The 922,746-nt window shown below is 70.3% G+C and carries 809 protein-coding genes, 11 tRNA genes, 14 pseudogenes and 3 riboswitches (2 of these 837 only partly in view); of the genes and pseudogenes, 380 read left to right on the top strand and 454 right to left on the bottom strand.

Translation table 11 applies throughout. From position 1 onward, the window contains the following. From OG417_RS49560 to OG417_RS49585, 6 genes are all read right to left on the bottom strand, one after another. Positions 1–416, bottom strand: partial view of a uroporphyrinogen-III synthase gene (locus tag OG417_RS49560; RefSeq protein WP_329263087.1) — the start only. Its footprint begins 1,105 nt before the window's first position; only the first 416 of its 1,521 coding nucleotides appear in the window; its start codon is at positions 414–416; the stop codon falls past the left edge of the window. Between the two features lie 74 nt (positions 417–490). Next, the gene (gene hemC, locus OG417_RS49565; RefSeq protein WP_329263091.1) at positions 491–1,363 is read right to left on the bottom strand and encodes a hydroxymethylbilane synthase; all 873 of its coding nucleotides are present in this window, start codon (positions 1,361–1,363) and stop codon (positions 491–493) included. 29 nt (positions 1,364–1,392) lie between these two features. Continuing rightward, positions 1,393–2,661: a glutamyl-tRNA reductase gene (locus OG417_RS49570; RefSeq protein ID WP_329245386.1), complete on the bottom strand. Its 1,269-nt coding sequence runs from the start codon at positions 2,659–2,661 to the stop codon at positions 1,393–1,395. Positions 2,662–2,787: 126 nt separating this feature from the next. Next, positions 2,788–3,492, bottom strand: a complete 705-nt coding sequence (locus OG417_RS49575; protein WP_329245389.1) for a redox-sensing transcriptional repressor Rex — start codon at positions 3,490–3,492, stop codon at positions 2,788–2,790. Positions 3,493–3,901: 409 nt separating this feature from the next. Beyond that, positions 3,902–4,147 carry a glutaredoxin family protein gene (locus OG417_RS49580; RefSeq protein WP_329245392.1) on the bottom strand — a complete coding sequence of 82 codons (246 nt, stop codon included), beginning with the start codon at positions 4,145–4,147 and terminating at the stop codon, positions 3,902–3,904. Further along, entirely contained in the window at positions 4,137–5,816 is a 1,680-nt protein-coding gene (locus tag OG417_RS49585; RefSeq protein ID WP_329245395.1) for a putative quinol monooxygenase, read from the bottom strand. Before OG417_RS49585 ends, OG417_RS49580 begins: the two co-directional genes overlap by 11 nt. A 174-nt stretch (positions 5,817–5,990) precedes the next feature. Between OG417_RS49585 and OG417_RS49590 the strand changes: the two genes are divergently transcribed. Together OG417_RS49590 and OG417_RS49595 are read left to right on the top strand one after the other, a co-directional pair. Continuing rightward, the gene (locus OG417_RS49590; RefSeq protein ID WP_329245398.1) at positions 5,991–6,611 is read left to right on the top strand and encodes a sigma-70 family RNA polymerase sigma factor; all 621 of its coding nucleotides are present in this window, start codon (positions 5,991–5,993) and stop codon (positions 6,609–6,611) included. 114 nt (positions 6,612–6,725) lie between these two features. Beyond that, the gene (locus OG417_RS49595) at positions 6,726–7,607 is read left to right on the top strand and encodes an HAD family hydrolase (protein ID WP_329245401.1); all 882 of its coding nucleotides are present in this window, start codon (positions 6,726–6,728) and stop codon (positions 7,605–7,607) included. A gap of 42 nt (positions 7,608–7,649) precedes the next feature. Here the strand turns inward: OG417_RS49595 and OG417_RS49600 are convergent, their stop codons facing one another. From OG417_RS49600 to OG417_RS49610, 3 genes are all read right to left on the bottom strand, one after another. Continuing rightward, a complete protein-coding gene (locus tag OG417_RS49600) occupies positions 7,650–8,624 on the bottom strand; it encodes an aldo/keto reductase (protein ID WP_329245404.1) in 975 nt (324 codons plus the stop codon). A gap of 113 nt (positions 8,625–8,737) precedes the next feature. Next, complete coding sequence (locus OG417_RS49605) at positions 8,738–9,865, bottom strand: right-handed parallel beta-helix repeat-containing protein (RefSeq protein WP_329245407.1); 1,128 nt, start codon at positions 9,863–9,865, stop codon at positions 8,738–8,740. Positions 9,866–10,079: 214 nt separating this feature from the next. After that, positions 10,080–12,221 (bottom strand): WD40 repeat domain-containing protein, encoded by a 2,142-nt coding sequence (locus tag OG417_RS49610; protein ID WP_329245410.1) that lies wholly within the window; start codon positions 12,219–12,221, stop codon positions 10,080–10,082. Between the two features lie 46 nt (positions 12,222–12,267). Here OG417_RS49610 and OG417_RS49615 point away from each other — a divergent pair, with 46 nt between their 5' ends. Then, positions 12,268–13,320 carry a hypothetical protein gene (locus OG417_RS49615; protein ID WP_329245413.1) on the top strand — a complete coding sequence of 351 codons (1,053 nt, stop codon included), beginning with the start codon at positions 12,268–12,270 and terminating at the stop codon, positions 13,318–13,320. A gap of 25 nt (positions 13,321–13,345) precedes the next feature. Here the strand turns inward: OG417_RS49615 and OG417_RS49620 are convergent, their stop codons facing one another. The 11 genes from OG417_RS49620 to OG417_RS49670 all read right to left on the bottom strand — a co-directional run bounded on the left by OG417_RS49620 (position 13,346) and on the right by OG417_RS49670 (position 31,762). Continuing rightward, the gene (locus tag OG417_RS49620; protein WP_329245415.1) at positions 13,346–13,525 is read right to left on the bottom strand and encodes a hypothetical protein; all 180 of its coding nucleotides are present in this window, start codon (positions 13,523–13,525) and stop codon (positions 13,346–13,348) included. Continuing rightward, the gene (locus tag OG417_RS49625) at positions 13,525–21,402 is read right to left on the bottom strand and encodes a TIGR04282 family arsenosugar biosynthesis glycosyltransferase (RefSeq protein WP_329245419.1); all 7,878 of its coding nucleotides are present in this window, start codon (positions 21,400–21,402) and stop codon (positions 13,525–13,527) included. Before OG417_RS49625 ends, OG417_RS49620 begins: the two co-directional genes overlap by 1 nt. A gap of 524 nt (positions 21,403–21,926) precedes the next feature. Then, complete coding sequence (locus OG417_RS49630) at positions 21,927–24,341, bottom strand: glycosyl hydrolase family 95 catalytic domain-containing protein (protein ID WP_329245421.1); 2,415 nt, start codon at positions 24,339–24,341, stop codon at positions 21,927–21,929. Between the two features lies 1 nt (position 24,342). Then, complete coding sequence (locus OG417_RS49635) at positions 24,343–26,196, bottom strand: hypothetical protein (RefSeq protein ID WP_329245425.1); 1,854 nt, start codon at positions 26,194–26,196, stop codon at positions 24,343–24,345. Between the two features lie 201 nt (positions 26,197–26,397). Next, positions 26,398–27,099, bottom strand: a complete 702-nt coding sequence (locus tag OG417_RS49640) for a GntR family transcriptional regulator (RefSeq protein ID WP_329245430.1) — start codon at positions 27,097–27,099, stop codon at positions 26,398–26,400. Between the two features lie 90 nt (positions 27,100–27,189). Continuing rightward, on the bottom strand, positions 27,190–28,101 hold the full coding sequence (locus tag OG417_RS49645) for a lysophospholipid acyltransferase family protein (RefSeq protein ID WP_329245433.1): 912 nt from the start codon (positions 28,099–28,101) through the stop codon (positions 27,190–27,192). Positions 28,102–28,133: 32 nt separating this feature from the next. Continuing rightward, positions 28,134–29,177 (bottom strand): NAD-dependent epimerase/dehydratase family protein, encoded by a 1,044-nt coding sequence (locus OG417_RS49650; protein ID WP_329245436.1) that lies wholly within the window; start codon positions 29,175–29,177, stop codon positions 28,134–28,136. 46 nt (positions 29,178–29,223) lie between these two features. Then, a complete protein-coding gene (locus tag OG417_RS49655; protein ID WP_012854759.1) occupies positions 29,224–29,322 on the bottom strand; it encodes a 30S ribosomal protein bS22 in 99 nt (32 codons plus the stop codon). Positions 29,323–29,453: 131 nt separating this feature from the next. Next, on the bottom strand, positions 29,454–29,657 hold the full coding sequence (locus tag OG417_RS49660) for a helix-turn-helix domain-containing protein (protein ID WP_329245439.1): 204 nt from the start codon (positions 29,655–29,657) through the stop codon (positions 29,454–29,456). Positions 29,658–29,765: 108 nt separating this feature from the next. Continuing rightward, on the bottom strand, positions 29,766–30,584 hold the full coding sequence (locus tag OG417_RS49665) for a phosphatase (RefSeq protein ID WP_329245442.1): 819 nt from the start codon (positions 30,582–30,584) through the stop codon (positions 29,766–29,768). Beyond that, a complete protein-coding gene (locus OG417_RS49670) occupies positions 30,581–31,762 on the bottom strand; it encodes an acetoin utilization protein AcuC (protein ID WP_329245446.1) in 1,182 nt (393 codons plus the stop codon). Before OG417_RS49670 ends, OG417_RS49665 begins: the two co-directional genes overlap by 4 nt. A 31-nt stretch (positions 31,763–31,793) precedes the next feature. Here OG417_RS49670 and OG417_RS49675 point away from each other — a divergent pair, with 31 nt between their 5' ends. The 3 genes from OG417_RS49675 to OG417_RS49685 all read left to right on the top strand — a co-directional run bounded on the left by OG417_RS49675 (position 31,794) and on the right by OG417_RS49685 (position 33,741). Further along, positions 31,794–31,967: a DUF1272 domain-containing protein gene (locus tag OG417_RS49675; protein ID WP_329245449.1), complete on the top strand. Its 174-nt coding sequence runs from the start codon at positions 31,794–31,796 to the stop codon at positions 31,965–31,967. 99 nt (positions 31,968–32,066) lie between these two features. Further along, positions 32,067–32,675, top strand: a complete 609-nt coding sequence (locus OG417_RS49680; RefSeq protein ID WP_329245452.1) for an RNA polymerase sigma factor — start codon at positions 32,067–32,069, stop codon at positions 32,673–32,675. Beyond that, on the top strand, positions 32,668–33,741 hold the full coding sequence (locus OG417_RS49685) for a CU044_5270 family protein (protein WP_329245455.1): 1,074 nt from the start codon (positions 32,668–32,670) through the stop codon (positions 33,739–33,741). Before OG417_RS49680 ends, OG417_RS49685 begins: the two co-directional genes overlap by 8 nt. Before the next feature lie 38 nt (positions 33,742–33,779). Here the strand turns inward: OG417_RS49685 and OG417_RS49690 are convergent, their stop codons facing one another. From OG417_RS49690 to OG417_RS49700, 3 genes are read right to left on the bottom strand one after another with little or no spacing between them, the layout of a single operon-like run. After that, positions 33,780–34,301 carry a GNAT family N-acetyltransferase gene (locus OG417_RS49690; RefSeq protein ID WP_329245458.1) on the bottom strand — a complete coding sequence of 174 codons (522 nt, stop codon included), beginning with the start codon at positions 34,299–34,301 and terminating at the stop codon, positions 33,780–33,782. A 39-nt stretch (positions 34,302–34,340) separates the two neighbouring features. Beyond that, positions 34,341–35,531, bottom strand: coding sequence for a CynX/NimT family MFS transporter (locus OG417_RS49695; protein WP_329245460.1), 1,191 nt, complete (start codon positions 35,529–35,531; stop codon positions 34,341–34,343). Continuing rightward, positions 35,528–36,205: a FadR/GntR family transcriptional regulator gene (locus OG417_RS49700; protein ID WP_329245463.1), complete on the bottom strand. Its 678-nt coding sequence runs from the start codon at positions 36,203–36,205 to the stop codon at positions 35,528–35,530. The genes OG417_RS49695 and OG417_RS49700 overlap by 4 nt, the downstream gene beginning before the upstream one ends. Positions 36,206–36,339: 134 nt before the next feature. Between OG417_RS49700 and OG417_RS49705 the strand changes: the two genes are divergently transcribed. Both OG417_RS49705 and trpS read left to right on the top strand, forming a co-directional pair. Further along, positions 36,340–37,347: an alpha/beta hydrolase gene (locus OG417_RS49705; RefSeq protein ID WP_329245466.1), complete on the top strand. Its 1,008-nt coding sequence runs from the start codon at positions 36,340–36,342 to the stop codon at positions 37,345–37,347. A gap of 173 nt (positions 37,348–37,520) precedes the next feature. Beyond that, entirely contained in the window at positions 37,521–38,618 is a 1,098-nt protein-coding gene (trpS, locus tag OG417_RS49710; protein WP_329245469.1) for a tryptophan--tRNA ligase, read from the top strand. 110 nt (positions 38,619–38,728) lie between these two features. On the opposite strand, the gene OG417_RS49715 is transcribed toward trpS, so the two are convergent. Beyond that, on the bottom strand, positions 38,729–39,151 hold the full coding sequence (locus OG417_RS49715) for a hypothetical protein (RefSeq protein ID WP_329245472.1): 423 nt from the start codon (positions 39,149–39,151) through the stop codon (positions 38,729–38,731). A 69-nt stretch (positions 39,152–39,220) separates the two neighbouring features. Continuing rightward, positions 39,221–40,015, bottom strand: coding sequence for a pyrroline-5-carboxylate reductase (proC, locus tag OG417_RS49720; protein ID WP_329245475.1), 795 nt, complete (start codon positions 40,013–40,015; stop codon positions 39,221–39,223). A 162-nt stretch (positions 40,016–40,177) separates the two neighbouring features. Between proC and OG417_RS49725 the strand changes: the two genes are divergently transcribed. Next, entirely contained in the window at positions 40,178–43,438 is a 3,261-nt protein-coding gene (locus tag OG417_RS49725; RefSeq protein WP_329245478.1) for a S8 family serine peptidase, read from the top strand. Between the two features lie 47 nt (positions 43,439–43,485). Here the strand turns inward: OG417_RS49725 and OG417_RS49730 are convergent, their stop codons facing one another. After that, a complete protein-coding gene (locus tag OG417_RS49730; protein WP_329245481.1) occupies positions 43,486–44,412 on the bottom strand; it encodes a proline dehydrogenase family protein in 927 nt (308 codons plus the stop codon). Positions 44,413–44,664: 252 nt separating this feature from the next. On the opposite strand from OG417_RS49730, the gene OG417_RS49735 reads away from it, so the two are divergent. Together OG417_RS49735 and OG417_RS49740 are read left to right on the top strand one after the other, a co-directional pair. Further along, positions 44,665–49,791, top strand: a complete 5,127-nt coding sequence (locus OG417_RS49735) for a tetratricopeptide repeat protein (RefSeq protein ID WP_329245484.1) — start codon at positions 44,665–44,667, stop codon at positions 49,789–49,791. 367 nt (positions 49,792–50,158) lie between these two features. Continuing rightward, positions 50,159–50,581 (top strand): RICIN domain-containing protein, encoded by a 423-nt coding sequence (locus OG417_RS49740; protein ID WP_329245487.1) that lies wholly within the window; start codon positions 50,159–50,161, stop codon positions 50,579–50,581. A 46-nt stretch (positions 50,582–50,627) separates the two neighbouring features. On the opposite strand, the gene OG417_RS49745 is transcribed toward OG417_RS49740, so the two are convergent. Continuing rightward, positions 50,628–51,485, bottom strand: coding sequence for a sugar phosphate isomerase/epimerase family protein (locus OG417_RS49745; protein WP_329245489.1), 858 nt, complete (start codon positions 51,483–51,485; stop codon positions 50,628–50,630). Positions 51,486–51,613: 128 nt separating this feature from the next. Here OG417_RS49745 and OG417_RS49750 point away from each other — a divergent pair, with 128 nt between their 5' ends. Beyond that, positions 51,614–52,246 (top strand): class I SAM-dependent methyltransferase, encoded by a 633-nt coding sequence (locus OG417_RS49750; protein WP_329263093.1) that lies wholly within the window; start codon positions 51,614–51,616, stop codon positions 52,244–52,246. A 15-nt stretch (positions 52,247–52,261) separates the two neighbouring features. On the opposite strand, the gene OG417_RS49755 is transcribed toward OG417_RS49750, so the two are convergent. Next, positions 52,262–52,669 (bottom strand): MarR family winged helix-turn-helix transcriptional regulator, encoded by a 408-nt coding sequence (locus OG417_RS49755; RefSeq protein WP_329245493.1) that lies wholly within the window; start codon positions 52,667–52,669, stop codon positions 52,262–52,264. A 72-nt stretch (positions 52,670–52,741) separates the two neighbouring features. Between OG417_RS49755 and OG417_RS49760 the strand changes: the two genes are divergently transcribed. Then, positions 52,742–53,221, top strand: a complete 480-nt coding sequence (locus tag OG417_RS49760) for a YbhB/YbcL family Raf kinase inhibitor-like protein (protein WP_329245496.1) — start codon at positions 52,742–52,744, stop codon at positions 53,219–53,221. Here the strand turns inward: OG417_RS49760 and OG417_RS49765 are convergent. Next, the gene (locus OG417_RS49765; protein ID WP_329245500.1) at positions 53,218–54,261 is read right to left on the bottom strand and encodes an SGNH/GDSL hydrolase family protein; all 1,044 of its coding nucleotides are present in this window, start codon (positions 54,259–54,261) and stop codon (positions 53,218–53,220) included. The genes OG417_RS49760 and OG417_RS49765 overlap by 4 nt on opposite strands. Positions 54,262–54,367: 106 nt before the next feature. Here OG417_RS49765 and radA point away from each other — a divergent pair, with 106 nt between their 5' ends. The 3 genes from radA (at position 54,368) to OG417_RS49780 (ending at position 57,687) form a co-directional block, all read left to right on the top strand. Beyond that, on the top strand, positions 54,368–55,765 hold the full coding sequence (gene radA, locus OG417_RS49770) for a DNA repair protein RadA (protein ID WP_329245503.1): 1,398 nt from the start codon (positions 54,368–54,370) through the stop codon (positions 55,763–55,765). Between the two features lie 91 nt (positions 55,766–55,856). After that, positions 55,857–56,939 carry a DNA integrity scanning diadenylate cyclase DisA gene (gene disA, locus OG417_RS49775; RefSeq protein WP_329245507.1) on the top strand — a complete coding sequence of 361 codons (1,083 nt, stop codon included), beginning with the start codon at positions 55,857–55,859 and terminating at the stop codon, positions 56,937–56,939. Between the two features lie 28 nt (positions 56,940–56,967). Continuing rightward, positions 56,968–57,687 (top strand): DUF4279 domain-containing protein, encoded by a 720-nt coding sequence (locus OG417_RS49780; RefSeq protein WP_329245510.1) that lies wholly within the window; start codon positions 56,968–56,970, stop codon positions 57,685–57,687. Here OG417_RS49780 and OG417_RS49785 read toward each other — a convergent pair. The 4 genes from OG417_RS49785 to OG417_RS49800 form a co-directional block, all read right to left on the bottom strand. Next, the gene (locus OG417_RS49785) at positions 57,669–58,463 is read right to left on the bottom strand and encodes a DUF2306 domain-containing protein (protein WP_329245513.1); all 795 of its coding nucleotides are present in this window, start codon (positions 58,461–58,463) and stop codon (positions 57,669–57,671) included. The genes OG417_RS49780 and OG417_RS49785 overlap by 19 nt on opposite strands. A 308-nt stretch (positions 58,464–58,771) precedes the next feature. Continuing rightward, entirely contained in the window at positions 58,772–61,279 is a 2,508-nt protein-coding gene (locus OG417_RS49790; protein ID WP_329245516.1) for an ATP-dependent Clp protease ATP-binding subunit, read from the bottom strand. Positions 61,280–61,521: 242 nt separating this feature from the next. Then, positions 61,522–61,854, bottom strand: a complete 333-nt coding sequence (locus OG417_RS49795; RefSeq protein ID WP_285578315.1) for a histone-like nucleoid-structuring protein Lsr2 — start codon at positions 61,852–61,854, stop codon at positions 61,522–61,524. Positions 61,855–61,997: 143 nt separating this feature from the next. Further along, positions 61,998–62,141 (bottom strand): hypothetical protein, encoded by a 144-nt coding sequence (locus tag OG417_RS49800; RefSeq protein ID WP_329245519.1) that lies wholly within the window; start codon positions 62,139–62,141, stop codon positions 61,998–62,000. A 546-nt stretch (positions 62,142–62,687) separates the two neighbouring features. Here OG417_RS49800 and OG417_RS49805 point away from each other — a divergent pair. Continuing rightward, complete coding sequence (locus OG417_RS49805) at positions 62,688–65,813, top strand: UvrD-helicase domain-containing protein (protein ID WP_329245522.1); 3,126 nt, start codon at positions 62,688–62,690, stop codon at positions 65,811–65,813. On the opposite strand, the gene OG417_RS49810 is transcribed toward OG417_RS49805, so the two are convergent. The 4 genes from OG417_RS49810 to OG417_RS49825 all read right to left on the bottom strand — a co-directional run bounded on the left by OG417_RS49810 (position 65,806) and on the right by OG417_RS49825 (position 67,713). After that, positions 65,806–66,324, bottom strand: coding sequence for an RDD family protein (locus tag OG417_RS49810; RefSeq protein WP_329245525.1), 519 nt, complete (start codon positions 66,322–66,324; stop codon positions 65,806–65,808). The two genes, OG417_RS49805 and OG417_RS49810, sit on opposite strands and share 8 nt — an antisense overlap. Positions 66,325–66,330: 6 nt before the next feature. Beyond that, positions 66,331–66,888, bottom strand: coding sequence for an RDD family protein (locus tag OG417_RS49815; protein WP_329245528.1), 558 nt, complete (start codon positions 66,886–66,888; stop codon positions 66,331–66,333). Next, positions 66,885–67,406: an amino-acid N-acetyltransferase gene (locus OG417_RS49820; protein ID WP_329263096.1), complete on the bottom strand. Its 522-nt coding sequence runs from the start codon at positions 67,404–67,406 to the stop codon at positions 66,885–66,887. The genes OG417_RS49815 and OG417_RS49820 overlap by 4 nt, the downstream gene beginning before the upstream one ends. Before the next feature lie 76 nt (positions 67,407–67,482). Then, on the bottom strand, positions 67,483–67,713 hold the full coding sequence (locus OG417_RS49825) for a LuxR C-terminal-related transcriptional regulator (RefSeq protein WP_285578311.1): 231 nt from the start codon (positions 67,711–67,713) through the stop codon (positions 67,483–67,485). Positions 67,714–68,202: 489 nt separating this feature from the next. Between OG417_RS49825 and OG417_RS49830 the strand changes: the two genes are divergently transcribed. Then, the gene (locus OG417_RS49830; RefSeq protein ID WP_329263099.1) at positions 68,203–69,192 is read left to right on the top strand and encodes a LacI family DNA-binding transcriptional regulator; all 990 of its coding nucleotides are present in this window, start codon (positions 68,203–68,205) and stop codon (positions 69,190–69,192) included. A 134-nt stretch (positions 69,193–69,326) separates the two neighbouring features. Here OG417_RS49830 and OG417_RS49835 read toward each other — a convergent pair whose 3' ends face one another. Further along, positions 69,327–70,553, bottom strand: coding sequence for an ABC transporter ATP-binding protein (locus tag OG417_RS49835; protein WP_329245531.1), 1,227 nt, complete (start codon positions 70,551–70,553; stop codon positions 69,327–69,329). 171 nt (positions 70,554–70,724) lie between these two features. Here OG417_RS49835 and OG417_RS49840 point away from each other — a divergent pair, with 171 nt between their 5' ends. Then, positions 70,725–71,489 carry an IclR family transcriptional regulator gene (locus OG417_RS49840; RefSeq protein WP_329245532.1) on the top strand — a complete coding sequence of 255 codons (765 nt, stop codon included), beginning with the start codon at positions 70,725–70,727 and terminating at the stop codon, positions 71,487–71,489. A 16-nt stretch (positions 71,490–71,505) separates the two neighbouring features. Next, a complete protein-coding gene (locus OG417_RS49845) occupies positions 71,506–72,687 on the top strand; it encodes a cytochrome P450 (RefSeq protein ID WP_329245533.1) in 1,182 nt (393 codons plus the stop codon). Between the two features lie 18 nt (positions 72,688–72,705). Here the strand turns inward: OG417_RS49845 and OG417_RS49850 are convergent, their stop codons facing one another. The 3 genes from OG417_RS49850 to lysX form a co-directional block, all read right to left on the bottom strand. Next, entirely contained in the window at positions 72,706–73,092 is a 387-nt protein-coding gene (locus OG417_RS49850) for a VOC family protein (RefSeq protein WP_329245535.1), read from the bottom strand. A 468-nt stretch (positions 73,093–73,560) separates the two neighbouring features. Continuing rightward, positions 73,561–74,370, bottom strand: a complete 810-nt coding sequence (locus OG417_RS49855; RefSeq protein ID WP_329245538.1) for a GAF and ANTAR domain-containing protein — start codon at positions 74,368–74,370, stop codon at positions 73,561–73,563. A gap of 102 nt (positions 74,371–74,472) precedes the next feature. Continuing rightward, positions 74,473–75,960 carry a bifunctional lysylphosphatidylglycerol synthetase/lysine--tRNA ligase LysX gene (gene lysX / locus OG417_RS49860; protein WP_329245541.1) on the bottom strand — a complete coding sequence of 496 codons (1,488 nt, stop codon included), beginning with the start codon at positions 75,958–75,960 and terminating at the stop codon, positions 74,473–74,475. Positions 75,961–76,101: 141 nt separating this feature from the next. On the opposite strand from lysX, the gene OG417_RS49865 reads away from it, so the two are divergent. After that, complete coding sequence (locus OG417_RS49865) at positions 76,102–76,653, top strand: hypothetical protein (protein WP_329245544.1); 552 nt, start codon at positions 76,102–76,104, stop codon at positions 76,651–76,653. Here the strand turns inward: OG417_RS49865 and OG417_RS49870 are convergent, their stop codons facing one another. The 5 genes from OG417_RS49870 to OG417_RS49890 all read right to left on the bottom strand — a co-directional run bounded on the left by OG417_RS49870 (position 76,654) and on the right by OG417_RS49890 (position 81,433). Beyond that, complete coding sequence (locus OG417_RS49870; RefSeq protein WP_329245546.1) at positions 76,654–77,445, bottom strand: type III pantothenate kinase; 792 nt, start codon at positions 77,443–77,445, stop codon at positions 76,654–76,656. Positions 77,446–77,531: 86 nt separating this feature from the next. Beyond that, entirely contained in the window at positions 77,532–78,395 is an 864-nt protein-coding gene (nadC, locus tag OG417_RS49875; protein ID WP_329245549.1) for a carboxylating nicotinate-nucleotide diphosphorylase, read from the bottom strand. Beyond that, on the bottom strand, positions 78,392–80,011 hold the full coding sequence (locus OG417_RS49880) for an L-aspartate oxidase (protein WP_329245552.1): 1,620 nt from the start codon (positions 80,009–80,011) through the stop codon (positions 78,392–78,394). Before OG417_RS49880 ends, nadC begins: the two co-directional genes overlap by 4 nt. 95 nt (positions 80,012–80,106) lie before the next feature. Next, complete coding sequence (panD, locus tag OG417_RS49885; RefSeq protein WP_329245554.1) at positions 80,107–80,529, bottom strand: aspartate 1-decarboxylase; 423 nt, start codon at positions 80,527–80,529, stop codon at positions 80,107–80,109. 124 nt (positions 80,530–80,653) lie between these two features. Further along, positions 80,654–81,433: an SDR family oxidoreductase gene (locus OG417_RS49890; RefSeq protein ID WP_329245556.1), complete on the bottom strand. Its 780-nt coding sequence runs from the start codon at positions 81,431–81,433 to the stop codon at positions 80,654–80,656. Between the two features lie 90 nt (positions 81,434–81,523). On the opposite strand from OG417_RS49890, the gene OG417_RS49895 reads away from it, so the two are divergent. Next, positions 81,524–82,387, top strand: coding sequence for a LysR family transcriptional regulator (locus tag OG417_RS49895; protein WP_329245559.1), 864 nt, complete (start codon positions 81,524–81,526; stop codon positions 82,385–82,387). A 41-nt stretch (positions 82,388–82,428) separates the two neighbouring features. On the opposite strand, the gene panC is transcribed toward OG417_RS49895, so the two are convergent. After that, positions 82,429–83,307 (bottom strand): pantoate--beta-alanine ligase, encoded by an 879-nt coding sequence (gene panC, locus OG417_RS49900; RefSeq protein WP_329245561.1) that lies wholly within the window; start codon positions 83,305–83,307, stop codon positions 82,429–82,431. Next, positions 83,304–84,212 carry a Rossmann-like and DUF2520 domain-containing protein gene (locus OG417_RS49905; protein ID WP_329245563.1) on the bottom strand — a complete coding sequence of 303 codons (909 nt, stop codon included), beginning with the start codon at positions 84,210–84,212 and terminating at the stop codon, positions 83,304–83,306. The genes panC and OG417_RS49905 overlap by 4 nt, the downstream gene beginning before the upstream one ends. 291 nt (positions 84,213–84,503) lie before the next feature. Here OG417_RS49905 and OG417_RS49910 point away from each other — a divergent pair, with 291 nt between their 5' ends. Next, positions 84,504–85,304: an HAD family acid phosphatase gene (locus OG417_RS49910; RefSeq protein ID WP_329245566.1), complete on the top strand. Its 801-nt coding sequence runs from the start codon at positions 84,504–84,506 to the stop codon at positions 85,302–85,304. A 66-nt stretch (positions 85,305–85,370) separates the two neighbouring features. Here OG417_RS49910 and OG417_RS49915 read toward each other — a convergent pair whose 3' ends face one another. The 5 genes from OG417_RS49915 to OG417_RS49935 form a co-directional block, all read right to left on the bottom strand. Beyond that, complete coding sequence (locus tag OG417_RS49915) at positions 85,371–87,869, bottom strand: ABC transporter permease (RefSeq protein WP_329245569.1); 2,499 nt, start codon at positions 87,867–87,869, stop codon at positions 85,371–85,373. 2 nt (positions 87,870–87,871) lie between these two features. Beyond that, positions 87,872–88,636, bottom strand: a complete 765-nt coding sequence (locus OG417_RS49920) for an ABC transporter ATP-binding protein (RefSeq protein ID WP_329245572.1) — start codon at positions 88,634–88,636, stop codon at positions 87,872–87,874. Positions 88,637–88,790: 154 nt separating this feature from the next. Next, a complete protein-coding gene (locus OG417_RS49925) occupies positions 88,791–89,060 on the bottom strand; it encodes a chaplin (RefSeq protein ID WP_329245576.1) in 270 nt (89 codons plus the stop codon). Between the two features lie 117 nt (positions 89,061–89,177). Next, on the bottom strand, positions 89,178–89,852 hold the full coding sequence (locus OG417_RS49930) for a response regulator transcription factor (RefSeq protein ID WP_329245580.1): 675 nt from the start codon (positions 89,850–89,852) through the stop codon (positions 89,178–89,180). A gap of 28 nt (positions 89,853–89,880) precedes the next feature. After that, positions 89,881–91,095 (bottom strand): sensor histidine kinase, encoded by a 1,215-nt coding sequence (locus OG417_RS49935; protein ID WP_329245583.1) that lies wholly within the window; start codon positions 91,093–91,095, stop codon positions 89,881–89,883. 91 nt (positions 91,096–91,186) lie between these two features. Between OG417_RS49935 and OG417_RS49940 the strand changes: the two genes are divergently transcribed. Then, on the top strand, positions 91,187–92,215 hold the full coding sequence (locus OG417_RS49940; protein WP_329245586.1) for an SAM-dependent methyltransferase: 1,029 nt from the start codon (positions 91,187–91,189) through the stop codon (positions 92,213–92,215). Here the strand turns inward: OG417_RS49940 and OG417_RS49945 are convergent. Genes OG417_RS49945 through OG417_RS49955 form a run of 3 tightly spaced genes read right to left on the bottom strand, consistent with a single transcriptional unit; the run spans position 92,175 to position 95,451 of the window. After that, complete coding sequence (locus OG417_RS49945) at positions 92,175–93,368, bottom strand: cytochrome P450 (protein WP_329245588.1); 1,194 nt, start codon at positions 93,366–93,368, stop codon at positions 92,175–92,177. The genes OG417_RS49940 and OG417_RS49945 overlap by 41 nt on opposite strands. Then, positions 93,356–94,810, bottom strand: coding sequence for a PH domain-containing protein (locus OG417_RS49950; RefSeq protein WP_329245591.1), 1,455 nt, complete (start codon positions 94,808–94,810; stop codon positions 93,356–93,358). The genes OG417_RS49945 and OG417_RS49950 overlap by 13 nt, the downstream gene beginning before the upstream one ends. Next, positions 94,807–95,451, bottom strand: coding sequence for a PH domain-containing protein (locus OG417_RS49955; RefSeq protein ID WP_329245594.1), 645 nt, complete (start codon positions 95,449–95,451; stop codon positions 94,807–94,809). The genes OG417_RS49950 and OG417_RS49955 overlap by 4 nt, the downstream gene beginning before the upstream one ends. A 55-nt stretch (positions 95,452–95,506) precedes the next feature. Here OG417_RS49955 and OG417_RS49960 point away from each other — a divergent pair, with 55 nt between their 5' ends. Further along, entirely contained in the window at positions 95,507–96,670 is a 1,164-nt protein-coding gene (locus OG417_RS49960; RefSeq protein ID WP_329245595.1) for an NADH-quinone oxidoreductase subunit D, read from the top strand. 5 nt (positions 96,671–96,675) lie between these two features. Here OG417_RS49960 and OG417_RS49965 read toward each other — a convergent pair whose 3' ends face one another. After that, positions 96,676–97,038 (bottom strand): winged helix-turn-helix transcriptional regulator, encoded by a 363-nt coding sequence (locus tag OG417_RS49965; protein WP_329245596.1) that lies wholly within the window; start codon positions 97,036–97,038, stop codon positions 96,676–96,678. 124 nt (positions 97,039–97,162) lie between these two features. Between OG417_RS49965 and OG417_RS49970 the strand changes: the two genes are divergently transcribed. Beyond that, positions 97,163–97,831 carry an NAD(P)-dependent oxidoreductase gene (locus tag OG417_RS49970; protein WP_329245599.1) on the top strand — a complete coding sequence of 223 codons (669 nt, stop codon included), beginning with the start codon at positions 97,163–97,165 and terminating at the stop codon, positions 97,829–97,831. A 39-nt stretch (positions 97,832–97,870) separates the two neighbouring features. On the opposite strand, the gene OG417_RS49975 is transcribed toward OG417_RS49970, so the two are convergent. Continuing rightward, positions 97,871–98,530: a response regulator transcription factor gene (locus OG417_RS49975; RefSeq protein ID WP_329245602.1), complete on the bottom strand. Its 660-nt coding sequence runs from the start codon at positions 98,528–98,530 to the stop codon at positions 97,871–97,873. Next, the gene (locus tag OG417_RS49980) at positions 98,527–99,681 is read right to left on the bottom strand and encodes a sensor histidine kinase (RefSeq protein ID WP_329245604.1); all 1,155 of its coding nucleotides are present in this window, start codon (positions 99,679–99,681) and stop codon (positions 98,527–98,529) included. Before OG417_RS49980 ends, OG417_RS49975 begins: the two co-directional genes overlap by 4 nt. Before the next feature lie 144 nt (positions 99,682–99,825). Here OG417_RS49980 and OG417_RS49985 point away from each other — a divergent pair, with 144 nt between their 5' ends. Continuing rightward, on the top strand, positions 99,826–101,031 hold the full coding sequence (locus OG417_RS49985) for a serine hydrolase domain-containing protein (protein ID WP_329245606.1): 1,206 nt from the start codon (positions 99,826–99,828) through the stop codon (positions 101,029–101,031). A gap of 53 nt (positions 101,032–101,084) precedes the next feature. On the opposite strand, the gene OG417_RS49990 is transcribed toward OG417_RS49985, so the two are convergent. Then, complete coding sequence (locus OG417_RS49990) at positions 101,085–101,486, bottom strand: NUDIX hydrolase (RefSeq protein WP_329245609.1); 402 nt, start codon at positions 101,484–101,486, stop codon at positions 101,085–101,087. A gap of 225 nt (positions 101,487–101,711) precedes the next feature. Between OG417_RS49990 and OG417_RS49995 the strand changes: the two genes are divergently transcribed. Beyond that, a complete protein-coding gene (locus tag OG417_RS49995; protein WP_329245612.1) occupies positions 101,712–102,923 on the top strand; it encodes a serine hydrolase domain-containing protein in 1,212 nt (403 codons plus the stop codon). Between the two features lie 24 nt (positions 102,924–102,947). Here the strand turns inward: OG417_RS49995 and OG417_RS50000 are convergent, their stop codons facing one another. From OG417_RS50000 to dacB, 12 genes are all read right to left on the bottom strand, one after another. Beyond that, complete coding sequence (locus tag OG417_RS50000) at positions 102,948–103,421, bottom strand: DUF3180 domain-containing protein (RefSeq protein WP_329245615.1); 474 nt, start codon at positions 103,419–103,421, stop codon at positions 102,948–102,950. Beyond that, the gene (gene folK / locus OG417_RS50005) at positions 103,418–103,939 is read right to left on the bottom strand and encodes a 2-amino-4-hydroxy-6-hydroxymethyldihydropteridine diphosphokinase (protein ID WP_329245617.1); all 522 of its coding nucleotides are present in this window, start codon (positions 103,937–103,939) and stop codon (positions 103,418–103,420) included. Before folK ends, OG417_RS50000 begins: the two co-directional genes overlap by 4 nt. Continuing rightward, the gene (gene folB, locus OG417_RS50010) at positions 103,936–104,301 is read right to left on the bottom strand and encodes a dihydroneopterin aldolase (protein ID WP_329245620.1); all 366 of its coding nucleotides are present in this window, start codon (positions 104,299–104,301) and stop codon (positions 103,936–103,938) included. The genes folK and folB overlap by 4 nt, the downstream gene beginning before the upstream one ends. Beyond that, the gene (locus OG417_RS50015) at positions 104,291–104,734 is read right to left on the bottom strand and encodes a nuclear transport factor 2 family protein (RefSeq protein ID WP_329245623.1); all 444 of its coding nucleotides are present in this window, start codon (positions 104,732–104,734) and stop codon (positions 104,291–104,293) included. Before OG417_RS50015 ends, folB begins: the two co-directional genes overlap by 11 nt. A 16-nt stretch (positions 104,735–104,750) precedes the next feature. After that, positions 104,751–105,602, bottom strand: coding sequence for a dihydropteroate synthase (gene folP / locus OG417_RS50020; RefSeq protein WP_442875629.1), 852 nt, complete (start codon positions 105,600–105,602; stop codon positions 104,751–104,753). A gap of 31 nt (positions 105,603–105,633) precedes the next feature. After that, a complete protein-coding gene (locus OG417_RS50025; RefSeq protein ID WP_329263105.1) occupies positions 105,634–107,394 on the bottom strand; it encodes a phosphatidylglycerol lysyltransferase domain-containing protein in 1,761 nt (586 codons plus the stop codon). 170 nt (positions 107,395–107,564) lie between these two features. After that, positions 107,565–108,161 carry a GTP cyclohydrolase I FolE gene (gene folE, locus OG417_RS50030; RefSeq protein ID WP_329245625.1) on the bottom strand — a complete coding sequence of 199 codons (597 nt, stop codon included), beginning with the start codon at positions 108,159–108,161 and terminating at the stop codon, positions 107,565–107,567. Further along, positions 108,158–110,167, bottom strand: a complete 2,010-nt coding sequence (gene ftsH / locus OG417_RS50035) for an ATP-dependent zinc metalloprotease FtsH (protein ID WP_329245628.1) — start codon at positions 110,165–110,167, stop codon at positions 108,158–108,160. Before ftsH (OG417_RS50035) ends, folE (OG417_RS50030) begins: the two co-directional genes overlap by 4 nt. 191 nt (positions 110,168–110,358) lie before the next feature. Continuing rightward, positions 110,359–110,931: a hypoxanthine phosphoribosyltransferase gene (gene hpt, locus OG417_RS50040; RefSeq protein WP_329263108.1), complete on the bottom strand. Its 573-nt coding sequence runs from the start codon at positions 110,929–110,931 to the stop codon at positions 110,359–110,361. 35 nt (positions 110,932–110,966) lie between these two features. Further along, a complete protein-coding gene (gene tilS / locus OG417_RS50045) occupies positions 110,967–111,968 on the bottom strand; it encodes a tRNA lysidine(34) synthetase TilS (protein ID WP_329245631.1) in 1,002 nt (333 codons plus the stop codon). A 101-nt stretch (positions 111,969–112,069) separates the two neighbouring features. Further along, the gene (locus OG417_RS50050) at positions 112,070–113,182 is read right to left on the bottom strand and encodes a zinc-dependent metalloprotease (RefSeq protein WP_329245634.1); all 1,113 of its coding nucleotides are present in this window, start codon (positions 113,180–113,182) and stop codon (positions 112,070–112,072) included. A gap of 118 nt (positions 113,183–113,300) precedes the next feature. Beyond that, complete coding sequence (gene dacB, locus OG417_RS50055; protein ID WP_329245638.1) at positions 113,301–114,689, bottom strand: D-alanyl-D-alanine carboxypeptidase/D-alanyl-D-alanine endopeptidase; 1,389 nt, start codon at positions 114,687–114,689, stop codon at positions 113,301–113,303. A 105-nt stretch (positions 114,690–114,794) separates the two neighbouring features. Here dacB and OG417_RS50060 point away from each other — a divergent pair, with 105 nt between their 5' ends. Further along, positions 114,795–115,283, top strand: a complete 489-nt coding sequence (locus OG417_RS50060) for an inorganic diphosphatase (protein WP_329245641.1) — start codon at positions 114,795–114,797, stop codon at positions 115,281–115,283. A gap of 4 nt (positions 115,284–115,287) precedes the next feature. On the opposite strand, the gene OG417_RS50065 is transcribed toward OG417_RS50060, so the two are convergent. From OG417_RS50065 to OG417_RS50090, 6 genes are all read right to left on the bottom strand, one after another. After that, positions 115,288–116,514: a C40 family peptidase gene (locus OG417_RS50065; RefSeq protein WP_329245644.1), complete on the bottom strand. Its 1,227-nt coding sequence runs from the start codon at positions 116,512–116,514 to the stop codon at positions 115,288–115,290. Between the two features lie 103 nt (positions 116,515–116,617). Beyond that, positions 116,618–117,271: a hypothetical protein gene (locus OG417_RS50070; protein ID WP_329245647.1), complete on the bottom strand. Its 654-nt coding sequence runs from the start codon at positions 117,269–117,271 to the stop codon at positions 116,618–116,620. 14 nt (positions 117,272–117,285) lie between these two features. Then, positions 117,286–118,971, bottom strand: coding sequence for an RNA polymerase sigma factor (locus OG417_RS50075; protein WP_329245650.1), 1,686 nt, complete (start codon positions 118,969–118,971; stop codon positions 117,286–117,288). Between the two features lie 281 nt (positions 118,972–119,252). Further along, positions 119,253–120,308, bottom strand: a complete 1,056-nt coding sequence (locus tag OG417_RS50080; protein WP_329245655.1) for a saccharopine dehydrogenase family protein — start codon at positions 120,306–120,308, stop codon at positions 119,253–119,255. Between the two features lie 111 nt (positions 120,309–120,419). Further along, on the bottom strand, positions 120,420–121,178 hold the full coding sequence (locus OG417_RS50085; protein ID WP_329245658.1) for a nuclease-related domain-containing protein: 759 nt from the start codon (positions 121,176–121,178) through the stop codon (positions 120,420–120,422). Between the two features lie 126 nt (positions 121,179–121,304). Then, positions 121,305–122,360 carry a quinone-dependent dihydroorotate dehydrogenase gene (locus OG417_RS50090; protein WP_329245661.1) on the bottom strand — a complete coding sequence of 352 codons (1,056 nt, stop codon included), beginning with the start codon at positions 122,358–122,360 and terminating at the stop codon, positions 121,305–121,307. A 68-nt stretch (positions 122,361–122,428) separates the two neighbouring features. Here OG417_RS50090 and OG417_RS50095 point away from each other — a divergent pair, with 68 nt between their 5' ends. Beyond that, positions 122,429–123,313 carry an aminotransferase class IV family protein gene (locus tag OG417_RS50095; RefSeq protein WP_329245664.1) on the top strand — a complete coding sequence of 295 codons (885 nt, stop codon included), beginning with the start codon at positions 122,429–122,431 and terminating at the stop codon, positions 123,311–123,313. 232 nt (positions 123,314–123,545) lie between these two features. Here OG417_RS50095 and OG417_RS50100 read toward each other — a convergent pair whose 3' ends face one another. Beyond that, a complete protein-coding gene (locus tag OG417_RS50100; protein ID WP_329245666.1) occupies positions 123,546–123,887 on the bottom strand; it encodes a YciI family protein in 342 nt (113 codons plus the stop codon). Between the two features lie 191 nt (positions 123,888–124,078). Between OG417_RS50100 and OG417_RS50105 the strand changes: the two genes are divergently transcribed. Both OG417_RS50105 and OG417_RS50110 read left to right on the top strand, forming a co-directional pair. Continuing rightward, positions 124,079–124,531: a MarR family winged helix-turn-helix transcriptional regulator gene (locus tag OG417_RS50105; RefSeq protein WP_329245669.1), complete on the top strand. Its 453-nt coding sequence runs from the start codon at positions 124,079–124,081 to the stop codon at positions 124,529–124,531. A gap of 173 nt (positions 124,532–124,704) precedes the next feature. Continuing rightward, complete coding sequence (locus OG417_RS50110) at positions 124,705–126,099, top strand: serine hydrolase (protein ID WP_329245672.1); 1,395 nt, start codon at positions 124,705–124,707, stop codon at positions 126,097–126,099. Positions 126,100–126,163: 64 nt separating this feature from the next. Here OG417_RS50110 and OG417_RS50115 read toward each other — a convergent pair whose 3' ends face one another. Then, positions 126,164–126,769, bottom strand: a complete 606-nt coding sequence (locus tag OG417_RS50115; protein WP_329245675.1) for an NAD(P)-dependent oxidoreductase — start codon at positions 126,767–126,769, stop codon at positions 126,164–126,166. A gap of 87 nt (positions 126,770–126,856) precedes the next feature. Between OG417_RS50115 and OG417_RS50120 the strand changes: the two genes are divergently transcribed. After that, positions 126,857–127,222, top strand: a complete 366-nt coding sequence (locus tag OG417_RS50120; RefSeq protein WP_329245678.1) for a winged helix-turn-helix transcriptional regulator — start codon at positions 126,857–126,859, stop codon at positions 127,220–127,222. A gap of 14 nt (positions 127,223–127,236) precedes the next feature. On the opposite strand, the gene OG417_RS50125 is transcribed toward OG417_RS50120, so the two are convergent. The 12 genes and pseudogenes from OG417_RS50125 to OG417_RS50180 form a co-directional block, all read right to left on the bottom strand. Continuing rightward, complete coding sequence (locus tag OG417_RS50125; RefSeq protein ID WP_329245680.1) at positions 127,237–128,463, bottom strand: cytochrome P450 family protein; 1,227 nt, start codon at positions 128,461–128,463, stop codon at positions 127,237–127,239. A 97-nt stretch (positions 128,464–128,560) separates the two neighbouring features. Next, a pseudogene (locus tag OG417_RS50130) lies at positions 128,561–128,634 on the bottom strand. A gap of 31 nt (positions 128,635–128,665) precedes the next feature. Beyond that, positions 128,666–128,741, bottom strand: a tRNA-Asp gene (locus OG417_RS50135). 46 nt (positions 128,742–128,787) lie between these two features. After that, positions 128,788–128,862: transfer RNA gene (locus tag OG417_RS50140), tRNA-Glu, on the bottom strand. Positions 128,863–128,867: 5 nt separating this feature from the next. Continuing rightward, positions 128,868–128,942, bottom strand: a tRNA-Glu gene (locus OG417_RS50145). A gap of 128 nt (positions 128,943–129,070) precedes the next feature. Then, positions 129,071–129,159: transfer RNA gene (locus tag OG417_RS50150), tRNA-Ser, on the bottom strand. A 4-nt stretch (positions 129,160–129,163) separates the two neighbouring features. Next, positions 129,164–129,236: transfer RNA gene (locus tag OG417_RS50155), tRNA-Lys, on the bottom strand. A 5-nt stretch (positions 129,237–129,241) separates the two neighbouring features. Then, positions 129,242–129,316, bottom strand: a tRNA-Pro gene (locus OG417_RS50160). A gap of 25 nt (positions 129,317–129,341) precedes the next feature. Beyond that, positions 129,342–129,413 (bottom strand) — tRNA-Gly (locus OG417_RS50165). Positions 129,414–129,441: 28 nt separating this feature from the next. Continuing rightward, positions 129,442–129,515 (bottom strand) — tRNA-Pro (locus OG417_RS50170). Positions 129,516–129,545: 30 nt separating this feature from the next. Next, positions 129,546–129,617, bottom strand: a tRNA-Ala gene (locus OG417_RS50175). Positions 129,618–129,968: 351 nt separating this feature from the next. Continuing rightward, a complete protein-coding gene (locus tag OG417_RS50180; RefSeq protein ID WP_329245683.1) occupies positions 129,969–131,894 on the bottom strand; it encodes an AfsR/SARP family transcriptional regulator in 1,926 nt (641 codons plus the stop codon). 111 nt (positions 131,895–132,005) lie between these two features. Here OG417_RS50180 and OG417_RS50185 point away from each other — a divergent pair, with 111 nt between their 5' ends. Continuing rightward, positions 132,006–132,881, top strand: coding sequence for an alpha/beta fold hydrolase (locus OG417_RS50185; RefSeq protein ID WP_329245686.1), 876 nt, complete (start codon positions 132,006–132,008; stop codon positions 132,879–132,881). Here the strand turns inward: OG417_RS50185 and OG417_RS50190 are convergent. Beyond that, positions 132,878–133,579: a suppressor of fused domain protein gene (locus tag OG417_RS50190; protein WP_329245689.1), complete on the bottom strand. Its 702-nt coding sequence runs from the start codon at positions 133,577–133,579 to the stop codon at positions 132,878–132,880. The genes OG417_RS50185 and OG417_RS50190 overlap by 4 nt on opposite strands. A gap of 97 nt (positions 133,580–133,676) precedes the next feature. Here OG417_RS50190 and OG417_RS50195 point away from each other — a divergent pair, with 97 nt between their 5' ends. Together OG417_RS50195 and OG417_RS50200 are read left to right on the top strand one after the other, a co-directional pair. Then, positions 133,677–134,060 carry an Imm32 family immunity protein gene (locus tag OG417_RS50195; RefSeq protein ID WP_329245693.1) on the top strand — a complete coding sequence of 128 codons (384 nt, stop codon included), beginning with the start codon at positions 133,677–133,679 and terminating at the stop codon, positions 134,058–134,060. Between the two features lie 34 nt (positions 134,061–134,094). Then, positions 134,095–134,502, top strand: a complete 408-nt coding sequence (locus tag OG417_RS50200; protein ID WP_329245696.1) for a hypothetical protein — start codon at positions 134,095–134,097, stop codon at positions 134,500–134,502. Positions 134,503–134,516: 14 nt separating this feature from the next. Here OG417_RS50200 and OG417_RS50205 read toward each other — a convergent pair whose 3' ends face one another. Then, entirely contained in the window at positions 134,517–135,038 is a 522-nt protein-coding gene (locus OG417_RS50205) for a hypothetical protein (RefSeq protein WP_329245698.1), read from the bottom strand. 78 nt (positions 135,039–135,116) lie between these two features. Next, positions 135,117–135,896 carry a DUF6585 family protein gene (locus OG417_RS50210; RefSeq protein WP_329245701.1) on the bottom strand — a complete coding sequence of 260 codons (780 nt, stop codon included), beginning with the start codon at positions 135,894–135,896 and terminating at the stop codon, positions 135,117–135,119. Between the two features lie 221 nt (positions 135,897–136,117). Here OG417_RS50210 and OG417_RS50215 point away from each other — a divergent pair, with 221 nt between their 5' ends. Both OG417_RS50215 and OG417_RS50220 read left to right on the top strand, forming a co-directional pair. Beyond that, positions 136,118–136,639, top strand: coding sequence for an RNA polymerase sigma factor (locus OG417_RS50215; protein ID WP_329245705.1), 522 nt, complete (start codon positions 136,118–136,120; stop codon positions 136,637–136,639). Continuing rightward, positions 136,636–137,232 carry a VOC family protein gene (locus OG417_RS50220; protein ID WP_329245708.1) on the top strand — a complete coding sequence of 199 codons (597 nt, stop codon included), beginning with the start codon at positions 136,636–136,638 and terminating at the stop codon, positions 137,230–137,232. The genes OG417_RS50215 and OG417_RS50220 overlap by 4 nt, the downstream gene beginning before the upstream one ends. Positions 137,233–137,323: 91 nt before the next feature. Here the strand turns inward: OG417_RS50220 and OG417_RS50225 are convergent, their stop codons facing one another. Next, positions 137,324–137,860 (bottom strand): YkgB family protein, encoded by a 537-nt coding sequence (locus tag OG417_RS50225; protein WP_329245711.1) that lies wholly within the window; start codon positions 137,858–137,860, stop codon positions 137,324–137,326. Positions 137,861–138,185: 325 nt separating this feature from the next. Between OG417_RS50225 and OG417_RS50230 the strand changes: the two genes are divergently transcribed. The 3 genes from OG417_RS50230 (at position 138,186) to OG417_RS50240 (ending at position 140,330) form a co-directional block, all read left to right on the top strand. Further along, a complete protein-coding gene (locus tag OG417_RS50230; protein WP_329245713.1) occupies positions 138,186–138,407 on the top strand; it encodes a hypothetical protein in 222 nt (73 codons plus the stop codon). Positions 138,408–138,641: 234 nt separating this feature from the next. Further along, positions 138,642–140,012 (top strand): serine/threonine-protein kinase, encoded by a 1,371-nt coding sequence (locus OG417_RS50235; RefSeq protein ID WP_329245716.1) that lies wholly within the window; start codon positions 138,642–138,644, stop codon positions 140,010–140,012. A gap of 66 nt (positions 140,013–140,078) precedes the next feature. Then, on the top strand, positions 140,079–140,330 hold the full coding sequence (locus OG417_RS50240) for a hypothetical protein (RefSeq protein WP_329245718.1): 252 nt from the start codon (positions 140,079–140,081) through the stop codon (positions 140,328–140,330). A gap of 305 nt (positions 140,331–140,635) precedes the next feature. Here the strand turns inward: OG417_RS50240 and OG417_RS50245 are convergent, their stop codons facing one another. After that, the gene (locus tag OG417_RS50245) at positions 140,636–140,818 is read right to left on the bottom strand and encodes a hypothetical protein (RefSeq protein WP_329245721.1); all 183 of its coding nucleotides are present in this window, start codon (positions 140,816–140,818) and stop codon (positions 140,636–140,638) included. 556 nt (positions 140,819–141,374) lie between these two features. On the opposite strand from OG417_RS50245, the gene OG417_RS50250 reads away from it, so the two are divergent. Beyond that, positions 141,375–143,837 carry a S9 family peptidase gene (locus tag OG417_RS50250; protein WP_329245723.1) on the top strand — a complete coding sequence of 821 codons (2,463 nt, stop codon included), beginning with the start codon at positions 141,375–141,377 and terminating at the stop codon, positions 143,835–143,837. Positions 143,838–144,252: 415 nt separating this feature from the next. Here the strand turns inward: OG417_RS50250 and OG417_RS50255 are convergent, their stop codons facing one another. The 7 genes from OG417_RS50255 to OG417_RS50285 form a co-directional block, all read right to left on the bottom strand. Continuing rightward, positions 144,253–144,408 (bottom strand): hypothetical protein, encoded by a 156-nt coding sequence (locus tag OG417_RS50255; protein ID WP_329245726.1) that lies wholly within the window; start codon positions 144,406–144,408, stop codon positions 144,253–144,255. A gap of 40 nt (positions 144,409–144,448) precedes the next feature. Continuing rightward, the gene (locus OG417_RS50260) at positions 144,449–144,976 is read right to left on the bottom strand and encodes a hypothetical protein (RefSeq protein ID WP_329245729.1); all 528 of its coding nucleotides are present in this window, start codon (positions 144,974–144,976) and stop codon (positions 144,449–144,451) included. A gap of 28 nt (positions 144,977–145,004) precedes the next feature. Further along, positions 145,005–146,198: an ATP-grasp peptide maturase system methyltransferase gene (gene tgmC / locus OG417_RS50265; protein ID WP_329245733.1), complete on the bottom strand. Its 1,194-nt coding sequence runs from the start codon at positions 146,196–146,198 to the stop codon at positions 145,005–145,007. Next, a complete protein-coding gene (gene tgmB, locus OG417_RS50270; RefSeq protein WP_329245736.1) occupies positions 146,191–147,141 on the bottom strand; it encodes an ATP-grasp ribosomal peptide maturase in 951 nt (316 codons plus the stop codon). The genes tgmC and tgmB overlap by 8 nt, the downstream gene beginning before the upstream one ends. Positions 147,142–147,145: 4 nt before the next feature. After that, a complete protein-coding gene (tgmA, locus tag OG417_RS50275; protein WP_329245739.1) occupies positions 147,146–147,436 on the bottom strand; it encodes a putative ATP-grasp-modified RiPP in 291 nt (96 codons plus the stop codon). Positions 147,437–147,570: 134 nt separating this feature from the next. Continuing rightward, complete coding sequence (locus OG417_RS50280; RefSeq protein ID WP_329245742.1) at positions 147,571–147,765, bottom strand: hypothetical protein; 195 nt, start codon at positions 147,763–147,765, stop codon at positions 147,571–147,573. Positions 147,766–147,810: 45 nt separating this feature from the next. Then, the gene (locus tag OG417_RS50285; protein ID WP_329245745.1) at positions 147,811–148,077 is read right to left on the bottom strand and encodes a hypothetical protein; all 267 of its coding nucleotides are present in this window, start codon (positions 148,075–148,077) and stop codon (positions 147,811–147,813) included. A gap of 79 nt (positions 148,078–148,156) precedes the next feature. Between OG417_RS50285 and OG417_RS50290 the strand changes: the two genes are divergently transcribed. Continuing rightward, positions 148,157–149,353, top strand: a complete 1,197-nt coding sequence (locus OG417_RS50290; RefSeq protein ID WP_329245748.1) for a hypothetical protein — start codon at positions 148,157–148,159, stop codon at positions 149,351–149,353. Between the two features lie 101 nt (positions 149,354–149,454). Here the strand turns inward: OG417_RS50290 and OG417_RS50295 are convergent, their stop codons facing one another. The 4 genes from OG417_RS50295 to OG417_RS50310 all read right to left on the bottom strand — a co-directional run bounded on the left by OG417_RS50295 (position 149,455) and on the right by OG417_RS50310 (position 153,543). Next, a complete protein-coding gene (locus tag OG417_RS50295; RefSeq protein WP_329245751.1) occupies positions 149,455–150,588 on the bottom strand; it encodes an IS630 family transposase in 1,134 nt (377 codons plus the stop codon). A gap of 392 nt (positions 150,589–150,980) precedes the next feature. After that, positions 150,981–151,053 (bottom strand) — tRNA-Thr (locus tag OG417_RS50300). Between the two features lie 67 nt (positions 151,054–151,120). After that, complete coding sequence (locus OG417_RS50305; protein WP_329245754.1) at positions 151,121–152,626, bottom strand: alpha/beta hydrolase; 1,506 nt, start codon at positions 152,624–152,626, stop codon at positions 151,121–151,123. Positions 152,627–152,694: 68 nt separating this feature from the next. Next, positions 152,695–153,543 (bottom strand): PSP1 domain-containing protein, encoded by an 849-nt coding sequence (locus OG417_RS50310; protein WP_329245757.1) that lies wholly within the window; start codon positions 153,541–153,543, stop codon positions 152,695–152,697. Positions 153,544–153,717: 174 nt separating this feature from the next. Between OG417_RS50310 and OG417_RS50315 the strand changes: the two genes are divergently transcribed. The 4 genes from OG417_RS50315 to OG417_RS50330 all read left to right on the top strand — a co-directional run bounded on the left by OG417_RS50315 (position 153,718) and on the right by OG417_RS50330 (position 159,420). Further along, positions 153,718–156,468 carry a lectin gene (locus OG417_RS50315; protein ID WP_329245760.1) on the top strand — a complete coding sequence of 917 codons (2,751 nt, stop codon included), beginning with the start codon at positions 153,718–153,720 and terminating at the stop codon, positions 156,466–156,468. 68 nt (positions 156,469–156,536) lie between these two features. Further along, on the top strand, positions 156,537–156,899 hold the full coding sequence (locus OG417_RS50320; RefSeq protein WP_329245763.1) for a DoxX family protein: 363 nt from the start codon (positions 156,537–156,539) through the stop codon (positions 156,897–156,899). Between the two features lie 106 nt (positions 156,900–157,005). Then, positions 157,006–158,553 carry a CBS domain-containing protein gene (locus tag OG417_RS50325; protein ID WP_329245765.1) on the top strand — a complete coding sequence of 516 codons (1,548 nt, stop codon included), beginning with the start codon at positions 157,006–157,008 and terminating at the stop codon, positions 158,551–158,553. A 132-nt stretch (positions 158,554–158,685) separates the two neighbouring features. Continuing rightward, positions 158,686–159,420, top strand: coding sequence for an SDR family oxidoreductase (locus OG417_RS50330; protein ID WP_329245769.1), 735 nt, complete (start codon positions 158,686–158,688; stop codon positions 159,418–159,420). On the opposite strand, the gene OG417_RS50335 is transcribed toward OG417_RS50330, so the two are convergent. From OG417_RS50335 to topA, 7 genes are all read right to left on the bottom strand, one after another. Continuing rightward, complete coding sequence (locus tag OG417_RS50335; protein ID WP_329245772.1) at positions 159,404–160,282, bottom strand: LLM class flavin-dependent oxidoreductase; 879 nt, start codon at positions 160,280–160,282, stop codon at positions 159,404–159,406. The two genes, OG417_RS50330 and OG417_RS50335, sit on opposite strands and share 17 nt — an antisense overlap. A 248-nt stretch (positions 160,283–160,530) precedes the next feature. After that, on the bottom strand, positions 160,531–161,340 hold the full coding sequence (locus tag OG417_RS50340; protein ID WP_329245774.1) for a fructosamine kinase family protein: 810 nt from the start codon (positions 161,338–161,340) through the stop codon (positions 160,531–160,533). Next, the gene (locus tag OG417_RS50345) at positions 161,337–161,813 is read right to left on the bottom strand and encodes a low molecular weight protein-tyrosine-phosphatase (protein WP_329245776.1); all 477 of its coding nucleotides are present in this window, start codon (positions 161,811–161,813) and stop codon (positions 161,337–161,339) included. Before OG417_RS50345 ends, OG417_RS50340 begins: the two co-directional genes overlap by 4 nt. Before the next feature lie 122 nt (positions 161,814–161,935). Then, positions 161,936–163,651 carry a S8 family peptidase gene (locus tag OG417_RS50350; RefSeq protein WP_329245778.1) on the bottom strand — a complete coding sequence of 572 codons (1,716 nt, stop codon included), beginning with the start codon at positions 163,649–163,651 and terminating at the stop codon, positions 161,936–161,938. A 132-nt stretch (positions 163,652–163,783) separates the two neighbouring features. Further along, complete coding sequence (locus tag OG417_RS50355; protein WP_329245780.1) at positions 163,784–164,938, bottom strand: DNA polymerase III subunit delta'; 1,155 nt, start codon at positions 164,936–164,938, stop codon at positions 163,784–163,786. A 93-nt stretch (positions 164,939–165,031) separates the two neighbouring features. Beyond that, complete coding sequence (tmk, locus tag OG417_RS50360; protein ID WP_329245783.1) at positions 165,032–167,050, bottom strand: dTMP kinase; 2,019 nt, start codon at positions 167,048–167,050, stop codon at positions 165,032–165,034. A 28-nt stretch (positions 167,051–167,078) separates the two neighbouring features. Then, positions 167,079–169,712 carry a type I DNA topoisomerase gene (gene topA, locus OG417_RS50365; protein WP_329245785.1) on the bottom strand — a complete coding sequence of 878 codons (2,634 nt, stop codon included), beginning with the start codon at positions 169,710–169,712 and terminating at the stop codon, positions 167,079–167,081. A gap of 143 nt (positions 169,713–169,855) precedes the next feature. On the opposite strand from topA, the gene OG417_RS50370 reads away from it, so the two are divergent. After that, positions 169,856–170,041 carry a DUF5703 family protein gene (locus tag OG417_RS50370; RefSeq protein WP_285578209.1) on the top strand — a complete coding sequence of 62 codons (186 nt, stop codon included), beginning with the start codon at positions 169,856–169,858 and terminating at the stop codon, positions 170,039–170,041. 177 nt (positions 170,042–170,218) lie between these two features. Here the strand turns inward: OG417_RS50370 and OG417_RS50375 are convergent, their stop codons facing one another. The 3 genes from OG417_RS50375 to OG417_RS50385 form a co-directional block, all read right to left on the bottom strand. After that, the gene (locus OG417_RS50375; protein ID WP_329245787.1) at positions 170,219–171,634 is read right to left on the bottom strand and encodes a chaplin family protein; all 1,416 of its coding nucleotides are present in this window, start codon (positions 171,632–171,634) and stop codon (positions 170,219–170,221) included. Positions 171,635–171,758: 124 nt separating this feature from the next. After that, positions 171,759–172,541 carry a hypothetical protein gene (locus OG417_RS50380; RefSeq protein ID WP_329245789.1) on the bottom strand — a complete coding sequence of 261 codons (783 nt, stop codon included), beginning with the start codon at positions 172,539–172,541 and terminating at the stop codon, positions 171,759–171,761. Positions 172,542–172,636: 95 nt separating this feature from the next. Next, positions 172,637–173,944, bottom strand: a complete 1,308-nt coding sequence (locus OG417_RS50385) for a M20/M25/M40 family metallo-hydrolase (protein WP_329245791.1) — start codon at positions 173,942–173,944, stop codon at positions 172,637–172,639. A gap of 159 nt (positions 173,945–174,103) precedes the next feature. On the opposite strand from OG417_RS50385, the gene OG417_RS50390 reads away from it, so the two are divergent. Beyond that, a tRNA-Leu gene (locus OG417_RS50390) sits at positions 174,104–174,189 on the top strand. Between the two features lie 171 nt (positions 174,190–174,360). Here OG417_RS50390 and OG417_RS50395 read toward each other — a convergent pair. Further along, on the bottom strand, positions 174,361–175,689 hold the full coding sequence (locus OG417_RS50395) for a recombinase family protein (RefSeq protein WP_329245794.1): 1,329 nt from the start codon (positions 175,687–175,689) through the stop codon (positions 174,361–174,363). Positions 175,690–176,064: 375 nt separating this feature from the next. On the opposite strand from OG417_RS50395, the gene OG417_RS50400 reads away from it, so the two are divergent. Together OG417_RS50400 and OG417_RS50405 are read left to right on the top strand one after the other, a co-directional pair. Then, the gene (locus OG417_RS50400) at positions 176,065–177,309 is read left to right on the top strand and encodes a PP2C family protein-serine/threonine phosphatase (protein ID WP_329245797.1); all 1,245 of its coding nucleotides are present in this window, start codon (positions 176,065–176,067) and stop codon (positions 177,307–177,309) included. Positions 177,310–177,543: 234 nt separating this feature from the next. Continuing rightward, positions 177,544–177,669: a hypothetical protein gene (locus tag OG417_RS50405; protein WP_329245800.1), complete on the top strand. Its 126-nt coding sequence runs from the start codon at positions 177,544–177,546 to the stop codon at positions 177,667–177,669. A gap of 956 nt (positions 177,670–178,625) precedes the next feature. Here the strand turns inward: OG417_RS50405 and OG417_RS50410 are convergent. Together OG417_RS50410 and OG417_RS50415 are read right to left on the bottom strand one after the other, a co-directional pair. Then, positions 178,626–178,865: a hypothetical protein gene (locus tag OG417_RS50410; protein ID WP_329245803.1), complete on the bottom strand. Its 240-nt coding sequence runs from the start codon at positions 178,863–178,865 to the stop codon at positions 178,626–178,628. A 291-nt stretch (positions 178,866–179,156) separates the two neighbouring features. Further along, positions 179,157–180,299: a GAF domain-containing sensor histidine kinase gene (locus tag OG417_RS50415; protein WP_329245806.1), complete on the bottom strand. Its 1,143-nt coding sequence runs from the start codon at positions 180,297–180,299 to the stop codon at positions 179,157–179,159. Positions 180,300–180,463: 164 nt separating this feature from the next. Between OG417_RS50415 and OG417_RS50420 the strand changes: the two genes are divergently transcribed. From OG417_RS50420 to OG417_RS50430, 3 genes are all read left to right on the top strand, one after another. Beyond that, positions 180,464–180,619 carry a hypothetical protein gene (locus OG417_RS50420; protein ID WP_329245808.1) on the top strand — a complete coding sequence of 52 codons (156 nt, stop codon included), beginning with the start codon at positions 180,464–180,466 and terminating at the stop codon, positions 180,617–180,619. Between the two features lie 584 nt (positions 180,620–181,203). Beyond that, complete coding sequence (locus OG417_RS50425) at positions 181,204–181,920, top strand: GAF and ANTAR domain-containing protein (RefSeq protein WP_329245811.1); 717 nt, start codon at positions 181,204–181,206, stop codon at positions 181,918–181,920. Positions 181,921–181,965: 45 nt separating this feature from the next. Next, entirely contained in the window at positions 181,966–182,718 is a 753-nt protein-coding gene (locus tag OG417_RS50430; RefSeq protein ID WP_329245814.1) for a GAF and ANTAR domain-containing protein, read from the top strand. Positions 182,719–183,258: 540 nt separating this feature from the next. Here the strand turns inward: OG417_RS50430 and OG417_RS50435 are convergent. Beyond that, positions 183,259–184,116: a slipin family protein gene (locus OG417_RS50435; protein WP_329245817.1), complete on the bottom strand. Its 858-nt coding sequence runs from the start codon at positions 184,114–184,116 to the stop codon at positions 183,259–183,261. Positions 184,117–184,492: 376 nt separating this feature from the next. Between OG417_RS50435 and OG417_RS50440 the strand changes: the two genes are divergently transcribed. Next, complete coding sequence (locus OG417_RS50440) at positions 184,493–184,873, top strand: STAS domain-containing protein (protein ID WP_329245820.1); 381 nt, start codon at positions 184,493–184,495, stop codon at positions 184,871–184,873. 13 nt (positions 184,874–184,886) lie between these two features. Here OG417_RS50440 and OG417_RS50445 read toward each other — a convergent pair whose 3' ends face one another. Beyond that, positions 184,887–185,834: a LysR family transcriptional regulator gene (locus tag OG417_RS50445; protein ID WP_329245823.1), complete on the bottom strand. Its 948-nt coding sequence runs from the start codon at positions 185,832–185,834 to the stop codon at positions 184,887–184,889. A gap of 231 nt (positions 185,835–186,065) precedes the next feature. On the opposite strand from OG417_RS50445, the gene OG417_RS50450 reads away from it, so the two are divergent. Beyond that, positions 186,066–186,347: a UBP-type zinc finger domain-containing protein gene (locus tag OG417_RS50450; RefSeq protein WP_329263111.1), complete on the top strand. Its 282-nt coding sequence runs from the start codon at positions 186,066–186,068 to the stop codon at positions 186,345–186,347. 44 nt (positions 186,348–186,391) lie between these two features. Next, complete coding sequence (locus OG417_RS50455) at positions 186,392–187,471, top strand: fatty acid desaturase family protein (protein ID WP_329245826.1); 1,080 nt, start codon at positions 186,392–186,394, stop codon at positions 187,469–187,471. 143 nt (positions 187,472–187,614) lie between these two features. Here OG417_RS50455 and OG417_RS50460 read toward each other — a convergent pair whose 3' ends face one another. Both OG417_RS50460 and OG417_RS50465 read right to left on the bottom strand, forming a co-directional pair. Further along, positions 187,615–188,133 carry a DUF5994 family protein gene (locus OG417_RS50460; RefSeq protein ID WP_329245829.1) on the bottom strand — a complete coding sequence of 173 codons (519 nt, stop codon included), beginning with the start codon at positions 188,131–188,133 and terminating at the stop codon, positions 187,615–187,617. A gap of 79 nt (positions 188,134–188,212) precedes the next feature. Next, entirely contained in the window at positions 188,213–188,362 is a 150-nt protein-coding gene (locus tag OG417_RS50465; RefSeq protein WP_329245831.1) for a hypothetical protein, read from the bottom strand. A gap of 94 nt (positions 188,363–188,456) precedes the next feature. Between OG417_RS50465 and OG417_RS50470 the strand changes: the two genes are divergently transcribed. The 5 genes from OG417_RS50470 (at position 188,457) to OG417_RS50490 (ending at position 192,731) form a co-directional block, all read left to right on the top strand. After that, positions 188,457–189,194 carry a DUF5994 family protein gene (locus OG417_RS50470; protein ID WP_329245833.1) on the top strand — a complete coding sequence of 246 codons (738 nt, stop codon included), beginning with the start codon at positions 188,457–188,459 and terminating at the stop codon, positions 189,192–189,194. Positions 189,195–189,310: 116 nt separating this feature from the next. Next, entirely contained in the window at positions 189,311–189,766 is a 456-nt protein-coding gene (locus tag OG417_RS50475; RefSeq protein ID WP_329245836.1) for a universal stress protein, read from the top strand. Between the two features lie 276 nt (positions 189,767–190,042). Further along, a complete protein-coding gene (locus OG417_RS50480; RefSeq protein WP_329245839.1) occupies positions 190,043–191,167 on the top strand; it encodes a ferredoxin reductase in 1,125 nt (374 codons plus the stop codon). Between the two features lie 13 nt (positions 191,168–191,180). Continuing rightward, positions 191,181–192,293, top strand: coding sequence for a fatty acid desaturase family protein (locus OG417_RS50485; RefSeq protein ID WP_329245842.1), 1,113 nt, complete (start codon positions 191,181–191,183; stop codon positions 192,291–192,293). Positions 192,294–192,470: 177 nt separating this feature from the next. Continuing rightward, positions 192,471–192,731: a hypothetical protein gene (locus tag OG417_RS50490; protein ID WP_329245845.1), complete on the top strand. Its 261-nt coding sequence runs from the start codon at positions 192,471–192,473 to the stop codon at positions 192,729–192,731. Between the two features lie 34 nt (positions 192,732–192,765). Here OG417_RS50490 and ftsH (OG417_RS50495) read toward each other — a convergent pair whose 3' ends face one another. After that, complete coding sequence (gene ftsH / locus OG417_RS50495; protein WP_329245847.1) at positions 192,766–194,715, bottom strand: ATP-dependent zinc metalloprotease FtsH; 1,950 nt, start codon at positions 194,713–194,715, stop codon at positions 192,766–192,768. A 52-nt stretch (positions 194,716–194,767) separates the two neighbouring features. Next, positions 194,768–194,935, bottom strand: a complete 168-nt coding sequence (locus OG417_RS50500; RefSeq protein WP_329245850.1) for an RGCVC family protein — start codon at positions 194,933–194,935, stop codon at positions 194,768–194,770. Positions 194,936–195,474: 539 nt separating this feature from the next. Between OG417_RS50500 and OG417_RS50505 the strand changes: the two genes are divergently transcribed. From OG417_RS50505 to OG417_RS54735, 3 genes and pseudogenes are all read left to right on the top strand, one after another. After that, positions 195,475–195,837 carry a hypothetical protein gene (locus OG417_RS50505; RefSeq protein ID WP_329245852.1) on the top strand — a complete coding sequence of 121 codons (363 nt, stop codon included), beginning with the start codon at positions 195,475–195,477 and terminating at the stop codon, positions 195,835–195,837. An 86-nt stretch (positions 195,838–195,923) separates the two neighbouring features. Beyond that, a pseudogene (locus tag OG417_RS54730) lies at positions 195,924–196,358 on the top strand (GAF domain-containing protein); the annotation flags it as partial. Positions 196,359–196,486: 128 nt separating this feature from the next. Further along, positions 196,487–196,585 (top strand): hypothetical protein, encoded by a 99-nt coding sequence (locus OG417_RS54735; RefSeq protein ID WP_442875795.1) that lies wholly within the window; start codon positions 196,487–196,489, stop codon positions 196,583–196,585. A 122-nt stretch (positions 196,586–196,707) separates the two neighbouring features. Here the strand turns inward: OG417_RS54735 and OG417_RS50515 are convergent, their stop codons facing one another. From OG417_RS50515 to OG417_RS50540, 6 genes are all read right to left on the bottom strand, one after another. Continuing rightward, complete coding sequence (locus OG417_RS50515) at positions 196,708–196,866, bottom strand: ANTAR domain-containing protein (protein ID WP_329245858.1); 159 nt, start codon at positions 196,864–196,866, stop codon at positions 196,708–196,710. Between the two features lie 137 nt (positions 196,867–197,003). Continuing rightward, positions 197,004–198,218 (bottom strand): cytochrome P450, encoded by a 1,215-nt coding sequence (locus OG417_RS50520; RefSeq protein ID WP_329245860.1) that lies wholly within the window; start codon positions 198,216–198,218, stop codon positions 197,004–197,006. A 23-nt stretch (positions 198,219–198,241) separates the two neighbouring features. Next, positions 198,242–199,852 (bottom strand): FAD-dependent oxidoreductase, encoded by a 1,611-nt coding sequence (locus tag OG417_RS50525; RefSeq protein WP_329245863.1) that lies wholly within the window; start codon positions 199,850–199,852, stop codon positions 198,242–198,244. Between the two features lie 337 nt (positions 199,853–200,189). Beyond that, a complete protein-coding gene (locus OG417_RS50530) occupies positions 200,190–200,546 on the bottom strand; it encodes a response regulator (protein WP_329245866.1) in 357 nt (118 codons plus the stop codon). Between the two features lie 391 nt (positions 200,547–200,937). Further along, positions 200,938–201,192 carry a hypothetical protein gene (locus OG417_RS50535; RefSeq protein WP_329245869.1) on the bottom strand — a complete coding sequence of 85 codons (255 nt, stop codon included), beginning with the start codon at positions 201,190–201,192 and terminating at the stop codon, positions 200,938–200,940. A gap of 472 nt (positions 201,193–201,664) precedes the next feature. Beyond that, positions 201,665–202,045 carry an STAS domain-containing protein gene (locus OG417_RS50540; RefSeq protein ID WP_329245872.1) on the bottom strand — a complete coding sequence of 127 codons (381 nt, stop codon included), beginning with the start codon at positions 202,043–202,045 and terminating at the stop codon, positions 201,665–201,667. A gap of 1,069 nt (positions 202,046–203,114) precedes the next feature. Here OG417_RS50540 and OG417_RS50545 point away from each other — a divergent pair. The 5 genes from OG417_RS50545 to OG417_RS50565 all read left to right on the top strand — a co-directional run bounded on the left by OG417_RS50545 (position 203,115) and on the right by OG417_RS50565 (position 207,017). After that, entirely contained in the window at positions 203,115–203,411 is a 297-nt protein-coding gene (locus OG417_RS50545; protein WP_329245874.1) for a hypothetical protein, read from the top strand. A gap of 269 nt (positions 203,412–203,680) precedes the next feature. Continuing rightward, a complete protein-coding gene (locus OG417_RS50550) occupies positions 203,681–204,799 on the top strand; it encodes a DUF5994 family protein (protein WP_329245878.1) in 1,119 nt (372 codons plus the stop codon). 411 nt (positions 204,800–205,210) lie between these two features. After that, the gene (locus OG417_RS50555) at positions 205,211–205,591 is read left to right on the top strand and encodes an STAS domain-containing protein (RefSeq protein ID WP_329245881.1); all 381 of its coding nucleotides are present in this window, start codon (positions 205,211–205,213) and stop codon (positions 205,589–205,591) included. A gap of 89 nt (positions 205,592–205,680) precedes the next feature. After that, positions 205,681–205,935 carry a hypothetical protein gene (locus tag OG417_RS50560; protein WP_329245883.1) on the top strand — a complete coding sequence of 85 codons (255 nt, stop codon included), beginning with the start codon at positions 205,681–205,683 and terminating at the stop codon, positions 205,933–205,935. 143 nt (positions 205,936–206,078) lie between these two features. Next, positions 206,079–207,017 (top strand): acyl-ACP desaturase, encoded by a 939-nt coding sequence (locus OG417_RS50565; RefSeq protein ID WP_329245886.1) that lies wholly within the window; start codon positions 206,079–206,081, stop codon positions 207,015–207,017. Between the two features lie 164 nt (positions 207,018–207,181). Here OG417_RS50565 and OG417_RS50570 read toward each other — a convergent pair whose 3' ends face one another. The 6 genes and pseudogenes from OG417_RS50570 to fxlM form a co-directional block, all read right to left on the bottom strand. After that, a complete protein-coding gene (locus tag OG417_RS50570) occupies positions 207,182–208,030 on the bottom strand; it encodes a DUF2637 domain-containing protein (protein WP_329245888.1) in 849 nt (282 codons plus the stop codon). A 343-nt stretch (positions 208,031–208,373) separates the two neighbouring features. Continuing rightward, positions 208,374–209,096 (bottom strand): zinc ribbon domain-containing protein, encoded by a 723-nt coding sequence (locus OG417_RS50575; RefSeq protein ID WP_442875796.1) that lies wholly within the window; start codon positions 209,094–209,096, stop codon positions 208,374–208,376. 16 nt (positions 209,097–209,112) lie between these two features. After that, a pseudogene (locus tag OG417_RS54740) lies at positions 209,113–209,508 on the bottom strand (recombinase family protein); the annotation flags it as partial. Positions 209,509–210,326: 818 nt separating this feature from the next. Continuing rightward, a complete protein-coding gene (locus OG417_RS50585; RefSeq protein WP_329245895.1) occupies positions 210,327–211,541 on the bottom strand; it encodes an MFS transporter in 1,215 nt (404 codons plus the stop codon). A 27-nt stretch (positions 211,542–211,568) separates the two neighbouring features. Next, positions 211,569–212,948, bottom strand: a complete 1,380-nt coding sequence (locus OG417_RS50590; RefSeq protein WP_329245897.1) for an MFS transporter — start codon at positions 212,946–212,948, stop codon at positions 211,569–211,571. Positions 212,949–212,973: 25 nt separating this feature from the next. Then, the gene (fxlM, locus tag OG417_RS50595; RefSeq protein WP_329245899.1) at positions 212,974–214,254 is read right to left on the bottom strand and encodes a methyltransferase, FxLD system; all 1,281 of its coding nucleotides are present in this window, start codon (positions 214,252–214,254) and stop codon (positions 212,974–212,976) included. A gap of 630 nt (positions 214,255–214,884) precedes the next feature. Between fxlM and OG417_RS50600 the strand changes: the two genes are divergently transcribed. After that, the gene (locus OG417_RS50600) at positions 214,885–215,115 is read left to right on the top strand and encodes an Lsr2 dimerization domain-containing protein (RefSeq protein WP_329245901.1); all 231 of its coding nucleotides are present in this window, start codon (positions 214,885–214,887) and stop codon (positions 215,113–215,115) included. A 157-nt stretch (positions 215,116–215,272) separates the two neighbouring features. On the opposite strand, the gene OG417_RS50605 is transcribed toward OG417_RS50600, so the two are convergent. Continuing rightward, entirely contained in the window at positions 215,273–216,826 is a 1,554-nt protein-coding gene (locus OG417_RS50605) for a sialidase family protein (protein ID WP_329245903.1), read from the bottom strand. 136 nt (positions 216,827–216,962) lie between these two features. Beyond that, positions 216,963–218,852: a sialidase family protein gene (locus OG417_RS50610; RefSeq protein WP_329245905.1), complete on the bottom strand. Its 1,890-nt coding sequence runs from the start codon at positions 218,850–218,852 to the stop codon at positions 216,963–216,965. A gap of 255 nt (positions 218,853–219,107) precedes the next feature. Here OG417_RS50610 and OG417_RS50615 point away from each other — a divergent pair, with 255 nt between their 5' ends. Next, complete coding sequence (locus OG417_RS50615; protein ID WP_329245906.1) at positions 219,108–220,541, top strand: sialidase family protein; 1,434 nt, start codon at positions 219,108–219,110, stop codon at positions 220,539–220,541. Positions 220,542–220,681: 140 nt separating this feature from the next. On the opposite strand, the gene OG417_RS50620 is transcribed toward OG417_RS50615, so the two are convergent. Further along, on the bottom strand, positions 220,682–221,161 hold the full coding sequence (locus tag OG417_RS50620; protein ID WP_329245908.1) for a hypothetical protein: 480 nt from the start codon (positions 221,159–221,161) through the stop codon (positions 220,682–220,684). A gap of 45 nt (positions 221,162–221,206) precedes the next feature. Further along, a pseudogene (locus OG417_RS50625) lies at positions 221,207–221,563 on the bottom strand (hypothetical protein); the annotation flags it as partial. Between the two features lie 668 nt (positions 221,564–222,231). Here OG417_RS50625 and OG417_RS50630 point away from each other — a divergent pair. The 10 genes from OG417_RS50630 to OG417_RS50675 all read left to right on the top strand — a co-directional run bounded on the left by OG417_RS50630 (position 222,232) and on the right by OG417_RS50675 (position 233,458). Continuing rightward, entirely contained in the window at positions 222,232–223,263 is a 1,032-nt protein-coding gene (locus OG417_RS50630) for an NAD-dependent epimerase/dehydratase family protein (RefSeq protein WP_329245910.1), read from the top strand. 174 nt (positions 223,264–223,437) lie between these two features. Next, a complete protein-coding gene (locus tag OG417_RS50635) occupies positions 223,438–224,382 on the top strand; it encodes a UbiA prenyltransferase family protein (protein WP_329245913.1) in 945 nt (314 codons plus the stop codon). Positions 224,383–224,421: 39 nt separating this feature from the next. Continuing rightward, complete coding sequence (locus tag OG417_RS50640; RefSeq protein WP_329245915.1) at positions 224,422–225,477, top strand: glycosyltransferase family 2 protein; 1,056 nt, start codon at positions 224,422–224,424, stop codon at positions 225,475–225,477. A 2-nt stretch (positions 225,478–225,479) separates the two neighbouring features. Next, positions 225,480–226,685 (top strand): endonuclease/exonuclease/phosphatase family protein, encoded by a 1,206-nt coding sequence (locus OG417_RS50645; RefSeq protein WP_329245918.1) that lies wholly within the window; start codon positions 225,480–225,482, stop codon positions 226,683–226,685. 56 nt (positions 226,686–226,741) lie between these two features. Then, positions 226,742–227,680 carry a lysylphosphatidylglycerol synthase domain-containing protein gene (locus OG417_RS50650; RefSeq protein ID WP_329263116.1) on the top strand — a complete coding sequence of 313 codons (939 nt, stop codon included), beginning with the start codon at positions 226,742–226,744 and terminating at the stop codon, positions 227,678–227,680. A 341-nt stretch (positions 227,681–228,021) separates the two neighbouring features. After that, positions 228,022–229,173 carry a glycosyltransferase family 2 protein gene (locus OG417_RS50655; RefSeq protein WP_329245920.1) on the top strand — a complete coding sequence of 384 codons (1,152 nt, stop codon included), beginning with the start codon at positions 228,022–228,024 and terminating at the stop codon, positions 229,171–229,173. Next, positions 229,170–230,399, top strand: a complete 1,230-nt coding sequence (locus tag OG417_RS50660; protein WP_329245922.1) for an aminotransferase class III-fold pyridoxal phosphate-dependent enzyme — start codon at positions 229,170–229,172, stop codon at positions 230,397–230,399. The genes OG417_RS50655 and OG417_RS50660 overlap by 4 nt, the downstream gene beginning before the upstream one ends. Positions 230,400–230,424: 25 nt before the next feature. Next, the gene (locus OG417_RS50665) at positions 230,425–231,459 is read left to right on the top strand and encodes a zinc-dependent alcohol dehydrogenase (RefSeq protein ID WP_329245926.1); all 1,035 of its coding nucleotides are present in this window, start codon (positions 230,425–230,427) and stop codon (positions 231,457–231,459) included. Beyond that, entirely contained in the window at positions 231,456–232,733 is a 1,278-nt protein-coding gene (locus tag OG417_RS50670; protein ID WP_329245928.1) for an MFS transporter, read from the top strand. Before OG417_RS50665 ends, OG417_RS50670 begins: the two co-directional genes overlap by 4 nt. Continuing rightward, entirely contained in the window at positions 232,730–233,458 is a 729-nt protein-coding gene (locus tag OG417_RS50675) for an HAD family hydrolase (RefSeq protein ID WP_329245930.1), read from the top strand. Before OG417_RS50670 ends, OG417_RS50675 begins: the two co-directional genes overlap by 4 nt. Before the next feature lie 5 nt (positions 233,459–233,463). On the opposite strand, the gene OG417_RS50680 is transcribed toward OG417_RS50675, so the two are convergent. Beyond that, positions 233,464–234,183 (bottom strand): integrase core domain-containing protein, encoded by a 720-nt coding sequence (locus tag OG417_RS50680; protein WP_329245934.1) that lies wholly within the window; start codon positions 234,181–234,183, stop codon positions 233,464–233,466. 86 nt (positions 234,184–234,269) lie between these two features. Between OG417_RS50680 and istA the strand changes: the two are divergent. Together istA and istB are read left to right on the top strand one after the other, a co-directional pair. Continuing rightward, positions 234,270–235,807: pseudogene (gene istA / locus OG417_RS50685) on the top strand (IS21 family transposase); the annotation flags it as partial. Between the two features lie 167 nt (positions 235,808–235,974). After that, a pseudogene (istB, locus tag OG417_RS54745) lies at positions 235,975–236,617 on the top strand (IS21-like element helper ATPase IstB). A 123-nt stretch (positions 236,618–236,740) separates the two neighbouring features. On the opposite strand, the gene OG417_RS50700 reads toward istB, so the two are convergent. Both OG417_RS50700 and OG417_RS50705 read right to left on the bottom strand, forming a co-directional pair. After that, entirely contained in the window at positions 236,741–237,763 is a 1,023-nt protein-coding gene (locus OG417_RS50700) for a phosphodiester glycosidase family protein (RefSeq protein ID WP_329245940.1), read from the bottom strand. A 472-nt stretch (positions 237,764–238,235) separates the two neighbouring features. After that, positions 238,236–239,399 (bottom strand): NAD(P)/FAD-dependent oxidoreductase, encoded by a 1,164-nt coding sequence (locus tag OG417_RS50705; protein ID WP_329245944.1) that lies wholly within the window; start codon positions 239,397–239,399, stop codon positions 238,236–238,238. Positions 239,400–239,521: 122 nt separating this feature from the next. Between OG417_RS50705 and OG417_RS50710 the strand changes: the two genes are divergently transcribed. Further along, positions 239,522–240,397: a helix-turn-helix transcriptional regulator gene (locus OG417_RS50710; RefSeq protein WP_329245947.1), complete on the top strand. Its 876-nt coding sequence runs from the start codon at positions 239,522–239,524 to the stop codon at positions 240,395–240,397. A gap of 39 nt (positions 240,398–240,436) precedes the next feature. Here the strand turns inward: OG417_RS50710 and OG417_RS50715 are convergent, their stop codons facing one another. Next, the gene (locus OG417_RS50715; protein ID WP_329245950.1) at positions 240,437–240,988 is read right to left on the bottom strand and encodes an integrase core domain-containing protein; all 552 of its coding nucleotides are present in this window, start codon (positions 240,986–240,988) and stop codon (positions 240,437–240,439) included. On the opposite strand from OG417_RS50715, the pseudogene OG417_RS50720 reads away from it, so the two are divergent. The 3 genes and pseudogenes from OG417_RS50720 to OG417_RS50730 all read left to right on the top strand — a co-directional run. Then, positions 240,981–241,150, top strand: a pseudogene (locus OG417_RS50720) (IS5-like element ISMt1 family transposase); the annotation flags it as partial. The gene OG417_RS50715 and the pseudogene OG417_RS50720 sit on opposite strands and share 8 nt — an antisense overlap. A 516-nt stretch (positions 241,151–241,666) precedes the next feature. Next, on the top strand, positions 241,667–242,164 hold the full coding sequence (locus OG417_RS50725) for a GNAT family N-acetyltransferase (protein ID WP_329245953.1): 498 nt from the start codon (positions 241,667–241,669) through the stop codon (positions 242,162–242,164). 612 nt (positions 242,165–242,776) lie between these two features. Further along, a complete protein-coding gene (locus OG417_RS50730) occupies positions 242,777–242,926 on the top strand; it encodes a hypothetical protein (protein WP_329245956.1) in 150 nt (49 codons plus the stop codon). A gap of 189 nt (positions 242,927–243,115) precedes the next feature. Here the strand turns inward: OG417_RS50730 and OG417_RS50735 are convergent, their stop codons facing one another. Together OG417_RS50735 and OG417_RS50740 are read right to left on the bottom strand one after the other, a co-directional pair. Beyond that, positions 243,116–243,916, bottom strand: coding sequence for an integrase core domain-containing protein (locus OG417_RS50735; RefSeq protein WP_329245959.1), 801 nt, complete (start codon positions 243,914–243,916; stop codon positions 243,116–243,118). Between the two features lie 636 nt (positions 243,917–244,552). Beyond that, positions 244,553–245,521, bottom strand: coding sequence for a LysR family transcriptional regulator (locus OG417_RS50740; protein ID WP_329245962.1), 969 nt, complete (start codon positions 245,519–245,521; stop codon positions 244,553–244,555). A 109-nt stretch (positions 245,522–245,630) separates the two neighbouring features. On the opposite strand from OG417_RS50740, the gene OG417_RS50745 reads away from it, so the two are divergent. Beyond that, entirely contained in the window at positions 245,631–246,236 is a 606-nt protein-coding gene (locus OG417_RS50745) for an ATP-dependent Clp protease proteolytic subunit (protein ID WP_329263119.1), read from the top strand. 197 nt (positions 246,237–246,433) lie between these two features. Here the strand turns inward: OG417_RS50745 and OG417_RS50750 are convergent, their stop codons facing one another. The 3 genes from OG417_RS50750 to OG417_RS50760 all read right to left on the bottom strand — a co-directional run bounded on the left by OG417_RS50750 (position 246,434) and on the right by OG417_RS50760 (position 249,186). Then, positions 246,434–247,147: a choice-of-anchor P family protein gene (locus tag OG417_RS50750; protein WP_329245965.1), complete on the bottom strand. Its 714-nt coding sequence runs from the start codon at positions 247,145–247,147 to the stop codon at positions 246,434–246,436. Positions 247,148–247,228: 81 nt separating this feature from the next. After that, positions 247,229–247,972, bottom strand: coding sequence for a L,D-transpeptidase (locus tag OG417_RS50755; RefSeq protein WP_329245968.1), 744 nt, complete (start codon positions 247,970–247,972; stop codon positions 247,229–247,231). 356 nt (positions 247,973–248,328) lie between these two features. Beyond that, positions 248,329–249,186 (bottom strand): nucleotide-binding protein, encoded by an 858-nt coding sequence (locus OG417_RS50760; protein ID WP_329245971.1) that lies wholly within the window; start codon positions 249,184–249,186, stop codon positions 248,329–248,331. Positions 249,187–249,919: 733 nt separating this feature from the next. Here OG417_RS50760 and OG417_RS50765 point away from each other — a divergent pair. Further along, a pseudogene (locus OG417_RS50765) lies at positions 249,920–250,510 on the top strand (DDE-type integrase/transposase/recombinase); the annotation flags it as partial. A 38-nt stretch (positions 250,511–250,548) separates the two neighbouring features. On the opposite strand, the gene OG417_RS50770 reads toward OG417_RS50765, so the two are convergent. The 5 genes from OG417_RS50770 to OG417_RS50790 all read right to left on the bottom strand — a co-directional run bounded on the left by OG417_RS50770 (position 250,549) and on the right by OG417_RS50790 (position 255,359). Then, positions 250,549–251,499, bottom strand: coding sequence for a hypothetical protein (locus OG417_RS50770; protein ID WP_329263183.1), 951 nt, complete (start codon positions 251,497–251,499; stop codon positions 250,549–250,551). Between the two features lie 62 nt (positions 251,500–251,561). Continuing rightward, on the bottom strand, positions 251,562–252,104 hold the full coding sequence (locus OG417_RS50775) for a hypothetical protein (protein ID WP_329245973.1): 543 nt from the start codon (positions 252,102–252,104) through the stop codon (positions 251,562–251,564). A 14-nt stretch (positions 252,105–252,118) separates the two neighbouring features. Next, a complete protein-coding gene (locus OG417_RS50780) occupies positions 252,119–254,494 on the bottom strand; it encodes a hypothetical protein (protein ID WP_329245976.1) in 2,376 nt (791 codons plus the stop codon). Between the two features lie 100 nt (positions 254,495–254,594). Next, positions 254,595–254,981: a DUF6507 family protein gene (locus OG417_RS50785; RefSeq protein WP_329245979.1), complete on the bottom strand. Its 387-nt coding sequence runs from the start codon at positions 254,979–254,981 to the stop codon at positions 254,595–254,597. Between the two features lie 24 nt (positions 254,982–255,005). Then, positions 255,006–255,359, bottom strand: a complete 354-nt coding sequence (locus OG417_RS50790; protein WP_329245981.1) for a hypothetical protein — start codon at positions 255,357–255,359, stop codon at positions 255,006–255,008. A 327-nt stretch (positions 255,360–255,686) separates the two neighbouring features. Between OG417_RS50790 and OG417_RS50795 the strand changes: the two genes are divergently transcribed. The 9 genes and pseudogenes from OG417_RS50795 to OG417_RS50835 all read left to right on the top strand — a co-directional run bounded on the left by OG417_RS50795 (position 255,687) and on the right by OG417_RS50835 (position 265,714). Next, positions 255,687–256,028 (top strand): hypothetical protein, encoded by a 342-nt coding sequence (locus OG417_RS50795; protein ID WP_329245984.1) that lies wholly within the window; start codon positions 255,687–255,689, stop codon positions 256,026–256,028. 20 nt (positions 256,029–256,048) lie between these two features. Then, the gene (locus OG417_RS50800; protein WP_329245988.1) at positions 256,049–256,354 is read left to right on the top strand and encodes a pore-forming ESAT-6 family protein; all 306 of its coding nucleotides are present in this window, start codon (positions 256,049–256,051) and stop codon (positions 256,352–256,354) included. A 107-nt stretch (positions 256,355–256,461) separates the two neighbouring features. After that, on the top strand, positions 256,462–257,373 hold the full coding sequence (locus OG417_RS50805; protein ID WP_329245992.1) for a TNT domain-containing protein: 912 nt from the start codon (positions 256,462–256,464) through the stop codon (positions 257,371–257,373). A gap of 65 nt (positions 257,374–257,438) precedes the next feature. After that, complete coding sequence (locus OG417_RS50810; protein ID WP_329245995.1) at positions 257,439–258,764, top strand: EsaB/YukD family protein; 1,326 nt, start codon at positions 257,439–257,441, stop codon at positions 258,762–258,764. Further along, on the top strand, positions 258,761–262,762 hold the full coding sequence (gene eccCa / locus OG417_RS50815) for a type VII secretion protein EccCa (protein WP_329245997.1): 4,002 nt from the start codon (positions 258,761–258,763) through the stop codon (positions 262,760–262,762). Before OG417_RS50810 ends, eccCa (OG417_RS50815) begins: the two co-directional genes overlap by 4 nt. A gap of 10 nt (positions 262,763–262,772) precedes the next feature. Beyond that, entirely contained in the window at positions 262,773–263,135 is a 363-nt protein-coding gene (locus OG417_RS50820) for a hypothetical protein (RefSeq protein ID WP_329245999.1), read from the top strand. Beyond that, positions 263,132–264,211: a DUF6177 family protein gene (locus OG417_RS50825; RefSeq protein ID WP_329246002.1), complete on the top strand. Its 1,080-nt coding sequence runs from the start codon at positions 263,132–263,134 to the stop codon at positions 264,209–264,211. Before OG417_RS50820 ends, OG417_RS50825 begins: the two co-directional genes overlap by 4 nt. Before the next feature lie 35 nt (positions 264,212–264,246). Further along, a pseudogene (locus OG417_RS50830) lies at positions 264,247–264,426 on the top strand (IS110 family transposase); the annotation flags it as partial. Positions 264,427–264,709: 283 nt separating this feature from the next. Continuing rightward, positions 264,710–265,714 (top strand): WD40 repeat domain-containing protein, encoded by a 1,005-nt coding sequence (locus OG417_RS50835; RefSeq protein WP_329246005.1) that lies wholly within the window; start codon positions 264,710–264,712, stop codon positions 265,712–265,714. Here OG417_RS50835 and OG417_RS50840 read toward each other — a convergent pair. The 3 genes from OG417_RS50840 to OG417_RS50850 all read right to left on the bottom strand — a co-directional run bounded on the left by OG417_RS50840 (position 265,704) and on the right by OG417_RS50850 (position 268,975). Then, positions 265,704–265,940 (bottom strand): hypothetical protein, encoded by a 237-nt coding sequence (locus OG417_RS50840; RefSeq protein ID WP_329246009.1) that lies wholly within the window; start codon positions 265,938–265,940, stop codon positions 265,704–265,706. The genes OG417_RS50835 and OG417_RS50840 overlap by 11 nt on opposite strands. A 232-nt stretch (positions 265,941–266,172) precedes the next feature. Then, positions 266,173–268,251, bottom strand: coding sequence for an ATP-binding protein (locus OG417_RS50845; RefSeq protein ID WP_329246012.1), 2,079 nt, complete (start codon positions 268,249–268,251; stop codon positions 266,173–266,175). A 268-nt stretch (positions 268,252–268,519) separates the two neighbouring features. Further along, entirely contained in the window at positions 268,520–268,975 is a 456-nt protein-coding gene (locus OG417_RS50850; RefSeq protein ID WP_329246015.1) for a GNAT family N-acetyltransferase, read from the bottom strand. Between the two features lie 568 nt (positions 268,976–269,543). Here OG417_RS50850 and OG417_RS50855 point away from each other — a divergent pair. Next, entirely contained in the window at positions 269,544–270,485 is a 942-nt protein-coding gene (locus OG417_RS50855; RefSeq protein WP_329246018.1) for a nucleoside hydrolase, read from the top strand. An 89-nt stretch (positions 270,486–270,574) separates the two neighbouring features. Here the strand turns inward: OG417_RS50855 and OG417_RS50860 are convergent, their stop codons facing one another. Continuing rightward, entirely contained in the window at positions 270,575–270,874 is a 300-nt protein-coding gene (locus tag OG417_RS50860; protein ID WP_329246021.1) for a DUF1330 domain-containing protein, read from the bottom strand. Between the two features lie 193 nt (positions 270,875–271,067). Here OG417_RS50860 and OG417_RS50865 point away from each other — a divergent pair, with 193 nt between their 5' ends. From OG417_RS50865 to OG417_RS50880, 4 genes are all read left to right on the top strand, one after another. Continuing rightward, a complete protein-coding gene (locus OG417_RS50865) occupies positions 271,068–271,841 on the top strand; it encodes a PhzF family phenazine biosynthesis protein (RefSeq protein ID WP_329246024.1) in 774 nt (257 codons plus the stop codon). A gap of 243 nt (positions 271,842–272,084) precedes the next feature. Beyond that, positions 272,085–272,552 (top strand): GNAT family N-acetyltransferase, encoded by a 468-nt coding sequence (locus tag OG417_RS50870; protein ID WP_329246025.1) that lies wholly within the window; start codon positions 272,085–272,087, stop codon positions 272,550–272,552. Between the two features lie 362 nt (positions 272,553–272,914). After that, positions 272,915–273,433, top strand: coding sequence for an alkylmercury lyase family protein (locus OG417_RS50875; RefSeq protein WP_329246027.1), 519 nt, complete (start codon positions 272,915–272,917; stop codon positions 273,431–273,433). Between the two features lie 305 nt (positions 273,434–273,738). Further along, positions 273,739–274,371, top strand: a complete 633-nt coding sequence (locus tag OG417_RS50880; RefSeq protein ID WP_329246030.1) for a LysE family transporter — start codon at positions 273,739–273,741, stop codon at positions 274,369–274,371. A 99-nt stretch (positions 274,372–274,470) separates the two neighbouring features. Here the strand turns inward: OG417_RS50880 and OG417_RS50885 are convergent, their stop codons facing one another. Both OG417_RS50885 and OG417_RS50890 read right to left on the bottom strand, forming a co-directional pair. Beyond that, positions 274,471–275,856, bottom strand: coding sequence for an MFS transporter (locus OG417_RS50885; protein ID WP_329246033.1), 1,386 nt, complete (start codon positions 275,854–275,856; stop codon positions 274,471–274,473). A 53-nt stretch (positions 275,857–275,909) separates the two neighbouring features. Then, positions 275,910–276,446 carry a helix-turn-helix domain-containing protein gene (locus tag OG417_RS50890; RefSeq protein WP_329246035.1) on the bottom strand — a complete coding sequence of 179 codons (537 nt, stop codon included), beginning with the start codon at positions 276,444–276,446 and terminating at the stop codon, positions 275,910–275,912. 185 nt (positions 276,447–276,631) lie between these two features. Here OG417_RS50890 and OG417_RS50895 point away from each other — a divergent pair, with 185 nt between their 5' ends. The 5 genes from OG417_RS50895 to OG417_RS50915 all read left to right on the top strand — a co-directional run bounded on the left by OG417_RS50895 (position 276,632) and on the right by OG417_RS50915 (position 279,823). After that, entirely contained in the window at positions 276,632–277,087 is a 456-nt protein-coding gene (locus OG417_RS50895) for a GNAT family N-acetyltransferase (protein ID WP_329246038.1), read from the top strand. Positions 277,088–277,159: 72 nt separating this feature from the next. Next, the gene (locus OG417_RS50900) at positions 277,160–277,555 is read left to right on the top strand and encodes a hypothetical protein (RefSeq protein ID WP_329246040.1); all 396 of its coding nucleotides are present in this window, start codon (positions 277,160–277,162) and stop codon (positions 277,553–277,555) included. A gap of 507 nt (positions 277,556–278,062) precedes the next feature. Beyond that, positions 278,063–278,668 (top strand): HAD family hydrolase, encoded by a 606-nt coding sequence (locus OG417_RS50905; protein ID WP_329246043.1) that lies wholly within the window; start codon positions 278,063–278,065, stop codon positions 278,666–278,668. A gap of 182 nt (positions 278,669–278,850) precedes the next feature. Further along, the gene (locus tag OG417_RS50910; protein ID WP_329246047.1) at positions 278,851–279,267 is read left to right on the top strand and encodes a hypothetical protein; all 417 of its coding nucleotides are present in this window, start codon (positions 278,851–278,853) and stop codon (positions 279,265–279,267) included. Positions 279,268–279,280: 13 nt separating this feature from the next. Further along, positions 279,281–279,823, top strand: a complete 543-nt coding sequence (locus tag OG417_RS50915) for a DUF4232 domain-containing protein (protein ID WP_329246048.1) — start codon at positions 279,281–279,283, stop codon at positions 279,821–279,823. Between the two features lie 624 nt (positions 279,824–280,447). On the opposite strand, the gene OG417_RS50920 is transcribed toward OG417_RS50915, so the two are convergent. The 7 genes from OG417_RS50920 to OG417_RS50950 form a co-directional block, all read right to left on the bottom strand. After that, positions 280,448–281,800 (bottom strand): MFS transporter, encoded by a 1,353-nt coding sequence (locus tag OG417_RS50920; RefSeq protein WP_329246050.1) that lies wholly within the window; start codon positions 281,798–281,800, stop codon positions 280,448–280,450. 974 nt (positions 281,801–282,774) lie between these two features. Beyond that, positions 282,775–283,581 (bottom strand): S1 family peptidase, encoded by an 807-nt coding sequence (locus tag OG417_RS50925; protein WP_329246053.1) that lies wholly within the window; start codon positions 283,579–283,581, stop codon positions 282,775–282,777. A 421-nt stretch (positions 283,582–284,002) separates the two neighbouring features. Then, positions 284,003–285,205, bottom strand: a complete 1,203-nt coding sequence (locus OG417_RS50930; RefSeq protein WP_329246056.1) for a cytochrome P450 — start codon at positions 285,203–285,205, stop codon at positions 284,003–284,005. Between the two features lie 716 nt (positions 285,206–285,921). After that, positions 285,922–286,632 carry a L,D-transpeptidase family protein gene (locus OG417_RS50935; protein WP_329246059.1) on the bottom strand — a complete coding sequence of 237 codons (711 nt, stop codon included), beginning with the start codon at positions 286,630–286,632 and terminating at the stop codon, positions 285,922–285,924. Between the two features lie 236 nt (positions 286,633–286,868). Further along, on the bottom strand, positions 286,869–288,263 hold the full coding sequence (locus tag OG417_RS50940; RefSeq protein ID WP_329246062.1) for a hypothetical protein: 1,395 nt from the start codon (positions 288,261–288,263) through the stop codon (positions 286,869–286,871). A gap of 355 nt (positions 288,264–288,618) precedes the next feature. After that, the gene (locus tag OG417_RS50945; protein WP_329246065.1) at positions 288,619–289,263 is read right to left on the bottom strand and encodes a hypothetical protein; all 645 of its coding nucleotides are present in this window, start codon (positions 289,261–289,263) and stop codon (positions 288,619–288,621) included. Positions 289,264–291,006: 1,743 nt separating this feature from the next. Further along, on the bottom strand, positions 291,007–291,537 hold the full coding sequence (locus OG417_RS50950) for a hypothetical protein (protein ID WP_329246067.1): 531 nt from the start codon (positions 291,535–291,537) through the stop codon (positions 291,007–291,009). 85 nt (positions 291,538–291,622) lie between these two features. Here OG417_RS50950 and OG417_RS50955 point away from each other — a divergent pair, with 85 nt between their 5' ends. Beyond that, positions 291,623–291,829, top strand: coding sequence for a hypothetical protein (locus OG417_RS50955; RefSeq protein WP_329246069.1), 207 nt, complete (start codon positions 291,623–291,625; stop codon positions 291,827–291,829). 163 nt (positions 291,830–291,992) lie between these two features. On the opposite strand, the gene OG417_RS50960 is transcribed toward OG417_RS50955, so the two are convergent. The 13 genes from OG417_RS50960 to OG417_RS51020 all read right to left on the bottom strand — a co-directional run bounded on the left by OG417_RS50960 (position 291,993) and on the right by OG417_RS51020 (position 308,877). Further along, complete coding sequence (locus OG417_RS50960; protein ID WP_329246073.1) at positions 291,993–293,540, bottom strand: OmpA family protein; 1,548 nt, start codon at positions 293,538–293,540, stop codon at positions 291,993–291,995. A gap of 169 nt (positions 293,541–293,709) precedes the next feature. Continuing rightward, on the bottom strand, positions 293,710–293,865 hold the full coding sequence (locus OG417_RS50965; RefSeq protein WP_329246076.1) for a hypothetical protein: 156 nt from the start codon (positions 293,863–293,865) through the stop codon (positions 293,710–293,712). 132 nt (positions 293,866–293,997) lie between these two features. Then, a complete protein-coding gene (locus OG417_RS50970; RefSeq protein WP_329246078.1) occupies positions 293,998–295,209 on the bottom strand; it encodes a hypothetical protein in 1,212 nt (403 codons plus the stop codon). 366 nt (positions 295,210–295,575) lie between these two features. Continuing rightward, on the bottom strand, positions 295,576–295,845 hold the full coding sequence (locus OG417_RS50975) for a hypothetical protein (protein ID WP_329246081.1): 270 nt from the start codon (positions 295,843–295,845) through the stop codon (positions 295,576–295,578). Positions 295,846–295,953: 108 nt separating this feature from the next. Beyond that, positions 295,954–296,115 (bottom strand): hypothetical protein, encoded by a 162-nt coding sequence (locus OG417_RS50980; protein ID WP_329246084.1) that lies wholly within the window; start codon positions 296,113–296,115, stop codon positions 295,954–295,956. Positions 296,116–296,560: 445 nt separating this feature from the next. Further along, complete coding sequence (locus OG417_RS50985) at positions 296,561–297,778, bottom strand: potassium channel family protein (protein ID WP_329246088.1); 1,218 nt, start codon at positions 297,776–297,778, stop codon at positions 296,561–296,563. A gap of 110 nt (positions 297,779–297,888) precedes the next feature. Then, entirely contained in the window at positions 297,889–299,205 is a 1,317-nt protein-coding gene (locus OG417_RS50990) for a Glu/Leu/Phe/Val family dehydrogenase (protein WP_329246090.1), read from the bottom strand. 301 nt (positions 299,206–299,506) lie between these two features. Continuing rightward, positions 299,507–300,049, bottom strand: coding sequence for a hypothetical protein (locus OG417_RS50995; protein ID WP_329246093.1), 543 nt, complete (start codon positions 300,047–300,049; stop codon positions 299,507–299,509). A gap of 337 nt (positions 300,050–300,386) precedes the next feature. Next, positions 300,387–301,955, bottom strand: a complete 1,569-nt coding sequence (locus OG417_RS51000; RefSeq protein WP_329246095.1) for an ATP/GTP-binding protein — start codon at positions 301,953–301,955, stop codon at positions 300,387–300,389. Further along, positions 301,952–303,424, bottom strand: a complete 1,473-nt coding sequence (locus OG417_RS51005; protein ID WP_329246098.1) for an SCO6880 family protein — start codon at positions 303,422–303,424, stop codon at positions 301,952–301,954. The genes OG417_RS51000 and OG417_RS51005 overlap by 4 nt, the downstream gene beginning before the upstream one ends. A 19-nt stretch (positions 303,425–303,443) precedes the next feature. Next, the gene (locus OG417_RS51010) at positions 303,444–305,057 is read right to left on the bottom strand and encodes a hypothetical protein (protein ID WP_329246100.1); all 1,614 of its coding nucleotides are present in this window, start codon (positions 305,055–305,057) and stop codon (positions 303,444–303,446) included. 1,459 nt (positions 305,058–306,516) lie between these two features. Then, positions 306,517–307,158, bottom strand: coding sequence for a DUF6668 family protein (locus OG417_RS51015; RefSeq protein ID WP_329246102.1), 642 nt, complete (start codon positions 307,156–307,158; stop codon positions 306,517–306,519). A gap of 264 nt (positions 307,159–307,422) precedes the next feature. After that, on the bottom strand, positions 307,423–308,877 hold the full coding sequence (locus OG417_RS51020) for an AAA family ATPase (RefSeq protein ID WP_329246105.1): 1,455 nt from the start codon (positions 308,875–308,877) through the stop codon (positions 307,423–307,425). A gap of 482 nt (positions 308,878–309,359) precedes the next feature. On the opposite strand from OG417_RS51020, the gene OG417_RS51025 reads away from it, so the two are divergent. The 6 genes from OG417_RS51025 (at position 309,360) to OG417_RS51050 (ending at position 316,858) form a co-directional block, all read left to right on the top strand. Continuing rightward, a complete protein-coding gene (locus tag OG417_RS51025) occupies positions 309,360–310,580 on the top strand; it encodes a C40 family peptidase (RefSeq protein ID WP_329246107.1) in 1,221 nt (406 codons plus the stop codon). Between the two features lie 268 nt (positions 310,581–310,848). Continuing rightward, on the top strand, positions 310,849–311,208 hold the full coding sequence (locus OG417_RS51030; RefSeq protein WP_329246109.1) for a hypothetical protein: 360 nt from the start codon (positions 310,849–310,851) through the stop codon (positions 311,206–311,208). A gap of 56 nt (positions 311,209–311,264) precedes the next feature. Further along, the gene (locus OG417_RS51035; protein ID WP_329246112.1) at positions 311,265–313,073 is read left to right on the top strand and encodes a type IV secretory system conjugative DNA transfer family protein; all 1,809 of its coding nucleotides are present in this window, start codon (positions 311,265–311,267) and stop codon (positions 313,071–313,073) included. 233 nt (positions 313,074–313,306) lie between these two features. Further along, positions 313,307–313,489 (top strand): hypothetical protein, encoded by a 183-nt coding sequence (locus OG417_RS51040; RefSeq protein WP_329246115.1) that lies wholly within the window; start codon positions 313,307–313,309, stop codon positions 313,487–313,489. 616 nt (positions 313,490–314,105) lie between these two features. Beyond that, entirely contained in the window at positions 314,106–314,555 is a 450-nt protein-coding gene (locus OG417_RS51045) for a hypothetical protein (RefSeq protein WP_329246119.1), read from the top strand. 350 nt (positions 314,556–314,905) lie between these two features. Continuing rightward, positions 314,906–316,858, top strand: coding sequence for an ATP-binding protein (locus OG417_RS51050; RefSeq protein WP_329246121.1), 1,953 nt, complete (start codon positions 314,906–314,908; stop codon positions 316,856–316,858). A gap of 7 nt (positions 316,859–316,865) precedes the next feature. Here the strand turns inward: OG417_RS51050 and OG417_RS51055 are convergent, their stop codons facing one another. Next, on the bottom strand, positions 316,866–317,225 hold the full coding sequence (locus tag OG417_RS51055) for a response regulator (protein WP_329246123.1): 360 nt from the start codon (positions 317,223–317,225) through the stop codon (positions 316,866–316,868). A gap of 170 nt (positions 317,226–317,395) precedes the next feature. On the opposite strand from OG417_RS51055, the gene OG417_RS51060 reads away from it, so the two are divergent. Next, positions 317,396–318,100 carry a response regulator transcription factor gene (locus tag OG417_RS51060; RefSeq protein ID WP_329246125.1) on the top strand — a complete coding sequence of 235 codons (705 nt, stop codon included), beginning with the start codon at positions 317,396–317,398 and terminating at the stop codon, positions 318,098–318,100. Here OG417_RS51060 and OG417_RS51065 read toward each other — a convergent pair. Both OG417_RS51065 and OG417_RS51070 read right to left on the bottom strand, forming a co-directional pair. Further along, a complete protein-coding gene (locus OG417_RS51065) occupies positions 318,039–318,812 on the bottom strand; it encodes a hypothetical protein (protein ID WP_329246127.1) in 774 nt (257 codons plus the stop codon). The genes OG417_RS51060 and OG417_RS51065 overlap by 62 nt on opposite strands. Next, positions 318,812–319,033: a hypothetical protein gene (locus OG417_RS51070; RefSeq protein ID WP_329246129.1), complete on the bottom strand. Its 222-nt coding sequence runs from the start codon at positions 319,031–319,033 to the stop codon at positions 318,812–318,814. Before OG417_RS51070 ends, OG417_RS51065 begins: the two co-directional genes overlap by 1 nt. A 583-nt stretch (positions 319,034–319,616) precedes the next feature. On the opposite strand from OG417_RS51070, the gene OG417_RS51075 reads away from it, so the two are divergent. Next, positions 319,617–320,513: a sigma-70 family RNA polymerase sigma factor gene (locus OG417_RS51075; protein WP_329246132.1), complete on the top strand. Its 897-nt coding sequence runs from the start codon at positions 319,617–319,619 to the stop codon at positions 320,511–320,513. Positions 320,514–320,585: 72 nt separating this feature from the next. Here OG417_RS51075 and OG417_RS51080 read toward each other — a convergent pair whose 3' ends face one another. From OG417_RS51080 to OG417_RS51095, 4 genes are all read right to left on the bottom strand, one after another. Further along, a complete protein-coding gene (locus OG417_RS51080) occupies positions 320,586–321,362 on the bottom strand; it encodes a hypothetical protein (protein WP_329246135.1) in 777 nt (258 codons plus the stop codon). 526 nt (positions 321,363–321,888) lie between these two features. After that, positions 321,889–323,235 (bottom strand): AAA family ATPase, encoded by a 1,347-nt coding sequence (locus OG417_RS51085; RefSeq protein WP_329246137.1) that lies wholly within the window; start codon positions 323,233–323,235, stop codon positions 321,889–321,891. A 237-nt stretch (positions 323,236–323,472) separates the two neighbouring features. Beyond that, positions 323,473–323,652: a hypothetical protein gene (locus OG417_RS51090; RefSeq protein WP_329246140.1), complete on the bottom strand. Its 180-nt coding sequence runs from the start codon at positions 323,650–323,652 to the stop codon at positions 323,473–323,475. Beyond that, entirely contained in the window at positions 323,653–324,066 is a 414-nt protein-coding gene (locus OG417_RS51095; protein ID WP_329246142.1) for a DUF2306 domain-containing protein, read from the bottom strand. Between the two features lie 253 nt (positions 324,067–324,319). Here OG417_RS51095 and OG417_RS51100 point away from each other — a divergent pair, with 253 nt between their 5' ends. From OG417_RS51100 to OG417_RS51120, 5 genes are all read left to right on the top strand, one after another. Beyond that, positions 324,320–324,817, top strand: coding sequence for a helix-turn-helix domain-containing protein (locus OG417_RS51100; RefSeq protein WP_329263122.1), 498 nt, complete (start codon positions 324,320–324,322; stop codon positions 324,815–324,817). After that, positions 324,706–325,320: a TetR/AcrR family transcriptional regulator gene (locus OG417_RS51105; protein ID WP_329246145.1), complete on the top strand. Its 615-nt coding sequence runs from the start codon at positions 324,706–324,708 to the stop codon at positions 325,318–325,320. The genes OG417_RS51100 and OG417_RS51105 overlap by 112 nt, the downstream gene beginning before the upstream one ends. A 171-nt stretch (positions 325,321–325,491) precedes the next feature. Further along, positions 325,492–325,656, top strand: coding sequence for a hypothetical protein (locus tag OG417_RS51110; protein ID WP_329246147.1), 165 nt, complete (start codon positions 325,492–325,494; stop codon positions 325,654–325,656). Next, complete coding sequence (locus tag OG417_RS51115) at positions 325,653–326,279, top strand: VC0807 family protein (RefSeq protein WP_329246149.1); 627 nt, start codon at positions 325,653–325,655, stop codon at positions 326,277–326,279. Before OG417_RS51110 ends, OG417_RS51115 begins: the two co-directional genes overlap by 4 nt. Positions 326,280–326,526: 247 nt before the next feature. After that, complete coding sequence (locus OG417_RS51120) at positions 326,527–326,835, top strand: hypothetical protein (RefSeq protein WP_329246152.1); 309 nt, start codon at positions 326,527–326,529, stop codon at positions 326,833–326,835. Between the two features lie 96 nt (positions 326,836–326,931). Here the strand turns inward: OG417_RS51120 and OG417_RS51125 are convergent, their stop codons facing one another. Next, positions 326,932–327,900: an ArsR/SmtB family transcription factor gene (locus tag OG417_RS51125; protein ID WP_329246155.1), complete on the bottom strand. Its 969-nt coding sequence runs from the start codon at positions 327,898–327,900 to the stop codon at positions 326,932–326,934. Between the two features lie 69 nt (positions 327,901–327,969). Between OG417_RS51125 and OG417_RS51130 the strand changes: the two genes are divergently transcribed. The 6 genes from OG417_RS51130 (at position 327,970) to OG417_RS51155 (ending at position 334,801) form a co-directional block, all read left to right on the top strand. Continuing rightward, on the top strand, positions 327,970–329,196 hold the full coding sequence (locus OG417_RS51130; protein ID WP_329246157.1) for an MFS transporter: 1,227 nt from the start codon (positions 327,970–327,972) through the stop codon (positions 329,194–329,196). Between the two features lie 89 nt (positions 329,197–329,285). Continuing rightward, positions 329,286–330,443 (top strand): sensor histidine kinase, encoded by a 1,158-nt coding sequence (locus tag OG417_RS51135; protein ID WP_442875797.1) that lies wholly within the window; start codon positions 329,286–329,288, stop codon positions 330,441–330,443. After that, positions 330,440–330,853 (top strand): response regulator transcription factor, encoded by a 414-nt coding sequence (locus tag OG417_RS51140; RefSeq protein WP_329246162.1) that lies wholly within the window; start codon positions 330,440–330,442, stop codon positions 330,851–330,853. The genes OG417_RS51135 and OG417_RS51140 overlap by 4 nt, the downstream gene beginning before the upstream one ends. A gap of 127 nt (positions 330,854–330,980) precedes the next feature. Then, a complete protein-coding gene (locus OG417_RS51145; RefSeq protein WP_329246164.1) occupies positions 330,981–331,904 on the top strand; it encodes a CPBP family intramembrane glutamic endopeptidase in 924 nt (307 codons plus the stop codon). Positions 331,905–332,208: 304 nt separating this feature from the next. After that, positions 332,209–333,564, top strand: a complete 1,356-nt coding sequence (locus OG417_RS51150; RefSeq protein WP_329246166.1) for an alpha/beta hydrolase — start codon at positions 332,209–332,211, stop codon at positions 333,562–333,564. Between the two features lie 847 nt (positions 333,565–334,411). After that, a complete protein-coding gene (locus OG417_RS51155) occupies positions 334,412–334,801 on the top strand; it encodes a hypothetical protein (RefSeq protein ID WP_329246169.1) in 390 nt (129 codons plus the stop codon). A gap of 304 nt (positions 334,802–335,105) precedes the next feature. Here the strand turns inward: OG417_RS51155 and OG417_RS51160 are convergent, their stop codons facing one another. Together OG417_RS51160 and OG417_RS51165 are read right to left on the bottom strand one after the other, a co-directional pair. Continuing rightward, complete coding sequence (locus OG417_RS51160) at positions 335,106–335,978, bottom strand: esterase/lipase family protein (RefSeq protein ID WP_329246173.1); 873 nt, start codon at positions 335,976–335,978, stop codon at positions 335,106–335,108. 569 nt (positions 335,979–336,547) lie between these two features. Further along, positions 336,548–337,303 carry an SDR family NAD(P)-dependent oxidoreductase gene (locus OG417_RS51165; RefSeq protein WP_329246176.1) on the bottom strand — a complete coding sequence of 252 codons (756 nt, stop codon included), beginning with the start codon at positions 337,301–337,303 and terminating at the stop codon, positions 336,548–336,550. A 127-nt stretch (positions 337,304–337,430) separates the two neighbouring features. On the opposite strand from OG417_RS51165, the gene OG417_RS51170 reads away from it, so the two are divergent. Further along, entirely contained in the window at positions 337,431–337,865 is a 435-nt protein-coding gene (locus OG417_RS51170) for an Rrf2 family transcriptional regulator (protein WP_329246178.1), read from the top strand. Positions 337,866–337,950: 85 nt separating this feature from the next. On the opposite strand, the gene OG417_RS51175 is transcribed toward OG417_RS51170, so the two are convergent. From OG417_RS51175 to OG417_RS51200, 6 genes are all read right to left on the bottom strand, one after another. Next, complete coding sequence (locus OG417_RS51175; RefSeq protein WP_329246181.1) at positions 337,951–338,736, bottom strand: SAM-dependent methyltransferase; 786 nt, start codon at positions 338,734–338,736, stop codon at positions 337,951–337,953. Positions 338,737–338,749: 13 nt separating this feature from the next. Next, on the bottom strand, positions 338,750–339,820 hold the full coding sequence (locus tag OG417_RS51180) for an acyl-CoA dehydrogenase family protein (protein WP_329246184.1): 1,071 nt from the start codon (positions 339,818–339,820) through the stop codon (positions 338,750–338,752). Between the two features lie 82 nt (positions 339,821–339,902). Then, positions 339,903–341,333, bottom strand: a complete 1,431-nt coding sequence (locus OG417_RS51185; protein WP_329246186.1) for an FAD-binding oxidoreductase — start codon at positions 341,331–341,333, stop codon at positions 339,903–339,905. A 158-nt stretch (positions 341,334–341,491) separates the two neighbouring features. Then, positions 341,492–342,127: a chorismate mutase gene (locus tag OG417_RS51190; protein WP_329246189.1), complete on the bottom strand. Its 636-nt coding sequence runs from the start codon at positions 342,125–342,127 to the stop codon at positions 341,492–341,494. 83 nt (positions 342,128–342,210) lie between these two features. Continuing rightward, on the bottom strand, positions 342,211–342,768 hold the full coding sequence (locus tag OG417_RS51195) for a hypothetical protein (protein WP_329246191.1): 558 nt from the start codon (positions 342,766–342,768) through the stop codon (positions 342,211–342,213). A gap of 97 nt (positions 342,769–342,865) precedes the next feature. Beyond that, on the bottom strand, positions 342,866–343,573 hold the full coding sequence (locus tag OG417_RS51200) for an MmyB family transcriptional regulator (RefSeq protein ID WP_329246194.1): 708 nt from the start codon (positions 343,571–343,573) through the stop codon (positions 342,866–342,868). 119 nt (positions 343,574–343,692) lie between these two features. Between OG417_RS51200 and OG417_RS51205 the strand changes: the two genes are divergently transcribed. Then, positions 343,693–344,532: an SDR family oxidoreductase gene (locus tag OG417_RS51205; protein WP_329246197.1), complete on the top strand. Its 840-nt coding sequence runs from the start codon at positions 343,693–343,695 to the stop codon at positions 344,530–344,532. Between the two features lie 22 nt (positions 344,533–344,554). On the opposite strand, the gene OG417_RS51210 is transcribed toward OG417_RS51205, so the two are convergent. Further along, positions 344,555–345,304 carry an IclR family transcriptional regulator gene (locus OG417_RS51210; protein WP_329246201.1) on the bottom strand — a complete coding sequence of 250 codons (750 nt, stop codon included), beginning with the start codon at positions 345,302–345,304 and terminating at the stop codon, positions 344,555–344,557. A 117-nt stretch (positions 345,305–345,421) separates the two neighbouring features. Here OG417_RS51210 and OG417_RS51215 point away from each other — a divergent pair, with 117 nt between their 5' ends. Genes OG417_RS51215 through dmpG form a run of 3 tightly spaced genes read left to right on the top strand, consistent with a single transcriptional unit; the run spans position 345,422 to position 348,200 of the window. Beyond that, positions 345,422–346,243, top strand: coding sequence for a 2-keto-4-pentenoate hydratase (locus tag OG417_RS51215; RefSeq protein ID WP_329246204.1), 822 nt, complete (start codon positions 345,422–345,424; stop codon positions 346,241–346,243). Continuing rightward, a complete protein-coding gene (locus OG417_RS51220; protein WP_329246206.1) occupies positions 346,240–347,187 on the top strand; it encodes an acetaldehyde dehydrogenase (acetylating) in 948 nt (315 codons plus the stop codon). Before OG417_RS51215 ends, OG417_RS51220 begins: the two co-directional genes overlap by 4 nt. Next, positions 347,184–348,200, top strand: coding sequence for a 4-hydroxy-2-oxovalerate aldolase (dmpG, locus tag OG417_RS51225; RefSeq protein WP_329246209.1), 1,017 nt, complete (start codon positions 347,184–347,186; stop codon positions 348,198–348,200). The genes OG417_RS51220 and dmpG overlap by 4 nt, the downstream gene beginning before the upstream one ends. Positions 348,201–348,204: 4 nt before the next feature. Here the strand turns inward: dmpG and OG417_RS51230 are convergent, their stop codons facing one another. The 9 genes from OG417_RS51230 to OG417_RS51270 form a co-directional block, all read right to left on the bottom strand. Next, positions 348,205–348,849: a TetR/AcrR family transcriptional regulator gene (locus tag OG417_RS51230; protein ID WP_329246212.1), complete on the bottom strand. Its 645-nt coding sequence runs from the start codon at positions 348,847–348,849 to the stop codon at positions 348,205–348,207. Between the two features lie 67 nt (positions 348,850–348,916). Beyond that, on the bottom strand, positions 348,917–351,241 hold the full coding sequence (locus tag OG417_RS51235) for a hydantoinase B/oxoprolinase family protein (protein ID WP_329246215.1): 2,325 nt from the start codon (positions 351,239–351,241) through the stop codon (positions 348,917–348,919). A gap of 11 nt (positions 351,242–351,252) precedes the next feature. Beyond that, complete coding sequence (locus OG417_RS51240) at positions 351,253–353,355, bottom strand: hydantoinase/oxoprolinase family protein (protein WP_329246218.1); 2,103 nt, start codon at positions 353,353–353,355, stop codon at positions 351,253–351,255. Positions 353,356–353,376: 21 nt separating this feature from the next. After that, complete coding sequence (locus tag OG417_RS51245) at positions 353,377–354,999, bottom strand: FAD-dependent monooxygenase (protein ID WP_329246220.1); 1,623 nt, start codon at positions 354,997–354,999, stop codon at positions 353,377–353,379. Next, on the bottom strand, positions 354,996–355,772 hold the full coding sequence (locus OG417_RS51250) for an alpha/beta fold hydrolase (protein ID WP_329246223.1): 777 nt from the start codon (positions 355,770–355,772) through the stop codon (positions 354,996–354,998). The genes OG417_RS51245 and OG417_RS51250 overlap by 4 nt, the downstream gene beginning before the upstream one ends. Continuing rightward, positions 355,769–356,395, bottom strand: coding sequence for a cysteine hydrolase family protein (locus OG417_RS51255; protein ID WP_329246225.1), 627 nt, complete (start codon positions 356,393–356,395; stop codon positions 355,769–355,771). The genes OG417_RS51250 and OG417_RS51255 overlap by 4 nt, the downstream gene beginning before the upstream one ends. Positions 356,396–356,465: 70 nt before the next feature. Then, the gene (locus OG417_RS51260) at positions 356,466–357,215 is read right to left on the bottom strand and encodes a 3-hydroxybutyrate dehydrogenase (protein WP_329246227.1); all 750 of its coding nucleotides are present in this window, start codon (positions 357,213–357,215) and stop codon (positions 356,466–356,468) included. 11 nt (positions 357,216–357,226) lie between these two features. Next, complete coding sequence (locus OG417_RS51265) at positions 357,227–358,096, bottom strand: VOC family protein (protein WP_329246230.1); 870 nt, start codon at positions 358,094–358,096, stop codon at positions 357,227–357,229. A 7-nt stretch (positions 358,097–358,103) separates the two neighbouring features. Further along, on the bottom strand, positions 358,104–358,922 hold the full coding sequence (locus tag OG417_RS51270; RefSeq protein WP_329246233.1) for an alpha/beta fold hydrolase: 819 nt from the start codon (positions 358,920–358,922) through the stop codon (positions 358,104–358,106). A gap of 223 nt (positions 358,923–359,145) precedes the next feature. Here OG417_RS51270 and OG417_RS51275 point away from each other — a divergent pair, with 223 nt between their 5' ends. Further along, the gene (locus tag OG417_RS51275) at positions 359,146–359,988 is read left to right on the top strand and encodes an oxidoreductase (protein ID WP_329246236.1); all 843 of its coding nucleotides are present in this window, start codon (positions 359,146–359,148) and stop codon (positions 359,986–359,988) included. Then, entirely contained in the window at positions 359,988–360,602 is a 615-nt protein-coding gene (locus OG417_RS51280; RefSeq protein WP_329246240.1) for a TetR/AcrR family transcriptional regulator, read from the top strand. The genes OG417_RS51275 and OG417_RS51280 overlap by 1 nt, the downstream gene beginning before the upstream one ends. Before the next feature lie 210 nt (positions 360,603–360,812). Here the strand turns inward: OG417_RS51280 and OG417_RS51285 are convergent, their stop codons facing one another. Beyond that, entirely contained in the window at positions 360,813–361,361 is a 549-nt protein-coding gene (locus tag OG417_RS51285; RefSeq protein WP_329246243.1) for a hypothetical protein, read from the bottom strand. Positions 361,362–361,774: 413 nt separating this feature from the next. Between OG417_RS51285 and OG417_RS51290 the strand changes: the two genes are divergently transcribed. The 6 genes from OG417_RS51290 to OG417_RS51315 all read left to right on the top strand — a co-directional run bounded on the left by OG417_RS51290 (position 361,775) and on the right by OG417_RS51315 (position 367,153). After that, positions 361,775–363,301, top strand: a complete 1,527-nt coding sequence (locus OG417_RS51290) for a potassium/proton antiporter (protein WP_329246246.1) — start codon at positions 361,775–361,777, stop codon at positions 363,299–363,301. 19 nt (positions 363,302–363,320) lie between these two features. Next, entirely contained in the window at positions 363,321–364,277 is a 957-nt protein-coding gene (locus OG417_RS51295; protein WP_329246249.1) for a sodium:calcium antiporter, read from the top strand. Between the two features lie 153 nt (positions 364,278–364,430). After that, complete coding sequence (locus OG417_RS51300) at positions 364,431–365,090, top strand: TetR/AcrR family transcriptional regulator (protein ID WP_329246252.1); 660 nt, start codon at positions 364,431–364,433, stop codon at positions 365,088–365,090. After that, positions 365,087–365,755 (top strand): ABC transporter ATP-binding protein, encoded by a 669-nt coding sequence (locus OG417_RS51305; RefSeq protein WP_329246254.1) that lies wholly within the window; start codon positions 365,087–365,089, stop codon positions 365,753–365,755. The genes OG417_RS51300 and OG417_RS51305 overlap by 4 nt, the downstream gene beginning before the upstream one ends. Beyond that, a complete protein-coding gene (locus OG417_RS51310) occupies positions 365,742–366,545 on the top strand; it encodes a hypothetical protein (protein ID WP_329246256.1) in 804 nt (267 codons plus the stop codon). Before OG417_RS51305 ends, OG417_RS51310 begins: the two co-directional genes overlap by 14 nt. 197 nt (positions 366,546–366,742) lie before the next feature. Further along, entirely contained in the window at positions 366,743–367,153 is a 411-nt protein-coding gene (locus OG417_RS51315) for a four-helix bundle copper-binding protein (protein ID WP_329246258.1), read from the top strand. A gap of 101 nt (positions 367,154–367,254) precedes the next feature. On the opposite strand, the gene OG417_RS51320 is transcribed toward OG417_RS51315, so the two are convergent. The 3 genes from OG417_RS51320 to OG417_RS51330 form a co-directional block, all read right to left on the bottom strand. Then, positions 367,255–367,716, bottom strand: a complete 462-nt coding sequence (locus tag OG417_RS51320; RefSeq protein WP_329246261.1) for a hypothetical protein — start codon at positions 367,714–367,716, stop codon at positions 367,255–367,257. A gap of 6 nt (positions 367,717–367,722) precedes the next feature. Continuing rightward, positions 367,723–369,051, bottom strand: coding sequence for a Na+/H+ antiporter NhaA (nhaA, locus tag OG417_RS51325; protein ID WP_329246263.1), 1,329 nt, complete (start codon positions 369,049–369,051; stop codon positions 367,723–367,725). A 131-nt stretch (positions 369,052–369,182) separates the two neighbouring features. Further along, positions 369,183–369,521 carry a hypothetical protein gene (locus OG417_RS51330; protein ID WP_329246265.1) on the bottom strand — a complete coding sequence of 113 codons (339 nt, stop codon included), beginning with the start codon at positions 369,519–369,521 and terminating at the stop codon, positions 369,183–369,185. 172 nt (positions 369,522–369,693) lie between these two features. Between OG417_RS51330 and OG417_RS54750 the strand changes: the two genes are divergently transcribed. From OG417_RS54750 to OG417_RS51350, 5 genes are all read left to right on the top strand, one after another. Beyond that, on the top strand, positions 369,694–370,053 hold the full coding sequence (locus tag OG417_RS54750) for a DUF6153 family protein (RefSeq protein ID WP_442875630.1): 360 nt from the start codon (positions 369,694–369,696) through the stop codon (positions 370,051–370,053). 73 nt (positions 370,054–370,126) lie between these two features. Beyond that, on the top strand, positions 370,127–370,705 hold the full coding sequence (locus tag OG417_RS51335; protein ID WP_329246267.1) for a DUF305 domain-containing protein: 579 nt from the start codon (positions 370,127–370,129) through the stop codon (positions 370,703–370,705). A gap of 170 nt (positions 370,706–370,875) precedes the next feature. Further along, complete coding sequence (locus OG417_RS51340) at positions 370,876–371,262, top strand: BlaI/MecI/CopY family transcriptional regulator (RefSeq protein WP_329246270.1); 387 nt, start codon at positions 370,876–370,878, stop codon at positions 371,260–371,262. Further along, positions 371,259–372,185: a M56 family metallopeptidase gene (locus OG417_RS51345; RefSeq protein WP_329246272.1), complete on the top strand. Its 927-nt coding sequence runs from the start codon at positions 371,259–371,261 to the stop codon at positions 372,183–372,185. Before OG417_RS51340 ends, OG417_RS51345 begins: the two co-directional genes overlap by 4 nt. Positions 372,186–372,348: 163 nt before the next feature. Further along, positions 372,349–372,487, top strand: a riboswitch (cyclic di-AMP (ydaO/yuaA leader). A 53-nt stretch (positions 372,488–372,540) separates the two neighbouring features. After that, on the top strand, positions 372,541–373,488 hold the full coding sequence (locus OG417_RS51350; RefSeq protein ID WP_329246275.1) for a C40 family peptidase: 948 nt from the start codon (positions 372,541–372,543) through the stop codon (positions 373,486–373,488). A 37-nt stretch (positions 373,489–373,525) separates the two neighbouring features. Here the strand turns inward: OG417_RS51350 and OG417_RS51355 are convergent, their stop codons facing one another. The 3 genes from OG417_RS51355 to OG417_RS51365 form a co-directional block, all read right to left on the bottom strand. Further along, the gene (locus tag OG417_RS51355; RefSeq protein WP_329246278.1) at positions 373,526–374,671 is read right to left on the bottom strand and encodes a hypothetical protein; all 1,146 of its coding nucleotides are present in this window, start codon (positions 374,669–374,671) and stop codon (positions 373,526–373,528) included. 7 nt (positions 374,672–374,678) lie between these two features. Further along, the gene (locus OG417_RS51360) at positions 374,679–375,659 is read right to left on the bottom strand and encodes a CHAP domain-containing protein (RefSeq protein WP_329246281.1); all 981 of its coding nucleotides are present in this window, start codon (positions 375,657–375,659) and stop codon (positions 374,679–374,681) included. After that, positions 375,659–375,802, bottom strand: a riboswitch (cyclic di-AMP (ydaO/yuaA leader). (Overlaps the previous gene by 1 nt.) 212 nt (positions 375,803–376,014) lie before the next feature. Then, positions 376,015–376,911, bottom strand: coding sequence for a cation diffusion facilitator family transporter (locus OG417_RS51365; RefSeq protein ID WP_329246283.1), 897 nt, complete (start codon positions 376,909–376,911; stop codon positions 376,015–376,017). Positions 376,912–377,010: 99 nt separating this feature from the next. Between OG417_RS51365 and OG417_RS51370 the strand changes: the two genes are divergently transcribed. Both OG417_RS51370 and OG417_RS51375 read left to right on the top strand, forming a co-directional pair. Then, the gene (locus OG417_RS51370) at positions 377,011–377,382 is read left to right on the top strand and encodes an ArsR/SmtB family transcription factor (protein ID WP_329246285.1); all 372 of its coding nucleotides are present in this window, start codon (positions 377,011–377,013) and stop codon (positions 377,380–377,382) included. Between the two features lie 138 nt (positions 377,383–377,520). Beyond that, a complete protein-coding gene (locus OG417_RS51375) occupies positions 377,521–378,585 on the top strand; it encodes a glycosyltransferase (protein WP_329246287.1) in 1,065 nt (354 codons plus the stop codon). A gap of 213 nt (positions 378,586–378,798) precedes the next feature. On the opposite strand, the gene OG417_RS51380 is transcribed toward OG417_RS51375, so the two are convergent. Then, the gene (locus OG417_RS51380; RefSeq protein WP_329246290.1) at positions 378,799–380,055 is read right to left on the bottom strand and encodes a hypothetical protein; all 1,257 of its coding nucleotides are present in this window, start codon (positions 380,053–380,055) and stop codon (positions 378,799–378,801) included. Positions 380,056–380,163: 108 nt separating this feature from the next. Continuing rightward, on the bottom strand, positions 380,164–380,736 hold the full coding sequence (locus OG417_RS51385; protein ID WP_329246293.1) for a DivIVA domain-containing protein: 573 nt from the start codon (positions 380,734–380,736) through the stop codon (positions 380,164–380,166). A gap of 292 nt (positions 380,737–381,028) precedes the next feature. Here OG417_RS51385 and OG417_RS51390 point away from each other — a divergent pair, with 292 nt between their 5' ends. The 3 genes from OG417_RS51390 to OG417_RS51400 all read left to right on the top strand — a co-directional run bounded on the left by OG417_RS51390 (position 381,029) and on the right by OG417_RS51400 (position 383,465). Continuing rightward, on the top strand, positions 381,029–381,427 hold the full coding sequence (locus OG417_RS51390; protein WP_329246296.1) for a BlaI/MecI/CopY family transcriptional regulator: 399 nt from the start codon (positions 381,029–381,031) through the stop codon (positions 381,425–381,427). Continuing rightward, the gene (locus OG417_RS51395; RefSeq protein ID WP_329246299.1) at positions 381,424–382,353 is read left to right on the top strand and encodes a M56 family metallopeptidase; all 930 of its coding nucleotides are present in this window, start codon (positions 381,424–381,426) and stop codon (positions 382,351–382,353) included. The genes OG417_RS51390 and OG417_RS51395 overlap by 4 nt, the downstream gene beginning before the upstream one ends. A gap of 80 nt (positions 382,354–382,433) precedes the next feature. Next, positions 382,434–383,465: a cation diffusion facilitator family transporter gene (locus tag OG417_RS51400; protein WP_329246302.1), complete on the top strand. Its 1,032-nt coding sequence runs from the start codon at positions 382,434–382,436 to the stop codon at positions 383,463–383,465. On the opposite strand, the gene OG417_RS51405 is transcribed toward OG417_RS51400, so the two are convergent. From OG417_RS51405 to OG417_RS51445, 9 genes are all read right to left on the bottom strand, one after another. Then, entirely contained in the window at positions 383,462–384,172 is a 711-nt protein-coding gene (locus OG417_RS51405; protein ID WP_329246304.1) for a cation transporter, read from the bottom strand. The two genes, OG417_RS51400 and OG417_RS51405, sit on opposite strands and share 4 nt — an antisense overlap. Beyond that, the gene (locus OG417_RS51410) at positions 384,169–384,543 is read right to left on the bottom strand and encodes an ArsR/SmtB family transcription factor (RefSeq protein WP_329246307.1); all 375 of its coding nucleotides are present in this window, start codon (positions 384,541–384,543) and stop codon (positions 384,169–384,171) included. The genes OG417_RS51405 and OG417_RS51410 overlap by 4 nt, the downstream gene beginning before the upstream one ends. Positions 384,544–384,623: 80 nt before the next feature. Continuing rightward, positions 384,624–384,752, bottom strand: coding sequence for a hypothetical protein (locus OG417_RS51415; protein WP_329246310.1), 129 nt, complete (start codon positions 384,750–384,752; stop codon positions 384,624–384,626). 9 nt (positions 384,753–384,761) lie between these two features. Then, entirely contained in the window at positions 384,762–384,875 is a 114-nt protein-coding gene (locus OG417_RS51420) for a hypothetical protein (protein WP_329246313.1), read from the bottom strand. 63 nt (positions 384,876–384,938) lie between these two features. After that, a complete protein-coding gene (locus tag OG417_RS51425; RefSeq protein WP_329246315.1) occupies positions 384,939–385,418 on the bottom strand; it encodes an HAD-IC family P-type ATPase in 480 nt (159 codons plus the stop codon). A 4-nt stretch (positions 385,419–385,422) separates the two neighbouring features. Beyond that, positions 385,423–386,478, bottom strand: coding sequence for an AbrB family transcriptional regulator (locus OG417_RS51430; RefSeq protein ID WP_329246318.1), 1,056 nt, complete (start codon positions 386,476–386,478; stop codon positions 385,423–385,425). 199 nt (positions 386,479–386,677) lie between these two features. Beyond that, a complete protein-coding gene (locus tag OG417_RS51435; protein ID WP_329246321.1) occupies positions 386,678–387,388 on the bottom strand; it encodes a DsbA family protein in 711 nt (236 codons plus the stop codon). Between the two features lie 362 nt (positions 387,389–387,750). Continuing rightward, on the bottom strand, positions 387,751–388,497 hold the full coding sequence (locus OG417_RS51440) for a sulfite exporter TauE/SafE family protein (RefSeq protein ID WP_329246323.1): 747 nt from the start codon (positions 388,495–388,497) through the stop codon (positions 387,751–387,753). Between the two features lie 155 nt (positions 388,498–388,652). Continuing rightward, positions 388,653–390,011 carry an MBL fold metallo-hydrolase gene (locus OG417_RS51445; RefSeq protein WP_329246326.1) on the bottom strand — a complete coding sequence of 453 codons (1,359 nt, stop codon included), beginning with the start codon at positions 390,009–390,011 and terminating at the stop codon, positions 388,653–388,655. A 261-nt stretch (positions 390,012–390,272) separates the two neighbouring features. Here OG417_RS51445 and OG417_RS51450 point away from each other — a divergent pair, with 261 nt between their 5' ends. Continuing rightward, positions 390,273–390,539, top strand: a complete 267-nt coding sequence (locus OG417_RS51450) for a metal-sensitive transcriptional regulator (RefSeq protein ID WP_329246329.1) — start codon at positions 390,273–390,275, stop codon at positions 390,537–390,539. 105 nt (positions 390,540–390,644) lie between these two features. Here the strand turns inward: OG417_RS51450 and OG417_RS51455 are convergent, their stop codons facing one another. From OG417_RS51455 to OG417_RS51465, 4 genes are read right to left on the bottom strand one after another with little or no spacing between them, the layout of a single operon-like run. Continuing rightward, a complete protein-coding gene (locus OG417_RS51455; protein WP_329246331.1) occupies positions 390,645–391,523 on the bottom strand; it encodes a cytochrome c biogenesis CcdA family protein in 879 nt (292 codons plus the stop codon). Positions 391,524–391,529: 6 nt separating this feature from the next. Then, positions 391,530–391,769, bottom strand: coding sequence for a hypothetical protein (locus OG417_RS51460; protein ID WP_329246334.1), 240 nt, complete (start codon positions 391,767–391,769; stop codon positions 391,530–391,532). Beyond that, positions 391,766–391,954, bottom strand: coding sequence for a DUF2637 domain-containing protein (locus OG417_RS54755; RefSeq protein WP_442875631.1), 189 nt, complete (start codon positions 391,952–391,954; stop codon positions 391,766–391,768). The genes OG417_RS51460 and OG417_RS54755 overlap by 4 nt, the downstream gene beginning before the upstream one ends. A 42-nt stretch (positions 391,955–391,996) precedes the next feature. Then, positions 391,997–392,494: a GNAT family N-acetyltransferase gene (locus tag OG417_RS51465; protein ID WP_329246337.1), complete on the bottom strand. Its 498-nt coding sequence runs from the start codon at positions 392,492–392,494 to the stop codon at positions 391,997–391,999. 201 nt (positions 392,495–392,695) lie between these two features. Between OG417_RS51465 and OG417_RS51470 the strand changes: the two genes are divergently transcribed. The 6 genes from OG417_RS51470 (at position 392,696) to OG417_RS51495 (ending at position 396,557) form a co-directional block, all read left to right on the top strand. Then, the gene (locus OG417_RS51470; protein ID WP_329246339.1) at positions 392,696–393,136 is read left to right on the top strand and encodes a hypothetical protein; all 441 of its coding nucleotides are present in this window, start codon (positions 392,696–392,698) and stop codon (positions 393,134–393,136) included. Positions 393,137–393,191: 55 nt separating this feature from the next. Beyond that, positions 393,192–393,338 carry a hypothetical protein gene (locus tag OG417_RS51475; protein WP_329246340.1) on the top strand — a complete coding sequence of 49 codons (147 nt, stop codon included), beginning with the start codon at positions 393,192–393,194 and terminating at the stop codon, positions 393,336–393,338. Positions 393,339–393,515: 177 nt separating this feature from the next. Continuing rightward, a complete protein-coding gene (gene prcB / locus OG417_RS51480; RefSeq protein WP_442875798.1) occupies positions 393,516–394,265 on the top strand; it encodes a proteasome subunit beta in 750 nt (249 codons plus the stop codon). 198 nt (positions 394,266–394,463) lie between these two features. After that, positions 394,464–395,084 (top strand): LysE family translocator, encoded by a 621-nt coding sequence (locus OG417_RS51485; protein WP_329246347.1) that lies wholly within the window; start codon positions 394,464–394,466, stop codon positions 395,082–395,084. 219 nt (positions 395,085–395,303) lie between these two features. Continuing rightward, positions 395,304–395,972, top strand: coding sequence for an organomercurial lyase (gene merB / locus OG417_RS51490; protein ID WP_329246350.1), 669 nt, complete (start codon positions 395,304–395,306; stop codon positions 395,970–395,972). Positions 395,973–396,029: 57 nt separating this feature from the next. Further along, complete coding sequence (locus OG417_RS51495; RefSeq protein ID WP_329246355.1) at positions 396,030–396,557, top strand: PaaI family thioesterase; 528 nt, start codon at positions 396,030–396,032, stop codon at positions 396,555–396,557. A 98-nt stretch (positions 396,558–396,655) separates the two neighbouring features. On the opposite strand, the gene OG417_RS51500 is transcribed toward OG417_RS51495, so the two are convergent. The 4 genes from OG417_RS51500 to OG417_RS51515 all read right to left on the bottom strand — a co-directional run bounded on the left by OG417_RS51500 (position 396,656) and on the right by OG417_RS51515 (position 399,584). Beyond that, positions 396,656–397,144 carry a hypothetical protein gene (locus OG417_RS51500; protein WP_329246357.1) on the bottom strand — a complete coding sequence of 163 codons (489 nt, stop codon included), beginning with the start codon at positions 397,142–397,144 and terminating at the stop codon, positions 396,656–396,658. Between the two features lie 84 nt (positions 397,145–397,228). Beyond that, complete coding sequence (locus OG417_RS51505; RefSeq protein ID WP_442875632.1) at positions 397,229–397,771, bottom strand: DinB family protein; 543 nt, start codon at positions 397,769–397,771, stop codon at positions 397,229–397,231. Then, a complete protein-coding gene (locus tag OG417_RS51510; protein WP_329246360.1) occupies positions 397,768–397,929 on the bottom strand; it encodes a hypothetical protein in 162 nt (53 codons plus the stop codon). The genes OG417_RS51505 and OG417_RS51510 overlap by 4 nt, the downstream gene beginning before the upstream one ends. A gap of 86 nt (positions 397,930–398,015) precedes the next feature. Further along, positions 398,016–399,584, bottom strand: a complete 1,569-nt coding sequence (locus OG417_RS51515; RefSeq protein ID WP_329246363.1) for a DHA2 family efflux MFS transporter permease subunit — start codon at positions 399,582–399,584, stop codon at positions 398,016–398,018. A 3-nt stretch (positions 399,585–399,587) separates the two neighbouring features. Between OG417_RS51515 and OG417_RS51520 the strand changes: the two genes are divergently transcribed. Next, positions 399,588–400,028 (top strand): ArsR/SmtB family transcription factor, encoded by a 441-nt coding sequence (locus tag OG417_RS51520; protein ID WP_329246365.1) that lies wholly within the window; start codon positions 399,588–399,590, stop codon positions 400,026–400,028. 134 nt (positions 400,029–400,162) lie between these two features. Here OG417_RS51520 and OG417_RS51525 read toward each other — a convergent pair whose 3' ends face one another. Continuing rightward, on the bottom strand, positions 400,163–401,029 hold the full coding sequence (locus tag OG417_RS51525) for an alpha/beta fold hydrolase (RefSeq protein ID WP_329246368.1): 867 nt from the start codon (positions 401,027–401,029) through the stop codon (positions 400,163–400,165). A 104-nt stretch (positions 401,030–401,133) separates the two neighbouring features. Here OG417_RS51525 and OG417_RS51530 point away from each other — a divergent pair, with 104 nt between their 5' ends. Next, positions 401,134–401,751: a TetR/AcrR family transcriptional regulator gene (locus OG417_RS51530; RefSeq protein WP_329246371.1), complete on the top strand. Its 618-nt coding sequence runs from the start codon at positions 401,134–401,136 to the stop codon at positions 401,749–401,751. Positions 401,752–401,975: 224 nt separating this feature from the next. Here the strand turns inward: OG417_RS51530 and OG417_RS51535 are convergent, their stop codons facing one another. Continuing rightward, positions 401,976–403,148: an epoxide hydrolase family protein gene (locus OG417_RS51535; RefSeq protein WP_329246373.1), complete on the bottom strand. Its 1,173-nt coding sequence runs from the start codon at positions 403,146–403,148 to the stop codon at positions 401,976–401,978. Between the two features lie 192 nt (positions 403,149–403,340). Between OG417_RS51535 and OG417_RS51540 the strand changes: the two genes are divergently transcribed. The 3 genes from OG417_RS51540 (at position 403,341) to OG417_RS51555 (ending at position 405,460) form a co-directional block, all read left to right on the top strand. Continuing rightward, positions 403,341–403,913: a CGNR zinc finger domain-containing protein gene (locus tag OG417_RS51540; RefSeq protein ID WP_329246376.1), complete on the top strand. Its 573-nt coding sequence runs from the start codon at positions 403,341–403,343 to the stop codon at positions 403,911–403,913. Between the two features lie 415 nt (positions 403,914–404,328). After that, complete coding sequence (locus OG417_RS51550) at positions 404,329–404,931, top strand: TetR family transcriptional regulator (RefSeq protein ID WP_329246379.1); 603 nt, start codon at positions 404,329–404,331, stop codon at positions 404,929–404,931. A gap of 106 nt (positions 404,932–405,037) precedes the next feature. Further along, positions 405,038–405,460 carry a MerR family transcriptional regulator gene (locus OG417_RS51555; RefSeq protein WP_329246382.1) on the top strand — a complete coding sequence of 141 codons (423 nt, stop codon included), beginning with the start codon at positions 405,038–405,040 and terminating at the stop codon, positions 405,458–405,460. Positions 405,461–405,519: 59 nt separating this feature from the next. Here OG417_RS51555 and OG417_RS51560 read toward each other — a convergent pair whose 3' ends face one another. Continuing rightward, positions 405,520–406,791 carry an MFS transporter gene (locus tag OG417_RS51560; RefSeq protein WP_329246385.1) on the bottom strand — a complete coding sequence of 424 codons (1,272 nt, stop codon included), beginning with the start codon at positions 406,789–406,791 and terminating at the stop codon, positions 405,520–405,522. Between the two features lie 124 nt (positions 406,792–406,915). Then, a complete protein-coding gene (locus tag OG417_RS51565) occupies positions 406,916–407,575 on the bottom strand; it encodes a TetR/AcrR family transcriptional regulator (RefSeq protein WP_329246388.1) in 660 nt (219 codons plus the stop codon). A 220-nt stretch (positions 407,576–407,795) separates the two neighbouring features. Here OG417_RS51565 and OG417_RS51570 point away from each other — a divergent pair, with 220 nt between their 5' ends. After that, positions 407,796–408,647, top strand: coding sequence for an oxidoreductase (locus OG417_RS51570; protein WP_329246390.1), 852 nt, complete (start codon positions 407,796–407,798; stop codon positions 408,645–408,647). A gap of 8 nt (positions 408,648–408,655) precedes the next feature. Here the strand turns inward: OG417_RS51570 and OG417_RS51575 are convergent, their stop codons facing one another. From OG417_RS51575 to OG417_RS51590, 4 genes are all read right to left on the bottom strand, one after another. After that, the gene (locus OG417_RS51575; protein WP_329246393.1) at positions 408,656–409,312 is read right to left on the bottom strand and encodes a hypothetical protein; all 657 of its coding nucleotides are present in this window, start codon (positions 409,310–409,312) and stop codon (positions 408,656–408,658) included. Positions 409,313–409,440: 128 nt separating this feature from the next. After that, positions 409,441–410,130, bottom strand: coding sequence for a class I SAM-dependent methyltransferase (locus OG417_RS51580; RefSeq protein ID WP_329246395.1), 690 nt, complete (start codon positions 410,128–410,130; stop codon positions 409,441–409,443). Positions 410,131–410,188: 58 nt separating this feature from the next. Then, entirely contained in the window at positions 410,189–410,989 is an 801-nt protein-coding gene (locus OG417_RS51585; protein WP_329246396.1) for a hypothetical protein, read from the bottom strand. 40 nt (positions 410,990–411,029) lie between these two features. Beyond that, the gene (locus tag OG417_RS51590) at positions 411,030–411,632 is read right to left on the bottom strand and encodes a TetR/AcrR family transcriptional regulator (RefSeq protein ID WP_329246397.1); all 603 of its coding nucleotides are present in this window, start codon (positions 411,630–411,632) and stop codon (positions 411,030–411,032) included. Positions 411,633–411,658: 26 nt separating this feature from the next. On the opposite strand from OG417_RS51590, the gene OG417_RS51595 reads away from it, so the two are divergent. From OG417_RS51595 to OG417_RS51615, 5 genes are all read left to right on the top strand, one after another. Further along, a complete protein-coding gene (locus OG417_RS51595) occupies positions 411,659–412,399 on the top strand; it encodes an SDR family oxidoreductase (protein ID WP_329246400.1) in 741 nt (246 codons plus the stop codon). 115 nt (positions 412,400–412,514) lie between these two features. Next, complete coding sequence (locus OG417_RS51600; protein ID WP_329246404.1) at positions 412,515–413,630, top strand: hypothetical protein; 1,116 nt, start codon at positions 412,515–412,517, stop codon at positions 413,628–413,630. Further along, entirely contained in the window at positions 413,627–416,347 is a 2,721-nt protein-coding gene (locus OG417_RS51605) for a CHAT domain-containing tetratricopeptide repeat protein (protein WP_329246408.1), read from the top strand. Before OG417_RS51600 ends, OG417_RS51605 begins: the two co-directional genes overlap by 4 nt. Next, entirely contained in the window at positions 416,344–416,832 is a 489-nt protein-coding gene (locus OG417_RS51610) for a hypothetical protein (protein ID WP_329246411.1), read from the top strand. The genes OG417_RS51605 and OG417_RS51610 overlap by 4 nt, the downstream gene beginning before the upstream one ends. Positions 416,833–416,949: 117 nt before the next feature. Next, positions 416,950–417,513: a hypothetical protein gene (locus tag OG417_RS51615; RefSeq protein WP_329246413.1), complete on the top strand. Its 564-nt coding sequence runs from the start codon at positions 416,950–416,952 to the stop codon at positions 417,511–417,513. Between the two features lie 125 nt (positions 417,514–417,638). Here OG417_RS51615 and OG417_RS51620 read toward each other — a convergent pair whose 3' ends face one another. The 8 genes from OG417_RS51620 to OG417_RS51655 all read right to left on the bottom strand — a co-directional run bounded on the left by OG417_RS51620 (position 417,639) and on the right by OG417_RS51655 (position 425,713). Continuing rightward, the gene (locus tag OG417_RS51620; protein ID WP_329246415.1) at positions 417,639–418,763 is read right to left on the bottom strand and encodes a chitinase; all 1,125 of its coding nucleotides are present in this window, start codon (positions 418,761–418,763) and stop codon (positions 417,639–417,641) included. 216 nt (positions 418,764–418,979) lie between these two features. Further along, positions 418,980–420,182, bottom strand: coding sequence for an ABC transporter permease (locus OG417_RS51625; protein WP_329246416.1), 1,203 nt, complete (start codon positions 420,180–420,182; stop codon positions 418,980–418,982). Then, positions 420,179–420,880, bottom strand: coding sequence for an ABC transporter ATP-binding protein (locus OG417_RS51630; RefSeq protein ID WP_329246419.1), 702 nt, complete (start codon positions 420,878–420,880; stop codon positions 420,179–420,181). The genes OG417_RS51625 and OG417_RS51630 overlap by 4 nt, the downstream gene beginning before the upstream one ends. Then, positions 420,877–422,049, bottom strand: a complete 1,173-nt coding sequence (locus OG417_RS51635; RefSeq protein ID WP_329246421.1) for an HlyD family efflux transporter periplasmic adaptor subunit — start codon at positions 422,047–422,049, stop codon at positions 420,877–420,879. Before OG417_RS51635 ends, OG417_RS51630 begins: the two co-directional genes overlap by 4 nt. Further along, positions 422,036–422,530, bottom strand: coding sequence for a hypothetical protein (locus OG417_RS51640; RefSeq protein ID WP_329246423.1), 495 nt, complete (start codon positions 422,528–422,530; stop codon positions 422,036–422,038). The genes OG417_RS51635 and OG417_RS51640 overlap by 14 nt, the downstream gene beginning before the upstream one ends. A gap of 35 nt (positions 422,531–422,565) precedes the next feature. Then, positions 422,566–423,771 (bottom strand): aspartyl protease family protein, encoded by a 1,206-nt coding sequence (locus tag OG417_RS51645; RefSeq protein ID WP_329246426.1) that lies wholly within the window; start codon positions 423,769–423,771, stop codon positions 422,566–422,568. Between the two features lie 123 nt (positions 423,772–423,894). Continuing rightward, positions 423,895–424,995 carry a sensor histidine kinase gene (locus OG417_RS51650; protein ID WP_329246429.1) on the bottom strand — a complete coding sequence of 367 codons (1,101 nt, stop codon included), beginning with the start codon at positions 424,993–424,995 and terminating at the stop codon, positions 423,895–423,897. Positions 424,996–425,017: 22 nt separating this feature from the next. After that, positions 425,018–425,713: a response regulator transcription factor gene (locus OG417_RS51655; protein WP_329246432.1), complete on the bottom strand. Its 696-nt coding sequence runs from the start codon at positions 425,711–425,713 to the stop codon at positions 425,018–425,020. 134 nt (positions 425,714–425,847) lie between these two features. Between OG417_RS51655 and OG417_RS51660 the strand changes: the two genes are divergently transcribed. After that, positions 425,848–429,816, top strand: coding sequence for an nSTAND1 domain-containing NTPase (locus OG417_RS51660; protein WP_329246435.1), 3,969 nt, complete (start codon positions 425,848–425,850; stop codon positions 429,814–429,816). Here the strand turns inward: OG417_RS51660 and OG417_RS51665 are convergent. Continuing rightward, positions 429,786–430,445 (bottom strand): hypothetical protein, encoded by a 660-nt coding sequence (locus OG417_RS51665; protein ID WP_329246438.1) that lies wholly within the window; start codon positions 430,443–430,445, stop codon positions 429,786–429,788. The two genes, OG417_RS51660 and OG417_RS51665, sit on opposite strands and share 31 nt — an antisense overlap. 132 nt (positions 430,446–430,577) lie before the next feature. On the opposite strand from OG417_RS51665, the gene OG417_RS51670 reads away from it, so the two are divergent. The 3 genes from OG417_RS51670 (at position 430,578) to OG417_RS51680 (ending at position 433,075) form a co-directional block, all read left to right on the top strand. Then, complete coding sequence (locus OG417_RS51670) at positions 430,578–431,192, top strand: RNA polymerase sigma factor (RefSeq protein WP_329246441.1); 615 nt, start codon at positions 430,578–430,580, stop codon at positions 431,190–431,192. Continuing rightward, positions 431,189–432,277, top strand: coding sequence for a hypothetical protein (locus OG417_RS51675; protein ID WP_329246443.1), 1,089 nt, complete (start codon positions 431,189–431,191; stop codon positions 432,275–432,277). The genes OG417_RS51670 and OG417_RS51675 overlap by 4 nt, the downstream gene beginning before the upstream one ends. A gap of 150 nt (positions 432,278–432,427) precedes the next feature. After that, positions 432,428–433,075, top strand: a complete 648-nt coding sequence (locus OG417_RS51680; protein WP_329263127.1) for a hemerythrin domain-containing protein — start codon at positions 432,428–432,430, stop codon at positions 433,073–433,075. A 132-nt stretch (positions 433,076–433,207) separates the two neighbouring features. Here OG417_RS51680 and OG417_RS54760 read toward each other — a convergent pair. The 4 genes and pseudogenes from OG417_RS54760 to OG417_RS51695 all read right to left on the bottom strand — a co-directional run. After that, positions 433,208–433,387, bottom strand: a pseudogene (locus OG417_RS54760) (LysR family transcriptional regulator); the annotation flags it as partial. A gap of 34 nt (positions 433,388–433,421) precedes the next feature. After that, positions 433,422–434,177 carry an MBL fold metallo-hydrolase gene (locus OG417_RS51685; protein WP_329246446.1) on the bottom strand — a complete coding sequence of 252 codons (756 nt, stop codon included), beginning with the start codon at positions 434,175–434,177 and terminating at the stop codon, positions 433,422–433,424. A gap of 27 nt (positions 434,178–434,204) precedes the next feature. Next, a complete protein-coding gene (locus OG417_RS51690) occupies positions 434,205–435,011 on the bottom strand; it encodes an alpha/beta fold hydrolase (protein ID WP_329246448.1) in 807 nt (268 codons plus the stop codon). A gap of 271 nt (positions 435,012–435,282) precedes the next feature. Next, complete coding sequence (locus OG417_RS51695; RefSeq protein WP_329246452.1) at positions 435,283–435,462, bottom strand: hypothetical protein; 180 nt, start codon at positions 435,460–435,462, stop codon at positions 435,283–435,285. Positions 435,463–435,717: 255 nt separating this feature from the next. Between OG417_RS51695 and OG417_RS51700 the strand changes: the two genes are divergently transcribed. Beyond that, positions 435,718–436,575, top strand: a complete 858-nt coding sequence (locus OG417_RS51700) for a helix-turn-helix domain-containing protein (protein WP_329246455.1) — start codon at positions 435,718–435,720, stop codon at positions 436,573–436,575. Positions 436,576–436,598: 23 nt separating this feature from the next. Continuing rightward, entirely contained in the window at positions 436,599–436,985 is a 387-nt protein-coding gene (locus OG417_RS51705) for a nuclear transport factor 2 family protein (protein WP_329246458.1), read from the top strand. Between the two features lie 9 nt (positions 436,986–436,994). Here the strand turns inward: OG417_RS51705 and OG417_RS51710 are convergent, their stop codons facing one another. The 3 genes from OG417_RS51710 to OG417_RS51720 all read right to left on the bottom strand — a co-directional run bounded on the left by OG417_RS51710 (position 436,995) and on the right by OG417_RS51720 (position 441,861). Then, on the bottom strand, positions 436,995–437,708 hold the full coding sequence (locus tag OG417_RS51710) for a DUF1963 domain-containing protein (protein WP_329246461.1): 714 nt from the start codon (positions 437,706–437,708) through the stop codon (positions 436,995–436,997). A gap of 373 nt (positions 437,709–438,081) precedes the next feature. Next, positions 438,082–440,892, bottom strand: a complete 2,811-nt coding sequence (locus OG417_RS51715) for a helix-turn-helix transcriptional regulator (RefSeq protein WP_329246464.1) — start codon at positions 440,890–440,892, stop codon at positions 438,082–438,084. A 198-nt stretch (positions 440,893–441,090) separates the two neighbouring features. Next, positions 441,091–441,861, bottom strand: coding sequence for an SDR family NAD(P)-dependent oxidoreductase (locus OG417_RS51720; protein ID WP_329246467.1), 771 nt, complete (start codon positions 441,859–441,861; stop codon positions 441,091–441,093). A 101-nt stretch (positions 441,862–441,962) separates the two neighbouring features. On the opposite strand from OG417_RS51720, the gene OG417_RS51725 reads away from it, so the two are divergent. After that, positions 441,963–442,790 (top strand): helix-turn-helix domain-containing protein, encoded by an 828-nt coding sequence (locus OG417_RS51725; protein WP_329246470.1) that lies wholly within the window; start codon positions 441,963–441,965, stop codon positions 442,788–442,790. Between the two features lie 86 nt (positions 442,791–442,876). Then, entirely contained in the window at positions 442,877–443,443 is a 567-nt protein-coding gene (locus tag OG417_RS51730; RefSeq protein WP_329246473.1) for a TetR/AcrR family transcriptional regulator, read from the top strand. Here OG417_RS51730 and OG417_RS51735 read toward each other — a convergent pair. The 4 genes from OG417_RS51735 to OG417_RS51750 form a co-directional block, all read right to left on the bottom strand. Then, positions 443,440–443,874 (bottom strand): hypothetical protein, encoded by a 435-nt coding sequence (locus OG417_RS51735; RefSeq protein WP_329246477.1) that lies wholly within the window; start codon positions 443,872–443,874, stop codon positions 443,440–443,442. The two genes, OG417_RS51730 and OG417_RS51735, sit on opposite strands and share 4 nt — an antisense overlap. Before the next feature lie 11 nt (positions 443,875–443,885). Next, positions 443,886–444,503 (bottom strand): NAD(P)-dependent oxidoreductase, encoded by a 618-nt coding sequence (locus tag OG417_RS51740; protein WP_329246480.1) that lies wholly within the window; start codon positions 444,501–444,503, stop codon positions 443,886–443,888. 125 nt (positions 444,504–444,628) lie between these two features. Next, positions 444,629–447,001 (bottom strand): MFS transporter, encoded by a 2,373-nt coding sequence (locus tag OG417_RS51745; RefSeq protein ID WP_329246483.1) that lies wholly within the window; start codon positions 446,999–447,001, stop codon positions 444,629–444,631. Positions 447,002–447,139: 138 nt separating this feature from the next. After that, positions 447,140–447,766: a TetR/AcrR family transcriptional regulator gene (locus OG417_RS51750; protein ID WP_329246486.1), complete on the bottom strand. Its 627-nt coding sequence runs from the start codon at positions 447,764–447,766 to the stop codon at positions 447,140–447,142. A gap of 527 nt (positions 447,767–448,293) precedes the next feature. On the opposite strand from OG417_RS51750, the gene OG417_RS51755 reads away from it, so the two are divergent. The 3 genes from OG417_RS51755 to OG417_RS51765 all read left to right on the top strand — a co-directional run bounded on the left by OG417_RS51755 (position 448,294) and on the right by OG417_RS51765 (position 451,435). Continuing rightward, on the top strand, positions 448,294–449,556 hold the full coding sequence (locus OG417_RS51755; RefSeq protein WP_329246490.1) for a hypothetical protein: 1,263 nt from the start codon (positions 448,294–448,296) through the stop codon (positions 449,554–449,556). A 150-nt stretch (positions 449,557–449,706) separates the two neighbouring features. Further along, positions 449,707–450,402: a GNAT family N-acetyltransferase gene (locus OG417_RS51760; RefSeq protein ID WP_329246492.1), complete on the top strand. Its 696-nt coding sequence runs from the start codon at positions 449,707–449,709 to the stop codon at positions 450,400–450,402. Positions 450,403–450,481: 79 nt separating this feature from the next. Then, on the top strand, positions 450,482–451,435 hold the full coding sequence (locus OG417_RS51765) for an anti-sigma factor RsbA family regulatory protein (protein ID WP_329246496.1): 954 nt from the start codon (positions 450,482–450,484) through the stop codon (positions 451,433–451,435). A 22-nt stretch (positions 451,436–451,457) separates the two neighbouring features. Here OG417_RS51765 and OG417_RS51770 read toward each other — a convergent pair whose 3' ends face one another. Further along, positions 451,458–451,907: a hemerythrin domain-containing protein gene (locus OG417_RS51770; protein ID WP_329246500.1), complete on the bottom strand. Its 450-nt coding sequence runs from the start codon at positions 451,905–451,907 to the stop codon at positions 451,458–451,460. Between the two features lie 321 nt (positions 451,908–452,228). Between OG417_RS51770 and OG417_RS51775 the strand changes: the two genes are divergently transcribed. Further along, a complete protein-coding gene (locus OG417_RS51775) occupies positions 452,229–453,779 on the top strand; it encodes a sensor histidine kinase (protein WP_329246502.1) in 1,551 nt (516 codons plus the stop codon). An 11-nt stretch (positions 453,780–453,790) separates the two neighbouring features. Here the strand turns inward: OG417_RS51775 and OG417_RS51780 are convergent, their stop codons facing one another. Genes OG417_RS51780 through OG417_RS51795 form a run of 4 tightly spaced genes read right to left on the bottom strand, consistent with a single transcriptional unit; the run spans position 453,791 to position 457,477 of the window. After that, entirely contained in the window at positions 453,791–454,657 is an 867-nt protein-coding gene (locus OG417_RS51780; protein ID WP_329246505.1) for an ABC transporter permease, read from the bottom strand. A gap of 51 nt (positions 454,658–454,708) precedes the next feature. Beyond that, positions 454,709–455,506: an ABC transporter permease gene (locus OG417_RS51785; protein WP_329246508.1), complete on the bottom strand. Its 798-nt coding sequence runs from the start codon at positions 455,504–455,506 to the stop codon at positions 454,709–454,711. Beyond that, positions 455,493–456,425, bottom strand: a complete 933-nt coding sequence (locus OG417_RS51790) for an ABC transporter ATP-binding protein (protein WP_329246511.1) — start codon at positions 456,423–456,425, stop codon at positions 455,493–455,495. The genes OG417_RS51785 and OG417_RS51790 overlap by 14 nt, the downstream gene beginning before the upstream one ends. 47 nt (positions 456,426–456,472) lie before the next feature. Then, positions 456,473–457,477: a hypothetical protein gene (locus OG417_RS51795; RefSeq protein ID WP_329246514.1), complete on the bottom strand. Its 1,005-nt coding sequence runs from the start codon at positions 457,475–457,477 to the stop codon at positions 456,473–456,475. Positions 457,478–457,559: 82 nt separating this feature from the next. On the opposite strand from OG417_RS51795, the gene OG417_RS51800 reads away from it, so the two are divergent. Beyond that, positions 457,560–457,859 (top strand): PadR family transcriptional regulator, encoded by a 300-nt coding sequence (locus OG417_RS51800; protein ID WP_329246517.1) that lies wholly within the window; start codon positions 457,560–457,562, stop codon positions 457,857–457,859. Continuing rightward, the gene (locus OG417_RS51805; protein WP_329246520.1) at positions 457,856–458,623 is read left to right on the top strand and encodes a hypothetical protein; all 768 of its coding nucleotides are present in this window, start codon (positions 457,856–457,858) and stop codon (positions 458,621–458,623) included. The genes OG417_RS51800 and OG417_RS51805 overlap by 4 nt, the downstream gene beginning before the upstream one ends. 17 nt (positions 458,624–458,640) lie before the next feature. Here the strand turns inward: OG417_RS51805 and OG417_RS51810 are convergent, their stop codons facing one another. From OG417_RS51810 to OG417_RS51825, 4 genes are read right to left on the bottom strand one after another with little or no spacing between them, the layout of a single operon-like run. Further along, on the bottom strand, positions 458,641–459,510 hold the full coding sequence (locus OG417_RS51810; protein WP_329246523.1) for a fumarylacetoacetate hydrolase family protein: 870 nt from the start codon (positions 459,508–459,510) through the stop codon (positions 458,641–458,643). Further along, complete coding sequence (locus tag OG417_RS51815; protein WP_329246526.1) at positions 459,507–460,604, bottom strand: cupin domain-containing protein; 1,098 nt, start codon at positions 460,602–460,604, stop codon at positions 459,507–459,509. Before OG417_RS51815 ends, OG417_RS51810 begins: the two co-directional genes overlap by 4 nt. Before the next feature lie 13 nt (positions 460,605–460,617). Next, entirely contained in the window at positions 460,618–461,976 is a 1,359-nt protein-coding gene (locus OG417_RS51820) for an MFS transporter (RefSeq protein WP_329246528.1), read from the bottom strand. Between the two features lie 35 nt (positions 461,977–462,011). Beyond that, complete coding sequence (locus OG417_RS51825) at positions 462,012–463,268, bottom strand: FAD-dependent oxidoreductase (protein ID WP_329246530.1); 1,257 nt, start codon at positions 463,266–463,268, stop codon at positions 462,012–462,014. A gap of 60 nt (positions 463,269–463,328) precedes the next feature. On the opposite strand from OG417_RS51825, the gene OG417_RS51830 reads away from it, so the two are divergent. Then, complete coding sequence (locus tag OG417_RS51830) at positions 463,329–464,102, top strand: IclR family transcriptional regulator (RefSeq protein WP_329246531.1); 774 nt, start codon at positions 463,329–463,331, stop codon at positions 464,100–464,102. Positions 464,103–464,114: 12 nt separating this feature from the next. Here OG417_RS51830 and OG417_RS51835 read toward each other — a convergent pair whose 3' ends face one another. The 6 genes from OG417_RS51835 to OG417_RS51860 all read right to left on the bottom strand — a co-directional run bounded on the left by OG417_RS51835 (position 464,115) and on the right by OG417_RS51860 (position 469,549). Beyond that, positions 464,115–465,584, bottom strand: a complete 1,470-nt coding sequence (locus OG417_RS51835; protein ID WP_329246533.1) for a serine hydrolase domain-containing protein — start codon at positions 465,582–465,584, stop codon at positions 464,115–464,117. A gap of 214 nt (positions 465,585–465,798) precedes the next feature. Continuing rightward, positions 465,799–466,044, bottom strand: coding sequence for a non-oxidative hydroxyarylic acid decarboxylases subunit D (locus OG417_RS51840; protein ID WP_329246536.1), 246 nt, complete (start codon positions 466,042–466,044; stop codon positions 465,799–465,801). Beyond that, positions 466,041–467,456: a non-oxidative hydroxyarylic acid decarboxylases subunit C gene (locus tag OG417_RS51845; protein WP_329246538.1), complete on the bottom strand. Its 1,416-nt coding sequence runs from the start codon at positions 467,454–467,456 to the stop codon at positions 466,041–466,043. Before OG417_RS51845 ends, OG417_RS51840 begins: the two co-directional genes overlap by 4 nt. Then, a complete protein-coding gene (locus OG417_RS51850; protein ID WP_329246541.1) occupies positions 467,434–468,051 on the bottom strand; it encodes a UbiX family flavin prenyltransferase in 618 nt (205 codons plus the stop codon). The genes OG417_RS51845 and OG417_RS51850 overlap by 23 nt, the downstream gene beginning before the upstream one ends. A gap of 44 nt (positions 468,052–468,095) precedes the next feature. Next, on the bottom strand, positions 468,096–468,848 hold the full coding sequence (locus OG417_RS51855) for an SDR family NAD(P)-dependent oxidoreductase (RefSeq protein WP_329246545.1): 753 nt from the start codon (positions 468,846–468,848) through the stop codon (positions 468,096–468,098). Between the two features lie 2 nt (positions 468,849–468,850). Then, positions 468,851–469,549, bottom strand: a complete 699-nt coding sequence (locus OG417_RS51860) for a TetR/AcrR family transcriptional regulator (protein WP_329246548.1) — start codon at positions 469,547–469,549, stop codon at positions 468,851–468,853. A gap of 212 nt (positions 469,550–469,761) precedes the next feature. Between OG417_RS51860 and OG417_RS51865 the strand changes: the two genes are divergently transcribed. Continuing rightward, positions 469,762–470,373 (top strand): hypothetical protein, encoded by a 612-nt coding sequence (locus tag OG417_RS51865; RefSeq protein ID WP_329246550.1) that lies wholly within the window; start codon positions 469,762–469,764, stop codon positions 470,371–470,373. A gap of 66 nt (positions 470,374–470,439) precedes the next feature. Here OG417_RS51865 and OG417_RS51870 read toward each other — a convergent pair whose 3' ends face one another. Continuing rightward, complete coding sequence (locus OG417_RS51870; protein WP_329263130.1) at positions 470,440–471,042, bottom strand: TetR/AcrR family transcriptional regulator; 603 nt, start codon at positions 471,040–471,042, stop codon at positions 470,440–470,442. 103 nt (positions 471,043–471,145) lie between these two features. Between OG417_RS51870 and OG417_RS51875 the strand changes: the two genes are divergently transcribed. Both OG417_RS51875 and OG417_RS51880 read left to right on the top strand, forming a co-directional pair. Beyond that, positions 471,146–472,540, top strand: a complete 1,395-nt coding sequence (locus OG417_RS51875) for a carboxypeptidase regulatory-like domain-containing protein (RefSeq protein ID WP_329246553.1) — start codon at positions 471,146–471,148, stop codon at positions 472,538–472,540. 128 nt (positions 472,541–472,668) lie between these two features. Then, positions 472,669–474,000 (top strand): GAF domain-containing sensor histidine kinase, encoded by a 1,332-nt coding sequence (locus tag OG417_RS51880; RefSeq protein WP_329246558.1) that lies wholly within the window; start codon positions 472,669–472,671, stop codon positions 473,998–474,000. Between the two features lie 221 nt (positions 474,001–474,221). Here OG417_RS51880 and OG417_RS51885 read toward each other — a convergent pair whose 3' ends face one another. Next, on the bottom strand, positions 474,222–477,083 hold the full coding sequence (locus tag OG417_RS51885) for a helix-turn-helix transcriptional regulator (protein ID WP_329263133.1): 2,862 nt from the start codon (positions 477,081–477,083) through the stop codon (positions 474,222–474,224). A gap of 70 nt (positions 477,084–477,153) precedes the next feature. Continuing rightward, a complete protein-coding gene (locus OG417_RS51890; protein ID WP_329246561.1) occupies positions 477,154–478,176 on the bottom strand; it encodes an SAM-dependent methyltransferase in 1,023 nt (340 codons plus the stop codon). Between the two features lie 75 nt (positions 478,177–478,251). On the opposite strand from OG417_RS51890, the gene OG417_RS51895 reads away from it, so the two are divergent. Next, positions 478,252–478,854 (top strand): TetR/AcrR family transcriptional regulator, encoded by a 603-nt coding sequence (locus OG417_RS51895; protein WP_329246564.1) that lies wholly within the window; start codon positions 478,252–478,254, stop codon positions 478,852–478,854. Here OG417_RS51895 and OG417_RS51900 read toward each other — a convergent pair. Genes OG417_RS51900 through OG417_RS51910 form a run of 3 tightly spaced genes read right to left on the bottom strand, consistent with a single transcriptional unit; the run spans position 478,830 to position 481,470 of the window. Next, positions 478,830–479,489, bottom strand: a complete 660-nt coding sequence (locus OG417_RS51900) for a response regulator transcription factor (RefSeq protein WP_329246566.1) — start codon at positions 479,487–479,489, stop codon at positions 478,830–478,832. The genes OG417_RS51895 and OG417_RS51900 overlap by 25 nt on opposite strands. Beyond that, positions 479,486–480,640: a sensor histidine kinase gene (locus tag OG417_RS51905; protein WP_329246569.1), complete on the bottom strand. Its 1,155-nt coding sequence runs from the start codon at positions 480,638–480,640 to the stop codon at positions 479,486–479,488. The genes OG417_RS51900 and OG417_RS51905 overlap by 4 nt, the downstream gene beginning before the upstream one ends. Further along, positions 480,637–481,470 carry a CPBP family intramembrane glutamic endopeptidase gene (locus OG417_RS51910; RefSeq protein ID WP_329246572.1) on the bottom strand — a complete coding sequence of 278 codons (834 nt, stop codon included), beginning with the start codon at positions 481,468–481,470 and terminating at the stop codon, positions 480,637–480,639. Before OG417_RS51910 ends, OG417_RS51905 begins: the two co-directional genes overlap by 4 nt. A 379-nt stretch (positions 481,471–481,849) precedes the next feature. Between OG417_RS51910 and OG417_RS51915 the strand changes: the two genes are divergently transcribed. From OG417_RS51915 to OG417_RS51930, 4 genes are all read left to right on the top strand, one after another. Next, positions 481,850–482,614 (top strand): alpha/beta fold hydrolase, encoded by a 765-nt coding sequence (locus OG417_RS51915; RefSeq protein WP_329246576.1) that lies wholly within the window; start codon positions 481,850–481,852, stop codon positions 482,612–482,614. 492 nt (positions 482,615–483,106) lie between these two features. Next, on the top strand, positions 483,107–483,241 hold the full coding sequence (locus OG417_RS51920; RefSeq protein WP_329246579.1) for a hypothetical protein: 135 nt from the start codon (positions 483,107–483,109) through the stop codon (positions 483,239–483,241). Positions 483,242–483,396: 155 nt separating this feature from the next. Next, positions 483,397–484,005 carry an RNA polymerase sigma factor gene (locus OG417_RS51925; protein ID WP_329246582.1) on the top strand — a complete coding sequence of 203 codons (609 nt, stop codon included), beginning with the start codon at positions 483,397–483,399 and terminating at the stop codon, positions 484,003–484,005. Then, entirely contained in the window at positions 484,002–484,538 is a 537-nt protein-coding gene (locus tag OG417_RS51930) for a hypothetical protein (RefSeq protein ID WP_329246584.1), read from the top strand. Before OG417_RS51925 ends, OG417_RS51930 begins: the two co-directional genes overlap by 4 nt. An 18-nt stretch (positions 484,539–484,556) precedes the next feature. Here OG417_RS51930 and OG417_RS51935 read toward each other — a convergent pair whose 3' ends face one another. From OG417_RS51935 to OG417_RS51950, 4 genes are all read right to left on the bottom strand, one after another. Then, positions 484,557–485,555 (bottom strand): ribonucleotide-diphosphate reductase subunit beta, encoded by a 999-nt coding sequence (locus tag OG417_RS51935; RefSeq protein WP_329246586.1) that lies wholly within the window; start codon positions 485,553–485,555, stop codon positions 484,557–484,559. Further along, positions 485,552–487,813 carry a ribonucleoside-diphosphate reductase subunit alpha gene (locus tag OG417_RS51940; RefSeq protein ID WP_329246588.1) on the bottom strand — a complete coding sequence of 754 codons (2,262 nt, stop codon included), beginning with the start codon at positions 487,811–487,813 and terminating at the stop codon, positions 485,552–485,554. The genes OG417_RS51935 and OG417_RS51940 overlap by 4 nt, the downstream gene beginning before the upstream one ends. Positions 487,814–488,030: 217 nt before the next feature. Then, the gene (locus OG417_RS51945; RefSeq protein WP_329246591.1) at positions 488,031–488,888 is read right to left on the bottom strand and encodes a CbtA family protein; all 858 of its coding nucleotides are present in this window, start codon (positions 488,886–488,888) and stop codon (positions 488,031–488,033) included. Between the two features lie 31 nt (positions 488,889–488,919). Beyond that, positions 488,920–489,135, bottom strand: a complete 216-nt coding sequence (locus tag OG417_RS51950; protein WP_329246594.1) for a CbtB domain-containing protein — start codon at positions 489,133–489,135, stop codon at positions 488,920–488,922. A 39-nt stretch (positions 489,136–489,174) separates the two neighbouring features. Continuing rightward, a riboswitch (cobalamin riboswitch) is annotated at positions 489,175–489,329 on the bottom strand. 76 nt (positions 489,330–489,405) lie between these two features. Between OG417_RS51950 and OG417_RS51955 the strand changes: the two genes are divergently transcribed. Continuing rightward, a complete protein-coding gene (locus tag OG417_RS51955; protein ID WP_329246596.1) occupies positions 489,406–489,996 on the top strand; it encodes a histidine phosphatase family protein in 591 nt (196 codons plus the stop codon). Between the two features lie 8 nt (positions 489,997–490,004). Here OG417_RS51955 and OG417_RS51960 read toward each other — a convergent pair whose 3' ends face one another. The 7 genes from OG417_RS51960 to cobF all read right to left on the bottom strand — a co-directional run bounded on the left by OG417_RS51960 (position 490,005) and on the right by cobF (position 496,210). Further along, positions 490,005–490,655, bottom strand: a complete 651-nt coding sequence (locus tag OG417_RS51960) for a TetR/AcrR family transcriptional regulator (RefSeq protein WP_329246599.1) — start codon at positions 490,653–490,655, stop codon at positions 490,005–490,007. Further along, positions 490,652–491,098, bottom strand: a complete 447-nt coding sequence (locus OG417_RS51965; RefSeq protein ID WP_329246603.1) for a GNAT family N-acetyltransferase — start codon at positions 491,096–491,098, stop codon at positions 490,652–490,654. The genes OG417_RS51960 and OG417_RS51965 overlap by 4 nt, the downstream gene beginning before the upstream one ends. Next, entirely contained in the window at positions 491,098–492,684 is a 1,587-nt protein-coding gene (locus OG417_RS51970; protein WP_329246607.1) for an amidohydrolase, read from the bottom strand. Before OG417_RS51970 ends, OG417_RS51965 begins: the two co-directional genes overlap by 1 nt. Beyond that, entirely contained in the window at positions 492,684–493,103 is a 420-nt protein-coding gene (locus tag OG417_RS51975; RefSeq protein WP_329246611.1) for an acyl-CoA thioesterase, read from the bottom strand. The genes OG417_RS51970 and OG417_RS51975 overlap by 1 nt, the downstream gene beginning before the upstream one ends. After that, complete coding sequence (locus OG417_RS51980) at positions 493,100–494,623, bottom strand: AMP-binding protein (RefSeq protein WP_329246614.1); 1,524 nt, start codon at positions 494,621–494,623, stop codon at positions 493,100–493,102. The genes OG417_RS51975 and OG417_RS51980 overlap by 4 nt, the downstream gene beginning before the upstream one ends. After that, complete coding sequence (locus OG417_RS51985; protein WP_329246616.1) at positions 494,620–495,372, bottom strand: enoyl-CoA hydratase/isomerase family protein; 753 nt, start codon at positions 495,370–495,372, stop codon at positions 494,620–494,622. Before OG417_RS51985 ends, OG417_RS51980 begins: the two co-directional genes overlap by 4 nt. A gap of 76 nt (positions 495,373–495,448) precedes the next feature. Beyond that, positions 495,449–496,210 carry a precorrin-6A synthase (deacetylating) gene (cobF, locus tag OG417_RS51990; RefSeq protein WP_329246619.1) on the bottom strand — a complete coding sequence of 254 codons (762 nt, stop codon included), beginning with the start codon at positions 496,208–496,210 and terminating at the stop codon, positions 495,449–495,451. 71 nt (positions 496,211–496,281) lie between these two features. Here cobF and OG417_RS51995 point away from each other — a divergent pair, with 71 nt between their 5' ends. The 4 genes from OG417_RS51995 (at position 496,282) to OG417_RS52010 (ending at position 499,025) form a co-directional block, all read left to right on the top strand. Then, positions 496,282–497,031, top strand: a complete 750-nt coding sequence (locus tag OG417_RS51995; RefSeq protein WP_329246622.1) for a cobalt-precorrin-6A reductase — start codon at positions 496,282–496,284, stop codon at positions 497,029–497,031. Positions 497,032–497,098: 67 nt separating this feature from the next. Beyond that, positions 497,099–497,533, top strand: coding sequence for a VOC family protein (locus OG417_RS52000; protein WP_329246624.1), 435 nt, complete (start codon positions 497,099–497,101; stop codon positions 497,531–497,533). Positions 497,534–497,678: 145 nt separating this feature from the next. Then, positions 497,679–498,512: an aminotransferase class IV gene (locus OG417_RS52005; protein ID WP_329263136.1), complete on the top strand. Its 834-nt coding sequence runs from the start codon at positions 497,679–497,681 to the stop codon at positions 498,510–498,512. A 39-nt stretch (positions 498,513–498,551) separates the two neighbouring features. Beyond that, a complete protein-coding gene (locus OG417_RS52010; protein WP_329246627.1) occupies positions 498,552–499,025 on the top strand; it encodes a hypothetical protein in 474 nt (157 codons plus the stop codon). Between the two features lie 476 nt (positions 499,026–499,501). Here OG417_RS52010 and OG417_RS52015 read toward each other — a convergent pair whose 3' ends face one another. Next, positions 499,502–500,095, bottom strand: a complete 594-nt coding sequence (locus tag OG417_RS52015) for a hypothetical protein (protein ID WP_329246630.1) — start codon at positions 500,093–500,095, stop codon at positions 499,502–499,504. A gap of 414 nt (positions 500,096–500,509) precedes the next feature. Here OG417_RS52015 and OG417_RS52020 point away from each other — a divergent pair, with 414 nt between their 5' ends. Beyond that, complete coding sequence (locus tag OG417_RS52020) at positions 500,510–501,187, top strand: hypothetical protein (protein WP_329246633.1); 678 nt, start codon at positions 500,510–500,512, stop codon at positions 501,185–501,187. 45 nt (positions 501,188–501,232) lie between these two features. On the opposite strand, the gene OG417_RS52025 is transcribed toward OG417_RS52020, so the two are convergent. From OG417_RS52025 to OG417_RS52045, 5 genes are read right to left on the bottom strand one after another with little or no spacing between them, the layout of a single operon-like run. Continuing rightward, positions 501,233–501,610, bottom strand: a complete 378-nt coding sequence (locus OG417_RS52025) for an arsenate reductase family protein (protein ID WP_329246636.1) — start codon at positions 501,608–501,610, stop codon at positions 501,233–501,235. A gap of 28 nt (positions 501,611–501,638) precedes the next feature. Then, positions 501,639–503,528 (bottom strand): thiol reductant ABC exporter subunit CydC, encoded by a 1,890-nt coding sequence (gene cydC / locus OG417_RS52030; protein WP_329246638.1) that lies wholly within the window; start codon positions 503,526–503,528, stop codon positions 501,639–501,641. Beyond that, positions 503,525–505,168 carry a thiol reductant ABC exporter subunit CydD gene (cydD, locus tag OG417_RS52035; RefSeq protein ID WP_329246640.1) on the bottom strand — a complete coding sequence of 548 codons (1,644 nt, stop codon included), beginning with the start codon at positions 505,166–505,168 and terminating at the stop codon, positions 503,525–503,527. The genes cydC and cydD overlap by 4 nt, the downstream gene beginning before the upstream one ends. Continuing rightward, positions 505,165–506,187 carry a cytochrome d ubiquinol oxidase subunit II gene (gene cydB, locus OG417_RS52040; RefSeq protein WP_329246643.1) on the bottom strand — a complete coding sequence of 341 codons (1,023 nt, stop codon included), beginning with the start codon at positions 506,185–506,187 and terminating at the stop codon, positions 505,165–505,167. The genes cydD and cydB overlap by 4 nt, the downstream gene beginning before the upstream one ends. Positions 506,188–506,213: 26 nt before the next feature. Beyond that, positions 506,214–507,611, bottom strand: coding sequence for a cytochrome ubiquinol oxidase subunit I (locus tag OG417_RS52045; RefSeq protein ID WP_329246647.1), 1,398 nt, complete (start codon positions 507,609–507,611; stop codon positions 506,214–506,216). Positions 507,612–508,245: 634 nt separating this feature from the next. Between OG417_RS52045 and OG417_RS52050 the strand changes: the two genes are divergently transcribed. The 6 genes from OG417_RS52050 to OG417_RS52075 all read left to right on the top strand — a co-directional run bounded on the left by OG417_RS52050 (position 508,246) and on the right by OG417_RS52075 (position 513,677). After that, entirely contained in the window at positions 508,246–509,688 is a 1,443-nt protein-coding gene (locus OG417_RS52050) for an ATP-binding protein (protein ID WP_329246649.1), read from the top strand. A gap of 101 nt (positions 509,689–509,789) precedes the next feature. After that, positions 509,790–510,209: a roadblock/LC7 domain-containing protein gene (locus OG417_RS52055; protein WP_329246650.1), complete on the top strand. Its 420-nt coding sequence runs from the start codon at positions 509,790–509,792 to the stop codon at positions 510,207–510,209. After that, positions 510,206–510,580, top strand: a complete 375-nt coding sequence (locus OG417_RS52060; RefSeq protein ID WP_329246653.1) for a DUF742 domain-containing protein — start codon at positions 510,206–510,208, stop codon at positions 510,578–510,580. The genes OG417_RS52055 and OG417_RS52060 overlap by 4 nt, the downstream gene beginning before the upstream one ends. Continuing rightward, positions 510,561–511,166: a GTP-binding protein gene (locus OG417_RS52065; protein WP_442875633.1), complete on the top strand. Its 606-nt coding sequence runs from the start codon at positions 510,561–510,563 to the stop codon at positions 511,164–511,166. Before OG417_RS52060 ends, OG417_RS52065 begins: the two co-directional genes overlap by 20 nt. Then, positions 511,163–512,425, top strand: coding sequence for a cytochrome P450 (locus tag OG417_RS52070; RefSeq protein WP_329246657.1), 1,263 nt, complete (start codon positions 511,163–511,165; stop codon positions 512,423–512,425). Before OG417_RS52065 ends, OG417_RS52070 begins: the two co-directional genes overlap by 4 nt. Next, positions 512,418–513,677 carry a cytochrome P450 gene (locus OG417_RS52075; RefSeq protein WP_329246659.1) on the top strand — a complete coding sequence of 420 codons (1,260 nt, stop codon included), beginning with the start codon at positions 512,418–512,420 and terminating at the stop codon, positions 513,675–513,677. Before OG417_RS52070 ends, OG417_RS52075 begins: the two co-directional genes overlap by 8 nt. Before the next feature lie 248 nt (positions 513,678–513,925). Here the strand turns inward: OG417_RS52075 and OG417_RS52080 are convergent. Continuing rightward, a pseudogene (locus OG417_RS52080) lies at positions 513,926–514,138 on the bottom strand (NAD(P)H-dependent oxidoreductase); the annotation flags it as partial. Between the two features lie 54 nt (positions 514,139–514,192). On the opposite strand from OG417_RS52080, the gene OG417_RS52085 reads away from it, so the two are divergent. Further along, complete coding sequence (locus OG417_RS52085) at positions 514,193–515,095, top strand: AraC family transcriptional regulator (protein ID WP_329263137.1); 903 nt, start codon at positions 514,193–514,195, stop codon at positions 515,093–515,095. Here OG417_RS52085 and OG417_RS52090 read toward each other — a convergent pair. After that, on the bottom strand, positions 515,002–515,721 hold the full coding sequence (locus OG417_RS52090) for a helix-turn-helix transcriptional regulator (protein WP_329246662.1): 720 nt from the start codon (positions 515,719–515,721) through the stop codon (positions 515,002–515,004). The two genes, OG417_RS52085 and OG417_RS52090, sit on opposite strands and share 94 nt — an antisense overlap. 121 nt (positions 515,722–515,842) lie before the next feature. Between OG417_RS52090 and folE (OG417_RS52095) the strand changes: the two genes are divergently transcribed. Beyond that, the gene (gene folE, locus OG417_RS52095) at positions 515,843–516,445 is read left to right on the top strand and encodes a GTP cyclohydrolase I FolE (RefSeq protein WP_329246666.1); all 603 of its coding nucleotides are present in this window, start codon (positions 515,843–515,845) and stop codon (positions 516,443–516,445) included. Positions 516,446–516,483: 38 nt separating this feature from the next. On the opposite strand, the gene OG417_RS52100 is transcribed toward folE (OG417_RS52095), so the two are convergent. Beyond that, positions 516,484–517,905, bottom strand: a complete 1,422-nt coding sequence (locus OG417_RS52100) for a sulfatase family protein (protein ID WP_329246669.1) — start codon at positions 517,903–517,905, stop codon at positions 516,484–516,486. Between the two features lie 230 nt (positions 517,906–518,135). Here OG417_RS52100 and OG417_RS52105 point away from each other — a divergent pair, with 230 nt between their 5' ends. Continuing rightward, on the top strand, positions 518,136–520,742 hold the full coding sequence (locus OG417_RS52105) for a DUF4132 domain-containing protein (protein ID WP_329246672.1): 2,607 nt from the start codon (positions 518,136–518,138) through the stop codon (positions 520,740–520,742). Here OG417_RS52105 and OG417_RS52110 read toward each other — a convergent pair. The 6 genes from OG417_RS52110 to OG417_RS52135 form a co-directional block, all read right to left on the bottom strand. Next, on the bottom strand, positions 520,739–521,326 hold the full coding sequence (locus tag OG417_RS52110) for a DUF4189 domain-containing protein (protein ID WP_329246674.1): 588 nt from the start codon (positions 521,324–521,326) through the stop codon (positions 520,739–520,741). The two genes, OG417_RS52105 and OG417_RS52110, sit on opposite strands and share 4 nt — an antisense overlap. A gap of 230 nt (positions 521,327–521,556) precedes the next feature. Continuing rightward, positions 521,557–522,420: a PaaX family transcriptional regulator gene (locus tag OG417_RS52115; RefSeq protein WP_329246676.1), complete on the bottom strand. Its 864-nt coding sequence runs from the start codon at positions 522,418–522,420 to the stop codon at positions 521,557–521,559. A gap of 82 nt (positions 522,421–522,502) precedes the next feature. Beyond that, on the bottom strand, positions 522,503–524,884 hold the full coding sequence (locus tag OG417_RS52120) for a bifunctional salicylyl-CoA 5-hydroxylase/oxidoreductase (protein ID WP_329246678.1): 2,382 nt from the start codon (positions 524,882–524,884) through the stop codon (positions 522,503–522,505). Further along, positions 524,881–526,569, bottom strand: coding sequence for an AMP-binding protein (locus OG417_RS52125; RefSeq protein WP_329246681.1), 1,689 nt, complete (start codon positions 526,567–526,569; stop codon positions 524,881–524,883). The genes OG417_RS52120 and OG417_RS52125 overlap by 4 nt, the downstream gene beginning before the upstream one ends. 38 nt (positions 526,570–526,607) lie before the next feature. After that, entirely contained in the window at positions 526,608–527,513 is a 906-nt protein-coding gene (locus OG417_RS52130) for an acyl-CoA thioesterase (RefSeq protein WP_329246684.1), read from the bottom strand. Then, the gene (locus tag OG417_RS52135; protein WP_329246686.1) at positions 527,510–527,992 is read right to left on the bottom strand and encodes a cupin domain-containing protein; all 483 of its coding nucleotides are present in this window, start codon (positions 527,990–527,992) and stop codon (positions 527,510–527,512) included. Before OG417_RS52135 ends, OG417_RS52130 begins: the two co-directional genes overlap by 4 nt. 116 nt (positions 527,993–528,108) lie before the next feature. Between OG417_RS52135 and OG417_RS52140 the strand changes: the two genes are divergently transcribed. Then, positions 528,109–528,528 (top strand): RidA family protein, encoded by a 420-nt coding sequence (locus OG417_RS52140; protein WP_329246688.1) that lies wholly within the window; start codon positions 528,109–528,111, stop codon positions 528,526–528,528. 77 nt (positions 528,529–528,605) lie between these two features. Here the strand turns inward: OG417_RS52140 and OG417_RS52145 are convergent, their stop codons facing one another. Further along, entirely contained in the window at positions 528,606–534,038 is a 5,433-nt protein-coding gene (locus tag OG417_RS52145) for an AAA family ATPase (protein ID WP_329246691.1), read from the bottom strand. Positions 534,039–534,143: 105 nt separating this feature from the next. Beyond that, on the bottom strand, positions 534,144–535,151 hold the full coding sequence (locus OG417_RS52150) for a helix-turn-helix transcriptional regulator (RefSeq protein ID WP_329246693.1): 1,008 nt from the start codon (positions 535,149–535,151) through the stop codon (positions 534,144–534,146). 92 nt (positions 535,152–535,243) lie between these two features. Here OG417_RS52150 and OG417_RS52155 point away from each other — a divergent pair, with 92 nt between their 5' ends. Then, on the top strand, positions 535,244–535,642 hold the full coding sequence (locus tag OG417_RS52155) for a VOC family protein (protein WP_329246696.1): 399 nt from the start codon (positions 535,244–535,246) through the stop codon (positions 535,640–535,642). A gap of 147 nt (positions 535,643–535,789) precedes the next feature. Here the strand turns inward: OG417_RS52155 and OG417_RS52160 are convergent, their stop codons facing one another. Next, positions 535,790–536,770, bottom strand: coding sequence for a DUF5954 family protein (locus OG417_RS52160; RefSeq protein WP_329246698.1), 981 nt, complete (start codon positions 536,768–536,770; stop codon positions 535,790–535,792). 70 nt (positions 536,771–536,840) lie between these two features. After that, positions 536,841–538,196: an MFS transporter gene (locus OG417_RS52165; protein ID WP_329246701.1), complete on the bottom strand. Its 1,356-nt coding sequence runs from the start codon at positions 538,194–538,196 to the stop codon at positions 536,841–536,843. A gap of 121 nt (positions 538,197–538,317) precedes the next feature. On the opposite strand from OG417_RS52165, the gene OG417_RS52170 reads away from it, so the two are divergent. The 7 genes from OG417_RS52170 to OG417_RS52200 all read left to right on the top strand — a co-directional run bounded on the left by OG417_RS52170 (position 538,318) and on the right by OG417_RS52200 (position 545,365). Continuing rightward, positions 538,318–538,803, top strand: a complete 486-nt coding sequence (locus tag OG417_RS52170; protein WP_329246704.1) for a MarR family winged helix-turn-helix transcriptional regulator — start codon at positions 538,318–538,320, stop codon at positions 538,801–538,803. Positions 538,804–538,865: 62 nt separating this feature from the next. Then, complete coding sequence (locus OG417_RS52175) at positions 538,866–539,807, top strand: hydroxymethylglutaryl-CoA lyase (protein WP_329246707.1); 942 nt, start codon at positions 538,866–538,868, stop codon at positions 539,805–539,807. Between the two features lie 23 nt (positions 539,808–539,830). Beyond that, entirely contained in the window at positions 539,831–540,601 is a 771-nt protein-coding gene (locus OG417_RS52180) for an enoyl-CoA hydratase/isomerase family protein (RefSeq protein WP_329246708.1), read from the top strand. A gap of 124 nt (positions 540,602–540,725) precedes the next feature. Next, a complete protein-coding gene (locus OG417_RS52185) occupies positions 540,726–541,922 on the top strand; it encodes a CaiB/BaiF CoA transferase family protein (RefSeq protein WP_329246711.1) in 1,197 nt (398 codons plus the stop codon). 2 nt (positions 541,923–541,924) lie between these two features. Continuing rightward, positions 541,925–542,716 (top strand): enoyl-CoA hydratase/isomerase family protein, encoded by a 792-nt coding sequence (locus tag OG417_RS52190; RefSeq protein WP_329246713.1) that lies wholly within the window; start codon positions 541,925–541,927, stop codon positions 542,714–542,716. After that, positions 542,716–544,338 carry an AMP-binding protein gene (locus OG417_RS52195; RefSeq protein WP_329246716.1) on the top strand — a complete coding sequence of 541 codons (1,623 nt, stop codon included), beginning with the start codon at positions 542,716–542,718 and terminating at the stop codon, positions 544,336–544,338. The genes OG417_RS52190 and OG417_RS52195 overlap by 1 nt, the downstream gene beginning before the upstream one ends. 64 nt (positions 544,339–544,402) lie before the next feature. Further along, positions 544,403–545,365 (top strand): NAD(P)H-dependent flavin oxidoreductase, encoded by a 963-nt coding sequence (locus tag OG417_RS52200; protein ID WP_329246719.1) that lies wholly within the window; start codon positions 544,403–544,405, stop codon positions 545,363–545,365. Positions 545,366–545,442: 77 nt separating this feature from the next. On the opposite strand, the gene OG417_RS52205 is transcribed toward OG417_RS52200, so the two are convergent. After that, positions 545,443–546,039 carry a TetR/AcrR family transcriptional regulator gene (locus OG417_RS52205; RefSeq protein WP_329246722.1) on the bottom strand — a complete coding sequence of 199 codons (597 nt, stop codon included), beginning with the start codon at positions 546,037–546,039 and terminating at the stop codon, positions 545,443–545,445. A gap of 72 nt (positions 546,040–546,111) precedes the next feature. On the opposite strand from OG417_RS52205, the gene OG417_RS52210 reads away from it, so the two are divergent. From OG417_RS52210 to OG417_RS52220, 3 genes are all read left to right on the top strand, one after another. Beyond that, on the top strand, positions 546,112–546,486 hold the full coding sequence (locus OG417_RS52210) for a nuclear transport factor 2 family protein (RefSeq protein ID WP_329246723.1): 375 nt from the start codon (positions 546,112–546,114) through the stop codon (positions 546,484–546,486). A gap of 100 nt (positions 546,487–546,586) precedes the next feature. Next, positions 546,587–547,513 carry an RNA polymerase sigma factor SigJ gene (gene sigJ, locus OG417_RS52215; protein WP_329246725.1) on the top strand — a complete coding sequence of 309 codons (927 nt, stop codon included), beginning with the start codon at positions 546,587–546,589 and terminating at the stop codon, positions 547,511–547,513. Positions 547,514–547,515: 2 nt separating this feature from the next. Continuing rightward, positions 547,516–548,739: an NAD(P)/FAD-dependent oxidoreductase gene (locus tag OG417_RS52220; protein WP_329246727.1), complete on the top strand. Its 1,224-nt coding sequence runs from the start codon at positions 547,516–547,518 to the stop codon at positions 548,737–548,739. On the opposite strand, the gene OG417_RS52225 is transcribed toward OG417_RS52220, so the two are convergent. Both OG417_RS52225 and OG417_RS52230 read right to left on the bottom strand, forming a co-directional pair. Further along, a complete protein-coding gene (locus tag OG417_RS52225) occupies positions 548,720–549,631 on the bottom strand; it encodes an SAM-dependent methyltransferase (RefSeq protein WP_329246729.1) in 912 nt (303 codons plus the stop codon). The genes OG417_RS52220 and OG417_RS52225 overlap by 20 nt on opposite strands. Before the next feature lie 129 nt (positions 549,632–549,760). After that, a complete protein-coding gene (locus OG417_RS52230; protein WP_329246732.1) occupies positions 549,761–549,964 on the bottom strand; it encodes a cold-shock protein in 204 nt (67 codons plus the stop codon). A gap of 428 nt (positions 549,965–550,392) precedes the next feature. Here OG417_RS52230 and OG417_RS52235 point away from each other — a divergent pair, with 428 nt between their 5' ends. From OG417_RS52235 to OG417_RS54765, 5 genes are all read left to right on the top strand, one after another. After that, positions 550,393–551,478, top strand: coding sequence for a fatty acid desaturase family protein (locus tag OG417_RS52235; RefSeq protein WP_329246735.1), 1,086 nt, complete (start codon positions 550,393–550,395; stop codon positions 551,476–551,478). Positions 551,479–551,860: 382 nt separating this feature from the next. Further along, on the top strand, positions 551,861–552,241 hold the full coding sequence (locus OG417_RS52240; protein WP_329246738.1) for an STAS domain-containing protein: 381 nt from the start codon (positions 551,861–551,863) through the stop codon (positions 552,239–552,241). Positions 552,242–552,322: 81 nt separating this feature from the next. After that, positions 552,323–552,577, top strand: a complete 255-nt coding sequence (locus OG417_RS52245; RefSeq protein WP_329246741.1) for a hypothetical protein — start codon at positions 552,323–552,325, stop codon at positions 552,575–552,577. 217 nt (positions 552,578–552,794) lie between these two features. Further along, positions 552,795–553,277, top strand: coding sequence for a DUF6879 family protein (locus OG417_RS52250; RefSeq protein ID WP_329246744.1), 483 nt, complete (start codon positions 552,795–552,797; stop codon positions 553,275–553,277). Next, the gene (locus tag OG417_RS54765; RefSeq protein WP_442875634.1) at positions 553,172–553,399 is read left to right on the top strand and encodes a DUF6879 family protein; all 228 of its coding nucleotides are present in this window, start codon (positions 553,172–553,174) and stop codon (positions 553,397–553,399) included. The genes OG417_RS52250 and OG417_RS54765 overlap by 106 nt, the downstream gene beginning before the upstream one ends. Positions 553,400–553,680: 281 nt before the next feature. Here OG417_RS54765 and OG417_RS52255 read toward each other — a convergent pair whose 3' ends face one another. Beyond that, complete coding sequence (locus tag OG417_RS52255; protein WP_329246747.1) at positions 553,681–554,004, bottom strand: hypothetical protein; 324 nt, start codon at positions 554,002–554,004, stop codon at positions 553,681–553,683. Positions 554,005–554,472: 468 nt separating this feature from the next. On the opposite strand from OG417_RS52255, the gene OG417_RS52260 reads away from it, so the two are divergent. After that, positions 554,473–554,643, top strand: coding sequence for a hypothetical protein (locus tag OG417_RS52260; RefSeq protein ID WP_329246750.1), 171 nt, complete (start codon positions 554,473–554,475; stop codon positions 554,641–554,643). Between the two features lie 122 nt (positions 554,644–554,765). Here OG417_RS52260 and OG417_RS52265 read toward each other — a convergent pair whose 3' ends face one another. Together OG417_RS52265 and OG417_RS52270 are read right to left on the bottom strand one after the other, a co-directional pair. Further along, positions 554,766–555,833: a hypothetical protein gene (locus OG417_RS52265; RefSeq protein ID WP_329246752.1), complete on the bottom strand. Its 1,068-nt coding sequence runs from the start codon at positions 555,831–555,833 to the stop codon at positions 554,766–554,768. 202 nt (positions 555,834–556,035) lie between these two features. After that, the gene (locus tag OG417_RS52270) at positions 556,036–557,409 is read right to left on the bottom strand and encodes an ROK family transcriptional regulator (RefSeq protein ID WP_329246755.1); all 1,374 of its coding nucleotides are present in this window, start codon (positions 557,407–557,409) and stop codon (positions 556,036–556,038) included. Positions 557,410–557,531: 122 nt separating this feature from the next. Here OG417_RS52270 and ggh point away from each other — a divergent pair, with 122 nt between their 5' ends. Beyond that, entirely contained in the window at positions 557,532–558,860 is a 1,329-nt protein-coding gene (gene ggh / locus OG417_RS52275) for a glucosylglycerate hydrolase (protein ID WP_329246756.1), read from the top strand. Between the two features lie 59 nt (positions 558,861–558,919). On the opposite strand, the gene OG417_RS52280 is transcribed toward ggh, so the two are convergent. Then, complete coding sequence (locus OG417_RS52280) at positions 558,920–559,864, bottom strand: 2-hydroxyacid dehydrogenase (RefSeq protein ID WP_329246758.1); 945 nt, start codon at positions 559,862–559,864, stop codon at positions 558,920–558,922. A gap of 30 nt (positions 559,865–559,894) precedes the next feature. Continuing rightward, positions 559,895–561,085 carry an enolase C-terminal domain-like protein gene (locus OG417_RS52285; protein ID WP_329246761.1) on the bottom strand — a complete coding sequence of 397 codons (1,191 nt, stop codon included), beginning with the start codon at positions 561,083–561,085 and terminating at the stop codon, positions 559,895–559,897. 119 nt (positions 561,086–561,204) lie between these two features. Here OG417_RS52285 and OG417_RS52290 point away from each other — a divergent pair, with 119 nt between their 5' ends. The 10 genes from OG417_RS52290 to OG417_RS52335 all read left to right on the top strand — a co-directional run bounded on the left by OG417_RS52290 (position 561,205) and on the right by OG417_RS52335 (position 572,565). Then, a complete protein-coding gene (locus tag OG417_RS52290) occupies positions 561,205–563,445 on the top strand; it encodes a xanthine dehydrogenase family protein molybdopterin-binding subunit (protein ID WP_329246764.1) in 2,241 nt (746 codons plus the stop codon). After that, positions 563,442–563,879: a (2Fe-2S)-binding protein gene (locus tag OG417_RS52295; protein WP_329246768.1), complete on the top strand. Its 438-nt coding sequence runs from the start codon at positions 563,442–563,444 to the stop codon at positions 563,877–563,879. Before OG417_RS52290 ends, OG417_RS52295 begins: the two co-directional genes overlap by 4 nt. After that, on the top strand, positions 563,876–564,778 hold the full coding sequence (locus OG417_RS52300; protein ID WP_329246770.1) for an FAD binding domain-containing protein: 903 nt from the start codon (positions 563,876–563,878) through the stop codon (positions 564,776–564,778). Before OG417_RS52295 ends, OG417_RS52300 begins: the two co-directional genes overlap by 4 nt. Beyond that, positions 564,775–565,743: an LLM class flavin-dependent oxidoreductase gene (locus OG417_RS52305; RefSeq protein WP_329246773.1), complete on the top strand. Its 969-nt coding sequence runs from the start codon at positions 564,775–564,777 to the stop codon at positions 565,741–565,743. The genes OG417_RS52300 and OG417_RS52305 overlap by 4 nt, the downstream gene beginning before the upstream one ends. Next, complete coding sequence (locus tag OG417_RS52310) at positions 565,740–566,852, top strand: NAD/NADP octopine/nopaline dehydrogenase family protein (RefSeq protein ID WP_329246775.1); 1,113 nt, start codon at positions 565,740–565,742, stop codon at positions 566,850–566,852. The genes OG417_RS52305 and OG417_RS52310 overlap by 4 nt, the downstream gene beginning before the upstream one ends. Continuing rightward, the gene (locus OG417_RS52315) at positions 566,846–568,180 is read left to right on the top strand and encodes an amidohydrolase family protein (RefSeq protein ID WP_329246780.1); all 1,335 of its coding nucleotides are present in this window, start codon (positions 566,846–566,848) and stop codon (positions 568,178–568,180) included. The genes OG417_RS52310 and OG417_RS52315 overlap by 7 nt, the downstream gene beginning before the upstream one ends. 76 nt (positions 568,181–568,256) lie before the next feature. Next, positions 568,257–569,567 carry an ABC transporter substrate-binding protein gene (locus OG417_RS52320; protein WP_329246782.1) on the top strand — a complete coding sequence of 437 codons (1,311 nt, stop codon included), beginning with the start codon at positions 568,257–568,259 and terminating at the stop codon, positions 569,565–569,567. Positions 569,568–569,576: 9 nt separating this feature from the next. Further along, the gene (locus OG417_RS52325; protein ID WP_329246785.1) at positions 569,577–570,524 is read left to right on the top strand and encodes a carbohydrate ABC transporter permease; all 948 of its coding nucleotides are present in this window, start codon (positions 569,577–569,579) and stop codon (positions 570,522–570,524) included. Further along, positions 570,521–571,348, top strand: a complete 828-nt coding sequence (locus OG417_RS52330; protein WP_329246788.1) for a carbohydrate ABC transporter permease — start codon at positions 570,521–570,523, stop codon at positions 571,346–571,348. Before OG417_RS52325 ends, OG417_RS52330 begins: the two co-directional genes overlap by 4 nt. Next, the gene (locus tag OG417_RS52335) at positions 571,345–572,565 is read left to right on the top strand and encodes an amidohydrolase family protein (RefSeq protein ID WP_329246791.1); all 1,221 of its coding nucleotides are present in this window, start codon (positions 571,345–571,347) and stop codon (positions 572,563–572,565) included. Before OG417_RS52330 ends, OG417_RS52335 begins: the two co-directional genes overlap by 4 nt. Here the strand turns inward: OG417_RS52335 and OG417_RS52340 are convergent. Then, on the bottom strand, positions 572,562–573,173 hold the full coding sequence (locus OG417_RS52340; protein WP_329246793.1) for a YczE/YyaS/YitT family protein: 612 nt from the start codon (positions 573,171–573,173) through the stop codon (positions 572,562–572,564). The two genes, OG417_RS52335 and OG417_RS52340, sit on opposite strands and share 4 nt — an antisense overlap. 374 nt (positions 573,174–573,547) lie before the next feature. On the opposite strand from OG417_RS52340, the pseudogene OG417_RS52345 reads away from it, so the two are divergent. After that, a pseudogene (locus OG417_RS52345) lies at positions 573,548–573,658 on the top strand (TetR/AcrR family transcriptional regulator); the annotation flags it as partial. 316 nt (positions 573,659–573,974) lie between these two features. On the opposite strand, the gene OG417_RS52350 reads toward OG417_RS52345, so the two are convergent. The 4 genes from OG417_RS52350 to OG417_RS52365 form a co-directional block, all read right to left on the bottom strand. Beyond that, complete coding sequence (locus OG417_RS52350) at positions 573,975–574,616, bottom strand: carboxymuconolactone decarboxylase family protein (protein WP_329246796.1); 642 nt, start codon at positions 574,614–574,616, stop codon at positions 573,975–573,977. Continuing rightward, the gene (locus OG417_RS52355) at positions 574,613–575,464 is read right to left on the bottom strand and encodes an SDR family NAD(P)-dependent oxidoreductase (protein WP_329246799.1); all 852 of its coding nucleotides are present in this window, start codon (positions 575,462–575,464) and stop codon (positions 574,613–574,615) included. Before OG417_RS52355 ends, OG417_RS52350 begins: the two co-directional genes overlap by 4 nt. Before the next feature lie 8 nt (positions 575,465–575,472). Continuing rightward, complete coding sequence (locus tag OG417_RS52360; protein WP_329246802.1) at positions 575,473–576,489, bottom strand: alpha/beta hydrolase; 1,017 nt, start codon at positions 576,487–576,489, stop codon at positions 575,473–575,475. 182 nt (positions 576,490–576,671) lie between these two features. Beyond that, entirely contained in the window at positions 576,672–577,580 is a 909-nt protein-coding gene (locus tag OG417_RS52365) for a LysR family transcriptional regulator (RefSeq protein ID WP_329246805.1), read from the bottom strand. Between the two features lie 135 nt (positions 577,581–577,715). On the opposite strand from OG417_RS52365, the gene OG417_RS52370 reads away from it, so the two are divergent. Beyond that, entirely contained in the window at positions 577,716–577,922 is a 207-nt protein-coding gene (locus OG417_RS52370; RefSeq protein ID WP_329246807.1) for a hypothetical protein, read from the top strand. 63 nt (positions 577,923–577,985) lie between these two features. Here the strand turns inward: OG417_RS52370 and OG417_RS52375 are convergent, their stop codons facing one another. After that, positions 577,986–579,143, bottom strand: a complete 1,158-nt coding sequence (locus OG417_RS52375) for an RNA-guided endonuclease InsQ/TnpB family protein (protein WP_329246810.1) — start codon at positions 579,141–579,143, stop codon at positions 577,986–577,988. 339 nt (positions 579,144–579,482) lie between these two features. Between OG417_RS52375 and OG417_RS52380 the strand changes: the two genes are divergently transcribed. The 3 genes from OG417_RS52380 (at position 579,483) to OG417_RS52390 (ending at position 583,374) form a co-directional block, all read left to right on the top strand. Next, complete coding sequence (locus OG417_RS52380) at positions 579,483–581,126, top strand: APC family permease (RefSeq protein ID WP_329246813.1); 1,644 nt, start codon at positions 579,483–579,485, stop codon at positions 581,124–581,126. A gap of 123 nt (positions 581,127–581,249) precedes the next feature. After that, entirely contained in the window at positions 581,250–581,978 is a 729-nt protein-coding gene (locus OG417_RS52385) for a response regulator transcription factor (RefSeq protein WP_329246816.1), read from the top strand. Between the two features lie 7 nt (positions 581,979–581,985). Next, positions 581,986–583,374: a sensor histidine kinase gene (locus OG417_RS52390; RefSeq protein WP_329246820.1), complete on the top strand. Its 1,389-nt coding sequence runs from the start codon at positions 581,986–581,988 to the stop codon at positions 583,372–583,374. On the opposite strand, the gene OG417_RS52395 is transcribed toward OG417_RS52390, so the two are convergent. Next, the gene (locus OG417_RS52395; RefSeq protein ID WP_329246822.1) at positions 583,364–584,338 is read right to left on the bottom strand and encodes a TAXI family TRAP transporter solute-binding subunit; all 975 of its coding nucleotides are present in this window, start codon (positions 584,336–584,338) and stop codon (positions 583,364–583,366) included. The two genes, OG417_RS52390 and OG417_RS52395, sit on opposite strands and share 11 nt — an antisense overlap. A 211-nt stretch (positions 584,339–584,549) precedes the next feature. Between OG417_RS52395 and OG417_RS52400 the strand changes: the two genes are divergently transcribed. Further along, the gene (locus OG417_RS52400; RefSeq protein WP_329246825.1) at positions 584,550–585,779 is read left to right on the top strand and encodes a glycosyltransferase 87 family protein; all 1,230 of its coding nucleotides are present in this window, start codon (positions 584,550–584,552) and stop codon (positions 585,777–585,779) included. Here OG417_RS52400 and OG417_RS52405 read toward each other — a convergent pair. Then, entirely contained in the window at positions 585,770–587,176 is a 1,407-nt protein-coding gene (locus OG417_RS52405; protein WP_329246828.1) for an amidohydrolase family protein, read from the bottom strand. The two genes, OG417_RS52400 and OG417_RS52405, sit on opposite strands and share 10 nt — an antisense overlap. 51 nt (positions 587,177–587,227) lie before the next feature. Continuing rightward, complete coding sequence (locus OG417_RS52410; protein WP_329246830.1) at positions 587,228–588,028, bottom strand: FCD domain-containing protein; 801 nt, start codon at positions 588,026–588,028, stop codon at positions 587,228–587,230. 161 nt (positions 588,029–588,189) lie between these two features. Between OG417_RS52410 and OG417_RS52415 the strand changes: the two genes are divergently transcribed. From OG417_RS52415 to OG417_RS52425, 3 genes are read left to right on the top strand one after another with little or no spacing between them, the layout of a single operon-like run. After that, entirely contained in the window at positions 588,190–588,858 is a 669-nt protein-coding gene (locus OG417_RS52415) for an isochorismatase family protein (RefSeq protein ID WP_329246832.1), read from the top strand. A gap of 21 nt (positions 588,859–588,879) precedes the next feature. After that, positions 588,880–589,647, top strand: a complete 768-nt coding sequence (locus OG417_RS52420; RefSeq protein ID WP_329246835.1) for an SDR family NAD(P)-dependent oxidoreductase — start codon at positions 588,880–588,882, stop codon at positions 589,645–589,647. A gap of 32 nt (positions 589,648–589,679) precedes the next feature. Continuing rightward, positions 589,680–591,155: an NCS1 family nucleobase:cation symporter-1 gene (locus tag OG417_RS52425; protein ID WP_329246838.1), complete on the top strand. Its 1,476-nt coding sequence runs from the start codon at positions 589,680–589,682 to the stop codon at positions 591,153–591,155. Here OG417_RS52425 and OG417_RS52430 read toward each other — a convergent pair. The 10 genes from OG417_RS52430 to OG417_RS52475 all read right to left on the bottom strand — a co-directional run bounded on the left by OG417_RS52430 (position 591,133) and on the right by OG417_RS52475 (position 601,294). After that, positions 591,133–591,831 (bottom strand): GntR family transcriptional regulator, encoded by a 699-nt coding sequence (locus OG417_RS52430; RefSeq protein WP_329246841.1) that lies wholly within the window; start codon positions 591,829–591,831, stop codon positions 591,133–591,135. The two genes, OG417_RS52425 and OG417_RS52430, sit on opposite strands and share 23 nt — an antisense overlap. 103 nt (positions 591,832–591,934) lie before the next feature. After that, positions 591,935–593,116, bottom strand: a complete 1,182-nt coding sequence (locus OG417_RS52435; protein WP_329246844.1) for a M20 metallopeptidase family protein — start codon at positions 593,114–593,116, stop codon at positions 591,935–591,937. Then, positions 593,100–594,605, bottom strand: a complete 1,506-nt coding sequence (locus OG417_RS52440; RefSeq protein ID WP_329246848.1) for a class I adenylate-forming enzyme family protein — start codon at positions 594,603–594,605, stop codon at positions 593,100–593,102. Before OG417_RS52440 ends, OG417_RS52435 begins: the two co-directional genes overlap by 17 nt. Further along, complete coding sequence (locus OG417_RS52445; protein ID WP_329246851.1) at positions 594,602–595,033, bottom strand: PaaI family thioesterase; 432 nt, start codon at positions 595,031–595,033, stop codon at positions 594,602–594,604. Before OG417_RS52445 ends, OG417_RS52440 begins: the two co-directional genes overlap by 4 nt. Positions 595,034–595,036: 3 nt before the next feature. Beyond that, positions 595,037–596,065 (bottom strand): zinc-binding dehydrogenase, encoded by a 1,029-nt coding sequence (locus OG417_RS52450; RefSeq protein WP_329246854.1) that lies wholly within the window; start codon positions 596,063–596,065, stop codon positions 595,037–595,039. Positions 596,066–596,079: 14 nt separating this feature from the next. Beyond that, positions 596,080–596,718: a VOC family protein gene (locus OG417_RS52455; RefSeq protein ID WP_329246856.1), complete on the bottom strand. Its 639-nt coding sequence runs from the start codon at positions 596,716–596,718 to the stop codon at positions 596,080–596,082. Between the two features lie 12 nt (positions 596,719–596,730). After that, positions 596,731–597,465, bottom strand: a complete 735-nt coding sequence (locus OG417_RS52460) for an ABC transporter ATP-binding protein (protein WP_329246859.1) — start codon at positions 597,463–597,465, stop codon at positions 596,731–596,733. Next, positions 597,458–598,306, bottom strand: a complete 849-nt coding sequence (locus tag OG417_RS52465; protein WP_329246862.1) for an ABC transporter ATP-binding protein — start codon at positions 598,304–598,306, stop codon at positions 597,458–597,460. Before OG417_RS52465 ends, OG417_RS52460 begins: the two co-directional genes overlap by 8 nt. Then, on the bottom strand, positions 598,303–600,123 hold the full coding sequence (locus tag OG417_RS52470; RefSeq protein ID WP_329246864.1) for an ABC transporter permease: 1,821 nt from the start codon (positions 600,121–600,123) through the stop codon (positions 598,303–598,305). Before OG417_RS52470 ends, OG417_RS52465 begins: the two co-directional genes overlap by 4 nt. Before the next feature lie 4 nt (positions 600,124–600,127). Then, positions 600,128–601,294, bottom strand: a complete 1,167-nt coding sequence (locus OG417_RS52475; protein ID WP_329246866.1) for an ABC transporter substrate-binding protein — start codon at positions 601,292–601,294, stop codon at positions 600,128–600,130. A 319-nt stretch (positions 601,295–601,613) separates the two neighbouring features. Here OG417_RS52475 and OG417_RS52480 point away from each other — a divergent pair, with 319 nt between their 5' ends. The 5 genes from OG417_RS52480 to OG417_RS52500 all read left to right on the top strand — a co-directional run bounded on the left by OG417_RS52480 (position 601,614) and on the right by OG417_RS52500 (position 605,524). Beyond that, positions 601,614–602,537 carry a metal ABC transporter substrate-binding protein gene (locus OG417_RS52480; RefSeq protein ID WP_442875635.1) on the top strand — a complete coding sequence of 308 codons (924 nt, stop codon included), beginning with the start codon at positions 601,614–601,616 and terminating at the stop codon, positions 602,535–602,537. A 2-nt stretch (positions 602,538–602,539) separates the two neighbouring features. Beyond that, positions 602,540–603,310: a metal ABC transporter ATP-binding protein gene (locus OG417_RS52485; protein WP_329246872.1), complete on the top strand. Its 771-nt coding sequence runs from the start codon at positions 602,540–602,542 to the stop codon at positions 603,308–603,310. 9 nt (positions 603,311–603,319) lie between these two features. Beyond that, a complete protein-coding gene (locus OG417_RS52490; protein ID WP_329246875.1) occupies positions 603,320–604,165 on the top strand; it encodes a metal ABC transporter permease in 846 nt (281 codons plus the stop codon). Positions 604,166–604,229: 64 nt separating this feature from the next. After that, positions 604,230–605,096, top strand: a complete 867-nt coding sequence (locus OG417_RS52495) for a metal ABC transporter permease (RefSeq protein WP_329246879.1) — start codon at positions 604,230–604,232, stop codon at positions 605,094–605,096. 11 nt (positions 605,097–605,107) lie between these two features. Further along, complete coding sequence (locus OG417_RS52500) at positions 605,108–605,524, top strand: CBS domain-containing protein (RefSeq protein WP_329246882.1); 417 nt, start codon at positions 605,108–605,110, stop codon at positions 605,522–605,524. Positions 605,525–605,653: 129 nt separating this feature from the next. On the opposite strand, the gene OG417_RS52505 is transcribed toward OG417_RS52500, so the two are convergent. Beyond that, positions 605,654–606,196 carry a DUF4142 domain-containing protein gene (locus OG417_RS52505; protein WP_329246885.1) on the bottom strand — a complete coding sequence of 181 codons (543 nt, stop codon included), beginning with the start codon at positions 606,194–606,196 and terminating at the stop codon, positions 605,654–605,656. A gap of 269 nt (positions 606,197–606,465) precedes the next feature. Between OG417_RS52505 and OG417_RS52510 the strand changes: the two genes are divergently transcribed. Beyond that, positions 606,466–607,047, top strand: coding sequence for a DUF2243 domain-containing protein (locus tag OG417_RS52510; RefSeq protein WP_329246889.1), 582 nt, complete (start codon positions 606,466–606,468; stop codon positions 607,045–607,047). Continuing rightward, positions 607,047–607,853 carry a cytochrome c oxidase assembly protein gene (locus OG417_RS52515; protein WP_329246892.1) on the top strand — a complete coding sequence of 269 codons (807 nt, stop codon included), beginning with the start codon at positions 607,047–607,049 and terminating at the stop codon, positions 607,851–607,853. The genes OG417_RS52510 and OG417_RS52515 overlap by 1 nt, the downstream gene beginning before the upstream one ends. Before the next feature lies 1 nt (position 607,854). Here the strand turns inward: OG417_RS52515 and OG417_RS52520 are convergent, their stop codons facing one another. From OG417_RS52520 to OG417_RS52535, 4 genes are all read right to left on the bottom strand, one after another. Then, on the bottom strand, positions 607,855–609,078 hold the full coding sequence (locus tag OG417_RS52520) for a PP2C family protein-serine/threonine phosphatase (protein WP_329246893.1): 1,224 nt from the start codon (positions 609,076–609,078) through the stop codon (positions 607,855–607,857). Next, positions 609,078–610,469 (bottom strand): hypothetical protein, encoded by a 1,392-nt coding sequence (locus tag OG417_RS52525; RefSeq protein WP_329246895.1) that lies wholly within the window; start codon positions 610,467–610,469, stop codon positions 609,078–609,080. The genes OG417_RS52520 and OG417_RS52525 overlap by 1 nt, the downstream gene beginning before the upstream one ends. Continuing rightward, a complete protein-coding gene (locus OG417_RS52530; RefSeq protein WP_329246900.1) occupies positions 610,456–611,172 on the bottom strand; it encodes an alpha/beta fold hydrolase in 717 nt (238 codons plus the stop codon). The genes OG417_RS52525 and OG417_RS52530 overlap by 14 nt, the downstream gene beginning before the upstream one ends. 131 nt (positions 611,173–611,303) lie before the next feature. After that, complete coding sequence (locus OG417_RS52535) at positions 611,304–612,896, bottom strand: RecQ family ATP-dependent DNA helicase (RefSeq protein ID WP_329246902.1); 1,593 nt, start codon at positions 612,894–612,896, stop codon at positions 611,304–611,306. Between the two features lie 129 nt (positions 612,897–613,025). Between OG417_RS52535 and OG417_RS52540 the strand changes: the two genes are divergently transcribed. Continuing rightward, positions 613,026–613,154, top strand: coding sequence for a hypothetical protein (locus OG417_RS52540; protein ID WP_329246905.1), 129 nt, complete (start codon positions 613,026–613,028; stop codon positions 613,152–613,154). 142 nt (positions 613,155–613,296) lie between these two features. On the opposite strand, the gene OG417_RS52545 is transcribed toward OG417_RS52540, so the two are convergent. Further along, the gene (locus OG417_RS52545) at positions 613,297–615,165 is read right to left on the bottom strand and encodes a serine/threonine-protein kinase (RefSeq protein WP_329246908.1); all 1,869 of its coding nucleotides are present in this window, start codon (positions 615,163–615,165) and stop codon (positions 613,297–613,299) included. Positions 615,166–615,405: 240 nt separating this feature from the next. Here OG417_RS52545 and OG417_RS52550 point away from each other — a divergent pair, with 240 nt between their 5' ends. Beyond that, entirely contained in the window at positions 615,406–616,050 is a 645-nt protein-coding gene (locus OG417_RS52550) for a cutinase family protein (protein ID WP_329246910.1), read from the top strand. Between the two features lie 91 nt (positions 616,051–616,141). Here the strand turns inward: OG417_RS52550 and OG417_RS52555 are convergent, their stop codons facing one another. After that, positions 616,142–617,026 carry a MurR/RpiR family transcriptional regulator gene (locus tag OG417_RS52555; protein ID WP_329246913.1) on the bottom strand — a complete coding sequence of 295 codons (885 nt, stop codon included), beginning with the start codon at positions 617,024–617,026 and terminating at the stop codon, positions 616,142–616,144. Positions 617,027–617,100: 74 nt separating this feature from the next. Here OG417_RS52555 and solA point away from each other — a divergent pair, with 74 nt between their 5' ends. From solA to OG417_RS52580, 5 genes are read left to right on the top strand one after another with little or no spacing between them, the layout of a single operon-like run. Beyond that, on the top strand, positions 617,101–618,255 hold the full coding sequence (solA, locus tag OG417_RS52560) for an N-methyl-L-tryptophan oxidase (protein ID WP_329246916.1): 1,155 nt from the start codon (positions 617,101–617,103) through the stop codon (positions 618,253–618,255). Further along, positions 618,252–620,303, top strand: coding sequence for a hydantoinase/oxoprolinase family protein (locus tag OG417_RS52565; RefSeq protein WP_329246919.1), 2,052 nt, complete (start codon positions 618,252–618,254; stop codon positions 620,301–620,303). Before solA ends, OG417_RS52565 begins: the two co-directional genes overlap by 4 nt. Beyond that, positions 620,300–622,030, top strand: a complete 1,731-nt coding sequence (locus OG417_RS52570) for a hydantoinase B/oxoprolinase family protein (RefSeq protein ID WP_329246921.1) — start codon at positions 620,300–620,302, stop codon at positions 622,028–622,030. Before OG417_RS52565 ends, OG417_RS52570 begins: the two co-directional genes overlap by 4 nt. A 20-nt stretch (positions 622,031–622,050) precedes the next feature. After that, positions 622,051–623,301 (top strand): MFS transporter, encoded by a 1,251-nt coding sequence (locus OG417_RS52575; protein WP_329246923.1) that lies wholly within the window; start codon positions 622,051–622,053, stop codon positions 623,299–623,301. After that, positions 623,298–624,416 carry an NAD(P)/FAD-dependent oxidoreductase gene (locus tag OG417_RS52580; RefSeq protein WP_329246927.1) on the top strand — a complete coding sequence of 373 codons (1,119 nt, stop codon included), beginning with the start codon at positions 623,298–623,300 and terminating at the stop codon, positions 624,414–624,416. Before OG417_RS52575 ends, OG417_RS52580 begins: the two co-directional genes overlap by 4 nt. 3 nt (positions 624,417–624,419) lie before the next feature. Here the strand turns inward: OG417_RS52580 and OG417_RS52585 are convergent, their stop codons facing one another. Further along, positions 624,420–625,586 carry an acyl-CoA dehydrogenase family protein gene (locus OG417_RS52585; protein ID WP_442875636.1) on the bottom strand — a complete coding sequence of 389 codons (1,167 nt, stop codon included), beginning with the start codon at positions 625,584–625,586 and terminating at the stop codon, positions 624,420–624,422. 300 nt (positions 625,587–625,886) lie between these two features. On the opposite strand from OG417_RS52585, the gene OG417_RS52590 reads away from it, so the two are divergent. Beyond that, positions 625,887–626,513 (top strand): response regulator transcription factor, encoded by a 627-nt coding sequence (locus OG417_RS52590; RefSeq protein WP_329246930.1) that lies wholly within the window; start codon positions 625,887–625,889, stop codon positions 626,511–626,513. Positions 626,514–626,697: 184 nt separating this feature from the next. After that, positions 626,698–627,684, top strand: coding sequence for an alpha/beta hydrolase (locus OG417_RS52595; RefSeq protein WP_329246934.1), 987 nt, complete (start codon positions 626,698–626,700; stop codon positions 627,682–627,684). Between the two features lie 67 nt (positions 627,685–627,751). Here OG417_RS52595 and OG417_RS52600 read toward each other — a convergent pair whose 3' ends face one another. Together OG417_RS52600 and OG417_RS52605 are read right to left on the bottom strand one after the other, a co-directional pair. Next, positions 627,752–628,387, bottom strand: a complete 636-nt coding sequence (locus OG417_RS52600; RefSeq protein WP_329246937.1) for a response regulator transcription factor — start codon at positions 628,385–628,387, stop codon at positions 627,752–627,754. Continuing rightward, positions 628,384–629,604: a sensor histidine kinase gene (locus OG417_RS52605; protein ID WP_329246940.1), complete on the bottom strand. Its 1,221-nt coding sequence runs from the start codon at positions 629,602–629,604 to the stop codon at positions 628,384–628,386. The genes OG417_RS52600 and OG417_RS52605 overlap by 4 nt, the downstream gene beginning before the upstream one ends. A gap of 165 nt (positions 629,605–629,769) precedes the next feature. On the opposite strand from OG417_RS52605, the gene OG417_RS52610 reads away from it, so the two are divergent. The 8 genes from OG417_RS52610 to OG417_RS52645 all read left to right on the top strand — a co-directional run bounded on the left by OG417_RS52610 (position 629,770) and on the right by OG417_RS52645 (position 639,540). Further along, a complete protein-coding gene (locus OG417_RS52610; RefSeq protein ID WP_329246943.1) occupies positions 629,770–630,849 on the top strand; it encodes an ABC transporter permease in 1,080 nt (359 codons plus the stop codon). Continuing rightward, positions 630,849–631,532 (top strand): ABC transporter ATP-binding protein, encoded by a 684-nt coding sequence (locus OG417_RS52615; RefSeq protein WP_329246946.1) that lies wholly within the window; start codon positions 630,849–630,851, stop codon positions 631,530–631,532. The genes OG417_RS52610 and OG417_RS52615 overlap by 1 nt, the downstream gene beginning before the upstream one ends. 98 nt (positions 631,533–631,630) lie before the next feature. Beyond that, positions 631,631–632,185 (top strand): TetR/AcrR family transcriptional regulator, encoded by a 555-nt coding sequence (locus tag OG417_RS52620; RefSeq protein ID WP_329246949.1) that lies wholly within the window; start codon positions 631,631–631,633, stop codon positions 632,183–632,185. 135 nt (positions 632,186–632,320) lie between these two features. Further along, entirely contained in the window at positions 632,321–634,483 is a 2,163-nt protein-coding gene (locus OG417_RS52625) for an MMPL family transporter (RefSeq protein WP_329246952.1), read from the top strand. 96 nt (positions 634,484–634,579) lie between these two features. Beyond that, on the top strand, positions 634,580–635,350 hold the full coding sequence (locus OG417_RS52630) for a phosphatase PAP2 family protein (RefSeq protein ID WP_329246955.1): 771 nt from the start codon (positions 634,580–634,582) through the stop codon (positions 635,348–635,350). Between the two features lie 240 nt (positions 635,351–635,590). After that, positions 635,591–637,402 (top strand): SulP family inorganic anion transporter, encoded by a 1,812-nt coding sequence (locus OG417_RS52635; protein WP_329246958.1) that lies wholly within the window; start codon positions 635,591–635,593, stop codon positions 637,400–637,402. A 288-nt stretch (positions 637,403–637,690) separates the two neighbouring features. Then, positions 637,691–639,271, top strand: coding sequence for an MFS transporter (locus OG417_RS52640; protein WP_329246961.1), 1,581 nt, complete (start codon positions 637,691–637,693; stop codon positions 639,269–639,271). Further along, on the top strand, positions 639,268–639,540 hold the full coding sequence (locus OG417_RS52645; protein ID WP_329246964.1) for a DUF202 domain-containing protein: 273 nt from the start codon (positions 639,268–639,270) through the stop codon (positions 639,538–639,540). Before OG417_RS52640 ends, OG417_RS52645 begins: the two co-directional genes overlap by 4 nt. An 18-nt stretch (positions 639,541–639,558) precedes the next feature. On the opposite strand, the gene OG417_RS52650 is transcribed toward OG417_RS52645, so the two are convergent. The 5 genes from OG417_RS52650 to OG417_RS52670 all read right to left on the bottom strand — a co-directional run bounded on the left by OG417_RS52650 (position 639,559) and on the right by OG417_RS52670 (position 643,886). Continuing rightward, positions 639,559–640,599: a cytochrome c oxidase assembly protein gene (locus OG417_RS52650; RefSeq protein WP_329246967.1), complete on the bottom strand. Its 1,041-nt coding sequence runs from the start codon at positions 640,597–640,599 to the stop codon at positions 639,559–639,561. Next, on the bottom strand, positions 640,599–641,822 hold the full coding sequence (locus OG417_RS52655) for a Dyp-type peroxidase (RefSeq protein ID WP_329246970.1): 1,224 nt from the start codon (positions 641,820–641,822) through the stop codon (positions 640,599–640,601). Before OG417_RS52655 ends, OG417_RS52650 begins: the two co-directional genes overlap by 1 nt. A gap of 64 nt (positions 641,823–641,886) precedes the next feature. Continuing rightward, positions 641,887–642,366 (bottom strand): copper chaperone PCu(A)C, encoded by a 480-nt coding sequence (locus OG417_RS52660; protein ID WP_329246974.1) that lies wholly within the window; start codon positions 642,364–642,366, stop codon positions 641,887–641,889. Continuing rightward, a complete protein-coding gene (locus OG417_RS52665; RefSeq protein WP_329246978.1) occupies positions 642,363–643,082 on the bottom strand; it encodes an SCO family protein in 720 nt (239 codons plus the stop codon). The genes OG417_RS52660 and OG417_RS52665 overlap by 4 nt, the downstream gene beginning before the upstream one ends. A gap of 180 nt (positions 643,083–643,262) precedes the next feature. Further along, the gene (locus tag OG417_RS52670; RefSeq protein ID WP_329246981.1) at positions 643,263–643,886 is read right to left on the bottom strand and encodes a hypothetical protein; all 624 of its coding nucleotides are present in this window, start codon (positions 643,884–643,886) and stop codon (positions 643,263–643,265) included. A 249-nt stretch (positions 643,887–644,135) separates the two neighbouring features. Here OG417_RS52670 and OG417_RS52675 point away from each other — a divergent pair, with 249 nt between their 5' ends. The 3 genes from OG417_RS52675 (at position 644,136) to OG417_RS52685 (ending at position 647,893) form a co-directional block, all read left to right on the top strand. Beyond that, positions 644,136–645,725, top strand: coding sequence for an alpha/beta hydrolase (locus OG417_RS52675; RefSeq protein ID WP_329246984.1), 1,590 nt, complete (start codon positions 644,136–644,138; stop codon positions 645,723–645,725). A gap of 94 nt (positions 645,726–645,819) precedes the next feature. Continuing rightward, entirely contained in the window at positions 645,820–646,650 is an 831-nt protein-coding gene (locus tag OG417_RS52680) for an alpha/beta fold hydrolase (RefSeq protein ID WP_329246987.1), read from the top strand. A gap of 139 nt (positions 646,651–646,789) precedes the next feature. After that, the gene (locus OG417_RS52685) at positions 646,790–647,893 is read left to right on the top strand and encodes a calcium:proton antiporter (RefSeq protein ID WP_329246988.1); all 1,104 of its coding nucleotides are present in this window, start codon (positions 646,790–646,792) and stop codon (positions 647,891–647,893) included. 126 nt (positions 647,894–648,019) lie between these two features. Here the strand turns inward: OG417_RS52685 and OG417_RS52690 are convergent, their stop codons facing one another. The 3 genes from OG417_RS52690 to OG417_RS52700 all read right to left on the bottom strand — a co-directional run bounded on the left by OG417_RS52690 (position 648,020) and on the right by OG417_RS52700 (position 651,966). Beyond that, positions 648,020–648,700 carry an esterase/lipase family protein gene (locus tag OG417_RS52690; protein WP_329246989.1) on the bottom strand — a complete coding sequence of 227 codons (681 nt, stop codon included), beginning with the start codon at positions 648,698–648,700 and terminating at the stop codon, positions 648,020–648,022. 92 nt (positions 648,701–648,792) lie between these two features. Next, a complete protein-coding gene (locus OG417_RS52695; RefSeq protein WP_329246992.1) occupies positions 648,793–651,603 on the bottom strand; it encodes an ATP-binding protein in 2,811 nt (936 codons plus the stop codon). An 84-nt stretch (positions 651,604–651,687) separates the two neighbouring features. Next, on the bottom strand, positions 651,688–651,966 hold the full coding sequence (locus OG417_RS52700; RefSeq protein WP_329246996.1) for a hypothetical protein: 279 nt from the start codon (positions 651,964–651,966) through the stop codon (positions 651,688–651,690). A 336-nt stretch (positions 651,967–652,302) separates the two neighbouring features. On the opposite strand from OG417_RS52700, the gene OG417_RS52705 reads away from it, so the two are divergent. Next, positions 652,303–653,721 carry an MFS transporter gene (locus OG417_RS52705; RefSeq protein WP_329246999.1) on the top strand — a complete coding sequence of 473 codons (1,419 nt, stop codon included), beginning with the start codon at positions 652,303–652,305 and terminating at the stop codon, positions 653,719–653,721. Positions 653,722–653,727: 6 nt separating this feature from the next. Here OG417_RS52705 and OG417_RS52710 read toward each other — a convergent pair whose 3' ends face one another. From OG417_RS52710 to OG417_RS52725, 4 genes are all read right to left on the bottom strand, one after another. Further along, positions 653,728–653,919: a hypothetical protein gene (locus OG417_RS52710; protein ID WP_329247001.1), complete on the bottom strand. Its 192-nt coding sequence runs from the start codon at positions 653,917–653,919 to the stop codon at positions 653,728–653,730. Positions 653,920–654,074: 155 nt separating this feature from the next. Beyond that, positions 654,075–654,809, bottom strand: a complete 735-nt coding sequence (locus tag OG417_RS52715; protein ID WP_329247003.1) for an acetate uptake transporter family protein — start codon at positions 654,807–654,809, stop codon at positions 654,075–654,077. 217 nt (positions 654,810–655,026) lie between these two features. Then, complete coding sequence (locus tag OG417_RS52720; protein WP_329247006.1) at positions 655,027–656,064, bottom strand: PP2C family protein-serine/threonine phosphatase; 1,038 nt, start codon at positions 656,062–656,064, stop codon at positions 655,027–655,029. 214 nt (positions 656,065–656,278) lie between these two features. After that, the gene (locus OG417_RS52725; RefSeq protein WP_329247009.1) at positions 656,279–656,800 is read right to left on the bottom strand and encodes a MarR family winged helix-turn-helix transcriptional regulator; all 522 of its coding nucleotides are present in this window, start codon (positions 656,798–656,800) and stop codon (positions 656,279–656,281) included. A 285-nt stretch (positions 656,801–657,085) separates the two neighbouring features. Here OG417_RS52725 and OG417_RS52730 point away from each other — a divergent pair, with 285 nt between their 5' ends. Both OG417_RS52730 and OG417_RS52735 read left to right on the top strand, forming a co-directional pair. Beyond that, the gene (locus OG417_RS52730) at positions 657,086–658,108 is read left to right on the top strand and encodes an alpha/beta hydrolase (protein WP_329247010.1); all 1,023 of its coding nucleotides are present in this window, start codon (positions 657,086–657,088) and stop codon (positions 658,106–658,108) included. Next, complete coding sequence (locus OG417_RS52735) at positions 658,105–658,407, top strand: hypothetical protein (protein ID WP_329247013.1); 303 nt, start codon at positions 658,105–658,107, stop codon at positions 658,405–658,407. The genes OG417_RS52730 and OG417_RS52735 overlap by 4 nt, the downstream gene beginning before the upstream one ends. 75 nt (positions 658,408–658,482) lie before the next feature. Here the strand turns inward: OG417_RS52735 and OG417_RS52740 are convergent, their stop codons facing one another. Continuing rightward, positions 658,483–659,616 (bottom strand): GAF domain-containing sensor histidine kinase, encoded by a 1,134-nt coding sequence (locus OG417_RS52740; protein ID WP_329247015.1) that lies wholly within the window; start codon positions 659,614–659,616, stop codon positions 658,483–658,485. A 279-nt stretch (positions 659,617–659,895) separates the two neighbouring features. Here OG417_RS52740 and OG417_RS52745 point away from each other — a divergent pair, with 279 nt between their 5' ends. Further along, on the top strand, positions 659,896–661,062 hold the full coding sequence (locus OG417_RS52745; protein WP_329247018.1) for a hypothetical protein: 1,167 nt from the start codon (positions 659,896–659,898) through the stop codon (positions 661,060–661,062). Between the two features lie 97 nt (positions 661,063–661,159). Here OG417_RS52745 and OG417_RS52750 read toward each other — a convergent pair whose 3' ends face one another. After that, positions 661,160–661,348 carry a hypothetical protein gene (locus OG417_RS52750; RefSeq protein ID WP_329247021.1) on the bottom strand — a complete coding sequence of 63 codons (189 nt, stop codon included), beginning with the start codon at positions 661,346–661,348 and terminating at the stop codon, positions 661,160–661,162. Positions 661,349–661,757: 409 nt separating this feature from the next. On the opposite strand from OG417_RS52750, the gene OG417_RS52755 reads away from it, so the two are divergent. The 22 genes from OG417_RS52755 to OG417_RS52860 all read left to right on the top strand — a co-directional run bounded on the left by OG417_RS52755 (position 661,758) and on the right by OG417_RS52860 (position 682,330). After that, a complete protein-coding gene (locus tag OG417_RS52755; RefSeq protein ID WP_329247025.1) occupies positions 661,758–663,098 on the top strand; it encodes a hemolysin family protein in 1,341 nt (446 codons plus the stop codon). Further along, positions 663,095–663,871: a CNNM domain-containing protein gene (locus tag OG417_RS52760; protein ID WP_329247028.1), complete on the top strand. Its 777-nt coding sequence runs from the start codon at positions 663,095–663,097 to the stop codon at positions 663,869–663,871. Before OG417_RS52755 ends, OG417_RS52760 begins: the two co-directional genes overlap by 4 nt. 9 nt (positions 663,872–663,880) lie before the next feature. Beyond that, the gene (locus OG417_RS52765; protein ID WP_329247030.1) at positions 663,881–664,111 is read left to right on the top strand and encodes a CBS domain-containing protein; all 231 of its coding nucleotides are present in this window, start codon (positions 663,881–663,883) and stop codon (positions 664,109–664,111) included. Positions 664,112–664,125: 14 nt separating this feature from the next. Next, on the top strand, positions 664,126–665,445 hold the full coding sequence (locus tag OG417_RS52770; protein WP_329247033.1) for an acyltransferase family protein: 1,320 nt from the start codon (positions 664,126–664,128) through the stop codon (positions 665,443–665,445). A 9-nt stretch (positions 665,446–665,454) separates the two neighbouring features. Further along, positions 665,455–665,970, top strand: coding sequence for a TetR/AcrR family transcriptional regulator (locus tag OG417_RS52775; protein WP_329247036.1), 516 nt, complete (start codon positions 665,455–665,457; stop codon positions 665,968–665,970). A gap of 14 nt (positions 665,971–665,984) precedes the next feature. Beyond that, on the top strand, positions 665,985–666,206 hold the full coding sequence (locus OG417_RS52780; RefSeq protein ID WP_329263142.1) for a hypothetical protein: 222 nt from the start codon (positions 665,985–665,987) through the stop codon (positions 666,204–666,206). Further along, entirely contained in the window at positions 666,176–666,790 is a 615-nt protein-coding gene (locus OG417_RS52785; RefSeq protein WP_329247039.1) for an acyltransferase family protein, read from the top strand. The genes OG417_RS52780 and OG417_RS52785 overlap by 31 nt, the downstream gene beginning before the upstream one ends. Before the next feature lie 56 nt (positions 666,791–666,846). Further along, entirely contained in the window at positions 666,847–667,680 is an 834-nt protein-coding gene (locus OG417_RS52790; protein WP_329247042.1) for a GntR family transcriptional regulator, read from the top strand. 86 nt (positions 667,681–667,766) lie between these two features. Beyond that, positions 667,767–668,369, top strand: coding sequence for a glucose-6-phosphate isomerase family protein (locus tag OG417_RS52795; RefSeq protein WP_329247044.1), 603 nt, complete (start codon positions 667,767–667,769; stop codon positions 668,367–668,369). Between the two features lie 24 nt (positions 668,370–668,393). Continuing rightward, complete coding sequence (locus tag OG417_RS52800) at positions 668,394–669,434, top strand: ABC transporter substrate-binding protein (protein WP_329247047.1); 1,041 nt, start codon at positions 668,394–668,396, stop codon at positions 669,432–669,434. Next, a complete protein-coding gene (locus OG417_RS52805; protein WP_329247050.1) occupies positions 669,431–670,981 on the top strand; it encodes a sugar ABC transporter ATP-binding protein in 1,551 nt (516 codons plus the stop codon). Before OG417_RS52800 ends, OG417_RS52805 begins: the two co-directional genes overlap by 4 nt. Next, entirely contained in the window at positions 670,978–672,012 is a 1,035-nt protein-coding gene (locus OG417_RS52810; RefSeq protein ID WP_329247053.1) for an ABC transporter permease, read from the top strand. The genes OG417_RS52805 and OG417_RS52810 overlap by 4 nt, the downstream gene beginning before the upstream one ends. Continuing rightward, the gene (gene xylB, locus OG417_RS52815; protein WP_329247056.1) at positions 672,009–673,505 is read left to right on the top strand and encodes a xylulokinase; all 1,497 of its coding nucleotides are present in this window, start codon (positions 672,009–672,011) and stop codon (positions 673,503–673,505) included. The genes OG417_RS52810 and xylB overlap by 4 nt, the downstream gene beginning before the upstream one ends. Further along, positions 673,498–674,457: an NAD(P)-dependent oxidoreductase gene (locus tag OG417_RS52820; protein ID WP_329247059.1), complete on the top strand. Its 960-nt coding sequence runs from the start codon at positions 673,498–673,500 to the stop codon at positions 674,455–674,457. Before xylB ends, OG417_RS52820 begins: the two co-directional genes overlap by 8 nt. Continuing rightward, complete coding sequence (locus tag OG417_RS52825; RefSeq protein WP_329247062.1) at positions 674,457–675,089, top strand: bifunctional 4-hydroxy-2-oxoglutarate aldolase/2-dehydro-3-deoxy-phosphogluconate aldolase; 633 nt, start codon at positions 674,457–674,459, stop codon at positions 675,087–675,089. The genes OG417_RS52820 and OG417_RS52825 overlap by 1 nt, the downstream gene beginning before the upstream one ends. A 23-nt stretch (positions 675,090–675,112) precedes the next feature. Then, entirely contained in the window at positions 675,113–676,009 is an 897-nt protein-coding gene (locus OG417_RS52830) for a shikimate dehydrogenase family protein (RefSeq protein ID WP_329247064.1), read from the top strand. Beyond that, the gene (locus OG417_RS52835; RefSeq protein ID WP_329247067.1) at positions 676,006–676,944 is read left to right on the top strand and encodes a phosphotriesterase family protein; all 939 of its coding nucleotides are present in this window, start codon (positions 676,006–676,008) and stop codon (positions 676,942–676,944) included. The genes OG417_RS52830 and OG417_RS52835 overlap by 4 nt, the downstream gene beginning before the upstream one ends. Before the next feature lie 111 nt (positions 676,945–677,055). Further along, the gene (locus OG417_RS52840; RefSeq protein WP_329247070.1) at positions 677,056–677,814 is read left to right on the top strand and encodes a GntR family transcriptional regulator; all 759 of its coding nucleotides are present in this window, start codon (positions 677,056–677,058) and stop codon (positions 677,812–677,814) included. A gap of 77 nt (positions 677,815–677,891) precedes the next feature. Continuing rightward, positions 677,892–678,659, top strand: a complete 768-nt coding sequence (locus tag OG417_RS52845; protein WP_329247072.1) for a sulfite exporter TauE/SafE family protein — start codon at positions 677,892–677,894, stop codon at positions 678,657–678,659. A 276-nt stretch (positions 678,660–678,935) separates the two neighbouring features. Next, positions 678,936–680,126, top strand: coding sequence for a cytochrome P450 family protein (locus OG417_RS52850; protein ID WP_329247076.1), 1,191 nt, complete (start codon positions 678,936–678,938; stop codon positions 680,124–680,126). After that, positions 680,123–681,286 carry an MFS transporter gene (locus OG417_RS52855; RefSeq protein WP_329247079.1) on the top strand — a complete coding sequence of 388 codons (1,164 nt, stop codon included), beginning with the start codon at positions 680,123–680,125 and terminating at the stop codon, positions 681,284–681,286. The genes OG417_RS52850 and OG417_RS52855 overlap by 4 nt, the downstream gene beginning before the upstream one ends. Before the next feature lie 183 nt (positions 681,287–681,469). Beyond that, entirely contained in the window at positions 681,470–682,330 is an 861-nt protein-coding gene (locus OG417_RS52860; protein ID WP_329247082.1) for a helix-turn-helix domain-containing protein, read from the top strand. Positions 682,331–682,342: 12 nt separating this feature from the next. Here OG417_RS52860 and OG417_RS52865 read toward each other — a convergent pair whose 3' ends face one another. Both OG417_RS52865 and OG417_RS54770 read right to left on the bottom strand, forming a co-directional pair. Next, the gene (locus OG417_RS52865) at positions 682,343–683,161 is read right to left on the bottom strand and encodes a YceI family protein (RefSeq protein WP_329247085.1); all 819 of its coding nucleotides are present in this window, start codon (positions 683,159–683,161) and stop codon (positions 682,343–682,345) included. A gap of 23 nt (positions 683,162–683,184) precedes the next feature. Beyond that, the gene (locus OG417_RS54770; RefSeq protein WP_442875637.1) at positions 683,185–685,560 is read right to left on the bottom strand and encodes an MFS transporter; all 2,376 of its coding nucleotides are present in this window, start codon (positions 685,558–685,560) and stop codon (positions 683,185–683,187) included. A 172-nt stretch (positions 685,561–685,732) separates the two neighbouring features. On the opposite strand from OG417_RS54770, the gene OG417_RS52880 reads away from it, so the two are divergent. Continuing rightward, on the top strand, positions 685,733–686,392 hold the full coding sequence (locus OG417_RS52880) for a TetR/AcrR family transcriptional regulator (RefSeq protein ID WP_329247088.1): 660 nt from the start codon (positions 685,733–685,735) through the stop codon (positions 686,390–686,392). A gap of 56 nt (positions 686,393–686,448) precedes the next feature. Here the strand turns inward: OG417_RS52880 and OG417_RS52885 are convergent, their stop codons facing one another. Continuing rightward, positions 686,449–687,378 carry an ArsR/SmtB family transcription factor gene (locus OG417_RS52885; RefSeq protein WP_329247091.1) on the bottom strand — a complete coding sequence of 310 codons (930 nt, stop codon included), beginning with the start codon at positions 687,376–687,378 and terminating at the stop codon, positions 686,449–686,451. Between the two features lie 92 nt (positions 687,379–687,470). On the opposite strand from OG417_RS52885, the gene OG417_RS52890 reads away from it, so the two are divergent. The 3 genes from OG417_RS52890 (at position 687,471) to OG417_RS52900 (ending at position 690,407) form a co-directional block, all read left to right on the top strand. After that, on the top strand, positions 687,471–687,974 hold the full coding sequence (locus tag OG417_RS52890; protein ID WP_329247094.1) for a hypothetical protein: 504 nt from the start codon (positions 687,471–687,473) through the stop codon (positions 687,972–687,974). Positions 687,975–688,089: 115 nt separating this feature from the next. Next, a complete protein-coding gene (locus OG417_RS52895; protein WP_329247098.1) occupies positions 688,090–689,889 on the top strand; it encodes a chloride channel protein in 1,800 nt (599 codons plus the stop codon). A gap of 146 nt (positions 689,890–690,035) precedes the next feature. Next, positions 690,036–690,407, top strand: a complete 372-nt coding sequence (locus OG417_RS52900; protein WP_329247102.1) for a hypothetical protein — start codon at positions 690,036–690,038, stop codon at positions 690,405–690,407. Positions 690,408–690,413: 6 nt separating this feature from the next. On the opposite strand, the gene OG417_RS52905 is transcribed toward OG417_RS52900, so the two are convergent. Beyond that, positions 690,414–691,637 (bottom strand): hypothetical protein, encoded by a 1,224-nt coding sequence (locus OG417_RS52905; RefSeq protein WP_329247105.1) that lies wholly within the window; start codon positions 691,635–691,637, stop codon positions 690,414–690,416. A 267-nt stretch (positions 691,638–691,904) separates the two neighbouring features. Here OG417_RS52905 and OG417_RS52910 point away from each other — a divergent pair, with 267 nt between their 5' ends. Beyond that, the gene (locus OG417_RS52910) at positions 691,905–693,128 is read left to right on the top strand and encodes an MFS transporter (RefSeq protein ID WP_329247108.1); all 1,224 of its coding nucleotides are present in this window, start codon (positions 691,905–691,907) and stop codon (positions 693,126–693,128) included. A 10-nt stretch (positions 693,129–693,138) separates the two neighbouring features. On the opposite strand, the gene OG417_RS52915 is transcribed toward OG417_RS52910, so the two are convergent. Then, positions 693,139–694,335: a low temperature requirement protein A gene (locus tag OG417_RS52915; protein WP_329247111.1), complete on the bottom strand. Its 1,197-nt coding sequence runs from the start codon at positions 694,333–694,335 to the stop codon at positions 693,139–693,141. A gap of 200 nt (positions 694,336–694,535) precedes the next feature. Here OG417_RS52915 and OG417_RS52920 point away from each other — a divergent pair, with 200 nt between their 5' ends. The 10 genes from OG417_RS52920 (at position 694,536) to OG417_RS52965 (ending at position 706,205) form a co-directional block, all read left to right on the top strand. Then, positions 694,536–695,396 (top strand): hypothetical protein, encoded by an 861-nt coding sequence (locus OG417_RS52920; protein ID WP_329247114.1) that lies wholly within the window; start codon positions 694,536–694,538, stop codon positions 695,394–695,396. A 126-nt stretch (positions 695,397–695,522) separates the two neighbouring features. Beyond that, complete coding sequence (locus OG417_RS52925) at positions 695,523–696,857, top strand: family 43 glycosylhydrolase (RefSeq protein WP_329247117.1); 1,335 nt, start codon at positions 695,523–695,525, stop codon at positions 696,855–696,857. A gap of 195 nt (positions 696,858–697,052) precedes the next feature. Next, positions 697,053–698,294, top strand: coding sequence for an ROK family transcriptional regulator (locus OG417_RS52930; RefSeq protein WP_329247119.1), 1,242 nt, complete (start codon positions 697,053–697,055; stop codon positions 698,292–698,294). Next, positions 698,291–699,118, top strand: a complete 828-nt coding sequence (locus tag OG417_RS52935; RefSeq protein ID WP_329247122.1) for an ABC transporter permease — start codon at positions 698,291–698,293, stop codon at positions 699,116–699,118. The genes OG417_RS52930 and OG417_RS52935 overlap by 4 nt, the downstream gene beginning before the upstream one ends. Further along, positions 699,115–699,942 (top strand): ABC transporter ATP-binding protein, encoded by an 828-nt coding sequence (locus OG417_RS52940; RefSeq protein ID WP_329247125.1) that lies wholly within the window; start codon positions 699,115–699,117, stop codon positions 699,940–699,942. Before OG417_RS52935 ends, OG417_RS52940 begins: the two co-directional genes overlap by 4 nt. After that, positions 699,939–700,961 carry an aliphatic sulfonate ABC transporter substrate-binding protein gene (locus tag OG417_RS52945; RefSeq protein ID WP_329247128.1) on the top strand — a complete coding sequence of 341 codons (1,023 nt, stop codon included), beginning with the start codon at positions 699,939–699,941 and terminating at the stop codon, positions 700,959–700,961. Before OG417_RS52940 ends, OG417_RS52945 begins: the two co-directional genes overlap by 4 nt. A 74-nt stretch (positions 700,962–701,035) precedes the next feature. Then, positions 701,036–702,529 carry a sulfatase-like hydrolase/transferase gene (locus OG417_RS52950; protein ID WP_329247132.1) on the top strand — a complete coding sequence of 498 codons (1,494 nt, stop codon included), beginning with the start codon at positions 701,036–701,038 and terminating at the stop codon, positions 702,527–702,529. After that, positions 702,526–704,025, top strand: coding sequence for a sulfatase family protein (locus OG417_RS52955; protein WP_329247134.1), 1,500 nt, complete (start codon positions 702,526–702,528; stop codon positions 704,023–704,025). The genes OG417_RS52950 and OG417_RS52955 overlap by 4 nt, the downstream gene beginning before the upstream one ends. Before the next feature lie 447 nt (positions 704,026–704,472). Beyond that, positions 704,473–705,417, top strand: a complete 945-nt coding sequence (locus OG417_RS52960; protein WP_329247137.1) for an ATP-binding cassette domain-containing protein — start codon at positions 704,473–704,475, stop codon at positions 705,415–705,417. After that, positions 705,414–706,205, top strand: a complete 792-nt coding sequence (locus OG417_RS52965; RefSeq protein ID WP_329247140.1) for an ABC transporter permease — start codon at positions 705,414–705,416, stop codon at positions 706,203–706,205. The genes OG417_RS52960 and OG417_RS52965 overlap by 4 nt, the downstream gene beginning before the upstream one ends. A 78-nt stretch (positions 706,206–706,283) precedes the next feature. On the opposite strand, the gene OG417_RS52970 is transcribed toward OG417_RS52965, so the two are convergent. Continuing rightward, on the bottom strand, positions 706,284–708,329 hold the full coding sequence (locus OG417_RS52970; protein ID WP_329247143.1) for an ATP-binding protein: 2,046 nt from the start codon (positions 708,327–708,329) through the stop codon (positions 706,284–706,286). A gap of 309 nt (positions 708,330–708,638) precedes the next feature. On the opposite strand from OG417_RS52970, the gene OG417_RS52975 reads away from it, so the two are divergent. Further along, entirely contained in the window at positions 708,639–710,861 is a 2,223-nt protein-coding gene (locus tag OG417_RS52975) for a BTAD domain-containing putative transcriptional regulator (RefSeq protein WP_329247146.1), read from the top strand. Between the two features lie 40 nt (positions 710,862–710,901). Here the strand turns inward: OG417_RS52975 and OG417_RS52980 are convergent, their stop codons facing one another. The 5 genes from OG417_RS52980 to OG417_RS53000 form a co-directional block, all read right to left on the bottom strand. Then, positions 710,902–711,987: an RICIN domain-containing protein gene (locus OG417_RS52980; RefSeq protein ID WP_329247149.1), complete on the bottom strand. Its 1,086-nt coding sequence runs from the start codon at positions 711,985–711,987 to the stop codon at positions 710,902–710,904. A gap of 63 nt (positions 711,988–712,050) precedes the next feature. After that, on the bottom strand, positions 712,051–713,022 hold the full coding sequence (locus OG417_RS52985; RefSeq protein ID WP_329247151.1) for a hypothetical protein: 972 nt from the start codon (positions 713,020–713,022) through the stop codon (positions 712,051–712,053). 67 nt (positions 713,023–713,089) lie between these two features. Continuing rightward, positions 713,090–716,164 (bottom strand): hypothetical protein, encoded by a 3,075-nt coding sequence (locus OG417_RS52990; RefSeq protein ID WP_329247154.1) that lies wholly within the window; start codon positions 716,162–716,164, stop codon positions 713,090–713,092. A gap of 263 nt (positions 716,165–716,427) precedes the next feature. Further along, positions 716,428–717,039: a type VII secretion system-associated protein gene (locus OG417_RS52995; RefSeq protein ID WP_329247157.1), complete on the bottom strand. Its 612-nt coding sequence runs from the start codon at positions 717,037–717,039 to the stop codon at positions 716,428–716,430. A gap of 255 nt (positions 717,040–717,294) precedes the next feature. Continuing rightward, the gene (locus OG417_RS53000; protein ID WP_329247159.1) at positions 717,295–765,069 is read right to left on the bottom strand and encodes a toxin glutamine deamidase domain-containing protein; all 47,775 of its coding nucleotides are present in this window, start codon (positions 765,067–765,069) and stop codon (positions 717,295–717,297) included. Between the two features lie 828 nt (positions 765,070–765,897). On the opposite strand from OG417_RS53000, the gene OG417_RS53005 reads away from it, so the two are divergent. The 3 genes from OG417_RS53005 (at position 765,898) to OG417_RS53015 (ending at position 771,973) form a co-directional block, all read left to right on the top strand. After that, entirely contained in the window at positions 765,898–768,222 is a 2,325-nt protein-coding gene (locus tag OG417_RS53005; RefSeq protein WP_329247163.1) for a hypothetical protein, read from the top strand. An 18-nt stretch (positions 768,223–768,240) separates the two neighbouring features. Further along, complete coding sequence (locus tag OG417_RS53010; RefSeq protein WP_329247166.1) at positions 768,241–771,168, top strand: hypothetical protein; 2,928 nt, start codon at positions 768,241–768,243, stop codon at positions 771,166–771,168. A 361-nt stretch (positions 771,169–771,529) separates the two neighbouring features. Beyond that, complete coding sequence (locus tag OG417_RS53015; protein ID WP_329247169.1) at positions 771,530–771,973, top strand: hypothetical protein; 444 nt, start codon at positions 771,530–771,532, stop codon at positions 771,971–771,973. Between the two features lie 1,223 nt (positions 771,974–773,196). Here OG417_RS53015 and OG417_RS54775 read toward each other — a convergent pair. The 9 genes and pseudogenes from OG417_RS54775 to eccD all read right to left on the bottom strand — a co-directional run. Beyond that, a pseudogene (locus OG417_RS54775) lies at positions 773,197–773,541 on the bottom strand (WXG100-like domain-containing protein); the annotation flags it as partial. Between the two features lie 79 nt (positions 773,542–773,620). Beyond that, complete coding sequence (locus tag OG417_RS53025) at positions 773,621–773,983, bottom strand: hypothetical protein (RefSeq protein ID WP_329247174.1); 363 nt, start codon at positions 773,981–773,983, stop codon at positions 773,621–773,623. Beyond that, positions 773,976–774,440, bottom strand: a complete 465-nt coding sequence (locus tag OG417_RS53030; protein ID WP_329247178.1) for a YbaB/EbfC family nucleoid-associated protein — start codon at positions 774,438–774,440, stop codon at positions 773,976–773,978. The genes OG417_RS53025 and OG417_RS53030 overlap by 8 nt, the downstream gene beginning before the upstream one ends. A gap of 42 nt (positions 774,441–774,482) precedes the next feature. After that, on the bottom strand, positions 774,483–777,608 hold the full coding sequence (locus OG417_RS53035) for an AAWKG family protein (protein WP_329247181.1): 3,126 nt from the start codon (positions 777,606–777,608) through the stop codon (positions 774,483–774,485). A gap of 50 nt (positions 777,609–777,658) precedes the next feature. Next, on the bottom strand, positions 777,659–778,123 hold the full coding sequence (locus tag OG417_RS53040) for a type VII secretion system-associated protein (RefSeq protein ID WP_329247184.1): 465 nt from the start codon (positions 778,121–778,123) through the stop codon (positions 777,659–777,661). An 84-nt stretch (positions 778,124–778,207) separates the two neighbouring features. Beyond that, entirely contained in the window at positions 778,208–778,531 is a 324-nt protein-coding gene (locus OG417_RS53045; protein ID WP_329247187.1) for a WXG100 family type VII secretion target, read from the bottom strand. Between the two features lie 34 nt (positions 778,532–778,565). After that, a complete protein-coding gene (locus tag OG417_RS53050; protein ID WP_329247189.1) occupies positions 778,566–778,907 on the bottom strand; it encodes a hypothetical protein in 342 nt (113 codons plus the stop codon). A 107-nt stretch (positions 778,908–779,014) separates the two neighbouring features. Next, complete coding sequence (gene eccB / locus OG417_RS53055; protein WP_329247191.1) at positions 779,015–780,502, bottom strand: type VII secretion protein EccB; 1,488 nt, start codon at positions 780,500–780,502, stop codon at positions 779,015–779,017. A gap of 30 nt (positions 780,503–780,532) precedes the next feature. Further along, on the bottom strand, positions 780,533–781,930 hold the full coding sequence (gene eccD / locus OG417_RS53060; protein WP_329247194.1) for a type VII secretion integral membrane protein EccD: 1,398 nt from the start codon (positions 781,928–781,930) through the stop codon (positions 780,533–780,535). Positions 781,931–782,164: 234 nt separating this feature from the next. Between eccD and eccCa (OG417_RS53065) the strand changes: the two genes are divergently transcribed. Next, positions 782,165–786,115: a type VII secretion protein EccCa gene (eccCa, locus tag OG417_RS53065; RefSeq protein ID WP_329247197.1), complete on the top strand. Its 3,951-nt coding sequence runs from the start codon at positions 782,165–782,167 to the stop codon at positions 786,113–786,115. A gap of 154 nt (positions 786,116–786,269) precedes the next feature. Here the strand turns inward: eccCa (OG417_RS53065) and OG417_RS53070 are convergent, their stop codons facing one another. Then, positions 786,270–787,862: an MFS transporter gene (locus OG417_RS53070; RefSeq protein WP_329247200.1), complete on the bottom strand. Its 1,593-nt coding sequence runs from the start codon at positions 787,860–787,862 to the stop codon at positions 786,270–786,272. A gap of 133 nt (positions 787,863–787,995) precedes the next feature. Then, a complete protein-coding gene (locus OG417_RS53075; protein WP_329247203.1) occupies positions 787,996–788,949 on the bottom strand; it encodes an NAD(P)/FAD-dependent oxidoreductase in 954 nt (317 codons plus the stop codon). 156 nt (positions 788,950–789,105) lie between these two features. Between OG417_RS53075 and OG417_RS53080 the strand changes: the two genes are divergently transcribed. Together OG417_RS53080 and OG417_RS53085 are read left to right on the top strand one after the other, a co-directional pair. Continuing rightward, the gene (locus OG417_RS53080) at positions 789,106–789,693 is read left to right on the top strand and encodes a helix-turn-helix domain-containing protein (protein WP_329247206.1); all 588 of its coding nucleotides are present in this window, start codon (positions 789,106–789,108) and stop codon (positions 789,691–789,693) included. 128 nt (positions 789,694–789,821) lie between these two features. Next, positions 789,822–790,694: a class I SAM-dependent methyltransferase gene (locus tag OG417_RS53085; protein WP_329247209.1), complete on the top strand. Its 873-nt coding sequence runs from the start codon at positions 789,822–789,824 to the stop codon at positions 790,692–790,694. Between the two features lie 165 nt (positions 790,695–790,859). Here the strand turns inward: OG417_RS53085 and OG417_RS53090 are convergent, their stop codons facing one another. After that, entirely contained in the window at positions 790,860–791,360 is a 501-nt protein-coding gene (locus OG417_RS53090; RefSeq protein WP_329247212.1) for a MarR family winged helix-turn-helix transcriptional regulator, read from the bottom strand. Positions 791,361–791,467: 107 nt separating this feature from the next. On the opposite strand from OG417_RS53090, the gene OG417_RS53095 reads away from it, so the two are divergent. Together OG417_RS53095 and OG417_RS53100 are read left to right on the top strand one after the other, a co-directional pair. Beyond that, positions 791,468–792,400 (top strand): EamA family transporter, encoded by a 933-nt coding sequence (locus OG417_RS53095; RefSeq protein WP_329247214.1) that lies wholly within the window; start codon positions 791,468–791,470, stop codon positions 792,398–792,400. Positions 792,401–792,414: 14 nt separating this feature from the next. Continuing rightward, positions 792,415–793,050: an NAD(P)-dependent oxidoreductase gene (locus OG417_RS53100; RefSeq protein ID WP_329247217.1), complete on the top strand. Its 636-nt coding sequence runs from the start codon at positions 792,415–792,417 to the stop codon at positions 793,048–793,050. Positions 793,051–793,055: 5 nt separating this feature from the next. Here the strand turns inward: OG417_RS53100 and OG417_RS54780 are convergent, their stop codons facing one another. The 3 genes from OG417_RS54780 to OG417_RS53110 form a co-directional block, all read right to left on the bottom strand. Beyond that, on the bottom strand, positions 793,056–793,157 hold the full coding sequence (locus tag OG417_RS54780) for a hypothetical protein (protein WP_442875799.1): 102 nt from the start codon (positions 793,155–793,157) through the stop codon (positions 793,056–793,058). A 101-nt stretch (positions 793,158–793,258) separates the two neighbouring features. Further along, positions 793,259–793,981, bottom strand: coding sequence for a sigma-70 family RNA polymerase sigma factor (locus OG417_RS53105; RefSeq protein WP_329247219.1), 723 nt, complete (start codon positions 793,979–793,981; stop codon positions 793,259–793,261). 145 nt (positions 793,982–794,126) lie between these two features. Next, positions 794,127–797,441: a right-handed parallel beta-helix repeat-containing protein gene (locus OG417_RS53110; protein WP_329247222.1), complete on the bottom strand. Its 3,315-nt coding sequence runs from the start codon at positions 797,439–797,441 to the stop codon at positions 794,127–794,129. 193 nt (positions 797,442–797,634) lie between these two features. Here OG417_RS53110 and OG417_RS53115 point away from each other — a divergent pair, with 193 nt between their 5' ends. The 3 genes from OG417_RS53115 (at position 797,635) to OG417_RS53125 (ending at position 802,882) form a co-directional block, all read left to right on the top strand. Then, entirely contained in the window at positions 797,635–798,894 is a 1,260-nt protein-coding gene (locus OG417_RS53115; protein WP_329247224.1) for a S8 family serine peptidase, read from the top strand. A 57-nt stretch (positions 798,895–798,951) separates the two neighbouring features. Next, positions 798,952–800,739 carry a DUF2207 domain-containing protein gene (locus OG417_RS53120; protein WP_329247227.1) on the top strand — a complete coding sequence of 596 codons (1,788 nt, stop codon included), beginning with the start codon at positions 798,952–798,954 and terminating at the stop codon, positions 800,737–800,739. Positions 800,740–800,989: 250 nt separating this feature from the next. Next, the gene (locus OG417_RS53125; protein ID WP_329247230.1) at positions 800,990–802,882 is read left to right on the top strand and encodes an arabinofuranosidase catalytic domain-containing protein; all 1,893 of its coding nucleotides are present in this window, start codon (positions 800,990–800,992) and stop codon (positions 802,880–802,882) included. Positions 802,883–802,931: 49 nt separating this feature from the next. Here the strand turns inward: OG417_RS53125 and OG417_RS53130 are convergent, their stop codons facing one another. Next, on the bottom strand, positions 802,932–803,582 hold the full coding sequence (locus OG417_RS53130) for a TetR/AcrR family transcriptional regulator (RefSeq protein ID WP_329247233.1): 651 nt from the start codon (positions 803,580–803,582) through the stop codon (positions 802,932–802,934). Between the two features lie 78 nt (positions 803,583–803,660). On the opposite strand from OG417_RS53130, the gene OG417_RS53135 reads away from it, so the two are divergent. The 4 genes from OG417_RS53135 to OG417_RS53150 all read left to right on the top strand — a co-directional run bounded on the left by OG417_RS53135 (position 803,661) and on the right by OG417_RS53150 (position 808,142). After that, positions 803,661–804,143 (top strand): 2Fe-2S iron-sulfur cluster-binding protein, encoded by a 483-nt coding sequence (locus OG417_RS53135; RefSeq protein WP_329247237.1) that lies wholly within the window; start codon positions 803,661–803,663, stop codon positions 804,141–804,143. After that, positions 804,140–805,117 (top strand): FAD binding domain-containing protein, encoded by a 978-nt coding sequence (locus OG417_RS53140; protein ID WP_329247240.1) that lies wholly within the window; start codon positions 804,140–804,142, stop codon positions 805,115–805,117. The genes OG417_RS53135 and OG417_RS53140 overlap by 4 nt, the downstream gene beginning before the upstream one ends. Next, complete coding sequence (locus OG417_RS53145) at positions 805,114–807,414, top strand: xanthine dehydrogenase family protein molybdopterin-binding subunit (protein WP_329247243.1); 2,301 nt, start codon at positions 805,114–805,116, stop codon at positions 807,412–807,414. Before OG417_RS53140 ends, OG417_RS53145 begins: the two co-directional genes overlap by 4 nt. A gap of 395 nt (positions 807,415–807,809) precedes the next feature. Then, positions 807,810–808,142: a hypothetical protein gene (locus OG417_RS53150; RefSeq protein ID WP_329247246.1), complete on the top strand. Its 333-nt coding sequence runs from the start codon at positions 807,810–807,812 to the stop codon at positions 808,140–808,142. Positions 808,143–808,510: 368 nt separating this feature from the next. Here the strand turns inward: OG417_RS53150 and OG417_RS53155 are convergent. Next, positions 808,511–809,017: pseudogene (locus OG417_RS53155) on the bottom strand (FHA domain-containing protein); the annotation flags it as partial. Positions 809,018–809,534: 517 nt separating this feature from the next. Between OG417_RS53155 and OG417_RS53160 the strand changes: the two are divergent. After that, a complete protein-coding gene (locus OG417_RS53160) occupies positions 809,535–810,392 on the top strand; it encodes an alpha/beta fold hydrolase (RefSeq protein WP_329263146.1) in 858 nt (285 codons plus the stop codon). Positions 810,393–810,408: 16 nt separating this feature from the next. Here the strand turns inward: OG417_RS53160 and fxsT are convergent, their stop codons facing one another. The 5 genes from fxsT to OG417_RS53185 form a co-directional block, all read right to left on the bottom strand. Beyond that, positions 810,409–814,332 carry an FxSxx-COOH system tetratricopeptide repeat protein gene (gene fxsT / locus OG417_RS53165; RefSeq protein WP_442875638.1) on the bottom strand — a complete coding sequence of 1,308 codons (3,924 nt, stop codon included), beginning with the start codon at positions 814,330–814,332 and terminating at the stop codon, positions 810,409–810,411. A 15-nt stretch (positions 814,333–814,347) separates the two neighbouring features. Continuing rightward, positions 814,348–815,559 (bottom strand): TIR-like protein FxsC, encoded by a 1,212-nt coding sequence (locus tag OG417_RS53170; protein WP_329247254.1) that lies wholly within the window; start codon positions 815,557–815,559, stop codon positions 814,348–814,350. 70 nt (positions 815,560–815,629) lie between these two features. Continuing rightward, entirely contained in the window at positions 815,630–816,346 is a 717-nt protein-coding gene (locus OG417_RS53175) for an aminoglycoside N(3)-acetyltransferase (RefSeq protein ID WP_329247256.1), read from the bottom strand. Positions 816,347–816,413: 67 nt separating this feature from the next. After that, positions 816,414–818,567, bottom strand: a complete 2,154-nt coding sequence (locus tag OG417_RS53180; protein WP_329247258.1) for an FxsB family cyclophane-forming radical SAM/SPASM peptide maturase — start codon at positions 818,565–818,567, stop codon at positions 816,414–816,416. Positions 818,568–819,186: 619 nt separating this feature from the next. Continuing rightward, positions 819,187–821,148, bottom strand: coding sequence for a potassium transporter Kup (locus tag OG417_RS53185; RefSeq protein WP_329247261.1), 1,962 nt, complete (start codon positions 821,146–821,148; stop codon positions 819,187–819,189). A gap of 204 nt (positions 821,149–821,352) precedes the next feature. On the opposite strand from OG417_RS53185, the gene OG417_RS53190 reads away from it, so the two are divergent. After that, on the top strand, positions 821,353–822,567 hold the full coding sequence (locus OG417_RS53190; RefSeq protein ID WP_329247265.1) for a phospholipase D-like domain-containing protein: 1,215 nt from the start codon (positions 821,353–821,355) through the stop codon (positions 822,565–822,567). On the opposite strand, the gene OG417_RS53195 is transcribed toward OG417_RS53190, so the two are convergent. After that, complete coding sequence (locus OG417_RS53195) at positions 822,564–823,247, bottom strand: response regulator (RefSeq protein WP_329247268.1); 684 nt, start codon at positions 823,245–823,247, stop codon at positions 822,564–822,566. The genes OG417_RS53190 and OG417_RS53195 overlap by 4 nt on opposite strands. Then, a complete protein-coding gene (locus OG417_RS53200) occupies positions 823,244–824,863 on the bottom strand; it encodes a sensor histidine kinase (RefSeq protein WP_329247271.1) in 1,620 nt (539 codons plus the stop codon). The genes OG417_RS53195 and OG417_RS53200 overlap by 4 nt, the downstream gene beginning before the upstream one ends. Before the next feature lie 175 nt (positions 824,864–825,038). On the opposite strand from OG417_RS53200, the gene OG417_RS53205 reads away from it, so the two are divergent. Further along, positions 825,039–826,439 carry a cation:dicarboxylate symporter family transporter gene (locus OG417_RS53205; RefSeq protein ID WP_329247274.1) on the top strand — a complete coding sequence of 467 codons (1,401 nt, stop codon included), beginning with the start codon at positions 825,039–825,041 and terminating at the stop codon, positions 826,437–826,439. Here the strand turns inward: OG417_RS53205 and OG417_RS53210 are convergent. Beyond that, entirely contained in the window at positions 826,410–827,594 is a 1,185-nt protein-coding gene (locus OG417_RS53210) for a MalY/PatB family protein (protein WP_329247276.1), read from the bottom strand. The two genes, OG417_RS53205 and OG417_RS53210, sit on opposite strands and share 30 nt — an antisense overlap. A 10-nt stretch (positions 827,595–827,604) precedes the next feature. Continuing rightward, complete coding sequence (locus OG417_RS53215; protein ID WP_329247279.1) at positions 827,605–828,825, bottom strand: MFS transporter; 1,221 nt, start codon at positions 828,823–828,825, stop codon at positions 827,605–827,607. 118 nt (positions 828,826–828,943) lie between these two features. Between OG417_RS53215 and OG417_RS53220 the strand changes: the two genes are divergently transcribed. Continuing rightward, positions 828,944–829,360 carry a universal stress protein gene (locus OG417_RS53220; protein ID WP_329247282.1) on the top strand — a complete coding sequence of 139 codons (417 nt, stop codon included), beginning with the start codon at positions 828,944–828,946 and terminating at the stop codon, positions 829,358–829,360. An 89-nt stretch (positions 829,361–829,449) separates the two neighbouring features. On the opposite strand, the gene OG417_RS53225 is transcribed toward OG417_RS53220, so the two are convergent. Together OG417_RS53225 and OG417_RS53230 are read right to left on the bottom strand one after the other, a co-directional pair. Next, positions 829,450–830,142, bottom strand: coding sequence for a zf-HC2 domain-containing protein (locus OG417_RS53225; protein ID WP_329247285.1), 693 nt, complete (start codon positions 830,140–830,142; stop codon positions 829,450–829,452). Continuing rightward, positions 830,135–830,647 carry an RNA polymerase sigma factor gene (locus OG417_RS53230; protein WP_329247287.1) on the bottom strand — a complete coding sequence of 171 codons (513 nt, stop codon included), beginning with the start codon at positions 830,645–830,647 and terminating at the stop codon, positions 830,135–830,137. Before OG417_RS53230 ends, OG417_RS53225 begins: the two co-directional genes overlap by 8 nt. A gap of 143 nt (positions 830,648–830,790) precedes the next feature. On the opposite strand from OG417_RS53230, the gene OG417_RS53235 reads away from it, so the two are divergent. The 3 genes from OG417_RS53235 to OG417_RS54785 are packed head-to-tail and all read left to right on the top strand — an operon-like array spanning position 830,791 to position 832,125. Then, positions 830,791–831,228 (top strand): hypothetical protein, encoded by a 438-nt coding sequence (locus OG417_RS53235; protein WP_329247290.1) that lies wholly within the window; start codon positions 830,791–830,793, stop codon positions 831,226–831,228. Next, a complete protein-coding gene (locus OG417_RS53240; RefSeq protein WP_329247292.1) occupies positions 831,218–831,910 on the top strand; it encodes a cytochrome b/b6 domain-containing protein in 693 nt (230 codons plus the stop codon). The genes OG417_RS53235 and OG417_RS53240 overlap by 11 nt, the downstream gene beginning before the upstream one ends. Next, positions 831,907–832,125 (top strand): anti-sigma factor family protein, encoded by a 219-nt coding sequence (locus OG417_RS54785; protein ID WP_442875639.1) that lies wholly within the window; start codon positions 831,907–831,909, stop codon positions 832,123–832,125. Before OG417_RS53240 ends, OG417_RS54785 begins: the two co-directional genes overlap by 4 nt. A gap of 30 nt (positions 832,126–832,155) precedes the next feature. On the opposite strand, the gene OG417_RS53245 is transcribed toward OG417_RS54785, so the two are convergent. The 3 genes from OG417_RS53245 to OG417_RS53255 all read right to left on the bottom strand — a co-directional run bounded on the left by OG417_RS53245 (position 832,156) and on the right by OG417_RS53255 (position 834,984). After that, positions 832,156–832,533, bottom strand: a complete 378-nt coding sequence (locus tag OG417_RS53245) for a pyridoxamine 5'-phosphate oxidase family protein (protein WP_329247295.1) — start codon at positions 832,531–832,533, stop codon at positions 832,156–832,158. A 71-nt stretch (positions 832,534–832,604) separates the two neighbouring features. Then, complete coding sequence (locus OG417_RS53250) at positions 832,605–833,165, bottom strand: hypothetical protein (RefSeq protein ID WP_329247297.1); 561 nt, start codon at positions 833,163–833,165, stop codon at positions 832,605–832,607. A 145-nt stretch (positions 833,166–833,310) separates the two neighbouring features. Then, a complete protein-coding gene (locus tag OG417_RS53255; RefSeq protein WP_329247300.1) occupies positions 833,311–834,984 on the bottom strand; it encodes a sensor histidine kinase in 1,674 nt (557 codons plus the stop codon). 104 nt (positions 834,985–835,088) lie between these two features. Between OG417_RS53255 and OG417_RS53260 the strand changes: the two genes are divergently transcribed. The 8 genes from OG417_RS53260 to OG417_RS53295 all read left to right on the top strand — a co-directional run bounded on the left by OG417_RS53260 (position 835,089) and on the right by OG417_RS53295 (position 843,594). Next, positions 835,089–835,751: a response regulator transcription factor gene (locus tag OG417_RS53260; RefSeq protein ID WP_329247304.1), complete on the top strand. Its 663-nt coding sequence runs from the start codon at positions 835,089–835,091 to the stop codon at positions 835,749–835,751. Positions 835,752–835,891: 140 nt separating this feature from the next. Continuing rightward, positions 835,892–838,243 carry a phosphoketolase family protein gene (locus OG417_RS53265; RefSeq protein ID WP_329247307.1) on the top strand — a complete coding sequence of 784 codons (2,352 nt, stop codon included), beginning with the start codon at positions 835,892–835,894 and terminating at the stop codon, positions 838,241–838,243. Between the two features lie 13 nt (positions 838,244–838,256). Further along, positions 838,257–839,276: an acetate/propionate family kinase gene (locus OG417_RS53270; protein ID WP_329247310.1), complete on the top strand. Its 1,020-nt coding sequence runs from the start codon at positions 838,257–838,259 to the stop codon at positions 839,274–839,276. 245 nt (positions 839,277–839,521) lie between these two features. Beyond that, on the top strand, positions 839,522–839,884 hold the full coding sequence (locus tag OG417_RS53275) for a hypothetical protein (protein ID WP_329247312.1): 363 nt from the start codon (positions 839,522–839,524) through the stop codon (positions 839,882–839,884). A 119-nt stretch (positions 839,885–840,003) separates the two neighbouring features. After that, positions 840,004–840,486, top strand: a complete 483-nt coding sequence (locus OG417_RS53280; RefSeq protein WP_329247315.1) for a cation:proton antiporter regulatory subunit — start codon at positions 840,004–840,006, stop codon at positions 840,484–840,486. A 6-nt stretch (positions 840,487–840,492) separates the two neighbouring features. Beyond that, positions 840,493–841,659 (top strand): cation:proton antiporter, encoded by a 1,167-nt coding sequence (locus OG417_RS53285; RefSeq protein ID WP_329247317.1) that lies wholly within the window; start codon positions 840,493–840,495, stop codon positions 841,657–841,659. Positions 841,660–841,741: 82 nt separating this feature from the next. Next, on the top strand, positions 841,742–842,719 hold the full coding sequence (locus OG417_RS53290) for an aminoglycoside phosphotransferase family protein (protein ID WP_329247320.1): 978 nt from the start codon (positions 841,742–841,744) through the stop codon (positions 842,717–842,719). A 59-nt stretch (positions 842,720–842,778) separates the two neighbouring features. Continuing rightward, complete coding sequence (locus OG417_RS53295) at positions 842,779–843,594, top strand: endonuclease/exonuclease/phosphatase family protein (protein WP_329247323.1); 816 nt, start codon at positions 842,779–842,781, stop codon at positions 843,592–843,594. Between the two features lie 27 nt (positions 843,595–843,621). On the opposite strand, the gene OG417_RS53300 is transcribed toward OG417_RS53295, so the two are convergent. From OG417_RS53300 to OG417_RS53335, 8 genes are all read right to left on the bottom strand, one after another. After that, positions 843,622–846,597, bottom strand: a complete 2,976-nt coding sequence (locus OG417_RS53300) for an AfsR/SARP family transcriptional regulator (RefSeq protein ID WP_329247326.1) — start codon at positions 846,595–846,597, stop codon at positions 843,622–843,624. A 132-nt stretch (positions 846,598–846,729) separates the two neighbouring features. Further along, positions 846,730–848,601 (bottom strand): ABC transporter ATP-binding protein, encoded by a 1,872-nt coding sequence (locus tag OG417_RS53305; protein ID WP_329247330.1) that lies wholly within the window; start codon positions 848,599–848,601, stop codon positions 846,730–846,732. Continuing rightward, positions 848,598–849,218 carry a TlpA family protein disulfide reductase gene (locus tag OG417_RS53310; RefSeq protein WP_329247333.1) on the bottom strand — a complete coding sequence of 207 codons (621 nt, stop codon included), beginning with the start codon at positions 849,216–849,218 and terminating at the stop codon, positions 848,598–848,600. The genes OG417_RS53305 and OG417_RS53310 overlap by 4 nt, the downstream gene beginning before the upstream one ends. A 12-nt stretch (positions 849,219–849,230) precedes the next feature. Further along, positions 849,231–849,776: a MauE/DoxX family redox-associated membrane protein gene (locus tag OG417_RS53315; protein WP_329247335.1), complete on the bottom strand. Its 546-nt coding sequence runs from the start codon at positions 849,774–849,776 to the stop codon at positions 849,231–849,233. Beyond that, on the bottom strand, positions 849,763–850,554 hold the full coding sequence (locus tag OG417_RS53320; protein ID WP_329247338.1) for an SDH family Clp fold serine proteinase: 792 nt from the start codon (positions 850,552–850,554) through the stop codon (positions 849,763–849,765). Before OG417_RS53320 ends, OG417_RS53315 begins: the two co-directional genes overlap by 14 nt. Before the next feature lie 19 nt (positions 850,555–850,573). Beyond that, complete coding sequence (locus tag OG417_RS53325; protein WP_329247341.1) at positions 850,574–851,581, bottom strand: MvdC/MvdD family ATP grasp protein; 1,008 nt, start codon at positions 851,579–851,581, stop codon at positions 850,574–850,576. Between the two features lie 102 nt (positions 851,582–851,683). Continuing rightward, positions 851,684–851,959, bottom strand: coding sequence for a hypothetical protein (locus OG417_RS53330; RefSeq protein WP_329247344.1), 276 nt, complete (start codon positions 851,957–851,959; stop codon positions 851,684–851,686). Positions 851,960–852,255: 296 nt separating this feature from the next. After that, the gene (locus tag OG417_RS53335; protein WP_329247347.1) at positions 852,256–852,513 is read right to left on the bottom strand and encodes a hypothetical protein; all 258 of its coding nucleotides are present in this window, start codon (positions 852,511–852,513) and stop codon (positions 852,256–852,258) included. 111 nt (positions 852,514–852,624) lie between these two features. Between OG417_RS53335 and OG417_RS53340 the strand changes: the two genes are divergently transcribed. Then, the gene (locus tag OG417_RS53340) at positions 852,625–852,756 is read left to right on the top strand and encodes a hypothetical protein (protein WP_329247351.1); all 132 of its coding nucleotides are present in this window, start codon (positions 852,625–852,627) and stop codon (positions 852,754–852,756) included. A 21-nt stretch (positions 852,757–852,777) separates the two neighbouring features. On the opposite strand, the gene OG417_RS53345 is transcribed toward OG417_RS53340, so the two are convergent. After that, on the bottom strand, positions 852,778–853,344 hold the full coding sequence (locus OG417_RS53345) for a TetR/AcrR family transcriptional regulator (protein WP_329247354.1): 567 nt from the start codon (positions 853,342–853,344) through the stop codon (positions 852,778–852,780). 89 nt (positions 853,345–853,433) lie between these two features. On the opposite strand from OG417_RS53345, the gene OG417_RS53350 reads away from it, so the two are divergent. Beyond that, a complete protein-coding gene (locus tag OG417_RS53350; protein ID WP_329247357.1) occupies positions 853,434–854,345 on the top strand; it encodes an SDR family oxidoreductase in 912 nt (303 codons plus the stop codon). Between the two features lie 106 nt (positions 854,346–854,451). On the opposite strand, the gene OG417_RS53355 is transcribed toward OG417_RS53350, so the two are convergent. After that, the gene (locus OG417_RS53355; protein ID WP_329247359.1) at positions 854,452–855,483 is read right to left on the bottom strand and encodes an LLM class flavin-dependent oxidoreductase; all 1,032 of its coding nucleotides are present in this window, start codon (positions 855,481–855,483) and stop codon (positions 854,452–854,454) included. 83 nt (positions 855,484–855,566) lie between these two features. Here OG417_RS53355 and OG417_RS53360 point away from each other — a divergent pair, with 83 nt between their 5' ends. Then, positions 855,567–856,175 carry a TetR/AcrR family transcriptional regulator gene (locus OG417_RS53360; protein WP_329247362.1) on the top strand — a complete coding sequence of 203 codons (609 nt, stop codon included), beginning with the start codon at positions 855,567–855,569 and terminating at the stop codon, positions 856,173–856,175. A gap of 38 nt (positions 856,176–856,213) precedes the next feature. Here the strand turns inward: OG417_RS53360 and OG417_RS53365 are convergent, their stop codons facing one another. Both OG417_RS53365 and OG417_RS53370 read right to left on the bottom strand, forming a co-directional pair. Further along, positions 856,214–857,875 carry a serine/threonine-protein kinase gene (locus OG417_RS53365; protein ID WP_329247365.1) on the bottom strand — a complete coding sequence of 554 codons (1,662 nt, stop codon included), beginning with the start codon at positions 857,873–857,875 and terminating at the stop codon, positions 856,214–856,216. A 313-nt stretch (positions 857,876–858,188) separates the two neighbouring features. Further along, entirely contained in the window at positions 858,189–858,875 is a 687-nt protein-coding gene (locus OG417_RS53370; protein WP_329247368.1) for an alpha/beta fold hydrolase, read from the bottom strand. 99 nt (positions 858,876–858,974) lie between these two features. On the opposite strand from OG417_RS53370, the gene OG417_RS53375 reads away from it, so the two are divergent. After that, positions 858,975–859,517 carry a helix-turn-helix transcriptional regulator gene (locus OG417_RS53375; protein WP_329247371.1) on the top strand — a complete coding sequence of 181 codons (543 nt, stop codon included), beginning with the start codon at positions 858,975–858,977 and terminating at the stop codon, positions 859,515–859,517. 328 nt (positions 859,518–859,845) lie between these two features. Here OG417_RS53375 and OG417_RS53380 read toward each other — a convergent pair whose 3' ends face one another. From OG417_RS53380 to OG417_RS53400, 5 genes are all read right to left on the bottom strand, one after another. Beyond that, positions 859,846–861,414, bottom strand: coding sequence for a DUF4214 domain-containing protein (locus tag OG417_RS53380; RefSeq protein WP_329247373.1), 1,569 nt, complete (start codon positions 861,412–861,414; stop codon positions 859,846–859,848). Positions 861,415–861,562: 148 nt separating this feature from the next. Further along, complete coding sequence (locus OG417_RS53385) at positions 861,563–861,757, bottom strand: hypothetical protein (protein WP_329247376.1); 195 nt, start codon at positions 861,755–861,757, stop codon at positions 861,563–861,565. Between the two features lie 42 nt (positions 861,758–861,799). Beyond that, positions 861,800–862,390, bottom strand: a complete 591-nt coding sequence (locus OG417_RS53390) for a DUF6924 domain-containing protein (protein ID WP_329247379.1) — start codon at positions 862,388–862,390, stop codon at positions 861,800–861,802. A 142-nt stretch (positions 862,391–862,532) separates the two neighbouring features. After that, complete coding sequence (locus OG417_RS53395; RefSeq protein WP_329247382.1) at positions 862,533–862,910, bottom strand: VOC family protein; 378 nt, start codon at positions 862,908–862,910, stop codon at positions 862,533–862,535. 30 nt (positions 862,911–862,940) lie between these two features. Then, positions 862,941–863,873 carry an LLM class F420-dependent oxidoreductase gene (locus OG417_RS53400; RefSeq protein WP_329247383.1) on the bottom strand — a complete coding sequence of 311 codons (933 nt, stop codon included), beginning with the start codon at positions 863,871–863,873 and terminating at the stop codon, positions 862,941–862,943. 115 nt (positions 863,874–863,988) lie between these two features. On the opposite strand from OG417_RS53400, the gene OG417_RS53405 reads away from it, so the two are divergent. From OG417_RS53405 to OG417_RS53415, 3 genes are all read left to right on the top strand, one after another. Continuing rightward, complete coding sequence (locus tag OG417_RS53405; RefSeq protein WP_329247385.1) at positions 863,989–864,543, top strand: hypothetical protein; 555 nt, start codon at positions 863,989–863,991, stop codon at positions 864,541–864,543. Continuing rightward, entirely contained in the window at positions 864,540–865,082 is a 543-nt protein-coding gene (locus OG417_RS53410) for an OmpA family protein (RefSeq protein WP_329247387.1), read from the top strand. Before OG417_RS53405 ends, OG417_RS53410 begins: the two co-directional genes overlap by 4 nt. A 441-nt stretch (positions 865,083–865,523) precedes the next feature. Then, positions 865,524–866,654, top strand: coding sequence for a serine hydrolase domain-containing protein (locus tag OG417_RS53415; RefSeq protein WP_329247389.1), 1,131 nt, complete (start codon positions 865,524–865,526; stop codon positions 866,652–866,654). Between the two features lie 78 nt (positions 866,655–866,732). On the opposite strand, the gene OG417_RS53420 is transcribed toward OG417_RS53415, so the two are convergent. The 11 genes from OG417_RS53420 to OG417_RS53470 all read right to left on the bottom strand — a co-directional run bounded on the left by OG417_RS53420 (position 866,733) and on the right by OG417_RS53470 (position 878,996). Beyond that, entirely contained in the window at positions 866,733–867,569 is an 837-nt protein-coding gene (locus tag OG417_RS53420) for an HpcH/HpaI aldolase/citrate lyase family protein (RefSeq protein ID WP_329247391.1), read from the bottom strand. Beyond that, on the bottom strand, positions 867,569–868,756 hold the full coding sequence (locus tag OG417_RS53425) for a CaiB/BaiF CoA transferase family protein (protein ID WP_329247393.1): 1,188 nt from the start codon (positions 868,754–868,756) through the stop codon (positions 867,569–867,571). Before OG417_RS53425 ends, OG417_RS53420 begins: the two co-directional genes overlap by 1 nt. Continuing rightward, a complete protein-coding gene (locus OG417_RS53430) occupies positions 868,756–870,102 on the bottom strand; it encodes an ADP-ribosylglycohydrolase family protein (protein WP_329247396.1) in 1,347 nt (448 codons plus the stop codon). The genes OG417_RS53425 and OG417_RS53430 overlap by 1 nt, the downstream gene beginning before the upstream one ends. Then, positions 870,099–871,235, bottom strand: a complete 1,137-nt coding sequence (locus tag OG417_RS53435) for an ADP-ribosylglycohydrolase family protein (protein WP_329247399.1) — start codon at positions 871,233–871,235, stop codon at positions 870,099–870,101. The genes OG417_RS53430 and OG417_RS53435 overlap by 4 nt, the downstream gene beginning before the upstream one ends. Beyond that, positions 871,232–872,248, bottom strand: a complete 1,017-nt coding sequence (locus OG417_RS53440) for an ADP-ribosylglycohydrolase family protein (protein WP_329247402.1) — start codon at positions 872,246–872,248, stop codon at positions 871,232–871,234. Before OG417_RS53440 ends, OG417_RS53435 begins: the two co-directional genes overlap by 4 nt. Positions 872,249–872,265: 17 nt before the next feature. Further along, complete coding sequence (locus tag OG417_RS53445; protein ID WP_329247405.1) at positions 872,266–873,333, bottom strand: ADP-ribosylglycohydrolase family protein; 1,068 nt, start codon at positions 873,331–873,333, stop codon at positions 872,266–872,268. Positions 873,334–873,341: 8 nt separating this feature from the next. After that, the gene (locus OG417_RS53450; protein WP_329247408.1) at positions 873,342–874,646 is read right to left on the bottom strand and encodes an ABC transporter substrate-binding protein; all 1,305 of its coding nucleotides are present in this window, start codon (positions 874,644–874,646) and stop codon (positions 873,342–873,344) included. 14 nt (positions 874,647–874,660) lie between these two features. Continuing rightward, positions 874,661–875,479: a carbohydrate ABC transporter permease gene (locus OG417_RS53455; protein ID WP_329247410.1), complete on the bottom strand. Its 819-nt coding sequence runs from the start codon at positions 875,477–875,479 to the stop codon at positions 874,661–874,663. Between the two features lie 153 nt (positions 875,480–875,632). Continuing rightward, entirely contained in the window at positions 875,633–876,550 is a 918-nt protein-coding gene (locus OG417_RS53460; RefSeq protein ID WP_329247413.1) for a carbohydrate ABC transporter permease, read from the bottom strand. Then, positions 876,547–877,560, bottom strand: coding sequence for a LacI family DNA-binding transcriptional regulator (locus tag OG417_RS53465; RefSeq protein WP_329247417.1), 1,014 nt, complete (start codon positions 877,558–877,560; stop codon positions 876,547–876,549). The genes OG417_RS53460 and OG417_RS53465 overlap by 4 nt, the downstream gene beginning before the upstream one ends. Before the next feature lie 245 nt (positions 877,561–877,805). Further along, positions 877,806–878,996 (bottom strand): ROK family transcriptional regulator, encoded by a 1,191-nt coding sequence (locus OG417_RS53470; RefSeq protein ID WP_329247421.1) that lies wholly within the window; start codon positions 878,994–878,996, stop codon positions 877,806–877,808. Between the two features lie 184 nt (positions 878,997–879,180). On the opposite strand from OG417_RS53470, the gene OG417_RS53475 reads away from it, so the two are divergent. Next, entirely contained in the window at positions 879,181–881,736 is a 2,556-nt protein-coding gene (locus tag OG417_RS53475) for a CBM35 domain-containing protein (protein WP_329247424.1), read from the top strand. Positions 881,737–881,904: 168 nt separating this feature from the next. Continuing rightward, complete coding sequence (locus OG417_RS53480) at positions 881,905–883,377, top strand: acyl-CoA synthetase (protein WP_329247427.1); 1,473 nt, start codon at positions 881,905–881,907, stop codon at positions 883,375–883,377. A gap of 33 nt (positions 883,378–883,410) precedes the next feature. Here OG417_RS53480 and OG417_RS53485 read toward each other — a convergent pair whose 3' ends face one another. The 3 genes from OG417_RS53485 to OG417_RS53495 all read right to left on the bottom strand — a co-directional run bounded on the left by OG417_RS53485 (position 883,411) and on the right by OG417_RS53495 (position 885,554). Next, positions 883,411–884,262, bottom strand: coding sequence for a class I SAM-dependent methyltransferase (locus OG417_RS53485; protein ID WP_329247430.1), 852 nt, complete (start codon positions 884,260–884,262; stop codon positions 883,411–883,413). A gap of 92 nt (positions 884,263–884,354) precedes the next feature. Further along, complete coding sequence (locus OG417_RS53490; RefSeq protein WP_329247433.1) at positions 884,355–884,948, bottom strand: helix-turn-helix domain-containing protein; 594 nt, start codon at positions 884,946–884,948, stop codon at positions 884,355–884,357. Positions 884,949–885,098: 150 nt separating this feature from the next. Next, positions 885,099–885,554: a hypothetical protein gene (locus OG417_RS53495; protein ID WP_329247436.1), complete on the bottom strand. Its 456-nt coding sequence runs from the start codon at positions 885,552–885,554 to the stop codon at positions 885,099–885,101. A 543-nt stretch (positions 885,555–886,097) separates the two neighbouring features. Between OG417_RS53495 and OG417_RS53500 the strand changes: the two genes are divergently transcribed. The 4 genes from OG417_RS53500 to OG417_RS53515 all read left to right on the top strand — a co-directional run bounded on the left by OG417_RS53500 (position 886,098) and on the right by OG417_RS53515 (position 890,128). Next, a complete protein-coding gene (locus tag OG417_RS53500) occupies positions 886,098–887,135 on the top strand; it encodes an ABC transporter substrate-binding protein (RefSeq protein ID WP_329247439.1) in 1,038 nt (345 codons plus the stop codon). 58 nt (positions 887,136–887,193) lie between these two features. Beyond that, positions 887,194–888,210, top strand: a complete 1,017-nt coding sequence (locus OG417_RS53505; protein ID WP_329247442.1) for a FecCD family ABC transporter permease — start codon at positions 887,194–887,196, stop codon at positions 888,208–888,210. Between the two features lie 89 nt (positions 888,211–888,299). Then, on the top strand, positions 888,300–889,277 hold the full coding sequence (locus OG417_RS53510; RefSeq protein ID WP_329247445.1) for a FecCD family ABC transporter permease: 978 nt from the start codon (positions 888,300–888,302) through the stop codon (positions 889,275–889,277). Then, positions 889,274–890,128, top strand: coding sequence for an ABC transporter ATP-binding protein (locus tag OG417_RS53515; RefSeq protein WP_329247448.1), 855 nt, complete (start codon positions 889,274–889,276; stop codon positions 890,126–890,128). Before OG417_RS53510 ends, OG417_RS53515 begins: the two co-directional genes overlap by 4 nt. Here OG417_RS53515 and OG417_RS53520 read toward each other — a convergent pair. Further along, a complete protein-coding gene (locus OG417_RS53520) occupies positions 890,106–890,945 on the bottom strand; it encodes an ABC transporter permease subunit (protein ID WP_329247451.1) in 840 nt (279 codons plus the stop codon). The genes OG417_RS53515 and OG417_RS53520 overlap by 23 nt on opposite strands. Before the next feature lie 41 nt (positions 890,946–890,986). Further along, on the bottom strand, positions 890,987–891,892 hold the full coding sequence (locus OG417_RS53525) for an ABC transporter ATP-binding protein (protein WP_329247454.1): 906 nt from the start codon (positions 891,890–891,892) through the stop codon (positions 890,987–890,989). 86 nt (positions 891,893–891,978) lie between these two features. Here OG417_RS53525 and OG417_RS53530 point away from each other — a divergent pair, with 86 nt between their 5' ends. Continuing rightward, complete coding sequence (locus tag OG417_RS53530; RefSeq protein ID WP_329247457.1) at positions 891,979–892,440, top strand: GbsR/MarR family transcriptional regulator; 462 nt, start codon at positions 891,979–891,981, stop codon at positions 892,438–892,440. A gap of 51 nt (positions 892,441–892,491) precedes the next feature. Further along, positions 892,492–892,908: a DUF302 domain-containing protein gene (locus OG417_RS53535; RefSeq protein ID WP_329247460.1), complete on the top strand. Its 417-nt coding sequence runs from the start codon at positions 892,492–892,494 to the stop codon at positions 892,906–892,908. A gap of 58 nt (positions 892,909–892,966) precedes the next feature. Here the strand turns inward: OG417_RS53535 and OG417_RS54790 are convergent, their stop codons facing one another. Then, a complete protein-coding gene (locus OG417_RS54790; RefSeq protein ID WP_442875640.1) occupies positions 892,967–893,068 on the bottom strand; it encodes a DUF397 domain-containing protein in 102 nt (33 codons plus the stop codon). Continuing rightward, positions 893,068–893,874: a helix-turn-helix domain-containing protein gene (locus OG417_RS53540; protein WP_329247462.1), complete on the bottom strand. Its 807-nt coding sequence runs from the start codon at positions 893,872–893,874 to the stop codon at positions 893,068–893,070. The genes OG417_RS54790 and OG417_RS53540 overlap by 1 nt, the downstream gene beginning before the upstream one ends. A 105-nt stretch (positions 893,875–893,979) precedes the next feature. Between OG417_RS53540 and OG417_RS53545 the strand changes: the two genes are divergently transcribed. The 3 genes from OG417_RS53545 to OG417_RS53555 are packed head-to-tail and all read left to right on the top strand — an operon-like array spanning position 893,980 to position 895,364. Further along, complete coding sequence (locus tag OG417_RS53545; RefSeq protein WP_329247466.1) at positions 893,980–894,402, top strand: ATP-binding protein; 423 nt, start codon at positions 893,980–893,982, stop codon at positions 894,400–894,402. Between the two features lie 46 nt (positions 894,403–894,448). Next, positions 894,449–894,793 carry a helix-turn-helix domain-containing protein gene (locus OG417_RS53550; RefSeq protein WP_329247469.1) on the top strand — a complete coding sequence of 115 codons (345 nt, stop codon included), beginning with the start codon at positions 894,449–894,451 and terminating at the stop codon, positions 894,791–894,793. A gap of 49 nt (positions 894,794–894,842) precedes the next feature. Beyond that, a complete protein-coding gene (locus OG417_RS53555) occupies positions 894,843–895,364 on the top strand; it encodes a MarR family winged helix-turn-helix transcriptional regulator (RefSeq protein WP_329247472.1) in 522 nt (173 codons plus the stop codon). Here OG417_RS53555 and OG417_RS53560 read toward each other — a convergent pair. Beyond that, positions 895,324–896,556 carry an amidohydrolase family protein gene (locus OG417_RS53560; RefSeq protein ID WP_329247475.1) on the bottom strand — a complete coding sequence of 411 codons (1,233 nt, stop codon included), beginning with the start codon at positions 896,554–896,556 and terminating at the stop codon, positions 895,324–895,326. The two genes, OG417_RS53555 and OG417_RS53560, sit on opposite strands and share 41 nt — an antisense overlap. A gap of 68 nt (positions 896,557–896,624) precedes the next feature. Between OG417_RS53560 and OG417_RS53565 the strand changes: the two genes are divergently transcribed. From OG417_RS53565 to OG417_RS53585, 5 genes are all read left to right on the top strand, one after another. Further along, positions 896,625–897,221 carry a nuclear transport factor 2 family protein gene (locus OG417_RS53565; protein WP_329247478.1) on the top strand — a complete coding sequence of 199 codons (597 nt, stop codon included), beginning with the start codon at positions 896,625–896,627 and terminating at the stop codon, positions 897,219–897,221. Positions 897,222–897,332: 111 nt separating this feature from the next. Then, the gene (locus tag OG417_RS53570) at positions 897,333–898,076 is read left to right on the top strand and encodes a MerR family transcriptional regulator (protein WP_329247480.1); all 744 of its coding nucleotides are present in this window, start codon (positions 897,333–897,335) and stop codon (positions 898,074–898,076) included. Between the two features lie 83 nt (positions 898,077–898,159). Beyond that, positions 898,160–898,789 carry a UbiX family flavin prenyltransferase gene (locus tag OG417_RS53575; protein ID WP_329247483.1) on the top strand — a complete coding sequence of 210 codons (630 nt, stop codon included), beginning with the start codon at positions 898,160–898,162 and terminating at the stop codon, positions 898,787–898,789. A 41-nt stretch (positions 898,790–898,830) separates the two neighbouring features. Then, positions 898,831–900,255 carry a non-oxidative hydroxyarylic acid decarboxylases subunit C gene (locus OG417_RS53580; protein WP_329247486.1) on the top strand — a complete coding sequence of 475 codons (1,425 nt, stop codon included), beginning with the start codon at positions 898,831–898,833 and terminating at the stop codon, positions 900,253–900,255. A gap of 26 nt (positions 900,256–900,281) precedes the next feature. Further along, entirely contained in the window at positions 900,282–900,506 is a 225-nt protein-coding gene (locus OG417_RS53585) for a non-oxidative hydroxyarylic acid decarboxylases subunit D (protein ID WP_329247488.1), read from the top strand. Between the two features lie 151 nt (positions 900,507–900,657). Here the strand turns inward: OG417_RS53585 and OG417_RS53590 are convergent, their stop codons facing one another. Beyond that, a complete protein-coding gene (locus tag OG417_RS53590) occupies positions 900,658–900,915 on the bottom strand; it encodes a hypothetical protein (RefSeq protein ID WP_329247491.1) in 258 nt (85 codons plus the stop codon). A gap of 112 nt (positions 900,916–901,027) precedes the next feature. Here OG417_RS53590 and OG417_RS53595 point away from each other — a divergent pair, with 112 nt between their 5' ends. Beyond that, on the top strand, positions 901,028–901,621 hold the full coding sequence (locus OG417_RS53595; protein ID WP_329247494.1) for a TetR family transcriptional regulator: 594 nt from the start codon (positions 901,028–901,030) through the stop codon (positions 901,619–901,621). 32 nt (positions 901,622–901,653) lie between these two features. On the opposite strand, the gene yczR is transcribed toward OG417_RS53595, so the two are convergent. Further along, the gene (gene yczR / locus OG417_RS53600; protein ID WP_329247497.1) at positions 901,654–903,072 is read right to left on the bottom strand and encodes an aminotransferase-like domain-containing protein; all 1,419 of its coding nucleotides are present in this window, start codon (positions 903,070–903,072) and stop codon (positions 901,654–901,656) included. Positions 903,073–903,167: 95 nt separating this feature from the next. Here yczR and OG417_RS53605 point away from each other — a divergent pair, with 95 nt between their 5' ends. Continuing rightward, complete coding sequence (locus OG417_RS53605; protein WP_329247500.1) at positions 903,168–903,521, top strand: cupin domain-containing protein; 354 nt, start codon at positions 903,168–903,170, stop codon at positions 903,519–903,521. A gap of 69 nt (positions 903,522–903,590) precedes the next feature. On the opposite strand, the gene OG417_RS53610 is transcribed toward OG417_RS53605, so the two are convergent. Further along, a complete protein-coding gene (locus tag OG417_RS53610; RefSeq protein ID WP_329247503.1) occupies positions 903,591–905,111 on the bottom strand; it encodes an MFS transporter in 1,521 nt (506 codons plus the stop codon). A 475-nt stretch (positions 905,112–905,586) separates the two neighbouring features. On the opposite strand from OG417_RS53610, the gene OG417_RS53615 reads away from it, so the two are divergent. Together OG417_RS53615 and OG417_RS53620 are read left to right on the top strand one after the other, a co-directional pair. Next, a complete protein-coding gene (locus OG417_RS53615) occupies positions 905,587–905,760 on the top strand; it encodes a CsbD family protein (protein WP_329247506.1) in 174 nt (57 codons plus the stop codon). A gap of 204 nt (positions 905,761–905,964) precedes the next feature. Then, a complete protein-coding gene (locus tag OG417_RS53620; RefSeq protein ID WP_329247509.1) occupies positions 905,965–907,629 on the top strand; it encodes a RecQ family ATP-dependent DNA helicase in 1,665 nt (554 codons plus the stop codon). On the opposite strand, the gene OG417_RS53625 is transcribed toward OG417_RS53620, so the two are convergent. After that, on the bottom strand, positions 907,604–908,422 hold the full coding sequence (locus OG417_RS53625) for an alpha/beta fold hydrolase (RefSeq protein WP_329247511.1): 819 nt from the start codon (positions 908,420–908,422) through the stop codon (positions 907,604–907,606). The genes OG417_RS53620 and OG417_RS53625 overlap by 26 nt on opposite strands. A gap of 53 nt (positions 908,423–908,475) precedes the next feature. Continuing rightward, complete coding sequence (locus OG417_RS53630; protein WP_329247514.1) at positions 908,476–909,954, bottom strand: MFS transporter; 1,479 nt, start codon at positions 909,952–909,954, stop codon at positions 908,476–908,478. A 101-nt stretch (positions 909,955–910,055) separates the two neighbouring features. Between OG417_RS53630 and OG417_RS53635 the strand changes: the two genes are divergently transcribed. From OG417_RS53635 to OG417_RS53645, 3 genes are all read left to right on the top strand, one after another. Beyond that, positions 910,056–910,946, top strand: a complete 891-nt coding sequence (locus tag OG417_RS53635) for a helix-turn-helix transcriptional regulator (RefSeq protein ID WP_329247516.1) — start codon at positions 910,056–910,058, stop codon at positions 910,944–910,946. 108 nt (positions 910,947–911,054) lie between these two features. Next, on the top strand, positions 911,055–912,293 hold the full coding sequence (locus OG417_RS53640; RefSeq protein ID WP_329247520.1) for a GAF domain-containing sensor histidine kinase: 1,239 nt from the start codon (positions 911,055–911,057) through the stop codon (positions 912,291–912,293). A 244-nt stretch (positions 912,294–912,537) separates the two neighbouring features. Then, the gene (locus OG417_RS53645; protein WP_329247522.1) at positions 912,538–913,998 is read left to right on the top strand and encodes an FG-GAP-like repeat-containing protein; all 1,461 of its coding nucleotides are present in this window, start codon (positions 912,538–912,540) and stop codon (positions 913,996–913,998) included. A 94-nt stretch (positions 913,999–914,092) separates the two neighbouring features. Here OG417_RS53645 and OG417_RS53650 read toward each other — a convergent pair whose 3' ends face one another. Both OG417_RS53650 and OG417_RS53655 read right to left on the bottom strand, forming a co-directional pair. Then, on the bottom strand, positions 914,093–914,842 hold the full coding sequence (locus OG417_RS53650) for an SDR family oxidoreductase (protein ID WP_329247526.1): 750 nt from the start codon (positions 914,840–914,842) through the stop codon (positions 914,093–914,095). 139 nt (positions 914,843–914,981) lie between these two features. After that, the gene (locus tag OG417_RS53655) at positions 914,982–915,722 is read right to left on the bottom strand and encodes an SDR family NAD(P)-dependent oxidoreductase (protein WP_329247529.1); all 741 of its coding nucleotides are present in this window, start codon (positions 915,720–915,722) and stop codon (positions 914,982–914,984) included. 126 nt (positions 915,723–915,848) lie between these two features. Between OG417_RS53655 and OG417_RS53660 the strand changes: the two genes are divergently transcribed. After that, positions 915,849–916,448 carry a TetR/AcrR family transcriptional regulator gene (locus OG417_RS53660; RefSeq protein WP_329247532.1) on the top strand — a complete coding sequence of 200 codons (600 nt, stop codon included), beginning with the start codon at positions 915,849–915,851 and terminating at the stop codon, positions 916,446–916,448. 398 nt (positions 916,449–916,846) lie between these two features. Here the strand turns inward: OG417_RS53660 and OG417_RS53665 are convergent, their stop codons facing one another. From OG417_RS53665 to OG417_RS53680, 4 genes are all read right to left on the bottom strand, one after another. Then, positions 916,847–917,815, bottom strand: coding sequence for a YihY/virulence factor BrkB family protein (locus OG417_RS53665; RefSeq protein WP_329247535.1), 969 nt, complete (start codon positions 917,813–917,815; stop codon positions 916,847–916,849). Positions 917,816–917,938: 123 nt separating this feature from the next. After that, positions 917,939–918,199, bottom strand: coding sequence for a DUF4235 domain-containing protein (locus OG417_RS53670; RefSeq protein WP_329247537.1), 261 nt, complete (start codon positions 918,197–918,199; stop codon positions 917,939–917,941). Between the two features lie 55 nt (positions 918,200–918,254). After that, the gene (locus tag OG417_RS53675; protein WP_329247540.1) at positions 918,255–918,503 is read right to left on the bottom strand and encodes a DUF3618 domain-containing protein; all 249 of its coding nucleotides are present in this window, start codon (positions 918,501–918,503) and stop codon (positions 918,255–918,257) included. A 123-nt stretch (positions 918,504–918,626) separates the two neighbouring features. After that, entirely contained in the window at positions 918,627–919,514 is an 888-nt protein-coding gene (locus OG417_RS53680) for a hypothetical protein (protein WP_329247543.1), read from the bottom strand. Between the two features lie 352 nt (positions 919,515–919,866). Between OG417_RS53680 and OG417_RS53685 the strand changes: the two genes are divergently transcribed. The 4 genes from OG417_RS53685 to OG417_RS53700 form a co-directional block, all read left to right on the top strand. Continuing rightward, complete coding sequence (locus OG417_RS53685) at positions 919,867–920,232, top strand: hypothetical protein (RefSeq protein WP_329247546.1); 366 nt, start codon at positions 919,867–919,869, stop codon at positions 920,230–920,232. A gap of 85 nt (positions 920,233–920,317) precedes the next feature. Further along, positions 920,318–920,680, top strand: a complete 363-nt coding sequence (locus tag OG417_RS53690) for a roadblock/LC7 domain-containing protein (RefSeq protein ID WP_329247548.1) — start codon at positions 920,318–920,320, stop codon at positions 920,678–920,680. 104 nt (positions 920,681–920,784) lie between these two features. Continuing rightward, the gene (locus OG417_RS53695; RefSeq protein ID WP_329247551.1) at positions 920,785–922,062 is read left to right on the top strand and encodes an AAA family ATPase; all 1,278 of its coding nucleotides are present in this window, start codon (positions 920,785–920,787) and stop codon (positions 922,060–922,062) included. A 42-nt stretch (positions 922,063–922,104) separates the two neighbouring features. Continuing rightward, positions 922,105–922,746, top strand: partial view of a hypothetical protein gene (locus tag OG417_RS53700; RefSeq protein ID WP_329247554.1) — the 5' portion only. The gene runs 474 nt beyond the window's last position; 642 of the gene's 1,116 nt are visible here — the first part of the coding sequence; its start codon is at positions 922,105–922,107; its stop codon lies beyond the right edge, outside the window.

Below are 922,746 nucleotides of genomic sequence, written 5' to 3' on the forward strand. Positions count from 1 at the left end.
GAGTAGGCGCTCCAGTCGACGCCGCCCTCCTGCGCGTCGACCACGGTGACGTCGCGGTGCTTGCCGTCGGTCAGCGGGATGCCGGTGTAGGCGGGCACCCCGGTGATCGCCGAGATGCCGGGGACGATCTCGAACGGGACGTTCGCCTTGATACAGGCCTTGGCCTCGTCGGCCATCACCGACGCGACGCCCGGGTCGCCGAGGAAGACCCGCGCCACCAGGCCGGCCGAGCGGGCCAGGGTGACCGGGTTGACCGTGCCGGGCTCGACGATCTCGGCGGCCGGGTTGAAGTGCTCGCGGAACCGCGAGGCCGTGGCCTCGTGCACCACGATGACGTCGGCCGCGCCGAGCAATCGCATGGCCCGCAGCGTTAGCAGCTCCGGGTCTCCCGGGCCGACACCGACAAAAGCCACCATGCCCGGCTGCCCGGCCGGCTTCTTGCCGGTACGGGACGCGCCGCTCGCGGCGGCCGGGCTCTTGCTCGCGGGGCTCAAGATGTGCGCTCCCCCATCAACTGGTCGGCCCCCTTGGCGATCATCCGGGCCGCGAGGTCGCGTCCCAGCCGCTCGGCCAGGTCAGGGTGGCCGCTTACCGACAATCGGACCTGTCGTTCACCGTCGTACCCGGCAACGACTCCGATGAGATGCAGTGTTCGTTCTTCCAGAGCAGCGTATGCGCCCACCGGGGCGGAACAGCCCGCCTCGAGCTCGGCGAGCAGGGCGCGCTCGGCGGTGACCGCCGTACGGCTCGCGTGGTCGTCGAGGGCCGCGAGGATCTGGAGAAGATCGGCGCGGTCGGCCCGGCACTCGACCGCCAGGGCGCCCTGGCCGGGCGCCGGCAGCATCTGTTCCGGGTCGAAGACCTCCGACACCGCGTCCAGCCGGTCGATCCTCGTCAGCCCGGAGTAGGCGAGCACGATCGCGTCGAACTCGCCGGAGGTCACCTTGCGCAGGCGTGTGTCGGCGTTGCCGCGGATCGGGACGACCTCCAGGTCGTGCCGCAGCGCGCGCAGCTGCGCCATCCGGCGCGGCGATCCGGTGCCGATCCGCGCGCCGCTTGGCAGGTCGGCCAGTTTCGCCTCCCCGCACAGGGCGTCGCGCGGGTCGTCACGAGCCGGTACGGCCGCCAGGGTGATGCCCTCGGCGGGCGCCGTCGGCAGGTCCTTCAGCGAGTGGACGGCGAAGTCGATCTCGCCGTCGAGCACCTTCTGGCGCAGCGCGTTGACGAACACGCCCGTGCCGCCGATCTGCGCCAGGTTGGCCTTGGAGACGTCACCCTCCGTCGTGACGCCCACGAGCTCGACCTCATGGCCGGTGCGCTCGGTCAGGGCGTCGGCGACCAGACCCGACTGCGTCATCGCCATCAGGCTGCGGCGCGTCCCCAAAGTGAATCTCACAGAACGTCCTCCGCCCGGATCACGGCCTCCGGAGCCTTGGGATCGAGATCGAACAGCTCGCGCAGGGCCTCGGTGTAGGTGTCGCCGCCGGGCGAGGCGGCGAGCTCCTTGACGCGTACGGTCGGCGCGTGCAGCAGCTTGTCGACGACGCGGCGCACGGTCTGGGCGATCTCCTCGCGCGCCTTGTCGTCCAGGCCCGGCAGGCGCCCGCCCAGCCGGCCCAGCTCGGCGTCGACCACCTCGGCCGCCTTGCTGCGCAGTGCCACCACGGTCGGCGCGACGGTCGCCGCGACCAGGCCGAGCTGGAACGCCTGGACCTCCTCGCAGACGATCCGGCGCACGGCCTCGATGTCGCCCGCGGCCGGGGCGTCGTCGGCGTCGCGCAGGTCGTCCAGGGCGACCAGGGTCACGCCCGGCAGGTCGCGTACGGCCGGGTCCACGTCGTGCGGCAGCGCCAGGTCCAGCAGGAACGCCGGTCCGTCGACCATGTCCGGCGTGATCACCAGGCCGGTGGCACCCGTGCAGGAGACGATGATGTCGGCCTCGGACATCGCCTGCCGCAGGTCCGCCAGCTCGATCGCCCGCGCCGGCACCTCTGCCGAACGCGCCAGGTGCGCGCCGCGCTCGTAGGTGCGGTTCGCGATGACGATCTCACCGATGCCCCCGCGGGCGAGGGTGGCGACCGCCAGGCCGCTCATCGACCCGGCGCCCACGACCAGCGCCCGCCGGCCCTCCAGCGAACCGGCCCGGCCGAGCCCCACGCTGACCAGGGAGGCGCCGGCCCGGTCGATGCCGGTCTCGTTGCGCGCCCGCTTGCCGACCCGCAGCGCCTGCTGCACGAGCTCGTTGAGGGCCCGGTCGACGGTGTCGTTCGCCTGGGCGGCCTTGAGCGCGGTGCGCAGCTGGCCGAGGATCTGTCCCTCGCCGACGACCATCGAGTCGAGCCCGCAGGCCACGGAGAAGATGTGCTGGACCGCGCGTTCTTCGTAGTGGACGTAAAGGTGCTTGGACAGCTCGTCCAGCGGCACGTCGGAATGGCGCGAGAGCAGTTCGGAGATCGAGGAGACACCGGCGTGGAACTTCTCGACGTCGGCGTAGACCTCGATCCGGTTGCACGTCGAGACGACGACGACACCGTCCACGTTCGCGGCCTGGTGCACGTCGTGCAGGAGCTTGTCCAGCCGGTCGCCGCTGACCGCGGTCCGCTCCAGCAGCGTGACGGGGGCGCTGCGGTGACTCAGCCCGACGACGAGGACACTGCTCATGAATCCTCCTTCGTCAGAGCGTCCTGAGGCGCGTGTTCACCGGTTCGCTCGCTCACGCGACCACCCCGCCGGTCCGGTCCGCCTCGGCGGGCCGTGTTTTCACGGCTGTTGACGTGCTGGTACGGCTCATTGGCCCTCTACCGCCTCGAGATACTCCTCTTCCACGCCGCTCGGGCCACCGGCCTTGCGCTGCTCGTGGAACGCGAGGATCTGTAGCTCAATCGACAGGTCGACCTTACGCACATCGACACCGTCGGGTACAGAAAGAACGACAGGGGCGAAATTGAGGATGCTCGTCACCCCGGACGTCACCACCCTGTCGCAGACCGGCTGCGCCGCGGGCGCGGGAACGGCCAGGACGGCGATCGAAATCCCGTTGTCCTTGATGACCGTCTCGAGATCGTCGATGTGCTCGACGGTCAGGCCGGCGATCACCTCCCCGACGATCCCCGGCTCGGCGTCCAGCAGCGCCGCCATGCGGAACCCGCGCGAGGCGAACCCGCCGTACCCGGCCAGCGCGCGACCAAGGTTACCGATACCGACGATGGCGACCGCCCAGTCCTGAGTCAGGCCGAGCTCGCGGGAGATCTGGTAGACGAGGTACTCCACCTCGTATCCGACGCCTCGGGTGCCGTAGGAACCCAGGTGGGACAGGTCCTTGCGGAGCTTGGCGGAGTTGACGCCGGCTGCGGCGGCCAGCTCTTCGGAGGAGACGGTGGCGACACCGCGTTCGGCCAGGACGTGCAGCGCGCGCAGGTAGACCGGAAGCCGGGCCACGGTCGCTTCTGGGATGCCGCGGTTCCGTTCACCGAGGGTGGATCGACGGGTCACAGGCCTGCTTTTCCGGGGTTCGACACGCGGCCGGTCCGTATGGTGCCTTGGGCCACACGGCGAACGAACCGCCTGGACTCCCACCAGATTAAGCCCTTGTGAACACGCGCACAAAGTCGGGAGCCGAACACACGTGCGCCAGAGAGGTCCGGACCCGCCCGGATTGCCCAGCTCACGGGCGTCTCGCGGCGAACCCCGGCACCTTCCGAGTCACGCCCGCCTCGCGTGGCCGTGTGACCGAAAAGACATCGGGAGCCGTGGACACCGGACCGCGGACCCGCCTCAGGAGTCGATCGAGGTCCCGGAAATCTCCTCGTTTCACTCACGTCGGCGGCGAGCGGAGCCGATTCCCACCGGACCGGCACCGCGCACCGGCAGACCGCATCCGGCCAACACGGCCGCCTCGTGGTCAGGCCGTGAGGGCCGCGCGCAGGCGACGCTCGTCGACCCGCCAGAAGTCGTGCTGGACGCCGTCGACGAACGTCACCGGGATCTGGTCCCCGTAGAGACGCGTGTCCTCCTCCGACGCGGTGATGTCGCGTTCTTCCCAGGTCACGCCGAGTTCGCCGGCGACCTTCACGATCACCTCGCGGGCGTCGTCACACAGGTGGCACCCGGGCTTGCCGAGCAGGAGGATGCGCGCGTCATCGGCCATGGGGCCAGCGTACGGGCCGCGAGGGGCCGCCCGGTCCCCCACCGCCGCCGTTCCTCCCACCGGGACCGCCGCGCCCGCCGCGCCCACCGGGACCGCCTCGTCCGCCGGGCCCGCCACGGCCACCGGGCGCGCCCTGCCCACCGGCTCCGCCCTGCCCGCCCGGTCCACCCGGGCCGCCGCGTCCACCCGGGCCTCCGCGCCCGCCCGGACCTCCGCGTCCACTCGGGCCGCCGCGTCCGCCGGGCATCTCCGGCCCGCCGGGTCCGCCGGGCGTCTCCGGTCCGCCAGGCCTGCCAGGCCCCCCGCCGGGTCCGGCGGGGCCGGCGGGCCCCATCGCTCCGGCGAGAGCGGCGAGGCTGCCCGCGCTGACGGTCAGTTCGAGGACGTTGGTGCCGCTGACATGCGCCCGCGCCTCGCGGGCGAACCGCTGGACGTGTGGCTGGCGGGTGTGCGTCTCGACCGCGTTCGCGTCGCGGAAGAGCTGGTAGAACAGTCGCTGGTTCGGCGAGTTGTCCACGGTGTGGCAGGCGTAGACGAGGGTGCCCGGCTCGGCCTGGCGTACGGCGTGGGCGACCTCGGCCGCGAGCCGGTCGAAGGCGTCGGCGTGCCCTTCGATGATCGTATAAATCATGATCCGGCCGTACTGGCCCATGACGGGCGGGCCCTGGGGCGCACGGCCCGGCGCCGCCGCCGGCGGGGCGAAGGACGGCTGCCCCTCGCGCCGGGGCCGGGCGTACCCGCCCGTGTCATACCCGCCGGTGTCGTATCCGCCTCTGTCGTACCCGCCCGTGTCATAGCCACCGGTGTCATAGCCGCCCGTGTCATAGCCACCGGTGTCGTACCCGCCGGTGTCATAGCCCTCCGCGTCGTAACCGCCCGTGTCGTAACCGCCCTGCTGGCGCCGCCTGCCGCGGCGCCGCCCGTTGTTGTACTGCCCGTCGTCGTAGGGCTGCTGGTGGCGCGACATTTCCTCGTACGGCTCCGGTTCTTCATCGTCGGGGGCGGGTGGGCCGCCCGGCGCGAGCCGGGAGGCGCCGAACCACACAAGGGCGGCGGACCCGCCGAGCGCCAGGGGCGCCAGCGGTCCGGGCAGGTAACCACGCATCGCGGCGACCGTGAGCACCCCGGCGAGCGCGACCATGGCGAGGGTCGGCATGGTCTCGGCCGCCTGCCGGTCACGCCTGTTGCCGCGCACCGCGGTGACCGCGACGCACGAGACCAGGGAGACGACGGCGAAGAGGTGTGCTCCGTCGAGCACCAGGCCGGGCAGCGATGAGTAGTGGCCGGACACCTTCGGCAGGCTCTTGCCGAAGGTGCCGACGATCGGGTCGAGCAGAATGATGACGACGGCGACGATCACGTACGACGCCGCGATGAGCCGCGCGGCGAACCGCGCCTGTACCGTCCGCGCGATCAGTTCGACGACGCCCAGCGCCAGGGTCAGCGGCGCGATCAGCGACCCGAACAGCTCGGTGCACCGCAGCAGCGCCGGCCCGAAGCCCGCCGCGTAGCCGACGGTCATCGAGGCGAGCGCGATCCCGAGGACCAGGAGGGTGCCGCACCACGCGAGCAGGTACATACGCCGGTCTGGCAGGGTGCGCGTAACCAGCAACCCGGCGCCTCCGAGGGCCGCGAGGGTCGCCAGAAGCGCCAGAGCGACGTTGACCATCGCCCCCAATGGTGCCCGATCACGCGCCTGGACGGGTAACGAAGAGCCACTGCATATGTGCAAAGAGCGGATAAAGGCGGCTGTTTACTCGAGCATCACCATTGCCAGCTTACTCACCAGTATCTAGCATGTTCCGACACCCCCCGTGGTCGCGTCGTTCCCGAGGAGGACTGCATGCGCAGCCTTACCCTCGACCCCCCTGCCCACGCACGCCCCACCACCGGCGGCCCGCAGCCGTCCGAGGCCGCCCACGACGAGATGCGCGACCTCGTCCTTCGCGCCCGTGCCGGCGATCCCGAGGCCTTCGGCGTGCTCTACGACCGGTACGCCGACGTGGTCTACCGCTTCGTCTACTACCGCGTGGGCACGCACGCCCTCGCCGAGGACCTGACGAGCGAGACGTTCCTGCGCGCGCTCCGGCGCATCAGCCTGTTCACCTGGCAGGGCAAGGACTTCGGCGCGTGGCTCGTGACGATCGCCCGCAACCTCGTGCTCGACCACTTCAAGTCGGGCCGCCACCGCCTCGAGGTCTGCACGGCCGACCCCCTGGAGCCCGACCGCTGGGAGGAGGGCCCCGAACGCGCGGTGCTCGACTCCTTCACCCACCGGGCGCTGTTCTCGGCCGTACGGGAACTGGGCAACGAGCAGCGCGAGTGCGTGGTCCTGCGCTTCCTGCACGGCCTGTCGGTCGCCGAGACCGCCGAGATCATGGGCAAGAACACCGGTGCGATCAAGGCGTTGCAGTACCGCGCGACGCGGTCGCTGGCCCGTCTCTTTCCCGCCGATATCCGGTGAGATGGAGCTGAGGTCGGGGACCTCCAGCCATGTTCACGTACGGTGATGATTGGCGACGCGCCGCGCACGGGGTTGCCGGATCACCGCCGAAGGACGCTGGTTAGTCTCGTCTCCATGCGTCGACTGTGGCCATGGAGCGATGACGACGAAGTAGCCGACGAACTCGCGGGCGAGGCCGCGGCGGCGGCCGCGTCGTCCGACACCGAGCCGGTCGTACCGGACCCGAACGCCGCCGCGTTCTTCGACGTCGACAACACCCTGATCCGGGGCGCGTCGATCTACCACTTCGCCCGGGGGCTGGCCGCGCGGAAGCTGTTCACCTTCCGCGACCTGGCGATGTTCGCGCTCGGCCAGGTCTCCTTTCGCGTACGTGGCGCGGAGAACGCCGAGCACATCTCCACGGCGCGCGAGGCGGCCCTGGCGTTCGTCGCCGGCCGGAGCGTGGACGAGCTCGTCAGCCTCTGCGAGGAGATCTACGACGACAAGATGGCCGACCGCATCTGGCACGGCACGCGGTCGCTCGCGCTCAAGCACCTCGACGCGGGCCAGCAGGTGTGGCTCGTCACCGCGACCCCGGTCGAGCTGGCCCGGATCATCTCCCACCGCCTGGGCCTGACCGGCGCGCTCGGCACGGTCGCCGAGACCGAGAACGGCGTCTACACCGGCCGCCTGGTCGGCCATCTGCTGCACGGTCCGGCCAAGGCGGGCGCCGTACGCGCGCTGGCCCGCAAGGAGGGCCTGGACCTGTCCCGCTGCTCGGCGTACAGCGACTCCTACAACGACCTGCCGATGCTCACGACGGTCGGCCACCCCCACGCGGTCAACCCGGACGGTGACCTGCGCGACCACGCGCGCGAACACGGCTGGCCGATCCACGACTTCCGCACCGGCCGCAAGGTCACCATGGTCGCCCTGCCGGCCGCGGCCGGCACCGGCGCGCTGGTCGGCGGCGTCGCCGCCGGCGTGGCCCTCCGCCGCCATCACCGCGGTCGCTGAGACGAGGGCGCCCCTCACGCGGGGACGCCCTCGAAACCGCGGTCAGCCCCGCGCGATGAGGCGCAGCATGCCCTCGGGGTAGCGCGCGCCCGAGACCGGGAGCTCCAGCTCGGACAGCTCCGCGCCGGTCAGCCCGATACCGGCCGCCGCCAGGTTCTCCTCCAGGCGCTTGCGGCTCTTCGTGCCGGGGATCGGCACCACGTCGTCGCCCTGGGCGAGCAGCCACGCCAGCGCGAGCTGCGCCGCCGTCACGCCCTTGCGGCCGGCCATCGCGCGCACCGCCTCGGCCGCCTTCATGTTCGCGTCGAAGTTGGCCCCCTGGAAGCGCGGGTCGTTCCGCCGGTAGTCGCCGGCCGGGTAGTCCTCGGCCCGACGGACGTCGCCGGTGAGGAAGCCGCGGCCCAGCGGTGAGTACGCGACCAGCCCGATGCCCAGCTCCCGCAGCGTCGGCAGGATCTCCTCCTCCAGCCCCCGCTCCCACAGGGAGTACTCGGTCTGCAGCGCCGACACGGGGAAGACGGCGTGCGCCCGCCGGATGATGGTCGCCGACGCCTCGGACAGCCCGAAGTACCGCACCTTCCCGGCCGCGACCAGCTCACCGACCGCGCCGGCGACGTCCTCGATCGGGACCTCCGGGTCGACCCGGTGCTGGTACAGCAGGTCGATGTGGTCGGTGCCGAGCCGCTCGAGCTGCTGGTCGGCCACCTCGCGGATGTGCTCGGGACGGCTGTTCGTCCCGAGCCGCTCACCGTCGGGGGCGAACTCCCAGCCGAACTTCGTCGCGACGACCACCTCGTCGCGACGCCCCTTCAGCGCGCGGCCGAGCAGCCTCTCGTTGGTCCACGGCCCGTACGCCTCGGCGGTGTCGAAGAAGTCACAGCCGAGCTCGATCGCCCGGTGGATCGTGGCGATGGACTCGTCGTCGTCGGGCGCACCGTACGCCCAGCTCATGCCCATGCATCCCAGGCCGAGTGCCGAGGTGCGCAGGCCCTGCCGTCCCAGTGCTCTCTTCTCCATGCCCACCAGGCTGCCCCTTAGAGCGCGCTCTAAGTCAAGCGCCCACGAACGCCGGTGCCCGCACGCCGAAGCCCGGAAGCGGCGGCGTACGGGCGCATCCCGGCCGGTGTTCGTCAGCCCGAGCAGTCGCCCTTCGCCATGAGCTTGCCGCCGATGACCTTGTTGTCGCAGGCGATGGTGTTGCCGCCGACCGTGTCGTTGATTCCGACGCCGTCGGCGCCGGAGATGTCGAGGGTGTTGCCGCGGAAGACGTTGCCGGTGCCCCCGCCCTTGATGATCTGGTGGGTCTGGAAGCCGTCCTTGAGGGTCTTCTTGCCGCTGTTGCCCTGGATCAGGTAGCCGTTGCCCTTGACATCGATCCAGGAGTCGTTGAACTTGTCGCCGCCGAGCGCGGATCCGTCGAAGACGTTGTCGAGGATGCGTCCGCCGCTCGTGCCCTCCTTGATGTCGATGGCCTCGGCCGTCGCCCGGATGACGTTGCCGCGCACCACGTTGTTGTCGCTCTTGTCCGGCTTGCCGCCGGAGCTGTTGCTCCAGTTGGACTCCGCCGAGCCGAGGTAGACGCCCTCACCGAACTTCGCGCGCCGGAGGCCGGTGTTGTAGATCTTGTTGTACTGGACGGTGTCGCCGGTGCTGAAACCCCGCAGGTGGATCGCCTCGTCGCCGATGTCGTGCACGGTGAGGCCCTGGATGATGGAGCCGCTGGAGCCGTCGGCCATGACGCCCTTCTGGCTGTTCTGCACGGAGAATCCGATCAGCCGCCAGTAGCCGGCCTTGTCGAGGTGGAAGGCGTACCCCTTCTTGACGCCTCCGCCGTCGAGGATCGCGGTGGCGTCCCCGCACAGGAAGATCGGCTTGTCGCTCGTACCCGAGGCCTGCGCGACGAACTTGCCCGTGTAGGTTCCGGCCGCCAGGCGGATCACGTCACCGGGCTTCGCCGCGCCGAGCGCCTTCTCCAGGCCGTCGGCGTCCTTGACGGTCGTGGTCGGCGAGGGACAGCTCACCTTGCCGCTGCCCGTGGGTACCGGCAGGCTCAGCGGCGGCCCGGGCGTCGCCTGTTCACCGCCGTCGTTCTTTCCCTTGTCATCACCTTTCGACGCGCCGGCGGACGGACTCCCCTCGGCGGCCGCGTTCTTCGACGACCCATCACCGCCGGCCAGCAGCCATACCGCCCCGCCGATGATGAGTACACCGACGACTCCGACAACGACCCCGACGACGAATCTCCGGTCGATTCCCATCCCGTCCTCCTGCGACGCGCTCGGGCTGCCGAAAACAGCGGAAGCGCTGCCCCTGTGACACGGCCGACTGGAGTACGACGCGACCGGATGTCGGCGGGTTCCACCGCTCCGATCCTGCCGATCGCGAATCCCGCGGATCCTCGAAAAGTCGCGGATGTCGGTGACATCGACCGCCGATCACATGACAGTTCTTTGCCTATGCGAATACGCGTCCTTACTTTTCGTCGTCTTTCGACGGGACGGGTTCCTCCGGGTACAGGTCACCCCACAGACGACGCAGGAACTCCTCCGCGCCGCCGTCGTACTGGACCTCCCGGCGCAGCTCACTCTCCGGCACCTCCCCGGGGTGCGTGAGGGCACGACGCAGTTCCCGTCTGAACCGGGCCATCGTCTCGTCGTCCCCGCGCCGCGCGAGTCTCCGCAGGCTGTCGTACGCGTCGTCATCCGCCTCGGGATGGCAGTACGTGCTCGCGATGCGGAACAGCGTCGCGTAGGACGCTTCCGGGCCGGCCTGCCCCGGCCGGAGTGCCGCCACGCCCATCGTCCCGGCGACGTACGTCGTCTCCGGCGGTGAGAAGGACAGCGCCAGGGGCGATCCGGCCACCTTCCACTCGTGTACCTGCCGGCACTCGGGCAGCGTCCACCCGAAAACGGCCCCGTCCGCGTAGGCCACCTCCAGAACGGTGGCCTCTGCGGTCGCGGCGAAACAGAGCGCCCGGACCCGTTCGCCGCCGTGGCGTACGGCGCCGAGCGTCTCGCCGGTGAACGGGTCCCAGATCCAGGTCGTGCCGTCGACGTCCCCCGACGCGAGCGCCTGCCTGCCGTCGACGGTGCCGAGCGCCAGCGCGCAGATCGGGAAGCGGTGTCTCCGGAAATCGATCAGGAGCCGGCCGTTCGCCGCGTCCCAGGTGCGTACGGCGTTGTCCTGGCCGCCCGAGGCGATCACGGGGCGTTCGCCGGTCCGGGCCGCCACCGCGGTCACCGCGCCTTCGTGCGCCGGGACGTGGAGCAGCGGCGTGCCGGTGAGGGCGTCCCAGGTGCGTACGGTCTGGTCCGCGCCACCGGACACCAGGATCCCCCCGTCGTCCGCCGCCGCGACGGCGAGCGCGGTGACCGCGCCGACATGGGGGGTCGGCACCCGCAGCAACGCGCCGGTGCCCGCGTCGTGGACACGCACCGTTCCGTCGTCGGTGCCGCAGATGAGCACGGGCACGCCGGCCGCCTCGCCGAACTCCACCGACGTGACCGCACCGGTCCCCCGGCCCGCCACCGTGAAGAGGGGTGCGCCCTCTTCGGCGTCCCAGCCGCGGACGATGCCGTTATGGTGCCCGACCGCGACCACCGTGCGTTCGCCGAGCCGGGTCACGGCGACCGAACCCGCCGGCGCGACCGCGTCCGGCGGAGCCAGTGCCCGCACCACCGCGCCGGTGTCGGCGTCCCACAGCCGTACGACGCCGTCCAGCGCCGCCGTGGCGAGCACCGGCCGGCCGCCGACCAGCGTCACGGCCAGATCGGTCGGCCGGTCGTGCCCGGCCGACCAGGCCTTCAGCGGCGTACCGCCGGCCACGTCCCAGGTGCGAACCGTGCCGTCCAGTGCGCACGAGGCCAGGATCGGACGAGCGCCCAGGGAGGCGAACGAGAGCCCGGTGACGCTGTCGTCATGCCCGGTGAACACCGGCAACGCCTCGCCGGTGCGCAGGTCCCAGACCCGTACGGTGCGATCGGCGCCGGCCGACGCGACGAGGCCCCGGTCGCCGTCACCCGCCATGGTGACCGCACTGACCCGGCCGGTATGGCCCCGAAGCGTATGGACGTTGGTGCCGTCGGCGACGTTCCAGACCCGTACGACGCCGTCGTCTCCGCCGGCCGCGACAAGGTCGACGCCGATCACCCGGGCGAAGCAGACGTCGTTGAAGGCGCCTTCCCAGCCGGAGATCGCGCCGAGTTCTTCGCCGTCGCCGGTGAACCACGCCCACACCCGGCCGTCCTGCCCGGCGGCGAACATCACGTCGCCGCCGGCGCCCGTGCCGGCCGCCACGGCGTGCACCGGGCCCTCGGGCCCCGTCCGTACGTGGAGTTCCTCGCCGGCCGCGACGTCCCAGACCCGGATTCCCTGGTCGTCGCCGCCGACCGCGAGAATCTCCCGGCCCCCGGCCCGGCCCATCGCGACCGCCCGCGCCGGGCGGCCCGATCCGGCGGACCGGCCGAGCCGCTCCTCGTCCGGCACCGCGAAGAGCTCGAATCCCTGACCGGGCGTCGCACGGACGTAGGCCGGCCTGTCGCGCACGGTGCCGAACGCGGCCACGCTGTAATGAATTCGGGCCGACGCCTGGCCGGCGGTGGACGATGACGGCATGGGACCCGGCTCCCTGCTCTCCATCTCATGAATACGATGGGTTTCATTGGATTCCGACAAAACCTATGCCTCCTGTGAATCGCGAATCCGGGCCCTCGTCTATTCGTACGACCCCACGTGCCGCCACGGACAAGTATCGTCTATACGGGTTGGTCCGGCACGACCGGTACTGTCCGTCTCGCGCGGATCCGTGATCGGGCGTCCGGCCGCCCCCGAGCGACACCCCTATATCACTCATGTTGCCAATCCTGGAGAACTGATGTGGGAAAAAGACTTCTACGAGCTTTCGGTTGTGGCCGGCCGCCAGGAAGGCATGATCACCGGTGCCCAGGCGAACAGACTGGGCGTCGGTACGGCGGCTCTCGATCACCTGAGGGGTGTCGGCCTGCTGTCGGAGCTGGATTGGGACGTTCATCAGCTCGCCGGCGGTTCGCTCGCCCCGAGATTCGCCTATCCCTATGCGGCCTGGCTGGCGATCCGGCCTGAGACGTTCCGGTGGGAACGGCCCGACGGCCCGCTCGACGTGGTGCTCTCTCACGAGTCGGCTTGCGGCCTGCACGGCCTCGGATCCGTTGCCGCCCCGCTGATGACGTTCACCGCGGCGGAGGAGCTCCCGGCGCCTCGCGCCACGAGGATCCACGTGTCGCGGCTCAGTCCCGAGGACGTCATGGTGCATCGGGGCGTCCTCGTCACCACTCCCCTCCGCACGCTGCTGGATCTCGTCGCGGACTGGGTGGAGCACGCCCACATCCAGCGCGCCGTGACCGACGCGGTCCGCCGTGACCTCGTCGACCTGCGGGTTCTCCATGAGGGCATGAAACCGCTGGCCGAGGAGCACGACTATCCGGTGGACGGCCCGGAGTTCGTCGGCTACTTCATGCCCCATCTTCAACCCGGGAGCCTCTCTGTTCGGAACCTACGGGCCTATGCCGCCCTGGTCTCGGGCGAACGCGTGGCCGAAGTACGCCCCCGGGTGGCCCGGGTATTGGCGGAGGCCCGTCACGCCTTCGGGTCGCCCGTGGCCGGCGAGTCCGGCCCGGACGAAGTGCTGAGCCGTGACCTCGCCGCGGAGATCGTGGGACGAATCGGCTGGGACTGACCGAGAAAGGGTGGGGAGGAGGAGCTCAGTTTCCTCCTCCATTTTCACCTCTCGTCTCTTGCCCGGAAACATCGGAGTCGACCGCCGCCTTCAGCCCCTGGCCGAACTCTCGTGTCCATTCCAGTTGTTCTGCTTCCGTCATGTCATAGAAGTCATGCGGAAGACGACCGAAGAACTTGCGTGGTTCCTCTGCGGGATTCGTCATCACGGCCTCACGTCGATGTATTGTCCGGATCTCACGTCGTAGATCGCTATCTGGCCCGTGTCCCGGCCCACTCGTAGCGCTTCATCCCGGTCGAGGATGTTGCGGGACGGCTCGAGCCAGAGGTGACCGTCTTTCCGCCATCCACCAACGTAGACGTCCGGATGCCGCTGGAACACGTCTCTGTTCGCGAGAAGGTACTCGCGGAACCTCACGGCGAACTCCTCCGGATCGTCGAGAAGTTCTTCGGGATGCCGGACCGTGTGCCCGGTCAGCGCGACCATGAAACCGTCGGCCGGGGGAAAGCCGGTCGCGGGTGACCAGGTGAACCCTCCGGTGTCCCGCGCCTGGCCGAGAGGATCGACGCGGGGGACGGCCTGCTCGGCCATGGTTCTGCCGAACTCCCCATGGGGAGCCTCGGCGGCGACGCTCCTGGCCTCGACGATGGTGTCGATGTCGGTCAGCGACGGCAGGATGGTGACGCTGAGCCCCGCGTCGCGCAGCCGTTGCAGCTGCGCGGCGCCCGTGTCCGGCTGCGACATCGGGACGCCGAGGATCAGGTTCGGGTCGGGATGGCGCAGCCCGAGCAGCCAGTACCCTCCGTCGTTGGCCGGGCCGAACACCGCGTCCGTCCGGCGGAGCGCCTCCGCGCCCATGGACAGCAGCTCAGGCGTGACCTGTGGCGTGTCCATCCCCATGATCATGGCGGGCAGCGAACGGTCGGCGAAGACGTCGTCGAAGGCGTTCGCGAGCCGTTCGTCGAGCCCGCCTCCGCGCTGGGGGATCACATCGACGCCCTCGGGCAGCCATGGTCCGGGCTCACCGGACAGCGCCAGGACCCGCCGCGCGAACGGGGTGGAGGCCACCGCGTTCAGCGTGTCGGTGAGCGACGCGCGGGCGATGTTCGCCCCCTCCTCGAAGGTGTACGGCGGCGTCAGCCGTGTCTTCGACAGACCGGGGACGGGTTCCTTGGCGATGACGATCATCTGTGCCTCGGCCGCCGGCTCGCCGGCTCGCCGGGACGGCGCTGCGGAGCCGCCCTCCAGCGGGGCGTGGCCGGCCGGTCCACCGGCGTGGTGTTCGAGCCGGGGACCGTCATGAGACTCCGCGGGTCGCCCGGTCTCCCCGTGCAGGCCGGCCGGATGCGTGTCTCCGGCGATCGGATGCGTGCCCCCGGCGGCCGGCGCGCCGGGCCCGACCTCCCGCGCCGCGATCGCATGGCCGATCTCGTCGCGCAGGCTCCGGAGCTCAGGCGGCGAGAGCCGGAAGGCCATGTGGTCGTGGGCCGCCTGCTCACGAAACTCCGGAGTGCCCAGGAAGCCCTTGAGCGCCTCGACGACCGCCGCCGGACGCTCCTCGGGAGGAGCGTCGTACGCGCGGTCGACGCGCGCCGTGTCCGCCTGCGGCGCGGGCCGGTCCGAATGCAGCAGGGAGTAGGGGTGCGCCACGGACATGCCGACGTCGAGCTGGTCGGAACGCACGTGCGGCTCGACCACGCCGAGCAGCGCCAGCCGGATGGCGTTCCACTTCGTACCGGCGGCTTCCGGCGTGGTGGCCTCCGTGTGCAGCCACCGGTTGAGCTGGTCGGCGTAGTAGCGGCTCCTGGCCCAGCCGTCCTCACCCCACGGAACCCACTCCTCGCCCGCGAACGGCGCGCTCCGGCCCAGCCGATGCCGCCATCGGTCGAGTTCGCCCGTGTCCACCAGGCGATTGATCCGGTCCGCGGTCTTCGCGACGTGTCCGTAGTGCAGGGTCTCCCCGGTGGGCACCTTTCCGGTGACCGGATCCGCCTCCGTTCCGAAAAGGACACGACGGACCGTCCGCAGCGGTGTGGGGAGCGTCTCCCCGGTCCCGCGGAAAATCTTGCGGACCTGTCCCGACGTCTCGAAGAGCGGCTTGCCGTCCTCGTCGGTGACCGGTTCGAACCTGCCGCGTTCCCACGGCAGCCGGTAGAGCGCGAGCCGCTCGCCTCGGTTCCCGTCGTGTTCGCGCGGCTCGAAGTACACCGTGGGAGCGCCCAGAAGGGCGGCCGTCTCCAGCGCGCCGGAGAAGGCGCCGATCTGCACCACGTCGCGTTCACTGATCAGGTGGTGGAAGAACAGCGCCTGCTCGCCCTGGCTCAGCGCCTCGCCGCCGTTACGCGCCGGATCCCAGAACTTGACCAGTGTGTCGGTGTCGACACCGTCCAGGAGTCCCCTGCGTTCGAACTCCGCGCGTAGCTCGGGGCGACCGGCGAAGAGGTCGTCACCGATCAGCGCGATGCGCCGGCCGGGGTGCTCATGGCGCAGCAGCTCGATCGTCTCGGCCACGAACCCGGGACGGGTGTCGCGGGGGGCGCCGTACACGAAGTGCCCCTTGGGACCGCCGAGGGAGTTTCGGACCCAGAGCAGGGCGTACTTCTCCCGGTCCCCCGTGCCGGACTCGTCCGGCCGGCCGCCGCGATCCTCGTTGGCGGCGGTGAGACGGTCGAGGACCGCCCGGGCGCGAGCGTCACGGCGCTCGGCGACGCCCTCCGGCCCCCGTACCGCGTCCACGATCGCCTGGCGCGCCTCGACCGGAGTGTCCCGGATGTGACTCAGCGTGAAGAGCTGAGCCCGCGCCCACCGGGTCTGGGAGTAGTAGATCGCGCTGTTGTCGAACGCCAGCCGGACCCGGTGCGGTTCGATCCCGTAGTCGTCGATCAGTTTCTGCCGGAGCTTCAGCGCCTCACGGAGCGGTTGGGCGTGCAGATCGACGAGGTCGCCTGCCAGTTCCTCGGGACCGGCGGTGTGAACCGGCTGTCCCCTGAGCTCGCGCCAGAGCGCCACCGTGTTGGCGTCGTGAAGCTCGATACCGTCCGGCAGAGTGCCCAGGAACGCACGGTGCGCGTCGTACGCCTCGGCCTCGAACAGGTTCTTGGTCTGGTCCGGCCGGTACCCGATCTCGATGGTCGTGTCCGGCTGGAGGATGAGCGCCATGCTGTGGCTGTACAGCTCACCGCTCTGGTTCACATAGATCCGGAGGTTCTTGCCGTCCAGGTTCCTGACCTTCGTCGGCTCGTAGCCGAACTCCGGCAGTATCGCGGTCCGTACGTGGTCGACCTTCTCCTCGACGGACAGGTCGGTCCGGGCCTTGAGCGCGGCGAGCCGTGCGTCGAGGCTGTCGGGATGATGCGGCCCGGCGGCGAGCCTGTCCCATCGGTCGATCATCTCCGGGCTGGCCACGGCGGTCGACGCAGGCGCCTCGCCGGTCATCTCCAGCCTGCGGACGTGCGGCGTCTCGGTCGGCCGGTCCGCGGCCGCGTCGCCGGGCCGCCCGTCCTGGCCCGCGGCGGCGTCGGGCCGGTGCGCGGCAGGGTCCGCTGTGCCCTCGTGCCGTACCGCGATGACGGGACGGGACTCCGTGTGGCCGGCCGGCTCGCCCGCCGTGTGCCGTGCGTGCGGCTCCGGAGCCGGGACGTGCGCGCCCTCCACCCACTTGAGCCGGCTCGCGTCCCAGTGGCCGCTGGGCGGCTCCGGTGCCAGAAGCGGATCGAGGAACGCCCTCGCCAGCGGGATGGCCTCACCGACGCCGCCGAACTCCAGCCCGGGCGTCGTCATGGTGTAGCGGGTGAAGGTCTGGAACCACTGCGGGTTGGGCACCTCGAAGCGGTGGGGGATCTCCAGTTGTTCCCCCCGCTCCTTCCTCCAGGCGAACTCCTCGTGCAACATGGCGTGCGTGGCCGGTCCGTCCCATGACCGGCGCATGGCGATCAAGAGGACGTCGGCCAGGTCCTGCGGCCGATAGGGCAGTTCGCTTCCCGCGCCCCGGCACGCCCAGAAACCCACCGACTTGGGCAGGCACAACTCGCACTTGTTGTCGGCCGTCCGGTAGCCGAAGGTGTACATGCCCGAGATCTTGTGCGCCAGGGCGTCGGCGAGCGACAGCACCCGTAGGTTCGGGGTCTCCCCTTCGGCACCGGTGCGCAGGACCTGGTCCGGGAAGGGAACGATCTCCGGCTCCTGCCACACCGGACGCTCGCGCGACGGGTTCAGGTCGGCGCTCAGCTTCATGATCTCGCGTTCGCCGCAGTACACGTTGTGCACGAGCCGGATTCCCCGGCCGTGGTCCAGCTCGGTCGTTGCCGACGGGTCCGCGACGAACCGCAGGTGGTCGCCATGATCGCGGGCGAGGGCCGCCAGGTAGTCGGCGGCCATGGCGTCCTTGTCGCCGCCGGAGATCCGCACGAGGTCGATGTCGGAGCTCGGCCGCCCCTCGGGGAAGCGCGCGAGCATGGACTGCCCGCCCTTGAGAATCCAGGCGTCGGGATGCGCGCTGAAGATGCGCCCCAGTACGCGGTTGAGCGTGAACTGCTGGATCTCGTCGAGTGGTGTGGTGCCGCGACGCTGCGACGCGACCTTCACCCGTTCGGTCAGGTCCTCCCAGAACTCTGTGAGCGGGGCCACGCCGCCGTGCCCGCCCTCGCGGGTGCCGGTCAGATCGCCGTGGACGCCGTGCGGCCCGGCATCGGCCTGGTCCGCGTGGTGTCCGGCCGGGTCGTGGGCGACGGCCGGCGAATGGTCGGCGGCACGTGTGCCCTCGGCCCGGTCCCCCGGGGTGGCGGGTGCGGCCTGCCCCGGGTTGTCGCGTTTCGGCGCGGCGTTGAGCAACTCCGCGATGCCGGACGACGTCTTCCCCGCGGGTTCTCCCGAGCGGCCGTCGTCACCGGGCGCCGAGGCGAGCCGGTCGCCGCCGCCGGTTCCGGCGGACGGCTGCGCGTGCTGCGGTCGCCCCGCCTGCGTCACCTGTGCCGCAGGTGCCGCCTCCTCGCGGCTGACGGACTGGTCGGCGACGTGTGCGGTCGCCTCCCTCGGCCCCGGCTCCACGTACAGCGTGCCGATCTGGTAGCCGGTCCGTTCGCGGTTCGGCATGAAGCGCATGTCCACCGTCGCGACACGGAAGCTCTCGACGGGGGTGCACTGCGGCTCCGGCACCTCCGGCGTACGGTCCGGAGCGCGTTCGGCCGCCAGCCACTCCGCCCGGTTGTTCCAGGCGGTCTCCAGACTTCCCTCGACCGGCTCGAGCCGGAACCCGTCGCCGTAGACGTGCCCTTCGGGACCGAGCAGATCCTCCAACGGCACCGACACCTTGTCCGGGCGTACGTCCGGATCGACGGGTGCCTGAAGGGCCCGCTGCACGTCCGGGTGCTCGATGGCCCGCGCGAACATGGTGGCGAAGGCGTCCGGGTCCTGAATCGAGGTGGCGGTGTCGGGGCAGCGATGTTCTCCGTCCCTGAACGCGTCGATCCCGGCGGCGCGCTTCTCCGGGTCGAGCTGGGCGGGGTCCTCCAGGTAGGTGACGCGCCGCCGCAGCTTGATGTCGTCCACGAACGGCCCGTGACGTTCGAGGATGTGTCCTGCTCGGGCCTTGTCTATGGCGGCGAAGACGCGCTGTACGGCGGGATCGCGGCCGATGGCGGGAGCCAGCCACGGGCGCTGGTCGACGTTCGCCGCGATGTATTCGACCGCCTCCTGCGGCGTCAGGTCCGGCAGGCCGGCTCGGGCCGGATCGAACCGCTCCAGCACCTCCCGCGCGGTCGGCCCGCCGTCGGTGATCGGAACGTCGAGTCGCTCGGCGTACGGCGGGCGCCCGGCGCCGCTTCCGGTATCGGGATGTCCTCCGGCCGTCGCCGTCGCCTGGTCCGGGTGGCCGGCTCCGGGTGCTTCTCCGTCCTCGGACGCACGTGTGCCGAGGTGGCTTTCGCCGGGTCCCGCCGCACCCGCACTGGTCGGCCGTCCCGCGTCGGGCGCGCCTGACGCCGGGTACGACAGGAGTCCGGTGGCCGCCGGCCCGGCGGAATTACTTCTCTCGACCGGCTCGGCGCCGAGGGGGCCGGCGGCCGGCTGCGAGGACACCGATGAGTCATCGGAGCGCGCCACGACCGGGACGTTCCCCTGCGCCTCGGACGAAAGGCCGGTCCTGGGATGCCGAAGATCCGGATGTGCCGGGGCGTCCCCCGGCGTGCCGGGGCCGCCGGCCGTATCCGTGCGGTCCGTGGCCCCGGTACCCTCCGGCAGCGTCGGTTGTTCCAGCGTGGTCGTGTGGTCGGGCACGAGCGGATCCGGCCGTCCGCCGGTCTGACCGGCCGGAGCCTTCGCCGTGCCGTCGTGGCCACCCGGCGCTTCCGGTGGTGCGCCGGTCTCGCGGGACCGTGTCCCGCCGCCGAGGTCCTCGCCGATACGAGAGCGCGCCCCCGTTCCGGGCGGAACGATCTCCGGTGGCCGGGAAGCCGTCTCGCCGGCATGGGGGTCGCCCTGGGACGGCGGCGCGTCCGTCCCAGGGCGCGGCTCGGACGCCTGGCCCGCGGCCGGTGTGTGGTCGGCGCCGGTGATGGCGTCTTCGCCGAGAGTGGTGATGCGGTGGACCTCGGCACCGCCCGTGCCGGTGGCGTCCGAGGCAAGGTCGGTGGCGCGCGCCTGCTCGCCGGAGAAGGCCTGCCCGGCGCCTGGCCCGTCGTTCCCAGGGCGTTCTTCCGCCGTCCCCTCGAGGTCATAGCCCGTGTTCGTTTCGGAGTAGTGCGGGTATTCGCGCGGGTTCGGGATGCCGTCATCGGAGAAGGCCGGCCGGGACGGATCACCCGTCGGCCCGGTGCCGCCGCTCTGTTCCCCCTTACGGGCGAGGGAATTCCTGAGGGCGTGAAGACCCGCGTCCTTCGCGCCTTCCATCCCGGCCATGCCGAAGCCGAACGCCGCGGCCTGGGCGAGATCGACGTTCCCGTGGTCGAACGCGGCCTGGGAGATGATGTTGCCCGCCGTACCGGTCGTGCCCGCGAAACCGAGCCGCGCCGCCGCGCCGGGGACCCCGCTGGCCTTCATCCAGTCCGACAACATGCTCGCCAACCGGGTCGTACGCGCCTCCACGAGCCCGCCGGCGCCCCCCATCACCGCGCCTGCCAGCGCCCCTTCACCCGTCGCCTTCAGTGACTCGCCCCAGTCGAACCCCTTCTGCAGCCCCTCATGGATACGCGCGAACTGACCCGCGCCGTCCATGCCGGCGCCGAACACCGCCCCCATCAAGACCGCCTTGGCGACCTGCTTAAGAAATGTCTGCAGAACGAAGCCCTCGGCCTCGGTCGCCTCGAACGCCACCTGCACCGACGCGCCACCGGTGAAAAAGGAGGACGCGAACGCGGTCGTCCACATCGCCAGCAAGAATGAAAAGGACAGCCACCACTGCAGCCGCGCCGCGTCCTCTTGCCGCATCAACGTGTCGACCCAGTGCGCCAATGAATTGCACATCGACGCCAGCCAGTTCAGCCCGCCCTGCTCACCGCCGCCCTGCAACGCCTGCGCGAACGACTTGAACTTCTCCGTCGCCTCGCCCCGGTTGTTCGCCGTCACCGCCTGCGAATGACCCGCCACCTCACGCGCCACCGACGCGACCGACTCACCGCAGTCCTTCAGCGCGTCCCGCAACAGCCCCAGTTGCGCCATGTTCCCGTCAGGCCACTGGCACCCTCCGAACAGCGTCTGAACGAAGTGCTTTATCTGCACGAACTCGGACGGCTCGGGATCGGACGTCACCAACTCGATGGAGACCTCCGGCAGCCGGTACGGATTCGCCTGCGCCAGTGCGCCGTGGTCGGCCCCGGGCGGCAGCGCCGACCCCACCGTGCTCGCCTCGTCGGCCAACTTGTAGGTGTGGCCCGCGATGGTCAGCATTCCGCCCGTCGCCCGCAGCAGGTTCACCATGTCAGCCAGTTCGGACAGCAACGTGTCCCGTGACGTGCCGAATCCGGGCGAGGAGCCGTCCCCGTTGAAGAACGCCCGTCCGATGTCGTCTTGGCCCCAGCAAGCCCCCGCCGACACCATTCGCTCGCACAACCGGTTGACCGCGGCGGCCAGCGCATCCGAAGTCTTCAAGGTCCCCCGCCCCGACGTCACCCAGGTCGCGGGACGAACTTCGAACCCCGTCGCGCTCACCATCACTCCTGTTCGTCGTCGGGCAGGCCGAACACGTCGGGGATGTCCTCTCGTATTCGCACCTTTCGGCCGGGCACTGACAGTCATCAACCGGCACGAAACGTAGACATGCGTGAGTTGTCTCGGCAACCCGAAATGGTGGCACGGAAAGCTCGTATCTCATCCACACTTCAATAACACTGACAGTGTTTTACTAAAGTGTTGAGAATCAGAAGAGGTGACCGAAAATGGTGACTCGTCGTGACCTATTAAGTTTATGCGCGCGACGCTTCACTGGTCAGTAGCGGTCAGACCGAGGTCGGTGGGAGTAGGACGCGGAGGTACGCCCGCCGGTTCCCCGTCCATGATCAGCCTTTTCCGGACGAGACAGCCGTTGCCTTTGTGCGGCCCCAAACCGTGCCACCGCAGAACGCCAAGGGCCCCTGGCGCGGCAGGTCGCGCCAGGGGCCCTTGGAGTTCACCGATCAGGAGGCGGGCAGGCCGATCGTCACCGGGCCGAGTTGCCGGCTCGTGGTGGCGGGTCTGCCCGTCACCGGCGCGAAGGGCGGCGGGGACGCGCCGGCGCGTTCGATCAGGTACGAGCCGCCCGCCCGGGCGGGCACCGTGAACGTCGAGGCCGTGGTCGGCGCCAGCACGACCGTGTGCCGATCGTCGCCCGTCACGACCTGGACCTTCTGGCCGGGCCAGGGATTGCGCACCCGGATCGGCGCGTTCGACCCCGCCTCGATGCCGACCGTCACCGGCACACCTCCGCGGACCTGCACATCGACCTTGTCCCGGTGCTGGATGTAGACGGTGCCGTCGGCGTCCCACGATTTCGGCCAGGCCGGGGCGACGCGCAGCGTCCCGTCGTAGTCCTGCACCAGCGCGTCCTGCAGGGCGGTGGAGACCACGCCGCCCTGCTCGATGTACGGCTCGGGCTGGCGCACCGTCACGCCGAAAGAGGCCAGGCCGGACGGCCGGTCCTGGAACCGCTCGGTGAGGTCGACCAGCGTCTTGGCCATGTCGTCGGCGAGGCCGAGCCGCGCGGCGTCGATCGGGTCGAAGCTCCAGTCGTTGTCCTCGACGTACGGCCGGTGGGCGAACGTCCGGGCGGCCAGGTCGTGCGACGGCCCGTCGTCACCGATCAGACCGTACGGCCAGACCGGTTCCAGGCCGATGTTCTCGACGTTGTGCGTGTCGGCCGACTGCTGCCAGGACATGCCGATCACGTCGTGGCCGGCGGCGTCGGCGGACGGTGGCAGCTGCTGGGTGCGCGTGTCCTCGTCGGTGCGCGGATAGGGCACCAGCTTGGCGACCGCGGCGTCCAGCCGGGTCGCCAGGCCGGCGTCGCGGTGCAGCAGGCGCGCGGCCCGGGCGATGGCCGGGAACACCGCCCGCATCGCGGCGATGTCGGTCGTCGGGTCGGTGACGTCCCACTGCGTCTCGTGCGCGTTGGACGGGCCGGTGTGCAGCCTGCCGTCGTCGCCCACGGTGGCGTACGAGAGCATGAAGCGCGCCCAGGCCCTCATCACCGGATAGTTCTTCCGCAGGAACGCCAGGTCGTCGGTCTGCAGGTACTGCTGCCAGACGAACAGCGACACCTCACCGCCCGTCGTGAGCGTGCGGGCGTTGTAGTTCGCCGGGCCTCCGCCGCAGTCGGTGAACGGCCGGGCGCCCCAGCCGGCTCCGTCATTGTGCGTCTGGTAGCCGATGCCGTTGAACCGCATCGTCTCCGGGACGCACGCACCGGTCCTGCCGGGGAACTGGCTCGCCGTCCAGTCCTCGATCGTCGCCAGGTCGTCGCGGTACATGGCGAAGTAGCCGTCGTTGTCGCCGTACGTGCCGGCGCCCAGCGACGCGGTGACGAGCATGCGCAGGTTCCAGCCCCAGTACGCGGCCGGGTCCCAGGTGTGCGTGTCCTGCGTGGAGTCGAACAGGTCGGCCACTCCGGCCTGCGATCCGGGCCGTACGTCGCCGCGCTCCGCGGCGTCCGCGTACAGGTTGACCACCCGGAGGTTCTCCAGGTACTCGGCGGTCCCGTCCGGGGACGACAGCCGCATCAGCCCGGCGTGCCGCCAGTACCCGTGCCACCACGCGAGGTGTGCCGCGCGCAGCGTCGCCGCGGGAGGACGGGCGGCGCGGGCGAGCCGGTCGCGTACGGCGGCGAGAGCGTCCCCGCCGGCCCAGTGCGGGGAGTCCACCACGACGCGGTACGAGCCGTCCGGATGGGGCCGGAAGCTCACCTCGACGGTCCGTGTGTCGACGACGCGGGCGTTCACGTCGCGCCCGCCGGCGGTCACCGCGGCGAGCGAGCCGAACGTCTCACCGGTGGAGCCGGGCCGCCCGCCGTCGGTCCAGGTCTGCGACAGCGCGCCCACGCCGCCCGCGGCCCGGGCGTCGGGGGTGCGCGGCTGCCACAGCGCCAGCCGGGCCGTCTGTGCGGCGGCCGGGTCGGCGCCGGTCACGTCGACGACCAGCTGGTCGGTGCCGGCGCGGACGTACGCGGTGGCCGTCATGCCGCCGCCGGACTCGACCAGCGTCCCGTCGTAGAGGTTCAGCCGGCCGCGGAAGTCGGCCGCGCCGGTGAGCTTCGCCAGGCCGGGGATCAGGACCTGGCCGGGGGAGAGCCGGTCGGGCATGGTGTCGGCGCGGTTGAGCTGGGCGGTGAAGCCGCCCGCCGCCCACGCGGCGACTCCGAGCGTGCCGTTGCCGAGCGGCATCGCCTGCTTGGGGTCGGTGTTCGGCCGGCCCAGGACGACGTCGGAGCGGCTCACCACACCGGGCACGTCCACGTGGAACGAGCCGTGCGCCCAGGCGGTCGTCGCCGTGGTGCCGGCCGCCGCCGGCGTCATCGGGAGAAGGATCGCGCCGGCCGCGACGAGAGCGATGAGGCGCATGTCACTGCCCCACCGGGTAGGGGAACTGCGCGGTGAGTCCGATCTGGTCGTAGCGCATCTTCGAGGTGTCGAACCCGTCCTTCCAGCTGTCGTTGGCGAACTCGTTGCACTCCGCCGCCGACGGCCCGTGGTACTGGTCGCCCTGCACGTTCGTCACCTGGATGTTGGAGAACGTGAACCCGCAGCCGCCGAAGTCCATGTGCACGCCGCGCGGCGGGGAGTCGAGCATGGACGGGTCGGCCTTCACGTCGTCGATCGTCACCTGGTCCACGGAGCTGTTCATGGTGTGCGGATCGAAGTTCTGGACGCCGTACGCGTAGATGGCGCCCGTGTCGCCGCTGTCCTCGCCGACGTGCGCGATCTTCAGGTAGGACAGCGCGTTGCCATGGCCGTAGTCGTCGGCGTTGGCCGCGGTCGTGACCGCGCGCATGCTCACCGCGTACCGGGCGCTGTGCTGCATGACGCTGTGGCTGACCACGTTCGACCCGCTGTCGAGCAGCTCGACCGCCGAGGCGTCGCCGGGCACCAGCTCGCCGTAGTAGTCGTAGTAGTCATCGGTGAACACGTTGTGGTGGGCGATGTCGCCCTCACCGGGATACGGGCCCTCGACCTTCACCCCGTCGCCGCCGATGTGCGCGAAGTAGCTGTCGGACACGGTGTCGTGGTCGGCGCGCCCGGTGAGGTAGACGCCTTCCCAGCCGGTGTTGGTGACATGCAGGGCGTGCAGGTCGATGCCGGTCGTGTTGGTCAGCGTGATCGTGCCGAACCGGTTGCGGGGCAGTTCGATCTGCCGGTCGTAGTCGGGGTACTTGTGCGCGGTGCCGGAGTCACCGGCGGCGTTCCAGGCGAAGCGGTACCAGTCGACGAAGTCGGAGTACTCGAACGCCAGCCCGTCGAAGGTCAGGTCGTGCGCCGGCGCGCCGGTCGAGCTCCCGGTGACCGACACGATGGTCTGGACGGTCGGCGCCCAGACGGGGGTGTCGATCTTCCCGTCGCGGGGCCAGTAGTACAGCCAGCCGGTGGCCGAGTCGTAGTAGTACTCGCCCGCCTGGTCGAGGAAGTCCAGCGAGTTCTGGATGAAGTAGCGCGAGCCCGGGTCGTCGGTCTGGATGGAGTACCGCGTCGGGTACATCAGCGTGGCGAGGTTCTTGTTCCACGACATGTTCTTGATCGGGTCGGTGTCGGTGAACCAGCTCCAGGACCCGCCCGACCAGATCACCACCTGGGCGTCGTGCAGGTCCCAGTTCTGGTCCCACGTGCCGGGCTCGAAGGTGAGCCAGGTCTGGCTGTTGCGCCGGTCCGGGACGAGCGTGGCGCGCAGGTAGGGCGCCCAGGTCTCGTCGGTGCCGCGGTTGGGGTAGCGCGCGGTGGTCGCCCGCCGGTCGCCCTCGTACAGCGTGTGGATGGGGTGCCCGGTGCCGATCTGGGCCCGGTAGATCTTGTCCTTGTACGTCTGCCAGCCGGTGACCTGCCGGGCGCCCAGCAGGCGCGCCTTGCCCGGGCCGTCGTAGCTGCGGTAGACGACGCGGTGCCCGTCGCTGCCGGAGTCGGCGCCGGTGAACGCGATCGTCTGGTCGACGGTGTAGTCACCGGCACGCAGGTTGACGTCGATGTCGCAGTGCATGTGGCGGTTCAGGCCGTGGCGGGCGATGTAGTCGCGGGCGTGTTGAACGGTGCGCCACGGGCTGTGCGCGGTGCCGGCGCCGGAGTCGGCGCCGTTCGGCGAGACGTAGAACTCGGTGGCGTGACACGGGGTGGCCCGGGCGGGGGCACCCGAGGCGGCCGCGGGGGCGGCGGCGACCAGGCCGAGCGCGGCGACGGCGATCAGCGCGAGGCGGTGTTTGAGGGGAACCATGCAGGAGACTCCTCCGGCGGCGAAGGATAAACGCTAATCGATTGAATCTGATCGATTAGCCGGACCGTAGCGAGCGGAGAGCACTCGGTCAATATCCCGGGGATGTCCGGTTTCGGGCGTGATGCGGCGCTTGAGAAGGGGAAGCCGACCCCGATACGGACCCGGGACGGGACTTCGGCGAGGCCGTAAGGGCGCCGGGGTTCAGGTGATCAGGCCGTGTGACTTGCCGGCGGCGTGGTCGCGGACGGCCGCTTCGGCGCGCTCCGCGTCGCCGGAGGCCAGGACGGTGACCAGGCGGGCGTGCCACTCGGGGAGCTCGTCCAGGTCGCCCTTGTAGAACGGGTCGCCCACCACCTGCAGGAGGTTCAGGCTGGGTTCGAGCACGCCCCACAGCCGCTGGACGAGCGTGTCGCCGCCGAGCGCGCACAGCCGGCGATGGAAGGCCAGGTCGGCCTGGCGAAGCTTGGACTGGCTGCCCGACCGGGCGGCGGCGCGCATGCGCTCCACCTCTTCGGTGAGCGCCTGCTCGGCCTCCGGGGTCCAGTCGGCGGCGAGCTCACGCGCGGCGATCCCTTCGAGGACGACCCGGATCTCCCGGGCCCGTGCGGCGTCCTCGGCCGAGATCTCCGCCACGTAGCTGCCCCGGCGCTGGACGTGGCTGACCAGCCCCTCGTGGGCGAGACGGCGGATCGCGTCGCGTACGGGCGCCTGGCTGATGCCGTAGCGGCGCGCCAGGTCCGACTCGACCAGGCGGGTGTTGGGGCCGAGGCTGCCGTCGATGATCGCCTGTCGCAGGCGGTCGTAGACCTGGTCGGAGAGCAAACCGGTCCGCAGCGGAGCGACATCGGTCACGCTGTTGCCGCCTTCCTTCGCGACGACCTGGTCCAGGTGCGGGCGTGACATCCCACCACGCAGTCTACCGGTGTGGATCGACTATCGATTCCACTCCGGGAGCCCGGACCCCCGTACGCGAAGGCGCGGCGGTCCGGTGCGTCAGGCGCGGAGGAAGGCGGGGCCGCGCCGGCGGAGCAGGTCGTAGAGCATGTTCTGGATCGTCTCGCGCACCTGGTCGGTCAGATTGAAGACCGTCATGTGGTCCTCGGCCTGCGCCGGGTCGTACTCGTCGGTGCGGATCGGCTCGCCGAAGGCGATCATCCACTTCGAGGGCAGCGGCACCAGGCCGAGCAGGCCGAAGAGCGGCCAGGTCGGCGTCACCGGGAAGTAGGGAAAGCCGAGCAGCCGGGCCAGCGGCTTCAGGTCGGCGATCTTGGGATAGATCTCCTCGGCCCCGACGATCGCGCACGGGATGATCGGCACCTGGGCGCGCAGGGCGGTGGCCACGAACCCGCCCCGGCCGAACCGCTGGAGCCGGTAGCGCTCGCTGAACGGCTTGCCGACGCCCTTGAAGCCCTCGGGGAAGACCCCGACGAGCTGCCCCTGGGCGAGCAGCCGCGACGCGTCGGCCTGGCACGCGAGCGTGTGCCCGCTCTTGCGCGCGAGGTGGGCGAGCACCGGGATCTGGTAGACGAGGTCGGCGCCGAGCAGCCGCAGGTTGCGGTGGGCGGGGTGGTCGTCGTGCAGGCCGACCTGGAGCATGACGCCGTCGATCGGCAGCGTGCCGGAGTGGTTGCCGACGACCAGCGCGGAGCCGGTGTCGGGGATGTGCTCCATGCCGAACATCTCGACCCGGAACCAGCGCTCGTACAGCGGGCGCAGCAGCGGCAGCAGGACGTTCTCGTTGAGCTCGGGGTCGAAGCCGAACTCGTCGATCTCGTACTCGCCGGCCAGCCGTCGCCGTACGAACTGCAGGGCGGAAGCGACCTTGTGGTCCAAACCCCCGGGTTCACGGACGAGATGCTCTGCGGCGTCGGTGTTGAGCGGAATGACCTGTGCTTCTGGCCGCATTTCGGATCTCGCCTCCTCCAGAGGGTCGTGACTCACCTCTTGCCCCCTACGGCGCCCGCCAACCGGTCGAGGAGCCCGGCGGGCAGACCATGACCGAGACCTTGCGAATCCGCGAAATCGGTAAAGGCTTCTTCCGAACTGTATTTCGGCCGCCAGGCGAGCTCGCGCGCCAGGCGCTCGGTGTCGAGCACCCGGCCGTACGTCAGCCAGCGCAGCAGCTCCGGCGAGAAGCCCTTCAGCCCGCCGAACCGGCGCCCGACGTCGCCCAGCGTCTGCAGGGCGGGCGCCGGGAGCGGCAGGGTCGGCCGGCCGGCCCGGCGCAGCGCCTGTGAGAGCAGGACGACGCCGTCGCCGGCCACGTTGTACGTGCCGGGGTGGTCCTCGGTCGCCATGCGCCGGAGCACCTCGACACCGTCGTCCTCGTGGACGAACTGCAGGCGCGGGTCGAACCCCAGCACCGTCGCCACCACCGGCATGCGGAAGTATCGGCTCAGCGGGTTGTCGACGTGCGGCCCGAGGAAGTTGGCGAAGCGCAGCACGGACACGGTCAGGTCGGAGCGGCGCCGGGCGAGCCCCCGGACGTACCCCTCGACCTCGACCGCGTCCTTCGCGTAGCCGGAGGCGGGCGGCCGCACCGGCTCGTCGGTCTCGGTGAAGACCGCCGGGTCGTGCCCGGACGAGCCGTACACCGCCGCGGACGAGCGGACCACGACCTTGCGCATCGCCGGGGACCGCTGACAGGCCGCCAGGAGCTGCATCGTGCCGATGACGTTCTGCTCCTTGGACTTCAGCCGCCCCGCCGCGGCCATCGTCACCAGGTGGAGATGCACGACCGTATCGACCTCGGCCGCGTTAATGATCTTCGCGATGCTCGGCGTGCGGATGTCGATGCGGACGAACTCCGTACGCCCGAGCGGCATCGTGGGCGCGACGGTGTCCACGCCGATGACCCGTTCGATACTGGGATCGGCCTGAAGCGCGTCCGCGACCCTTGCACCGAGGAAGCGGGACACGCCGGTGACCAGGACCACCCGGGCCATACCCGGGGTACGTGATCCGCTCTCCGAGGGACGCATGGATGACACAGTGCCCCCCAGCCGTTACGACTACCTCAACGAGAAGTCACTTCTTGTTACGGCGCTGGACCCGCGTCTTCTTCAGCAGCTTGCGGTGCTTCTTCTTGGCCATGCGCTTACGACGCTTCTTGATGACAGAGCCCACGAAACCCTCACTCGATGGTCGACCGGGAACAGGCGATCAGCACCCTTGGCGGGCACAGCCCGAAGCCCAAGGGTACCGCCGCCAGTACGCCCGTCGTCCGCGGGCTCGGCGACCCCCGACACGGTCGGGGGTCAGCCCGCCTCGATGTAAGCGTCTCGCAGATAGTCGTGGACAGCCTGCTCCGGTACGCGGAACGAACGTCCCACGCGAATTGCCGGTAGTTCTCCTGAGTGAACAAGGCGGTATACGGTCATCTTGGACACCCGCATCACCGTCGCCACCTCGGCCACAGTCAGGAACCTGACCTCGCTCAGAGGTCGCTCGCCTGAGCTCATCGGACGCCCTCTTCCACACGCCGCGCGTCAGACCTTTGCGGTGACTTTGATCACGGCCGTGTACTTTCTCCAGCGTAAATCGTGAATCTGTAGTCGCAAGAGGGGAGTTCAACCAATCAGGCTCGAACGCGCCAAAAGATACATCGTTAGCGGCGTGTAGTAGTGCGGCGGCACGTTGTCGTCCAGAGGCACCACTACCCCGATCTTGCCCTCTGCCTCCCCCGCGAACAGCGCCGGATCGTTGCAGTCCGCGAACCCGACCGTCGGCACGCCCGCCTGTCCGGCCGCGCCCGCCCAGCCGTGGTCCGCTATGACCAGATCCGGCCATAGTGTCGCGTTTGCTGTTAGTTCTTCCAGTATCGCTCGCATCGGATGTGGGTCGTGTGTATGGTGCAGCGCTCCGCCGCCCGACAGCACCGCAACCCCGTCCACGTAGCGGATCTGGCGCCTCTCCGGACCTCGGGACGTGTCCGCCTCGTACGACCAGCCGGCCGCCGGAGTGATCACCCGGCAGCCCCGCGCCACGAGTTCCCGCGCCACCGCCAGATACACCGGAAGCAGGCCGGACGGGTGCCCGGTGGCGAGCAGCACGGTCTCCTCGCGAGCCGCCGCCCGGCCGATCCGCTCCCCCATCGCCTCCAGCGCGTCGATGGTCAGCTCAGGGTCGATCGTGTCGTCACCGTAAAGATGCGATGTATCGGGATCAATCCCGCATTTTTTTACCATCAGCGCGAAGACGTCCTCGAACGTCCATTCGCGAGTGAACTCGAGTCCGAACTGGTAGTACGGCCGTCCCGCCGCCATCCGCCGGTAGTGCAGGAGGTTGTTCTGCCGTGGCGTGGCCACGTCGCCCGCGATGAGCGTGCGCACCAGGTGCTCGCGCAGCTCCGTACGGGTCGGGACCGCGGCCGGATCCGGCGCCGTCAATGCATCGGATCCAGGCCGTGCTCCGGGAACACCGCCCTCCGCGTCGCCATCACCGCTCGATCCACCGGATGCGCCGGGTCGTAGCCGCCCGCCCACGTCTGCACCTCCACGTCCTCGCCGTCGGTCATGCGTTCCGGGGCCCGCGCCCCGGTACGGTCGCGCACGTAGTTCTGCCAGGTCGGCGGGGTGATCGACTCCGGGTCGATGGGCCGCTCGGCCGCCTCGGCGAGCAGGTGGGCCCACGCCCGCGGCACCACCTGGACCAGCGCGTATCCGCCCCCTCCGACGAGGACCCAGCGACCGCCGGCGGTCTCGTGGGCCAGCCGGTGCAGCGCGCGGTACGCGGCGCGCTGCCCGTCCACGCTCAGCCGCAGGTGCGCGAGGGGATCCAGGTCGTGGCTGTCGCATCCCTGCTGGGTCACCAGGATCTGCGGCGCGAACTCCCGCAGCAGCGGCGGGACGATCGCGTCGAACGCCCGAAGCCACAGCCGGTCGTCGGTGCCGGCCGGCAGCGCCACGTTGACCGCCGTGCCCTCGGCGCCGGTGTCCTGCGGCAGGCCGGTGCCGGGGAACAGAGTCAGCGGCGACTCGTGGAGGCTGATCGTCAGCACCCGAGGGTCGTCGTAGAACGCGGCCTGGACGCCGTCGCCGTGATGGACGTCGACGTCGACGTAGGCGACCTTCGTGGCGCCCTGCTCCAGCAGCCAGGCGATCGCGATGGCCGGATCGTTGTAGACGCAGAAGCCGGACGCCGCGCCGCGCATCGCGTGGTGCAGGCCGCCGGCGATGTTGGCGGCGTGCGCCGCCGTGCCCTCCCAGACGGCGCGCGCGGCGGCCACGGTCGCCCCGGCGACCAGTGCGGACGCGTCGTGCATGCCGGAGAAGACCGGGTTGTCGGCGAGGCCGAGGCCGCGGGCCGGGTCGGCCCGCTCGGCGCGTACCGCGTCGATGTAGGCGGGGTCGTGGACGAGCCGCAGCAGGTCGTCGCCTGCGGGCTCGAAGCCCTCGACGGTGACCCCGGGCGCGTCGAGGACGCCGAGGTCGCGGGCCAGAGCCATGGTCAGCTCGACGCGTACGGGATTCATCGGATGTTCGGGGCCGAAGTCGTATGAGGTGAGACGCTCGTCCCAGAAGACCCGCAGCGACGTGTCATACGAGACGCGGCTCCGTTCGTCCATGTTGGTCACGGTACCGGTAGGCTCCGCGGCCATGGGCCTGGAGATGCGCGCCACCTGCGAACGCTGCGACGAGCCGCTCTACGCCAACGGGCTGGCCTACATCTGCAGCTACGAGTGCACGTTCTGCGCCGCGTGCACCCGCGCGATGTCCCACACGTGCCCCAACTGCGGCGGCGACCTGGCCCGCCGCCCCACCCGCGTCTGAACCTTCTCGCCCCTCCCTGGCGACGGAACCGCTCACGCGGCATCGGGCAACAGCAGGTGTCCCGACCGAGAGCCGATCGAGAGCCAGAGGTCAGTCAGAATGAGCGAGAACGGCCGGACCGCGACCGAGGCCGAGGCCGATGACGCCTCCCTGATCGCGCGGTCCCGCCATGAACCCGAGGTGTTCGCCGAGGTCTTCCGAAGGTACGCGCCCCAGATCAAGCGGTACGTCACTCGCCGCCTGGGACCGGACGCGGCCGAAGACGTCGTCGCCGACACCTTCCTGCTGGCATTCCGGCAGCGTGACCGCTACGACCTGTCCCAGCCGAACGCCCGTCCTTGGCTGTACGGCATCGCCACCAACCGGATCGGGCGGCACCGCCGTGGTGAGGTGCGGCTGCTGCGAGCCCTCGCCCGTACGGGCACCGACCCGGTCACCGAGTCGTTCACCGACCGCAGCGACGAGCGGGTCAGCGCCACGGCGGTACGACGCCGTCTGGCCGACGCTCTCGCGAAGCTGCCCGCGAGCCATCGCGACGCGTTGCTGCTGGTCGCCTGGGGTGGCTTCGGCTACGCGGACGCCGCACAGGCCCTGGGCGTGCCGATCGGAACGGTGCGTTCGCGCCTGAGCAGGGCCCGGACGAAGCTGCGCGAGGAACTCGGCGGGGCCGACCCCACATCGTTCGGAGAGGAAGCGCTTCATGGATGAGATGTCCCAGCTGAGCCTGCTGCGCGCCGAGGTCCCCGAGCCGGACCTGCCGGACCTGCGCGCCGAGGAGGAGCGCCTCATGGCCGCGATCGCCGGATCCGCACCGGCCCGCCGCACGTCCCGCCGTACAGGGCGGCGCGTCTTCGTACGGATCGGCGTCGCCGGGGGTCTGTCCGCCGCGGCGGTCGCCGCCGTGGTCGCGGTGAGCGTGGACTCGGCCCCACGGCCGAGTCCGCCCGGCCCAGTGCCCACATCCGCGGCGCCCGCCCCGCTGCCGAAATCCGTGGCGCCCGTGGCCGTCGTACAGACCCTGGACCACGCCGCGGAGGCGGCGCTGCACCAGCCGGAGTTGCATCCGCGGCCGGGCCAGTTCCTGGTCTTCCGTTCGCAGTCCATGGAGCAGGTGGAGTCCAACTCCCGTCACGGCTACGCGCGCTACCTCAGCAACACGCGTCGTACGATCTGGCTGCCGGTGTCCGGGGACGCCACGGGCGGCGTCGACGAGGGGCAGGTGCTGCCCCCGAAGGCCTACCCGGGGTGGCCGATCCCGCCCGAGGCACGGACGGGGCAGGGCTCGTACGGTCCCGACCGGCTCGTGGACTACGACGGAACCGCGGACTACCTCCGTACCGACTACACGCACCTGAGCCGTCTGCCGACGGACACCGCCGGGATGCGGCAGCACCTGTACTACCGGGCGGCGGAAGGCGTAGCGGGCGACCGCGATGCCTGGCAGCGAGTGGGCAGCATGCTCACCAACGCGTACATGCCGACGGCACAGCGGGCGGCATTGTTCCGCGCGGCCGCGACGATCCCCGGCGTCAAGGCGGTCGCGTCGGCCAAGGACGCCGTCGGGCGCGAGGGCGTCGCCGTCGCCATGACCGATCCCGGCCTGGGCACGCGCCAGGAGTACATCTTCGACCGCAACACCTACCTCTACCTGGGGGCACGCACCGTGATCGTGAACGCCGCCAAGGCGAGGGGCCCGAAGGGCGGCATCACCGAGTCCACCGCCCAGCTGAGCGTGCAGGTCGCCGACAAGGCCCCGCGGATCAAGAAGAACTGAGGCCGGAGCCGGGCCGGGCATGCGCCCGGCCCGGCTCTTCACACCGGCGGATCGGTACGGAGGATGCTGTAGGTCACCCCGTCGCGCCACGCGCCGTCCCGCCAGCCGCAGCCCCGCATCACGCCCTCGCGGCTGAAGCCGGCCCGTTCCAGCGCCTTCTGCTCGGCGATGTTGCCCACCTCGGTGTCGGCCTCGATCCGGTGGACGGTCGTGTGGGCGAACAGGTACCGGGCCAGCAGGCGGTGCGCCTCCGCGCCGTATCCCTTGCCCCGGGCGTCGGGCAGCATGGCGATGCCCATGTTGACGCAGAACGATGCCGGGGTCATCTGCCGCCGGTTCCACGCGACGAACCCCAGGCGTTCCTCCCCTCGCCGCACCATGAGAACGCCGCCGTCCTCGCCGAGCAGGCCGTTCTCGGTCCACCGGCGGCGGTAGCGGCCCGGCTCACGCCAGCCGAACCAGGCGAACTCGCCGGTCGAGTCCGGGTCGGAGGTCAGCCGCTCCAGGATCGTCAGGTCCGCCTCTGCCACCGGGCACAGTGTGAGCAGTTGTTCGTCCATGCCTCTCCAACGCGGGACGGCGGCCCGATGTCGCCGGGGTCACACGGCGGCGGCGTGGCGTTCGGCCCGGGGTTCCTCCCCGATCGTGCGCTCGCGGCCGGCGCCGAAGCCCGGCACGAACATCAGCGCCGAGACGGCGAGGACCAGCACGCCCGGCGCGGTCCAGCCGTGCGTCGCGTCGTGCACCGCGCCGACGGCCAGCGGGCCGAGGGCCGCGATGACGTACCCCACGCCCTGCGCCATGCCCGAGAGCTGGGCGGTCACGTGGGCGTCGGAGGCCCGCAGGCCGATGAACGACAGGGCGGTCGCGAACCCGACGCCCTGGCCGAGGCCGAGGACGACGATCCACAGCCAGATCGAGCCGGCCGGCGCCCAGATCGACCCGGCGTACCCGGCCGCGGTGAGCACGATGGCGAGCGCCACCAGGGGCCGCTGGTCGCGGAACCGCCGTCCGATCACCGGCACCAGGAACGCCCCGGCGGCCTGGAGCAGGCTCGACAGGCCCAGCGCGTACCCGCCGGCCGCCTCGCTCAGCCCGCGGTCCTGGCAGATGCTGGGCAGCCAGCCCGAGGTGACGTAGGCCAGCAGCGACTGCAGGCCCATGAAGCCGGTGACCTGCCAGGCGAGGGCCGACCGCCACACCTGCGGCGAACCGGCCTCGGGCCGTGGCGTGGCCGCCGCAGCGCCGCGCAGCCGCGGCAGCCAGGCGATCGCCGCCACGGCGGCGGGTATGGCCAGCAGCATCAGCGGCGGCCGCCAGCCTGACCCCAGCGCGTGCTGCAACGGCACCACCACGGCGGAGGAGGCCGCGGCACCGACGGTGATCGCGACGGTGTAGACGGCCGTGACGGTCGTGATCGCCTGCGGGTGGTCGCGCTTGATGATCGCCGGAACGGCGATGTTGCCGATGCTGATCGCGATGCCGGCCAGCAGCGCGCCCCCGAACAGCGCCACCTGGACCGGGATCACGCGGGCGAGCAGCGCGAACACGAGCAGGACCATGCTCGTGACCAGCAGCGTCTCGCCGCGCGGGCCGCGCCGCAGGAACGGCGCGACCAGCCCGTACGAGCCGAAGAACAGCACCGGAAGGGTCGTCAGCGCACCCGCCGCCGTTCCGGACAGGCCGACGTCGTCCTGGATCTGGCGCAACAGCGGCCCGACCGCGACGACGGCCGGGCGCAGGTTCAGCGCGACCAGAACGATCAGGATGACACCGACGTGTCTCCTCAAAGCAATGCCTCCAGGGCGTCAAGAGTGGGCACGATGATCCTTTCCGCGGCGTGCCCGGCCGCGTCCGGGTCGCGTGCGGCGATCGCGTCGACCACCGCGTGGTGCGCCTCGGGTCCGGCGTCGGGCAGCTCCCGGTCCAGCCGCACCGCGCTCAGCGACTCGCGGAGCCGGCTCTGGAAGTACCGGAAGGCCTCCGCCAGTAATGCGTTGTGCGAGGCATCCGCGATCCCGAGATGGAACGCCGCGTCGGCCGTGCCGAATTCCCCGGGGTCGCAGGCCGCGTCCCGGTCCTCCAGCAGGGCACGGAGCCGCAGGAGGTCGTCCTGGGTGCGCCGCCGCGCCGCGAGCCGCGCCGCCTGCACGTCGTAGGCCTGCTGGAGCTCGAAGACGTCGCGCAGCGTGGACCGCTCGACGCGGCGCAGCAGCGGGCGCGGGTCGACCGCGCTGCGCACGTACGTGCCGTCGCCCCGGCGGACCTCCAGCACACCGATGTGGCTCAGCGCCCGGATCGCCTCGCGCACGGCCGGACGGCTCACCGCGAGCCGGGCGGCGAGATCGTACTCGCCGGGAATCCGGTCCCCGACCGACCAGTTTCCCGCCGCGAGCTGCCCCTGCATCTGGTCGATCACCGCTTCGACCGCCGAAGAGCGAGGAACCGGTTCAAGTGTTGTCACGTCTTGTGATCATGCCAGATGTCAGGCATGTTAAACGTCTGACATCTGATGTCTCAACCATGTTGTGACGTGAGCACCCGAAAGGTGGGGGCATCTAACTACACAGGTGGCTCCTGGCCCAGGAGGCGGTTGCGGTGGACTATGAGAAAGAAGTGAACATCCCCCCGTTCGCGCGGACCCCGAGCTCGCAGAGCCGTGTGCTCACCACGGCGGTGCGTCTCGGGGTCAGGCCGTTCGCAGGCCGGATCAAGGGCCGATCGGCGACCATCCGGCTCTGGCGCTCGCTGCTGGGAGCCGGTTCCCGCTGTCTGCGCGCCGACCCCCGCGTGAGCGTCGAGCCGATCATCGATCCCTGCGTCGAGGATCCGGACGTCAAACGGCCTGTACGTGGCGAGTGGCTGCGCTCCCCCGGCTGCTCGCCCGAACGCGGCGCGATCCTCTATCTCCACGGTGGCGGCTACGCCATCTGCTCCCCCCGCACCCATCGCGTCATCACCACCCGGCTCGCGATGGACACGGACCTTCCGGTACTCGCCCCCGACTACCGGCTCGCCCCCGAACACCCCTTCCCCGCCGCCTTCGAGGACGTGCTCGACGCCTACCGCCTGCTGCTGGCACGCGGGTTCCCCTCCGACCGCATCATCATCGCGGGCGACTCCTCCGGCGGCCACCTGGCCACCGCCCTCACCGCGGAGGCCTGCCGTACGGGCCTGCCGGCCCCGGCCGGCGTCGTGCTCTTCTCCCCCTGGGTCGACCTCACCGGCGAGCTCGCCACGGCCTCGGTGTCGAGCAGCCGTGACCCCTACATCGTCCCGGCCGTCGCCACCCGGTTCGGCCGGCTCTACGTCGGCACCGGTGACTGGGAGGACCCCCGCCTCTCACTGCTGACCTGTCCGAACGAGGAGCTTCCCCCGTTTCTCATCCAGGTCGGCGGCATCGAGGTGCTCCGGGCCGAGGCCGAGGCCCTCGCGGAGGTGCTCGAGGAGGCCGGGAGCCCCTACGACCTCCAGATCTGGCCGGAGCAGATGCACGTCTTCCAGATCTTCAACCGGATTCTCCCCGAGGCGGACGCCGCGATGCGCGAGGCGAGCCGCTTCATCCGGCGGGTGCTCGGCACGGACTCGGTCACCGAGGCCGCCTGATACCGGCCGCCTGATACCGGCCGCCTGATACGCTGCTTACATGCGAGGACTTCGACAGAGCTGGCGTGCCGCCTGACGGCGGCCGCCCAGTCCTCGCACTCACCCAACGGTCGCCGCTCCGGCGGCCGTTTTCCTTTGCGCTCGCCGGGCGGCCCTCGCGCGAAGGAGTCGCCATGACGGAACGAACTGAGACATCCGACGACGCTGCCCCCGTGGTCCTCTCCTCCGGCGACGGAGGGCTCGCGACCGAGCGCAGTGAGGGAACCGAAGGCGCGACACCTCAGGACGGTTCCGCGGCCACGACCCGCGTCCTGAGCCTGTTCACCCCCTCCGGCCATCCCACGCTCGGCAACCTGCTCGGCGCGCTGCTCCCCTCGGCCCGCCTGCTGGAGACGGGCGACTGCGTCTTCGGCGTTTCGGACCTGCACGCCCTCACCAGCGACCACGACCCGGCGCGGCTGCGCGAGCGATCGCTCGAACTGGCCGGGCTGTGCGTCGCGGCCGGGATCGACCCGGCGCGCTGCGTGCTGTTCCTGCAGAGCAACGTTCCGGCCCACGCCGAGCTGGCCTACCTGCTGGAGAGCACCGCGCACTACGGCGAGATGCAGCGGATGATCCAGTTCAAGGAGAAGTCGGCGCGCCAGTCGGTCGTGCGCCTGTCGCTGCTGACCTATCCGGCGCTGATGGCCGCCGACATCCTGCTCTACCAGGCCACCGACGTGCCGGTCGGCGCCGACCAGGCCCAGCACGTCGAGCTGACGCGCGACCTGGCGACACGCTTCAACCGCAGGTACGGCCCGGTGTTCACGATGCCCCGCGCGGTCCATCCGCCGGCGGCGGCGCGCGTCATGGACCTGTCCGAGCCGACCGCGAAGATGAGCAAGTCGATCGACTCGCCCGGCACCATCTTCCTGCTCGACCCGATCGACGTCGTCCGCCGCAAGATCATGCGGGCGGTGACCGACTCGGGCACCGAGGTGGCGTACGACCCGAAGGGCAAGCCGGGCGTGTCCAACCTGCTGGCCATCCTGTCCGCCTGCACCGGAACCCCGGTGGCGGACCTCACGGCCGGCTCGTACGGCGTGCTGAAGAAGGAGACCGCCGATGCCGTGATCGCCCTGCTCGAACCCATCCAGCGCCGCTACGCCGACCTGTCCGCCGACCCCGCGGAGCTGGAGGGCATCCTCCGTACGGGCGCGGAGCGGGCCCGCGAGCGTGCGGCGGGCACCGTCGTCGCGGCGAAGGAGGCGATGGGCCTGCTCTCCGCCTGAAGGACCGCCCGGGCCCCTGCGTGCCGGATGGTCCGCGAAGCGCGACCGCCCGGCCGAGACCAAGAGACCGCCCGGAAGCCCAGTGCGGCAGTGGGTTTCCGGGCGGTCTCTCAGACGTTGACCGGCTGTTCCTGGCGGGCCGTCGCCGACCGGCGGCTCCGGGCCGAGACGGCGAGGCCGAGCGCGGCGGCGACGGTGGCGACGCCCTCCGCGACGGTGGTCACGACCTTCTCCGTGTACCAGATGGGCTCGTACATGTCCGGCAGCGGGCCGATCGCGCCGACGTCGACGTAGCGGTAGAGCACCACGGCGCCGAACGCGCTGGCCGCGACCAGGAACGCGATGAGGTACGGCACGGGCCGGGGGCGGACGAGCACGAGGATCGCCACCACAGCGGCGACCACGCCCTGGATCCAGAACAGCGTGCTCTCGCTGATGGTCCCGGTCTGGCCTGTGTCTCCGGCCAGGTGGAAGTGGACGTACGCGTCGACGGCGAGGCCGGCGAAGACGGCGAGTCGAAGTAGTAGCCCCATACCCCGGACACGGACGGAGGGGCGGTTCGGTTCAGAGCCGCCGCGAAAAACCGCCCGTCGGCCGCGCACTCAGCCGCCGCCAAGCTCACGGCCGCGGTCGCGCGCGGCCTCGATGGCCTCGATGACCGCGGCGCGTACGCCGTGCCGCTCCAGCTCGCGGATGGCCGAGATGGTCGTGCCGGCCGGGGAGGTGACCGCCTCGCGCAGCATCACCGGGTGGTCGCCGGAGTCGCGCAGCATGACGGCCGCGCCGACGGCCGACTGGATCACCATCTCCAGGGCGGCGGCCCGCGGCATGCCGAGCAGGATGCCGGCGTCGACCATCGCCTCGACCAGGTAGTAGAAGTACGCCGGGCCGCTGCCGGACAGCGCGGTCGCGGCGTCCTGGAGCGACTCGGGGATGCGCAGCACCTTGCCGACCGGGGACAGCAGCTCCTCGGTGAGCTTCAGGTGCTCCTCCGTCGCGTGCGTGCCGGCCGAGATCACGCTCATCGCCTCGTCGACGTGCACGGGCGTGTTGGACATGACGCGGACGACCGGCACGTCGGGCGGCAGCCGCTCCTCGACGAACGCGGTCGGGATGCCGGCCGCCATCGAGATCACCAGCCGCCCGGCCGTCATGTGGTCCTTCAGCTCGCCCAGCAGCGTGCCCATGTCCTGCGGCTTGACCGCCAGGACCAGCGTGTCCGCGGCCCGCGCGGCCTCGGCGTTGGTGACGACCTCGACGCCGTAGCGCTGGCGCAGCATCGCACCGCGTTCTTCCCGCCGCACCGTGACGAGCAGGTCGGAGGGGCGCCGGCCGGCGCGCAGCACGCCGGACAGGAGCGCCTCGCCCATCTTGCCCGCACCGAGAATCGCGATCATTTCCGTCCCTTTCCTGTCACGTGACGAAGCGTATCGAGCCCGGAACCCGCTCGACCGCCCCCCGTCACCTGCACGAACGAGAACGTCCTGATTTGAGGGGAAAGGAATCCCGCTCTGTGACCAATACTCCTTGACCACTGTTGTCGATGAGACGGACGTCACATGAAGAGACGCCGAGCGGGCATCGCCCTCGCTCTGACCGGGCTCGTGCTCGCCGGGACGCCGGCCGCCGCCCGAGCCGCCGCGACGGCGGCCCCCACCCCGCCCTCCCGGCTGCCCTCCGGCCACTCGTGGAAGGTGACCCTGCTGACCGGGGACGTCGTCCAGGTACGCACCCAGGCGAGCGGGCCGCCGCTCGTGTCGGTGAAACCCGGGTCCGGACGCCGTTCGGTGCCGTTCCGCAAGGACGTACGGCCGGACGGGAGCGTGCGGGTCTACCCGCTCGACGTCGCGCCCGAGATCGGGAGGGTGTACGACCCGGAGCTGTTCGACGTCACCGCCCTGATCCGGGAGGGCGACGACGACGCGCACCGCGCGGACCTGCCACTGATCGTTCAGGGCGGCTCGGCGGCGAAGGCCCTGGCGGTCCGGCACACGCTGAGCGGCCTCGGGGCGGTCGCCGTCCGGCAGCCGAAGGCCAAGGGGCTCAAGGCGGCCGGCCTGACCGGCGCCCGGCACGTCTGGCTCGACCGCAAGGTGCACGCCCAGGCGCTCGACCGGAACCTCACCCGGATCGGCGCGCCCGCGGCCTGGACGGCGGGCGCCACCGGCAAGGACGTGAAGGTCGCCGTCCTGGACACCGGCGTGGACGCCACCCATCCGGACCTCAGGGGACGCGTCGCCGAGCAGAAGAACTTCAGCCAGAGCCCCGACACCGTCGACCACGTCGGCCACGGCACCCACGTCGCCGCGACGATCGCCGGCACCGGAGCGGCGGCGAACGGCGAGCGCAAGGGGGTCGCACCGGACGCCGACCTGCTCATCGGCAAGGTCCTGGGCGACGACGGCAGCGGCAACGAGTCCGACGTCATCGCGGGCATGGAGTGGGCCGCCGCGAACGCGCCGATCGTCAACATGAGCCTCGGCTCCTGGTCGCCGGACCCGGCGAACGACCCGGTGACCAAGGCCCTGGACGAACTGAGCGCCAAGGACGGCACCCTGTTCGTCGTGGCCGCCGGCAACGACGGCCCGGACGCCGACACGGTCGAGGCTCCGGGCGCCGCCGCCTCCGCTCTCACCGTCGGCGCCGTGGACGACGACGACCACGTCGCGGACTTCTCCAGCCGGGGCGGCACGCTGATGAAGCCCGACATCGCCGCGCCGGGCGTGGACATCGTCGCGGCACGCGCCGCGGGTACCGCGATGGGCCAGGTCGTCGACGCGACGTACACCTCATCGAGCGGCACCTCCATGGCGACACCGCACGTGGCCGGGGCAGCCGCGGACCTGCTGCAACGGCACCCCGGCTGGAGCGCCGACCGGCTGAAGGCCGCGCTGGTCTCCACCTCCGACGCCGTGCCGGGCACCGTCTACCAGGCCGGCGCCGGGCGGCTCGACATCGGCGCGGCGGCCACCGCGGCGGTCGTCGGCGACCAGTCCGCCGCCGCGTTCGGCTCGATCCCGCACGGCGCGACCACGACGATCACCAAGCGGCTGACCTGGACGAACAGCGGAAAGAGCGCGGTCACGCTGTGGCTTTCGGCGAATCTCGCCGACGTCCACGGGACCGCGGTGCCGGCGCTCGAACTGCCGGACACCGTGACCGTGCCGGCCGGCGGCTCCGCCGGAGTCACGGTCTCGCTCGATCCGCGGCGGCTCACCACCGCCGGGCGCTACAGCGGCGCGGTCACCGCGCGGGCGGACGGCGTGTCGCTGCGGACTCCGGTCGGGGCGGCGTTCCAGGCCGAGACCCACACGCTGACGCTGAAGGCGACGGCGCTGCCGGACACCCCGGACGGCGCTCTCGGCGGATACGTCAGCGTCGTCGACCTGGACGACCCGACGCTGTTCGCCGGTGACGCCGAGATCGGCACGGACGGCACCGCGACGCTGACCGTGCCGGCCGGGCGCTACATGGTCTTCGGCACCGTCGACGACACCGCGGGCGACCGCTCGGCGTTCGCCGGCGACGCCGAGCTGACCGTGACGGGCGACACGACCCTGCCGCTGGACGCCTCCCGCGCACAGCCGGTGAAGGTGTCGGCGCCCGGCATGAAGCCCGACCCGGCGGCCGTCCAGGGCCTTGAGGTGGAACGCGGGTTCGGCGGCGCCGTCTGGGCCACCGGCCTCTACGCCTTCGACGGCTCGCCGCGCGTCTACACGACCCCGATCGCCGGCGTACGGACCGGGACCTTCCACGCGTACGTCGCCGCGCGCCTCACCGACGGCGGCAAGACCGTGGACGACGTGCTGCACGACCTGGGCACGAGCGTCCCCGGGACGGTGGACTACCAGGTGGACCCGGCGTCCATGGCGCGGGTGGACCAGCGGTTCGGCGCCGTCGAGGGGGACGCGAAGGACCCGGTCGGCGAGAAGCGCTACGGCGTCAGCCCGGGCGGCTACCTCATCAACGAGGCGTCGAGCGACGTGCCGGCGGGCTCGACCCGTACGGACCATGTCACCGCCGAGAGCGGAGTCGGCTGGCTGGACGAGGCCTTCCCGCCGGACCTCGGGGCGGCGTCCTGGGTCACCCAGCTCCCGATCCGGCACTTCGCCCCGGGCAGCACGCGCACCGAGGCGTGGGGACGCCAGCCGTTCCGGCCCGGCCCGTACTCGGCGACCGAGCCGACGGCGAGCTTCTGCGCCCCGAACGCGACCACTCGCAGTCGCGGGAACATCCACGTCGAGCTGGTGGATCTGCAGGACCTCACCGACGGCTTCGACTGCCTGACCGACGACCCGGACTGGGACGCGGTCAGCTCGCGCACGATGACGCTGTACGCGAACGGCGCCAAGGCGGGCGCCGTCGACTCGTCACACGGCGACTTCACCGTGCCGGCCACCGCCGGCACCTACCGGCTGGACTACCAGGTGGACGCCTCCAAGGCCCTGCCGGTCTCCACGAAGACCACGACCAGCTGGACGTTCCGGTCCCGGCCGGACCAGGCGCGGGTGCCGCTGCTCCTGGTGGACTACACGCTGCCGTTGGACCTGTTCAACCACCCGGACGGTGACACGGCGAGGTTCACCGTCTCGCGTGTCGCCGGGGCGACCCCGGCGAAGGCCACCGGCCTGAAACTGTGGACCTCCCTCGACGACGGCAAGACCTGGCAGGCGGCCCGCGTGACCGGAACAGGCGGGAACTACTCCGCCGCACTCCCCCACGCGACCAAGGGCCAAGCCGTCTCGCTACGCGTACGGGCCACCGACTCCGGCGGCGGCGCCATCGACCAGACCATCCTCCGCGCCTACTTCGGCGCCTGACCTCGATCGCGGACCGCCCCCGGCGTGCGGGGGCGGTCCGCCTCGCCTCAGGACCTGGTGGCCAGCGACCGCAGGAAGAAGCCGAGGTTGGCGGGGCGCTCGGCCAGGCGGCGCATCAGGTAGCCGTACCACTCCTCGCCGTACGGAACGTAGACGCGGACCTGGGCGCCCTGGCGCGCGAGCCGCAGCTGTTCGTTCGGACGGATGCCGTACAGCATCTGGTATTCGAAGCTGCCGGGCTCGCGGCCGTGCAGGCCGGCCAGCGAGCCGCCGATCTCGATCAGGCGCGGGTCGTGCGTGGCGAGCATCGGGTACCCGCGCCCGCCCATCAGCACCTTCATGCAGCGCACGTACGACTTGTCGATCTCGTCGCGGGAGGTGAAGGCGACCGAGGCGGGCGCGCGGTAGGCGCCCTTGCACAGCCGCACCCGCGAACCCTCGTCGGCGAGGGCCACGCAGTACTCCTCGGCCCGGCGCAGGTAGGCCTGGATGACCGCCCCGGTGGTGGGGTACTCCTCGCGCAGCTCGTTCAGCACGCGCAGCGTGGAGTCCACCGTCGTGTGGTCCTCCATGTCGAGAGTGACCGTCGTGCCGGCGGCGCGGGCGGCGGCGCAGACCCGCCGGGCGTTCTCCAGCGCGATCTTCTCTCCGTCGTCGAGGAGCTGGCCGAGCGCGGTGAGCTTGACCGAGACCTCGGCGCGCGTGCCGGTGCCGTTCGCGGCGAGCCGGGTGAGCAGTTCTTCGTACCGGCCGGTGATCGTCTCGGCCTGGGCGGCCTCCACCGTTTCCTCGCCGAGATGGTCGAAGGTGATGAGCAGCCCGTCGGAGATGAGCCGTTCGGTGACGGTGAGGGCGTCGGTCACGGACTCACCCGCGACAAACCTTTTCACGACGTTTCTGGTGTACGGCGCGGTCTCGACGAGCCGGCGTACGCCGCCGCTGTGCGAGGCGGCCAAGAGGACCCGGCGGAGCAACCTTCCCCCTCTCGGACGGGGACCTCGTCGTCCCGATCGACCTCAGGTTAAGGCACCTCCCGCCCGATGCGGCGGCATCGTCCGGCGCCCCTGGATAAAAGCCGGCAGCGTGTCGCCGGCCCGGGGGACCCGAGCCGCTCGACATCACAACAAATAGGGCAGCAAGCCAGAAAGCAGGTACTCGATCATGTATTTTTCCTCGCCTGCGTAATCGAACAATCACTTGCCACATTCCGATTGCAGGGGAAGCGGATGACTTCGTGGGCCGAGCGGCTCCAGACGGCGACCGACAGGTGGCGGCAGGGCGACCTGGAGGGCGCCACCGTACTGCTGCGGGAGGTGGTCGTCTCCGGCGACCACACGATCGTCCCCGAGGCGTCTCACGCGCTCGGCCGGCTCTTGGAGGAGCGCGGTGATCCCGGCGGCGCCCAGGCGGCACACCGTTCCGTGATCGCGACAGGGCACCCCGTGTTCGCACAGCGCTCCGCGATCTGTCTCGGCCTGATGCTGACCGGCGACGAGCAGTGGGCGCTCGCCCATCGCCCGTTGCTGACAGCCGCCTCCGGCGCCGACTCCGAGATCGCCGCGATGGCCGAGGTCTCCCTGGTGCGGGTGCTGCGCAGGCTGGGCGACCTCGACGCGTCCGCGGAGGCTCTGGAACGCGCCAGGCGCAGCGGTGTCCCGGCGGTCGCCGAACTCGCGGAGGAGCTCGAGACCGCGCGGTGGCCGGACGACGGCGGCGAGCGCGAGCGCCAGGCCTGGCAGGCGTACGAGGCGATCGCTCACCTCCTGGACGACGATGAGGGCGAGGCCGATCACGAGGTCGTCCTGGCCGGGCTGAACATGATGCTCTCGCACGGCATACCGGAACTGTGCTCCCAGGCGGCCTTCCGGTTGTACTCGATCTACGCGGAGCGAGGCGAGTTCGACGAGTGCCGCCGCGTCATGGAACACGCGATCGCGGTCGGTGACCCGGCCGAACGCGGCATGGCCGAGAAGCTGCTCGGAGCGGCCCTCTTCGACCTGGGAGAACACCTCGAGGCACGAGAGGCGTATCGGCGCGCCGCCGATGACCACCGTCCGGAGGTACGGCTCGACGCGCTGATCCAGGAGTCCAAGTTCGCCCGGGAACTCGGCGACGAGGAGGAGTCCCGCGCCATCCTGTGGCGGGTGGTCGAGTCGGGCCACCCGCGCTTCGCCCTGGAGGCGCGGGCCTGCCTGGGCCAGGTGTACTCCGAGGCGGGTGAGGTGGACGACGCCGTCGCCTGCTGGCGGGTGGTGCTCGAAACCGGCTCTGAGTTCCACCAGGGAGCCGTGCACTTCCTCGGGATGCTGCTGCACGGGCTGCCGGCCGCCGACCCGCGGCGCGCGGAGATCGTCGCGCTGCTTCGCCGGGCCGCCGAGTTCGACGACCCTGACGTGGCGTTTCAGGCGCAGATGACGCTCACTCAGGCCGACATGGCCGCGCGTGGCCCGGACGAACGACGGGAGCAGGCGGTCGACGACTGCGACGCCGCGCTCGAGCGACTGCGTGAGGGCGATCCGGTTCGGGCTCGGACGCTGCTGCGCACGGTGATCGATGCTGAGATCGAGGGGGTGTCCGCGCGAGCCGCCCGCACCCTGGCTCTGCTCGAACTCGGGGAGGGCGACCCCGAGCAGGCCGAGGAACTCCTCGAGCACATCGCCGACAGCGGCGCGTTCACGGACGGCTTCGCCGCCGCCGTGGACCGGCATCTGATCGTCTCGGGTGAGGGCGGAGCGCCGCACCCGGTGCTCTCCGCATGGGTCGACTACCAACGGCTCGGCCGCGATGCCGGCATCGCACGCCTTCAGGAGTGCGCCGGGCATCCCGACCTCGCCGTGGCCGCGCTGGCCAAGAGCACGCTGGCGCAGGCGTACGTGTACCTCGGGGTGCCACGTTCGCGTGGCGTCGAACTGCTGAACGAGGCCGCCGCGGCCGGTGATCCGCTGGCGCTGTCGCACGCTGCGGCGCTCTCCTGGATCATCCGCCCCGACGACGAGGTCGACGAGGTGATCGAACTCCTGCGCCGCGCCCACGCACACGGAGATCCGGCGCTCGCGCCGTGGGTGGCCCATGCGCTCGGGTCGGCGCTGCAGGGGCGCGGCCAGGAGGGCGACGCCGATGAGGCGCTCGCCGCCTACGAGGCCGTCTCCGGCTCCGGACATCCGGACCTGGGCATCGAGGCCGAGACCAAGATGATCGAGATCCTGGAGGAGCGAGAGGATCTGGCGGGCGCGGCGACGGTGCACGAACGGATCGTGGCCCGTGGTGATCGGCTGCAGGCGCCGCGCAGTGCCTGGTTGCTCGGTCTGACCCGGGTGCGCCTGGACGACTTCGACGCCGCCCGCGCCGCGTACGCGTCGATCCCGGAGGACCATCCGGAGCTCGCCGAGCACGGCCGTTTCGCGCGCCGGCTGCTCGACCGGGATTTCGAGGGTGCCGCGGCCGACCTGGCCACCGTGCGGGAGCACGCCGACGACCCCGATGACGTCCGCATGATCGTGGCCACCTGGCTCGCCGTGGAGGCCGCGCACGCATGGCAGCGGGCGGGCGATACGACGGCCACCGATGCCGCGCTGTCTCTGGCGGTCGCGGAAGGCCACCCCGCCAAGGCCCAGGAGGCCGCGCTGTTCCTCGGCGCGCTGCGCGATGACGCGGGCGACCACGCGGGGGCGGCCGAGGCATGGGCCCGCGCCGCGGACGGCGACAACGAGCACCTGGCCAAGGTCGGCGCCGAGGCGCTCGGCGAGGCGCTGCACCGGCTCGGCGACCTGGATGGCGCCGCTGCGGCCTACCGGCAGGCGCTCGAGGCCACGGAACCCGACGACGACGCGCACGGCCGGCTCCTGGACACCGTGATCCACCTGCTCGTCGCCGCGGGCCGGGCGGCCGAGGCCCGGGCGCTTCAGATCGACAAGACCGGCGAAGGCTCCCACGTGGGTCTGCTGATCGGCAAGGCCCTCGAGGCGAACGGCGATCTCGACGCCGCCGCCGCGTACTACCGGGAGTCGATCGAGGACGAGGACGGCGGCGAGCTCGAGGCGGCCTATTCGTGCGTCATGCTGGCCCGGCTGCTCGCCGGCCGGGGCGAGGTGACACAGGCCGCCGCGATGGCCGAGCGCGCCATCGCGTCCTTCGGACGGCTCGCCGAGGCGGGCGTGGAGCACGCCGAGGGGAGCCTCGCCTCCACCGCGTACGAGCTCGGCGGCTACCTGAGCGAGGCCGGCGATGCCGAAGGCGCGCGCGAGGCGTACGAGCGGGCCACCGCCGCGGAGGATCCGCTGGTGCGGGTGTCGGCCAAGGAGCGCCTCGGCGCGGCGAGCCTCCGCGAACGCGCGCTGCTGCGACTGCACGAGGGCGACCGGACGGCCGCGCTGGACCTCTTCACTCGGGAGTACGGCTCACCCGTCATCGCCGAGGTGCACATCGCGCTGTTCGACGGGCGGTTCGAGGCCCTGCGGCCACTGCTCGAACAGGCCGCCGGCACCGAACACGCCGAGCGCGCCGCGAACTTCGTCCTCACCGCCGCCTTGGAGAAGCTGCGAGAGGGCCCCGACGAGGCCGCCGGCCTGTGCGCGATGGTGCAGGAGTTCGGCACGCCCGAGCAGGTGGCCGTCGTCTGCGACAACCTCGCCCACGCGTACGACCTGGCCGGCGACATCGACGCCGCGGTCGACGTGTTGAAACGAGGCGCGGCCGTGGACCATCCGTTTGCACTCTCCTGCCTCCGCCGGCTGATCGGCCTGCTGGCGCTTCAGGGAGATCACACCGCTGCCGATGAGGCCGCGCGGCGCGCGATCGACAGCGGCGACCCCGAGACGGTCACCATCGGCGTCTGGACGCTGGGCGATCTCGCCAAGGCCCGCGGCGACCTCGCGGAGGCCGCGGCGCGCTACCGCACGGCGATCGAGGGCGCCGACCCGGCGACCGTTCCCTCCATCCAGGTCGAGCTCGGCCGGGTGCTGTGGGAGCTCGGCGAGTCCGGTGCCGCATATCGGGTGATGGAGTCGGTACTGACCGGCGACGATCCCGGCCGGGCGCTGTTCGCGGGCACTCACATGGGCTTCTGGCTGGCCGAGGACGGGCGGCTCGCGGATGCCGCCGAGGCCTTCGGCGCCGCCGTGGCCGCCGGCGTCCGTCACCCGGACCCGGACGAGGATGATCAGGAGTGCCATCAGCGGGCGCTGAACGCCCTGGCGTCCGTCGCCGGCGAGGCCGACGGGGCCGGCGACGCCGCCGCGGCCGTACGCGCGCTCCACCTGGCGGCCGCGGGCGGAGCGTCCAACGACGCGGCGCGGATCGCCGAGGACTATGCGACGGTCGCCGTGGAACGCGGCGACCTGGACGCCGCACGCACGTACTACGAGGGCGCGGCGGCCTTCCCGCCGGACGGCGATCCGCGCCTGCTGGTGAAGCTCGCGGAGCTTCTCGCCGAACACGGCGCCGCCGCCGAGGCCCGCGCGCTGCTCGAACGACTCGTGGCGTCCGACGATCCGTACGTGCGGCTGGCCGCCGGCGTCACGCTGGTGCCCATGCTCGAGGAGGCGGGTGAGCACGACCGGGCGCTCGAGGTCGCCGCGCGATCCGCGGGACAGGACGTCTCGCGGGAGGCTGCGGAAGCCCCCGCCGACACCGCGCTCGATCCGAACGCGCAGGCCCTGCTCGGCAGCCTGCTCGGCGTCATGCAGAGGGAGCGGGGAGACAGCGAGGGATCACTGCGCACACTGCGCGCCGCGGCGGAAAGCGGCGAACCCGCCGCCCTGCTCACCCTCGGGGAGACCCTGGTGGAGGCCGGCCGCGTCGAGGAGGCCCGCGAGGTCCTGACCGATGCCTGCGAGACCGAGGGCGAGTTCGGCCGCCGCGCCGTGGTCGGTCTCGGTAGGACGTTCCACGATGAGGACCCGGATCGGGCACGGGAGCTCTACCTGCGTGCGGTACGGACCGCCGCCGGATCGGACTCCGTCGCGACGGTGCTCGCCAAGATGTACCTCGGGTCGCTGGCGAAACGGGACCGGGACTGGCCCGAGGCGCTGCGCTGGTATCAGCAGGTGATCGACTCCGGCGGCCGGACCGGAGACACGAGCCAGGCGCCGATGGCGGCCGCACATCTGGGTGAGCTCGCGTACTGGCTGGGCGACCGTGACGCCGCGGTGCGCTTCTACGAGCTCACCCTGGCCACCGGCACGGAGAACGCCGAACTCGTGGGCGAGGCCTCGTACCGGCTGGGTGAGATCCGGCACGGCGACGGCCACACCGAACCGGCCCGGAGACACCTGCGGCAGGCGATCGGATCCGGGCACGCGGGCTTCGCCGATCAGGCACGCGCATTGCTCGACAAGCTCGGCGAGGAGGACTGAGAGACCGTCGGTGACCCTCGCCCTGTCGCACGGCGGGCGAGGGTCACCGACGGCGACTCCCCCTGGACGCCTCGCGGTAGCGCACGGGCCCGCGGGCGGTCTCTCAGGAGGGCGAGACCCCGCCCTCCGGGTCGACCCGCCAGGCACCGCCGGTGGCAGCGGAAGGAGAGGGAGCAATATGTCGCCGCACAGTCCTTACAGGTCCCTTACCAGCCCTGACAACGCATTCCCTCCTCTCGATTCGGCCCGTTAGTTTCGCCGGAATAGCAGTCGGTAGCGCGGAAGGCGGATGGTGACGATGCGCAGGAGACATTTGCCCGGGGCTTCGGCGGTGTTCCTCGGTGTGTTGGGTGGGTCGCTAGCCGGCGTGGGGGTCGTGCCGGCGTCCGCGAGCGTCGACCCCGGGGTCTGGTGGAACGGCGCGTACGAGGGGTACTGCCTGGACGGTGGCGCCGCCGGGCAGGCGTTCCTCGCCCCCTGTGACGACGAGGCGCACCAGCAGTGGACCAGCCCGACGCTCGCCGGCGAGCCCGGCGCGGTGGGCGCGGTCTTCGCGATGCGGAACCAGCAGACGGACCAGTGCCTGACCGGTGACGCCCAGGGCCGCGTGTTCACCACGACGTGCACCTACGACGACGCCCAGGGCTGGATCGGAGGCTCGCTTCTCGTCAACCGGGCGACAGGGCTGTGCGTAGCCGCCGAGAAGCCGGCGGACCTGAAGCAGGTGCCCTGCGACCCGGACTACCTGTCGGACGACCAGCGCTGGTACCCGGCCCAGGCCGGAACCTGACCGATGCGGCCGCTCGCCGTGTCGCGCCGTGGCCGCGACGCCCCTCTCAGGAGGGCGAGACCTCGCCCTCGGAGTCGACCCGCCAGGCACCGGCCGGGCGGGCGGCCGCCAGGTGCAGCCGCGTGAAGGCGAGGGACTCGGCCAGATCGTCGATCCGCCGGTCGCGGCCGGTCGCGCGGCGCGTGTTGATCTCGACGACCACCTGCCCGGTGTAACGCTGGGCGGCGAGGCGTTCGAGCATCTCGGCGGCCGGCTGGTTACCGCGGCCGGGCACGAGGTGCTCGTCGCGGTTGACGACGCCGATGCCGTCCGCGAGATGGAGGTGGGCGAGCCGGTCGCCGAGCGCCTCGGCCATCGCCAGCGGGTCCGAGCCGGACACGGCCGTGTGCGACAGATCGATGGTGACGTTGGGGTACGGCTGGTCGATCGGGTTCCAGTGCGGGGCGTACATGCCGACCTCGGTCGTCCGCGCGCGTACGGGGAACATGTTCTCCACCGAGAAGACGACGTCGGTCTCCTCCTGCATGCGCGCGAGACCCTGCTCGAACTCCCGGGCGTACTCCCGCTGCCAGCGGAACGGCGGATGCACCACGACCACACGCGCGCCGAGCTTCTCGGCGGCGTCCTTGGAGCGCATCAGCTTGCCCCACGGCTCACGGCCCCAGACCCGCTGGGTGAGCAGCAGGCAGGGCGCGTGCACGGACAGGATGGGGATCTGGTGGTAGTCCGACAACCTGCGGAGAACATCGATGTCCTGGCTCGCCGGGTCGGTGGTCACCATGACTTCGAGCCCGTCGTATCCGAGCTGTGCAGCGATCTCGAACGCGGCGGGCGTCTTCTCCGGGTAGACGGACGCCGTCGACAGCACGATCGGCGCGTCGGGGACCTGGAGGACTTCATCCACAATCGGCAAGCCTATGCGTTCCTCGGCCCAGAACGTTGTGGGATCCCCCACGCGTCTACCGTGGAGCGGTGATCGCTGCCGGAGCCATAGCCAGTCCGAACATCTGGAACGCCCCGCGGGTGTACGAAATGGAGAACCTCGCGGCCGATCCGGACGGCCGGATCGAGGAGGCCATGCGCGCCGTCCGCACCTGGGACGGCGCCACCGTGCTGGACATCGGCTGCGGCACGGGCTTCCACCTGCCGCGCTTCGCCCGTGCGGCCGCGAAGGTGCTGGGCGTCGAGCCGCACGAGGCCCTCGCGACCGCGGCGCGCCGGCGTGTCGCGGGCACCCCGGGAGTGGCCGTACGCGTCGGGGCCGCCCAGGCGCTGCCGGTGCCGCCCGCCTCCGTGGACGTCGCGCACGCCCGCTGGGCGTACTTCTTCGGCCCGGGGTGCGAGCCGGGGCTGGCCGAGCTGGAGCGGGTCATGCGGCGCGGCGGCGCGGCCTTCGTGATCGACAATGACGCGACGCGGTCGACGTTCGGCTCGTGGTTCCGGCGGTGGCTGCCGTCCTACGATCCGGTCGCCGTGGAGCGGTTCTGGGCCCGGCAGGGCTTCTCTCGTACGCCGATCGACATGAGCTGGCGGTTCACCGACCGCGCGGCGCTGGAGGCGGTGCTGCGGATCGAGTTCCCGGCGGACCTGGCGACGGCGTTCCTGGCCGAGGTGCCGGGCTGCGAGGTCGACTACGCCGTCAACCTGTGGTGGCGGCGTTACTGACCGCGATCGGCCCGGTCAGGGCCGCAGCTTGCCGAGGATCTCCGGGATCCGGCGGACGATCTCACGCTCGTCGTCGTCCAGGTCGTCGCGGATCGCCCGTGCGATGCCGGACGCCCGGTGGCGGCGTTCGCCGTCCAGGGCCCGCCTGCCGTACTCCGTGATCGTCACGACCTGCCGCCTGCGGTCCTGCTCGTCCGGGCTCAGCGCGACGAGCGCCCGGTCGTGCAGGAGATGGACCGTCCGCGTCATGGTCTGGTGCCTGACGCCCTCCCGGCGGGCCAGGTCGGCGATCGACAGCGGGCCCGTACGGTCGAGGTGCCCCAGCACCGCCGCCTGACCGCGGGGCATGTGGTCGTGCAGGCGTACGCGGCGTACGAAGTCACCGATGGCCGCGCGCAGCTCTTCGGCCAGCTCCTCGTCCATGAACAGAGGTATACAGCATCGCTGTACACTTTCGTTGTACAGCGTCGCTGTATTTCCTGAGAGGAGAAGTGCGTGAACCCCTACGAGCTCGCGTTCCCGGCCCCGTCCTTCCCGATCGCCAGCAAGGACTTCGACGACGGCGGGCCGCTGCCGCCATCGGCCTACCAGCCGGCGAACGAGTCGCCCGAGCTGTCCTGGGGACCGCTGCCGGAGGGCACGAAGAGCCTGGTCGTCACGGCGTTCGACGCCGATGCCCCGATCCCCGGCGGCCTGTGGCACTGGGCGGTGAAGGATGTTCCGGCGACCGCCGGCGGTCTCCCCCACGGCTCCGCCGACCTGGGCGTGACACTGGCCAACGACCTCGGCGTGCGGGCGTACACCGGGGCGAAGCCGCCGCCCGGCACCGGGACGCACCGGATGTTCGTCTGCGTGACCGCGCTCGGCGTCGAGACGCTCGACCTTCCGCCGGAGGCGAGCCTGGCGATGCTGAACATCACGATGATCCCGCACACACTGGGCCGCGCCGTCATCGTCGGCACCAGCAGGCCCTAACGGTCGGCGGCGGCCCTGGCGGCGGAGAGAGTGTCCAGGACGCGGTCGGCCACGACGCGCATGCCGGTGGCGTTCGGGTGGATCGGCGCCGCCGCGTGGGTGATCAGCAGCGGCTCGACCCAGCGATGTGTCCTGGCGCACATGTCGTGGCCGGCGCCGCCGCGGTAGTCGTCGGCGAACAGCGCGCCGCCCCGACGCGCCTCCTGGGCCAGCATGTGGTTGAGCGAGCGTTCGACGCGGTCGAGGTAGGGCACGTCGCCGGCGGCCGTGGGCACCGACGGCCAGCATCCGGTGCCGGAGGGCAGGATGCGCAGGTAGCCGACCACGACCACGACCGCGTGCGGCGCACGCGCGCGGATGCTGCGAAGCACCGTGGCGATCCTCGGTGCGGCGGCGGCGACCCGGTCGGTGAGCGTGGTGCCGAAGTGCTTCATGCAGGGCGCGCCCTTGGGCGCGGTGAGGCTCAGCCCGGCGCACGTGTAGAAGGTCTTGCTGAACCCCACGTCGTTCCCGCCGATGCCGACCGTCACCAGCGCGGTGTCGGGGGTGACGGCGTCGAGCTGTGCGGGGTTCTCGCCGAACAGGACGTGCTGGGGCCGGAACAGGTCCGCGATGGTGGCGGCGGTGCAGCTGACGTCGGCGAACTCCCCGGCCTTGAGCGCGCGGGCGAGCAGTGAGGGGTAGTTGTGGTCCGAGCGCAGGCAGGCGAACGGCTTTCCGTGCTGCCGCGGGATCATCGGCCCGGCCGTGAACGAGTCGCCCATCGCGACGTAGCGCCCACCGGCGACCAGGGCCGCCGCCGTCCGGGCCCCGCGAGCGGCGGACAGGCGATCCGCGACGCGCACCCTCTCAAGGGCACGTACGGCGGCCTGAGTGCGTACAGCGGCCTGAGTGCGTTCGGCGGCCGCCTGGCCCTCACCGCGCGTCGGCGCCTGGGTGCGTACGGCCGCGTGGGCCGAGGGAGCGCGGTCGGTCGCGGGCAACGCCATCGTGGCGGCCAATGCCGGAAGAACCGCCCCGAGCGCGGACCACCTGCGCATCCGTGCCTCCCCGTACCCCGCTCGTCGCGATCTCCGTCGTCACTCTCTTACCCTGCGTAACGACTGTCACGCGGAACTGTCGGCACCCCTGCGTACAGTCACCCCCATGGCGAAGACCGGGAAACAGGCGTACCGCTGCGCCGAGTGCGGCTGGCAGACCTCCAAGTGGGTCGGCCGCTGCGGCGAGTGCCAGGCGTGGGGCACCGTCGACGTCGCGGGCGCGGCCAAGCCCGCGCGGGTCGTCACGGCCGGTCCGGTGAGCGCCCCCGCGCGGCCGATCGGCGAGGTCGACGTGCAGGCCGCGCAGACCACCGCGACCGGGCTGGACGAGCTCGACCGGGTCCTGGGCGGCGGGCTGGTGCCCGGCGCGGTGATGCTGCTCGCCGGCGAGCCGGGCATCGGCAAGTCGACCCTGCTGCTCGAGGTCGCGGCGCTGCACGCCGCGCGCGGCCCGGTGCTCTACGTCACCGGTGAGGAGTCCGCCGAGCAGGTGCGCCTGCGCGCCGACCGGGTCGGGGCCATCGCGGCCAAGCTCTACCTCGCCGCCGAGACCGACCTGTCGGCCGTGCTCGGGCAGGTCGACTCCGTGGCGCCCGAGCTGCTCGTCGTCGACTCGATCCAGACGATCGGCTCGGCCGAGGTCGACGGCGCGCCGGGCGGGGTGAGCCAGGTGCGCGAGGTCGCGGCCAACCTCATCCGCGTCGCGAAGGAGCGCGGCATCACCACGGTCGTCGTCGGCCACGTGACCAAGGACGGCTCGATCGCCGGCCCGCGCGTCCTGGAGCACCTGGTCGACGTCGTCCTCTACTTCGAGGGCGACCGGCACAGCCGGCTTCGCATGATCCGCGCGGTGAAAAACCGCTACGGCCCGACCGACGAGCTGGGCTGCTTCGACCTGTCGGAGATGGGCATCGTGGGGCTGCCCGATCCGAGCGGCCTGTTCCTGACCCGGCAGGAGAAGCCCGCGCCCGGCACCTGCGTGACCGTCACGCTCGAGGGCCGGCGGCCGCTCGTCGCCGAGGTCCAGTCGCTGGTGGCGCCCTCGCCGCTGGCCAACCCCCGGCGGATGACCTCCGGCCTCGACTCCTCGCGGGTGGCGATGATGCTGGCGGTGCTCCAGCGACGGTGCGGGGTCAAGTTGCACGACCGCGACGTCTACGCCGCGACGGTCGGCGGTGTGCGCCTGGGCGAGCCGTCGGTCGACCTGGCGGTGGCGCTGGCCGTCACGGGCGCCGCGAACGACCTGACGCTGCCCGCCGATCTCGTGGCGTTCGGCGAGGTCGGGCTGGCCGGCGAGGTGCGCGGAGTGCAGGCCGCCAAGCGCCGGCTGTCGGAGGCCGCGCGGCTCGGCTACCGGCGCGCGGTCGTGCCCACGGGCTCGCTGGATCCCACCACGCGGTCGAGTGGCACGATCGTGACCGATGAGGGTATGCAAGTGGTGGAAACGGACGCCGTCTGGTCCGCGTTGGACATCGCGTTCGCCGCGCTTGGTTCTGAAGCATGACCATGGGCCCCCCACTTTGGGCCGAGCGGAGGAGGCTGCCGGACGCGTTCACCGATAAACTGACCGCCGTCCAGCGACCTCCGGGGGTCACGTGCCAGCACATGACAAGGGTAAAGACGAGCGTCGGCGCGCAACCCTCGCCGCCGTCGCGCCGGGGACCCAACTCCGCGACGGGCTCGAACGCATCCTGCGCGGCCACACCGGCGGTCTGATCGTTCTCGGATACGACAAGATCGTCGCCGGCCTCTGCACGGGCGGTTTCCAGCTCGACGTGGAGTTCTCCTCGACGCGCCTGCGCGAGTTGGCGAAGATGGACGGTGCGATCGTCATCGACAGCACCTGCACCCGCATCGTCCGCGCCGGCGTCCATCTGATGCCCGACCCGACCATCCCGACCGAGGAGTCGGGCACCCGCCACCGCACCGCCGAGCGGGTGGCGAAGCAGACCGGCTTCCCGGTGCTGTCGGTCAGCCAGTCCATGCGCATAATCGCGCTTTATCTCGACGGCCAGCGCTATGTCCTGGAGGACTCGGCGGCCATCCTGTCCCGCGCCAACCAGGCGCTCGCGACGCTCGAACGCTACAAGCTGCGCCTCGACGAGGTCGCCGGCACACTGTCCGCCCTGGAGATCGAGGACCTCGTCACCGTCCGTGACGTGAGCGCCGTCGTGCAGCGCCTGGAGATGGTCCGCCGCATCGCCGACGAGATCAACGGCTACGTGGTCGAGCTCGGCACCGACGGCCGCCTGCTGTCACTCCAGCTCGACGAGCTGGTCTCCGGCGTCGACGCCGACCGCGAGCTCATCGTCCGCGACTACCAGCCCCAGAGCCGCGGCCCCCGCCCGGTCGCCGACGTCCTGGAGTCCCTCAACCGCCTGTCGGCCAGCGAGCTCCTCGACCTGACGACCGTGGCGGACGTGCTGGCGTTCTCCGGCAACGACCCGCTGGACATCCCGGTGAGCCCGAAGGGCTACCGGCTCCTCGCCAAGGTCCCCCGCATGCCGAGCCTGGTGGTCGAGCGCCTGGTCGAGCACTTCGGCGGCCTGCAGAAGCTCCTGGCCGCGGGCATCGACGACCTCCAGACGGTCGGCGGCGTGGACGAGGCCCGCGCCCGCAGCGTCCGCGAGGGCCTGTCCCGCCTGGCCGAGTCCTCCATCCTCGAACGCTACGTCTGACCTCCGGCACGCCGCATAGGATCCGCGGATGCGTGTGCGGCAGTACGTCTACTTCGCTCTGCACAGCTCGACCCTCCCGGCCGCCGAGATGGCGACCCGCCTGGGCCTGGAGCCGGATGAGGTGTCGGTCCGCGGCAGCCGTACGACGACTCCTCCACGGCCGGTCACTCACGTGTGGAAGATCGTGTGCCGGGACCGCGGCCTGAGCGCCCTGCCGGGCGTCGGCGCGTACACGGCCGCGGCCGTCGCCAGCTTCGCGTACCGCAGGAGGCACGCCGTGCTGGACACCAACGTCCGGCGCGTGCTGGCCCGCGTGGTCACCGGGGTCGAGTACCCACCGAAGACCCAGACGACCGCCGAGGTCCGCCTCGCCGAATCCCTGCTGCCGGAGGACCCGCCGGTGGCCGCCCGCTGGTCCGTGGCGATCATGGAGCTCGGCGCCCTGGTGTGCACGGCCCGGGCCCCGCGCTGTGCCGACTGCCCCCTGGTGGCGGAGTGCACGTGGCGCCTGGCCGGCAAGCCCCCGTACGACGGCCCGCCGCGCAAGGGCCAGACGTACGCGGGCACCGACCGCCAGTGCCGGGGCCGCCTCCTCGCCGTCCTACGCCACGCCGACGGCCCTGTGGAGAAGGCGGCCCTGGACGACGTGTGGGCCGACACCCTCCAGCGCGAGCGCTCCCTCGCCGCCCTCATCGAGGACGGCCTGGTCGACCCCCTGGACGACGGCCGCTACGCCCTCCCGACCTGAGCCGGATCGACCGCCTGGCGGGGCTCGCCCGCCGTGGCGGCTTCGGCCGTGGGCGCGACCGGTCGCGGGCGCGAGGCACGGAGGGAACCGTAGCGGCGCTGGATGTACCACTCCGCGATCAGCAGGTTCAGCACGAACGCGAGCCACGAGGTCGTCCCGGCGATGTCGTGCGTGATCAGGGTGGCGTCGTCGCCGCGTCCGACAGCGCCGTCCTGCGCCGCGACGAGGAAGTAGACCGGCGCCTGGAGCAGCGTGTTGGTGACCTTGCCGAACGTCAGCGCGAAGTTACGGATCATCCACTGCCGGTGGTCGGCGTACCGGCGCCGGCGGGCGGTGCGATAGGCCGCGTAGGCGGTGCCGAACCACACGACCGAGAACAGTCCGGTCGCCAGCTGGCTGCTCACCCCGAACGAGGACGTCTGCGCCGAGACCGGAATGCTGATCACCGCGCTGGGGAACACGCCGGCGAAGAGGTAGGCGCGTCCGATCCAGCGGTGCGCCTTACGGCGCCGCCGCAGCCACGGCCAGAACTGCAGCGGCCCCGCGATGAGGGCCACCGACGCCGTGAAGATGTGCGTGACGAGCAGCACGTAGGCGAAGGTGTCGGTCTCCGGGACCCGGCTGCGGCTCATCTCCGGCGGGATGTACGCGGTCAGCAGATACACGAGAGGGGCCACGCACAGCACGGCGAGCAGGATCAACGGCCATCTGCGTCCACGCCGTCGCCGCTCCGGCCCTCCGGCCGCCTTCACCGGTGGCGCCATCGTCGTCGTCATGGGATCTCCTCTCCGGCGGTCTGGTGTCCACGAGAACCCTCGCAAGGATGAATGCGGGAGTCTCTGGCCCTGAACCCCGGATCGGGGGTGGTGCCAGCGACACCGTCGTGCCCTCGACCGGCGGAAAGGCGGCCGTAGCCGGGCGTACCACGACGAAGATCGTCGGTCGGCGCCCGCCCCTGGCGGGCCTGAGGACCGGCGCCGGCAAGGTACGGGTCACGGCCGTGGATGACGAGGTCCACCCACCCGCCGAACGCGCCGAGACCCGCGTCCCTGAGCGGAACGCGGGTCTCGGTCGGGTCGTGCGGTTACGGGTGGTTGACCGGCTCGCCGGCGGGGGCGGAGGCCGGGACGGCGGACTCGGGCTTGGGCTCGCCGGCGAAGGTGAACTTCGCCGTCTCGCCGGTGCCCTCGACGCCGACCATGACGATCTCCCCGGCGCGCAGCTCGCCGTACAGGATCTTCTCGGACAGGTTGTCCTCGATCTCCCGCTGGATGGTGCGGCGCAGCGGCCGGGCACCCAGCACCGGGTCGTAGCCGCGCTCGGCCAGCAGGTCCTTGGCCTCCTGGCGCAGCTCGATGCCCATGTCGCGGTCCTTGAGGCGCTCGTCGACCTTCTCGATCATCAGATCGACGATCTGGATGATCTCCTTCGGCGTGAGCTGGTGGAACACGACGGTGTCATCGACGCGGTTGAGGAACTCCGGCCGGAAGTGCTGCTTGAGCTCCTCGTTGACCTTGGCCTTCATCCGGTCGTACGAGCCCTGCTCGTCGTTCTCCCGGGCGAAGCCGACCGACAGGCCCTTGGAGATGTCGCGCGTGCCGAGGTTGGTCGTCATGATCACGACCGTGTTCTTGAAGTCGACCACGCGGCCCTGGGCGTCGGTGAGGCGCCCGTCCTCCAGGATCTGCAACAGCGAGTTGAAGATGTCCGGGTGGGCCTTCTCGATCTCGTCGAACAGCACCACGGAGAACGGCTTGCGGCGGACCTTCTCGGTCAGCTGGCCGCCCTCTTCGTAGCCGACGTATCCGGGCGGAGACCCGAACAGCCGCGAGACCGTGTGCTTCTCCATGAACTCGGACATGTCCAGCTGGATCAGCGCGTCTTCGTCGCCGAAGAGGAACTCCGCCAGCGTCTTGGACAGCTCGGTCTTACCGACACCCGACGGGCCCGCGAAGATGAACGAACCACCCGGACGCTTGGGGTCCTTCAGACCCGCACGCGTGCGGCGGATCGACTGGGACAGCGCCTTGATGGCGTCGTTCTGGCCGATGACCCGCTTGTGGAGCTCGTCCTCCATGCGGAGCAGGCGGGCGCTCTCCTCCTCGGTGAGCTTGAAGACCGGAATGCCGGTCGCCGTCGCGAGAACCTCCGCGATCAGCTCCTCGGTGACCTCGGCGACGACGTCCATGTCGCCGGCCTTCCATTCCTTCTCCCGCTGCGCCTTGGCCTGGAGAAGCTGCTTCTCCCGGTCGCGCAGCGCGGCGGCCTTCTCGAAGTCCTGCGCGTCGATCGCGGACTCCTTGTCGCGCCGCACGTCGGCGATCTTCTCGTCGTACTCGCGCAGGTCCGGCGGCGCGGTCATGCGGCGGATGCGCATGCGCGAGCCGGCCTCGTCGATGAGGTCGATCGCCTTGTCCGGCAGGAACCGGTCGCTGATGTAGCGGTCGGCCAGCTGGGCCGCGGCCACCAGCGCACCGTCGGTGATCGAGACGCGGTGGTGGGCCTCGTAGCGGTCGCGCAGGCCCTTGAGGATCTCGATCGTGTGGCTGAGCGACGGCTCGGCGACCTGGATCGGCTGGAAGCGGCGCTCGAGCGCGGCGTCCTTCTCCAGGTACTTGCGGTATTCGTCGAGCGTCGTCGCGCCGATGGTCTGCAGCTCACCGCGGGCCAGCATCGGCTTGAGGATGCTGGCGGCGTCGATCGCGCCCTCGGCGGCGCCCGCACCGACCAGCGTGTGCAGCTCGTCGATGAACAGGATGATGTCGCCGCGGGTGCGGATCTCCTTGAGCACCTTCTTCAGGCGCTCTTCGAAGTCACCGCGGTAGCGGGAACCGGCCACCAGTGCGCCCAGGTCGAGGGTGTAGAGCTGCTTGTCCTTCAGCGTCTCGGGGACCTCGCCCTTGACGATCTTCTGGGACAGCCCCTCGACGACCGCCGTCTTACCGACGCCGGGCTCACCGATCAGGACCGGGTTGTTCTTGGTACGGCGGGACAGCACCTGCATGACCCGCTCGATCTCTTTCTCGCGCCCGATGACCGGGTCGAGCTTGCCTTCACGCGCGGCCTGCGTCAGGTTGCGGCCGAACTGGTCCAGCACAAGAGAGGTCGACGGGGCCGCCTCTGAGGGCCCACCTGAGGAGGCGGGCTCCTTGCCCTGGTATCCGTGCAGCAACTGGATCACCTGCTGCCGCACGCGGTTCAGATCGGCACCCAGCTTCACCAGCACCTGGGCGGCCACACCCTCGCCTTCACGGATCAGGCCGAGCAGGATGTGCTCGGTCCCGATGTAGTTGTGGCCGAGCTGAAGTGCCTCACGCAGCGAGAGCTCAAGGACCTTCTTCGCCCGCGGAGTGAACGGGATGTGTCCCGAAGGTGCCTGCTGCCCCTGGCCGATGATCTCCTCGACCTGCTGGCGCACGGCTTCGAGGCTGATGCCCAGGCTCTCCAGAGCCTTGGCCGCAACCCCCTCGCCCTCGTGGATGAGGCCCAAGAGGATGTGCTCGGTGCCGATGTAGTTGTGGTTGAGCATCCTGGCCTCTTCCTGAGCCAGGACGACAACCCGCCGCGCGCGGTCCGTAAACCTCTCGAACATCTCGTCGCTCCTCACAGAGCGGTTGGGCAGTAGCCGGAATGTCCGACTCTGTCCTTCCGCATGCTAGCCCGCCCGGCGGAAGCCGCCACTCGGTAGTCCCAACGGAAGACGTTCCCCTGGGCAAGCCCGTTCATCCTCATCCAACTACCGCGCGGGGCCGCGATGTTCCCCGTACGCCGCAAGCGAACGGCCCGCCGCCCCCTGGGGCCGGGCGACGGGCCACTCACCGGAGCTGTGTTCGATCAGTGCGCGCGCTCGTACTCCTCGACGACGGTCGCCGGGATGCGTCCACGCTCGTTGACCTTGATGCCACGCGCCTTCGCCCACGCGCGGATGTCCGCGCTGCGCTCGCGGCTCGACGCCGCGCGGCTCCGACGCCGGCGACCACCGGCGGCAGCCCCGCCGGCCTTGCGGGCGTGCTCCACGAACGGCGCCAGGGAATCCCGCACCTTCTTAGCGTTGGCGGCGCTCAGATCGATCTCATATGGGACGCCGTCGAGAGAGAACTGGACCGTCTCCTCTGCCTCCCCCCCATCGATGTCGTCGATGAGGCGCTTAATGATCTGCTCTGCCATGGAGACTGACCTTTCACCGGAGCAAACTGCATTCGGTTGCCAAAGATATACCTCCGTGGCTCCCGATGACAATTCCAACGCTGGAAGTTTAGCACGCACGTTACGGTGCGTAATCACCGGCAATCCAGCGGGCGGCGGGAGGCTTACTGCCCCGCCCTGCGCTTCTCCGGCACGTCTTCCCGCCTCCGCTTACCGCCCATCTCTCTCCGCACCACCCAGAACACGCCCGCGAAGAACACGGCGGCCACCGTGAGAGGGGGGACGAGCGCCGCAAGGTCGTTCCACATCGGCCCATGCCTTCCGTTCTCGCGTTATCGGACCTGTCACCCAAGAGGTCACCCAAGCTCTCGCCCAAGCGGACTGGGCGCGTACGGCCCCTGCCCTTGAATTGTCCCGCAGTCGCATGCGGCGCACACACCGCCCCGGCTTTCGGCCCGGCCGCTGCGCGACATCCGGTCCTACGGGCCGGTCGGAGGCTCATCCGGCGACCGTTGCACGGGGCATCGATACGCTGGGGTGAGTCGTTCCGGCACCCGGACCCCAGCGCGGAGCGTGACGGCGCGCCGGACGGCCAGCCTGTCCGAAAAGTACAGGGGCCTCCTGCGCACCTGCGCCCACGTATCGCTCGAATAACCCTCGCGTACCGGCACTTAACAGGCAGCGACCAGCACGGAATGCGCAACCCGGCAGGCACCCGCGCCGACCTGGGGATCATGAGCAGCGAACATGCGCCGTGGAATCCATCGGTCGGCGCGATCCGGCGATCTTAAGGCCCGGAGCATGACAGGATCCAATGCGGCACCAGCGCGATCCGAGAGACGACGGGCGACGACGTGACGTTCTACGCGGACCTTCATATCCATTCGAAGTACTCCCGCGCCTGCAGCAAGGACTGTGACCTTGAACACCTGGCGTGGTGGGCGGGTCGCAAAGGCGTGTCGCTCGTGGGCACCGGCGATTTCACCCACCCCGCGTGGATGGAGGAGCTCCGGGAGAACCTCGTGCCCGCAGAACCGGGGCTGTTCCGGCTGCGACCCGACCTCGAACGCCGAGTGAGCCGAACACTACCGCCCGCCTGCCGCCAACCGGTTCGTTTTCTGCTCTCGGTGGAGATCTCCACCATCTACAAAAAGGGTGAACGCACGCGGAAGGTACACCATCTCCTTTATTCTCCGTCCTTCGAGGCGGCCGAACGCATCACCGCCGCGCTTGCCAAGATCGGCAATCTCGCGTCGGACGGCCGGCCGATACTCGGTCTGGACTCGCGTCACCTGCTCGAGATCACCCTGCAGAGCGACCCCGGTTCGTACCTGGTCCCGGCCCACGTGTGGACGCCGTGGTTCTCGGTCCTCGGCTCCAAGTCCGGTTTCGACGCGGTGGCCGACTGCTACGACGACCTGGCCGACCACATTTTCGCCGTGGAGACCGGCCTCTCCTCCGATCCGCTGATGAACTGGCGGGTGCCCTCACTCGACGGCTACCGCCTCGTGAGCAACTCAGACGCGCACTCACCCCCCGCACTTGCCCGCGAGGCGTCGATGTTCACCACGGAGATGGACTATTACGCCGTGCGCGCCGCCCTGGAGACCGGGCAGGGGTACGGCGGCAGCGTCGAGTTCTTCCCCGAGGAGGGCAAGTATCACCTCGACGGTCACCGCAAGTGCGGCGTACGCCTGGAGCCGGAGGAGAGCAAGGCTCACGACGGCCGGTGTCCGTCCTGCGGGCGCCCGCTCACCCTCGGCGTGCTCTACCGCGTCGACGAGCTCGCCGCCCACCCGGAGGGGCGCCGGCCAGAGGGCGCCGCGGACTTTCGCAACCTCATCCCGCTGCCCGAGATCGTCAGCGAGATCCGCGGGGTCGGCCCGCGTTCGAAGTCCGTGCTCGGCCACATCGCCGAGCTGGTCTCCACGCTCGGCCCGGAGCTGTCGATCCTCGACGACGTCCCCCTGGACGACGTACGGGCGGCCGGGGGCGAGCTGCTGGCCGAGGCGATCGGCCGGCTGCGGCGCGGCGACGTGATCAGGGAGGCCGGGTTCGACGGCGAGTACGGCGTGATCCGCCTGTTCGCACCCGGTGAGCTGCGCCGCGAGGGCAAACGCGCCGTCGGGCTGCTCGGCGCCCCGGACGACGCCGGGCTCTTCGACCTTCCCGCCGAGCCCGTACGCCCCGCCGGGCCCGTACGGCCGCCGGCGCCGGAAGACGACTCGCGGGAGGAGGCGCCCGGCGATGCCGTCGCGCCTCCCGAGCCGCCGATGGAGGGCCAGCAGGACATCCTCGAGGCCGCCGAGGCGGCCGAGGCCGATGAGGGTTCCTCGATCCTCGACGGCCTCGACCCCGATCAGCGGGTCGCCGCCGCGCACCCGGACGGTCCGCTACTGATCATCGCGGGTCCCGGCACCGGCAAGACGCGGACGCTGACCCACCGGATCGCCCACCTCGTCGCCGAGCGTGACGTGGAGCCGGAGCGGTGCCTGGCGATCACCTTCACGCGGCGGGCCGCCGACGAGATGCGCGAGCGCCTGGAGGCGCTGCTGCCGGGCCGCGCCGCCCGCCTCACCGTCACCACCTTCCACGGTCTGGGCGCGCTGATCCTGCGGGAGCAGCACGAGCGCGCCGGCCTGCCGGCGGACTTCCGCATCGCCGACGAGACCGAGCGGCTGGAGATCGCCCGGGAGATGACCGGTTCCGACAAGGAGGCGCGGCGGCTCCTCTCCGGCTTCGACGGCGCGGGCGGCCCGGGCGACCCCGAGGCGCGCGGTTCCTTCGAGAAACGCCTGCGCGAGCGCGGCCTGGCCGACTTCGCCGACCTGCTGCGCCTGCCGGTGGCGCTGCTCGGCGACGACCCGGACCTGACCGCGCACTACCGCGAGCGCTGGCCGTGGATCAGCGTGGACGAGTACCAGGACGTCGACGAGACGCAGTACTCCCTGCTCCGCCTGCTCGCCGGCGCGGACGGCAACCTCACCGCGATCGGCGACCCCGACCAGGCGATCTACGCCTTCCGCGGCGCGGACGTCGGCTTCTTCCTCCGGTTCGCCGGCGACTTCACCGCGGCCACGAAGGTGCTGCTGACCCGCAACTACCGGTCCGCCCCGGCGATCGTGCACGGGGCGGTGGCCGCCATCCGGGCCACCAGCCTCGTACCGGACCGGGTCCTGGACCCCCAGCGGCCCGGCGAGCGGCTGATCGTCGTGCAGGAGAGCGCCGACGCGCAGGCCGAGGCGGAGTTCGTCACCTCGACCATCGACCGGCTGCTGGGCGGCGCGTCGTTCCACTCGCTGGATTCGGGACGGTCCGACGGGCACCACGACGAGCACTTCGACTTCTCCGACATCGCCGTGCTGTACCGCTCCTCCGCCCAGGCCGAGCCGGTCATGGAGGCCCTGACCCGCGCGGGCATGCCGTACCAGAAGCGCTCCCACGACCGCCTGGTGAGACGGCCGGGCGTCCGGGAGATCGCGCACGAACTGCGGCACCACGGCGGCGAGCTGACCGCGCGGATCCGCGCGGCGGTGGAGACGCTCGCCGAACTGCACGACGAGACGGTTTTGCGCACGGCGGCCGAGCTGCTCACGCCGCTCGCCGTACGCTGCGGCGACGACCTGGAGACCTTCCTCGGCGAGCTGGCCCTGGGCGCCGAGGTGGACGCGTTCGACCCGCGCGCCGACCGGATCGCGCTGCTGACCCTGCACGCCTCGAAGGGCCTGGAGTTCCCGGTGGTGTTCATCGTCGGGTGCGAGGACGGCCTGCTGCCGATGCGCCTGCCCGACACCGACGAGGACGAGGAACGCCGCCTGTTCTTCGTCGGCATGACGCGGGCGCAGTCGTCGCTCTACCTGTCCGGCTCCCGGCGCCGCGACCCGTCGCCGTTCCTGCGCGGCATCCCCGGCAAGTACGTCACCCGGCCCGAGCAGGCCGCTCGCCGCCGGCCGCGCGACCAGCAGCTCCGCCTCATGTGACGGGGGGTTCCTCGGGCGCCGGTTCGCCGGAGACGGGCTCCTCCGCCTCGGGCGGCCGGGCCGCACGGGGCCGCACGTCGACGACGAGCGTGCCGGCGGCGCGGTCGTGCAGGGCCTGGCGGTGATCTCCCTCGAAGAGCAGGCCGATCTCGGCGAGCCAGAAGATGCCCGCGAGCACGTTGAGCACCGGCACCGGCCGGGCCGCGGGCGGCAGGGCGTAGATCGCCGAGCGGACCAGCGCCTGGCTCACGCGCAGGCGCGCGCCGTCGGCCGAGATCACCTGGATGCCGGTCAGCCGCTTGCCGACCGTACGGCCCCAGAGCGCGAGCTGCACGACCTCGTACACCAGGAACACCGCGGCGAACCCGATCGGCGCGACGACGGTCTGCACGGTCTCGCGCGGGAAGATCTCGGTGGCGACGGTGGCCAGGGGGACGCCGACGATGAGCGTGTCCACCAGGCGCGCGACCAGCCGCTGTGACGGCTCCGCGAGCACGGCCTCATACGTCATTCGGTCTCATACTCCCGGTCGTCGCTCGCGGTCGATCACCATCGTGCCGGTCAGCCCGTCGTCGCCGGTCTCGAACTCCCGATCGTCGACCACGACCGTGGCGGTCAGCCGGTCGTGGAGGGCCTGGTGCAGGGGTTCGTCCCAGATGGCCCACAGGTAGGCCATGAGCGTGCCGACGCCGCAGCCGAACAGGTAGAGCAGGTTGTTGACGGCCGCGCGGCCGACCGCCTGCGCCGGCCGCAGCGGTTCGCCGCTCTCGGCCAGCACCCGCAGGCTCATGATCCGCTTCCCGAGCGTCTGGCCCCACAGGGCGAGCTGCACCGCCTCGTACGCGAACGGCAGGAGGCCCACGACGAGGATCCAGCCGAACAGGGCCGGCCCCGACCAGACGGAGGAGTCCTTTCCGTGGCTGCCCGGTTCGTCCAGGCCCACCGCGGCCACCATGAAGGGCAGGATCAGCGCGAAGCCCACGATGCCCAGTAATCCGGCGTCGATGACCCGGGCGCCGGCGCGGCGGATGACCGGCGCCAGCGTCAGCTCCTCGACCGGCTCGTAGTCACTCATCGCTCGCCTTCCAGGTGGAGCAACATCCGGGTGTTGCCCAGGGTGTTCGGCTTCACCCGGTCGAGGTCGAGGAACTCCGCCACGCCGTCGTCGTAGGAGCGCAGGAGCTCCTCGTACACCTCGGGCGCCACCGGGCTGCCCTGCAGCCGGCGGAACCCGTGCCGGGAGAAGAAGGCCACCTCGAAGGTAAGGCAGAAGACGCGCTGGACGCCGAGTTCGCGCGCCGTCTCCAGGAGGCGCGCGACGATGCGGTGCCCCACTCCGTGGCCGCGGCAGGCGGGGTCCACCGCGACCGTACGGACCTCGGCGAGGTCCTCCCACATGACGTGCAGCGCGCCACAACCCACGACGGCGCCGGTCCGCGAGTCTTCCGCGACCCAGAACTCCTGAACGTCCTCGTAAAGCGTCACGGTCGGCTTGGCGAGTAGCCGGCCCGGGCCGGCGTACAGGTCCACCAGCCGCCGGATCGCCCGGACGTCCGTCGCGCGGGCCCGGCGGATAGCTGTCTCCACAAACAGGTGACCCTAGCCGCCGGACGCCCGACCGTGGCCCGCGGGCGCCCCATACCCCCCCGGGGCGCTCACGTACTGGAAGTCAGATGAGTTGCCGTCGTGCCGCCCACACAACGGCTTCGATGGGGGTGTTCACATTGAGCCGGTCACATATCGTTCGCAGTCGCCTCCGTAGCGTCCGCGCGCTGAGTTCGAGTTTCCGCGCTGCCACATCTGCGGTGACACCTGTGGCGATCTGCGCGAGCAACCGGAGTTCGTCCTCGCTCAGACGCGGATCGTCGGTGCCACGGCGTGTCAGTGTGGCCTGTTCCACTCCGTCCTCCCTCGTCCCTGGTGATGACTACGGGGATGCGGCGGGGCGCCGCATGGGCACGGGTAGGCCTGGCGCGCTTGACCGGAGGTGGCCGTCGGAGCCGATTCGGCTGCGCGGCGCGGGAACTCCAGTAACGATTCATACGTTGAGATTGCGAGAAGGGACGTAAACCCGGGTGCGCGGAGAAACGTCCCGGTGGTGCGACCGGGACCGGGATCCACGAGTTCGGGAGGGGTCATCGGTGTGCTTCTCGCCCCCATCCCTTCGACAACGATCCCGGCAAAGATCGTGAATCGTTTCAAGCTAGGCTTCGAACCGGAACGCTAGGCGGCCGGATCCGGACCGTCAAGCGTTCAAATGTTACGTTGCGTAGCCGAATGAAAGCGGCTCGCTACATAACACCTCGGAAACAGTTGTTCGCAGCCATTAACCTGCGAAAACCGCGTAAGGCGAGAGGAAGACAGCGTGCCGCCCGTCAGCATCCGGGATGTGGCGATGCGTGCAGGTGTCTCCGTCGGGACAGTTTCGAATGTCCTAAACCGGCCAAATTTGGTGGCCGAAGCGACCCGTGAACGCGTGCGCGCCGTCATCGGCGAGCTCGGCTTCGTACGCAACGAGAGCGCCCGGCAGCTCCGCCAGGGACGCAGCCGCACCCTCGGCGTCGTCCTGGAGAACCTCGGCAACCCGTACTTCACCGATCTCGCGCAGGGCGCCGAGGCCGCCATGAACACCGACGGCTTCGACGCCCTCTGGTGCACGAGCGACGGTTCGGCGGCCAAGGAGCGCCGCTGTCTGGACTTCCTCGAAGAACAACGCGTCAGCGGAGTGATCATCACGCCGGTCGGTCTCGACGCCGAGCGCATCGCCGAACTGCGGGACCGCGGCCTGTCCATCGTGGTGCTCGACCGCCGCGCGTACGACGGCGTCTGCTCGACCCGCGTGGACCACGTCGCCGGCGGTGAGCTCGCCGTCGACCACCTGACCGCCCGGCACCGCCGCCTCGCGATCGTCACCGGCCCGCTGCGCTCCGAACCGATCAGCGACCGGTACGCCGGCGCGGTGGCCGCCGCTCGCCGCGCGGGCGTGGCCGAGGACGGCCTGACCACGCTGGTGCAGCGCGACCTGACACCGGCGTCGGGCAAGGAGGCGGCCCGGCGGCTGCTCGAGCTCGACCCGCTGCCGACCGGAGTGTTCTGCGCCAACGACCTGCTGGCGATCGGCCTGGTCAACGCGCTGCTGCGCACGGGCGTCAAGGTGCCCGAGGAGATCAGCGTGGTCGGCTACGACGACATCGAGCTGGCCGGCACCTCCGTGGTGCCGCTGACGACCGTACGGCAGCCGCGGCACGAGCTCGGCTGGACCGCCGCCGAGTTGGCCGTCGCCGAGGCCGACGCCGAGCTCGGTGCCGCCGGCGTCGAGGAGCACGAGCATCGCGGGCTGGTGCTCTCTCCGTCGCTGGTCGTCCGCGAGTCCGCCTGAGCGTGTCTCCGGAGGAGTACGCGGCGACGGCATGAGGAGGCGGAGGCCGCCGCCCGGCACTGGCTGCTGACGCGCTGAGGGGGCGGTCCTCGGCGGACCGCCCCCTCAGGCGGGAGATCAAACGCTTGACGGCCTCAGGCGCTGACGGCCTCGACCTGGGCGGCCTCGGGGTGGCCGATGGCCAGGCCGCTCTCGGCGTCGAAGAAGTGCAGGCGGCTCGTGTCGACGGCCAGGTCCAGCGACTGGCCCGGACGCACGTGCGAGCGGGCGTTGACGCGGGCGGTCCACAGGGCCTTGTTGTCGGTCAGCGGGATCGCGCTGTCCTCGTCCTCCTCGTCCTTGGCGAGGTCGGCGGTGTCCTTGTGCTCCACCGGCGGCGCGTCGATGGTGAAGATGACGTTGATCTCGCTGCCGAGCTCTTCGGTGACGTCGGCGCTGACCTGCATGGTCGGCCAGTCCTGACCGCCGTGGGCGGCGTCCTCGAAGTCGGAGGGGCGGATGCCGAGGATGATCGACTGACCGGTGTAGTCCTCCAGGCCGGGCTTGTTCGTGAACGTCTCGGCCGGCACCGGCAACTCGTACCCGGCGAACGTGACCCGGGCCCCGCCGCCCTCGCGGACCAGCTCGGCGTTCACGAAGTTCATCGCGGGCGAGCCGATGAAGCCGGCGACGAACAGGTTCACCGGGTTGTCGAAGAGGTTCTGCGGCGTGTCGACCTGCTGCAGGACGCCCTCGCGGAGCACGCAGACGCGGTCGCCGAGGGTCATGGCCTCGATCTGGTCGTGGGTGACGTACACGGTCGTGACGCCCAGGCGCTCGTGGAGCTGGTTGAGCGAGGCGCGCATCGAGACGCGGAGCTTGGCGTCGAGGTTGGACAGCGGCTCGTCCATCAGGAACGCCTGCGGCTCGCGGACGATCGCCCGGCCCATCGCGACGCGCTGGCGCTGACCACCGGAGAGGTTGGCGGGCTTGCGCTTGAGGAACTGCTCCAGGCCGAGCATCTTGGCGGCGTCGGCGACGCGCTTCTTGATCTCCGCCTTGGAGGTGCCGCGGAGCTGGAGGCCGAAGGCGAGGTTCTGCTCGACGGTCATGTGCGGGTAGAGCGCGTAGTTCTGGAACACCATGGCGATGTCGCGGTCCTTCGGCGCGAGGTCGTTCACGACCCGCTCACCGATGGAGATCTCGCCGCCGGTGATGTCCTCCAGGCCCGCGATCATGCGCAGGGCCGTGGACTTTCCGCAGCCGGACGGGCCGACCAGCACCATGAACTCCCCATCCGCGATCTCCAGGCTGAGGTTGTTCACCGCCTTCACGTCGCTGGTGTAGGCCTTGTCGACGTGGTCAAGAACGATCTTGGCCATGGGGGTTCCTCCGAGGGTGTCGCCACAAAGTGTCCATAACCATAGCCACTGTTCGCATATCTGAACAGATCTGAAGCAGGATGAAGCGGACTAGGCTGTGACCCGGCTCCGGCGTGACCGCCGGATCTCGCGTGGCACACGGCGTACGTCGGTGCTCTAGAGGGGCTGGGCATGGACTCATCCGACACCACCGGGCCGGGCGTCAAGTCCGCGATGCGCACCGTCGCGCTGCTCGACTTCTTCGCCCGCCAGGGCGGGATGTACAGCCTGACGGCCATCCAGCAGGAGCTGGGCTATCCCAAGAGCAGCCTGTACGCCCTCCTGCGCACGCTCGTACGGCTCGGCTGGGTGGAGACCGACCCGACCGGCACGCTCTACCGCATCGGCATGCGGGCCCTGCTCGTCGGCGCCTCCTACATCGACGGCGACCCCGTGGTCGGCATGGCGCACGAGACGCTGGAGTGGCTCGCCGAGGCGACCGGCGAGACCGTGCACTTCGGCCGGCTCGACGACGTCGAGGTGGTCGACCTGTCCTCCCGGCCCTCCCGCCACGACCTGCGGCCCGTCGTACGCGTCGGCCGCCGCGTGCCCGTGCACAGCACCGCCCTGGGCAAGGCCCTGCTCGCCGACCGCCCGGAGCCACGCCTCCCGGACGAGCTCGAACGCCAGACCGAGCACACCATCACCGACCACCAGGCGCTGGCCGAGGAGCTGTGCCGCGTCCGCGAACGCGGCTACGCCGTCGACCGCGAGGAGAACAGCACCGGCATCTGCTGCTTCGCCGTCGTCCTGCGCCTCCAGCGCCCCGCCCGCGACGCGATCAGCGTGTCCGTCCCGGCGACCCGGCTGACCGAGGCGGCCGAACGGGAGATCCCCGCGCTGCTCATGCGGGCCCGCGAACGCATCGAGTACTCCGCGCACCACCTGCTTCTCTAGAGATTTGGGGGTCTCCATGACCGACGCGCAGCCCGGCGTCCGCGACGTCCTCGGCTTCGATCCGTTCGCCCCGGAGTTCAGCGCCGACCCGTACGCCCACTACCGCGAGCTGCGGGCGGGCGGCCCCCTGATCCGTACGCCCGGCGGCCTGTGGCTGTCGACCTCCTTCGCGGTGTGCACGCAGGTACTGCGCGACCCGAGGTTCGGCCACGGCGACGACGAGCTCTCCGGCCGGCCGCCCCGGCGGGCCCGGTCCTTCCTCACGCTGGACCCTCCGGAGCACACGAGGCTCCGCCGCCTGGTCAGCCGTGCCTTCACCGCCCGCCTGGTCGAACGCCTGCGCCCCCGCGTGTCCGCCATCGTGGACGACCTGCTGGCCCGCCTCGACGGCGAGGTCGACCTGATCGCGGGCCTGGCCCACCCGCTGCCGGTCATCGTGATCAGCGAGATGCTCGGCGTGCCGCCGGAGGATGAGGACCGCTTCAAGGACTGGTCGGACGCGCTCGCCCGCGGCCTCGACCCGGACTTCGTGGTGCCTCCGGACGAACTCACCTATCGCGACCGGGCGCGCGAGGAGTTCGGCGACTACTTCCGCGAGCTGGCCGCCCGGCGCCGCGCCGCTCCGGGAGACGACCTGCTGAGCGGACTGGTCGCCATCGAGGAGCTCTCCGAGGACGACCTGATCGCCACCTGCGTCCTGCTGCTCGTCGCCGGCCACGAGACGACGGTCAACCTCATCGCCAACGGCACTCTCGCGCTGCTGCGGTCACCGGACCAGCTCGCCTGGTTCCGCGCCAACCCCGGCGAGGCTCCCGCCGCGGTGGAAGAGCTGCTGCGGTACGACCCGCCGGTCCAGCTCAGCGCGCGCGTCGCCCTGGAGGACGCCGAGGTCGCCGGGCAGCGGATCGGCCGAGGCGAGGCGATCATGCTGCTGCTCGGCGCGGCCAACCGCGACCCGGAGGTCTTCACCGACCCGGACCGTCTCGACCTGACGCGCTGGCTGACCGAGGCGCCCCGGCACCTGGCGTTCGGCCAGGGCATCCACTTCTGCCTCGGCGCGCCGCTCGCCCGCGTCGAGGGCCAGATCGCCCTGACCGCCCTCATGCGCCGCGACGTGGCGCTCCTGCCCGGCCCGCTGCGCTACAAGGACAACCTCATCCTGCGCGGCCTCGCCGAACTCCCGGTACGAATCTCCTGACCCCGCGCCTCGCCCTGGTCACGCCGTGCCGGACGGGGCCCGGCTCAGGTCCACGACGCAGAAGGCGTTGCCGTCCGGGTCTGCGAGGACGACGAAGTCAGGGTCCGGTGGGTACAGGTCCCAGGCGATCCTGTCGGCTCCGAGCCCGATCAGACGCTCGACCTCGGCTTCCTGCTCGGCCGTCGTGTCCACCAGCAGGTCGAGATGGATGCGCGGATGCGCCTGGACTGGTGACTCGCTGCGCATCAGCGCGAGCGCGCGGCCTGACCCATCCGCGTGCTCCAGTGTTCTCCAGGTCTCGCTCTCCCACTCTGACGTGGGCACCAGGTCGAGCGCGGCCGTCCAGAACTCCACGGCGCGCGGAACGTCGGTCACACCGATCACGGGCAATGCGAGTCTGAGCATGAGCCCGAGTGTAGGGAGCGGCCCGATCGGGTGGCCGGAGCGACCTCCGACGCCACGCCCAGGACACCATCGGACGGCGCGCGGCCGGCCTGCGTGCTCGCGCCCGAGCTGACGGAGGGGCCGTACCACCTGGACTACGAGCTGTTCCGCCGGGACATCACCGAACACATGGGGGGCGTGCGGACCAGCGACCGGTACGGCGTGGTCGAGTTCCGTACGCTCTTTCCCGGCTGGTACGTCGGCCGCGCCATCCACATCCACGCCAAGGTCCACCTCGGGGGTAAGGCGAAAGGCGGCAGGTACGCCGGTGGGCACGTCGTCCACACCGGCCAGTTCTTCTTCGAGGAGAAGACCGCCGAACGGATCGCCGAGCTCCAGCCGTACGCGATCAACACCGTGCACCGCACGACCCTCGACGAGGACGGCATCTACAGAAGGGAACCCTGGGGTGCGGTCCACCTCCACGGCTCAGATCCGGTCGGCGGTGTCCGGGTGGCGGGCGAGGAGTTCGGCGAGGTGGGCCAGCTTGATGTTGTGATTCTGCGAGGCGCGGACGAGCACGTCGAACGCCTCATCGGCCGACAGGCGCCGGCGGGCCATCAAGATTCCGGTCGCCTGGCCGATGACCGTGCGGGTGTCCAGGGCCTTGCGGAGGTTGGCCGCGTCCGCCTGGGAGCGGCTCAGGGCGCGTTCGGTGGCGGCGCCGCGGTAGAGGGCGCCCAGCGCGAGTGACGCGTACGTCGCCAGAAGGAACGCCGTGTCGCGGGCCGCCTCGCCCAGGGCGCCGCGCTCGCGGGAGTAGATGTTCAGCGCGGCGGTGAACGGCGGCGGCTCCGGCACGGTGATCAGCGCGGTGGACAGGACCGCGGCGAAACCGTGCTCGGTCGCCTCGCGGGCGAAGGCCGGCCAGGCGGACTCCGTGGCGAGGTCGGCGCTGTGGGCGTACGCGGGCCCGCCGGGATCGGCGGCGTCGATGCAGGGGCCTTCCCCGGTCTCGTACTGCCGGCGATCGAGTTCGGCGCCCTCGGCATCGGTCTCGGCAGGGGTGTAGTAGTCCCCGTTCTCCTCGCGCAGCGTGATGCTGACCACGTCGGCCGCGGGGATGAGATAGCGGGCGGCGAGGATGATGCGCTCCAGGACACCGTCGACCGTGGCGGCGGTGAGCAGGGCCCGGGTCAGCTCGCCCAGCTCACGCGGCAGCGAGACGGGCGTGACCCTCGGCAAGGGTTCGGCCACCGATTCCGGAAAGGCACGGGTATCGGACCGGTCATCGTCCACGACGCCTCCTTCCCCGCGCCGGAGTCCGGCGCATGCCCATGAACCGCACTCAGTATCGCCGGATCGAGACGGTTCATGCCCCGGCAGGCGCGTGATCTCGGCCTATTCCGGCTTGACCAGCGGGAAAAGGATGGTCTCGCGGATGTTCTTGCCGGTGAACGCCATGATCATGCGGTCGATGCCGATGCCGACCCCACCGGTCGGGGGCATGGCGTACTCCAGCGCGCGCAGGAAGTCCTCGTCGAGCTGCATGGCCTCCGGGTCGCCGCCGGCCGCCAGGAGAGACTGCTCGGTGAGCCGGCGCCGCTGCTCGATCGGGTCGATCAGCTCGGAGTAGCCCGTGCCCAGCTCGGTGCCGAAGCCGATGAGGTCCCACTTTTCGGTCAGCAGCGGGTTGGACCGGTGCGTACGGGCGAGCGGCGAGGTCTCCAGCGGGTAGTCGCGGACGAACGTCGGCTGGATCAGCGTGCGCTCGACCAGCTCCTCGAACAACTCCTGCACGAGGCGCCCCTGCCCCCACGCCGGGTCGTACTCCAGGCCGCGCAGGTCGAACACCTTGCGCACCTGCTCGATCGGCGTCTCGGTGGTCAGCTCCTCGCCCACCGCGCCCGACACCGCGTCGTACAGCGTGATCTTGGGCCACTCGTCGCCGCCGAGGTCGACCTCCTGGCCGTCGTGCACCACGACGGTCGTGCCGAGCGCGGCCACCACGGCGGCCTGGTAGATCTCGCGGGTCAGCGTGGCGATCGTGTCGTAGTCGCCGTACGCCTCGTAGGCCTCGAGCATCGTGAACTCGGGGTTGTGGGAGGAGTCGGCGCCCTCGTTGCGGAAGTTGCGGCTGATCTCATAGACCTTCTCGATGCCGCCGACGACGAGCCGCTTGAGGTACAGCTCGATCGCGATCCGCAGGTAGAGGTCCATGTCGTACGCGTTGATGTGCGTGATGAACGGCCGCGCGGACGCCCCGCCGTGGATCGGCTGGAGCATCGGGGTCTCGACCTCGAGGAACTCGCGGTCGTTCATGTACTCCCGGATCGCCCGCACGGTGTCGCTGCGCAGCCGGGCCATGCGCCGGGCCTCGTCGTTGACGATCAGGTCGACGTAGCGGAGGCGTACGCGCTGCTCGGGGTCGGTCAGGCCGGCGTGCTTCTCCGGCAGCGGGCGCAGGCACTTGGAGGTGAGCACGTAGCGATCCGCCATGATCGACAGCTCGCCGCGCTTGGACGTGATGACCTCGCCCTCGACGCCGACCTGGTCGCCGAGGTCGATGTCGCGCTTCCACGCGTCCAGCGCCTCCTGGCCGACGTTGGCGAGGGACAACATGATCTGGATGTCGCCGCTGCCGTCGCGGATGGTGGCGAAGCAGAGCTTGCCGGTGTTACGAGCCAGCATGACGCGGCCGGTGACACCGACCTTCTCCCCGGTGGACGCACCCGGCTCCAGGTCGGGATGGTCCGCGCGGACCTTCGCGATCGTGGTCGTACGCGGGAATCCAAGGGGGTACGGGTCGACCCCGCTCTCACGCAGGCGCTCCGCCTTGTCACGGCGGATCCGCATCTGCTCCGGAAGGTCTTCGCTCGGCTCGCTCACGGTGAGAAGGCTACCGATCGGCCCGAGCGCCTCGCGAACGCATTCCCCGTACCGCCGATGCGACCGCGACGACATGAGAAACGCACGTGACGACGGTGATTATGGGACGTGTCGCGCATCCGGTCATTAGCATCAGCGCCGATGAACCTCCCGCCCCACCCTGGACCGCCACCTCCGCCGCAGGGACCGCCCCCGCCGCCGGGACCGGCGTTCGGCGGCCCTCCCAACGTCGGGCCGCCGGGACCTCCCTGGCCTCCCGCCCGGCGGCGCCGCGGCCCCCTGCTGCCGCTCCTCCTCATCGCCGGCGTGCTGATCATCGCGATCGCCGGTGTCGCGTACTACGCCGTCGACTACAAGCCGAGCCATTACCTCCGGCAGTGGGCCGACTCGCTGAGCACGCCCCAGGGCGGCTTCGATCGTCTCGAGCTGGGCGGTGACAACCACTATCGCCGCGTGGGGTTCATGGCGTACTGCCCCCTGGCCACGTCGTGCGTCCCCACCCCGGTCAAGGCCGTGACCGACTGGGTCGGTGACAACGGCGGCAGCACCACCGAGAGGGATGTCGCGCTGTGCTTCCAGTACGGCGATTCGTCGCTGAGGCTGGAGCACGAGGGGCGCACCGCGACCGTGGAGTGCGAGAAGGTCTCACCGGTCGAGCACCGATACAAGATCACCGTCGAGCTCGAGTACTGATCAGCCGGAGACGCTGACGTTGCGCTCGTAGACCAGGCGCAGGCCGATCAGCGTGAGCCACGGCTCGTACGCGTCGATGGTGCGGGCCTCGTCCAGCACCAGGGGCGCGAGGCCGCCGGTGGCGACCACCGTGACGTCCTCGGGATTGTCGGCCAGCTCCTCCGACATCCGGTCGACCACGCCGTCCACCTGGCCGGCGAAGCCGAAGATGATGCCCGACTGGAGCGCCTCGACCGTGCTCTTGCCGATGACGTTGCGGGGCCGGACGAGCTCCACCTTGTGCAGTTGCGCGCCGCGGGCCGACAGCGCGTCGACCGCGATCTCGATGCCCGGGGCGATCGCCCCGCCGACGTACTCGCCCTTGGGCGAGACGGCGTCGAACGTCGTGGCCGTGCCGAAGTCGACCACGATCGCCGGGCCGCCGTAGATGTGGTTCGCGGCCAGGGCGTTGATGATCCGGTCGGACCCGACCTCTTTGGGGTTGTCCATCCGCACCGGCACACCGGTCTTGACGCCCGGCTCGACGATCACCGCGGACACGTCGCCGTAGTAGCGGCGGCACATCTCCCGCATCTCGTGCAGCACCGACGGTACCGTCGAGCACAGCGCGATGCCGCTGATGTCGGTCTCGGCCAGCAGCGGGCTCTGCTGCACCAGCCCCTGGAGGACCACCGCGATCTCGTCGGCGGTGCGCCGGGAGTCGGTGTTGATCCGCCAGTGCTCGATGACCTCATCGCCCTCGAACAGGCCGAGCACGGTGTGAGTGTTACCGACGTCGATGGTGAGCAGCATCCGGTCCCCGCGGTGTCAATGGTCGCGCTCGCCTCCTCACTCGCTTCGCGGACGGCTCGTCCCTCACCGTCCACTCCGCTCGCTCGTCAGCTCGCCGCTCCGTTAAGGTCAAGGCCGATGTCCAGGGCATGCACCGAATGGGTCAGTGCCCCAACGGCAAGGTAGTCGACCCCGGTCTCGGCCACATCTCGGGCCCCGTCCAACGAAAGACCGCCGCTGGCCTCCAGCTCGGCCCGCCCCGCGACCAGGGCCACGGCCTCGGTCATCGTCGAAATGTCCATGTTGTCCAGCAGGATCGCGGTCGCCCCGGCCGCCAGCGCCTCGCGCACCTGGTCGAGCGTGTCGCACTCGACCTGAACGTGCAGGCCCGGGGCTCGTACGGCCTCGAACGCCGCGGTGACCGAGCCGGCCGCCGCGACGTGGTTGTCCTTGATCAGCGCGGCGTCCGACAACGACATGCGGTGGTTGACGCCGCCGCCGCAGCGCACCGCGTACTTCTGCAGGGCCCGCAGGCCGGGCAGCGTCTTGCGGGTGTCGCGTACCCGCGCCCGGGTGCCCTCGACGGCGTCCGCCCACTGCCGGGTGACGGTGGCGACGCCGGACAGGTGGGTGAGGAGGTTCAGCGCGGTGCGCTCGGCGCGCAGCAGCCCGAGCAGCGGTCCCTCGACCGAGAGCAGCACGTCGCCCGCGGCGATCCGGTCGCCGTCGGCGGCGAGCGGTTTGACCGTGAGGCCGAGCGTCTCGAACACCAGCGCGGCCACCGGCAGGCCCGCGACCACGCCGGGGCGGCGCGTCACCACGTCGGCGCCGGCCGCGGCGTCGGCGTCGAAGATCGGTTCGCTCGTGACATCGCGCTCGCCGTCTTCGGCCAGCGCGAGGCGTACGACGCCCTCCACGGCCCGGGGGTCGAGGCCGGCCTCGGTCAGCCAGGTGTGCGTGGCGTCTCTCATCGGTTCTCCGTGGGTTCGTACGTCGTGGTGAGGGTGTCGCCGTCGAGCGCCGAGACGAGGTGCCCGCGCCACTCGTCGGAGGCGTCGGGGAAGTCCGACCGCCAGTGGCTGCCACGCGTCTCCTCGCGGCGCCGCGCCGAGGCGACGATCAGTGAGGCGACGGTGTGCAGGTTCGTGACCTCCCAGGCCTCCGTGCGCGGGCGGTCGGTCGTGCGGCTCGCCAGTGCGGCCAGTTCGGCCGCGGCACGTTCGAGGCCGGGGCCGTCGCGCAGCACGCCGCAGCCGGCCGTCATGATCCGCTGGATCTCGGGCCGGATGCCGGGATCGAGGAGGGTGGACGCCCCGGCGGCCCCCGATGGCGCCGGGGCGTCCCGCTCGGTGTCGTCGGCCAGTACCGACGCGATCCGCTGCGCGAACACCAGCCCTTCGAGCAGCGAGTTGGAGGCGAGGCGGTTGGCGCCGTGGACGCCGGTGCAGGCGACCTCACCGCAGGCGTACAGGCCGGGGACGCTCGTGCGCCCCCACAGGTCCGTACGGACGCCGCCGCTCGCGTGGTGCGCGGCCGGCAGCACCGGGATCGGCTCGTTGACCGGGTCGATGCCGTGCCGCTCGCAGGTCGCCAGGATCGTGGGGAACCGCTGCGCCCAGATGCGCGGGCCGAGGTTGCGTCCGTCGAGGTACATGCACGGCTCGCCGGTCTCGCGCATCCGCTTCATGATCTCCTTGGTCACGACGTCGCGGGGGGCCAGGTCGGCGAGCGGGTGCCGGCCGGTCATGAACCGCTCGCCGGAACCGTCGACCAGGAAGGCGCCCTCGCCGCGCACGGCCTCGGAGATGAGCGGCTGACGCCCACGCGCGTCCGGGCCCAGCCACATGGGCGTCGGGTGGAACTGCACGAACTCCACGTCGGCGACCCGCGCCCCGGCCCGCAGCGCGAGGGCCACGCCGTCACCGGTGGAGACCTCCGGGTTCGTGGTCGCCTCGAAGACCTGCCCGAGCCCGCCGGTCGCGAGGATCACCGCGCGGGCCCGTACGGCGCCGATGCCGTCGCGCTGCCCCTCCCCCATGACGTGAAGGGTGACGCCGGCCGTCCGCCCGTCCTCGATCATCAGGTCGAGCGCCAGGGCGTGCTCGATGACCTCGATCCCGGCGTCCTTGGTCGCGGCGAGCAGGGCCCGGCTGATCTCCGCGCCGGTCGCGTCGCCGCCGGCGTGCGCGATGCGGCGCCGCAGGTGGCCGCCTTCGCGGGTGAGCGCGAGGTGGCCCTCCCCGTCGCGGTCGAAGTCGGCGCCGAGCGCGATCAGCTCGCGTACCGCGTCGGGCCCCTCGGTGACCAGCACGCGTACGGCCTCGGGGTCGCAGATGCCGACCCCCGCGGTGAGGGTGTCGGTGAGGTGGCCCTCCGGAGAGTCGCCGGGGTGCAGCGCCGCGGCGATCCCGCCCTGCGCCCAGCGCGTGGACCCGTCATCGAGGAGCGCCTTGGTGACGAGAAGGACCTTCCCCGCCGTACGGGCGCGCAGGGCGGCCACGAGACCGGCGATCCCGGACCCGATCACAACGATGTCGGCGTCGGTCGTCCAACCGGGCGGCGGAGCGGTGAGGCGTCGAGGGAGCATGAGCCCTCCAGGGGGAGGCGAGTTCTCGTCAATCTGACTATAACTCGCGTCCCGAACGCCTGATTCCTCCGGGGGAGCTCAGCGCACCTGGTCTCTCAGGCGGGCTCGGCGAGCGTGTCGCCGCGGACCGTCGCCGTGCCGGGCACCGGCTCGGCCGGGTCGGAGCCCAGGGCGATGATCCGGTTGTCGCGGTCGACGTGGACGACCTTCGGCTCGAAGGCGCGGGACTCCTCGTCCGTCATGGCCGCGTAGCTCATGATGATGACCAGGTCGCCGGGGTGCACGAGCCGCGCCGCCGCGCCGTTCAGCCCGATCACGCCGCTCCCGCGCGGCCCGGCGATGACGTACGTCTCCAGGCGGGCGCCGTTGTCGATGTCGACCACCTGCACCTGCTCGCCCGCGAGCAGGTCCGCCGCCTCCATCAGGTCCTCGTCGATCGTGATGGAGCCCACATAGTGCAGGTCGGCCTGGGTGACCGTGGCCCGGTGGATCTTGGATTTGAACATGGTGCGAAGCACGGGATTTCTCCTGAAGTCGGCTCCCTGCCTGCATTTCTACAGGTCGCGGGCGATTTTATCCGCCGGCAGGACACCCTCCGGAACAGACCGCCGTGCCCCGTCGCGCCGGCGACGAGCGGCCGGCTCACCACGGGATGACGTCGTCCAGTGAATCCGGACCGCGGAAGACGCCCGTAGGTCCGTCGGCGGGGATCGTCGCGAGAAGGACCGGGACGACGGCACCGTCGGCTGTGGTCCGGTCGCCGCGAGGGAACGTCGCGGCGGCGTTCTGGTCGGTCGGCACAAGGCCCGGGCTGACGGCGTTGACCTTGATGCCGTCGGCGCGCAGGGCACCGGCGTAGATCAGCGTGAGGGCGTTGAGCGCGGCCTTGGACGAGCCGTACGCGAGGAACCCGCGAGTCGAGAGGGGGTTCGCCGGGTCGCTCAGCATCGTGAGAGAACCGAGCCCGCTGGACATGTTGACGATCCGCGGATTGTGCGACCGGCGGAGCAGAGGCACGCAGGCCGATGTCACCGTGACGACGCCGAAGACGTTGACCTCGTACACCTCGCGGAGTTGCGCGGCCGTGACGTCGGCGGTCCGGACGCCCCACTCGACCATGATCCCGGCGTTGTTGACGAGCACGTCCAGCCGTCCCGCCTCGGTCTCGATCCTGTCGACGGCCGCCTCGACGGATCCCGGATCGGTCACATCGAGCCGCACGAACCGAACATCCAGCCCGCCGGCCGGGTTCCCCGACCGCTTTCCGCCGCGCACCGCCGCCGCGCCACTCTTCAGTTCCTCGACGGCCGAGTGCCCGCGCTCCGGACTGCGCGCACCCAGGTAGACGGTGAAGCCCCGCTGGGCGAGACGGTGAACGATCTCTCGGCCGATGCCCTTGTTGCCGCCGGTCACGAGTGCCACTTCATTTTCATTCGCGTTCATCCCCCCACTCCAGCCGCCGGGACTCCGAAAGGGAAAGACCGAATGGGTGCCGCCCCATACCCTGGCGGTATGCCGGAGCCGGAGATCCGCGAGCTGCGTTACTTCCGCGCCGTCGCCGAGGACCTGAACATCACCCGCGCCGCCGAACGGCTCGGCATCGCGCAGCCGCCCCTGTCCCGGGCCATGCGTCAGTTGGAGCGCCGGCTCGGTGTCGCCCTGTTCGATCGCACCGGGCACCGGCTGACGCTGACCCGGGCCGGCGAGACCCTGGTCGAGGAGGCGGCCGTTGTCCTGGGTGCCCTCGATTCCGCGGTACGCCGGACGCGGCGTGCGGGCCTTCCCGGCCGAAGCCTCGTGGTCACCGCCAAACCAGGGGTCGCCACGGAGTTGCTGCACCGGATCTGCGCGCGCTTCCGTGCGGAACCGGACGCGCCGGACCTCCGGGTCGTGGTGAGCGGATTCGGGGAACAGGCCGACATGGTCCGCGACGGGCGCGCGGACGTGGCGATAGCGGGGTGCTTCGACGGCCACGGCCTGGACACCGAGTTGCTGACGACCGAACCACGCGTCGCGGCGCTCGCCTCCGGACACGAGCTGGCCGTACGCGACGTCCTCGGTACCGCCGACCTGATCACCGAGCCGGCGCCACGATGGAGTGGCCCGGCGGACCGCGACTACTGGCTGGGAAACCCGGATCGGCCGGCCGACGGCCCGGTCGTACGGGACACGGCCCAGCTGCTGGAGGTGGTCGCCCTCGGCCAGGCCGTCGCGCTGGTGCCCGCCTCGCTGGCCGCGAGGAATGTCCGCCCCGACGTGACCTACCGTCCGGTGCCCGACGCGTCGCCGTACCGGACACTGGTCCTGTGGCCGGAGGGCAGCCGGTCGCCCTGGACCACCTGGTTCGTGAAAACGGCCCTGGAGGTCACCCGCTGACACGCCCCGGCCGGGGCTCTACCCGCACCGGGCGCGGAATGTCAGCGCGACTCCGTGGGCGGCTCCGGCGTCAGGTACAGCGGGGTGTTGTCGATCAGATGGGTGGAGCCCACCTTGCCGGCGACGGCGAGGACGGCCGGGCCGACGTACTCCTCGTCGACCTCGTGGAACGTCGTCGGGTCCACCAGCTTGAGGTAGTCCAGCTCCAGCGGCGGCTCGGTGTCGGCCGCCTCGTCGAGCACGGCGCGGGCCGCCGTGAGGACCTTGGCGGGCCCGTCCTGCGCCGCCGCGGCGCCCCGTCGCAGGGCCAGCGACAGCGACAGCGCCGTGACGCGCTCCGGCGGCGAGAGGTACCGGTTGCGGCTCGACAGCGCCAGCCCGTCCTTCTCGCGTACGGTCGGGCAGGCGTCGATCCACACCGGGACGTTCAGGTCGGCGACCATCCGGCGGATCATCGCCAGCTGCTGCGCGTCCTTCTCACCGAAGACGGCGATCTCCGGGCGGACCAGGTTGAACAGCTTGAGCACGACGGTCAGCACGCCGTCGAAGTGGCCCGGCCGGGAGGCGCCCTCGACGATCGTCCCCATCTCGCCCGCGCTGACCGTGACGCCGGTGCCGCGGCCCTCGGGGTACATGGTCTCGGCCGTCGGCGCGAACACCAGCCCGACGCCCTCGTCGGCGCAGACGGCCAGGTCGTCCGAGAGCGTACGGGGATAGCGGTCGAGGTCCTCGTTCGGCCCGAACTGCAGCGGGTTGACGAAGATGCTCACGGCGACCGTGCCGGCCAGGCCACGCGCCCGGCGCATCAGGGACCGGTGGCCCTCGTGCAACGCGCCCATGGTGGGCACGAGCGCGATCGTCCCGAAAGAGGAACGGGCCGCCGCGAGTTCCTCGCGGGTACGGGCGATCACGAGCGTCATGACTGCTTCCCTTCGGAACCGCGTTCGGCCAGAGCGTCGAGGAGACGTGATGCGTCGTCGGGCTTCAGGAGACCGGCCGCGAGCGCGCGGTCGGCGGTGAGGCGGGCCAGCGCGACGTACGCGCCGCGCGCCTCGGGTGAGACGCGGCCCAGCTCCTCGACGTGGCCCGCGACCGTGCCGGCGTCGCCGCGGGCGACCGGCCCGGTCAGGCCGCGGACGCCGAGCCGCAGGGCGTTGTCGAGGGCGGCGCCCAGCAGCGGGCCGAGCATGCGGCTCGGGTTCTCCACGCCGGCGCGGCCGAGCAGGTCCATCGACTCGACGACGAGCGTGACCAGATGGTTGGCCCCACCGGCCAGCGCCGCGTGGTAGAGCGTGCGCCGGTCCTCGGGGATCCACACGGGCTCGCCGCCCATCTCGACCACGAGCGCCTCGGCGACGGGCCGCAGCGGCTCGGGCGCGGTGACGCCGAAGGAGATCCCGGCGAGCCGGTCGACGTCGTCGGGCCGCCCGGTGAACGTCATCACCGGGTGCAGCGCGAGCGGCAGCCCGCCGGCGCGTGTGGCGACCTCCAGCACGCCCGCGCCGTACCGGCCGCTGGTGTGGACGAGCAGCTTGCCGCGTACGGTGACGTCGGTGCTCACCAGCCCCTCGACCAGGGCGGCCAGCGCGTCGTCGGGGACGGTCAGCAGCACCAGGTCGGCGGCGGCCACCACCTCGGGCACCGGCAGCAGCGGAACCCCGGGCAGCCGCTCACGGACGCGTTCGCGGGAGGCGTCGGAGACCCCGGACGCCGCCACCACGGTGTGGCCGGCCAGGTCGAGCGCCCGGCCCAGCGCCGACCCGACGCGGCCGGCGCCGACAACGCCCACGGCGAGGCGCCCCGGGCGCTGGTCAGAAGTGGTCATTCGTGCGTTCCAGTCCTTCGCGGGTACCGGACGGTCCGGCCACAGCCTACCCACGCCGATGTGTGCCCTTTATGCGCGCGTTCGTCCCCCCGGGCGCACCGGCGGCGTACGGAGATTGTCTCCGTACGCCGCCGGTCGGGCCAGACCCGGCCGACGGCGACCTCCGCCCTTCCTTCGGCCGGAAACCTGCGAGATCATGCACGCCGGTCTCCCCCGCCGGTGAATGAGACACGAACCTCGCGGCCGAAGCGCGTGCTGCGACGGTACGCACGAGAAGACGAGGAACCCTTGATGGCAGTACGTTTCCGCCGGACCCTCCGCAAGCACGCCCTGACCGCCACCGTCGCCACCGCGGTCGCCGCCACCACCCTGTACGCGGTGGGCGCGGCGAACGCGACCGGATCCGTACCGCGCAGCGACAAGGAGATCCCCAACCTCACGAACGTCGTCAACGAGATCAAGGCGTACTACGGCGACACCGTGGACGGCTCCGGCGAGCACCACGCCTCCGCCGACAGCAGCTACGCCAAGCAGGTCGCCGGCGTCGAAGCCAGGGCCGGGGCCTACCTGAGGCAGGCCGTACGGCACCCCAGGCCGGGCAAGAAGCCGGCCATCGTGCTGGACGTGGACGACACCTCGCTCCTCACCTACAACTACGAGCTGGAGGTCGGCTTCAACTACACCCCGGCCTCCAACGACGCGTACATCCAGAACAAGAACATGCGCGCCGTCTTCGGCATGCCGGCCCTGGTCAACTGGGCCGCCGACCACGGCGTCACGGTGTTCTGGATCACCGGCCGTCCCGAGACGCAGCGGGCCGCCAGCGTCCGCAACCTGGCCGCCGCCGGGTACACCTCACCCGCCGACACCACCCACCTCTACCTGAACACCAAGGCGCCCACCGCCTACCTGCCGTGCTCGGCGCCGACCTACACCTGCACCACGACCGAGTACAAGTCCGGGACGCGCCAGCACATCGAGTCGCTCGGCTACGACATCACCGCCAACTTCGGCGACCAGTACAGCGACCTGAACGGCGGCCACGCCGACCGGTCCTTCAAGCTCCCGAACCCGATGTACTACCTGCCCTAGGGATGCGTGAGAGGCCCTTCACCGTGGCGTGAAGGGCCTCTGTCGATCGATCGGCGCGGCGATCGGTCAGTCGCTCGCGAGTGAGGCGACGATCGACGCCCGGGCCGCCCGGCGGCTGGGGACGACGGCGGCGATGAGGCCCGCCAGGCCCGCGACGAGGACGAACGCGACCACCCGCAGGACCGGGAAGCTGAGGACCGCGCCATCGGCCACGGCGTTGACCGCGGCCCACCCGAATCCCGAGCCGAGCATGACGCCGAGCAGCGCGCCGATCACGGCCATGATCACCGCTTCGAGCGACAGCATCCAGCGCAGCCCGTCGCGGGTCAGGCCGAGCGCCCGCAGGAGCGCCGACTCACGGGTGCGCTCGACGACCGACAGGGTCAGCGTGTTGGCGATGCCGATCAGCGAGATGATGATCGCCAGCCCCAGCAGGGCGCCCACGAGCACGAACAGCTGGTTGAACGCCTTGGTGAACTCGGCCTTCACGTCGGCGAGGCTGCCCACCTTGACCGTCGGGTACGCCTTGGTGGCGTCGTCGATCACCTGGCGGGACACGTCCGTGGACACGCCCTTCTTGGCCATGACGTAGACCTCCGAGTCGTCCCGGACGCCGAAGGCGCGGTCGAAGTCGGCCTCGTTGATCGTGACGTTCGGTATCGGGGTCTCGCCGGAGAAGACCGCCACGACCCGCAGCGAAAGCCGCTGGGCGCCGCGTGTCACCGTCACCTGACGGCCCACGCCCACGCCGAAGGACTTGGCCGTGTCCTCGTGCAGCGCGACGGTCCCCGGGGCCAGATCGGTGATCGAGCCCGCGACGATCTCGGGCTTGATCGAGCGGCCGAGCGCGTGGCCGGCGACCGTGCCCACGCCGGTCTCCTGGCCGTCGAACCGCGCGTCGTCCGCGTTCCGCACCTCGATCACGTCGCTGAGCTGTGGCTTCGTGCGCAGGGTCGCGGCCGCCTGCCGGGGGATGAGCCGGTCGCCCACCGTGGTGAGCTGGTAGTCGACGGGGAACTGCTTGGCGAGCTGGGCGGTGGTGGTCGCCTGTGAGGAGGCCAGCGCGACCGAGAACGTCGTCATCAGCGTGACGCCGACGGTGAGGGCGATGGTGGTGATCGCGGCGCGCTTGGGGTTGCGCCCGGCGTTCTCCCGCGCGAGCCGGCCCGGCACGCCCAGCAGCCGCGCCGGCAGCCAGCCGACCACGCCGCTGAGCCGGCGGACGATGAACGGGCTGAGCGCGATCACGCCGAGGAAGATCACCATCGAGCCGGCCAGGACCATCAGGAACGGGCCCTCGCCCGCCTTGGTCATCAGCGCCAGGGCGACGATGCCGAGGCCGGCGAGGACGAGCAGCGAGCCGAGGACCATGCGGATGATGCCCGCGCGGCCCTTGACCGGCCCCTCCGCCTGGGTGCGCAGCGCGGCCACCGGCGGCACGCGGGTGGCCGCGCGGGCCGGCAGCAGGGCCGAGACGAGCGTGACGGCCAGGCCGACCACGAGACCGACGACGACGGGCGTGACCGACACGGACACCGAGCCGACCGAGGTGTTGTCGGCGGAGGCGAACAAGGTCGCGCCGCCGGCGCCCAGACCCACGCCGGCGAGCACGCCGAGCGCGGACGCGGCCAGGCCGACGATGGTCGCCTCGGCGAGGACCCCGCGGAACACCTGGGCCCGCGTCGCGCCGACGCAGCGCAGCAGCGCCATCTCCCGCGTCCGCTGGGCGATGAGGATGTTGAAGGTGTTGTAGATGACCAGCGCCGCGACGAACAGCGCCACGATGGCGAACGCCAGGAAGAACGCCGTCAGCTCGCCGGTCGACAGGCCGGAGGACTTGGACAGCCGGTCGGCGAGTTGCGCGCTGGTGAGCACGTCGTACGATCCGCCCGCCGCCTGTGCGACCGCGTCGCGCAGCGCCGCGTCGCTCGTGCCCGGTGCGGCCTTGACGTCGATCTCCGCATAGCCGTGCTCGCCGGTCATCTCCGCGGCGGTCGCGGCGGTGAAGCCCACCGCGCCGCGGTAGCCGACCTCCTGGTCGACGCCGAAGTCGACCAGCCCCGAGACGGTGAACGAGCGCGCTCGGTTCTGCCGGTCGATGACGGAGACGGTGTCACCGACCTTGTAGCCGGTGCGCCGGGCGGTCTTGGTGTCCAGCACGACCGCTCCGGGACCGGCCGGGGGACGGCCGGATTCGACGTGGTACCGCTGCAGGGCGCCGGTGGAGATGGACACCCCCGCCGTGCCGCTGTCGCCGTACACCTTGCCGTCCTTGCCGACGAGCGGGGCGGTGCCGCGCACGAGGCCCTGGGCGTCCTGGACCCCGGACACTCCCTTGACCCGGGAGAGCAGCGCGGCCGGGACGGTGTCGGCGTCGCCGCCGGGCAGGACCGCGACCGAGACCTTGTCGGCGGAGGCGGTGAACTGCTGGTCGAAGCCGGCCCGCATCGTGTCGGTGAGCACGAAGGTGCCGGACACGAACCCGACGCCGAGGGTGATGGCCAGCGCGGTGAGGACCAGCCGCAGCAGGTGGGCGCGGAGCCCGGCCAGAGTCGTCTTCAGCACGGTCAGACCTCCAGCCGCTTCAGCGCGTCCAGCACCGTGTCCGGCGTCGGCCGGGCCAGCTCGGACCTGATCATTCCGTCACGCAGGAAGACGACACGGTCGGCGAAGGAGGCCGCCACCGGGTCGTGGGTGACCATGACGATCGTCTGGCCCATCTCGCGCACCGACGAGCGCAGGAACCCGAGCACCTCGGTGCCGGAGCGGGAGTCGAGGTTGCCGGTCGGCTCGTCGGCGAAGATGACCTCCGGACGGTGCAGGAGGGCGCGGGCGCAGGCGACCCGCTGCTGCTGACCGCCGGACAGCTCACTCGGCCGATGCGAGAGACGGTCGCGCAGGCCGACCGTGGCGACGATGTGGTCCATCCAGGCCCGGTCCGGCTTGCGACCGGCGAGTTCGAGGGGCAGCAGCATGTTCTGCTCGGCCGTCAGCGTCGGCAGCAGGTTGAAGGACTGGAAGACGAACCCGATCCGATCGCGGCGCAGGCGGGTCAGCTGCCGATCCGACAGCCCGGTGATCTCCACATCGCCGAGCGTCACCGAGCCGCGGTCGACCGTGTCCAGACCGGCCAGGCAGTGCATGAGCGTGGACTTGCCAGAACCCGACGGCCCCATGATCGCGGTGAAGGCTCCACGGGCGAACGCCACACCGACCCCGCGCAGGGCGTGGACGGCGGCGTCCCCGGAGCCGTACACCTTGGTCACATCGGTGGCGACGACGGCCGGCGGGGCGTTGACAGCGGTGCTGATCACGGATGACTCCTCGGTCATGGACGGAACGTGATCAAAACTAGGGACGGCCGGCCCCGCTGCCATCGCCCTCACGGCCATCGTCATGTCGGTCCGCGCGTTGATCCGCTGTGCGACCTGAGGACTACGAAGGCCCCCGCGCGGTCGTCCGCGCGGGGGCCGTCGAGTGCTGCGGTCAGGAGTCCCAGGGGGTGAAGCGGCGGTGATGGTGCAGCCCGTACCCGGCCGAGGCGCCGCCGCGGCACCCCGCGCGTGCGCCGCCGACGACCGCGACGGCGTTGCCGCAGACGTTCACCGGGATGGAGATGGGCACGACGAGCTGGTTGCCGCCGAGGATGCTGCCGTCACCACTGGTGTTGATGTCGGCGTTGGCCGGCGAGGCCAGCACGAGGGCGCCGGACACGGCGGCCGCGACCACTCCGGCCGCGGTGAGCTTCTTGAGCACGTGAATCCTCCCGTACATGGAGATTCGCGACCACGCGTGGCGTGGCCGATACGTACGGTAGTTATCCAGGGACTCTCAGCTAATGGCAATGGAACGGCCGGTCGCGTGATGCAATCGTTACGCTTCGTGACTGCTCTGACCGCTTTTGATGAGGCCGGTCTCGTATGCGAAGACCACGGCCTGCACCCGGTCTCTGAGGCCCAGTTTGTTGAGAATGCGCCCGACATGCGTCTTCACGGTCGCCTCGGAGACGTACAGCTCCCCGGCGATCTCGCCGTTCGACATGCCGCGCGCGACGAGCTTGAGCACCTCGGCCTCACGCGCCGTGAGCGACTCCAGGGCCGCGTCGGTGGTGCCGTCGTCGTCGGGGATGTGCTCCACGAACCGGTCGATGAGGCGGCGCGTCGTGCTCGGCGCGACCACGGCGTCGCCGGAGCTGACCGCGCGGATCGCCTCGATGAGCTGCTCGGGCCCGGCGTCCTTGAGCAAGAACCCGGCCGCGCCCGCCTTGAGCGCCGAGAAGGCGTACTCGTCCAGGTCGAAGGTGGTCAGGATGATCACCTTCGGGCCGCCGGGGCGCGAGCAGATCTGCCGGGTCGCCTCGATGCCGTCCATGCGCGGCATGCGCACGTCCATCAGCACCACGTCGGCGGAGGTCGCGCGCAGCGCCTCCACCGCCTCGCGCCCGTCGGAGGCCTCGCCGGCCACCTCGATCCCGGGCTGCGCGTCGAGCACCATGCGGAACCCGGTGCGGACGAGCTCCTGGTCGTCGACCAACAGCACCCTGATCATGGGCGCTCCTCCGCTCCACCGCGCTCGCTCACGGCGTACCGACCTCCTGTTTCGCCGGGGACTCGCGCACCGGCATCCGTGCGACGACCTCGAAGCCGCCGCCCCGCGCCGGTGCGGCGGTCACCTCTCCTCCGTAGACCGCGACCCGCTCACGCATGCTCACCAGGCCGTGGCCGCGTCCGTCCGAGAACGTCGCGCCGCGCCCGTCGTCGCGGATGCGTAGTTCGACCGCTCCGTCACCGTAGTGCAGTTCGACCCACGCGGTGGCCGAAGGGCCCGCGTGTTTCATGACGTTGGTGAGGGCCTCCTGCGCGATCCGGTAGAGGGCCAGTTCCATGCCGCCGGGCAGCGGTACCTGCGCCCCGTCGATCGTCAGCTCGACCGGCAGCCCGGTGGAGCGGATCTGCTCCACCAGGTGCGGGAGCTCGTCGACGCCGGGCTGGGGCGCCAGGGCGGCCTTGCCGTCGCCCTCGCGGAGAACGCCGAGCATGCGGCGCATCTCGGTGAGCGCCGACCGTCCCGTGTCGCCGATCGCCCGCATCGCCCGCTTGGCGCGTGCCGCGTCGGTGTCGATCGCGTACGAGGCGCCGTCGGCCTGGATCACCATCACGCTGATGCTGTGCGCGATGACGTCGTGCATCTCACGGGCGATCCGGGCGCGTTCGGCCGCGGCGGCCACCTCGGCCTGCGCGTCGCGTTCGCGTTCGAGCCGGCGGGCGCGCTCTTCGAGGCTGAGGGTGTACTTGCGCCGGGTGCTGATGTACAGGCCGCACAGCCAGATCGCCCCCAGGGCGATGGAGTCGGGGCTCAGCTCCCGCCATGTGCCCTGAGGTTCGGGCTGGCTCATGAGCTTCCAGACCAGCAGGATGAGCCCCAGCTCGTTGACCAGCAACGCGGCCAGCGCCCACCGGAAGGCGCACTCCGCCGCGACGGTGTACATCGCGACGAGCAGCGCGAGGTCGAACACGGCGACGTTGGCGCCCACCAGCCACTGGAGGAACGCCACCCCGGCGATCACGGCGAACACCGCGCGGGGCCACCGGCGCCGCCAGACCAGCGGCAGGCACATCGCGACGGCCAGCGCGAGGTTGAGGAGGTAGGGGGTCTGCTGGGGGAGGCCGTCCGATGTCGTCTCGATCCACCGGCCCCGCACGATCACCGCCACGGCGCCGAGCGGCACCATGAACAGGGTGTCGACGAGCCGCTGGTGCCTTCTCAGCCAGGCGAACAGTCGGGGGACCATCGCCCAAGCGTATTTTTCGTTCGGCTCGGCGCGCGTCAGTCCCAGGTCGGAGCCCGCGTACGACCTGGGGAGCACGCGATACGGTCAAGGCGTGAGTCAGGTCGGATGGCGGACGGCGATGGAGCACGCGCTGTACGGGGCGGACGGCTTCTACACCCGCGGCGAACGGCCCGCGGCCCACTTCCGCACCTCGGTGCACGCCTCACGTCGCTTCGCCCACGCGATGGCCCGGCTGGTCACCGAGGTCGACGACGCTCTGGGCGGGCCCGCGCGGTTCGACCTCGTCGACGTGGGCGCCGGCTCCGGAGAGCTGCTCGCCGAGATCCACGCGACCGCCGGGCTGGACGGGCGCCTGCGGCCGATCGCGGTGGAGGTCGCCCCGCGCCCCGCCGGGCTGAGCCCGGCGATCGAGTGGCGCGACCGGCTGCCGGACACCGTCACCGGCCTCGTCATCGCCAACGAGTGGCTCGACAACGTGCCGCTCGACGTCGTGGAGCTGACCGGCGAAGGACCGCGGCTCGTCGTGGTCGACCCGGCCACCGGCGCGGAGCTGCCGGGCCCGCCGCCCTCCCCCGAGGACACCGCCTGGCTGGAGCGCTGGTGGCCGCTGCGCGAGCCCGGCGACCGAGCGGAGGTCGGCCGGCACCGCTGCGCCGCGTGGGCGTCGGTGATCGGACGCCTGCGGGGCGGGGTGGCCCTGGCCATCGACTACTCCCACGAGCGCGGCCGGCGCCCGACGTACGGCACGCTCACGGGCTACCGCGACGGCCGATGCGTCTCCCCCGTGCCCGACGGCTCGTGCGACATCACCGCCCACGTCGCACTCGACGCGTGCGCCGACGCGGGCGAGAGCGCCGGTGCGACGGCGACGCTGCTCACCACCCAGCGCGCCGCACTGCGCGCCCTGGGCCTGCGCGGCGCCCGGCCGCCCCTGGAACTCGCCCGCACCGACCCGCGCGGCTACCTCCAGGCCCTGCGCGCGGCGGGCGAGGACGCCGAGCTGATCGACCGCGAGGGCCTGGGCGGCTTCGGCTGGCTGGTCCAGGCGGTCGGCGCCGAGATCCCCCGCTCGCTGGCCGCTACACGACGACGGGAAGTGACTCCAGACCGCGCAGGATGAAGCCCGGTTTCCACGTGGGCTCGGCGACCGGGCGCAGGTTCGGGGCCGCGCGCAGGAGCGCGGCCATCGACTCGGCGAGTTCGATCCGGGCCAGCGGCGCGCCCAGGCAGAAGTGGATGCCGGCGCCGAAGCCGATGTGCGGGTTCGGGGTGCGCGACAGGTCCAGGGTGTCGGGGTTCGCGAAGACCTCCGGGTCGCGGTTGGCGGAGGCGAACTGCAGCGCCACCTCCGCGCCGCGCGGCACGCGTACCCCGGCCACCTCGACGTCCTCCAGCACCCAGCGCTCGAACATCGGCGCCGGCGTGTCGTAGCGCAGCAGCTCTTCGACCGCGGTCGGGATCAGGCCGGGGTCGGCGCGCAGGCGGGCGAGCTCGCCCGGGTTGCGGAACAGGGCCCACCAGGCGTTGCCGGTGGCGTTGACGGTCGCCTCGTGGCCGGCGTTGAGCAGCAGCACGCAGGTGCCGACGAGCTCGTCCTCGGTCAGGCCGTCGACGGCGGCCAGCGCGCCGATCAGGTCGTCGCCGCGCGGCCGGCGGGCGAGCCCGCGCAGGTAGTCGGAGAACTCCACCGCGGCGCGTACGGCCGTGTGCTGCACCTCTGCCGGCGGGTTCAGCTCGTACATGCCGCAGATGTCGGCCGACCAGGGGCGGAGCAGGTGCCGGTCGCCCTCGGGGATGCCGAGCAGCTCGGCGATCACCGTCACCGGCAGCGGCTCGGCGACCTCGGCGAGCAGGTCGCCTCCGCCGCGTTCGACGAGCCCGCCGACCAGGCCGGCGGCGAGTTCGCGGACGCGCGGGCGCAGCCCCTCGACCATCCGCGGGGTGAACGCCTTGGACACCAGGCGCCGCAGCCGGGTGTGGTCGGGCGGCTCGACGTCGAGCATGCCGGCGCGGATGAGGTTCCAGAACGGCGCCAGGAACTCCGGCTCCGGCGGCCGCCCGAACTCCTCGTGCGTCGCGACGTGCAGGTACGACCGGCCGAGGCGGCGGTCGCGCAGCAGGGCGTTCACGTCCGCGTGGCGGGAGACCACCCACTGGCCGGTCGGCTCGTCGAAGAAGACCGGCCGCTCGCGCCGCAGCACCTCATAGGCCGGGTACGGGTCGGCCACGAAGTGCGGGGACCACGGGTCGTACGTCATGGTCAGGTCGCCCATCGGTCGGTGCGCTGGTCGGTGGCGCGCGCCCGGTGCGCCCGCTCGGCCGCGGACTCCACGATCGCCCGCGCCTCGCCCAGCTCGCGGTTCTCGGCGGCCACCTGGACCGGACCGGGCGGCGCGTCGACGTGGACGGTGCCCAGGCCCAGCAGCCGCTGGAGCGGCCCCGAGGTCATGCGTACGCTCTGCGCCCGCGCGTGGGCGATGACGTCGAGCCGCCGGCACACCCGGCCCCGCTGGGTGACGAAGACGGCGTCGTCGGTGCCGGCCGCGCTCCGGCCGAACGGTGAGCGCAGCGACCGCGGCGCCGGCAGCAGTCGCACGGCCTCCGCGTCGGTGCCGGGGAAGACCATGCCGACGAGGTGGAAGGCGACCCGGCGCGGCGCGACGGGCAGCAGCACCGAGGACAGCGCCTGGCGGTCGCCGACGTATCCGGCGACGGTGACGTCGAGCCGCGCCCAGCCGAAGCTGCGCCACAGCAGCGGCTCGACCACGCGCACCGCCTGGACCCGGCCCGGCGGCACGGTCTGCATCCGCGTCTCCATCAGCCCGTACCGCAGGCGCAGCCCGTCCGGCGACACCGCGGCCTTGAACCTCGCGTGCATGACCAGCGGCGCGACGACACCGCGCGCCAGGCCGAGCAGCACCGGCAGCGCCGCCGCGAGCACGCCCAGCTCGCGGAAGACCACGCCGAACGCCAGCAGCGCCACCAGCAGCATCAGACCGCCGATGACCGGGAGCTTGAGGAGCTGTGAGCCGAGCAGCGTGCCGAACCAGACGCGCCAGTACGGGCGTTCGGGCGCCTCGGGCGTGTGGCCGGGCAGCCCGGCGGCGCGGGCCAGCAGCTCGGCGCGCAGCTGCTCGGCCATCGCCCGGCCGAGGTAGCGGAACCGGGTCTCGGCCTGGTCGCCGCCGGCCAGCTCGACGCGGACCTCGGCGAGCCCGAACACGCGCGTGACCAGCGGGCGGACGACGTCGACCGCCTGGATGTGCGACAGCGGGATCCGGCGGTTGCGGCGGCGGACGATGCCGGTGTCGACCACCAGGTCGTCGCCGGAGATGTGGAACTTCAGCGACCACCAGGTCCAGAAGCCGATGATCGCCGCGACCGCCGCCACCGGCATCATGACGAGCAGGAACCGCGCGATCGACCGCGGCGTCAGGATCACCTCGACGCCGTCGGCGGTCTGGCCGAGCAGCAGCGTGTAGCCGCCGAGTACGAAGACGATCACCAGGACGGACAGCGCGCTGATCACCGCGGTCGACACGTGGAGGCGGTGCACGCCGCGGGAGAAGTGCACCGGCGGCGGAGGCGGCGGCCCGTACGGGACCTGTCCGTACGGCGAGCCGGGCGGCCCGTACGGCGAGCCCGGCGGCCCGTACGGGGGCGGGGTGAAGACGGGCCGGCCGTACGGCCCGTAGCCCGGGGGTCCGGCGTTCAAAGACCGATCGACCTCGATTCACCCTTCTGAGCGAGCCGGTCGCGCAGGACGGCGGCGTCGCGGGCGGGCAGGCCGGGGATCCGGGCGTCGGTGGCCGCCGCGGCCGTGTGCAGGCGTACGGTCGCCACGCCGAGCCACTGTTCGAGCAGCCCGGCCGTCACGTCCACGTACTGCATCCGGCCGTACGGCACGACGACGAGGTGCTTGACGAAGAAGCCGTGCGTGACCAGCAGGTCGTCGGCCCGCTCGGCGAACCCCCAGGACCGGTAGACCAGCTCGGCCACGATCCAGCCCATCGCGCACGCGACCACGATCACCCCGAGCCAGATCAGCCCGCCGAGGAGGCCGGACGCGCGCGCGAGGACGAACGCGCCGACGATCGTGATGGGCAGCGCCCACAGCAGCACGGCGATGCGCCGGTGCCAGGTGAGCCGAGGCGACACACGGGCCCACACCATGCCGGCCGGTGGGTCGAAGGCCTGCTCGGCGCGACCGCCGATCGGCACCGGCGACGGCCCCGCCGGTCCGGGTGGCGCGGGCGACGTGAACGGCGGCGCGGGCACGGCCGCGTGCGGCAGGATCCGCGGACTGCCGGGCGGCATGTCCCGCGGCTCGCGTGCGGGCGGGTGGCTCTCGTTCATCGAGCCCAGTCAACCTCAACCGGCCCAGGTTCCGCGACACCCTGGGCATGGCACGATGGGCGTTGTGAGCACCGAGCGCATCGTTGGCGTGGGATCGGGGGTCAAGGACCTCGCGACCGAGGACATGACGCTCAACATCGGGCCGCAGCACCCCTCGACCCATGGCGTCCTCCGCCTGCGCATCACGCTCGACGGCGAGCGCATCGCCGCCGCCGAGCCGATCATCGGATACATGCACCGTGGCGCGGAGAAGCTGTTCGAGGTCCGCGACTACCGCCAGATCATCGTGCTGGCCAACCGGCACGACTGGCTGTCGGCGTTCGCGAGCGAGCTGGGCGTCGTCCTGGCGGTCGAGCGGATGCTGGGCATGGAGGTGCCGGCGCGCGCGGTGTGGGCCCGCACCCTGCTGGCCGAGCTCAACCGCGTGCTCAACCACCTGATGTTCCTCGGCTCCTACCCGCTGGAGATCGGCGCGATCACGCCGATGTTCTACGCCTTCACCGAGCGGGAGCAGCTGCAGCACGTCATGGAGGAGATCTCCGGCGGCCGCATGCACTACATGTTCAACCGCGTCGGCGGGCTGAAGGAGGAGCTGCCGGCGGGCTGGCTGGGCCGGGTGAGCGAGGCGACCGCCGCCGTACGCCGCGGGGTCGGCCAGATCGACCGCCTCATCATGGACAACGAGATCTTCCGCGCCCGCACGCGCGGCGTGGGCGTCCTGACGCGCGAGCAGGTGGAGCAGTACGGCGTGTCCGGGCCGATCGCGCGGGCGGCGGGCGTCGACTTCGACCTGCGGCGCGACGAGCCGTACCTCGCCTACGGAGACCTGGCCGACGTGCTGCGCGTCCCGGTCCGGAGCGAGGGCGACTGCCTGGCCCGGTTCGAGTGCCTGCTCGAACAGGTGCACGTCTCGCTGGACCTGGCCGACGCCTGCGTCGAACGCCTGGCCGCCCTGCCCCCGGGCCCGATCAACCAGCGCCTGCCGAAGGTCCTGAAGGTCCCGGAGGGGCACACCTACGCCTGGACGGAGAACCCCCTCGGCATCAACGGCTACTACCTGGTCTCCCGCGGCGAGAAGACACCGTGGCGGCTCAAGCTGCGCTCGGCCTCGTTCAACAACATCCAGGTGCTGACCGAGATGCTGCCCGGCAACCTGGTCGCCGACATGATCGCCATCCTGGGCTCGATGTTCTTCGTGGTCGGCGACATCGACAAGTAACCGGCCTACGGCTCGTACGTCTCGCGGGCGCGCAGCAGGGCGGGCAGGTGCTCCTCGCTCCAGATCCGCGCGGCGTCGATCAGCGGCACCAGGGTGCGTCCGAGCGGGGTCAGGGCGTACTCCACCCGTGGCGGGTTCTCGTCGTGGACGGCGCGGGTCACCAGGCCGTCGCGCTCCATCGCCCGCAGGGTCTCGGTGAGCACCTTCGGCGTGACGCCGCGCAGGGGCTCCTTCAGCTCGGTGAACCGTCGCGGGCCGCCCTGGAGACAGCGCACCACCATGCCCGTCCACTTGCCGCCGATCCGGACCGGCATGGCGCTGGAGGGGCACAGCGGATCGAACTCCGGCAGCGGCGCGGACTCGGCCATGCGCACGAGGTTAACCGCACGGAAGGGCACGTGTTCCCCTTGACCGGTTCCGTTGAAGTAACCGGCACTCCGCTGAATACCGTCCCTGTCCGGCGTGCGAGAGACGTGCGCGGGAGGGAGCGAGATGACCGGCATCGTGGTTTATGGGGCTGGTGGACGGGCCGGCCGGGCGGTCACGGCGGAGGCACGGGGACGCGGGCATCGGGTCACCGCGGTGGTCCGCGACCCGGCCCGGTACGGCGATCTGGAGGCGGAGGGGGTGCGCGTCGTCCGCGGCGACGTCACGGACCGGAGCACGGTCCCCGCGATCGTCGGCGGGCATGACGGCGTGGTGCACGCGGTGAGCCCCTTCAGCGGCCCGGAGCAGGGGTTCGCCGGCCTGGACCCGGAGTTCTTCGTCACCGCCGCCGACGCCCTGCTGGACGGCATGGCCGCGGTGAGTGTGCCCCGCCTCGTGGTGATCGGGCTGTTCGCGAATTTGAACGACGCCTCGGGCCGCCCGGTGATGGACGATCCGGCCGCCTTCCCGCCCGAGATCCGGCCGTTCGCCGCGGCGCACACCGCGGGCCTGGACCGCCTGCGGGAGCGGGACGGGACGGCGGTCGACTGGCTCGTGCTCACGCCTCCGGCCCGCCTGGAGCAGGCGGAACGGACCGGACGGTACACGGTCGGCGGGGAGGCGGCTCCGCCCGCGGACGCACACCTGTCGTACGCGGACCTGGCGGTGGCGATCGTCGACGAGATCGAGACACCCCGGCATCACCGCACCCGCGTCTCGGTCACCACCCGATGACCAGGAGGCACCGGGCCGGCCTGGACGCACCGAGCCTGCTCAGGACTCGCCGGGGGTGATCAGCCCGGACTCGTACGCCGCGATCACGGCCTGAACCCGGTCGCGCAGGCCGAGCTTGGCGAGCACGTTGCTGACGTGGGTCTTCACCGTGTGCTCGCTGACCACCATGGCGACCGCGATCTCGGCGTTGGTCAGGCCGCGGCCCAGCAGCTTGAGCGTCTCCCGCTCGCGTGCGGTGAGGGCGTCCAGACGCGCCGACCCGGTGTCCGGACGGGGCCGGCGGGCGGTCAGGTCGGAGATCAGCCGGCGCGTGACCGTCGGCGCCAGCAGCGACTCGCCCGCCGCGACGACGCGGACCGCGTGCACGAGGTCGTCGCGGCGCACGTCTTTCAGCAGGAAGCCGCTCGCCCCGCCGTACAGCGCGTCGTAGACGTAGTCGTCCTGGTCGAACGTTGTCAGCATCAGCACCCGGCAGTCGGTCCGCGCGCACACCGCGCGGGCCGCCTCGATGCCGTCCATGCCCGGCATCCGGATGTCGAGCAGGGCGACGTCGGGACGGTGTTCGTGGACCGCCGCGAGCGCCGCGGCACCGTCGCCCGCCTCGGCGACCACCTCGATGTCGGGCTGCGCGTCGAGGATCATCGCGAAACCGCTGCGCACGAGCTCCTGATCGTCGGCGATCACCACGCGAATGCTCATGCCGGCACTCCCACCCGCGCGTACGGCAGGGTGGCGGTCACCCGGTATCCGCCGCGCACCGGGCCGGCCGCGGCCGTGCCGCCGCAGGCCGAGGCGCGCTCGCGGATGCCGATCAGGCCGTTGCCCGTCCCGGCGGACTTGCCGCCGCCGGCGCCGTTGTCCACGACGGTGATCTCCAGCCCGGTGTCGCTCCAGTCCAGGCTCACGGTCACCCGGCTCGCGCCCGCGTGCTTGACCGTGTTGGTCAGAGCCTCCTGGACGATCCGGTACGCCGCGACCTCGGCGTCCGCGGGCAGCGGCCGGACCTCGCCGGACGCCCGCAGGCCGACCTTGAGGCCGGGGGTGCCGTCGACCTGCTCGACCAGCGCGGGCAGGCCCGCCACGGTGGGCTGCGGCGCCCGGCTGGCCGTGTCGCGCTCCTCCTTCAGCATGCCGAGCATGCGGCGGAGCTGCACCATCGCGTCGCGGCCCGCCTCGGCGATCGCGTCGAAGGCCTGTTCGGCGCGGTCGGGGTTCGCCCGTACGACGACCGGCCCCGCCTCCGCCTGCACGACCATGATGCTGACGGCGTGGGCGAGGATGTCGTGCATGTCGCGGGCGATCCGGGCCCGCTCGGCGGTCGCCGCACGGGCCAGGTCGAGCTCGCGTTCGCGCTCCATCTCGCCGGCCCGGTGCGCGAGCGCCTGCAGGCGGATCTCCCGGTGCCTGGCCAGCAGCCCCAGCACGTACGCTCCGCTCGCGGTGAGCACCCCGATGACACTGGTCGTCATGCTCTGGGAGAACGCGATCGCGACCGTCCCGACCGCCAGCAGCACGGCCACCTCCCGGACCCGCCGGTCGCCCCAGGCGATGGAGTAGGCGGCCACCAGCATGCCCCAGGCGATCGGCTCGTTGGCCGCGTGCCGGACCTGGTTGTAGCAGAACAGCGCGACGAAGATCACCAACAGGCAGGCCAGAGGAAACCTGCGACGCCAGATCAGCGGCAGCGCCGTACCGGCGGTGAAGATCCACGCCCAGTACGAGAACGGGCCGGGCTGGTTGACCCGCGGGAGCACGAACGGCGCGTAGAGGACCGCGAGCACCATCAGGGCGACCACCGTGTCGGCGAGGTAGGGCCCGGCGACGCGCAGCCGGATCGGGGGGAGACGCACGGCATCAGTATCCGCCGAGGTGAGCGGGGTCCACCTCACCCGCACGACGGATCTTCGCGGGCCCGTCTCGGCCGTACGGGCGAGGCGGGAAGATCGGTGCGCTCGGCGATCCGCCGGCGGGCGCCGATCCGGAGGATGACCGGCATGAGAAGACATCTGGCCGCCATCGGCGCTCTCCTCGCCCTGACGGTTTCCGCCGTCGCGTCGGCACCGGCCTCGGCCTCCGCGCCCGTCCAGCGGCCCTCCATCGCACTACCGCCGCTCGACCCGGCCCTCCTGCGTGCGACGATCGCCGACCTCCCGAACGCCACCGTGACCGGCGCGCTCGTCAACGTCACCGGCTCGGCCGGTCAGTGGAGCGGCACCTCGGGCGTACGGGACGTCGTCACGCGCCGAACCGTCCAGGCCGACGGTAACTTCCGCATCGGCAGCATCTCGAAAGTGTTCACCGCGGTGGTGCTTCTGCAGCTCGCCGCCGAGGGCAAGGTGGACCTCGACCAGTCCGTGCAGCACTACCTGCCCGGCCTGCTCCCCGCCGCGTACCCGGCGATCAGCGTGCGCGAGCTCCTGAACCACACCAGCGGCCTGCCCGACGCCACGCTGGGCGAGGGCGACGCCCAGTGGTTCGCCGACCACCGCTTCGACAGCTGGACCCCGCGGCAGATCGTCGCGGACGCGGTGAGCCATCCGATGAAGTTCGCGCCCGGCACCGAGCAGGACTACAACGGCACGAACTACTACGTCGCCGGTCTGCTGGTCGAACGCCTGACCGGCCACACGTACGCCCACGAGGTGCGGCAACGCGTCATCGAGCCGCTGAACCTGCGCGACACCTACGTGCTGGACCGGCACGACCCACGGCTGCCGGGCGAGCACGCCCACGGGTACGTCGCGGTCACCGAGGACGGCAGCACCGTACTGCGGGACGTGTCGGAGCAGAGCCCGTACCCGTGGGCGGAGGGCGGCCTGATCTCGAACAGCGCCGACCTGCGGACGTTCCTGACCGCGATCTTCCAGGGCCGGCTGGTGCCCGCGTCGGAGCTGGGCGAGATGTTCACCGTCCCGGACGTGCCGTACCTGGGCACGGACAACTGCGTGATCGGCCCGGAGGCGGGCCATGCCTGCTACAGCGCCGGCCTGATGAAGACGACGATGCCGAACGGCCTGACCGCCTGGGGCAAGACGGGTTCCCGGCCGGGCTACACGAGCGGCCTGTTCGCCACCCGCGACCTGAGCCGCGTGCTCGTCTACTCGCTCAACCCGACGGGCAACAAGGACGGCTCGGAGGCGCCGTACATCCAGAAGATCGCCGCCGCCGTCCTCGACCCGGACCTCCTCACCGGGGACTGACCGGCCCGCCCGGCCGGGAGTTACCCACAACCTGTGGACGACTCCCGGCCGGGTCAGTGGAGCCGGCCGGCCTCATGCAGGTGGTCGAAGATGATCTGGTCGACCGGCGACACGCGGTCACGGTCGCCGTAGGTGAGCCAGAGGACTTCTTCGATCTCGCTGCCGGCGACGGGTGTCCCCTGGTGGTCGGCGGTGTAGCAGGTCATCCGCACGGTGACGCCGCCGGTGTGACCGTGGGCCTGGGCCTGGAAGGTGCCCAGGTGCCTCGCGGTGGCGGGAAGGATGGTGACGGCGAGTTCTTCCTCGATCTCCCGGACGAGGGTTTCGACGTCGCCCTCGCCGGGCTCCCGTTTCCCGCCGGGGAGGTAGCAGACGTCCTTGCCGCGTGACCGCGTGCTGAGGATCCGGCCGCTGTCCAGGTGGATCCAGGCGATCTTGTCGATGGTGGTGGTCAATCGCTGCCTCCCGTCGTGACGCTGCGCCCCGGATCTCGGCTCGGCCACCGCCGGGGGCTCGCCGGCGCTCGGCCGGATCGGGAAGGCGCAGGACCTCAGTATCCAGCGGTGGTCGTCTCACCCGTGCGACGGACCCGCGCGGGCCGTCTCGGCCGTACGGGTGAGGCGCGAAGATCGGTGCGCTCGGCGATCCGCCGGAGCCCGCCGATCCGAAGGATGGGCCGCATGAGAAGACACGTGGCCGCCATCGGCGCCTTCCTCGCTCTCACGGGGGCCCTGGTTCCCGCCGTCGCCTCCGCGTCCGCCCCGGCCTCGCCGGCCCCGCGGTCCGCGGCGGAGCTGCCGCCGCTCGACCCGGCCCTCCTGCGGGCGGCGATCTCGGGCCTGCCCAGCGCCACCGTGACCGGCGCGCTCGTCAACGTCACCGGCTCGGCCGGTCAGTGGAGCGGCACCTCCGGCGTACGGGACGTCGTCACGCGCCGAACCGTCCAGGCCGACGGGAACTTCCGCATCGGCAGCACGTCGAAGATCTTCACCGCCGTGGTGCTCTTGCAGCTCGCCGCCGAGGACAAGGTGGACCTCGGCCAGTCCGTGCAGCACTACCTGCCCGGCCTGCTCCCCGCCGCGTACCCGGCGATCACCGTACGCCAGCTGCTCAACCACACCAGCGGCCTGCCCGGCGGCGACCTGGGCGACGGCGACGCGCAGTGGTTCGTCGAGCACCGCTTCGACAGCTGGACCCCACGGCAGATCGTGGCGGACGCCGTGACCCACCCGATGGAGTTCGCGCCCGGCACCGCACAGCGCTACAACGGCACGAACTACTACGTCGCCGGTCTGCTGATCGAGCGCCTGACCGGCCGCGGCTACGCCCACGAGGTGCGGCAGCGCATCATCAGGCCGCTGAACCTGCGCGACACCTACGTCCTGGACCGGCACGACCCACGGCTGCCCGGCCCGCACGCCCACGGGTACGTCGCGGTCACCAAGGACGGCACCACCACGCTGCACGACGTGTCGCGGCAGAGCCCGTACCCGTGGGCGGAAGGCGGTCTGATCTCAAGCAGCGCCGACCTGCGGATCCTCATCACGGCGATCTTCCGAGGCCGCCTGGTGCCGGCCTCGGACCTGAACGAGATGTTCACCGTCCCGGACGTGCCGTACGTGGGCGACGACAACTGCGACATCGGCCCGGACGCGGGACGCGCCTGCTTCAGCGCGGGCCTGTCGAAGTCGACCCTGCCGAACGGCCTGAGCGGATGGGGAAAGACGGGCGCGCGGCCGGGCTACACGACCGGCGTGTTCGCCACCCGCGACCTGAGCCGCGTGCTGGTCTACTCCCTCAACGCGACGGGCAACAAGGACGGCTCGGAGAGCCCCTACGTGCAGCGGATCGTCGCCGCCACCTTCGACCCGGACCTGCTGTCCGGGAACTGACCCGCAGCGCCTCCCCGGAGGCCGTCAGAGACGTGACGCGGAGCGGCGCTGGTCCTCGTCCTCGGGGCCCTTGGGCACCCGGCAGGCGTGTTCGAGGATGAGCGCCCCCGCGATCAAGGCGATCGCCGCCAGCGCCGTACCGCCGCTGACGTAGAAGTCGCGCCGCGGCGTCGGCTTGTCCAGCGAGGAGGCCAGGTAGATGGCCATACCGCCGAACACCCCGGCCAGCACGGCGGCGGCGTACGCGCTCGCCTTGCCCAGGGCCGCCAGCCGCGCGGCGACCAGCGGCTCGATCGGCTTGGTGCCCGGTTTCCGCTGGATGCGGGCCCGGGTCACCAGGGCGGTGTAGAGCTCGCCGAGGGCGAGGAGCAGCAGCGACGGCACCATCGTCCAGGGCAGCAGCGGCAGCGAGACGTACAGGAAACGTACGATCACCCAGGTCACGGCCGCCACCACGACCAGCGTGACGGCGAGGGCGGGGATTCGGGTCGGCTTCACGCGGGCGGCTGGAGCGAGAGGTCGTCGCGGCGCCGGAGCTCCTGGTCGGCCACGTCCGGCAGCAGGTCGGTCACGCGCCCCTGGCCGGGCAGCGTCGCATCGGGCTCCAGGTCCGACCACGGCCGGAGCACGAACGCACGCTCGCGCGCCCTCGGGTGTGGCAGCAGCAGGTCCGGATCGTCGGAGGTCACGTCCCCCATCATGACGATGTCGATGTCGAGCGTGCGCGGCCCCCAGCGAACCTCGCGCGTACGGGCCATCGACTCCTCGATCGCGAGCACGCGTTCGAGCAGCGACTCCGGCGGCACCCCGCTGTCCGCGACGATCACGACGTTGAGGAAGTCGCCCTGTTCGGGGCCGCCGACGGGCTTGGTCTCATAGACCGGCGACAGCCCGATGAAGTCCAGGCCGGGCGCGTCGAACAGCGCGTCGATCGCCTCCTGGAGATTGTCGAGCCGGTCGCCGAGGTTGCTGCCCAGGGAGAGTACGGTGTGGCGCTTCTCCGTGGAGGTCGTCATGGGCGGCTCCGATGAATGGTCACGGCAACGTCGGTGAAGGGGTGCGGCATGGGGGCACTCGGCTTGTGCACGGTGACCTCCACTTCCTCGACCTGGGGCGGGTCGAGACACAGCGCCGCCAGGCGCTCGGCGAGCGTCTCGATCAGGTTGACCGGCTCGCCTTCGACCACGGCCACCAGCCGGTCGGCCAGCGCGCCGTAGTCAACGGTACGCAGGAGATCATCTTCCGCCGCTGCCGGGCGGACGTCGAGACCCAGTACCACGTCGATCACGAACTCCTGGCCGAGCTCGCGTTCGGCCGGCAGGCAGCCGTGGCGTCCCCGGGCGCGCAGCCCGTTCAGGGCGATCCGGTCAGTGCCCATCCTCGTCGTCTTCCTCCTCGTGGTTCAGCACGGGCGAGCCGTGGTGAAGCCACATCCGCCACCCTTCATCCGTACGGATGAACGCATTGGTGGTCACCACGCTTCCCCCGGAGGTCAACGAGTCGGCCGACTCGTCGACGGCCGTGATGATGTGCTCCGAACAGCTCACCACCGCCTGGTCGCCGGAGATCCGCACCTGCGTGTCGGTGAGCACGAACTGGATGTACGGGGTGTTCGCCATGATCAACGCCCAGGAGCGCAGCACCGTGCCCCGGCCGCGCAGCAGCGGCCAGCCCGGGTGCACGCAGACCACGTCGTCGGCGTGCGGCCCGTCCGCCCACACGAGGCCCATGCGGTCCAGGTCGGCGGACTCGAAGGCGGCGTAGAACTCGGCGTTCACCGCCTCCACGGCGCTCACGTCGATCTCGGTCACGACGACGCCTCCTCGGTCACCGGGCGGCTCCCCACGCGGCCGCGGCGCGTACGGCGTCGGCGTTGGCCCGCACGTTGTGCACGCGGACGCACCAGGCACCGGCCGCGGCGGCCAGGGCGGTGATCGCCACGGTCGCGTCGTCGGACTCGGCGAACGGCCGGTACGTGCCGTCCGGCGCGGCGAGCAGCCGGCCGAGGAACCGCTTGCGCGACGCGGCCACCAGCACCGGATGGCCCAGCTCCAGCAGCGCGTCGAGATGGGCCAGGAGCGTCCAGTTGTGGTTGTCCTCGGGGCGCTTGGCGAAGCCGAGACCGGGGTCGACGATCAGCTGGGAGGGGTCGACGCCCTCGCGGACGATCGCGGTGATGCGGGCTCTCAGCTCGTCGGTGACCTCGCGGACCACGTCCTGGTAGACGGCGCGGGTGTCCATGTCGTGACTGTGCCCACGCCAGTGCATCACGACGTACGGCACGCCGGCCTTGGCCACCATCCGCGGCATCGCGGGGTCGGCGAGACCGCCGCTCACGTCGTTGACGAGCCGCGCGCCGGACGCGACCGCCACCTCGGCCACCTCGGCCCGCATGGTGTCGACGCTGACCGGCACGCCTTCGGCGGCGAGGGCCTCGATCACCGGGACGACGCGTCGCAGCTCCTCCTGCAGGGACACGCGCTGCGCGCCGGGCCGGGTGGACTCGCCACCGACGTCGACGATGTCGGCGCCCTCCCGGACCAGGTCGAGGCCGTGCCGGACCGCCGCCTCGTGGTCGAACCAGACGCCGCCGTCGGAGAAGGAGTCGGGCGTGACGTTCACCACGCCCATGACGAGACAGCGCCCGGGGGCGGGGAGGCCGGCGATGCTCGTGGTCATACCGGTCAGCCTAGTGTGGACGCGGCTTTCCTCAGGGCGCGGGCAGGGCTCGGCGCGGAGGGCGCTTCAGGCCCGGGATGCGCAGCCGGGGCCAGACGATGAACGCCTCGGCCTCCAGGGCCGCCAGCGCGATCCTCGGGGCGTCGTTCAGGCTCGGGTAGACGAAGAACCGGGGCTGCCAGACCGGCTGGAACTTGGCGTTGAACTTGTACAGCGACTCGATCTGGAACCAGCGGGAGAGGAAGACCAGCAGCCCGCGCCAGGCCTTCATCACCGGGCCGGCGCCGATGCGCTCGCCGCGGGCCAGGGCGGCGCGGAAGACCGCGAAGTTCAGGGACACGCGTTTGACCCCCAGGTCGGGCGCTGCCTTGAGCGCCTCGACGATGAGGAAGTCGTTCAGGCCCGGCTGCGCGGAACGGTCGCGGCGCATCAGGTCCAGGGAGAGGCCGTCGGTGCCCCAGGGGACGAAGTGGATGATGGCGTGCAGTTCGCCGTCCTTGGTGGCCGTGGCGAACACGCACTCCTCGTCGCCCGGCTCGCCGACCCGGCCGAGGGCCATCGAGAAGCCCCGCTCGTTGTCGGTGCCGCGCCAGGCTCCGGCCCGCTCCCACAGGGCCGCCAGCTCCTCGGGCGCGTAGTCCTTCTCCCGGCGGATCTCGGCGACGTATCCCTGGCGGCTCACGCGGTTGACCATCTGCCGGACGTTGCGCATCGTACGACCGTCGAGGGAGAACTCGGCGGCGTCCACGATCGCCTCGTCGCCGAGTTCGAGCGCCGACAGGCCCGACTCGCGGCACCAGATCTCCGCGCCGAGCTCGCTGCACCCCATCACCGCCGGCACCCAGGCGTGGGCCGCGGCCTCCTCCAGGAAGGCCTGGATCGCGCCGGGCCACGCCTCCGGGTCGCCGATCGGGTCGCCGCCGGCCAGCATCACGCCGGAGACCACGCGGTAGGTCACGCAGGCCTTGCCGGTCGGCGACCAGATCACGCTCTTGTCGCGGCGAAGGGAGAAGTAGCCCAGCGAGTCACGGGCCCCGTGGCGGTCGAGCAGCTCACGGACGCGCTTCTCGTCCTCGGCCGACAGCGACGGCGCGGGCTCGGCCGGCCGCAGGAACAGGAAGGCCGTGACCAGGCCGGTGAACAGGCCGAGCGAGCCGAGGATCAGGCTGAACAGGTCGTTCTTGCGGTCGGAGACGAACGTCACCGGCCCGGTGGCGCCCACCAGGCCCGCGGCCACGTGTTCCAGCCGGTCGGCGAAGGAGTAGTGCTGCTGGAGGTCGTGGGCGTTCAAGGTGATGAACAACAGCCCGATCGCGACGCTGAACGCGGCCAGGAACAGCCCGACCCACAGCGCGCGCCATCGGGTGCGCGGGTCGCCGGTCGCGTAGAACTCGTCGCGGAAGTAGATCAGGGCCGCCAGCACGCCCGCCGCGACGAGCGCGGAGATCGCGAAGTCCTTGACGATGTGGGAGAAGACCGTGAAGGCCAGCAGCACGACGACCGCGCGCCAGGCCCGGCGCTTGCGGCGCCGCAGGCCGTGGGACAGCAGGAGGAACAGCAGACCGGCGATGAGCGTCGCCGTGCGGGCGGCGTTGTTGACCGACCCGGGGACGAACTCGTCGACGCGGACCATGCGGCGGTGCCACTCCGGCATCAGTGCCCCGAGGACGTCGTGCAGCCCGACGAGAAAGGTCAGCCAGCCGGCCAGCGCCGGAACCCATCGGCGCTGGCGACGACGCTCATGGACGTCGCTTTCGGGACGCCCTGACGTCTCACGCTTCGACTCCACCATCACGGCCCCACAGCGTAGTCAGCCGGGCACGTGCCGCACGTGAATCCGTATTCCCGATTCGGGTTGTACCGCAAAGCGTCACGGCGGTTCGTCCCCGTGTCACGGTAACACCGCGGACTCTTCGTACGACGCCGAGTCGGCGACGTTGGTTCGGCCGCGGTGCGGCTATCTCAACGGCCGAGGATGAGGCTCATCGCCTCCGCGCGGGTGCTCGGCTCGTCGCGGAAGTCGCCGCGTACGGCCGAGGTCACCGTCTTGGCCCCGGGTTTGCGTACGCCGCGCATGGTCATGCACAGGTGCTCGGCCTCCACGACGACGATCACCCCCCGGGGCTGGAGGACGTCCACGAGGGCGTCGGCGATCTGGGAGGTCATCCGCTCCTGCACCTGCGGGCGGCGGGCGTAGACGTCGACGAGCCGGGCCAGCTTCGACAGACCGGTGATCTGGCCCTTGTCGTTGGGCGTGTAGCCGACGTGCGCCACGCCGTGGAACGGCACCAGATGGTGCTCGCACATGCTGTAGACCTCGATGTCCTTGACGATCACCATCTCGTCGTGATCGGCGTCGAACACCGTGTTGAGGACGTCCTCGGGCCGCTGGCGCATGCCGGCGAACTGCTCGGCATAGGCACGGGCGACCCGCGCGGGCGTGTCAACGAGACCATCGCGGTCGGGGTCCTCCCCGACCGCGATGAGGATCTCGCGGACCGCCTTCTCGATCCGTGCCTGGTCGACCGGCGGTCCGTGCGGCTCTGGAGCTGGGGTCACGCCGGGCCTTCGCGGTCGTCCTGTTCTTCGGGCTCGACCGAGTGCGACGTGCCGCTGCCGTTGCCCTGGGTCAGGTCCTTGACGTCCTTGGGACCCATGAGCGCGAGCTCCTTGGGCGTCAGCACCGGCGGACGGTCCGACGGCAGCCGCTTGCCGTAACCGCTGTAGGACGGGGCGGCCGGCCGCTTCTGGATCGGCGCGAAGATCTCCAGCACCTGGTTCTTGGACAGGGTCTCCTTGTCCATGAGCTTGAGCACCAGGTCGTCGAGGACATCGCGGTATTCGACCAGGATCTCCCACGCGATGTCGTGCGCGGACTCGATCAGGCGCCGGACCTCGTCGTCGATCGCCGAGGCGATCTCCTCGGAGTAGTCGCGTTGGTGCGACATCTCCCGGCCCAGGAACGGCTCGCCGTTACCCTCGCCGAACTTGCGGGCGCCGAGACGCTCGCTCATGCCGTACTCGGTGATCATCTTGCGGGCGATCGAGGTCGCCTTCTCGATGTCGTTGGCGGCGCCGGTCGTCGGCTCGTGGAAGACCAGCTCCTCGGCGGTGCGGCCACCGAGCAGCATGGCGAGCTGGTCGAGCATCTCCGAGCGGCTCGCCAGGAACTTGTCCTCCATCGGAAGGGTCATCGTGTAGCCCAGCGCCTGGCCGCGGGACAAGATCGTGATCTTGTGCACCGGGTCGGCGTTCGGCAGGGCGTGCGCCACCAGGGCGTGGCCGCCCTCGTGGTAGGCGATGGTCTTCTTCTCCTGGTCGGACATGACCCGGCTCTTGCGCTCCGGACCCGCCATGACCCGGTCGATCGACTCCTCGAGGGTGTCCATGTCGATCTGCTTGCGGTCCATGCGGGCGGTCAGCAGGGCCGCCTCGTTGATGACGTTCGCCAGGTCGGCGCCGGTGAAGCCCGGCGTGCGCCGCGCGATCGTGTCGAGCTCGACGTCGGGCGCGAACGGCTTGCCGCGGCCGTGGACCCGCAGGATGCCCTTGCGGCCCTCGAGGTCGGGCCGGTCGATGACGATCTGCCGGTCGAAGCGGCCGGGGCGCAGCAGGGCCGGGTCGAGGATGTCGGGCCGGTTGGTCGCCGCGATCAGGATCACGCCGCCCTTGACGTCGAAGCCGTCCATCTCGACCAGCAGCTGGTTGAGCGTCTGCTCGCGCTCGTCGTGGCCGCCGCCCAGGCCGGCGCCGCGGTGGCGGCCGACCGCGTCGATCTCGTCCACGAAGATGATCGAGGGAGCGTTGGCCTTGGCCTGCTCGAACAGGTCACGGACCCGGGAGGCACCGACACCGACGAACATCTCGACGAAGTCCGAACCGGAGATCGAGTAGAACGGCACGCCCGCCTCGCCGGCGACGGCGCGGGCGAGCAGCGTCTTGCCGGTACCCGGGGAGCCGTACAGAAGGACGCCCTTGGGAATCTTGGCGCCGATGGCCTGGAACTTGGCCGGGTTCTGCAGGAACTCCTTGATCTCCTGCAGCTCCTCGATGGCCTCGTCGGCCCCGGCCACGTCGGCGAACGTGGTCTTCGGCGTGTCCTTGGTCACCAGCTTGGCGCGCGACTTGCCGAAGTTCATCACCCGCGAGCCGCCGCCCTGCATCTGGTTCATGATGAACAGGAAGATCAACACGACGACGACGATCGGCAGGAAGCTGAACAGCAGGCTCAAGAAGACGTTCTGCTTGGGCACCGAGACCGTGTAGCTCGTGAGCTGCCCGGCGTCGGTCTTCTGCTGCAGCAGGTTGGCGAGCTGGGCACCCTGGCCGTCGACCCACGACGCCTGGAGCTGCTTGCCGCTCTTGAGCTTGACCTCGATCCGCTGATCCTTGTCAATGATCTGGGCAGACTTCACCTCGTTGTGCTGGATGGCCTGCACAACCTTTGAAGTGTCGGCCTTCTCGTACGAGCCTCCGGGATTGATCCCGTACATGACGAGCAGTACGAGCGCCCCGAAGGCCAAGATCCAGAGCAACGGCCCGCGAAAGTAGCGCTTCAGATCCATTTATGCGGAACCCCGTGGTGGGGCCCGTCCCTCCTGACCAGCGTCATCAGACCTCGTCGCGCGAACGCCCGCCGAGGCGGCCTTCCTGAGTACGGCCCGCAAGGAGCCCGAGATAACGAAGGTACACCGGTGTCGCGGAAGACCGCAGCACGACGTCCGGCGTCCCACTTCGCAACTAGGAACGTACGGGGCTAAGCCTCTTGTTCCCCACTTCCACCGTAGACGTGCGGAGCAAGTGTGCCCACGAAGGGCAGGTTGCGGTAGCGCTCGGAGTAATCGAGGCCGTAACCGATCACGAACTCGTTCGGGATGTCGAAACCGATGTACTTCACGCCGACCTCGATCTTGGCGGCGTCCGGTTTGCGGAGCAGGGTGCAGACCTCCAGGGAGGCCGGCCCACGCGATTCGAGGTTGCTGCGAAGCCAGGAAAGTGTGAGGCCTGAGTCGACGATGTCCTCGACGATCAGCACGTCACGGCCCATGATGTCGGCGTCCAGGTCCTTCAGGATGCGCACGACGCCGGAGGACTTGGTCCCCGAGCCGTACGACGAGACCGCCATCCAGTCCATCGAGATCGGCGTGTGCAGCGCGCGGGCGAGGTCGGCCATGACCATGACCGCGCCCTTGAGGACTCCGACGAGCAGGAGGTCGCGGCCCTCGTAGTCGCGGTCGATCTCGGCGGCGAGCTCCCGGATCTTCCCCTGCAGCTCCTCCTCCGGGATCAGCACCTTCTCGAGGTCAGCCCGCATGTCCGCTTCGTCCACCACAAGCCCTTCCAGGTCGGAGGAGATCACCAGGATCAGTCTTTACGTGGGATTTCGGATGGCCCGAAGAGCAGCTTTTCACACCTACGTCGCACCCGTACGCGGCCGGGCAGGTCGACGTACGACTGGCCGCGCCACGCGGTGACCAGGGCGTCCACCGCATCGACGTGCACAGCGGCGAGCGTACCCGGGGGGCTGCCCGCCTCGATCGCGGTGCGGTGCAGGACACGCGTGCGGACCGCGCGGGGCAGGCCGGCCAGGGCCCGCACGCCGAGCGCCCGGACCGCGCCGGGCTCGTCCTCCGCCGCGCCGGCCAGCGCCTCGGCGGCCCAGGCGTCGAGGGCGTCGGCGTCGTCGCGGAGCATGCGTGCCGTGCGGGCCAGGGCCGCGGTGATGCCCGGGCCCAGGCCCTTCTCCAGGGCGGGCAGGACGTCGGCACGGACCCTGGCCCGCGCGAACGCGTGATCGTGGTTGTGCGGGTCGTCCCAGGGCGTCAGGCCCATGGCGAGACAGGCGCGGCGCGTGAGGTCCCGGCCGAGCTCCAGCAGCGGGCGCCGGTAGATCCCCGAGACGGCGGGCATGCCGGCCAGCGACCGGGCGCCGGACCCGCGCGCCAGCCCGAGAAGCACGGTCTCGGCCTGGTCGTCGAGCGTGTGCCCGAGCAGCACGGCGGCGGCCCGGTGACCGGCCGCGGCGGCGTCGAGCGCGGCGTAGCGGGCGGTGCGAGCGGCGGCCTCCACGCCGCCCTCGGACCCGACCGTGACCGTACGGACCTCGGCGGGCTCCAGCCCCAGCTCGCTCAGGGTCGCCGCGACGCCGGCGGCACGCTCGTCCGACCCCTCCTGCAGACCGTGGTCGACGGTGACCCCGCCCGCCTGGTGACCGGATCTGGCCGCCTCGAACGCCAGCGCCCCGGCGAGCGCGAGAGAGTCGGCCCCGCCGCTACAGGCGACGAGCACGAGATCGCCCGCCTCGACCGTGGCGAGGGCACGGCGGACCGCCAGGCGCACCGCCGCGACCGCCGGATCAGGTCCCACGCCTCTCATTGTCGTACGCGCGGCGCCTCACGCGGGCCGCCTTGCGCGCGAGCGGGGCGTCGAGACGGACCCGGCCGTCTCCCGCACGCCGTGCGGCGTGCTCAGGCCTCGTTGGAGGGGAGTTCGGGCTTGCCGATGACGCGGCCGATCCACAGGGACGGGGTCTTGATCTCGGCGTGGGTCGGCAGGGTGTTGGGCGAGGTCCAGACGCGGTTGAAGCCGTCCATGCCGACCCGGTCGATGACCTCCTTGACGAAGCGAGAGCCCTCGGCGTACTGCTTCATCTTCATCTCCAGCCCCAGGAGGCGCCGGATCGTCCGGTCGAGCTGGGAGGCGCCCTCGCGGCGTTGCTGGAACTTGGCGCGGATGTCGGCCACGGTCGGCACGACCTCCGGGCCCACCGCGTCCATCACGTAGTCGCCGTGGCCCTCGGCCAGGGTCATCACGGCGGTCAGCCGCTCGAGGATCTCCCGCTGCTCGGGGGTCTGGATCGCGTCGATGAGGTTGCCCTCGCCGCCGCGCACGGCGTCGGCGACGGCCTCGCCCACCCCGCGCAGGCGTTCGAGCAGCGCGCCCGGGTCGAGGTCGGAGGCCAGCAGGAACGCGGTCATCTGGTCCTGGACGTACGCCCGCAGCCACGACACCGAGGCGAACTGGGCGCGGTGGGTCTCCTCGTGCAGGCACACCCAGAGCCGGAAGTCGTGGGGGTCGACGTTCAGCTCCTGCTCGGCGTGGACGATGTTGGGCGCGACGAGCGTCAGCCGCCCCGTCGGCGCGCGGCCGGCCGGGTCCGGCGGCAGGAAGAGCTCGTACTGGCCGAGCACACGGCTGGCCATGTACGCCAGGATGGCGCCGACCTGCATGCCGGTGACCCGCGAGCCCACGGCCTGGACGACCACGCCGCCGACACCGCCGCCGAGCAGGCTGCCGCCGCGCCGGGCCTGGAGCTGCTCCATCAAAGGTTCGAGGACGACGCGGAAGCCGTCGACGTTGGCGCGGATCCAGCCGGGCCGGTCGACGACCTTGGCCGGCGACCCGTCGATCCCGCCGTCCATGCCGGTGAACTCGCGCACGTGGCCCTGCGCCACCGCGGAGAGCTCACGCAGCTCGGTGACGACCTGGCGGGCCTCCCGTGGGCTCACCTGCGGCCCGGGTCGCACAAGCCGGGTCCCCGTCTGAACGGCGACGTTCCAGTCGATCATGGATGCTGGCATTACAACCCTCTCCGGCCGGGCTCTCCACCTACGGTACGTCCCCGTTCGCCCGGGGAGCATGCCTTCACATGCTCCAACGCCCGGAGATACCCGATGAACTCCCGTCGAGCGTCGCTGATCAGCGGCATCCGCAGCCGGCCAGCGTGCCGGCGAGCGTGTCGAGAGCCGATATCGCCGCCGCCGGGGACTGCACCCGGTTGGCCATGAACGCGAACGCCAGCAGCCGCCCGTCCGCGTCCTCGACGACTCCGGCGAGGGTGTTGACGCCGTCGAGGGTGCCCGTCTTGGCCCGTACGACGCCCCTTCCGGCGGAGGCCGTCCCCATGTCGAACCGGTCGTCGAGCGTGCCGGAGAACCCGGCGACGGGCATTCCGGACAGGACGGTGTGGAGTTCGGGATGGTCGGGGGAAGCGGCCAGGGCGAGCACCTTGGCCAGCGCGGACGGCGTGATCCGGTTGTCGTGCGACAGCCCGCTGCCGTCGAAGATCTCCACGCCCCCGCTGACACCGAGCCGGGCGAGCACCTCGCGCGTCGCCGCGGCACCGCCCGCGAACGTCGGCTGCTTGTGGAGGTTCATCGCCACCAGCCGGGCCATCGCCTCGGCGATGTCGTCGTCGCTGTGGGTGAGCAGCTGCTCGACCAGCACCGAGACCGGCGGTGACTGCACGGCGCCGAGCCGGCGGGCTCCCTTGGGCGCCGTCGTACGCGACCCGACATGAGCCGTCACGCCACGGCTCGTGAGCATCTGCGCGAACCTCTGCGCGGCGGCCGACGGCGGGTCCTGGACGCGGGGGGTGTACTGGGGTCCCGGCGTGATGCGGCCCGCGTCGAGCTCGAGCGCGGTCACCGGGGCCACGTCGCCCTCCGGGGAGAAGTAGAGCTGCTTCCAGCCCGGGGCCATCGTGCTGCCCTGGTACGCCGAGGTGTCATAGTCGACCGTCACATGCGTCGTGCCCGCGGCCTTCAGCGCCTTGGCGGTCTGTTTCGCCAGGTCGGCGAGTGACGCGTACTTGGGGTAGGCGTTCTTCCGGCTGACGGCGGTCAGCGTGGGATCGCCGCCGCCGACGAGGATGACGCCCCGGCTGCTCTGGACGACGCTGGTGGTGAGCCGGAGGTCCGGGCCGGCCGAGGCGAGCACGGCCACCGCGGTGACCAGCTTGGTCGTCGAGGCGGGCACCGCGGGTTGTTCGGCGTTGCTGCTGTAGAGGGAACGGCCGGTCACGGCGTCGATGACGACGCCCGTCAGGTTCTGGCCGAGCCCGGCGCCCTGCATCGGGCCGGCCAGGCGCGCCGTCAGCGCGTTCGGCGAGGGCAGCGGGGCGGTCGCCGCGGCGGGTGCCAGGGCGGGTGCGCCGGCGAGCATGATCTCGCGGTCGGCGACGGTTGGCGGCCGGAGCGCGAGGGAACGATCTGGTGTGAGCTTCACCACTGCGAGAGCGGCGGTGACGAGGAAGACGTTCAGCAGCGCCAGTGTGATCATGGCCACGGCGCGCTCGGGCCTCCGCACCTAAATGCCCCTCTCCAACAGTGGCACTAGTGACGTGCGACATCCTTAGACAGGCCAACATCCAACCAGAACCGCCTCGGCCCGCCCCGGGGAGCGGAGGACATTGTGCAATTCGACGTCACTATCGAGATCCCTAAGGGTCAACGCAACAAGTACGAGATGGACCACGAAACCGGGCGAATCCGCCTAGACCGGATGCTTTTCACCTCCACGCAGTACCCGGCGGACTACGGGTTCATCGACAACACGCTCGGCGAGGACGGCGACCCGCTCGACGCCCTCGTTCTCCTGCAGGAACCCACGTTTCCGGGGTGCCTGATCCGGTGCCGTACGGTCGGGATGTTCCGCATGACGGACGAGGCGGGCGGCGACGACAAGGTCCTGTGCGTGCCGGCCACCGATCCGCGCATGGAGCACCTGCGTGATATTCATCACGTTCCGGAGTTCGAACGGCTGGAGATCCAGCACTTCTTCGAGGTCTACAAGGACCTGGAGCCCGGCAAGTCGGTCGAGGGCGCCAGCTGGGCCGGCCGCTCGGACGCCGAGGCCGAGATCGAGCGTTCCTTCAAGCGCGCCGCCCAGTTGAGTCACTGATCCTCTACCGCGGGCCTGCCGGACGGGTGGCGCCCGCGTAGTCGGGGCGGAACGCGTTCGAGATCCTCACGCGTGCCCCGGTGAAGGGCGCCTCGACCATCTGGCCTCCCCCGATGTAGATGCCGACGTGGTGGATCGTCTTGGGGTCGGCCGGGTTGTGGGCGAAGAAGACCAGGTCGCCGGGGCGCAGCTGGTCACGCGTCGGATGCGGGCCCGCGTTGTACTGGGCCGTCGCGTAGTGCGTGAGCGGCACCCCGGCGCGGGCCCAGGCGTAGGTCACCAGTCCCGAGCAGTCGAAGCCGACGGTGTGCGCGCCCTGGGCGATCCCCAGCGTGGGCCCGGACGCGTTCCCGCCGCCCCACGAATAGGGCGTGCCGAGCCATCGCAGCGCCGCGCGGGCCGCCACGGCGCCGAGCGACGATCCGCGTACGGCCCGGGCGGCCTCACGGGCATTCCGCGGCACGGCCTGCGCCGCGCTCTTGCCGACGGCGCGGGCGCGCTGGAGTTCGGCGGCGCGGGTCCGCGCCCGCTTGAGCGCGGCGACCAGGCCGTCCTTCTGCCGCTGGATGCGCCGCACGCTCGACCGCTGCCGCGCCACGGCGGCCGTCGCGGCCTGGCGCGCGGCGGCCGTGGCCCGGGTGGCTCCGCGCTGGGCGTCGAGCGCCCGGCGCGACTGCTTCTCGAACAGGTCGGCGATGGTGTGCGTGGCCTCCTCCCGCTGGACGGCGAAGTGCTGCCGGTTGGCGAGGAACTGCATGAAGGCGGCGCGTTCGAGGAAGCCCTGCGGCCCGCCGCGCCCGCCGAGCACGGCCGCGGCCGAGGGGATGCTGTCGTCGGTGCGGTAGGCCTTCGAGGCGAACACCGCCAGGTCTCGGCGCGCCTGGGCGAGCCGCTCGCGGGCCCGGGCGGTACGGGCCAGCGCGGCCTGGTAGTCGCGGTCGGCCTGTTCGAGCCGGGCGCGCGCGCCGTTGAAGCGCTCGACGGCGAGCTCGGCCTGGTCGTTCATGTCGTCGAGTGCGGCGTTGGCCGTGGCCAGCTCGGCGTTGATGCGGCCGACGTCGGCGGCCCGGTCGTGCACCTGCTTCCGGCTGCGGGCGAGGTCGCGCGCGCTCGGCGACGGGTCGGCGGACGAGGGGTCGGCGAGCAGCGCCGAGATGGTCAGCGTGGTCAGGGACAGGGCGCCGAGCCGTCGCAGCCGCCGTCGCCGTCGCCGTCGCGTGAAGCCTGCCAAGGTGGATCCCCCCGATGTTCGCCCGCGCCACGGAGCGGGTGTCGCACACGAAGGGTTACCACTGGTGACGCAATGGAAACACCAGCACCACTGATATCTCCCGTCACTCGCCTCCCAGCAGCCGGTTGATCCAGGGGCGGGTGACCGATTTCGGCGGGAACGGGCCACGCGGATAGGTGACGACCGGGACTTCTCCGCCGTAGCGGGCCTGGAGCTCGGCCGCCCGGCACCAGTCGGCGGGCGTACGGGTGGCGGCCCACGCCGCCGCGAGCGCCTGGCGCACCTCGGGAACGCGCTGCCAGAGCTGCGTCAGCGTCATGGTGGTGTGCGCGGCGGCGTATCCGTCGTCGGGATAGGCGCGGCTGGCGAAGAACGGCGCGGTCACCCGGCTGCCGTGCGCGGAGGACAGCGCCCAGGTGAAGTTGGCGATCACCAGGTCGCGTACGGGCGGGGCGAGGCGCTCGGCGGCGCCGTACATGCGCCGCTGGCGGTGACCGGTGAGCCGGGTGGTGGTGAGGAGCCAGCCGGCCTCGTCGCCGGCGTCTCCGGGCGCGCCGCCGTCCGCGAGCCAGGACAGCACGGTGAGCCCCCGCGCGGCCTGCAGGCGGCACAGCTCGATCACCTCCTGGCACATCCGGTCGCCGGGTTCGTTCCACTGCGGCCAGGGCACCCGCTGGATGCGTCCGACCAGGTCGGCCAGCTCGGGCTCGACGAACCTCGGCGTCACCAGCGCGCCGCGCGGGGTGTCGGCACGCACCGTGTAGGCCTCCATCAGCCGGCCGAGCCGGAGGACGGATCCGCGGGCGGATCGGAGTGGGGAGGGTCGGCCGGCGCCGTCGCGGCGGGCGGTGACTCGGGCGGCGGCGCCTGGGGTGGGGCCGCCGTCGGCTCGGGCCGGCTCGGCGGAGGCTGCGGGCTCTGGGGCCGGCTCGGTGAGGACGGCGCGGGCTCGCTCGGCGCGGGCTCGCTCGGCTCAGGCTCGCTCGGCTCAGACGGGCTGGGCGGAGGGTCCGTCGGGACGGGGACCGGTGTGGGCGTCGACGGCGGCGGGTACGGCTGACGGCCGCCCCACACGATCTGGACCTGGTGGCCGCCCGGCCAGAACGTGACGACCGTCGAGCCGGAGCCGGCGGCCGGGGCGCGTACGGTGACGAGCTGCGCGACGCCGCACCGCAGGGTGCCCGCCGCGGGGCTGAGGCGCGCCGGCCAACCCCCGGACACCTGCCAGTCGAGACTGCCGGTCGAACAGCTCAGCACGATCACGCCCGCCCCGCCTGCCGGGAGCGTCAGCCGGCCGGGCCGTACGTCGAGGTCTTCGGGGGCCGGGGCCCACAGGTAGTCCTTGGGCGGCGCGGCGCCCAGCGCGGCGGGACCGGCCGGGTCGGGCAGGGCCAGGGGTAGCGCCGCCGACACCGGCCGGGCACCGCCGGGCCGGCTCGGCGGAGCGGGGCTCGGCCGCGGCGACCGTGCGCCGGGCGGTCCGGCGATGACGCCGTTCGAACCGTGGAGGGTGTCGTCGCCGAGGTAGCCGCACACGGTGACCGTCGTGACGGCGGCGATCAGCGCCCCGACCGCGGCGGTGAGCGCCCGCGGCCAGCCGCGCGAGGCGTCCTCCGAGGCGCGCCGCAGGGCGGCGGCCGGGCCTGTGCCGTGCTGCTGGGGGAAGCCCTGCGCCCCGAAGCGCGACACGCGTGCCGCCGCGAACAGCCGGTAGCCGGCCAGCTCGGGGTCGGTGAAACAGTTCATGAGCCGGCCGCGCAGCGTGGGCGGCAGCGGCGCGTGGGGCAGCAGGGCGTAGACCTTGCGCGGCGCGATGTTCTCCGGCAGGTGCCGGGCGCACCGCGGGCATTCGAGCGAGTGGCGGACGAGCGCCTCGCGCAGATCGTCGTCGATCTCGTCCTTGCGGGGGCGCAGGAGCGCCGAGCGCTGCGAGCAGCTCTCCAGGCCGTCGTGGGCGAGGATCTCCGCGATGAGCGCGGCCTCCAGCAGCACGGCGGCCTGGCCCAGCAGCTCGCCGACCTCCTTGGTGCGCCGCCCGACGACGAGCGCGATGTCGGAGTCGGTCAGGCCGTGCCGGTGCCGCAGGTCGAGGAGCTCGCGGCTCAGCGACGGCAGCCCGGTGACGGCGCGCCACGCCATCAGCCGCAGGTCCACGTCGTCCTGGTCGTGCCGGGCCACCGGGAGGTCGGGCTGGACCGGGCCGGCCGGCCGCCGCCGCCGGCACTCGATCCGCGCGAGCGCGTAGAGCCACGGGCCGAACCGCGCGGGACTGCGCAACCGGCCGATGTGCGCCTCGGCGCACATGAGGGTGTCGCGGAACGCCACCTGCGCGGCGTCGCTGTTGCGCAGCTGGAACCAGCAGTATCCGTAGAGGCGTTCGGCGTAGTCGTCGTAGACGGCACCCATGGCGATGGGGTCACGTGATCGCAGCGCCTCGACCAATAGCCGGTCTTCCATGGCGCTGAAGTTAAAACCTTTTACGCCGCATCTTCAACACTTTCCCGAAGAGCCATAGAAGTTTATTCGGATCGCCACCCGAAACTGCCTGTAAATTGCACTTATTTATAGTGGCAAGCCATCGTTTATCGGTCTATGACGGTTTTGCCCCGCCTGGGCGCGGTCCGTACAGACAAGGGGGAAAGACGCCAGCGACCAGGACGGACGCCCCTCAGGCGCCGCACGGCGGCGAGCCGATCACCTCGGCGGCGAGCTCCGCGGCAGGCCCGGGAGGGCGGCGGTCAGCCGGTGACCCGCGCGATTCCCGCCATCGCACAGCCCGCTTCGAGTTCGGCAAGACCGAAAGCGGCGACCGGCCCCATAGCTCCCGTTTCCACCATTCCCCTTGAGGCCTGACAAGCGGCCCAAGAAAGGGCACCGGCCGTGAACTCGTAGGGATCACCGCCGGAAAGGTGCACATCCGTGAGCAACGATCCCTCGCTGTCATAGGCGACCGCGACGATGCGCGACGTGAGCGTGCTCTTCCCGCTCCGGCGCCGCGCCAGGCGCGCCAGCGTGGCGAGGGCGGCCCGCGCGCCGAACGCTCCGATCCGCCCTCGCGCGGCCAGCCTCGTGGCGCGGCCGAACCAGCCCAGATAGACGTTGACCTCGTACAACGCCGGGTAGGACGCGGGCAGCGCGAAGTGCTCGGAGGCGCCGATCGACAGGCCGACCCGCGACCGGCCCCCCACCTGGAACTCACGCACCCGCGGGCGGCGTTCCTCGTGGATCCGCCCGCGGAAGGTGTACATCCGGGCGGTGGCCACGCCGGCGACCGACTGCAGGCTCGACGCTGTCAGACCACGCCACAGGTCGCCGCCGCCGACGAAGTACCCGATGTCGACGCGGAACCCGTCGTCGCCGACGCGGTCGAGGGCCAGGCCCGCGGCGAGGTTGCCCGGGACGTAGTCGTAGCCGAACGCGGTGATCAGCGCCGACCGCGTCGCGCGAGGCCCGTAGGACTCGAAGACCTCACGGATGAAGGGCGGCTCACCGGTGGAGTCGAGGTAGTGCGCGCCCGCGTCGACCGCGGCCTCCACGGCGGCGTGCCCGTACCGCAGGAACGGTCCGACCGTCGTGACCAGGACGTCGTCGCGTTCGACCAAGGCTCGTACGGACCGCGGCTCCTCGGCGTCGGCGTAGGCGATCTCCAGGCCGCCGAGCTCGTCCGCGAGCTCGGCCAGGGCCGTGCGGTTCCGCCCGGCGAGGACCGGGCGCGCGCCCTGGGCGACGAGCGCTCTGGCGGTCAGGGCGCCGGTGTAGCCGGTGGCACCGAAGACGACGATGCGGCCCGCCATGCCCCTTCTCCCCAGCTACGCGAGTCGTTCCTGTTGTGCCGAGAGACCGCCGGGAACCCCATGCGCCACTCGCGACGGGCGCGGGTCCCCGGCAGTATCTGAGCGTACTCATCAGTCACGAAGCGTGCTGGTTTTTCCCCACACATCGATCATCGGGGGAAGTATCCGTTCCGCCGCCGCGGCGATCGCCGTCACCTGGGCCGTGGTGTACACGGCCGGCCGGCGTTCGACGAAGCGGCGGGTCCGCCCGGCCCGCTGCACCGTCACGCCGTCGAACACGAAACCCGTGTGCGGCGGCCGCGCGCCGTGCACGGCGACGACCGCGTGCACGTCGACCCGGTGCCCGAGGTCCTCCGACAGCCGCTCGGCGACCGTACGCGCCGCGTCTCTCGCCGTCACGAGCAGCCGCGTCATCGGCCGCGGCCCGACCCACAGCCGCTCGTCCACCGCGCGCAGCCGGGTGAGGACCGGCCAGCGCCGCGAGACGATCGCGTACACGCCGGTCAGGCCGATGACGAGGTGGTCGAGGTTCGCGTGGGCAACCGTGGGCAGGGCCCGGTCGTGCAGGACGTGGAAGTAGGCCGGGTCCAGCCGCGCCAGCCGTCGTCCGGTGCGCCGCTCGGCCGCCGCGCCGCGCCGCCAGCGGGTCACCGGGTCCGGCTTGACCCGCAGGTAGAAGGAGTGCAGGAGGAGAGCCGCGAGGGCGGCGGCCACACCGGTCAGCCAGTCGAAGACGCCGGCCGTCATGGAGCCCGCGACGCCCGCCAGCACGAGGCGCGCGAGGACCCGCTCCTGCCGGTACTCCGCCCGCAGGCGCCGGTATCGGGCGTGCGCCGACGCACCGGCAACCGAAGCACCTCGTCCAGGCACCGCTCCTCCTCAGAGGAAAGAGTGATGTCCCGCCGACCAGGGGTTCAAGACACTTGACGAGTTGTCGACCGAGTCATGGGCGAGGGTCGCCCTCCGGAGCCGCCCGCCCTCCCGCGCGGCGCCTCGCTACGGACGGGGACTCTGAGGCAAGGCCTCGGCGCGGAGCCGCGCGGCGAGGTCACGGTTGATCCGGCGGGGCCACGACGGCCCGCCGTAGATCAGGCCCGTGTAGGCCTGGACGAGGGTCGCTCCGGCCTGGAGGCGTTCCCAGGCGTCGTCGGCGGTCTCGATGCCGCCGACCGAGATCAGCACCATCCGGTCGCCGGTGCGCTCGCGCAGGCGCCGCAGCACCTCCAGCGAGCGCGCCCGGAGCGGCGCGCCCGACAGCCCGCCCGTCTCGTCGGCGTGCGCGTCGGTCAGGTCCGTACGGGAGATCGTGGTGTTGGTCGCGATGATGCCGTCGAGACCGAGGTCGAGGGCCAGGTCGGCGACGGCGTCGACGTCGGCGTCCGCGAGGTCGGGCGCGATCTTCACCAGCAGCGGCACGTGCCGGGGGGTGGCCCGGCGCGCGGCCTGGCGCACCTGCTCCAAGAGCGGCCGCAGATGCTCGACGGCCTGGAGGTTCCGCAGGCCGGGGGTGTTGGGCGAGCTGACGTTGACGACGAGGTAGTCGGCGAGCGCGGCCAGCCGCTCGGTGCTCTCGACGTAGTCGGCGACGGCCTCGGCCTCCGGGACGACCTTGGTCTTGCCGATGTTGACCCCGACGACGGCCCGGCGCCGGCCCTTGAGCCGGTCCGCGGCGGCCCGCGCGCCGTCGTTGTTGAAGCCCATCCGGTTGATCAGCGCCCGGTCCTTGGGCAGGCGGAACAGGCGCGGGCGGGGGTTGCCGGGCTGCGCCCGCGCCGTGACCGTACCGATCTCCACGAAACCGAACCCGAACGCGCCCAGCGCCTCGTACGCCTCGGCGTCCTTGTCGAACCCGGCGGCCAGGCCGAGCGGGCTGGGGAAGTCCAGCCCGAGCGCGCGGACGCGCAGCGCGGGGTCGCGCGGACCGTACCGGCGGCGGACCAGCGCGAGCGCGAAGGGCACGGTGGCGAGGAGGCGCAGGCCGCGAAAGCTCAGCCGATGGACGGCCTCGGCGGGCAGTCGGCGCAGGATGAGGGCGAAGATCAGTCGGTACATCGGCCCTGATTCTCGCAAGACCCGCTCTGTCGTGCCGCCACCGGCCCGTCGTCTGCCAGAGGACGGAGATGCTTCAGAGCCCGGAGTGGGACGACTACTTCGACGAGATACACGGCCGGCCGGTCATCGATCTCCCCTTCTGGCGCGGCGGGTGCCCGGAGGTGGCGCCCGCTACCGTGGAGGTCGTGCGGATCGAGATCGACGGTCATCCCGCGACAGCGGCCGAGCTGAGCCACTTCGCGCTCGTGAACTACGGGCACTTCACCGCGATGCAGGTCCGTGAGGGCAGGACGCGCGGGCTGGATCTCCACCTGGCCCGGCTCGACGCGGCGCAGCGGGAGCTGTTCGGCGGCGGGCTGGATCCCGCGCTGGTGCGCTCGCGCATCCGCCACGCTCTCGGTGAGACCCGGGACGCGTCCGTACGGGTCACCGGGTTCTGGCCCGAGGGGGCCGCCGAGCCGTCCCTCCTGGTCTCCGTGCGTCCGCCGGCCGACACTCCGCGTTCGCCGCAGAGCCTGCGGACCGCGCCGTACCAGCGTCCCGTCGCGCACGTGAAGCACCTCGGGGGGTTCGGGCAGCGCTACTACGGACACCTCGCGCGGAGTGCGGGCTTCGACGACGCCCTGCTCGTCGGCCCGGGCGGGGTCGTCTCCGAGGGGGCGATCACCAATCTGGGCTGCTATGACGGCACGTCGGTGGTGTGGCCCGACGCGCCGGCCCTCGACGGCATCACCATGCTGCTGCTCGAACGCGCCCTGCCCGGCGAGGGCGTGCCGTCGCGGCGCGGCCCGGTGCACGTGGCCGACCTGCCGTCGTACACCTCGGTGTTCGTCACCAACACCCACGGGGTGGCCGCGGTCGACCGCGTGGACGACGTGCGGCTGCCGGTGAGCGAGGGGTTCATGAAGACGCTGATGCGGACGTACGAGGCCGTGCCGTGGGACCTGATCTGACCGGCGCCGCCAACGTCGAAGACCCCGCCAGGAACCTGACGGGGTCTTCGACGTTGGTGTACCGGTGCGCGGGTCGCCTCACGGCGAAAGGCACAACACGGCTCCAGCCGAACGGTATTCCGTGAAGGCGATGGTTAGGCCCGGGGGACACCAGACGCACCGGCCACGTCGAGTGTAACAAGAGGGGCGGATGCGTTTGTTCCCGTCCGCGACCCGGTTTTTCCGCTGTCCGTCAGATGACCTGGCGGACCTCCATCGCGAACAGCTTGGCGTCCGGCCAGCGCGCCGCGATGTCGAGGGCGCGTTCCTCGCTCGTGACGTCGACCAGCAGGTAGCCGGCGAACTGCTCCTTGGCCTCGATGAACGGCCCGTCGGTGATCGCCGGGACGCCGTCGCGCACGCGTACGGTCCTGGTGGCGGCCGGCTCGGCCAGCGCCTCGGTGCCGAGCAGCTCGCCGGACTCGGTGAGCTCCTTGATGATCGCGTCCACCTCGCCGAACAGCTCCGTGCGCTCGGCCTCGGAGAGGTCCTCCAGGAACCGCGGGCGGTTGTAGATCATGATCATGTACTTCATGGGTCTTCGCTCCTCGCTGGTCTCGTGACGGCCTCCCTCGGCCGCCTCTCACCGATCAGTCGGAGCGGAGTGCGGGTCCTCGACATGCTTCCCGAGACTCTTTCCGCTCGTGTTCCTCCCACCGTACGGCGCGGGCGCCGCGCCGATCCGATCGCCCGCAGAGGGTTGTCGTGACAACTAGGCTGGGTCGCGTGGACCCGCTCAGCCCCGACGAGCTCCAGGTGTGGCAGGCGTGCAAGACCCTGGGCCACCACGTCACGCGCCGCGTCGGCGCGGAGCTGACCGCCGTCACCGGTCTGTCGGGCTCGGAGTACGGCCTCCTGTCCCGGCTCGAGGAGCTGGGCGAGGGCCGGCTCGGGCAGCAGGCGCTGGCCGACGCGCTGGGCTGGGCGAAGAGCCGCATGTCCCACCAGCTGACGCGGATGGCCGCGCGAGGCATCGTCCACCGGGAGAAGGGGCCGACCGGCGTGGTCGTCGTGCTCACCCCGGACGGCCGTGACCTGCTGGCGCGGGCGCGGCCCGTGCACGCCGCCGCCGTACGCGAGTACCTCATCGACCGGCTCGGCGAGCCGGAGCGCGCCATGCTCGTACGGATCGCCGGCCGCCTCACCGGCGCCGTCGGCGAGGGCGAGCCGGCCGGATAAGGGACGCCGGCTCCGGACGGCCGGCACGGCGCGCGACATCGTCGGCCCTGCGCAATTCTCGCATTGTCCCTGCTCTCCGCGCCTCGTTCGGCATTTACCACGCTCGAAGCCTTTACCCCGGCTAAGGTCGCATTGTGAAAATCAGGGGAATAGGTACTCGCGCTTTCGTCGGCATGGCCGCGGCGACGGCATTGCTGGGTACGCTCGTCGAGCCGGCGCAGGCCGCCGGACAACCGGACCGCTCCGGGGGCGGCATCGCCCAGAAGTTGCAGCAGGCCATGGACCAGCTGCACTTCGAGCAGGTCCTCGATCTGGCGCCGCCGACGGCGTCGGCGCAGGCCCGCGCCATGACGGCGCAGTCGGTGGACAAGGACGCGGCCACACCCGCGCAGCGCGCGAAGCGTTTCGCCGCACTCGCGACGGACCCGCAGCCGATCGTCCAGCAGCCGCAGATCGACACGACCGTCATCGAACTCGACTCACATGGTCGGCCGGTTTCCTCCGGAACCGTGCTGATGAGCCCGCAGTATCCGCACGGAATCGTCGTGCCGATGGACGCGAATTACCACACCGACGCCGTTCGCTGGCGTCAATGGGATGACGCCGGTTGGTACACCAATCACGCCCAGGGCACCATCGACATCGTCCCGGGCCGGGAAAACGCTCCACTCGACTTCATGGAGCCCTATCCCGCGTCCGTGCTGAAGCTGATGGTCGTCTTCGGCGTGCTCCGGCTCGTCGACCAGGGCACGGTCAAGCTCGACGACACCTACGCCTACCAGCCGACGACGATCAGCTCGCTCTGCGGTGACGCCACGAGCGACACGGTCCGCGACTACATCGACGCCTCGATCACCTGGTCGTCCAACGCCGCGTCGTGCGCGCTGGTCAAGCTGCTCTGGGATCACAATGCGGTCGACGGGCTCAACCAGACGTTCCAGGACCTGGGCCTGGAGACGATGCAGCTGAAGGAGACCAACCCGGAGAACGGCGGGCACTGGTCCAACCCGGTGACCATGACCTCGCTGGACACCGCCAAGCTCCTCATGATCATCAATGGGGCGCCGGGGCGGCTGTGGACCACGCCGAACGGGACGCCGGTCACCGCCGACGCCCTGAGCCCGTCCTCGCGGCAGTTCTTCAAGAGCGAGTTGCTCCAGCAGGGGTACAACGACGTGCTGTCGACCACGAGCTGGTGCGGCGCGGACTACCCAGCGCCGGGCATCCCCCAGCTCACCGCCTCGCGGTGGATCGCGGCCGACGGCACGACCACGGTCGGCGGCGACGCGTACGGCCGTGACGTACGGCCGTGCAACCTGGCCGCCCAGGTGACGTACGGCCACAAGACCGGTCTGGTGGGCAACTCGGCCTCGGACGCGGGCATCGTGAAGGCGCTGCCCGGCAGGGGAGGCCGGACCTACATCATCGCGATGTTCTCCAACCTCGGTGACCAGTACCAGGACCCGAACCGTCCGCCGACGGCCCCGGGCGCGCACCCGGTGGCCTACACCGAGAAGTTCGCCCAGCTCGGCAAGATCATCGACCAGTTCGAGGCGGCGCGTCACTGACGCTGTCGCGGACACGCCACGCCGGCCCGGCGGCCTCGTGCCGCCGGGCCGGCGTGCGTCTTCCTCAGTACGCGAAGGTGATGCGGCGGCGGATCGCCTCACCCTTCTCCAGCTCGGTCACGAGCCCGTCCGCGTAGTCCTCCGCGCTGATCCGGCTCCGGCCCTCGGCGTCGGTGAGCAGCGTGTCACCGCCCCGGCGGTGGTTCCCCGTACGCTCGCCGGGCGCGATCTCGGCCGCCGGGGACACATAGGTCCAGTCGAGGTCTCCGGCCTCCGCACGCATCAGGTCCAGCAGCGCGGCCTGCGCCAGCGCCCCGTCCTTCCAGGCGGGAGGGAAGTCGGGGCCGTCCACGAGCCGCACGCCGGGCGCGACCTCCAGACTGCCCGCTCCCCCGACGACGACCAGCCGGCGTACGCCCGCGGTGCGCAGCGCCTCGAACACCGCGCGCCCGGTGCCGAGCATCCCGTCCTCGCCGGGCGTGACCGCGAGCACGACCGCGTCGTGGCCCGCGGCGAGCGCGGCGATCGCCGGAGCGTCATCGGCGTCACCGACCGTGGTGCCGTCGGCACCGCTGCGCGTGACGCCGGTGACCGTGTGCCCCCGCCCACGCGCCTCGGCGGCGATCCGGCTCCCGATCATGCCGGTGGCACCGATCAGCAGAATCCTCATGACGTCGCCCTTCCCTGGATGTTCTCCCGTCAGGAACGCGACGGTATCCACTGGATATCGGTTACTTCAAAGTGCTATTGATACCTAATGGATACCATCGAGCGGGGAGACGCCTTCGACCCGAACTGCCCCACGCGGCTGGTGCTCGACCGCATCGGCGACCGGTGGACCGTGCTGGTCGTGATCGCCCTGCGCGACGGGCCACGGCGGTTCACCGAGCTGCGCCGGACGGCCGGCGGCGTGACCCCGAAGGTCCTCACCCAGACCCTGCGCGCGATGGAGCGCGACGGCCTCGTCACCCGCGAGGTGTTCGCCGAGGTCCCGCCGCGCGTGGAGTACACCCTGACCCCGCTCGGCATGTCACTGCAGACGCCGATCCGGGCCATCATCGACTGGGCCGAGGCGAACGTCGGCAAGGTCATGGCCGCCCGCGAGGCCTCTCACCTGGCCTGAGCAGGCGGGAGGGCTCACAGGCGTACCGGAAGGGCGCGCACGCTGTTGCCCACGAAACTGGAGCGATAGGGAAGATCCGTGCCGGCCACGTCGAGGTGCGGGAAGCGGGTGAACAGCCGCTCCAGCGCGATCGTGGCCTCCATGCGGGCCAGCGGGGCGCCGAGGCAGAAGTGCGCGCCGTGTCCCAGGGAGAGATGCCGCACGGCGTCCGGGCGGCGGGGCCGGGTCACGTCGAAGCGATCGGCGTCCGGGCCGTGCGCGGCCGGGTCGCGGCCCGCGGCCGAATAGCCCGCCAGGACGGGAGTGCCCTGGGGAATCACCGTGCCGTCGACCGTCAGGTCGCGGACCGGGTAGCGGAAGGGGAAGAAGCTGACGGGCGCGTCCCAGCGCAGGGTCTCCTCGACCGCGTCGGACCAGCCCGCCTCGCCGCTCGTGACCAGGTCGAGCTGGTCTCGGTGGGCGCACAGGGCGCGGACCGCGTTGGCGATCAGGGCCAGCGTGGTCTCGTGCCCGGCGACGACCATCAGGAGCAGGGTGCCGATGAGCTCTTCCTGGCTGAGCCGGTCGCCGTCCTCGTCGCGCGTGGCGATCAGCGCGCTGGTGAGGTCGTCGCCGGGTCGCTCCGCGCGGGCGGCGGCGACCGCGCCCAGGAGGGCCGCCATCTCCCGGTTGGCGGTCATGACCTCCTCCGGGCCGGCGTCCGTGGCCACCACCCGGTCGGACAGGCGGTGCAGCGTGTCGCGGTACTCGTCGTCGATCCCGAGCAGCTCGCCGATGACCCCGATCGGCAGCGGCAGCGCGAAGTGGTGGATCAGGTCGACGACGCCGTCTTCGGCGGCGCGCTCGAGACCGTCGAGCAGGCCGGCCGTCATCGCCTCGACCCGCGGACGCAGCAGCTCCACCCGCCGGGCCGTGAACGCCTTGCTCACCAGCGAGCGCAGCCGCCGATGGTCGGCGCCGTCGGCCGTGGTCATGCCCCGTACCGTGGCGAAGGTCCGTAGCGGCCAGCCGGCGTCGATGCGGCCGTCGCGCAGCGCGGTGAAGTGCCGGGCGTCCTTGGCGACGTCGGCCCGGGAGAGGAAGTCCTTCAGCGCCTCGTGCCCCAGCACCGCCATGCCCTCGACCTGCCCGGGAAGCAGCACCGGGGCGACGGGACCGTGCGCGAGCAGCCGGGCGTTGTCGGCGTGCGGGCTGCCGCCGGCCGGGTTCAGCCGGTACGGCGGGACAGATGAGCTGCTCATCATGCTCTCCTCGGCGCGACCAGGATCCCGTGACCCGCTGCCGTCGAGGCTACTCGCGATGAACGGCTCCACAGCGGAGAACATCGGACCCTTCCGGAGACGCGGCCGGGAGTCGAACCCGGAGACCGGTCGGTGTTGCAAGCCGCCGCCCGCACCCGCGAGAACCGCGCCCTGGGTACGCCGGAGCCCCTGCGGCCCGGCGTGGCGGTCGTGACGGGACTCGAACCCGCGGTCCCCTGCGTGACAGGCAGGTGAGCACTCCACTGCTCCGCACGACCCTGTTGTTCCATCGCGACGTTCTTTCAACGCGACGTTCTTCCAACGCAGCGCAGACGGGACTCGAACCCGCAAACACCGGAGTGAAGGTCCGGCGGCTGTACCCGATTTGCCTACTGCGCCCAGCGCACCCCGTGCGGGAATCGAACCCGCGATCTCCGGATTGAGAGTCCGGCGTCTTCACCTGCGTCGACCAACGGGGCAGGAAACACGGCCCGGCGAATACCGGCCGTGCGGCGGAAGGCCGGGGACTCGAACCCCGAGGCGGCGTTTCCACCGCCGACGCCCTTTCCGGGAGCGCTCCTCGTCCAGCCGGACGCCTTCCTCAAAGCGGAGAGGGTGGGATTCGAACCCACGGAGGCACAATGTCCTCACACCCTTAGCAGGAGTGCCCGATAAGCCTGGCTCTGGCACCTCTCCTCAGTACGCCGTCAGAGACTCGAACTCTGTTAACCCGGGGTAAGAGCCCGGTGCATCACCCGTTATGCTTACGGCGCTCACGTCGGGACGGCTGGATTCGAACCAACGACCTCCCGGCTCCCAGCCGGGCGCGCACTCCAAACTGCGCCACATCCCGTCCGGCCGCGTCGCCGCGGCCGCGGAACCGTACTCGGGACTCGAACCCGATCCCCCTGCTTGGAAGGCAGGTGCCTCACCCGTTCGGCTTGTACGGCAGGCCATCGCGTGTGTCATCGCGATGCGTCGGAACGGCAGGATTCGAACCTGCGACCTCCGCCTCCCGGGGGCGGCGCCCTACCAAGCTGGGCTACGTTCCGTCGAATGTCGCCGCGACGGGCGGCGACTCGTGGACCAACCGGGATTCGAACCCAGGAACTCCTCGGTGCAAGCGAGGCATGATTCCGTTTCACCATCGGCCCAAGTGCTCGTGAGCGGTGTCTCACGAGCCGATGTTCTCCGCTGTGGAGTTGTCAATATCCGTGCCCGCATGAGGGCATGAAGAGATAAGAAAAGACCGCTGGGGACGTCTCCTCCGGCGGCCTCTGAATCAGGACTGAACGTCGCTATCCAGAGGTCCGTTCGGGCTCGTCCGCATCACTCGGAGAAGCACACGGACACTCGGCCGCCTTGGCGCCGGGTTCGTACGTCATCGCGTGCTCCTTTCTCCGTCCGTGCTTTCTGGTCTCTATCGTAAGGAATCATCTCGGCGAGGCAACCTTATTTTTCGCGAGGCATTGATGAGACGCCGTACGCCCCGGCCGGGTTCCCTCTCAGCCGCGCAGCGCGGCGGAGATCGCGTCGAGCCGCCGGTCGACCGGACCGGCGGTGAACAGGCCCGTGCCGGCGCCCGCGAGTTCGCCCGCGGCCGGCCGGAGCCGTAGGTAGGTCCGCTCCAGCACCACCCGGTCGCCGAGGTCGAGCGCGGCCTCGGCCTCCAGGCAGCACAGCGCCTCGTACGTCAGGTCCGCGGGGGGTTCCTCCAGCGCGCGCAGTGCCGCACGCGCGTCGGCGCGGCGTCCCGACCGCAGCAGGGCGAGGGGCTCGACCCACGGCCGGTACGGTCCCCAGTCCGCGTCGGGGTCGACCTCGGCTTCCGGGCCGAGCCGCAGGCACAGCAGCGCCAGCGGCAGCAGCCCCTGCTCGACGCCGGGCATCCCCGCGCCCTCCAGGCGTACGGCGGCGGCGCGGTAGGCGTCCTCGGCCGACGCCCGGCCCTCGGCGGCCAGCCGCAGCGCCGCGTACCACTGCGTGAACACGCCGACGAGGGGCAGCTCGTGCCGCGCGGCCAGGCGGTCCACGGCGGCCGCGTGCTCATCGGCCGTCGCGAAGTCGGCGAGCGCGGCGCGTGCCTGGATCCGGATCAGATGCCCGAGCACCTCGTAGGTCACCAGTCCGTGCCGCGCGGCCAGTCCGACCAGCTCGACGCCGATCGCGTCCCTGCTGCGGGCGAGCCCCGCCCGCGTACAGGACTGCATGAACGTGCCGTTGAGCGCGAACGCCAGCAGCGCCGGGTCGTCCAGGCGGCGGGCGAGTGCCTCCGCCTCGCGCGCGGCCTCCGGTCCCCGCGGGGAGCGGGTGCCGCGCATCTCCAGCGCGACGGTGGCCAGCAGGCGGGCACGCGCCGCCGGCGCGTCCGCGGGCAGGGCGGCGAGCGCACGCTCGGCCGCCGCGACGATCTCCGCCGCCTGCCGTGGGTCGTCGCTGCGCGTCCAGATCGCCGGGACGTCGTACGCGCCGATCACCCGTGCGGTGAGTACCGGGTCGCCGAACTCCTCGGCCGCGGCGATCGCCGCCATGCGGTGCGTCCGGGCCGCCTCCAGGCCGCCGCCCCCGGTCACCGCGAGGTTCCGCATCAGCCCGACCGTGGACTCGATCCGGGCGCGGGCGCCCGCGGCGACCGTACGGTCATAGGCGGCGGTCGCGTCCGTCCACAGCCGGGCCGCCGCGGTCACCGGCGTGTCCAGGCGCCGATCCTGGGTGAGGATGTCCGCCTCCAGGCGGCGCAGGCCGGGCCCCGGATCCAGCCCGAGCGCGTCGGCCAGGGTCTCCCGCGCGCGGCGCAGCACCGCGAGGGCGTCCGCCTGGCGGCCGGTCCGGTACAGGGCGAGGGCGAGCAGCCGCCACCCCTCCTCGCGCCACGGGTGTTCGGCCACGTGCGCGTCCAGGTCGGGCACGGCCTCGCCGGCGGCGCCGAGGGCGAGCCGCGCCTCCGCCTGGCGTTCGACCGCGTGCAGCCGCAGCTCCGTCAGCCGGGTCCGCTCCGCCCGCGCCCAGTCCTGGTCGGCGAACTCCGCGTACGCGGGCCCGCGCCACCATCCGAGCGCCTCGGTCAGCCGGGTGAGGGTCTCCTCCGGCGCTCGCTTGGCGGCGACGGCCCGCTCGAAGCGCCAGGCGTCCACGTCATCGGCCCGCAACGCGTACCCGGGCCCCTCGGTGACCAGCAGCCGGGCGGGCGCGCGAGGCGGTCGCCCCGGCTCCAGCGCGCGGCGCAGCGCCCCGACGAAGGTCCGTACGGCGCTCACCGCACCGTCGGGCGGATCGATCCACAGGTCGTCGACCAGGCGGGAGACCGGGACGACGCGGCGGCGAGCGATGATCAGCCGGGCCAGCACCGCGCGGTGCCGCGGCCCCTTCAGGTCGACCGCGGCCCCGTCGGCGTCCCACGCCTCCACCGGCCCCAGCACCCCGAACCGCACCCGCCCGTCCCCTCTTCCGTCACGTTCTCCGTCGCGCTGACCGGATGCTCATTCGCGCCCGGCAGGCTGCCTGGTGTTCTCGTTCCTCCACCGTACGGAAAGGACGGCACCATGCCGCCTGCCATCCCCGGCTTCGACTACCGCCGCGTCCCCGTCGCCGACGGCGTGTCCCTGAACACCGCCGTCGGCGGCACCGGCAGCCCGATCGTGCTGCTGCACGGCTTCCCGCAGACCCACCTGATGTGGCGGCACGTCGCGGCGGACCTCGCCGCGGACCACACGGTGATCTGCCCCGACCTGCGCGGGTACGGGGCGAGCGACAAGCCGCCCGCCGACGATGAGACGACGTACGCGAAACGCACGATGGCCGCCGACGTCGTCGCCCTGGCCCGGGCCCTGGGACACGAACGTTTCGCGCTCGCCGGGCACGACCGGGGCGCCCTGGTCGCGTTCCGCGCGGGCCTGGACCATCCCGACGCGATCTCCCACCTGGCCTGCCTGGACGTCCTGCCGACCCTGGACATGTGGGAGGTCATGCACGGCACGACGGCCGCGGTGGGCTTCCACCTGTTCCTGATGGCCCAGCCGCCCGGCCTGCCGGAGCAGATGATCGCCGCGAGCGCGGACGCGTTCTTCGGCCACTTCCTCGACATCTGGGCCCTGGACCGTACGGCGATCCCCGCCGACGTCCGCGCCGCGTACCTGGACGCCTGCCGTGCCGCCGTGGTCTCCATCGTCGCCGACTACCGCGCCTCCGCCGGCATCGACGTACGGCACGACGCGGACGACCGCGCGGCCGGGCGGCGGCTGGAGATGCCGGTGACCGTGCTCCAGCAGGACTGGGGCGCGGCCCTGGGCTACGACGCGGTCGCCCTCTGGCGCGCCTGGGCCTCCGACCTGCGACACTCCTCCGTGACGTACGGCCACTTCATGGCCGAGGAGGCCCCTGCCGAGGTCGCCAAGGCCCTACGCGAACTCCTCGCCTAGACACTGCTCGGCCGCGCCGGGTCGAACAGTTCGCTCACCGTGATCCGGTCGAACGCGTCGAGCAGCGCCTGGGTGCCCTCGGTCACCTTCAGATCGATCTCGGCGGGATGCAGCGGTACGAGGGCGAGCAGCGAGATCTGCTTCCCCTCCGCGGTCGTGATGGTGCGCGCCTCCTCGGGATGATTGATCATCGGCGCGACGAGGACACCGGCGAACGGGGTACCGTCCGCGTACGGTTCGGCCGGATCGCCGTTGGGCACCGAGTGCCACACCCCGATCCACGTGCCGTACTCGTGCGGCAGGCGCGCCACCATCTTCAGCAGCCGGATCGGCCAGTGCGCCTTCTCGTCCTCGTTCTGGCCGTCGGCGCTGAAGGGCCAGTCCGGGGGCAGGCAGATGAGAAGCTCGGCATACGGGCCGACGCCATCCGGCACCGTCATGGGCAGGTCGCTCATGCCGGAGGTGACGAGGGTGAAGAACGGCCGCTCGGGGGTCGGCTCGACCACGTGCACGTCGATGTGGACGAGGTCTGAGATCATCTCGTGCCACACGAAGGCGATCTTCCCGAAGTGCCGCTGGATGTGCCGTTCGACGGCCTCCGCGGAGTCCCGGTCGGTGGGCGCGGCGGGTTCCCACGTACGCTCCCGCGCCGTATGCCGGAACAGCCCGCTGCCGGTAGGCGTTTCGGAGGGATTCATGGCGGGTGAGCGTAGAGGCCCCCTCCGACGACGGCAGGATCGGCACGCGCCCGAGCCCGCCGGCGCGATCGCCGCGGACACCAGCCGAGGAACGCCGATGGAGATCCTGTCCTATCCGAACAGCCGCGAACTGTGTCTCGTCGCGACGACGACCGAACTCTCGCGGCTCGCGGCCGCGGTGGCCGCAGGCGAGGGATCGTTCGCCTGCTCCCCCACGTCGCCGCAAGGCCGCGCGGTCACGGCCGTACGGGTCGTCGGCACGGCCGGTCCGGGCGTCCGGGTCGACGTCTCAGAGGGCACTCTGCTGATCGACGGTGACGCCGAGGCGCGTGCCGTACTCGCCGACAACCTCCGTGACATGGCCGCCATGGAGGACGGCGGCCACCTGCACGTCGACCACTTCCCCGGCCATCCGTACCTGGCGGCCGGCTCGGTTCCGCTGGTCGTCGAGAGTCCGCACGGAGGCATGCCGAGGCGCTGACGCCCGACGGTCCGGTCGATCTACCCTGTCGGGCATGGCGCGGCTGGACTTCGAACTCGCCTACGCGGACGGCGTCACGACGGCGCGGCTGCTGTCGGAGTTCGGGGAAGGCGTGGTCGAAGTCCACTGGTCCGGCCTGCACGAGCTGGAGTACTCCCCGGATCCGGCCCGCAATCCCTTTCTCCGGTACGGCGTGAACAACGGGAATCGGGAGGAGGTCGCCGTCTACACCGGACGGGCCGGGGCCTTCACCGCGAGACCGCGTCGTTCCGCGATTCCGACCTGGGACCGCGACGCCGCGATCCGCCATCTGCGGCGGCAGGATTTCGACCTGGTCTCCTGGGAGTACCGGATCGAGGCCGACGAACTCGCGTGGCCGGACCGCGACCAGGGGTTCGCCGTCCCCCGGGTCTCGCTCGGGCCCGGAGACGTCCTCGGCTGAGCCCGTGGCGACGGCTATTGCCAGAACTCGAGCCAGAAGAGGAACAGCCGGGCCAGAGCACCTGGAGCGCCCGCGCCGAAGGCGACCACCATGGCCTGGCCTACGGCGACGTCGGTGGGGTCGACGCCGGGTGCCCAGTCCAGCCGGGCGTCGATGCCGGGAAGAGTGCGGACGGGAGAGTAGGAGCGCAGGCCGCCACGTACGCCGGCGATGGGCGTACCGTCGCGCAGGAGCCGGGCTCGGAACAGCCCGGTCGGCCGCAGCAGGTAGTCCCGGTCGCCGACGCGGGCGGTGCACGCACGCGCCTTCCTGCGCAGGTCCCACCCGCTGCCCACGCCCTGTCTCGCCGGCACGCGCCGCCCGTCGACGCTGAGGCCGCGGCCGGGCAGAACGGTGACGGCGGGCATGCCCGGCCCCTCCACATGCACGATCACCGAGGGCCAGCGGTCATGGCTGATGCGTACCGGCCCGAACGGACTGGCGGCCGTCCGGTGCCGGGAGAGACGCACCCGGCGGCGCCTGGTAAGGAGGGACACGCTCTGACTCCCGAGCGTCGAAGATCGGTTCAGTCTGTACGACGCCGCTCGGGCCCGGTGGCGTTCCCGCCGACGGCGCTATCTCATGCCGGCGGCGGATACGCGCAGGCGTTCGGCCAGGGCGTAGAAGACGAAGAAGTTGGGAATCGATCGCACCATGGTCGTGGTCAGCGCCAGCCACTTGCCTTCGACGCGCAGGGAGACGCGGCCGTCCTTGACCTTGATCTCCTGGATCCTCGTCCACGGGACGGACTTCCCCGAGGCCCACACCGTGTCCCTGTTGAGGGAGATGTCGCCGAACGTCAGCACCCCTCCGCCCTGGATCGTGGCGACGGCGCGCGGAAGCTGGGCGTCGGTCACGGCCTGCTGGATGGCCTGACCCCATTCTTCGGGCCGGTGGAACCCGCCGGCGAGCCCGAGGGTCTGGCCGGAGGGATCGATCAGCCGGTACGAGTAGCTGGTGCGGACGTAGACGCCGTTGCGGTAGTGCCTGACCGTGTTCTGGTAGACGGTGGTGGAGTCCCACCGCCGTACGTGGACCTGCCCGCCGACGCCGACGCAGACCAGCCCCTGGTCGAAGAACAGGAGTTGCTGGCCTTCCTTCTGCCGGTTCAGCAGCGCCAGCCGCCCGAACCGGATGCCGAAGACGACCGCGAAGATCAACCCAAGGATCGTGAGGAAGATGACGCCCGTGGCCACGCCGAGCAGCGCCACCAGCACCGCCACACCCGCCACCACGCCGCCCGCCTTTAACCGGCCCGGAGACATCAGCGCCGCCGGATAGGTCGCCCGATGAGCACCGAGCTGCGCCCGCTGAACGGCCTCATTGATCCTCGCGGAGACGTCTGGTGCTTCCATCGCCTGCTCTCACTGGGTAATCCCGCGCGGTCGGATAGAGAGACAATAATGTCTGTGAAGCCAACCGCGGCAAGCTCGTGGTGAATATCCGGCATCCGTCCCGGGTTACGCGGCCCGCGGCACGGCCGGTCACGTTCCGACCCGAATACAGATCGTCGCCGTCCGCAAAAAGTTCGCCACCGGCCCGTTGGAGTGTCGGCCGCACGAACGACGATGAAAGCGTGACGCACCCACAGGTGCGGCCCGACCCGGCGTTCGGGCTGCTGAAGCTGTACGACGATGCGCTGCCGCACGTCTACGGCTACCTGCTGGCCCGCTGCGGCGACGCCGGCCTGGCCGAGGACCTCACGGCCGAGTCGTTCCTGGCCGCCGTGCACGCGGTCCGCAAGCCGGGCGCGCCCGATCCGTCGATCCCGTGGCTGATCGGGGTCGCCCGGCACAAGCTCGCCGACCACTGGCGACGGGTCGAGCGGGAGCAACGCGGCTTGCGCCTGCTGGACGCCGAGCCGGCGCGCGTCGACGACCCGTGGGAGACGACCGTCGACCGGATCCGGGCCCGTGAGGTGCTCGACCGTCTCGGCGCGCACCACCGGGCCGCGCTCACGCTGCGCTACCTCGACGGGCTGCCGGTGCCCGAGGTGGCCGAGCACCTGGACCGTACCGTGCACGCCACCGAGGCACTGCTGGTACGGGCCCGGGCCGCGTTCCGCCGGATCTACGAGGGAGAGGAGGGCTCGCGATGACGGATCCGTTCGAGGCTCTGCGCGAGCCCATCACGCCGGTCGATCCGGACCCCGACTTCGCCGGGCGCCTGCGGCAGCGGCTGACCCGGGAGGTCCTCGCACACCCAGGAGGAACCATGTCCCAACAGACCGCCGCGACCCCGGTCGAGCACGAGCCTGCCCCGCCGCCGGCGCTGACCCCCTACATCGTCGTGTCCGACGCCCGGCGCGCCATGGACTGGTATGTCGAGGTATTCGGCGCCCAGCGCCGGGGCGAGCTCCACGTCAACCCGGACGGCACGATCGGCCACGCCGAGGTGGGCATCGACGACGCGGTGCTGATGTTCGCCGAAGCGTCCGACCTCTGGCCCGACGTGCCCGTACGTGCCCCCGAATCCCCCACGACGTTCAGCCACACACTCCATCTGGAGGTCGACGACGTCGACGCCACGACCGAACGCGCCCGGAGCAACGGCGCCTCGGTGGAGCGGGAGCCGACCGACCAGCCCTACGGCCGCGGCTCAGTGATCGTCGACCCGTTCGGCCACCGGTGGATGCTGCTCCGGCCACCGGCACGGACCACCCGGCCACACCAGCACGACACCGCGGAGTGACGTCGGCGGCAGGGAACGCCCATTGATCGGACGGTCCACCCGGGATCGTCTCCGCGTCGGTGGACGTGCGCATCCACTGTCGCCTGGTCGGTCACTCATTCTGGTACACACGCCCGGACGAACACGGCGTGGAACCGGCGGCGTGCGCCCTCCGGGCGGCCTCGAGTGAGTCGCCCAGGGTCCATAGCGCCACGCCGATCAACACGAGGTCCTTGAGGAGGAACTGCCCAGGCTGAGCCGACAGTACCGGGAACCCGTCGGCGAAGGTGTCCACGACCCCTGGGGTGGTGAACAGGAAGCTCAGCGTTCCCAGGAACAGTACGACCGCGAGAGCGCTGCCTATGGCAGAGACCCTGGGCCAAAGCCGGTGAACAGCGATGAACGCCGCGGCGATGATTTCCATACTGCCCAGCAAATTCGCGACCGTCCCATAACTCAGGAAATCGTATAGCCAGCTCAGCAGGGGGCTGTGCTCGATCAGTACTCGGCTCTCCATTTTGACGTACTTGCCCGCACCGATCCACGCCAGGACCACGACCAGTCCATATCGGCTCACCAGCCGACCGGCTACCGAGATCCGGCTGCCGGCTCTTTCCAGTGATGCCGGAATACCTGACACGTTCGCCATGATTGATTCCTCTCGCCATGGAGCTTGCGAGTTGGTCATGTCCTGTTGGCGTCGCTGCCGCTCGGCGTCTTACCTGCGGATTTTTCGCTCGCCGAGTGGTGGCTAACATGAAAGACATGGGCGACGCCGGAGCGCGCCGTGGAGGAGCAGTTGACCGAACGGCAACGCCGGATCTGCACAGCGCTCGTACTCAACGGCGAGCATTGGTCCTCCAGCTCGGTTCTCACCGGAACGCGATCTACAAGACGGTGTTCGAGGCCAGGCGCGAGCCGCGGGTCGCGCTCGCCGCGTACGGTCATGTGGACAACGACCTGGCGAGGCGCTCATGAACGGCTGGGCTGAACTGGACCGCTTCCTGCACACCGACCCGCGCGACGTGGGGTGCGAGAAGGCAATGGCCCTCCTCCACGTCTACGTCGAACTGGTGGCGCAGGACGCTGGGGCGGAACAGCGCTACCCGGGCATCGCCGCGCACCTGCGCGCGTGCGGCCCGTGCTCGGAGGATTTCGAGGGGCTACTGGCCGCGATATGTGGCCAGCCGGACTGAGGAGCCGAAGAAACCTCTTGGCCAGGGCACCTGCGGGGAGGCGACGCCACCGCCACCCCGCGAACACATCGCTTCAGCACCCGGTCAGGCGGTCAGGTGCCTCCGTTCGGTCACGCGGAGCCTGCGTCGGGCGCGCGACGGACCTCGATGAAACCACCATCGACCCAGGCCAGCCAGCATAGGAACTGAAACGTTTGTTTGAGGGCGCGGCGGTGGTTGGTCTACGTTCCTGACGTGGCTGAGGATCTTGGGCGTGTACTGCTGGGAAGGTACCGGCTGATCGAACCGCTGGGGCGGGGCGGCATGGGCACGGTCTGGCGTGCGCACGATGAGCGGCTCGGCCGGCAGGTGGCCGTCAAGGAACTGCGGTTGCCCGACGACCTGGACAGCGAGCAGCGGGCCACCTGGACGGCGCGCCTGGACCGGGAGGCGCGCGCGGCGGCCCGGCTGCGCCACCCCGGCATCGTCGGCGTCCACGACCTGGTCATCGGCGACGACGGGCAGCCGTGGATCATCATGGAGTTGGTGCCCGGCCGCTCCCTGGCCATGACGCTCGCCGAGCAGGGACCGACCTCACCGGACCGCGCCGCCGCCCTCGGTCTGCAGATCCTGGAGGCGCTGACCGCCGCACATCAGGCAGGGATCGTTCACCGCGACCTCAAACCGGCCAACGTTCTCCTGGACGGCGACCGCGTCCTGCTGACCGACTTCGGCATCGCCGTGGTCGACGGCGAAGCCACTCTCACCCGCTCGGGCGCACTGCTGGGCACGCCGGCGTTCATGGCCCCCGAACAGGTCCGCGGCCAGACCGTCACCGCCGCCTGCGACCTGTGGGCGCTGGGAGCGACTTTGTACACGGCCGTCGAGGGCCGTCCTCCGTTCGAGGGCGCGACCACCGGAGCCGTCCTGGTCGCCGTCGCCACCGACGATCCGGCACCGATGACCGCCGCGGGTCCGCTCGCGCCGGTCGTCAACGCGCTCCTCCACAAAGACCCCGCGCGGCGTCCGACCGCCGACCACCTCCGGGCGATGCTGACCCGCATCACCCTCGCCCCGCCGCCCCTCTCTCCGCCCGCACCCGTCGCGGTGACGGCAACCGAGCCGCCACCACGTCCGTATTACGCACCACCGGTTCCTCCGCCTCCGCGTCCCGCGCCGGTATGGCGCAGACCGGCCGTACTGATCACGGTGGCCGCCGCGGCGGCGCTCATCCTCATAGGGGCCGGCGCAGCGCTCGTCTACGCCCGTCAGGACCCCGCCTACGATGCCAACAAACGCGTCGCCGCGGCCCTGGGAGCGCCCTCCGGGTTCACCCTGAAAGACGAGCAGAAACTCAAAGCCGACCGGGCGCGCCGGACATTCTCAGGGTGCCGGATGTTCTGCGGCCAGGGCGCAAAATTGCAGGCCACACAGATCAACTACATCCGCACCTGGCTGCAGACGAACCGTTCGGTGTCCGCGATACTCCCGGCCCAGATCACACCGGACGGCACGAGCTGCGTCTTCGTCGTCCGGACCAAGGCCGGCCCCGAGGCCACCGTGCGGATCACGATCTCACAGAAGCCGAAGGAGGACTTCCTCCTCCAACTGGAGGTTGGTCGCTAGTCTCCCACCGCTTCCGGCTCCAGCCCAGCGACTCCTGTCAGCAACCGCCAGGACCTGTGCCCGGAGGTGATCCGCCGACTGGACAGCGACCTTTCTCCTCCACCAGCGACGAACCGCAAGAACTGGGCGTCGAGCCTGCGACGCATCTCGACCGAGTTCCTTTCCCTGGCCGACCGCGAGGACAGGCTCGACGTTGAGACACAGATGCGGAACCTGTCACTGGACTACTTCGAATTGGCACAGGCCGACGACGCCAAAGGCATCCTCGCCGACCGCAGCCACCACGAGTCGCAACTCAGGAATCTGTGCGGTAGATGATCCGTCCCGCGTTTCCTGGGACGTCTTCCCCCCGGCGCCTGGGATCCGGATCTCGTGGTGTAGTCACCCAGTTGGTCACCCACTCGGCAGCAAAAGGCCCCTTCCGTGACCGGAAGGGGCCTTTGACCTGGGAGCCGCATGTCGGAATGGAACCGACGACCTATTCATTACGAGTTCGAGTAAAAGCTATTCGGCGACGTCCGCCGAGGTACGTCCGGCCAGCTAAGACAGCTGGTGGCGTACCTCGGCGAGCAGACGTGCATCCCGCTTACATGCGTCGGAATGAGACCACGTTTGAGACCGCTCTAACGGCGCTGCTGGTGGCCCTGGCGTGCCTGCTGGCACGCAGCTTCGACCAGGGGTCGCCCGCCTCGGCGCGGCGGCACGACTCCCGCAGCACGGCCGTGGATGGCGAACAGGCCGAGGGCCGGCTTGGGCAGGGTGGCCATGGCTCGGGGGCCGTTGCCGCGGATGGGCCTGCTGGTCATCCTCGCGCCAGACGATGCCGGGCCGGGACTCCTCTCACCCGGACCACTCGTGATCCAGGCCCCGAGGTGGTGTCCACGATCAAGGGAGAAGGCCCCGTTGTCGGAGTTCATCGAAGAAAGCGGCGCGATGGCCGATAGCGGACGCAAACCAGTGTGTCAGAAGAAACGATCGGTACAGAAACAGATAGATGGGAAAAAGTTTAATACGGGCGGCACCTAATTAGTAGCAGTAAGTGTCTACCGAATCACACATCGCGATCACATGGCCTGGCAACGATGACCACGTTCGTTGACGTCGGATTGCTGCGGTGTTCCAATGCGCCAGGGTGCCTCTCCGGAAAATAGTGACGGGAGTTGCACATCAGTCAGCATTGCCTGATGAGGCGAGCGTCGCGGAGTCGGTCTTCCCTCAGTCAAAACAGCATCAGGAGGCGTCCCATGCCGAATTGCTGCGTGCTGTGCGTCGAGCAGGAAGGATCCGCCACCTGGCCCTAATCCGCATCATCTGTCGAATCGCCTTTTCATTCTTGTCCAACTCGCATTTTGGAGTGGTTAGGTGAAACGCATTTACATGCTGATAGCTGGAGCAGCGGCCCCCTTGCTCGGGCTCGCGCTGGTTCCAGGGGTCACCGTCGGGACGGCCGCGTACGCCACGGAGGCAGCCCCGCCGCCGGGGGCGGTGCTGTCTCCGGATGGCAAGCAGGCGGCATGGGTGTCCAACGACGCCAAGAGCATCTTGAGGGAGACCCGCAAGGGGGCGCATTGGAGCGACCCCAAGCAGCTATTGACGATTCGCGGCACCGTCGGCAAACTCGTGTTTTCGCCCGACAGTAAGCAGCTGGCGTTCGAAAACCCACGCGGGGACCACGGCTTCATCGCGGTTTACGACAGCAACACGAACAAGATCGGCTACGTCGACCCGTCATTCGGGACCGACAGCGCGCCAGCTTGGACGCCCGGCGGGAAACAGATTTCGTTCGTGCGCAGCTACCCGGGGATTCCCGACCAGCAGCTGACCAAGCCCGTGCCTTCATTTGGCCGTTGGACCCCGCCGCCGGCACGCGCCAACGATGTGTTCACGGTCGGAGACATCCTGCAGGCGCCGATATCCTACGGGCCCCAGCCTTCCGGCGACGGCCACTCGATCGCCTACATCACGCGCGAGGCCTATGATCGCGCGATCTACTTCATGCCTGTCGGAGGCAATTCGGGCAAGATCGTCGACTACCCGGACGACGATGGGCAAGAGCTCTCGCAGCTCGCCCTGTCGCGCACCGGCGCCGCGGTCGCCTATGTACGCGGCAGCTCGCCGAACAGCGCCGGGGAGATCCTCAATCCGGCCTCGACGCCCATCCCGCCGCACCGGCAGGTATTCGTCGTCTCCTCGCGCGGGGGGAAGCCACGGCTACTCGGCGACGGGCTCGCGCCGGCGTTCACGCCCGACGACAGCATGCTCGTCTGGGTCAACGGCACGAGCATCATGAGCGCCACCCTGACCTGGAACCCCAGCGGCGATCTGACGCGTGTCGGCCGCTCCCAGCCGCTACTCACGGTGCCCAGCGGCTCCCCGTCCAACCTGCGCTTTTCGCCAGACGGTGCCAAGCTGCTCTACTCGCGATCGGGCGGCACCGAGGTGTTCGACATGAACACGCACACGACGACGGCGATCGACCACACCGGTGCGAGCGACGCGAACCCGGTGTGGTCGCCTGACGGCACGCAGATCGCGTTCCGGCGCACCATCTCAGGGCAACCGTGGTCGATCTGGGTCGCCGACGCGGCCACGCTGACGCTGCGGCAGGTCTGGCAGGCCTCGCCCGGGCTGGGCTCGAGCTACTATGCGCTCGACGAGAACCCGACGTTCGAGAGCCAACCGGGTGACCAGCTGATGTGGTCCGACGACGGCACGCTCGCGTTCGTGTGGGAGGTCGACGGCTGGCGCCACCTCTACTCAGTGCCAGTCGCCGGTGGCACCCCGACGCTGCTGACGCCCGGCGACGGCGAGGTCGAGACAGCGCAGGTCACGCTGGATCACAAGTCGATCATCTATGCCACCAATATCGGCGACATCGCCCGACGGCACCTGTTCTCGGTCGGCTTCCACGGCGGCACGCCGCAGGCGGACACCGGCGGTCACCCGAGCCAGTGGGCTCCGGCGCCGCTCGCCGACGGCAAGCTCGCCTATGCCGAGGGCAGCTACAACGTCCCACCGACGGTGTACATCAGTGACGCTGCGGGCAAACGCGCCCGCGGTGGCCCCGGCCTGCCAAAGTCCTACCCGCTGCACCAGCTCGTCGAGCCGAAGGCGGTCACGTTCCCCTCGTCGGTGGACCATCAGACCGTCCATGGGCAGCTGTTCGTGCCGACCCATCCAACGGGCTGCGCGCTGATCTTCCCACACGGCGGTCCGTCGCGGCAGATGCTGTTGGGCTACCACTACTACGACACGTACACCGTCCTGTACGAGGAGAACGAGTACTTCGCCAGCCACGGCTGCATCGTGCTCTCCGTCGACTACCGGGGCGGCATCATGTACGGCAATGCATGGCGCACGGCCCCAGGCCGCGGCGGCACCAGCGCCAGCGAGTACCAGGACATCCAGGGCGGCGCGGCATTCCTGCTCGCGCAGCCGCAGGTCGATCCCGCGAAGGTCGGTATCTACGGGCTCTCCTACGGCGGCTACCTGACGTCGCTCGGGGTCTCACGGAACTCTGACATCTTCAAGGTCGCCTGGGACATGGCCGGCAACTCCGGCGATGCCGCGATCGCCAACCTCGCCTCGTGGACGGCGCCGACGCTGATCGAGCAGGGCGACGACGATCGCAACGTCAACTTCAGCAGCAACGTCGCAGTCGTCGACGCGATCAAGGCACAGAAGCCGGAGCTGAAATTCGCGACCAAGGTCATGCCGAACGAGCAGCATGAGATGTACATGCGCTTCCGCGATCTGGTCGATGTCTACGACGTCGGCGGCCAGTGGGTGCTCCAACACCTGCTCCCGAGCGGGCCAGCACGATAGCCCCGGCCATACCCGGCGTCGCAGCCGCCGTGTAGATGAGGCAGATCGCTGAGGCCAGGATGCGGGCGGTGGGCCCTTCCACCGCCCGCATCCTGCTCGAACGTCCCTGGCCAGTGCCGAGCGCACCGCTCATTGTGATGCGCTCACGCGTGTCTTGCTCGCCACAGCAGGATCACGCCACGCGGGCGGATGATCACCACCCATCCAGCAGGGCTCCGGTGTTCTTGCGTCTTGTCCGGTTTGATCACGTGAAACCGAGTGTGGAGAGGCAGCGGCCGGGGTCTTGGGCGTGGCGTCGGTTGGCCTGGGCGATTCGATACGGCCGTGCCCATGGATGGTCTGGCCGTGCCCGTCCGCGACGTGCCGCCGCACAGAGCCTTGAGCTACTTGTGCAGGGCGGGCTGATTCCCCAGATCTACCTGACCACGACGGCGTCCCGGCCGCCCGTCCGGTGGGCCATCGCCGAGAACAGCACCAGCCGGCCATCGGCGTCCCAGCTGCCATGGAGGTCCTTGCCATCATCGCGATCGCCCAGCCGCCCTCCCCGCAAGGGACGTGCTCGCGCAGCCACGCTCCCACCTTCCGTCCAGTTCGCCGGCGTACCAGGGCGATCAGCACCCACCACAGCGTGGCCGCGCCCGGCGCGGTGTGAATCGTCGCTTGCCCTGGTCCCAGCGGGCACCCAGCAGCCGCAGCAGTTGTTGCGGCAGGTCGATGGCAGTGAAATACGGAGCGAGGCCGTGGGCGGTGAGGTAGTGGGTCACGGCCTGGCAAGAGTTGTTGCTGACGGCGGCGATGCCGCGGCCGGTCTGGTGCGCTGCCTCGATCACCTCGCGGGCGTGCGGTGTGGCCTCGGCTACCTCGGCGGCGCGTAGCTCCATGGCGCGTAGCTCGTCGTTGACGTCGCGGGTGAGTTCGGGGCTGATGGTGGCGGCGAAGCGCAAGACGTCGAACGGGTCGCGTGACGTTGCGGCTCCGGCGGACAGTTCGATGCCGCGGTCGATCACCAGCTCGCGTAGGTGAGCGGCGATCGTCGGCGCGGGGAGGCCGGCGAAGATGCTGCAGATGGGGCCGTCGAAGTCGAACAGCAGGTAGCGGCTACGGTTCATAACGTCGGCCAGGGTGGCGCCGTGGGTCATCCGGTGAACTCCCGGCTGATGGTGAGGCCTACCAGTCGCCGCAGGCCGCAATATCACCGAGATCCCACACGTGCCCGCTGTCGGGCGAATCCAGCCATAGGGAATGCCCCTCGGGTCCGACCGTCAGGCCGAACGCTTGACGCGGTGGCCGGCCGAGCTGGTCCCACTCGGCGTGGGCGTTCTCCAGCAGAGCCCACAGATCGATCGGGCCGGACTGCCTGACCACCGAGACACCTTCTTCGGTGACCGTCTGGTACGCCCAGGACCCGTCAGTCCCGAGCAACCATCCCTGTTCGGGGCCGTCGTCCGGGACAATGCCGAGACGCTGGGCCGGTACCCGAAGCGCGGCGAACATCCCGAAAGGACCGTCGAGGGCATCGAAGGTGACATGGGTCGGCCGGGTGGTCCCGTCCGCATGGTCGACGCCCTCGTACAGATCGAGGGCCGCAGGCGTCGCATACGTCCGTGTCGGCATGAAGCCGCCGTAGTCGGGCAGGAACCGGCCGGACGCGTGCTCCGCGTCTGTTGCCGTGAGCAGGACGAGGGCGCCGCCGCCAAGGGGCCGGTGTAGGTTCACCAGGATCCGGCCGTCGCGGTGGGTCTGAGCGACCCATGCCGGCGGAACAGCCGGGAGAGAGCAGGTGGCGATGATGCGGTCGTACGGCGCACCGTCGGCGAACCCGTCGCCACCATCGACGACCGCGAGGGTGGGCCGGTAGCCGAGGCTGGCGAGACGTTCCTTCGCGGAGTCCACGAGGGCCGGGTCGATGTCGACGCTCACCACGTGCTCGTCGCCGAGCGCTTCGCACATGAGCGCCGCGTTGTATCCGGTGCCCGTGCCGATCTCCAGGACCCGCCGGCCGCCCTCGATGTCGAGCGCTTCCAGCATTCCCGCCATCAACGCCGGCTGCGATGACGAGCTGGTCGGCACGCCGGTGACGCGGCGTTCGGCCAGAGCTGTCTTCCATGCCTGCTCGTCGCCGTCGAGCTGCGTGAACAGCGTGTCGTCGCTGTACACCGTGCGTAGCCACTCCTCGCGGCATTCTGGGCGGTCGCCGTCAAGCGGGACGAACCATCCGTCCGCGTCGCGGTCGAGGAACACACGCGGTACGAACACGTGCCGTGGCACGCGCTCGAACGCGCGCCGCCACCGTTCGCTGCGCAGCACCCCGGCGCCGGCCAGCTGCTCGACGAGCGCCGCCCGCAGCTCTGTGTCATTCATCTGTTCGCCCCTCGGTGAGTGCGTCAGCGATGGCCGAAGCGATCGCCGGCGCGGCCTGTTCGATCCATGCCCACTGGCCGTTCGGGTTGATCTCTAAGAAGACGTGCGTGCCATCTGGTCGGACGAGGAAGTCGAGCGCGCCGAAGCGTAGACCGAGCCTGGCCATGAAGGTACGTACGCCACGGCGGACATCGCCGGGAAGTTCCGCAACCTCGTAAGTCAGCGCTCCGTAGTCCGAGCGCCAGTCGACGTGTGCTGCGTGGGAGTGCGCGTAGATGGCGGTGGCGAAGAAACGCCCGTCGACGACGGCGACGCGCACCGCGTACTCGTGCTCGATCCACTCTTGCAGCAGGTGAGCGGTGTGGGCGATGCCCGGGTCGCCGAAGGCTTCAGGCAGTACCCGGGTCGCGTAGATCATGCGGGGTTCGCCGTCCTGGTCGACGTGGGTCGAGGCCATCGGCTTGTAAACGACCTCGCCGACCTGTTCGCAGAACGCTTGCGCCTGCTTCGGGTCATTGGTGATGAGCGTCCGGGGGACGTTCAGCCCGCACTGTGCCGCGGTCTGAAGCTGGACGGGCTTGTATTCGGCGTAGGCGATCGCGTGAGGATGGTTCAGCCACGTGTCGAGGCTGGCCAGCAGGCCACCGAACCCGAGCCGGGCCTCTGCGGTCGCCCATCGCCGCGCCTGCTCGGACATACCGTCGGGCAGGTCGAAGGCGGTCGGACGCCGATACAGCACACCGGACACCTCGCGCAGCTCCACCTCACGGGTCGGGTTACGCAAGGTGCCGGCCCACGTGCCGTTCAACGTCGCCGCCACGGTGAGCCGTTGGGGGAACTCGGCGACGTCGCACCGGAACACCGGCACGGACCGCCGGTTCAGCTCCTCGACGACGTGGTCGGCGGTCGGATCGAACCAGTGCGTCAGGACCAGAACGGTCACGGTGTCACGTCCCCGTGGCGTCCGTGTCCGAGTCGTTGCCCTTACGGTCCTGGCTCGCGGTGGTCGTCTTGGTCTTCGTGCTGGTGTGACGCATCGCCGGCAGGACATCGTCACCGTCGATGATGACGGCGATCTGCCTGGCCGGGTCGTAGCTGATCGAGGGAAGGTCGACGTCGATGGTGTCGGCGCGGACCGCGCACTTGAGGCCGAACGGCAGGGCTTCGCCGTCAGCGTGCGCAGCAGGGTCGGGGGTGGTTGGGTCGAGTGGGAAGTGGTGGCGGTTGTCGGTCAGCATTGTCGGAACTCCTTCCATCCCTTTGCTTTGACGGTGGTTCAGGCGGTAGGACCGGTCAACGGGCTACGTACGCGCGTCAGCCTCCGATCGGCGATTTCCTACCGTCCGGCCGGGGCGACGCCGGCGTCGGCCGATCATTCGTCCGCTTCGACCGGCTCGTCGCGGAGCGCGAGCACCCGCGTTATCCGCTCGCTGGCTTGGGTGATGGCACCGCCGGGGCAGAGCAACTCATACTCGCCCGGTTCGTTGCGATCAGGCCCTGACCACTCCCAGTACCAGCAGAGCGCGTAATCGTCGTCGAGGGCGAGATACACGCGCTGAATCAGCATGACTGACCCGTATGCGACGGCGAGGGGATCAGACGGGTTATCCGGTTAGGCCGCGTTGTTGATGACGGTCAGACACCAGTGATTCGCATCAACGCGAACGCTTAAGCCGCGCGCAACCAGCAGGAAACCGAGTTCGCGCAGGCGCGCGAGTACGGTCTGTTTGATGGCATCGGGCGCCTCGGCCTGTGGTCGCACCTCGCGCTCCCATGTGTCGGCTGCAACATCGATACCGACAGTGAAGTCGTGCAGCCGCTCGGCGGCATGGTGATACTGGGGGATACACGCGGACGCGCTTCCCGTATCCGCGAACATCCGGCCGAGGTGCGCGCAACATGTCAGCCGACAAGAAACGCATTGGCGCACGCCTGCGCTCTGAACGCGAGAAACCCACATGACCGTGGATGCGCTCGCCGAGGCGTTTCGAGACGCCGCCAGCGACCGCGACCGCCGGCACATGCCCAAGCTCGAGGATTTACGCCGCATGATCCGCGGCTACGAGGCCGGCGAGCACGTGCCGCGCGGCCGCAACCGTCTGCTCTACTGCGTAGTGTTCGAGCTGACCGAGGCTGAGCTGTTCGGCGCCGATGCGACGCGCCCCGTACCCATGCCGGTCACGACCACCGACGACGAGATCGAAGCCTTGGAACTGATGCGACGAGCAGCCGCGAGCGATGTAGGCACCGAGACGCTCGAGCGTTTCGAGCACGCCGTCGACGACCTCGCCATCGCCTACCACCGGACGCATCCGGCCGAACTCCTTGGACGGATTCGACGCCATCTCGGCTATCTCGCCGACCTGCTCGACGCGCGCAAGACGCTCGCCGAGCATCGGCGCCTGCTCGTTATCGGGGGTTGGCTGTCTCTGCTCGGTGCAACCTGCGACATCGACCTCGACCAGCGCGACGCCGCGGTGGCCCGCCTGCGCACCGCGGCGGGAATGGCCAAGGAGACCGGGCACGCCGAGATCGCCGCATGGTGCCTCGAAACCGAGGCATGGCAGGCACTCACCGATGGTGATTACCCGCGCGCTGTCACGCTGTCGCAGGGCGCGCAGCGCGTCGCACCGAACGGCAGCTCGGCGTACATCCAAGCCACAGCGCAGGAGGGGCGCGCATGGGCTCGCCTCGGCGCCGTACGGGAGACCCGCGCGCAGCTCGACCGCGTCGCCACGCTGGCCGGCAACCTGCCCGCCCCGGACAGGCCGGAGCACCACTATCGCTACGACCCCGCCAAGGCGGACGCGTACACCGCGACCACGCTGGCATGGCTCGGTGACCCGGCCGCCGAGCCGTACGCCCGGCAGGTCCTCGTCCGGATGCAGGCGCCGACCAACGGCAGCGTACGCGCGCGCAGGGTCGCCTCGGCGCGCCTCGACCTGTCCCTCGCGCTCGTTGCCGCCGGACAGCACGAGGAGGCCGCGCATGAGACGCTGACGGCCGTCACGAGCGGCGTTCTCGTGCCGTCGAACTACTGGCGCGCCGGCGAGGTGATCAGTGCTGTGGAGGCCGGCCGTATGCCGCTGGTGACCGATCTCCGCGAGGCGTACCGGGAGCTACTCGGCCCATCGAATGACACTGGGGAGCGATAGGAGCTCGTGCACTCCGAGGGTCGAACTACACGGGCGGCAGTCGAGCCACAGTGTCACGGCACGGGGTGATGCCGGGAGACTCTGCTCGCTCTAGTGCCGCATCAAGCAACGTTCGCCTTGTTGACGACCTCGCGTAGTCGCTGGTCGGTGGCGTGTTTGTTCCGCCAGATGATGTAGCGGCGGATCATGCTGCCTTGTTCCTTGTGGCTTGCATGGTCGGTGCCGTCGAGGGCGAAGTAGCGCAGGGCGGTGAACTGGGCTTCGATCCGGTTGAGCCATGAGGAGTTGGTCGGGGTGTAGGCGATCTCGACGTTGTTGGCTTCGGCCCAGTCGGTGACCCGATGGCATCGCTTGGTGGTCAGGTGCGGGGAGTAGTTGTCGCACACGATCGCGATGCGGACGGTTGCGGGATAGAGGCTGCGCAGGTAGCGGCAGAATTCCAGGAACTTCGAGCGGTTCTTGGTCTTCTTGATGTGCCCGTAAAGCTTGTCTTGGCCCAGGTCGTAGGCGGCGAACAGGTGCCGGACCCCGTGCGGGCGGGTGTAGGTCGCCCGCCGGCGGGGCCTGGGTTGGCGGTCGGGGTCCTTGTGCCGGCCGCCGCGTTCGGCCCAGTGGCGGCCCGGGTGGGGCTGGAGGTTGAGCGGGCCGAACTCATCCAGGCAGAAGACGACTTCAGGTTCGCCTTCCTCGGGGATGACCTCCCCATCGGCGACCGCGTACAGGTGCTCGATGCGGGCTTTCTTGGCGGCGTAGTCCGGATCGCGGGAGGTCTTCCAGGTTTTCACGCGTTGAAACGAGACGCCTTCCTCGCGGAGCAGGATGCGCAGGCCCTCGTGGCTGATGTCGTCGACCACCCCCTCGGCGACCAGGAAGTCGGCCAGCTTGGCCAGGCTCCAGGTCGAAAACGGCAGGCCGTGCTCGGCCGGCCTGGACTTGGCGATCTTCTTGATCTCCCGGCGTTCGGCCAGGGTGAACGTCTTCGGCCGCCCGCCGGAGTACTTCGGATACAGCGAATCGAAGCCATCGGCGTTGAAGTTGTGGAGCACATCCCGGACACGGTCACCGCTGGTGAATGTGACCTCGGCGATCTTGTTGACGCTCATGCCCTGAGCGGACAGCAACACCATCTGAGCCCGTCGCCAGGTCACCACCGACCCGGTGCCCCTGCGGATGATCCGCAACAGCCGACGGCCTTCGTCCTCATCGATCTCACGGACCCGTACCCGTTCTGCCACCCGCACAGACTGGCCGTGACCTACCGCCTGGGGCCAGCATCCCGACGGCGCGTCACCGCAACAGGGCAAACGTTGCTTGATGCGGCACTAGGCTGTCAACTCTGGCTGTCAGCAACCCAGGGGAGGATCTCCATCCCCGAGGTTTCGCACCCCTCGCCGACCTCATCCGCCGCCCAAACGCGATGTCACGAGGGACGACGCCGGCCATGCGTACTGCCTGCCACGATCAGTGCCTATGGACTAAGCCAGAAACAGCAATCCCCAAAAGACCGCGTGCTTAGCCACAACGCGCAGGCGGCTATCCACAACCCCAGCCCGTGTGGGGGGCGTGGGGGGCGGAAGCCCCCCCACATCGGGGGGTTCCGGGGGGTCGCCCCCCCGGACCAACACTGAGCCGCCTGTCGGAATCGAACCGACGACCTATTCATTACGAGTGAATCGCTCTGCCGACTGAGCTAAGGCGGCCTGCCGCACCGCGGTGCGACGCCCGTTGAGTCTACCGGGTCTCAGGCACTCCTCGTGCACCCGGCTGCTAGTGGCACATCGTGTTCTTCTTAGGAGTGGTCCCGTAGATCAGGTAGCGGTCGACCGCGCTGCTGATGCAGGGGTTGCCCTGAAGGTAGGCGGTGTGGCCGTCGCCGTCCAGGCTCAGCAACACGCCCGCGTTCAGTTCCGACGCCAGGCTCTGGGCCCACCTGTACGGCGTCGCCGGGTCGCGGGTCGTGCCGACGACCAGGATCGGCTTTGAGCCGTGGGCGTGGAGTGCGCGGGGCTGTTCGTGGCTCTGGACCGGCCAGAAGCCGCAGGGCAGCGTGCCCCACACCACGAACTGGCCGAACAGCGGGGCGGCCTTCTTCGCCTTGGCGGCCTGCTGCTTCCAGGATGTCAGGGAGCGGGAGTACGGCTTGTCCACGCAGTTGACGGCCATGTTGGCCTCGCTCTGGTTGGAGTACGAGCCGTCCTTGTTGCGCTCGACCAGCAGGTCGCCCAGGCGCAGCAGGGTCGTGCCGTCGCCCTGTTCCATGCCGCTCTTCAGGGCGAGGCGCAGGATCGGCCAGGTCTGCTTGTTGTACAGCGCGGAGGCGACGCCCAACTCGACCAGGGACTCGTCCACCACGCGGCCGTCGCCTAGGCCGTTCTTCAGCGGCTTCTTGTCCGTCTGGCTGAAGAACCGCTGGAGCTTGGCGAGCGCCGAGTGGACCGAGCCGTTGCCGAGCGGGCAGTTGTTGGCCTTCACGCAGTCGGCGGCGAACGCGTGGACGGCCGTGTCGAAGCCCTTGGCCTGTTCGATGTTGACCGCGTCGCCGGACAGCTTCGGGTCGATGGCGCCGTCGAGGACCATCGCCCGTACGTGCGTGGGGAACAGGTCGGCGTAGTACGCGCCCAGGTACGTGCCGTACGAGGCGCCGTAGTAGGTCATCCCCGAGTCGCCGAGGGCGGCGCGGAGGACGTCCATGTCCTTGGCGGCGTTGATCGTGCCGACATACGGGAGCAGGGACGGGATGCGCTCCTTGCAGTCGTTGGCCCAGCCCTTGCTGACCTTGACCAGGTCGTTGACCTCCGCGGCGTTGTCCGGCGAGGTGTCGGTGGCGAAGAACCGGTCGAGCTCCTTGCTGGTCAGGCAGCGGACCGCCGGCTTGGTCTGGTTGACGCCGCGCGGGTCGAAGCCGACGAGGTCGAAGTTCTTGCGCAGGTCGGCGCCGAACTGGCGGGCGCCGTCGCGGACGAACTCGACGCCGGAGCCGCCCGGGCCGCCCGGGTTGATCAGGAGTGAGCCCTTGCGCTGGCCCTCGGCGGGGAGCCGGATGACCGACATCGTGATGCGCTGGGCGTCGGGGTGGGCGTAGTCGAGTGGCATGTGAAGCGTTCCGCACTGGAAACCGCCGCCACAGTCGTGCCAGGAGACACGCTGGGCGTAAAATCGCGCGATGCCCTTCGGCGACGGGGATGGCGCCGCCTTGGAATTCGGAGTGCCGGTGCAGGCCGCCGCGACGAAGGCCGCCACGGCCAGACCGGTCACCGTACGGAACTTTTTCACGCCGTTACCGTTCTTGTCGCCGATAAATTCTCCCTGGCAGCCTACGCTCGCGTACCGCCACAGCATCGTTACCCAGCGTTCGGCGAGTCATCCTGATTGTCGCCGTAGTGATCGTCGTGCTGGCGGCGCGGTGAGCACACCGACGCCACCGGGCAGGCGCACTTGCGCCCGCCGTCGAGGCGTACGTTGACCGTGTCCGAGGGTACGTTACGGCCGACGACCTGCCCGTTGCCGGCCGGGGTGCCCACGCGTGCGCCGAGCCTGGGCATGCGCTCGTGGGCCTCGACGTACAGCGGGTGCTCGTACTTCAGGCAGCACATGAGGCGCCCGCAGGCGCCCGCGATGCGCAGCGGGTTCACCGGCAGGTCCTGCTCTTTGGCCATGCGGACCGACACCGGCTCGAAGTCCTTGAGGAACGTCGCGCAGCACAGGTCGCGCCCGCACGGGCCGATGCCGCCCTGCAGCCGGGCCTCGTCGCGCGGGCCGACCTGGCGCAGCTCGACCCGGGCCTTCATCGACCGCGCCAGGTCGCGTACGAGGGCGCGGAAGTCGACGCGGTGCGGCGCGGAGAAGTAGACCCGGTAGACGTTGTCCTGGTCGAGGTAGTCGACGCCGATGACCTTCATCGGCAGCTCGTGCTTGCGGATCAGCTTCTTGGCGATCGAGCGCGACTCGGCGCGCCGGCGGCGGTTCGCCTCGTCGCGGGCCAGGTGCTCCTCACCGGCGATGCCCTCGCAGACCGGCAGGCCCTCGACGTCCTCGGAGACGTACTGCGGGGCCCAGATGCACTCGGCCACCTCCGGGCCGGAGTCGGTCGGCACGAGCACCTTGTCGCCGACCTTCGGGCTGTAGGGACCCGGGTCGAGGTAGTACAGACGTCCGTAGCGCGTGAAGCTGACGGCCATCATCATGCCCATGCTTCGCTCCGTCCCGTCGACTTTCCGGCCAGCCTACGCGCCCCCGAACCACCATCAAACGGTCGAATGGCCAGGTGGTGACAGAGGCCTTGACTCGACTTCCACGGCGGCGTACGAGTGATCTGACAACGTTGTCATGAGCCCTGTCTCTCCTCCGCGAAAGGGCGCTCACGCATGGCACTCCCCCGTCTCCTCGGCCCGCTCGTGTCCGCCGGCACGCTGCTCGCCGCGTTAATCGTCCCCGCCCAGGCGGCGTCCGCCGCCGTCTCCGACCCCGCCTCCCTCGTCAACCCCCTCATCGGCACGGCCAACGCGGCGAACGACTTCCCCGGCGCCGACGTGCCGTTCGGCATGCTCCAGTGGAGCCCCGACACCTCCTCGCGCGCGCAGGGCGGGGGCTACACGTACGGCAGCTCCACGATCACCGGGTTCAGCCTCACCCACATGTCCGGCCCGGGCTGCGGGGCGTACGGCGACGTGCCGATCATGCCGACCACCGGCGCGATCAGTAACCCGGGCTCGGCCGGGTCCTCCTACTCCCACGCGAACGAGTCCGCCTCGCCCGGCTACTACGGCGTGACCCTCGGCAACGGGGTGAAGACCGAGCTGACCACGACCACGCGCGGCGGGATCGGGCGGTTCACCTTCCCCGCCACGACCCAGGCGAACCTGCTGTTCAAGCTCACCGGCAGCCAGAACGGCGACTACGCGAACTCCTGGAGCGCGGTGAGCGACACGGAGGTCGTCGGCTCGGTGACGAGCGGCCACTTCTGCAACGCCGGCAACACCTACACACTGCACTTCTCGGTCGTGTTCGACCAGCCGTTCACCACCGGTACGTGGCTGGCCTCCACCGTCAAGGCCGGCGCCCGTACGACCTCGGCGAAGTCGGCGGCGACCACCACGCCCAAGCGGGCCGCCAAGAACGCCGCCGAGCAGCCCGGCCGGCCCACCCTGCACGGCGCCGCGCAGGCTCAGCCCGCGCCGCTGGCCGACCCGAACGGGGCGTACCTGACGTTCAACACCACGACGGACCACGTCGTGAACGCCCGGATCGGCATCTCCTTCACCTCCGACGCGAACGCCAAGGCCAACCGGGACGCCGAGGTGCCGAACTTCGACTTCGACGCCAAGCGCACGGCGGCCCACAACGCCTGGAACGACGCGCTGTCCAAGATCCAGATCTCCGGCGGCACCACCGCGCAGCAGCACGTCTTCTACACCTCGCTCTACCACGCGCTGCTGCACCCGAACGTGTTCAGCGACACGAACGGGCAGTACATGGGCTTCGACAACGCCGTGCACACGGTCGCCTCGGGTCACGCCCAGTACGCGAACTACTCCGGCTGGGACATCTACCGCAGTCAGGCGCAGCTCATCGGCATGATCGCGCCAACACAGGCCGGTGACGTGGCCCAGTCGGCGGTCAACGACTACGCCCAGAGCACGCGGCTGCCCAAGTGGGCGCAGGCCAACGGCGAGTCCTACGTCATGGTCGGCGACCCGGCCGACGCGATCATCGCCGACATCTACGCCTTCGGCGGGCGGAGCTTCGACACCGCGGCGGCCAAGAGTGCGATGATCCACGAGGCGACGGTCGCGAACAACGACCGGCCCGGTCTGAACTACCTCGACAGCATCGGCTACCTGCCCAGCGACGGCTCCTACGGCTGCTGCAACTTCTACGGGTCGGTCTCGACGACGCTGGAGTACAACACGGCCGACTTCGCCCTGGGCGCCTTCGCGGGCGCGCTCGGCGACACCGCGAACCAGCAGAAGTTCGTGAACCGGGCGCAGGACTGGAAGAACCTGCTCAACCCCTCCAGCGGCTTCATGCAACCGAAGATCGCCAGCGGCTCGTGGACCGGTGGTTTCTCCCCGACGAGCGGCGACAACATGGTCGAGGGCACGTCGTGGCAGTACACCGGGATGGTGCCGTTCAACGTGCGCGGCCTGGCCGACGCCAAGGGCGGCAACGCCGCCATGATCTCCTACCTCGACCACGTGCTCGGCGCGTACAACGGCAGCGGCGGCGACCACGCCGACCTCGGCAACGAGCCGAGCATCGAGCTGCCCTGGGAGTACGACTACGTCGGCCAGCCGTGGAAGACCCAGTCGGTCATCCGCAACGTGCAGAACCAGCTGTGGCCGGACTCCCCCACTGGCTGGGGCGTCGGCAACGACGACCTGGGCACGATGAGCGCCTGGTACGTCTGGTCGGCGATGGGGATCTTCCCCGAGACACCGGGCACGGCCGACCTGGCACTGGGCAGCCCGCTGTTCACCCAGGTCGTGATCACGCTCAGCACCGGGAACAAGCTGACGATCAACGCCCCGCAGGCCGCGACCGACGCCCCGTACGTGCAGAGCGCGACGTGGAACGGCGCGAACTGGAACAACGCCTACCTGACCCCGTCGGCGGTGACGAGCGGCGGCACACTGAACTTCACCCTCGGAACCACCGCCAACACCTCGTGGGCGACCGCGGCGTCGTCGGCGCCACCGTCGTACGCCGGATCGGGCGGGTCGGGTACGCACACCGGGCCGATCACCTCCGGCATCGCCGGCAAGTGCGTCGACGTGAAGAACAGCTCGGCGGCCGACAGCACGCCGGTGCAGCTCTACACGTGCAACGGGACCAACGCCCAGCAGTGGACGGTCACCGGTGACGGGACGCTGACCGCGTTCGGCAAGTGCCTCGACGTGACCACGAGCGGTACGGCGAACGGCACGAAGGTCCAGCTGTACCAGTGCAACAACACCGGTGCGCAGCAGTGGACCTACAACGCGACGGCCAGGTCGCTGACCAACCCCGAGTCCGGCAAGTGCCTGGACGACCCGAACAGCAGCACGACGGACGGCACCCAGCTGCAGATCTACACCTGCAACGGGACCGCCGCCCAGCAGTGGACGCTGCCGAACTGATCTCCCTCAGGGGCCGTCCAGGGCCGCAGCGGCGCCCTGGACGGCCCACCGGGATAGCGTGAGCGACCATGACATCCCGCTCCGCGCTCGGGCTCGCGGCGCTGCCCGCCGGCGCCGGCGTGACCCACTTCCTCCGCCCCCGCCCGTACGAGGCGATCATCCCGTCCCGCCTGCCGGGCCGCCCGCGCGCCGGGACGTACGCGAGCGGCCTGGCCGAGCCGGCCTGCGCGGCGGCGGTCGCCGTCCCGCGCACGCGCCGGGTGGGCGCACTGACGGCCGCCGGCCTGTTCGTCGGCGTCTTCCCGGCGAACGTGAAGATGGCCTACGACCGACGCCACCGCCCGTTGCCGCACCGCACGGCCGCGTACGGCCGCCTGCCCCTCCAGGTACCGCTCATCGTCTGGGCACTCGGGATCGCGCGACGCACCTGACTCGTTTTCCGTGCGTTGCCTTATCCTTGACCGATTATCCGAACGTCATAGGAGTTCGACAGCCGCTCGTTGTACCCTATTGCCCTCTGGATACCGGGGGACAACGGTGGCGGAAGAAATCAGACGCGTCAGCGAACCCGCAGCATGGATGGTCCGCGGTGGGAGAGATGGCGAGCGCGAGAAGAAATCACTCGATGAAGGCCTCGTCATCGTGGGATGGGATAGCTTAGGCGATATTAGCTTCTGTCGCACTCGCGAGGAGCTTCGCAAGGCCATCCATGACGCCTATCCCGACGCAGCAAAAAATGTTGTCGCCAACTGGACTGGGCAGCTTTGGCGTCTTGTCAAACAGATCAGCAATGATGATCTCGCAGTGATGCCACTGAAGACACATCCTGGGAAGATCGCCATCGGGCGTTTCGTCGGTCCCTATGAATACCGGGAAGAGGAGCCCGCCGGCTTCCGGCATGTCCGCAAGGTCCAGTGGATCCGTACGGACGTTTCCGTGGACGCACTACGGCCGGACCTGCGGGCAAGCATGGGTTCACTGCTCACCATCTGCCGATTGAGCCGTAATGACGCGGCGCGCCGACTCTCCCACCTCGCAGGTCAAGGGACCGACCCAGGGCTGGACGGCGACGAAGAGATCACGACCTCGGACGAGCTCCTCGAGGACGCCGTCTCGCGCGACCCGGCAGAACCCCGGAGACTGACGATTCGTAGCTTTTTGGAGCATTGGGGTGCCCAACGGCGGACCAGCAGCGTCATCGCGACGATCAAGTCCGACCTCGCGGACCGGGGGCTGACGACCCGGCCGCCGTTCACCGAAGGGTCGGTCGAGAACGAGATCACGCTCATACCTCAGGGTGCGGAGCCGGATTCACACACCGCCCTGGTCGACGACGTCGAGGACACCGAGGACGTATCCGAGACCCAACACATGACGCTGAGGCTCGGTAATCTTCCCTCCCCGCTCGTCTCGGTTCCGAGCACCGCGACCCTCACACAGGCCAAGACCTTGATGCTGAAGCTGAAATTCTCCCAACTGGCTGTCATCGGGGAAGATGAGACCTGTTACGGCGCGGTCAGCTGGGAGTCGATCGGCAAGGCTCATGTGGCATCCGACCAGCCGACTCTCGAAGACGCGACAATCCCTGCACTTGTCGTCGATCACGACGCGCTCTTGCTCGATCAGATCAACGTCATCTACGAGCGAGGCTACGTCTTCGTCCGGCACGCCGACCGCCATCGAGTCACAGGAATCATCACCGCCTCCGATCTCACTCGACAGTTCGGCAACATCGCCAGGCCGTTCGTGTTGATCGAAGAAGCGGAGAACAGACTCCGTCGAGCCGCCGACGAAGTGTTCCATGTGGAACAGCTTCGCGAGGCGGTCCCGCCCCACCAACGAAACAGAGTCCACCGGGCGAACGACCTCACCTTTGGCAATTACGTGTATCTGCTTCGGGAGCCTGAGCGGTGGGAGATGCTCGGGTGGAACATCGACCACCAGATGTTTCTCAATCTCCTGGAAGAGGTGCGCAACGTCCGCAACGAACTCATGCACTTCACTCCGGATCCTCTCTCGGCGGAGAAGTACGCTGCGGTGCATGGTCTGCTGGAACTACTACGTACCGTTGACCCACGGCCGTGAGCGTGCACGTCACAACGCGCGCCGCACAGCCGAGCGCAAGCTCGTGAGAACATCGCATCACTCCGTCCAGGGCCGCAGCAGCGCTGCTCCACTCCTTGGGAGCCTGTCTGTGGCCCGCGGCTTGGGGCGATCATGAACGTCGCGGTCGTGACCGGGGCCGGATCCGGGATCGGGCGGCAGGTCGCGCGGGCGCTGCTCGGGGCCGGCTACCGGGTGGCGCTGGTGGGACGGCGAGCCGAGACGCTGCGGGAGACCGCCGACGGCTCCGGCGCGGCCCTGGTCGTCCCGGCCGACGTCGGGTCGGCCGAGGCGGTGGCGGGCCTGTTCGCCGAGGTACGACGCGCGTGGGGGCGGGTCGACCTGCTGTTCAACAACGCGGGGACGTTCGGGCCCGCCGGCGCGGCCGACGAGATCTCCGTCGAGGACTGGCGGCGTACGGTCGACACGAACCTGACCGGCGCGTTCCTGTGCGCGCGGGAGGCCGTGCGGCTGATGAAGGAGCAGCGGCCCCGCGGCGGCCGGATCATCAACAACGGTTCGATCTCCGCGCACTCCCCGCGCCCGGGCAGTGTCGCCTACACCGCCACCAAACACGCCATCACGGGCCTGACCAAGTCACTGTCGCTGGACGGGCGGGCGTACGACATCGCCTGCGGACAGATCGACATCGGCAACGCGGCGACCGAGATGACCGCGGGCATCGCCGAGGGCGCCCGTCAGGCGGACGGCCGGCTGGCGCCCGAGCCGACGTTCGACGTCGAGCAGGTGGCGCGCGCCGTCCTGTACATGGCAGGCCTGCCCCTGGAGGCCAACGTGCAGTTCATGACCCTGGCCGCGACGAAGATGCCGTTCATCGGCCGTGGCTAGTGATGAACTCGTCGGTGACCCAGCGGGCGACGTCGGCGGGGTAGGGCGCCGACAGGCCCAGGATGATGTGCAGGAAGCCGGCGTCGATCGCCTCGCCGATCGCCTTTCGGGTGGTGGCGGGCTGGTCGTAGGAGACCGGCAGATGGATCGAGCGGGTGATCGAGGCGGGGTCCCGGCCGATCTCGGCGCAGTAGCGGTCCAGCAGTGCGCTGCGGCGGACGCCGTCGTCGATGTCGCCGCCGGGGATGTTCCACAGGTCGGCGTGCTCGGCGGCCACGCGCAGCGTCGCGGCCGAGCGCCCGCCGATCATGATCGGCGGATGAGGGCGCTGGACGGGCTTGGGGTTGCCGAACGCCCCGGTGAGCCGGACGTACGTGCCCTGGAAGTCGAACGGCTCGTCCTCCGTCCACAGCCGCCGGATCACCGTGCACGCCTCGGCGAGGCTCCCCACGGCGTGGGCGGTGTCGTGGAAGGGCAGGCCGTGTGCCTCGTACTCGCGGCGGGCCAGCGGGTGGTCGGGGCGCGAGCCGACGCCGATACCGAAGTCGAGCCGTCCGCCGGAGACGATGTCGACCGTCGTGGCGATCTTGGCCAGCATCGCGGGTGGCCGGAAGCGGTTGCTGGTCACCAGCAGGCCGAGGCGCAGCCGCCGGGTCTGCGGGGCGAGCGCCGAGAGCAGTGTCCAGCCCTCGTAGGTGGGCCCGCTCGGATCGCCGGCGATCGGCATGAGGTGATCGAACAGCCACGCGTGCTCGATCTCCGGGATCGCGTCCGCCTCGCGCCAGACCCGCAGGACGTCGTGGTAGTCGACCTGCATCGGCGCGGTCATGATCCCGAAGCTGGGCCGGGAGGTGTGCGGCATCAGGCCACCGGTCCTTTCGTCACTGCCACGGTCTGCGACACCGGATAGGTAACCGGAACCTATTTTCGGAAGGCGCGGGCGCGGTGTAACGCCCAGTGCCTGATGGAACTCACCACATTCGGAGCCGCAAGATCGGAACGTTGTTCCGATAACTATACGGAACGAGGTTCCGATTGACAAGGATGAGGACGCGGCGGCTCGGGCGGCCGCCGCTTCTGGACCGCCGGCGACTCGTCCGGCGGTGGTGCTCACACGCGGCGGGCGGCGTTCAGGGCCTGCTCGCGGTAGGAGCCCCCGAACAGGGCGACGTGGACGAGCAGCGGGTGGAGCTGGTGCAGCGGCACGCGGTCGCGCCAGCCGCCGGCCAGCGGCGACGCCTCGTCGTAGGCGGCGATGACGCGCTCCAGGTGCGGCGCGCCGAACAGGGCGAGCATGGCCAGGTCGGTCTCGCGGTGGCCGCCGTGCGCGGCCGGATCGACCAGCCAGCCCCGGTCGCCGCTCCACAGGACGTTGCCGGACCACAGGTCGCCGTGGATGCGCGCGGGCGGCTCGGGCGGGCCCGCGGCTCCGGCGACGCGGGCGGCGGCGCGTTCGAACTCGGCGGCGTCGCGGACGGACAGGGCGCCCCGGTCCACCGCCAGGCGCACGTACGGCAGGACGCGGCGCTCGGCGTACCACGCGGGCCACTCGTCTCCGGCGGTGTTGTCGAGCGGCAGCTCGGCGATGTAGCCCGGCCAGGGCGCGCCGTAGGAGTCCGCGCCAGCGCCGTGGACGGCGGCGAGCTCACGGCCGAACCGCTCGGCGGCCTCGGGAGTGGGCCGCGCGGTCTCGATCCACGGCAGGACGAGCGTGGTGTCGTCGGCGGCGATCACCTCGGGCACCGGGGCGTCGTCGCCGCTCGCGGCGAGCCAGCGCAGGCCGTTCGCCTCGGCCGCGAACAGCCCGTCGATCGTCTGCCGGGCCTGCTTGACGAACACGCGCCGGCCGTCCGGGAGGGTGCCCCGCCGCAGGCGCCATTCGTGGCTGGTGCCGAGCTCGGTGACGTCGGTGAGGTTCATCGTTCCTTGACGGCCCGGCGCACGTGGTCGAGCAGGCCCGGGACGGCGGCCTCGATCTGCTCGCGCACCTCGTCGAAGGCGGAGTCGCGACTGTAGTAGGGGTCGGCCACGTCGAGGTCACGCGCGTCCGGGTCGAACTCGCGCAGCAGCCGGATCTTGCGCCGCGCCTCCTCGTCGGGCGCCAGGCGGAGCAGGTCCGTACGGTGCCCCTGGTCGAGGGCGAGGATCAGGTCGTAGCGGTCGAACCAGAGCGCCTCGAACTGGCGTGCCCGGTGGGAGGAGCGGTAGCCGGCCTTACGCAGGGTCGCGACCGTACGCTCGTCCGCGGAGTCGCCGACGTGCCAGTGCCCGGTGCCGGAGCTGTCCACCTCGACGTCGAGGCCTTCCAGCTCGGCGTGGTGGCGGAAGATGTGCTCGGCCATCGGAGACCGGCAGATGTTGCCGGTGCAGACGAACGTGACGCGGTACGACATGAGTGCCAGCTTAGGGACTGTCCGACCGGGCGAGCATGGTCTGGGCCGCGACCTGCTCCAGGCGGACCGGTCGTACGCGAAAAGGGGCGCCCCGGCTGGGACGCCCCTTTCGAAACGGGAGATCAGTGCGACACGGCGCCCAGGGCGTCGATGACGCCGTGGCCGTAGAAGCCGTTCCGCTCCTTGCCGCCCTCGCAGGTGTGCGTGGCCGTCACCTTCTGGTACGTGCCGTCCGACTGCAGGACGTAGCGCGTGTAGGTGTACACGCGCGGGGTCGGGCAGGGGTGTTCGGTGGCGGTGCCCTCCAGGATCGCCTGCGCGCGGTCCGGGGACAGGGTCAGGCCGCCGTGGACGCGGTCGCGCTGGCCGTACCTGCTCACGATCAGCGCCACCACGCCCGTCGCGTGCGGGGAGGCCATCGACGTGCCCTGCAGGTACTGGTAGTACCCGCACGTCGAGCCCTTGCAGGAGCGGACCACGTACGGCACGTTCGGCGTGCCGTCGGGGTTGAGTTCGCCGCGCTGCTCGGCCAGCGACTTCGGATACGCGGCCAGGATCGCCTTGGTCACGTCCGCCTTGCCGTCCGGCGTGTCGTAGGAGTCGCCGCCCGGGGCCGACACCGCGACGTAACCGTTGCCGTAGTCGGAGTAGTACGACTTGCGGGTGCTGATGCCCAGGGCCGAGACCGCGATGACGTTCTTGCCCTCACTCGGCTCCGAGACGCAGGACGGCGGGATGGTCCGCTCGTACGGGGCCTCGCCGGGCGTGGCCACGTAGTCCGGGCTGGACGCGTCGATGATGGTCTTGGTGTAGTCGGTGGCGCCGTTGCCGGCCGCCGAGACCAGGGTGACGCCGTGCCGGTGCGCGTACGCCAGGGCCCGCTCCGACGCCTCGATGACCGCGCGCTGTTCGGCCTGGTACTCCGGTGAGTCGGCCGGGTTGTCCACGCAGTTGAAGAGCCACGGGTCGGTGTAGAAGGACATGTTGACCACGTCGATCCCGTGGTCCGCCGAGTAGGTCAGGGCGTCGACCACCGGCTGCAGGAAGAAGTAGCCCGAGTCCTGGCCGGCCCGGACGTTCACCAGCGTCACGTTCGGTGCGACGCCCGCCATGCCGAGGCCGTTCAGCGGCGAGGCGATCGTCGAGGCGACGTGCGTGCCGTGCTCGTTGTCGTCCTCGTCGACCGGGTCGACGCACGAGGGGTGCTCGCACGGCCCGTCGACCTCGGTGCCGTCGGCGTCGACCGGGATGTCGGTGGTGAAGTTCCGGCTCAGCGACCGGTCGAAGTTCGGCGCGATGTCCGGGTGCGTCCCGTCGACACCGGTGTCGATCACTCCGACGAGCACCCGGTGGTCGCCGGGCTCCTTCTTGTACGAGCCGTGGGCCGTCGCGTGGATCAGCTTCATGTCCCACTGGCGGTCCGCGAGCGGCTCCGCCGACGAGGAGTGGGACGCACCGCCCGTACGGGTGCCGTGGCGGCCCTCCTTCTCCACCGCCTGGGCCTTGGCCGCGGCGACGCGCTGGACCTTGGGGGCCTCACCGACCGCCCGGTTGCGCGCGACGCCGTCCACCGCCGCCTGCTTGCGCGCGTCGGTGAGGAACGCCGTGTTGGCCGACCGTACGGTGGCCAGGCCGATCGCGGTGTTCTCCTTGACGATGGTGCCACCGGCCGCCGCGACGGCCGAGTGTGCCTTCGCCAGGGATACCCCGTCCTTGTACAGGACGACGTACTCGCTCGTCCGGCCCTGTGTCGTGTTACCGCTCGGTCCCGCCTGCGCGGGTGCCGCGAGTGCCACCGTGACGGCGGCACAGGCGGCGAGGACTATGGCGCGCCGCACCGCACACCTCCATGAATTACCAAGAAACAGTAAAGACCTGGAGGCATCAGATACGGTCAGCGCGGCGAAAGTCCAGTGTTGCGCCTTATGTGAGCCATGGCCGCTATTGGTCAGTTCTGGGAAAGGCGCAGGTCAGCCGGTACGCAGGGCCATCGTCATGGCCTCGACCGCGAGCTGGGGGTTCACGTTGGCCTCCAGCCGCTCGCGGCAGGTCATGATCGCTTCGAGCCGCTGCAGGGTCGCCTCCGGCGTGCCGCGGTAGGCCCGCAGCTCGCGCGCCCGCTCGGCGTTGACCAGGGCGACGTCCGCGCCGAGCTGGACGGCAAGCAGGTCGCGGTAGTACGAGGCGAGGTCGAGCAGCGCGCGGTCGAGCGCGTCGCGCTTCATCCGCGTGGTGCGCGACTTCTGCCGGTCCTCCAGCTCCTTGAGCGCGCCGGCGGTGCCCCGGGGCATCCGGCCCTTGGCGCTCTCGCCCAGCGCCTGGCGCAGGGCGGCCGTCTCGGCGGCGTCCAGCTCGGCACCGGCCGCCTTGGCCTCGGCCTCCGCCGCCTTGACCAGCGCCTCGGCCGCCTCGACGGCGGGTCCGAGGCCGGTCAGCCGCGACGGCACGGCGAGGACCTCGGCCCGGCGCCGCCGCGCCTCCTCGTCGGTGGCCAGCCGCCGGGCCCGCCCGATGTGCCCCTGCGCGGCCCGCGCCGCCTCCGCGGCGACATCGGGGTCGATGTCGTCCCGGCGTACGAGCACGTCGGCGACCGCGTCGGCGGGCGGCGTGCGGAGCGTCACGAGACGGCAGCGGGACCGGATGGTGACCACGAGGTCGTCCGGCGAAGGCGCGCACAGCAGCCAGACCGTACGGGCGGGCGGCTCCTCGATCGCCTTGAGCAGGGCGTTGGCGGCCTGTTCGGTGGACCGGTCGGCGTCCTCGAACAGCACGACGCGCCACCGCCCGCCGGTCGGCGACGACGCCGCCCGCAGCACCAGCTCACGGGTCTCGCGCACGCCGTACGACAGCCCCGCGGGGCGTACGACCTCGACGTCGGCGTGAGTGCCCGACAGCACCTGGTGGCAGGAGACGCAGTGACCGCAGCCCAGGTCGGGACACAGCAGCGCGGCGGCGAACGCCCGCGCCGCGACCGACCGGCCCGAACCCGGCGGCCCGGTGAACAGCCACGCGTGAGTCATCCCCCCGCCACCCGCACCGGCCAGCACGTCGGCGCCCGCGCGCGCTGCGGCCTCCAACTGCCCGATGACGGGCCCCTGGCCCACCAGGTCGTCGTAGACGGTCACGCGTCGATGCTAGGGCACCTCACACCGATGCCAGAGCAAGTCCCGAACCCCCAAGGGTCCGAACCGCCGTCGTCCTGCCGCGCCGCGAAGTGGTCAGTCCTTGATGGCGGGCATCGTGCTGGTCTCGTCCTCGGCGCTGGCCGGGACCGGGTCGGGCAGGATGGCGCGCACCCGGTCGTGGATCTGCCGGGAGATCTCCTCCTGCGCCCGCGTGCCGTCGATCACCAGGTAGCGGTGCGGCTCGGCGTCGGCGAGCGCGCGGAACCCGCGGCGTACGCGCTCGTGGAACTCCCGCGGCTCGGACTCGATCCGGTCGGCCGGCGAGGCGAACCGGGTCAGGCCGACGTCGGACGGGACGTCCAGCACGATCGTCAGGTCGGGCACGAGCCCGCTCGTGGCCCAGCGGTTGATCTCGGTGATCTCGGCGACCTTCAGCTCGCGGCCGGCGCCCTGGTAGGCGAGGGAGGAGTCGACGTAGCGGTCGGTGACCACGATCGCGCCCCGCCGCAGCGCCGGCTGGATGACCTCGGCGACGTGCTGCGCGCGGTCCGCGGCGTACAGGAGCGTCTCGGCGCGCGACGACAGCCCCGAGCTCTGCTTGTCGAGCAGCAGGGCGCGCAGCCGCATGCCCATCTTCGTCGAGCCGGGTTCGCGCGTCATGACCACGTCGAAGCCCTGGTCGCGCAGCCAGATCGACAGCAGCCGCGCCTGCGTGGTCTTGCCGGCGCCCTCGCCGCCCTCGAAGGCGATGAACACCCCGTGTTCGCGGCCGGGCTCCTCCGGCGTGTAGCGCTCGCCGCGCAGCGCCGCCGTGAAGTCGCGGACCAGCGGGACGCCCCGGCGGTCGTCCATGTGGCGGTACGCGATCAGGCCGACGATGACCGCGACCAGGGCGGCGGCCACCAGCACGACGTTGGTGCCGTCGAAGCGGTAGGCGTTCTTGCCGGGCAGGGTGAACCGGTGGTTGCCGACCGCACCGGCGATGAAGGGCACCGCGGCGACCACCAGCAGCAGCACGACCCGTACGAGCGACTGCAGGAACGCCCATGTGCGGCCGCGGACGCTGTCCTCGACCTCCAGGCCGATCAACGTGTAGCCGACCACCCAGGCGATGCCCGCGCCCGCACCGCACACCGCGGTCAAGAGCGCCACGATCACGAGGTTCGGGATGAGGGCGATCAGCAGCAGGGCGATGCCCGCGCCGATGATCGACAGGCCGAAGAGCCGCCGCCGGCTGAACTCCTGCAGGATGCGCGGCGCCAGGAACATGCCCACGGCCATCCCGACGAAGACCATCCCGAAGACCACGCCGTACGCCGCGTCGCCGCCGCCGAGCGCCTTGACGTAGACCTTGGCGATGCCGATCACCGCGCCGCCGGCGGCGAAGGCGCCGAGGATGCCGATGGTCAGACCGCGGACCAGCGCAGTGGAGCCGACGAACTTCCAGCCCGCCACGATCTGCTTGAGGATCGAGGGCACCGACACCTGGCCGCGCCGCTTGGGGATCTCCCGGAGCGAGAAGATCGTCGCCGCGGACACCAGGAAGGTGACGGCGTTGATGTACAGCGCCAGGTTGGGCTGCTGCTGCGGATGCGAGAACAGCACCTTGGAGATCAGCGCCAGCACCGAGAACGCCGCCGCCGCGACCGGCGCGGAGCCGTAGGTCGAGACGAGGCTGACCTGGTTGGCGCGCTCGAGCTGCTCCTTGGGGACGATGTTCGGGATCGTGGCCTCCTTGGCCGGGATCCAGAACAGCGTCACGACCTCGATCAGGAACGTCGCGACGTACAGCCAGTCGAGGCGCCCGATGATCGGGATCGACAGGAACAGCCCGAACCTGAAGACGTCCGCGACCACCATCGTGATGCGGCGGTCGAACCGGTCCGCGACCGCGCCCGCGAGCGGGCCGAAGATCAACGCAGGCAGCAGCTTGATGACGAGCACGCCGCCGATGGCGTAATTCTCGGCCGTCCCCTTGGTCAGAGAGCCGGCCAACGCCGTGAGCGCGAGAATGCTCAGCCAGTCGCCGAAACTCGACAATGACAGGGCGATCCACAGCCGCCGGAACGGCTTGATCGAAAGCACACCGGCCGGGCTGCCCGTTCTGGTCATTGTGTCAGAGTATCGACACCAGACCCTGTCAGGAGCGGGACTTGGCGGGTCGTTTCCTCGTCGTCTTCTTACCACCACCTGCGGCGACCTTCTCGCGACGCTCGGCGAGCAACTCCAGTGCGCGCTGCACGGTTATCGACTCGACTTCGTCGCCTTTACGGAGGCTGGCGTTCGTCTCCCCATCGGTCACGTAAGGGCCGAACCGCCCCTCCTTGACCACGATCTTGCGACCGGTGCCGGTGTCCTCGCCCAGTTCGCGCAGCGGCGGTGCGGCGGCGGCCCGCCCGCGCCCGCGCTGCTTCGGCTGCGCGAAGATCTCCTTGGCCTCCTCCAGGGTGACCGTGAAGAGCTGCTCCTCCGACTGCAGTGAGCGGCTGTCGGTGCCCTTCTTCAGGTACGGGCCGAACCGGCCGTTCTGCGCCGTGACCGGCTCGCCGTCGAGCTCGCCCAGCAGGCGGGGCAGCGACAGCAGCTTCAGCGCGTCCTCGAGCGTGACCGTGTCCAGCGACATCGACCGCAGCAGCGAGGCGGTGCGGGGCTTGGCCGACTTGGGGGCGTCATCGGGCAGGACCTCGGTGACGTACGGCCCGAACCGGCCGGTCTTGGCGACGACGACGTGCCCGGTGCCGGGGTCGACGCCGAGCTCGCGATCGCCGCTCGGCTGCGCGAACAGCTCTTCGGCCTTCTCGGCGGTCAGCTCGTCCGGCGCGATGTCCTCGGGGATGTTCACCCGCTGGCCGTCGCGGTCGAGGTACGGACCGTAGCGGCCGACCCGGATCATGATGTCGCTGTCGGGGATCGGGAAGGAGCTGATCTCCTTGGCGTCGATCTCCCCCAGGTCGGAGACCAGCTGCTTGAGCCCGTCGCCGCCGTTGCCGTGGTAGAAGGTCTGCAGCCAGCGGACCCGCTCGGCCTCGCCCTGGGCGATCTTGTCGAGCACGTCCTCCATCTGGGCGGTGAAGTCGTAGTCGACCAGGTGGCCGAAGTGCTTCTCCAGGAGGTTCACCACGGCGAACGCCAGGAAGGAGGGCACCAGCGCGGTGCCCTTCTTGAACACGTAGCCGCGGTCGAGGATGGTGCCGATGATGCTGGCGTACGTCGACGGCCGCCCGATCTCCCGGTCTTCCAGCTCCTTGACCAGGCTCGCCTCCGTGTAGCGGGCGGGCGGCCTGGTGGAGTGGCCCTCGGCGGCGAGCTCCCTCGCGGTGAGCGGGTCGGCCTCCTCCAGGGCGGGCAGCCGGCGCTCCTGGTCGTCCAGGTCCGAGGCCGGGTCGTCGGCGCCCTCGACGTAGGCCTTGAGGAAGCCGTAGAAGGTGATGATCTTTCCGGAGGCGCCGAACTCGGCCGTCTCCCCCGCGGTGGACTCGCCCGCGACGCGCACCGAGACCGACTGGCCGGTCGCGTCCTTCATCTGGCTGGCGACCGTGCGCTTCCAGATCAGCTCGTACAGCCGGAACTGGTCGCCGGACAGGCCGGTCTCCCCCGGCGTACGGAACGTGTCGCCGGACGGGCGGATCGCCTCGTGCGCCTCCTGGGCGTTCTTGACCTTGCTGCGGTAGACGCGCGGCTTGTCCGGGATGTAGTCGGCGCCGTACAGCGTCCGCGCCTGCGCGCGGGCGGCGGTGATCGCGGTCTCGGACAGCTGGATGCTGTCGGTACGCATGTAGGTGATGTAGCCGTTCTCGTACAGCTTCTGGGCGACCTGCATCGTGTACTTGGCCGAGAAGCCCAGCTTGCGGCTGGCCTCCTGCTGCAGCGTCGTCGTACGGAACGGGGCGTACGGGCTGCGCTTGTACGGCTTGCGCTCGACGGACTTGACCGCGAACGCCCGGTCCCGCAGGCGCGCGGCGAGGCCCTGGGCGGCCTCCTCGTCGAGGTGGAGGATCTCCTCGGACTTGATCTGGCCGCGGGCGGTGAAGTCGCGGCCCTGGGCGACGCGCTTGCCGTCGAGCGCCACGAGCGTGGCCTCGAAGCTGGACGGCTCCTCCGGCTTTCCGGTGTCGAAGGTCGCGGCCAGGTCCCAGTAGCTCGCCGGGACGAAGGCGATCCGCTCGCGTTCGCGCTCGACGACGAGCCGGGTGGCGACGCTCTGCACGCGGCCCGCCGACAGCTTCGGCATGACCTTCTTCCACAGCACCGGGCTGATCTCGTAGCCGTACAGCCGGTCGAGGATGCGGCGGGTCTCCTGGGCGTCGACGAGCTTGATGTTCAGCTCACGCGGGGTGCGCGCGGCGTCGCGGATGGCCTCGGGGGTGATCTCGTGGAACACCATTCGGTGCACCGGCACCTTGGGCTTGAGCACCTCCTGCAGGTGCCACGCGATCGCCTCGCCCTCGCGGTCCTCATCGGTGGCGAGGAGGAGTTCGTCGGCCTCTTGGAGAAGTTTCTTGAGCTTGGCTACCTGCTGCTTCTTGTCAGTGTTGACAACATAAAGCGGCTCGAAGTCATGATCGACGTTGACCCCGAGTCGCGCCCACGCCTCGCCCTTGAGTTTCGACGGGATATCGGCTGCTCTCTCGGGGAGATCGCGGATATGGCCGATACTGGACTCCACGACGTACCCGTTGCCGAGATAGCCCGCGATGGTCTTGGCCTTCGCGGGTGACTCGACGATCACCAGCCGGGTGCCGCCTGGCTGCTTTGTGCCGTTGCTGTCGGGCACGATGCCTGAACCTCGCAAGTCTCGACTCGGGCGGGAGTCGCTCGGGTGCCGTTCCGCGGTCAACGGTGAGAAACAGTAGACCGGTTCCGCGGAAGAGGATCCTCGCCCCCCGTTAGGACCCTAGACGGAGCAGAATAAGGGCAATGCTTGAGTACTCCTACCTAGTACTGCGCCTGCCGCGCGGTACGACACGTGACGCCGCCAGGCAGATCCTGGTCGAACATGCCGAGCATGGTGGGTGGGAGCTCGTCCGCGTCCGTGTCTACCCGGACGGCAGACGCCGAATCCAGCTACGCCGAAAGGTCATCCGCGCGAAGCGTACCCTCTGACCGGCGGCCACTCCTTGTCTCCTTCGACGCTACATCAATGTTCCGATGACGTGACCCGAGCCCGTCGAGACGCCTCCCCCCTTTAATAGGGCTTTGCCTGCCCCGGGCCGTGGCTCCGGGACAGGCAAAGCGACCTGCTACCTCACACCGCGGGGCCGGGCCCCGTGGTGTTGTTCGCTAGCGGCTGGACCGGCGGCCCAGGCGGCGGGCCACCGAGATCGTGCCGGCCGAGGCGGCGAACATGCCGCCCAGCACCAGCGCCATCAGCGCGCCGTTCCGCGCACTCGTCGAGGACTCGGCCGCGGCGAGGCCGACCGGCGGGAGCTCCTTCGGCGGGTTGCCCACGACCGGGACGTCGCCCAGGCCGCCGCCCAGCGGGTTCGACGCCGCAGCGGACTGCGGGTTCATGCCCTGGCCGAGCCTCGGCAGGGCGGGCGTGGCGCCCATCGCGACCGGCAGGGCGCCGGAGCGCAGCGACGCGGGGTCGACCGGAAGCTGCGGCAGGCCGCTCATCCGGGCGCTGTACGGGGTGACGCAGTCGTCGCCGTACCCGCCCGAGGTCGCGCCCTGGCAGCTGCCGAGCGCGTGCCCGACGACCGCGGCGGCGTTGCCGCAGACGTCGACCGGAGCCGTGATCGGCGCGTGCACCTGGTTGCCACCGGCGACGCTGCCGACGCCGGAGGTGCGGCCGTGGAAGCCGCCGGGCGCCGGGTAGGCACCCGGCATGGCGCCCTGGCAGCCCGCGAGCGCGCGGCCGAGGACGGCCGCGGCGTTGCCGCAGACGTCGACCGGAGCGGTGATCGGCGCGTGGATCTGGTTGCCGCCGCCGATGCTGTACGCGCCGGAGGTGCGGCCGTGGAAGTGGTGGTATCCGCCCGGTCCGCCGACGACGGCGCCGCCCTGGCAGCCGGCCAGCGCGTTGCCGACCGCGTTGCCGCAGACGTTGATGGGCGCGTTGACCGGCGCGTGGACCTGGTTGCCGCCCAGGATGCTGTGCCGGCCGGACGTACGGCCACCGGCGGTGCGGTAGGCGCTCGGCGCGACGCGGGCGCCGCCCCGGCAGCCTGCGAGCGCGTCGCCGATCACCGCGGCGCTGTTGCCGCAGATGTTGACGGGCGCGCTGATCGGTGCGTTCACCTGGTTGCCGCCGAGGATGCTGTGGCGGCCGGACGTGTGGCTGTGGCCACCGCCCATGCGGTAACCGGACGCCGACGCGCCGCCCCGGCAGCCGGCGAGCGACCCGCCGATGACCGCGACCGCGTTGCCGCAGGCGTTGATCGGAGCCGTGATCGGCGCGTTGATCTGGTTGCCGCCGCCGATGCTGTGGCGGCCGGAGGTGTGGCTGTGCCCGCCGGCGGCGCGGTAGCCGTTCACCGCGGCGCCGCCCCTGGATCCGGCGACCGCGTGGCCGACGGCCGCGACGGAGTTGCCGCTGACGTTAACCGGAACGGAGATCGGGGCATTGACCTGGTTACCGCCCAGGATGCTGCCGTCGCCGTTGGTCCCGTCGGCAAGGGCCGGAACGGCCCCGAACGCGACGAAGCTAGCGGTGAGCAGGGTGGCGCCTGCGGCGCCTTTCGCCCACATACGCATGTGATGCTCCTCATTTGGACAGGATTGACCGAACAACTTCTCGGGGTGGGTACGGCACGACCGCCTGGACCGCGGGCGTGCCGACAAACCGGTCCGTGTCATGCGTACGGACCGGTGGTGGGGTCTAGTCAGGGGAGAAGGAGGGCTCGTCCGCCGCGGTGCGGACGACCGGGGGAAGCGTGCCGGTGCGCAGGATGGGGATGGCGGGACGGCTGAGTGCCGTGACCGGCTCGATCCTGCGGCGGACCCCGGCCGGATGGAAGCCGCCGAAAGCGTCGCCGCCGGCCGATGAGGGCACGTCCTGCCCTCGCTGCGGCAGCGGTCGCTTCGGGGCGGACGGCGCGTGCACCCGCTTGTGCGGCACGCGCTTGTGCGCCACGCGATCGGTGGAGACCTTCTCGGACGCCCCCGTTACGGCGCGCGGCCCGGTGTGGATCACCGGTCCGCCGGAGACTCCGGCTCGTGAACCGGTGCCGCCGTGCCGTTGTGTCCGAGAAGGGCCAGCCGTGCCCACCGGCGTACGGGGCCGCGGCTTGTCCTTCGCCGCGGGTGGCAGGGCGAGGATCGCCGGCGGACGGGCGGGCGTGAGGACCGCTCCGGGCTTCGCGGTTTCTTCTTCGCTCGCTTTCTGCACGGCCGGGACGACACCGCGCGTGTCCAGCACGTCGGCCGCGAGTGCGGTCACGTGCTCGACGGGCGCGGTGACGCTGGGAAGGCGTGCACCCGGAACGGTGTCGGCGTGTGCCTGGTCGGCGTGTGCGTGACCGGCAACGCCCAGCAGCCAGCCGGCGATCGCGATGCCCGCCATGGTGAGCAGGCGCCGGATCATCGGCTTGGGCATCGGGATGCCCGGACAGCGTGCGACCGCGGAGGCGAACCTCCACACTCGCGACCGTCCAGGAACCACGCGCCCTCCTTGGCGTTGACCACCGTTACGGAGCGCGAGTGCGCTCCGTACGGTCGGTTACCGTAGCACCACGGAGAGCGATCGTTGTGGTTGATTCAGATGTGGTCGAGAAAATGGTCGAGGACGCGGACGCCGAAACGGAGGCCGTCGACCGGAACCCGTTCGTCGATGCCGTGGAACATGCCGGAAAAGTCGAGGTCCTTGGGGAGCTTCAGCGGCGCGAAGCCGTAGCACTTCATGCCCAGCGTCGAGAACGACTTGGCATCCGTACCGCCCGAAAGGCAGTACGGCACCGGGCGCGCCTGCGGGTCGTGCGCCCGCAGCGCCGCCGCCATCGCCTCCACCAGCGGCCCCTCCCACTCGGTCTCCACGGCGATGTCGTGGTGGACGAACTCCCGGCTCACCTGCTCTCCCAGCAGCTCGTCGACCGTGTCGAAGAACTCCTCCTCGTGCCCGGGCAAGAATCGGCCGTCCACCTGCGCGACCGCGGTCTGCGGGATGACGTTCGCCTTGTAGCCGGCGGTCAGGACGGTCGGGTTCAGGGTGTTCCTGAGTGTCGCCCCGATCATCCGCTTCAGCGGGCCCAGGTTCTCGACGGTCTTCTCCACGTCGTCGGGGTCGAACTCCGTCCCGTTCGCCTCGCAGACCTGCTCCAGGAAGGCCCTCACCGTCTTCGTCAGCCGAATCGGGAACTCGTGCTCGCCCAGCCGTCCGACCGCGGCCGACAGGGCCGTGACGGCGTTGTCGCGGTGCACCATGGAGCCGTGGCCCGCGGTGCCCGTGGCGGTCAGCCGCATCCACGCCAGGCCCTTCTCGGCCGTCTCGATGAGGTACAGGCGCTGGTCGTTCGGGAGGGTCAGGCTGAACCCACCGACCTCACCGATCGCCTCGGTGCAGCCCTCGAACAGCTCCGGATGGTTGTCGACCAGCCAGTGCGCACCCCACGTGCCACCGGCCTCCTCGTCGGCGACGAAGGCCAGGACGACGTCCCTCTCGGGCCGCCTTCCCTGCCGGAGACGCTCGCGCATGACGGCCAGGACCATCGCGTCCATGTCCTTCATGTCGACCGCCCCACGACCCCAGACACAGCCGTCGGCGACCTCACCGCCGAACGGGTCACGGGTCCAGTCATGCCTCTGGGCGGGCACGACGTCGAGATGCCCGTGGATGAGGAGGGCGTCCCTGCCCGGATCGGTCCCCTCGATCCGCACGACCACGCTCGACCGCTTCTCGTGCGACTCGTAGATCTTCGGCTCGAGCCCGACGTCAGCGAGCTTCTCCGCGACGTACTCCGCGGCCCTGCGCTCCCCGGGACCACTGTGATCACCGGGGTTGGTGGTGTCGATGCGGATGAGCTCGCTGCACAGCTCGACGACCTCGTCCTCCGCCGAAGGGTGGCTCACGGTGATCCTCCTTCTGTATGGCTTTCACGGCTCCTGCAGGCTTCGGCCCATCCTCTCTCAGCGGCCACGCCACCCCGTACGGCCGCCAGCGACTTCGCGGCATCACCGGGGATTTGCTATCGTGTGGCAGCCGCTGCGGGAGACCGCACGGCTCACCACGTCCGGGTGGCGGAATAGGCAGACGCGCTAGCTTGAGGTGCTAGTGCCCTTCACGGGGCATGGGGGTTCAAGTCCCCCCTCGGACACGGGATTATGCATAGCCGCGAAGACTTATGCATGCCGCATTGAGCCCTGGCTTCTGATCGCCCTATCAGAGCTGGGGCCTTTTGCGTTGTAAGCCACCTCGCTCATCCTGTCGATCACGCCTAGTGCATAATTTCTCACCTCGTTGTGTCCCCCGGGACACCTGTTCGAACTCACATCAGCCGGATGATGATGTCTCCCTGCCGCCCTTGGACGGTGAGAGTCTGGGCGAGATGGTCATACCGCAGGGCCAGTCCTAGTCGGCGGCACATCGCCACCTGCTGGTCCGTATCCTCTGGGATCTGAATGTTCTGCAATGTGACGCATCGGCGTGATTCGATCTTGATGCGGATGAGCAGCGCGGCCAAATGCGGTAGCAGCCTGTCCTCACGGACGAAGACACTTCCTGGAAGCTCTGAGTCGGCGGCGCGGTGGTGGCAGCGGTAGTTGGCGCGTCCGTTGTTCCAGGCGCCCTCCATCCGACGACCGCACAGCGCGCAGTGGAGCAGTCCCCGAAGCAGGTATGTCCGCCGAGGCCCGCGGATGGCATGAGTGTGCTGGGCTTGTTCGAATTCCTCGGTGTTCACGATCGCCGGATGCGCCATCTTCGGCGAGGAGACCCACTCGGCACGAGGGTTCCACCGCATCGAAGTCCGCGTGCCCAGGCCGACGTTGTGGGGGTCGATCAACACGTCGGTCTTGGACTGCTTGTTCCATACCTCGTGACCGGTGTAGCGCGGGTTTCCGAGGATGGACAGGACTGTTCCTGTCGTCCAGCCGGCAGCGGATCGATGTCGGTTGCGAGCCGGGTCGTGCGCCGAAGGACACGGTATGCCGTCGGTGTCGAGCGCCCCGGCGATACGCCGGGCGCCGTATCCTGCGATCCGCATCGCGAAGATCCGCTCTACCACCGACGCCGCAGCCGGATCGGGTTCGAGCCGGTGGCGGCGCGCACCCAATGCAGCAAGTGCCGGGTTGCGGTGCGGACCCGCGTCAGCCAGGCGGTATCCGTACGGCGGTCGTCCGCCCAGGAAACGCCCCTCGCGCTCGACTTGAGCGATCATCGCCGACCGGACTCTGACTTGAATCCGTCGCCGTTCAGCCTTCGACATCCCGGCGTACACCGACATGATCAGGCTGTGTGCCTCGGAGTCCGGATCGATCGGGCCACCGACCTCCGGCACCCACAGCCCGACGTCGAAGTGCTCGAATAGCGGGAAGACCAGCCCGAACTGGTTGTCGTAGAAGACCCGCTGGGGCTCACCGATCACCACAGCCTCAAAACCACGGTCCGGGTCCTCCAACGCCGCCAGCAGCCGCGCCGACTCCGGCCGCCGTAGCCACGACACCGCCCTGGACTGCCCGACATCGAAGAACTCCGCCACGATGCGGCCGTGGTCGGCTACCAACAGCTCCGCACGCGACAACTGCCACTGACGCGAAGCCGCCGGATCCTGAAGATCCTCCGTCGACACCCGCCCCAAAAACGCGAACCTCATCATCACCACCTCCTGACCCGCCTGCCACCTCCAGATTCATCGGCCAAAAGCCGGACGGTCGATGATCACGGGGTGATCGTGTCCTTCAGGACGGTGACTCGGCCGGTACCGAACACACCGCGGATGCGCGATCGGCCCGCTTCTGACCGGCCACGGCGGGCTCCGCACTGCTTTGACCAGCGCGTCGCCGTCGCCCCTTCCTCGATGGGTCGTCGCTCTGGCTGTGAAGCCGCAGCTCGGATGAAGGGCGGCTTGGCGAACCCGCGGGTCGGGGGCGATGCTGAGAGAACAGAGGCAGAAGCCGATGAGGCGCCGCGGATCAGCGGGGCAGGCCAGGATTCCCCGGTGTGTGACTATCGGCGGGGAGATGAGGCGACCATGACAAGACGCGAGGGCCCGTCCGGCAGGGTCCTGGTGGACCGCTCGGAGGGGTTCGGTGAGCGGCTGCTCGGTGCGCTCCTCGACCGGGCTCACGAAATGCCACCGCAACTCATCGCCCCGCTGGTCGCGGAGGAGGTCAGCAGGATCGGCGGCAGGGACGTCTCGATCCTCCTGCAGGACTATGAGCAGCTGACGCTCGCGCCACTTCCAGGCCAGGGACTCCTGACCGGCAAACCCGAGAGAATCGATGGTTCCCCAGCCGGCAAGGCCTTCCTCCGCGCGACTGTCGTCGAAGAACCACTGACCGACAGCGTACGGATGTTCCTCCCCCTCCTGGACGGCAGCGACGAGGTCGGGGTCCTGGCCCTCACCCTCGACACCGTCGACGACGATGACCGGCGGTTGTTGCGGCGGCTCGCCGGTCTGGTCGCCGACATGCTCGTCACGAAGAACAGCTACACCGATCAGTTCTTCCGGGCCCGGCGCCGCGAGCAGATGAGCATGGCCGCCGAAATCCAATGGTCACTGCTACCCCCATTGACCATGATCACCCCTCAGGTCACGACAGCCGGAATCCTCGAGCCCGCCTACGACGTCGCCGGCGACAGCTTCGACTACGCCCTCAACGACGACGTCCTGCACGTGGCCGTCATCGACGCGATGGGGCACGGCCTGAACGCGGCCGTGCTGGCCACCGTCGCCATCGGCGCCTACCGGCACGCCAGACGCGCCGACGTCGGGCTGGCGGAGCTGTACGGATTCATGGACACGGCCATCGACACACAGTTCGGACCCGACCACTTCGTCACCGCACAGATGATGCGACTGGACGTCCGATCAGGCCATCTACAGTGGGTCAACGCCGGCCACCCGGCCCCGCTCCTGATCCGCGACCACCGAGTCGTCCGGGCACTGGAAGGCCCAGGCACATTGCCGGTCGGCTTCGGCGGCGATCAGCCGCAGATCAGCGAACAAGCCCTCCAGCACGGTGACCGGATCCTGCTGTTCACCGACGGTCTTATCGAAGAACACGAGACCGGCGGCGAACAATTCGGCGAAAAACGCCTCATCGACTTCATCAACAACGCTGGGCACAGCGACGAAGGCGCGCAGGAGATGGTCCGCGGACTCTCCCACGCCCTCGTGCGCGCACGCGGCGGGACCACCAGCGACGACGCGACCCTCTTCCTGATCGAATGGCGTGGAGGCACCGCCGACCACCTCACCGCGCTGGACGCCTAACGCACGAGGGTTGCGGACGTGTCACCTTGGATGGTTGCCGCTCAGCTCTCCGGACGTCGAGGAGCCCAACGTTCCGCTGACGTCCGTCCCGGATCACTTCGAACCGTCGCCTAGCGGCCGGGGCCCACACCCTCACACCGCCTGATTGCCATTGGCACCAGCTATCGCACGCCGCCGTTCGCGACAGCGGCCGACGTCGTCGCCCTACCCGGGCCGTACCAGCCGGTAAGCACAGTGAAGGCGGCTGTAGAGCACGGCGGATTGCGCGAGCCCGGCAAGGACCAGGCCGCGAAGAAGAGCGGCAGGCTGGGCAAGGCAGCGAGCGTCAGTACGGCGGCGACACCGCGGATGGAGCGGTGATCATGGCCGGGCGCCGCCCGCAGCGGTCGATGAGCCGTCCGGCGGGCATCCCGGCGAGGGCGGAGACGACGGCTCCGGCGGAAAGGCTGTCAGGGCGGTCGCGGTGGACCAGCCGGTGTCACGGGCAGCGAGGACAGCATCACCGGGAAGGCGTAGTAGAACACGCCCCAGCTGGTAATCTCTGTGATACACATGGTGATGAGTGCGCGGCGTAGCGGCGGCCGGTCGGTGACCGCCGCTGCGGGCTCGGTGCGGGAACTCAACTGTAGCAGCCACCGCCGCCCGTACCGACGACGGTCAGAGGCTGGGCGAGCAGGCCGCCTTCAATCCCGGTGGCCAGCCCGGCGCGTGCCAGGTTGGTGGAACACGCACCGGTGTCGGACAGCTCGATCCGACCTTGCGGGCGGTGCCAGAGGTGTTGGTGAGCGGGGACAGCGACAGGGTCAGGTACGGGTTGGGATCGCTGATCACCTTCGGTGTCCAGCCGACACAGGGCGCGGTGGTGACCGGGTCGAAGCAGGAGACCGTCGGCGGGTGCGGGGTGGGGATCTGGTGCGGGTGTCCGGGCCGTTAGAGGCGACGTAGAGGCGGGTGTTGATCATCGTGGTCGTGCCGAAGTCGTCCGAGGGCCCGATGCCGGCCGCGTCGTTACTGGGCGGGCTGTCGGTCGCGTAGGACTGACCGGCGCACGGGGCCGCAGTGGCGACGCCGGGGGCGTGGTCATATCCAGCCGAGAATTCCCGCGCTGGTGTCGCGAAAGCCGTCGGCCCCACCGGATCGATCGACGCCGCGCCGTCCGGCGCCTCGGCGTGGGAGGGGAATGAGGCGCCACGCGGCGCCGGGGAAAGCAATATGTTCCCTTCCCTGGGCCCGGGTGTCCTGTCGCCTTCGGTCGCTTGTGACACTGTGGGACTGTGAGCTACCAGGCGAGCACTGAACGTGTTGAGATTGGATCGTCAGCCACGACGCTCGACGGTGATGAATTCCTGGGAGGTCTTCCGGCGCTGCTGGACGCAGCCCGGGCCGCCGGTGGTCAGTGCGAGGAACTCCTGCGCGCGAGCGTGCTCATGGCCAAACGTGCGCGAGCCGCGGCCATCCAAGCCCGTGCCCGGCTCCACGACGCGGAGCGTACGGCGGCCGAACTGGCCACGCTGAGCGCTGAAGCACGTCAGGTTGTCGCCGCGTGCGTTGCGCACGTTCGCCAGGTATCAATCCACGATGGGATCAAGCCCATACGAGATTGAGACGCCCGGCACAAGGACCGGCGAAGGGGCCGAGATCGAGCATGACCTGCACCGCGGGACACAACAGGACCTGGTCTCCATCGGGCTCGAGATACGAGCGGCCAAGGCCTTGGCCCCGCCCGAACTGGATCAACTCAGCTCGTTGATCGAGCACGCCGCCATTCACGCCGAGCCGGTGTGCAGCACACGCCCTCCAGGGCCTCAGAACGGCATGGGCACCCGCCGTAGAGAATGGCCGCGCGGTCAAGGGGGCTCCGTATAACCATCCCGCCGACCGGCGGGGATCTCCACGAACAGCGATGTGCCGGCACCGGTCGGGCTGGTGATCTGCATGGTGCCGCCGACGGCCTCCACTCGATCCTTCAAACCGGTCAGTCCCGAGCCCCGTCGTGGATCCGCGCCTCCGACACCGTCATCACGGATCGCCAGGTGAAGGGAACCGTTCTTCATGTGAAGCTCGGCGCGGACGCGCGAGGCGCTCGCATGCTTGAGCACGTTCGCCAACGCCTCGGCTGTCACGTAATAGGCGGTGACCTCGATCGGGTCGGGCAGGCGCCGGTCGACGTCGATGTCCAGCTCGGTCGCGACCGGGAAGCGGCGGGTGAGCGCTTTGACGGCCGCGCCCAGGCCCCCTTTGGCCAGGATCGCCGGATGCAGGCCATGGGCGATCTCACGGAGCTGCGCCTGCACCTGCGACAGTTCCTCGACGGCCAGCGACAGAGACCTGCTGAGTTCCTCGTCCTGCGGTGGTACGCGCGCCCGCGCCGCCTCAAGGGTGAGGCCGAGCGTGATGAGACGCTGCTGGGTCCCATCGTGCAGGTCGCGTTCGATCCGGCGGCGTGCCTCATCGGAGGCCATGACCAGGCGGGTGCGAGAGTCGATCAGCTCCGCGCGTCCTTCCGCCTGGGCGACGGTGCACGCCGCCAGCTGCACGAACTCGTTCGCACGGTCCTCGGTATCGGCCGGCACCGGCCGGGAGCCGAGGAACTCCAACACCATCACGCCCCAGAGCCGATCATCGACGGTGAGCGGGCAGGACACGACCTGACCGATTTCCCGTGACCGAAGCCAGCTCCCGATCTCACTCGTGATCGACTCGACCGCCCGCCGTGCCGGCCTGCCGGTCCGCAGCACCGCCGCAGAGGAGGAATCCTCCCCCATCGGCCAGCGCCCGCCGAAAGGCGCGCCCAGATCGGCAGCGCCCGGAGCGGTCCACCGGGCGACCAAGCACATCATCTGCTCCGGCTCATAACGGCAGATCGAGGCGTAATCCGCCTTGAACAGGCGGCCGACCTCACCGGCAACCGCCCGGAAAACCGTCGACGGAGAGGCACCACGCGCCACGAGCGTCGCGACGCGCCGCAGCGCCCGCTGTTCCTGAGCCATCAAACGGAACCGGGAGCACCTTCTGGTGTTAAGGCGGAACGCCGCCCACAACGAGCCCATCGCTGCCCACATCGAATCGGCCCTGCCCGCGCCCTGACGCGCGGGTCATACCGCAGATCTGGCCATCACATCGATCGGCCAGCATCCCCCTTGCAACCAATCGTATGCGAGCCTCACGGCAGGCAACGGATCCCATACGCCGGGAGCTCGAACACGAGGTCAACCTCGCCGTGGGCTGGGCAAAGGAGATCGTCGGATCAGCCGGCCGGATGGAGACGCTGGGCGTCGACCCGATGTTGGTCAACGCCATCACTCGGTGAGCCGAGCATATGATCACACTGCTCGGTGACGTCCGCGAGTTCCATCCGCCCTGTAAGCGCACGGAGGATCAGCTCGCGTGCGGGGAGGAACTCAGGGGAAACGGGGTTCTGGAACATCACGGATGGTGTGTACCCGCTTCCGCCGGAGAACACTGTCGAGCGGTCCCTTCGCTACAAAGAGATCTCTGACCCGGCGTCTCGTAATTCACGGATAGAGCCGGACGCAGACGGCAGCGCTTCGCCCCGCTGCGGGCCTCAGGGCCACGCGGTGACCTCAGTGGCTGTCCGGGGACGTTATTCCCGGTCGCGGCGATGGCCTCGGACACGCTGTCACGGACCATCAGCCGGGTATCGAGTCCGGTGCGCTTCGACACCGCGCGGAACAAGCGTGAGGGACGGCCAGCGCCGGTGTCCCGCCATGGGGCACGTCAATTGCTCCAGATAATCCAGTGCACGGTGTTGACGCTGGTCAGGGGTTATTGATGTAGCGTGGAGGTATCTGATCGAGTCGGATGCGTTCATCCAGACGCCTGTGGCGTACCCGGCGGACTTCACGGAGCCGCGGGTCCGGGGGGCGGGTTGTCATGGCTATTGATCGTGTCCGGCTGGCCGGCACGCTGGCGGAGATCGTGTCCGACCATTCGTGGACTTCGGAGTCCCCGAAGAGGTTGTGCATGGCGTGCGCCGCGTCGCTGCCGGTCGATGGAGTGGGCTTGTCGCTGATGATGCATGATCAGCCCGATACGCGTGTGTTGCTCGGTGCGAGTGACGAACGGGGCGCTCGGATCGAGGAATTGCAGTTCGGCCTGGGGGAAGGTCCATGCGTGTCGGCGTTCGTTCGGGGACGGCCGGTGCTGGTGCAGGATCTTGAGGCCCGCGAGGCCTTTGCGCAGTGGCCGATGTTCACGCGCGAGGCGTTGGACGCCGGGATCGCCGCGGTGTTCGCGTTTCCGCTGCAGCTCGGCGCGATCGCCATCGGCGTGCTTGATTGCTATCGGTCGCGGGCAGGTCCGTTGACGGAGGTGGCGGAAGCGCTGGTGGTCACCGATGTGGTGACGATCGCCGTACTGAACGCCCAGGCGCTCGACGGGCACGGCCCGGACGGTGCGCCTGACCTGTTCGATGTGTCCTGGCGCAACCATGCGGTGGTGCATCAGGCCACCGGGGCGTTGTCGGCCGAACTCGGGATTTCCATTGGACAGGCGCTCGCGAGGTTGCGTGCGCACGCTTTTGGGTGCTCGCGGTCGCTGGATGCGGTAGCCGGCGACGTGCTGGCCGGCAAGCTGCGCCTCACCAAGTAGGGCGGTGGCCCCGGCGGCCCACCCGCCGCGGAGAGGGGGAAGGAGATGCCGACTTCGGTACGGCGCGAATCAGCGTTGACTTCGGCGTTCATTGACATTGCCGACACCATGGTCGTGGACTATGACCTGATTGAGATGGCGCACCGTCTTTGTGGGCATTGTGTGAGCCTGCTGGATGTCGCGGCGGCCGGGCTGTTGCTCGCCGACGGGCAGGGCAAGCTCGGGGTGTTCGCGTCGTCCAACGAGCAGGCGCGGTTGATCGAGTTGTTCCAGTCGCAGGGCGAAGGGCAAGGTCCGTGCCTGGAATGCTTCCAGACCGGAAAGCCGGTCAGTGCCGTCGATCTGTCCAGTTGGCGCGGCAGGTGGCCCGATTTCGTGGACGAAGCACAGCGGCACGGCTACCAGACGGTGCACGCGCTGCCCATGTTGTTGCGGGAGCAGACCATCGGAACGCTCAATCTGTTCCGCACGGGCACCACCCCGCTGGTCGGCGAGGATCTGGCGCTCGGTCAGGCACTGGCCGACATTACGACCATCGCGATCTTGCAAGAACGTGCCCTGACCCATGTTGAGGATGTGGTGGAACAACTCCAGGGCGCGTTGAACAGCCGGGTCGTCATCGAGCAGGCCAAGGGTGTGCTGTCCATCCGTGGTCGGGTCAGCGTCGATGAAGGGTTCAGGGTCTTGCGTTCCTATGCCCGCGCCCACAACCGGTTTCTGGCCGAACTCGCCCGCGAGGTGATCGCCGATGAGGACCAGGCGATGACGGTCCTTCGTTTCGGCGAGACCGGCTCTTGACGCGCCGCGTACGCGGACCGGACCGCGGCGGCCCCGTTGCCTCATGCCCCGGAACGGGCCGGTCATCGTGGAGTGTTCCTTGACCATGATCCGTCCTTGCGACAGCTGACGGATCGCACCACCGGACGATCACACATCGAACTCCGTCCGCCGACGGTCCATCTGCCCCGACCCCGCTGGAGGTCTCGCAGGAACGTACGCGTCATGCGTTGACTCGGCCGGGCGATGGGCAGAGTGATCCGCCAGGTTCATCCACCAGGACGCCCTGTGGAGACCTGCCATCGGTACACCATGGCCCGGGCACACCGCCCGGGCACACCGCCCGGGCACACCGCCCGGGCACACCGCCCGGGCACACCGCCCGGGCACACCGCCCGGGCACACCGCCCGGGCACACCGTCGGTATTACGACCTACCGGACCGAACTCGCACGGGGACGGTGTGACAAGCGGGCTATGTGACCAGCAGCCCACGGCTGTGTTCGCGATCGTTTCCACGCTCGTGCGGCTGCTCCCCGGCGCCGGCGTCATCGCCTGCTCGTCAGCTCGGTGAGGTGCGGGGTGGTTGGTCGGCCGCCGGCGTCCCGGCGGTCGAGTTGTCGCCGTTGGGTGTCAGCGCAGGGGTGGCGGCGGTCTGCTCACGAGCGAGGAAGGTTCCGAGTTCGGCGATGGTGGTCATCAGCGGTGCCGGGAACACGACGGTGCTGTTCTTGTCCACGCCGATCTCGACCAGGCTCTGCAGGTTCCGCAGCTGCAGCGCCAGCGGGTGCGCCATCATGATGTCCGAGGCGTCTCCCAGGGCCGCGGCGGCCATCGACTCGCCCTCAGCGCTGATGATCTTTGCGCGCTTCTCCCGTTCGGCCTCGGCCTGACGGGCCATGGCGCGTTTCATGCTCTCGGGCAGCTGAATGTCCTTCAGCTCAACCAGGCTGACCTCCACGCCCCACCCGACCGTGGTGACGTCGAGGATCTCGCGGATGTCGAGGTTGATGCGGTCGGTCTCGGACAGTGTCTGGTCCAAGGTGTGCTGCCCGACCACCTTCCGCAAGGTGGTCTGGGCGATCTGATCGATGGCGGCTCGGACGTTCTCTATCGCCACGACCGACTTCACCGCGTCGACCACCCGGAAGTAGGCCACCGCCGACACATCGACGCTGACGTTGTCGCGGGTGATGATTCCCTGAGACTGGATCGGCATCGTGACGATCCGCATCGAGACGCGGCGCATGACATCGACCAGCGGGATGATCAGTCGCAGACCCGGCTGCCGCGCCCCGCGTACCCGGCCGAGCCGGAACAACACCCCCTGCTCGTACTGCTTGACGATCCGCACCGCCAACGCGAGCACCAGCAGCAGGACCACCACCACAATGATCACGACAACGACCAATGCCTTCATCGGAATACTCCGTTCACAGTGCCAATGAGACCCACCAGGCCCGGCGGGACGCCGGGGGCGGGAGGCCCAACGGCCAAAGATCGGGCATTCCTGAGACAACCCGCCGGGCCCGCTCGGGGAAACAGGCGATTCGTTCTGAACTGATCGCCATAACCGATTACCGCCCCATCCGGGCACAGGATGGCAATCGGTTGCGGTGATCGGCCCTTCCCGGATCCGCTGTTTCCGGCACGGTATGGACGGGGTTGGCTCGGAGGTGACTGAATGCCGAGCCGGCGGCCCCTCGCGGGCCGGCATCCTCCTACTTCGAACCGGATCGTCAGATCCGAGCCGAGACATCACCGGTGAGCGTTCGGTCGCCACCAAAGGATCGGAGATGATCACTGTGAGTCCCGGCGAGGGTCCCGACGAAGCCCGTACCGGTGTCGCGTTCTCCCTCGTACGCCGATCAACTCACACCATCATCAGGTTGCGCGGCGAGATCGACATCGCCACCGCTCCCGCGTTACGTGAACGCCTGCTCGGCGTGTTGCGACCCGGCATGGGAGTGATCATCCTCGACTTGTCCGGAGTCTCGTTCTGTGACGCGTCAGGGCTGGGGGTGCTGGTCGGTATTCATCATCACGCCACGGCGGTCGGCGTCACCCTCCGTTTGACGGCTCTGCATCCTCGGGTCACGAGGCTGCTGCACATTCACGGGCTGGACCGGGTCCTCACGATCTATCCCGCACTGGCTGACGCGCTGACACGGGACTGAACCTGCTCTACGGTCAGCCGGCCGTGGGTTCCCTTACGGTGAGCCAGCCCAGTCGTTTGGACATCGCTCGCGCGCAGGTGGTGATGGCGCGTACGTGTTCGGAGGTGTCGGCCGCTCGCCACAGGATCGACCAGGGGTAGTGGGACACCGGTTCGACCAACGGCCGCCAGATGGTGCCGGGGAGGGCGGAGATGCAGGAGGAGGGCACGCAGTACAGGCACCGTCCCGCGGCGACCAGGTCGGCGGCGGCCCGGATACTCTCCACGGTGCCCTCGTACACCGCGGGGGTGAACCCGGCCGACCGGCACATCTCAACCACGAACTGGTTGAACTCCGGTGCTTGGGCATCCTCGGCGAGCAGCAACGGCTCCTGCGCGAGTGTGCCGACCGGTACGCCGTCCAGGGAGGTGAAACGGTGCCCGTCGGGCACCAGGACGCCCAGCGGGTCCTCGCGGAACAGATACGAGGCCACTCCGGCCGGGGCCAGCGCGGCCCGGCCGATTCCCACATCGAGGCGGCCGTCGAGGAGCTGCTGGTACTGCTCGGGCACACTGACCTCGACCTGGTGAATCACCAGATCCGGGTGCCGGGCCTGCACCTCGTGCAGGATCTGTGGCATCGAGTCATAGCTGGCGTCGATGATGCCCACGCGTAGCCTGGTGGTCGCGCCGGCCGCGCTGCGAGCGACCTGCGCCGCCCGGTCCACCCGGGCGATGATCTGTCGCGCCTCGAGGAGGAACGCCGCGCCGGCAGCGGTGATCGAAACGTGGTGTGTGCTGCGCTCCAGCAGGCGGACGCCCAGCTCGCGTTCGAGCCGCTGCACCTGCTGGCTCAACGCCGACTGCACGATGTGCTCCCGCGCGGCCGCCCGGCCGAAGTGCAGTTCCTCGGCCAGGGTCACGAAATAGCGAAGCTGGCGAAGCTCCACGCCCGCCACCTCCGCTCCTGCCGCCAGGCTCACGCATCACCACTGTGGTCCGCGGTTCCAGCATCTCAGAGCCGACACAAATACTCGACGCCTCTTCCCCCAACGGCAATTCCGACCTGCCGATCAGGGCAGCTGATGAGGCTTGCTCATGCTCCCTGTTTCCACCCGACCGTGAGGGATGTCCACTGAGAGAGATAGCCGGTCGCCGAACGGTGAGCCAGAGAGGAGCGCGCCATGAGTCCGGATGGTTCCGGGTCCGCCCTGATGCGAACCCTCAGCCTGAACGGGTCGGCACCTCACTGCGAGCACCTCGACGCGCTCGTGCAGGTGGACCCGCTAGGGAACATCTGCCGGGAATGCCAGGCGACCGGTGAGGACTGGCCCGGCCTTCTCGCGTGCCTGACCTGCGGTTGGGTGGGGTGTTCGAACGACTCACCCCGCCGGCACGCACGCGCGCACTACGAGGAGACCGACCATCCGCTGGCGCGCGCAGTGCGGCCAGGCCCCGTCTGGACATGGTGTTACGTGCACCAGCGCGCAGTCTGAGCAACCGCCTGGACGTGACCCCCATCGCCGAAGGAGCAAAGAAATTGGCCATCGACATCGTCACGACCCACACCACACCGGCAACCGCTCGCCGGGTTCCACCCGCGACCGAGCGCGGCAGCCCCTACGCCCAGTTGTCCCGGGAGGTGAAGCGGACCGGGCTGCTGAACCGGCGGCCCGGTTACTACGGCGCCAAGGTCGGGGGGAACCTGCTCCTGCTGACCGCCGGATGGGTGGCGTTCGCCCTGATCGGACGGTCGTGGTGGCAGCTGCTGATCGCCGCGTTCCTCGCGGTGATGTTCACCCAGACGGCGTTCGTCGGACACGACGCCGGCCACCACCAGATATCCGGCTCCAAACGGGTCAACAACCTGCTCGGCCGGCTGCACGGCAACCTGCTGGTCGGGCTCAGCTATGGCTGGTGGATCTCCAAGCACAACCGGCATCACGCCCACCCCAACCAGGTCGACCGCGACCCCGACATCGCGGGCGGCGCGATCGCCTTCACCAAAGACCACGCCCGTGCCCGCAGCGGACCGCGCGCCTGGCTGGCCCGCCACCAGGCTTGGTTGTTCTTCCCCATGCTGCTTCTGGAAGGCCTCAACCTGCACGTCGCCGGCGTACGGGCTCTGCTCACCCGCACCGGCGCCTCACGAACGGCCAGAATCACCGAGACGGGGCTGCTGACGGCCCACATCGGCGGCTACCTCACCGCCCTGTTCTGGGTCCTGTCGCCCGCTCAGGCCGTGTGCTTCATCCTCATCCAGCAGGGACTGTTCGGGCTCTACATGGGCTGCTCGTTCGCGCCCAACCACAAGGGCATGCCGATTCTCGCCAAGGACGACAAGATCGACTACCTGAGCCGGCAGGTGCTCACCGCACGCAACATCCGCGGCGGACGGCTCACCGACTACGCACTCGGCGGCCTCAACTACCAGATCGAGCACCACCTATTCCCCTCCATGCCACGACCCAACCTCCGCCGCGCCCAGACGCTCGTACGCGCGTTCTGCGCTCAGCACGGCGTCCCGTACCACGAGACCGGCCTCCTCCACTCCTACGCCCAAGTGCTACGGCACCTCCATGAGGTCGGCGGCCCGCTGCGCCCCGAACTGGAGTACTGACAGCCCTCGATATCGCGGTCGGTGACCGGGCGGCCTCACGTTCGGCCACGGACCGGAAGGGCCGACCCCGGTGACACATCGACGCGCTCCATCGGGTCATCGATCCGCGTGAGGATCCACTCTTCCTGCGGGTCAGAAAGTTGTCATTCCTCCTGGTCACGGAGCCGTCCGCCTTCGGATTCCCATCCGCTCTCCTGCGCCGTCTCGGCGCTGGTATCGGGCGTCTGGGTGTGCTCGCCGGTCCGGGCGGCCTGTTTCATGGCCGCCCGGGCGGCGTTCTCCTCGGTGTCCGGTGGGACGGTGAGTAGGTCGACGCGGTGGCCGTCGGCGTAGATCGCGGTGAGCAGACCGGCGGGCAGGGTGTCGAACCAGCTGAGCCGCACCACGCGGGTGTCGGTCAGGCCCTCCACGCCCTCGACGCGCAGCCGGCGTGGCCGACCGTCCCAGTCGGACGCCCGGAGCATGATGTGCGTTACCGGACCGTGGTCTCCCGGAGGTTTGTGGCCCTGGAGGGCCAGAACCAGGCCCGGCAGCTCCGCGGCCGGATCGGCAGACCGGGGCCACCAGCCACCATCGAGCAGCGTCCCGGGCGCACGGGCCGACCCCAGGAGCAGCCGAGGTGCCGGTGACGACGACAGGTCACTCGACGCTCTCCGTTCCACCGAACCCTCATTCACGGCACTCCCTCCTTAGGCCACTCTCCTGAGATCACTCGAATTTCCGGGCTATGACCGGACGGGATCAACCCGCCCGAGGCCACGACCGGCGGTGCCGGCGAGCGAGGCGGCGTACCTGGGTGATACGGGCAGTGCCGACCACCAGCGTGACCACGACTCCCGCGACCATGGCGATCAACAACCCGATCGCCAGCTCAGATTGGGGTGTCGTCATTTCCGGATAATTCGACTCTACGCTCATCGACTTCCGATAACCAGAATTATTTATGAGGTGCGAAAGTAGATACGACAACGATTCACCTTTTTGGATGTATCATGAAATTACCGAGGGCATTTCGCGCGCCAACGATCAAGTCGGCGTCGTCCCTGGTGTAGAAAATCCGGCTCCTTACAGGGGCCAGGACGGGGCTGAAGTCATGGCACCGCACGTTAAAGATCAAATAGACGTTCTTTCTCCGCCTATTCCGCCGATGTCGAGGCTCAGCCTGGATCCGGCGCTGGGGCGCGGAGGGATTCTCGGTGGTGGCTGGTGGCCGCACTCCCGCGACGCGGGCACTGAACTGCCGAGCCTCATCTCACTGCTGAACCCACAGGTCGGCGTGGTCGTGCGCCTCGGCGTCGACGCCCGCGACTGGGACGACATCCCCCGCCGCATGACGGTCGGCGGACACCGCGTGGGAGTGGGATGGTTCGCCGACCTTAACCATAAGATCATCGTGACCCGCGGCCCGCAAGACCACATCTTGCTGCTGGTCGTACCACCCCACGCCACGACGGACGCGGCGGAATCCGCACTGACGATGGCCTCCATCGGCAGACACAGCATCAGACCCGAGGAGATCCTGGCCGCCGTCGGCATCCAGAACGACGGTGGGGCGAACCCACCTCGGGTAGTCCCGGAAGAAGCCGATCGCTCACGGGAACCGGGAATCGTCGCCGACACCGCACGCCCCGTGCCGACCGAGGACCCCAGGCGAGGTGAGATCGACCGCTGGCTCGACGACGGCGCACCATCCCGACCCTTCCTCGCTGGGCAGCCGAACTGACCACGTGTGGAAGAAGTCACGGATCGTGCCCGTCACCGACGGGCCGATCCGGGACCGCTTCGGCAACGCGGAGGGCCGACCTTCCAGCGCGATGTCCCTGGAGAAAGGATCGCACCGTGTACAAGCGGATCCTCGCCGCGATCGACTGGACCACGAGTTCGGAGTCCGTGCTGGACCAGACCCGGCAACTGGCGTCGCTGACCGGCGCGGCGGTCTTCGTTGTGCATGTGCGGGCCGCGGACTTCCCGTCCCTGCCATCGATACTGAACACCCTGGCGAGCCAGGCACTGGCCGAGCAACCGGCGGGGAACGGCGCGAGCAGCGTGGCGCGACGGATGGTCGACGACGCCATCACGGTCCTGTCCACCGCAGGCGTGCACGCCGAGGGCCTGCTGCTGGAAAGCACGCCGGGAGCCACACCCCGAGCCCTACTGGATCAGGCCCGGGAACTGGACGTCGAGCTGGTCATCCTGGGCTCCCGGCACCACGGCCGGCCATCTGTGCTGTTCCGGTCCAACGTCGCCGACGAGGTCTCCCGGCACGCGCCATGCCCCGTCCTCATCGTGCCCTGATACGCATGCCCGAGCTTTCTCACGCACTCTCCAGCCGTCGCCGTGGCCGCAGGCCGCCCCCGGCGGATCGTCGAAGCCGGTCGGTCAACCGTACTCGGCTGATACCGCCGCCTCCCCACCGCCGAGTCGACACGGAGGGCGATGGCATGGTCGCGCCATCGGCAGCATGCGCGGGTTCGCTGCCGGGTACCACGGAATCATGGGGGCTGGTCCGATCAACGGGGTGCGCGGGCGGTTGATGGCCTGGACGCTGGCGTTTCGCCGGAGAACCGCTCCTTGACCGCGCCCGGTTCCGCTCTTCGATCGGCCGTCCTGCGCGGGGTGGCGGGCGCCGTGGAGTGGCTGACGACGCCGTTGCTGCCCGATGACTACCTCGCTCTGGTGAACCCGCTCTGGTCCGGCCGGGAGCTGCGTGGCCGGCTTGAAGCGATTCACCCGGAGACCGCGGACGCGGCGACGCTCGTCATCCGTCCCGGCCGCACCTGGGCGGGGCACAGGCCGGGGCAATGGGTTCGGATCGGTGTCGACATCGACGGGGTCCGCCACTGGCGATCCTATTCGCTGTCCAGTCCACCGAGGCGCGACGGCCGTATCACGATCACCGTGAAGGCGGCTCCGGGCGGGCTGGTCTCGCGCCATCTCGTACGGCGGGCCGAACCCGGAGCGACCATCGAACTCGCCGGACCCGACGGCGAGTTCGTCCTCCCGGCGCCGCCTCCGCCACGGCTGCTGTTCCTGACGGCAGGCAGCGGCATCACACCCGTACGGGCCATGCTGCACGGCCTCTTGACCAGCGCGAGCATGAGGGATGGCGCGGCGCCCGGAGTCCCCACGCGGCGCCCAGATGTCCCCGATGTGGTCCTGATACATTCCGCGCCCACGCCGGAAGACGTCATCTTCGGCGCGGAATTGCGGGCGCTGGCCGAGCGTTTCGTGAATCTGCGCCTGTACGAGCGGCACACGCGGACCGGGGGGCGTCTCAGGCCGGCCGATCTGCCGGACCTGTGCCCGGACTGGGCCGAACGTAGCGCGTGGGTCTGTGGGCCGGCCGGAATGCTCGAAGAAGCTCAGGAGCACTGGGTCGGATTGGAAGATCGGCTACACCTCGAGCACTTTCGCCCGGCCGCCCTGGTGGCCGGCGGCGAGGGCGGCCGGATCCGGTTCACCAGGAGCGACCGGGAGACCGACGCCGACGGCCGCACGCCGCTGCTGATCGCCGGGGAGCAGGCGAGGGTTCTCATGCCGAGCGGCTGCCGGATGGGGATCTGCCACAGCTGCGTGGCGCGGCTGGTCTCGGGGCGGGTCCGGGACCTGCGAACCGGTCAGATTCACGGCGAGGCGGGCGATCTTGTCCAGACCTGTGTGTCGGCCGCCATCGGCCCCGTCCAGATCGAGCTCTGACGCAAGGAGGATCATGCCGACCACCGCACTCAGCCGGGCTGACGTCGAGGAGTTCGGGCGTCAGCTGGACCGCATCCGCGACGAGGTCATCGCAAGCCTCGGGGACAAGGACGCACAGTACATCCGCGGCGTCATCGCGACCCAGCGCAAACTGGAGATCGGCGGCCGCGCGTTGCTGTTCGCGTCATGGCTGCCGCCCGCCTGGGTGGCCGGCACCGCCGCGCTGGCCGCCGCGAAGATCCTGGAGAACATGGAGATCGGCCACAACGTCCTGCACGGACAGTGGGACTGGATGCGCGACCCGAAGATCCACTCCACGACGTGGGAGTGGGACGTCGTGTCCCCGGCCGACCAGTGGAAGCACTCCCACAACTTCGTCCACCACACCTGGACGAACGTGCTCGGTAAGGACCGCGACATCGGCTATTCGCTCCTACGGGTCAGTCCCGAGCAGCCCTGGCATCCGGTCTACCTCCTCCAGCCGATCTACAACATGCTGCTGGCGCTGGTCTTCGAGTACGGCATCGCGATGTACGACCTGGAAGTCGAACGCATACCTGCCGGGGACAAGAGCCCGAAGGAGGCCATGACCCAGCTGCGCGCCATCGCGGGCAAGGTAGCGCGCCAGTTCACCAAGGACTATCTCGCGTTCCCCCTGCTGGCCGGGCCCGCGTTCCTCCCCGTCCTGCTCGGAAACCTCACCGCGAACCTGACCCGCAACGTATGGGCGCACACCATCATCTTCTGCGGCCACTTCCCCGAAGGCGCCGAGGTCTTCACCGAAGACCAGCTCGACGGCGAGACCCGCGGACAGTGGTACGTCCGCCAGCTGCTCGGCTCCTGCAACATCGACGGCGGCAAACTCCTTCATCTCATGAGCGGCAATCTGAGCCACCAGATCGAACACCACCTGTTCCCCGACATGCCCAGTAACCGGTACGCCGAGATCGCGCCACGAATCCGCGCCCTGTGCGAACGATTCGGCCTCCCGTACACCTCCGGCTCACTGGCCCGGCAGACCGGCTCGGTCTACAAGCGCATCCTGCGGCTGGCCCTACCAGGACCCGGACACCACCGGCCCGAACGGGCGACACCACCCGCGCTGGACCTCCACGCGGTCGTCTGAGGCACCATGCCGAACTCGGCCGACCGGCACGGGCCACGAGCAAGATGGAGGGCACTTGTTCCAGAAGTCCCGGACCAGGGCAAAACTCGGAAGTATCCGAGTCCACAGCGGCGAAGCGCGGATGGTGCCCGAGGACAGCCCGGTCGGCACCCTAGATCCGCGAGGGAAGGACCGGCCGTGCCTGACAAGGTTGAACTGATCCTGCGCTTTCACCCGGTGGGCGGGGAAGACGTTTCCGTACTGTGCAGCGATTTCAGCGACGAACGCGAGGCGCTGGAAGCCGTCGCCCACGCCATCGACGAGCACCACAGCCTGGTCCTGAACAAGGCCAGGTACGAACGCGAACCCGAAGAGAACGGAGTGGTCATCAACCTGGCCAACGTGGTGTCGATGCGCGTATCGAAGACCGACGGCGCCGCGACCGGCCAGTACCTCTGACCTGTTCCGTACTCCAAGCGGTACAGGGTCCTGATCACACGGTCCCGCCCCGCTCCGCCGGAGTGTCCGCCATCGCCGCGGCCCGAGGCGACCGCGGTTGCGCGTTGTCGTCCTCGTGTTCGGCGACTCCGACGATCGCGGCCAGGTCCTTGCCGTCGATCGTCTCCCGTTCGAGAAGCAGGTCGATGATCTGGTGGAGCGAGTCGCGGTTCTCGCGGATCAGGTTGGTGGCCGTGGCCTCGGCCTCTCGTAGCAGCCGCGCGACTTCCTGGTCGATGGAGCGCTGTGTCTCCTCGGCGTAGGGCCGGCCGGCGAAGGGGTTGTCGCGTGTCGGTCCCTCCGGGCCGTAGCTGATCGGCCCGATCGTGGTCGAGAATCCCCACTCCCGCACCATCTGGGTCGCGAGTTCGGTAGCGGTCAGCAGGTCGTTGGACGCACCGGTCGATGGCTCCGACAGTACGACGATCTCCGCCGCGCGGCCACCAAGACGTACGGCGAGTGAGTCGGTGAGGTGGCTCTCGGGATAGAGATGACGCTCGGTCTCGGGCAACTGCTCGGTCACACCCAGGGCGGCGCCGCGCGGCAGGATCGTGACCTTCGCGACCGGGTCGGCGTGCTCGGAGAGTACGGCGACGAGCGCGTGACCGGCTTCGTGGACCGCCACGGCGTGCTTCTCCTCGGGCAGCAACGCGTTCGAGGCGTCGCGGCGGCCGATCAGGAGACGGTCACGGGCGGCGTCGAAGTCGACGGCGCCGAGAACGTGCCGGCCATCCCGTACCGCGTTGATCGCCGCCTCGTTCACGAGGTTGGCGAGGTCGGCACCCGAGAAGCCGGGCGTGCCGCGCGAGACCGCGTCAAGGTCGACGCCGGGATCGAGCGTCTTGCCCTTCCCGTGGACGGCCAGGATCGCCGTCCGTTCCCTGCGGTTGGGGAGCGGGATCTCCACCGTACGGTCGAAGCGTCCGGGCCGTAGCAGGGCCGCGTCGAGGATCTCGGCCCGGTTGGTCGCCGCCATGACGACCACGCGGGCGCCTGGTTCGAAGCCGTCCATGTCCGATAGCAGCTGGTTGAGCGTCTGTTCGCGCTCGTCGTTCGAGCCGAACCCGCCGGGGCCCCGGCGGCCTCCGATGGCGTCGATCTCGTCGATGAAGATGATCGCCGGGGCGCGTTTGCGCGCCTCGCTGAAGAGATCCCGCACCCGTGACGCGCCGACACCGACGAACATCTCGACGAAGCTGGAACCGCTGAGGGCGAAGAACGGGACACCGGCCTCGCCTGCGACGGCCCTGGCCAGCAGCGTCTTCCCGGTCCCGGGTGGCCCGACCATGAGCACGCCCTTCGGCCCGACCGCGCCGGCATGCGCGTACCGCTTTGGGTGCTTGAGGAAGTCGACGACCTCCATGACCTCGGCCTTGGAGCCCTCGTAGCCGGCGATGTCGCCGAACTGCGTGGACGGTCGATCCTCGGCATAGACCTTGGCCTTGGACCTGCCGACGCCCATGATCCCGCCGAGTTGCGTGCCGCCGCGGCGGCCGAGCCAGACGAAGACCCCGATGATCAGCAGGAGCGGCAAGAACGACAGGAGCACGGTCAGCACCGAGGATTTGCCCGGGTTGGTGCCCCTCACCTCGACCTTGTGCCGGACGAGGAGCGCGGAGAGGGCGTCGTCGTTCAACGCTGTCGGGATCTGGGACTTGTAGGCGGCCCCGCCCCGTAGCCTGCCGCTCACCGATCCCGTCGAGTTGATCGTCGCCGTCGAGACCTTGTCCGTCGTCACCTCGTTGACGAACGCGGTGTAGCTGAAGTTCTGCGCCGACGTCTTCTTCGTGAAGGGGTTGAAGAACAGCACGGCCGCGAACGCGATCGAGACCCCGATCGGTACGACCCACCTCTGCCAGCTCGGCGGAGGTGGCGGCGCGGGCGCCGGGGGGCGATCCTTCGGCGGACCCGGCCGTGCCGAAGTCGTACGGTGCGAAGCGCTCACGAGCGGTACCTGCTTCCTGATCGACCGGCTGCCGTGAACGTCGCTGAGGCCCTCAACGGGGCATCGGCCCGGACGCCACGGTGCAGACGCAGTCCCGATGCAGGTCGCCCGAGGCGGTCGCCCTGCAGTAGCGGGCCGCGACGGAGTCGTGTTCGGCCATGCTGTGCCCGCACGCGCACAGCGTGGTCGGCGGGGCCTCGCACCGTGCTTCGAGCGTCATGAGATCACCTGTCCGAACGGTCCATGCCTCGCGTGAAAGTCCATATCAACAGCCAAGCGCGATGCGCCCCGTACGGAAACCACGAACCTGGTGAAGGCCCATCACATGGGCTGATGAGCAAGAGGCTCGTCAAGAACGTCCAGGACCTCGCCCCAAGTGTGTCCTCATGACTCAACAATCCTCCTGAGCAACACGGAGTCCACGCGGCAAAACGTGCTCATGGCCACGGTGCCCGTCCGACCGAATCACCGTAGATGCGCACCAGCGGGGTGTCAGCAGCGCGACCGCGCGACCGACGCGATCATTCTGCCTACGGCCGTACACCGCCCTGCCGCTCCGGCCGGGCGACCGGCCGGTTGGCGGCCTGAACCTTCTGCGCACCAGGAGGCTGCGGCTTACCGAGCTCCAGCGGCGGCCTCGGACAGACCTTCAACGTAGTCGACGTACGCACGCTCACCTCGGCGCTGCCGCGCGGGATTGACGACCTGCGCCGCACGCTGGACGTTGAGACGGCCACAGGGCGCCTCCTCGGCGGGATCATGCCGCTGTGGCTCGGCGCGGCAGTGGCGGACTGGCACCGCCACCGGCAAACTCGCATCGAGACCAGCGCTGGCCCGCGCGCCGCCGAGCGGCGGACAGGCGAGTGGCGTCGGCTCGACGGTCTGATCGCACCGCGACCGGGCCGGCCCGGTCTGGCCCGGCGGGTGAGGGCACTCGTCCTGGCCGGCTTTTGGAACGAGGCCGGAACGCCGGACGCGTTCGCCGCGCTGGACCCGCCGGAGACCGAGGGCGTCGGTTCGGGCAAACAGCCGACCGAAGCAGCACCCTCATCGGCGCCCACGGCCGCTGGCCTGCGGACGAACTGTGGCCCGCCGCCCACCCAGTGCTGCGGGGACGCGTAGCGTTTCAGTGAACGGCTAAAGCGGGGAAGGTGAGAGCGATGGCCGACAACCCAGTCCCGCAAGAGCCGGCGATCGCGCTGGCGGACATGGCGCGCCGGCTGCTGTCCCAGCCGTCGCTGCAGGCCACCTTGGACCAGATCGTAATGTCTGCCATCGACCTGGTCGAAGGCTGTGAGATGGCCGGGATCATGGTCATCGCGAACCGTAAGGTCCAGACCCTGGCGGCGAGCGATGAGAAGGTCCGCGTCTCCGACCGGATGCAGGGCGACGTTGCTGAGGGACCGTGCTTCGACGCCGTCCGCTCCGGCGAGGAGATCTTCCGCATCGCCGACACCAGGACCGCCGCCCCTGGCTGGCCCCGGTACGCACCCTGCGCCGAAAAGCTCGGATTCCGCAGCATGCTCGGCTTCAAGTTGTTCACCCACGAAGAGACCCTCGGCGCACTGAATCTGTACTCCACACAGCCCGGAGCGTTCAGCCAACGTTCGGAGGAGACCGGCTGGCTCCTAGCCTCCCACTCGGCCGTCGCACTCGCCGGCGCCCGCAACGAAGCTCTGCTCCACGCGGAAACCGCCATCCAACAACGCATCGGCGAAGCCATCGGCATCCTCATGGCCGCGGGCTCTCCGAGGAAGAAGCCTTCGCCGCTTTGGCCGAGACGGCACAAGAGCAGAACCTCAAGGTCCGTCAGGTCGCACTCCGCGTCATCGAGACCGGCAGCACAGGACCTGCGTGTCGACCTCGATGAGCACCATCGCTCGATGACAGCGCGGCGATGGTCAGACTGGAGCTGGCGCGACCTCGGCAGTACCGAGGTGCTGCGGGTCCGTTTCGTGGGTCTCCGTGCACCGAGCGCCGCGATCGGCTGGATCACCTGAGTTGATCTCGACGCAGCCCGTCGAGCACTGCACGTGCGACGTCACGGAGCTTGGTGTTGGTGTCCTGGGATCGGCGTACCAGTCGTTGGAAGGCCTCGTCCGCTGTGATTCCGTGTTGTGCCATGAGCACGCCTTTGGTCTGCTCGATCACCGCACGTTAGTGACGTTCATCGGCGACATCCTCCGCGTCATCGGTGCCGATGTCGTCGCTGAAGGTGACCTTGGTCGCGACGAGGAGGGCACCGGGTCCGAGTCGGGACCAGGGCACGGGCCGGGTGCGTCTTCTGTTCAGCGCGCAGGCCCGGCGACGCCGTCGATCTCGAGGAGAAGGTGGCGGGGTCCGCGCAGCTCGGGGCTGGGCCGGTAGGGGGGCGGGTCGGTGACGAGGCGGGGATTCTGCAACCGTCGGGCCAGTTCGGTCAGGGCGATCTGTGCTTCCGCGCGGGCCAGGGGCGCGCCGAAGCAATAGTGGATGCCGCCGCCGAACCCGAGGTGCTGGTTGGGCCGGCGGTCCGGGTCGAAGCGGTCGGGGTCGGGCACGTGCTCCGGGTCGCGGCTTCCCGCTGCGAGCGCCAGGACGATGGGCGCACCCTTGGGGATCTTGGTCCCGGCGATGTCGATGTCGTCCAAGGCGATCCGCGTGGAGCGGAGGTGCACCGGGGGTTCGTAGCGCAGTAGCTCCTCGACCATGCCGATGGCCATCTCGGGCTCGTGACGGAGCCGGTCGAGCAGTTCAGGGTGGCGGAGCAGGGTGAGCATGCCGTTGGTGATGAGGTTGACCGTCGTCTCATGGCCGGCGATCAGCAGCAGCGTGCCGTTGGCCTCCACTTCCTTCGGGGACATCGCCCCGTCCGGGCCCCCATCGGTGACGAGGCCGGAGAGCAGGTCGTCGCCAGGCCTCACGCGACGTTCGGCGGCGATCGCGCCGAGGTAGCGGTGCAGCTCTACCATCGCGTTCTCCCGTCGGCGCAGGCGCTCCTCCCGGCCCTCCTCTCGAGGATCGAGCGACTCTATGACCGCGTCCGCCCACTCGTGGATCCGTGCCTCGTCCTCGCGCGGCACTCCGAGGATCCGGCAGATCACCGTCACCGGGAACGGGTAGGCGATGTCGTCAACGATGTCGATCCGTTCCCGGCCCGCGACGCCGTCAATCAGGTCCGTGATGATCTTCAGCATCTCCGGCCTCAGCCTGTCCACCCGGTCCGGCGAATGCGGCGGGCCGAAGTGGCGCATCGCCATGCGGCGGAGCCGGTCGTGCTCGGGCGGATCGAGCCGGAGGAAGGACCGTGGCTCCTTGGCGGCGTCCTGGGGTTGGCCCGGTTGCGGGCGACCGACGCTGACGTGTGGATCGTGCAGCAGCGCGACGATCTCCTCGTAGCCGCTGACGACGTAGGTGCCGTCTTCCTCTCGCCGCACCGGTGTCTTACGCAGTTCGGCGTACAGGGAGTACGGGTCGGCGCGGTTGGCGTACTCCAGGATCCGCTGAAAGACGCTTGGTGCCATGGCGGCGCCTCCTCATGACTCGTTCATCGCTCGCCGCGGACAAGCGTGGCGCGGCGCTCGGCCGGGTCGTGCCCGGTGACCATCACGGTCACCTGTGTCGCTTCGATACGCTCCGGCACCTCCGCCCGGACCGGGACCATCGGCTCTCGCCGGTCGGCGGTGTGAGAGGCGGGCGGGAACGGCGCGGCCCGCTCGATCAGGTGCTGGTAGTGCTCCAGCCACATGGCCTGGTCGAAGGTGACCGCGGCCGTGACACGGCCCCGGTGCCCATAGACGGCGACGAACCGGTGCTCGGCGACGGAGCCGTGCGCGATGGCCACCTCGTCGGCGAAGGTCGGCACGCCGACGGACTTGATGTTGGTGCCGAACTGGTTGGACCAGAACACCGGCAGGGACAGGTGCGGCCAGCGATGCATCTGATCGCTGAGCATGTTGTGCGCGGCGATCTCGGCCTGGGCGACCGCGTTTCCCCAGTGCTCCAACGCCATGAACTGGTAGTTGTAGACCGGATGCGGGAACCGCGCCACGTCCCCGGCGACGAAGACGTCATCGGTGACCAGCCCGTTGATGTCGAAGGCACGGCAGCCCGCGTCGCAGGCCACCCCCCAGACCCCGGCGGCCAGCCCGGAATCCTCCAACCATTCGACGTTGCGGATCGCCCCGAGGGCGACTACCGCCACGTCGGCCTCCACCGTGGTGCCATCGGACAGCCGCGCCGCGCGGAACCGCCCGTCAGCGTCGCCCTGCAACGCCTCCACCGTCACCCCGCACCGCAGGTCCACGCCATGCGCCCGCTGCAGGTCGGCTGCGGCCGAGCCGATCACACCGCCCAGAGCACCGGCCAAAGGCGCCGGGCCGCGCTCGACCACGGTCACCGGAACGTCCAGTTCGCGGCATACCGACGCGACCTCCGACCCGGTGAACCCCGCGCCGATGACCAGCACCCGGCGCGGCCCGGCGGCGAATCGCTCCCGCAACCGGACCGCCTCGTCCATCGTGCGGAGTGCGAGGACTCCGTCCAGCGCCGCCTCGTCCTCATTCGGCCAGGGCCGGGCGCGGGCGCCCGTGGCGATCAGCAGCCGGTCGAAGGGCACCTCCCGGCCGTCGTCGAGCCTCACCCGCTTCGCGGCCAGGTCAAGGCCAGTCGCAGAGGTACTGGACAGCCACTCCGCCTCGATCTCGCCCAGGTGTGGCAACAGCGTGTGATCCGCCGGCACCCCTCCGGCCAGGACCTGCTTGGACAGCGGCGGACGGTCGTACGGCTCGTACGGCTCGCCCCCGATCACGGTCAGCGCTCCGGTGAAACCCTCCCGGCGGAGTACGCCCGCCGCCCGCCCCCCGGCCAGCGAGGCACCGACGATCACGACGCGGCCCGTCTTGCGCAACCCGTCGTCGCCGAGCTGCGGTCTAACCGCAGCAGCTCTCCTCTCCTTGTGCTGGACGGCCATCCACTCCACGTGGATCGCCTGGACCGGACATGCCGCCACCGCCCGCAGGACGTGCTCACGCTGCGCGTCGTCCGCGTCGGGGTCGTACATCAGGGCCTCTTCGCCGCGCATCGCGAAGATTTCAGGCGCCAGAAACGCACACTGGCCATACCCCTGACAACGCGTGAGGTCGACGATCACCCGCATGGCGCACTCCCCCCCCATCGAGCGCGAACACCTACTGCGCCCAAGCCGGGCCCCAGCGGCCTATCCCGTTACACGACCTACCCTGCATTCCGGACGTTCAGGCGGCCGCGGCCGGAGCGTCACGTGTGTTCTCCCACTTCAGGGGCGGCGGAGGCGGCGTAGAGGTATCTGACCGAGTCGGATGCGTTCATCCAGACACCCGTGGCGTACCCGGCGGACTTAACGGACCGTGTGTCCGGGGAGGCGGGTAGTCATGGCTAGGTGAGGGGCCGTGCGTGCCGGCGTTCGTACGGGGACGGCCCCGTAACGCCCAGGACGCCCGGTCATCGTACGGTGTTTATGACCCGTTCTGGCCCAACATGTGACGGATCGCCCCAGCGGAAAGATCCAGCTTCGGCAGGTACCCGTCAGCGGCACTCAGCATGAATACCTCGCGGAGGTCGTCCTCGGCACAGGACGAGACCAAGACCAGGAATACTCGCGCCGCCAAGCCTGCGCGGACGATATCCGCGATCAGCTCGATGCCGCTGCCCTGTCCCAGGTGAAGATCGACGATGGCGACCTCAGGGGAGACGTCGGTGATCAGCCCCAGCCCCTGGGTCCTGTCCCGGGCCGCCCCCACCACGTGAAACCCATCTCGTACGAGCAGTTCGGAGACCACACGTACGAAACGATCGTCGTCATCGACGATCACACACCGAACCCCGTCCGTGGCGGCCGGCGATTTCGCCGGCGCCATTCTCGCCGGGCCTCCCCCAGGCATGCACATGTGCTGCGTTGACCCGACCGGACGATGGTCCGATGGCCGACTCGCCAGGTTGATCCTCCAGGAGACCTGTGGGGACCCGCCATCGATACGCCCTGGCCAGGACCCGCCCGCGACGCCTCGACAGGAGACACTGAACCGACTCACGCTCCTTCACCCCGCTCACCTCGAAGTCGATGTGAGCACCACACGGGTCTGGAGCGGCGACTCTCGATCAAGAAACACGAACGTACGACTTATTACGAGAGTAGGCCAAGGGTCCACCCGGACGCATTGAGGCTGTCCCCCATCGTTCAGCCGAGTGGCAACGGCCCGTTGATCAGAAGCGAACGCTTCGGTCACCCCGCGTCGCGGGAAGTAGACGAGCGGCCACGACGAGGGAGAAGTTCACCAGCAGCGTGTACGGTTCGTTGCTGCCCTGCTCGGCGACCCGCACCGGAGCCACCATCCCTTCCTGCATCCAGGACGCCACCTCATCCTCGGTGGGCGGTTCATCGACGAGAAGTAGTTTCCAGTCGGTGGTGTGACCGGCCACGCGTAGGTGAAGCTCGCCCCTGGGTTTGGTGTCGCTCATCACCATCGCGCTCCCGGGCGGACGGCGGACATCGTTGGTCCACTATCAGGCTATGACCAGGAGCGATCGGCGTGGCGTCCAGGTACGGGGCCAGTACTGGATCGCCGGTTCGATCATGCTCCGTTGCGCCGAGCCTGCTTCTCTCTGATGGCGCGTACGACCTCGTCGACGTGACGTCCACATACCGGGTCCTGAGAGTGGCGTCCGCCGAACCAGTTCGTCTCCACGACGAGGTCCGCAGGCTCACCGCACAGGCACGTGCCTGGGGCTGCTGGATCGGCCGGGACGACACGCGGTCGCCCGGATGACGATTCCACCACGTGGCCCCACCGGCGAAGCACTTCCTCAGCAGACGCCCTCGCCTCGGCGCTCTTCGCACGCGGTGCGCCGGCGTTCGCGCTTCCGTGAGGCTGATCCGTGACCGGATGATCTTCCGCCTCCTGCGGCCGCGGCGCTGGTTCGTCGCCGGAAGTCATGCGATGGCCGGGCGGGCAGGGAGCCGCAGGCCACAGCGGGCCGCGGTGAGAGTGGGATACATGGCGAAGACATGGCCGAGGCCACTGGTGCGCAGCAGTTCGCGTACGTTGCGGCGAGGACCCGAGAAGGCGACGGGGAGACCGCGCAGCCGGGCCCGGCGTTGCGCGCCGACGAGCATGGCCAGTCCGGAGGCATCACAGAAGGAGACACCGGACAGATCGATGATCAGCGGCGCGGTGGCGACATCAAGGATGACGGCGATCTGGTCGCGCAGGCCTGCCGTGGTCTCGGCGTCGAGCTCTCCGCGGACCGCCAAGACGATATGGCCGGGCAGCCGGCGGCTGAGCAACCGGACGCGGGTGGTGCCGTGGCGCATCGGGTAGATCTCCGATCCGAAAAATGAGGTGGGGTCCGCGTGAGCTCCGCCGAGCCAGGAATATGACGAGTGGGCAGGCTGCGAGGACGATATGTTGCGGCGCCATGCTCGCCGACCCGTCCCGACCTCTTCGAGAGAAGGGCCGAAATAATAAGACACCGGGGCGACGCCAACTCTGCTGTCAGCGCGCGAAAATTCCTCGGTCGAGATCAACTCTATCTCAAACGGGCTCTTGCCCGATGTCGGCGTCGATGTTCATACCGTCTGGACATGGTGATGGCACGAGGGCCTCGACCCGCTCCAACGGCATGCCCAGCGCAACCGAAATCGTCCGGAGCTCGTCGCGTTCGGCAGGAGTGACACCACGAGCAAGGCGTCCCAGGACGGTGATCAGCCGATCGACCGCCTGCTCCCACTGCCCGACCGATGCAGAGCTCGCGACCTGCCGCAACGTGCCCGCTGGGAGGCGATCACAGTACCGGCCGGACAGGTTAACGTATCAAAGCGGCCAGCTCTCGGCTCTGCTCCGGTGTCGCCGGCGCACCATGGACCTGATAGCGCAAACGTCTGGTCATCTGATCGCCAACAAGGCGAAAAAACCAAAATGCCGTCCCCCAAAGAGCCATCGCCTTCCCCTGTTCGGTCATGTACCCCAGTGCGTTTCTGACCGGCTACGCCGAGTTTCGTACAACTCAGTCAGCGCCCGGTCATCAGCAGGTCAGTCGCGAGACCGCGTCCCGCCATCGCGTCCATGAGGTCGAAGTCGTTCTCATCACCGAAGTTGATACGCGCGAAGAGCCCCTGGCCACGCCACTTTACGCCACAGGTCGAGAGCGGGCGGAGCACGAGTATGTGCCGTCGGTGCCGGCGGCATCACTTCACGGCTTGGCGAACCTGACCTGCCCGGCGGGCGATGCTGGGAGAGGGCAGGGGCCGCGAGGTGGTCGGGATTCGCCGCCCGGCGACTGGCCGGAGAGACGAGGGCGACGATGGCAGAACGCGAGGGCGACCGCCGAAGCAGCGGATATGTCACGCTGAGTCATCCATCGTTCCGCACGAGGAGGTGCACATGTCCGGTTCCCAGTCCCAGGTATGGGTGGCCGGCCACGACGGACACACCCTGATCCGAGCTGACGCGATCATGGCGATCGGTCAGGAGGACGGACAGGTGACCGCCCGCCTCGCCGGTCCCGATGGGCTCGAGGTCCTGCTTGCGGACGGCACGGGCGATGACATGCCCATCCCGGACGACTTCCATTGTCAGCTGATTCGAGCCGTCGCCGAGGCGGCGTACGCCGGCGGCGCCCGGCTGATCCGCGCGTACCGTGATGACGGCGGCTGGCACTGGGTGACCGGGCCGGTGTAGGACGATCGATCGCGCCGCACATCGCCGGGCTCCGCCAATCAACGGTGGAAGCCTTCGGCACCTGCGCTGAGAAACCGGAGGCATCCGTTCGACTACCCAGCGTTCTTCCGGGGTAAGCTGTAACCACCGAGGGCAATTCGTGCGCTGATGACCAAGTTGACGCCGTCCTAGGCGAACGAAAATCCGGCTTCCTGATGGACGCCGAGGACGGGGCCGATGTCATGGCACCGCACGATCGAACACACGCCCGTTCGCCTCACATCCCACAGGTGTCAAGGCTGAGCCTGGATCCGGCGCTCGGACGCCTGGGCGTCCTCGGCGGCGGCTGGTGGCCACGCTCTCGCGATGCGAGCATCGAACTGCCGAGCCTCGTCTCATCCCTGAACGCCAGGGTCGGCGCGGTCCTGCGCCTCGGCGTCGACGCCCGCGACTGGGACGACATCCCCCGCCGCATCACCGTCGGCGGACACAGAGTGCGGGTGGGATGGTTCGCCGACCTGGGCCACAAGATCATCGTCACCCGTAACCCGCAAGATCACATCTTCTTGCTGGTCGTACCACCCCACGCCTCGACGACCGCTGCGCAGTCCGCCCTGGCGATGGCGTCCATCGGCAAGCACGGCAGCACGCCCGAGGAGATCCTCATCGCCTCCGGCATCCAACACGACGGCAAGGCGAACCCACTCTGGGCAACCCGTGACGATGACCACCACCCACGTGAACGGATATCTCACACCGCGGCACTCGACGCCGCACCCCGCGTGAGCGAGGACGCCCCGCGAAACGAGACAGGCCAGATCGACCGCTGGCTCGACGACGGCTCAGCACCCCTGACTCCTCGGCACGGCACCGACCCACCTACCGAACAGGCCCAACCCCCGCCGGAACAGGGCTGCCCGCAACCGGCGGACCGCAGTACCCCCGAAAAGGGAGCCGCGACGTCGAGCACCACGAAATTCGAAACGACGAGTAGCCGGCCGCCGACGCCACGGCTGCTCCTGCAACCGGCCCGCATGCCCGGCACCCCGTTCGACGGTGGCTGGTGGCCCCGATCAGCCGACCCGGTCGCGGAATTGCCGAGCCTGATCATGGCCCTCCAGGGCCCCGGTCCACCCGGCGACCACGGCCCTGTCACACACGTCCTGCTCCATGCGCCCGACTGGGACAACCGGCCACGCCGACTGCGCATTGAGGGAACGGAAGGCCTGACCGACACCCGCATCGTGCGGCTGAGCTGGTTCGAAGCCCTACCCGGCGGCCGGATCATCGCGATCTATGCCGACGGGCACAGTCTCGACTACTCACCGTCCCACCGCACACCGACAGGAACAGTGCCTGGACTGCCATGGAACAGGCCATCCGCATCCCCGAAATCTCTGCCTCCGTAAGTAACTACGCCGAGCCTTCGGCGGCCCGACATCAGAAACGAGACGGCGCTGGAGATCCGTTGGGAATCCGAAGGCGGGCAGTCCCCGGCGGGATAAGGTGAGTGTTGGTCGAGGATTTCTCGTGCGCCCACCAGGTCGGCGCCATCTCCTCCTTCACTACTTCGGCCTCTTCACAGCAGGCCATAACGGTCGGCGAGTATGACGCCGCAGCACTTCCACACGCTGATCGTCGAAAGGCGACACGCCTCACCGATCGTTTCAGCTCCACGACCCGATCTCGCCCCCGCCCGCCGGGCTCAGCCAGCGGCGCGGCCCGCGTCCTGACCACGCGGATGACACATCCACCAAGCTTTCATCCGAGCCCGGCCGGTCCGTCCGGCCGGCGCCCGGCTATCGATTCGGAGACCACAGATGCACCACAACACCACCCGGGCCGGCCTGTTCGGCCGCACGACACGCGGCCATACCGTCCTGACCATCTCCGGCGAGCTGGACATCGCGACCGCCGCCGCTCTCCGCGACCGAATCACCGCCGTCCTGGACGACACGGCTCTGCCGGTGAACATTGACCTGTCCGGCGTCTCGTTCTGCGACGCCTCGGGACTGACAATGCTCCTCACCGTACGACGACGGGCCAACGCGTACGGACTCACCGTCGCGCTGGTCGGCCTCCGTCCCAACGTGCGCAAACTGCTGCGCATCACCGGCCTCGACCAGGCCTTCCCCATCTACTCGACCCTCGCCCAAGCCGCGTTCAGCCGCGTGGACACCCACGATCCCGCCGCCGCCTGAACCTCGATGGCGAAGGAACCGACGGCTGCCGGACAACACCGACACGACGCAACGGGGGCCATCAGGAACGTCACGGAAGGTCCACCGTGATGAACGCCAGCCGACCCAAGGGCGAACTCCACCTTCGCGTGGCCGGTCACACGACCGACTGGAAGCTCCTTCTCGTCGACGAACCGCCCACCGAAGACGAAGTGGCGTCCTGGATGCAGGAAAAAATGGTGGTCCGGATACGAGTCACCGAGCAGGGCAGCAACGAACCACACACGCTGCTGGTGAACTTCTCCCTCGTCGTCGCCGCCCGCGTCCTTCGGGCGGCACGGGGAAATCGAGGCGTCAAGTTCTGACCGGACGGAACGGCTACCGACGCGAACTGCGGGTACGACAGTGCCGTCGCGCAGCGTGACCGGGTTTCTCGCCGGTCGCACATGTACGCGCTACGAGCCGCCACGGTGACGCACGATACGACGATCATCAAGGAAAGGCCGGTATGTCGCTCACGTCCGAGCCGACGTCCACCAAGAACCTGTTGATGGAGCTTGAGCCGGTCGTCGCGGCCGAGCTCGACCGTCACCTGTCCGTGGCCAGGGAATGGTTCCCCCACCAGTACGTGCCCTGGAGCCGTGGCCGCGACTTCGACGGCCCGATGGACGGCGAGGCGTGGAGCCTGGAACACTCCACGGTGGCCCCGGCCGCGCGAGAGGCGCTGGTGGTCAACCTGCTCACCGAGGACAACCTTCCCGGCTACCACCGCGAGATCTCCACCATCTTCGGACGCGACGGCGCCTGGGGCACCTGGGTCGACCGCTGGACGGCCGAGGAGAACCGCCACGGCATCGTCATCCGCGACTACCTGACCGTCACCCGCGCGGTGGACCCCGTCGCGCTCGAACGAGCGCGAATGCGCCACATGCAGGGCGGCTACCAGGCCGACCACGGCACCAAGATGCTGCACGGGCTCGCCTACGTCGCCTTCCAGGAGCTGGCGACCCGTGTCTCTCACCGCAACACCGGCAGCCTCTCAGGCGACCCGGTGTGCGAACGGATGCTGGCACGGGTGGCGGCCGACGAGAACCTCCACATGCTCTTCTACCGCAACACGCTCGCGGCGGCCCTCGAACTCGCCCCGGATCAGACGATGCGCGCCATCACCGACGTCGTGACCACCTTCCAGATGCCCGGCCACACCATCGACGGCTTCCTGCGAAAGTCCGTCGCGATCGCGAACGCCGGCATCTACGACCTGCGCGTACACCTCGACGATGTACTGACACCCATCCTGCGCCAATGGCGCGTCTTCGAACTCGAAAGCCTGCGAGACGACGGAAACAGGGTACGCGAAGAACTCGCGGAGTTCCTCCAGAGACTCGGCACGACAGCGAACCGCTTCCTCGAACGCCGCGCCCAGCAAGCCGCCCAGCGAAGCTAAAAACAGCCCGCCGCGATTGCCGCCAGGAAGCGACGCTCACTGCGGTCGTCCGCCGACATCGACGCGCCCCTGCCGTGGACGACGCCCCGTCCAAGGCCACGTTCATGGCTGGGTAGGAGAGGGGCTCGAACGGTCATCGGTAGCACGCTCGGGAGGTGGGCTCATTACGCAGCGTGCGTGTCCAGCCGCCCAGCGAGCCCAGCCTGCTTGACCAACCGACCCCAGCGCTCGCTGCGTCCGAACCGGCTAGCGATCGCCTTTCCCGGTGGAAGTTCGCCCTTGGGGGTGCGGTTGTCCATCGCCCATTGCCACGCTCGCTGCTGGACGCCCGCATCGCGCCCGCTGGCTCGCTGCCGCGATGAGCGCCGAACCCGCCCACCATCAGCCGCTCCATTCTCAAGAGGCTCATCCGAAGAAGCTATAAGGTCAACGACGCCGTCTGCGTGAACCTTCTCTGACGCCTCGGATCCGTGTCCTGGGTTCGTAAGAGGTCCATATGACGGCGCCGTCGCCACTCGCGGTTCTGTTTGAGATTTATTAGAGGATGCATGAGGCATCTTGAATGTCGTATGAGATACGTATGAGTTGGGGTTGGCGGGCTTAGTTTCCCGCGCGGCGCTATGCCTGATCTGGCCCATCAGCAGCTCATAGGAGCCGATAAGAGCGCAGCTTGGCCATCCGGCGATCAGCCGGCCAACCGCTGAGGGCTCAGCCACCGCGACGTTGGCAGCGAGACTGGCGGCGCTGCCGATGATGATCAGCGCCCAGGGAAGGACTCCGCTGCGCCTGCCGTAGCGGGAGTCCAGGAGTAGCGACATCGAAGAGGCAGCGATCATACCGTCGACAGAAATCGGGAGGAGGGCCGCCGTCCACGATGTCTCTCCGTACCGCCGCACCAGCAGATACATATGCTTGTACGACACGAGGGCGGCGATTACTGCGAGCACGATGACACTGAGGATTGTCGTCCATCGGATCGCCCGGTCCGTACCACCAACTCTTGTCTGCGCCATTACCGATCAGCCTCGGTTGTCCCGTCGACCAGCGCTGCGACGTTCAGCTGGACATCCCCGAGAGGGAGGACAATATAGGCAGAAGGTTCATTACCCCCCTCGGACACTTCGGTCCTGGGGTCAGTGTGGTCGGAAGCTGGGCTTCCTTCCCCGCTGGCCCTTCGTCATTTCTTCCCGGGGGCGACCCCCGGGCCCCCGCTGTGGGGGGCTCCGCCCCCCACGCCCCCCACGGGTTGAGGTCGGGGCATGTAGGTGAGTTTGAGGCCGAGATCGCGGTAGATCTCGGCCTTTCGCTCTCCTGTGGCGAACCCCAGTCCGCTTGCCTTGCCTCCCAGGGCCTGGATCATGGCAGTGATCTTCTCCTTCGCCAGACGGCGGGGCGGTCATCGAGGACCTGCAGCTGCGCCTGGGCCGCCGCGCGCTGTGCCTTGACCTCGTCGGTCCGCTTCTTCACGATCTCCGGGTCGGTGCCCGCTTCGAGGGCGGCCCTATGGAGTTCTAGCTTGCGGTCGCGGTCCGCGAGCATCTGCCGGGCGGCGATCTCCATCGCGTCCTGTCCGGGGTCGTCTCCCTGCGAGCGCTCCAGGATCGTGACGGTGTCGTCGATTCGTTGTGGGCTGGACACGCCCGCCACCCAGCCGTCGAGGACCTCGAGGATCTCGTCCTCGCGCACCTGGACGGACTTGGGGTGGTCGATGTTGTTGGCGAGCGCGTACTGCTGTGGGTAGCGGCAGCGGTAGTACGGAGCGTCGTTGGTCCAGTTGCCTTGCATCCGTCGGTCGCACAGGCCGCAGTGACACAGACTGCGCGGGACGTAGGTCCGGTTGTTGCGGCGTGGCTCTCGCGCGACGGCGCGGCGGCCCTTGGCGGCCAGGAGAGTCTGGGCACGTTCGAGGTCGCTGGTGTCGATCAGCGGCTCGTGGACCGGCTTGTCGGACCAGATCCACTCGCTGCTGTCGTTCCAGCGCAGCTTGGTGGCATGGGCCCAGCGCCACGTCGTCGAGGTCGAGCAGCACCTCGTCCTTGCGCTGCTTGTTCCACACCTGACGGCCGGTGTAGCGAGGATTCTGCAGGATGACGCGAACGGCGCTCTTGGACCACGCGACGCCGCTGCGGTGACGGTTGCGCTTGCGGTCGTACGCCGGCGAAGGTAAGCCGTCGCGGGTCAGCCGCTCGGCGATCGTGTAGATGCCCTTGTGCTGGAGGAACTCCTCGAAGATCCGCCATACGACGCCAGCGGTGACCGGGTCGGGTTCGAGCTTGTACGGCCCTTGCCGGGATTTGGATGCGGGCACGCGTCGACCAGGCGATAGCCGTACGGCGGGTGTCCGCCGAGGAAGCATCCTTCCATCTGGGCGATGGATGCCATCGCGGTCCGGACCCGGATTTTGATGCGGGTTCCGTTCGCTCGCCTGAGGGCCACGCTGCCACGGGATCGACCGGGACTGGCCCACATCGAAGTACCGGCCGACGATCATGCCACCGTGTGGTTGGACCAGCGAGTTGGCGCGGTTGAGCTGTCAATGCAGCGATGCTTCCGGGTCTTGTTGGTCCTCGGTCGAGACACGACCGTAGAAGGCGAACCTGAGTCGGCCGGCTTGCTGGGATCGAACTCATGGACGGGTCTGAGCACCTCGTCGGCTGTCATGTCGGGCTGCGTCCTTCTCGTCGGATGGGTGAACCCGGTCCGTCTGCTCCTGTGCCTCGATGAGCGCTCGCAGCAAAGCTCGCGCCGCCCTCGGAGTGAGGGTGGGCGGCTGGCACGATGACCCGGTTCGTCGATCTGGACTCTCTACCTCGCGCGCGGGCACCACGGTGCGGAGACGAAGCCGCCGCCGGAGCCCCTGAGCAGCCCTTTTGTGACTCCGCGGTCATGCGGCAGCTCCGATGCCACACACGGGAACAGCAGCCGTCCGCCGTGCCGCCGACTGCCGCACGCCCTGCCGAGCGGAAGCTCCGGTACCTGCGGGCTCTGGGGCCGGAACTCGTCAGCGCCGCGTTTCCGGAGCCGGTTACCGCTCCGAGTTGCCGCTCGACGCCGACGGCACCCCTGGCCTCGTTCATCCACAGCCCGTGGACAATCGACCGACGGAAGAGGCGGCAGACATTCAGCCGGATCGGAACCGTCTGCTTGCCGCTCAGGTCCGACCAGTTGCCGCGTAAACTAAGGGGACCCTTGAGCATGAACAGTTTTCCGAGGCTTTCCGCTTCCGCGTCGGTTCTTCTTCTTGCACACCGATGCCCAGATATTCCCCCATCGTTCCGAGGCTTCTGCAGGAGCGGCGCCACACGTCGATCACGGGGAGTCAGTGGGCAGGAGCGAGAGTTGACGTACGTCGCGCACCGCCAAGGGGATGAGGCTGGCCGTGGCGATGACGGCCGCGCATGCTGTCATGACCATCTGGGTACCGAGCCGGTCGGCGGCTGTTCCAGCGATGGCGTAGGCGATCGGGACCGGTATCGATTCGGCGAGCTCGATATTCGCGGATACACGGCCGAGCTCCTGATGGGGGATGTGTTGCTGGATGAGGGTCTGGCGGGTCACGCCCGCCGGACCATAGACGGCTCCGGCGATCGCGGTGGCCAGGAGGATGACTGGCAGGGGCAGCCCAAGGCCGGCGGCCCAGCATCCCAGCGGCATCCCGGCCATGCACAGGCTGATCAGGATCCCGGGTCGGCGCGTGGTCCAGGCTGCGGCGAGTATGCCGCCAGCCGCGGTGCCGCCCGCCAGGCATGAGTTGATCAATCCCCAGCCCAGCGCCCCGTTCAAGTGCTGGCGGGCGTACGCAGGGCCGATGACCAAGGCCGCCATGAACGCGGCCCCGCCGACGCATTGGGAGAACGTCATCGACCACAGCCAGGTACGCGAGCCCAGCGCCCGCCACCCGTCTGCCAGCCCTGCCGGCCACCTCGCGGGACGGGCACAAGACGACATACCGGCCGCGAGCGGCAGGCGAGCGAACATGATCGCTGCAACTGCGAAGGTTATCGAATCCCAGCAGATTCCCCACCCTGGCCCGGCCGTGGCCACGAGCATTCCCCCAGAGACTGGTCCGATCACGGCGATTCCGTGCCTGGCCGTCTGGGACAGGGCGTTCGCGCGATTGAGCTGATCGACCGGCACCAGCTGTGGGATCACGCGCTGCCCGATCGGGGTGAACAGTGCCGCGCCCGCGGCTCCGCCGGACGCGACGATCGCCAGCGACCAGACGGTAGCCGAACCCGAGATGATCAAGACCGCCTCGGTCATCTGGAAGACCGCCGCGATTACTTGAGAGCTGACCAGCGCGCCGACGCCGGCAGTTCGGTCGGCGATCACGCCGGTCAACGGCAGCAGCAGCGTGTAGATCACGAACTCGGTGCCCAGCACCAACGCGATCCCCGATCCGCCCCCGCCGATCCCCAAGATGGCGAACGCCAGCGCGATCGGCGCGACGGCGCTGCCGGTCGAGGAAATCACCTGAGCAGCGAAGAAGAGCCGATAGGGCGGGCCGACCAGCGGCTCGGTCATTTCGGCGAGTCGGGGACGGCGCATCACTCATCTGCCCGGCCTACCGGCCGACTCGTCCACCGGAGGGTGGGGCGTGGCCAGGTCTTGGGCAAGACCGTCCGGAGTGGGATCGCCGGGTAGTTGTTCGATCGCGTGCGAGGTGTCGGTTAGGAAGGTGAGCTTACGTACGTCTCGGCTTAGTAAGGGTGCGAGGTTCGCGGCGGCCAGGATGATTCCGCATACCAGCAGCGTGCCGCGGACGCCGATCGCGCCGGTCACGGGCAGGACCATGAGGTAGCCGATCGGGGTCAGGCTGATTCCGGCGATGTCGTTGAACGCCGAGACGCGGCCCTGCTGGTCGGCGGGGATGTGCTGCTGGATCGCTGTTTGCCACGCCACCACCGACATGCTCAGCCCGCACGCCGCCACGACCACCGCGCCCATCACCACCGGCAGCGGTGCTCCGGCAGCCATCAACGGATCCGGCAAGGCCGTCGCCGCCGCCCCGAGGCAGTTCGTCCAGCCTGCCCGGCGGGGCCGCCAGATCAGTGACACCGCCGCGCCCAGCGCCATGCCGCAGCCCAGGCTGGAGGCGATGAATCCCCACGCCCATGCCCCGCCCAGGTGGGCTTTTGCGTACGGCGGTCCGAGGATGCCGTAGCCGATGTGCCAGGCCGGGACCATGATCGCGGTGCCGACGAGGCAGGTCCAGATCCAGCGGCGCGTACGGATCGTCGTCCACCCCTCGGCCAGGTCCGCGCGCATGGTGGACGGCTGCCGGTCGGCGCGCGGGGCATGAATTCGCGCCATCAACGCCGCCGAGACGAAGAAGGAGATGGCGTTGCAGCCGACCCCGTAGCCGGCGCCGGCCACCGCCACGATGGTCCCGCCGATCGCCGGGCCGATGGTCAGCACCAAGTGCCGGGCGAGCTGGTTGAGCGCGTTCGCCTCGTTCAGCTGCTCCGCCGCCACGATGCACCGGATCAGACCGGTACGCGCGGGTTCAGAAAATGACGCCGCGGCCGAGGTCGCCCCGGCCAGTGCCGCCAGATTCCACACCGCGGCCCGGCCGGTGAAGATCAGCACCGTCTCGATCACCGTGATCAGACCGATGATGACCTGGACGACCGAGATGATCACCGCACGGGGTAACCGGTCGGCCACCACCCCGCCCAGCGGGCTGACCACGATGCCCGCCGTCATGTTCGCCAGCAACACCATCGCGATCCCCGATGCCCCTCCTCCGGCACCGAGCACAGTGAAGGCCAGCGCCCCGGTCGCCATCGTCGTCCCGGCAGCATTGACCTGGTCGGCGACAAAACATCGAGCAAACCGCGGATCGCCCCGCAGCGGAGCGGTGATCCGCGCGAGACGTCCAGCCACCCGGCCGGTCGGTTCTAAGCCACGCCGAAGGCCTGTTCTTTTCACACCCTCGAGCCGACCGCGCAAGGCGTTACCTATGCCGCTCGGGCACCGCAGGCGCCAGGTGCGCCGCCGGCGGTGAAGGGCTGTGGGAACGCCAGGCCATGACGAGCTGGGTATGGCGCTTCAGGAAGACCCGGCCGACAGCCGGAGTCGGAACCACGGCCTCCGCCGGATAGAGAGTGAAGTCCGGGCCGGGGCCTTGCCGCCGGTCGCGATCCCAGGTCTGGATGTGGTCATGCAACTGTTGGGCGAGTTCGGCGCCGCGGGGTCCGTGGCCGTAGACACCGAACTCGTGGCGAACGTCCGCAGGGTCGCTGCAGTGAACTTCGCGGGTGGTGAGGTAGGCGAAGCTGTCGGTCGTGATGAGAACCGGGCAGTACCACCGGACTGCGAGCTGGATGAGATCGCAGTCGTGGTCCGGGTCACCCCAGATCATTCCGAACCTGTCGTCCACCGTCGCCAGCCACAGGTTCAGCGTGTCGAACGGCTCTCCGCCGCCGACCGTAACCTTCGTCCACAACTCGGTCCGGGCTCCGGCCAGCGCATCGCCGAGCGCGGCAGCCTGGAGTTCGGGACCGTCTTCGATCGACAGCCGCACGGCCCCGTCCGCCAGAACCGCTTCCTGATCCGGGTGCGTCCCTGCCCCCTGCATCGCCACGAACCCGCACACCGTCGGGTCCAGTCCGACGAATCGATCGCCCTCCCGGACGAACGTCATCGACCTGGTGATCGTGGAGAAGATCAGGGGAACGACCATCCGGCCGCCCGGTGCGAGCAACCGTCCCCACGGGCAGTCCCAGGCCCCGACAGTGATGAGGATGGCGTCGTAGGGGCCGTACTCATCGGCTGCGTCCTCGGCGTCCCCGAGCACCACCTTCACATTCGAATAGCCCGTTTCGGCGAGGAACCGACCCGCTCGCTCGGCGACCCATGGATCGATGTCCACGGTGACCACGGACCCCTCCGGACCGACGATCTCGGCCATGAGCGCGGCGTTGTACCCGCCAGAGCCGACCTCCAGCACTCGCGCCCCGCTCGTCAATCGCGCGGCTTCGATCATCTCGGCTTGAAGCCATGGCGCGCTGACCGAACTGGTCGCCCGACCCGCGGCATCGCGCTTGGTGATGACGACGTCCCTTACGGAATAGGCCGCGGCGAGCGACGCCTCGGGAGCGAACTTCTCGCGCGGCACCCTCGCGAATGCCTCGGCCACTACGGGAGAACGCAGCGAACCCGATTCCCTCAACTTGGCGACCAGGTCGGCGCGCAGGAGATCCGGGGACTCAGGCAAGACGGCGTCAGCGGTCACCCGGCACACGCTAGCCCCGCCCTACGACAGTCTCGCGGACCTCGTACAGTCACGGAGAGCCCGGGCCAAGGCCCACCTGACCCCTCCAACTCAGCCGGGAACGCACCCGCACCATCAACTCTGCACCTCAGCAGCCAACCGTCTACGGAGTCCCGCGAACTGCCTGGCTTGCCTGCCGGGGCTCCCTAACCGAGTGATGCCGACGTGGCAGACACGCTGTGCGACAAAATTCCTTCCTCAACGCGAACGGCTGTCAGTCGGTCCAACCCGTCCTCACTGTCGGCGACGACGGTGCCCAAGCCACCGCTTCGGACCGTCCACGGCGAGCCACCACCACGCCGCTCTCAGCACCTCGCCCCACCCGGCCGCCCGCGACCGTTTGCGCTCTTGCGCCCTCATCCCCGATTGGCTCCTATCCGATCAAGCCCAGCCAAGCTCACCACACGCGCTCGTCCGTTGTCCCAGGATTAGATGATCTTGGTTCATGAGACTGCCGTAGTCTGAGCCCTGCGCATTCGTCGACCCCGTTGCGCGGGCGTGAGGTTTCCCTGTGCTTCCCGCCACCTCTTGGACGCTTAAGACAACGCGCCGCGCGGTTCGACGCACCCTCCCAAACGGAAAGGCCGGTAGTTGGCAACCAAGACCATCAAGATCGATGACATTGACGGCCGCGACGGAGACGACGTGACCAAGCGAGACTTCGAGCTCGGCGGCGTGATGTACACGATCGACCTGGGGGACGCGAACTACACGAAACTCCAGGAGCTCCTGGACCAGCTCACGCCGTTCATGCAGAACGCGGTGAAGGCCAAGGCCGGACGCGCCCGAAAGAGCACGCCGGACACCCTGGCCAGAACCTGACCGCCGGGAACGCCTGATCGGCAGGTCCTCGTCCCCGCCGGTGCGCCGCTCGTGACTCCGGGCAGAGGCGTGGTGGTCTGGGGGCTGGCAAGGGTGCGCTCGACCTGCGCGGAGCTGAGCGGCTGGGCACCGCGGCCGGTGATGCCGGCCGTCGGTTTCAGCGCCGGAATGGGTGGGCGTTGGGGCGGAGCGGCGTGGTGAACCGCGGTGTGGCTGGTACGACCTGCGGACTTGCCGCGTTCGCCTTGGACGCCAACAGCCCGCTGAAGGCGTCCGTGCTGTTCTTCTGGTCGTTGTTCGTCTCGACGAGAATCGGCCGGAACCCACCGCCCGCGGCGGCGATGCCCTCGTAGTCTCCGAGGAAGTGGCCCCAGCCGGCGTACGGCGCCTTCAGCCAGTCGAAGACCCGTGAGATGCGGCGCTCGGAGGGGTACCGCTCCCCGCCGCGCGGGAAGGTCGCGTACCACATCGCGGTCGGCAGGGTCGTGGTGTTCCCCGGCTGGAGGTAGCGCAGGTCGTAGTAGGTGATGGCCACCGTGCCGCGGTGATCGACGGCGATGGATGGGGTGAACGCCGGAGCGTTCGGCGCCTGGTTGACCCGTACGGGCGCCGACCATGTCCGGCCGCCGTCGGTGGAGTGCACGAGTTCGATGTCGTTGTACCGCCCGGCGGTGAAGTTGCTCCCTTGATACGTGGCGTACAGCTCGCCGGTCGCGGGGTCGACGGCCACGCTCACGAGGTTCGCCCCGCCGCGCAGCGCCTTGTCGGGGTCGTCCGGGGCGTTCGGGTCGACCTCGGCGACCGAGGTGTCCGCCCCGATCTTGACCGGCCTGCTCCACGTCCGTCCCTGGTCGGTGGATTTCACGACCGCGAAGTGCAGGTCACTCGGCGTGGTGGCGTTCACGTCGGTATAGGTCTGCCACTCGAAGAAGTCGTACAGCACGTCGGTGCGCGGATCCGCCACGATGACGTTGCCGATGGTCTGGGAGTTCGGGACCACGCTGGTGTCGACGAACGGGTGCGCCGGGGTCCATGTCTTCCCGTGGTCACGGGTGATCGCAATGTAGGACGGGCCGGTGTAGTGCGCGCCGGGCCCGGACGTGACCTGGTCGATACGGTCCCAGACCTGGTAGGCGACTCCGGGGTGCACCGGATCTGCGGTGACGGAGTTCTTGTCATCGACGATGGCCGGATCGGTGTCGGCGATGAGCTGGGAGACGTGCTTCCAGGTCCGTCCGCCGTCGTACGACGTCGCGGCGGCCACGCCGTTGCGCGGGGTGGTGGCGTCGAAGGTCAGGCCGCTGGCGTACGCGACGCCGTCGGGACCGAAGCTGACCCACACATCGGACGCACGCTGATAGTCGACACCGCCCGGAGCGCAGGCGCTGAACGGCAGCGGAGTCTCGGCGAAGTGCCGGCCGTCCTTGCTGTAGGTCGCCACCACGCCCTTCGCGCCGCCGTCGGACCAGCGGTCCTGCTGGAACGCCCCGATCACACGGCCGGGGTGGCGCGGATCCACCGCGATCCAGGGCTCCACCTCGGAGGCGGGATCACTGACGCCGTCATCGGTCGACCCGATGGTGCACTCGGCGAACGGATCCCCGGCGGACACCCGCTGAACAGGTTGAGTGCCGGCGCCGGCCGGACTCGCCAGAGCTGCCATGACCAGGAGCACGGCTCCCGCCATGGAAACGGAGGAACGGACGCTCATACGGCTCTCCCTGATCGCCTTCCCCGACCCCCGGACAGCCTGACCGATCACCTGACAGCTGTGAAGCCGCTGACCTCATGAGGACAGGGCGCCTGCGCAGAACCGGGCGGGGCGCCGGCCCCGCCCGGTGGCACGGTCAGTGGATGGGTACGGCGGCGGTGTAGATGTCCTCGTCGTTGGCGATCGAGGCGTTGGACGCCGAGCCGTGACACAGCTGCGGCGGGTGGCCGGTGGTGCCGGTGCCCGGGCACAGGAAGAGGGCGGCGTTGCGGGTGTCGGACCAGACCGGGTAGGCGGTCGTGGCGGTGGCGTCGACCATGATGTAGTCGCCGTAGAACTGGCCGGTGAACTCACTCGGTGGCGGCATGCTCGACGAGGTCGCGCGGGTGCTGGTGAAGTGGGTCAAATCCTTCGAGGTCGTGACGGTGATGTCGGAGTAGCCGGTGCTCTCGTCGGAGCCGTACTGCCGGTCGTAGTAGGCGGTCACGAGGGTGCCGCGCGGGCTGAAGACGGTGCCCTGCCAGTACTGGTCGCTGCGTGACTGTGGGTCGTTGTCCCCGATGACGGGCAGCTTGCGGACGTCGGTGGTGGTGCCGGTGAAGGTGGCGCCGCCGTCGGTGGAGCTGGAGATCACGATGCCGTTGTTGCATCCGCCGGTCTTGACGCCGTCGTAGAGGCTGCCGAGTCCTTCGGCGGCGGGGGTGAGGCCGGCCGGTGCGCAGGCCTTGGTCTCGTTGGAGTCGCGGTTGATGTAGGACCCGGTCGTGACGACCAGCCGTTTGGGGTTCGTCGGGTCGACGGTGACGTTGGGGTAGTTCGTGGCGCGGAAGACCGAGTTGGTTCCGGTGCCCTTCTCCGGTACGCAGTCGCGGCCGGGGTCCTTGCCCTCGCCCTGGTAGGTGTCGCAGTCGGGCAGGTCGTAGTAGTCGGTGGCCTTGACCGGGGCGGAGAAGGTCTTGCCTCCGTCGGTCGAGTGGGCGGCCAGGACCTGGAAGCGGTTGTCCTTGCCGGGGTTGGCGGTGTTGTAGTTCGCCCACACGACGTACAGCGTGCCGTCCGGGGCGGTCACCGGCTGGGAGAACTGGTTGTCGTTGCAGCGACCCTGCGGCGTCGGGATGCCGTACCCCTGGGGACACAGTGCCGAGTCGGAGCTGACCAGCACAGGGCTGCTGAAGTGCTCGCCGTAGTCGCTGGAGTACGCCTCATAGATATAGGCGGTGCCATCCGCCGGGTAGGTCGTCCACGTCACGTAGACACGGTCCCGGTACGGGCTCTTGACGTGGTTGTCGACGGTCATGAGCTGCTTGTCGTACAGGAAGTCCCCGGCGCCGGCGGTGTCATCGTGCTCGGCCACCGGGCGCCCGGCGAAGTTGAACGACGCCCCGCCGGACCCGGTGGAGCGGTAGACGTAGAAGCCGCTGGACTGGTCGGCGTCGGGGGAGGCGCTGTTGCCGCGCTTGAACTCCTGACACGACAGGTAGGCGTTGCCGCGGGTGTCCCATGCCACCGAGGTGTCACCGGCGGACTGGTAGTACTCGCGCGGCTTTCCGGCGAAGTCGCCCCGGACGAAACCGTTCGGCGCGGTCGCGTCGGCCCAGGCGCGGCCGCCGTCCTGCGAGTACGACACGCCGCACGTGCCGTCGCCTCGCCGGTAGTCGTTGTAGGTCGCGATGACCTGCTTGGGGTTGTTCGGGTTGACCGCGACCCAAGTCTCGTTCTGCGCCTGACCGCGCCCGGCCAGGTCCGCATCGGAGATGTTCAGGCAGTTCTGGTTGACCTTGACGTTGCCGCCGTGGTCGCCATAGCAACCGGACGCCGTTGTCGCCTTCGGCGTGGTGACCGCGTTCCGGTTCACCCGCTGGGGTGCCAGCGCCTCGGCCAGCGCGCCCGACACGTGACGTTTCTGCACCGCGCTGAGCTTGGCGTACCCGAAGGGCTCGGCGTTCGCGCCCGGCGCGGACAGACCGAGTCCGCCCAGCAGCAGGCCGCCGGCCGCGACCAGCCCCAAGACACCACGTTTCCGCATACCGACCTCCGATCAGGCGTCGCTGCTTCAAGGGCGCGGCGCACGGGCGGAACGTAGATCCACCGCCGAGGGCAAGCAATCCCGATGTTCCGATCTGGCCGGAACAGGTCGCGGGGCGCAGCCAGGATGACCTGACCTGAACCGGACCGTTGACAGAAAACTTGACCGCGCTCACATTGAGGGCGCTCGGCCTGAGTGACCCCGCCGGCTTCGCCCCAACGCCGGCCTCAGCGCCGGAGCCATCAGGAGGTTGCCGTGGGCCGGCGTTCTCGCATGCGCGAAATCCTGTTCCTCCCCATCGCGGCAGGAGTTCTGCTCTTAACCGGCGGACCGGCGTCGGCGAACGTCGCGCTCACCCAGGTGAGCACCGACCCGTACACGAACACCACCAGCCAGCACCGGACCGAGGTCGAGCCGGACACCTTCGCGGCCGGGAACACCATCGTCTCGGCGTTCCAGGTCGGCCGGTTCTTCGACGGAGGAGCCTCCGGAGCCGGATTCGCCACCTCGACCAACGGCGGCTCCACCTGGACACACGGGTTCCTGCCCGGTCTCACCAAGTTCCAGGGCAACGGCCCGTACGACCGGACCAGCGACGAGGCGGTCGCCTACGACGCCAAGCACAACACCTGGATGATCTCCTCACTCGCCCTCACCGACAGCGGCGGCGTAACCGGCGCGGCCGTGGTCACGAGCCGGTCCACCGACGGCGGACTGACCTGGGCGAACCCGGTGACCACCGCGACCGGCGGGAGCCTGGACAAGAACTGGATCGCCTGCGACAACACCCCGGCCAGCCCCTTCTACGGCAACTGCTACACCGAGTACGACGACAACGGCGCCGGCAACGCCGTCAAACTCGCGACCTCCGGCAACGGCGGCGCCTCCTGGACCGTGCACTCCACCAGCGCCACCGGACTCGGCGGCCAGCCCGTCGTACGCCCCAACGGCACCGTCCTCGTGCCCTACCTGAGCAACACCGGCCAGATCCGCTCGTTCCGCTCCACCAACGGCGGCTCCAGCTGGAATGCCACCGTGCTCATCGCAACGGCCCAGGACCATGAGGTCGCCGGGAGCCTGCGCACCGAGACGCTGCCCTCCGCCGAGATCGACGCCGCCGGAACCGCGTACGTCGTCTGGCAGGACTGCCGCTTCCAGTCCGGCTGCCCCGCCAACGACATCGTGATGAGCAAGTCCACCAGCGAGACCACCTGGGGACCCGTCACTCGCATCACCAGCGACGGCGGCGACCACTTCATCCCCGGCATCGGCGTCGACGCCACGACCTCCGGCTCGACCGCCAAGCTCGGCGTCGCCTACTACCGGTACCCGACCGCGAACTGCACCGCCTCCACGTGCCGGCTCACCGCCGGATACACCTCATCGACCAACGGCGGCTCGACCTGGAGCGCACCGACCCAGCTCGCCGGGCCTTTCAACCTGTCCTCGACCGCCGACACCAGCCAGGGCCGCATGGTCGGCGACTACATCTCCACCTCGATCACCGGCGGACGCGCGTGGCCCACGATCGCCGTTGCGAACGCGCCCTCCGGCAGCACATTCGACGAAGCCATGTACGTCCCCACCGGCGGCCTTCCCATCACCGGCGGCACCGTCCGCGCCGTCACCGGCCCCGTCTACACCACTGGCAGCCGCCCCAACGTGGTCATCCCGCCGACCGCCCGATAACCGAATCTCACGCTCGGCGTGGCGATCCACGGCGTAGCGGGTCCGCTGTGGCCCGCACCACGAACACCATGCGGCGTGCCGGACCAGAGCCGGCACGCCGCACGTTGCCGTGATGCGTTCCTTCGGGTGGAGGTCAGGCGTCAGGGAGTCGGGTCGGCGAACCGACCGCCGTAGATGTCGCTGTTACCGAAGGTCGCAGGACAATCGGTGGCCGGCGCCGGCGGCGCCGTCGGGGCACCGGCCTCGAGAGATGCACGGTAGCGGTCGACGGCGGGACAGTCGGCGGCATCGCGGGCGTCGTTCCAGACGCCGACGACTCCGTCGCGGGTGGCCGCCGCGTAGACATAGTCGCGGACCAGCACGCGCGTGTCGGGGTCGATCAAGCCGAGGCGGGAGAGGGGGGCGCGGGAGGCAGAGATGCCGGAGCCGCAGGAATCCGTCAGTCCGGCGCCGCGCTCGAAGGTACGGATGAATACCTCGCTCTCGTCGAGCCGCTGAACGAAGGAGACGTTGGCGCCAATGGGGAAATTGACGCTGTCGTCGGCCACGCGGCTGCCGGTCGCGATCAGCTCGTCCTCGTCGTAGCGCTCCACCAAGGTGATCAGGTGGCTGTTCGGCACGGCGACGGCCGTGACGGTGCGGTGGGGACTGTAGGAGGGGTTCGCCTAGCCTCTATATGGCCAGGCGACGCCCGCCACGATCGAGTCGTGGGGTGTGAAGTCGACGGCGGGCCGCTCGACAGCGACCTGCCACACGCCCTGGGCGGTGTTCTCGGCGGCGCGAACCGTGAAGGCAGAGGGGCCGATGCGCAGGAGCATCTCGTCGGCCGAGTGCCGGTCGAGCAGAATGCGGCCGACAGCGCGCATGCCGTTGCCGCACAGCAGGGCGGGCGAGCCATCCGGGTTGAAGAACCAGGCGTTCGCGGTGCCGCCGGCGGCATCCTTGACGAAGTAGATGCCGTCGCTGCCGCAGCCGCCCTTCCACGCACACAGCCGCTGAACCACGCGCGGCAAATCGGCGGCGGTGAAGTGGTCGTCGGAGCACCGTCGGCGACCAGGATGACGTTCCTGGAGCCGTGAGCCTTGGCAACGACGCCGGTGCGGTCGTGCTCGGCGAGCGCCCCGTCGCCCTCACGTCACCGGGTGACCGGCCTCTGGCGCAAATCCGGATTCGTTCCGCAGACGTGCTCGCCACTACGTGCTCTCCACGAGTTCGGCGACCCGGGCCATGATGTAGGCGACCCGTCGCCACGCTCCGTGCGCACCCTCCGAATCCAATGCCGCAACATAATTCAGAGTCTCAGGTGTCCAGTCTCCGGGGGAAAATCCCTCCTACTCGCGCCCACACGGACCCCGGCGGGCCCGCGAACGCACAGCTGAAGACCTGGAAGACCTTCTAAAAGCTCCACTGCTGCCCCCTGCCGGGCTGGAATCTCAAGATCATCGGTTGCGGCGACGCCCAGGCGCTGGACGGTTACATCTGTCGGCAATGGTTCGCTTCGAGGAGGTGACCGAATCATATAAGGCGTCCACCGCGGCGTCGGTGGCGGCTTCGCCTGGGCCTGAGGAGAAGGCAACACCTCAATGAGTGAATTGATACGACGAGAAAGCCAGAAAGGGCATCCACCAGGCTTTGCGATGAAACAGCCTCCCAGGAATCACATACAATAGACTGCCCCTTAGGGAACTGTATGGTACGGATCGCCGTCACTGGCGCATCAGGCATGCTCGGCAATTCCCTCATCAATTCAGACTGGCAAGGTGTTGATTGGCTCGGGATCGATACCCGTGCACCGCGCACCACAACAAAAAAAGTCGCATTCCGTAAGACCGACGTACGGGACACCGATGCGCTAACAGCGGCGCTACGCGGGGTCGATGCGGTGGTGCATGCGGCCGCGGCTCTGCCTAGCCACCCCGCAGCCGAGATTCTCTCTGTCGACGTCCGCGGCACCGAGTCCGTGCTGGCCGCGGCCCGGCAAGCCGATGTGAGCCGGGTCGTTCACATCTCGTCCACCGCCGTGTACGGCCTACCCGACCTATGCCCAACACCTGAGGACTATCCGTGCCGACCTGTGGACCCCTACAGCTCGGCCAAGCTTAGGGCCGAGGAACTCGTCGAGCAGGCCAGACGCGATGGAATGTGCGTTCCCATTCTCCGGCCGAAGACGTTCCTCGGCGAGAACAGACTGGGCCTGTTCGCGATGTTGTTCGAATGGGCCGATGAGGGGCGGGACTTCCCGCTACTGGGAGGAGGACTCCATCGCGCCCAGATGCTCGACGTCGATGATCTTTGCCAGGTGGTCCGCGCTGCGTGCGAACGGCCCGATTCGGTCGTCAACGACACGTTCAATATCGGTGCTGCCAGATTCGGAACTTTGCGCGACGATTTCCAGGCCGTTCTGGACGCCGCTGGACACGGCGGTCGCATCCGTTCCCTGCCCATCGGTCCGGCCATGTCCGTGCTCCGGCCCCTCGCGGCGCTTCGCGTGTCACCCGTCTACAAACGTCTCATCTACAAGCTGGTCAGAGATTCGTATGTCTCCATTGAAAAGGCGTCTGAACGGCTCGATTTCGCACCCATATTCAGCAACGAGGAGTCCCTGCTGCGCACCTATGACTGGTGGCGTCGCGCCGTTGCCGTCAAACAAAAGCCGACCGGACTCACTCACCAAGATCCGTGGCGTCAAGGCGCGTTGCGGCTGGCGAAACTATTCTACTGACCGCTTCATTGAACCTGGCATCCGTTCGTCTGCGATTACCGTCCAGGAGACGCCACCCGGACCGCCAGTATTACGTGTCTGGATTTACTCCTATCCAGGCCGAGTCGATACCCGCAAGCATAGATACGACAGCTTTTCTTCCGAGAAGCCCCGTCTCCTTTAATGGAGGAATCTGTGCCGACTTTCGACCTACCCACCTTGCCCGCCGAATCGCCGGAGGAAAGTGGATCACATCCGCCACGTAATCGCACCCGAGCACTACTGACGCTATGTCGACCGTATCAGTGGCTAAAGAATCCCATTCCCATCACTCTTTCCCTGATCTCCGTTCCTCATTGGACATTTTCGGCCCTGATTCGGCTATTCACCATCGCAGCCTTGTTCACTCTGGCGTCGATCGCCGTATACATCCTCAATGACATTCTGGATCGAGATCGGGACCGTCAGCACCCCAAAAAGCGATACAGACCCATAGCGGCCGGCGAGATAACCCCGCGTGCCGGATGGATACTGTTCGTCACGGTGTGCGTGCTGCTCTGCGCGGGCGTCGGACTGACGCCGCTGGAAAGGGGCTGGCTCGTCTGCGTGTACGCAGTCCTCAACCTGGCATACAGCTTCCGCCTGAAGCACATACCACTCGTGGAGGCCTTCGTGGTCGCGACCGGGTTCGTCCTTCGCATGCTGGCCGGATACGCAGCGATCGCTAGTCGCCCGTCGCCGTGGCTACTCATCTCGGTCCTCGCCGGATGCCTGCTGCTGGTCCTTGGCAAACGTCGTGGAGAACTGGCGGATGGAGCCGCGAAACACCGGCCCGCGCTGGGCGGATACTCGGTTCAACTGCTGGACCAGCTCATCCTTATGAGCGCCACCCTGTCCGCTGTCGGCTACATGCTTTTCCTACCCAGCAGCGTCTCCTTGAGTCACGACCCCGCCGTGTTTATCCTGCTCAGCGTTTCCTGCGCCGTGTTCGCGATCTTCCGTTACCTACAACTCCTGGTCGTGGGAGGCGGCGGCGGTGATCCTTCGCGGACGCTGATCCGAGACCGGCCGCTGATCGTGAGCGGTGTCGTCTGGACGACGATCGTCGTCGTTTTCCATACCGGACTACCCGTCAACTAGTCGTTCCCGTTCGACATCACCTGCCTCGAGGACTACAGAATGCGGGACCATCCGCTTGTTTCCGTAATCATCCCGAACTACAACTACAGCCGATCGCTGCCCTTTTGCCTGCGCGCACTGGAGGAACAGCGCTACCTCCGGCTGGAAGTCATCGTCGTCGATGACTGCAGCTCGGATGACTCCATGGACATCGCGCGGGCCCACGGCGTCACCGTGCTCAGCACCGGACGCAACAGCGGCTGTGCGGGGGCCCGGAATCTCGGAGTGGAACATGCAAAAGGGGAGATCCTCTTCTTCCTCGACTCAGACGTCGCGCTCGCCCCGGACGCCGTGCAACAGGCGGTGACCCTGCTGGAGAGCGATCCGGGAATCGGCGCGGTCTGCGGGATCTATGAACCCGAACCGCTCATCCGGGACAGCCTGGTGGAGGAATGCCGCTCGCTTCAGGCGCACTATTGGCGGCGCAGCTCCACGGGCAGCGTCAGTTTCCTCTTTCCCTCCCTGTGCGCGATGCGCGCCGACGTATTCCGTGACGTAGGCCCGTTCAACCCGCGATTGCGGCAGACCGAAGAGGTCGACTACGGGCAACGCCTCACGCGGGCTGGCTACACGGTGCACCTCAGTGCCGCCGTTCGCGGATCGCATGACGATGACCACCTCCTGTGGCCCCTGCTGCGCAAGGTCTTCGTACGCGGCCGACTTCGGGTCCCGCTTTACGCCAGACGCCGCAGGTTCGCTCAGGGCTTCGAGACGGCGTCGCGTGCCTGGGCCTGCGCTTCGGCGTTGCTGGCGGTCGTGACATGCGTTCTTGGAGCGATCTTCGGCGACGTCATCTGGCTGCTGCCGCTGGGCCTGTTCGTCGTCTCACTGTTGTGCGACCTCGGGATGTATAGATTCGTCGCACGTTATCGGAGCCCTCGGATACTTGCGTGCTTCATCGGTGCGCAGTTCCTCTTCAACTTCTCCGTGGGTGCCGGGATCTCCGTCGGTTGTCTTCAGTGGCTTGTTTCCTCGAAATTCCGCACCCTCTACGACCAGGAGACTGCCGCACACGAACTCGTCCCGTTCGGCGGCGCGCGGGGGGAGAGCCACTGACCATGGCCGACTCGGTCAAGAGTGAACCGACATCGCCCTCTGATCGTACAGATACCGTCGATCCCCACCCGACCGATGCGCCGGTCGACGCCGGCACGGCAGATACCGCCGGCCCGCCCCAATTCCGCTACCCGCGAATTGTGCTGGCAATGAGCGTATTGTGGACTGCGTTCGCCCTCTTCCAAACCGCCCTCAGTGGTCACTGGTGGCTTATGCTCGCGCCCGATCTCATTCCGCCATTGGCCTTCGCGCTCATCCCTCTTCTACTGGCGGCAGCGGTTCCGACAGGGCGAATGATGCGACGCTCATTCACCAGATGGCAGGCGGTCGGGGTGCTCGGCGTGTGCGCCGCCTCGCTCACATTGGGCCTGCCGTGGAGCGGCGTGAACTTTTATGCGTTGGACGACCACCCGGCGGTCCCGGCCAGTGCACTGCGCATCATGTCTTGGAACACCGAATCCTGGGGCAAGGACACCACCCCTAACCGCTTCTATTCATACCTGCGGGCGCAAGACGCGGACGTCTACCTGCTGCAGGAAGTCATCCGGTCCGATGCCGATGACGCCAATCCCCGGGCGGTGCCCGATGCCGACATCACCCGCATCTACCGAGAGTTTCGGGGTTGGAACATCGTCGTCCGAGGGGAACTCGTCACCATCTCGCGGTTTCCGATCGTCAGCCGGCCGGCGGTAGGACCGGACCGGGCATTGTCGAACCAGCCGAATGCCGACTGGCGGACGGTGTTCCTGGCATGCAAGGCGCTGCGCACCGACCTGCTGGTTGGCAGAAGTGTGCTATCCGTCTACAACGTCCATATCCCGGTTCAAGTCGATATGCGACGCAGCCCGTTCACTCCGGGTTTCTATCGTACGCTGCGCGACCGCAATCCCGCGCGTCAGGAGCAGTACCATGGCCTGCTGGCGGATCTGACGGCGAACCGAAACCCAGCGCTGATCGCTGGGGACTTCAACACCAGTCCAGCTATGGGAGATATCGAGCCGCTCAGGGAGCGGCTGAATGACGCGTCTCGCGTTAGCGACTCGTTCTATCCGATCTCCTGGAACCAGCTCGGGAGCCTGCGGTTGTGGCGCCTGGACTGGGCTTTCACCACACAAGGGTTGAAGGTCGATCGCTACGCGCTCAAGCCGGCTCCGCACGGCTACTCTGATCACCGGGCCCAGTTCATCCGTGCCTCGCTTGGGTCGTGATCGTCGTGAGAGGCAGACTCAGACGAACGGCCCGGCTCCTTCTCGTCGCCTGCCTGGTGTGCGGAGCTGGTTGGGGCGTATGGTCGGCGCTACGTGGCCATGGCACCGAACTCGAATTGCTGGCAAAACGCCCTGGAGCAGTGCCGTGGTTGGCGGCCGCTGTGGCCTCCGACGCCTTCGGCCTGTTGTTCGGCGCCGCTGCTTGGCGATACGTTCTGGCGAGCCTTGGCTCTTCGTTGGGATGCCGGGTTACTGCCGGCGTCTTCAGCGCGGCGTTGCTGGGCAAGTACCTGCCTGGCCCGGCCGTAAACGTGGCGGCTAGCGTGCACATGGGGAGGCGAGCGGGGGTGCCCGCTGCCCGCATGATGGGCACCTATCTGCTCAATTCGCTCGTGCTTCTGGTCACGGCGGCGGCCGTCGGGATGTTCGCCGCGCCTTCCCTCCCTGGCGGCCGGGTCCTGTTGCTCATACCAGTGCTGCTCCTGGGGGCCGCGCTCATGTGGCGGCCGGGCCTGGTCGTGGCATTGGCCAAGTTCGTGGGGCGCACGCTACACAGGCCGATGTCCACACTACATGTGGAGGCCCGATGCCTGAGAGTGGCGATTCTCTTGGAATGCGCGTCCTGGCTGGTATGGGGCCTGCACCTCTGGTTCATCGCTCAGGTTCTCGGCGCCGACGGTACGACTGTGCCATTCGTCTGCGTGGGTGGCTTCGCGTTGGCTGCCGCCGCCGGAGCACTGGCCCTGGTCGTACCAGACGGGGCCGGCGTAAGGGAACTGGTGCTGATAGCGGTCCTATCAACGGTCATTCCCACGCCTCAGGCTGCTGCAGCGGCGTTGGCAAGCAGGGCCTGCTGCATTGTCACGGAGGTCGTTGGAGCCGCCCTGGCACTCCTGATGACACACCTGCCCGGGGCCAGACCCCTTGAGGAGGCCGCGGGCCGCCCTATCCCGAACGCTCCTGAATCCCGGGTAAGCGCCGCGGAACGCCGCTGAATGAACCGTTCCAGCGAAGGTGTCTGCACCCGGATCCTCCCGCGCACGCGGCCCTACCGAGGCGCACCCGATCATGCCTTGTTCGAGCAAGCCTCGAGCCACCATGGCGGAGCCCCGATGCCGCCAGCATCGGCCCCGTGCCGTCCGGATGCCCACCTGCCGAACACGCCCTTTTCCAGAGATCGTTTCGTCGGAGATGAAGGCCCTGCCGGTAGATAGCTCTCCATCGAAGAAGATTCTCGAAAATTACGCCCAGATTCAACAACTCTATCTAATTGAGCACGCCCGGACATGCCTTGCGCTATGCGTCAGGATCGTGCGGTGCGTAAATAGGGGCTCTCATGCGTAGCAGTGTCATCGTGCCAATATTCCAATCTCAGCCGGTGCTAACATTGTTCCTGAGGTCGATGCAACTAACCGTCGAGCCAGACACGCAATTGATTCTGGTCAATGATGGTTCCGGTGCCGAAGTTAGCGAATTGATCGAAAAGTTCACCCGAACGATCAAATCGAAAGTGGCCAGCACAGTAACCGTTACGACCGTGCATAATCAGAACCCCCGGGGCTGCGGGCAAGCTCTCAACCAGGGCCTGGCCATCGCCGACGGCGATCACTTCTTCTTCGTTGACTCCGACCTGATCCTGGAATCCGGCTGGCAGTCCGGAATGCTGCGAACCCTGAGCGATTACCCAGACGCGGGGATGACCGCAGGGGTGCTGCTCTACCCGCAGACCGGCGGTGTTCAGCACTGCGGCATCTCGTTCGGGGAAACGCTCGGTAGGCACCTGTACCTTAATGCCAGGATAGCCGACCTGCCGGATTCTCCATACACCGTCCCCTTGGCCGCTTTCGCATTGTTCGCGATGAGCCGGCAGGTGAGGGATGCGGTCGGGCTGTTGGACGAGCGGTACTTCAACGGTTACGAGGATTTCGACTACCAGATGCGGGCGAGGATGATCGGGTACCGCACCGTGATCGACCCGAAGGTCAGGTCGTATCACTGGGAACGGCGCAACGGCGTGCACCGCGCGGGCAATCGCAAGAATAACCTGGCGCGGTTCTGGAAGTCCTGGGGCGCGCACATCGAGAACGACATCACGCCGCGGCTGCTCAACAGGCTTCGCGATCGCGCCGCCAACGTAAGTCGCTTCGTGCTGCTGGATTTGGCCGAGACGCGAACTGACGCTGCCGACTTCTGGCAGGCCCTCGTCGACTCGTCGGAGATCGACCGGCACAACGTGCTCGACTACTCCACCAAGGTGGACAGCAAGCATCCCATCCTGCTGCCCCAGATTCTGCCGACGGAGCTGCTCACCGAACCCCAGCCGCTGCTGATCCTAGTCGAGAACTTCGTCCGGCTTCTGGACAACTGGATGTGGTTCACGCAGCGCCTGGAGAGGCAACCAGCCGACATCGTTATTGACCTGCACGGCAACGCCATGGGGCTTGCGGACCTGCGCGTGAGCTGTTGGCCAGGAGGCAAAGTCCGGTGACGAACATCCAAAGGGTCACCACGACACCGAGCCTCGCCTGGCTCGCCGAGGTCCGGCGGGTCATCCCGGCGGGTTGCAGCACTCTGGCCAAAACACCGCAGCGACTGCTGCCGGGCCGCGGCGCGATCGTCGCGGTGCAAGCCAAGGACGCCGAGTTCACCGACCTCGACGGCCGTACATGGCTGGACTGCGAGATGGCCATGGGCACCGCGACCTGGGGGCACGCTCGGCCCGAAGTCGAGGAAGCCGTGGTCGCGCAGTTGAAGCGTGGGATGTCCTTCTCGGTCGCCGATCGCCTCGAACTGGCGCTGGCGCAGCGGCTCCTGGCCCGGTTCGGGGTCTACGAGTCGGTGAAATTCGCCAAGAGCGGTGCTGATGCGGTGACGGGAGCAGTGCGCATCGCCCGCGCTACGACTGGACGCGACCTTGTGGTAGCGACCGAGTACCACGGGTGGCACGACTGGGCCTCTCCGTCACACTACGCCGCACAACCTGCTGGCCTCGGCATCCCGCGAGCCGTGTCGGCGTTGACACTGACCTGTCCGCCGGGTGACCCGCAGCGGTTGGTCGACCTGATGCACGAGCATCCCGGGGCCATCGCTGCGGTGGTGCTGTGTCCGACCCGCTGGTTGGCCGACCACCTCCGGACGATCGTGGAGGAAGCGCGTTGTCATGGCACGGTGGTGGTCTTCGATGAGGTCACCTCCGGCATGCGCGTGGGAAGGCGGGCGACCTGTGGCGAGGTCGATGTCTGGCCGGACCTGCTGTGCATCTCGAAGGGCATGGCCAACGGCCTTCCACTCGCGGGGATCCTCGGCGACCGCCGGCTCGTGATGCGCAGCGAGGACATCCGGATGAGTAACGCCCATTCCAGCGAGTCACTGGCCTTCGCCGCTGCCCTGGCTTGCGAGGACCTGCTGGACGCGGCCACCGAGTGGCCTTCTTGGCGCGTGCGGGCCAACACCATGATGGACACTCTGCGAGCTCGTATCGCCGAACTCGGACTGACCGGGCGGATCGAGGTGCGAGGCGACTACTCGAGCTTCTCCCTCGGAACACCCGGCGCGAGGGACTTCTGGACTGACCCGTTCCGCGCGCACTTGCTGGAGAACTTCGCGGACCGTCGGATCTTCACCAAGGGGTACTTCGTCTTCTCGGACCGGCACACGCCCGCACAGCTCGACGAGGTCGAGCGGGCGATGGACGCCGCCCTGACCAGCTACTGACACGTAATCGAACGGAGGCCAGGGAATGCGAGCACTTATCTACGCAGGCAAGGGTCGGATAGAGCTCGTCGATATCGAGGAGCCTGTCCTGAGGGCGTCCAACGATGTGAAGGTCCGGATCGCCATGACCGGTATCTGCGGTACTGACCATAAGATCCTCGCGGGCAAGCTCGCGGTGGCCGAAAAGGGCACCGTCCTCGGCCACGAGGGCGTCGGTACGGTGGTCGAGGTCGGCGACTCCGTGACCCACCTCAAGGTCGGCGACCGCGTCATCATCAACCCCACCCAGTCCTGCGGCACATGCCGCAACTGCCGACTGGGTGCCTACTGCTACTGCTTTAACTTTGACGATCACCAGGTCGGTTTCACCCTCGCGGGCACATTCGCCGAGTACTTCGTCGGCAAGGCGCAGTACCTTTACCCGATACCCGATGGGATGAGCTGGCAGGTCGCGAGCCTGATCGAACCGCTGGGCTGCTCGCTGAATAGCGTCTTGAAGTCGAACCTGCAGCCGCACGAATCCGTCCTGGTGATCGGCTCTGGCGCCATCGGTCTGCTTTGCCAGAGCATTACCCGTAGGTTGAGCCGGCTGACTGTGGCGACCGAGCCGAACGCGTTTCGCCGCGAGTTCGCTGCCGGCGTCGCCGACTACGCGCTGCACCCCGACGAGCTCACCCCGGAGACCGTCGCGGACCTCACGGGCGGTAAAAAGTTCGACGTGGTGATCGATGCGGTCGGCGATCAGCTGACCACGGCACTGGGGACCGTCGCCAAGGGCGGCAGGGTGGTGCCGATGGGCTACGACGACACCTACCGAGCCGAGGTGGAGCCCACCACGCTTATCGACAACGGACTGAGCATCATCGCGGCCGTATCGCTGCACGATGCCATCGGCCCGGCCACCGACTTCGCGGCCGACCTGCCGGAGCTAGCGAAGCTGGTGACCATCGACGTCGACATGGCAGACTTCCGCGACGCCTTCGAGCAGACCATGGGCGTCGACCTCGTGACCGGACAGAGAATCGATGTCAAGGCCGTCAAGGCCGTGATCCGTTCGTGAAGCGTCGGCGTTTCGTGGCGAACCTCCACCCCAACGCCCGATACTGCATCTACACGGAGCCGTTCTGGGCGATCTTCGGCACGGCCGCGCTGTACTACGCGACGCTCTACATGGAGAGCGTCGGTCTGAGCACGGTGGCCATCGGAGCGATCGTCTCAGCCAACCTGTACGTCGCGTTCATGTTCCAGCTCGTGGCCGGGGCCGTGACAGACCGGATGGGCAGACGCCGGGCCACCTTCTGGTTCGACGTTACCTCCTGGGTCATCCCGATGTTGGTGTGGGCGTTCAGCACGAACATCTGGATGTTTCTCCTAGGCTATCTGCTCAACGCCTCGTCCAAGATCGTGAACGTCTCGTTCTGGCTGCTCGCGACGGAGGACAGCTCGGAGAGAGACAGACCGCGCATCTTCGCCGCCATCAAGGTGGTGATCATGTTCGCGGGCCTGCTGGTTCCGATCGCCGGGTTCTTCATGGACAGGTACGGCACGGTGCCGACGCTGCGCGTGCTGCTCTTCGTCGGCGGGTTTGCCATGTTGCTGCACAACTGTCTGCGCCACCACTACACCGTCGAGACGCAGGCGGGCGTCGAGGCCATGGAGCGCCGCGCGGGCACGCGTCTGCCGCGAAGCGTGCTCGACAGTGGGAAGCTACTGTGGGCGGCCAGACAGCACGCCGCCCTACGCCGCCTGATCTTCATGTACGTGCTGAGCTTCATCGCCTTCCAGCTCAACATCTTCCTGGCCGTGTATCTGGCCGAAGTCCTGAAGTACAGCGAGGTCGTGGTGGGCACGATCCCGGCCATCGGCGCGGTCACCGCATTGTTCTCTTACACGGTCGTCATGCCATGGGCCTACGGCCGGTTCTCAGCAGGCACCATGGCGCGGTGGTCGCTCGTCGCCAGCTGCGTCGGTTGGTTGCTGTTCCTGGCGCTCAGACCGAACAACCTCACGTTGCTGTTCGTCTGCACCGTGCTGACCTCGGGAGGGCCATTCCTTATGGAGTCCTACCGCGACGCCATCGTGATGGGCTGCGTTCACCCGGACGAACGGGCCACATTCTTCGCAGCCGTACAGACCTTCACCGCGGTGGTGTCCATCCCGACCGGGTACCTGGCCGCAGTGATCTTCGAATCCCACCCCCTGCTGTTGTTCGGCGCGATCGCAGCGCTCTACCTGGTCGCCGCGGTGTGCACGTTCGGTAGGCACACGACCTACCAAGCCGATGTCCGACTCATGCCGCAACGGGCCCTACCGGATGCGGCGGTGGCCTCGTGACGGAGCGGGTTCGAGCACTGGTGCTCGACTTCGACGGACTGATCGCTGACACCGAGGTTCTTTGGCTGGCGGTACTTACGGAGCTCTACCGGTCCCAGTCGCAGGAGTTGCCGTACGACCGCTACATCGAATCCATCGGCGGCACGCTGCACGATTTCGACCCGTTCGAGGACCTGGCCGCAAGGTGTGGCACGATCGGCGCGGCGGAGTTGGAGGCCTGTGCGCAACGCCTGTTTCGGAGCTGGATGGCGCATGAGGGGCCGCTACCCGGGGTCCGGCGGCTGGTGACGGAGGCGACGCGGCGTGGCCTTGCGCTCGCGGTCGCGTCGAGTTCCAGGGCGGCCTCCGTGGTGCCCTACCTGCGCCAGTTCGGGCTGCACAAATTGTTCTCCGTGGTCGTTACTGCGGAGGACGTCGCGCGGACCAAGCCGGCACCCGACCTCTACCTGCTGGCGGCGCAGCGGCTCGGAGTGGATCCGTGGGCCATCGTGGGCTTCGAGGATTCCAGCCGAGGCGTGCGGGCAGCCAAGGCGGCCGGTGTGTTCTGCGTGGCTGTTCCGCACGCCTTGTCGAGGTCGCACGACTTCGCCGCCGCCGACCTCTGCCTTGACTCATTGACTCTGTGCGACCTCGACGGTCTATTGGCGCGAACAAACTGGTCGATGGGCCGGGCCGGGTGCGCGCTCGGACGCGAAGGACGGACGCCGCCGGCTCCGAGTCGATGACCAGCTCACCTGCGGAGAGTCCCCCAGTGCCGTCGCCTGCGGGCGGCGTGAAGTGCTTGTAGCAGGGGATGTGACTGGCGGCGTGACCGTTGATCTCCAGGTCGGGGCACGCCGCCGAGGCCGCCGTGGGGGCGATCGTAGTTGTAGTAGTCCTCCCATTCGCGGAGCTTGTCGTTGAAGACCTCGGCGTCGTCGATGAGGACGCCGTCGAGCATGCTGTAGAACTCTTCGGCGTCGATGCGGTGGGATCGTTCGACCTTGCCGTTCAGCCGCGGTGTCCGAGGCTTGATGTAGGTGTGGGCGATGCCTTTGTCCGGCACGTGCCAGTGGAACGCCGATTGGAACTCTGAGCCGTTGTCGGTCTGTATGACCTCGACCTGGAAGGGCAGCCGCGAGAGCACGTAGTCCAGGAATTGGATGGCGGTCTTCTGGTTCAGCTGCGGATAGATCCGCAGGACGCGCAGGCGGGTGCAGTCGTCGATCGCGGTGAACTGGTAGTACTTGTTCCGGCCTCCGCGGCGGCCGGTGACGCCGGCGATGGGCTCGATGAACTTCACGTCGAACTGGACTCGGTGGTCGGGCAGCTGCTTTTCGTATCGCTTCCAGCGGCGGTCGTGGCGCTTGTACCGCTGGGAGGCGGGCAGGCGACCCATGTCCAGGCGTTTGAGGATGCGCCAGACGCCGAACTTGCTGATCATGACGTCGTGGTACCGCTTGAGGTACATGGCGATCTTCTCGGGGCCGAAGTGGTAGTTCTGCCGCAGATAGATGATCTTCCCGACGACCTCGACGTGGGTGGCGTTCGGACTGTGCTTGGGTCGCTTGGACCGTTCGATCGAGAAGAAGTAACCGGGTCGGGCGGCGGACGATCGTCAAGGCGTTGTCATCTGCGTGGCCTGAGCCGCGGAAGCAGCTGCCGCCGCGGGCCTCGAAGCTGGATCCGTTCAAGCCGGCGATCGACGAGATGCTGAAGGCGGACCTGGACGCGCCGCGCAAGCAGCGGCACACCGTCACGCGGATCTGGCACCGGCTGATGGACGAGCACGGGATGGCCGATGTGTCCTATCCCGTGGTCCGGGCCTACGTTGCCGAGCGGAAGCCGCAGGTCAGGTTGGAGGCCGGGCGAGGCCCGGCCGAGGTGTTCGTGCGGCAGTCGCACCGGCCGGGGGATGAGGCGGAAGTCGACTTCGGGGAGGTCGTGGTCCGGCTGGCCGGGGAAGATGTGAAGTGCTTCCTGTTCTGCCTGCGGCTGTCGTTTTCCGGCAAGGCGGTGCACCGGGTCTCGCTGTCGGGCGGGCAGGAGGCGTTCTTCGAGGGTCACGAGCACGCGTTCCGTGTCCTGGGCGGGGTGCCGGCCGGGGAATCCGCTATGACAACCTCAAGTCCGCGGTCGCGCAGGTGATCGGGTTCAGCCGTTCCCGGGTGGAGACCGACCGGTGGATCGCGTTCCGCTCCCACTGGGGCCTTGACGCCTTCTACTGCCGGCCCGGCATCGAGGGCGCCCACGAGAAGGGCGGGGTGGAAGGGCAGATCGGCTGGTTTCGCCGCAATCACCTGGTCCCTGTCCCGGACGCGCCGTCCCTCCGGGCTCTCAACGCGATGATCGACGAGTGGGATGCCGCCGATTCGGCCCGGCGGATCGGCGGCCGGGCGCGGACCGTCGGGTAGTTCCTTGAGATTGAGAGGCCGCTGTTGCGGCCGCTGCCGGAGGAGCCGTTCGAGGCCGGCCGCTGGCTCACGCCTCGGGTGGACAGGTTCGCCCAAGTCACGGTCCGGACCAACAAGTACTCGGTGCCAGTCCGGCTGATCGGGCGCCGGGTCCGGGTATTGCTGCACGCCTCGGACCTGGTTATTTACGACGGGCGTGCGGAGGCCGCCCGTCATGAGCGGCTTCCCGGCGAGTCCGGGACCCACCTCGACCTGGACCACTACCTGGAGGCCCTGGTCCGCAAGCCGGGGGCACTGCCCGGGTCGACCGCGCTGGAGCAGGCCCGCGCAGCCGGGAAGTTCACGCCAGTCCACGACGCCTGGTGGGCCGCCGCCCGCAAGGCCCACGGTGACGCCGCCGGCACCAGGGCGCTGGTGGAGGTGCTGCTGCACCGCCACATGGACAGCGAGCATGTCGTCGCGGGACTGGCAGCCGCGCTGCGGGCCGGGGCGCTGACCGCCGACGCGGTCGCGTTGGAGGCCCGCAAGGCCGCCGACGAGGCCGACGGCCAGCCGACCGCAGACGACACGCCGTCCGCCCCGCTGGCGGTCGCGTCCCTGACCGCCCGCCGCCTGGAGAGGCTGCCACCCGACACCCGCCCGCTGCCGTCGGTCGCCGCCTACGACCAGCTGCTCCGCCGCAACCGCACCCACGGGAAGGAACCGCCAGCCCATGACCGCCAAGCCCCGCCGTGGACTGACCGAGCAGGCCGCCGACGCCGCCGTCGACCAGGCCTGCCGGATGCTGCGCCTGCCGACAATCCGCGCCCAGTTCCCCCGAGCTGGCCGAGGCCGCCGCCCGCGAGCAGATGTCCTACCGTGGCTTCCTTGCCGAACTGCTCATGGCCGAGTGCGACGACCGCGCCCGCCGCCGCTCCGAACGCCGCATCAAGGCAGCCGGGTTCCCCCGGGAGAAATCGCTGCGCTCCTTCGACTTCGACGCCAACCCGAGCATCGACCCCGCCGTCATCAACACCCTCGCCACCTGCGACTGGGTCAAGAAAGGGCTCCCGCTCCGCCTGATCGGCGACTCTGGCACCGACAAGTCCCACCTGCTCATCGCGCTCGGCACCGAGGCCGCGATGGCCGGGTTCCGGGTACACCCTGGCGACCAAGCTCGTCAACGAGCTCGTCGAGGCCGCCGATGACAAGCAGCTGACCAAGACCATCGCCCGCTACGGCCGCGTCGACCTGCTCTGCGTCGACGAGCTCGGCTACAGGGAACTCGACCGCCGCGGCGCCGAGCTGCTGTTCCAGGACCTCACCGAACGCGAGGAAAAGGCCAGCGTCGCCATCGCCTCCAACGAGTCCTTCGGCGGCTGGACCAAGACCTTCACAGACCCCCGCCTCTGCGCCGCCATCGTCGACCGCCTCACCTTCGGCGGCAACATCATCGAGACCGGCACCGACTCCTGCCGCCTCGCCCAAACCCGCGCAACCCAGCAAGCCTGACCAGCGGCCATGCCCGCCATCAGCCTCGACACCGCCGACGCCATCGAAGCGGTTATGCCACCGTGAGTTGCCGGGCGGCTCCCCAGCTGGATTCCGACCCCGCCGCCTTCGCCCCGGCGGGGTTCAGCGTGGGACGGCCACCAGGGCCATCGGCAGGGCCCAGCCCCGGTAGTCGACCAGTGGCCGCAGCAACTGAAGGTGGCCGCTGTGCACGGCCATCTCGTAGCGCCCGCAGAAGTCCCGCCGGTATCCGCCGGCCGACACCTTCTGGCAGGCGACCGGACCGCCGTCCAGGTTCAAGGCGAGGCGCAGGTCGAGCCCGGCCCGGGGGAGGAACGCGGCGAGCGAGGGCAGGGAGAAATAGGCATCACGGGTGGTGCCGACGATGATCCGTCCGGCGCGGTCCTGGCCGAGGAAGCTGCGGTTGGCCAGCCACCGCTCGTCTTCGCCGTTGGTCCGGGCGTGCCCGTCGGCTCCCAGCAGCATCGGGTAGGAAACCATCGCCTGGCTCGCGCCGTCGGTGACCCGCCGCCAGTCAAGGCCGGCGAGATCCACCAGCCGGGCGCCGCCCGGGTCACTGGGCCCGCCGACCACGAACGCCCCGTGCGTGGCCTGGTACGACGTAGGGCCGAGCCGGCGGCCGTCGCTGATCACGGGGGTGTCCGGGGTCCCGTCGTGGGCGTAGTAACTGCCGTTGACGACCAGCGACGCCCTGGTGGCGGCCATCCAGCCGCCGACGTCCCGGTCGCCGGCCGGGCGGTTGAGCACCCGGAACCGGTAGTGCGCCGGGTCGATCCGGTTGAGCAACAAAGCGTCCACGGGCCGCCCGCCCACCCGGACGGGCAGCTCGGCGACGTCCAACCCTGCCGCGACCTGGCGCCAACGCACCGGCTCGGCCGGGTCAGGCGTGCGCTGCCCGGCCAGCGACAGTCGGATCCCCGGAGACAGCCGAGCATCGTCCGGGGATACATCGACCCAGGTGCTGGCGCCGCGGCGCAGCATCACATTCACGCCGTACCAGCCGCCGGCCGTCCCGTACGCCACTGCCACCGCCACCACCACCAGGACGGGAGCTAGGGTCAGCGCGACGAGCCACCGCCACCACCGTGACCACTGCCATGGTTGCAGGATTCTGGTCCAGGTCATGCGGGTTATGACGCTTGACCTTCACGGCCGGTTCAGTGTCGACGATCACGTTATTCCATGATCGCCCAGCCTGTTCAATTAGCTGATCACCTACAGTTCAGACCAGACGTTGTCTGTACGCGACGGAGCGCGCGGACGGGACAACAGCAGCCCTCCGGGCCCGCAGACCCCCAACCGCCAAAGTGCGGTCACTTCTCGCGAACATCGATCATGCTTACGACCACCAAGCGCGGTCAAAACTCACGAACAAGTGCGGTCAGTTCCCGCGAACAAAACCACATGTCCAAACCAGCACATCGAGCACCTCGATAGCACGCTGAAATGCTTGGCGGATCAGACGCCAGAGTGCGATCGCCAAAGCCGACCCGCGCGTCGCATGTCCCCACCGGCGCTTACCGCGAACCCTGCCCGTACTGCACAGACCACGATCTCGCCTGAGAGAGTCTCCGGATCTGCCGATAAGCGGTGCTCGTCAGCGGATGCCGTGCTCGGGGTAGGGACGGTTGTCGTGGACTCGCTGGTAGTTCATTCGGTGGAGGTCAAGAGTGGTGTAGTCCCCGTGGAGGATTAGTTCCGCGAGGCCTCGGCCCACTCCGAGGGCGTGCATGAACCCATGCCCGGAGAAGCCGGAGGCGACGTAAAAGTTGTCCAGGTGGCCTGGCCAGTTGCCGATGATCATGTTCCCGTCAAAGCGGTTCTGGTCGTACAGGCCGGTCCAGGTCCTCTTCAGGGTCAGCTGGCCGCAGTGGGGTAGGCGGTGGGCCAGCGCGGGCGCCACGGTCCGGGAGTAGTAGTCGTCATCGATGGTGAAGTCCTCCCCGCCAGGGTGGTCGAAGTCAACGAGCCCCACCGACAGGCCCTGCAGGTGGGGATGGACGGCCAGACCCGCTACGTCCTTGATGAACGGCAGGTCGTCGAGGTCGGCGGTGCCCTCCACGTAGTGCTCGTGGCGGCGCATGGGCTCGACCGGAAGCCGCATCCCGACCTTGGCCGCCAACCTGGGTGCCCACGTGCCGGCCGCGTTCACGACGGCGTCCGCGACCAGGACACGGCCGGACTCCAGGACCGCCGACCGGACCGCCGTCCCGGTCAGGTGGAAGTCCACCACGCGGTCTGTGACGAAGGTGGCGCCCAGGCGTTTGGCCTTGGAGCGCACGCCGACGAAGAACCTCTTGGGGTCCAGCCACCCGTCCCGGACGGACAGGACTGCGCCAGCGAGATCGGCGGTCTGTATCTGCGGGTGCCGGTCGGCGAGCTGTGCGGGTTCTAGCCAGTGCGCCTTGACACCACTACATTGCTGGTTTTCGAAGTTGGCGGCGAGCGCCCCGACGTCCTGCCGCCCGGCGATGAACAGGTAGCCGTTCGGCCTCCAGTTCAGGGCCTGAGGCTCGTGGCCGTCTTCGCCGGCCCAACGGTCCCAGCCCTCGATCACATCGAGGGTGTACCGGGACAGAGCGATGTTCTCCGGACGGGTGAACAACTGCCGCACCCCGCCCGTGCCGCGCCCGGTCGCCGCCCGCGCATAGGTGGGGTCTGGCTCGACGAGCACCACCTCCAGCCCCGGACTCGCGCTCAGCAGTCCCACCGCGGTCGCGCATCCGATAATCCCCGCACCGGCGATCACCACGTCGGCCATTCCCACCATCGCCTTCCTCCGGGCATGGCCCGGCCCATCGCCGATGACCACGCGCTCTACTCGTGCAGAACCAGGCTCCACGCGATGGGATCCCCCGACCAGACAGCATTTATCGTGGGATCATGGGTCCCAAGCAACCCGAGGGCGGCGACGCTCGCAGGAGCCCGACACCGCCGGATGAGCAGCGGCGGCGCGAGCTCGCCGAGTTCCTGCGGACGCGCCGCTCCCAGCTCAACCCGGAGCGCGTGGGGCTGCCGGTCCGGCGTCGCCGACGCACACCCGGGCTACGGCGCGAGGACGTCGCCGAACGCGCTGGGGTGAGCACGGCCTGGTACACCTACCTGGAACAAGCACGACCCATCCACCCCTCTCGGTCCGTGGTCGCTGCCCTCGCCGACGCGCTATGCCTCCCCGACACCGACCGGACCTACCTGTTCAGCCTGACCCGCCACACCCCACCTCGCGTAGCGGCCACCTCCACACTCGACCCGGAGCTGCTGCAAAGACTCATCGACCACCTCGCGGCCCCGGCCTACTGCACGGATGCCGCCACCAACGTCCTGGCGTGGAACCAGCTTGCGTGCGAGGTGTTCGGTGACTACGCCACCCGGCCACCCGAGCAGCGGAACCTCCTGCGCCTGCTGTTCACCGACCCGGAGTTCGCGCAATACCTCGTCGACCGCGACGAGTACGCCGCCCGAGTCGTCCGCACCTTCCGCGACCGCTCCAACGCGCCCCTGAATGATCCTGCCGTCATCGCCCTAGTCGAGGAACTGCGTGAGCACAGTCTCCACTTCCAGCAGGTATGGGACAGCAGAGAACTGCGACGCGCCGACACCGACACCCTGGAGGCCCACCACCCCAACGGGCGACTCACCTTCACCATGATCACGTTCCAGGACCTCAAACCCACTGGTGTCCGCTTCACCACCTACCTTCCGGCCGACCTGACTACAGTTCGACTGCTCCAAGCAATCCAAAAGCATGACGTGGTCTGACTTGAGGACGTGTCCGAGCGTCAGCAGGCCAGCACGATGTCAGGCCGGAACCACCCCGACCGTCAGCCCTGGAGACATCCGCACATCCCGCTGGTCGGGCGTGGGCGGCCCAACCTGCGGGACACGTCCGGCTCTGCCGATGAGTGGATATCTGGAGCGATGCCGGTTCAAGGTGGAAGGACCGGGTGCTGTTCGGAGTTCCACCCTGAACGTGGACACCGGTTCCCATGCGGCGGCTGCCGGCATAGATGATCTTTGTTCATACTCGGCTGGGCTGAGGTGGCCGAGGGCTGAGTGCCTTCTTCGGGTGTTGTAGAAGGTCAGCCGCCGGAACACCTCGAGCCGGGCTTGGTGCATGTTCGGCCAGCCGTGGGCGGGCAGGATCTCGCGCTTGAGGCTGGCGAAGAACGCCTCGGCCAGGCTGTTGTCGGCGCTTGAGCCGGCCGCTCCCATCGACCGACGTACTCCGGCGGCGGCACATGCATCAGCGAACGCCTTGGAGGTGTACTGAGCGCCGCGGTCGGAGTTGAAGATCACCCCGGCGACGTTCCCGCCACGCGTGGCCACGGCGGCGTTCAGCGCGGACTCCACGGTGGTTCGCGCGCACCAGCATCCGGCCGGAACGCGGCACGCCCCGGCGTTGGTTGCGTCGTCAAGGGGGAGAACAAAGATCACAAACGCGTGACGGCGGGCCGGGAAGCGCTGGGCCGGTCTCGTGGCGGGTCGTCCACGAAGATTCACTTGGTCGCCGATCGCCGCTCGCCTGCCGCCGCCCGATCGTGGTGCTGTTCACGCCTGGGCGACAACCCACGGTTCATCCCGCTCATGGCCTCCATTCGAATCCGCCGCCCCGGCAGCGTGGGACGGCCCCGCAAACGCCCCGCCCGTGCGAGGGGCGACAAGGCCTACTCGTCCAAAGCCAACCGCGCCTTATCTGCGTAAACGTGGCATCAAGGCGGTGATTCCGGTCAAGAAGGACCAGGCCGCCAACCGCGCCAAGCTTGGCTCCCGGAGCGACCGGCCACCCGCCTTCGACCGCGAGGTCCACAAGGACCGTAATACCGTCGAACGCTGCGTCCACAAGCTCCGCCAATACCGCGCCGTAGCCACACGCTACGACAAGCGACAGGCCATCTACCGAGGCACCGTCAACGTCGCTTCGATCCGGATATGGTGCGCGCCCCAGCCACATGATCCGATAGCCAGCCTCACCAGCGCCGTGGCAACGCCTGCGCCCGCGAAGACCCGGAGATCACATACCCTTCCAGGGTGAAGGAGATCGTGACCTATGTCGAAATGACAGCCCCTGATCAACTCCACGCGGCCGACCCGGTGCCCGGCTTGGTCCTGGAGCCTCTGGAACGGAACTCACCACTGATTCCTGACATCCAGGCCAGGATCGGAGCCCCCTACAGCTGGAAGAGCGCCAGCCGGACTGAGGAAGAATGGCACGTCTGGTTCGCTGAGAACCCTGGCCGGACGTTTTGGCTGTTGTCCTTCGATCGCGAATCAGTCGGCATGGTCTCCTATGACATTCATCCTGGCGACGAGGTAGAAATCGAAACCTTCGGCCTGCTGCCAGAGTTCGTCGGCAAGGGCCTGGGCGGGTACGCCCTGACACTCGGGATTCAACAGGCGTGGGAACTCGCCCCCTCCGTCACCAGGGTCTGGCTGCACACATCAACCCTCGACCACCCCCACGCTCTGCCCAACTACCACCATCGAGGCTTCCGCACCTTCAGGACCCAGGAAAGTGAGCGCAACTGACAAGACGGAGGGACCGGCGCGACGGCCGGCGCCGCTTGATCTAACTACGGCTCGATTCGGCAACACGGCTCAGCCTCTTCGTCCCGAACTATCGGCGCGACCATGGTCGACACCGCCTCGGCCTGCTCCGGCGTGAGGTGCTGTGAGATCACGACAGGTGCTGTACGGCGGTGTTGCTGTATTCCGTGCTGTACGGCAATCGTGATAACCCTCGACAGCACTGCCGTGATTCGGAGGCAACCCCGATCCGTACCGAAAAACGGCCTGGACGAATGTTGGACTGGTCGCCGATTCACGCCGTTGCAGTGGGGTAGATTGATCGTATTTGGTGACTTGTTGGGGAGGTCCTCATGGGTTCGGAAGTGGATGGTCGGTTCAATTGGGTGGTTGGTGGTGGTTGGAAACCTCACCGAGCTCACCAGCCTCCACCTGAGCGGGAATCAGCTGACCGAGCTGCCGGATACCCTTGAGAACATCACTAATCCCCGATTCTCCGCGTGGATGATGAGGTGTTCGAGGCATTGCCGGAGTCACTTAAAGACGCAGCGCTCGACCGGAGTCACTAAAAGGCAGGGCTCACCTCTTGATTGGCTGTAGCTACAAGCAGCACAAGTGGAGAAGCTCAAGGTCGTCTTCATTCCGCGTGCCTGGCGTGAGCTGAACCGGGGTTTTCGGGCGTCCCCGCGTGATGGCGTGGCGATTTTGAGCGCGTTGGGCGGAGTCGCTTCAGGTGTCGCAGCCGTCGTCACGCTTCTCCTTTGACGGAGAGCAACCGATTGAGCCTGCGGAGCTGTGCAACGCGGACCGGGCCCAGTCGCTGGGAGATCTTCTTGGCTTCATCGGTGTTTCGCGTCAGTGGGCGGTCGACCGGTTCGGGCCGGGACCGGCCCGCAGAGGCCTGTCGGGTACGGATACTCGATTTCGGTTGCTGACCTGGCCTTTTCTGTCCGTCTACGCTGCGCGTCTGTACTCGTCGATCAAGCCGCCGAGGACTTCCTCGCGCCTGAGCCGGGCCTTGTCCAGGCCGGCGGGAGCTGCCGCCCAGGTCGGTTGTGGTGGTCGTCGGTCCCGTGCCCGATGAGGGCGATGCTGGTTGTAGTGCTGTTCGTACTCGGCGAGTACGCGACGCAGGTGGTGTCCGCTGTAGATGATGATCCGGTCGGTGCATTCGCGCCGCACGGTCCCGATCCAGCGTTCGGCGATCGCGTTCGCCCGCGGGGCCCGGACCGGCGTCTTGATGACCCGCGCCCCGAGTGAGGTGAACACTTCATCGAAGACACTCGTGAACTTGGTGTCGCGGTCTCGGACGAGGAATCTGATGTGCTCGGCCCGCTCCCCCAGGTCTATGAGCAGGTTCCTGGCCTGCTGGGAAACCCAGATTCCGGTCGGATCGGCCGTGGCACCCATGACGTGGACGGCCCGAGTGGCGTGCTCGACGAAGAACAGCACATAGATCCGCTTCCCGAACACCGTGTCGACATGGAACAGGTCGCAGGCGAGAATCCCCTCGGCCTGGGCCTTCAGGAACTGGCCGCAGCTCGGCCCACTGCGCCGGGGTACGGGATCCAGGCCGGCACCTTTGAGGATGTCCCGCACCGTGCTGGGCGGCACCCGGATACCGACACCGGCGAGCTCGCCGCTGATCCGCTGATAGCCCCGAGTGGGGTTCTCCCCCGAGCCAGGCGCAGCACCGCTTCCCGGATGTTCCTCCTGGTGGAGGGGCGGCCTGGACGTTTCCGCCTGTAGGTCCATCTGCGGGCGATCGTATCCCGGTGCCGGCGCAGAAGCGTCGACGGCGTCACGAAGAACATCTCCCACGAAGGCCGAGGCCACAGCCGCGACAGCGCCGCCGGCAGGGCACGGTCTGCATCACCCAGATCGGAGGTGCACCTGACGGCGTAGGACATCGACCTGATGCCGGAGCGCGAGGATCTCCAGCTCCTTGCTCCGGTCACCACGCATCAGCAGGAGCGAAAGTCGACCATGAAAATTTACCTGGTCGCCGATCGGCGTTGCCGCCCGATCGCCAGGCTGACCAGCCCCGGACAGAACGCAGACCACCCACGCCTCATCCCACTCATGCACGGTCTCCAAAAGGAGTCAGAACGGAGGCAACCAAGGCGGTTTCAAGCAGGGCCCCGCGACGAGAAACAGCGTCGTCAGGGACAACTCAGCCGTCTTCGACGAAGCGGACGCTCAGGCCGGGGCTGTCCTCCGGGTTCCGCGTTCGGTCGATGGGGTGCCGATCGTCCAAGGATCGTTTCCCACGGGCGAATGAGCGGTTCGTACGTTCCCCAGTCGACCTCGGCAACCGGCTCGAGACTCGGAGCGCCGTTGACGTGGCTTGCTTCACGCTGCGCGAATAGGGGCGTGCCCCTCACGAACGGCTCAGGGCGTGGCGATCGGATCAAATTCTGCGAGCGCCGCACGGTCGGGCTCGGGGATCCAGAAGCGGTCGTCGCCGAGGTCGGGAACAGCAGGAACGGGCAATGCTCCGAGCAACCTGCTCAGCCGCGGGTCACGATTCCGGCGACGCCAGGTGATGGACCACACGTGCAGCGGCGTCGGCTCGATCAGCGGGATTCGCCGGCGGTGCGGGTCCTCGGGCAGGTCGGTTCCGGCTTCGCTGAGCATCACCGCACGCCTCTCACGCCGCATCTGCTCGCTGTAGTCCCGGACCCCGATGGCGAGCTCGGTAAAGCGGACGGGCACACCGAGTTCGTCTCGAAGCCGAAGCAGGTAACCACGCCATTCCTCGGCACCGCCGGGGTCCGGCATCGCGATTCCCGCCTCCCGCAAATCGCAAAGCCGCAGGACGGATCGGCCCGCGAGAGGATGCATCTCATCGACGAAGGCATGCAGCGGCTCGATGTGCACGAGACGGTGGTCGAGATCAGCGGGCCACGGAACCCCGAGATCGTGCACACGGCCGAACGCCGCGTCCAACTCACCGCTCCGCACAGCAGGCAGCGCGGTCGCCATTCCCTGACGCATGCTGGGCTCGACTCGCAGACCCGGCATGCGCGCGACCGTCTCCCGCAAAATACGCAGCGGCGTGAAGCGCTCAGCGAACACCTCGACGCGTAGCGGCGCGACCGTCTCCCGGATCACGGCGACCGCGGTGTCGTACGCAGCGACAGCCTCCCGGGCGAACGGCAGGAGGCGCTCGCCCGCCGACGTAAGCGCGACCCGGCGTGTGGTGCGCTCGAACAGCGGCGCTGCCAGGGCGTTCTCCAGTCGGCGGATGCGCTTGGACAACGCCTGCTGGGTGAGGAAGAGCCGGGCGGCGGCCCGGCCGAAGTGCAACTCCTCGGCGACGGCGACGAACGCTCGCATTCCCTGCAGATCAGGATCCACAGGACCAGCTTCCGATCAACAACCGGCGGCTGTCAAAGTGGCGCCAGAAGTTGTTGGACATAGCCTCTGAGCTGCGGGTTTCCTGACCGCCATGACAGCCTTCCCGCGAATGCTCCTCGAACCGACCTCCCGTACCGCCGAAGCGCCCCCCGCAGCACCGGTGGGCGACCAGGTGTTCCAACGGCTGCTGCGCGAGCGCATCATCGTGCTCGGTCAGGAGGTCGACGATGAGATCGCGAACCGGATCTGCGCCGAGATGTTGCTGCTGTCGGCCGAGGACCGGCAGCGTGACATCCACCTGTACATCAACTCACCGGGCGGCTCGGTGACGGCCGGAATGGCGATCTACGACATCATGCAGTTCATCCCCAACGACGTGGCGACCCTGTCGATGGGCTTCACCGCCTCGATGGGACAGTTCCTCCTGTGCGCGGGCACCCCGGGCAAGCGGTACGCCCTGCCGCACACGAGCATCCTCATGCACCAGCCGTCCGGCGGAATCCGCGGCGTCGCGGCCGACATCCGGATCCAGGCCGAGCACATGCGCGCGGTCAAGCACCTCATGCTGGAACGCATCGCCCAGCACACCGGCCGGCCGGTCGAGCAGATCGAGGCCGACTCGGACCGCGACCGCTACTTCACCGCCGAAGAGGCCCGCGAGTACGGCTTCGTCGACCACGTGGTGCACTCCGCCGACCAGTTGCTCACCCGATGACCGCCGCATGCACGAAGCCGGTGGAGTGTCACGCGTCGCCCTCACGCGCGCACATCACCCCGGACAGCGTTTCGCCCCGCCGGCTTAGCCGGCGGGGCGAAACGCCAACGTCCTTCCCGGAAAAGTACGGGGCCGACGTCGACGAATTCGGGGTCGGGGGTTGATCAAGCCCCGTCCGCGGCGCTCAGCATGGAGGATCAGCCGGTGACCGGGAGGTCGCTGTTGACGGGGGTGGGTGTGGGAGCCTCCGAGGGAGGGCTCTGCGGGTTGTCCGGACTGGAAGGCGGAGTGCTCGGCGGGGACGTGGGCGGCATATGACCGTTGGCAGCGCAGGTCGCCGAGGCGATGTCGATGACCTGCGTCTTGCCGAGGGCCTGCACGGCCAGCTCGAGTCCGGTGACGGTGAGGCTGCCGTTGGCGTTGTGGACCTGCTTGTTGATGGTCACCCGCACACCGCCGACGCCCTGAACAGGAACCGTGAGAGTGCTGTTCGGCGAGGTGCCCGCCTGAATACTGTGACCGTCGAGTTTGACGTCGACCAGCTTGGAGGAGCCGGCGACGCTGTCGCATTTGGAAGTGATCAGCTTGGCGGACAGTACCGCAGTCTTCAGAATCGCGGCCTGCGCGATCCTGAGGTCCACGACGCTGGCCTCCGCGCGGTCTCCCTTGGCCCGCGCACGCAGGACGGAAAGCTGGACCAGCCGGTTGTGCGGCAGCGAGACCAGGCTCTTTTCGTGCGGCGCGGACGTGGAGGAGACCGACGGGGTCGGCGGGACGCTCAGCAGACCGGTGGCGGACAGACCGAACGCCGAACTGCCGCCAGCGGTCGTCGCGGAGGCAGGGGCCATCGCGATCAGAGGAGCAGCGAGTGCACCGCCGACGGCGGCGTATTTGATCAGATGCTTGCGCATTAATTCTCCATCAAGAAAAGACTTCCCCATTCAGGAAGTCGGCGAAATTGCGGCGGGATACGGATCTGGTCCTGAGATGAGTTAGTTCGTGATGAAAACGGGGGTACCCAGCGGGATCTTGGACAGCCGCTTCAGCGCGTCGGCGGGCACACGCACACATCCATGGGTGACCGCCTGCCCGAACACCGACTTCGATGGCCAGCCATGGAACGCCACGGTGCCAGGTCCGCCTCCGTAGGAGTCGAGCGTGTCGGAATGCGCGCCCACCGGGAGAATGAGCGGACTAAAGGTGGGTTTGGCCGGAGCCATCGAGGCGAGCAGGAACGTACGCCCCACCGGCGTCGGCGTCTTGGGCGCGCCGACCGCCACTGTCCACGTGCCGAGCGCGTGCCCGGACTTGGACAGGCTCAGCTTGCGTGTCGACGTCTTGACTCGCAGCACGTACGGACTGTGTGCGGTCTGCATGCTGCCGGCGTCCGTGGGAATCCATCCCGTCGCGCCGTTAGGGCGGCTCGGCAGCAGGACCCGCACCCAACCCGGTTTGCTCTCCATCACCGGGACCCAGGTCGGACCGCCCAGTTCCCTGCTGGGCAGTACGGCCAAGGGCGCGCCACCCACGGTCGCCGAGATCGGTCGCGGCTTGAGGGGATGCACGACCGTACCGTCGGTCGTCGCGGCAGGATCGGGATCCTTGGGAAGGCCCTTCACAGTCGTGTACGTCGTTGCCTGTGTCAGCTTCTCGAGACCGGGTGGGGCGGAGGACCCCGCCGAGTGATCCTGTTTCTTCCCTCCGCAGCCGGCGACGAGCAACGCGGTGGCCGTCACGATCGCGGGGCCCACCTTCAAACCGCACAAACCGCCCGAGGCGTACCGCGACGCTGTGCACGTTACCTGGGCATGTGTAAAGAGATTTCTCACCAAAAATCCAAGCATCGCAGTCGTGGAAGATGAGCACGATAGGCCCTGCGAGACATTGGCCCCGCAGTCCCCGGAGATGCGCACGGGGGCGCCGGGGTAACTGGCCACTGAAGACCGTGCGGATCTCGGGCCGATACGCAACACCCAAAACACCTCGCGGCGGCTCAAGAGGATGCCTCGGTCAGCAGCGAGCCGGCCGCGTCAGCCCACGCAGCAGCTACGTCGACCTGGAGGCGTGCGAGGACCGCACGTGGCGGACCTGATCACTGGTTCGCCCTCGTCAGCGCCTCAGCGGCGATGGTGAGCGCGGCCGTACGCGTCGACTCGGCCAGGAGACCGGGGATGAGTACCCCGCCCGAGGCGAGGTGGCGGTCATACGGCAGGTACGCCACACCGACCCCGTTGTCGTGCAGCAGGCCGGTCGCCTGGTCCAGGTCGGGCCTGGCATGCGGAGCGTGGGTGGCGAACACGGCCATCGTGCGCGGGACGAGTGCACCGAACCCGTTCCGTCCCATCCACTCCAGCGCGTGGCCGACGCCGATCGCTCCGTCGCTGGTGGCCGGCGTGACGTGAAGGCACGCATGGGCACCGGCGAGAATCGCCTCCGGCAACTCCCCGACCATGCCCGCCCCGCAGTCGACCACGACGATGGTGAAGAACCGGGTGAGCATGGAGGTCACCGACTCGTAGGTCGCCACGTCAAGCGGCCGGTCGGCCATCTCGCCACCGACACCGGGCAGTACCCACAAATCCGTGTCCGTCCGGGTGAGATGCGGTGCGACCTCATCGAACGAGGTCGGACGACGCCCTGCGAGGTCACGCAATGACGGAGTCCCGCTCCTGCCGAATCGCAGCGGCAGAGAACCGAGACCCGGATCCGCATCGATCAACAGCACTCGGTCCTGACGGTGCCGTGCCAGCGCGGAGGCCACGAGTGCGGCGACCGTCGTCTTCCCCGCTCCCCCTCGAACGCTGCACACCGCGATCCGCCGGATCGTCGTGACCGGCTGCCGAAGGCCGTCCGCCACCGCCGTCCAGTCCTGCACCTCCTGCGCCGCGGACACGCCCACCGCACGCCGCACCCCGCGCCCGACCCGACGCAGCAGGGGATCTCCGTGCACGGCCCGACGACCCGGCGGCGGTGCGCATTGCTGATCGGTCGGTGGTGTCGCGGGTGACAGTGGCCGGACGGCAGGCTGTGGGGTGATGGCCTCCCGGTTACTCCCCGGGTTCTCGTTCGGTCTTCGCGGGGAGGCCCTCTCAGGAACGATGTCGAGTTGCGACGCGTCCGGCGGCCGGTCATGAGAGTCCGGTGCCACGCCGTACACGGGTGACGCAGCCGGGTGCGACGACTCCGCGGAGAAATATGGTGCGGGCACCTCCCCCGCAGAGGCCTGCATGGGAAGCGCGGGCGCCGCAGCAGCCGGCGCGGGAAGCTGCGGCGGGGACGAGGCGGGCCTGCCGAGCCCCTCCTTGGGCCGTGCCCCCACGGCCGGGAACGTGGTCAGGCCGGGTTCGACGTTCAACTCTTTGAGCAGCGCGGCCTGCCAGTCGTCACCGCCAACCTCTGACCAGGCCGCCTCGGGTGACCTCGTGGAACGTCCGTCGCCCAGCATCAAAGGTCCCCCGGCCGCGAGGCCGGATCGCCTCGGTACGACCATCTCAACACTGTACCGACCGACTGAGGTCCCTCGCTGGCGGCCACCCCGACGACCGTCCGACGCTGACGCGGCGTCGCAACCTCCTGGCTGTACTCGACCATGGGGATGGTGACACGCCGGGCTGGTGGTTGATCAATGAGAAGACCTCCGAGTGCGGTGGAGATAGCCGTCTTCACCCATCTCGGAGGTCTTCATGGCCCACGCTAATGCCCAGTTGACGTTCCACGGCCGTTGCCTGCTCATCCAGCGTGTCCGAGACGATGGTCGGCCGGTCGCTCATGTCGCCAAAAGAACTGGGAGTCTCCCGGCAATGCGCGCACCGCTGGGTACGCCGCTATGACGAACATGGCCGAGTGCGACCCGCCACCGGCGCACCCATCCGCGCCACCCGCCACACCACCGTGCGCTACGAACGCGACCAGCCCGGCGACCTGATCCACCTGGATGTCAAGAAACCCGGCCGCATCCCTGAAACTTGGCCGCAGCGAACCCGTCTGCGGCCGCGGGATCGGCTATCACCACTTCCACACCGCCATCGACGACCGCTCCCGCCTGGCCTACGCCGAAGCCCTGCCCGATGAGACACCGCCGCAGCCGCGTTCTTGCTTCGTGCCGCCGCCCACTTCAACGCCCACGGCATCGACCGCATACAACGGGTCCTGACCGACAATGCCTGGTGCTACCGACGCAGCCACGACTTCGCCGCCGCCGTGACCACCCTCGGCGCCCGCCACAAACTCATCCGCCCGCACTGCCCCCTTGGCAAAACGGCAAAAGAGAACGATCGCGCCTGTTCACACTTCGTTCGAACCGCGCGACAGGTCACCGAGACGACGTCGTGCTCCACCACCAGTGGTTGTGCGGGATGCGGGCCGGTGCGGCACCGGGTGGCACAGCGGCGACGTCCGAGGCGGCTTCCCTCAGCTCTTCGTCGATCTCCTCGATCTCGTCCATGTCGACCAGCGAAAACGCGGTGCCGCCGAGGAAACCCTCGAACAGCGCCTCAAGCGCTGAACGGTACAGGCAGGCTGCGAACCGTCCGTTCGCCCTGACCGCCAGTGCGTGTGCCAGGGTGTTCGACACGTAGCTGAGCAGTTCCCCGCGCCGTGCGGCAACCGACTCGGCCAGCCCGATTCGCCGTGCCTCGGTGCCGACCGGCCCGCGCCCTGGCTCCGGCGCCGCTACCGCAGTGCCGAGCACCATCGACATGACCCGATCGAACGGGACATCGGAACGTGCGTCCATCTCAGCCTGTGCGAGGTACTCCTCCGCAGAACCGCCGAAGATCCAGATCGGCACGTCACCCGGCTCGGCCGGCCAGCCGAACGCCTCCAGCCACGCACGGCCGTCCGCGTCGATCTCTACGATCGCCTCCAATGTCACGGTGGTGTGCGCCACTTCCGCCGCCGTGCGTTGGAACACCAGCCTGTCTCGCGACGCCGAGCGCAGCTCACCGTGCGCCACCGTCGCGGACGCGGCGGCATGGTACGGGCCGATGGGTGAGCCCGTGCCGCGTTCAGCTACGGGAAGTTCCCTGAGCCGCTGCAACGAAAGCGTGGCGGCTTCCACCGGCGATCGGAACGCCAGCCGGTGCGCCCGCGCCCGCACGACCTCGGCCACCGCCAGGGATCCAGCGGCCGGGCTGACCAGGACATCACCACGCCCCTGTGCAGAGACCTCCGCCACGTCGTCGGCCAGCCGGTCACGCAACGCCTGTGGATCGGCCAGGAGTCGATCCACGGCGATCTGCTCCGCTTCACGCCGGTCACTCATGGCTCGAACATCCCATTCCGCCGGCCGCTCCGGTACCGGTGGGAGCCGGCTCTCCGGAGCTCTTACTCATCGAGTTCTCCCCCGTACAACCGGTGCCGTCGCTCCTCTTCGCTCATATCCGTGCGCTTCGGCGCCCGCCACCACCAATGCGACTCGGGTACCCACGACGGCACGTCGCGGATCGGAGGGGCCTCATCCGCCGCGTCCTCCAGCTCCTCATCGATCTCCTCCAGATCCGCGCGGGCCAGATCGTCGAACAGATCCCCGTCGGCGAAGTCCACCAGCAGGATCTGCAGCGCCGAACGCCCTCGTGACGCGGGCTCATACCCATCGAAACGGCCCCGCTGCGCGTTCATCAGGACACGGCCGCGATACGCCGCGAGCTGTCCAGGGTTGTGACCGCTCTTCAGCAGTTCGGCCACCCGTTCGCGGAATCGGTGCAGCTCGCCCGGGTCCGGGACGTCTCCTTGCCGCGCCGCCTCCCGCAGCGTGAGCAAACCCTCCATCGCGTCGCGAACGAGCGCCTGCCCGTTCGGAGGACCCGGCACCGCCCGTTCGAGGGCGGACACGATCCCACGCATCGTCTCCTCTGCAGAAAGATCCATCTCGGACTCCACGGTCACTGTGTGGCCAACCGGTAAGTCGACATGATGAGCCTGCCATCTCTGGCGATGACGACCGCTTGCATCTTCCTGGTCTTGCCCGTGGCGTCCACCACCTCCCGGAGGAAGAAGAGCCGTTCACCGCCGCCGTTCAGCGGCTCCCGCCGCCACAACTGACCATCGTGGATAGTCCGCTGCGCGCTGCCGAAGTAGTCGCGCATGAGGTTTCCGGTGACCTCGTCAGCGGGAAGTTCGTGGTAATGCTTCCGAGCATGGTAGGCGGCCGCGGTATCCGACCCCATGTCGATGTCACCTGCCTTCGAACGTACCGCAGCCTCCAAATCCGGGCCGGACAGACTCGGCTTCACGGACGCCGGATGGGGGCGTACGCCCTGGAGGGCATCAAGGTCGGCCTTCAGATCCGCCTTCAGGTCCAGGTCGCCGAACCGTTCGGCAGCCTCCTCAGTGACGCTCTTGTGGTCGAGTTTGAGTTGCCCGCTCCCGACCTCCTTGCGTACCTGTTCCTGCAACTGGTCAAAACGGGCCTTGAAGTACTCGTAGCGGTACGCGAACGTTTTCGGGTCGATGGTGCGCCCACCGTCCATGGCGAAGTCCACAGCCCTTGGATGCAGCAGCCCCTTGACCTTCTTGCCGAACCCCTGTTCGAGGGCTGACGCGAGCCGCTGCCACTGATGGCTGTCCCGCGACAGATCTCCACGGAGCCGACTGATCTGGTCATCCGTGAGGCCTCCGTCCCGCAGATTGTTCTCGAGTCTGTTGGCCCTGGCGAGCTTCTTGGCCTCTGCCGGATCGGGCGTGCCGTTGTCGTGTCCTTTGTTCGGATCGGCCGGTCCGTCGCCCGAGTCATGACGGCCGTTGGGGTCAGCGTGACCGTCATGACCGGGCCCACCATGGTCACCGTGGTCACGGTGGTCACCGTGATCACCGGCTGAATCGTCTTGCCCGCCCGGATCGTGGTGCCTGTTCGAGTCCGTCCTGTCGTCCCCGGTACCCGCGTTTCCATCATTCGGCTCGTGGTGGCTATTCGGGTCGGCACGACCGTCGTTGCCTCCTTTTTCATTTCCGCTGCGGTCGTTATGCCCGCCGTCGTGGTCGTTGGTGTCGTGGTGACCTCCGGGATGGCCGTTGTCACCGACATGGACGGGTTCGTGGTCCGGCACTTGTTGGTCGGGAATGTCGGGAGTCTTAGCGTCGGGCACGTGGAGGTTGTCGGCATCGTCGAGAAGGTCCGTCTGCTTGCCAAGCTTGTCCGTAAGCTTGTCCAGAGAGTCTTTCAGGTTGGCGATGCTGGGGTAGGCGTCCTTGAAGCCGGCCATGAAATCCCGGCCCAGGGAGCCGAACCTGCCCGCCTCACTGACACCTTCGACGACTTTGAGCCCGCGGACGGCTGCCGCCGCGCCCTTCACAATCCCAGGACCGACGAAAAGCGAGCCGACGTTCAAAATGCTGTTGGTGATGACGTAGCCGGCGCCGTTTCCCCCGTCCCACTCCTGGTACGGAACCAGCCCTTTCACCAGATTCAGCCAGTTATCATTAAGATCCCCCCAGCTCGATGCGCCCCAGCCGTCAGGGAGCAAGCCGAGCGGGCCGAGGGTGGACAGCCCGGCGATGCTCTTGTCTAGGCTTTCCCAGTTGTCCAGCAGACCATCCGTACCCTGCCAGCCCCAGCCGTCCGCGCCGTACATGCCCACGAACGAAGAAACACCCTGGGCGATACCGACACCGAAGTCCTTGATTCCGTTCCCGACATCCTCATACCACGGAGCGTCATAGGTCTGCGGCTTCGCCCACGGCGTCTCGATACCGTCCACCGGCTTGGTGAAGCCGTAGACCTCATCACCACGCCTGGCGAATTGCTTTCCCGACGTCGGATCCGTGCCGATGAAATGCGTCCCACCGAACAACGCGGTGATCTTATTTGCGCAATCCCGCTCAGCCGTCTGGTACGCGACCAGCTTGGCGAAGATGTCATCGTTCAGATTGTTATGCTCGTTGACCTTATCCTCGTCCTCACGCCAATCGTCATCCCCGTCGATCTTCTTCCGAAACGCCACAGCCTTCGACTTCAAACGATTCAGATCCGCCACCAGCAACTTCGCCGTCTCAGCAAAATCAATGAGAGCCTGACCGACGACCTGCAACGGCGCCTTCATCTTGTCGCCGGCCGACGCCACCTCCTTAGTCTTCTCAAACAACAACTTCGCCTCAGGCGAAAAATAAAACTGCTTCAACCCCTGCCAGTCAGAATCAATATCATGACCGATCTCAGCGATACTCTCACCATCAGCCTTGATCGCCCGCCCCGCCGCATCCACCACTTCCGGATCCACCGACGGAACAGGAATCGCATCCGGATCAATCACACCAGCCAAAACCACACCCCCGAGGTATGATCACACGTCCACGCACATCGGGAAACGGAACCCACACCGCTACCAAAATCCAGGATCGCGCCGGACGACATCTCTCATGCTATTTCACGTTGATCGCCATCTTCTCCGCCAGGCGCGCCATCTTAAGGTGCTTCTTTGCCTCCGCACCCATTTCGTGATCAGCCAGAAGGTAGTAGTTGGTCGCGTCGACCACACCCTTAATGCAGCGTCCCGTCTTAGTCGCCATTCCTTTAAGGGTGGGCTTGTAATGATGAACGAACTCGTTCAGCGCAGTGCCGATCGGCGAGCTCGCCGCACCTTTTCCGGCACTCCCTACACCTATTACGGCATTATAGAAGTGGTCGCCGAAGTCGTTAAAGTGGCGCTCGAGGGTATTGCCTCCGGGTTGGGCATCGGTAACATGACCACCGACCTTCGTCACGATACTCATGACCCCGAGCGCACAGATGTGCCAGCCGTCTTCCATGAGCGCTGCCTCCGTCCGTCCTCGTCACTCTGTAGAGCCGATGTCACCGGCTGAAAGTCGTCCAGCGTCAGGGCGATCCCCGGATGAACGGCCGAACCGGGCGGCGCGGAAGCTCGCCGGCGGCTGAGCGGGCACGGGCCGGCCGTCCCGCCTGAGCCGCTCCGCCGCGTTCCTCGCCGCCACGGCCCTCATCTCCGCCAGGCACTCGCTGATCTGGTGCGCCTCGGCCTGGACCGCAGAGACAAGCTGGGCCGTCCCGACCTTCAGCCCCTGAATGGGGTCCAGCGACTCCTGAAGTTCGATCGAGGGACTGTCCTCATGGGCGTGATCGTCCAGTGGCCGGGCCTCTCCGGGCTGCTCTACGATCTCGAACTTCATGACCTGGCCTAACGTCAGTTGGGGTCGCACAGCGATCTGTTGGATGAGTCACGGGCCGGATCGGTTCCGGCGATGTCACGGTATATCGATCACTGAGCCATTCTTAGCAACTGATCGTTACTCAGTGCGCCGTCCAGGTTGTCCGACCGGTCTCGTGAGGGATGCCGGGGCCCCGGATTTCAACTTGACGGTTGCCGCGACGCCTGGACGCCGGACGGTCCCATCTGTTAGCCGTACGCACGTGGCTCGTACAAAACCCACGGAACGTGATGGCTTCGATGGCGGATGGAGCACGAGGAACGACGAACCGAATGGGGAGGTGAGGGCGTGCCAGCCCGGTGGAACCACGGCCAGCACACGTTGGTCAACTTGGCGCGCGGAACCCAAATCTCGACGCATGATTTGGGCACTCTCATCAAACAGTTGATCCAGGCAGCGGAGCCTCTCAAGGGCAAGTTCGACGGCGAGGGCAAGAAGACCTTCGACCGATTCAAAGCTCATGCCGACCAGATCGCGACCGACCTTCACGCGGGACTGAGGTCGGTCAACACCGGCCAGGTCGGTATGGAAAGAGCGTTCTTGACGGGCGATCAGGCGATGGCAGATGACGCCCAGTCGAAGATGAGCTCAGCCAACTTCCACGCAGCCAAATTCAGACACGGCGCCTGAGCGAGAACGAGGAGACCGAGATGGACGGCGACGGACGGCGCAGCTATGACACGGCCGCCTCGCAGGAGGCGCAGCTCAACATCCATTTCATTATCCAACGGCTCGAGGCGGTGATCGGCCAGCACGGCACAAATGTCTCGAACGCACTGTCCGACTTCGTGGCGACCGGGGTCTCGGAAGTGTACGGCGGCAAGGAACGCAAGTGGCACGACGCCGCGAACGAGGTCCGCGAGATCATCCGGCTGGTGAAGAGCACGCTCGAGGGTAACGATGGCATTGCCCAGACGACGCTCTCCAAGGCGAGGGCGGCGGTCGAGGCGATCTGACGCCCTGGGGATCCAACAGCTCCGACCGGCAGATGTAAATGGCCCGAGACTACGACACACAGCTCCTGGAGTCGGTGGCGGTCCGGCGCCGCCGACTCCGTGACGCGGTGCTGTTCGGGCGGCACCGCACCCGACGCACGCTCGACGAGAGCCTTAACAAGATCATCGTGGGGCTGTGCCTCGCCGCGGTCGTGTGCGCGGGCTGCGTCGGGTGGTCCCTGGTCAAGACCCAACTGCTGAAGCAGAAGCAGCAGCAGGTCCAGCAGTCGCGGCCGACGACCTCGCCCCCGGCCGCGCCCGACGTACCGATCCCGGCCGGCTGGGTGGGCTCCCAGGTGACGTTTCGCATGCTCCGCGAAGCCCTCAGCCAGGCCGATGTGTCCGCCTCGCTGTACGCCCTCCCGGGGCAGCACCGGCCCAGAAGTGTTTCGAGCTATTACCTGCTGGCCAAAACCCGCACCGGCTTCACCGCCGGAACGGTGGACGGCCGTCAGGGCCGGATCGGAGCCGAGTTCAGCACCGAGGACGAGGCGTGCCGGTGGCTGTATGGCGAGCTCGCCATCAGGGAGACACCACCGATCCGGCTCACCATCCAACAGGAACGGCAGGCCGCCCAGGCCACCGCATCACTCGTCCAGGATGTCAGGAACGGAATTGCCGGAAGCGCGGGCGCTCCCCTCCCGTATCCCCTCGAGCCAGGTCGGCTAGTGGACGCGTTCGGCCAGGAGAGCGGGATGACGCTCTCTCCCGATGGCACTCCCTTCGGCCAACGCGGACTACCCCCGTCCGCACGAGTCACGGTGAATCCGAAGGTGCCCAATTACTACCGATACCAAGTGCTCAAGCAGTTCCAGGTGCGCGCCTCGATCGTGCCGACGGGCACCGACGGCACGGGCGGCGGTGTCCGCCTCACCGTCGACGCCGGGCTGTTCGCCGACCCACCTGAGCTGCCGACCATCCGCTGGTTGCTGCGCAACGGATACCTCGGACGAGTCTCTGTGGCCGCCGTCCCGAAATAGGACTCGGCGACAGCAACGCTGCAGGCAGGCGACCGGCGCGGAACGACGCAGAAAGGACGGCCCCCGTGGCTTCGTGGAGCCGGGTCACGATCGTCGGTGACCAGCGGAGGGTGGACGCGGTTCTGCCCGCCCAGGAACCGATCGGGGCCCTCATGCCCGATGTGCTGCAACTACTCGGCGACCAGGTGGAGCACCCGCCGCGACTCCGCCACCTGGTCACCACGACCGGTGAGGTACTCGACGGCAACGCCACCCTCGCTGACCTACGGGTCCCTGATGCGTCGGTGCTCCGGCTGATCAAGGCCGACGAGCCACTGCCCCCTCCGGTGGTGCACGAGGTGCCCGAGATGGTCGGCGACGCCCTGGACGGTCACAACTGGCGCTGGGGGCCGGGCGCCCGGCGATGGACCGCCACACTCAGCGCGGTCGCGTTGAGCCTCGCCATCGGCGCGATCGTGGAACACCGGATGCCCGAGGCGAAAGGGTTGGCCGTCGTGGCCGTGGCCGCCGCGCTGATCCTCGTCGCCGGTACGGCGGTCGGTGTGACGGGGCGCGAGCCGCTCGGGACCGGTCTCACGCTCAGCGGCGGAAGCCTGGCCGGCCTGGCGATCTGGTTCGCGGCCGATGTCTACGCCTGGGACGGCTCGATCCGCTTGGGCGGTCTGACCGTCCTCATGAGCCTGGTCGTCATCGTGCTCGGGCTGACGTCGCCGCTGCACCGCGGAGGGACCATCGGCGGCGGTGTGGCCCTGGTTCTGGCCATGGCCGGAACGATCAGTGCCGGTCTGGGACTGGATGGTGCCCGTGTCGGCGCGGTGCTCGCGATCGTCTCCGTGGTCATGCTCAGCCTGCTGCTGCGGATCTCGCTGATGCTGTCGGGACTCACAGCACTGGATGACCGGCGGAGCCAGGGCGGCACGGTGGCCCGCACCGACGTGACAACCGCTCTGGTCGGTGCGCACCGGAGCATGGTGGTGGCGGCTGTAGCGGTGGCGATCGCGGTGGGCGTGGCCGGGTACGGCCCGATCGCCGCCTTCGATGGCTGGACCGCCGGGCTCTCCCTCTTGTTGGCCACCGTGGTCGCCAGCAGGGCGCGTGCCTTTCCCCTGGCCATCGAGAAGATCGCGCTGTTCGGTGCCGCCCTGTGGGCCCTCGTGTGCCTGGCGTTGGCCTGGGCCGACCATGACTCGTGGGCGGTCGCCCCGGCGATCGGCATCCTGCTGATGGCGCTGGTCCCGCCGATCGTGGCGCTGTCGGCCGAGCCGCCCGAACACGTTCGGGCCCGGCTACGCCGGATCGTGAACCGGATCGAGACGGTCGCCGTCGTCGTCATGGTGCCCGTGGCGCTCGGCGCCTTCGGCACCTTCGAGCGTCTGCTGAACACCTGGTGACAACGCGAATCGTCCATCGACCGGCGCGTACCGTCCATCCGCCCGCCGGGCCGGACACACGGCAGGTGGAGGCACCACCCACGCTTCCCGATGGGCAGAGCGGCGGCAACCAGCTCCTGAGCCTTCTGCCGATCGTCGGCATGGTGAGCTCGCTCACGATGATGACCGTGTTGCGCAACCCGGCTTTCATGGGACTCGGCGCGGTGATACTCGTCGTCGCGGTGCTGGGCGGAGGCGCCATGCTGCTGTCTCGCCGGAGCCAGATAGGCCGTCAGCGCCGCACACAGCGCGAGCGATACCTCGACTATCTGGAGGAGCTCCGCGAGACCCTCGGCAGGTCGGAGCGGGAGATCCGGACGCAGGCACGGCTGCTCGACCCGCCCCCGGAGGCGCTGTACGACGTGGTGCGTGACCCCGCTCGACTGTGGGAGCGACGACGTCGACACACGGATTTCCTCAGGGTCCGGATCGGCACCGGCTACATGCCCGGCGCCCCTTTGACGCTGGGTGAGAACGGCAGCGCCCTGTCACCCGTCGATCCCTTTATGGCCTCCGAGGCGCAGGCGGCCATCCGCCGGTACGAGGTCATGCCGGACATGCCGTTGACGGTGCCACTGGACATCGCCGGCAACGTGAGCGTCGTCGGCGCGCGCGAGGACGTCATGCGCCTGATGCGGTCGCTGCTGTTGCAGCTGTCGGTCTTCCACGCTCCCGCGGACGTCGCGGTCGCCGTGATGCATTCCGGCCCGCGGTACGAGGACTGGGACTGGCTCAAGTGGCTGCCGCACGTACTGGACCCGCAGCGGAGCGACGGCGGCGTGAACGCCCGGCTGATCGCGCCGACGCCCCTCCGGCTGGGCGTGTTGCTCGCTGACGACTTGCGTCGGCGTGGGGACTTCGCCACCGAGATCCGCCGAGGCATGGGTCAGCGGGAGGCCCTCCAGCTGGTGCGCCGGCTGGTGGTCGTGCACGACACGCACGGCGGGGTCGCCGACGACCTGGTCCGGCCCGACGAGACGCTGGCGCCGCAGGAGCTGGCGGCGACCGTTATCCACCTGGTGGCCGACCAGGTGGATGAGCCGGGCGAGGTCGCCATCCGGATGACGGTCTCGGGCGATCAGGTGGTACTGGAGGACATGCGCGGCGAGGCTCCCATGACGCTGACCGGCACGGTGGACGACGTCAGCGCCCCCATGATGAGCGGGCTGGCGCGGATGCTCGCCCCGATCCGCCTGTCACGCGAGTCGCTCAAGGAAGAGGCCGACGCGGGCAACGTCGACTTCACCTCGCTGATGAACGTCGACGACCCGGGCGACCTGGACATCCAGCGGCTGTGGGCGCCGCGCACCGAGCGCGGTTTCCTCCGCGTACCGATCGGCATGGACGACACGGGTGAGCCCGTCATCCTCGACCTGAAGGAGTCGGCCCAGCTCGGTATGGGACCACACGGGCTCTGTGTGGGGGCCACCGGCTCCGGCAAGAGCGAACTGCTCCGCACGCTGGTGCTCGCCCTCGCTTCCTCACATCCACCGGACCGGGTCAGCATGATGCTGGTCGACTACAAGGGCGGCGCCACCTTCGCGCCCTTCGCGAGCCTCCCACACGTCGCCGGCGTCATCACTAACCTCGAGGACGACGCCGGGTTGATCGAGCGGGTGTACTCCAGCCTCGCGGGCGAGGTGCAGCGGCGCCAGCAGGTACTGAAGGACGCCGGCAACATCGCCAACATCGGCGACTACACCTACCGGCGCAGGCACGACACGAGCCTGCCGCCGTTGCCGCACCTTTTGGTGATCATCGACGAGTTCGGCGAGTTGCTGACCGCCCGGCCAGACTTCATCGAGCTGTTCCTGTCCATCGGCCGCATCGGTCGCAGCATCGGGGTACACCTGCTGCTGTCCAGTCAGCGCATCGAGGGCGGCAAGCTGCGCGGCCTCGACAGCTATCTGTCCTACCGGGTTGGCCTGCGTACCTTTTCCGAGGAGGAGAGCCGGACCATCCTCGACACCCCCGACGCGTTCCATCTCCCCACGTTGCCCGGCTTCGGCTACCTCAAGGTGGACACCACCCTCTACCAGCGGTTCAAGGCCGGATACGTCTCCGGTCCCCACCGTGGCCCGGTGGTGATCGCGGAGGAGGCCGACGTCGCGGCGCCCGTGTCGCCCTACCCCGCGTACAACACGGCCGGCTCCGGGCAGCACGTACCCGCGGCCGTCGACGAGGGGGCCGGCCTGCCCGAACGCACTGTCGGTCCCACACTCCTGGACGTGATGGTGGATCAGCTACGCCGGCACGGCGACCGGGTGCGGCCCATCTGGCTGCCGCCTCTGCCGGCGGCGATCACGCTCGATGCTGTGACCGGCCCGGTACGGGTCACCGACGGCGGGGTGTGGCTGCCGCTTCGGGTGCCGTGGCTGAACGTGCCGGTCGGAGTGCTGGACGACCCCAAGAAGCAGTGGCAGGGATTGTGGAACCTCGATCTGACCGCCGCCGGTGGCCACATCGCGCTGATCGGAGGCCCGCAGACCGGCAAGACCACTCTGCTGCGCACCCTCGTGCTCTCCCTGGCGCTCACCCACACACCCGGCCAGGCGTCCGTCTACGCGGTCGACCTGGTCGGCGGCGGCCTGCAGGCGCTCGCCGGGCTGCCCAACGTCGGTGGCGTCGCCGGTCGCGCCGACCACGAACGGGTGCGGCGCACGGTCGAGGAAGTCTCCGAGATGCTGGAGTCCCGGCAGGAGGTGTTCCGGCTCCGCGGCATCGACTCGCTCCAGCGGCTGCGCACCATGCACGCCGCCGGCGAGCTGCCGGAACTGCCCTCCGCCGACGTCGTCCTGGCCATCGACGGTTTCGGCGCGATCAGGGACGATTTCGAGGAGATCGACGACATGATCAGCGATCTTCTGCGGCGCGGGGGCGGTTACGGCATCCACATCGTCGCGGGCATGCTGCGGTGGAACGACGTCCGGATGGCCATGCAGTCCAACTTCGGCCAGCGGATCGAGCTGCGCCTGAACGACCCGTCCGACTCTTCCATCGACCGCAAGCTCGCCGAGACCATCAGTGCGACGGAACCGGGCCGGGCGCTCACGGACACCAAGCTGTTCGCGCATGTGGCCCTGCCCCGGATCGACCGCCGGCCGGACGCGAACGACCTGGGAAAGGTCGTCGAGACGACCGCACGGGCCATCCGCGGCGCCTGGCAAGGACCTACCGCTCCTCCCGTCCGGGTGCTGCCCTACGAGCTGGCCACACGCACGCTGCCGGCCCCGGTGGCCGAACCCCGCCGGGTTCCGATCGGCATCGACGAGCGAGCCTTCGAACCGGTGCTGCTGGATCTGTTCGACCACGACCAGAACCTGCTGGTCCTCGGTGACGGTGAGTGCGGCAAGACCAACCTCGTACGGCTCATAGCGCGCGGCCTCATCGAGCGCTACTCAGCGCAGGAGGTCGTGTTCGCCGTCATGGACCCGCGGCGAACGCTGCGCGACTTCGTGCCCGAGCCCTATCTGGGCGGCTACGCGAGCAATGCCCGGGTGTGCGCGGGACTGGCCGCCGGGGTGGCCAAGGAGCTCGAGGGCCGGATGCCCGATGAGGGTGACCAGGCCGACCTCTCCGAAGAGAGTCACTTCGACGGACCGCACGTGGTCGTACTCGTGGACGACTACCACCTGCTCACCGCCGCCGGGCAGCAGCCGCTCAACCCCTTCCTGCCGTTCATCCCGGCCGGGCGTGACATCGGACTGCACTTCGTGGTGACGCTTCCGGTGGCCGGTGCGAGCCGGAGCCTGTACGACCCTCTGCTCCAGGCGGTGCGCGAGATCGGTACGAGCGCTCTGCTCATGGCCGGCGACCGGTCCGAGGGGCAGTTGTTCCCCCGGGTGTACGCCGCCCAGCAGCCCGCCGGCCGCGGCAAGTGGATCCGCCGCGGCGAACAGGCACATCTGGTCCAGACAGCGCTGCTCGAGGCTCCGGCCGGTGCCGCGCACGCGAGCTGAGGGAGGACCTGTGACTCACGACGTCGTCGCCCTGGTACGGACCGCACCGCAGGTACGAAGCCTGGTCGACAGCATGGCCGACACCGACGAGACGCTCCGGGTGCGGGGCACTGCCGGGGGCGCCATCATCCAGCTCTGCGATGAGGAGGGGCAGGCGCTGGTGAGCATCGAGGCGCCCCAGTTCGTCCGGGTGGAGGGAGAGGTGGAGCGGCTGCTCGGGGCCGAGGTCGCGGCGAAGGTCCCCACGCCGATCTGGTGGGTGGAGGCACGCGCGACCATCGCGGACGAGCGTTCCGCAGCGCTCGCACGGAAATTCGCCGAGGAACTGGTCCGTCGGCTCGGAGGCACGGTATGGACCGGAGCGATGGCATGACGAGCGCGGCGGGTGGCCCCGAGAACGCCGAGCACGGGAACGGGTGGACGGAGGAGGCTCCCGGGAGCTTCATCCATCCCGCGGTCGACATCGTCACCGACCAGGCCGCCGTGATCGTCCAGAAACGCTCGCTGGTTCCGCTCACGGCCTGGCTGGTGGATGCGGTGTCGGCGTGTGCCCAGGCCCAGCAGAGCCTGCAGATCCTCACCTCGGCCGCCGCACGGATCACCCCGGCGATGCGGGCGGCGCTCTCCGGTCCAGGCTACCGGTGGGTGGTACGCGAGCCGGGCGACGACGGCTTCTTCGACGGCCTCTCTGGCATCCCGCTGACCTGGGACGGCTCGGCGTTCGTGATCCTGACCGAGCAGGCCAAGGCAGGTCCGTCGCGGACCTTCACGCGGCCGGTACCGAACCTGGGAACCCATCTGATGCTCGACGTGAAGGTCCGGCACGAGGCAACTCTCGACCTGGTCCTCGGCGGTGCCATCGAGAGCCTGGCCGGGACCCTCTGCGGCGGCGAGCCCGCCGGCTGGGGCGTCGCCGAACCGGCCGTGAACCCATGGGACCGCGCCGCGGTGACCGAGCTGTGCCACCGCCGGTCTCCCCGCTCGACCTGGTTGATGTTCACCGGCTCCGGCACACGCCGCTTCGTCGGGAGCACGCTGGTCTCCCGGGTGACCTCGGGCGTCAAGGAGGCGATCTCGTTCCTGGTGAGCTATGGGCCGGCCGAGGAACCGCCGCTTGGCGTGCTCGAAAGGCTCGCAGCCGGCTTCGCGGACGCGGGCGTGCTGCTGTCGATGACCATCCAGCGGAGCCGCGGGCGTACGGATCTGACGTATCCCGCACGCTGGTGCGGGGCGCCGGTACCCGTCGGCCTCGCGGTCGGCACCGATGGTGTGCGGGAAATCGGCCTGGACCACGCCCTGGCCGCCCCTGCCGAAGGCAGACCGATCGGGCGGGAACGCGAACCGGCCGTGTGGTACGGGTTCGGCGACGAACCCGCCGCGGGCGCTTGGACCAGGTTCGGTGAGCTGATGAGGCACCTGCGTCCCGAGGACACGGCCTCGCGGGCCTGAACATTCCTATTCAGCGCGCAAGGGTCGCACGCAAGCGCGTCCCCGATGACGCCGCCGGCTACAAAGCACTGCTCGAGCTGTTCGCCGAGCACGGCGACACCCACGAGGATCAGATTCCCGTCGCGATCGAGACCGGCCGTGGCCTTCTGGTCGCCTGCCTGCGCGCCACCGGCCGCAAGGTCTATGCCATCAACCCGCTGGCCGTTGCCCGCTGGCTCTGTCATTGAGAACCGGCAGCGGATGTCGGCGGCTTCGGGTACCAGTCGGTGATCAACGAGGCGGAGATGCCGATGAGATTCAGCACCAGTGAGCATCGCGAAGACGGGATTGACGTCCGTCTAGAGGGCGCGATGCGGCTGGACGACTTCTGAGCGGGCCCTGCGCTGGTGGACGGGTGGAGTCCCTGGGGTGACGGCCCCAGGTCCTCTCGATGGCGCATCCGCTCACGAATTGTTGATCTTCCGGAATTGAGGCCGAGCTCTCTTTACGATCTTGTGTATGCCTGTCGAACGGATGTTCCGAAGCGGTGCGCTGCCGTCTGAGTCGCCGGTGGAAGATCTTGCGGTGGTCGACCTGGACGGGCGTCCACTGGTGGTGTGCGCCGACCGCCAGAATCGCGTGTGGACCTGGGATGTACTCGGTGACGAGTGGGCCGAACGCCCGCTGGAGGCACTCAGGGAATACGAGGGCGAGGAGGATGAGGAGGGTGAAGACGGCGACGAGATCGCCCCTCACCTCTACCCCGACTTTATGTTCGTGGGCGCGGAAGTCGTCGGTGGGCGGGTGGTATTGGCAACGGGCGGTCACCACCAGGGTCCGGCACTGTGGGACGTGATGAGCGGTGAGCTGCTCAGCGGTGTCATTCTGAGCCACGGCGGTGTCCATGCCCTGGACACGGCCGTACTGGATGGGCGCCTAGCCCTCATCGCGGGCAGTTCCAGGCCCGATCATTTCGAGTGGGATCCGTCGTCCCCGGAGTGGATCGATGAGCGATGCCGCGAGCTTCCCGGGCACTCGGACGACATGGGAGACATCGCTGTCGAATGGATCGGCGGGCGCGCGCTCGTGGCGTCAACGTGCGGCGACGAGGTGCTGGTGACGGACCTGGAGAGCGCGGAGCGGCTGCACTCGATTGTCGGTGCTGGCCTGTTCCGCGCTGTCGTGCTGTCGGAGACCATGGTGGCGGCGGCGAACGACGCCGGTGTCCTTTGGCGTTGGAACCTGGCCGACGCCAGGCCGATCGGGGACCCGATCGGTGCGCACGAGACAGAGATCTTGGCCATGGACGCCACCCTGTTCGAGGGGCGAACGATCGCGCTGACCGGCAGCGACGACGGGGTCGCACGAATCTGGGACCTTACCCGCGGTATCCAGCTCGGCGCGCCATTGCATGGTCATGAGGGAACAATCACCACGGTGACCACGACAAAGGTCCAGGGCCGCCCGGTCGCGCTGACCGCCGGCAGGGACGGCGTGGTCCGCGTCTGGGATCTCACGACCTGAGGGTGGTCAGCCGACGTTCTGTTCGGTCCGGGCACGGGTCTGGGCGAGGCGGTAAGAATCGGTGCGCCGCGCCGGTCGAGTTCCATGTAGCCGAGTTCGTCGATGCAGAGCAGGTCAACGCGGCCGTAGCGCGGATGGTCTTGTTGAGCACCATGTCATCGGCGGCTTCGACCAGTTCGTTCACCAGCTCGGTGGCGAGGGTGCATTTGACCCGGTAGCCCTTCATCGCGGCCTCGGTGCCGAGTGCGATCAGCGGGTGGGATTGCCGGTGCCGGAGTCGCCGATCAGGCAGAGCGGCTGGCCCTTATTGACCCATTCGCAGGTGGCCAGGTGTGGATGGTGGCCGGGTCGATGTTGGAGTTGGCGTCGAAGTCGAACGCGCGCAGCGACTTCTCCCGCGGGAAGGCCGCGGCCTTGATACGCCGGCGGAGGAAACCGAGTTGGCCCCGCGTGCCTGTTTAGTGTTGGTGTGGTGTTCTCGCCGTGGCTAGTGGCAGTGATAGGGAGATTCGGAGGCCACCTGTTGGTGGGGTTGTGAGGTTGATGTGGCCGTGCATTGAGGTGATGAGGACGTTGGCGATGTGGAGTCCGAGTCCTGATCCCGGTTTGTTTTTGGTGGTGGGGGATCGATAGTAGGGCTTGAGTACGAGGTGTTTTTCGGTGTCGGGAATGCCGGGTCCTTGGTCGGTGATTTCGATGATGCCGCAGTCGCCGTTTTTGCGTGTTGTGATGGTGATGGGGCCAGTGGCTGCGTATTTTTCTGCGTTGGTGAGGATGATGAGAAGGCATTGGCGTAGCCGGACGGGGTCGCCGCGTAGGTCGAAATGGGTGGGTGTGTGAATTCGGGTGCGCGATGCGATCGCCGGGAGGCTTTGCACGGTTTTGCGGAGCAGGTTTGGGGTGGCGATGGTTTTGTCGGTGGCTGTGGGTCGGGCGGTCGGGTTGCCTTCGATGACGTGGACGAGGTCGGTGATGACGTGTTGCATCATTTCGACGGCGTCAAGGATGGCTTCGCAGGAATCGGTACCGTCTTGGTCGGTGGTGGTCATGTTGAGGAGTTGGGCGTGGCCGCGGATGGTGGTGAGGGGGCCGTGGAGTTCGTGGTGGACCGAGACCAGGAGCAGGTGGCGCATGTAGTCGAGTTGGCGTTCGGCTGATTTGTCGACGAAGACGGCGGTGAGCAATCCGGCGGTGGTGGGGTCGGCTGAGCTGGAGCAGGAGATCTCCACCCACAGGGTGCGTCCGTCGCGGATGGTCAGCGTGGGTGTGCCGGAGGGGTTGTCGGTGAGGTCGATCACGGTGCCGTCCTCACTCTTCAGTGTGAACAATTCGGTGGTGCGGCATCCGATGGCCTCGCCGGGCGATATGCCGGTCATGTTGGCCATCGCGGTGTTCCAGACCACGATGTGGCCGGATGTGTCCAGGGCGAGGATCGCCACGTCGGAGTGGTCGATGGCGGCGCTGAGGCGTGCGCGTTCGTCTTGTAGTTCGTGGGTGGTCCAAAGGTTCATCCAGAACGCGCCCAGTGCGCGGGCCGTGCTGGTGATGACGATGGCCAGGACTCCGGTGATCATCCAGGACGCTAGGTAAGGGCCGTTGAGTCGTTTCCAGCCCATCAGCAGATACCCGGCGTCTTGCCCGTCCGGGGCCTGAAGCGGCACATGCACCCCGGCCCGCCAGCCCGCGGGAAGCGTTTTCTTGGTGACCATCTGTGGCCGCGTGCCAGAGGCGGGAGGGGTGAAGGGGTCCAGTTCGGTCGGGTACCGATCATGGTGGACGGTGCCCGTATCGGAGGCCTTGGCCCAGACGGTGCCTGAGGGAAGAGGTGTGTGCAACCACAGCACATCGGCGCCCATGGTCTGGCGCAGGTCACCCACGAACGCGGCGAGTTCGGCGGCCGTCGTCCGTCCCGCCGCCATCAAACGGGGCAACCTCGGGAGGCGTTCCGCGGTGGAACGCGCCCGCTCCCGCGTCAGCAGAACACGACGAGAGATCAGGTGATGGGCCACCGCGGGAACCACCGCCGGCACCGCCCAGGCCACCTGCCCGGTCCGCACTGCGGTCACCACCAGCAACGTGAAACCGGCAGCGCACCCCGCCCGCGCCAGCCCATCCGCAACCAACACCGCCCGCAGCGACCCGCTCATCACCGCCTCGACCACCATCATCCCGACCGCCAAAAGCCCCATCTGCAGGGCAGTAGGCGACTCGGTAGGAAACCCTCCAGAGGTCACCACCAACCCTGCCAACACCAGACCGGCCATCGTCTTGCCCGCATCCGGAACCGCCCGCCACCGCCGCCCACCCAACAACACCACCTCACCCACGAACACCATCACTCCACCCACAACCACCAGCGCCCAACACCCCAAAAGACAAAACCCCAAAGGTGCCACAAAAGCCACAACCGACGTCGGCACCGATGACGACCGCCACAACCACCACACAACCCGCGACAACAACAACTGAACAAAACTCATAAAACCCTCAAAGGATGAGAACGACGACTTGACGACTTCGCCCTGCGCCGCAGCCACGCCCACCGTGCTCGGCGAGGATCAGATCCGTAAACGCGTCGACGTCTCGCCCGACCGCGAGGCCGGCACCATCCAGGCGTGGGTACGCGACCGCCCCGGCGTCAAGGCCCGTATGCCGCGATGGTTCGAGCGCCTATGCCGAAGTGACCGGCCGCGCTTCCGCGCAATGTTGCGCAAGTCACTGACCGCCGATCTACAGCACGTGTTGCCCGCAGCGCGCCGGCGCCGTCCCACCTCACGGACTCTTACGGTGACCACGAGTGCCTCTTTAGAGGAGTCTTGTCATGTACACGCTGTTGGGGTCGGGTTGGTAGTCCGCGAAGGGTTCGCAGGGGTGGAAACCGAACTTCTCATACAGCTTCCTTGCGGGGAGGAAGAACTCGGCTGAGCCGGTCTCCAGGCTCAGCCGGGTGAAGCCCAGGCGTCGCGTCTCGGTGATGATGTGTTTCAGCAGCAGGGAGGCGATCCCGGTTCGTTTGCGCGCCGGTGCGGTGCGCATCGACTTCAACTCGGCGTGGGTCGCGTCCAGTTTCTTGATCGCGCCGCAGCCCACCACCACCTCGCCGTCCATCACCGACCAGAAGGTGACCTCAGGCGCGCGGAGCCCGTCGAGGTCGAGAGCGTGTTTGCTCTCCAGCGGCGTGATGGACCGCATCTGCTGGACATGCTCATTGAGGAAGCCGGCGATCTGCGGACCGGACAGATCGTCCACAACGATGTTCATCTCGCTCCTTCGCCGACGCCTGCGGTAGCCGGACACCAGCTAGCCCTGCGTCACCTTCCAGCCGTATGGCCTGCGAGGACATCCCACATAGCATGCACGCCCGCATCTGGGATATTGTCCCACATGTGGGAATGATAGAGGATTCGTCACACCGGAACCAGCTGATTCTCGACAGCTGCCGTCGGGGCCCCGACGTCAGCGAGGCCGGGCTCGGCACCGCGTGCCCCGCTACCGCCGCTACCATCCGATGTTCAATCTGCGCCGACGATGCCGACGACCACCGGTTCGTGGTCGACGCCGTATCTGGTCTTCCAGCCGGCGTGAAGGCTGCCACGCTCACCCGTTTCCCGGCTCCTCCAGCAGAGGGCCCGATCGGTGGAGCACATCACGCTCCATCTCCAGCTTGGCGCGTTCCATGTCTCCCCGTGAGGAGGATTGGTGGAGCTGCGATCAATGGAAGTGGGCAGGTCGAAGAGGGTGACCAATCCGCTGGCCGACTTGTCGAACGGCACGGCCGGGCGAGATATTGCGTTGCCGAGGGGTGGCTCATGAAGCTAAATAAGCTCTCGTGAAACCAACCATTCTGCTCGATTGCGACACCGGCATCGATGACGCGCTGACTCTGCTGTATCTGGCCTCTTTGGTGAAAGAAGGGCATGCCGAGCTGGCGGCTGTCGGCACGGTCCATGGCAACGTTCCTGCCGACATTGGGGCGTTCAACACGCTGCGGATCCTGGAGCTCGCAGGGCTTCCCGCCGTTCCTGTGGCCATCGGCGCCGCCGCACCCATGGCCGGACAGGCACGGTATGCCTACGGCTTCCACGGCGCGGATGGTCTCGGTGACACCAACCTGCCCGAGCCCTACGGCTCGCCGGTGGATATGTCGGCTCCGGATCAGATCATCCGGCTAGCACGATCGCGTCCCGGTGAGCTGACGCTCCTGGCGATCGGTCCGCTGACCAACCTCGCCATCGCGTTGCTACTCGAACCGTCACTGACCGGCCTGGTCCGCCAAGTCATCGTGATGGGGGGTGCACTCGAGCATCCGGGCAACGTCACCAGCCATGCCGAGGCGAACGTCTGGCACGATCCGGAGGCTGCCGAGCTGGTCTTCAACGCGCCCTGGCCACTCACGCTGGTGCCCCTTGATGCCACTCACCCCACCGCCATGGACGGCACATGGCTGGACCGGCTGGCCGCCGGTGATACCACCACCGCTCAGCTAGCCACCCGGATTCTAGCTTTCTACGTGAACGCCTACCGGCCGCTCCTGGACGCCCGCGGCGTCGTGATCCACGATGCCCTTGCCGCCATGCTGGCCATAGATCCCTCGCTTGCGGAGTACATCGAGCGCCCCGTACGCGTCGAGCTGCATGGAGAACACACCCGCGGGACGACCTTGTGGGACGGGCGGCGAGGCGCGGACCAGGGCCACCGGCCGCCTCTCAAGGTCGCGGTGCGCGCGGATGTTCGCGAGTACCAGGAACGCTTGCTAACCAGCCTCCTATGAACACTCTCCCCGATGGTCCTGTCGGCCGCTCCTGCCGTGGGGCGGCCGGCACCGCCCATAGGTCAGCGCGCGATGGTGGAGCGTCCGGTTCACGCCTCAGCCACACCTTCCACGATCACCCGGACGCTGAGGGTGTTACGCATCCTCAGCGAAGCGATCTCCCGGTAGGCCGCCGAATCGTTCCAGGCTCGGGCGGACGCGGTGTCGGGAAACTCCACGACCACCACCTGCGCGCCGCCCCAGTCTCCCTCCAGCACGGCGATCGGCTCGCTTCGGGCCAGATACCGTCCTCCGTACGGTTCCAGGGTCGGGCCGACACGCTGCCGATACTCGGCGAGTTCCTCGGCGTTCCCGGTCGGACGGACGGTAGCGATCAGGTAAGCGGTCATGGCCGCGGACAGTACCCCGAGAACAATCAAGGGCTCAACCGACCTCGAACGGCAGTGATGATCAGACAAGGCATACGAGCCGAACGGCGCGTAACAGCATCAAGCAGCACCGTTCGATACGCCCTCCTTCGGCTTGACCCACTGCGCATGTGCAACACCGACAGCAAGCGGACCTTCGTGGAAGGAGTCTGAGGTGACCGCGTGGTTCCTCGTTGATGCGTTCGCGGAGCAGCCCTTCACCGGTAACCCCGCAGCCGTCGTCATGCTCGGTGCTCCCACGGATAGGACGTGGATGCAGGCAACCGCGGCCGAGTTGCACCAGCCCACCAGCGCGTTCGTATGGCCGGAAGCGGGCGCTTGGGGGATCCGCTGGTTCACGCCGTCACGCGAGCTGCCGCTGTGCGGCCACGCCACCCTGGCCGCCGCCCACGTGCTGGACCAGGATGAGATCGTCTTCCGCCACAGGGACGGAACGCTGACCGCGCGCCGCCGCGACCAGCTCATCTGGCTGGGCTTTCCCGCCGTCCCTGTGACGCAGGGCCAGGCCCCCCGAGCCGCGCTCGACGCGCTCGGCCTCACCGCAGCCGCCGGATTCGCGAGCAACGACCACGAATATGTCCTCACGCTCGACACCGCGGCGCAGGTGGAGGCGGTGCGGCCGGACATCCCGCAGATCCTCCGCCTGCCCGTCGGCCGCCTGATCGTGACCGCGCCGGGCGGCGCGGACGCCGACTTCACCTCACGGGTATTCGTGCCCGCGCACGGCTTGGACGAGGATCACGTCACCGGATCGGCCCACGCCGTTCTCGGCCCGTTGTGGGCGACGCGGCTCGGCCGCGCCCGGTTGGAAGCGGTGCAGGCGTCGGCGCGGCGGGGCCGGCTCGCACTGCGGGTGGGAGATGACCAGGTTCATGTCGGCGGCCACGCTGTCACCGTCAGCCGGGGCGACCTGTTTCTCAACGGGTGAGATCCCGGTCACCGTCCTTCCCTGGCCGCGTCTCTCATCAGATCGACGTCCAGAAGCATGCGGTGCTCACCTGCCGGCGGATACCAGGCACATAACTTGCGAGGCACGAATCTTTCGGGACGGTCAAGACCTGGCGCCCGTCACTTACAACCGAGTGGCGGGTTGGCCCCGTCGCCTTCGGAGCCTTTGTCACTGCCACGCTAACCGGAGCATAAACCGCAATAATGCGAAAATGGAGACCTGATGGCCGGTCACACTTCCAGCGTAATCTTCCGTATTGCGACACGGCGGGACCTGCCCGCAATCATCGCGTTGCTGTCCAATGAGGAAGCTGTTGTGGATCCCCGGACCGTGGTGGTTGACGAGGCATACGATCAGGCGTTCGAGGCTGTGCACGCCGACGGACGTAACGAGATGGTGGTCTTGGATGAGGGCGACGGTACGGTCCTCGGCTATCTACAACTCACCTATATCCCCGGTCTGGGACGTCACGGCCAAGAGCGTGCACTGATAGAGGGAGTGAGGGTACGCGCTGACCGGCGCGGGGCCGGTCTCGGCCGCGAGCTGCTCACTTGGGCCATCGAACGGGCCCGTGCCCGTGGCTGCACACTGGTGCAGCTCACCAGCAACAAGCGGCGCCTCGAAGCCCATCGTTTCTACGACTCGCTGGGCTTCGTACGCAGCCACGACGGATTCAAACTGTCGCTATGACATCACGTCAATCCTATGAGCCCAAACGTGCCGCGGGGATTCTTGGGATATGAAGGCGAAGTATTGATCGAGAATTTGGTTGCCCTCTGGCAGGTCCGGTGGGAACGTCGCGGGCCTGGCCACCGCGCTCACGAGCTCGCCGGTGTCGCGCTCATGATAGGGAGAAACGCCGCATGAACTCGCCCAACGCGTGGGCCCTAAGGAACCTGGTCTACAAGACCTTGGCCGCTGAGGGACGCGCGCCATCTGTTGCGGAACTCGCCCGAAAGCGGGGCCTCACATCGGCACTCGTCCAGGAGATGCTCCGCACGCTCGCAGACGAGCACGCTCTCGTCCTGGCTCCTGACGGAGACGCTGTCCGGATGGCCCATCCGTTCTCCGCATGGCCGATGGCTTTCGTGGTGACGCCTTCTGACGGGCGGGACGACCGACGGTGGTGGGGCGGCTGCGCGTGGGACTCGTTCGGCATCAGCGCCGCACTCGGACTCGATGTCCGAATCGACACCGCATGTCCAAACTGTGGCGCACAACTGGCGCTGGCTATCGGACCGGCCACCCCTCCGCCCGCGACGCTCGCGGTGTGGTTCCCCAAGCCGGCGGACCAGTGGTGGGACGACGTTGTCGGCACTTGCACCATGATTCGAATGTTCTGCGACCGCAGCCATGTCGAGGAGTGGTCGAGGAGGGAAGGTCAGAGAGGGGGTCAGACGGTCGACGCCATTACGGTCTGGCGGCTCTCTGGGCCCTGGTACGGAGATCGCCTGCGACCGGATTACGCTGCGCATACGCGCGATCACAACCAGACTCTGCTTCAACAGTGCGGCCTCGTCGGCGACTTCTGGCGCCTTCCCCGAACCCGGCCGGCGCGAGAGCCTGGTTGATGCCCGGGAAACACATTACGTCAACAAAGACTGGCGGCTCGCGGGAAACCGGGGACGGTTCCTGAGGAAGCGTTGCGTCCGTGTGTCACGAGGTCTGGAGACCATCGTGGCCACCGGCGCATTACCCAGCGATCCGGGTCGCCGCACCCGTTGATCAACCGAGAAGGATTTGGTGTGAACCACACAAGACTCGCCCTCGTGCTCGCCACGACCGGTACCGCGGTCGCTGCCACGGCCGCGCCCATCCCCTCGGTGCGGGGCCAGCAGCAGTCCGGCCGACCATGGAGGCCGACGCTCTCACGAGCATGATCGCCGCCCTGGTCGCGGGCCTGGTCGCCGGCTATGGAATCGCCATCCCGGTGGGAGCCATCGCGACATACCTGGTGGCCCTCACAGCTCGCACCACCCTGCGAACCGGCGCCTGCGCCGCTCTCGGTGTCGCGACCGCCGACGGCCTGTACGCACTGATCGCCGCGCTGGCGGGCTCAGCGGTCAACCCGGTGATCCGACCGATCATCAAACCCCTCGGCTGGGCCTCGGCCCTGGTACTGATCGCACTCGCGATCCGGTCCGCGGTCCGGGCGATCCACCACTACCGCAAAACCCAGACCGCGCCCCAAACCGGCAAGACACCGATCAGTCCCATCCGAGCCTACGTAGCGCTGCTGGGACTGACCATGATGAACCCCATCACCGTGATCTACTTCTCTGCCCTCGTGCTCGGCAGCCAGAGCACGACCGCACCGAACCACCCGCAACAAGCCGCATTCGTCCTCGCCGCGTTCACCGCGTCCGCCAGCTGGCAACTGCTCCTGGCCGGCGGTGGAGCACTCCTCGGCCGCGCGTTGACCGGCGGCCGAGGGCGCCTGACCACAGCCGTGATCTCCAGCGCCGTAATCTGCGCCATCGCCCTTCACCTGCTCACCACAGCCCACTGAACGACACGATTTAGCTCGCATAGGCTGGTCAGCGCCTCAACGACGCGCTGACCAGCCTCGTACAAGCCATCGCAACACGAGAGCGAAGGATCTGGTCGGCTAACCCGTCCAGTCGCGGCTACGGGTCCGATGCGGCTGATAGGTCAGTTGGAAGGCCAGCCCGAGGCCGGTAAGGCATGCACAGGCTACGGCGGCGCGCCCAAAGGCAGAGCGGTGCCCTGCCAAGGTGTGCGGACCAGCATGCAAGTACAAACCCGCGACCGCCGCGGCACACGCCGCTGCAGCCAACCGTTGGACCATTTGCAGGATCCCTCCCGCTACCCCGGCCGTTCGGGCCGGGACATAGCTGAGGACCTGTGCTTGAAGCGGAGCGGTGAGCAGTCCTGCTGCAGCGCCGTAGATGAGTTCGACAGCAGCCAAAGAGAAAGGCAGAACACGAGGGGAGGCGTAATGGGTGGCGATGCCTGCTCCGGACAGGGCACAAACGGACAAGGTGATGCCCGTGGTGACCGCGCGGGGACCGAATCGGCCTGCTGCGCGTCCAGCCAAGCCTGAGGTGATCGCCATGGCCAGTGCCATGGGCAGCATCACGGTGGCGGCGAACAGGGCGGACAACCCCAACCCGTCCTGGACAAACATCGCGAGGGCGAGCGATGCCGCGGTCTGCGCGCCGAACTGCGTCGCCGCGACGGCGGCCCCCATCAGATACGGGATGTGACGCAGCAGGTCGGGATCGAGAAGCGGAGCTCCGCCAGCGCGGCTGGTATGGCGCTGCTGCGACCCGAACAGGACGATCAACACGCCCGCGATGGCGGCACACCAGGTAAGACTCAGCCCAGACATCGGTGTGAGGAGCGGCAGCAAGACCGCGAAAGTCAGGCCAGCAAACAGCAGTGTTCCCAGCACGTCGGCCTTGCCCTGGAGACCTCGCGTTGGGGCCGGGTGCAGGTGATACCCCGCCAGAATCAAGGCGCCTGTTCCGAAAGGCACGGACAGGCCAAGGACCAATCGCCAACCCAGATTCGGATGTGCGGCCGTGACCAACATTCCGCCGAGTCCGGGCCCCAGCACGGACCCGACGCCGGTCGCCGTCGTATACAGGCCTAGCGCACGGACGCGCGCCAGGCCGATGAAACTATCCTGGATGATGCCGATAACCTGGCCATTGACCAGGCCGGCCCCTGTCCCCTGCAACAGCCTGCAGGCGATCAAAAGCGAGACGCCACCGCTGGCCCCGGCCACAACGCCTGCGCAGACGAAGACGGCCATGCCCGTGAGGAACAAAGGTCTGCGGCCTCGAGTGTCACCCATTCGCCCGCCCGGCACCAGAGCCAACGCGAATGTCAACGAGTAGCCGGCCACGATCCACTCCACCTGGTGGGCATCAGCGCCCAGCGACCGGCGAAGGGACGGCAAGGCCACGTTGAGCGCCGAGTTGTCCAACAGGCTGGTGAAACCGGCCGCCGCGCACGAAGCCAGAACCATCCTGTCACGATGGCTGGGCGCGAAAGCCGAGCCGGGCATCCGGTTGGCAGCCCTCACGGCAACACGATCACCAACGCATAACGGGCCGGGTCAGGTCCCGGGCAGCGGAACCGCGAACGATCCCACAACCGGAAACGCAGACAGTCCCCTGCTCGGATTTCGTGCACGCTGCCGCCCGCGGTCACCTCCAACACACCCTCGAGCACCCAGATATGCTGCTCCAGGCCCGGCACAGGCGGATCGTCGTAGGAAATGTCCGCGCCGGGGCGCAAGACGCCCTCGACGACCTCGCCTCGCAATCCCGGGTGGGGTGGAGAGACCGACCGCCGCGTGAAGCCCGAATGCTCATCACTCCACACCGACTGCCGGCCGGCCTGAACCAGCTGTGGCGGCTCCGACTCCACTTCGGCCAGCAGCCGGGACATCGTCCGCTCGTACGCCGCACACAATTTGCCCAGCAACACCGCCGTCGGGCTGATCTCTGCCCGTTCTAGTCGCGACAACGTCGAGCGGCTCACGCCCGTACGGCGCGCCAGTTCCTCCAGTGACCAGCCACGTTCGACCCGCAACTCTGCGAGCCGGGTCGCCAAGCGGGTCTCCATGCGTTCGGGACTGTGGTTCCGGTGTGACGAATCCTCTATCATTCCCACATGTGGGACAATATCCCAGATGCGGGCGTGCATGCTATGTGGGATGTCCTCGCAGGCCATACGGCTGGAAGGTGACGCAGGGCTAGCTGGTGTCCGGCTACCGCAGGCGTCGGCGAAGGAGCGAGATGAACATCGTTGTGGACGATCTGTCCGGTCCGCAGATCGCCGGCTTCCTCAATGAGCATGTCCAGCAGATGCGGTCCATCACGCCGCTGGAGAGCAAACACGCTCTCGACCTCGACGGGCTCCGCGAGCCTGAGGTCACCTTCTGGTCGGTGATGGACGGCGAGGTGGTGGTGGGCTGCGGCGCGATCAAGAAACTGGACGCGACCCACGCCGAGTTGAAGTCGATGCGCACCGCACCGGCGCGCAAACGAACCGGGATCGCCTCCCTGCTGCTGAAACACATCATCACCGAGACGCGACGCCTGGGCTTCACCCGACTGAGCCTGGAAACCGGCTCAGCCGAGTTCTTCCTCCCCGCAAGGAAGCTGTATGAGAAGTTCGGTTTCCACCCCTGCGAACCCTTCGCGGACTACCAACCCGACCCCAACAGCGTGTACATGACAAGACTCCTCTAAAGAGATCACCCGGCCGCAGCACCCTATATCGGGCCCTGACGTACCACCGGTCACCAACGAGAGGTAACAAGTATGACCTATCCAAACCCGCCGACGAACGGCGCGCAGATGCCTGGGCCGTTCATCGGCGAGTACCACCCCGCTATCGAGCAATTCCGCCTGCGACACCGGCGCGTCATCGAAACACTCACCTACGCGCCGCCCCTCCCCCGAGAAGAACCACCGTGGAGTAACGACCATCGGCCAGATGCCCCTCAGGCGGCCACGAGGGAGATCATTACCGCCACGAGGGACTTCGTCTGCGCCACTGAACCGCTGATTACGTACCTGCCCGCCATTATCGCCGCGCTCAGCGACGCCGCCGACTGCCGTCGCGTCGCTTGTAAACAACAAGGCGCGGACAGCCGATGCGCCAGCCAGCCCCTCGCGACCACTTATGAGGCCGCCCTGCAGGCCATCATCGGGTGACAACCCTCGCACTCGACGGGCCGTTAAGAATAAAAAGGGCCCTGGCGTCCGCATTCTCTCCGCATACCGCCCCCCTGGCCAACCGATCATGTCAGCGGGCGGATGGTGGGCCGCTGCTGTGGCCGGAGCTTTACGGGCGGCGGCACATGCGTGGAATCGGCGCACTGACGGCCACCGGCCTTTACCCCCGCCTGCCACAGCCGATGCAATATCAGATCCAGCAAAGGTCTGCGCCGGGCGCTCTCCAGCCGGAATCGGACCCCGCTCAGGACCAAGAGAGTTATCCGGCGCCGCTGGAGTGAGCGTACGACTACGGACGCCTGTGCGGGCCGGGCGGACGGACGGCCATATCCGGGATATCCTCCCATATATGAGAAGCACGCAGGCGCTGCTCACCGGACCCCGACTCTCCGACACAGGGACACTGCGCCGGCATCCTCCATCCGGACACCACCGACGCCGACCTCACCGAGGCGAAATCCGTACCGCGGCGAAGGAGATCACCGCATGAGGCACCATCACCTAGTTGTCGATCTCGGCGGCGTTCTGTTCGCCTTCGACCATGCCCATCGCCTTCAACAGCTGGCCGCCGTGCTTTCGCTTCCCCTCGCTCAGGTGGACAAGCTGCTGTGGAAGTCCGGATTCAGCGCGGACTGCGACTCGGGCAGATACACGAACGCGGCCCAGGTCCGAGACCGCATCCGTGGCGCCACGGGCTTCACAGGCAGCAACGAGCAGCTCGACATCGCCTGGTGTAGTGCCTTCCGCCCCGATCACCGCGTCCGGGAGACACTGGTGCGTCACCGGGGATCACGATCGCTCACGCTGTTCACCAATAACGGTCCGCTGGAGGAGGAGGTGCTGCTCCGTCTGTACCCCGAAATGTTCAACGGTTTCGGGCAACTGCTGTTCAGCTATCGTCTCGGGCGCCGTAAGCCTGACCCGGGAGCCTTCGTCGTTGTTTCGAAACGGCTGGGTGCGGAACCCGGTGAAATCCTCTTCATCGATGACAGCCCTACCAACATCGATACGGCACGTAGCTTGGGCTGGACAGCCATCCAGTTTCGAGGGCCAGAAACCATTGAGTGTGCTCCGCAGCTTCCGATCCGGTAGAAGGACCGCGCGGACTATGCGCCGCTGCACCCTCGATGACCACTCATTTCCTTACATTCATGGTTCCTTCCCTGTTGATTGGTTGCCGCAACGGCCGACCCCCGGACGGTCTTCTTCGTTGGTGACAACCACTTCGGGGAGTGGACCCGCTCACTTCTCCTCCCCTTTCTTCAGGAGGAAGGATGCGCCTCATCAGGCGATGCATCACCGCCGCGCTCGCCATCGGCGTGATCGGCACGACCACCGCCGCGTTCGCCGAGAGCTCCTCGGCGGCCCCTTCGACGACGCCGCGTGCGGCGGCTTCCGAGGGGCAGGAGATCGGCTCGGCCGCCTTGGGCACGGACCTCAAGGTCAGTCTCCGCGCGTACAAGACCGGCGACACCGACGCGCTGGTCGACGTCGACGCCTACCGGTACTCCGAAGGCGCGTGGCAGCCCGTCTGGCACGAGCGGGTTCCTGGCAATTGGTTCTGGTATCCGCTGACCGGTAAGGGTGGCGTCTGCTCTCTGGCCGTGACGAACGAGGGCGCGATCACCGTAAGCCTGCTCATCACGCCCTCGATCGGCTGCTCCGACCCGCTGCATTTCACGGTGGACTGACAGGAGAACGATGATGTCACCGAAAACCCGGGCGCTCGTCGTGGCCGGGGCGCTCGCGAGCGCGGCGCTCACCGCGACCGGCTCCGCCGCCGCCACAAGGGGCACTGCGCCGCAGGCCGCCACCGATGTTCCCGCCTGTGAGACGTCGCACACGCAGGTGAACCTGCACGAATCGGGTTTCGCCGCTGCGGGGAACACCGGCCTCGTACTCACGCTGACCAACGCCTCCGACCACACCTGCCGGGTCGACGGCTACCCGGGGCTGGTCATGGAGGACTCCCAGCACCGCGCCCTGCCTACGAATGTCACCGAGGGGTCGACTTACATCACCCCGGATCCGGGGACGACCGACATCGACCTGGCACCAGGCGAGCGGGCCAGCGCGTTCGTCGGATGGAGCACTCCTGAGGGCACGAGCGACGTCACGCCGTCGTACCTGCGGGTCTCCCTTCCTGGCGGCACCGGATATCTGCGGGCGCCGTTCCAGCCGGCCAACGTGACCAACGGGAACCTCGGGGTCACCGCGCTCGCGCGGCACACTCCCGTGCCGTACTGACCGAGTAGGTGGTGCGCGAGACCTCTTCAGCGAGCGACATATCCGGGATGCCCTCCCAGACACGTCTCGCAAGAGCCTGACTGTTTTACGCGAGAACATTTTGAAGAAAAGATCGGCGGCTCGTGCAATCCGTAGAGCCGCCTGATGATCTCGATCTGAGAACGGATCCCCTCGTTCTGACTGCCCCTTCCCGTGCGCCAACGCCGGTAAGAAGCGCTCACGGGAAGGGGCCTGTCACCCGACCATCGTTCATCTGCCGCACGCGACTGATCGCCACGTACCCGTAGCTTCTTGTCCGGTGATCTCCGGATCGCTCACGCGCAGGGCCCGTCCCGGGTCCGTAGGATGCTCACCACGCTTGAGCCTCCGTCGAACCATGGTGATTTGTGTCTGAAACGCGGGGTTCGCCCCCGAGCTCGGCGTACGTGAGCGCGCCAACGCGAACTTTCACGCTATACCCTCGCTCGACTACAGTCCCGACCTCGCCGTCGCGATCAACACCACGTACACAACTGACCGAGCATGCACGCGGCCTCCCACAGCGGCAGCCTTCACTGGCGCGCCGAGCCCGGACCCCCACCGTGCCGGGTGCCGGCTCGACCAGCCGTTGGCCCAGGTTGCGGTTCAGCGGTCGGGCCCGACTGCCGCGACGATCGCCCCCGGACCGCTGGCCGTTGTGGTCGTACGAACCCGGCGCCAGGCCATCGCCAGCGGCGTTCCGGTGACCAACCCTGCGGCGCCCGTGATCCCGATCGTCGTCGCGGCGCCGATGTGGTCCGCGAGAACGCCGCCGAGCAAGAGCCCGATGCCCTGGATGGCGGTGATCGCCGGGGCAGCCAGGCCGAAGGCCTGACCACGCTGATGTTCGGGCACGGCGCGGACGAACTCCGCCTGTGCGATCACCTGGTAGGCGGCTCCGACACCGGTGAGGGTCCACAGGGCCGCAGAGACGGTCATGCCCGGCTGCAAAGCACAGGCGGTCAGCGGCAGCCCGGCGAACGCCGCGAGCGGGCCCAGGCTTCTGACCTGGGCGTCACGACGCAGCATCCGGCCGATCAGGAACATGCCGATCACGTTTCCGGCCGGGATGGCACCGAGCAGCACGCCGATCAGGCGCCTCGGCATATGGATCTGGGCCGCGTACGGCACGGCGAGTCCTTCGGGGATCACGAAGAACCCGGCCAACAACGCGAGAGCGAGAATGGTACGCAGCCGCGGCGAGCCGACGATCAGCCGGAACCCCTCGGCGACGCCGGCTCGCAGACGCGCCGGGGCTCCGTCGGCCACGGCCGGGCGCCTCCGTACACCGGCCCACATGATCACGGCGCAGCAGGCGAACGTCGCCGCATTGACCGCCAGCGCCAGGTGCGGGCCGATCACGGTCACGATGACGGCGCCGATTCCGAACCCTGTTAGAAGGGTCACTTGATAGGTGAGCCCGGTGGTCGCCGCTCCGAGCGCATAGAGGTCTCCGGGTAGTACGTCCCTGAGCAGCGCGGCGCGCGCCGACCGCTCTGGAGGATCCAGGAGCTGCATCCCGAAGACCAGCACGCACAATGCGGCGAAGGGTATCGAAGGCAACGCCATCGCGGCACCCAGGACGGCGCGGATCAGATTGCACGTGATTATCAGGTCGCGCCGCGGGTAACGGTCGGCCAAGCCGCCCAGTAGCGGCCCACCTACCAGGGCCGGAAGCATCGTCAGCGCATACGTCAAGGTGGTGAGAAAAGGAGAACCGCTGTGATCGAAGACCAGCAGCGCCAGCGCCACCCTCGCCAGCTGGTCCCCGGTGCTGGAGACCAGGCCAGCGCCCCACATCGCCCGATATTCGCCCACACAGAACAGTGCGGCGAATGTCGTCGGCCGGTCTGTCGGCACGGTGAGCCCCTCCCCCGCCGCCCCGTCGAAACGTGCGACCAGCCGCCGTTTCGGTGCGTGCCAGTCGATCTTCGAAACCAATGGCGGCGAGCCGGTCATCAGCGGCTTACTCGGACGTTTGTGTTCGTGAAGCCGGCACCTTGGGGCGTTCGCGGTTGCGCGGACGTGCGCGACGTCCGCGCAACCGCCTCACAAGGGCGGTGACCTTCTCACGTGGTCACCCTCACGTCAGCCCCAACCGCTGTCGCGCATCGTCGCCTCCAATCTCGACAAGGAGCACAGAGCGAACCCTGCGCTACGGCGAACCGACCCCATGGGGTACTAGTAGTACCTTATATTCCTTTGCTCGTACCCTGCAATAGCGCGCATTGAGGTTGCCACGGCCTTGTGAACCCTGATCGCTTACGACGCTGGGTTTCGGAAGTAATTCACAGGTGTCGATATCGCGACCGCCATATCGGACCATCCCTAACAGCGGAAGCGGAGAGTCTTTTAGGAGCACGGCGCTCAGGTCCGGAGATTTCTGAAGTGAAATCCTCGTGCAGCGGGCGACCGGACCGAGGTTGGTCATGGCCAGCCGCGTCTTTGGGCCCCAGCAGCAACTCGCTAAAGCACCGACCTGGGCTCGGCAACCTGTGTTGGTCCTGTCGGGGCCCGCCCCGGGCTTGCGACCATGAAAGCCCGGGACGGGCGGGAGTGCGGCGGCCATGAGGGCGGGCCGACCACACAGACGTACAGTGCTGTGCCGCTCTGAAATGGCAACCGACCGCTGCCAGAGATTAGGCACCCTTCTGTACGACCGCGAGGGTCGGACATGCTCTCGGCCGGCCGCAAGCGTGCCGACCAGCCACGAGCCGATCGCGCACGGCAATTCGACCCCGCAAACCCACCGGCTGCCGAGACGAGGGCGGCTTCGTAACGAGGACCAGGACATCACGCCCGGCCGGCTTGATGTGTTTCGTACAGCCAGGCGGACGCCGTATTGCGAGATCGAGGGCCGGGGGCACGTCGTTGATCACAACGACCTCGACGTCGAAATGCCTGCCGCGCCGACCCCGGCCTGGTGACCGTCTCTAGGAGACGACGCTGTTAATCCAGCCGACGTTGGGCCCGACGCCCGTATAGATGTCCGGGCCGCCTCCGCAGACATCGCTCACGCCGCGACTGTCCACGCCTTCGAGCCGCCAGTGGCCGCTGACGCGCATCAAGAGTGGCGAGCCGGAGTCACCTCCGCAGGGCCCGCGGACGCCGTCGGGGTTGTCGGCGCAGGCGTCGCCCGGCCGGATTCCCCAGGCGTCGCTTCCGTTCTCGTCGACATGGCACTTCTGGGTGCTCGCCGGAAGCACCGTGGTGTCGAGTTGTTGCAGCTGCGTGGGCAACTGGCTGGGATCACTGTCGTCGTTGGACGTGTAACCCCAGCCGATCTCCCGGACGCCGACCCCCGGGTTGGGAAGCACGACGTCCATGGGAATGGTCTTCGCCACGGACTGCGCGGTTGTGAGGTGGAGGAGCGCGATATCCCCGCCGAGTTCCCTATCCGGGTAGTTGATGTGGCCGGGGGCCACGACGATCTTGTCGGTGTACGAGACGGTGCCTCCCGCGGTCCGGTCGTTGGAGCCGATCCGGACATGCAGGAGGGCGGGATCCAACGGCACGGACGTGCTGGAGTCCGAGCCGCTCGTTTGGACACAGTGCGCGGCGGTGACCACCCAATCCTTCCGTATCAGAGCGCCACCGCAACGATGGGAGTCCGGGTCTCCGTTGTGGGAGTACTGAATCGAGACCATGAACGGGTAGGTCTGGTCCGCCGGCCCCCCACCGACGATCTTGGGCGAGGGGTCGCCGGCGGCCCCTGCGGCCTGAACGGTGCCCGTGGTCATCAAGGCACCGGCGACAACCGCCGCCGTCGCCGTGACGCGCGCGAACGTCCGTCGCCGACCGGTCGATGGGGTGCTCGAATTCGCTGCCATTATTGCCGACTCCTAGTCGAACGCTTTCGCCGGGGAGATTTAGCGATAGTAGGGACTTGCGAGAGGCGTCGTTCTTGAACTATTCGATTGCGGTCGGCCGTCGCCGCTGAACTGGAGCTCGATTTCGGCTTCCCACAGGTACTCCTTTCGACGCAAGAGAAGTTCTTCGGTCTGCGCTATTGCTCGTGGCTGTTCCGGACGGGCTGCCGTGCGTATGGCCGACAGGTGGAACTGTCCGGCCACCGGATGGCGCCGCAATCGATCAGGTTGAGTGATGTGGGAGCAGTCTTGTGGGGACAGCTGATCGCCCCTCCGTCCGGCCGGTGGCGGCCTACGGCCTGTCCCAGGTGATCGGCAACCGGGCGGGGCCACGTGTGGCCGTTCCGGTCTTCCAGACGATGTCCTGTTCGGTGCCGGCGAACCGCAGACCCGGCAGCCGCTGCAGCAGCGCGCCGAGGGCGACCTGAAGCTCCATCCGGGCCAGCTGGGCGCCGAGGCAGCGGTGGGGGCCGTACCCGAAAGCGATCTGGGAGACCTCGTGACGGTGGAGGTCGAGCGTGTCGGCGTTGCTGTAGACGGATTCGTCCCGATTCGCCGCCTCAAGCGAGACCAGCACGGGATCTCCAGCCGGTACGGTTCCGCCGCTCAGTTCGACGTCTTCGAGCGCGTAGCGTGCACGGCTGGAGCTGCCGAGTGGCACGTAGCGCATGAGCTCCTCCACCGCCTGCGGGATCAGGCCGGGATCGGCGCGGAGGGCCGCGAGCTGTTCGGGGTGGGTCAGCAGCGTGTAGACGAAGTTGGGGATCTGGGAGGCCGTGGTCTCGTGACCGGCGACCAGGATCGCCTGAGCCATCGCCAGCAGTTCCTCCTCCGACAGCCGGTCCTGTTCGTCGCGCGCCGTGACGAGGGCGCCGATCAGGTCGTCTCGCGGCGTCTCCCGGTGTTCGGCGATCAGACCCGCCATGTACTCCCTCATCCGGCCCACGTACTCGGTCACCTGGTCCGGCGTGAACCTGGTGGTGGACAGGAACGCGTCGGACCACAGGCGGAAGTCAACCCGATCCTCGACGGGAACCCCGAGCAGCTCGCAGATGACGGTGATCGGCAGTGGCAGCGCGAAGTCCTCGACCAGCTCGGCCGGCGGCCCCTGGGCCATCATCCGGTCGATGAGCTGGTCGGCGATCTGCTGGGCACGGGGCCGCAGCCCCTCGACACGCCGGGCGGTGAACGCCTTGGCCACCAGCCTCCGCAGCCGGCTGTGCTCCGGCGGGTCATGGCGAAGAAGACCGCCGGACACTCCCCGCTGGGGCCGCACACGGGGCTCGTCACGATCGACGGCGGCGGCCCGGCTGAACCGCGGGTCACCGAGGACGACCTTGGCGTCCTCATAGCGGGTGACCAACCAGGCGGCCTCGCCGTACGGCAGGCGGACCCGGCACAGGGGCTGTTCCCTACGCAGCCAGGCGAACATCGGCGAGATGTCGAGGCGGTCAGGCGTGCCGAACACGTCGGACCAAGGCTTCGCCGTCGTCATTATCCGCTCCTCTGAGACAAGTCGGGTTCACTCAGGACGGCCCCCGGCCAGGCCGGGGCGGAGAGGGAGCCGGTGCGGGGGGACGACGCGTGGCCTGGCGACGCCATGGCGGTCGCGCTTCACAGACAGCCTCCTTGTGTCTCCGAGCCCATGCTGGAGAATCGAAGCCACCGCGCGAAGGATGACCGGGCTTACCCCACCGCCTTTTAGGGTACTGTTAGTACCCTAGCGTCAGCGGACCGCCGCAGCAAGACGCTGGCACTCTTCCACTAGAAGGCACTGTCTGATTCTTATGGTGAATTCCGGCGCGCTAGTCCGCCGACCTGAGCGTCACCCGCGCCGCCCCGGATACAGAAGCGGCGCATATTCCCTGCATCTCCCGCAGGTCGATATCAAGGGACTGTACAAACTCCGCAACCCCGTCACCGTTAATTGTCTCAACACCGATGGTCGCCGAGAGCCCGGGCGCTTCCTCTCCAACCACGAGGCACACGAGCGCATCCCGTGAGGCCACCGCAGCCCGCTAAGCCGAATGTGAGTACCGGTCCGCCCGCAAGGAACCAACATTTCACAGCCATCGCCCGGAGCAGTCACGGACGCATCCTTACGCGTCACCGCCGCTCCCGTTGCCTCCCCCGGAGAGCAAACACCGCTCGAAGTCCTAAGCCTTGGCGACGCCTGCCCTGATTACTGGCTGACACGCCGGCGACGTCACATCATCCACGGACGTAGACACGCGTGCCGATCGGCAGCAGTGCCGCCACTAGATTCGAGGTATGCATCGGCACCCGCACGCAGCCGTGAGAAGCAGGATGCAGCGGCACCTCAGGCTCGCCGTGAATAGCGTAGCCTCCGAGGAAGTAGTTGGCCTTGTACAGTACGCCGAGCGGTGCGGTCTCCCAGCCCGGAGCCTTCCGGTAGACCGAGAAGCTGCCGCGGGGCGTGTGCGCGACACTCCAATAACCTTGGGAGAAGTAGCGCTTTTCGGAGCCGGTAGAAACATGACTGATCAGCACAATACGACCGCTCCGATAAACGTAAAGCAACTGATGCTTGATGTCGACCTCCGCCCGGTTCTTGGCCCCCTTTGGCACGAGGGGTGCAGGCGTCCGTGGATTGGCGAGCGCAGCCTGGGTTTTGCTACCGGCTCTCGACGCCGGAGTGATGCGGTTGGCCTTCTGAAACGCCCACACGGCCATACTGGTATTGTTACCCCATATCCCATCGATCGCCCCAGGATCGTAGTGCAGCGCCGCCAGACGTTCCTGCAATTTTTTCACCGCCGATCCGTGGTCGCCGAACGTCAGCGCCAGGGGGGCGTTTCTCTGAAAAGATGCCCTGGCGGCGGGCGATGCCAGGGCTGGAGCGGCCAGCGTCGACACCAGGATAGGCGCCGACACCGCCGCGAAGGCGACGACCTTACGCAAGCTAACCTGCATGTTCTCCCCTAATACAGCATGCGATGAAGGCGACCTTTCTCTATACACAGTCCAGGAACACGACGCTTCGTCAACAGCCGGCTCTGTGTATGGTTCGGACGCCAGTGCGGGTGCTCGTAATAGCCGTAGTCCAGGACAGCGAAAACGCTGTTGGTCCTTCAGCCCTGACGGCCGGTGACACCTTGCGCGCGGCTCGGATGCTTCGCGCAGAGCTCCGGGCGCGGTCATGTCGCTGGACCCCGCCGGCGGGTCCGCGTCAGCGCCAACGCCGCTGCCAGGCAGGCGACCGGTACCACCGGCAGCACGTATCGATGGTCGAAGTCGAGAACCGCGACCGGCAGAACCAGCAGGCCGACCGCGGTCCCCCACGGCAGCAGGGTGCTGCGGCGCAGTCCGAGAGCACCCGCGAGGAGGATCGCCGCGAGGAACGGGCCGTGCAGGTAGGCGGGATATTGATAGCCGCGCAGGAATCCGGCGTACGGCTCGACCGAGTGGTAAGGACCGGTGGCACTCGGGTCGTACGCGACCAGGGTCTGCCGTGTCCACGGAGGGAGCCCTGATGGGGACCAGGAGCCCTTCTTGAAGCCATAGGCCGGTGTCACCCGCAGGGGGTGACGAGCCGGGGTCCAGTGGAAGGCCAGCGAGACGTCGCCGGCGACATCCCCGAGGTAGGCCAATGGCTGGGCCGCGATCGCGTGCAGCGCGAAGGACCGGGCGAGGTCGTTGTTGCGGATGGCGCCGCCGGGCATGCGGTTGAGTGAGGCACCCGGTGCCCAGACGTACTCCGATGCCGCGTCCACGTGTGTCCCGTTGGGGCACAGCGGGGCTTCGGCCGCCGGGGGTTTGATCTTGTCACAGTCGGCGAACGTCATGGTCCGCGCCCACAGCGAGACCCCGTCGACCTGGGAGAGGGCGAACGTGCCGTTCTCGGCCCTGAACCAGGCCGCATACAGGGCGAGGGGCAGCAGGCCGGCGATGGCCGCCACGGCGAACCGGCGCCGGCCGACGCGTGCGACCGCCAGGTAGCCGAGCACGAGCAGCAGCAGCAGCGGCGTACCGACGCTGCGCGTGAGTGCCGCCAGTGCGAGCAAGAGGCATGCCCCTCCGGCGGCGCGGGCCGACGGCCGGCCGGATCGCCACATCAACGTGACGACGGCGGACACCACGAGGAAGATGAACCAGGTGTCGGAGAGCACGGCGTTCTCCAGTTGCAGCATCTGTGCGTCGAACAGCACAGGCACCGTCGCGAGCACCGCACCCCAGGCGGGTACGGACCTGCGCCGCAGCAGCGCGTAGATCATGACGCCGATCGCCAGTCCCAGGATGTGCTGGACCGTCAGCACGACAAGGATGCTGTGGAACGGGCGCAGTAACCACAGCAGGAGCGGGTAACCGGTGTTGCGGAACCCCTGCGCCGGGCGCGGGTGCAGCGCGATGTCGAGGTAGGAGTAGGAATCGTCGTAGTAGATGCTCCCCGGCCGGTAGCCGAGCATCGTGACGATTCGCAGGCAAGCCGCGATGGTGAGCACGGCGCCGAACAGGATGTGCCTGCCCGCTTTCGGGCGCGTGGCCGCGGATGACTCTGGCGAGGTGACTTGCTGGACCGTGGACAGATACACGCGACCCCCGGGGCGCTGTCGGCGTAATGAAGGTTGGACGGCCCGGTCCCGCGCGCGGCGATCTCGCGCGCCGAAGATCAGGCGGTCAATCAGTACTTGTCCGGAAGTACCAGTTCGGTTTCACGGTTCTTCGTTCGGAATGCCGAATTCCGCCCCGCAACACCCGCCTACAGGCCCGCTCAAGCAACCCGACCATGAGATGGGTTAACGCTCTGACCTGCGCTCGCGTATGAGTGATGGCGATCACCGGGTACGAGGTAAGGTTCCCCGGCTCTGATTGCGCTCCCGCCCTCCCAAGTGATGGGCCCCACGCCTTCGGACTGGTGCGGGGCCCTCGGCCGAGACGGCGGGCAACTTAATCGGCCATGTCGGGCTGGGGGTGCCCGTAGGCGATCGACCGGCCGTAAGTCGCGGCGTGGGTGACTGCGGTGGCCCACTCGACGAGCAGCTCCGACACCGCGGCGGGGCTCGCGGCCTGCAGCGCTTTCTGAGCCGCGCGCACGGGCCGGTCCAGGTTGTCGTAGCCGGTGTCGAGTGCGCCGATCTCGGGCAGGTCAGGCCGGCATTGCGGCCGCGAGGCCGAACCAGTGGCCTGGCCCTCCTCGCCGACCGAGTGGTCGGGGCAACTCCGCGGCGTCACCGCCTCCAGCTCCCGACCGGTAATGGTCTGGCCGGCCAGCACCGCACGGCAGGCAACCAACGCGGCGCGGGCGTACCAGCACGCGACGAGCCCGACCTGCCTTTCTGCCCGCCTGACAGCCTCGGCCAAGTCCTCGTGCCGACGATGCCACAACACATGGCTCGGAGAGTTCCGCGCTCCCTCAGCTGCATGGGTGGATCCCACAGGTGCATAGCCACCGAGCATGTGGGCGCGAGCGGCCAGCCGGGCGGTGTCTCGTTCGATCAGCGCGACGCGCGCGGCTTGGTCGAGTTCCTCCAGGTAGGCGTGGACGGTGTCGGTCAGCATGGTCGCGGGCGCTGGGCCGGTGGTGGGTGTCATGATCTATCATCCATTGGGCTTCGGCGGGGAGTGGCGGGCCGGGTCGACAAGGTGCCCGTCCGGCCGGGCCGGCGCGGCGGCGGTGAAGACGACCGGCCACTACATGTCGACCTGCGCGGTGCACGATTCGCGACAGTCCTGACCAGGAGGAGACCAGCCGCGGTTTGATGACGGCGAGCAGCACCGACTTCGCGGCGGCCGGGACGGCCACGGCCTGCGAGTCCCCGCATCCACCGGGTCGTGGGCCGCGAGCGCCAGGCCCCCCGTAGCCAGGCCGATCATCGTGGCGTTCTTGCCGCCCGTGACGCCCGCGCCTGGCGACTCGGCCCGCATGGCGGCCAGTTCGCCCGTGACCTGCGGCTCGGTCATCGCGTCCCCCACGTTTTCCACACAGTTCGATTTCCACACAGTTACTGTCCGGACCGGCACAGGACCGGCTAGAGGTGCGTAAGATCGGCGCGGCAGCGCTCGCTTGGCGGTCCGCTTGCGAAGTCACACGAACCACGCAGGCCACGTCGTGCGCGACGAGTCCCCATCGGCGGGCAGCCGTCACATCTGGGGCGCCGTAGGCGGTTGGGCGGGTGTAGGCCGACCGCCGCCCGATAGCGGCCGGACGGTTCATCATCCTGGCGCGTTCGACCAAGTCGTCGTCGGCGTGAGGATTGCGTATGATCTTTTGCCCGGTTCATCTCCCGTAGGCGATGGCGAAAAAGGTGACGAAGCGGCCCTCATCGCACCTGCATGAAACTACCCAACTCGTCGTTTATGTGCGAGTTGGTCCATGTTTCCATCGCACTCACCTCTGACGGCGACAGGTGTTAACCTTCTGGAGCCTTAGCGGATTAATCAGGGAATTGCACTGTTGGCACTCGTGAGTTACAGTCCCATCCCTCTCTCGCCTGAACTCCATTAGTTGCCCACAGCATCGGGCACCCTCTCCCCCAAAAGCGTTCTTTCCATCGCCAAGGCCCATTGCTCTTCCGCTTCTTTGGGACCGAATAGCATCTACACAACGTAGAGTTCGCTTCCCAACACGTCCGGCAAGCCCGACCGAGAAGATTCTCACATTGTGAGAACCAGGGCGATCAGTAGGGTGGCTAAGAGGTCGCGCAGATTGGTGACTGTCACTGGCGGCGTTAGGGATGGGTGTCCCGGCGGCGTGTGCCCAAGCGCGGCGGACCAAGCTACGGATTGTGATGGTCCGCACCGACGAGGTCGAAGAAGGCTTGGACGACGGTCGCGCACACAGCTGGCCCACCGGGCCGCCCGCCGCAGCCGGCAACTGCCACAGCGCCATGATCTGCCCGTCGGTCGTCATGTCGTCCCACGAGGAAGGCCCGAATCGGATCTCGGCCGGAACGAGAGCCAATGCCGAGACACCGGTGACCGCGACCAGGCATTGCGCGTCTACTCCGAACGACGTTAATCGGGACTGCCGGCCACTCTGGGACGCTGTCGCATCAGCCGACGCCGTTATCGGGAGTACCCGACGGACGGCCACGTATATTTCTCAAGTTCTGACTCAGTTCTACGCTGGCGTACCATTGCTCGTCCTGGATGCTTGTCGGCATCCTGCTCATCTCCGGACTCGGGCGAGCACCGCCTCGGCGAGCGGCTCGCGTGCGGAACACCGTACGGCCCCGGCAGCTCACCCAGATCCGTTTTGTCAGAGTCGAAGCGCCGCGTCCCAACCCACCGACGAACAGGACGCTAGGACCGATCGCATCAGCCATCAACGAATTTCTACGGTTCGGAACGCTGGTCGCCTGGCCGCCGCGGTCGGGCGCGACGTCTGCCCGGGCTCCGGGCTTCCTGGACCTTCAGTCGAGGCTTATCAAGGGTTGGATAGGCGTCCATGGCCGCAGACAGGTCCGACCACGCCGCGCCGTGGGCCGGTGGGCGTTCGGTGATGAGTTGCTGGACCCCATCCCATACGGCGACGAGATAATCCCGCTGAGGTACGACGCCGAGCATTGCTCCTGCCGGGGTGGTGACCTGCAGTCCTCGGTGACGAGTCCGGCGAACGGCGAAGCTCCAATCGCTTCCGGCCCCGATGAACACGTAGCTGCTGTCAGGATGGGTCAGCAGAAGACGGGCTCCATCGAGCAGATCAGTGGCCGCCAGATAGATCATGACGAGACCACGGGCACGAGAGCTGTACACGTTGTTCCCGCACTGCACGGTCACGTATCCGAGCTCGAACCCACGATCTGGCGGCGTATCACAGTTGTCCAGTGACAAGCGAATCATCGAGGCCGGTTCTGTCGGTTTCACGTTCGTCCGCTCACCTCCGTCATCGGGCCTGGACGATACCCTGCGGCTCGCGCCACGACAGAACGGCCACGACTGATCGACTTTCGTGGTCCTCTCCGAATACTTCAACCAGCAGGTCAGACGCCTCGTCGACCACGGCGAATCCGGGTACGCAGTTGACATAGCCGGCCAGTCATACGACCTGGTCGAGGCTGCCGAACTCGGCGCGTGCCGTCGCGAGCAGGTTCACCGCCACGAGCCGAGCCGACTGATAGCCGTCGACGACGCCGAGCCGACATCTACTCAGGAGTGATGGTCTCTTCCTGGTTCGCTTCCATCTGGCCCGTCCTGCCGGGTGCCATGGGGTAGGGGGACTGACGCCGAGCCTCCGAGGGAGTCGGTCAGCCCTTCCGGGAGGAGGTCGAGCAGACCTGCACGCTGTGGGTGGTTGGCGAAAGCCCACGCACGTGCCCCGGTCAGCCCAGGGACAGATTCTTCACGGGGGCGTATCCGGGGATCTCGACGGTGATGCTCCGCACCTCGGGCGGCACCTTGAAGAGGTTATAGTACGTCGCGCTTTCCCCCTGCGAAAAGTTCACCTTTCCAATGGCCATACTATCGAAGCAGAGGCAGTAGTTGTTTTTGTCGCGCAGCGTCCAGTAGCGCAGCCTGCCGGTTTCGTCGTAGAGCGTGACTCCGGCGGTGAGCCCGCCCTTGTAGTTCCTGTCCTTGAAATAATCGATTTTCGCGGCTGTGTTGCCGGTTTGGCTGAACATCAACGCTGCGAACTTCTCGCTGCCTGTGGAGGTCAGCGTCCAGGTCAGTTGGGTCAGGCCGGAGGGGTCGCGGGTCAGGGCGTTGATGTCGACCTTGACGGATTGAAGTTTCGGGTCCACGGGCTGGGCCGTCGCGATGGGCCTGCCCGAGGGAGCCGTGGACGGCGGTGAAGCGGGCGCCGTCGGCTTCACCGCCGGCGGCTTGGGCCTGGCGAACGTCACCGTCACTCTGCGGTTCTTCTTTCGGCCTTCGGCGGTGTTGTTGTTGGCGATGGGCTTGGTGGAACCGTATCCGGCCGTCTGGTAGCCGACACCCTTACGGGTGACCAAGCCGCGCAGCTCTCGCTCCACCGACTCCGCCCGGCGCTTGGACAGCGGCTTGTTGACCGCGTCGCTGCCGCTGCTATCGGTGTGCCCGTCGATCTTGACGGTGGAGCTCGGCGAGGCGTCGATCTTCTTGGCCACGCCGGTGAGTATCGCTTTGGCCTTCGGCGTGACGTCGGCCTTGTTGTAGGCGAACAGCACGTCGGAAGACAACTCGACGCGCTGCTCGTCGCCGTCATCGACCGATTCCTCATCACCGTCGATCGTGCTGATCAGCGGGTCGATCTGTGGAGGTGCGAGCTGGAGCTTACCGGGATCGAGCCCATCCGGCATGGCAACGGGCCCGTCGCCGACGCGAACGTTGGTGAAGGCCGGCGCGAGTGGCATCGCGACCGTGACGGTCTTGACGTCTGGCGGTGGTGCGGGAAATACAGCGAACATCTCTTTGGACTGGCCGACTTGCAGGTAAGAGTCTATTTTCGTGCACAGACAAGACTGGGACTGATCGGCCTGCACGCGCGGATAATAGCGTTTATTAGTCACCAGATCGACGAGCGTGACGCCACGGACATTACCCGCTCCCGGCGTCACGAACTGCGGCGTGAAGTCTCCCGAGCCGCTGAACGACTCGTTGCCCTCGTTGACCTCACGCCACCGTACGACCACCGAGTTCGCGCTTCCGCGGTCGACGGACAACAGGTCAACCCGGGCCTTCCCCTCGGCGAGCGCCAGTGGGGCCGACGCGATCACATCTCTCGTGCTCGAAGCGCTGGCCGAGGTTCCGGTGGGCCGGCCGCTCCGGCCAGTGTGCTGATCCGTACCTGCTCCGTGCGAGCCTCCATTGCAGCCGGCGAGCACTACCAGCAGAGCGACCCATGACATCGCTGCGGAGCGCATCGCCGCCGTCTTCACCACCGAACGCATTTCATCCTCTACTAAGGCGGATCTCGCGGTCTACGGAAACCCCGGGTAGGGCGGGCGCCGACTGATGGAGCGTCGGGCACCGTACATCAGATGTGCGGCGAGGGGCAGGAGTTCCCTTCTAACGGCGGAAAGGGCTGTTCCTGCCAGTGCCGAGCAGAGGCTTCTACTCCTACGCGGCGTCGAGTGGGAACTGCTGGTCGACCGCCTCGCACGCGTCGGCCATCGCGTTCTGCCACTCCTCACGACTGGTGATCGTGCCGCTCCGGAGGCGCTCGGCGACCCCCTCACCGGCCATGATGAATGCGTCGTTCCGGCTGAACTCCATCGCGAATCCTCCCTGTTCTTCGAAGAACCTGGGATGTACAGTCCGTAAGCCTCTGTTCCCCGCAACTCGAGAACATCGACCAGGGACCCGACCGAATGCCGCACGGTGTGCGCTCGCTTGCAGCGGTCGCGGTCACGAGAGCGAGGCGGTCGAAGCCGATGGGTCTTCGCCCGCATTCGCCGGCGGTTCGGAGGGCGAACGCCTTTGGCGTTGGATCCCAATCCCGTGAGAGCCCGACATCAGGACGGCGAGGCCGAAGGCGACCGGTATCCATGTCACCACCGCGAGTCGGGCGGTTTCAGAGGCAAGCGGGTGCATCAAGGCGACCACTGCGCCCGTCAACCCGACAGCGAACAGCAGTGTTGCGATCTCGGACCGGGCCCGCCAGAACAAACCGGCCGCCCCGGCTACGTATGCCGCTGGAACAAGCGGGTTGTCCAGCATTTGTAGTGTGATGTGCTCTCCGCATAGCCGACCCATTGCCACAGCCAGCCGATGCCAAGGGTCGGTGACGTCGGGACGTCGGAAATGGTCGGTAAAGGTGTCTTGCAACGTTTCGTTCAGCCCAGGAAGGCCCAGCATCCCGCTCAATAGGAGATTGCCGGCCAGTACGACTCCAGCGCTCGCGGCGACGCGCAGGTAATCCCGTCGCGCGTGGGTGAAGGGCGCCCGCACCGCCGCGAAAACCAGTAACGCCGCCGCCAGCGCGACCGCGTTGGCGGGCTTGACCACGCACAAGCAGATCTGACCTGTGATCAGCAGGCTTGTAGCCAAGATCGTTCTATGCCCGCGCAGCAGCAGCACCGTGCCGATCGTCGCCACCAGCACGCACAAGACCATCGGCGCCTCGGCCAGCATCCGGCTGACCCACAGTCCGGTAGGTAGCAAGTAAAAAGCGACTTGCGCCAACCACGCCTGCGTCGGCCGCAGTCCTATCGCCAGCGCCAGTACGACGACGGCGGCACCGCACGCCATACCGAGCAACGCTGAGCCGACCAGGAATCCCGCCCCACCCATCACCCGCACCAGCGGCGCCATCGCCAAGGCATAGCCCGGACGGGATGTGAAGATCCGTTGAAACCGAACCGGCGCCCTGGCCGGCAGATCGCTCCGCTTGAGCAAACAGCTGTCGAAGTCCTTCCGGCGGTCGCGAGCATGACTCATCGCCCCGCAGGTGATTTTCGCTGCGGCCAAGTCGGCGTTCGCCTCCGAGTACCCCGCATACCGGAAAGCGTCTCGGGCGTACCAGAAAGTGTCCGGCGTCGCCGTCGACAGATCACCCGACCATCTCAACGCCCAAAGACTGCCACTGAGAAACGCGACGGTGAGGACAAAGGCACTCACCCGCAGCCAACGACAGCTAGCCAACACGGGACGAGACAAAGCTATTCCCGTCTATTGAGGAAGCAGTTCACGTGTAAGTGCCCAGCGACGCCCCGTTCAGCTAAGCATGCGCCACTTACACAACCCTGAGAGGGCACGGAAAAATGCACGAAGCAATAGTTTGCAGCGGTTGGATCACCGCCGCTGCCGTAGCCGTACCGGCCGCCCCAGTCGACACAGTCCGAGGTCATATACACCGGTCCCGCGTACTCACGGTAGTAGCCTTCGTCAGCGCCGCCATTGAGCTGTACTCAAACGTCCACGTAGACGGAGTTGCCCCCAGAACTGCCGTTTTTTTGTTGATCACGCCTTCTTGACCGAACCGGCTCAGCCATGAACACCGAGCGCGCCTGCAATTCCTTTCGCTGTGGTCGCGATTATCCCGGGGTAATAGAAGATCACCGCGATCACGAGGGCTAGGACGACGAACTGCGCAAAGCGCGTAACCTCGCGGGTGAACAGGAAGAACAGTGCCACGATGCCGACGGCGGCCAGGAACAGCGGCCCGAAGAACGTCTTTAGCCAGTCCGCAAGGCCCTGCGTATCCGGCCCTCGTGGGATGGGCGTCGGGCTAACCTCCGTAAGCGCCGCCACCATGTGACCCAACATCCTGCTTCTATCCTCCGAAAGTTCCCCGGCTGCGGGCAAGCTCACTCTCAGCACCGCCACCCGGCGCGCCGATGGGTTGGCGGAGACTCCGCGTCTTTACCGGACCGCGCGGGGGGCCTGTCTCCGGGTGGTCACGATGATCGCCGTGGCCATCGTCAGGATCACCAGACCGAGCCCGTATGCCATGGTCGCCGTGAACCGCACGGTGATATCGGAGCTGGTGATCCATGTGATGACGGTGGCCACGGCGCCGGTCATCACTAGCGTCCATGCGACCCCTCGCGTCCCCATCCCGTGCTCCCTCCTTTTGCCGGACCCCGCGATCCAGTCGGGGTACACCGAGAATTTCTCCATCGCCGGCTTCCGTGGCGGATCATTCCGATCCGGGACCCACGAAACGACGAGCGCGGATTTCGCCGCCTCCACGCTGCGGTCGGCGACCAGTGCACCCTCGTCGCGCCGGGGCCCGTCCCGGGCTTACGGGGGCAACGCCCGGGACGGGCGGGATGGCGCGGGCACCTACGGGGGCGAGGAGCCGACCACACAGATGTACAGTGCTGTGCCGCTCCGAGTTGTCAACCGATCACGGGGAAGGCGACTACTTTCCTTGGCGGCTTCGCCTACTTTCACTCAACGTGGTCTCCGGCAATTGGAGGTCTCCCCTACCACCGACGGGCTAACTCTCACCACCTGACCCGGATATTCATCCCATGGCGGTGTCGCTCCAGGCCGCGAGGTTCATAACTCGGCCCCCGGGGAACAAGGCGTAGGTTCGCGCCCCGATCAAGAAGACGTTGACCGGCGCCTCGCCGGCTATATGGCATGCAACGAGGGCACCGATGATTCTCGCGGTGTCGCATACCGCACCGATGCGGAATAGTGAACGTGACTCGTCGGTTATGTCGTCGCTTCCACCAGCTCGCAGGACGATCCGCTGGTGGGGCGCGACGGCACGCGCGGTGACCGCGACGGAGATGTTCTCCAGCCCTCCCGAGGACACCGCGGCGAGAGCCCGGGCGTGGTGCAGCCCGGCACGCTCGAGGAGGAAGCGGTTGCCGCCGCGGCCGAGGATCACCGGTATACGACGTTGTTGCGCCAGCGGAAGGCATCGGGCTTCTTCGTCGCGTTCGATGACGACCACCGGGATGCCGAGCTCTCTCAGTTCGACGCACAGCCGCAGGCCGACCTGACCAAGCCCGACGACGATGACGTGCTCTCGCGCCGGTACGGCGCGAGAGCCGAGTATGCCGGTCAGCCGCCGGCCGGTGGTACGGTCGACGAGGCTGGCGGTGAACAGGCCGACCATCGCCAGAGCCGCGAGCATGAGCCCGGTGGACAGCAGCTTGTACCACGCCGGTCCGTGTTCCGCGCGAGGTGCCGAGCCGACGGTGGTCAGGCCACGGGTGGACTGCCAGATCGCGTCGTACCAGCGATCGTGGAACACGAGCCCGCCGAGGAGCGCTTCCAGTCCCAGGATCGTGAATAGCGCGGCGAAGCTGAGCACCAGGGCCCGCGACGAGGTGTCCAACGCGCGGTACCGGCCGAGCAGCCCGCGCGGGCACCGGTTGTGGTTGACCGGCACCCGCGCAGGTGTGATGCTGCCGTCCTTCGTGGCCGCCACGAGGCGCCCGTCCACGCGGACGATGCTCGACAGTTCCTCATCCACGCACGCCGCCAGCAGACTCGGCACGATGGCGTCGGTCATGCCGAGGACCGTGCAGTTGGGCACGCTGCGGGCGACTTCACCGGCCGTGGTCCGATCGAAGATCGTGACAATGAGCCGGATACCGGGCCTGAGGTGCTCGACGAGCAGCGCGTACCGCAGGGCCACGATGTCGTCGCGGGACACGATCGCGACCACGTCCGGCGTGGCGCCGGTCAGCAAGAGCGGCCGGAGTTCTCCGTCATCGGGACGGGTCAATCGCGCGGGGTCGTTTCCCCAGTCACGAAGGAAAGAGGCGACCGGCTCACCGAGTTGTTCTTCGTCATCGATGATGAGAACCCGCTCGTCGGGGGCAAGCCGGCCGCGTTTCACGGATACATGCCCCGGAGCCGGGCCGCTGTCGCCACCCGCCCGACCCCGAGGACATGCGCGGCTTGCCGCAACGTGATCCCCCGCTCACGGCTGATGGACGCCACCTCGGAGTAGGCGATATCCATGAGGTTGCGCAGTCGCAGGTGCACTTCCTCTTCGCTCCATGAAAAAGCTTGAAGGTTCTGCACCCATTCGAGGTAGGAAACGATCACGCCGCCGGCGTTGGCGAGAATATCGGGCACGGCCACAACGCCACGATCAGCGAAGATCTGGTCAGCTGCCGGCGTCGTCGGGCCGTTGGCGCCCTCGACGATCAGCGAGGCTTTTACCCGATCAGCATTGCTCTCGTCGAACACGCCGGACAAGGCCGCCGGCACCAATATATCGACGTCGAGTGTGAGCAGCTCGTCGTGGGTGATGGGCTGCCCGCCCTCGAACTCCGCGACGGTGATCGCCTCGGCAGCGAGGTCTCTTCGCAAGGCGGCGATGTCGAGACCGCTGTCGTGGTGGCAGGCACCAATCGCATCGGAGACCGCGACCACCCGGATGCCGGCGTCGGACAGGTACTGTGCGGCCAGGCCGCCGACCTTGCCGAACCCCTGCACGGCCGCCGTGCACTCTTCCGGGGACCGGCCGGCATCACGCAGGGCGGCCAGGGCTGCGATGACGACTCCGCGCGCGGTCGCGCCGGCCCGACCTGCCGAACCGCCCAGGGTGAGCGGCTTTCCGGTGACCACACCCGGGACGGAATAGCCGGCATTGACCGAGTACGTGTCCATGATCCACGCCATCGTTCCGTTGTCCGTACCCACGTCCGGTGCGGCGATGTCCCGTTCGGGACCGATAAGAGGCAGGATCTCGCTCGTGTACCGGCGGGTCACTCTCTCCACCTCACGCGCGGACAATCTGTTCGGATCGAGGGTGACACCGCCCTTCGCCCCGCCGAAGGGAATGTTGACGACGGCACATTTCCACGTCATCCACATCGCCAACGCGGTCACTTCGTCCACATCGGTTTCCGGATGGAAGCGCAACCCGCCCTTGGCCGGCCCGCGTGCCAGGTTGTGCTGCACGCGATAGCCTTTGAACACTTCGACGGTGCCGTCGTCGCGTAGCAGCGGCACCGACACCGTCAACGACCGGCGCGGCGACGCCAGCACGGCGTGCATCCCGTCGTCGAGGCCGAGAATCCGAGCGGCGTCGGCGAGCTGGAATAGAGCGGCCTCGCGTGCCGCACTCCCCGCAGGCGATCCGGGTGCTTGTGTCTGCATCAAAAGACTTCCTTTGGCATGGCGAGGTTCAGGGCTGTTCACTGATCGGGCTCCTGAAATGTCGTCGGCTCGACAATTCGAGCCCTCTCCGTCGGGGACGGGCACGATGGCGGGTTGTGGGGTTGGTCCGCGAGGTGGTTTGCTACGACGCGCTCTCCGCTGCGCAGCACGACGTTGCTCCTTCGTCGAGTGATGCAACCGTGGAGACTTCGGTCCCCTGAGACAGTGAGGGCAGCCGTCCGTCCGTCAAGTAATTCATCGGTCCTTGGGCCTCGGCCATGCGCCGCCGTCGACTGCGGATCAAGACGCTCTTGTCAGACGACGGAGGAGGGGCCCGGCAATCTCACTGTCCGGCGACCACCGATCGGAAGTACAACCGGGTCCGGTCGGCTGTCCCGTTGACCGCAAGCCGGTACACATCGACGCAGTGCTTAAGGTGGACGGCCTCTTTGCCGGCCGCGTCGGGGCACAGATTCACGGTACGCACGCCCGAGTGCGGTCCCACGGTGGAGGGCTCCGGCAGTCCCAGGTGCCGGAACGTGGAGTCCGGCTCCGGCGGAGCAGAGCCGTCAGGCCATGTCGGGGCGACCATTCTCTCGTCCTCGGGTACCAGCCGTGCCAGATAGGACTCGGCGAGGCGGGTCGGCACCGTGAAGGCGATGACCGCGACGGTTTGACGGTCGTTCTCCTTCACACCTGCCCGTCGATCGATGGCCGAGGTCGGTATCCGGATGCCGATCCGTCTTGCGACCGAAGCGACGGTGGCGTGCTTGTCCCAGCAGCACGTGCGATCGCGCTTCACCTCCTCGTCGAGAGCCTCATCGACGAGCAACGAAAAAGCCGCAATGCCACCAGCCACGAGGGCGAACACGACGACCAGGGACAACAGCAGGAGCCTGCGGTTGCTGCGCCTCGGCCGCGAGGCAGGCGCCGGATGAAAGAGGGAGGAAGTCACCGGCCGGCGTTCTTCCGTCCTGGGTCGATCTGGGCACACTGACTGCCCGGATCGTCGGTCCCATGCGTTGCCCCGTCAATCCAGAGGCGCGTTCGGCTCGTTATCGACGCCCCGGCTGACCATGCCTCTGCCGGCAACCTTGCCGTTGGTGTCATGGCCGTCTCACACCACGACTCTGATCTGCGGATGCTCTTACACCACCACGCCACGTCCGTGGATACAGCCCTTGCCCCCTCGGCGCTGTGGTCGACCTCACTGCAGGCGCCGATCAGGTGATGCTGGTCGAGGTTCTCGTGGTCGAGTGGATCCAGCGCTTGTTGGTGTCGTTGACGTCCTTCTCGACGGAGGTGAGCTCGACCTTGAATGGGATGCCGGGGCGACCGCCGACTTTGACGAGAAACCTGCCACGACCTGGGGGTTCGTTGTCCTGGTTAAGGGTGGGATCCCAGGAGGCCGGTGTCGACCAATCGACGATCATGCCCTGTTCGGCGGACGACATCCGCACCACCTCGTTCACCATGGACATTTCTGACTGTGGCAGGCCGCCGCAGATCACCATGCCCGCGCGTTCGGCGAAGCCCTTGGCCTTGAGCTGGTCGGCGTGGTCGGCCAGGGCCAGCAGGTCGGCCATGGTGTGCGTGATCATCACCTGGCCCAGGCCGCGCTGCCGGTTGAGGCGTGTGAGGGCATCGACCCGATCCACCAGGCCACGCCCGGACCGCAGGACCCGCCACAACTCGTCGAGGACGACGAAGAAGTGCCGCTGAGGCGCCAAGCCCTCATCTGCCAGCGCATGCGCGGCCTCCACCGCGCCGAACCCGTCCGACCAGCACGCCAGCAGGACGGCGGCCTGGAGTTCGGCGTCAGCGTCGTCGATCCCGCTGATGTCGATGCAGACGCCGCCCGGGTTGTCCAGCTGGATCTGGGTGGTGGTCTGGTGGGCGAACGTCTCCCCCATCGGCCCGTCCAGCAACCCGAGCAGCGAGGCGTGCAAGGGGTCGACGGCCTGGCGGTAGCGCCCCTCGTCTCCGCGGGACAGGGTCACCGCCCGGAGCCGTTCCGGTCCCTCGTCAATCACTTTGATCAGGTCGGGCAGTACGGGCACGCCCGGGTGGCGTTCGTCCAGCGTCCGCAGCGCCGCGTTGAGGACGGTGCGCTCGGTGTCGGCCATCGGGACCCCACGCAGAATCGTGACCAGCGCGGCGACGATGTTGAGCCGACGGCCGTGCGCGTCGGCGACCAGCTTGGCCCGGGCCTGCTCCGGCAGCCTGGCCGCCACTGAGGCCGTCGCGCCGGGGTCGAGCACGTTCAGTGATCCCAGCCCGCGGCCGAGCTTGATGACCTGCCCACCCATCGCCCGAATCAGGTCGACGTAGTCGGGCTTGAGGTCGCCGAGCACCAACGGGAACACCCCGTACCCCGCCAGCCCCACCACCATCCGACGGATCAGGGTCGACTTGCCCAGCCCGGGCTTTCCCAGCACCAGGGCGGACGGGTTGTGGATCAGGTTGGCGCGTTGGAACCACGAGATCGGATCGCAGCACAGGGCGGCGCCGGTGGTCAGCTCCCGGCCGAGCGGCACGCCCACCATCGGCGTCCCTGACCCCGCACCGAACGGCCACAGCCCGCACACCTGAACAGTGGTCCCGCGCCACTCCGGAGGCGTCTCCACGTAGGAGGCCCGGCCACCGCCGCGGCCGCTGAAACCCCGGAATCCGGGCTTGCGCACTGTCTTGCCGGTCTTCTGCTGCTTCGTCTTTTTGCCCTTGCCGCGGGCGTCCGGTGCGGGCGCCTCGCCGCCCGCGGCGTCAAGGAGTGATTCCGATGGACCGCTCACATGGACTCCCTCACCACAGCGGGCACCTTGAGATGATCGGGAAGAACGATGCCCAACGGCAGGGCCGCCGCGAACGCGGATGCCTGGGACCCGTACATGCGACGCAACCGCACCCGTGCGGGCGGTGCGAGCGTGTCAATGGCGGCCGCCGCGAGCGGAAGCTCTTCGGCCGAGCGGACGGTGGCGGTGACGAGCATGGTGAACCGGGTCAGCCCCGCGCCCCGGGCCTCCTCCAGAGCCGCCTGATCGCTGCTGACGACGGCGACCTCGTCCCGGGCGGCGCCGTTGAGACGGAACCGCGTGTCCTTACGGTCCCGTTCCACGATGCGGGCCGCCGAGGCCGGATCGTGCGGACGGTAGAGGAAGGTGACGCGTTTACGTGTGATGTCGTGGTGCGGTGATACCAGCCCGGTCATCACGCTGGACAGCACCTCACCGCGGGGCGCCTCCGACAAGCCCCAGGTGATGGAACGGCCGGAGTCGTGGACATAGTGATCCCAGAATTCCTGCGCCGCTACCGGCCCTGCGTCTTCCCAACGCATTTCCTGGTCTTCCGCGGCCTCCAAGTCCGGCTGCGACTCCGGGTCGTAGGCCACCCGCACGGCCCGCGCGAGTCGGTCGGCGGTTATCGGGCGGGCGGCTCCAGCGCCGGTCATCTCCAGCATGGAGGTAAGCCCGGGGATACGGGTCCCGATCTCCCGAGCCATCTCGGCCTCGTCGCGGCGCTTGGCTCCGGGCCGCGGCGCGGCCGAATAGGTGACTGTGACACGGGTGGAGAGCCGCGCGCTGCCCACCGGGTAGTTCCAGACGATCTCTTCCAGGGCCGCCCGGGCCAGCTCCGGGGCGTTCGGATCGGCGTTGGCGTCGACCTCCTCCCGGAGGCGGGTCCCGATATCCGGGGCCGTCTCGATGGTCACACTCGCGGCGACCAAACCTGGTTCGTAGCCCAGCGAGGCCAGCCAATTCCCCCAATAGGCAACCCAGGTGTCGATCTGCTGCTGATCGACCAGCGCCGCGCCGTCGGCGTTGCATTCGAACACCACGGTGTAGTGCCCGGTGGCCGGGATCACGACCAAGGCGAACGGGCGCCCGTAGGAGTCGCGCGCCTCTATCAGCCGAGACTGGGCAAGCAGCCCTGGAAGCCGGTGCGAGCCGAGACCGGTAATGCCCAGCGGTCCTGAGCGGTAGAGGTGCCAGCCCTGGGAGCGCCCCCACCACCAGGCGACCCGGGCCGTAATCGCCTGGAGTGCGGTCCGGCCGTGCCGGTCCTGGATCACCAGCGGCAGCATGATCAGCCCCAACACAACAGCACCGATCATGCCTGCCAGGAACGACACCATCGCGATCATCGTGACCATGACCAGCCCGCCCATGAGAATCAAGGTGCCGACCAGCCCGAGCCGCCCGATCCCCGGTGAGACCGGCTTACGCCAGTTTCCGTAAGTAGGTTCACGATAGTTGGTTGTCACTCAGCACACCCCATTTCCTTTAGGTCGTGTTGCTGCCGCTTGGACCGCTTCCGGGGGCGCGTTCCTGTGAGGCTTTGAACGCCGACCAAGTCATCAAGGGCGGACTGGAATTGCTGCCGGGACCACTCGAATGCGTCCGAGGTGGTGAATTTACTGGAGGACCGAAGTTAATGGTGGGCGTATCCACCTGAGGTTTCTTAATGTTGAGATTCAGGGTAGGCGTATCCACTGCAGGCCCTGTCGCATTTTTTACCGGAGATTTCTTAAGGTCGAGATTCAGGGTAGGCGTATCTTTCCACCAATCTGTCCTATTTTTTACCGGGGATTTTTTAAGGTCGACATTACTCGCCTGGCGGAGGGCAGGCGTAGCAGGCCTGGGCCCAGTCGGACCATTACGCGGAGAGGGCTGATCATTACCCTGATTGTTTTGGCCGTCTCCCGGACGACGACGTCGGCCGATTGCACCAAGTCCACCTTTTGGCCACCCACCAGGAAAGGCAATGTTGCGGCCATGGGCGAAGTTCTGAGCGGTACCTCCGTACACAAGATGGCCGACTCTGCGCAGGGAACTGAAGAAACCTTGGCCGGCGCTGTCGACCTCCGTAATTCCGGGCACTATCGCACGCATAATCGCGAACGGAGCAAAGACCATACCAAGGCCGAGGGCCATGCCCATATAATTTTCAGTCGCATATTGGGAGGTCAGTAGTTTTTCCTCTACAGCGAGGAGTACCGCCATAATGTATTTCCAGATCGACCAGAAGACTACCTGACTGGCCACCCAACTGCTAAGTCTTTTTCCGATCGCGCTAAATCTGGCTGCAGCCACAATTGGCCACAACCCAACCAGTGTCAGCATGGCCACGTTTCGAAAATACATCATCGCGATTAGCACCAGGTGCGTTACGATCGATACGAGCGCAACTATAATAAGGATCATAGTCGCAGGAAGGGGTCCGGTTCCTGCGACCTCGGTCGGCAAACCCGCGGCCGTAAGTCCACCCAACCAGTGCGCAGCCCAGTTCTGGTCCGGCGTCGCCTGATTCAAGAGCCATGTTGAGGATTTATCACCAGCCAAGTTGGCAAGATTTATTATCGCAACCACAGGGAACGTGACATAGACAAGGTAGATAAGGTCAGAGAATATTTTCTTAAAAGGCTCGCCTTTGCGTTGGATGGCTCCCAAACTGCCCGCAATAAAAATCCCACCCAACGCAATGACGCCGGTCCACCATCCAGCGGCCTTCTCGCGTAGAAACACGAACGCACTGTCCGGCTGATCGCTGAGCACCGGGGTGGGAATCTTAATAAACTGGCTCATCAGCCACACATGGACATAGAGCGAAGTTTTATGGGTCCATTCCGTAACGAATTGAACCATTTGAGTGAGGGGGTCAAGGGGCGTGTCTACGGTGGGCGGAGCATCGTCAGGTCCACTCTGACAGAAATCCTTGGCCGGACCTTTCACTAGGCGACATGGGTCCGAGGTATCCTCCTCTTTCGGGGTCTTGCTGGGAGAGGGGGAGGTGGTAACGTCTGGTGCGGCAGTTTCATTAGGCTTGTCATTGCCGCTATCACAGAAATCTTTAAGTGGACCTGTTCGCTGATCGCAAGGGTCCTTGGTCTTCTCCACCTCTGGGTTATCCGGGCTCTGCGGCAAGCGGGCGGCTGCGAGCTGTATATGGCGAATGGGAGCCTCATGGGCTGTCCGAGATCGCTCCGTCGGGTAGTGGTCACCGGAGATACGCCGAACAGTCTCCTGAGCGGAGTAACAATAAAAGCCAAGGGCGGCTACGATGACAAGGAGTCCAGTCAGCCGGAATACACGCCGCCATGGTAGCCCTGGGATCTGACGACGACTTCCGTATGCGGCATGGGTGCGTCGGGTCATCGCTTTCCTTAGAGTGTATAATCAGATGATGGCGGCGATAGCCCGCCCAGATAGATAATGATGAATGCCGCGATGGCCAGACTTGTAATGTGGCCTCCACTTAACTTCCCAAAAAAGCGCCGATAATTTCTGGCGCGGAGGCTATCACGCCACAATAGATCAGCCACCAGCCCAGGCCGCGGGCGTGCGCGCCGAACTCTCCACGATTATGCCTTAGCACCATATCTCTTCCCAAGAGGCCAGCTCCCGCGATCAAACTAGCGGCACCGCCATAGAACAGCATCCCGAGTATCCGCTTCGCTGGGCTTGCCGCCCCATCGGGATCGGGTTGGTTGGCCGGATAAGGTACGTAGAGGGGGATCCGGTTACCGGATGGTGGGGCGCCTGGAGGCGAGGGCACCGCTGGATTTTTCCATTCGTCGGGGTGCTTCATGCACTCTTTCCGGGCATCGTCGCCTATGTGATCACAAGGACCCTCCGATCTCTCCGATGGGTTTTTCCATATGTCAGGGTGCTTCATGCACTCTTTCCAGGCATAACCGCCTACATGATCACAAGGACCCTCCGTCTGATGCATAAGGGCGGCTGCGAGCTGTATGTGGCGAGCGGGGATCTGATGGGTTGCCCAGGGTCGCTCCGTCGGGTAGTGCTCACCGGAGACATACCGAACAGCGTCCTGGACGGAGCAATAGGCAAAGCCGATCGTGCCCAGGACGGCTACAAGGGAAAGAGATCCCAGTAGCCGGAATACACGCTGCCATGGTAGCCGTGAAATCTGACGACGATCTCCGTGTGCGGCATGGGTGCGTCGAGTCATCTCTTTCCTTAATTAATAAGGATCCAGACGACGATTGCTCGCCCAGATATGATAGTAACGATGCCGAAACCCACGATAACCATACTCGCGATGTGGCTGCCGCTCTGACCCCTATGGTGGTTGATAGTCATCCGGATGCCGATCACGATAATCGCAACCACACCCGACCCCACGCCGAACCATACGACCCAGCCCACGATCATAACTATCTTGTCGACTACGACTTGGGGCGGTGGGGTGCCCAGGCCGGGGTCAGGGATGGTGCTCGGGTCTTCCACCGGGGGTTTCGGTTTGCTTACAATGTCCAGGAGAGACGTATACGTGGCGCTATGAATGTGGTGTACCGCGTGCTGAAGGAGGTCACTTGACCACGGAATCATCACACTAAGCATGTGCGTCCTCGGAAATTATGCGATTTATGTCATTGGCCAGACGTGCGAAGGCGGACGGCAGTTTGGTCTGGTCCGGAGGATCGCCGAGCCGCAATGCCTCTACCCACGGAAGCTCCCATACCTGAGGCACGCCGCCGGAGATCAGATGTACAAGATCCTTCAGTGGTTTCGGTCGTTTCCCGGGGGCATCGGCAACAACCACCAGCCCGAGCAGCCGTACGTTCGGGAGGACGCCCGCGGCCCACTGCCGGGCGGCGGCCTGAGCCGCGCAGAGCCCGGAGGCGTGGCTGCGCGCGACGAGGAGCACCCGAGACTGTCCGGGGGGCACAGGCGTCGGCCAATATCGTCCGGCGCTCACGCTGTTGGGGATGAGAGCAGCCAGCGTGGATGTGCCGGCGCCCCCGTGGCATGAGGAGAACCAGAGGTCCGGGCCGGAACCACTGTAACCGGCCAGCCCCAGCGGACTCGTGGGCGGCGGCGACAGACGGGCCGGTACGACTGCATGGGCCTGGAACCGTCCATCTGGGACGTTCCGCTGCTGAAGGGCATCCGCCGCCACGGCCGGCGCGTCCGGCAGAGTCACCTCTAGACCGGATGGCCGGTATTCCCTGGTGACGCCTAGCGGCACTTGCATGATTATGCCCTCCTTTGCATAAATAAGAGGGGCTGCTCTGTGTTTGTGTGGTGGACCGTCCGTACGCTGTTGCGGGCGTCAACCTCGCACCGCGAAGTCCGTTTAGAGTTTTTTGACGACCGGGCGTGTCCAGAATCAGGAAGCGGGCTCCACGGGTGGGGGCGCCGCTACGGGATCCACCGGCTTTTCCGGAAAACCGACCCTGAAGCGGGCTCTTGAGGGGTCTCCACGAACCGGGTGACAGTCCGGTCGGTGGACCTTCGGTCAGCTCAGCTTCGGGGTGAGCAGTTTCTTCAGCGACTCTTTGACGCCGTCCGGCCGCCGGCTCTCCAAGCCCTCGAAAACGGGGTCACCGCTGACGTCCCGTAGGATTCCCCGAAGTGTCCTCTCAAGGTCCGGTCCAAAGCGTTGGCTCATCAGCTGGCGGTTATTCACGGCCCGTATCCACCCCTCGTCCTCGGGGATCAGGCCGACGAAGCGCCAGCCGCGCAGCCGGTCCATGACCTCCTCGGGCCCGCACTCCACGTCGGGTCGTGCCCGGTTGAGGATCATGAAGATCTTCTCGGCCGAGACCTGCGGGACCCGCGAATGCTGAGGCATGGTGATGGCCGACAGCCACGAACGGACGGCCTCGAGCGTCACCCGGTTCGCTTCGAGGGGCACCAGGATCGCATCGGCCTCGGGGAGGATCAGGTCGGCGAACGTCCTCTTGTACGGCTCGGCGACCGGCGTGTCGACGAACACGAAGTCGAACGTCTGGCGCAGCGCCGTGAGGATCCGGCGGTACAGCGTCGAGTTGACCGTTGAAGGGTCGACGCTTACGGCGTCCGGCGGGCCGAGCAGCGCGTAGAGACCGACCTCGGGCACATGCGCGAGGTTATGGCGCACCGCCTGCGCAGAAAGCGCCCCGGGCGCCTGCAGTAGATCCAGGATGGTCGGTGATTTCAAGTTGAGGTAGCGCGCCACATCGGCCTGCCGGAAGTTGGCGTCCACCACCACGGCGGACCCCGTCCGCCCTGCCTTCTGGAGCAGCTTCGCGGTAAGCACCGCGAGCCTCACGGTCGTGCTCGTCTTACCGACCCCGCCCTTCGCCGAGGCGACCGCGATGACGATGCCATGCTCGACGGAATCGCCGACCGGCGAGGCCTGGGCCGCGTCCGCCACGATTTGAGTGTTCACGCGCGCGGTTCCAGGACGCCTCTGCCATTCTTCAGAGCTCATCAGAACAGGACGGGGAGCCGCTTCGGCGCCGGCCGATCTCTGCGGTAGCACCCTGGCTTCAATCGCCGGGCGAGCAGGTGGTGATCCTGGAACCGTCCAGGGTTCCGGCGGCGGCTCGGGCTGAAGTTCTGATTGAGGCTCCGGCTGGACGACGCCGACCGCCGCCAGCAGATCCGACATAGTCATCTTCTTCGCGGCCGTGACCACCTTCGGGTCGAAGACCTCGCCGCGTTCGGTGAAGTCCGCGTGGACGAGGACGGTGAATCCGGCCCGGGCCAGGCCGTTGGCCAATACGGCGACTCCCGCGCCAGGCAGGTCCTCGTCGAACCACGGCGCGAACACAAAAGCGGCCGACGATCCCACCTTGCCGCTCTTGGAGAGATCCCGAAGCTGCGAGGCGGAGACGACATCGAATACGACCGGGAACCATCCAGTACCGCGGAGCTTCCGCGCGACGCCCGGGTGCCCCGCCACGACGAGGTTCGGCGCAGTAGCCATCACAAGTTTCCTCAGTGCTCTGGTCGTCGGCCGGCCAAGCCCGACCGGTCCCTCCAAAGCGAACAGTGCGGGCGAACGCCGCCGCCGCCAGCACCGACCGCGCCGACGGTAGAAGGTGGGCCTTGCGCATCCGGGCGGTGGCCGCACTGTCTTGATCCGGGCATGGCGGGAGGTGAAACATGCCGGAACAGTTGCCTACGCCCTTCACCGCGCCACCTGCCCGGCACCCAAGGGGCCGACGGCACGTGGTCTTGCCAAGAACGTGTGAATCGCGCTTCGCCCGTCGGCGGCTCCGGTGACCGGCCGGCCGACCCGCGATCACATGTATGTGTCCAACGACCGTTCGGGCCATTGTCTCCAACTTCGAGCAGCTGCGTGATCGGGGGCGAAGTGATGTGAGCTCGTCCCACCGCAAATGGACATCAACGAGGATCGTTCTATGGATCTTCATTGGGAAGTTCACCAGCCTCACAGGACTCCTCATGGCTCTGGTGCTTACATCGTTGGTGGTAACCATGCTTTCCGATCCGCTTAACCTGACGCAGATATGCGGCCCGGGCGGCCCCGCAGGGGTGGAACCATTGCAGGTCGTGCCGTCGCATCATGCGGCTCAAGGCGACCGTCGTCTGGCCCCGACCCGGCAACGAACCTCCAAGAAAGCGTCGGACGACATACCCGATAACTATAAGACTCTGTATATGGCTGCTGCCACGCGCATCCCTCCTGACATTTACAGTTACCACGTTCCATGGGAAGTGCTCGCCGCGATCGGAAAGAGGGAGACTAATCACGGTCGTTACCAAGGAGACCGCGTTGGAGCGGACGGTGTTACAGAGAATTACTACGGCGCCGGAGGTCCCATGCAGTTCATCCCCGGCACTTGGCGAAGCTACGGCATCGACGGCAACGGTGACGGCAAAGTCGACCGAGGCAATCCGGCCGACGCGATTTACTCCACAGCGAACTACCTCATACACCTCGGCGCGTCCCACGACCTCCGCCATGCGCTGAACAGCTACGGCGGCGACCCCAGCGGTCGCTACGCCGACGCGGTGCTAGCACAAGCACAGCGTTACCACCGCGGTGATTATGGCGTGGCCCCGGCGAACTACGCGGGTCAGAGCTGTACATTGCCAGTCCCGACGGGACCTTTGGGGCAGCGCATCGCTGCTGTTGCCGCACGTTTTGCGGCGCCGGAAGCGGGGAAGCCGCATGTGCCCAACCAAGTCAAAAGACCGATCCCCTATTCATGGGGGGGCGGAGATCCCGCTTCCACCACGAGCGGCAAGATCACCCGCGACGGTATTTTTGACGTTATTGACGACGGCCCTAGTTTTGGTCAGCCTCAAGAAGGCGGCCCGAGTGGCGTTCACGTCTACGGTTTCGACTGCTCGGGCCTCGCCCGATACGCCGTCTGGATCGCGACTGGCAAGAAAATTTTGTTCGATCATATTACTACAGCAATGTTCAACAGTAACCAGGTGACCAAGGTGTCCCGCTCACAGTTGGCCCCCGGCGATCTGGTCTTCTTTGAAAAAAATTTGGGCCATATGGGCATCTATTACGGCACGTTCAATGGTAGGCGCTGGATAGTTCAGGCCCCAAAAAGCGGTGACGTCGTCAAATTCTCTGACTTTGATTCCGTAGCGAGCTATTTGGGCTATTCGGGAGCCCGTCGGGTCACGCCCTCGGCGAGGGCGTGACGTGACCGGCGTGTTGATGGCTGGAACCCGTTCCATATTCTGTGTCGTGTCGGCAGCCGCTCTTGTGGCCGGCTGTAGCAGCGGGGAGCGTGGACGGTCGGATGGACGCCCGTCCAGTCCGGACACGGCGAGCTTTTTTCCGACCCTCGGCAGTAGCTCGCCGATGGCGTCGCCGTCGCGAAGTCCTCGGATACCTGGCGGTTTGCCGGACCCTCGCCGGATCAATCAGAAAGACGCGACGGCGGTCTCGCGGGCGGCTCTGACCGTCATGTACACGGTCGACAGCACCGTCGATGAGGGGTTGCGAAATGCGAAGCTACGTGCGGCGCGCTACCTCACCCCCGCCTTCAAGACCGAAATCGATGCGGAACCCATGCAGCACATCCCCATTGAATGGCGTCAGCATCGGGTCTACCTCGCGGTACGGCTTCGGCCACTCAGGCGGGAGGCCGGGGCGCCGACCGACGGACCGACCGGCGCCTACCGCCAGTGGGAAATGACCACGGTCCCCACGGGACGGGACCGTTGGCGCGGTACTCCCCGTAAGGCGGTGGTCTACATGTCGCTGGTCAGGTCATCCGGACACGATCCCTGGCGGATCTCCGATGTGATCGTCTCCGGCGAGTAACAGTCCCTGGCCAGGGGAGCGGCCGAGGCCGCTCGGAGTCGAAGTGAGGAGCTTTAATGAGTGCTGGCGATGACGATGACGTGTACGTACTCCTCATGGGTGGCAGCCTTGTGGTCGCTCTGCTGGGGGGAGTAGGCAGTTTCGTGACTTGGCTGGCGGGTCAGCTGTCCGGCCTGCTCACCGGCGGCGGCTGGCCGGACTCCAGCCCGATGGACTTCCCGAAGGTCGCCTTCCATTTCGTGCAGCATCCGGGCGATCCGCGCAGTGCGTGGCCGCCCGCGGCGGCTGCTGCGCTGGGGTCTGTCTGGGTGTTCTTCATCTTGCTGGCCGTGCTCCTCGTCTTGGTGGCGGTGGGGCTCTACATCTTTGTGCGGCTGGTTCTGAACTGGCGGCGTCGCCGGCCGTACCGGCGGATGCGCTTGGGCTTCGCGTCCGGCTGGGAGGTCCGCAAGCTGCTCAGCGCCCGGACCGTCCAGAGCAAGGCTCGGCAGATCCGGCCGTCCACCGCGAACCGGCCCGCGAACAAGGTGAAGCCCGAGGAAGTGGGCTTTTGCATCGGCCGGGATATCCGCTCCCGGCGGAAGCTGTACATGTCCCAGGAAGACATGATGATCGTCGTCGCGGCACCCCGGCAGGGAAAGGACGTGCACTTCGTCACGCCTTTCACCATCGACGCGCCAGGTCCCTGCATCGTCACCTCCAGTCGGCGGGAAACGTTCATCAACACCGCCATGGTGCGGGCACAGTACGGCAAGGTGTATGTGTTCGACCCGTTCAACTGGACCGCTTGGCCGCATCGGATGCGCTGGTCGTTCTTGGACGGATGTGAGGACATCAACGTGTGCGCGGTCCGATCCGGCACGCTCGCCCAAACGAGCGGCTTCGTTCTCACCGGGCACGGGGCCGAGACGACCGGTGGGGTGATCACCATCATCCGCTGCCTGTTGCACGCCGGCGCGATCGGCGGGCTCACCATTCGTGACGTGGTGCGCTGGGTCTACGAGGCCAACAGCGATGAAGCGATAGACATCCTGCGCCGGGGCGAGCACGACGGCAGGGCCGCCCCGGGGTATGCGGCGCAGCTGGAATTCAACGGGCGGGACCAACGGCTTTGGCCTGGCGTCATGCAGGTCATGAGCTGCTTCTCCATCCCCGGCATTCTGGATGACCTCTCACCGGCCCCCGGTGAGGAGTTCAACTACAAGGAGTTCCTCAAAGGCCGTAACACCTTGTACTTCGTCAGCAAGCAGCAGAGCGACTACGGGGGCGTCGCGCCGATCGTCACCACGATCGTCGAACAGTTCTTCCGGTCGGCTCGCGGTGCGGCGATGAAGAACCCGACCGGCCGCCTCGACCCTCCTCTGACCTTCGAGCTGAACCAGGTGACCGACATCTGCCCGATCGGTGGCCTTCCGACCTACATGGGCGAGTCTGGCGGTTACGGCATCACCGTGCACGCCTACCTGACGTCGCTGGCGGACGCGCGTATGAAGTGGGGATCGGACGGGACGGCGCGCCTGTGGGACAACGCCACGTTCCGGATCATCTCAGGCGGCACCGGTACCCCCAAGGACCTCGCCGAGCTCTCCGATCTCGTCGGTAAGCACAACGGCAAGCCGGCGCTGCAACCCGAAGAGATCAGGACCATGCCCTTCGGCCGCGCGGCCGTCGTCGCGGGCACAGCCCGGCCAGTCGAGATGTGGCTCACCCCCTGGTGGAAGCGCAAGGACCAGGAGCAGATCGCCAAGGGCAAGCAGGCAGTCGAGGAGATGATCCGGAGGTACAACGCGAACCAGGGGATCGTCGGCGGAATCGCCGCTGACGTGAACCCTCCAGAGGAAGACGAATCCTCGCCCGTGGCGTGAGGCGCGACACCACTGTCCATGCTGTTCATCATCTGACGATCGTGGCGGTGACGCCTGCTCCCCCACCGGCCGTAGTAGGTCGAAGAAGGACGCTACGAAGGAACTGCGTGTGGCCGGGAAGAATGAGAAGAGGGGGTTGTTGCGGTCACCAGCGGAGGGATGATGACTATTACCCGCGATGGCGTCGGCGTCGGTGTGCTACGCGATCGCGGGACGGCCCGTCGAGTCGGCCGGTGAGTCACGACGACGGCGACCAGCACGAGCAGCATGAGCAGACCACAGGCGATGAGAAGCATCAGATTACGCTTCCGGTGCGGGCCGGCGGGGTTCCGCAAGTCCGTGCTGAAACCGAGGTCCTGCAACAGGCCAAGGTCCTTGTCATCGTCTGGTTCCTGGGGGGCCGAGGTATCCGATGAGACGAACGGCGAGGGCGACGCGGTTACATCGGATTCGAGCCCGATGGCGGGTGCTCCAGATCCGACGTATTTCTCCGGATCGGTGGCCCGCCATGACACCTCCCCAGGACCCCGGCGGACGAACGACCGAGTGAGGGGGTCGATGCGCCACGTGTAACCGGCAGCGTCGACGATCTCACGGCCCTGAAGTTCGCGTAGCACGTCATCAACTTCAATAACCCCATTCTCCGCCATATCGGCTAGACCGAGGAAGATAGCCCAAAGCTCCTTGAGCGGGCCATCAGTAACAAGTCGGTCCATATCGCATCGCTCCCTCGCATTCTGTGTTCGGTGCGCCCTCCGCGATGGCCGTGCGGCACCAAGCTGGACTGTGCTGGTTCCCGGCCGGACGGCAATGGAGACGCTGGGGCCTGTCGCGGCGACGCCGACCATCGCTCGTCGCTGTATAGCGGCTCCTATTCCACACCTTCACAACAGGCCGCAAACAGCGAGAAGCCCGGCCCCCGCTCACGTTATGTCTCGCGATTTCGACGCATCCGGTACTTGCCGCTTCGACGCTGCGACGGACAGTCCTTGTTTAACTGCTCACCCAGGCGACCTGACGCGGGACAAAAAAATGAGACTGGGCCATCTGCTCGCAGCCAAGAGGTCGGATGCCACGGTGTGGCGGCTCCTCTGGCTCACATTCTGGGGCGAGCGTGCGATCGGTTACGCCGAGGCGATCGAGATAGGAATCACGGAGCGTGAAATGGTCGCGGCCGTGAACGGTGGGGCGCGGCTGTCCGACTACATCAAGGCACGCGAGGTCGCCTCGCACGCTGAGATTCTTGAGGCCCAGGCCGCCGCGATGGATGTTTTCGGCTATACATGGCTCCGCAGATGGGGCGAGGCACACGATGAGGCGATCAGGATACTCCGTAATCGGCCTCCGTATCAGACCGGTGATGCGCCAGATCAAATAGCGGCCGACCGTTCCCTGATGGCCGATAAAGCAAGAGAAGCGGCGGAGCCGAATTCGAATTCGACGATTGTGGCCGACATAAAGACCATGCCGTCATACCCCTGAGAGAGGGCACAGATCCATCCGATACGTCTTACATATAACATTTGGATCACTCTCATCGGTAAAGCGGTTGCACATGCAGCACACATCTGCATGGAATTCCATGTGATTTCCACATGTTCCTAAGGTGTATCATTCATCAACCGGAAGTGCTTCCGACAGGGTTACACGGCTAACGCCGGATCCGCCTCCTACCTCCGCGAGCAGTGTCTGGTGACCGCGAACCACCCGGTCGGCATCAGGTACACGAGGCCATCGTTTTCACCCTCCGAGGATTCATGAGAGCTACTCAGCCGTTGTCGACACGGATCGCAACCTGGCTGTCGCGCCCACCACCCTTGACCACTTCGATCGTGACCTTCGTGGCGCCCTTGGCGTACTGCCTGGTCGAGTGCCGGATCGTAGCGGTCCTCGGGGCCGTGGCAGTGCTTGTCAGTGAGGCGGTATTGCTCGGTAAGCGGCGATGGAAGGCCGTGCCGGACGCAGCCAAGACAATGGTCAGCCTGATCATCGCGGCACTCCTGGTAGTCCCCACGGGGTTCCCTACGCTTTCGCCCACCGCCGTGCAGGCGGGGCTTCTCGCGATCGCGACGATAACGGTCAACATTTTCATGAACGGATCGGTACGGACCGTGCTGGTGGCGGACGGGCTGGCGAGGGCGGGTTGCGCGGTCGGCTTCACGGTCCTTGTGGTCACTGCCATGCGGACCGAAGAGGTGGTGTGGGCGGCCTTGGCGGCACTCCCCGCTGCGGCCGGTTACTTGGCGACCCGTCGTGTTCTGTTCGCACGAGAAAGGGCGCTGTCCACTGCGGAACGGCTACCGCAGTTGCCGCGTCTGATGGCGGCGGGGCGGGCAACGGCCGCCGAGCTCGCCGCATTTGTCGGTGACCTGCGCCGGATCATGGGGCCCGATGTCATGTGGCTGCACACGCACCTTCCCTCGGGCGCCGTGTGGGCCAAGGCGTCCCGCGAGGGCACTGTTCACCATGACCGGCGTCCGGCCGAGCTGGACCGGTTGGAGTATTCCGCGTCTCGTGCGCTGCCCGAGATGGTCTCCCAAAAGCAGCTTCCCAACGGCTGGCGGGCGGGGGTGTACGCGCCGCTTCGCGCCCCGGACGGGCGGGACGCCGGGTATCTACTCATGGGCTGGAGGCGGCTCAACGGCCCCTACCTGGCGTCCTGGATGATCACCGGCATCCTCGGCATCACGGTCACCAGCACGGCCCGCGCACTGGGCGCGTTCTGGATGAACATCTGGGCGACGCACGAGCTGGAGGACGAACGCGCACGGCTCAGCGCAGCAATCAACCATTCGGATGTGGCGATCCTTGTCTTGGACGCATCCGGCCGAATCGTGGTGTGGAACGCCGCGATGGCGAACATGACAGGGATGCCGGCGCATGAGGCCATCGGCCACCAGACCACGGAGTTGTTCACCTTGAGGAACGAGGAGGGCACACTCGTCGACCTCACCGACAACCCGTCCGGGACACCGATGCTGACCCTCCGGGACGGGCGCGTCCTATGGGTGGAGATTTCATGCTCGAGTTCGGCGGACCCCACCACGGCCGGCCAGCTCACCGTGGTCTTCGTCGACAAGTCAGCCGAACGGCAGCTCGACTACATGCGGCATCTGCTGTTGGTCTCGGTCCACCACGAGCTCCACGGCCCGCTCACCACGATCCGCGGTCACGCCCAGCTGCTCAACATGACCACCACTGACCAGGACGGCACCGACTCCTGCGAGGCGATCCTCGACGCGGTCGAGATGATGCAACACGTCATCACCGACCTCGTCCACGTCATCGAGGGCAACCCGTCCGCCAGGCCCACACCCGCCGACAAGGTCATCGAGACACGAGACCTGCTGCGCAGAACGGTGCAGAGCCTCCCGTCGGTGGCGTCGCGGACGCGGATCGACGCATCCTCACAGATCGACCTGCGCGGCGATCCTGTCCGGCTGCGGCAATGCCTGCTCATTATCCTCACCAACGCAGAAAAATACGCACCCACCGGCCCGATCACCGTGGCAACACGCAAGTACGGCGACTACGGCGTCATCGAGATCACCGACGAGGGACCAGGCATCCCCGACGCCGAAAAACACCTCGCGCTCAAGCCCTATTTTCGATCCGTCGCGACCAAGGACATGCCCGGGTCGGGGCTCGGCCTGCACATCGCCAACGTCCTGATGACCTCGATGCACGGCCGCATCACGCTGGCATCCGCACCATCGGGCGGTCTTCAAGTCTCTTTGTCGTTGCCGCTGGCGCCGGCGGCGGAACCGGGCGACCGCCAGGAATAGGTGCCCTTCACCCCTCCGCGAGACCCGAAATGACCGTGCGCAACTCCTCAAGGTCGAAGGGTTTACCGAGAACGCGGGTCAGTGTGCCGTCGTCCAGACTGGCGGACGAACGGGCGGCGGCGGTGAGCATGAGGACCGGAAGCATCGCCATCCTGGAGTCGGCGCGGAGCCTGGCCAGGAGATCGGCACCGTCCGCGTCAGGCAGCATGCGGTCAAGGATCAGCAACTCGGGCGGTCCGGCCGGATCGGTCAGCCTGCGCCAGCCTTCCGTACCGTCTTCGGCCAAGACCGCCTCATGACCGTCCCGCTCCAGGACTGTGCGGAGTAGTCGCCCAACCTGGGAATCCTCGATGACGAGTACCCGCACGTTTCGCTCCTCATTCGGAGATTCACGCCATCATCCGCGGGGAGAGCGTATCAATGCGTGACACCTGCCGCCCGCCGCTACTCCGACTGCGGAGTATGCCGCCGGTCGGGTGGCCATGCGCCGCTTGATACCAGTGGGGCGAAACGTGCGTTGATGGTTAACATGTAGTTGTGGCACGTGTACTGGTGGTGGATGACGATCCGCGGCTGGTGAAGGTGGTCTCGACTCTGTTGCGCAAGCGGGGCCACCAAGTGGAGTCTGCGCCCACCGGGGAACTCGCCCGGAAGGCGCTCCAGCGCGGTGACATCAACCTCGCGCTGCTCGACGTCAACCTTCCAGACGTCAGCGGCCTGTCGTTGATGCTCCAGCTGCGTGAGGAGGGTAACCACACCCCGGTGATCCTGCTGACGGTACGCACCGAGGTGCACGACCAGGCGCTCGGCCTACGGCTCGGTGGAGACGACTACATCGCCAAGCCATTCAATCCCGAGGTACTGCTCGCCCGGATCGAGGCGGTCCTCCGGCGCAGCACAGGAGGTACGGCTCCGCACGGCGAGGCCACGAGCAGCGATCGGCTGGAGATCCCGCCCATCCTGATCGATTTCGCCGCGCGGCAGGTCTTCCACGACGGCGAGGCCGTACGGCTGGCGCCCATGGAGTATTCCGTTCTCGAGTACCTGGCTCAGAACCGGGGCCGGGCCGTCTCCAAGCAAGAGCTCATGATGCACGTCTGGGGCACCAGCCGTGGCGTCTCCCGGACGCTCGCCGAGCACGTCTCCCGGCTGCGCCGGAAACTCGGAGACGGGCTGATCATCACCCAGATCGGGTACGGCTATATCGTTCCTCGGGACGATTCCGAAGCCACAGGTCAGTGACGAGGGCTTTGTCGTCCTCCAATCGGCACCACATCTGATGACCTCGCACCTGCATCGCCTTGCACCAGCGGGCGAGTCCCAGGTCTCCGCCCACCCCGTCGCCCGCGCGGGCAGGCCAAGGCAACCCGACCCGCGGCCGCACTCGTTCAAGATCAGCCCGTCCGAGTTCACCGGACAGGGACCGCACGCTGTGGACGGTGAAGTCTCCCCGAGGTCGCACGGAAACCCGCTGATCGGCGACGCTGCCGAGGAGAGCAAGATGGGTCTGGACGGTGTCGGCGACGATCCGCTCTGCCGTCTCTTCTGGCATCCAGATGTGCTCCAGGTCGGTGAGCAGCCCGGTGAGCCCGTCGATTGCCGAGCCGAGCAGCTTCGCGTCCTCCGCCGCATCTCCCATGGCCGCCCCGACAAGAAGGCCGGCCGTGACGGACGCGATGGTGAGTTCGCCCGCGAGCCGGTGACCTAGCCCACGGGCGAACCGGTCGCTCCATCGTTCCGGCCCCCGCTCTCCACCGAAATCGACGATCACTGCGGACGTCTCGGTCAACGGGACCGCGATAATCGAACCGACCGTGAATGTCGACCGCCAGGTGAGGGCTTGGCCTGCGGCGACCAGCGAGTCGTGGTCGACCGCCAGGCCCACGCCTGCGGTCAGGTCTTCCACACCGCGGGGCAGGAACCCCTCCTGGGCGTATATGAGGACAGGTCGCATCAGCCCAGGGCACCTCGGATTTCCGCCGAGCCGGTCTGCTCCGCGACGGCCTTGATGTAGCGCCCGGTCAGGCAACCAGCGACCTCGCCATTCAACCTGTCAGCGGCGATGCCGCCGAGCTGGTGCTCCTCGACCGCGACGAGGACTTCAATGACGTGTACCGGGCTCATCGCGTTGCCGAGGACGGCAGGCTGGTCGCTGAAGGATTCGACGAGCTGCAATTTTCCCTTTTCCAAAAACTTGGTTCAGCAGCCACTCGACACGCTTGACCCGGCTCGCGTCGCGGCCGATGAAGGTGCCGCGCGCGTGTCGACGAACGAGGATTCCAGACCAGATCACCCAGGATCGATCGCACCGTCGGTGTTCCTCTCATGGTCCGGGCGGGGCCCATGACTCGCCTGACCTCGCTGTGCAGATTAGAGCTCCCGCTATTACCTCTAAAGTCCGCACGACCGCCGATCGGCAACCCCCGAACCAGCGACCACGTCACTTGTTCCGCCTCGCCGCGGCTCGGTACGTCACGCACCAGGCCTCCGCCGTAACTTCAACACGAACTCCAGTCCGTATCAACCCTATGTCAACAGACCCGCCCTCTACAGCCTCCTGGCAACTCGTCAGGCATCGCGATATGAGCGCCATCGCTGGGGCTGCCTGCGATAACTCCGGCAAGCCTGGGCTGCACCGGAACCACGTTCCGCTGCGGTCGGGGCCGCCAACGGCGTGTCAACGGCCCCTTTTCGACCAAGGTTTTCTCCGCGATCGTGCACGTCGAAAGCCATGTGGAGGAACAAGCCCGGAGGCGAGATGAAGATCCTGCAGCCAGGCGGCGATAAGCGCTCCGCCGCCGACCGGTTCCACGCCCACAACGACGCTCTCTTCGGCCGGCGTAAGGAACTGCAGGCTCGAATCGCCAGCCTGCGAGCCCTGGTGGACGCGGACAAGTCAGACGTGACATCGGAAGCGGCGTTGCGCTGCGCCGAGCGCGAGCTGGACGATCTCACTTACGAGATAATGACCGCGAACTACGGTCTTGTACGTCGATATGTTGCCACTTTCACCTCCCGGTCCACTGGACACAGTGAGGACTTTGAGAGCGCTGGCAAGGTCGGATTGCTGTGGGCCATCTCGTCCTACGACCCGGATCGCGGCCCATTCGCGAGTTGGGCGTTCAAACCGATCCAGCGAGAGGTTCTGCGCGCCGTACGGGATGCCGACCACCCCAACCTCAACCTCGGCGATTTCGAGAAGCGCCCGATCATCCTGGCCGCCAAACAAGCATTCTTGGAGGAGTTCGGAGCCGACGCCGTACTGGACCATGTCGATATCGCCCGACGGGCGGGTGTGACCACGGCCCAGGCCCGTCGTGTTCTGGATCCACCCCGCCTGGACAGCCTGCAGGCCTCGGTTGGCTCCCAGAACGAGGACATCATCTCCCTTGAGGAGCGGCTCGCAGACCTGTCGATGAGTCTGGAGGACGAAGTACTGCTGAGTTCTCAGCTGCGTGCCATGATCGACCTGGGATGGCCGACCCTGGATGTCCGCGAACGGTACGTGCTCACGCGCCGGTTCGGCTTGGACGACATGCCTGAGCAGTCGCTCCGCGTCATCGGCGAGCAGATCGGCCTCTCCCGCGAGGGCGTTCGGCAGATCCAGCAGAAGGCGCTGGCCAAGCTAAGCGGGCCCATCGCCAACGCGAGCTGAGGGGTTCACGCGAGCCGGAGGACATCTACCCGGCGGTATGAAGTCACCCAACCCGCCACCGGCGCAAGGGGCTCACGGCGACTCACGATTGGGAAGGCCGGACGTCAACTTCTCGGGCGCCGAGGCCCTTCCGTGCACGGCGAAGCGCACCGCGGCTTCGAACTGCGTCTCCGGGTTAGCGACCAGAGCGCCGATCTGCCCCATCGCCGCCATCTGCTCGGCGGTCACGCCCGGGCGTACTCCGACCACGTAGTCGGCGTCCAGCGGGGTTGCCGCCGCGACACACCACCCGGGCATGGCCGCGTACGGCCCTTGAAAGACCCGGCTGCCGTCCGGGAGCAGCGTCGCGAAGGAGCGCATGACGACCGGAGCGGCAGGCCCAGTCAAGATCACTGCCTGGGTATGCTCCAGCGCCGTTCTGACCTGGGAGAGCTGTTCCTCTGTGACGATTCCGGCGGCGATGAGCGTGGCCGGGGACGGGGCGGTGGGTTGCCGCCGGCTCACCACGACGGAGTCGCCGATATGCGTGATCGTGGCTCCGACCTCCTCCTGTGCCGCGGTGATCGCCTCGATCGCCCAGCGCGCCATGGCGAGGTTGCCGAAGCCGGGAACCCGGCAGACGCCGAGCCTCCCGCACACGCTCACCTGAGTGCCGCGGATGTGCACCTCGTTGACGCGTTCATCCCACCAGAGCTGGCCGAACTGCGGCCAGCCGTTCAGCACGACCTGGAGCCCGACCGTGTACACGTATCCCTTTGGTACCTCAGCCGTCGGCGGCGGGTAGAGCCAGTCCACGGCGGAGGGCTTGACCACGTCCCGTACCTGAACGCGCTTTGCCGTCGGCGTCATCGGCACCTCTGGAGCTCTCCCGGTCACTTCGGCTCGGGAATGACGACTCTCCGGCTCCGGGAGCGGCGGGGGCTCCGATCGAGGGGGCCACTTCCGCTCATCCGCCGGTCCCGATGCCCTAGGTGCGGGGGTATACGGAACCGCCGTTTCCGCCGACATCTGAACAGCGGTGAACTCGCCGTGCGCGGTAGGCGTCTGGACCTGTTCGCCGGTGAGGCCGTCGACCGGAGAACCGGTCCCACCGGAGATCGACGGCGGCCGGTCTCGGATGGTGTCCTCCAGATCGAGCCCACCCTGCTCAGCGGGCACAGCCTTCGGTTCGGCGGTATTCCACTCCGCGACCGCCGGGTGCTCGGGGCGGGCGGAGCACTCGCCTGCGGTGGGCGCGGCCTTCGCATCCTCCGGGCCCGAGATTCCCTCTCCAAGGCCGAGAACGGTCCAAAAGTCCGTGCCCGGGCTGGGGTTCGGTGTGACTGACATGGGAGCACGTCCTTCCGAGAAACGATGTCGCGGAATCCAATAATCATCAGAGGTTTGATCCGAAGGGCCCCTCTCGCCTGTCCGCCCTGCCATTCGTCGGTATCGCAACCGCGCCGAACACCGGATCCTCGGTGACGACCTGCAGGATGTCGCGGAATATGGCGCCCAGCTTCGGATCACACCTGAGCGCCATGAGATCGTGCTCGTTCACTGCGCGAGTCCATTCGCCGTCGTCAGGGATCATTCCGGCGACTCGCCAGCCGGGCATCAGAGCCATGACGTCCTCCAAGCTGCAATCCACGCCGGATCGGGCGCGGTTGAGAACGACCGACAGTTTCTGCGGAGCGACACCGCCGCCTTGCGGACCTTGCGGCGTGGTAATCGCCTTCAGCCAGGCATGGGCCGTCTCCAGCGTCGGCCGGCTGGGTTCGACCGGGACCAAGATCGCGTCCGCCTCAGGAAAGATCAGGTCGGTGAGCGTCGGGTCATGGAACCCGGCGACCGGTGTGTCGACGAAGACGAAGTCGAACGCCTGGCGCAGCACCGCGAGAATCCGCGGGTACGACGCGAGGTCGATCGACGCTGGATCGGCATTGGTACCATCCGGCGGCCCAAGCAGCGTGTACAGGTCCATCTCGGGAACGCGAGCGAGATGGTCTCGTACCGTTTCCGGTGAGAGAGCTCCAGGCGCCTGCAGCAAATTCAGGATCGTCGGAGACCGGACGTTCAGGTACCGGGCGACGTCGGCTTGCTGGACGTTGGTGTCAACCAGGACCACCGTTCCCGTGCGGCCGGCCGTACGTAGCAGCTGCGCAGCGTAGGCCGCGAGGTTCACGGACAGGCTCGTCCTGCCCGAACCACCCTTTGCCGCAGCGACAACGACGACCCGGCCGTGCCTTCGGGGCGCTGGAGACGATGTGCCAATCGGTGCCGGCTCCGGACCTGGTCGGTCTTCCGGCATCGGGGGCCGTTGCGGCTGCTTTTGGACCGGAGGCCACGGTGGACCAGGCGGGGACTGAGGTCGAGGCCGGGGCGATGCGGCGTTCCGCTCGGCGATGCTCAGCAATGACAGCAGTTCCGGTATCCGCAGCTCCCGCTCAGTGACGCGTATGTTCCCGTTGAGGCGGTCACCGCGTTCGGCGAAGAAGCTGTGAACCAGGACCGTGAATCCATTGCCGGCCAATCCGTTCGCCAGTACGGCGACATCGGCCCCGGGGACGTCCTCTGCGAATCCTGGAGTGAAGATGAACGCCGTCGGCGGGCTGACCTGCCCGCTGCGTGCCAGTGCACGGAGTTCGCCCGCGGAGACGGCGTTGAACACCATGGAGAAATGGCCGGTTCTCCGCAGCGTACGCGCGACGCCCGTGTCCCCCGCGACAACGAGGTTCAGCACAGCCCTATCCACAGCGCTCCCCGTACTCCGATCACCGACCGATCGATGCAGGCGTGTGATTCCTCTGGTTCTGACTGTGCGGACACCAGCGGCTGCCGCCAGTACCAGTTGCCGGACAGTCCGTCGGAGATCACACACAACGCGCATCGAAGTAGACAGGGAATCTCCGTTACGGCATCCGCTCAGCTCAAGAGGTGGACGCCATGCGGAGGCCGGGCAGGTTGCGGCGGCGGATCATCATTCGGCGATGACGAGGTTCGGCAGCCAACTCAGGAACGGCACCGCCGCATACGCGTTGTCCCGCGCGATCTGCGCGGGGTCGGGGCCGGACAGGAACGGCAACTGCACGAAGATGAGTGCCACCAGCCACAGCCGCAACGTCACGGCCGCGTACGTGAGCGCGAACGAGCGGACCATCTATGCCTGATGGCCGCGGAAATCACCGGTACGTGCGGCGCGCACCGCCCGTAGCGTGGTGATGCACCATAGCACTGCGAGCGCGGCGAAGCCGAAGAAACCAACCGCGCCTGCGGTATTGACCGTCGAGAGCACCAGCGCCGCGGCAGAGGCGATGACAATGGACACCGTCGACGTCCAGCCGACGATCCGATGCACTTTCGGATGCCGGATGCGCAGCCCGCGAGCGAACTGCCACGGCCCAGCAACAGCGACAGTCCACCGAACGTGACGTGCAGGAAGAACGCCGCACGCACCGGCGCGGGCTTGCCCTCGTACGCGGACGCCAGTGCACCACCGGACTCCGCCAACGGCCCCGTCGAATACGGCAGAGGCGCATAGATGGCGATCGCGAGCGCGGACAGCGCCACCCACGTCCAGCCCCAGCGGCTCGTGGAGCGCCGCGACGCGCGGTACCCGCGTCGGGGCGTCACCGTGCTGGTCTCAGTCATGACCGTCAGCCCCTCACAGGGTACTCTTAGTGCCCTAGATTAGCCCTAGCTCTGCATGCAACACCATTGAACAGGTACTGCTAGTTTCCACTGAGAGGCCTGAACCTGTGGACGAGCGAGAAGCCGCAGTCGAATCGGCCAAAGCGACGCGGCGGCACGGCGCGGCACTGGAGGAGGTGATCCTGCGGGCAGCGGCAGAGGAACTGGCCGACGCGGGTTACCCGGGCATGACGCTGGACCGAGTCGCCGCACGAGCAGGCACCAGCAAGAACGCCATCTACCGGCACTGGCCGAGTCGCGCCGCGTTGGGCGTCGCGGCGTACCACCCCCGGCAGCCGTCGAGCTCGCGTCTCGCCGCGAGGCGCATCAGCGGCTTCTCAGTGAACGGCGACTGGCTGCATACCGCTGCTGGCTCTGATGCGATCAAGACGATCAACCTCCTAGAAGGTACTACTAGTACCGTAAAGCCGTTGGCATGTTCGGGTAGGGCGGCAAGGATTTCGGTTCACACGGAGGATCGGCGATGGAGTCGACTGACAAGCCTCACGACGCGGCAAGACACGTGGATGGCAAGGTACGACGCTCACGGCGACCGGGCACAGAGGTCGAGCGCGCCGTACTACGAGCCGCGGCCGACGAGCTGGCCGAGAACGGTTATGACCGCTTCACGATGAATCGGGTCGCCATGCGAGCCGGCACGAACAAGTCGACGATCTACCGCCGCTGGCCTAGTCGCGCATCACTCGCGCTCGCCGGATACCGGCAGTTGGCCGCACGCCCGGAGAGCCCTCCAGACACCGGCGATTTGCGGTCGGATGTCATCACACTCCTCCGTACGGCCTCCGACCAGCTGAGCTCCCCGGTCGCCGCAGAGATTCTCCGCGGCCTGATGGCGGACGCGCACCGTGAACCGGAACTCATGGCCGGACTGCGCGACGAGATCGCCTATGGGGAGCCAGGAGCGATGCTGACCGTCCTAGCTCGGGCGGTTGCTCGAGGTCAGGCACGGCAGGACGCACTGACACCGCGCATCGCGACTGTCGCCATGGCACTGCTGCGCAATGAGTACCTGATGCAGAGATCATCACGCGTTTCGAACGAGACGATCGCCGAGATCGTCGACCTGGTGTTCCTTCCACTGGTCCGGCCCGCTTCCCCGACGCCCCGTACGGCTTGACGCAGGCCCACTTCGGAGAGTGCTCGATGAGTCCGCCGAGCGACGGAGCGGCCGGACACCAAGGTACCGAGGTCCCATCAGACGGCATATGGGTTGCCCTAACTAGAGACCCATAGTACCTTCTAAAGTACTTCAGGTACCTTACAACCGCTCGCGGCGGAAGGGGATGTCATGGCTGTTCGTCTGGCGCTCGCTGGTGTGGCGCTGATCGTCGTTGGAGTACTCAACCTTGGCGGAATCGGGTGGATCACCACAGCGGTCGGCGCCATCGCCCTCGTCGCGTCCGGAGTCGCCTGGGTCACCGGACGCAAGGGCGCCAAGGGGGAATCGTCGTGAATCAGGCATCGGGGCCGGGGAACCGGCTACGGGCGCTCCTGCCGAGCCTCGTGCTCAACGGCGCCGTCCCTCTGCTCGTGTATGTGCTGTCACGCCCGTACCTATCTGGAGACGCCGTCGCCCTGGCGCTTGCAATGGCCGTCCCCGTCGTCTGCACGATCGTTATGTTCGGGTGGCGCCGCCGCCTGGACGCCATCGGCGTCATCGCGGTAGCCGCCTATGGCGTCGCCCTGATCGCGGTGCTGCTATCGGGCGGGAACCCGTTCGTGCTCAAGCTCCAGGAGGCCGTCGTCACCGGGCCGCTCGGGCTGACCTTCCTCATCTCCGTCGCGGTCAACAGACCGCTGCTTCCCCTCCTGGCTCGTCTGGCGAAGCGGCGGGGTCGGCCATCGGAAGGTGAGCAGTCCGACCCCGCCCGTCGCCGGGCGGGGTCGGTTCTGACCGCGATCATGGGCACGACCTTCGTCGCCCATGCCGTCGTGCTGACGGCCCTCGCGCTGATGCTCTCGACCGCTGAGGTCTTGGTGGTCTCTCGGGTGGCCGGCCTGTCGATTCTCGGTCTGGGGCTGATCATCGTGGTGTGGTGCCGGAGCCGGTTGGCGCACACCGCTCAGCGCCACTGAAGGCCGAACTGCCGCCAAGGTGTGCGCCGATACAAACATTTCCTTATGCCAAGTTGTCGTGACGTTCATTTCATTAATCTCGCGCAGCGTCGCAGCAGGAAGGGTGTCCGCGACGCGCTGTGCGCCGGGCGCGACGAATTCGCCGCTCGGTCGGTCGCGCGGGAGCGGGAGGCGGGCTGCCTGCGACCTCAACCGTACGCTCGGCGACGCCCTATCGAAGATCATCGGTCTGGCCGCACGGGCACGCTTGGAGGAGATCAAGACGGTGGCGCGGGCGGCCGGCGACCGGGTACGAGAGTTGCCCGCGCCGGTCGCCCTGCCACGCCCGGACGACGTCGCACTTCGGCTGGGCTTCGGCGTCCATCCTGGTGATTCCGCCGTCCCGCGCCGCCTGGCCCGCGCCGCCTGGCCCGTGCCGGCGGCCTTCGCCGCGGGTTCTGTCGCAGTCGTCGCGATCCGGTCCGACGTCCACGACCTACTGGGGTCCGGACTGTCCGCCATCATCATCAAGGCCGAGCTTGCGGCCAGGCACGCCACCCAACGCGCACGCCCGTAGCGGCGATGCACCAGCGCGTACACCATGACTCTCATGGCCAGCCCCAGTTCGGCCGGCCTTCCATGGCCCCGGGGCCGGCAGCAACCCGGGGAAGGTCTAGGACGTGGCGAGGAGTGATTCCGCGATCGCCGTACGGGCGTAGAGGACCGAGCGTCCGGATCGATGTGCGCTGACCATGCCCGCGTTGCGCAGGGCGGTCAGATGCTGGGAGACGCCGGCCGCCGAGATACCCGTTCGGCGGGCGAGATCCGTCGTGGAAGCCGGCGCCTCCAGCTCCGTCAGGAGCGTGGTGCGGGACCGGCCGATGACGGCTGCGATCGCCTCGGCATGTTTCACCGGGCGGCGCTCCCACAAGGTGCCGGTGCCCCGCGCCGGGTAGGCGAGCTGCGGCGGCGCCGGCGGCCGTGAACAGGTGAGTACCTGGACCGTGAAGACCGACGGCACCAGCAGCAGTCCCGGCCCGGCGCCTTCCCGCGAGATGCCACACCGCCGGCGGACCATCCGGAGCGTGTTGTCGTCCCAGCTCAGCGTGGAGTGCAGGTCGTTGAAAAGGTGACCCGCGCCACGCTCGGCCACCTGACGGGCGCGGTGGAACAGGTCGGCGTCCAGCAGTGCGCGGATCTTCGCCCAGTAGGGCGCGAGCGCCACGTCCCAGTAGGCCTCGATCTCCTCCACGACCCGTGCCAGCTGGGCCGTCGGGTTCGCGCGCAGGGCCCGGCAGCGGGCGCCGCGAGCGCCGAGCGTGTCGAGGTCGGCGTGGACCTCTGCGGGCGGGGTAGCGCGGATGGCGGCCAGTTCCGAGCCGAGCGTCGGGGCCAGGTCGCCCGGAGGCGGGGTGAGGAAGTCGGGAAGGTAGCCGGCGGCCGGGATGAGCTCGGACAGCCGGCCCGAGTCCAGTCCAGCGGCGGCCACTCGGGGGCGTACCTGGTCGAGCCAGGGGCGGTGAACCGGGTGCGCGGAGCCCGCTGCCAGCAGCCGGAAACTGGTGACGACCTCCCACATCGGCGACACCACGAACCGGGTCAAGGCCAGGTCGTCGGCGGTGAAGGCCAGCTCGGACAGCATGAATACTCCGTTGATTCGGCCTGAGCTTAATCAATGGCGCGAGTCTAGGCCGGATCGCAGGCTTCAGTCATGTTCTCCACCTTCAGCGGGCTGCCTCGAACCGTCTGGATCATCTTCGCCGGGACGGTCGTGAACCGGCTCGGCTACATGGTCACGCCCTTCCTCGTCTTCTACCTCGGATCGCGTGGGGTCCTGACGGCCCAGGTCCCGTACGTACTCGGCGCGCTGGGGGCGGGCAACATCGCGGGCCCCATGGTCGGCGGCTTCCTCGCGGACCGGCTGGGCCGGCGCCCCACGATGCTGATCGGGCTGACCGGTACGGCCGTCGCCCAGGGCATGCTGTTCGCCGCGCCGAACGTGATCACACTGGCACTCGCGGCCGTACTCCTCAGCGGGGCGGGCACGATGGTCAGCCCGGCCGCAGGCGCGGCGCTGACCGACGCGGTCTCGGCCGGGCAGCGGCGAACGGCCTTCACCCTTTTCCACTGGGCGGTCAACATCGGCACCGCGGTGGCAGGGATGCTCGGCGGATTCCTGGCCGTGCACGGCTACTGGCTCCTGTTCGCGGCGGACGCGGCGACCTCGCTGGCGTACGCCCTCATCGTCATCGCGCTGCTGCCCGGTGGGCACCGCACGGACGCGCGACCCGCCGGCTCCGGGAGCAGAACGGGCTACGCGGTGGTGTTCGGCGATCCGCTGATGCGCGCGCTGCTCCCGCTGTTCGGAATCGGACTGTTGATCTACTCGTTGACCGAGGTCTGCCTACCGCTGGCCATTCGGGACGCCGGTTTGTCCGCCGGTATTCTCGGCCTGATGGCGACGCTCAACGCCGTCCTGGTCGTGGTACTCCAGCCGCCCGCCACAGCCGTCCTGGCCCGGCTACCACAGGTCCCGGTCTATGTGGGTTCCAGCACGCTCGTGGCGGTAGGCGTCGCACTGACCGGCGTAGCGCACGACACATGGTCCTTCGCCGGGACGGTCGTGCTGTGGTCCATCGGCGAGGCGATGACCGGCGGCATCGCGGCGGCGATCGTCGCGAGTCTTGCACCGGAGGACGCCCGCGGCCGCTACCAGGGCAGCTTCCAGTGGGCCTGGGGAATCGGCCGGTTCATCGCGCTCGCCCTGGGAAGTTCCGTCTATGCGACGGCCGGCCCCGCCGTGGTCTGGTGGTTCAGCGCCATCGCGGGCATCACCGCCGCCCTCGCCGTCGGGACCTTGGCTCCCATGATCGCCCGTCGTTCGGCCCCACCGGAGCCCGCCATCGCCATCGAGCCTGCAGCGGCCACGCTCGGGTGAGCGTTCACGACCTCCCATCGACACAAGCGAGCTCGAGCAGTGCCTGGACTAGGCTTTCTGCGTGTTCGAGATGATTCTGGCGATGCCGAATCAGGTCCTGCCTATCGGGAAATGGTTGGCGGGCGCGCAGCCTGGCCGTACGTGACGGTGCGCTGGCAGCGCTTTTCGTGGTCCTGGCGTTCGCCCCCGGCGTGGCGCACGAAGGCATGATCATGGCGGAGAACGCCCGCCGCCCCATCGACGCACTCCCTCTCGTGCTCTTGTTCGTCCAGTGTGTTCCCTTGGTCGTGCGCCGAATCCGGCCGGGCCTGTGTCTGACGGTCATCGCCGCCGGGTTCGCGGTCCACGAGATGTTCGGCTATCCGCCCACGTTCGCCAGCGAGGGGCTGATCGTCGCGCTGTACAGCGTCGGGGCGTACCAGGACCGCTTTCGCCGGGTGCCGGTCGTCGCCGGGATCGCCTCGTACGTCGTCCTCGCGGTCGTGGTGGAGGCCCAGGGCTCACCCGAACGCCCGGCCGACTTCGTCGCGTTCTTTCTGATCGCCTATGCCGGCAGCTGGTCGGTGGGCGCCTCGATGCGGGCGCGCGCCCGGCAGGAGGCCGAACGCCGGCGGCAGGCCGCCGGCGCGGCGATCGCGGAGGAGCGTGCGCGTATCGCCCGGGAGCTGCACGATGTGGTGACCCATCACGTGACGAACATGGTGATCCGGGCGGACGCCACCACGTTCCTCGCCGCCGACTCGCCCGAGCAGGTGGCGAGCGGCCTGGCCGAGATCGGCGAGACCGGCCGCCGAACGCTGGCCGAGCTGCGCTACTTCCTCGGCGTGCTCGACCCGGTGGACGACGAGCCGGAGCACGCGCCGACGGTCGGGTGCCTGCGGGACCTGGTGGAGGAGACCCGCTCGACGGGACAGCCGATCGAGCTGAACGAGGTAGGCGAGCAGGGGCCGATGACCCGCGGCGCCGAGCTCGCGGCGTACCGGGTCGTACAGGAATCGCTGACCAACGCCCTCAAACACGCGCCCGGCCGCCGTACGGTCGTCCGGGTCCGCCACGACGCGGCCGAGGTCGACATCGAGGTGAGCACGGATGGTTCCAACGGTGCCGCACCGCGCTCCGCCGACGGACGCGGACTGACCGGGTTGCGCGAGCGGGTCAGCGTGGTCGGAGGCGAGCTACGGGCCGGCGGCCGCCCGGACGGCGGCTTCACCGTGCACGCCCGCATCCCGGCGGGAGGCGAGCGGTGACCACGCCCGACCCGCAGGCAGCGGGGAGCCCGATTCGCGTGTTGGTCTGCGACGACCAGAGCATCATCCGGGCCGGCTACGTCACGATCATCGACGCCCAGCCAGACCTGGAGGTGGTCGGTCAGGCGGAGGACGGCCGGACGGGGGTCGAACTCGCCCGGCGGCTGCGCCCGGACGTAATGGTGACGGACATCCGGATGCCGCTACTGGACGGCATCGCGGCGACCCGGCTGCTGGCCGGCCCGGACGTGGATGACCCGGTGAAAGTGCTGGTCGTAACGACGTTCAACCTCATCAGGCACGAGACCGTCAAGACGTACGTCTCGCGCATCCTGACCAAACTCGGCCTGCGCGACCGCGTGCAGGCGGTGGTCTTCGCCTACCAGAACGGCCTGGTCAGCCGATACTGACCGGCGCCATCCCCCGAGCGAGCTACCCAGGTTGCCCACGCCGGCGCGATGATTCCCCGGCTTTGCTCTCCCTAGTGTTTCCGCCAGTTCGGCCTGTATCCGAGGCCTCGACCTGACGGAGGACATTGTGGGGAAACACGCCGATTCGACGGCGGAACAGGAACGGACCGCCCAGCGGCTTGAGGAGAAGCCCCATCGGGGGCCGCGACCGGCGTGGGTGCGCCTGATCGTGCTGCTGGTGCTGAGCGTGGTGGCCGACAGCGTCATCGGCTCGATCTACTCGGGCGTACAGAGCAACGCCGTCGCGCTTTTGATCGTAGGGGTTCTGGTCGGGCCGCTCCTGGCCTGGCTCGTGCTGCTGGGGTACAGCACGATGGTGCGTCTCCTCGAACGCCGCCAGGCGGGCGAGGTCGGCCGGCCCGGCGCGGGCGCCGAGCTACGCCGCGGGACACTGCTCGGCATCGGGCTGTTCGCGGTCACCATCGCGATCATCGCCATCTTCGGCGGGTACGGCATTCACGGGTGGGGCAACCTCGCCGCCGCCATCGGCGCATTCGGCATGACGTGCGCGGTGGCCGTCGTCGAAGAGGTGATGTTCCGCGGCGTGCTGTTCCGTATCGTCGAGGAGAAGACCGGCACGTGGGGCGCGATGGCGGCCTCCGCGGTCCTGTTCGGCGCGCTGCATCTGATCAACTCCGGTGCCACGCTCTACGGCGCGATCTCCATCGCCATCGAGGGCGGGCTGATGCTCGCCGCGGCCTACACCCTCACGCGTACGCTGTGGTTGCCGATCGGGCTGCACCTGGGCTGGAACTTCGCCGAGGGCGGCATCTTCGGGACCAACGTCTCCGGCTCGTCCGACCACACGCTGGGGCTGTTCAAGAGCTCCGTGTCCGGCTCGCCGGTGCTGAGCGGCGGAAGCTTCGGCCCCGAGGCGAGCATCATCGCGCTCCTGGTCTGCGGAACCATGACCGTCCTGCTCCTGCGCAAGGCCCGGCGAGCCGGCCAGATCCGCCGGCGTAAGACCTCCGCCGCACCGACTTCGGCCTGAGCCATCTCTGAATCCTCCGGCAATGTCCCCCGCCATGCTTGAAAGGCGTGACTTGACAGTGAAAAACAGTTTTCCATCCAACAACTCCCATGCGGGGAGGGGCGCCGCGGTCGCGATGCTGGTGGGAATCGGGGTGCTGTCGACCATGATGACGTCGTGTTCGTCCGGCTCGGATTCGGCCAAGCCGGCGGCTCAGTCGACGCTTTCGGCCTCGACCGCCTCGACCAAGAACACGATCGCGTGGGGCACCTGTCCTCAGCTCGCGAAGGGAGCGACGAGGGACCCGCGGGAAAAATGCGGAACGGTGAAGGTGCCGTTGGACTATCGGCACCCGGGCGGTAAGAGGATCTCGATCGCGGTGTCCCGGATCGCGACGGCCAAGCCCGGCAAGCGGCGGGGCGCGCTGCTCCTCAACCCGGGTGGCCCGGCTCTGGAGGGCCTGGACATGCCCGGGCAGATGGCGCCGACCCTGCCGGCATCGGTTCTCGACCAGTACGACCTGATCGGATTCGACCCGCGCGGGGTCGGGCACAGCACCCCGATCAGCTGCCACCTGAACGACCCCAACCTGTCGGACCTGTTCCCCTACCCCGCCGCCGACGGCTCGATCACCTCCAACATCGCCCAGGCCCGTACGACCGCGCGGCAGTGCGCCTCCTCAGTCGGCGACGACCTGAAGTTCTTCACCACCCCGAACACCGCCCGGGACCTGGACCAGGTCCGCCAAGCCCTGGGAGAGAAGAAGATCTCCTACTGGGGCCAGTCCTACGGCACCTACCTCGGCACGGTGTATCGCGCTCTGTTCCCCGGCAACACCGATCGGATGATCCTCGAAGGCAACGTCGACCCGAACCTCATCTGGCAACAGCAGTCCGCCACCTGGAACAAGGGCATGGCCGACCGGTTCCCCGACGCCGCCCGCGTCGCGGCCGCACACAACGACAGCATCGGATTCGGCACTGACGTCCCCACGGTGACCAGGAACTACCTGGCCCTGGCCGGCCGCCTCGACCGTAAGCCCGCCCCGCTACCGGGCACCAACGCGTCGCTGAACGGCCTGACCTTCCGGCAGGTCACCTACTCACTGCTGCTGCACAACGAGACACTTCCACTGCTGACCCAGCTCTGGAAGGCCTCGGCCGATCTGGCCGACGGGAAACTGTCAGACCAGGACAAGACCGTGCTGGCCCAGGTGTCGGCCGCCAACCCGCCCGAACCCGGCGTGCCCGCCGACAACCAGACCAGCATGTTCCTGGCCCTCATCTGCGGAGACGCCGCCTGGTCCCACGACGTGAACAAGTACGCCGCCGACACCGCCGCGGACCGGAAGGCGTGGCCGCTGACCGACGGCATGCCGAAGAACATCTGGCCGTGCGCGTTCTGGCAGGCTCCGAACGAGGCCCCCGTGAAGGTCACATCGCAAGGTCCACGCGACGTCCTGATCCTGCAGAACCGCCGCGACAACGCCACCCCGTGGGAAACCGGTCTCGGCCTGCGCCGGACCCTGGGCTCCCGTGCCGGCTTCGTCGGTGTCGACAACGGCGGCCACTACGTCTACCACGCGGGCTCCACGTGTGCCGACAACGCCACCGTCGCGTTCCTCGCCGACGGGAAGCTCCCGGCCAGGGACCTCCACTGCACCGCCAAGCCGCTGAGCTAATGCGGTGACCACGACGCCCGGGGGTGTGTACCACGGAAGCGACGAAACCGAAGTCACAGGGCGAGGCTGCCGGGGCGCGGCAGCCTCGCCGCGTCTTCCACAAGGACGGATCACTGACCACCTACGACCCGCTGGACCTACAAGCCCCGCACAGGGTTCGAGCCGGCGCACCGGTCCGGGTCTTCACCGACTCCGCCCTGTCCGGCGACGGTCGGGATGAGGTCCGGTTGGTCCTCGCAAGCTTGAGCGCTCGGCACGAGTCGGCTGAGGAGTACGGCCGTCATCATCAGGCAGGCCCGCCTACCCGCGATTCTCCACTCCGCAACTGCCAACAGGGCACGGAAGTCGGCCGCTGATCAATGCCAAAGCGGTCGACGGCGTGACGGCGCTCGCCCGAGTCGGCGCTTCGCCGCAAGGCGCGTCACGGCTTCGCTCCCACCCTCGCCATGTGTGCGATCGCCCCTATCGACTGATTGGCAAGGCGGTTCAGCTCTGAAGCCAACGCGCGAGCTGTTTCACGCCCCCCACGGGGTGATGTCTCAGCATCCTTGGTTCAGCAGTCTTTAGGGGCGGGTCATTCAGCGCCCGCATCTTGTCTGGGACGACGTGCGCTTGGTCGGTACTCACACGTCCGGGGCGGTGGGCCGAGGCGGGCGTGGACGTCGCCGAAGGCCCAGGAGACGACCTGGCGGCCGGGCTGGGGTGAGACGTCGGCAAGAGAGTCGATGACCTTCTGTCCGGCCTCGCCGTCGGTTTCCCTCCAGGACGTTCAAGCCGTGTTCGTTGGGCAGACGGGCTCTATGCAGTACCTTTACGGGGCTGCGGGGGCGGGATCGTGGAGGATGGGATGCTGGCCCGTCTGGCAAAGATGCCGCATCAGCGGCCGACGAAAGTTCGAGTTCACTCGTCCATCGGCCACGCCGTGGTGCTCTGGGGTGGTGATCCGGAGGAAGCGGAGGGCCGGCACGACGTCGAGTGGAGCGTCGACGAGGACATCCGGTGGGGGCATAACACTCAGTCGGCCGCGATCGCCGAGCCGGGCTTCTGGCAGCACGGCGACCACGTTGTCTTGCGTGGTCGAGTTCACTTCACTGAGGACGGCGCTGCCGTACTTGAGGTGGGCGACTCGCAGATCTTGTTCGATCTTGCCGCGCCGCCGCCTGAGAGTATCGACCGTGCTTGGGTAGAGATCAGCGTTAGAGCGGACAAGATCACCCTTTGGCCCTGTCGGCTTTGACGTCACAAGATCGGCGACAGAGCCGGCAGACGTGCAGAGCTTGCGGGTCGTGCCGCCGAAGCCGACGCGGCCCCAAGGCGGTGGCCGGCAAGCTCTGGACTGACCCGAACGGTGGCGACGCTCGACCTGCCGTGATGGCCCTGAAGGTCATTGGCGGATGCTTTGTGGGCCGCGGGGCCGCCCGACCGGCACGCCTGGAGGGACCGGCGCCCACACCGCGCGTCCGTAGGGCGTGTGGCAGCGGACGGGCCCACTCGGCCTCGCTCACTCGACTCCGTCTTCACCGATGGGCGATGCGGAGTGTTCACCATTTCGAGGACCAGTAGAGCGCGTTCTTCGCTACAACCACCGGCGACGCACCGAAATTGATCGGTTCCAATCGTGAGGTTCCGTTCTCGGACAGCAGGCCATAGGTGCCGGTGGTGACCAGGCGTAGATCGCTGTGGCTGAAGCTCACGTAGTTGGGGTAGTCGACCTTGTGGGCCCACTCGTTGTGACCTTCGTCGATCTCCGAGGTGTAGTCGACGACGGTGTCAGCGACCGATCCGATCAGTGTCCAGTCGGTGCCCATTGCCGACTGCGGGTTGCGGGGTAGGGTTTTCAGGAACCGACTGCCCTTGGCCATCTCGCCGCACTGCGTGGAGTACACGCCACACACGCCGATGGCCTTGGCGGCACCTTGATGCGGGGCGCCCAAGGTCGCGACGTCCTCGACGTACAGGTAGGGCGGCCAGTTCGGCAGGTGCTCGGCGACACCGGCGATCGCCGCCCGGATCACCAGCCCGCCCATGGAATGGGTGATCACGTCGATCGGCTCACCGCGCTTCGAGAACTGGTGGTAAATGTTCCACGCGGCGGCCCTGCCGAGGTCGGTGATGCTGCTGGCCTTGTCACCGCCGTAGTCGTAGGTGCAGTTCTTGGAGCCTTTGTACAGGCCGGCCATGGCGAGCTGGCCGGTCCATCCGGAGTCCTCGATCGCGGTTCTGGCCGCGTGCCAGGTTTCGTTACAGTCGTAGGCGCTGCCGGAGATGTCGTTGCCGTGAATGAGCAGGATGGGCCGGCTGGCCGAGTCCATCCGCCGCGGGACACTCGCGTGCGCCGGGCGCATCCCGAACACCGCCATCGCGGCCGTCATCACCAGGCATGCGCTGACCGCGACCAGCGCCTGCCGGCCCAACCCTTGGGAACTCCTCACCATTTCCCATCGCCTCCCGACCGAACGGTCACATTCGAGCAGTATGAAAGGTGTTGTGTGCAGTTGCAACAGTGAGATGTCGCGAACAGCGCAACGGTTCCAGCTCGATCGGGTGCAGCTCCACTACGGGGCCCGGCCCTTAAAGTGTGGCGAGTCCAGGATTCGATCCTGGACAGACGACGGGTTTCAGTGCGCCATGGATCGCGGCGTTACGCTCCCGCTGACCTGCACTGAAGCACACACGGCCGCCGGTGCGTTCCGCATATGTTCCGGATCTTGAAACGGGCGGTGTCCACGGCCACGAAGGGCCTCTCCGCCCGTACCCGGCACCGAACATCTCAGCGAAGATGCCCTACCGGGGGCACGGCCCGGTTCGGAGAGATTTGCATATGCATCGCAGATCACCATGAGGAAGGCTTCCTCGATCGTCACACCGAAGCCCTCACCGTCGTACGGGGTGACGCGTCGAGTCTCCTCGTGAACCCCGTACGACGAGCCTCCTCTGTGGCAAGTCCCACCCCCCGGGAGGGCGCGCCGAACGGCGCTGCGGCTCAGGCGTTGTAGCCGCCGTGGGCGTCCAGCACGGCGCCCGTGACGTACGACGCAGCGGGGCTCGCCAGGAAGGCGATCGCCGCGGCGATCTCGTCGGGGTGCCCTTTGCGATGCAGGGACAGCGCGCCGAGCAAGGGCTTGAGGGTCTCGGGGTCCGGCGCCTCCATGCCGCCCTCCATCAGCCCGGCTTCCACGACGTTGGCGGTAATGGCCCGGGAGCCGAGGTCGCGGGCGACACCCATGGTGTACCGCTCGACCCCCGCTTTGGTCGCCGCATAGTCGGCCACGCCCGGGATGCCGGCTCGAGTGCCGAACCCGGAACTCACCGTGATGACGCGGCCGCCCTCGCGCAGCACTCGGGAGGCGGCCCGGATGACGGCGATCACCCCGAGGTAGTTGGTGGCGTGCATCCGGTCCAGCTCCGCGGTGTCGGCGTCCGGGTCGTCCACCGTACGACCCTGCCCCACACTGATCGCCGCGTTGTTGACGAGGATGTCCAGGCCACCGAAGTGCGCGACCACGTCGTCGATCAGCGCAGGCGCCTGGCCCATGTCCGCCTGGTCGGACTTGAACGCGGCGACCTTCGCTCCCCTGGCGCGCACCTCGTCGACGACGGCCTGCGCCTTCTTCTCGGAGCTGACGTAGGTGAACGCGACGTCGGCGCCCTGCTCGGCGAGCAGCCGTACGGTCGCGGCTCCCAGCCCGCGGGACCCTCCGGTGACCAAGGCGACCTTGCCCGCCAGCGGCTTGTTCATTGTTCTCACCTCTCTGGTTGACCTCTCCCGGCAGTCGAAACAGTAATGGTTACGACAGCCTGTCGCAACCTTAGTTGTTACGACAGTCGTCGTAACATGGAGCGTTGCGATCGGGAGGAACGAGTTCATGAGCGCCAACAGCAGGTTGACCATCGCGGCCCACGCGCTGGCCTGGATCGGCCTCTACCAGCGCCAGGGCCATGAGGTCGCTACCTCCGAGCAGATCGCGAACAGCGCGAGCACCAATCCCGTGGTGATCAGGCGGCTACTCGGCGACCTGCGCGATGCGGGGCTCGTGGAGTCCCGGCGCGGGATGGGTGCGGGCTGGTCGCTGGCGCGCGACCTGGAGTCGATGACGCTGCTCGACGTGTACGAGGCGGTGGAACCCGGCCCGCTGTTCGCGCTGCACCGCGCCGCCCCGGACCCGGGATGCGTGGTAGGTCACGGCATCCAGCCGGCGATGCAGCGCATCTACGACGGCATCGAGGAGACCCTCCGGCGCGACCTGGCACGCGTCACGCTGGAGGATGTACTCCGGGACGTCCTCGCGGTACCTCGCTAGGTTTCGCCGCCTGACCACCGTTGCTCCGCATGACCTACACGGCCTGTTCCGGCTCGCGTCAAGGAGGACCGGTGGGCCGTACCGCTCAGGGGACCCTGGCGACGCCGACGTGGAAGCCGCTGCGCTCGGGCACTGGCGCCGGGTCCTCCCGGTACCACTCGGTGGCGAACACCAGCCCCGGCGCGACGAGTTCCAGTCCCTCGAAGAAGGGCTCGACCTCACTGCGGCTACGCAACCGCAGCGGAATCGCGCCCTTCTTGTATGCGGCCTCGATCTCTCCGCTCCACTCCGGGTGCTGGTCGGCCGTCCCGTGTGAGAGGAGCAGGAAGCCGCCCGGGGGAAGTGCGTCCACGAGGGTGCGCACGATGCCGTACGGGTCCTCGTCGTCGGGCAGGAAGTGCAGGAGGGCGATCAGGGACAGGGCGACGGGGCGTTCGAAGTCGAGTCGTGCACCGGCGAGTTCCAGGATGGCCGCGGGCTGCCGCACATCCGCGTGGAGGAAGTCGGTGACACCCTCCGGGGTGCTGGTCAGCAGCGCTTCCGCGTGACGCAGGACGATCGGGTCGTTGTCCACGTAGACGATCCGGGCGTCGGGCGCGATCGCCTGCACGATCTGGTGCATGTTGGGCTCGGTGGGGATGCCGGAACCGATGTCGAGGAATTGGTCGACGCCGTTCTTGGCCAGCCAGGCGGCGGCGCGGTGCATGAACGCCCGGTTCCGTGCCGCGTTACCGCGCGTCTCCTCGGGCAGCGCCTGGCCGACCTTCCGGTCGACGGGGTAGTTGTCCTTGCCGCCCAGCAACCAGTCGTAGACGCGTGCGGGATGGGGCTTGCCGGTGTCGATGCTGGGGCGGGATACGCCGGCGGTCATCGGACACTCCTTCCTACGCGGGGCCTCGGGCGAGGGTCGAGCCGAATCTCTCGACCGCCAGGTAGGGATTCAGGTGGGGGTGGCGGCTGCCTACGGAGACGTCACGCCAGAACCGCTGTAGGACGTTCGCCGTGTTGAAGCCGCTCGCGCCGTGCAGGTCGAGCATTCGCTCGACGGCGGCCCGGCAGTCCCGGGCCGCGTCCGCGAGGTCCATGTGCAGGCGGGGGCTGTCGGCCTCGGCCAGTCCGGGCGAGTCCGCCGCATGGGCGATCGCGAGCATCGTGTTCTCCGCGCGGTTCACCAGATGGGTCGCCTCAGCCAGCCAGTGCCGGGCCCCAGGCGACTCCGCCATCCGGGAGTAGGAGCTCATGAACGGCTTGCGGTCCGAGGCGAACATCGCGTTGATCGCATCGAGTGCGCCCCGTGCGGCACCCACTACCGGACCGAGCACCGTCACCGCGTACAGGAGCAGGTCGCCGACGTGGAAGGGATCCGCAGCGGCGATGCGCTCAGCCGGCACCATCGTGCCCTCGACGACCAGGGTGTGGCTGCCCGTGCCGCGCATGCCGGCCATGTGCCAGGTCCGCTCGACGGCCAGGTCGGCGACCGGTATCAGGGCGAAGGAGAACCGGCCGTCCACCATCAGGGCGAGCACGGCCCAGGCCGCGTCCTCACACCCGGAGACGTTCGGCCAACGGCCGCTGACACGCACGCCCTCGGGCCCGCTTTCACCGCGGGCGGCGGGGACGCCCATACCGCAGACGATCGCGTCGGGGTCGGCCCAGAACTCGGGTATCAGCGAATCCGGGAAACATCTGACGGCGATGTTCTTGGCGGTCACGCACGCCCCGGCGATCCAGGCCGTGGACGGACAAGCCCGGCCGAGATCGGTCAAGCGCCGGGCCACGGTCTCGGTGCCCGCCCAGGCACCCCCGTATCGCCGTGGTGTCCGCAAGGCGAAGATTCCGTTCTTCCGAAGCGCCTCCAGGCTTTCCGCGGCGGGCCGATCGTCCCGTTCCGCCTTCTCGGCATGAGTGCGGAGAATGCCGCTGGTCTCATCCCCGATGATGTAATCGATTGACATTCGCTAATTCCCTTCAACATGGCAGGCGTGTACTCGACCGTGAGATGATTCGGCCGCCCTTCAAATTCGAGGTCGCGGTATATTAGAAAGTCGTCGAATCGGTCCCCGGGGCTTCGCCGGGAAGCGGTGTGCCGACGAACACGGACTCCGGATCCACCGCGGACTTAACGGCGAGCAGGCGCTCCGTGTTCGGTCCGTAGGAGCGGGCGACCTGATCGGGGGTCTCCGGCCCGAGGAAGTTCACGTATCCGCCCGGCAGCGAGAACGGCTCGAGCGCCGCGTGCAACTGCTCGACCCAGCGTAGATGCCGGGCGCCGCCGTCACCGGCGATGTCGTCGCCCTTCTCCCACAACGAGATCAGCTCCGCCATCTGGTGGGGCTCGCGTCGGCCGAAGGCCGTCGAGTCGAGCGATACCCGGGCGGCGGCCCCATGGAACTGGTGCAGCAGGATCGCGGAGAACGGTGAGGTGAACGCATGGGCGCCGCGCACCAGAACATCGGCGATGGAGGCAGAAATGCCGGATATATTGCGGGAACGAATTGCGCCCATCCGCCCGATCGGGAACATGGCATCCGTCGCAGCCAGCCCGGCGGAACGAGCGGTCCGCCCGATGTCGACCAGCAATGGCGTGCCCAGCCGGGTCAGCGCGTGCACCGGCCCGTTCTCGGCAGCTCCCTCGTCCAGGTTTCCCGACCACGTGGGCGCGACGTAGACCGTCGGGGCTCCGTCCGCGCCGGGAAGAAGACCCACGTCCACCGTCAACTCGTCCGGACCGCCCTGGAGGATCTCACCGAGATCGGCAAGAACGCGAGAGGCCTGCGAAATCGGGTAGAAGATGGTTCCGGTCACGACGGTCGGTACGGGGTGCAGACGGATCCGCGCCGACGTCACGACACCGAAATTGCCACCCCCGCCACGCAACGCCCAGAACAGGTCGGGCTCGTGCTCGGCGTCAGTGTCCACTCGGGAGCCGTCGGCGAGGACGACCTCGGCGCCGAGCAGATTGTCGGCCGCGAGCCCGAACCTCCCGGTCAGCGGGCCGTATCCGCCGCCCAGCGTGATCCCGACCATGCCCACGGCGCCGGCCGTCCCGGTGACGGCGGTCAGGCCCACCCGCTCGGCGGCGGCCACGACGTCGGACGAGAGTGCGCCACCCTCCACCGCCGCAACGCGCCGGTCGGCGTCGACACGGACTCCGCGCATGTCGGCCAGATCGATGACCAGTCCCCCGGAGCGCAGCGCCCGCCCCCAGAAGTCGTGGCCGCCACCGCGTACCGACACCGGCACGCCGTGCTCGCCGGCTGCCCGTACGGCGGCCTGCACGTCGGCTGCGGTCGCGCACCGCACGACCGCAGCGGGACGGATGTCGACCGCCCCGTTGAACAGCGTCACGGACCTCACATACTCCGGACCGCCGGTGAGCACGCGGTGTGAGGTGATCGTGGACCGCAGGTCCGCCAACAGCGCGGCGCTCACTTCATCTTTGCGATCGACGTCGGGACGAGACGGCATGGAGACTCCTGTCAGGTCAAGGGGTTGTTCGAACGAACGACAACGCGGCGAGGCGTCGCGTCACATCAGAGGTTGTATGTATCGCTCACTACACAAGTGTCGTAGCAGAGGCCTCGAACAGGTCCTTGTGGAGCTTTGTCGCACCTCGATCACTCAATTCACGCGGGGACGCACACTGAGTGCACCGCGCCCGTGAGCGCCCGGCGGTGAAGGGCGTCCAGCCGTTCCAGTACCGCGCCCGAACCGGCGGCCACGGCGAGTTGCACGGTGCATGCCGTCGGCTCGTCGCGCAGTCGGACCGTGGCCTTGAGTTCGCCGAGCAGGTCCGTGGTCAACTGGTCGAGCCGCGTGCGGATCTGTCCCAGGTCAGGACGGGTCGTCGGGGCTTCTTCGGGGTGTGCGGTCCAGCGCGCGAACAATCCTTTTTGTACGACTTTGCTCGCGGTGATCTGGTCCTGGAAGAAGGCCGTCGCCGATACCGGATCGAGCCCGATGTCGCCGGCCTGGTTTCGCACCTGCTCCAGAACCTGCTGCTCGCGCGCGGGGTCGTCGATCGGTGAGCCGGTACCGAACTTGGACGCTGCCACGTCATCGCTCACGCGGAGCCGCTGGATGATCAGGTCGGTCAATGGGCCGAGCCCGCCGAGCGACCTGTCCGGCCGGAGGGCGCCGGTCGAAGATGCGGCGTTCACCGGTGCACCTGCGGCGCCGGCCTGGGAAACGCTCACGCTAGTCACGCCGACCACCAGCGCGGTGACCGCGAGGCCGCGTGCCGCGGTTCTGCTCGATTTCATCTGTCAGCCTTCCTCTCGATGTCTCGATCCAAAGCTCGGCCGTCTCCCCGGCGTCGTGGTCGGCCGCCCGGCTTGACACCATGTCAGCGCTCCTTGGCGGCGCGGCTGAGACGGATCGCCGAGATCAGGAAGAAGACGCCTCCGGGGATGGCGTAGCCGGCCGCGTTGGTCAGCGTCGGGTTCTCCGCGGAGGCACCGATGATGAACGAGCTACCGGCGAGCACGGAGATGGCACCGCTGATGATCATCGGCCACTGGCCGCCCATCGTGCGACGGGTGACGCCCACGATCAGCTGGACCAGCCCGGCCACGACCGCCCAGGCGCCCCACACTCTCAGGACCGCCGGAATGCCGGACGCGCAGGCGATGGCCACGCCGGCGGCGGTGAGCAGGCTGACCACGATGTTCACGTACAGCAGCACGGGCGATCCGGTGGTACGCGACGCGCGGGCGTCGATGACGGCGGCGGCCACGTCGAACAGGGGATACAGCACGAGCAGAGTGACCGCGAGCGGACCCAGTTTCGAGGCGGTCGTGAACATCACGAGGGCCCAGACGATGGCGAATCCGAAGCGGACGAAGTACAGCCGCCGCAGGGTGGAAGCGGTCCCAGCGATGCTGTTCGAAACGATTGTGGCCACGGGGGGTCCTTTCGACCTGAAAGAACGAACGTTCTGTCTTGAGGAGCATGGCAACTCCGCCCACGCACTGTCAAGACAGAACGTTCTACCTACAGCATCATTCAGTTTTCCCACTGTTCCGGGAGATGCGGTTGTCGGCTGCCGGCTCGTTCCACTGGGCGAGCAGGTGCAGTGAGGTCTCGGACGGGCCACCGGGTTCGGTGTCGTAGATGAACAGCGTCTGGTCGGGGTCGTCGGCGGGGGTGAGTGCCTGGTAGGTGATGGTGAGGTCGCCGACGAGGGGATGGTGGTAGTCCTTGGTGCCGGTCGTGCGCTGGTGGACCTTGTGGTCGGACCAGTAGCGGCGGAATTCCTCGCTGTGGATGGACAGGTCTCCGACGAGGGCGCCGAGGGCGGGGTCATCGGGATGGCGGCCCGCGTCGAGGCGGAGCATGGCGGCCGTGTCGGCGGCGACGGCGGTCCAGTTCTTGTACAGCTCGCGGGCGTGGGGATCGAGGAAGACGAAGCGTGCCTGGTTGCGGTCGGCCGCGGGCAGGGCCCGGAAGTCGGCGATCAACCGTCCGGCGAGCCGGTTGTGGGCGAGGACGTCGAGGCGGCGGCCGAGGACGAAGGCGGGTCGGCACGCCGCTTCCAGGGTGTCCAGCAGTCGCCAGGTGGCGGGATCGACGCGTTGCGGGCGCGGGCGGCGTCTGCGCCGGGCGGGCGTCGGACGCGCGAGGGTGTGCAGGTGCTCGCGCTCGGCGTCGTCGAGGCGTAGCGCGGTGGCGAGCGCGTCGAGGACCTCGGGTGAGGCGCTGCGGATCACTTGGGCCCGTTTTCCGCCTGTTCTCGCTGCTCAGGGCTGGTTCAGTGGAAGCCAGGCCGGAGACGCGCTCCCCGCGATCGGATCCGGTCTTCCCTCATCCAGTACGAAGGAGTGTTCGCATGTCCACGTGGTTCATCACCGGCGCCTCCCGGGGACTCGGCCTGCAGATCGCCCGTGCCGCTGTGGCGGGCGGTGACGCCGTGGTGGCGGCGGCCCGCAACCCGGACGGCCTGCCGGACGACCTCAAGCAGTCCGACCGTGTGCTCGGTGTCCCCCTCGACGTCACCCGTGGCGAGGACGTCACGCGAGCCGTCGAGACGGCCGTCCGGCGCTTCGGCTCGATTGATGTCCTGGTCAACAACGCGGGCCGGGGGCTGCTCGGCGCGCTGGAGGAGATCACCGACGCCGAGGCCCGTTCCCTGTTCGACCTCAACGTCTTCGGGCTGATCAACGTCACCCGCGCCGTCCTGTCGGGCATGCGCGCCGCGGGCCGCGGCAAGATCGTCAACATCGGGTCCCGCTCCGGGTTCGAGGGCGAACCCGGGGTGAGCATGTACGCCGCCTCCAAGTTCGCCGTCGCCGGCATCAGCGAAGCGCTCTCCGCGGAACTGGAGCCGTTCGGCATCCAGTGCATGGTCGTCGAGCCCGGCGTCTTCCGCACCGACTTCCTCGACAGCACTTCCCTGTCCACCGCCGCTCGGCGCATCGACGCCTACGACGGCACTCCCGCCCACGACACCTTGGACTGGGCCGGCACCGCCAACCACACCCAGCTCGGCGACCCCGTCAAGGGCGCCGCGCTGATCTACGAGGTCACCCGTCAGGACAAGCTCCCCGGACACCTGGCATTGGGCCGCGACACGATCGAACGCCGGCAGGTCACGATCCGCCGGCTCCAGGACGACCTGGCCACCTGGCAGGACAAGTCCGCCGCCACCGCATGCGACGACGCCGCCTGAGCCACACCGCGCCGGCGCGCGATCAGGTACCGGAGCGCAAGGCGCGGGACAGGCCCAGCGCGGCGGTCCGTACCGCCGGAGCCAGTTGGGCCGGCCGGAAACGGGCGCACGGCAGGGCCACCGAGAGGGCGGCCACCGCGGTCGGTCCGTCGAAGACCGGTGAGGCGATGCAGCACACGCCGAGGGCGGCCTCCTGCTCTTCGTAGGCGAGGCCGGAAACCTGGATCTGCTCGATGGCGGTGCGCAGCCGGGCCGGATCGGTTACCGAGTGCGGGGTCAGCCGGGGCAGCGGCCGGGCCAGGACCTCCTCAGTCAGCTCGTCACCGGAGAAGGCCAGCAGGGCCTTGCCCACCCCGGTGCACGTCAGTGGCAGCCGGCCGCCGATCCGTGACGGCAGCGCCAGGGCCCGGTGGCCGTGGATCCGCTCGACGTAGACCACCTCGTGCCCCTCCCGGATTCCGAGGTGCACGGTCTCGCGTGTGGCCTCGAAGAGGTCCTGGAGGAAGGGCAGCGCCGCCTCCCGCAGGTGGAACCGGCGCGGCACCAGCGACCCCAGTTCGAACAGCTTGCCGCCGAGCCGGTAGCCTTCGCGGTCGCGGTCCAGCAGGCCGAGGCGCACCAGATCGGAGCAGAGACGGAACGCGGTCGTCTTGGCCAGCCCGGCACGGGAGGCGATTTCTGTGAGACGGAACGTGCCGCCGTCCGGCGGGTAACAGTCGAGGACAGCCACGGCCTTGTCGAGCATGTTCCCCTGCGCACTGTTCCGTGTCATGGAACAGATTTTGCCGCAGTCCGGGCCACCCTTCTATACCTGTCGTGGAAACGCGCGGCGGCCCACTGCCGCCTCTGCCTCAGCCCCGCCGACTCCCGTCCCCGGAGGTCCCCCCGCATGAGCGCTCCCGAGTTCGCCGATGCCGTGGCCAAGGCGGCGGCCGTCCTGGAGGAAGCCGCGCGCACCGGAACGCCCTGCCCCCCGGTGCGCTCGCTCCTGCCCGAGAGGGATGTCGAGGCCGCCTACGCCGTGCAGCGCCGGTACGTCGAGCGCGGCCTCGCCGAGGACCGGCGGCCGGTGGGCCGCAAGATCGGCCTGACCTCCCCCGCCGTTCAGCGTCAACTCGGCGTCGGCCAGCCGGACTTCGGCGTCCTGTTCGCCGACATGGCGGTGCCCGAGGGGCGGCCGATCGCTCCCGGGCGGCTGCTGCAACCCAAGGTCGAGGCGGAGGTCGCCCTGGTGCTGGGCGCCGATCTGCCGCACCGGGAACCGACCGTGGCCGATCTGCTGCGGGCCACGGCGTTCGCCCTGCCCGCGCTGGAGATCGTCGACAGCCGCATCGCCGACTGGGACATCACCATCGTCGACACCGTCGCCGACAACGCCTCGTGCGGCCTGTTCGTCCTGGGCGGCACGCCGGTGCCGCTGGACCGGGTCGACCTGCGCGCCGTGCGGATGACCCTGGAGAAGAACGGCGAGACGGTCTCGCGGGGAACCGGCGCCGACTGTCTGGGCAGCCCGCTCACCGCCGCCCTCTGGCTCGCCTCCACCCTCAGCGGCCTGGGCGACCCGCTGCGGGCGGGGGACGTCGTCCTGACCGGCGCGCTCGGCCCCATGGCGGTCGCGGCCGAGGGCGACGAGTTCACCGGGCGCATCGAAGGCCTCGGTACGGTCACCGCCGCGTTCGCGGCCTCCACGACGGAAGGAACCGGAGCATGACCACGAAGGTCGCCGTCATCGGATCGGGCAACATCGGAACCGACCTGATGATCAAGGTACTGCGCCTGTCCGAGTCGCTGGAGATCGCCGCCATGGCCGGCATCGACCCGGCGTCGGACGGCCTGGCCCGCGCCCGCAGGCTGAAGGTCGCCACCACCCACGAGGGCGTGGACGGCCTGGTGAAGCTGGACGAGTTCGCGGACGTGTCGATCGTCTTCGACGCGACCTCCGCCGGCGCCCACCGGCGCCATGACGAGATCCTGCGTCCGCTGGGGCGCACGATCGTCGACCTCACCCCCGCCGCGCTCGGCCCGTACGTCGTGCCGCCGGTCAACGGTGACGCGCACCTGGACGCCGGCAACGTCAACATGGTCACCTGCGGAGGCCAGGCCACCATCCCGATCGTCGCCGCGGTCGCCGCCGTCACACCCGTGCACTACGCGGAGATCGTCGCCTCGATCTCCGCGCGCTCGGCGGGTCCTGGGACGCGGGCCAACATCGACGAGTTCACCGAGACGACCTCCGCGGCCATCGAGCGGGTCGGCGGCGCCGCCCGCGGCAAGGCGATCATCATCCTCAATCCGGCCGAGCCCCCGCTGATCATGCGTGACACCGTGCACTGCCTGATCGGAGACTGCGACGAGACCGCGGTCATCGCCGCGGTGGAGGAGATGGCCGCACGCGTCCAGACCTACGTGCCGGGTTACCGCCTCAAGCAGAAAGTGCAGTTCGACCGCGTCGCCCCCGACGATCCCCTGCGTTCGCTCCTCCCGGCGGCCTCCCGCTCCGATCAGACCACGAAGGTGTCGGTGTTTCTCGAAGTGGAAGGCGCCGCCCACTACCTGCCCGCCTATGCCGGCAACCTCGACATCATGACCTCGGCCGCCCTGCGCACCGCCGAACGCCTGGCCGCACACCGCGCCGCGGAGGTGGCGGCCCGATGACCTCCCTTTACCTCCAGGACGTGACCCTCCGGGACGGCATGCACGCCGTTCGCCACCGGTACACCATCGACCAGGCCCGCACCATCGCCGCCGCCCTCGACGCCGCCGGGGTCGCCGCGATCGAGATCGCCCACGGCGACGGGCTCTCCGGCTCCAGCGTCACCTACGGCGTCGGCGCCCACACCGACTGGGAATGGATCGAGGCCGTCTGCGACTGCGTCACCCGTGCCGTGCCCACCACGCTGCTGCTGCCCGGAATCGGCACGCTACGTGACCTGAAGCAGGCGCACGCGCTCGGCATCCGATCGGTCCGGGTGGCCACTCACTGCACCGAGGCCGACGTCTCCGCCCAGCACATCGCCGCCGCCCGCGAGCTGGGCATGGACGTGGCCGGCTTCCTGATGATGTCCCACATGGCCGAGCCGGCCGACCTCGCCCGCCAGGCCAAACTGATGGAGTCCTACGGCGCCCGCTGCGTCTACGTCACCGACTCCGGCGGCCGCCTCACCATGGACGGCGTACGCGACCGTTTCCGCGCCTACCGCGACGTCCTCGACCCGGCCACCGAACTCGGCATCCACGCCCACCACAACCTCGGCCTGGGCGTGGCCAACTCGGTCGTCGCCGTCGAGAACGGCGCCGTCCGCGTCGACGCCTCCCTCGCCGGGCAGGGCGCGGGGGCCGGCAACTGCCCGCTGGAGGCATTCGTGGCGGTCGCCGACCTGATGGGCTTCGAGCACGGCTGCGAGCTTTTCCCCCTGATGGACGCCGCGGACGACGTCGTACGCCCTCTCCAGGACCGCGAGGTGCGGGTGGACCGTGAGACGCTCACCCTGGGCTACGCAGGCGTGTACTCCAGCTTCCTGCGGCACGCCGAGGCCGCCGCCCGCCGATACGGCATCGACGCCCGGACGATCCTGGTCGAGGTCGGACGGCGCAAGATGGTCGGCGGCCAGGAAGACATGATCACCGACATCGCCCTCGACCTCGCCGCGGCACGCACTCGCGTCTGAGAGGTCAGGAGCCGTGCCCTGATCCGCGGTTTCGCTGTTCTGCGAGACCGCGGATCAGGGACACGAAGGCGGCGACGTGCGAGCTGTAGGTCACGCCGTCGAAGCTGTTGGTCACCGACAGCCCGTCGGTCATGGCCCGCCCGAGCACGGCCAGTTGGTCCACGAAGGCCTCGTCGACCTCGCCGCCGTTCGGCGCGAAGATCGGTGTGAGGGCCTCCACCCAGGAGGCGTGCGCGTAGTCGCGGATGCGACGCACGGTCTTCCGCACCGGCTCCGTGTCCTTGTGCGGGCCGACGCTGATGGCCAGCAGGATGCGGAGGTATTCGGGCCGCCGGTCGAGGGAGTCGCACGCCGCCGTGACCCACGTCTCGAAGCGCTCCAGCGGCTCGCGGTCGTCGAACGACGACGGGTTCGGGAACAAGGCGTGCAGCTCATCGAAGGTGCGGTCGAGCAGCGCCGCCAGGACACCGAGCTTGTTGCCGAAGTGGTAGTAGATCGAACTGGCCGGCAGCCCGGACTGCGCGCTCAGGTCCGAGATGGCCATGCCGTCGTACCCTCTGCTCGTGATGAGGGCCCGAGCCGCGTTCAGGATGAGGTCACGGCTGTTCGAGCCGACAACAGGCGCTGCAGAGTTGGATTCCCTCACCACCAGTCAATGATAGGGCGAACGGCACGGCCTCCCGGTCGTCGGTGAGCGGCGTGCGACCGTGAGACGGTCACGTCCAGCTTCGGTAGTCGTCGTCGGGCAGCGGGTGATGCGAGGGAACCACCCGGGAGTAGACGGCGGTCAGGCAGCCGGGGCAGAAGAGCTGACGGAAGACGATCTCCGCGTCGACGTACACCGACGGGTCGCGCCAGATGTGCGGGCCGGCATCGGCGGGGGCCGCGTCGCGGCGGGCCAGCGCCTCGGCGAACGCTCCGCCGGCGAGCGGCCCGATCCGCGTGCCGCAGTGGGTGCACACGACGGTCCCGCCGTCCGAGGATTCCAGGACGGCGAGGTTGTCGTCGAGCCGGCGGGCGCCGCTCAGAGCCGGCGCGCCGATCGGGGCGGGCCGCGTGCCGGGCAGGCCGGAGCCGGTCGCGCGCTGCTGCCGGAGCTTCGCGCGCGTCTCGTCGGTCGCGGTCGGGTCGACCTCGCCGTCCTCCCGGAGGACGACGCCGTAGACGTCCCGCGCGGCCTCCGGCGAGACGCGGGCGTGCAGCACGTCGTCCCGCACGTTCGCGGACGGGCGGAGCAGCGGGTCGCCGTAGCCGCCGCCCGCCTGCCAGTGCAGGTAGAGCGCGTCGCCGGGGCCGAGGTACGACTCCCCCTCGCAGGGCAGCACCTCGATGTCACCGCCGAGCTCGTCCAGGCCGGCCGGGATGGCCGTCGCTCCGGCGAGACGGGGCACGTCGATGCCGCGCACCACCAGATCGAGCTGGGAGTTGCCCGGATGTCCCCCGGCCAGGCCGACGTTCTGGTTCGCGGCCTTGCCGGTGCCGGACACGACCAGCGACATCGTCCCGGTCTGGTCCGGGTGCTGCACGTAGCAGACCGAGCCGCTCATCCCGCCGCGCTGCCGCCCCGGTCCGCCGGAGTCGGTCTGCTCGCGGCGCCACAGGGCGACGAGGGGATACAGGTACTCGGTCATCTCCACGTCGGGTGCCCGCGCGGACGGGATGATGAGCCTCCCACCGGTGTCCACGCCGTCGTAGTGCACCTGGGCGCCGTAGCCGCCGGCCATGACGTCGAAGACGGGCGATACGAACCCTTTGCGGGCGCCGCCCCGGACGTCGACGCCGGACACCACGCACAGATCGGTGGTGCCGTTGCAGATCGACTGCACGTCGCCGCGGCGCGCCGGTTCGGCATCCAGCATCTTGGCGAGCACCTCGGCGACGAGGTTGCCGGCTCCCCACGCCGGCCCGAACGGTCCCTTGCCGACGGCGGCCGGGAACGAGGCGTTGGTGATGGTGTCCTCGTCGGTGATGATCTCGAAGCACCGCATGAGCCCGCCCGCCGCCCACGGGATGTCCCCCGCCAGCAGCGGCAGCACGGTGAAGACGATCCCGGCGCGCAGCCCCGGGTAGGGGCAGTTGATGATGCCGGTCTGCCCGGCCGTCCCGCGGAAGTCGAAGACGAGGCGGTCGCGTTCCTTCGTCATGGCCACCCTGATGGCGTGGAGGCCGCGGTCGCCGGTGTGCGCCTGCTCCTGATAGCCCACCGCGGTCCAGGTGCCGTCGGGCAGGGTTTCGAGCTTGGCTCGCAGGCGGCGCTCGGCGTCGTTCATCATCCGGCGCATGACGGCCTTGACGGTGTCGGCGCCGTACTTGGCGACGAGCCGCAGGATCTGCTCGCCCGCGTTCTTGTTGGCGGCGATCTTGGCCCGCAGATCGAGCCCCACCAGGTGTGGAAGGCGCGACCGGCGTACCCAGGCGTCGGCGATGTCGCGCTGCAGCACGCCGTCACGTACGACCTTGACCGGTGGTGTGGGCAGCGCCTCGCCGAACACGTCGTGCGCCGACGGGCTGAAGGAGCCGGGACGCGGGCCGCCCAGGTCGACCTGGTGGGCGATGGCCGTGGTCCAGGCGAACAGCTTGCCGTCGTGGAAGATCGGGGCCAGGACGGCGGCGTCGTTCTGGTGGAGCCCGCCGCCGATCCACGGGTCGTTGCACAGGAACATGTCGCCTTCGGCGATGCCCGGGTTGTCGCTGCGATGCTGGAGCGTCCAGGTGACGGCGAGGTCCATGGACCCGATCAGCCCGATGTTGTAGGTGCCGACCTGGACCTGCTCACCGAGCTCATCGCAGATGGAGAAGTTGAAGTCGTTGGACTCGGTGACGACGTGCGAGCCCGACATCCTGCGCAGCGTCTCGCCCATTTCCTGGGTGATCGCCCACAGCCGGTGCCGGACGACCTCGTACGTCAGGGCGTTGACCTGATGCGTCTGCTCGTCGTCGATCTGGTGGAGCGGCAGCCGGGGCGAGATCCGGCTGAGCAGTTCCGCCCGGGGCAGGGGCCGGCTGGTGAACTCATCCGACCCGGGAATGGTGGATTTCATGGGGATGGTCCTCACTGGTAGCTCAGTACGAGGTTGCCGAGACGGTCGACGCGGCCCGTGACTCCGGCGGGGACCACCACCACGGTGGTCGGCACCTCGACGACGGCCGGTCCCACCAGCTCGTGACCCGCGCGCAGTCGTGCGTAGTCGTAGACGGGAGTGGGCACGAAGCCGGTCTGCGAGTCCAGGCAGACGGGGCGTTCTTCGACCAGCGCCTCGGACGCGTCGGTTCCGTCGGCCTGCTCGATGTCCGGCAGTACGACGGGAAAGCCCAGCGTGGCCTTGGCCCGTACGCGATAGGTGATCGCCTGCACGCCGGCCTCGCGGTAGCCGGCCCCGGATCCGTTGATGCGCTCGTACTGTTCCTCGAAGCGTTCGAGGATCTCCTCGCCGGTGCGCTCGGTGAGCCGCGTGTCGGGAATGGTGACCGCGAGCTCGTTGACCTGCATCGAGTAGCGCAGGTCGATCTCGCGTTGCAGCGTGACGTCGTGGAACTTCACCTTCTGGCGGTCGAGCGCGCGCTGCAGCTCGGCTTCGAGCCGGGTGTAGTGCGACTCGAGCGCCCGGTGGTCGATCGGGAAGGCCGACGGATCGGACAGCTCGGTGCTCACGGCGACGTCCGAGGCCGCGAGCCCGTACGCGGAGAAGGCGGAGGCGACGGGGCCGAGAGGCACGACCACCTCACTCACCCCCAGGTCACGGCAGTAGCCGGCGCAGTGGGCGGGACCGGCGCCGCCGAACGCGTAGGCGACGAAGTCACGGGGGTCGTGGCCGGCCTGCACCACGGCCCGCCGGAGGAGGTCTCCCGCCTGCGCGTTCTGCACCTCGTGGATGGCGATGGCCGCTTCCTCGACCGTCAGCCCGAGCGGCGTGGCCACGTGCTCCTCGATGGCCTGCCGTGCGAGGTCCATCCGCAGCGGCTTCCTGCCACCGAGCAGTCCGCGCTCGCTCAGGATTCCGAGGACCAGATTGGCGTCGGTGTTGGTGGGCCGGGTGCCGCCGTTTCCGTAGCAGGCCGGGCCGGGAACGGCCTCGGCGCTCTGCGGGCCCAGCCGCAGGTTCCCACCGGTGTCCACCGACGCGAGCGCCCCGCCGCCGGAGCCGATGGTGTGCACCCGTATGGTCGCCGCGTTGATCGGGAACTGGTTCACGATGGAGCCCGGCGCCATGACCGGTTCCCCGTCGACGATCAGTCCGGCGAGGAACGTGGTGCCGCCGACGTCGGTGGTGATGACGTTGCGGTGCCCGAGCTGCTCGGCCAGGCGCATTCCGCCGATGACGCCGCCCGACAGCACGGAGCCGACGGTGGTGATGGCCTGTTCCGGCGCGCGCTCGGCGGTAATGGTCCCGCCCTCGCTCTGCATGACCAGAAGAGGCCCCTTGAGGCCCCCGTGCTCCAGCCGCTGCTGGAGGGGGGTCAGGTAGCTGCGCAGCCGCGGGCCCACCTGGGCGTTCATGATGGTGGTGGAGGTGCGCGCGAACTCCCGGATGCGCGGGCTGACCTCCGAGGAGAGCGTCACGTACAGCTCCGGGTCGATCTCGTGGATCAGCTCCCGGACCCGCCGTTCGTGGGCGTCGTTCTTGAACGACCACAGCAGGCAGACCGCGATCGCCTCGACTCCCTGGTCGACGAGGGACCGCGCGACCTCGCGGACCTCGTCCTCGTCGAGGGGTACGAGGACCCGGCCGGCGTAGTCGATCCGCTCGGTGACCTCAAGGGCGCGGTATTTCGGGATCAGGGCGGCCGGTTTGCGCCGGCGCAGGGTGTCCTGGATCTCGTGCGCCGACCTGCCGAGGGTACGGCCCTCGGCGTTCATGATGTAGATCGAGTCCCGGTGTCCCTTGGTGGCGATGAGCCCCACGTCGGCGACCGTCCCCTGGACGAGGGCGTTGATCGACGCCGTGGTGCCGTGCGCGATGTAGTCGGTCTGCGTGAGCAGCTCCTCGACGCCGATCCCGAGTTCGCCCGCGAGTTCCTCGATCGCGTTGAGGACGCCGATCTCGCGGTGGGACGGGGTCGTCGGGGTCTTGGCCGACACGATCCGGCCGGCGCCGTCGGAGGCGACGGCGTCGGTGAACGTACCGCCGACGTCGATGCCCAGTGCGTATGGCATGTGCTTTCTCCTCACGATGTGTCACCGCTGCTGGGAAACGAAGCGCCCGGTGGCCGTCCGCAGCAGCTCGCCGGGGCGGGCGTCCGCACCACCGATCCAGGCGACGTGCTGGTCGGGGCGTACGAGCAGGAGCGGCCCGGGGTAACGATCGGGCGGCAGCCCGGGCAGGTCGACCACCGTCAGCGGGATGCCCAGCTCGCTCGCGGCGCCGGTCCAGGCGGTCACCTCGATGCCGGTGTCGGTTCGCAGGAGCGTGAAATCCGTCCCCAGCACGTCGAGTACCGACCGGGTGTCGTCCAGCCAGACATGGGGCAGCCGGAAACCCGCCTGGGCCCGTTGCTCGTAGCCGCCCATGTCGATGGCGACCTGATCCGCGCCGCCGATCACGAGCGGGGAACCGGCATAGTGGTATCCGAAACTGAAACCGTCGGGTGAGTACCGGTGCGGTTCCGTGGCCGCCAGCCGTCGCGCGAGCTCGGCACGGGCGCGCGTGCCCTCCGCGCCGGGCAGGTGGATGTCGGGTGAGACGTCCGCGAGTGAGGCGCGAGCGGCCCTGCCCACCGCGCGGGCGAACTGCTCGCCGACCGGCTTGCGCTCCAGCTCGTAGGCGGTGAGCAGGTCCGCGGGCGCCCACCCGTGGTGGACCGCGGCCAGCATCCAGGCCAGCGTCGCCGCGTCCTGGATGCCGGCGTTCATGCCGAATCCGCCGACGGGGATCCAGATGTGCGCGGCGTCCCCGGCCAGGAACACCCTTCCCTCGTGGTACCGCTCGGCCACGAGCCGGCGGCCGGTCCAGCGCACGACGCCGAGCACCTCGTGCTCGACGGAGCCGCCGACCGCCTCCCGGAGAAGCCGTTCGGGGTCCTCGCCCTCCGTGTCGTGGCCGGGATCGAAGGCCACGTGGTTGAGCCACAGGTCGCGCCCGTCGATCGCGATGATGGACGCGGGCCGGCGTCCGTAGGTCCAGTAGGTCCAAGCCCGGTCCCGGGCCGCGAGACGGCCCAGCTCCGGTGACCGGACGAACGTCGACACGAACTTCCGGATGGCGTCGACGCCCTGGTAGCGGATCCCGAGGTGCCGCCGGACGGCGCTGTGGGCGCCGTCGCAGCCGACGACGTAGTCGCAGTGCAGGACCCGGGTCCCGGCGGTGGACTCCACCACCGCCTCGACCTGGTCCTCGTCCTGCCGTAGCCCGGTCAGCCGGGTGCCGCGTTCGAGGGTCAGCCCGGGAAGGCTCTTCGCGTGCCGCTCCAGGACGGGTTCGAGGAACAGTTGCGAGATCCGGTGCTGCGGTTCCGGCGTGGGCCAGCGGTCCTTGCCCGCACCCGCCAGCACCTCCCCGGCGGAGGGCAGGTCGATGCGGAAGATCTCCTCGCCGCGCATGCTCGTGCGGTACTGGATCGATGTCGGGTAATCCTCCGGCAGGCCGGTGCGCCGGATGTCGCCGGAGAGCCCGAGCCGTCGAAAGATCTCCATCGACCGGGCGGAGGTGGTGTTGCACCGTGGGTTGACGGTGCGCCGCTCCGCCGCCTCCACGACATGGCACACGACGCCTCGCCGTGCGAGATCGATGGCAAGGGTCAGGCCGGTGGGCCCGGCCCCCACGATGAGGACACCGACGCGTTCGCTTGCTGGTCGTTTCATGTGTTCACGAAGTCTTCCACCAGGTCACAGAACTCTTCCGGCCGGTCGACGTGGATCCAGTGCCCGGCGCCCGCCACGACCTCGAGGCGCCCGTACGGCAGCGCGTCGGCGAGCCGCGCGGAGACCTCGACCGGCGCGACCTGGTCGTGTTCCCCGTGCAGGGCCAGCACCGGGCAGCCGATGCTCGCGAGGTCGACAGGTGGCGGCCCGTCGGCGACATCGGCGAACATCGCCCGGAAGTCCGCCTCCGCGCCGGGACGCAGCGCCTGACGTACCCGCAGGTCCGCGAGTTCGTCGAGCAGCTCGGGGTGCGCGCTCTCGTCCGCGACCAGCCGGGCGAGCGTGGCGCGCATGGAATCCCTCGTGGGCCGGTCGTAGAACGGGACGGCGGCCGGCAGCGGTCCGGTGCCCGCGCCGCCCATGAGAACGGCGCGCCCGACCCGCTCCGGCGCCTCGGCCATGAGGGCCAGGGCCGCCGCGCCGCCCGCGGCCGAATTGCCGACGAGGTGGACACGGGCCATGCCGGACCGGTCGAGCAGCTCCAGCACCTGCTGGGCGCGGGCTCGCGCCCAGGCGCGCGGGCCGCGTGGGCGCCCCGCACCCGCGGCGTCCGTGATCCGCGTGCCGAAGCCGAGCAGGTCGGGGGCCAGGCACTGGAACCGGGACGTGAGCCTGGGCCACACCGTCGCCCAGTTGCTCGCGGCGTCGACCCCCGGCCCGCCACCGTGGAGCAGGACGAGGCCGGTGTCGCCCGCCGTCTCCGGCCCCGTCACGGCAGCCGCGACAGATACTCGTCGGTGCCGACGACCTCCGACGACGTCAGGGTCATCACCCGCAGCGCCGCCTGATGCATGTCAGCGGCGGACATGGTGCCGAACCCCAGATCGGGATAGTCGCACGAGGCGCACGCGTCCGCGAGCACCACGGACCGGAACCCGCGCTCCAGCGCACCGCGCGCCGTCCCCAGCACACAGCACTCGGTCGTCATCCCGGCGAGGACCACCGTCTCGACGTCGAGCCCGCGCAGCACCAGCTCCAGATCGGTGGCGTAGAAGGCGTTGTAGCGGTGCTTCTTGATCACCGGCTCACCCGGTCGCGGCGCCAGGTCGCGATGGATCTCCCCTCCCCGCTCGCCGTCGACCAGCGCCTGTCCGGCCGCGACGGGCGGATAGAGGTCGCGATGGATACCCATGTCGGCGCCGCCACGCCGGTGGACGTGGGCGGCGTAGAGCACGGGCATCCCGCGTTCGCGTACCGCGTGGAGGACCTTCTGGATGTTCGGTACGACGCGGCGGCCCTCGGGGAATTCCAGAGGCGCGCCCTCCTCCATGAAATCGTTCTGCATGTCGATGACGAGAACCGCCGTGCGGTCCACGTCGATCAAGGGTGCGGTCACCACGACCTCCTCCGCTCAGGGGTCTGTAGGGATGGATGTGCCGGGGCTCTCACCAGCCTCGGCGCGGCGGTCAGGAGGCGGACCATCCGCCGTCGAGCACCAGCCGGGTACCGGTGACCGAGGCAGCCTCCGGTGAGCACAGGTACGCGACCGCGCCGGCGACTTCCTCGGGCTCGATCAGCCGTTTCACCGCCGACCGCGCCAGCAGTACCTCCGAGACCACCTCGTCCACGCCGAGGCCGTGGACCTCTGCTTGATCCGCGAGCTGCCGTTCGACCAAGGGGGTACGGACATAGCCGGGGCACACGCAGTTGCTCGTGACACCGTGGACCGCGCCCTCGAGGGCGATGACCTTCGAAAGCCCTTCGAGGCCGTGTTTGGCGCTGACGTAAGCGGATTTGTACGCACTGGCACGGATGCCGTGCACGCTGGACATGTGGATGATCCGGCCCCAGCCCCGTTCGTACATGCCCGGGACGACCGCGCGGCTGAGCAGGAACGGGGCCTCGAGCATCAGCCTCAGCACGAAGGCGAACCGCTCCGGGCTGAACTGCTCGATCGGTGAGACGTGTTGCACCCCGGCGTTGTTGACGAGGATGTCCGCGTCCAGCCGCAGATCGGCCAGCTCGGCGGTCCGGCTCAGATCCAGGACCAGCGCCTCGCCGCCGACGCGCTCGGCCGTGCGTGCCGCACCGTCCGCGTCGACGTCGCACACCACCACGTGGGCGCCCAGAGCGGCGAGCCGGCCCGCCACCGCCGCACCGATGCCGCTCGCGGCGCCGGTCACCACGGCGCGCCTGCCCGACAGGTCGGGAACCATCGGCGTGCCCATCACGAGGCCGGCGAGGCGAAGGGGTTGGCATCGGCGTGGTGATGCCCCCAGACGTCGGAGACCCCGAAATCATGCGGAATCCAGTCGTCGCCGACCTCGATGCCGCCCCAGCCGATCTCGAGGTGGAATCCGCTGGGGTTCTTGACGTAGAAGGAGACGGCCTTGTCGTTCATGTGCCGGCCCAGGCTGATCGAGATCGGAACTCCGTTGTGCTGAGCGCGGTCATAGGCGCGCCCGACGTCGTCGAGACAGCCGTGTTCGAGCTCGAGGTGATGGATCGAGGCCGATTCCGCGTGCGCCAGCGCGATGCTGTGGTGGGTGGAGTTGCAGCGGAAGAAGTAGAGGCCCGGCGCGCGATAGTCGGTCAGCCTGAACTCGAGCACCGATTCGTAGAGTTCGCGAAGCTCGGCGAGCTTCGGGCTGGCGAGTACGAGGTGACCGAGACCGATGACGCCGCGGCCCGCGCCTGCCGGGCGCGCGGCGTGCGTGCGGACCTTCGTCTCGCCGAGCACGAGCTCCACGCGGTATCCGACCGGATCGGTGAACCAGCGGAATTGCGTGGCGCCGCGCAGCCCCGCCTCGGTCGCCGACCCTTCCGCGACCGCGTAACCGGCGTCTGCCAACCGGCCGGTGAGCCTGTCGAGTTCGCGTGGTGAGTCGACGATCCACCCCACCTGCTTCGGCCTGTCCTCGGCGGCGGGATGCAGCGCGAGCCGGTACTTGAACTCGTCCAGCTCGGCGAGGGCCGCCTTCTCGCCGCCGGCCTCCTCGGTCGTGACGCCGACTCCCAGAGTGCGGCCGAGCAGGTCGGCCCAGGCGTCGACGTCGGTCACGTCGAGGCCGACGTACCCCAGCTTGCGAATGCCCATGGCGGTCTCACTCCTTCGGCGTGACACCCGCGGCGGCGCGCGTCAGGAACTCGCGAACGATGTGGTTGAACTCGGGCTCGCGCTCGTACTGCACCCAGTGGCGGCAGTTCGGCAGCACCCGCAGTTCGGCGTCGGGGATTCCGTTGAGGATCTTGGGAGCCCAGCTCAGCGGCACCGTCTGGTCCTCGCGCCCCCACAGCAGCAGCGTGGGCGCACCGATGAGACCCAGGTCCGGTGTCAGGTCGCCGAAGTTCGGGGGGACCGGCAGCTCGGGGTGCGCCCGCAGGCTCGACTCGTATCGCTCGTCGATGAGGGCGTCGGTGGCCAGGGTTTCGTCGTACACCATGAGGTGCACGAACCGGCTCATCGCTTCCCGTGAGGGTTTCTCCGCCGCCATGTAGCCGAAGAGGTGCTCCAACCCGACGGGCCACGGCGGTGCGTCCGTGGGAAGCACGCCACCGGGCGCCATGAGCACGAGCCGGTCGACCAGGTCGGGGTGGCTGATGGCGATTCGCATCGCGACGGCGCCGCCGTAGGAGTTGCCGACCAGATGAGCCCGGTCGATCCCGAGCGCCGTCATGGCCCGGACGACTCGGTCGGCCGCGTAGAAGATCAGCGGCTCATCCGTCGCGGGCCGCGGGGAACGGCCCCACCCGGGAAGATCCACCACGATGTTGCGGAAATCCTCGAAGGCCGGGAGATTCGCGCCGAAGTTGCTCATCCCCGTGGCGCCCGGCCCGGAGCCGTGCAGCCATACGACGGGAGCGCCCGCCCCGGACTCGGTGTAGGCCAGCTCGAGATCCCCGACATCCAGCGTGCTTGTCACAGGAGCACCATCCTTATGTATGTAACGCTCACTATACAAGATCGAATTTGCTCGCGACAGAGGTGACCGAGTGGCGGCAGTCGCTGACCAGGTGATCTGTATCCGCGGTCGCACGGGACGGCCCGAGACCGGAAATCTACACAGCGATGATAAAAATCGACATCGTGTAGAGTCTGTGATGAGGGAGCAACCTGGCCTCTCGGGAGTCTCCTCTGGAGGAGCAATGCAGAACTGGCTCATCACCGGCGTCAGCACGGGCCTCGGCCGTGCCTTCGCCCAGGCCGCCCTGACCGCCGGGCACGCCGTCGTCGGCACGGTCCGTTCCGAGGAGGACCTGCGGGCCTTCGAAGGGCTCAAACCCGGGCACGCGCACGGTCGCATCCTGGACGTGACGGACGACGACGCCGTCTCGAATGTGATCGCGGAGGTGGAGCAGAGCGTCGGCCCCCTGGACGTCGTCATCGCCAACGCCGGCTACGGCCTGGAGGGCATCTTTGAGGAGACCCCGCTGGCCGAGGTGCGGCGGCAGTTCGAGGTCAACGTATTCGGGACAGTGTCCACCCTGCGGGCGGCGCTGCCCCACATGCGCCGGCGCCGCCGCGGACACCTGATGGCCGTCACCTCCATGGGCGGGCTCATGGCCGTGCCCGGCATGTCCGCCTACTGCGGCAGCAAGTTCGCCCTGGAAGGCATCCTCGAAGCACTGGGCAAGGAGGTCGCACAGTTCGGGATCCACGTGACGGCGATCGAGCCCGGCTCCTTCCGCACCGACTGGGCCGGACGGTCCATGACACGCGCCCCGCAGACCATCGACGACTACGACGCGTTGTTCACCCCCATCCGTGAAGCGCGGCAGAAGGCGAGCGGGAACCAGCTGGGCAATCCGGCCAAGGCCGGGGACGCCATCGTGCACATCACGTCGGTCGACCGGCCGCCGGCCCACCTCGTCCTTGGCTCGGACGCGCTACGACTGGTCACCGCCGCGCGCACGGCCGTGGACGAGGACATTCGCGCGTGGGAGACGCTCTCCCGCACGACCGACTTCCCCGAGGGCGCTCAGCTCTGATGCCCGGCCACCACCACACGCGGAGCCGGCGCACCACCGAACGCAAGGGCGACGCCCGGGAGCGGGCCATCCTCGACACCTGCGAGGCCCTGCTGGCGCAGAAGGGCTACGAGGCCATGACCGTCGGCGACATCGCCCAGGGCGCCGGCATCACACGCGGCGCCCTGTACTTCTACTTCGGCTCCAAGCAGGAAGTGGTCACGGCACTCGTGGCCCGGACCGTCGAGCACCTGTGGGAGCGGTCCCGGGCCACCGCGCAGGCCGACGAGCCACGCCAGGCCATCGAAGCCGCCATGCGGCGCACGGTCGAGCTGTGGAACGAGCACGGCCTGGTCATGCGCACGGCGATCGACCTGTCGTTGACAGTGCCGGAGATCGGCGAGCTGTGGAGCCACACGGCTGTCTTGTTCATCACGGCCATCACCGCCGTCCTGGAACGCGCCGGCATCCAGCCCGGCACCGAACCAGAACAAGCCTCAGCGCTGGCAAGCGCCCTGTGCTGGATGATCGAGCGAACCTTCTACCACGCCTCGCAGGAGTCGCGCGAGGAATTGCAAAAAGCATCCGCGACCTGCGAACACATCTGGCTGACCAGCGCCGGTCTGGCCACCTGAATCCGGCTGCGACCCCGGCGTTCCCGAAGAAACTCCTCGCGCCGATCGCCTCGCGATCATCCCTCGGATGGGATGGGGATCCAGCTGTCCTGCCGAGAGGACACCGGCCACGCTCCGCGGATCAATGGTGGAGACGGCCGCTGATTTCGGACGCATCGCGCGCCGTTGCCCGGTTCCGTCGCGCGGATCCGGGCAACGGCGCGTCAGGGCTCAGCCCGTTACGGGCAGGTCCGTCGGGACCGGAGTCGGAACCGGCGCCGGGCTCGTCGGAGTGGACGGCGACGCGCTCGGGGTCGCCGTCGGCGTGGACGCGGTGCTGGTCGGGGAGGGCGTGGGGTGGCCCGTGCCGCCGCACTTGACCCAGAAGACCTTCTGCTTGGCCCGGCCGTTCTCACCGTTGAACGTCCAGTACAGCTTGTAGTGCCCGTTGGGAAGCTTGAGGTCGTTCGTGCGGCCGTGGCCGTCTTGGCCGAGGGGCAGCGTCCCGTGCAGCACCTCTGTCCGGTTCCCGGTGGGCGGCCAGGAGACGATACGCCAGGTGACCTGCTGGCCGCCGTCGAAGTGGAAGCCCACGAGGTAGAAGCCGCAGACCTTCGGCTCATTGCGCGGGTCGTCCGGCGAGGTGGTGGAGCGGTGGATCTTGACCGTTCCGTTGTCGCCCTTCGGCGAGTGCGCGGTGGCCCGGACGGCGGCGCCGGCGGTGCCCAGGCTCAGGACGGCGACCGAGACGGCTGCCGCGACCAGGGTCGTGGCACTCACCCGGGCATAGAACATGCGTGATGGTGGCATAACAGGACTCCATCGAGACAAGAAGAGGATCCCTTGGTGGGAGCGGAGGTACGGCCACCCGCGTAAGGCGGCTCTCCCCCGCTACTTGACCGTCGCGGGGACCGGCCGTGTCACCGATCCCACGGGGGCGTGGCGCTCGCGGATCAGTTCGTGACGATGACACGCCTTTGATCGGGCCGTGCGGCTCCCGTCAGCCGGGTGAGGATCGGGGCGCGGCAACACCGCGTGGTGTCCGCCAAGGCGGGCATTCGCCGGTTGCCCGCGCCGGTTATGTCGGGGTTCGGGCGTTAAAAATGCGTTAAGGTGACGGCGGGTGTGCCGGGAAGCCTGGTCGGCGGTTGTCTTCGCCGTTCGACGAAAAGAGACTTCCCGATGGTTTGGTCATGCTCGCCGAACGACAGGCCGTCCTGCTGATGGGCGCGGTCGAGTCGTACGGGCTGGCGGTCCTCGTCGCGGCGCTGGTCGGGTTGGCGGCGGTGCTGTCCAACCGGGTCAGCGAGCGGCTGCGGATTCCCACGCCCGCGTTCTTCCTCCTCGGTGCGGCTGTCGTCTCGGACCTGTGGCCGGCGGCGGGCCGGTTGTCATTCGCGACCGTGGAGCAGGTGGTCACGGTCGCACTCGCCATCATCTTGTTCGACGGTGGCATGCACATCGGCTGGAGACGGTTCCGCACGGCCGCCGTCGCGACGGTGTGGGTCGGTGTGGTCGGCACGCTGGTCACCGCCGGCGCCATCGCCGTCCTCGCCCACGTGCTGTTCGGTTTCGACTGGCATGTCGGCCTGCTGCTGGGCACCGCGCTGGCACCGACCGATCCCGCGGTGGTGTTCTCAGTACTCGGGCGACGCGAGATCACCGGCCGCAGCGGCGTGCTGCTCGAAGGAGAGTCCGGCGCCAACGACCCGGTCGGCATCGCGCTGCTGGTCGCCCTGCTCGGCGCCACCGGTACCGGGCTGAGCGCGGTCGGCGACGTGGCGTGGGAGTTCACGCTGCAGATGGCGGTGGGGGCGGCCGTGGGTGTCGCCGGTGGTCTGGCGTTGCCGTGGTTCATGCGCCGGGTACCGCTGCCGAGTGAGGGCCTGTACGCGCTGCGTGTGCTGGCGAGCGCGCTGGCCATCTATGGCGCGGCCACCGTCGCCCACGGTTCGGGCTTCCTTGCCGTCTTCGTCGCCGGCATCCTCCTCGGTGACGAGCGCGCACCGTACAAGCGCGAGATCACCAGTTTTCACTCTTCCCTGGCCAGTCTGGCCGAGATCGTCGCGTTCGTGATGCTCGGGTTGACCGTCCGGTTGCGGGATCTGCCGGACGGGCATGCCTGGCTGATCGGGCTGGTGCTGGCCGTGCTTCTCGCCTTCGTGATCCGGCCGCTGCTGGTCGGGGTGGTGCTGTGGCCGGTACGCCTCCGGTTCGGCGAGCGCGCTTTCGTGCTGTGGACCGGGCTGAAAGGCGCGGTGCCGATCCTGTTGGGTGCGTTCGTGGTGCAGGCCGGCACCAAGGACGCCGACCGCGTCTACGAGATCATCTTCGTGGTCGTGGCGTTCTCGGTCATCGTGCAAGGCGGGATGGTGCCCTCCCTGGCCCGGCGGCTCAAGGTGCCGCTGCGCACGATCGATCCCGAGCCGTGGAGCCTCGGCGTGCGCTTCCAGCACGAACCCCAGGGGTTGCACCGTTTCCAGGTCGCCGCCGGATCGCCGGCCGCCGGCACCGTGATCGACGACCTGCCGCTGGGTGAGGAGGCCTGGATCAGCTTCATCGTCCGCGATGGGCACCTCGTCCCGGCTCAGGCACAGACCCGCCTCCGGCCGGGCGATGAGATCGTCGTGTTGTCCGGCGATGAGGATGAGGCCGACCTCGCCGACCTCTTCACCCGGCAACCGGTGACCGCCGGGCGGCCTTCTCAGGCCGATTCGTAACGGCCGCGAAGCCATGGCTATGAGCCAGCACGCGATGCCGGTCACCGCAGCACTCGGCGTCGTCGGCATCGTCATGTTGTCGGTCGCCGCCGACCAGCTCGTGATCGGCGCCGCGCGGCTGGCCGCCCGGCTGGGCGTGGCCCCGATCGTGGTGGGCATCGTCGTGATCGGGGTCGGCACCAGCGCCCCCGAACTGCTGGTCTCGGCCACCGCCGCGCACGGCGGTCACGCGGAGCTGGCGATCGGCAACCTGACCGGCTCCAACGTTCTCAACCTCACGCTCGTCCTCGGGCTGGCCGCCCTCGTCGCGCCGCTGAGCGTCCGGTCGTCGGTCGTGCGCCGCGAAGCGCCGCTCGCCGTCGGCAGCGTCGCCCTCTTCACCGCGACGCTCGTGCTGCCCGGCCTCGACATCGCGGTGGGTGTGCTGCTGTCGGCCGTTCTCGCCGTCGCGTTCCTGCTGTTGGTCCGGACCTCGCGCGTGGGCTCGGACCCGCTGCCCGAAGAGGCGGGCGAGTTCGTCGACGGTGGAGCCGGCCACAATCTGCTCCGTGAGGGCGTACGGGCCGCACTCGGCCTGGCGGGAACCTTGGCCGGCGCCGAGCTTCTGGTGAGTAACGCCGCCGATTTCGCCGCCCGGCTGGGGGTCTCTCCACAGGTCATCGGGTTCACCCTCGTCGCGCTCGGCACATCGCTGCCCGAGCTGGTCACCTCGATCCAGGCCCAGCGCCGCGACGAAAGCGACCTCGTCGCCGGCAACCTGCTCGGCAGCACCGTGGTCAACAGCCTCGGCGGCGGAGCCGTGATCGCCCTCGCCCACCGCGGACACCCGGCCACCGGAAACCTCACAGTCAACCTGCTCATGGTCGCCATCGCCTGCCTGGTCTGGGCTCTCCTAGCGCGAGGGCACCGGCTGACGCGCCCCGAGGCGATCTTCCTCATTCTGTTGTACGGCGCCACACTGCCGCTACTCGCCTGAACCACCTGCTCGGACGCGGTTTGGCGGGTCTAGCGGGGGGCGCCGATGACGCTGACCCGCGATCCGCCCAGCAGCCTGACGTATGGCCGGTCCGCCCGGACGATGGGACCATTGCACTAGACAACGGTTGAACGAGTGTTTAGGTTAATAAACGTGCGTTCAACCTCGAATGATCGGACCACGCGGGCAGTCATCCGTGATGAGGCGTTGCGGCTGTTCGCCGCGCATGGCCCCGATGCGGTGACGGTGCGGCAGATCGCGGCCGCCGCGAGAGTGTCGCCGGGGCTGGTCATCCACCACTTCACCTCAAAAGAGGGACTGCGCGATGCGGTCGATCAACACGTGCTGGCCACGTTCGAGGTGATGCTCGGCGAGATGACCACGGGGGCGGGCCCCGAACTGTTCGACCCGGCCGCCACCGGCTCGCTGACCGAACTGATGGCCACGCATCTGCCGCCCGCATCTCCGATCCCTGACTACCTGCGCCGCCTGCTACTGAGCGACACCGAAGCGAGCCGGGTGCTGTTCCGCCGTTTGTTCGACGTCAGCCAGGCCACACTGGCCGCTCTGGCGCAGGCGGGGCTGGCCTCCCCAGGCCGGGACCCGGCCGTGCGGGCGGCCCTCCTGCTGGCCAACGACCTGGCCGTGCTGCTGTTGCGCGACCGGCTGGCCGATGCGCTCGGTGTCGACCCGCTCTCCCGCGAGGGCATGGCCCGCTGGGCGGGCGAAATGCTCACCATCTACGGCGCCGGCCTGCTCGCGCCGCCCGATTCCGGACAGATCTCGAACGAACACGAAGGGGAACGCCCGTGACCACAGCGTCTCCGCCCGCGTTGAGGGCCCGCGACCTGCACAAGTCCTATGGCAGGCATCAGGTCCTGCGTGGCGCCGATCTGACCGTCGACCCCGGGCAACTCGTCGCGGTCGTCGGCGAGAACGGCGCCGGCAAATCCACCCTGCTCAAAGCCCTCGCCGGAACCCTGGCCACCGACCGTGGTCGGATCGAGGTGTCGGGCACTCTCGGCTACTGCCCCCAGGACCCCGTCGTCAGCGACAACCTCACCGTCGACCAGCACCTGCGCTACTTCGCCGCCGCCCACCACCTGCCCGACCTGCGCCGCGGCAACGAGTTGGTCGATCGGCTCGGCTACGCACAGTATCGCCACCAGGCCGCCGGAGCCCTCTCAGGCGGCACCCGGCAGAAGCTGAACCTCACCCTGGCACTGCTGCACGATCCGGACCTGCTGTTGCTGGACGAGCCCTACCAGGGCTTCGACTGGGACACCTACCTGAGGTTCTGGGACCTCGTCTCTGATCTGCGCGCCCGCGGAAAGGCGATCGTCATCATCACTCACCTGGTCTTCGAACAAGACCGCTTCGACCAGCTCGCCGACCTCACCAGCGGCCGTCTCACTCCTCGCCCGGCCGGCCTCCGGCAGTCCGGCCAGACCACCGAGGACGACCATGTCAGCCATTGAACTCCGGTCAGGCGGCACGCCGGCCGCCTACCGCCCGTTCCCCACCGCGCTCAAGTTCTCGCTACGTAACCAGACCCGGAATCGTCTCGCCGCCATTCTGCTCGTCGCGTTCGTGCCCATCTGGTACCTGCTGATGATCGCCATGGCCGGTCACAAGCCGCTCAGCTTCCGCATGTACGCCACCGGGCGGATGCTGTCGGTCGACGGCGGCCACCTGAGCTTGATCTCCGCAGGTCTCAACGCGCTATCCATGATCGTCGGGTTCGCCGTGTTCGACGCGATCCGTAAGACCCTGAGGTTCGACCGGCGGCTGGTCTTCGCCGGTTACCGCCAGAGCACGCTCATCGCCGCCAAGACCCTCGCGACCGCGACCATCGCGGCGGGCGTCGCCGCGTACGCGGCGCTGGTCATGCTCGTCTTCTGGCGGCCCGGTCCCGCCGGCTGGCTGGCCGTCCTCGGCGGGTACGCCGTCATCGCCCTCACCTACGGAGCCTTCGGCCTGCTGCTCGGTGTCCTGGTCAAAGGCGACCTGGAAGGCTTCTTCCTGATCATCATGGGCGGCCTGTTCGACACCTTCCTGCAGAACCCTCTCGGCAATCCGCTGGCGAACAAGCCGATCCTTGAGTATTTCCCCTCCTTCGGCCCGATGCAGTTCGCGGTCAGCGGCTCCTTCGCCCATACCGCCCTGTGGGGCCATCTCGCTCTCGGCCTCGCCTGGGCCGCGGCCTTCGCCCTCGGCGGCCTGATCATCTTCCGCATCCGAACCCGCAGCCGCACACACCCCCGTTGACCACGGCACGAGAACAACGTTCAACGCGGGCCAGCAGCCGCGAACCAGGTCCGTGACGATCCGGCCGATCGCTGGGCTTCGCCCCTGGTCAAGCTCTGGTGATGGCGAGAGAGTGAAGATGGACAGGGAGGTACGGCCGAGTCGTCCGGCCTGTCCTGGCGGGAGGCCGGACCAGGTCACAGCACTTTGGAGGCGGCATGTTCCCGACACGTGAGCTCATCGACAGCTTGGAGACACACATCCCGCTCGACAGCGAGACTCTCGCCTTCGTGGTGGACGCTCTTTCCGATTGTGAGGAGGCGGTCACCGCCTGCGCGGCCGGCATGCTGGGAGATGACGACATCGACCGGCTACGCCGGTCGATACTGCACGATCTGGACTGCGGCGACGTGGTCGTCGCGACACGTCGCCTGCTCACCCGGGCGACCGCTGACGACTATGGCTTGATCCCCGCTCAGCTCGAGGTGTGCCTGATCGCCTGTGAGCGCAGCAACGAGACGTGCAGCCGTACGGCGGACGTCCACGAGCACTGCCGACTGTGCGCGACCGCGACAGGTCGCGCCGCCGACGCCTGCCGGCGCGCCCTGGACGCCCTTCGCGGCCGATGACCGGTCCATGGCGCTCGGGTCCGTGTCATCAGGGAAAGCGATGACGGCGGTGGTGAGCGTCGCTGCGTGGGGCCGAGTCCGGGGACGCCGGAATTTCGGGGCTATCGGTGCCGACGGCTCCATGGGGGAGCCACCCTCTGCCACTCGAGGTCGACGGCGTCGGGTTGCCTGCGGCAGCTGAGGATGATCATGACCGCGGTGGCGACACAGGCTCCGGCAAGGCCGGTTTGCGTGCCGCGGTGCAGCGGGCTCTTGGGCGGGTCGGCGATCTGGCCGGTCTCGTCGATCCAGATCGGATGGCTCATCCCGACGGTGTGGTCGGGTGGTGCGGGGATCACTCCGGTGCGCCGGGTGCCGTCGGCGGTCCAGTCTCCGATGGCGGGCCGGCCACGTTCGGGTGCGGCGGGTTCGAGGACGGTGGCGGTGACCTTGGACAAACGCGCCGTTTCTGCGCGCGCGGTTCGCAGCAGTGAGAAATGCGTGCTGATGGCGACCAGCGCCCCACAGACCAGGGAGACGACGAGGGCGAGGATCGCTTTGCGCGCCTGCCGGATCGATGCCATCGGTGCTCACCTCATCCTGCGTCTGCGGTGGCGGGGTGTCTCAGCGCCGTCACGCTGGTAGACGTCAGGGACACCAGCGGCGTCCTGGTCCCGGTCCTCCGCCTCCCACAGCCTGCGGTAGATCCCGTTACGGCGCTTGAGCAGCAACGCCGCCATGGCCGCGGCGAGCAGTGAGCCCGTCAGGACGGCGGCTTTGACGTGCTCGGCCTGGCCGGAGTCGGTGAAGGCGAGTTCCCCGATGAGCAGGGCGACGGTGAAGCCGATACCGGCCAGCACCGCCAAGGCGAAGACGTCGCTCCAGGTCAGGTCGGGATTGAGCTTGGCCCTGGTGAAGCGGCACGCCAGCCAGGTTCCGGTGAAGATTCCCACGGTCTTGCCGATGACCAGGCCGAGCACCACGCCGAGTGGTTCCGGACGGGTGAACACCGCGCCCAGCGCCGGCGCCGAGACGCTCACCCCGGCGGCGAACACGGCGAACAGGGGAACGGCGATACCGGCCGAGACCGGCCGCAGAAGATGCTCGGCGCGCTCACCGGGAGATGCGTCCTCACCGACCCGCTGATCGGGCCTGGTGCGCAGGATCAGCCCCATCGCGATTCCGGCGACTGTGGCGTGCACCCCGCCGTTGTAGGTCAGGGCCCAGATGGTCAGCCCGAGTGGTACATACCACCACCAGCCACCGACGCGGTGCCGCTGGAGCAGGAAGAACACGACCAGGCCGGCGGCGGCGCCGGCAAGGGCCGCCGGATTGATGCCGGTGGGGAAGAAGACGGCGATGACCAGGATCGCGCCAAGGTCGTCGACGACCGCGAGAGTAAGCAAGAACGCTCGCATCGCCGAGGGCAGGTGAGCACCCAGAACCGCCAGGACCGCCAGAGCGAAGGCGATGTCGGTGGCCATCGGCACCGCCCAGCCGGCCGTGCTGCCACCGCCGACGGCGGTGATGCTCAGGTAGACGGCGGCGGGAACCACCATGCCGCCCACCGCGGCGACCACGGGCAACGTCGCGACAGCCCGGCTGCGCAACTCCCCCGTCACCAGTTCGCGTTTCAGCTCGATGCCGGCCACCAGGAAGAAGATGGTCAGCAGGCCCTCGGCGGTCCAATGCCGCAGCGACAGATCCAGCCCGATCGCCGGGATGCCGAAGTGGAGGTCGCGGATGCGGGCGTACGAGGCGCCCCATGGAGTGTTCGCCCATATCAACGCCACCGCAGCAGCCATGAGCAGGATCAACCCACCGGCCGTCTCCGTCCGCAACGTCCGGGCCACCACCGCACGTTCCGGCCAGGGCGGCATTCCCAGGAAAGTCCTGCGCTCACGCCGGATAACCCCCATCCGGTGAACCTCCGCGGCATCGACGCACGGGCACACGGCCCCTTCCGATGCCGACCAGGCTTCCCGGCACACCCCACGCCTCACGACGCGCTATTCATCCCCTACCCGCCCAGGACCGGACCTACCGGCACTCACCATGGGCCGACGTTCTGTGTCCTGTCGTCTTCGGCGTGTCTGGAGGTCGGCGCGGCCGTAACGGCCAAAGCTTCTACGACGCTGTAGATCTTGTGCCTTCTCATCCCGAAGACTCCGTGCCGGCGGACACTCGATCGAGCATCGCGGCGACCGTGGGCCGACACCACGTACCGGCCGTTACCCACCACCACATCGGACCGTTCCACGCCGACCAACTCGCCACCGTCGTCGCGATCGGCGCTGTGCTGTTGATCCTCGGTGCCGCCTTCGTCATCAGCTGGCAGGACAGCGACCAAAGGCTCCGGGACATACTCAAGGAACTCGACGAGCACCACGACCCGCCTGCCGAGGCGCTATCGCCTCCATGGCGGGCGTGAGGCGCTGCGTCGCGGCGTCGCTCGGCTCGGCCATCGAGCCGGTGCGGGAGCAGGTGAACCCATGCTCCGGATAATCTCGATCGGTGTGAACGGCCGGCAACTGTCGCAACGTGCCCCAGGAGTGATGGGCATGCTGCTCTTGCTGTTCGTCACCGCCGGCCTGTTGCTCATGCACGGTGTTCAGTCCTCGGCGAGCCCGACCGACATCCGCGGCGTCCCTCTGGTGCCGGCCACGGCGATGCCCATGCCGGCTCAGCATGGCGGACACGCCGTCGGACACTCCTGCGATTGCGACGGTCACCATCATCCGGGCGGGCAGATGTGTCTGGCCCTGCTGGCCCTCGGGTCCCTCGTGCTGTTGAGCGCCCTGCTCGTGCGATCCTCGCTCAGCCAGACGACGAGGCCGGGCCCGGTGACGCCCGGACACGGACGCTCCGGGCGTTCGCCCCCTGCTCCGTCGGTCTTCCAACTTTCCGTGCTTCGACGGTGACAGGCGTCTCGGCTCGTTCGAGTCACGACGCCTCGATCAACACGTCAGAAGACGGAAAGCGATGGAAAACACGTTGAAACGCGCATACTCCCTGCTCGTCGTCCCGGTCGCCGCCCTCACGCTCGCCGCCTGCGGCGGTGGCGGCAAAGAGCCTGGCCATGACATGAGCGGCCACAGCATGGGGCCCGGCTCCGCGACCGTGGCCGGACACAACGCTCAGGACGTGATGTTCGCGCAGATGATGATCCCGCATCATCAGCAAGCGATCACCATGGCCAGGCAGGCCGCCACGAGGGCATCCTCGCCGGAGGTCGAACGGCTCGCCCGCCAGATCGAACAGGCCCAGGGCCCGGAGATCCAGAAGATGACCGGCTGGCTCCGGACCTGGGGCGCGTCGGCATCGCCGGGCGGCGGCATGCACATGGGCGACGGGATGATGTCCGACCAGGACATGAAGAAGCTCGGCACCTTGTCCGGCAAGGCCTTCGACAAGGCGTTCCTGGAAATGATGGTCAAGCATCACCAGGGCGCCATCGCGATGGCCGAGACCGAGCAGGCCCAGGGATCCTTCCCCGACGCGAAGGCCATGGCGAAGAGCATCGTGACCTCGCAGTCCGCCGAGATCACAACGATGCGGAGGCTGCTGGACTGACCCCGGACGGATCGCGCGGGAGATGCGCGCTGAGAAGGGGAGCGCCTTTCCGCCGGGCGACAACCGGCGGTGTGGCACGTATCAGGCGCTCTCCTCCTCGGCGTCCTAGTCTTCGTAGGAAGGAGTGGAGAATGGACCGCGGCGAGGCGAACTGATGGCGGAGGTGGCTGATGCCGATCGCAGGGCCTCTCGAACGCGCGATCATGGAGGCGTTGTGGGACTCGGACCGGCCGCTTCTCATCCGTGAGTTGCTGGTGCCCGTCAACGCGGGCTCGCCGAAGCCGTCGGCTTACACGACGGTGCAGACCGTGGCCGACCGGCTCGTGCAGAAAGGGCTGCTGACGCGCGCGCTGGACCGGAACGCCTGGCGGTACGCGCCGACGCGCAGCCGCGAGGAACATGTCGCGGGCGTGATGGCCGAGGCGCTGGCCGGTGCACCGGACCGCGGGCCGGTCCTGGCGCGGTTCGTGGAGACGATCGACCCTCAGGACGCACACCGGCTCTTGATCGAGTTGGCGCAGCGGTCGGCTCCGTCCGGCGAGGGCCGGCGTTCGTGATCGTGCTCGGAGGGCTCGGCCTGATCGTCCTGGCGCTGGGCATCGGCGCCGGACCGCTGCTGAGTGAAAGCGCCTGGAGCCATCGGCTGCCCAAGGCCGCCGTCTTCGCGTGGGCGGGAGTGCTGGCCGGCGCCATCGCCGCCGCCGTGGGCATGGTCGCGGTCGTCTCGACGGGACACCACGGGCTGGGACATCAAGTCGCGGAGTGGCTGGTGAACTGCTGGCACCACCATGAGGGCAATGGCGCCAGGTGGTACGTGCTCAACGCGTTGCTGCTCGGCGCGACGCTCGCCGCGGTGTACGTGTCGGCGCGCCGCTACCGGCATACGCTCCTGCAGCGGCGGCGGCATCACGAGGCTCTTCAGTTCATCGTCCGCACATCGAGTGAACTGGACGATGTCTGCGTACTCGACCACCCCGTCCCGGTCGCCTACTGCGTCCCCGCGCGGACCCGGCTGATCGTGGTGAGCAGTGGCGCGCTCGACCGGCTGGAAGACGGCGAGCTCCAGGCGGTACTCGCGCACGAACGAGCGCACCTGCGCCACCGTCATCACGTCATCCTCACGGTGGTCGACTCGCTGGCCGCCGCGCTCGCCTGGCTGCCGACTTTCCGCGCCGCGCGCCGTGACCTGCCGCTGCTGCTGGAGATGACCGCGGACGAGATCGCCGCCCGCCGCTGGGGTCGCGCGACGGTGGCGGCGGCCCTACGGAAGCTCGCCATCTCACCGAGCCCGGCCGGAGGTCTGGCCGCCGGCGGTTCTGATCATTCGCAGTTGGACAAGCGGCTCGCCAGACTCGAAACCCCGCCCCCCGCCGACGACGCACAGGTTCGGCGCCTGACGAGGATCACCGCGATGACCTCCATCGCGGTCCCGCTCCTCATCTCCGCCGCCTGGATCTCCGCGACTCCCCTGTTGTGCTGAAGCTCCGCACCCACAAGGCCTCCTACAGTTATTAGGAACCAGCCTGTCCGACCTGCCACTGTCTGCGGTGGATGGCGCCCAAAAACGCGAGACGAGTGGCATGCGACATGACGATCTCCTACACTCCGTCAGAGAGTCGGTTGTCCCTTGCTTCACACGAAGCTCAGCCGACCCGCCGAATCCCCTGCGCGGGGAACCGGGAACCCGAGTTCCTGGGGTGAATCCGCAGCGCGCCGCGCCGCGGTAGGGCGACTCCGGCCCGAACCCGACAGCTAACCCGGTAGGCGTCAAGGAGAGGAGATCCCCCGTGGCGACCTCGTGCTCGCGATATCGGCGATCCGGCCGCATCGCAGGCTTGGCGGCCCTCGCGGTCACCGCCACTCTGCTCGCGCCCGTGCCCAGTGCCGACGCCGCGCCCAAGCCCTCGGTCGCCGCGACGAAGAAGAAGCTGGCGAAGCTCAACAGTCAGGTCGACAAGCTCGTCGACAAGTACAACAAGGCCAAAACCCAGCTCGACGCGGCCAAGAAGGAACTGAAGGCTCTGAACGGCCAGGTCACCGCCGAGGAACGCACGTACAAGAGCATGCACACGCGGGTGGCGCAGATCGCGGCGGCGGCCTACAAGAACGGGACTCTGGACTACACCACGTCCCTGCTGGCCGCGCAGGATCCGAACGCCGCGCTGAGCCAGATGTCGGCGTTCACCCAGCTGTCCAGCAGCCGAAGCCAGGAGCTCAAGGCGTTCGTCAACTCGGCCCAGCGCCTCCGCCGCGAGCAGGCCATGGCGCAGTACGCCCTCCAGGTCGTCAAGAAGCACACCGAGAGCGTGAAGAAGCAGAAGACGACCGTTGAGAAGGCGATCAACCAGCAGAAGGAGCTCCTACGCGAAGCCGGAGTGCTGGGTGGCCCTGGAGGTCCGATCGGCGGAACCTACACCGGTCCCGCCTCGGGCCCGCCGCGTAAGGCCCTCGAATACGCCTATGCCCAGCTCGGCAAGCCCTACATCTACGGCGGCACCGGCCCGAAGGGCTATGACTGCTCCGGCCTGACCATGATGTCCTGGCGCGCCGCCGGCGTCAGCCTCCCCCGCGTCGTCCCCGACCAGTACGCCGCCACCCGCCACGTCGCCAAATCGGACCTGCAGCCCGGCGACCTGGTCTACTTCGACAACCTCGGCCACGAGGGCATGTACGTCGGCGGTGGCAGGTTCATCCACGCCCCCCACACCGGCAGCGTCGTGAAGTTCGACAGCATGTCCAACCCCTGGTACGTCTCGCACTACGTGGGCGCCAGCCGGCCCTGACAGATCTCGCACAGACGGCCCGGCGAGCCGGCTCGTCTCATCCGACCGCAGCGACGGCGGGTACGAACACCGACACGACGATCCGGCCGCCTCGGCCATGCCCCTCGCCGAGCGCGTCGAAGGTGAAGTGCTCCATCGGCAGCAGGTGAGTGCCGCCGATCGTGACGGGCCTGCGCACCTCGTACACCGCCGGCCAGGGACACCGGTAGAAGCATCCGAGCCGCTCGCCGGCCCGGTCGGTGGCGAAGACGATCGCGCCCGTCCGGAGCGCCGCGTCGATCTGCGCCTGGACCCGGACGGTCGCCCCCGGCCACGGGTCCGCGGCCCACATCTTCTCGACCGCCGCGCGCGCCGATGGACGTGAGCGCCACAGTGTGCGCCGACCCGGATCGGTGAGAGACCAGATGTCGATCCTCGACGGGCCGCGGGCGACGAGCGAGACCACGGTGGTGGGGTCTCGGGCGTCGAGCAGGGCGGGCATCGCGGCGACCTGGCCGAAGAGGAACAGCATCCGGAGCGCGTACCGCAGATAGGCGGCGGTCATCGCCGACCATGACGGTTCATCGAGGTCCGGCTGCTCCGTGTACTCGATCGCCGCGGCGGCGTTGTCGAGTAGCCAGTGAAGCCAGAACAGATCCTCCTCATCCCTGACCGGCGCCCGGACATGGTCCGCCAGGGTGGAGCCGCCCCGTGCGTGAACCGCCCGGAGGGCCGCCGCCATCGCGGTCGACAGTGGATAAGGACCGTACGTCCGGTTCGGCCACCCCGGTGGCTCGGCCGGAAGGTGCACCTGCTCCTCGATCCGGTACGAGGCGTCGGCCGCGGCGGGGCCGGCCTGAGACATCCAGCGGCTCGCCGGACCCAGGAACGCCAGTATCCGAGCCGACGCCTCGGGGCGTACGGCGCCGAGAGTGCGAACCCGCACCGCATCGAGCAAGTGCTCCCCGACCATCTGCAGGACGTAGGCGTTCCAGACCGCCAGCAGCCGCCCCGCGAAGTCAGGCGGGAACCGACGCGGTGCCGTACGCCCACGGAGAAGTTCACGGCGCAGGCGCTCCGCGTCATCCAGCTCCCGGCGGACGAGCCGCCCCGCGGACCGGTACTCCTCGAAGGTCCGCAGGGGCAACCCGCCCTCCAGGGGCCGGACCGCGCGGATCGGCGCGGCGGACGGTTTCCTGCCCACCCGGCTCCTACATACCGGCCATCGCGGACGCGCGCTCCGACGGGCGAGCGCTCGCCATCACCGAGTGCATCGAGTCCCAGAACGCCAGTTCCTCATCCTCCTCCAGGGCGGAGATCCTCCCCCAGAACTCGCGATCTTCCGCTTGGGCCGCCGCCTCGGCCGTGAAGGCCGGCATCACCGCCGTACCGACGTCGGCCTCGTCGAGGTGCGCCGGAGTCATCTCGGCGGGGAGCTCCACCGGCCTGCGGTGGTGCTTCCCGCGCTTGCGGAGCTGAACGCCGGACGCGGGGACCGGCACCTTCACCCTGGACCTGGCGATCGCCAGCGTGGCCGTGCCGAACACCACGACGGCCAGCAGCCCGGTCAGCATCCCGCTCTGGTCGACCAACGGCTGCTCCGGCGCCGCGTGAGAAGTCTGCGCCACCTGCTGCTGCGCCCCGACGTCCCCGACGATCTCCCGCGGCGACAGCGCCGGTGCCGAGTGCTTCGGCTGGTACTTCTGCTCCGTCCCCGGTACGGGCTTGCCCTTCACCTTGACCTTGGCGGGATAGCCGAAGCCGACGACCTGGCTGACATCGCGATCGGCGCGTCCGAGCTTGTTGTTGTGGTTCGCCTCGATGGTGGTGAGCTTATCGCCGTGGACCTTCTCCACGATCCCGACGTGTTCGATGTCGCCGATGCTCTTGCCGCCCGAGAAGGAGAAGAACACGATGGCGCCCGGCTCGGGGTTGTGGCCCCACGCGTGGTGCTTCTGGAACCAGCTCGCGTGATCAGGCGTGGAGGCGAACTCCCCCGTCCAGTCCTCGACGCCCGCCTTGTCGGCGGCCCAGGCGAGGAACATGTCACACCACGGTGCGGTGTCGTAGCCGCCGCCGTGGGCGACGTGCTCGCCGTACCAGTTCCCGTACTTGGTGTAGCCGCTGCTCTTTTCGCTGTAACCGAGTTCGGTCCTGGCGATGTGCAGCAGCTTCTGGCCTACCGGATCCATATCTCTCCCTAACCCGCCGACCGGGTTAGCTGACGGGTTCGGGCCAGGAGAAGCCCTACCGCACACGGCGGATTCACCCCAAAGACATGGGTCCCCGGCTCCAACGACGCTGGCGGCGCCACCGGATTAGGCGTCCGGGCCCCGCCTTCGGATGAAGACATGACACAGCCCGGCTACGACGCAACGTAGTAGAGACCGTAATCAAACACAACATCAGCCCCAAATGCGACATTCGCTAACTCCCAGCACGGAACACTCATCTGGCCCGGATCCTGTACGCGGTGGGGCAAAGGAACAGGCGGTGTGCGAGGTGACACCACAGCTGCTCCTACGGAGATTAGGAGATCGCGGCGGGTCAGGCCGTCTCGGCCGTGGAATGAGCGTGGGCGTGCACCAGGCCCGCCGCCGGAACCGCGGCCCGTACGCTCTCCTCGACGGAGGCGTTGATCCGATCCGCGTCGGCGAGGTTGAGACCGTCGCCGAGACCGGTTTCGACCTCGAGCGCCAGCGTGCGGCCCATCCAGCGTCCGCGGACCTCGGCCGACCGCACTCCGGGCACCCGCGCGGCCGCGGCCTTGGCGGCGTCAAGGTCATCGGGGTCGACGCCGTCCATCAGGCGGTGGACCATCTCTCGGGTGACCTCCACGCCGACATGGCAGATGAACAATGTGACGGCGAAGCCGGCGATCGGGTCGCCCCACCGGTATCCGGCGATGACGAGCGCCAGCCCGATCAGCGCTCCGACGGAGGAGATGGCGTCCAGCCACGAGTGCTTGGCGTCGGCGATCAACGTCGCGGACCGGATACGCCGCCCGACCTTCAGCTTGTAGCGGGCCACCAGCTGGTTGCCAACAATGCCGACGGCCGCACCGGCCATGCCGACGGCCGGATGACTCGTGGGCGCCGCGTCGAGCAGCTTCCGCACGCTCTCGTACCCGGCGAACAGCGCACTGAGCCAGATCACCAGCGCCACACCCAGCCCGGACAGGTCCTCGGCACGCTCATACCCGTACGGATAGCGGGCGGTCGGGGGCCGACGTGAGATCCAGAACCCGGCGAACACCACCGCCGAGGTGGACACATCGGACAGGTTGTGCAGCGCGTCACCGAGCAGGGCGACCGATCCGGTCACCATGGCCAGGGCCAGTTCCACCACCGCGGTGATCGCGAGCCCGGCCGCCGACACCGCCATGGCGCGGTTGGCCGCACGCCGGTCGGCGGCGTCGTCTCGTACGGTCTCCAGCATGCTCATGACAGGGCGGCTCCCCCGGGGTCTCTCCGACGTGCCCGGCCATTATAGGAGAATATGTGAATACCTGTTCACCTGTTGACACGCGGTAGCATCGCCGTCATGGGACACGGCGTGGACGGGCGAACGACCCCCGCCGCCCAGATCGACCTTCAAACCGCCAAGACGGTCGCCGAGACGATGCAGGCCCTCGCCACACCGAGCCGGCTGCTCATCATGGCCCGGCTCCGCCAAGGGCCCTGCCCGGTCGGCGAACTCGCCGACGCGGTCGGCATGGAACGCTCTGCGGTCTCACACCAGCTCCGCCACCTGCGCCACCTCGGCCTCGTCACCGGCGACCGGCAAGGGCGCAGCATCGTCTACCGCCTCTACGACGACCACGTCGCCGCCCTGCTCGACGAGGCCGTCTACCACATCGAACACCGCCGACTCGGCGCGACCGACCAGCCCCCGGCGGCGAACCTGACCGGGTGACCACCACCCGCGACCGCTCCTGCGAGCGCAGCTCCGACGGGGCCGGCCCGCTGCGGCGGGCGACCCGGCGATGTCGGGCAACTCGACCATGGCCCTCCCGTTGACTTGAACTAAGCTTCAAGTGCCAGCCTTGCCGTCATGACAGATGTACTGCTCGTAGCACGCGACGGCGGCGGCACCGCGTCGGCCGAGATCCGGGTGGCGCGACGCCTGGTCGCGCACGGCCACCGGGTGCGGGTCGCGGGGTCGCCGACCATCGCTCACCTGGCATCCGGACTGGACTTCCATCCCATCGAGGACACTGAACCGACACCGCTCGCCGAGCACCTGAGCGACCGGCTCGACGGTGCCGACATCGTGGTGGCGGACTGTATGTTGCACGGCGCGCTGATCGCCGCCACCGTCGGCGGCGTACCGTCCGCCGCGCTGATGCCGACCGTCTACCTGGCCGACCGGCGGGTCGGCTCCACGATGGCCGCGCAGCCGAAGTGGGGACGGGTCCGGACCGCGATCAACGACGCCCGTCGTGGTTTCGGCCTCCCCGAGGTCGCCTCGGTCACCGACCAGATCCTGGCCGCCGACCGGGTCCTCGTGCTCACCAGCCGGGCTTTCGAACTGCCGGACGTACGGCCGCCGGCCCACGTCACCTACGTCGGCCCGCAACTCGACGACACCCCGCCCGGCGACTGGCGGCCACAGTGGACGGACAGACCGCTGGTGCTCGTGAGTTTGAGCACCAGCGACCAGGGCCAGGCCGAGCTGCTGCACCGGCTGCTGGCCGCGCTCGGGCAACTGCCGGTACGCGCACTGGTCACCGTCGGCCCGGCGGTCGATCCCGCCCGCTTCGACCCGCCGGACAACAGCACCGTGGAACGCTTCGTGCCGCACTCGGCCGTCCTGCCGCACGCCGCACTGGTGGTCACCCACGCCGGCCACGGCACGGTCATGGCAGCGCTGCGGGCCGGGGTGCCGCTGGTGTGCGTGCCGATGGGACGCGACCAACACGACGTCGCCGCGCGGGTCCGCCACCACGGCGTGGGCGTCAGCGTCACCGCCGACGCCGACGTGCCCGCGCTGACCGGCACCATCCAGCAGGTCCTGGCCGATCCGGGCTACACCAAGGCCGCTCAGCGCATGGCCACCGCGATCACCGCTGAAGACCCCGACCGGGTCGTTGATTCGATCGTCGCAGCGGCCGGCTAGAACCGGCTGGTTCGGTCCGGGGGACATGAAGTCGACCGGACACGTTGTCGACGGTGGGGAGACGCAGGAAGGACCGGGCGCGCGGCGTCGCCGGAGCGTCGAAAAAGGCGTATGGCGTCTGTTCCTCAAGGATGTAACCGGCGTCCATGAAGATCACCCGGTGGGCGACCTCGCGGGCGAAGCCGTCTCTCGTGGCCGGCCCGGCCTCTTCGGTCAGCCGGCCGGGTTCTCGGGTTCCCCGCCGGAGGAAAACTGCGGTTCGCTCTCCTCCGTGTCACCGGAAGCGGTCCCGCCGCCTTCGGGATCCGGCGTATCGGCGGCCCGTTCGAACTGGCCGGGCGCCGCGTCGTCGAAGCCGGCCGGCCCCGGTCCTTGGATCGCGTGGCCGGGGGCACGGTGATCCGCCGGCCCGTACGCCGAAGTCAGGCCGCTCCGGAGCGGGGGCGCGGGCGCCCGTTCTCCGTGCGGTGTCGCCGGTGTGCGGCCCGCCGGCTCCGCCGGGTACCAGATCTGCCCCGGTACTCGCGATCGCGGCCGGTCCGTCGGTCGGCCTCGCCGAGGCGCGCCACGCGGCCGCGTCCGCGGAACGCTCCGCGCCGGTGACGGAGCGAGGCGTACCGGCTGGGTTCGTGTCCGCGCCGGGCCTGCGTTCTCACTCGTGTGGGCGACCACGATGAGCGCGCCGACCGTGACCGCGCCGAGTCCGGCGATGGTCACCTGTCGTCTTGAGAGGCGTCCGCCGGCCTGCTTGCTCGCGGCGAGTTTCAGGCCCACGACCGCCGTGCGTGTCAGTACCCCCGAGATCATGCTGAGCAGGATCGGCACGACCTTGCCGGGAATGGGATGGATGGTCGCCGCGAGCACCCCGACGGCGGGCGCGGCGCAGGCCACCACGAGCCAAGGAGCGAGACGTTGCTTGGCCATATCCAGCAGCGCCGCGAGCGCCAGGCCTTCGCTCGCCGAGTGCACCATGAGTGCGACGACGACCACGACCGACGCGGTGAGCGCCAAGGTCGCGCCCTCGATCGCCCGGTGCGTCGTCAGCGCCGCCGCCGTGCCCATCCCGCTGAACAAGGCCGTGTCGACCGCCTGTTTGAGGCGGCGGTGGCGACCCGGTGCGTGCCGGCCCGCCGTCTTGTCCGAGTCCGCCTCGCAGCCGCAGCCCTTGCGGGTGAAGTAGGTGATCACGAGGAAGCCGACCGCGGCGGCGATGGCGATCGCCCACCACGGCACGCCGGTCTCCGACGCCTCCCGCCAGGCGTCCGGCAACAGGTCGGTCATCGCGATGACCAGCATCGTCGCGGACGCGATCGCCAGCCAGACGACCACCCGCGCCGAGTTGCGCCGGGCCAGCCACGCCCCCGCGAGGCTGGAGACCGACACCAGGCCGACCGCGATCCAGGCCCCGTAGCCGGGGCTCCGGCCGCGCTCGATGACGTTGATCGCCTCGATCCCCTGCGCTAGATACACCGGTGACACCTCCTCCTGAAGCCGGCCGCCGGGGGGATCGGGCACGGCGAGACGTACGGACGGCGGGACTTCGTCGTCCGATGAGACGGATCTGCTCAGGGCGGCCCGTTAACGGACGTCGCCACTCGGACGCGTATCCGGTGCCGGGCCTGTCGGCGGACCGAGGTCGGCGGCGTGGGCCGTTCTCTTCTCGAGCTCGGTCAGCAGAGCGCGTAGCCGGTGGATCTGGTCCTGCAGTCCTTCTCGGATGCGGCCGCCGTAGGTGAGGGCTTCGCGCCGGGTCGCCTCGGCACGGTCGCGAGCGTCGGCGATGATGTCGCCGGCCTGCTCCTTGGCCATCGCGACCGCGCGGTCGGCGGCCTCCTGGGCCAAGGCGATGATCTGCGGGGCACTGCCATCCGCCGGCGAGCGCGCCGGGCGCCGCTTGAGCTCCGTGTTCTCCCGAAGGATCAGCTCCAAGGTGGCCTCGACCTGGTCGAGGAAACCGTCCACCTGAGCCATGTCGTAGCCCTCACGGACTCGTACGGTGGCGAAGACCTTATTGCGCACGTCGGCGGGGGTGAGCAGCCGGCCGTCGGTGGGCAGGTGCAGAACCGGCGCCGTCTCGGCGTGTGGATGGGGATGATCGTGTTCATGGGATCCGCGCCCGTCGTGGGCGTGCCCCGCGTGTTGCTCGGGCATGTCTGTCTCACCGGACCTTCGAGATGCGTTGGCATGGTGGCTGGTCCGTCTCCGAAGGCATGGTCGGCCCGTTACCGTCGGCTGAACCTTTGTTTGCACACGGAGAGTTGCCCTCCTACTTCGTGTAGTAACCATGACCGAGCGGATACCTCTCTCGGAGCAGACAGTGAGCGGGATGTCACCCGGGTCGGCCGACCCTGAGGTCCTAAAATCCGTAGGAGAAGCAGCGGGCGGATATCGGTGTCGTCGGTGCCAGTGGAGACGAGCCGTACGACCGGAACGGGGGTTGCCGATGGCGATCGCGGGTCCCTTGGAACGCGTGATCATGGAAGCCCTGTGGGACGCCGACGAACCCCTGCTCCTACGCGCGGTGATGGAGCGCGTCAACGCCGGCGCGGTCAAGCCCTCGGCGTACACGACCGTGCAGACCGTCGCCGACCGGCTGGTCCAGAAGGGGTTCCTCGTCCGGACCCCGGACCGCAACGCCTTTCGCTACGCACCGACTCGCAGCCGCGAGGAGCACGTCGCCGAGATCATGGTCGAGGCGCTGGCCGGAGTGAGTGATCGAGGACCGGCCCTCGCCCGCTTCGCCCAGACGATCGACCCTCAGGACGCCCACCGGCTGCTGCTCGAACTCGCACAGCGCTCGCGACCGCTGCGTTCGTCCTCGGCCGGGGACCGCGAACGATGATCTCAATCGCCGCGCTGGCGACGCTCAGCATCCTGCTCGGAGGCGCGGCCGGCCCCGTGCTGGCTCGCAGCCGCTGGCCGCTCCGGCTGCCGGGCGTGGCGATGGCGGCATGGCTCGGGACGCTGGCGGCGACGCTCGCCGCGCTGGCCGGTCTGGTGGCCATGGCGCTGTTCGACAAGCCCGGCTTGGGCCATCACGTGATCGAGTGGCTGCTGAGCTATCTCAAGCATCACAAATCTCCCAGCAGCGACACCACGTACCTGATGAGCGTGCTTCCTCTCGCAGCGGCGACCATCCTCGCCGCGATCGCGACGAGACGCTATCGCCGTACCGTCACCCTGCGTCGGCACCACCGCGAGGCACTCGACTTCGTGACCCAGCCGTCGCACGATTTCCCGGACGTCCGCCTCATCGACCACCCGGTGCCCGTCGTGTACTGCCTGCCCGAGCACGAACGGCAGATCGTCTTGAGCAGCGGCGCGCTCCACCGTCTCGACGCCATCGAACTGCGTGCCGCCCTCAGCCACGAACGCGCCCATCTCGGCAGGCGCCATCACCTGATCCTGACTCTCGTCGACGCCGCGGGCACGGCGCTCGCCTGGCTGCCCAGCTTCCGGGCGGCCCGCGACCACCTGCCTCCGCTGGCCGAGATGGCCGCCGACGACGAGGCGGCCCGAAACAGCGGTCCGGACGTCGTCGCCGCGGCCCTGCGGAAACTCGCCATATCGCCGTGCCCGACCGGCGGACTCGCCGCCGGTCCGGCCGATCGGTCCGTGCTCACGCAGCGTCTGGCCCGCCTCGAAGGCGGAACGACACCGCATGGAACATACGTCCACCTGCTGAGCCGGACGGCGATCGCGCTCTCGGTCGCCATCCCGGTGGTGGTCTGTGCCGCCTGGGCCGACGCGATTCCGCTTTTCTGCTGAACGAGGCCGCCACACTCCTAGACCTTGTAGGAGATCAGTGGCCGCTGACCCCGAACAAGCCCCTACCGCGGAGACAGCGAATGACCACCCATGACCCGCAGGACGCGCCCCACGCTCACGGTGATCACGACAACGCCGACGAGGGGCACGCGGGACACTCCCACGGCGTGAGCGCGGACGCCGACCAGCGGTGGCTGGCCGGCGCTCTCACGTTGATCGTCGCCTACATGGCGGGCGAGGTGATCGTCGGCCTGGTCGCGCACTCCCTGGCGCTGATCTCCGACGCGGCGCACATGCTCACCGACGCCGCCTCGATCGTGCTCGCTCTGGTAGCGATGCGGCTCGCCGCCAAGCCCGCGCGGGGCAGTTACACGTACGGGCTGAAGCGCACCGAGATCCTCTCGGCCCAGGCCAACGGAATCAGCCTGCTGCTGTTGTCGATCTGGCTGGCGTACGAGGCGATCCGGCGGCTGATCGAGCCGCCCGCCGTCACCGGCGGGCTCGTGCTCGGCACCGCGCTGGTCGGCATCGTGATCAACGTCGGCGCCGCCTGGATGATCTCGCGCGCGAACCGCACCAGCCTCAACGTCGAAGGCGCGTTCCAGCACATCCTCACGGACCTGTACGCCTTCATCGCCACTGCCATCGCCGGCCTGGCCATGGTGTTCACCGGCTTCGCCCGGGCCGACGCGATGGCCTCCCTCGTCGTCGTCGCCCTCATGCTCAAGGCCGGCCATGGACTCGTCCGCGAGTCCGGGCGGATCTTCCTCGAGGCCGCTCCCACCGGACTTCCACCCGAGGCGATCGGCCGGGCAATGGCCGCCCGCCCGCACGTGGCCGAGATCCACGACCTGCACATCTGGGAGATCACCTCCGGCATGCCCGCCGCCTCCGCACACGTCCTGGTCGCCGACGGCGAGGACTGCCACGCCGTACGCGCCGACCTGGAAGCAGTCCTCGCCGAGGCATACAAGATCACTCACACGACGCTCCAAGTCGACCACGCTCCCGCCCCGGCAACGGCGGGAGGCGCCGGCCCAGAGCACTGCGAGGACTCCCACGGCCCGATCCACCGTCCTGCCGGATCAGTCACCGGGCCGGAGGTCGGCTAGGAGCAGCAGCCGCAGCCGGGCCCGCAGGTGTCGCACTCGGACGAGGTGGCGGCCTCGGTCCCCGGGCGTGGTACGGACGCACAGCAGTTCTCGCCGCGCCAGGCCTCGCGGCCTTCCTTGACGGCGACGACGGCGATGACCAGGGCGGCGATGGGATCGGCCCAGTACCAGCCGAGCAGCAGGTTGAGCCCGAGCCCGACCAGGAGCACCGCGGACAGGTAGGTGCACAGCAGGGTCTGCTTGGAGTCGGCGACCGCGGTGACCGAGCCGAGCTCGCGGCCCGCGCGGCGCTGGGCGTACGACAAGGTCGGCATGATCACAAGTGACAGGGCGGCCAAGACCAGCCCGGCGGTGGAATGCTCGGCATGCCCGGCGCCGGCCAGGGTCCGGACGGCATCGACGGTCACGTAGACGGCGAGCGCGAAGAACGAGATCGCGATGATGTGCAGCGCCCGGCGCTCACGACGCTCGATGCTCTCGTGGTCACGCGCGGAGAACTGCCAGGCGACCGCGGCAGCGGAGGCCACCTCGATGATCGAGTCGAGCCCGAACGCCACCAACGCCGTGGAGGAGGCGACCGTACCGGCGGTGACCGCGACGACGGCCTCGACGACGTTGTAGGTGATGGTCGCGGCCACGAGCCGCCGCACCCGGCGCGCGAGCACGTCGCGACGGGCGGAAGCCGAATCGATCGCCGATGCGGTCATGACGGCTCCGTCGCCGAGGCCGCCGTACCGTACGTCGGGCACAGCGCGACGGCGCGGTCGGTGGCGGTCAGCAGGTGTTCGGCCGAACGCAGCAGACCCAGCAACTCCGGCGTGGCGATGAAGTAGAAGGACTGCCGGCCCTCGGCGCGATAATCCACCAGCTTGCAACCACGCAAGCAGGCCAGATGCTTGGACACCGTGGACTGCGCCAACCCGAGACGGCGCGTCAGATCCACCACCCGCGCCTCGCCGTCCACCAACTGCCGCAAAATCGACAGCCGCGCCGGGTCACCCAGCGAGCGGAACAGCGCAGCGGCCGGCGCGAGGTCGTCCAGCACCATTTCCATTCCAAATCTGGAATCAATCGCCATCTGTCGATGATAACTCCAGTACCGCCGTGTCGGCGCGTTCAAGGTCGGCCGGTGAGGGCCGGCCCGGATGCAGGATGCGGTCAAGGCGTACGGCGGCGTAGCAGGTCGGGACGGGTCAGTGGCCGGGTGCCGAGAAGGTCGCGCAGAGGCGGCAGGTAGAGCCCGGCCAGTCGCAACGCCAGGGCGGAGGCGACGGCGATCGGAAGCATCGGATTGGCCTAGGATCGCGGCCGGGAGCGGGAGCCGATCGCGACCCCGAGCTGGGCGGCGCCGAGCGTGAAGAAGGCCATGGTCTGCCACGGCCGGCCGGTGTGGTGCGCCCAGACGGCCACCCCGACCGTGACAACGGTGAGGACGACGGCGATCCGGAGGACCCGCTGCCACAGGCCGGCACCCTAGACGCGACGGCCCTCGTCCACAGCCGCGACCACCGTGGCGAGTGCGTCGTCGGCCAACACCAGATCGGCGGCCTGGCGGGCGACCTCGGTGCCCCGCCGGCCCATGGCCACACCGATGTCCGAGCGGCGCAGCGCAGGCCCGTCGTTGACACCGTCTCCGGTCGTCGCGACCAGCTCACCGCCCTCGCGCAGCGCCTGGACGATGTCGAGCTTCTGGCCAGGGGGGGGCGCGGGCGAACACACCGGCACGGGCGAGGTCGGCTTCGCGGAGTTCCCGGCCGTCGACCACCGGCTCACCCAGGTCCTCGCCCGGCTCAGCACGTCCCCGACAACGACCTCCGCCGCGGGGATCTGCCGCTGACCGCCGTCCCGCAGCACCCGCGCGGTCGGCGCGGTCAGGTCGGACAGGGTGCTGATCTCGGGTCTCCCACCTGTCGTCGTGCCGGCGCAGCGGATGAGGGCCGGGAGGCCGACCATGGTTTCAGTCGTGCCCGCGTTCGTCTGGCCGGTCCTGCCACCGCGCCGCCAGGCGGATGAGGAGCGGGGCGAGCAACACCATGCAGAACAGGCGGATGCTCTGCACGCTGGAGATCAACGGAACGTCGGCGTGGGAGGCCGCGGCGGTGGCGATGACGGCGTTGATCCCGCCGGGCGTGGTGGCGAGGTAGGCGTCCGTCAACGGGATGTGCACCAGCTTGGACAGCGACCAGGCGAGCATTGCGCAGGCGATGCTGATGGCGACGGAGCAGGCGAGAGCGAGTGGCAGCAGTCGGCCCAGACGGGTGAGGGCCGAACGGGTGAACCGCAGGCCGACGTCGAGGCCTATGACGGTGAGCAGCGCGCTTCGCAGCGCACCGGACGGGGCGAAGCCGGCGGTCGTACCGGTCATGGTGAGTGTCGCGGCGAGCAGCATGGGCCCCAGCAGGGCGGCACTGGGCAGCCGGAGCCGGCCTGCGGCGACGGTTCCGGCGAACGCGACGACCGCCACCAGCACCAGTCCTGCGCCCTGGTTCGGGCCGGTCACCAGATGCCAGGCCGGAGGATTGGCAGGGTGCGAATCGCCGGACGGCGTGGGCGAGGCAAGGAGCCAGCCCGCGAGTACCGGGGCGGTGGCGGCGATCAGAGCGACGCGCAGGTATTGCATGATGGCGACCAGCCGCGCGTCGGCGCGCACATCCTCCGCGCAGGCGACCGCTGCCGCCGAGCCTCCCGCGATCATGCCGAGCAGGGCCGTCGGACGGTCGAGCCGGGCGACCCCGGCCAACAGCGCCGCTGCCGCCAGGCTGACCACGACGGTCAGGGCCGTGACGATCGTCAGGGGAACGGCCGCCGCCGCGGTCTGATGCAGCGCCGTCGGACTCAGCGAGGCGCCGATCATCACGCCGAGGACCGCCTGGGAGCCGCGGTTGACCTGCGACGGGACCTTGCCGACGACGAGCCCGCTGATCGCGGCGACGAAGCCGACGACGAGTGGTACCAGCAGGTGTGATGCCGGCACGACGGATTCGGCGGCCTCTCCTGCGATGCATGCGGTCATGAGGACGAGCGGCCAGCCCCACCGCCGGTGGTCACGCGGCCGGCGAAGAAGCCCTGACCACGGCGGATAAGCGGGCCGATACGTACTCATGGCCTGCACGCTATGCGGTCAAACTAGAACAAATCAAGAAAGTGAATAAATCACCTAGAGGACCGAAGTAGGAGCCGGTCGGCTCATGACGTCCTTGGCTTGCTGGAGGTCAACGCTCGCTGCGGGCCTTTTCGATGGCCGCCACGAAGGTCTTCAGCGACTGATCACCGAAGAGAACGGTGCCGTTGATCAAGAAGGCCGGGGTGCCGGACATGCCGAGCGCCTCGGCGAATCCCATCTCGCTCCGCACCTGCGCCCGGATTCCCGGGTCACGGCGGTCGGCGTCGAACCGGGACATGTTCAGGCCCAGCCGTTGTGCGATCCCGCGTAGATAGGCATCGTCCAAGTGGCCGCTGTTCTCGGGGAACCGGTGTGCGTACAGAGCGTCATGGTAAGGCCAGAACTTGCCCTGCCGGGCCGCGGCCCGTGCGGCGATCGCCGCCCGCTCGGACTCCTTGCCGATCCACGGGTAGTCCCGCCAGATGAACCGGACGACGCCCGCGCTGACGTACCGGCGGCGCAGCTCAGGCTCGGTGCGGCGCGCGAAGGACGCGCAGTGCGGGCACTGGAAGTCGCCGAACTCCTCTATGGTGACCGGCGCGGAGTTCGACCCCAGCCACAGCGCCGGATCGTTCTTCGGTGGGGCGGGGCCGGTGACTGTGGGGGTGCCGCCCGTGGGACGCGGCGTGGCCGCACCCGTCGAGCCGTACGTCGGGGTCGGGGCGGTGCTCGCCGACCGCTTCGATGATGACCCTCCGGTAAGGCCGACCAGCGCCAGAACCGCCAGCACTGCGATCACCGCGGCGGCCGACACCAGCACCCTGGCTCGTGGACCCGGCCGAGGCGTGATCCGATCGATCAGCCTCACCGACCACGCCCGTGTTCACCGGCACCGAGCGCCGTCAGCGGTTCAGCGCATAGTCCCCTCGAGTCCTCCAGCACCACACAAAAATACCCATGGGAGCACCGCCGACGCCCAGGATCGGCCGGCGGGTTGTCGCTCTCAGCCACGCAGAGTGTTCAGGGTGGAACGCAGGTCGAATGCTGCGTCGGCGCGCCGGTTGTACGGGAGCCGGGCCCATGCGCTGATCCCACCCGCCAGGGAGGTGGCGGGGATGCCCGCCGCCGATCGGGCGTGGGTCCGACCGTTCAGGGGCGTTCCCCCACGCGGTGGTGGCGGTCTTAGAGCAGGGCGTCGATGAGCATGAGGGCGGCGATGGCCAGCAGGGTGATGCCGAAGACCTTCTGCAGAGTGCGACCGGAAAATCTCTTCGCCCAGCGTTCGCCGCCCCAGGCCCCGAGGACGGCCGTGCCGGTGAACGGCCCGACGATCGCCCAGCCGACGGCGCCGGTACCCCCCAGCCGGGGAAGAAGAGCGGCCAGAGCGTTGGCGCTGATCACCAGCAGACTGGTGCCGATCGCCTCGCCCATGGGGAAGGCCAGGACAGAGACCAGCGCCGGTACGGCCAGGAAGCCGCCACCGACCCCCAGCAGACCGGTGATCGCGCCGAGACCGGCGCCCGCCGCGGTGGCCTTACCCAGCCCGGCCGCGGCACTCGGCACCGTGCCGGCTCCGGGGATGAGCATGCGCCCGGCGGCCAGGCCTGCGAGCAGGGCGAATGCCACGGTGAGCAGCGCACCGGGAAGTTTCGCGGAGACCGCTCCGGCGACGGCCGCCGCCGGCAGCCCGGCGGTGGCGAACAAGGTGCCGGTGCGCCAACGGACTCGTCCGGCCCTGGCGTGAGCGATCAGCCCGGTCAGGGAGGTCGCGGCGACGATCAGCAGGCTGGCGGTCGTGGCCTGGGAGGGGCTGAACCGCAGCAGGTAGATCAGGGCGGGGATGGCGAGCATGCTCCCTCCGCCGCCCAGGCCCCCCAGCGCCACGCCGACCACACTGCCCGCGATGAGCGCCAGGATGACCGTGGTCACATGACCTGCCCTCGGCCGGTACGGACGGGCAGGTCCGCCGGCTCCCAGGCCGGCGTGCCGCCGGCGACATCCCAGGCCCTGACGCCGCGTGCGGTGAGGATCTCCAGTGACATATCGAGCTCTCCTTGACTGCGTGTACCGGTGACGGCGGGGCGTCAGCCGGTGAGGACCAGGCCGACGTCGTGGGCGGCGGTGAAGCTGTCGTCGACGGCGACGACCTGGCGGCCGACGGCATCGAGCAGTGAGGCGGCGATCGCGGCGCGCATGCCTCCGGCGCAGTGGACCCACACGACCCCTTGGGGTACCTCCTGCAGGCGGTGGTGCAGCTCGTGCAGCGGGATGTGCACCGATCGGTCGATGCGCCCCATGGCGCGCTCGGAGGCGCGCCGCACGTCCAGCACGACCAGTTCCTCGCCCCGGGCGCTCGCCTTGGCCAGCTCGGCGAAGTCGGCACGAGGGTAGGACCGCAGCGCTGCCGGGTCGCTCACCCACTGCTCGGGGGCGCCGGTGGCGGCTGCGGCGGGGCGGTCGATGCCGACGCGGACGAGCTCCCGCTGGGCGGCGGCGATCTGCCCGGAACTCTCTGCGAGCAGGGTGACCGGCCTGCCCCAGGGGATGAGCCAGGCCAGGTAGGTGGCGAGCTTGCCGTCGAGCTCGAAGTTGAGCGCGCCGGCGACGTGGCCGTCGGCGAAGGCGATGCGGTTGCGCAGGTCGACCACCCACTCGCCGGCGGCCAGCCGCTCGGCGATCTGCGCGGCGTCCGCACGCTGCGGCTCGGTCAGGTCCACCGGAGTGGCGCCTGCGGCATTGGCCGGGGACATGTGCGTGTAGTAGGCCGGAACGTCGTCCAGGTGCGCCAGCAGCTCGGCGACGAAGGTGTCGACGTCCTGGACCAGCGCCGCGTTGCGCGCCTTCTCGACCCCGATCGTGGTGGACTCCCCCTCGGCCTGGGCGGAGGAACAGAAGCTGCCGAACCCGTGCGTGGGCAGTACTTGCGCTTCGTCCGGAAGCTGGGCCAGACGGTGCGCGGAGGCGTGTTGGGCTCGGGCGAGATGTACGGTCAGCCGGGGATCGACGAGGTCGGGCCGGCCGACGGTACCGATCAGCAGTGATCCGCCGGTGAACACGGCCACCGGCGTCCCACTTTCCTCCAGGACGTAGGACGTGTGATGGGGGGTATGCCCGGGCGTGGCCACCGCCCGTAGCGCCAGGCCGTCCTCCAGCTCAGCGGTGTCGCCACCGGTCACCGGCACCCGGTCGAACGCCACGCGGGCGCCGGCCGGGACCAGATAGCGCGCCCCGGTCAGGCGGGCCAGCCCCAGACCGCCGGTGACGTAGTCGTTGTGCAGATGGGTCTCCACCACGTGCGTGATCCGCACCCCGCGCCGGGCCGCCACGGCCATGACTCGATCGATGTCCCGGGGCGGGTCCACCGCCACCGCGGCAGTTCGCCCGCCGGCCAGGTAGCTGCGATTGCCCAGGCCCTCCCAGACCAGCGTCTCGACGAAATACATGCTCTCTCCCTTCCCCAAATACCCCGTGGGGTATCTCGCGATTAGATGGAACATATACCCCCTGGGGTATTTTGCGGAACATGGGACCGTCTTCGGGGAAGTCGGATGACGAGGGCGGCCGCGGCGGCGTAAGGCTCCGCGCGAGACCATCCACCCTCCGCGATGCGCACGCTCCGCCCGCTCACACCCGCGGGCACTCATCTACGGGAGGCCTATACCCCCTGGGGTACCATGGATCGACGTTGGATCTTGGAGGTGCCCATGGGCGTTGAAGAAGAGGCGATGAACGCGGTGCTCAACCGCCTGCGCCGTGCCCAGGGCCAGTTGGCCGGAGTCATCGCGATGATCGAGGCCGGGCGTGACTGCAAGGATGTGGTGACCCAGCTCGCCGCGGTCTCCCGCGCCCTGGACCGCGCCGGCTTCAAGATCGTAGCCACTGGCATGCGTCAGTGCCTGACCGCCGCCGACGGAGAAACGCCGCCCTTCACCGAGGCGGAGCTGGAAAAGCTCTTCCTCGTCCTGGCCTGACGGCGCCGAACCCTCACCGGTGCCCCGGGCCGCACATGGGGTCCGTGCTAGTCCCCGTCCGTAGCGGGCGGTGCCCACGGCGCTGTCACCACACGAAGCTCCGGTTCATCCACCCTCTTCGTCGCCTTCCGGCATGTCGCCCGGAGAGCGGGGTTCGGCCACGACGGCCCGTCGCCACCGCCAGACCGCTACCGTCACGGTGACGACCGCTGCCACGAGCAGTACCAGCCAGTCCGGCACCCGCAGACCTGTGATCCACTGCTGCGCCGCCATCTCTGTGGACGTGGTGTCACTCAGACCGAAAGCGCCCGTGATGCCGGCGGTGCCGTCGTAGACCAGGAACAGCGCGCCGACCCCGACGAACAGCAGCCCGGAGGCCAGCATCGTGCTGTGCACGTGGAACGGGCCGATACGAAAGGCCTTTCCGCGCAGCCACCGGCGCCCGCCGAGACGGAAACGGTCCCACAGCAGCGCCAGGACGAACATCGGAGCCGCCATCCCCAGCGCGTACACCGCCAGCAGCGCACCTCCGCGCAACGGCTTCCCGCCCACCGCGGCGACAGTGAGTACAGCCCCGAGGATGGGCCCGGAGCAGAACCCGGCCAGCCCGTACGCGGCGCCGAGGCCGACCACCGACACCGAACCGCCCCGACCCGCCATCCGCCGCTGCAACCGCGTCGCCGGCCCGAACGCGAACCCACCGCCGAGGATCTGGACCGTCCCGAAGCCGACGATCAGCCAGCCCGCGACGACGATCACCGCCTCACGATGGCCGTAGAACAGCGACGCAGCGGCCGACGATCCCATGCCCAGCGGAACCAGCGTGATCAGCAGGCCGAGGTAGAACAGGACCGTGCGTCCCATGAGCTGTGAGGTGCGCTGGAAGGCGTAGGCGAAGAACGACGGCAGCAGCAACGCGCTGCAGGGGCTGATCAGCGCCAGCACGCCGCCGAAAAAGGCCGCCAGGTAGCCGACGTCGGGCATGCCGTCCTACGCTGCCTTCCGCAGGGCATCGTCGATCGCCTTCGCGAAGACCGCCTCGGGCTGAGCACCCATGATCGGCGTTCGGCCGGCAAGGACGGCCGGGATACCCATGATCCCCAGGGCAAGCCGTCCCTGCACGGCGACGGCACGTGGGGCCATGGTCGACTCCCGTCCCAGACAAGGGAAGTCCCGCCACTCGATGCGGATCCGCCGGCCATCGAGCACAGAACCACGTGCAGCCTTCATCCCGCCTCCCCCGATACGGACATCGATGCCGGGACGACCATCTCGTCGACACTGAGCGGGATGAGTACGCCCGCCCTTCGTGTCCCGCCATCTTTCAGTACCGACATGTGCACGTGCTGGTAGCTGACCACCGCCGCGACAGCGGCCAAGAGCGTGACGCTCACCGCAGTCGCCGGCGGGCACACGTGCCGGTACGCGGCATGAGCGGATAGGACCTCTTCACCCGATCACAGGGTTCGGGAGGCTGCCGCATGGATCGGCTTACGCATCCGGATCAGCGGAACGGGTGCGCCGCCGGCGGCATCCTCGACATGCTCGATCGGCACGAACCCGGCGGCTTCATAGAGCGGCCGGCCTGACAAGGTGGCCATGAGCTCAAGCGAGGCGAACCCTTCGGCAGCGGCGGCGGCTTCACACCGGGAGAGGATCAGCCGGCCAACGCCCCGACGGGTGAAGGCGGGGTGGGTGTACATCGCCCGGACCTTGGCCGGGTCCCGACGGGGATCCAGAAGCGCCGGGTCCCGACCGCTGGAGTGATCACCCCCGTACAGCGTTGCCCGGCGGCTCCAGCCGCCGCATCCAGCGACCTGCTCGTCGATTTCGACCACGAAGTACGTCCCGTCGTCGACGAGCTGGGTATCGATACCCATGATCGACCGGCTCGACTCGATCTGGGCGTCGTCGAGAAACCCCTTCTGCAGCTCATCGATGGCGGCGGCGACCAAGGGCAGGAGCTTAGGCACGTCCTCGCGGCGAGCGAGACGACTCGTCAAGGCCATGGCCCTCAGTGTGCAGCCTCGTCAGGCCGTCGTCCAAACATCGCACTACGCCCCAGCGAGGAGTACCGCACCCCCACCGACGAGGAAAGGACCGAATTCCTCGGCCACGTCGAACGCCGCAAGCCACGCCCTTGGAAGAATCCGTGCATGATCGAATCGGACTGGCTGAACACCACGGACCGCTTCGTGCCCGGCGCGGAGCTATTCCGCTCCGACCGAGCGTTCACCGTCTGGGCCTACACGATCAGCCACAGCCAACTGCTGCTGCGCACCCGAACGACCATGCAGGACGGAAGCCGTCAGTCCCGCATCGACATCGTCTTCAAGCCCGTCCGGGCCATGAAGGTCAGGATCGAGTACGACGGACTCGTCATCCGCTGCGCCACCCCGGCCGAAGCCAGGCGGATTAGCGGCGCCGACACCGGCATCCACGACGACGCCCACTGCCTCATCTTGGAGACCGGAAACGACCACGACTACGTCATCACCTACGCCGTCGGCTGGGAAGAAGACATGGAGACCGATCGAGACCCGAGCAAACTCGCCGGATTCCCTCCCGGCAGCGACCCCAACCGCATCCTGAAATAAGACCGGAGGTATCACCGAACAGGCCGCCGACGCCGCGATCGACACCGCCTGCCGGGTGCTGCGCCTGCCCACCATCCGCACCCAGTTCGCCGAGGTCACCGATCGGGCCGGACACGACCAGCTCACCTACCGCGGGTGCCTCGCCGTGGCGGAGGCCGGTTCGGCCGGGTTCGGCGCGAGCGGACGGGGGGAGGGATCATGACGCATGCACGCGATGGTGCCCTGACAGTAGGGTCTGGTTAGCGGGGGCGATCGCGTCCGCTGCAGTGGAAGGAGTCGTGTGACGTCGCAAGGTTCCGCGCCGGGGCGTCTGCCGGGCGCGTTCGCGAGCCAGAGCCCCTCGTCGTTCACCGAGTTCCTGGCGGTGCATTCGCCGAACATGTTGCCGGGGAATCGTGAGTTGCCGGCGGGGGCGTCGGCGGGTGAGCACTTCCCCCACGGTACGACGATCGTGTCGGTGACGTTTCCCGGTGGTGTGGTGATGGGCGGGGACCGGCGGGCGACCGCGGGTAATGTCATCGCTCAGCGTGATATCGAGAAGGTCTTCCGTGCCGATGAGTACTCCGCGATCGCATTCGCGGGGACGGCGGGTATCGGTTTGGAGGTCGTGCGGTTGTTCCAGGTGGAGCTGGAGCATTACGAGAAGATGGAGGGCCGTACGCTTTCGCTGGAGGGTAAGGCGAACCGGCTGGCGACGATGGTGCGGGGCAATCTCGGCATGGCGATGCAGGGGCTGGTGGTGGTGCCGCTGTTCGCGGGTTATGACGAGGAGCGTGACGGTGGCCGGATCTTCAGTTATGACGCGGCCGGTGGTCGTTATGAGGAGCATGAGTTCCACAGCATCGGGTCGGGTTCGGTGTTCGCGCGTGGTGCGTTGAAGAAGCTTTTCCGGCCTGATCTGTCGGAGGAGGAGGCGGTTTTGGCCTCGATCCATGCGTTGTACGACGCGGCCGATGATGACTCCGCGACGGGTGGTCCTGACCTGACGCGCCGGATCTTTCCGGTGGTCGCGGTGGTGACGGCCGACGGTTACCGGCGGTTGCCGGCGGAGCGGGTGGGTGAGCTGGCGGAGTCGGTCGTGCAGGGGCGGATGGGTGCCCCGGGCGGCCCGCCGGCGCCGTTGCGATGATCAGCCGACCAATGACGATCGAGTAGTGAGGAACGCCACCGGTGTCCATGCCGTTCTACGTGTCGCCCGAACAGGCGATGAAGGATACGAAAGGCATGGACGCACCTCTGGGTCGAGGTCTTCTCAGGCTCCTGTAGGACCGTCCGCGGTGCGGGCACGTGCCTTCCGCGATCGAGTGCTCTGATTTAGATTGACTTTGTGATCGCTTCGTTCCTTACATTCCTCGGCGTGTCAGCCTTGGTCATTGTGACTCCTGGACCGGACACGGCCGTGACGGTCAGCGGCACGCTCGGCGGCGGACGACGTGGGGGCGTTTCCACCGCGCTTGGAGTCTTTTGTGGTCAGGCATTGTGGACTCTCGCCACGAGCGCGGGCATCTCAGCATTGTTGGTGGCCTCCGCGCCGGCGTTCCTTACGGTGAAGTACCTCGGAGCCGCATACCTGCTGTATCTCGGGCTGCACGCGATCTGGTCCGCGGTGCTGCATCGGTCGTCCCGGCAAGCCGCCGTCAGCGAACCGGCCCAGCGGCGGAGTCCATTGGCCTGCTACCGCCGCGGCCTGCTCAGTGACCTGGGCAATCCCAAGATGGCAGTCTTTTTCACCAGCCTGCTGCCACAGTTCGGCACCCACTTCGTCGTCTTGACGCTGCTCGGGCTGGTGTTCTGCTCGATGACGTTCCTGTGGCTTGCCGGCTACGCGGTGGCCATCGCCAAGATGGGTGACCTGCTGCGCCGCTCGGCGGTACGCCGTGCCCTCGACGCGGTGACCGGTACCGTACTCCTCGCACTCGGTGTCAGGCTGGCGACAGAGCAGCGCTGAACAAGGACCATCCGGTTGATCTCGAACACCTCATAGAAACGGGCAGATCCGGGACAGCCAGGCGGGGAAAGGACGTTCCTCCAAACGCAACGCCGAGAGACTTTGGCCACCTGTTCGGATTTGATCTCGGCAAGCAGCCGCCCGTTCTCCGCAGCCAGTTCCACGTCGGTTACCGTCTGGATTTCAGAGCGGCAGAGCGTCCAGGGCATGATGGTATTCATGGATACGGAGCAGCTGCGACTTGCGGTCTACCGATCGTTCGCCACAACCGGGCGCCCACCGTCACGCAGCGAGTTGGCAGAAACAACAGGGCTGCCGATTGCTGCGGTCGACGCGGGGTTGCAGGCACTGCACGAGGAACACCACCTCGCCCTCGACCCGTCCGGCGAGCGGATTTTGATGGCGCATCCGTTCGCGTCGATCCCTCTAGGTTTCTCGGTGATGGGACGGCGAACGCTGTGGTGGGGTGGTTGCGCATGGGACTCGTTCGCGCTGCCGCACCTGCTGCCTGACGACCCGCAGGTGCTGGTGGCGACCAATTGCCCAGGCTGCGGGGCGGCGCTGGCGTGGACCGTCACGAACCAGGCACCACCGCCCGGCGATCAGGTCGCACACTTCCTCACCCCGGTCGCACGCATGTGGGACGACGTGGTCCGTACCTGCGGTCATCAGCGGATCTTCTGCAATGAGCAGTGCGTTGACACCTGGCGGAGCCGGACCGGCGAGCCGCTGGGCTACGTCATGGACCTGACGACACTCTGGCGGTTGGCCTCCGGTTGGTACGACGGTCGCCTCGACCAAGGCTACGTGCGCCGTGAACCGAAGACCGCGGCAGCCTACTTCGCTCAGGCAGGATTGACCGGCCCGTTCTGGGGCCTACCCGGCTGACCACGCACCACGTTCAAGGCTCAATGAGATCGATGAGATCCGAGCAGGAGAGTCACGTTGACCCTCGACCCAGAATACGTCGACGCTACCGATCAGAACCCGCCTCCAGAACGGCTGGGTTCTGGCCTTGAGTTCGAATCACCAAACGGGGAGCTGGACCCGGTGATCGATCGACGCGTCCGCGCAACCATCGCCAGCCAGTCCATGCTGTCCACCTTGGAGATCAAGCTACTCGGACTGGCGCCCGGACGCGCCGAGCTGGAGCTTGCCCGACGCGCCGACCTGTGCCAGCAGCACGGCTTCATCCACGCCGGCGCCATCACGACCCTCGTCGACTCGGCGTGCGGGTTCGCCGCCCTGACCGTTTTCCCACTGGACCGCGACGTGCTGACCGTCGACTTCTCACTCTCCCTCGTCGCGCCGGCAACCCAAGAGAAGTTCATCGCCGTCGGTTCCGTGCTGCGCAATGGCCGCACACTCACAACGTGCCGCGGCGAGGTGTTCGGCGTCGCCGCGGATGGGTCGAGAAAGGTTGTCGCTCTCATGCAGGCGACCATGATGGCCGTCACCACGCTGTCCGATTAATTGCGGAGCTCCTGCCGGGGGTCTGATCAGGACACGGGTCAAATCGACTACCCACAGCGGGTTCAGCGCGCTGCCGCCTGACGGGACGGCGCTCGCGGCTATGGGATCTCGGCCACCCGTAGGATTCCGACGACGATGTCGTCGGCAGCGCCGAGGACGACGAAGTTGTTAAGGTCGTGGCCGGCGATCGATTCGTATCCGAATGCCCCGTTGCCGTATATCGTCACATTCGTCAACCACCGCGCGCCCGGGCCGAGGAGTTCGACGAGTTCGCTCAGCACCGGCCGCGCATGGTCCTCGGTCCAGGGACCGCGGATATGATCCCACGCCAGATCCCGTGTGCAGCAATGAAGCATGATCGGCAGTACCTCGTCGGCCGACGCGCTTCGCAAGTATGCCTCTGCCATACGATCGACGGTCAGGGGCTCGGGATCGCCCCCCAATAGGCCGCGGTCGGTAAGTCGGGAATGGAGTTGTACCACAGCATCACCTGCGTCGGCGTTCGCCACCCAAACATGAAGATCATTCATTTCCTCATCGATGAGCGGCGCAAGCAATTCATGGACACGGGCCACCTTTTGCGGCATTGCTCGAACTCCTCGCCAACGGGAAAACTACACGCGCAAATTACCGTGGTATCGCCCACAAAGACTCCGCCTGGCTTGGGTGGGCTACAGCCCGACGGCTCCGTCGATCCGTTCGCGGAGCAGGTCGGCGTGGCCGTTGTGCCGGGCGTACTCCTCGATCATGTGGATGAGCACCCAGCGCAGCGATACCGTCCCGCGCCAGGAGTCGCCCACGACATCCAGATCCGGCGCGGCGTCGACGAGAGCGTCGGCGAACGCGACCTCGGTATGCCAGGCGTCCCACGCCGCGATGACAACAGCGGGATCGGCGACGGCGCCGTCGAAGTCGCCATCGGGATCGGTGTCGCCGGCGAAGCGCGGGGATGCGTCCTGACCGGCCATGACCTGCCGGAACCAGTAGCGTTCCACATCGGCGAGGTGCCGTACCAGTCCCAGCAGCGAGAGCGTGGAGGGCTCCACGGCGCGTCGGGACAACTCGGTGTCCAGGCCCGCGCACTTCAGCGTCAGGGTTCGCCGCTGCGCGGTCAGGAAGTCCTGGAGCATGGTTCGTTCGTCGCTGGTGGCGCTGCCGGTGAACCGGGGGTCGTGTTCGGCGTCGCTGAAGAAACCGGCTCTTCTGCGCGTCATGCCTTTGCGACCTTTTCCAGTCGCGCCTCCCAGGTGAACGTGTACGCGCCGCGGTCCTCCTCGGCTGCCGCGGCCGGTCCGGCCGCGTGCTCATGTCCGCGCGGTTCCAGACGCACATAGCGTCGTTCCAGCGTCGGAGCTGTCAGTGTGAATCCCATCTGGGGCTCCTGATCTTCAGAAGGTTGGCTCCGCCGCGTGGTCACACGCGGCTTGACCGTGTGCGGCACACGCATGCCGTCGAGCCCTATTTCGTCGCATTTGGCTTTCCGTGGTGTCGTGGGAGAGCCAGGGCGGGGATGACGGCGAAGGCGGTGAGGGCGAGCGTCCACCAGAAGGCGTTGTTGAACGCGGTGGCTCTACCCGCGAGCCCTCCGGTGCGGTGGGCGGTGAGTTCGGCCTGGATGATCACGGCCGTGATCGCCGCGCCGAAGGAGCCGCCGACTTGTTGGGCGATGCGAGTAGCGGCGCTGGCGTGGGGTATCTGCTCGCGTCGGAGCCCGATATAGGCGGTCGCCATGAGGGGGATGGTCACCGCACCGAATCCGGCGCCTCTGACGACGAGGCTGAGGCCGAGCAGGATTTCGTTGGGGTGAGTGCCGGCCTGGGTGTAGGCGGCGGTACCGATGACCATGAGCAGGAGCCCGCCGAGCACGACGGGCCGGGAGCCGACGCGGTCGGTGAGCTTGCCCGCTTTGGTCCTGGTGAGCAGCATCCCGAGTCCTTGAGGGGCGAGGAGGAGCCCGGCGTCGAGCGCGGTCTTGCCGCGCAGGGACTGGTAGTAGAGCGGCAGAAGCAGCAGGGCGCCATAGAGGGCGACGCCGGAGACGAACAGCAGCACCGTCGATGCCGCGAAGGTGCGAACCGTGAACAACCGCATGTCGACGAGCGCCGGCCGTGAGGTGCGCAACGCGTGAAAGACGAAGACGGCAAGGAGCGCGACGCCGGCGGTAAGGGGGACGACGACAACGAGGTGGTCGAAGCCGGCGTGGATGCCGACTTCGGTGAACCCGAAAATGATGGTGGCCAGCGCCGGTGAGAGTAGGAAGAGGCCGGTGAGGTCCAAGTAGGCGTTCTTGCGTCCGGTGCCCGGCTCCAGGCCGCGCCAGGCGAGGATGAGGCCGACGACCGCGATGGGCACGTTGATCCAGAACACCCATCGCCACGACAGGTCCGCGACGATCACGCCTCCGATGACCGGTCCGAGGATCGGTCCGAGTACGCCGGGAAGGCTGAGCGCGGCCGCGACCCGACCGAGGTTGCGGCCCCCGGACGCCCGGACCAGCACGTTGGCCAGGATCGGATAGAGCAGTCCACCGGCCAGGCCTTGGAGCGCCCGGAAGATGATGAGGGTGTCCATGTTCCACGCCAGGCTCGCGAGGATCGAGCCGGCCATGAACAAGGCCAGGGCGCTTTGCCACGCTGCTTTTGCGCCGAAGCGTTCCATCGCCCATCCGGCGATGGGCACCGCCATGCCGAGCGCGAGCAAATAGCCGCTGATCGTCCACTGAGCAGCTGATACTGACGAGTGCAGGCCGTGGGCCAGAGCGTCGATGGCGACGTTGACGATGGTCGAGTCGAACAGGACCGGGGTGACTCCGACGAGCATGACCACGGCCGGCTTTACCAAAGCCGGGTCAAGGCGATCCTTCCCTGCTGTCGTGCTCCCGGAGCCCGCCTGCGTCTGCCCAGCCATAGCGTTAAGAAAAGCAGACGCTTGACAAAGCGTCAACAGATCTAGACGCTTGTCCTCGTGGGCAATGATGACAACGCTGCTGCGCCCGCCGCCACCAGCCAATTCAAGGCGCTGGGCCACCCGATGCGGCACCGGCTACTGGCCGCCCTCTCCGGAGGAGAGGCGACCATCAGTCAACTCGCCGTGGCGCTGGACAGTAACAAGGGCAACGTCGCGCACCACCTGAAGGTGCTCGCCGACGCCGGACTGGTCGAGCTTGCGGGGACACAGCGGGTCCGCGGCGGCACCGAGCAGTACTACCGACGCACCATGTCCGGCCCGGATGTCAGCCGAACCACGCTCGCCGAGGACGAGTCCAACGCCTTCGCTGTGGCGGAGCCCGGCGTTTTTCTAGCGCTGCGGACGCTCAGACTGACCCCTCGGCACGCCGAGCGGCTCACGACGATCCTCCGCGACCTGGCCGGCCAGCCGGACGATGGAGACGGCCGGCCCTACAGTGTGATCCTCGGTCTGTACCAGCTGGACCAGACTCCCCCGCCCGGCACAAGTACGACCAGCGGCTGATCTTTAAGCTGCCTGCCCGGGCCGCGGCAACGGGGGTATCGGGGGCGCGCCTCGCCGAGGTGAGCAGTGGAGTCGTCGCTCACCTCGTCTCGTATATCCAGGCGTGTACTTGAGATAAGGCGGTTTGCTCCTGGTCAGCTTCGGTCGCCGGTGGCCCAATGGCGACGGATGTGCGAGGAGAGTTCGGCGGCGCGCTCATGAGGGAAGAAGAGCCTTCCGTCGGCGATCTCGACCAGGTCACGTGCGCCGGGGATGGTGTCGTGCAACCAGTGCGCCCACTTCAAGTCGAAGAACTCGTCGTCGGTCGCCCAGGCGATCAGTGTAGGGACGCGCAGAGCACGCAGAGCCGGCTCGGCGGCGAGCAGATCGTCCGGCCCCAGCCCGGCGATCAGTTCCTGGAAGCGCGCGGCGGCCGCCGGGGTGCCGATGACCGGTTCGAGGAACGCGGCGACCAACTCCGCGCTCAGGAACTGCGGGTCCTGGTAGCCGGTGGCGAAGAACGCCCGGGCAGCGGCGGGGTCAGTGAGGATTGCCGGAGCCGCCGCCGCGAGTTGGCCGGCGCGAGCCGCCTCCACGGTGGCGGCCATCGCGGCCGGCGGGATGTTGTCACGCGTCTCGCAGTTGGTCAGGGTCAGCGTGCGTACCAGTTCGGGATGGCGGGCGGCAAGGATCTGGGCGACCGCACCACCGGTGTCGTGGCCGACCAGGTCGACCTGGCCGAGACGCGCGCCCGCGCAGACCTCGGCGAGCGTGTCGGCGAACGAACCGACCGTGAGCTGGTGTTCGGGCGCGGCCAGGCTCTGCCCATGTAGCGGTAGGTCGATGGCGACGCAGCGTCGCGTGTCGGCAAGCAGCGGAATCAGGTTGTGCCAGATGTAGGCGTTGGTCGCGATCCCGTGCACGAACAGCGCCGCCGGACCGGTACCGATCTCGACATAACTCATCTCGCCGGCCTGGGTGTGCACGGTGTGGCGGTGGTCGTCGAACCCGGTCAGAAACATCGGTCGCCTCCGCGATCGTAGAGTGAACGGCGATAACACCAAGAAACCGACCGTTGGTCTAGAACTTAGTAAACCGACTGTCGGTTTGGCAACTGGAGGAGAGTGTGGATCGACGCGTTGACCGGGGGCAGGCGACCCGGCGACATCTGGTTGAGGTGGCGACGGAGTTGTTCGCCGACCGAGGCTATGAGGGCACTTCGATCGAGGCTGTCCTGGAGCATGCCGGGGTAAGTCGCGGATCGCTATATCACCACTTCGCGAGCAAAGAGCGCCTGTTCGAGGCGGTTGTGGAGGCAGTCCATGCGCAGGTCGGTGAAGCCACCCTCGCCGCTGCCACAGCCAGCGGGGAGACGGAGGCTTGCGGCCTGCTCAAGGCGGCTGAGATGGCCTGGATCCGGCTCGCCGGCGACGCCGTCGTACGCCGGATATTGCTGATCGACGCGCCGACCGTGCTGGGCTGGCGTCGCTGGCGCGGCATCGAGGAGCAGTACGGCCTGGGCATGCTCAAGGCCGTTCTGCAGCAGGCCGCCGATGCCGGTCGTGTGCCGGCGCCGCTTGTCGAACCGTTCGCGCACATCCTGCTGGCCGCCGGCAACGAGATGGCACTGGTCATCGCCCTGGCCGACGACGTGCCCGCTGCCCAGGCCACTGCTGAGGCTGCCGTCGAGGAGTTCCTCGATCGCATGTTGCAGCCGACCGAGCTCCAGGCCACCGACACCTAGGCCAGGATGCGGACAGCGACAGCCCATTGGCCGCCATCGCATGCCGGCCCGGTGGCCAGGATCGTCAGGCGACTCGGAGGGCGCGCAGATTGGCGATGTGGCCTCATGGGGTGGCGAGGCTGGATGAGTTGTTCGCGCGAGGAGTCAACAGCTCCCTGTCCGGAAACAGGCGTCGAGCCCGGGGTGAGGCGGGGCACTGCCCGTGACGGTCGGGGCGGCGGGGTTCATCGATTGGCGGCCAGCACTGCCGCGAGGCCTTCTTGCAGGTCCTTGACGAAATACTCGGGAACCTCCAGCGACGGGAAATGTCCTCCGGTTTCAGGCGACCTCCATCGGACGATCTGCCGGTACCGCTCCTGTGCCCAGGGGCGCGGACACTTCTCGACGTCACGGGGATACATAGTGAGTGCTGACGGGACGTCGACCCGAAGTTCGGGGTCCAGCGAGTTGTGGCTTTCGTAGTAAATGCGGGCCGCCGATGCGCCGGTCCGCGTCAGCCAATACAGGGTGACGTCGTCTAGAACGCGATCTCTGGAAATCGTCTCGAACGGGCTATCGTCGGTATCTGACCACTCGGCGAACTTGTCAAGGATCCAGGCAAGAAGCCCGACCGGTGAGTCGACGAGCGAGTAGCCGATGGTCTGCGGCCGGGTCGCCTGCTGCTTCGCGTACGCCGCGCGGTGGCGCCAGAAATCGCGGGTTTCCTCGGTCCACTTGCGCTCGACCGCCGTCAGCCCGTCCGTTGTCAACCCAGGCGGTCCCTCCGCGAACGTTGTGTGGATGCCGAGAACGTGCGCCGGGAACCTGCCGCCGAGGACCGTGGTGATATTACCTCCCCAGTCGCCGCCGTGGGCTGCGAACTTGCTGTAGCCGAGCCGTCCCATCAGTTCCACCCATGCGGCCGCGATCCTTTCGGTTCCCCACCCGGTGGTGGCCGGCTTGTCGCTGTAACCAAAACCTGGCAACGACGGGACCACGACGTGGAACGCCGGCGCGGCTGCATCTTTCGGATCTGCCAGCTCGTCCACTACGTCGATGAACCGAACAATGCTGTCTGGCCAGCCGTGCGTCAAGATCAGAGGAGTGGCGTCCGCGCGCGCGGATCGGCGGTGCAGGAAGTGGATTCCCAGATCATCAATGGTCGTGCGGAACTGGCCGATCCGGTTGAGGCGCGCTTCGAACGACCGCCAGTTGTACCCGGTGCGCCAGTAGTTCACGACATCGACGAGATCGGCGAGAGGAACGCCCTGTTCCCATCGGCGAGGGTCGGGCGCTGCGCGATAGACCGTCTCGGCTTCCGGCAGCCGCGCCGCGACCAGTCGCGCGCGCAGATCGTCGAGGTCGGCGTCGGTTGCGTGGGCTTCGAATGCTCGCACGTCGCTGGTCAGGCGGTTCATGAGGCGTTGCCGCCGGAGTGGGCCGTCGTGGTGACAAGGCCACGGTCAGTGCCGGGCGCAGCGTCGGCGACGCACCGATGCGTGGGCATGGGACCTCCTGGTCATCGTGGAACCGACTCAAGCCTGTTTAGAACCGGCTAAGACGGTTCTAGCACGCTTCAATGCCGGTGGACAACCGGCTAAGGTGGTTCCATGCGTACTCGGCTCCCCGACTTCCGCCTCGGTAGCGTGCTGGCGACCAGCTTCACGGGGACTCTGACGGAGCGTCGCGGCAACGCCGTGGAACGCATTCCCACGCCGCACCGACTCGTCGACTGGCTGACGGTGAACGGCCTCGCCGTGGAGTCCTGCACCACCGCCCAGCTCGAACGCGCTTGGGAGCTGAGGGAGGCAATTCACGCCGCCGCGACAGCTGCCGCGACCCAAGACGCTCTCCCTGCGTCTGCCGTCCAAGTCATCAATGACCGCAGCACTCAGGGCCGGGCCGCGGCCATCCTGACACCCGAGGGCGATCGGCGATGGCAACTCAGCTCGGCTTCCTGCGTAGAAGATGCCCTAGGCGTGATCGCCGCCGATGCGATCAGCATCATCGCAGGCGAACGAGACGGAAAATTGGCCTTGTGCGCATCGCCAACCTGCCAAGCCGCCTTCTTCGACACCAGCCAAAGTCGCACCCGCAAATGGTGTGACATGAACACGTGCGGAAATCGTCAGAAGAAAGCGCGCTTCAACGCCAACCAGCGCAAGAACCCATCAGCAAAGTAGTCGTTATCCTTAGCACGGAGCCCGTTACCGCCGACATCCTGTTCACCGCCGCACTGGACGGGCCATCCGTTCGGCCAGTCGGCCACGCCTGGCCTGCGACGACCGTGCCGAACACCCGGCCGGCGGGGTCCCACGCCTCGAAGGCCGCCACCTCAACCTCGACCCCGGTCCGCCGGGCGAACTCGGCCATCCGCGCGTCGGGATCGACGCCGAGCACCGCGCAGCCGGCGGCTGTCGTAACGCTCGGGATCTACACCAAATGACTCCGCCATCCCGCGGGCTTGATGCGCCTGGCGGGGCACACGTTGGGACGTACGGGGGTTCTTTTGCCGTAGAGTGGGCATGTGCCCATTCTAGTGGGCACATGCCCACTCAGTCAACCGATGGGGATCATCGAGGTGTGGAGGGTCGCACGGTGCCGACCGGGGTGTACATCCATGACGCGCGCCGGCAGTTGTTCGACGCTGCCGAGCGTGTCCTGTTGCGGGACGGGCCGAGCGCGCTGACCAGTCGGGCGATCGCTACAGAGGCGGGCGTCGCCAAGGGTGTCCTGCACCGGCACTTCGCCGACTTCGACGCCTTCCTCGTCGAGCTTGCGCAAGCCCGCGTCGCCCGTATCGAGGGCCAGGCCGGCGCGCTGCGCGAATCCGCTGGGACCGGCACCGTCGCCGGGAACCTCACCGGCGCGCTGATGGACCTGTTCGGCTCGGTCACAGTAGCGATCGTCAGTCTCGTCATCTTCCGGGACGAGTTGCGCGTCCGGCTACGCAACGCCAGGTCGGCTCAGGGTGTCCCGGTTCTGGCGGAGGCCGGCGCGATGATCGCCTCCTACCTCACCGATGAGTGCGAGCTGGGCCGCATCGCGGCCGATTCAGATGTCGACTCGCTCGCGGTCTCGCTGATCGGGGGCGGGTACGTACTCTTCGCCGGCCGGGAGGGCGCCCCGCCGGGTACCGAAGCCGTTAACAAGGTCGTGACTACGGTCATCGCCGATGTCGTGCAAAGACGGCTGCTGTGAACCGCCTGCGGCGAACCGCTCGACGCAAGGTAGCCGTCGGGGTCGGCAACGAGGGTTCGCCATACGATGCAGGCTGGCAATTGAAGTCGACTTTAGGCCAAGTCAAATGGCGGAATCGCACCTGATCGACATCGGCGACGTCGTGAAGCACACCGGCTTCGCGGCCTCGGCCCTGCGCTACTACGAGAGGCTCGGCCTGATCACTTCCGCTGGCCGCCACGGGCAACGGCGCCTCTACGACCCGCAGATCATCGACCGGCTCGCCACGATCGCCGCGGCCACGCAGGCCGGCTTCCGCCTCGATGAACTGGCCAAACTCCTGGACGGTGGCGGCGACCAGGACGAGCAACTGCGCGACAGTCTCCGCACCAAGGCCGACGAACTCGACGTCAGCATCGCCCGGCTCACCGCGGCCCGGGACCGGCTCCGCCACGCCGCGGACTGTCCGGCGACACCCATCTGGAACTGCCCGGACTTCCTCCGCGACATCGAACAGCATCTACCCGCCCAGCGCAGGGCCTCCGGTTGATCGCCGCCGTATCCAGCGCCTGCCCAACGACAACAGGCCGACCCCGCCGTCTCCGGTCCTCATGCGGATATGCCCACCGCCGGCTTCTGTGACGGCTCGCCGGGACCACAGAGCCGCAGGGCGTTGAGCCGCCGCTCGCAGGCACGCCGCTGCACCAGTGACAGCCCGGTGACCACGGCGCCGAGGGACAGCCAGCCGACCGGGCCGAGGGGCAGTACCGCCCCGGTCAGCAGCGGAGGCCCGGCGGACCGCTGGACGGACTGGGCCATTCCGGCCACGCCGAGGTACGCCGCCCGCGCTTCCCGGGGTGCGAGCGAGACCGCCAGTTCCCAGGAACTCACCGAACGGGCCAGCTCGCCCAGCGTGATCAGTGCCGCCGCGGCGAGCAGCCCGGCCGAGGCGGCCCACGGCCCCGCCCCGACGACCGCCGCCATGACCGCACAGCTCGTCAGCAACGTCAGTCCGTACAGCGTCAGGACCCGCGCCGCGCGACGCGGGCCCTCGGTCCTCGCCGAGACCCGCATCTGCAGGGCCACGACCAGCACCGTGTTGATCACGAGGAAGGCCGGGACAAGCGCGTGCGGCGCGGCCGTACGATTCACGAGCCACAGCGGCAGCCCCACCTTGAGGATCGAGTCGTCCAGGTTCATCGGGGTGTCGAGCAGCACGAACAGCAGATAGCCCCTGTCCCGCCAGGGGCTCCGCGGGACCATCGCCGTCGTACGGGCGGGTCGCGAGGCCGAACGCGCCGCACCGAGGGGCTCCCGGGTGCGCCACACCATGGCCGCCGCGACGAGGAACGACAGCGCGTTCACTCCGATCAAGGCGCGGTAGGCGCCGGCGGTTCCCACGGCGAGCCCCATCGCGGCGATGCCCGCACCGAGCGCATACGCCGCGTTCACGGCGCTCCTCGACAGGGCACGGAACGTCGAGCGCCGCTCCCCTGCCACCTCGGTCGCGAACAGCATCTCCAGCATCTTCGCCGCGCCGTCCCCCACGTACATGACGGCGACCGCGGGCAGCAGTACGGCGAAGGCGCCGGAGAGCGGCAACAGGCAGAGGACCCCGAGACGCATCAGGTGACAGCCGGCGAGCAGGGACCGCAACGGGAACCGCCCGGCGAGTCGACCCGCCAGGGGTGATCCAACGATGCCCGCCATCCCGGCGATACCCAGCATCAGACCGATCTGCCCGGCGTTCAGCCGAGCCACGAACGCGAAGTACAGAACCGAGGACGCGGCCCACACCCCGGTCCCCGCCCGATCGACGAACTGCGCGCCCAGCATGATCCGCGCGTCACGGCCACCGGGCGGATGACGCAGCTGAGCCACGAGACCATCTCCGCGCCGCCGAGGTCGCTCTCCCCTGCGCCCCATGGCCGCCCACCCCCGATCCGCATCAAAAACCTTGACGTCAAGAGATCGGAAGTAGCCTGCACCCGCTATAAGCTCGACGTCAAGATACTTGACGTCGAGCTACATGCTCCGTGGCGGAGCGGAGAGCTTCGCTCGGTGGGCAGGCGGTCGCGTCGCGGGTGCTGTAGGCGGCGAGGAACATCTCCAGCAGCGCGTCGACCTCGGCGGCGCCGATGGATCTGGTCGAGAGCAGGTGCCGGTAGTACAGGGCACCGCACAAGATCTCGGAGGCGAAGGTCAAGTCCGCGTCCGCGACGAGTTCTCCCGAGTGCTGGGCGCGGGTGACGCGGTCGAGGGTGCGCTCTTCGACGGTGGCAAGGAAGCGTTGGTGGAGTTCGTCTCGCAGGGCGGGATCGGCTTGGGCTTCGGCGATCGCCGCGCGGTAGACGGGTCCGATCGGCGGCTCGGCCAGTGCGGCACTGGAGCGCAGGAACTGCTCTCGCAGGTCCGCGCGGATGTCGCCGGTATCACGGTAGTTCAGGTCGCTGATCCATACGTGGCTGAGCGCATCCATGATCAGCTCGGCCTTGGACGGCCAGCGCCGGTAGATCGTGTGCTTGCCCACGCCGGCCTTCCGGGCCACCGCCTCGATAGTCAGCCCTGCGTATCCGTCCTGGGCTGCGATGTCGAGCGTCGTACGTAGCAGTTCATCGGTCCGTACGGCGCCCCGGCGCCTCGGGGTGGTGGGCGTGTCTGCCATATCGGCGACTCTATCGGCACAGATCGTGCCGTTGACAGCCTCCGAAGAATGAGGGCAAACTGTCGCCGCGGAACAGCACGAAGCGTGCCGTTAAGTGAGTGGGAGTGTCACGGCAGGCTGAAGCGTGTGCTGTCAGGACCTTGTCGCATACCCGGAGATTGCTCTCTGAGACCAGCCACACCTCGACCCGCCCTGGTCACCCGAAGGAAGAAGGCAAGTCATGTCCGCGCAGTCCGCGAGCACACGCACCTGGCTGATCACCGGAGCAACGTCCGGTATCGGAGGTGCCGTCGCCGCTGCCGCGCTGGAGGCCGGCGACACGGTGGTCGCGGCTGTCCGGCGTCCTGAACGCTTCGCCGACCTGGCCGCCGCTCACCCCGGGCGCGGGCACGCGCCCCACCTTGATGTCACCGATGCCCGGCGCATCGAGGAGGTCGTCGCCGAGACGGCGGATCGACACGGCCGTATCGATGTGGTCGTCAACGCAGCTGGACGCGGGCTGATAGGGGCCGCCGAGGAAACCACCGACTCCGAGCTGCGCGCCCTGATGGACCTGCACTTCTTCGGCCCTGCCGCCCTCACCCGCGCAGCGCTGCCTTACCTGCGGGCGCACCGTTCCGGATGGATTGTGCAGATCACCAGCATGGGCGGGCGATTGTCGTTCGCCGGCGTGCCGGCCTACTCGGCCACCAAATTCGCCCTCGAAGGCTGGTCCGAGGGCCTGGCGCACGAGGTCAGGCCGCTCGGGATCAAGGTGCTCATCGTCGAACCCGGGGCATTCCGCACCGGCTTCGCCGCCGACGGCGCCCTGCAGCGCAGTGCCCCGATCCCGGCCTACGGCGCGGTCATCGATCCGGTCTGGCAAGCCAATCGCGACAGCCACGGCCGGCAACCGGGAGACCCCGCGAAGGCCGCCGCCGCGATTCTGTCCGCGCTGGACGCGCAGGACCCGCCGCTGCGGCTGCCGCTGGGTAACGACGCGGCCGACGCGATCGGCAGCCAGGTGGCCGATGCCCGCCGAGATCTGCTTGTCTGGGAGCAGCTGAGCCGCAGCACCGACGTGGACGCTTGACGACGCCCCTAAGCCGGGTTGCCGAGGTGGCGGGTCCAGGGTCCGCCGACGTGGGTCCGGCTTGCGCTCTGGCCGGGCGCCAGGTCGAGGACATCGACCAACGTCGGATCTTCGTCCACGGAGTGGTGGAGATGTCCGACTTTACCGTCGCCGGCGTCCGTGGTGCCGATGAGCTGCCAGAGGCCGTCGTCGGCGTCGTTACCTATCAGCAGGACGGGCTCGCGAAGCTCGAAGACCTCGATGGTCTGGTGGCAGCGGGTGCCCAGGAGCCAGTGCCGCATCCACCGCGCGCGTCGATCGCGCTCCATGACGTGGTCCGCGACCCACCACACGAACGGCAGGTCCTCATGGGCGCGCGCCTGGTCCGCCGTCAGGTCCGGTCCGCCCTGTGGCACCTGCTCGAACGGCTCGTCGATGAGCGAGAACGCGTGGCCGTCCTCGTGCTCGAACACCACAGCGTGGAACGTGCCGCCGCCGGGATTGCCGACGCCGATTCCAATCGACAGCCGAGCGACGTGCGGCTCCGACCCCGTGGTCCAGCCGAATGCGTACGAGGCCAGTTCACCCCGAGGGCCGACGAATTCCCCGAAGGCCCGCCGGTCCATGCCGGTGGCCTCCGAAGTCGGCGCCTCGACGAGCCGACCTTCCAGAACCTGGATGTCCACGCGGCCAACCTAGCCGAGCTCGGACACCGATACGGCCGGACTTCGAACCGGCCCGGGGACGGGGCAGAAGTGCGGCACGTCGGTGTACAGGGTCGTCGAGGGCCATGGCGGTCGTTCGGCATGACCGGTCAATGGCTGAACGGTTCGTAGAAAGAATCGACGGCGGGCTGGCCGGTGTAATTCGGGCCGGCTTGGTCATCGGCCCCGAGATAGCGGTAGGGGAGCCGAATCTCCGCACCGCCATGACGAGAGATTCGGCGGCGAGCAGGATCGTAGACGAACCCTTGCCGGCGCAGTTCGGCCGTGAGCCGACGACCAGCCGGTCTTCCATTCGCGGAGCGGACCGAACGGACGTCGAAGTTGGCGACGAACAGCCCGTTGTCGGCGAGCCAGGAGGCTACACGCGTCAGCGCGCCGAGTTTGTCGCCGACATAGTGCAGCCCATGCACGCACGTGATCAGGTCGAATCGGCCGTCGGGCACCCACTCGGTCACCGAACCGGTGACCAGCTGCAATGCCGGCGGGAAGGGACCCGCCACGAAGTGGTCCACCAGGTCCAGCCCGACGATCTCCACCCGTCCCGCCGTGTCCCGGCCGGCCAGGAGCCGGGCGGCCTCTGCCGGCGCGCGCCCGCTTCCACAGCACACGTCCAGCCACCGTACGCCCGCCCTCGCACTACGGCCGGTGAGTTCCGCGATGATGTCCACGCCGAGCTCACGGCCGTAACCGTTCGAGCCGCTGAGCGACCGCTCACGATTCATCACGCAGTTCGCCACCACCGAAGAACTCTCCAGGGCGGCGTCGTCCAACAACCTCATCGGCATGCGCAACCTTGTCGGATCTCGTATTACGCCTCGCAACATCCACGCCGCCGCCTCAGTATCTGCTGCCGGGCTGCACGACGTCCGGGCCGCCGGTGTGCGGCGTCGGCGGGTAATCGCGATGCGGCTCCGGAAGCGCCGCCACGCATGCCGCGGAGCACGCGTTCACCAGGAGCGGGAGCACGTCGGTGCCGACCAGGCAAGAAATCCACACCTGACGCAGCTCATGGTCGACCGGTCCGCTGCAGACACTGCAGTTCCGTACCGCGTCGGCGCCCCACACGGCTGGGTCGAGCGCGGCGAAATCCGCATCCCCGGAGTCGGTCACGGGCCGCAGCGCCGGAAACGGTGGCCGGAACTTGAAGTTGCCGTACAGGACCCGCGTGCTCACCGTGCTGCCGGCGAGCCTTACGCACCGGGTCAGTTCGTACGGGTACCAATGCAACCGGTGCGAGGTGTAGGGCTCGAAGATCTCAAGGCTCGTCATGGCTCCGATCTCGGGCGGAATGCGCACCAGGTTCGTGCCGTAGAGCACGAGATGTGTAACGGCGGTCAGCTTCGCGATCGTGGGCGGTAGCGTGACGATCTGCCGTCGCTCCAGGGCGCTCATCTCCACGAACGGTTTGAACACCGTCCGCCCGTCTGCGGCCGCCTCATCGATCAGCGCCAGCAGATGCCGCCAACCCGGAGCCTCGGTGTCCTGCAGGTCCCCGTGAAAGGAAACGGTCGCCGGCCGGGTCGCGATCGAATGGCCAACGCAGCGGCACCGATCCCGGTCAGGCCCGCCCGACATGGACCCGACGGCGTCCGCGAACCGGTTGGGCAACAACTGCGGTTCGACCTCATCCGTACCCATCTGAGAAACGTATCGCCGGGACGGCATCGAGACACCACGATCAGGGGCGGTGTGCGCGGAGGCCGTCGACGAGGATCGACAGCAACCGCGGTCCTCGCGCGTCGAGTTCGGCGTCGTCCAGTCGCGACAACCAGCTGATGAGCACGATGACGTCTCGGGCTTCGGCGTCGGCGCGGACGCTGCCGTCCGAGCGACCGGCGGCCAGCAGCAGTTCCACCGCCTCACCGATCGGGCCGAGACTGTGGGCGGCGAGGTCACGCCACGTCGCCGCCTCGACGGCGGCGAACACATCGCGCTTGACCCGGGCGTAGGCGGCCACCCGGTCGAACCACGCCGCCAACGCGTCCAGCGGCCGGTGACTCGCCAGCAGGCGCGGAGCCGCGGCGACCAGCTCTTCCACATCACGGCGGTACACCTCGGCGAGGAGGTCCTCACGTGTCGGGAAGTGCCGGTAGAGCGTGCCCTGCCCGATGCCGCAGGCCTTCGCGACCGCGTTGAGCTTCAGCTCCCCCGGCTCGTGCACGAGATCGCGCGCCGCTTGAAGGATCCGTTCGCGGTTGCGCTGTGCGTCCGCGCGCCGGGTTCCGCCACCCTGGGCAGAACCGGACACATGTCCGCTAAGGTTGTCGGAGTAACCGGACATGTGTCCACTTTAACCAGAGGATCTTCATGACCATTCACAGCAAGGTCGTCGCCATCACCGGGGCCAGCAGCGGAATCGGTGAGGCGACGGCTCGCCACCTCGCCTCACTCGGTGCGGCCGTCGTCCTCGGCGCCCGCCGCACCGACCGGCTGGACCGGCTGGTCGCCGAGATCGAAGCCGCCGGCGGCGAGGCGGCCGCCACACGTGTGGACGTCACCGACCCCGGCGACCTCCACAAGCTCGTCACCGTCGCCGTCGAGCGCTTCGGCCGGCTGGACGTCCTGGTGGGCAACGCCGGGGTCAGCCGGATCAGCTCCATCGCCGACCTGGACGTCGAGGGCTGGTCGGCGATGGTCGACGTGAACGTCAAGGGGATCCTGCACGGGATCGCCGCGGCACTGCCGGTGTTCCGCCGTCAGGGCGGTGGTCACCTCGTCACCGTCGTCTCGACCTCCGGCCTGAAGATCGTCCCCACCCAGGCGGTGTACGCCGGGACGAAGAACGCGGTACGCACCCTCCTGGAGGGCCTGCGGCAGGAGAGCACCGACGGGGTGCTGCGGACGACGTCGATCTCCCCGGGCTACGTCCGCACCGAGCTCATCGACAACGCCGTCGACGATCCGGCCGTACGCGAGCAGGCCCGGCGGAACATGGCCGAACTCGGAATCGATCCCATGGCGGTGGCCCGGGCGATCGCCTTCGTGATCGACCAACCCGACGACGTCGAGATCGGGGACCTGACCATTCGACCGACTCGCCAGGGATGAACCTCCCTACACACCTCCGGCAAGGAACCTGTCAGCGCGCCGGCCAGTCCTAGGAAACAGGGGTCCTCGGGCGCGCCCGAGGGTGACGTTGCGTTCGATCCCGATCGGAGGTCTCATGGCGGTCGCCCTGGACTGGCCCTGGATTCTGACAGGTGTCCCGGACGACGGTGTTCTGGATCGGCTCCGGCGGGCTGAGCCGGGTGAGCGCGAGTCACTGCTGGCACGCCTGCGGGCAGATGCCGCCGGCGGCGATCCGGGGATGGTGAACCGCCTCGCGGTCGGGCTGTACATCGTCGGATCGGCGGATCTCGCCATCCAGACCCTGGAAGGGCTGGTCGAGGAACACCCAAGTGACACCGCGGGGTGGCTGAACCTGGCGGCGGCGCAGCTCGGCGCCGAGCGGTACGAGGCCGTCCGCCGCTCCCTCGAATCGGCCGTCGCCCATGCCTCCGAGTCGTCGCGGCGGCTGGCCGAAGATCGGCTCGCCGACTATGCCCGGTCGCAGCGCCAGGTATCCCTCGACAGAGAGCTCCTCGAGCATCAGGTCTCCGCCCTCCGGGAGCGGATCGCGCAGGGGGTGGCTCAGCCGGGTGACCGGGTCAAGTTGACCCGGATTCTGATCGGCCTGGTCAACACCGCGGGCAGCGCTGTAACCGCGGACGAGGTGCTGGTGGCTGCGCGGGACGCCTACGCGGAAGCACCCGAGGATCCCGCGACACTGGAGCTGCTCGTGGCCGCCCTCCTGCCCGCGGGAAGAGACTCCGAACTTCGGCAGGCACTGCTGGAGTTGGAACAGCGGGCGCCGCATTCCCGCGTGCTCGAACTCGTCCGCGGCCGCCGGACGGATCCGTCCTATCAGAGCGAGGTCGACGCCCGGCTGAGTCGCGGCAACAGCCTCGTCGCTCGTGCGTGGCGAGGCGATCCGGCCGCCGAGGCCGAACTGCGCGAGTGGGTGCGCCGGTATCCGAAGAACCAGAACTATCGCGTCGGCCTCATGATGGCGGCCCGCGCCCGGGAGGACTGGCGGGAAGCCGGGCGGATCGCTGACAGCCTCGCCGGGGAGGACAGCGTCGAACACGAGACGCACCTGCACATCGCGCAGTTCTACGCGCACGCGAACGATCAGCGGCGGGCTCGCCATCACTTCGCGCGGGCCTGGGAGACGGCGCGGGACGACGAGGACCGGGCGATCGTGATGGAGGCCATGGAGATCGTCGGAGTGCGCCCGTGAGCGAGCTGGCCGATCGTGTCCTCGCCGCGCTGTCAGCCGACGAGCTGGTGAACGTCCTGTGGACGGCGGCCGAGGAGTACGACCTCGACTCCCTCGTCGCCGAGCTGGAGGAGCGAGCGCATCGGCTCGAGGAGGGTGGGCGGCCCGCGGAGGCCGCGCAGGTGAAGTTCACGATCGCGCGCGTCCGCGAGCAGCGGTCCGTGATCGAGCGCGCCGGGGCCCGGCACCGTCACCTGGCTTCCGGCGGCACGGTGCGGCAGTTGTACGCCGACGATGCGGGTGGGCGCATGCCCATCGAGGCCGAGATCGCCGACCTGGCGTACCGAGACCAGGTCGATCAGGCGCTGGACCTCGTACGGCAGGCCGACCGCCTGCCGCTGCCCGCCGCCGACTACCTGGACGCCGCGGCGGCACGGCATGTGCTGGCCGACGCGCTTCGGGGGCTGGGCCGCTCCGGCGAAGCCCTGGGGGTACTCCTCTACACCTCCGCCAAGGGAGTTCCGCCCGAGCACCGGAACTCGACGCGGGCGAAGTACGCGGTGGCGCGGTTCTCGAACCTGGAGGGGCTGCTTCAGGAGGACGTCGGGTCGTACCAGCTCGGCCGGGCCTGCTACGAGACGGCGGCCGCAGCCGCGGCCGAGATCCGCGATGACCGCCTGGAGTTCCAGGCGCTGACCAACCTCGCTGCCTCTTACTGGAAGTCGGGTCGGCGCCAAAAGGCCCTGCGGGCCTTCCGGCAGCTGCTACAGCGCGCCGAGACGGCGGCGAATCCAGCCCAGACGGCCGCCACGCTCAACAACATCGCGCTGCTTTCCGATCCGCAGACCGCACGAGCGTGCTACGAGCGGGTGCTGGAGATCTTCGCCCGCCACAACGCCGGCGGGCCCAGTCAGTCCATCGCGTACTTCGGGCTCGGCGACATCGCGGCGGACGAGGAGCGGTTCGAGGAGGCCGCCGCCGCCTGCGTGGCGGGTTACCGGCTGTCGGAGGGCGGTGATCCGGGCTGGCGACGCCTGGCGACGCGGTATTTGGCGGACCGGCTGGAACGGGGGGACGGGCTGACCGACGAGCTTCTGCGAAGCCCGTTCGTCTTCCAGGCGATCGTGGAGACGATGGAGCGGGGCGATCCCCAGTTCGCGGTCTCCTTCATGCTGGGCGAGGCGCGGCTGAAGGCCTGGCAAGGCGATGACGAGGGCGCCGCGGCAGGACTCCGCGACCTGCTGGCCGGGTCAGAGATCCGCGCCCGCGGGTCGGGCCGCGATGACGAGCTCCGGGTGGCCCTGGACCTCGCCGGGATACTGGCGCGGAGTCCGGTGCCGGCCGACCACCAGGAAGCCTTCGATCTGCTGTGGCGGCTGCGCGGCGATCTCCTGAGCGCGCCTGATCCCGCCGATCGCGGGGTTGCCGTACGGACGTTCCGCCGCGTGTACGAACAGCTCGTACTGCTGCTGGCCGACAAGGGGCCCGGCCTGCGCCTGCCCGATGCCCGGCGCGCCTTCCACCTGGCCTTCGACCTGCACGAAGAAGCGAAAACCCACCCGGCGATCGGCAGGTCGGCCGACCTCGCGACCACGCCGGCGACCTTCCAGAGACTGCGTGAGCATCTCCGGGGGCGGAGTGAGCCGGCCTTCATCTCCTACCTGTGCGGGCGGGAGCGAACGGTCGTCTTCACCTACATACCGGGGAAGGACGAGCTCTCCGTACACCTGACCCCCCTGGGCGCGAAGATGATCGCCGACGCCGAGTCCCGGCTGCGGCACACCTTCAACGGCGACCCTGATCGGTTCCCGCCCCTCGCTCCGCTGCACTCGAGACGACCGGAGCGGCGCCCGCTCGTGTTCTTCGAGGAACTCTCCGAGCCGCTCCTCCCCTTCCTCGGCGACGTCTCCGGCCAGGACCTGCTCTGCATGGCCACGGACGAGCCGCTGCTGGGCCTCCCGCTGTCGGCCCTGCGCCTGCCCGGCGGCGAATACCTCGCCTCCCGGCACGCGGTCGTGTACGTCCTCAGCGCCACGATGCTCCTGAGGTCCAGGCCGGTCGAGGAGCCAGGGGTACGGGCCGCCAAAGTGCTGTGCGCGGGCGTCGCGGCACGCGAAGACCCCGAACCAGAGTCGATGGAACGCGACTCGCGGTTGTTCGACCCGGCAGCCGGCTGGGACGTCGTCGAACTCTCGGGGACCGACGTCACCAGAGAACGGGTTCTGGCGGCCCTGCCGACTGCGCGGATCGCCCATCTCACCTGCCACGGCTACCTCGATTCCCGGCAGCACCTCGACTCCGGCCTGCTGCTCGCACACGCGGGTGCACGTCCGTCGCGCCACCCCTCGACGCTCCCGGTCGACGTACGGCACGAGCATCTCCTGACGCCGAGGGACATCGCCGCCGCCTCGATGCGCCTGAGCCTGGCGACTCTGCGGGCCTGCTCCGCGGGAGCCCAGGATCGCGACAGCGACGAGGGGGTGAGCGGACTCGCCCAGTCCCTGCTGTTCTCCGGCGTCTCCGCCGTCCTGGCCCCGCTCTGGGACGTGTCCGAGGAGAGCTCGCGCCGGATGCTGGCAGCGCTCTACCGGGAACTGGCCGACGCCTCCGGCGAGCCCCTGTGGCGGGCCGTCTGGAGGGGGCAGCAAAGGATGATTCAAAGTCCCGACCGGCCGTGGGACGCACATCCCTATCATTGGGCGGCACTCGCCCTGTTCGGAAACTGGAGCCCCCTGTGACGGAAGATCTCTCGGACGAGTCCGTACTGCTGTCCCTCCAGGAACTGATCGAGGATCTCGGCTCCACCGAGACGTACATGCCGCACAGCGGTGACGAGGCCTACGCCCTGGTCGAAACGCTGCTGACCCGCGGTGGACGGCCACCGGCACGGCCCGGCGACGGCGGCCAATGGGCCCCGGCGGCACGGCGGCTCCTGGCCCATCTCAGCGCGGACGACGACACCGCCCCGCGGATGCGCGCGATCCTCGCCGACCCGCCGACCAGCGACCGGCTCGGGGCCGAGATCGCAGCGACCGACCTCGTGGTCCTCGCCGCCATCGTCACCTGGCTACAGACGAAGATCGACGTCAAGGTCAAGCACAAGGACGGTGGCTGGGAATTCGACTTCCAGCTCACCAAGAAGCCGGTCCCCGTCTCCGTGCTGCGGCGGCTGGCCGGCACCGTCAGCCGGGTTCTCGGCGGACCGACCGACCCCGACGACTGATCGCCACCGGCCGAAGAGGACGACCATCACCGATTGACCGGGGCATGCCTACCATCGAATTAGCAGGAGTGGTGAGCAGGCGCGGGAGGCGTGCGGACCAGTAGGTGAGAGGTGACCATGGGATCAAAGGCCCTGTCATCGCAGCGCGGCCCGGGCACGGAACCGGAACATGGCCGGCCGCCCCTCGTCGACCGCTGGCGCGAGTCGGCGGACCGGCACCTCGACCCCACGAAGCGGTCTCTCCTGGCGATGTGGATCTCCTTCGGCACCACCTGGGGCACCGTCCGGTTGATCACACACGGCATCCGTGGCGGGTGGCTGCCCTGGGGGAACATCTCCACGGGCGGCCGACATCTGCACCACTACAACCTCGGCATCGCCACGCTCGCCGGCGTCGGCCTGATCGCGGTTCGCGGTGACGAACGGGCCGTGGGGCATCCCGCGATCGCCGCCGCGTACGGCGCCGGCACCGCGTTGATCACCGATGAGTTCGCCCTGCTGCTGGACCTGCGGGACGTCTACTGGGCGAAGCAGGGGCGGCTCAGCGTGGACGTCAGCCTGGGCATTCTGTCCGTGCTCGGCACGTACCTGACCGCCCGGCCGTTCTGGCACGAGATCGCGACGGTGACCCGCCACCACGTCGGCTCGGCGGCCAGGCGGCGCCTGGCACCCGCCCCGTGAAGTCGGAACTCCCCGCGAGCAGGCCGGTCCCCCCTGAAGGAGCCTCGTCGGCGAGCGCGGATCCTTCAGGGGGTTCGTCGGCCCAGGTCGGCCCTGGGAAGGAGGGGGTACCGCCGCGGCGGTTCTCAGCCGGTGAACGCCTTGGCGAAGGCGTCCGCCTGCTGGTCGATGCTGCTGCACGTCGGGCCGGCGGTGCTCTGCGGGCCGCCGGGGCAGGGCTTGTCACGCGTCGCGGACCACATCGACGTCCAGGCCAGGTTCTTCTCCTTGGCGAACGCGGCCACCTTGGTCGCGTCGGCCGGCCGGAAGACCTCGGTGCTGGTGTCGTTGACGCCGATCATCGGAGTGATGGCGATCTTGCTCCAGGCATCGCCGACACCGAGGGCCTGCTCGACCTGCTTCTCCGTGGAGGTGGCCGCCTGAATGGCGTAGTCACCCATCTTGCCGTCCGGGTTCGGCGCCTGGCCGTCGCCGTAGTCCATGGCCATGATGTTCACCGCCGAGACCTCGACGCCCTTGGCCTTGGCACCCGAGACCACGTTCACCCCGTCCTGGGTGAGCCCGCTGGGCAGCACCGGCAGGGTGAGTGAGACCTCGAGCCCGCTGACCTGCTTCCGCAGCGTCGCGATGGCCTCGGCTCGCCGGTCGTTCGCGGCCTTGTCGGCGATCGCGGCGCCCTCGACGTCGAAGTCGACCTTCGTCAGGTCGAAGGTGTCGACCACCTTCTTGTACGCGGCGGCAAGGTCCGCGGCGCTCGAACACGCCTGGGCGAGGTCCACGCCGTTCGCGCCGCCGAAGGAGACCCGCACGTCGCCGCCTGCCGCACGCAGGTCGTTGATCTTCTTGGCCACCTCGTTGTCGCCCAGCTCCTGCGAGCCGCCCCACTTGGGCACGCAACCGCCGCCGGAGACGACGAACGCCAGGTTGAACGTCTTGACACCGGTCCGCTTCGCCGCGTCCACCAGGCCGTACGGCGGGTACAGGCCGACGTCGACGTACGGGGCGAAGCCGCCCGACGCCGCGTCCCGGGACAGCGTGGCCGTGGTGGTGGTCACGGCCCGCTTGTGCCGGGCGGGGTGGCCGCCGTGCCGCGCGGCGGGCTTCTGGTAGGACGCGCTGTACGCCGTCTCGGCCGGTCCGGTGCCGGTGGCGAGGAGGGCGACTCCACCGGCGCCGACGACGACGGCCAGACCGCTCGTGGCCCACAGGGCCGGCCGACGACGACGGCGCCGTGCTCGGTGCGCTCTCATGACGGATTCCTCCTTGAAAAGGCGGGGGTTTCGCGGAGTTGCGCCTGCAGGGCGGTACGACCGTACGGCGCCCGGACCCGCCGGAGGCCGGTCCTAAGGCGCACTTAAGGACGACCTGAACGCGCGCTAAACCCGCCGGCTCTCCGTGGCCGGTGGTGGAGTGCCGGCGTGCCGATGGTCGTCACGCACGTCTCAGGTGGCCAGGCGCTGGGGCGGTCAGAGCGTGCGCAGCGCCTCCGTGGGCGAGAGACGGGCGGCTCGCAAGGCCGGTAGCAGGCCGGCGATCGCGCCGATCACGATCGCGGCGCCGATCCCGCCGGCCCACGCCTCGGCCGGGATGACCACCGCCCAGCCCTTCGTGTTCGCGTAGATCGCGGTGGTCAGCGCTCCGGCCGCGACTCCGGCCACCCCGCCGAGCAACGCGAGCATGACCGCTTCGGACAGGAACTGGGTGCGGATCTGTCCCCGGGTCGCGCCGAGCGCCCGGCGCAGGCCGATCTCCGATCGCCGTTCCAGCACCGAGATGATCATGATGTTCGCGACACCTACCGCACCCACGATCAGCGCCACCAGCCCGAGCCCGAGGAACAGGCTGTTGAACGCGCCCTTCGCGGCGGCTCGCGCGGTGAGCGCGTCGGAGGGCTGGCTGACGTCGACGTCGCCGGGCGCCTCGGGGTTCGCCGTCCGCGCGAGCAGTCCCTGCACCGACTCCACCTTGTCCGTACGGGCCCGTACGTACACCGTCGTCGGAGGTCCGGCCACCGCCTTGCCCTTGTCGACGGTCGTGTAGCTGAGGTAACGCTCGGCGGCCGGGTAGCCGATCAGGGCGCTGGTGTCGATGTCGGCCGACAGCGTCGCGGGCTTCAGGATGCCGGCGACGTAGAACCACTGGTTCTTCAGCCAGATCCGTTGTCCCGGATAGACGCGATCGATGCCGAGGCGCTGCGCGGCGAGCGCGCCGAGCACGGTGACCGGCTGACGCTCGGTCGCCGGGTTCAGCCAGCGGCCCTGCGCCACGCCGGTTCCGACCACGTCGGGGAGGTTGAGGCTGGCGGTCCGTACCTTCAGCGCGTTGGTGTCGACCACCGGGATCAGCGGGCTGCGGTACACGTTCGTGTCGTCGATGGCACCGGCGTGCGCCACGTGCTCGACATCGGGCAGGTGGGAGATCCGTTGCGGCGCGGCGACCGGGAGCTGCGCCGGCCCGCCGGTGAACGACTGGCCGGTGTTGGCGGTCAGCAGGTTCGTGCCGAGCTGGTCGATCTCTTTCAGCAGCCCGGCCTGGGAGGACGCGGACAGGCCGAGCACGGCCACGATCGCCGCGGTGCCGATCGCTATTCCGAGCGCGGACAGGGCGGCCCGCAGGCGGCGGGCCCGGATTCCGATACCGGCCACGCGCAGCTGGTCGGACAGCCTCATACGCCCTCCGTTGTACGCGCCGCGCTGTCGGCGACGATCCGCCCGTCGAGGACCTGCAGCCGGCGGGGAAGCCGGGCGGCCAGCCCGCCGTCGTGCGTGATCATGAGGATCGTCGCGCCGTCGGCGTTGAGCTCGTGCAGCAGCTCGATGATGGCCGCGCCCGTCCTGCTGTCGAGGTTGCCGGTCGGCTCGTCGGCGAGCACGATGGCCGGGCGGCCGACCAGAGCGCGGGCGATCGCCACGCGCTGGCGCTGTCCGCCCGAGAGCTTGCCCGGGCGGAAGCCCGCCCGGTCCTCCAGCCCGACCCGGACGAGCGCCTCGGCGGCACGCTCGCGCCGCTCGGCGGGTCTCGCGCCGCCGTACAGCAGGCCGTCGGCGACGTTCTCCAGGACGGTGGCGTGCTCGGACAGGTGGAACTGCTGGAAGACGAAGCCGATGCTGCGCGCCCGCAGGGCGGCGAGCCGGCGGTCGGTGAGCGTCGCGACGTCTTGCCCGTCGATCCGTACGGTGCCGCCGCTGGGCCGGTCGAGCGTGCCGAGGATGTGCAGCAACGTGGACTTGCCCGATCCCGACGGGCCGACGATCGCGACCAGCTCCCCGCTCCGTACGGTGAAGCTCACGCCGCGCAGAGCGTGGACGGGGGGCTGCGTGCCGTAGGTCTTGGTGACCTGCTCCAGTTCGATGACCTTTTCGCTCATGTCGACGGCACCACCACTCGGTCACCGGCCGACAGGGCCCCGGAGACCTGCACCTGCCCGTTGGCGTCGTCGAACAGGCCCAGCGTGACCGGAACGATCCGGGTCTGGCCGCGGTTTCCCGCCGCGACCTCGACCGCGTATCCCCCGCCGGCCTGGCCGATGAGCGCGGTCACCGGCACGATCAGCGCGTGCTTGACGCCTTCGGTGCTGATCTGTACCTGGACCGGTGCCTGCTCTAGGGTTCCGGCGTCCTTCGGGTGCTCGAGCGTGATGTAGACCGGGATCGTGGCGGACGCCGAGTCGGAGTCGTCCTTGCTGGAGGATGCTGTCGCGACCGTGCCGATCCGGCTGACCACGCCGGAGGTGATCCGGTTGTCCGGCAGCGTGATCTGCGCCTGAGCCCCCTTCTTGACCTCGGACTGCTGGGAGGCGTCGAGCTTCACGATCACCTCGCGCCGGTTCGACGACGCCTCCATGATCGAACGGCCCGGGCTCGCGCTGGTGCCGTTCTTGGCCACCACCTTGCTGATCCGCAGTGGGCCGGGCAGGAACACCGCCTGGCCGAGATCCAGCCTGCCCGTCACGTCGGCGTCACGTTCGTCCTGGAGCTTCGCCAGGGCCTCTGTGGTCCCCCAGCCGAAGTAGTCAGAATCGGGGTCGAGCTCGGACTTCTTGGCGTAGCCCTCGTTCACCAGGGTCTTGTTCAGCGCCCGGACGTCCTTGCCCTCGTCGCCCGCGGCCAGGTCACGGTACGCGGGCGTGCTTCCGCAGACCAGGAACACCGGTTTCTGGTCGACCTTGTACAGCGTCTCGCCGCAGTCGATCTGGGTCCCCGTCTCCGGCACCCAGGTGTACGTCCCGCTCGCCCGGTTGATCACCGAGTACGGGGTCCCGTCGGCGCCGCCCGAGTACGACAGCGTCCCGCTCTGGCTGACCTGCGCGGACAGCGGCCCCTCCTGGACCGCCGCCAGCGACGTCCCGGTGGCGGCCTTCGTGGCGGGCTTGCCATCGTCGCCGTACAGGGCCGTCACGGCGAGAGCCACACCACCGCCGGCGGCCACGAATGCGAGCGCGACGCCGGCGCCGAGTATTCGCCGCCGGCGCGGCAGGGCCGACGCCTCAGGGGAAATGCCGGTGCTCGCCGGAGTCTCGATCTCAGCCGTTGCCATTCCCTGAGCCTCCTCCCACGTTGGCCACGTCGCGGCATGCGGTCATTGCCTTCTTGAACTGCGGTGAGTTGACGTTGATGCGGTCCCTGGGCACCTTGAGGCGCCCGTCCTGTGGGTCGGGGAAGTCCTGTATGCCGTTCTTGCGCATGCATTGGGCGAACTTCAGCCATTCCGTCTGAGCTTTGGCGACATCCTTGGAATCGTCCTTCATCCCGGGCGGCTCCTGCGATTCGCACGCCTGCTGCGCCTTCTTGAACTGCGGCGAGTTTCGGTTCGACCCTCCCGCCGCGATCACGAACCTGCCGTTCTTGTCAGGGTCGGGGAAGTTGGTCACTCCGTTCTCGCGCATGCACTGCGCGTACTTCACCGCCTGCTCCAAAGTGTTCGAGCCGGAGGAGCTGGATTTCGCGTCACCGGAGCCGCCGCATCCCGCGACGGTCAGGGCGAGGGCGGCGGCCGAGGCGGCCAGCAACTTGTTCACCGTTTTCCCTTTCCGAGGGGTATCGCGTACAAGGGTCATTTCTGCGGTCGGCCGGCTTTGCCGCGGACGATGTAGACATTCATGTCGGTGAAGTCGAGGGTGACGTTGTAGGGCTTGTAGAAGCAGTGGGAGAAGTGGGCCGAGACGTCGAACCCGTAGGCCTGCGTCACGGGCATGTTCGGGTCCGTTTCGCAGTAGGCCTTCTCGGCGACGGCGTCGCCGAGGCGGACCTCCTTCGGGTAGCAGGGGTAGGCGACGGTCGGGTGGCTGTGGGCGAAGGTCTCGATCGGGCGGTCGTAGTCGGTGCGGATCCGCAGCTGCTCGGCCGTCTCCCCGTGCATGCCCGCGACCGTCTCGCCGGGTCCGCCGAAGTTCACGCCCACCACCCGTGGGGCGGAGTCGGCGATGCTGCCCCTGCTGTGCAGCATGTGCTCACGGGCCAGCCACAGCGGCAGGGGCTTGGCGCCCGCCCGCTCGGCGTCAGCGCGTGCCTTCTTGGCCGTTTCGGCGGTCCGGCGACGCAGGATCAGCGACCGGCCCGCGTAGTCGAAGGTGGTCAGGAAGTGGTAGAAGACCCACGTGCCGATCATGCCGTCGCTGGGCCCTCCGGGCGTGGCCGGGTCGGAGTCCGACCACGACACGGGGACGTTGCGCAGTTCGATGTCGCCCAGCTTGAAGGAGTCCAGCACCCCGAAGTACTGCACCTTGGTGCCGTCGAGGTAGTCGATCCGTTGCTCGGCCACGGCGCTCAGCCCGGCCTCCTCGGCTACTTCCGTGGACATGCCCAGCCACGGCTCGCCGGTGTAGAACGTGAAGCGCTTGGCCGGTCCGCCGTTGACCGAGGCCTCCACCAGCGGTTCCGGGTCCATCTGCTGCCATGGCACCTGCGCGATGTCGCCGTGAATCCGATACGCCTCGCCGCTGACCGCCGCGAACCATTTGGCGTAGGTCTCCTTGCCGGCCGCCTGCCAGCAGGGTACGGAGCGGGAGAATTCATCCTGTCGCATGTAGAAATCGCCCAGAAGCTGGTTGGTGTCCTTGTCGCCGGGCGCGATTTCAAGGGCCATCGTGAGATACTTCTCGGCCTCGGGAAACCTGTTGGCCAGTAGCCCTACATAGCCGCGCTGGCGGGCCGCGTTCAGGTTCGTGGGGTCTTGTTTCAGGATTTCCTCATAGGCGCGGCCGGCCTGCTCGAACTTCCCGGCCTTGAACAGCGCGTCCGCGTCACTTCTGTCGTCCATGCCTCCACTCAAGACCGAAGAGTGTTGCGGTGGCGTATGCGATTTTCGATACGCCCGCGATACACGCGATCCCCGGAATCCCGGGCGTCAAGGAGTCCCTGAAGAAATCGACTCCTACCGAACTCAGTGGGCCCGGTTCGGGGACGATGTCTGCGGCGTGCCGGGAAGGCGAATGGTGACGAGGAGACCGCCGGTGGGACGGGGTGTGAGGTCGAGGGTCCCGTCGTGCGCTCGGACGATGCTGTGCACGATGGCCAGCCCGAGGCCGACGCCGGCGTGCTCGTCGGTGCGTCTGCGTTCGGTTCCGCGTTGGAAGGGTTCGGTGAGGGTCGGTACCAGTTCCGGTGGCAGCGGATGGCCGGTGTTCTCGACCCGCAGCACGCTCGCGTCGTGCCGGGATTCGGTGTGGATCGTCACGGTGCCGCCGGTGGGGAGGTTGTGGACGACGGCGTTCTGGACGAGGTTCGTCACCATCCGCAGGAGAAGCGCCGCGGAGCCGACGGCCTTCGTCGTCCCGCCGGTGACCTCCAGCGTGATCTGGCGCTGTTCGGCGAGGGGAAGCAGCGTTTCGGTGGCTTCTTCGGCGATGAGGGAGAGGTCGACGGGCTCGCGGGTGAAGACCCTGCGGTCGCTGCGGCTGAGCAGCAGGAGGGCCTCGGTGAGGTCGATCGCCCGCGTGTTGACGGTGTGGAGGCGTTCGATGAGCTCGCCCTGATCCCGCCCGGGGTCCTTGCGGGCGACGTCCAAGAGCGTCTGGGAGATCGCCAGCGGGGTGCGCAGTTCGTGGGAGGCGTTCGCGGCGAATCGCCGCTGCTCGGTGACGTGGGATTCGAGTTGTTCGAGCATGGTGTCGAACACGTCGGCGAGTTCGCGGAACTCGTCTTCGGGGCCCGCCATGCGGATCCGGTGTGACAGTGATCCGTTCGCGGCCATCCGTGCCGCGTCCGCGATCTGTGTGAGCGGAGCGAGCATCCGGCCGGCGAGGATCCATCCTCCCAGGAGGCCGAACACCAGGAGGAAGGCCAGTGTCGCGGCCGCGGCGGGGACGAAGCCGCGCAGGAGGTCGGAGCGGTTGGCCGCCACGATGATCGCGCCGCCGAACGTCCTCCGGATGGTTTTGGGGTCGGCGTCGGGTACGTGGCGCAGCACGAACACCCACACCACGGCCAGCAGGAGAGCGCCGGCGAGGAGGAGGAACCCGGCGTAGCTGATGGTGAGTTTCACCCGGGCGCTGAGCCCTGGTCGCCTATTCATGAGTGCCGCCGGGGCGGGTGGTGTCCGTGCCGGTGTCGATCCGGTAGCCGACGCCGGGCACCGTGGCGATGAGCCATGGTTCGCCGAGTCGTTTGCGCAGTGCCGAGACGGTGATGCGGACGGCGTTGGTGAAGGGGTCGGCGTTCTGGTCCCAGGCCCGTTCCAGGAGCTCCTCGGCGCTGACGACACCGCCTTGGGCGGCGACGAGGACGTCGAGCACGGCGAACTGCTTGCGGGTGAGCGCGACGTAGCGTCCGTCGCGGAACACCTCCCGGCGGAAGGGGTCCAGCCGCAGGCCCGCGATCTCGCGGACCGGGGGCCGGGCGTGCGCGCGCCTGCGGTCCAGCGCCCGCAGCCGCATGACGAGCTCGCGAAGCTCGAACGGTTTGGTGAGGTAGTCGTCGGCGCCGAGTTCGAACCCCGAAGCCTTGTCATCGATCCGGTCGGCGGCGGTGAGCATGAGGATCGGGATGCCGCTGCCGGAGGCGACGATCCGCCGGGCGATCTCGTCGCCGGAGGGGCCGGGGATGTCGCGGTCGAGGACCGCCAGGTCATAGGAGTTGACGCCGAGCAGTACCAGGGCGGAGTCGCCGTCGCCGGCGATGTCGGCGGCGATCGCCTCCAGCCGCAGGCCATCACGTACGGCTTCGGCCAGGTAGGGCTCGTCCTCCACGATCAGCACGCGCATGCCCGAAGGCTAGACAGCACGACATATCGCCGGCATATGCAAACCGGACACGCCCCCGGAACGGTGACCGCGATGCCCGATCGGCCCTGATAACACCGGTCGATGGCGACATCCGGAGCTATCATTCATGTTCGGTGAGTGACTACGAGAACGCGGTGGAGAGTCATGGCTCCTACGCGCTCTCGGTCGTACGCGTGCTCGACCACGCCGGAATGGTGGCCGGCGCCGGATTCCTGGTCGCCCCCGACGTCGTGGCCACCTGCGCCCACGTCGTGACCGTCGCCGCCGACGGCGGTCCGCCCGCCGAGCCGGTGGTCGTCGACTTTCCGATGGCGCGTGCGGCCGGCGGCCCGCCCCCGCGTGCCGTCGCGCGGGTCACCCGGTGGGCGCCCATCGAGGAGGACGGCACCGGGGACGTGGCGCTGCTGCGGCTGGAGACGGCGGTGCCGCCCGGGGCGCGGGTGCCCCCGATGCGCGGCGGCGGCGATCTGTGGGATCACGAGTTCCACGTGTTCGGCTTCCCCGCGGACATGGCCGACGGCGTGTGGGCCACCGGCCGGATCCGCGACGTCCAGGGCACCGGCTGGCTCCAGCTCCAGGGGGCGGCGACCGACCAGGGCATCGACGAGGGCTACAGCGGATCGCCGGTCTGGGACGCCACGGTCGGGGCGGTCGTCGGCATGACCGTGGCCAGGGACCGGGATCGCGCGACCACCACCGCCTACGTCGTGCCCATGGCCCAGGTGCTCGGCCTCGATCCGGACCTGCTGCCGTGCCCGTACCAGGGACTCGCCCCGTTCGACGAGGAGTACGCCGCCTTCTTCCACGGCCGCGATGAGGACGTCGGCCGGCTGGTCGCCGCCGCGCGCCGGCACTCCGTCGTCGCCGTCGCGGGCCGGTCGGGGGTGGGCAAGTCCTCTCTCGTACGCGCGGGTCTGCTGCCGGTCCTGCGGCGGGAGGGCGCGGCGATCGGCGAGTGCAGGCTGGGCCCCGATGCGGTCGCGTCGCTCGCGGCGGCGTTGGCCGGGCCGCTGAACCTCGACGCGGCGTCCCTGGCGGAGCGGCTGCGCGCCGGCGACGAGCCGCCGGCCGCCCCGCGGCCGGTCGTCCTCTTCATGGACCAGTTCGAAGAGGCGATCACCACCGACCCCGACGGCGCGCGCGAGCTGCTGTCGCTGGCCGTGTCGCTCGCCGGTGACACCGGTCTGCGGGTCGTGCTGACACTGCGATGGGAGTCGCTGGGCAGCCTGCTCACGCCGGAGCTGGCGGCGACGTTCGAGGACAGCACGGTGTTCGTCACGGCGATGAGCCGTAGCGGGCTGCGCGAGGCGATCGTCCGGCCGGCCGAGTACGCGCCGGGGCTGCACTTCGAGGACGGGCTCGTGGAGCGCATCCTCGACGACGCGGGCTCCGAGCCGGGACGGCTGCCGCTCGTGGAGTCGCTGCTGACCGAGCTGTGGAGGGGGCGCCGCGGCGGTTCACTGACGCTGCGTGACTACGAGGCGCTCGGCGGGGTCAACGGCGCGCTCATCCAGCTGGCGGAGAGGGCGGTGGTCGATCACGGGGCGGTCCGCCGGCTGCTCACGTTGCTCGCGCGGCCGGCCGGCGACGACTTCGTCCGGCGGCCCGTCGCCCTCGGCCGGCTCGATCCGGAGCTCTTTCAGACCGCGCAGCGGCTCGCCGCCGACCGGCTGGTCGTGATCGGCAGCGCGCCGGACGGCACCGCCACCGTCGAACTGGCGCACCAGGCCCTGATCGAGCACTGGCCGAGGTTGCGCGAATGGCTCATCGAGGACCGCGACTTCTTGTCCTGGCTGCACCGGCTCGATACCCACTACCAGCAGTGGAAGGCCGCCGCGCAGGACCCGGGCGCGTTACTCCGGGGAACGGCGCTCGCCGCCTCGCTGGAATGGACGCGCACGCGCGCCGGCGACGTCCCGCCGGAGGCGCATGGGTACGTACGGCTCAGTCACCGGCGCCAGCGGCGCGACGTCCGCCGGTGGCGCCTGGTCACCGCGATGCTCGCGGTGCTGGTCGTCGCGTCGGGAACGCTGGCCGCCGTGGCCGTCGACCGGGGCGAGCACATCCGCCACCAGCGCGACGCGGCGGGCGCCGAGGCGCTCGGGCAGCGGGCCGCGCAACGAGCCTCGACCGACCCCGTCACCGCCGTCCAGCTCGCGCTGGCCGCCTACCGCACCGTTCCCGAGAACCTCACCGCGCGCACCGCGCTCGCCCGCGAGTACCTCGCCATGCGATCCGTCGACGCGGTCTATCCCGGGCTCGCCCCGACGACGGTCGACGGCATGGCGGTCAGTGACGACGGGCGGACCGCGGTGACCGCCGGCGGCGACAGGATCACCGTGCTCACCGGCCTGGCCGGGGGCGCGCCGGTACGGCGGTGGGAGCCGCCCGGCATTCCGGAGGGCGCCAAGGTGCGTCTCAGCCCCGACGGCCGCAGGCTCGCCGCCACCACCCCGGGCCGGTCCGTCCTCCTGTGGGACGTCGCGCGGCGCACCGGCCCGGAGACGATGCCGACGCCCGGAGCGCTCCTCGCCTTCTCTCCCGACGGCCGGCGGCTGGCGTGGCTCGACGGACGGCACCTGACCGTCCGAGATCTCGATCGCGGCACCGACTCCGAAGACACGGTCGCGCCGGCGACCATGCTCGCGCTGACCGACGACCCCGGCCGGGTCGTGCTCGGCCACGGCCACACGCTGACCGTTTCCGGCGGTCGCCGGTTGCCGTCCGGGTCGTTCCTGGCCGCGCACGGGGCCGAGGTCGTCAGTTGCGTCAAGGGCCACGGCGTGCTGGGCCGTGCCCGGCTGACCGTCACGGCGGCCGGCACCGGGCGCCGGGTCACGGGGTTCAGCCTGATCTCCAGCGCCTGCCCGACCGACGCCGACCAGACCACCCTGAACAACGGCTTCCTGGTCGAGGACGTCGACCAGCCGGGAGGCGGCGCCGTCCTGGTCAAGGTCACCGACCTGCGCACCGGCCGCGCGTACACCGCGAGCACTCCGCCGCGGCAGGGCACCACGGTGGTGTTCCACGGCGCGACCGGGCCGGTGCTCCTGGTCGCGCAGCATGGTTCGTTGCTGCGGATCGGCCGGATGAACCCGGACTGGTTCGCGTCGCTGCCCGGCAACTGGACCAGTGAGCCGTCGGTCGACGGCAGGTATGTCATCGTCCGCCCGGTCGACGAGTCCGGTGTGGTCGAGGTGCACGACCGTACGTCAGGGGCACGCCTGGGCCGGGTGACGGTGCCCGGTGAACGCGGGCTCGAGCTGGAGCATTCGCTGCTGCTGGTCGTCCGGGAGAAGGCGGGCGTACGGCTGACGCTGTACTCGCTGCCGACGCTCAGGCAGGAGGCGGCGTACGACCTGCCGCTGCCCGGTGACACGACAGCGGAGCCGGACGTCCTCGCGGCCGTGCGGAACGGCCGGTTCGTGGTCGTCGCCGACGGCCTCCTCGCCGTCTGGGACACCCGTACGCACCGGATGATCGGCGCTCCGATGCGCCTCGGTCCGCCGGTGGCCAGGTCGGAGTTCCGGCCGGGCCATGAGGAACAGGTCGCCGTCGCCGACGGCAGCGGTTCGGTGCGCCTGTGGGACGTGACGAGCCGGCGCGTCGTCACCACGGTGCACGCCGACGCGGCGTCCGGGCCGGTGTTCGACCCCACCGGCGACCGGTTCGCGGCGCTCACCCCGCAGCACGGCGTCCGGGTGTGGCGGGTGGAGAGCGGCCGGCCCGAGGGCCCGGCGGTTCCGGTCTCGGGGATCATCGGCTTCACCTCCGACGGCTACCTGGTCGTCTCGCCGGAGAACGGCGTCGCGACCTTCGTGGACATCCACAGCGGCCAGGCGGGCGACCCGCTGGTCCTGCCCTCGTTCGACAGCGGCCAGCCGGTCAAGAGAGGGAGCCTGCAACTCGGCACCGTCAACTCGATCGTTCCCGTCGCGGTTCCGGTCGACGCCGAGCGGTGGTTCGACGGGCTCTGCGCGGCGGCCGACCGGCCGTTCACCGCGGCCGAACGCGCGCTGCTGCCCCCGGGGAGCAGCGCACGCCGGCCCTGTCACCGGCCGGGCACCAGGTCGGGGCGGTAGGCCATGATCCATTCGCCGATCCGTCCCCTGTCCCAGTGCTCGTCGAAGATCGTCAGCGGGATCGCGGTGAGCGTGTGTCCGGTGTGCGGGTCGATCCGGCGGAAGGCAATGTTCTGTCCGATCTGCGACTTGACCACGGACGGCGTTTCCGCCGCGACCTTCATGGTGGCGATGCCGATCAGCGCGGACCGCCCGCGCCGCCGGGCCGCGGCGCTCGCGAGTTCGGCCAGCAGTCGCGCCAGGACCGGGCCGAAGGTGAAGCGCCCCGCACGGACCAGGTCGGCCTTACCGAGGAAGCGAACGTGGTCCCACCTGATGTGCAGCTGCGAATGGCGTCCGGCCATGGTGGCGCCGTCCGGGGAGAGCACCAGCTCGGTCGTCCCCCAGGTCTGGTCGAACTGGTACTTCTTCACCGCGGTCAGCGCGACCACCGCGCCCGCGCTCAGGATCAGCGCGAGCGGGAGAGCGAGAGCCCCGGCGCCCAGACCGGGGAGCAGCGCCCCGAGGAGTATCAGCGTGGCCAGCCCGGTGCCGATGATCATGGGAAGGAAGCGGCGGATGAACTTGGCGAACGTGAACCTGCAGGCGAATCTCTCCGCCGACGTGAAGCCGGCCAGTGGTGCGTTCATACCGGGCTCGAGCACGGCGGGCCCGGACACGGTTGGGCCGGCACGCTGTGATAAGCGTCACATCATGACCGACACAACCGCGGGGACCCGTCCCCACTCGCCCCAGGTATGACGATCACCATGGAGACCGGGTTGGTCACTGAGGATGTGCTGACGGGCTCGCTCGCCGGCCTGGCCGCCACCGGACGTGAGCTCGTCCTGGGCCTCGTGCCGCGAGGGCCGCGATCGGGAATCCTCCGGGTGTCCCGCGTCCAGGACGCCGACTTCGAGGCGCGGCTCACCGCCTCGTACGAGCGGCACTACCCGTCGTTCGTCTCCTACGCGCGCCGCCACGGCGCGGCGAGCGCGGAGGACGTCGTCCAGCAGGCATTCGAGAAGGTGTGGCAGCGGCGCCTGCGCCCGGCCGAGATCGACAACATCGACGCGTACGTACAGACGGCGGTGCGACACGAGACCTGGCGCGAGCTCGCGCGGGCGCGTACCGACCGTGAACGCTACGGCGGCGATCCCGCGGACGTCGGCGACCGCCCCGACGGCGGTGCGGCGGACCAGGTACTGGACCGGGTCACGCTGCGCCGGTTCCTCGACCGGTTGCCCCGGCGAGAACGCGAGGCGGTGGTGTTGCGCATGGTGTGGGATCTCAGCGTGCGGGAGGCCGCGGAGAGCATGGGAGTGAGCGACGGAGCGGTGAAGCGCTACTGCGCCGACGGACTGCACCGGCTGAGCGACTGGTTGCGGACGGCATGAGGGCGCCACTCGCGACGGCGCTCGCCCTGGCCGCGGCGCTGACGGCGCCGACGGCCTGCTCGTCGTCCCACTCGTCCGCACAGGTGTTGACCGGCGTCCGCGCCGCCGACGTGGAGTCGGCGGCCAGCATGGCCGAGGTGCCGTACGACATGCACGTCAAGACGATGCGTGACACCCCGTTGCTGGTCGGGCCGCACTACAGCCTGGGCTTGTCCTGGATCGCCACCGGCCGGGAGATCGGCGCGAGGCCCGCCGGCACCCTGGGTGTCCCGCCGATACGAGCGGCCGCCGGCCAGGAACTGGTCTTCGCGCTCATTTCCCCCGAGGCCACCAACGCGGCGTTCAAACCCGAGAAGCCGGCGACGGCCTCCGTGCTCGTCGACGGGGCCGCGACGCCGGTGCAGGGTCTTCCGCTCGCCGACAGCGAGACGACGGCCTCCCACACCGTGCTGATCATGGTCGGCGCCAGGCCGCGGTCGTCGGTGAGGCTGGAGGTCACCGACTCCGGCCGGCGCCTGGACCTGGACCTGCGCACCGGAGCGGTCAGCGGGCAGGGAGGGTTCACCCAGCGGGACAGCGACGTGAAATGGCGGGGCGGCTCACGGGTCATGCTGCCGAACAGCGGCGTCCCCTCACTCGGCAGCGGCAAGCTCTCCCTGTCGAACCATGTCACGACACAGGCGCCGTTCGCCGACCACGCCACGCTCACCAACTACCAGGGCGGAAAGTGGGCGCCGGCGGGCCGTGCCTTCCTCACGCTGCCGCTCCCGAGCATCTCGTGTGACGCGATGCTGGGAATGACCTACTCGGTGAAGTTCAACGACTCCACGGCGTTCTCCTTCACTCCCGATGGCGGCGGAAAGACCGTACGAGCGGAAGGGGGGAAGCGAGACGTGGGTTTCGTCTCTCTGCCGACCTCCACCACCGCGACGGTCGTCTTCTCGGTGCCGGCCAAGACCACCGGCGGAACGGTCGCATTCGACCTCAGGAACGCCCGGGTGGTCGACGCCAACGACGAAGGCGGGTCGTGGGTCCGGCCACCGGGCGTGTTCAAACTCAAGCTGACCTTCGACCGGCCGGAGTGACCCGTTAGGTCACGCTTGCGGCACAACGCGTGACGGGGATCAACAGCCGAAAAGGTTCTGATCACCGACAGATCTTTCGCAGCCCTTGATGCCTGGTTCGCGATAATGGCGAATAGACATTAAGGACGAAAGAGGAAATGCATCGTGAGCATGAATTCGACGGAGCCTGCGGCGATCACCGAGACTCGGCTGCTGCACAAGATGCATCGGGCCGCGACGTCCCTGCTGGCCGACGCCGCCCGGCGCGATACCGCCCCGCCGGCCGCGCTGGCGGAGCTGCGCGACTTCCTGGTGGCGACGCTGCGGCATCACCATGAGAGCGAAGACGGGGTGATCTGGCCGCAACTGATCGCCGCCGACCCCGAGGCCGGCGCCGGGCTGGCCGAGCTCAGCACGGAACACGACGCGCTCGACGCGGCGTTGGACTCGCTCGCCGCCCTTCCCGTGCGCGACGACGCGGACCGGCCCGGGCTCGCCGCGGCCGCGGCCACCGTACGCGACCTGGTGCACACGCACCTTGAGCACGAGGAACCGGTCCTGTTCCCCGCGCTCGCGGTGCACATGACCGATGAGGCCTGGGCGGAGTTCTCCCGCGCGGTGATCGCGTCGGCCCCGCCCGTGGGCGTCCACCTCAACATCGGTTTCTTCGAGCAGGTGGGCACCCCGGCCGAACTGGAGGTCGTCATGGCGTACCTGCCGGAGGCCGCCCTCGCGCACGTCCCGGCCATGTCCGAGCAGGCCCGAGCCACCCTCGCCGTCCTCCAGGCGACCGAAGCCGGAGGGACCGTCACCGCCTGATCGCCGCCCGATGGCACCCCTGACGGTCGGGTCTTCCTCGTCGGGCTCGGCCCAGCGGCGCGGGTCGGTGAGCGCGTCCACCGCATTCACGATCGCCCGGGCCTGGGCCAGGAACCGCGCACCCGCCGGGGTCACGGTGACTCGCCGGCTGGTGCGCTCGAAGAGCCGGACCCCCAGTTCGCGCTCCAGATTCCGGATGTGGCGGCCGAACGGCTGCGCGCTGATGTAGTGCCGCCGCGCGGCACGGCCGAAGTGCAGCTCCTCCGCTAGCGTGATCGCATATCGAAGTGACCTGAGGTCCATGGTTTCCATCCGTGACTGGCAGTCAGGTGGGCCGGTGTGGCGCTCACGGAACCGTCACCGGAGTTCCGGGCAGGACCAGCCGGACCTCGATCTCCGGGGCGATTCTCGCGACCGCGTCGGCGTAGTGCCGCGGGTCCCGGTCGCCCTTGGTGATCATCCGGTCGCCCAGCCGGCCGCTGTGGAAGGCGTAGTGGTGGGGCACGGCCAGCGTCGGCTTGAGCACGGCCGTCAGCCCGGCCGCCTCCTCGGCGTCCATGACCACCTGGCGCAGGTTCATCGGCCGGATGCACAGGCCGTTGGTCGGCAAGATGGCCAGGTCGACGTGGCCGAACCTGTCCGGGATGGTGTCCAGCTCCGGCACGCGCAGCGAGTCGCCGCCGAAGAAGACGGCGCGCCCCCCTGTCTCGATCATGAACGTGACCTCGTGGACGCCGTGCCGGCCGGGGGTCGCGGTCACGGTGAGGTCGCCGACGGTGGTGGCCTCCCACGCCTCGATGGCGCGGATGTCGCGGAATCCTTTGTCCCGCGCGATGGCCGCGACGGTGCCGGGCCCGATCAGGGGTACGTCGAGGTCGAAGCTCGCGGCGACGAGGGCGTCGAGGTCGCAGTGGTCGTAGTGCTCGTGGCTGACCACGACGGCGTCGACGCGCCCCAGCTCTTCGACGCTCGAGGCGACCGGCTCACCCTGGTAGTAGGTCGCGGTCTGGGTGAACCAGGGGTCGGTGAGGACACGGGTCCCGCCGATCTCGATCAGCTGGCAGGCGTGCCCGATCCGGGTCACGTTCAGTGGGGTGCTCATGATGTTCTCTCCTTGCAGGTCGGGATGTCACCGGTCGCCGAGGTCGAACAGCGCGCCCAGCAGTTCCTCGGGCGTCTCGACCTGCGGCATGTGACCGGTGCGGGGCAGCAGTGTGAAGGTCGACGACGGGATCGCGGCGGCGAAGGCCTTGCCGTACTCCGGATCGACGATGCGGTCGCTCTCGCCCCACAGCACGTGGACCGGGAGGTCGAGACCGCCGAGCCGCTCGGCCAGTGTCGGGTCGGACATGGTCGGGCCCGTGTAACCGACCAGTGCCCGTACGTCGGGGCTGGGCCCGGTGCCCGTGCCGCTCGGCGGAGCGGGCGCCTTCCTCGCGTCGTGGAAGGAGTACGACAGGAGCTCGGTCGGCGACAGGCCGCTGACGTCGGTCATCGGGTGGCCCTCGACCTCGATGCCGATTCCGTTGACGATCACCGCACCGCTGACTCGCGGGCTCTCCTGCAGGGCGATCTCGGCGGCCAGCCACCCCCCGAAGGAGTTGCCGATCACGGTCACGTCGGTGAGGTCGAGTTGCTCCAGCAGGGCGACGTACGCCCGGGCCAGCTCGGTGACGCCGGTCAGCCCCTCGGCCTTCGGCGTGCCACCGAAGCCGGGGTGAGTGGGCAGCAGCACCCGGGAGTGGGTGCGTTCGGCGAGCAGGTCGGCGAAGCCGGCCATCGTCCGCACGCCGCCACCGCCGTGCAGGAGCAAGAACGGCCGGGTGCGATCGCGGTCCTGAACCGTGACCTCGACGGGGCCGACGGAGCCGACCTGGAGCGTACGGGTCTCGGTGCGGGTGGGCCGGAGAGTGCCGGCCGCAGTGGGAGTGACCATTCGTTCCTTCTCTCCATGGAGTCCGTGACGTGACGCGTATCAGGAACCTTATATCAGGTTCCTTAGATAAACAACCTGGCTTGCCGTGGTGGGACTTCTCCCACGAAGTCCGGCGTGATGCCCAGAAGTCGCCTACCGGCGGTGACCTGGGGTTTTCGGTCAGCGGAACCGGCAGGCCCGGACCGGAAGGTCGGTGCCGCCACGGTGTGGAGCACCCTGCACATGGCCGCCGTCCATGAGGGCGACCCGGGGATGCGAGGGACAGTGGCCGCTACGCGCGAATGTCAAGGAGACGTTGCGGCTCTTCGAATTTCGCGATCACGTCTGCCATGACGGCCTTGCGTTCGGCATCGTCGCGGACCTCGTCCGCCCGCCGCTCGGCTTCGGCGAACCACGCCCTGAGCCGGTCGATCTTGTCGGGATGAAGACTGTAAATTCTTAGGTGGATCATGGTGCGCTATCGCATATCCGTGTTGGTCGGTCAGCAACGGTGACCAGCGGGCGCCGGTCACCGCTGGTCCTCAGCTTGGTGATGGCCGGATCACTCGAGCGACTCGACCATAGCGGCGCCCGCGACGGGCATAACGCCGCACCGAAGCGAATAGGCATTTATCGCCTACATCGGCACGGGGTGATTGCGTAGGGACCGCTCTTGCGGGTGGACTACGCCGTTAATCAGTCCTGGCATAACGGGGGGCACTGAGTGATGGGGCAACAGGATTTCGGGGCGGCGTTGCGCCGGCTGCGGGAACACACCGCGCCCGCCACCGTCGGGCTGCCCGCCGGTGGACGGCGGCGGGCTCCCGGGCTGCGCCGGGAGGAGCTCGCCGAGCTGGCCGGGGTGTCCGCGGACTACGTCCGGCGGCTGGAGCAGGGGGGCCGCCACCCGTCCGCCGGCGTGGTGGCCGCCCTCGCGCGCGCGTTGCGGCTGGGGCGGGCAGAGTACGAGCGGCTCTGCGCGCTGTCCGGGCACGCCGCGGCCGACGGGCAGGTGCCACGCGAGGTCGGGACGGGCGCGATACGGCTGCTCGAACGGCTCGACGGCACTCCGGTGTGCCTGTGCGACGCGGCGTGGAACGTGGTCGCCTGGAACGGCGCGTGGGCGGCGCTGCGGTGCGGGGAACCGACCGCGCACCGCTGGGACGGGAACATCGCGTGGCGCACCTTCGGCGGTGCGCCCAGCCGGGTCAGGCGGACCGCCGAGCGCGTGGCCGGCTTCGAGACCATGCTCGCCGCCCGGCTTCGGACCGCGTCCCTGCGCTACCCGGCCGACACCTCGCTCGCCACTCTCGTGGACGAGCTGCGGAGCGAGAGCGGGACGTTCGACGGCCTGTGGCGTACGGCGAGAACCGCTGTCGCGGCGGAGGATCGGGCCGTGCTGCACCATCCGGACGTCGGCGAGCTCACGCTCGACTGCGATCTGCTCGCGGTTCCGGACGGCGATGCGGTTGCGGTGATCTTCACCGCGCGTCCAGGCTCCGCCGACGCTGCACGGCTCGGCGAGATCGTCGACGGCCGGACCGGGACGGTCTGCCTGGGACAGATCGGCCCAGGCAGACCGTGATTCCGACTGGCATCCTCGCTGCCATGAACGAGAAATCGGTGAGTACGGATGTCCTGCGGCGCATGGAAAAGGCCATGAACAGTCACGACCTGGATGCCCTGGCCGAGTGCTTCACCGAGGACTTCCGCTCGGTGATCCCGCTCCATCCGGCGCGGAGCTTCACCGGCCGTGCGGGCATGCGGCGCAACTGGGCGGGACTGTTCGCGCACGTTCCCGACCTCGCGGCGACCGTACGGCAGTCCGTCACGGACCGCGACCAGGTGTGGAGCGAGTGGGAGATCGCCGGCACCACGGTGGACGGCGAGCGATACCTCTCACGCGGCGTGGCCATCCTGCGACTGCGCGACGAGCAGATCGCCTCCGTCCGCTTCTACCTCGACGACGTCGATGACCCGGACAGCGCTGGATGAGTCGAACGGTCAGACGATGTCGAGACTGATTCTGACCTGATCGAACCGCCGCGCGGCCAGGTCCTCGCGCGGGATCACCCAATGGACGATCCCGAGCGCTCCACTCCAGACGGGGGTGTCCCATTCGGCGAGCAGGATCCACTCCTTGCCGGGATCCTCTTCCTCGGCCTGCTCAACCGGGTTGATCTGTATCTCGTCGGGATATCCGCCTATGCGAATCGGCCCGTCGCGTATGATGTCGTCCTTCTTTTCCGTCCACACATCTTTCAGCTCGTTCAGGTAGGGATGCTCTGGCTGATCGGGGCCTTCGTCGGGCATGGACGGGACGATGGACAGGTAGAGATCACTGCGTGGGAAATCGTCGGGAAGAGAGGTGCGCTCCACCACGGGTATCCCGGCCGGGACGTACATCACCTCGCCGTTCAGATCCGGCCCGAAGTCATCGCTCTGGGTGAAGAACAGCAGGTGACCGTCCGGCGGCAGAGGAATGTCCGTCGCCTGCCGGGGTATCGCCGCACAGTCGAGCGAGAACACGAAAGGCCACTGTATGTCCGGCGCGTCGACCGGGAGAATCGGGTGCCCACCCGCCTGGCCTACGACCGGCCCGTCGCCGGTGGTCAGCAGCGTCACACGCCGGCGGGCAGTGCTCAGCCATCGCTCTACATCGGGAGCCGGCACGCCCTTCTTGAGCGCTTCTTCGCGGAGAACTTCAAGTTTGCCCACCCAAATTATTATGCCATGCGATCGCGAGCCAATAGGTAATTTCCAACGCCGTTCAAGTGCGACGGGCTCGACGATTTACCGGTATTCGCAGACAACGCCTGACCGACGTACATAAAAATCACCCAGTGCCACCGTGGCACCGCCCAAGCCGGGATACGCGATCAGCACTTGAGGAGCGCCGCGGCGACCTCGTCGGGCCGCGTCAGCATGGACTGGTGGCCGCCGGACACCATCAGCGGTGCCAGACCGATCCGGGCCGCCCGGCTGCCATGCCCAGCCGCCCTGCCAAGCGCCGGGAACAAGAACGAACGTCGTCGAGATGTCGGACATGAGGGTATGCCTTCCCATGTTGTCGGATTTCTGCGTTGGGACGTCAGCAGGTCGTGTGGTTGTCATGCGGGTCGGAGGGCAGGCGCGTCCGCAGCGCGCGCAGTTGGCTGCGGGAGCTGAGGCCGAGTTTCTTGAAGATGTTGCGCACGTGGGCGTCGATGGTGCGCGGGCTGAGGAAGAGCCGGCCGGCCGCCTCCTTGGACGTGGCGCCGTGGGCGACCATGCGGGCGATCTTCAGTTCCTGGGCGGTCAGGCGGTCGAAGGGCGTGGCGGTGGCTTCGGGCGGGCGGTCGCCGCAGGCGGACAGTTCGCGGGCGGCACGCGCGGCGAATCCGGTGGCGCCGATGGTGGACAGCTCCTGATGGGCGATGCGGAGTTGCAGGCGGGCGTCACCGCGCCTGGACTCGCGGCGCAGCCATTCCCCGTAGACCAGACGGGCGCGGGCCAGTTGCACGGCGGCGTGGCTGCGCCCGAGCCGATCGATCGCCTCCTTGTACAGGTCTTCCGCCCGTGAGCCCGAGCTGAGCAGGGCGCGGGAGCGGGCCTCGATGCCCAGTGCCCACTCGGTGCCGGACACACCGGTGCGCTCGGCGAGCCGCTCGAATGCTCGTTCGGCGAGGTCGGCGTCTCCCGTACGGGTGGCGGCCTCGATCAGTTCCGGGAGGACGAGGGAGCTGAGGCCCGGCTCGTCGTGTTCACCCGCCACGCGGGCGGTCTGGGCGGCGGTCTGGTAGCGGCCGGTGGCATTGTGCAGCACCGCGGTCGCGTAGTCGACCGCCGAGAGCACCCAGCCCTGACCGCGCTCGCGCGCCAAGATCTTTGTCGTCTCCGACAGCGCGGCCGTCCGGTCCGGATCGGCGTGCCAGGCCGCGAGCACGATGTCGGCCCAGGAGGAGTCGCGGGCGCCGTTCGCCTCCGCCGACTCATGCGCCACATCGATCAGCGCCGCCGCCTCACCGAACTCGCCGGCGTGGATGCGGTACAGCGCCAGGCAGCGCGAGGCGACCGGCAGTTCGATGAGCGCGCCGAGCTCGCGCACCGTCCGTACGTAGCGCTCGGCGAGCACGCGCCAGGCGTGCTCGTCCCACAGATCGACCGCGGCCACGCAGGCGGGCCTGAGCCGGCGGACGTCGGAGACCTGGACGGAGTCGGCCGGGACCAGGGCGTCGACGGCCTTTCTCAACAGCGGGGCCGCGTTGGCGTGACCGTCGATCAGCTGATCGGTCAGCGCGTCGATGAGCAGGGACGAGGCGGGCTCGGGCGCTGTGGGATCCGCCGTGGCGAGCGCGGCGCGTGTCGTACGCGCGTCCTGTGCGAGCCGGCTGCGTTCGCCGAGGCGGCCGGCGCAGATCGCGGCCGTGAGCGCTTCCAGGTACGTCATCTCGGCCAGGGCCCGGTCGTACGGCGCCAGCCCCCTGGCCGCGTCGAGCAGCCGATCGGCGGCCGTGACGCGGTGTCCGCCGCCCATCTCGATCTGAGCGCGGAGCAGCTCGGCCAGTGCGTGTCTCCGTGCGTCCAGCGGTCCTGCCTGGGCGGTGGCCAGGAGCCTGGTCGCGGCCTCGGTGGCGCCCGCCTGATGCTTGAACCGAGCGGCCGCCAGGGCCCGGTCCGACCGCCGATCCGGATCAGGGCTCAGGGCCGCGGCGCGTTCGAGGAACCCGGCGGCCGCAGCCACGCCGCCGCGCGCGTGAGCGCGGTCCACCGACCGTTCCAGCTCCCCGGCGATGGACTCGTCGGGGCGCAGGACGGACTGCGCACCGTGCCAGGCACGGTGGTCCGCGCCCCAGTGCGGTTCGGTCACCTGCGCGAGCGCCTGGTGTACGGCGCGGCGCTCCTCCGGCGCCGCCGCCCGGGAGACCACGGACCTTACCAGCGGGTGAGGGAAGCGCACGCCGACACCGATGTCCAGCAGCCCTGCCTTCTCAGCCGCCGTGACCGCCTCGGTCCCGACGCCCAGCAGTTCCGCCGCGCGCCACAACAGGACCGGCTCGCCCAGGGGCTCGACGGCCGCGATGAGAAGGAGCCGCCGCGTCGGCTCCGGCAGGGCCGCCAGCCGCTTCCGGTAGGCGGCCTCCATCCGCTCGGGCACCCGCAGCGCCTCCGGCGGGCCGAAGCCACCGGCCAGTTCCGGTATCCCGATACCGCGCGCCAGTTCGATCAATGCCAGCGGATTGCCGCGCGACTCCGCGAGGATCTGGTCGCGGATCCGCTCGTCCACCGGCACGTGGATCCGCGAGGAGAACAACGCCAGCGCGTCCTCGGGGCCGAGGCCGGTCACGGCCCGCACCGGCAACCCCGCGAGAAGGCCCGGTGCCACCGGCCCGCGCAGCGCGAACAGCAACGCCACCGGGCTGTCCCCGACGCGACGGGCGACGAACGCCAGCACCTGCGCCGAGGCGTCATCGATCCAGTCCGCGTCATCGATCACACACACGATCGGCCGTTCACGCGCGGCACTGGTCAGCAGCCCCAGCACCGCCAGGCCGACCCGGAATCGATCGGGCGCCGCCCCCTCACGGGCCGCGAAGGCCACCTCCAGCGCCGCGCGCTGCGGACCCGGGAGGCCGTCCATCCCGTCCAGCAGCGGAACGCACAGCTCATGCAACGCCGTGAACGAGAGCTCGGTCTCGAACTCCCGGCCCGCCGCGTCCAGGCGACGCGCCTGCGGAACCACCGCGAGCGCCTGTTCCAGCAGCGCGGTCTTACCGACGCCCGCCTCGCCGCGGACGACCATCGCTCCGCCCCGCCCGTCGCGCACCGCCCGCAGCAGATCCTCGACGGCCGAGAGCTCCACCTCGCGCGACCGGAAACGCTGCCACCGAGATCGGCTCCGGTCGACCACGCTCAACCCCACGGTCTGTCCCGTTCACGCCTATCGGCCTTGAGCGCGGACACGACGTTCCTCACCTGTACCTTGAAACGGACGAACTGGTTTCAGCACAGCACGACCGCAGGCACCAGATCATCAGGCGGAAAGGTCGCGGTCCGGGCGCCGCCGCTCGACCTGCTCACCTGCGTTCGAACGGCCGGTCGTGCCGATGTGTTCGGAACCTCAGCGCTGCTGGTCGACCGAGCGCAGGAGAACCTCGTTGACCGCCACGTGCGGAGGCTGTGTCACCGCGTAGAGCGTCGCGGCGGCGACGTCATCCGGCGTCAGGGGCCGCAGCGCGGCGGCGAACTCGGCCACGGCTTCGCGGGTCGGGGCATGGGTGATGTGAGAGGCCAGGTCCGTAGCGGTCGCGCCCGGTTCGATCAGCACGACGCGGACTCCTCGCGTGGTCACCTCCTGGCGCAGCGACTCGGAGAAGGCGTTGACGGCCCACTTGGCGGCGTTGTAGACGCCGGTCAACGCGCCCGCGGTCCGTCCGTCGACCGAGGACAGCTGCACGACGGTGCCACGGGCACGGAGCAGGTGGGGCAGGGCCGCGTGGGTCATGTACATGACTCCGAGGACATCGGTGTCGATCATCCGGCGCCAGTCTTCGGTGTCGGCGTCCTCGATGGGCCCGAGCAACATCACTCCGGCGTTGTTGACCAGGATGTCCAGGGCTCCGAGCCGCTGCACGCACTGCTCGACGGCGTTCCGGCATGCCGTCTCGTCGGTGACGTCCAGCTCGATCGCGACCGCGGTCTCGCCGCCGGCTTCGATCTCGGCGACGAGCTGGTCGAGCAGCGGGCGCCGGCGCGCGGCGACGGCGACGGCGGCGCCCCGGGCGGCGAGGGCGCGGGCGATGGCCGTCCCGATCCCGGAGGAGGCCCCGGTGACGAGCGCGACCTTGCCCCGCAGCGACGGGTCGAGGGCGCGGGAGGTGTCGGTGGTCATGGCGGCAGCCTCGCGACCATCGTGCCGCCTCGTGAAGGCCCTGCCGAGGGGGGACCTGACAGGGCCCCTCAGCATGACCGGAACCGCACTAGCCTCGAGCCGTGCGTGATGACAACCGGCTCGGCGAGTTCCTGCGGGCCCGCCGTGAACTGGTGACTCCGGAGGAGGCGGGCCTCGTCGCCCGCGTGCCGGGACGTCGCGTTCCCGGGCTGCGCCGCGAAGAGGTCGCCACCCTCGCCGGCATCAGCGTCGAGTACCTGACGCGGCTGGAGCGGGGCAAGGACCGCTCACCGTCGCGCCAGGTCCTCGACGCCCTGGCCGCGGTCCTGCGCCTGGACGGCGAGGCCGTGCGCTACCTGCACTCGCTGGTCTGGCCGGTGGGCGAGCCGCCCGGCTTGGTCGACACCGGCCGGCCGGTCCCCGCGCTGGCGCGTGCGCTGAGCCGTTTCGGTGACGAGATCGCCTACATCCTCGGCCCGTACTTCGACGTCGTGTCCTGCAGCCGCGTCGCGGAGGCCTTCCTCGGTGCCGCGGGCCGCGGCAACCAGCTCGAGTACGTCTTCCTGCACCCCGACGCCCGATCGGTCTATCCGGACTGGGAAGACGTCGCGACCGAGGCGGTGGCGGCACTGCGCAGCATGGCGCGCGGCCGGGAGGACGACGCCGAGCTGCACTCCCTGCTCGGCCGGCTCTCCGCCGGCAGCGACCCGTTCCGACGGCTCTGGGCCCGGCACGACGTGCACGGCAACTCGTCCGGAACCAAGCGCGTCGTCAGCCCCCGGTTCGGGACCATGACCGTGAACTGGGACGCCTTCGTCACCGCCTACCCCACCGCGCAGACCCTCGTGCTCTACACGGCGGAGCCGGGCTCGGAGTCCGCGCGCGTCCTCGACCGGGTACGTCGATCACTCCACCCGATCGCCGGGTGACGCCACGAGGAGACCGCCGGCACGACGCCGTGATCCACAGGCGCCTGTCCACGCCAGTGAGCCAAGGCGTCTCATACGATCTGACGGTGAGTTACTCGACGGATCCACGGGCCGCGCGCAGCCGGGAGGCGATGCTCGTCGCCGCCCGGGAACTGCTGGTGAGCGAGGGGCCCGGTGCGATCACGCATCAGCGAGTCGCTCAGCAGGCAGGCGTGGGGCGCGCCACCGTCTACCGGCACTGGCCACGGGCCGAGCAACTGCTGCTCGAGGTCATGGGCGGAGCCGACCAGCCGCTCTTCAAGGATCCCGAGACACCGGTCCGCCCGTGGCTGCATCGGCAGCTGCGGCAGATGGCCGACGAGCTCTCCGTACCGGCCGTCGCCGCCGTCGCGCTGACGCTGCACCAGTCCGCGATCTGGGACCCGCAGATCGCCCACCAGCGCGATGAGTCCGTCAAGACGATCGCCGAACGGATCCACGCCGCCGTCCGGTCGGCCGCCGCCGGCGGAGAGGTCGAGACCGACGTCGGCCCGGCGGACCTGTCGGCGATGCTCGTCGGGCCGATCGTCTACCTCACGACCATGCAGAAGGACGCGGTCTCCGACGACCTCATCGACCGCCTCATCGACAGCGTCGGGACCTGGCGCCGTTAGATCGACGCGACGACGACGATGGCGAAGCCGAAGTGCACGGCCATCGCCGCGACGCGGAACCGGTCGGTGCGCACCAGCCGTTCGATGCCACGCCGGTCGGCGGTCCGCCGAAGGCGGCGCTGGAGCGGCACGTCCACGAAGGCACTCACCGCCCACGACACGGTCAGCGCGGCCAGGCCGGCCCAGAGCGCCCACGACGGCATGCCGTCCGGCGCGACGACGAGCAGCACGATCACCAGGGCGGTGAGCGCGAGCTTCGGGAGCACGTAGACCACCCCGCTGCCGCGGCCCTGGGCGGTCTGGACGGCCTCGAACTCCTCAGAGCCGACGGCCGTCCAGCCCGAGAAGACGGCGAAGTGCTCCATGAGGCAGCCGGCCAGGCAGTACGCGGAGAGCATGCCGTACACCAGCGGCCACGTCTCGGTGGACATCGGGGATCTCCTCAGTACACCGCGACGGTACGGCCGGCGTACGCCGGACTCTCGATCTCGGTGACCATCGCCGCGGCGACATCGGCACGAGTGACCTTCGGCGGCATGAGCCGCCAGGACCGGTCAAGGACGTCGAGCGGAACGACCGTGGCCTCACCCGTCGCCGGCCGGTCGGTGAGCATGACGGGATGGAACAGCGTGGTTCGCGGACCGGCGACCACGGCGTCCGCGGCCGCCTTGTCGGCGAAGCCGTCGCCGAGCACGCGGCGCAGGATGAAGTCGTACAGCGGTCCCGCGCGGTGGCGGGAGTCCCCTGCGCCGAACGTGCCCATCCAGGCGACCCGGGACGGCGTGGCCTCGGCGACGGCGCGGGCACCGGCCGACAGGGTGTCGGCCGGTTCTTTCCTGTTTCCCAATGCGCTGATGAGCGCGTCGGCGTCGCGGCAGGCCGAGGTGACCGTGTCACGAACACGCGCGTCCGCCTGCCTGACCTCCAGACGGCCGTGGGCCATGCCGGACAGCGCCTCGGGCCGCCGAGCCAGCGCGACGACCTGGTGCCCCCGGTCGAGCGCGACGGTCAGTACGTGGCGGCCAGTGGCGCCGGTGGCGCCCAGAACGACGATACGCACGACTCTCCCTGGAAAGACGAACCTCCTGTGAGACGAAATGTCTCACAGGAGGTCACGCTCTCACGAAGGCGACTGCGAGTCAATCTGTCTCACAGAATCGCCGACCGCTGCTCTCGTTCACCTCGTCATTCGTCGGGATGGCCGAGCCGGAGATCGGCCGTGGCCGGGTCCGTGCCGTCGACGGTCATCGTGGTCGTGGCCGGCCGGTAGGCGCTGGCGGTCACGGTGTACTCCCCGTGGTCCAGGCCCGTGAAGGCGTACTCGCCATCGGGGCTGGTCGTGGTGACGGCGACCGTGTCGCCCGCGGCGTTGACCAGAGCGACCCGGGCATCGCCCAGCGGCGTGTTCCCCGCCCCGGCGCGTACGGTGCCCCTGAGCCGGCCACCGGCCCGTAGCTCCACGTCGCACTGGGTGGTGTCCTGGTCGCCCACCTCGACCCGTACCGCGCTCGGCCGGTAGCCGTTCGCGTCGGCGACCAGGGTGACGGTGCCGGAGACCAGGTCATTGACGGAGAACCCGCCGCTCTGGTCCGTCTCGGTGGAGGCGACGATGTCACCGCGGAGGTCGGTCACGACGACCGTCGCCCCGGCGATCGCGCCTCCGGTCGTGGCGCTGCGGACGACACCGGCCAGCCCGGACGTGCCGGACAGCGCCAGCTCGTAGAAGAGCGGTTCGTCGCCGACCGTGACCGTGGCCGCCTGCGGCTGGTGCCCGTCGGCCGCCACGATGAGCACGTACGAGCCGGCGGCCGGGACACCCAGCGCGTACGATCCGTCGTCTCCGGTCGTGGCCCGGCCGAGTTGGCGCCCGCCGAGTTCGACCAGGGTGATCGTGGCTCCGGGCAGTGGGGCGCCCCCCGCCCCGCGGATCCGGCCGCCGACCGCCATGCCGCCGAGCACGGGGGCGTCGCCGGCGGACGGCGATTCGACGCTCGGTGCGGGGTTCGGCTGAGCGACCCGGCCCGGCCTCGTTCCCGCGTGCGCGCCCGCCGAGACGCGAGCCCGTGCCGGTGCGTCCTCCACGCTTTCCGACCGGTCGGCCGGCGATGCGGAGAGCCGCCGGCCGCCCCTCCTGCCGTTGATCAGTACGGCCACGAACAGGGCGGCCAGCAGGATGATGCCCGCCCCCCACCAGATGGCGACCGTGAAGCCGTGCACCTGGCCGACCGCCACGAGCAGGCCCGACGGCCGGCCGTGCGCGTGCGAGGCGATGTAGGTGGTCGTGGCCGTCGCGGCGATCGTGTTGAGCAGGGCCGTGCCGATCGAGCCGCCGACCTGCTGGGCCGTGTTGACCATCGCCGACGCCACACCCGCGTCCTGCGGGGAGACGCCGCTGGTCGCCAGGTTCATGGCGGGCATCATGGTCGAGCCCAGCCCCAGGCTGATGAGGAGTTCGGCGGGCAGGACCACGCCGACGTACGAGCTGTCCACCTTGAGCTGGGTGAGCAGGACCATCCCGGCCGCGGCGACGAGCAGGCCGGGCACCATCAGGGCCCGCGCCGGGACGCGGTGCATCAGCCGCGCCGCGATCTGCGTCGAGCCGGTGATCATGCCCGCGGTGAACGGCAGGAAGGCCAGGCCGCTGCGGACCGGCGAGTAGCCCTTGACGATCTGCAGGTAGTACGTCAGGAAGAGGAAGAGCCCGAACATGGCGATCACGGCCAGGCCGACCGCGAGGTAGGCGCCGCCGCGGTTCCGGTCCAGGACCACGCGCAGGGGCAGCAACGGCGCCCGCGTCAGGGCCTCGACGACGACGAACGCGACCAGCAGCACGCCCGCGGCGACGAACAGGCCGATCACGCCGCCCTCGCTCCACCCCTGCGACTCGGCGCGCGTGAAGCCGTACACCAGCGACACCAGACCCGCGGTCACCAGGATGACGCCGGGAATGTCCAGGCGGGCGCGCTGCTGCCCGCCCGTGGACGCCGCGACGTGGACGAACGCCACCGCGCCGACGAACGCCACGGCCGCGATGGGCACGTTCACATAGAGCGCCCAGCGCCAGTTCAGGTACTCGGTCAGCACACCGCCGAGGATCAGGCCGACGGCGCTGCCACCACCCGCGATCGCGCCGTAGATGCCGAACGCCTTGGCCCGCTCCCGCGGTTCGGTGAACATGGTGGCGAGCAACGAGAGCGCCGCCGGCGCGAGCAGGGCACCGAACGCGCCCTGGAGGGCACGGGCGCCGAGCAGCATGCCGGTGTTGACGGCCGCGCCGCCGATGGCCGAGGCACCGGCGAAGCCGACCAGGCCGATCAGAAACGTACGCTTGCGGCCCACGAGATCGGCGATCCGGCCGCCGAACAGGAGCAGGCCGCCGAAGACGAGGGTGTAGGCGGTGATCACCCACTGGCGGTCACCGTCGGAGATGTGCAACGCCCGCTGCGCGGACGGTAGGGCGATGTTCACGATGGTCGCGTCGAGCACGACCATCAACTGGGCGAGGGCGATGAAGAGCAGGGCCGTCCATCGCCGGGAGACGGCCGGCTGTGCGGCCATGGTGCCGTTCCGCTGAACGGTTGGTGCGGTTGTCGACATTACGGAAGGTATCTCCAGCGTTCAGGCGAGATATGAAGGTCAGCGGCGGCTTCGCCGCTTGGGTCAGCGTTGAGGGATGGAATCGGTTGACGCGGGGGACTAGGCGGGCAGTTCGCCGGGCGCGGGGGCGCGCAGACCGGCCAGGAACAGTTCGATGTACCGGCCGGCACGGACGTCGAAATCCGCCCGGTCGCAGCACGGCAGTGGCCGCGTGAGCTGGGCGAGCATGCCCCAGACGTCGTCGAACGTCACGTCGGGGCGGAGCTGCCCGCTCTCCCGGGCCCGCCGCATGATCTCTTCGAATGCGGCCCTACCGCGGGCGCGTACCGCGAAGAACTCCTCGTCCTTGACGAACTGTCCGCGCACCACCTGCAGCACCGCGCCGACGCCGTGGGAGGCGGCGGCCTCGACACAGCGGCGAAGCGCCTGGAAGGGATCGTCCTCCTCGGCCAGCGCGCTCTCGGCATCATCGGCGACCTGCGCGATGACGTGCGTGGCGACCTGGCGAATGAGATCTTCACGGTCGCCGAAATGGCGATAGAGGGTGGCGTTGCCGACACCCGCGCGCCGGGCGACCTCGTCGAGCGACGCCTCGAGCCCGTCCTCGACGAAGACGGCACGAGCGGCGGTCAGAATCCGCTCATGGTTACGGGACGCGTCGGCTCTGCGGCACGGAGCCAGACACCCGCGCGCGCCCTGCGACCGCGCCGTATCCGTACTGCTCATGCCTGCCCCCTCAGCCCCGTGTCGCAGAACCGGGGATCTTGTCCCCGTTTCTGCGGATACATCGCTTGAACAGCGAACGGGTCGGCATGAGTCCCGAGGAGAATGTGATGCGCGTCTCACTTGAGACCTGTGTGACCTGGCGGCTGGTGGCACGCGGGTGGCCTCGTCGGCGGGCAGCGCAGCGACCACCGCCGTCCGTTCCTGACCGCCCGCTCGAGAGCTGGTCGGCGCCGTGCGGCAGCGTGCGCGGAGGGTCGGCGCGCCAGGTCAGTTCGAGCCGTACCCGGCCGCCCAGCCGTCCCTTGAGGCGACCGGGAGTGTCGCAGCAGCCGTAATTCCGGCTCCACCGTTCCGGCGGAATGTGGAAGGTCGTTTCGTAGCGGAGCCATGCGCTCGCATGCACCGCCATACTCCGCGGCGGTCGGGAAAGCACGCGTTTTCAACAAACGATCACTGTCCGCTTTCGGGCCGTTCCGGGGCGTCGAGCGGCGGCTTACTCTCGCCCCAACCGTCAAGGAGGAGCGACCATGACCGCGATCACGGTGGGCACGAAGACGTACACCGACGCCACGGAACTCGTCACCGACCACCCCGACCTGCTGGTGCACCACGAGCAGCTGGACGCCTTCATCACGAGCGCCGCCCAGGCCCCGGCCGGCCTCAACGACGTGGAGGACGTCCTCCAGTGGCTCAACGCCAACCCGGCTCAGGGGACACCCGACGAGATCTACGTTCGCCGCATGCGGAACCTGGTCGACCGGCTCAAGCAGCAGCCGCTCGCCGAGCTGGCCAGGCTCCAGGGCGCGGACCTGCCCGGGCTCTTCCAGAACGTGCTCAGCGTACGGTTCGGCATGCTCAAGGCACTCGACGACTACCTGCGCCCGCTGACCGCCGGAGTGAAGACGACGGAGAAGTTCAAGGCACCGATCCCCGTCGCAGCCGGCTTACTGCTCCTCGAGGAGACGTACACCCAGCTCACGAACATCATCCGCCGGTACGTCTCCGCCTCGACCCCGATCGCCGCCCCCGTCCTCGGCGCGACCGACACCACCGAGGCCACACGGCTCTGGGACGAGTACCTCGCCGGCCGCGTCATCGTGTTCCGCAACGTCCGGGCCGCCATAGGCGCCCTGCAGGGAATCTCGGAGAAGGCCCGCGGCGCGATGCTGACGCTTTCCCCGCCGACCGGATCGGCGATCGCCGACCTGCTCACGCGCGTCGCGATCCTGCTGCACTTCACGCCGACCCGCCAGGCACTGGGGGCCATCGAGGCGCGAGTGCAGACCGGAGGCCGGCTGATCGTCATGGGCGGCAGCCAGGAGACTCTGGCGATGCTCCCGGGCGACGCCCAGACCGAGGCGACTCCGCTGTGGAAGGGCCAGGGCTGGCACACCGGACTGGTCGTCGGGCAGGAGAAGGACGCGACCAAGCTGGTGCCCGCCGGCCGTGTGGTCCCCACGGCCACCGCCACCGCGCTGGTCCCCGACATCACCAGCGGCACCTGGAACGGCTACACGCTCGCCACCCGGGAGATCATCCTGGCGCACGAGCTGAACCACATCCAGCGTCAGGTGACGGGCGGCTGGGGCCCCGGGATCCCGGCCGGCAGCCCGACCGAGGTCCGGAGCGCCTTCCAGGTCGGCGAGGAGTACGCGGCGGTACTGACCGGCGAGCAGCCACTGCGCGCGCTCATCGGCCTCCAGCCCCGCGGCCACATCTCCACCTCCATCCCCGTCGTGAACGAACTGCGCAAGGGCACCGTCACGGAACTCGAACAGCACCTGACCTGACGACGGACCGGCAGCCGAACCCGCTGTCCTTCCGGGTGACCGTCGGCACGGGTTGTGCCGCCCTGCCGTACGAGCCGTGCGGGTCGAAGACGACGCCCGATGGCATCCTGGTCGTCTGATTCATCCGCACGACCGGAGAGGTACGCCACGATGGAGGACGGCGACGCCGTCGTGCTCGACGACCCGGTGGGCGAGTCACTCCGCGGTCACCACACGCACCTCGCCCGCCGGCTCGGCCGGGCCGCCACCTATCCGCCGGGAGTCTCGACCTTCTCCGCGGTGTCCACCGACCCCGGTCCGGCGGACTGGGTCGACCTCGCCCGGCTGCTCGGCCGGGGCGAACTCGCCGACATGTTCAGCTGCCCGGCGACCCCGCCGCCGGGCTGGGAGCCGATGTTCGCCCTCGAAGGCCTCCAGATGATCTGGCCCGGCAGCGTTCCCCCTTGCGCCGAGATCGACGCCGGCGTGGTCGAGCTCCGCACGGACAGCGTCCCTGAGATGCTCGACCTCGTCGCGCGGACCCGGCCGGGACCGTTCTGGCCGCGCACCCGCGAACTCGGCACCTACGTCGGCATCCGCGACAACGGCACGTTGGTCGCGATGGCGGGCGAGCGCCTCCGGCCTCCGGGATGGACCGAGATCAGCACCGTCTGCACCGCCCCCGACGCACGCGGGCGCGGCCACGCCGCCCGCCTGATACGCGCGCTCGTGGCACGCATCGCCTCTCGCGGAGAACGCCCCTTCCTGCACGTGGCCGCGGCGAACACCGCTGCGATCGCGCTCTACGAACGGCTCGGCTTCCAGACCCGCAAGCGCGTGACCTTCCGCGGGTTCCGCACCCCGTGACGGCCACGGGCGGCGGGACACTATGCCGCATACTGGTCGTAATGTGGCCAAAAGCGGCGGGAATCGAGGTGACCGGGTGGTGAACACGCCACGCCCGGCACCGCAGGCCGCAGGGCCGTTTCATCACCCGGCACTGTTCTACCGAGGCCAGGACCAGTACCTGGCCGCGACGGTGCCGTTCGTCCAAGCGGGGCTGGCCGCCGGCGAACCGGTCGCCGCGGCGGTTCCCGAGCCGAACCTGACGCTGCTGCGCAAGGAACTCACCGGGGCACGGGTGACGCTGCTGGACATGGGGCAGGCGGGCCGTAACCCCGGCCGGATCATCCCCGCCGTGCTGCGAGCGTTCGCCGACGCCCACCCCGGCAAGCGGGTGCGGGTCATCGGCGAGCCGATCTGGCCCGGCCGCAGCGACGCCGAATATCCCGCCTGCCTGCAACACGAAGCGCTGATCAACCACGCGTTCGCCGGACGACACGCCACGATCTTGTGCCCGTACGACGCTGACCGGCTCGACGCTCAGGTGCTGGCCGACGCCGCCGCCACCCACCCCGTTCTGGCCGACGCCGAGGGCGAACGCCCCAGCGGCCACTACGCCGCCGAGCACGTCGTCCGGGCCTGTAACCGGCCGCTGCCCCCACCGGCCGGGCCCGACGGCCCGCCGCGGATCGCCGAACTCCCATTCGACCACTCCGGGCTGGGGGCGGTCCGTGCCCTGGTCGTCCGGCGCGCCCGCCACGCCGGCCTCGTCGCCGACCGGGCTCTGGACGCCGAGCTGGCGATCAGCGAACTGGCCGCCAACAGCCTGGTGCACGGAGGCGGCGCCGGAACGCTGCGGATCTGGGTCGAGCCCTCCCATCTGGTGTGCGAAGTGCGCGACCGCGGCCACATCGACGACCCGCTGGCCGGGCGCCGTCCCGTGGAGCTCACCCGTCCCGGCGGGCGAGGTCTGCTGCTGGTCAACCAGCTCGCCGACCTCGTACGAATCCACACCCGGCCCGGCGAGACCACCATCCGGACCTACTTCCTGCGCTGATCGCACCACAACCGCGGGGAGGTCAGGGCCGCGTGTCCTGGAACGCCTGGACCTGGTCGCCGATCGCGATCAGGGTCTGTTCGCCCGCGCAGCAGGCCAGCCAGGGGAAGACCTCGACCTCTTCGTGCCGGACCTCGTTGCGCACGGCGCAGATCAGCTTGGTGATCAGGACGTCGAACCGGCAGCTGCTCGCCTCGATCTGCGCCAGTTCGGCCAGGAGCCGGTTGATCTGCTCATGGGCGTTGGTCTCCAGCGTGCCGTCGGCGCCTCTGTCCAGCACGATGGCGCGGACCACCGGGTACAGGAACAGATCTTCGGCCTCGGCATGCCGGATCAGCTCGCCGGTCATCTCCTCGGCGAGCCTGCGACGCTCACCCGCGTCGCGGACCGCGCACAGCTTCTGCAGCAGGCCCGCGATCCGTCGGTGATCGCGGTTGAGCACACCGATCACCGAACGTTCACCCGAGTCCACGAGCCCCCCCGGATGGTCCTCTAGGGAACCCCTACCCGTCCGAACGCCTCTTACGAGACTCTTGACCGGAGACCTGGATACCGCGACGCGCGAAGTGACGACCTGCCCGGCTGGCTGATACGGCGCCCCGGGCTCTTCCAGGACGATGTTCATTGCCGCTTGTGCGCCGGTGAACCGCACGCGGCATGGAAACGACGATCGCCTCCCGCGGAGAAGGCCCGAGCTCCCTGCCATGAATCAGCACGCACGACGCGGCACCGCGCCACCGTGGCGAAGGACGGCACGTCGACGCCCGGAACGGTTCTGGTCAGGGAATGCCGGGTGAGAATTCCCCTACCGGGCCGGAGGCAGCGGCTCGCCCCCCGCCGGAGCCTGACCCGTCACATGATCATCACGGGCGGCGTGATGGCGCTGCTGGTGGCCGGCGCCTTCGTACCGCTCTTCCTGGCGATCGTTCGCCTGCACGACGCGACGCGTACCCTCGTGATCTCCGCGGTGGTGCCCGCCGTCGGGACCCTCTTGGTGATCTTCTTTTTCGTCGCCCACCTGACGAGAATGATCGTCCGCCCGCTCCGGAACGCCGTCGACGTGGCCGGCCGGCTCGCCACGGGGAATCTCACCATACGGATGCCGGAGACCTCGCCCGGCGAGCTCGGCCGGCTCGAACGCCGGTTCAACACCATCGTCGGGTCGCTGGAGACGAGCCGGGAGATGCTTCGCGAGGTGGCCGACGAGCAGAGCGCGCTCCGGCGCGTCGCGACGCTCGTGGCCCGAGGGGTGTCGCCGGCCGAGGTGTTCGACGCGGTCGCCGAAGAGGTCGGGCACGTCCTGCACGGGGACCACACGCAGATCATCCGGTTCGAGCCCGACGACACGGCGCGCACGCTGGGTTACTGGAACAACCCCGAGGCGCCCAAGGTCATGCCGCCGCTGGGCGGACACTGGCCGATCGAGGACGACAGTGTCACGTCCGCGGTGCGCACCACCGAACGGCCGGCGCGGATGGATGACTACGAACGCGCCACCAGCGCGATCGGCGTCTGGGCCCATGCGGCCGGAGTCCAGTCCGCGGTGGGCTGCCCGGTCAAGGTGGAGGGCCGTGTCTGGGGAGCGCTGGTGATCAACTCGCTGGAGGCCGAGCCGCTGCCGAGGGTCACCGAGGCGCGCATGCAGCAGTTCATCGAGCTGGTCGGCACCGCGATCGCGAACGCCCAGAGCCGTTACGACCTCCTCGCCTCGCGTGCCCGCGTCGTCGCGGCGGCCGACGAGAGCCGCCGGCGCATCGAACGGGACCTGCACGACGGTGCGCAGCAGCAACTCGTCACCCTCGCGCTCAAGCTGCGGACGATCCAGTCGGCCGCCGGCCCGGGACAGGCCCGCCTCAAAGGGGACCTGGCCAAGGTCATCGATGACCTGTCCGGCATCCTGGACCAGCTGCAGGACGTCTCACGTGGCATCGTGCCCCCGATCCTCACCCGCAGCGGGCTCGGTCCCGCACTCCGCTCCCTCGCCCGCCGCTCATCCGTACCGGTGATACTCCACGCGCGTCACCGGGGACGCCTGCCCGAGCCCGTCGAGGTCGGCGTGTACTACACGGTCTCTGAGGCGCTGACGAACGTCGTCAAGCACGCGATGGCCTCCGAGGCTCGGGTCGACCTCGCGGTGGACGACCAGACCGTACGGCTGTCGGTCCGAGACGATGGACGAGGCGGAGCCGACCTCAGGAAGGGCTCCGGCCTCATCGGCCTGAAGGACCGCATCGAGGCACTCAGCGGGAACCTCCAGATCGTCAGCCCTCCCGGCGCCGGCACCTCCCTGCTCGTGGACATCCCGGTAGACCCACCGCAGAGCGGACCCGCCGGGCCGTCCTGACCATCGGACCGTCACCGTGCCGGCTGGTCCTTTCTCTGCCGTCGCCGGCGCTCCGCGCGGGGTGGACGCGCCGTTCCGGCGACGGCGATCGTGACCGGGTGGCCGAATCGTCCGCGTGCCACCAGTTCGATGGTGAGCACGATGGCGACGGCCTCGACCGCCAGCAGCGCGATGAGGACGAACAGCTGGACGGCGCCGGCGGCGACCGGCGACGCGCCGCCCAGCAGCATGCCGACGAACGCGCCGGGCAGGGTGACCAGGCCGACGGTCCGGGTCTGGTCCAGGGCCGGGATGAGCGCGGTGGCCGCGTGCGGCCGGCAGATCTCCAGTGCGGCGTCACGGTCGGTCAGGCCGATGGACAGGGCGGCCTCGACCTCCCCGCGCCGGTGTGCCAGTTCATCCATGGCGCGGCGGCCCGCCAGCGTCGTGGCGGTGAGCGCCCCGCCGATGAGGATGCCGGCGATCGGGATCATCGTGAGGCCGCGCGGCGGCACCAGGCCGGTCGCGACCAGCATGAGGACGACGGGCGCGGTGGCGACGCCGATCGGTACCGCCGCCCACCACACCGCCCGGCCGGTCGTGATGCGCCGTCCGGCGACCCGGGCGGCAACCCCGTACATGAGCACGACGAAGGCCAGCGTCAGCGGGATCGACCGGGTGATCGCGGCGATGACCACGGACACGAGCGCGAGCTGGACCGCCGCGCGCACGCCGGAACGCAGTACGGCCGGGCCGTACCCCAGCCGGCCGACGGCCGCCACGGCCGTCCCGACGAGGGCCAGCACCGCCATCACGACACCGAGGGCCGGGCCGACCGGCAGCAACGTGGACCGCCCCGCGACCTCCATGGCCGACCAGAGCCCATCGTGCACAGTCATGCCTCGATCCTGGTGCCGGCCGAATCGACCAGGCAATCGGGGAGGCGAGTGTCATGCCGCCGGGTCCCGCCGGCTGAGCACGAGAACGGCGAGGCCGGTGGCCAGGACCATCGTGGCGATCTGCGCCGCGGTTCCGGTGCCGAGGTGGGCGGCGCCGGCCGGGTCGAACAGGTGCGCCCAGCTCTGCCAGTAGTGCACGGGGAGGACCACGGTCACGGCGTGGAGCGCGGACTGGCCGTTGAGGATGCCGGCCACGACGACGAAGGCGATGGCGGCGCCGAGGGCTTCGGCGCCGCGGGGCAGCAGCACTCCGAGGGCGAAGGCGATCGCCGCGATGCTCAGCATGCACAGGAAGGTGTACCCGCCGGCGGCCAGGACACGGCCGAGGGCGGCGCCGGTGGTCAGCGTGGGTGCGCCGATGACGTGGAAACGATGCCAGCCGAACAGCGCGAGGCCGCTGAGCAGCCCGGCCACGAGCACGCACGCGGTGGCGGCGAGGGTGGTGACGGCGACGGCGGCGAGCTTGCCGGCCAGCAGCCGCGACCGGGTGACCGGGGCGACGTAGAGATAGCGCAGTGTCCCCCAGTCCCGGTCGGCGGACGCGATCGCCGTGGCCGGCAGCGCGACCGCGATGGGAAGCAGCAGGGGCGCGATGAACTCCAGGCTCGCCATGGTGTGGTTGAGCGCGGAGTAGGTGGACGCGCCGAACAGGCCGCCCTGGGTGCCGTTGCGGTGCCCGGCGTGGGAGGCGGTCGCGAACCCGGCCGCCACCGGCACGGCGGCCAGGCAGGCGAGCGCGATGAGGCTGCGGACACGGAGCAGCTGGGTGGTCAGTTCAACGCGCAGCATGGTCGTCGTCTCCTCGGGTCATGGTGAGGAACACCTCTTCCAGGGACCGGCTCGCCTGGTGCACGGCGGTGACGCCGACGCCGGCCGTGACCAGTGCGTGGACGAGCTCGCGTGCGGGAACGCCGGGGGCGGTGACGGTGACTTCCCCGCCTCGGACGGTGATCGTCGCGGCGCCCGCCGTACGGCGCAGCACGGTGGCCGCTTGCTCGCCGTCGTCCACCTGGACGCGGTAGGTGCTGGTGTCGTCGAGCAGGCCGGCGAGCGGCCCGGCGGTGACCAGGCGGCCGTGGTTCATGACGACGATGTGGGTCGCGAGCTGCTGTACCTCGGCCAGCTGGTGGCTGGACACGAGCACCGCCGCGCCGTGCCGGGCGAGCGCCGCGAGGTGCTCGCGCAGGGCCCGCACCTCGGCGGGGTCCAGCCCGTTGGCCGGCTCGTCGAGGATCAGCACGTCGGGTGCGCGCATGAGGGCCTGGGCCAGCATCAGCCGTTGTTTCATGCCCATCGAGTAGCCCTTGACCTTCCGGTCGATCGCCGGACCGAGCCCGGCGAGGTCGAGCGCGTCGTCCAGCGCGGGCGGTGGCCAGGCGCGTCGTGTCGCCGACCACAGGAGCCTGAGGTTGCCGAGGCCGGACAGGTGGGGGACGAACGCGGGACCGTCGATGAGGACGCCGACGCGGCGGAGCACGCCGGCGCCGAGGGCGACCGTCGAGCCGAGGATCTCCGCGCATCCGGTGTCCGGGGCGGACAGGCCGACCAGCATCCGCATCGTGGAGGTCTTGCCCGCCCCGTTGGGGCCGAGCAGGCCGCAGATCTGGCCGGACTCGACGGCGAAGCCGAGCTCGCTGACGGCCTGTGTGCGTCCGTACCGTTTGGACAGCTCACGGGCGCGGATCATCGGGTCGGTGGAGGGTTCCATCGGGTGCCTTTCACAGGTGCGTGCCGGGGTCGTCAGTGCTGGGGTCGTCAGCGCTGGGTGAGCGGATGCGCCGGTCCCCCACCCGGGCCCGCCGGCGGGTCCGGGTGACGGGCCAGTACGAGCCGCGTCCCGGCGACGACCAAAGACGTGAGCAGCCCGGTCCCGAGCGTGAAGGCGACCAGATCCGGTACGGACGTCAGCGGGCGCGCCCCTGGCCACAGCGCGTCACGGAACGCGGTCGCGAGGTGGATCGCGACGCATCCGGCGACCACCGCGGTCTCGACGACACGGCGGGTACGGGTGCGGGGCGGACGGGCGACGAATCCGGCGACCGCGTTGCTGATCACACAGAACGCGAGGTCGGAGGTCGTCTGGACCACCAGCATCCAGGCGATGAGCAGCGGATCGGTCCATCGTTCACCGATGGCCTGCGAGCCGGTGACCGCCGCTGCGGCCAGCACGCTCAGCGTGACGAACACGGTCATCGCGCGCCGCCGCACCCAGGCCGCGGCGTCCGGTCCGGCCCAGCGCCGCAGCACGCGGACCCGCGCGCAGAGCAGGACGACGTCGCCGAGCCAGTCGTGCCGCCATCGGCGGAACGAGCCGCGCGGCCGGCGGCCCCGCGCCAGCATCACCGTCGCGGTGACGGTGAGGAGGGAGGCCGCGGCCAGCCCGCCGATCAGCACCGACGTCCACGTGTCCCAGGACGGGGCGTGTGCCCGGACGACGACCGCGGCCCACTCGAAGACCAGGGTGATCCCGACCAGCGCGGTCATCACCCCGGCCGCGCGCGCCGTCTGCTGCTCGCGGTCCGGGCCGCCGGGCGCCCGCCAGGCCGCCAGCCGCAGGGCGATCACCAGCGCGAGCATCGGCACCGCGAACTGCGTCAACGACACGACCGCGTCGTACGGGTCGTCCTGCCATGGGCTGGCCGCCCTGACCGTCTTGTCCTGGGTGGCCAGAACGGTCACCGCCTCGAAGAAGCCCGCCGTGCCCAGGCATCCCAGGATGGCGACCAGCGGCGTTCGTCCGTTCCCGTCCGTGTGTTCCATGGCGGCCATAGTACGCGACGCGTAGTACGTGGCAAGTAATACGCGCCAAGTAGTATCGTGGCCCATGCCAGGGAGGGGAGCCATGCACAGCAACGACGCCCAGATGCTGGTGCTCACCGTCCTCGCGGACGGCCCGCTGCACGGGTATGCGATCAACACGGCGATCGAGCAGCTCACCGGCCAGCGGCTCGGTCCGGGCAGTCTCTACGGCGCGCTGACCCGGCTGGAGGCCAAGCAGCTCATCGAGCCGCTGGCCGAGGAAGGCCGGCAGCGCCCGCTCCGCCTGACCGACGAGGGCCGCACCGCCCTGGAGCGGGAGCTGCGGACGATGGCGCACGTCGCCTCGGTCGGCCTGCGCAGCCTCGGGGTCCGGCCCGCATGAGGTTCACCCCGCTCCTGCTCGGCCTGTATCCCCGCCCTGTCCGCGCCCGCTGGGGCCTCGACCTGGAGGCCGAGCTTCGGACGGCCGGATGGCGGGCCCTGCCGGGCACCCTGGCCGGCATCGCCGACCTCTGGCTGCATCCGGCGATCTGGCCGGACGCGTCGCCGCGCCGGCGCAGGCTGCGGATGACGACGATGGCCGTGGCGGTCGCGCTCGCCTGCGGGTTCGTTTCGATGATCACCGTGGAGCTGGGCGGGCGGTCCGCACACGCGGCCGGCCACGCTCCGCTCATGTCGGCGGGGATGTCGCTGATTCTCGCGGGACTGCTGGTGCTCGCCCCGCGCCCCGGCCTCCGCGCCCTCGCGGCGACGTGCCGGATCGGCGTGACCCGTCTCGCCCTCCCGGCGACGCTCGGGGCGGGCGTCGTCATCGCCGTCCACGTGGGCGCCGGCGGCGCGCCGCCCGTCGTACGCGCCGCCGTGGTCGCCTGCTGGTGGGCGGCGCTGGCGCTGGGTGCCGTCCAGACCTGCCGGGCCATCGCCGCCGCCGGCTCACTCGTCGACCCGCCGCGCCCCCGCCGCCTCCGCGCGGGCACGGCCATCCTGATCGCGGGATCGGCGGCGAACGCCGCCGCCCTTCTCCGCTTCTCCCAGCGTGCCGGACACGACCTGCCGGCGACCGCGACCGGCCTCGGCCTGCTCCTCCTGCTGGCCGCCTTCGTTCTCCTACTCCGCGACACCCACCACCTCACCGCCCACGAGTGACCCCCAAGGGGAGGGGGTCAGGTGACCGGGGTGTGCATGCGGCCGATTCCGCTGATGGCCATGTCGAGCCGGTCGCCGCGGTGGATCGGGCCGACGCCGGGGGGAGCCCCGGTGAAGATGAGATCGCCCGGCAGCAGGGTCATCATGTGCGAGGCGTACGAGACGATGGCGGGCACCGAAGTGATGAGGTCCTTCGTCGTGACGTGCTGGCGCCGGTCGGTTCCGTTGAGGACCAGGTCGATGGTCAGGTTCGCCGGGTCGGGCAGCTCGTCGGCGGTGGTGATCCACGGACCGACCGGGCTGAACGTGTCGTGGCTCTTGCGCCGGGAACGGTCGGCGGCGCTGCGCACGGTGACGTCGAGTCCCGCCGTGTAGCCGAGGATGTGCTCCAGCGCCCGCTCCTCGGGGATGTCGCGTCCGCCGCGGCCGACCACGATCACGAGTTCGGCCTCATGGTGGATCTCGTGCCCGGCGGCGATCTCCGCCTCGGGCAGCACGATCGGCTCGCCGGGGCCGGTCAGCGACGACGGGGCCTTGAGGAAGACGTCGAAGTTCATCATCCACGACTCGACCTGGCCCAGCGTCCGTTCCTGGACGGCGTGCATCTCCTCGACATGCGCGGCGTAGTTGCTCGCGCAGGCGACGATCTTGGACGGGCTCAGCGCCGGTGCGCGCAGCCGTACGGCGTCCAGCGGTTGCGACGGCAGGCCGGTGACCGCCTTCTCCACATCGGCCCGTACGGCGGCGAAGTCACGGCACAGGGCGCGCCACCATCCGGCGGTGAGCGGGTCGGGGTCGTGCGGCCAGGGCAGCGCCGTCGTCACGTCGGTGATCGCCGCATCGGTGACCACTCCGAGGCGGTTGTCGTCGAACAGGGCCAGTTTCATGCGTCTTCTCCGGTACGGAAAACGGACGTGACCTGCTGCGGCGCCGGCAGCCTCTGCTCGCGGTAGATGCCGAGGGCACGCAGGACAGGGCTGTCGCCGATGGTGAACATGTCGGCGGTCTCGGCCGCGTGATGTTCGGCGGCCGCCCAGGACGGGACCACGAACATGTCGCCCGGACCCCAGTCGAAGCGGCGGCCGTCGATCACGCTGTGGCCGTGCCCTCGGTGGACGACCCGGACCTGGTTGCCCGCGCGGCGCAGCGGCGCCGTGGACCGTCCGGCGATGACGCGGTGCATCCCGCACGCCAGGGTCGGCAGCACGCTGGCGCCCGATCGCGGGTTCACGTACTCGAGCTCCACCTCGGAGTCGTCGGGCCGTGCCTCGGCCCGGCGGTCCAGTTCGGCGGCGGTGTCGGCCCAGCGGTAGACGAGCAGCGGCGAGGGCTCGGGGTCCAGCTCGCCGGTGACCGGCGCGTCCGCGAACCGCGGGCCGGCCACCGCCTCCGAGCGGTTGTGCGGGCCCTCCACGGGCTGGTTCAGGTCGGGGTGCGGCTCGAAGAACACGCCGTCCAGAGCCTCGATCATCGGCAGGTCCAGGCCGTCGAACCAGAACATCGTCCCGTCGGAGGGGTTGGAGTGGTCGTGCCAGGCCCAGCCCGGGGTGAGGACCAGGTCTCCGGGGTGCATGTCACAGGCGTCGCCGTTGACCGTGGTGAACACCCCGTCGCCCTCGATGACGAAGCGGATCGCGCCCGGTGTGTGCCGGTGCGCCGGCGCGGTCTCGTGCGGGCCGAGGCACTGCACCGCTCCCCACAGCGTGCCCGCCGCGTACGGACGTCCGCCGAGCCCCGGGTTGCGCAGGCTCAGCACCCGGCGTTCGCCGCCGCGCTCGATCGGGATCAGCCCGATCGCGCGCTCGGCGAGCGGGCGATAGGTACGGGCCGGCCACAGCCACGGCACGGCCTTCGGGCGCGGTACCGGGGTGAGCAGCTCCTCGGTGATCGTCCACAGCGGCGTCAGGCCGGCGGCGTCGACGTCGCGGTAGAAGGTGTCCAGCTCCCGGTCGGCGCCGGTCGCCGTCGCATCGGTCGTCATGAATCTCCTCCGATCAGGCCGACTGCTCGGCCGGGACGGGCACGGCGCTCTTCTGACCGCCCAGGGCGAACATGGACAGCGCGGCGACGGCGGCCGCGATGGCGACGGCGTAGAAGAGCACCGCGTTGTCCCCGTCGAACCATCCGAGCAGCCAGCCGCCGACGTACGGGCCGAGGATGCCGCCGACGCGGCCGACGCCGAACATCGCGCCGACTCCGGTGCCGCGCATGTTGGTCGGGTACGAGCGAGCGCACAGGTTGTTGAGGACGAACTGCCCGCCGATGATGCCGAAGCCCGCGACCAGCACGAGGATCATGTTCGTCGCCGTCGTGTCGACGAGCGCGACGAGGATGACCGCGGCCACGCTCACGACCTGCAGGCCGATCATGCCGCGGCGCAGGTCGGCACGCCCGCCGTCGTCCAGCAGCGCGACGCACAGACCGCCGGCGATGCCGCCGATCTGCAGCAGTGCGCCGAACGAGAACGACTCCCCGAAGCCGCTGCCGCGCGCCTCCATGAGCGTCGGCATCCACCCGGCCAGGCCGTAGATGTCGAACAGCACCATGAAGGCGCAGATCCACAGGATGATCGTGGTTCGCTGGTACCGCGAGGAGAGCAGGGACCGCACGATCTCCCCCGTGCGGGCCCGCTCGTGCCGGGGTTCGGCCAGCGCCGCCCCCTCGTAGACACGGTCACGCCGTATCCGGCGCAGCGCGGCGATCGCCTCCGCCTGCCGGTCGCGCATGGCGAGGTACTCCACCGACTCGGGCAGCAGCCACCACAGGGCGATCGCCAGCGGGACGGACGCCCCGCCCACCCAGTAAAGGATCTGCCAGCCGTGCGCGGGCGTCAGCCAGATGCCCACTCCGGAGGCGAACACGCCGCCGAAGGCGTACCCGGACTGCGCGATCGAGACCATCCGGCTGCGTGCGGCGTCGGGCGCGAACTCGTTGATGTAGGCGGTGCCCAGCGGCATGAGCACGCCGAGGCCGAGCCCGGTGAACCCGCGGAGCGCGACGAACGAGACGAACGAGTCCGCCAGGACCGCGGTGAGCAGGCTGCCCGCACCCGCCAGGAACAACGCGCCGACGAGCACCGGCCGCCGCCCGTACCGGTCGGCGATCGGGCCGTGCGCGAGTGCGCCGACCGCGAAGCCGATCAACCCGGCGGACACCAGGAATCCGGTCTGGGAATGGCTGAGGCCCCACGGCTTGACCACGTAGTGGATCACGTAGGAGGCGTTCAGCGTGTCGTAGCCGTCGAAGATGGTGATGAGCAGGACCACACCGGTGAGCATCCAGTGGAACCGGGACATCGACGCGCCTCTGAGCTCCGCGTGCGCGTCGACCCGGTGGGGGGCGGGTACGGCCATGAGGACTCCTTGACCGGATCGGGGGAAAACAGGGGTCAGGCCGGTTGGGGGACGGTCAGCAGCTCGGAGAGACGTTCGGGGGGCGTGCCGATGCCGAAGCGGCGCACGCTTTCAAGAAGGGAGACCCGCCGCAGCCAGGCACGGGCGCGATCGGGGTCCCCGGCGATCTGGCGCAGCTCGCCGCGCTGTTCCTCGCGGACGGCCTCGTCGCGTTCCTTCAGCCGCTGGGTGTTGCGCTCGGTGTCGGCGCGCACGTACTCCAGGGCGATACGGCGGCGGCAGGTGGAGAACGCGTCGAACTCGGCGTCGGCGTCCGCGCCGTCCCTGTGGACCCGGACCAGCCGGCGGATGAGATCCATCGCGTCGTGGATCCCGCTGTTGAGACCGACGCCGCCGACCGGGCTGTTGATGTGCGCGGCGTCGCCGATCAGGAAGGCGTTCCCGGTACGGAACGTCGCCGCGACGCGCTGGTGCACGTTGTAGATCTGGTGATCGACGATCGGGTAGCCGCCCTCGAAGGGGGCGACGGACTGCAGATGCTCCTGCATCACCGCCGGCCGCGTGGCCTCCTCGGCCGGCACGCCCTCCGGCACCGGCCACAGCACGCGCCACGACTCGGGCGTGCGCAGAATGAACAGCCACTCCTCGGGGTCCGCGACGTAGTTCACCTCGGCGATGCCGGGCACCTGCTCGCGCATGTCCACCGGGGTGCTGACGATGAGGAACCGCTCGGAGTAGGTGTGGCCCTCGAAGGGGACGCCGAGCGCCTTGCGCACCGAGCTCGCGGCGCCGTCCGCGCCGATGAGGTAGGACCCCCGTAGCGTCTCGGTGCCGCCGTCCGGGGTCTGGACGGTGACCTCGACGCCCTCCGGGGTATCGGTCACCCCGGTGAAGCGATGGCCGAAGAGCATGCGCACGCCGGACGCCTCGCGCAGCCGGTCGTACAGCATGCGTACCAGCCGCTGCTGGTTGAGCTGGAGCCGGTACGGGTACCGCGTCTCGTCCCGGAGCAGGCCCAGGTCGAACTCGGCGATCAGGCCCTCCGCGCGGTCGCGGAACTGGTACTTGGGCACCACCAGGCCCTCGTCGTGCATCGTGCCGGTGATGTCGAGCTCGTCCAGCAGCTCCAGCGTGGCGGCGTGGAACGTCGAGGCGCGCCAGTCCGGCCGTGGCTCCGGGTCGGCCTCCACCAGCACCGCCGGCACACCGTGCCGTGCGAGCGCCGCGGTGGCCGTCATGCCGACCGGGCCGGCACCCACGACCACCACCGGCTTTGCGCTTGTGTCATCCATGGCACGGGACCATAAGTGGCAAGTTCTCCAGAATGGAATAGTTGTGGATAAAGTTCCGCTATGGGAAATCCTTCGCCCAGCGGGCTGAGTTCCGTGGACAACGCGCTCCGGCTGCTGCGCCTGATCGGGGAGCGCAAGGTGCTGCGGGTCGCCGAGGCCGCCGAGTTGCTCGGTGTGGCGCGGTCGACCGCGCACCGCCTGCTGTCCGCGCTGCGGCACCACGGCTTCGTCCTGCAGGACCGGCCCAACGGCGCCTACCGGCCCGGGCCCGTGCTGAACGAGATCGGCCTCTCCGCCATCGGTCGCATCGACATCCGCCGCGTCGCGCATCCCGTGCTGGAGGAGCTGCGCGACCAGACCGGCGAGACGACCAGCCTGAGCCTGCTCGAAGGCCGGGACGTGCGCTTCATCGACTGCGTCGAGAGCCCGCGCACCGTACGCGTCGGCGATCGCACCGGCGTCGTCATTCCCGCCCACTGCACGGCCGGCGGCAAGGCCATCCTCGCCGCCCTGTCCCTCACCGAGCTGAGCCGCCGCTACGCCGGTCAGGACCTGAGCGCGCGCACCATCGCGTCCGTCGTCTCATGGGAGGCCCTGCAGCGGGAGCTGGAAGAGATCGGCCGCACCGGCTACGCGATCAACATGGAAGAGGGCGAGACGGGAATCTGCGCGGTCGCCGCGGCCCTGCGCGACCTCACCGGCGCCCCGCTCGCCGCCGTCGCGGTCGTCGTCCCGGCGAGCCGGATGCCCGATCTCGGCACGGCCCACTCCCTGGCGCCCCTGGTCACCGAGGCCGCCAAGACGATCGAGGAGCGCCTGCTGGCCGAGCTGTAGCCCGCGCTTCGTCTAGGACTCCAGGGCCATCTCGGCCAGGTGGCGGGCGATGCCGTTGGTGTCGGTGTCCTGCACGTTGCTGAGCACGACCACCTCGATGTCGTCGTCGGGCAGGTACATGTTGCTCGCGGTGTAGCCCTGGAGAAGACCGGGGTGGTACACGAGCCGGGAGGTCGGTCGGGGCGGGTTGGTCGGGGAAAAACGGGAGGTCGGTCGGGGCGGGTCGGTCGGGGAGACACGGGAGGTCGGTCGGGGCGGGTTGGTCGGGGAGAAACGGTGCCCGTCCAGCCGGTCGAGGAGCCAGCCGAAGGCGTACGCGTACGACGGCAGGTTGAGGCAGCCGCCGGGCGGGCACGGCGCCTGGGGCGTGAACGCCTCCCTGACGGTGGCGGGTGGCGCGACCAGGTACGCGCCGAACGAGCGGTCCCAGCGGACGAGGTCGTCGGTGGTGGAGAAGATGCCGGTCGCGGAGTACGCCTGGGAGCCGTTGATGGGCGGGGCGGGCGACCCGAGCGTGAAGTAGCCCTTCGCGTACCCGGGAGGCGGATCTCCCGGGCTGAAGCCCGTGTTGGGAAGCTTCAGCGGCCCGGTGATCTCATCGTGCAGTACGGAGCCGTACGGCTTGTGCGTCACCGTCTCGATGATCGCCCCGGCCAGGATGAAGCCGGAGTTGGTGTACTTCCAGCTCGTACCGGGCGGGAAGTCCAGTGGCAGGGTGATGAACCGCTGGATGAGCTCCTGAATGGTGGTCGGCTGCGAGAGTTTTGCGTAGAAGCCCGGCAGGTTCTGGATATCGGGAATTCCCGAGGTATGCGTGACGGTCTCGCGGACCGTGATGGTCCGCCACGCCTTGGGACAGGCCTTGATGAATGTCGGAATGAGGTACGGGCAGACCGGGTCGTCGAGGCGGAGCAGCCCCTGGTCGCGCAGTTTGAGAATGAGCATCGCGGTGAACTGCTTGGTGACCGAGGCGAGCCGGAATACCGTGTCCGGCCGGAGGGGAATGTGGTTCTTCTCGTCGGCCTCGCCGGCGGCGAAACGCGCCAGCACCTGCCCACGGCGAACCACCTGCACCGACCCGGTGAAGCCGTTCTCGGCCAGGCCCCGCAGGTACGCCCGCATCGCCGCGGCGGTCGGATCGCCCGGCGGCGCCGGTGAGGTGGGCAGCGGATCGGGAGCCAGAGGAGCGGACGACGCGGTCGCGCCGGAGGCGGGCGCGATGGACTCGGGTTCACGGTGCCGGCGTTTCCGCACGTCGCTGCGGCTCTTGTTGACGTTGCCGTTCCGGATTCCGGCGATGACCCGTTGCCGATGGCGGTTCGGGGTGAGGTCGCGCGACCGGTCACCGTGGGGCCCGCAGCAGCCATCGCCGGGGCCGGCTTTCACCGCCGCGCCGGCCGTGACGGCGCCCGCGGCGAGAGAGGCACATCCGACGAGAACCGAGCCGGACACGGCGATCGCCATGCTCTTCGAAATCCCCATGAAGCAACCGCCCTGGCAAAACGAGACAACGGACCGCGTTCTCAGGTAAGGACCATGCCTCGCAGCGGCGACTTCCCTAGGGCGAGAAACATGTCAACGGCTCACCATTCTCAGTTCATGCCGCATGATCCACTTACGTCGTCCCCTCGGCGGGCTTCACCGAAACGCTGGAGGTCGTACTTGGCGCCGGGTCGGCATTCTCGATGGCGGCACTTTAACCGTCGCCGCGGCGGGCGGGAATCGCCGGAAACTCCGGAAGAGTGGAAATGGTATCGGTGTCGATGGTGAAGGCGGACGGAAAGCGTTTGGGATCGGTGGCTTCGGGCGGTTCGGTGGAGCGCCAGGTGTAGGAGCAGGCCGGGCAGGAGTGCACCGTCCAGCAGCCGGGGACCGGTGAGGCGGCCACCGTAGCGGCCTGGTCGCAACGGCAGCGGGGACAGGTGATGGTCGCGACCGTCATGCGAGCCGCTCCTTGAGGAAGGCCTCCCAGCGGGCGGTCCCCGCCGGATCGTGCACCTGGTGGCCGTGGTGGCCGCGCACGTCCGGTGCCACGGGGGTGGTGGCGTCGAGGATGAGCTTGTCGGTGACGCCGGGGGGTTCGGACCCGGGGTCGAGGGGCGTCACCGACAGGCCGGGGACGCGCACCGTGTCACGGCCGGGGTGGAATTTCGTGGACAGGGCCCACATCACCTGCGGCAGGTTGAAGGGGTCCACCGTCTCGTCGACCACGATGACGACCTTGCAGTAGGCCAGCCCGTGCGGGGTGGTCAGCGCCCGCAGCCCGACGGCCTTGGCGAAGCCGCCGTACCGCCGCCGGGTGGAGATGATGGCGACCAGGCCGTGGGTGTACATCGCGTTGACGGCTTCGATCTCCGGGAAGTCCGCCTTGAGCTGCTCGTACAACGGCACGCAGGTGTTGATGCCCACCATGTGGTCGAGCTCGGTCCAGGGCATGCCCAGATAGAGCTGTTCGAAGATCGGACGCGGTCGCATGGACACCTGGTGGATCCTCACCACCGGCAGGCGGCGCCCGCCGGTGTAGTGCCCGGTGAACTCCCCGAAGGGACCCTCCAGCTCCCGCCGCCCGGCGAGGACCTCGCCTTCGAGCACGACCTCCGCACCCCAGGGCACGTCCAGGCCGGTCAGCGGCGCGGCGGTGATGGAGTAGGGGGCGCCCTGGATGGCGCCGGCCATCTCGTACTCGGACTGGTCGTAGGCCAGGGGCATGCCGGCCACGACGCCGATGACGGGTTCGGTGCCCACCGCGATCGCGATCGGCAGGTTCTCCCCGCGTTCCTCGGCCAGGCGCAGGTGCAGGCCGGCGTCGTGCTGGGGCACCGGCTGGATGCCAAGGACGTCGGGGCCCTTGACCTGGAGGCGGTAGATGCCGACGTTCTGTCTGCCGAAGTCGGCGGGATCGTCCGGGTCACGGGTGACCACGCAGGCCTTGTCGATGTAGAAGCCGCCGTCGTGCCGGTTGAGGCGGAACAGCGGCAGCAGTTCGAACAGGTTGATGCCGTGGCGGACGCCGACCTCCTGCCAGGGCGCGGCGCCTCGGCGCTCGGGCGCGACCGGGAAGGCGCGGTAGCGTTCGGCGAAGGCGAAGAACTGCTCCTTCACCGGGGTGTCGGCAGGCAGCCCCATCATCAGCGCGTGGTTGGGCCACGAGCCGATGACGTTGAGCGCCACGGTCGCGTCCCGGTAGCCGTGGATGTTGTCGAACAGCAGCGCCGGGGAGCGGTCGCCCAGGTTGTTCGCGGCGCGTGCCGCCGCGCCGAGGTCCGGTTCGGGCATGACCTCGTCGGTGATGCGCAGCAGCTGCCCGGCCTTCTCCAGGGCCCGCAGGAACTCACGCAGGTCGGCGTACGGCATCAGATCTCCTCCCGGATGACGCCTCGTCCGCGGGACGGGGCAGGCCGGTCCAGCGCTTGGCCGCGGGCGAGTCCAGCCCGAACTGGTCCAGCACCCGGGCGGTGAGGTGCGCGACCACGTCGTCCAGGCTCCGGGGATCGTCGTAGAAGCCGAGCACGGGCGGCAGGACCACCACGCCCATCCGGGCGAGCGCGAGCATGTTCTCCAGGTGGATCTCGCTGAGCGGTGCCTCCCGGGCCATCAGCACCAGGCGACGGCGCTCCTTGAGCGTGACGTCCGCGGCGCGAGGGATCAGCCCCTCGCCGTAACCGTGACGGATGGCCGCGAGCGTCTTCATGCTGCACGGCGCCACGATCATGCCGGCGGTCGGAAACGATCCGCTCGCGATCGGTGCGGTGTGGTCCGCGGCGCCGTGCACCACCGTGGCCAGGGCCGCGACCTCCCGTACGCGGTACGGCGTTTCCAGCTCGATGGTGGTACGGGCCCACCGGCTGAGGACCAGATGGGTCTCCACCTCGAGGTCGCGTAGGCGTTCCAGCAGCCGGATGCCCAGCACGGCTCCTGTCGCGCCGGTCATCCCGATCACCAGTCGCATGCCTTCTCCTTCCCCCGTGGCCGTGCGCTTTCCCGTGACCGCGTCTAGTCCATGGCCAGTCCGCCGTTGACGGGGGTGCAGGTGCCGGTCAGGAATCCGCTCCCGTCGCCGGCGAAGAAGGCGATGGTCTCGGCCACGTCCTCCGGCCGGGCGATGCGCCGCAGCGGCGTCGACGCCACGATCCGGTCCTCCAGCTCCCGGGAACGCGACGCGCCGATCCGCGTGTCGACCGGACCGGGCGAGACGACGTTGACGGTGATGCCGTAGGGCCCCAGCTCCTGGGCCACATAGCGGGTGAACTGCACCAGCGCGGCTTTCGCGCTGCCCAAGGCCATCATGCCCGCTCGTGGGTGCCGGGCCAGATCGGTCGCCACATGGACGATCCGGCCGTACCTCTTGTCGACCATGGCCGGTGTCACGGCCTTGGTGAGCTCGAAGGCGGCCAGCATCTCGTCGTGGATCTTGCCGCCGAACTCCTCCCAGCTCATCTCCTGGAAGGACTTGATGGCGTACGGGATCAGCGCGGTGTTCACCATGACGTCGATCGCGCCCCAGCGCGTCGCCACCGCCTCCACGAGCGCGTGCACCTGCGGCGGGTCGTCCACGTCGGCCCGTACCGCCATGGCCTCACCGTCACGGGCGTGGATGGAGGCGACCACCTCCTCCGCGTCCTCGACGCTGGACCGGTAGTTCACCACCACGCGCATGCCCCGTGAGGCGAGCAGGCGCGAGGTCGCCGCGCCGATGCCGCGGCTTCCGCCGGCGATCAGGGCCACCCTTCCCGGCTCCGTGGTCATCCTCACCGCTCCTCCCCCGAAGAGTCCTGCGCGCGGCGCCGCTCCGTACGGCCCGCCTCGATGGCGGGGTCCGGCCGGGCGGCACGGCCGGTCAGCGCACCGGCCAGCAGGCGTACGGCGGGCTCGGACCGCGCCGCGTCCACGCCGTCCGGGCGCAGGAAGTTGTCCATCAGCAGGCCGCTGATCAGCAGGCGGGCGGCCGCCGCCCGGCCGTCGGCATCCGCCTCGACCTCCGGGACCGCCGCGAGCAGATCCGCCAGGTCTCCCGTCGAGGAGGCCACCAGGCGCGCGGCCAGCTCCCGCAGCTCCGGGTCGACGTGAGCCTCCCGGAACAGGATCATCTGGCTGTTCCGGCTGCGGCCGAAGATCTCGGCCAGCTCCGTGACGGCGCGCCGCAGCACCTCCTCGACGCCTTCGTCGCCGGCCCCGGTGACCACCCGGGGCAGAGTGCCGCGGTAGGCACGCTCCCGGATCACCGCCATCAGCAGGTCCCGCTTGGTGGCGAAGTAGTAGAACACCAGGCCCGAAGGGACATCGGCCGCCGCGGCGATCTTCGCGGTCGAGGTGGCGTCGTAGCCGCGCTCGGCGAACAGGCGCTGAGCGGCGTCCATGATGCGCTCCCGGGCACCCTCCGCACCGGGCGCCCGCCGCCTGGCGGCGCGGCGCCGCGGTGCGCCGGTCGGCGTTGGAACCTCAGCCATGTCGCCCTTCCTTGATTGACCAGTCACTCAAATATGCGCGCTCGACCCGGCGGCCGTCAAGGCCCCAATAGGCCTTTGACCTGCATCGATACGCGCCGGAGGTCGAGGAAAGGCGGCGTACGCGACAGGAGGTGCGCGGAGCGGACGGCCCGCATGGCCCGCGACGGCACCGGCGGCGTACGGTGAAGGCCGCACACGATGGAGTCAGGGCGATGGAGTGGAGCAGGGACGACCTGCGGCGCATGGAGCCGAGCGAGCGCGCCGCGCTGATGCGGGCGCTGGCCGAACTCGCCGAGGAGGACCCGCTGGATGATCCGGGCCACCGCAAGGGGCGCCGGCTCTTCATCGCACTGACGATCGGGTCGTGTGTGTGGCTGGTTCCCTGGATCGTCTACCTGGCGTTGACCCTGCCCGCGAACTACACGGCCGACCAGTGGTCGGCGACCTGGACGGGCTTCGACATCGCCCTGCTGGCGGCGTTGGCCGGTACCGCACTGGCCATACTGGGCAAGCGGCAGGTGGCGATCGTCGGCATGCTCGTCACCTCCACGCTGCTGGTCTGCGACGCGTGGTTCGACGTCATGTTGTCGTGGGGCTCGGACGAGTTCCCGCTCAGTGTCGTGACGGCGCTGGTCGGCGAGCTGCCGCTGGCGGGGCTCTTTTTCTACGCGGCCCGCCAGCTGATCCGCCTGACCGTCCACCTGGCGTGGATCCGCAGCGGCCTGACCGGAGTGGAGCCGCGACTGACCCGCATCCGGCTCTTCACCCTCATCGAGCCCCGGCAGGGTCGCCCGTCCGGACCGGCCCCGGGCCGGAGGCCCTGACCGGCCGTACGGGCGGCGAACGGTCCTCCATGCCACCGCCTCGGACCCGGCCGCCGGGCGCGACGGTCAGGAGGCGGGGGCGGGGAGACCGGCGGCCAGGTGGTCGAACGCCTGGTCGATGAGCAGTTGCAGGTCCTCGATCCCCTTGTCCGGAGTCCAGGTGGTGAAGGCGACGCGGAAGACCACCACGGTCGCTCCCGCGAGCAGCTGCGGATAGAGGCTGTCCGCCGGGCATCCGATGCGGTCGGCGAGGGGGCCGACGAGCCTGGCCTCGAGGCCGAAGACCGCCTGCAGGATCTTCGATCTGAGTTCGGGATACGTGCCGAACAGCTCCTTGCGCGCGTGCCAGCCGGTCTGCGCGGCGAAGCTGGGCAGAGTGTCGTCCAGCGCCCGGCGCACGGCGGTGAGCGGTGGTTCGTGCGGTGGCCGTGCGCCGAGTCTGGCGACGAACTCGTCGGCGAGGCGCTGGTCCCAGGCGAGGACCGCCGCCTCCTTGCTCTCGAAGTAGTTGAAGAAGGTCCGGGGGGAGACCCGGGCGGCCTCACAGATGTCGGTCACGGTGACCGCCGAGGGGCCGCGCTCCAGGAAGAGCCGGATGGCGGCGGCGCGCAGGGCCTCGCGGGTCTCGGCCTTCTTGCGTTCGCGAAGCCCCGGAGTCGCGCCCTGCATGTCGATCAAGTCCTCTCATCGCGGCGAGCGCCAGCGTACTCGTGACGGGCGAGTTGCATGGGTGCAAAATTGCAGGACTGCAAGATTGGCTAAGCTGAGCCGCATGGCATCTGCGCATGCGAAGAAGACACGTGCCGGCGAGGTCGTGCGAACACTCGTGATGGGGCTCTGGCTCCCCGCGCTCTTCCTGGCGGGACTGCTCTTCTCCTTCCTGCTGGCCTTCCACGACCCGACGCCGCACCACGTCAAGGTCGCGGTCGCCGCTCCACCGGCCGCGACGGCGCAGCTGCAGCACCAGCTCGACACCGCGATCCCCGGCGGCTTCACCCTGCAGCCGTTCGACTCCGCGGCGGAGGCGCGCTCCGCCGTCCTGAACAACGACGCGGTGGCGGCGTTCACGCCGGCTCCCCACCATCCACAGCTGTACGGCGCCAAGGCGGACGGCGCCGCCATGGAGTCGATGATCCGCCAGGTCTTCACCTCCGCGGCCCAGCGGACCGGCGCCACCCTCGGCTTCCACGAACTGGTCCCGACCAGGCAGGGAGACGCCCTGGGCACCAGCCCGTTCTACCTGCTGATGGCCTGCACTCTCCCCGCCTACTTCCTGGTGGTCGCCATGCAGCGCGCGGTGGGGTTCAGCCGCCGGGCGCATGTGGCCACGATGCTCCTGACCGGCGCCGTCACCGCCGTCGCCTGCTACCTCGCCGGCGCGTACGGGATGGACGCGATCCCGCAGCACCCGCTCGCCATGCTGTACCTGTTCCTGCTGACCCAGTCGGTGTCACTGACCTCGTACGGGCTCGTGGCCTTTCTCGGCCCGTTCTTCCCCGGGGCCGCCGTGACGCTGTTCATCCTGCTCAGCGTGCCCTCCAGCGGCCTCACCGTCCCCGCCGACCTGGTCTCGGGCTTCTTCCACTTCCTCCACCCGATCCTGCCGATGGGCAATGCCGCCGACGCCCTGCGCGACGTCAACTACTTCGACGACCGGCAGCTGGGGCGGCCCACCGCGGTGCTGTGCGCCTGGATCGCGGCCGGCACCGCGCTCATCGTGCTCGGGTACGTCAAGCAGCTACGACAGCTCGTCCGCGAAGCGCAGGCGGGCATCACGCGATACGTCTCCGCGCCTCCCCCGGAAGATCCCACCGTGGAGCTCCCCGAGCCGGTCGCCCTTCCCCCGCACCGGCATCACTTCGGCGAGCAACCGGCGATGCTCACCGGGAGGGTCAGCGGTCCCGTCGGCGAGCCGCTGGCCGGCGTCACGATCACGGTCACCGACGCGCACGGCCGCCAGCTCCTCCATACCCGTACGGACCAGAACGGCGAGTACGCGGCCACGGGGTTCCACGAAGGGTTCGCCGTGGTCGTCGCCGGTGGCCCGGGCCGGCAGCCGGTCGCCACCCGCCTGCTGCTCAGCATGGCCGCACCCGTGAACCAGGACTTCGTCCTGACGCCTCGCCAGCAGACCGTTCCGGGTTATGTGAACAGCGGACGTGGGTGACCGCGGGCGCCTCAGCTCCGGCGTGTCTCCGTGGCCTCGGTAGGCTGGGGAAAGCCACGGACGGTCATCGATCGCCACCCGCCCGGCCATCGACCTCGCTCGATCCGCCAGAGCACGGAGTGATCTTCATGGAGGTCATTGGGCTACGCAACGCACGTGATGCCGTAGGACTCGCCGCCGGCCGTCTGACCCATCTCGTCGTCCGTCTGGTCCGCCGTGGGTCCGCTCACGTCGCCGGACGTCTGCCGCACACGGTGCGCTCGGCGTCTCCGGAGGGCGGCCGGACACGCCTCCAGCGGCTCGCCGACGAGCAGGGAGCGCTCCTGCGCGTCGCGACGCTCGTGGCGCAGGGAGTCCCGTCGGCGGACATCATCCGTGCCGTCGCCCGCGAGATGGGGTGCCTGCTGGGGGCGGACTACGTCATCATCAACCGCTATGAGCCGGACCGTACGAGCACCGTGGTCGGCCACTGGAGACGCGCCGGAATACCCGACATCATGCCTCCTCTGGGCGGGCGCTGGCCCATCGACGACGGCATCGTGGACGCAACGGTCGTCCGGACCGGAAGGCCGGCGCGGTTCACCGACTACGCCCGTGCCGGCACCGAGATCGGCGAGTGGACCCGCGCCCGCGGGATCAAGTACGCCGTCGCCTGCCCCATCATGGTCCAGGGCCGTCTGTGGGGCTTCGCGGGAAACTCCGGTCGCACGCCACAGCCCGCGGACACCGAGGAACGCATGATGCGGTTCATGGCACTCGTCGGCACCGCGATCGCCAACGCCGAGACCCGCGCCGAACTCCTCGCCGCCCGCGCCCGCGTCGTCGCCGCCTCCGACGCGGCCCGCCGCCGCTTCGAACGCGACCTGCACGACGGCGCACAACAGCGCCTCATCTGCCTCGGACTCGAACTCCGCGCCGCGGAGGCCTCCGTCCCACCCGAACACCCCGAAGTCAAGGAGCAGCTGGCCCGTACGGCCCGCGGGCTGACCAGCGTCCTGCACGACCTGCAGGAGATCTCCCACGGGCTGTATCCGGCCGCCCTGACCCAGGGCGGACTCGACGCCGCCGTCCGATCGCTGGCGCGCCGCTCCCCGATTCCGGTGAAGCTCGACCTGCGCATCGGCCGGCAGCTGGCCGAACCCCTGGAGGCGGCCGCCTACTACACCGTCTCCGAGGCGCTGACCAACGCCCTCAAACACGCGCACGCCAGCGAGGTGGGCGTCGACATCCACGTCGAGGACGAAACCGTCCGCATCGCGGTCGACGACGACGGCGTGGGCGGAGCCGACTTCGGCGGCGGGTCCGGGCTCATCGGGCTCAGGGACCGGATCGAACCGCTCGGCGGCGACATCCAGCTCACCAGCCCACCGGGCGAGGGCACGTCACTGCTGATCAGAGTCCCGCTGCACTACGGGACCAACGGGTACGGGGCCGGCCGGCCGTCGAACCCCCGCCCGTAGCCCCTCCCCGGACAACCCCCACCCGATGGGGGATACGCCGCGCGCACTCTCGGCCGAGTATTCATTCAGTGCCGCTCGGAGCTCGCGGTGAGGCGGTTGGCCGGGCCGCTATGGGGAGACGGCTCGGTCGCCTGGAAGCGCCGCCGCCGCTCGAGCTCGCGGTACTGGCGGTCTGACCGGGCCCTTGCTCAGAGGGGAAGGCTGGGGCCCGGTCAGACCGGCTACCTCTCGAGCGTCGGGGGGTCGGGCCGGCTGATGAGGCGGGCGAGTTCGACGCGGGAGGCGATGTTCAGTTTGCGGAAGACCTGGCTGAGGTGGAACTTCACGGTCTCTCGCGAGATGAACATCTGCGCGGCGATCTGGGGGTTGGTGAGTCCCTGGCCGGCGAGGGCGGCGACCTTGCGTTCGGTGTCGGTGAGGCTGGCCCATCCGGAGGACGGGCGCTGGGCCTGGCCCCAGTGGCGGCGCCGTACGCCGAGCCGGCGCAGCCGGGCGCGGACGCGCGCCGCGTCCCGTAGTGCGCCGGTCCCCTGGTAGGCCTCGAGTGCCTGGTCGAGATGGTGGATCGCCGCTTCGCGGTCCGCGTCGCCGTGCGCGTGCAGGACGCCGAGGTCCTCGGCGGCGGAGGCGCGGCTCCAGGGGCCGACGTGGTCGGCGGCGGCGCGGGCCAGCGCCGCGGCGTCGTGGTGGAGCAGTCCGTGAGCCTGCGCGGCGGAGGCGGCGAGAGTGGGGAAGCCGGGGTTGTCGCGGGCGAGGCGCTCGGCCGCTTCGGTGGCGGTCCGGGCGCCGGTACCGTCGCCGACGGCGAGGGCGATCCGGGTCAGCCACGCCGCGGCGTCGGCTTCGGCCATGAGCAGCCGATACCGTTCGCCCGGGTCGGTGTAAACGGGGTGGAGGAGGTCGAACGCCTGCTCCGGCCCGCCCTGGGCCTCGGCGACCAGCGCCGGGCCCCAGTTGGCCCACCACCAGGCGGACATGGGGTCGACGCCCGGCAGGTGATGCGAGCGGCTGCGGCCGGCGAAGTCCGCGGCGCTCTCCAGGTCACCGCGGCGCAGGGCCACGATGGCGAGCACGGTGGTGCCGAACCGGTCGTACAGGTGCGCGCCCAGCTCGTCGGCCGTGGCGAGCCCGGCCCTGGCCTCGGCGGCAGCGTCCTCCAGGCGCCCTTCGATCAGCCGCAGCCGGGCGCGCAGCAGCGTGGGGACGGCGGCGTACGCGGTGGTTCCGAGCGCCGTGATCTGTTCGGTGGCGACCCGCAGCGCGGTCGTCGCCTCCGGGAGCCGCCGCATGTCCATGAGCGTGCAGGCGTGCAGGAGGTGCGGGTGGGTGAGCCGGATCGGGTCGCCGGAGACGATGCGTGCGGCCTCGCGGCTGTGTTCGAGGCCGTCGGCGGCCCGTCCCTCACCCCACGCGATGTCGGCGAGGATCAGGTGCGCGGCGACCAGTGACGACTCGCTGTGCCGCCGCGGGGCGGCCAGAACACCCTCGGCGCGACTCCGCGCACGCCGGTGGGCCTGGCTGCCCAGCGGTCCCATGAACAGCACCTGATCGATGAGGCCGCGGAGCTCGTCGGGAAGGTCGCCCTGGCCGAGCGTCTTCTCGGCTTCGGCCACGGCATCCGCGATGCGGCCGGCCTGGAGCAGCGCGTATGCCAGTTCATAGCGCAACCGCGCGGTGTGGCCGGGCGGCGTGGCCGTGCTCAGGTTGGCCCGGGCCAGTCTCACCGCCTCGTTCAGCGCACCCGCGGTCGTCAGCGCGCGCACGGCGATCAGCGCGCGGTCGGATCGCCTGCCGTCGCCGTGGGCGGTGAGGTCCAGGGCCCGTACGGCCAGGTCGGCCGCTGTCTCGGGGGACGCCGGCAGTACCTCCCGCGCGGCCTGGTCGAGGCCCGCCAAGGCGGCCGCGTCGCCCGTGCGGGCGCTGTCCCTCAGGTGCGCGGCGGCGACCACGACCGATCCGCCGCGGTCGAGAAGCATCCTGCCGGCCTGGCGGTGCAGGGCCTGGCGCACCGAGGGGGCCATGGTCTCCGTCACGGCCAGCCAGACCAGGTCGTGCCGGAAGCTCAGCAGGCCCGGCCCGGCCGTCAGGACACCTGCCGCCTCGGCCTCCTCCAACGCCGGCAGCAGCCGGGCGGGCGGCTCACCGAGCATGTCCGCGACGTCGTCCGCCTCGAAGGAACGGCCCAAGATCGCCGCCACCTGCAGCAGGTGGCGAGTACGGGGCGACAGCCCGTACAGCCGGCCGTGCACGATCTGCTGGATCCGGCGCGGTAGTCGCGACGAGACCGGCCTCGCCCGGCCGTCCACGGTCTGGACCGCGTGCTCGTCCCGGAGCCCGCAGAGCAACTCCACCAGCAGGAACGGCTTGCCGCTCGCCCCGGCCGCCAGCCGCAGCAGCTCCGGGCTCGGCGCCGCGCCGAGTTCGTCGGTGATGATCTCGGCCACGGCCCGATCCTCCAGCGCACCCAGCACGATCCGCGTGGCACCGCCGGGTTCCAGGGCCTCGTACAACCGCTCGGCGCCGGAGTCCCCCCGCCCGGTCGTCCGCGACAGGACCCACACCAGCGGGTAGGACGCCAGCTCGGGGATCAGCGAACGCAGCGCCAGGAGGGTCATGGGGTCCGCCCAGTGCAGGTCGTCCAGGGTGGCCAGGAGCGGGCCGCGCGCGGCGCGCTCCTCCAACCGCGCCTGGAGTGCCTCCACCAGCCGCAGCCGCACGTCCATCCCGTCGGCGGGCTCCTGGGACCCGAGCAGCGTCTGGGTCGTCTCCCCGAACGCCGACATCAGCGGCGCCAGCGGCACCACGCGGCCCAGCTCGTCGGCCGCGCCACGAGCGAGCATGAACCCCATCGCCGCGGCGGTCTCGACCGCCTCTTCCAGAAGTCTGGTCTTGCCGATTCCCGACTCGCCCTCGACCAGCAGCACCCCGCCACGGCCGCTGTGCGCCGCCCGCAGCAGGCGCGTCAGGATCTCCGACTCACGGTCCCTGCCGCGCCAGCCGGACCGCGACGCCCCTCCGAAGCCGCCGTCGACCGCACCCCCCGGACCGGGGGTGGACACGCCCGGCGGACGGCTGCCAGACATCACCCCAAAAACATACCGAATCACCCATTGACCTGCGTGAATGCGCCGACAGGCGTCGGTGGTCGAGCGCTCAGCGGTCGTGCCGGGCGGTGACCAGCCACCCCCGGCTGGTGTCGGAGCGCCGCGCGTCGAACACCGACGGGACCGGCCGGCCATATCGGCCGACCACCGTGGCCAGGCTGTCGACGCGGGGCGTCCAGTCGTGGCCGGCCAGCCACGCGCCGAGTGCTCCCTCCGGGCCGCTCTGCCAGCTGTCCACCAGGTCCGCGGACATGGCGGCGATGGCCGAGTCGAGGGCCGGTGACCCCTTGATGTGGTCCGCGGCGAAGACGCTCCCGGGCGCGGACAGAGAGGTGATCTGCTGAAGCAGGGCGTCCGCGGCGGTGGACGGCAGGGCGTAGAGGATGCCCTCGGCCAGCCAGGCGGTGGGCTCTCGGGCCGAGAAACCCCGCGCCCGCAGCTCGGCCGGCCAGTCACGGCGCAGGTCCGCCGGCACCGGCCGATGATCGCAGCGGGGGGTTGCCCCGGCCTGCTCGAGCACCCGCAGCTTGAAGCGGAGCACCTCGGCGAAGTCCACGTCGAACACGCGGGTCTCCTCCGGCCAGTGCAGCCGGAACGCCCGGGTGTCCATCCCCGCCGCGAGGAGCACGACCTGGTGACAGCCCTCGCCCGCCGCGCGGAGCAACTGCTCGTCGAGGTACGCCGTACGCACCGCGGGCTGGTCGCCCATCTCCCGGAGGAAGGCGCGCATCCCTTCGCCGGCGAGAGGCCGCGCCTCGTCGCCGGTGGCCGTGGCCTCGTCGCCGGCGGCCGTGCCCTCGGCGCCGGTGGCCGTGGCCTCGTCGCCGGTGGCCGTGGCCTCGTCGCCGGCGGCCGTGCCCTCGGCGCCGGTGGCCGTGGCCTCGTCGCCGGTGGCCGTGGCCTCGTCGCCGGCGGCCGTGCCCTCGGCGCCGGCCGCGCGGAGGAACAGCTCGGCGAACGGGTCCTCGAAAAGCCGGTCGTCCCGCTGTTGCTCCGCCGCGCGAGCGGCCGCCACCACCAGGCTCGTCGCGGCGATGCCGGCCAGCCCTTCGGCCTCACGTCGCTCGGTCATGCCATTACCTCCCTCTCGACGCTACGCGAAGAAACGAGACAATAACGTCTTGTTACAAGATGCTAGCGTCTCGTTATGACCGCTACAAGCGATGAGGCGGACCCGCGGGTGATGCGCAGCCGGGCACGGGTCCTGGACGCGGTGGCGTCCCTGCTCGTCGAAAAGGGCGTCCGGGGAGTCACCGTCGACGCCGTGATGGCACGGTCCGGAGTGGCACGCGCCACCGTCTACCGGCACTGGCCCACCCGCCAGGCACTGGTCCTGGCGGGCCTGCGGCACCTCCTGCCGCCGCCCGTACCGCAGACGGCGGTCGACGGAACGCTCTCCCAGCGCCTGACCTCCGTCCTCGGCGGGCTCGCACGCCAGATGGAGGTCGAGCCGTGGGCGCACGCCATACCGGCACTGCTGGACGCGGCCCGGCGGGAGCCCGAGATCGCGACGGTGGCGGCCCGGTTCGTCGCGGACCGGCAGGCGCCCGTCAGAGCCGTGCTGCGCGAGGCCGTCGCGGACGGCTCACTGCCACGACTGGACGTCGAGACCGCGCTGGCTCAGCTGCTGGGGCCGCTGGTGTACCGCCGCCTTCTCACGTCCGAACCGCTCGACGAAGAGCTGTGCGCGCACATCGTGGAAGACTTCCTCCGCGGCCAGAGCCCTCAGGTCACCAGGCCGTTCCGGTAGGCGTAGACCACCGCCTGCACACGGTCACGCAGGTCGAGCTTGGTGAGGATGCGCGAGACGTACGTCTTGACGGTCTCCTGGCTGATCACCAGCGTCGCGGCGATCTCGCTGTTGGACAGGCCGTTGGCGATGAGGCGCAGCACCTCCAGCTCGCGCGGGGTCAGCGCGGTGTCGCCCGATGTGCGCTCGGCGGGGCGGATCCGCGCGGCGTACCTGCCCACGAGCTGCCGCGTCACCTCGGGCGCCAGCAGCGCGGCACCGGTCGCGACGGTCCGGATGCCGTGCAGGAGCTGCGCCGGCGGGGCATCCTTGAGCAGGAACCCGCTCGCCCCCGCGCGCAGCGCCTCGTAGACGTACTCGTCCAGGTTGAACGTCGTCACCACGAGCACCTTGATGGGATGCTCCACCCCGGCACCGGCCAGCAGCCGGGTCGCCTCGATGCCGTCGAGCACCGGCATCCGTACGTCCATCACCACCATGTCGGGCTTCAGCCGGCGGGCGAGGTCGACCGCCGCGCGCCCGTCCCCGCACTCGCCCACCACCTCCAGGTCGGGCTGCGCATCGATGATCGTCGCGAACCCGGTGCGGATCAGTGCCTGGTCGTCGCAGATCAGCACCCGGACCGAGGCGCTCACGACGGGCTCCCCGCGGGGATGCGGGCCAGTACGAGGAAGCCGCCGCCCGCCCGCCGGTCCGCGCTGAACTCTCCGCCCAGGGCGTCGACCCGTTCGCGGAGCCCGGCGAGACCCCGTCCACTCCCGCCGGGGGAGCCGCTCCGCGATCCGGAGCCGTCGGTGCCGACCTCCACGGTGATCTCCTCTCTCGTATGGCGTACGCGGACCACGGTGCGGCTGCCGTGGGCGTACTTGAGGGCGTTCGTCAAGCCTTCCTGCACGATCCGATAGGCCACGAACTCGGCACTGCCGGCCGATTCGGCGCGTTCGCCCTCCTCGGTGAACTCCACGGGCTGCCCGGCCTGGCGCGTCTGCTCCACGAGCGTGCGGAGGTCGCCGACGGACGGGGTGTCGATCTGGGTGTCGTGGTCGGGGTTGAGCAGGTCGAGCAGGTGCCGCAGGTCGGTGATGGCGCGTCGGCCGGTGTCGGTGACGGCGGTCAGGGTCGCGTCGAGGCGGTCGGGTGCGGCGGTCAGGTAGCGCGCGGCCTCGGCCTGTACGACCATGGCCGTGACGTGGTGGGTCACGACGTCGTGGAGTTCGCGGGCGATGCGGGTGCGTTCGGCGGTGAGGGTGGCCTCGGCGATACGGCTCCGGCGCTCGACCTCGGCGGCCCGGGTGGAGCGCAGCCACGACCCGATGCCCCACCCGAGAGCCAGCCCCACGTAGAACGTCGCGAATCCGCCCAGCTTCTCGGTCCCGCCGAGCCGGTGGAGCTCCACCGCCAGCACGACGTACACCGCGGACAGGACGGCCGCGGTGGCGCGCCGGTGACGTTCCAGGTGGGCGCCCGTGCTCAGCAGCGCGAAGGACAGTGCGGTGCTCGCGACCATGTGGTAGCCGCGGAGCTGTGTGACGACGAAGCCGAACGAGATGAGGGCGATGCAAGCGGCCGGCCACCGTCGGCGCACGGCGAGCGGAAGGGTCTGGAGGGCGAGCAGAGCGATCGCCAGGTCGTCGAAGGGGCGGGCCGGCAGACCACCGACATGCGTCTCGTGGCCGTGGAACACCGGCAGGAACGACGCGACGATGAACAGCAGCGCCAGCGGGAGATCCCGGACTGTGACGTCCCATCGGTGCCACAGGTCCGGGATCCGCCGGATGTCGATCACTGGGCGAGGGTAGCGGTAGCGGTGGTCTGGGTGTTGCGTCGGCGGGGGACGAGGTTGCCGCGGCGGTGGGCGATCCACAGGAACACGGCGGTCAATACGATGCCGAAGAAGATCGCGGAGGGGGCCGCTTCGGGTCCGAACTCGCCGCCGGTGATCATGGCTGGGCCGGACATCGTGCTGTGCAGCAGGCCGTCGTTTTGCCCGTTGCCGGACACCTCGGTGCTGAAGATGGCGGCCTCGGCGAAGTTCCAGCCGAAGTGCAGGCCGATCGGCACCCACAGGTTGCGGGTGGCGGCGTAGGCGGCGGCCAGGGTGCCGCCGGCCTCCACGGCGATGGCGAGTGCGCCCCATAGGGTCGCGTCCGGGTTGAGCAGGTGCCATCCGCCGAACAGCACGCTGGTCACCACCATCGCCACCCAGGTGCCGGTGCGTCCTTCGATGATCCGGAACAGCACGCCGCGGAACATCAGTTCTTCGGTCAGGGCGGCGGCGGCCATGAAGCCGAACAGCCCGACGGCGCCCATCACCGAGCCGAACCCCTCGACCCGGTAGTCGCCGTTGAAGGCGATGTTGCCGATCACGGCGCTGAACCACGCGACACCGATCAGCGTCCCCACACCGAGGCGGGCAGGGGCGCCTTTGAGGGCCACCTCCACCGGCGCGCGACGCTCGGACCAGCGCACCATCCGGGCGTAGACGAACACCGCGAGCACGGCCGTCGCGACCCCGACGACCAAGGTCAACAGCGCGTTGTCCTGCACCCCGGCCACCAGCTGCCCGCCGATGAACGCGACCACCGCGACCGGCAGGAGCTGCTTCAACAATCGCATGACGAATCCTTCGTGAAATTTCTTAACGAGATTCCGCGGCCAGCGCCGCGGCGACACCGAAAACGTTAGGGATTCCCCCACCGGAAATCGTCACCGCGCGGTGGACACTCCCTTGTAGCTCGCACGGGGGACAAGCGATCCCCGCGAGTGTCCACCGTGTGGTGACGATCCGGAGGGCCTCGAGGCCATAGCGTTATCGACATCGCCGATCGCTGATTATCGCCAAATGGAGGACGTTATGATTCGCAATATCAAGGCATCCGCTGTGATCGCGCTAAGCTGCGCGGTGGCAGGAGCGGGACTTACCGGCTGCAAGTCCGACTCGAATACGGCTCCGTCGGCATTCCACAGTGCCGGTGCGCACAAAACCGATAAGCCCTTGCCATCGGGGACCGAGAAGATCAAGATCGACGGCCGGTCGGTGAACGTGTCCTGCTCGGGCAGCGCGGCGAAGGGCAAGCCGGTCATCGTCCTGCTGGCCGGGCTCGGTGACGGGTTGGAGAAGATGGCCGGCCTCCAGAAGACCCTGAGCGAGAACAACCGGGTCTGCTCCTACGACCGCCTCGGCGAAGGCGCGAGCGACCAGCCGGATGGCCCGCAGACCTTCGCCGACACCGGGAAGATCCTGACCGGGGTGATCGACCGGGTCGCCGGCCACCGTCCCGTCGTCCTGGCCGCTCACTCACTGGGCGGGATGATCGCCGCCAGGTACGCCCCCGCCCACCGGGACAAGGTCAAGGGCCTCGTCCTGATGGACGCCACCTCCCCGACCTCGGTCGCCGACATCTCCTCGGGGATCCCGGAGTCCGCCACCGGAACCGCGGCCCAGCTGCGGGCGCAGACCCTCGCGGTCGACAAGGGGCAGAACCCGGAGAAGCTCGTCATCACCGACGGGAAGGTGCGCTCCGCCGGAAACATCCCGGTAGAGGTGATCAAGCACGGCAAGCAGTACCTCGCCGCGGCCGTTCCCGAGTACGGGCAGCGCCTGGAGCAGTTGTGGACCGCGGGCGAGCGCAAGTGGCTCGCCGTCTCCCGCCGCAGCAGGCTGAGCACCGCCGCCCAGAGCGAGCACTACATCTACGTCGACCAGCCCGACGTCGCCGTCCACGCCATCCAGCGCGTCGTCTCGCAGGTCGCACGTTAGGGCGAGCGATCGGCCGACTCTTCGAGTCCTCCCTTCGGTAACGGATCTCGTGCGGATGGCGCTGTAGGCGATGTGTGGCGGTTACCCCTGAACCGCCGCGCCTCCGGCCGCCTCGGGGTTACCTCGTAGCCCCGGGGCGGCCTTTTCCGTAGCAAGAGGCGACCCGACCCGTGCTCGCCGGCGCCCGTCCGGGCGAGGGGCGGTTGAAGGGCTCCGCCTCCTCGGTAACGGATCCGGAAGGGCCGGCGGTGTAGAGGGATGGTGACATCGCGCGGCCCCACCTGCGGGGCCGCCGCGCAAAGCCCGCCCGCCCCGGGATCCAGACGCCCATCTCCCGGGGCGGGCGGCGGTTCGGCCCAAGCCCGGTGGCCGGACCGGGTCGCCCACCCAGCACCGCGAAAGGAGCCAGCCCAGATTGGCGCGCACTCCGGTTACCGCCCTCGCGGCCGTCCTCCCGGCCGCCGCCTCGTCGGAACGACGTGGCGAGAGGCGATGAGCGCCGCGCAGCTCACCGGTGCGGCCCTGGTCCTGGCCGGTCTGTTCGGCCTTGCGTTGTCCGTCCGGCACGTGGTCGGCGGCCGCCGTACGAGCCGAAAGCGCCGGCGGCCCTCACACCGCCGTCGCTGAGCCGTACGGCCCCGTCCCACACCACCGCGCGGCGGCCCGGCGTCGGCGGCGACCGGACCGGCGCGACGAGGGTGACCGCGACGCTCCACACCCCGGATCGGTGCACATTCGCCGCACACATGCCTTTCTGGGGGAAATGCCGCATCATTGCGCGGGTGAGTCATGCCGAGGAACTGCATCCCCCGCCCTGGCTGGCCGCCGACCGCACCGGCGCCGAGCACGAGCCCGACGCCCTCCTGCGAGCCGCGCGAGAAGGGGACGAAGACGCGTTCCGCACGCTGTACCGGCAGATCCACCCCCGGCTGCTGCGCTACGTACGGACCCTGGTCGGCGACGACGCCGAAGACGTCACCTCCGAGGCATGGCTCCACATCGCACGCGACATCGCCATCTTCAAGGGCGACATCAACGGCTTCCGCGGCTGGACCGTGACCATCGCACGCCACCGCGCGCTCGACCACCTCCGCCATCGCAAACGCCGCCCCGTGGCGCAGACCCCCGTCGACGAGCTCCCCGAACAGACCGCACCCGAGGACACCGAGACGACGGCCCTGAACTCACTGTCCACCGAGGCCGCCCTCGCGCTCATCGCACGTCTCCCCCACGACCAGGCCGAGATCATCATCCTGCGCGTCGTCGTCGGCCTGGACGCCAAGACCGTCGCCAAGATCATCGGCAAACGCCCCGGCGCCGTACGCACCGCCGCCCACCGCGGCCTGCGCCGCCTCGAGCACCTCATCAACGACCTGGAGCCCCCGCGATGAACGACGACTCCGGCCTCGATCCCGACACCGCCGAACGGATGCTCCGCGGAGAACCCACCGGCCCTCCCCGCCTCGCCCGGCTCCTTGCCGCCGCCTCGGCCCCTCCGGAGACCGGACGAGCCGAGGGCGAACAGGCGGCCCTCGCCGCGTACCGTGCGGCCCGGCTCGGCAGCCGGGCACGGCGAGGCCGGCGGATCCCCGCCCTGCTCAGCCTCAAGGCGGCCCTGATCGGACTCGCGCTCCTCCTCACCGGCGGCGTCGCCGTGGCCGCGACCGCGCATCACCTCACAGCCCCGCCGGGAGACCGGCGGCCCCACCACACCAGGACGGCGGACACGTCCACGACGCTCCTGACCCGCGACACACCACGACGATCCGTACGCCCGACCGCCGGGCGGCCGGCCCCGCGGCCCGCGCACCCCGCGCCTCCCCGTCCACGGCCGACGCCGCACCAGAAGAACAAGACGCACCCCGTCAACACCCCGAAAGGCAAGGCGAAGGGCAATCCTCACAAAGGCGCGCCGGGTGGCTGACCACGGCCTCCGCCGGCCTCAGAACGTCTCGTCGAGGCTCACCGTCCCCTCGACGGCGACCTGGTAGGCCGACACGCGGCGTTCGAAGAAGTTCGACAGCTCCTGCACGTCCTGCAGCTCCATGAACGCGAACGGGTTCTCCGTGCCGTACCGGATCGGCATGCCGAGGCGGGCGAGGCGCTGGTCGGCGACGTTCTCCAGGTAGGCGCGCATGTCGGTGGCGCTCATGCCGGGCAGGCCGTCGCCGCACAGGTCGCGGGCGAAGGCCAGCTCGGCGGCGACGGCCTCCTCCAGCATCGCCGTCACCTGCCCGGTCAGCTCCTCGTCGAACAGCTCCGGCTCTTCGGCGCGTACGGTGTCCACGACGCTGAAGGCGAACTCCATGTGCATGGACTCGTCGCGGAAGACCCAGTTCGTGCCCGAGGCCAGGCCGTTCAGCAGCCCGCGGGAACGCAGCCAGTACACATAGGCGAAGGCGCCGTAGAAGAACAGGCCCTCGATGCACGCGGCGAAGCAGATCAGGTTGAGCAGGAACGCCCGCCGGTCCGCCTTGGTGCGCAGCTCCCGCAGCTCTCCGATCGAGTCGATCCAGCGGAAGCAGAACTCCGCCTTGTCGCGGATCGAGGGGATGTTCTCCACGGCGGCGAACGCCCTGACCCGCTCGTCGTGGTCGGGCAGGTAGGTGTCGAGCAGGGTCAGGTAGAACTGGACGTGCACGGCCTCCTCGAACAGTTGCCGCGACAGGTACAGGCGTGCCTCGGGCGCGTTCAGGTGGGCGTACAGGTTCAGCACCAGGTTGTTCGCCACGATGGTGTCGCCGGTGGCGAAGAACGCGACCAGCCGGTTCACCAGGTGCAGTTCCTCCGGCGTCAGCCGGGCCAGGTCGGCGAGGTCGGAGTGCAGGTCCACCTCCTCCACCGTCCAGGTGTTGCGGATCGCCGCGCGGAACCGGTCGTAGAAGTCCGGATAGCGCATCGGCCGCAGCGTCAGATCCATACCGGGGTTCAGCAAACTCATTGGCACGCCTCGCAGGCCTCGGGGTTCTCCAGGGAGCAGGCGACCGCTTCGGCCACCGGGGTCACGGTCGTCTGGGCGATACGCGTCGCCGGGCGTGACCGCAGGTAGTAGGTGGTCTTCAGGCCCGAGCGCCACGCGTAGGCGTACATCGAGGACAGCTTGCCGATGGTCGGGCTCGCCATGAACAGGTTCAGCGACTGGGCCTGGTCCACGTACGGCGTCCGGGCGGCGGCCAGGTCGATCAGCGCCTTCTGCGGGAGTTCCCACGCGGTCCGGTACAGGGCGCGCAGGTCGCCGGGGAGCTCCTCGATCCCCTGCACCGAGCCGTCGGCGCGCTTGATCGCGTCGCGGACCCGCGGCGTCCACAGCCCCCGCTTCTTCAGGTCCGCCACCAGGTAGGTGTTGATCTGCAGGAACTCCCCCGACAGCGTCTCGCGCTTGAAGACGTTGGACACCTGCGGCTCGATGCACTCGAAGCAGCCCGCGATGGAGGCGATGGTCGCGGTCGGCGCGATCGCCACCAGCAGCGAGTTGCGCAGCCCGACCTGCCCGATCCGGGCGCGCAGCGCGTCCCACTCGGCGGCGTGCACCGGCGCGGCGTCCGGCCAGTGGTCCGGGTGCAGGACGCCGCGGGCGGCGCGGGTCCGGCCGTACTCGGGATGTGGGCCGTACGTGGCCGCCAGCGCCGCCGACTCCCCGTACGCCGCGAGCGCGATCTCCTCGGCGATGCGGGTGGACAGGGCCAGCGCCTCGGCCGAGTCGAAGGGCAGCCGGAGCCGGAAGAAGACGTCCGCCAGGCCCATCACGCCGAGCCCGACCGGCCGCCACCGCCGGTTCGCGTTCGCGGCCTCCGGCGTCGGGTAGAGGCCGCGGTCGATCGTACGGTCCAGGAACCGCACCGCCGTACGGGCCGTCGCCCGCAGCCCCGCCCAGTCGACCCCGTCGTCGGTCAGGTGCGCGGCGAGGTTGATCGAGCCGAGGTTGCACACCGCGGTCTGGGAGTCGTCGGTGACCTCCAGGATCTCGGTGCACAGGTTCGACAGGTGCACTACGTTGCCGGGCTCGGCGGTCTGGTTGCAGGCGCGGTTGGCCGCGTCCTTGAACGTCATCCAGCCGTTGCCGGTCTGCGCGAGAGTGCGCATCATCGCGCCGTACAGCCGCCGCGCCGGGATCTGGCGCACGAACCGGCCGTCGGCCTCGGCCGCCCGGTACGCCCGGTCGAACTCCTCGCCCCACAGGTCGACCAGCTCCGGCGCCTCTTTGGGGTCGAACAGCGACCAGACCTCATCGGCCTCGACCCGGCGCATGAACTCATCCGGCACCCAGTTGGCCAGGTTGAGGTTGTGCGTACGCCGCGCGTCCTCGCCGGTGTTGTCGCGCAGTTCGAGGAACTCCTCGACGTCGGCGTGCCAGGGTTCGAGGTAGACGCACGCGGCGCCCTTGCGCCGCCCGCCCTGGTTGACGGCGGCGACCGACGCGTCCAGGGTCCGCAGCCACGGCACGATCCCGTTCGAGTGGCCGTTCGTGCCCCGGATCAGCGATCCCCGGCTGCGGACCCGGCTCCAGGAGATCCCGATCCCGCCCGCGTACTTGCTGAGCCGCGCGACCTGCCCGTACCGCTCGTAGATCGCCTCCAGCTCGTCGCGCGGTGAGTCGAGCAGGAAGCAGGAGGACAGCTGCGGGCGGGCGGCGCCGGAGTTGAACAGCGTCGGCGAGCTCGGCAGGTACGCCAGCCGCGACATCAGCCCGTACAGCTCGGCGGCCTCCCCCACGTTCCCGGCCAGTCCGCACGCCACGCGCAGGAAGAAGTGCTGGGGCCGCTCCAGCACCCGCCGCGTCGTCGGATGCCGCAGCAGGTACCGGTCATAGACCGTCCGCAGCCCGAAGTAGGTGAACCGGTCGTCCGCGCCGTGGTCCACCAGGGCGTCCAGCGCCGCCGCCTCGCGCGCGACGAACCCGGCGGTCTCCTCGTTCAGCAGGCCCTGCTCATAGGCCGCCGCGACGGACTCGGTGAACGTCACCGGCCCGGTCTCCTCGGCGATCGACCGGGCCAGCAGGCGCGCCGCCACCGTCGAGTAGGCGGGGTCGGTGATCACCAGCGCGGCGGCCCGTCGTACGGCCTCGGCCAGGTCGCCGGCGTCGCCGACGCGGAGCGGGTCGGCGTCCGGCAGACCGGCGCAGGCACGCTCGATCTCCGCGGCGAGCGTGCGCTCCGGATCGGCGTCCGACGTGGGCGGCGCGATGAGCTGTTGTGTCACGTGCTCTCTTCCTCGCGAGCTTCTTTCACTGGGTTCCCTCTCACACCGTTTTGCCGCAGGAGGCACAGGCGCACCAGGAACACGAGAACCATACATGTAGTGGCATCAGCACGACAGCACCCCTAGATGTTGGGGGTGTCGTCGACTGTGTCCCTGTACGCGGGCGTGCCGAAGACTCCCGGCGGCCGACCTGCCGGGAGTCGTCTCGCGTGGAGCCTTATGCCGTGGCCGGTGCCTCCGCGGACCGTGGTTCGCCGGCGGTACGGGCGAGCAGGCGCTCGGCCATCGGCGCGAAGCACAGGCCGATCGCGGCCCACATGATCGCCTGGGCGGCCACCGAGTACAGGCGGAAGGAGAACAGCACGTCCGCCGGGAAGCCCGGGTAGACGATCCCTCCCTGCGGGTTCCTGAGCGGCGGCGGCGTCTCCGTCGCGTGCCGGCCGTACTCGTGGACGTTCGCCGACAGGTGTCCGAACGAGGGGAGCGCGAACATCACGATGCCGAGCGCGACGACGCAGGCCAGCCCGGCCAGCAGCGTCGCGTTCCAGTTTCCGAACCGGGGCCTCAGCTTCTGCCCCAGCCAGACCGCCAGGACCAGGAACGCGATGGAGAACCCGACCATCAGCAGGTACAGGCCGCCCCGCGCGCGGATGGTCTCCTCGTGACCGATCGCGGGCGGGTCGGCCGGGTACTTGACGAAGGGGATCAGGTAGAAGCCCAGGAAGCCGCCGAGGGCGACCAGCAGCGCCAGCGTCCGTGGCCGCAGGTTCCCGGTGCGGCCGCAGGCCAGCAGGTAGGCCACCGCGTACAGGCCGCCCATCGCGGCGCCGAACACGATGACGCCGGCGCCGATCCCCACGTTGGCCTGGACCGTACGGCTGAAGAGGTCCGGCTCCGCGGCCTCGGGGGTGATGCCCGCCGCCTTGTCGAGCAGGGCCTGGGCGGCGTCACGCCCGCTCTCGTAGTCGATGGCCGCCCGGATCTGCGGCTCGGCGAAGATCCGGGCGAAGACGAACGCCAGGATCCCTCCGATCGCGCCCACGAGCAGCCCACGCACGATGAATCGCCGTTCCACGGCGTACTCCTTCGGGTGCGGTGTCGCGGGATCAGTGGCAGGGGAACCCGAGGAAGTGGCGCGCGTCGTGCACGAACTCGTGGATGTACATGTTGTCGCCGAACACCGAGGTGGCGCCCTGGTCGACGCCGATGAAGTAGTACGCGGCCAGGCAGAGCAGCACGGTGCCGAACAGCCACAGAGCGGCCCGGGCGCCCGGCACGACGACGGGTGTCGTACGGGTGGTGGGCAGCGTCGAGGTGGTCATCGCAAGAGCCTCCTAAAGGGATCCGGCGTCCCTGTCACGGGTGGAGCGCTTCTGACGGCGGAGGGTCTGACTTTCCGGCCCGTGGGCCGGATCACAGTGGCGCGACCGTGCCGGATTTGCACCGGCTTCCTCTTACCATCACGTTCGTCCGGATCGTACGACCGGCGTTCCGGACCGTCAACAGCGCGGGAGGTCGCACTCCATGACCGAGCGAAGCGAGGGAATCAAAAGACGCGCCCCTGCGGTGACCCCTCCGACGAAGGAGGGCTCATGACCGTTCGTATCGTGCTGGTCAGCCACGCGGCCACCGCCACGACCCGGCAGGCCCGCTTTCCCGGTGACGACGAACCGCTCGACCCGCGCGACGCCGAGACGGCGACCGCCGGACAGGGAGTGCTGCGCCGCGTCACGACGACCTACCGGGGTCCGGAGGAACGCTGCCGGCAGACCGCCGACGCGCTCGGACTCGACGCGGTCGCCGACCCCGCGCTGGCCGACCTGGACGCCGGTGCCTGGCGGGGTACGACCCTCGCCGAACTGGAGGCGAGCCACCCCGCGGACCTGTACGCCTGGCTGACCGACCCCGGCGCGGCCCCGCACGGCGGCGAGTCCGTGTCCGCGCTGGTCGCCCGCGTGGCGCGCTGGCTGAACGAACTCCCCACCGGCCCCGCCCGGATCGCGGCCGTCACGCACCCCGCGGTCGTCCGCGCCGCCGTCCTGCACACCCTGGGCGCCCCGCCGGAATGCTTCTGGCGTCTGGACGCCGGCCCCCTGACCCAGACCTGGCTGAGCCGCGACGGCGGACGCTGGCGGCTACGCGAGACCGGTCACCCGCTGATCCCCCGCGGCCGCGCCTCCTAGGGCGCGTCTCAGGTCTCGTCGTCGCCCCAGACGCCGGTGACCAGGCGGATGTAGTGGCCGGCGGGCGGCAGGCCGGGGTCCGGTGCGGCGCCGAGCATGGCCAGGGACAGGTGGGCGTGCGTCTCGGCGACTTCGGCGAGGGCGTGCCGGCCGCCCGCGGTGTACCAGTTGGCGACGCCGCTGCACATCTGCAGCAGGGCGAGCCGCGCCACCGAGGGGTCCGGGACCTGGAACGTGCCGGACGCCTGGCCCTTCTCGATGACCGATTCCCACAGGTCCTCGTACTCGTCGCGGAGCGCGACGATCGGACGGCGGCGCTCCGGCGAGAGCGCGCGCAACTCGGTGTCGACCACGAGCGTTTCGGACCGCCGCAGGGCATGAGCCACGACATGGGTCTGCACCAGGCCGTTCATCGCGGCCACCGGTGAGGGTGACTCCGTCAGGACCTGGCCGGCCGCGGTGAGCAGCCGGTCCAGGCTCGTCTGCATGATGTCGACGAGCAGGTCTTCCTTGGTCCCCATGTAGTGGTAGAGCGTCGCCGAGGACAGGCCGGCCGCGTCGGCCAGCTCACGGATGCCCGTCCCGTGGAAGCCCTTGGCGGCGAACAGCGCGACCGCGGCGGCGCGGACCCGGCCGTCCGGCTGGGGCGGCCGGCTCACTGGACGTTCCACCGGTAGCGGGTCCAGCCGCCGACGGGCTCGGCGCCGATGCTCCGGTAGAAGCTCTCCGCCGCGTCGTTGCCGTGCGCGACGTCCCATTCGAGGCGGCCGCGGGTCAGCGACCGCAGGGCGGACAGCAGCTCGCGGCCCAGGCCGTACCGCCGGTACTCGGGCTTGATGTACAGGTCGTCCAGCCAGATGCCGGGCCGGGTGTCCCAGGAGGAGAACGTCGGGTACCACAGCGCGAACCCGGCGACGGCGTCCGGCTCGTCCGGTGGCGAGGCGATGTGGGCCCAGGCGACCGGATGCTCCCCGAACAGCGCCTCGTAGGTCTCCTGCCGGTCCAGCCGCACCCGGTCGGCGACGCCTTCGTGCGCGGCGTGGGCCAGCAGCAGGGCGCAGATCTCCTCGAAGTCGGCGGGTTCCGCGGGTCGTACGGGCATCAGACCTCCTCGAGCCGTCCGCCGACGAGGGTGGCCAGCACGCGGATGCCGGCGATGTCCTCGGTGGCGGTGGACGTGGGATCCGCGGACAGTACGGCGAGGTCCGCGAGCTTGCCGGGGGTGATGCTGCCCTTGCGGCGCTCCTCGAACGCGGCGTGGGCCGAACCGAGGGTGTAGGCGTGCAGCGCCTCCAGGGGGGTGACTCCCTCCTCGGGGACGAACGGCCGACCGCTCTCGGTCCGGCGGCCGACCATGGCGTGCATGCCGAGGAGCGGAGCCCCGCGTACGACGGGCCGGTCGGAGCTGCCGGGGACGACGAGGCCGGCGTCCAGGAGGGAACGGTGCCGGTAGCACCAGCGCACGCGTTCCTCTCCGAGCGCCGCGCGCATGCCGTCGCCGATCTGGCCGACGAAGGTGTGCTGGGGCACCGGGATGACGCCCAGCTCGGCGAGGCGGGCGACCTGGCCGGGGCCGGCCACCCCGCAGTGTTCGATGCGGTGCCGGGGATCGGGGCGCGGGAACCGGGTCTGCGCCTCCTCGAAGGCGTCCAGGACCAGGTCGATGGCACGGTCGCCGATGGCGTGCGCGGCCACCTGCCAGCCCGCCGCGTGCGCGCCGACGATGCGTTCCCGCAGCTCTTCGGCGGGGAGCTGGAAGTAGCCGCGGTTGCCGGGCTGGTCGGCGTAGTCGTCGTGCATCGCCGCGGTCCGGCCGATGAGCGAGCCGTCGGCGAACACCTTCACCGCGCCGAGCCGCAGCCGGTCGTCGCCGAACCCGGTGCGCAACCCCAGGTCGAGCCCGAGCGCGCCCGGGGCTCCCTCGATCGGGTGGATGGTGTCGCCGGTGGCCATCAGGCGTACCCGGACGCCGAGTGCGCCGCCGTCGAGGGCGTCCTGATAGGCGGCGGCCTCGGTCGGTGAATGGCCGATCCAGCCCAGCCCGATGCCGGCCTCGGTGCAGGAGGTGATGCCCTCGGCGCGGTAGTGCTCGCTCGCGGCGGCGATGGCCTGGACGAGCTGCTCGCGCGGCAGCGGGTACCGCAGGTCGCGGACGAGCTGCTGGGCCGCCTCCTCCAGGAGCCCGGTGTCGGGGTGGACGACGCCCCCGTCCGGCGGCCGGTCGCCGATCTCGCGCAGCAGCCGGCCGCCCACCACCGACATGTGCGCGGAGGTGTGCCGCAGCCAGACCAGGTGGTCGGGCGCCACGGCGTCCAGGCGGTCGCGGTGCGGGTGGCCGCCGAGCTTGTTCTGGTCGTAGCCGGAGCCGATGATCCAGGTGCCCGGCGGCTGGCTGCGGGCGCGCTCGGCGACCGCGTCGTACACCTGCTCCAGGGTGTGCGTCGGCGGGGTGGACAGGTCGAGCTCGGTCAGCGAGAGACCGAAGAGGATCATGTGGTTGTGCGCGTCGTCGAAGCCGGGCACGACCGTCGCTCCGGCCAGGTCGACGACGTCGGCGGCGGTGACGCCGTCCAGCTCGTCGTCGAGGGCCACGATCCGGCCGTGGTGGATGCCGATCCGCCGGGCCGAGGGGCGGGCCGGGTCCACGGTGACGGCCGACAGGTTCGTCAGGATCGTGTCGATGCGCATCAGGTCACGTACCTTTCGGCGAGCGCGCGGAACCAGGGGCTCCACGGCTCGGCGCCCGAGGAGCCGATCTTGACGATGGTGCGCCGGCCGGTCGCGTACGCCGGCGTCCCGGCGGGGCTCGCGCAGCGGAAGCGGTGGACCGCGCTGGTGGTGCCGACCCGGTCGAGCCACAGCTCGACGCGCATCGCACCCGGTGCGACGACCGGAGCGTGGAACTCGATGGCGAACGCGCGTACGGCGTACCGCAGGTCCTCGTGCCGGTCCTCCAGGCGCCGCCAGCCCATGCCCTCGGCCTCGTTCCAGGCCGACAGGGCCCGTTCGACGTGGACGGCGAAGCGGCTGTTGTGCAGGGTTCCGTTGGGGTCCATCTCGTCGAAGAAGACCGGGCTGTCCCACGCGAAGTGGGCCTTCTCGCTCATGTCTCCTCCTTGACCAGACGTACCCGCCCGCTCATGCGCGTCGTCCGGTCGTAGGCGCCGGCGGCCTCGCGGGGCAGCGCGCCCTTGGCCACGCGCTGGGAGGCCGTCATCGGCAGTTCGTCGCGTAGCTCCCAGTAGCGCGGGACCTTGAAGTAGGCCAGGCGCTCGTCGCAGTAGGCGGCCAGCTCGGCGGCCGAGACCGTGCCGTCGGTGGCGACGTACGCCTTGGCCTCCTCGCCCCGCAGTTCGTCGGGGACCGGCACCAGCGCCGCGGCGCGGACGGCCGGATGCCGCAGCAGGACCTCTTCGACCTCGGTGGCGGAGATGTTCTCCCCGCTGCGCCGGATCATGTCCTTGAGCCGCCCGGTGTAGTAGACCCGGCCCTGCTCGTCCATCCGGCCCAGGTCACCGGTGTGGAACCAGCCGCGGCGGAACGCACGCGCGGTCGCCTCCTCATGCCCGAGGTAGCCGTCCATGAGGCCGATCCCGCGCAGGACGATCTCGCCGACCGAGCCGCGTTCGACCGGCTCGTCGGCCGGGTCGACGATGCGGACGTCGCGGTGCGCCAGCGGCCGTCCGATGCAGCCGGTGCCGACGGTCTCGTCGTGGTCGTCCGGCTCGACCCGCAGGTCGGCCCCGGTCTCGGTCATGCCGAACGCCTCGTACCAGGGCACGCCCCAGCGCTCCTCCAGCTCGCGGTGGAGCGTGGGCGGGATCGCCGAGCACTGGATCGCGCGCACCGCGTGGTCGCGGTCGCGCGGGTCGGACGGCATCCGCAGCAGCAGCGCCGGCATCATGCCGAGGCAGTAGAAGTAGGTCACGCCGTACTCACGGACCTTCGCCCAGAAGGCGGCCGGGTGGAACCGGTCCAGCACCACCAGGTGGGCGCCGGAACGCAGCCCGGCCAGGACGTTCCACTGCGGGTCGATGTAGGAGAACGGCTGGCAGGTGAGCATGACGTCGTTCTCACCCAGGTGCGGGAAGGCCGTCACCATGCTGTCGGCCAGCGCCGTCCAGTAGCGGTGCGAGAGCAGGCAGCCCTTGGGCAGGCCGGTGGTGCCGGAGGTGTACTGGATGTTGAGCAGGTCCTCGGGCCGGCTGCGGTCCAGCGGAGCCTCCGCCTCCGGCGCCGGGTCGCCGAGATAGTGGACCGGTACGCCGAGCCGGTCGGCCAGCTCGGCGTGTGCGCCGGTGGTGACCAGCAGCTTCGCCCCCGAGTCGGTCAGCACGTGCCCGGCGTCGTGCGAACGGTAGTTGAGGTTGACCGGGACCAGGGTGGCGCCGAGGCGGGCCAGGGCCAGCCACAGCAGCGGGAAGTCCGGGATGTTCGGCAGGAGCGCCGCCACCCGGTCGCGGCGCCGTACGCCCAGCCCCGCGAGCGTCCGGGCGAGGGCGGCGCTGCGGTCGGCGACCTGTCCGAAGGTGAGCGACTCCCCGGTCTGGTCGAAGGTCCACGCCGTACGGTCGGGCCGGCGTTCGGCGGCCCGCAGGACCAGCGTCGCGACATCCGTGATCGTCATCGGCCGCGCCACTCCTCCTGAGCCCGGTCCGCCTCACCGGCGTACTCGGTGAGCTGCGCGTCGGCGACCTCGCGGGCGAACGCGTCCTCGACCGTGCCGTCGATGCCCTGGTCGATGGCGTGCTTGGCCAGGGCGAGGGCGTACGGCGGCTTGGCGGCCAGGTCGGCGGCGACTTCCAGCGCGGCCCGCTCGTGCTCGCCGTCAGGGACGACCCGGGCGACCAGCCCGTACCGGGCGGCCTCCGCGGCGCCGAAGTGCTCGCCGAGCAGGATGAGCTCCTTGGCCTTGAGCGCGCCGACGGCGGACGTGAGCAGCCGGGAGATCCCGCCCGTCACGCTCAGCCCGACCCCGACCTCCGGGAAGCCGAACCTGGCGTTCTCGGCGGCCACCACCAGGTCGCAGCCCAGGGCGAACTCACAGCCCGCACCCAGGGCGTACCCGTGCACCGCCGCGATCACCGGGAACGGAGCGCGCCGGATCTCCCGCGTGACCTCCTGGATGCGGTCCAGGCGCTCGCGGCTCGCCCCGGCCTCCAGGACCGGCGCCTCGGCCTTCAGATCATGGCCCGAGCAGAACGCCCGGCCGTTGCCGGCCAGCACGGCGGCCCGTACCCGCTCCGCCCGCGCCCGCGCCAGGGCCCGTACGAGCTGGTCCACCAGTTCGGGGACCACGGCGTTGAGCCGGTGCGGGCGGTTGAGCCGGATCCGCGCGACGCCGTCTTCGACGGCGAACTCCACCACAGACGTCACCGCGCCCCCCATGCTCTGACCGGCGCAAAGGCCTCTATCGATCGATCGATAGGCTATGCGGGGCCGTCGTCAGGCGTCAACGAGACCGGCGGCGCAGCAGATAGGTGTCCATGATCCAGCCCTTACGGCGCCTGGCCTCCGCGCGGAGCGACACGATCCGATCGGCGACCTCGGACACCGGCCCCGACACGAGGATCTCGTCCGGGGTGCCCAGGTAGGCGCCCCAGAAGATTTCGGCATCGGGCTCGGTCAGCTCGGCGAAGGCGGTGTGCGCGTCGAGCATCACCACCACGTCGTCCGCGCCGGCCGGCCACCCTCGCGCGAGGCGCCGGCCCGTCGTGATCTGCACCGCCCCGCCGACCTGGTTGAGTCCGGTCCCGTGCCGCGCCGCGAGGGCCGAGACGCTGCTGATACCGGGGACGACCTCGATCTCGAACGGCAGGTCGCCGCGCTCACGGACGTCGGCGAGGATCGCCAGGGTGCTGTCGTACAAAGCCGGGTCGCCCCACACCAGGAACGCGCCGGTCTCCCCGTCGTCCAGGTTGTCCGCGACCAGCCGCGCGCAGACGTCGGCGCGGCGGCGGCGCCAGTCGTCCACGGCCTCCGTGTACGCGGAGGCCGTACGGTCGCGGTCCGGGTCGCGTCCCCACACCATCCGGTAGTCGCGATCGCGCACGTACCGGTCGAGGATCTCCTGCCGGAGGTCGGTCAGCTCCTGCTTGACCGCGCCCTTGTCGAGCACGAAGAACACGTCGACGCGGTTGAGAGCGTTCACGGCCTGCACGGTCACCTGCTCGGGATCGCCCGCGCCGATGCCGATCACGATGATCTGCCTCATGCCGCTCAGTGTGTCGGTTTCGGCCGACGCCGACACAGGGGGGCATTCGGGGCGAGCCCTACCATGCGGGGATGCGCGTCCTGCTGCTCGGCGGCACGAATGAGGCCCGGCGGCTCGCCGCGGGGCTCACCCGGCGAACGGGATTCGACGTGATCACCTCGCTGGCCGGACGCGTCGCCGAGCCCGCGCTGCCGGCGGGCCGTACCCGCGTCGGCGGCTTCGGCGGCACCGACGGCCTCGCCGCGTGGCTGACCGCCGAACGCATCGACGCGGTGGTCGACGCCACACACCCGTTCGCCGCCGAGATCACCGCCTCGGCCGTGACCGCGACCACGCGGACCGGTGTCCCGCTGCTCGTCCTGCGCCGGCCCGGCTGGCACGAGGGACCGGGCGACGACTGGCGCCGGGTGCCGTCACTCGCGGCCGCGGCCGATCCTCCCGGGGACCGGGTCTTCCTCACCACGGGCCGGGACGGCCTCCCGATCTTCGCGGGCGACGACCGCCGCTGGTTCCTCCTGCGGTCCGTCGAGCCGCCGCCGCCTCCGCTGCCACCGCGCTCGACCGTACTGCTGGCGCGCGGCCCGTACACCGTCGAGGGGGAACTGGAACTGATGCGGCGGCATGCGGTCGACGTGCTCGTCACCAAGGACAGCGGCGGCGAGATGACCGCGGCCAAGCTCACCGCGGCCCGGCTGCTGGGCCTGCCGGTCGTCATGGTCGACCGTCCACCGATGCCCGCCGCGCCGGCGGTGACGACCGTCGAGGCCGCCGAGGCCTGGCTGGAACGACTCTTTCAGACCGACACCTCGCCCGGGCACTGATGGGTCAGGCGCAATTCAGTACGCCCCCGCATGCCGATGTTCGCCCGTTCGCCTCTATGGTTTACCGATGGCGTCGGTCAAGCAGTTCCAGGTCACCTTCGACTGCGCAGAACCTGAGCGCGTCGCTCGTTTCTGGTGCGAGGCGTTGGGGTACGTCGTCCCGCCGCCACCGGAGGGGTTCGCCGGCTGGGACGATTACGATCGCTCGCTGCCGCCTGAGCGTCAGGGCTCGGCGTTCGCATGCGTCGATCCCTCAGGCGTGGGCCCGCGACTGTTCTTCCAGCGCGTTCCCGAGGGAAAGGTCGTCAAGAATCGGGTGCATCTCGACGTGCGGGTCGGCACCGGCCTCGTGGGTGAAGAGCGCCTGGCCGCACTCGAGGCCGAGTGCGCACGACTGACCGCACTCGGCGCGGTACGCGTGCAACTGCTGCTCGCCGATGGCTACAACGAGTCGTGCCTCGTGATGCGGGACATCGAGGGCAACGAGTTCTGCCTCGACTGAGCAGGCCCGAGGGCCTGGGTGCTAGCCTCCAGGAAGAGCGAACCGCATCCCAGCAGAAAGGCACTCAAAAATAGCGCCTCAAAACCCGTTCTCCGCCGGTTGCGCGTGGATCGAAGGTAGTTTCCTACCCATTCATGATGCTCGGATTCCCCTTCTCGATGCGGGTTTCACCAGATCAGACCTCACCTATACGACCGTTGCGGTATGGAGCGGTCGATTCTTTCGGATCGACGATCATATAGATCGACTATTCCTGGGATGCGAACGCATCCGCATCACTCCGGTCGTCACAAAAGAAGAGACAGTGGCCATCATGGCAAAGGCTGTCCAGAAAACAGGACTCCGCGAAGCCTGCGTCACGGCCGTCATCACCCGAGGTGTCCCCAAGCCCGGTGAGCACGATCCCCGCAGGTGGGAACCACGGCTCTACGTTTACGCGACCCCCTTCTTGTGGATCGTGCGGCCAGAGGCTCAGGAGCGCGGCACCGACGCGGTCGTCACCCGTCATACCCGCCGCATTGCGCCGGACGCCGTCGACCCGACCGTGAAGAACTTCCACTGGGGCGACCTGGTCCGCGGCCAGTTCGAGGCATTTGACAGGGGAGGGTCGGTGGCAATTCTCCCTGATGGAAACGGACTGGTGACCGAAGGAGCCGGATTCAACGTATTCGCGATGGTCGACGGCTGTCTTCACACGCCTGCACGGGGCGTCCTCGAAGGCATCACGCGTCGCACGGTAATCGAAATTGCGATGGATGCGGGCATCGAGGTCCATGCGGGTGACGTGCGTGTCAACGATCTGTATCGAGCGGCCGAGGTCTTCATCACCAGCACGGCGGGTGGTGTCATGCCGGTCGCGACCCTCGATGGGAAACCCGTCGGGCAGCAGGCACCTGGCCCTGTCACGGAGAGGATACGGACACGTTATTGGGAACTTCATCACGACCCCGCGTACACGCGAGAAATCATCTACGAATAAAAGCGTCCATCGGATCTCGCCAACGCCTATCGTGAACTCATGGATCGTCGGCGGTATCCGCGTTCTGGTGCCCGTCGGGATCGCGGGCCAGGGGCGAGCCATGCACTTCAGCGTCCGCGCGATGTCATCGGCAACGCCAACGTCGTCATCGCCGGTCTCTTCTCCGCCAAGCGCAGGGACCATGTCGATCTCATGGACGAGCTTGAGGCCGAGGTGACGAAGCTCGGCGGCGTAGTGGCAGCTCGCTTCGTCCAGCGTCGTGGTATCTCGGGGGACAAGAAGGGACACTCCCCCGGCGGCAGGGCGAGCATGGAGCAGCCCTACTCAGGGCGGACGCTGATGAGCACCGGCAAGATAGAGGAGATGGCCGAGGCGTGTGCTCATGTCCGCGCCGACGCGGTCGTCTTCTACAACGAGTTGACCGACCGGCAGCGCAAGTGCCTAACGGCGATCTTCGGGCGCGCGGTGTTGACCCTTCAGGACCTGCAGCAGACAGCTGGACACAGGCCGTAGGACACCGGGGCGCGCGGTCGGCCAGAGGTCCGCGCGTCCCGGGAAGACGTGGACGACGCGGCTCGCGGTCTCCGTGGTCCCCTGCCTTCGCAGAGGGCGCGACAGGGCTATCCGGGTGGCCCACTTGTTGACCGTGTTGAACGTCGCCGGGGCGACGATGACCGCATCCGCCGCAGGCAGCTCTTTCGGCTCGCCCGGCATGCGGTAGTCGCTTCGCACCGGCTCACCGGTAGAGCGCGACAGCCGGTCGACGACCGGAGGTCCCGACCGTAGCGACGGTCGAAGCCGCCGAGGTCTGGCTGGAACGACTCCTTGACCGGCACCGGGGGGCGGGCGCCGACCCGGGCGGTGAGGAGTACCGGACGAAATCCGCTGCCGGTGCCTTCGGAACCGCCCCACCTTCCCCTGGCGAACCGGAGGAAAGCGGGGCGGTGTGTTTCACGAGGGCCCGGCCGTGATCAGCCGGAGCGGTGCCGTCAGGGCCCGACCCGCTCGAAGCGGAACGAGGTGCGGCCTCCGCCCGGCCCGGGAAGAATCTCGGCGATGCTGCTCAAGCCTGCCTGGTTGAGCCGCGTGGCCTGCAACACGATCCGCGTGGGCCGGGTCACTCTGATCTCGTCGTCGATCGGGGCCGTCGCGCGCTGCCCGATCGGCCGATCCCAGGGATTCATGTCGACCAGGTGATCGACGAGGCGCGTGGTGTTGGACAGGACGGTACCCGTCGTGGCGTCCGCGAGCCGGGCGAGAATGACCAGGTTGATCGGCGGTGTCCCCCAGAGCCGCCCCTGGACGTTCACGTCGACGTGGTACCGCCCGGCCTGCGGGAGTATGACCTGCAGCGGGGTGTTGACCCAGCGCCCCGATGCGTACGGCTGGAGATCGAATGTCGTGTTCAGGTAGGCGATGTCTCCCGGCAACGCCTGGGCGATACGGCTCCCACCGGCGCCGGCCGTCGTCGCCGGTACCTGGTGGCGCTGAGATGGTGCCGCGGAGATGGCATTGGCGTGGGCCGGAATGGCGGCAAGCCCGAGCAACGCGGTGGTTCCGGCGGCGGCCATCAATCGACGCATGAATATACCCCCTGGTGAGAGTGTGGAAGATGGAATCGGCAGGGTCTGTACCCGAGAAGATCTCCGTTATTCACACAGGGTCATTAATCCGTGTGCGGACAATATGCGGCCCGCGTCCGACATATTTCCATGTCGCACAAGACGTCTACTTTAAAGGGCTATCAACACATCTGGGAAGTTTTTTCGCATGACGTCGAATTAGGGAGACTGCGGCGGCCATAGAAACACTCACGCCTGATCCACCACAGTCCGCAACGACCGCTTTCGGTCACGTGTCGGTTACGTATAGCGATCATGCCTCCCGATCGCTATCTTTCGATGCCACCAGGACCTGGAAGAACACCGGTTCCCCCTGTCGTCGATCCTCCGGCTTACACCCCGGCACCTCGCCGGGTCCCCCCGAATGGAACGAAAATGATGTCTGACGTGACACGCGCGGCGGCAAGCCGCAAGGCGGTGCTGATGGCCGCCACATTCCTGACCGGTCTGGGAATGTTCACCATCACGGCGGCGGCCCATGCGGACGTTCCCGGCCCGACCCCTCCAGCGCGGCTGGGCAACAGCACCTGCATCGGCGAACTCCACCTGAAGGTGACGCACTTTACGGGAGAAGCGGAAAGCGCACGCGGCTCCATCACCTTCACCTCGTGCACGGTGGCCGGCCGACCCGATATCACCCACGCGATCGCGAAGATCACCGGTTCGGCGACCGGAACCCCCGACGATGTCACCATTCACGAAACGAACACGATGACGTGGCTGAATGCGGCCGGCAATCCCGTCGCCACCCGCAAGCTGGCCATCGTCCGTACCCTGCTCGGCCCCGACCCGGACAACATGCTCACCATCGCCCGCGCCGCGAAGACCGACCAGTTCGTCGGCGTGCCCGGCGCTGCGGCGTCCGCATCGCTCAATATCACCGCGGGCCGTGCACAGCGGCACCCGGCCGGAGGCGGCGCCTGGTGGTACACCAACCAGAGCGCCGGCGACGACGGCAGCGCCGCACTGGCGCTCTGCGACGCCATGCCAGACGCCACCCCACAGCAGCAGCAGAGCAAGCTCGAGTGCTACGAGGCCGCTTCCGGCGGCTGAAGCCGCCGAAGCATCGCGACCACCGGTGCGGACCCTGGGACCCGGTCAGGGGAACAGCGACCGTACCGCCTCCTCCGAGCGGCCGATCACGGCGGTTCCGTCGTCCGCGGTGATGATCGGCCGCTGGATGAGGATCGGGTGTTCGGCGAGGGCATCGATCCATCGGCTTCGGGTCGCGGCGTCACGCGGCCACTGCTTCATCCCCAGCTCGGTGGCGACGGCCTCGCCGGTCCGGGTGATGTCCCAGGGCTCCAGCCCGAGTCTGGCGAGGACGTCCTCGAGTTCCTCCACCGTCGGCGGGTCGTCCAGGTATCGGCGCACGGTGTAGCCGGCCTGCTCGGCGTCCAGCAGGGACAACGCCGAACGGCATTTCGAGCATCTCGGGTTGATCCAGATTTCCACCGACAACAGCCCTTTCCTCATCCGAACAGCGCAGCCCTACGTCCTCGGATTATTCCGCCCGGAGGGCACCCACTCTGTGGTCACTCCTCCAGCCCGCAGTGAGTGTCGCGTCGTGCTCGCGTTCCCGCTTCCACATCTCCCGGTACGGGCCCGGGCGGGACAGCAGGTCGGCGTGCGTGCCGCGGTCGGCGACGCGGCCGTCGGCCAGGACCAGGATCTCGTCGACCGCCGCCAGGCCGGCCAGGCGGTGGGTGACGAGCAGGGTCGTACGGCCCTCGGTGGCCGTGAGCAGGTCGGCGGTGAGAGCGTCGGCGGTCGCGACGTCGAGGTGCTCGGCCGGCTCGTCCAGCAGCAGGATCGGGAAGTCGGCCAGCAGCGTACGGGCCAGGGCGATGCGCTGCCGCTGGCCGCCGGAGACCCGCGCGCCGTGCTCACCGACGTACGTGTCCAGGCCGGCGGGCAGCGCGGAGACCCAGTCCAGCAGCCGGGCGCGGCGCAGCGCGTCGCATACCTGCTCGTCGGTGGCGTCCGGGCGGGCGAGGCGGACGTTCTCCCCGATCGTCGTGTCGAACAGGTGCACGTCCTGGCCGCACACCCCCACGGCGCGCCGTACGTCGTCGCCGGCCAGTTCGCACAGGTCGACGCCGTTCAGCGCCACCTCGCCGCCGGCCGGGTCGAGCAGGCGCAGCAGCACCGTGGTCAGCGTCGTCTTGCCCGAGCCGCTCGGCCCGACCACCGCGCACCGGCGCCCCGGCGCGAGGTCGAGCGAGACTCCGTCCAGCGCGTACGGGCCGCCGGGCGTCCACCGGGCCCGCAGGTCCCGGACGCGCAGGGTGTACGGCGGCGCGGGCAGGGGCTCCGGCGCGGCCGGTTCGCGTACGGCGTCGGGGCGGTCGAGCACCGCGAAGACGCGGTCCGCGGACCGCCGGACGCCGCCCAGGGACCGCGCGGCGAGCGGCAGGCCCGCCACCACCTCGAACGCCGCCAGCGGCAGCAGCACGACGACCGCGAGCAGCACCCCGTCGAGCCGCCCGGACCGTACGGCGGGCACGCCGACGGCCAGCGCGCCCCAGACGGCCAGGCCACCGGCCAGCGTCGCCAGCGCCGCGCCCGCGCCGGCCGAGGCGGAGGAGCGAGCCGCCGTACGGGTGTACGCGCGGTCCAGCCGGGCGGCCTCGGCGAGCCGCTCGGGGGCCGCCCCGTACGCGATCAGCTCGGGGGCGCCGCGCAGCGTGTCGACGACGTGGGCGGTCAGCTCGCCGCGCAGCTCCGCGCCCCGGCTCTCCGCGCGCCGGGCGACGACCGCGGACAGCCACGGGGCCAGCAGTCCGGCGGCCAGCAGCGCGGCGAGCAGGATCGCGCCCGCCGAGGGCAGCAGCGCCCAGGCGAGCCCGACCGAGGCGCCGCCGACGACCGCGGCGGTGGCGCCGGGCAGCAGCACCCGCAGGTACAGGTCCTGGACCGCGTCGACGTCGGCGACGAGCCGGCCGAGCAGGTCGCCGCCCCGCATCGGTCCCGGGGCCGGTTTCACAGTCGCGTGGTCCTGCCCCGCGGCGTCCGGACGGCGCCTCTCGGTCGAGGGTCCGGCCGCCTTGCGAGGCGGCACCTGGACGCCCTCTACGGACGGGGACTGCGCGACAGGCCCCTGGCGCTCCAGCCGCTCGTACACCCGGGCCCGCAGGTCGGCGAGTACGCGGAACGTGGCGTCATGGCTCGTCAGCCGCTCGGCGTAGCGGAAGACGCCGCGCCCGATGCCGAACGCCCGTACCGCGACGATCGCGACCATGAGCGTGAGCACCGGCGGGTGCTGGGCGGCGCGGGAGATGAGCCAGGCCGACGTGGCCATGAGCGCCACCCCGGAGCCCAGCGCGAGCACGCCGAAGAGCAGCGCGAGAAGCAGCCGCGCCCGCGGCGGCCTGACCAGGGTGAACGTCCTCACGCCGCCACCTCCACCGGCTCGATCCGCACCGTGCGGTCGGCGAGTGCCGCGAGCGCGGGGCGGTGGGCGACGACGACGGCCGTACGCCCGGCGGCGGCCCGCCGGATCGCCTCGACCACGGCCGCCTCGCTCTCCGCGTCGAGGTTCGCGGTCGGCTCGTCCAGCAGCAGCAACGGCGCGTCGCGCAGGAACGCGCGGGCCAGCGCGACGCGCTGCCGCTGACCGGCCGAGAGCCCCACACCGCCGTCGCCGAGCCGGGTGGCGAAGCCGTCCGGGAGCGCCTCGACGAACTCCAGCGCGTTCGCGGCGGACGCCGCGCGCCGTACGTCCTCGTCCGTCGCGTCCGGGCGGCCGAGCCGGATGTTGTCGGCGACCGTCCCGGCGAACAGGTACGGCCGCTGCGGCACCCAGGCGATCCGCGCCCGCCACGCGTCCGGGTCGAGGGCCGCGACGTCGGCGCCGTCGATGAGGACACGGCCGGTGTCCGGGCGGACGAAGCCGAGCAGGACCGCGAGGAGCGTGGACTTGCCGGCGCCGCTGGGCCCGGTGAGCGCGACCGTCTCGCCCGGGTGGACGGTCAGCGAGAGGTTCGCGAGCGCGGGCGCGTACCCCACGGTGACGCCGCGCAGCCGGATCGCCGCCCGGGCCGGGTCCGGCACGTCGGTGAGGGTCCCGGCCGGGGGCGCCGGCGTCTCGATCACCTCGAAGATCCGCTCCGCGGCGGTGAGGCCCTCGACGCTCGCGTGGTACTGCGCGCCGACCTGCCGCAGCGGCAGGTACGCCTCCGGCGCCAGGATGAGCACGAGCAGCGCGGTCCGCAGGCCGATCTCGCCGTTCACCAGCCGCAGCCCGATCGAGACGGCGACCAGGGCGACCGAGAGGGTGGCGAGCAGTTCGAGGACCAGCGCGGACAGGAACGCCACTCGCAGCGTGGCCATGGTCGCCCTGCGGTACCGGTCGGTGACCTCGCGCACGGTCCGCGCCTGCGCCTTCGCCCGGCCGAACACCTTCAGCGTCGGCAGGCCGGCGACGACGTCGAGGAAGTGGCCGGCGAGCATCGACAGCGTCCGCCACTGGCGGTCCATCTTCGCCCGGGTGGACAGCCCGACGAGAATCGCGAAGACCGGGATCAGCGGCAGCGTCAGCGCGACGATCAGCGCCGACACCCAGTCGCCGGACAGGATCCGCAGCCCGACCGCGATCGGCACGATGACGGCGAGGACGAGCTGCGGCAGGTAGCGGGAGAAGTAGCCGTCCAGCGCGTCGATGCCCCGCGTGGCGACCGTGGCCAGCTCCCCGCCCCGCTCGCCGGACAGCCAGGCCGGGCCGAGCCGCACGGCCTGGGCCAGCAGCCGCCCGCGCAGCTGCGACTTGACCGCCGCCGACGAACGGTGCGCCGCGACCTCCTGCAGCCACGCGACGAACGCCCGGCCCGCCACGACGCCGAGCAGGAGCAGCAGCGGCGTGCGCAGCGCGGCGAGTGACGCGCCGCCGAGGAACGCCCGGGCGATCAGGTCGGCGAGCAGCGTGGCCTGCGCGATGACCAGCCCGGCCGTGGCGCCTCCCAGGGCCACGGACAGGGCCAGGTAGACCCGGGTCGTGCGGGCGTACCGCAGCAGCCGGGGGTCGAGCGGCTTCATCGGACCGGCTGCGGGGTGTGGGGCTGCTGCGGGGCGTGCGGCACGCCGATCCGCCAGCGGAACACCCAGTAGGTCCAGCCCTGGTAGAGCAGCACCATCGGCGTGACCGCCAGCGCGACGATCATCATGATCTTCAGCGTGTACGGCGAGGCGGCGGCGTTGGCCGTGGTGAGCCCGTTCGCCGCGGCGATCGTGGACGGCATGACGTGCGGGAACAGCGCGAGGAACATCGTCACGACGGCGAGCACGATGGCCGCGCCGGTGCCGGCGAAGGCCCAGCCCTCGCGGCCCCGTGCGTTCGCCAGCGCCGCGCCGGCCAGTGCGAGGGCCGCCGCCGCGACGGCCGGCCACGTCACGGGCTTGCCGTACAGCAGCTGGGTGAGCAGCAGGTACGCCCCGCCGACCACGATCGCGGCGGCCACGGCGACGCGCGCGATCCGGCCCGCCCGCCGCCGTACCTCGCCGGTCGTCTTGAGCGCCACGAAGACCGCGCCGTGCAGGACGAAGAGCGCGAGCGTGGCGGCCCCGCCGAGCAGCGCGTACGGGTTGATCAGGTCGGCGACGGTCCCGGCGTACTCGTGGGCGGCGTTCAGCGGCACCCCGCGCACGAGGTTCGCGAACGCCACGCCCCACAGGAACGCCGGCACGAGGCTGCCCCAGAACAGCGCCCGTTCCCAGCGGCGGCGCCAGGACGCGTCGTCGCGCTTGCCGCGGTACTCCAGCGCGACGGCGCGCACGATCAGCGCGAGCAGGATCGCCAGCAGCGGCAGGTAGAAGCCGCTGAACAGCGTGGCGTACCACTCGGGGAACGCGGCGAACGTGGCCGCGCCGGCGACGATGAACCACACCTCGTTGCCGTCCCAGACCGGGCCGATCGTGCCGAGGACCACGCTGCGTTCGGCCTCGTTCCGGCCGAGCGCCGGCAGCAGGACGCCGACCCCGAAGTCGAAGCCCTCCAGGAAGAAGTAGCCGGTCCACAGGAAGGCGATGATGATGAACCAGACGGTCGTGGCGGCCATGGCGCGCTCCTCTTTCTCCAGGCCTCTCAGTAGGCGAACGTGAGCGACGGCTCGGCGCGGTCGTCCCCGCCGAGGACTTCCTCCTCCGTCGGCGGACCGGCCTTGGCGTACCTGGCCAGGAGCCGCGTCTCGATCACCAGGAGCACGCCGTACAGGACGGTCAGCGACAGGAGCGAGACGAACATCGAGGTGGCGCCGACGCCCGGCGAGACGCTCGCGGACGTCTTCAGCACCCCGTACACCGACCACGGCTGGCGGCCCATCTCGGTGAAGATCCAGCCGGCCGAGTTGCCGATGAACGGCAGGGTGAGCGAGACCACGCCGGCCCGCCACACCCAGCGGTTCGCGGGGAGCCGCCCGCGCCGGGTCAGCCACAGGCCGAGCAGGGCGATGCCCGCCGTGAGGAACCCGATGCCGGCCATGATCCGGAAGTTCCAGTACACGAGCGGGACGATCGGCCGGTACTCGCCCGCGCCGTACTTGGCCTGCTCGGCGGCCTGCACGTCGTCGATGCCCAGCACCTTGCCGTCGAAGTGGCCGGTGGCCAGGAACGACAGCACGCCGGGCACCTTGACGCTGAAGACCTCCCGGCCTCCGTCGAGCGTGCCGACGGTGAAGATCGAGAAGGAGGCGGGCTTTTCGGTGGTGTACAGCGCCTCGGCGGCGGCCATCTTCATCGGCTGCTGCGCGGTCATGACCTTGCCCTGCTGGTCGCCGGTGACGGCGACGCCGAGCGAGGCGACGAACGTGACGACCAGTGCCATCCGCAGCGACGGCCGGAAGACCTCGACGTGCCGGCCCCGGGCCAGGTGCCAGGCGCTGATCCCGACGACGAACAGGCCGGCGGTGACGAAGGCGGCGGTGATCGTGTGCGGGAAGGCGACGAGCATGGTCGAGTTGGTCAGCACGGCCCAGAAGTCGGTGAGCCGGGCGCGGCCGGTGGCGGTGTCGAGGTGGTAGCCGACCGGGTGCTGCATCCAGGAGTTGGCGGCGAGGATGAAGTACGCCGACAGCAGGGTCCCGACCGAGACGATCCAGATGCAGGCGAGGTGGATCCGCTTGGGCAGCCGGTCCCAGCCGAAGATCCACAGACCGAGGAAGGTCGACTCGACGAAGAAGGCGAGCAGGCCCTCGATCGCGAGCGGCGCCCCGAAGATGTCACCGACGAACCGGGAGTAGGCGCTCCAGTTCATCCCGAACTGGAACTCCTGCACGATGCCGGTCACGATCCCCATGGCGAAGTTGATCATGAAAAGCTTGCCCCAGAACTTGGTGGCGCGCAGGTAGTGCGGCTTGCCGGTGCGCACCCACGCCGTCTGCAGCCCCGCGACGAGGGCGGAGAGCCCGATCGTCAGAGGGACGAAGAGGAAGTGGTAGACGGTCGTGATCCCGAACTGCCACCGGGCGATGTCGAGCGGATTCATCCCGCGGCCCCCATCTAACTACTACCGCGTGTAGTACTACGTCTCGTCGTACACACTACCGACTGTAGTACTACGCACCGTAGTAATCTTGGCCACACCGCCGCGCGGCGCCTCCGGCGGTCGAGGGCGCCCCCGGAGCGCCCGCCCTCCGGTCCGAATTCGCCGTTGCGGACGACCGGACCGCTGGCCGACGGTGCGCCCCTTCGGCCGCAAAGCGCGAGAATGACATTAAAGAGTGACGAACCGTAGCGCCGGAACTACGAAAGCACTACTATTTCGTTCCCCCGCGCCGACCGGATCTTGGTAGGAACCGGACGGACATCGCGGCTGAGGCGAGGGAACACGAGATACATGCGCGAGCACCTGGGACGGCGAAAACGAATGACATTCGCCTTTTGTCGCTCCCGCCGCGTCGCCGCGCAGGTCCCGGCAGAGCCGGAGGCCATTGTCGTTTCCCGCGCCGAACGACGAGCGGACGTCGAATTAACGGCGATTTCCTGAGCCTGGGCGGTCTCCCCGACGCGCGGTGGCCCGGCTCACGCCTCCGGATGCTCCGATCCCGTACCAACCGCCGACGAGGACCTGATCGATGTCAGCACACGTTCCAAGCAGCCAACGGGCGGGGCGCCCGCCGATGGACCGTACCCTGCTCGTCCTGCTGGCCGCCGTGATCGTCACCGGCTGCGGCTGCCTGGCGGCGACGGCCTCCGTACCGGCCGGCGATCGCTCCCTCGTGGCCACGTACACCGGGGTGGCCTCGCTCGCGCTGTGCGCCGCGCTCGCCTTCGCCGCCTACGGGTTCCAGACCGCACGCGAGCTGCGCGGCCGCATCGCCACGATGAACGCCGAACTCACCCGGCTGGCCGACGAGACGCTGCCCGCCGCGGTCCAGCGGCTGCGCGACGGGGCGTCCTCGGACACCGTCCTGGCCTCGGTCGTCCAGCCCGCCGGCGCCGCCCACCGGCGCATCCTGCGGGCCCTCGTCGACGAGGTCGGCCGGGGAGAGCGCATGCGCGCGGCGGCCATGTCGGCCTGCGCCAACGCGGCCGGCCGCGTCCAGGCGCTGTCGACCAGCATGCTCGCCGACCTGCGCGAGATGGAGGACCGCCACGACGAGAAGACCCTCGGCGACCTGCTCAAGCTCGACCATGCCACCGCCCAGGCGGGACGCCTGGCGGACAGCATCGCCGTGCTCACCGGCGCCCGCTCCGGCCGGCGCTGGACCAAGCCGATCGTGATGGAGAGCATCCTCCGGGGCTCGGTCGGGCGGATCAGCGCCTACCAGCGGGTCCGCATCCACTCGACCAGCACGGCGGCGATCGCGGGCTACGCCGCCGAGGGCGTCATGCACGCCCTGGCCGAGCTGATGGACAACGCGACCAGCTTCTCGCCTCCGTCCGAGGAGGTGCACGTGTACGTCGAAGAGGTGCAGACGGGCATCGTGGTGACCGTCGAGGACGGCGGACTGGCGATGAGCCCCGCCGCGCTCGAACGCGCGGAGCGGGCGGTGTCGGCGGAGACGCTGGACCTGACGACGCTCTCCGGCACGCGTCTCGGGCTCGCGGTCGTCGGCTGCCTCGCCCGCAAGCACGGTCTCACCGTCTCCTTCCGCCCGTCGTCGCGCGGCGGCACCGGAGTGGTGGTCATGATCCCGCGGCAGCTCATCACGCAGCGGCCGCCCGAGCTCGCCCCGGCCGGCTCTCGCGGCATGGGGACCGGCCACCGTACGGAGACCGCCTCCGGCCGGAGCGACGGCGCCCCGGCCGCCACCGCGACCCTCACCGCGCCCGAGGCCGTGGCCTCCGCCGATGCGGCGGAGCCGGCCGCCTCATCGCCCGGTACGCCGGAGGCCGAGAGCGACACCACCGGGGAGAACATGATCGCCGGATTGCCGAAGCGTCGAAGGGGACAGACGCTCGCGGCGGCGTCGGCGTCGTCGGCCACGCCCGCCGGCGCGCCGAAGGACAGGCCCGCCAAGTCCGTCGACCCCAGCGCCAAGTTCAGCGCCTTCCACGAGGCCGGTCGTCGCAAGCGGACGGCGAATGACGCGCACGCCTCCGAGGCGGACGACGCCTGAACGCCCGGCTCGCCCGCCAGACCGGAATGTAACGACAAGAGATTGGAGGCAGGGGGCATGCCTCCGGCGCGGAGACCCGGAGCACCTTCCCCGATGAACCGATGAAGACCACAGATCGCGATCTCGACTGGCTGCTGGAGAACCTCCTGGAGAGGACGCCCGCGACCCGGCACGCCCTGGTGCTGTCCAAGGACGGACTCAAGCTCTGCCACACGTACGGGCTGAGCGTCGACCAGGCCGACCAGCTGGCCGCCATCGCCTCGGGCATCCAGAGCCTCGCCTACGGGGCGTCCGCGGAGTTCGGCGACGGCTCCGGCGGCCTCCGCCAGTCCATGACCGAATTCCACGGCGGGCTGCTCTTCATCGTGGAGGCCGGCGAGGGCGCCCACCTGGCCGTCGTGGCGACCGAGGAGGCCGACGTCGGCATGATCGGGCACAACATGCACGAGCTCGTCGAGCAGCTCGGTGAACACCTGGTCGCCGCTCCCCGGCAACCACAACAGGGCACCGGCGCGCGATGACACGGCCCGTCGACAGGGAGGATCCGGACCGGCTGTACATCGTCACCGGTGGCCGCAGCCGGGTGGACGAGAGCTCGATCGACAGCGTCTCTCTGATCGTCAGCGAGTGCGATCCGACGCCGGGCATGCAGTCCGAACACGTGAAGATCCTCCGCATGTGCACCAGCCCCACGGCGGTCGTGGAGATCGCGGCCGAGCTCAGGCTGCCGGTCAGCGTCGTGAAGATCCTGGTGTGCGACCTGCTCGACACCGGCCGGATCACCGCACGCCATCCGTCCACCAGCGCGGTCCCCGCCCGGGCCACCTCCAAGACCAGACTCCCCGAACCCGCCGTTCTGAAGCAGGTGCTCGTTGGACTTGAAAAGCTCTGACCCGGTCACCAGCTCGCCGCTGCCGAGCACTGTCAACAACGCCCTGAAGATCGTCATCGTCGGCGGGTTCGGCGTCGGCAAGACGACCATGGTCCGCTCGGTGAGCGAGATCCGGCCGCTGAGCACCGAAGAGGTCATGACACGGGCCGGTGTCGGCATCGACGACGCGGGCGAGGTGCAGGGCAAGACCACGACCACCGTGGCGTTCGACTTCGGGCGGATCACCCTGAACGAGCAGATGGTCCTGTACCTGTTCGGCGCTCCGGGGCAGCAGCGGTTCTGGTTCCTGTGGGACCGGCTGTTCTCCGGAACCCTCGGCGCGGTCGTCCTCGTGGACACCCGGCGCGTCCAGGACTCCTGGTACGCCATCGACCGTCTCGAGCACCACGGAATGCCGTTCATCGTCGCCCGCAACGACTTCGGCGGGCCGGAGCACCGGGCGGAGGACATCCGGGATGCGCTCGACCTGTCCGAAGACGTTCCGCTGATCGAGTGCGACGCCCGACAACGCGCGTCCAGCAAGAAGGTGCTGGTCACTCTCGTGAACCACCTTTACAGCCTCTCCACCAGAGAACACGCTCCATGACCTCGCCGAGGGATCCCGTGGTCGAGGCGGTTCGCCTTTATGAGCGCATTTACGACGAGCATCCCGTCGCCCTCTACGCGGAGCTGAGGCGCGACCACGGGCCGGTCGTCCCCGTTCTCCTGGAGAACGACGTGTTCGCGTGGCTGGTCATCGGCTACCGCGAACTGCACCAGGTCCTGACCGACCATCAGATGTTCCCCCGTGATTCCCGCATCTGGAACAAGTGGGGCGAGATTCCGCCCGACTGGCCGCTGATGCCGTTCATCGCCTACCAGCCGTCGATGTTCTTCGGCGAGGGGCCCGACCACCAGCACCGGTACGAAGCGGTCGAGCGGGCGTTCGCGAGCGTCGACCCGTTCGAGTTGCAGATCAGGTGCGAGCGGATCGCCGACACGTTGATCAACGAGTTCGCCGGCCGCGGCGAGGCGGACCTGCTGCCCGACTACGCCTACTCGATGCCGGTGCTGGTCCTCGCCGAGTTGGTGGGCGTGCCCACCACGCGGATCGAAAGCGTCGCCGGGGACCTGGTCGAGGCGCTGGACACCAGCGACGGCGCGCTGGAGGCGCACGGCCGGGTGGTCGCCGCGATGCGCGATCTCGTCGCGCTGAAGCAGGAGAACCCGGGCAACGACGTGGCCTCGCGCATCGTCGCCACGCATCCCGGTTCCGCGGAGGGCATCGCCCAGGACCTGGTCGTGGTGATGGTGGCGGGGCAGGAGCCGGTGGCGAACTGGATCGGCAACACACTGCGCCTGATGCTCACCGACGACCGGTTCTCCCTGACCTTGTCCGGCGGTCGCCGCAGCGTCGGCCAGGCGCTCAACGAGGTTCTCTGGGAGGACGGGCCGGTACAGAACGACGTCGGCAGGTGGGCCGCGCGGGACACCGAACTCGCCGGCCGCCGCATCCGCGCCGGAGACATGCTGATCATCGGTATGGCCGGCGCGAACACCGATCCGCACGTACGGCCCGGCTCGGCCACGGGGATCTCCGGAAACCAGGCCTACCTGACCTTCGGGCATGGCAGCCACGGATGCCCGGCGTCCACGCGCGAGATCGCCGAAGTGATCGCGCGAACCGCCGTCGAGGTGCTGCTGGACCGGCTCCCGGACGTCGCGCTCGCCGTGCCCGCCGAAGACCTCGTCTGGCGGACGTCATTCCACATCCGCGGACTGATGGGACTGCCCGTGCGGTTCTCACCGACTCTTGCCCTCGGCGGATCCCTCGCCGACCTGATCGCGGAAAGAAATCATGACTGACCTTGAGCCGTCGTCGGTCCCCACCGCGGGCTGCCCGGTCCACCCCGATGCGCTGCCGCTGTACGGGTCGCGGTTCCTGCGGAATCCGGCGGAGCTGTACCGGGAGATGAGGCAGGAGCACGGGCCGGTCGTTCCGGTGCTGATCGAAGGCGACATCCCGGCCTGGTTCGTGATCGGTTACCGGGAACTCCACCACGTGCTGAGCAACCCGGACGTGTTCGCCCGCGACTGCCGCCGCTGGAACCAGTGGCCGAACATCCCGCCCGACTGGCCCCTGATGCCGTTCGTCGGCTACCAGCCCTCCACGCTGTTCGCCGAGGGGGACGAGCACCGGCGCCGGGCGGGCGCGCTCAGCGACGGTCTGTTCGCCGTCGACCAGTTCGACCTGCGGATGCAGTGCGAGAAGATCGCGGACGACCTGATCGACACGTTCGTCGAGGCGGGCGAGGTCGATTTGATGGCCGAGTTCGCGCACCCGCTGCCGCTGCTGGCCGTCGCCAAGATCTTCGGTCTGCCCGAGCCGGAGACGCCCGGTCTGCTGCGGGACATGATGACCACGGTCAACGGCGGCGAGGGTGCGCTCGATGCGAAGCAGGGCATCGACGCGGCCATGCGGCGGCTCGTGGCGCACAAGGGCGAACAGCCGGGATCGGACTTCACCACGCGCCTGCTGAACAATCCCGTCGGCCTGACCGAAGAGGAGCTCATCCAGGATCTGGTCCTGGTGATCACCGCTGCGCAGCAGCCGATGGCGTACTGGATCGGCAACACCATCCGGCTGATGCTGACCGACGACCGGTTCTCGGTGAACCTCGCGGGCGGTCGCCGCAGCGTCGGCCAGGCGCTCAACGAGGTGCTGTGGGAGGACACCCCCACGCAGAACTACCTGGGCCGCTGGGCCGCCCGGCCCATCGAGCTCGGCGGGCAGCAGATCAAGGCCGGCGACCTGCTCGTACTGGGCCTCGCGGCGGCCAACAGCGACCCGCAGGTACGGCCCGACCCCGAGTCGGCCACCGCCGGGAACCAGGCCATGCTGTCGTTCAGCCACGGCGAGCACCGGTGCCCGTATCCGGCGCCGGAGCTGGCCGAGGTCATCTGCCGAGCCGCCGTCGAGGTGCTCCTCGACCGGCTCCCGGACGTCCTGCTGGCGGTCAAACCCGACGAGCTGGAGTGGTCACCGTCCGTCTGGATGCGCGGCCTGGTCTCCCTGCCGGTGACCTTCGCCCCGTCATACGTCGCCGGGGGCGGCTGACCACCCGGCGGCCGACCAAGCCTCTGAGCGCCCACGTCCACAGCATGGTGCCTGCCGATGTGGGCGCCCAGAGTCATCCCTGTATCAGCGTCCTGTACCAGCGTCAGGCCACGTGCGCTCCCAGTCCGGTCAGGCCCGGTGCCCACGTCCGGTCGCAGCACAAGGTTCTGGTCGTGGTCTCCGCCGTTCTGCCTTCGGTACGTGATCGGCTCGGTCGTCGGAATCGCGTGCAGGCGCTCGCGCAGCTCCTTGGCCGCCGCCTCGCCTTCCTCGGACGTGAAGCCCTGGTGCCAGACCCGGTCGAACCAGCCCTTGAGGATGGCGGGCATTCCGAACCACCACATCGGGAACTGGACGACGATGGTGTGAAAATCCAAAGGACGTTCATGACATCGATCATGACCGTGCGGCACGGCCACGACGACTGGCCTGATGGACAACATGTGCGAGGATCGGGCCATGGCTGTTTTGCCGGTGACGGGCGCCACCGCGTGGCGGTCCTGGCCCGTAACGAGATGCTGTCATTCGAGCTCAGCATCGTTCACCGCCTCTTCGGCCAGGCGCGCTCGGCCGCCGGTGCCGCGCTCTACGAGGTCATGACCTGCGCACCCGAGCCCGGGGAAATACGCACGGATGCCGACTTCACCGTCACCGTCGCTCACGGCCCCGAGGCGCTGGCCGAGGCCGACACCGTCGTCGTCCCAGGATCCCGAGTCGACTTCGAGCCTCGAAGCGAGCCGCTCGAACCCTCGCTCACCGCCGCGCTGGCGCGGATTCAACCCGGCACACGGATCGCCTCGATCTGCACAGGATCGTTCGTGCTGGCCGCGGCGGGCCTGCTCACCGGGCGGCGAGCCACCACACACTGGCGCTCATCCGCCCGGTTCCAGGAGCGATTCCCGGACGTCATATTCGACCTCGACGTCCTCTACACCGACGACGATGGCGTCCTCACCTCTGCCGGAGCGGCGTCAGGCATCGACCTGTGCCTGCACATGATTCGCATCGACCACGGCGCGGCAGTCGCCAACGAAGTGGCGCGCGGCTCCGTCGTCCCGCCACACCGCGAGGGCGGGCAAGCACGATACGTGCAGCGACCGATGCCAGACCCGAAGATCTCCTCAACCAGCAAGGCACGCGATGGGCCCTCGAGAATCTGCACCGGCCCGTCACGCTGCGGGAACTGGCAGCCCAGGAATCAACAAGCCGCGCCACATTCCGCGGCCGCGACCGAACGACCGGCTTCTCCTCGCCCACGCATCCGCGATGAGCCGGGGACCAGGCCATCCGGGGCCGGGCGTGTTACCGGCCTTCGCCGCCGGCTTCATCGTCGGGCGGGAGAGATCCGGACGCAGCACTCGCCCGGCCGGGGGGCCAGGGTCGCTCGCAGGCCGGTGGCCCGGAGGCCGTCGAGGTAGCCGGCCAGGAAGGCGTGGTTCATGGCGCACACGAGGTCGGGCGCCTTCGCGGTGAGCGGCTGGAACGGGCAGTTGTGCAGCCGGACCCGTGTCGTCGTCTCGCGGATGGGCTCGAAGCCGTGGCGCTCGAGCATGCGTTCGCAGATCGTCAGGCCCCGCTCCGCCCCCAGCCGCCCCGGGCGCGTCGCCTCACGCTCGGCCGCGCCGAGGGCGCGACCGCGTTCCGCCGCCACGCGTACCGCCGCCTGCCGGGCGTTCTCCGAGCGGGTCTCGGTCAGGACGGCCTCCATGAGCAGGTCGGCGAGGAGCTCGTGGCGGCGCTCGGGGATGGAGAACTGCACCGTGACGCCGGACGGCTCGTAGAGCTTGGGCCGGCGGCCGACGCGGTGCGGGCCGTCGGTGTGTTCGTAGTGGGCGCGGAGCAGGCCGGCGTCGACCAGCTTGTCCAGGTGGAACGCTGCCAGCTTCCGGGAGACCCCCACGCCGGCGGCCGCCTCGTCCCGGGTCAGGGGCCGACCGGCACGGCGGACGACGGCGTACATGCGCCGCCGGGTCTCATCGCCCAGCACGTTGACGGACTCCAGCGCGGTGTCCGCTGTGCCGGGCGGGTTCGCGTCGGATCCCACACCACCCACGGTAACGCCTACCGGCGCAGGCGCAATGCCTGGCGACTCCCATCACAGCTGGGCTTCTTGACCTCGCACGCCAATAAGACCAATACTCATTGGCGAAATGGAGGTGACCCGCGTGAGCATCCCCGCGACACCCGCGCTACGCGTCGTCCGAGACACCGAAGGCGTGGACCTGGCCGCGGCCGAGCAGGCCGCCGCCCGGTTCCTGCACGCGCTCGGCATCAGCACCGACACCGAGAGCCTGCGGCGTACACCCGCGCGGATGGCCCGGGCGTACGCCGAACTGTTCAGTCCTCGTCCGTTCGACCTGACGACCTTCCCGAACGACGAGGGGTACGACGAACTCGTGCTGGCCCGTGGCATTCCGCTGCGATCGGTGTGCGAGCACCACCTGCTGCCGTTCGTCGGCACGGCGCACGTCGGCTACCTGCCCGGCCGGCGGATCCTCGGCCTGTCGAAGCTGGCCCGCGTCGTCGAGCACTTCGCCTGCCGCCCCCAGGTGCAGGAACGCCTGACCAAGCAGGTGGCGGACTGGCTCCAGGAGCAGCTGGAGCCCCAGGGCGTGGGCGTGGTCATCGAGGCCGAGCACACCTGCATGACCCTGCGGGGCGTCCAGGCCACCGGCGCCACCACCATGACCTCGACGTTGCTCGGCGCGCTGCGCACCGACGCCCGCTCCCGCAGCGAGTTCCTCGCCCTCACCGGGCTGCCCGGCTGACAGCGCCGGCCGCGCCGCGTACGGCGTCCGCCGGCAGATCAGTTGAGGCGGGCGGCGGCGGAGCAGCGGCTGCCGTGGCAGGTGCGCAGGTTGTGGAGCGTCCGCTGGAGCTGGGCGAGTCGCGCCGGTGGCAGGGCCGCCACCGTGTTGTCGAGCTCGTACGGGTCGGTGCGCAGGTCGTAGTACTCCCGGTCGCCGTCCTTGTACTCGACGTAGAGCGCGTCCAGAGTCCGGATCGCGGTGTAGGAGGGCGGGTTTCCACCGGCGGGCCCGGGGCGGTCGGGATCGTCCTTGGCCAGGCTGGGCCCGTGGTGTTCGACCAGGATCGCGTCGGGCGCACCGGCGTCGCGTTCGCCGCGCAGGAGGGGGACCAGGCTCCGGCCGTCCACCGACGCCGGGACCCGTGTCCCGGTGAGCTCTTCGAACGTCGGTGCCAGGTCCGTGTTCTCGGCCAGCGTGGCGTCGGCGCCACCCCGCACGGAGGGGCCGACGACGATGAGCGGCACCCGGATGTCGGTGTCGAAGGCCGTGGTCTTGCCCGGCATGAGACGGTGTTCGCCCATGTGGTAGCCGTTGTCGGAGCTGAACACGAAGTAGGTGTTCTTGGCCAGGCCACGCGCCTGGAGGGTGGACCGGAGCCGGCCGACCATGCGGTCGACCGCCTGCACCGACTGAACCCGGCGCACGTACTGGCGGTCGATCTCGGCGAGCCGGGCGTGCCCGAGGCGGCGATAGCTCCGCAGCCACTGCGGCTTGTCGGCGATGTCGCTCTCGTTGAACGCCGGTCCGCGCGGGGCCCGGGCGTCCAGGAACCGGTGAGCGTCACGCGGCGCCGGAGTCGCCGGCAGGTGCGGCGCGAAGGAGGCGATCTCCAGCAGGAACGGCGTGCGGGCCGCCGCCGACCGGTCGATGAACGCGGTGCCCTTCGCGGACAGCACGTCGGTGAGGTAGTCGGCGGGAGAGGTGCCGCCGGTGCTCAGGCCGCCGTTCTCGTTGAGGACGTAGTGGTATCCGCCATAGCCGCCGGTGCCCACGCCGTCCCACTGGCTCCAGCCGGGCGGCACATAGGGGGTCCTGTCGTAGCCGTTGAGGTACTTGCCCATCATCGCGGTGCGGTAGCCGTTCGCCCGCAGCGCGACCGCGAACGTCTGGCGGTCCTTGCCGGTCCGGGTGAACTTGGCGAAACCGCCGTTCGGCCCGCTGTTCGTATAGATGCCGGTGTCGTGCGGGAACTGCCCGGTGAAGATCGACGAGCGGGACGGACAGCAGAACGAGTCGGTGACGAAGTAGTTGGTGAAGGACCGGCCCTCCTGCTGCAGCCGCCGTACGTTCGGCATGTACGAGAGCAGGTCCGTGGACAGGTCGTCGGTGAGCACGAACACGATGTTCGGCCGCTCCGCCCGCGAGGGCGTACGGCCCCCGGCCTCGTGAGCCGGGCGACGATGAGGGGCACACCCCATCAGCGTCAGGAGCAGACAGATCGCGATCGTACGGAGCGCAGGCCGGAAGCAGAGCACGAGCGGCCAGCCAAGCGCATGCGATCGCCTCGAGACACCCCCCTCGCCAGAGTGCGGGCATTGTTCATCCCCGCGCCGGTTCGCGTTTCCGTTCCCGGCCCGCGAACGTACCGTCGCGCCGGCTTCCCGCGCTCTGACGGAAGTGTCGGCCGTGGCCGCTAGGTTGCGGTGCCATGGTCGAGACGGTGAGCGTTCCGGTCGAGTGGCGTGAGCACATCCATCCGCGGCGCGGCGGTGTCGCCGGGCCGGAGGTCGTCCTGGACGAGGACGCCGCGCCGAGGGCGCGCGAGTGGGAGCGTGCGGCGCGCCCGATCGCCGAGGAGATGCTGGAGCACGAGCGCACCGTCCCCGAGCTCGGCAAGGCCGTACGCGCGTGGCTGGACGGCGAGCCCGACCCGGTGGGCGCGGCGGCCGTCGCCACCGTCGCGATCAAGCACCTTCAGGGCATCGAGGGCGCGGCCTTCCTGGACGCCTGGGCGCTGGACCACGGGCTCGCCTTCGCCGCCTGCGCGGTCACCGAGGCGTCCTCCATCACGCTCGGCCCGCCGCCGCGACGGGTGACACACGGCACCGGCGTCATCGAGCTCGTCGCCTATGCCGGCCCCGGGCCCCGGGGGTGGCGCGGCGAGATCCGGCGCACGACCCACGACGACCACGTCACCGTGAGCAGGTGGATCGCCGTGGACGCGGTGGCCAAGCGGCTCCGCGCGCTGCTGGCGGAGGCCCCCGAGGACGAATACCGCGACGCGGTCGCGCGGGTGTCGGCCCATCGCGGCGACGACCTGAGCCGTTGCACCGCCTCCTACCTCCTCCCGACCGAGACGGCCTGGATGGACGAGTCGTTGAACGACCCCTCCAGCGCGCGGGTCCTCGACCACGAACACGTGGTCTGCTCCCTGTCCAGCGCCGCGCACGTCGAGCGGATCGGCTGGATACCGCCGACCCCCGCCGTGCTCGGAACGCTGCTCGACGGGCTGGGCGCGGACGCTCTCCCGCTGCTGGACCAAGCGCTCAGGTACCCCTACTCCAACGCCGACGAGACGCGCCCGATCGTGCGGAGGGCCATCCTGGAGATCCCGGACGAACGGATCTTCCCCACGCTGCTCGACCGCATCGGCGACAAGGGCGGGCCCGCCGCCCTACAGGAGGCGGCCGAACGGCACCCCCTCCACGCGCTCCGGGCGCTGGCGCCGCAGGCCGACAACGGCACGACCCTGGGCCTCCGGGCGGCCGGGCTGCTGCGCGGGCTGCTGTACGCCGAGCCCACCCTGGCCGAGGCGCTGCCGCCGGGAGCCGTCGAGGCGTTCCTGCCGCGACCGGCCGTCCCCGACGGCGAGGAGCTGCCCGGCGTCCTCACCGGCAGGCCCGCCCGCAGCGCGAAGGTGGACTGGGCCGACCCGGCGCTGCTTCCACGGATCCTCACGCGTGACCGCGACCGGGCCCTGCCCGCGAGCGCGACCAAGTGCCTCCTGCACCTGCTCGCCAAGAAGGCCCCCGAGGTCGCCGCCGTCCGCGAGTTCTGCGACCGGCACTCGCTGGCCGAGTTCTCCTGGGCGCTGTTCCAGCGGTGGTACGCGCTCGGCTCGCCCACCCGGCACAACTGGGCGCTGGCGCAGCTCGGCCTGATCGGCGACGACACGACGGTGCGGCGGCTCAGCCCGCTGATCAGAGCCTGGCCCGGCGAGAGCGCCGCCGGCCGGGCCGTCGCCGCGCTGGACGTCCTCGCCGCGATCGGTTCCGACGTGGCCCTCACCCACCTGTTCGAGCTGACCCGCCGGAAGAAGTACAACGGACTCAAGGGCAGAGCGATCGAGAAGATCCACGAGATCGCCGCCGCGCGCGGCATCACGCCGGATGACCTGGCCGACCGCGCCGTCCCCGACTTCGGCCTGGACGCCCAGGGCACCCTCGTTCTCGACTACGGCCCGCGTCGGTTCACCGTGACCTTCGACCAGCAGCTCGTGCCGCTGGTCGTCGAGCAGAGCGGCAAGGTACGCAAGAGCGCGCCCAAGCCCGGGCCCAAGGACGACCCCGCCCTGGCCTCGGCCGCGCACGCCCTATTCACCGGTCTCAAGAAGGACCTGCGGACGATCGCCGACCAGGAGATCAAGCGCCTCGAACTGGCCATGATCGCCCGGCGAACCTGGACTCCGGGCGACTTCCACGCCCTGTTCGTCACCCACCCGCTGCTCGGGCACATCGTCCGCCGCCTGGTGTGGATCATCGACGACGGCACCTCGTTCCGCGTCGCCGAGGACGATACCTACGCCGACGTCGACGACGAGCTGTTCGCCCCGGCGCCGGACGCGCGCATCGGCATCGCCCACCCGCTCCTGCTGGAGGACCACCTCGCCGCCTGGGTGGAGCTGTTCGCCGACTACGAGATCCTGCAGCCGTTCGAGCAGCTCGGGCGCCCCTTCTACCGGCTCACGGACGACGAGCGCGCCGCGCACCGGCTCGCCCGGGTGGAGGGCCTCGTGCTCCCCTACGGCAAGGCCAAGGGCCACTCCGAGGGACGACGCTGGGAGTGGCTAGACGCCAACGGCGAGTTCGCGGGCGGGGGGCTCGCCCGGCGCGACCCCGCGGGCCTGTACGTCGTGGCGGCCCTGAGCCCCGGCCTCTACTACTACATGTACGGCGAAGGCGAGGATCAGGAGATCAAAGCTCTGTGGGCAGGCCCTGGGCCGTTCCCCTCGCCGAAGGACACGGTGCCCCTCGGCGAGGTCGATCCGGTCACGATGAGCGAGGCCGTTCACGACCTCGTCCGCAGCGCCTCCTAGGGCCGTGTGGTGCAGACCCAGGTGATCCAGTGGCCGCCGCCCGCGTTGGAGATGGCGTCCCTCTCGGCCGCGGACTTCGTGGAGCCGCGACCGCCCCAGTACCTGTTGGTGTGGGGGTTGAACGCGACGGCACCGCAGCTGTTGACGAAGGACACGAGGACCTTGCAGCCGGTGCGGGGGCACTCCCTCAGCGCTCGCTTCTCCGCGGCGGACTCGGAACTGTAGTCCCAGGACTTGCCGACGCTGCCGTCGTGCGCCACCGCGATGGCACCCCAGTGCTCCGCCGGCGGAGAGTAGGTGTCCTCCGGCGGAGAGTACGTGTCGTCCGGCGGAGAGAACGGCGTCGTGCTGGGCAGCGCCGGCGGGCTGAAGGTCGGGGGCGTCGGCAGGTCCGGCAACGTGGGCGCCGCGATCGGCCGCTTGCTCCCCGACGCGCCGACGTCGAACCCCCACCACAGGAGGGCACCGCCGCCGACCAGCACCACGACGACCGCGATGATGATGATGACCGCCGCGTTGCCGTTGTTCGGCTTCCGCGGCCCGGGCGGCCCCGGCGGACCCCATCCCGGCGGGCCCGGCGGCATCGGCCCCCCTGGCGGACCGGGCGGCATCGGCCCACCCGGCGGGCCGGGCGGAGGCGGAGGCCCGTACGCGGGCGGCTGGCCGCCGTAGGGCGGCTGCGGGGGTTGCACGGTGACCCACTCCCCAAATGCGTCAATGTCCGGAAGATCGTAGCGTTTGCCTCATCGCTGTGAAGCAGAATTAGGACGCCATTTCCGGCAGATTGGTTCCGGATCGATGGGAGCGGGAGAGCTCAGCCGGATGGATTCTCTCCGTGGATCACCGCCAGAGCGTGTTCCCGCGCCAGGGGCCGCAGCACGTCGTTCAGCTCGTCGAAGAGCGCGCCCGCGGTCATTCCCTTCCATTCCGGAGGCAGCAGCGACAGGGGAAGGCCGGGGTCGCGGTAGGGCAGCCGCCGCCACAGGGTGAGCATCGGCACGTAGATCTGGAACGCCTCCCGCGGAGTCGTGCCCTCGGCCGACGTCCGCTCGAGGATGGGGCGGTAGCGCCCCAGGAAGTCCTCGTACAGCGAGGTGAGCTCGACGAGGTCCCACCACGTGCGGACCTTCGCGGCCAGGTCCCCGTAGGCGAAGTGGTGGCCCGCGAAGATGTCGACGTACGCGGACAGCTCCTGGCGCTCCAGGGTCTGGCTCGTCTCCGCCGCCAGGTTTCCCGGCGCGACCCACACGCCGGGCGCGGCGGTGCCGAAGCCCAGGCGGGTCAGGCTCGACCGCAGCGCGTGGCGCTTCTGGCGTTCGGCCTCGGGCACGTTGAACACGACGACGATCCAGCCGTCCTCCACGGACGCCCGGGTGCGTTCGAAGATGCGTACGTCGCCCTCGGCGAGCACCTGCAGCGTCGGGGCGTCGAGGGTGTAGCCGGCCACACCCTCGCGGCGTTCGCCGTGGAGCACGCCACGACGCTTCAGGCGGGAGACCGAGGACCGTACGGCCTGCCCCTCCACCCCGAGATCCGCCATCAGCTCCACCACGGACGCGACCGACAGCCAGTTGCCCTCGGCGCGGGCGTACAGGCCGAAGATCGTGATGATGAACTGAGCGAGGCGAGTGTTCCGGCCGCTCACGGAATCGGAGGTCGACTGGAGCTCTGCCGTCATGCCCGCACCCTACGTGACGCTGCGTCGAGACCACGAAACGCCGGGCCACCTCGGCGGGGACTCCGCACCGGCGCCCGCCGTCTCAGGAGACCGGGATCGACTCGTGGGAGGGCGTCCATCGGAGGTGGACCTTCTGGTCGGACTCCTCGGCCCGCGGCAGGGAGAGACGAGGTCGTACGGCGTCGGTACGTGAGGTCGGCGGCTTGCGGCTGCCCGCCCGGAACGGGTCCGGCCAGTCCGCGGCGGCGCCCTGGTACTCCTGCTCGGCCGCCGCGTGCAGGGTCCAGTGCGGGTCGTACAGGTGGGTACGCCCGAGGGCGCACAGGTCGGCGCGGCCGGCCAGCAGGATCGAGTTGACGTCGTCGTAGGACGCGATGGCGCCCACGGCGATGACCGCCGTGCCGGTGGCCGCGGCGACCTCGTGGCGGATCCGGTCCGCGAAGGGTGTCTGGTAGGAGCGGCCGAACGCGGGGCGCTCGTCCTTGGCGACCTGGCCGGACGAGACGTCGATCGCGTCCGCTCCGTGGGCGATGAAGGCGCGGGCGATCTCCACCGCGTCATGTTCGGTGTTGCCGTCCGGGAGCCAGTCGGTCGCCGAGATCCGTACGCTCATGGGCCGCTCGGCCGGCCAGACGGCGCGAACGGCGTCGAACACCTCGAGGGGGAACCGCAGCCGGTTCTCCAGCGAGCCGCCGTACTCGTCGGTGCGGCGGTTCGCGACCGGCGAGAGGAAGGAGGAGAGCAGATAGCCGTGCGCGCAGTGGAGTTCGAGCAGGTCGAACCCTGCCTCCGCGCCGCGCCGCGCCGCCGCGACGAAGTCGGCGACGGCCCGGTCCATGTCGGCGCGGGTCATCTCGCGCGGCATCGCCGAGCCGGCGCCGTACGGCACCGGCGAAGGGCCGACGACCTCCCAGTTGCCCGTCGGCAGCGGGTCGTCCATGCCCTCCCACATGAGCCGGGTGGAACCCTTCCGGCCCGAGTGGCCGAGCTGGAGGCCGATGCGCGCGGTGCTCCGCTCGTGGACGAAGGACACGATCCTCGCCCAGGAGTCGCGTTGCCCGTCGGTCCACAGACCGGTGCAGCCCGGGGTGATGCGGCCCTCGGGCGAGACGCACACCATCTCCGTCATCACCAGCCCGGCCCCGCCCATCGCCTTGGAGCCGAGGTGGACGAGGTGGAAGTCGCCCGGCACGCCGTCCACGGCGGAGTACATGTCCATCGGGGACACGATGACCCGGTTCTTCAGCTCCAGCCGGCCGAGCCGGAAGGGCTGGAACATCGCGGGCGTGCCGCTCTCCAGCCCCTGGGCCGCAGCGAACGCGGCGTCGACGCGGTCGGCGAACTCCGGGTCGCGGGTCCGCAGGTTCTCGTAGGTGATGCGGCGTGACCGGGTGAGCAGGTTGAAGCAGAACTGTGTCGGCTCCTGGTGGACGTACATGCCGATGTTCTCGAACCACTCCAGCGAGGCCTGGGCGGCGCGCTGGGTGGATTCGACGACCGGCCGCCGCTCCGCCTCGTAGGCCGTCAGCGCCGACTCGACGTCCGGCTGCTCGTGCAGGCAGGCGGCGAGGGCGAGCGCGTCCTCCATCGCCAGCTTGGTGCCCGACCCGATCGAGAAGTGCGCGGTGTGCGCGGCGTCGCCGACGAGGACGACGTTCCCGTGGTGCCACCGTTCGTTGCGCACGGTGACGAAGTTGAGCCACTTGGAGTTGTTGGCGAACAGCCGGTGGCCCGCGAGCTCTCCGGCGAAGATCTCCCCGATTCTCGCGATGGCCTGCTCGTCGGAGGTGCCGGGCGGGAACTCGGCTCCTTCGCTCGCGTGGAAGCCGGCCCGGCGCCAGACGTCCTCGTGCATCTCCACGATGAAGGTCGAGCCGCTCTCGGAGTAGGGGTAACCGTGGACCTGCATGGTCCCCCACTCCGTCTCCTTGATGAAGAACTGGAACGCCTCGAAGACCCGGTCCGTGCCCAGCCACATGTACTTGCTGAGCCGCCGGTCCAGCGCCGGGCGGAACACCTCCGCGTAGGCCGCCCGTGTCGAAGAGTTGACGCCGTCGGCCCCGACCACCAGGTCGTGCGACGTGCGGAGCGCCTCGACGTCGGGGGCGGGCGTCGAGAAGTGCACGACGACCCCGAGGGCGTGGCAGCGCCGCCGCAGCAGGTCGAGGAGTTCTCTGCGGCTCATCGCCGCGAAGCCCTGGCCACCGACGGTGTAACTCTCTCCACGGAAGTGGATGTCGATGTCGGTCCATCGGGCGAACCGGCGCGCCATGGCCTCGGCGAAGCCGAGGTCGGCGTTCTCGATGCCTCGATGCGTCTCGTCGGAGAACACCACGCCGAAGCCGAACGTGTCGTCGGGCGCGTTGCGCTCCCAGACGGTGATGTCGTGGGCCGGGTCGAGCTGCTTCATGAGAGCGGCGAAGTAGAGGCCACCCGGGCCGCCGCCGGCGATCGCGACCTTCACGCGAGCTCCTCTCGTCGGACGGCCACAGGCGCTTCGGCCGCCGGCTCAGCGGCGTGTTCGGCCTCGACGAGCCTGCGGAGCGCGAAGTGCTGCAGCTTGCCGCTGGCGTTGCGGGGAAGGGAGTCGCGGAACCGCACGTCGCGCGGGTACTTGTACGGCGCCAGCAACTGCTTGACGTGGCGCTGGATCTCCTCGGCCTTGGCCGCGTCGCCGGTCACGCCCTCGCGGAGGACGACGAAGGCGCAGACGACCGAGCCTCGCTCGGCGTCGGGGCGGGCGACGACGGCCGACTCCAGCACGTCGGGGTGCGTGTCGATGGCGGCCTCGACCTCGGGTCCGCCGATGTTGTAGCCGGACGAGACGATCATGTTGTCGCTGCGGGAGTGGTAGTAGAAGTAGCCGTCCTCGTCCCGGGAGAAGATGTCGCCGGTGACGTTCCAGCCGTTCACGACGTACGCCTCCTGCCGCACGTCGTCGAGGTAGCGGCAGCCGACCGGGCCGATGACTCCCAGCCGTCCCGGCTCTCCCGGCCCGAGTTCGGAGCCGTCGGGGCCCAGAATGGTGGCGCGGAAGCCCGGCACCGGCCTTCCGGTGGCGCCGGGACGGATCTCGTCGCCGGCGGCCGAGATGAAGATGTGCAGCATCTCGGTGGCGCCGATGCCGTCGATGACCCTCAGCCCGATCCTGTCCCGCAGCTGCTCCCAGACGCCGCGGGGCATGTGCTCGCCGGCCGACACTCCGGCCCGCAGCCCCGCGAGCAGCCGTTCCCTTCCCTCGCGGAGGATCGCCCGGTACGCGGTGGGCGCGGTGGCGAGGACGGTGACCCTCTCCCGCTCGACGATCTCCGCCAGCTGGAGCGGGGTCGCGGTCTCGGTCAGGAGAGAGCAGGCGCCGGCCCGCAGCGGGAAGACCGCGAGCATGCCGAGCCCGAACGTGAAGGCGAGAGGGGCGGTGCAGGCGAACAGGTCGTCGGCGGCCGGCTTCAGCACATGGCGGGAGAAGGTGTTGTCGATGGACAGGATGTCCCGGTGGAAGTGCATGGTGATCTTTGGGACGCCGGTGCTGCCCGAGGTCGGCCCGAGGAGCGCCACGTCGTCGGCGGAGGTCTCCACGTCGGTGAACTCACCGGACTTCGCCGCCGCGCGAGCGAGGAGGTCGTCGCCACCGGGGCCGCCGTACTCCATGACCTTCAGCGACGGCAGCGCGGTGTCCCTGACGGTGTACACGTCGCCGGCGAAGCGGTGGTCGACCAGCGCGATCGAGGGCCGCGTCCGTTCGGCGATCGGGGTGAGCTCGCGGGCGCGCAGGGCGGCCATGGTGGTCACGACGACGCCACCGGCCTTGAGCACGCCGAGCCACGCCGCGACCGTCCACGGGTTGTTGGGCGAGCGGAGCATGACGCGCTGTCCGGGGAGCAGGCCGAGGTCCTCGGTCAGCACCTGGGCGACCTGGGCGGCCCGGGTCCGTAGCTCGCCGTAGGTCCAGGTCTCCCCGCCCGGCGTACGCAGCGCCGGGCGTTCGGCCCCGAACGTCGAGGCGGGGACGTCGATGAGTTCGGTGGCGGCGTTGAGCCGCTCGGGGTATCGCAGGTCCGGCGTGGTGAACTCGATCGTCGGCCACAGGTCCGCCGGGGGCAGGTGGTCGCGCGTGAAGGTGTCCCGGTGCGCTGATGGGGAGGAAAGCAACGGAAGTCCTTCCGGTAGCCGCGGACGGGCGCCGCGGGTCAAACGAGGCGGATCATGCCCTCCTGGACGACCGTGGCCAGGTGGCGCCGGTCGGGCGTGAAGAACCGGCCGAGCCCCACGCCGCGGCCCGCCTCGGCGGCGACCGCTTCCTGGACATAGAGGAGCCAGCCCTCGACCGGTCCGGAGCGGTGGAACCACATGGCGTGATCGAGGCTGGCGGTGACGAGCTCCGGCCGGGCCCAGGCCAGGCCGAGCACCCGGAGGACGGGCTCGAGAATCGTGTAGTCGCAGACGTAGGCGAGCGCGGCCAGGTCCCGCTGGGCGTCGGTCAGCCCCGCGACCGGCCGGAGCGGGTCGAAGGGCTTCACCCACACGGCCTGGTGCGGCACCGGCTCGCCCTCGACGGTGAGGTAGACCGGGCCGGGCACGTGCCGCATGTCGAAGCTCCGGCCGCCGGACCAGTACTCCTTCGACCGCTCGGTCATCGAGCCGCCGTCGCGCCCGGCCAGGTACGCCGCCGAGCTGGGCAGGTCGTCGGGGTCGGGGACGGGCTCGGTGAGCTCGGCCAGGAAGCTGCCGCCGGGCTCCCCCGCGGCGAAGCCGGCCAGGCACACGTAGATCGGCTTGTCGTTCTGGTAGGCGCGCACCTGCCGGGTGCTGTAGCCGCGGCCGTCCCTCAGCAGCTCCACCTCATACCGCACCGCCGCCCCGATGTCGGCGGGACGCAGGAAGTAGCTGTGCATCGAGTGGAGCGTCTTGCCGTCGGTCACCGACCGCATGGCCGCCGCGGCGGCCTGGGCGACCAGGTCTCCGCCGTACGCCTTGGGCCACGGGCAGGGCTGCGTGATCGCGCTGAAGGCCAGGTCGAAACGCTCGGGCGCCTCCTGCGTCAGCGTGACGGCGGAGGTGAAGATCTCCGAGGTCCCGAGGGTCTGGGTCTTCATCGGTCCAGCCAGTCGCGCAGGTCCGCGTCGGCGACGTCGGGCAGGTTGACCACGATGTTCTCCGGCGTCCGGGTGGTCATCCAGGTCAGCGGCTTGACGCGCGAGAGGTTGCACTCGATGTGCGGCATGAACGGTGGCACGAAGACCCAGTCGCCTTCCTCCATGTCGACGTAGTCCTCGAACTTCTCGCCGAAATAGATCCGCGCCCGGCCTGACAGAACGTAGCCGCCGGTCTCGGCCTCGCCGTGGTGGTGGGTGACCGAGCGGTAGCCGGGTTCGTTGCTGACCTTGCCGAACCAGAGCCTGGTGGCCGGGGTGTGCTGGATGCTGACCCCCGAGATCCGGATCGCTCCGCCCGAGTCGGCCGTGTTGGCGTCCTCGCCACCGCCACGGGTCACGACCGGAGCGACGAGACCGCTGGGCAGCCGGTACATCGAGTTGTCGCCCTCGAGTCGGTATTTGCTGAGGTCAGGCTCCATGGATCTGCTCCGTTCCGGTGTGCGCGGGTCAGGGCGCCACAACTTCGTTGTATCTCGTGTTTTTAACGACCGTCAAGTAATCTCCATATATCTCGCCCAGCCGAACAGGAGGCCCGATGACTCCCGTCGCCGTGAACCCGGCCGCGCTCCCGGATCCGCGCGGTTACTCGCACGGAACCCTCGTGGGCAACACGCTCTACCTCGGCGGGCAGACCGCTCTCGACGCCGAGATGAAGATCGTTCCGGGCGGCATCGTCGAGCAGTTCCGGCAGGCGTTCGGCAACCTGCTGACCACGCTCCGAGAGGCCGGAGGCGAGCCGGAGGACCTGGTCAGCGTGACGCTCTACCTCACCGACATCCCCGGCTACCAGGCCCACGGGAAGGAGATCGGCCGGGTCTGGCGAGAGCTCGCCGGCCCGGTGTACCCAGCCATGGCCGGCATCGGCTGCACCGCCCTGTGGCAGCCCGAGGCGATGATCGAGATCCTCGGCGTGGCCGTCATCCCCGAACACCGGCTCCGTACGCCGGGCCGGTGAGACCCACCCCGGCGACGCCGGGCGAACGGGCCCTGCCCACCGGCATCGGCGTCTGGCCCGCGATCCACGCGTCCGGGCTACGGAGACGTGACGTCGTTGTTGGCGTTCGTCAGCGGGAGTTCCGCGCGTAGGTTCGTCCCGGTGCCGCGGGGGCTGTCGAGTCGGATGCGGCCGCCGAGGGCTTCGACGCGGTCTTTGAGGCCGAGCAGGCCGGTGCCGCGGGAGAAGTCGGCGCCGCCGACGCCGTCGTCGCGGACGGTGACGTGCAGGACGGTGCCGGTGGTGTCGGTTTCGATGGTGACGGTGATGAGGGAGGCGTGGGCGTGTTTGGCGGCGTTGGTCAGTGCTTCGGCGACGAGGTAGTAGACGCTGACGTCGACGTGTTCGGGGAGGCGTCCTTTGGTGCGGACGGTGAGCTGGACGGGGATGGGTGAGCGGCGGGCGAGGGTGCGCAGGGCCGCGGCGAGGTCGCCTTTGGCCAGGATGGCGGGGTGGATGCCGCGGGAGATCTCGCGGAGCTGGTCCAGCGCGTCGGTGGCCTCGGCGGCGAGGTCGTCGAGTTCGGTGAGGAGTTCGGTGAGGTGTGGGGGTGCCGCCGCCTGTGCGGCGCGTATGCGCAGGGTCAGGGAGACCAGGCGTTGCTGGGCTCCGTCGTGCAGGTCGCGTTCGATCCGGCGGCGTGCCTGGTCGGCGGCGGCGACGATCCGCATGCGGGAGTTGGTGAGCTCGTTGCGGCTGGCGGCGTTGGCGATGGCGGTCGCGACGAGTTCGGTGAAGTCGGCCAGTCGTTGCTCGGTGTCCGGGGGCAGCGGTTCGCGGCCCGACCCGACGCCGATCGCGCCCCAGACCCGGCCCTCCACCACGATCGGGCCCGCGACCGCGTGACGCGGTCCCTCGGAGGTGATCTCGCCCGCCCACCTCAGGTCTTGCAGGTCGTGCCGGGCGGCGCGGCCCGTCTCCTGCACCGACGCCATGGCCGAGCGGGGGTCGAGCCTGCCCCGCTCACCCGACACGGAGCGCCAGAACCCGTGGCCTCCCATCACCGTCGTCTCCCCGTCCGGTTCGAACCGCACGACCGCCGTGTCGTCGGCGCCGAGGAGCGTGGCGATCTCTTCGGCGACGGCTGTGAGCATCGACTCCGGCGCCACGCCGCGGGCGACCAGCGTGGCCACCCGCCGCAGCGCCGCCTGCTCATCGGCGATCCGGCGGAACTCGGCGTACAGATGGGCGTTGTCCAGCGACACCGCGAGCTGACCCGCGATGAGTCTGACGGCGTCGAGCCGTTCGACGGTGAAGGCGCTGCGGATGAGGCGGTTCTCCAGCAACAGCACCGCGTGCAGCGTGCCGCGGCTGAGGATCGGCACGGCCAGCAGCGAGCAGAAGGTCACGTCGGAGAAGTAGGGATCGCGGGCGAAGCGGTCGTCGCGGGTGGCGTCGTCCACGATGAGCGGCTCACCGGTGCGCCGCGCGTACCGCAGCACGGACATCGGGACCGCTCGTTCGTTGCCCTTTCCGCTGATGAGGGTGGTACCCCTGCTGCCGGGCACCGGCAGGAGCCAGTCCTGGCGCTCGTCGCTCCACAGCGGCAGATGCACGGCGGTCGCCCCGGTCATCGCGCTGAGCACCCGGACCACGCGGGCGTGCAGCCGTTCGACGCTGGTCTCCGAGCTCAGGGCCTGCGACGCGGACAGGATGCCGAGCAGGTCGAGGGTCCCGGTCGTGACGATCTCCCGCTCCCGGAGGGCCTCGCCGGCCGCTTCGCGCTGTATCCGTAGACGCGGGTACGCCCAGTCGAGCTGGGCGACCTTCGCGGTCGCGCCCCACGCGAGGTACTGCCGGCGCGCCTTGATCAGGAGCTGGTGACCGGTGTGTTCGACGCCGTGGGCGAGGTAGAAGCGGGCCGCGCGCTCGGTGATCAGCGCCTGGTGCCAGGGGCGCCGGCGCTTGGCGACCTCGCGCCGGGCGGCGTCGAAGGCGATGGCCGCGACGCGGAAGTCGCCGGCCGCCCAGGCACGCTCGGCCTCGACCAGCCGCATCAGGTGCAGGAAATTGGCCGGTGCGTCCGCGGCGCGGGCGGCCAGCCACCGCGTCACCTCCTCCAGTTCGGACAGCAGCCGGTCACGCTCGTCGCCATGACTGTCACGGGCCTGGGCCGCGAGGACCAACCCGCGCAGCACACGGGCCACGGCGGTCGAGTAGACGCCCGGGACCGCCGGCAGCAGCGGCATCGCCGCCGCCATGTGCCGCGCCAGGCCGCCCGGATCGCTGAAGATGGCGGCGGCGACCGCGTGGTTGAGATGCGTGTGGAACAGAGCCGCCACGTTGCCGGCGTACCTGTCGGGCGTCGCCTCGCCGGCCGCGGGCGGGCCTTCGCCGCGCAGCACGCCCACCAGCCAGCGATAGCCGTCGAGCCACTGGGCGGTCTGCTCGCTGCCGGTGTGCCGCACGAAGGCCAGCGCCGCGTCCACCTCGGCGGCGCAGTCGTCCAGCGAGGCCGCATCCTCCAGCAGGCCTTGCACGGTCACCTCGTAGGTGTATCCGGCGTTGGCCAGGTCACCTCCTGCCAGCAGCCCCTCGCGGGCCTGCCGGCCCGCTCGGACGGTGTTCTCGATCGGCTCGAACCAGCAGCTCAGAAAGGCGAACAGGAAACGCGCCTGCGATGCGTCGGGCTCGTAACCGCGGGCCTCGCCCAGCGTCAGGATCCGGCGCGCCGCCCGGTACCCGGCGGCGTAGTCGCCGCGGAACGCCACAACGGGGAAGCCGACGTGGATCGCCGGGCCGAGCAGCGTACGAGCGGAACCGTGGTCGAGCCAGATCCGCAGCGCCTCCAGGCTCAGCCAGGCGAGCATGGCCTGGTCGGCGACGAAGTAGCTCGCCGGCACGAGCGTGTTGAGCACACGGGTCACGGCGAGCAGCCGGGGATCGGTGATGTCCGGCCAGGCCGTCGCGTCATCGCTGTCGGTGCGTTCCAGCCACCGGTAGAGGGACTCGAACCGGCGGTCGAGTTCGGCGGGGAGGCGGTCCGCGGCGGGAACGGCGATGCCGAGCTCTCGGAGCGAGCGCCGACCCAGATCGAGCGCCTCGGCGAGGCGGTTCCGATGGGTCAGGCTTCTCACCTGCACGCACGTCGCGTCGGCGCGTTCGAGGACCGAGGTGCACAGCTCCTCGATCGTGCGGTAGTCCTCGTCCGCGTCGTCCAGGCGCCCCATGCTGTAGAGCGCGAGATGGCGCCCGGTGTGCACCTGGGCCAGCGTGGCGGTCTCACTCGGATCAACCAGCCGCAGCGCCGCCGTCAGCAGCGCGTTGACCAGCGCGTAGTCACCGATCAGGACCGCCTGGTCGGCGGCCCGCCGCAGCAACTCCACCACCCGGCGCCGCTCCGCGGGATCATCGACCGCCTCCACCACCGGCAGGTACTGCTCCGCCGCCACCGCGAACCACTCCGGCACCGCGGCGAGCCGCCGCGCCAACGCCAGCCGCAAAGAGCGCCGCCGTGCGGGATCCAGCCCGCCCAGGATCACCTCCCGGATCCGGTCATGACGAAACCGCACCGCCGGACGCGCCCCTGGCTCCGGCGTCAGCAGGCCATCGTCCAGGGCGGGCGCCAGCGCCTCTTCCACCGCGTCCGCCGATACGGCTATGGCGGTCCGCAGCACGATCAGTTCGGCTCGCCCGCCCAGGCACGCCATCGCCTCCACCGCCCGCCGCGATGACGCCGGAAGGCACGCGACCCGCTCCGCCAACAGTCCCGCCACCTCGGACCGGCCCAGGTGAGCGCGTACGGTTGGCGCGTCCCACCGCCATCCGGTGGCCGTCGCCGCCAACAGGCCGCCGCTGCGCAGTGTGTTGAGCAGCTCAACGGTCTCGTACGGATTGCCGGACGTGTACGGACCGATCGCCTCCGCCAGGCCCGCCGCTCTGGGCGGCTCGACGTGCAGCATCTCCGCGACCATGTCGACCGTGGCGGACACCGGCAGGTTGGCCAGCCGCAGATGCCGCACCTCGCGCCGTTCCCGCCACCGCGACAACGGACCCGCCAGCGGATGGGTCGCCTCCACACCCCCCTCCCGATACGCCCCCACCAGCAGCAGACCGTCGGTGGAGTCCTCGCTCAGCATCATGTCGACGAAGCCGAGTGGCGTTCGCCCCGCCCATTGCAGGTCATCGATGAACACCACCACCGGCCGTTTCCGCGATGCCACCGCACGCAGGAGGTCAGCCGCCATTCGCTGTGCCCGTACCTGCGCGGTCAACGGGTCTCCCGGATCCGGCGGCACTCCCAGCAACGCCGCGAACTCCGGCACCACCGTGATCAACAACCCCGCGTTGGACCCGACCTCCCGCAGGATCCTCTGGCGGACCTCTGCCAGCTCGTCCTCCGGCTCGGCCAGCAACAACCGCCCCAGCGCCCGGAACGCCTGCCGAGCCGCGTCGAACTCCAGATCCCGCCGATACTGATCGAACTTGCCCGCCACGAACCAGCCGTCCCGCCCCGTCACCACCGGCCGCAACTCATCCACCAACGCCGTCTTCCCCACCCCCGGCACCCCCGCGACCAACACCCCACGACACCGGCCCGCCAACGACTCCTCAAACGCCGCCTCCAACGCCGCGACCTCACCATCCCGCCCCACCAACCGCGACGGCGGCAACAACCGCAACGGAAAATCCCGCTCCCCCACCCGCAGCCCCGCCACCGCACCCGTACCCGCCGCCCGCAACCGCTCCAGGTCATAAACCACACCCTCGGCCGTCTGATACCGGTTGTCCGGCTCCTTCTCCAACAGATGCATGATGATCGCCGACAACACCCCCGGCACCGCCCGATTCACCCGATCCGGCGGCACCGGCACCCGAGCCAAATGATCATGAGTCAACCGCAACGGATCACCCGAACCGAACGGCGGCCCACCCGTCACCAGCTCATACAACGTCGCACCCAACGCATACAGATCAGCACGCTGATCCACCGGCCGCCCCGTACGCCCCGTCTGCTCCGGCGCCAGATACTCCAACGTCCCCACGATCTCGCTGTGATGCGTGAACTCCGGACGAACCTCCACAAACGACGACGCCAACCCGAAATCCACCAACCACGGCCCACCACCACCGACAAGAACGTTCGCCGGCGAAATATCCCGATGCACCACACCCCGCCGATGCACCCCCGCCACCACCCGCGCCAACCCCAACCCCAAACCCACCACATCACCGACCACCCAGGGCTTGGGCGAATCCGCCAGACACACCCCACCCACATCCGCCATCACCATCGCCCCAGCACACCGCGGCTCCTCCACCAGCCGCGGAACCCCCACCACACCCCGCAACCGCTCAAGAACCGCCAGCTCATGCGACAACCGCCGCTGAGCATCCGGCCCCAACGGCTCCTTCACCACAACAGAACGTTCGGCACAGAAGAGGCGCGTAACGCGCGTTCGTTCGCTCTCGTGGAGTATCTCCACCCGGTCGGGCGGATCCCGCCCCGGCAACACGTCGTCCGCCCCCATCCGACACCTCCCCCGCTGGTCGGACCCGGTTAATATCCTGTCTACACCTAGTCTGAGCAGGTGTGATGCCCGCCACGATGACCTCGGGCAGCGAGCCGCGGATCATCAGCTCGGCCCGGTGTCCGCGTACCGGGTGAGACGTCGCGCCAGATCATCCACGAGACCGCGCAGCTCGCCCGGTTGCTCGATCACGAACGGGCGGTCCAGCGCGGCGAGCCGGGGCGGGATCCACTCCAGCCGCTCGGCGCGGAGCCGGACGCGGCACCAGCCCTCGCTCCGAACCGCCTCGTCCTTCGACCGCGGAGGCGACGGGACTTCGTCGACGATCGCGACTCCCTCCGGGAACTGCGAACGGATGCGGTCGACAGTGGCCTGAGCGCGAAACGCGACCTCGTGCGCCCACGGCGTCCGCGCGAGGCCGGTCAGCACGTGGGCCGCGGCGTCGAAGTCCTCGGGCTGGTCGAACGAGCCGGACAGCACCTCGACGTGTTCGATCCGATCGACCCGGAACGTCCGTACCTGCCCGCTGATCGAGTCCGCGCCGGCGACGTACCACCGGCCGGAGTGGGCGACGAGGCCGTACGGGTGAACGACCCGCCGGCTGCGCCGCTCGTCGCGGGCGTGGTACCGCATCTCGACCGGGCGCCGGTCCCAGGCGGCCTCGGCGAGGCTCAGCAGGACCCGCCCGCCCGGACCGGTGACGGCGTCGTCGGCCGGAGCGGTGAAGCGCGCCGTCGCGAGCAGCGCGGTCAACCGGCGGCCGAGCGGCCGGGGCAGCACGCGCCGGATCTTGGCCGTGGCCGTGTCGGCGGCCGCGGCCGAGGTCGCGCCGAGCCCCGTCCGCCGTACGGTCATCAGGCCGAGCAGCGCGGCCAGTGCTTCGTCGTCGGTCAGCATCAGCGGAGGCATCCGGTACCCCGGAGCGAGCCGGTAGCCCCCGTACCGGCCCCGCACCGACTCGACCGGCACGTCGAGGTCGACCAGGTGGTCGATATAGCGCCGGACCGTACGCGCGTCGACGCCCAGCCGCTCGGCGAGGCTCGCGAGGGGATGGACACCGCCCGCCTGGAGGATCTCCAGAAGCGCGAGTACCCGAGCGGTAGGACGACTCATGGCAGCAAGTCTCTCGCGAATAGTGGACGGTTTCTGTCCAGTATCCGGCCTACAGTCGGGCCGTCATCACCCGACAGAGGAGCTACGCGGCAATGCACTTCGCTTCGATCCGCATCATCACCGACGACGTCGACCGAATGATCGAGTTCTACGAGAACGCCACGGGCCAGACGGCGAAGCGGCCCACGGACGACTTCGCCGAGATCATCACCCCCACCGGGACCATCGCCCTCGCGAGCGCCCGTACGGTGCGGGCGCTCGGCCCGCACGCGCCCCGGCCGGCGGCCAACCAGAGCGTGATCATCGAGTTCCGGGTCGAGGACGTCGACCGCGAGTACGAGAACCTCAGGCGGTTCGACCCCGAGTTCGTGAACGAGCCCACGACGCAGCCCTGGGGAAACCGATCACTGCTGTTCAGGGACCCGGACGGCAACCTGGTCAACTTCTTCACCCCCGTCACCCCGGACGCCCTCAAGCGCTACGAGCGGTAGGCCGTCCGGCCGCGCGCCGCCCGGCTCTCTCCGGGGTGCCCCGGTCGCCGGGCGGGACGCGGGAAGACCGCGGCATCGCCCGGGAACGGGACGCGGTACGGCCGGGGGCGCCGGCCGTACCGTGTCCGTCCGGCCACCCGCTCCGCGTCAAGCCTGGGGCTGGGGGTTCCGGGGCCAGCCGTAGCGCTCCTGGTCCGACGGGCGTGGACCTTCGGGGCCGTCGCGGCCGACTCGCATCATGCGCGAGATCCGGACGATGCAGTAACGCCGCCCCAGCACCTCGAACACGGGGCCGGGCGAGGCTTCGACCTGCTCGGCGGCCTTCTTCCACTCGGCGAGTTCGCCGGGCGTCGCGGGGTCGCCTTCCCACGCACGGATGCGGGGCAGCGCCTCGACGAAGTGGAAGGCCAGGTTGGTGCGGGCCCTCTCGGGGCCGTCCGCGCCGGTGATCTGGCTGACGGAGTCGCCGTCGAACTCCACCACGTTGAACTCCGGCGGGAGCAGGATCACACCGGGGTGGGTGCGGATCGCGTGCCGCGCCTCGGTCATGACCGCCTCCGGGACCGGCTCGGGGAGCGGAGGCACCCAGCCGACCAGGTTCAACCGCATGCGGGCCTCCCACACCCCGGCCGGCGCCAGCGGGTCGATGGGGTGGCCTTCCAGGAGAGAGGCGTCGGAGGAGGGCGGGTCGACGTCGGTCGGCCGGGGCGGCTCCATCACCCGGTCACCGATCAGGATGAACTTCTCGGCCCGCACGAGCCGGTAGCGCTTGTCGCCGATCTCCCACTCGTCCTTGGCGAGCTGCTCGCCGGACTCGGGGTCGAGCTTGCCGGCCGCCGCCAGCATCGCGCGCCGGACCTCCGGGTCGGTCTCGCGCTCTCTCGCCTCGAGGCGCAGGTGACTCGCCAAGCCGATCCGGGCCCCGTACGGGTCGTCTCCACCGACGGTGCCGATGCGCCAGGTGGTCCCGGACTGGATCGCGAACCCGAAGTCGGGCCCGCCTCCGGTGATGAACCGGGGGTACTCCCGCATCCGATCGCCGAGATCCTTGTCCCGCATCGCCGCGACCGGGTCGAGATCGGCGACCACATTGATGTGGTCGTACCCGGGCATCAGAGAAAAGGCCATGGCCACATACTGTCCGCAACCACCCGATCACGCATCGCTTATCGCGATTTTGGCGAGGCCCGCACGGTGCTCACCGCTCCTCCCTGAGGTCGGACGCCTTCACGCCCAGCAGGAGCAGCGCGACGGCGAGGAGCACGATGCCCCCGCTGATCTGGAGACCGAGGGAGAGACTCCCGGTATTGGCCTGGATGAAGCCGAGCAGTGACGGCGATGCCGCGGCGGCGAACGACCCCATGGAGGTCACGACGGCGATACCCGTGGCCGCCGTACGGTCGGAGAGGTAGATCGAGGGGATCGAGTAGAAGACCGTCAGCCCCGAGTAGTGGGCCGCCGCGAGGATCGCCAGGAGGACGACGACGAGGACGACGCTGTCGTGGGCCAACGAGATCGCGACCATCGCGACCACGGCCACGATCCAACTGGCGGCGGCGTGCCAGCGTCGTTCGAGCGTACGGTCGGAGTGGCGTCCGACGACCACCATGACCACGATGCCGAGCAGCGGCGGCAGCGCGGAGAACAGGCCGAGGTTGAGGACATCGCCGACGCCGGCGTCGGCGATGATGCGAGGCGTCCAGAAGGACACGGCGTTCGCGAGGGTGTAGGCGCCGCAGGCGCACAGGCCGAGGATCCAGACCTTGCGGTCGCGCAACGCCGGCAGCAGGCCCTGGTGGCGGCCGTCGCGGACCCCGCCGCCCTTGCGCCCCTGGTCGGCCTCCAGGTCCGCGCGGACCGCCGCCTTCTGCGCGGGGGTGAGCCATTTCGCCTGTTCGGGCCCGTCGACCAGCCAGAAGAGCACCAGGATCGCCAGCAGGATCGGCGGGATGCCCTCGATCAGGAAGAGCCACTGCCAGTCGGCGAGCCCGGCCACGCCGCCGAAGGTGTGCATGACGCCGCCGGACACGAGGGAGCCGAGCACCCCGGAGACCGGTACGCCCATGAAGAAGACCGCGGTCATCCGCGTACGGCGGGCCGAGGGGAACCAGCGGGACAGAAAGTACAGCGCGCCGGGGAAGAACCCGGCCTCGGCGACGCCGAGCAGGAAGCGGGCGACGCAGAAGGTGATCTCGTCCCGTACGAACAGGGTCGCGACGGTCACGACTCCCCACGAACCCATGATCCGCACCAGCGTCTTACGCGCGCCGATCCGGGCGAGGAGTGCGTTGCTCGGCACCTCGAAGAGGATGAAGCCGACGAAGAACAGGGTCACCCCGAGGCCGTACACGGCGGGCCCGAAGCCCAGGTCCCGCTTCAGGCCCTGCTGAGCGATCCCGATGTTGGTGCGGTCGACGAAGCTGACGATGTAGCAGATGACGAGCAACGGCATGAGGCGCAGCGCGATCAGGCGATACGTGGCGGTACGGTCCACGGCGGGCTCGTCGAAGGCCGCCTGGTCGCGGGGTCCGGTAACGGCTGGAGGTTCGGCCACGAGCTGCGACTCCTTCAGCAATGGGGCGGTGAGGGCTGGGTCGCCGAAGCGGCTGGGACGTGAGTGTGTGGGCCAGGTGTTGACTTTGTCAATAGTCGACCGAGGCCGATAGGATCGGGCCATGGTCGAGCGCGCCGACGGCAAGGACCTCGTCCCCATCTCCGAGCTGCTGTCCTACCGCCTGTCGCGTACGTCATCGGCGCTGTCCCGCAGCGCCGCGCTGCGCTACCGGCGCGAGTTCGACGTCAGCCTGGGCGAGTGGCGCGCGATCGCCCTCATCGCATCGGACCCGACGCTGACGCTGGGCCGGCTCGCCCGGCGCGCCGGCCTCGACAAGGCGCAGATGAGCCGGGTGGTCAGCAAGCTTACCGAGCGAGGGTTCGTCTACCGCACCACAGGGTCGGGGCGCACCTCGCAGCTGGCCCTCACCGAGACGGGGATCGGCGTCTACCGCGGCCTGATCACCGCGGCGAACGAACGCGACGCGATGTTCCTCGGCGCCCTGTCCCCCGAAGAGAGCGAGGCGCTGCTGCGCGCGATCGACAAGCTCGCCGAGCTCGCGCTGTCCCTCGAACGCCAGGAGCGGGAGCACGCCGACAGCGACTGACGTCGTGTTGACTTCATCAACGCTTTGGCATAGTTCTTGGGCGTTGATGAGGAGGTGACTCGATGACCGACGCGGTCACGATCTGTGAGTGCTTCGCACGCGACGGGCTCCAGCACGAACCGGCGTTCGTCCCCACGGAGACCAAGGTCACTCTGCTGGAGGCGTTCGTCGCCGCCGGGTTCACCCGGATCGAGGCGACCAGCTACAGCCATCCGGAACGCGTCCCCGCGTTCGCCGACGCGAGCCGGGTGCTGACCGAGGTCACACGCCGTCCCGGCGTGGCCTTCAAGGCGACCTGCCCGAACCCGCGGGCCGTCCGCCGGGCGATCGACGACCTGGACCACGGCGTGGGCGCCGAGGAACTCAGCCTGCTCGTCTCCGCCAGCGAGAGCCACACCGAGCGCAACCTCGGCACGACACGAGCCGGGCAGTGGGAGCGGGTCGCGGAGATGATCCGGCTGGCCGCGGGGCGGTTCCGGCTGATCGGCGTGGTCTCCGTCGCGTTCGGCTGCCCGTTCGAGGGAGACGTGGATCCGGGCCGGGTCGCCGAGGACGTGGCGCGCTTCGCCGACCTGGGCGCGGACGCGGTCACGCTGGGGGACACGACCGGCGTGGCGACCCCGGGCGCGGTCGCGGCGATGTTCCGGCGGCTGGAGCGCGAGCATCCCGGGCTCCCGGTGATCGCGCACTTCCACAACACCCGTGGCACGGGCATCGCGAACGCGGTCGCCGCCCTCGACGCCGGCTGCCGGCACTTCGACAGCGCGCTCGGCGGAGTCGGCGGCCACCCTTCGGCCATCACCTACGGCGCCGGGCTCACGGGCAACGTCTGCACTGAGGACCTGGTGAGCCTGTTCGAGGCGATGGGCGTCGACACCGGGCTCGACATCGACGCGTTGGCCGCCGCGTCGCGGGCCTGCGAGGAGGCGCTGGGCAGGCCGCTCTACAGCATGGTCGCCCGCGCCGGCTTCGCCCGTACCGGCTTCGCCCGCTCCCGCGCCTGACGCCGCACCACCGAGGAGACTTCGTGACCGCCACCACCGGCGAGAACAGGGCCGGCACCGGTGCCCCGTCCGAGCAGGTGCTGCTCGTCGAGGACCGCGACGCCGTCCGCGTTCTCACCCTCAACCGCCCCCACAAGCGCAACGCGCTGAACACCGCGCTGACCCGGGCCCTGGACGACGCGCTGACCGCGGCCGACCGCGACCCGGACGTGCGCGCCGTCGTGCTCACCGGCAACGGGCGCGGCTTCTGCGCGGGCGCCGACCTGTCGGAGTTCTCCGCGTTGACCCCCGACAACCCCGAAGCCGTCCTCGAGCGCGCGGATCTCACCGCCCGCCTGCAGACCCGGATGCAGCGGATGGGCGTCCCGGTGGTGGCCGCCGTGCGCGGCGCCGCCGTCGGCGGCGGAGCGGGGCTCGCCATCGGCGCGGACATGACCGTCGCCGGCACCGACCTGAAGTTCGGCTATCCCGAGTTGCGGCACTCCATCGTTCCCGCGCTCGTGATGACCGGCCTCCAGCGCCAGCTCGGCCGCAAGCTCGCGTTCGAGATGATCAGCACCGGACGGCTGCTCACGGCTGCCGAGGCCGCCGAGCAGGGCCTGGTCAACCGCGTCGTCGAGCCGGATGAGGTCGTGCCGGCGGCGATGGAGATCGCGCGGCAGTGGGCCGCCGTGGAGCCCCGCGCGATCCGGGCCGCCAAGGACCTGTTCTACCGTGTCGCCGACCTGCCCACCGAGGCGGCGATGCGCGCGGGTCAGGACGTGAACGCGCTGATGCGCGGGTTCCGCCGATGAGCGAGCGAATCAACGAACACGCGCGCCTGGTCACTCCTCCGACGCAGGAGGACTCATGAGCGAGCGGAGCGAGCGAATCAAAAAGCACAGTGCGCTTGGTCACTCCTCCGACGCAGGAGGACTCATGAGCGAGCGACCGCCGCTGGCCGGCGTCACCGTCCTCGACTTCTCCCGGGTGCTCGCCGCGCCGATGGCCACCCAGATCCTCGCCGAGCTCGGCGCGACCGTGGTGAAGGTCGAACGGCCGCGCAGCGGGGACGAGACGCGCGGGTTCGAGCCACGCCTGCCCCACGGGGAGAGCGCCTACTTCTTCGCGTTCAACCGCGGGAAGCGCTCGATCACCCTCGACCTCAAGCACCCGGACGGCCGCGACCTCGCCCGCCGCCTGGCCGCCCGCGTCGACGTCGTCGTGGAGAACTTCCTGCCCGGGACGATGGATCGGCTCGGACTCGGCTACGCGGAGCTGTCCGCGGACAACCCCGGCCTCGTCTACGTCTCGGCGACGGGCTTCGGCCAGACCGGGCCGAACCGCGACCGGAAGGGTTACGACACCGTCTTCCAGGCGCTGTCCGGCGTGATGGCGGTGACCGGCTCCCCGGACGGCCCGCCGGCCAAGGCCGGGGTCCCGGTGGCCGACATGACCTCCGGCCTGTGGGTGGCGATCGCCGTGCTCACCGGGCTCATGGGCCGGGCGACGGGCGGCCGCGGCCGCCATCTCGACGTCGCGATGATGGACGTCCAGCTCAGCCTGCACGCCCTCAACGCGGCGCGGCTGTTCGCCCTCGACGAGGACCCCGTGCGTACCGGGACCGAACATCCTGGACGCGTCCCGTCGGCCGCGTTCCGCGCCGCCGACGGCGGGTGGCTGCACATCAGCGGCAGCGACCAGCACTGGGTGCCGCTGTGCACCATCCTCGGGCTGCACGACCTCGCCGCCGACCCCGCCCTGCGGAACAACGCCGGCCGGGTCGCCCAGCGCGAACGCGTCATGCGGGCGCTCACCGACGCGATCGCCACCCGCGACCGCGACCCGCTGGTCAAGGAACTGCGCGCCGCCGACGTGCCGGTCGGCGAGGTACGGGGCGTACGGGAGGCGCTGGCGGATCCGCACACGGCGGCGCGCGCCATGGTCACCGCCTTCGAGCACCCCACCGAGGGCACCTTCCCCGCCCTGCGCACCCCGCTGCGGGAGGCCGCGTCTCCTCCGCCCGATCCCGCCCCGCCGCCGCTGCTGGGTGCCGACACCGACGCCGTCCTGACCGACCTGCTCGGCCTCACGCCCGCCGAGGTCGCCGACCTGCGCACCGAAGGGGTGATCTGACGATGATCGGCGAGTCCGATCCGGTCCGGGTCCGCTGGGAGACGACCGACGGCGTCGCGTACGTCGAGCTGAGCCGGCCCGAGGCCCGCAACGCCGTCGACCTCCCCATGTGCCGGCAACTGCGGGCCGCCTTCGAGGAGATCGACGCCGACGACGACGTACGCGTCGTACTGCTCTCTGCCCGGGGTCCGTCGTTCTGCGCCGGAGCCGACCTGAAGGAACGCACCGGCAAGGACGCCGGATGGGTCCGTCGCAGGCGCGTCGCCTCCTTCGCCGCGTACGCCGCCATCGAGCAGTGCCGCCGCCCGGTCGTCGCCCTCGTGCACGGCGCGGTCGTCGGCTCGGGGTGTGAGATCACGATGGCCGCCGACTTCGCCGTCGCGGCCGAGGGCACGACGTTTCGCTTCCCCGAGCCCCACTGGGGCACCGTGGGCGCGACGCAGCGGTTGCAGCGCGTGATCGGCAAGCGACGGGCGAAGGAGCTGCTGTTCACGAACCGCCCGCTGCCCGCCACCGAGGCGCTCGACCTCGGCCTCGTCTCGCGCCTGGTTCCCTCGGAGCGGCTCCGGGAGACCGGGGCGGAGATCGCGCGGACGATCGGTGAGGCGCCGCCGCTCGCGATCGCCCTGACCAAACGCGCCGTCGACCTGGGCAGTGAGACCGATCTCGACCGCGGCATCCGGATCGAGATGGCGGCCATCGAGCAGTGCCTCGCCGACGATGGCTGGCGCGACGGCGTCGACCGGTTCACGCGGCGGGAGCGAGGCACCGACAACCCGGCCGAGGAGGGCTGATGGATCTCAGGACCGCATGTCCGCTCACCGCCCACGAGGCCCTCGACCGTGCCGCGATGCTCGCGCCGGACGTCGAGGCCGTGGTCACCGCGGAAGACCGGATGACCTACCGCGACCTGGCCCGCGAGGTGGCCCGCGTACGGGCGGCACTGGCCAGGGCCGGGGTCGGGAGGGGAGACCGGGTCGGCATCTGCGCCGGCAACGGACCTCGCTGGGTCGCGCTCTTCGTCGCGATCGGCTCGGTCGGCGCCGTCGCGGTGCCGGTCAACACCCGGTTCACGGCCGACGAGGTGCACTACACCCTGGCCCACGCCCGCGTCTCCACGCTCTTCGTCGCCGACCGCGTCCTTCGCGTCGACTTCATCGCCATGCTGCGCACGCTCGGTTTCGGCGGCGACGGCGCGTCGGTCTGCGCGGCGCTGCCCGACCTCACGTCGGTCGTCGTGCTCAGCGACGACGCCCCCGGCTGGGCCACGTCGTGGCCGGACTTCCTCGGCGCCGCCGACGCCGACGTGCCGCCCAGCGGGACGCCGGACGACGTCCTGCTGGTGCAGTACACCTCCGGCACCACGTCCCGGCCCAAGGGCGTGCTGCTCACCCACCGCGGCATGTGCGCCGACGCCTTCTTCTCCGGCGCGCGTCTCGGCCTGCGGACGGGCGACCGCTTCCACAGCGCGCGCCCGTTCTTCCACGTCGCCGCGACCACCTTGTCGATCCTCGCGTCGATCCAGCACGCCGCGACGCTGGTGACGATGCCGCGCTTCGAGCCCGCGGAGGCCCTGCGCCTGCTGGAGGCCGAGCGCTGTACGCACTTCTCCGGCAACGACACCATCGCGCTGATGCTGCTCAACCACCCCGACCGCACGCGGCGTACGCTGCACCTGCGCGGTGCCTGGGTCGCGGCCTCCCCCACGGTCATCCGACGCGTCATCGACGAGCTCGGGGCCAAGGAGTGCGTCGCGGGCTACGGCCTGTCGGAGGCCTCGCCGAACGTCGCCCAGTCGTGCTGGTGGGAACCCGAGGAGGTGCGGGCCTCGGGCGCGATGCGCGTCGAACCCGGCGTCGAGGTGCGCATCCGGGCCCTGGACGACGGCCACGACTGCGGGCCCGGCGAGCCCGGCTCCATCCTCGTCCGCGGCTGGAACGTGATGCGTGGCTACCTCGACGCCCCGGAGCAGACCGCCGCCGCCATCGATGGTGACGGCTGGCTGTCCACCGGCGACATCGGCACCCTCGACACGACCGGGCGCCTGCACTTCGTCGGACGTACGAAGGACATCATCAGAGTGGGCGGGGAGAACGTCGCGCCCGCCGACGTCGAGGACACCCTGCACCGCCATCCGCGAGTCCGCCAGGCCGCCGTCGTCGGCGTACCCGACGAGCGGCTGATCGAGGTGCCCTTCGCGTTCGTCGTGCTCACCGAGCCCGGAGCGGCGACGGAGCCGGAGCTGCTCGACTGGGCCCGCGACCACATGGCCGGTTTCAAGGTCCCGCGCCACCTGCGCATCGTCGAGGGGTTCGAGCACATCGGCATGACCGCGAGCTCGAAGGTGCAGAAGACCCGGCTGGCCTCCCACGCTCGCACGCTGCTCGAACGGCCGCGCCCCGGGGCCGGGACGTGACCGGGCCGAACGGGGGCGCCGAAGACACGCCCCGGTGGGCACGCCCTCCGGTGAAGGGGGACTCATGACCGTCATCCCCACGCCCGTCACCCGGCTGCTCGGCATCGACCTGCCGATCGTGCAGGCGGGCATGTCCTGGGCCTCGTCCTGTTCCGCGCTCCCGCTCGCCGTCAGCCGGGCCGGCGGGCTCGGCGTCGTCGCGGCCGGTCCGATGCGGCCGGCCGACCTCGCCCGTACGCTGGACGAGATGGCCGCCGGCACCGACCGGCCCTGGGCGGTGAACCTGCCGCTCTACCGGGCGGGTGCCGACGAGGTGATCGAGCTGCTGCTCGAGCGCAGGCCTCCGGTGCTCATCGCGTCGCAAGGCGGACCACGCCGCTACCTGCGGCGCTTCCAGGACGTCGGCACGACCTGCCTGCACGTGGTCGCCGGCGCCGAGCACGCCCGCAAGGCCGTCGACGCCGGCGTGGACGGGCTCGTCGTCGTCGGCGCCGAGGCGGGAGGTCACCCGCCGCCGGCCATGGTGACCACGCAGGTGCTGGTGCGCGCCGTCGTGACGGCCGTTCCGGACACGCCCGTCGTCGCCTCCGGCGGCATCGCGGACGGCGCGGGGCTGGCCGCGATGCTGGCCCTCGGCGCGGGCGGCGCCCAGTTCGGCACCCGGTTCCTCGCCAGCGAGGAGGCCACCGTCCATCCGGACTACAAGGCGGCCGTCCTCGCCGCCGGCGTCGACGACACCCGCACCGTCGGGCACGGCCTCGGTGTCATCCGCGCGATCGCGAACGGCTTCACCGCCCGCATGACCACGCTGGAGACCTCCGCCGCCGACCTCGACGTCCGCCGCAAGGCGTTCCAGGCCTCGACGCTGAAAGACGCCGCCCTGCACGGCGACGTCACCGGCGGCAAGGTCGAGGCCGGACAGTCCGCCGGGCTCATCGACGCGGTCCTCCCGGCGGCCCGGATCGTCGAGCGGATCGTCGCCGAGTACGCCGATGCGCGTGAGCGGCTCCTCCCTCCGGCGACCTGACGGAGCGCCGGGGCTCCCGGCGGCCTGTCGGTCGCGGCGAGTCGCGGACTCGCGGGTGGCAGGAGACCGCTCGCCGGTCAGGACTCGCGGGCGCCGTACACGCGCAGGATGCCGTGGCGCAGCGCTTCCGCCGCCTGGGCGGTGGTCATGCGGCCGGCGGCGACCTCGCCGCCGGCCGCGTGGCCGAGCGCGATGGTCACCGAGACCAGCCAGGCCGGACTGAGGGCGCCGTCGAACTCGCCGGTGGCCTGGCCCCGTCTGATCAGCCGCTCCAGTGGCGCGATGACCGCGGCGTGCTGACGGTCGGATTCCGCCTTGTCGATGGCGGTCACCGACGGGTGCAGGAGCAGCGCGTACCGGTCGAAGAGCCGCCAGGCGACGTCGAGCCAGCGCAGGAGCGCCTCGGTGGCGGTGCCACCGTCGACGTCGGCGGCATCGAGGGCGGCGACGGCTTCGGCCGTGATGCGGTCGAGGACCGCGGCGAGCAGCAACGGCCGGGACGGGTAGTGGGCGTACACGGTCTGGCGGGCGACGCCGGCTGCGGCGGCGATCTGTTCCACCTTCGCGTCCGGATGCCGGCCGAGTACCTGGACGGCGGCGTCGAGTACGGCGGCGGCGCTGCGCTCGGCGTCCGAACGCCGCCGGCGGCGCCGGCCTCCTGTTATCTCTGACACGGTTGTCCAATCTACCGCTGGACGTTAACTTGGACACCGGTGTCAAAGATAATCCGATCTCAGGGGGAACAGATGACGCCCCGTACCGATCTGACCGGCTATCTGGTCCGCTATCCCCAGGAGGCAGGGCTGGGTGACGAGGATCCGGCGACTGTGCTCGACCGCTACCACACATCGGACTATGAGCTGGTCAACGACGGTGTGCCGCTGGACCGGAGGCGGCTGCTGGATCACATCCGCCCGGCCCGCAAACGGGCCGCCGGTCTCCGTGTCGAGGTCGAGCAGGCGTTGGTGGACGGCGACCAGGTCGCGGCCCGATACCGGCTCATCGCCGAGCTGCGCAAGGGCGGCACCATCACCACGGAGATCTACATGTTCGGAGAGCTGGCCGCCGACGGCAGGCTGCGCCGCGCCGTCCAGGCCACCCGGGCGATCCGGCCCGAGTAGTTCCGCCGGTCCATCGAACGTGAGGGCGTTCGTCCGCAGGGTCGCCTGACCTGCCACGATGGCGTTGTCACATTCGCGGATCGTCTATCGTCCCCTTTTCGTGAACGACGATGACGACGCGGCGAGGGAGTTCGAGGCTCTGCGCGGCCGGTTGGTCGCGGTGGCCTACGGGCTGCTGGGCAGCGTCGACGAGGCCGAGGACGCCGTCCAGGAGAGCTGGCTGCGGCTCTGCCGCGTCGACCGGAGCGAGATCGACGACCTGACCGGCTGGCTGATCGTCACCGTGGCCCGCATCGCGCGCGACGCGCTGCGCTCGGCGCGTCACCGCCGCGAGGAGTACGTCGGGCCCTGGCTGCCCGAACCCCTGGTCGGCGTCGGCGACCCTCGGGCCGGTGCCGCCGACCCGGCCGACCGCGTCACGCTGGACGAGTCGCTCAGCATGGCCCTGATGGTGGTGCTGGAGGCGCTCAGCCCGGCCGAACGGACCGCGTTCGTGTTGCACGAGGTGTTCGGGATGCCGTTCGCCGACGTCGGACGGGTCGTGGGCCGCAGCCCCGCGGCCTGCCGCCAGCTCGCGGCGCGGGCCCGGCGGCGGGTCCAGGCGGGTGCGCCGCGGTTCGCGGTGTCGCCGGGCGAGCGGCGTCGGGTGACCGACGCGTTCGCCGACGCCTGCGGAAACGGGAACGTCCGCGCCCTGCTGGACGTGCTGGACGGCGGTGTCGTCCTGCGCAGCGACGGCGGCGGAGTCGTCCGGGCCGCGCGCAGACCCGTTCGCGGCGCGGACCGGGTCGCCCGCTACCTGGCGGGCGTCACCCGCCGCAGAGGTGTCCGCACGATGATCCCCACGACCGTCAACGGCGAGCCGGGCCTGCTCTGGCTGCTCGACGGCGCGCTGGACTCCGTGGTGACGATCACCGTGGCGAACGGACGCGTCACCGCGATCGACATCGTCCGCAACCCCGGCAAGCTCGCCCGGGTGCGCCGCCAGACCGCTCCCCCCGCGCGGAGCCGGAACCGAGAGGAATGATCATGTCTGACATCGTGATCCTGGGCGGTGGGTTCGCCGCCGTCTGGAGCGCCGCCGCCGCGGCCCGGCTGCTGCGGCAGCAGGGTGCGGACCGCACGGTCACCCTCATCGCCCCGGGCGAAGACCTGGTGATCCGCCCTCGCCTCTACGAGGCCGACCCCGCGACGATGCGGGTCCCGCTCGACGACGTCCTGAAGCCCATCGGAGTGGAGCGTTCGGCGGGCACGGCCACCGCCGTCGACACCGAGCGGCGGCGGGTGACCGTCCAGGGCCGCGACGGCGACGTCTCCGAGCGGTCGTACGAACGGCTCGTTCTGGCGACCGGCAGCCGGCTGGTCCGGCCGGACCGGCTGCCCGGGGCCGAGCGCCTGCACGACGTCGACACCATCGAGGCCGCCGCGGCGCTGGACGAACACCTGCACGCTCTTCCCGCGGGACCGGCCGACGGCCGCTTCACCGCGGTGGTCGTCGGCGCCGGGTTCACCGGCCTGGAGATCGCGACCGAGCTCGTGGGCCGCCTGCGCGCGGTCGCGGCGCCCCACGGCGCCGAGGACCAGGTCCGCGTCGTCCTGGTGGAACGCGCCGGCGCCCTGGGCCCCGAACTCGGCCCCGGCCCGCGCCCCGCCATCACCGCCGCCCTGGACGAACTGGGCGTCGAACGCCGGCTCGGCACGTCTCTCTCCGCCGTCACCGAGCAGGGCGCCGAGCTGAGCGACGGCGTCACCATCCCCGCCCGGACGGTCGTGTGGACGGCCGGCGTGCGCGCCAGCCGGCTCACCGAAGACGTCCCCGCCGAACGCGACGACCTCGGCCGCCTGCTCACCGACCGTTTCCTGCGGGTGCCCGGCGTGCCCGGCGTCTACGCGGCCGGGGACACCGCCGCCGCCGAGACCGAGGGCGGCCACCGGACGATGCCCAGCTGCCAGCACGCGCTCCCGCTCGGACGCTTCGCCGGTCACAACGTGGCCGCCGACCTGCTGGGCCTGCCGCCGGTCCCCTTCGCCCCCGACCCGTACGTCACCTGCCTCGACCTCGGCTCCGCCGGGGCGGTCTTCACCACCGGATGGGATCGCCGGGTCAAGTGGACCGGTGAGACGGCCAAGGCCCGCAAACGTACGGTGAACGAGGACTGGATCTACCCGCCGGCCAACGACGCCGACGAGATCCTGCGCCGCGCCGACTACCGGGTCTCGACCCGCCGTCCCGTCAAGGCCGGACCGGCTTGATCGCCACGCCCGCGAAGGCGCCCGCCTGAGCGGGCGCCAAGGCGGCGTCGCGGAGGTTCCCGTCCGGGCGCCACTCCGAGACCGGGACGACGCCCGGCTCGACCAGGTCCCAGCCCGCGAAGAACTTCTCGGTGCGTTCCCGCGGACGGGCGGTCAGGCTCACGCCGGCGCCGGTGTAGCTGCCCACCACGGCCCGGGACGTCTCCGGGTCGTCCACCAGGTCGGCGGTGGCGTGCGACAGGATCATCACACTGCCGGGCGGCAGGGCGGCCTTGTAGCGTTCGAGGATCTCCCCGGGCCCGTCCTCGTCGGGGATGAAGTGCAGCAGCGCGACGGTGAGCAGGGCCACCGGCCGGGTGAAATCGATGAGGCCGGTCGTCTCGGGCGCGGACAGGATTCGCCGGTGGTCCCGGAAGTCGGCGTCCAGGTAGGCGGTACGGCCCTCGGGAGTGCCCTGGAGCAGGGCTCGCGCGTGCGCCAGCACGATCGGGTCGTTGTCCACGTAGACGACGCGCGAGTCGGCGGCCACGGACTGGGCGACCTCGTGAGTGTTGTCGGCCGCCGGGATGCCCGTGCCGATGTCCAGGTACTGACGGATGCCCAGGCTCGCCGCGAACCGCACCGCGCGCCCCAGGAAACGGCGGTTGGCCTGGGCGCCGACGGCCAGACCAGGAAAGATCTCCAGCATCTTGGCGGCGGCCTCCCGGTCGGCCGCGAAGTTGTCCTTGCCGCCCAGGAAGTAGTCGTACAGGCGCGCCGCGTGCGGCACATCGGTTCGCAGGTCGAGTGACGGCCGGCGCTGGTCCCCTCGTACGTCGGCCCACGCCGCCGATGAGCTCCCGGGCGCCGCGCTCGCCGGCGGCTGCTCCGATCCGGGATCCGCTTCCGTCACCAGAACCCACTCACTTCCCCATAGCGGGACGCATTCGCCGTATCGCGCGAATGCTACCCCTGTCCGGGGCGCGGAAGCCTGCGGGTCCGCGCCCCTGGGGGGTGCGGACCGGCGGCTCGCGGCTAAAGGTCAGGCGGGGACGATGTTCTCCGCCTGGGGGCCCTTCTGGCCCTGCGTGATGTCGAAGGTGACCTTCTGCCCCTCGTGGAGCTCGCGGTAACCCTGCGTCATGATGTTCGACTGGTGGGCGAAAACGTCGGCGCCGCCGTCGTCGGGCTCGATGAAGCCGAAGCCCTTCGTCGCGTTGAACCACTTCACGGTGCCAGTGCTCATGATCTTCTTCTTTCTGGGGTGATGACGGAGCGCGCGCCTTACGGGCTCCGGTCGCTGCGATGATCCGGATCCGGGAAGGTCCGGAAAGGTCCGGGAAGGCCCGGAAAAACGAAAATGCGCCTGAAGGTCGGAGCCTGCAGGCGCACCAAGGTCTAGGGAACCACAACTGCAACTAGCAGGCACGCTATCACACGGAGTATGCGCCCCACCGGATCGACCTGCGGACATCGGACCTGATCCGGGCGGGAACTCGGGGACGCGGTGTGCCGTTGTGCCCGTTGGCGGAGGCCGAGTCCTGGTACGAGCGTGCCGGCTCCGGTCGCCGGATTGTTCGTTCTCCCAGGGTTGAGGTCTGCCTTCGGCGGCGGATGGTCGCAGCAGCGCGCGATGGCGCTGCGGCCCACACCTGCTTCCCCGAAGGAGTTTCGATGACGTCCAACGCCCTGCGATCGGCCGGCATTGCCGCCGGTGCCGGTGGCGAGGAGTGCATCGCTGCCCGTGGCAGCGACTACGCGGTCCTGGCCCGGCAGGTCAAGAACGCCGGGATGCTGGACCGTCGGCCCGGCTACTACTCGCTGAAGATCGCGGCCAACCTGGGCCTGTTCGCGCTCGCCGGCACGGCGTTCGTGCTCCTCGGGCACTCGTGGTGGCAGATGCTCGTCGCCGCCTTCCTCGGGATCGTCTTCACCCAGATCGCGTTCGTCGGGCACGACGCCGGTCACCGCCAGATCGCCGGCTCGAGGCGGGTCAACGACCTGCTCGGGCTGGTCCACGGAAACCTGCTGATCGGGCTGAGCTACGGCTGGTGGGTGACCAAGCACAACCGCCATCACGCCAACCCCAACCACGAGGACCGGGACCCCGACGTCGCGAACGGCGCGATCGCCTTCACCACGGATCACGTACGGTCCCGCCGCAGGTGGGCGACCCGGGCGCTGGCGCGCCACCAGGCGTACCTGTTCTTCCCCCTCCTCCTGCTCGAAGGAGTCAACCTCCACGTCGCGAGCGTGCGGGCCCTGTTCGGCGACGACATGGGCAGGACCAGGTCCAAGCCGGTGGAAGCGCTGTTGCTCGGGGTGCACCTGGCCGGCTACCTCACCGCTCTCCTGGTCGTGCTCACCCCGTTGCAGGCGCTGGTCTTCCTCGTCGTCCACCAGTGCGTGTTCGGCTTCTACATGGGGTGTACGTTCGCGCCCAACCACAAGGGCATGCCGACCGTACGCGAGGCCGACAAGCTGGACTACCTGCGCCGGCAGGTGCTCACCTCGCGGAACATCCGCGGTGGCCGGTTCGCCGACTTCGTGCTGGGCGGGCTGAACTACCAGATCGAGCACCATCTGTTCCCCAGCATGCCGCGCCCCAGCCTGCGCCGGGCCCAGGAACTCGTCCGCGCCCACTGCGGGAAACACGGCCTGACGTACCACGAGAGCAGCATCGTCGGTTCGTACGGCCAGGTTCTCCGCCATCTGCACGCGGTCGGCGCGCCCTTGCGCCGCATGCCGGACGCCGGATGACCGGATTCTCACCGGACGCCGTACGGTCACGGCCCGTCGTCCCCGGGGCCGCCCTGGTGGGGTAGTGTTGGGGCCAGTCGAGGGTTTCTCGTGCGCTCACAACCGAGTCGGCGCCGTCCCCGGCACTCACTACTTCGGCCTCTTCACAGTAGGTCAAGACGGGTCGGCGAACACGCCGCCGCAGCGGACTCACGGATGATCGTCGAGGGGCGACACGCCTCACCGATCGTTCCGGCTCCACCGCCCGACGCCGTCCTTGCCCGCCGGGCCCGTTGCGCGACCCGCGTTCTCAATCCCGCGGGCGACACGTCCGGCACGGCCTCACCCGAGCCCCGGCCGGTAAGTCCCGCTGTGACCCGGCCTTCGATTCGGAGACCGATTCATGTACCACGACACCATCCGGGCCGACCTGTTCGGCCACTCGATACGCGGCCATACCGTGCTGGCGATCTCCGGCGAGCTGGACATCTCCACCACCGCCGGCCTCCGCGACCGGATCGCCGCCGTCCTGGAGGACCGGGCCAGGCTGGTGGTCATCGACCTGTCCCGTGTCTCGTTCTGCGACGCCTCCGGACTGAGGATGCTCGTCGCCGTACGACGGAAGGCGGACGCGTACGGGTGCGCCGTCGCCCTGGCCGGACCGCGTCCCCACGTGCGGAAACTGCTGCGCATCACCGGCCTCGACCAGACCTTCCCGATCTACTCGACCCTCGGCCAGGCCGTGCCCGGCCGGGTGGACGCCCATGGCCCCGCCGTCGCATGAAACTCAAGGACGCGAACGGCCGACGGCCGCCGGGCGACGCCGGCGCGCCGTAACGAGCGTCGCCGCAGAAGGACGACCGCGATGAGCGACAGCGGCCCCACGGGCGAACTCCACCTTCGCGTGGCCGGCCACACGACCGACTGGAAACTCCTTCTCGTCGACGAACCGCCCACCGAGGACGAGGTGGCATCCTGGATGCAGGAAAGGATGGTGGCCCGGATCCGGGTCACCGAGCAGGGCAGCAACGAGCCGCACACGTTGCTGGTGAACTTCTCCCTCGTCGTGGCCGCCCGCCTCCTCCCGGCGTCCCGCGGCGACCGAGGCGTCCAGTTCTGACCACCCGCGCGCGGCTGCCGGGGTTCATTGGGTGTTGGCCGAATGCTCCACGGCGTCGCCGCCTGGATCGACTTCGTCGACCGGCTGGTCGACCATCCCGCACTGAGTGGGCCGGAACTCACCTCCCTACACGCGAGGCGAGCCGTACAGCCAGGTGACCATGCCGTGGCTGGTAGTCCCCCATCCGTGCGCCCCCGAGGCGACGCGAACATTCCTGATGCTTGAGCGCGTCGCGGAGCTCACCGGCCAGGAGTTGAAACTCGATGAGTATTTCGAGGACTTCGACGCCCGCTTCTGGCAGGTGGACTCGCCCCGGAAGCTGGAGCACCGCCAGGTCTTCCAAGAACCCGACGTTCCCAGCTGGGCGGCCCTGGCCGACGGCGATCGTGAACGTTCACTTGCGCTCGCCGACGAGATGCGCACAGGCATCGCCGAGCACCAGCGGCGACTCGATGCGCACGGCATCGTCCAGCGGCGGATTCGCGTCGTGGAGCTTCCGCTCTCCGACTACCTGTGGTGGGAGCTCTACATCCTGCGCATCCGCGCCGACCCGGGAGCACGGATCCGCGTGTTGGCCCCGTCGGACGTCGCCTCGTGGAGACGCCCGGTCCGCTGCCAGAGATCATCCTGCTCGGTGAGCAGACCACGTACGAGGTGCGGTACGACGACGACGGCATCGTCATGGGAGCGAAGCTGCTGACAAATTCCCAGGTCGCCGTGGCGTGCCGCGCCGAGATGGCGGCGCTGTGGACGAGAAGCGAGGACCTGGCGAGTTTCCTCACGCGTACGGGCGTGCTGGCGAACACAGGAAAGCCGTCTTAACGGGCTGGTGAGGTGTCTCGTGACAGGCCGTTCGCGCGGATCTAGATCGACCGGCCCGCTGTACGGCAGGCTGCTCGTCATCTCACCGGTGTCCGTCTCAGTCTTCGTGGTCGCCGTCTCGCCGATCGCACTCGACCTCTTCGGCGGGAGCGCGAACTCCTGGGCCCGGCGCGGCAGGTGGGAGCTGGGACAGCTCTCCGAGGCGCACCTCCGGGAGGCTGCCGACACCTCTGAAAGCCGCAGAGCGCGAAGGTTCCATCAGATCCTCGACTGCTCCATTGTCACATTCGGTCGAGGGCGGCGACCATGAGCATTACCGCGAATGATAGACCACCGCAGAGAACGACCGCGGAGCCGGCAAGAGCGAGGCCGGGTTTGAACAGGCGGCGCATTACCAGATAGCCCACCATGGTGACCAGAAATGCGAACACGGAAAGGTAGAGAACGAACAGCGACGTCGCGCCCACAAGGAAGGCGCTGAGCAGAGAGGCCGCCACCCTGGTACGCATCTTGAGGTTACGGTCGGTGACCGCGTAGGTGACGGCCCCAGCGAACACGGCGCTGCCGACGGGTATCGCGATTACCAGGCTCAGGCCGGAATTCATGGGGGAGTCTCCGATCCGGTGGATTCGATGTAATGCGTTGGCCGCTCCGTATGATCCGGACCCGGGGCAAAAAGTTCGATCAACGGTTTCGTAGATTCGCGTGGGGCGTTGGGTGCTGTTCAGGGTGCGGGCAGACTCGAGAACATCGACTCGGTTGCGGCGGAGGTCGCCGCCGATGTGGATGCCCTTCTGCGCGCTCGACAGGTGCCACGTGACGCTCCCTCAGGCAAGCGCGAAGTCCTGGTCAAGTTGGTAGCGGCTTAACCTCGAACAGCGCCTCTTGGCCGGAGGTCGATCACGCGTCGATGCTCAACAAGCCACTCAGCGAGCGAACAACGGAGGCCCTGATGCTTGAGCGTGTCGCGGAGCTCACGGATGTGGTGGCATTTATAGGAAACATGCGAGCTCTATCTGATGATCTCGCCAGCTCGATCGACCCCAGTATCGCCGAAACGAATCATCCGGGACGTGTACACCGACGAAGGTGTTGAGGACATCCCAGACGAGACCAAGGGCAAGCTTCATGCATTGCTGCTAGCCAGCCTCGTCGCCGACGAACGGTTCGACGATGCTGGACCAGACGAATTTCTGGACAGGGCCAGGAAGCTCGCCGACGAACTACTTGCGCCCCCCACCTGACCAGGTTGCCCTCGCGTGCTCAGGCAGGATCGAGATGGTCGTTCCGGCGGTATCATCCGACGGACGACCAGTTGCGGTCGCACCTCGTCGAACGTCCTCTCCCTCCCACTACGGCTCCGGCCCTATCCGCGGTGCCGCCACCAGCGACGCTTCTGGGGTGGTGCCGGCTCCTCGTCGTCGTTCTGTGCCGCGCGGACCAGCGCCGCCGTCGCCACGGCGCGGTCGTCCGCACGGCAGCCGGGAGTGACGGTCATCAGCTGTGCCAGCGATTCCTCGATCGTGACCAGGCGGTTCGCGGCCGCGGCCGCGTCGAGCCGGGCTCGGACCATCCCCCGTACCTCCTCCCGCAGGTGCGGTTCGCGGTACGCGGACGTCACAAGGGCGAACAGCGCCGCGTCGGCGACCCAGTCCTCGACGCCGAAGGCGAGATCCACCAGGACGCTTCGCCGGGTCGAGGTCGGCCACGGCTCGTCCTTGGCATGGTGCAGGATGCCGAGGCACACCCACGGCTGCATGAGCCGGTACCAGTACGTCGGGGTCGACTTGGCCAGGTGCTGCCAGCGTGGCGTGTCCGGCGGCTCGGGCAGGTGTGCGAGCAGCCCGAGCAGGTCGTCCAACGGCAGGTCGCCGAGGGGTTCGGCCTGCAGGTAGCCGGACAACGGCGACGGCCACGGCTCTCCGGCGACCTCGTGCAGTACCCGCACCGCGGCGGCCGACGGCGGCGGCGCGGCGGGCAGCGGCTCGGTGCCGTCGTACCGCCAGACCGCGTACCGGCCGGGCCGTACGGTCATCCGGATATCGGGGGCCGGGAACTCGGCGATGCCGATGTCGACCGGGCCCGCGACCCGGCGGAAGGCGGTCATGGCACTGGCCGGCTCCGCCGCGGAGAGCCCGAGACCGGTGAGCTCGAGCCGCTCGCCCTGCGCCCGGCGGCTTCCGACCTCGTTGGCGAGGTTGCAGATCGCCTCGCTCGGCATCGGCACCCAGTTGAGCCACGGCCGCTGCGATCCGGCCATGGCGAACATCACCTCGGTCATCCCGCACGGGTGCGGATCATCATGAACCGCGACCAGGTCCGCCACATCGCCCGCCGCGCGGAACCGCACCGCGTGCCGCGCCGCATCACGGTGCGGAAAGTCGGGGTCGTCGGCCAACCGCCGCAGGTCGGCATCCACATCGTCCGAGAACATGGCGCGGAGCCTAGCAATCCGCGACGTCCACCCGGATAAGGGAATCGCCGCCATTTGTTGGGACCGAACGGACGGCGTGTCCGCACGAGTTCATCGCCGCCGAGGACGAGGGGCGGGAGACGAACGCCGGGCTGACCAGGTTCCGACGCCGGGTTCAGCCAGGTCAGGGTCTGCCGACGCCGGGTTCAAGCAGACGCCGGAGTCAGCCGACGCCGAGGGCCGCGTCGATCGCCGATGCGGCCAGCACGTGCTGGGCCACCATCAGGGTGAGTCCCACGGTCGCGCTGTCGTCGCCGCTGCGGGACGTGATCACCCGCAGCTTCTGCATCGTCCGCTCGACCGCGTCGGCCCGTACCCATCGCTCCACTTCCTCGGCCACGAGGGGAAGCTGCCCGAGGATGCCCCCGAGCACCAGCGTGTCGGGGTTGACCGTCGCGACGACGGCGGCGAGGACCCGGCCGAGGCGTTCGGCGCCGGCGCGCAGAGCGGCGATCACCGCGGGGTTGTGGGTGTGCATCTGAACGACGTCGTCGAGCGTGTGCACACCCTGGTCGGCGAGCTGGTCCAGCAGCGACCAGCCGGAGGCCCAGGCGGCCAGGCAGCCCTGGCGTCCGCACCGGCACACCGGCCCCTCGTCCGACACGCGGATGTGCCCGATGTCGCCGGCCGCGCCGTCGGCACCCCCGATCACCTCGCCGTTGACGACGATGCCGGCGCCGATGCCGCTGGCGTACTTGACCGCGAGCAGGATGCCCCGCCCGCCGCTCGCCGACGCCTCTCCCCGGGCGAAGGCGCGTGCGTCATTCTCGATCAGCAGGGGCACGTCCCAGCGAGAGCGGACCACGTCCTTGATCGCATAGTCCTCCCAGCCCGGCATCGTCGTACTCGCGCCGAGCCGGCCCGTGGCGACGTCGACCGGCCCGGGAATCCCCATGCCGACGCCGACGACCTGCGCGTTCTCATCCACTCGCAGGAGCTTGTCGGCGCGGTCCAGCAGGTCGGGCAGCAACCGGTCCGGGGGCTGGGCGATGTTCAGCCGCAGCGTCGCCATCCGCAGCGTGCGTCCGAACAGGTCGGCGACGGCGATGCGCCCGTGCGTCTGGCCGAGATCGAAGATCAGCGCGACCCGGTTGCGGTCGTCGAAACGCACCAGGCGGGCCGGGCGGCCCACCGTCGCTCCGGTCGATCCGGACTCATAGACCAACCCGGCGCGGAACAGCTGGTCGAGGCGTTCGAAGAGAGTGGTCCGCGACATCCCGGTGGCGGTGAGCAACTGCTGACGGGTCCAGCCCGGCCGGGTACGGATCAGGGCGAGCAGGTGGCCGGGCGAGGCGGCGCCGGCCAGGTCGGGCCTGGTCGTCCCTTCCCCACCAGGCGGTCTCGTCGCCGCCCCGCCTCCCGAGGCGCCCGGCCCGCCTCCCGAGGCGCCCGGCCCGCCTCCCGAGGCGCCCGGCCCGCCTGCTGAAGCGGTCGGCCCGGGTGCCGAGGCGGCCGGCTCGGCAGGGGTGTCCTGCGGCGAAGCCGGAGGATCGGACGGTGAGCCGGTCGTGTCATCGGTGCTACCTACGACTGCCACAGACGGACATTTCCTCCCCATTGCACTCTTGACCGGCGAGATGGCGGGTCATTATGTTCGGCGATCATACAGAACCGCCGGGGCATTTGGGAGCCTTAGTGCATCGAACCGCACAGGAGCCGTTGGAAGACGACACGGCCGGGACGGCTCGCCTCGGCGATGCCGCCGCCGATGTCCTACGCCGCAACGATCTGGGTCATCTGACGGTCGCCGCTCCGGAGCTCTACCCGCACCAGTGGAGCTGGGACACGGCATTCATCGCGATCGGCCTCTCTCACCTGTCGGTTTCCCGCGCCATCATCGAGATGTCGTCACTGCTGACCGCGCAGTGGCGCCGCGGAATGATCCCGCACATCGTGTTCGACACCGCGCCCGGCTACTTCCCCGGCCCCGAACGCTGGCGCACCGCGGTGGCGAGCGACGCGCCGGCGGGCGTGCGGACCTCCGGGATTTGTCAACCGCCCGTGCATAGCGTCGCGGTCGCCCGCATTCTCGACCAGGCGCGGCGGCGCGGTGGAGCCGACCGGCGCGCCGCCGAGGACTTCCTGACCGAGAGCATCGACGGCTGGCTGGCCTGGCACCGGTGGCTGGCGACCTCGCGCGACCCGGAGGGCTCCGGCCTGGTCGAGATCCACCACAGCTGGGAGTCCGGGATGGACAACTCGCCACGCTGGGACGCGCCGTACTCACGGGTGGACGCCGGCGAGATGGAGCCGTTCACCCGGAACGACACCACTCACGTCACCGATGCGGCCGAGCGGCCCACGGACGCGGAGTACCGGCGTTACATCTGGCTGGTCGACCAGATGGTCGCCGCCCGCTACGACGAGGAGGCGATCCGGCGCACCATCGACTTCCGGGTGGCCGACGTCTTCGCCTCGGCGCTGCTCGCGCTGTCCAGCGAGATCCTGGCCGAGCTCGCCGCCGGCGCCGGCCGCCATCGCGACGCGCGGGACATGGAGGAGATCGCCGCCCGGTTCCGCTCCGGCGTCATCGCGGCCGTGTCACCGCGGAGCGGGCTGGCCCAGGACCGTGACCTGCGAACCGGCGCCTGGCTGCCGACCGCGACCATCGGGGGGTTCGCGCCGCTGCTGTGCGGCGGCGACGCCGCCGTGCTGCGGCGCCAGCGGGAGCTGCTGCTCGGCCCCGAATGGTGCGGGCACCCCGATCTGCGGCACGCGGTGCCGCCGAGCACGTCCCCCACCTCCCCGGAGTTCCGCCCGCGCCAGTACTGGCGGGGGCCGCAGTGGCCGGTGATCACCTGGCTGTTCGGCTGGGCGGCGCGACGGCGCGGGGACGAGGCGCTGGAAGGGCAGTTGCGCGAGGAGTCGCTGCGCCAGCTCGGCGACCTGCGTTTCGCCGAGTACTACGAGCCCTTCACCGGAGAGGCGCTCGGCAGCCGTTGGCAGTCGTGGACCGCGGCCGTGACGCTGGACTGGCTGGCGTCATGACGACCTCGGCCGACGGCCGGCGTCGTACGGCTGCCGGGGCGCCCCCTCGGAGCGTGCGGTCAGGCGTTGACGACGTAACGCGGGGGCTCGCCGGCCAGCACACGCCGCAGGTTCTCGCCCACCATGCTCCGGACCCGCCGGCGGGCCTGCCAGGTCCCGGCGGCGATGTGCGGGGACAGGTAGACGTTCGGCAACGACCGCAGCGGGGAGTCCGCGCCGAGGGGTTCGGGCTCGAAGACGTCGAGCGCGGCGGCCGCCGGGCGCCCGGCGCGCAGGCCGTCGGCGAGCGCGTCGTGGTCGACCAGACCGCCGCGGGCCGCGTTCACCAGCACGGCCCCGTCGCGCATGCGGGCGAGCTCGCCGGCCCCGATGATGCCCCGGGTGTCGTCGCTCAGCGGCAGGTGCAGGCTGACGACGTCCGCGACCTCGAGCAGCTCGTCCAGTCCGACCTGGCGCGCGCCGTCGACCTGGCGGGGAGCCGGATCGGTGAACACGACGGTGGAGCCGAAGCCGCGCAGCCGCTCGAACACGGCGCGGCCCACGGCGCCCATGCCGACCAGGCCGACCGTGCGGTCGCCGAGCTCGTGGCCGAGCGGCATGGCGTCGAACCCGCCCCCGCGCATGATGCCGTCGGCGGCCAGGCCGTTCCGCAGGACGACGAGCGTCGCCATGATCACCCAGTCGGCGACCGCGGCGGCGTTGTAGCCGGGCGCGTTGGCGACCGGGATCCCGCGCTCGGCGGCCCGGCCGACGTCGACGGTGTCGTAGCCGACGGACGGCTGCTGGATGAACCGGCAGCGGTCCATCGCGTCGATCGCGGTGGCGTCCAGGACGTATCGGCGGGCCGCGTCGGCGATCACGATGTCCGCGCCCTTGACCAGCGCGGCCAGCTCGGCGGGGTCGCCCGAACCGGACGCCGTACGGACCTCGACGCGGTCGGTTCCGGCGAGCTCGCGCACGAGCTGCTCGTCGTAGGCGGACAGGCAGGCGATGATCTCGGTCACGGTGTTCTCTCTCCTTGGGGGTGCGGGGGGTCAGCCGAGCGGACGGGCGTCGAGAATGCGGTCGGCGGCGAGGCTCATCCCGAGGCCGGGCGCGGTCGGCGCGGCGATGCGACCGCCCTCGGGACGGATCGGGTGCGCCAGGAAGTGCTGGTAGAGCGGGGCGAGCCGGCGGAGGTACTCCATCTCGGGGATCAGGCCCGGGCTCGCGGCGAAGGTCAGCGCCGCGTTGCACTGCAACGACTGACCGTGCGGGATGAACGGCCGGCCGGCGGCCGAGACCAGCGCCCCGATCCGCGTCATCTCGCTGATCCCGCCGCCCCAGTGCGGGTCGGCCTGGTAGAGGTCGAGCAGGTCCTCGCGCAGCAGGCGGCCGATGCCCCAGCGCGTGTACTCGTGCTCGCCGCCGGCGATCTGCACCCGGCCGCCGAGCAGGCGGCGCAGCGAGGCGTAGCCCGCGGTGTCGTCGGCGGGCAGCGGCTCCTCGATCCAGCGCAGCCGCAGGGCCTCGGTCTCCCGCGCGACCGCCACCGTGAAGGGGATGTCCCACGAACTCCAGGCGTCCAGCATGATCTCGACGTCGGGTCCCGCCGCCTCGCGTACCGTCGCGACGAGCTCGACGACCTTGCCGACACCGGCGTGGCCGTGGTCGGGACCCCAGCGCGGAAACCACTTGATGCCGCGGAACCCCGCCTCGACCAGCTCTCTCGTACGGCGCGCGACGTCGTCGGCGGCCAGCGAGTCACCGAGGGTCGAGACGTACGCGGGCACGTCGTCACGGGTCGGCCCGCCGAGCAGGACATGGCTCGGGACGCCGAAGTACTGCCCGCGGACGTCCCACAGCGCGCAGTCCACCGCCGACAGGGCGAGCATGCCGGTGCCGGCGCGGCCGTGGATCATCGACCGGTATCCGAGGTCCCAGAGCTTCTCGGTGGCCAGCGGATCGGCCCCGATGAGCAGCGGGCGCAGCGTGCCCATGACGCACTGCGCCTGGTCGGCCGAGAGCACGGCCGTCGTCCCGGTGACCTGCTCGTCGGTGTCGACGTGCAGGAAGATCGAGCGCACTTCGAGACCGCCGTCCTCCCGCTCGGGGAGCTGCCGCGGGCCGATCGCGGCGACCTCGGGGTAGATGTCGGCGGGCCGGCGCAGGCGCTGTTCCCACAGCGGCCCGGGGTGGGGCATCGAGCCGGTGTACTCGACACAGCGGACGTCGGTGATCTTCACGGCGCGCTCCTCCACATTTGTCAGCCGAGCGAACGAAAGTCGGCTGCGGCTGCACCGTACCGCGTCACCTGTCGTGTATGTAATCCCGGTTCCGGTCACCGCACTGACGAGGAGACCTGATGACCGCCACGTCTCCCACCTCGACCACGACCGAGAATTCGCAGGTAGGCCGCTCTATTCCCGGCGTGTACGCCCACGAGGTCGTGTCGGGACGACTTGAGTACGTCACGGACCGGCGGCTGCCCGGAATGCTGCACGGCGCCGTGACCCGGTCGGCGGTCCCGCACGGCCGCATCGCCGGAATCGACACCACGGTCGCGGCGAAGATGCCCGGCGTGCGGTGCGTGCTCGTCGGCGCCGACGTCCCGTTCAACCTCCTCGGCCCGACCGAGGCGGACGGCCCGGTCCTCGCGGACGAGCGGGTGCGGCAGGTCGGCGAGGCCATCGCGCTGGTGGCGGCGGTGGACCCGGGCACCGCCCGGCGCGCCGCCGACGCCATCGTGGTCGACGTGGAGCCGCTGCCGGTCGTCGGCGACGCCCACGCGGCGCTGGCCCCGGACGCTCCCCGGCTGCACGACGGCGGCAACGTCGCCGGCCGCATCGGATTCGCCTCGGGCGATGTCGAACGCGCGCTGTCGGACGCCGACACCGTGGTGGAACGGGCGGTGTCCACCCCGGCTCAGGAGCACGTCGCCATCGAGCCGCCGGGCGGCGTCGCGCTCTGGGAGGCCGGCCAGGTGACCATCTGGTGCGGTTCGCAGAACCCGGGGCTGCACCGGCGCAAGGTGGCGCGGGCGCTCGGGATCGGGCTGGAGGATGTCCGCCTCGTGTCCGGGCCGGTCGGCGGGGCGTTCGGCGCCCGCAACGACGACCCGATGCCGGTGTTCCTCGCCCTGCTCGCCCGCGCGGCGGGCGCCCCCGTGCACCTGCGGATGAGCCGCGAGGAGGTGATGGTCGCGGGGCCGAAACGGCATCCGTTCCGCACCTCGGTGCGGATCGGGTTCGGCCGCGACGGCCGCATCGCGGCGAGCGACATGACGGCGATCGCCGACACCGGGCCGTACATCACCTCGGGGCCCAACGTGCTCAAGACCTCGGCCGAGATGTCGGTGGGCCCCTACCGCGTGCCCGTCGCGCGCTTCGACGGGCGGGTCGTCTACACCAACAACGCCAACGCCGGCGCGTTCCGCGGCTACGGCGTGCCGCAGGTGGCGTTCGCGCTGGAGACCGCGATCGACCAGGCCGCCGCCGAGCTCGGCATCGACCCGGTCGACCTCAGGCTGCGCAACGTGCTGCGCGGCGGTGACCGGCACGGCCTGTACGGCCACCCCGTCACCCCCGGGCTGCGCGTCGCCGAGACACTGACCGCGGCGGCCACCGACGACTGGTGGGTCACCCGCGCGGAGTGGCGGCGGCGGGCCCGGCCGCCGTGGCGCCGCGGCACCGGGATCGCGCTCGCCATCAAGGGCGTCGGGCTCGGCAGCGGGCGCGGCGACGCCGCGCGGGCCCGCCTGATCGTCTCCGTCGACGGGCGGGTACGGATCTGGGCCGGCCCCAACCACACCGGTCAGGCCATCGACGTCGCCTACCGGCAGATCGCCGCCGACGTGCTCGGCCTCGACCCCGGCCGTATCGACGTCGTCGTCGACGACACCCAGCTCGTGCCCGAGTCCGGCGCGACCGCGGCGTCGCGCAGCATGTACGCCGGCGGCTCCGCGGTCGCGGCGGTGTGCCGGCGGCTCCTGGAGGCGCTGGAGGACGTCGGCGCGTCCGACCTGGCGCTCGGCGCCGGCCGTTTGGTCGCCGAGGGCCGGGCCGAGTTCGAGGCCACCTTCACGCTGCCGGACGTCGCGGACCCCGGGATGATCGACCCCGAACGGCTCGGCAACTACGCGCCCCATCGGGTCTACGGATGCTCCGCCCAGGTCGTCCGCCTGGAGATCAACGAGCTCACCGGCGAGATCCGGGTGGCCGGAGTCGTCTGCGCCGTCGACTGCGGCCGCACGATCAACCCCGGTGCCGTGGTGGGGCAGGCGGAGGGCGGCGTGGCGCAGGGCCTCGGCCTGGCGCTGATGGAGGAGTACCGGCTCGTGGACGGCCGGCCGGTGACGCAGAGCCTGGAGAACTACCTGATCCCCACGATCCGCGACGTTCCACCGATCCGTACCCATCTCGTCGGCGGTGACGAACCGACCGGTCCGATGGGAGCCAAGGGCATGGCCGAGGTGGTGATCGTGCCGACCGGCCCCGCGGTCGCGGCGGCCGTGGCCGACGCGGTCGGCGTACGGCCGGACCGGCTCCCCATCACCCCCGAACGGCTGCTCACCGCCCTGCGCGCGCAAGAAAGGGGGCCGCAGTGAAGGTCAACGGTGTTCCGGTCGACCCGCCCGACGCCGCGGCGCGGCTGATCGACTACCTCCGCGACGACCTCGGCCTGATCGGCGCCAAGGAGGGCTGCGGCATGGGCGAGTGCGGCAGCTGCACGGTGCTGATGAACGGCTCCCCCGTGTGCTCCTGCCTGGTGCTGGTCGGCCAGGTCGGCGACGGCGAGGTGACCACCGTGGAGGGCGTCGCGTCGGGCGCCACCGGCCGTGCCGTGCAGGAGGCGTTCGTACGGCGCCAGGCGGTGCAGTGCGGTTTCTGCGTCGCCGGCATGGTGGTGTCGGCGTCCGCCCTGATGGCCGAGCATCCCGCGCCGACCGACGAGCAGATGCGCGCCGGTCTGGAGGGCAACCTGTGCCGGTGTACCGGCTATGGCGCGATCGCCCGAGCCGTACGCGAGGCGACCCGATGACCGCGCCGGGAGCCACGACCGTGCTGTTGCAGCCCCGCACCATGGCCGAGGTCGATCGGATCGACCCGGAGGTGGCGCTGCTGGCCGGCGGCACCGACCTGCTGGTGCAGCGGCGCGCCGGCGCCCGTACCGGGCCGATGGCCGACATCTCCCGGCTCGCCGACGCTCCGCCGCCCGTGCACGACACCGGTGAGGCTCTGCGCCTGTCGGCACTGGCGCCGCTGTCCGCCGTCGCGGCCGGGCTCGGCGGCCGGCTGCCCGGACTGCGCGCGGCGATCGCCTGCTTCGCGTCGGGGCAGATCCGCAACCGGGCGACCCTGGGCGGCAACATCTCCAACGCCTCGCCGGCCGCCGACACCGTGCCGCCGCTGGTCGCGGCCGGCGGCATCGCCGCGGTGCGCGGGCCCGGCGGAGACCGGCGGGTCCCGGTGGCCGACCTGGCGACGGCGCCGCGCCGTACGGGCCTGCGCCCCGGCGAGTGGATCGTCTCGGTCGACGTGCCCTGGCGGCCCGGGGAGGCGGCGGGGTTCCGGAAGGTGGCGGGACGCCGGGCGCTGGCGATCGCCATCGTCAACCTCGCCTGGTGCTGGTCACGGGGGTCCGACGGCGCCCTCACCGGCGTCCGCCTGGCCGCCGGAGCGGTGGCCCCGGTGGTGATCCGCTGCCCGAACGCCGAACGGGCGATCGAGGGACGCGTCCCCACCCGCGACGTCATCGCCGAGGCCGCCGAGGCGATCAACGACGACATCCGGCCGATCAGCGACCTGCGCGCGTCGGCCGGCTACCGGCGAGCGGCGCTCGCCGGGGCGCTGACCGAGGCGCTCCTGCTCGGAGTGGACGAGGAAACCGAGAACGACCGGGCGGCAGAGCCCGGAGCGAGTGAGAAGGGCACCGAATGAGACGGACAGCCACCGTACGGCTGGACCGACCGATCACCGAAGCGGCCGAGCTGGCACACCGCGCCGAGGACCTGGGATTCGACGGCGTCTGGGTCGCCGACCACTACTTCCACCGGGACGCGACCGGCGCCCTGGCGCTGATGGCGACGGCGACCAGCCGGATCACCATGGGAACCGCCGTGGTCAGCCCGCTGCTCCGCCACCCGGCGCTGCTCGCGAGCAGCGCGGCGTCGCTGGCCGAGATCAGTGACGGCCGTTTCATCCTCGGCCTCGGCGCCGGAGGATATGAGTTCGCCAGCGAGCTGGGCATCCGGTCCCGCCGCCCGCTCGGGCTCACCGCCGAGGCGGTGGAGATCGTGCGCGGCGTCTTCGCCGGCCGGGCCGACGTCGAGGGCGAGACCTTCAGCGCGCACGGCGCCGCCCTGCGCTTCGAGCCCCGCGCCACGCCCGTCTACCTGGCCGCGCGCGGACCGAAGATGCTGGGGCTGGCCGGTCGCGTCGCCGACGGCGTGATCACGCACGGCCTGTCCTCGCGGCACGTCTCCTACGTCATCGACCGGATGGGCGTCGCCGAGGCCGACCGGCGCCCCGCCGTCGTCCTCATGCTCGACGTGCAGATCGATGAGGACCAGGCGCGGGCGCGCGACGCGCTCCGTCCCCGCTGCATGACCATGGCCGGCGGTTCGTACGCCGACGAGCTCATCGACGTGTACGGGCTCGACGCCGGCGCCGTGGCCCGGCTGCGCGCCGCGCTGCGCTCGGGCGACCGCGCCGCCGCGCAGGGCCTCGTCACCGACGAGATGGTCGACGCCTTCTGCATCGCCGGGTCCTCGGGACACCTCGGCGACCGGCTGGAGGAACTGGCCGCCTCGGGCGTGGACGAGGTGATCCTCTCCGTCGACGGCGGCGACCTGCCCACCGCCACCCGGCACCTGACCGACCTAGCGAAAGCGGTAGTCCGATGAGCATCCCCCAGTCCGCCGTCGTCCTCGGTTCCGGAGCCGGCGCGCTGTCCTGCGCGGTCGAGCTGTCCCTGGCCGGCGTGTCGGTGACACTCGCCGACTTCCCGAAGTTCGCCGCCGGCGTACAGGCGGTCGCGCACGAGGGCGGGATCCGGCTGCGCTGTCCGTGGCACGGCGAGACACGGGCGCCCGTCGCCGGCGCCACCACCGACCCCAAGTCCGCCGTCGCGGACGCACCGTTGATCGTCGTGTCGGTGCCGGCCTTCGGCCATCAGGTCTTCGCCGATCTGCTGGCCGGGACGCTCACCGACGGGCAGTCCGTGCTGTGGGTCGGCGAAGGAGGCGGGGCGCTCACCCTCGCCGCGACGCTGCGCCGGGCGGGACGGCGGCCCTCGGTCGACATCGCGGAGACCAACAGCCTCCCCTACGGCGCCCGGGTCCGCGGGCCCGCCCTGATCACCGCGTCCCGCAAGGCGGGCGGCACCCGCGTCGCCGGCCTGCCGGTGAACAACAAGCTGGTCGACGTCGCCTGCGAGATCTGGCCGTGGCTGAGTCCCGCGGAGAACGTGTGGGAGACGACGCTGCTGAACTTCAACGCGATCGACCACGTCCCGCCGATCATCTGCAACCTCGGCGCCATCGAGGGCCGTACCGGCGCGTTCCTGCTGTGGGGCGAGGGCGCCACCCCGGCGGTCTCCCGTGTCATCGAGAAGGTCGACGACGAGATCCTCGCGCTGCGCGGCGCGCTGGGCCTGACCGACACCGCCGGCTACGCCGACTACCTCGTCGAACAGGGTTTCGCGCCAAAGCGCGAGGCGACGCTGCACGCCACGCTGCAGGCCTCCTCCTTCAGCGGCAGCACGTTCCCGTGCGGACCCGGCGCGCTGTCCAGCCGGTACCTCACCGAGGACGTGCCGTACGCGCTCGTGCTCATGGCCTCTCTCGGCGACGAGCTCGGCGTGGCGACGCCGACGATCGACAGCCTGATCCACCTGGCCGGCATCGCCGCGGAGACCGACTTCGCGGCGGGCGGCCGTACGCTCGCCGACTTCGACCTCGCGGGCGTCGGCCGGGACGGCCTGATCGCCGCAGTGCGGGAGGGACAGTGGTAGACGACGTGCTGATCACCGGTGGCACCCTGGTGACGGGGTACGACGCCCCGGCCGCCGGCGACCTCGTGGTTCGCGACGGGGTGCTCGCGGACTCCCCCGGTCCGGCGGCGGGGGCGGAGCTGGACGCCCGAGGCCGACTGGTGCTGCCGGGGCTGGTCAACGCCCACGATCACCTGCGCTCGATGCTGCCGGTGACCCGTCGCGGCGACACCAACGGCCTGGCGGAGATGATCCGGTCGTCGCAGCTCGCGTCCGAGGTCGCGACGCCTGAGGACTACCGGAGGCTGACCGCGCTGGCCGCGGCGCGGATGGTGCTGTCCGGGGTCACGACCGCCGTCGACCACGTCTACCCGCTCCACCGGCCGGGCCTGCTCGGCGCGGTGGCCGCGGGCCACGCCGACGTCGGCCTGCGCGCCCATCTCGCCTACGGCCTGATGACCAATGGCCCGGCGGCGCTCGTCGACGACATCGACGACCAGGTGGCGCGGGCGGTCGCCGCGGCCGACGACGAGGTGCCGGCCGACCGCCTGTACCTCGCTCCCGTCTCGCTGCGCCAGACCTCGGTCGAGGGCTACCAGGCCGCCGTACGGGCGGCCGACCGCACCGGCCTGCGGCTCTACACCCACATCGCCGAGTCGCTCGACGAGGTGGAGGGCTGTCAGGCCGAGCACGGTGTACGGCCGGTGGAGCTGCTGCACCGGATCGGCTTCCTGCGCCCGGGAACGGTGCTGGTCCACTGCGTGCACCTGTCGGACCGCGAGATCGAGCTGCTCGCCGAGAACTCGGTCGCCGTGGCGTACTGCCCGTCCAACCATCTCCGGCTGGCCAAGGGCTTCGCTCCGGTGCTCGCCCTGCGCGAGGCCGGGGTGAACGTGTGCCTCGGCATCGACGGCATGGACGACCTGTTCACCGAGATGCGTCAGGCCGTGTACGCGCAGGGATCGGCCGCCGGGCGCCCCGGCGCGCTCCCGTCGGCGGCGACGCTGCGGATGGCGACCGGAGACGGATCGGCGGCGATCGGCGAGTCCGTGAGCGGGCGGCTGCGCGCCGGCGACCGCGCCGACGTCATCACGCTGCGGACCGACCGGCCGGCGCTCCAGCCGCTCGCGGATCCGCTCCAGGCCTGCGTCCAGCGGGCGCACGGCACCGACGTCGCCGACGTTCTGATCGACGGCCGCCTCGTCGTTCGCGACGGGCGGCTCGAGAACGCCGACGCGACCGAGCTGGCGGACCGGGCCTGGGAGGTGACGCGTGGCCTGGCCCGCCGATCGGGCCGGGAGAACAGCGACGACTGGCAATGGAGACCGCTCATCTCGACCGAGTCCTAGTGCGACCCGGTCCCGCTGATGGCGGTGGGGAACCGATCCGTCGCGGCAAGCGGCGCCTCATCAGGAGGGCAGAGCAGTGCATGAGCAGGGCACCGGGGCCAAGGACCCCGGCTTCACGCAGGGACGGCTCAGCCGACGCGGAGTGCTGTTCGCCGCGGGCGGGATCGCGGCGACCGCCGTCCTCGCCGCGTGCGGCGACAACGGCGGCATGGGCGCGGGGAAGAAGGGCAGCCTGACGCTGTGGGCGTCGACCACGTTCGCGGGCGTGGGAAACTCCGCGCTGCGCAAGGCGGCCAGTGACTACGCGGCCAAGAACGGCGTGTCGGTGACCGTTCAGGGGTTCCCGGCCAACGACCTGATCGACAAGGTCACCACGGCCCTGACCGGCGGCGGCGGTCCGGACATCGTCCTCGTCGACGTGTCGCAGGTTCCGCAGCTCGGGGCGTCGAAGATGCTGGTCGACCTCACGAGCCGGATCAAGCCGATCTCCTCGCAGTTCTTCGCGGGCAACATCGCCGCGGCGACGGTGAACGGCGCGACGTACGCGGTGCCGTACGACACCAACAACGTGGCGCTGCTGTGGAACAAGAAGATGTTCGGCAAGGCCGGCATCACGGCGCCCCCCACCACCTGGGACGACCTGCTCGCGGCGGCCCGGCAGCTCACGGGCGGCAAGCAGTACGGCTACATGCTGGGAGCCAAGGGATACGGGTCCTTCCTCTTCTGGCCGTGGTTGCTCCAGAACGGCGGCCAGATCCTCGACTCCTCGGGAACCAAGGCCGCCTTCAACAGCCCCGAGGGCGTCGAGGCCTGGAACTTCTACGCGAACCTGTACCTGACCCAGAAGGTCGTGCCGCCCACGTTCCTCGGCGTCACCGACTCCTGGGACCAGTACATCCAGCCGTTCATGACCGAGCGGGTCGCGATGATGGCCATCGGGGACTGGGGGATCGCGCCGCTCGCCAAGGGCAACCCGGGTCTGGAGTACGGCGTCGTGCCGCTGCCGAAGCACAAGCAGAGCGCCACGCTGCTCGGCGGCAACTCGATCGGCATCACGAGCGCGGCCAAGGACCCCGACCTGGCGTGGGGCTTCATCTCGTGGCTCACCGGCGCGGCGCAGGAGAAGGTGCTCCAGGACGGGTACAAGCGCATTCCGGCCCGCACCGACGTCACCGGGTCCGCGTTCGTCACCGGCGACCCGGCCCGCAAGGTCTTCGCCGAGCAGGCCACGACGGCCAAGTCGCGCCCCTCCGTGCCGACCTGGGGCGACATCGAATGGGGCGTCATGGCCGACGCCTGGGACCTGGTGATCCAGAAGAAGAAGGCACCCGAGAAGGCCCTGGCCGACGCGGCGGCGGCGGCGGCCAAGAAGCTGTCGGGCAAGTAGAGGCGTCAGATGGCAGTGACTCACGTCAAGAGGCCGGCGACGGACCGGGCGGAACGGCCCGCGACGGTGCGCCGCCGGCGTCGGCGGGTCCGGCCGCACTGGTGGTACCTGGCCCCGGCGCTCATCCTGATGGCCGGCGTGCTCGGCTATCCGGTCGTCGACGCGATCTGGACCAGCTTCCAGCACAACGTCCTGACGCATCCGGACGCCGACCACTTCGCCGGCCTGGACAACTACCGGTCCGTCCTCACCGACGGCGCGCTGCTGTCCGCCGTCTGGCACACCGTGGTGTGGGGCGCCGCGAACCTCGTGCTCCAGCTCGTGCTGGGATTCGCGCTCGCGCTGCTGATGCATCAGCGGCTGGCGGGCCGCGCGGTGTTCCGCAGCGTGGTGATCATCCCCTGGGTCGTGCCGTCCATCGTGGTGGCCCTGGTCTGGCGCTACCTGCTCGACCCGACCTCCGGGCCGCTCAACCAGGTCCTGACCGGCCTCGGGATCGTGTCGACCTCACCCCAGTGGCTGGCCGACCAGTCGACCGCGATGCCCGTCCTGATCCTGCTGAGCACCTGGAAGTGGACGCCCTTCGTCGCGGTGATCCTGCTGGCCGGCCTGCAGACGGTGCCGAAGGAGCTGCACGAGGCGGCGATGCTGGACGGCGCGGGCCGCATCCAGCGCCTCCGCTACGTCGTGATCCCCGGCATCCGCACCTCGATCGCGCTGGCCGGCCTGCTGACGGTGGGCTACTCGATCAACAACTTCAACGGGATCTGGATGTTCACCAAGGGCGGGCCGGCCGGTTCGACCGAGACGCTGACGACGCTCGCCTACCGCTATGCGTTCACCGAGTTCGACCTCGGTCGCGCGGCCTCGATCGCGATGATCCTGTTCGCCTTCCTGCTGATCACCAGCTCGGTCTACTTCTATGTCGTCGAAGGACGCAAGGGGAGCAAGTCGTGAAGGCCTTCCGTGCATCCCGCATCCTGACGTACGTCAGCGCCGTGGTGGCCGTGCTCGTCTTCGCCGGTCCGTTCCTCTACATGCTCCTGGCCAGCTTCAAACAGCCGCAGGAGCTGAACGGCGTCGTCAACGACGTCCTGCCGAAGAAGTTCTATCTCACGAACTACACGAGCCTGTTCGAGAGCGGCAACTTCCTGCTGTACTTCGTCAACAGCGCGGTCATCGCCGTGGTGACCACCGTGCTCGCCCTGTTCGTCGCCATCCTCGCGGGCTACGCCCTGGCGCGGTTCAAGTTCGCCGGGAAGCGCCTGCTGCTGCTGTCGATCGTCAGCATGCAGATGTTCCCCGCCGTCCTCATGGCGGTTCCGCTGTACAAGATCCTGCGCAGCATCGGCCTGCTCGACGCGCGCAACGGGCTCGTGCTCGTATACGTGACGTTCGCGCTGCCGTTCTGCGTCTGGATGATGCGGAACTACTTCCTGACCGTGCCCGTGGAGATCGAGGAGGCCGCCCTCATCGACGGCTGCGGTCACTTCAGGGCACTGTGGCGCGTGCTCCTGCCGCCGGCGCTGCCCGGCGTCACCGCGGCCGGCGCCTTCTGCATCATCCTGGTGTGGGATGAGTTCCTCTATGCGAACACCTTCATCAACACCGACCAGAAGCGGACGCTCTCGGTCGGCCTCGACTCCCTCATCGGTGAGTACACCACGGATTGGGGGCAGCTCCTCGCCGGCGGCGTCCTGATGACCCTCCCGGTGGTGCTCATCTTCGCGTTCCTGCAGCGTTACCTCACGCAGATCGCCGGTGGCGGGGTGAAGGGATGACGCCGGACCGCCCGGCGACGGAGCTGTTGCGCGGCGGGTACCTCGCCGACGGCGGCAAGGCGGACGTGCGCGTCGGCGACGGGGTCGTCCAGGCCGTCGGCGCGCTCACCCCGCTGCCCGGTGAGCCGGTCGTGGAACTCGACGGCCGGCTGCTGCTCCCCGCCTTCGCCGAGCCCCACATCCATCTCGACAAGGCGTTCACCGCCGACCGTACGGTCAACCGCGCGGGCGACCTCGCGGGCGCGATGGACGGGTACTCCAGCGTCTTCGCGGACCTGCGGCCCGGCGACATCCGCGCGCGGGCGCTGTCGGCGCTGCGGCGATTCGTCGCCGCCGGGACCACCGTCGTACGCTGCCAGACCGGCTGCGGACCGCTCTCCGGCGTCATCGCCGTCGAAGTGCTCGCCGCCCTGCGGGACGACGTCGCCGGGGTGGTCCGCCTGGAGGTCGTCGCGCACGCGGCCGTGCCGGAAGGCGGCGCGGCCGCCCATCGGGCCCTGCTGCGTCGGGCGGTGGACGCGGGCGCCGACCTGATCGGGGGGAACCCCTGCATCGAGGCCGACCCCGCCCAGGCCCTCGCGACCTGCTTCGAGGTCGCGGCCGAACGCGGATGCGGCGTGGACCTGCACGTGGACGAGTCGACCGACCCGTCCGTGCTGACGCTGCCCGAGGTGGCCCGCCACGCCCGCGAGCAGGAGGTGCCGGTGACGGCGGCGCACTGCGTGTCGCTGGGCAGCCTGCCCGCCGGGCGGGCGCGCGAGGTCGCCGGGCAGGTCGCGGCGGCCGGAGTCGGCGTCGTCGCGCTGCCGTCCACGAACCTGTACCTGCAGGGCCGATCGGGCGCGCGGCGCGGCGTTCGCGGTCTGACCGCGATCGATGTTCTGCGTACGGCGGGGGTCACCGTCGCGGCCGGATCCGACAACGTCCAGGATCCCTTCAACCCGATGGGCCGGTGCGACCCGCTCGAGACCGCCTCCCTGCTGGTGACCGCGGGACACCAGCCGGTGTCCGTGGCCGCGGCGATGGTCGGACCGCGGGCACGCGCTCTGCTCGGCCTGCCGCCGGCGGGACCGGTGCCGGGCGCGGTCGCGGACCTGGTGGCGCTGCGGGCCGACGGCCCCGGCGATGCGGTCGCCCGTGCTCCGAACGACCGCATCGTGTGGCGTCATGGCCGGGTGGTGGCGCGTACGGAGGTGGCCGGCGAGGTCGCCCTCTAGCGTCCCGGCGCGCCGGCGGCGACCGGCCTGGTGACCTCGTCGCCGGTGGTCCGCTCCCGGTAGCCGCAGATCCGCATGGCCAGTTGCACGGACGGGCCGATGGCCACGGTGAAGACCACCGTTCCCAGCCCTATCGATCCACCGAGAATGATGCCGAGGACGAGCACACTCGCCTCGATAAGAAAGCGCGAGAGCCGGATGGAAATGCCGAACTTACGATTGATTCCGGTCATGAGACCCTCACGTGCACCGGCCCCCAATCGCGGAGCCAGGTACATTCCCTGCCCCAGGGCGAATATCGCCACTCCGGCGATCATCAGCGAAATTCGCAGCCACAGCGCGTGCGCCGGCGAGGTCCAGTCGAGTACCCAGTCGATCACGATTCCGGCGATGAACACATTGAGGATCGTCCCGACGCCCGGGCGCTCGCGGAGCGGCCACCAGGGGATCAGCGCGGCGACGGTCACCAGGATGACCACGACACCGAAGCTCAGACCGGTGTGGTCCGACAGCCCCTGATGCAGGACGTCCCAGGCACCGAGCCCCAGCCCGGCCTGGATGAGCGCACCGATTCCGACGCCGTTGAGCGCCAGCCCGGCGACGACCATCAACAGGCGGACGACGATATTCAGCTCGGCGGAATCATGCCGCGCCACGCGAACTCCCGGAGCCGTGATACATGCGGTAAGACATAGCAAATAAGTATCACAAGGAAGGACAATCCGGACACCTTAACTCGACGGATGACTTTTAGTTCTATATTGGGTATGATCCTGTCAACGAGCGACGTATATTGACCGGACGCTCCGTCGGTCGTGGCTCCGGGCGGAGTGACCGGCGCGGTGACGTTTTCCGGGGCCTAACGCGGCACTAGGCTGGCAATGTGGACGAACGTGGTCCGTACGCGACGCTCCCCCGGGGACGGCACCATCTGTCCCGCGACGCCGTGCGCACCTCGCAACGTGGGCGGATGCTGCTGGCGATGGCCGAGTCCGTCGCTGAGAAGGGCTACGCCCAGACCTCGGTCGCGGACGTGCTCAAGCGGAGCCGGGTCTCGCGCGAGACGTTCTACCAGCACTTCTCCGGCAAGCAAGACTGCTTCTTGACCGTGCTGGACCGGAGCTCGCTGGTGCTGGAGCGGTTCTTCGAGGAGGAGCTGTCCCGCGACGAGGGGCCGTGGTCGTCCTTCGACCACGCGCTGGAGATCTACCTCGGCACGCTCGCCGCCGAGCCGACGTTCGCCCGGGTGTTCTTCCTGGAGTCGTACGCCGCGGGCCCGGAGGCGCAGCGCAAGCGGTTCGCCGTGCAGGAGCGCTTCGTCCAGAGCCTGCTGGACAACTTCGCCGACGATCCCGCCTGGAAGCGGCTGCCGGACCCGGAGTTCGCCGCGCGGATGATGGTCGGAGCGGTCAGCCAGCTGGTGGCCTCCGAGCTGGTCCACGGCCGCGACCGCGAGCTGCCCACCTTGCGCGAACCAGTGATGCGGCTGCTGCGCGGGCTCGTCGGCGACGGGGCGGATCCGGCTCGATCCGCAGCGTCCGGATGACCGTGGCCAGCATCTCGTAGTGCCCGGCGAGCAGGCACAGCTCGATCCGCTCCCGCTCGTTCAGGTGGCGGCTCAGCTCGGTCCAGGCCGCGTCGTCCAGGTCATGCTCGGCGTGCAGCGCGTCCACCGCGCCCAGGAGGGCGCGCTCTCGCGCCGTCCACCCGTCCGCGGCGGGACCGTCGGCCACCCGGCGCAGGTCCGCCTCGCCCAGCCCGGCCGCCCGACCCAGCCGCGTGTGGTGCGCGACCTCGTACGCCGAGCCGCACAGGTGAGCGACGCGCAGGATGACCAGCTCGGTCTCGCGACGCGGCAGGAGCCCGCCCGGCATCAGCCGGCCGGCGAAGTGCAGCCACCCGGTGAACAGCCGGCGGTGCCGGCCGAGCACCAGGAAGAGCCGCACCGGGGCGGTGCCCGCCCGCCGGCCCGCCCCGTACGCGACGATCCGGGCCAGCGGGCTCACCCCGCCCGCCGCGACGCGTCTCGTGAGCTCGCTTCGCTCGCTCATGGCTGTTCGGTGGTGAACGGCGGGCGCTCGCTGCGGGCGATCTCCAGCGCGGTCGGGAGGCGGGACCGTACGACCTTCTCCACGACGCGCTGGGCGACGCCGGGCGCGACCAGCACCGGGCCGACCCAGCGGGGCGCGTACACGCGGCGGGACCGGCGGGTGATCCCGCGCTCCAGCGCGTCGACGCCCGCCCGCAGGGGCGTCACCCCGGTGAAGGTGCCCTGGTGCCCGCCCATCGCGGCGGCGGCGCGCGTGCCGAAGCCGCGCCGCGTCATCTCGGTGTCCAGCTCGGCGAAGTAGGCGACGCCGACCTTCGCGCCGGTGTGCCGCAACTCGATCCGCAGCGTGTCCCCGAGCGCCTCGACCGCCGCCTTCGACGCGCTGTACGCGCCGAGCAGCGGCGCGTGGACGGCCGCGGCGAGCGAGGCGATCGCCAGGGCGTACCCATGGGGGTGGGAGATGTGCCGGCCGGCGGCGCGCAGCGTGTGGTACGTGCCGAGCACGTTGACGCGCAGCGTCGTCTCCAGCACCTCCGGGTCGCCGTCGAGGACCGGCCACTGGGCGGCGATGCCGGCGTTCGCCACGATGACGTCGAGCCCGCCGAGCTCGGCGGCCAGGTCGTCGACCGTCGCCTCGACCCCCGCCCGGTCGGCGATGTCGCAGTGCCGCCAGGGAGCGTCGCCACAGGACGCGGCGACGCTCTCCAGCAACTCCGGTTCGAGCCCGGCCAGAGCGAGGCGTGCGCCGCGCTCGTGCAGGCGGCGGGCCAGCGCGGCACCGATGCCCCGGGCCGCACCCGTGATCAGGATCCGGCGGTCGGACAGGCGGTGCGTGGTCGGGTCGTTCACTGGGCTCCTCAAGGGTGAGAGACGACGGCCATGAGACGCGGCAGCACATCGACCAGGTCGTTCTTCCAACAACCGAAGTCGTGGCCCCCGTCGCAGCGTCCCGGCCCATAGCCGTGGCCGTCGCCGTAGTCGTCGAAGAAGTGCGGGATGCCGGCGGCGTTCAGCGATCGGTGCATCGCCCAGGCGGTGTCACGGAGGTTGCTCTCCACGAATCCGCTGAAGGGGTCGGTGATCGAACCGCCGCCGGTGTAGATCGCCAACCCCATGCCGCGCAGCGACGCGACGTGCCGCGCCGGGCTGGCCGCCCGCCACCCGTCGTCGAGCCCGGCAAGTGGCGAGCCGAAGATCGCGTCCGCCGCGACCGGTGGTCCGGAGTTCGGCACGACGCCGAGCTCCTCGCCCACGATCGTGACGCGCACCGCCGGGTGGAGCAGGTCCAGGGCCCCGGAGAAGCTTGCCGCGTACGCGAACAGCCGCGGGTGCCGGGCCGCGTAGTGCATCGCGCCGAACCCGCCCATCGACAGCCCGGCGATCGCGCGTCCCCTGCGGCTCGCGATCGTGGACAGGTTGTCGTCCACGAACGGGATGAGCTGGCCGACGTGGAAGGTCTCCCACCGCTGCGGCGCGGAGCCGCGCGGGTGGGCCCAGTCGGTGTACCAGCCCTTGAGCCCGCCGTCCGGGATCACGGTGATCAGCGGCCGGCCGGCGGTGAGCTTCTCCGCGTCTCCGTCGGTCAGCCACGAGTCGGGCCCGTCCAGCGCGCCGTGCAGGAGGTAGAGCACGGGGTAGCGTTCGGCCGGGCGGTAATGCGTGGGTAACAGGACATGGACGCTGTGGGCTCCGGCGACCGCGGTGCTGGTGACCGTCAGGTCGATGCGCCGGGCGTCCACCCGGTGCTCGGCGGTGACGGTGATGCCGTGACCGCTCCGCATCGTGGGCACGGAGGCGGCGGCACGGACCGGAGCGGAGACGGCGCCGAGTCCGGCAAGGGCGAGCACGGCCCCGATCAGCGATCTCCTGCGCATGGGACGGCTCCTCGCGGGTGGGTGGCTCGCGGCGACACCAGATCGCTCCGCGTTCTATGAACATCACTGTTCACCAAGAACAGTTATGTTCATATAACCTCGGCCGTATCCGCGTCAACACGTGCGCGCCGCCGGGTCCCACGTGAACGATCGGCCGGTGCCGCGGCCGTACGGCGCAGGGGTCAGGCGGCGCGGTGGGCGGCGACTTCGCGGAGGGCCTCCAGGCCGTGGGCGATGGGCGGCTGACGGTCGCTGCCCCGGCGGACGCAGGTGATGATCCGGCGCGACGGTACCGGCTGTCCTCGCAACGGCACACGGACGACCTCGTCGCCGGGCGGCAGCGGGGCGAGGCGCGGCACCAGTGCCACCCCGAACCCGGCCGCGACCAGGGCCGAGACGGCGAACCACTCGTTGGCGCGATGGGCGATGCGGGGCGTGAATCCGGCCGCGGCGCACGCGGTGAGCATCAGGTGGTGCTGGTCGGGGCGTTCGGGAGAGCCGATCCAGGACTCGCCCGCCGCCGCGGCCAGTTCCGCCGCGGCGCCGGCGGCCAGCGGGTGCGCCGGCGGAACGAGCAGGTCCTGCGGCTCGTCCAGCAGGGGCCGCTGGTCGAAGCGCGGGTCGTCCGGCGGCGGGCCGTCCGCGGTCGGTATCACCACGGCGATGTCCGTGCGGTGCGCCAGCAGCAGCGCGAACACCTTCTCGCTCTCCTGCTCGGCCATCCACACCTCCAGCCCGGGATGCTCGGCCCGCAGCCGTGCCGCCGCCGGGGCGACGAGGGCGGCCAGCGCGCTGGAGACGGCGGCGAACCGCACCTCGCCGGAGACGCCCCGGCGGTGCGCGGCGAGGTCCGCCCGGGCGTGCTCCCACTGCGAGAACAGGGTGTCGGCGTGGTCGAGCACCGTGTACGCGGCCGGTGTGAGGCGGACGCGCCGGCCCTCCGCCTCCAGCAGGCGCACGCCGAGGTCCTTGGCGAGCCCGCGGAGCTGCTGGGAGACCGTCGACGGCGTGAGGTGGAGGACCTCGGCGGTCGCGGTGACGGTGCCCTCCTCGCGCAGGACGCGCAGTGTTCGCAGGCGAGGGTCGATCATGTGGCCATTCAACATGAAACCGCCGCAAAACTGTCGATGGGCACGAATGGTGCTCACACCACAGGGATTCGCCGTCCCGGGGAAGGTGCCGGGCGGCTCTGGCCGATCGCCCGCGGGCGAGGGAAGATCGCTGGCATGACCGCACTCGGCTCGCCGGATCACGTCCGAGGAAGTTCCCGCCGCGACGTGCGGGCCGGGGTCTGTGTTCTCGTGGGCGGTCTGCTCTGGGCGAAGTGGCTGACGGCCCCGGTCGTGGTGAGCCTGCGCAGGCGTGGGGCGACGGTCCCGGCGAGCCTCGCCTGCTGGGTGGGGAACCCGGTGGTCAACTTGACTCGGCCCTGAAGGGCCGGGCTTGGAGGTAGCTCCCGGCTGGCTGCTGGGTGGGCTCCTCCGTCCAGCACCCCTCTATGGGGTGGCAGGGACGCGTGACTCACGCCCCGCGGTCCACACAGCCTCGCCCTTGCGGGCGATGTTGCGGGAGGCGTTCCGGTCTGCGTGGGCAACGACCCCGCAGTTCCGGCAGAGGAAAACCGATTGGCTCACCCGGTTCTTGTCGTCGACATGACCGCACTCGCAGCACTGCTGTGAGGTGTAGGCCGGATCGACGAAGACCACGGGCACGCCGGCCCGTTTGGCCTTGTAGACGATGAAGTCGGCGAGCTGGGCGAACGCCCAAGAATGCAGCGTGACCCGTTGGGGCTTGCGGAGCCGTACCCTCTGCCGGATCCCCTTAAGATTTTCCAGGGCGATGCCGGATGAGGTGCGTTCAGCCTCGGTCACGATCGTCTTGGCAATGATGTGGTTCTGGTTCGCCGCGTGACGTTTCTCGCTGCGGCTGCGTTTCTTGAGCAGCCGCTTGGCGGACTTGGTGCGCTTCTTCTGGAGCTTGCGGCGTAGTTCGAGCTGCCGCCTGCGGTGCCGGTTGAGTCCCCGCCCGGCAGCTTTGTAGCCGGTGGAGGTGGTCGCGATGGCGGCGATGCCCAGGTCCACGCCGATGAACCGCTCGGGCTCGTACCGCTCGGCCTCGGGCACCTCACAGGTGGCGATCAGATAGAACACCCCGTCACGCCGTACCAGGTCCGATTCGCCCTGCCGGTGCTCCTGCAGCGTCTTGAGCGCACCCGAAGAGCAGGCAAACCGAACGTTCTTCACCCGGCCCTCGACGGTCCACACCGACACGGTCCCGGCGTCGTACTGCCACGACAAACACCGATCGTCATACGGCTGCGCGGCCCCAGGACGGAAGGCGATCGGTTTGGCCTCGGCTTTTACGCGGCGATGGGAGCCCGGTTTGCCGAGGTTCCCGGCGCGGGTGTTTGCCTTCAACGTGGTGTAGGCGTCGCGGACCTTCTTGATGACGTGCTGGGCGGCTTGTGCGCCCAGGCCCCGTGATTTCAGCTCGGCATAGGTGTGTTTGCGCAGTTCGTACAGGTGCGGCAGACCGTGGTCGAACGCCACGGCCGATACCCAGTTCGCCGCCTCGTTGACCGCGTGCAGGGTGCGTTCGAGCGCCAGTGCCTGCCCGGCATCCGGCATGAGCTTTACCTGCACCACGACCTTCACAGAAGGTAACCATAGCGTTCTTCTGCGTCACACAGGATGGTAAATCGCCGATAACCATACCGGTCACAGCGTCGCCTACATCCTTGCGCGCGCACTTGGTCTCCCACGCCCAAGCACCGGCCCAGGCGGCGCTAGCACGCCGCACCCGACGGAAGCGATTCCTCCCGGCCCTGAAGGACCGGGGTTCCTCGCTAGATCATGCTGAAGCCGGGCGAGCACCAACCTCAGATCTAGCTCAAAGACCTTGGCCCGTCTCCGTGGCCGGGAGCACCCTTCTCTCAAATCGCGCGCGAGGCTCCTGCGGTCCCGACCGCACCCGACGAGAGGGAGGTAACCCGCATGCCGAATGTGGCACGCCCGGAGCGGGCGGGAGGCGGCGGCGATTATCACCGGCGGCTCGGTACGTTCTCGCTTCTCATGGTCGGGCTCAGCTCGATCATCGGCTCCGGCTGGCTCTTCGGATCCTGGAAGGCCGCCAAGGTCGCGGGGCCCGCGGCCATCCTGGCCTGGGTGATCGGTGCCGGCATCATGATCCTCATCGGCCTGGCGTACATGGAGCTCGGCTCCCTGTTCCCCAAGTCCGGCGGCATGGTCCGCTACGCGCAGTACTCCCACGGCTCGCTGGTCGGCTACATCGGCGGCTGGTCGAACTGGGTGGCCATCGTCTCGGTCATCCCGATCGAGGCCGAGGCGTCCGTCCAGTACATGAGCTCGTGGAAGTGGCACTGGGCGAAGGGCCTCTACGACGGCAAGGAACTCCACCCCACCGGACTGGCGATCGCGGCGCTCCTGGTCGTCGTCTACTTCCTCATCAACTACTGGACCGTACGGCTGTACGCGATGGCCAACGGCTTCATCATGGTCGTCAAGTTCGTCGTCCCGGCACTGACGATCGTGGGGCTGATCGCGTCGGGCTTCCACGGCGGCAATTTCTCCCACCACGGCGGTTTCGCGCCGTACGGCTGGGCGGCGGTGCTGACCGCGATCGCTACCTCGGGCGTGGTCTTCGCGTTCAACGGGTTCCAGAGCCCGCTCAACATGGCCGGTGAGGCACGCAATCCCGGCCGCTCCGTGCCGCTCGCCCTCATCGGCTCGCTTCTCATCGCCGCGCTCGTGTACGTCGGCCTGCAGACGGCGTTCGTCGGCGCGGTCCCCGGCCACCTGCTCGGCCACGGCTGGTCCGGCGTCGACCTGAACTCGCCGTTCGCGGACCTGGCGATCGCGGTGAACCTCAACTGGCTCGCGGTCACCCTGTACGCCGACGCCTTCATCTCCCCCTCCGGCACCGGCATGACCTACACGGCGACCACCGCCCGGATGATCCAGGGCATGCACGAGAACGGCTACTTCCCGCGGATCCTCGGCCGGGTCCACCCGAAGTACGGCATCCCCCAGCCGGCCATGTGGTTCAACCTGGTCATCGCCTTCGTCTTCCTGTGCCTCTTCCGCGGCTGGGGCACCCTGTCGGCGGTGATCTCGGTCGCCACCGTCATCTCCTACGTCACCGGCCCGGTATCGGTGGCGGTGCTGCGCCGGACCTGTCCGGACCTGCCCCGGCCGACGCGGACGCCGGCCCTGCGGGTGATCGCACCGGCGGGCTTCGCGTTCGCGTCGCTGCTGATGTACTGGTCGAGGTGGCCGCTGACCGGTGAGGTCATCGGCATCATGGCGGTCGGCCTGCCGATCTACCTCTACTACGGCTTGCGGCAGCGGTTCGCGGGATGGGGCCCGCACCTGAAGGCCGGCGTCTGGCTGATCGCCTACCTCGCCTGGATGGCGCTGCTGTCGGCCCTGGGCAGCGACCGGTTCGGCGGGCACGACCTCATCCCGTACGGCGTGGACATGGCGGTGGTCGCGGCCAGTTCGCTGGCGTTCTACGTCTGGGGCGTCCGCAGCGGCTGGGCCGGCCCGTCCCGCGAGGTGGCCGGGGAGTCCGCCCGGGCGAACACCGCCGAGGGTGAGGAGTTCGCGCCAGTGGCATAACGGACGAGGCGCCCCTTTCCCCCCGGAGAGGGGCGCCTCGCACGGCGCAGAACGGGCGACGCGTCCCCGAAGGGCGGGCGGACGGACCGCCGGTCTCACTAGAGTCGGTCCGGAAGGAGGGCCATGCGGCTGCTCGTGGTGGAGGACGACGTACACGTCGCGGCGGCGCTGGCGTCGGTGCTCCGGCGGCACGGCTTCGAGGTCGACCTGGCGCACTCCGCGGCCGACGCGCTGGAGCGGCTCGACAGCGGCCCCGACGTGGTGCTGCTCGACCTCGGCCTGCCCGACCGCGACGGCTTCGACCTGTGCGGCCGCATCCGCGCCCTCCGCGACGTCCCGGTGATCATGGTGACCGCGCGCGCGGACGTGCGCTCGCGGATCCACGGGCTCGACCTGGGCGCCGACGACTACCTCGTGAAGCCGTACGACGTCGGTGAGCTCATCGCCCGCATTCACGTCGTCAGCCGGCGGCGCTCCCCGGGCAACGGCGCCGGCGGTGAGACCCCGCCGGGCCCGCGTCCGGCGCAGGCGCTGTGCGGCGGCCGGATCGAGCTCGACCGGCTGCGCCGTTCCGTCAGCGTCGACGGCGCGCCCGTGGCGCTCACCCGCAAGGAGTTCGACCTGTTCGCGGCGCTCGCCCGCGAGCCCGGCGTGGTCTTCCGCCGTGAGCAGCTCATCAGCGAGATCTGGAACACCAGCTGGCAGGGCAACCACCGCACCCTGGAGGTACACGTCGGGTCACTGCGGTCGAAGCTGGCACTGACCGGCGTGATCGAGACCGTACGCGGGGTCGGCTACCGCATCGTCGCGGCGCCCGAGCGGCCCGGCGGACGCACCCTCCCCCTCCGCTGAGCCCACCGTGCGCGCGCGACTCATCGGGACCCTGATCACCCTCATGGTCTGCATCCTGCTCGCCCTCGGCGTTCCGCTGGGGACGAGCATCGTCCGTCAGCACCAGGACGCGCTGTTCCAGGACCGCCTGGATGACACCGTGCGGTTCGCGGCGCTGGCCGGAAACGCGGCCCCGGGCATGCCCACCTCCACGCTGAACACCGAGCTCACGCGCTACCAGCAGGTGTACGGCATCGCGGCCGCGGTGCTGGACCGGGGCGGCCGCCGGCTGGTCGCCACGCCCGGCTATCCGGGCGGCGACGCCGGCGACGTCTCGGCGTTCCTCCGCCAGGCGTACGCCGGACGGCACAGCGCCGACCCGGCCGTGATCTGGCCCTGGAGCGACCGCTCGCTGACGGTGGCCGCCCCCGTGATGCAGTCCGGGGACGTCGTGGGCGCCGTGGTGACCGTCTCACCGACACGGCGGATGCGCGCCGCCGTCCTGCACCGGTGGCTGGTGCTCTGCGGTGCGGCCGCCGTCGCGGTCCTGCTGTTCCTGCTGCTCGCCCACCGCCTGGCGACCTGGATGCTGCGCCCGGTGCGGGCTCTCGACGCGGCCACCCACACCATCGCCACCGGTCACCTGGACGCCCGTGTGACGGCCGCGTCCGGCCCGCCCGAGCTGCGCCGTCTCACCGCCTCGTTCAACGGGATGGCGCAGAAGGTGGAGGACACGATGGAACGCCAGCGCGCGTTCGTCGCCGACGCGTCCCACCAGCTCCGCAATCCGCTGTCCGCGGTCATGCTCCGGCTGGAGGACCTGGCCCTGGCGCTGCCGCCGGGCCGGGAGGAGGAGATCCAGAACCTCCGCAGCGAGGCGCGCCGCCTGACCGCCGTCCTCGACGACCTCCTCGAACTCGCCCTCGCCGAACAGCGCGAGGCCGCCGCCGAACGCTTCGACGTGGTCGCGCTCGTCGAGGAGCGGGTCACCGCCTGGCAGGTCGTCGCGGACCAGCGGGACATCGCCGTGATGCGCGTCTGGGGCGGGCCGGTCTGGACGGTCGCGGATCCGACCGCGCTCGGCAGCGCCTTCGACGCGGTGATCGACAACGCGCTGAAGTTCTCCCCGGCGGGCTCGGTCGTGAGCGTGACGGTCACCAGCACCGGCGACCCCGTCGAGATCGAGGTGACCGACGACGGGCCCGGGCTGCCCCAGGAGGAGCTGGCCCGCATCGGCGACCGGTTCTGGCGCAGCCCGCGCCACCAGAACGTGCACGGCTCCGGGCTCGGACTGGCCGTGGCGCGTACGCTCCTCGCCGCCTGCGGGGGCCGGCTGGACATCACCACCTCCGACGGAGGCGGCCTGTCCGTGACGATGGCGGTGCCGGCGGATCGTTCCCCGGCCGTCACGGTTTGACGGACCGGTAGTAGCGCAGGGCGCCCGGGTGGAGTGGGATCGGCTCGGTCTGGATGGCGTCGCGTACGTCCAGGTGCTCGGCCGAGGGCACCTCGGCGGCGACGGCGTCCCGGTCGCGGATGAGGATCTCGGTCACCCGGTAGGCCAGCCCGTCGTCCAGTGAGGTCGTGGCGAGCAGGAAGTTGGCCAGCGCGAGCGTGAGGGTCGCGCCGACGCCGTCGTAGGTGCCGTCCGGGATCGCGGCGGCGCGGTAGTACGGCCCGTAGCGCTCGCGGATCGGTGCCGCGAGCGTGCCGAGCGCGAGGAGCCGGATCGGCACCTGACGGGCGAGCAGCGCGATGCCGGCCGTCGGCAGTCCTCCGGACCAGAAGAAGGCGTCGATGCGCCGTGCGCGCAACGCGGCGGCGGACTCCTCCAGCCCCATGCGCACCCGGGTGGGACGCCGGCCGGAGGTGAGGCCGGCGGCGTCCAGCACCCGCCCGGCCACGAGCTCCACGCCCGAGCCGGCCGCGCCCACCGAGACCGTACGGCCGCGCAGGTCCTCCACCGACCGGATCGGGCCGGAGCCCGCCACGACCAGGTGGATGTAGTCGTCGTAGAGCCGGGCCAGCGACCGGAGCGTACGGGCCGTGGCCGCCGCTCCCACGGCGTCCGCGGCCACGAAGGCCAGCCGGTCGCGGCCGGAGGTCAGGCGGCGCAGGTTGTCCACGGACCCGGTGGTGGAGTCCACGGACGGGCGGACGCCCGGCAGGCGACGGCCGATGCGGGCGGCCAGCGACCGGGCGTAGCGGTAGTAGACGCCGTCGACGGCTCCGGTGGCGATCGGCAGCGGTCCTTCGCGGTACGACGGCTCCGCGCCCACCAGCGCACATCCCGCCGGCAGGCACAGCGCCGCGAGCAACACCGCCCGGCGGGCCGGAGGAGAGCCGGGCACGGCCGGGAGGACGCGCGGGAGTGAGGGCATGCGACATGTTCTCACCCCGGCGCGTGGCCGGAGGGTCACCGTCGGTGTCGCGGAGCCGATGTCGTGGCCGCCCCGGCATACCCACCGCGCGTCCCGGTCCGGCGGGCGGCGGCTCCGCGCCTGCGTGAACCCCGAGGGCACGCTGAGAGTTGGCTGTAAATCCGCAGGTCAGCGGCGATACGGCCGCTGACCTGTGGCAATCTGTCCGGTAATGGACCACCCCGTTATCACCGCATCCGTCCTGGTCGCCGGGCTCCTCCTGTCCGCCCTCTCCCTGTGGCGCGGCTGGCGGCCGTCGCTGGGCAGGGCGCTGGCCGTCGGAATCGCGCTGCGCCTGTTCCTGCTCATCACCGCCGCCGCCGACTCCTGGCAGCCGCTCGACTTCGCGAACGGTTTCAAGGCCGCCGGGCAGGCCGTCCTCGCGCACCAGGATCCGGTCGTCGCCACCCACGGGTCGTGGCACTTCCTGCCGATGATCCCCTACCTGTACGGCCTGGGCCTGCGGGCGGGACTGCCCTGGGAGATCGCCGGGCGGCTGGTCACCGTGGCCGCCGACATCGCGCTGATCCCCCTGGTGGGGAAGCTGGCCGGCGGCCGGAACGCCCCGGCCGCCCGGTTCGCCTACGCCTGCAACCCGATCGCGCTGATGGTCTCGGTGATCCACGGGCAGATCGAGCCGGTCGCGCTGGCGTTCCTGGTCGCGGCGTACGTGCTGGCGCGGGGCGGACGCGGCGGGTGGGCCGGGGCGATGTTCGGCTTCGCGCTGTCGACCGGATCGTGGCCGGTCATCCTGCTTCCGCCCCTGCTGGCGCTGCTGCCCGACTGGCGCGAACGCCTCCGCGGCATCGTGATGACCGGCGTCGTCCCGGTGTTCTTCCTGGTCACCATGCCCCTCGTGCTGAAGGTGAGCTGGTCGGACCTGCTGAACGTGGCCCGGTATCTCGGCGGCGTACGCCCGGTCGTGGGCGAATGGGGCTGGACGGCGTGGATGACCGGCGGCAACTGGGCGCTGGCCCCGACCGCCGCCGGCGTCGGGCAGGTCGTCCTGTACGCCACCCTGCTCGCGGTGATGTGGCTGTGGCGACGCGCCGACCGCGTCGACATGACCTCGGCCGTCCTGCTCGCCTTCATGATCGTCACGCCGCGCATGGGCGCCCAGTACCTGCTGTGGTTCGTGCCGTTCCTGATCGCCCGCCCGACCAGGTTCAGCCGCCCCGCGCTCGCGCTCGCCGCCCTGTGGGCGGGGCTCGGCTACATCTACCTGACCCACTTCGACGACGTCGGCTGGTGGCAGAACCACCAGTGGTGGTCGAGGAGCTCGGTCGCCGTCATCGCGCTGCTCATCCTCGCCATGCCCTGGAGCCGCCGCCGGCCCGCCGAGACGACCGACCCGGCGACCGTCGAGCCTCGACCCTTCCCGTCACACGTTCCTCAACTCTGAGCGGGGCACGGCTCGCCGACGCGGGCGCGGGGGAGGAAGCCGCCCGGCGCGGGGCCGTCGGTGAGGCGGCCGTCCTCGACCACGGCCTGGCCACGGACGAAGACGTGCCGGGCGCGGCCGCGACCGGCGTGATCGGCGTAGAGGTCGAACGTGTCGCCCGAGGCCGGGTCCAGGTCCGCGCCGGTCCAGGCCGCGTCGGGGTCCAGCAGCAGCAGGTCGGCGTCGGAGCCGACGGCGATCGTGCCCTTGCGCGGGTACATGCCGAGCGCCCGCGCCGCGCGCTCGGCGGACACCTGGGCGAAGAGCGACGGCGCGAGGCCGCGCACGTTCACGGTCTCGTGCCAGAGGACGGGCGTCCGGCTCTGGACCCCGGCGGCGCCCGGCGGCGTGAGCCGGTGGTCGTCCGGCCGCGCCGACTTCTCGGCCAGCGGGTAGGCGCAATGGTCGGACCCGACCGACGTCACGCCGCCGCCGGCCACCGCGGCCCAGAGACGGTCGCGGTCGGCGGCGCCCCGGATCGGCGGTGTGATCACGAACTTCCACCCGTCCGGGCGGGCGAAGACCGTGTCGTCGAAGGTCAGGTAGTGGGTGCAGGTCTCGGCGTGCACGGTGACGCCGGACGTCCGGGCCCGGTCGATCGCGGCCAGCGCCGCGGCGCCGGAGACGTGGAAGATGTACACGGGCGTGCCGACCGTACCGGCGATCAACGTGACCGTGCCGATCGCGGCGGCCTCGGCGAGGGCCGGCCGGCTGTCGGGAAAGTCGCGCACGTCCGTGCGGCCGCCGGCGGCGAGTTCGTGCTCGGCCGCGGTGAGCAGCTCGTGGTTCTCCGCGTGGAAGCCCGGCAGGCCGCCGTGCCGCGCGATCTCCCGCGTCAGCCGCCAGACGTCGCCGTCGTCGACGCGGTTCTCCTCGTAGGTCGTGTACATCTTGAACGAGGTGAGGCCGCGTCCGATGACCGCGCCGATGTCGCCGAGCGTCTCCTCGTCGGACCGGTTGAGGATGGGGTGCAGGCCCACCTCGATCACCGCGGCCTCGTCGATGGCGCGGATCCGTTCCTCGCATGCGTCGGCCAGCCGCTGCCCGGGCGCGTTCGGCGGCACGAAGTCGACGAGTGTCGTGGTGCCGCCGAGCGCGGCGGCACGCGTCGCCCCGGCGAACCCGTCCCGGGTGACCCGGTCGCCGTACGGCCAGGCGACGTGCGTATGAGTGTCGATGCCGCCCGGCAGCACCATGAGCCCGGCCGCGTCCACGACCTTCCGGGCGGAGGCCGGGACGCCGGGGCGCAACAGCGCCGCGACCCGCCCGCCGTCGACGCCGACGTCGAGCCGCTCGTCAAGGCGGCCGGTGACCACCCGGCCGCCGCGGATCAGGAGATCGAATGTAGGACCGCTCACGTCCGCACGCTAGGCAGGCTGAAACACGTCTGTCAAGATTGAGGAACGTCTCTACCTGATCAGCCGGAGCAGTCTCGGCAGCATCCCGCCGAGGTCACCACGGGCGAACTCGTCCACCTCGGTGATCAGCCGGTCGAGGTGCGCCCGCATCGCCCGTTCGGCGGCGTCCGGGTCGCGGGCGCGCAGCGCCTCGAGGATCGACTCGTGCTCCCTCGTCGAACGCCCCATCGTCCCGTGCCCGCCGGTGATGGTGTCGAGGAGCTGCTCCATCGGCGCCAGCTCCTCCGTCTGCAACAACGTCGCCAGCGCCCGCAGCAGCGGACTGTCGGCGGCCTGCGCCAGCTCGGTGTGGAACCGCATGGCCACCGGCGTCGGGTCCGCCCCGGCGTCGATCGCCTTCTCGTGGGCGGCGAGCAGCTCTTCCAGCCGCGCCAGCGCGTCATCCCCCGCCCGTTCCGCCACGGCGCGGACGACCTCGCACTCCACGCCCCGGCGGGCGTGCAGCCAGTCCAGGAGCTGCTGCATCGTCTGGATGTCCAGCGCCTTGCTGAAGTCGGCGTTGCGCCGCTGGTCCGAAAGCCGGCGGGCGACGTGCCGCCCGCCCTGCTCGGTGAGCACCCGGCCCTTGCGGCCGACCGGCTCGGTGAGCCCGAGGCTGTCGAGGTGGGACAGCACGCGCGAGACGCTCGCCTCGCTGATCTTCGCCCCCGTCTCGGCCAGCGATCGCGCCGCCTGGCGGGCACCCACGGGACCGGTCGAGCGGCGCAGCACCAGGAGCAGCTTCTCCGCCTCCGGGGGAAGCGCCGCGGTCGCCTCCGGCGCGGATGACGTACCGTACGCTTCCGTGGCCATACCGGTTACCATCCGTTTACCATTCGCCTGCTGATCTGCGGCTTCGCCGAGCATGTCCCGACCCGCGTGAGCAGAATTTAACACGAGGAGCCTTCCTCAAATTTGAGGGACGTGTTAGCTTCCCGAGAAACATCCATCCAACGCGATCTTAAGGGGTCTCGATGAGTTCGCGCACGCCGTACGCCCACAGCCTGGACGACCCGGAGCTGCGCAAGCTGTACCGGGAGGCGGGCTTCAGCGGACGCGTCGGCTGGGGCTCGCGACCGGCCGTCCTGGTCATCGACATGGCCAAGGCCTGGACCGACCGGGACGAACAGCTCGGCGCGGACGTGGAGCCGACGCTCAAGGCGGTGGTCACCCTGCTCGGCGCCGCCCGCGAACACGACGTACCCATCATCTTCACGACCATGGCCTACGACCCGGCGATGATCGAGGCGGGTCCGGTGGTCACCGCCAAGACGCCGCACAGCAAGCTCATGCTGCGTGGTTCCGAGCGCACCCGGCTCTGCCCGGAGCTGGGCCGGCGCGACGACGAACCCCTGGTCGAAAAGCCGCGGGCCTCCGCGTTCTTCGGCACGAACGTGCTGTCCATGCTGGTGGGCCTGGGCGCGGACACGGTGATCGTCGTGGGCGTGAGCACCAGCGGCTGCGTCCGCTCCACCTGCGAGAGCGCCTTCAACCACAACCTGCACGTGATCGTGCCGCGCGATGCGGTGGCCGACCGCAGCACCTCCGCGCACGCCGGCGCCCTGATGGACATCGACGCGCGGTTCGGCGACGTGACGACCGTCGACGACGTGCTGAACCACCTCAGCACCACCAACGCCTAGACCACGGGAACGGGAGGCGGCATGCACGCGAGCGGCGTGTCCGGCAAGGCGGTGGCGATCACCGGCAGCGGCCCCGGGCGCGGGATCGGCCGCGCCCTCGCCGCCGGATTCGCCGCCGCGGGCGCCGACCTGGTCATCAACCACCTCGAAGAGGACACTCACGGGCTCGACACGTTCCTCGCCGAGCTCCGCGGCCACGGCGGGAACGTCGTCACCGTCCCCGGTGACATCGCACGGGAGGAGGTCGCCGAGCGGCTGGTCGCCACCACCGTCCGCTCGTACGGCCGGATCGACGTGCTCGTGAACAACGCCGCGATCTCCACCCAGAGCCGCGTCCACGAGATGCCGACCGAGATGTGGGACCGGATGCTGGCCGTCAACCTGACGGCCGTCTTCCTGACCACCCGCGCGGCCGTACGGCGAATGATCGCCCAGCGGTACGGCCGCGTCATCAACATCGCGTCCCAGCTCGCCCTGAAGGGCGGGGTGGACCACGCGCACTACGCGGCCGCCAAGGCGGGCGTCATCGGCTTCACCAAGTCGGTGGCGCGCGAGGGGGGCGCGTACGGAATCACCGCGAACTGCATCGCGCCCGGTCCCATCGACACCCAGATGATGCGGAACGTCCCGTCCGAATGGACGGAGAACAAGCGCGCGGAACTTGTCATCCCCCGATTCGGCGACCCCGAACAGGTGGTGCCCACGGCGCTCCTCCTCGCGTCGGAACCCGGCGGAGACCTCTACACCGGGCAGACGCTCGGACCCAACTGCGGCGACGTCATGCCCTGACCTCGGCTCGACGCCTTGGAGGCGTATCCCGGATGACCCGGCCAAGCGTGACCGCGACGACCACCCCGGCCGACGACCTCGGACTGTCCAACCCCGACCTCGCACCCCTACCGCCCGAACGGCGACGCTGGACGTGGTGGAACTACTCCACCATCTGGATGGGGATCGTGCACAACATCGTCGCCTGGCAGGTGGCGGCGAACCTCATCGCCCTCGGCATGAGCTTCTGGCAGGCACTCGGCTGCGTCTGCGCCGCGTACGGCGTCGCCTTCGCGGCCATCCTCGCCAACAGTGTGCTCGGCGCCCGCCACGGCGTGCCGTTCCCCGTGCTCGTCCGCGCGCCCTTCGGGTACTCGGCCGCGCAGATCCCGGTGTTCCTGCGCGCGTTCGTCGCCGTCTTCTGGTTCGCCGTCCATATCTACATCGGCAGCAAGGCCATCGGCGCCGTCCTGTCGGTGGCCATCCCGCACTACCGGGCGCTCGGGCACCACCACGTGCTCGGCATGGGCGTCGACGTGCTGATCGCGTTCGTCATCTGCTGGCTCGTGCACGCCTACATCGTCGGTCACGGCATCGACACGGTACGCAAGTTCGAGGTCTGGGCCGGACCGTCCATCATGGTCCTCGCCATCGGCCTGGTGATCTGGGCCGCCTCGGCCGCGGGCGGGCTCGGGCCGCTGACGAACGGCCCGTCCACGATCGCGCCCGGCGCGTTCTGGAGCACCTTCTTCCTGTCGATGAGCGCCCTGCTGGGCACCGTCGCGACGCTGGTGCTCAACATCGCCGACATGACCCGTTTCGCGCGGAGCCAGCGCGACCAGGCGATCGGTCAGGGAATCGGGTTCCCCGTGATGTTCTTCCTGTTCTCCGCCATGGGGCTGCTGGCCGCCGAGGGCACCCGGGTGGCGTTCGGCACGGTCATCACCAACCCGATCGACATCCTCACCCGCTTCGGCAACCCCGTCGTCGCCGTGCTCGGCGCGGCGTGCGTGCTCGTCGCCACGGCGTCGGTGAACGTCGCCACCAACGGTGTGTCCGCCGGCTTCGACCTGACGAACCTGGCGCCCCGGCTGCTGAACTTCCGGCGCTCCGGCATGCTCGCCGTTATCGCCGCCGTGGTGTTCGCGCCCTGGCTCTGGTACGACGAGAGCGGCGCCATCTCCGACATCCTCGGCGCCATCGGCGCCACCATGGGACCGGTGACCGGCATCATGCTCGCCGACTTCTACCTCATCCGGCACCGCCGCTACGACGTGGCCGCGCTCTACTCCCGCGACCCCGCCGATCCCTACACCTACGTCAGGGGATGGAACCCGGTCGCGCTCATCGCGTTCGCCCTCGGCGTCCTCGTCGCGCTCTCCGGCCTGTTCGTTCCGCCGCTGAAGCCGCTGTACAACTACAACTGGTTCCTCGGTGTCGCCGTCGGCGCCCTCGTCCACGTGGCCGGCACGGCGCTCTCGGGGCAGACCCTGCGGCGGCGGCAGGTCATCGTCTCTTCTCGTAGTTGAGCAGGAACGCGGCCACCCGTAGGTCACGGACGTGGGAGAGATGCTCGGTCATCGCCAGCCGCGCCGCGTCGGCGTCGCCCCGCTTGATCGCGTCGACGATCCGGACGTGCTCGGCCTGTCCCTCGCTGAGAGTGGCGGTCTGGCGCACCCGCATCTGCGGGTTGTAGATCTGCTGCAGCACGCTCAACCCGTCCAGCAGCCGGGTCGTCGTCTCGTTGTGCGCCGCGGCGCGCAGCGCGGCGTGCCACTCGGTGTTGAGGCGCAGGTGCGTCTCGTAGTCCGTGCAGGACCCGGCCTCGGCGGTGAGGTGTTCGAGCCGCGCCAGATCGTACGAAGACGCCTGACCCGCGGCCCACGCGGCGCACGCGGACTCCAGCACGATGCGCACCTCGTAGATCTCCAGGATCTCCTCGGGTGTGCGCTTCTTCACCACGTAGCCGCGGGTCTCGCGGTTGATCAGGCCTTCCTGCGCGAGCCGGGCGAGCGCTTCGCGGATCGGCGTCCTGGACACTCCCAGCCGCCTGCTCAGGGCGGTCTCCAGGAGGAGCTCGCCGGGCTGGATCGAGCCGTCGACGATCAGGAACCTGATCACCTCGTACTGCGCGGCGGCCGAGTCGCGCGGCGCCGATCCGAACTCGCCGGACCCGGGAGACCGTTCAGGCAGGGTGTTCGGCATGGGCCTTCCTGGAACAGTGGATGCGACGGCCGGGCCCTCCGGGCCGTCGAGCTTCTTCATCGTGGCGCATGCCCTCGGCGCGCTGGGCCGCGGAAGGCATCGGTCAGGACGCGGCGAGCCGGCGGATCGCGAGTTCGGCCAGCAGCGTCGCGGCGTCGGCGATGACGGTGTCGTCGAACCGCGCCAGCGGCGAGTGGTTGGACGCCGCGGGGCCCGTCGCGGCGTCGTGCGCGCCGAGGAAGACGAAGGTGCCCGGCACCTCGGCCAGGACCCGGGAGAAGTCCTCCGCCCCGGTCTTGGGCACCGCGAGCGGCTCCCACCGCACCGAGCCGAAGACCTCCTCGACCACTCCCGCGGCGAACGCGGTCTCGGCCGGGTCCGTGACCGTCGCCGGATACTGCGGCTCGAAGGACAGCGCGACCTCCACCCCGTGGGCCCGGCCCACGTTCGCCAGCACCCGGCCGATCTCCTCCTCCGCCCTGCGCATGGCCTCGGGAGAGAAGGCCCGGACGGTGGCGCCGAGCGAGGCGTGGTCGGGGATCACGTTGACCGCCTCCCCGGCCCGTACCCGGCCGACGGTGACCACGACCGGGTCGAACACGTCGAAGCGTCGCGTGACCATGGTCTGCAACGCGGTGATCAGCTCGGCCGCGACCGGCACGGGATCCTTGGCGTCGTGCGGGCGCGACCCGTGCCCTCCCGCCCCGTGGACCGTGGCGTCGAAGGTGGCCGAGGCGGCCATCAGCGTCCCCGGCCGGCCGTGGAACATGCCGGACGCGTGCTCGGTGCTCACGTGCACGCCGTAGGCGGCGACCGGGCGGTCGCCGGCGGCCTCCAGCACGCCTTCGGCGATCATCTGCCCGGCGCCGTCGTAGCCCTCCTCCCCGGGCTGGAACATGAAGATCACGTCACCGGCCAGGCGTTCCCGCCGCGCGGACAGCAGCCGCGCGGCACCGACCAGGCCGGCCGTGTGCAGGTCGTGGCCGCAGGCGTGCATGGCGCCGTTGGACGAGGCGTACGGCAGGCCGGTCTTCTCGACCACCGGCAGGGCGTCCATGTCGCCGCGCAGCAGGACGGCCGGCCCCGGTGCGCCGCCCCGCAGCACGGCCGTCACCGAGTCCAGCGCGCCGCCCGTCTTGACCTCCAGCGGCAGCCCGTCCAGCGCGGCGAGGACCCGCTGCTGCGTCCGCGGGAGCCGCAGCCCGATCTCCGGGTCCGCATGGATCTCGCGGCGGAGGCGGACGAGGTCACCGGAGAGCGCACGAGCGTCATCGCGCAAGGTCATCGAGGGTCTCCTTCCGCGCACGCTCGGTCAGCGACGCACGGTCGATCTTGTTGGTGGATGAGAGCGGGAGCGCGTCGACGAACCACACCCGCCGCGGGTGCTGGTAGGCGGGTGCGTGCTCCAGCACGTGGCGCTTGATGCCCTCGGCGTCGGCCTCCGCCCCGGCCCGTACGACCACGAACGCGACCGGCTTGGTGCCCTTGATCTCGTCCGGTACGGGGACCACGGCCGAGTGCAGGACGTCCGGGTGGGACTGGATCACCCGCTCGACCTCGCCGGGGTAGATGTTCTCGCCGCCGGAGACGAACATGTCGTCGGACCTGCCCACGAAGAAGTAGAACCCATCACCGTCCACGCGGAAGATGTCCTTGGTGTGGTAAAAGCCGTCGGCGGTGACCGGGTCCGGGACGTCGGGCCGGTTGTGGTAGCCGGTCATCAGCGCCGGGCAGCGGATCTCCAGTACCCCCTGGTCCGGGACGACCGTCCCGGCGCCGTCGACCAGGCGGAGCTCCACGTGCGGGTCGGCCACGCCGACCGAGCCGTCCGGGGTGGGCAGGCCGCCCGGATGCGCGGTGAACGCGATCGGCCCGGACTCGGTGGTGCCGTAGCCGAACTGCACCCGCGCGCCGGGGAGCACGGCGCGGACCTGGTCGAACAGGCTCTGGCTGGCCGGCGCCGACCCCATGAACACCTCGGTGACGCTGGACAGGTCCAGGCTCTGGACCAGGTCCCGCTCCTGGAAGAGCATCGCGATCATCGGCGGCACCGCGGTCAGCCGGGTGACCCGGTGCTCGGCGATGGCCCGCAGGTAGCCACGGGCGTCGAAGGCGGGCATGACCACGCTGGTGACGCCCGTCGCCAGGGCCGACTGCACGTTCGCGAGCGCGTTCATGTGGTACAGCGGCGCCGCGACCAGGTTGCGGTTCCCCGGCGGTGGCGGCGTGGCCGCGCGCACCTCCAGCACCCACAGGTGGCTGCGCTGCGACAGCACGACGCCCTTCGGCCGGCCGGTGGAGCCCGAGGTGTAGAGGAACATGGCGGCGTCGGTGGGCGCGGGCCGGTGCGAGACGAACCGCTCGGGGTCGGCGGCGAGGTCGCACCCGACCTCCTCCAGCGGGAAGCGCGGAAGGTCCACGCTCAGCGCCCGTTCGTCGGTGAACACCGCGACCGCACCGGAGTCGGTGAGGATGTACTCCACGCCCGACCGGGGCAGCTTGTGGCTGATCGGCACCGGCACCAGCCCGGCACGCTGCAGCGCGTAGAACGCCACCACCCAGCGGACGCTGTTGAGGCCGACGAGGCCGACGCGCGCGCCGATGGGAAAGCCCTGCTCGCGCAGCCACTGGCCGGTCGCCCGCACGGCGGTGTCGAACTCGGCGTACGTCCACGTGCCGAGTGCCGCCCCGGCGGTGTCGGTCTCCACGAACGCCGGATGGTCCGGCCGGGTCAGGCTCACCGCGTCGCCCTGGTTGACGTAGTCGAAGGTCACCGCGACGCTCCCTCGACGGCGGACAGGAAGGTGCCCCGGCCGACGGCCACCACCTTGCCGTCCGCGCCCGTCACGACCGCCTCGGACACCGACACCTGGCGGCCGGGCTTGACCACGGTCCCGACCGCGGTGAGCGGGCCCGGGCGGGCCGGGCGCAGATAGTCCACGCGCAGGTCGACGGTGGGGACCGCGCGGCCGATCGTGCCGACGAGGGCCCAGTCGGCGGCGAGGTCGGCCATCGCCGCGAGCACGCCTCCGTGGGCGGTCCCGCGTCCGGGGTCGGAGACGAACTCCTCCCGCCAGGGCGCCTGAACGGTGATGCTGCGCTCGCTCAGCGCGGTCACCCGCAGGCCCAGCCACCGGTGGAACGGGCTCGCCAGGATCAGCCGCTCGACCTCGTCGGCGCGCGGCAGCAGTGTCTCCGGCACGCCTCAGCCCTCCAGCCAGGGGTCGACCACGATCTTCCCGATGACCTCACGGTCGCGGAGCCGGCGCAGCCCCTCGTGCGCCCTCGACAGCGGCATCACCTCGTCCACGACCGGGGCGAACTCCCCGGCGGCCACACCGGCGAGCAGCGCGTGGAAGTCGTCCGCGCTGAACCCGTTGGAGCCGATCACCTGGAGCTCGAAGGTCCAGATGTAACGCAGGTCCTCGGGCGGGTCGAAGCCCGCGGTCGCGCCGCAGACGAGGATCTTGCCGCCGCGTTTCACGCTGCGCAGGGTCGGCGCCCAGGTGTCGCCTCCGGTGTAGTTGACGACGACGTCCACTCCGCCGTCGTCGCTGTGCCGCTGCGGCTTGCCGTAGCGGTCCCTGACCCACTGGCGGAAGTCGACCTCGCGGTAGTTGATGGCGTGGTCGGCGCCCAGTTCGAGCATGCGCCGCGCCTTGTCCTCGCCGCCCACGGCGGCGATCACCTCGGCGCCGAGCTTCTTGGCCAGGATCACGCTGGCGGTGCCGACGCCGCCCGACGCGCCGAGGACCAGGACCGAGTCGCCGGCGCGTACGGTCTTCTTGTCCACGATCATGCGATGGGCCGTGCCGTACGCGACCGGCAGCGCCGCCGCGTCGGCGAACGAGACCTTGTCGGGGAGGGCGATCAGCTGCTCCGCGGAGACCAGGACGTACTGGGCGAGGCCTCCGTCGAGGGTCTCCCCCATCAGCCCGCGCTGCGGGTGGTGCGGGTGGACCAGCACCCGGTCGCCGGGCCGCCAGCCCTCGACGCCCTCGCCCAGCTCGTCGACCTCGCCGGCGATGTCCAGGCCGATGATGACGGGCAGCGGGATGCGGATGCCCGGCATGCCCCGCATCGTGAACACGTCGTGGTAATTGAACGACGTGGCCCGCACCTTGACCACGACGTGCCCGGGTGCGGGCGTCGGGCGGGGGTGGTCGTCGCGCAGGCTCAGATTCTCCAGGTCGCCGTGCTCGGTGAGCACGACGGCGCGCATGGTGGCCGTCATGGCCTTCCTCTCTTTCAGGCCACGGTGACGGGGCCGTTCGGGGTGTCGATGGTGAAGGTCAGGCCGAGCGGGCCGGTCCGTACGGGAAGGCCCACGTCGACGGCGGCCAGCAGGGAGGCGATCTCGACGGGGTCGGGCGCCTGGGCGGTCAGCGCCGTCAGCGGGGTCTCCGGCAGCCCGGCCGCGGTCGGGTGCGCCGCGTCGCCCCAGTCGATGAGGAACGGGACCAGGCCGGACGGGTGAGCGTCCTCCGACGGCGTGAGGCGCCACTCCAGCAGCGAGCCGTCGGGCCGGCGGCGGCTCAGCGGCCGTACCTCGCCGGGGTCGTAGCCGCGCTGCCGGGCGCGGGCGACCGTGGCGTCCACGTCGGCGGGGCGGATCGCCCAGGTGACCACCTTGGCGGCGGTCAGGCCGTCGAGGCCGAACGGACGCGGGCGAGCCGGTTCGGGCTGCCCGGGATCCGGGCCGATGATCTCCAGGTAGCTTCGCCCGCCCAGCCCCACCAGGTAGTTGGCGGTTCCCCGGTCCGGGTGCGCGCCGCCGGCGACGGGGGCCACGCCCGTACGGCGGGTGAAGTCCGCGACCGTACCGGCCAGGTCGGGGGTGGCGTAGACGAGGTGGTCGAGCACGTCGGGAATGCCGTGCACCGTCATGGTCTCTCCGTTTCAGTCCTTTTGAACGGCTTTGCCGAGGTAGCTCTCGCGGATCTTCGGGTTGTCGACGAGCTCTCCCGCCGGGCCGGACAGCACCAGGTCGCCGGTCGCGAGCAGGTATCCGCGGTGCGCGATCGACAGCGCCAGCTCGGCGTTCTGCTCGACCATGAACGCGGTGATGCCCAGCTCGCGGTTGAGCCGTACGACGGTGTCCAGCACCCGGTCGACGAACAGGGGCGACAGGCCCATGGTGGGTTCGTCCATGCAGACGACCCTGGGCTTGGACATCAGGGCGCGGGCGAAGGCGAGCATCTGCTGCTCCCCGCCGCTCAGCGTTCCCGCGTCCTGCCGGCGCCGCTCCGCGATGCGCGGGAACAGGTCGTACATCGTCTCCAGGTCGGCGGCGATCTCGCGGCGGGGCCGGCGGGTGAACGCGCCCATCCGGAGGTTCTCCTCCACGGTCATCTCCGGGAACACCCGCCGGGCCTCCGGCACCGAGGCGACGCCCCGGCGGACGCGGGCCGGTGTCGACTCGCGGGTGACGTCGGCGCCGTCGAGCAGGACCTTCCCGGCGGTCGGCCGCACCAGGCCGAGGATCGTCTTCATCGTGGTGGACTTGCCGGAGGCGTTGCCGCCCAGCAGGCAGACGATCTCGCCGTCGAACACGTCGATCGACACCGAGTGCAGGGCGTGGAAGTGCCCGTAGTGAACGTCGACGTCGCGCAGGGACAGGATCGGCTCAGACATCGGACACCGGCGCCCTTCGGCGTCCGAGGTACGCCTCGATGACGCGGGGATCGGCCTGGACGACCTCGGGCACGTCGTCCACGAGCAGCTTGCCGCCGTCCAGCACCACCACGCGGTCGGAGACCGTGTTGACCAGGTCCATCTTGTGCTCCACCAGGAGCATGGTCTGGCCGGCCGCCTTCAGCTCCAGCAGCTTGTGCATGATCTCGTCGGTCTCCGCCGGGTTCATGCCCGCCGTCGGTTCGTCCAGCAGGAGCAACCGCGGCCTGGACACCAGCGCACGGGCGATCTCCGTACGCCGCCGGTTCGCGTACGACAGGCTGTAGGCGAGGTGGTCGGCGCGGTCCGGCAGCCGGTCCGGGAACCGGTCGAGCTGCTCGCCGACCAGGCGCCCCACCTCCGCGCGCTCGCGGCGCCGGCGCCGCCCGCCGGCGAGGTTCACCAGGGTTTCGAGGAACAGCGGCGCCCATCGCGCCACCGGGGTGTTCGACCACGAGCGCAGCGGGCCGGCGAGGCGCGTCTCATGCAGGCCGACCTCCACGTTCTCGGCGACGGTCAGGTTGCCGAACACGCGGCCGTTCTGGAAGGTGCGGGCGATGCCGGCCTGGGCGACGCGGTGCGCCTTGTGGCCCTGGATCTCCCGCCCGGCGAAGACGATCCGGCCCGCCTGCGGCCTGAGCAGCCCGCTGATCAGGTTGATCGTGCTCGTCTTGCCGGACCCGTTGGGCCCGATGATGCTCACCACCTCGCCCTCGCGTACGGCGAAGGAGACGTCGTCGACCGCCCGCAGACTGCCGTACGCCAGCGACAGGCCCGACACCCTCAGGAGCTCTTCCTTCACGCCGCCTTCCTTCCGAGAAGTCCCTGCGGGCGGAAGCGGATGAGCAGCACCAGCACCGCGCCGTAGACGAGCATCCGGTAGTCCTGCAGGCCGCGGAACAGCTCCGGAACGCCCACGAGGACGACGCTGCCCAGCAGGACGCCCAGCGGCGAACGGATCCCGCCGAGCACGACGATCGTCACGGCGAGCAGCGAGGTCTGCATGTTGAACAGGGTCGGGTCGATGTAGCCGTACTGGTGGGCCTGCAGGCTGCCGGCGATCCCGGCGAAGAAACCGCCGACGGCGAACGCCAGCGACTTGTACGAGGCGGCGTTGACGCCCGCGGACCGTACGGCGATCTCGTCCTCCCGGATCGCCGCCCAGACGTTGCCGAGCGGGGAGTCCTGCAGCCGCCGTACGACGCCGATGACCAGCAGCAGGATCACCAGGTCCAGCAGGTAGTACGTGGCCGGGGCCTCGAAGCGGAACCCGAGGATCGACGGCTGCGGGATCCCGGAGATGCCCTGCGGCCCGTTGGTCAGGTCACCGGCGTTGAGGATGAACGCGGCGATCATCGCGCCGGTGCCGAGGGTGGCGATGGCCACGTAGTGGCCGCGCAGCCGCCAGCTCGGCGACACCAGCACCACGCTCACGACCGCGGCGACGAGGCCCGAGATCAGCAGGCTCGGCCAGAACCCGAGCCCGGCCCGCGTGGTCAGCAGCGCCGAGCAGTACGCGCCGAGCGCCAGCGGGCCCGCCTGGCCGAGCGACATCTGGCCGGCGTTGCCCGTGAGCAGGGTCAGTGACAGGGCCAGGATCGCGAAGACCAGGATCTGGGTGCCGACCTCCAGCACGTAGGCGCTGAACAGGAAGGGCGCGACCGCGACGGCGAACACGATCAGCGCCGCGGCCTGCCAGCGCCGCAGCCGGTAGGGGGTGCCGAGCCCGAAGAAGGTGCCGGTCATCGGCTCGGCCGCGAGCGTACGGGCCTTGCCCAGCAGCCCGGACGGGCGCAGCCACAGCACCGCGATGAGGACGACGAAGGTGATGAGCTGGCGGGCGCCGTCGCCCCACTGCGCGATGCCGAACGCCTCGGCGACGCCGAGCAGGACGCCGCCGACGATCGCGCCGGGCATGCTGCCGAGCCCGCCCAGCGTGGCCGCGGTGAACGCCTCGAACACCGCGGTGTCGCCGATGGTCGGGTTGACGTTGCTGACGTACATGCCGACGAACACCCCGGCCAGCCCGCCGAGCGCGGAGGCCAGGACGAAGGCGATGTTCTCGACGGCGCGCACGGGGATGCCCATCTGCGCGGCGGCGTCGCGGTCCTGTGCCGTGGCCCGGATGGCCTGGCCGAGCCGGTGGTACCGCAGGAACGCCGCCAGCGCCGTGATCACCGCGGCGGTGATCGAGAGGATGACGATGTGCAGCGTGCCGAACCGTACGCCCGCCAGCTCGAAGTCGTCGCTGGACAGCAGCTGCGGGAACCTCCGGGTGTCCGGGGAGAAGACGAGCTGGGCGGCGTTGGCCAGGATGATCGAGACGGCGAAGGTGGACAGCAGGGCCGCGATCGGCGGCGCGCCGGCGAGCGGCTGCACCGCGAGCACGTTGATGACCAGGCCGAGCAGGCCGGTGAAGACGACGACGCCGATGACCGCGGCCCACAGCGGCCAGTGCTCGCGGGCGATCAGCCACCAGCCGACCAGCGCGCCCACGGCGAAGACCGCCCCCTGGGCGAAGTTGATGAGGTTGGAGACGCCGAAGATCAGCGAGATGCCCACCGCGAGCAGCGCGTACGCGCCGCCGTTGATGACGCCGGAGATGAGGATGGAGAGCATCGCGCTACTTGCCGGCGAGGACGTACTTGCCGTCCTTGACGACGACCTCGATGAAGTGCGGAGTGCCGACGCGCCGGTTGGGCCCGAACGCGAACGGCCCGGTGACCACGCTGGGGATGTCCTTCCCCTTGAGCAGCCCCTCGTGGATGCCGGCCCGGGTCGCGCCGTACTTCCTGGCCGCCCAGATCAGGATGTTGATGGCGTCGTACGCGCCGGCGCCGAACATGTCCGGGGTCTCGTGGTAGAGGCTCTGCCACTTCCGCACGAACGCCTTCACCTCCTGCCGCGGGTCGTCGGCGAAGAAGGTGGTGTTGAGCCGTACGCCGTTGGTCGCGTCACCGCCGAGCGTGAGGTACTGCGGTGAGTACGCGCTGTTGGAGACGATGATCGGCGTCGACTCGAACCCGACGGCCCGCGCCTGCTGGGTGAGCAGGGCGGCGTCCTTGTAGTAGCCGATGATGGTGAGCACGTCCGGCTTCGACTGGTGCGCCTTGATGAGCGTCGGCCGGAAGTCGGTGGACGAGGCGATGAACCCGGACGAATAGGTGATCGTGTCGCCGTTGGCCTTGGCCGCCTTCTGGTAGATCTTCCAGACCGTGGCTCCCCAGTCGGTGTCGAGGTAGACCACGGCGTGCCGGGTGCCGTACCTGTGCGCGAGGTCGGCCTGGCTCTTGGCGGAGTCGTCCTGGCTCTCGGCGTTGCTCCACATGTACTGCCCGCCCTTGGTGAAATCGGGGTGGGAGTCGGTGATGCCGAACTGCGTGAGCCTGGCCCGCTCGTAGATGCTGGACGCGGCCATGGAGGCCGGGCTGGCGAAGTCACCGAGCTCGGCGACGATCCTGCCGTCGGAGGCGAACTTCTGCGCGATCGTCACGGCCTGGCGCGGGTTCGCCTGGCTGTCCTGGATGTCGACCTGGACCTTCCGGCCCCCGATCCCGCCGGCCTTGTTGACCTCGCTGATCGCGAGGTTGAAGGCCTTCTTCCAGATGGCCCCGTACTCCGCGTTGTCGCCGGTCATCGGCCCGCAGACGCCGAACACGACCGGCCCGGACGACGAACCGCCGCCCGAGGAGCCGGAGGAGGAGAACGGATTCCGGCAGGCGTTCAGGGCCAGCGCACCGGCACCCAGAGCAGCACCGCGCAGCAGCCCGCGACGAGAAAGGTTGTTCACGTGAGGTCCCCAGCAGAAGAGCAGCAACCGACCTCGCCCGCGACCTGCGCAGACGAGTCGTAGGAGCTATAGGAGGTTATTCCTATCGATTTAGTGGGACAATACGTACACGCGTGTATACGGGTCAACCCACGAGGTCTGTGAGCATCCCCACAGCCCCGTCGACAGGACCCCGAGGCTTCCGGTCGCCCGGCCTGTGACACGAGTCCACCGTCCAGCGAGTCGGACATCTAACGACATTGACAACCGTTTCCGATCTCATGATGATGAGACTGGTTTTCATTTTCATCTTGATGAAGTGCGCACCTGAGGAGACGTGTTGGGTATCAAGACTTCGGCTGTGGTCCTGGGGGGACTCCTGGTCATGGCCACGGCGTGTGGTGGTTCCGGCTCCGCGAAGGCCGGTGACGGCGGGCGGCTGAAGGTGGTCGCCACGACCACGCAGGTCGCGGACTTCGCTCGCAACATCGGCGGTGACCACGTCACGGTCACGCAGATCCTCAAGCCGAACGTCGACCCTCACGACTACGAGCCGTCCCCCGCCGACGTTCAGGCCCTTGCCGAGGCCGACGTCGTCGTCGAGAACGGTGTGGGACTGGAACGGTGGCTCGACCAGACGGTCAAGTCCGCCGGGTTCCACGGCACCCTGGTCGACACCAGCAAGGGGGTGACCATCCGCAAAGGGACCGGCGAAGAGGCGGCAGGGGACCCGCACATCTGGCACAACCCGAAGAACGCCGAGGTCATGAGCCGCGACATCGCCGCCGCCTTCGAGGCCGAGGACCCCGGCGGCAAGGCGGCGTACGAGGCGAACCTCGCCTCCTACACCGGAAAGCTCGACCGGCTCGACTCCTGGATCGCCGGGCAGATCGACACGGTGCCCGCCGACCGGCGCAAGCTGGTCACCAACCACGACGCCTTCGGCTACTACATCGACCGCTACCACCTGACGTTCGTCGGCTCGATCATCCCGAGCTTCGACACGTCCGCCGAGCTGTCCGGCAAGCAGCTGAGCGCCCTCACCGCCAAGATCAAGGCGACCGGCACCAAGGCGATCTTCTCCGAGTCCTCACTCCCCCCGAAGACCGCCGAGGCCATCGGCGAGCAGGCGGGCGTGAAGGTCGAGGCCGGAGAGGACTCCCTGTACGGGGACACGCTCGGCCCCGCGGGCTCGGCCGGCGCCACGTACATCGACATGGAGCGCCACAACACCACCACCATCGTCACGGCGCTGAAGGGCTGACCGTGAGCACCCCCACGGACACGCCTGCGGCCCTGGAGCTGGACGGGGTCACCGTCAGCTACGGTTCCGCGCCGGCCCTGGAGAACATCGACGGCATGGCCGCTCCCGGCGAGGCGGTCGCCCTGATCGGCCCGAACGGTGCGGGCAAGTCGACCCTGATCCGGGCGATCCTCGGTCTCGTACCGCTCGCGTCCGGGCGGATCACCGTCCTCGGCCGGACGCCCGCCCAGGCACGGCGCGAGGTGGCGTACGTGCCCCAGGCCGACACGCTCGACCCGGAGTTCCCCATCTCGGTCGTCCAGGTCGTGCTCATGGGCCGCTACCGCCGTATCGGCCCGCTGCGCCGCCCCAGGGCGGCGGACCGGCAGGCCGCCCGCGACGCCCTCGAACAGGTCGGGCTGGCCGACCGCGCCCGGCACCGGTTCGGCACGCTGTCCGGCGGGCAGCGCCAGCGCGTGCTGCTCGCCCGCGCGATCGCCGCCGAGCCCCGGCTCCTGCTGCTGGACGAGCCGTTCAACGGCGTCGACGCCGTCAGCGAGCAGGCCCTGCTGGACGCCGTCGCCGTGCTCAAAGGGCAGGGTACGGCCGTCGTCGTCTCCACGCACGACCTCGCCCTGGCCCACCTGGCCTGCGAGGAGGTCTGCCTGCTCAACCGCCGGCAGTACGGCTTCGGCCCCACCCGGCTGACGCTGACCCCGGACCGGCTGCGCGCGACGTACGGCGGGCACGCCCTCGAACTGCGCGGTGACCGGGTCATCGTCGCCCACTCCTGAGGCCGGGCCATGGAACAGATCTTCATCGCGCCGTTCGCCTACCCGTTCATGGGCCGGGCGCTGGCGGAGCTGCTCGTCCTCGGGGCGCTGGCCGGCACCGTCGGCGTGCTGATCCTGCTGCGCCGCCTGGCGTTCATGACCGACGCGCTCACGCACACGGTCTTCCCCGGCGTCGTCATCGGCTACCTGCTCAGCGGCGAGGGCGGCGTCTTCTGGGGCGCCCTCGCCGCCGCCGCGGCGACCGCCGCGCTGCTCACCCTCATCACCCGGCACCGGGCGGTCACCGAGGACGCCGCGCTGGCGGTGCTGCTCACCACCTTCTTCGCCCTCGGCGTCGTGCTCGTCTCCCGCGAGTCCGGCTACACCGCGGACCTGACCGCGTTCCTGTTCGGGCGGATCCTGACCGTCACGCCGCAGCAGCTGACCGAGACCCTGGTGGTGACCGCGCTGGTCGTCGCGGCGCTGGCGGTGCTGCGACGGCCGCTGCTCGCCCGCGCCTTCGACCCGGAGGGCGCGCGGGCGGCCGGGTACCGGATCGGCCTGCTGGACCTGGCCACCAACGCCATCGTCGCGCTGGTCGTCGTCGCCGCCGTGCGCGCCGTCGGCACCGTGCTGGTCATCGCGCTGCTCATCGTCCCCGCGGCCGCCGCTCGCCTCCTGTCCGACCGGCTCGCGCTCATCGTGCCGGCCGCGGCCGTCATCGGCGCCTTCGGCGGGTGGGCCGGGCTCGCGGTCAGCTACGACGCCTCGGTCCACCACGGCCTGCGGCTGGCCTCCGGCGCCACCGTCGTCCTGATCCTCATCGCCTGCCACCTCGGCGCGCTGGCGTTCAGAGCGACGCGGAGGACCCCATGACCGAGCGAAGCGAGGGAATCGAAGACACGCCCCTGTGGTCACGCCCTCCGACGAAGGAGGACTCATGACCGCGGTCGACAAGGCGATCGTCGAGGCCGTGTTGCTCGGTGCGGTCGGCGGCCTGATCAGCGTACGGGTCCTGCTGCGGCGGCTGCCGTTCTTCACGATGGCGATGACGCACGCCACCTTCCCCGGCGTCGTCCTGGCCGCCATCGCCGGCGTGAACCTCTATCTCGGCAGCGGGCTGTTCGGCGTGCTGGTCGTGCTGGGCGTCCTCGCGCTGTCGCGGCGCCCGGAGCAGGGCACGGCCACGGCGATCGGCATCGTGCTGTCGGCCGGGTTCGCGCTCGGCGTCATCCTGCTGTCGGCCCGCGACGGCTTCTCCAAGGACCTCACGGCCTTCACCGTCGGCCAGATCCTCACGGTCGGGACCGCCGACCTGGTCGCCGTCTCGGTGGTCGGCGTCATCGTCGCCGTCCTCGTGACCGCCGGGGGCCGGCAACTGACGTTCCGCGCGTTCGACCCCGAGGGCCACGCCGCCGCCGGGTACGGCGCGACCGGGATCGACCTGGCGCTGCTGCTGGCCGTCGAGGCCGTCATCCTCGTCGCGGTCCCGGCCGTCGGCGCGATCCTGGCCGTCGCCGTGCTCGTCGCACCCGCCGCCATCGCCCGCCTGTGGACCCGCGACATCCCGGCGATGACCGCGGTCGCGGTGGCCGTGGGCGCCGGCTGCGGACTGGCCGGCGTGCTCATCTCCACCCGCTACGACGTCGCCGCCGGCGGCACCGTCACCGTCGTCACCGGGGCGCTGTTCGCCGTCTCGCTCGCCGCGACCGCCGCCCGGAACGCGGTCGCCCGCCATGTTGGTTCGCGCGTCGCGCGGGTAGCGCGGAGCAGCGCCGGCGGTGAACGCCGGGTCCGCGAGACGTGAAGGAGGAGACCGTGACGACCGCACGCGAGATCATGACCGGCGGGACCGAGTGCGTACGCGACTACGAGTCCGTTCTGGTCGCGGCGGAGAAGATGGCCGCACACGGTGTGGGCGCCCTGCCCATCTGCGGCCGGGACGACCGGCTGAAGGGGATGCTGACCGACCGCGACATCGTCGTGAAGGTCCTCGGCGCGGGCCACGACCCGGCGGCGACCAAGGCCGGTGATCTGGCTCAGGGCGAAGCCGTCACCATCGGCGCCGACGACGACGCCAGGGAGATCCTGCGCACGATGGCCGACCACAGGGTCCGCCGCCTCCCCGTGATCGACGGGCACACCCTCGTCGGGATCGTCGCCCAGGCCGACGTCGCCCGCGCGCTCCCCGACCCCCAAGTGGGCGAACTGCTCCAGGCCGTGTCCACCGGCTGAACCGGCCGACCCGGGCTCCGGTCGACGGGGTACGCGACCGTCCACCGGCCCGGGCAATGGCCCTGGGCCTTAGAGGGCGCGTCTCAAAGCCCCGCTGTCTTTGAGACGCGCCCTACGCGAGCGTTCGGCTCAGCCGGTGGGCGCCGCCTTCCGCAGGGCCGTCAGGTGCTTGCGCAGCACCGGGAGCGTGCTCTGGGCGAGGTTCTTCACCTGCGGCTCGGTGCCCTGGGCGATCTCGGTCTGGGTCTTGCTGATCATCTTTTGGTGGCCGGTCATCATGGTGGAGACGAAGTCGTGGTCGAACGTCCCACCGGACTCGTTGGCGAGCCGGCTCGCCGCCGCGGCGTCCGCCGGCGCCGCCGACGACGGCAGCGTGATCTTCAGGCTCTTGGCGACCCGCGCCACCTGGTCGTCCGAGGCGACGTGGTCGGTGACGATCATCGCGCCGACGGACCGTATCGCCGGGGTGGTGCCCTTCTTCTTCGCCAGTTCGCCGGCCTGGATCTCGGCGAGGTTCGCCTGGTGGAGCGCTGCCAGCCAGGTCCGGTCGCCGCCGGTCGCGGACGGCGTGCCGGTGTCGGCGGCATGGACCGCGCCACCTCCCGTCGAGCACGCCGCGGCGCCCGCCAGCGCCAGAACCGCGATCGTGAGCCGGCCCGAATGTCGCTTCATCTCTCTGCCTCCTCACCCGCAGGCGCCGACCTCGTCGCCGTTCCGGCTGGTCGACGCGCTGCCGCGTGGCCGTTCGGGCTCTGCCACCGCCCCGCCCTACCCGTGACCCTCCGCCCCATGCGGGCCGGGGCCGTCACACCCGCCGGAACGGCGGTCCGTACGCCGTCGCGGCCCCCGCCATCGGCTCTTCGGCGTTATACCCGTCCGGCGGTTGGCCGCTCGTTCACCGGGTAGCGGCCCAGAGGAGAGCGCTGATCTTCACTCTCCCAATGCCGGGCGAAAGGGACATGATGACCGCCGCTACCGACCAGGTCAGGGCGGGTGCGACGCCGGCGAGCCTCCAGCTGCCGGGGATCGTGCTGGGCGTGGGGCTGGGCGGGTTCGTCGACGGCATCCTGCTGCACCAGTTGCTGCAGTGGCACCACATGCTCAGCAGCACCGATACCGACAACATCGGCGTGAAGTACTACAACCCCCACACCGTCTCAGGACTCCAGATGAACACGGTCTGGGACGGCCTGTTCCACGTCGTCTGCTGGCTGTCGGTACTCATCGGGCTGGCCATCCTCTACTCCCGGGTCACCCACCGGCGGCGCCGCGTGTGGACCTCCCGGGTGCTGTGGGGCTGGATACTCGCGGGCTGGGGGCTCTTCAACCTCGTCGAAGGCCTCCTCGACCACCAGATCCTGGGCATCCACCACGTACGGACCGGTCCCCACCAGCTCTGGTGGGACATCGGCTTCCTGGTGCTCGGCGCCGTGCTCCTGCTGGTCGGCTACCTGGTCCAGCGTTCCGGCACGCCCTTCGACCCCGAGCCGGACGGCGCCCGCGACCGGCCGCGGAGCGCCTGATGCACGACCACCCGATGCCCGCGCATCACGACGGGTCGTGGCAGGCCGTTCCGGCCGTGACCGTCGTCGTGCTGCTCGCGGCCGGCTACCTGCTGCTCGTACGGCGTGGCGCCCGGCCGGCCCACCGCTCGCGGGACCGGTGGCGCACGGCGGCGTTCCTCACCGGATGCGCCGTGCTGGCCGCGGCCCTGCTGCCGCCGATCGCCCCGTTCGCGCACGAGGACTTCCGCGGGCACATGCTCCAGCACCTGCTGATCGCCATGTACGCCCCGCCGGCCCTGGTACTGGGCGCGCCGGGCAGCGTGCTGCTGCGCGCGCTGCCCGCCCGGCACGCCCGGCGGCTGACCGGCGCCCTGCGCGGCCGGCCGGTGCGGGTGGCGGCCCATCCGCTCATCGCGCTGTGCCTCAGCACCGGCGGCCTGGCCGTCCTCTACTTCACCCCGCTGTACGACGCCACGGCCGCGCGACCGGCCCTGCACTGGCTGCTGCACCTGCACTTCCTGCTGTCGGGCTGCCTGTTCGCGTGGGTCATCGCCGGGCGCGACCCCGCGCCGGCGAGACCCGGCGTCCGGGCCCGGCTGGTCGTCCTCGGCGTGGCCATCGCCGGGCACGCCGTCATCGCGCAACTGCTGTACGGCGGGTTCCTCATCGACGTCCACGCCCCGATCGCGCAGGTCCGCGGCGGCGCGGAGATCATGTACTACGGCGGGGACATCGCCGAACTCCTGCTCGCCGCCGCCCTGGTCGCCACGTGGCGTCCGGCCCGGACCGCGCGCCGGCAAAGGACCGCGCCGTCGCTCCCGTGACTCACAGGGTGAGGCGTTCTTCGGGGTCGGCAGGCATCCACTCCACGAGAACGACCGTGGCGTCATCGCGGAGGCGTCCGTGCTGATGGTCCAGGATCGCCTGGTTGAGACGGCGCAACGTCTCCGGAGCGGCGAGGCCTTCGGCGCTGTGCCGGATGATGAAGTCGCTCAGGCCCGTCACTCCCAGCTCGCGACCGCTCTGCGCGCGTGCTTCGAGGACACCGTCGGTGAAGAGGAGCACCCGGTCACCCGGCTGGAGCTCTTCGGTGTACACGGTCGGGGACATGGGCTCGCCCGTGTCCCCCAGGCCGAGCGGCAGCCACGGCTCGCGGACGAGCTGCTTGATCACCATGTTGTCGCGGATGAGCAGCGGCGGAGGATGACCGCAGGGGATCCAGCTCAGCTCGCCGGTGTCCATGTCGAGGTCGCACAGCAGCGCGGTGGCGAACCGTGACTCACCGAACTGGCCGGCGATGGCGCGATCCGCCTGCGCGACGCTGTCGGACAGCGTTCCACCGGCACGGCGCGCGGCCCGGCTGGAGGCCATGGCGACGCTGGAGATCAGACCGGCGGTCAGGTCGTGGCCGACCGAGTCGAACAGCGAGAAGTACAGGTGATCGCGGAAAAGCGAGTGGTCGAACGCGTCCCCTCCGACGTCGTACGCCGGCTCCAGGCTCGCGGCCAGGATGACCCTTCGGGTCGCGAGCGTCCGCGGTGGCATGAACGCCCAGGCCATCTCCGCCTGAATCGCCATCTCGCGGCGCCGCCGGAGCCGCGCGTAGATGTCGCTGGAGACGTACTTGCTGGTGATGATCAGTGCGGCCAGCGAGGCCAGCATGCGGCATCGCTCCAGCTCCGCCTGGTCGACGTCCGCGTCGTCGCCCGGGGACACGACCTCCATGACGCCGAGCCGCTCGGTGCCGTCGAGAAGGGGAATCCACAGGCGGCGCTCTCCCTCCGCCAGGGTGCTCCGCACACTGGTCGTCTGGTAGGCCTCCCCCGCCGGTGTGGAGACGATCCTGAGCGCCGGAGGCGTACGGCCGGAGGCACCGGCCATCGGCCGCAGCCGCTGCTGCTGGAGATCGACCAGATAGAACCGGACCTCGGAGATCCCCAGCGGGCGCACCGCGTCGGTGAACTCGGCCGCCAGGTCCGCGGGCACCAGCAGGTGTGAGCGCTGGAGCAGCTTCGCGAGCGCGTCGACGATCGGTGCGTCTTCGGCCATCAGGCCGACCAGCCGACGTCGTCCCGCTTCTCCAGGAACTCGTCCACGTCGGCGACATCGAGAGGCCTGGCGGGCATGGGGACCCGGTGCCGGGTCCGGGCGAGCTCGCGATGGGCACGGGCGAAGACGGCGAAGTCGCGCGGGTAGGCACGGGCGTCGACCCCGGTGAAGACGCCGACCTTCCGCGCCCGGTCGAGCACGCGGCCCCAGTCGTCGATGGACGCGAGGCCGACCGACTCGACGCCGTGGGAGAACAGGATGAGCCGGATCTCATCGTACGGATCGGCCTGGTCGAGGTGGCGCAGCAGTGCCTGCCGGGACGGCTCGGTGTTGAAGACCGTCCAGAACGGCACCGATCCGGTGCGCAGGGTCCACCAGGGCTCGACCAGCAGAAAGTTCTCCACCAGGAGCCGGTCCGGCGCGATGCCACGGCGCCGGTACCAGTCGCGGTACAGGTCGGCGACGACCGGGCTGAGGTCCTCCGGCGCGTCGAACCGCAGCCGCCGCAGAGTCGCACCCGCTCGGGCGGCGACGTCGCCGAGCGAGTCCAGCAGACCGTCCTGGAAACCCCACTCGGCCTCCGGGCTCACCCCGTCCGGTTCCGGGGCGTCCCACCGGTCGTACGGCGAGCCGTACCGCGCGAGGAACTCCGCCACGCGCGGGCTGCCGTGCCGGAACTCCTCCGCCGTCGCTCCGCCCAGCGCGCCGTGCTGGAACACGTGCCGCTCGCCGATCCGGGTGGTGGGCCAGCTCAGCCCGCACTCGACACTGATCACCATGCCGCCGGGCGCCAGGCGCTCGCGCAGGAACCGCTCGTACGCCTCGGGCAGCCGCCGCCACTTGACGCGAAAGTAGGACATGCCGGCCACCATGAGGCGGTCCTGGTTCGCGTCGTGCATGTGGTGGAGTTCGAGGTCGGGGTTGGCCCGCAGCAGCGCGCGCCCGGCGTCCCGGTGCGTGCGCAGCGCCTCGGCGGGCCGGTCGGGATGGCCGCCCCGGCGGCGCACCGGGATCAGCAGGGTCTGCGGCAGCCAGCAGGCCCCCAGAGCGGCGGCCAGGTGCGTCATCGCGCCGTTGGACGAGCCGACGAACACCGCCGGATAGCGCCGCCGCGGGTATCGGCCGACGACCCACTCGGCGAGTTCGTCCGCGCGTACCTCGCCCATGCGGTCGGCCGGGAGCGCCTCGGCCCAGCCGCTGGCGGCGTACGCCTTCTCCTGAAGCCGGCGGGGCAGCCGGTTCGCCGCGCCGAGCAGCGCGGCCACGAACGGCTCGGCGGCGCCCGGGTAACGCGCGAGCAGCGGAGCGTCGCGACCGCGCAGGTACTCACCGAGTACGCGCAGCATGCCGGTGGCCGAGTCGAAGTCGGCGATCTGCTCATCCGCTCGCATCGGCGTCCTGCCGTACGAACTCGGTGACGAGGGCCGCGAGCGCCTCCGGCGCACGGAACGGAACCGTGTGCGGGCTGTCCGGCACCGTCGCCAGCCGCGCCCGCGGAACCAGCCGGGTGACCTCCTCCGCCCACGGCCGCGGCACCAGCGCGTCGCGCTCTCCCCGGACGACGAGCGTCGGCACGGTGACGGCCGGCAGGCGGTCCTCCATCCGGTCCCGCAGCGACTCGCCGAACGTGAACAGCACCCGCCGGGTACCGCAGTCGCGGTAGTCGGCGAGGTTCAGCGGAACCATCCGCGGGCTCTCGCGTACGGCGTTGCGCAGCCACCGCACGGTGGTGCGCGGCCACGTGCGTCCCATCGGGTCGATCGTCGGCCCGACGAGGACCAGCGACCGCACCCGGCCCGGATGACGCACCGCGACGTCGGTCGCCACCTGGCAGCCGAACGAGCTGCCGAGCAGGCATACCGGCGGCAGCTCCACCGCCTCCAGCCAGTCCGCCAGCGCGTCACCGAGCGCGGTGAGCCCGAGCGGCTCGGCCGGCCGGGGACTCCGCCCGAAGCCGGGGAGGTCGACCGTCCACGTCTCAACGCTCTCCCCCAGCCGCTCCACCAGCGGGAGCAGCGGCCGGCTCGAGACCCCGGCGCCGTGCACGCACACCACCGGCGTCACCGCCGGGGGCCCGGTACGCCACGAGGCCATCCGATATCCGCCGGCCGCGGAAAGGCTCCGCCGCAGGGCGCCGGACCCACGCGGCGTGCCGGATGTCTCCACCTTCGGTTCGGGCATCACACAGTGGCAATACCCAGGTCCACGGAGCCAAACGGGCGGTGTCAGTCGCGCACCGGGCGGAGCAGGTCCTCGCCGGCCACGGTGTCCTCCAGGAGCTCCTTGTAACCGACGTGGTCGAAGACGACGGTGAGCCGGCCGTCCTTGTAGCCCAGAAGCGTGCCCCGGCCCCAGTCCCGGTGGTGCACCCGCTCGCCCGGCGCGTACGTGGCGTCCTCCTCGTCCGCCGGGGTGGACCAGCCGGCCTCGCAGTTGTCGCACCGGCCGCAGGGGTCCTGGGTGAACTCGCCGAAGTAGCGCAGCAGGAACCGGCGCCGGCAGTCGGTCAGCTCCGCGTAGCGCCGCATCATCTCCACGCGCGAACGCTCGATCGAGCGGTGCCGTTCGGCCGCCTGGACCGCGGCGGCCGCCGCCTCGGCCGGTGCCGGAGCGCCGGGCACCGGCTCCACCCGCCGGCCCAGCCGGACGGCGCCGGCCGACTCCAGCAGGTTCAGCGCGCCGCCGAGGCGGCGCCCCGAGACCTCGGCGCGCTCGGCCAGCTCCCGGCGTGAGACCGGCCCGTCGGCCGCCTCCGCCACCCGGGCGAGGAGGTCCTCGTCGGGCCGGCCGCCGGCGAAGAACCGCTGGAGGCCCAGGTCCTCGGCCCGGTAGCAGCAGACCGCGGTGGCCGGCTCGCCGTCGCGGCCGGCCCGGCCGATCTCCTGGTAGTACTCATCCAGCGACCCCGGCGCGGAGGCGTGCACGACGAACCGTACGTCCGGCCGGTCGATGCCCATGCCGAACGCGCTCGTCGCGGCGATCGTGGCCCCGTCCATGAACGCCCGCTGGGCCGCCTCGCGGGCGCTCTTGCGCATCCCCGCGTGGTACGCGGGCACCCCGAGCCGTTCCGCGTACGCCTCGGCCTCCCGGCGCGTCGCCGCGTACACGAGGCCGGACCCGGGCAGCTCGCCCACGAGCCGTACGACCGCGTCCTCCTTGCCGCCGGCGTCGTGGAAGCCCGGCACCGCGAGCCGGATCTCCGGGCGGTCGAACCCGGACACGAAACGCGCCGGATCGCGGAGCCCGAGCCGCGCGACGATCTCCTCCCGCACGGGCGGCGCGGCCGTCGCGGTGAGCGCCGCCACCACGGGCCGGCGCGGGAGCCCGTCCAGCACCCCGCCGATCCGTAGATAGTCCGGGCGGAAGTCGTGCCCCCAGGCGGAGACGCAGTGCGCCTCGTCCACGGTGAGCAGCACCGGCGGCGCCTCGCGCAGCACCGCGCGCACGTCGTCACGGACGAGTTGTTCCGGGGCGAGGAAGACGAACGCCGGCGCGCCGCCGCGCAGCAGGCCGTACGCCTCGCTTCGCCGCTTCTCTCCCGCCGTGGCGTTGAGCGCGACCGCCGGCAGCCCCCGCTCGCGCAGCCGCCGGGTCTGGTCCCGCTGCAGCGACACCAGGGGCGAGATCACCACCGCCGGACCGCCGAGCGCGACCGCCGCCGCCTGGTAGATCACCGACTTTCCGCCCCCGCTGGGCATCACCACCAGGCCGTCCCGGCCCGTGACCAGCGTCTCGGCGGCCTCTCGCTGCGCAGGCCGCAGCTCGGGAATGCCGAACACCTTCTCGGCAAGTCCAGCGACATCCGCCCGCGAGGCCATCACCCGGAGCCCTACCCCGCCCTCGAAGAGCTAGCTGTTCTGCGGAATCCCATTCACAGCGGCCCGTACGCGGCGTGTTCCGTCGTCGCCACGCCCGGCAAAGGCCGGACGGTCTATTACCACTGCTTCGTGGTCAACGCCTACGGCAACTCCTGGACTCATGTACGGATCGCCGGCACCTCCACGCAGGGATGGATTTACGACGGGGATCTCGACAACGCCGGCAGCTGGGACGAGTGTCCCAACAACGGCCGCTGACGGGCCGTCGGCGAAACCGTTCATCGCAGGCTCCGGCCCCGCGTCATGCGCGGGACCGGAGCCTGCGTACGCTTCCGGCGATAAGGTGCCTGAGCTGTTCGCCGGATAAAGCGCGAGCAACCGAACAAACCGAACGCCGAGCTCAGCGGCAGGTGGCCGTGACCGTACTGGCTGCCTCGATCTCGTGCTCGGGATAGTCGTCGTAGATCTGCAGGTCGATGGTGCCGTTCTTGGTCGGGCCGAACGTGATGGTGATGGCCCGGCCGCGATTGGCCCGCTGGTCGGTACGGATATTGCCGCCGATGCGGTGTTCGTCCGTGTGCTTGCCTGGAATCGTGTCCCACGCCTGGTAAATGACGTTACTGGCGGTGACGACGTCCGAAGCAGGGACGTCGATGTGGAACGTACAGGTCTTGCCCACACCCGGGTAGAAGATCCAGTTCGCCCCGTCACCGCTGTCGGTCGTGCGGTGGATCAGGGCGTCCCCACAGCCGGCCGTGCCGCTGCCCGTCAGCGGTTTCCAGGAGCCGGTGGTGTCCATCGCCACCGCCTTCCCCGTCGAACACGCGGGCCCGGATCGCGCCGTCCACGTGCCCGGGGCCGCACCGCCCGGGCTCGCGGCCCCACCGGTCCGTGCAGGCGCGCCGGACGGGCGCGCGGCGTACAGCGCCACCACGACCCCGGCGGCGACCAGCACGACGGCCGCGACGGCCCCGAGGCGTACGGCCGTGGTGCGGCGGGCCGCCGCCCGCGCGAGCAGCGCGGACATGTCGTCGGCGGAGCGCCGTACCGAGGTGTCCAGGGAGTCCGGCAGCCAGCCCGCGCGCATGGGCCGATCGGCGCAGGCCTCGACGATCTGCTCCGGCGTGGGCCGGCGGGCGGAGTCCTTGTCCAGGCACCGGGTGATGAGCGAGCGAAGCCCGTCGTCGTGGCAGTCGAGCGCGGCCGGATCGGGATCGGTGTGGATGATCCGGTACAGCACCTCGCCGGTCGTACCGTCGCCGAAGGGCAGCACACCGGTGGCGGCGTAGGCGAGGACCGAGCCGAGCGCGAAGACGTCGGAGGCCGCGGTGACCTCGCCGCCGCCGGCCTGCTCGGGCGCCATGAACGGCACCGTGCCCACGCTGGCGCCGGTCTGGGTCATGCGGCTGCCGTCGTCCGCCTGGGCCACCCCGAAGTCGATGACCTTGGGGCCGGTGGCGTCCAGCAGCACGTTGGCCGGCTTGAGATCGCGGTGGAGCACCCCGGCGGCGTGGACGTCGGCGAGCGCCTCGGCGATGCCCGCGGCCAGCCTCATCACCACGTCGGGCGGCAGCGGCCCGTCGGCGTTCACGGCGTCGCCGAGCGAGGGACCGGCGATGTAGGCGGTCGCCATCCACGGCGCCTCCGCCTGGGGATCGGCGTCGATGACGGCCGGAGTGTACGGGCTGTCGACCCGGCGCACGGCGGCGACCTCGGCCGCAAACCGGCGCCGGAAGTGCGCGTCCTCGGCCAGATGGGGGCGCACGATCTTCACCGCCACCGGGCGGCCGGTCTTCGACACCGCCAGGTAGACCTGGCCCATCGAACCGCCGCCCAGGCGCCCGAGCAGCCGGAACGGCCCGACCTTCGCCGGGTCGGACCGGGTCAGCGGCGCGACCGGCGCCGGCGGTGTCTCCGCCTCGGGAACCGAGGACGCCTCGGAGACCGCGGCGCCGGAGCCCGGTGAAGGGGCGCCGGCCTCACTGATCAGGTTTGGATGCGCGGCCTGGAGCTCGGCCCGCAGGCGCGACCAGCGCTCGCGCCACTCGTCGACGTCGCCCTCGCACGCCGCCACGAAGGCGCTGGTGACGTCCCAGGTCGGCAGGCGCTGCCCCGAGGCGGCGACCGAGAGAACGGACGAGGAATAGTGCGCTTTGCGGGCGAGTTCGCGATAGGTCGGCGCTCCGGGCGCGGTGTCGCGCAACTCCCGGAGTTTCAGCGCGAATTCCCGCAGCGGCCCGTCGGGAACCGGGGCCTCTCGCCTGCCCATCGCCACCTCGATCGCGGGGCCGACGCCCCCTCGGCGGGAAATCGCGACAGCATCCTAGAGCCGCCGATCACGGTGCGGTATCCCGGAGCCCTGACCGGGAAAGGCCGTTCCACGACCATTCATCTGACCGGCCGATTGATCGCCGTGTCATCGGGATGTCATCGGATGGCATTAGCGTCTTCCGCGCGCGTCGAAGAACCGGTCGCGCAAGCCGCGTAACCGTCACGAGCGGGAGGTTCAATGCGCAAGTTCTCAACCCTGCTGGCCGGCCTTGTCGCGCTGGCGGGCATCAGTCTGCCGGCGGCACCGGCCGCACAGGCCGCCTCCTGCGGAGGCACCTACACGATCGTGGTGGGCGGCACGGGCGACCTCAACAGCACGATCTACTCCGGCCATGTCAGCCAGCGTGTCGGGTACCCGGCGGTGCCCGTCGGCGCCGCCGACCGCCAGGGCGTGAACGAGCTGAACCGGCTGATCCGCGACCACCGCAACGAGTGCCCGGGCCAGCACGCCAAGGTGGTCGGATACTCCCTCGGCGCCGCGGTGGTCCACACCTGGGTCACCGAGAACTGGCGGACCTTCGGCAACGTGAACGCGATCCTGCTCGCCGATCCCAAGCGCGCCGCCGGACCGGGCGCCGCCGGGGCCGCGGCCCACCCGGCCATCGCCCCCGTCGTCGGCGCACCGCTCGCCGGCGCCGACGACCACTTCGGCGACGTCCCCGTGCTGACGATCTGCACCGACGACGTGATCTGCGACGCCAACGCCTCCTCGGGACTGCCCGGCTACCTGTGGGAAGGCAAGCACGGCAACTACAACTTCAACGTCGACGTGTACACCGACGACGCCCACGGACAGTGGTTCAACGGGGTCTACATCCCCTGACGGAAAACCTCCGTCACCCGGCGAACCAGGTGCCGGTCGGCCTTCGCCGACCGGCACCTGTGCCGTACGGCCCCGCGGACGCGGGCGGCGCTCAGCGTGCGGTCGCCGTACCGGTGATGCCGGATCTCAGCCGCTCGAGGAGGAGCGCGTGCTGAGCGGCCTGCTCCGACCGCAGGGCGGCGATCTCCATGGTCAGCGCCTGTGCCAGCACGAGCGGCGCGAGCGTCTCACTCGCCGCGCCCTCCCCGCTCGGCGGCGTGGTCAGCACGATGTCGGCCCGGTTCCGCACCTCACGGGCGAGCGCCTCGGTGATGACCACGCTCGTCGCGCCGACGTCCCGCGCGCGGTCCAGCGCCACGCCGATCTCCCGGAACATGCGCAGCGGCGCGAAGACCACGAGCGCCCAGCCAGAGGCCAGCGTGGCCAGCCGGTCGGCGAGCCGGATACCGCTGTTCGCGGTGGCGACCGCGGTCATGCCCAGCCGGGTCAGGGCGATCGCCAGGTGCTCGGCGACCGTTCCCGCCGGTCCGAGGCCGAAGCAGAGGATCCCGTCGGCGGCGTCCACGGCCTGGACGCACTCCGCCCAGCGGTCGTCCGGTAGCCGCGCGGAGAGCTCGCGGAGGGTGGCGATGCTGTCCCGCCGCACCCGTTCGAACACGCTGGTGGTCGCGGGGGCCACCGCCTCCACCCGGGCGGCGAGCTGGGTCGTGAGGTCCTGCCGGCGCCGCAGCTGGTCGACGAGCGAGGCGTGCATCTCGCGCAGGCCCTGGTAGCCCAGAGCCTTCACCGTGCGCAGCACCGTGGCGTCGCTCGTGGAGGTCATCCGGCCGAGTGCGGCGGCCGACGCGACGACGGCCCGCTCCGGGTGCCGCCGGATGTACTGCGCCACCCGGAGCTCGGAGCGCGTCAGCTGACCGGCGTGCGCGGCGAACCGCTCGATGAAGCTCCCGTGTCGCGTCAGTTCCGTCGGATTCACGACAAAGAGTATGCAGCATCTGTTGTATCAACTACTTTTCACGTCACGAAACAGCCGCATGAACAGGAGAAACAGTGACGCCCGCCTCGCCACGAATCGCCGTTCTCGGTGCCGGGACCATGGGCGTGATGACCGCCTGGCGGCTCGCGGAGCGCGGCTTCGCGGTGACCGCGATCGACGACCGCGAGCCCGGCCACTCCCACGGCGCCGCCGGCGGCGAGTCACGGATCTTCCGCGTCGCCTACAAGGAGGGCCGCCACTACGTCCCCCTGCTGCGGCGGGCCCGCACGCTGTGGCAGGACCTGGAGCGGGCCTCGGGTGAGCGCCTGCTCCTGCCGACCGGCGCTCTGACCGTCGGCGCGCCCGACCACCCCGACGTCACGGAGACGCTGACCTCGGCGCGAACGCACGACCTGGACGTCGAGGTGCTCGACCAGGACGCGGCGGCGCGGCGTTTCCCCCCACACCGGCTTCTCGACGGCGAAGTGATCGTCGTCGACCGGGCCGGCGGCACGCTGCTGCCCAGCGCGGCGCTGCGCGCGGCGGCCGGACGCGCCCGCGCCCACGGGGCCGAGCTGCGGATCGGCGAGCGGGTCCTCGACCTGAAGCCGCGTACGGACGGGATCGGCGTGGTCACCGCGAGCGGCACGACCACGTTCGACGCCGTCGTCTCCGCGCTCGGCCCCTGGAGCCGGCGCTTCTGGGACCTGCTCGCACCGGCGATCGAGGTGCGCCGCGTGGTGCTGGCCTGGCTGGCCGCGCGCGACCCCGGCGACTTCCGCCCGGCGGCCTTCCCTCCCGGCGTCCGGCGCAGCGGCCCGGGCGGTGACTTCTCCTTCTTCTCCTCCCTCGACGACCGCACGGTGAAGATGAACCTGCACATCGCGCGCACCGTGCTGGAGGAGCTGGACGACCCGCTCGTCCACGACGTGGAGGCCGCCTACGCCGAGCAGGTCGCGGCGACGGCCCGCCGGTACCTGCCGGGGCTGGAGACCACCGGCATCCGCTTGCGCGCGTTCTTCGACGGCTACACCCCGGACGGCCACGGGCTGTTCGGCCCGCACCCGGACGATCCGCGCGTCGTGCTGATGGCCGGGTTCTCCGGCCACGGGTTCAAGCTCTCTCCGCTGTTCGGCGACATCGCCGCCGATCTGGCCACGACGGGCGAGACCGCCTACGACATCGCCGGGCTGGACCCGGCCCGGTTCCGGAAGGGAGCGGTCGCGTGATCCGCATCGGAGTCGACGTCGGCGGCACGTTCACCGACATCACCGCGCTGGACACCGGCACCGGCGCACGCGACGTGTACAAGCTGCCCTCCACGCCCGGCGACCAGTCCGAGGCCGTGGCCGAGGGCATCGACCGCCTGGTCACCGCGATGGACGCCACCGCCGCGTCGATCGGGTACCTGGGGCACGGCACCACGGTCGCCACCAACGCGCTGCTGGAGCGCGCCGGCGCTCGCACCGCGCTGATCACCACCCGGGGCTTCCGCGACGTACTGGAGATCGCCCGCCAACGCAGGCCCGCGCTGTACGACCTGTTCGTGACGAAGCCGGCGCCGCTGACCAGGCGGGCCTGGTGCTTCGAGGTCGACGAGCGGCTGAGCGCGGCCGGGAAGGTACTCGTGGAGCTGGACACCGCCCGGCTCGATCCGATCATCGCCAGGCTGCGGGAACTGGAGATCCAGGCCGTCGCGGTCTGCCTGCTGCACTCCTACCGCGACCCCGTCCACGAGATCCAGATCCGGGACCACCTCAGGCGCCACTGGCCGGAGGGCTACGTGTCGATCTCCAGCGAGATCACGCCCGAGTTCCGCGAGTACGAGCGGTTCACGACGACCACGATGAACTCCTACGTCGGGCCGCCCATGGCGCGCTATCTCGACCGGCTGGGCCGCCGGGTGGCCGAGCTGGGCTCGCCGGTCGCGCCGCTGGTGATCCAGTCCAACGGCGGGCTCGCCTCGCTCGCCGCCACCCGCGACCGCCCGGTCGGCACGCTGCTGTCCGGCCCCAGCGCGGGCGTCGTCGCCGCGCGCCATCTCGGCGAGCGGATCGGGCGGACGAACCTGATCACCTTCGACATGGGCGGTACGAGCACGGACGTCTGCCTGATCGGCGAGGGCACCGCGATGGTCTCGCCCCAGCGCGACGTCGACGGCTACCCCGTACGCTCGCCCTCGCTCGACATCCACACCATCGGCGCGGGCGGCGGGAGCATCGCGGCCGTCGACCCCGGCGGCGCGCTGACGGTCGGGCCGCGAAGCGCCGGAGCCCGGCCGGGACCGGCCTGCTACGGGCACGGCGGCGACCGGCCGACCGTCACCGACGCGCACGCCGTGCTCGGCCGGCTGTCCCCCGAGGGCATTCTCGGCGGCGCGATGCGGCTGGACGTCGCGGCGGCCGAGGCCGTCGTGGACGGCCTCGCCGGCGAGCTCGGGATGGACCGCGAACGCACCGCGCTCGGCATCCTCCGGCTGGTCGAGGCGGGTATGGCGCGGGCCATCCGGCACGTCTCGGTGGCCACCGGCGTCGATCCCCGCGACCACGTGCTGGTCGCCTTCGGCGGGGCGGGCCCGCTGCACGCGGCCGGCATCGCCGCCGAGCTGGGCATCGGCACGGTGCTGGTGCCGCCGAACCCCGGCACCCTCTGCGCCCTCGGCCTCCTCGTCACCGACCTGCGTACCGACCTGGTCGGCTCGGTCTACCAGGTCGCCGACACCGAAGCGCTGCCGGAGCTGAACGGCACACTGCGCCGGCTGAGCGCGCAGGCGCGGTCCTGGCTGGCCGCCGAGCACATCGACCCCGCCGACCGGGAGCTGACCGCGGTCGCCTCGATGCGCTACCGGCGGCAGAACTACGAGCTCGACGTGCCGCTGCCGGCGCGTGACCTCACCACGGGCGACCTGACCGAACTCGTCGAGCGCTTCCATGCGCTGCACACCGAGGCGTACGGCTTCGCCCACGAAGGCGCCCCGGTGCAGATCGTCGGCGTACGGGTGTCGGCGGTCGGGCGCATCCCGCGCCACGAGCCGCCTCCGCTGCCCTCCGGCGGGCCCACACCGCCGCCCTCGGCGGTGGCCGCCCGGCGCCCGGTGGTGTTCGAGGCCGGGACCGAAGACGCCACGATCTACCGCCGGGACGCGCTGCTCGCCGGCAACCGGATCGCCGGGCCGGCGATCGTCGAACAACTCGACACCACGACCGTCCTCCCGCCCGGCACGACCGGCCGGATCGACGAGCACGGAAACCTACTGATCGAGGTGGCCACGCGATGAGCGCCCCCGACATGATCACCACGCAGGTGATCGGAAACGCGCTGCTGGGAATCGCCGAGGAGATGGGGGTGGCGCTGCGCCGGTCCGCGTACTCCACCAACATCAAGGAGCGGTCGGACTGCTCGACCGCGGTGTTCGACCACGCGGGCAGGCTCATCGCGCAGGCCGAGCACATGCCGATCCACATGGGCTCGATGGCCGGCCTCATCGCGCACCTCGTCGGCGCGGACCTCGGTCTCACCGACGGGGACGTGTTCATCACCAACGACCCGTACGCCGGCGGCGGCACGCACCTGCCCGACATCACGGTCGCCGCGCCGGTGTTCCGCGACGGCGAGCTCATCGGGTTCGTCGCCGACATCGCGCACCACTCCGACGTGGGCGGACGCGTGCCCGGGTCCAACTCCGGCGACTGCGGCTCCATCTTCGAGGAGGGCCTGCGCATCCCGCTCGTCCGCCTGGTCGCCGCGGGCCGGCTGAGCACCGACGTGCTGTCGTTCGTCACGCTCAACTCGCGTCTTCCCGAGGAGCGCGGCGGCGACATCCGCGCCCAGCTCGCCGCCTGCCACATCGGGCGGACCCGCCTCCTGGAGCTGCACGACCGGTACGGCGCGGCCACGCTGCGGGAGGCGACCGGCGCGCTGCTCGACCACGCGAGCCGCCGGCTGCGCGCCGCGGTGGCCGCGGTGCCCGACGGAGAGTACGCCTTCACCGACCACCTCGACCCGGACGAGCCGGGCGGCGCCCCGGTACCCGTCGCGGCGACCGTCACCGTCGCCGGCGAGCGGATCGCGGTCGACTTCACCGGCACCGGGCCGCAGTCCGCGCTGGGCATCAACGTCGTGCGCTCCGCGCTCGAGGCCACCGTCTGCTACGCCGTGAAGGCCGTGCTGGACCCGGAGATCCCCGCCAACGGCGGCTTCTTCGACGGCATCGCCATCACCGCGCCCGAGGGCTGCCTGGTCAACCCGAGGCCGCCCGCGCCGGTGGCGGGCCGTACGGACTGTTGCCAGCGCGTCGCCGACGCCGTGCTGGGCGCGCTGGCCAAGGCCCTGCCCGAGCGTGTCCCCGCCGGTTCGCACTCGTCCGTCACCTACTTCACGCTGGCCGGCGAACAGGGCGGAGATTTCTGGGTCTACCCGGAGGTGGTGGCCGGCGGCATGGGGGCGCGCCCGGACCGCGACGGCCTGGACGCCGTTCAGGTGCACATCACCAACTCCTCCAACCTGCCGATCGAGGCGCTCGAGCTGGAGTACCCGCTCCGGGTCAACGCCTACGAGCTGATCACCGACTCCGGCGGCGCCGGCCGGTTCCGCGGTGGTCTCGGCATCCGGCGGGAGATCCAGGCCCTCGACTCCGGCGCGGAGTTCTCCTCGCACGCGGACCGGCAGCAGGTGCCGCCCTGGGGACTGTGCGGCGGGCTGCCCGGCGATCCCGGCGCGTTCGTCGTGCACGTACGCGACGGGGAGGGCGAACGGCTGCGCTCGGGGCGGGTCTCCGGGATCCACCTGGAGCCGGGCGAGGCCGTACGGATCGAGGCACCGGGCTCCGGTGGCCACGGGGACCCCTTGGAACGCGACCCGGGGGCGGTCGCGGCGGACGTGGCCGACGGCAGGGTGAGCCCCGCCGCGGCCCTTGACCAGTACGGAGTGGTGCTCACCGCGGCGGGTCTCGTCGACGTCGCCGGTACGGCCGCGGAACGCACCCGAAGGAACGCCACAACCTGACCCCCCTGCGGAGGCGTCCCATGATCACCGACACCCCACCCGCAACCTCCACCCTCACCGGCCTGCACCGGCGGATCTTCGCGATGTCCTGGGCCGGCTTCTTCTTCGACGCCTACACGAACACCGTCCTCAGCTTCATCTCGGTCGCCGTCATCGCCGACCTCCACCTCGCCGAGTCGACGTACTCGCGGCTGGTCGGCCTCCAGCTCGCGGCCACCGCGGCCGGCGGCATCCTCTTCGGCTGGCTCGGCGACGCCGTCGGCCGCAAGAAGTCGCTGCAGTACTCGATCCTGCTGTTCGCGTTCGGCTCCCTGCTCACGGGCGTCACCCACGGGACGTGGATGCTGTTCGTGGCCAGGATCATCGCCGGCATCGGCGTCGGCGGCGAGTGGGGCGTCGGCCAGACCCTGGTCGGCGAGACCTTCCCGGCCGTGCTGCGCGGCCGGTTCGCGGCGCTGCTGCAGGCCGCCTCACCGTTGTCGATAATGCTGTCCTCGGTGGTCGGCTCGCTGCTCGCCCCGGCCGTGGGATGGCGCTGGGCCATGGTCCTGTCCGCGGCGCCCGCCGTACTGGTGCTGATCGTCCGGGTCTGGATGCCGGAGTCGCCGGTGTGGGAGGCGAAGGCGAGCGGAGGCCGGAAGACCGAGCGGATACCGCTGCGTGAGATGCGCGCGATGCTCTGGCGCCCGCCGTACCGCAAGACGCTGATCGTGGTCTTCGCGCTGACCACCTTCGACATGTTCGCCTTCTGGATCCCCTACACCTGGCTGCCGAACTACCTCGCGAAAGAGCGGCACATCAACGTCGTCCACTCGCTCGGCTGGTTCATGGTGCTGCAGACCGGCAGCCTGCTCGGCTACCTGACCTTCGGCTGGGTGGCCGACCGCTGGGGCCGGCGCCTCACGCTGACCGCGTACTCGGTCGTGCTCGCCCTGGGCATCTTCTCCATCACCCTGCTGTGGAACCGGCTGGACACCCAGACCGGGCTCCTCCAGGTGGCCATGTTCGTGACCGGCGTCGGCACCGGGACCTTCTCCGGGATCGGCCCGCTCGTGGTGGAGAACTTCCCCACCGAGGTCCGCTCCACCGTCGCGGGCTTCGTGTGGAACGTCGCCCGCGCCCTGACCTTCTTCGGGCCGGTGATGGTGACCGGCCTGGCGCCGCTGGTCGGCCTGTCCGGCGGCATCTCCATCGCGGGCGTGTTCGCCCTCTGCGTCGCGGGCTCGGCCTGGTTGCTTCCCGAGACCGCCGGGCGGACGCTGGCGGCATGACCACCGTCGTCGTCGGAGGCGGAATCCTCGGTACGACGCTGGCCGCCCGCCTGTCGGCGGGCGGCCGGCGGGTCGTCCTCGTCGAGGCGCACCGCTTCGGCTCGGGCACCAGCGCGGCGAGCTTCGCGTGGATCAACGCGGGCAACAAGCATCCGGAGTCCTACTACCGGCTGAACCTCGCGGGAGTCCGGGAGTACCTGGCGGAGCGCCCGCCGGGGTACCGGAACTCCGGGCGCCTCGAATGGGCGACCGCGCCGGCGCACGCCGCCGACCTCGAACGCCGGATGGCCACCCTCACGGCCCGGGGCTACCGGGCCGAGTGGGTGGACCCCCGGCGGATCGCCCCCGAGCTGCCCACCGCCCCGGACCGGGCCGCGCTCTTTCCGGACGAGGGGGTCCTGCACCCGGCGGAGACCGTCGCGTACCGCTGCGCGGAGGCGCGGCGGCACGGCGCCCGCCTGGTCGAGGGGCGTACGGTGACGTCGCTGCGCTCCGACGAGGCCGGCGCCGTCGTCACCCTGGACGACGGTGAGACACTCGCCGCCGACCGGGTGGTCGTCGCCGCGGGCACGGCCACTCCCCGGCTGCTCGGGGCCGCGACGCCGCTGTGCGACCACGAGAGCGTGGGCGCCCCCGGCGTCGGCCTCCTGCTGCGCGCGGCCGCGCCGGGGCTCCGGCTCCGCCGGGTGGTGTTCACCTCGTCGGTGCACGTACGGCCGGACGGTCCGGACGGGCTGATCGCGCAGGCGCTGGACCTGGACGCCCAGGTGGATCCGCAGAAGGAGTACCACCCCGGTCACCCGACGGCCGAGGAGATCATCGCCCGCGTACGGGCCCTGCTCGGCACGGACGCGGTCACCGCCCGGTCGCTGGTGGTCGGGCGGCGGCCGCTCCCGGCGGACGGGCTTCCCATCGCGGGCTGGACCGACCCGCACCGGCGGATCTACGCGCTCGTCACGCACAGCGGCGTCACGCTGGCGCCGGTCCTCGCGCGCCTGGTCGCCGCCGAGCTCGCCGGTGAACCGCAGGAACCGCTGGCCGCGTACCGCCCGCAGCGCTTCGCGACCTCGACCGCGCCGCCGGTCGCCGCGCCACGCCGTCCCGGCGAACAGTGACACTCAGGCGTCGAGGCCACCGCGCTTGATGAGCTGGCGGACGATCACATTTCTCTGGATCTCGTTGGTGCCCTCGCCGACGATCATCAGGGGCGCGTCGCGGAAGTAGCGCTCGACGTCGAACTCGGTGGAGTAGCCGTATCCGCCGTGGACGCGGACGGCGTCGAGGGCGATCCGCATGGCGGTCTCGGAGGCGAAGAGCTTGGCCATGCCCGCCTCCATGTCCACCCGCCGGCCGGCGTCGGCCTCGCGCGCGGCGTGGAGTGTGAGCTGGCGGGCGGCCGAGAGGGAGGTGGCCATGTCCGCGAGGTAGTTGCCGACCGACTGGTGCTCCCAGATCGGCTTGCCGAAGGACTCGCGCTCCTGGGCGTAGGCGAGGGAGTCCTCCAGCGCCGCCCGGCCCACGCCCAGGGCGCGGGCCGCGACCTGGAGCCTGCCGGTCTCCAGCCCCTTCATCATCTGGGCGAAGCCGCGGCCCTCCTCGCCGCCGAGGACGGCGTCGGCGCTCGCGCGGTGGCCGTCGAAGGACAGCTCACAGCTCTCGACGCCCTTGTAGCCCAGCTTGGGCAGGTCGCGGGAGACGGTGAGGCCGGGGCCGTGCTCGACGAGGAGGATCGAGATGCCCTTGTGTGCGGGTTCGGCGTCCGGGTCGGTCTTGCAGAGCAGAGCGATCAGCTGCGACCGGCGGGAGTTGGTGATCCAGGTCTTGGAACCGTCGATCACGTATCCGTCCCCGTCCCTGCGGGCGACCGTGCGCATGGCCTGCAGGTCCGAGCCGCCGGACGGTTCGGTCAGGGCCATCGTCGCCCGGACCTCGCCGGTGGCCATCTTCGGCAGATAACGGCGCTTCTGCTCTTCGGTGCCGAAGTGCAGCAGCAGCTTGGCCACCACGGTGTGGCCGCCCATCGCGCCCGCCAGGCTCATCCAGCCGCGGGCCAGCTCCTCGGTGATGAGCACGTAGCACGGCGTGGAGACGGGGGTGCCGCCGTACTCCTCCGGAACGGCCAGGCCGAAGACGCCGAGCTCCTTCATCCGCTCGATCAGGGCCTCGGGGTAGGTGTTGGCGTGCTCGAGCTCCTGCACGACCGGCCTGACGTCCTTGTCGACGAAGTCGCGCACGGTGCCGACGACGAACCGCTCGTCCTCCGAAAGCATGTCCAAAGTACTCACGCTGGTCCCCTCCCGATGCGACAGCGGTTCCATCATGCGCGCCGACGGAACGCGAGGTTCACCCGGCGTACGGACGGCCGGTGGTCCGCCGAAGGTGTGCGCGAGATGGCGAGGACCCGTGCGCATCGTGGCGACTGCGCCCGGTGGTGCGCGGTTAGCCTTGCCGCGCACCCACTCCGTCAGCAAGGCCGATGCAGATCAGTGACTCAGCGTTCCCCGTCGTCCAGTCGCCCGCGTCCGGCGCCCGGCGCCGCCGTCCGCCCTCGCCGGCGCGGCCTCCCCGGCCCGCGAGGTGAGCCGATGACCACCGGAGAGCGGCGCCGGCTCCGCGTCCTGATCACCGAGGACACCCGGCTGCGGAAGAACACTCTGGCCACCCTCGTCCAGCGGGAGGACGGCGTCCAGCTCGTCGCGCAGGCGACGACGGGGCGAGCGGTACTCGCCGCCGCGGCCGAGAAACGGCCCGACGTCGCCGTGCTCGACATCGACCTGCTCGGCGTCGACGGGCTGAGTGTGATCGAAGAGCTCCGCACGCTGCTCCCTCGGTGCAAGGTCATCGTCGTCACGGGCGTCGTACGCCCCGGGCACCTTCGACGCGCCATCGCGGCGAACGTCAGCGGACTGATCGTCAAGGACGTTCCCGGCAAGCAGCTGCTCGACGCGATCGGCCAGGCCGGCACCGGCGCCCGTGTCATCCCGCCTCAGCTCGCCGTGGCGGCGCTCGACGCCGAACCCAGTCCCCTCTCGTCCCGGGAGACCGAGATCCTCCAGCGGTACGCGGGCGGCTACGAGATCCGGGAGATCGCCGCGCACGTGTGCCTGTCGGGCGGCACCGTACGCAACTACCTCGCCTCCGCCACCCTCAAGCTCGGCGCCCGCAACCGCGCCCACGCGGTACGGATCGCGGCGGAGGCCGGCTGGCTCTGAGCCGCGGCGGGGAAAGCTCAACGAGACCGTCTTCCGGCCTCCCCGGATCACGGCACGGCACCGGGATTTTGCGGAAACCGCAACGATATTCGCGCAGGTCGTCCCGTACGCCGGATGATGCGATCCGGTGGGCCGGTCCGGCACCGGCCGCCGTACCGCACCCGCCGAAGGTTCTGGAGGTTCGATGTCGCAACCCGCTCCGGTCGGGGAACTCACCCATCGCCTGGTTCCGTCCCCCGCCGGCCGTGTCCACCTGGTCGAGCAGGGCACCGGGCCGCTCGTGCTGCTGGTGCACGGGTTCCCCGAGTGCTGGTACTCCTGGCGCCACCAGCTTCCGGCACTGGCGGCGGCCGGCTACCGGGCCGTCGCGATCGACGTTCGCGGGTACGGCCGCTCCTCCAGGCCCGAGGACACCGCCGCGTACCGGATGCTGGAACTGGTCGAGGACAACGTCGCCGTCGTGCACGCCCTGGGCGAGCGGACGGCGGTGATCGTGGGCCACGACTGGGGCGCGACCATCGCCGCCGACTCCGCCCTCGTCCGGCCCGACGTCTTCCGCGCGGTCGGGCTGTTGAGCGTGCCCTACGCCCCGCGCGGCGGGCCGCGGCCCACCGAGGTCTTCGCGCGGATGGGCGGCGAGGAGGAGTTCTACGTCGGCTACTTCCAGGAGCCCGGGCGGGCCGAGGCCGAGATCGAACCGGACGTCCGCGGCTGGCTCGCCGGCTTCTACGCCGCCCTGTCCGCCGACACCATGCCGCCCGCCGACGCCCCGGACCCGCACTTCGTGTCCCGGGGCGGGACGCTGCGCGACCGGTTCCCCACCGGCCGGCTGCCCTCCTGGCTCAGCAGGGACGACCTCGACGTGTACGCCGGGGAGTTCGAACGGACCGGGATGAGCGGGGCGCTGGGCCGCTACCGCAACATGGACCGCGACTGGGCCGACCTCGCCGACTTCGACGGCGCCCCCATCACCCAGCCGTCGGTGTTCGCCGGCGGTGCGTTGGACGCCTCGACCACATGGATGGCCGACGCCATCGAGGCCTACCCCACGACCCTGCCGGGCCTGGTCTCCTCCCACCTGCTCGACGGGTGCGGCCACTGGATCCAGCAGGAGCGCCACGAGGAGGTCAACGCCATCCTGACCGGCTGGCTCGCCTCCCTGCCCGCCTGAACGCCGGGCCGCTCGGCGGCCGGCGAGAGAACGGCCCACGCGCCCCGGGCCACGTTCGCCGGTCGGATCAGCGGCGGATGAAGCCGAGGTCGGTGGCGGTGGCGACGGCGGCGGTGCGCGAGTCGACGCCGAGCTTGGTGTAGACGCGGGCCAGGTGGGACTTGACGGTGCCCTCGGTGAGATGGAGCCGGCGGCCGATCGCCTGGTTGGACAGGCCCTCGGCGACCAGGGTGAGGACTTCGGTCTCGCGCCGGGTCAGGGCGGTGACGGGGTCGCGGAGGCGGTTCATGAGCCGGTCGGCGACGGTGGGGGCCAGGGTGGTACGGCCGGCGGCGGCGGTGCGCACGGCGGCGGCCAGGTCCTCGGGCGGGGCGTCCTTGAGGAGGTAGCCGGTGGCGCCGGCCTCGATGGCGGGCAGGGTGTCGGCGTCGGAGTCGTAGGTGGTGACGATCAGAACCCGGGGGGCGTGGGGGCGGGCGGTGATCGCGGCGGTGGCCTCGGCGCCGCTCATGCCCGTGCCGAACCGCAGGTCCATCAGGACGACGTCGATGTCGCCGCCGGCGGCTCGGGCGACGGCGTCTTCGGCGGTGGCGGCCTCGGCCACGACGACGAGCCCGGGTTCGGTCTCCAGCACGGCGCGCAACCCGGCTCGTACGACGGGATGGTCGTCGGCCAGGAGGAGACGGATGGGAACGCCGGTCACGGGCGAGCCCCGGGCTCGGCGGGCTCGGGCCGGCGGACGGGAAGCCGGGCGGCCAGGGCGGTGCCGTGGCCGGGGGCGGATTCGACGGTCAGGGTGCCGCCGAGCGCGCGCACGCGGGCGTGCATGGCCGCCAGCCCGAAGCCGCCGCTCTCCGGGTCGGGGTCGGGAAGCCGGGCGGGGTCGAAGCCGATGCCGTTGTCGGTGACGTCGACGGCGACGTGGTCGCCGAGGTAGCTGAGGGTGACCTCGGCGGTGCCGGCGTGGGCGTGGCGGACGGTGTTGGCGAGGGCGGACTGGGCGATGCGCAGCAGGGCGACCTCATGCGCGGTCGGCAGCGGTGCCGCCTCGCCGGTGAGGTGGAAGCGTGCGGTGAGGCGGTGCCGGGCGCCGGCGGTGGCGCACAGGCGTTCCAGCGCGCCGGCCAGGGTGGTGTCGTCCAGGGCCGGTGGGGTGAGGGCGGCGACGAAGCGACGGGCTTCGGCGAGGTTGTCCACGGCGGCCTGGCGGGCCTGCTCCACGTGGCGGGCGGCGACGTCGGGGCGTCCGGGGAGGGCGCGCCCGGTGGCGCGTAGCAGCAATTGGATGCTGGACAGGCCCTGGGCGAGGGTGTCGTGGATCTCGCGGGCCAGGCGTTCGCGTTCGGCCAGCACGCCGGCGGTGTGCTGGGCGCGGGCCAGGTCGGCGCGGGTGGCGGTGAGCTCCTCGATCAGGCGCCGGCGGTGTTCGATCTCCCGGTACAGCGCCTGGTATCCCCACACCACCGCGACCGCGACGGCGGCCCCGAGGACCGGGCCGATCGCCATGGCGGCGCCGAAGCCGCCCTGGTGGGTGGCGAAGGCGACGATCGCCGCCAGCGCGGTCGCGCCCACGGCGACCAGTCCGCTGCGGCGCGGCAGCAGGTGGAGCTGGAGGAAGTACAGCGGGAAGGCGACCCACACTCCGTCGGACGACAGGACCAGCAGCACCATCCATGCGGCGCCCACGGCGGCCACCCACCCGGCGGCGGTACGCCGGGAACGGCGGACGCGGAGAACGAGCGGTCCGGCCCCGTACGCCAGGGCGCACACCGCCGCCACCGCGACGACCACGGCGGCGTGCGGGCGGCCGTCGGCCACGGCCCGTCCGCCGGCCAGGGCGAGCAGGCCGACGATCAGCAGGTGCAGGCACCAGGTCAGTACCCGGGTGGCGGGGGCCGGAGCGGCGGCGGTGGTGTTCACGGTCCTTCCAGGTTAGGGAAGTCCCCGGTGGAGGGCCTGTATCGAAAGTTAGAACCCTCGTGCCGCCGTTCGGCCCGCGAAGTGCGCTCGCCCGGCGGATGCCGGGCGAGGGGTTCGGCGGCGACGGTGGAGACGTACCGCTTCCACCGTCGCAAGGGGTCGGCCGTGTTCGTCGCCTGGAGAGATCTGAGGTTCGCCAAGGGGCGGTTCGCCCTGATGGCGACCGTCATCGTGCTGATCACCCTGCTGGTCGGGCTGCTGTCCGGACTGACCGCCGGGCTGAGCCGGCAGAACACCTCGGCGATCACCGGCCTGCCCGCCGACGAGATCGCCTTCAACGCGCCCGCCGGCGGGCAGAAGTTGTCGTACGCCGACTCCACGGTGACCGAGAGGCAGTGGCGGCAGTGGGCCGGCGTCCCCGGGGTCACCGGCGCCGAACCGTTGGGCATCACCACCACCAAGGCCACCGCCGGGGACCACACCGCCGGGGTGTCGGCCTTCGGCGTCCGGCCCGGCTCCCGCCTCGTCCCCGGCAGCGGCGCGCTCGGCGGCGGCTCGGCGGTGCTGTCGGCCACGGCCGCCGAGGACCTCGGCGTGGGACCCGGCGACGGCTTCACCCTGGCCGGGCAGAAGCTGACCGTGGCCGCCGTCCACGGCGACGCCTCCTTCAGCCACACCCCGGTCGTCTGGATCGGCCTCGACGTCTGGCGCAGGACCGCACGGCCGACCGGCGACGGCCCGACCGCGACCGTGATCGCCCTGGACACTCGCGCCGGCGCCGACGTGCCGGCCGGCGACCGGGCGGCGGGCACCAGGACGGTCGGCAAGCGCGACTCGCTGTCCGCGATCGGCTCCTACACCTCCGAGAACGGCTCCCTGCAGCTGATGCGCGGCTTCCTGTTCGCCATCTCCGCCCTGGTCATCGGCGCCTTCTTCACCGTCTGGACCATCCAGCGGAGCGGCGACGTCGCCGTCTTGAAGGCGCTCGGCGCCTCCACCGCCCACCTGCTCAAGGACGCCCTCGGCCAGGCCGTCGTCCTGCTGGCCGGCGGCACGGCGACCGGCACCGGCCTCGCCACCGGCCTGGGCTCCGCCGTCTCCGGCTCGGCCGTGCCCTTCGTCCTGACCCCCGCCGCCGTCCTCGTCCCCGCCGCCGTGACGGTCGTGCTCGGCGCGCTCGGGGCCACGCTGGCCATCCGCCGCATCACCTCCGTCGATCCGCTGACCGCCCTGGGGAGCGCCTGATGAGCCTGACCCTGAACGACATCACCCTCACCTACCCCGACGGCGAGGGCCGCCTGACCGCCCTCGACCAGGTCACCCTGGACGTCCCCCGGGGCAGCCTGACCGCCGTGGCCGGCCCGTCCGGCTCCGGCAAGTCGAGCCTGCTCGCGGTCGCCGCCACCCTCATCTCCCCCGACGCCGGCACCGTCACCGTCGACGGCACCCCCACCACCGGCATGACCCGCCGGCAACTCACCGACCTGCGCCGTCACAAGATCGGCATCGTCTTCCAGCAGCCCAACCTGCTGCCCTCGCTCACCGCCGCCGAACAACTCCAGGTCATGGCCGACATCGACGGCCGCTCACCCGCCAAGGCCCGCGCACGTGCCATGGACCTGCTCGACACAGTCGGCCTCGCGGACCACGCGCACCGCCGCCCGCACCGGCTCTCCGGCGGCCAGCGCCAGCGCGTCAACATCGCCCGCGCCCTGATGAACGGCCCCACCATCCTTCTGGTCGACGAGCCCACCAGCGCCCTCGACCACGAACGCGGCGCCGCGATCATCGAGCTGATCACCTCCCTCACCCACGAGCGAGGCACCGCGACCATCCTGGTCACCCACGACCGCACCCACCTGACCGCCGCCGACCAGATCGTCGAGATCCACGACGGGCGCCTCCACCTCCCGGCCCCGGCCTGCTGACCGACCACGAGCGCCATCGTCGACCGCGGTGACGAAACCCACACCGACTACCTGTCCGATCGGTCAGAACTGACCGATCGGACAGCTAGGGTGGACCCATGGCGCGTTCGTCCACCGGTCTGCACGACCAGCTCCTCGCCGCGGCGCTGCGGCTGTTCGTCCAGCACGGGTTCCGCGGAACGTCGCTGGCGGACATCGCCGCGGAGGTCGGATGCTCGAAGGCCTCGCTGCTCTACCACTTCAGCAACAAGGAGGCGATCCTCGGCGAGCTGCTGCTGCCGGTCGGCAAGGAGGTGGTCGCGCTCGACGCCCGGCTGGCGGCCCTGCCGGGCGAGGAGGCCGTACGCGCCGGCGTCGCCGGGCTGGTGGACCTGACCGTACGGTTCCGCCAGGAGATCAAGGTGCTGTTCGACAACATGGCCGACGCCACCTCGCTGCGGGAGGCCGACATCGAGGGTCTCGAAGGCGTCGGACAGCGGCTGGTCGGCGCGCTGGCGGGCGGCTCGTCCGCACCGCTGGACCAGGTGGCCGCGACGATGGCGCTGGGCGGCATGTTCCTGACCGGCGCCAGTGAACTCCAGATGGATGAACACTCCCTGCGCGAGGCGATGACCGTCAGCGCCCTGCGGACGCTGGGCCGTACGCCCGGCTAAGCCACCGCGGGCCCACCCCACCCCGACTGAACGCCGGACCGCCACCGCTCCGGCCCTGATCCCCCATCACCGCCGCCGGCAGCTCTTTTCGTGCTGCCCTTCTCCCCGTTCCTTTCAAGGAAAGGCGTTCTCCCCATGGCGAGCTTGCTCTACCGGCTCGGCCGCGCGTGCTTCCGGCGCCGCGGCCGTGTCGTGGCCGTCTGGCTGATCCTGCTGGCCGCCCTGGGCGGGGCGGCGGTCGCGTTCAAGGGCCCGACGAGTGGTGAGTTCCGCATGCCCGGCACCGAGTCCCAGCGGGCGATGGACGCCCTGAAGAAGGAGTTCCCCGCCGCCGGCGGCGCCACCGGGACCATCGTCGTCGCCGCCCCCGCGAACACGAAGCTCACCGAGGCGCAGGTGGCGCCCATCGTCCGGCAGGCGAAGGCGGTCCCCGGCGTGGTCGGGGCCGCCGACCCGTTCCAGGCCAGGTCGGTCTCGCCCGACGGCCGCTACGCCCTCATCCAGGTGCAGTTCGCCGGGCAGATCGCCGACATCAGCGACGCGCAGCGCACCGCGTACAAGGACATCGCCCGCGGCGCGCACGGCGGACTGCGGGTGGAGACCGGCGGTGACGTCGCCAAGGACGGCGGCGGGGGCGAGGCCACCGAGGGGATCGGCGTGGCGGTCGCCGCGGTCGTGCTGCTCATCACCTTCGCCTCGCTGGTGGCCGCCGGCATGACGCTGCTCAACGCGCTGATCGGCGTCGCGGTGGGGATGGCCGGGCTGTACTCACTGACCAGCGTGGTGGAGCTCAACGACGCCAGCCCGGTGCTGGCGCTGATGCTCGGCCTGGCCGTCGGCATCGACTACTCGCTGTTCATCACCTCCCGCTACCGGCAGTACCGGCTGGACGGGATCGAGCCGGATGAGGCGGCGGGACGCGCGATCGGCACCGCCGGATCGGCGGTGGTGTTCGCCGGCGCCACCGTGGTGATCGCTCTGGCGGGGCTCTCGGTGGTCGGCATCCCGTTCCTGGCCGCCATGGGCCTGGCCGCCGCCGCCACCGTCGCGGTCGCGGTGCTGGTCGCCCTCACCCTGCTGCCGGCGGTGCTGGCCTTCGCCGGCGCGCGGGTGCTGCCCCGCCGCCACCGCGCCGGCCGGGTCGGCGTCCACGAGAAGGAGAAGCTCGGGTACCGGTGGGGACGTGTCGTCACGCGGCTGCGGCTGCCGATCCTGCTCGTCGGCGTCGTGGCTCTCGGCGCGCTGGCCCTGCCGGTGACGCACATGCGCCTGGCGCTCCCCGACGCCGGTACCGCCGCCAAGGACTCCGCCCAGCGCAAGGCGTACGACCTGACCAGCGAGGGCTTCGGCAAGGGCTACAACGGACGGCTCGTCGCCGTGGTCTCCGGCCACGACGCCACGGCCACCCGCGCCGCCGCCCAACAGGCCGCCACCCTCCTGAACGGCGTCCACGGCGTACGGGCCGTCGCGCCCGCCCAGTACAACGAGGCGAAGACCACCGCCCTGGTCGCCGTCATCCCGACCACCGGCCCCAGCGACGCCGCCACCGAGGACACCGTCCACGCCATCCGGGACAAGGTGTCCGCCGTCCAGGGCGCCGACATCGCGCTGACCGGCACCACCGCGGTCGGCATCGACATCTCCGAGAAGCTCGCCCGCGCCCTGCCGATCTACCTGCTGCTCGTGGTGGGCCTGTCGATCCTGCTGCTCATGCTGGTCTTCCGGTCGATCCTCGTACCGATCAAGGCGGCCGCCGGGTTCCTGCTCACCGTCGGGGCCACCTTCGGTATCACCACCGCGGTCTTCCAGCAAGGCCACCTGGCCGGCCTCGTCGGGGTGGCCACTCCTGGACCGCTGATCAGCTTTCTGCCGATCATTTTGATCGGCATCCTCTTCGGCCTGGCCATGGATTATGAGGTCTTCATCGTCTCGAAGATGCGCGAGGACTTCGTCCACGGCGACACGCCGCGGCAGGCCACCATCAACGGTCTGGGAGAAAACGCTCGCGTCGTCACCGCCGCCGCCATCATCATGATTTCGGTGTTCGCCGGTTTCATGATCACTCCTGACCCGATCATCAAGTCGATCGGATTCGCGCTGGCGGTCGGCGTGTTCATCGACGCCTTCGTCGTCCGCATGACCCTCGTGCCCGCCGTCATGGCGGTGCTGGGACGTGCCGCCTGGTGGCTGCCCCGGTGGCTCGACCGCGTCCTGCCCGACCTGGACATCGAGGGGGAGAAACTCCGCCGCGAGCCCGCCGTACCGCAGGAGGCCCCCTACACCTACAGCGCCCGCTAGCGCCGGATGTCCCCCGAGGCTTCGTCGCGCGTGCGCACGCCGGGAGGTCGGTCGGGGCCGGTTGGTCGAGGCAACGAGGCCAGAAAGGACAGGACCGTGCGTCCGACACCCCCCAAGTCCCGGCCGAAGATCGTACGGGAGCTCCTTCTCGTCATCGTCCTGTACGGCCTCTACCGGCTGGGCCGGCTCGCGGCCAACGGTCATGTCTCGCAGGCCTTCGCCAACGCCGCGCGAGTCTGGAGCTGGGAACGCGCCGCGCACCTGCCCGGCGAGGCCTCCGTGCAGGGCCTCATCCTGCACAGCCGGGCGGTGGAGAAGGCGGCCAACCTCTACTACTCCAACGTGCACTTCCCTGCCATGATCGTGTTCTTGGTCTGGATGTTCTGGCGCCATCCCGGCCACTACGTGTGGGTACGCCGCGTCCTGACCGCGCTCACCGGCGCGGGCCTGGCTTTGCACCTGGCCTTTCCGCTCGCGCCTCCGCGCATGGTCCCGGCCTTCGGCCTCGTCGACACCGGACGCCTGGTCGGCCCGTCCCCGTACGGCGACGTCGACACGCAGGGCCTGGCGAACCAGTTCGCCGCGATGCCCTCCCTGCACGTGGGCTGGGCGCTGGTCATCGCGGTCGGCCTCATCACCGTGGGCCGCGGCCGCCGGCGCTGGCTGTGGCTGGCCCATCCCGCCGCCACCCTGCTCGTCGTGGTGTCCACCGCGAACCACTACTGGCTGGACGGCATCGTGGCCGTCACCCTGCTGGCCGTCGCGCTCTTCCTCATCCGGGCGCCCGCCCCCGGGTCGCTCGGGCCCGAACCCGAACGCACGTCGAGGCCGGACGGCACCCCCGCTCCCGGGTTTCCCCGGCCGTGACGACGCTCCCTTGACTGAATAGGTCGAGATGCCATAACTGTGTGCGTTGATGTACCCAACATATTCTACTGTTCCTGTCGGCATTTGGAATTTCGCATGTAGCGTGCCCGCCGACAATCCCATGCCCTCCAGGAAGCGCAGTCAGCCTATTCCGTAACTGCCGCCACAGGCGCATCCGTAATTACTCTCTGTAATCGACGGAAAATCATCACTGAGCATGTGCGCGGACGGAGGCGTGTGATGCGAGAGGTCATGCTTTCATCCCGGCGTGCGACCGCCGCTCGGCGCGGCCGCCGCCGGCCGGCACTGCGCGACCGGCTGACCGCCCTGCTCCCCGGGCGAGCGGACTGGGCCGCGATGCGGCGCGACCCGCGCCGGGACGTGCTGGCGGGGCTGTCGGTCGCGGTCGTGGCGCTGCCGCTCGCGCTGGCCTACGGGGCGAGTTCGGGCCTCGGCGCCCGGGCGGGGCTGGCCACCGCGGTGATCGCCGGCACGTTGGCGGCCATCTTCGGCGGCGGCGCGCTCCAGGTGTCCGGGCCCACCGGAGTGATGACCGTGGTGCTCGTCCCGATCATCCGCCACCACGGTGTGGAGGGCGCCCTGCTCGCCGGGATGATGGCGGGCGTCCTGCTCATCCTGGCCGCGCTGGCCCGGCTGGGCCGGTACGCACGCTGTGTGCCGGCCTCGGTCGTGGAGGGGTTCGCGGTCGGGGTGGCCATCGTGATCGCCCTGCAGCAGGTCCCGGCCGCGCTCGGGCTCGACGCGCGGCACGGGGAGAAGGTGTGGCGAGCGGCCGTCGCGTCGGTCGCCGACTACCTGAAGGACGTACGCCCCGCACCTCTGCTGATGGCGGCGGCGGTCGCCGCGGCGATGATGGTCGGCAGCCGGCGCCTGCCGAAGCTCCCGGTCGCCCTGATCGCCATCGCGACGGCGACGCTGGCCGCCCGGTTCCTCCCCCTGCACCTCGAGCTGATCGGCGACGTGCCTTCCGGCCTGCCCTCGCCGTCGCTGCACTTCCTCCACCTCGGCGTCGCGGTGACCCTCCTGCCCTCCGCGCTGGCGATCGCCGTGCTGGCCGCCCTGGAGGGACTGCTGTCGGCCGCGGTCGTGGACGCGCTGGGCGCCGGAGAGCGCAGCGACCCGGACCGGGAGCTGTTCGGGCAGGGCCTGGCCAACCTGGCGGTGCCCCTCGTCGGCGGCGTTCCCGCGACGGCGACCCTGGCCCGTACGGCGGTCAACGTCCGCTGCGGCGCGACGTCCCGGCTCGCCTCTCTCACCCACGCTCTCGCGCTCGCCGTGATCGCCTTCGCGGCCGGCGGCCTGGTCTCGGCGATCCCCCGCGCCGCGCTCGCGGGCCTGATGCTCGGCGCCGCCGCGCGCATGATCAAGATCAGGTCGTTGACCACGATCGTGCGAACGAGTGCCGGCGACGCTCTGATCGTGACGTTCACGCTGATCGTCACGGTGATGGTGAACCTCATCGCGGCGGTCGCCGCCGGAGTGGTCATCGCGACCGTGGTGACCGTGGCCGCGCTCGCCCGCAGCGGACGCATCGAGGCGATGCCCCTGGAGCCGCATTGCGCGGACGGAAACGGTGCGGGCGGAAACGGTGCGGGCGGAAACGGTGCGGGCGGAGACGGCGCGGACCTTGGCGGCGCGGACGGGAACGGCGCCGGTCACGAGCGTGCGGGGGTCGGCGACATCGGCCTCTACCGGCTGGAGGGCCCCTGGTTCTTCGCCGCCACTCACCGGCTCCTCCAGGGCCTGGGCCAGGTGAACGGGCGGCGGGTGGTGATCCTCAGCATGGCCGATGTCTCGGCGCTGGACCTGACGGCGGCCCGCGTACTCGGTGAGACGATCACGCAGCTGCGCAGCCGCGGCGTGACCGTGCTGCTCGCCGGGGTCCGCCCCCGCCACCACCGGCTCATCAGCCAGGCGACCGACGGCGGGCGCCCGCCTGCCGACCTGGTCCACCCGGACCCCGCCGCCGCGCTGGTCCACGCGCGCTCGCTCATCGGCACCGCGGACCCGCACCACGAGCGGCGCGCATGACCGAGCGAGGCGAGGGAGTCGAAGGCACGCCTCTGTGGTCACACCCTCCGACGAAGGAGGACACATGACCGAGCGAAGCGAGGGAGTCGAAGGCACGCCTCTGTGGTCACACCCTCCGACGAAGGAGGACTCATGACTCGGCTCGCGACGCAATGAGCGGCCGGGTCAAGACCTTCTCTCTCCGGCCGCACCGTCGTCACCCCGTACGGCCAGTGTCACTATGCGTCATCGAATGCCTATGTTGCGTAATGTCCTTCCCTTACAGAACTAACGTTGAGAGGTGGGGACATGCCGGTTCTGGGCGCTCTGCGTACGGAGGCGCCCCGGCCCCGGGTCGTGCGCGAGCACCGGCACGCCGGATGGCTCGCGGCGACGACGGTGTGCGCGGGAGCGTTCCTCCTGCGGTGCGACGCGGGCGTCGTCGTGTTCTCGCTGCCGGCGCTGCGGCGGCACTTCGGCGTGTCGCCGGCCGCGGTCCAGTGGGTGTCGCTCGGCCCGCTGCTGACCATGGTCGCGGCGGCGCCTCCGGTCGCCCGGCTGGCCGGTGCGGTCGGCCACAAGCTGACCTGGACGTACGGGTTCGTGGTCGTCGCGGCGGCCTCGGCGGCGTGCGGGCTGGCTCCCTCGCTGGGGGTTCTCATCGCGTTCCGCGAGGTGCAGGCGGTGGGCGCGGCCATGGTCCAGGCCGGGGGCCTCGCCCTGATGAGCGCCGGCGTCGTCCCCGGACGACCGGGTGCCGCGACCGGCGTGCTCCGTGCGGCACCACTCCTCGGCCTGGTGGCGGGGCCGGTCGCCGGCGGTCTGGTCATCGCCTCGGCGGGGTGGCGGTGGGTGTTCCTGGCCGGGGTTCCGGCCGGATGCGCCGGCGCGGTGGCCGGGCGCTGTCTGCTCCCCCGGACACGCGCGGTGAGGCTCATCGCCGAGCCTGACCCGGCCGGCCGTGGACCGGTGGCCTCCGCGACGCCGCGCCACGGACGAGGGGCCCCGCTCTCCGGGATCGTGGCCGGCCGGTTCGCGTTGTTCGCCCCGCTGGTGCTGCTGCCCGGGCTGTGCGCGGCCGGCGGTGTGCCTCCGGCCGTGGCCGGGCTGGTCACGGCCGCGCTGCCCGGCGGGTTCGTCCTCGCCGCCCTGCTCGGCCCGGCGCACCGTACCGGCGACCGCCTCCGCGGTGTCGTCGCGGCGGCCGGCTGTCTCGCCGTCACCGCAGGCATCGCCGCGGATCCGGTGCCGGGAGCGGTGAACGCCGTCCTGCTGGCCGCCCTCGGCGTCCTCCTGGGCACGCTCGTCATCGCGCGGAACGCGGTCCCGCCGCCCTCGACGGAGCGGGCGCGACCCGGCGCGGCCGGTGAGCCGGGCATGGCGCTGGCGGTGGCGACCGTCACGCTCACCGGGTCGCTCGGCGACGGCCCCGCCGGCGCCCGGCTCGCCCTCGCCGCACTCGGCCTCGCGGTGCTCGTGCTCGCGGCGCCCGTCGCCGTACGGACCTGGCGCGGCGGCGGGCCCGCGACCCCGATCCCCGCCCCGGAGAGACCGCCGGACGCGCGGTTCCTGCTCGCCAACGAGCGCACGTTCCTGGCCTGGAACCGTACGGCGCTGGCCCTGGTCGCGGCCGGTCTGGCGGTCGCCCAGCTGCTGCGCCCGTTCCCGGGCGTGCCGTGGGGACGTCCCGCGCTCGCCGTCCCGCTGATCCTGCTGGGCGCCGTCATCGCGGTGATCGGCCACCTGGAGCTGAGCCGCAACCGCCGCGCCCTGTACCGGTCCGAGCCGCTGCCCCGGTCCGTTCTGCCGAAGGTGCTGACGTTCGCCGTCGGGGCGATCGCGGTGATCTCCGCGACGGTCCTGGTCCTCTCCGCCGCACGCGGCCGATGACCCCGCGACCAGAAGCGGCCTCCGACCGGGGTCTGGCCGAGGAGCGAACCGAACTGGCCTGGCGACGGACCGCCATCGCCTTCGCCTCGCTCAGTGGCGCGCTGGTGAAGGTGGACCCCGCCGTCGGCGTCCCCGCGCTCGCCCTGAGCGCGCTGGTCTGGCGTGCCGGCCGCCGAACGGACTCCGGCACCCGGCGTCCCCTCCTGATGGCCGCCGCGGTCGTGACCGTCGCGCTGATGACGCTCACGGCCGTCCTGGTGAAGGGCTGACCGGCCGGGGACGGAGGGTCAACGGCCGTCGCGTGGCGCACGGTTGAGGTCGGCGAGGATCGCGTTGTAGGCGGCCAGGGCCGCGTCGTCCTCGTCGACGTCGCCGCTGGCCCGGAGCCGCTCACGGTTCTGGTCCGGGGTGTGCCCGGACGCGTCGTGACCGGTGCCGGCGAGAGTCGCCTGCCGGACCGACTCCAGGAAGGCACCGGCCCGGGCCGCCTGCGGCGACCGGTCCGTGAGCCATCGGGTGGCGACGACCAGCATCATCACGAACATCAGGCCGTCGCCGCCGATCCACATGACGGCGCCCGCGCCGTGGACGTCGGCCAGCGGGCCCGGCCCCCACGACGGCTGCATTTCGGCGTAGGCGCGGAAGGGCGGATGGATCGCCTGGAGCAGGACGATCCCCACGATCGTGTCCGCGGACATGCCCATGAACAGGCTGAACAGCCGCAGCGGGTACGGCAGCTCGACCTGGGGAGAGTCGGAGGTCAGCAGCCGGGAGAAGTACAGGTATCCGCCGCCGAGGTAGAGGGCGCGCTCGAGCGCCATCAGTTCCGGCGACCCCATCATCACGTCCATGAAGGACGACAGATGGACGCCGAACAGCACCGCCGCGTACCCGGCCAGTCCGGTGAGCGGCGAGCGGACGACCCTGACGAACCACGACGCCCGGATCGACTCGACGCGTTCCCGGACGGCTCCGCGAGTGGCGCGCAGCAGCAGGGTCTCCGGGTGGCCGAGGCACAGCAGCCACGGCGACACCATGATCAGCATCAGGTGCTCGATCATGTGCACCCACAGCAGACCGCCGTCCCCGTACACGCCGGGGCTGCCCATGATCGCCGCGCCGGCGACCGCGAGCCCGGCCGTGAACGCGACCGTACGGGCGAGCGGCCAGCGCGTCCCGCCCCGGCGTGCGGCGACCACGCCCCCGAGATAGAGCAGCAGGGCGAGTGCCGGGAGCGCCGCGGTGACGGGCGAGAACCGCCACGTGGTGAACGCCCGGGCCCAGGTGAGCGGCGCCAGCGGGTCGCCCATGGTCATGGAATGGTCCATCAGAGTGCCTCCATGAGGTCGTGGCCGAGATAGCCGGTGAGGCCGCAGCCGCGCGGGACCGCGAACAGCGCGCTGGACGTGTGCCGGAGGAACCGGCTGAGGTCGTCCGCGAGCGCGAGCCGCTGCTGGATCCGGGTGAAGCCGTCGGCCGGGTCGGCCTGGAAGGCCAGGAACAGCAGGCCGGCGTCCGGCGTGCCGTCGGCGCGGTAGCCGTCGAAGTAGGAGAAGCCCTTGCGCAGGATGGTCGCGCCTTCGTTGGACCGCGGCGACGCCTGCCGGACGTGGGCGCTCGGCCCGATGGCGAGCGATCCGTCGGGATTCTGCTTGTCCAGGTCGAAGGGGGTGAACTCGGTCCCGCCCGACAGAGGAGCACCGGTGTCCTTGCGGCGTCCGACGATCTGCTCCTGCCGGTGCCGGGTCAGGGTGTCCCAGTCGTCGAGCAGCATGCGGATCCGGCGGAAGACCAGGTAGGTCCCGCCGCGCATCCACGCCGGGCCGGTGTCGCCGACGAAGATCTTCGAGTCGAAGCCCGGGTCGCCGGGCCGGGGGTTGCCGGTGCCGTCGAGCTGGCCCATCAGGTTGCGCGGGGTGGCGTTCTGGCCGGTGACGACGCCGTCGGTGGTGCTGAACCCGCTCATCTGCCACCGGACGCGGGCGGTTCCCCGCGCCAGCCGGGTGAGCGTACGCAGGGCGTGCGCGACCACGATGGCGTCGTCCGCGGTGAACAGCACGCCCACGTCACCGTCGCTCCGGGCGCGATCGATCTCATCGCGCGGGAAGGCGGGCAGCGGGGCCAGCGCGGCCGGGACCGGGACGCGGAGCCGGCGCAGCAGCGAGGCGCCGAATCCGGCCGTGATCGTCAGCCCCGCCGGGCCGTACCCCGTCGCCATCGCGTCGTCTCCGGACGGCGCCCGGCCCGCGGTCAGCCGGCGTGCCGCGTCCGTCCAGGCGCGCAGCATCGATCGCAGCCGGGCCGCGTCAGCGCCCGGCTCCAGGTCGAAGGCGGCGAACCAGCCGTGCGCGGCGTACGGCGCGAGGATCCCGGCCTGGTGCCGGCCGTCGAAGGGAATCCGGTGCTCGCCACGGCCACGCGCGGACTCACCGCGTGCCGCCGCCGCAACACCCGCGCCGCCGGTGGCCACGGCGGCGCCTCCGGCCAGCGCGGTCATCGCGAACAGCCCGCGGCGGCTCATCCCCCGGCCCCGCCGACCGTCGTCGGTCATTCCCTCCGGCCGCCGCCCGTCACCGGCGCACGGCGATTCCTCGGCCGGGCCGCGCCCCTCACGGTCACGCGCCATCGGGCCGGTATCCGATCGGCTCGACCGGCGCCCGTACGGTGATCGGGGCCGACCTGCGGAAACGGAGCGTCAACGTGACGTGGTCGCCCGGCCGCAGTGACCGTACGGGCTTTTCGAGCATGACGTGATAGCCGCCGGGGCGGAACACCAGCCGTCCCTTGGCCGGGATCGGGACCGAGCCGACCATCTCCATCGTCCGGCCGGTGCTGCGGTGCATCATCGTCTCGGCGGCGACGTCGCTGCCGACCCCGGTCAGCTCGTCCCCGGCGCCTCCGTCGTCGACCACCGTGAAGTAGGCGGCGGCGACGTCGGGCGAAGCGGGCCGGGGCACGTACGCGCCCACGACCCGCAGGTCCGGCCGGCTCGCCGGAGCGGACGACCTCCACGCCACCAGTGCGGCGGCGACGGCGACGACCACCGCGCCCAGGGCCAACAGCGGCGTACGGCGGACCCGCACCGGGCGGTTCACGCGGCGCCTCCCATGGCCGTCGCGGCCTGCTCCCGCAGGAGCTTGGGCAGGTCGGCCGCCCAGTCGGTGGCGGAGACGCCGGCCGTGTAGATGAGGTGCGCGCGATGGTCGGTGCCGAACGGCAGCACCTCGGCGCCGTGGGTGACCTCGTAGTCGCCCGTGGTCGACGACGGCCGTTCCAACGCGATCCCGAGCGGCTTGGCCGCCGCCTGGATCTTGGCGTAGTCGCCGGTCAGCCCGATGAAGGAGGAGTCGAAGGAGGCCAGCCAGGACTTGATCACCTTCGGGGTGTCGCGCCACGGGTCGGTGGTGATGAACACCACCGCGATCCGGGCGCGCTGGGCCGGGGTGAGCTCCCGCAGCGCCGCGGCCAGGTCGGCCATCGTGGTCGGGCACACGTCCGGGCAGTGGGTGTAGCCGAAGTAGACCAGCGTCAGCCGGCCCTCGGTGGCCTTGAGGAGGTTCACCGGGCGTCCCGAGGTGCCGGTCAACGTCAGGTCGGGCTCGCGCAGCGGCGTGGTGATCCTCGTGCCGTGCAGTTCGGGAGTGGGCCCGGCGACCGTCACGGGGGGCGAGTCCGCCCGGCCCCCGCAGGCGCCCAGCGCGGTCGCCGTGAGGAGCCCGAGCGCGACCGCGCCGGCGAGCCGCCGGACGGACGTGGCCCGGGAACCGGCGCCTCGGGCACCGCGTCCTGTGGCATGAGAGAAGAAGAACATCGTGATCCTGAAGTGAATGGGCGTACGGCGACCACGGCTCCGCGGCGTTCAACCCGCACGTTCACCTGAGCGAGCGAGTCGTGCTCGGCCGGCGAACGCTCACGAGCATGAGCGGCCCGGCGGCCGGGCAGGCGGAACCGGGTGAAGCGGCGCCGGATGTGTCACCGGCGCCTTTTGTGATCACATGAAGTGCATGCCGACGGGCCGGGGTGGCCCGCGCCGCACCAGTGCGTGCCGCAGCCCGGCGAGCGCGGGCGGGGTCTCGTCCTCGCCGCGCCAGGGGTTGGCGCCGGACGTCCCGCGATCCGCGTCGAGACCGCCGCTCAAAAAGATCCGCAGCGACCGGAGCGTGCGTCCGACCAGGGAGCCGACGATCGCCGCGAGCGCGTGCCACAGCGCCCGCTCACCGGCGTACAGCCACAGGGCGACCAGCAGCCCGGCCAGCGCGTGGGCGCCCCACATGCCGGCCGACATCCCGCCGCCGTGGGACATCCCCAGCGGTGTTCCGGCAGCGGAGAGATGGTGCATGCCGCCGTGCGTCACCACGCCGAGGCGGCCGGGGGCCGCGCCCGGATCCGGGGGCGTGGACCAGGTGAACCACAGGTGCAGGCAGGTCTGCGCGACCTCCACGGCGAGCAGGATCCACCACAGCGGCCGTCGCCGGTCGGCCAGGCAGTACCCCACCGCGCTCACCGCCGCGAGGGCGATCCAGCCCGACCACGCCGGCGCCGGACGCGACGCCATCAGGTCATGCCCGGCCTTGGACAGCACGACGCACACCGAGGCGAAACCCCCGGCACGCACCAGCCGAAACCACCCAGGCGGAACCATGACCTCACTGAAAACTACGACGTGTAGTACACCGAGGTTACCCCCCGTCGCCGGAGGCGAGGACACCCGGTAGCCGCTGGATCACTGGACGGGCGTGCGGAAGAGCGTGGAGCGGGTGGCGGCGGCGCGGCGTGACGGTCCGCACACGGGGCCTGTTCCGCGTGCGGGCGACCGGGGCCCACGCGATGATCGTCGTCGGCCTCGACCGGCAGGGAGCGAATCGTGGAGACCGTGGAAGACGTGCGGCCACGTACGGCGGAACGACCGGCGCTCCCGCCGCTCCGCGTCGTCGCCCTGCTGCTCGCCCTGGTGTGCGCCGGGATCGGAGCCGTGGGCCTGGCCACCGCGGACCGGGGCATCGAGCGGCGCTCCACCGTGGTGGCCGGGGTACCGCTGGAGGTGGCCCGGCCGGCGGGCACGACCGGCCGGCTGCCCGGAGTGGTGGTCGCGCACGGTCTGGCCGCCAGCAGGCAGCTCATGCGGGGGTTCGCGGACACGCTGGCGCGTCGCGGGTACGCCGTGGAGCTGGTGGACCTGGCGGGCCACGGGGCGAGCACCGCCCGGTTGCCGGGCACGGGCGACGGTACGGCCGCCGACGCGCGGCTCGACCGCGACCTGGACGTCGCCGTCGGTCATCTGCGCGCCATGCCGTGGGTGGACGCCGCGCGGATCGGGCTGCTCGGCCACTCGATGGGCGCCGCCGCGGTCCTGCGGTACGCCACCGCGCACCCGGAGATCCGCGCCACGGTGTCGATCTCCCAGGGGCCGACGTCGCAGGCGGCACGCCCGCGAAACCTCCTGCTGCTCGCCGGCGGTCTGGAGTTCGCCGGTTTCCGCGACGGCGCCCTCGGCGCGCTGCGGTCCGCCTACCCCCAGGCGCGCACCGGCGTCACGTACGGCGATCCGCGCGCGGGCACCGCGCGCCGGGCGGTAATCGTTCCCGGCGTCGAGCACGTCGGCGTTCTGTTCCACCCGCGAACCCACCGCGAGGTCGCGACCTGGTTCGACGGATCGCTCGGCGGCCCCGCTGCCGGCACTCCGCTCGAGGTGGGCGTCCGCCCGGTCCGGCGCGCCGGATCCGCGATGCTGCTGCATCTGGCGGCCGTCCTCGGCTTCGGCGCGATCGCCCCGGCCGTCCTGCGGCGGCTCCCGGCGCCCGGCCGCGAGCGCCGTCGGGTCCCGCTTCCGCTCGCGCTGGGCATCCCCGCGGGCGCGGTCCTGGCGGCGGTACCGGTGATGGCGGTGGTGCCGCGAGGCCTGCTGCCGCTCGCGGTGGCCGCCCCGGTCGCCGGGTTCTTCGGCGTCGTCGGCGTCCTGCTCCTGGGCACCGCCCTGCTCACCGGGCGCATCAGGGTCGCCCGCCACGGCGGCAGCGCATGGGCCGCGACCATCGGAGCGGCCGTGGTCCTGGTGGCGCTGACGGTGGTCTCCTTCGCCGTACCGGCCCAGCTCGGCTGGGCGCACGCCGTGCCGGTCGGCCCGCGGGCCTGGGTGCTCCTCCCGATCACCGCGTGCGCGGCGGCGTTCTTCGGCGGGATCGAGGCGCTGTGCGGCGGATACGGGCGGCGAGCCGCGATCATGATCCACGCCTGGATCGCGGCGGGCGCGCTGGCCGGCCTGGGAGTCGCCGCGCTCGTCGGCGCCGCGTCGTCTTTCATCCTGCTGGTGGCACCGCTGCTGGCCGCGCTGCTGGTCTGGCAGGGCGTTCAGGCCGCGGCCCTGCGCGCGGCCCGGGCACCGGCATGGCTGACCGCCGTCGTCGGCGGCGTACTGCTCGCCTGGCCCATCGCGGTGACCATGCCGATCACCTAGGTGCCGCGCCTGGGCGGCACGGTAAATGCTTTGCGTCGGGCTCCGTCAGGTGTTTCCGTGGTCCGGTCCTTGCTCCTCAGCGCCTGGAGATCTTGTGAGCGCACCCCGGCACACTCCGCACGGGATCGCCTACGAACGCGCCGGTCGCGGCGGCGACGTTCCGATCGTCCTCCTTCACGCCGGCGTGGCCGACCGGACCATGTGGGACGCGCAGTGGGGCGCGCTCACGGAAGGGTTCGACGTCGTACGCCTCGACCTCCGCGGCTTCGGCGAGTCCGGCAGGCCGCCCGGCGCTCGCTGGTCGCATGCCGAGGATGTCCTGTCCGTGCTGGACCACCTCGGCATCACCCGGTGTCACCTCGTGGGTGCCTCGTTCGGAGCCGGCGTCGCGTTCGAGGTCGCCCTGTCCAGGCCTGGGCTGGCTCAATCCCTGCTGCTCTGCCCGCCGGGCGGCAGCCTCCTGGCGGAGTTGACCGAGGATCTCAAGAACTTCCTCGAGGCAGAGAGGAGCGCCCTGGCCGCTCGCGACCTCGACGCGGCGGTGGAGGCCAACATCGCCACGTGGGTGGTCGGCCGCGACCGTGCGCCATCCGATGTGCCGTCCGGCGTCCAGGATCACGTACGCCGTATGCAGCGGCGCGCGTTCGAGGTCGCCGAGTCCCTGGGTGAGACCGACGAGGCCGAGTTCGCCCCACCCGCGCTCGAACGCCTGCCCGATCTCACCGCTCCGGTCCTCATCCTGGTCGGAGGACACGACCTCGACACCACGCACGACTGCGCCGGGCGGATCTGCCGGGCGCTGCCCGACGCCCGCCGTCTCGACTGGCCCGACGTCGCCCACCTGCCCTCCATGGAGCGGCCCGACGACTTCCTCGCGCTGCTGACGGAGTGGGTCGCTCACCATCCGAACCGGCAGGGGACCTGAGCGACCCGGCCGCGCGCCGTCTGGGCGCATCGCCGGTCACGTTCGCGCATGTCCGGGTCGTCCCGTGCCGTCCGCGGTCGCGGTTCCCCGCCGCCCGGCGGCGTACGCTTCGGCAGGTGATCGGCAGCGGAACCGGGTCGTGTCGCGCCTACGCGTGAGGTCGTGGGCGGCGCAGTGGACCTGGTTCGCGCCGATCCTCGCGGTCGCCGTGCTGTCCCTGGTCTGGGGGCGCACCGTGTCCCCGGTGGCGGCCGGCGGGGTGGCGGTGCTCCTGGCCGTCTCGGTCCTGGCGGCCGTGCACCACGCGGAGGTCGTCTCGCATCGCGTCGGTGAGCCGTTCGGCTCGCTGGTCCTCGCGGTCGCCGTCACCGTGATCGAGGTCGCGCTGATCGTGTCACTGATGATCTCCGGAGGCGCGAAGACGGTGTCGCTCGCCCGCGACACCGTGTTCGCCGCCGTCATGATCACCTGTAACGGCATCGTGGGCATCTCCCTGGTGATCGGAACCCTGCGCCACCGGGTGGTGGCGTTCAACGCGGAGGGCATGGGCGCGGCCCTGGCCACGATCGCGGCGCTCGCGACGCTCAGCCTGGCGCTGCCGGCGTTCACCATCAGCCGTCCGGGCCCGACGGCCAGCCCCGGTCAGCTCGGCTTCGCGGCGGTGGCCTCCCTCGCGCTGTACGCCCTGTTCGTGCTGACCCAGACCGTCCGCCACCGCGACTACTTCCTGCCTCCGGAGCAGGCGGGCGGCGCGATCGGCGCCGGAGAGCACGTCGCCCGTCCCTCGGCGCGCCGCACGCTGTCGAGCCTCGCCCTGCTGCTGGTGGCCCTGGTGGCGGTGGTGGGACTGGCCAAGGCGGTGTCGCCGGCGATCGAGTCCGCGCTCGCGGCGGCCGGGCTGCCGCAGAAGGTCGTGGGCGTCGTCATCGCGCTGCTCGTCCTGCTGCCCGAGACCATCGCCGCCGTACGCGCCGCCCGGCGCGATCGCATCCAGATCAGCCTCAACCTGGCCTTCGGGTCGGCGATGGCCAGCATCGGGCTCACCATCCCGGCCATCGCGATGGCCGGGATCTGGCTGCGCGGACCTCTCGTCCTCGGCCTGGGTCCGACGCACCTGATCCTGCTGGCGCTCACCGTCGTAATCGCGACCCTGACCGTGGTGCCCGGCCGTGCGACCCTGCTCCAGGGCGGCGTGCACCTCTTCGTGTTCGCGGCCTTCCTCACCCTCGCGGTCAGCCCATGACCGAGCGAAGCGCGGGAATCAAAAAACACGCCCAGTGGTCACACCCTCCGACGAAGGAGGACCCATGACCGGGCACGGAGCCGGGCCCCGGCGCCGCCGGGGCCCGGCCGTTCTCATCGCGCCGGGTCAGGTCGCGAGGAACGAGCGCACCGCGGTGAGGGTCACCGTGTCGGTCAGGTAGCCGATGTGGTTCTGGCACACCACGTTGTTGTTGGTGGCGCCGTTCAGCTCCGTGCTGGTGTACGGGATGATCACGCCGTCGCAGGCCGAGTACCAGGTCGCGTACTTCGTGTTGCCCGGCGTCTCGTCTCCCGAGGTCACGGTCTGGATGAACGACGAGCCTGGGTACATCTCCTGGCACGAGGGATAGATCAGGCAGGCGGAGGCGTACGTCGTGCCGTGGTTGGCGCCGGCGATGGAGGCCAGGTGCCGCACGTACGGCTGGCCGCCGAGCTCCTTGATGTACCAGTCGCTCACCAGCCCGCCCATGGAGTGGTTGACGATGTCGACCTGGGACGCTCCCGTCTGGGCCAGGACCTGCTGGACGTACGACGCCAGCCCGGCCGCGCTGGTCTTGTTGGACTGGGCCCAGTTGTACTGGTAGGCGAACATCTCGTTGGTGCTGTAGCCGCCCGCCGCGAACACCGCCTCGGCGGTGACCCAGTTGGACGCGCTGCCGGTGTAGCCGTGGACGAAGACGACGGGGACGTGGGTGGCGGCGTTCGCGGTGCCCGTCTGCCCGGCGGACAGCACGCAGGCGACGGCGGCGAGAACGGCCGCGAGGAAGGTGCCGAGAGATCGGCGCATGGGTTCCCTCCTGGCTGGGGGACTGGGACGGATGGCCGAAGTCTCATCCGGCGCCCGGCGCGGCGCATCGGCGAAATCACCAGTCCCCGGGTTCAGCCGAAGAACCGCGCCAGCTCCACGCGGGAGCGGATGCCGAGCCGTACGAAGACGTTCCGCAGGTGGTGGTCGACGGTGCGGTGGCTGAGGAACAGCCGCGCCGCGATCTCCCGGTTGGTGGCACCCTCGGCGGCCAGCCGGGCGATCTGGCGCTGCTGCGTGGTGAGGTCCGCGGCGCCCTTGTGCACCGGCGCCGGGGCGGTCTCCCCCGCCGCGCGCAGCTCGGCGCGCGCGTTCTCGGTCCAGTGGTCCGCCTCGTAGTACTCGAAGATCTGCAGGGCGTTGCGCAGGTGCTCGCGGGCCGCTCGCGGCTTGCGCCCCCGGCGCAGCCGGTGCCCGTACAGCAGCTCCGTGCGCGCCATCTCGAACGCCGAGTCGCCGCGCTGGTGCAGCCGCAGCGCCTCGCGGAAGTGCTCGTCCGCCTCGGCGTCGTCGCCGGCCAGCAGCGCATGGCAGCGGTGGGACAGCGCGAGGCGTACGGCGTCGCGGGTGCTGGCGGCCCACCGGTCGAAGACCTCCAGCGCCTGCCGCGCGCCCGCCCTCTCGTCGCAGCGGACGGCGGCCTCCACGAAGTGCGGGGTCGCCATCACGTGCACGACCGGGTGGGCGTGCCAGGTCCGGGCCATGAGCGAGTCGGCGCGAGCGAATCGGCAGGCACGCGCTCCCGGCCACTCCTCCGACGAAGGAGGGCCCATGAGCCGGATGCGTCCCGCCGCGTCCGCCGGGCGCTCCTCGATCAGCTCCAGGCAGGCGAGCGCCCACGAGGTGAACGCGCCCGGCCGGGCGAGCCCCCGCCGGGCGGCGGCGTCCGACACGGCGTCGAGGCGTACCCGGGCGGTGTCCTTGTCGCCCTGGAGCGCGGCGAGCAGCGCCATCGTCGCGAGGTGGTCGATCGCGTGGTTCTCCTGGCCGGCGGCGCGGGCCAGCCGGAGGCCCTCCATCGAGTGCGCCGTGGCGGAGGGATGACGGCCGAGCCACAGGTCGGCGAGGGCGAGGTACGCCAGCGCCCACGGCTTCACGGCCGCGTCCGGGCCGATGCTGAGCCGGACCGCCTCGCCCGCCAGCTCGTGCGTCCGCTGGTCGTCGCCGAGCATCTGCGCCGCCATGCCCGCCCACACCTTGGCGGCGCAGTCGTCCGTGGCGTCCGCCAGCCGCACCGTACGGCGCAGCGGCTCGACGGCCTCCTGGTGGTGGCCGCGGTAGGTCGCGGACATCCCCTCGAAGTGGGCGAAGAGGAGCTCGGTTTCGGGGGGTTCGTGCCGCCCGCGCAGGGCCGCGGCGCGCTCCGCGATCGCCAGGTAACGGCGCAGGTCACCGTTCAGGCAGCTCGCCTCGCCCGCGTACGCCAGCGCGACCACCGCGCTCCGGCGGTCGTGGCCCGCCAGCCGGTCCGCCGCGTCGAGGAGCATCCGGCGCCCGGCGGCCGGCCGGCCGTCGCGCAGCTCGATCTCGCCGCGCAGCAGGTCGGCGCGGCCACGGAGCGGACCCCGCCGCGCCGCGGGCGCGAGCCTGCGGACGAGAGACCGTGCGCGCCTGCTCCGGCCGGCCAGCCAAGCGTCGGTCGCCGCCGCGAGCAGCATGGTCGCCTGCTCGTCCCGGTCGCGGGTCAACGTCGCGGCTCGCTGCCAGGCACGCGAGGAGTCGGTGTACCTCCCGGCCGCGCCGGCCTCGGCCGCCGCCTCGCACAGCTCGGCGGCGAGCACGTCGTTCGCCTCGCAGGCGAGCGCGGCGCGGTGCCAGATCCGCCGGGCCCGCTGCCGGTCGTCGTCGAGGACCCTCGCGAGCAGTTCGTGCACGGTGTTCCGCTCGGCCAGCGGCGCGTCGGCGTACACGGCGCCGCGGATGACCGGGCTCGGTACCGTGATCGAGTCGCCGTCGACCCGCACCAGCCCCCACGCGCGTACGGCCTCCAGCTCGCGCAGGTCCAGGCGGTCGGCCTCGGCGGCCCTGGTCAGGGTCCGGCCGTCGAGGCGATCGTCGGCGACGGCGAGCAGGGCCAGCCGGCGGGCATCGGGCGACAGGCGGAAGAACCTCCGCCGGTACACCGCCCGCAGCCGGCTGCCCGGCGGCAGCGTCTCTGGAGGAGGCTCCTCCCCGGAGAGCTGGCCGGGCGTCAGCGCCGCGGCCATCTCGACGAGCGCGAGCGGGTTGCCGCCGGTCAGCTCGGTCAGCCCGGCCGCCAGATCCTCGGTGACGCCGGTGGGGCACCGGTCGGTGAGGACCTCCGCGCTCGCGGCCTCGTCCAGCGGGGGAAGCGGCAGCCGCGGGATCCCGGCGAGCCGGTCGCGCTCGGGCGTGGTCACGTGCTCGTTGTGCGCGGCGAACAGCATCACCACCGGCTCGTCGCCCAGCCGCCGCGCGGTGAACGCCATCGCCTCGAGCGACGCGCGGTCGAGCCAGTGCACGTCGTCGATCCAGCACAGGACGGGCCCGGAGCGCGCGGTCGCGGTCAGCAGGGCGTGCACGGCGGTGCAGAGCGTGAACGGGTCGGCGGCGCCGTTCCCGTCGAACACGCGGCGGAGCGCCCCGGCCTGGCATTCGGGCAGGCACGAGATCCGGTCCGCGAGGGGCCCCAGCAGGCGGTGCAGGCCGGCGAGCGCGAGCGACGACTCCTGCCGGATCCCGCGGATGCCGAGCGTGCGGAACTCCGGGCCGGCCCGGCGTACGGCCCATTCCAGCAGGGCGGTCTTCCCCATACCGGGCTCGGCGAGAACGGAGAGCGCACCGCCCCGCCCGGACCGGGCCCGGTCGAGCAGGCCCTCCAGCACGGCGAGTTGGTCGTCACGACCACGTAACACAACGGACACATCGCCAGTCTTACTCGCCAGTAAGGGAAGGCAAGGTCCGATGTCAGGCGCGTCCGGTAACGGCCAGCGCTCCCCTGCGAGGGATCAGTCGAAGAGCTCCGCCGCCGTGGTGACGACTCCCGCCCGCTGCGCCCAGGCCTCCAGCTGAGCAAGATCCCCACAGCCGACGATGCGATCACGGACGTCAGGGGAAACGCAGACACCACGCGCCGACAACACCATCAGGATCGTCTTGGCCACCGCCTCGACCGCCCCCTCGGCCTTGCCTTCGCCGAAGTAGTGGCGGGCGAAGTCACTCTGGTACTCGTAGTTCTTGAGCTTCATCAGCGTCTCCAGGTAGTGCCGGGCGGCCTGCGGAAGCACTGCCGATACGACATCACGATAGAGACCCGGTGATCGTCATCGAGCACTCCGTAAGCATCGATCAGCGACTCGAGAGTCTTACCCGCGTCCTCCCGGTGGCCATGTGCCAGTGCCGACAACACGGCCAGCTCTGGGCTCCCGGCGGACCCACTAACAGTGATGTATCGACTACACAAAGCAAAGATAAAACCTCGCCGTAGCGCCGTCCGAGCGCGTGCCGGACTCCCGTGGGCCCGTACGCTCCCCAAGAGGATGGAACGCGGGCGAGGCGTCGTGTCCAATGAGTGCGGAGGCGGATAGGTACGCCCTGAGCATGGAGAACGCCCAGCGGTCCCGATGATCATGCGCTGGTGGGGCGAGGCGGGGAAGCGGTGGATCATCCAGGCCGTGGGCGGTCCGGCCCGGTTCCGGGTGATCGCCGTCCTCGCGTGCGTGCTGGCGCTCGACTCCGCGGACAAGGGCACCGTGGGCGCCGCCGGGCCGGAGCTCAAGCGGAGCCTTCACCTGTCCAACACCGAGCTCGGTTCGCTGACCGCCGTGTCGTCGGCGATGGGCGGCCTCGCGGCGATCCCCGTCGGGATACTCACCGACCGGGTCCGGCGGACCGGTCTGCTGGCGGTGAGCATCGCCGTCTGGAGCCTGGCGACGGTGGCCGGCGGGTTCGCCGGCTCCTACACCTGGCTTCTGCCGGCGCGGCTCGTGCTCGGGGCCGCGACCGCCACGGCGGGCCCGACGCTCGCGTCGCTGATCGGTGACTACTTCCCCTCCGCCGAACGCGCGCGGATCTACGGCTTCATCCTGAGCGGCGAGCTGCTCGGCGCGGGGGTCGGCCTGCTGGCCGGGGGAAACATCGCCCGGCTACTGACCTGGCGATCGGCCTTCTGGCTACTGGGCCTCCTCGGCGTCGCGCTCATCGTGGTGATCCGGCGGGAGCTGCCGGAACCGGCTCGCGGCGGCCACCGCCGGCTGTCCTCCGGCGTACGGGAAGGGCAGGCGGCGCGGCCGCCCGATCCGGCGCGGTCGGCGTTGCGCGACCGCCAGGTGGCGCCCGAACCCGCCCGCGTTCTGCGGCGCGACCCGGCACGGATGTCGATCTGGGAGGTGACGCGGTACATCTTCGCGATTCCCACCAACGTCGTCCTGATCATCGCGTCGGCGATGGGCTACTTCTTCTACGCCGGGCTGCGCACGTTCAGCGTCGTCTTCGTCGAGCGGCAGTACCACCTCGCCCAGGGAACGCTCAGCGGCCTGGTGGTGATCGTCGGCGCCGGCGCGCTGGCCGGCACGCTCGCGGGCGGGCGCATCGCCGACCGGCTCATCCGCCGTGGCCACCTCGACGCCCGCCTGACCGTACCGGCGCTGGCCTTCCTCATCTCCGCCGGCCTGTTCGTCCCGGCGCTGCTGACCGCGTCCGTGGCGATCGCCCTGCCGCTGTTCCTGCTCGCGGCCGCCGCGCTGGCGGCGTCCAACCCTCCGGTGGACGCGGCCCGGCTCGACGTCGTCCCCTTCCGCCTGTGGGGCCGGGCGGAGAGCGTGCGTACGGTGCTGCGCATGGCCGCGGAGTCCGTCGCCCCGGTGACCTTCGGATTCCTCGCCGACCTGCTGTCGGCGGGACGGGCGTTCAGCGCCACCGGACTGCGCTCGGCGTTCCTCATCACGCTGGTGCCGCTGGTCGCGAGCGCCGGGATTCTCCTTCTGGGCCGGCGGACCTACCCCCGTGACGTCGCCACGGCCCAGGCCTCCGACGAGCGGTAACGCCCCTCAGAGGGTGTGCGGACCGTGCCGCGACGCCTCCGCGGCGTCCAGCAGGACGACGTCGCACTCGTCGCACACCCACACGCCGTCGGGCACGCTGTAGCGATGTCTCGCCGCGTCATCACGCGCGCAGGCGAGGTGGTAGGCGCGACTGGTGTGGCGCGCCAACGACCGGCAGAACCAGGCCACTCTTGACACTCTGTGCTCCCGCGGGGGCCAACGACTCGGGCAACGGCGTTGAGCCTAGCGGACACAGAAATGGTCTTGACCAGCGCGTCCTCTGCCAGCCCGCACAGCGGTCCGGGCGGCAGAGGACGATCATGGCGAGGCGGCCGGCTACCCGGCGGGGCGGCTCACTGTCCGATCCTGAGACCCGGCTGCCCCTGCCGGTACTCCAGCGGGCGGGTGGCCCTGCGGCCCGGGATGTTCGCCGCCATGCTGTACCGGCCGATCGGCAGGATGGTGCGCCGGAAGCTGTTCTCGAGCATCATCGCCGCGGCGACGTACAGTGCGACGGCCGACCCGATCACCCACAGCCAGCCCGCCACGCGGATGGGCCAGCCCGCCCCCGAGAAGAAGCCGGCGGCGAGGAAGCCGGCGCCCACGGACAGCAGTCCGAGCAACACCGCCATCCCCATGTTGTCGGCCAGCGCCGCGAGTGCACACAGCCCGGTGATGACACACAGGGCCACGAACCAGAACGCGAACGCGGAATCGGCGACCCCGCCTCTCGGCGGGAGCAGGGCCGGAACGGTGGCCAGCAACAGGCCGAAGGCGAGCCAGAACGCCCCCCAGATCCCGTGCACCGCCGTGGCCAGGCCGTCGCGGGCCCGGTAGGACCACATGCCCGCCAGGAACTGCGCGAGACCACCCGCGACGAAGATGATCGGGTAGAGGTTCAGCGGCAGGCGGGCGGTGCCGTACCAGGCCGCCATCCACGCGCCGACCATCATGGTCGCCGTTGCCAGCCCGAACAGTCCCAGGATGGAGGGTGCGGCGATCGGCTGCAGGAACACCCTGGTGCGATCCTGCCAGAACGAGAACTCCCGCTCCTCCTCGTCGACCTCACCCCCCGGAGGCGGGCGCATGGGTTCTTCCCTGGGCCCCGCTCCGGACGGTCTGTTGAAGCCGCGATGCCCTCGTGGTTCGGTCATCGCATCCTCCCCCGTGATTGACGGATGCTTATCGGCCCCATTACCGCAGCTCAACAGGTCGAAACGCGCCTTGAACATTTTTTGCGGCCTAACGCACCGACAGTCACAGCCGTCCCAAATATCGCTTTTACGCCAGCGGGCGGAGCGCCGATCAGCGGTGCCGGATGAGCAGCATGGCGGCATCGTCGGCGACCGGGCCGCCGACGTGGCGTACGAGATCGGCGCGCAGGTCCTCCAGCGCCTGCTCGGCACCGCGCTCCTTCAGCAGGAACGCGCGCTCCTGGAGCGGATAGAAACGGCCCTCGCGGTCCCGCGCCTCGATGACCCCATCGGTGTAGAAGAGCATCTGGTCGCCCGGGGCGAAGGAGACGTCGCGCGCTTGCGGCTTCACGTCGCTCAGGTCCCTCATACCCAGCGGCGGCGCCGGATCCGCAAGATCGACGAAGTGGACGTCACCGTCGGCGCCGATCGCGAGAGGAGGAGGGTGACCACAGCTCACCAGGCTGATCCGCGTGTCGCGGAGCTCGGCGAGGACCGCGGTGACGAACCTCTCGCCGGACAGCACGCGGTCCAGCGACGTCTGCAACCGCGTGATCACCCCGGCCAGGTCCGGCTCGTCGTAGGCCGCCTCCCGGAACGCCCCGACCACGGCGGCGGCCGTCTCCACCGCCTCCAGGCCCTTGCCCTGCACATCGCCCACCAGGATGCGTACGCCCTGCGGGCTGGTGACGACCTCGTACAGGTCTCCGCCGATCCGCGCCTCCGCGGCGGCGGAGATGTAACTGACCGCGACCCGTATCGGCCCCGCCCACCGCGGCACCGGCCGCAGCAGCACCTTCTGCGCGACCTCGGCGACCGTCCGTACGTCGGCGAGCTCCTGCTCGCGCTGCTGCCGGACCGCGCTGGCCAGGGCGCTCGCCAGCGTCACTCCGGCGAGCGAGATGAGCAACATGTTGTTCTGCCGATGCCCCAGCACCCCGTCGTACGCCGCGAGCACCACGCACAGCACGACGGAGATCAGCCCGACCAGCAGAGCCCCGCGCACACCACACCGCAGGGTGGCGAACGCCGGCCCCAGGGCCAGCAACGGCAGATAGCCCAGGGTGGGCCCTTCGAGCAGGTCGACGACGGCGACGATCGCCATCACCACGAACGGCAGCCACCGCAGCAGTGGTTCAAGCCTCCTCATGGGTGACGCTCATCTCCTGCCGCAGTCGTTTCTCCTGACACTAACCAGCGGCCCACGCCACCTGCCCGGAGTTCCCCGAACCGGGATCGTCGCACCGGACACCGGATAATTCTTGCATTGTGCGGGAATCAACGGGCCCAGACCGAGAAGAGCAGCCTCGATCAGGAAGGGTGGCGTGCGGGATGTCGCCCGGTTCCGACGACGTTTCCCCTGGTCACCGCCAGCCCAGCATCAGCGTGTCGGAGACCGGTTCGCCGAGCGCGGGCTCGCCGCCCGCCTCGGTGAACGCCTGCAGCGCCGCGATCAGCCCGGCTCGCTGGCCGGGCGCCATCGCGGCGACGATGGCCGCGACCTCGTCACGCCGCCGGGCGGTGACCTCATCGACGATCTGCGCCCCCGCGTCCGTCAGGCGCAGGAGGATCTCGCGGCGGCTCTCCGGATTCACCCGCCGGTCGACCAGGCCGGCGGCCACCAGGCGCTCGACCATCCGCATCGCGGTCGAGGGATTAACCGCGAGCTGTTCGGCGAGCGTCACGAGCTTCATGTTCGGCCGGCCCGACAGCACCACCAGCATCCGGAACTGCGGCAGGGTCACCCGCTCCTCCACCGCGGCCAGCGATCGCGCGGAGATGGCGACCAGGAGCCGCGACGCGGTCAACACGGCCGCCGTCACGGCGTTCACGTCCTCACCGCTCGGCTCGGTCGCCGGCGACGGCCACATCGCACGCTCTGCCATGGACCAGTTCTACCCGGTTTTCCCGACCTCCGGCGAACGTTGCAGAGGACAAATACGGTTCCGGGCAAACGTCATAATCCGCGCCAGGAACCCGATGCACTGCAGCCCACACAAGGTTTGCCCAGCTCAGATTCCGGGAAGAATTGATGCATAGTGCAATAATTGACTAAAACCGAAACCCGCCTCAGGCGAACGTGTGGCCCTCCGGCCCGTTGCCGCCGGTGCTCCGAAGTACCGCACGGACATCTCCTACCACGCAGAGTCCTGATCGGTGGTGTGGCGACCATGAACGCTCTCCAGAACCAGGCCGCGGTGCTCTCGCAGAGCCGGTCCGCGGCCGGCCTTCGTCCCCCGGGCCGGCAGGCCCGGATTCTGGCCGAGATGATGCGCTTGGGCTGGCGCCCCTTGCTCGATCACTTCCCGAGCCGGCTCATGACCCCCGTGATGATGCGTACGGCCTTCGCGACCGGCGCGCTCCTGGTCCGCCCGGATCCCCGGGCCCGGGTGCAGCGGTTCCGCACCACGACGCGCGGGTCCCGATCGACCGCGCCTCGTACGATCACCGGGGAATGGCTCCGCCCGCGCGACCCGGACGAAGGAGCCGTGCTGTACCTGCACGGCGGCGGTTACAGCTTCTGCTCCCCGCGGACCCACCGGGTGATCACCGGGCGGCTCGCGGCGACGACGGGGCTCCGCGTCCTCGTCCCCCGCTACCGGCTCGCCCCCGAGCATCCGTACCCGGCGGCGTTCGACGACGCGATGGACTCCTATCGCTGGCTCCTGGACCAGGGAGTGCCGGCCGGACGGATCGTCATCGCCGGCGACTCCTCCGGCGGTCATCTCGCGGCGGCGGTCGCGATCGAGGCCTGCCGGTCGAGCCTGCCCGCACCGGGCGGCGTCGTGCTGTTCTCCCCCTGGGTGGACCTCAGCTGCGAGCACCTGGCAGAGATCGACCGATCCCGGCGGGACCCGTTCATCAGCCCGGTCATCGCCCAGCGCTGCGGACTGCAGTACGCGGGCGGCCACGACTGGTCCGGTCCGGGGCTCTCGCTCCTGAACTGCGGCGGCCTGACACTGCCGCCGTTCCTCATCCAGCTGGGCGGCGTGGAGGCCCTGCGTGAGGAGATCGAGCAGTTCGCCGGGGTCCTGGCCGAGGCCGGCACGCCGTGCGAACTCCAGGTCTGGCAGGGCCAGATCCACGTCTTCCAGGCCTTCAACCGCCTGCTGCCGGCCGCGCGGGAGGCGATGGACAGCGCGGCCCGGTTCATCCGCACATCAGTGGAGACCCCCCAGGAGACCACCACATGAGGTCACTGAAATTCCGTGCACTCGTCACTCTCGATCCGGCCACCGAGCGGAGGTCGAGCGCCGTCCGCAGGCTGGTCGTGCGCGCGCACCGCCACGGCCCGGGGGGCGTGAGGGCCTTCAACGCCGTGATCGTCACCGACGACCAGGAACCGCTCCGGCCCGGAGACACCCACCACGTCGTCACCATGACGGTCACCGAAGAGGAGGCGCTCGAGCTTCTCCGGCCGGGCGATCGCTTCGAGCTGTGGAGCGACCACCAGCTCGGGCACGGCGTCGTCTCGCGGCGCGTGTTCGTCTGACCGCCCAGGGCATGTCGCGACGCTCCACCGCGCGGGACAGGCCCCGCAGTTCCGGATCACCTGGTTCGTTCAGGGTCACGCGGCGTCGATCGGGATCGAGGCGGAGAACGTCGTGCCACGGCCCGGCGGGCTCGTGAGGTACACGCTGCCGCCGAGCGCCTCCACCCGGTCGCGCAGGCCGATGAGGCCCGTGCCCCGGGCGGGATCGGCCCCGCCGGTGCCGTCGTCCCGCACCGACAGCCACAGGACCGGCCCTTCCGTACGGAGACCGACCCGGATGCGGCGCGGGTTCGCGTGCTTCACCGCGTTCGTCAGCGCCTCGCAGACCAGGTAGTACACCGTCACCTCGACGCGTTCTCCGAGTTGCCGGCCGACGTCCAGGTCGAGCGTGACGGGTACGGCCGAACGGCGGGCGAGGGTGCCCAGGGCCGCTTCGAGTCCGCCCCGCGACAGGATCGCCGGGTGGATGCCCCGGGCGATCTCCCGGAGGTCGTCGACGATGCTCATCAGGCCGCTCACCGCCTGTGAGAGACGTTCCCTGAGGCGCTCGTCCTTCGGCGACGCCTCCGACTCGGCGAGCCGCAGCTCGACGCCGAGGGCGATGAGGCGCTGCTGCACGCCGTCGTGCAGGTCGCGCTCGATGCGACGCCGGGCCTCGTCGCCGGCCGCGACGACGCGGGCGCGCGACGCGGCGAGCTCGGCACGGCTCTCGATGCTCATGATCGCGTTGGCCGCGAGGACGCCGAAGTCATACATCCACACCATCTCGTCGGTGTGCGTCTCACCGCCGTTCCAGCAGGCGATCAGCAGACCCCACACGCGTCCCCGGACCACGATGGGGCTGCCCGCCGCCGAGCGGATGCGCCGGCTCTGTCCCGGCCCCTCGGACGGGTCGTACGTCCCGATCTGCACCACGGCGCGCCCCGTCCGGAGCACTCGCTGCGGGATGCTCCCCTCCCGCAACCGCCGGCGCTCGCCGACCGGCGGCCATACCCCGGGGTCGCGGTGCCGGCTCCATGAGCCGACGACGATCGCGGACTCGCTCTCATAGCGCTGTACCGCCGTGTGATCCACCTTGAGGAACGAGCCCATCTCGCTCGCGAGCTCGTTGAACACCTCGGACGCCGGCGCCCCACGCGCGACGAGTGTCGCGACGTGTCGCAGAGCGGCATGCGCCTCGACGCTCGCCCTGAGCTCGTCATGGCTCATGGCGTGGGAACCTGGGCTCCCGCCTTCGAAGCGCTCCCGTTGCCCTGCCCACGGTCTCATCGGTGTATCCCGTGATCAGCTGAGAGTGGCTGAAACCCGCACGGCCGCTTCTTCACTCTACGCCCGGCGGATCGGCGTGGGCCGGGCGCGCGCCTGCCGCCCCGGCGGATCGGCCACGGCACGGGACGGCGACGCTCAAGTTCTCCCCAGCGAAGGTTAATGAAACGTTAAATCGAGGTTCCTAAGCTGCTCAGACGGCTCGTGAAGTGAGGAGAGTATGTGAGTTCGGACGACCTTCAGGTGGCACCCGGCACCCGGCTGGTGCACATCGGCCCGCACAAGACCGGCACGACGGCCCTGCAGAGCGCCCTTCACACGGCCCGCGAACGCCTGGCCGACCACGGCGTGCTCTTCCCCGGCACCGGCCGGCATCCGATGGCCGCCGTCCACGCCGTCATCGGACGGCCACCGCTGCTGGGGCACTCCAGGCCGAACCTCGACGCCTGGGACGGGCTGGTCGAGGAGGTGGCCGGCGCCGACCGGGCCGTGGTGAGCAGCGAGTTCTTCGCCGACGGCGACGACGACGCGGTGCCACGGATCGTCGAGGACCTGGGCGGCCCGAACGTGCACGTCGTCGTGACGCTGCGCCCGCTGGCGAAGATCCTGCCGTCACAGTGGCAGCAGTACGTCCAGAACGGCCTGCGGATGCGGTACGACACCTGGCTCGACACCATGTTCAACGAACCGCCGCACACCGGACCCACGCCGACATTCTGGCGGCGTCACCGGCACGACGAACTCATCGGACGGTGGACCTCTGTCGTCGGTCCGGCGAACCTGACCGTCGTGGTGGTCGACCAGTCGCGGCCGGAGATGCTGCTGCGCACCTTCGAGTCGCTGCTGGGGGTGCCCGAGGGGATCCTGGTGGCGGAGCGGAGCCTGACCAACCGCTCGCTCACCTCCGGGGAGGCCGAACTCGTCAGGCTGCTCAACAAGGAGTTCCGGCGCCGCAAGTGGCCGGAGAAGGTGTACCCGCGGTTCATCAGGTACGGCGCGATCGCCCAGATGCGCGCGTCGCACGAGCCGCTCCCTGAAGAGCACCGGATCACCACCCCGGCCTGGGCCCTGGAGCGGGCGGCCGAGATCGGCGCCGAGGCGGCGGAGGCCATCACGCGGCTGGGCGTACGCGTCGTCGGCGACCTCTCCAGCCTGGGCCGGACGCCGCCGGGCGACGCGCGCACCCCGGCCGCCACCGGCACGCCGCTGGTGTCGCCCGACGCCGCGTGTCAGGCCATCATCGGTGCCATCGCCGCCAGCGGAGCGGCCGAAGGAACGCCGGCCGTCGAAGACCTGCAGGTACGGGACGCGGACGCCGCCACGCTCGTCCGCGTCCTGAAGAACCGCGGCCTGCGCCGTGCTCGCAGGTCGTTGCGCCGTGGCCGATGAGCGGCGCAGGCCGGGTCACTTCATCACGTGCCCGGGCGCTTCGGCGCCAGAGCCGGGCGGGTACGGCGATGGCGCTTCCGCGCCAGAGCCGGGCGGATCAACGGCGATGCAGTACGGGCCAGGCGTGATCGACGAAATCACCGACGACGAGCAGGCCGTTGAAGGTCCAGAAGGTCATGGCGGCACGGACGTTACGCTGCCGGCGCATGGCGGATCGCCATGCGAGGCCGGCCCGTGGCTCCGCCCACGACCGGTGGGAGAACTCCTCGACCTGAGTGCGCGGCACGAGCGACTCGCCCCCTTTCGCAGAGTCTCGTGGTGGCCAGGTGGTTCGCGCGGAAACGTTGCTGAGGTGGTCCTCGGGGGCGTCGCTGTCGCAACGCCGATGAATCGCGGTGCTCGGTTGTTTCGCTGGTCGGATACCCGTGTGAGCCGTCGGCGGCCGTCTCTCCCCGTTTCGCGAAGACGATCTCGTTCTTTTGACGGTCACGCCTTGCTGAAGGTTCAGTCTATTTCTGCCACTTCTCCAAGTCGACGGATATTCGAGGCCGCCGCTCTCGCGGCTGAAGTGCGGCGATGAAGCGTCCCGGCGGTACTCTGCAAGAGAACGTGCCGCTCCGCCGTCGAACGGCTCTGAACGGGAGGAGTTCGGTGTCCGCTTCGTCGGACCCCGGTCATAGACCCGGGACCGGGTCATGCTGAGCGCGCTGACGGGGCTCGCCGCCGTGCTGGCGCTGACCGTCGCCACGGGCTACTTCGTCGCGCAGGAGTTCTCCTTCGTCACCGCCGACCGGTCCCGGCTCGACGCGGACGCCCGGCGCGGTGACACGCGGGCGCGGCGCGCCCTGGCCGTGATGGGGCGGCTGTCCTTCATGCTGTCCGGCGCGCAGCTGGGCATCACCATCACCGCACTGGTCGTGGGGTTCATCGCCGAACCCGCGACGGCCGCGGTGATCGAACCGGTCCTCGACGCGCTTGGAGTGCCGGGCACGGCCGTGGGCCCCGTCGCCCTGGCGCTCGGCTTCGTCCTGGCCACCGTCGTGCAGATGGTCCTCGGCGAGCTGCTGCCCAAGAACCTCGCGCTCGCCCGCGCCGAGCCCCTGGCGAAGGCCCTGGCCGCCTCGACGCTGGTCTATCTGGCCGTCGCCGGCCCGGTGATCCGGCTGTTCGACACCGCCGCCACCCGGCTGCTGCGCCTGGTCGGAGTGGAGCCGGTCGAAGAGCTCTCCCACGGGGCGACGCTGACCGAGCTCGGCGACATCATCGGCGAGTCCCACCGGTCCGGCCGGATCCCCGACGACCTGTCGGTGCTGCTCGAACGCGCGCTGACCTTCGGCGAGCGCACCGCCGCGGAGGTCATGGTGCCGCGCCCCGACGTCATCGCCGTCCCCGCCGGCGCCACCGTCGCCCGCCTCAAGGAGCGGATCGCCGAGACCGGCTACACGAACTACCCCGTCTACGACCAGGACATCGACGACGTGATCGGCATCGCCGGGGTACGGGAGATCGCGCCGCCCGGCACCGCCGACGACCGGCTCGTCGCCGACCTCGTACGCCCGGCGCTCCTGCTGCCCGCCACCGTTCCCCTGCACCTGGTCCTCGGCCGGATGCGCGACGCGCGCGAGGAGTTCGCCGCGGTCGTCGACGAGTACGGCGGGCTCGCCGGCATCCTCACGTTCGAGGACATCGCCGAGCAGCTCGTCGGCCAGATCGCCGACGAGAACGACGCCCTGGCGCCCACCCCGGCGCCGGCGGCGGGGGGCGTCTGGAGGCTGCCGGCCACGCTGCGGATCGCCCAGGTACGCGACGTCACCGGCCTGGCGCTCCCCGACGACCCGGCCTACGACAGTCTCAGCGGCCTGTTCATGGCCCATCTGGGCCGGCTGCCCCGGATCGGCGACCGCGTCGAGGTCGCGGTGGAGCCCCGGCACGGTCCGCCGGCGCGCGCCGAGCTGGAGGTGCTCAGCGTACGCAGGCGCGTGCCCCGCACCATCGCGATGCGCCTGCTGTCCACGGCACGCGAGGAGAGCCGATGAACCTGCCGGCCTCCCTGTCGATCACGATCCTGCTGCTGGCGGGCAACGCCTTCTTCGTCGGCGCCGAGTTCGCACTCGTCGCCGCGCGGCGCGTACGGCTGGAGCGCGACGCCGCCCGCGGCAGCCGTACGGCCAGGGCCGCGGTCGCCGGAATCGACGAGCTGTCCCTCATGCTCGCCGGAGCCCAGCTCGGCATCACCATGTGCTCGCTGGGCCTCGGCGCCGTCACCGAACCGGCGTTCGAGCATCTCCTCAACCCTCCGCTGGAGGCCGTCGGCGCCCCCGGGGCGGTGCGTCACCCGATCGCGTTCGTCGTCGCGCTGGCCGTCGTCACCTTCCTGCACATGGTCGTCGGCGAGATGGTGCCCAAGTCGTGGGCCATCACCGACCCCGAGCGTTCCGCCCGTACGCTCGCCGTGCCCTTCCGCGCCTTCACCCGGATCGCGCGGCCGCTGATCACCGTGCTCAACGGCGCCACGACCGCGCTGGTACGGCTGGTCCGGGTCCGTCCACCGGACGAGGCCGAGGCCCACGCCGACCCGCAGCGCCTGTCCCATCTGATCACCGAGTCACGCCGCCTCGGGCTGATCGGCCGGGCCGAGCACGCCCTGCTCGGCCGGGCCATCGCCACGCACGAGGCCACCATCGGCCACCTGATCGTCCCGGCCGACGACGTCGCCGCCGTGCCCGCCGACGCCGACGCCGAGCGCATCCGCCGTACCTCGGCCGACCGCGGGCACACCCGGATCCTCGTCCGCGCCGACGGCCGGTAGGTCGTCGGCATGCTCCACGTACGCGAGGCCGTCACCGGTCCTACCGCGAACGGGCGCGCCGCCGACATGATGTACTCCGTTCCGACCCTCCCTCCCGACTGCGGGGTGCTCGACGCTCTCACCACCATGCGGAACTCCCGCGCCCAGCTCGCCGTCGTCGCCACCCCCGACAACCCCTTCATCGGCCTGGTCAGTCTCGATGACCTGCTCAGCGAACTGCTGACCGCCAACCCCCACTGACCGGATCGCCGCTGATGAACCCAGCTCCTCTCCCCTCGCGCCGTGCCGGGCCCGCCGCCGCGGGCGCGCCCAAGCGCCTGGCCTGGCTGGACCTGCTCCGCGGGATCGCGGCGATGGTCGTCGCCCTCCACCACGCCACCTACTACTTCACGCCCGACTGGCGGGCCGGCCTGCGGCTGTGGTTCGACCCCGGCCTGTACGGCGTGCTGGTGTTCTTCCTCGTCAGCGGCTACATCATCCCCGCATCCCTCGAACGGCACGGTCAGGTGCGGGGCTTTTGGATCAGCCGGCTGCTGCGCATCTACCCGCTGCTGACGGTCGCGTGCGCGATCACCGTGCTGCCGTTCGTGCTCGGCGTACGCGGGCTGCGGGCGGGGCTGGAGCAATATCGGCCCGCGACCGCCGTCCTGGCGCATCTGACGATGTTGCAGGACGTGCTCGCCGTGCCGAACGTCATCAACGTCCTGTGGACGCTGTCGTATGAGATGGCCTTCTACCTGCTGGTCGTCGCGCTGTTCGTGGTCGGCGTCCACCGGCGCTCGGCGCCCGTCGCGCTCGTCCTGGTGGCGGGCGCCGTGGTGGCCGGCGGGCTACTGCCGATGGCGGCCCTGTCGACCAGGGTGGGCGTCGGGCCGATCGTCGCGATCGCCGCGCTGACCATGGCATCCGCCATCCTCGCGGCCGTCTCGTCCCGTCCGGCGCTGCGCATCGCGGGCGGGCTGCTCGGCGGCGCGCTGGCCCTCATCCTGGTCGGCGTGAACAGCCGGGTCGGCGCGTGGCAGGGCCTGGCCATCCTCGCGGTGATGTTCACCGGCACCGTCCTCTACCGCGCCGAGCACGGCCAGATCCGCCGGCGCACGGCCGCGGCGACGACCGCTCTCGTGCTGGCCGGCGCCGTCGCCGCGGCCGTCTGGCACGCCGACGTCAGCATGTCGAAGGCGCAGGCGGACGCCTTCGGCACCTACTGGACCGGCTCGATCGCGCTGGCGGCCGTCACGTTCGCGGCGGCGTGGGCGCTGCGTCACCATCGCATCCCCGGCCGGCTCGCCGGGCTGGGGAAGATCAGCTTCTCCCTGTACCTCCTCCATCCCGTGCTGCTGATGATCTCCGACCAGCTCGGCGGCACACCCGAGCACGACGACGTGCTCCGTCTTGCCGTCTTCGTCCTCGTGCTCATCGGGGTCAGCTCGCTCACCTACCGCTACGTCGAAGCGCCCTGCCAACGCCTCGGACGCCGTCTCACCCGACGCTCGCGCGACGCCCGCCCGGGGTCCTCCGCCGCCCCCGCGCCGCCGCCGGAGGAGTCGCGCCCGGCCCCGGAGCCGAGCCGTTAGCCTGCGGACATGCGGGCACCGGCGAAGGCTGATCTGACGGGACGGGCGCGGCTGCGCCAGGCGGCGCTGGAGCTGTTCGCCGAGCACGGGTTCGAGGCGACCTCGACCCGTGCGGTGGCGGCCGCCGCCGGTCTGTCGCCGGCACTGGTGACGCGGCACTTCGGCTCCAAAGAGGGGCTGCGGGCCGCGGTGGACGAGTACGTGCTCGACCAGATGACCGGGGCGCTGCGCGGACTCGGTGCCGAAGGCGCGGAGAAGCGCGACCTGATGACCTCGCTGGGTGAGGTGACCGCCCGGCTGTTCGGCTCGGACCCGGTGCTGCGCGGCTACCTGCGCCACGCCCTGCTGGAGGACGGCGGGAGGGGCGCCGCCCTGTTCGGACACCTCCTGCGCGGCGCCCGCAGGGAGCTGCGCCGGCTGTCGGAGGTGCACGGCGTGAACGCATGTAAACCTCGACCCAAGCGCCGCCGAGGCCGGCGGTACGCCCCCGCCTCGCCTGGCTGGACAACCTCCGCGTCGCGCTGACCGTTCTCGTCGTCATCCACCACGCCGCCCAGGCGTACGGTCCCGCCGACTGGTGGTACGTCCGGGGCCAGGCGCGCAGCGGGGCGCTCGCGACGCTGTCCGCGCTGGACGGGGCGTTCTTCATGAGCCTGTTCTTCTTCGTGTCCGCGGTGTTCGTTCCGGGCTCCTACGACCGCCGTGGCGGGTGGGCCTTCTTCCGCGTACGGTGCGACCCGTTCCCGGCCATCGGGCGCTGATCCTTCTCACCCTGGCGGTGGCCGCGGCCACGTACGCCATCCGGCTGCGCTACCCGCTGGACACCTGGGTGCCCGTGCTCGACTTCCTGCAGGTCGAGCCGGCCCGGGTGCCGCAGTACGCGACCTTCTTCACCCTCGGCGTGCTAGCCGGCCGTCACGGATGGCTCGAACACTTCCCCGCCCGTACGGGATGGATCTGGCTGGCCGGCGGCCTGGGCGGGTCCGGCCTGCTGTTCGCGGTCGGATCGGACGCCCCGTGCTTCGGGCCGGGCGGTGCGACCTGGCCGTCCGCGCTGTGGGCGCTGGTGGACAGCGCGCTGTGCGTTGCCCTGTGCGCCGGGCTGCTCACGCTGTTCCGTGAGACGCTGGGCGGCAGCGGCCCGCTCCGCCGGGAACTCGCCGCCGGCTCGTACACCGTCTACATCGTCCACCTCCCCCTCGTGGTCGTCCTGCAGTACACGCCGGCCGGCCGGGGCCTGCCCGCGCTCGCCGCCTGGGGCCTGGTGTCGGTGGTCGCGGTGGTGACCGTGTTCCCGCCGGCCGCGGGGCTGCGCCGCCTCCCGGGCGCCCGACGGGTGCTGTGAACGCGCAGCGGACGGGCTTTGTCATCCTGACATGACAGCGTGCGATACTGGCCTGCATGGCAGAGGGGCGCATCGACCGGCGATCGCCGTTGCCGTACTACGCGCAGCTGAAGCAGCTGCTCACCCAGCGGCTGGACACCGAGATCGAGGCCGGCGCACGGCTGCCGGGCGAGATGGCACTGTGCGACGAGTACGGCGTGTCCCGCACGGTCGTCCGGCAGGCGCTGGACGAGCTCGAGGAGGACGGGCGGATCGTCCGCCGCAAGGGCCAGGGCACCTTCGCCGCCGCGCGCAAGACCGATGAGACGCTCTTTCAGTCCCTGACCGGGCTCTATGAGGACGTCACGGCGCGCGGCGACGAGCTGCGCAGCCGGGTGCTCGCCCTCGACGCGGTGCCCGCGCCGGCCGACGTCGCCGCCGCGCTCGAGCTGGCAGAGGCCGACCAGGTCATCTACCTGGAGCGCCTGCGTTACGTCGGGGGCGAGCCGTGGGTGCTCGCCCGCACGTACCTGCCGATCGACGTCGCTCCCGGCATCCTGAGCGAGGACTTCTCCCGCCAGTCCCTGTACGGCCTGCTGGAGGACAAGTACGGCGTCGAGCTCGACCACGGGCGCCGCCTCGTGGAGGCGATCCCGGCGACCGCGCCCCTGGCGGAGGCCCTCGGCGTCCGGCCCCGCGACCCGGTGCTGCTCCTGCGCAGCACCGCCTGGGACGTCACGGGCCGTCCCGTCGAGTACTTCGTCGCCTACCACCGGGGGGACCGCAGCCGGTTCCAGGTGAGCCTCCGGCGGCGGCGCGAGCGGCAGAGCACCGTGCCGAACATGATCGTGCACGACGACCCGCCGGTGCCGTCCGGCAAGGGCGCCCACACGCCGAAGCACGCTTCCTGACCTCTCGACCTCACGGACATCACCGTCGATGAGACATCGCCCCAGCTATTGACATCCTGTAATTACAGGACGACAGTATCCCTACCTTGGTCGAGGAGGGATACACCGTGCCACCGTTCGCGACTCCACCGGTCCCGCCGATGCGGGTCGGCTTCGACGACCGCTCCGGGGGGATGAGTCCCTCCGGCCCGGTGCTCGTCCGCAGGATGTCCGACCTCCGCGGCCTGTACGCCGACCAGGCCGCCTGGAGCGCCGCGCTGGAGTCCGACGACGTCGTCTACGAGGTCGCCTCGTCCCCGGTGCCGGAGCTGGAAGGCGAGCTGCCGCAGTCGATCACCACGATCCTCCCCGGCCGGGTCGGCGGTGAGTTCCACATGACCAAGGGGCACATGCACACGCGGCCGCGTGGCGAGATCTACCTGGGCCTGTCCGGTCTGGGCGGCCTGCTCCTGTTCGACGGTGAACGACCCCAGTGGATCGAGATGCGGCCCGGCTCGATCGGTTATATCCCTCCGCACTGGGCGCACCGCAGCGTCAACGTCGGCGACGAGCCGTACCGGTTCCTCGCCGTCTACCCCGGCGACTCCGGCCACGACTACGGCTGGGTGGCCGAGCACGGGATGGGCCACCGCGTCTTCCACGGCTCCGGCGGTCCCGAACTGCGCCCCTTCACCTTCCCTGCCGGCTGATCAGCAACGACCCGAGGAACACTCATGGCGCGCATCCGTTACGTCTCATCCGGAGTCGCGACCGCGATCGCTCTCATCGCGATCGGGGCCGGACTCACCATCGGCAAGGTCGCGTTCGCGGGGGACTCCGGTGACACGGGCCCGGGCACGAGCCCGGTCGCCGGACGCAAGATCGACGTCATCACCAAGGCGACCGACTCGGAGTTCTGGCAGTCGATGCTGGCCGGGTCGAAGAAGGCGGGCGCCGACTACGGCATCCGGCTCGGGCTGTTCGGCCCGACGTCGGAGACCGACATCGACGGCCAGGTCAAGCTGGTGGAGAACTCCATCTCGCGCGGCGTCGACGCCATCGTCCTCGCCTCCAACTCCTCCAGCGCCCTCAACGGCGTCGTCGACCGGGCCCGCAAGCGCGGCATCAAGGTCGTCACGGTCGACAACGCGATCAGCACCGACTCCGAGGGCTTCATCGGCACCGACAACATCAAGGCCGGTGAGCAGGCGGGCCAGCGCATGTGCGAGCTGCTGAAGGACAAGGGCCACCCGGACGGCAAGGTCCTGCACGAGAGTTCGGTCTCCGGCCAGCAGGTGCTGGTGGACCGCTTCACCGGCTTCAAGAAGGGGCTGGCCGAGGGCTGCCCGAAGGCCCAGATCAGCCAGACGCTGGTCAACGACAACGACCCCAACAAGGCGCTGGGCCAGGTCGGTGACGTGCTCACCTCCAAGCCCGACGTCGTCGGGATCTTCGCCGACAACAACGTCTCCGGCACCGGCGCGGCCCGCGCGGTCAAGGAGAAGAACGCGGCCGACCGGGTGGTGACCATCGCGTTCGACTCCGACCCGGCCGAGGTGGACGGCGTCCGCGCCGGCACGCTCAGCGCGATCGTGGTGCAGAACCCGTTCTTCTTCGGCTACCAGGGCGTGGTCGAGGCGGCCATGGCGGTGCGTGGCAGCACGCCCCCGCTGAACCTCGACCCCGGCGCCGTACTGGTCGACAAGTCCCTCGTGGACAAGGCCCAGTTCGCGCAGCTGCTGAACCCGCCGAAGACCTCCGGGGCGCACGGGTGAGCGGCGGGACGACCGATCCGGTGCTGAGCCTGCGCGGGATCGGCAAGAGCTTCGGGCCGGTCCGCGCGCTGGACGGGATCGACCTGGACGTCCTGCCGGGCACCGTGCACTGCGTCGCCGGGGAGAACGGGGCGGGCAAGTCCACCCTGATGAAGATCCTCACCGGGGCGGTCCACCGGGACGCCGGCGAGTACAGGCTCCAGGGCGAGCCGATGCGACGGATGCTGACCCCGGTGGAGGCGCGGAACTCCGGGATCGGCGTGGTGTACCAGGAGCTCAGCCTGCTCACCGACCTGTCCGTCGCCGACAACCTGTGCATGGGCGCGTTCCCCTCGCGCGCCGGCCTGGTCGACCGGCGGCGGCAGCGGTCCCTGGTCCACGCGATGCTCGACCGCGTCGGACTGGCCGGCCTGGATCCGCGCCGGACGGTCGCGGACCTGCCGACGGCGACGCGGCAGCTCGTGGAGATCGCCCGGGTGCTGTCCAACGACGCGAAGGTCGTGATCTTCGACGAGCCGACGACGGCGCTGTCGCCCGAGGAGGCCGACGCCCTGCTGGCGCGCGTGGCCACGCTGCGGGAGGAGGGCGTCGCGGTGCTGTACATCACGCACCGCATCGAGGAGATGTTCCAGGTCGGCGACACCGTGACGGTGCTGCGCGACGGCACCCACGTGCACACCGGCCCGCTCGCGGACCAGGACGAGGACTCGCTGATCGCCATGATGGTCGGCCGGGCCATCACCAGCCTGTACCCCGGCCGGCGACCCGAACCCTCCGGCGCGGACGCCCGGCTGGAGGTGCGCGGACTGCGCCCGGAGGGGTTCCCCGCCCCGGTCGACCTGTCCGTACGCGCCGGCGAGGTCGTCGGTGTCGCCGGGCTGCTCGGGTCCGGGCGCAGCGAGCTGCTGCGCGCGATCTTCGGCGCGGACCCGGTCGGCGGAGGCCGGGTCCTGGTGGACGGACGCCCGGTGCCGAGGGGATCCACGCGTGCGGCGGCCCGCCGGGGCATCGGGCTGCTCACCGAGGACCGCAAGGAGTCGGGCCTGCTGCCCGAGCTCAGCATCGAGGAGAACATCGCGATCGCGAGCTGGCGCCGGGCCGGCGTCCGCGGTCTCGTCCACCGCCGGCGCGTCCGCGACCACGTCGAGGCCGCCGCCGACGGCCTGCGGCTGCGGTTCGGCGAGTGGACCGATCCGGTCTCCTCACTGTCCGGGGGCAACCAGCAGAAGGTCCTGATCGCGCGCTGGCGCGCGCTGGACGCCAAGGTGCTCCTCCTGGACGAGCCCACCAAGGGCGTCGACGTCGGCGCCAAGGCCGACATCTACCGGATCATCGCCGACCTGGCCGCCTCCGGGCTGGCGATCGTCGTGGTCTCGTCGTACCTGCCCGAGCTGCTCGGCCTGTGCGACCGCGTGGTCGTGGTCAGCGAGCGGCGGCTCGTCGGCGAGCTGAGCGCCGAAGAGGCGTCCGAGGAGCGGGTCCTGGCACTGGCCAGCCCGCGCGGCACCGACGACAGGCCCGACCCCAACACTCAGGAGTCCTCATGACAGACGTCACCGGTGCGCCGCCGGCCGGGTCCCGTCGCAAGGCCCGCCCCGAACCGGACGAGAGTGAGATCCTGCGGCTCGGGCAGGTGTTCAACCGCGGGCTCGGCGGGATCCCGGTGCTGCTCATCCTCGCGTTCGCGCTCAGCCTGTCCACCGACGTCTTCCTCACCGGCACCAACCTGGACAACCTCGGCCGCCAGGTCTCCATCTACGCCATCCTCGGCATCGGTGAGCTGCTGGTCATCCTCACCGCCGGCATCGACCTGTCGGTCGGGTCGGTCGTCGGCCTCTCCGGCATCGTCGCCGCCAAGGCGGTCTTCGACACCACCGGCGGGGGATCCGTCGTGTGGGCCGTCGTGCTCGCGCTCGCGGTCGGCGCCCTCGCCGGACTGATCAACGGGGTGCTCGTCGCCGTCGTCCGGCTTCCCCCGTTCATCGTGACGCTGGGCATGATGGGGATCGCCCGGGGCGCCACGCTGCTGCTGACGGGCGGCCGGACCGTGCAGCCGCTGCCCGACGGGTTCTCCTCGATCGCGGAGGATTCTCTGTTCGGCGTGGCCGACCTGACCTGGCTGATGCTCATCGTCACCGTCGTCGTGGCCTTCTTCCTGCGCCGTACGGTCTGGGGCCGTTACCTGTACGCCGTCGGGTCGAGCGCGGAGTCCGCGCGGTTGACCGGGGTGCCGGTCCGTGCCGTGCAGATCACCGCGTACACCCTGTCCGGGCTGCTCGCCGCGCTCGCCGGCGTGCTGCTGGCCTCCCGGCTCGGCAACGGCGTGCCCACGGCCGGCACCGGGTACGAACTGCAGGCGATCGCGGCCTGCGTGATCGGCGGCGCGAGCCTGTTCGGGGCGCGCGGTACGGCGCTCGGCGCGCTCGTCGGCGCGCTGGTCGTCGGGCTGCTCGACAACGGCGGCACGCTGCTCGGCATCGATCCGTTCTGGCTGCAGATCCTCACCGGCGTGCTGATCCTCGCCGCGGTCGCCGCCGAGCACCTGCGGAACCTGCGCGGCGCCGGAGGCAACGGATGATCGTCGCGCACGACCTGGGCACGACCGGGGACAAGGCCTCTCTTCACCACGACGACGGGCGCCTGGCCGCCGCGGTGACGGTGCGGTACGACACGCGCTTCGCCGACGGCGGCGTCGCCGAGCAGGATCCGCACGACTGGTGGGACGCCGTGTGCGCGGCGACCCGGCGGCTGCTCGCGGACACCGGCACCTCCCCGTCGGCGGTGCGCGCCGTCTCCTTCAGTGGGCAGATGATGGGCGCCGTCCTGCTGGACGCCGCCCACCGCCCGGTGCGCCCCGCGCTGATCTGGGCCGACCACCGCAGCACCGCGCAGGCCGAGCGGCTGGAGCAGGCGCTCGGTGCCGAGGAGGCCTACCGGCTGCTCGGGCACCGGATCCATCCCACGTACTCCCTGGCGAAGGTCCTGTGGGTGCGCGACCACGAGCCGGAGGTGTTCGCACGGGTCGCGCACGTCTGCCTCGCCAAGGACTACGTGGTCCACCGGCTGACCGGCCGCCTCGTCACCGACCCGTCCGACGCGTCCAGCACGAACGCCTACGACCAGGCGGCGGGCGCGTGGTCGGAGCGGGTGCTGTCGGCGGCCGGGCTCGATCCCGGCCTGTTCCCGCCGATCGTGCCCGCCACCACCGTCGCCGGCGAGCTGGGCGCGCGGGCCGCCGGCGACGTCGGGCTGGCGCCCGGCACCCCCGTCGTGCTGGGCGGCGGGGACGGCCCGCTCGCGGCGCTCGGCGCCGGGGTGATCGGGCCGGAGGACGGCGCGTACACCTATCTGGGCTCCTCGTCGTGGGTGTCGCTGTCGGCGGACCGGCCGCTGCACGATCCGCGGCTGCGCACGATGACGTTCGACCACGTGGTGCCCGGGCGGTACGTCCCGACCGCGACGATGCAGACCGGCGGCGCCTCCTTCGAGTGGGCGGCCGAGGTGCTGCGGCCCGGCGGGGACCCGGCGCGGTTCGAGGAGCTGACCGCCGCGGCGGCGGACGCCGACACCCGCGGCCTGTACTTCCTGCCGCACCTGCTCGGCGAGCGGTCGCCGTACTGGAACGCGTCGGCCCGCGGGGTGTTCCTCGGCCTGGCGCGTCACCACGGGCCCGGCCACCTGGTCCGCGCGGTCCTCGAAGGCGTGGCGTTCAACCTGTTCACCTGCGTCCAGGCCTTCCGCGAGGCGGAACATCCGGTCGACCGGGTCGACGCGATCGGCGGCGGCGCGTCCAGCGACCTGTGGCTCCAGGTGCTCGCCGACGTGTGGGGCACGACCGTACGCCGGCGGCGCATCGGCGAGGAGGCCAACAGCCTGGGCGCGGCGGTCACGGCGGCGGTCGGCGCCGGGCTCGTGCCGGGGTTCGAGGTCGCCCGCGACCTGTCGGACGTGTCGGCCGAGTTCGTCCCCGACGACGCTCGCCACCGTGACTACCGCGGGCGCCACGCGGCGTTCCTGGACGCGTACGAGCGGCTGGAGCCGTGGTTCGACCGGGAGAACGCCCATGGCTGAGCCGTCCGGAACGGTCCTGGTCACCTCCCGGTCCTTCGGCAGCGGCACCCGGCCGTACGAGGAGGAGCTCACCCGCGCCGGGCTCCGCGTCGTCCGCGGCTCCCCCGTCCACGACCTCGCCGAGCTGAAGTCCGCGCTGGCCGAGGCGACCGCGTGGATCGCGGGCGTCGCGCCGATCACCGACGCCCACCTCGCCGCCGCGCCCCGCCTGCGGATCATCGCCCGGTACGGCGTGGGCGTGGACGCCGTCGACCTCGCCGCCGCGGCGCGGCGCGGCGTCACGGTGACCAACACGCCCGGCGCGAACAGCGAGGCCGTCGCCGACCTGGCCGTCGTGCTGCTGCTCGCCGCCCTGCGCGGGGTCGTTCCCGGCGACCGCCGCGTACGGGCCGGGGACTGGCGGCCGTCGCGGGGCCACGAACTCGGCGCGCTCACCGTCGGCGTCGTCGGGCTCGGCCGGGTCGGCCAGGGCGTCGCGCGGCGCCTGGGCGGCTTCGGCGCGCGGGTCCTGGCCTGCGATCCGTACGTGGCCGCGCCCGAGGGCATCGAACTCGCCGACCTGGCGACGCTCGCCCGTGAGTGCCACGCCGTGTCGCTCCACGCGCCGGGCGGCTCGACGCTCATCGACGCGGACTGGCTGGCGCGGATCCGGCCGGGCGCCGTGCTGGTCAACACCGCGCGGGCCGACCTCGTGGACGAGGACGCCGTGGCCCGGGCCCTGCGCGCCGGCCGGCTCGCGGCGTACGCCACCGACACCCTCGCCGGCGAGGGCCACGTGGGCGGCGCGCTGCTCGACGAGGACCTCGCCGACCGCGTCGTCGTCACCCCGCACATCGGCGCCCACACCGTCGAGGCGGTGGACCGCATGGGTCTGGGCGCCACCACCGCCGTCCTGGACGCGCTGTCCGGACGCACACCCGCGAACGTCGTGACCGAACAGGGGGATCTGTAATGGTTGATATCGAGGACCTGCGCGCGGCCGGTGTGGTCGCCGTACTGCGGGCGCCGACGCCGGAGAGCGCACTGACCTGCGTGTCCGCGCTGATCGAAGGCGGCGTCACCGGCATCGAGATCACCTACTCGACGCCCGATGCCGCCGCGGTGATCGAGCGTGTCCGCCGGGACCATCCCGGCGCGTACGTCGGAGCGGGCACCGTGACAACGCCCGAGCAGGCCAGGGCCGCTGCCGACGCGGGCGCCCGGTTCCTGGTCAGCCCCGGCACGCGCGACGACCTCGCCCGCGCGATGTTCGACACCGGCCTCACCACGCTGCTCGGCGCGCTGACGCCCGGCGAACTGATGCACGCGGTCGCCCTCGGCGCCCACGCCGTGAAGATCTTCCCCGCGTCGCTGGGCGGCCCGGCGTACCTGAAGGCGCTGCGCGGCCCCTTCCCCGACGTGCCGCTGATGCCGACCGGTGGCGTCGGCGCGGACAACCTGGCCGACTGGCTGGCCGCCGGGGCGTTCGCGGTCGGCGCCGGCGGCGAGCTGTGCCCGTCGAGCGCGATCGCCGCGGGCGACCGCGCCGAGATCACCACCCGGGCGCGCGCGTTCACCGCGGCGCTCGCCGCCGCGCGCCGATGACGGCCGCCACCGGCGAAGCCGTCATGGAGTTCATCGGGGTGAGCACCGGCGGATCGTCGATCATGCGCGTGTTCCCGGAGTGGGCGCGCGTTCTCGGCCTGCCCACCGCCCGCCTCATCGGGCACGACGTCCCGCTCGACGCCGCTCCGGACCGGTACCGCGCGCTGGTCGCCGAGATCAAGGACGACCCCCACCGGCTGGGCGCGCTGGTGACGACGCACAAGATCGCCGTCTACCGGGCGGCGGCCGACCTGTTCGACGAGATCGACGAGTTCGCCGCCCTCTGCGGGGAGATCTCCTCGATCTCCAAGCACGGCGGCCGGCTCATCGGGCACGCCAAGGATCCGATCACCGCCGGGCTCTCGCTGGAGGAGTTCCTGGCGCCGGACCACTTCGCGCGGACCGGCGGCCACGTGCTGTGCCTGGGCGCCGGCGGGGCGGGCACGGCGATCGTCTGGTACCTCGCCCGCCGCGCCGACGCCCCGGAACGGATCGTCTGCACCGACGTCTCGGCGGACCGCCTCGCCGGGCTCCGCGACGTGCTGACCCGCGGCGGGCTGGACGACCGTACGCTGGCCGGCCACCGCGTCGAGGGTCCCGCGGACGCGCTGCTGGCCGAGCTGCCGCCGGGCAGCCTGGTGATCAACGCGACCGGGCTGGGCAAGGACCGGCCGGGCTCACCCCTGAGCACGGACGCCGTCTTCCCGGCCGGCGCGCTGGTGTGGGAGCTGAACTACCGCGGCGAGCTGGACTTCCTGCGGGCCGCGTGCGCCCAGCGCGAGCGGGCGGGGCTGACCGTCGTGGACGGCTGGCGCTATTTCGTCCACGGCTGGTCCCAGGTGGTGGCGGAGGTGTTCGACGTCGAGCTGACCGGGCCGACCGTCGAGGAGCTCTCGCGGGTCGCCGCGCGGGTCCGATGATCAGAACCGTACTCGGCGACCTCGCACCCGCCGACCTCGGCCGTACCGACTACCACGAGCACCTGTTCCAGGTGAGCCCGCTGCTGCCGGGCGACGAGCTCGACGACGAGGCGCGGAGCGGGGCGGAGGCGGCCGAGCTGCGTAACGCGGGCGTGGACGCCATGGTCGAGGCCACACCGGCCGGGCTCGGCCGCGACGCGTTCGCGGTCGCCCGTATCGCCCGCGTCACCGGCCTGCACATCGTGCTCACGACCGGAGCGCACCGCCGCGAGCACTATCCCGGCGATCATCCTCTGCTCGGCATGGACGCCACCGCGCTGGGCGCGCTGTTCACCGCCGAGCTCACCGAGGGCGTACGCGACGACGCCGCGCCGACCGTCCCCCGGCCGGACGCGCCGCCCGCCGGTCTCCTCAAGGCGGGCATCGGCTACTGGTCGATCGGGCCGTTCGAGCGCCGGGTGCTGGCCGGCGTGTCGGCCGCGCATCGCGCCACCGGCGCGCCGGTGATGGTGCACCTCGAACACGGCAGCGCGGCGTTCGAGGTGCTCGAGTCGCTCGCCGGCCTGGGAGTGCCCGCCGACCGGGTCGTGCTCGCCCACGCCGACCGCAACCCCGACCCCGGCCTGCACGCCGAACTGTGCGCGACCGGCGCCTACCTCGGCTACGACGGCATGGCCCGGCACCGCTCGTGGCCCGACTCGACCATCCTGGACTGCCTGGTGCGTACCGCCGAACTCGGCGGCGCCGACCGGCTCCTGCTCGGCGGCGACGTCGCACGGCGGACCAGGTACCGCGCGTACGGCGGCATGCCCGGTCTCGTCTACCTGCCCGCCCGGTTCGTGCCGCGCCTGGAGCGGACCGCCGGCCCCGGCCTCGTCCGGCGGGTCCTGGTGGACAACCCCGCACGGCTGTTGGCGTGGAGCCGGCCGCGCTGAGGGGTGGCGGAACCCTTTCTCGTCGGCCCAGAACCTCCTGGTCACGCGTTAGTGCAGGTCAATGTGGGTGGCGTAACTCTGGCGTAATGTGCTGTGACTAGTGTCGGGCCCATGGAGACGGGTCCTGCGGTGTCCTCCCGGCCCCGCGCCGAGCGAGCACGGCGAGCCGCCGACGTGCTGCGACAGCAGATCACCAGCCAGGCGTTCGAGGGCGGCAGGCTGCCCGACGAGCGCATACTCGCCGCGCAGCTGGGGGCCTCGCGCAACGCGATCCGTGCGGCCCTCGGGCTGCTGCGCGCCGAGGGACTGATCACCCGGCGGCGCGGGGTCGGCACCGTCGTGGCCCAGCAGCGCTACGGCCACAGCCTGGACCGGCTGGCCGGGCTGGCCGAAACCCTGGTCGGCCGCGGCGAGATCACCAACGAGGTCCGCGCCGCTCACCCGGTCGCCGGAGTGCCGGACGCCGTCGCGCGCCGGTTGGAGCTGCCCCGCGACGCGGGCGCGGTCTACCTGGAGCGACTCCGTCGGCTCGATGGCGAGCCCCTCTCGCTGGACGCCACCTACCTGCCCCTGGACATCGGCCGCCCGCTGCTGGAGTGCGAGCTGACCGACCAGGACGTCTTCGTGCTGCTGGAGCGGATCAGCGGGCAGCCGTTGGGCCGCGCCGACCTCGCCGTGCACGCGATGACCGCCGGTGCGGACACCGCGGCCCTGCTGGGCATCCCCGCCGGGGCGGCCGTCTTCGCGATCGACCGGCTCACCCGGCTGGCCGACGGGCGTCCTGTCGACGCCGAGACCGTTCACATCCGCGCGGACCGGCTCGTCCTGCAGGCCACTTTGCACCGCGGCGCCGTCCCCTCGGCGCCCTGACCCGTCGTCGTCGACTCTCCCTGGAGGTCTGTCGTGGTTCCCCCACGTCTTACGCATGCCCGCACGGTGACGCCCCGGTGAGCGGCCTGGAGCCGCCCACGCTCATCGCGCTCGCCGTACTCGGGCTGGTGGCCGGCGTCGGGATCACCGCGATCGGCCCCGGCGGAGTGCTGGCCACCATCGGCCTGTTCGCCCTGACCGCTCTCACTCCCGCGCAGGTCGCCGGGACCGCCATCGTCACGCACGTCGCGACCGGGGCGCTGGCCACCGCCGCCTACACGCGTTCCGGGCACCTCCGCGACCCGCACACCCGCCGTACCGCGCTGACGCTGGCCGCCGCCGCGGTCGCCGGAACACCGCTGGGCGTGCTGATCAACAGCGTCGTCTCCGGGCAGGCGTTCGGCATCGTGCTCGGCGTCTTCTCCGCGGGCATCGCCGCGCTGGTGTGGTACCGCGACCGCCGCCCGCGGGCCGACCCGGCGGGCCATCACCTCCGCACCGGAGTGGTCGCGGCCGTGGGCTTCGGTGTCGCTGTCGCCAGCGGCCTGGTCGGCGTCGGCGGCCCGCTCCTGGCCGTCCCGCTGCTGGTCACCCTCGGCGCCCCCGTACTCTCCGCGCTGGCCGCCGCCCAGGTCCAGTCCGTGGTCATCGCCGGTGTCGGCACGCTGGGCTACCTCGCCGCCGGCGCCATCGACTGGCCCCTCGCCGCCCTGGTCGGCGTTCCGGAACTCGCCGGAGTCCTGCTCGGCTGGGTCATCGCCCGCCGCCTGCCCGCCCGCACGCTCAAGTACGCCCTCATCGCCAGCCTCATCGGGCTCGCCCCCTACCTGGCCCTCCACGGCTGACCGGCGCGCGAAACGGCCCACGGCTCGATGCCGTGGGCCGCTCGCCGGGTTCTTAGTTCCTACCGTGCCAATGGCTGAATACGGCGATGTCAGGCGCGCGCCCGACGCGTCAGCTCACGCACGGCGTCACCACGGCCCGCGACCATCCGCCCTGACTCCCATTTCTGGCAACCGTTTTGGCCGAACGGTGTCACATCTCGGCGCGTTGCCACACCACGCGCGATCGGGATACCGTCATCATCTGGATGATGTGAACGTATGACAGGAGCATCTGAAATGCTGGAGATCGATCTGAGCGACGCGGCGGTCGCGCGGGACCCCTTCACCGCGTACGGACGCGTCCGTGAGCAGGCGGCCCTGGCGCGGCTCCGGGTCCCCGGCCTGGACCCGTGGTGGGTCGTGACGCGCCACGAACCGGCGCGCGCGATGCTGTCCGACCCGCGGCTGGAGATCAGGGCCGACAGCTTCATGCGGCCCGACGTGCCCGACGACTGCCTGCCCTACATGCGCACCATGTCCGAGATGAACGGGCCGGAGCACGCCCGGATGCGCACGCTGGTCGCCCCGGCGTTCACGCCGCGCAGGGCCGCCGGGTTCCGGCCGCGGATCGAGCGGATCGTCGAGGGACTCCTCGACGACGTGGAAGAACGCGCGGCCGATGACGGGACGGTCGACCTGCTGCCGCACTTCACCCGTCCGCTGCCGATGGACGTCATCTGCGAGCTGGTCGGCGTCCCCGGCCCCGACCGTCCGCGCTGGCGCGCGTACGGCGCCACCGTCGCGGGCGGCGCCGGCCGTGCGTTCGCCGAGGCCATCCCGGGCATCATGGACGGCGCCAAGGCCGCCATCGCCCGCCGGCGCGCCGAGCCCGGTGACGACCTGCTCACCGACCTCGTCACCGTCCAGGCCGAGGACGGCGACCGGCTCACCGACGCCGAGATGGTGACCCTGGTCTGGCACCTGGTCCTCGCCGGTCAGACGCCCGCCAACCTCATCGCCAACGCCGTCGTCGCCCTGCTGACCCACCCCGGCCAGCGCGACGCGCTGCTCGACGATCCGGACCTCATGCCCGGCGCGGTCGAGGAGCTCATCCGCTGGTGCGGCCCGACACTGCTGTCGATCCCGCGTTACGCGCGCGAGGACGTCGAGCTCTGCGGCGTACGGGTGCGCGAGGGCGAGGCCGTGACCGCCGCCGTCGCCGCCGCCAACCGCGATCCGCGCGTCTTCCCCGATCCCGAACGCCTCGACGTCACCCGCCCGAAGGGGCCGAACGGGCATCTGGGCTTCGCCCACGGACCGCACTTCTGCCTCGGCGCCTCGATCGCCCGCGTGCAGACGCAGGTCGCGCTCGCCGCACTGCTGCGCCGCCACCCCGGCCTGACACTCGCCGCGACGCCGGAGGAGCTGCGCGCCCCCGACCCGGGCACGTGGCGCCTCACCGCGCTCCCGGTGACCCTCAACGCGTGACGACGCTGCTGGCCGGGGTGGCGGTGTTCACGCTCGCGTCGGCGGCGTGCGCCCTGGCACCCACCACCGGCGTTCTGGTCGGCGCGCGCGTCGTGCAGGGGGTCGGCGCGGCGGCGCTGCTGCCCGCGACGCTCGCGCTCGTACCGCACCTGTTCGCCGAGGCCGACGCGCGGGCCCGCGCCACCGTCTTCTGGGTCGCCACCGGGGCGATCTCGATGGCGGTGGGACCGCTGGTCGGCGGCGTACTGATCGACGCGGTCGGCTGGCGCGCGATCTTCGTGCTCAACCTGCCCGTGGGCGTGGTGGCCACCCTGCTCGTCCGGGCCGGCGTCCCCGAGACGCCCCGGCACACCCATCCCGTGGACCGGACCGGCCTGGTCACCGCCGCCGCGACGCTCGCCCTGCTCACCGGCGGGCTGATCGACGCCGGGTCGGCGGGCTGGGCGGCACCGGCGACGCTCGGGCTGCTGGGCGCCGCCGTCGTGGCCGGGGCGGCATACCTGATCACCGCGCGGCGCGCCGCCCATCCGATGCTGCCGCCCTCATTCTTCGCCCTGCGGGTCCGCGCCGCGGCCGTCGCCAGCGCCGGCCTCATGGGGTTCCTGTTCTACGGCGCGCTGTTCGTGATGTCGCTGTACTTCCAGCAGATGCGCGGCTGGTCCCCGGGGGCGTCCGGCGTCGCGCTGCTGCCCATGACCGTGGGCAGCACGATCGGCCCGCTCGTCCCGTACCGCCCGCTGGCACTCCGGTACGGACACCGCGCCCTGCTGCTCGGCGGCTTCGCCTGCTGCACCGCCGGGATCGCCACGCTGGCCGGCGCCGGCACGCGCGCCCCGTACGCCGTCCTCGCCACCGGCCTGCTGCTGATCGGCGTCTCGAGCACCATGGTGTTCTCCGCGCTGACCTCCCTGCTGATCGAGAACGTCCCGACGGCGCAGTCCGGCCTCGCGTCGGGCGTCCAGAACACCCTGCGGCAGAGCGGCGCCCTGATCGCCGTGGCCGTGCTCGGCTCCCTGCTGAACACCTCCTCCCCCGTGTCCCGCCTCCCGGCGGCGTCCGCGGCCCTGGTCGCGGTCGCCGTCATCGCGGTGACCCTCGCCGCCGGCAACCTCCGCACCGCGGACGCTCCGCTGGAGCCCGCAGCGGCTGCCGGCTCGTGACCTCGGAAATGCCCTCCGCCCAATCGGGTTGGGACCGTACGAAAGAAATCTTGCGAAAGGAGTGAATTATTCTCACCCGGGAAGGCCGGAATCGAACCGGCTCCAGGGCTCGGGCGCGCGATGCGCCGATCAGGCGATTCACCGGGGCCACGAGTGGCATATTGGGTCTCATACCGCACGACAATGAGCGGAGCTCCTGTGTCTGTAGAACATCGCGAACCGAACATCAACGCGCGCCGACTGGGGCTTTACTTACGGACAATTCGGGAATTCCTTGAATTGTCGTACGACGAGGCGGCGGTTCAGATCGGATGCCGGTCGGACTGGCTGGTCCGGGTGGAGACCGGGTTCGAGTGGCCTTCACCCGTCGAGGTGGAGCGGATGATGGACCGCTACCAGGTCCGGGGCTCCATGGTGGCCGACGTGGTGATCGATCTGGCGTCCCGCCCGAACGGCCCCGAATGGCTGAGCGCCCACGCCGAGCGGTTGAAACCCTCCACCCGCGACGTCCTCCTCATGGAGTCGGAGGCCTCGGTCATCCGCACCTACGGCGTGCTGACCGTCCCGTACCTCGCACGCGCGGAGGCGTACGTCCGCCACATCGCTCCCCGCATCGACCCCGACTGCGACGTGGACGCCGAATGGGACCTGCTGGACAGCCGCCAGCGCCACCGCCCCGGCGGCCGGCGGCGCGACCTCGACGTGATCGTCGACGAGGGCGCGCTGACCCTGCAGCTCACCGAGCCCGAGGTCATGGTCGACCAGCTGCGGCATCTCCTCGATCTGAGCCTGCGCCCGGACACCACGGTCCGGGTGATCCCGCGGGCCGCGCCGTTCTACGAGGCGCGTGCGAACCCCTTCGACCTGCTGGAGTTCCCCGAGGTCAGCGACCGGCTCGCGCTCGTCCACAGCGCCCTGGGCACCCATTTCACCACCGTGGACCTCACCGACACGTGGAACCGCATCGAGGAGGGCGACGCCGTCTCGCCGGAGGAGAGCCGCGCTCTCATCCGGCGTCTGATCGACGAGCTCCCCCAGGGGTAGCGGAAACGGTGGTCACGCCTGCGGTAGAGATTCGCCCTGCACCGCCTGGATGTCGAGTTCCACCTTCAGCGTGGTGCCGACCATCGCCATCCCGGTCTGGAGGACCTGGTTGTAGTTGATCGCGAAGTCCTCGCGGCGCAGCTCGGTCGTGGCGCGGAAGGCGGCGCGGACGCCGCCCCAGGGGTCGGGGCCGGTGCCGAGGTAGGTGAGGTCCAGGTCGACGGGGCGGATGACGCCGCGCAGGCCGAGTTCGCCGTGGACGGTCCAGCGGTCGGGGCCGGCCGGGGTCAGGCCGGTCGAGTGGTAGGTGATCTCCGGGTACTGCTCGACGCCCAGGAAGTCACCCGTCCTGAGGTGGTCGTCGCGCATGCCGTTGCGGGTGTCGATCGAGGCGGCGCGGATCACCGCCTCGACCCGGGACTTGTCGGCGTCGGGGGCGACCTCGATGCGTCCGCCGAAGTCGGTGAAGTGGCCGCGTACGCTCGACAGGCCCAGATGCTGGGCCACCGCCGCCACCGAGGAGTGGGCCGGGTCGATGGTCCACGGCCCCGGTGGGGGCAGTTCGGCGCCGCCCTGGCGGCCGAGCACGATCTGGCCGAGTTCGGCGCGCCCGCTGCTGGTGACGAGCGCGGTGGACGCGGCGGGTGTGTAGCCGGGTGCGGTGACGATGACGGTGTAGCGGCCCGGGGTCAGGGGCGCGTCGTCGGCGACGGTGCCCTCGGCGTCGGCCTCCGCCCGCATGATCTGCGTGCCGGTCATGTCGGTCACCGTGAGCACCGCGTTCGGCACGGCCCAGCCGTTGCGGGCGCGAACCCGCGCAGTGAGTGACATACGTTTCTCTTCTCTTCTTCTGGCTACTCGTCGCCGGGGGTGAGCTCGAGGTCGTGGCCGTCGACGTCGCCGCCGGTCACGACCACCTCGGCGGACTGTGGCCGGTATCCGGTCGCGACGACGGTGTAGACGCCGCCGTCCAGGTCGGCGAAGGCGTATTCACCGTCGAGGCCGGTCGTGGTGGTGGCGACCACGTTGCCTGCGGCGTCCACGATCGTCACGCGTGCGTCCCTGAGTGGTGCGCCTCCGCCGCGGATGGTGCCGCGCACCTGCGCGCCCGGCTGGAGCCGTACGTCGACGCGAGCGGTCTCACCGCTCTCGATCTCGACGGGCAGGGCCAGCGGCCGGTGCTTGGGCGAGTTGACCGCGAGGGTGACGGTGCCCGGTGTCAGGTCGTCGACGGTGAACTCGCCCAGCGCGTCGGTCTGCCCGGTGGTCAGGACGTCACCGTGGGCGTCGGTCACGACGATGACCGCTCCGGCGACCGGTGTCCCGCTGTCCGCGGCCCGCACCGTACCGGCCAGGCCGCTGCCGCTCCCGAGCAGGATGTCGTACCGCATCGGCGTGTCACCGACGACGATCGTCGAGGCGTGGGGCTTGTGGCCCGCCGCCGAGGCGATGAGGAAGTACGAGCCGGCGTGGGGCACTCCGATGCCGTACGAGCCGTCCCCCTGCGCCAGCGAGCGGCCGAGCTGCCGGCCGCCCAGCGAGATCAGCGTCACCGCGGCCCCGGTCACGGGCGTGTTGTTCGCGCTGTGGACGCGCCCGCCGACCAGGATCCCGCCGCTCGCGCCGTCGCCCGGAACGGCCCCGGCGGAGGCGAAGGCCGGCGCGGGCTGCGCGTGCCTCGGAGCCCCGCCGCCGGCCTGCGGGAAGCCGTCCATCCCGTTCGACGCCGCCGCCATGGGGGCGGCCATGGCCGGCTCGGCGGGCCGGAACGGCTCCGCCTGCTGGAACGACGCCGCGGGCGCCGCCGCGGTGGCGGCGGCCCGCCGGCGGCCGGGCAGGAACATGGCGAGCAGGAAGGCGAGGACCGCGGCGCCACCCGCGATCGCCATCACGGTACGGAAGCCGTCCAGGGAGGGCAGGGCGACGTTCCCGAAGGTGTTGGTCATCTTGGCCAGGATGGCGCCGGCGACCGCGCTGGAGATCGACGTACCGAGGGACCGCATCAGGGTGTTGAGGCTGTTGGCGGCGGCCGTCTCGGACGCGGGCACGGCGCCCATGATGAGCGCGGGCATCGCGCCGTACGCGAAGCCGATGCCGGCGCCGATGACGCAGGAGGCCAGGATGAGCTCCCAGACGGCGTGCAGCAGCACGATGTTCAGCCCGTAGCCGACGGCCACGATCAGGACGCCGATCATCAGCGTCACCTTCGGCCCCATGCTCTTGGTGACGATGGCGGACAGCGGTGCCATGGCCATCATCACCAGGCCGGTCGGGGCCAGGACCAGGCCGGCGTGCAGTACGGACTGGCCCAGGCCGTACCCGGTGGCCTTGGGCAGCTCGAGGATCTGCGGCAGGATCAGGGACGTCCCGAACATCGCGAACCCGGTGGCCACCGACGCGAGGTTGGTGAACAGCACCTGGCGGCGCGCGGTGGTGCGCAGGTCCACCAGCGGCTGCCTGGCGCTCAGTTCGAACCAGCCCCAGAGCAGCAGGACGACGACGGCCGCGGCGAACAGCCCGAGGGTCGTCCGGCTGGTCCAGCCCCAGTCGGCGCCCTTGGAGATCCCCAGCAGCAGGCAGACCAGGCCGGCCGCCATGCCGATGGCGCCGAGCAGGTCGAAACGCCCGCCGCTGCGTACCGCGGACTCGTGCACCAGGAGGAGGACGAGCAGGGTGACGACGACGCCGAGGCCGGCGGAGACCCAGAACAGCGTGTGCCAGTCGTAGTGGTCGGCGAGGAGCGCGGCGGCCGGCAGGCCGAGCGCGCCGCCGACGCCCAGAGAGGCGCTCATCAGCGCGGTGGCGCCGGCGAGCCGCTCGGCGGGGACCTCATCGCGCATGATGCTGATGCCCAGCGGGATCACGCCGGACGCCAGGCCCTGGAGGACCCGCCCGACGATCATCGGGGTCAGGGAGTCGCTCAGCGCGCACACGACCGATCCGACCACCAGCATGACAAGGCTGAAGAGCAGCAAGAGGCGCTTGCCGTACATGTCGCCGAGGCGTCCCATCACCGGGGTGGCGACGGCGGCGGCCAGCAGCGTGGCGGTGACGGCCCATGCGGCGTTCGACGCGGTGGCGTGCAGCAGGCGGGGGAGCTCGGGGACGATCGGGATCACGAGCGTCTGCATCAGCGAGACCACGATCCCGCCGAAGGCGAGGACCGCTACGACGACGTTCGCCCGCGGCGGGGCGGCCGCCCCCGGCGCGGGGGGCTGGGCGTGGGACATGGGTCGAGCCTCCGTACGTATGTCCAGGGGTGCCGATGCGGCGGAACTCGCGTCGATCGCTCGGCTCACGAGATGCGGAAACCTCCATCGGCGAGCGTGCCCGATGCTCGCTTTTAAATCAAGTGATTGACTTATGATAGCGGAAGAAGGTTGCGACGGTGAGGAGACGACGATGGCGAGCGGAACGGCACGCGCCGAACGAGTACAGGCGACGCGAGAGGCGATCCTGGCCGCGGCCGAGCGACTGTTCGCCGAGCACGGGGTGTTCGCCGTGTCCAACCGCCAGATCAGCGAGGCCGCCGGGCAGGGCAACAACGCCGCCGTCAACTACCACTTCGGCACCAAGACCGACCTGGTCCGCGCGATCGTGCGCCGGCACAGCGAGGCCATCGAGCGGATCCGCGTACGGATGGTGGCCGAGGCCGCCGGCTCCGACGATCTCCGCGACTGGGTCGCCTGCTTCGTACGCCCGAACGCCGAGCATCTGGCCACGCTGGACAGCCCCACCTGGTTCGCCCGGTTCGCCGCACAGGTGATGACCGATCCGGAGCTGCGCGAGATCATGACCGCCGAGTCGCTCACGTCACCGTCGCTGAGCCGGGCCGTGGAGGAGACGAAGCGGTGCCTTCCCGAGCTGCCCGCCGAGGTACGCGCCGAACGCGACGAGATGATCCGCCAGCTGATGATGCACGTGACCGCCGAGCGTGAACGCGCCCTGGCCGACGGGCGCCCCACCGCCCGCGCCACCTGGCACGACGCGGCCACCGGCCTGATCGACGCGATCGTCGGGCTGCTGCAGGCGCCGGTCACCTCGGCGCACGACGACTCCTGAGCGGCGCCGCGCCAGGTCACGCGAGCACCGGACGGAACCATTTCGTCCGGTAGGTCTTACTCCGCGTTGAGCAGGCGCAGGCCGAGCGGCGTGATCAGATGCGTGACCGCCCTGCCGGTGCGGCGTGTGACGACCAGCCCGCCGCGGCGCAGGGTCCGGGCGTGTTCGGACGCCGACGCCCCGCTGATCCCCAGAGTGCGGGCGAGCTCGGAGGTCGTCCGTGGCGCGGTCAGTACGCGCAGGACGGCCGCGCGGGTCTGGCCGAGAAGCGCACCCAAGCCGTCGCCGGCCTCCGGTTCGATCAGCGGCAGGGGAGTGAGCGCCGGATAGACCAACAGCATCGACCCGTCCGGATGGACGTTGGTTCGCGGGCCGCCCGTCCAGAACGGGGACGGCAGCAGTGTGAGGCCGCGTCCTTCCAGCAGCCGTTCGCTCTCCCACGGCGCGTTCAGCTCCAGCGTGGTGCCGTCCCACCGGGAACCAGGGCAGATGCTGACGAGGGCCGCTCGCAGCCCTTCCCCGGACAACAGCATCCGCCGCCATGCGACGTCGGCGTGGAAGCTCGCGCGGATGCGGGTCCACTCCGCTTCGATGAGGCCCTCGTACGCGCCGCGAAGCGCGCGCTCCAAGGTGCGCCAGGCGTCGCGATCGCGGTCGATCAACCCCTTCGTCCAGAGCGTGGGCCGACAGCTCCGGGTGAGTTCCGCGTCCACGTCGTCGCGCGAGGTCGACAGCACTCTGTCCAGGCCGTCATCGAAATCCTCGCTGACCGGGTCGAGGAAGAGGGGCCCGCCGGCGGTGGGCGGGATCAGTTCGAAGAGCGGCCTCGTGCTGCGAGGCAGCCGGATGCGGCGGGCCCAGCGCGTGAACACGGCGTCGTCGCGTTGGAGCGCGGCGACGGCCATGCCCAACTCCAGCAGCGGGGCCGGGTCGGAGGCGACGCGGACCCGCAGGAGGTCCTCCGCCGTGAAATGAATTCGGAGCACTTCGGCCTTTCGCTCTACACCGAAACCCTCGCACGTGACGGCGCTTGCTCTCAATGATGCGCGATACCACGAAAGTTGACGGAAGGATGGCAATGCGCCGTACGTTCACCATCGCCGCGGTCGCCGCATCGGCGGTGGGTCTGCTCTCCTCCGCCGCGGGCGCGGCCGGGACGGGCGACTGGCACCCCGCTCCGAGCGAGCCGTTCGTGACCTCCGGAGTCTGCTCCTTCACCATGAAGGGCGACATCGTCCGGGACACGACCGAGGCACGGACCCTCTCCACCTACCCGGACGGCTCGGTCGAGGTGGAGGAGGCCCGTGGACCTCTCGCGATCCGCTTCACCAACATGAGCACCGGCCGCTCCGTCGTACGAGACCTGTCCGGTCATGGCATCATCCATTACTTCCAGGACGGCGGCAGGGAGTATCGCCTCGACGGCGGGGGAAGCGTCCCCGTCCGCGTCGACAGCCCCGGCTTCCCGCAGGGCTGGTACATCCTGCACGGGAGCTTCACGGTCGTCGGGCACACCGACGGCACCCGGATCTTCAGCGACGTGCACGCCACGGTGGAGAACCTCTGCGAGACGCTGGCCTGACTCCGCCCTGAAGGCGGGTCGCGCCGGCGGGACATCGTGATCGCATTCTTCCTGGTTGGCGACATCCTGAGGAATGTTGCATAATGCAATTGTGTCCCCCCGCAATAATCTCCCTGTGTCCGCATGCCCTGCCTCCCCCACCGACGACGGACGCGGGCCGATCCGTACGCGGAGAGGTCTCGCGTCCGTCATCACAGGTCTGCGGGAGGCCCCGTCCGGGCTGCTGGTGACGGCACTGGTGGTGGGCGCCGGCGCCGGGCTCGGCGCGATCGTGTTCCGCTGGCTGATCGTGACCTTCACCCACCTGTTCTCCGGACACGCCGACTACTCGGCGGCGGGACACGCGTCCAACTCGCGTCTGCACTGGCTGGGGCCTTGGTTCGTACTGCTGGCCCCGGTCGTCGGCGGCCTGCTGTACGGCCCGCTGGTGCAGCGGTTCGCGCGCGAGGCACGCGGCCACGGGGTCCCCGAGGTCATGTTCGCGGTGGCCCAGCGCGGCGGACGGATCGCCCCACGAGTCGCGGTGGTCAAGTCCCTGGCCTCGGCCCTGTGCATCGGATCGGGTGGCTCGGTCGGCCGTGAGGGCCCGATCGTGCAGATCGGCTCCGCCCTCGGCTCCAGCATCGGCCAGGCCCTGCGGCTGACCGAGAACCGGCTCCGCGTCCTGGTCGCCTGCGGCGCCGCCGGCGGGATCGCGGCCACGTTCAACGCGCCACTGGCCGGCGTGTTCTTCGCGATGGAGCTCATTCTGCGCGACTTCACCGCGGAGTCCTTCGGCGCGGTCGTGCTGGCCAGCGTGACCGCCAGCGTCGTCGGCCGTGCCGCGCTCGGTGACACCGCGTTCCTGCAACTGCCCGCCTTCCACGTGAGCCACCCGGCCGAGTACCTGCTGTACGCCGGTCTGGGAGTGCTCGCCGGAGCGGCCGGCGTGGGCTTCACCCGCGTCCTCTACCTCGTCGAGGACCTGTGCGACTGGGCCTGGCGTGGCCCGGAATGGCTCCGCCCGGCCGTCGGCGGGCTCCTCCTCGGCGGTCTGCTCCTCGCGCTGCCCCAGATGTACGGCGTCGGCTACCCCGTCCTGGAGAACGCCATCGGTGGCCGGTATCTCGTCGGCTTCCTGCTCCTTCTGCTGGTCGGCAAGGCGCTCGCGACCAGCCTCACCATCGGCATCGGCGGCTCGGGAGGCGTCTTCGCGCCCAGCCTGTTCATGGGCGCCATGGCCGGCAGCGCGTACGGCATCGTCGCGCACCATCTGGCCCCGGGGCTCGCCACCTCCCCCGGCGCGTACGGGCTGGTCGGCATGGGAGCGGTGTTCGCCGGAGCGGCCCGCGCGCCGATCACCGCGGTGATCATCATGTTCGAGCTCACCGGTGAGTACTCGATCATCCTGCCGCTCATGCTCGCCATCGTCCTGGCGACCGTCGTCAGCCGCGTGCTGACCGGCGACACGATCTACACGCTCAAACTCCGGCGTCGCGGCGTCTACCTCGACTCCCCGGAGCCGGTGAACCCGCTGGCCACCACGCCGGTCGCCGAGGTGATGGAGCCGGTCCCCCCGTCGCTGCCCGACACCACCACGTTGGAAGATGCGGCACGCCTCCTGGTCATCTCCGAGCACGGCGTCCTGCCCGTGACCTCGTCCGACGGCCGGTACTGCGGCACGGTGACCGCCCGCGCCGCCGCCGAGGCGCTCACCGACAGCGACCGCCCACCCGCCACGATCGGCGAGCTCGCCGAGTTGCCCACCCCCGTCATCGCCCACGACGCCCTCGCCGACGCCCTGCACGTACTCGTCAACACGCAGGGAACGGGTGTTCCCGTACTGGGCGACGACAAGACCGCCGTCGTCGGCTGGATCGCCCATCAGACGATCCTCAACTCGCTCCGCGGGCAGGACGCCGCGCACCGGGGCTGATGGTCCTCCGCCGGTCCCTCCGGTTCGGGTCCGAACTGGGGATATAACGCCCTATCCAGTGCACTGACGGCAAAGAGCGAGTAATCATCGGCGCCCCTTATCACCCGCGCCCGTGATCATCGTTCGGGCACGGGTATCACGCCGGTGTGCACCGCGACATGAGCCATCACCGCGCCCCGGGCCCGTTCATCCGGATGGCCCGGGGTGCACTGGTCGCCACGGCCATAGTCGCGCCGGTCGCCCTGACACCGGCGACCGGCGCGAGCGCGGCTCTGACTCCCACCAGAGGAGGAGGGGGGGCCGGCTCCGCCGACAGGAACCACACCATCATCAGCCGCTCAGGGAACGGGAAGTTCAACAAGAACATCTTCGCTGTGAACGATCCGTCGATCATTCGCGGCCACCAGAACGTTTCCAACCAGAACATCGGCGGCCAAACCGCCACGCAGAACGCGATCTGCAAGTGGAAACGTACTCATTGCAAGATCAACCAGCGGATGCTCGTCCGGGACCCGTGACGTCACTCACCAGGTGATGCCGTCCAGGGCGAGGACGGCGCCCTTCTCGGACTGGCCGACCTGCAGGCCGATGGCGAGGACCGAGACGCCGGGGACGGTCCAGGTGATCTCGCGCCAGCCTCGGTGGGCGGACAGCGAGACCGCGGCGCCGGACACGAAATGGTTGTGGTAGCCGGTGTCCTGGACGAACGGCGTGGCGGAGCCCGGCGACCGCCCATCGGTCCAGACCCGGTACGTCACGACGGTGCCGCCGTGCACGCCCGGCGGATGGTCGACTCCGGTGGCCCCGTAGTCGGAACCCTTCACGGCCAATCGGAGCGCGTGCGTGCCCTGATAGGCCGGGTCCGAGGCGACACCCGCGCTGAGACTGTCGTCGCCGTAGAAGATGCTCCAGCCCTGCCTGCCGCTCTCGAACCCGTAGCGAACGGCGGACACCGCTCTGACCGGTGCGTCCTTCCGCGACGCCGTTCCCCCGGAGCCCGGAGCGTCCGGCCCGGCGGTGTCGCCGCCGTGACTCTTCGGACGGTCGCGACCGGAACCCCCGTGGTCCGGAGACGTCTTGCCGACCGGAGAGACCGTCACCTGGCTCGGACTGGCGGTGACGGTCGCGGTCGCCCGTGGACCGGGCGCGGCGTTCGGCGGCGCCGCGTGGTCGTGGTCGAGAGCCAGGAGGACCGCGGCGGCCGCGGCCGCCACCGCCACCGTCCCCGCCGTCCACGCGACGCGTTTCCTCCGGTCTCCCGCCGTCGCGACAGGCGCCCCCTGCTTCTCGGACACCGCCGTCGGCGGATCCGCGTCCGCGTTCTCAGGCCGCCCGACGGCCGGGCCGTCCGAGCGGGTCCGCGAGTCATCGCCCGACGTGGCAGGTACGGCCGGGGCGTCATCAGGGGCATCGGCGGACGTCTCCGACATCAGGGCCGCATCGTCGGCTCCGGCGTCGGTTTCGGCGTCGGGGGAATCTCCGGGGGTGTTCTGGGCCGGCGGATCCGCGAGACCGGGAGCGTCCTGCTCATCTCCCGTATCGGTGACCGCGTCGGCCTGGAGCTCGCCGAGGACCTCGGCCGCCGGTCTCCCCATCTCTCCGGCCAACCTGCGCAACCGGCGAGCCTGGACGCGGTGAGTACGGCTGCAGTAGCGCCGCACCGAACCGTCTTCGGTCGGCTCCACCGGCCGCTCACAGCCCGGCAGGGCGCATATCTCCGGCGGTTTGGCGTCATCCTCAGCGGACATGGCGGGCCACCTGAATAGGAGTCACCGATCGATCCTTTACCAGGTCATTTGATCGTGATTTACGTGGCGGTGAGCATTTTATTGGTCAATGCCCACGCACGCGGCAGAACTTCGCTGTTTCCGGAACAGAGATTGGGACAAATGCGTACGCAGCGCAGAACTTAGAGCATGTGGCCGTGCGTTCCGTAGCGCCAGAACGCGCATCCGCGAGCCTCCGGACTATGGTGCCGAGGGCCGTAGAGAAGCCCGTACCCGTGGAGAGTGGACATGGCCCTGTCGCGCGCGCTGGTCCGACTGCTGGCGCTGACCTGCGGCGTCACGATCGCGAACATCTACTACGCGCAGCCGCTGGTCCACGGCATCGCCCACGATCTGGGGACGGCCCAGTCCTCGGCCGGTGCGCTCGTCACCGCGACGCAGCTCGGGTACGCCGCCGGGCTGCTGCTGGTCGTGCCGCTCGGCGACATCATCGCCCGCCGGCCTCTGCTCACCACGTTGCTGGCGGTCGACGCGGTGGCGCTCGCGGCCACCGCCTTCGCTCCCGGGCTGGGCATGCTGAGCGCGCTGGCCGTGCTCATCGGCCTCTCCTCGGTCGTGGTGCAGATGCTCATCCCCTACGCCGCCACGCTCGCCGCTCCCGACCAGCGTGCCCGGATCATCGGCACGCTCATGGGCGCCCTGCTGCTGGGCATCCTGCTCTCCCGTACGTTCGCCGGTGTCGTGGCCGGCGCCGCCGGATGGCGCGGCGTCTACGCCGTCGCGGCCGGGCTGATGGCCGTCACCGCGATCACGGTGAGCCGCGTATTGCCGGCCGATGCCCGTGAGGTCGGGATCGGCTACCTCGCCCAGATGCGCGCCGTCGTACGGCTGGCGCGGCGCGAGCCGGTGCTGCGCCTGCGGTCGCTGGTCGGTGCGGCCCAGTTCGCGGCGTTCAGCTGCTTCTGGACCACGGTGACGTTTCTGCTGTCGAGCCGGTCGTTCGGCTACTCCCAAACGGAGATCGGGCTCTTCGCGCTGGTCGGCGCGGCGGGCGCGGGCTGTGTGCTCTTCGGCGGGCGGCTGCTGGACCGGCACCGGAACCTGGCGTGGCCGGTCACCGGCGTCGCCCTCGTCCTGTTCCTGGGCTCGTTCGGCGTCCTCGCCGCCGGCACGTACGGGCTGGTCTGGCTGGTCGTCGGCGCGCTGCTCATGGACGCCTGCAGCCAGGCGGTCCACGTGACCAACCAGGCGGTGCTCTACGACCTGGTGGACGGCGCCCGGTCCCGGATCACCACTGTGTACATGACCGTCTACTTCGTCGGCGGAGCGCTCGGCACGACGGCGGGCACGGCGTCGTACGACCGCTGGGGCTGGGGCGGCGCCTGCGCGACCGCGGCCGGGTTCTGCGTCCTGGCGCTGCTCGCCTGGTCGGCCGCCCACCGGCACGAGCGGTCCGTGACCTCCGGTGCCGCGGAACCTCGCGCGGAGGTCGCCCGGGACGGAGCGCGATGACCCGCAGGCCCTACGCCTCCGGCCGGCCCCGCCCGGCGGCGATGGTGACGGTGACCAGCAGGACGCAGACGACGGCGATCGCCGCGACCACGGTGGCCGAGCCGATCGCCGGCGCCGCCAACGGCAGGAGGGCGACGGCGGCGACGCCGCCCACCACCGCACCGGGGTTGATCGCCCCCTGCGGGGCGAGGGGCGCCTGCACCAGCCGCAGGAGGGCCAGGAAGACGACGACGGGGATCGCGACGGCATAGCAGATCGCGCGGGACGACGGCTCGATCTCGTGTCCGGTCTGCTCGACGGCGACTTCCAGCCCGGCGCCGAGGGCCGCGAGGCTCGCGAAGATGGCGTAGTGGCCGTACCCCCACAGGTACGACCGGTCGCGGCGGTCGCGGAGGCCTTCGCCGGCCGGGGCGAGGAAGTAGATCCACCAGAGGGCGAACAGCAAGGCCAGGCCGGACAGAGCAATGGTGACGAAGGAGCCGCTGATCGCGGTCTCGCGGAGCGCGCCTTCCACTCCCCGGGCCACGGCGAGGACGCTCTCACCGAGCAGGATGATCACGAACAGCCCGTAGCGCTCGGCGATGTGGTGCGGGTGCCAGTTGGTGGACCTGGCGCGTTCCGCCCACGGAGGCACCAGCAGCTCCAGGGCGTCCAGGCAGACGAACAGCGGCAGCCGGACGGACGAGGCGTCGCCGAAGAAGAGGCGGAGCACCCAGCCCACCTGCACGGCGGTGATGCCGGCGGCGTACCGCAGCGCGGTGCGCCGGCTCGCCCGGTCCTCGGCGCCGGCCCGCAGCCACTGGACGACGAGCGCGATCCGCATGATGAAGTAGCCGAGTGTCACGGCGCGGTAGTCGGAGTGGTCGAACGCGGCCGGCACGCCCGCGGCGAGGACGAGCACGCCGGCCATCTGCACCATGGTCAGCAGCCGGTACGCGACGTCGTCGGTGTCGTACGACGACGCGAACCAGGTGAAGTTCATCCACGCCCACCAGATCGCGAAGAAGACCTGGAGGAACGGCATCAGCCGGCTCAGGCCGTGCCCGTCGGCGACGCCGTGCGCGAGCTGGTCGGTGATCGCCGCGACCGCCACCACGAAGGTGAGATCGAACAGCAGCTCCAGCGGGCTCGAGACGCGGTGAGGCTCGTCGATCGGGCGCGCGCTCATCCGGACCCAGATCCGGCTTCTCGTACGGGCTGACGGCACGCTCACACTCCTGTCGTCATCGGGCGGTGCTGTCTCCGGGACAGGCCAGTCTTCAGGCCGGGGACGCCTCGACGCCAGGGGTGCGCGCGCCGACGCTTAAGGATCTCTCGCACTGAGGACGCGTCACGCGAACTCATGCGGCATGATGCGTCTGGGTTGATCGAAAGCGGAGCGGCGCAGTCATGGGCTTGAGAGACCGAGTGGGCGACGTCAGGCGCGCGGCCGGCGCGGGCCTGGACAAAGGTTGGGAAGCCGCGAGCGCGGGCCTGGACAAAGGTCGGGAAGCCGCGAGCGTGGGCCTGGACAAGGCCGCGAGTCTGGACAAGGAGGCCATCCAGGCCGCCGGCCGGGGCGCCGTGGCGACCGCCAGACAGGCCGACGACTGGGTCCTGGAGCAGCTCAAGGCCGTCCGGCCGCCGACGCTTCCGCTGACCGAGACCTGGAAGCTGTCGATCGGCGGGATCGTCGCCGCTCACCCGAAGGCACCCCGCCTGACGGGTCGGCTCCTCGCCCCGCTCGACAGGTTCGGCGCGATCGAGATCGGGCCCGACGAGATCGGGTTCGACGGCGACACGGCCGGATGGGACAGGGTCACCGAGATCCGCACCCGTAACCTCTCCGAACTCGCCGTCGGCGCCTTCTGGAACTTCGCGATCGACGATCTGCGCAACCGGCTGCCTCCGGTTCCGGGCCGCAAGTGGGCGGTCACCAAGGTTCTCCAGGTTCTGCTCGCCATGACGGTGGACCTCGAGAAGCAGGCCGAGAAGGCCGAGGAGGAAGACGGACCGCGACCCGTCGCCTGCGAGATCATCCATCGCGGGCGCATCCAGCGGAACAAGGAGATGACGACCGGCCTGTTCTCCGCGCTCGCGCTGTGCTCGCTGCCCCAGGTGGGCGAGGCCCTGGCGGCCGCCGCCACCGAGCGGGGAATCCCGGTCGTGCCCGCCGAGCCGTACCCGCACGTCTCGACCAACGAGCGCGTGCTGAGAATGCGCCGGCAGCGCGAGGCGCTCGCCGCGAAGGCCCACGAGCTGGAGAGCGCCGCCGACGAAGAGGCCTGACCGGGTACGGTCAGGCCTGTCTCACAGCCGCTGGCTTTCTGTCGTCTGTTCACTGTCGGAATAACCCTCAGTAGCGTCCCCTGGGGCCGGGCACGGACGCCCGCGTCATGGAGGAGGTCGTGACTGATGACTGGTTCCGACAACAGATCGCATGTCGGTCGGCGGTCCTTGCTGGCCGGTGCGGCCGGCCTTCTGGGAGCGGCGGCGCTGCCCGCGACCGCGGCGCGGGCGGCACAGGTGGCCCCGGCGGAGGTCGGGTCGGCGCGGCGGTACCCATCGAACTGGCCCGGCCTCGAGCCCTACGGTCTCGCGGACACCCGGCTGGACCTGTGGCCGCGTGAGGACAACTCCTTCGTCCTCCCGCTCGCGCCGCGTCCGAGAGACGAGGAGCTCGGCCGGGTCTGGATGCGGGACACCTACGTCAACTGCTTCGTCTCACACGGTCGTCCGATCTATGTCGCCACGGGCACCACCCGGGTGCCCGGGCTCGACGCGGCCGCCCCGTGGAACGACGGCATCTTCGTCTGGGTGTCTCCGTCGCTGCGCGGGCCGTGGAGGCTGGCGGACACCACCGGCATCCGGCCCGGCGCCGAGAGAGGCAAGGTGTGGTCGCCGGAGTTCGTCGACGAGAACCGGCCCGGACGCACGGTCGTCGCTCCTTGGCAGGAGTACTGGTACGACGACCGATTCGGCAAGCGCGGCGAGGTCTGGGCCCCGGAAGTGCACTACTTCCGCGGCAGGTGGTACATCGTCGCGTGCATGGGCGACCACTCGCGGAAGGTCGGTTCGTTCATGCTCGTGAGCGAGGGCGGGGTCGAGGGCCCGTACCGGCTCGTCGAGGGCAATCTCGAGAAGCCCTTCGGCGATTCTTTCGTCGGGGGACCGGCGTTCGTCGAGCCCGGCGCCTACCACCACATCGACGGCAGCCTCTACAGCGAGGGCGACGACGCGTGGCTCGTGCTGCACCACCACCTGTACGCGAAGTTCCGGGACGACATGGAGGACATCATCCCGGCGAAGAACCTGCCGACGTTCCAGGAGACGCCCTACTCGCCCGAGCCGTACCTCGAGGGCGTGTACGTGTTCAGGTACGGGGGCAAGTACTACCTCCTCCAGGCCGCCTGGGACCGGACGTCGGCCAATGCCGACGGCAGCACGCGATACGCCTACGACCCACCCGGCCCCGGCCGCGTGCAGTACCAGTACGACATGGTGGCCGCCGTCTCGGACAACTTCGAGGGACCGTACTCCGAACGGTGGACGGCGGGAGTCGGCGCCGGTCACAACAACCTCTTCGTGGATCACCGCGGCCAGGTCTGGTCGACGTTCTTCCGCAACCCCAACTTCGGCTACTGGGCCGACCCGTCGCGCATCGCGGACACCGCCGTGCCCGGTGTCGTGCGGGTGGAGTGGACCGGCCCGGAAGGCGATCGTCTGTACGTCGAGCGCCGTCATCGGTGACCCCGGCCTTCTGCGTCACGTCCCGCCCGGCCTGCGGCGACGCCATGGTCCAGGCGCCGGGCACACGGCCGGCGCGGCCGGGCGGGTGGGACGGCGCGGGCTGCGCCGATGAATTCTGGCGACACCACGTCGTAATCCCCGATTCTTTTTGTCGGAGCCTTGACGCAAAAAAACGTCATATTTACGGTTTCGCCCATGTCACCGCCCGGCGGAGTGCACGCCCTCGTACGGCGTTCGCACGAGGAGCGGGTCCTCAGGGTCCTGCGCCAGCGCGGCGCGCTGAGCCGAGGTGAGATCGCCGCTCGTGTGGGGCTGTCGCGCACCACGGTCTCTGAGATCACCAGCGATCTGATCGCCCGCGGTGCGATCACGATCGTCGGGACGGACGCGGTCGGGCGGGTCGGCAGTGGGCGGCCCGCCGAACGCCTCGCGCTGGATCCCAGCTCCGGGCAGTTCATGGCGGTGGACTTCGGGCACCGGCGCGTCAACGTCGCGGTGGCGGACGCCTCCCATGACGTCATCGCGTTGGGCACGTCCCGCTATCCGGAGTCGGCGGGATGGCCGGAGCGCATTCCGGCCGCCTTCGCCCTCATCAGGAGGCTCAGCGTCGACAAGGGCGTGCACTACCGGGCGCTCCAGGCGATCGCGGTCGGTGTGCCCGGGTGGGGGGACAGGTCCCCGGCGGACGGGGTCGCCGAGACCTTCGCCGAGCATTTCGGCGCCCCCGTGACCGTGGACAACAACGTGCGCTTCGCCGGGCTCGCCGAGGCGCTCCGCTCCCCGGCCGACTCCGTGCAGAACCTCATCTACGTGCGGCTGTCCGACGGGGTGGGCGGCGGGGTGGTCGTGAACGGCCAGCTCGTACGCGGGGCGGACGGCTTCGCCGGAGAGTTCGGCCACATCACCGTGGCGGGCCCGGACGGCGAGCCGTGCCGCTGCGGCAAGCGCGGATGCGTCGAGACCATCGCCTCGGTGCCGGCCATCCTCGCCCGCTGCCGTTCGCTCGGCGTTCGCGTCGAGACGCTGGACGACCTGCGCGCGGCGGTCCGCATCGCGGAGCCGACCGTCGACAAGGTGCTGCGGGAGGCCGGGGCGGCCGTCGGCCGTGCCCTCGGCGCCGCCGCCATGACGCTCAACCCGAGCGAGATCGTGCTCAGCGGCGAGATCGTCCACATCGCACCGATGTTGTTTCAGCAGGTCGTCTCGACCATCACGTATGAGCTGTCCTACCGGGCGGAGGCGGCGCCGGTGATCCGTCCGGCGCTTCTCGCGGACGAGGGCGGCGCCCTCGGGGCCATCGCGGTGTTGTTTCACGAATCCCCGCTACTCGCCGGCTATCCCGAGGACCCGGTCGCCCCGTCCGGGCCGACCGAACGTACGAAGGAGCATCCCATGAGAACCGTGGCAGGAACGAAACCGGAGGAGGGCTTGCGATGACAGTCGTAAGCCCCGAGAACGTACAGACCGGCGCCGGGAACGCCGACACCGGACGGGCGCGCGCCACCGGACGACCACGCAGAAGCCGGACCTTGTTGCTTCTCAATCTGACCTCGGTCGTGCTCGGGGTCGGCGCCTGGTGGATTCTCGCGCTCGCGGGATTCGACGTTCCGACACCGGTCGCGGTCGTCTCGCGGGGCTGGACGCTGCTCCAGGACGGCACCCTGGAGGGCGACGTCATGGCGAGCCTCGAACGGGTGCTGGCCGGTTTCCTCCTCGGCTCCGCCGCCGCGATCGTCGCCGGCTTCCTCATGGGCTGGTACACCGTCGCGCGGGGCCTGTTCGAGCCGTGGATCCAGTTCTTCCGTACCATCCCGCCGCTCGCCATCCTGCCCCTCGTGCTCGTCCTGATGGGCATCGGCGAGGCCCCCAAGATCTTCGTGATCTTCCTGGCGGCCTTCCTCGCCTGCGTCATCTCCACCTATCAGGGCGTCGTGAGCGTCGACCGCACGCTCATCAACGCCGCGCAGGTGCTCGGCGCGAAGGACGGCGGCATCTTCATCCGCGTCATCGTGCCGGCGTCGATGCCGTTCATCCTCGTCGGCATGCGCGTCGGCCTCGGCTCGTCCTGGGCGACCCTCGTCGCCGCCGAACTACTCGCCGCGCAGAAGGGCCTCGGCTACCGGATGCAGAACGCCCAGCTCTACTACGACCTCCCGACGATCTTCGTCGGCATCATCTCAATCGGGATCCTGGGCCTGATCATGGACCGGCTGCTGCAGCTGGCCGGCAACAGGCTCACGAGTTGGCAGGAGCGCCGTTGAACACGCCGGCACCGGAACCGAAGATCGCCTTGCGCGACGTCTCCAAGACCTTCCAGGTCGGAGGCGAGGACTTCGTCGCCCTCAAGGACGTCACCCTCGACATCGCCGACAACGAGTTCGTGACCGTCGTCGGCCCGTCGGGGTGCGGAAAGAGCACGATGATGAACACCCTCGCCGGCCTTGAGGAACCCTCGGGCGGAACGGTGCTCGTCGACGGTGAGGCGGTGCGCGGCCCGGGCCCCGAACGCGGCGTGATCTTCCAGCAGTACGCCCTGTTCCCGTGGCTGACCGTACGCCAGAACGTCGAGTTCGGCATGAAGACCGCGCGCGTGCCCAAGGCGGAGCGCCGGGAACGGGCGGAGCACTTCATCCGCCTGGTCGGACTCGAACGCTTCGCGGACGCCCTGCCGAAGACGCTCTCCGGCGGCATGAAGCAGCGCTGCGCCATCGCGCGGGCCTACACGATGAACCCCTCGATCCTCCTCATGGACGAGCCCTTCGGGGCGCTCGATGCCCTCACCCGCGTCAACCTGCAGGAACAGCTGCTGGAGACGTGGAGCCAGGACCGCCGCACGGTCATGTTCATCACGCATGACGTCGACGAGGCGGTGTTCCTGGCCACCCGGGTGATCGTCATGGCGGCGCGGCCGGGCCGCGTCGTCGATGTGATCGAGGTCGACCTGCCCTACCCACGTACCGAGGACATGCGGCTCAGCCCCCAGTTCGGGGAGATACGCCGGCGCGTCTGGCACTCGGTCTACCACCAGGAGTCCGATCGCCCGGCCGCGACGCCGGCGCCGACCGAGAGGGAAGCCATCCGATGACAATGACACGAAGGATCTTCGTCACCGCGGCCGCCGCCATGGCGCTGGCCGCGGCCGGCTGCTCGTCCGGTGGCGGTGGCTCCGCGGCCACGCGGGTGAACTTCGGCTACATCGGCGACTTCAACGGAACGAGCCTTCTCGCCGTCGCCAAAGAGAAGGGTCTGTGGAAGAAACACGGGCTCGACGCCAGGACCAAGGTGTTCACCAACGGCCCGCTGCAGATCCAGGCGCTCGGCACCGGCGACCTCGACTTCGGGTACATCGGCCCCGGCGCCATGTGGCTGCCCGCGTCCGGCAAGGCGAAGGTCATCGCGATCAATACCCTCGGCAACGCCGACCGGGTGATCGCGCAGCCCGGTATCACCTCTCTCGCCGCCCTGCGTGGCAAGACGGTCGGGGTGCCGGAGGGCACGTCCGGGGACATGATCCTCACCCTCGCCCTGCAGTCCGCCGGCATGACCAAGAAGGACGTCAAGATCGTGCCGATGGACCCGTCCACGATCGTGTCCGCGTTCGCCTCGAAGAAGATCGATGCCGCCGGCTTCTGGTACCCGGCGATCGCGACCATCAAGAAGCGGGTGCCCGGACTCGTTGAGCTGGCCAAGAACGCCGACTTCTCCGCCAAGGTGTCCTTCCCGACCGTCTTCGTCGCCGGCAACAACGTCGTCGCGAAGGAGCGGGGCAAGGTCGAGAAGGTGATCGCCGTCCTGCGCGAGGCGATGCAATTCCGTAGCGAGCACCCGGACCAGACGATCGAGTACACCGCGAAGATGATCAGTGCCCCGCCCGACCAGGTCAGGGCCGACGCCGCCAACTCCAAGACCCTCCCGGTCGCCGAACTCGACAAGGACACCCGGGACGGCACGATCGACAAGTGGCTGGCCGGCATGAACGACTACTTCGTCCAGGCCGGCAAGCTGCCCTCCCCGGTGTCCCCGAAGAGCTACTACACCGGCGACCTGTTCACGGGTTCTCCCGACCGCCCCTCCTCGGCCGACCTCCCGGGAACCGCCAAGTGACCGAGCGAAGCGAGGGAACCAATGGACACGGCACCCGTGCCACGGCCGGCGAAGGAGGTCACGGGACGGAGCCGATGAACATCCTGTTCCTGATGACCGACCAGCACCGGGTGGACACCATCGGCGCGTACGGGAACCCGGACACCGCGACACCGGCGCTGGACGCCCTGGCCGCGCGTGGCACGCGGTTCGACCGCTGGTACACCCCGACCGCCATCTGCACACCGGCGCGGGCGAGCCTGCTCACCGGGCAGGCGCCCTTCCGCCACAAGCTGCTGGCGAACCACGAGCGCAACGTCGGCTATATCGAGGACCTCCCGGACGAGCAGTTCGGCTTCTCGCACGCGCTCCGCGCCAAGGGCTACAACTGCGGTCTGATCGGCAAGTGGCACATCGGGCACGAGCGCACGGCCGCGGACTTCGGCTTCGACGGCCCCCACCTGCCCGGCTGGCACAATCCCGTCGACCACGAGGACTACCGCGACCACCTGGAGCGGAACGGGCTGGCGCCGTGGCGGATCGACGACCGCATCCGGGGCACCCTTCCCAACGGCGGGCCGGGCAACCTGCTCGCCGCGCGGTTCTGCGGGCCGGTAGAGGCGACGTTCGAGTACTACCTCGCCACCCGGACGATCGAGCTGCTCGAACGTTACGCCGAGGACCTCCGCCACGGCGGCACGCCGTTCTTCCTCCAGCTGAACTTCTTCGGGCCGCACCTGCCCTACATCGTGCCGGACGAGTACTTCGACATGTTCGATCCCGAGCTGATCGAACTGCCCAGGTCGATCGCGGAGACGTTCCACGGTAAGCCGCCGGTGCAGCGCAACTACAGCGCGCACTGGACGTTCGACACCATTCCGATCGAGGTCACGCGCAAGCTCATCGCGGTCTATCGGGGCTACGTCGCACTCATCGACGCGCAGATCGGGCGCGTCCTGGACGCGCTGGAGCGCCTCGGTCTGACCGGCGAGACGGCCGTCTTCTTCACCTCCGACCATGGCGAGTTCACCGGGGCCCACCGGCTACACGACAAGGGACCGGCCATGTACGAGGACATCTACCGGACCGCCGGCATCGTGCACATCCCAGGCAGGCCCGGCGGCGTCGTCCGGCAGGAGTTCGTCAGTCTCCTGGACTGCACAGCGACCATCCTCGAGCTCGCGGGGATCGATCCCACGCCCGCGGTGGACTCCCGCAGCCTCGTCCCGCTCACCTCCGACGACCCGGTGGAGTGGGACGACGACATCGTCTGCGAGTTCCATGGTCACCACTTCCCCTATCCCCAGCGGATGCTGCGGACCGAGCGGTACAAGCTGGTGGTGAACCCCGACTCTACGAACGAGCTGTACGACCTGCGCACCGACCCCGACGAGTTGCTCAACGTCTACGACCATCCGGAGCAGGCGGCGGTCCGGACCCGGATGATGAACCGGCTCTACACCGTGCTCCGCGACCGGGGAGACAACTTCTTCCACTGGATGACGTCGATGTACGACGTCGGCGATGTCGCCTACGACCCCACCATGAGCGGAATGGACGAGGCGACCTACCGGGGTGGGCCGGCATGAGCGGCGGCACATCCACGGACGGGGCCGCAGGACGCCGCCCGAACATCGTCATGATCCTGACGGACGACCACGCCTCGCACGCGGTCGGCGCCTACGGATCGGTCGTCAACCGGACGCCGCGGATCGACGAGATCGCCGCGTACGGCGCGCGCGTGGACAACTGCTTCGCCACGAACGCCCTCTGCTCGCCGAGCCGCGCCAGCATCCTCACCGGAACCTACAGCCACGTGAACGGCGTCTCGACGCTCGACACCCCGATCGACGCCGCCCAGCCGACGTTCGTCAGCCTGCTCCGGGAGTCCGGCTACCGTACGGCCATTGTCGGGAAGTGGCACCTGGGCGAGGGTGACGGTCACGACCCGCAGAACTTCGACTACTGGGACGTGCTGATCGGACAAGGCGAGTACTTCGATCCGATCCTCCTGTCGGAGAACGGCCGGCGCCAGGTGCCGGGCTACGCCACCGATGTCATCACCGACCTGGCGCTCGCCTGGCTGGAGGGCCTCGACGGCGACGATCCGTGGTGCCTGCTGATCTACCACAAGGCACCGCACCGGCCCTGGGAGCCGGACGAGAAGCACGCCGGCATGTACGCCGAACCGATCGCCGTACCGGCGACGTTCGACGACGACCACGCGAGCCGATCGTCGTCGGCGCGGCGCGCGGCGATGCGGATCGCCGAGCACCTGAACGCCGAGGATCTCAAGGAGGACCCGCCCGAAGGGCTCGACCAGGAGCGGCTCGCCCTGTGGAAATACCAGCGCTTCATGGAGGACTATCTCGCCTGCGTGGCGTCCGTCGACGACAACGTCGGACGGGTCGTCGACTGGCTGCGCGCCCGCGACCTGTTCGACGACACGCTGATCATGTACTGCTCCGACCAGGGGTTCTTCCTCGGTGACCACGGCTGGTTCGACAAACGCTTCATGTACGAGGAGTCCCTGCGGATGCCACTGGTGCTCAGCTATCCCCGAAGGATCCGGCCCGGCCGGGTACACACCGGCATCGTCACGAACGTCGACTTCGCTCAGACCATCCTCGACGCGACCGGAACGGCGCACCATCCCCGCATGCAAGGGCGGAGCTTCTTCGGCGACCTGACCGGGGAGCCGACCTCGCCGCCGGCGGAGGGCATGTACTACCGCTACTGGGAACACGACGACGCGTTCCACAAGGCGCCCGCACACTACGGGTACCGAACCGACAATTACAAGATCATTTATTTCTACAACGATGGCATGGGGATTCCCGGCACCGGCCCCTTCACCTACCACGGCGAGTGGGAACTGTACGACCTTCAGACCGACCCTGAGGAATTGCGCAATGTCTATTCCGACCCGGCGTACCGTGACGTCCGGGAAGAGATGAAGGTTCGTCTGTGGAATGAGCAGAAGGCCGTCGGAGACCGACCTCATCCCAGCCAGCCGGCACCGGCCGGCGTCGAGACGGCGGTGGCCGTGGACGATTCGGTGGCTGAGGATCCGTCTTCTGGGTGACAGCCGGGCCGCTGGTCGACCACGACGCGCTCGCCGCGGCGAACCGCTGGAGAACGCCGTCATCTGAAACCGCGCGACGTCACCCTGCGTCAACCGCGTCATCTCCGGCCGCATCCCAAGATCTACGCCCCACCCGACCGGGGAGGTCCCTGCGGCGGGTCGCTTCAGGCTGCGCAGTGAAACGCCGGCACCGACGGGCCGTCGACGGCCGTGATGCCACATCGACGCCGCCCCACTTGCGATGACGTCATAGTGATGTCATCATGGCGTCATGGACTCCACCGCCTACACCCCCGACCTTCGCCTTCGATCCGGCGCCCAGCCTGGTCGAGGCTCGGCCGTACGGGGACGATCCCGCCTCCACTGTGACGCCGCCGCCGACCGTGTTGACGTCAAGAGAGACGTCATCCGTCGGGATCTGACTCACCACAACCGGAAAGAGGGATCATGACCACCGCCCCAGCGATCACGGCGACCGGGCTGCGCAAGTCGTACGGCGACAACGTCGTGCTCGACGGCGTCGACCTGGAGGTCGCCGAGGGAACGATCTTCTCGCTGCTCGGCCCCAACGGCGCCGGCAAGACGACCATGGTGCAGATCCTGTCCACGCTCATCGGCGCCGACGGCGGCCAGGTGCGCGTCGCCGGACACGACCTGGCCGCCGAGCCCGACGCCGTACGGGCGGCGATCGGTGTCACCGGCCAGTACTCCGCCGTCGACAAGTTCCTCACCGGCGAGGAGAACCTCCTCCTGATGGCGGACCTGCACCACCTGAGGCGGGCCGAGGGCCGCCGCCGCACCGCCGAACTGCTCGAACGGTTCGACCTGACCGACGCCGCGCGCAAGACCGCCGCGACCTACTCCGGGGGCATGCGGCGCCGACTGGACCTGGCGATGACCCTGGTCGGCGGCCCGCGCATCATCTACCTCGACGAACCGACGACCGGCCTGGACCCGCGCAGCCGGCGCACCATGTGGCAGATCATCTCCGACCTCGTCGCGGGCGGCGTCACCATCTTCCTCACCACGCAGTACCTGGAAGAGGCCGACGAACTCGCCGACCGGATCGCCCTGCTCGACCACGGGCGGCTGATCGCCGAGGGCACGGCCGACGAGCTCAAGCGCCGCATCCCCGGCGGCCACATCCGTCTGCGGTTCGCCGACGTCGACGCGCTGCGGTCGGCCACGCAGGTGCTCGGCGAGGTGTCCCCCGACGAGGAGGCACTCGCCCTGCGCGTGCCGAGCGACGGCAGCGTCCGGTCGATCCGGACCCTGTTCGCCCGGCTCGACGACCAGTCGATCGAGGTGGAGGAGATGTCGGTCCACACGCCCGATCTCGACGACGTCTTCCTCACCCTCACCGGCCAGCCCGAGAAGGAGCCCGTTCGATGAGCGCCCTGACCCTCTCCGCCCGCGACTCGGCGACGATGCTGCGCCGCAGCCTCCGGCACATGCAGCGCTACCCGTCCATGACCCTGATGATCGCCGGGATGCCGGTGGTCTTCCTGCTGATATTCGTCTACGTCTTCGGCGGCACGCTGGGCAACGGGCTCGGCGGCGCGGCGGGCGGCCGGCACGAGTACGTCAACTACGTGACGCCCGGCGTCATCCTGATGACCATCGCCGGCGCCGCCACGGCGACCGCGGTCTCGATCGCCATGGACATGACCGAGGGGATCGTCGCCCGGTTCCGCACCATGGCGATCTCCCGCGCCTCGGTGCTGACCGGGCATGTCGTCGGCAGCGTGATCCAGAACCTGGTCAGCATGGCGATCGTCGTCGCCGTCGCGCTGGCGATCGGTTTCCGCCCCACCGCCGGCCCCCTGGAGTGGCTCGCGGCGGCGGGCCTGCTCACGCTGCTCGTCCTGGCGCTGACCTGGCTGTCGGTCGCGCTCGGCCTGATCAGCAAGACCCCGGAGTCCGCCAGCAACGCCCCCATGCCGCTGATGCTCCTGCCGTTCCTCGGCAGCGGCTTCGTCCCCACCGACTCGATGCCGGCCGGACTGCGCTGGTTCGCCGAGTACCAGCCCTTCACCCCGATCATCGACACCCTGCGGGGCCTGTTGCTGGGCTCATCGATCGGCGACAGCGGGATCATCGCGACCGCCTGGTGCGTCGGCATCGCGCTGGCCGGCTACCTCTGGTCCAAGAAGCTGTTCAACCGCGACCCGTCCCGCTGACCGCCCTGCGAACGCCTCGGGGCCCGCCTCCGCGCGGGCCCCGAGGCCGTCATGGCCTGAGCGGGGCACCCCGAAGGTTCATGAGGCTTCGGCGCCGCGGGCGCCCAGGAGCTCGCGCTGCCACAGCAGGTCGCAGACGCGTTCGAGGCCACGGGTCAGGTGCCGGCGGTAGGTGCTGAACGGCAGGCCCAGCCGCTCCGCCGCCGCCTGCTGGGTCGGGGCGTTCTGCAGGAACGTCATCGTGACCGCCCGGTGCAGCTTCACGTCGCGCGGGTCGTCGGCGAGTCTCTCGACCGTCTCGTGCAGCACGCTCCGCAGCGCGTCGACCGGCTCGCCGCCCGCCTCGGCGACGACACGCGCCGGGACCAGCGGGTTGTCGGCGAGGGCCGCCGGCCGGTTCCACGAGCGCAGCGCGCCGCGGACCGCCGCGTCGAACTCCGCTCGCGACAGCACCGCGTACGTGCGCGCGGCGCGGCGACGGGGCGCCCGCCAGGCCGCGGGCGTGCGGCGCGGCATGAGCTGTTCGAGCCACGTGTCGAGCCGGGTCTCCTGCCAGTTCCGGCAGAACAGGGCGAAGAGACGGTCACCCACCCGCACCATCAGCGGGTCCTGCTCGCCGAAGATGGCGAACCGCTCCCAGCGCTCCGGGTCGGAGACGACCATGCAGGTCCAGGCCACGCCCTCGGCCTGGATCGCCATTGTCACGAGCCGTGCGGCGATGAGGTCCGAGACCGGTGAGGGGAACTCCTCGCGCGCCAGCATGAACCGCGCGAGGACCAGGTGCTCGCCTTCGCGCAGCGGGCTCACCCGGCGGACGTACGACCACGCCTCCGCCACGACCGGGTCCACGTCGTTCTCCTCGGCGTCGGGCTCGGTGAGCCGGAGCGTCAGCACGAACCCGGCGGGCTCCCCCGAGTCGGAACTCCGGTAGACGGAGAACGCCTCGGGCCGCCGTTCGAGCCAGAAGTCCACGATGGCGGCCGTTTCGTCGTCGGTGTTCGCGGCGGCGATGTCCAGGAGCGCTCTGCGGTCGCCCGCCCGGACGGCGTCTTCGTGAAAGTCGTACTCGTCCTGGTCGCCGAACAGGCCCGAGCCGTGCCACAGGAGGTACATGAGCGCCTCCAACTGGGCGAAGCTCGGCGAGTCCGCACAGGTCCGCGCCTCACGGACGTAGTGACGGATGAGCCGGCGGTGCATGTCCTGGTACCGCTCCGGGTCGCGCCAGGCCAGGTCGGCGTCGAGCGCCTCGCGGACGACGTCGTGCGGATGGAGGCCGGACGGCACGGAGGTCATGAACGACAGCCGCCGCAGCCAGCCGAACAGGGCACCCGCGTCGGCCTCCGGCAGCACGGCGCGCAGGAGCCCCTCGGTGGTCGTCCGGACGTGGGCGCTGACCTCCAGCGCCTGCCGGTGCAGCGGTGAGGGCACCTGGCCGACCAGGCGCGTCAGCAACGCGCCGATCACGTCGTGGGGCGGCGTCCATTGGGCCTCCTCACCGCCGGTCATCCCGCCGACGGCCGACGCGGCCAGGGACAGCGCCAGCGGATGGCCGCCGGCGAAGGAGAGCACCGCCGGATGCCGGACGGCCGGCACCCCGCGCGCGGTCAGCAGCGCGACCGCGTCGTCCCGGGGCAGGTCGCCCAAGGTGATCACTTGCAGGACGTCCTCCCAGCCCGGATCCGACAGCCACAGGGCCCCGGGCGGTCGCCGCCCCGCGAGGATCACGAACGAGCCGGCGGGCAGGCGGGGCAGGAACCGGTCCCGCAGCCAGCCTTCGAGCGGCCGGTACGTCTCGAAGTCGTCCACGAACAACACCGCGGGCTCGTCGGTGAACATCCTGATCGCGTCGGCCTCGAACGCCTCCGGGGACGGCGGCGGCCGGTGCTCACCGATCTCGACCACGATCCACCCGGCCGCGGCGGCCTCGTCGGCGAACCGCCGCAGCAGGGCCGACTTGCCGACGCCACCGGGACCGGTCACGAACTGCACGGCGAAGGAGTCGGCGGCATGGCGCAGTGACGTACGGAACAGCGCCAGTTCCGCGGAACGGCCGACGAAGGACTGGTGTCGTGCCGCCCGCAGCCGTTCACCGAGACTGGTGAACGGTCGGGTTCGAGGGTTCATGTCGTCATCGGTCGAGGCGGGCCGGTGCCTCTCGCCGTCCTCCCTCCCTTGATCATCTCCGTAACGCTAAGGCAACATTGCGTCCTATGTGAGCATTTGAGTGAACAGTCGACCGCACGCCGCCCCAGCGCGCGAAGCACCAGTCCGCCGGAAACGCCGTAGAGTGAACAGTTTCCGACCTGTCAGGTGAACAGTCAGCCGGGGCACGATGTTGTCGGGTGCCGATCGGCAGCGGCCGACCCTCTCTTTCCCCTTCGGCGCAGACGAGACCGACGACGTCATGGCGCCCATACTGTGGAAGGCGAGCCATTGAGCGACCGTGTCAGGTTCGGGCTGCTGGGCCCGCTTGAGGCATGGTCCGGCGATGTCCGGCTCGACCTGGGCCCGCCCAAGCGACGCGTGCTGCTCACCCGCCTCCTGGTCGAGGACGGCCACCCGGTGTCGGCCGACCGCCTGTGCGACGACCTGTGGGAGGGACGTCCGCCCGCGGGTGCCGTCTCCTCCATCCACTCCCACATCAGCCGTCTGCGCGCCGTGCTGGAGCCGGACCGTACGCGGCGCGGGCAGGGCACCGTGCTGGTCAGCGGACCGGCCGGCTACACGCTCAACGCGCCGCCCGAGACCCGCGACTCGACGCGCTTCGAGGAGTCGGTCACCCGTGCCCGTGAGCTGCTGGCCCAGGAGCGGCTCGAAGACGCCCGGCGTGAGGTCGAGAGCGGCCTGGGCCTGTGGCGGGGCGCCGCCCTGGCCGACGCCGCCAACCACGCCTTCGCCGCCCGTGAGATCTCCCGGCTGGAGGAGATCCGGATGGGGGCCGGCGAGCTGAACGCCACCGTGCTCCTCCAGCAGCGCGAGTACGACAAGGCGGCCCTCATCGCCGAGGAGCTCACCACGCGGTCTCCGCTGCGCGAGGCCGCGTGGGCGCTGCTGATGCGCGCCCTCTACCTGGCCGGGCGGCCCGCCGAGGCGCTGCGGCGCTACGAGACGATCCGCGCGCTGCTCGCCGACGAACTCGGCACCGTGCCGGGACCCGAGCTGAGCGGTGTCCACGTCGCCGTACTCCGCCAGGACCTGCCCGCACCGGCACCCGTCCGTACGGCCCCCGCACACGTGCCGCCCGGCGCGCGGACCACGCCCCCGGCGCGGCCGGCGCGGCCCGCGCGGCCGTCGGTCATCGCCCGCCCGCTCGTCGGCCGCGCCGACGAACTCTCCCGTTACGACGAGCTCCTCAGTGACGCGGCCGCGGGCGAGACCCGCTGGGTGCTGCTGTCCGGAGAGTCCGGCATCGGGAAGACCCGGCTCGCCGAGGAGTTCGCCTCCCGGGCCGCGGACCTGGCGTTCCGCGTCGTGTGGGTCCGCTGCGGCAGCGACATCGACTCGGACGAAGAGGAGGCCGCGAACGATCGGTTCAATCCGCTCGGGCAGCTGCTGTCGGCGCTGTTCCCGCAGATCCGTGTGGAGGGCGAGCCGGAGGCGATCGCCCGCGACCTGGCCGAGCGGCTCGCCCGCCAGCCCACCATCTGCCTGATCGAGGACCTGCACCGCGCCGGTCGCCGGTTCCGCCGCCTGCTCGGCATGTACGCCACGCTGCTGCGCGACGTGCCGCTGGTCGTGGTCTGCACGACGCAGGACACCGACGACGTGGGCCTGCGCGAGCTGCTGGCACTGCTCGTCCGGCAGAGCCGCGCCACCCTGCTCCCGCTGGGCCCGCTCACCGTGGAGGACGTCCACGAGCTGATGAGGCTCCGCTCCACGCCGTTCGACGAGCTGATGGGCAGCGAGCCGCAGCAGTCCGAGGCGGTGGCGCTGCACCGGCGCGGCGAGGGCAACCCGTTCCTCATCACCGAGATCCTCGAACTGCCCGGCGACCAGCGCACCGGGCCCGGCGCGCGGCTCCCCGCGTCCGTCATCCGGGTCCTGCGCGCCCGGCTGGACCAGCTCGACGAACGCGTACTGAAGATGCTGGAGGCGCTCGCGGTGACCGGAGGAGAACTCGACCCCGAGCTCCTCGTGCAGGTCCGGGCCATCACGCGCGAGGAACTGCTCTCGCTCATCGACGCGGCCGTCATCGCCCGGATGCTGAACTGGGAGGAGGGCACCACCGGCCGGCTCGGCCGCTATCTGATGCCCGATCTCGCCCGCGAGCTGATGTTGCACGACCTCACTCCCGCCCGCCGCCAGATGCTGCACGCCGCGGTCGCGCGTGCGCTGGGTGAGCTACCGCACCGCCACCCCGCGCAGATCTCGCGGCACCTGATGGCCGCCGGCCCGCTCGTCTCCCGCGACGACCTGGTGGCGGCGGCGCTCCGCGCCGGCGAACGCTGCGGGGAGGACGAACAGCACGGCGAGGCGGCCGTCTGGTACGACCACGCGGCGGCCCTGGCGGACGACCCGGCCGTACAGACCGAGGCCCGGCGCGCGGCGGAGGCGGCACGCCGCCGGCTCGCCCGGTCCCAGGACACCGGCCATCCGTGCGACCCCGCCGACATGCCCGGCGACTGGCCGGCGGGTTCCGAGCCCCGGGTGAGCTGACCCCGCCCCGGGTGAACTGACCCCCGCGGCGTCGTACGGGTCAGGTGCCGCTGGGCCACGACCATTCGTCGCCGCTTCCGCACTTGTGGACCTCGAGCTGCTTGTCCCGCGCGTGGGAGCGGCCCGTCGGCCCGAGGCACAGCCCGTGGCTCGCGTAGTTGCGGATGCGGTACCGCTTGCCGTGCGTGTGGCTCCGGTACCACAGCTGGTTGTCGCCCTTGGGCCGGCAGTAGTACTCGGTCACCTTGGTGCCCGCCGACACGCCCTTGTAGTACGGCAGGTCCATGCAGAGGTTGTCCTTGGTGTTGCGGATCAGGAAGAGGGCGGTACCCCCGGGCCCCTTCATGCCGCTCATCACGCCGAGCGACCAGACCTGGTTGTCGGAGTCGCCGAGGGTGCAGTAGTACTGGGCGACCTTGCCGTCGGCCGATCCCTTCCCGTAGCCCGGGATGTCGGCACACAGGCCGCTCGCGGCGTTCTTCAGCAGCACGTTGGAGACGCCCGGCCACACCTTCGTCTTCGCGCTCGCGACGGTTTTCGTCTCGTCGGCGTTTTTCTTGTCGGCCTTGGTCTTCTTCTTCGCCGAGGCCGAGGGCGAGGGCGTCGGAGTCGGCGTGGGCGACTGGGAGGTGAACGCTCCCGCCGGCGGCTGCGCGTCACCGGGCAGGACGTTGTCGGCCGCGGCGGTGGTCGGGTGCTTCTCACCGTGATGCGAACCGGTGCCGATCAGCAGGATCGGCACCGCCAGCACGACCGCACCGCCGATCGCCACCGCCGCCAGAACCGGCTTCTTCGGCCGGTCCGGCGGCATGCCGTCCCCGTCAGCGTCACCGTCGGCCCCGGGTGTCGCCACGGCGACGTCGGTCGCCGTGGCCAGGCTCTGGCCGCCCTTGGCCTGCGCGGCGGTCTCGGCCTGCGGCTCTTTCGCCTGGGCGGTCTCCCCGGCGTCCGAGGTCGCCTTGGCATCCGCGGTCTCCTCGCCGTCGCCGGCGGCCTCGCCGCTCTCCGGCTCGGAGTCGGCCGGTGCCAGGTTCCCGGCGGCGTCGATGTCCGTCTCCGGCAGTTCGACCGGCCGGCGGACGCCGAGCGACTCCGCGCGTTCGCCAGATCCTGACTTAGAAGCCACGGTCTTCTTCCTTCGTTCTAGAGCTCAGTCGCGGATGCGACGGGTGTACGGCGCGGTGCCGGATCACCGGTTGGTGCCGGTCGCCCAGACGGGATGACCGTCGTGGTCGACGATCACCATGTTGTAGTCGGACTGCAGGACCAGCGTCGAGTTGTCGTGGCCGAACGAACCCGCGGCCCAGACCGCCTTCCTGCCGGCGTCGTAGAGGACGAGGTTGCCGTCGCGCTGGAACGTGGCGTAGACCCCGGGCTTGTGGGTTCTGGTGGACCAGATGATCTTTTTGCTCTTGTCGCGCAGAACGAGGTTGCCGCCCGCCTGCATGGTCAGCGCGATGCGGTTGGTGCGTACCGTGTCACCCGGGTAGAGGTTCCGCGGTGCGTGGATCACCCGGGACGACGGCGCATTCGGCGACGGCATCTGGGGCGAGACGGTCTTTCTCCGCGCGTGGGCGGTGGGCGAGGGCGTGGCGGAGGGCGTCGCCTTCTTCTTGGCCTTCGCCTTGTCCTTATTCTTCGCGGAGGGCGACGGCGTCGGGGTGCTCGACACGAACGCACCCGTCGGCGGCTGCCCGGCGCCGGGCAGCACCGTCTCGGCCGCGGCGGCGGTCGGGTGCTTCTTCGCATGGTCCGAACCGGTGCCGATCAGCAGGATCGGCACGGCCAGCACGACCGCACCGCCGATCGCCACCCCGGCCAGCAAGGGCTTGTTCGGGCGATCCGGCGGCATCTCGTCGCCGTCGAGGGCGCCCGGCCGCGTGGGCGCGGCGATGTCCTCCGCCACGGCGGCGCGGTCGTCCTTCTTCTCCCGGGCCGCGGAGTCCGCCGGCGCCTTGGCGTCGTCCACGGCGGCCGTGGCGGCTGCGGCGGACTCGTTCGGCTCAGACCCCGGCTCAGAGTCCGGCTCAGAGTCCGGCTCAGAGTCCGGCTCGGCCGGGATCAGCCCGTCGGCGGCGTCCATGTCGGTCTCCGGCAGGGCGACCGGCCGGCGGACGCCGAGCGACTCCGCACGTTCGCCGGGACCTGACTCTGCAGACAAGATCATGCTCCTTCGCCGCGATCGGTCACGGGCGGTCGCCTGCGGTTCTTCGGGCATCGATGAGGCATCAGGCCTCCCCCAGAGGTTCGGCGCAGCGCGCCGGCCAGCCGGCCGGGGACGCGCCGCCGGCCGGGGACGCCTGGCGGCGCAGAGCCTCATCGAGCCGTTCGAACGCCGCCCGGTCCGCGTCGTCCAGTCCGCCGGGCCGCTCGTCCACGGGTCCGCCGCCCACCACCTCGGTCAGCAGCACCATCGGCGCCGGGCCGGCGGACCGTACGTCGAGCACGCGGAAGGCCGTACCGGGCGGGAACACCACCTCGTCGGAGGCCGCGCCGGACGCGGAACCCAGCAGCGGGCGCACCCGGCGGCCGGTGGAGGACCAGATGACGTAACCTCCCGCCGCGGCGGGCAGGCCGGCGGCGGCCCTGAGCGGCAGCGCGCTGACCGGGCCGGGCTCGCGCACCACGGTTCCCGGCATGAAGCGTTCCAGGCCCCCTTCGGGCAGCCCGCCGCGTACGACGACGCCCCGGTAGGAGGGCAGGCGGCACAGGCCGGAGCCGAGGCAGGCGGTGTACCCGGCGGGCATGCCGTCCCCGTCCTCCTGGCCGAGTTCGCCCTGCCCGCCCGAGAGGTAGATGTGCACCGCGACCAGGTCGGTCCGCGCGGCGTCCATCTGGGCGCCGCGCAGCGCGGGCATCTGCGTCATCGCCCGGTTCACCGAGGCGCTGTGCCGCTCCCACACCGGCTGGGCGAGCGCGCGGAACTCGGCACGCTCCGCCTCGGTGCTGCGGCGGACCTGCTTCACCGACGGCCGGGGACGCGTCCCCCGGGCCGCGGGAGCAGGCGCGGACGTTCTCGCCGGTGTCTCCGCTGACGTCTTCGCGGGCGGGGTCGGTTCCGGGGGTGCGGCCGCGGACTCCGTGGCGACCGGCGGCGCGGCGGACGCCGGGGGCTCCGCAGGGCCGAGGGGCGTCGAGGACGAGGGCCGGAACGCTTCCCCGGCGGCCGTGCCGGAGGCGTCCCTGCTCGGCGTGACCGGGGCCGGCGGAGTCCCGCCCAGGCCCGGGCGGAGCGGTTGCGCGCCGCCGGACCGCGGTGGCGCGGCCGGAGCACGGCCGGGCCCCTCGGCGGCCCGGGGCGCCGGGCCCGCGGAGTCACGCCGGGGCGCGGGCTCGTCAGCGGCCGACGGGCCCGGATCGCCGGACACGGGCGCCGCGGGACCGCGGTCCGGCGGCGCCGCCGGACCGTCGTCCGCCACCGGACCGTCGGGCTCGTACGCGGGCGGACCGTCGGCCGGATCGCCGTCCGTCGCCGGACCATCGGGCCCGTACGCGGGCGGATCACCGATCGCGGGGAACGCCGGACCGCCGTCCGCCACCCGGGCGCCGGGCTCGTACGCGGGCGGACCGCCGGGCGCGGGAGACGCCGGGGCAACGTCCGCCGCCGAGTCCGCCACCGAGCCGCCGGGCCCGTACATGGACGGACCGCCGGACGCGGGGAACGCCGGGCCGGCGTTCGTCGCCGGGGTGTCGGACCGGGGCGGGCCGCCGCTCGCGGCTCTCGCGGGCGGGCCGGCGGTCGCGGACGTGGACGCGACGGCGCGGGCGGACGCCGGAATCCTCGCCTCCGACGGGCGCGGGGCCGGTGCGGCGACGGGTTCTCGCGGACGCCGGGGGACGGCGACCGTGCGTACCGCCGCCATCGCAGGCTCCGGCGACGCCTCGGGCGACCGGGGTTCCGCCAGCGACACGCCGTGGTCGATCGCCAGCCGGAGCAGGCGGAAGTCCTCGCCCTCAGGCTGCCGGGACGGCAGGACGCGGTGCAGGGTGACGAAGTCGCGCACCCCGGCCCCGATCTCCGACAGCAGGCGGGACAGATCGGCGAAGAGCGCGTCGTCGGCCGGCGCGCCACGCAGGTTCAGCTCGACGGCCAGTTGCTCGGACGAGACCGGCCGCTCGGCGACGGCGGGCTGCTCGCCGCGCGGTCCGACCGACAGGCCCGCCCTCGTCACGCAGACCTGCCAGCGGTCCGAGAGCGGCACGGGCGCCGGCTCCGTACGGCGGACGCCGGACATCGGGGAACGCCAGCGGACCAGCCGGGGCTCGACCACCCGGCCGTCCGCGTCGTACGGCCGGCACGCGACCGCCTCGACGAACGGCGCCCAGGTCGGTTCGGCGTCCGCGCCGATCAGGACGGGCCGTACGTCGGGTTCGGCGTCGGTGCCGACGACCAGCGGGAGCCCGGTCAGCAGCTCGACCTCGGCGCCCAGTATCTCGGCGGTGTCCTGGGCGACGCTCAGCAGGTCGCGCGGGCCGCAGGGGGCCAGCCGGACCGTCGTGCGGGTCGAGTCCGGCAGCGCGGCCAGCAGCGCCGCGATGTCGTCGGCGGTGACGTCCGGCTCACCGCGGGACTCGGAGGCGTCGACGAGGACGGTGGGGTGCTCGCCGTCGACCGGCACCGCGTAGCACAGGTCGCCGGCGCGGGTGGCGGGCGCCTTCGCCGACCGCACCAGGATCCCGGCCGGGACCTGCTCGACGATGTAGCCGCCGGCGGTGCGGCCGGGCAGCCGCGCGAGTTCGGGCTGCCAGGGCGGTGCGGGGCTGCGCGGGCCGAGCGGCGTCGGCTCCGCGCCGGGCGTGAACCACCGCCAGCCGCGGTCGGGCGCGCCGGCGCCGAGCGCGAACAGCGAGCCTCCGGGGACGATGAGCACGCCCGCGTCCGGGGCGATCACCTTGATCCCCCAGGCGTCGGCGATCCGCTGCGCGATGGCGGGTCGTCCGGAGCGCGACGCGCCCGCGCCCGACAGCGCGAGGCGCACGGTCTCCACGCCGCGGTCGCGCAGGGAGTCCAGGACGGCGCCGAGCCGGGTCCACAGCTCGCCGTCCGCGCCGTCCGCGCCGACCACGACGGTGAACACCTTCTGTGCGTCGTCACCGCCGCTGAGGAAGCGGGCGAGCTCGGCCATGCCCTCCGGCCGCGGCGACGTGTCCGCGGAGGAGCGCAGCATGATGAGGTTGTCGTACTCGTCGACCACGACCGCGGGCCGGCCCTTCGCGCGGCCGGCACGGCCCTTCCTGGACGAGACGGCCGGGTTCTGCCGGCCTCGGTCCCGGCGGGTGGACGCCCTTCTCCAGCGGGTCACGATCACCTCCGGTGACGGCTTCGGTCGCCGTGGGGAAGGTGGCCGATCACTGGTGCACCTCCTCCGCGTGACCGCAGCGCGGCGGTCCGAGGTCGGCCCCTCGCCCCGTACGTAGGCGGCTTCGGCGAAAGGCAGCCCTCAGTTAAGGCATACGAACCCGGCAGTGTTCGGGTTCAAGACCGATCTACTCCGTTTTCGCCCGGATGTCACCGGCCTTGCCCGATTCTGCCCGGATCTTTTCTCATCCGCACCAGAGGTGTCACTCAACCGTTCCCGGTTGTCCGAACCCTGACGTCGCCCACACCGTCGGCGACACGCTCCGGCACGCTCTGCAGCGCCTCGCGAAGCATCGTGGTGTCCACCGTCATGCTCACCGGGGCCGAGGGGTTGAGGTGGATGACATGGCCGGCGGGGATCCGGTCGGCCAGGTCGCGCACGCTCATCAGCGCGTACGCCAGCCGGCCCGCGGCCCGCAGGTAGCCCGGGGAGGTGAAGACGGGGACCACGGGGGTCGTGCCGTCCGGCGCGGTGGCCGGCAGCGGGTCGCCCTGCGGCGTGACGAAGACCGCCGCCTCCGGCAGGGCCGCCAGCGCCTCGGTCACGGCCTCGCCGGGGCCGTAGCCCGTGGCGGCCAGTTGCACCGCCGCGTCGACCGCATCGGCCGGCTCCGGCCAGCCGAGCGCCGACGGCGACGGCCGGTACTCCTCGTTGTCACGCCACTCGACGATCTCGCCCTCCAGACTCGACCGCCACTGCCCGACCACCGCCCAGGACGGCGGGGCGCCCTCTCCGGCCCACGCCGGGTCGACCATGCCCAGCCAGTGGTCGGGCGCCCGCCGGGCGGCCTCCCGGATGGAGTCCGGTACGGGAGGCATCGTTCCGGCCGCACCCTCGCTCGGCTCGCCTCCACCGTCGATCGGCACGCGGACATCGCCCCCATATTTGTTTCCGAACAGACACGTTTATTGTCGAAAGGACAATGCTCACCGCGGGCGAATATCGAGACGCTCGATGAGCCGGTGACCTCGACATTCACGGCAGATGATCAAGTTGAAGCTACCAATGAGGCCATTAGCCGTCGAGTCCGCGCAGCCGAATTCTCTCGATCGTCATTGTCATTTCACATGCCGCTAACGAACGTTGTGGCGGCGGGGCCGGCCGAACAGGCCGGGCAGCGACTCCTCCAGGCCTCCGACCAGCCGGTATCCGCCCGCGGGGTCCTTCTCGAGCGGGATCATCCCGTACAGGCCGTAGGGTGCGCGTACCCGCAGGATGCCGTGGTGCCCGCTCATCACGAGGTCGAGGGTGAACCGGTAGTGGCGGTACCGGCGGGTGGCCTCCCTGTTCCTCTCGTCCGTGCCGCCCAGTTCACCGGACAGTTCCTCCGCGCGTTCGCGGGCGTACTCGAAACCGCCGATCCCCAGCGACCGGGCGGCGCCCATCTCACCGCCGGCCTCAGGGCCGAAGGAGAGGTGGAACCCGCCGGAGTGGTCGGAGGTGTCCTTGTCCGCCTCCGACTCCTGGGTGTAGTTCCGGCCCTTGAAGTCGGTGCCCTCGAGCGGGCCGATGACCTCGGCCGCGACGATCTCCGCACCGACGATCGTCTTCCGGCCACCGACCGGCACCTCGTAGGTGTTCCGCAGCACGTCCTTGATGTCCGGGCGGATGGTGTTCTGCGCGGTGTAGTGCAGGTAGCGCAGTCCCGCCCAGGTGGAGAAGTCCAGGCCGGGGACGTGCCAGGCGCGTGGGGCGTTGAGGTCCTTCGGGCGGCCGAACGGGGAGCAGGGCAGTCCGGCCCATCGCTCCACGGCGTCCGCGAACGGGACCCCCCACGGGTGGAGGTTCTCGATGAGCGTGGCGACCGCCTGCTGGTCGTGTCCGTCCCAGAGCGGACGGCCGTCCCAGGCCGGATTCGCCCCCAGGACGGGTTCGAGTCCTCCTGGAGGTGCGTCGAGGAGCGCGATGTGGTCGGGGACCAGCAGGCGGACGCGGCCCGTCACGCCGCCCGGGCCGGGCTCGTAGACGTGGTGCCGCAGGAAGATCCCGTGGGCGTACCAGAGCCGGCCGGGCCACCGGGTGTGCGTGAGACGGCCGAGGCCCACGAACGCGAGCCGCGTGCCGCGGACCGGAACGTTGAGGACCTCCGGCAGCTCGCCGCTCAGACCCAGCTCGATCCGGAACGCCAGCCGGTGCCGGTACTCCTGTGACCCCTCCCGCGTACCGGCGCGATAGATCTCCAGCGTCTTCTCGGTCTTCTCGGCGCCGCGTGCGGAGGACCGGTGGAACCCGCCGCTCGCCTCGATCCCTCCGTGGTCGCCCTCGTGCCCTTCGGTTCCGGCGCGGGTCCGCAGGTCGGCACCGGCCCCGTAGGCGAATCCCGACGACTTCGTCGCGGTCGTCTTCTGCTGCCCCTCGCCGCGCAGTGTCAGCTTCACCTCGGGTCGTGCCAGTTGTTCGTCGGCGGCGGCGATCCGGGCGGTGACCCGGACGAACACGTACCGGACGGCGCCGAACGCGCGCGGCAGCGGGATCCAGCGGACCACCCCCGAACCGGTGAGCGCGGTGAACTGGTCGCGCAACGCGTCGGAGGAGTACGCCGCCTCCAGTTCCCGCGTCAGCAGGTTCGGGCGCTCCTGCGGCGGTGCCGGACGCAGCACGCCCTCGCCGCGCAGCCAGGCCTCGATGCGGGGCAGGACGCCTGCGGCGTCCATCGTCTCCGGATACGACATTCCCGGGAGCAGGCCGGGCGGCACGTGACGTGTCGGAGGCCGTGGAACCGGTGCCATCACCCCCGGCGCGGTCAGACCGAGGTCGAAGATCCGCCGCTCGGGGATGACGACGTCCAGCGCGTCGGTCGCACGCAGGTAGCGCGACCGCCAGCTGATCGACTTTCCCTTCCAGCGGACCAGGGTCACCTCGAAGACCGGGTCCATCCGGTAGGTGTGCGTCCGCCCGCCGTAGGTGGCGCGGGTGATGTCCACCGGGCCCTTCTCCCGGCCGTGCTCGCGCTTGTGCTCCCAGCGCGCCTCGGCGTGCCCGGTGAGCTGGATCCGCCCGCCCGGCCCGGTGTTGTTCTCGCTGCCCGGCGAGTGGTCGCTCCACCCGCCGTCTTCCGGGCTCAGCGAGTGGGGGTCCTCGGCCTCGCCGCCCAGCCGGAACTGCGGCCCGGCCGAGAACGTCGGCCCGGCCTCCCACTTGTGCACGCTCTCGTCCTTGAACGCGGCGTTGCCCTGGGCGTACTGCTCGATCTCGACGCCGTCGCTCGCGTAGAGATAACGGACCCGGTAGCCGCGCAACCGGATCCGCAACGCCTGTTTCCGGCCGTCCTTACCGCGCGGCAGGGCGACGTACCGCCCGGTGCGGCTCGTCAGGGACGCGAAGTGGGCCGCGAGCCCACTCGGACGCGTCGCGTTCTTGATCGCCTCCGGCCACCCGCCGGAATCCTCCAGCCAGGCGTCGGTGAGCCCGTTCGCTTCGGCGTACACACGCGCGGCCAGCCGCCACAGCTCGGGCAGGACGAAGAACGCCGGGAACAGGCCCGAGACCCCGCGTGTGAAGGCGACGCCCGTGCCGTGCGGCCACCGCCAGGACTCGAACGTCTGCCGTGCCCCCGCGATCTGCTCCGGTGTGGGCGGTATCGCCAGACGGTGCTCCTGGGGCAGGACGACCCGGGCGGTGACGTCCCCACGCCGGTCGATCCACCAGACCTCGGCCTGTCCGCCGGGCGACCGCACCGACAGCTCGTAGATCACGTTGTACGGGTGCTCGTGCACCTGGCCGGTGGTCTCGGTACGGCGGTAGGACTTGGCGCCCCCGGTGAGCTGGTGCTTGGGAGAGTAGGAGTACCCGCCGGCCACACCGGCGGCGCCGATCGCGATCCGCAGCCACGCGAACGCCGTGACCCGCGCCCCGAGCCCGGCCCCCAGCCGGATGCCCAGTTCGGTCGCGCGGTGCCCGTTCGCCGAGGCGGCCGCCAGCGCCCGGAGGTTGACGGTCAGGGAGTAGGGGTCACCGGCGCGGTCCAGCCGCTCCATCAGGTACGCGCGGGCGGCCAGCCGGTAGTTTCGGCCGCCGACGCGGACGGTGCGTTCGATCCCGGCCATCGTGGTCGACAGGTCCGCCTCCAGCGCGGGCCTGCTGTACCAGGCGGCCAGCTGCAGGTCCGCCTCCGACCAGTCGGCCTTGGCCCCCTTCGACAGCGTGTCGTGCCGCCGCAACATGACCGCCCGCAGCTGCTCGTGCACGAGCTCCGCGCCGGGCAGCGTGGCGCCCGTGCCGAAGCCGAGCCCCCGGCGCGACGCGAGGGCGAGCGACTCTCCATGGGCGACATCCACCGGCATCACGCGGTCCAGACGCGCCGGACGACGGTACGCCTCCTCAGGCACCACACCGCGCGGTTTGCGCAGCAACGCATACACCCGGACCTGCTCGGACGCGTCCTGCGTCGAGCCGGTCAGCCGGCGTTCGAAGTCGGCCGCCTCGACCTTCGGCACCCCGACCTCCGACTCCACCACCGTGGAGACGTCCGGGATGTCGTGCGTGGTCGAACGGATCTCCACGCTCACCCGCAGACCCGACCGGTAGCGGGCCTGTGTCATCTTCCGGTTGAGCACGGTGTGACCGAGGGCCTGCTCGGCCATCCCGTGCCCCGCGGCGCGCGAGAACCCGAGCGTGAGCCCCGGCCCGTGCACGAAACCCTTGCCGGCGTCGTCGTGGTGCTCGGGGGCGGTGAGCCCGGCGGCGTTGAAGCCGAAGCCCAGGGACGTCCCGCTGTCCTTGCCGCGCCCCGGCTTGTCCGTCAGACCACTGCCGGTGTCCTCCCGCACGGACACCTCGCTGTCGCCGAAGTACTGCAGGGTCTCGACGTCCGCTCTGATCAGGAAGTGTCCCTCGAAGGACCTCAGGCGCCCCGCCGGCACCCGCACCTTCTTCGTCGGAACACCGGTGCCGAGCATCAGCCGGCTACGGTTGCGCGCCGACTTCTCGGTCAGGTGCTCCATGACCTCGCCCATCGCTTTCAGCACGGACTCCGCCGAAAGACCCGCGCCGAGGAGACTCCGTTGCAGCTCCGCCACGACCGGGATCAGATCGACCGCGGTGAGTGACTCCGCGGACTGCGAGGGCCGCCGCCCCGTACGCCCCCCGCCGACGGTCCGTACCCCCGTCTCGGGCCGCGGCGCACCCGGTGCGGTGAGCTCGTCCGGCAGGTCGAGGTCGAACCGCGCCGGGAGCACCACGTCGTTCGGGCGCTCCCGTCCGTCCACGAACACCCGCACCGCCATACCGCCGCGAAAACGCGCGTATCCGCCCACGAAGAGCTTGCGCCCCGCGATGACCTGGACCTCCCACTCCTCCTCACGCTTGTCCGCCGAGCTCATGCCAAGCGACGGCAACCCGGGGATGAGCGCCGAGGCCGTCCGCAGCCCGAGAGAGAAGAACGTCAGCAGTGTGCCGTCGAACCCCGCCGAAACCTCCCGCGACTTCCTGCCCCCGGCCGCCAGCGACGCGAACGACACGTCGTACTCCCGCACCCCACCCGACGGCTGCCGCGTTCCGACCCGTACGTCCCGTGGTACGGGCCGGAGCCACACGAGACGGCCGCCGGCCGTGAACAGGTGCCCCCGCTGGAAGAGCCGGTCCCACCCGGCCGCATCCCCCGTCCGGAGCATCTCCCGCAGCCCGCGCTGGATGCCGCTGCTCAGCTCCGGGCCGTCGCCGGAAAGCCGGGAGCCGCTCGCGACGTGATGCGCCCAGAGCCGGACGTCCTCCTCGGTCCACGGGTCCACGCCGCGCACCGACGCTTCGCCGAACGCGTCGAAGTCCAGGTACCACGGGCCTCGCCGTACGGCCCGCTCCGGCTCCCGGCCCTCGACCGGTTCCGGTTCGGGGAGATCCGTGCCGTCCGGGTCGCGGGCGGTCGTCAGGACGCCGCCCTCTTCGTCCGCCCACCGCACGTGCTTCTTCGCCGTGACGGCGAGAGTCGCGGACCCGTTGCGGAGCTCCGGACCGGGCAGGACCGGTCGCTCGCCACCGGCGGGCAGTGCCTCGCCGAGGACGATGCGCACGCCCAGACGCCGGGCGGTGGCGTCCAGGGCCGCGGTCATCGCCGCCCGGGTCTCCGAGGTCGCCGGCTCGGTCTCCATCGCCAGCCGGAACCGCTGGACGCGGTCGAGGTCCAGCGACGCGACGGTGAGCCGGCCGTTCTGGAGGACCGCCTGCGCCCGCTGCCCGGCCGTCAGCCGGACGCCGGCCCGCTCGAACTCCTCGACCCGTGCCTGCGCCGCCTCGTCGGCCAGCGGTGCGGAGGCGGGCAGGTCCTCCTCCGTCAGGCCGGCGAAGAACCGGTCCACGGCGCTCTCCGCGGAGTCGTGCTCCGGCAGGAGCGGGGAGTTCGCGTTCAGGGCCCGCGCCAGCGCTTCGCCGAACGTCTCGTCCTCGCCCGGCAGGATCTGCAGGGCCGGCGGCTCGGCCGAGACCTCGTCCGGCTCCGAACCGGGCGGCGCGGAGGGCCGGCCGGTCTCGCCGCCGTCCCGGTCGCCGGTGGTCACGGCGTCCCCGGGCGGCTTCGCCGATCGCTCGCGGGCGAGGATCTGCGCGATCGCCCGGCCGCGCAGCCGCAGCGGCTGCCCGGCCAGGTGGCCGGGCAGGTCGTCGTGGATCCGCACCAGTGTCTCCGGGGTCAGGGAGACCGGTCGCGTTCCAGGGGTGAGCCGGCGAAGCTCCTTCTTCGCCTCGTGCATGAGCATCCGGTAGTCGAACGAGGACGGATCCAGGCTCCGGCCGGCGGTGCCACCGCCGGCGGGCTCCGGCTCGGTGTGTCCCCCGGCGGCGTCGTAACGGCTGGTGGTCCCGTCGGAGCTGTGGACGCGTACCCCGGTGGCCCGGCCGGAGCCGTCCGGGAGGAGGTTGATGTCACCGGGCGTGGGGGCGACCGCGCCGGTCCCCTCGACGATGGTCAGCTCGAAGTCCCGCGCCACCTCCCGCAGCGCCGCCGAGTCCGGCGCCGGCGTCTCATCGGTGCAGCGCAGGAGCAGCAGGGTGGTGAAGCCCTGCCGGACGATCTCCTGGGCCATGGTCCTGGCGAGGCCGGGCAGGTCACGAAGCTCCGCCCCGTGCCCCGCGAGGATGTACACGCGGCCGCGGTCGCCGATCGGCACCTCCACCGGAGCGCTGACCTCCCGGCCCGGACTCCCCGACCAGGAACGGAACTCCGCGCCCTGCAGAGCTCCGTAGAACGGCGACCGCAGACGCCAGTCCGCGTCGTTGAAGAACGCCCGTCCGACGACACGCCCCTCCGGCGAGCGGATGTCGTGCCAGCGGGGCGGATCCTGCACGGTCTCGTCCGCGAAAGAACGAGCCGAAGAGCCGGCAGCCGTGAAGGTCACACCGCGGCGAACGGCTCCGGCACCGGTCGTCCCGGCGTCGTTGGCGTACTCCGGATCCGGGTACCGGCGTTCGGAGTGCCGGCCCAGCTCCCTGATCAGCAGACCGGCGCGTTCGATCAGATCGGCGAAGTGAGCCGCCGCGCGCTCGGCCGAGCCACGCTCGATGACCAGAGCTTCCCGGATGGCCTGGATCGCGCGGCGTACGGCGCGTGCGTACTCACGCGACGAGTTCTCGATGAAGTCGCTCAGCGCCACCACGGCATCGGCCTGGAGGTTGGACGTCACGTTCTCCCGGAAGATGGGATCGCGGACCGCGTCCGGGGCGTGCCGCGCCACCGAGCCGAGGAAGTCGGCCACGTCCGTGGCCAGGTCGTCGGCGGGCGGACGGTAGGCGCTGACCGTGTCCACGGCCTGAACCAGCCTCCGGTTGAACTCCCGGCCCTCCACGGTGCCGTTGTTGTGCGCCACCCGCTCGGCCTGCGCGTGCATGAGCCGGGCGAGCTCGGCGAACTCCTCGGCCGTCTCCTCCGACCTGCGCAGGCTCTGCCGCTGCGGGCCGATGTCACGGATCTCGGTGACGATCCGCCCGCGGTCGAGCCGGCGCATGTTGGTCCGGACGTTCATCGCGGCGTTCTGGTCCACGTAGACCCTGGGCCGCCCGGCGGGCAGCAGCATGTTGTCGACATAGTCGCCGAGGGTCATGCTCTCGTTCCTCAGCGGGTACTCGAACAGGGGCAGCGGGTCCCGGCCGAACTTGCGCCAGCGGCGGTGGCGGTCCGGGTGCCGCTCGTAGGTCCTGATCGCCCGGGCGAGCCGCTGCCGCAGATCCTCGCGCAGCATCGCCCGGATCTCCTCATAGTGGCCTTCCAGGAAGCCGCGGACCTCCGCCGGCATGGACTCGCGGACGGCGGCGAACGAGGTGCGCAGCGTCCCGTGGATGAGGTTCTTCGCCAGGTGTTCGTCGCCGCGGACGAACACGCGGGCGGTGGCGTACGTGTGCGTGTTCATGAGCGTCATCGAGGTGCGCACGTCGGCGACGCCCGGCACGTACTCCATCGCCGGACCGGCGAACCGGCCGACGCGCCGGCCCAGCCGCTCGTCCAGGTACGTCAGCACCACGTCGTCGCCGAACCGCAGCCCGTCCCGGAAGTATCGCCTGACGTCGTCGGCCTCGGCGTACCGCTCGACGGCTCGCAGGAAGGCCACCGTGAACGCCGTCGGCGTGCCCTCACTGAGGTGCGTGTACACCGAGTCGTCGAAGCCGGGCGGCAGGAGGACCGAAAGCTCGTCGGCGTCCGGGCCGTACTCGTAGTTGGGATCGTCGCCGAACAGTTCCCGCAGCGAGGTGCCGCGGAAGCCGGGCCCGGCCTCGCCGTCGCGGAGCCGCACCGCGTTGTTCAGGCGCCTCTTCACGTCGCGGATCCCGGCCCGCACCACCGCCGGGTCGTAGTAGTGCTCCTCCCCGGTCCGCAGGACCTGCTCCGGCCTGCTGACGACCTCGACGATGTTGACGGACTTACGCTTGACCTTTCCGCGCCGCGACGCCACCGCCGCCCGTTTCGTCGCGAAGTACCGGCCGCCGGCGACCCAGACGTGCGTCGTGTCGGTCTCCACGACCACGCCGGTCGCACGGTTGAAGACGAGGGTCTCCTCGCTTCCCTGGAACGTGGTCCGGCCGTGACCGTGGACGATGTGCATCATCTCGTGCTCGCGCCCCTGCGCGGCGAAGCCGAGCTCCTCCGGCGCGAGCCGCAGCGCGTCCACGTCGTACGGCGCCGCGGGAAGGGAGTCCGGCACCACCGCGCGGCCGGTCGCGTCCACGAGGATGACGCGCGCGTCCCCGCCCGGCACCGGCGCGCCGTCCTCGGCGGCGTACACCCGCGATCCGGGCCCGGCCTGCGTCTCCAGCCACAGCAGGTGGCCGCCCTCGTTCCGCAGCGCGAAGGCGTGGCCCGGGCCGTACTGCGTCGACACCAGCAGGAACGCCGTCGTGCCCGGCCCCAGGCGCCTCACCAGGGGCGCGACGCTCTCCGGCGGTCCGTGCAGCGGACGCCAGTCCCCGCCCAGGGCCGCGGCCAGCGCCCGCTCCGGCCGCCTGTCCCCGACCGTGAGGTCGTCGCGGGACACCATCGGGCCGCCGTACAGCTCGCGCCGCACCGCCTCCAGCCGGTAGACGCAGTCCTCCGACGTCCCGTCGTACGGCGGGAGCACCTCGGCCAGCCGCCTCTCGAGCGCGACGGCCGTGATGATCTGGTCGCCGACCGCACGGTCGCCGCCGATGCCCACCGCGTCCGCGGCCCGCCGCAGATCCACCATCGACAGGTGCGCCGGGTTCGCCTCGTCGGGCAGGAGGTCGCTCATCAGGCCGGCCTTGAGCGCCTTGAGGAACAGCGACGCGTCGCCGTCGGGCAGCCCCAGCTCCCGGTACGCCAGCATCAGCCGTACGGTCGGCTCGATCGGCCGGTCACTCGTCAGGGCGCCGGCGTCTCCCAGGTCCAGCCGGGAGAGCAGTTCCTCCATGCGCGGTGCGAGGTCCGCGGCGCGTACGGGGGCCTTGCCCTTCCCCGGCACGGCGGTGCGTTCGTCCGCCCACTCGTGGAATCGCGTGTGGAACCGTTCGGCCGCGGCGAGCACCTCCGGGCCCGCGCCGAACGTGCGGCCGGCGACCTCGTGATCGTTCGCGCCGGTGCCGCTGGGGCCGGCCGCGAACGGATCTCGGAGCCGCTCCGCGGCGGGCCGCTCGCCGCCTCTCAGGCGGGGGGCCGAGCCGAACGCGATCTGGTGCGTGAGGTCGGTGGCCAGGCCGGCCTGGTCGGTGGGGCCGCCCTGGGGGAGGTCGGCCAGCGCCTCACGCATCTGTCCCCGGTCGACCCGGCCGAGGAGCCAGCGCCCGCCGAGGCGGGCGAGCCGGGAGTTGACCTCGTTGAACAGGTAGTCCGAGATCCGGGTCCGGGCCCGTACGCCCTGGCCGGACACGGAGGCCGGGACCGGCCGCGTGGATTCCCCCAGTTGCGCCTGGTACTCATGGACCAGCCGCTCCAGATCGCCCACCGCGCTCACGTTGGCGTCGAGCCGGTGCTGCGGGCGCAGGTGCGCCGCCGTCTCGGTGCCGTGCCGCGCCAGCTCCTGGTCCCGGGCGGCGATCCGCCGGTGTACCCGGGCTTTGAGGTCATCGACGATGTCCGGGGCGAGCCGTGACGTGAGGCGTTCGAGGTCCGTCCGCACGTTCGCGTACCGCCGCTTCAACCACGCGGTCTGGCGGTCGTACTGCGCCCGGGCCACGACGGCCGAGGTCGGCGGAACCGGCCGGAAGGTCCGCCACGGGATCGGCGGCGCGTCCGTGCGCGTGCTCCGGGTCCCCAGGTAGTGGCCGGGCCGGCGGATGAAGCTGAGGTGGGCCGGCCCGTCCGGTCCGACCGTGGTGACGTACCGGTCCTGGATCAACGTGATCCGCAGGCCCAGTTCGTACGCCGCCAGGTGCGCGACGACGTCGCCCGCCTCGTCGTCCCACGCGTCCATCGTCCGGATCTGGTTCACCAGCGCCCGCTGCTGCCGCGCGATCGAGGGCCCGCCCTCGACCACGTGGAAGAAGCCGGCGTACCGCGACGGCAGGCCCAGGGCCGCGACCGCGAAGTCGGCCTCCAGCCGGTCCGCGAGCCAGTCGCGCAGCGCCTTCACGGCGCGAAGCCGGTCTCCTCGCATGCTGAGCCCGGGAATGTGCCGTTCCAGGTACGTACCGGCGATCTCGATCAGGCTGTGGTAGAAGCAGTTCCCGTCGCCGGGCACGCCGAGGGGCCGCAGTTGCCGGGCGTCCAGCGTCGCCTGCAGCCGTGCCGGGTCGAACTCCTGCCGCTCCACCTGTGCGGCGCGCTTCGCGGCCTGCGCCACCGCGGCCGAGGACGCGTCCTTCGCCGGCGTCCTTCCCGTCGTCTTCGGCGCGGTGGCCGTGGCGGGCCGGGCGATCAGGAAGTTGTGCCCGGGCCCGGACGGGAGGGCTCCGCCGCCCTGGTCCGGGGCGACCTGGGTCGTGCCGTCGGGCTTCAGGCTGCGGTAGCGGCTGCCGGACAGCACCACCGCGCCGTCGATGTTCTCCGGGCCGGAGTAGTAGACCAGCGTGCCCTCGGGCAGCCCCGCGGGCAGTTCGTCGGTCAGCTCGACGGTACGGCCGGTGACACCGGCCAGGAGCGTGCGGACCGTCTCCTCGTGCTCGTCCAGCGCGAAGTCCTCGGTGAGGAAGGCGATCGCCCGGTCCAGCTCCTCGTGGACGACGACGGCGTCGGTCAGTCCCCGCTCCGGCCCGCCGCGGACCAGCCAGGACGTCAGCGTGTACGCCGCGACCGCGCCCAGGTCCGTCCAGCTGCCCCGGGTCGTCCCGGCGGCCGTGACCCGGTGCTGCCCGTCCTCGCTGACGTACACGTGCGGGTCGGCCGGCAGCGGGTCGTCCACGATCGTGCGCCGTGCCCGTACCGGCCGGGTGGCGTCGCGGGACGGGCCGGAGCCCCCGACGGTCCGCCCGCCGCCGACCGTACGGCCCGCGGCGGTGCCGCCCGGCGCGACCGTCGTGCCCGGGTCCGGCGTGACCGTGCCGCTCTCCGGGCCGCGCCGCCCGCCGGGGGCGGCCTCGGTCCGCGCCCGGGCGAGCACGATGGTGTGCGGCCGGCGGGCCGGCTCCCCCAGGACCTGCGACGCCCGCACCTCACGCGTGCCGCTCGTGCCGGTGAGCAGCACGCGGTACCCGGTGCCGGTGGCCACCGCGGCGCCGCTGCGGCCCCCGCCGGTGAACCAGACCCAGGTTCCGGGCGGCAGATCGTCCGGCAGCCGGTCGACCTGCTCGACCTCCCGGTCGGCGTGTTCGCCGAACGCCCGGCGGACCCGCTGTGCCATGGCCTGGCCGACGTCTCCGGACAGGAACCGCACGGCCTCGCCCAGGCCGTTCCGGCGGACGTCCCAGGCGGTGGCGCCCTCCGCCCGCGCTCCCCGGGTCAGCCAGTACACCGGCGCGAAGTCCGCCAGGGCGCCCAGCCGGGTCCAGCCCGGGACGTTCAGGCCGCCCGGGCCGACGCCGTGCTGCCCGTGCTCGTCGCGGTAGACGTGCGCGTCGACGAGCAGCCCTCCGCGCATGGCGGTGGCCAGGCTCACGATGCGCGGCCCCGGCGCGGCCGTCAGCGCGGCCATGCGCTCGTTCTGGTAGGCGATCCGGTCCTCGAACTCGGTCACGAACCGGGGCAGGTGCGAGCCCGAGCGCGCGGCGGCCTCCCGCGCGCCGGGCCGGACCAGGCCATGGTCGAGATGGTGCGCGACGTCGGCGAGCGCCCGGTCGCGCACCGGCCCGAAGCGGCGTTCCGACGCCGCCGGCCCGCGCAGCCCGGCAGGCGGGTCGAGCAGCACGCCGTCGCCGCCCACGTCCAGCGAGTAGAGCCGCTGGGCGCCCCGCGGCGGCTCCACCGGCAGCCGGGACTCCGACTCGAACCAGCGGATCCGGCCGCGGTGGTTGACCACGGTGAACCGCCCGCCGGCACCGGCCGCGTCCTGGGTGACGACCAGGGAGACCGCGCCGGAGCCGGCGGCGTCCAGCGTCCGGTGCAGCCCGTCGATGGCCTGCTGCGTCGTCGGCGCGCTCCGTGGCCGGTACGCCAGGCCCACCCGGCGTTGGTCCAGCAGCGACTCCCAGGCCGTCAGACGCTCACTCGCCGCCCGTACGGTCTCGTCGGTCCAGCGCGGCCCCGCGGTCGTGCCGTCCACCGGCCGGGTGACGGTGGTGCCGTCCCCCGGCCGGGTGGCGTTCAGCTCGTCGAGCAGGATCTGCGCCGAGCGGGCCTGCGCCCGTGCCTCGTCGAGCGCCCGCTGCTCCGGCTCGGCCGGCCGCGCCGGCCCGGTGTGCCCGGCCTCGATGCGGGTGACGATCGAACGCCACGCGGCGACGACCTCCATGGCCCGTCCCAGGAGACCGGGCAGCGCCTCGTGCACCCCCGCCAGAGCCCGCTGACGCTCGTCGATCGCGGCGAGGACGGCCTGTTCGAAGGTCTGCTGCTGCGTCCAGGACCGGCGGTAGAACCCGGCCAGCTCCAGGGGGCCGAAGCCGTGGCCCACCGCGAGGCGGCGCACCTCGTCGCTCCACAGCCCGGCGCGCGACGCCTGGTCCGCGGTCAGCGCGATGTCGTCGAACGTCCTCGGGTCGAACGCGTGAATCCGTCCGCCGGGGTCCACCCACCGTGAGCGGGTGCTCCCGTCCGGCTCCGCGACGTCCACCCGGACATGCGCCCGCAGCTCGGCGGCGAGGTCGCGGGCCAGGTGCACCGGGTCCACGTTCAGCAGGGCCGCCTCCGGCGGCAGCGCGGCGGGAGCGCCCTCCGGGTTGTCCGGGCGCAGGTCGTGGACCCGGTTGACCTCGTTGATGATCGCGGTGATCTCGTCGTCGACGGAGTGGCTCGGGCCGCCCGCCGGCCCCGCGTCGTCCCGGCTCAGGAGTTCCTCGTAGCGCCGGAGCGAGGCGGGGATCCGCAGGTCCGGGTCCATCTCGCGCGCGGCGCGCAGGTCCGCCCGCATCGTCCGGACGGCCCAGCGGAGCATCGTGCGGTACTCCAGCATCCGCGCGTTCTGGCCGAAGGTGAGCACCAACGGGCCGTTCGCGCCGCCCTGTGCGCGGATGTGATCCACGATCGGGTGGTGGGCGCGTCCGGCGGTGTAGTTCCCGGCCGCCGCGTCGACGAGCAGCGAGGGCAGGTCGAAGACCGGTGCGGTGTCCAGCCTGTTCCAGACCGCCGGGTCCGTCCGGTTCCGGAGCGCGTCCTCGGCCTGCCGCCGGTTCTCGGCGATCTGCGCGAGCAGCTCCTCGTACTGGGCCTCGAACAGCTCGACGTACACGTCGCCGGAGACCGGGTCGGAACGGACCGGAGCGCCGATCTTCTTGGGGCTGCGGAACAGGTGGTGTTCGGTCTTCTGCGCCTCCACCCACCACTGGCCCCGGAGGCGCAGCAGCAGGAGCGAGCCCAGCTCCTTGGCGTGTCCCTCCCGGCGGTAGTTCTCGGTGCCGGCGCTGTTGTGGTTCGCGGACGTGATCCGGCTGCCGCTGTTGTTGAAGCTCCAGTTGTGGTCCGGGCGTTGCGGCGGAGCCCCCTCCGGCTGGGGCGCCTGCGGGTTGATCACGTCGCCGCCGTTGATGCCGTAGTCGCCGACGCCGCGGGCCAGGTCCGTGCTGTTGTTCGCGGTGGTGCCGCTCTGGTGCTTGATGTAGCGGCCGGTGCCGGTGCCGCCGTCGGACATCCGCATGATCACCTGGGCGTCGTACACCTCGCCCTGGACCGACAGGTTCACCCGCTCGGAGCTGTTCCCGCCGATGATCATGCCTTCGGGGAGCGCGTACCGGTTGCCGCCGATCGTGTCCCGCACGTGGTTGGTCAGGTGCGACCGCGACAGCAGCGTCGGCAGCGACAGGCTGGACCGCAGGTTCGGGTCGCCCTTCTTCGTGCCGAGCGCGCTCTGCGCCCAGCCGGGGCCGAGCAGCCGGTCGAGCATCGCGCGGGCGGCCGGGTACAGCCCGTCCAGGACGACACCGACGAAGGCCGCGTTGCCCGGCATCTTCGGCAGCGGGAGGAGGTCGCGCAGCCGCTCGGGACCGCGCAGGTTGCCCGCCTCGGCGAGGGCGTGCGGGATCTGCAGGTTCAGTGTGCCCGGCACGGTGATGCCGGACGTCGCGCTGTGCCGGGTCCACCGGTCGAACCCCCGCAGGAGCAGGTTGTTGAGCGGCCGGCCGGACATCTTGAGCCGCCGCACCCGTACCGTCATCTCGTGCCGGTACCGCACGGCGTAGTGGTTCGCCCAGTCGTAGACGGTCTGCTCGCTGACCGCGTTCTCGGCGCGGGTCGTGCCGCGGTGGTGGCCCACGGCGGTCTTGAGGTCCACCGGGCCGCTCGCCTTGGCGTTGCCGGCGCTGAGCTTGGCCGGCATCCACGCCTGTGAGCCGTCGCGGGACTGGGACCGGGCCGTGCCGATGTAGCCGTGCAGGTAGTTCTCCAGACCGGTGTTCCACTTGTAGTCGAAGATCTCCGGGTCGGAGGTCAGCACGTCTTTCAGGTTCACCTCGACGACGTCGGTCAGCAGCCAGCCGACCGGGTTGACCAGGTAGAGGGAGAAGCCGTCCCGGCCGAGGAAGTCCTCCCACATGGCCAGCTCGCGGCTCCGGGCGAAGATCGACTGCAGGGCGTCGACGCCGCCCTGCATCCGGCCGATCCGCCGGCCCTTCCCGTCCCAGATCTCCGCGCCGGCGGCCAGCATGCCCGGCGCCACCTGTTCGATCCGCTCCCGTACCAGGTGGTGCAGGGACTGATAGCCCTGGTAGTCCGCGTCGTACAGGCCCGAGTGGCCGAGGAGACGGCCGGCCGGGTCCTGGCGCGTCAGGTACTCGGGCAGCTCCATGAGGTGGTACGGGCGGCGCGGGTTGCCCAGCGACTTGCCGAAGACGGCGTTGAAGCGTTCACGGACCGGCAGAGACTCGATCGGCGCCCCGCCCTCCTGGTGCAGCTCGGCCAGCGCGCCGATCGCGGCGCTGCGGGCGCCCCGCGTCTCGGGCGGCAGGTCGGGGACCTCGTCGTGCCAGCGCAGCAGGGTCCGCGCCACCACCTCACCGCTCAGCCACGTCGTGCCCTCGCGCCACTGGGCCAGCACCTCCTCCAGCCGCGCGTCGGTGAGCGCCGATCCCTCGCCCGAGGCGTACGCGACCACGTCGTCGGGCATCCGCGGACGCAGATACGGGTCGTACGGGTCGCGCAGGTCCTGGCCGAAAGCCGTGTTGAACCGCTCTCTGACCTGCGGGTCCAGGATCGGGGTCGCCCCGGTGCGGTGCAGGCGCGCCATCGTGCGGACCAGCTTGCCGCGCCGGATGCGCGCGTCTTTCGGCAGGACCCGCACGTCGCCCCACCAGCGCATGAGAATCTTCGCCGCCAGGTCGCCGCCGAGCTTGAGCCGGCCGGTGTTCCAGCGGAGCATGGCGTCCTTGAGCTGGCGGTCGGAGATCGCGAGGTGCCCGTCGGCGTACTGGGCGAGCGCCTCCGGCTCCGGCAGCAGGAACACCATCGTGCGCGGTGGCATCCGCTCGGTGTGGGACTTCGGCGTGCCGCTGGGCCACAGCTTGGAGTGGTTCTCCAGGCGGCTGCGGACGGTGAGGTCCACCGTGGTCCGGAAGATGTAGACCCGGTTGAAGTCGAGCTGGATCGGCTCCTTACCGCCGGTGGCCCCCATGGTGGTCGAGCGGTTGTGCTGCCAGTGCCGGTTGACGTCCGTCTCACCGGTCAGGCTTGCGACCCCGGCCTCCCCGCCCGCCGCGACGTCAAGCTGGTCCCAGGTCCAGCCCTTGGAACTCTGCTGGGTGATGCGGCCTTCGGCCAGGAACAGCCGGATGATGCCCAGGACGAACTTGTCCTCGGTGGCGCCGGCGAACGTCGTCCGGCCCATGGCGCCGCTGATGTCCATCGCGCCGAACTTGTCGCGGAAGACTCCGGACTCGAACGGCCGGTCGGTCGTGTACTCGCCCTGGAGGATCTCCTTCAGGTGCGCCCGCATCTCGATGGTGCCCGCGAAGGTGTCCCGCATCGACGAGGCCTTGCCGGCGGGGTCGGTGAGGTGACCGAGCGCCTGCACCGCGTCACGGGCACCGGTGGTGTCGAGGAAGTACACGACGCCTTGGTCGAGCACCTTGGCCGGCGTCGGGCCGGGCGTCGTCGGGCCCTTCTCGGTGCCGATGGGCAGCACGTACGCCAGCGAGGTCTGCTCCGGCACCGTCCACGCCGGCGGGTTCCGCCGTCCCGCGCGGATCCGGCCCTGGGTGCCCGAGTGCTGGTACTCGACCTTGATCTCGTAGTCGTCGGTCAGCTCGAACTCGTCCACGACGCCGGGGTACTCCAGCAGCTCGGGACGGTTGTTGAGGTAGTTGACCGCGTCGGAGGCGCCGACGATCCGCTGCCACTCGGCGCCCATCATGGCGGTCTTCAACGCCAGGTAGAGCGCCTTCACCTTGAACCCGAAGGCGAGCTTGCGGGTGTGGCCGACGGACGTCCCGGCGCTGTCCATGCCCATCGCCAGGTTGACGGTGTGGAACTGGTCGGTGCTGCGGAGGAACCGCGGCGGGTGCCCGGCGCTCCGTTTCGCCTTGATGGTGACCTTGGCCGAGTCGACGTCCAGGTCCACCCCCATGCCGCCGCGCCGCTTGCGCAGCGTGAACGTCATGCCGTCCTGGCGGATCTGGTCGTAGTAGGAGTCCAGGCCCCGGCTGGAGACCATCTTCTCGAACAGCTCGAGGTTGTCGATCCGGCTGTCGGTCTTGTTGCCGTGCGCGTACCAGGCGTACTCGCCGAACGGGTCCTCGCTGTCGGCCGGGAGGAACCCGCTGTCGCGCAGTTCGGTCTCCAGCAGGCGGTGGATCTCCGCGACGGTGCCGTCGGCCACCATGGGCAGGCCCATGCCGAGGCCCTTGCCGTCCGCGACCCACTGCGGAGCGGGCTTGGTGGCGGGGTCCTTCGGGCGCGTGCCGAGGCCGCGGATGGCGTCCCTCCGGAACGGCACCTCGCCGCCCTGCCGCGGCGGGTTCTTCAGCGCCGTACGGTCGACCGGGAAGCCGTGCTCGAACGCGGCCGTCTCCGGCATCCGGAGCAGCGCGCGGCCGGTGACCGCCGAAGTGGTCCGCGGGGCGCGTTTGTTCGCCTTGCCGCGGACGCTGACCGTCGCCTGGTGGGAGAACCACGCGTCGTACCCGGCGGTGTGCGAGGTGTCGCGCGGCACCACCACGTTGAGGCCGACCCGGCCCGTCGACAGCGACTCGACGTTCGAGGAGGTGTAGTTCAGGTATCCGCTGACGCCCAGGCCCAGGTCGGGCAGGCCGGGCGGGCTCGGCACCAGGTCGAACTCGACGCTCGGGAAGGTCACCGTGCTGCTGTTGGTGATGCTGTGCCCGCCGCTCGATCCGTCGATGGCGGTCCGCACGTTCTCGATGTGGGACTTGTCGCTGGTGGCGCCGACCCTCGTCGCGGCCAGGCGGCGCGACTTGACCGCCACCGTCGCCACCTGCCGCCCGTACTTGTCGTGCAGCGTGAAGCGGTAGCCGCGGGCGGTGTTGACCGCGGCGTCGAGGTGCATGTTCAGGTTCCACAGCTTCTGCAGCAGCTCCTGCCGGGGCAGGCTGCCCATCGGCAGCTTGAGCCCCTTCGCCCGCAGGGCCGACACGATCTCGTCGAAGAGCCGGGGAAGGTTGGTCAGACCCGACGCGAAGAAGAACTTGGGCAGCTTCGCGGGCTTGACCGCGTCGCCGGTGGCCGTGACCTGGTCCCCGTCCGGCTCTTCGAGGTAATGGCCGGTGATCCACAGCAGCAGTCGTTCGTTCGTCGGGCCGGTCAGCCGGTGGACCCGGGTGTTCTTCCAGCTCTGGCTCGCGTCCTTGCGGACCTTGAACGACCAGTTCGCGGTGTACGCGACCAGCGTCGCCTCGGCACGGTTGTCCTCGACGTGGCCGCCCTCGGCGTCGGCGACGTGGGTGTTGGACCGGTTCGACTGGTTGGCGGTGCCGGAGAGCCCGCCGCCGACCTTCACCACCTGGAGGACGCCGGGTGTCGCGCCGATGCCGAAGGTCAGCGAGATGGCGCCCCGCGTGGCGCCCGCCTGCCCGGACTCGGTCTGCGTGTGCGCACCGGTCGCGAACACCGAGTTGATGGTGTCCACCGCGTGGTGCTCGCCCTCCACCTTCGGCAGCGTCGAGGGGACGAGCGTCGATCCGGCGGGGTTGTTCAGGGTGTGCGGGTCGGTCGGGTCGAGCGTGAACAGCACCTCGCCGTCGCCGATCGGCACCATCAGGCCGCTCGTGCCGTCGTCGTCGTTCGCGCTGAGCAGGTACGGGTAGTTGGCCAGCAGCCGCTGGGTCAGCAGGCTGAATTCCTTCTCGGTGAACTTCACCCCGGTCTGGTCGAGCCGCCGCCGGACCGCCCGCAGGAGTTCCGGCTGTTGCGGCAGGCCGGCGCGCGGCACGCCGATCGAGCGGACGGCCGGATCGGCCTCGATCGGCACCATCGCCGGCGCCGGCGCCGGCGGCTGCGGGGCCGGCGGTGCCGGCAGCGGCGGCGCGGAGTCGCCGTCCCGCCGCTCGGGCACGGTGGACGAGGACCCCGGATCGGGGTCGGGGCTGGGTTCGGCGCCCCGGTCTCCGCCGGCCGGCCGGCCGCCGTACAGGCCCATGATGATCGGGTCACCCTGTGTGTCGCCCGGGGTGTAGAGGCGGAACCACGTCTCCTTCGGGTCCGCGCCCTCGGCCGGCCCACCGGGACGGCGGGAGGTCACCTCTCCGGTCTCCGGGTCGAACGCCACCTCGTGCGGGGTGGCGAGGACGGGTTCGTCCATCGCGCGCGACAGCGGCTCGGCCACCTTCGCGCCCCCGGAGAACGCCAGGAGGGGCCGCAGGTCGGGCGCCCGGCCGGCGATGGCCGAGGCCATCGCCTCCACCGTGATCTCCTGGTCGCCCGCCATCAGCCGACCGTCGCGCAGGTCGCCGAAGACGAGCACCACGCCCGCGGGAAGGACGTCGTCGAGCCGGCTCAGCATCCGCGCCGCGACCGACGGCTCGGGCATGTTCGTGCCGGGCAGCCAGACCGCCAGCGGACGGCCGTTGACCACGCCCACCTGGGTCTGTTGAAGCACGTCCTCGATCCGCATGGCGGGCGGGGCCGCGGTCTCGGCGGTTTCGGTCTCCGTGGCCGGCGACGGCTCGGGCGTGAGCCCCTCCTCGGGCTCGGGCTCGATCACGGTCGGCTCGTCGGCGAAGCGGACCTTCTTCGGCGGCGTCATCAGGGCTCGCACGAGGTCCCTGCCGGCCTCGGTCCCGGCGCGGGCGATCTCGGCACCGACCAGCGTCCGCCACTCCCGGGGCGCCCGCTCGCGGGGGGCCTGTCCGGCGGGCGGCCGGGTGATCGCCTCGCGGATGACCCGATCCGTCTCGGCCCCGATCTGCCGAAGCCGCTCGTGGGAGAACATGCCCAGTGTCGTACGGGCCCGGTCGGGGTCGCGGCGGGCGGCGTTCGCCAGCCGCTCGACCAGCTTCACCGCGTCGCCCGACTCCGGCAGGCGCGGCAGGCCGAGAAGGTCGGCCGCGAGGTCGTACGCGCCCCGGTGGCCGGTCCACGGGATCTGGGCCGCCGCCAGCAGCCAGACCAGCGCCTGCCGGTGGGCCTGCCCCCGCATCGCCGTCGGCCTCGGGCGATCGCCGGTCAGCTCCTGTACCAGCGCTCCGGCGTCGTCGAGGAGTCGCAGGTACTGCTCTTCGGAGTCGTCCCGTACCTTCTCCAGCGTGGTCCGGGCGAGGTCCAGCCGGCCCTCGTCGACGCGGACGGGCGGCGGACGGAGCGTGAGCCGGGGCCCCGAGGGGCGCTCGCTCAGCAGCCGCCGGGCCAGTGCCTCACCCGCCGCCCGGCCCGACCTCGTCAGTTCCGCCGCGACCAGCAGCCGCACCCGGTCGACGCCCGACACCTCACCGCCGGGATCGTGCGCCGACGGGACCCGGCCGCTCAGGTCACCCACGATCGTGCCGGACTCGGCCATCACCTCCGCACGACGCTCCTCCGGCAGCGCACCCAACGTCGTACGGGCCCGGCCGAGGTCCAGGGGGGACTCGGGGGGACGAAGTGTGAGGCGCGGGCCGGACGCGGGCCTGGTCAGCAGCCGCCGGGCCAGGGCTTCGGCGTTCGCCCGGCCGGACCGGGCGAGCTCCGCCGCGACCAGCAGCCGCGCGGCGTCGGTCCGGGTCACGCGGCCGCCGGGGTCCTGCTCGGCGGGCACCCGGCCGGTGAGGTCGCCCACGACCGTTCTCGACTCCCGCAGCACCTCCGCGCGCTGCTCCTCGGGCAGCCCGGCGAGGTACTCCCGCGCACGGCCGAGGGCGGTCGGCGGACGCGGGCGTGGAGGCGGCGGGGTGGCGGGCACCTCCCGCACGGTGTCCTGGCTTACCTCGGCCGCGGGCCCGGCGACCGGCGGCTCGGGAGTGACGGTCTGCTCGGGAACGGTCTGCTCGGGAACGGTCTGCTCGGGAACGGTCTGCTCGGCCGGGGACTCGGCGGGCTCCGTGACGGGCTCGGGACTCACGGCGGGTTCCGTACCGGTCGTGGGCTGAGGCGCCGTCTCGGACGGCTTCTCCAGCAGGGTGTAGGTGCCGTCACCGGACCGCGACAGCAGCGTTCCGCCACCGCCCCCGGAGGGCCCGTGGCCACCTTGGCCCTGCGCGTCGGTCAGCTCGCTGAGGGTGTGGATGTTGGGCTTAGGCGCCGGCCGCGCGGGCTTCACCGCCGGTGTCCCGAGCTCGGCCCGCTTCTTCGCGGACTCCTCGCGGACCTCGTTGCTCAGGCCCTTGATGCCCTCGCCCCTGCCGTCACCCTCGCCCAGCACCTGGCCGGGCCCCGCGAGCGGATCGCGCTTCGGCTCGGCCCTGGGCGGCGTCGGCGGATCGTTGACCGTCATCGGCCTGCCGTTGAAGCCGTTGCGCGTCCGTGCGGACGGACGCTCGGCCGGCGGCTCCGCCACGGGTTCCGCCGGGAGGTCGTCGATGGTCATCGGCCGGTCGTATCCCGGACCGCTCCGAGGCCGCCCGCCCGCAGGCGCCGCCTGCCGGCCGCCCGCCGAGTCTTCCGGACCGACGACGACCTCGTCGCCGGGCTCCTCGCCCAGCCGCATCCCCGGGCGCTCGAACGGCGATCCCACCACGGGCGCGCTCGGCGTCGCCGGATCGTCCACCGTCGCCGGACGGTCGTATCCGGGGCCCCGCCGAACCTGCCGCCGCTGTCCCTCGCCGTCGGTGTGCGCCAAGGTGCTCTCGTGGTCCTTCGCCCACGCGGCCCGCTCCTCCGGGCCGAAACCCTCGATCCCCCGGCCGGTGCTTCCGGGCAGCGCGCCGATGAGACTTCCGCGTGGCCAGGGGGTCGCGGCGGCCTGGACGGCCTCGCGCGGGAGGTTCCCGCTCATGGGCAGGAACCGCAGGCTGCGGAGGTCTGCGGGCAGGTCCGCGTCGCCGCCCGTCTGCGGGTCGAGGAAGTAGACCTTGCCCTTGAGGTTGACGGCGCCGACGACGTGGTCGACGTCCGTGCCGTGCCTGCCGATGAGCACCAGGCCGTGCGCGCCGGGCCTGCCGTCGAGGGCGTTCTCGATGGCCTGGTAGCCGGCCACGTCGATCGGGTCGCCCTTGCCGAGGTTCGCCAGATGCTCGTACGGCGACGCGGCGTCCGGCGGCACCTGGTAGTAGGCCTGCCGGGCGGGGTCCTGCTCCGGGTGCAGGCGCATCTCTTCTAGGGTGAGATGCAGCCCGATGCCCGCGAGCAGGCAGTTCGTGAGGAAGTCCGCGCCCTTGGCGTACAGCGGGTTGATCCTGGGCAGCCAGGGGATCTCCCGCCGGATCCCGTCCGGGCCGAGCCTGGTCTGCGACCATCCCGTCACGTCCGGCCCGGCCGCGCCGTGGCCGAGCGGATCCAGCGCGTGCTCGTCGGGGAACCTGCCCTCGTAGGCCACGTTCCGCCGTAGCTCCTCCTCGCTGTACGGGGCGAAGTGCCGGTACCGGCGCCAGTCGTCCACGTACTCCAGGGCCGGGTCGTCGTGCCTGAGTTCCTTCAGGGCGACGGCGTAGCCGCGCATCAGCTCGTGGAAGCTGTGGTGTCTCTGCGACCGCATCACGGCGAACATCGCGGCGCGAAGGAGCCCGTGGTCGAGGTCCTTCACGCCTCGCCACCGGGTGATCCGCTTGAGGTTGTAGGCGAACTTGTAGGCCGAGCCCGACGTGCCGGTGTCCACCAGCCCTCCGGTCGCCTTCGAACTGTGCTGGAAGTCGCTCGTGGCGAGGGGCAGCTCGCTGTTGTGGCCGGCCGGGATCCACGGCAGATCCTCGCCCTCGCCGATCAGCGCCCTTTCGGTGTCGCTGAGCGGGGGCCGGACCTGCGACGCCCGCTCGGTCGTGCGGAGGACCTTCTGCTCCTCCGCGACGGCCGCCTCCTTCTCGGCCGGGGACAGGTCCGACGCGTTGATCTCCGCGAGCCGCTTCTCGAAGTGGTCGCGCGCCGGAGTGTTCACGCGCTGCGTGCGCTCGGCGTCGATCTCCGGGGCCATGCCCTCGCTCCCTCTCAGGAGCCGGGGGACCATGCCGCTGGCCACTCCGTTGAACAGGAAGGTCATGCGCTCACGGAGGTTGCCGGAGTCGACCACCCGTTGCAGCTCTTCCAGGGACTTCCCGACCCGGCCGGCCACCCACTCGTCGTCGGTGCCGTACATCGGGCGCGACTCCTCCGACGTGTGGTCCCAGAGGGTCTTGACGAGTTCGCCGATGTACCCGGTGACCCGCTCGTCCTCTGACACGTACTCGGCGAGCCGCTTCTCGTACCGGAGAGACTCCTCCATGTACCGGATGCGGGCCAGGTCCTCGGGCGACGCGTCCTTGGGCACGAACGGCGCCGTGTCCGCGCCGACGAGCCGCCCGTGCGGCCAGGGCTCCGGCCTGACCTCGATCGCGTCGCGCGGGAAGCCGTTGCTGGTGGGCAGGAAGCGCAGGCTGCGGAAGGCGACCGGCAGGTACGCCTCCCGGCCGTTCTGCCCGTCCAGGAAGACGACGCCGTTCTCGTCGTGGACGACGTTGAAGACGTGGTCGACGTCGGTGCCGTGCACGCCGACCAGGACGATGCCGCGCGCGCCCCGCCCGGCCGTGCGCATCGCGTCGTGGATCGCCCGGTAGCCGGGCACGTCGAGCGGGTCGCCCTTGCCGAGGTTCGCCAGATGCTCATGCGGCGAGGCGACGTCCGGGGGGACCTGGTAGTACGGAAGGAGTTCGGGATCCTCGCCCGGGTGCAGCAGGGCCTCTTCCAGGGTGAGGTCCACGCCGATCCCCGTCAGCAGGCAGTTCGTCCGGAAATCGCCGCCCTTGGCGTAGAACGGGTTGATCTTGCGCAGCCACGGATACGCCCGCCTGGTCGCCTCCTCACCGAGCCTGGGCGGTGACCACCGCGAGACGGTCGTCCCCTCCCTTGCCGTCAGGTGCGGCGGCGTCAGGGCGCCGAGCAGCTGCGGATCGTCGGTGAGGTCACGCGGCCGGAACGTCGCGTCGGCCCACTCGATCAGGTCGGCCACCTCGGTCCGCAGCACGGCCGCCGGCACCGCGTGCGCGGGGTCGGCACCGAGCCCGGAGGCGAGCCACGCCGCGAACGTCTCGTACATCCCTGCCCGGAAGGCGAGCACCGCGCGGAGGAACAGCGCGCGGTCCACCGGCCCGAAGTCCAGATGCCGGAAGGACCGGAACACCCACTCCGTGCGGTCGTCCGGCCTGCGGGTCACCTCGTAGCCGCGCGCGATCTGTTCGTCGAGCCAGTCGCCGGGCCGGAGACGAGAACGCTGCGGTCGCTCGCCCCAGAGCGAGCCGAGCCCCTTCTCCTGCGCCTGCACCGCACGGAAGAACGCCCGGAGGTGCTCCTCCAGCGACCAGGGCGAGTCCTCACCGAGGATGCGCTCCAGCGCGACCGCCGGCTGCCTCTCCCACCCGTCCAGGAAGCTTCGCGCGGCCTCGTCGGCGGGCACGTGCTGGGCGATGGTCGTGTACAGGCGGTGGTTGGCCCGGCGGACGACGTCGGCCAGGCGTGGGTCGAGACCGAGCGCGCGCGAGAAGTCCCTCTCGTAGTTTCGGCGGTTGCCGATCCAGAGCCGTTCCTCGTAGACGTCGCCGTAGCGGACGGGCGCGTCGGCCGGGCGGACCTCGACGGCTCGCGGCGGTTCGGCCGCCGGTGACGTTTCGGCCGGCGCGAGCCGAGAGGCCGCCGTCCACGACGGCCACTCCTCCGGTGGAGCGGGCCGCGACTCACCGGCCGCACTCGATCGCGCCTCCACCGGCGTCTGCTCCGGTGCGGCACCGGCCGGTCCGGGGAAGAGACGCGAGACGAGCTCCGGCCGGGAGTCGCCGAGCACGTCGCGTGCCAGCCGGCCGAGCGCGGGGTAACGGCTCAGGGTGCCGGGGACGGGGCTGGGGCCGGTCAGCTCGGTCTCCAGGCGACGCGCCGCGCTCCGGGCCGGGTCCTCGCCGGCGCGCGACTCCTCCAGGATCCGCGCGGCGCGGCGGGCGTAGGTGAGCTCGTCCAGCGCACGCGCGTGCTCGACCAGGTCATCGATCTGGTCGTGGATCCTCGCGTCGAGGGTCCGCAACGGCTCGACGCGATCCAGCAGAAGGGCGTGTTCCGCTCCCGTGATGGCCGCCACGGTCCGGCCGATCGGGTGCTGGCTCCCATTCTCGAAGTGCCACGTCGACGGCGCCTTGCCGAACTCGTTCAGCGCCGCCGCGCGCACCTGTTCGACCGTGCCGGTCAGAAAGAGGTTCCGGGAGTCGGCCGGATCGACCCCGATGGCGGTGAGCCACTCGCCGGGCGTCAGCGGCCCGCGCCCGAGCGCGGTGTCGATGACGAGCCAGCCCGGCCGTCCGTCGGCGTCACGGGCCCACACGACCGGAGCGGTGTGATGGAACCACTCGACCAGCGTGGGTTCCACCGAGCCCGGCATGTTGCCCGAGAGCAGGCCCAGCTCCGGCTCCGCCCGCTCTGCGACGATCTTGCCCACCGGCGCGCCCCACTGGAGAAGCCGCAACACCGTCAGGTGCGCCCGCAGGCCACAGCCGTTGTAGTGGTACTCGATGGGCAGGCGGAGGACGCCGTGCTCGGGGTGGTGGAAGCGCAACTCGGTCAGGAGGTCGTACCACCGGCTGACCTCCGCGTAGGAAACCGGTTCCGGGCGTACCTCGCCGAACAGGCCGTCGGCGGAGGTCGGCAGCACCTCGCTCCAGCGGTGCGACGGGTCGGTGCCGTACTGGCGGGCCCAGAGCGCGTTCACGTGATCGACGAGCGACGCGCCGTACTGCTCCTCGTACGCGCCCTCGACGGCCCACATCCGGCGTGGGTCCCCCTCCAGCAGGCGCAGCCGCGCGAAGACCTCCTCCGCGTCGTTCTCCGCCGCGATCGCGTCGCGCAGGTCACGGGTGAAGGCGAGGACCTCCGCGGAGGCCGACGCCTCTTTCACCGAGCCCGCGATCGGACCGGGCGGCGGGGCTCCGGTGGTCACCTCCCGCGGTCCGCCGAGGTACCGGTGGACGTCCGCGGCGAGGGCCGGGGCGGCCCGTCCGGCGGCGACCGCGGCGTTCACCGCCTCGTCCAGCGACGTGCCGGTGCGCTCCCCGAACGCGGTCTGGAACGTCTCCGCCGTACGCCCGTCGCCGAGCGACGCGCGGAACCGAAGCTGCCGGAGCACCTCGGCGTGGTTCACCGGGCCCTCGGCCAGCAGTGCGGCGATCCGGCCGGCGTACACCGCCTCGTCCGGCCCCGCGAGGTAGGCCGGCTCGGCCGTCGCGCCGGGTCCCTTGCCGCCCAGGCCCCAGCTCTTTCCGGTGAGGTGGATCTGCGCGATCACCTCGCCCGCGGCGCGCATCCCGTTCGCCCGTTGCGACCGGGCCAGCGCCGCGTACCGCTCGGGCAGCCGTGCCCGCAGCGCCGCGGCCCGGTCCCCGTCGTCCGGCACACCGGCGCCCCGCAGCACCCGGCGCGCCCCGCTCCACAGGTCGTCCAGCTCGCTCCGGCTCAACGCCGCCGGCGTCTCCGCCGTGAAGTCGTCGTCCGTCCCGGCCCGCGGTGGCTCATCGGCCGGTGCGGGCAGGATCCGCAGGTCATCGTCGCCTTCCACCTCGCCGGGGCGCCGGACCGTGCGGGGCTCGGCGTCCCGCGCGCGGACCGTCGTGCGTCCGTAGTGGCGCCGCAGCTCCTCCAGGTCGTAGAACCTGCTGTTCGCCGACACCGGCCTGACGCCCGGCGGGAAGGCGGTCTCCTTCTCGTTGTGGAGCATCCGGACGAGGTACGTGTCGCCCTTCTGGAACACGTCCCACTGGATGTTCGCGGCCATCGGCGACACGGACTCGCCCCGCCAGGGGTTGTCGGCGTAGGTGTAGGGCCGCTCCGGGGTCGCCGGCCTCTCGCCGCCCGGCAGGCCCAGCAGCACGGCGAACGGGATGACCACCTCGGCGTGGGCGAAGCGCAACGCGGCGCCCAGGTCACTGGTCCCCGCCCGCTTGGCCTCGATCTTCGCGAAGAAGTCGTCGAGCAGGACATTCGCCATCTTGTAGGTGATGTCGCTGTCGGCGAAGCCCGGCCCCTTCTTGTAGAAGGTGTTCGCGTCCTCCAGGTAGGAGAACCAGGACGCGGCGTGCGTGGAGACGTACGGCTCCAGGTTCCAGGTGCCCTCGACGCTCATCGCCGGAACGATGCTGTAGAGCTCGTACACCGCCTGGGCCGCGTCGAGCCCGGTGCCGATGCCGAGGGAGGAGAACTCTCCGGCGAAGATCCGCTCCACGAAGGCCGGGGTGAAGATCGTCAGCAGTGTGTCGCGGGCCGCGTCCTGGCTGGCCGGCTGCTCCCTGATCTCCCGGAGCCGGGTCGCGAGGCGCTCGTCGCTCGATAGGTAGGCCTGGTAGTCGGCGCTTCCCCCGGCCCGGTGGAAGTAGAGCAGGTCCGGGTCGCTCGTGGCGGGGCCGATGAACGGTCGCAGGGCCGGGTCGGAGGCGGCGAGAGCGGTGGCGAAGACGTCGCCGCTCTCGCCCGCCCGGCCCTTGCCCGAGTTGACGACCTCGATCCGCCCGGAGCCCTCCGCGATCTTCGTGAACAGTCCGGGCAGGCGCTCGCGCATCCGCGCGGCGGCACCCTGCAGCTCCTGCCGGCCCCGGCCGCTGAGGTTGCCGTACCCGATCGCCGCCATCGCCTCGCGGAGCGACCGTACCTGCGGGCCGAACGCCTCACCGTCCCGGGTGAGGGCGCCTTCGCCGGCGGCCAGGTCCCACAGTCGCACGAGCTGGTCCCCGTACTTGCTCTTGTTCGCGGCGCGCGAGCCGTGGCGGAAGACGCTCTGGGTGAACACCGGGGTGAAACCCGGTGGCGGCTGCTCATACGTCCGCAGGTCCTGCTGCGGCGTGTACGGGGTCTTCGTGGCGTAGCCGCGCCGGTCCCCGGACCGGGCCGGCCGTTCGCCGGGGTCCGTCTCCGGCGCGGCGACGGCTCTCTCTCCGGCCGGCCGCCGTACGGGCCGGGCGACGACGATCTGGTGGGGCTCGGTGCCCAGCGCCCGCGTCATCGTCGGGAGCGACACCAGGCCGGTCGTGCTCCGCCCGGTGAGGAGGACGCGATGGCCGCCGGCGGTGACCAGCGCCGTCCCGGTGCCACTCGGCCCGGAGAACCAGATCCAGGAGTTCTCCGGCAGGTCGCCCGGCAGCAGGTCGACCGACTCCGCCGCCATGTCCGGCCGCCGGCCGAACATCTCCCGTACGCGCTCGGCCCGTGTCGGGCCCTCGGTGGACAGGTACCGCGCCGCCGCGCCCAGGGCGCCGGCCCGCGCGATGTCCTGGACGCTCGGAACCCGGCCCGGCTCCCCCCGCATGAGCCAGAACAGCGGCCGGAAGTCGGCCACCGGCCCCACCCGGGTCCAGCCCGGCGTGACCATTCCGTCCGGGCCGACGACGTGCTGCCCCTCCTCGTTGCGGTAGAGCTGCGCGTCGTACGGAACGCCGTCGCGCGCCGCCGTCAGCAGGCTCACCAGGCGCCGCTCCGGCGCGCCCGCCAGCCGGTCGAGCCGCTCGTCCCGCCGGGCGACGCCGCCCTCGAACGCGGCCACCGCCCGCTCGATCGTGGCCGGCCCGGCCTCCCGCTCCCGTACGGACGGGGGGACCAGATGCGGCGCGACCGTGACGAGCGCCATGTTGCGGACCTGGGCGAACGACCGTGACGCGGGCGTCGAGTCGCGCAGCGCGCCGGGCGGGTCGACCAGCCGGCCGGCGCCGTCGAGGTCCAGGGAGTACAGGTGCGTGGCCCGCCGCGGCGGCTCCACCGGCAGCCCGGAGTCCTGCTCGAACCAGCGGATCCCGTCCCGGTCGTTCACCACGACGAACCGCCCGCCGGTGCCCGCGCCGTCGGCGGTCACGACGATCGCGACGGCCCCCCGACCGGCGCCGAGGAGCGTGTCGTGCAGGGCATCGATCGCGGCCGACAGGTCCGTGACGTCGCGGGCCCGGTACGCGAGACGGGTGCGGCGCTCGTCCAGCTCCAGCTCCGTGTCGCGCAGCAGCTCGTCGGCCGCCGTGGTGTCCTGGGCGGCCCGCGCCGCGCGTTCGGTCAGCGGGCGGATCGTGCCGGTGGCGCGCAGGTCGGCGAGCAGTCCCTCGACCGCCGCGAACCGCCGGCGGGTGTACTCGAACTCCCGGGCGATCGGCTCCTGCTGTTCGGTCAGGTCACGGACCCGCGCCCGGGGCTCCCGCAGGCCGTCCTCCAGCGGGGCGATCTGCCCGCGCAGCCGCGTCAGCTCCGCCTGGGCGGCCTGCTCGGCCTGCCGGTCCCGCGGGCTCGGCGGGCTCTGCTGGGCAGGCCGGGCCTGGCGTTGTCGCTGTTCGTCCAGGATCTGCTGTTCCCGCTGCCGCAGCGGGCGGAGCCGGGCCTCGATGTCGTCGACCTCCGCCTGCGCCGTGGCGATCGCGCGGGCGAGGCGGGCGTCCTCGTCCGAGAGGCGGCGCACGATCGGCTCCCAGGCCGCCGTCGCCTCGGCGGCCCGGTGGAACAGCCCGGGCAGCGCGGCGTTCTCCACCGCCATGCGCTCCAGCCGGGCGGCGGCCTCGGCGAGCACGGCCTGCTCGAAGGTCCGCTGGTGCGACCAGGAGGTCTGGTAGAACTCCGCGAGCCGGGCCGCGTCGAACCCGTGGGCGGCGGCGGTGGCGCGCGTGCCGTCGTCCCAGAGTCCGGCACGCGTCGCCTCGTCGGCGGACAGCATGGCGCGTGTGCCGGACGCGGGGTCGAAGACGTGGATCCGGCCGCTCGGGTCCACCCAGTACGAGCGTGCGGTCCCGTCCGCCTCCTCGACGTCCACCCGTACGTGCGAGACGAGCTCGGCCGCGATGTCGCGGGCGAGGTGCACCGGGTCCACGCCGAGCAGCGCCACCTCCGGCGGGAGCGCCGCCGGGGCGCCGGCCGTGTTGTCCGGGCGGAGCGCGTGGACGCCGTTGACCTCGTTGATGATCCTGGTGGTCTCCTCGTCCAGGACACGAGTGAGGTCCGCGACCCGGGTTCCGGCCGGCAGGGCCAGGCCGCGCTCCCGGCCTTCGAGCAGCGCCAGCGCGCGGTCCGGGTCGCCGGCCGTCCCTCGCAGCGCCTGGCGCCGGGCGTCGATCGCGCGCCGCGCGGAGCCGCCGGCGTCCGCGCCGGCCCGGACGGCCGCGTCCAGGGTGTCCGTGGACCACTGGCGGATCGCCCGGTAGGTCGCGATCCGTGCGCTCTGCCCGTGCGTGAGCACGAGCGGGCCGCCCGCCCGGCCCTCCTCGCGCAGGTGACGCACCAGGTGGTGGTGGGCGCGAGGGGCCGTGTAGTGGAGTTCCGCCGCGCGGCGCAGCAGCGGCGTCAGGGCGACGTCCGGCGCGCCGTTCAGTCCGGCCCACGCCCGCGGGTCGGCCCGCCGCTCCAGGCTCCGCCGTGCGGCCTCCTCGTTCGCGGCCTTGTCGGCGAGGAAGGTCCGGTACTGCGCCTCGAACATCAGCACGTACACGTCGCCGGTGAACGGGTCGCTGTGGACCTGCGCGCCGACCGGCTTGGGGTCGTGGAAGAAGGTGCGCGACGTCTTCTGCGCGCCCAGCCGGAACCGGCCGCGCATCCGGATCAGCAGCGTCGCGCCCTGCTCCTTGGCGTGCTGCTCTCGCCGGTAGTTCTCGGTGCCGGCGCTGTTCTGGTTCGCCGAGGTGTTACGGCTGCCCGAGCCCGCCAGGCTCCAGTTGTGGTCCGGGCGCTGCGGCGGGGCGCCCTCGGATGCCGCGGGCAGCGGGTTGATCTTGTCGTTGGCGGAGACGGAGGACTCGCCGATGGTCCGGACGTGGTCCGAGCTGCTGCTCGCGGTGGTGCCGCTCTGGTGCTTGATGTAGCGGCCGGTGCCTGTGCCGTCGACCATCCGGCCGATGACCTGCGCGTCGAACAGGTCGCCTTCGAGCCACATCTTGGCGCGCTCGCCGGACTCGCCGGCGACGAAGAGGTTCTCGGGGAACTCATAGCGGTCGCCGCCCGTCGCCTCCCGCAGGTGGTTCGCCAGGTGTGACCGCGACAGCAGCACGGGCAGCGACAGGCTCTTGAGCACGTCGGTGTCGGCGGCCTTGGCGCCGAGCACCTTCTCGTACCAGCTCGGGCCGAACAGCTCGGTCAGCATCCCGTCGCCGATGCGCCGCAGGCCGCTCACGATCACGCCGGAGACGAAGGCGTTGCCCGGCAGCTTGGGCAGCGGGAGCAGGTCGCGTACCGGGCTCGGACCGAAGATCGTGCCCGCCTCGGCCAGGGCGTGCGGGATCTGCAGGTCCAGCGTGCCGTCGAAGGTGTCGTGCGCGGTGCGCCGGAAGCCCGTCCACTTCTTGAACCCGCGCAGCAGCAGGTTGTTCAGCGGGCGCCCGGACATCTTCACGTGCCGGACGTCCACCGTCAGCCGGTGCCGGAGCCGTACGGCGTAGTGGTTGGCCCAGTCGTAGACGGTCTGCTCGCTGACGGCGTTCTCCGCGTGGGTCAGCGCGCGGTGGTGTCCCTCGGACGCCTTCAGGTCGGTGGAGCCGCCGCCCTTGCCGCCGCCCGGGGACAGCTTGGCGAACATCCACGCCTGCGAGCCGTCGCGGGACCGGGACTCCGCGGTGCCGATGTAGCCGTGGGAGTAGACCTCCAGACCGCGGTTGCGCCGGTAGTCGAGCACCTCGGGCGCCGAGGTCAGCTCGTCCCGCAGGTTGATCTCCACCACGTCGGTCAGGAGCCAGCCGACCGGGTTGACCAGGTAGAACGAGTAGCCGTCCTCGCCGAGCAGCTCACCCCAGATCGCCTGGTCGCGCCCGCGGGCGAAGATGCCCTCCAGCGCGTCCACGCCACCCTGCATCCGGCCGATCACGCGGCCCTTGCGGTCCCAGACCTCCGCGCCCGCCGCCAGCATGCCCGGCGCGACCTGCTCGACCAGCCGCCGGACGTTGTCGTAGGTGGTCCGGTCGTTGTCGTAGGTGAGGTCGTCGATGCCGGCGTGGCCGAGGTGCCGCCCGCCCGGGTCCTCCCGGGTGAGGTACTCCGGCAGCATCATCCGGTCGAAGGGGAGCCTCGGGTGCGAGAGCTTCTGCTTGAACGCCGTGTTGAACCGCTCGCGGACCGACAGGGAGGTGATCGGCGCGGCGCCCTCCGTGTGCCGTGCGGCCAGGGCGACGACGAGCGGCACGCGCCGTACCGGCAGCCCGGCGGGCGTCTCGGGGACCTCCTCGAACCAGCGCGTCAGCGCCAGCGCGACCACGTCGCCGCTCAGCCGCAGGTCGCCGTCGCGCCACTGCCCGAGCAGCTCGGCCAGCCGCTCGTTCGTCAGCGTGCCCCGGCCCTCGGTGTACGCGAGGAGGTCCGGCGGCATCACCGGCGTCTCGAACGGGTCGAACGGCGCGCCGAGGCTCTGCCCGAACGCGTGGTCGAAGTCCGTCCGGGCCTGCTGGTCCAGGACCTGGGCCTCGCCCGTACGGTGCAGCCGCGCGAGGGTCCGGGCGAACGTCGCCGGGCGGACCCGCACCTCGGGAGTCTCCTCGTGGCGCCGGATGAGGACGCGCGCCAGCAGGTCGTCGCTCAGCGGGAGGCTGCCGTCCTGCCAGCCGTTCAGCACCTGGGTCAGCCGCCGGTTCGTGAGCCGCGGCCCGCCCTCGGCGTACGCCCTGACGTCCGCGGGCGGGGCGGGCGGCGCGGGCGGGGTCGCCGGGGCGGTGGCGCGGGCGAGCGAAACGCCGAAGGCGGTGTTGAACTCGTGCCGCAGCCGGCCGTTCAGGATCGGGGCCGCGCCGTCGCCGTGGAGGCGGGCCAGGGTCCGGACCGCCCGCGCGCGCCAGATGTGGAGGTCCCGCGACGGCGCCGGCAGGTCCCGGTACGAGCGCAGCAGCACGCGCGCCACCACGTCGCCGCGCATCCGCAGGTCGCCGTCCAGCCACCGCCGCAGCACCGCGGCGAGATCCTGCTCCGAGAGCGCCTGCCGGCCCCGGGTGTACGCGGTGACGTGGGCGGGCGGCGAGGACCAGGTGGACGGGTCGTGGGCGGCGCCGAGGCCGTGGCCGAAGACCCGGCCCCAGTCGGCGAGCACCCCGGCGTCTCGGATGCGGGCCGCGCCCAGGCCGTGCCGGCGGGCCAGCGTCCGGGCGAACTTCGTGGTCCGCACCTGGTCGGGGAGGTTCGCCTGCCAGCGCGTCAGCACCTTCGCGGCGAGGTTCCCGCTCAGCTTGAGGCTGCCGGCCTGGACGCGGCGGAACATGTCCCGCAGGTAGCGGTCGGACAGCGGCAGGCGGCCCTCGGCGTAGAGCGCGAGCGCCTCGGTCTCGGGCAGCGCGAACGCCATCAGCCGCGGGGCCATGCGCTCCGTGTGATGCTGCCGGCCGGTGGGCAGCAGCTTGGCGTGCTTCTCCAGGCGGCTGCTGACCTCGAAGTTCACCGTGGTGATGAAGGCCAGCTCACGCTCGAAGCTGAGCTGGAGCCGCTCGTCACCGCCGACGCGCCCGCCGGAACGAGACAGGTTGCGCTGCCAGTGCCGGTTCAGATCGTTCTCCCCGGTCAACGAGGCGTGCCCCACCTCACCGCCCCCGGCGAGGTCGAGCTGGTCCCAGGTCACGCCGTGGGAGCCGGTGTCGGTGATCTTGGACTCGGCCAGCCCCAGCTTGATCAGGCCCAGGACGGCCGGGTCGTCGGAGATGCCGGCGAACGTGACGTCGCCGAGCGTGCCCCGGACGTCCATCGCGCCGAGCCGGTCGCGGAGGAAACCCGACTCGAACGGGCGGTCCGTGGTGTACTCGCCCTTCAGGATCTCCTTCATATGCGCGCGCATCTCGATGTTGCCCGCGAAGGTGTTCCGATCGGCGGCGGCCATCCCGGCCGGATCGGTCAGCCGGCCGAGCGCCTGCACCGCCTCGCGGGCGCCCGTGGTGTCCAGGAAGAAGACGACGCCCTGGTCCAGCACGCTCGCGGGCGTGGGGCCCGTCAGCGTGTCGCCGATGTCGGTGCCGAGCGGCAGCACGTACAGCTCGGCGGTGCCGCCCTTGACCTCGATCGGCGCCGGGTCGCGCCGGCCCTTGAGGACCCGCCCCTGCCGGCCGGAGTGCTGGAATCTCAGCTGGACCGTGTAGTCGTTGGTGACGCGGGCGACCCGGACGCGCTCGCCGGTCTCGCGCAGGTCGGGCAGGTTGGTGAGGTAGTTCAGCGCGTCCGTGGCGCCGACGCTCCGCTGGTACTCGATGCCCATGACGGCGGCCTTGAGCGCCTGGAAGAGCCCCTTCGCCTTGAACCCGACGGAGATCTTCCGCGAGTGGCTGAAGGCCATGCCGGAGCTGTCCATGCCCATCGCCAGGTTGACCGTGTGGAAGTTCTTCGTCGTACGCAGAAACTCCGGCGGGTGCCCGGCGTCCGGCCGCCCCTTGATCGTGATCTCGACGGTGTCGACGTCCCAGTCGACGCCCGCGCCGCCCCGCCGCTTGCGGAGCGTGAACGTCATGCCGTCCTGCTGGGTCTCGTCATAGTGGGAGTCCAGGCCACGGCTGGAGACCATCTTGTCGAACAGCCCGAGGTTGTCGACCTGGCTGTCGGTCTTGTTGCCGTGGGCGTACCAGGTGTAGTCGGCGAAGGGGTCGTCGTCGTCCTTCGGCAGGAAGCCCTCGCGGCGCAGGATGGGCGCGATCGCGTCCCGGAGCCGCTGGACGGTCTCCGGGGCGACCATCACCAAGCCGGTGCCGACGCCCTTGCCCTCCTTGACCCACTGCGGCAGCCGCCGCTTCGCGGGGTCGGTCTCCGGCCGGTCGGAGCTGCGGACCGCGTCGTCGGTGAACGGGACGGTGTTCTCGCCCTTCTTCGGCGGCTGCTTCAGCGCCGTGCGGTCGACGGGGAAGCCGTACTCGAAGGCCGTCCGCTCCGGCATCCGGACCAGCGCGTGTCCCCGTACCGGCCGGGTCGTCGCCGCCGACCGTGTCTTCGCGCCGCCGCGGACGCTCACGGTGGCGCGGTGGGAGAACCAGACCCGGTACGCCGAGGTCTGCGAGACGTCACGCGGCACGAGGACGTTCAGGCCGGTCCGCGCCCCGGAGATCGTGTTGGTGTTCGTGGAGGTGTAGGTCAGGCCGCCCGAGAAGCCGAGCCCGACGTCCGGGTTGCCGGGGATCGGGGCGAGGTCGAACTCCACGTACGGCAGGGTCAGACTGCTGGTGTTGGTGATGGTGTGGCCGCCGCTGATGCCGTCGATGGCGGTCCGGACGTTCTCGATGTGCGACTTGTCGCTGGTCGTGCCCACACGCCGTACGTCGGCCAGCCGCTCGGACCGGATGGTGATTTTCGCCACCGGCCGCCCGAACCGGTTGTGCAGGTCGAAGTGGTAACCCGACCTGTTGTTGACGGCCGCGTCCAGATGCATGTTCAGGTTCCACAGCTTCTGGAGCAGCTCGCGGCGCGTCAGGCTGCCGAGCGGCAGCTTCATCCCGCGCGTGCGCAGCGACGCGACGATCTCGTCGAACAGCCGGGGCAGGTTCGTCATCCCGGAGGCGAAGTAGTACGCCGGGAGCTCCTTGTCCCGTACGCGTGCGCCGGTCGCGGTGACCTGGTCGGACGTCTTGTCCAGGTAGTGGTCGGGGATCCACAGCAGCAGCCGTTCGTCGGTCGCCTCGTCGTAGGCGAGCCGGTGCGGCGAGATCCGGGTCCAGCTCTTGTCCGGGTCGGTCCGCACCTTGAACGACCAGCGCGGGGTGTAGGCGATCAGCTTCGACTCGGACCGGTTGTCCTCGACGTGGCCGCCCTCGGCGTCGGTGATGACGGTGCTCGACCGGTTCGACTGGTTGGCGGTCCCGGACAGCGTGGCGCCGACCTTCACCATCTGGAGGATGAAGGGCGTCGCGCCGATGCCGAAGGTCAGCGCGAGCGTGCCGCGGGTCGCCCCGGTCTGCCCCGACTGGGTCTGGGTGTGCGCGCCGGTCGCGAACACCGAGTTGATCGTGCCGGTGGCCTTGTGGTCGCCCTCGACCAGCGGCAGGTCCGACACCGTCATCGTGGAGCCCGCCGGGTTGGTCAGCGTGTGCGGGTCCTGGGGGTCGAGGCTGAACAGCAGCTCGGCGTCGCCGATCGGCACCTGAAGGCCCCGCGTTCCCGTCTCGGAGTCGGTGCCGATCAGGTACGGGTAGTTCGACAACAGCCGGTGCGGGAGCAGGTTGAACTGGCTCTCGGTGTAGTGGGCGCCGGCCCGGTCCAGCTCCTGCCGGACCATCGCCATCAGCTCGGCCATCTGCGGCAGACCCGTGCGCGGAACGCCGATCGAGCGGATCATCGGGTCCAGGTCGGCCGGTTCCATCGCCGGCAGGGTGCCGGTCTCCGAGGGCTTCGGCGGGCTCGGCGGGTTCGCCGGTGCGGGCGGGCCCTCGGGCTCGAGCTTCACGGGCACCGGGTCCGGCACCGTGATCGTCGGCTCGGGCTCCGGGGCGGGCCTGCCTTCCTCCCGGCCCCCGGCGAACAGCCCCGGCGAGAACGGCTTGGTCTCCTCCCCGAGGGCGAAGATCTGGAACCACTCGTCCTGCTCCAGCCGGTCGCCGGCGTCCCCGTCCGGGCGGCGCGGCACCAGGTCGCCGGTCTTCTCGTCCAGCGTCGCCTCGTACTTGGCCGCGATGACCGGCTCGTTCGTGGCCTCCGACAGCTCCCGGGCCATCGTCGTGCCGTCCTTCATCAACAGGAACGGCGACAGGCCCGGCGCCTTCTGCATGATCGCCAAGGCCACCGCGACGACCGGAAGCTCCCGGTCGTCGTGCACGATCCGGCCGTCGTGCATGGCGCCGAAGACGAACACGGTGCCCTCGACGCGGAGCTTCGCGAGCCGGGCGAGCGTCTTGGCGTCGAACTCCGGCACCCCCGGCAGCCGGATCGCCACGACGCCGCCCTCGTACGCCTCCGCCGTGGTCTTTTCGATCACTTCGCCGACCGGCATCACCGGCGGGCCGCCGGGCTTCGTGGTGGCCGCGGGTGTCTTCTCGGCGAACGAGTCCCCGATGGCGTCGTACGCCGGGAGCGCCTCGTCCTCGGCCGGCGTCTCGCCCTCGGTCACCGGGCCGAGGTCGTCGGGCTCGAACTCCTCCGGGACGGGCTCGCCGAGGTCGTAGGCGGGCGGGTGCTCGGTCTCGGCCTCCGGCAGAGGCGGGACCTCGGGCTCAGTCTGGCTCTCGGTCTCGGTCGGGGGCTCGGCGGTCTCGGTGGGCGGTTCCTCGTCGGCGAACCGCACCCGCTTCGGCGCCGCCCGGCGAGGCGGGGGCGGCACAGGTGTGTCCGCGACCAGGGCACGGGCGAGCCTTTCGCCGGCCACCGAGCCGGACCGTGCGATCTCGGCGGCGATGAGCAGCCGCCACTCGCGCGGCGCCCGCGCGCGGGCCGGCCCGCTCGCCGGATTCGCGATCGCCGTCCGGACGATGTGGTCGGTCTCCTCGAACAGCCCCCCGAGCCGGCCCTCGGACAACAGGTTCAGCGTCTGCCGGGCCCGGTCGGGGTCGTGCCGGGCGGCGTTCGCGAGGCTGCGTACGAGCCGGGTCGCGGCACGCGGCCGGAGCACGCGGGGAATGCCGAGGACGTCGGCGGCGAGCCGGCGGGCCGCCGCGTACCCGGCCCAGGGGATCTCCGCGGCGACCAGCGACATGGTCGCGGTCAGCAGCCGGGCCTGCCCGCGCAGGGCGGTCTGCGACGGGAACGCCCCGGCCAGCTCCTTGACGATCAGCCGGGCCTCGCCCAGGAGCTGCGCGTACCGCTGCTCGGAGTCGTTCCGGATCGTGGTCAGCGTGGAACGCGCGACCTCGATCCGGTTGTGGTCCGCGAAGACGCGCACGTCCGGCTGGAACGGAACCGTCAGGGCGTCCATGCGCGGGGCCATCCGGTGCGCGAGCGCCTCACCGGCGGCCCGGCCGGATTCGGCGATCTCGGCCGCCACCAGCGTCCTGAGCCGGGCCTCCGGCGTGACGTACTCCTCCTCCCGCGGCGGCCGGGGCAGCCCGGTCAGGTCGCCGACGATCGCGTCGGCCTCGGCCAGCACCTGGGCACGGCGGTGCTCCGGCAGCCCGTCCAGCCGCGCCTGAGCCCGGTCGACGGCCGCCCCCGGCCCGAGCCGCAGCACCGGCGGAGCCGGAGCCGGGCCCCGCACCGCGGGATCCCTCGCCAGCCGCCCCGCAAGCGACTCACCCGCCGCGCGCCCGGCCACCGCCAGCTCGGCCGCCACCAGCACCCGCGCCCGCCCCAGCGGCGAACCCAGCATCCCGCCCGGCTCCTGCGAAGGCACCCGCCCGACCAGGTCCCCCAGCAGCCCGTCCGCCTGCGCCAGCGCCTCGGTACGGCGGTCCTCCGGCAGCCGGTCCAGCCGCGCCCGGGACAGGCCGACCACGTCCTCCCAGCGGAGCCGCAGCACCGGCAGCGACCGCCCGCCGGCCGGATCCCGTACGGCCGGGTCCCGCGCCAGCCACTCCGCCGCCCGGTACCCGGCCGCCCGGCCCGAGCGCGCGATCTCGGCCGCCACCAGCACCCGCGCCCGGCCCAGCGGCGTGCCCATCAGCCCGCCCGGCTCCTCCACGGGCGCCCGCCCGACGATGTGGCGCAGGAGGACGTTCGCGTCCCGCATCGCCTGAGTGCGGCGCTCCTCCGGCAACGCGTCCAGCTCGGTACGCGCCTGACGCAGCGCGTCCACCGGCCGCGACCGCACGCGGGGCACGGGAGTACGCGGCCCGGTCCCGGGCGGCGCGGCACCGTCCTCCTCCACGCCACGCGGCCCGGCGACGGCCGCCTCGCCCTCCGGCCGTGTGATCGGCTCGGTGACCGGTGCCCTACCCTCCGGCGGGGTGAGCGTCCGCTCGACGGCGGGCGTCCGGTCGCCGGGCTCGGTGGCCGGTTCGGCGAGCCGGGGCTCGGGGAGCGTGTCGGTGGGCGGGTCCGTACGGGTCTCGGCGTTGGTGGTGTCGGAGCCGTCGGTGTGCCGTACGGGCTGTTCGAGCAGTGTCGTGCTGCCGCCACCGGAGCGGTTCTGGAGCGTCCCGCCGGACGGGCGGGTACCTCCGCCCGTCCCCGGCGTCGCCTCGGTGACGTCACGCAGGAAAGTGATCTTGGGCGGCGTCTGCGCCTTGACCCGCGTGAACGTCGGGCCGCCCAGCGCGGCGCGCTTCTCCCTGGCGGTGGCGCGGTCCTCGTTGCTCAGCCCGGGGATGCCCCGGCCCTGCCCGTCACCCGCGCCGAGCGCCTCCCCGCGCCCGTCGAACGGATGGGTGGCCTTCGCCGGACGCACGGGGGTCGGCGGATCGTGGATGGTCATGGGGTCGCCGCCCGTGCCCATGCCCGGACGTACGCTCCGCGACTCCCCCTCCGGGAGATCGTGGATGGTCATCGGCTCGCCGCCGGTGCCCCGGCCCGGGCGCCGCGCCGGGCCCTCGGACTCCCCCTCGGGCAGATCGTGGATGGTCATCGGAACGCCGCCGAAGCCCTTGCCGGTGCGCCGTGCCAGGCCCGGCGGCACCCGGGCCGCGTCGGCACCGTTCGCGCCGTTTCCCAGGGCCTTCGAGCCGCTGTGCGACCAGCTCCACACGATGCGCGCGGCCGTAGCGGCGGCCGGGTCCGTCAGCGGGATGTGGACCGCCGGTGCGCCCTCCACCCCGGTGGGCGTCAGGTAGATGCCCGACTCCCCGGCCACGATCGTGTACGGCACGGCCCCCGACTCCAGCGACTCCAACCGCGCGCGCAGTTGCCGGGCGTTGGCCACCTGGCCGATCCAGCCGCTGTCACCGCGCAGGAACGCGCCGGTCGGGATGTGCACGAAGTCGTGGCCGAACCGCACCCAGCCGTCATTGGACAGGAACCGGCCGTCCAGGAGCCTGATCAGCCCGGTGTCGCTGATGTCGTAGCGCAGCGGCGCGGAGCGTCCCGGGAGCGTACGCGTGTAGGTGTGCCAGCGCTCGACGGCCTTGCCGGTGTACGTCGGCACTTCGTCGGCGGGCCGGAGGGAGATGCCTCCGAAGCGGGGTTCCGCGACGGTCAGCTCGTGGCCGATCGGCCAGTTCGCCTTGATCGGATCGATCCCGGTGTCGCGCGACCCACCGCGCAGGCCACCGCCCCGCAGCCGCAGCGGCTCCTCCGCGGGATGAGCCTCGCCCGCCGGCCGAAGCCCGGTCTCCAGGGGCTGGGGCTGTCCGCGCAGCAGGACGGCCGCGATCTGGTGGAGGGAGTAGCCACCGTTGAAGAGCGCGTGCAGGTTGTCGCTGATGACCGGGTGGAAGCCATGCCGCAGGAGCAGGTACGGCAGCAACACCTGGAGGTTGAGCCGGCCGTTCCCGTCGGCGTGCGGGTGCAGGACATGCAAGGCGCGGATCGTCCGGCCGATCGCGAACAGCCGGTCGAGATCCGTGGTCGCCGCGGAGATCTCCGTACGGAATCTGGCGAAGATCTCGTTGACCAACGCCGGGGTCTCCGCGGAGTCGTACAGGGTGTAGACGTACGTCTTACCGATGATGTGGCGCTGGTAGACGGTCAGCGCGCCGGCGTCCTGACCCGCGTCGATCCTCGTGCGAACCTCGTCGTACGGGGCGATGAGACGTCGGCCGCCGATGACCTCACCGAGGATGTCCGGCGCGGGCCCGACGGCGCTCAGGGGGAAGCGCCCCATGCTGCTGCCGACGCCATTGCGCTGGAAATCCCCCTCCACGCCCCTGGTGACCTGGGTGTGAAGGTGGCTGTAGGTGTTCCAGTCGAGGTGAAGCGGGTCCTCGCGGCCGAAGACCTCGTTGAACGCGTGAAGCAGCGCCGCACGGTAGCCGGGCGACTGGTCATTGTCGTAGTAGGAGCCGGGATCCGACGGGTGTTCGGCGAGCGCCTCGGCGTGATGCCGTGCCTCGATGACGTACTTCCACACGTCGTCCGCCGCCACGACGTCGGCGAAGCGGAGCGGGGGGCGCGGCGGCGTCGGCAAGGTCGCGGCCGGATACCGCTCCGCCAGTTCATCGAGAGGGACGGACCGGGGCGGGCTCGGAGGAGATCCGATGGTCTGAGTGGGCGGCGTGCCGATCTCATCGCCGCCCCTGCCGACCTCGTCGTCCGCGAACTCAATGGTGATCTCCGGCACCGGCTGCTGCGCGCGAGCGGGGAACGCGGACTCCGAGGCCTCGGTCGCCTCGTCCCCGCGCGGCGCGAGCGGGGCGGGGTGCGACGGGATCTCGTCTCGCCGCCCCAGCACCTGGTACACCGGCGTGGCCGCCACGGCCTCCGCACCGCGCTGTTCGACGGCACCGGTCGCGGCGCTTCGCGGCACGGCCGCGCTCTTCGGGTGGTCGAGCAGGTTCGCGGTCGCGTCGACCACCGACTCGATGATCCGCAGATACCGCTGCGGCATCGGATCGGACGGATCGAAGGGGCCGCCCGCCATGATTCCGTCAGTCTTGATCGCCGAAAGCGTCCGCCCGGCGAGCGCCCGCCGGAACAGCGCCAGCGGGTCCACGTTCTCGTCCGGCAGGCCGGCCGAGTGCAGCCGCTCGTGCAGCTGGACGGCGAGGAAGTCCCGCAGGCCGATGTTCCGTGCGTCCGGCCCCTGCACTCTCGGATCCGGAGAGTCGGCCGCCCGGCCCGGCCACACGCGGACGGCCTCGGCGTGCTGGGGATCGATGACCAGCTTCACCGCCATGAAGAGCTGATCCTTCGACTCCGGGAGCTCATACCCCTGGTTCACGTGCTGGTCGAGCACCCGGTTCAGCGCCTCCTGCAACGCCACGATGTCGTCGGCGACGACGCCGGGCATCGGCTTGACCGGCGTCACGAGCACGTGGTTGCGAACCCAGGTCCCGTTCTGCGCCTGGATCCGCTGGACGTTCATCCGGACCAGCGTTTCCCAGCCCGACGCGTTCGGGAACTCGGCCGCCCGAAGGAAACCGATCGACGGATCGAAACGCTGTGTCTCGATTTTGACCACCGGCGCCGCCGGCAGCTGGTCCAGCCAGTCCGCGCTCGCCGGCGTGCCGACCTTCCTGCCCGGCACCAGGACCTTGGCCGGCACTCCTCCGGGACCGGGGTGATAAGCGCCCACCGGCCACGCCGGCGGCGCGGACCTGATGGTCAGACCGGGACCGAACTTGGTCGCCAGCTCCTCCACCGTCGTCTTCTGAAGGAACCCGGGTCCCAACTGCTGCCCGCGGACCCAGGCCGAAACCCGGGGGAAACCCCAGTGGCTCAGCACCTCCTGACGCCCCTGGGCATCGCGCGTGCCGAGCGCCAGCGCCACGTGCTTGGCGCCATCGAAGGTGACGAGATGCCCGGCGGGGATGTCCGGCGTCGTCAGTCCGGTCCAAGGATCGCGGGGATGCTCGGTGACCTCTCCACCGGAGATCAAGTCCATGAGCACGTCCCCATAGGCGTCGAGGGACCTCAGCGCCGCGGCTTTGGTCTCCGCCCGGGCATCGACCTCCGCCGTGAACCGGAATTTCGCCGCATGACTCGCCGTTCGGTGTATCTCCACCAGCCAATGCCGGTCGACCGCTCCGGACCAGAACGCGGTGAACAGGATCGCTTCCCAGCAGTTCATCCAGCTGCGCCACCACGGCGCCGGTCCCTCACCGCGCAGCCACAGAGCGAACTCCTGTGGCCTGCCGAACAGTGGTGTCGCGCTGATCCGGAAATCCTGGCGGGGGTTGGGGCCCGACTTGGTCCACCGGTACATGCCGACCGATCCCTGCGCGGCCCGCAGTACCCGGTGAGTCCAGCTCATCACCTTCGCCGGATCGAACGCGTAGACCTCCGACGCCGGAACGCCGGAGGCCGGCCGTAGATCCCGGGGCGCGCGCGGTGCCGCCTGGACCGGGCCCGCGCCGCCGCCCGGAGTCTCCCGCGGGCCTTCGCCCACCGGCGCCTTCCCCGCGCCTCTTCGCAGGTCGTCCGTTGTGATCTTGGGGGTGTCGGGGAACAGCTCGTCCAGCCGGGCGCGCGCCGGGGCCGGGAGGGTGACGTTGTGGAGGGAAATCCACCGCACCTGGCCGCGGTACGGGCCGAGCGTCTGGTGGAAGGTGCCCAGCGTCTCGTTCCAGGCGTCCGCCTGCTGCCCCTGGGGCAACCGCTCGATCGTCCGGGCGGCGGCGGGAAGGTAGACCCCGCCCGGCCTGGCCACCATCTCCCGGTACAACGAGGTCACCGCACCGACGACGGCGTCCGCCACCTTCTCGACGCCGAGTTCACCGAGACCGGGCCGGACGGCGGGCGGCGCGGCCGTCCAGCTCCACGCGAAGCCGATGTCGAAGACGCCGTGGGGGATGTAGGTGAGCCGTCGCCGGACGCCGGGCTGGGAGCCGTGGCCGAGCCGTCTGGCGAGGTCGTCGAAGGCGTCCTGGTTCGGGCCGGCCCGCAGGACGTTCTCCCGGCCTATCGTCGTCGCGGCGGGCTCGTCGCCGAGGAGGTTCTCCTGGTTCAGCGCGTCGTGGAACTCCTGGTCGAAGTCCCTCGGGTCCTCCTCGTAACCGGTGATGGCCAGGTCCGAGAACGCGCGGGCGTACCGCTCCTGGTGCACCTCTTCGTACGCCCGGATGCCGCGGGAGCCGGCGGCCGCCGCCAGGACCATGCTGCCGCTCTTGCCCCGTACCGAAACGATGGCGAGCCCGTCTCTGCTCGCGGCGGCGGCCTTCGCCGCGGCGACCAGGTCTCCGACGAGCCGGTTGTCGCCGCCGTCGGAGTAGACACCGCCGAAGAGACTCAGGATCCTCACGCGCTTCAGGTCGCTCGAGGCCCCGTAGCCCGCCGGGTTCCCGCGCGCCCACTCGGTGCGCATCGCCGCGTCGAGCCGCCCCAGCGTCTCGGCGTTGAACACCTCGTCGAGGTTGATCAGGCGGACGTTGTTCGCACGCGCCCACCGCAGCATCTGCCGTACGTGGTCGGCCGTCCCCGCCAGTTCGCCGGAGGCGCGGTCGGCCGCGGCGAACTCCTCACGCGGCACGTCGGTGAGGAGCACGATCTCGAAACCGTTCGCGCGCGAGGCGTTGTTCGCGACGTTGGCCATGAACGCCGCCCGGTCGCCGCCGTCGTCGTGCAGCGGCCCGCCGGACCAGATCGAGTACAGGATGTGCGGGACCTTCTGGCTCTTCAGCCCCCGCCCGCTCGCCCGCCCGACGAGCGAACCCGTGCTCACCGGACCCGTCGCGAGCCGATCGGGCCGCAGGGCCTCCCGGTCCGGGACGCCCGGCCTGGCCAGGTCCAGCACGCGGAAGAACGCGGCGCGCAGCTCGGCGCGCAGCCGCGAGAAGTCGTAACCGGCCAGGAAGGCCGGTGCCGGTGGCGCCTGCGTACGGCCGAACGGGTCGTGGACGAGGACACCGGGCACCCCGGACCCGGTCGGCACGAGCATCGACTGAACGTGCTCGTGCAGCCCCGCCACGGGACCGGCCACCTGAGTCGGTCCGCCCACGGTGCCCCGGGGCGCGGTCAGCGCGGAGTGCGGCGGGGTGTCGTCCGGCGGGCCCAGGACCTCAATGGCCGGCGAGTCCTCCGCGGCGGTGCCGGTGTAGCGCACGAAGCCGGTCTCGGCGGGCCAGCCGACGTCGTGTGCCGCACCGGCGCCGGCGTTCCCCGGCGGCAGCCGGAACCACGCGGTTCCCGGCAGGACGACCATCTCGCCGTCGTCGTGCACGGCGCCACCGGCCGGGCCGAAGATCTCGACACCGGACAGGCCCGCCAGGTGGCCCGACGGCATCTCGACGTCCTCGCCGGACTCTTCGGCACTGGCCGGGACGTAGACGGGATCCTCCAGCGCGGCGGCCAGCTCCGCACTCCACACGACCAGCGCGGCGGGAGTGTCCTCGAACGGATGGGCGATCACCAAGGGCGTTCCCGGCTCCCAGCCGAGGCGACGCAGCATCGCGATGAACTGCGCGGCCACGAGCCGCCGGCTCCCCCCGAAACCGAAGGCGTGCGGTACGAAGGGCCGGCGGTTGAACGCGACCATCGCGACGAAGGCATCGCCGCCGGGGACCATGGCGCGCAGCCGGTCCGCCAGCGCCGCCTCCCCACGGTCGGCCGCGCCGTCGGCGGAGCGGAACACGGCCAGACCCGGCGACCGCGTCACGAAGACACTGCCCAGGGGCGCCAGCTCCTCCAGGCCGAGAACCGAGGCCGGGTCGACGAGACCGGCGTCGTCGGCCTGCCGGGCGCCGCGGCCGCCGAACCACGAGGTCACCGCCCACCGCGCCATGGCCTGTTCGCGATCCTCGGGCCGCCAGAAGATCGTGTCCAGCATGCCGCGCAGGCGTCCGGTCACCTCGGGCGCGTCCGGCTCGAAGACCGTCACCTCCCCGGGCCCGCTCGCCGCGTGGCGCACCCGCTGCACCACGCCCGCGTGCGCGCCGACCTCCTCGTGGGCGGGCGGCCGCCAGTTCGGGTCTTCGGCCAGCCGCAGCGCCGCGTGCACGAGGCCCAGGGCGACCTTCACGTTCTGCTGGATCTCCCCTTCGTCCAGGCTCCCGTCCATGTGCCGGAGCTCCGGGTGATCCGTGCCCTTGCCCTGAACACGCTCGAAGCTCAGCGCGTCATCGCGCACCCCGCTGGCGGTGGCCCAGACCGCGACGTACCCGGCGTGCTCCGCGGGAAGCGGCCGGGCCCACTTCAGACCCATGTGGGCATCGGCGCGCGGGTTCATCCCCAGCCGGAACAACTCGTCCTGGTAGCCGGTGAACAGCGCCCGCAACGCCTCGTACGCCCTGACGTCGGTGCCGAACTGACGGGTGCTCACGTGCACGTGCCCGGCCGTCCGCTTCGTGACGCGACCGCCGTGCGAACGGATGATTCCCACGGCCGTCCGCAGGTCCTCCCACGTCTGCGGGGTGTCACGCAGGATGGGAGAGATCAGCTCGGCGTCCACGGTGGGGTCCTTCTCCAGACGCCACCCGTCCCGGGCTTCGGTGTAACCCAGATCGACCGCCTGGTGGTACCCGCCGATCTCGGTCTGGCTGGTCAGCCCGGCCGCTCTCAGGTCCTCGACGAGCGCCACGGTCACGGCTTCCCGCCACGAGCTCGCACGGCCCTCGGCGATGATCGCCTCGTACCTGGCCCGCTGCGCCTCCATCGGGCCGACGGGAAGGTCGAACTCGATCTCGACACCGAACGCCAGACCGCCACGGGCCGGGTCGGCGAGCCCGCCGGTCGCGTCCTGGAGCATGTACGGCACCGGCGACTCGCCCCGCGCCACCCGTTCGGCGGTCTCCCGCACCACCCGCTCGAGCACCTCGGGCGTCGTCTCCGGCGCGTTCCCCATCGCCGACCACCAGGCCCGCGCGTGCGCCCGCACCACCGAAGCCGGAATCTCCACCGACGAGACACCGCCGGTACCGGGAACCGACGTCCCCTTCCCCAGCCGGTCCTGGATCGCCTGGTAGAGGACCGCGTCGGCCTCCACAAGGGCGTCCGGCGGCGCCTCGTACGAGGCCCGGGGCATGCCGTGCGGCGCCGAGAGCGAGAGCGGCGAGGGCGGAGCCGGCCCGGCCGCCTCGACGGCCGGCGGCCCGTCGGAGACCGGGGACGGGTCCGGCGACGGCGACCGACCGCTCTTCATCGCCAGATGTGGCGGCACCAGGTCGGCGAGCAGGTCCGGGTCGCTGGTCAGGCCACGCGGGTCGAAGGTCGTGTGGCCGAAGTCGTACAGGTCGGCCGCCTCGCCGTCCAGGATCTCCTCGGGCACCGGGTGCGCGGGGTCGTCGCCGAAACCCGCGTACCGCCACGTGACGAAGGTCTCGTACAGCGGGCTGCCCGTGGCGAGCACCGCGCGCAGGAACAGGGCGCGGTCCTGCGGTCCGAACCCCAGGTAGCGGTAGACCCGGAAGACGAACTCCAGCTGGTCGGACATCCGGCGGCCGGGCCGGTAGCCACGGTCGATCATCTCGTCGATCCAGCGCCCCTCGCGGAGGGGGAACGGGCGCTTGGTCAGGTTCCAGCCGAGCCGTTCGCGGTTGGCCGAGACGGCCGAGCGGAACGCGGACATGAGCTCGCCGAGCCGCCAGCCGGCGTCGTCGTCGAGCCGCTGTTCGAACTCGGCGTCGGTGAGCTTTCCGGCCGGGTCCAGGTAGCTCTTGACGGCCGACTTGCCCGGCGTGGCGACCGTGAGCCGGCGGTCCAGCTCGCGAAGGGCACGGCGGACGGGTCCGATGAGACGGGGATCGCCGGCGAGTGCGGTGGCGAAGGCGCGCTCGTAGCGGCGGATCGCCAGGTCCCACTGCTTGCCGGCGTAGAGCGAGGCGAACCGGACCCGCCCGCCGTCGGCGAGCAGGCGCTCGTATGAGCGCAGCGCCTCGTAGGCGTCGTTCTCCCTCTGGGTGTGCCGGAACGGACTGCCGTCGAGAAGGCCCTCGTCCGCCCCTCCGAAGTACCCCTCCATGAACTGCACGATCTTCGGGTCGTGCGCGCGCAGCTCCTCGGCGGTGTGGAGCCGCTCGAGCTTGGTGATCACGTCGACGCCGGGGTTCACCTCGAAGAAGACGGCGACCGCCTGCGCGAAGTACTCGAAGACGTTGCGGGACGAGTAGTTCTGGCGGTCCGGCCGTGCCGGGTCCATCAGATCTCCGTCGGGCCACTTGCCCGTCCCCTGTTTCCGCTCGTTGAAGATGGCCTCGACCCGGTCGAGATCGCGCTCGTTCAGGCCGTACGTGTGGAAGAGGTGCGCGAACTCGTGCACCACGACGCTGAAGCCGTCCTGCGGGTGGTCGCCTACGAGAGACCGCTCACCGGTGAGGTCCTCCTCGGGCGTGACGGCGATCGTGCCGTCCTTCAGGCCCCGGTGCGTCTCGGCCAGCACGCCATGGATCAGGTGACCGGCCTCCACCGTCCAGGGCCCCACGCTGGTCAGGCTCACGCCCCTCGGGAGGATGAGCATCCGCGCGCCGCGGTCGAGCATCCGCCGGGCCGCGTCCGGCGCGAACTTCAGCATCCGGGTCATGACCTTCACGGCCAGTTCCCGGCTCGTCCCCGGCTGCTCCACCTCGGGCGGCACCTGGAGCATCAGCCGGGCCGCCACCTCCGCGAACTCGGCGTCCCTGCCCCTCAGCCGCTCGCTCATCCGGGTCACGAACTCGCGGCTGGAGGCCAGCGTCTCCCGTTGCGGCTGCGACAGGGTGTTCAGCGCGTTCCGCCGCTCCTCCGGCGTGAGATCCGCGAGCCGGTCCGCCTCGTCCTTGAAGGACGCCGGCCAGTCCGGCACCGTCGGGAACCGGAAGGTCGGATTCTCGTGCGTCGACCCGGGCGGGCCGCTGTGGATCTGCGGGGTCTGCGGCGCCGGGGCGTTCGCCGGCGGTGCGAACAGGGCGCCGTGGCCGTCCGCTGAAACCTCGCCGAGGGGATTGGCCGGCACGCTGATCTCAGGGTCCGGTCCGTAGATCCATTCCAGCAGCTGAACCAGGTACGGCTCCCCGCCACGGACCGAGTCGGCACCGTTGTTCCGCATGCTTCCCGTATACAGATCGTGTCCGGCGTTCACCCCGAAATAGGCGTTGGTGAGCTGAGTAAAGAACTCCGCCGCATTCATACTTGAATAATTCATGCCCGGAGATTCCGGGTGATAGTTCCCGTCCGGCCACCATACGGCGTTACCTTGCCTGGCCCACTCCCACTTATTGTTGAACACAGCCTGGACATAGTTCTGATTTTCTTGGCCAAGACCGTGATCAAGAATCAGATGAGCGACCTCATGCACCGCCGAGGAATAACCGGCCGGGTTGTATTCAGGCCCTGCCGCGGAGCCGACTCCGACGACGATCGGGGCACCGGTGAGGTTCTCTTCGGGGACGACGGCGACTCCCCGCTGGGTGACCGACCGCACGTGGTCCCAAAGCCGCGGATAGCCCTCCCTCACCGGCCGGCCGGCATACTGGCTGAACATCCCGACGGACGTGAGCTGCGTGTTCCTCGGCAGGATCAGCACCCGCGCGCCCGAGGTCAGCAGCCTCTCCGCGACGTCCGGATTTCTGAGCATCGCGGTGACGATCGCGTGGAGTCGGTGCAGCGCCAGGCCCGGCTGTTCCAGACCCGGTTCCCACCTGATCATCAGGGGTGCCGCCACGGCCGCGAACTCGGCGTCCCTGCCCTGTAGCCGCTCGCTCATCCGGGTCACGAACTCCGGGGCGGAGGCCAGCGTCTCCCGCTGCGGCTGCGACAGGGCCGTCAGCGCGTTCCACCGCTCCTCCGGCGCGAGATCCGCGAGCCGGTCCGCCTCGTCCCGGAAGGACGCCGGCCAGCCCGGCACCGTGGGGAACGGGGAGTGCGGGGTGGGAGCGTGCTGGACGGACTGACCGGCGTGCGGAGCGGCCATCCGTACGCTCGACGGCGCGCCCAGCGTGAGCGGAGCGTCGTGGACGTACGGGCTCGGCTCCGGGCCTCGCTCCTCGGTGAGTGTTTCGCCGTCGGTGAGCGTTCCGGTGTCGGTGAGCGCGTCGGTTCCGACGAGCGTCTCCGTCTCGGTGAGCGCGTCGGTTCCGACGAGCGTCTCCGTCTCGGTGAGCGCGTCGGACTCGGTGGCCGGGCGGGTCTCGGCGGCGGCCTCGTCGTGGCCCGCGCCGAACGCGTCGGTGGTGGTCTTCTCCTGCTCCGCCCAGGACGACGAGACGTCCTCGGGGGCCATCAGCACGCGCCACTCGTCGAACCAGTCGTCGCGGAACAGGTCCTTCGTCCGGTCCAGCCACACCTCGTCGTCCAGGCGGTGGCCCTGGCTGAGCGCGTGGAACGACCGGCCCCCGCCCTTCAGGACGGCGGAGGCCGCCGCCTCGAACGCGAGGTGGGCAGGCAGGTCGGCGGTGAGGCGCCGCACGCGCTCGTCCCACACCCGCGTACGGCCGTCCAGGTCCTCCGTCTTCCGCGCGCCGAGGCCGAAGACGCCGTCGTAGGCGTCGAGCATGCGCTCCACCAGGCCGGACCGTGCCCGTGCGAGCTCGTCCTCGGACAGCGTCCGGTGCTCGCGCTGCCAGCGCGCGGACTCCTCCGCGAAGATCTGCCCGGCCTTGCCGGCCACGCTCTGGCGGGCCGTCTCCACGGCGAGCCAGACGTTCAGCCGGTCGGTCCCGGCGGCGTCGTCGTACCACGCGCGCCACTCCTCGAACCGGACCCGCAGGCTCTTGTCCTGCTCACCGGTGAACAGCGCGCCGAAACGGTCGTTGACCGAGCGGCCGAGGGCGGTCTGCATCGACGCCAGGGTCCCCTTGGCCGGCGTGACGCCGTGCTGGAGGCCGAACCGGTCGCGGAACTCCTCGCCCAGCCCCGGATCGTTCTCCCACGCGGCGCTCCGGGTCGCCAGGTCCTGGAAGGAGCGCTGGATCGCGGCCTCGCGCGCGGTCTGCGTCGCGAGCCGGGACGGCAGGGACCCGACCGTCTTGTCGAACGTCTCCCGCCACCGCGCCACGGCCTCCTCGGTGACCGGCTCGCCGGCCGGGAAGTGCCGGTCGTAACGGGTCCGAAGCTCCTCCTGACCGTCGTGCAGCACCTGCCGGCGGCCCGGCTCGGAGGGCGTGGCATCCCGTGCCGCGAACCCGTCCAGGAGGGCGCGGTCGGCGTCGGACAGGTGATCCTTGAACGACGCGGCCTGCGCCTCGAACAGCTCGGCGAAGCGTTCCTGCTCCGACGCCAGGCCGGCCCGCCGGTCGAAGGCGTCCCACAGGCCGTCGGTCAGCTCGCGCAGCCGGGCGGCGACCTCGCGACGGCGCACCGCCAGGTTCTCGTGGATGTCGGAGGTCTGCTGGAAGACGTCCCGTACGGCGTCCTCCCACCGCCGGTCGAACTCCATTCCCTCCTGCTCGTGCACGATCTCGGCGACCGGCTCGGTCGGCTCGAACGGCAGGCCGCCCTCGGTCGCGCCGAGCCGGCGCCTCCAGAGTGCGAACCTCCGGTCGAAGGCCTGCCGGCCGTGGCCGATCGCGACCTGCCGGGCGGCCTCCAGGTCCAGCTCGCCGGGGAGCGCGTCGATGACCTCCTGCCGGTCCCGGTCGCCTGCGAGCAGCCGGCGTTCGAACTCCTCCCCCAGACGTTCCTTGATCTGCTCGAACCGGGGGTGGTCCCGCGCCTGCGGGTTGTCGCGCACCCAGGACCGTACGGCCTCCTCGAACGCCGTCCGCTCCTCGGGCGACACGGTGATCTGCGAGAGCCCGGCCAGCTCCTCGTCGTGCTCGGCGAACACCTGCTCGTACCGGTCGAGCACCCGGGTCTCCGCCGACCGCAACGCGTGTGCGCGCCAGTCGCCGGGCGCGGTCTCCGGCGGCGCGAAGACGAACTCACGGCCCTTCCGCTCGGCCTCGCCGAGGGCGGTGTCGGTGAGCTGCTCCTCGACGTACGCGCGGCGGATCTGCTCGATCCGCCGGCTCGCCCACGTGACCGTCTGGCGGGAGCGCATCGTCGCCTGCCCGGCCTCCCGGGCGGCGGGCAGGCCGGCGAACTCCTGCCGGGCCTGCTGCCGGCTGTGCGCGACGTCGTGCAGGGCGGCGAGCCTGCGGGTGTGGTCCGACTCCAGCCGGGCGCGCAGTTTCGCGTCGAACGGCCGGTCACGTGCGAGGTCCATCGTCTGCCGGGTGAGCGCGGCCCGCTCGGTCCGGTACCAGGACTGGATCTCCGGTGACCACTCGGAGGCGGGTTCGTGGCGCTGCGCGACCTGTTCCAGTCGTTGGCCCAGCTCGGCGATCGGCCTGGCCTTGGCGGTGAGCCGCTGCGCCTCCTGCCGGACGCTCTCGGTCAGCCGGCCAGCCTCGGCCGGATCGGTCAGCGCCGAGCGCTCCTCGGTGTAGCGCTCCCGGAGCCGGGTCAGCTCCTCCTCGTGCCAGCGGCGGGTCAGGTTGTCCCACTCGTGCCCGCCACGGCCCAGGTCGACGCGCCCCTGCGGGCCGTCCACGGTGAGCGCGGCCTCGAACGCGCGGTTGGCGGCCCTCTGCTGCCGCCACTCGGCCCGCGCCTCGCGATACTCCCCGCGCAGCTCCCGCACCAGCTCGGCCCGTTCGGCGTCGCCGAGCGAGGACTCGGTCATCTCGTGGACGAAGCGTTCGCGCAGCTCCAGCGCCCGGGGAGACGCCGTGAAGCCGTCGTTCCCCCACAGCCGCCACCGGCCGCCCACCTCCCGGTCGAACATCTCGCCGGCCCGGGCCGCCGCGCGCGCCTGGTCCAGCCGCCGGGTGAGCTCCTCGCCCAGTGCCGTACGGTCCCGGCCGCCCGCCCACTCGTCGGCGAACCACTCGCGGATGGTCTCTTCGTCGGCCAGCGGTGGCCGGGCGTCGTCCGGGCGGGCGGAGAGCCGCCGTTCGAACTCCAGGTACGCCTCGTCGCGGGTGGCGATCTCGGAGCGCAGGGTGGCGAGCTGCTCACGGACCCGGTCCTCCGCCTCGGCCATCCGCGCGGAGCGCGGCGCGAGAGGCGCTTTGGTCTCGACCGCGGTCTCGATCTGCACGAGCAGGGTCTCGGCGTCGTCGGCGGGCAGCGGCGGCTTCTCGTCCTCCGGGGCATCCTCCACGTACGGCCGCCGGTCCTCCGGGTCGCGCGGCGGGCCGTCCGACACGGTCGGAGGGCGCGTGCTCTCGGGGACGGCGGGCGGGGGCTCGATCTCCCCGGCTCGCTGCTCGTACGCCTCGACCGGTTTGCGGGTGATGTCGAGCCGGTCGAAGTTCAGGGTCCACTCGGGGTCGTCGTTCCAGGCCCGGTAGGCCGTCTCGCGCTCCACGGCCCGGGCGCGGAGCTCGGCGAGGCCCGCCCGCGCCGCGTCGATGAGCGCCGTGCGCTCCTCGTCGGTCGCCGCGCGGTCCCAGCCGTCGACGAGGTTCCGCCGCAGCGCCTTGAGCCCGTCCTGGTACTCGTTCCGCGCCGACGGATACGTCAGCGGCGGATGGCCCTCCTCGAACCCGTTCTCCAGCGACTCCAGCACCGAGGCCCGCCGCGTCAGGCGTCCCATCGTCTCGGCGAGCTGGAGCCGCCACGCCTCGTGCTCCGCCTCCGCCTGCGCCCGCAGCCGCGCCACGCGCGGCGCGTCCACCTCGGCCTGGAAGCGTGTCCAGGCGTCCCGCAGGGTGGTGCCGAAGACGTCGCCGTGCTCCTGCTCGCGCGCCAGCATCTCGGGCAGGTCGCGGCCCACGGCGTGGGCTTCGTGGAAGAGCGTCGCCCAGTCGGCCCGGAAGTCGTTCGCCATCGTCTCGAACGTCTGGTCGGCCATGGCGTACCGCCGCCGCGCCCGGCCGGTCAGCTCGCTCGCCTCGCTGGTCATCTCGTGGAAGCGGGTCGCGCCGTCGCCCATCACGCGGTCCAGGCTCGCCTCGAACTCCAGCCGGGCGTTCAGGGACGCCAGGTACGGCCGGAAGTACTCCTGGTAGAAGGCGGCCTCGCGCCGGGCCAGCTCCTCCGGCGACCAGACGCCGTCCTCGGGCCGTCCGACCACCGCCTTGTGCGCCTCGGTCATCGCGGCGAGGAAGTCCGTACGGACCCGCTCGACGTGCTCGTCCCGATGCGCCAGGCCGGTCAGCGCCTCGTTCACCCGGCGGAGCGCGGCGGCGCGGCCGGCGTACTCGTCGAACCGCGCGGGCATCTCCGCGGCCAGCCGGTCGAACGCGGCGGTCAGCGTCGTGGCGTAGTCCTCCCACTCCCGTACGGTCAGCTCCCACGCGTCGCGGTCGCCGAGGAAACGACGGCCCTCCGCGCGCAGGTCGTCGCGCATTTCGGCGAGCACCGCGTCGTGGTCCACCTCGCCGGTCCGCGCCTGCGCGGACTGCTCCCGCCAGGCGATCTCGTACTGCCCCATCTCCTCGCCGGCGCGGGTCAGCAGGGCGTCCTCGCCGGCCTTGGCGCGCAGGCGGGCCGCCCAGCGATCGTTCAGGTCGCGTACCTGGGGCTCCAGCTCCGCGGCGCGGCGTTCGTAGTCGTCCAGGCGGAGCGTGCGGGTCTCGGTGCCGCCCGGCAGGGTTCGGGTACGGGCCGCGAACTCCGCGTCGTACTCGGCGCGCAGCGTACGGGCCTCGGGAGAGCCGTGGTCCAGTCCCGCCTGCTCCAGGAGACCGTCGAAGTACCGGTCGGCGGCGTCTTCGAGGGCCATGCGGGTGCGCAGGCCCCGCGTCAGGTCGTAGACCCGCTGGTCGGCCTCGGTGTGGAACCGGTCCCAGACCTGCGGGTCGACCCGCTCGCCCCGGATGCCGAGCCTCTCGGCGATTCGGCGCACCTCCGACTCGACCGCATCGCCGAACCGCGCCCGCAGCCGGGCGGCGGCGACGGGCGAGTGCGACGTGCCGAGGCCGGTCAGGTCGAAGTCGTTCTCCGCACTGAAGCGGGCCGAGCGTACCGCCGCCTCCAGCTCCAGCTCGTCGGTCAGCCCGTCGGCCAGGTCGTCGAAGCGCTGCTCGAACTCCGACCGGGTCAGCCCGCCGTCCAGGTGCCGTTGGTAGAGCGCCTGCCAGCGGGAGTCGTACCGCTCCCGCACCTGCTCGGTCCACGGCCGCGCGGTGTCGGCGTCGATCCGCGCCTGCTCGCGGATCAGGCGTTCGGCCAGCGTACGGGTGTTCTGGCGGGGGCCCTGCTCCGGCTCGGGCAGCCGTGACTCCAGCGCCTCGGTCAGCCGCGTCGTGAGGGCCGCGTCGTTGTCCTCGGTGAGGGCGCCGGACTCGGTGCGGACCGCCTGGTACGCCGCGGTGACCTCGTCGGCGAGGTGTTCCGGGACCCCGGCCGAGCGCACCAGCGTCGCGAGATCGGGGCGGGGGGCGTTCGGGGGCACGCCGTGCGTGTTGGACACGAGGTACGTGGCGACGGCGGCGTCGAGGTGTTGGTCGGCGTCGCGCTGCCGCCAGTACCGGCGGTCCTCGTTCTCCAGCCGCTCGGTGTAGCGGCGTACCTGGGCGTCCTGGCCGGCCTGGAGCCGCTGCTGGACGGTGTGGTCGCCGGCGTCGAAGACGAAGTTCGGCGTGACGTCCTCGTGCCCGGACACCAGGGTCGCCGGCGGTGCCGGGTCATGCGGCACCGGCGTGGTGTCGTGCGACGTCGTGTCGTGCGACGTCGTGTCGTGCGACGTCGTGTCGTGCGACGTCGTGTCGTGCGACGTCGTGTCGTGCGACGTCGTGTCGTGCGACGTCGTGTCGTGCGACGTCGTGTCACGCGACGTGTCGTCGTGCGGCACCGTGTCCTGCGGTGGGCCGTCGTGCGACGTGGTGCCCGGGTCCTGCGACGTCGTGTCGCGGGGGGTCGCCGGAGACTCGTGCTCGGCCGGAGGCGTGTCGTCGCCGGAGCGGTTCGTGTCCGACTCGGTGCGTACGGGCCGCGCGGGCGGCACCGGCCGGTCCTGGAACGTGCCATCGCGACCGGGCACCGGGGCCGGCGCCGACTCGGGCGGCCGGGAGGGCGGCAGCTGAGCCGGCGCGGGCTCGGCGAGCCGGGACGTGACGACCGGGGGCGTGGACGACGTGGTCGGCGGCGGCTCCACGATCGGCACACCGTTCTCGTCCAGCACCGGGGACCTCACGATGGGCACGCCGTTCTCGTCCAGCAACGGCGTGGTCTCGGTGAGCGAGGTGTCCTCCGGGAGGTTCTCCCGCGTCACCGGCGGGCCGTTCACGCCGCCCGAAGCCCGGGTGGTGGCGGCGAACGGGTTCGTGGACGGCGTGACCGGCGGGGTCTCCGCCAGCGGCGTGGGGTTCTCCTCCAGCATCCGCGGCGTCTCGCTGGACGGAACCCGCGCGCGCGGCAGGTTCGGCGGGACCGGCGCCCCCTGCTGGATGTCGGGCGGGGTCCGGCTGCCGTTCACGGCCGCCGGGTCCTCCACCTGCGGAGGGACGATCGGCTCGTCGTTGAGCGTCTCCCGCGGCGGCGGTTCCGTGAGGCCCGGCCCGGATCGCAGCGGGCCGCCGCCCCCGGGGCCGCCGAGCCCCGGAGTCGGCGGGTCCGAAGGCGGCAGGTCGATCGTCTCCGGCGGCCGGTGCGTGTCGATGTTCCTCGTGCCGGTGCCGCCGGTGGAGTCGTCCGGCGGCCGGCTCGACGGCGGGTCGGCCGACAGGTCGGAATGGTCCGGCGGCCGGAGGAGGGCGGGGTTGATGTCCAGCTTCGTCATGCGGTACTTCATGCCGCCCAGGGCCGCGCCCCGTACGGCCGCGCCGAAGGCCACACCGCCGATGCCGGCCCCGACGAACATCATCGGCAGGACCTGCCAGTTGCCGTCGATCAGCCCTTGGGTGAAGGTGCCGGCGATCGCGCCGCCGCCGCCCATCTTGATGAAGTCGCCGGTGATGTTCGTCAGTTCGGTGACGAACCGGTTGTCCAGGCTCTTGAGGGCGTTCCCGATCAGGTTGTCGAAGAGACCGCCGATGCCCCGGATGCCGATGTCGGCGAGGGCTCCGCCGAGCGCGCCCTCCCCGACCCACTTCCAGTCGACGTGGGGGCCCCGCGGGTCGCCGTCGATGGAGCTCGCGATCAGGCTCGCCGCCATCATCAGCAGTGCGCCGATCGCCGCCTGGATGGCCGTCGGCATGACGAACCGGAGGAGCGACAGCAGCCGGTCCAGGATCATCTCGATGCCGAGACGTGTGGTCTGCTCGGCGATCGCCTCCTCGCCGAGCGTCGAGCCGCCGGTGAAGGCGGCCAGCGCCGACATGATCGCCAGCTGCACCATCAGCGCGATCAGCATCGCGATGATCTGGACCTGGGCCTCCAGGAGGCTCCGCGACCACTCGCCGACCTGGTCGCCCATCTGCTGGGCGGCCTCTCTGATCTGGTCGATGTGGTTGATGCCGCCGGTCGCGCCGAGGAACGCGCCGAACGTCTGCTTGAACTGCTCGATGACCTCGTCGGGCAGCGCGCCGTCGATGCCGGTGACGACCTCGGCGTAGTGCTCCGCGAGCGAGCCCAGGTCCTGGTCGAGGGTGTCGAACGGCTCCCTGAGCGCGTAGACGTCCTGGGGAACGGCCTCCGGCGGTTCCGTCCCCATCAGGAACAGGAAGAGCTTGCGTTCGTCCTCGTTGAACGTCAGCCCTTCCGGCGCGTCACCCACGACCCCGTGCCCTCACTTACCTGCCGTGCGTGCCGCCTCTCCCCGGCAGGCCCTCACCCTGGTAAGAGCCGTACTCGTTGATGGCGTCGACGACCCCCGCCTGGGTCTTCTGCGTGTACTTGCTCTGGAGGTTGAGCGCTTCGGGGAATCCGTCGGCGACCCGACCCAGCGCGATGATCACTTGGTGAAGCTGGAGCTTTTGGTTGTTGAGCTGCGTGAACGCGGTCCGGCCGAACTTGTCGTGGCCGAGGACGTCCCCGGCGTTGCTCAGGCCGTCCACGAAGCGCTCGCCGATGCCGTTGATCAGGTGCCCCAGGCCTTCGATCTTCTCTATGGCCGCCTTGGCCCGGGCCGGGTCCGCTTGGAACTTGTCAGACATCGTCGCCGTCCTCCACGATCTCGTCGTGCAGTTTCCGCGCCGTCCGGTCACGGCGCGTCGCGCCCTGGCGGCCTCCCGCCTTCAGCGCCGATCCGAAGATCTGGTCCCAGTCGGGGGTGTAGCCGGGCAGGTCCGAGCCGCCCTGGCCGATCCGCCTGATCTCGGAGAAGGTCTCCTTCACCCGGCGGGCCATCACCGCCCGCCCCTTTCCGGCCGCCTCGACGATGGCCGCGGAGAGCTGCGCCGCCTCCATCGTCCGGTACTTCTCGTCCAGGAACTTCACCCGCTTCAGCTCACCCTGCGGGCCGACCGTCACCTCGACGGAGCGGTCCTTGGACCGTACGGTCGTGGACGCCTCGTTCAGCTCGGCGCGCGCCCGGGCCACCGCGGCCTTGGTCGACTCGAGGCGCTCCCGCGCCTCGGCGACCCGCGCCGCCATCTCCTCATTCAGGTCCATCTACGCTGTCTCCTCCCTCGTGCCGCGTGACCGTGGCGTACGTCATCCGATGACGGCGGGCGAGCCGCCCTCGTCGGTGCCCCAGACGTCGTCCTCCTCGGGCACCCATGCCTCACGCTCCCGCTCGCCGCTCTCGGTCACCTCGCGTTCGGCGTCCGACCCGTACGGGTCGTAGCCCGAGGCGGTGGGCGTGCGCCGGCCCGCCGCGGTCTCGGGCTCGTAAGGAGTACGGCGGCTCCGCCGGCCGAGGGAGCCGCCCTCGGCGGTGACGATGTCATCGTCGTCGTAGACCTGGCGGACGCGCTCGCCGGAGCGCTGCCTGTCGGCCCCTCCCATGCCCCCCATTCCGCCCATGCCGCCCATGCCCATCGGGCCGCCCATGGGCCCGCCGGACGTCGTGGGGGTGCCGCCGGTGGTGGTCCCGTCGATGCGGGTGCCCAGCGGCAGGTAGTTCCCGGCCTCGGTCACGGAGCTGCCGGGCACCTGCTGGGCCGTCGGCAGGGAGGCCGCGGAGCCCAGCGTCCCGTCGTAGGGCAGGTCGTGCAGCTCGGGCTCGTAGTTCGAGCCGATGGTGGAGACGTGGGGCAGCGTGGCACCTCCGCCCAGCGGCGTGGTGATGGTCTGCCCGTCCGGCTCGTGTGTGGTCGCCACGCCCGTCTCCGGGTTGACCGTGGTGACGCTGCCGTCCGGGAAGTGAGTCGTGAGGGTCCCGTCGTTGTTGACCGTCGTCGTGCTGCCGTCGGGGTTCGTGAAGGAGTGGCCGGGGCTCAGGTGCTCGGTGCTGACACTGCCGTCCGGGAGGGTCGTCGTCTCCAGTCCCGTGTGCGGGTTGATGGTCGTCGAGCTGCCGTCGCTGTAGTCGGTGGTGACGGTCCCGTCGGGGTTGAGATGGGTCTGGCTGCCCATCTGGCCGCCCACGGCGTTCTCCAGTTGGTGCTGGAACTGGTCCTGCTGCTGCTGGAGTTGCTGCTGGAGCTGCTGTTGCTGCTGTGCGGTGGTCCCGCCGCCCGGCAACTGCTGCTGGAGTTGCTGTTGCTGCTCGTACTGCTGCTTGGCCAGGTCCTGCTGGTCCTGGCGCTGTTGCTCGTACTGCTGCTTGGCCTGGTCCTCCTGCCTCTGCTGGAGGGCCTCCGCCTTCGCCTCCTGCTCCTTCTGGAGCTGCTCCTGCCTCTTCTCCTGCTCCTGCTGGTCCTGGCGCTGCTGCTCGTACTGCTGCTTGGCCTGCTCTTCCTGCTTCTGCTGGTACTCGGCCTGGGTCTTCTGCTGCTCCTTGTACTGCTGCTGGGCCAACTCCTCCTGTCTCTTCTGCTCCTCCTCCTGTTTCTTCTGTTGCTCCTCCTGGTCCTGGCGCTGCTGCTCGTACTGCTGCTGCGCCTTCGCCTCCTGTTCCTTCTGGAGCTGTTCCTGTTTCTTCTCCTGCTCCTCCTGCTTCTTCTCCTGCTCCTTCTGCATGGCCATCTGCATGGCCATCTGCTGCTGGTACTGCTGTTCGGCCTTGGCCTCCTGCTCCTTCTGCAGCTGCTCCTGCTTGGCCTCCTGCTCCTTCTGCAGTTTCTCCTGCTCGGCCTGCTGCTCCTTCTGTTCCTGCTCCTGTTCCTGGCGCTCCTTTTCGGCCTTGTCCTCCATCTCCTTCTGATGGGCCAGGTCGTCGGCCCGCTGCTTGTCGGCCTTGTCCTCCATCTCCTTCTGGTGCGCCGCCGCGGCCGCCGCGTCGGCCGCCGCCTTGTCCTCCATCTCCTTCTGATGCGCGAGGTCGTCGGCCCGCTGCTTGTCGGCCTTGTCCTCCATCTCCTTCTGGTGCGCCGCCGCGGCCGCCGCGTCGGCCGCCGCCTTGTCCTCCATCTCCTTCTCATGCGCCGCCGCGGCGGCCGCCGCGGCGTCCGCCTTGTCCTGTTCCGCGGCGGCCTTGTCGGCCTGGTAGTCGGATTGGAGGCTGACGCTCTGGGTGGTCAGCTTCTGCAGGGTCTTGGTCAGGTCGACCCAGGCGTTGTTGACCGCGTCGAGTGCCTTGCTGCCGGCCTCCCCGAGTGTGTTGACGACGGAGGTCTGCCAGCGGGTGATCGCCTCGTCCCCGATTTTCTTCCAGGTGGAGAGGTCGTTCAGGTCGCCGTACCCGACGTTGGTGGTGAAGCCCCCGCTGGCGACCTCGTTCGTCCACGTGGTGCTGCCGCCGTAGTAGCCGCCGTAGTAGTGCGCCTTGGCGCGGACCTTGACGAGGTTGTTGTCCCAGATGTCGTCGGTGACCTCGAGCAGGATGTCGTGCAGCCACCGCAACGGGTTGCCCTCGTAGAGCGCCCAGGTGCTCCAGGTCGAGTGCAGGTTGGAGATCGCGTTGGAGATGCCCTGCCTCGCCCGGCGCAGGTCGTCGCCGGCCTTGGAGAAGATGAATTCCAGCGGAAGCGTGTCGGAGTAGTTCTGATACGTCACGCCGAGCTGGTGGATGATGTCCCAGAAGACGCCGGCGGCCTGTCCCCGCCACGCCGGGTCTTCCGAGTCGCCGAGCTCATCCTCCCAGCTCTGGATCGTGGCGCGGGAGAGGTAGAAGAACCGCGACGCCCGGTCGAACGCCTTGGCGGCCCGTTCGAACCCGGTCAGGTCGACGGCGTTCTTGTCATCGACGTGGATGTCGTTCCAGGAGAACCCATAGGTGGAGTAGTGCGGGGCGTTCAGCAGCTCATTGAGCGCTATGCCACCGCCGTAGCTGTAGCTGGCGAGCGGCCGGGAGTCCCACCCCTTGAAGTCGTCTCCCATGAGATTGCCGCTGTTCTCGGTGAACGTCGCACCGTGGGTCACGCCACCCGCCGGGACGTCGTGGTTGGCGTCCGTGCCCAGCAGTGTGATCCGCGCCTTGCGCATGTTCACCGTCGACCCGACGCTCGTCGACCCGTTGAAGAACGGCACGACGAAGTCGGTGTTCTCGATGCGCCAGCCGGAGTTCTGCGTCCGCCAGTTCATCGCGTTGATGGCGCTCAGCTCGGCGAGGTCCGGCTCGACGTCCCAGTCGTGGATCTCGACCTTCATCAGCGGGATGTCGTCGTTGCCGTACAGCTTGTCCTTGAAGATCGTGCCGCGCGGAGGCAGCACGTAACCGGTGAGCAGGTTGACGGCCTCGGCCCACTTGTCGTTCGTCGAATACGCTGGGGCCTTGTCGTCGCTGTCGTCCGCCATGGTCCGCTCTCCGGTGGAAGATGTGCGTGGGCCGGGTTGTCACCCGGCGCTCAGGACTGCTCGGTGGAACCCGTCCCCTGGAAGTCGCCGGGCAACGTGCCCAGGCCGTCCAGGAAGATCTTTCCGTCGATCTTCGTCAGATTGTCGTGCTGACCGTCCATCAGCTTGGTGATCGTGGTGTCGAGGTTCCGGTGCAGGTCGTTGAACAGCTTGATCTGCTTGACGTAGATGTCCGAGATCGACTGCGCGACGTCGGTGATCTTCGAGACGACCGCCTTGCCGTGGGTGCGCGAGTCGTCGGTCGCGAGCTGGCCGACCGACAGCGGGTGCTGGATCTTGAAGATCTCGTTCTCGTGCTCAGGGATCTTGCCGTTCCCCAGGAGGCTGTCCATCGTCACCCCCTCGTCGTTGTCCTGATTCGCGACCTTGTCGAGGGAGTTCGCGAAGGGGACGATCTGGTTGTCGATGAAGCTTTTCAGCCCCGCCTTGTCCAGCTTCAGTTTGTTCTCGGCCATTGCTCGCCTCTCCGGAGTGCGTGGACGTCGGGCTCTCTTCGCCGCCTCCGGCCGCCCGTACGACGAGCGGCCGAAGGCGGGCGGTCAACCGCCGATCCGTACCTCGGACCACATCTGGCTGAGGTTGTTCTCGTTGTACTTGTAGCTGCCGGAGATCTCGTCCAGAAGTTTCGAATGGTTGGTGAGCATGTCCTCCATCGCCTTGATGGCGTTGTCCCACGCGGTCTGCTTCTGGGTGTAGGTGTCCTTGTCCTCACCGATCCAGGTGTTCTTGAGCTGGGTGAGCTCCATCTCCATGTTGGAGATCGTCTGGGCGATGGCCTTCGTCTGGGAGACCAGGTCGTCGGCCGCGTTGTTCATGTGGGAGTAGTCGACGTAGATGTAGCCGTCGGTGAAGTCCTCGCTCATGGGAATCCTCGTTTCTCGTCAGTGGGGTCCGCGATCAGCCGTGCAGGGCGTTGAAGACGGCCTCCGACTGGTTGTACGCCTGGTTGATCTGCTCGTTGCTCGAACCCTGCTGCTGGTGCTGCTTCTGGAGGGTTGTGTTGAGCTTGTCGACCATGTCCCGCAGATTGGTGAGGATGACGTCGCACTGCTGTTCCCAGCCGTTGATGAGATCACCGAACGCCCCGCCGTCCGTGCCCTTGTAGCCGGAGGCGAGGTTGTGGCGCGTCGACTCGACGTCCTGCCGGATCTTCGTGATGCCGGTGAACGCCTGCTCCAAGGCGTTGATACCGTTCTTGGTCGCCGTAACCTGCGACTGTTGCATTCCGCTGCCTGCCACCGCTCGCCTTCCTCTCTGGTTCGGGTGCACGGAACGGGGGCAGGATGGAGAGCGCTCTTCGAGGTGGCGCGTCCACCATCCGGTTCATCGCCCCATGCCCCTTTTCCTTATCGGGCGTGACTTGTCGTCGACTTGTCACCGCCTTGCGCGGTGTTTCCGCACGGCTGTGGCGTCGCCGGGGTGGCGGAGCCCGACGCCGCCGCCGAGCTCAGGTCCGGGCCGGCCGGCAGCATCGCCAGCAGCGTCGACGGCAGCGCCACCGCCTCTCCGACCGAGTAGCCGAGCGCCGCGAGGTCGCCGCTGGTCGGCACGCGGTACTTGGTGCCGGTGTCGGTGACGAGGTACACGGTGGCGCCGCCCGTGCCTCCGTCGGCCGCCAGAGCCCGTACGAGAACGCCGCCGCCGGGCGGGGTGGTGATGCGGTCCACCGGGACACAGGCGGCGGAGGTCGGCGCCTGCGCGACCAGGCCGAGCGTGGCCGGGTTCGCCAGCACCACGCTCACCCGGGGGCCCGCGCCGCCCGGCGCGACCCGTACGCAGGCGGACTGGAGCGTGCCGCGGCCCACGAGCCGCGGTGGCGTCTCCGGCATCGCCCCCGGGGGCGACGTCTGGTCCGCCGGGGCGAGGTGCGTGTTCAGCACGTCGGCCGACAGCGAGGTCGCGGTCGCGCTCCGGTTCCCGTACGCGAGGCGGCGGACGTCCGGGTCGCCCAGCAGCAGGTCGGCGACGGTGACGCTGATCCTTACCAGGCCGTTCTGGCGCAGCTGGTAGTAGTGCGGATCGGCGCCGATCACGCCGACCCGGAACACCTGGCCGATGCGGGTCGCGTGGCCGTCCAGCGTCGGTCCGGCGGTGCCCATGCCGGGTACGGCGGGAGCGGTCAGGTCCGGCCCGGCCGGCAGCGCGTCGAGGAACGCCGCCGAGACCGGAGACACGGTCTGCCCCGCGTAGCCGAGCGCGGACATCGCGCCGCCCTTCTGGTTCAGCCGGAGCCGGCTGCCCTGCCACACGAGGTACACGTCGGGACCGGGTCCGGTGACGAGCATTCCCTCACCCGCCGTCAGCGGTGCGTCGCCCGTGGTCTTCGCGCCCACGGCGAGCGTGGTGGAGGTGGCGACGGAACCGGCCGCACCGGTACCGGAGCACACCGCCCACGGGTCCCGGCTGAGATCCGCCGGGCTCGGCAGCGAGTCGGGCGCGCCGACGATGCCGACCGGCTGCCCGTGCGGCGCGCCGGCCAGCGACTTGTTCCGCACCTTGCGCGTCGTCAGCTTGGTGCCGCCGATCAGGCGCGCCGAGGCGTAGTTGCGGACCGGACGGAGCCGGCCGTCCACATAGAGGTACGAGGCGCCGGTGTCCTGGTCGACGATCAGACTCTGGGAGTCACGCCAGGTGTTCGAACGGCCCGGGGAGATCAGTCCCCAGATGAACGCCGCGGCGCACAGCAGCACCGCGACGACGATCCCGGCGATCGCGCCGCGGTTCGTACGGCCCTGCGGGCTCTCCGGCGCGTCCGGGTCGGCCCGCAGCATCCCGGAGGTGATCCGGCCCATGACGAACAGGTGGGCCTGGACCTGGTCACGACGTGACTGCATCGTCTCCCGCCCGTCCTCTCCAGCCTCCGGTCAGCCGATCGCCCGCAACTCGCCGTACACGCCGAGGACCCACAGGGCCAGGGGCAGCAGGCTGACCGCCACCAGGCTGTGCAGGATCTCCGCGGCCCGGCCCCAGTACGGCACGAGCCGGCGGCCCGGAACGATCCATCCGCAGATGAGAAGCGACGTGGCGGCCGCCGCCACCCCGACGGCCGGCAGCGTCCGGCCGCCCGGATCGGCCCCGGCGACCTCGACGGCGACCATCATCGCCGCGCCCCAGACTCCCGGCGCGACCAGGGACAGCCGCTGCCAGACGTTGCCCAGGCCCCGGCTGTGCAGCACCAGGAGCAGGGACACCGCGGCGGCCATCAGCAATTGGGCGAGCCGGCCGTCCCGCGCCAGCGCGGTCACGCAGAGGGCACAGGTCAGACCGGCCGTGGCGTACAGGGCGGTCATCCAGGTGTCGGCGAGCACCGCGCGGGCGGCGACGGCCGACGGCGAGCGCGGTTCGATGCCCTCCTGGAGCTGGTCGGCGTTGGTCGGCAGGGGTGGTGTTCGCAGCCCTGACAGCCGGAACGACAGCGACGGCACGAACGCGCCGAAGGCGACCGCCACCAGGGCGACGATGCTCGCCGCGTGCCCGGGTGGCATGTTCGCGACCATCAGCAGGGTGCCGCCGAGCGCGCCCGCGATCGCGAACACCGTCGCGCCGACGAAGAAGGCCGTGTAGGCCGCCACCACGGCGAGCGCGAGCACCGAGCCGCCCGCCTCCGCCGCGGATGCGGCCAGCAGCCGGGCGCCGAGCGTCCGGTAGTGGTCCGGGCCGGCCAGCGCGCCGCCGGGCAACAGCCAACCGGCCAGCACGAGGTACGGGCCGGCCATCGCGCCCAGCAGCGCGGCCGCGGCGGCGTCGCCCACGGCGCGGCTCGCCGCGGCGGCCCCGGCCAGCAGCAGCAGCGCGAACGCGCCCGCCGTGATCTCGCGCTGCACGGCCGGACCGCCCGGCAGCGCGATGATGACCAGCGCGCCGATGAGGGCCGCCAGCGTCAGCCCGCGCAGCAGCCGGCGGCTCGCCTGCGGGCTCCAGCCGTGCGGGCTCTCCTTCATGGTGGTCGAGATGCCGTCGACGATGTCGTCCAGCCGTACCTCGGGCAGCGCCTCGGTGCGAGGCCGCAGGTAGACCGTGTCACCGTCGCGCAGCCCGAGCGACTCGAGGGTGGCCTCGTGGTCGAGCGGAGCCTCGCCCAGCCGCTGGAGCACCCAGCCCTCGTGCTCGAGGCCCGCCTCCCCGAGGTCGTCCCCGCCGTATCCGAGCACGGCCGGAAGCAGGTCGGCGACCGGAACGTCTGAGGGGACGGCGAGGTCGATGGCCTTCGAGGGCGCGCGCACCGTCAACCGGCACAGTCCCGCCGCCGTGCCATTGGCCATGGGCCCTCCTTCGAGGTTCGGGCGTGTTGTGTTGTTCGGTCGGTCTCGTCAGTGCTCTCCGCTTGGGCATACGTACGCGGCGAACACCTGGTTCACCCCGGGTTCGGGCGATCCGGCCGGTGGCTGGCCACTGTACGATGCCTGGCAACGAGTCCGCTCGCTCTCCTCGGCCGCTCTCCGCACACCGTCGACCCACCGCCGCTGTGCCGTGCCGTACACGCCAGGAGGCCCTCGTTGAGTTTCGTGCTTTTCCGCAGGCCGGCGCGCCGACGTGCGCCGGAGATGCCCGACGGGGAGATCAATCTCCAGGAGCCGCCCACGCTCCCGGAGACGGTGCCCGACTCGTCCGCCGTCTGGACCTACCTGCCGATGGCGCTGATGTCCGGTGCCATGGTCATGATGTACATGACGCGCGGCGGCGGAAGCAGGGCCAACGGCTTCCTGCCGATCTCGCTGATCATGATGGTCCTCGCCGCGGGCGCCATGCTGCTGGGCAACGGGATGCGCCGCAGCAGCGAACGCAAGCAGAAGCTGAAGGGCGCGCGCCGCGACTACCTGCGCTATCTCTCCCAGACCCGGCGCAAGGTGCGCTCGGCAGTGCGCGACCAGCAGAAGGCCCTGGTCTGGCGGCACCCGGCGCCGCAGACGCTGTGGTCGGTGGTCGGCACCACCCGGATGTGGGAGCGCCGGCCGACGGACCCCGACTTCGCCGAGGCGCGGCTGGCGATCGGTGAGCAGAAGCTGGGGCTGCGGCTGTCGCCGACGTCCAGCAAGCCGGTCGAGGACCTCGAGCCCCTCACCGCGCACGCGCTGCGCAGCTTCATCCGCGCGTACGCCACCGTGCCGAACCAGCCCACCGCCGTCTACCTGCGGTCCTGGGCCCGGCTGCTGATGCGCGGCGACGAGGACGCCATCCGCGGGATGGTCCGGGCGATGATCGCCCAGCTCGTCGTCTTCCACTGCCCGGACGACCTGTGGCTCGCGCTGTGCGTCGCGCCCGGCCGCCGCGCCGAGTGGGAGTGGGCCAAGTGGCTGCCGCACAACCTGAACCCGCACGACAACGACGGCGCCGGGCCCGTCCGCATGATCGCCACCGACTTTCCGGAGCTGGAGGGCATGCTGGGCGCCGAGTTCTGGGAGCGCCCGCAGTACGACCCGGAGGCGCACACCGGACGCGAGGAGCCGTACACGCTCATCGTGGTGGACGGCGCCACCGTTCCGGCCGGGCACCCGCTGGACGGGCCGGGGATGCGCAACGTCACCGTGCTGGACCTGAGCGGCGCGCTCACCTGGCGGCCCGGCCGTACGACCCTGCGCCTCGACGTGCGGGACGGCGAGCTGCGGCTGGTCCGTACCGACCGCGACCGCAAGGAGCAGACGACCCTGCTCGGCCGGCCCGACGAGCTGGGCGTACGGAGCGCGTCCGCGCTGGCCAAGCGGCTCGCGCCGTACCGGCTGGGCGTGGGCGGCGATACGGCGGAACCCCTGTCGTCCACCATCGACCTGGCCACGCTGCTCGGCATCCCCGACCTGTACCGCCACGACCCGCGGACACTGTGGCGCAAGCGCACTCCCTCCGAGCGGCTGAAGGTGCCGATCGCGGTCGGCGTCGACGGGGCGCCGGTGGAGCTGGACATCAAGGAGTCCGCCCAGGGCGGCACCGGACCGCACGGCATGCTGATCGGCGCGACCGGCTCGGGCAAGAGCGAGCTGCTGCGCACGCTCGTGCTGGCGATGGCGCTGACCAACTCCTCCGAGACGCTCAACTTCGTCCTGGTCGACTTCAAGGGCGGCGCGACCTTCCTCGGCCTGGACGAGCTGCCGCACGTCTCCGCGGTCATCACCAACCTCGCCGACGAGGCGTCCCTGGTCGCCCGCATGCGCGACGCCCTCCACGGCGAGCTGATGCGGCGTCAGGAGCTGCTGCGCGCCGCGGGCAACTACGTCTCCGTGCTGGAGTACGAGAAGGCGCGTGCCTCCGGCACGCCGCTGGAGCCCCTGCCGAGCTTGTTCGTGGTGGTGGACGAGTTCAGCGAACTGCTCGCCGCGCACCGCGACTTCATGGAGCTGTTCGTGATGATCGGCCGGCTCGGCCGCAGCCTCGGCGTGCACCTGCTGCTCGCCTCACAGCGGCTCGACGAGGGCCGGATGCATCAGCTGGAGAGCCACCTGTCGTACCGCATCGGCCTGCGGACGTTCTCGGCCATGGAGAGCCGCGGCGTGCTCGGCGTACCCGACGCGCACACGTTGCCGCCGCAGCCCGGCAGCGGCTTTCTCAAGACCGGCGTCGAGGCGCTGACGCGGTTCCGCGCGGCCTACTCCTCCGGGCCGTACCGGGCGCGCGGCCGGGCCGACCAGGCACGGGTCGCGAGCCAGGTCGTGCCGTGGTCCGCCTCGCGGGTCGCGCCGGTCGAGCCGCCCGAGCCCGTGGAGAGCGAGGAGGAGCCCGAGGAGACCGGCGAGACGCTGCTGTCGGTCGCGGTCGACCGGATGCGCGACGCCGGGCCGCCCGCCCACCAGGTGTGGCTGCCGCCTCTGGACCTGCCCCCGACCCTCGACCAGATCCTCCCGCCGCTCGAACCCGACGACGATCTCGGCCTGACCACCGTCGACTGGGAGCTCCGCGGCGAGCTCGCCGTGCCGGTGGGCATCGTCGACCGGCCCTTCGAGCAGATCCGCGACCTGCTGGTCATCGACCTGCACGGCGCGGGCGGCCACGTCGCCATCGCCGGCGGTCCGCAGAGCGGCAAGAGCACGCTCGTCCGCACCCTCATCTCCGCGCTGGCGCTCACCCACACGCCACGCGAGGTGCAGTTCTACTGCCTCGACTTCGGCGGCGGCACGCTGGTCGGGCTCGCCGGCCTCCCGCACGTCGCCGGGGTCGCCGCGCGCATGGACGCCGAACGCGTCGGCCGCACGATCGCGGAGGTCACCGCGCTGCTCGCCGACCGCGAGCAGTTCTTCCTCGCCAACGAGATCGACTCGATGGCGACCTACCGGCGGCGCCGGGCGGAGGGGGAGTTCGCCGACCAGCCGCACGGCGACGTGTTCCTCATCGTGGACGGGTGGTCGACCCTCCGGCAGGACTACGACCGGTACCTCCCGACGTTCAACGCGATCGCCGCCCGGGGCCTGAACTACGGCATCCACCTCATCATCACCACCGCCCGCTGGGTCGAGCTGTCGGCGGCCGTACGCGACCAGGCCGCGACACACCTGGAGCTGCGGATGGGCGACCCGATGGACTCGGAGATCGACCCGCGCCGCGCCGCCTCGGTGCCGCGCGCCCCCGGCCGTGGCATCACCCGCGACAACAAGCTGCACTACCTCACCGCGCTGCCGCGCATCGACTCGGTGGAGAGCGCCGGCGACCTCGCGGAGGGGGTCGCGGGGCTGGTCGCGGCGGTGAGCGAGAGCTGGGCGGGGCCGCCCGCGCCACCGGTGCGGATGCTGCCGGCCACGCTGCACGCGAGCGAGCTGCCCGCGCCTGAGGGCGACTTCCGCGTGCCCCTCGGGCTGGAGGAGGAGCGGCTCTCCACGGTGTGGCACGACTTCGGCGAGAACCCCCACATGATCGTGGTCGGCGACACCGAGTGCGGCAAGACGAACCTGCTGCGGCTCATGGCCAAGGCCATCACCGAGCGGTACACGCCCGAAGAGGCCCGCATCATGGTGGTTGACTACCGCCGTGAACTGGTCGAGGCGGTGCCCGACGAATACCGGCTCGGGCACGCCGTCTCGATCGACGCGCTGCGCGACCTCCTGGACGGCGCCGGGCGGGCGATCCGGGCCCGCGTGCCGGGCCCGGACATCGCACCGGCCCGGATGCGGCTGTGCGACTGGTGGAGCGGCCCCCGGCTGTTCATCCTGGTCGACGACTACGACATGGTCGGCGCGGGCCCGATGCAGCACCCGTTCGACCCGCTCATCCCCCATCTCGCGCTCGGCTGGGAGGTCGGCCTGCACGTGGTCGTCGCCCGGTCCGCCGCGGGCGCGGGGCGCGGCCTGAACGAGATGATGATGCGACGGCTCCAGGAGGTCAACACGCCGTCCCTGCTGATGTCCTGCCCGCCGGACGAGGGCTTCCTGTTCGGCAACGTCAAGGGCCGCATCCTGCCCCCCGGCCGGGCGCTGCGGATCGCCCGGCGAAAGACGGTGCAGATGCAGACGGCTCTGCTCGACTGAGCCGCCCGCGAGAGCCCCCTCACACGGGCGAGGGCCTCGCCCGCACGGTGACCGGTTCGGGTTACTGCTCTAGTTGTATTGACCACGAGCGTTGTTGACAGTGGGCGGGGTGGTTCTGTCCTTTGCTTCCGGCTGTGACCCGGCTCTTGTGCGGTCAGCCGGCGGAGACAGCCTCAGCGGGGTCCGTCTCGTCCGCGACCGCAGAGGAGGTGTTCTTGGGACCACGGAGGGCGATGTAGACGAGTAGGGCGCCCATGATGGCGGCGCCTGCCCACATGGCCTGCTGCCAGCCGTCGATAAAGGACTGGTGGGCTGCATGGAGCAGGTCCTGTGCGTGCGGGCCGGTGCTGCCGGCCGCCTCGACGGCGTTGGCGACGCCTTCCCGGGCGGTGTCCGCGGCGCTTTGGGGGATGCCGTGCAGCTTGTCGTCGATGGCGTTGCGGTAGCCGGCGGATACGAGTGCGCCGAGCAGGGCGACGCCGAGTGCGGTGCCGAATTCGCGGGTGACGTCGTTGAGGGCGGAAGCGACGCCCTGCTTGTCGCGCGGCAGGGAGGCGGTGATGGCCTCCGTGGACGGGGTCATCGACAGGCCCATGCCGACGCCCATGGCGAGCAGGCCGGGCAGGACGGAGAGGTAGCCGCCGCTGACGGAGACGAATAGCGCCATGAGCACCATGCCGACGCCGGCCAGTGCGATGCCCACCACCATGGTCGAGCGTGCGCCGATCCCTACGGCCAGCTTGGGGGCCAGGCCGGAGGCCATCATCATCGCGACGGCCATGGGCATCGTCGCGAGCGTGGACAGCAGGCCCGACCAGCCGAGTACGGCCTGGAAGAACGGGAAGAGGACCACGCCGATGCCCGCCTGGACACCGAAGACCACCAGCAGCGTGAGCGAGCCGCCTGACAGTCCGCGCTCCCGGAATAGGCGCACGTCCAGCAGTGAGGCGTCGCGGCGGTGCAGCTCCCAGGCCACGAAGCCGATGGCGGCGCCGAGACCGACGGTCAGGCTGATCAGCGTTGCGGGCGCGGTCCAGCCGCGTTCGGGGCCTTCCTGCAGGACGAAGATGAGGCCGGTCACGGCGATCACGGAGACAAGGGCGCCGAGGGTGTCGAATCGGTGGGCCGAGGTCTCGCGGGAGTTGGGAACCGACTTCAGCGTCATGGCCAGGGCCACCAGGATCAGGACCAGGGGCAGGGTGAACAGCCAGCGCCAGTCGGCGACGTCGACGAGAAGCGCGGCGAGGAACATGCCCAGGATGCCGCCGCCTCCGGCGACGCCGGTCCACACGCCGATCGCCTTGCCGCGCTGCTCTTCGGGGAAGGTGGAGGTGATGACGGCCAGCGTGATCGGCATGATCATCGCGGCGCCGATACCGCTGACCACGCGCGCGGCGAGCATCACCTCCGCTGTTGGGGCCAGGGCGGCGACCACGGTGGCGATGCCGAAGACTGCCAGCCCGGCAACGAGCATGGGCTTGCGGCCCAGGCGGTCACCCAGGGCGCCGAGCGGCAGCAACAGCGCGGCCAGGGCAAGGGTGTAGATGTTGATGATCCACAGGACTGTGCTCTGGGAAGCGTCGAATTCCACGGCCATGTGGGTCTGCGCGACGTTCAGCCCGGTCACCGAGGCGATGACCGCCATCAGGGCGATCGAGACGCTGATCAGGATCGAGCGCAGCTGACGCGCATCAGGGGCACCCCCGCCGTCGGCCGGCGTGGCCGGTATGGGCTGGTTCGTACTCATGGATTCCTCTCAAAACGGGCATGCCGAGTCAGCGCCGGAACAGGGCCGGTCGCCGGGTGAAGGAGGGTGGGCGGGGCGGCCCGGGCCCCTGCACGCGTCGAGGGCGTGCAGCGGCCGGTGCCGGGCCGGATTATCAGAGGACGGGAGTTTCGCCCTGGGCCGCGGCGAGGGCCGCGTCGGTGTCTGCGGTGGCCAACAGGCTGTTGATGTGGGCGCCGGCCAGGGCACCGGCCGCTGCGGAAGCGCCGACCTGGGCGGCGAGGTCGGTGGCGTTGCCAGCCACCCACACGCCCGGCACCTCGGTGGTGCCGGCCATGCCGGTGGCGAAGCGACGGCCCATGTTGTCGGGCAGGTCCTCCACCGGCAGCTTCAGACCGTCCAGGCCCTCGGTGCGGGCTTCCATCCGGGTGGCGACGGCCAGGGCGCGGCGGGCCACGACCTGGCCGTCGGTCAGGCGCACGCCGGCGAGGGTGCCGTCCTCGTTGTTGACGACCTCCTGCACCGGGGCGTCGACGATGCGGATGTTGCGGGCGGCGAAGCGGGCGCGGGTGGCCTCATCCAGGTGAATGCCCTGGGTGAAGTAGGTCAGGTCCTCGGTCAGCTGCCGGAACAGGAGTGCGTGGCCGATGGAGGCCGGGCCGGTGGCGAGGATGCCGATGGGCTCATCGCGTATCTCCCAGCCGTGGCAGTACGGGCAGTGCACCACACCGTGGCCCCAGTGCTCGGCGAGGCCGGGGACCTCGGGCAGCACGTCCTTGAGGCCGGTGGCCACCAGGACTCGGCGCGCGGTCACGCTCCGGCCGTCGGCCAGAGTGATGGTGAACCGCAGATCCCCGTCCTTCGACGGGGCGGCGGGCTCGGCCGAGGCTACCTCGCCGAAGACGACGCGCCCTCCGTACTGGCGCACCTGCTCCCGGCCCCGCCGAAGGATCTCAGGGGGCGGGGTGCCGTCCAGAACGATAAAGCCGTGCATGGCCTCTGCCGGCGCGTTGCGCGGGGAACCGCTGTCGATCACGACGACCGAGCGGCGGGAGCGGGCGAGCATCAGCGCACCGTTCAGCCCCGCGGCGCCCCCACCGATCACCACGACGTCTACGGTCCCACCGGGCAGTGCGTCACTCGCGTACGGAGAAGTTGTCACAGCCATGGCCTCCGGCCTTTCTCGTGCACTGGTCCCAGACGTTGCGGACCATCTACACACGACGCTAAGCCCGGCTTGCCGTGAAGGCATACACTGTTGCCTATGGCGCAAGAAGATGGAGATCTGGACAGCCTCGTACGCAAACGCATCCGCGCCTTGCGGGTGGCGCAGGGCTGGTCCCTGGAGGAGTTGGCCTCCCGCGCCCACCTCAGCCAGTCCTCACTGAGTCGCATCGAGAACGGCCAGCGCCGCCTCGCACTGGACCAGTTGGTCACCCTCGCCCGCGCCCTGGACACCACGCTGGATCAACTCGTGGAGACCGCCGCCGACGACGTCGTCACCAGCCCGACGATCGACAGCACCCACGGTCGGATGCGCTGGACCATCAAGGCCGACCCGGGGATGAGCGTGGTGCGCCAGCGCATGAACGAACCGCCCCCCGAGAACCCGGCGCGGATGCGCGCCCACCCGGGACGCGAATGGCTCGTCGTCCTGTCCGGCACCGCGATCCTCGTGCTCGGCCACCGCCGCTTCCGCCTTGAGACCAACCAAGCCGCCGAGTTCCCCACGATGATGCCGCACGCGATCGGCACCGACGGCGGGCCCTGCGAGATCCTGGGCATCTTCGACCGCGATGCCCGCCGCGGCCACCAGAGCGACGGCGACGATACCCAGGGCGCTCCCGAATGATGGCGCGGGCCGCGCGACGGCCTCCGCGGCGGTGACCTCTTGCGCGTCGGGCAGCACCCCCGACCATCATCTTGCGTAAACGGGGACACTTCGTGCCGCAGGCGCATGTCGGTCTTAGCGTGAAGAGCATGAACCACGCACATACGCACACCCCCCACCCCGACGCTTCGCACGGTCACCACCACGAGCACGGAACCGACGGCCAGGCGGAGATCCTCGACCTGGACGCCGAAGTCCTCGCCGAACACACCGCCTCGATCACCGCATGGCTGCCGCTGCAGACCGACCCACACCACATCGTGGACCTGGGCTGCGGCACGGGTGCGGGCACCTTCGCCCTCCTCGACCGCTTCCCCGACGCGCACGTCACCGCCGTCGACGCGTCCGCCGAACACCTTCAGCGCCTGCGCACCAAGGCATGCGCCCTCGGTGCCCAGGAGCGCGTGCACACCGTGCAGGCCGACCTCGACGAAGCCGCCTGGCCCGGCCTCGGCTCACCGGACCTGGTATGGGCGTCGGCCTCGATGCACCACATGGCCCACCCCGACCGCGCGCTGCGCACCGTCCACGACACGCTCGCGCCGGGCGGCCTGTTCACCCTCGTCGAACTGGCCGGCCATCCCCGCTTCCTGCCCGAAAACGCCCCCGAGGACCGGCCCGGCCTGGAAGAGCGCGTCCACGCCGCAGCCGACCGCCGCCAAGCCGAACACCTGCCCCACCGCGGCGCCGACTGGGGCCCGATGCTGACCGCCGCCGGATTCACCCTCGAGGGCGAACGCACCATCGCCGTGAACCTCGAAGGCTCCCGCAGCGAAGCGATCGGCCGCTACGCCACCGGCGTCCTGCAGCGCATCCGCAGCGTCATCGCAGACAGACTCTCCCCCGAGGACCTCACGGCGCTCGACCAGCTCCTCGACACCGGCAGCCCGCACAGCATCCTGCGTCGCGACGACCTGACGGTACGCACCGAGCGCACCGTCTGGGCTGCCCGCCGTAATTGACCACGGATGGTTCCTCCCGCCAAGGGCGGGCCCGCCGCCGGGCCCCCGGGCGGCGATTGACCAGGTGCCCCACCCCCATGCCCGACTCACCATCCACGGCAGACGACTCCTCCTCGATGGTCGACCACCCATCAGTCGCGTCAGCAACCCTGCGGGTCAATACATCTAGTCGAGTGACGTGTCGCCGAGGGACTCCAGCAGGTCGCGGAGCGTACCCGCCAGTCGGTCGCGCTCGCGTGGGCCCAGGGCGGCCAGGAGGAGCGCCTCGTTCTCGGCGTGCGGGCCGACCAACGCCTCGACCGTCTCCCAGCCCTGTTCGGTGAGCCGCACGCGTACCGAGCGGCGGTCCGTCTCGTCGGGTACTCGTTCGACGAGGCCTCGTTTGGCCATTCGGTCGATGCGGTTGGTGATGGCGCCCGAGGTGATCATCGCCGCCCGGTTGAGGGCGCCGGCCGTCAGCTCGTACGGTGGGCCCGACCGGCGCAGGGTGGCCAGGACGTCGAACTCCCATCGTTCCAGCCCGCGCTCGGCGAAGAACTCCTTCAGCCGTAGGTCGAGCAACCGCGACAGGCGGGAGATCCGCCCGACGATCCCCATCGGCCACACGTCGACGTCGGGGCGTTCCCGCCCCCACTGGGCCAGCACCAGATCCACCGCGTCACCCATGCTTTCCTCTCAACTCTAATAATCTCAACGGTGAACTACTTGACGTTGAAGCTCTTCTCGGTCCACAATTATCTCAACGTTGAGATTATCAATGTGGAGGGATCGACATGGCGCTTTCACGCCTCCCCAACGCGCGTGATCTCGCACTGACCGGGCTCACCCCGCTCGCTTGGGGCTCGACCTACGCGGTCACCACGGAGTTCCTGCCACCCGGCCGGCCGATGTTCACCGCGCTGATGAGGGCGCTCCCGGCGGGGCTGGCCCTGCTGGCCCTCACCCGGACGCTTCCGCGCGGCGCGTGGATCTGGCGGGCGGCGGTCCTGGGCGTGTTGAACATCGGTGCCTTCTTCCCCCTGCTGTTCCTGGCCGCGTACCGGCTGCCGGGCGGTGTGGCGGCCGTGCTGGGCTCGGTGGGACCGCTCTTCGCGCTGGGCTGGGCGGCCGTGCTGCTCGCCGAACGGCCGACCGCTCGCCGCCTGCTCGCCGGGATCGTCGGAGTGCTGGGCGTGAGCCTGGTGGTCCTGCGCTCGGGCGCGCGGCTCGACACCGTCGGCGTACTCGCCGGGCTGGCCGGGGCCGCGGCGATGTCGGCCGGCACCGTGCTCACCAAGCGCTGGGGACGCCCCGAGGGCGTCGGCGCGCTCGCGCTCACCGGCTGGCAGCTCACCGCCGGCGGGCTCTTCCTCGTCCCCCTCAGCCTGCTCATCGAGGGCGGACCGCCCGCCCTCGACGGCCGTGCGGTGGGCGGCTACCTCTACCTCGGCGCGATCGGTACGGCCGTCGGGTACTGGCTGTGGTTCCGCGGCGTGTCCCGGCTGCCCGCCACCTCGGTCGCGTTCCTCACCCTGCTCAGCCCCCTGTCGGCCGCCGTGATCGGCTGGGCCGCGCTCGGCCAGGCGCTCAGCCCGCTCCAGGTGCTCGGCATGGCGATCGCCTTCGGCGGCACGCTGCTCGGCCAGCTGCGTGGCTCACGTCCCCTCCCCACCCCCACCCCCATTCCCGATCCCGCGCCGGCGCCCGCCCCGGCCCGCGCCTGCTGAAAGGACGAGAAGACATGCGCATCACCGTGTTCGGAGCGGCCGGAGGTGTCGGCAGCCGCGTGGTGGCCGAAGCGCTGGACCGCGGCCACGAGGTCACCGCCGTCGTACGCCGGTCCGGCCATCGCCACGACGGCGCCCGCGTCCGTACGGGCGACGCCGCGGACGCCGGGGAGGTGGCCCGGCTGAGCACCGGCCAGGACGTCGTGATCGCGGCCACCCGCCCGGCACCCGGCCGGGAACACGAGCTCGCGGCGACCGCCGAGGCCCTCCTGACCGGCGTGGCCCGTACGGACCCGGCGGCCCGGCTGCTGATCGTCGGCGGCGCGGCGACCCTGACGGTGCCGGGCACCGGCGGCTTCGTGGTCGACGCCCCGGACTTCCCCCCCGACTGGCGGCCCATCGCGCTGGCGTGCGCCGAGCAGCTCACGGTCTGCCGTACGACCGGCACCGACGTGGACTGGGCCTATCTGAGCCCACCGGCGCTGCTCGAACCGGGCGAGCGCACCGGCACCTACCGGACCGGCACCGACACGCTGCTCGTCGACGACTCGGGAAGGTCGGCGATCTCCATGGAGGACCTCGCGGTCGCCCTGCTCGACGAGGCCGAGCGCCCGGCCCACCACCGCACGAGGTTCACGGTCGCCTGGTGAGACGATCACCGCGCCTTCCCGCCGCGGTCTCGTAGGACCGCCCGGCTCCGCAGGATCCGGCGCATCAGGCCGTAGCCGACACCGAACTCCTGCGCCACACGGCGGATGGACCAGCACCGTTGTCCAGGCCGGCTGGAACCCCCAAGCGCGAAAGCCTCTGATCAGTTCGATCAGAGGCTTTCGCGCTTGCGTACTGGTTTCGATTTACTCACTCCATGACGGCCTGGGCGCGTAGTGACGCGCGCAGGGCGCGCATGGCGTAGTGGGCGCGGGACTTGACGGTCCCCGGCGGGAGGCCGAGCACGGCCGCCGTCTGCTCCACGCTGTAGCCGACGTAATAGGTGTAGATGAGGACTTCGCGCTGCTGCTCGGTGAGCTCGGTCATGGTCTCCAGCACCGCCCGCAGCGTCACGAGCCGGTCGGCCGGATCGGGTACGGCCGGCTCTTCGGGCTCGTCGGCGACCTCTTTCGGCCGGGCCTGCCGGGCGCGGTGGTGGTCGATCACGAGCCGGTGCGCGACGGTGAACAGCCAGGTGCGCACCCGGTCCGTCGTGGGATCGAGGATTCCCCGGTGCTGCCAGGCGCGTACGGCGGTCTCCTGGACGACGTCCTCGGCCCGGTACCGGTCGCCGCCGCACAGTTGGACGGCGAAGCTGAGCAGGACCGTGCCGTGCCGCTCATAGAGCGTGCGGGAGAACGCGTCGTCCCCCAGCGCGTCCCCCAGCGCTTCCGGCACCGGCTCGGGCTCCGACCGCACCGGCTCCGGCAGCACCGGCTCCGGCAGCACCGGCTCCGGCAGCACGGGCTCCGACCGCACCGGGTCCGGCCCCACCGGGCCCGGCGTCACGTCGTGGTCCTGCGCCGGGCGCACCGGCCGGGGGGCGACGACAGTCCGATTCAGTGGCCGGTCCAGCACCTGGCTGCGCGTCATAAGGAGGCGACCCCATCCGTTCGTTCAGAACAGGCCGCCCCAGATCCCCGACGCGACCGCTGTCATCGCGTCCCATCCTCGGCAGGCGGTCTTGGTGCCCGCTTGCCGACTCCTTGCCGCTGCCCCTTTTCGGCGCGCCGGCGGGTCAGTGCGCGCTCGGGGTGTTCGCCGCCGGGATGTCGTCGGGCAGCAGCGAGCGCATGGCCGACACGTCCGGTGAACTCATCCCGCCGAGGCGCCGGGCCTGCCGGGTCATCATCGTCTCCAGCAGCTGCCGGGCCAGCCGCGCGTTGCCGAAGCTGCGGTCGCGCGGGATGGCGTCCACGTACGCCCGCAGCGCCTGGACCGTCTCGGGGGTGCACTCGTAGCCGTTGGCGCCGGCCTGGCCCCGCATGATCTCGACCAGCTCGTCGGTGCTGTAGTCCTCGAACTCCACGTGCCGGGAGAACCGGGAGGCCAGGCCCGGGTTGGAGGCGAGGAAGCGCCGCATCTCCTCGGTGTAGCCCGCGACGATGACGACGACCTCGTCCCGATGGTCCTCCATCAGCTTCAGGAGCGTCTCCACGGCCTCGCGGCCGAAGTCGTTCCCGGAGCCCTCCGGGGTGAGGGTGTAGGCCTCGTCGATGAACAGCACACCGCCCAGCGCGGTCTGGAACACGTCCCGGGTGAGCTGCGCGGTGTGACCGACGTAGCGGCCCACCAGGTCCGCGCGCGCCACCTCCACCAGCTGCCCGCGGCGCAGCACGCCGAGGGCGTGCAGCAGCTCGGCGTAGAGCCGGGCCACCGTCGTCTTGCCGGTGCCGGGTGAGCCGGTGAAGACCAGGTGCCGGCTGATGTTGGGCGCGGGCAGCCCGGCGGCCTCCCGCTGCTTGGCCGCGGTGAGCAGGTCGACCATGTCCTTGACCTCGCGCTTCACCGCGTGCAGGCCGACCATGCTGGAAAGGCTGGCCAGCAGGGTCTCGCGGTCGGCGGAGGGCTCGGTCGCCCGCGCGGCGTCGTCGCTGACGTCCTCGGGCAGGAGCAGCGAGAGGTCGCTCTCGGCCGGGTCGGTCATCCCGGCGAGGCGGAACGCCTGGCGGTCGACCATCTCCTCGAAGACGCCGCGCGCCGCGCGGCCGTTGCCGAACGTGGCGCCGCGCGGCATGCGCTCGTAGTGCGCGGCGAGCGCCTGCCGGGTGCGCGGGTCCAGCTCGTACCGGTGGCCCCTGCACATGTTCTCGGTGATCGTCACGAGCTCGTCGACCGAGTAGTTGGTGAACTCGATGGTCCGGCTGAACCGCGAGGCCATGCCGGGGTTGGCGGACAGGAACGCCTGCATCTCCTCGGTGTACCCGGCCGCCACCACCACGACCTCGTCGCGGTGGTCCTCCATGAGCTTCACCAGGGTGTCGATGGCCTCCCGGCCGAAGTCGTTCTTCCCTTCCGAGACCAGGGTGTACGCCTCGTCGATGAACAGCACGCCGCCGAGGGCGTCGTTGAACGCCTCCGTGGTCTTGATGGCCGTCGCGCCGACGTACTGGGCGACCAGGTCGGCGCGGGACACCTCGACCAGGTGTCCGCTGCGCAGCACGCCCAGCTCGGTGAGGATGCCGCCGTACAGCCGGGCGACCGTGGTCTTGCCGGTGCCGGGCGGCCCGGCGAAGATCAGGTGCCGGCTCATCGGCGGCACGGGCATGCCGAGCCGTGCTCGGCGCTGCGACATCTGGTTGAGGTTGACGAGCGTGCGCACCTGCCGCTTGACCCCCTGCAGGCCGACGAGGGCGTCCAGCTCCTCCAGCGGCCCGGCGGGCTTGGGCGCCGGGGTCTCCGCGGGCTTGTCGGGCGCTCCGGGCTCGGCGTCCTCACCCGCCTCGACGCCCCAGGAGTCGGGAGCGGCGTTGCCGGAGCTCTCCAGGTCGCGTACGGTCAGCCGCCCGCCGGGGCGGGGCTGACGCAGGCCGGCACCACGGTTGTCGCGTACGGCGCAGCCGATGACCGAGACCGCCTCGGCGGTGTCGACCCGGATGCCGTCGCCGAGGCTCGTGGACAGCTCACAGGCGTCGAGCGTGGCCCGCGCCCCGGCCGACAGCAGTACGCCGTGCGCGCCGGAGCCGCTGACCCGGGCCCGGGTCAGGGTCACGTCGCCGCCCTCGCGTACGACCACGCCGGAGGCGCCGCTGTCGGACACCTCGCAGTCGAGGACGACGCCCATGCCGCCGGAGTCGACCGCCACGCCCGCGTCGCCGGCCGAGCGGAACGCGCAGTCGCGGAAGGACACGTTGGCCCCGCCGCCGATGCGTGCGGCGGCGCCGGTCGCCCGCTCGACGACGCAGTTCTCCAGCCGCCCGCGCCCGTCGTCGGCGATCTCCACGCCGATCCCGCCGGGCGCGGTGACGGTCGCGTACCGGATGAGCGGGTTGGCGCCGGAGCGTACGGCGATCGCGGTGCCGGCGGCGTCCGCCACCTCCAGCCGGTCGAACTCGGCCACGGAGTCCTCGGTCAGCAGCACGGACGCCGACGCGTCGCCGCACTCGCGCACCGCCGTGCCGCTGAGCGACGGCGAGCTGGAGCCGGAGATCTTGACCGCGGAAGCGGTCGAGCCGGTGAACTCGCACTCCTCGAACGTGCCGCGCGAGCGTTCGGTGACCGCCAGCCCGTTGTCCTTCGTACGGGACGTCCGGCAGCGCCGCACCAGCGGGTCCGCGCCGCCGGCCAGCACGATGCCGGGTCCGGAGGTGATGTCGCTGACCGAGACGTCCTCCAGCACCGGCCGTGAGCCGCTCGTGACGTAGACGCCCACCGCGCAGTCGCGCACGTGGGTGCGCACGATCCTGGTGGCGCTGTCGCCCTCAAGGGCGATGGCCGGCTTGGACGTCGTGGCGATGTGGCAGTCCTCGATCGTGCCCTGCGCCTCGCCGTTGGCCAGCACACCGTTGCCACGCGCGTCGCGCATCCGGCAGCCGCGTACGGTCGAGCGGGCCTTCTCGCCCAGGACGACGGCGGAGGTGCCGAGGTTCTCGATCAGGCAGTCCTCGATGACACTGGCCGTCTCGGCGGTGTCCACGATGCCCGCGCCCTCGGCGTTGGTGATACGGCAGCCGCGGATCGCCAGCGACCCGGCGCCGCGGGCGAGCACGGCCGTCCACCCGGAGCCGGCCACGGTGCAGCCCTCCATCGCGATCTGGCCGTGCGCGGCGTCCACCACCGGCACGTCGTCGCCTCCGCCGCGCAGCGTGAGGTCGGTCAGCATCACGGCGTCCGTCAGCAGCATCACCGCCGTGCCGCTGCGCGGGCAGATCTCCACGCTGCCCCGCTCACCTTCGGCCACGATGGTGACCCGGGTACGGATGACGAGGCTCTCGGCATACCGGCCCGGCCGGATCCGGACGACCGACCCCGTACGTGCCGCGGCCAGTGCCTCCTGGATCGTCCGGAAACCGCCCGGCCCGTCGGGGGAGACCGTGAGCAACTGCCGAGACACGCTGGACCCTCCTCGGGAGCGGTGTGATGCCGTTGGTCGATGATGTCGTGGGCGGCGCTGATTTGTACGCCTTCGGACCATCATGCCGCTCAGGGGGACCGGTTGACACCCTCCCCCGGCTCCGCGCGGACCAGCGGAGATAATTGCCGCCGACGACAAGAAAACGACAAGACGGCTCTTTTAGGCTCAGCACATGCGACGTGTCCCTCGGCGTGCGCGCGCCGTCGCCTCGGTGGCCGTCGCCACCCTCACGCTCGCCGTCTCCGCCCTGCCGGGAGCCGCGTCGGCCACCGCGTACCGGCGACGGCCCGCCGTCGAGCCCACCCCGGTCGGCCTGCCCGTCATACCGTCGGCCCTCGCCTCCGGCCAGTCCTGCACCGGCGCCTCCCCCACCGAGGCGCACGCCCAGCCGTGGACGGTGAGCGCCCTCAGCCTCGCACGGGTGCGCCGGCTCAGCCAGGGCGCGGGGATCACCGTCGCGGTCGTGGACACCGGCGTCGCGCCGGACGCCCCCGCGCTGGCCGGCCGGGTCTCCGCGCCGGGCGGCGCGGGCAAGGACTGCGTCGGCCACGGCACCTTCGCCGCGGGATTGATCGCGGGCCGCGCCGACGACGCGACCGGCGGCGGCGTCGCCCCCCGGGCACGGATCCTCGCGGTACGCGGCACCGGCCGGCGCGGGGAGGCCGATCCCGGCGCGGTCGCGTCCGGCATCCGCTCCGCGGTCGACGCCGGCGCACGGGTCGTGTACGTCGGTGTGGCCCTCACCAAGGGACGCCCCGAGATGACCGCGGCGGTCCAGTACGCCGCCGGCAAGGACGTCCTCGTGGTCGCGCCCGCGGCGCCGGACGCGATCCCCTCCGCCGGCACCGGCGTGGGGGCGGTGACCGGATCCACGCAGAGCGCCCCGCCGGCCCAGCCCTACTTCCCGGCCTTCATCCCGCAGGTGGTCTCGGTCGAGGACTACGGCGAGGGCGGCACACGCCCGAAGGACGCCCCGAACGTCTTCGCCGCCGACATCGCCGCGCCCGGCGACGCGGTGGTGAGCCACGGGCCGAAGGGCACCGGGCACTTCATCGGCTCCGGTTCGTCGCTGGCGGCGGCCAACGTCGCGGGGACGGCGGCGCTCATCCGGGCGTACGAGCCCCGGCTCACCGCCGCCGAGGTCGCCCGGCGGCTGGTCGTGTCCGCCTACCCGGCGGCGATCCCGGTGCTGGACCCGTACGCCGCGGTGTCCGCCGTCTCGTCCCCGGCGACCGCGACCGCGCCGCCGCCCGAGAGCGCCATCCGGATGCCCGGGTCGGCCTCCGACGCGGCGCGCGGCCGGGCGCTGGTCGTCGCGGCGGTGGGGGGAGGCCTGGTGGCGCTCGTGGCCGCCGCCGCCGTGATCATCCCGCGCGGCCGGGCCCGCCACTGGCGCCCGGCCGGGCGCGACGGGCAGGATGCCGCGCGGTAGGCGGGGAAAGGGCGGCCGGGCGACCCGCGCCGTAGCTCCAGGACAGGCAGGTGGCCGGTGATCAGGCAAGTCGCCACGGTCGTGGCCTCGGTGGCCGTTGCCCTGCCGGCGGCGAGCGCGCCGGCCCGTGCCCGCGCGGCGGATGAGGCGGCCGAGCGCATCGACTCCTACGCCGTCACCCTCACCGTCGAATCCGGCGGGCGCCTGCACGTCGCCGAGCGGATCCAGTACACCTTCGCCCCCGGCCCGGGGCGGCACGGCATCGAACGCTGGATCCCCGAGCGCGTGCGGTACGACGTGCGCCACGACCGGGTGCTGGGGTTCAGCGGGTTCCGCGTGACCGGTCCGCCCGGCCCCGCGGGCGCGCTCACCGTGCGGGAGGACGACGGCACGAAGAAGCTGCGCATCGGCGATCCGCACCGGACCGTCACCGGCACCCAGACCTACGCGATCGACTACGACGTCGACCGCGCGCTGACACGCGACGCCTCCGGCCCCCTCCTGACCTGGAACGCGATCGGAGCCGAATGGGGCGTCCCGATCACGCGCGCCGACGTGACCGTACGCTCGCCCGTGCCCATCCAAAACGCGACCTGCGCAGCAGGCGCCGAACACGCCACGGCGCGGTGCGAACGGGCGAGGTCGGCGGGCACCACCGCGACCTTCGCCGCCACCGGGCTGCCCAGCCACGCCGGGCTCACCGTCCGCGTCGGGCTCCCGCGGGGTTCGGTCCCCGTCTCGCCGCCCGAACTCCGGGCGCTCGTCAAGCCGTTCGCCGTGACGCGGTTCACGACGGTGGGGCTCGGCGCGGCGGCGGGCCTGCTGCTGATCGCCGCCTGGTGGTTCCTGCCGCGCCGCCGCCGTGGCCGGGCGCACGCCGCCGACGGCCCGCGCGTCCCGCCGGGACCCGCCGCCCTGGCGGTGGCCGGCCCTCGCGCGGACCGGGCCGCCCTCGCCGCGACCCTGGTGGATCTGGCCGTACGCGGCCACATCCGCCTGGAGGCGTACCGGCTGACCGACGAGGAGAAGCGGGTCCGGGCGATCCGGGGTGACGCGGCGGAGGAGGACCTTCTCGACGTCGAACGCCGGTTCCTCGCCGGCGTCTTCGGCACGAACCGCACCGCGTCCGTCCAGATGATGCGGACACGGGCCCCTTTGGGCCCGATGCGTGAATCGCTGGAGCGCTCGCTCGTCGAGCTCGGCTGGTACCGCAGGTCCCAGCGGGCGCAGGCGGTCCAGGGAGACGTGGCGGCGTGGTCGGCCGCGGTCGTGGGCGTGATCCTGTTCGGGCTCTCCTGCGCCGTGTCGTCGTTCGCCGGCGCGGCGTGGGTGAGCCTGACCGCACTGGTGATCGTGCCGGCGCTCGCGGTGATGGGACGGTACGCCGTGCCGCGCCGGGCGGCGGGCGCGCGGGCGGAGGCCCAGGCGGAGGCATGGCGAACGACGGTGAAGGGCGAACCGCCGGCCGACGACCTCGCCGCCCTGTCGCGCGCGTTCCCCTACGCGATGGCGTTCGAGCGGTCCAACATCTGGGCCAAGGCACTGGCGCCGTCGGCGCTCCGCGGCGAGCTGGACTGGTTCACGGTCGCCGGGCGCAAGCGTGGACGTGGGCGCAGGCGTGAGCGGGAGACGGAAGAGACGGTCGCCGCCTCGATCAACAGCCTGGCGGCGACATGGGCCCGGCACCGCCCCCTGCGCGGTACCACCGGTCGTACGAGCCGGGGTTCCGGTCGCGTCTCCGGCTACGGCGGAGACGTCAATCACCATCCCCTCGGTCCCTCCGGCGGCGGAGGAGGGATGTCCGTCGGTGACGGCGGTGGCGGTGGCGGAGGCGGGAGCTGGTGACGCCTTCCCCGTCCGAGGTACGCGTACGGAAAACGCGCTCTATTCCGACTCATCCGCCCCAGCAGAATGAAAATGCAAATGACGCGAAATCAACGCAATCGAACATGACAGCTCGGCGAATTAAACAATGATTGACATGATTCATCCGGCTATTTAACGTAAATCAACACCTAGGTGCATTCCCCGCCCCCGCGTCTGCGGCGCCGGCCCGCAGGCGTTCCCATCCCTCCGCACCCAGGAGCCCGTCGCCATGCGCAGACCTCGCCCCGCCCCACGCGTGCCTGCCGCCGTCCTCCCCTCCGCATCCCCGCCGACGCCGGGAGCCGCCCGCGTCCGGCACGTCCTCGCCGCCCTCCTCCTCGCCCTGTTCACCCTCGCCGGGCTGACCGGAACGGCGCGCGCCGCCACCTCCCTCCCCTGCGACATCTACGGCGCGGCCGGCACACCCTGCGTCGCCGCGCACAGCACCGTACGCGCCCTGTTCGCGGGCTACTCGGGCCCGCTCTACCAGCTGACCCGCGCCTCCGACCACGCCACGCACGACGTGGGCGTGCTGTCCGCGGGCGGCTACGCGAATGCGGGCGACCACGACGCGTTCTGCAACGGCACCACGTGCAGCATCACGAAGATCTACGACCAGACCTCGCGCCACAACGACCTGACGCCGTCTCCGGCCGGCACGGCCGGGACGGGGGCCGACTACCCCGCGGACGCGAGCGAGATCGCGGTCACCGCCGGCGGTCACAAGGCGTACGGCGTGTGGATCTCTCCCCGGCACGGCTACCGGCACGCCGTCGGGTCCGGCGTCGCCCAGAACGGACAGCCCGAAGGCATGTACATGGTCGCGAGCGGCACCCACGTCGGGTCCGCGTGCTGCTTCGACTACGGCAACGCCGAGGCCACACCGGCCGACACCGGCAACGGCCACATGGACGCCGTCAGCATCGCCACCACCTGCTACTTCGCCCCGTGCAACGGCTCGGGACCGTGGGTCGAGGCCGACCTGGAGAACGGCATGTTCCAGGGCGCCAACGGCTCCAACACCGCGAACCTCGGCAACAACAGCACCTACGTCACCGCGCTGCTGAAGAACAACGGCCAGACCACGTACGCGCTCAAGGGCGGCAACGCCCAGTCCGGCGGCCTGAGCACGTGGTGGAACGGCGCGCTGCCGAACCGCGGCGGCTACATCCCCATGCACCAGGAGGGCTCGATCATCTTGGGCACGGGCGGCGACAACAGCAACTGGAACATGGGCACGTTCTTCGAAGGCGTGATGACCTCCGGCTACCCGACCGACGCCGCCGACAACGCCGTACAGGCCAACATCGTCTCGGTCGGCTACTCCGGTCAGACGAACGTGCCGAACGGCCCGCAGGGCACGGTCATCGGCCCGGGCAACAAGTGCGTCGACGTCGCCGCCGACGACACCGGCGTCAACCTCGCCCCGGTGCAGCTGTGGGACTGCCAGAGCTACGCCGAGGACCAGCACTGGGAGCACTTCGCCGACAACACGCTGCGCACGCTCGGCCGCTGCCTGGACATCAACGGCAACGGCACCGCCAACGGCACGCAGGTGGAGCTGTACGACTGCGACGGCGCCGGCGGCCAGAAGTGGGTGCAGCAGGCCGACGGCTCGCTGCGCAACCCCCAGTCCGGCCGCTGCCTCGACTCCCCGAGCGGAGCCACGACGAACGGCACCCGGTTGCAGATCTATGACTGCAACGGCTCCGCGGCGCAGAAGTTCGCGGTCAACGGAGGCGGCGCGATCGTCGGGCCGGGCGGCAAGTGCGTCGACGTCCTCGGCGACGACAACGGCGCGAACTCCACGGCGGTCAACATCTGGGACTGCCAGTCGTACGCCGTGGACCAGCACTGGACGCACCTCTCCAGCGGCGCGCTCAGGACGCTGGGCCGCTGCCTGGACATCGTGGGCAACGGCACGGCGAACAACACCCAGGTGGAACTCTGGGACTGCAACGGCGCCGGCGGCCAGGTCTGGCAGCAGCAGGCCGACGGCTCGCTGCGCAACCCCCAGTCCGGCCGCTGCCTCGACTCCCCGAGCGGAGCCACGACGAACGGCACCCGGTTGCAGATCTATGACTGCAACGGCTCGGCGGCGCAGAAGTTCGCCCTGAGTTAGCCCGGCGCCCGGCGGGGCCCGCGGATCATCCGTGGGCCCCGTCGCTGTTTCAGCGCAGCGTCGGCAGCCCCGCGACCAGCGCTCTGAGCGCGCGGGTCAGCGTGGGGACGAACGGCAGGCAGGTGGCGGCGATCTCGGGGTCCTGGGCGTACAGCTCCACGAGTGTGGGCGGCGGGTTGGCCGCCGGGTAGAGGGTGCCGGCGAGCGCGGCCGCCGCGCCGGTGAGTTCGTAGCCCTCCCGCACGGTGAGGTCGCCGTGCGCCCGTGCGATCTCCCGGCCCAGCTCGGCCACCACCCCGAGCACGGTCCGTTTGAAGGCACGTGCGGCCGGCACCGAGACGTTGTGTTCCAGCGTCGTGGAGGTGTGGCTGAGCAGGTCGCAGAACAGCGGCCGCTCGGCGAGCGTCTCGGCCAGCGCGGCGACCATCGCCTCCGCGCCGTGCGCCTCGCGGAGGCGTTCGGCCACCGCGGCCCTCCACTCGGTCCAGCCCTCGGCGGCCAGCTCCAGGAAGATCTCCTCGCGCGTGCCGAAGTAGCGCGCGATGTTGGACTTGGCGAGCCCGACCGCCGCCGCCACACCGCCCAGGCTGACGTTGCGCACGCCCGACTCGGCGGCGAGATCCCGCGCGGCGGCGAGGATCGCCTCGCGCCGCTGCCGCTTGTGCTCCGGCCGCCGGGCCCGGACGAACGCCTGCTTCATGGTGCCGTCAGGATACGACGCATGTTAAAAGAACGCTGTTCTCTTGTTAAGAGTCCGGTGTTCTGTTAACTTCGCGCCATGACCGAGATACGGATGCGGGTCAACGGGACGACGGAGCGGCTCGATCTCGAGCCGCGTGTCAGCCTGCTCGACGCGTTGCGCGACCACCTTGGGCTCACCGGCACCAAGAAGGGCTGTGACCAGGGCGCCTGTGGCGCGTGCACGGTCCTCGCCGACGGCCGGCGGATCAACTCCTGCCTGGCTCTGGCGGTGCAGTACGACGGCTGCGACATCACCACGATCGAAGGACTCGACCATCCGCTCCAGGAGGCGTTCGTCCGGCATGACGGCCTCCAGTGCGGCTACTGCACATCCGGGCAGATCTGCTCGGCGATCGGGATGCTGGCCGAGCACGCGGCGGGCGCGCCGAGCGCCGTCACGCCGCCGGACGGCACGGCGCTCACCGGCGCGGAGATCCGGGAACGGATGAGCGGCAACCTCTGCCGCTGCGGCGCGTACAACGGCATCGTCGACGCCATCCGGGAGGTGGCGGGGTCATGAGGTCGTTCGCGTACGTGCGCCCGCCCGACGTGGCGGCGGCGGTGCGGGCGATCGCCGCCGAGCCGGAGGCCAGGTTCCTCGGCGGCGGCACCAACCTCGTCGACCTGATGCGCGAGGGCATCGAGGCACCGGCCACGGTCGTCGACGTCACCGGGCTGCCGCTCACCGAGGTGGAGGAGCTGCCCGGCGGAGGCGTACGGATCGGCGCCGCGGTACGCAACGCCGAGCTGGCCGCGCATCCTCTCATCCGCACCCGCTACCCGGTGCTGTCGCAGGCGCTGCTCAGCGGCGCCTCGGCCCAGTTGCGCAACATGGCCACGGTCGGCGGCAATCTGCTCCAGCGCACTCGCTGCCCGTACTTCTACGACGGAGCCGCCGCCTGCAACCGGCGCGAGCCGGGCAGCGGGTGCGACGCGGTCGGCGGGCTGAACCGCGACCACGCCGTGCTCGGCGTGAGCGACGCGTGCATCGCCACCCACCCCTCCGACATGTGCGTCGCGCTGGCCGCGCTCGACGCGGAGGTGGAGGTCGAGAGTGTGCGCGGCGCCCGGCGAGTCCCGCTGACCGGGTTCCACCGCCTGCCCGGTGACACGCCGCACGTGGAGACCGACCTGGCCCCCGACGAACTCGTCACGGCGGTCGAGCTGCCCCCACCGGCCGCCACGACGTCGCGCTACCGGAAGGTGCGCGACCGCGCGTCGTACGCCTTCGCGCTGGTCTCCGTCGCCGCCGCGCTGGAGGTGCGGGACGGCACGGTGGCCGCGGTCCGCCTGGCCCTCGGCGGCGTCGCGCCCAAGCCGTGGCGGGCCCACGAGGCCGAACACGTCCTGACGGGCGCGCCGGCCACCGAGGAGAGCTACCGGCGCGCCGCCGAGGCCGAGCTGGCCGCCGCCGTGGGCCGTCCCGGGAACACGTTCAAGATCGGCCTGGCCCGCCGCACGATCGTCGCGACACTGAGGGAGCTGGAACCATGACCGTCACCGAGGCTCCAAGCCTGCCCCGCGACATCGGCGGCAAGAACGTCGGCCGCCCGATCGACCGCGTGGACGGACCGGCCAAGACCACCGGCGCCGCCCGGTACGCGGCCGAGTATCCCTATCCCGACCTCGCGCACGCCGCCCTGGTGCACGCCACCGTGAGCCGGGCCCGGATCACCGCCGTCGACACCGCGGCCGCCCGCGAGGTTCCCGGCGTCATCGCCGTGCTGACGCACGAGAACGCGCCCGCGCTCAAGCCGCCCCCGGCGGTGAGCCCGCTGAACCTGAGCACGCTCGTCTCCGGCACCTCGGTGAACTACCTGGGCACCGACGAGGTGCACTGGAACGGCCAGCCGGTCGCGGTCGTCGTCGCCGAGAGCCTCGACGCCGCCCGCGAGGCCGCCGCCCTGGTCCGCCCGGCCTACGCCGAGCTGCCCGCCATCGTCGACTTCACCGCGCACGAGGACGAAGCCGCCCCGCAGAAGGGCAACATGATCATGCCCGGCGGCGCACGCAAGGGCGACGCCGAGGCCGCGGTCGCGACGGCACCGGTCAGCGTCGACCTGCGGTTCACCACGCCGCCGTACAACCACAACGCCATCGAGCCGCACGCGACCACGGCGGCCTGGGACGGCGACCGCCTCACCGTGCACGACTCCACGCAGAACATCGACTGGCTCCGCCGCCACCTCGCCCTCCGCTTCGCCATACCGCTGGACGCCGTACGAGTGATCGCGCCGTATGTCGGAGGCGGTTTCGGCGGCAAGGGCATGGTCTGGGCGGGCACGATCATCGCGGCACTGGCCGCCCGCGCGACCGGCCGGCCGGTACGCCTCGCGCTGACCCGTGAGGGCGTCTACCGCACGGTCGGCGGCCGTACCCCCTCCATCCAGCGGGTCGCGCTGGGAGCGGACGCCGACGGCCGCCTGACCGCCCTCGTCCACACGAGCGTGACCCGCCGGGGACACGTCGGCGGCGGCCCCGAACAGGTCACCTCGCAGTCGCGGCACCTGTACGACGCGCCGAACATCCTGCTGGAGCAGAAGATCGTCGAGCTGGGCCTGCTCTCGAACACCCCGATGCGCGCACCCGGCGAGTCGATCGGCACGTTCGCGCTGGAGTCGGCCGTCGACGAGCTGGCCGGCCGGCTGGGCCTGGACCCGATCGAACTGCGTATGCGCAACGAACCGTCGCGGAATCCGATCGACGGCAAGCGGTTCTCCCACCGGATGCTGCGTGAGGCGTACGCCCTGGGCGCCGAGCGGTTCGGCTGGTCCGCCCGCACGCCGGAGCCAGGGTCGATGCGCGACGGCCGGTGGCTCGTCGGCATGGGCGTCGCGACGGCGTACCACCCGTCGCTGCAGTTCGCCGCCAACGTGACCGTACGGCTGTCCGCCGACGGCACCGTCCTCATCCGCTGCGGCATGCAGGAGATGGGGATGGGCGTGGCCACCGCGCAGGCGCAGATCGCGGCGGACGCCCTCGGCGTGCCGTTCACGGCGGTGCGCGTGGAGTACGGCGACTCGACCCTGCCCGTCGCCCCCGGCGCGGGCGGGTCCATGCAGACCGCGAGCGTCGCCGCGAGCCTGCTGGCCGCGTCCGAGAAGCTGAAACGGTCGGTGCTCGCGCTCGCGCGACGCACCGGCTCGCCGTTGCGGGCACGACGCCCGGAGGCCGTGGAGGCGCGCGACGGCGGACTCTGGGAGAAGGCCGGTCCCGGCGAGACGTACGCCGCGATCCTCGCCCGAGCCGGGCGCGAACACATCGAGGTCGCCGTCGGCGCGGACCGTGGCGTGGGCGCGGCGGTCGGGCAGGCCCGCTTCATGGGGAAGGTTCTGCTCGACCGGCGCCGCTGGGTCAAGGCCGCGTGCGGGGCGCAGTTCTGCGAGGTCCGCGTCGACCCGGACACCGGTGAGGTGCGGGTGTCGCGCTGGCTCGGGTCCTTCGACGTCGGCACCGTGGTCAACGCCAAGACCGCCGCGAGTCAGTTGCGCGGCGGCATCGTGATGGGCATCGGCATGGCGCTGTCGGAGGAGACCCTGGTCGATCCACGGAACGGCCGGATCATGAATCCGAACCTGGCCGGGTACCACGTGCCGGTGCACGCCGACGTTCCGCCGATCGACATCTGTTACCTGGACGAACCGGATCCGACGATGCCGCTCGGCCTGGTCGGCATCGGCGAGGTCGGCATCACCGGCGTCGCGGCCGCGATCGCCAACGCCGTCCACCACGCCACCGGCCGCCGCGTACGCGACCTGCCGATCACCCTGGACAGGGTCCTCCCCGGGTAGGCACCAGGACTCCGGGACTGCGGCGGCTCCGCGGCGCAGAAGTCCGCCCTGAGCCGGGAGACGGTGACGAGTCCCGCTTCGGCGGGCCGTGGTGACACGGCCGCGTGGCACGGGTGGGGACGGGCCGGTCCCGGGCGCGTGACAGACTTGGACACCGAAAGAAGTCGAACGACGCCCGGTGATTCGTGCTGGTCAACCCCGCTTTGCCGCATCGCGGCGCGGTCCGTACGCAGGGGCCGGCCTCGTGTACGGGCGGCCGGCACTCGGGATGCTTCGTGTCGTTCGCCTTGTCGGGGGTACGCGCGGTACCGGTCGCGCGCGCCGGCTCTCGCTTCCCCAGGAGCGGGACGCCCGCGCGCCGTGACGCCGGTGCCGCCGCAGTGGAAGGAGTACGCGTGAAGATCCCGAGGCGTCTCAACGCCGCCTTGGACTGGATCGGCGACCATGCCCGGGTCATGTTGATCGTCCTGCCTCTGGTGGTCGCCGCGGTCGCCGTGCTGTGGATGCCCGCCCTGGCCGCGCTCGCGGTGGGGGTCGGCGTCGGCAGTGTGACGGTCCACTTCCGGATGAGCAAGCGCGTGGCCCGGCTGCGGGCCGAGGTCGATGACCTGCTGCGGGAGAACGGCGCGCTGCGACACCGGCGGAACATGATCGCCAGGGCGAACGTCACGTCCGAAAGCGTGCTCACCCAGAAGCTGCCGGCCATCCCCGAGGAGACCGACGAGTAGCCCCCGATCAGCGGCGGCCCGCGGCCCTGGTCCCGAACGCGCGAACGTCCGCGACCCCGGTCCCCTCCCCCAAAGGAACCGGTGCGGACGTCCGCTCTGGGGCCCCGTGGACATCGACACACAGTCGGGCCCCATCCGGCCGGAGCGCGAGAACCCCCCAATTCTCGCTGCGGTCCGGCCAATCTTTCGCTCCCAGACCGCGAGAATACGAAAGTCGCCGGGCGACTTTCGTCAGTCCGCGGTTGACATCTGCGTGTACACCCACGGTTGACATCACCCCGGCGTCACCGCCGCCATCGGGACCACCAGCCACGCCGGGGGCGGGGGGCGGCCTCCGGCGCACCGACGGGCACGCTCTCGAGCGCGTTGCTGAGGTAGACCAGGCGGAACTTACCGATCTGGACCTCATCGCCGCTGGACAGGGCGGTCTCGTCGATCCTCCGCCGGTTGACGTAGGTGCCGTTGAGGCTGCCCATGTCGCGTACGGAGAACCGCGCGCCCTGCCGGTAGAACTCCGCGTGCCCTCGCGACACGGTGACGTCGTCGAGGAAGATGTCGCTCTCCGGATGACGGCCCGCGGTGGTGGTCTCGCGGTCGAGCAGGAACCGGCTGCCGGCGTTCGGTCCTCGTTTCACGAGGAGCAGCGCCGTGTTGGGCGGGAGCGACTCGACTCCCACGTGATCGGCGGCCGGCTCGTCGGCCAGTTCGGCCGCGACGGCGTCCTCGATCGCGCTGAACGACATCGTCGACGTCGAATCGCCGGGCTCATCTGTCATCGGGGGAACACCGTGAGTGAGCGGAGTGCCGCAGTTCGAACAGAAGCGGGCACCGTCCGGATTGGTGTGACCGCACTGCGTACAGGAAGCGCTCGGCATCGTCGCTCCACCTCCTACCTGTGGCTTCGGGGGTGCCTCGTGCACCGTACGGCACCCGCGTCGGGCATTCGTCCTCCGGTGGCACCACGCCTTCGGTTCGTTCGCGGCACGCCGCCCGTCACGCTGCGTACGAACCGGAAACGATCTTGAAGATATCCCGCCTGAGGGTTGGCGAAACGTTGACTGATCAACACCTCGCCGCGGCGAAGAGTTCCCACCGTGACGAAGAAGCGTCGTGACCTCCACCGGCGACGCCCGATGCGCCGCCCCTGGAGAGCCTCGCCGGTGCGGTGGCACGTCCAGTCCAGACGGACACCATCTCAGCGAACCGCCCGTACCGGCGAATCCGGCACCGCCCGGTCGGCGGCATCACCCACACGAAACCGTACGAACCCGGTCAAGATTATCTGGCCCGCGGGAGTGATCAATCGATCCGCGACGGGCTGGAAATCTCCCCGCAAAAACGTCAGTCTCTGACGGGTCACGGGTGTGTTCAGGGGAGGCCGGCTTGACGATCATGATCGACCTGCGCGATGGAAGAAGAGTCGCGGTGGAGGAATGGGGCGCACCGGACGGGAGTCCCGTCTTACTCCTTCACGGCACGCCGGGCAGCCGTCTCGGCCCGGTCCCGCGGCCCCTCGTGCTCTACCAGCTCGGCGTCCGGCTGATCACCTTCGACCGGCCCGGCTACGGCCGCTCCGACCGCAGGCCGGGCCGCAGGGTCGCCGATGTGGCCGCCGACGTGTCGGAGATAGCCGACGCTCTGGGGCTGGAGCGGTTCGGCGTCCTCGGGCGCTCCGGCGGCGGACCCCACGCCCTCGCGTGCGCCGCCCTCCTGCCCGAACGGACGACCCGCGCCGCGGTACTCGTCGGGCTGGCGCCGAGCGAGGCCGACGGGCTCGACTGGTTCGCCGACATGACCGAGTCGAACGTGGACGCCTACCAGGCGGTCCGCGATGACGGGGGCGCGGTGATGGCCCGCCTCCGGCCGATCGCCGACCGGATCCGGGCGAACCCCGCGCAGCTGGTCACGAGCCTCTACGACGAGCTCACCCAGTCCGACCGCCGGATCGTGGCCGACGCGGGCATCCGGCGCCAGCTCATCGAGAACTACGCCGAGGCCGTGCGGAACTCCGCCGACGGCTGGTTCGACGACCTGCACGCCTTCGCCACCTCCTGGGGTTTCGAACCCGGCAGCATCGAACGGCCGATCATGCTGTGGCACGGCGCCGAGGACACGTTCTCCCCGGTCGGTCACTCACGCTGGCTCGGCGACCACATCCCGTTCTCGTTCGTGATCGTGGAACGCGGCAGCGCGCACTTCGGCGCGTTGAACGTCATGCCCGACATGCTGCGCTGGCTCGCCGGACCCTGATCGGCCGACGGTCTCATCAGGCGGGCTGCGGCTCGAGGTCGCGGGAGAGACGCCGGCCGTGCCGGACGGCGATGACGTCGGGGTGGTCCTCACCGAGGAGCCGGCCCAGGACCGCGATCGCCTCCTGACGGTGTGTCCTCGCCTCCGTGGTGCGGCCCAGCGCCTCCAGGCTGGCGGACAGGTTGCAGCGAGCGGCCAGCGTGTCGGGGTGCGTCGCGTGCAGCCGCTCGGTCAGCTTCGCGATCGCCTCCTGCTCCAGCTCGGCGGCGTCGGCGTACCGGTCCAGATCGGCGGCGCAGTTCGCCAGGTTCAGCATGCCGACCAGCGTGAACGGGTGCTCCTCCCCGAAGGTCGCGCGGAGCCTCGGCACGGTCGACGCCGCGAGTTCGTACGCGCCGGCGACGTCGCCGACGTCCCGGAGGAAGACGGCCAGGTTGTTCTCCAGCAGCCGGCCGTAGTGATGGTCCTCGCCCAGGGCGTCGCGGAGCACGCCGAGCGTCCGGCGGGTACGGTCCCGTGCGGCGGCGCCGTCGCCGATCGCCCACAGGCACACGGCGACCTCCGCGTCGGCCGCCACGGCGTCCGGCGAGTCGGGGTAGAACTGGCGGTAGCGGTCGTAGGTGCCCTCCGCCAGCTTGAGGGCCTCGTCGGTACGCCCGGCCTTCCGCAGCGCCACCGCGAGGCTCTTGGCGGCGCGCAGGGGGTCGGGGAGCTGGTCGCCCAGCACCTCGATGTAGGTCTCGTAGGTCGCGCGCAGGCGCGTCACGGACTCCTCGTACTGCCCGCCCTCCCGCAGGTCGCGGGCCAGGTTCGCGGCCGAGAACAGCGTGTAGGGGTGTTTCTGCCCCAGTGCCGCCTGCCGGCGCTCCAGGGTGTCCTCATCCAGCGTGCGCGCGCTGTAGTAGTTCCCCACCGAGCGGTGCGACACGGCCAGGTTGTTCGCCGCCATCAGCGTCCGGGGGTGGTCCTCCCCGTAGAGGTCCTGAAGCGCCGCGTACGTCTGCTCGTCCAGTTCGAGGGCGTCGTCGAACTTGCCGAGCGCGCGCATGTCGGCGGTCAGCCCGCTGGCCGTGATGAGCGTGTGCGGGTGCGCGGGCCCGATCGCGGATGAGTTCTTCTGCCGGTTCCAGACGTGCGTGTCGAGCTCGTAGGCCTCGGTGAACCGGCCCTGCGAGCGGTAGACGTTGGCCAGTTGCGACAGCAGGAACAGCCGCTGCCAGTAGTCCTCGCCGAGCCGGTCGCGCCACAGGTCGGCCAGGTACCGGCCGCTGGACAGAGCGCCCTCGAAGTTGCCGCGCTTCCACTGGTATCGGACGAGGTCGATGAACATCTGCCGGGTATCCTCCTCGTCGCACTCCGCGGCGCGCGAGGATTCGACGTGCGGCATGATCTTGTCCAGGCTCGGCCAGTTGCCGGGGTCGTCGGTGTCTCCGCGCGGAGGACGCGCACCCACGAGGATCTTGTGTACGTCGTGCATGGTCTCGTTCGCGCGTTCGGGCTCCATGCCCTCCCGCATGACGGCCTGCACCAGCGTGTGCACCTGGATGGAGTTGTTCCCCTGATCCACCTTGGCCAGCGCGAACCGGCTGATCTCCCGCACCACTTTGCCCAGGACCAGCTTGTCCCGCAGAGTCTCGTCGTACGGGACGAGGATCTCGGCCGTCTGGTCGCTGTAGATCAGGTCCAGGGAGATCGGGTCGGAGGAGAAGAAGGCGAGCAGTTCGAGCAGGCGGGCCGCGGCCGGTGACGCCTCTCTGAGCTGCCGGAAGGACACGTTCCACGTCAGCGCCACCGACTGGGGGAACTCCTTCGTGCTGAGGTTGAGCGTCGAGGCGGTCTGCTGTTCGAGCGCGCTCAGGTACTCGCTCGCCGGCATCGAGGTGGCCTCCAGCCACGCGGCCACCTGCTCGATGGCCAGAGGCAGGAACCCCAGCGCACGGCCGATCTTCACGGCGTTGTCCGGGGCGAGGCCCGGCACCCGGCGCAGCAGGTGTAAGGCGGCCTCCCGTTCGGTGAAGACGTCGACGGCGATCGGCTTGGCGAACTGGGTCCAGGCCGGGTCCCGTGAGGTGATCAGCACGTGGCCGTCGCCGCCGGGGAGGAACTGCTCGAGTTCGGCCGGGTCGTCGGCGTTGTCGAAAATCAGGAGCCAGCGCGCGAACGGCGTGCCCCGGCGAAGGGCCTCCAGAGCCGCGTTGGCGGCTTCGGCGACGTTGTCGCCCACTCGCAGTCCGAGGCGGCCGGCCATGGCGGCCAGCGCGCTTCTGATCGAGTCGGGTTGCAGCGCGGGCACCCACCAGACCACGTCGTAGTCGGCGCGGAAGCGGTGGGCGTACTCCAGCGCGACCTGGGTCTTGCCCACGCCTCCGAGGCCGTGAAGCGCCTGGGGCAGCACGACGCGCTGGGTCGCGCCGAGCAGCTGGTCGCGGAGTTGTTCGAGCACCTGGCCGCGCCCGGTGAAGACGGCGTTGCGGCGGTCGACGTTCCACACCGGCGGTGAGGTCCTCGCCGCGCCGGGGAACCGTGCGGTCAGCCGGCCGTGCTCGCTGACCGGCTCGGCGGTACGGCCCGGGCGGCCGAGCGCCCGCAGGACGGCGTCGGCGGACTGCTCCTCGCCGAGACCCGTGAGGTCCAGCGGCGTCAGCTGCGAGAAGAACGGCTCGAGCTTGGCGTTCAGGATGCGGAGAACCGTCACCTGCTGGAGGGTCGCGCCGGTCCGCGCCGGAACGACCGTCTCCCAGGCCCGCCGGCCGCGCTCGGAGCCGATGAAGGCCGGCGAGAGCAGGACGATCGCGTGGTTGCTCCGGTCCATCCGGAGCTCGAACTCCTCCGGCGACGCCACGTCGGTGCAGTTGGCCGTGACCCGGAAGCCCGCCAGGCCGAGCACTCCGGCGAGCCAGTCCGCCCAGGGCCGGTCCTCGGCGGCGTAGACGACGAGCACCTCGGAGCTCTCGGCGGGACCGCGCCTGGCGAAGCGCTCGAGCGTCGCCAGGCGGAGCTGCTCCTCCATGGGAGAGAAGGAATCGATCCGCCCCTCGGTGATCTCGGCGGCGAGCCGTTCGAACGCGGCCAGCATGGAGTTGGGCGAGCCCGGCGTGTCGCCGAACGTCGCGAGGGTCTCCTCGAACGCGTAGAAGGGCCGATACGGGATCTCCACGGAGAGCCAGTACCGATTCATCTCCTCATGGGTGAGACCTTTCGGGAACCGGTCGAAGCGCGCCCGCGCCAGGGCACGGCCCGCCTCGACCTTGGCGTTCTCCCCGAATTCAATACGCATCGGAACCGGAAGAATGCGGATGCCGCGGTCGCCGTAGCGCTCGTCGATGTGCCGCGCCACCGCCGACGCACCGTCGATGCTCTGGTCACTGAGGGTGAAACAGTCGACGAGGACGTCCGGGAAATGCACCGTGCAGATGTCGGCGATGTCACTCAGGCCGGTCCTGCTGTCGATCAACACGTAGTCGTAGTGCCGCTTCATGTCCGCGCGCAGCGCGTCGAAGAACTGGCCGCCGCCGAGCCGGCCGTAGAAGTTGTCCCAGTCCATGCTGCTGATCAACGATGAGTAGTCGCGGTTCTGGCGGCCGGCGGAGACGAAGTCGAGTGTCCCGTCGCCGGGGAAGTCCCAGTCGAGCGACACCGCGTAGCGGAGTATCCGGGCGAACTCCAGATGCCAGTCTCGCGCGTTCTCATGCTGCTCGGTGGCGGCCCACGAATATCGCGTCAGCAATTCGATGACGCCATCGGTCGCGGCCACCACGTCCTGATCGAGGAATGGCTGGAAGAACCGGTGCAGGCCGGGCGACTCAAGATCCCAGTCTACGGCGAGAACTCGTTTACCGGCCATAGCAAGAATCCAGGAGACATTCGCCAGCGCCATCGTACGGCCAGTGCCTCCCTTATAGGAATAGAAGGTCACTATAGTTCCGGTCGCGTTATCCACGAGTCCCCCAAAAGACTATTTCTCCGGCAGTTCTAGGGTCGGTCGCGCCATCGTCGGCTCGATCTCCGGCGGGTGCACCGGGGCTTCCTTGAAGTAGCGGTTGATCGCCTCGCCCACGGCCTTCGGCAGTGCCGCGCGGAACGCCTCCTTGCTCGAGATCGACTTCACCGAACCGGGAAGGACCAGGCTGCGGCTGAGCACGGCGTCGACGGTCCGGTTGAGGTCCTTCTCCGCGTCGGCGGTCTGCCGGTCGTCGGCGTTGTACGGCACGAGGACGTTCACCGGTTCCTCGTCGATCCGGCGAAGCTCTTCGCCGATCGTCGGATCCCGGCTGACCCACGGGTCGACGATCAGGACGGTGGGCGACGCGTCCGGATCGGCCGTGGGCTCGTCGAGGCTGTCCACCACGGGCTCGTGGCCGAGCTCGGCGACCACCTGCTCGGCGTACCGCGCGATCGGCGTGGTGTAGTCGGCGCTGCGATACGGGGTCCACTCGGGCATGGTCCGCCCGTAGTAGTACGTGTCACGCCCGGGTGGGAGCTTGTCGAGCCGGTGCGCGGCCACCGTGAGCTTGATCGGCCGGCGGCCCCGCTCACCGCCGCGATAGTCGGCGAAGGCGTTGCCGAGGGCGTCGAAGTCGGAGATCGGCCCGGTCGCCAGGTCCGCCTGCTCGGCGGTCTCCTTGACCAGGCGGGCGAGCTGGAGGACGGCCTGTTTGTACTGCTCGCGGTAGCGCCCCAGCTTCATGATGCCGTAGAAACCCTCCGCGGCGTACTGGGACGGAAAGCCGGGAGGGATGTACTGCATGGACTTCAGGTCGGGTGGGAGTTCGGACGGGCCCAGCCGCGTCCACAGCGCCGGAATGATCGCTAACGGACGGTCGAGGCCGGCCTGCTGGCTCTTCACGCGGCCTAAGAACGCCGCCCACTCCTTGCCGCAGTATTCGCTCGTGAAGTACGCGGGCGACAGAAGCGCCAGGAACACACGGCAGCTCGCCAGCGCCTCGGCGAGATGATCGGGCCACTGCGTCCCTGCCGGTATTTGCCTGTCCATAAATCCGGGCGTGGGCATTCCGGTAACGATGCCGACGTCGTGGCAGAGATCATTGAACAGTTTCGTCACCCAGCGATCGGGGTCGGTACCGTCGTCGGGCCGGAAGCGAGACCTCGCATAGCTGAGAAAGAAGTAGGGACGCCGGTCATCGTCACCGTATATTCCCAAGGTCATACATTCCTCCCGATCTCCGACTATACGGGCGGAACTGGCAACAGCTCCCTCTTCTCTCTGAGAGATGCGCTCAGCGTTTGCGCGTGGCGGCGAACCAGCCGGCCGCGAAGTCGACCAACCGCCGTAGCGATACCAACCGGGAGTCGGCGGAACCCACCCGCCCCCGTTTGACGTACGCGGTGCCGTCGAAGGCCGCGCCGACCGCGCGGAAGTCACGGTCGTCGAGGACGACGTCCTCATAGCTCCACCACCGGGCCTGCCCGTCCTGCTCGATCACGCAGCTGTAGCCGCGCGTCGGCGGTTTCGGGGTGTAGCGGTACTCGGCCAGGTGAAGAGCCGTGCAGGTGTCATATCCGGTGCCGAGCATGAGCACCTCGGCGTCGAGGTCGTACAACCGGGCGAGCGGGGACTCCTCGCCCAGGTGGCAGTGCGGCGCATGACCGTCGACGATCACCTTCGCCCGCGCGCCCAGGGCCGCGAACGACATCTGCGGATGCTCGCTGCGCAGCGCGCCGGGGGTGAGCCGGACGCATTCGGGAAGGACCCCGGCCCCCGTGGACGGCGTGCGCGCCGGGTCGAAGGCGGGCATCGCGGCGCGGTGGAGACGCCGCTCGGCGTCCGTCATCCCCTCGACTCGCGCCAGGTACGCGCGGGAGGAGTCGGAGTTCTCCGCCGTCGGAGTGGGCACGACGAGGGTCCCGTCCGGCCCCAGCGCCTCGGAGACCGCCTCCACCAGCGTCGCCGCACCGCCGGCGACCCGGCCGACGCGCCGCATCGACGCGTGCACCAGGAGGTCCCCGCCGGGACACAGACCTAACGCATGAAGATCGGAGAGGAGGTCGTCCCGCGTCATCTCAAGCCGACCACGCGTCCAGCGTGCGGCGCATCTCTTCGACGAATCCCCGGCCGAGCCGGGTCAGCGAGCCCGACGCGAGAATCGAATCGAGAGTCGCCTTCACATCCGTCGCCGCCTCGATGCCGGACCATCCTTGCGAACGCCGTCGCCGGAAGTCGGTAACGGCCAGCCGAGCATACGAGTCGGACAGAAGGCGTTGTGTGTCGACCGACACAGTGGAGGCGCGGGGCTCGAACAGATCCAGCATGTCCAGGACGCCACCGAGCTTGATCCGCTGCGCCTCCCGCAGCAACAGCACGCACAACGTCTCGGGATCCGGCGGAAGGGCGAGGGCGATCGAACCGAAGGCGTTGCGCGCCGAAGACCCCGCCGGCTCCCCCACGACCGGCACCACCGCGGAGAGGACGCCCGTCAGCGTGGGAAGGTATTCGGGGCACCGGTCCGCGACGATGTCCCAGGCCGCGCCGAACACCGCCTGCCAGTGCCCTGCCTGCTCGTCGGTGAGTCGCCCGGCGGCCGGCCGCCCGTGGCGGTCACGGAGCGGATCGAGGTCCTCGATCATCAGCGGGTGACCGCCGAGCTCCAGCCGCCGCACCCGGCGTACGGCGGCGGCGCGCTCGACCGTGATCTCGCCGTCCCGGATCTCGACCGTGGTCTCGCTCGCGCCGGGGACCTCGTAGCGGCCGACGGTCGGCAGGAAGACCGCTCCGTCGGTCACCGGCACGCGCAGGGTCGCGGACATGCCGGCGCGGGCCGCCGCCGCGCAGGCGAGCGCCGCCAGCCGCCCGTCGTCCCGCCGGTCCGGGTCGCGCAGCCGGTCCACCGCCCAGAGCCGGTTGTACGGATGGGCGAACACCTCGTCCACGATGGCGGGCTCGATACGGCAGAGCAGATCCCACTCCGGAGACGGGCCGGCCTGACCGCGCACCGAGGCGATCAACGCCCGGCGAATGCTCCGTTGCCCCCGCTGCAGAACGGTGAGCGCCGCCACGGTGCCCTGCCCGGCCGCGATCGACCGCAGAGCCGCGCGGGGCACGGGGTGGCGGGGAGCGGATACGCGCCGTTCGACATGCTCGATCAGCTTCTTCAGGTCGGCGCAGAAGACACTGGGGTTGTCGAAGCCCGAGCCGGTGCGGTAGCGGTGCGCGAAGAGGCCGCCTCCGCAGCTGTCGAGTACCGGGCAGGCGCGGCATGTCGCGCTCAGCCCGTCGCTCCCCCGCTGCCGGGCGGCCAGGCCCTCGTGCTCGGCGACCTGATCGATCGAGTGCCGGAAAACGTCCTTGCCGGTCTCCGGGGCGCCGTCGAACGCGATTTTGATGGAGTCCGCCTGCTCGAACGTCCCGTCGGTCTCCACGACCAGGAGGTCGCTCGGTTCGAGTCCCAGCGACTCGGTCAGCGCGGGGCCGCCCCGGCTCGTGCTGATGATGGAGTCGAACGTGCGTATGGGTACCGGGCGGCCGTCGGCGAGCCACTTGTCGAAGATGGCGGCGAGCCAGTCGGCGTAATCGGTCTCGCCGGCGCGGAATGGAGGATCGTCCCAGGTGGCGTGCGGGAGCAGCAGATCGATCGCCGGCGGATCGTGGGACACCAGGGCGTTGTACACCGCGATGGGGTCGTTTCTGACGTCGATCGTGCAGAGAAGCCCCGAATAGATCTCGGGATATCCGGTACGGAGCAGTTCGATGGCCCTGGCCACCTTGTCGAAACTGCTCCGCCCATCCCGGTAACGCCGATGCCGATCATTCGCCGCACGGTCGCCGTCGAGCGAAATACCGACCTTGACGTCGTGAGCGCGGAACAGCTCGCAGAGCCGGCGGTCGAGCAGCACACCGTTGGTGTGGATGTGCAGATCCAAATCGCAGATTCCGCGGACTCCCGACTCCAGCGCGTGGATCAGCGCGGACAACCGCTCGGGGCCGCAGAGCAGGGGTTCGCCGCCGTGCAACACCGCGTGGACCCGGTCGATCCCCTGGCTCTTCGCATGCTCCCCGATGCGGGTCGCCACCTGCGCCATCGTCTCGACGGCCATGGTGATCGGCTTACCGCGCCAGCTCTGGTCGGCATGTTCGTAGACATAGCAGTGATCGCAGGCGAGATCACATCTACTCTGCACCTTGAGCACAAATTGCCGAAACGGGAGTCGTGTGCGCATCGTGCGGCTTATGATCTATATGTAAGAGTTGAAGGCGCCGACCGCGTAGGCCCGGGGTTTGCACTCCTCGTGGACGAACCGGTCCACCATCGCTTCTGCGGCCAGGCCGGCGGGCAGCTCGGACAATGGAGCGTCACAGAGGTCAATGACTTCGGATGCGTCCGAAGGCGCCGCGATCATTATGTCGTTCATATCGACCATCCAGCTCGGTTGAGAGGACGGCACGACGCCTGGAGCGCTTGGGGTCCACGGCAACCTACGCCGAACACCGCCACATCCCCAGCGGCGTGCCGGAAGGGTAGCCTGACTTTGCAGGCTAGCAAGATAACTCCTTTCCGCCGCCGGCATGCAGGATCGGGCGTTAAGCTTGCGCAAACTCGACGTATCAAGCCGTCCGAATCATCTTGCCGCTCCGTCGAACGACCTGATCGCGAGACGACGGGGTCGTAGCGGGATTGGGCGGCTCATATCCGGCACACTCACTTACCCCCAGATCACCTCGCCGCCGTCACGGGATCAGGCGATTCTCGTAAGTGATTTTGTGCCGAGTTGGCTAAAGCCAAACCCGACGCTCGGCCATCGCCCGCCAGCCAGAGCAAACCCTGGACACGGCGCCGGATCAGATGTCGACCTGAGAGCCCATGACCACGAGCCGAAGCTCGGGCAGGGCGAAGCGCTCCGCCGGGCTCGCGGCATTGTTGGCCAGCGCGAGGAACAGGCGCTTACGCCACATTCGCATACCGGGCGACCGGGTCACCTGCAACGTCACCCTCGACAGGAAGTACGACGCCTGGTCCGGGTCGATGTCCAGCTCGGCGTTCGCACCGTCCGACGCCAGGCGGCGCAGTGCCGCCGGGATGTCCCGGTCGTCCTGGAAGCCGTACCTGAGGGTGACGTGGACGATCCCGTCGTCCCGGTAGCCGAGATCGTCGATGGCGGCGCGTTCGGCCACCGGGACGTGCGGGACGTTCTCGTCCACGGTGGAGACGATCACCACGTGCTCGTGGACGACCCGGTTGTGCTCGACGTTCGCGCGCAGCGCCAGCGGCGTGGTCTCCTTCGTCGGGTGCGGGAAGACCGCGGCGCCGGGCACGCGGACGACGTCCGACCCGCGGAGGGTCCCGATGAACTCCGGCAGCGGGCCCTCCTTCGCCGTACGGCGCTCGGTGACGATCTCGCGGCCCCGCTCCCAGGTCTTCATGATCGTGAACACCGACAGCGCGATCAGCAGCGGCAGCCAGCCGCCGTGGGCGACCTTCGTCAGGTTGGCCGCGAAGTAGGTGACCTCCGCGCCGCCGATCACGACCGCCACCACCACGAGCTTCCACGCGGCCCAGCCCCAGTGCGCCCGCGCCACCACGAGGAACAGCACGGTGGTGATGATCAGGGTGGCGGTGACGGCCACCCCGTACGCCGTCGCGAGGCGTTCGGAGGAACGGAAGCCGAGCATCAGGCCCAGCACGCCGACGAACAGGATCCAGTTGACGGCCGGCACGTACACCTGCCCGACCTCGCGCGGCGACGTGTGCCGGATCCGCAGGTACGGCAGGAACCCGAGCCGTACGGCCTGCCGTGACACCGAGAAGGCGCCGGTGATCACCGCCTGGGAGGCGATCACCGTGGCGAGCGTCGCCAGGACGACCATCGGCACCCGCGCCCAGCCGGGGAGAAGGAGGAAGAACGGGTTCGCGGTGCTGTGCGGGTCGCGCAGGATCAGCGCGCCCTGGCCCAGGTAGTTCAGCGTCAGCGCGGGAAAGACCACCGCGAACCAGGCACGCCGGATCGGCCGGCGGCCGAAGTGGCCCATGTCCGCGTACAGCGCCTCGGCACCGGTGATCGACAGCACCACCGCGCCCATGGCGATGAACGCGATGTACGGGTGGTCGATCACGAACGCGCCCGCGTACGTCGGCGACAGACCCGCGAGGATGCCGGGCCGCCGCACCACCTCCTGGACGCCCGCGACGGCGATCGCCAGGAACCACAGCACCATCACCGGCCCGAAGAAGCTCCCGACCCGGTGCGTGCCCCACCGCTGCGCCACGAACAGCAGCGTCAGGATCGTCGCCGCGACCGGGACCACCACGTGGGACAGGCTGGGCGTGGCCACCTTCAGGCCCTCCACCGCCGACATCACCGAGATCGCCGGCGTGATGACGCTGTCGCCGTAGAACAGCGAGGCGCCGAACACCCCCAGCGCCATGACGGCGGCCGCCCTGCCGCGCACACCGCCGAGCACCCGGCGTACGAGGGCGGCGAGCGCCATCACCCCGCCCTCCCCGTCGTTGTCCGCGCGGAGGATGAAGACGACGTACTTCACCGACACGATGAGCGTGACCGACCAGAACACCAGCGAGATCACGCCGTAGACGTCGCCGCTCGTCGGGCGCACCGCGCCATGGTCGATCGAGAACACCGTCTGCAGGGCGTACAGCGGGCTGGTGCCGATGTCTCCGTACACGACGCCGAGCGCGCCCAGCATCAGCGCCAGCTGCCCGGCGGCCCCCCCGGACGCACCGGAACGGGAGCCGTGCGGCGCTTTGGCGGAAGAAGCGCCGGTGACGTGCGCGGAATCAGTCATGGTGCCTACCTAACCGGACGGCCCGGCGCCCATCCACCAGGGGGATGCCTGGTCGGCACATCGCCCATACGCCCGGGTGGCCGACACAGGCCGTGTACTAGGTCGAGTCGATCATTCACGGTAAAGTCCGCTTGGGTCTTTTTGGGGCGTGTGTGTAGCGGGGGGAAGCTAATGGCGCATTGGGTCCGCCGTGCGGTCACATGGATGGCCGCCGTAGTGCTGATCGGCGCGGGTATCGGATATGTCGGCACGGGCCAGGCGGACGCCGCGTTCAACCCGCAGGCCGGCCCGGTCTTCAACGATCCCGAGGGCGACACGGCCGCGCAGTACGCGATCATGCAGCAGATCGAGAACAACATCGACACCGCGCCGAAGGGCTCGGTGATCCGCGCCGCGTTCTACAGCATCAATCTGAGCGACTTCGCCGACAAACTGATCGCCGCCCACAAGCGCGGCGTCTACGTCCAGGTGCTCATGGACCAGCACGCCAAGAATTCGATCTGGTCGCGCCTTGTCTCCGAGCTGGGAAGCAAGGTGAGCACCGCGAGCGCCAGCAGCTACGCGGCCCTGTGTTACGGCGGGTGCGTCGCGCACCACTACACCAGCGGGGCGCCGTCGGCCTACCTGCACACGAAGTTCTTCCTCTTCTCCGGCGGCGGAACGCGCACGGTGACCCTCTCCAGCGCTAACCCGACCGACACGCAGGCCGAGGTCGCCTCGAACAACAGCTACACCGTGGTCGGCAACACCGGCCTCTACAACGCCTACGTCAAGACCTTCACCGACATGGCGAAGGGCGCGGCGGGCACGTACAAGCCCAATTACTACTGGACGTACGGCTCGAACCCGAAGGCGTACTACTGGCCCAAGGCCAGCGGGGCCAGTGACACGATCCTGGGCGTCCTGCAACTGGTCACCTGCTCCAAGACGTACCCGAGCCAGGTCCGCGTGGCGATGTTCGAGTGGACCGACAACCGGCTCTCGCTCGCCAAGCAGCTCGCCAGTATGGCGTCCAAGGGCTGCAAGGTCACCGTGGCGTACACCAAGAGCCAGGTCTCCTCGTCGGTCCGGTCCACGCTGGCCGACTCGAAGGTCGACGTACGGGACACCACCCACGGCAAGGACGCCGACGGATACGCCGAGCACTACACGCACGACAAGTACCTGCTGATCGACGGCAGGTACAACGGCGCGAGCGGGCAGAAGATCGTGCTGACCGGCTCGGCGAACTACACCGCGAACGCCCTGTACCACAACGACGAGTCGGACATGAAGGTCACGAACTCGTCGGTGTACGCGGCCTACCTGGCGAACTTCAACGACCAGCTCTCGGCGATCCCGACGATCACCGCCAAGCAGCAGGCCCTCGGCCAGAAGCCCACGATCCCGGTCAACCCGGAGGAAGCCGCCGACAGCTAATCGCGAGTCGTCGCCCGCCGGTAGCGGAGCTCCGGGCGGCCGACCTGGCCGTACTGCGGCGATCGTTCGGCGTAGCCGTGGTCGACCAGGTACTCCAGATAGCGGCGGGCGGTGACGCGTGACACGCCCGCCGCTTTCGCCGTCGCCTCGGCGGTGACGCCCTCCTCGGTGCGGAGCAGGATCTCCCGTACCGACTCCAGCGTCGGCGCGCTCACGCCCTTCGGCAGGACGGACTCGGCGGGGCTGCGCAGAGTGGCGAGAGCGCGGTCCACCTCGTCCTGGCCGGCCGCCTCGCCCGGCCGGCCGAGCGTGGAGTGGAACCGGGCGTAGCGTTCGAGCTTGGCGCGGAACGTGGCGAACGTGAAGGGCTTCAGCAGGTACTGCACCACGCCGACGGACACGGCCGAGCGGACCGTGGCCAGGTCGCGTGCCGAGGTCACCGCGATCACGTCGGCGAGGTGGCCGGCGGCGCGGAGGCGCCGGCATATCTCCAGGCCGTGGCGGTCCGGCAGGTAGAAGTCGAGCAGGATCAGGTCGGCCGGTCGCCGGTCCAGCACGCGGAGCGCCTCGGCGCCGGAGTGGACCACGTCCGCGACGGCGAAGCCGGGCACCCGTTCGACGTATCGCCGGTGCGCCTCGGCGGCGAGCCGGTCGTCCTCGACGACGAGGACCTCGATCATGCGTTCACCTCCTGGTGCAGCGGAAGCGTGACGGTGAACACCGCTCCGACGTCCCGGTCCACGTCCACGCGCCCGCCGTGCCGGGCGGCCGCCTGGGCGACGAGGGCGAGGCCCAGCCCCCGGCCGGACGGCCGATCACCGGGCTTGGTCGACCAGCCGCGCCGGAACACGTTTCGTACGGCGTCGCTCTCGACGCCACGGCCGGTGTCGGCGACCCGGAGGACGAACGCGCCGGCGTCGGTGCGGACGGTGACGAAGACCCTCGGGGGGCGGGTTTCGCCGTCGGCCGCCGCGTCGATGGCATTGTCGACCAGGTTTCCCAGGATCGTCACCAGCTCGCGCGCCTCGAGATCGTCCGACATCGCGTCATCGTCGACCCGGGTGTCGGGCGTGACGACGAGTTCGACGCCTCTCTCGTTCGCCTGCGCGGCCTTGCCGAGCAGCAGCGCGGCGAGCACCGGCTCGGCGACCGCCTCCATCATCTGGTCCGTGAGCCGCTGCGCGATCTCCAGCTCGGACGTGGCGAACGCCACGGCCTCGTCGGTACGGCCGAGCTCGATGAGGGAGACGACGGTGTGCAGCCGGTTGGCGGCCTCGTGCGTCTGCGAGCGCAGCGACTCGGCGAACCCGCGCACGGAGTCCAGCTCACCGCTCAGCGCCTGCAGCTCGGTGTGGTCGCGAAGGGTGACGACGCTGCCGAGATCACGGGTGCCCGAGGTGACGGCGGACTTGTTGACCACGACGACGCGGTCGCGGGTCAGATGGATCTCATCGACGCAGGGGGTGTCACCCGACAGCGCCTCGGTGAGCGCCTCCGGGAGCCCCAGGTCGGCCACGTGCCGGCCGTCCAGGTCGGCGGGGAGACCGAACAGCTCGCGCGCGCCGTCGTTGGCCAGGACGATGCGATGGTCCGGGCTGAGCAGCAGCAGCCCCTCCCGCACCGTGTGCAGGGTCGCGTGGTGGTACTCGTACATCCGGCTCAGCTCGGCGGTGCTCATCCCGTGCGTGTGCCGCCGCAGCCGCGCGTTGGCCAGGTAGGTGCCCGCGCCGCCGACCGCGAGGGCGAGCAGGGCGACCGCGACCAGCGCCAGCACCTGGGCCCTGACCTGCGCGCTGATGGTTTTTACGGTGATCCCCACGCTGACCAGCGCGACCACCTGGTGCCGCGGGCCGAAGACCGGGGTCACCACGCGGACGGACGACCCCAGCGTCCCGGTGTAGGTCTCGGTGAACGTGTGCCCGGCGAGCGCCCGCTCGGTGTGGCCGAGGAAGCGCTTGCCGATCATCGCGGGGTTGGGGTGGGTGTAGCGGATGCCGTCCGGCCTCATGATCGTCACGAATTCGACACCCGTGTCGCGCTGGACCTGGTCGGCGTACGGCTGGAGCGCCCCGGACGGGTCGGCGCCGGCCACGGCCGCGGCCGTCGTCGGCGCGTCCGCGATGCCGGCCGCCGCGGCGGTGACCTGGTGGCGAGCCGCGTCGGCCGTGCTGCGCTCGGCCTTCACCGAGGCGAGGCCGGCGCCGCCGGTCACGACGACGGCGACGACGATCGCCTGCATGAGGAAGAGCTGGCCCGCCAGGCTGCGACGCCGGTGTCCTGGGGATGGGTGGCGCATCTCGTCAGTGTGCCCTCTGTCCGCGTTGCCCGTTACCAGCACGTGAAGGTGGATTTCGGTGAACGTAATGAACGAAAACGTGACCTGAGTCACTGAACGCCGCATAGTCCTTGCAGCTTTCGGGCCGATGACACCGGTGAGCGAGCGCCGGTGACACCACGAGCAAGGAGATCGGATGTCCGCCGCAACCGCGCCGATAGAACCGACGGGACCGCGCCCCCGCAGACGACGCGACCGTACGCACTTCCTCTACCTCGCGGTGGTCACCGCGGTGATCGTCGGCGTCGTGGTGGGCCTGGCGGCGCCGGGCTTCGCCATCGAGCTCAAGCCGCTCGGCACCGGGTTCGTGAACCTCATCAAGATGATGATCAGCCCGATCATCTTCTGCACGATCGTGCTGGGCGTGGGTTCGGTCACCCGGGCCGCGAAGGTCGGCGCGGTCGGCGGCCTCGCCCTGGCCTACTTCCTGATCCTGTCGACGTTCGCGCTGGCCATCGGCCTCGTCGTCGGCAACATCCTGCATCCCGGAGCCGGTCTGCACCTGACGGACGCCGCGCGGCACGCCGGCCACGAACAGGTCGGCGAGGACAGCACGGGGACCGTCGACTTCCTGCTCGGCATCATCCCGACGACGCTGGTGTCGGCCTTCACCGAGGGGCAGGTGCTGCAGACGCTGCTCGTCGCCCTGCTCGTCGGGTTCGGCCTGCAGGCGATGGGCGAGACGGGCCGGCCCGTCCTGCGCGGGCTGGAGCACATCCAGCGCCTGGTGTTCCGCGTGCTGGCGATCATCATGTGGGCGGCCCCGGTCGGCGCGTTCGGCGCGATGGCGGCCGTGGTCGGCGCGAGTGGCGTCGACGCCCTGAAGGGCCTCGTGATGATGATGGTGGCCTTCTACATCACCTGCGTGCTGTTCGTGGTGGTCGTGCTCGGTCTCCTCCTGTGGGTCGTGGCACGGGTGAACCTGTTCTCGCTCCTGCGCTATCTCGCCCGTGAGTTCCTGCTCATCCTGTCCACGTCGTCCTCGGAGAGCGCGCTGCCCCGGCTCATCGCGAAGATGGAGCATCTCGGCGTGAGCCGGCCGGTCGTCGGCATCACCGTGCCGACCGGATACTCCTTCAACCTGGACGGTACGGCGATCTACCTGACGATGGCGTCGCTGTTCATCGCCTCCGCGACCGACGCCCCGCTGTCGATCGGCGAGCAGATCTCGCTGCTGCTGTTCATGGTCGTCGCCTCCAAGGGCGCCGCCGGGGTGACCGGCGCCGGTCTGGCCACACTGGCCGGGGGCCTGCAGTCACACCGGCCCGCACTCGTCGACGGGGTCGGCCTCATCGTCGGCATCGACCGGTTCATGTCCGAGGCCCGGGCACTGACGAACTTCGCCGGCAACGCGGTCGCGACGGTGATCATCGGCAAGCTGACCGGGGAGTTCGACCGGGACCGGGCGCGGCTGGTGCTGGCCGGCCGGAACCCGTTCGACGAGACGACCCAGCTGGACGACGCCCCCTCGGGGCCGGACACCGCCCGCGGCTCGCGGACCGGCGGCTCACCCGCCGTCGCGGGCGCGGACGCCTGAGTCTCCGCGACGCCCTGCGGCGTCGCGGAGACGGCGGAGGATCTCCTCCAGGATCGGCCGGGACGTGGCGAAGTTCAGCCGCGCGAACCCCTCGCCGCCCGGCCCGAAGGCCGGACCGGAGGAGAGCAGCACCCGGGCCTCGTCGAGGAAGTGCGCGGCGGGGTCCGGGCCCGTGCCGAGGCCGCGGCAGTCGAGCCAGGCCAGGTAACCCGCCTCGGGCGGGTGATGACGGACACCGGGTGGGAGCGCCTCGGCGACCAGCGCGCGGTTGCGGGTCAGGGTCGCCCGCGCCTCGGCCAGCCAGTCGTCGCCGTCGTGCCAGGCGGCCAGCGTGGCGAGGACGCCCGGCGCGCTCACCTGGCCGAACAGCAGCGGCGGCTGGGCGGCCAGCGCCTCGCGGACCCGGCGGTCGCCGACGTGAGCGACCGAGCAGCGCACGCCCGCGAAGTTGAACGCCTTGGTCGCCGAGGTGAGCGTGACGGTACGGGCGGCGGCCTCGGGACCGAGCGAGGCGAACGGCACGTGCCGGTGCGGGTCGTGGACGAGCTCCGCGTGGATCTCATCCGCGATCACGAGCAGGTCATGTCGGTCCGCGACCTCCGCGATCGCGGCCAGCTCGTCGTGGCGGAACACGCGGCCGGTCGGGTTGTGCGGATTGACCAGCACCAGGGCCCGGCAGCCGTACCGGGCGACGTCCTCGGCCAGCCGGCCGACGTCGAAGCCCCAGCCGTCCTCGCCCTCGACCATGGGGATCGGGACGAGCCGCCGGTCCATGTCGGTGAGCGTCTCCAGGAACGGCGGGTACGTCGGCGTGTGCATCGCGACGGCGTCACCGGGGCGGGTCGCGACGTGCAGGACCGCCTGCAGCCCCTGAATCAGCTCGGTGAACTCCCGCACGTGACCGGGGTCGACGGCGAGGCCGTACCGCCGGCTCATCCGCTCGGCGTACGCGGCCCGCAGCGGGTTGCTCTCGGGACGGTCGTCCCAGGCGGGGTAGCCGAGGTCGTCCAGACCCCGCACGAGGGCCGCCCGGACGGACGGCGGGGGCGGGAAGTCCATGTCCGCGATCCACGCCGGGATCACATCCGGCGCGACGTGGCTCCACTTCACTCCCGGGCGCCGCCGCAGCTCGGCCAGGTCAAGGTCGTCGAACACCTGACAAATCCTACGAAATGCGGTTTCGGCGGATCGCCACGGCCGCCGCGAAGGTGAGGGCGGCCAGCACGCAGTACGAGACGGGGTACCCGCCGGCCAGGCGGGCGAGGAGGGCGCCGCCTCCGGGAGCCAGCGCGATGGCGACCGTGATCGGAGCGGTGAAGACGCCATTGACGTGGCCGAACGCACGGGTCCCCCAGTGGTCGGCGACCGTCGTGGCCTGGAGCAGCGTGTACATGCCGCGTGCCGCGCCCGCGAGGACGGCGACGGCGATCAGCGCCGCACCCGGGCCGGGGAGGACGCCCAGCACGACGATGGTGGCCGCCCCGGCGGTCAGGATGACGGCGGCGCGGCCACGCGGGGCGGTGCGGGCGGCCAGCCGCGGGTAGCCCAGCCGCCCGAGCACCTGGCCCGCGCCGCAGAGGCCCAGGGCGACGGCGGCCAGGTGGGTGCCCATCCCGTCCGAGGTGAGCAGCGGCACGAGGTTCACGGTGGCGGCGTAGGACCCGAACGCGGCGCAGGTCATCGCGGCCGTCAGCACGACGAACGGCCCGCTGCGGACGACCGCCCGGGCATGGGCGTCCCGCTCGGACGGGGCGCCGCGGGCCCGGCCGTGCCGCCACGGCGGGGTCAGGCACAGGGCGTGCAGCGGGACGGTGACCACGCCCAGGATCACGGCGAGGGCGAGGTAGGTGCCGCGCCAGGTCAGGTGGTCCAGCAGGAGGGCGGTCAGCGGGGCGAAGACCGTGCTGGCGAAGCCGCCCGCGAGCGTGACCGCGGTGAGCGCGCGCACGCGGTCGGGACCGTACCAGCCGGTGAGCGCGGTGAAGGCGGGCTGGTAGAGCACGGCCGACTGGGCGAGGCCGGCGAGGACCCAGGCGGCGAAGAAGAGCGGCAGGTTCGGCGCGGCGGCGATCGCCACGACGGCGGCGACGCCGGTGACCGAGCCGGTGGTCATGACGGGACGGGGACCGTGGGCGTCGATGAGCCGGCCGACGAGGATGCCGACGAGGGCGGAGACGATCGCTCCGGCGGAGAAGGCCGCCATGGCGGTCGCGGTCGACCAGCCCGTGTCGCGGGTGAGCGACGACAGCGTCACCGGAAACGCGTAGTACAGCACGCCCCAGCTGGTCACCTCGGTGACGCACAGGCCGATCAGCACGCGTCGCGGCGGCCTCGGTCCCGTGGCCCGATCCGCCGCCGTCTCCGTACGCGAACTGAACCGCGCCATCCGCCTCCATGACCGCCGAAGACCAGAGGGGCCGAAAGTCCCGCGAAAGCAGGGTCTGTGGGCTCTCTGCCCTTTTTTCAATTTCCCGCACGCTTGGGGGGGAAACAGGAGGTCGGTCATGCACATCATCCCTGGGCCCCGGTACGTACTCGTCGGGTTCGACGGGTCGCCCAACTCGACGGTGGCGCTCCGGCGCGCGGCGGAGGAGGCACGCCGGCGCCACGCCCGTCTCGACGTCGTCCGTGTCATCCCACGCGACGGTGGCCGGCTGCGCGGCCCGAAGGCGTGGCTCCGGCTGCGTGAGGAGGTCGCGCGCCTTCTACCGCGCACGCAGCACGTCTCCACCCGGCTGCGCATCGTCCGGGGCGAGCCCGGCGCGCAGCTGGCCCGGCTCGCGGATCGCGCGGAGGTGCTCGTGGTCGGCTCGCGGCTGAACTCCCGGCACGGCGCGCTGTTCGGTGGCGACACCGTGCCCGCCGTACTGTCGAACGCGCGCTGCGGCGTCATCGTCTGTGAGGACGGCGCGGAGAGCTGACCGCCGCCGGGAGCTCGTGGTCGAGCTGCAGGTAGGCGCCCGGCCGCGCCTACCTGCACGGACGCGATAATCGGCCTGACCCCGGTCCCTCAGCTGAATCGCGCGAGGAGGTCCCGGCCGGGAGAGGCGTGGAACCGCAAGACGAGGATGTCGTGGACGGCGACCGGTATGGTCGCACCCCACGTTCCTCGGCCTTCCCGTACGGTGATGCGACCCAATTCGACCGCGCGGCCCTCGCGCGTGGTGAGATCGACCTCGTACGTACCCGGCCGGCGTGCCGCAGTCATCGTGACGAAGACCCACGAGGGTGATCCCTGGTAGGCGAACACATACCCTTCCGGTGCCGCGGTGGCCGCCCCGACCACGGGAACGGCGCGCAGGTACTGGCCGTGTGCGACGGCGAGCGTTCTGCGGTAGGCGTCGGCGATCCGGCGGTCGCTCTCGGTCCGGTGCCAGACCGCGTCCCCGGACAGACCCCCGGACAGCGCCGCGACGAGAATGATCGAAGCGGCCAGGAGGATCGCGTTGCGCAGGCGCCGGGGCCGCTGTCGGTGCAGCATGGGCTTCAGTACGGAGGCCTCGAAGCCGGCGGGTGGCTGACGTTCCGGGGCGAGTTGGAGCAGTTCGTCGATCAGCGCGGTCTGCACTTCCAGCTCACGGTGGCATCGCCTGCACACGGCCAGGTGGCGCAACGCCTTGGCGCGGTCTTCCGCTGGAGCGACGCCTGCGGCCAACTCCGGGAGGACCTGCCGCGTCTCTTCGCATCCCGAGCGGTCAGTCATTGGTCACCCCCAAGGCCACGCGGAGTTTGGCAAGCCCTCGGCGGAGCCGGGTCTTGGCGGTTGCCAAGGGTATGTGCTCGCGGTCGGCGATCTCGACGGCGGTCAGGCCGTAGAACACCGAAAGCACGATCGGCGTACTCTGCTCGGGCGGGAGTGCGCGCAGAGCATCACGGAGTTCCTCGGCGTCTTCATACGTGACCGAGGGCTGGTCGGCCTGTTCGCTGGTGGTCAGCCTGCTCAGTAGGAGATGTGGATCGACGGGTCGTTCCCCGCGCAGGCGCAGCGCGTCGACCGCCAGGTTCCTTGTGATCGTGAGCAGCCATGTGATCGCACGGCCTTTGCGGGGGTCATAGGCGTCCGCATACCGCCACGCGCGGAGGAACGCCTCCTGCGCGATCTCCTCGGCTATCGCCGACGATCCGACCAGGGCGACAGCCAGGCCGAAGACACGCGCCTGATATCGCCGTACGAAGATGGCCGCGGTCTCCGCGTCCCCGGCGGCCATGCCGGCGAGCAGCGACTCATCTGAAAGTTCCCACATGTGGGATACGGACGCCGGGCCCGAAAGGGTTCACCGAGAAGCGAATCCTTTCCGTCAGCCACTCCGTATTACCGGTGACACAGGCAACCGCACCGAAGGACGGATCCGTGGCGACGTACATCAAGATGCTGACGGCGACCGGCCTGGCCTGCACGGTCCTCGGACTGAGCGGGTGTGGCTCGGACTCACAGGCCTCAAGCGGGAACGCGGGCAAGCCCACGCTTTCGATCCAGGCGCCGAGCGACGGGGCGAACGTCGAACTGCCCATCACGCTGAAGTTCACCACCAGCAAGGACATCGGCCCGACCGACTCGGGCAAGGACCACGTCCATGTGTTCGTCGACGGCAAGACCAACGAGTACACGGTCGTGACCTCGACGACCTATCAGATCAAGAGCCTGCCAATGGGACGGCACATCATCGGCGTGACACTCCAACACGCCGATCACTCGCCGGCGGGCGCCAGCGCTCAGGTCAGTGTGAACGTCACCGGCGGCAGCAGCGGCGACTCCACCGGCGGCGGGAACGGCGGTTATGGTTACTGACCGGGCGGCGCCCGCCGTACGTCGCGACGTCGTCGAGCGGTACACACGCCCGACACGGTGGTTCCACGCCGGCGTCTACCTCACGACTCTTCTCCTGCTGGCGACCGGCTGGTGGCTGCTCCTCGGACAGGAGGGCCGTCCCAGCCCGCTGTCTCGGCTGCTGCACATGCCGGACACGACCGTGCACAAGGACGTTGGCTGGGCGCTGGTCGCACTCGCCGTCGCGGGTCCCGTCCTGGGCATACGGGCCACACGGACGTTCATCGCCGAATCGGTACGGTTCCGTACGGGCGACACACGGTGGTTCCTCAGATGGCCGTCGGGCGTTGTGACGGGACGGTTCACCCGGCACGAGGGACACTTCGATCCCGGGCAGCGAATCGTCAACCTCCTCATGGCCGCCGGGATCTTCGCTCTCATCGGAAGCGGTGTCGGCCTCGTCGTCCTCCACGGCGGTCCGGCGTTCGCCGTGCTGGCGCGCGTGCACAAGTGGGCGACCTACTTCTGCACGCCCCTCATCGCCGCGCACATCCTCATCGCCGCTGGTGTCCTCCCCGGCTACCGCGGCGTGTGGCGGTCGATGCACATGGGCGGCCGCCTCGACGCCCGGGTGGCCCGCCGTCTGTGGCCCGGCTGGCTCGAACGGACACACGACCGTTCTGAGCGACGAAGCCGGCGATGAGCTGCCCGTTCCGAGAAGACACCGGTGTTTACGTACTCGGCGCCCTGTCCCCTCAGGAACACCTGCGGATGAGAATGCACCTCAAAGACTGCCGCTCATGCCAGATCGATGTCGCGGACCTGCTGGCGGTACTCCCGATTCTCCGCAACACGTCCCCGGCCTTATGGTCGCATTCATGCCGTGCGCTCTTCATCGACTGGTCGCTGAATAACTGACGCCGGCGGACGCATCGGCCCGCCCGAAGGTCAGCGCGGGCCGACGCGGAGGCCCGACGCGTGCCGCACCGGAATGCGGAGCGCCGGGGCCCGCCCCGGCGGCCCGGAACAGGGTCGCGGGACCGGGCCGCCGGTGAAGACGGCCCGGCCGATGACCGTGACGGACCATCCGGCCATCGTATGCGGGTCGACGTCGTCCGCCTGGAAGGCCACGATGCTGCCGCCGATCGCCGCGCCGAGCGTCGCCTCCGCGCGGACCGTGACCACGTCGCCGTCGAGGGCGAAGGTCACCGGGGTGACGGCCGGCAGCGCCCGGTCCGTGTGGACGATCCGCCCGATCGGCACGGTGGCCAGCAGGGCCAGGCACTGCTCGCGGCTGAAGGTTCCTCCGCCCGCGGTGGAACTCATGGTCTCTCCAGATGGGGAAAGAGGGAGCGGCACTTCTCGCCGCTCCCTCACTTGTCGCTGCCTGCGGGCCGCTACCTCAGGACGGGGAATCGCCGGACGAGGCGGGTCCGGCTCCACCAGCGGCCGAAACCGAGCGTGTCTCCGGCGCCGACGAGGGCCAGGCCGACGATGACCAGCGCGTAGATGAGGTGGTCGTCCATGACGACGTTGCTGTCCGGAGGGAGGACGACGCTCCACATCATGACCAGCATGACCACGCCCGCACCGGCCGCGACGCGCATGCCGACGCCCAGGAGCAGCGCCGCGCCGATGCCGGCGAGGCCGAGCATGAACAGCCAGTCGGCCCAGGCGGCGCCGGCGATGAAGTGGTAGAAGCCCTTGAACGGCCCCGCCGCCGAGAACTTCAGGAATCCCAGGGTCGGGTGGCCGCCGTGGATCCACGCCTGCTTGCTCGCCGTGCTGTGGCCGAGGCCGAACAGCTTGTCCGCGAACGCCCAGAAGAACACGAAGCCGAGGGACAGCCGGGTGATCGCCCACACGTAACGGACGGCGGGCCCGCCGTCCCGGGGCAGGACCGGGTTCGTACGGTGAACGGTGCGGGGGCGCGCTGTCCGGGAGTCGGTGGCGGACATCTCTTCACCTCTTTCGCGCCGGAGCGTTTCCGGCTGCCCTCACCTAACGCCATGGCGGCCGAGGCGCCGCAGAGGCGAAAGCAGGGACGCGCGCGGGACCTTCGTCCCGCTCCGGACCGTCGCGGCGCGGCGGCGCGGAGCGGTGTCAGGTCGTGAGCGGTACGCGCCATTCGAGGACGGTGCCGCCGGTGTCCCCGGAACGGACGTCGAAGGTGCCCCCGAGCCGTCGCGCGCGGTCGTCGAGGTTCGCCAGGCCGCTGCGCCGGCCACCGTCGGTGAGGCCCACCCCGTCGTCGGCGACCCGCAGCAGCACGTCGGAACCGGCGGCCACGGTCACGTCCACCGTCGAGGCGTGGGCGTGGCGCGCGGCGTTCGACAGGGCCTCGCGCAGCACCGCGACGAGGTGGTCGCCGACCGTCTCGTCGACGATCGTGTCCAGCGGCCCGTCGAACCGCACCGCGGGCGCGAACCCCAGGCTCTCGCGAGCGCCGTCGATGACGCCGAACAGGCGGACCCGCAGGGCCGGCTCGTCATCGGCCGAGGCCTGCAGCGCGAAGATGGTCGAGCGGATCTGCCGGATGGTGTCGTCCAGGTCGTCCACGGCCCGCTGGACGCGGACCGCGACGTCGGGCTTCTCGGTGATCTTGATGGCGCTCATCAGCGTCATGGCGATGGCGAACAGCCGCTGGATGACCGTGTCGTGCAGGTCCTTGGCGATGCGGTCGCGGTCTTCGAAGACGACCAGCCGCTCGACGTCCCGGCGGCGTTCGGCCAGCTCCAGCGCGACGGCCGCCTGCGCCGCGAAGGTCTCCAGGAGCCGTCGCGTGGGTTCGGCGAACGGCAGCCTGCCCGGCACGTTGGCGACCGACACCACACCGCGCGCGGCCGTTCCCGCACCCAGCGGCACGACCAGCACCGGCCCCAGCGGAACACCGGTCGCGATGCCGGACGGGCGGGCCTCCCCCTCGGCGCCGGGCGACGCCAGCGACGTGCCCGTACGGTAGACCCGCCCGGCGAGCGTGTCGTCGAGCGGTGTCCGCCGGCCTCTCAGCTCGTCGGCGTACCGGCCGTCGACCGCCTTGACCGCCAGCTCCTCCTCCGCCTCGTGCGCGAGCGCGACCGTCGCGAGGTCGGCGTCGCAGATCTCGCGGGCCCGCCGGACCACCAGGTGCAGGACGTCGTCCGGATCGGTGCCCGACAGCAGGGCGGTGGACACCTCCGCGTTGGCCTCCAGCCAGCGTTCGCGGCGACGCGCCTCCTGGTAGAGCCGGGCGTTCTCGATGGCCACGCCGGCGGCGGTGGCGAGCGCCGAGACGACACTCTCGTCGTCCTCGTCGAACTCCTCGCCGTCGGTCCGGTCGGTCAGGTAGAGGTTGCCGAACACCGCGTCGCGCACCCTGATGGGGACGCCGAGGAACCTCCGCATCGGCGGATGGTTCGCCGGGAAGCCGGAGGACTCCGGGTGTTCGCTCAGGTCGGCCAGCCGGATCAGCTGCGGCTGCTTGATGAGCAGGCCCAGGATGCCCAGGCCGTGCGGCCAGTGGTCCAGGGCGTCGATCTGCTCCTGCGTCACCCCGACCGTGATGAACTGGACCAGCCCGTCGTCCTCCCCGATCACGCCGAGCGCCCCGTACCGGGCGTCCACCAGCGTGGTCGCCGCCTCGACGATGCTGCGCAGCACGGTCTCCAGTTCGAGGTCGCGGCCGATGGACACGATGGCCTCGAGGAGCCCGTGCATCCGGTCACGGGTGGTCAGCACGGTCGCGAGCCGGCTCTGCAACTCGGTGAGCAGGTCGTCGAGCCGCAGCTGAGGGAGCACCGGGCGAGCGTGATCCTCGCGGTTGGGGACAGACACGGGGGCCGCCTTCCTCACGCCGGGTCTCCCATTGTCCCGGTCTTTCCGGCCGCCGTACCGTCGAGGCCATGACCACCCCCATCAAGGTCTTCCTCCTCGACGACCACGAGGTCGTACGGCGCGGGGTCGCGGCGCTGCTGGAGTCCGAACCCGACATCGAGGTCGTGGGCGAGGCCGGCACCGCGGACAGCGCGCTGGCCCGGATCCCGGCGCTGCGCCCCGACGTCGCCGTGCTGGACGTACGGCTGCCGGACGGCGACGGCGTGAGCGTGTGCCGGGAGCTGCGGTCCCGGATGCCCGAGCTCGCGTGCCTGATGCTCACCTCCTTCTCCGACGAGGAGGCGCTGATCGACGCGGTGATGGCCGGGGCCGCCGGGTACGTGCTCAAGCAGATCCACGGGTCGGACCTGGTCGGCGCCGTCCGTACGGTCGCGGCCGGCCAGTCGCTCCTCGACGCGCGCAGCACCACGCTGGTGATGCGGCGCCTCCGCGAGCGCCCGCGCGAGGACCCGCTCGCGTCCCTGACCGAGCAGGAACGCCGGATCCTCGACCTGATCGGCGACGGCCTGACCAACCGGCAGATCGGCGAGCGCCTCTTCCTGGCCGAGAAGACCGTCAAGAACTACGTCTCCAGCATCTTCACCAAGCTCGACCTCCGCCGCCGCACGCAGGCCGCCAGCCTCATCACGCGGCTCCGGGCGTCCGAGTCCCCCACGCCCTCGGAGGAGTGAACGCCGGAAGGCACTCCCGCGACGGGACCTTCGTCCCTCACCTCTTCCGGCCGCCGGATGGTGGGCTTGGTCACAGCCCGGTCCGGATCACCGTGCCCGGGTAGGCCACTGGTCTGACGCCGAGATGAGGAGAGTCCGCCATGCTCACCGATGAGGAGATCCGGCCGATCGACGCCTGGTGGCGTGCGGCGAACTACCTGTCCGCGGGCCAGATCTACCTGCGTTCGAACCCGCTGCTGCGCGAGCCGCTGCGCCGGGAGGACATCAAGCCCCGGCTGCTGGGGCACTGGGGCACCTCACCCGGCCTCAACTTCTGCTACGCGCACCTGAACCGCGTCATCACCGCACACGACCTGGACATGATCTACATCATGGGGCCGGGGCACGGCGGGCCGGCCGCGGTGGCGAACGCGTGGCTGGAGGGCACCTACTCGGAGGTGTATCCGTACGTGTCGCAGGACGCGACCGGGATGCAGCGGTTGTTCCGGCAGTTCTCCTACCCCGGCGGCATCCCCAGCCACGTCGCGCCCGAGACACCGGGCTCCATCCACGAGGGCGGCGAGCTCGGCTACGCCCTCGCGCACGCGTACGGCGCGGCCTTCGACAACCCCGACCTGGTCGTGGCCTGCATCGTCGGCGACGGCGAGGCCGAGACCGGGCCGCTGGCCACGAGCTGGCACTCCAACAAGTTCCTCGACCCGGTGAAGGACGGCGCGGTCCTGCCGATCCTGCACCTGAACGGCTACAAGATCGCCAATCCCACCGTGCTCGCGCGCATCCCGGAACACGAGCTGGAAGCGCTGCTGGAGGGGTACGGGCACCGCCCGATCGTCGTCTGCGGCGACGAGCCGGCGGCGATGCACCGGCGGATGGCGGAGGCGCTGGACGAGGCGATCGGGGAGATCCTCGCGATCCGGCGGCGCGTGCGGGAGACGGGGACCGCCGAGCGGCCGCGGTGGCCGATGATCGTGCTGCGCTCGCCCAAGGGCTGGACCGGGCCGAAGGAGGTCGACGGGCTGCCGGTCGAGGGCACCTGGCGCGCCCACCAGGTGCCGCTCGCGGGCGTACGGGACAACCCGGCGCATCTGGCGCAGCTGGAGGCGTGGCTGCGGTCGTACCGTCCCGAGGAACTGTTCGACGCCGGCGGGCGGCCGGTCGCCGGCGTGCTCGCGCCCGCGCCGGCCGGCGACCGGCGGATGAGCGCGAACCCGCACGCGAACGGCGGCCTGCTGTTGCGCGACCTGGAGTTGCCGGACTTCCGCGCCTACACCGTCGCGGTCGACACGCCCGGCACCAGGTCCACCGAGCCGACCCGCGCCCTCGGGGCGTACCTGCGCGACGTCGTCGCCGCCAACCGGGACAACTTCCGCATCACCGGCCCGGACGAGACGGCCTCGAACCGGCTGTCGGCGGTGTTCGAGGTCACCGACCGGGTGTGGAAGGCCGACCTCCTCGGGGTGGACGAGCACCTCGGGCCGCACGGCCAGGTCATGGAGGTGCTGAGCGAGCACCTGTGCCAGGGCTGGCTGGAGGGCTACCTGCTGACCGGGCGACACGGCCTGTTCAACTCCTACGAGGCGTTCATCCACATCGTCGACGCGATGTTCAACCAGCACGCCAAGTGGCTGGAGACCACGCGGAAGATCCCCTGGCGGCGGCCGATCGCGTCGCTGAACTACCTGCTGTCCTCACACGTCTGGCGCCAGGACCACAACGGCTTCACCCACCAGGACCCCGGCTTCCTCGACGTCGTGATGAACAAGAAGCCCGAGATCATCCGGGTCTACCTGCCGCCGGACGCCAACACCCTGCTGTCGACGATGGACCACTGCCTGCGCTCGCGCGACTACGTCAACGTCGTCGTCGCGGGCAAGCAGCCGGCGCTCGACTGGCTGTCGCCCGAGGACGCCGTGCTGCACTGCACCCGCGGCATCGGCATCTGGCAGTGGGCCAGTGTGGATCGCGGCACGGACCCGGACGTCGTGCTCGCCTGCGCGGGCGACATCCCCACGCTGGAGACGCTCGCCGCCGCCGACCTGCTCCGGCGGTACTTCCCCGACCTGCGGGTCCGGGTCGTCAACGTGGTCGACCTGATGCGTCTCCAGCCCGACACCGAACACCCCCACGGGCTGTCCGACCGGGAGTTCGACGCCATCTTCACCGTCGACCGGCCGGTGATCTTCGCCTTCCACGGCTACCCGTACCTGATCCACCGCCTCACCTACCGGCGCCACGGCCACGACAACCTGCACGTCCGGGGCTACAAGGAGGAGGGCACGACCACGACGCCGTTCGACATGGTCATGCTCAACGACCTCGACCGGTTCCACATCGTCATGGACGTCATCGACCGGGTGCCCTCGCTCGGCGGCCGGGTCGGGAACGTCCGGCAGGAGATGGCGGACGCGCGGCTGCGCGCCCGCGCGTACACCCGGGAGCACGGTGAGGACATGCCGGAGATCTCCGACTGGACCTGGCCCACCACCGCCTGAGAGGAGAGCACGCGTGCGGATCCTCGTGGTCAACGCCGGGTCGTCCAGCCTGAAGCTCAGCCTGCTCGACCACGACGACACCGTCCTCGCCCGGCCCGCCGACCTGGACGACCTGCGCGAACTGCCCGCGCCGGACGCCGTCGGGCACCGCGTCGTCCACGGCGGCGCGGACTTCACCGACCCCGTTCTGATCGACGACGACGTCGAGGCGCGCCTCCGCGCCCTGACCGAGCTGGCGCCGCTGCACCAGCCCAAGTCCCTGCACGGCATCGACGCCGTACGCGCGGTGCTGCCCGGAGTACCCGAGGTCGCCTGCTTCGACACCGCCTTCCACGCCCACCTGCCCGAGGCCGCGGCGACGTACGCGCTGCCCGCCGCGTGGCGAAAGGAGTACGGCATTCGGCGGTACGGCTTCCACGGCCTCTCGCACGCGTACGCCACGCGGCGGGCCGGTGAGCTGCTCGGCGGCGGGCCCGACCGGCTCGTCGTCTGCCACCTCGGCGCCGGGGCGTCCCTGTGCGCGGTGGCGCGAGGGCGTTCCGTCGACACGACCATGGGCTTCACCCCGCTCGAAGGCCTCGTCATGGCCACCCGTTCCGGCAGCGTCGACCCCGGCCTGCTGCTCTGGCTCCAGGAGCGCAAGGGACTCACGCCCGCCGAACTCGCCGACGCCCTCGAACACCACTCCGGGCTGCTCGCCCTCACCGGCACCGCCGACATGCGCGAGATCGGCGAGGGTCTCGGCCTGGAGGTCTACCTCCACCACCTGCGGGCCGGCATCGCCGCGATGGCCGCCGCGCTCGGCGGCCTGGACACCCTCGTGTTCACCGGCGGCGTCGGCGAGCACGCGGTGGGGGTACGGCGCCGGGCGGCGGAGGGACTGGGCTTCCTCGGCGTCGCGCTCGACCCGGCGCGCGAGGACACCACCGACGCCGAGATCGGCCTTCCCGGCGCCCCCGTACGCACCTTGGTCATCACCTCGCGCGAGGATCTCGAGATCGCCGCCGGAGTCCGCGCCGTGCTGGGCTCCTGACCGAGCGAAGCGAGGGAATCGAAGACGCGGCCCTGTGGTCACCCTCTCCGACGAAGGAGGGCCCATGACCGAGCGAAGCGAGGGAATCGAAGACGCGGCCCTGTGGTCACCCTCTCCGACGAAGGAGGGCCCATGACCGGCCGGTACGCCCCGGCGTCCTGGCTATAGGCTCGACGATGAGCAGGCAATCGGGACATTCCGCCGCGCGAGCCCGCGGCGGTCCGGCAGGGCGGAAGGGCGGGGCGGTGGCGGACGAGCGTACGCGCCGGCGGCGGCCGGCCGTGTCGCTGCCCGTCGCGCTGCTGCTCGCGCTGTGCGCGATCCTCACCCCCGCGCTCGCCTCCACCGGCGGCGGCATGGCCGCGGCGTCCCCGGCGAAGGCCGAGATGGCGGTGACGGGAGCCGGCTGCCCGCTGCTCCGGCCCGGTGCCACGCCCCGGCTGGACAACGCCGAGAGCAAGCCGCTGCCGGCCGCCGCCCTGCCGGCGACCGTGCCGGCCGGCGCTCTCACCTGCGCCTGGTCGAACCCGCCCGGCGCCACGGCGACGGCCACCGCCCTCGGCCGTTTCACGCGCGACGGCCGCGCGCCGCCGTACGCCCAGGTCTAGACATCGGCTCACCAGAGCCGCCTTCCCTTACCCCTCCCGGCCCGCACCGCGGGTCCGGCAGGGATGCCCTGTGCCTGCCCTAAGGCCGAACACCAACCGAACCGAACAGGGAACGACCCGTGGACGTCGAACGCACCGCTCTGCCCGGAATCGGGCTGCAACACGTATTCACCACCGCGAAGGGCCGCCGGATCGGCACGATCTCTCACCGCGACGGCCGCCGCGACCTGCTCGTCTACGACCGTGTCGACCCCGACACGTGCGTGCTGACCGTGCCGCTCACCGTCGAGGAGGCCAACGCGCTCGCCGAGCTGCTCGGCACCGCGCGGATCGTCGAACGCCTGACCGAGCTGCACCGGCAGGTCGAGGGACTGGTCAGCGCGCAGATCCCGATCGCCGCCGGCTCCCCGTACGACGGGCGCACGCTCGGCGACGCGCAGATCAGAACCAGGACCGGCGCCTCCATCGTCGCCGTCGTACGCGACGGGAACGTCGTCGCCAGCCCGCGCCCGGACTTCGGCTTCCAGGCCCGCGACATCGTCGTCGTGGTCGGCACCGCCGAGGGCACCGCGGCCGTGGGCGACATCCTGGCGACGGGATAGGCGCGGATGACGAGTCAACTGATCGAGCTCGGGGCCATCATCCTCGGCCTCGGGCTCCTCGGGGCCGTCTCGGTACGGTTCTCCATCTCCCCCATTCCCCTCTATCTGCTGGCCGGTCTCGCGTTCGGGTCCGGCGGAATCCTGCCGCTGACCACCAGCGAGGAGTTCGTCTCGCTCGGCGCCGAGGTCGGCGTGATCCTGCTGCTGTTCACCCTCGGCCTGGAGTACACCCCCGACGAGCTGGTGGCCACGTTGCGCACCTCCGCGCCGATCGGGCTGGCCGATCTCGCGCTCAACGCCGCGCCCGGCGCGATCGCGGCGGTCCTCCTCGGCTGGGGGCCGGTGGCGGCCGTCGCGCTGGCCGGCGTCACCTGTGTCACCTCCTCGGGCATCACCGCCAAGGTGATCGGCGACCTGGGCTGGCTGGGCAACCGGGAGACGCCCTCGGTGCTGTCGGTCCTGGTCTTCGAGGACCTCGCCATGGCGGCGTACCTGCCGATCCTGACGGCCCTGCTCGCCGGGGCCGGGCTGCTGGGCGGCACGCTCACGCTGCTGATCGCGGCGGCGACGATCAGCGTCATCCTCTGGGTGGCGCTGCGGCACGGCACGGTCGTGGAGCGCTTCGTGGCCAGCCCCAGCCAGGAGGTGCTGCTGCTGAAGGTCCTCGGGCTGACCGTGCTGGTCGCCGGGCTCGCCGAGCAGTTGCAGGTCTCGGCGGCCGTCGGCGCGTTCCTCGTCGGCATCGCGGTGTCCGGGCCGCTCGCGCACGACGCGCGCCAGCTCATCACCCCGCTGCGCGACCTGTTCGCGGCCGTCTTCTTCGTGTTCTTCGGCCTGCACACCGACCCGACCGAGCTACCGCCCGTCGTCGGGATCGCCGCGCTGCTCGCGGTCGCGGGCATCCTCACCAAGTCCGCCACCGGATGGCTGGCCGCCCGCCGCGCCGGCGTCGCGCGCACGGGACGCCTGCGCGCCGGGACGGCGCTGGTGCCCCGGGGGGAGTTCAACATCGTCATCGCGGGGTTGGCCGTCACCGCGGGCGGCAACTCGCGTCTGGGCCCCCTCGCGGCGGCGTACGTCCTCATCCTCGCGGTCGCCGGGCCTCTGCTCGCCCGTGCCGCCGAACCCCTCGCCCAGGCCGTACGGATGCGACGGTCGACGGCCGGTTCGTAGGCGACGCCCGGGGCGGTGGACGCGCCGCCCCGGGCCGGATATCGCGGTGCGGGGCCGACCGTGACCGCCTAACGTGCTCGACGTGAGAGCGCGACCGAGGGATCTCGACGAGGAGCGATTGCTCCGGGTTCTGGGTGGGTGGGGAGTCGGCGCGTCCTCGCTGGAGTACGCCCCGGTCGGTTTCGGCGACCATCACTGGATCGCGGCCGGTGGCGCCGGGGAGAAGTGGTTCGTCACCGTCGCCGACCTGGAGCTCAAGGGCGCACAGGACGCGCACGCCGCCCTGCGGAGCCTGCGCGGAGCCATGGACACCGCGGCGGCCCTGCGCGACGAGGGACACCTGGACTTCGTGGTGGCGCCGTTGCGGGACGCCGGCGGCGAGACCGTCCGCCGGCTCGGCCCTCGGTACGCCGTCAGCGTCTTCCCCTTCCTGGACGGGATCACCGGAGACTTCGACCGGCAACGGACCGCGGCCGAACGCGGCGCCGTACTGGACCTGCTCGCCGAGTTGCATCGTGCGGCGCCTCCGGCATCCACGCCGGTGCTCGACCTCGGCCTGTCAATGCGCGACCTGCTGCGAAGCGCCTTGGACGGCGCGATCCGCTGGGCGCCGGGGCCGTTCACCGAACCCGCCAGAGCCCTGCTGTCCGGGCACGCTCCGGCGATCCTGCGACGGCTGGAGGAGTTCGACCGGCTGGCCGAGGACGTGCGGACGAGCGACGGCGCACCCGTCCTCACCCACGGCGAGCCGCACCCGGGCAACCTTCTGCAGTACGAGGGCGGCCATCTCCTGGTCGACTGGGACACGGTCGGCCTCGCACCGCCCGAACGCGACCTGTGGTCCGTCGCGGAGAGCCCGGAAGACCTGGAGCGGTACGCCGAGGCCGCCGGGCGTACGGTCGACGCCTCCGCCCTCGCGCTCTACCGGCTCCGCTGGGACCTGGAAGAGGTGTCCCTCTACGTCGACTGGTTCCGCGCGCCTCACGACCGTTCCCCCGACACCGAAGAGGCGTGGCAGGGGCTCCGGGAATCGGTCGCCCACCTCGGTGACCTTGGATGACCAGGTCCGTTCCTTACCGCGTCGGCATGTTCGCGTAAGCGCCGGGTACCGACCCGCGCATGCGGGTGATGACCATGAACCTCTGGGGCACACGCGGAGACTGGGCGAGGCGGCGGGAGGTCCTCGCGAAGGGGATCGGCGAGCTCGGCCCCGACCTGGCGGCCTTCCAGGAGGTGATCGAGACCTCCTCGTACGACCAGGCCGCCGACCTGCTCGGTCCCGGATATCACCTCGCGCGGAGCGACGCCCGCGCGGCGGATGGGCAGACGATCGCGATCGGCAGCCGGTGGCCGATCGCCGAGGTGCGCGAGGCCGACCTGAACGTCACCGCGCGGACGGCCGGGTTCGCCTGCACGACCCTGGCCGCGCTCATCGAGGCGCCGGATCCGATCGGGCCGTTGCTGTTCGTCAACCACTTCCCCAGCTGGCGGCTGGACCTGGAGTACGAGCGCGAGCTTCAGGCCGTCGCCGCCGCGCGGCTGATCGACGACATGCTCGACGGGCGGGACCTGCACGTCGTGCTGGCCGGGGACCTCGACGCGGCACCCGACGCGGCGAGCATCCGGTTCTGGACGGGCCGCCGGTCACTGGGCGGGACGAGCGTCTGCTACCGGGATGCCTGGGAGCGCGTCCACCCGGGCGAGCCGGGCGTCACCTACACGCCCGACAACCCGCTCATGGTCGACGGCGACTGGCCGTTCCGGCGGATCGACTACATACTCGTACGCTGCGGCCTGCACGGCGGGCCCACACTGCCGATCCGCGGCTGCGAGCGGCTGTTCACCGAACCGGTCGACGGCGTCCAGGCCGGCGACCACTACGGCCTCACCGCCGACCTCGGCCCTCCGGAGCCCCCCACACCGGAGCCACGATGATGAGCCCGGGAACACACCAGGGCCGGCTCACCGCGTGTGCGCGGTCCGGGCCTCCAGCAGACGCGCCACGTCCCCGGCGCGGGGAGAGCCGATCCGGACGAACAGGTCGTGGGCGTACCGCCAGGCCGCGCGGGCCGCGTCGTGGTCGCCGCGCTCGGTGTGCAGGCGGCCGAGCGCCTCGGCCGCGAGCGCCTGCCACAGCGGCATCCGAAGCTCCTCGGCGATCTCGGCCGCCTCGTAGAGGTACAGCGCGGCCGTCTCGCGGGAGGGGTGCAGGTCGCCGAGTGTGCACAGCACGCGTACCTGCATGAGCGGGTCCTCGATCTCACGGGCGATGTTCAACGCCGACTCCAGCCGCTCACGGGCGGGGTCGCGCTCCCCGCGTGCGGCGTCGAGCAGGCCGCGTGAGTAGTGCGCGTACACCTCGGCGGTGGGGCTGCCGACGCGCCGCACGAAGTCCTCCAGGATGGCGTGCGACCGGGCGGCGTCGTCCAGCCGGCCGAGGTCGATCTGCGCCGCGCTGATCCAGTACGCGCCCTGCGCCAGCACCAGCGTCGCGTCGTGCTCGACGGCCTGGCGCATCGCCTCGTCGAGCACCTCGACGGCGGAGGTGGCGTCGCCGGACTCCAGGTGGACGACGCCGACCTGGACCAGGGCGTCGGCGGCGGCGCCGTGGTCGCCCAGCGCGTGCAGCAGGTGGTGCGCACGGCGCGACAGGGCGATGGCCTCCGTGACGCGCCCGGCCAGCCGCTCGTTGCTCGCCAGCCGGTGCACGGCCAGCGCGCTGCCGTGCCGGTCGCCGAGGTCGTCGAAGATCTCCAGGGCGCGGGAGAGCGAGTCGCGGCACTCGGGATGGCTCCGTCGCCAGTCGTGCAGGAGCCCGCGCATGTAGAACATGGCGGCCTGGCCGCGCCGGTCGCCGGCGGCCACGCACGCCTCGAACGCGCACTCCTGGGCCGCCGTCCACTCGTCCACGAAGTTGCCCTGCGCGAAGATCGGCACCCCGCCCAGCGCGAGCTGCCAGCAGTGGCCGGTCATGCCGAGCGCGGCGCTCTGCGCGACGGCGGCGACCAGCGCGCGGCACTCCGTGCGGACCTCGACGATCGACGAGCGGGTGAACGCCTCGGCGGCGATCTCGGGGTGCCAGCGCGGCGTCTCGTCCGCCGCGTAGACGCCGTCGCCGGCCGCGCGGTGCGCGGCGTCGGTGAAGGCGAGCCAGCCCCCGAAGGCGCGGCGGAGGGCGGCGGTGCGCTCGGCCTCCGGCTCCTCTTCCTGGGCCCGTTCACCGGCGTAGATGCGGACGAGGTCGTGGAAGCGATAGCGGCCCGCGGCCGCGTCGAGCAGCCGCGCGTCGATGACCTCGTCCAGGAGTTCCTGGGCCCGTTCCGCGCTCGTGTCGAGTACGGCGGCGGCCGTCCACGCCGCGAAGTCGGGCGCCTCGAGCAGGCCGAGCAGGCGGAACAGGCGGCGGGCCGCGGCCGACAGGGCGCGGTAGCTGATCTCGAACGTGGCCCGTACGGCGAGATCGCCGTGGCGCAGGACGTCGAGCCGGTCGCGTTCGTCGTTCAGCCGCTCGACCAGCTCGGCGGGCGTCCGGTGCGGTCGGGTGGCGAGTTGCGCGCCGACGATGCGCAGCGCCAGCGGCAGCCCGGCGCACAGGCGCAACAACGCATCGGCGGCCTCGCCGAGGTCGCGCGTTCCGGTGATCTTGTTCAGCAGGCGGTGCCCGTCGCTGGGGGGCAGCGCGTCGAGGTCGATGGCGTGCGCACCGGGCAGCCCGCCGAGCCGGCCGCGGCTGGTGGTCAGCACGGCGCACGCCCCGCTTCCCGGCAGCAGTGGCATGATCTGCGCCTCGGAGCCGACGTTGTCGAGCACCACGAGGACGCGCCGCCGCGCCAGCCGGTGGCGGTAGAGCGTGGCGCGGTCCTCCACCCCGTCGGGGATGTCACCGGCGGCGACGCCGAGCAGCCGCAGGAAGATCCCGAGTACCTCGCCGGGCCCGGTGCCGGACAGGCCGGCGTAGAGCTGCCCGCCGTCGTAGGCCTCCTCGACCCGGTGCGCCAGGTGTACGGCGAAGGCGGTCTTGCCGATGCCGCCGCGGCCCGAGACGGCGACCAGCCGGACCGGCGCGGCGTCACTCCCGGGTCGGCGCAGCGACTCTTCGGCCGAGGCGAGCTCGGCGGAGCGGCCGGTGAAGTCGGCGACGTCGCCGGGCAGCATGCGCGGCACTTCGAACAGGACGTCCGTGGCGGGCTGCGCGGTGAGGATCATCTGCTGGAGGTCGCGCAGCTCCTGGCCGGGGTCCAGACCGGTCTCGTCGGCGATGATGCGCCGGGCGCGCTCGTAGACGCGCAGCGCCTCGGCCTGGCGCCGGCAGTGGTACAGCGCGGTCATCAGCCGTGCCCAGAGCCCCTCGCGCAGCGGGTACCGGTTGGTGAGCGCGGTGAGCTCGGCGGTCAGGTGGGCGAGCCGCCCGTGCCGCAGGTCGGCGTCGATGAGGTCCTGGATCACGGCGATCCGCGCCTCGCCCAGGCGGCGGGTCTCCGTCCGGATCAGCGGGATGTCGTGGATGCCGTCGTACGCCTCGTCGCCCTGCCAGAGACCGAGCGCCTCCCGCAGCAGGTCGGCGGGGTCTTCGGCGGTACGCCCGGCGCGGGCGAGGTCGGCGAACCGCTGGGCGTCGAGCTCGCCCGGGCGGACGACGAGCCGGTACCCCGGGCTCTGCCGTACGATCCGGTCCGCCGAGCCGAGGGCGCGCCGCAGATGGTGGATGTAGACCTGGACGTTCTTCACCGCCGTCTTCGGTGGCTCGTCCTCCCAGAGCGCGTCCACGATCGTGTCGATCGACACCGGCCGGTCGGGCCTCGTGAGCAGGATCGCCATGACACCGCACGCCTTCGGGGTGCCGAGATCGACCGGTTCGCCACCGCGACGTACCGTCAGCGGGCCGAGTACGGAAAAGGCCAGAACGTCGTCGTCGGATGAGTCGACGAGCATCTCCATGTCCGATCGCGTAGGGGCTGTGTGCCGGCGCTCCACGCGGCGCAATCCGCTCCGCGCGGACGGGCGATTGACACCAATGACGACGCCCGAACGGTACAGGTTCCGCGGTGTCTGAAATACCCGTTTCGGCGCTCACGCCCGCCCGGCCGGGCGGTGGTGGCGGCCCACCGGCGTGGCGGCGGCCTCACGCAGATAGGCGCTGGACTGCAGCTCGAACATCCGGGCGTACGTTCCTCCTGCGGCCATGAGCTCGTCGTGGCTTCCGGCCTCGATGATCCGTCCGGCGTCGAGAGTGTAGATCCGGTCCGCGGTGCGCACGCTGGAGAACCGGTGCGAGATGAGGATGATCGTGCGACCGGCGAAGAGGCTCTGGATGCCCTTGAACAGCTGGTGTTCGGCGAAGGCGTCCATCGACGCCGTCGGCTCGTCGAGGATCACCAGGGGGGCGTCGCGGAAGAACGCCCGGGCCAGCGCCACCCGCTGCCACTGTCCCAGGGACAGGTCGACTCCGCCGGGGAGCTCGCTGCCGAGGACGTTGTCGTACCCGTGCTCCAGCGCGGAGACGAACTCGTGCGCGCCCGCCTGGCGTGCGGCGTGCTGGACGCGGGCGAGGTCGGCCGGTGCGGCCGGGCGGCCGATACGGATGTTCTCCGCCGCGGTGAACAGGTAGCGGCCGAAGTCCTGGAAGAGCACCGCCGTCCGCTCCCGTACTCCGGCCGCGTCGATGTCGCGCAGGTCCATGCCGTCCCACAGGATCCGCCCCCCTTGGGGTTCGTACAGCCCGGACAGCACCTTGGCGAGGGTCGTCTTGCCCGAGCCGTTCTCGCCCACCAGCGCGATCACCTCGCCACGGCGGATCGTCATGGACACCCCCGACAGCGCGGGCCGTACGGCACCGGTGTAGCGAAACGTGACGTTCTCGGCGGTGATCGTCGCCGGGTCGCGCGGCGCCGGAAGGCGGGCCCGTGCCCGCGCCCGGCGGATCGTCTCGCCGCGCGCGCAGAAGGCCCGGTAGTCCGACAGGAAGAGCGCGTGCTCGTAACTCTCGCCGAGACCGTAGGTGACGTTCGACAGCATCGGGCCGAGCTGGACGACCGCCACCGCCGCGGTCGCCGCCGCGGTCAGCGAGCTGTGCCCGGTCGCGAACGAGTACGCGAGCAGCCCGACGCCGGACAGGATGCCCAGGGCACTGGCCATGGCGGCCAACAGGGCGTGCACGGACGTACGCCGGGCCACCGCCCGCATGATGGTCAGGCGCTCGTCGAACAGGTCCCGGTCGAGCCGGCGGAGGTAGCGGCCGAGCCCGAAGGCCCGTACCTCCTTGGCGTGGTTCCGTTCGGTCATCAAGGACCGTACGTAGTGGCGGCGCATGTCGTTCTCGCCCAGCCCGACGACGGCGGTGAAGAGCTTGCGGCCGAAGGTCGCGGACGCGACGAGGGGCGGCGCCGCGGCCAGGGCGAGCACGGCCACGAGCACCGGGTCGATGAGGTAGAGAGCGGACACCATCCCCGAGATGGTGACGACCGATCCGGCCAGCGAGATCAGCTGCTCGGTCATCTGGACGGGGCGGTGCGCCGACCCCTGGGCGCGCTGCAGGCGCTGGTGGAACTCCGAGGAGTCGAACGCGGCGAGTTCGACCTCGCAGGCGACGTCGAGCACCTGCCGGAAGGCGTACCAGCCGACCCGTTCGCCCAGCACCATCCCGACGCCCCGCTGCAGGCTGCCGGCCAGCGCCATCGCCGCGAGCATGCCCGCCAGCAGGGCGAGGTCGGCGGCGACGGCACCCGGCCGCCAGGTCGCCGCGTGCGGGCCGAACACCGTGCCGGCCATGCCGCGGACCGCCAGCAGCATGCCACCGCTCACCAGGGCGCCGCCGACCTGGAGCGCCAGCGACAACAGCACCGTCCGCGGCGCGGCCTGCCACATCAGCGCGAAGGCGCCGCCGGCCACCCGGACGCCGTGGACGAGCCGGACCGGCAGGGAGCGGCGGCGCCCGGAGGTCACGGGGTCGGGCCGGCCGTGGCCGCCGGCACCTCTGCGGACTCCCGCCCCGGCCAGCCGTTCGCCAGCGTGCGCCAGTCCTCGTACCCGACGATGCCGCGGGCCCGGACCGTGTCGTCGCCGTCCACCATGACGAAGTACGGGAACAGGCCCTGGGGGTCGTACTCGGTCACGAAGGGGGTGGCGTGGGTCGGCGCGACCAGAACGGAGAGGGTCACCCGCAGGTCGTGGTCGCGTTCGAGGTCGGTGAGCCACGATTTGGTCCGGCCCGGTCCGGCGCTGGAGACGAGGACGAACTCGGTGCCGTCGGCCTCGCGCGCCCGCGCGGCCAGCGCGTGCGCCATCGGCAGCATGGTGTGGCAGCTCCCGCAGTCGGGAGAGACGAAGATCAGGACCACACCGCCGGTGAACGCCTCATCGGTGACCCGCCGGCCGCCCAGGTCACGGGCGCGGAACGGCGGCGCGGGCGCTTTCAGGGCCAGCTCGCCGTGGCCGGTGCCGGCCGTCGCCGAGCGCGCGTTGATGCCGCGCCGGGCCTCGGTCACCACCCGCAGGATCAGGACCAGGTTGATCAGCGACAGGACCCACAGGGCGATCAGGCTCACGTCACGAACATCCACCGGGATCTCCCGTCATTCGGCGCTCATGGGCTTGCGTACGGTCTCGACGACGTCGGCGAAGTTGGCCAGCAGCAACGTCGCCGCGGTGGCCGTCCCGGCGAGGAGCGTGAGGCGCGCGGCGTCGTACGCGTGGTGCGGGCCGGCCAGGACGTACGCGACGAGGCCGCCGATCGCGCCGCACAGCAGCAGCACGTTGCGTGCGACGTCGTGCCGGCTGACGACGCGGGGGCTGGCTCCGAAGCAGTTACAGCCGAGCGTCATGCCGCGGGCCAGCACGGTGCCCAGCGCCGCGGTGTAGGCGAGGAGCAGGACGCCCGCGAGCCCGAGCCCGAGCCCGGCCACGGGCCCGGGGCCGGGCAGGGCGACGAGCACGCAGACGGCCGCCTCGGCGACGATGAGCGTGGTCGCGATGGGCCGGACGGCCCGCCTGACGAAGATCTTGAAGTCGTCCACCGCGTCGCCGAAGGACGCGGGGTCGCGCAGCTTGCCGACGACCGTGGCCGCGAACGTCAACCCGATGAGGATCCGCGCGAACAGCGCCAGATCAGTCGCGGACATCCGGTCCTCCCCCGGCCGGGCCGCCGCTCGTCGCCGCCAGGCGCGCCAGGTCCTCGCGGCAGTGCGCGACGGCGTCGTACAGGATGGTCTCCTCGGCACCGGAGGCGCATTCGACCCGCAGGCCGAGCCGCATCGCGTCCCTGCGGGTGATCGGATAGTCGTGGGCGTGGTACCCGGTCATGAGCTGCTCGACGATGTCCTCGACCGTCGCGATGTCCTCCCCGGCGAGCTGGTAGCCGCCGAGGAACTCGATGGCGATCTGCCGCGTCAGGCGTTCCGCCTGGTAGAAGGCGCCGAGCGTCGCGGGGAGCATCCGCTGGGTCAAGAGCGCGAGGACGTCCTCGCCCTCCTTCATCGCGAACCACTCCTCGGCCAGCGTCCGGAACGCATGGATCTGTCCGGACGAGATCACCGCGGGCGTGCCGCCCGGCGACTCCAGCCGCGGGTCGAGCGGCCCGAGCTCGGCCATCGGGGTCATCACCAGTTCGTGCGCGCACAGGCTCAGCAGAGTGCCGGCCGACCACGCGCGGTCCGGGATGAGGATCGTCAGCCGGTCGGTGAACTCGTGCAGCAGCAGGCCCAGGCGTCGGGCCGCGGTGGCCGCCCCGCCGTACGTCGCCAGCACCAGGTCCAGGCGCGGAACGTGCCCGATCTCGCGCAGCGCCTCGTGCAGCGTCCGCGGGGCGTCATGGTCGATCTTCCCGCAGTAGACCAGTGCGGCGTTGCCGCGCAGGCTCTCCAGCTCCGGCAGCCGCCGGACCATCGTGACCGTCGTCATTCGTCTGTCGTTCCGTTCGTCATCCGTCCACTCCGCTCGTCAGGAGGGTCGCCATCGCCTCGCCCATGCGCAGCTCCGGAACGCGGTCCTCGACGTAGAGGAACTGGCCGTTGGGGTTGATCTCCAGGAAGACGTACCGGTCGTCCGGGGTCACGGCGAGGTCGATGGCGGCGAAGTTCAGGCCGTACCCGCGGGTCAGGCGCAGGCAGCGCTCGACGACCTCGCCGGGCGGGTCCGCCGGCCGGTACGTCGTCTCGGCGTCCCGCCAGTCGACGGGGGCGTCGCCGGGGTCGTCGGGACGAAGCTCGGCGGCGAACACCTCCTCGCCGATCACCGTCACCCGCAGCTCGGAACGCCTGGGGAGGAGTTCCTGGAACTGGCACGGCACGGTCCGCACGGCGTCGAGCATCTCCAGCTCGGCCTCGGTGATCCTGGTCGTCGGGGTGACCAGGGGGGTGAAGTCCTCGACGTCGTTCGTCTCCAGGTACGTGCGGGCGGCCAGGTAGGGCTCGGTGAGGACCTTGAAGACGATGTCGCCGTGACACTCGCGGTGGAAGGCGCGGACGGCGCCCGGGTCCGTGGTCACGACGGTGCGCGGCACGGCGAAGCCGAGGCGGGCGGCCCGGTCGAGTTGCTCGATCTTGTAACCGGCCCGGCGGATGGCCTCCGGCCGGCTGACCCACAGGCAGTCCAGCGCGTTCCACAGGCCGTCCATCGCGTGTCTCAGCTCTTCGGCGGCGAACACCCGTTCCTGGCCGATCAGGTCGCCGGGCAGCTTGAAGGGCCCCGGCTTGCGCCACCACACCGAGCCGACCCGCGCCGTCTCGATCACCCGGTCGTTCGTCAGGATCTCGATCTCGCCCCGCCACTCGCGCCCGCCGAGCACGCAGGAGAGACGAACGTTGTCCGGGACGTCGCTGTAGTTGAGGCGGACCGGCTCGCGGTCGCGCTCGCGGAGGATCTCGATGATGCGATCGGCATGGACGTCGAAGACGTCGGTGACGATGACGATCTGCCGGTTGTTCATGAGGTCGCTGGAGGGGTCGTCTGCTGCCAGGGGTCGGTGAGGGTGCAGGACCGGCCGGTCCGCCCGCGGGCCTCGCCCGCGGACGGACCGGCCGGTGGCCGGTCATCCGTAGTCACACGCGTAGCAGAGACCGCTGCCGCCGTCCGGAAAGCCACTGGTGCCACAGGTCGCACCGAGCTTGCAGTACGTGCCTCCGTTGGAGGAGCACGTCTTGTGGCCGTTCCAGACCTTGGTGCAGACCGCGGCACCGAGGATCGCTTCGGCGTCGCCCTGCCAGACGAGCTGCTGGCCGGCCGGGTCGTAGTGCGCCGACACATCCCCACCGGCGGGCCGGGTCGGCTCGACGGTCGCGACCCTGAAGGCGAACAGCTTTCCCATACGCGCTCCTTGTCCGTTCCAGGCCGAGGTCGCGGGTCCTTCCCGGTGGAGGTCGCGAGTCTCGGACGATTGATCCGGGGGAGCCTAGGGATCGCTGGTATGTATCCGGTTAAACGCCTGGCGACCGCGGTCGACTTCGATATCCGCCTGCGGAGAAATGCCCAGATATACGTCGGCATAGATTTATAACGATCTGATCACTTAACCCGGACTCGCCGGTCAGACACGCCGTAAGTCGGACTTACGATCTCTTCCCGTCACGGGCCCTCTTGCCCGACGAGAGGGCGAGCGGCCGATCAGATGGAGACATTCATGCGAGGCGGGAACGTACGGAAATGGGCGGCGGCCACGGCGTTGGCGGCCGGCGGTCTCGCGACGCTGACGGCGTGCGGACAGAAACCGGTGAAGGTCGGGAGCGCGCCGGCGGTCGGCCAGACGGTGCAGGTGCCCACCTTCACCGGCGCCGGCAGCCAGGTGGTGCCGGCGACCAGCTGGCCGCGCGCCTGTGACATGATCCGCGAGTCGGACATCACCACGGTGAGGAATACGATCACGACGCCCCGACGGGCGACGACATCAAGCTTCCGATCCAGCCTCCGGCAGGCGTCACCTGCAAGGCGTCCGAGACGGAGTACCTGTGTTACCGGGGCCACGTCGAACTCTCGTTGAGCTGGAATTTCCCGAACGACGTCAAGTGGCAGGGGCAACGGCACGGCGGCGACGGGGATCGGATCTACCGGGAGCAGGTCGCGCCCAAACTGCTGTCGGTCGTGTTCGCCCGTATCAAGGACGGCTGAATTCGGGGAAAACGTTGTTGATTATCCGGCGGAGGCGATTTCCTTCAGCCGGGCCAGGGCGTCCCTGGCGATCCGCTGGAACGGCGTCCGGTCCGGGTCGTCGACCCAGCGCTCGAAGGCGAAGTGCATGACGGTCGTGCCCGTACGGGCGGCGAGGACGGCGTCGTCGTCGTCGATTCCCCGTGCGCGCAGTGCCGCCGTCACGGCGGCGGCCAGTTTCGATGTCTTGATCAGCTCGCGTTCTTGCAGCTCGCGACTTGAGGCGACGATCCGTTGCCGCAGGCCGACGAACTCGCGGACCTCTTCGAACCGGGCGGCGGCGGCGTCCAGCGCCGCGCCGATCATGCTGAGCGCCGAGGCGGACGCGGGGGCGGCCTCGATGGCGGCCACCATCTGCTGCTCCAGGAGCTCCGAACCCCAGAACAGCACCTCGCGCTTGTCCGCGAAGTAGCGGAAGAACGTTCGCTTCGTCAGCCCCGCGCGCTCGGCGATCTCCGCGACGGTCGTCTCGTCGTACCCGCGCTCGCCGTACAGGGCCAGGGCCGCCTCCATCAGCCGCACCCGCGCGTCCGGCCGCCATCTGCCCATGCCGCAAGACTAGTCGATGTCACCTGGTGTCATCACCATGCTAGAGTCATGACACCAGGTGACATCACTCTGTTCCGGGAGGGTTTCCCATGCGTGTTTTCGTGACCGGCGCGTCCGGGCACATCGGCTCGGCGGTCCTGCCCGAGCTGCTGCGGGCCGGGCATCAGGTCGTGGGGCTGGCGCGTTCGGACGGCGCGGCCGAGGCGGTCGCGGCCGCCGGCGCCGAGGTGCGCCGCGGCGACCTGGACGACCTCGACGGGCTGCGCGAGGCCGCCGAGGCGTCCGACGGCGTCATCCACCTCGCCTTCAAGCACGACGAGATGAGGACCGGGAACTTCCCGGCCGCGGTCGCCGCCGACCTGGCCGCCGTCGAGGCGCTCGGCTCGGCGCTCGAAGGGACGGGCAAGCCGTTCGTCATCTCCTCCGGCACGCTCATGCTCACGTTCGCGGGCGTCACCGGGCGGCCGGGCACCGAGGCCGACTTCGGCTCCGGCGGTCCGCGGGTCGACGCGGAGAACTACGTGATCGGCCTCGCCGAACACGGCGTACGGTCCTCCATCGTCCGGCTCCCCCCGATCGTGCACAGCTCGCTCGACCACCACGGCTTCGTGCACGTCCTGACCGACATCGCCCGCCGGTCCGGCGTGTCGGCGTACGTGGGCGACGGCGCCAACCGGTGGCCCTCGGTGCACACGCTCGACGCGGCGCGGGTGTACCGGCTCGCCCTGGAGACCGCACCGGCCGGAAGCCGGCTGCACGCGGTCGCGGAGGAGGGCGTCCCCTTCCGTGACATCGCGGCGGCCATCGGGCGCGGCGTCGGCGTGCCCACGGACGGCATCTCCGCGGCGGACGCCGCGGAGCGCTTCGCCTTCCTCGGCGCCTTCGCGGGTGCGGACAACCCGACCTCCAGCGAGGTGACGCGGAAGGTCCTCGGCTGGGAGCCGGCGCATCCGGGTCTCATCGAGGACCTGGACCACGGGCACTACTTCGCGCAGGTCTGAGCGACGCGTTCTAATAGCGGACGAAGCGGTCGTCCCGCTTCGATCGTGCCGGCGCTCAGATCGACGGCGAACGGCATGATTTTCTCCTGCCTCTGCCTGCACGAGGCTATCGGGCGGCCGCCGCCGGACGCTCGGGGAAGGCGGGCAGGACTTCGCGGGCGAAGGTACGGATCTGGTCGCGCATCTCCGCCACGGTGTTGCCGACGAACAGCAGCCCGCAGAAGTGCTCGACGCCCGCCTCCGCGAACGCGGCGATCTTGGCGCAGACCTCGTCGGGTGTGCCGACGAGGTTGAGGTCGAAGTACTTTTCGACGTCGACGCCCTTGGTCATCGTGTCCTTCAGTGAGGTGCGGAACAGGTCGAAGGAGGATTTCAGGAACGTCTCGCGCGCCTGCTCCGCCGTGTCGCCCAGGCAGACGACCGACTGCAGGGCGGTGGTGATCACCGCCGGGTCGCGGCCCGCCGCGCGAGCGTACGTCTCCAGCTTCGCCCGGCCCTCGCGGATGCGGTCCGGGCCGAGCTTGGCGGGCAGCCACCCCTGGCACAGCTCGGCCGCCCGGCGGATCGAGCCGTCGGCGTTGCCGCCGGAGTAGATCGGCAGCGGCGACTGGACCGGCTTGGGATACATCTCGACGTCGTCGAACCGTTCGTACGTGCCGTGGTAGGTCGCCCGGCGTTCGGTGAACAGCAGGCGCAGCGCCTCCAGCCGCTCTCGCATCAGGTCCGCGCGCGAGGCCTTGGCGAGGTCCGGCCGTACGCCCTCGAACTCGTCGCGGTAGCCGCCGACCGCGACGCCGACCGTGACGCGGCCGCCGCTGAGGTGGTCGAGCGTGCCGATCTGCTTGGCGAGCAGCACGCTCTGGCGCAGCGGCAGCATGAGGATCGCGGTGCTCAGCCGGACCACGGAGGTGCGCGCGGCGACGCCGGCCAGCGTGACGAGCGGCTCGAAGTAGTCGGGCGGGTCCGGCCACGCGTCGCGGACGAACCGCATCGTGCTGAGGTGGTCGTTGCCTCCGACGTCGTGGTAGCCGAGCTGCTCGGCCTCGACCGCGACGTCGATCACTTCGTCCACGGTGGCGAAACGGGCCGGATGCATCATGCCGGCGGTGCAGGTGGGGATCTCGACGCCGAACTTCATGGTCGCCTCCCTGAGGGGAAGTTCGCTACGCTACGGTAGCGTAGCGAACTGCTAGAGTGCCCGCAAGGCCGAAAGGGACGGGGATGACGAAGGCACCGAGCAACAAGGCGTCGGGCGACCCGCACCGGGCGTCGAGCGACCCCCGCGCCGTACGCTCACGGCGAGTGATCATCGACGCCGCGGTCGCACTGCTGGCCGAGCACGGCTTCGCCGGAACGACCGTCGAGGCGATCGCGGCCCGCTCGGGCGCGGCCAAGACCACGATTTACCGGCACTGGCCGGATAAACGCGCGGTACTCCTCGCCGCGATCGAGGCGATCGTCCCGTCGGCGACCGCGCCCGACAGCGGCTCCCTGCGCGGCGACCTGGTGGGGTTCGGCCACGACCTGGTCCGGATCATCACGACGCCACCGACGGCCGCGCTCGTGCCGGCGCTCATCGACGCCGCCGAGCGCGACCCGGAGATCGCCCGGCTGCTGGCCGACTTCACCGCCCAGCGCCGCAGGCCCGTGCACGCGGCCGTCCAGCGGGCGGTCGAGCGCGGGGAGGCCGAGGACGGACGGGACGCGGACCTGATCGACGACCTGCTGCTTGGGCCCATCTTCTACCGGCGGCTGCTGTCCCGCCGGCCGGTCACGAAGGGGTACGTCGAGAGCGTGGTGGACACTTTTTTGCGCGCGCTGTATCGCTAACTGATCGTTTCAGAATGAGTTGAGCTTGGGGATCTTGGCTATTCGGACTGTGACAGCCAGCCGGTGGCGCTCCAGGTCAGGCGGCCGGGGCGTTTACCGGTGAGGCGGATGTAGGTGAGCTGGTTGCTCATGGTGTTCGTCAGGCAGAACACCGCTCCGATCTTGAGGCTGGGGTAACTGACGGCGCCGGCGATCGGGCTGCGGTTGACGGCGTCGTAACAGGCGCCGGCGTCCGCCGGACCGGTGCTCGACGCCATCTCGACGCTGTCGAACCGAAGCCGGAGTTCCGGGTCCGAGACGGTGAAGTACTGCAGGTCCGCCCCGTCCGCCTCGACATTGTCCGTGGTGACCTTGGGGCCGTTGTCGGTGAAGTACACCCCGGAGATGCTCCCGCCGCCCGGGAGCGAGAACGTGACGTCCTTGTACTCCTGGACGAACTGGCCGCCGTAGGGCGTGGGAGACGAGGACGCCGATGAAGGACTCCCCCCGCTCGCCGGCGTCTCGGCGGCGCCGGCGTGCGTGACCGGCGAGCCGTGGTTCTTCGTCTCGGCGCCGGAGTGTCCCTTCGGCAGGACGGCCAGCGCCACCAGGCCGACCGCGAAGACCGCGATCCCGGCGGCCGCCGCGATCAGTAGCGGCCGGCGGGGCGCGCCGTCCCGCCGGAGCATGGCGCGGTTCCCCGTCGAGGCGTACGGCATGGACGGGCCGGAGCCATGTGCCGGTACGGATGGTGCGATCGCCGGCCGGGTTCGGGCATCCGCGTTCTGGAGTGTGCTGGGATGAGGCGGAACGTCCTGCGGCGGCGTAGCGGGGCGGTACTGCGTCAGGGTGGTCGCGATCACCGGGGGCAGCCATGTCCCCGCCTCGGGTTGCTCGTCCGGCACCAGCACGCGGGCCTGTTCGATGATTTGGGTGGTGCCCGGGCGGCGGGCCGGATCCTTGTCCAGGCATCGGGCCAGCAGCGGGCGCAGGTCCGGCGGGCAGCCGTTCAGCTCCGGGTTCTCGTGGACGATCCGATACGCGAGATTGGCCGCGATGCCGTCCCCGAAGGCGCTCTGCCCGGTGACGGCGTAGTAGGCGGTGAGGGCGAGGGCGAACACGTCGGCTGCCGGGGTTATCTCCTGCCCCTTGACCTGCTCGGGGGCCATGAACGATGGAGTGCCGATCATCAGGCCGGAGTGGGTGAGGGTGCTGGCGTCCGCGGCACGCGCGATACCGAAGTCGATGACCCGGGGGCCGTCGTCGGCGAGCAGGACGTTGCCGGGTTTGAAGTCGCGGTGTACCAGCCCGGCCGCGTGCACACTGGCCAGCGCCTCGGCACATCCGGCCAGCAGCCGCGCCACGGCCGGCTGGGGCAGCCGGCCGTGGCGCATGACCGCCTCCTGCAACGTCGGCCCGGCGATATAGGCGGTGGCGAGCCACGGGCGTGGCGCCTCCGGGTCAGCGTCCAGCACCGGAGCGGTGTACGGGCCTTGCACCTGCTGTGCGACTTCCACCTCGCGGCGGAACCGGCGGCGGAACTCCGGGTCATCGGCCAACTCAGGCCGGACGACCTTCACGGCGACCGCTCGCCCACCGGGGCTGAACGAAAGGTAGACCTGGCCCATGCCACCACCGCCGAGACGAGCCCGCAGCACATATCCGGCGACGGCGCGTGGATCGTCAACGCCAAGGGCCGCGAATCTGGCCACGATGCCCACCTCCTGACGACGCCAATCGGGGTTTCATCCGTGGTCCTAACGGTTGGGCGTTCGCCCGCCGGGCGGGCCGGAACGCGAATACCGACGAGGCGACGCTAGGCACCTTGGCCGCGCGTTCCGGCCCTACGGAACGCGCATGCCCCCAATCGAGTTACCGGCACCGATCTCGTGGCGGGCACGGTCACCGGCTTGCGTGATCGCCGGATGCGGAACGCGCACCAGACGTCCTCATACTCCTGCGAGAGACCTGAACGGCGCTGAATCGGCACAGCGGCGCCAACACAGGTCTTGCTCGTGCCCGGTGATTCCCCTGTCAGGCCGCGTTGGCCCCCGCAGCCAGGATCCGGGCCAGCTCGGCAGGCTGGGTGACCATGGGCCAGTGGCCTGAGTTGATGTCGGCAAAGTCGACGTGCTTGGCCCGGGCGAGCTCCGGGACGTCGCCAGCGTTGATCCACTCCTGCGCTTGTGCGGGCGTGAACTCCGGGCATACGACCACGACCGGGACGTCGAACCTCCGTTCGTCTGCCAGCCGCACCACTCCCTTGGCCACGCCTGCGGGCACGGGGATCGCCGCAGCCGCCAACTCTCGCCTGGCCCCGTCGTCGAGGTCGGCAGCGTCCGGCCCCTCGAACGGGCCCCAGCCGGGGAAGGGCATGACGTCGTCTCTCACCTCGAAAAAGTCGGCGTACGGCTGACCGTCGGCGGTCGGGAAACCGCCGATAAGGGCGACTTTGGCCAGCCGCTCCGGCCGCCGGTCGGCGGCCAGCCAGGCCAGCGTGCAGGCAGCGGAATGCCCCACCACCATGGGCTTGCCGGGCGCCGCGTCCACCGCGTCGAGCACCGCCGCCAACTGGTCGTCGAGCGTGGCGGACACAGAGCCGTTCCCCTGGCCCGGGAGGGTGAGCGGCACGGGGCGATGGCCGAGCGTCTCCAGCGCGGACGCGACGCGGCCCCACACGGATCCGTTCAGCCACAGGCCACCGATGAGCAGGATGTCCATGGTCAGTTCCCCTTCTCCAGCGTCATGGATGTCACCGTAGGAGGAGATCCGGACAATCCACCGCCGGTTTATCCGGCGACCACGGATTAGCCTGCTCCCGTGCCGAACGATCTCAGCCCCACCGCGCGTGCGCTGCGCACCCTGGAGATCCTCCAGACCCGCCCCGGTACGACGGCCGGCGAACTCGCCGTGCGGCTCGGTGTCACGGAGCGAGCCGCGCGCCGGTACGTCGGGATCCTCCGAGAGGCCGGCATCCCCGTGGAGTCGGCCCGGGGGGCCGCATGGCGGGTACCGGCTGGGGCGTGGGACGAGGTTGCCCCCTGTGCACTTCACGCAGTCCGAGGCCCTCGGCCTGGTGATGGCGGTACTCAGCGGCCAGCCGGCCGCGGCCGACACCGACGACCTGGTCGGCACCGCCCTGGGCAAGGTCGTCAAGGCGCTTCCGGAGAGCGTCGGCCAACAGGCGGCAACGCTGCGGGAGTACGCGTCGGCCGCACCGGACCCCCGTACTCGGCCCGCCCCGATCCGGCCATCACCAGCGAACTCATCGACGCCGTCGTGGCCCGGCGCCGAGTGTTGGTCACGTACTGCAGCGAGGCCGGCAACGAGTGGGAGGCGGAGGGTGGTGTTCGACCCTCCTGACCGCGGTGGCCCGTGGATCCGGCCGCCCATGGGGCGCCTTGAGCCCTTGGGGGACGGATGCGTGCTGGTCGGCAGCACCCGCAACCCGGACATGTACGCGTAGGAATGGCTGGTGAGGGTGCCGTTCGCCTTCCGCGTTGATGGTGGAGAGGAACTGCGTGCCGCGGTTGCGGCACCCGGGGCGCGTTTTACCGCCGCCGTGACGGACCAGTCCTGAGCCTGTCCTTGGGAAACCGGCCATCTGCGCAGGTTCGCGATCCCGCTATGAGGCAACGTCCTCTTCGCGGCCATCGACGAGTGGCCGTGACCAACACCTTCGACACGCGCCCTAGACGCAGCTGTCGAAGGCCACGTCGACCGGGGTGGGCGAGAACGTGCCCGAGGCGGTGCCGGCGGAGATCGACGCGGCGAAGTCGACGTTCGGGCACCTGCTGACACCGCTCACGTGGCTCCACTTCATCGTGTTGCCGGTGATCTTGGTGTTCAGCATGCCCGTCGCGCCGATGCCGGTGACGACCCGGGCGGTCTGCGAGCCGGTGGTGTTCGCGGAGATCTCGCCGCCGCTGCCGGTGTTGGACTTGGGCCCGAACCACGAGCGCGTCCCGTCGACCAGCCCGATGACGTAGTGGGCGTTCGGGCTGGTCCACATCGTGTTGCCGCTGATGGTCGCGCCGGTGAAGCCGACGGTCCCCGGCGTGTCGGAGGGCAGTGGGTCGAGGCCGAGGCCGCCGTACGCGGAGTTGCCCGCGTTCAGCACCGTGTTGCCCGTGACCCTCGACCGCTGGGCGACCGTGGCGCCCGTCACCGGCTGCGAGCGGTAGAGCACGATCGGGACGTCGGAGGCGTCCACGATCTGGTTGTCGCTGACCGTTGCGTCCTGGCAGGTCACCGCGACGCCGTCGCTCCAGGTGTTGGTCTTGACGTGGTCGCTGGAGTAGGCCGTGATCACATTCCCGCTGATCCTGACGTCGGCGCAGGCATACCCGTCGAAGGCGCCCAGCGCGTACACGGCCTGCGGGCCGGCGGAGTTGGAGATCTTGCTGTTCGTGACCGAGGTGCCCGTGCCGCCGTCGAGCACGACGTTGTCGCGGCTCGCGTCGGAGTTCTCCGGGGTGTCCCGCGCGCCGTCGACCCAGACGTTCTCCAGGTGGGCGCCGTCGCCGAGTTCGACGAGCCGGTCGTTGAACGCGCCGTCGCGTACGAGCCGGCCCATCGACGCGTAGTGGCGCGGGTCGGGACGGCCGGTTGTCGCCAAGGTGACTCCGGCGGGGATCCGCAGCTTGGCACCGAGCCGTACGACGGCCTTCTGCGCGAGGTAGACCGTGCCGCCCTTCGGCGTGGCGTCGAGGGTCTGCTGCAGCTCGGCGCCGGACCCGGTGAACCCGCTGCCGCTGGTCGGCAGCGTCAGCGCCGGGACCGTGCCGAACTGGTACGACGAGCCACTGCCGTCCTTGACACCCGTACAGATCTTGGGAACGAGCGCGGCGAACTCCCCGCCGGTGAAGAACTTGTCCACGACGGTGGACCAGGCCATGCCGCCCTTGAGCTGCCCGATCCAGTTGTCGAAGCCGGGCTTGTCGGGCTCACGGTTGACCGATCCCCGGTAGAGGGCGAGCACCTTGGCGGCGTCGTCGTAGCCGAGCCCGGTGAACTCCGAGGAGGTGTAGATGGACCGGCCGACGTTGGCGAGCGTGGTGGCGTTGCAGCCGTCGGACTCGAAGTACGCGACGTCGCCCTGCCAGCCCACCTGATCGGGGAGGCGGCCCAGCGCCTCGGTGTACTGCTTGGCGATGAACTGCCCCGGAACGTAACCCGCGTCGGCGTGCGCCGCCGTCGCCGGTACGAGCACCGCCGCCCCCAGCATGACCGTCGCCAGGGCCCACCGTCGAAGCGCCACCTTTGTTCCCCCGTCCCCGAAATCCGCCGAAACGGACAGGAGAATAACCATCGGGCCGGGGCGGCGAACGACATTTCAACGATCATTTGACCGTTGCTCCCCGCCAACGCATTTCCGCGTCCGCCAAGGCCCGGACGGTCTTCGGAGATCAGCCGGGCTTGGCGTTCCGCATGCGTTCGTCGGTCCAGTACGTGGCGACGTCGTGCGGATCCTGCGTCGAGTAGGTGCTGACGACATCCTCGGGCCGCTCATCCGCGCTCCCACCGAACACGACGGCAAGCCCGGCCGCCAGCCCCACGACCGCGACCCCGCCCGCGACGGCGACGAGCGCCCTGCGCTTCACGTCACTGCCCTCCCGGTTGTTCGTGAACCGAACGATACGGGCTCAGGATTCCGGCGGCGAGCTCGGCTTCTTCGGCTGTGCGGCACGGGCGGGCCGGGCAGGCTGGGCGGACTGGGCGGACTGGGTGGGTCGTCCGAGGCGTGCACGTGAGGCTCCCGGGCCCAGCACGCGTACCTGCGACGTGCCCGTGCTCGGCCCGCTCGCGGACTGGAGGGCGGCCAGCGCCTGGCGTTGGCGGTCGGAGATCCGGTAGACGCCCGAGTCGTCGAGGGAGCGGAGATAGTCGTCGAAGCCCAGGTTCGCGATCGACAGATTGCCGATCGCGGACTGGAACGCGTCGGGCACGGCCCGGAACGTACGGCCGGGCTCCTCATTGACGTCGATCAGCAGCAGCGGGCGCTCGGCGGAGGAGAACGTCACGTCGTCGGCCACGACGAGCACCGGATAGCGGCTGCCGTCCGGGACCAACGCCAGCAGCTCCGCCACGGACAGACCCTGGTGGCCGGGGTCTTCCATGACGGTCACCCAGTCGTCGCCGACCTCGTCCAGCAACGCCTGCCAGGCCTCATCATCGGTGAAGTCGGTACGCAGAAACGGCGAATAGTCGGTCTCGCGCAATGGTGCGACGGTCATGTCAACTCCAGGACTCGAAAGGAGGCCGCCAGACTACAAAGCGCCTCCGACAAGGACCAGGCCCGCCGAACACCGACACCGTTAATCCGCCCTCTGACCTGGCGCCTTCCGGGGAAACAAGAACCCGCACGAGACAGGGACGTCAGCCGCCCGGGGTGAGGATTTCCATGAGATGCCCGTCGGGGTCGCGAAAATACGTGCCCCTGCGACCCTCGATGCGCTTACTGCGATAAATCTGCCCGATCTCTTGGCATGCGGGATCGCCGTAGTAGGTGATTCCGCCGCGCTGGATGCGGGCGAGGGCGGCGTCGAACTCCTGCTCGCTGACCATGAACGCGTAGTGGTGTGACTCGAAGTCGTCCAGTCGGTCGTAGTCCAGGGTGACCTGGTTGGCCAGCGTGACCGGCGTGAAGTGCGCCACCGGCGGATCGACGCTCAGGCCGAGGATTCCGGCCAGGAACTCCGCCGAGGCTTGCGGGTCACGGGCGGGGACGATGGTGTGATTCAGTTCCACGGTCATGGTGACTCCTTTCCGGGGGACGAGGACGGGTCATGCGATGAGATCGGCCGCCGCGGCCAACCGTTCAACGGCCTCGACGGTCCAGGCGCCGTCGACGACCATGACGATGTGGCCGATCCCCAACTCGGCGAAGGCCGCGCAGCGCTCAGCGACCGCTGTCGGGGTTTCGCCGGCCTCGAGGCGGCTGCTCACGGTCTTCTCGATCGCGTCGAACGGGCGGCCCACGGCCTGGCAATGCCCGGCGAGCACATCGAGTTTGCGTCGCAGGAGGTCCCCCTGCCCGGGAATGTCGAACAGGTTGCAGGCATCGGCATAGGCCGCGACCAGCCGTAGCGTCTTCTTCTCGCCGGCGCCTCCCACCAGGATCGGCGGGTGCGGACGGGACAGCGAGTTCGGCCGGTTCGTGGGATGGTCCAGCCGGTAGTGCACACCCTCGAACGGTGCTTCCACACCCGACCACATCTGCCGGGCCAGCCGTAGCGTCTCCTCCAGCCGCTCGAACCGTTCCGCGGTCGGCGGTAGCGGGAGTCCCATCGCCCGCGCCTCGGTCTCGTTGTAGCCGGCGCCGACCCCGAACCACGCCCGGCCACCCGACAGCACGTCGAGGCTGGTGACGGCCTTGATCAGCAGGCTCGGCGGGCGGAAGGTCACCGCGGTGACCATGACCCCGAGGCGGACACGCTCGGTCCTGGCCGCCAGGAACCCCAGGGCGGTGTAGGCCTCGAGCATGTCGTCGCCCGATGTGTCATACGGATTGGCCTGGATCAGGTGATCTCCCACCCACACCGTGTCGATACCGGACTCGTCGGCCGCCCGTGCCACATCCAGCAGAGAACGGCCGATGGAGTCCGGGCCGCCGGGAGAGGTGAAGTTCCCGATATTGATGCTCAACCGCATGCGCCCAGCCTGCAGCCCCGCGTTCTGCCACGCGTCCCCCTGTCGGAGGCAGTCACCGTACGCCACTTGCGGTAGGGCCGGTTGCGTGTAGCGGGGGCAGGCGGACGCTTTAGAGCATGGCGGTGAAGAAAGCCCGCCGCGGAAGCGGTGCGCATTCGCCGATCCGCTCGAGGGGGAGACCATGGAAATCGACATCAGACGGGCGGCGGTCCTGCTCGTGGCCGCCGGCGTCCTTCTGACCGGATGCGCGTCGTCCGGTGACGGCGACAAGCACGCGACCGCGCCGACAGGGGCCCCTTCGGCGCCCCGATCGTCCGGTAAGCCCCTGGCGAGTGAGACCGGCGAAACCGCCGTGTACCCCGGCGGGAAGGTCGACATCGACGCCATGAGCATGCGGGTGAGCGAAGGCGGCAAGCTGATGGTCCTCACGCTGCGGTTCACCCCGCACCTGCCGGCGGGTTCCGAGGACCGGCCCAGGATCTACGACCTGATCGGCCAGACCCCACTGAAGTCGTTCGAACCCGCACTGGTCGACACGGTCAACCTCAAGCGCTACAGCGTCGTGAAGGACGACCAGGACAACGAACTCAAGTCCGACGACATCTCCACCGCGTTCGCCAACAACCACCCGGGAATCGCCACCTACACCTTCGCCGCACCACCGGCGAACGTGACCACGATGAACGTCCAAATCGACCCGTGGCAGCCGTTCTCCGACATCCCGGTTCAGCGATGAAGCACCCCGCACTGCGCGCCATCGCACTTGTCTCCGGGCTCACCGGGCTCACCGTCGCCCTCCCCGGAGTCGCCGAGGCCGATCCCACGGACCAGAACATCACAGCCTCCATCCACGCGATCCGGCCGGCCGACTCGGTCAAACCGCTGAAGACGACAGAGGACGACGGCAAACGCGTTACCGTACGAATCTCAGCCGACCTGCTCTTCGCCTTCGACAAGGCCGATCTCACGGCCGCCGCCCGCCGGACGCTCGCCCAGCTGACGCCGCAGTTGAAGAGCTCCGTCGGCACGATCGAGGTGGGCGGCCACTCCGACTCCATCGGCGACCCCGGCTACAACCGGTCCCTGTCGAAGAAGCGCGCGGACGCGGTGAGAGCCACCCTGGAACAGCAGCTCGGCGGCGGCATCGGCGACCGGATCCAGGCCAGGGGCTTCGGCGAGACCAAGCCGGTGGCCCCCAACCAGTCGGGCGGCAAGGACAACCCCGAGGGCCGCGCCCAGAACCGGAGAGTCGAGATCGTCTTCACGAAGCCCTGACCCGCGACCGGCCCGGACGTCGCCGTGTCAGTCTCCCCGATCGGCCTCGGCGAGGAGGCGTTCGGCCTGGCGGACCACGGCGATGTCCACGAACGCGCCGTCCTCCAGCGCATCACCGTCGGCGGGTGCGGTGGTTTTTTGGTGGCCGGTCGGTGTGATCCATAGAATTACGCCGGGCCATAGGTGTTTCCATGTGCCAATTCGCGGTCCGCTTCGCGCGATGATGCCGACGGCAAAGCATGGAGATATTGCAGGCACATGTCGCGCCGCCGCGATGGAACGGGATGGAATGGTCGGCGTCGCAATGTCGCGCGGGCCGTCGGCAGCCTGGACAGCACGATCGACCGACTCCCCCGGTCGCCGACATCAGCATTTCACCCTAATTTAATCGGCCGTCGCTATTTTGCCTGCGGGGGAGAGTCGAGATGAAGGTAGGCATAGGTGAAACACAGAGGAATCGGCATCCGAGGGGCCATAATCGCCCTTTCCGCGTTGATCGGCGCGACCGGTATCGCGGGTGCGACCGCCGCGCGGGCCGAGGCGGAGACGCCGGGTGAAGTCCTGCAGGCCGGCGTGACGAAAATGCGGTCGGACAACAACCTGCCCGGTGTCATCGGCATGGTCCGCAACGGCGACAGCGTCGAGTACGCCCACGCGGGCTGGGGAGACATGTTCATGCGGGTGCCAGCGGACCCGAAGGCGAAGTTCCGCATCGGCAGCAACACCAAGCAGTTCACCTCCACCGTACTGCTCCAGCTGGAGGCCGAGCACAAGCTGTCGCTCGACGACACCGTGGACCGTTGGCTGCCCGGCGTGGTGAACAAGAACGGCAACGACGGCAAGAACATCACCATCAGGCAGCTGCTCAACCACACCAGCCGCCTCCCCGACTACATCTCGGACGCCGGGTTCCGAGCCGCGTACATTGCGGACCTGAACAACAGCCAGCACTGGGATCCGCAGAAACTGGTCGACATCGCCACCTCGAAGCCGCCCCTGGACAAGTTCGGCTACTCGAACACCAACTACATTCTCGCCGGCATGGTCATCAAAGCGGTGACCGGGAATGACCCGGCGACCGAGGTGAAGAACCGGATCATCGACCCGCTCGGCCTCACGAACACCACCTTCCCGACCGACGACCCCAAGCTGTACGGGAACTGGCTGCACGGCTACGAATGGGTTCGGGACATCTCCTTCTCCAACGTCTCGGCGTTCGGGCCGGCGGGTGCGATCGTGTCCACGGTGGATGACCTGGCGGACTTCGACCGGGCACTGTTCTCCGGCAAGCTGCTGCCCCCGGCCCAGCAGCAGGAGCTCGAGACCGTGGGCGGCTTCACCAACTATGCACTCGGCGTCGGGCGGGTCGACACCAAGAAATGCGGCGAGGTGTACACCCACACGGGCGAGGTGCTCGGCTACGCGAGCACCTGGATCAGTAGCGCGGACGGCCAACGCCAGGTCGTGGTGGCCGACAACGAATACCACGTGAGCCTGGTCACGGACAACGAGCCTGGCGTGACCGCTCAGTGGAACACAGCCGTGGACGCCTACTGCGCGACCCGGCAGTAGCGATCCGTCATTAGCGATGCCTCATCGGTGATCCCTCATCCGAGGATTTCGTGTCCGCGGCCGGTCACGCCACCGAGCTCAGCCGGGCGGTGATCCGGTCCTGCCGGGGGCGACCTCGGCGAGCACGCGTTCGGCCTGGCGGACCACGGCGAGGTCCACGAACGCGCCGTCCTCCAGCGCGACCGCGCCCGTGTCCGTGACCGTAGCGGACGCGAACGCCTCGACGACGCGGCGTGCGGCCGCGATCTCGGCGGGCTCCGGGCGGTACGCCTCGGCGATCACCGGGAGCTGCGCCGGATGGATCGCGGCCCGCCCCCGGAAACCCATCGCCCGGCCCGCCCGACAGGAGGCCGCCAGGCCCTCCAGGTCGCGTACGTCCGGGTAGACCGACTGCACCGGGGAGGGCAGGCCCGCCGCCCGCGCCGCGACCACGACCCGCGACCGCGCCCAGGCCAGGCCTGCGTCGTCCGACACCCCCAGGTCGGCGCGCAGGTCGGCCTCGCCGAGCCCGATGCTCGCCACGCGCGGGTGGGCGCGGGCGATGTCGTAAGCCCGTTCCACTCCGAGCGCCGACTCCAGCAGCGGGTGCAGCGCGACGCCCGGGGCGGTCGCCGCCGCCTCCCGTACCTGGTCCGCCGACTCGATCTTCGGCAGCCGTACCCCGTCGGTGCCCGGCAGCAGCGGCGCCAGGGAGGCCAGGTCGGCGCGGCCGTACGGGGTGCGCAGGTCGTTGACGCGGACCTGGACCGGTCGCGGCGGATCCGCGAGCAGCCGGACGACCGCCGCCCGCGCCGCGTCCTTGTGCGCGACCGCGACGGCGTCCTCCAGGTCGAGGATCACGACGTCCGCGCTGGAGGCGAGCGCCTTCTCGACTCTGCGGGCGTGGTCGGCCGGGACGTAGAGCAGGGTCGGCATCAGATCACGCCCCGTTCGCGCAGCCCCGCGATGTCGTCCGCGGTGAGCCCGAGCGAGCCGAGGATCCGGTCGGTGTCCGCGCCGTGCGAACGCCCGCTCCACTCGATGGCGCCCGGCGTGCCCGACAGGCGGAACAGCACGTTCTGCATGCGCACGGCCCCCAGGTCCGGATCGTCCACGGTGGTGATCGCCTCCAGCGCCGCGAGCTGCGGGTCGGCCATGATGTCGGCCACGTCGTAGATCGGCGCGACGGCCGCCTGGGCCTTCTCGAACTCCTCCAGCACCTCCGCGCGCGTCCGCGAGCCGACCCACGCGGCGACGGCCGCGTCGAGCTCGTCGGCGTGCTCGGCCCGCCCGGCGCCCGTGGCGAACCACGGCTCGGACAGGTACTCGGGGTGGCCGACCAGCCGCATCACGCGCTCGGCGATGCTCTGCGCGGACGTCGAGACGGCCACCCACGAGCCGTCGGCGCACCGGTAGGTGTTGCGCGGGGCGTTGTTGACCGACCGGTTCCCGGTGCGCGGCGGGATGAGGCCGAGCTGGTCGTACGCCGTGGGCTGGCCGCCGAGCACGGTGAGGATCGGCTCGATGATGGACAGGTCCACCACCTGCCCGCTGCCCCCGGCGTCGCGAGCGCGCAGGGCGGTCATCACGGCGTACGCGGTGGCCAGCGCGGCGATGCCGTCCGCGAGTCCGAACGGCGGCAGCGTCGGCGGCCCGTCCGGCGCGCCGGTCATCGCCGCGAACCCGCTCATCGCCTCGGCCAGAGTTCCGAACCCCGGCCGCCGCGCGTACGGTCCGAACTGGCCGAACCCGGTGACGCGGGCGAGCACGAGTCCGGGGTTGGCCGCGCTGAGCCGCTCGTACGACAGGTTCCAGCGTTCGAGCGTGCCGGGCCGGAAGTTCTCGATGATCACGTCCGCGTCGCGGGCCAGGCGCAGCAGCAGCTCCTGCCCCTCCGGCGCGGACAGGTCGAGGGTGACGGTCTGCTTGTTGCGGCCGAGCATCTTCCACCACAGCCCGATGCCGTCCTTGGCCGCGCCGTGCCCCCGCGACGGATCCGGCCGGCGCGGGTGCTCGACCTTGATGACCTCGGCGCCGAAGTCGCCGAGGAACATCGCGGCCATCGGGCCGGCGAACAGCGTCGCGATGTCGAGGACGCGGACGCCCTCCAGCGGTTTCGCCATCAGCCGGCCCTTCCGTTCACGAGGGCGGCGGTGCGCTCGGCCAGGTCGCTGATCCGCACGCCGTCGAAGCCGGTGAGGCTGCTGGTCATCCGGTCGCGCAGCGGCGCGGTCCACGCCTCGGGAATGCCCGGGGCGCCCCCGAGTGCCCCGGCGATCGAGCCGACGGTCGCGCCGTCGGAGTCGGTGTCCCAGCCGCCGGCCACCGCCGCCGCGATCGACCGGGTGAAGTCGCCGTCACCGTGGGCGAGGGCGGCCGCGACCAGGGCCGCGTTGTTGACCGAGTGCACCCAGTGCAGCCCGGCGTGACGCTCGTGCAGACCGTCCAGGACCCGGTCGAGGTCCGGCTCGGCGCGGGCCGAGGCGACGGCCTCGTCGACCGCGCGGGCCATCCGCGAACCCTCGGGCAGCACCGCGCGGCCCGCGCGCAGCACCTCCTCCACCGAGTCCGCGACGAGGGCGGTCGCGCACATCGCCGCGGCGAACATCGCGCCGTAGACGCCGTTGGCCGTGTGGCTGAGGCACGCGTCGCGGTGCGCCATGGTGGCCGCCGCCGCGGGGTCGCCCGGGTTGACCCAGCCGTACACGTCGGTGCGGATCTGCGCGCCGATCCACTCGCGGAACGGGTTGCGGTACGTCGCGGTCCGCGGCGGCTCGATGCCGAGCAGCAGGTTCCGGTAGGCGACGCGCTCGGCGGTGAACACCCGACCGGCGGGCAGCTCGTCCAGCCACGCCTGGGCGACGTCGTCGGTGGTGAAGTCCGGGCCGTGCCGTTCGAGCAGCGCCAGGGCCAGCATCGGGAAGTTGAGGTCGTCGTCCTCGGGCGTGCCGTCGAGGTTCTCGGCGAGGCTGTTCACGGCGCTGCGGCGGTTCCACGGCCACCGCTCCGCGGTCTCCGAAGGCAGGCCCTTGGCGGTGAACCAGCCGCGGATCGGCCAGTTCCCGGTGGCCTCGGCGATCGCGCGGACGCCCTCGCGCGGGATCTTCTCCACCGGCTTGCCGAGGACGCAGCCGGCCGCCCGGCCCAGCCACGCGCCGTACACCCGATCTCGCGAGACCGTGGCACGCGTGGCGGCGGGCCAGTCCGGGCAGGCCGCGATGATCTCCGGCAGGGCGGTCGGCTCGTGCCGTGGCGACGGGAGCGCGTCCAGCTCGGCGAGCAGTTCGTCGGCCAGCGCGCGCAGGTCCGGCGCGGCCGGCTCCGGGGAGGCGCCGGCGCGGGGCGGCGCGTCGTGCCCGCCCGCCGCGTGCCAGCGGTCGGCGATCGCGGAGACGTCCCGGCCGTCCTGCTCCGCCTGCCGCAGCTCGTGCCCGACGAGATCCTCCGGCTGGATCCAGGTCAGCCTCATACGAGCAGCCCCTCGAACGCCCGCTCGTGCGTACGCCTGCGCTCGATGTCGGCCGCGTGGACGCGCTCGGCCACCGCCGCGATGGCCCGGCCGGGCGCCTCCAGGTCCAGCCGGCTGGCGGTGGAGATCTCCCGGCGCCAGTCCGCGGGTACGGCGTCCGTCCCGCCCAGGGCACCGGCGATGGCGCCGCCCATGCTGGCGATCGAGTCGGCGTCGCGGCCGTAGTTGACCGCGCCGAGCACGGTCTCGCGGTAGTCCCCGCCCGCGATCAGCAGGAACGCGAGGGCGAGCGGCAGCTCCTCGATGCTGTGCGTCCGGCTCGGCCGTCGCGCACCCAGCCCCTGGTCGCGGTAGGTGTCGGCGACCGTGTCGTACGGGCGGACCGCCTCGCGCAGCCCGGCGAACGACCCCTCCCACTGCGCGAAGTCGCGCGCCCGCTCGCAGACGGCCTCGACCGCCGCGCGGGTGCCGTCCTTGGCGAGCCGGACCGCCGTCGCGACCACCGAGTCCGGGGTCGCGCCGGGCCGCATCGCCTCGGCGACCGCCGCCGCGAACACGCCGGCCGCCTCGCGTCCGTAGCTGGACTGGTGCGCGCCCGCCAGCTCGATCGCCTCGGCGTACGCGCCGTCGGGGTCGGCGGCGTTGACGACGCCGACCGGCGCCATGTACATCGCGGCGCCGCAGTTGACGATGTTGCCCACGCCGGCCTCGCGCGGGTCGATGTGGCCGTAGTGCAGGCGCAGGACCAGCCACTTCTCGGCCAGGAACACCCGTTGCAGCGGCAGTGCCTCCGCCTCCAGCTCCGGGATCCAGCGCTTCTCGCCCATCATCTCGGGCACGAGGTGGTCCGCCGCGGCGTACGCGTCCAGGTGCCCGCCGGCCCGCTCGTACACGCGGATCAGCGCGTGCGTCATGAGGGTGTCGTCGGTGACGTGCCCGTCGCCCTTGTGGTACGGCGCGATGGGCCGCGCGTTGCGCCAGTCCGCGAAGTACGGCGGGACGATGCCCGTCACCCAGCCGTCGTAGCGCTCGCGGATCTGCTCGGGCGTCCACCCCTCGGTGGCTCCGCCGAGCGCGTCGCCGACCGCGGCACCGGCGATCGCGCCGACGGCCTTGTCCTGCAGGAGCGTCATTGTTCCCCTTCCGTGCGTTCACCGGATCGTTCGGCGACGTCGTCGGCGATGGCGATGAGGTCCGCGCCGGCCAGGTCCGGCAGGCAGCACCCGGCGAGGACTCTGGTGTTGTCCCGCCAGGGTTCGGGCAATGCCGCGTAACCGGTGATCGCACCGGTCAGCGCGCCGGTCAGCGCGGGTGCCGAGTCGGCGAGCGAGGCCAGGCAGGCGGCGGCCGGTACGGCGCGGGCCAGGTCGCCCGCCGACGCCCTGGTCAGCGCCAGCGCGACCGGGACGGTCTGCGCGGCGGCCAGCCCGTAGCTGTAGACGTGGTCCTGCACCGCGGCGTCGAGCGCGGGGATCGCGGCGAAGGCGTCGCCCGGCGCGTCGAGCGCGTCCAGGGCGGCCTGCCGGATCGCGGTGCCGCAGGGCAGCGCGGCGAGCCCGGCGTCGACGGCGTCGATCGCGGACCCGCCCGCCACCGCGACGGCCACCGCCGCGGCCATCGCGGCGGCTCCGTGGACGCCGTCCTCGGCGTTGGTGACCTCCGCGTCGGCGCGGGCGCGGCGGGCGGCCGTCTCCGGGTCGCCCGCCGACGCCGCGCCGAACGCCACCGCGCGGACCGCCGCGGCGTCGTCGAAGTAGTGCGGGTTGTCGTGACCGCTGGCGGGCGGATCCAGCCCGCGCGCCAGGTTGTCCAGGGCCGTACGGACCGAGATCCGGGCCCGCACGGAGTCGTCCAGCGCGGCGAACGCGGCCCGGCGGTCCTCATCCAGGGTCCGGGCGGTCCAGGCCAGCCACTCCGCGTCGTCGGACGGGCCGATGCCCAGCGCGGCGACGGGCTGGTTCAGCGCGAACGGCACGGGCAGCGCCGTGACGCGGTGCTCCTCGGCGAACGTGTCGAGCTCCCGGCCGAGCCTGCGGGTCCACGGGGCCAGCAGCGCCCACCGGTGCCGGGCGGCGGGCCAGCCGGCCGCGTCGCCGATGGCGAGCCCGGCGAAGGCGCCGCGTACCCGATCATCCCCCGATGACATTTCTGTTCCTCCGCTTCTCAGCCGCTCATCCGCCGCCGCACCAGGGCGTCGGCGACCTCGCGTACGTCGCGGCCCGCGACCGCGGGCAGGCACGTGCCCCGCGCCGGGCCGATGGCGCGCGCCCAGCGCTCCGGTACGCCGCCCTCGCCCCGGCCGGCGCCGGCGAGCGCGCCCGCGATCGCGGCGGTCGTGTCCGCGTCCCGGCCCAGGCTCACCGCGGTCACCACGGATTCCTCGACGTCACCGCCGCCGGTCAGGTACGCGGCGAAGGCGAGCGCGACCGCCTCCGGCGCGAGGTCGGTCCACGGGTAGTGGCGGGTGACCACCGCATCGTGCAGCCGACGTGCGAGGTCCTCACTTGTCTCGGCGAGTTCTCTGGTCGCACTCGGCTTCTCACTCGCTCCGCGCCCGGTCTCGTCCCTCAACCGGCCACTCCGCTCGCTCGGCGCCTCGCGCTCCACGCGGATCGCGGCGCCGACGCTCCGGGCGGTCCAGGAGTCGGCCGGGACCGCGGCCAGCCCGGCCGCCACCACGGCCGACGGGTCCGCGCCGGTCATCGCGACGGCGACCGCCGCCGCGACCGCCCGGCCGCCGTTCACTCCCTCGCCGCTCTGGCTGACCGCGCCGTCGACCGCCGCGAGGCGCGCCGCCTCCGCCGGGTCGCCCGCGGCGAACACCCCGTACGGGGCGGAGCGCATCGCCAGGCCGTCGGACCAGCCGTGCCGGTGGGAGAGCCCGGTCAGCGGCGGCTCCAGGCCACGGCGGAGCGCCTCGACCGTGCCCAGCTCGGAGAAGCCCGCGCCCTTCATCGGGCCGGTGATCGGCAGGATCTGCTCCCGGTACGTACGGACCACGTCCTCGCTGGTGAGCGCCGATCCGTACGTCTCCAGCAGCAGCCCCACGAAGATCGCGTACTCGGTGTCGTCCGTGCCCGCCGCGACGCCGTCCGGGCCGGGCTCCAGCTCGGTCAGCCGGCCCCACCTCCGAGTGATCTCCTCGGGGGTGAGGTTCTCGGCGGGGCGCCCGAGGGCGTCGCCGGCCGCCAGGCCGAGCAGACACCCGCGGGCGCGGTCCCCGATCGTCATCTCGCCGCTCAATGCTGGTATCTCGCCAGCACCTTGTCCCCGTCGCCGGTCAGCTTCTGCGCCAGCTGATCAATGCTGATCTTGTTGGCGAAGTACGACTGGAGCGCCGGCGTGGCGACCTTGGTCTTGAACTCGTCGTAGCCGTCGACCTTCAGGTACGGGGCGAGGATGAGGTTCTTCGCCGAGGCGATGGCGATGTCCCAGCCGTCCTTGGGAGTGTTCAGCGACGGGTCCTTGGCGGCCGTCTGGCTGGTCGGGATCAGCCAGTCGCCCTTGGCCAGCTCCACCTGGTGCTGCCCGTTCAGGAACCAGCTGATGAACTTCACGGCCTCCTTGGGGTGCTTGCTGTCGGCGGCGACGGACAGCGTCTGGGCGATCTCGCCCTGCTGCGTCGTCTGTCCCTTCAGCGGCGGGATGGTGACCCACTGGAAGTTCTTCGGCGCCTGCTCGATGACCTGCTGGCGCATGTAGATGCTCGCCGGGAGCATGGCGTACTTGCCCGCGTAGAAGCCGGGCAGCGGGTCGGCGGTGCCCATGCCCAGCGCCGACGGGTCGGCGCTCTTGTCCTTGTAGAGCTGGTCGTGGATCCGCTGGAGCACCTCGCGCTCCTGCGGGCCGACCTTGACCGTCGTCTTGCCGCCCGAGGTCTGGAAGAACGTCCCGCCGTAGTTCAGCGCGAGGTTGAGCACGCGGTTCACCGGGGACTTGAGCGCCCAGGCCACGCCGAAGCGCTTGCCGGTCGTGAGCTTCTTGGAGATCTGCTGGAACTGGTCCCAGGTCCAGGGCGCATCGACGGTCGGCACCTTCACGCCGGCGTCGTCGAGCATCTTCTTGTTGGCGAGGATGACCTGCGACTCCTGCAGGAACGGCACGCCGTAGATCCCCTGCTCACCGCCGCCCTGGCCGGCGAACGTCGCGGTGCCCCAGGCCGACTGCGGGATGTCGCTCTTCAGACTCGAGGGAAGCAGCTTGGTCAGGTCGGTCAGGTACCCCTGGCTCGCGAACCCGGCCAGCGCCGACGAGTCGTCGTGGATGACGTCCGGCGGGTCGCCGCCCTCGAAGGAGGTGACGAGCTGGTCGTTGACGTTGTCCCAGCTGCCCTGGACGTACTGCACCTGGATCTTGGGGTTCTCCTTGTTCCACTCGGCGACGAGGCGTTTGTTCGCCGCGAGGGAGTCCTTCTGCCAGGCCAGGCTGAGGAACTTCAGCTTGACCGGCTTATCGGAATCGCTGCTGCCACCGCCGGAACAGCCGGCGGCCAGCCCGATCACGGCGGCCGCGGCGACCGCGGCCACGGAACGAAGACGACGCATGGGCAACCTCCTGATTAACCCTTGACGGCACCGGCGGTGAGGCCCGAGCGGAGCCGGCGTTGGATGACGGCGAAGAACACGAGACTGGGGATGGTCGCCAGCACCGACGCCGCGGCGAGCGGCCCCAGCCGGGCGGCCTGTTCGGCGCCGGTGAACTTCACGAGCGTGAGCGGCAGCGTCGCCTTGCCCGGGTCCTTGAGGATCACGAGCGCGAAGAAGAACTCGTTCCACGAGGAGATGAAGGCGAACAGCAGAGTGGCGATCACGCCGGGAGTCAGCAGCGGGGCGATGACCCGGACGAGCGTGCGCACCCGCCCGGCGCCGTCGACGGCCGCCGCCTCCTCCAACTCACGCGGAACGCCGCGGACGTACCCCTGGAGCATCCACAGCGCGAACGGCAGGGTGAACGTCACGTGCACGAGGATCAGCCCCGGCAGGGTGTTCACCAGGTCCAGCTTCCGCAGGATCATGAACAGCGGAATGACGATCAGCATCACCGGGAACACCTGGCTGACCAGCACCCACCCGATCGCCACCCGGTTCAGCATCGACCGGTGCCGGGCCAGCGCGTACGCCGCGGGCAGCGCGAGCACCACGGTGATGACCGCCACGGACAGCGCGACGACCAGGCTGCGCAGCGCGCTCCCGGTGAGGTCCTGGGTGGAGAACGCGTCGGTGAAGTTGCTCAGCGTCGGGTGGTGCGGGATCCAGCGCGGATGCAGGTTCGCCATCTCGCGCTGCGTCTTGAACGACGTCGACAGCAGCCACAGCAGCGGGAACGCCAGGAAGATCAGGTACGCGAGCAGCGCCATGTACTTCAGCGGCGTTTTCATGGTCGCTCACCGCTCCTCACTCGCTCCGCGGACGACCTCGTCCCTCGGCCGTCCACTCCGCTCGCTGCGTCGGGTTCGCTCCTGCTCATGAGGCCTCCTTCGTCGGCGGAGAGGCCGGGATTACTGTGTTGTCGGTTCGCTCACTCCGTTCGCTCATGAGGCGTTCTCCCTCATCTGGCGCCAGAGGTAGAGGCCGAGCACGGCGAGCACGACGATGGTGATCGCGACGCCGAGCGCCGCCGCGTACCCGAAGAACCCGTAGCGGAACGCCTCCTCGTACGCGAAGAGCATCGGCAGCCGCGTACGGCCGCCCGGACCGCCCTGCGTCAGCGCGTAGACCATGGCGAACTGGTTGATGTTCCACACGAAGTCGAGCGAGGTGATCGCGATGATCACCGGGCGGAGCTGGGGCAGCGTGATGCTCCAGAAGCGCCGCCACACGCCGGCGCCGTCCACGGACGCGGCCTCGTGCAGCTCCGACGCGACGCCCTGCAGTCCGGCCAGCAGGACCACGGTGGTCTGCGGCATCCCGGTCCACACGCCGACGACGATGATCGCCGGTAGCACGGTGCCGAAGTTGTTCAGCCAGTCGATGTTGTGGCCGATGACGTGCGCGTCGCGCAGCGTCTCGTTGAGGACGCCGGCGGTCGGGTGGTACACGAGCCGCCACATCAGGCCGATGACGATCGGCGGCATCGCCCACGGCGCCATCGCGAGCGCCCGCGCGAGCCCGCGGAACCGCAGGTCGGAGTTGAGCAGGAGGGCGAGTCCGAGCGCGGCGGCGAACTGCAGGACCGTGACGCCGACCGCCCAGATCAGCCCGATCTTGAAGGAGGACCAGAAGTCCCCGTCGGTCAGCACCTCGCCGAAGTTCTTCAGCCCCACGAACGAGATGACCGCGTTGCGGCCCCCGCGTGCGTCCGTGAAGGACAGGTAGATGCCGTACAGCAGCGGGCCCACGCTGAAGATCAGCACCGGGATGAGCGCCGGGAGCAGGAGGAACGAGACGCCGCGGTCGGCGCGGCGGCCCTTCCCGACCCGGCCGCGGACGGTGGCCTCGACGGCTGTCATGAGATCCCCTTCTGCGAACACGTCGATCCGCGGACGACCAGGCGGGGTTCGACCGTGACGACCCGGGGCTCGGCGTCGCCGTCGGAGAGGCGGTCGAGCATCAGCTCGGCCGCGCGGCGACCGCGTTCGGCCGACCCGAGCGCGACGCTGGTGAGCGCGGGCCAGGCCGCCGGCGCCAGGTCGGTGTCGTCGGTGCCGACCACGGCGACGTCCTCCGGCACCCGCACCCCCTCCGCGCGCAGCACGTCCAGCGCGCCGAGCGCGATCAGGTCGTTGGCGCACATGAGGGCGTCCGGGCGGGTCCGCGCGAGGAGTCTTCGGGTGGCGGCGGCGCCGTCCTCGCGGTAGAAGTCACCGATCTCGATGAGCGCCGGATCGTGCGGCAGGCCCAGCTCGGTCAGCGCGTCGGCGTACGCGCGGGCTCGCGCGGCGCCCGGCACCGTGTCGAGCGGGCCGTTGACGAAGCCGATGCGGCGACGCCCCAGCGCGTACAGGTGGTCGAGCGCGAGCCGGATCCCGGTGCGCGAGTCCGCCCGTACGTTGTCGACGGGCGTGCCGGCGGGCACCGACCCGATGACCACGACCGGGGCGCGGGCCTCGGCGAACGCCTCCAGGTGCCGCTCGGTGACGCGAATCGGGCTGATGATGAGGCCGTCCGCGTACCGCTCGCCGAGCCGGCGCAGCACGTCGAGCTCATCGTCGATGTCGGCGTCGGTGGAGTGGAGGATGAGGCGGAGGCCCGCGTCCTTCAGCACCGGTTGCATCGCCCGGACCATCGCCACGTACGTCGGGTTGCCGATGTCCGCCATGGCGAACGCGACCTGGTTCGTCCGGCTCGACTTCAGCGACCGCGCCACCGAGTTGGGGACGTAGCCGAGCTCCTCGGCGGCGACCCGTACGGCGCGTACGGTCGCCTCGCTGGTGGGCAGCCCGTTCAGGACACGCGACACCGAGGCGATCGAGACACCGGCGCGCTCGGCGATGGTCGTGATCGTCGGTCCCTGACGCATGACCACCTCCAGTCGGGGGTTCTCCGTAAACGTTTACGGCGACGCCGTCCCGGGGGTCGTAAACGTTTACGGACGAGGGAAAGGCGCGAGCGAGGGCAACGCCTTCGGGAGTGAGGAGTATGAAACCGCCCTGAAACGTCCACGTCAAGTGGGGTATGCGAAGAAGCCACCCTCCGCAGACGCCAGGTCCTCACGCGGACCGGGCCGTTCGTGCGAAGAAGCCACCCTCCGCAGACGGCACGTCCTTACGCGGAGCGGGCCGTTCGCTGGATGGCGAGGGCGACCGCGCCGAGGAGTTCGGCGCGGTTCTCCAGTGTTCCGGTCGTCACGGTCACCGCGCGTGCGACGCCCGGCTGGGCGTAGCGCGTGATCGCCTCCCGGATGCCGTCGGTGAGCGCGCCGCCCGGCAGGCTCAGCTCGCCACCGACGATCACGGCCTCGGGGTTGAGCACGTTGCACATGTCGGCGAGCGACCGGCCGATGACGCGCCCGGCGTCGCCGACGACGCGGGACGCGCCCGAGTCGCCCGCCTGGAGCAGCCGGACCACGTCCGCGACGGTGAGCGCGTCGCCGTGCATCGGCCGCAGCGCCGCGAGGATGTGCGGCGTGGAGACCAGCGTCTCCAGGCAGCCGCGGCTGCCGCACCGGCACACGAGCCCGTTGAGCTCGATCTGCACGTGGCCCAGTTCGCCCGCGTAGCCGTTGGTGCCGCGGTAGAGGCGCCCGTCGAAGATCAGGCCGGCACCGACGCCGGTGGAGACCTTGACGAAGACCAGGTCGCGTTTTCCGGTGCCGGCGCCGTACGTCATCTCCCCGAGCGCGCCCAGGTTGACGGCGTTCTCCGGGATGACCGGGCGGCCGATGCGCTCGCCGAGACCGCCCGCGGGATCGATGTCGACCCATCCGGGCAGGATGTTGTTGACCACGATGCGGCCGGTGTGCCGGTCGAGGGGCGCGGGCAGGCCGACGACGACCTTGTCGACGTCGCCCTTCTGGTGGCTGGTTTCGCGCAATATTTCGCTGAATTCGCGGGCCGCGGTGTCAAGGGCGACCTCCACGGAGTTGTCGACGGACAGCCGCACGTGGCGCTCGGCGGTGACGTCGCCGGAAAGCGTGGCCACGGCGACGCGCAGATCGCCGTGGCCGAAGGCCATGCCCACGACGAGACCCGCCGCCTCGGTGAGCGCCAGCCGGGCGGGCGGCCGTCCCCGGCCCGGCGTGACGCGGGTGTTCGGGTCGGCGGGCACCTCCCGCAGGACGCCGTCGCCGATCAGCCGGGCGACCAGGGCGGCCACCGTCGCCCGCGACAGCCCGGTGATCCGCTCGAGCTCCGCACGGGTGACCGTCCCGTGCGCGCGCACCGCCGCGACCATGCGGTCGAGGTTGTACGCGCGGTGCGGATATCCCGGCCTGGGTCGCGGGCTCACTTGGCTCATGCCGTCCTCCCGGCGCGTACGCTACCGCGCTAATTTTGCATTTTTCTCAGCATAATTAGGCCAGATATGGCACTCCTCCCTCCATTGACAAGGCAGAAATGCCGTCTTAACTTCGCGGAAATCCCCCCTATTCGGGCAGCCCGAAGAGCGTGGAGAGCCCCGATCGACCCGATGAGGAGCGCCCATGTACACGCCGCCACGAAGATCCCGCCGACGTACCGCGCTCGCCTGCGCGCTCGCGGTCACACTCCCGCTGAGCCTGGCCCTCACCGCCGGGCCGGCCGGCGCCGCCACCAACGCGTCGCGCACCACGGTGACGGTGAGCGCCGGTGGCGGCTACACCATCGACACGAGCGGCCCGCACTATCACTTCGCGGGCTCGGTCGGCGCCCCGGTGGACCACGTCAAGCACGTCAGCGGCCGGGACGGCGTCGGCGCCTACCATGAGGTCGACTTCGACTACACGGCCGGCGGCGTGGGGCGCGGCAGCGGCATCCGCGCCTACGACGACAAACCGGTGGTGCTGTTCACCACGACGTACCGGCAGGCCGCGGCCAACGCCTATCCGTTCCCCGCGCTGTCGGGCAAGCCGGCCCTGCCGCACACCGAGACCTTCGCCGGCTGCTTCGCCGACCGGAAGTTCGACGCCTCGGGCGACGCGGGCTTCAGCCCGTACCTGGCGTTCGACGCCTCCGGCAGCGGCTACCTGCTCTCGCCCGCGTCCAACTTCACGACCGCGGTCACGAAGTACGACGCGAGCGGCGCGCTGACGAGCGGCATCTCCTCGGGCGTCAGCAGCCTGCCGGCCGGGTTCACCCAGCGCACCGTGCTCGCCTTCGGCCATGGCATCAACGACGTCTACGGCACCTGGGGCAAGGCCCTCACCGGCCTGTCCGGCAAGCACCGGCCGTCGCAGGACGCCACGAACACCCTCGCCAAGCTCGGCTACTGGACCGACAACGGCGCCACGTACTACTACAACTACGACAAGAGCCTCGGCTACGCCGGCACGCTGCAGGCGGTCCGCGACGACTGGAAGGCCAAGGGCCTCCCGATGGGGAACCTGCAGCTGGACAGCTGGTTCTACCCGAAGGGCCCGAACGCCGTCTGGGACGACAACCCCGAGGGCGAATACCGCTACGAGGCGGACAAGACGCTGTTCCCCGACGGGCTCACGGCGTTCCAGCAGAGCGTGGGCGTACCGCTGATCACGCACGCCCGGTGGATCGACCCGTCCAGCCCGTACCACCAGGAGTACAAGATGTCGGGGCAGGTGGTCACCGACCCGGCATTCTGGAACGACCGGATGCAGTACCTCAAGGCGTCCGGAGTCGACACCTTCGAGCAGGACTGGCTGTGCTCGCACGCGCAGCCCGACTTCAACCTCACCGACCGCGCCGCGTTCCTGGACAACATGGCCAAGGCCGCGGCGGCGAACGGCCTCGACATCCAGTACTGCATGCCGCTGCCGCAGGACTACCTGCAGAGCACGCTGTACGACAACGTCACCAACACCCGGGTCTCGAACGACCGGTTCGAGCGCTCCAAGTGGGACTCGTTCCTCTACACCTCACGCCTGGCGAGCGCGCTCGGCGTGTGGCCGTGGGCGGACGTGGCGATGAGCACCGAGACGCAGAACCTGCTGCTGCAGAACCTGTCCGCCGGCCCGGTCGGCGTCGGCGACCCGATCGGCAAGGAGAGTGTCGCCAACCTGAACAAGGTGGCCGAGGCGGACGGCACGATCGTCAAGCCGGACACCCCGATCGTCCCCGACGACGCCACGTACGTGGGTGACGCCGCCCAGCCCGGCGGCGCGATGGTCGCGACCACCGGCAGCCGCCACGGCTCGCTGTCCGCCGGGTACGTCTTCTCCTACGCCCGCGCCGTCCCGACGCCGAAGCCGGACACGACCTACGAGGCGGAGGACGCCAAGCTGTCCGGGCCCGTCGTGGGCACCGACCACTCCGGCTACACCGGCCGCGGATTCGCCGACTACCAGCACGACTCCGGCGACTACGTGGAGTGGAACGTCGACGTGCCGTCCGACGGCACGTACACGCTGTTGTTCCGGTACGCCAACGGCGGCTTCGCGGGCCGGCCCCTCGCGGTCACGGTGGACGGCGGCACGGCCTCCACGCAGCCGTTCGACACGACCGGCGACTGGGCCACGTGGTCGGTACAGCCGGTCGTGGTCACCCTGTCCGCCGGCCACCACACCGTACGGGCGGCGACGACGGGCGCGAACGGTCCGAACATCGACAACCTCGGTGTCAGCGCCGGCGCGGTCACCGTGCCGACGACCGAGGACGCCCACTTCCGGCCCGCCGACCTCGGCGTGACGGGGAAGGCGTACGTGTACGACTACTTCTCCGGCACCGGCAAGGTGGTCGACGCCGATGACGCCTACACCGCGCAGGTGACCCGCGACGGGTCGTACTTCCAGGTGGTGCCGGTGGGCCGGTCGGGCATCGCGTTCCTCGGCGACGCCGGCAAGTTCGTGTCCCTGGGCAAGCAGCGGATCAGGTCGCTGTCGGACGGCGGCGCGGTCAACGCCACCGTCGCTTTCGCCCACGGAGACGGACCGGTCACGCTGCACGGCTACTCTCCGGTCCCGGTGTCGGTACGGGCGGCGGGCGGTAGCGCCGGCGACGTCCAGTACGACGCCGCCTCGCATCTGTTCTCGGTTCAGGTCAGCCCCGGCCACGGCGCCACCGTGGCCGTGACCGTGACCCGGCGGTAAGGCCGAGGCCGGTCTCCCCCGCGGCCTCCGCGAGGGAGACCGGCCGCTCCGCGCCGTACCCCCATCCGGCGCTTACGGCCGACTCCGGGCAGACCGTTGACTGTCCCCGGAGACCAACCTAATTTCGACGAGTCACCTCCGGACGATCCCCCGGCGAGGAGGTCCCGCGTGCGCGACCAGGGACTGGGTTCGTGGCCGGTACGGCGAGCACGCAAGACGCCGGAGGACGTCGCCCTCATCCACGACGACAGGGCGATGACGTACGCGGAGCTGCGCGAGCGAGTGGTCCGGCTCGCGCACGCCCTGCGCCGCGCCGGGGTCGGGCCCGGTGACCGGGTCGCCTACCTGGGCTTCAACCATCCGTCGTTCCTGGAGACGCTGTTCGCCACCGGGATGCTCGGCGGGGTGTTCGTCCCGCTCAACGCCCGGCTGGCCGGGCCGGAGGTCGCCTACCAGCTCGCCGACTCGGGCGCCTCGGTGCTGATTCACGCGCAGCCCGTGGACGACCTCCCGGTGACCGCGATCGCGCGGGAGGAGCTCGACCGGCTGCCGGCGGCGGACGAGCCGATCGACGTACCGGTCGCGCTCGACGACCCCTGCATGATCATGTACACGTCCGGCACCACCGGGCGGCCCAAGGGCGCGGTCCTCACCCACGGCAACATCACCTGGAACGCCGTCAACGTCCTGATCGACCACGACCTGATCGCCCGTGAGGTCGCGCTGGTGTCCGCGCCGCTGTTCCACACGGCGGGGCTGAACATGCTGACGCTGCCGGTGCTGCTCAAGGGCGGCACCTGCGTACTAACGGCCGGCTTCGACCCGGACGCCACCTTCGACCTGATCGAACGGCACCGCGTCACCTTCATGTTCGGCGTACCCGCGATGTTCCAGGCGGTGGCACGCTCGCCGCGCTGGGCGGAGGCGGACCTGTCGTCGCTGCGGCTGCTGACCTGCGGAGGAGCGCCCGTACCGCCCTCGCTCATCGCGACGTACCAGGAGCGCGGGCTGACCTTCCTCCAGGGGTACGGGATGACCGAGGCGGCGCCCGGCGCGCTGTTCCTCGACGCGGCGCACGCGGTGTCCAAGGCCGGTTCGGCGGGCGTGCCGCACTTCTTCACCGACGTGAAGGTGGTCGGCCCCGGCGGCCTGGAGGAGGTGCCGCCCGGCGAGACCGGCGAGGTCGTCGTCAACGGACCGCACGTCATGCCCGGCTACTGGGGACTGCCCGAGGAGACGGCCCGGACGTTCACCGACGGCTGGTTCCGTACGGGCGACGCCGCGCGCCTGGACGCCGACGGCTACGCCTACATCGTCGACCGCATCAAGGACGTGATCATCTCCGGCGGCGAGAACGTCTACCCCGCCGAGGTGGAGAACGCCCTGCTCGCCGACCCCGACGTCGTGGAGTGCGCGGTCATCGGCATCCCGGACGAGCGCTGGGGCGAGACCGGCCGCGCCATCGTCGTCCCCCGCGAGGGCTCGAACCTGACGACCGAACGCCTCCTCGCCTCACTGTCGGGCCGCCTCGCCCGCTACAAGCTCCCCACCTCGGTCGTCTTCACCGACGAGATCCCCCGCAACGGCACCGGCAAGATCCTCAAATCCCGGCTGCGGGCGACGTACGGCGGTGCCGACTGACGGAGACGTCGTTTCCTCTGGTGAGGCGGCGGGTCAGGCACGGCGTGCGGCCCACACCGTCCGCTCGGTGCGTACGCGCAGGTCGTCGCGGCGCAGGATGCTGTGCGGACCGCCCGTGTCGAGCAGTCGGTCGAGAGCGGTCAGGTCCTCGGCCGTCAGAGCGGGCGCGACACTGCCGCGCATGCGGCGCAGGCTGCTGAGGGCGTAGCGGCCGACCGCGTCGGTTTCGGACGGGTCGATGCTGACGGCGACGACGCGTTCGCCCTCGATGGTGAAGCCGGCCTTGGCCAGCTTCGTTCGCCAGTCGGCGCCGCGGTGGGGCACGTGCTCGGCGTGGTGATGGTCGAGCGCCGCATGGCAGCGCTCTTCGAGCCCGGGAGCCTCTTTTGGAGCGTCTTCGGGCAGGAACCGCGGGAAGCCGGCCAGCTCGACGACGGCGAACAGACCGCCCGGTGCCAGCAGCTCGTGGACCTGGCCCAAGGCACGGTCGGGGTCGGCCATGTGGTGCATGGAGGCCGACGCCCAGACCAGCTCCGGCGTGCCGAGTTCGGGCCACGCCGCCGCGTCGAGGTCGGCCTGCACGATGCGCACGCGATCGGCCGCTCCGGCCGCGGCCACCTTCTCCCGCAGGCGGTGCAGGTGCACGCCGGAGGAGTCGACGGCCGTCAGCTCCGCCTCGGGAAAACGCCGGAGCAACGCGAGGACGCCGGCTCCGGTCCCGCAGCCCAGATCCACGATGCCGCGAGGGCTGCTCTCGATCGGCAGCCAGTCGGTGATGGAGGCGAGGTGTTCGGCGAGCACTTCCGCGTCCAGATCGAGAAGCTCCGTCTGGTCGCCTACGTCGTGCTGTTGGACGGGGTGCATGTGCGGGGAGGTGTGGCTCATACGTCCACGCTAAGCGGGCCGTTCGGACCTGGCCTGGCGCCTTTCCGAACGCGCAAGGCGATGGCCGCCGGCGCTGCCGAACACGCAAACCGTCATCGTCGCGCGCGGCTCGCCCTGCCGGTGTCCTCGCCACGCTGATGACCGCGGCGGGCGTCGCGGTCGAAGATGCCGAGGATCTCGCAGGGGCCGCCCTCGGCCCCGATGGCGTGCGGAAGCATCGTGGGGAACTCCGCCGCCTGGTCGGTCTCGATCCGCAGGCGCCGGTTGCCCAGCAACAGGATCGCGGTGCCGGACAGGACGACGAGCCATTCGCGCCCCGGGTGGGCGCGCATCCGCGAGGGATCGCCGGGCGGCGGGTCGGTCATGCGCTGACGTACGACGGTCATGCCGGGGTCGGCCTTGATGGGCCAGCGCTTCAGCCCGCGGGCCGCGTCGATCATCGGGCTGGAGACCACGTCGTCGGTATCGGTCTCGACCAGCTGGTCGAGGGAGGTGTCCAGGGCCCGGGCGAGGGTGACGAGCTGGTCCAGGGCCAGACGCCGCCGGCCGTTCTCGATACGGCTGAGCGTGGACTGGCTGACCTTGGCCCGGACGGCCAGCTCCTCCAGGGACCAGCCCTGAGCCACGCGCAGCGCGCGGATGCGCTTGCGCACCAGACTGTCCAGCTCACCATCGTCATGCGTCATGGGCAACACCGTATGCCTGAATGGCAAGGCGCGCTTAGCGTCGTTCGTGTTCCGACGCTCAGCGAGCCCAGTGCGGGTCATAGGGCGTCGAGCTGGTCGAACAGGGCTGACTGGTTCCCGCCATCTGGTCGATCACCTGGGCCGTGGCCGTCACCGGGAGGTCGCTGTCGTATGCCGGAAGCGCCCGGATTCATCGTGCTGGTAGAGCAGTTGCATCTCGGAGAGGGGTTTTACTCCGGTGAATAGGGTCGTTATCTCGCAGTACCCCGCTGAATCATCCTTCGGATCGAAGATATCGAGGATGATGTGGGTCCCGGGTCCATCGTCCGGAATCCACTCTAGTTCCCAAGTGCCTGCGCCGGACCCCCGCTTGTGTTGGAGAGGGTCGTTCTCCTCGGTGCACCGGGGGTCGAGAGGGATGTTCGTCGCGGTGAAACGGCCGTCATCGCGGAACTCCATACGGCCACCAGCCGAGTTCTCCCACATGCCGATGGCATCAGACCTCGTCACATGTGGATAGGTGATGCATCCGCAGGTCAGCAGCGCGACCAACGAGATGGTCAAAACAGCTTCCGTCCAAAGTCGCGGGCGCAACCGGCTCACCATCGCACTCCACCTTCATTAAGGGGGCTGGTCCAGGTCGGTCAGGGCTCAAAGTGGTCCCTGGCCGGACTGTGCGCAACGACAGACCCACGACACTTTCGGACGCCAGTGCCGGCGCCTCGATGTCACGGGCTTGGCCGGTGACACCAGCGGCCTTCCTCTTGCGGAGTTGACACAGCCAGACGACCGATTGTTTACCGTACCTGAATGGCGTGGTGACGATGCAGGCCGCGGTGGTGTGAGAATGCGGTCAGCCCTGGTCAGGCTGGGCGTCGACAGCGGTGGCCTCAAGTGCGGCGTACTGGGCGGCCGGAAGCTCTATTCGATCACTCGGCGCGGATCCCGCCAGGAAGTAGCGCGGTTCGGGTCCGCCTCGACCGGCCTCTTCGTGCGCCTTGAAGAAGTCGTAGATCTGAGCGACCTGACCGCGAGCGCGAGGTCGGGGTCATCTTGCAGCACAGAGGTCCCCTCTTGCACGCCGTACACAGGTTCAACGTAAGGTGAGGCTTGCCTAATTCTCAGGTGATTCTCAGCCAAAGGAGCCTCATGTCTCTTCGGCGCCGCGGCACAGCCGCCGTCGCTCTCGCCATGGCCGCCGTTCTGTCCCTTGGGGCGTGCGGCAGTGGATCCAGCGGGAGCGGGAAGGATGGCAGCGGCGCGACCAAGGACAAGCAGTCGGTCGCGAAGGGCGGCAAGGACTTCGCGGACGCCGCGAAGAAGACCGCGGCGATGGGGACGGACGCCAAGCCGGGCCAGTGGCCGCGGACGGTCACGCATGCGATGGGCCGTACGGTCATCAAGGCGCAGCCCAAGCGCGTCGTCGTCCTGGACGTCGGCGAGCTCGACAACGTCGTCTCGCTCGGCATCCAACCCGTCGGGCTGGCGCCCACCGAGGGGTCGCCGAAGCTGCCCTCGTACCTGAAGGGCGCGGGCAACCCGAAGAACGTTGGAACGATCAACAACCTCAACCTCGAGGCGATCGCCGCGCTCAAGCCCGATCTGATCCTCGGCAGCCAGCTCCGTGCCGCGGACTCCTATGACGAGCTGTCGCAGATCGCCCCCACGGTCTTCTCGATCCGCCCCGGCTTCACGTGGAAGGAGAACTACCTCCTCAACGCCGCCGCGCTCGACCGGACCGCGCAGGCCAAGGCCAAACTCGCCGACTACGACGCGAAGGCCAAGGCCCTCGGGGAGAAGCTGGGCGCGAAGAAGCCGACCGTGTCGATGGTGCGTTACATGCCGAACGGCGTCGTCCGGCTGTACGCCAACGCCTCCTTCATCGGCACCATCCTGAAGGACGTCGGCATCCCCCGCCCGAAGAACCAGGACATCAACGACCTGGCCGCCGAGGTCAGCGCCGAGAACATCGACCAGGCCGACGCCGACTACATCTTCACCGGCGTGTACGGCGACCCGAAGGCCACCGACAAGAGCAAGGCCCAGGGCAACCCGCTGTGGAAGAACCTGAAGGCGGTCAAGGACGGCCACGCCTTCGACGTTCCGGACGAGACCTGGTACCTCGGGCTGGGCGTCACCGCGGCCGACTCGGTCCTGAACGACCTGCAGAAGTACCTGACGGCGTGACCGCCCCACCCCGTACGAGCGTGACCGCTCCACCCGGCAGACGCGTCGCCGCCCGGCTGTGGCAGAGAAGGTGAGCGGGCCGACCCGCCGCCGGATCGTCTGGCTGCTGGCGGCCACCCTGATGCTGCTCGTCGCCGTGCTGCTGAGCCTGGCGGTGGGCAGCCGGCAGATCGGCCCCGGAGAGGTGTTCCAGGCCCTGCTGCACGGCGGGACCAGCGACAACACCCAGGTGGTGCGGTCGCTGCGCGTGCCCCGCACCCTCGTCGGCGTGCTGGTCGGCCTCGCGCTCGCGCTGGCCGGGACCGTGATGCAGGGGGTGACCCGCAACCCGATCGCCGAACCCGGAGTCCTCGGCGTCAGCCAGGGCGCGTCGGTCGGCGTCGTGTGCGCGATCGCCTTCTTCGGCGTGCACACGCCGGCGGGTTACGTCTGGTTCGCGTTCGCGGGCGCGGCGCTGGCGGCGGCCTGTGTGTACGCCGTCGCCAGCGGCGGGTACCGCGGTGCCTCACCGGTCAAGCTCGCCCTGGCCGGCGCCGCGATGAACGCCTTCCTCGCCTCCGTGGTCTCCGGGATCGCCACCACCAACGCCCGGGCCCTGGATGAGTTCCGCTTCTGGCAGGTCGGGTCGATCAGCGGACGCGGCAGCGAGATCATCGGTCAGGTGTGGCCGTTCCTGCTGGCCGGGCTGGTGCTGGTCGCGGCGGTGTCCCGCGGGCTGGACGCCCTGGCCCTCGGCGACGACACCGCCGCGGGCCTGGGCCACAACGTCGCCGTGCTGCGCGCGCTCGGCGCGCTCGGCGCGACCGTCCTCACCGGCGTGGCGGTGGCCGCGGCCGGCCCGATCGCCTTCACCGGGCTGGCCGTACCCCACATCGCGCGCGGCCTGGTCGGTACCGCGCACCGCTGGGTGCTGCCGCTGGCCGCGCTGCTCGGGCCCGTGATGCTCCTCGTCTCCGACGTCATCGGCCGGATCATCTTCCCGCCCTCGGAGGTGCCGGTGGCCGTCATGACCGCCCTGCTCGGCGTTCCGTTCCTCGTCGCGCTCGTACGGCGCAAGACGGTGGTGGCGGCATGAGCCGTATGTCGTCGGTGGCCGTACGCCCGCCCGGTCATGCCGTACTCCGCCTCGGGCGCGGTAGTTTCCTGCTGCATCGCCGGGCCTTCGTGGTCGTGGTGGCGCTCGCCGTGCTGCTGGCCGCGGTCGTGGTCGTCTCCCTGAGCGTCGGCGAGTCCTTCGTCTCTCCGGTGGAGGTCTGCCGGGTCCTGCTGGGCCGGCCCAGCCCCGACCGGCTCGTCGTCGGCACCCTGCGCCTGCCGCGCCTCGTCGTGGGCCTGCTCGTCGGCACCGCCTTCGGCGTGGCGGGCGCCCTGATCCAGACGGTGGCGCGCAATCCGCTGGCCAGCCCGGACGTCATCGGCGTGACGCACGGCGCGGGCGCCGCGACGGTCGCCGCGATGAGCTTCGGCCTCGCCTCGCACGACGCGCTGCCGTACGTCTCCGTCGGTGGCGGCCTCGCGGCGACCTTGCTGGTGTACGTCTTCGCGTGGCGGCGGGGGCTGCACGCCTCGCGCTTCGTGCTGGTCGGCATCGGTATCTCGGTCGCCCTGGGCTCCCTCACCCAGCTGTTCCTCACCAAGGGCGACTACCTCGTCGCGCAGCAGGCCAAGGTGTGGCTGACCGGCTCTCTCAACGGGCGCGGGTACGACCAGGCGGGTCCGCTCGTCCTCGTTCTGATCCTGGCGGTCCCGGCCGCGCTGTGGGCGGCCCGCGCCCAGCGCAGCGCGTCCTTCGACGACGAAACGGCCACCGCCCTGGGCGTACGGCTGGACCAGGTACGGCTCGGGCTGGCGGCACTCGGGGTCGTCCTGGCGTCGGTGGCGACCGGCGCGGCCGGGCCGGTCGACTTCGTCGCCCTGCTGGCACCGCAGATCGCCCGCCGGCTCACCCGTACGATCCAGATCCCCCTGCTGTCCTCCGCGCTGACCGGCGCCCTGATCGTCGTCGTGGCGGACCTGCTGGCCCGCCGCCTGTTCGCCCCGATCGAGCTGCCGGTCGGCGTCCTCACCGCCGTGGTGGGCGCGCCGTACCTGATGTGGCTCATCTTCCGCACCCGCAGCCGTTCCGGAGGCACCACCTCATGAGCGTTCCCGGTACCAGCCGCCTCACGGCGCAGGACCTGACCCTCGCCTATGAGGACCGGACCGTCGTCGACGGCCTGGACCTGGAGATCCCCGACGGGCAGGTCACGGTCATCGTCGGCCCGAACGCCTGCGGCAAGTCCACTCTGCTGCGGGCGCTCGGCCGGCTGCTCAAGCCGCGCCGCGGCGTCGTGCTGCTGGACGGCGCCGAACTCGCCCGCGTCCCCCGCAAACAGATCGCGCGAACCGTGGGCGTGCTGCCCCAGTCCCCCACGCCCCCGGACGGGATCACCGTCGCCGACCTGGTGGCGCGCGGCCGGCAGCCGCACCAGACGTGGTGGCGGCAGTGGTCGGAGGATGACGAGCGGGCCACCGCGGAGGCGCTGGAGCGCACCGCGACCGCGGACCTCGCCGAGCGGCCGGTGGAGGAGCTGTCGGGCGGCCAGCGCCAGCGCGCGTGGATCGCGATGGCGCTCGCGCAGGACACCGAGCTGCTGCTCCTCGACGAGCCCACGACGTTTCTGGACATCGCCCACCAGGTGGAGGTGCTGGACCTGATCCGGCAGCTCAACCACGAGCGCGGCCGCACCGTCGTCGCCGTCCTCCACGACCTCAACCAGGCGGCCCGCTACGCCGATCACCTCGTCGCCATGAAGGCCGGCCGCATCATCGCCCAGGGTCCGCCGCGCGACGTCGTCACCGCGGAACTGGTCCAGGAGGTCTTCGGCCTGACGTCCGTCGTCGTCCCGGACCCGGTCACCGGCGGCCCGCTCGTCGTCCCCGGCATGGCCTGGCGGCCCGAGCCGAAGGACGACCCGTCCGCTGACGGTGTCAGCCGAGGTCCCGGCGGTTGAAGCGCCAGGTGCCGACGGCGATGAGGACGACGGTGGCGGCGGCCAGCACCGTCGCGTCGGCGAGCCGGAAGCCGTTCTTCAGGGGTTCGCCGCCGATGTAGTAGTGGAACGGGGTGAGGCGGCGCAGCCAGCCGGCTCCGATCTGCGGCGCGAAGCCGTGGACGGCGTAGGTGAGCACGCCGGCCCCGGCGGTGGTGCCGAACACGGTGGCGCGGCCTGCTCCGCTGGCGGCGCCGATCCCGGTGGCCAGGGCGCCGAACAGGACGGCCAGCAACGCCAGGTTGACCGCCTGGGCGGTGAAGCCCTCGACCGGCACGGCCTCCAGCCCGGCGCTGGAGCGCACCGCCAGTACGGCGCCGAGCACCACGACGGCGATCAGGACGGCGCCCGCCACGAGCGCGGCGAACCGGTGCAGGAGCAGCCGGGTGCGCCCGAGGGGGTGGGACAGCAGCAGGTCCAGGTAGCCGGACTCCTCGTCGGCGGAGATCATGCGGGCGCCGGTGGCGGCACCGTAGAAGGTGGCCAGCAGGGGTACGAGGAGCCCGAACACCGCGCCCTGAAGGTAGCCGGCGGCCGAGGTCATATCGTCGAACCCGAAGCCGCGGATCGCCTCGGGCACACTGCCGGCGGTGCCGGTGGTGATCTGCGGGTAGAAGCCGGCGTACATCATCGTCAGCAGGCCGGCGGCCACCGCCCAGACGGTGAAGACGCGGCGGTTGTCGAACAGGGTCTTGCCGAACATCGAGCGGCCGAAGGCCCGTGCCGCACCGGAGGCCCCGAGGGTCGCGTCAGGCGTGGCGGGCGAAGCGGTGGTCATATCGAGTCCTCTGCGCGAGAAGGGAACGAGGCCGGGGAACCTCAGGCGGCGCGGCCGGTGTAGTAGGCGTGGAAAAGCTCGTCGAGGTCCTGGCCGTCGGCGCGCAGCCCGGTGACGGTGTGCCGGCCGATGGCCTTGACCAGGGCGTCGGGGCTGCCGTCCACTCGGCAGGCCAGGATGGTCCCGTCCACCGTCAGGTCGGTGACGCCGGGCAGGCCGGCGAACTCGGCGGCGGCCACCGGTGCGGCGAAGTCGACGCGTACCCGCAGGAACGAGCGGGCGCGCAGCCCCGCCACGGTGTCGGTGGTGACCAGGCGACCCTCGCGGATGATGGCCACCCGGTCGGCGACCGCCTCCACCTCGCTCATGATGTGGCTGGACATGAACACCGTCCGCCCCGCGGCCCTGGCCTCGGTGACCATGTCGGAGAAGGTCTGCTGCACCAGCGGGTCCAGCCCGGAGGTCGGCTCGTCCAGGATCAGCAGCTCGGGGTCGTGCATGAACGCCTGGACCAGGCCGACCTTCTGCCGGTTGCCCTTGGACAGGCTCTTGATCCGCGCACCCAGGTCCAGTTCGAGTCGGTCGGCCAGCTCGGTGATGCGCCGGGCCGGGACGCCGCCGCGCAGGCCGCCCAGGAAGGCCAGGCACTCGCCGGCCCGTTGGCGTCCGTCGACGACGAAGTCGCCGGCCAGGTAGCCGATCCGGCGGTGCAGTCTCTCCGCGTCGGCGCGCGGGTCCAGGCCGAGCACCCGGATGCCGCCGGAGGTGGGGCGGATCAGGTCCAGCAGCAGGCGGATCGTGGTGGACTTGCCGGCGCCGTTGGGGCCGAGGTAGCCGAACACCTCGCCCGTACGCACCGTCAGGTCGAGGCCGGACAGGCCCCTCCGGACCACCCGCCGCGAGACGTACGTCTTCGTGAGCTCCGTGAGCTCGATCGCCGTGCTCATACGCCGGACGTTATCAGAACTTTCAGAGATCTTTGAAGATTTAGAGCTGTTAACCTTGGATCGGGATCGTGAGTGAGGGGATGACCTTGGCAGACACCACCGATGCGGCGGAGCGTATGGCCCTGACGCTGGCCGAAGGCGGCATGCAGAAGGCGACCGCGCGGGTGCTGGCCGGTCTGCTGTTCGCCGACAGTGAGTCCGTCACCGCACCCGAACTGGCCGACGGGCTGGGCATCAGCTCCGGGTCGGTGTCGGGGGCGATCAAGATGCTCTCCACCGTCGGACTGATCGAACGGGTGCCCGCCCCCGGCAGCCGCCGCGAGCACTACCGGCTGCGCGACGGGGCGTGGGCGACGCTCATGTCGACGCAGAACGGCATGGTGCAGGCCATGTTCGAGGCCGCCGACCAGGGTATCGACGCCGCCGGCCGCGAGTCTGTGGCCGGCCGGCGGCTGGAGGAGATGCGCGACTTCTACGGCTTCATGTTCCGCGAACTACCCGCCCTGGTGGAGCGCTGGCGCGCCGAACGCGCCCGGTCGTCGGGCTGAATGAAAAGAGGCTTCGTGTAGTGTCGCTGCCGATCAGCGGAGGAGGGGCGGATGAGTGAGGACACCGGCCTGATCACCGTTGCCAGCGACTGGTCGGTCGGCGAGACGATCGACCGGCTTCAGGCGGCGGTCACCGCTGCGGGCCTCCTCGTCTTCGCGCGAATCGATCACGCGGACAACGCCGCCCAAGCCGGAATGCGGCTGCGCCCGACCGAGCTGCTGATCTTCGGCAACCCGCGGGGCGGCACTCCCTTGATGCAGGACCGTCAGACCAGCGGCATCGACCTCCCGGTGAAGGCTCTCGCCTGGCAGGACGCGAACAACGATGTATGGCTGACCTGCAACGACGCCGCCTGGCTCGCCACCCGCCACCAACTGGGAACCGAGAGCGAACCCGCCATCAACGCCATCGAAGCAGGCCTCGCCGCAGTAGTTCACCAAGCGACCGGACCGGACCCCGACGCATAGCCCACCCCAAGCGAAGGCCCCCGCCTATCAGACGGGGGCGAATTCCTTCGTTGCCTGGTCAAGCGGATTCGGCGGAGTCGACCTTCTTGACCTCAACGCAGCTCGTGTTGGCGTCGCCACCGCTCCTGCTGCTCTTCGTCCAGCCGTCCGGTGTCACCATCAGAGAGCCTCCAAGGCCCGTTGAATCATTTCTCGGGACGATGGCTCAGGAAGTGCCAACTGCCCTATCCGGTCGAACCGGATGCCGTATTCACGCACCTCAGGGGCAGACGGTACTAGCCTTCCTCCTCCTGTCGCCTCAGTGTAGGCGATATCTCCCGAATCGCCAGACATGACCGAGAAGCTCCCACCGAAGCCTCCGTGGGCCCCGGCAACGCGAGGAACGACGCGTAGCCCTATGTTCGGCTTCTCCATCTCCTCCAGCAGGCGAGTGAGCTGCTTACGCATCAGCTCCGCGCCGCCCACAGGCCAGTCGATCACATTCTCGGTGACCAGAATCCACAAGGTCGGGGGAAGGTCCTGCTTGAGGACCTCCTGGCGTCGCATGCGCTCTTCGACCAAGCCGTCCACGTCGGCGGCCCCGGCGGCGGAGAACAACTCCGCAGCGTACTCGGGGAGTTGGAGCAGACCCGGTATTGCCAGAGCATCATAGATCTTGAGCACTCTGGCCGTTGCCTCGTGTTCGAGGTATTGGCCGAACCACTTCGAGTTGGACTTCAGCTTGGCGTAGCGGAGCATCCTGGCGAAGTGGTGATTCAGATCCCACCGCTTGTCCAGGATCTTTGCGTCTTTGTCCTGAATCTTCCGTCGCCCGCTGAGGATGTTATAGACGCTGGAAGGATCCCGGTTCAGAATGCGCGCTAACTCGGCACCCGACAAACCGGACTTCCTGGCGTGATGCCGCAGGTCGTCAGTGATCCAGTCCCACATGTTCGTGTCGGGATTGAGCCTGGGTTCCGAACTCATCTGTCCTCCTAGCCCTTCCAATCATTTCAGGAAGGTATCGCCGGCGGCCTGGACGGCCCAGACTTCACCACGACTCGTAATGCGACGGCACGAGGTGAAGCTTGGATGGCCACAGTGATCAATAGCGCCGATCGGAAGTGCGACCGTCACCGTCACGTACTTCATCGGAACAAAGAGACTACCAATCTCGCCAGGATGTGGACCAGACATTTCCTGCTGACCGAGCACAGAGAAGATCTGGTCGAAATTGGAGAAATCTGCATTTCAGAGCTGGTCGGCAACTCCATCAGGCACACGATGAGTCCGCTGATCGTACTGACCATGCGCCCGAACGACGGCAGCCCGCTGTTCGAGGTATGGGATGACTCGCTAAAGCTCCCCGAGTTCCCGAAGGTCGTTTCCTTCGACGATTTGGAGGCGGAGTCGGGACGAGGGCTGTGCCTCGTCAAACATCTGTCCCGGGACTGCGGAACGGTCGGCTCCGGCCCCGCCGCCGAGGACGGAAAGATCGTCTGGTTCCGCCTGTAGACCTCATGGCAAAACCCCTCCCCTCCTGCTGGATCGGCCTCTCCCCATGTCTTTTCCGGATTTCGACTTCGACGATCTGCTCACGCCGCGCGAGGCGGCGGCGCTGCTGGGCGTACGGACCACGACGATCGCCCGATGGGCGCGGGACGGGCTGCTCAAACCCGCCGTCCACACCCCCGGCGGCCATCGTCGGTACCGGCGTGGCGAGGTGCTGGCCGTACGGACCGCCGAAACCGTCAGACGGCGGATCGACGAGGACGCGGCCCGCCTCTATGACCAGGGCTGGTCGATCCGCCGGGTCGCCGACGAGTTCGGCGTGAGTTACGGCATGATGCGCCGGATCCTCATAAAGAACACGGCGTTGCGGAATCGCGCCGGCCGAATGGAATGACGCTTTGGATGAGCGTCTCCGCGTCAGTATATACTTGTTGGTATATATTATGGAGATGACAGCCGATCACGACCTGCCCAGCGGGGTCGATATCGCGATGCTGCTGCGGCGGGCGCAGTTGCGCAAGCAGTTGGCCTGCGAAGCCGCGCTCGCTCAGGTGGGACTGACGTTGCCGCAGTGGGGCATGCTGTACGCCGTCGCGATCGAGCCTGATTCCTCGACCCACGCGCTGGCGCTTTTCATCGGGCAGTCCGATCAGTCCGCGGGCGCGGTGGTCGCCCGCCTCGAACAGCGAGGGTTGCTCGAACGCAGGCCCGGCGCGGGTAAGGCGATTCTGCACAGGATCACGCCGGAGGGCGACGAACTCGTGCGACGCTGCAACATCATTGTTGAGGACGTGATGACCGGTCTGCTCACCGGCCTCACCGATCAGAGCCTTCGGACCCTGCGGACCTCGTTGCAGTCGATCGCTGAGGCCGCCCTCCCGGCGTCAACCAGGTCGGACGCCGGGAGAGCGGCCTCCGATGATCTCAGCGGGCCGTCCGGGATCCGCTCCGCCACACGTCCCTGATCGACAGGGTGTCGGCGATCCTGCTGGTGGGATCGCCGTCGACCAGCAGCAGATCAGCGCGCGCACCCGGTGTGATCCTTCCGCGGTCCTCGAGGCCGAACGTCGCCGCGGGCACGCTGGTGGCGGCCCGCAGCGCCTCGGTCGGGGTGAGGCCGGCCCGGACGAGAAGCCGCAGTTCGCCGTGCAGGCTCACACCGTGTGCCATGCCGCGCGCACCGAAGTGGTAATTGGCGTCCGAGCCGGCCAGGATCGGCACGCCGGCGGCATGCATCGCCTTCACCGCGGCCAGGGCGGCATCGAAGTCGCCGGCCGGGAAGGTGTTGAACTCACTGCTGAGATTGTCTATCCAGGACTGCGGTAGGCGACCGGTGACCCGGCTGTCGCGTGCCAGGCCGGCGCCGAGGTGCCGGCCGGTGAGCGAGGCCAGCAGGTTCAGCGTCGGGACCAGGAACACCCCTCCCGCGGCGAACGCCTCGACCAGATCAGGCGGGCACGGACCGTCGATGAACAGGTGCGCGAACCCGTCGACACCGGCGGCCAGCGCCTGCCGGGTCGCCTCGATGGTCAGCGCGTGGGCGATCACCATGCGGTCGCGGTCGTGCGCGGCGGCCACCACCGCCTTGACGATGCCTTCCTCGACGACGGGGACGTCCTTGCCGAGTGTCTTGCCGCTCTCGATGATCACCTTGATGTAGTCGGCGCCTTCCGCGATCCGCTCGTCGACGAAGCGGGCGGCGTCCTCGGGCCGGGCGACCGTCGGCAACTCCGGGTCGTTCAGGCCGCCTCGGAGCTGGGTCGGGTGCCCGCCGGGTGCCGTCAGGCCCATCGAGGCGGAACGGACATCCGCGATGTCGGTCCGTTCGGCGGCAGCGCGACGAACCGCATCCATCGCTTGGGGGAATGAGAGCAGGTCGAGCTCGGTGGTCACGCCGAACCGCAGGGCATGGCCGAGCGTTTCCAGATCAGCGTGGGTGTGCGCGTCGATCAGGCCGGGCAGCAGGGTGGCACCGCTGCCGTCGACTCGCTCGGCCGCCGCGGGCGCTGGTGCGCCTACCGCGACGATCCGTGCCCCCTCCACTTCCACGGTCCGCACGCCGATCAGCTGCTCACCGTCGAACACCCGGGCACCCTCGATGACATATCGGGTCATAACTGCTCCTATATACGAGTTCGTATATACTAACCCATACATGCCCCTGCGATGGCGTCAGGCGACACGACAAGGCTCCGGTCCGACCAAAGGAATGTGTGATGCGACCCATGTCCGAAAATGACTCTGACCTGGTGAGCGTGCTGGCCCTGGTCACCCACGAACGACAGGCCCGCGACCGGGGCTGGTGGTCCAGCCTCGCGCGGTGCTACACGCCGGAGGCGACCATCCAGGCAAGCTGGTTCAACGGCACCGCCGTTGAGTACATCGAGTTGTCCAAGCGGATGTTCGACCAGACCCCGTCCAGCCACCGCCTCGGACTACCCGTCATCGACGTCAACGGCACCCGCGCGATCGTCGAGGTGCCGATAACCATCGAGTTCCGCGGCACTTTCCGCGGCGTCGAGGTCGACGTCGCCTCGCACATGCGGACGCTGCATCGCGCCGAGAAGAGGGACGGCGACTGGCGGTTCGCCGCGTCTGTCGCGATCTTCGACCACGACACGATGACCCCGGCCACCCCCGCGGCCACGCTGACGCTGACCCCGGACGACCTTCAGGGCACCAGGCCGTCCTATCGCATGTTGAGCCTGTGGATGACCGAACTCGGGTACACCGTCCCGGCCGATCGCTACGGCGTCGACCGGCCCGCCGAACTCACCGCGCTGTACGACGACACCTACGCCTGGGCCGGCCTGCCACGCTAAGGGCTGAGGCGGGCGCGGCCCTGCGCGCTGATGTCACCACCCGGCGAGCCCGCTGACGAAGGCTTGCACCTCACGCAGCGTGAGGCAGTAGCGTCGCGCCCAGGTGATCACATGGATCAACGACGGTGGAAAGTCGGGGAACTGGCGGACGCGACCGGACTGACCGTACGCGCCCTGCACCATTTCGACGAGATCGGGCTCCTGCGGCCTGCCGCTCGGTCGCATGCCGGGCATCGGCTGTACACGGCCGACGATGTGCGCAGGCTCTACCAGATCATCGCGCTGCGCCATGTCGGCATGCCGCTGCGTGAGATCGCCCAGGCGCTCGACGGGTGCGTCGACGACCTGATGCGGGCGGTGGACAGGCAACTCGAACACGTCGGCCAAGTGATCGGCCGGCAGCACCAGGTACGGCAACGGCTCCTCGCGCTGCGGCACAGCGTCCAGCAGGCGCGCGAGCCCTCGGTCGACCAGCTCATCGACACGATGGAGGCCATCATGAACGCCGGTTACTTCACACCCGACCAGCTGGCCCGGGCACGGCGACGTCACCAGGACCCCGGCTTCGCGGAGAACTTCGGTCGCTGGCAGGAGCGATGCGCCCATATCGCCGACGAGATCCAGACCGCGATCCAGCGGGATACCGACCCCGCCGACCCGGCGGCACAGGCTCTCGCGCGGCAGTGGGACCAGGCGATGCGGGAGATGGTCGGCGATGACGGGCACCTGCTGTCGGCGATCTACGCGAAGATCGACGGCAAGGGACCCGAGGCCGCCACGCACGGCATCCTGGATGCCCACGCGTGGGACTACCTCAAGCGAGCGTTCGCCGTGGGATACGGCCACGGCCGGTGACGCGCTCATCAGCGGCGCCTGAACCGTGTCCGAACTGAGCAAAGGCTTCGCTGGGAGGCCGGTGGGCGGGTAGGGATGCGCACATGGGTGAGCAGCGCAGGCTCACGCTGGCCGTGACCGGGGCCGGTGGGACACGGATGGCGCGCTACGTGCTGTCCGCGCTCGTACGGGACGAGCGGGTCGGGCACGTCGACCTGCTGGTGTCGGCGGCCGGCCGTACGCTGATCGCGCACGAGTTCGGCGGGGCGGAGACCGACGATCCGGTGGAGCGGCTCCTCGGCGAGCGGCACGCCAAGGTCGCCGCGTACGACCCGCAGGACCTGACCGCCCCCATGGTGTCCGGCAGCTACCCGACGTGGGGCATGGTCGTCGTGCCCTGCGCCCTGGGTGTGGTCGGCCGGATCGCGCAGGGACAGGCGAACACCCTCCTCGAACGGGCGGCGGACGTCTGCCTGAAGGAGCGCCGCGAGCTGGTGCTGTGCGTACGGGAGACGCCCTTCAACCTCATCCACCTGCGCAACATGGCGCAGGTCACCGAGGCCGGCGCCGTCGTGTACCCGATGATCCCCACGTACTACAACGTCCCGCGGACCGTCGAGGACATGTTCGAGGAGTTCACCGCCCGGCTGATGGGCTTCGTCGGACTCGGCCAGACGGACTACTACGCGTGGACCGGGACGGAGACGCAGGCGCACCGTGACCGCAGCCGCTGACCTCGGCGGCGGGCGGCCACGCCGGACGGGGAGGGGTTCCGGTGGCCTATGACGACCTCCGCTCGTTCCTCGACGAGCTGGAGCGGCAGCGCCAGTTGCTGCGCGTCACCGAGGAGGTGGCGCCCGAGCCGGACCTGGCCGCAGCGGCCAACGCCGCCTGCCGGATCGGCGAGAACGCCCCGGCGCTGTACTTCGACAAGGTCACCGGGTACACCGGCGCGCGGATCGCCATGAACGTGCACGGCTCGTGGGCCAACCACGCCGTCGCGCTCGGCCTGCCGCCGGACACCTCCGTGAAGGACCAGGTCCAGGAGTTCATCCGGCGCTGGGGCGAGGCGCCGGTCGAGCCCGAGCGGCGGCCGGACGCGCCCTGGGCGCGCAACTCCGTGACGGGCGACGACGTCGACCTGTTCGCGGTGCTGCCGCTGTTCCGGCTGAACGACGGCGACGGCGGCTGCTACCTCGACAAGGCCGCCGTGGTCTCCCGCGACCCCGAGGCGCCCGACGACTTCGGCCGGCAGAACGTCGGGGTGTACCGCATGCAGGTCAAGGGCCGTGACCGGCTCGGCCTGCAGCCCGTGCCCATGCACGACATCGCCGTCCACCTGCGCAAGGCCGAAGAGCGGGGCGAGGACCTGCCGGTCGCGGTCGCTCTGGGCAACGACCCGGTCATCTCCATCGTCGCCGGCACACCGCTGGGCTACGAGCAGTCGGAGTACCGCCTCGCCGGGGCGCTGCGCGGCGCGCCGGCGCCCATCACACCCGCCCCGCTCACCGGGCTGGACGTGCCCTGGGGCAGCGAGGTGGTCCTGGAGGGCGTCGTCGAGGGGGGCCTGCGGGAGTTCGAGGGCCCGTTCGGAGAGTTCACCGGCCACTACTCGGGCGGTCGCCGGATGCCGGTGATCCGCGTCGAGCGGATCTCCCACCGCGACGACCCGATCTTCGAGGCGCTCTACCTCGGCATGCCGTGGACCGAGATCGACTACCTGATCGGGCCGGCCACCTGCGTACCGCTGTACCAGCAGCTCAAGACGGACTTTCCCGAAGTACGCACGGTCAACGCGATGTACACCCACGGCCTGCTGGCGATCATCTCGACCGCCAAGCGCTACGGCGGCTTCGCCCGCGCGGTCGGCACACGCGCCATGTCCACGCCGCACGGCCTCGGCTACTGCAAGGTGGTCATCATGGTCGACGAGGACGTCGATCCGTTCGACCTGCCCCAGGTGATGTGGGCGCTGTCCACCAAGGTCAACCCGGCGAGCGACCTGGTCGACCTGCCCGCCATGTCGGTCCTCGAACTCGACCCGGGCTCGGAGCCGCCCGGCATCAGCGACAAGCTCATCATCGACGCCACCACCCCGGTGCCCCCGGACATCCGCGGCAGCTACGGCCGGCCGGTGACCGACCTGCCGGAGACGCCGCGGTGGATCGCCAAGCTCAGCGCGATGCTCTCCACGCGCTGAACACACCGGCCGGAGAAGGGAGACTCATGACCTGCCCGCGCTGCGCGTTCGAACACGTCGAGCGGGTCGCGAGCTCGCCGGTGCCCGGTGTGTGGGAGGTCCTGCGGTGCGAGCGGTGCCTGTACACCTGGCGCACCACCGAGCCGGACCGCCGTACGAGCCGCGATCACTATCCCGAGGAGTTCCGGCTGACCCAGGAGGACTTCGACGAGGCACCCGAGGTGCCGCCCGTTCCCCCGGTCCGCCGCTGACGGCGAAGACGTCATATCGCCCTCGACCGAGGCGCCCTTTTCCCGGCGGAGAACAGGTCGCCGGTTCCTCGGGATGTTGAGGGTCGGGCGGCGGGCGGTGGCGAGATCGCCTCGGCCGCGTTGATCGCGCGATCGGTCACGCCGAGTGCCATCACCGGACCTTGGGCGCGTCGTGGCGCAGCGCTGCGTAGACCCGCAGGATCGCGGGGACGAGCGCGTACACGACGGTGGGCACGACGATGGCGGTCACCATGAGCGTCCGGACCGGCAGGGGAAGCGATCCGAGAACAGGCGCCAGCAGCGTCTGCGTGACCATGATCATGAAGTACACGGCCAGCCACGTGAACGTGGCTCGCAGGTGGATCGACGGGGCCGCAGGGGCGGTGGACCGGGTGCGGACCGATGCCATGACGTCTCCTTTGTAGCCGGAGGAAGACCAACTTCCAACTCGCAAGTTGGATATTGGCATGACGGCCCGGGAAAATCAACTCGCGAGTTGGAGTTTGGCGTAGGCTCAGGCCATGGCATGGGACACAGAGAGAACCAAGCGGCTCATCCTGGACGCCGCGGTCAGCGAATTCGCCGCCTACGGCCCGGAGGCTGCCCGGATGGACCGCATCGCCGCCACGGCGGGGGTGAACAAGGAACGGATCTACTCCTACTTCGGCAACAAGCAGCAGATGTTCGCGATCGTGCTCAGCAAGGAGCTGGAGCGCCTGGCCGAGGCCGTGCCACTGGACCCACAGGTCGCGTCCGACCTGGGGGAGTACGCCGGACGGGTCTTTGACTATCACCGCGCCCACCGGCATTTCATCCGGCTGCTGCACTGGGAGGGCCTCCACGCCGTAGAGGGGAAGGCGGTGGTGGCCCAAGACGAACGGGCCGCGCACTACGCCGAAAAGATCGCCGCCCTGGCCAAGGCGCAGAAAACGGGACACCTGACCCCACAGGTGCCGCCCGAGGAGCTCCTGTACGCGGTTATCGCCCTAGCCGGCTGGTGGTTCGCCACTCCGCAACTCCAACCGATGCTGATGCCCGGCCTCAACAACGACCTGGACGGCCAGCGCACCGCGCTCGTCCGTCTCGTCCGCCTCCTCGGCAGCGCCGCACAATGAGCACTAACGCCGGACTCCACTGATCTACAACGTCATATCGCCATCGACCGAGGCGCCGGCGTGCCTCGGTCGGCACCACCGTACGTCTGCCAGGCCGTGGCCAGGCGGTGCACCGCCTCGGTCAGCGTGCCGGGGTCGGCGAGGAAGTGGATGCGGACGAACTCCCTGCTGCCCCCGGAGGCGTCCAGTCCGCTGCCGGGCAGCACGGCGACGCCGTGGCGGAGGGCCGTCTGTGCGAAGGAGTCGCCGTCGCCGTGGGGAAGGCGCACCCACAGCGTCTGACCACCGGTGACGGGCGGGGCCTGCCACTGCGGCAGCCGCCGTGCCAGTTCCGCGCGCAGGTGGTCATGGCGGGCCTGGCGGTCCGCCGCGATGTCTCGGCACAGCGTTTCCAGGCGCGGCAGCAGTTCGGCGGCGGCGAGCTGCGCGGTGACGTTCCCGCCGAGATCATGAACCGCCCTGAGCCGGGCGAGCCGGTCGATGACGGGCCGTGCGGCCCGTATCCAGCCGACGCGTAGCCCGCCCCAGACGCTCTTGCTGAGCGAACCCAGGGAGATGACCGTCTCGCCGGCGAGTGGACGGGGCGTGGACTGCCCGGGGAACGCCAGGTGGGCGAGGACCTCGTCGTCGACGAGCGGTACGTCCGCCGTGGCGGCGGTCGCGGCGAGCCGCCGGCGCGCGAGCGGCGGGAGTACCCCACCGGTCGGGTTGTGGTGGGTGGACACGAGGTAGGCGAGTTCCGGGCGAGTACGGGCCACCGTTTCGAAGCCGTCCAGGCCGACGGGAAGCGTCCGCAAGGACGCGGCCTGTTCGCGGAACGCCTCGATCGCACCGGGGTAGGTGGGCGCCTCGACGAGCACCGTGCCACCGGGCTCGACGAAGGCGCGGGCGAGCAGGGAGAGGGCCTGCTGACCGCCGTTGGTGATCAGGACGTCCTCGGGGTCGGTCGGTACCCCACGGCGCGTGTAGTGGTCGGCGACGGCTCGGCGCAACCGCCAGTGGCCCGATGGGTGGTACCCGATGTCGTCCGTGACCGTGGCCAGCTGGGACAGGGCCCGTTCGTAGGCGGCGAGCAGCGCCGCCGGCGGTGCGGTGGGCGCGGCGCACGCCAGGAGGATCACGTCGTCGTCCCGGGGCTCGAGCAGGTGGAGGAAGACGGGTGCGCCGGTGGTGTCCCGAGGCCCCGGGCGCGACGCCCCGGCCACGCGGGTCCCGCTTCCCTGGCGCCGGATGATCCGGCCGTCCAGGCGCAGCTGTTCGTACGCGGCCACGACGGTCCCGCGTCCTACCGCCAGCGCGGACGCGAGGGCCCGGTCGGGTGGCAGTACGGTGCCGGGCGGCAGCTCGCCCTCGTCGACGAGGCGCCGCAGCCGCGCGGCGAGCAGGAGGTAGAGCGGTCCGCGGCCGGCCGACCACCGGCCCAGGCGGTCGGCCAGCTCGGCTGGGTCCATCGAAGTGCTCCGATCCAGACAATTGGTTCCTTCGGTGGACCAATTCTGGCGTATTGGCTCTGTAACCGGGCCACGATGACGGCGAGGATCACGGCATGACCACACGACAGGAGGACCTGCGGCACCTTGCCGCGGTATCGGTGCCCGAGGCCATCACCGCGCTTCCGGGGCCGTTCCAGCAGCACAACTTGGCGTTCGTCAACGACACCACCGTCGTTCGTCTCGCCCGGCTCGAAGGCGAGTTCCCCTGGCACCACCACGACGAGGACGAGCTGTTCCTGTGCTGGGACGGCGGCTTCGAGATCCAGTTGGAAGGGCGGGACCCGGTGGTGCTGAACCCGGGCGAGCTGTTCGTCGTCCCCCGAGGGGTGCGGCACCGCCCCGTCGCCGAGAAGACCGCGCACATCCTGCTCGTCGAGCACCCCGACACCAAGCAGTACGGGAGCTGACCGCGGACACGAGAGAGTCCCCGCGCGGAGCGAGGCGCGCGGGGACCTTTCTCGATGGGCCGGCGAAGGTCAGGTCACCGAGGGGACGGTGCTGGAGCCGGTCCCAGACTCCAGCTTCTCGCTGACGCTGCCGGCGGCCGACCGGATCGAGCTGATGGGGGCCGCGATGTCCTCCAGGGACGCGCCTTCGGCCTTGACTCCGAAGATCGCCGCGATGACGCCGGCGAGGATCATGATTCCCGCCGAGATCAGGTAGGCGATGAACAGCCGGCCCGGGTTCGGGTTGTCCTGGTCGCCGATCAGCGAGCCGAAGACCGTCGGGCCGAGGGCGCCGAAGACCTGGGCGATCGCGAAGAACAGGGCGATCGCCTGCGAGCGGAGCTCCATCGGGAAGATCTCGCTCACGGTCAGGTACCCGGAGCTGGCCGCGGCCGAGGCGATGAAGAAGATCACCGTCCACAGCACGGTCTGGGTCACGGCGGTCAGGGCGCCGATGTTGAACAGGTAGCCGCTGAAGGCGAGCAGCGCACCGGACACGATGTAGGTGCCCGCGATCATCTGCTTGCGGCCGATCGTGTCGAACAGCCGGCCGAGGAACAGCGGCCCGAGGAAGTTGCCCGCGGCGAAGGCGAAGAAGTACGTCGCCACGCTGTGGTCCGAGACCCCGTAGAAGTGCTTGAGCACGAGGCCGTAGGTGAAGAAGATCGCGTTGTACAGGAACGACTGGCTGATCATCAGGGTCGCGCCGAGCAGCGACCGCGTCGGGTACTCCTTGAACAGCGTCTTGGCGACCTGCAGGAACGAGACGGACTCCTGCGGCTTGATCTCCAGGTACCGGTCCTCGTCCACCGGCGCGAGTTCCTTGCCGGAGGACGCCACCTCGCGCTCGATCTGCGCGATCGTCGCCTCGGCCTCGTCGGCGTGGCCGTGGGAGAGCTGCCAGCGCGGGCTCTCCGGCAGGGTGCGGCGCAGCGTCCAGATCGCCAGGCCTAGCACCGGGCCGATGAAGAAGCCGACCCGCCAGCCGATGTCGTCGGCGAAGACCGACTTGTTGAGCAGGAGGTACTCGCTGAGCGAGCCGAGGATCGCGCCGAACCAGTAGGTGCCGCTGACCGCCAGGTCGACCCGGCCGCGGTACTTCGCGGGAATGAGCTCGTCGATCGCCGAATGGATCGCCGCGTATTCACCGCCGATTCCCATGCCGGCGACGAAGCGGAAGAACAGGAAGATCCCGTAGTTGAACGAGAAAGCGGTGAGCCCGTTCGCGACGAGGTAGAGCCCGAGTGTCGCGACGAACAGTTTGCGCCGCCCGAACCGGTCGGAAAGCCGGCCGAAAACCAGCGCGCCGACCACTTCACCGATCAGATAGATCGTCGCGGAGAAGCCGACATCCTGGGACGTGAGGTGCAGCGTGTTCGCATGCTGGAGAACGGGGCCGATGATGCTGGCGATCTGGATCTCCAGGCCGTCCAGGACCCACGCCACACCCAGAGCGATGATCATCCGGGTGTGGAAACGAGACCAGGGCAGCCGGTCGATCCGTGCCGGCACGAGACTCCGAACGATGGCCTGCGGGGGGGCCTCTGCCATCGTCATCCTCCTTCGTGTTGTTTCCGTAGGGTTACAGGACGATCACCATAGGCGGATATACATAACATGTATATAGCTCCCCCGAAACTCTTGTGATTTGGAGCCAGGACCGTCGCATCGTACGTGATTGACCACTGTGACCGGCGATCTGATCGCCAGAACGCCACGCAACGGCGATCAGCCCCTCGGAGGCCCATACCGGGCGCTCGGCCACCCTGCGCACGCGTCCCGGGTGCCGCCCGGACGCACCGCAGGCCTCCCGAGGACGCGCCGCGGGGCTCCCGCGGGTGCCGGGCGGGCGCTTCACACCCCCTGCGCGCCGGCACCGGCGCACGACTACGGACTCCCCCGGCGCCGCGAATGACGACGGGACGTCAGGAGCCCGAACCAGCGGGCAGGAAAAAGCAGCCGACGTGAATCAAAGGCGATTCACGAATTGTTTTCACCATGCCTTTTCAACGACAAGGGGAGAGTTATGAGCGCCACCGACAAAGCCCGCAACAAAGCCGAGGTGATCAAGGGCAAAGTCAAGAAGGAAACCGGCGAGGCCATCGACAATGAGGAAATGGAGGCCGAGGGCCGATCCGACCAGGCCAAGGGCGATCTGAAACAGGCCGGCGAAAAGATCAAGGACGTCTTCAAGGACTGACGGGTCCGCCCGTACCGACGACTTTCCTTCGCCCCCGGCACAGGACCCGTCCGCGACCGGACGGGCCCTGAACGCGTTCCGCGTCACGCCTCCGGTTCGCCGAACCCCCATACGCGCCCGCGTTGCCCTGAGATGATCACGCGTAGGCGAAAGAGGACTGAGCCGGGGCCTTCGGGGTAACAGCGCCCGGCGGGGAGGCGCTATATGGGCATTCGCGATGGTTTCCGGCGGTTCGGGCGGCGACGGCGGCAGGTGCAGCGGACCGCCCGTGAGGTCTTCGGCTGGGAGGAGCTGCGGCCGGGCCAGGACGAGGCCATGCAGCACCTGCTCCAGGGCCACGACGTCCTCGTGGTCATGCCGACCGGCGGCGGGAAGTCCGCGACGTACCAGATCCCCGCCCAGCTGCTCGACGGTCCCACCATCGTGATCTCGCCGCTGATCGCGCTGCAACGCGACCAGATGCTGTCCCTCGCCGAGCGGAACGCCGGCGGCGCGGTCGTGGTCAACTCCGCCCAGCGCGCGGGTTCGAGCGAGAGCTCGCTGGAGCAGATTCGCGCCGGTCAGGCCGAGTACGTGTTCCTGTCGCCCGAGCAGCTCGCCAAGCCGGAGGTGGTCGACAAGCTCGTCGCGGCGCGGCCCTCGCTGATCGCCATCGACGAGGCGCACTGCGTGTCGGCCTGGGGACACGACTTCCGGCCCGACTACCTCCGGCTCGGCCGGGTGATCGACCGCCTGGGCCACCCGCCGGTGATCGCGCTGACCGCGACCGCCTCCCCGCCCGTACGCGAGGACATCGTCGAGGTGCTCGGCCTGCGGAACCTACGGCAGGTCATCCGGGGCTTCGACCGGCCCAACATCGGGCTGCGCGTCCGCCGGTTCACCGAGGAGTCCGACAAGCGGCGGGCGCTTCTGGAGGACGTCGCCGGGCGTGACGGACTCGGCCTCGTGTACGTCGCCACCCGCCGCGACGCCACGGCGTACGCGAAGGAGCTGACCGAGGCCGGCGTCCGCGCCGAGGCGTACCACGCCGGGATGAAGACCGCCGACCGCGAACGGGTGCACACCCTGTTCTCCGAGGACGGGGTCGACGTGGTGGTGGCCACCTCGGCGTTCGGCATGGGGATCGACAAGCCGAACGTGCGGTACGTCCTGCACAGCGCGCCGCCGGAGTCGCCGGACTCCTACTACCAGGAGATCGGCCGCGCCGGTCGCGACGGTGAGCCGGCCGAGGCGGTCCTGTTCTACCGGTCCGAGGACCTGGGCCTGCGCCGGTTCTTCGCCGCCGGCCGGCCGGACGAGGAGATGCTGCTCCGGCTCGCCACGCTCCTCCACGAGCACGGCGGCACCGTGAAGGCGCGCGCGGTACGGGAGACGCTGAACGTCGGCGCGTCCAAGCTGACCGGCCTGGTCAACCTGCTCCAGCACGCCGAGGCGGTGGAGGTCGGCGACCGCGGCGAGCTGCGGTACGCCCCGAAGGGACCCGCGCCGGAGCGGGCGGTCGCCGACGCCATGGAGTTCGACGAGAGCCGCCGCAAGATGGACGACTCGCGCATCGACATGATGCGGGGGTACGCCGAGACGACGGGCTGCCGCCGCCGGTACCTGCTGGAGTACTTCGGCGAGCCGTACGCCCGGCAGACCTGCGGAAACTGCGACACCTGCGCGAGCGGGTCGGTCGAGACGGCGCGGGCCGACACGCCCTTCCCGATCCACTCCCAGGTGGTCCACGCGTCCTGGGGCGCCGGAACGGTCATGCGCGAGGAGCCCGACCGGATCACCGTGCTGTTCGAGGAGATCGGCTACAAGACGCTCTCCCTGGACGCCGTCCAGCGTGACTCCCTGCTCACGCTCGCGTCGGCGAAGCACTAGTTTCCACGGTCGCGGCCAGAAGCCTCGCCGTTTCCTCGGGTGACTCCACCGGAAAGTGGTGGCTGCCCAGGTCGACGAGCGCGATGTCGAAGCGGTCCGCGTAGCGGTCGATCGCCTCCTGCGTCACCAGGTCTCGTATCGCGAACACGGTGATCGGCTGCTGTGTCTCGCGCAGCGCCGCGTCCATGTCCCAGCGCACCAGCCCCTCGATGGACCGCACGCCCGCGGGCTGCCGCACCGCGACCATCTTCTCGAAGTACGAGTCCTTGAGAGCCGTGTCGGTCCCTGCCGGCGAACCTCCCTCGACGAGACCCCGCACCGCCGCGGCGAAGTCCGTACGGAACAGGTGCAGCATCGCGTCGGTCTGCTCGTCGCTCTGCGCCGGGAACAAGGACAGATAGTGCAGCGCGTCGAGCGCGACCACATGCGAGACCGTGTCAGGCAGCAGCCGCCCGACTTCGACGGCGACCGCTCCGCCGAGAGAGTGCCCGGCCACGACGCACGTGTCCACCGACTCGGCTTCCAGTACGGCTGCCACGTCGCGAGCGAACTCTTCCATGGTCCAGACGTCCCGCGTTGACCGCGACTGTCCGTGCTCGGCGAGGTCGATCGCAAGAACCCGGTAGTTCTCGGGCAGATGGTCGGTCATCGCATCGAAGTCGGTGCGGTTGCACGCCCAGCCGTGGATGAGAGCCAGGGTCGGCCCTCCGGCCGGACCGCTGGCCGTGTATCGGATCGTCGTGTGGCCCGATCGCCGAACCTCACGGTCGTGCCTGGTCCTGCCTGCAGTCACGGTGTCTCCTTCTTGTGCATTATGGGTCACTGTTCCGGCTGGTCGGGGTGCTCTCACGCGATGGCGCGCGGCAGCCTGAGGCTCAACACGCCCGTCAACGCGACCGCACCGAGCCAGGCCAGCAGCGCCACCAGCAGGGCGTCCCGCATGCCCCAGGGGCCGAGCAGGGCCAGGAACAGCGAGCCGATCGTCGCGACGCCGAGCGCGAGCGCCGACTGCTGAGTCGTGGTCATCACGCCGGTGCCCACCCCCGCGCGTTCGTGCGGCACGTCGGAGAGCACGATGCGGAAGAGCACCGGCAGTTGCAGGCCCTGGCCGAACCCGACGACCACGAACGTGGGCGCCAGGCCCCACGCGTTCAGGTGCGGCCAGTAGTGCCAGAACGTCAGGAGGAGCAGGACACCGCCGACGAACTGCAGCAGGCATCCGAACGTCACCACCCGTCCCGCGCCGTACCGGGTGACCATCCAGGGCCCGGCGAACGAGGCCAGGAAGACGGACAGCGCGAACGGGGCCAGGGCGAGACCGGCGATCACGGCGGTCATCCGCAGGCCCTGCTGCAACGCTATGGCCAGCACGAACATCAGGCCGCCGAAGCCGATCCCGAACGGCGGGAGAAGCGCGAGGCCGCGACGCAGCGAGACGAGGCGCAGCAGCCTCGGCGGCACCAGCGGGGTGCGGCCCATCCGGTCGGACCTCGCTTCGACGCGCTGGAAGGCCAGCGCCAGGAACGGACTCGCCGCGAGCAGCACCCAGGTCCATGCCGGCCATCCGGTCGCCCTGCCCTCGGTGAGCGGCAGCAACAACGCGGCGAGCGCCGCGGTGAGCAAGAGGGTGCCGGGGACGTCGACCGGCTCGGGCCGCGGGGAGCGGGTGTCCGGCACAGTGCGCAGCGACAGGAGGAGTCCTGCCGCGGCTATCGGCACGTTCACCAGGAAGATCGAGCGCCAGCCGGAGCCCCACAGGTCCGCCGCGACAAGGACACCGCCGATGATCTGGCCGACCACCATGGAAAGGCCTTGGGTGGCGCCGTACAGGCCGACCGCTCTGGCCCGGCGGTGGCCGGTGGTGGAGGCATGGATGGTGCCCAGGACCTGCGGCATCATCATCGCGGCCGCCGCGCCCTGCGCCACCCGAGCGATCACCAGCACCCAGGGGTCGGGCGCGAGCCCGCACGCGAGTGAGGTGAGGCCGAAGGCGGCCAGGCCGGCGACGAAGAGCCTGCGGCGGCCGAAGGTGTCACCGAGCCGCCCTCCGAGGACGAGCAGGACCGCGTACGCCAGGCCGTACCCGGCCACCACCAGTTCGAGCAGGGCAGGGCCCGCGCCGAGATCCTCGTCGATGGTCGACAGGGCGACGTTGACGATGAAGAAGTCGATCAGTGGCAGGGCCGCGCCGAGCAGGACGGTGAACAGGCCGAGCGAGCCCAGTGCGGGCGGCCGGTCGTCAGGGCGGCCGTCACCGCCCTCCGCGGGGGCGATGACGGCGCCCGGCTGCCTGAGGGATGTTCCGGATGTCTCTGTTTCACTCACCCTGTCGACATTCCGGCACTCCTCAGCCTGTTACCAGAGTGTCTTTATCCTGGTAGAAGTTCTACCTGGTAACAGGCTGAGCCGCGTAGCACAGTGGTGACATGAGGACGAGTGCCGACAGTGCCCCGACCCCGGACACACGCCGCCAGGAGCTGGCCGACTTCCTGCGCAGCCGCCGCGAGCGGATCACTCCGGAGCAGGTCGGCCTGGCGCGTGGCCGCAGACGGCGCACGCCGGGGCTGCGTCGCGAAGAGGTCGCGCAGTTGTCCGCGGTCGGGGTGACCTGGTACACCTGGCTGGAGCAGGCCCGCGACATCCAGGTCTCCGCCCAGGTGCTGGACTCTCTGGCGCGGGCGCTGCTGATGGATCAGAGTGAGCGAGCGCACCTGTTCGCGCTCGCCGGGGCCACGGATCCGACGCCGGAAGAACCCTGCCCGACGGTCACACCCGCCCTGCGGTCGATGCTGGACCGCCTCGACCCCTTCCCGGCCTGCGTACAGAACGGGCGCTACGACATCCTCGGCTACAACCGCGCCTTCAGCCGGCTCCTGTGCGACATGGACGGCCTGCCGCGCCAGGACCGCAACTGCATGTGGCTGGCGTTCACCAACGACCAGTGGCGGGCCGCGACGGGCGACCTGGAGGAAGCGACCCGTGACATGGTCGCGAAGTTCCGCGCCTCCATGGCCGAGCACCTCGCCGAGCCCGCGTGGAAGGCCCTGCTGGCACGGCTGAAGACGCTGCCGGAGTTCCGCGCCCTCTGGGACAGGTTCGAGGTGGTCGGAGTCTCCGACAAGACCAAGCACATCGACAACCCCCACGTCGGCCACCTGAAGCTCCTGAACACCAGCCTCTGGCTCGCCCCACAGTCAGGCGCGCGGCTGGTCACCTACGTGCCCGAGGACGACGAGACCCGGGCCCGGCTGGAGACACTGATGCTGGTGTCCGGCCCGGGACGCGATGCGGCCGATCTCCGGCAACCGGTCTCGTAATCGGCGGCGACCGCGGCGAAAAATGCTGTTTTTGCCCACTTGACCTGCGGCGACATAGTCTGAGCGAGGCGAGTGCACGGCTCGCGGCGAGCGATCACGGGACGGTCATTGGGCGTACGGGACGCGGTCACGCGGCTGGCGAACAGGCCGGCCGCGCGTACCCTGCGCGCCCGCGCCACGGGGTCCACTGCCGCGCTGCGATCGATGCTCGCCGACCGGGCCGAGCTCGACCGGCTCGAGCAGTCGTACGGGGCGCTCCGGCGGGTGACGACGCTCGTCGCCCTCGGGCTCTCGCCCACGGAGGCATTCACGACGGTCGCGGGCGAGCTCGGCGCGCTCCTCGGCGCGGACCACGCCGCGATCGACCGGTACGAGGACGACCAGACGGCGACGGTGGTGGGATGGTGGTCGAATCCGCGTTCCCCGGAGATCATCGCGCCGATGGCGGAGCGGTGGCCGATCGGGTCGGGCTCCGCCGCGGCGCTCGTGCTGCGCACCGGGGGGCCGGTCCGCAGGAGCAGTGCGTCCGTCACGGGCGAGGCCGGTGCCTGGGCCCGGTCGCACGGGATCAAGCACATCGTCTCCTGCCCGGTCTGGGTGGAGGGGCGCCTGTGGGGCGACGTCGCGGTCATGTTCCGCGGCGGGACGCCGCCCCGGGACGACACCGAGACGCGCCTTGCCGACTTCGTCGAACTCGTCGCCTGCACGCTCGCGCAGGCCAAGTCGCGGGCGGACCTCATCGACTCCCGTGCCCGGGTGATCGCCGCTTCGGACGCGACGCGCCGCCGGATCGAGCGCGACCTGCACGATGGTGTTCAGCAGCACCTGGTGTCCCTCACGTTCGACCTGCGCGCCGCGGAGTCGGCCATGCCGCCCGGCGAGGAAGACCTGCGGGAACAGCTGACGAACACCGGCAAGGGCCTGTCGAACGCCATCGCCGAACTGCAGGAGATCTGCCGGGGACTCCATCCGGGCGTCCTGTCCAAGTCAGGGCTGAGGGCGGCCCTGCAGACGCTGGCGCGCCGGTCACCGGTGCCGGTCGAGCTGCGTACGGAGATTCCGGACTCGCTGCCGGAACAGCACCAGGTGACGCTTTATTACATCGTCTCCGAGGCACTGAACAACGTCGCCAAGCACGCGAACGCCTCCACCGCCCACGTCGAACTCGACCACGACGACCACGAGATCCGCCTGTCGGTCCGTGACGACGGGCAGGGCGGCGCCGTCATCGGCCCCGGGTCGGGACTCCTCGGACTCATGGACCGCGTCGACGCCGTGGAGGGCACGCTGCGACTGCGGAGCCCGGCCGGAGAGGGCACCTCGCTCGAGGTCACCATCCCCCGGTGACCTCCCGGTACGACAGGATGCGCGCCGGCCGGTCGTGACGGCGCGGCCGTCGGCTCCTCACCCGCCCGAAAAAGCGGTGAAAAGCGTCCGAAAGATCGGAACCGCCCCCGCCTCGGTGGCGTCGAAACGCCCGGCGGGCATCACGAATCCTCCGTGACCGCCAGTGCCACCCTTCGGCGTGGCCGCTCCTCCCGGTGACCGGGCGGGCCGGCCGCGCTCCCCCCGAAGTGCGAGGAGACCTCCCATGAAGACGCTCGGCCGGCGCCTGCCCCTGGTGGCCTCGGCGGCCGCACTGACGTTGGCGGCCACGGGAATGGCATCGGGCACGGCCGACGCGGCGGTGACGCCCCGTCCGCCACGCGGCGACGCGGTCGTCCACGCGACCCGTTCCCTCATGGCCCCGAAGGTCGCGGCGGCGGCGACCGCCGCGGCGCCGACCTCGGCGAAGCTGTCCCTGAAGGGCCAGTACCAGAACACGAACTACAAGTGCGTGCCCACCTCGGCGTCGATGAGCCTGTCGACGTTCGGCGTGTCCGTCAGCCAGGACACCCTGGCCACCAAGATGGGCACGACGTCCGCCAACGGCACCACGGGCAACCAGGCGCTGCCCGTCATGAACGGCTACGTGGACCCGCTCGGCTACAGCTACGGCTTTTCCGACGCCTCGACGGCGTCGAGCATGTTGTCGCAGGTCTCCTACGACGTCGGCGTGCTCAAGCGCGCCCCCACCCTCGGCGTGTGGATGGAGAAGCTGCCCTGGAACGCCGGCATGAGCGGCACCAAGGTCGGCCACGCCATCGTCGCGTACGGCTACGACACCGGCGCCGGCACGATCACCGTGTGGGACCCGTGGAAGGCCACCGGCGGTTCGCACACGATCAGCGCCGCCAAGCTCGCCGCGGACATGCAGCCCGGCGGCATGTTCAAGGTCACCGGCCACACCGACGCCGACCTGTCGAGCCTGGGAGACCTGACCGGAGACGGCACCGCCGACCTGGTCGCGGCCGACCGCGCGACCGGCAAGCTGTGGCTCTACCCCGGCCCGTCACTGGCCGCCTCCGACCGGCGGCTGATCGGCACCGGCGGCTGGAACGGCATGACCGAGCTCACCGGCATCGGCGACCTGACCGGCGACGGCAAGGGCGACCTCATCGCGGCCCAGAAGTCCGACGGCACGCTCTGGCTGTACCCGGGCGGCACGAACGCCCTCGGCACCCGCATCAAGATCGGTAACAGCGGCTGGAACGGCATGAAGGACCTCACCGCCATCCGCGACCTGACCGGCGACGGCAAGCCCGACCTCATCGCCGCCCAGAAGTCCGACGGCACACTCTGGGTCTACCCCGGCGCGTCGAAGGCGCTCGGCACCCGCATCAAGATCGGTACGGGCGGCTGGAACGGCATGAACAAGCTGGTCGGCGTCAACGACATCACCGGCGACGGCAAGCCCGACCTGATCGCGGTGCGCATCTCCGACGGCACGCTGTGGGTCTACCCCGGCGCGTCCAAGGCGCTCGGCACCCGTAAGCAGCTCGGCTCCGGCTGGGGCGGCATCCGCTCGCTCACCTACACCGGCGACATCACCGGCGACGGCGTCTCGGACCTGATCGGCGTACAGAGCAACACCGGCGTGATGTACGTCTACGCGGGCCGCGCGACCGGATTCGCCGCGCGACAGCAGCTCACCTCCGGCTGGAACGGCTGAGCCCCTCCCGTACGAAGCACGGCCCCGCACCGGACCACCCGGCGCGGGGCCGTTTCATGACGGCCGCGCATCGCCGAGGAGGCAGCACAGGCGCTCAGTACGCAAGCTCCCCGATGCCGCCATCAACGCGCAGCACGGTGCCGGCGGTGTAGGCGGACTCATCCGAGGCGAGATAGACAGCCGCCTTCGCCAGTTCGGTGGCGGTCCCCAGGCGATGGAGGGGCACGGTCCGCCGGAGTTCGTCGTAGATGGCGGCCTGGCGCTCGGGGCCGAGCGGCTTGAACGTGTCCGTGACGGTGGGCCCAGGGCTCAGCCCGTTGACCCGGATACCCCGGTCCTTCAGCTCATAGGTCAGCCCGCGGGAAAAGGACAGCAGGCCCGCCTTGGCGGCACCGTAGACTGCCGCGTTCTCGTGCCCGATGAAAGCGGAGACCGAGCCGACGAGGATGACCGAGGCTTGCCGCGAGAAGAGCGGCAGCAACGCCTTGATCAGGAAAAACGGTCCCTTGAGATCGGTGGCGACGATCCTGTCGAATGCCTCCTCGGTCCATTCCTCGATCGGAAGGTGGGTGACGTCGGCGGCGTTGCTCATCACGATGTCGAGCTGCGGCCACTCTTCCTGCAGCCGCGCCGCGAGCGCCGCCTGGCCGGGCACGTCGCCGGCGTCGCTGAGGATGGGCAGCAGCGGACCGTCCAGCTGCCGGGCGGCCTCATCCAGCCGTTCCTGCGAGCGACCGGTGATCGCGACAGCCGCTCCCTCGGCGAGGAACTCACGGGCCGTCTCGAGGCCGATGCCGCTCGTCCCGCCTGTGATCAGTGCACGCTTTCCCGCAAGACGACCCATTGACCTCATTCTCCTATTTCGCGCCAAGGCGCGTGGTTCTGGTCACGGTGGTTTCGATAACGATGACGGGCCGTCCCCGTCATCGGCTCGGAGAACGCCCAGGCCACCTCCGCCGTGTCGGTAGCCGGCGCGTCCGGGGTCAGATGGCGGTCCGGCCTCCGTCGGCGGCCACGACGGCACCGGTCACGTAGCTTGCCTGGTCGCTGGCGATAAAGGCGATCACCTGGGCGACCTCGGCCGGGTCGCCGGCGCGCTTCAGCGCGGTCGTCAGTCCCATGCCGCCGAGATCCGGGCCCATGGCCGCCACCACCTTGGAGGTGGTCATCGGGCCGGGCGACACGGCGTTGACGCGCACGTTCGACGTGGCGAACTCGGCCGCCCAGGTGCGGGTCAGGGACTCGAGCGCCGCCTTGGTGGCACCGTAGACCGCCATCGGCGGCATGCCGAGGCCGGCGGCGGTGGAGCTGACGTTGACGATGCTGCCGCCCCCATTGGCGGCCATCTTCGGCGCGAGCTGGGCGACCAGGACGAACGGCGCGCGCACGTTGACCGCGAAGGCGGCGTCGTAGCCGGCGATGTCCTGGTCGGCGGTCGCGCTGAACGGGACGACGCCCGCGTTGTTGACGAGGATGTCCACCGCCCCGGCGTCCTCGGCCAGCCGCTGTACGGCCCGCGGGTCGGCCAGGTCGGCGGGGATGATGCGCACGGTGCCGGCCGCGCTCCCCCGCACGTCGTCCACGACCTGGGCGCCGCGGTCCGGGTCGGTGCCGGTGATGACCACGTCGGCACCACCGGCGGCGAGGATCCTCGCCGTCGCGTGCCCGAGCCCGCCGATGGCGCCCGATCCGGTGATCAGTGCCATCTTTCCCCCGAAGTCCATGCGCTCCTGCCTCTCGTCCGCTGACGCGCTTGCGCCGGCGCACTTCTGTGTCATCGTTCAAGAAGTCCCTCGGCCGTCACCGTACGGGGTTTTGTGCGTCCGGTCAAAAAGTCGTAACGTGAGGACATGGCACGGACGGGACGCCCCCGCGCATTCGACAAGGACCAGGCCCTGGAGCGCGCGCTCCTGCTGTTCTGGTCCCGGGGCTACGGAGCGACCTCCGTCCAGGACCTCGTCGACGTGCTGGCCCTGGAACGCGGCAGCCTGTACGGCGCCTTCGGCGACAAGCGGCATTTCTACCTGGCAGCGGTCCAGCTGTACTGGGACACCTACGAGCGCCGGCTGGTCACGGCGCTGGAGGCCGGGCCGGTGCTGCCGGCACTGCGCGAGGTGCTCGCCAATCCGGCCCGGGCACAGGAGTACGCCTCCGACGTCGGCGTTCCGCAAGGGTGCATGATCGGCAACACCACCGCCGAACTCGTTCCGCAGGATGCCGACGCCCGCGAGATCGTAGCCCGCTCGCACGCCCGCTTCACCCAGATCGTCACCGACGCTCTGCGGCGCGCACAGGCCGACGGCGAGGTCAACCAGGACGCCACCCCCGAGGCCCAGGCGCAGCTACTGCTGTTCACCGTCCAGGGCCTTTCCCTGGTCTCGCGCGCGGGACTCGACACGGCCACCGCACTCGCCGCCGTCGACGCCCTGATCGACGCCCTCCGCGCCTGATCCGCGGGCCCGGCGCCCGAATCCCTGGCGACGCGACCGCGGAGACCTGGGGCTCGTCGTCGGTGCGTTCGGCGACCGACGCCGGGACACCGGATCGCCCTCCGCGCCCTGACCGACCCCCGGCGCCATCCGGTCCCGGACACCGAGCCGGCGTCGGCTGGATCGTCACCGCCGTCGCGGTGGTGGGAGCGATCTCCGCCTTGGCGGGCGGACGCGCCCTGCCGACGTGCGCCGCGATCGTGGAGTTCGCGCTGATCGCCGACTTCCTCGTCTTCGAGGCGGTGCGCCGCGCACCGGGCGACCATCGCTCGGTGGACATCGCGTGGGGCTGCTGGTCGGTCGGCGTCACGTCCCTCGCGGGCTTCGTCGTCGCGGTTGCCGGAGGCCCTCGGCGCTCGTCACGGCGCCTGACCCTGCTCCGGGGGCGGGTCGTCCAGGGCGCGGGTGTCGCGCAGCTCGACGTACGGCTCCTCGGTCTTCGGCCGGCCGGCGGCGATGGCGCGGCCGCGTTCGAGTTCGGCGTTGAGCTCCGCGCCGAGCAGGATGGCGATGTTCGACACCCAGATCCAGACCAGGAAGATGATCAGGCCGGCGAGGCTTCCGTACGTCTTGTTGTACGAACTGAAGTGCGCGACGTAGAACGCGAAACCGGCCGACGCGACCAGCCAGATGACGACGGCGAACACACCGCCGGGAGTGACCCAGCGAACCCCCTGCTTGGCGTTCGGCCCCGCCCAGTACAGCAGGGCGAACAGCAGACCGACGACGAGCAGCAGCACCGGCCACTTCACGATGCCGAAGATCGTGATGGCCGCCGGCCCGGCGCCGACCATCGCCCCGGCGCGCTGGGCGATCGGCCCGGACACCACCACCGCGACGGCGCACGCCGACAGCAGCATCAGCGTCGTGAGGGTGATGGCGACGCGGATCGGCAGCGTCTTGTAGATCGGGCGTCCCTCGTCGATGTCGTAGATGGCGTTGGCGGCGCGCATGAACGCCGCGACGTACCCGGAGGCGGACCAGATCGCCGCCGCCAGGCTGATGACCGCGACGATCCCGGCGCCGCCGTGCCCCCGCTGCAACTCGGTGATGGCGTCCACGAGGATCTGCCTGACCTGCCCGGGCGCGAGCTCGCCGACGTTGGTGATCAGCGACCGGGACACCGACTTCCCGGCCAGGCCGACGAGGGAGACGACCACGAGCATCGCCGGGAAGATGGACAGCACGCTGTAGTAGGTGAGCGCGGCGGCCCAGTCGGTGACGTTGTCGCGCCGGAACTCCCCCAGCGACCGCCGCACCGCGGCCCACCACGAGCGGCCGGGCAGATCGGTCGGGCTCCGGGGCACATCGGTGGCGTCCGCGCTCATGGGTCCTCCTTCGTCGGAGGAGAGACCAGGCACACGTGTTCTTTGATTCGCTCGCTCCGCTCGCTCATGGGTCCTCCTTCATCGGAGGAGAGACCAGGCACACGTGTTCGATGATTCGCTCGCTCATTCGACCTCGTCGTCGTGCCGGCTGTGCAGGAGGTAACCGCGGTTGAGTGCGGCCTTGACCGCTCCGCTGATCGCGCCCTGCAGGGTCGCGGCGATGAGCACCTCGGCCCAGCTCCGCTCCAGGTCGCCGGCGTCGGGGGTGTCGTCGTCGCGGGCGATCAGCCGCCAGGTCTGCTTGAAGATCACACCGGCGATCAGGCCTCCGGCGATGCCGAGCGCCGCCGAGGCCGACCGGGACATGGAGTTCGCCTTGCTCATGAACCCTCCTTCGTCGGAGGAGCGACCAGGAAAGCGTGCTTATCGGTTCGCTCGCTCATGACCGCTTCCTCCTGCTCAGGGCCAGCAGTGCGGCCGCGGCGCAGACGCCGGCCGCGCCGTACACCAGGGCGGGCCGGGTGCGCTCGCGCATCTCGGCGGCCCTGCCCCGTACGCGCGTGGGCACGTCCACCTTGGCGGTCAGTGCCCGTACCGTTCTGGCCAGATCCTGGCGGCTCTGTTCGATCCCGGCGACGAGTTGTTCGCGTTCGCCGTTCCCGCCCGCTCGGGTGGTGTCCTGACTCATCGTTGACGCCTTTCCCGGAATGGTGCGCATTCGGTGGTGCGGCCCACGTACCCGGGCAGCGCGTACTAATGCGGCGTCGAACCGATGCCGTTTCGGCCGGCGGGGAATCTGACGCGCGGCCGCTCAGGCGCCGATGGAGGACCCGGGCGTGCCACGGCGACGGCGCGGGAGCTCGGCGGCGGTCTCGGCGGACGGTGCCGGGTCCAGCAGGGCATCCGGCGACGAGCCGTCCCGCAGCTCGCCGATCGGCAGCTCGGCGAGCGGGACCTCCTCCAGCCGGACCGCGCCGACCTGGACGGACTCGGCCGCGGGCCGGGCTCCGGAGGGCGGGTCGACGGTGATCAGACCGTCTTTGAGCAGGATGGCCAGGTCCGACAGCACGGAGTAGAGCCCTCGTCCGAGGCTGAAGGCGATGTCGCGCGCGCTGGCCCTCCCGTCGGCGGTGGCGAGGATCGCGGCGCGGCCTGGCGCGAGGGCCGGGTTCCGCCGGGTCTCGGCGGGCGCCGGGCGGGTGTGGATCGACAGACCGAGCCGCTGCCAGCCGGCGACGACCTCCAGCCGGCGGTGGGTCTCCCGTACGATCCGCCCGGTGTCCAGCCCCGGCTCGGCGGGCAGCAGTGGCGGCAGGTCGCCGGGCGCCGCGGGCCGGGCGGTGCAGGCGGTGACGCCGCCCAGGGCGATCGCGAAGATAGCGTCGAAGACGGCGGTCTGCGTCAGCACCTCGATGGCCGCCGCGCCGAGCAGCCCGCGCTCGACCAGCTCCTCCGCCAGCCGGCCGTACGGGGCAGCGGCGGTGAACACCTCGCTCCAGTCGGCCTCGGCGACCCGGCCGGAGCGCAGGAGCAGCGACTCGATGCCCGGCGCGGCCGGGGTGGAGGCCGCGAGGACCGCGCCGTCGCGCATGGCCACCTCGCCGCCCTGGCCGCCGTGGAGCCGGAGGGTCCCGGAGAAACGCTGCCGGCCTCGGCGCGTGAGAGCCGTCGTAAGAACGCCTGACCTGGGGACGGACACCGCGGCTCCTCTCGGCGGCTCGGTGCGCGGAACGGGTTCGGTCACGTCGGCCGTCCGTCGAAACGGGAGTTCAACGACGTTCTACGAATCTCGGCGCGAAGTCATCATGCCAGGCGCGCCCCCGGAGCCCGGCACATCCCCACGGCGACATTCCGGTCATCCGTTATCACTCTGCCCGGAACCTACGGTCAGGTCACGTGTCAAACGCCCTTAGTAGCGTCAAATGCCCGGCATGTCATTATCCAGCCCTGTACGTTGCTCCTCAGATGCATAACGCCTGCCGACCGGCGTCACAAATGGAGTTTCGGTCAACGGGAACACCCGGGCAGACGGTTCACGGGTGGGAGGCTCGATGAACATCGAAACCGCGCTCAAGGAAGCCATGGCGATCGACGGGGCCCTCGGCGCCGCGCTGGTCGACTACGAGAGCGGCATGACGCTCGGCGTCAGCGGCGGCGGCAGCGAACTCGACCTGGAGATCGCCGCGGCGGGCAACACCGAGGTCGTCCGCGCCAAGGCCCGTACGCTCGAGTCGCTGGGCATCAACGAGTCGATCGAGGACATCCTCATCACGCTCGACCGGCAGTACCACGTGATCAGACTGCTCAATCGCGGCGGCAGCCAGCTGTTCCTCTACCTGGCGCTCGACCGCTCCCGCGCCAACCTGGCGCTCGCCCGCCACAACCTGCGGCGCATCGAGAGCGAAGTCGACCTCTAGGCATCAGTGAACCCGACGGGGGTGTCCGCACGCTGTGTGTCCAGACGGCGCAGCCGATCTCGACAAGCATCACGAAGGACAGGGGATGAACAAGGAAGCGGTGCTCACCGAGCTGTACGCCTTGCGTGAGCAGGTCGCCGGGGTGAGAGACAGCGCGGTCGCGTCGGTCGACGGCATGCTCATCGCGTCCGACACCGACAAGGTGCGCGCGGACGCGCTGGCCGCCCTCGCGGCGGCGGCGCTCGGGCTGGGCAAGAGCACCGGCAACGAGGTCGGCATGGGCGAACTCCGCGAGGTCGTCACCCGCTGCCAGAGCGGCCACATCGTCGTCTACGCGGTGCGGGACCACAGCCTCCTCGTCGTTCTCGGCGACGAGGGGCTCGACCTCGCCCGCCTCCACCTCGAGTCCCGCCCCGCCGTCAGCCGGCTCGCCGAGATCCTTGGCTAGTTTCGGCGATCGGTGCTGGCGGTAGACGTTCTCGGCCGCGCAGTCGGAGACTGAGGGGCCATGCGTCCGAACGGCCGACCGACGATCGAAGCACCGGGGACACTGTGGATACGACTGCACCGAACCTCGTCGTGGCGGGGGGCACGGACATCGCGCACGAGCTGCGCGGGACGGGCCGGTTCTCCGCGGTGTTCAACGTCTTCTCCGCGAGCGAGCTGCGCGCGCTGTCCCGCAGCGGCCGGGTCAGGCTCCCGGCGGCGTTCGTGTTCACTCCGCGTTTCGCCGAGGACGTCCCCGGGGCCGATGTGGCCGCCCTGGCGAACGGGCTGGCCGACATCGGATTCCGGGTGGTGGTCCACGACTCCTTCGTCGAACGGGGCGACCGCTTCGGCGCGAACGTCCGCATCACCGGAAGCCGGCAGCCGATGCCGGAACTCCTGTCGTTGCTCGGCGCCGCCGGGCGCAGCCCCCTGCCGCTCCCTCCCGCCGCCTCCGACGGATATCCCGGCCCGCTCTCCGGCCCGCGTAAGGGCGGACGCGTCATCGCCGTCGCCGCGGCGAAGGGCGGCGTGGGCCGGACCAGCCTGATCGTGAACCTCGCGGTCCACGCCGCACGGTCGCTGCGGTCGGCCGGCCGTACGGGACGGACGGTGCTGCTGGACACCAGCCTCCAGAAGGCCGACATCGGGCGGTATCTGAACGTCAGGTCCCCGACGATCCTCGACCTGCTCCACGAGCCCGGACCGCTCACATCCCACACGGTGCGCGACCATCTCGCCCACGTCCCCGACGTGGACCTGTACGCACTGCTCGGACCCCCGGGTTTCACCGACGCCGATGCCGCGTTGGCGGGCTCCGTGCCGTACCTACGGATTCTTGCGCTGCTGCGGCAGATGTTCGACTTCGTGTTCGTCGACACGCCGGTCGCCGAACCCCACCACACGACGCTCACCGACCTGATCCTGCGCGAGGCGGACGCGATCCTCGTCCCGGTCGAACCCAGCCGCCCGACGCTGGAGACCATCCACGCCTGGCTGGAGACGATCACCATGCCGCCGTACTCTCGCGGCGGCGGTGTCGCCGCGGAGAAACTGTCGCTCATCCTCAACCGGGCGCGCCCCGACGTGGGCTGTGGCCCCGAGGAGATCATGCGCATCATGGACGGTTGGCGATTCGTCGGCAGGGTCCCGCACGACCGCGAGTGGACGCGGGCCGTGAACGCCAGCAGGCTGATCGCGTTCAACGGCGACCCGGAGCTGGACGCCGTCTTCAGCGGCATTCTGCGGGCCGCCACCGAGGACCCGGTCTTCGCCACGGCCATGGGATCACCGAGCGGCGGCAGGCGCAGGCGCCGGCGAATCCTCGGCCTGCCCATCACCTGATCGATCGCTACCGTCACGCTTCTTCGCGGAAGGATCTGCCCGATGTCAGCGACACAGCCCCCCACTCAGGCGGCGGACTTCTGGAGCGCCCTCGGCGTCGAGAACGACACCCCCGACGGGAACGAGACACCGGACCAACAGGACCCCCAGGCCGGGGAGACGGCCGCCGACCCGGAGGCCGAATCCGCCGAGCGGGCCGAGCTCGAGCTGGAGGCCACCGTACGGGACTGGGCGTCGGAGGTCGCCGACGAGGACGGTCCTCCGGAGGATGGCACGGCCGAGGCACCGGAAGAGACGCCGGCCGCGCAGGACGGGAACACGCCGCCCGGCACGGAGCCGGGCACCCCGGCCGGAGCACCGCCGGAGCCGTCCGATGAGCTGTTGTGGCCTCCCCGCTCGCAGTCCCCGCCGTCCCCGGGCCCTGCCGAGGAGCGGCAGTCCCCCACCGCCGTCACCCGGCGCGCGTCCAAGGCGCCGGCGGCCCCGGCACCGCCGGAGCACGCGGGCCCGGCCGAGACCCGGATCCTGCTGGCCGACGGGCAGAGTTTCCTCCATCTCTGGCAGGACGAACGCGTCGACGAGGTGCACATCCGCGGCACGCAGGTGACGGTGTGCGGGACGCTCGGCGTCCTCCACGTCGCCGGCTTCGGCAGCCTCACCATGGCGCACCGGGCGATCGCCGCC

Source organism: Actinoallomurus sp. NBC_01490, from assembly GCF_036227085.1.
GTDB lineage: Bacteria > Actinomycetota > Actinomycetes > Streptosporangiales > Streptosporangiaceae > Actinoallomurus > Actinoallomurus oryzae.

Excerpts from the sequence above, each read along its gene's own strand:
- hemC (WP_329263091.1), bottom strand. The coding sequence starts at position 1,363 with ATGGCGATGACGCAGTCGGGTCTGGTCGCCGACGCCCTGACCGAGCGC.
- OG417_RS49570 (WP_329245386.1), bottom strand. The coding sequence starts at position 2,661 with ATGAGCAGTGTCCTCGTCGTCGGGCTGAGTCACCGCAGCGCCCCCGTC.
- OG417_RS49580 (WP_329245392.1), bottom strand. The coding sequence starts at position 4,147 with ATGGCCGATGACGCGCGCATCCTCCTGCTCGGCAAGCCCGGGTGCCAC.
- OG417_RS49585 (WP_329245395.1), bottom strand. The coding sequence starts at position 5,816 with ATGGTCAACGTCGCTCTGGCGCTTCTGGCGACCCTCGCGGCCCTCGGA.
- OG417_RS49590 (WP_329245398.1), top strand. The coding sequence starts at position 5,991 with ATGCGCAGCCTTACCCTCGACCCCCCTGCCCACGCACGCCCCACCACC.
- OG417_RS49595 (WP_329245401.1), top strand. The coding sequence starts at position 6,726 with ATGCGTCGACTGTGGCCATGGAGCGATGACGACGAAGTAGCCGACGAA.
- OG417_RS49600 (WP_329245404.1), bottom strand. The coding sequence starts at position 8,624 with ATGGAGAAGAGAGCACTGGGACGGCAGGGCCTGCGCACCTCGGCACTC.
- OG417_RS49605 (WP_329245407.1), bottom strand. The coding sequence starts at position 9,865 with ATGGGAATCGACCGGAGATTCGTCGTCGGGGTCGTTGTCGGAGTCGTC.
- OG417_RS49610 (WP_329245410.1), bottom strand. The coding sequence starts at position 12,221 with ATGCCGTCATCGTCCACCGCCGGCCAGGCGTCGGCCCGAATTCATTAC.
- OG417_RS49620 (WP_329245415.1), bottom strand. The coding sequence starts at position 13,525 with ATGACGAATCCCGCAGAGGAACCACGCAAGTTCTTCGGTCGTCTTCCG.
- OG417_RS49630 (WP_329245421.1), bottom strand. The coding sequence starts at position 24,341 with ATGCGCCTCATCGCTCTCGTCGCGGCCGGCGCGATCCTTCTCCCGATG.
- OG417_RS49635 (WP_329245425.1), bottom strand. The coding sequence starts at position 26,196 with ATGGTTCCCCTCAAACACCGCCTCGCGCTGATCGCCGTCGCCGCGCTC.
- OG417_RS49640 (WP_329245430.1), bottom strand. The coding sequence starts at position 27,099 with ATGTCACGCCCGCACCTGGACCAGGTCGTCGCGAAGGAAGGCGGCAAC.
- OG417_RS49645 (WP_329245433.1), bottom strand. The coding sequence starts at position 28,101 with ATGCGGCCAGAAGCACAGGTCATTCCGCTCAACACCGACGCCGCAGAG.
- OG417_RS49650 (WP_329245436.1), bottom strand. The coding sequence starts at position 29,177 with ATGCGTCCCTCGGAGAGCGGATCACGTACCCCGGGTATGGCCCGGGTG.
- OG417_RS49660 (WP_329245439.1), bottom strand. The coding sequence starts at position 29,657 with ATGAGCTCAGGCGAGCGACCTCTGAGCGAGGTCAGGTTCCTGACTGTG.
- OG417_RS49670 (WP_329245446.1), bottom strand. The coding sequence starts at position 31,762 with ATGGACGAACGGAGCCGCGTCTCGTATGACACGTCGCTGCGGGTCTTC.
- OG417_RS49675 (WP_329245449.1), top strand. The coding sequence starts at position 31,794 with ATGGGCCTGGAGATGCGCGCCACCTGCGAACGCTGCGACGAGCCGCTC.
- OG417_RS49680 (WP_329245452.1), top strand. The coding sequence starts at position 32,067 with ATGAGCGAGAACGGCCGGACCGCGACCGAGGCCGAGGCCGATGACGCC.
- OG417_RS49685 (WP_329245455.1), top strand. The coding sequence starts at position 32,668 with ATGGATGAGATGTCCCAGCTGAGCCTGCTGCGCGCCGAGGTCCCCGAG.
- OG417_RS49690 (WP_329245458.1), bottom strand. The coding sequence starts at position 34,301 with ATGGACGAACAACTGCTCACACTGTGCCCGGTGGCAGAGGCGGACCTG.
- trpS (WP_329245469.1), top strand. The coding sequence starts at position 37,521 with ATGACGGAACGAACTGAGACATCCGACGACGCTGCCCCCGTGGTCCTC.
- OG417_RS49715 (WP_329245472.1), bottom strand. The coding sequence starts at position 39,151 with ATGGGGCTACTACTTCGACTCGCCGTCTTCGCCGGCCTCGCCGTCGAC.
- proC (WP_329245475.1), bottom strand. The coding sequence starts at position 40,015 with ATGATCGCGATTCTCGGTGCGGGCAAGATGGGCGAGGCGCTCCTGTCC.
- OG417_RS49725 (WP_329245478.1), top strand. The coding sequence starts at position 40,178 with ATGAAGAGACGCCGAGCGGGCATCGCCCTCGCTCTGACCGGGCTCGTG.
- OG417_RS49735 (WP_329245484.1), top strand. The coding sequence starts at position 44,665 with ATGACTTCGTGGGCCGAGCGGCTCCAGACGGCGACCGACAGGTGGCGG.
- OG417_RS49750 (WP_329263093.1), top strand. The coding sequence starts at position 51,614 with ATGGAGAACCTCGCGGCCGATCCGGACGGCCGGATCGAGGAGGCCATG.
- OG417_RS49755 (WP_329245493.1), bottom strand. The coding sequence starts at position 52,669 with ATGGACGAGGAGCTGGCCGAAGAGCTGCGCGCGGCCATCGGTGACTTC.
- OG417_RS49765 (WP_329245500.1), bottom strand. The coding sequence starts at position 54,261 with ATGCGCAGGTGGTCCGCGCTCGGGGCGGTTCTTCCGGCATTGGCCGCC.
- radA (WP_329245503.1), top strand. The coding sequence starts at position 54,368 with ATGGCGAAGACCGGGAAACAGGCGTACCGCTGCGCCGAGTGCGGCTGG.
- OG417_RS49780 (WP_329245510.1), top strand. The coding sequence starts at position 56,968 with ATGCGTGTGCGGCAGTACGTCTACTTCGCTCTGCACAGCTCGACCCTC.
- OG417_RS49785 (WP_329245513.1), bottom strand. The coding sequence starts at position 58,463 with ATGACGACGACGATGGCGCCACCGGTGAAGGCGGCCGGAGGGCCGGAG.
- OG417_RS49790 (WP_329245516.1), bottom strand. The coding sequence starts at position 61,279 with ATGTTCGAGAGGTTTACGGACCGCGCGCGGCGGGTTGTCGTCCTGGCT.
- OG417_RS49795 (WP_285578315.1), bottom strand. The coding sequence starts at position 61,854 with ATGGCAGAGCAGATCATTAAGCGCCTCATCGACGACATCGATGGGGGG.
- OG417_RS49800 (WP_329245519.1), bottom strand. The coding sequence starts at position 62,141 with ATGTGGAACGACCTTGCGGCGCTCGTCCCCCCTCTCACGGTGGCCGCC.
- OG417_RS49810 (WP_329245525.1), bottom strand. The coding sequence starts at position 66,324 with ATGACGTATGAGGCCGTGCTCGCGGAGCCGTCACAGCGGCTGGTCGCG.
- OG417_RS49815 (WP_329245528.1), bottom strand. The coding sequence starts at position 66,888 with ATGAGTGACTACGAGCCGGTCGAGGAGCTGACGCTGGCGCCGGTCATC.
- OG417_RS49835 (WP_329245531.1), bottom strand. The coding sequence starts at position 70,553 with ATGGCCAAGATCGTTCTTGACCACGTCGACAAGGCCTACACCAGCGAC.
- OG417_RS49840 (WP_329245532.1), top strand. The coding sequence starts at position 70,725 with ATGGACTCATCCGACACCACCGGGCCGGGCGTCAAGTCCGCGATGCGC.
- OG417_RS49845 (WP_329245533.1), top strand. The coding sequence starts at position 71,506 with ATGACCGACGCGCAGCCCGGCGTCCGCGACGTCCTCGGCTTCGATCCG.
- OG417_RS49850 (WP_329245535.1), bottom strand. The coding sequence starts at position 73,092 with ATGCTCAGACTCGCATTGCCCGTGATCGGTGTGACCGACGTTCCGCGC.
- OG417_RS49865 (WP_329245544.1), top strand. The coding sequence starts at position 76,102 with ATGAACCTCCCGCCCCACCCTGGACCGCCACCTCCGCCGCAGGGACCG.
- OG417_RS49870 (WP_329245546.1), bottom strand. The coding sequence starts at position 77,445 with ATGCTGCTCACCATCGACGTCGGTAACACTCACACCGTGCTCGGCCTG.
- nadC (WP_329245549.1), bottom strand. The coding sequence starts at position 78,395 with ATGAGAGACGCCACGCACACCTGGCTGACCGAGGCCGGCCTCGACCCC.
- OG417_RS49880 (WP_329245552.1), bottom strand. The coding sequence starts at position 80,011 with ATGCTCCCTCGACGCCTCACCGCTCCGCCGCCCGGTTGGACGACCGAC.
- OG417_RS49895 (WP_329245559.1), top strand. The coding sequence starts at position 81,524 with ATGCCGGAGCCGGAGATCCGCGAGCTGCGTTACTTCCGCGCCGTCGCC.
- panC (WP_329245561.1), bottom strand. The coding sequence starts at position 83,307 with ATGACGCTCGTGATCGCCCGTACCCGCGAGGAACTCGCGGCGGCCCGT.
- OG417_RS49905 (WP_329245563.1), bottom strand. The coding sequence starts at position 84,212 with ATGACCACTTCTGACCAGCGCCCGGGGCGCCTCGCCGTGGGCGTTGTC.
- OG417_RS49910 (WP_329245566.1), top strand. The coding sequence starts at position 84,504 with ATGGCAGTACGTTTCCGCCGGACCCTCCGCAAGCACGCCCTGACCGCC.
- OG417_RS49920 (WP_329245572.1), bottom strand. The coding sequence starts at position 88,636 with ATGACCGAGGAGTCATCCGTGATCAGCACCGCTGTCAACGCCCCGCCG.
- OG417_RS49930 (WP_329245580.1), bottom strand. The coding sequence starts at position 89,852 with ATGATCAGGGTGCTGTTGGTCGACGACCAGGAGCTCGTCCGCACCGGG.
- OG417_RS49935 (WP_329245583.1), bottom strand. The coding sequence starts at position 91,095 with ATGGTCCCCCGACTGTTCGCCTGGCTGAGAAGGCACCAGCGGCTCGTC.
- OG417_RS49945 (WP_329245588.1), bottom strand. The coding sequence starts at position 93,368 with ATGGGCGACCTGACCATGACGTACGACCCGTGGTCCCCGCACTTCGTG.
- OG417_RS49955 (WP_329245594.1), bottom strand. The coding sequence starts at position 95,451 with ATGAACGAGAGCCACCCGCCCGCACGCGAGCCGCGGGACATGCCGCCC.
- OG417_RS49960 (WP_329245595.1), top strand. The coding sequence starts at position 95,507 with ATGGGCGTTGTGAGCACCGAGCGCATCGTTGGCGTGGGATCGGGGGTC.
- OG417_RS49965 (WP_329245596.1), bottom strand. The coding sequence starts at position 97,038 with ATGGCCGAGTCCGCGCCGCTGCCGGAGTTCGATCCGCTGTGCCCCTCC.
- OG417_RS49970 (WP_329245599.1), top strand. The coding sequence starts at position 97,163 with ATGACCGGCATCGTGGTTTATGGGGCTGGTGGACGGGCCGGCCGGGCG.
- OG417_RS49975 (WP_329245602.1), bottom strand. The coding sequence starts at position 98,530 with ATGAGCATTCGCGTGGTGATCGCCGACGATCAGGAGCTCGTGCGCAGC.
- OG417_RS49985 (WP_329245606.1), top strand. The coding sequence starts at position 99,826 with ATGAGAAGACATCTGGCCGCCATCGGCGCTCTCCTCGCCCTGACGGTT.
- OG417_RS49995 (WP_329245612.1), top strand. The coding sequence starts at position 101,712 with ATGAGAAGACACGTGGCCGCCATCGGCGCCTTCCTCGCTCTCACGGGG.
- folK (WP_329245617.1), bottom strand. The coding sequence starts at position 103,939 with ATGACGACCTCCACGGAGAAGCGCCACACCGTACTCTCCCTGGGCAGC.
- folB (WP_329245620.1), bottom strand. The coding sequence starts at position 104,301 with ATGGGCACTGACCGGATCGCCCTGAACGGGCTGCGCGCCCGGGGACGC.
- folP (WP_442875629.1), bottom strand. The coding sequence starts at position 105,602 with ATGACCACGAGCATCGCCGGCCTCCCCGCCCCCGGGCGCTGTCTCGTC.
- OG417_RS50025 (WP_329263105.1), bottom strand. The coding sequence starts at position 107,394 with ATGGTGGAGTCGAAGCGTGAGACGTCAGGGCGTCCCGAAAGCGACGTC.
- ftsH (WP_329245628.1), bottom strand. The coding sequence starts at position 110,167 with ATGGATCTGAAGCGCTACTTTCGCGGGCCGTTGCTCTGGATCTTGGCC.
- OG417_RS50050 (WP_329245634.1), bottom strand. The coding sequence starts at position 113,182 with ATGCCAGCATCCATGATCGACTGGAACGTCGCCGTTCAGACGGGGACC.
- OG417_RS50075 (WP_329245650.1), bottom strand. The coding sequence starts at position 118,971 with ATGGAAGACCGGCTATTGGTCGAGGCGCTGCGATCACGTGACCCCATC.
- OG417_RS50080 (WP_329245655.1), bottom strand. The coding sequence starts at position 120,308 with ATGGCGGGCCGCATCGTCGTCTTCGGTGCCACCGGCTACACCGGCGCC.
- OG417_RS50090 (WP_329245661.1), bottom strand. The coding sequence starts at position 122,360 with ATGTACCGACTGATCTTCGCCCTCATCCTGCGCCGACTGCCCGCCGAG.
- OG417_RS50095 (WP_329245664.1), top strand. The coding sequence starts at position 122,429 with ATGCTTCAGAGCCCGGAGTGGGACGACTACTTCGACGAGATACACGGC.
- OG417_RS50100 (WP_329245666.1), bottom strand. The coding sequence starts at position 123,887 with ATGAAGTACATGATCATGATCTACAACCGCCCGCGGTTCCTGGAGGAC.
- OG417_RS50110 (WP_329245672.1), top strand. The coding sequence starts at position 124,705 with ATGGCCGCGGCGACGGCATTGCTGGGTACGCTCGTCGAGCCGGCGCAG.
- OG417_RS50115 (WP_329245675.1), bottom strand. The coding sequence starts at position 126,769 with ATGAGGATTCTGCTGATCGGTGCCACCGGCATGATCGGGAGCCGGATC.
- OG417_RS50120 (WP_329245678.1), top strand. The coding sequence starts at position 126,857 with ATGGATACCATCGAGCGGGGAGACGCCTTCGACCCGAACTGCCCCACG.
- OG417_RS50125 (WP_329245680.1), bottom strand. The coding sequence starts at position 128,463 with ATGAGCAGCTCATCTGTCCCGCCGTACCGGCTGAACCCGGCCGGCGGC.
- OG417_RS50185 (WP_329245686.1), top strand. The coding sequence starts at position 132,006 with ATGCCGCCTGCCATCCCCGGCTTCGACTACCGCCGCGTCCCCGTCGCC.
- OG417_RS50190 (WP_329245689.1), bottom strand. The coding sequence starts at position 133,579 with ATGAATCCCTCCGAAACGCCTACCGGCAGCGGGCTGTTCCGGCATACG.
- OG417_RS50195 (WP_329245693.1), top strand. The coding sequence starts at position 133,677 with ATGGAGATCCTGTCCTATCCGAACAGCCGCGAACTGTGTCTCGTCGCG.
- OG417_RS50200 (WP_329245696.1), top strand. The coding sequence starts at position 134,095 with ATGGCGCGGCTGGACTTCGAACTCGCCTACGCGGACGGCGTCACGACG.
- OG417_RS50210 (WP_329245701.1), bottom strand. The coding sequence starts at position 135,896 with ATGGAAGCACCAGACGTCTCCGCGAGGATCAATGAGGCCGTTCAGCGG.
- OG417_RS50220 (WP_329245708.1), top strand. The coding sequence starts at position 136,636 with ATGACGGATCCGTTCGAGGCTCTGCGCGAGCCCATCACGCCGGTCGAT.
- OG417_RS50225 (WP_329245711.1), bottom strand. The coding sequence starts at position 137,860 with ATGGCGAACGTGTCAGGTATTCCGGCATCACTGGAAAGAGCCGGCAGC.
- OG417_RS50230 (WP_329245713.1), top strand. The coding sequence starts at position 138,186 with ATGAACGGCTGGGCTGAACTGGACCGCTTCCTGCACACCGACCCGCGC.
- OG417_RS50245 (WP_329245721.1), bottom strand. The coding sequence starts at position 140,818 with ATGACCAGCAGGCCCATCCGCGGCAACGGCCCCCGAGCCATGGCCACC.
- OG417_RS50260 (WP_329245729.1), bottom strand. The coding sequence starts at position 144,976 with ATGACCCACGGCGCCACCCTGGCCGACGTTATGAACCGTAGCCGCTAC.
- tgmC (WP_329245733.1), bottom strand. The coding sequence starts at position 146,198 with ATGAATGACACAGAGCTGCGGGCGGCGCTCGTCGAGCAGCTGGCCGGC.
- tgmA (WP_329245739.1), bottom strand. The coding sequence starts at position 147,436 with ATGCTGACCGACAACCGCCACCACTTCCCACTCGACCCAACCACCCCC.
- OG417_RS50280 (WP_329245742.1), bottom strand. The coding sequence starts at position 147,765 with ATGCTGATTCAGCGCGTGTATCTCGCCCTCGACGACGATTACGCGCTC.
- OG417_RS50285 (WP_329245745.1), bottom strand. The coding sequence starts at position 148,077 with ATGTTCGCGGATACGGGAAGCGCGTCCGCGTGTATCCCCCAGTATCAC.
- OG417_RS50290 (WP_329245748.1), top strand. The coding sequence starts at position 148,157 with ATGACCGTGGATGCGCTCGCCGAGGCGTTTCGAGACGCCGCCAGCGAC.
- OG417_RS50310 (WP_329245757.1), bottom strand. The coding sequence starts at position 153,543 with ATGGGCATGATGATGGCCGTCAGCTTCACGCGCTACGGACGTCTGTAC.
- OG417_RS50315 (WP_329245760.1), top strand. The coding sequence starts at position 153,718 with ATGGCACTCCCCCGTCTCCTCGGCCCGCTCGTGTCCGCCGGCACGCTG.
- OG417_RS50320 (WP_329245763.1), top strand. The coding sequence starts at position 156,537 with ATGACATCCCGCTCCGCGCTCGGGCTCGCGGCGCTGCCCGCCGGCGCC.
- OG417_RS50330 (WP_329245769.1), top strand. The coding sequence starts at position 158,686 with ATGAACGTCGCGGTCGTGACCGGGGCCGGATCCGGGATCGGGCGGCAG.
- OG417_RS50335 (WP_329245772.1), bottom strand. The coding sequence starts at position 160,282 with ATGCCGCACACCTCCCGGCCCAGCTTCGGGATCATGACCGCGCCGATG.
- OG417_RS50340 (WP_329245774.1), bottom strand. The coding sequence starts at position 161,340 with ATGAACCTCACCGACGTCACCGAGCTCGGCACCAGCCACGAATGGCGC.
- OG417_RS50345 (WP_329245776.1), bottom strand. The coding sequence starts at position 161,813 with ATGTCGTACCGCGTCACGTTCGTCTGCACCGGCAACATCTGCCGGTCT.
- tmk (WP_329245783.1), bottom strand. The coding sequence starts at position 167,050 with ATGACCAGAACGGGCAGCCCGGCCGGTGTGCTTTCGATCAAGCCGTTC.
- OG417_RS50370 (WP_285578209.1), top strand. The coding sequence starts at position 169,856 with ATGCTTGAGTACTCCTACCTAGTACTGCGCCTGCCGCGCGGTACGACA.
- OG417_RS50375 (WP_329245787.1), bottom strand. The coding sequence starts at position 171,634 with ATGCGTATGTGGGCGAAAGGCGCCGCAGGCGCCACCCTGCTCACCGCT.
- OG417_RS50395 (WP_329245794.1), bottom strand. The coding sequence starts at position 175,689 with ATGATGAGGTTCGCGTTTTTGGGGCGGGTGTCGACGGAGGATCTTCAG.
- OG417_RS50400 (WP_329245797.1), top strand. The coding sequence starts at position 176,065 with ATGACAAGACGCGAGGGCCCGTCCGGCAGGGTCCTGGTGGACCGCTCG.
- OG417_RS50415 (WP_329245806.1), bottom strand. The coding sequence starts at position 180,299 with ATGGCTCAGGAACAGCGGGCGCTGCGGCGCGTCGCGACGCTCGTGGCG.
- OG417_RS50420 (WP_329245808.1), top strand. The coding sequence starts at position 180,464 with ATGCGAGCCTCACGGCAGGCAACGGATCCCATACGCCGGGAGCTCGAA.
- OG417_RS50425 (WP_329245811.1), top strand. The coding sequence starts at position 181,204 with ATGGCTATTGATCGTGTCCGGCTGGCCGGCACGCTGGCGGAGATCGTG.
- OG417_RS50430 (WP_329245814.1), top strand. The coding sequence starts at position 181,966 with ATGCCGACTTCGGTACGGCGCGAATCAGCGTTGACTTCGGCGTTCATT.
- OG417_RS50435 (WP_329245817.1), bottom strand. The coding sequence starts at position 184,116 with ATGAAGGCATTGGTCGTTGTCGTGATCATTGTGGTGGTGGTCCTGCTG.
- OG417_RS50440 (WP_329245820.1), top strand. The coding sequence starts at position 184,493 with ATGATCACTGTGAGTCCCGGCGAGGGTCCCGACGAAGCCCGTACCGGT.
- OG417_RS50450 (WP_329263111.1), top strand. The coding sequence starts at position 186,066 with ATGCGAACCCTCAGCCTGAACGGGTCGGCACCTCACTGCGAGCACCTC.
- OG417_RS50465 (WP_329245831.1), bottom strand. The coding sequence starts at position 188,362 with ATGACGACACCCCAATCTGAGCTGGCGATCGGGTTGTTGATCGCCATG.
- OG417_RS50470 (WP_329245833.1), top strand. The coding sequence starts at position 188,457 with ATGTATCATGAAATTACCGAGGGCATTTCGCGCGCCAACGATCAAGTC.
- OG417_RS50485 (WP_329245842.1), top strand. The coding sequence starts at position 191,181 with ATGCCGACCACCGCACTCAGCCGGGCTGACGTCGAGGAGTTCGGGCGT.
- OG417_RS50500 (WP_329245850.1), bottom strand. The coding sequence starts at position 194,935 with ATGACGCTCGAAGCACGGTGCGAGGCCCCGCCGACCACGCTGTGCGCG.
- OG417_RS50505 (WP_329245852.1), top strand. The coding sequence starts at position 195,475 with ATGCCGCTGTGGCTCGGCGCGGCAGTGGCGGACTGGCACCGCCACCGG.
- OG417_RS50520 (WP_329245860.1), bottom strand. The coding sequence starts at position 198,218 with ATGGCACCAAGCGTCTTTCAGCGGATCCTGGAGTACGCCAACCGCGCC.
- OG417_RS50525 (WP_329245863.1), bottom strand. The coding sequence starts at position 199,852 with ATGCGGGTGATCGTCGACCTCACGCGTTGTCAGGGGTATGGCCAGTGT.
- OG417_RS50535 (WP_329245869.1), bottom strand. The coding sequence starts at position 201,192 with ATGAGCGACACCAAACCCAGGGGCGAGCTTCACCTACGCGTGGCCGGT.
- OG417_RS50540 (WP_329245872.1), bottom strand. The coding sequence starts at position 202,045 with ATGCGCCACGGCACCACCCGCGTCCGGTTGCTCAGCCGCCGGCTGCCC.
- OG417_RS50545 (WP_329245874.1), top strand. The coding sequence starts at position 203,115 with ATGTCCGGTTCCCAGTCCCAGGTATGGGTGGCCGGCCACGACGGACAC.
- OG417_RS50555 (WP_329245881.1), top strand. The coding sequence starts at position 205,211 with ATGCACCACAACACCACCCGGGCCGGCCTGTTCGGCCGCACGACACGC.
- OG417_RS50560 (WP_329245883.1), top strand. The coding sequence starts at position 205,681 with ATGAACGCCAGCCGACCCAAGGGCGAACTCCACCTTCGCGTGGCCGGT.
- OG417_RS50565 (WP_329245886.1), top strand. The coding sequence starts at position 206,079 with ATGTCGCTCACGTCCGAGCCGACGTCCACCAAGAACCTGTTGATGGAG.
- OG417_RS50570 (WP_329245888.1), bottom strand. The coding sequence starts at position 208,030 with ATGGCGCAGACAAGAGTTGGTGGTACGGACCGGGCGATCCGATGGACG.
- OG417_RS50585 (WP_329245895.1), bottom strand. The coding sequence starts at position 211,541 with ATGACCGAGCCGCTGGTCGGCCCGCCCTATCGGCTCTTCTTCGCTGCT.
- OG417_RS50605 (WP_329245903.1), bottom strand. The coding sequence starts at position 216,826 with ATGAGCGTCCGTTCCTCCGTTTCCATGGCGGGAGCCGTGCTCCTGGTC.
- OG417_RS50610 (WP_329245905.1), bottom strand. The coding sequence starts at position 218,852 with ATGCGGAAACGTGGTGTCTTGGGGCTGGTCGCGGCCGGCGGCCTGCTG.
- OG417_RS50630 (WP_329245910.1), top strand. The coding sequence starts at position 222,232 with ATGGTACGGATCGCCGTCACTGGCGCATCAGGCATGCTCGGCAATTCC.
- OG417_RS50640 (WP_329245915.1), top strand. The coding sequence starts at position 224,422 with ATGCGGGACCATCCGCTTGTTTCCGTAATCATCCCGAACTACAACTAC.
- OG417_RS50645 (WP_329245918.1), top strand. The coding sequence starts at position 225,480 with ATGGCCGACTCGGTCAAGAGTGAACCGACATCGCCCTCTGATCGTACA.
- OG417_RS50655 (WP_329245920.1), top strand. The coding sequence starts at position 228,022 with ATGCGTAGCAGTGTCATCGTGCCAATATTCCAATCTCAGCCGGTGCTA.
- OG417_RS50665 (WP_329245926.1), top strand. The coding sequence starts at position 230,425 with ATGCGAGCACTTATCTACGCAGGCAAGGGTCGGATAGAGCTCGTCGAT.
- OG417_RS50680 (WP_329245934.1), bottom strand. The coding sequence starts at position 234,183 with ATGTACCTCAAGCGGTACCACGACGTCATGATCAGCAAGTTCGGCGTC.
- OG417_RS50700 (WP_329245940.1), bottom strand. The coding sequence starts at position 237,763 with ATGACCTGGACCAGAATCCTGCAACCATGGCAGTGGTCACGGTGGTGG.
- OG417_RS50705 (WP_329245944.1), bottom strand. The coding sequence starts at position 239,399 with ATGGCCGACGTGGTGATCGCCGGTGCGGGGATTATCGGATGCGCGACC.
- OG417_RS50710 (WP_329245947.1), top strand. The coding sequence starts at position 239,522 with ATGGGTCCCAAGCAACCCGAGGGCGGCGACGCTCGCAGGAGCCCGACA.
- OG417_RS50735 (WP_329245959.1), bottom strand. The coding sequence starts at position 243,916 with ATGGACCTACAGGCGGAAACGTCCAGGCCGCCCCTCCACCAGGAGGAA.
- OG417_RS50745 (WP_329263119.1), top strand. The coding sequence starts at position 245,631 with ATGCTCCTCGAACCGACCTCCCGTACCGCCGAAGCGCCCCCCGCAGCA.
- OG417_RS50750 (WP_329245965.1), bottom strand. The coding sequence starts at position 247,147 with ATGCGCAAGCATCTGATCAAATACGCCGCCGTCGGCGGTGCACTCGCT.
- OG417_RS50770 (WP_329263183.1), bottom strand. The coding sequence starts at position 251,499 with ATGAGTGACCGGCGTGAAGCGGAGCAGATCGCCGTGGATCGACTCCTG.
- OG417_RS50775 (WP_329245973.1), bottom strand. The coding sequence starts at position 252,104 with ATGGATCTTTCTGCAGAGGAGACGATGCGTGGGATCGTGTCCGCCCTC.
- OG417_RS50785 (WP_329245979.1), bottom strand. The coding sequence starts at position 254,981 with ATGGAAGACGGCTGGCACATCTGTGCGCTCGGGGTCATGAGTATCGTG.
- OG417_RS50790 (WP_329245981.1), bottom strand. The coding sequence starts at position 255,359 with ATGAAGTTCGAGATCGTAGAGCAGCCCGGAGAGGCCCGGCCACTGGAC.
- OG417_RS50800 (WP_329245988.1), top strand. The coding sequence starts at position 256,049 with ATGGACGGCGACGGACGGCGCAGCTATGACACGGCCGCCTCGCAGGAG.
- OG417_RS50825 (WP_329246002.1), top strand. The coding sequence starts at position 263,132 with ATGACGAGCGCGGCGGGTGGCCCCGAGAACGCCGAGCACGGGAACGGG.
- OG417_RS50835 (WP_329246005.1), top strand. The coding sequence starts at position 264,710 with ATGCCTGTCGAACGGATGTTCCGAAGCGGTGCGCTGCCGTCTGAGTCG.
- OG417_RS50840 (WP_329246009.1), bottom strand. The coding sequence starts at position 265,940 with ATGAAGGGCTACCGGGTCAAATGCACCCTCGCCACCGAGCTGGTGAAC.
- OG417_RS50850 (WP_329246015.1), bottom strand. The coding sequence starts at position 268,975 with ATGAACATCGTTGTGGACGATCTGTCCGGTCCGCAGATCGCCGGCTTC.
- OG417_RS50860 (WP_329246021.1), bottom strand. The coding sequence starts at position 270,874 with ATGACCGCTTACCTGATCGCTACCGTCCGTCCGACCGGGAACGCCGAG.
- OG417_RS50870 (WP_329246025.1), top strand. The coding sequence starts at position 272,085 with ATGGCCGGTCACACTTCCAGCGTAATCTTCCGTATTGCGACACGGCGG.
- OG417_RS50875 (WP_329246027.1), top strand. The coding sequence starts at position 272,915 with ATGGCCCATCCGTTCTCCGCATGGCCGATGGCTTTCGTGGTGACGCCT.
- OG417_RS50880 (WP_329246030.1), top strand. The coding sequence starts at position 273,739 with ATGATCGCCGCCCTGGTCGCGGGCCTGGTCGCCGGCTATGGAATCGCC.
- OG417_RS50885 (WP_329246033.1), bottom strand. The coding sequence starts at position 275,856 with ATGGTTCTGGCTTCGTGCGCGGCGGCCGGTTTCACCAGCCTGTTGGAC.
- OG417_RS50895 (WP_329246038.1), top strand. The coding sequence starts at position 276,632 with ATGAACATCGTTGTGGACGATCTGTCCGGTCCGCAGATCGCCGGCTTC.
- OG417_RS50900 (WP_329246040.1), top strand. The coding sequence starts at position 277,160 with ATGACCTATCCAAACCCGCCGACGAACGGCGCGCAGATGCCTGGGCCG.
- OG417_RS50905 (WP_329246043.1), top strand. The coding sequence starts at position 278,063 with ATGAGGCACCATCACCTAGTTGTCGATCTCGGCGGCGTTCTGTTCGCC.
- OG417_RS50910 (WP_329246047.1), top strand. The coding sequence starts at position 278,851 with ATGCGCCTCATCAGGCGATGCATCACCGCCGCGCTCGCCATCGGCGTG.
- OG417_RS50915 (WP_329246048.1), top strand. The coding sequence starts at position 279,281 with ATGTCACCGAAAACCCGGGCGCTCGTCGTGGCCGGGGCGCTCGCGAGC.
- OG417_RS50920 (WP_329246050.1), bottom strand. The coding sequence starts at position 281,800 with ATGACCGGCTCGCCGCCATTGGTTTCGAAGATCGACTGGCACGCACCG.
- OG417_RS50925 (WP_329246053.1), bottom strand. The coding sequence starts at position 283,581 with ATGACCACGGGCACCGTTCAGGCCGCAGGGGCCGCCGGCGACCCCTCG.
- OG417_RS50930 (WP_329246056.1), bottom strand. The coding sequence starts at position 285,205 with ATGACGACGGCGAAGCCTTGGTCCGACGTGTTCGGCACGCCTGACCGC.
- OG417_RS50945 (WP_329246065.1), bottom strand. The coding sequence starts at position 289,263 with ATGACACCCACCACCGGCCCAGCGCCCGCGACCATGCTGACCGACACC.
- OG417_RS50960 (WP_329246073.1), bottom strand. The coding sequence starts at position 293,540 with ATGCGTTCGGTGGTGAAGACGGCGGCGATGCGCTCCGCAGCGATGTCA.
- OG417_RS50965 (WP_329246076.1), bottom strand. The coding sequence starts at position 293,865 with ATGGAGTTCAGCCGGAACGACGCATTCATCATGGCCGGTGAGGGGGTC.
- OG417_RS50975 (WP_329246081.1), bottom strand. The coding sequence starts at position 295,845 with ATGGTGGCGGCGCTTACGGAGGTTAGCCCGACGCCCATCCCACGAGGG.
- OG417_RS50980 (WP_329246084.1), bottom strand. The coding sequence starts at position 296,115 with ATGACCGGCGCCGTGGCCACCGTCATCACATGGATCACCAGCTCCGAT.
- OG417_RS51015 (WP_329246102.1), bottom strand. The coding sequence starts at position 307,158 with ATGCAAGTGCCGCTAGGCGTCACCAGGGAATACCGGCCATCCGGTCTA.
- OG417_RS51020 (WP_329246105.1), bottom strand. The coding sequence starts at position 308,877 with ATGGCTACTGCGCCGAACCTCGTCGTGGCGGGGCACCCGGGCGTCGCG.
- OG417_RS51025 (WP_329246107.1), top strand. The coding sequence starts at position 309,360 with ATGGCTCTGGTGCTTACATCGTTGGTGGTAACCATGCTTTCCGATCCG.
- OG417_RS51030 (WP_329246109.1), top strand. The coding sequence starts at position 310,849 with ATGTACACGGTCGACAGCACCGTCGATGAGGGGTTGCGAAATGCGAAG.
- OG417_RS51035 (WP_329246112.1), top strand. The coding sequence starts at position 311,265 with ATGAGTGCTGGCGATGACGATGACGTGTACGTACTCCTCATGGGTGGC.
- OG417_RS51045 (WP_329246119.1), top strand. The coding sequence starts at position 314,106 with ATGAGACTGGGCCATCTGCTCGCAGCCAAGAGGTCGGATGCCACGGTG.
- OG417_RS51065 (WP_329246127.1), bottom strand. The coding sequence starts at position 318,812 with ATGCGACCTGTCCTCATATACGCCCAGGAGGGGTTCCTGCCCCGCGGT.
- OG417_RS51075 (WP_329246132.1), top strand. The coding sequence starts at position 319,617 with ATGAAGATCCTGCAGCCAGGCGGCGATAAGCGCTCCGCCGCCGACCGG.
- OG417_RS51080 (WP_329246135.1), bottom strand. The coding sequence starts at position 321,362 with ATGACGCCGACGGCAAAGCGCGTTCAGGTACGGGACGTGGTCAAGCCC.
- OG417_RS51090 (WP_329246140.1), bottom strand. The coding sequence starts at position 323,652 with ATGGTCCGCTCGTTCGCGCTCACGTACGCGGCCGTGACGTTGCGGCTG.
- OG417_RS51110 (WP_329246147.1), top strand. The coding sequence starts at position 325,492 with ATGGCTGTTCGTCTGGCGCTCGCTGGTGTGGCGCTGATCGTCGTTGGA.
- OG417_RS51125 (WP_329246155.1), bottom strand. The coding sequence starts at position 327,900 with ATGCTGTCCGAGCTGGCCTTCACCGCCGACGACCTGGCCTTGACCCGG.
- OG417_RS51130 (WP_329246157.1), top strand. The coding sequence starts at position 327,970 with ATGTTCTCCACCTTCAGCGGGCTGCCTCGAACCGTCTGGATCATCTTC.
- OG417_RS51155 (WP_329246169.1), top strand. The coding sequence starts at position 334,412 with ATGCTGGCCCGTCTGGCAAAGATGCCGCATCAGCGGCCGACGAAAGTT.
- OG417_RS51165 (WP_329246176.1), bottom strand. The coding sequence starts at position 337,303 with ATGAACAAGCCGCTGGCGGGCAAGGTCGCCTTGGTCACCGGAGGGTCC.
- OG417_RS51170 (WP_329246178.1), top strand. The coding sequence starts at position 337,431 with ATGAGCGCCAACAGCAGGTTGACCATCGCGGCCCACGCGCTGGCCTGG.
- OG417_RS51175 (WP_329246181.1), bottom strand. The coding sequence starts at position 338,736 with ATGACCGCCGGCGTATCCCGCCCCAGCATCGACACCGGCAAGCCCCAT.
- OG417_RS51180 (WP_329246184.1), bottom strand. The coding sequence starts at position 339,820 with ATGTCAATCGATTACATCATCGGGGATGAGACCAGCGGCATTCTCCGC.
- OG417_RS51185 (WP_329246186.1), bottom strand. The coding sequence starts at position 341,333 with ATGCCGTCTCGTCCCGACGTCGATCGCAAAGATGAAGTGAGCGCCGCG.
- OG417_RS51190 (WP_329246189.1), bottom strand. The coding sequence starts at position 342,127 with ATGAAATCGAGCAGAACCGCGGCACGCGGCCTCGCGGTCACCGCGCTG.
- OG417_RS51205 (WP_329246197.1), top strand. The coding sequence starts at position 343,693 with ATGTCCACGTGGTTCATCACCGGCGCCTCCCGGGGACTCGGCCTGCAG.
- OG417_RS51210 (WP_329246201.1), bottom strand. The coding sequence starts at position 345,304 with ATGACACGGAACAGTGCGCAGGGGAACATGCTCGACAAGGCCGTGGCT.
- OG417_RS51215 (WP_329246204.1), top strand. The coding sequence starts at position 345,422 with ATGAGCGCTCCCGAGTTCGCCGATGCCGTGGCCAAGGCGGCGGCCGTC.
- OG417_RS51220 (WP_329246206.1), top strand. The coding sequence starts at position 346,240 with ATGACCACGAAGGTCGCCGTCATCGGATCGGGCAACATCGGAACCGAC.
- dmpG (WP_329246209.1), top strand. The coding sequence starts at position 347,184 with ATGACCTCCCTTTACCTCCAGGACGTGACCCTCCGGGACGGCATGCAC.
- OG417_RS51235 (WP_329246215.1), bottom strand. The coding sequence starts at position 351,241 with ATGAAATCCACCATTCCCGGGTCGGATGAGTTCACCAGCCGGCCCCTG.
- OG417_RS51240 (WP_329246218.1), bottom strand. The coding sequence starts at position 353,355 with ATGCCATACGCACTGGGCATCGACGTCGGCGGTACGTTCACCGACGCC.
- OG417_RS51245 (WP_329246220.1), bottom strand. The coding sequence starts at position 354,999 with ATGAAACGACCAGCAAGCGAACGCGTCGGTGTCCTCATCGTGGGGGCC.
- OG417_RS51260 (WP_329246227.1), bottom strand. The coding sequence starts at position 357,215 with ATGGTTCCCGACCTGTCGGGCAGGCGCGCCGTGGTGACCGGCGCCGCG.
- OG417_RS51265 (WP_329246230.1), bottom strand. The coding sequence starts at position 358,096 with ATGGGCATTCGCAAGCTGGGGTACGTCGGCCTCGACGTGACCGACGTC.
- OG417_RS51275 (WP_329246236.1), top strand. The coding sequence starts at position 359,146 with ATGCAGAACTGGCTCATCACCGGCGTCAGCACGGGCCTCGGCCGTGCC.
- OG417_RS51280 (WP_329246240.1), top strand. The coding sequence starts at position 359,988 with ATGCCCGGCCACCACCACACGCGGAGCCGGCGCACCACCGAACGCAAG.
- OG417_RS51290 (WP_329246246.1), top strand. The coding sequence starts at position 361,775 with ATGCTCGCCGAACGACAGGCCGTCCTGCTGATGGGCGCGGTCGAGTCG.
- OG417_RS51295 (WP_329246249.1), top strand. The coding sequence starts at position 363,321 with ATGAGCCAGCACGCGATGCCGGTCACCGCAGCACTCGGCGTCGTCGGC.
- OG417_RS51310 (WP_329246256.1), top strand. The coding sequence starts at position 365,742 with ATGTCAGCCATTGAACTCCGGTCAGGCGGCACGCCGGCCGCCTACCGC.
- OG417_RS51315 (WP_329246258.1), top strand. The coding sequence starts at position 366,743 with ATGTTCCCGACACGTGAGCTCATCGACAGCTTGGAGACACACATCCCG.
- OG417_RS51320 (WP_329246261.1), bottom strand. The coding sequence starts at position 367,716 with ATGGCATCGATCCGGCAGGCGCGCAAAGCGATCCTCGCCCTCGTCGTC.
- nhaA (WP_329246263.1), bottom strand. The coding sequence starts at position 369,051 with ATGGGGGTTATCCGGCGTGAGCGCAGGACTTTCCTGGGAATGCCGCCC.
- OG417_RS54750 (WP_442875630.1), top strand. The coding sequence starts at position 369,694 with ATGCTGCTCTTGCTGTTCGTCACCGCCGGCCTGTTGCTCATGCACGGT.
- OG417_RS51340 (WP_329246270.1), top strand. The coding sequence starts at position 370,876 with ATGCCGATCGCAGGGCCTCTCGAACGCGCGATCATGGAGGCGTTGTGG.
- OG417_RS51360 (WP_329246281.1), bottom strand. The coding sequence starts at position 375,659 with ATGGATCCGGTAGGCCAGAAGCTGCTGCACATCGCCAGGACCGAACTC.
- OG417_RS51365 (WP_329246283.1), bottom strand. The coding sequence starts at position 376,911 with ATGAGCATGCTGGAGACCGTACGAGACGACGCCGCCGACCGGCGTGCG.
- OG417_RS51370 (WP_329246285.1), top strand. The coding sequence starts at position 377,011 with ATGGGACACGGCGTGGACGGGCGAACGACCCCCGCCGCCCAGATCGAC.
- OG417_RS51375 (WP_329246287.1), top strand. The coding sequence starts at position 377,521 with ATGACAGATGTACTGCTCGTAGCACGCGACGGCGGCGGCACCGCGTCG.
- OG417_RS51385 (WP_329246293.1), bottom strand. The coding sequence starts at position 380,736 with ATGCCCGAGCAACACGCGGGGCACGCCCACGACGGGCGCGGATCCCAT.
- OG417_RS51390 (WP_329246296.1), top strand. The coding sequence starts at position 381,029 with ATGGCGATCGCGGGTCCCTTGGAACGCGTGATCATGGAAGCCCTGTGG.
- OG417_RS51395 (WP_329246299.1), top strand. The coding sequence starts at position 381,424 with ATGATCTCAATCGCCGCGCTGGCGACGCTCAGCATCCTGCTCGGAGGC.
- OG417_RS51400 (WP_329246302.1), top strand. The coding sequence starts at position 382,434 with ATGACCACCCATGACCCGCAGGACGCGCCCCACGCTCACGGTGATCAC.
- OG417_RS51405 (WP_329246304.1), bottom strand. The coding sequence starts at position 384,172 with ATGACCGCATCGGCGATCGATTCGGCTTCCGCCCGTCGCGACGTGCTC.
- OG417_RS51410 (WP_329246307.1), bottom strand. The coding sequence starts at position 384,543 with ATGGCGATTGATTCCAGATTTGGAATGGAAATGGTGCTGGACGACCTC.
- OG417_RS51415 (WP_329246310.1), bottom strand. The coding sequence starts at position 384,752 with ATGCTTCCGATCGCCGTCGCCTCCGCCCTGGCGTTGCGACTGGCCGGG.
- OG417_RS51425 (WP_329246315.1), bottom strand. The coding sequence starts at position 385,418 with ATGGTCGGCCTCCCGGCCCTCATCCGCTGCGCCGGCACGACGACAGGT.
- OG417_RS51430 (WP_329246318.1), bottom strand. The coding sequence starts at position 386,478 with ATGACCGCATGCATCGCAGGAGAGGCCGCCGAATCCGTCGTGCCGGCA.
- OG417_RS51445 (WP_329246326.1), bottom strand. The coding sequence starts at position 390,011 with ATGTATTTCGTCGAGACGCTGGTCTGGGAGGGCCTGGGCAATCGCAGC.
- OG417_RS51450 (WP_329246329.1), top strand. The coding sequence starts at position 390,273 with ATGGGCGTTGAAGAAGAGGCGATGAACGCGGTGCTCAACCGCCTGCGC.
- OG417_RS51455 (WP_329246331.1), bottom strand. The coding sequence starts at position 391,523 with ATGCCCGACGTCGGCTACCTGGCGGCCTTTTTCGGCGGCGTGCTGGCG.
- OG417_RS51460 (WP_329246334.1), bottom strand. The coding sequence starts at position 391,769 with ATGAAGGCTGCACGTGGTTCTGTGCTCGATGGCCGGCGGATCCGCATC.
- OG417_RS51470 (WP_329246339.1), top strand. The coding sequence starts at position 392,696 with ATGATCGAATCGGACTGGCTGAACACCACGGACCGCTTCGTGCCCGGC.
- prcB (WP_442875798.1), top strand. The coding sequence starts at position 393,516 with ATGTTGCCGGGGAATCGTGAGTTGCCGGCGGGGGCGTCGGCGGGTGAG.
- merB (WP_329246350.1), top strand. The coding sequence starts at position 395,304 with ATGGATACGGAGCAGCTGCGACTTGCGGTCTACCGATCGTTCGCCACA.
- OG417_RS51500 (WP_329246357.1), bottom strand. The coding sequence starts at position 397,144 with ATGCCGCAAAAGGTGGCCCGTGTCCATGAATTGCTTGCGCCGCTCATC.
- OG417_RS51505 (WP_442875632.1), bottom strand. The coding sequence starts at position 397,771 with ATGACGCGCAGAAGAGCCGGTTTCTTCAGCGACGCCGAACACGACCCC.
- OG417_RS51510 (WP_329246360.1), bottom strand. The coding sequence starts at position 397,929 with ATGGGATTCACACTGACAGCTCCGACGCTGGAACGACGCTATGTGCGT.
- OG417_RS51520 (WP_329246365.1), top strand. The coding sequence starts at position 399,588 with ATGCGGCACCGGCTACTGGCCGCCCTCTCCGGAGGAGAGGCGACCATC.
- OG417_RS51525 (WP_329246368.1), bottom strand. The coding sequence starts at position 401,029 with ATGTTTCTGACCGGGTTCGACGACCACCGCCACACCGTGCACACCCAG.
- OG417_RS51535 (WP_329246373.1), bottom strand. The coding sequence starts at position 403,148 with ATGAACCGCCTGACCAGCGACGTGCGAGCATTCGAAGCCCACGCAACC.
- OG417_RS51540 (WP_329246376.1), top strand. The coding sequence starts at position 403,341 with ATGCGTACTCGGCTCCCCGACTTCCGCCTCGGTAGCGTGCTGGCGACC.
- OG417_RS51555 (WP_329246382.1), top strand. The coding sequence starts at position 405,038 with ATGGCGGAATCGCACCTGATCGACATCGGCGACGTCGTGAAGCACACC.
- OG417_RS51565 (WP_329246388.1), bottom strand. The coding sequence starts at position 407,575 with ATGGCAGACACGCCCACCACCCCGAGGCGCCGGGGCGCCGTACGGACC.
- OG417_RS51570 (WP_329246390.1), top strand. The coding sequence starts at position 407,796 with ATGTCCGCGCAGTCCGCGAGCACACGCACCTGGCTGATCACCGGAGCA.
- OG417_RS51580 (WP_329246395.1), bottom strand. The coding sequence starts at position 410,130 with ATGAGGTTGTTGGACGACGCCGCCCTGGAGAGTTCTTCGGTGGTGGCG.
- OG417_RS51585 (WP_329246396.1), bottom strand. The coding sequence starts at position 410,989 with ATGGGTACGGATGAGGTCGAACCGCAGTTGTTGCCCAACCGGTTCGCG.
- OG417_RS51590 (WP_329246397.1), bottom strand. The coding sequence starts at position 411,632 with ATGTCCGGTTACTCCGACAACCTTAGCGGACATGTGTCCGGTTCTGCC.
- OG417_RS51595 (WP_329246400.1), top strand. The coding sequence starts at position 411,659 with ATGACCATTCACAGCAAGGTCGTCGCCATCACCGGGGCCAGCAGCGGA.
- OG417_RS51600 (WP_329246404.1), top strand. The coding sequence starts at position 412,515 with ATGGCGGTCGCCCTGGACTGGCCCTGGATTCTGACAGGTGTCCCGGAC.
- OG417_RS51615 (WP_329246413.1), top strand. The coding sequence starts at position 416,950 with ATGGGATCAAAGGCCCTGTCATCGCAGCGCGGCCCGGGCACGGAACCG.
- OG417_RS51620 (WP_329246415.1), bottom strand. The coding sequence starts at position 418,763 with ATGAGAGCGCACCGAGCACGGCGCCGTCGTCGTCGGCCGGCCCTGTGG.
- OG417_RS51625 (WP_329246416.1), bottom strand. The coding sequence starts at position 420,182 with ATGAGGCTGTCCGACCAGCTGCGCGTGGCCGGTATCGGAATCCGGGCC.
- OG417_RS51630 (WP_329246419.1), bottom strand. The coding sequence starts at position 420,880 with ATGAGCGAAAAGGTCATCGAACTGGAGCAGGTCACCAAGACCTACGGC.
- OG417_RS51635 (WP_329246421.1), bottom strand. The coding sequence starts at position 422,049 with ATGGCAACGGCTGAGATCGAGACTCCGGCGAGCACCGGCATTTCCCCT.
- OG417_RS51645 (WP_329246426.1), bottom strand. The coding sequence starts at position 423,771 with ATGGACGACAGAAGTGACGCGGACGCGCTGTTCAAGGCCGGGAAGTTC.
- OG417_RS51655 (WP_329246432.1), bottom strand. The coding sequence starts at position 425,713 with ATGCGCGTGCTGATCGTGGAGGACGAGCCCTACCTGGCCGAAGCCGTA.
- OG417_RS51665 (WP_329246438.1), bottom strand. The coding sequence starts at position 430,445 with ATGAACGCACCACTGGCCGGCTTCACGTCGGCGGAGAGATTCGCCTGC.
- OG417_RS51675 (WP_329246443.1), top strand. The coding sequence starts at position 431,189 with ATGAGGGCGCCACTCGCGACGGCGCTCGCCCTGGCCGCGGCGCTGACG.
- OG417_RS51680 (WP_329263127.1), top strand. The coding sequence starts at position 432,428 with ATGAATTCGACGGAGCCTGCGGCGATCACCGAGACTCGGCTGCTGCAC.
- OG417_RS51685 (WP_329246446.1), bottom strand. The coding sequence starts at position 434,177 with ATGAGCACCCCACTGAACGTGACCCGGATCGGGCACGCCTGCCAGCTG.
- OG417_RS51690 (WP_329246448.1), bottom strand. The coding sequence starts at position 435,011 with ATGGTCACTCCCACTGCGGCCGGCACTCTCCGGCCCACCCGCACCGAG.
- OG417_RS51695 (WP_329246452.1), bottom strand. The coding sequence starts at position 435,462 with ATGATCCACCTAAGAATTTACAGTCTTCATCCCGACAAGATCGACCGG.
- OG417_RS51700 (WP_329246455.1), top strand. The coding sequence starts at position 435,718 with ATGGGGCAACAGGATTTCGGGGCGGCGTTGCGCCGGCTGCGGGAACAC.
- OG417_RS51705 (WP_329246458.1), top strand. The coding sequence starts at position 436,599 with ATGAACGAGAAATCGGTGAGTACGGATGTCCTGCGGCGCATGGAAAAG.
- OG417_RS51720 (WP_329246467.1), bottom strand. The coding sequence starts at position 441,861 with ATGACCACCGACACCTCCCGCGCCCTCGACCCGTCGCTGCGGGGCAAG.
- OG417_RS51735 (WP_329246477.1), bottom strand. The coding sequence starts at position 443,874 with ATGTCCACCGAGACGTGGCCGCTGGTGTACGGCATGCTCTCCGCGTAC.
- OG417_RS51745 (WP_329246483.1), bottom strand. The coding sequence starts at position 447,001 with ATGGCCGCACAGCCGGCCGTCTCCCGGCGATGGACGGCCCTGCTCTTC.
- OG417_RS51750 (WP_329246486.1), bottom strand. The coding sequence starts at position 447,766 with ATGAGCAGTACGGATACGGCGCGGTCGCAGGGCGCGCGCGGGTGTCTG.
- OG417_RS51755 (WP_329246490.1), top strand. The coding sequence starts at position 448,294 with ATGACCGCGATCACGGTGGGCACGAAGACGTACACCGACGCCACGGAA.
- OG417_RS51760 (WP_329246492.1), top strand. The coding sequence starts at position 449,707 with ATGGAGGACGGCGACGCCGTCGTGCTCGACGACCCGGTGGGCGAGTCA.
- OG417_RS51780 (WP_329246505.1), bottom strand. The coding sequence starts at position 454,657 with ATGACTGTGCACGATGGGCTCTGGTCGGCCATGGAGGTCGCGGGGCGG.
- OG417_RS51785 (WP_329246508.1), bottom strand. The coding sequence starts at position 455,506 with ATGCTGCGCGTTGAACTGACCACCCAGCTGCTCCGTGTCCGCAGCCTC.
- OG417_RS51790 (WP_329246511.1), bottom strand. The coding sequence starts at position 456,425 with ATGGAACCCTCCACCGACCCGATGATCCGCGCCCGTGAGCTGTCCAAA.
- OG417_RS51795 (WP_329246514.1), bottom strand. The coding sequence starts at position 457,477 with ATGGAACACACGGACGGGAACGGACGAACGCCGCTGGTCGCCATCCTG.
- OG417_RS51800 (WP_329246517.1), top strand. The coding sequence starts at position 457,560 with ATGCACAGCAACGACGCCCAGATGCTGGTGCTCACCGTCCTCGCGGAC.
- OG417_RS51805 (WP_329246520.1), top strand. The coding sequence starts at position 457,856 with ATGAGGTTCACCCCGCTCCTGCTCGGCCTGTATCCCCGCCCTGTCCGC.
- OG417_RS51810 (WP_329246523.1), bottom strand. The coding sequence starts at position 459,510 with ATGAAACTGGCCCTGTTCGACGACAACCGCCTCGGAGTGGTCACCGAT.
- OG417_RS51815 (WP_329246526.1), bottom strand. The coding sequence starts at position 460,604 with ATGACGACCGATGCGACGGCGACCGGCGCCGACCGGGAGCTGGACACC.
- OG417_RS51820 (WP_329246528.1), bottom strand. The coding sequence starts at position 461,976 with ATGGCCGTACCCGCCCCCCACCGGGTCGACGCGCACGCGGAGCTCAGA.
- OG417_RS51825 (WP_329246530.1), bottom strand. The coding sequence starts at position 463,268 with ATGGATGACACAAGCGCAAAGCCGGTGGTGGTCGTGGGTGCCGGCCCG.
- OG417_RS51830 (WP_329246531.1), top strand. The coding sequence starts at position 463,329 with ATGGGAAATCCTTCGCCCAGCGGGCTGAGTTCCGTGGACAACGCGCTC.
- OG417_RS51835 (WP_329246533.1), bottom strand. The coding sequence starts at position 465,584 with ATGGGGATTTCGAAGAGCATGGCGATCGCCGTGTCCGGCTCGGTTCTC.
- OG417_RS51840 (WP_329246536.1), bottom strand. The coding sequence starts at position 466,044 with ATGACGGTCGCGACCATCACCTGTCCCCGCTGCCGTTGCGACCAGGCC.
- OG417_RS51845 (WP_329246538.1), bottom strand. The coding sequence starts at position 467,456 with ATGCCGTACGCCGACCTGCGTGAGTTCCTGCGGGCCCTGGAGAAGGCC.
- OG417_RS51850 (WP_329246541.1), bottom strand. The coding sequence starts at position 468,051 with ATGCGACTGGTGATCGGGATGACCGGCGCGACAGGAGCCGTGCTGGGC.
- OG417_RS51855 (WP_329246545.1), bottom strand. The coding sequence starts at position 468,848 with ATGACCACGGAGCCGGGAAGGGTGGCCCTGATCGCCGGCGGAAGCCGC.
- OG417_RS51860 (WP_329246548.1), bottom strand. The coding sequence starts at position 469,549 with ATGGCTGAGGTTCCAACGCCGACCGGCGCACCGCGGCGCCGCGCCGCC.
- OG417_RS51865 (WP_329246550.1), top strand. The coding sequence starts at position 469,762 with ATGGAGTGGAGCAGGGACGACCTGCGGCGCATGGAGCCGAGCGAGCGC.
- OG417_RS51870 (WP_329263130.1), bottom strand. The coding sequence starts at position 471,042 with ATGCAGGGCGCGACTCCGGGGCTTCGCGAACGCAAGAAGGCCGAGACC.
- OG417_RS51875 (WP_329246553.1), top strand. The coding sequence starts at position 471,146 with ATGGCATCTGCGCATGCGAAGAAGACACGTGCCGGCGAGGTCGTGCGA.
- OG417_RS51880 (WP_329246558.1), top strand. The coding sequence starts at position 472,669 with ATGGAGGTCATTGGGCTACGCAACGCACGTGATGCCGTAGGACTCGCC.
- OG417_RS51885 (WP_329263133.1), bottom strand. The coding sequence starts at position 477,083 with ATGTCTGGCAGCCGTCCGCCGGGCGTGTCCACCCCCGGTCCGGGGGGT.
- OG417_RS51890 (WP_329246561.1), bottom strand. The coding sequence starts at position 478,176 with ATGACCGAGCGACGTGAGGCCGAAGGGCTGGCCGGCATCGCCGCGACG.
- OG417_RS51895 (WP_329246564.1), top strand. The coding sequence starts at position 478,252 with ATGACCGCTACAAGCGATGAGGCGGACCCGCGGGTGATGCGCAGCCGG.
- OG417_RS51910 (WP_329246572.1), bottom strand. The coding sequence starts at position 481,470 with ATGCGATTGTTGAAGCAGCTCCTGCCGGTCGCGGTGGTCGCGTTCATC.
- OG417_RS51920 (WP_329246579.1), top strand. The coding sequence starts at position 483,107 with ATGAGCGCCGCGCAGCTCACCGGTGCGGCCCTGGTCCTGGCCGGTCTG.
- OG417_RS51930 (WP_329246584.1), top strand. The coding sequence starts at position 484,002 with ATGAACGACGACTCCGGCCTCGATCCCGACACCGCCGAACGGATGCTC.
- OG417_RS51935 (WP_329246586.1), bottom strand. The coding sequence starts at position 485,555 with ATGAGTTTGCTGAACCCCGGTATGGATCTGACGCTGCGGCCGATGCGC.
- OG417_RS51950 (WP_329246594.1), bottom strand. The coding sequence starts at position 489,135 with ATGACCACCTCGACGCTGCCCACCACCCGTACGACACCCGTCGTCGTG.
- OG417_RS51955 (WP_329246596.1), top strand. The coding sequence starts at position 489,406 with ATGACCGTTCGTATCGTGCTGGTCAGCCACGCGGCCACCGCCACGACC.
- OG417_RS51965 (WP_329246603.1), bottom strand. The coding sequence starts at position 491,098 with ATGCCCGTACGACCCGCGGAACCCGCCGACTTCGAGGAGATCTGCGCC.
- OG417_RS51970 (WP_329246607.1), bottom strand. The coding sequence starts at position 492,684 with ATGCGCATCGACACGATCCTGACGAACCTGTCGGCCGTCACCGTGGAC.
- OG417_RS51975 (WP_329246611.1), bottom strand. The coding sequence starts at position 493,103 with ATGAGCGAGAAGGCCCACTTCGCGTGGGACAGCCCGGTCTTCTTCGAC.
- OG417_RS51980 (WP_329246614.1), bottom strand. The coding sequence starts at position 494,623 with ATGACGATCACGGATGTCGCGACGCTGGTCCTGCGGGCCGCCGAACGC.
- cobF (WP_329246619.1), bottom strand. The coding sequence starts at position 496,210 with ATGAGGCAGATCATCGTGATCGGCATCGGCGCGGGCGATCCCGAGCAG.
- OG417_RS51995 (WP_329246622.1), top strand. The coding sequence starts at position 496,282 with ATGCGCGTCCTGCTGCTCGGCGGCACGAATGAGGCCCGGCGGCTCGCC.
- OG417_RS52000 (WP_329246624.1), top strand. The coding sequence starts at position 497,099 with ATGGCGTCGGTCAAGCAGTTCCAGGTCACCTTCGACTGCGCAGAACCT.
- OG417_RS52010 (WP_329246627.1), top strand. The coding sequence starts at position 498,552 with ATGGATCGTCGGCGGTATCCGCGTTCTGGTGCCCGTCGGGATCGCGGG.
- OG417_RS52015 (WP_329246630.1), bottom strand. The coding sequence starts at position 500,095 with ATGCGTCGATTGATGGCCGCCGCCGGAACCACCGCGTTGCTCGGGCTT.
- OG417_RS52020 (WP_329246633.1), top strand. The coding sequence starts at position 500,510 with ATGATGTCTGACGTGACACGCGCGGCGGCAAGCCGCAAGGCGGTGCTG.
- OG417_RS52025 (WP_329246636.1), bottom strand. The coding sequence starts at position 501,610 with ATGAGGAAAGGGCTGTTGTCGGTGGAAATCTGGATCAACCCGAGATGC.
- cydD (WP_329246640.1), bottom strand. The coding sequence starts at position 505,168 with ATGAAGCCGCTCGACCCCCGGCTGCTGCGGTACGCCCGCACGACCCGG.
- cydB (WP_329246643.1), bottom strand. The coding sequence starts at position 506,187 with ATGGCCGCCACGACCGTCTGGTTCATCATCATCGCCTTCCTGTGGACC.
- OG417_RS52045 (WP_329246647.1), bottom strand. The coding sequence starts at position 507,611 with ATGAATCCGCTCGACATCGCCCGGTGGCAGTTCGGGATCACGACCGTC.
- OG417_RS52050 (WP_329246649.1), top strand. The coding sequence starts at position 508,246 with ATGGACCGTACCCTGCTCGTCCTGCTGGCCGCCGTGATCGTCACCGGC.
- OG417_RS52055 (WP_329246650.1), top strand. The coding sequence starts at position 509,790 with ATGAAGACCACAGATCGCGATCTCGACTGGCTGCTGGAGAACCTCCTG.
- OG417_RS52060 (WP_329246653.1), top strand. The coding sequence starts at position 510,206 with ATGACACGGCCCGTCGACAGGGAGGATCCGGACCGGCTGTACATCGTC.
- OG417_RS52070 (WP_329246657.1), top strand. The coding sequence starts at position 511,163 with ATGACCTCGCCGAGGGATCCCGTGGTCGAGGCGGTTCGCCTTTATGAG.
- OG417_RS52075 (WP_329246659.1), top strand. The coding sequence starts at position 512,418 with ATGACTGACCTTGAGCCGTCGTCGGTCCCCACCGCGGGCTGCCCGGTC.
- OG417_RS52085 (WP_329263137.1), top strand. The coding sequence starts at position 514,193 with ATGCTGTCATTCGAGCTCAGCATCGTTCACCGCCTCTTCGGCCAGGCG.
- OG417_RS52100 (WP_329246669.1), bottom strand. The coding sequence starts at position 517,905 with ATGGGGTGTGCCCCTCATCGTCGCCCGGCTCACGAGGCCGGGGGCCGT.
- OG417_RS52105 (WP_329246672.1), top strand. The coding sequence starts at position 518,136 with ATGGTCGAGACGGTGAGCGTTCCGGTCGAGTGGCGTGAGCACATCCAT.
- OG417_RS52110 (WP_329246674.1), bottom strand. The coding sequence starts at position 521,326 with ATGCCGCCGGGCCCGCCGGGATGGGGTCCGCCGGGGCCGCCCGGGCCG.
- OG417_RS52115 (WP_329246676.1), bottom strand. The coding sequence starts at position 522,420 with ATGACGGCAGAGCTCCAGTCGACCTCCGATTCCGTGAGCGGCCGGAAC.
- OG417_RS52130 (WP_329246684.1), bottom strand. The coding sequence starts at position 527,513 with ATGAAGACCCAGACCCTCGGGACCTCGGAGATCTTCACCTCCGCCGTC.
- OG417_RS52135 (WP_329246686.1), bottom strand. The coding sequence starts at position 527,992 with ATGGAGCCTGACCTCAGCAAATACCGACTCGAGGGCGACAACTCGATG.
- OG417_RS52140 (WP_329246688.1), top strand. The coding sequence starts at position 528,109 with ATGACTCCCGTCGCCGTGAACCCGGCCGCGCTCCCGGATCCGCGCGGT.
- OG417_RS52145 (WP_329246691.1), bottom strand. The coding sequence starts at position 534,038 with ATGGGGGCGGACGACGTGTTGCCGGGGCGGGATCCGCCCGACCGGGTG.
- OG417_RS52150 (WP_329246693.1), bottom strand. The coding sequence starts at position 535,151 with ATGAGTCGTCCTACCGCTCGGGTACTCGCGCTTCTGGAGATCCTCCAG.
- OG417_RS52155 (WP_329246696.1), top strand. The coding sequence starts at position 535,244 with ATGCACTTCGCTTCGATCCGCATCATCACCGACGACGTCGACCGAATG.
- OG417_RS52160 (WP_329246698.1), bottom strand. The coding sequence starts at position 536,770 with ATGGCCTTTTCTCTGATGCCCGGGTACGACCACATCAATGTGGTCGCC.
- OG417_RS52170 (WP_329246704.1), top strand. The coding sequence starts at position 538,318 with ATGGTCGAGCGCGCCGACGGCAAGGACCTCGTCCCCATCTCCGAGCTG.
- OG417_RS52175 (WP_329246707.1), top strand. The coding sequence starts at position 538,866 with ATGACCGACGCGGTCACGATCTGTGAGTGCTTCGCACGCGACGGGCTC.
- OG417_RS52185 (WP_329246711.1), top strand. The coding sequence starts at position 540,726 with ATGAGCGAGCGACCGCCGCTGGCCGGCGTCACCGTCCTCGACTTCTCC.
- OG417_RS52190 (WP_329246713.1), top strand. The coding sequence starts at position 541,925 with ATGATCGGCGAGTCCGATCCGGTCCGGGTCCGCTGGGAGACGACCGAC.
- OG417_RS52195 (WP_329246716.1), top strand. The coding sequence starts at position 542,716 with ATGGATCTCAGGACCGCATGTCCGCTCACCGCCCACGAGGCCCTCGAC.
- OG417_RS52200 (WP_329246719.1), top strand. The coding sequence starts at position 544,403 with ATGACCGTCATCCCCACGCCCGTCACCCGGCTGCTCGGCATCGACCTG.
- OG417_RS52210 (WP_329246723.1), top strand. The coding sequence starts at position 546,112 with ATGACGCCCCGTACCGATCTGACCGGCTATCTGGTCCGCTATCCCCAG.
- OG417_RS52220 (WP_329246727.1), top strand. The coding sequence starts at position 547,516 with ATGTCTGACATCGTGATCCTGGGCGGTGGGTTCGCCGCCGTCTGGAGC.
- OG417_RS52230 (WP_329246732.1), bottom strand. The coding sequence starts at position 549,964 with ATGAGCACTGGCACCGTGAAGTGGTTCAACGCGACGAAGGGCTTCGGC.
- OG417_RS52235 (WP_329246735.1), top strand. The coding sequence starts at position 550,393 with ATGACGTCCAACGCCCTGCGATCGGCCGGCATTGCCGCCGGTGCCGGT.
- OG417_RS52240 (WP_329246738.1), top strand. The coding sequence starts at position 551,861 with ATGTACCACGACACCATCCGGGCCGACCTGTTCGGCCACTCGATACGC.
- OG417_RS52245 (WP_329246741.1), top strand. The coding sequence starts at position 552,323 with ATGAGCGACAGCGGCCCCACGGGCGAACTCCACCTTCGCGTGGCCGGC.
- OG417_RS52250 (WP_329246744.1), top strand. The coding sequence starts at position 552,795 with ATGCTTGAGCGCGTCGCGGAGCTCACCGGCCAGGAGTTGAAACTCGAT.
- OG417_RS52255 (WP_329246747.1), bottom strand. The coding sequence starts at position 554,004 with ATGAATTCCGGCCTGAGCCTGGTAATCGCGATACCCGTCGGCAGCGCC.
- OG417_RS52265 (WP_329246752.1), bottom strand. The coding sequence starts at position 555,833 with ATGTTCTCGGACGATGTGGATGCCGACCTGCGGCGGTTGGCCGACGAC.
- OG417_RS52290 (WP_329246764.1), top strand. The coding sequence starts at position 561,205 with ATGACCGCCACGTCTCCCACCTCGACCACGACCGAGAATTCGCAGGTA.
- OG417_RS52300 (WP_329246770.1), top strand. The coding sequence starts at position 563,876 with ATGACCGCGCCGGGAGCCACGACCGTGCTGTTGCAGCCCCGCACCATG.
- OG417_RS52305 (WP_329246773.1), top strand. The coding sequence starts at position 564,775 with ATGAGACGGACAGCCACCGTACGGCTGGACCGACCGATCACCGAAGCG.
- OG417_RS52310 (WP_329246775.1), top strand. The coding sequence starts at position 565,740 with ATGAGCATCCCCCAGTCCGCCGTCGTCCTCGGTTCCGGAGCCGGCGCG.
- OG417_RS52325 (WP_329246785.1), top strand. The coding sequence starts at position 569,577 with ATGGCAGTGACTCACGTCAAGAGGCCGGCGACGGACCGGGCGGAACGG.
- OG417_RS52335 (WP_329246791.1), top strand. The coding sequence starts at position 571,345 with ATGACGCCGGACCGCCCGGCGACGGAGCTGTTGCGCGGCGGGTACCTC.
- OG417_RS52340 (WP_329246793.1), bottom strand. The coding sequence starts at position 573,173 with ATGGTCGTCGCCGGGCTGGCGCTCAACGGCGTCGGAATCGGTGCGCTC.
- OG417_RS52350 (WP_329246796.1), bottom strand. The coding sequence starts at position 574,616 with ATGAGCGAGCGAAGCGAGCTCACGAGACGCGTCGCGGCGGGCGGGGTG.
- OG417_RS52360 (WP_329246802.1), bottom strand. The coding sequence starts at position 576,489 with ATGCGCAGGAGATCGCTGATCGGGGCCGTGCTCGCCCTTGCCGGACTC.
- OG417_RS52365 (WP_329246805.1), bottom strand. The coding sequence starts at position 577,580 with ATGATCGACCCTCGCCTGCGAACACTGCGCGTCCTGCGCGAGGAGGGC.
- OG417_RS52370 (WP_329246807.1), top strand. The coding sequence starts at position 577,716 with ATGACCGCACTCGGCTCGCCGGATCACGTCCGAGGAAGTTCCCGCCGC.
- OG417_RS52380 (WP_329246813.1), top strand. The coding sequence starts at position 579,483 with ATGCCGAATGTGGCACGCCCGGAGCGGGCGGGAGGCGGCGGCGATTAT.
- OG417_RS52385 (WP_329246816.1), top strand. The coding sequence starts at position 581,250 with ATGCGGCTGCTCGTGGTGGAGGACGACGTACACGTCGCGGCGGCGCTG.
- OG417_RS52395 (WP_329246822.1), bottom strand. The coding sequence starts at position 584,338 with ATGCCCTCACTCCCGCGCGTCCTCCCGGCCGTGCCCGGCTCTCCTCCG.
- OG417_RS52400 (WP_329246825.1), top strand. The coding sequence starts at position 584,550 with ATGGACCACCCCGTTATCACCGCATCCGTCCTGGTCGCCGGGCTCCTC.
- OG417_RS52410 (WP_329246830.1), bottom strand. The coding sequence starts at position 588,028 with ATGGCCACGGAAGCGTACGGTACGTCATCCGCGCCGGAGGCGACCGCG.
- OG417_RS52415 (WP_329246832.1), top strand. The coding sequence starts at position 588,190 with ATGAGTTCGCGCACGCCGTACGCCCACAGCCTGGACGACCCGGAGCTG.
- OG417_RS52420 (WP_329246835.1), top strand. The coding sequence starts at position 588,880 with ATGCACGCGAGCGGCGTGTCCGGCAAGGCGGTGGCGATCACCGGCAGC.
- OG417_RS52425 (WP_329246838.1), top strand. The coding sequence starts at position 589,680 with ATGACCCGGCCAAGCGTGACCGCGACGACCACCCCGGCCGACGACCTC.
- OG417_RS52430 (WP_329246841.1), bottom strand. The coding sequence starts at position 591,831 with ATGCCGAACACCCTGCCTGAACGGTCTCCCGGGTCCGGCGAGTTCGGA.
- OG417_RS52435 (WP_329246844.1), bottom strand. The coding sequence starts at position 593,116 with ATGACCTTGCGCGATGACGCTCGTGCGCTCTCCGGTGACCTCGTCCGC.
- OG417_RS52450 (WP_329246854.1), bottom strand. The coding sequence starts at position 596,065 with ATGACGGCCACCATGCGCGCCGTCGTGCTCACCGAGCACGGCGACCTG.
- OG417_RS52455 (WP_329246856.1), bottom strand. The coding sequence starts at position 596,718 with ATGACGGTGCACGGCATTCCCGACGTGCTCGACCACCTCGTCTACGCC.
- OG417_RS52460 (WP_329246859.1), bottom strand. The coding sequence starts at position 597,465 with ATGTCTGAGCCGATCCTGTCCCTGCGCGACGTCGACGTTCACTACGGG.
- OG417_RS52470 (WP_329246864.1), bottom strand. The coding sequence starts at position 600,123 with ATGCTCTCCATCCTCATCTCCGGCGTCATCAACGGCGGCGCGTACGCG.
- OG417_RS52490 (WP_329246875.1), top strand. The coding sequence starts at position 603,320 with ATGGAACAGATCTTCATCGCGCCGTTCGCCTACCCGTTCATGGGCCGG.
- OG417_RS52495 (WP_329246879.1), top strand. The coding sequence starts at position 604,230 with ATGACCGCGGTCGACAAGGCGATCGTCGAGGCCGTGTTGCTCGGTGCG.
- OG417_RS52505 (WP_329246885.1), bottom strand. The coding sequence starts at position 606,196 with ATGAAGCGACATTCGGGCCGGCTCACGATCGCGGTTCTGGCGCTGGCG.
- OG417_RS52510 (WP_329246889.1), top strand. The coding sequence starts at position 606,466 with ATGCCGGGCGAAAGGGACATGATGACCGCCGCTACCGACCAGGTCAGG.
- OG417_RS52515 (WP_329246892.1), top strand. The coding sequence starts at position 607,047 with ATGCACGACCACCCGATGCCCGCGCATCACGACGGGTCGTGGCAGGCC.
- OG417_RS52520 (WP_329246893.1), bottom strand. The coding sequence starts at position 609,078 with ATGGCCGAAGACGCACCGATCGTCGACGCGCTCGCGAAGCTGCTCCAG.
- OG417_RS52525 (WP_329246895.1), bottom strand. The coding sequence starts at position 610,469 with ATGCGAGCGGATGAGCAGATCGCCGACTTCGACTCGGCCACCGGCATG.
- OG417_RS52530 (WP_329246900.1), bottom strand. The coding sequence starts at position 611,172 with ATGGCCTCGTGGCGTACCGGGCCCCCGGCGGTGACGCCGGTGGTGTGC.
- OG417_RS52535 (WP_329246902.1), bottom strand. The coding sequence starts at position 612,896 with ATGGCCTCGCGGGCGGATGTCGCTGGACTTGCCGAGAAGGTGTTCGGC.
- OG417_RS52545 (WP_329246908.1), bottom strand. The coding sequence starts at position 615,165 with ATGGGCAGGCGAGAGGCCCCGGTTCCCGACGGGCCGCTGCGGGAATTC.
- OG417_RS52550 (WP_329246910.1), top strand. The coding sequence starts at position 615,406 with ATGCGCAAGTTCTCAACCCTGCTGGCCGGCCTTGTCGCGCTGGCGGGC.
- OG417_RS52570 (WP_329246921.1), top strand. The coding sequence starts at position 620,300 with ATGAGCGCCCCCGACATGATCACCACGCAGGTGATCGGAAACGCGCTG.
- OG417_RS52575 (WP_329246923.1), top strand. The coding sequence starts at position 622,051 with ATGATCACCGACACCCCACCCGCAACCTCCACCCTCACCGGCCTGCAC.
- OG417_RS52580 (WP_329246927.1), top strand. The coding sequence starts at position 623,298 with ATGACCACCGTCGTCGTCGGAGGCGGAATCCTCGGTACGACGCTGGCC.
- OG417_RS52590 (WP_329246930.1), top strand. The coding sequence starts at position 625,887 with ATGACCACCGGAGAGCGGCGCCGGCTCCGCGTCCTGATCACCGAGGAC.
- OG417_RS52595 (WP_329246934.1), top strand. The coding sequence starts at position 626,698 with ATGTCGCAACCCGCTCCGGTCGGGGAACTCACCCATCGCCTGGTTCCG.
- OG417_RS52615 (WP_329246946.1), top strand. The coding sequence starts at position 630,849 with ATGAGCCTGACCCTGAACGACATCACCCTCACCTACCCCGACGGCGAG.
- OG417_RS52620 (WP_329246949.1), top strand. The coding sequence starts at position 631,631 with ATGGCGCGTTCGTCCACCGGTCTGCACGACCAGCTCCTCGCCGCGGCG.
- OG417_RS52625 (WP_329246952.1), top strand. The coding sequence starts at position 632,321 with ATGGCGAGCTTGCTCTACCGGCTCGGCCGCGCGTGCTTCCGGCGCCGC.
- OG417_RS52635 (WP_329246958.1), top strand. The coding sequence starts at position 635,591 with ATGCGAGAGGTCATGCTTTCATCCCGGCGTGCGACCGCCGCTCGGCGC.
- OG417_RS52640 (WP_329246961.1), top strand. The coding sequence starts at position 637,691 with ATGCCGGTTCTGGGCGCTCTGCGTACGGAGGCGCCCCGGCCCCGGGTC.
- OG417_RS52645 (WP_329246964.1), top strand. The coding sequence starts at position 639,268 with ATGACCCCGCGACCAGAAGCGGCCTCCGACCGGGGTCTGGCCGAGGAG.
- OG417_RS52650 (WP_329246967.1), bottom strand. The coding sequence starts at position 640,599 with ATGGACCATTCCATGACCATGGGCGACCCGCTGGCGCCGCTCACCTGG.
- OG417_RS52655 (WP_329246970.1), bottom strand. The coding sequence starts at position 641,822 with ATGACCGACGACGGTCGGCGGGGCCGGGGGATGAGCCGCCGCGGGCTG.
- OG417_RS52665 (WP_329246978.1), bottom strand. The coding sequence starts at position 643,082 with ATGTTCTTCTTCTCTCATGCCACAGGACGCGGTGCCCGAGGCGCCGGT.
- OG417_RS52690 (WP_329246989.1), bottom strand. The coding sequence starts at position 648,700 with ATGCGCCGATCTCTCGGCACCTTCCTCGCGGCCGTTCTCGCCGCCGTC.
- OG417_RS52705 (WP_329246999.1), top strand. The coding sequence starts at position 652,303 with ATGATCATGCGCTGGTGGGGCGAGGCGGGGAAGCGGTGGATCATCCAG.
- OG417_RS52715 (WP_329247003.1), bottom strand. The coding sequence starts at position 654,809 with ATGCGCCCGCCTCCGGGGGGTGAGGTCGACGAGGAGGAGCGGGAGTTC.
- OG417_RS52720 (WP_329247006.1), bottom strand. The coding sequence starts at position 656,064 with ATGAGGAGGCTTGAACCACTGCTGCGGTGGCTGCCGTTCGTGGTGATG.
- OG417_RS52725 (WP_329247009.1), bottom strand. The coding sequence starts at position 656,800 with ATGGCAGAGCGTGCGATGTGGCCGTCGCCGGCGACCGAGCCGAGCGGT.
- OG417_RS52730 (WP_329247010.1), top strand. The coding sequence starts at position 657,086 with ATGAACGCTCTCCAGAACCAGGCCGCGGTGCTCTCGCAGAGCCGGTCC.
- OG417_RS52735 (WP_329247013.1), top strand. The coding sequence starts at position 658,105 with ATGAGGTCACTGAAATTCCGTGCACTCGTCACTCTCGATCCGGCCACC.
- OG417_RS52740 (WP_329247015.1), bottom strand. The coding sequence starts at position 659,616 with ATGAGCCATGACGAGCTCAGGGCGAGCGTCGAGGCGCATGCCGCTCTG.
- OG417_RS52755 (WP_329247025.1), top strand. The coding sequence starts at position 661,758 with ATGCTGAGCGCGCTGACGGGGCTCGCCGCCGTGCTGGCGCTGACCGTC.
- OG417_RS52760 (WP_329247028.1), top strand. The coding sequence starts at position 663,095 with ATGAACCTGCCGGCCTCCCTGTCGATCACGATCCTGCTGCTGGCGGGC.
- OG417_RS52765 (WP_329247030.1), top strand. The coding sequence starts at position 663,881 with ATGCTCCACGTACGCGAGGCCGTCACCGGTCCTACCGCGAACGGGCGC.
- OG417_RS52770 (WP_329247033.1), top strand. The coding sequence starts at position 664,126 with ATGAACCCAGCTCCTCTCCCCTCGCGCCGTGCCGGGCCCGCCGCCGCG.
- OG417_RS52775 (WP_329247036.1), top strand. The coding sequence starts at position 665,455 with ATGCGGGCACCGGCGAAGGCTGATCTGACGGGACGGGCGCGGCTGCGC.
- OG417_RS52790 (WP_329247042.1), top strand. The coding sequence starts at position 666,847 with ATGGCAGAGGGGCGCATCGACCGGCGATCGCCGTTGCCGTACTACGCG.
- OG417_RS52800 (WP_329247047.1), top strand. The coding sequence starts at position 668,394 with ATGGCGCGCATCCGTTACGTCTCATCCGGAGTCGCGACCGCGATCGCT.
- OG417_RS52810 (WP_329247053.1), top strand. The coding sequence starts at position 670,978 with ATGACAGACGTCACCGGTGCGCCGCCGGCCGGGTCCCGTCGCAAGGCC.
- xylB (WP_329247056.1), top strand. The coding sequence starts at position 672,009 with ATGATCGTCGCGCACGACCTGGGCACGACCGGGGACAAGGCCTCTCTT.
- OG417_RS52820 (WP_329247059.1), top strand. The coding sequence starts at position 673,498 with ATGGCTGAGCCGTCCGGAACGGTCCTGGTCACCTCCCGGTCCTTCGGC.
- OG417_RS52825 (WP_329247062.1), top strand. The coding sequence starts at position 674,457 with ATGGTTGATATCGAGGACCTGCGCGCGGCCGGTGTGGTCGCCGTACTG.
- OG417_RS52830 (WP_329247064.1), top strand. The coding sequence starts at position 675,113 with ATGGAGTTCATCGGGGTGAGCACCGGCGGATCGTCGATCATGCGCGTG.
- OG417_RS52835 (WP_329247067.1), top strand. The coding sequence starts at position 676,006 with ATGATCAGAACCGTACTCGGCGACCTCGCACCCGCCGACCTCGGCCGT.
- OG417_RS52840 (WP_329247070.1), top strand. The coding sequence starts at position 677,056 with ATGGAGACGGGTCCTGCGGTGTCCTCCCGGCCCCGCGCCGAGCGAGCA.
- OG417_RS52850 (WP_329247076.1), top strand. The coding sequence starts at position 678,936 with ATGCTGGAGATCGATCTGAGCGACGCGGCGGTCGCGCGGGACCCCTTC.
- OG417_RS52860 (WP_329247082.1), top strand. The coding sequence starts at position 681,470 with ATGAGCGGAGCTCCTGTGTCTGTAGAACATCGCGAACCGAACATCAAC.
- OG417_RS52865 (WP_329247085.1), bottom strand. The coding sequence starts at position 683,161 with ATGTCACTCACTGCGCGGGTTCGCGCCCGCAACGGCTGGGCCGTGCCG.
- OG417_RS54770 (WP_442875637.1), bottom strand. The coding sequence starts at position 685,560 with ATGTCCCACGCCCAGCCCCCCGCGCCGGGGGCGGCCGCCCCGCCGCGG.
- OG417_RS52880 (WP_329247088.1), top strand. The coding sequence starts at position 685,733 with ATGGCGAGCGGAACGGCACGCGCCGAACGAGTACAGGCGACGCGAGAG.
- OG417_RS52890 (WP_329247094.1), top strand. The coding sequence starts at position 687,471 with ATGCGCCGTACGTTCACCATCGCCGCGGTCGCCGCATCGGCGGTGGGT.
- OG417_RS52905 (WP_329247105.1), bottom strand. The coding sequence starts at position 691,637 with ATGTCCGCTGAGGATGACGCCAAACCGCCGGAGATATGCGCCCTGCCG.
- OG417_RS52910 (WP_329247108.1), top strand. The coding sequence starts at position 691,905 with ATGGCCCTGTCGCGCGCGCTGGTCCGACTGCTGGCGCTGACCTGCGGC.
- OG417_RS52925 (WP_329247117.1), top strand. The coding sequence starts at position 695,523 with ATGACTGGTTCCGACAACAGATCGCATGTCGGTCGGCGGTCCTTGCTG.
- OG417_RS52930 (WP_329247119.1), top strand. The coding sequence starts at position 697,053 with ATGTCACCGCCCGGCGGAGTGCACGCCCTCGTACGGCGTTCGCACGAG.
- OG417_RS52935 (WP_329247122.1), top strand. The coding sequence starts at position 698,291 with ATGACAGTCGTAAGCCCCGAGAACGTACAGACCGGCGCCGGGAACGCC.
- OG417_RS52945 (WP_329247128.1), top strand. The coding sequence starts at position 699,939 with ATGACAATGACACGAAGGATCTTCGTCACCGCGGCCGCCGCCATGGCG.
- OG417_RS52950 (WP_329247132.1), top strand. The coding sequence starts at position 701,036 with ATGAACATCCTGTTCCTGATGACCGACCAGCACCGGGTGGACACCATC.
- OG417_RS52955 (WP_329247134.1), top strand. The coding sequence starts at position 702,526 with ATGAGCGGCGGCACATCCACGGACGGGGCCGCAGGACGCCGCCCGAAC.
- OG417_RS52960 (WP_329247137.1), top strand. The coding sequence starts at position 704,473 with ATGACCACCGCCCCAGCGATCACGGCGACCGGGCTGCGCAAGTCGTAC.
- OG417_RS52965 (WP_329247140.1), top strand. The coding sequence starts at position 705,414 with ATGAGCGCCCTGACCCTCTCCGCCCGCGACTCGGCGACGATGCTGCGC.
- OG417_RS52970 (WP_329247143.1), bottom strand. The coding sequence starts at position 708,329 with ATGAACCCTCGAACCCGACCGTTCACCAGTCTCGGTGAACGGCTGCGG.
- OG417_RS52995 (WP_329247157.1), bottom strand. The coding sequence starts at position 717,039 with ATGCCTCCCGTACCGGACTCCATCCGGGAGGCCGCCCGGCGGGCGCCC.
- OG417_RS53000 (WP_329247159.1), bottom strand. The coding sequence starts at position 765,069 with ATGCGGAACAACGGTGCCGACTCGGTCCGTGGCGGGGAGCCGTACCTG.
- OG417_RS53025 (WP_329247174.1), bottom strand. The coding sequence starts at position 773,983 with ATGTCTGACAAGTTCCAAGCGGACCCGGCCCGGGCCAAGGCGGCCATA.
- OG417_RS53030 (WP_329247178.1), bottom strand. The coding sequence starts at position 774,440 with ATGGACCTGAATGAGGAGATGGCGGCGCGGGTCGCCGAGGCGCGGGAG.
- OG417_RS53035 (WP_329247181.1), bottom strand. The coding sequence starts at position 777,608 with ATGGCGGACGACAGCGACGACAAGGCCCCAGCGTATTCGACGAACGAC.
- OG417_RS53040 (WP_329247184.1), bottom strand. The coding sequence starts at position 778,123 with ATGGCCGAGAACAAACTGAAGCTGGACAAGGCGGGGCTGAAAAGCTTC.
- OG417_RS53045 (WP_329247187.1), bottom strand. The coding sequence starts at position 778,531 with ATGAGCGAGGACTTCACCGACGGCTACATCTACGTCGACTACTCCCAC.
- eccB (WP_329247191.1), bottom strand. The coding sequence starts at position 780,502 with ATGCAGTCACGTCGTGACCAGGTCCAGGCCCACCTGTTCGTCATGGGC.
- eccD (WP_329247194.1), bottom strand. The coding sequence starts at position 781,930 with ATGGCCAATGGCACGGCGGCGGGACTGTGCCGGTTGACGGTGCGCGCG.
- OG417_RS53070 (WP_329247200.1), bottom strand. The coding sequence starts at position 787,862 with ATGAGTACGAACCAGCCCATACCGGCCACGCCGGCCGACGGCGGGGGT.
- OG417_RS53080 (WP_329247206.1), top strand. The coding sequence starts at position 789,106 with ATGGCGCAAGAAGATGGAGATCTGGACAGCCTCGTACGCAAACGCATC.
- OG417_RS53085 (WP_329247209.1), top strand. The coding sequence starts at position 789,822 with ATGAACCACGCACATACGCACACCCCCCACCCCGACGCTTCGCACGGT.
- OG417_RS53090 (WP_329247212.1), bottom strand. The coding sequence starts at position 791,360 with ATGGGTGACGCGGTGGATCTGGTGCTGGCCCAGTGGGGGCGGGAACGC.
- OG417_RS53095 (WP_329247214.1), top strand. The coding sequence starts at position 791,468 with ATGGCGCTTTCACGCCTCCCCAACGCGCGTGATCTCGCACTGACCGGG.
- OG417_RS53100 (WP_329247217.1), top strand. The coding sequence starts at position 792,415 with ATGCGCATCACCGTGTTCGGAGCGGCCGGAGGTGTCGGCAGCCGCGTG.
- OG417_RS53105 (WP_329247219.1), bottom strand. The coding sequence starts at position 793,981 with ATGACGCGCAGCCAGGTGCTGGACCGGCCACTGAATCGGACTGTCGTC.
- OG417_RS53115 (WP_329247224.1), top strand. The coding sequence starts at position 797,635 with ATGCGACGTGTCCCTCGGCGTGCGCGCGCCGTCGCCTCGGTGGCCGTC.
- OG417_RS53125 (WP_329247230.1), top strand. The coding sequence starts at position 800,990 with ATGCGCAGACCTCGCCCCGCCCCACGCGTGCCTGCCGCCGTCCTCCCC.
- OG417_RS53130 (WP_329247233.1), bottom strand. The coding sequence starts at position 803,582 with ATGAAGCAGGCGTTCGTCCGGGCCCGGCGGCCGGAGCACAAGCGGCAG.
- OG417_RS53135 (WP_329247237.1), top strand. The coding sequence starts at position 803,661 with ATGACCGAGATACGGATGCGGGTCAACGGGACGACGGAGCGGCTCGAT.
- OG417_RS53140 (WP_329247240.1), top strand. The coding sequence starts at position 804,140 with ATGAGGTCGTTCGCGTACGTGCGCCCGCCCGACGTGGCGGCGGCGGTG.
- OG417_RS53145 (WP_329247243.1), top strand. The coding sequence starts at position 805,114 with ATGACCGTCACCGAGGCTCCAAGCCTGCCCCGCGACATCGGCGGCAAG.
- OG417_RS53160 (WP_329263146.1), top strand. The coding sequence starts at position 809,535 with ATGATCGACCTGCGCGATGGAAGAAGAGTCGCGGTGGAGGAATGGGGC.
- OG417_RS53170 (WP_329247254.1), bottom strand. The coding sequence starts at position 815,559 with ATGACCTTGGGAATATACGGTGACGATGACCGGCGTCCCTACTTCTTT.
- OG417_RS53180 (WP_329247258.1), bottom strand. The coding sequence starts at position 818,567 with ATGCGCACACGACTCCCGTTTCGGCAATTTGTGCTCAAGGTGCAGAGT.
- OG417_RS53185 (WP_329247261.1), bottom strand. The coding sequence starts at position 821,148 with ATGACTGATTCCGCGCACGTCACCGGCGCTTCTTCCGCCAAAGCGCCG.
- OG417_RS53190 (WP_329247265.1), top strand. The coding sequence starts at position 821,353 with ATGGCCGCCGTAGTGCTGATCGGCGCGGGTATCGGATATGTCGGCACG.
- OG417_RS53195 (WP_329247268.1), bottom strand. The coding sequence starts at position 823,247 with ATGATCGAGGTCCTCGTCGTCGAGGACGACCGGCTCGCCGCCGAGGCG.
- OG417_RS53200 (WP_329247271.1), bottom strand. The coding sequence starts at position 824,863 with ATGCGCCACCCATCCCCAGGACACCGGCGTCGCAGCCTGGCGGGCCAG.
- OG417_RS53205 (WP_329247274.1), top strand. The coding sequence starts at position 825,039 with ATGTCCGCCGCAACCGCGCCGATAGAACCGACGGGACCGCGCCCCCGC.
- OG417_RS53215 (WP_329247279.1), bottom strand. The coding sequence starts at position 828,825 with ATGGCGCGGTTCAGTTCGCGTACGGAGACGGCGGCGGATCGGGCCACG.
- OG417_RS53220 (WP_329247282.1), top strand. The coding sequence starts at position 828,944 with ATGCACATCATCCCTGGGCCCCGGTACGTACTCGTCGGGTTCGACGGG.
- OG417_RS53225 (WP_329247285.1), bottom strand. The coding sequence starts at position 830,142 with ATGACTGACCGCTCGGGATGCGAAGAGACGCGGCAGGTCCTCCCGGAG.
- OG417_RS53230 (WP_329247287.1), bottom strand. The coding sequence starts at position 830,647 with ATGGCCGCCGGGGACGCGGAGACCGCGGCCATCTTCGTACGGCGATAT.
- OG417_RS53240 (WP_329247292.1), top strand. The coding sequence starts at position 831,218 with ATGGTTACTGACCGGGCGGCGCCCGCCGTACGTCGCGACGTCGTCGAG.
- OG417_RS54785 (WP_442875639.1), top strand. The coding sequence starts at position 831,907 with ATGAGCTGCCCGTTCCGAGAAGACACCGGTGTTTACGTACTCGGCGCC.
- OG417_RS53245 (WP_329247295.1), bottom strand. The coding sequence starts at position 832,533 with ATGAGTTCCACCGCGGGCGGAGGAACCTTCAGCCGCGAGCAGTGCCTG.
- OG417_RS53250 (WP_329247297.1), bottom strand. The coding sequence starts at position 833,165 with ATGTCCGCCACCGACTCCCGGACAGCGCGCCCCCGCACCGTTCACCGT.
- OG417_RS53260 (WP_329247304.1), top strand. The coding sequence starts at position 835,089 with ATGACCACCCCCATCAAGGTCTTCCTCCTCGACGACCACGAGGTCGTA.
- OG417_RS53265 (WP_329247307.1), top strand. The coding sequence starts at position 835,892 with ATGCTCACCGATGAGGAGATCCGGCCGATCGACGCCTGGTGGCGTGCG.
- OG417_RS53285 (WP_329247317.1), top strand. The coding sequence starts at position 840,493 with ATGACGAGTCAACTGATCGAGCTCGGGGCCATCATCCTCGGCCTCGGG.
- OG417_RS53295 (WP_329247323.1), top strand. The coding sequence starts at position 842,779 with ATGCGGGTGATGACCATGAACCTCTGGGGCACACGCGGAGACTGGGCG.
- OG417_RS53300 (WP_329247326.1), bottom strand. The coding sequence starts at position 846,597 with ATGGAGATGCTCGTCGACTCATCCGACGACGACGTTCTGGCCTTTTCC.
- OG417_RS53315 (WP_329247335.1), bottom strand. The coding sequence starts at position 849,776 with ATGTCCGCGACTGATCTGGCGCTGTTCGCGCGGATCCTCATCGGGTTG.
- OG417_RS53320 (WP_329247338.1), bottom strand. The coding sequence starts at position 850,554 with ATGACGACGGTCACGATGGTCCGGCGGCTGCCGGAGCTGGAGAGCCTG.
- OG417_RS53325 (WP_329247341.1), bottom strand. The coding sequence starts at position 851,581 with ATGAACAACCGGCAGATCGTCATCGTCACCGACGTCTTCGACGTCCAT.
- OG417_RS53330 (WP_329247344.1), bottom strand. The coding sequence starts at position 851,959 with ATGGGAAAGCTGTTCGCCTTCAGGGTCGCGACCGTCGAGCCGACCCGG.
- OG417_RS53345 (WP_329247354.1), bottom strand. The coding sequence starts at position 853,344 with ATGGGCAGATGGCGGCCGGACGCGCGGGTGCGGCTGATGGAGGCGGCC.
- OG417_RS53350 (WP_329247357.1), top strand. The coding sequence starts at position 853,434 with ATGCGTGTTTTCGTGACCGGCGCGTCCGGGCACATCGGCTCGGCGGTC.
- OG417_RS53355 (WP_329247359.1), bottom strand. The coding sequence starts at position 855,483 with ATGAAGTTCGGCGTCGAGATCCCCACCTGCACCGCCGGCATGATGCAT.
- OG417_RS53360 (WP_329247362.1), top strand. The coding sequence starts at position 855,567 with ATGACGAAGGCACCGAGCAACAAGGCGTCGGGCGACCCGCACCGGGCG.
- OG417_RS53370 (WP_329247368.1), bottom strand. The coding sequence starts at position 858,875 with ATGGACATCCTGCTCATCGGTGGCCTGTGGCTGAACGGATCCGTGTGG.
- OG417_RS53390 (WP_329247379.1), bottom strand. The coding sequence starts at position 862,390 with ATGACCGTCGCACCATTGCGCGAGACCGACTATTCGCCGTTTCTGCGT.
- OG417_RS53395 (WP_329247382.1), bottom strand. The coding sequence starts at position 862,910 with ATGACCGTGGAACTGAATCACACCATCGTCCCCGCCCGTGACCCGCAA.
- OG417_RS53405 (WP_329247385.1), top strand. The coding sequence starts at position 863,989 with ATGGAAATCGACATCAGACGGGCGGCGGTCCTGCTCGTGGCCGCCGGC.
- OG417_RS53410 (WP_329247387.1), top strand. The coding sequence starts at position 864,540 with ATGAAGCACCCCGCACTGCGCGCCATCGCACTTGTCTCCGGGCTCACC.
- OG417_RS53420 (WP_329247391.1), bottom strand. The coding sequence starts at position 867,569 with ATGCCGACCCTGCTCTACGTCCCGGCCGACCACGCCCGCAGAGTCGAG.
- OG417_RS53425 (WP_329247393.1), bottom strand. The coding sequence starts at position 868,756 with ATGGCGAAACCGCTGGAGGGCGTCCGCGTCCTCGACATCGCGACGCTG.
- OG417_RS53430 (WP_329247396.1), bottom strand. The coding sequence starts at position 870,102 with ATGAGGCTGACCTGGATCCAGCCGGAGGATCTCGTCGGGCACGAGCTG.
- OG417_RS53435 (WP_329247399.1), bottom strand. The coding sequence starts at position 871,235 with ATGACGCTCCTGCAGGACAAGGCCGTCGGCGCGATCGCCGGTGCCGCG.
- OG417_RS53440 (WP_329247402.1), bottom strand. The coding sequence starts at position 872,248 with ATGTCATCGGGGGATGATCGGGTACGCGGCGCCTTCGCCGGGCTCGCC.
- OG417_RS53445 (WP_329247405.1), bottom strand. The coding sequence starts at position 873,333 with ATGACGATCGGGGACCGCGCCCGCGGGTGTCTGCTCGGCCTGGCGGCC.
- OG417_RS53450 (WP_329247408.1), bottom strand. The coding sequence starts at position 874,646 with ATGCGTCGTCTTCGTTCCGTGGCCGCGGTCGCCGCGGCCGCCGTGATC.
- OG417_RS53455 (WP_329247410.1), bottom strand. The coding sequence starts at position 875,479 with ATGAAAACGCCGCTGAAGTACATGGCGCTGCTCGCGTACCTGATCTTC.
- OG417_RS53460 (WP_329247413.1), bottom strand. The coding sequence starts at position 876,550 with ATGACAGCCGTCGAGGCCACCGTCCGCGGCCGGGTCGGGAAGGGCCGC.
- OG417_RS53465 (WP_329247417.1), bottom strand. The coding sequence starts at position 877,560 with ATGCGTCAGGGACCGACGATCACGACCATCGCCGAGCGCGCCGGTGTC.
- OG417_RS53470 (WP_329247421.1), bottom strand. The coding sequence starts at position 878,996 with ATGAGCCAAGTGAGCCCGCGACCCAGGCCGGGATATCCGCACCGCGCG.
- OG417_RS53475 (WP_329247424.1), top strand. The coding sequence starts at position 879,181 with ATGTACACGCCGCCACGAAGATCCCGCCGACGTACCGCGCTCGCCTGC.
- OG417_RS53485 (WP_329247430.1), bottom strand. The coding sequence starts at position 884,262 with ATGAGCCACACCTCCCCGCACATGCACCCCGTCCAACAGCACGACGTA.
- OG417_RS53490 (WP_329247433.1), bottom strand. The coding sequence starts at position 884,948 with ATGACGCATGACGATGGTGAGCTGGACAGTCTGGTGCGCAAGCGCATC.
- OG417_RS53495 (WP_329247436.1), bottom strand. The coding sequence starts at position 885,554 with ATGGTGAGCCGGTTGCGCCCGCGACTTTGGACGGAAGCTGTTTTGACC.
- OG417_RS53500 (WP_329247439.1), top strand. The coding sequence starts at position 886,098 with ATGTCTCTTCGGCGCCGCGGCACAGCCGCCGTCGCTCTCGCCATGGCC.
- OG417_RS53515 (WP_329247448.1), top strand. The coding sequence starts at position 889,274 with ATGAGCGTTCCCGGTACCAGCCGCCTCACGGCGCAGGACCTGACCCTC.
- OG417_RS53520 (WP_329247451.1), bottom strand. The coding sequence starts at position 890,945 with ATGACCACCGCTTCGCCCGCCACGCCTGACGCGACCCTCGGGGCCTCC.
- OG417_RS53525 (WP_329247454.1), bottom strand. The coding sequence starts at position 891,892 with ATGAGCACGGCGATCGAGCTCACGGAGCTCACGAAGACGTACGTCTCG.
- OG417_RS53535 (WP_329247460.1), top strand. The coding sequence starts at position 892,492 with ATGAGTGAGGACACCGGCCTGATCACCGTTGCCAGCGACTGGTCGGTC.
- OG417_RS54790 (WP_442875640.1), bottom strand. The coding sequence starts at position 893,068 with ATGGTGACACCGGACGGCTGGACGAAGAGCAGCAGGAGCGGTGGCGAC.
- OG417_RS53540 (WP_329247462.1), bottom strand. The coding sequence starts at position 893,874 with ATGAGTTCGGAACCCAGGCTCAATCCCGACACGAACATGTGGGACTGG.
- OG417_RS53545 (WP_329247466.1), top strand. The coding sequence starts at position 893,980 with ATGGCCACAGTGATCAATAGCGCCGATCGGAAGTGCGACCGTCACCGT.
- OG417_RS53550 (WP_329247469.1), top strand. The coding sequence starts at position 894,449 with ATGTCTTTTCCGGATTTCGACTTCGACGATCTGCTCACGCCGCGCGAG.
- OG417_RS53555 (WP_329247472.1), top strand. The coding sequence starts at position 894,843 with ATGGAGATGACAGCCGATCACGACCTGCCCAGCGGGGTCGATATCGCG.
- OG417_RS53560 (WP_329247475.1), bottom strand. The coding sequence starts at position 896,556 with ATGTATGGGTTAGTATATACGAACTCGTATATAGGAGCAGTTATGACC.
- OG417_RS53565 (WP_329247478.1), top strand. The coding sequence starts at position 896,625 with ATGTCCGAAAATGACTCTGACCTGGTGAGCGTGCTGGCCCTGGTCACC.
- OG417_RS53570 (WP_329247480.1), top strand. The coding sequence starts at position 897,333 with ATGGATCAACGACGGTGGAAAGTCGGGGAACTGGCGGACGCGACCGGA.
- OG417_RS53575 (WP_329247483.1), top strand. The coding sequence starts at position 898,160 with ATGGGTGAGCAGCGCAGGCTCACGCTGGCCGTGACCGGGGCCGGTGGG.
- OG417_RS53585 (WP_329247488.1), top strand. The coding sequence starts at position 900,282 with ATGACCTGCCCGCGCTGCGCGTTCGAACACGTCGAGCGGGTCGCGAGC.
- OG417_RS53590 (WP_329247491.1), bottom strand. The coding sequence starts at position 900,915 with ATGGCATCGGTCCGCACCCGGTCCACCGCCCCTGCGGCCCCGTCGATC.
- OG417_RS53595 (WP_329247494.1), top strand. The coding sequence starts at position 901,028 with ATGGCATGGGACACAGAGAGAACCAAGCGGCTCATCCTGGACGCCGCG.
- yczR (WP_329247497.1), bottom strand. The coding sequence starts at position 903,072 with ATGGACCCAGCCGAGCTGGCCGACCGCCTGGGCCGGTGGTCGGCCGGC.
- OG417_RS53605 (WP_329247500.1), top strand. The coding sequence starts at position 903,168 with ATGACCACACGACAGGAGGACCTGCGGCACCTTGCCGCGGTATCGGTG.
- OG417_RS53610 (WP_329247503.1), bottom strand. The coding sequence starts at position 905,111 with ATGGCAGAGGCCCCCCCGCAGGCCATCGTTCGGAGTCTCGTGCCGGCA.
- OG417_RS53615 (WP_329247506.1), top strand. The coding sequence starts at position 905,587 with ATGAGCGCCACCGACAAAGCCCGCAACAAAGCCGAGGTGATCAAGGGC.
- OG417_RS53620 (WP_329247509.1), top strand. The coding sequence starts at position 905,965 with ATGGGCATTCGCGATGGTTTCCGGCGGTTCGGGCGGCGACGGCGGCAG.
- OG417_RS53635 (WP_329247516.1), top strand. The coding sequence starts at position 910,056 with ATGAGGACGAGTGCCGACAGTGCCCCGACCCCGGACACACGCCGCCAG.
- OG417_RS53645 (WP_329247522.1), top strand. The coding sequence starts at position 912,538 with ATGAAGACGCTCGGCCGGCGCCTGCCCCTGGTGGCCTCGGCGGCCGCA.
- OG417_RS53650 (WP_329247526.1), bottom strand. The coding sequence starts at position 914,842 with ATGGGTCGTCTTGCGGGAAAGCGTGCACTGATCACAGGCGGGACGAGC.
- OG417_RS53655 (WP_329247529.1), bottom strand. The coding sequence starts at position 915,722 with ATGGACTTCGGGGGAAAGATGGCACTGATCACCGGATCGGGCGCCATC.
- OG417_RS53660 (WP_329247532.1), top strand. The coding sequence starts at position 915,849 with ATGGCACGGACGGGACGCCCCCGCGCATTCGACAAGGACCAGGCCCTG.
- OG417_RS53665 (WP_329247535.1), bottom strand. The coding sequence starts at position 917,815 with ATGAGCGCGGACGCCACCGATGTGCCCCGGAGCCCGACCGATCTGCCC.
- OG417_RS53670 (WP_329247537.1), bottom strand. The coding sequence starts at position 918,199 with ATGAGCAAGGCGAACTCCATGTCCCGGTCGGCCTCGGCGGCGCTCGGC.
- OG417_RS53675 (WP_329247540.1), bottom strand. The coding sequence starts at position 918,503 with ATGAGTCAGGACACCACCCGAGCGGGCGGGAACGGCGAACGCGAACAA.
- OG417_RS53685 (WP_329247546.1), top strand. The coding sequence starts at position 919,867 with ATGAACATCGAAACCGCGCTCAAGGAAGCCATGGCGATCGACGGGGCC.
- OG417_RS53690 (WP_329247548.1), top strand. The coding sequence starts at position 920,318 with ATGAACAAGGAAGCGGTGCTCACCGAGCTGTACGCCTTGCGTGAGCAG.